This is a genomic window from Pedobacter psychrophilus, assembly GCF_001652725.1.
GTDB lineage: Bacteria > Bacteroidota > Bacteroidia > Sphingobacteriales > Sphingobacteriaceae > Pseudopedobacter > Pseudopedobacter psychrophilus.
Genome location: NZ_LWHJ01000011.1, coordinates 288,358 through 1,047,232, shown reverse-complemented (window position 1 = coordinate 1,047,232; position 758,875 = coordinate 288,358). Strand labels below are relative to the sequence as shown.

At 32.3% G+C, this 758,875-nt stretch carries 624 protein-coding genes and 2 tRNA genes (1 of these 626 cut by a window edge); 325 read left to right on the top strand and 301 right to left on the bottom strand.

Features of this window, described 5'->3' with window-relative positions:
* Nucleotides 1–198 precede the first annotated feature (198 nt).
* From A5893_RS04955 to A5893_RS04910, 11 genes are all read left to right on the top strand, one after another.
* Complete coding sequence (locus A5893_RS04955; RefSeq protein ID WP_068821408.1) at nt 199–870, top strand: DUF4145 domain-containing protein; 672 nt, start codon at nt 199–201, stop codon at nt 868–870.
* A gap of 181 nt (nt 871–1,051) precedes the next feature.
* Complete coding sequence (locus A5893_RS04950) at nt 1,052–1,483, top strand: hypothetical protein (RefSeq protein ID WP_157687452.1); 432 nt, start codon at nt 1,052–1,054, stop codon at nt 1,481–1,483.
* 80 nt (nt 1,484–1,563) lie between these two features.
* Nucleotides 1,564–2,805 (top strand): hypothetical protein, encoded by a 1,242-nt coding sequence (locus A5893_RS04945; RefSeq protein ID WP_068821406.1) that lies wholly within the window; start codon nt 1,564–1,566, stop codon nt 2,803–2,805.
* Between the two features lie 98 nt (nt 2,806–2,903).
* Nucleotides 2,904–3,320 carry a hypothetical protein gene (locus A5893_RS04940; protein WP_068821405.1) on the top strand — a complete coding sequence of 139 codons (417 nt, stop codon included), beginning with the start codon at nt 2,904–2,906 and terminating at the stop codon, nt 3,318–3,320.
* A 254-nt stretch (nt 3,321–3,574) separates the two neighbouring features.
* A complete protein-coding gene (locus A5893_RS04935) occupies nt 3,575–4,459 on the top strand; it encodes an alpha/beta hydrolase (protein WP_068821463.1) in 885 nt (294 codons plus the stop codon).
* Nucleotides 4,456–4,602 carry a hypothetical protein gene (locus A5893_RS17825; RefSeq protein WP_198342266.1) on the top strand — a complete coding sequence of 49 codons (147 nt, stop codon included), beginning with the start codon at nt 4,456–4,458 and terminating at the stop codon, nt 4,600–4,602. The genes A5893_RS04935 and A5893_RS17825 overlap by 4 nt, the downstream gene beginning before the upstream one ends.
* A 27-nt stretch (nt 4,603–4,629) precedes the next feature.
* Nucleotides 4,630–5,196: a hypothetical protein gene (locus A5893_RS04930; protein ID WP_157687449.1), complete on the top strand. Its 567-nt coding sequence runs from the start codon at nt 4,630–4,632 to the stop codon at nt 5,194–5,196.
* 191 nt (nt 5,197–5,387) lie between these two features.
* Complete coding sequence (locus A5893_RS04925; protein ID WP_068821403.1) at nt 5,388–6,089, top strand: hypothetical protein; 702 nt, start codon at nt 5,388–5,390, stop codon at nt 6,087–6,089.
* Between the two features lie 402 nt (nt 6,090–6,491).
* Nucleotides 6,492–7,490: a 2-hydroxyacid dehydrogenase gene (locus A5893_RS04920; RefSeq protein WP_068821402.1), complete on the top strand. Its 999-nt coding sequence runs from the start codon at nt 6,492–6,494 to the stop codon at nt 7,488–7,490.
* A gap of 120 nt (nt 7,491–7,610) precedes the next feature.
* Nucleotides 7,611–8,882 carry a cation:proton antiporter gene (locus A5893_RS04915; RefSeq protein WP_068821401.1) on the top strand — a complete coding sequence of 424 codons (1,272 nt, stop codon included), beginning with the start codon at nt 7,611–7,613 and terminating at the stop codon, nt 8,880–8,882.
* A gap of 297 nt (nt 8,883–9,179) precedes the next feature.
* Nucleotides 9,180–9,644 (top strand): DUF1569 domain-containing protein, encoded by a 465-nt coding sequence (locus A5893_RS04910; RefSeq protein ID WP_068821462.1) that lies wholly within the window; start codon nt 9,180–9,182, stop codon nt 9,642–9,644.
* A gap of 63 nt (nt 9,645–9,707) precedes the next feature.
* Here the strand turns inward: A5893_RS04910 and A5893_RS04905 are convergent, their stop codons facing one another.
* From A5893_RS04905 to A5893_RS04815, 20 genes are all read right to left on the bottom strand, one after another.
* Entirely contained in the window at nt 9,708–10,844 is a 1,137-nt protein-coding gene (locus tag A5893_RS04905; RefSeq protein WP_068821400.1) for a cytochrome-c peroxidase, read from the bottom strand.
* The gene (locus A5893_RS04900) at nt 10,845–11,465 is read right to left on the bottom strand and encodes a hypothetical protein (protein ID WP_068821399.1); all 621 of its coding nucleotides are present in this window, start codon (nt 11,463–11,465) and stop codon (nt 10,845–10,847) included.
* Between the two features lie 11 nt (nt 11,466–11,476).
* Nucleotides 11,477–12,910, bottom strand: a complete 1,434-nt coding sequence (locus A5893_RS04895; RefSeq protein ID WP_068821398.1) for a RagB/SusD family nutrient uptake outer membrane protein — start codon at nt 12,908–12,910, stop codon at nt 11,477–11,479.
* 9 nt (nt 12,911–12,919) lie between these two features.
* Nucleotides 12,920–16,192: a SusC/RagA family TonB-linked outer membrane protein gene (locus tag A5893_RS04890; RefSeq protein WP_068821397.1), complete on the bottom strand. Its 3,273-nt coding sequence runs from the start codon at nt 16,190–16,192 to the stop codon at nt 12,920–12,922.
* Nucleotides 16,192–17,208, bottom strand: coding sequence for a FecR family protein (locus A5893_RS04885; RefSeq protein WP_068821396.1), 1,017 nt, complete (start codon nt 17,206–17,208; stop codon nt 16,192–16,194). The genes A5893_RS04890 and A5893_RS04885 overlap by 1 nt, the downstream gene beginning before the upstream one ends.
* A 68-nt stretch (nt 17,209–17,276) precedes the next feature.
* Nucleotides 17,277–19,340 (bottom strand): T9SS type A sorting domain-containing protein, encoded by a 2,064-nt coding sequence (locus A5893_RS04880; RefSeq protein WP_068821395.1) that lies wholly within the window; start codon nt 19,338–19,340, stop codon nt 17,277–17,279.
* Nucleotides 19,341–19,581: 241 nt separating this feature from the next.
* Nucleotides 19,582–20,118: an RNA polymerase sigma factor gene (locus A5893_RS04875; RefSeq protein WP_068821394.1), complete on the bottom strand. Its 537-nt coding sequence runs from the start codon at nt 20,116–20,118 to the stop codon at nt 19,582–19,584.
* Between the two features lie 110 nt (nt 20,119–20,228).
* Nucleotides 20,229–21,773 carry an alpha-amylase family glycosyl hydrolase gene (locus tag A5893_RS04870; RefSeq protein ID WP_082911322.1) on the bottom strand — a complete coding sequence of 515 codons (1,545 nt, stop codon included), beginning with the start codon at nt 21,771–21,773 and terminating at the stop codon, nt 20,229–20,231.
* 44 nt (nt 21,774–21,817) lie between these two features.
* Nucleotides 21,818–22,111, bottom strand: a complete 294-nt coding sequence (locus A5893_RS18000) for a hypothetical protein (RefSeq protein ID WP_082911321.1) — start codon at nt 22,109–22,111, stop codon at nt 21,818–21,820.
* 197 nt (nt 22,112–22,308) lie between these two features.
* Nucleotides 22,309–23,685 carry an MFS transporter gene (locus tag A5893_RS04865; protein ID WP_068821393.1) on the bottom strand — a complete coding sequence of 459 codons (1,377 nt, stop codon included), beginning with the start codon at nt 23,683–23,685 and terminating at the stop codon, nt 22,309–22,311.
* A gap of 10 nt (nt 23,686–23,695) precedes the next feature.
* Nucleotides 23,696–25,375: an alpha-amylase family glycosyl hydrolase gene (locus A5893_RS04860; protein ID WP_068821461.1), complete on the bottom strand. Its 1,680-nt coding sequence runs from the start codon at nt 25,373–25,375 to the stop codon at nt 23,696–23,698.
* Nucleotides 25,376–25,514: 139 nt separating this feature from the next.
* Complete coding sequence (locus A5893_RS04855) at nt 25,515–27,833, bottom strand: glycoside hydrolase family 65 protein (protein WP_068821392.1); 2,319 nt, start codon at nt 27,831–27,833, stop codon at nt 25,515–25,517.
* 80 nt (nt 27,834–27,913) lie between these two features.
* On the bottom strand, nt 27,914–28,567 hold the full coding sequence (pgmB, locus tag A5893_RS04850; protein ID WP_068821391.1) for a beta-phosphoglucomutase: 654 nt from the start codon (nt 28,565–28,567) through the stop codon (nt 27,914–27,916).
* Nucleotides 28,568–28,580: 13 nt separating this feature from the next.
* Nucleotides 28,581–30,431 (bottom strand): glycoside hydrolase family 13 protein, encoded by a 1,851-nt coding sequence (locus tag A5893_RS04845; protein ID WP_068821390.1) that lies wholly within the window; start codon nt 30,429–30,431, stop codon nt 28,581–28,583.
* Nucleotides 30,432–30,737: 306 nt separating this feature from the next.
* Nucleotides 30,738–33,176, bottom strand: a complete 2,439-nt coding sequence (locus tag A5893_RS04840) for a glycoside hydrolase family 31 protein (protein WP_068821389.1) — start codon at nt 33,174–33,176, stop codon at nt 30,738–30,740.
* Nucleotides 33,177–33,394: 218 nt separating this feature from the next.
* Complete coding sequence (locus tag A5893_RS04835) at nt 33,395–34,297, bottom strand: DUF4961 domain-containing protein (RefSeq protein WP_157687446.1); 903 nt, start codon at nt 34,295–34,297, stop codon at nt 33,395–33,397.
* Between the two features lie 10 nt (nt 34,298–34,307).
* The gene (locus tag A5893_RS04830; protein ID WP_068821387.1) at nt 34,308–34,817 is read right to left on the bottom strand and encodes a DUF5004 domain-containing protein; all 510 of its coding nucleotides are present in this window, start codon (nt 34,815–34,817) and stop codon (nt 34,308–34,310) included.
* Between the two features lie 13 nt (nt 34,818–34,830).
* Nucleotides 34,831–36,189 carry a RagB/SusD family nutrient uptake outer membrane protein gene (locus A5893_RS04825; RefSeq protein ID WP_198342263.1) on the bottom strand — a complete coding sequence of 453 codons (1,359 nt, stop codon included), beginning with the start codon at nt 36,187–36,189 and terminating at the stop codon, nt 34,831–34,833.
* 10 nt (nt 36,190–36,199) lie between these two features.
* On the bottom strand, nt 36,200–39,394 hold the full coding sequence (locus A5893_RS04820) for a SusC/RagA family TonB-linked outer membrane protein (protein WP_068821385.1): 3,195 nt from the start codon (nt 39,392–39,394) through the stop codon (nt 36,200–36,202).
* A 383-nt stretch (nt 39,395–39,777) separates the two neighbouring features.
* Nucleotides 39,778–40,794, bottom strand: a complete 1,017-nt coding sequence (locus A5893_RS04815; protein WP_068821384.1) for a LacI family DNA-binding transcriptional regulator — start codon at nt 40,792–40,794, stop codon at nt 39,778–39,780.
* 252 nt (nt 40,795–41,046) lie between these two features.
* On the opposite strand from A5893_RS04815, the gene clpB reads away from it, so the two are divergent.
* Nucleotides 41,047–43,644 (top strand): ATP-dependent chaperone ClpB, encoded by a 2,598-nt coding sequence (clpB, locus tag A5893_RS04810; protein ID WP_068821383.1) that lies wholly within the window; start codon nt 41,047–41,049, stop codon nt 43,642–43,644.
* Between the two features lie 146 nt (nt 43,645–43,790).
* On the opposite strand, the gene A5893_RS04805 is transcribed toward clpB, so the two are convergent.
* The 5 genes from A5893_RS04805 to glmM all read right to left on the bottom strand — a co-directional run bounded on the left by A5893_RS04805 (nt 43,791) and on the right by glmM (nt 48,452).
* Nucleotides 43,791–44,216: a GNAT family N-acetyltransferase gene (locus A5893_RS04805; RefSeq protein WP_068821382.1), complete on the bottom strand. Its 426-nt coding sequence runs from the start codon at nt 44,214–44,216 to the stop codon at nt 43,791–43,793.
* A 153-nt stretch (nt 44,217–44,369) separates the two neighbouring features.
* Nucleotides 44,370–45,278: an MBL fold metallo-hydrolase gene (locus A5893_RS04800; RefSeq protein ID WP_068821381.1), complete on the bottom strand. Its 909-nt coding sequence runs from the start codon at nt 45,276–45,278 to the stop codon at nt 44,370–44,372.
* A gap of 95 nt (nt 45,279–45,373) precedes the next feature.
* Complete coding sequence (locus A5893_RS04795) at nt 45,374–45,583, bottom strand: hypothetical protein (RefSeq protein WP_068821380.1); 210 nt, start codon at nt 45,581–45,583, stop codon at nt 45,374–45,376.
* A gap of 99 nt (nt 45,584–45,682) precedes the next feature.
* Nucleotides 45,683–46,816: a cysteine desulfurase family protein gene (locus A5893_RS04790; protein ID WP_068821379.1), complete on the bottom strand. Its 1,134-nt coding sequence runs from the start codon at nt 46,814–46,816 to the stop codon at nt 45,683–45,685.
* Between the two features lie 253 nt (nt 46,817–47,069).
* Nucleotides 47,070–48,452, bottom strand: coding sequence for a phosphoglucosamine mutase (gene glmM, locus A5893_RS04785; protein ID WP_068821460.1), 1,383 nt, complete (start codon nt 48,450–48,452; stop codon nt 47,070–47,072).
* A gap of 111 nt (nt 48,453–48,563) precedes the next feature.
* Between glmM and A5893_RS04780 the strand changes: the two genes are divergently transcribed.
* The 5 genes from A5893_RS04780 (at nt 48,564) to A5893_RS04755 (ending at nt 54,249) form a co-directional block, all read left to right on the top strand.
* On the top strand, nt 48,564–49,301 hold the full coding sequence (locus A5893_RS04780; protein WP_068821378.1) for an SAM-dependent methyltransferase: 738 nt from the start codon (nt 48,564–48,566) through the stop codon (nt 49,299–49,301).
* Complete coding sequence (locus A5893_RS04775) at nt 49,295–49,870, top strand: phosphatase PAP2 family protein (protein ID WP_068821377.1); 576 nt, start codon at nt 49,295–49,297, stop codon at nt 49,868–49,870. The genes A5893_RS04780 and A5893_RS04775 overlap by 7 nt, the downstream gene beginning before the upstream one ends.
* Nucleotides 49,867–50,583 carry a ZIP family metal transporter gene (locus A5893_RS04770; protein WP_068821376.1) on the top strand — a complete coding sequence of 239 codons (717 nt, stop codon included), beginning with the start codon at nt 49,867–49,869 and terminating at the stop codon, nt 50,581–50,583. The genes A5893_RS04775 and A5893_RS04770 overlap by 4 nt, the downstream gene beginning before the upstream one ends.
* 384 nt (nt 50,584–50,967) lie before the next feature.
* Complete coding sequence (locus A5893_RS04760; protein WP_068821374.1) at nt 50,968–53,508, top strand: ATP-dependent Clp protease ATP-binding subunit; 2,541 nt, start codon at nt 50,968–50,970, stop codon at nt 53,506–53,508.
* A 339-nt stretch (nt 53,509–53,847) separates the two neighbouring features.
* The gene (locus A5893_RS04755; protein ID WP_068821373.1) at nt 53,848–54,249 is read left to right on the top strand and encodes a hypothetical protein; all 402 of its coding nucleotides are present in this window, start codon (nt 53,848–53,850) and stop codon (nt 54,247–54,249) included.
* A gap of 71 nt (nt 54,250–54,320) precedes the next feature.
* Here A5893_RS04755 and A5893_RS04750 read toward each other — a convergent pair whose 3' ends face one another.
* A complete protein-coding gene (locus tag A5893_RS04750; RefSeq protein ID WP_068821372.1) occupies nt 54,321–56,588 on the bottom strand; it encodes an aconitate hydratase in 2,268 nt (755 codons plus the stop codon).
* A gap of 417 nt (nt 56,589–57,005) precedes the next feature.
* On the opposite strand from A5893_RS04750, the gene A5893_RS04745 reads away from it, so the two are divergent.
* The 4 genes from A5893_RS04745 (at nt 57,006) to A5893_RS04730 (ending at nt 61,615) form a co-directional block, all read left to right on the top strand.
* Nucleotides 57,006–57,476: a YehS family protein gene (locus A5893_RS04745; protein WP_068821371.1), complete on the top strand. Its 471-nt coding sequence runs from the start codon at nt 57,006–57,008 to the stop codon at nt 57,474–57,476.
* Entirely contained in the window at nt 57,477–58,331 is an 855-nt protein-coding gene (locus tag A5893_RS04740; RefSeq protein ID WP_068821370.1) for a ChaN family lipoprotein, read from the top strand. It abuts the gene before it with no gap.
* A gap of 77 nt (nt 58,332–58,408) precedes the next feature.
* A complete protein-coding gene (gene ettA, locus A5893_RS04735) occupies nt 58,409–60,088 on the top strand; it encodes an energy-dependent translational throttle protein EttA (protein ID WP_068821369.1) in 1,680 nt (559 codons plus the stop codon).
* A gap of 78 nt (nt 60,089–60,166) precedes the next feature.
* Nucleotides 60,167–61,615, top strand: a complete 1,449-nt coding sequence (locus A5893_RS04730; RefSeq protein ID WP_068821368.1) for a S41 family peptidase — start codon at nt 60,167–60,169, stop codon at nt 61,613–61,615.
* On the opposite strand, the gene A5893_RS04725 is transcribed toward A5893_RS04730, so the two are convergent.
* A complete protein-coding gene (locus A5893_RS04725) occupies nt 61,608–62,912 on the bottom strand; it encodes a type II toxin-antitoxin system HipA family toxin (protein ID WP_068821367.1) in 1,305 nt (434 codons plus the stop codon). The genes A5893_RS04730 and A5893_RS04725 overlap by 8 nt on opposite strands.
* The gene (locus tag A5893_RS04720; RefSeq protein ID WP_068821366.1) at nt 62,906–63,265 is read right to left on the bottom strand and encodes a helix-turn-helix domain-containing protein; all 360 of its coding nucleotides are present in this window, start codon (nt 63,263–63,265) and stop codon (nt 62,906–62,908) included. The genes A5893_RS04725 and A5893_RS04720 overlap by 7 nt, the downstream gene beginning before the upstream one ends.
* Nucleotides 63,266–63,464: 199 nt before the next feature.
* On the opposite strand from A5893_RS04720, the gene A5893_RS04715 reads away from it, so the two are divergent.
* Entirely contained in the window at nt 63,465–64,457 is a 993-nt protein-coding gene (locus A5893_RS04715) for an aldo/keto reductase (protein ID WP_068821365.1), read from the top strand.
* Nucleotides 64,458–64,509: 52 nt separating this feature from the next.
* Here the strand turns inward: A5893_RS04715 and A5893_RS04710 are convergent, their stop codons facing one another.
* Nucleotides 64,510–65,301: a TIGR02757 family protein gene (locus A5893_RS04710; RefSeq protein WP_068821364.1), complete on the bottom strand. Its 792-nt coding sequence runs from the start codon at nt 65,299–65,301 to the stop codon at nt 64,510–64,512.
* A gap of 89 nt (nt 65,302–65,390) precedes the next feature.
* On the opposite strand from A5893_RS04710, the gene A5893_RS04705 reads away from it, so the two are divergent.
* A complete protein-coding gene (locus A5893_RS04705; protein WP_068821363.1) occupies nt 65,391–66,308 on the top strand; it encodes a M28 family peptidase in 918 nt (305 codons plus the stop codon).
* Nucleotide 66,309: 1 nt separating this feature from the next.
* Here the strand turns inward: A5893_RS04705 and A5893_RS04700 are convergent, their stop codons facing one another.
* Genes A5893_RS04700 through topA form a run of 4 tightly spaced genes read right to left on the bottom strand, consistent with a single transcriptional unit; the run spans nt 66,310 to nt 70,209 of the window.
* Nucleotides 66,310–66,741, bottom strand: coding sequence for a DUF2721 domain-containing protein (locus A5893_RS04700; protein WP_068821362.1), 432 nt, complete (start codon nt 66,739–66,741; stop codon nt 66,310–66,312).
* A gap of 1 nt (nt 66,742) precedes the next feature.
* Nucleotides 66,743–67,198, bottom strand: coding sequence for a GreA/GreB family elongation factor (locus A5893_RS04695; RefSeq protein WP_068821361.1), 456 nt, complete (start codon nt 67,196–67,198; stop codon nt 66,743–66,745).
* Between the two features lie 9 nt (nt 67,199–67,207).
* A complete protein-coding gene (locus A5893_RS04690) occupies nt 67,208–67,615 on the bottom strand; it encodes a hypothetical protein (RefSeq protein ID WP_068821360.1) in 408 nt (135 codons plus the stop codon).
* Nucleotides 67,616–67,617: 2 nt separating this feature from the next.
* Nucleotides 67,618–70,209 carry a type I DNA topoisomerase gene (gene topA, locus A5893_RS04685; RefSeq protein ID WP_068821359.1) on the bottom strand — a complete coding sequence of 864 codons (2,592 nt, stop codon included), beginning with the start codon at nt 70,207–70,209 and terminating at the stop codon, nt 67,618–67,620.
* A gap of 184 nt (nt 70,210–70,393) precedes the next feature.
* Here topA and A5893_RS04680 point away from each other — a divergent pair, with 184 nt between their 5' ends.
* Nucleotides 70,394–70,759 (top strand): BlaI/MecI/CopY family transcriptional regulator, encoded by a 366-nt coding sequence (locus tag A5893_RS04680; RefSeq protein ID WP_068821358.1) that lies wholly within the window; start codon nt 70,394–70,396, stop codon nt 70,757–70,759.
* A 24-nt stretch (nt 70,760–70,783) separates the two neighbouring features.
* A complete protein-coding gene (locus A5893_RS04675; protein ID WP_157687443.1) occupies nt 70,784–72,193 on the top strand; it encodes a M56 family metallopeptidase in 1,410 nt (469 codons plus the stop codon).
* On the opposite strand, the gene A5893_RS04670 is transcribed toward A5893_RS04675, so the two are convergent.
* The 3 genes from A5893_RS04670 to A5893_RS04660 all read right to left on the bottom strand — a co-directional run bounded on the left by A5893_RS04670 (nt 72,190) and on the right by A5893_RS04660 (nt 76,566).
* Nucleotides 72,190–74,847 (bottom strand): carboxypeptidase-like regulatory domain-containing protein, encoded by a 2,658-nt coding sequence (locus A5893_RS04670; RefSeq protein ID WP_068821356.1) that lies wholly within the window; start codon nt 74,845–74,847, stop codon nt 72,190–72,192. The genes A5893_RS04675 and A5893_RS04670 overlap by 4 nt on opposite strands.
* Nucleotides 74,847–75,770: a GLPGLI family protein gene (locus tag A5893_RS04665; RefSeq protein WP_068821355.1), complete on the bottom strand. Its 924-nt coding sequence runs from the start codon at nt 75,768–75,770 to the stop codon at nt 74,847–74,849. The genes A5893_RS04670 and A5893_RS04665 overlap by 1 nt, the downstream gene beginning before the upstream one ends.
* Nucleotides 75,771–76,056: 286 nt before the next feature.
* Nucleotides 76,057–76,566 carry a hypothetical protein gene (locus A5893_RS04660; RefSeq protein ID WP_157687440.1) on the bottom strand — a complete coding sequence of 170 codons (510 nt, stop codon included), beginning with the start codon at nt 76,564–76,566 and terminating at the stop codon, nt 76,057–76,059.
* Nucleotides 76,567–76,881: 315 nt separating this feature from the next.
* Here A5893_RS04660 and A5893_RS04655 point away from each other — a divergent pair, with 315 nt between their 5' ends.
* Nucleotides 76,882–80,253 (top strand): methylmalonyl-CoA mutase family protein, encoded by a 3,372-nt coding sequence (locus tag A5893_RS04655; RefSeq protein ID WP_068821353.1) that lies wholly within the window; start codon nt 76,882–76,884, stop codon nt 80,251–80,253.
* Nucleotides 80,254–80,296: 43 nt separating this feature from the next.
* Here the strand turns inward: A5893_RS04655 and A5893_RS04650 are convergent, their stop codons facing one another.
* Nucleotides 80,297–80,938, bottom strand: coding sequence for a MarR family winged helix-turn-helix transcriptional regulator (locus A5893_RS04650; RefSeq protein ID WP_068821352.1), 642 nt, complete (start codon nt 80,936–80,938; stop codon nt 80,297–80,299).
* Nucleotides 80,939–81,048: 110 nt separating this feature from the next.
* On the opposite strand from A5893_RS04650, the gene A5893_RS04645 reads away from it, so the two are divergent.
* From A5893_RS04645 to A5893_RS04635, 4 genes are all read left to right on the top strand, one after another.
* On the top strand, nt 81,049–82,968 hold the full coding sequence (locus A5893_RS04645) for a TonB-dependent receptor (RefSeq protein WP_198342262.1): 1,920 nt from the start codon (nt 81,049–81,051) through the stop codon (nt 82,966–82,968).
* A gap of 68 nt (nt 82,969–83,036) precedes the next feature.
* Nucleotides 83,037–83,510, top strand: coding sequence for a hypothetical protein (locus A5893_RS17820; protein WP_198342261.1), 474 nt, complete (start codon nt 83,037–83,039; stop codon nt 83,508–83,510).
* A 420-nt stretch (nt 83,511–83,930) separates the two neighbouring features.
* Nucleotides 83,931–84,695, top strand: coding sequence for a hypothetical protein (locus A5893_RS04640; protein ID WP_068821351.1), 765 nt, complete (start codon nt 83,931–83,933; stop codon nt 84,693–84,695).
* A gap of 181 nt (nt 84,696–84,876) precedes the next feature.
* Nucleotides 84,877–85,791 carry a DUF2971 domain-containing protein gene (locus A5893_RS04635; protein WP_068821350.1) on the top strand — a complete coding sequence of 305 codons (915 nt, stop codon included), beginning with the start codon at nt 84,877–84,879 and terminating at the stop codon, nt 85,789–85,791.
* Between the two features lie 53 nt (nt 85,792–85,844).
* Here A5893_RS04635 and A5893_RS04630 read toward each other — a convergent pair whose 3' ends face one another.
* Nucleotides 85,845–86,225: a winged helix-turn-helix transcriptional regulator gene (locus tag A5893_RS04630; protein WP_082911319.1), complete on the bottom strand. Its 381-nt coding sequence runs from the start codon at nt 86,223–86,225 to the stop codon at nt 85,845–85,847.
* A 206-nt stretch (nt 86,226–86,431) separates the two neighbouring features.
* Between A5893_RS04630 and A5893_RS04625 the strand changes: the two genes are divergently transcribed.
* From A5893_RS04625 to A5893_RS18285, 3 genes are all read left to right on the top strand, one after another.
* Nucleotides 86,432–86,842, top strand: a complete 411-nt coding sequence (locus A5893_RS04625; RefSeq protein ID WP_068821349.1) for an Ohr family peroxiredoxin — start codon at nt 86,432–86,434, stop codon at nt 86,840–86,842.
* Between the two features lie 40 nt (nt 86,843–86,882).
* Nucleotides 86,883–87,257 (top strand): VOC family protein, encoded by a 375-nt coding sequence (locus tag A5893_RS04620; protein WP_068821348.1) that lies wholly within the window; start codon nt 86,883–86,885, stop codon nt 87,255–87,257.
* Between the two features lie 303 nt (nt 87,258–87,560).
* Entirely contained in the window at nt 87,561–88,148 is a 588-nt protein-coding gene (locus A5893_RS18285) for a glycosyl-4,4'-diaponeurosporenoate acyltransferase CrtO family protein (RefSeq protein WP_068821347.1), read from the top strand.
* Nucleotides 88,149–88,199: 51 nt separating this feature from the next.
* On the opposite strand, the gene A5893_RS04610 is transcribed toward A5893_RS18285, so the two are convergent.
* Complete coding sequence (locus A5893_RS04610) at nt 88,200–88,577, bottom strand: DUF4174 domain-containing protein (protein WP_068821346.1); 378 nt, start codon at nt 88,575–88,577, stop codon at nt 88,200–88,202.
* A gap of 92 nt (nt 88,578–88,669) precedes the next feature.
* On the bottom strand, nt 88,670–89,290 hold the full coding sequence (locus tag A5893_RS04605; protein WP_068821345.1) for a tetratricopeptide repeat protein: 621 nt from the start codon (nt 89,288–89,290) through the stop codon (nt 88,670–88,672).
* A gap of 252 nt (nt 89,291–89,542) precedes the next feature.
* On the opposite strand from A5893_RS04605, the gene lon reads away from it, so the two are divergent.
* Entirely contained in the window at nt 89,543–92,020 is a 2,478-nt protein-coding gene (gene lon, locus A5893_RS04600) for an endopeptidase La (RefSeq protein ID WP_068821344.1), read from the top strand.
* Nucleotides 92,021–92,070: 50 nt separating this feature from the next.
* Complete coding sequence (locus A5893_RS04595) at nt 92,071–93,036, top strand: lipid A deacylase LpxR family protein (RefSeq protein ID WP_068821343.1); 966 nt, start codon at nt 92,071–92,073, stop codon at nt 93,034–93,036.
* A 228-nt stretch (nt 93,037–93,264) separates the two neighbouring features.
* On the opposite strand, the gene can is transcribed toward A5893_RS04595, so the two are convergent.
* Genes can through A5893_RS04580 form a run of 3 tightly spaced genes read right to left on the bottom strand, consistent with a single transcriptional unit; the run spans nt 93,265 to nt 95,905 of the window.
* Nucleotides 93,265–93,963, bottom strand: coding sequence for a carbonate dehydratase (gene can, locus A5893_RS04590; protein ID WP_068821342.1), 699 nt, complete (start codon nt 93,961–93,963; stop codon nt 93,265–93,267).
* Nucleotides 93,964–93,980: 17 nt separating this feature from the next.
* Nucleotides 93,981–95,573 (bottom strand): SulP family inorganic anion transporter, encoded by a 1,593-nt coding sequence (locus tag A5893_RS04585; protein WP_068821341.1) that lies wholly within the window; start codon nt 95,571–95,573, stop codon nt 93,981–93,983.
* Nucleotides 95,574–95,617: 44 nt separating this feature from the next.
* Nucleotides 95,618–95,905: a hypothetical protein gene (locus A5893_RS04580; RefSeq protein WP_157687436.1), complete on the bottom strand. Its 288-nt coding sequence runs from the start codon at nt 95,903–95,905 to the stop codon at nt 95,618–95,620.
* A 231-nt stretch (nt 95,906–96,136) separates the two neighbouring features.
* Here A5893_RS04580 and A5893_RS04575 point away from each other — a divergent pair, with 231 nt between their 5' ends.
* The 3 genes from A5893_RS04575 (at nt 96,137) to A5893_RS04565 (ending at nt 101,830) form a co-directional block, all read left to right on the top strand.
* Complete coding sequence (locus tag A5893_RS04575; protein ID WP_198342260.1) at nt 96,137–97,678, top strand: acyl-CoA carboxylase subunit beta; 1,542 nt, start codon at nt 96,137–96,139, stop codon at nt 97,676–97,678.
* A 477-nt stretch (nt 97,679–98,155) separates the two neighbouring features.
* Nucleotides 98,156–101,407 (top strand): S41 family peptidase, encoded by a 3,252-nt coding sequence (locus tag A5893_RS04570; RefSeq protein ID WP_068821339.1) that lies wholly within the window; start codon nt 98,156–98,158, stop codon nt 101,405–101,407.
* The gene (locus A5893_RS04565; RefSeq protein ID WP_232456795.1) at nt 101,408–101,830 is read left to right on the top strand and encodes a GNAT family N-acetyltransferase; all 423 of its coding nucleotides are present in this window, start codon (nt 101,408–101,410) and stop codon (nt 101,828–101,830) included.
* 120 nt (nt 101,831–101,950) lie between these two features.
* Here A5893_RS04565 and A5893_RS04560 read toward each other — a convergent pair whose 3' ends face one another.
* The 7 genes from A5893_RS04560 to A5893_RS17640 form a co-directional block, all read right to left on the bottom strand.
* Nucleotides 101,951–105,193 (bottom strand): chemotaxis protein CheB, encoded by a 3,243-nt coding sequence (locus A5893_RS04560; protein WP_068821338.1) that lies wholly within the window; start codon nt 105,191–105,193, stop codon nt 101,951–101,953.
* An 81-nt stretch (nt 105,194–105,274) separates the two neighbouring features.
* Complete coding sequence (locus tag A5893_RS04555) at nt 105,275–107,077, bottom strand: ATP-binding protein (protein WP_068821337.1); 1,803 nt, start codon at nt 107,075–107,077, stop codon at nt 105,275–105,277.
* 94 nt (nt 107,078–107,171) lie between these two features.
* On the bottom strand, nt 107,172–109,730 hold the full coding sequence (locus tag A5893_RS04550; protein WP_068821336.1) for a cation-translocating P-type ATPase: 2,559 nt from the start codon (nt 109,728–109,730) through the stop codon (nt 107,172–107,174).
* Between the two features lie 2 nt (nt 109,731–109,732).
* The gene (locus A5893_RS04545) at nt 109,733–110,167 is read right to left on the bottom strand and encodes a hypothetical protein (RefSeq protein WP_068821335.1); all 435 of its coding nucleotides are present in this window, start codon (nt 110,165–110,167) and stop codon (nt 109,733–109,735) included.
* 261 nt (nt 110,168–110,428) lie between these two features.
* Nucleotides 110,429–111,058: a Crp/Fnr family transcriptional regulator gene (locus A5893_RS04540; RefSeq protein ID WP_068821334.1), complete on the bottom strand. Its 630-nt coding sequence runs from the start codon at nt 111,056–111,058 to the stop codon at nt 110,429–110,431.
* Between the two features lie 72 nt (nt 111,059–111,130).
* Nucleotides 111,131–111,442 carry a rhodanese-like domain-containing protein gene (locus A5893_RS04535; RefSeq protein WP_068821333.1) on the bottom strand — a complete coding sequence of 104 codons (312 nt, stop codon included), beginning with the start codon at nt 111,440–111,442 and terminating at the stop codon, nt 111,131–111,133.
* A 26-nt stretch (nt 111,443–111,468) separates the two neighbouring features.
* Nucleotides 111,469–111,633, bottom strand: coding sequence for a hypothetical protein (locus tag A5893_RS17640; RefSeq protein WP_198342259.1), 165 nt, complete (start codon nt 111,631–111,633; stop codon nt 111,469–111,471).
* 350 nt (nt 111,634–111,983) lie between these two features.
* Here A5893_RS17640 and A5893_RS04525 point away from each other — a divergent pair, with 350 nt between their 5' ends.
* The 5 genes from A5893_RS04525 (at nt 111,984) to A5893_RS04505 (ending at nt 115,802) form a co-directional block, all read left to right on the top strand.
* A complete protein-coding gene (locus tag A5893_RS04525) occupies nt 111,984–112,193 on the top strand; it encodes a YgaP family membrane protein (RefSeq protein ID WP_068821331.1) in 210 nt (69 codons plus the stop codon).
* 23 nt (nt 112,194–112,216) lie between these two features.
* Nucleotides 112,217–112,684 carry an OsmC family protein gene (locus tag A5893_RS04520; RefSeq protein WP_068821330.1) on the top strand — a complete coding sequence of 156 codons (468 nt, stop codon included), beginning with the start codon at nt 112,217–112,219 and terminating at the stop codon, nt 112,682–112,684.
* 65 nt (nt 112,685–112,749) lie between these two features.
* Complete coding sequence (locus tag A5893_RS04515; RefSeq protein WP_068821329.1) at nt 112,750–113,853, top strand: efflux RND transporter periplasmic adaptor subunit; 1,104 nt, start codon at nt 112,750–112,752, stop codon at nt 113,851–113,853.
* Complete coding sequence (locus tag A5893_RS04510) at nt 113,850–115,109, top strand: ABC transporter permease (RefSeq protein WP_068821328.1); 1,260 nt, start codon at nt 113,850–113,852, stop codon at nt 115,107–115,109. The genes A5893_RS04515 and A5893_RS04510 overlap by 4 nt, the downstream gene beginning before the upstream one ends.
* 3 nt (nt 115,110–115,112) lie before the next feature.
* The gene (locus A5893_RS04505) at nt 115,113–115,802 is read left to right on the top strand and encodes an ABC transporter ATP-binding protein (RefSeq protein ID WP_068821327.1); all 690 of its coding nucleotides are present in this window, start codon (nt 115,113–115,115) and stop codon (nt 115,800–115,802) included.
* Between the two features lie 46 nt (nt 115,803–115,848).
* Here the strand turns inward: A5893_RS04505 and A5893_RS04500 are convergent, their stop codons facing one another.
* The 4 genes from A5893_RS04500 to A5893_RS04485 all read right to left on the bottom strand — a co-directional run bounded on the left by A5893_RS04500 (nt 115,849) and on the right by A5893_RS04485 (nt 120,560).
* Nucleotides 115,849–117,465: a L,D-transpeptidase family protein gene (locus tag A5893_RS04500; protein ID WP_068821326.1), complete on the bottom strand. Its 1,617-nt coding sequence runs from the start codon at nt 117,463–117,465 to the stop codon at nt 115,849–115,851.
* Between the two features lie 237 nt (nt 117,466–117,702).
* The gene (locus A5893_RS04495; protein ID WP_068821325.1) at nt 117,703–118,950 is read right to left on the bottom strand and encodes a glutamate-5-semialdehyde dehydrogenase; all 1,248 of its coding nucleotides are present in this window, start codon (nt 118,948–118,950) and stop codon (nt 117,703–117,705) included.
* Between the two features lies 1 nt (nt 118,951).
* Nucleotides 118,952–119,989: a glutamate 5-kinase gene (gene proB, locus A5893_RS04490; RefSeq protein WP_317040576.1), complete on the bottom strand. Its 1,038-nt coding sequence runs from the start codon at nt 119,987–119,989 to the stop codon at nt 118,952–118,954.
* Nucleotides 119,990–120,050: 61 nt separating this feature from the next.
* A complete protein-coding gene (locus A5893_RS04485) occupies nt 120,051–120,560 on the bottom strand; it encodes an ExbD/TolR family protein (protein ID WP_068821324.1) in 510 nt (169 codons plus the stop codon).
* A 179-nt stretch (nt 120,561–120,739) separates the two neighbouring features.
* Between A5893_RS04485 and A5893_RS04480 the strand changes: the two genes are divergently transcribed.
* The 10 genes from A5893_RS04480 (at nt 120,740) to A5893_RS17635 (ending at nt 132,178) form a co-directional block, all read left to right on the top strand.
* Entirely contained in the window at nt 120,740–121,174 is a 435-nt protein-coding gene (locus tag A5893_RS04480; RefSeq protein ID WP_157687430.1) for an HYC_CC_PP family protein, read from the top strand.
* 72 nt (nt 121,175–121,246) lie between these two features.
* Nucleotides 121,247–122,536 (top strand): efflux RND transporter permease subunit, encoded by a 1,290-nt coding sequence (locus A5893_RS04475; RefSeq protein WP_068821322.1) that lies wholly within the window; start codon nt 121,247–121,249, stop codon nt 122,534–122,536.
* Nucleotide 122,537: 1 nt separating this feature from the next.
* Nucleotides 122,538–124,472, top strand: coding sequence for an efflux RND transporter permease subunit (locus A5893_RS04470; protein WP_068821321.1), 1,935 nt, complete (start codon nt 122,538–122,540; stop codon nt 124,470–124,472).
* Nucleotides 124,459–125,706: a TolC family protein gene (locus A5893_RS04465; RefSeq protein WP_082911318.1), complete on the top strand. Its 1,248-nt coding sequence runs from the start codon at nt 124,459–124,461 to the stop codon at nt 125,704–125,706. The genes A5893_RS04470 and A5893_RS04465 overlap by 14 nt, the downstream gene beginning before the upstream one ends.
* A 1-nt stretch (nt 125,707) precedes the next feature.
* The gene (locus A5893_RS04460; protein WP_198342258.1) at nt 125,708–126,988 is read left to right on the top strand and encodes an HlyD family efflux transporter periplasmic adaptor subunit; all 1,281 of its coding nucleotides are present in this window, start codon (nt 125,708–125,710) and stop codon (nt 126,986–126,988) included.
* A 1-nt stretch (nt 126,989) separates the two neighbouring features.
* A complete protein-coding gene (locus A5893_RS04455; RefSeq protein ID WP_068821319.1) occupies nt 126,990–128,201 on the top strand; it encodes an efflux RND transporter periplasmic adaptor subunit in 1,212 nt (403 codons plus the stop codon).
* A 46-nt stretch (nt 128,202–128,247) separates the two neighbouring features.
* A complete protein-coding gene (locus tag A5893_RS04450) occupies nt 128,248–128,808 on the top strand; it encodes a helix-turn-helix domain-containing protein (RefSeq protein ID WP_068821318.1) in 561 nt (186 codons plus the stop codon).
* A gap of 75 nt (nt 128,809–128,883) precedes the next feature.
* Nucleotides 128,884–131,415: a heavy metal translocating P-type ATPase gene (locus A5893_RS04445; RefSeq protein ID WP_068821317.1), complete on the top strand. Its 2,532-nt coding sequence runs from the start codon at nt 128,884–128,886 to the stop codon at nt 131,413–131,415.
* An 11-nt stretch (nt 131,416–131,426) separates the two neighbouring features.
* Nucleotides 131,427–131,960, top strand: coding sequence for a DUF3347 domain-containing protein (locus A5893_RS04440; RefSeq protein ID WP_068821316.1), 534 nt, complete (start codon nt 131,427–131,429; stop codon nt 131,958–131,960).
* Nucleotides 131,961–132,028: 68 nt separating this feature from the next.
* A complete protein-coding gene (locus tag A5893_RS17635; RefSeq protein ID WP_157687428.1) occupies nt 132,029–132,178 on the top strand; it encodes a lmo0937 family membrane protein in 150 nt (49 codons plus the stop codon).
* Nucleotides 132,179–132,182: 4 nt separating this feature from the next.
* On the opposite strand, the gene A5893_RS04435 is transcribed toward A5893_RS17635, so the two are convergent.
* Entirely contained in the window at nt 132,183–133,487 is a 1,305-nt protein-coding gene (locus A5893_RS04435) for an MFS transporter (RefSeq protein WP_068821315.1), read from the bottom strand.
* Nucleotides 133,488–133,554: 67 nt separating this feature from the next.
* Here A5893_RS04435 and A5893_RS04430 point away from each other — a divergent pair, with 67 nt between their 5' ends.
* Together A5893_RS04430 and A5893_RS04425 are read left to right on the top strand one after the other, a co-directional pair.
* Nucleotides 133,555–133,869, top strand: a complete 315-nt coding sequence (locus A5893_RS04430; RefSeq protein WP_157687425.1) for a hypothetical protein — start codon at nt 133,555–133,557, stop codon at nt 133,867–133,869.
* Nucleotides 133,870–134,217: a hypothetical protein gene (locus A5893_RS04425; RefSeq protein ID WP_068821313.1), complete on the top strand. Its 348-nt coding sequence runs from the start codon at nt 133,870–133,872 to the stop codon at nt 134,215–134,217.
* On the opposite strand, the gene A5893_RS04420 is transcribed toward A5893_RS04425, so the two are convergent.
* The 5 genes from A5893_RS04420 to A5893_RS04400 form a co-directional block, all read right to left on the bottom strand.
* Complete coding sequence (locus tag A5893_RS04420) at nt 134,214–134,669, bottom strand: DUF2147 domain-containing protein (RefSeq protein WP_068821312.1); 456 nt, start codon at nt 134,667–134,669, stop codon at nt 134,214–134,216. The two genes, A5893_RS04425 and A5893_RS04420, sit on opposite strands and share 4 nt — an antisense overlap.
* Before the next feature lie 163 nt (nt 134,670–134,832).
* Entirely contained in the window at nt 134,833–135,594 is a 762-nt protein-coding gene (locus A5893_RS04415) for an MBL fold metallo-hydrolase (RefSeq protein WP_068821311.1), read from the bottom strand.
* Complete coding sequence (locus tag A5893_RS04410; RefSeq protein ID WP_068821310.1) at nt 135,591–135,866, bottom strand: hypothetical protein; 276 nt, start codon at nt 135,864–135,866, stop codon at nt 135,591–135,593. Before A5893_RS04410 ends, A5893_RS04415 begins: the two co-directional genes overlap by 4 nt.
* 64 nt (nt 135,867–135,930) lie before the next feature.
* The gene (locus tag A5893_RS04405) at nt 135,931–136,584 is read right to left on the bottom strand and encodes a LolA family protein (RefSeq protein ID WP_068821309.1); all 654 of its coding nucleotides are present in this window, start codon (nt 136,582–136,584) and stop codon (nt 135,931–135,933) included.
* A gap of 1 nt (nt 136,585) precedes the next feature.
* Nucleotides 136,586–139,159: an FtsK/SpoIIIE family DNA translocase gene (locus A5893_RS04400; protein ID WP_068821308.1), complete on the bottom strand. Its 2,574-nt coding sequence runs from the start codon at nt 139,157–139,159 to the stop codon at nt 136,586–136,588.
* A 345-nt stretch (nt 139,160–139,504) separates the two neighbouring features.
* On the opposite strand from A5893_RS04400, the gene A5893_RS04390 reads away from it, so the two are divergent.
* The gene (locus A5893_RS04390) at nt 139,505–140,155 is read left to right on the top strand and encodes an ankyrin repeat domain-containing protein (protein ID WP_068821306.1); all 651 of its coding nucleotides are present in this window, start codon (nt 139,505–139,507) and stop codon (nt 140,153–140,155) included.
* On the opposite strand, the gene A5893_RS04385 is transcribed toward A5893_RS04390, so the two are convergent.
* From A5893_RS04385 to A5893_RS04340, 10 genes are all read right to left on the bottom strand, one after another.
* Complete coding sequence (locus A5893_RS04385; RefSeq protein WP_068821305.1) at nt 140,152–140,373, bottom strand: PspC domain-containing protein; 222 nt, start codon at nt 140,371–140,373, stop codon at nt 140,152–140,154. The two genes, A5893_RS04390 and A5893_RS04385, sit on opposite strands and share 4 nt — an antisense overlap.
* Nucleotides 140,374–140,376: 3 nt before the next feature.
* Nucleotides 140,377–141,663, bottom strand: a complete 1,287-nt coding sequence (locus A5893_RS04380) for a DUF2851 family protein (protein ID WP_068821304.1) — start codon at nt 141,661–141,663, stop codon at nt 140,377–140,379.
* A gap of 66 nt (nt 141,664–141,729) precedes the next feature.
* On the bottom strand, nt 141,730–142,674 hold the full coding sequence (locus A5893_RS04375) for a PorP/SprF family type IX secretion system membrane protein (RefSeq protein ID WP_068821303.1): 945 nt from the start codon (nt 142,672–142,674) through the stop codon (nt 141,730–141,732).
* Nucleotides 142,674–148,019 (bottom strand): T9SS type B sorting domain-containing protein, encoded by a 5,346-nt coding sequence (locus A5893_RS04370; RefSeq protein WP_068821302.1) that lies wholly within the window; start codon nt 148,017–148,019, stop codon nt 142,674–142,676. The genes A5893_RS04375 and A5893_RS04370 overlap by 1 nt, the downstream gene beginning before the upstream one ends.
* 237 nt (nt 148,020–148,256) lie before the next feature.
* Entirely contained in the window at nt 148,257–148,601 is a 345-nt protein-coding gene (rplT, locus tag A5893_RS04365; RefSeq protein WP_068821301.1) for a 50S ribosomal protein L20, read from the bottom strand.
* Nucleotides 148,602–148,673: 72 nt separating this feature from the next.
* On the bottom strand, nt 148,674–148,874 hold the full coding sequence (gene rpmI, locus A5893_RS04360; RefSeq protein WP_068821300.1) for a 50S ribosomal protein L35: 201 nt from the start codon (nt 148,872–148,874) through the stop codon (nt 148,674–148,676).
* A 30-nt stretch (nt 148,875–148,904) separates the two neighbouring features.
* Nucleotides 148,905–149,447: a translation initiation factor IF-3 gene (infC, locus tag A5893_RS04355; RefSeq protein WP_082911315.1), complete on the bottom strand. Its 543-nt coding sequence runs from the start codon at nt 149,445–149,447 to the stop codon at nt 148,905–148,907.
* Nucleotides 149,448–149,473: 26 nt separating this feature from the next.
* Nucleotides 149,474–151,402: a threonine--tRNA ligase gene (gene thrS / locus A5893_RS04350; protein WP_068821299.1), complete on the bottom strand. Its 1,929-nt coding sequence runs from the start codon at nt 151,400–151,402 to the stop codon at nt 149,474–149,476.
* A 143-nt stretch (nt 151,403–151,545) separates the two neighbouring features.
* Nucleotides 151,546–151,848 (bottom strand): hypothetical protein, encoded by a 303-nt coding sequence (locus A5893_RS04345; RefSeq protein WP_068821298.1) that lies wholly within the window; start codon nt 151,846–151,848, stop codon nt 151,546–151,548.
* 123 nt (nt 151,849–151,971) lie between these two features.
* A complete protein-coding gene (locus tag A5893_RS04340) occupies nt 151,972–152,700 on the bottom strand; it encodes a (Fe-S)-binding protein (protein WP_068821297.1) in 729 nt (242 codons plus the stop codon).
* A gap of 197 nt (nt 152,701–152,897) precedes the next feature.
* Between A5893_RS04340 and A5893_RS04335 the strand changes: the two genes are divergently transcribed.
* The 3 genes from A5893_RS04335 to A5893_RS04330 all read left to right on the top strand — a co-directional run bounded on the left by A5893_RS04335 (nt 152,898) and on the right by A5893_RS04330 (nt 159,281).
* Nucleotides 152,898–153,371, top strand: coding sequence for a C40 family peptidase (locus A5893_RS04335; RefSeq protein ID WP_157687421.1), 474 nt, complete (start codon nt 152,898–152,900; stop codon nt 153,369–153,371).
* Nucleotides 153,372–153,420: 49 nt separating this feature from the next.
* Entirely contained in the window at nt 153,421–153,585 is a 165-nt protein-coding gene (locus tag A5893_RS17630; RefSeq protein WP_157687418.1) for a hypothetical protein, read from the top strand.
* Nucleotides 153,586–153,689: 104 nt separating this feature from the next.
* Nucleotides 153,690–159,281 (top strand): alpha-2-macroglobulin family protein, encoded by a 5,592-nt coding sequence (locus tag A5893_RS04330; RefSeq protein ID WP_068821295.1) that lies wholly within the window; start codon nt 153,690–153,692, stop codon nt 159,279–159,281.
* Between the two features lie 190 nt (nt 159,282–159,471).
* On the opposite strand, the gene A5893_RS04325 is transcribed toward A5893_RS04330, so the two are convergent.
* The 3 genes from A5893_RS04325 to A5893_RS04315 form a co-directional block, all read right to left on the bottom strand.
* A complete protein-coding gene (locus tag A5893_RS04325) occupies nt 159,472–160,860 on the bottom strand; it encodes a dihydrolipoamide acetyltransferase family protein (RefSeq protein WP_068821294.1) in 1,389 nt (462 codons plus the stop codon).
* 331 nt (nt 160,861–161,191) lie between these two features.
* The gene (locus A5893_RS04320; protein WP_068821293.1) at nt 161,192–162,442 is read right to left on the bottom strand and encodes a competence/damage-inducible protein A; all 1,251 of its coding nucleotides are present in this window, start codon (nt 162,440–162,442) and stop codon (nt 161,192–161,194) included.
* A 2-nt stretch (nt 162,443–162,444) separates the two neighbouring features.
* Entirely contained in the window at nt 162,445–165,096 is a 2,652-nt protein-coding gene (locus A5893_RS04315) for a putative LPS assembly protein LptD (protein ID WP_232456794.1), read from the bottom strand.
* A 56-nt stretch (nt 165,097–165,152) separates the two neighbouring features.
* On the opposite strand from A5893_RS04315, the gene A5893_RS04310 reads away from it, so the two are divergent.
* From A5893_RS04310 to A5893_RS04285, 6 genes are all read left to right on the top strand, one after another.
* Nucleotides 165,153–166,013, top strand: a complete 861-nt coding sequence (locus A5893_RS04310) for an N-acetylmuramoyl-L-alanine amidase family protein (protein ID WP_068821292.1) — start codon at nt 165,153–165,155, stop codon at nt 166,011–166,013.
* 29 nt (nt 166,014–166,042) lie between these two features.
* Nucleotides 166,043–166,987, top strand: a complete 945-nt coding sequence (locus A5893_RS04305) for an MlaD family protein (RefSeq protein ID WP_068821291.1) — start codon at nt 166,043–166,045, stop codon at nt 166,985–166,987.
* 278 nt (nt 166,988–167,265) lie between these two features.
* Nucleotides 167,266–168,273 (top strand): 23S rRNA (adenine(1618)-N(6))-methyltransferase RlmF, encoded by a 1,008-nt coding sequence (gene rlmF, locus A5893_RS04300; protein WP_068821290.1) that lies wholly within the window; start codon nt 167,266–167,268, stop codon nt 168,271–168,273.
* Between the two features lie 66 nt (nt 168,274–168,339).
* Nucleotides 168,340–168,774 (top strand): MarR family winged helix-turn-helix transcriptional regulator, encoded by a 435-nt coding sequence (locus tag A5893_RS04295; RefSeq protein ID WP_068821289.1) that lies wholly within the window; start codon nt 168,340–168,342, stop codon nt 168,772–168,774.
* A gap of 11 nt (nt 168,775–168,785) precedes the next feature.
* The gene (locus A5893_RS04290) at nt 168,786–169,790 is read left to right on the top strand and encodes an NAD(P)/FAD-dependent oxidoreductase (protein ID WP_068821452.1); all 1,005 of its coding nucleotides are present in this window, start codon (nt 168,786–168,788) and stop codon (nt 169,788–169,790) included.
* Between the two features lie 8 nt (nt 169,791–169,798).
* The gene (locus tag A5893_RS04285) at nt 169,799–170,119 is read left to right on the top strand and encodes a 2Fe-2S iron-sulfur cluster-binding protein (protein WP_068821288.1); all 321 of its coding nucleotides are present in this window, start codon (nt 169,799–169,801) and stop codon (nt 170,117–170,119) included.
* Here A5893_RS04285 and A5893_RS18280 read toward each other — a convergent pair.
* Nucleotides 170,100–170,267 carry a pentapeptide repeat-containing protein gene (locus A5893_RS18280; protein ID WP_157687462.1) on the bottom strand — a complete coding sequence of 56 codons (168 nt, stop codon included), beginning with the start codon at nt 170,265–170,267 and terminating at the stop codon, nt 170,100–170,102. The genes A5893_RS04285 and A5893_RS18280 overlap by 20 nt on opposite strands.
* Nucleotides 170,268–170,354: 87 nt before the next feature.
* Between A5893_RS18280 and A5893_RS04280 the strand changes: the two genes are divergently transcribed.
* From A5893_RS04280 to A5893_RS04240, 9 genes are all read left to right on the top strand, one after another.
* Nucleotides 170,355–171,653, top strand: a complete 1,299-nt coding sequence (locus A5893_RS04280; RefSeq protein WP_068821287.1) for an NAD(P)/FAD-dependent oxidoreductase — start codon at nt 170,355–170,357, stop codon at nt 171,651–171,653.
* 663 nt (nt 171,654–172,316) lie between these two features.
* Entirely contained in the window at nt 172,317–174,266 is a 1,950-nt protein-coding gene (gene rpsA / locus A5893_RS04275) for a 30S ribosomal protein S1 (protein WP_068821286.1), read from the top strand.
* A 124-nt stretch (nt 174,267–174,390) separates the two neighbouring features.
* Nucleotides 174,391–174,786 (top strand): hypothetical protein, encoded by a 396-nt coding sequence (locus tag A5893_RS04270; RefSeq protein ID WP_198342256.1) that lies wholly within the window; start codon nt 174,391–174,393, stop codon nt 174,784–174,786.
* A 176-nt stretch (nt 174,787–174,962) separates the two neighbouring features.
* A complete protein-coding gene (locus tag A5893_RS04265; RefSeq protein ID WP_068821284.1) occupies nt 174,963–175,466 on the top strand; it encodes a hypothetical protein in 504 nt (167 codons plus the stop codon).
* A gap of 181 nt (nt 175,467–175,647) precedes the next feature.
* Nucleotides 175,648–176,718: a type I restriction endonuclease gene (locus A5893_RS04260; protein ID WP_068821283.1), complete on the top strand. Its 1,071-nt coding sequence runs from the start codon at nt 175,648–175,650 to the stop codon at nt 176,716–176,718.
* Between the two features lie 166 nt (nt 176,719–176,884).
* On the top strand, nt 176,885–177,076 hold the full coding sequence (locus A5893_RS04255; RefSeq protein ID WP_068821282.1) for a YqaE/Pmp3 family membrane protein: 192 nt from the start codon (nt 176,885–176,887) through the stop codon (nt 177,074–177,076).
* Nucleotides 177,077–177,330: 254 nt separating this feature from the next.
* Nucleotides 177,331–177,864 carry a carboxymuconolactone decarboxylase family protein gene (locus tag A5893_RS04250; protein WP_232456793.1) on the top strand — a complete coding sequence of 178 codons (534 nt, stop codon included), beginning with the start codon at nt 177,331–177,333 and terminating at the stop codon, nt 177,862–177,864.
* Nucleotides 177,865–177,931: 67 nt separating this feature from the next.
* Nucleotides 177,932–178,354: a nuclear transport factor 2 family protein gene (locus A5893_RS04245; RefSeq protein WP_068821281.1), complete on the top strand. Its 423-nt coding sequence runs from the start codon at nt 177,932–177,934 to the stop codon at nt 178,352–178,354.
* 5 nt (nt 178,355–178,359) lie between these two features.
* Nucleotides 178,360–179,247 (top strand): helix-turn-helix domain-containing protein, encoded by an 888-nt coding sequence (locus A5893_RS04240; protein ID WP_068821280.1) that lies wholly within the window; start codon nt 178,360–178,362, stop codon nt 179,245–179,247.
* Between the two features lie 70 nt (nt 179,248–179,317).
* On the opposite strand, the gene A5893_RS18275 is transcribed toward A5893_RS04240, so the two are convergent.
* Entirely contained in the window at nt 179,318–179,539 is a 222-nt protein-coding gene (locus A5893_RS18275) for a GIN domain-containing protein (RefSeq protein WP_394330779.1), read from the bottom strand.
* Nucleotides 179,540–179,614: 75 nt separating this feature from the next.
* Between A5893_RS18275 and A5893_RS04235 the strand changes: the two genes are divergently transcribed.
* Both A5893_RS04235 and A5893_RS04230 read left to right on the top strand, forming a co-directional pair.
* Nucleotides 179,615–179,959 (top strand): type II toxin-antitoxin system RelE/ParE family toxin, encoded by a 345-nt coding sequence (locus A5893_RS04235; protein ID WP_068821279.1) that lies wholly within the window; start codon nt 179,615–179,617, stop codon nt 179,957–179,959.
* Between the two features lies 1 nt (nt 179,960).
* Nucleotides 179,961–180,287 carry a helix-turn-helix domain-containing protein gene (locus A5893_RS04230; RefSeq protein ID WP_068821278.1) on the top strand — a complete coding sequence of 109 codons (327 nt, stop codon included), beginning with the start codon at nt 179,961–179,963 and terminating at the stop codon, nt 180,285–180,287.
* An 81-nt stretch (nt 180,288–180,368) separates the two neighbouring features.
* Here A5893_RS04230 and A5893_RS04225 read toward each other — a convergent pair whose 3' ends face one another.
* The 3 genes from A5893_RS04225 to A5893_RS04215 all read right to left on the bottom strand — a co-directional run bounded on the left by A5893_RS04225 (nt 180,369) and on the right by A5893_RS04215 (nt 185,025).
* On the bottom strand, nt 180,369–181,088 hold the full coding sequence (locus tag A5893_RS04225) for a head GIN domain-containing protein (protein ID WP_068821277.1): 720 nt from the start codon (nt 181,086–181,088) through the stop codon (nt 180,369–180,371).
* 49 nt (nt 181,089–181,137) lie between these two features.
* A complete protein-coding gene (locus A5893_RS04220; RefSeq protein WP_068821276.1) occupies nt 181,138–182,790 on the bottom strand; it encodes a M1 family metallopeptidase in 1,653 nt (550 codons plus the stop codon).
* Between the two features lie 372 nt (nt 182,791–183,162).
* Entirely contained in the window at nt 183,163–185,025 is a 1,863-nt protein-coding gene (locus A5893_RS04215) for a CocE/NonD family hydrolase (RefSeq protein WP_068821275.1), read from the bottom strand.
* Between the two features lie 273 nt (nt 185,026–185,298).
* Between A5893_RS04215 and A5893_RS04210 the strand changes: the two genes are divergently transcribed.
* From A5893_RS04210 to A5893_RS04200, 3 genes are all read left to right on the top strand, one after another.
* Nucleotides 185,299–188,076 (top strand): outer membrane beta-barrel family protein, encoded by a 2,778-nt coding sequence (locus A5893_RS04210; protein WP_068821274.1) that lies wholly within the window; start codon nt 185,299–185,301, stop codon nt 188,074–188,076.
* A 4-nt stretch (nt 188,077–188,080) separates the two neighbouring features.
* Nucleotides 188,081–188,842: a GLPGLI family protein gene (locus A5893_RS04205; protein ID WP_068821450.1), complete on the top strand. Its 762-nt coding sequence runs from the start codon at nt 188,081–188,083 to the stop codon at nt 188,840–188,842.
* Nucleotides 188,843–189,017: 175 nt separating this feature from the next.
* The gene (locus A5893_RS04200) at nt 189,018–189,401 is read left to right on the top strand and encodes a RidA family protein (RefSeq protein ID WP_068821273.1); all 384 of its coding nucleotides are present in this window, start codon (nt 189,018–189,020) and stop codon (nt 189,399–189,401) included.
* 101 nt (nt 189,402–189,502) lie between these two features.
* Here the strand turns inward: A5893_RS04200 and A5893_RS04195 are convergent.
* Together A5893_RS04195 and ychF are read right to left on the bottom strand one after the other, a co-directional pair.
* Nucleotides 189,503–189,574: transfer RNA gene (locus A5893_RS04195), tRNA-Arg, on the bottom strand.
* A gap of 114 nt (nt 189,575–189,688) precedes the next feature.
* On the bottom strand, nt 189,689–190,789 hold the full coding sequence (gene ychF / locus A5893_RS04190; RefSeq protein ID WP_068821272.1) for a redox-regulated ATPase YchF: 1,101 nt from the start codon (nt 190,787–190,789) through the stop codon (nt 189,689–189,691).
* Between the two features lie 480 nt (nt 190,790–191,269).
* On the opposite strand from ychF, the gene A5893_RS04185 reads away from it, so the two are divergent.
* On the top strand, nt 191,270–191,704 hold the full coding sequence (locus A5893_RS04185; protein WP_068821271.1) for a hypothetical protein: 435 nt from the start codon (nt 191,270–191,272) through the stop codon (nt 191,702–191,704).
* On the opposite strand, the gene A5893_RS04180 is transcribed toward A5893_RS04185, so the two are convergent.
* Nucleotides 191,701–193,542 (bottom strand): UbiD family decarboxylase, encoded by a 1,842-nt coding sequence (locus A5893_RS04180; RefSeq protein WP_068821270.1) that lies wholly within the window; start codon nt 193,540–193,542, stop codon nt 191,701–191,703. The two genes, A5893_RS04185 and A5893_RS04180, sit on opposite strands and share 4 nt — an antisense overlap.
* A 211-nt stretch (nt 193,543–193,753) precedes the next feature.
* Between A5893_RS04180 and A5893_RS04175 the strand changes: the two genes are divergently transcribed.
* Both A5893_RS04175 and A5893_RS04170 read left to right on the top strand, forming a co-directional pair.
* On the top strand, nt 193,754–195,385 hold the full coding sequence (locus tag A5893_RS04175; protein ID WP_068821269.1) for an ABC-F family ATP-binding cassette domain-containing protein: 1,632 nt from the start codon (nt 193,754–193,756) through the stop codon (nt 195,383–195,385).
* Nucleotides 195,386–195,523: 138 nt separating this feature from the next.
* The gene (locus A5893_RS04170; RefSeq protein ID WP_068821268.1) at nt 195,524–195,994 is read left to right on the top strand and encodes a DUF4920 domain-containing protein; all 471 of its coding nucleotides are present in this window, start codon (nt 195,524–195,526) and stop codon (nt 195,992–195,994) included.
* Nucleotides 195,995–196,067: 73 nt separating this feature from the next.
* Here A5893_RS04170 and purL read toward each other — a convergent pair whose 3' ends face one another.
* The gene (gene purL, locus A5893_RS04165) at nt 196,068–198,290 is read right to left on the bottom strand and encodes a phosphoribosylformylglycinamidine synthase subunit PurL (RefSeq protein WP_068821267.1); all 2,223 of its coding nucleotides are present in this window, start codon (nt 198,288–198,290) and stop codon (nt 196,068–196,070) included.
* An 88-nt stretch (nt 198,291–198,378) separates the two neighbouring features.
* On the opposite strand from purL, the gene porU2 reads away from it, so the two are divergent.
* A complete protein-coding gene (gene porU2 / locus A5893_RS04160) occupies nt 198,379–203,244 on the top strand; it encodes a putative type IX secretion system sortase PorU2 (protein WP_068821266.1) in 4,866 nt (1,621 codons plus the stop codon).
* On the opposite strand, the gene A5893_RS04155 is transcribed toward porU2, so the two are convergent.
* From A5893_RS04155 to A5893_RS04145, 3 genes are read right to left on the bottom strand one after another with little or no spacing between them, the layout of a single operon-like run.
* Nucleotides 203,237–204,445, bottom strand: coding sequence for an MATE family efflux transporter (locus A5893_RS04155; RefSeq protein WP_068821265.1), 1,209 nt, complete (start codon nt 204,443–204,445; stop codon nt 203,237–203,239). The two genes, porU2 and A5893_RS04155, sit on opposite strands and share 8 nt — an antisense overlap.
* 1 nt (nt 204,446) lies before the next feature.
* On the bottom strand, nt 204,447–205,610 hold the full coding sequence (locus A5893_RS04150; RefSeq protein ID WP_068821264.1) for a glycosyltransferase family 4 protein: 1,164 nt from the start codon (nt 205,608–205,610) through the stop codon (nt 204,447–204,449).
* Nucleotides 205,611–205,640: 30 nt separating this feature from the next.
* Nucleotides 205,641–206,324 carry an FkbM family methyltransferase gene (locus A5893_RS04145; protein ID WP_198342255.1) on the bottom strand — a complete coding sequence of 228 codons (684 nt, stop codon included), beginning with the start codon at nt 206,322–206,324 and terminating at the stop codon, nt 205,641–205,643.
* A 240-nt stretch (nt 206,325–206,564) separates the two neighbouring features.
* Here A5893_RS04145 and A5893_RS04140 point away from each other — a divergent pair, with 240 nt between their 5' ends.
* Together A5893_RS04140 and A5893_RS04135 are read left to right on the top strand one after the other, a co-directional pair.
* Complete coding sequence (locus A5893_RS04140; RefSeq protein WP_157687413.1) at nt 206,565–207,110, top strand: hypothetical protein; 546 nt, start codon at nt 206,565–206,567, stop codon at nt 207,108–207,110.
* Nucleotides 207,103–207,927, top strand: a complete 825-nt coding sequence (locus A5893_RS04135; protein ID WP_068821261.1) for a hypothetical protein — start codon at nt 207,103–207,105, stop codon at nt 207,925–207,927. Before A5893_RS04140 ends, A5893_RS04135 begins: the two co-directional genes overlap by 8 nt.
* Here the strand turns inward: A5893_RS04135 and A5893_RS04130 are convergent.
* The 3 genes from A5893_RS04130 to A5893_RS04120 all read right to left on the bottom strand — a co-directional run bounded on the left by A5893_RS04130 (nt 207,914) and on the right by A5893_RS04120 (nt 210,670).
* Nucleotides 207,914–208,846, bottom strand: a complete 933-nt coding sequence (locus tag A5893_RS04130; protein ID WP_198342254.1) for a hypothetical protein — start codon at nt 208,844–208,846, stop codon at nt 207,914–207,916. The two genes, A5893_RS04135 and A5893_RS04130, sit on opposite strands and share 14 nt — an antisense overlap.
* Before the next feature lie 58 nt (nt 208,847–208,904).
* The gene (locus A5893_RS04125) at nt 208,905–209,747 is read right to left on the bottom strand and encodes a class I SAM-dependent methyltransferase (protein WP_157687409.1); all 843 of its coding nucleotides are present in this window, start codon (nt 209,745–209,747) and stop codon (nt 208,905–208,907) included.
* Between the two features lie 80 nt (nt 209,748–209,827).
* Nucleotides 209,828–210,670, bottom strand: coding sequence for an energy transducer TonB (locus tag A5893_RS04120; RefSeq protein ID WP_068821258.1), 843 nt, complete (start codon nt 210,668–210,670; stop codon nt 209,828–209,830).
* Nucleotides 210,671–210,834: 164 nt separating this feature from the next.
* Between A5893_RS04120 and fmt the strand changes: the two genes are divergently transcribed.
* Complete coding sequence (fmt, locus tag A5893_RS04115; protein ID WP_068821257.1) at nt 210,835–211,752, top strand: methionyl-tRNA formyltransferase; 918 nt, start codon at nt 210,835–210,837, stop codon at nt 211,750–211,752.
* Between the two features lie 229 nt (nt 211,753–211,981).
* Here fmt and A5893_RS04110 read toward each other — a convergent pair whose 3' ends face one another.
* Together A5893_RS04110 and A5893_RS04105 are read right to left on the bottom strand one after the other, a co-directional pair.
* Nucleotides 211,982–212,827, bottom strand: coding sequence for an aminotransferase class IV (locus A5893_RS04110; RefSeq protein ID WP_068821256.1), 846 nt, complete (start codon nt 212,825–212,827; stop codon nt 211,982–211,984).
* Between the two features lie 25 nt (nt 212,828–212,852).
* Nucleotides 212,853–213,881, bottom strand: a complete 1,029-nt coding sequence (locus A5893_RS04105) for an RluA family pseudouridine synthase (protein ID WP_068821255.1) — start codon at nt 213,879–213,881, stop codon at nt 212,853–212,855.
* A 204-nt stretch (nt 213,882–214,085) separates the two neighbouring features.
* Here A5893_RS04105 and A5893_RS04100 point away from each other — a divergent pair, with 204 nt between their 5' ends.
* Nucleotides 214,086–215,153: a DUF6588 family protein gene (locus A5893_RS04100; protein ID WP_068821254.1), complete on the top strand. Its 1,068-nt coding sequence runs from the start codon at nt 214,086–214,088 to the stop codon at nt 215,151–215,153.
* A gap of 64 nt (nt 215,154–215,217) precedes the next feature.
* Nucleotides 215,218–216,102 (top strand): 1-aminocyclopropane-1-carboxylate deaminase/D-cysteine desulfhydrase, encoded by an 885-nt coding sequence (locus A5893_RS04095; protein WP_198342253.1) that lies wholly within the window; start codon nt 215,218–215,220, stop codon nt 216,100–216,102.
* 54 nt (nt 216,103–216,156) lie between these two features.
* Here the strand turns inward: A5893_RS04095 and rlmB are convergent, their stop codons facing one another.
* Nucleotides 216,157–216,921 carry a 23S rRNA (guanosine(2251)-2'-O)-methyltransferase RlmB gene (gene rlmB / locus A5893_RS04090; protein ID WP_068821253.1) on the bottom strand — a complete coding sequence of 255 codons (765 nt, stop codon included), beginning with the start codon at nt 216,919–216,921 and terminating at the stop codon, nt 216,157–216,159.
* A 272-nt stretch (nt 216,922–217,193) separates the two neighbouring features.
* On the opposite strand from rlmB, the gene dnaB reads away from it, so the two are divergent.
* Entirely contained in the window at nt 217,194–218,750 is a 1,557-nt protein-coding gene (gene dnaB / locus A5893_RS04085) for a replicative DNA helicase (RefSeq protein WP_068821252.1), read from the top strand.
* A 47-nt stretch (nt 218,751–218,797) separates the two neighbouring features.
* The gene (locus tag A5893_RS04080) at nt 218,798–219,301 is read left to right on the top strand and encodes a GtrA family protein (protein ID WP_068821251.1); all 504 of its coding nucleotides are present in this window, start codon (nt 218,798–218,800) and stop codon (nt 219,299–219,301) included.
* Here A5893_RS04080 and A5893_RS04075 read toward each other — a convergent pair.
* Entirely contained in the window at nt 219,298–219,513 is a 216-nt protein-coding gene (locus A5893_RS04075; RefSeq protein WP_068821448.1) for a DUF3820 family protein, read from the bottom strand. The two genes, A5893_RS04080 and A5893_RS04075, sit on opposite strands and share 4 nt — an antisense overlap.
* Nucleotides 219,514–219,861: 348 nt before the next feature.
* On the opposite strand from A5893_RS04075, the gene A5893_RS04070 reads away from it, so the two are divergent.
* From A5893_RS04070 to A5893_RS04040, 7 genes are all read left to right on the top strand, one after another.
* Nucleotides 219,862–220,728 (top strand): outer membrane protein assembly factor BamD, encoded by an 867-nt coding sequence (locus A5893_RS04070; RefSeq protein WP_068821250.1) that lies wholly within the window; start codon nt 219,862–219,864, stop codon nt 220,726–220,728.
* Nucleotides 220,715–221,053 (top strand): DNA-directed RNA polymerase subunit omega, encoded by a 339-nt coding sequence (locus tag A5893_RS04065; protein WP_068821249.1) that lies wholly within the window; start codon nt 220,715–220,717, stop codon nt 221,051–221,053. The genes A5893_RS04070 and A5893_RS04065 overlap by 14 nt, the downstream gene beginning before the upstream one ends.
* Before the next feature lie 26 nt (nt 221,054–221,079).
* A complete protein-coding gene (coaBC, locus tag A5893_RS04060) occupies nt 221,080–222,270 on the top strand; it encodes a bifunctional phosphopantothenoylcysteine decarboxylase/phosphopantothenate--cysteine ligase CoaBC (RefSeq protein WP_068821447.1) in 1,191 nt (396 codons plus the stop codon).
* Nucleotides 222,270–223,166 carry a type IX secretion system protein PorD gene (gene porD, locus A5893_RS04055; RefSeq protein WP_082911333.1) on the top strand — a complete coding sequence of 299 codons (897 nt, stop codon included), beginning with the start codon at nt 222,270–222,272 and terminating at the stop codon, nt 223,164–223,166. Before coaBC ends, porD begins: the two co-directional genes overlap by 1 nt.
* A gap of 25 nt (nt 223,167–223,191) precedes the next feature.
* Nucleotides 223,192–224,847, top strand: coding sequence for a DNA repair protein RecN (recN, locus tag A5893_RS04050; protein ID WP_068821247.1), 1,656 nt, complete (start codon nt 223,192–223,194; stop codon nt 224,845–224,847).
* 105 nt (nt 224,848–224,952) lie between these two features.
* Complete coding sequence (locus A5893_RS04045; protein WP_068821246.1) at nt 224,953–225,771, top strand: enoyl-ACP reductase FabI; 819 nt, start codon at nt 224,953–224,955, stop codon at nt 225,769–225,771.
* A gap of 130 nt (nt 225,772–225,901) precedes the next feature.
* Nucleotides 225,902–226,405 (top strand): DUF4251 domain-containing protein, encoded by a 504-nt coding sequence (locus tag A5893_RS04040; protein ID WP_068821245.1) that lies wholly within the window; start codon nt 225,902–225,904, stop codon nt 226,403–226,405.
* Here the strand turns inward: A5893_RS04040 and A5893_RS04035 are convergent, their stop codons facing one another.
* Nucleotides 226,406–227,545, bottom strand: a complete 1,140-nt coding sequence (locus A5893_RS04035; RefSeq protein WP_068821244.1) for a cystathionine gamma-synthase — start codon at nt 227,543–227,545, stop codon at nt 226,406–226,408.
* A gap of 138 nt (nt 227,546–227,683) precedes the next feature.
* The gene (proS, locus tag A5893_RS04030; protein ID WP_068821243.1) at nt 227,684–229,156 is read right to left on the bottom strand and encodes a proline--tRNA ligase; all 1,473 of its coding nucleotides are present in this window, start codon (nt 229,154–229,156) and stop codon (nt 227,684–227,686) included.
* 97 nt (nt 229,157–229,253) lie between these two features.
* On the opposite strand from proS, the gene A5893_RS04025 reads away from it, so the two are divergent.
* A complete protein-coding gene (locus tag A5893_RS04025; protein WP_157687406.1) occupies nt 229,254–230,300 on the top strand; it encodes a hypothetical protein in 1,047 nt (348 codons plus the stop codon).
* Nucleotides 230,301–230,311: 11 nt separating this feature from the next.
* Nucleotides 230,312–231,775 carry an OmpP1/FadL family transporter gene (locus A5893_RS04020; RefSeq protein WP_068821241.1) on the top strand — a complete coding sequence of 488 codons (1,464 nt, stop codon included), beginning with the start codon at nt 230,312–230,314 and terminating at the stop codon, nt 231,773–231,775.
* A 79-nt stretch (nt 231,776–231,854) separates the two neighbouring features.
* On the opposite strand, the gene A5893_RS04015 is transcribed toward A5893_RS04020, so the two are convergent.
* A complete protein-coding gene (locus A5893_RS04015) occupies nt 231,855–232,313 on the bottom strand; it encodes a hypothetical protein (protein ID WP_068821240.1) in 459 nt (152 codons plus the stop codon).
* Between the two features lie 313 nt (nt 232,314–232,626).
* Between A5893_RS04015 and A5893_RS04010 the strand changes: the two genes are divergently transcribed.
* Nucleotides 232,627–234,411: an AMP-dependent synthetase/ligase gene (locus A5893_RS04010; protein WP_068821239.1), complete on the top strand. Its 1,785-nt coding sequence runs from the start codon at nt 232,627–232,629 to the stop codon at nt 234,409–234,411.
* Nucleotides 234,412–234,451: 40 nt separating this feature from the next.
* On the opposite strand, the gene A5893_RS04005 is transcribed toward A5893_RS04010, so the two are convergent.
* Together A5893_RS04005 and A5893_RS04000 are read right to left on the bottom strand one after the other, a co-directional pair.
* Nucleotides 234,452–237,565 (bottom strand): PAS domain S-box protein, encoded by a 3,114-nt coding sequence (locus A5893_RS04005; RefSeq protein WP_068821238.1) that lies wholly within the window; start codon nt 237,563–237,565, stop codon nt 234,452–234,454.
* Nucleotides 237,566–237,681: 116 nt separating this feature from the next.
* On the bottom strand, nt 237,682–238,242 hold the full coding sequence (locus A5893_RS04000) for a Maf family nucleotide pyrophosphatase (protein ID WP_082911310.1): 561 nt from the start codon (nt 238,240–238,242) through the stop codon (nt 237,682–237,684).
* Between the two features lie 163 nt (nt 238,243–238,405).
* Between A5893_RS04000 and A5893_RS03995 the strand changes: the two genes are divergently transcribed.
* A complete protein-coding gene (locus A5893_RS03995) occupies nt 238,406–238,861 on the top strand; it encodes a ferritin-like domain-containing protein (protein WP_068821237.1) in 456 nt (151 codons plus the stop codon).
* A gap of 64 nt (nt 238,862–238,925) precedes the next feature.
* On the opposite strand, the gene A5893_RS03990 is transcribed toward A5893_RS03995, so the two are convergent.
* From A5893_RS03990 to A5893_RS03950, 10 genes are all read right to left on the bottom strand, one after another.
* Complete coding sequence (locus A5893_RS03990; RefSeq protein WP_068821236.1) at nt 238,926–239,459, bottom strand: KdsC family phosphatase; 534 nt, start codon at nt 239,457–239,459, stop codon at nt 238,926–238,928.
* On the bottom strand, nt 239,459–239,908 hold the full coding sequence (locus A5893_RS03985) for a MarR family winged helix-turn-helix transcriptional regulator (RefSeq protein WP_068821235.1): 450 nt from the start codon (nt 239,906–239,908) through the stop codon (nt 239,459–239,461). Before A5893_RS03985 ends, A5893_RS03990 begins: the two co-directional genes overlap by 1 nt.
* Before the next feature lie 8 nt (nt 239,909–239,916).
* On the bottom strand, nt 239,917–240,075 hold the full coding sequence (locus A5893_RS17805; protein ID WP_198342252.1) for a DUF5522 domain-containing protein: 159 nt from the start codon (nt 240,073–240,075) through the stop codon (nt 239,917–239,919).
* Nucleotides 240,076–241,011 (bottom strand): MBL fold metallo-hydrolase, encoded by a 936-nt coding sequence (locus A5893_RS03980; protein ID WP_068821234.1) that lies wholly within the window; start codon nt 241,009–241,011, stop codon nt 240,076–240,078.
* Nucleotides 241,011–241,613 carry a dephospho-CoA kinase gene (coaE, locus tag A5893_RS03975; protein WP_068821233.1) on the bottom strand — a complete coding sequence of 201 codons (603 nt, stop codon included), beginning with the start codon at nt 241,611–241,613 and terminating at the stop codon, nt 241,011–241,013. The genes A5893_RS03980 and coaE overlap by 1 nt, the downstream gene beginning before the upstream one ends.
* Nucleotides 241,613–242,560 (bottom strand): CdaR family protein, encoded by a 948-nt coding sequence (locus tag A5893_RS03970; protein ID WP_068821232.1) that lies wholly within the window; start codon nt 242,558–242,560, stop codon nt 241,613–241,615. Before A5893_RS03970 ends, coaE begins: the two co-directional genes overlap by 1 nt.
* A 138-nt stretch (nt 242,561–242,698) precedes the next feature.
* Nucleotides 242,699–242,998: a preprotein translocase subunit YajC gene (yajC, locus tag A5893_RS03965; protein WP_068821231.1), complete on the bottom strand. Its 300-nt coding sequence runs from the start codon at nt 242,996–242,998 to the stop codon at nt 242,699–242,701.
* Between the two features lie 13 nt (nt 242,999–243,011).
* The gene (locus A5893_RS03960; RefSeq protein ID WP_068821230.1) at nt 243,012–243,455 is read right to left on the bottom strand and encodes a DUF1573 domain-containing protein; all 444 of its coding nucleotides are present in this window, start codon (nt 243,453–243,455) and stop codon (nt 243,012–243,014) included.
* A gap of 1 nt (nt 243,456) precedes the next feature.
* Nucleotides 243,457–244,398: a transcription antitermination factor NusB gene (nusB, locus tag A5893_RS03955; protein WP_068821229.1), complete on the bottom strand. Its 942-nt coding sequence runs from the start codon at nt 244,396–244,398 to the stop codon at nt 243,457–243,459.
* Nucleotides 244,399–244,440: 42 nt separating this feature from the next.
* The gene (locus A5893_RS03950; protein ID WP_068821228.1) at nt 244,441–245,529 is read right to left on the bottom strand and encodes a Glu/Leu/Phe/Val family dehydrogenase; all 1,089 of its coding nucleotides are present in this window, start codon (nt 245,527–245,529) and stop codon (nt 244,441–244,443) included.
* Between the two features lie 152 nt (nt 245,530–245,681).
* Here A5893_RS03950 and A5893_RS03945 point away from each other — a divergent pair, with 152 nt between their 5' ends.
* On the top strand, nt 245,682–247,472 hold the full coding sequence (locus tag A5893_RS03945; RefSeq protein WP_068821227.1) for an ABC transporter ATP-binding protein: 1,791 nt from the start codon (nt 245,682–245,684) through the stop codon (nt 247,470–247,472).
* A gap of 73 nt (nt 247,473–247,545) precedes the next feature.
* On the top strand, nt 247,546–247,872 hold the full coding sequence (locus tag A5893_RS03940) for a DUF3276 family protein (protein ID WP_068821226.1): 327 nt from the start codon (nt 247,546–247,548) through the stop codon (nt 247,870–247,872).
* A 107-nt stretch (nt 247,873–247,979) separates the two neighbouring features.
* Here A5893_RS03940 and A5893_RS03935 read toward each other — a convergent pair whose 3' ends face one another.
* Together A5893_RS03935 and A5893_RS03930 are read right to left on the bottom strand one after the other, a co-directional pair.
* On the bottom strand, nt 247,980–248,174 hold the full coding sequence (locus A5893_RS03935; protein WP_068821225.1) for a cold-shock protein: 195 nt from the start codon (nt 248,172–248,174) through the stop codon (nt 247,980–247,982).
* Between the two features lie 116 nt (nt 248,175–248,290).
* Entirely contained in the window at nt 248,291–248,926 is a 636-nt protein-coding gene (locus A5893_RS03930) for a peroxiredoxin (RefSeq protein WP_068821224.1), read from the bottom strand.
* A 377-nt stretch (nt 248,927–249,303) separates the two neighbouring features.
* Between A5893_RS03930 and A5893_RS03925 the strand changes: the two genes are divergently transcribed.
* Together A5893_RS03925 and A5893_RS03920 are read left to right on the top strand one after the other, a co-directional pair.
* Complete coding sequence (locus tag A5893_RS03925) at nt 249,304–249,798, top strand: hypothetical protein (RefSeq protein ID WP_068821223.1); 495 nt, start codon at nt 249,304–249,306, stop codon at nt 249,796–249,798.
* Between the two features lie 109 nt (nt 249,799–249,907).
* A complete protein-coding gene (locus tag A5893_RS03920) occupies nt 249,908–251,056 on the top strand; it encodes a tetratricopeptide repeat protein (RefSeq protein WP_068821222.1) in 1,149 nt (382 codons plus the stop codon).
* A gap of 31 nt (nt 251,057–251,087) precedes the next feature.
* On the opposite strand, the gene glgB is transcribed toward A5893_RS03920, so the two are convergent.
* Together glgB and A5893_RS03910 are read right to left on the bottom strand one after the other, a co-directional pair.
* Nucleotides 251,088–253,229 (bottom strand): 1,4-alpha-glucan branching protein GlgB, encoded by a 2,142-nt coding sequence (gene glgB / locus A5893_RS03915; RefSeq protein WP_082911308.1) that lies wholly within the window; start codon nt 253,227–253,229, stop codon nt 251,088–251,090.
* 149 nt (nt 253,230–253,378) lie between these two features.
* A complete protein-coding gene (locus A5893_RS03910) occupies nt 253,379–255,892 on the bottom strand; it encodes a glycoside hydrolase family 31 protein (RefSeq protein WP_082911307.1) in 2,514 nt (837 codons plus the stop codon).
* Nucleotides 255,893–256,127: 235 nt separating this feature from the next.
* Between A5893_RS03910 and A5893_RS03905 the strand changes: the two genes are divergently transcribed.
* Together A5893_RS03905 and A5893_RS03900 are read left to right on the top strand one after the other, a co-directional pair.
* A complete protein-coding gene (locus A5893_RS03905; protein ID WP_068821221.1) occupies nt 256,128–257,096 on the top strand; it encodes a LuxE/PaaK family acyltransferase in 969 nt (322 codons plus the stop codon).
* 25 nt (nt 257,097–257,121) lie between these two features.
* The gene (locus tag A5893_RS03900) at nt 257,122–257,673 is read left to right on the top strand and encodes a TlpA family protein disulfide reductase (protein WP_068821220.1); all 552 of its coding nucleotides are present in this window, start codon (nt 257,122–257,124) and stop codon (nt 257,671–257,673) included.
* Nucleotides 257,674–257,684: 11 nt separating this feature from the next.
* Here A5893_RS03900 and tyrS read toward each other — a convergent pair whose 3' ends face one another.
* Nucleotides 257,685–258,968 carry a tyrosine--tRNA ligase gene (gene tyrS, locus A5893_RS03895; RefSeq protein WP_068821219.1) on the bottom strand — a complete coding sequence of 428 codons (1,284 nt, stop codon included), beginning with the start codon at nt 258,966–258,968 and terminating at the stop codon, nt 257,685–257,687.
* Between the two features lie 100 nt (nt 258,969–259,068).
* On the opposite strand from tyrS, the gene A5893_RS03890 reads away from it, so the two are divergent.
* From A5893_RS03890 to A5893_RS03880, 3 genes are read left to right on the top strand one after another with little or no spacing between them, the layout of a single operon-like run.
* A complete protein-coding gene (locus A5893_RS03890) occupies nt 259,069–259,743 on the top strand; it encodes a hypothetical protein (protein WP_068821218.1) in 675 nt (224 codons plus the stop codon).
* The gene (locus A5893_RS03885; RefSeq protein ID WP_068821217.1) at nt 259,743–260,825 is read left to right on the top strand and encodes a putative type IX sorting system protein PorV2; all 1,083 of its coding nucleotides are present in this window, start codon (nt 259,743–259,745) and stop codon (nt 260,823–260,825) included. The genes A5893_RS03890 and A5893_RS03885 overlap by 1 nt, the downstream gene beginning before the upstream one ends.
* A complete protein-coding gene (locus tag A5893_RS03880) occupies nt 260,826–261,089 on the top strand; it encodes a SemiSWEET transporter (protein WP_068821216.1) in 264 nt (87 codons plus the stop codon).
* Here the strand turns inward: A5893_RS03880 and A5893_RS03875 are convergent.
* Nucleotides 261,084–262,505 carry a L,D-transpeptidase family protein gene (locus A5893_RS03875; protein ID WP_232456792.1) on the bottom strand — a complete coding sequence of 474 codons (1,422 nt, stop codon included), beginning with the start codon at nt 262,503–262,505 and terminating at the stop codon, nt 261,084–261,086. The genes A5893_RS03880 and A5893_RS03875 overlap by 6 nt on opposite strands.
* A 188-nt stretch (nt 262,506–262,693) precedes the next feature.
* Between A5893_RS03875 and A5893_RS03870 the strand changes: the two genes are divergently transcribed.
* The 5 genes from A5893_RS03870 to A5893_RS03850 all read left to right on the top strand — a co-directional run bounded on the left by A5893_RS03870 (nt 262,694) and on the right by A5893_RS03850 (nt 267,900).
* A complete protein-coding gene (locus tag A5893_RS03870) occupies nt 262,694–263,008 on the top strand; it encodes an HPF/RaiA family ribosome-associated protein (protein ID WP_082911305.1) in 315 nt (104 codons plus the stop codon).
* Nucleotides 263,009–263,143: 135 nt separating this feature from the next.
* Nucleotides 263,144–264,664 carry a 2,3-bisphosphoglycerate-independent phosphoglycerate mutase gene (gene gpmI / locus A5893_RS03865; protein ID WP_068821213.1) on the top strand — a complete coding sequence of 507 codons (1,521 nt, stop codon included), beginning with the start codon at nt 263,144–263,146 and terminating at the stop codon, nt 264,662–264,664.
* Nucleotides 264,665–265,198: a hypothetical protein gene (locus A5893_RS03860; RefSeq protein ID WP_068821212.1), complete on the top strand. Its 534-nt coding sequence runs from the start codon at nt 264,665–264,667 to the stop codon at nt 265,196–265,198. It begins immediately after the preceding gene.
* A 38-nt stretch (nt 265,199–265,236) separates the two neighbouring features.
* Nucleotides 265,237–266,451: a TCR/Tet family MFS transporter gene (locus tag A5893_RS03855; RefSeq protein ID WP_068821211.1), complete on the top strand. Its 1,215-nt coding sequence runs from the start codon at nt 265,237–265,239 to the stop codon at nt 266,449–266,451.
* 174 nt (nt 266,452–266,625) lie between these two features.
* Nucleotides 266,626–267,900: an MFS transporter gene (locus A5893_RS03850; protein WP_068821210.1), complete on the top strand. Its 1,275-nt coding sequence runs from the start codon at nt 266,626–266,628 to the stop codon at nt 267,898–267,900.
* A 304-nt stretch (nt 267,901–268,204) separates the two neighbouring features.
* Here the strand turns inward: A5893_RS03850 and A5893_RS03845 are convergent, their stop codons facing one another.
* The 4 genes from A5893_RS03845 to A5893_RS03830 form a co-directional block, all read right to left on the bottom strand.
* Complete coding sequence (locus A5893_RS03845; protein WP_068821209.1) at nt 268,205–269,584, bottom strand: OmpA family protein; 1,380 nt, start codon at nt 269,582–269,584, stop codon at nt 268,205–268,207.
* Nucleotides 269,585–269,745: 161 nt separating this feature from the next.
* The gene (locus A5893_RS03840) at nt 269,746–270,648 is read right to left on the bottom strand and encodes a sugar phosphate nucleotidyltransferase (RefSeq protein WP_068821208.1); all 903 of its coding nucleotides are present in this window, start codon (nt 270,646–270,648) and stop codon (nt 269,746–269,748) included.
* Between the two features lie 130 nt (nt 270,649–270,778).
* Nucleotides 270,779–273,235, bottom strand: a complete 2,457-nt coding sequence (locus A5893_RS03835; RefSeq protein ID WP_068821207.1) for a S9 family peptidase — start codon at nt 273,233–273,235, stop codon at nt 270,779–270,781.
* 6 nt (nt 273,236–273,241) lie between these two features.
* Nucleotides 273,242–274,360 carry a M42 family metallopeptidase gene (locus tag A5893_RS03830; protein ID WP_068821206.1) on the bottom strand — a complete coding sequence of 373 codons (1,119 nt, stop codon included), beginning with the start codon at nt 274,358–274,360 and terminating at the stop codon, nt 273,242–273,244.
* A 344-nt stretch (nt 274,361–274,704) separates the two neighbouring features.
* On the opposite strand from A5893_RS03830, the gene A5893_RS03825 reads away from it, so the two are divergent.
* From A5893_RS03825 to A5893_RS03795, 7 genes are all read left to right on the top strand, one after another.
* Nucleotides 274,705–275,208: a pyridoxamine 5'-phosphate oxidase family protein gene (locus tag A5893_RS03825; RefSeq protein WP_068821205.1), complete on the top strand. Its 504-nt coding sequence runs from the start codon at nt 274,705–274,707 to the stop codon at nt 275,206–275,208.
* A 31-nt stretch (nt 275,209–275,239) separates the two neighbouring features.
* Complete coding sequence (locus A5893_RS03820) at nt 275,240–275,728, top strand: pyridoxamine 5'-phosphate oxidase family protein (protein WP_068821204.1); 489 nt, start codon at nt 275,240–275,242, stop codon at nt 275,726–275,728.
* A gap of 131 nt (nt 275,729–275,859) precedes the next feature.
* The gene (gene kynU, locus A5893_RS03815; RefSeq protein ID WP_068821203.1) at nt 275,860–277,119 is read left to right on the top strand and encodes a kynureninase; all 1,260 of its coding nucleotides are present in this window, start codon (nt 275,860–275,862) and stop codon (nt 277,117–277,119) included.
* A gap of 117 nt (nt 277,120–277,236) precedes the next feature.
* Nucleotides 277,237–278,046 carry a hypothetical protein gene (locus tag A5893_RS03810; RefSeq protein ID WP_068821202.1) on the top strand — a complete coding sequence of 270 codons (810 nt, stop codon included), beginning with the start codon at nt 277,237–277,239 and terminating at the stop codon, nt 278,044–278,046.
* Nucleotides 278,047–278,949: a histone deacetylase family protein gene (locus A5893_RS03805; protein ID WP_068821201.1), complete on the top strand. Its 903-nt coding sequence runs from the start codon at nt 278,047–278,049 to the stop codon at nt 278,947–278,949.
* 3 nt (nt 278,950–278,952) lie between these two features.
* Complete coding sequence (locus tag A5893_RS03800) at nt 278,953–280,011, top strand: nucleoid-associated protein (protein WP_068821200.1); 1,059 nt, start codon at nt 278,953–278,955, stop codon at nt 280,009–280,011.
* Between the two features lie 159 nt (nt 280,012–280,170).
* Nucleotides 280,171–280,458, top strand: a complete 288-nt coding sequence (locus tag A5893_RS03795; protein ID WP_068821199.1) for a GIY-YIG nuclease family protein — start codon at nt 280,171–280,173, stop codon at nt 280,456–280,458.
* Between the two features lie 402 nt (nt 280,459–280,860).
* Here the strand turns inward: A5893_RS03795 and A5893_RS03790 are convergent, their stop codons facing one another.
* Complete coding sequence (locus tag A5893_RS03790; RefSeq protein ID WP_068821198.1) at nt 280,861–283,008, bottom strand: polyribonucleotide nucleotidyltransferase; 2,148 nt, start codon at nt 283,006–283,008, stop codon at nt 280,861–280,863.
* Nucleotides 283,009–284,041: 1,033 nt separating this feature from the next.
* Between A5893_RS03790 and A5893_RS03785 the strand changes: the two genes are divergently transcribed.
* Nucleotides 284,042–284,533, top strand: a complete 492-nt coding sequence (locus tag A5893_RS03785; protein ID WP_068821197.1) for a DinB family protein — start codon at nt 284,042–284,044, stop codon at nt 284,531–284,533.
* A gap of 214 nt (nt 284,534–284,747) precedes the next feature.
* Complete coding sequence (locus tag A5893_RS03780) at nt 284,748–285,443, top strand: DUF4142 domain-containing protein (protein ID WP_068821196.1); 696 nt, start codon at nt 284,748–284,750, stop codon at nt 285,441–285,443.
* 103 nt (nt 285,444–285,546) lie between these two features.
* Here A5893_RS03780 and A5893_RS03775 read toward each other — a convergent pair whose 3' ends face one another.
* Complete coding sequence (locus tag A5893_RS03775) at nt 285,547–285,891, bottom strand: hypothetical protein (RefSeq protein ID WP_082911330.1); 345 nt, start codon at nt 285,889–285,891, stop codon at nt 285,547–285,549.
* Nucleotides 285,892–286,078: 187 nt separating this feature from the next.
* Here A5893_RS03775 and rsmH point away from each other — a divergent pair, with 187 nt between their 5' ends.
* The gene (gene rsmH, locus A5893_RS03770) at nt 286,079–287,128 is read left to right on the top strand and encodes a 16S rRNA (cytosine(1402)-N(4))-methyltransferase RsmH (protein ID WP_068821195.1); all 1,050 of its coding nucleotides are present in this window, start codon (nt 286,079–286,081) and stop codon (nt 287,126–287,128) included.
* A gap of 79 nt (nt 287,129–287,207) precedes the next feature.
* Nucleotides 287,208–287,546 (top strand): YbjQ family protein, encoded by a 339-nt coding sequence (locus A5893_RS03765; protein ID WP_068821194.1) that lies wholly within the window; start codon nt 287,208–287,210, stop codon nt 287,544–287,546.
* A gap of 67 nt (nt 287,547–287,613) precedes the next feature.
* Here A5893_RS03765 and A5893_RS03760 read toward each other — a convergent pair whose 3' ends face one another.
* On the bottom strand, nt 287,614–288,135 hold the full coding sequence (locus A5893_RS03760) for a DUF421 domain-containing protein (RefSeq protein ID WP_068821193.1): 522 nt from the start codon (nt 288,133–288,135) through the stop codon (nt 287,614–287,616).
* A 519-nt stretch (nt 288,136–288,654) separates the two neighbouring features.
* A complete protein-coding gene (gene pyrF / locus A5893_RS03755; protein ID WP_068821192.1) occupies nt 288,655–289,482 on the bottom strand; it encodes an orotidine-5'-phosphate decarboxylase in 828 nt (275 codons plus the stop codon).
* Nucleotides 289,483–289,707: 225 nt separating this feature from the next.
* On the opposite strand from pyrF, the gene rho reads away from it, so the two are divergent.
* From rho to purS, 3 genes are all read left to right on the top strand, one after another.
* Nucleotides 289,708–291,279, top strand: a complete 1,572-nt coding sequence (gene rho / locus A5893_RS03750; RefSeq protein ID WP_068821191.1) for a transcription termination factor Rho — start codon at nt 289,708–289,710, stop codon at nt 291,277–291,279.
* Between the two features lie 85 nt (nt 291,280–291,364).
* Nucleotides 291,365–292,036 carry a CDP-diacylglycerol--serine O-phosphatidyltransferase gene (pssA, locus tag A5893_RS03745; protein ID WP_068821190.1) on the top strand — a complete coding sequence of 224 codons (672 nt, stop codon included), beginning with the start codon at nt 291,365–291,367 and terminating at the stop codon, nt 292,034–292,036.
* Entirely contained in the window at nt 292,033–292,287 is a 255-nt protein-coding gene (gene purS / locus A5893_RS03740; RefSeq protein ID WP_068821189.1) for a phosphoribosylformylglycinamidine synthase subunit PurS, read from the top strand. The genes pssA and purS overlap by 4 nt, the downstream gene beginning before the upstream one ends.
* Here the strand turns inward: purS and A5893_RS03735 are convergent.
* Together A5893_RS03735 and folK are read right to left on the bottom strand one after the other, a co-directional pair.
* On the bottom strand, nt 292,284–292,652 hold the full coding sequence (locus A5893_RS03735; RefSeq protein ID WP_068821188.1) for an Hpt domain-containing protein: 369 nt from the start codon (nt 292,650–292,652) through the stop codon (nt 292,284–292,286). The genes purS and A5893_RS03735 overlap by 4 nt on opposite strands.
* Before the next feature lie 6 nt (nt 292,653–292,658).
* Nucleotides 292,659–293,156: a 2-amino-4-hydroxy-6-hydroxymethyldihydropteridine diphosphokinase gene (gene folK, locus A5893_RS03730; protein ID WP_068821187.1), complete on the bottom strand. Its 498-nt coding sequence runs from the start codon at nt 293,154–293,156 to the stop codon at nt 292,659–292,661.
* A gap of 78 nt (nt 293,157–293,234) precedes the next feature.
* On the opposite strand from folK, the gene sppA reads away from it, so the two are divergent.
* From sppA to A5893_RS03710, 4 genes are all read left to right on the top strand, one after another.
* Entirely contained in the window at nt 293,235–294,995 is a 1,761-nt protein-coding gene (sppA, locus tag A5893_RS03725; protein WP_068821186.1) for a signal peptide peptidase SppA, read from the top strand.
* 83 nt (nt 294,996–295,078) lie between these two features.
* Nucleotides 295,079–296,761, top strand: coding sequence for a DNA polymerase/3'-5' exonuclease PolX (locus A5893_RS03720; protein WP_068821185.1), 1,683 nt, complete (start codon nt 295,079–295,081; stop codon nt 296,759–296,761).
* Nucleotides 296,762–296,791: 30 nt separating this feature from the next.
* Entirely contained in the window at nt 296,792–297,751 is a 960-nt protein-coding gene (locus A5893_RS03715; RefSeq protein WP_232456791.1) for a glycosyltransferase family 9 protein, read from the top strand.
* A complete protein-coding gene (locus tag A5893_RS03710; protein WP_068821184.1) occupies nt 297,744–298,247 on the top strand; it encodes a SixA phosphatase family protein in 504 nt (167 codons plus the stop codon). Before A5893_RS03715 ends, A5893_RS03710 begins: the two co-directional genes overlap by 8 nt.
* Here the strand turns inward: A5893_RS03710 and dprA are convergent.
* The 7 genes from dprA to A5893_RS03675 form a co-directional block, all read right to left on the bottom strand.
* Nucleotides 298,244–299,332: a DNA-processing protein DprA gene (gene dprA / locus A5893_RS03705; protein ID WP_068821183.1), complete on the bottom strand. Its 1,089-nt coding sequence runs from the start codon at nt 299,330–299,332 to the stop codon at nt 298,244–298,246. The genes A5893_RS03710 and dprA overlap by 4 nt on opposite strands.
* A 17-nt stretch (nt 299,333–299,349) precedes the next feature.
* Nucleotides 299,350–299,982 carry a 16S rRNA (guanine(527)-N(7))-methyltransferase RsmG gene (gene rsmG, locus A5893_RS03700; RefSeq protein ID WP_068821182.1) on the bottom strand — a complete coding sequence of 211 codons (633 nt, stop codon included), beginning with the start codon at nt 299,980–299,982 and terminating at the stop codon, nt 299,350–299,352.
* A complete protein-coding gene (locus A5893_RS03695) occupies nt 299,972–300,586 on the bottom strand; it encodes an RNA polymerase sigma factor (RefSeq protein ID WP_068821181.1) in 615 nt (204 codons plus the stop codon). The genes rsmG and A5893_RS03695 overlap by 11 nt, the downstream gene beginning before the upstream one ends.
* Nucleotides 300,577–301,632 carry a glycosyltransferase gene (locus tag A5893_RS03690; RefSeq protein ID WP_317040575.1) on the bottom strand — a complete coding sequence of 352 codons (1,056 nt, stop codon included), beginning with the start codon at nt 301,630–301,632 and terminating at the stop codon, nt 300,577–300,579. Before A5893_RS03690 ends, A5893_RS03695 begins: the two co-directional genes overlap by 10 nt.
* Before the next feature lie 150 nt (nt 301,633–301,782).
* Nucleotides 301,783–302,205 carry a secondary thiamine-phosphate synthase enzyme YjbQ gene (locus tag A5893_RS03685; protein ID WP_068821179.1) on the bottom strand — a complete coding sequence of 141 codons (423 nt, stop codon included), beginning with the start codon at nt 302,203–302,205 and terminating at the stop codon, nt 301,783–301,785.
* 2 nt (nt 302,206–302,207) lie between these two features.
* Nucleotides 302,208–303,083, bottom strand: coding sequence for a glycoside hydrolase family 25 protein (locus A5893_RS03680; RefSeq protein ID WP_068821178.1), 876 nt, complete (start codon nt 303,081–303,083; stop codon nt 302,208–302,210).
* Nucleotides 303,084–303,117: 34 nt separating this feature from the next.
* Complete coding sequence (locus A5893_RS03675; RefSeq protein WP_068821177.1) at nt 303,118–304,104, bottom strand: hypothetical protein; 987 nt, start codon at nt 304,102–304,104, stop codon at nt 303,118–303,120.
* A 95-nt stretch (nt 304,105–304,199) separates the two neighbouring features.
* On the opposite strand from A5893_RS03675, the gene A5893_RS03670 reads away from it, so the two are divergent.
* Nucleotides 304,200–304,772, top strand: coding sequence for a thymidine kinase (locus A5893_RS03670; RefSeq protein WP_068821176.1), 573 nt, complete (start codon nt 304,200–304,202; stop codon nt 304,770–304,772).
* A gap of 97 nt (nt 304,773–304,869) precedes the next feature.
* On the opposite strand, the gene A5893_RS03665 is transcribed toward A5893_RS03670, so the two are convergent.
* The gene (locus A5893_RS03665) at nt 304,870–307,737 is read right to left on the bottom strand and encodes a S8 family serine peptidase (RefSeq protein WP_068821175.1); all 2,868 of its coding nucleotides are present in this window, start codon (nt 307,735–307,737) and stop codon (nt 304,870–304,872) included.
* 549 nt (nt 307,738–308,286) lie between these two features.
* On the opposite strand from A5893_RS03665, the gene mqnC reads away from it, so the two are divergent.
* The 4 genes from mqnC to A5893_RS03650 all read left to right on the top strand — a co-directional run bounded on the left by mqnC (nt 308,287) and on the right by A5893_RS03650 (nt 311,515).
* Complete coding sequence (gene mqnC / locus A5893_RS03660) at nt 308,287–309,411, top strand: cyclic dehypoxanthinyl futalosine synthase (RefSeq protein WP_068821174.1); 1,125 nt, start codon at nt 308,287–308,289, stop codon at nt 309,409–309,411.
* Between the two features lie 57 nt (nt 309,412–309,468).
* Nucleotides 309,469–310,026, top strand: a complete 558-nt coding sequence (gene scpB, locus A5893_RS03655; protein ID WP_068821173.1) for an SMC-Scp complex subunit ScpB — start codon at nt 309,469–309,471, stop codon at nt 310,024–310,026.
* 131 nt (nt 310,027–310,157) lie between these two features.
* On the top strand, nt 310,158–310,319 hold the full coding sequence (locus A5893_RS17800) for a hypothetical protein (RefSeq protein WP_198342251.1): 162 nt from the start codon (nt 310,158–310,160) through the stop codon (nt 310,317–310,319).
* A 77-nt stretch (nt 310,320–310,396) separates the two neighbouring features.
* A complete protein-coding gene (locus A5893_RS03650; RefSeq protein ID WP_068821172.1) occupies nt 310,397–311,515 on the top strand; it encodes a hypothetical protein in 1,119 nt (372 codons plus the stop codon).
* 56 nt (nt 311,516–311,571) lie between these two features.
* Here the strand turns inward: A5893_RS03650 and argS are convergent, their stop codons facing one another.
* Nucleotides 311,572–313,341, bottom strand: a complete 1,770-nt coding sequence (argS, locus tag A5893_RS03645; protein WP_068821171.1) for an arginine--tRNA ligase — start codon at nt 313,339–313,341, stop codon at nt 311,572–311,574.
* A gap of 180 nt (nt 313,342–313,521) precedes the next feature.
* Here argS and A5893_RS03640 point away from each other — a divergent pair, with 180 nt between their 5' ends.
* From A5893_RS03640 to A5893_RS03610, 7 genes are all read left to right on the top strand, one after another.
* Entirely contained in the window at nt 313,522–314,973 is a 1,452-nt protein-coding gene (locus A5893_RS03640) for an arginine deiminase family protein (RefSeq protein WP_068821170.1), read from the top strand.
* A 107-nt stretch (nt 314,974–315,080) separates the two neighbouring features.
* Nucleotides 315,081–315,995: a citrulline utilization hydrolase CtlX gene (ctlX, locus tag A5893_RS03635; protein WP_068821169.1), complete on the top strand. Its 915-nt coding sequence runs from the start codon at nt 315,081–315,083 to the stop codon at nt 315,993–315,995.
* A gap of 129 nt (nt 315,996–316,124) precedes the next feature.
* Complete coding sequence (locus A5893_RS03630) at nt 316,125–317,516, top strand: type III PLP-dependent enzyme domain-containing protein (protein ID WP_068821168.1); 1,392 nt, start codon at nt 316,125–316,127, stop codon at nt 317,514–317,516.
* 67 nt (nt 317,517–317,583) lie between these two features.
* Nucleotides 317,584–318,291, top strand: coding sequence for a 3'-5' exonuclease (locus tag A5893_RS03625; protein WP_068821167.1), 708 nt, complete (start codon nt 317,584–317,586; stop codon nt 318,289–318,291).
* Nucleotides 318,281–320,191, top strand: a complete 1,911-nt coding sequence (locus A5893_RS03620) for a DUF294 nucleotidyltransferase-like domain-containing protein (protein WP_068821166.1) — start codon at nt 318,281–318,283, stop codon at nt 320,189–320,191. Before A5893_RS03625 ends, A5893_RS03620 begins: the two co-directional genes overlap by 11 nt.
* 159 nt (nt 320,192–320,350) lie before the next feature.
* A complete protein-coding gene (locus A5893_RS03615) occupies nt 320,351–322,612 on the top strand; it encodes a glycosyltransferase family 4 protein (protein WP_068821165.1) in 2,262 nt (753 codons plus the stop codon).
* Complete coding sequence (locus A5893_RS03610) at nt 322,612–323,619, top strand: glycosyltransferase family 4 protein (RefSeq protein WP_068821164.1); 1,008 nt, start codon at nt 322,612–322,614, stop codon at nt 323,617–323,619. Before A5893_RS03615 ends, A5893_RS03610 begins: the two co-directional genes overlap by 1 nt.
* Before the next feature lie 4 nt (nt 323,620–323,623).
* Here the strand turns inward: A5893_RS03610 and A5893_RS03605 are convergent, their stop codons facing one another.
* The 3 genes from A5893_RS03605 to A5893_RS03595 form a co-directional block, all read right to left on the bottom strand.
* Nucleotides 323,624–325,087, bottom strand: coding sequence for a glycoside hydrolase family 130 protein (locus tag A5893_RS03605; protein WP_068821163.1), 1,464 nt, complete (start codon nt 325,085–325,087; stop codon nt 323,624–323,626).
* A 45-nt stretch (nt 325,088–325,132) separates the two neighbouring features.
* The gene (chrA, locus tag A5893_RS03600) at nt 325,133–326,344 is read right to left on the bottom strand and encodes a chromate efflux transporter (protein WP_232456790.1); all 1,212 of its coding nucleotides are present in this window, start codon (nt 326,342–326,344) and stop codon (nt 325,133–325,135) included.
* Between the two features lie 146 nt (nt 326,345–326,490).
* Nucleotides 326,491–326,817 carry a hypothetical protein gene (locus tag A5893_RS03595; RefSeq protein WP_068821162.1) on the bottom strand — a complete coding sequence of 109 codons (327 nt, stop codon included), beginning with the start codon at nt 326,815–326,817 and terminating at the stop codon, nt 326,491–326,493.
* A 138-nt stretch (nt 326,818–326,955) separates the two neighbouring features.
* Between A5893_RS03595 and A5893_RS03590 the strand changes: the two genes are divergently transcribed.
* From A5893_RS03590 to A5893_RS03565, 6 genes are all read left to right on the top strand, one after another.
* Nucleotides 326,956–327,693, top strand: a complete 738-nt coding sequence (locus A5893_RS03590; RefSeq protein ID WP_068821440.1) for an electron transfer flavoprotein subunit beta/FixA family protein — start codon at nt 326,956–326,958, stop codon at nt 327,691–327,693.
* Nucleotides 327,694–327,854: 161 nt separating this feature from the next.
* Nucleotides 327,855–328,829, top strand: coding sequence for an electron transfer flavoprotein subunit alpha/FixB family protein (locus A5893_RS03585; protein WP_068821161.1), 975 nt, complete (start codon nt 327,855–327,857; stop codon nt 328,827–328,829).
* Nucleotides 328,830–329,151: 322 nt separating this feature from the next.
* Complete coding sequence (locus tag A5893_RS03580; protein ID WP_068821160.1) at nt 329,152–329,742, top strand: bifunctional nuclease family protein; 591 nt, start codon at nt 329,152–329,154, stop codon at nt 329,740–329,742.
* A 95-nt stretch (nt 329,743–329,837) separates the two neighbouring features.
* Nucleotides 329,838–331,082, top strand: coding sequence for a nucleoside permease (locus A5893_RS03575; protein ID WP_068821159.1), 1,245 nt, complete (start codon nt 329,838–329,840; stop codon nt 331,080–331,082).
* Between the two features lie 6 nt (nt 331,083–331,088).
* Nucleotides 331,089–332,108 carry a DUF3667 domain-containing protein gene (locus tag A5893_RS03570; RefSeq protein WP_068821158.1) on the top strand — a complete coding sequence of 340 codons (1,020 nt, stop codon included), beginning with the start codon at nt 331,089–331,091 and terminating at the stop codon, nt 332,106–332,108.
* A gap of 185 nt (nt 332,109–332,293) precedes the next feature.
* Entirely contained in the window at nt 332,294–333,154 is an 861-nt protein-coding gene (locus A5893_RS03565; RefSeq protein ID WP_068821157.1) for a sigma-70 family RNA polymerase sigma factor, read from the top strand.
* Nucleotides 333,155–333,295: 141 nt separating this feature from the next.
* Here A5893_RS03565 and A5893_RS03560 read toward each other — a convergent pair whose 3' ends face one another.
* Together A5893_RS03560 and A5893_RS03555 are read right to left on the bottom strand one after the other, a co-directional pair.
* On the bottom strand, nt 333,296–334,342 hold the full coding sequence (locus A5893_RS03560; RefSeq protein WP_068821156.1) for a porin: 1,047 nt from the start codon (nt 334,340–334,342) through the stop codon (nt 333,296–333,298).
* Between the two features lie 86 nt (nt 334,343–334,428).
* On the bottom strand, nt 334,429–335,766 hold the full coding sequence (locus tag A5893_RS03555; protein ID WP_082911299.1) for an ammonium transporter: 1,338 nt from the start codon (nt 335,764–335,766) through the stop codon (nt 334,429–334,431).
* Between the two features lie 485 nt (nt 335,767–336,251).
* Between A5893_RS03555 and A5893_RS03550 the strand changes: the two genes are divergently transcribed.
* Entirely contained in the window at nt 336,252–338,423 is a 2,172-nt protein-coding gene (locus tag A5893_RS03550; RefSeq protein ID WP_068821155.1) for a glutamine synthetase III family protein, read from the top strand.
* Nucleotides 338,424–338,488: 65 nt separating this feature from the next.
* On the opposite strand, the gene selD is transcribed toward A5893_RS03550, so the two are convergent.
* From selD to A5893_RS03535, 3 genes are read right to left on the bottom strand one after another with little or no spacing between them, the layout of a single operon-like run.
* Nucleotides 338,489–339,532 (bottom strand): selenide, water dikinase SelD, encoded by a 1,044-nt coding sequence (gene selD, locus A5893_RS03545; protein WP_068821154.1) that lies wholly within the window; start codon nt 339,530–339,532, stop codon nt 338,489–338,491.
* Nucleotides 339,525–340,556 carry a tRNA 2-selenouridine(34) synthase MnmH gene (gene mnmH / locus A5893_RS03540; RefSeq protein ID WP_068821153.1) on the bottom strand — a complete coding sequence of 344 codons (1,032 nt, stop codon included), beginning with the start codon at nt 340,554–340,556 and terminating at the stop codon, nt 339,525–339,527. The genes selD and mnmH overlap by 8 nt, the downstream gene beginning before the upstream one ends.
* Nucleotides 340,557–341,279 (bottom strand): pyridoxine 5'-phosphate synthase, encoded by a 723-nt coding sequence (locus A5893_RS03535; protein ID WP_068821152.1) that lies wholly within the window; start codon nt 341,277–341,279, stop codon nt 340,557–340,559.
* A 99-nt stretch (nt 341,280–341,378) separates the two neighbouring features.
* Between A5893_RS03535 and A5893_RS03530 the strand changes: the two genes are divergently transcribed.
* Nucleotides 341,379–342,191, top strand: a complete 813-nt coding sequence (locus A5893_RS03530) for an SDR family NAD(P)-dependent oxidoreductase (RefSeq protein ID WP_068821151.1) — start codon at nt 341,379–341,381, stop codon at nt 342,189–342,191.
* 54 nt (nt 342,192–342,245) lie between these two features.
* On the opposite strand, the gene A5893_RS03525 is transcribed toward A5893_RS03530, so the two are convergent.
* The 3 genes from A5893_RS03525 to ahcY form a co-directional block, all read right to left on the bottom strand.
* Nucleotides 342,246–342,695 (bottom strand): KTSC domain-containing protein, encoded by a 450-nt coding sequence (locus A5893_RS03525; RefSeq protein ID WP_068821150.1) that lies wholly within the window; start codon nt 342,693–342,695, stop codon nt 342,246–342,248.
* A 165-nt stretch (nt 342,696–342,860) separates the two neighbouring features.
* Nucleotides 342,861–343,535, bottom strand: coding sequence for an ATP-binding cassette domain-containing protein (locus tag A5893_RS03520; protein WP_157687403.1), 675 nt, complete (start codon nt 343,533–343,535; stop codon nt 342,861–342,863).
* Nucleotides 343,536–344,119: 584 nt separating this feature from the next.
* Nucleotides 344,120–345,436, bottom strand: a complete 1,317-nt coding sequence (ahcY, locus tag A5893_RS03510) for an adenosylhomocysteinase (RefSeq protein WP_068821147.1) — start codon at nt 345,434–345,436, stop codon at nt 344,120–344,122.
* A gap of 192 nt (nt 345,437–345,628) precedes the next feature.
* Here ahcY and A5893_RS03505 point away from each other — a divergent pair, with 192 nt between their 5' ends.
* The gene (locus A5893_RS03505) at nt 345,629–346,009 is read left to right on the top strand and encodes a hypothetical protein (RefSeq protein WP_068821146.1); all 381 of its coding nucleotides are present in this window, start codon (nt 345,629–345,631) and stop codon (nt 346,007–346,009) included.
* 669 nt (nt 346,010–346,678) lie between these two features.
* Here A5893_RS03505 and A5893_RS03500 read toward each other — a convergent pair.
* The 9 genes from A5893_RS03500 to A5893_RS03465 all read right to left on the bottom strand — a co-directional run bounded on the left by A5893_RS03500 (nt 346,679) and on the right by A5893_RS03465 (nt 352,095).
* On the bottom strand, nt 346,679–346,927 hold the full coding sequence (locus tag A5893_RS03500; RefSeq protein ID WP_157687400.1) for a hypothetical protein: 249 nt from the start codon (nt 346,925–346,927) through the stop codon (nt 346,679–346,681).
* A 141-nt stretch (nt 346,928–347,068) separates the two neighbouring features.
* Nucleotides 347,069–347,770 (bottom strand): hypothetical protein, encoded by a 702-nt coding sequence (locus A5893_RS03495; RefSeq protein WP_068821144.1) that lies wholly within the window; start codon nt 347,768–347,770, stop codon nt 347,069–347,071.
* A 69-nt stretch (nt 347,771–347,839) separates the two neighbouring features.
* Nucleotides 347,840–347,986, bottom strand: coding sequence for a hypothetical protein (locus tag A5893_RS17620; RefSeq protein WP_157687397.1), 147 nt, complete (start codon nt 347,984–347,986; stop codon nt 347,840–347,842).
* 302 nt (nt 347,987–348,288) lie between these two features.
* Nucleotides 348,289–348,978 carry a hypothetical protein gene (locus tag A5893_RS03490; RefSeq protein WP_068821143.1) on the bottom strand — a complete coding sequence of 230 codons (690 nt, stop codon included), beginning with the start codon at nt 348,976–348,978 and terminating at the stop codon, nt 348,289–348,291.
* Nucleotides 348,968–349,378, bottom strand: coding sequence for a hypothetical protein (locus tag A5893_RS03485; protein WP_068821142.1), 411 nt, complete (start codon nt 349,376–349,378; stop codon nt 348,968–348,970). The genes A5893_RS03490 and A5893_RS03485 overlap by 11 nt, the downstream gene beginning before the upstream one ends.
* Complete coding sequence (locus tag A5893_RS03480; protein ID WP_068821141.1) at nt 349,371–349,652, bottom strand: hypothetical protein; 282 nt, start codon at nt 349,650–349,652, stop codon at nt 349,371–349,373. Before A5893_RS03480 ends, A5893_RS03485 begins: the two co-directional genes overlap by 8 nt.
* Nucleotides 349,649–349,972: a MerR family transcriptional regulator gene (locus A5893_RS03475; RefSeq protein WP_068821140.1), complete on the bottom strand. Its 324-nt coding sequence runs from the start codon at nt 349,970–349,972 to the stop codon at nt 349,649–349,651. The genes A5893_RS03480 and A5893_RS03475 overlap by 4 nt, the downstream gene beginning before the upstream one ends.
* Before the next feature lie 57 nt (nt 349,973–350,029).
* The gene (locus tag A5893_RS03470) at nt 350,030–350,833 is read right to left on the bottom strand and encodes a hypothetical protein (protein WP_068821139.1); all 804 of its coding nucleotides are present in this window, start codon (nt 350,831–350,833) and stop codon (nt 350,030–350,032) included.
* A 98-nt stretch (nt 350,834–350,931) separates the two neighbouring features.
* The gene (locus A5893_RS03465) at nt 350,932–352,095 is read right to left on the bottom strand and encodes a tyrosine-type recombinase/integrase (RefSeq protein WP_068821138.1); all 1,164 of its coding nucleotides are present in this window, start codon (nt 352,093–352,095) and stop codon (nt 350,932–350,934) included.
* Between the two features lie 337 nt (nt 352,096–352,432).
* Between A5893_RS03465 and A5893_RS03460 the strand changes: the two genes are divergently transcribed.
* The 12 genes from A5893_RS03460 (at nt 352,433) to A5893_RS03405 (ending at nt 365,355) form a co-directional block, all read left to right on the top strand.
* A complete protein-coding gene (locus A5893_RS03460; protein WP_068821137.1) occupies nt 352,433–353,158 on the top strand; it encodes a hypothetical protein in 726 nt (241 codons plus the stop codon).
* 198 nt (nt 353,159–353,356) lie between these two features.
* Nucleotides 353,357–354,487 (top strand): tRNA guanosine(34) transglycosylase Tgt, encoded by a 1,131-nt coding sequence (tgt, locus tag A5893_RS03455; RefSeq protein WP_068821136.1) that lies wholly within the window; start codon nt 353,357–353,359, stop codon nt 354,485–354,487.
* Nucleotides 354,488–354,506: 19 nt separating this feature from the next.
* On the top strand, nt 354,507–355,601 hold the full coding sequence (locus tag A5893_RS03450; RefSeq protein WP_198342250.1) for an LptF/LptG family permease: 1,095 nt from the start codon (nt 354,507–354,509) through the stop codon (nt 355,599–355,601).
* On the top strand, nt 355,602–356,507 hold the full coding sequence (locus tag A5893_RS03445; RefSeq protein ID WP_068821135.1) for a DMT family transporter: 906 nt from the start codon (nt 355,602–355,604) through the stop codon (nt 356,505–356,507). It abuts the gene before it with no gap.
* A 645-nt stretch (nt 356,508–357,152) separates the two neighbouring features.
* Nucleotides 357,153–360,002, top strand: coding sequence for a TolB-like translocation protein (locus A5893_RS03440; protein ID WP_068821134.1), 2,850 nt, complete (start codon nt 357,153–357,155; stop codon nt 360,000–360,002).
* Between the two features lie 3 nt (nt 360,003–360,005).
* A complete protein-coding gene (locus A5893_RS03435; protein WP_068821133.1) occupies nt 360,006–360,317 on the top strand; it encodes a hypothetical protein in 312 nt (103 codons plus the stop codon).
* 314 nt (nt 360,318–360,631) lie between these two features.
* Complete coding sequence (locus tag A5893_RS03430; RefSeq protein ID WP_068821132.1) at nt 360,632–361,009, top strand: GxxExxY protein; 378 nt, start codon at nt 360,632–360,634, stop codon at nt 361,007–361,009.
* 259 nt (nt 361,010–361,268) lie between these two features.
* Nucleotides 361,269–362,150, top strand: coding sequence for an NAD(P)-dependent oxidoreductase (locus A5893_RS03425; protein WP_068821131.1), 882 nt, complete (start codon nt 361,269–361,271; stop codon nt 362,148–362,150).
* On the top strand, nt 362,150–363,229 hold the full coding sequence (locus A5893_RS03420; RefSeq protein ID WP_068821130.1) for an MBL fold metallo-hydrolase: 1,080 nt from the start codon (nt 362,150–362,152) through the stop codon (nt 363,227–363,229). Before A5893_RS03425 ends, A5893_RS03420 begins: the two co-directional genes overlap by 1 nt.
* A gap of 79 nt (nt 363,230–363,308) precedes the next feature.
* Nucleotides 363,309–363,719, top strand: coding sequence for a DUF4238 domain-containing protein (locus A5893_RS03415; RefSeq protein WP_082911297.1), 411 nt, complete (start codon nt 363,309–363,311; stop codon nt 363,717–363,719).
* Between the two features lie 8 nt (nt 363,720–363,727).
* On the top strand, nt 363,728–364,228 hold the full coding sequence (locus A5893_RS03410; protein ID WP_068821128.1) for a hypothetical protein: 501 nt from the start codon (nt 363,728–363,730) through the stop codon (nt 364,226–364,228).
* Nucleotides 364,229–364,488: 260 nt separating this feature from the next.
* Nucleotides 364,489–365,355: a hypothetical protein gene (locus A5893_RS03405; RefSeq protein ID WP_068821127.1), complete on the top strand. Its 867-nt coding sequence runs from the start codon at nt 364,489–364,491 to the stop codon at nt 365,353–365,355.
* A 177-nt stretch (nt 365,356–365,532) separates the two neighbouring features.
* Here A5893_RS03405 and A5893_RS03400 read toward each other — a convergent pair whose 3' ends face one another.
* The 7 genes from A5893_RS03400 to A5893_RS03370 all read right to left on the bottom strand — a co-directional run bounded on the left by A5893_RS03400 (nt 365,533) and on the right by A5893_RS03370 (nt 373,924).
* Nucleotides 365,533–366,087: an REP-associated tyrosine transposase gene (locus A5893_RS03400; RefSeq protein WP_068821126.1), complete on the bottom strand. Its 555-nt coding sequence runs from the start codon at nt 366,085–366,087 to the stop codon at nt 365,533–365,535.
* Between the two features lie 665 nt (nt 366,088–366,752).
* A complete protein-coding gene (locus tag A5893_RS03395) occupies nt 366,753–368,072 on the bottom strand; it encodes a paraquat-inducible protein A (RefSeq protein WP_068821125.1) in 1,320 nt (439 codons plus the stop codon).
* A gap of 47 nt (nt 368,073–368,119) precedes the next feature.
* Nucleotides 368,120–369,448 (bottom strand): paraquat-inducible protein A, encoded by a 1,329-nt coding sequence (locus A5893_RS03390; RefSeq protein ID WP_068821124.1) that lies wholly within the window; start codon nt 369,446–369,448, stop codon nt 368,120–368,122.
* A 55-nt stretch (nt 369,449–369,503) separates the two neighbouring features.
* A complete protein-coding gene (locus tag A5893_RS03385; RefSeq protein WP_198342249.1) occupies nt 369,504–369,803 on the bottom strand; it encodes a hypothetical protein in 300 nt (99 codons plus the stop codon).
* A 160-nt stretch (nt 369,804–369,963) separates the two neighbouring features.
* A complete protein-coding gene (locus A5893_RS03380; RefSeq protein WP_068821122.1) occupies nt 369,964–371,634 on the bottom strand; it encodes a sodium/sugar symporter in 1,671 nt (556 codons plus the stop codon).
* Nucleotides 371,635–371,915: 281 nt separating this feature from the next.
* Nucleotides 371,916–373,088, bottom strand: a complete 1,173-nt coding sequence (gene uxuA, locus A5893_RS03375) for a mannonate dehydratase (protein ID WP_082911296.1) — start codon at nt 373,086–373,088, stop codon at nt 371,916–371,918.
* 14 nt (nt 373,089–373,102) lie between these two features.
* Nucleotides 373,103–373,924 carry an SDR family oxidoreductase gene (locus tag A5893_RS03370; RefSeq protein WP_068821121.1) on the bottom strand — a complete coding sequence of 274 codons (822 nt, stop codon included), beginning with the start codon at nt 373,922–373,924 and terminating at the stop codon, nt 373,103–373,105.
* A gap of 208 nt (nt 373,925–374,132) precedes the next feature.
* Between A5893_RS03370 and A5893_RS03365 the strand changes: the two genes are divergently transcribed.
* Together A5893_RS03365 and A5893_RS03360 are read left to right on the top strand one after the other, a co-directional pair.
* The gene (locus A5893_RS03365) at nt 374,133–374,804 is read left to right on the top strand and encodes a ferredoxin reductase domain-containing protein (RefSeq protein ID WP_068821120.1); all 672 of its coding nucleotides are present in this window, start codon (nt 374,133–374,135) and stop codon (nt 374,802–374,804) included.
* Between the two features lie 141 nt (nt 374,805–374,945).
* Nucleotides 374,946–377,396, top strand: a complete 2,451-nt coding sequence (locus tag A5893_RS03360) for a helix-turn-helix domain-containing protein (protein WP_068821119.1) — start codon at nt 374,946–374,948, stop codon at nt 377,394–377,396.
* A gap of 8 nt (nt 377,397–377,404) precedes the next feature.
* Here the strand turns inward: A5893_RS03360 and A5893_RS03355 are convergent, their stop codons facing one another.
* Together A5893_RS03355 and A5893_RS03350 are read right to left on the bottom strand one after the other, a co-directional pair.
* Nucleotides 377,405–377,986, bottom strand: coding sequence for a pentapeptide repeat-containing protein (locus A5893_RS03355; RefSeq protein WP_068821118.1), 582 nt, complete (start codon nt 377,984–377,986; stop codon nt 377,405–377,407).
* Nucleotides 377,987–377,991: 5 nt separating this feature from the next.
* The gene (locus A5893_RS03350; protein ID WP_068821117.1) at nt 377,992–379,944 is read right to left on the bottom strand and encodes a KUP/HAK/KT family potassium transporter; all 1,953 of its coding nucleotides are present in this window, start codon (nt 379,942–379,944) and stop codon (nt 377,992–377,994) included.
* A 183-nt stretch (nt 379,945–380,127) separates the two neighbouring features.
* On the opposite strand from A5893_RS03350, the gene A5893_RS03345 reads away from it, so the two are divergent.
* The 5 genes from A5893_RS03345 to A5893_RS03325 all read left to right on the top strand — a co-directional run bounded on the left by A5893_RS03345 (nt 380,128) and on the right by A5893_RS03325 (nt 385,597).
* Nucleotides 380,128–380,691, top strand: coding sequence for a T9SS type A sorting domain-containing protein (locus A5893_RS03345; RefSeq protein WP_068821116.1), 564 nt, complete (start codon nt 380,128–380,130; stop codon nt 380,689–380,691).
* An 81-nt stretch (nt 380,692–380,772) separates the two neighbouring features.
* Entirely contained in the window at nt 380,773–381,384 is a 612-nt protein-coding gene (locus A5893_RS03340; RefSeq protein WP_068821115.1) for a fumarylacetoacetate hydrolase family protein, read from the top strand.
* A 20-nt stretch (nt 381,385–381,404) separates the two neighbouring features.
* Complete coding sequence (locus A5893_RS03335; RefSeq protein ID WP_068821114.1) at nt 381,405–383,120, top strand: M23 family metallopeptidase; 1,716 nt, start codon at nt 381,405–381,407, stop codon at nt 383,118–383,120.
* Nucleotides 383,121–383,123: 3 nt separating this feature from the next.
* Complete coding sequence (gene bcp / locus A5893_RS03330; protein ID WP_068821113.1) at nt 383,124–383,585, top strand: thioredoxin-dependent thiol peroxidase; 462 nt, start codon at nt 383,124–383,126, stop codon at nt 383,583–383,585.
* A 371-nt stretch (nt 383,586–383,956) separates the two neighbouring features.
* Nucleotides 383,957–385,597 carry a PAS domain S-box protein gene (locus A5893_RS03325; protein WP_068821112.1) on the top strand — a complete coding sequence of 547 codons (1,641 nt, stop codon included), beginning with the start codon at nt 383,957–383,959 and terminating at the stop codon, nt 385,595–385,597.
* Between the two features lie 95 nt (nt 385,598–385,692).
* Here A5893_RS03325 and A5893_RS18150 read toward each other — a convergent pair whose 3' ends face one another.
* Nucleotides 385,693–385,815 (bottom strand): hypothetical protein, encoded by a 123-nt coding sequence (locus A5893_RS18150; RefSeq protein ID WP_262497025.1) that lies wholly within the window; start codon nt 385,813–385,815, stop codon nt 385,693–385,695.
* A gap of 38 nt (nt 385,816–385,853) precedes the next feature.
* The gene (locus A5893_RS03320) at nt 385,854–387,479 is read right to left on the bottom strand and encodes a S8 family peptidase (RefSeq protein ID WP_068821111.1); all 1,626 of its coding nucleotides are present in this window, start codon (nt 387,477–387,479) and stop codon (nt 385,854–385,856) included.
* A gap of 252 nt (nt 387,480–387,731) precedes the next feature.
* On the opposite strand from A5893_RS03320, the gene A5893_RS03315 reads away from it, so the two are divergent.
* Both A5893_RS03315 and A5893_RS03310 read left to right on the top strand, forming a co-directional pair.
* Nucleotides 387,732–388,142, top strand: coding sequence for a BrxA/BrxB family bacilliredoxin (locus A5893_RS03315; RefSeq protein ID WP_068821110.1), 411 nt, complete (start codon nt 387,732–387,734; stop codon nt 388,140–388,142).
* Between the two features lie 112 nt (nt 388,143–388,254).
* The gene (locus A5893_RS03310) at nt 388,255–389,709 is read left to right on the top strand and encodes a M48 family metalloprotease (RefSeq protein WP_068821109.1); all 1,455 of its coding nucleotides are present in this window, start codon (nt 388,255–388,257) and stop codon (nt 389,707–389,709) included.
* A gap of 47 nt (nt 389,710–389,756) precedes the next feature.
* Here the strand turns inward: A5893_RS03310 and A5893_RS03305 are convergent, their stop codons facing one another.
* The 4 genes from A5893_RS03305 to A5893_RS03290 are packed head-to-tail and all read right to left on the bottom strand — an operon-like array spanning nt 389,757 to nt 392,075.
* Nucleotides 389,757–389,993, bottom strand: coding sequence for a cytochrome b5 domain-containing protein (locus tag A5893_RS03305; RefSeq protein WP_068821108.1), 237 nt, complete (start codon nt 389,991–389,993; stop codon nt 389,757–389,759).
* On the bottom strand, nt 389,977–390,672 hold the full coding sequence (locus tag A5893_RS03300; RefSeq protein WP_068821107.1) for a lycopene cyclase domain-containing protein: 696 nt from the start codon (nt 390,670–390,672) through the stop codon (nt 389,977–389,979). Before A5893_RS03300 ends, A5893_RS03305 begins: the two co-directional genes overlap by 17 nt.
* A gap of 5 nt (nt 390,673–390,677) precedes the next feature.
* A complete protein-coding gene (locus A5893_RS03295) occupies nt 390,678–391,205 on the bottom strand; it encodes a hypothetical protein (protein ID WP_068821106.1) in 528 nt (175 codons plus the stop codon).
* Nucleotides 391,206–391,241: 36 nt separating this feature from the next.
* Nucleotides 391,242–392,075, bottom strand: a complete 834-nt coding sequence (locus tag A5893_RS03290; RefSeq protein ID WP_068821105.1) for a phytoene/squalene synthase family protein — start codon at nt 392,073–392,075, stop codon at nt 391,242–391,244.
* 95 nt (nt 392,076–392,170) lie between these two features.
* Here A5893_RS03290 and A5893_RS03285 point away from each other — a divergent pair, with 95 nt between their 5' ends.
* The 7 genes from A5893_RS03285 to A5893_RS03255 all read left to right on the top strand — a co-directional run bounded on the left by A5893_RS03285 (nt 392,171) and on the right by A5893_RS03255 (nt 401,151).
* A complete protein-coding gene (locus tag A5893_RS03285) occupies nt 392,171–393,655 on the top strand; it encodes a phytoene desaturase family protein (RefSeq protein ID WP_068821104.1) in 1,485 nt (494 codons plus the stop codon).
* A 274-nt stretch (nt 393,656–393,929) separates the two neighbouring features.
* Nucleotides 393,930–395,468, top strand: a complete 1,539-nt coding sequence (locus A5893_RS03280) for a SulP family inorganic anion transporter (RefSeq protein WP_068821103.1) — start codon at nt 393,930–393,932, stop codon at nt 395,466–395,468.
* Nucleotides 395,469–395,534: 66 nt separating this feature from the next.
* Nucleotides 395,535–397,451, top strand: coding sequence for an LTA synthase family protein (locus tag A5893_RS03275; protein WP_068821102.1), 1,917 nt, complete (start codon nt 395,535–395,537; stop codon nt 397,449–397,451).
* 74 nt (nt 397,452–397,525) lie between these two features.
* Complete coding sequence (locus A5893_RS03270; RefSeq protein ID WP_068821101.1) at nt 397,526–399,232, top strand: amino acid permease; 1,707 nt, start codon at nt 397,526–397,528, stop codon at nt 399,230–399,232.
* Nucleotides 399,233–399,371: 139 nt separating this feature from the next.
* Entirely contained in the window at nt 399,372–400,034 is a 663-nt protein-coding gene (locus tag A5893_RS03265; RefSeq protein ID WP_068821100.1) for a hypothetical protein, read from the top strand.
* A gap of 124 nt (nt 400,035–400,158) precedes the next feature.
* A complete protein-coding gene (locus A5893_RS03260) occupies nt 400,159–400,671 on the top strand; it encodes a GNAT family N-acetyltransferase (RefSeq protein WP_198342248.1) in 513 nt (170 codons plus the stop codon).
* Nucleotides 400,672–400,707: 36 nt separating this feature from the next.
* Nucleotides 400,708–401,151, top strand: coding sequence for a c-type cytochrome (locus A5893_RS03255; RefSeq protein WP_068821098.1), 444 nt, complete (start codon nt 400,708–400,710; stop codon nt 401,149–401,151).
* A gap of 39 nt (nt 401,152–401,190) precedes the next feature.
* Here A5893_RS03255 and A5893_RS03250 read toward each other — a convergent pair whose 3' ends face one another.
* Nucleotides 401,191–401,727, bottom strand: coding sequence for a type 1 glutamine amidotransferase domain-containing protein (locus A5893_RS03250; protein ID WP_068821097.1), 537 nt, complete (start codon nt 401,725–401,727; stop codon nt 401,191–401,193).
* A 230-nt stretch (nt 401,728–401,957) separates the two neighbouring features.
* Here A5893_RS03250 and purN point away from each other — a divergent pair, with 230 nt between their 5' ends.
* A complete protein-coding gene (gene purN / locus A5893_RS03245; protein ID WP_068821436.1) occupies nt 401,958–402,539 on the top strand; it encodes a phosphoribosylglycinamide formyltransferase in 582 nt (193 codons plus the stop codon).
* A 4-nt stretch (nt 402,540–402,543) separates the two neighbouring features.
* Here the strand turns inward: purN and A5893_RS03240 are convergent, their stop codons facing one another.
* The 5 genes from A5893_RS03240 to A5893_RS03220 all read right to left on the bottom strand — a co-directional run bounded on the left by A5893_RS03240 (nt 402,544) and on the right by A5893_RS03220 (nt 413,255).
* The gene (locus A5893_RS03240; protein WP_068821096.1) at nt 402,544–403,563 is read right to left on the bottom strand and encodes a PorP/SprF family type IX secretion system membrane protein; all 1,020 of its coding nucleotides are present in this window, start codon (nt 403,561–403,563) and stop codon (nt 402,544–402,546) included.
* A complete protein-coding gene (locus tag A5893_RS03235; protein WP_068821095.1) occupies nt 403,560–407,069 on the bottom strand; it encodes a PKD domain-containing protein in 3,510 nt (1,169 codons plus the stop codon). Before A5893_RS03235 ends, A5893_RS03240 begins: the two co-directional genes overlap by 4 nt.
* 99 nt (nt 407,070–407,168) lie before the next feature.
* A complete protein-coding gene (locus A5893_RS03230; protein WP_068821094.1) occupies nt 407,169–411,281 on the bottom strand; it encodes a PKD domain-containing protein in 4,113 nt (1,370 codons plus the stop codon).
* A 143-nt stretch (nt 411,282–411,424) separates the two neighbouring features.
* Nucleotides 411,425–411,880, bottom strand: coding sequence for a YHS domain-containing (seleno)protein (locus A5893_RS03225; protein WP_068821093.1), 456 nt, complete (start codon nt 411,878–411,880; stop codon nt 411,425–411,427).
* A gap of 52 nt (nt 411,881–411,932) precedes the next feature.
* Nucleotides 411,933–413,255, bottom strand: coding sequence for a DEAD/DEAH box helicase (locus A5893_RS03220; RefSeq protein ID WP_068821092.1), 1,323 nt, complete (start codon nt 413,253–413,255; stop codon nt 411,933–411,935).
* A gap of 235 nt (nt 413,256–413,490) precedes the next feature.
* Here A5893_RS03220 and A5893_RS03215 point away from each other — a divergent pair, with 235 nt between their 5' ends.
* Together A5893_RS03215 and lysS are read left to right on the top strand one after the other, a co-directional pair.
* Nucleotides 413,491–414,021 (top strand): RNA methyltransferase, encoded by a 531-nt coding sequence (locus tag A5893_RS03215; protein WP_068821091.1) that lies wholly within the window; start codon nt 413,491–413,493, stop codon nt 414,019–414,021.
* A gap of 233 nt (nt 414,022–414,254) precedes the next feature.
* On the top strand, nt 414,255–415,973 hold the full coding sequence (lysS, locus tag A5893_RS03210; protein ID WP_068821090.1) for a lysine--tRNA ligase: 1,719 nt from the start codon (nt 414,255–414,257) through the stop codon (nt 415,971–415,973).
* Between the two features lie 360 nt (nt 415,974–416,333).
* Here lysS and A5893_RS03205 read toward each other — a convergent pair whose 3' ends face one another.
* Nucleotides 416,334–416,990: a hypothetical protein gene (locus tag A5893_RS03205; RefSeq protein ID WP_068821089.1), complete on the bottom strand. Its 657-nt coding sequence runs from the start codon at nt 416,988–416,990 to the stop codon at nt 416,334–416,336.
* A 192-nt stretch (nt 416,991–417,182) separates the two neighbouring features.
* On the opposite strand from A5893_RS03205, the gene A5893_RS03200 reads away from it, so the two are divergent.
* The gene (locus A5893_RS03200) at nt 417,183–417,392 is read left to right on the top strand and encodes a hypothetical protein (RefSeq protein WP_068821088.1); all 210 of its coding nucleotides are present in this window, start codon (nt 417,183–417,185) and stop codon (nt 417,390–417,392) included.
* Nucleotides 417,393–417,472: 80 nt separating this feature from the next.
* Here the strand turns inward: A5893_RS03200 and A5893_RS03195 are convergent, their stop codons facing one another.
* Nucleotides 417,473–418,036, bottom strand: a complete 564-nt coding sequence (locus A5893_RS03195; RefSeq protein ID WP_068821087.1) for a tetratricopeptide repeat protein — start codon at nt 418,034–418,036, stop codon at nt 417,473–417,475.
* 80 nt (nt 418,037–418,116) lie between these two features.
* Between A5893_RS03195 and ung the strand changes: the two genes are divergently transcribed.
* Nucleotides 418,117–418,794: a uracil-DNA glycosylase gene (gene ung, locus A5893_RS03190; RefSeq protein WP_068821086.1), complete on the top strand. Its 678-nt coding sequence runs from the start codon at nt 418,117–418,119 to the stop codon at nt 418,792–418,794.
* Nucleotides 418,795–418,816: 22 nt separating this feature from the next.
* Here the strand turns inward: ung and A5893_RS03185 are convergent, their stop codons facing one another.
* The 7 genes from A5893_RS03185 to A5893_RS03155 form a co-directional block, all read right to left on the bottom strand.
* On the bottom strand, nt 418,817–419,902 hold the full coding sequence (locus A5893_RS03185; protein ID WP_068821085.1) for a glycosyltransferase family 4 protein: 1,086 nt from the start codon (nt 419,900–419,902) through the stop codon (nt 418,817–418,819).
* A gap of 85 nt (nt 419,903–419,987) precedes the next feature.
* The gene (locus A5893_RS03180; RefSeq protein ID WP_198342247.1) at nt 419,988–421,433 is read right to left on the bottom strand and encodes a DUF4832 domain-containing protein; all 1,446 of its coding nucleotides are present in this window, start codon (nt 421,431–421,433) and stop codon (nt 419,988–419,990) included.
* 309 nt (nt 421,434–421,742) lie between these two features.
* The gene (locus A5893_RS03175) at nt 421,743–422,894 is read right to left on the bottom strand and encodes a glycosyltransferase family 4 protein (protein ID WP_068821083.1); all 1,152 of its coding nucleotides are present in this window, start codon (nt 422,892–422,894) and stop codon (nt 421,743–421,745) included.
* Between the two features lies 1 nt (nt 422,895).
* On the bottom strand, nt 422,896–424,338 hold the full coding sequence (locus A5893_RS03170) for an oligosaccharide flippase family protein (RefSeq protein ID WP_068821082.1): 1,443 nt from the start codon (nt 424,336–424,338) through the stop codon (nt 422,896–422,898).
* A gap of 15 nt (nt 424,339–424,353) precedes the next feature.
* Nucleotides 424,354–425,634 (bottom strand): O-antigen ligase family protein, encoded by a 1,281-nt coding sequence (locus A5893_RS03165; protein ID WP_157687394.1) that lies wholly within the window; start codon nt 425,632–425,634, stop codon nt 424,354–424,356.
* Nucleotides 425,635–425,670: 36 nt separating this feature from the next.
* Nucleotides 425,671–428,049, bottom strand: a complete 2,379-nt coding sequence (locus A5893_RS03160) for a GumC family protein (RefSeq protein WP_068821080.1) — start codon at nt 428,047–428,049, stop codon at nt 425,671–425,673.
* Complete coding sequence (locus A5893_RS03155) at nt 428,049–428,843, bottom strand: polysaccharide biosynthesis/export family protein (RefSeq protein ID WP_068821079.1); 795 nt, start codon at nt 428,841–428,843, stop codon at nt 428,049–428,051. The genes A5893_RS03160 and A5893_RS03155 overlap by 1 nt, the downstream gene beginning before the upstream one ends.
* Nucleotides 428,844–428,991: 148 nt before the next feature.
* Here A5893_RS03155 and A5893_RS03150 point away from each other — a divergent pair, with 148 nt between their 5' ends.
* From A5893_RS03150 to A5893_RS03130, 5 genes are read left to right on the top strand one after another with little or no spacing between them, the layout of a single operon-like run.
* Nucleotides 428,992–430,068 carry a glycosyltransferase family 4 protein gene (locus tag A5893_RS03150; RefSeq protein ID WP_068821078.1) on the top strand — a complete coding sequence of 359 codons (1,077 nt, stop codon included), beginning with the start codon at nt 428,992–428,994 and terminating at the stop codon, nt 430,066–430,068.
* Nucleotides 430,061–430,978: a polysaccharide deacetylase family protein gene (locus tag A5893_RS03145; RefSeq protein WP_082911294.1), complete on the top strand. Its 918-nt coding sequence runs from the start codon at nt 430,061–430,063 to the stop codon at nt 430,976–430,978. Before A5893_RS03150 ends, A5893_RS03145 begins: the two co-directional genes overlap by 8 nt.
* Nucleotides 430,968–431,693 carry a WecB/TagA/CpsF family glycosyltransferase gene (locus tag A5893_RS03140; protein ID WP_068821077.1) on the top strand — a complete coding sequence of 242 codons (726 nt, stop codon included), beginning with the start codon at nt 430,968–430,970 and terminating at the stop codon, nt 431,691–431,693. Before A5893_RS03145 ends, A5893_RS03140 begins: the two co-directional genes overlap by 11 nt.
* 24 nt (nt 431,694–431,717) lie before the next feature.
* Nucleotides 431,718–433,106, top strand: a complete 1,389-nt coding sequence (locus tag A5893_RS03135; RefSeq protein ID WP_068821076.1) for an undecaprenyl-phosphate glucose phosphotransferase — start codon at nt 431,718–431,720, stop codon at nt 433,104–433,106.
* Between the two features lie 43 nt (nt 433,107–433,149).
* Nucleotides 433,150–434,124, top strand: coding sequence for a type I phosphomannose isomerase catalytic subunit (locus tag A5893_RS03130; protein ID WP_068821075.1), 975 nt, complete (start codon nt 433,150–433,152; stop codon nt 434,122–434,124).
* A gap of 96 nt (nt 434,125–434,220) precedes the next feature.
* On the opposite strand, the gene A5893_RS03125 is transcribed toward A5893_RS03130, so the two are convergent.
* Nucleotides 434,221–435,039 (bottom strand): sialate O-acetylesterase, encoded by an 819-nt coding sequence (locus tag A5893_RS03125; RefSeq protein WP_068821074.1) that lies wholly within the window; start codon nt 435,037–435,039, stop codon nt 434,221–434,223.
* A 297-nt stretch (nt 435,040–435,336) separates the two neighbouring features.
* On the opposite strand from A5893_RS03125, the gene A5893_RS03120 reads away from it, so the two are divergent.
* The 6 genes from A5893_RS03120 to A5893_RS03095 all read left to right on the top strand — a co-directional run bounded on the left by A5893_RS03120 (nt 435,337) and on the right by A5893_RS03095 (nt 450,082).
* Nucleotides 435,337–437,946, top strand: a complete 2,610-nt coding sequence (locus tag A5893_RS03120; RefSeq protein ID WP_068821073.1) for a glycoside hydrolase family 2 — start codon at nt 435,337–435,339, stop codon at nt 437,944–437,946.
* Between the two features lie 21 nt (nt 437,947–437,967).
* Entirely contained in the window at nt 437,968–440,955 is a 2,988-nt protein-coding gene (locus A5893_RS03115; protein ID WP_068821072.1) for a discoidin domain-containing protein, read from the top strand.
* Nucleotides 440,956–440,960: 5 nt separating this feature from the next.
* Complete coding sequence (locus A5893_RS03110) at nt 440,961–443,648, top strand: glycoside hydrolase family 2 TIM barrel-domain containing protein (protein WP_068821071.1); 2,688 nt, start codon at nt 440,961–440,963, stop codon at nt 443,646–443,648.
* Between the two features lie 4 nt (nt 443,649–443,652).
* Complete coding sequence (gene uxuA / locus A5893_RS03105) at nt 443,653–444,846, top strand: mannonate dehydratase (protein WP_068821070.1); 1,194 nt, start codon at nt 443,653–443,655, stop codon at nt 444,844–444,846.
* 204 nt (nt 444,847–445,050) lie between these two features.
* Nucleotides 445,051–447,606 carry a T9SS type A sorting domain-containing protein gene (locus A5893_RS03100; RefSeq protein WP_068821069.1) on the top strand — a complete coding sequence of 852 codons (2,556 nt, stop codon included), beginning with the start codon at nt 445,051–445,053 and terminating at the stop codon, nt 447,604–447,606.
* Nucleotides 447,607–447,811: 205 nt separating this feature from the next.
* Entirely contained in the window at nt 447,812–450,082 is a 2,271-nt protein-coding gene (locus A5893_RS03095; protein WP_068821068.1) for a T9SS type A sorting domain-containing protein, read from the top strand.
* Between the two features lie 300 nt (nt 450,083–450,382).
* Here the strand turns inward: A5893_RS03095 and A5893_RS03090 are convergent, their stop codons facing one another.
* The 3 genes from A5893_RS03090 to A5893_RS03080 are packed head-to-tail and all read right to left on the bottom strand — an operon-like array spanning nt 450,383 to nt 456,577.
* Nucleotides 450,383–451,891: a CBM96 family carbohydrate-binding protein gene (locus tag A5893_RS03090; RefSeq protein ID WP_198342246.1), complete on the bottom strand. Its 1,509-nt coding sequence runs from the start codon at nt 451,889–451,891 to the stop codon at nt 450,383–450,385.
* Between the two features lie 4 nt (nt 451,892–451,895).
* Entirely contained in the window at nt 451,896–453,479 is a 1,584-nt protein-coding gene (locus A5893_RS03085) for a RagB/SusD family nutrient uptake outer membrane protein (RefSeq protein WP_068821066.1), read from the bottom strand.
* Between the two features lie 2 nt (nt 453,480–453,481).
* On the bottom strand, nt 453,482–456,577 hold the full coding sequence (locus tag A5893_RS03080; protein ID WP_082911292.1) for a SusC/RagA family TonB-linked outer membrane protein: 3,096 nt from the start codon (nt 456,575–456,577) through the stop codon (nt 453,482–453,484).
* Between the two features lie 379 nt (nt 456,578–456,956).
* Between A5893_RS03080 and A5893_RS03075 the strand changes: the two genes are divergently transcribed.
* Nucleotides 456,957–460,193, top strand: a complete 3,237-nt coding sequence (locus tag A5893_RS03075; protein WP_068821064.1) for a sialate O-acetylesterase — start codon at nt 456,957–456,959, stop codon at nt 460,191–460,193.
* Between the two features lie 76 nt (nt 460,194–460,269).
* Entirely contained in the window at nt 460,270–461,943 is a 1,674-nt protein-coding gene (locus A5893_RS03070; RefSeq protein ID WP_068821063.1) for a T9SS type A sorting domain-containing protein, read from the top strand.
* Nucleotides 461,944–462,502: 559 nt separating this feature from the next.
* Here A5893_RS03070 and A5893_RS03065 read toward each other — a convergent pair.
* The 12 genes from A5893_RS03065 to fucP form a co-directional block, all read right to left on the bottom strand.
* Nucleotides 462,503–466,669, bottom strand: a complete 4,167-nt coding sequence (locus A5893_RS03065) for a two-component regulator propeller domain-containing protein (protein WP_068821062.1) — start codon at nt 466,667–466,669, stop codon at nt 462,503–462,505.
* Nucleotides 466,670–466,924: 255 nt separating this feature from the next.
* On the bottom strand, nt 466,925–468,136 hold the full coding sequence (locus tag A5893_RS03060; protein ID WP_068821061.1) for a glucuronyl esterase domain-containing protein: 1,212 nt from the start codon (nt 468,134–468,136) through the stop codon (nt 466,925–466,927).
* Between the two features lie 62 nt (nt 468,137–468,198).
* Nucleotides 468,199–469,044 (bottom strand): alpha/beta hydrolase, encoded by an 846-nt coding sequence (locus A5893_RS03055; protein ID WP_068821434.1) that lies wholly within the window; start codon nt 469,042–469,044, stop codon nt 468,199–468,201.
* 4 nt (nt 469,045–469,048) lie between these two features.
* Nucleotides 469,049–470,443 (bottom strand): sialate O-acetylesterase, encoded by a 1,395-nt coding sequence (locus tag A5893_RS03050; protein ID WP_068821060.1) that lies wholly within the window; start codon nt 470,441–470,443, stop codon nt 469,049–469,051.
* Nucleotides 470,444–471,075: 632 nt separating this feature from the next.
* A complete protein-coding gene (locus A5893_RS03045) occupies nt 471,076–472,236 on the bottom strand; it encodes an alpha-hydroxy acid oxidase (RefSeq protein ID WP_068821059.1) in 1,161 nt (386 codons plus the stop codon).
* A 65-nt stretch (nt 472,237–472,301) separates the two neighbouring features.
* On the bottom strand, nt 472,302–473,090 hold the full coding sequence (locus A5893_RS03040; RefSeq protein ID WP_068821058.1) for an L-fucose dehydrogenase: 789 nt from the start codon (nt 473,088–473,090) through the stop codon (nt 472,302–472,304).
* A gap of 2 nt (nt 473,091–473,092) precedes the next feature.
* Nucleotides 473,093–473,926 carry an amidohydrolase family protein gene (locus tag A5893_RS03035; RefSeq protein WP_068821057.1) on the bottom strand — a complete coding sequence of 278 codons (834 nt, stop codon included), beginning with the start codon at nt 473,924–473,926 and terminating at the stop codon, nt 473,093–473,095.
* Nucleotides 473,913–474,770 carry a fumarylacetoacetate hydrolase family protein gene (locus A5893_RS03030; protein ID WP_068821056.1) on the bottom strand — a complete coding sequence of 286 codons (858 nt, stop codon included), beginning with the start codon at nt 474,768–474,770 and terminating at the stop codon, nt 473,913–473,915. Before A5893_RS03030 ends, A5893_RS03035 begins: the two co-directional genes overlap by 14 nt.
* A 76-nt stretch (nt 474,771–474,846) precedes the next feature.
* On the bottom strand, nt 474,847–475,608 hold the full coding sequence (locus tag A5893_RS03025) for an SDR family NAD(P)-dependent oxidoreductase (RefSeq protein ID WP_068821055.1): 762 nt from the start codon (nt 475,606–475,608) through the stop codon (nt 474,847–474,849).
* 28 nt (nt 475,609–475,636) lie between these two features.
* On the bottom strand, nt 475,637–477,271 hold the full coding sequence (locus A5893_RS03020) for a UxaA family hydrolase (RefSeq protein WP_068821054.1): 1,635 nt from the start codon (nt 477,269–477,271) through the stop codon (nt 475,637–475,639).
* Nucleotides 477,272–477,610: an L-rhamnose mutarotase gene (locus tag A5893_RS03015; protein ID WP_068821053.1), complete on the bottom strand. Its 339-nt coding sequence runs from the start codon at nt 477,608–477,610 to the stop codon at nt 477,272–477,274.
* Between the two features lie 5 nt (nt 477,611–477,615).
* Nucleotides 477,616–478,902: an L-fucose:H+ symporter permease gene (fucP, locus tag A5893_RS03010; protein ID WP_157687392.1), complete on the bottom strand. Its 1,287-nt coding sequence runs from the start codon at nt 478,900–478,902 to the stop codon at nt 477,616–477,618.
* Between the two features lie 67 nt (nt 478,903–478,969).
* On the opposite strand from fucP, the gene A5893_RS03005 reads away from it, so the two are divergent.
* Nucleotides 478,970–479,695, top strand: a complete 726-nt coding sequence (locus A5893_RS03005; RefSeq protein WP_068821051.1) for an IclR family transcriptional regulator — start codon at nt 478,970–478,972, stop codon at nt 479,693–479,695.
* A 393-nt stretch (nt 479,696–480,088) separates the two neighbouring features.
* On the opposite strand, the gene A5893_RS03000 is transcribed toward A5893_RS03005, so the two are convergent.
* Complete coding sequence (locus A5893_RS03000; protein WP_068821050.1) at nt 480,089–480,655, bottom strand: RNA polymerase sigma factor; 567 nt, start codon at nt 480,653–480,655, stop codon at nt 480,089–480,091.
* Nucleotides 480,656–481,067: 412 nt separating this feature from the next.
* Between A5893_RS03000 and A5893_RS02995 the strand changes: the two genes are divergently transcribed.
* The gene (locus A5893_RS02995; RefSeq protein WP_082911289.1) at nt 481,068–485,252 is read left to right on the top strand and encodes a hybrid sensor histidine kinase/response regulator transcription factor; all 4,185 of its coding nucleotides are present in this window, start codon (nt 481,068–481,070) and stop codon (nt 485,250–485,252) included.
* 173 nt (nt 485,253–485,425) lie between these two features.
* On the opposite strand, the gene A5893_RS02990 is transcribed toward A5893_RS02995, so the two are convergent.
* From A5893_RS02990 to A5893_RS02945, 10 genes are all read right to left on the bottom strand, one after another.
* On the bottom strand, nt 485,426–487,237 hold the full coding sequence (locus A5893_RS02990; RefSeq protein WP_068821049.1) for a glycoside hydrolase family 2 protein: 1,812 nt from the start codon (nt 487,235–487,237) through the stop codon (nt 485,426–485,428).
* 468 nt (nt 487,238–487,705) lie between these two features.
* Entirely contained in the window at nt 487,706–490,279 is a 2,574-nt protein-coding gene (locus tag A5893_RS02985) for a glycoside hydrolase family 3 C-terminal domain-containing protein (protein WP_198342245.1), read from the bottom strand.
* 106 nt (nt 490,280–490,385) lie between these two features.
* Nucleotides 490,386–492,392 (bottom strand): glycoside hydrolase 5 family protein, encoded by a 2,007-nt coding sequence (locus tag A5893_RS02980; RefSeq protein WP_082911288.1) that lies wholly within the window; start codon nt 492,390–492,392, stop codon nt 490,386–490,388.
* 132 nt (nt 492,393–492,524) lie between these two features.
* Nucleotides 492,525–493,898, bottom strand: coding sequence for a right-handed parallel beta-helix repeat-containing protein (locus tag A5893_RS02975; protein WP_198342244.1), 1,374 nt, complete (start codon nt 493,896–493,898; stop codon nt 492,525–492,527).
* 111 nt (nt 493,899–494,009) lie between these two features.
* Nucleotides 494,010–494,834 (bottom strand): PKD domain-containing protein, encoded by an 825-nt coding sequence (locus A5893_RS02970; RefSeq protein WP_082911287.1) that lies wholly within the window; start codon nt 494,832–494,834, stop codon nt 494,010–494,012.
* 40 nt (nt 494,835–494,874) lie between these two features.
* Nucleotides 494,875–496,593, bottom strand: coding sequence for a RagB/SusD family nutrient uptake outer membrane protein (locus tag A5893_RS02965; protein ID WP_068821046.1), 1,719 nt, complete (start codon nt 496,591–496,593; stop codon nt 494,875–494,877).
* Between the two features lie 54 nt (nt 496,594–496,647).
* Entirely contained in the window at nt 496,648–499,548 is a 2,901-nt protein-coding gene (locus A5893_RS02960) for a SusC/RagA family TonB-linked outer membrane protein (RefSeq protein WP_068821431.1), read from the bottom strand.
* A 77-nt stretch (nt 499,549–499,625) separates the two neighbouring features.
* Nucleotides 499,626–501,485 (bottom strand): RagB/SusD family nutrient uptake outer membrane protein, encoded by a 1,860-nt coding sequence (locus tag A5893_RS02955; RefSeq protein ID WP_068821045.1) that lies wholly within the window; start codon nt 501,483–501,485, stop codon nt 499,626–499,628.
* A gap of 11 nt (nt 501,486–501,496) precedes the next feature.
* Entirely contained in the window at nt 501,497–504,871 is a 3,375-nt protein-coding gene (locus tag A5893_RS02950) for a SusC/RagA family TonB-linked outer membrane protein (RefSeq protein WP_157687389.1), read from the bottom strand.
* Nucleotides 504,872–505,054: 183 nt separating this feature from the next.
* Nucleotides 505,055–506,131, bottom strand: a complete 1,077-nt coding sequence (locus A5893_RS02945; protein WP_068821044.1) for a FecR family protein — start codon at nt 506,129–506,131, stop codon at nt 505,055–505,057.
* A gap of 597 nt (nt 506,132–506,728) precedes the next feature.
* Between A5893_RS02945 and A5893_RS02940 the strand changes: the two genes are divergently transcribed.
* A complete protein-coding gene (locus A5893_RS02940; RefSeq protein WP_068821043.1) occupies nt 506,729–508,372 on the top strand; it encodes a T9SS type A sorting domain-containing protein in 1,644 nt (547 codons plus the stop codon).
* Nucleotides 508,373–508,492: 120 nt separating this feature from the next.
* Nucleotides 508,493–509,527: a hypothetical protein gene (locus A5893_RS02935; protein ID WP_068821042.1), complete on the top strand. Its 1,035-nt coding sequence runs from the start codon at nt 508,493–508,495 to the stop codon at nt 509,525–509,527.
* A gap of 86 nt (nt 509,528–509,613) precedes the next feature.
* Here A5893_RS02935 and A5893_RS02930 read toward each other — a convergent pair whose 3' ends face one another.
* Both A5893_RS02930 and A5893_RS02925 read right to left on the bottom strand, forming a co-directional pair.
* Entirely contained in the window at nt 509,614–510,810 is a 1,197-nt protein-coding gene (locus A5893_RS02930) for a glycoside hydrolase family 88 protein (RefSeq protein WP_082911285.1), read from the bottom strand.
* 77 nt (nt 510,811–510,887) lie between these two features.
* A complete protein-coding gene (locus A5893_RS02925) occupies nt 510,888–511,709 on the bottom strand; it encodes a xylose isomerase (RefSeq protein WP_068821041.1) in 822 nt (273 codons plus the stop codon).
* Between the two features lie 201 nt (nt 511,710–511,910).
* Here A5893_RS02925 and A5893_RS02920 point away from each other — a divergent pair, with 201 nt between their 5' ends.
* On the top strand, nt 511,911–512,555 hold the full coding sequence (locus A5893_RS02920; RefSeq protein ID WP_068821040.1) for an HAD family hydrolase: 645 nt from the start codon (nt 511,911–511,913) through the stop codon (nt 512,553–512,555).
* A gap of 11 nt (nt 512,556–512,566) precedes the next feature.
* Here the strand turns inward: A5893_RS02920 and A5893_RS02915 are convergent, their stop codons facing one another.
* The 10 genes from A5893_RS02915 to A5893_RS02870 form a co-directional block, all read right to left on the bottom strand.
* Complete coding sequence (locus A5893_RS02915; RefSeq protein ID WP_068821039.1) at nt 512,567–513,145, bottom strand: gluconate 2-dehydrogenase subunit 3 family protein; 579 nt, start codon at nt 513,143–513,145, stop codon at nt 512,567–512,569.
* A complete protein-coding gene (locus A5893_RS02910; protein ID WP_068821038.1) occupies nt 513,142–514,359 on the bottom strand; it encodes an MFS transporter in 1,218 nt (405 codons plus the stop codon). Before A5893_RS02910 ends, A5893_RS02915 begins: the two co-directional genes overlap by 4 nt.
* Nucleotides 514,360–514,365: 6 nt before the next feature.
* Nucleotides 514,366–516,063 carry a GMC oxidoreductase gene (locus tag A5893_RS02905; RefSeq protein WP_068821037.1) on the bottom strand — a complete coding sequence of 566 codons (1,698 nt, stop codon included), beginning with the start codon at nt 516,061–516,063 and terminating at the stop codon, nt 514,366–514,368.
* Between the two features lie 12 nt (nt 516,064–516,075).
* Nucleotides 516,076–517,278: a Gfo/Idh/MocA family protein gene (locus tag A5893_RS02900; RefSeq protein ID WP_068821036.1), complete on the bottom strand. Its 1,203-nt coding sequence runs from the start codon at nt 517,276–517,278 to the stop codon at nt 516,076–516,078.
* 30 nt (nt 517,279–517,308) lie between these two features.
* Nucleotides 517,309–518,031, bottom strand: coding sequence for a sugar phosphate isomerase/epimerase family protein (locus tag A5893_RS02895; protein WP_094336697.1), 723 nt, complete (start codon nt 518,029–518,031; stop codon nt 517,309–517,311).
* Between the two features lie 229 nt (nt 518,032–518,260).
* Nucleotides 518,261–519,097: a phytanoyl-CoA dioxygenase family protein gene (locus A5893_RS02890; RefSeq protein ID WP_068821035.1), complete on the bottom strand. Its 837-nt coding sequence runs from the start codon at nt 519,095–519,097 to the stop codon at nt 518,261–518,263.
* Nucleotides 519,098–519,275: 178 nt separating this feature from the next.
* A complete protein-coding gene (locus A5893_RS02885; protein WP_082911284.1) occupies nt 519,276–521,192 on the bottom strand; it encodes a glycoside hydrolase in 1,917 nt (638 codons plus the stop codon).
* Between the two features lie 40 nt (nt 521,193–521,232).
* Nucleotides 521,233–522,690, bottom strand: coding sequence for a glycoside hydrolase family protein (locus tag A5893_RS02880; protein WP_157687386.1), 1,458 nt, complete (start codon nt 522,688–522,690; stop codon nt 521,233–521,235).
* Nucleotides 522,691–522,757: 67 nt separating this feature from the next.
* Nucleotides 522,758–524,533, bottom strand: a complete 1,776-nt coding sequence (locus A5893_RS02875; protein WP_068821033.1) for an endo-1,4-beta-xylanase — start codon at nt 524,531–524,533, stop codon at nt 522,758–522,760.
* 68 nt (nt 524,534–524,601) lie between these two features.
* The gene (locus tag A5893_RS02870; protein ID WP_068821032.1) at nt 524,602–525,606 is read right to left on the bottom strand and encodes a hypothetical protein; all 1,005 of its coding nucleotides are present in this window, start codon (nt 525,604–525,606) and stop codon (nt 524,602–524,604) included.
* A 574-nt stretch (nt 525,607–526,180) separates the two neighbouring features.
* On the opposite strand from A5893_RS02870, the gene A5893_RS02865 reads away from it, so the two are divergent.
* Nucleotides 526,181–528,913: a glycoside hydrolase family 95 protein gene (locus A5893_RS02865; RefSeq protein ID WP_068821031.1), complete on the top strand. Its 2,733-nt coding sequence runs from the start codon at nt 526,181–526,183 to the stop codon at nt 528,911–528,913.
* A gap of 141 nt (nt 528,914–529,054) precedes the next feature.
* Here the strand turns inward: A5893_RS02865 and A5893_RS02860 are convergent, their stop codons facing one another.
* A complete protein-coding gene (locus tag A5893_RS02860) occupies nt 529,055–531,616 on the bottom strand; it encodes a T9SS type A sorting domain-containing protein (RefSeq protein WP_082911283.1) in 2,562 nt (853 codons plus the stop codon).
* A 106-nt stretch (nt 531,617–531,722) separates the two neighbouring features.
* On the bottom strand, nt 531,723–534,413 hold the full coding sequence (locus A5893_RS02855) for a glycoside hydrolase family 31 protein (protein WP_068821029.1): 2,691 nt from the start codon (nt 534,411–534,413) through the stop codon (nt 531,723–531,725).
* A gap of 712 nt (nt 534,414–535,125) precedes the next feature.
* Between A5893_RS02855 and A5893_RS02850 the strand changes: the two genes are divergently transcribed.
* Nucleotides 535,126–536,988, top strand: a complete 1,863-nt coding sequence (locus A5893_RS02850; RefSeq protein WP_068821028.1) for a heparinase II/III domain-containing protein — start codon at nt 535,126–535,128, stop codon at nt 536,986–536,988.
* Nucleotides 536,989–537,267: 279 nt separating this feature from the next.
* On the opposite strand, the gene A5893_RS02845 is transcribed toward A5893_RS02850, so the two are convergent.
* Nucleotides 537,268–537,933 carry a MarR family winged helix-turn-helix transcriptional regulator gene (locus tag A5893_RS02845; RefSeq protein WP_068821027.1) on the bottom strand — a complete coding sequence of 222 codons (666 nt, stop codon included), beginning with the start codon at nt 537,931–537,933 and terminating at the stop codon, nt 537,268–537,270.
* Between the two features lie 162 nt (nt 537,934–538,095).
* On the opposite strand from A5893_RS02845, the gene A5893_RS02840 reads away from it, so the two are divergent.
* The 7 genes from A5893_RS02840 (at nt 538,096) to A5893_RS17795 (ending at nt 547,996) form a co-directional block, all read left to right on the top strand.
* Nucleotides 538,096–540,531 carry a TonB-dependent receptor gene (locus A5893_RS02840; RefSeq protein ID WP_068821026.1) on the top strand — a complete coding sequence of 812 codons (2,436 nt, stop codon included), beginning with the start codon at nt 538,096–538,098 and terminating at the stop codon, nt 540,529–540,531.
* Nucleotides 540,532–540,544: 13 nt separating this feature from the next.
* Nucleotides 540,545–541,036, top strand: a complete 492-nt coding sequence (locus A5893_RS02835; protein ID WP_068821025.1) for a tryptophan-rich sensory protein — start codon at nt 540,545–540,547, stop codon at nt 541,034–541,036.
* 146 nt (nt 541,037–541,182) lie between these two features.
* Complete coding sequence (locus tag A5893_RS02830; protein ID WP_068821024.1) at nt 541,183–542,382, top strand: hypothetical protein; 1,200 nt, start codon at nt 541,183–541,185, stop codon at nt 542,380–542,382.
* A 265-nt stretch (nt 542,383–542,647) separates the two neighbouring features.
* The gene (locus A5893_RS02825) at nt 542,648–543,295 is read left to right on the top strand and encodes a gluconate 2-dehydrogenase subunit 3 family protein (RefSeq protein ID WP_082911282.1); all 648 of its coding nucleotides are present in this window, start codon (nt 542,648–542,650) and stop codon (nt 543,293–543,295) included.
* A gap of 9 nt (nt 543,296–543,304) precedes the next feature.
* The gene (locus A5893_RS02820) at nt 543,305–544,990 is read left to right on the top strand and encodes a GMC oxidoreductase (RefSeq protein ID WP_068821022.1); all 1,686 of its coding nucleotides are present in this window, start codon (nt 543,305–543,307) and stop codon (nt 544,988–544,990) included.
* A gap of 53 nt (nt 544,991–545,043) precedes the next feature.
* The gene (locus A5893_RS02815) at nt 545,044–546,375 is read left to right on the top strand and encodes a Gfo/Idh/MocA family protein (RefSeq protein ID WP_068821021.1); all 1,332 of its coding nucleotides are present in this window, start codon (nt 545,044–545,046) and stop codon (nt 546,373–546,375) included.
* 79 nt (nt 546,376–546,454) lie between these two features.
* Nucleotides 546,455–547,996 (top strand): family 16 glycoside hydrolase, encoded by a 1,542-nt coding sequence (locus tag A5893_RS17795; RefSeq protein WP_082911281.1) that lies wholly within the window; start codon nt 546,455–546,457, stop codon nt 547,994–547,996.
* 100 nt (nt 547,997–548,096) lie between these two features.
* On the opposite strand, the gene A5893_RS02805 is transcribed toward A5893_RS17795, so the two are convergent.
* A complete protein-coding gene (locus tag A5893_RS02805) occupies nt 548,097–549,965 on the bottom strand; it encodes a heparinase II/III domain-containing protein (protein WP_068821019.1) in 1,869 nt (622 codons plus the stop codon).
* A 295-nt stretch (nt 549,966–550,260) separates the two neighbouring features.
* Here A5893_RS02805 and A5893_RS02800 point away from each other — a divergent pair, with 295 nt between their 5' ends.
* From A5893_RS02800 to araA, 4 genes are all read left to right on the top strand, one after another.
* Nucleotides 550,261–550,959, top strand: a complete 699-nt coding sequence (locus tag A5893_RS02800) for an NUDIX hydrolase (protein WP_232456789.1) — start codon at nt 550,261–550,263, stop codon at nt 550,957–550,959.
* Between the two features lie 11 nt (nt 550,960–550,970).
* Entirely contained in the window at nt 550,971–552,650 is a 1,680-nt protein-coding gene (locus tag A5893_RS02795; protein ID WP_068821018.1) for a ribulokinase, read from the top strand.
* Nucleotides 552,651–552,656: 6 nt separating this feature from the next.
* On the top strand, nt 552,657–553,352 hold the full coding sequence (gene araD, locus A5893_RS02790; protein WP_068821017.1) for an L-ribulose-5-phosphate 4-epimerase AraD: 696 nt from the start codon (nt 552,657–552,659) through the stop codon (nt 553,350–553,352).
* A 178-nt stretch (nt 553,353–553,530) separates the two neighbouring features.
* Entirely contained in the window at nt 553,531–555,021 is a 1,491-nt protein-coding gene (araA, locus tag A5893_RS02785; RefSeq protein ID WP_068821016.1) for an L-arabinose isomerase, read from the top strand.
* A gap of 102 nt (nt 555,022–555,123) precedes the next feature.
* Here the strand turns inward: araA and mobC are convergent, their stop codons facing one another.
* The 5 genes from mobC to A5893_RS17615 all read right to left on the bottom strand — a co-directional run bounded on the left by mobC (nt 555,124) and on the right by A5893_RS17615 (nt 559,859).
* Nucleotides 555,124–557,046, bottom strand: coding sequence for a conjugal transfer protein MobC (mobC, locus tag A5893_RS02780; RefSeq protein WP_068821015.1), 1,923 nt, complete (start codon nt 557,044–557,046; stop codon nt 555,124–555,126).
* Between the two features lie 15 nt (nt 557,047–557,061).
* Complete coding sequence (locus A5893_RS02775; RefSeq protein WP_068821014.1) at nt 557,062–558,318, bottom strand: relaxase/mobilization nuclease domain-containing protein; 1,257 nt, start codon at nt 558,316–558,318, stop codon at nt 557,062–557,064.
* Entirely contained in the window at nt 558,303–558,698 is a 396-nt protein-coding gene (locus A5893_RS02770; RefSeq protein ID WP_068821013.1) for a plasmid mobilization protein, read from the bottom strand. The genes A5893_RS02775 and A5893_RS02770 overlap by 16 nt, the downstream gene beginning before the upstream one ends.
* A gap of 139 nt (nt 558,699–558,837) precedes the next feature.
* Nucleotides 558,838–559,716: a toprim domain-containing protein gene (locus A5893_RS02765; RefSeq protein ID WP_068821012.1), complete on the bottom strand. Its 879-nt coding sequence runs from the start codon at nt 559,714–559,716 to the stop codon at nt 558,838–558,840.
* The gene (locus tag A5893_RS17615; protein ID WP_157687383.1) at nt 559,713–559,859 is read right to left on the bottom strand and encodes a hypothetical protein; all 147 of its coding nucleotides are present in this window, start codon (nt 559,857–559,859) and stop codon (nt 559,713–559,715) included. The genes A5893_RS02765 and A5893_RS17615 overlap by 4 nt, the downstream gene beginning before the upstream one ends.
* A gap of 76 nt (nt 559,860–559,935) precedes the next feature.
* On the opposite strand from A5893_RS17615, the gene A5893_RS02760 reads away from it, so the two are divergent.
* Nucleotides 559,936–560,202 (top strand): hypothetical protein, encoded by a 267-nt coding sequence (locus tag A5893_RS02760; protein ID WP_198342243.1) that lies wholly within the window; start codon nt 559,936–559,938, stop codon nt 560,200–560,202.
* Nucleotides 560,203–560,467: 265 nt separating this feature from the next.
* On the opposite strand, the gene A5893_RS02755 is transcribed toward A5893_RS02760, so the two are convergent.
* The gene (locus tag A5893_RS02755; protein WP_068821010.1) at nt 560,468–561,301 is read right to left on the bottom strand and encodes an RteC domain-containing protein; all 834 of its coding nucleotides are present in this window, start codon (nt 561,299–561,301) and stop codon (nt 560,468–560,470) included.
* Between the two features lie 389 nt (nt 561,302–561,690).
* On the opposite strand from A5893_RS02755, the gene A5893_RS02750 reads away from it, so the two are divergent.
* On the top strand, nt 561,691–562,761 hold the full coding sequence (locus A5893_RS02750; protein ID WP_068821009.1) for a sensor histidine kinase: 1,071 nt from the start codon (nt 561,691–561,693) through the stop codon (nt 562,759–562,761).
* A gap of 2 nt (nt 562,762–562,763) precedes the next feature.
* Nucleotides 562,764–563,471, top strand: a complete 708-nt coding sequence (locus tag A5893_RS02745) for a LytR/AlgR family response regulator transcription factor (RefSeq protein ID WP_068821008.1) — start codon at nt 562,764–562,766, stop codon at nt 563,469–563,471.
* Here the strand turns inward: A5893_RS02745 and A5893_RS02740 are convergent.
* Nucleotides 563,466–566,123, bottom strand: coding sequence for a thiopeptide-type bacteriocin biosynthesis protein (locus A5893_RS02740; protein WP_068821007.1), 2,658 nt, complete (start codon nt 566,121–566,123; stop codon nt 563,466–563,468). The genes A5893_RS02745 and A5893_RS02740 overlap by 6 nt on opposite strands.
* 145 nt (nt 566,124–566,268) lie before the next feature.
* On the opposite strand from A5893_RS02740, the gene A5893_RS18270 reads away from it, so the two are divergent.
* Both A5893_RS18270 and A5893_RS02730 read left to right on the top strand, forming a co-directional pair.
* Nucleotides 566,269–566,712, top strand: coding sequence for a MauE/DoxX family redox-associated membrane protein (locus A5893_RS18270; RefSeq protein WP_068821006.1), 444 nt, complete (start codon nt 566,269–566,271; stop codon nt 566,710–566,712).
* Nucleotides 566,713–566,840: 128 nt separating this feature from the next.
* On the top strand, nt 566,841–567,146 hold the full coding sequence (locus A5893_RS02730) for a hypothetical protein (RefSeq protein ID WP_068821005.1): 306 nt from the start codon (nt 566,841–566,843) through the stop codon (nt 567,144–567,146).
* A 56-nt stretch (nt 567,147–567,202) separates the two neighbouring features.
* Here the strand turns inward: A5893_RS02730 and A5893_RS02725 are convergent, their stop codons facing one another.
* The 3 genes from A5893_RS02725 to A5893_RS02715 are packed head-to-tail and all read right to left on the bottom strand — an operon-like array spanning nt 567,203 to nt 573,275.
* Nucleotides 567,203–568,585, bottom strand: a complete 1,383-nt coding sequence (locus tag A5893_RS02725) for a RagB/SusD family nutrient uptake outer membrane protein (protein WP_198342242.1) — start codon at nt 568,583–568,585, stop codon at nt 567,203–567,205.
* Nucleotides 568,586–568,608: 23 nt separating this feature from the next.
* Entirely contained in the window at nt 568,609–571,812 is a 3,204-nt protein-coding gene (locus tag A5893_RS02720) for a SusC/RagA family TonB-linked outer membrane protein (RefSeq protein WP_068821003.1), read from the bottom strand.
* Nucleotides 571,809–573,275 (bottom strand): TlpA family protein disulfide reductase, encoded by a 1,467-nt coding sequence (locus tag A5893_RS02715; RefSeq protein WP_068821002.1) that lies wholly within the window; start codon nt 573,273–573,275, stop codon nt 571,809–571,811. Before A5893_RS02715 ends, A5893_RS02720 begins: the two co-directional genes overlap by 4 nt.
* A gap of 656 nt (nt 573,276–573,931) precedes the next feature.
* Between A5893_RS02715 and A5893_RS02705 the strand changes: the two genes are divergently transcribed.
* Together A5893_RS02705 and A5893_RS02700 are read left to right on the top strand one after the other, a co-directional pair.
* Nucleotides 573,932–574,216, top strand: coding sequence for a hypothetical protein (locus tag A5893_RS02705; RefSeq protein ID WP_068821000.1), 285 nt, complete (start codon nt 573,932–573,934; stop codon nt 574,214–574,216).
* A 411-nt stretch (nt 574,217–574,627) separates the two neighbouring features.
* Nucleotides 574,628–575,476, top strand: coding sequence for a hypothetical protein (locus A5893_RS02700; RefSeq protein ID WP_068820999.1), 849 nt, complete (start codon nt 574,628–574,630; stop codon nt 575,474–575,476).
* On the opposite strand, the gene A5893_RS02695 is transcribed toward A5893_RS02700, so the two are convergent.
* From A5893_RS02695 to A5893_RS02680, 4 genes are all read right to left on the bottom strand, one after another.
* Nucleotides 575,469–576,245 carry a DUF2971 domain-containing protein gene (locus A5893_RS02695; protein ID WP_068820998.1) on the bottom strand — a complete coding sequence of 259 codons (777 nt, stop codon included), beginning with the start codon at nt 576,243–576,245 and terminating at the stop codon, nt 575,469–575,471. The genes A5893_RS02700 and A5893_RS02695 overlap by 8 nt on opposite strands.
* Nucleotides 576,246–576,254: 9 nt before the next feature.
* Nucleotides 576,255–576,926 (bottom strand): HNH endonuclease signature motif containing protein, encoded by a 672-nt coding sequence (locus A5893_RS02690; protein ID WP_068820997.1) that lies wholly within the window; start codon nt 576,924–576,926, stop codon nt 576,255–576,257.
* Between the two features lie 326 nt (nt 576,927–577,252).
* On the bottom strand, nt 577,253–578,266 hold the full coding sequence (locus A5893_RS02685) for a type II toxin-antitoxin system antitoxin SocA domain-containing protein (protein WP_068820996.1): 1,014 nt from the start codon (nt 578,264–578,266) through the stop codon (nt 577,253–577,255).
* A gap of 2 nt (nt 578,267–578,268) precedes the next feature.
* Nucleotides 578,269–578,619, bottom strand: a complete 351-nt coding sequence (locus A5893_RS02680; RefSeq protein ID WP_082911279.1) for a toxin — start codon at nt 578,617–578,619, stop codon at nt 578,269–578,271.
* A 201-nt stretch (nt 578,620–578,820) separates the two neighbouring features.
* Between A5893_RS02680 and A5893_RS17610 the strand changes: the two genes are divergently transcribed.
* Entirely contained in the window at nt 578,821–578,970 is a 150-nt protein-coding gene (locus A5893_RS17610; RefSeq protein ID WP_157687379.1) for a hypothetical protein, read from the top strand.
* Nucleotides 578,971–579,017: 47 nt separating this feature from the next.
* Here the strand turns inward: A5893_RS17610 and A5893_RS02675 are convergent, their stop codons facing one another.
* On the bottom strand, nt 579,018–579,611 hold the full coding sequence (locus A5893_RS02675) for a master DNA invertase Mpi family serine-type recombinase (RefSeq protein ID WP_068820994.1): 594 nt from the start codon (nt 579,609–579,611) through the stop codon (nt 579,018–579,020).
* Nucleotides 579,612–579,767: 156 nt separating this feature from the next.
* Here A5893_RS02675 and A5893_RS02670 point away from each other — a divergent pair, with 156 nt between their 5' ends.
* The gene (locus A5893_RS02670; protein WP_068820993.1) at nt 579,768–580,643 is read left to right on the top strand and encodes a TaqI-like C-terminal specificity domain-containing protein; all 876 of its coding nucleotides are present in this window, start codon (nt 579,768–579,770) and stop codon (nt 580,641–580,643) included.
* Here A5893_RS02670 and A5893_RS02665 read toward each other — a convergent pair.
* Nucleotides 580,621–584,418, bottom strand: a complete 3,798-nt coding sequence (locus A5893_RS02665; protein WP_068820992.1) for a DUF7149 domain-containing protein — start codon at nt 584,416–584,418, stop codon at nt 580,621–580,623. The two genes, A5893_RS02670 and A5893_RS02665, sit on opposite strands and share 23 nt — an antisense overlap.
* A 752-nt stretch (nt 584,419–585,170) precedes the next feature.
* On the opposite strand from A5893_RS02665, the gene A5893_RS02660 reads away from it, so the two are divergent.
* The 21 genes from A5893_RS02660 to A5893_RS02575 all read left to right on the top strand — a co-directional run bounded on the left by A5893_RS02660 (nt 585,171) and on the right by A5893_RS02575 (nt 600,757).
* Nucleotides 585,171–586,202 (top strand): hypothetical protein, encoded by a 1,032-nt coding sequence (locus A5893_RS02660; RefSeq protein WP_068820991.1) that lies wholly within the window; start codon nt 585,171–585,173, stop codon nt 586,200–586,202.
* 200 nt (nt 586,203–586,402) lie between these two features.
* Entirely contained in the window at nt 586,403–587,248 is an 846-nt protein-coding gene (locus A5893_RS02655) for a competence protein CoiA (RefSeq protein ID WP_068820990.1), read from the top strand.
* 233 nt (nt 587,249–587,481) lie between these two features.
* Nucleotides 587,482–587,634 (top strand): hypothetical protein, encoded by a 153-nt coding sequence (locus tag A5893_RS17605; RefSeq protein WP_157687373.1) that lies wholly within the window; start codon nt 587,482–587,484, stop codon nt 587,632–587,634.
* Between the two features lie 60 nt (nt 587,635–587,694).
* Nucleotides 587,695–587,847, top strand: a complete 153-nt coding sequence (locus A5893_RS17600; protein WP_157687370.1) for a hypothetical protein — start codon at nt 587,695–587,697, stop codon at nt 587,845–587,847.
* Nucleotides 587,848–588,215: 368 nt separating this feature from the next.
* Nucleotides 588,216–588,461 (top strand): DUF4304 domain-containing protein, encoded by a 246-nt coding sequence (locus A5893_RS18265; protein WP_157687455.1) that lies wholly within the window; start codon nt 588,216–588,218, stop codon nt 588,459–588,461.
* 265 nt (nt 588,462–588,726) lie between these two features.
* On the top strand, nt 588,727–589,305 hold the full coding sequence (locus A5893_RS02650) for a Crp/Fnr family transcriptional regulator (protein ID WP_068820989.1): 579 nt from the start codon (nt 588,727–588,729) through the stop codon (nt 589,303–589,305).
* Nucleotides 589,306–589,409: 104 nt separating this feature from the next.
* Nucleotides 589,410–589,850: an SRPBCC family protein gene (locus tag A5893_RS02645; protein ID WP_198342241.1), complete on the top strand. Its 441-nt coding sequence runs from the start codon at nt 589,410–589,412 to the stop codon at nt 589,848–589,850.
* Nucleotides 589,847–590,218, top strand: coding sequence for a hypothetical protein (locus A5893_RS02640; RefSeq protein ID WP_068820987.1), 372 nt, complete (start codon nt 589,847–589,849; stop codon nt 590,216–590,218). The genes A5893_RS02645 and A5893_RS02640 overlap by 4 nt, the downstream gene beginning before the upstream one ends.
* A 274-nt stretch (nt 590,219–590,492) precedes the next feature.
* A complete protein-coding gene (locus A5893_RS02635) occupies nt 590,493–591,209 on the top strand; it encodes a hypothetical protein (protein WP_068820986.1) in 717 nt (238 codons plus the stop codon).
* A gap of 335 nt (nt 591,210–591,544) precedes the next feature.
* On the top strand, nt 591,545–592,507 hold the full coding sequence (locus tag A5893_RS02630) for a PD40 domain-containing protein (protein ID WP_068820985.1): 963 nt from the start codon (nt 591,545–591,547) through the stop codon (nt 592,505–592,507).
* Nucleotides 592,508–592,518: 11 nt separating this feature from the next.
* Nucleotides 592,519–593,037, top strand: coding sequence for a toxin-antitoxin system YwqK family antitoxin (locus tag A5893_RS02625; RefSeq protein WP_068820984.1), 519 nt, complete (start codon nt 592,519–592,521; stop codon nt 593,035–593,037).
* Between the two features lie 168 nt (nt 593,038–593,205).
* Nucleotides 593,206–593,958 carry a hypothetical protein gene (locus A5893_RS02620; protein WP_068820983.1) on the top strand — a complete coding sequence of 251 codons (753 nt, stop codon included), beginning with the start codon at nt 593,206–593,208 and terminating at the stop codon, nt 593,956–593,958.
* A 461-nt stretch (nt 593,959–594,419) separates the two neighbouring features.
* Complete coding sequence (locus tag A5893_RS02615) at nt 594,420–595,850, top strand: serine hydrolase domain-containing protein (protein ID WP_068820982.1); 1,431 nt, start codon at nt 594,420–594,422, stop codon at nt 595,848–595,850.
* A 285-nt stretch (nt 595,851–596,135) separates the two neighbouring features.
* On the top strand, nt 596,136–596,669 hold the full coding sequence (locus A5893_RS02610; RefSeq protein WP_068820981.1) for a carboxymuconolactone decarboxylase family protein: 534 nt from the start codon (nt 596,136–596,138) through the stop codon (nt 596,667–596,669).
* 59 nt (nt 596,670–596,728) lie between these two features.
* Nucleotides 596,729–597,145, top strand: coding sequence for a nuclear transport factor 2 family protein (locus tag A5893_RS02605; RefSeq protein WP_068820980.1), 417 nt, complete (start codon nt 596,729–596,731; stop codon nt 597,143–597,145).
* 11 nt (nt 597,146–597,156) lie between these two features.
* Nucleotides 597,157–598,038 (top strand): helix-turn-helix domain-containing protein, encoded by an 882-nt coding sequence (locus tag A5893_RS02600; protein ID WP_068820979.1) that lies wholly within the window; start codon nt 597,157–597,159, stop codon nt 598,036–598,038.
* A gap of 480 nt (nt 598,039–598,518) precedes the next feature.
* Entirely contained in the window at nt 598,519–598,842 is a 324-nt protein-coding gene (locus A5893_RS02595) for an ArsR/SmtB family transcription factor (protein WP_068820978.1), read from the top strand.
* Nucleotides 598,843–598,848: 6 nt separating this feature from the next.
* The gene (locus tag A5893_RS02590) at nt 598,849–599,331 is read left to right on the top strand and encodes an SRPBCC family protein (RefSeq protein WP_068820977.1); all 483 of its coding nucleotides are present in this window, start codon (nt 598,849–598,851) and stop codon (nt 599,329–599,331) included.
* Nucleotides 599,321–599,716 (top strand): DoxX family protein, encoded by a 396-nt coding sequence (locus A5893_RS02585; RefSeq protein WP_068820976.1) that lies wholly within the window; start codon nt 599,321–599,323, stop codon nt 599,714–599,716. The genes A5893_RS02590 and A5893_RS02585 overlap by 11 nt, the downstream gene beginning before the upstream one ends.
* Nucleotides 599,717–599,719: 3 nt before the next feature.
* Nucleotides 599,720–600,298, top strand: coding sequence for a YdeI/OmpD-associated family protein (locus A5893_RS02580; RefSeq protein ID WP_068820975.1), 579 nt, complete (start codon nt 599,720–599,722; stop codon nt 600,296–600,298).
* 282 nt (nt 600,299–600,580) lie between these two features.
* The gene (locus A5893_RS02575) at nt 600,581–600,757 is read left to right on the top strand and encodes a histone H1 (protein ID WP_068820974.1); all 177 of its coding nucleotides are present in this window, start codon (nt 600,581–600,583) and stop codon (nt 600,755–600,757) included.
* A 128-nt stretch (nt 600,758–600,885) separates the two neighbouring features.
* Here A5893_RS02575 and A5893_RS02570 read toward each other — a convergent pair whose 3' ends face one another.
* Nucleotides 600,886–601,359, bottom strand: coding sequence for a JAB domain-containing protein (locus A5893_RS02570; RefSeq protein WP_068820973.1), 474 nt, complete (start codon nt 601,357–601,359; stop codon nt 600,886–600,888).
* Between the two features lie 348 nt (nt 601,360–601,707).
* Between A5893_RS02570 and A5893_RS02565 the strand changes: the two genes are divergently transcribed.
* The 16 genes from A5893_RS02565 to A5893_RS02490 all read left to right on the top strand — a co-directional run bounded on the left by A5893_RS02565 (nt 601,708) and on the right by A5893_RS02490 (nt 618,101).
* Complete coding sequence (locus tag A5893_RS02565; RefSeq protein ID WP_068820972.1) at nt 601,708–602,169, top strand: hypothetical protein; 462 nt, start codon at nt 601,708–601,710, stop codon at nt 602,167–602,169.
* Between the two features lie 207 nt (nt 602,170–602,376).
* Nucleotides 602,377–602,646 carry a DUF4134 domain-containing protein gene (locus tag A5893_RS02560; RefSeq protein WP_232456798.1) on the top strand — a complete coding sequence of 90 codons (270 nt, stop codon included), beginning with the start codon at nt 602,377–602,379 and terminating at the stop codon, nt 602,644–602,646.
* A gap of 13 nt (nt 602,647–602,659) precedes the next feature.
* Entirely contained in the window at nt 602,660–603,094 is a 435-nt protein-coding gene (locus A5893_RS02555; protein ID WP_068820970.1) for a DUF1896 family protein, read from the top strand.
* Nucleotides 603,095–603,103: 9 nt separating this feature from the next.
* The gene (locus tag A5893_RS02550) at nt 603,104–608,581 is read left to right on the top strand and encodes a helicase-related protein (RefSeq protein WP_068820969.1); all 5,478 of its coding nucleotides are present in this window, start codon (nt 603,104–603,106) and stop codon (nt 608,579–608,581) included.
* 1 nt (nt 608,582) lies between these two features.
* The gene (locus tag A5893_RS02545) at nt 608,583–608,918 is read left to right on the top strand and encodes a DUF4133 domain-containing protein (RefSeq protein ID WP_068820968.1); all 336 of its coding nucleotides are present in this window, start codon (nt 608,583–608,585) and stop codon (nt 608,916–608,918) included.
* Nucleotides 608,908–611,364 carry a TraG family conjugative transposon ATPase gene (locus A5893_RS02540; RefSeq protein WP_068820967.1) on the top strand — a complete coding sequence of 819 codons (2,457 nt, stop codon included), beginning with the start codon at nt 608,908–608,910 and terminating at the stop codon, nt 611,362–611,364. The genes A5893_RS02545 and A5893_RS02540 overlap by 11 nt, the downstream gene beginning before the upstream one ends.
* A 14-nt stretch (nt 611,365–611,378) precedes the next feature.
* Nucleotides 611,379–612,041 (top strand): conjugal transfer protein TraI, encoded by a 663-nt coding sequence (locus tag A5893_RS02535; protein WP_232456788.1) that lies wholly within the window; start codon nt 611,379–611,381, stop codon nt 612,039–612,041.
* A gap of 279 nt (nt 612,042–612,320) precedes the next feature.
* A complete protein-coding gene (locus A5893_RS02530) occupies nt 612,321–612,677 on the top strand; it encodes a hypothetical protein (RefSeq protein ID WP_157687367.1) in 357 nt (118 codons plus the stop codon).
* A gap of 7 nt (nt 612,678–612,684) precedes the next feature.
* On the top strand, nt 612,685–613,308 hold the full coding sequence (locus A5893_RS02525; protein ID WP_068820964.1) for a hypothetical protein: 624 nt from the start codon (nt 612,685–612,687) through the stop codon (nt 613,306–613,308).
* Nucleotides 613,309–613,324: 16 nt separating this feature from the next.
* Complete coding sequence (gene traJ / locus A5893_RS02520; protein ID WP_068821426.1) at nt 613,325–614,518, top strand: conjugative transposon protein TraJ; 1,194 nt, start codon at nt 613,325–613,327, stop codon at nt 614,516–614,518.
* Nucleotides 614,519–614,551: 33 nt separating this feature from the next.
* Nucleotides 614,552–615,163 (top strand): conjugative transposon protein TraK, encoded by a 612-nt coding sequence (gene traK / locus A5893_RS02515; protein ID WP_232456787.1) that lies wholly within the window; start codon nt 614,552–614,554, stop codon nt 615,161–615,163.
* Complete coding sequence (locus tag A5893_RS02510) at nt 615,160–615,495, top strand: hypothetical protein (RefSeq protein WP_068820962.1); 336 nt, start codon at nt 615,160–615,162, stop codon at nt 615,493–615,495. Before traK ends, A5893_RS02510 begins: the two co-directional genes overlap by 4 nt.
* Before the next feature lie 2 nt (nt 615,496–615,497).
* Complete coding sequence (gene traM / locus A5893_RS02505; protein WP_068820961.1) at nt 615,498–616,574, top strand: conjugative transposon protein TraM; 1,077 nt, start codon at nt 615,498–615,500, stop codon at nt 616,572–616,574.
* Between the two features lie 15 nt (nt 616,575–616,589).
* Nucleotides 616,590–617,378 carry a hypothetical protein gene (locus tag A5893_RS02500; protein WP_068820960.1) on the top strand — a complete coding sequence of 263 codons (789 nt, stop codon included), beginning with the start codon at nt 616,590–616,592 and terminating at the stop codon, nt 617,376–617,378.
* 22 nt (nt 617,379–617,400) lie between these two features.
* Entirely contained in the window at nt 617,401–617,676 is a 276-nt protein-coding gene (locus A5893_RS02495; protein ID WP_157687364.1) for a hypothetical protein, read from the top strand.
* Between the two features lie 152 nt (nt 617,677–617,828).
* Nucleotides 617,829–618,101: a helix-turn-helix domain-containing protein gene (locus A5893_RS02490; RefSeq protein WP_068821425.1), complete on the top strand. Its 273-nt coding sequence runs from the start codon at nt 617,829–617,831 to the stop codon at nt 618,099–618,101.
* 110 nt (nt 618,102–618,211) lie between these two features.
* Here A5893_RS02490 and A5893_RS02485 read toward each other — a convergent pair whose 3' ends face one another.
* Both A5893_RS02485 and A5893_RS02480 read right to left on the bottom strand, forming a co-directional pair.
* Nucleotides 618,212–619,435: a site-specific integrase gene (locus tag A5893_RS02485; RefSeq protein ID WP_232456786.1), complete on the bottom strand. Its 1,224-nt coding sequence runs from the start codon at nt 619,433–619,435 to the stop codon at nt 618,212–618,214.
* 549 nt (nt 619,436–619,984) lie between these two features.
* A tRNA-Pro gene (locus A5893_RS02480) sits at nt 619,985–620,057 on the bottom strand.
* A 409-nt stretch (nt 620,058–620,466) separates the two neighbouring features.
* Here A5893_RS02480 and A5893_RS02475 point away from each other — a divergent pair.
* Entirely contained in the window at nt 620,467–621,945 is a 1,479-nt protein-coding gene (locus A5893_RS02475) for an amino acid permease (RefSeq protein ID WP_068820957.1), read from the top strand.
* A 69-nt stretch (nt 621,946–622,014) separates the two neighbouring features.
* Here A5893_RS02475 and A5893_RS02470 read toward each other — a convergent pair whose 3' ends face one another.
* Nucleotides 622,015–623,031, bottom strand: coding sequence for a LacI family DNA-binding transcriptional regulator (locus A5893_RS02470; RefSeq protein ID WP_068820956.1), 1,017 nt, complete (start codon nt 623,029–623,031; stop codon nt 622,015–622,017).
* A 25-nt stretch (nt 623,032–623,056) separates the two neighbouring features.
* Nucleotides 623,057–623,521: an Lrp/AsnC family transcriptional regulator gene (locus A5893_RS02465; protein WP_068820955.1), complete on the bottom strand. Its 465-nt coding sequence runs from the start codon at nt 623,519–623,521 to the stop codon at nt 623,057–623,059.
* Between the two features lie 144 nt (nt 623,522–623,665).
* Between A5893_RS02465 and A5893_RS02460 the strand changes: the two genes are divergently transcribed.
* Together A5893_RS02460 and A5893_RS02455 are read left to right on the top strand one after the other, a co-directional pair.
* Nucleotides 623,666–624,322 carry a metal-dependent transcriptional regulator gene (locus tag A5893_RS02460; RefSeq protein WP_068820954.1) on the top strand — a complete coding sequence of 219 codons (657 nt, stop codon included), beginning with the start codon at nt 623,666–623,668 and terminating at the stop codon, nt 624,320–624,322.
* Nucleotides 624,319–626,187 (top strand): Nramp family divalent metal transporter, encoded by a 1,869-nt coding sequence (locus tag A5893_RS02455; protein ID WP_068820953.1) that lies wholly within the window; start codon nt 624,319–624,321, stop codon nt 626,185–626,187. The genes A5893_RS02460 and A5893_RS02455 overlap by 4 nt, the downstream gene beginning before the upstream one ends.
* 35 nt (nt 626,188–626,222) lie before the next feature.
* Here A5893_RS02455 and A5893_RS02450 read toward each other — a convergent pair whose 3' ends face one another.
* The 7 genes from A5893_RS02450 to A5893_RS02420 all read right to left on the bottom strand — a co-directional run bounded on the left by A5893_RS02450 (nt 626,223) and on the right by A5893_RS02420 (nt 632,578).
* On the bottom strand, nt 626,223–626,705 hold the full coding sequence (locus A5893_RS02450; RefSeq protein WP_068820952.1) for a heme-binding domain-containing protein: 483 nt from the start codon (nt 626,703–626,705) through the stop codon (nt 626,223–626,225).
* Nucleotides 626,706–626,711: 6 nt separating this feature from the next.
* Nucleotides 626,712–627,503 (bottom strand): inositol monophosphatase family protein, encoded by a 792-nt coding sequence (locus A5893_RS02445; protein WP_068820951.1) that lies wholly within the window; start codon nt 627,501–627,503, stop codon nt 626,712–626,714.
* Nucleotides 627,493–627,966 (bottom strand): GtrA family protein, encoded by a 474-nt coding sequence (locus A5893_RS02440; RefSeq protein WP_068820950.1) that lies wholly within the window; start codon nt 627,964–627,966, stop codon nt 627,493–627,495. Before A5893_RS02440 ends, A5893_RS02445 begins: the two co-directional genes overlap by 11 nt.
* Nucleotides 627,966–629,129 carry a prolipoprotein diacylglyceryl transferase gene (locus A5893_RS02435; RefSeq protein WP_068820949.1) on the bottom strand — a complete coding sequence of 388 codons (1,164 nt, stop codon included), beginning with the start codon at nt 629,127–629,129 and terminating at the stop codon, nt 627,966–627,968. The genes A5893_RS02440 and A5893_RS02435 overlap by 1 nt, the downstream gene beginning before the upstream one ends.
* Nucleotides 629,130–629,146: 17 nt before the next feature.
* Entirely contained in the window at nt 629,147–630,466 is a 1,320-nt protein-coding gene (mtaB, locus tag A5893_RS02430) for a tRNA (N(6)-L-threonylcarbamoyladenosine(37)-C(2))-methylthiotransferase MtaB (RefSeq protein WP_068820948.1), read from the bottom strand.
* A gap of 38 nt (nt 630,467–630,504) precedes the next feature.
* Nucleotides 630,505–631,077: a UbiX family flavin prenyltransferase gene (locus A5893_RS02425; protein ID WP_068820947.1), complete on the bottom strand. Its 573-nt coding sequence runs from the start codon at nt 631,075–631,077 to the stop codon at nt 630,505–630,507.
* A gap of 253 nt (nt 631,078–631,330) precedes the next feature.
* Entirely contained in the window at nt 631,331–632,578 is a 1,248-nt protein-coding gene (locus A5893_RS02420) for an NAD(P)/FAD-dependent oxidoreductase (RefSeq protein WP_082911277.1), read from the bottom strand.
* 121 nt (nt 632,579–632,699) lie between these two features.
* Between A5893_RS02420 and A5893_RS02415 the strand changes: the two genes are divergently transcribed.
* Complete coding sequence (locus A5893_RS02415) at nt 632,700–633,089, top strand: acyl-CoA thioesterase (RefSeq protein ID WP_068821423.1); 390 nt, start codon at nt 632,700–632,702, stop codon at nt 633,087–633,089.
* Here the strand turns inward: A5893_RS02415 and A5893_RS02410 are convergent.
* Entirely contained in the window at nt 633,086–634,291 is a 1,206-nt protein-coding gene (locus A5893_RS02410; RefSeq protein WP_068820946.1) for a DEAD/DEAH box helicase, read from the bottom strand. The genes A5893_RS02415 and A5893_RS02410 overlap by 4 nt on opposite strands.
* Nucleotides 634,292–634,519: 228 nt before the next feature.
* Here A5893_RS02410 and A5893_RS02405 point away from each other — a divergent pair, with 228 nt between their 5' ends.
* Nucleotides 634,520–635,548, top strand: coding sequence for a helix-turn-helix domain-containing protein (locus A5893_RS02405; RefSeq protein WP_068820945.1), 1,029 nt, complete (start codon nt 634,520–634,522; stop codon nt 635,546–635,548).
* Between the two features lie 385 nt (nt 635,549–635,933).
* Here the strand turns inward: A5893_RS02405 and A5893_RS02400 are convergent, their stop codons facing one another.
* The 6 genes from A5893_RS02400 to A5893_RS02375 all read right to left on the bottom strand — a co-directional run bounded on the left by A5893_RS02400 (nt 635,934) and on the right by A5893_RS02375 (nt 642,261).
* Entirely contained in the window at nt 635,934–636,470 is a 537-nt protein-coding gene (locus A5893_RS02400) for a YciE/YciF ferroxidase family protein (protein WP_068820944.1), read from the bottom strand.
* A 214-nt stretch (nt 636,471–636,684) separates the two neighbouring features.
* Complete coding sequence (locus A5893_RS02395; protein ID WP_068820943.1) at nt 636,685–637,455, bottom strand: TIGR03915 family putative DNA repair protein; 771 nt, start codon at nt 637,453–637,455, stop codon at nt 636,685–636,687.
* A 72-nt stretch (nt 637,456–637,527) separates the two neighbouring features.
* Nucleotides 637,528–638,787 (bottom strand): putative DNA modification/repair radical SAM protein, encoded by a 1,260-nt coding sequence (locus tag A5893_RS02390; RefSeq protein ID WP_068820942.1) that lies wholly within the window; start codon nt 638,785–638,787, stop codon nt 637,528–637,530.
* Nucleotides 638,788–638,968: 181 nt separating this feature from the next.
* Entirely contained in the window at nt 638,969–641,581 is a 2,613-nt protein-coding gene (mutS, locus tag A5893_RS02385; protein ID WP_068820941.1) for a DNA mismatch repair protein MutS, read from the bottom strand.
* Between the two features lie 97 nt (nt 641,582–641,678).
* Nucleotides 641,679–641,981, bottom strand: coding sequence for a DUF5615 family PIN-like protein (locus tag A5893_RS18260; protein ID WP_394330778.1), 303 nt, complete (start codon nt 641,979–641,981; stop codon nt 641,679–641,681).
* 49 nt (nt 641,982–642,030) lie between these two features.
* Nucleotides 642,031–642,261, bottom strand: a complete 231-nt coding sequence (locus A5893_RS02375; protein ID WP_068820940.1) for a DUF433 domain-containing protein — start codon at nt 642,259–642,261, stop codon at nt 642,031–642,033.
* A 172-nt stretch (nt 642,262–642,433) separates the two neighbouring features.
* On the opposite strand from A5893_RS02375, the gene A5893_RS02370 reads away from it, so the two are divergent.
* On the top strand, nt 642,434–643,336 hold the full coding sequence (locus A5893_RS02370) for a polysaccharide deacetylase family protein (RefSeq protein WP_068820939.1): 903 nt from the start codon (nt 642,434–642,436) through the stop codon (nt 643,334–643,336).
* A gap of 82 nt (nt 643,337–643,418) precedes the next feature.
* Here A5893_RS02370 and A5893_RS02365 read toward each other — a convergent pair whose 3' ends face one another.
* Complete coding sequence (locus A5893_RS02365) at nt 643,419–644,207, bottom strand: DUF4249 domain-containing protein (RefSeq protein ID WP_082911276.1); 789 nt, start codon at nt 644,205–644,207, stop codon at nt 643,419–643,421.
* A 3-nt stretch (nt 644,208–644,210) separates the two neighbouring features.
* Nucleotides 644,211–646,550 carry a TonB-dependent receptor gene (locus tag A5893_RS02360; protein WP_068820938.1) on the bottom strand — a complete coding sequence of 780 codons (2,340 nt, stop codon included), beginning with the start codon at nt 646,548–646,550 and terminating at the stop codon, nt 644,211–644,213.
* Between the two features lie 182 nt (nt 646,551–646,732).
* On the opposite strand from A5893_RS02360, the gene A5893_RS02355 reads away from it, so the two are divergent.
* Nucleotides 646,733–647,251 (top strand): DUF2911 domain-containing protein, encoded by a 519-nt coding sequence (locus A5893_RS02355; protein WP_068820937.1) that lies wholly within the window; start codon nt 646,733–646,735, stop codon nt 647,249–647,251.
* Between the two features lie 87 nt (nt 647,252–647,338).
* Here A5893_RS02355 and A5893_RS02350 read toward each other — a convergent pair whose 3' ends face one another.
* Nucleotides 647,339–648,520: a DEAD/DEAH box helicase gene (locus A5893_RS02350; RefSeq protein ID WP_068820936.1), complete on the bottom strand. Its 1,182-nt coding sequence runs from the start codon at nt 648,518–648,520 to the stop codon at nt 647,339–647,341.
* Between the two features lie 383 nt (nt 648,521–648,903).
* Between A5893_RS02350 and A5893_RS02345 the strand changes: the two genes are divergently transcribed.
* The 6 genes from A5893_RS02345 to A5893_RS02320 all read left to right on the top strand — a co-directional run bounded on the left by A5893_RS02345 (nt 648,904) and on the right by A5893_RS02320 (nt 655,086).
* Nucleotides 648,904–649,611, top strand: a complete 708-nt coding sequence (locus tag A5893_RS02345; RefSeq protein WP_068820935.1) for an ATP-binding cassette domain-containing protein — start codon at nt 648,904–648,906, stop codon at nt 649,609–649,611.
* Between the two features lie 257 nt (nt 649,612–649,868).
* Nucleotides 649,869–650,597: a gliding motility-associated ABC transporter permease subunit GldF gene (gene gldF / locus A5893_RS02340; RefSeq protein WP_068820934.1), complete on the top strand. Its 729-nt coding sequence runs from the start codon at nt 649,869–649,871 to the stop codon at nt 650,595–650,597.
* Nucleotides 650,591–652,285, top strand: a complete 1,695-nt coding sequence (gldG, locus tag A5893_RS02335; RefSeq protein WP_068820933.1) for a gliding motility-associated ABC transporter substrate-binding protein GldG — start codon at nt 650,591–650,593, stop codon at nt 652,283–652,285. Before gldF ends, gldG begins: the two co-directional genes overlap by 7 nt.
* A gap of 44 nt (nt 652,286–652,329) precedes the next feature.
* Nucleotides 652,330–653,454, top strand: coding sequence for a DNA polymerase III subunit beta (gene dnaN, locus A5893_RS02330; RefSeq protein ID WP_068820932.1), 1,125 nt, complete (start codon nt 652,330–652,332; stop codon nt 653,452–653,454).
* Between the two features lie 211 nt (nt 653,455–653,665).
* Nucleotides 653,666–654,364: a DUF4397 domain-containing protein gene (locus A5893_RS02325; protein WP_068820931.1), complete on the top strand. Its 699-nt coding sequence runs from the start codon at nt 653,666–653,668 to the stop codon at nt 654,362–654,364.
* A 62-nt stretch (nt 654,365–654,426) separates the two neighbouring features.
* A complete protein-coding gene (locus tag A5893_RS02320; RefSeq protein WP_068820930.1) occupies nt 654,427–655,086 on the top strand; it encodes a DedA family protein in 660 nt (219 codons plus the stop codon).
* Nucleotides 655,087–655,247: 161 nt separating this feature from the next.
* On the opposite strand, the gene A5893_RS02315 is transcribed toward A5893_RS02320, so the two are convergent.
* Together A5893_RS02315 and A5893_RS02310 are read right to left on the bottom strand one after the other, a co-directional pair.
* Nucleotides 655,248–655,967 carry an RluA family pseudouridine synthase gene (locus A5893_RS02315; RefSeq protein WP_068820929.1) on the bottom strand — a complete coding sequence of 240 codons (720 nt, stop codon included), beginning with the start codon at nt 655,965–655,967 and terminating at the stop codon, nt 655,248–655,250.
* Between the two features lie 223 nt (nt 655,968–656,190).
* On the bottom strand, nt 656,191–656,892 hold the full coding sequence (locus A5893_RS02310; protein WP_068820927.1) for an NUDIX hydrolase: 702 nt from the start codon (nt 656,890–656,892) through the stop codon (nt 656,191–656,193).
* A gap of 121 nt (nt 656,893–657,013) precedes the next feature.
* On the opposite strand from A5893_RS02310, the gene pfkA reads away from it, so the two are divergent.
* The 4 genes from pfkA (at nt 657,014) to A5893_RS02290 (ending at nt 660,601) form a co-directional block, all read left to right on the top strand.
* The gene (gene pfkA / locus A5893_RS02305) at nt 657,014–657,994 is read left to right on the top strand and encodes a 6-phosphofructokinase (RefSeq protein ID WP_068820926.1); all 981 of its coding nucleotides are present in this window, start codon (nt 657,014–657,016) and stop codon (nt 657,992–657,994) included.
* 5 nt (nt 657,995–657,999) lie between these two features.
* On the top strand, nt 658,000–658,851 hold the full coding sequence (locus tag A5893_RS02300; RefSeq protein WP_068820924.1) for a hypothetical protein: 852 nt from the start codon (nt 658,000–658,002) through the stop codon (nt 658,849–658,851).
* Nucleotides 658,852–658,856: 5 nt separating this feature from the next.
* The gene (gene gap / locus A5893_RS02295; protein WP_068820923.1) at nt 658,857–659,855 is read left to right on the top strand and encodes a type I glyceraldehyde-3-phosphate dehydrogenase; all 999 of its coding nucleotides are present in this window, start codon (nt 658,857–658,859) and stop codon (nt 659,853–659,855) included.
* Between the two features lie 185 nt (nt 659,856–660,040).
* Complete coding sequence (locus A5893_RS02290; RefSeq protein WP_068820922.1) at nt 660,041–660,601, top strand: hypothetical protein; 561 nt, start codon at nt 660,041–660,043, stop codon at nt 660,599–660,601.
* Between the two features lie 99 nt (nt 660,602–660,700).
* On the opposite strand, the gene A5893_RS02285 is transcribed toward A5893_RS02290, so the two are convergent.
* A complete protein-coding gene (locus A5893_RS02285) occupies nt 660,701–661,606 on the bottom strand; it encodes a WD40 repeat domain-containing protein (RefSeq protein ID WP_068820921.1) in 906 nt (301 codons plus the stop codon).
* Between the two features lie 122 nt (nt 661,607–661,728).
* Between A5893_RS02285 and A5893_RS02280 the strand changes: the two genes are divergently transcribed.
* Together A5893_RS02280 and tnpA are read left to right on the top strand one after the other, a co-directional pair.
* Complete coding sequence (locus A5893_RS02280; RefSeq protein WP_068820920.1) at nt 661,729–662,085, top strand: DUF2116 family Zn-ribbon domain-containing protein; 357 nt, start codon at nt 661,729–661,731, stop codon at nt 662,083–662,085.
* A 25-nt stretch (nt 662,086–662,110) separates the two neighbouring features.
* Nucleotides 662,111–662,572: an IS200/IS605 family transposase gene (gene tnpA / locus A5893_RS02275; protein ID WP_068820918.1), complete on the top strand. Its 462-nt coding sequence runs from the start codon at nt 662,111–662,113 to the stop codon at nt 662,570–662,572.
* A gap of 788 nt (nt 662,573–663,360) precedes the next feature.
* Here tnpA and A5893_RS02270 read toward each other — a convergent pair.
* Together A5893_RS02270 and gltB are read right to left on the bottom strand one after the other, a co-directional pair.
* A complete protein-coding gene (locus A5893_RS02270) occupies nt 663,361–664,842 on the bottom strand; it encodes a glutamate synthase subunit beta (protein ID WP_068820917.1) in 1,482 nt (493 codons plus the stop codon).
* A 1-nt stretch (nt 664,843) separates the two neighbouring features.
* The gene (gene gltB / locus A5893_RS02265) at nt 664,844–669,364 is read right to left on the bottom strand and encodes a glutamate synthase large subunit (RefSeq protein WP_068820916.1); all 4,521 of its coding nucleotides are present in this window, start codon (nt 669,362–669,364) and stop codon (nt 664,844–664,846) included.
* Between the two features lie 311 nt (nt 669,365–669,675).
* Here gltB and A5893_RS02260 point away from each other — a divergent pair, with 311 nt between their 5' ends.
* The 3 genes from A5893_RS02260 to A5893_RS02250 all read left to right on the top strand — a co-directional run bounded on the left by A5893_RS02260 (nt 669,676) and on the right by A5893_RS02250 (nt 671,418).
* On the top strand, nt 669,676–670,206 hold the full coding sequence (locus A5893_RS02260; protein WP_232456785.1) for a D-glycero-alpha-D-manno-heptose-1,7-bisphosphate 7-phosphatase: 531 nt from the start codon (nt 669,676–669,678) through the stop codon (nt 670,204–670,206).
* A gap of 121 nt (nt 670,207–670,327) precedes the next feature.
* Complete coding sequence (gene smpB / locus A5893_RS02255; RefSeq protein ID WP_068820915.1) at nt 670,328–670,783, top strand: SsrA-binding protein SmpB; 456 nt, start codon at nt 670,328–670,330, stop codon at nt 670,781–670,783.
* 35 nt (nt 670,784–670,818) lie between these two features.
* Complete coding sequence (locus A5893_RS02250) at nt 670,819–671,418, top strand: DUF2652 domain-containing protein (RefSeq protein WP_068820914.1); 600 nt, start codon at nt 670,819–670,821, stop codon at nt 671,416–671,418.
* A 114-nt stretch (nt 671,419–671,532) separates the two neighbouring features.
* Here the strand turns inward: A5893_RS02250 and A5893_RS02245 are convergent, their stop codons facing one another.
* Complete coding sequence (locus tag A5893_RS02245; protein ID WP_068820913.1) at nt 671,533–672,726, bottom strand: Pycsar system effector family protein; 1,194 nt, start codon at nt 672,724–672,726, stop codon at nt 671,533–671,535.
* Between the two features lie 100 nt (nt 672,727–672,826).
* Between A5893_RS02245 and A5893_RS02240 the strand changes: the two genes are divergently transcribed.
* Together A5893_RS02240 and A5893_RS02235 are read left to right on the top strand one after the other, a co-directional pair.
* Complete coding sequence (locus A5893_RS02240; protein ID WP_068820912.1) at nt 672,827–673,732, top strand: SdiA-regulated domain-containing protein; 906 nt, start codon at nt 672,827–672,829, stop codon at nt 673,730–673,732.
* The gene (locus A5893_RS02235) at nt 673,722–677,471 is read left to right on the top strand and encodes a metallophosphoesterase (RefSeq protein ID WP_068820911.1); all 3,750 of its coding nucleotides are present in this window, start codon (nt 673,722–673,724) and stop codon (nt 677,469–677,471) included. Before A5893_RS02240 ends, A5893_RS02235 begins: the two co-directional genes overlap by 11 nt.
* A gap of 107 nt (nt 677,472–677,578) precedes the next feature.
* On the opposite strand, the gene A5893_RS02230 is transcribed toward A5893_RS02235, so the two are convergent.
* The 6 genes from A5893_RS02230 to A5893_RS02205 form a co-directional block, all read right to left on the bottom strand.
* Nucleotides 677,579–677,986, bottom strand: a complete 408-nt coding sequence (locus A5893_RS02230) for an OsmC family protein (RefSeq protein ID WP_068820910.1) — start codon at nt 677,984–677,986, stop codon at nt 677,579–677,581.
* A 43-nt stretch (nt 677,987–678,029) separates the two neighbouring features.
* Nucleotides 678,030–678,653 (bottom strand): response regulator, encoded by a 624-nt coding sequence (locus tag A5893_RS02225; protein ID WP_068820909.1) that lies wholly within the window; start codon nt 678,651–678,653, stop codon nt 678,030–678,032.
* A 250-nt stretch (nt 678,654–678,903) separates the two neighbouring features.
* Nucleotides 678,904–679,356 carry a hypothetical protein gene (locus A5893_RS02220; RefSeq protein ID WP_068820908.1) on the bottom strand — a complete coding sequence of 151 codons (453 nt, stop codon included), beginning with the start codon at nt 679,354–679,356 and terminating at the stop codon, nt 678,904–678,906.
* Between the two features lie 19 nt (nt 679,357–679,375).
* Nucleotides 679,376–680,152, bottom strand: coding sequence for a hypothetical protein (locus A5893_RS02215; protein WP_068820907.1), 777 nt, complete (start codon nt 680,150–680,152; stop codon nt 679,376–679,378).
* Nucleotides 680,153–680,183: 31 nt separating this feature from the next.
* A complete protein-coding gene (locus A5893_RS02210) occupies nt 680,184–680,522 on the bottom strand; it encodes a hypothetical protein (protein ID WP_198342240.1) in 339 nt (112 codons plus the stop codon).
* A 295-nt stretch (nt 680,523–680,817) separates the two neighbouring features.
* Nucleotides 680,818–681,060: a hypothetical protein gene (locus tag A5893_RS02205; RefSeq protein WP_068820905.1), complete on the bottom strand. Its 243-nt coding sequence runs from the start codon at nt 681,058–681,060 to the stop codon at nt 680,818–680,820.
* A 179-nt stretch (nt 681,061–681,239) separates the two neighbouring features.
* Here A5893_RS02205 and A5893_RS02200 point away from each other — a divergent pair, with 179 nt between their 5' ends.
* Complete coding sequence (locus A5893_RS02200) at nt 681,240–683,471, top strand: tetratricopeptide repeat-containing sensor histidine kinase (RefSeq protein ID WP_068820904.1); 2,232 nt, start codon at nt 681,240–681,242, stop codon at nt 683,469–683,471.
* 76 nt (nt 683,472–683,547) lie between these two features.
* Here the strand turns inward: A5893_RS02200 and sucD are convergent, their stop codons facing one another.
* Together sucD and dctA are read right to left on the bottom strand one after the other, a co-directional pair.
* The gene (gene sucD / locus A5893_RS02195) at nt 683,548–684,420 is read right to left on the bottom strand and encodes a succinate--CoA ligase subunit alpha (protein WP_068820903.1); all 873 of its coding nucleotides are present in this window, start codon (nt 684,418–684,420) and stop codon (nt 683,548–683,550) included.
* Between the two features lie 74 nt (nt 684,421–684,494).
* Nucleotides 684,495–685,757: a C4-dicarboxylate transporter DctA gene (gene dctA / locus A5893_RS02190; RefSeq protein ID WP_068820902.1), complete on the bottom strand. Its 1,263-nt coding sequence runs from the start codon at nt 685,755–685,757 to the stop codon at nt 684,495–684,497.
* 372 nt (nt 685,758–686,129) lie between these two features.
* Between dctA and A5893_RS02185 the strand changes: the two genes are divergently transcribed.
* From A5893_RS02185 to A5893_RS02165, 5 genes are read left to right on the top strand one after another with little or no spacing between them, the layout of a single operon-like run.
* On the top strand, nt 686,130–686,669 hold the full coding sequence (locus A5893_RS02185; protein WP_068820901.1) for an RNA polymerase sigma factor: 540 nt from the start codon (nt 686,130–686,132) through the stop codon (nt 686,667–686,669).
* Nucleotides 686,670–686,682: 13 nt separating this feature from the next.
* The gene (locus A5893_RS02180) at nt 686,683–687,999 is read left to right on the top strand and encodes an outer membrane beta-barrel protein (protein WP_068820900.1); all 1,317 of its coding nucleotides are present in this window, start codon (nt 686,683–686,685) and stop codon (nt 687,997–687,999) included.
* On the top strand, nt 687,974–688,531 hold the full coding sequence (locus tag A5893_RS02175; RefSeq protein ID WP_068820899.1) for a YceI family protein: 558 nt from the start codon (nt 687,974–687,976) through the stop codon (nt 688,529–688,531). Before A5893_RS02180 ends, A5893_RS02175 begins: the two co-directional genes overlap by 26 nt.
* A 21-nt stretch (nt 688,532–688,552) precedes the next feature.
* A complete protein-coding gene (locus A5893_RS02170; protein WP_068820898.1) occupies nt 688,553–689,485 on the top strand; it encodes a DUF5777 family beta-barrel protein in 933 nt (310 codons plus the stop codon).
* A 16-nt stretch (nt 689,486–689,501) separates the two neighbouring features.
* Nucleotides 689,502–689,963, top strand: coding sequence for a QcrA and Rieske domain-containing protein (locus tag A5893_RS02165; protein ID WP_068820897.1), 462 nt, complete (start codon nt 689,502–689,504; stop codon nt 689,961–689,963).
* A gap of 37 nt (nt 689,964–690,000) precedes the next feature.
* Here the strand turns inward: A5893_RS02165 and A5893_RS02160 are convergent, their stop codons facing one another.
* Nucleotides 690,001–691,794, bottom strand: coding sequence for an ABC transporter ATP-binding protein (locus A5893_RS02160; protein ID WP_068820896.1), 1,794 nt, complete (start codon nt 691,792–691,794; stop codon nt 690,001–690,003).
* Nucleotides 691,795–692,553: a tRNA pseudouridine(38-40) synthase TruA gene (truA, locus tag A5893_RS02155; RefSeq protein ID WP_068820895.1), complete on the bottom strand. Its 759-nt coding sequence runs from the start codon at nt 692,551–692,553 to the stop codon at nt 691,795–691,797.
* A gap of 132 nt (nt 692,554–692,685) precedes the next feature.
* Between truA and A5893_RS02150 the strand changes: the two genes are divergently transcribed.
* The 3 genes from A5893_RS02150 (at nt 692,686) to A5893_RS02140 (ending at nt 696,128) form a co-directional block, all read left to right on the top strand.
* A complete protein-coding gene (locus A5893_RS02150) occupies nt 692,686–693,147 on the top strand; it encodes a DUF4293 domain-containing protein (RefSeq protein ID WP_068820894.1) in 462 nt (153 codons plus the stop codon).
* 102 nt (nt 693,148–693,249) lie between these two features.
* Nucleotides 693,250–694,752 carry a T9SS type A sorting domain-containing protein gene (locus A5893_RS02145; RefSeq protein ID WP_068820893.1) on the top strand — a complete coding sequence of 501 codons (1,503 nt, stop codon included), beginning with the start codon at nt 693,250–693,252 and terminating at the stop codon, nt 694,750–694,752.
* A 143-nt stretch (nt 694,753–694,895) separates the two neighbouring features.
* Complete coding sequence (locus A5893_RS02140; protein WP_068820892.1) at nt 694,896–696,128, top strand: T9SS type A sorting domain-containing protein; 1,233 nt, start codon at nt 694,896–694,898, stop codon at nt 696,126–696,128.
* A 74-nt stretch (nt 696,129–696,202) separates the two neighbouring features.
* Here A5893_RS02140 and A5893_RS02135 read toward each other — a convergent pair whose 3' ends face one another.
* Entirely contained in the window at nt 696,203–696,502 is a 300-nt protein-coding gene (locus A5893_RS02135) for a YgaP family membrane protein (protein WP_068820891.1), read from the bottom strand.
* 129 nt (nt 696,503–696,631) lie between these two features.
* Between A5893_RS02135 and A5893_RS02130 the strand changes: the two genes are divergently transcribed.
* From A5893_RS02130 to A5893_RS02120, 3 genes are all read left to right on the top strand, one after another.
* A complete protein-coding gene (locus A5893_RS02130) occupies nt 696,632–697,906 on the top strand; it encodes a DUF2130 domain-containing protein (RefSeq protein WP_068820890.1) in 1,275 nt (424 codons plus the stop codon).
* Nucleotides 697,907–697,996: 90 nt separating this feature from the next.
* Nucleotides 697,997–698,881, top strand: a complete 885-nt coding sequence (locus A5893_RS02125; RefSeq protein ID WP_068820889.1) for a carboxypeptidase-like regulatory domain-containing protein — start codon at nt 697,997–697,999, stop codon at nt 698,879–698,881.
* Between the two features lie 3 nt (nt 698,882–698,884).
* Nucleotides 698,885–699,214, top strand: a complete 330-nt coding sequence (locus tag A5893_RS02120) for a DMT family transporter (protein ID WP_068820888.1) — start codon at nt 698,885–698,887, stop codon at nt 699,212–699,214.
* 154 nt (nt 699,215–699,368) lie between these two features.
* On the opposite strand, the gene A5893_RS02115 is transcribed toward A5893_RS02120, so the two are convergent.
* The 4 genes from A5893_RS02115 to A5893_RS02100 are packed head-to-tail and all read right to left on the bottom strand — an operon-like array spanning nt 699,369 to nt 703,176.
* A complete protein-coding gene (locus A5893_RS02115; protein ID WP_068820887.1) occupies nt 699,369–700,439 on the bottom strand; it encodes an alanine racemase in 1,071 nt (356 codons plus the stop codon).
* Entirely contained in the window at nt 700,439–701,587 is a 1,149-nt protein-coding gene (alr, locus tag A5893_RS02110; protein WP_068820886.1) for an alanine racemase, read from the bottom strand. Before alr ends, A5893_RS02115 begins: the two co-directional genes overlap by 1 nt.
* An 18-nt stretch (nt 701,588–701,605) precedes the next feature.
* Entirely contained in the window at nt 701,606–702,751 is a 1,146-nt protein-coding gene (locus tag A5893_RS02105; RefSeq protein WP_068820885.1) for an amidohydrolase, read from the bottom strand.
* Complete coding sequence (locus tag A5893_RS02100) at nt 702,748–703,176, bottom strand: GNAT family N-acetyltransferase (RefSeq protein WP_068820884.1); 429 nt, start codon at nt 703,174–703,176, stop codon at nt 702,748–702,750. The genes A5893_RS02105 and A5893_RS02100 overlap by 4 nt, the downstream gene beginning before the upstream one ends.
* 293 nt (nt 703,177–703,469) lie before the next feature.
* Between A5893_RS02100 and A5893_RS02095 the strand changes: the two genes are divergently transcribed.
* The 5 genes from A5893_RS02095 (at nt 703,470) to rodA (ending at nt 709,427) form a co-directional block, all read left to right on the top strand.
* Nucleotides 703,470–704,657 carry a cation:proton antiporter gene (locus tag A5893_RS02095; protein WP_068820883.1) on the top strand — a complete coding sequence of 396 codons (1,188 nt, stop codon included), beginning with the start codon at nt 703,470–703,472 and terminating at the stop codon, nt 704,655–704,657.
* 237 nt (nt 704,658–704,894) lie between these two features.
* The gene (gene mreC, locus A5893_RS02090) at nt 704,895–705,734 is read left to right on the top strand and encodes a rod shape-determining protein MreC (protein ID WP_068820882.1); all 840 of its coding nucleotides are present in this window, start codon (nt 704,895–704,897) and stop codon (nt 705,732–705,734) included.
* Nucleotides 705,727–706,242, top strand: coding sequence for a rod shape-determining protein MreD (mreD, locus tag A5893_RS02085; RefSeq protein ID WP_068820881.1), 516 nt, complete (start codon nt 705,727–705,729; stop codon nt 706,240–706,242). Before mreC ends, mreD begins: the two co-directional genes overlap by 8 nt.
* Entirely contained in the window at nt 706,239–708,164 is a 1,926-nt protein-coding gene (gene mrdA / locus A5893_RS02080; protein ID WP_068820880.1) for a penicillin-binding protein 2, read from the top strand. Before mreD ends, mrdA begins: the two co-directional genes overlap by 4 nt.
* Before the next feature lie 3 nt (nt 708,165–708,167).
* Nucleotides 708,168–709,427: a rod shape-determining protein RodA gene (gene rodA, locus A5893_RS02075; RefSeq protein ID WP_068820879.1), complete on the top strand. Its 1,260-nt coding sequence runs from the start codon at nt 708,168–708,170 to the stop codon at nt 709,425–709,427.
* 10 nt (nt 709,428–709,437) lie between these two features.
* Here the strand turns inward: rodA and A5893_RS02070 are convergent, their stop codons facing one another.
* The 3 genes from A5893_RS02070 to A5893_RS02060 all read right to left on the bottom strand — a co-directional run bounded on the left by A5893_RS02070 (nt 709,438) and on the right by A5893_RS02060 (nt 712,659).
* Nucleotides 709,438–711,630, bottom strand: coding sequence for a B12-binding domain-containing radical SAM protein (locus A5893_RS02070; RefSeq protein WP_068820878.1), 2,193 nt, complete (start codon nt 711,628–711,630; stop codon nt 709,438–709,440).
* 61 nt (nt 711,631–711,691) lie between these two features.
* Nucleotides 711,692–712,432, bottom strand: a complete 741-nt coding sequence (locus tag A5893_RS02065) for an AAA family ATPase (protein WP_082911275.1) — start codon at nt 712,430–712,432, stop codon at nt 711,692–711,694.
* Entirely contained in the window at nt 712,432–712,659 is a 228-nt protein-coding gene (locus A5893_RS02060; protein WP_068820877.1) for a hypothetical protein, read from the bottom strand. Before A5893_RS02060 ends, A5893_RS02065 begins: the two co-directional genes overlap by 1 nt.
* Before the next feature lie 82 nt (nt 712,660–712,741).
* On the opposite strand from A5893_RS02060, the gene A5893_RS02055 reads away from it, so the two are divergent.
* Together A5893_RS02055 and A5893_RS02050 are read left to right on the top strand one after the other, a co-directional pair.
* On the top strand, nt 712,742–713,926 hold the full coding sequence (locus tag A5893_RS02055; protein WP_068820876.1) for an aspartate aminotransferase family protein: 1,185 nt from the start codon (nt 712,742–712,744) through the stop codon (nt 713,924–713,926).
* Between the two features lie 75 nt (nt 713,927–714,001).
* Nucleotides 714,002–714,823: a mechanosensitive ion channel family protein gene (locus tag A5893_RS02050; RefSeq protein ID WP_094336694.1), complete on the top strand. Its 822-nt coding sequence runs from the start codon at nt 714,002–714,004 to the stop codon at nt 714,821–714,823.
* Here A5893_RS02050 and A5893_RS02045 read toward each other — a convergent pair.
* The 3 genes from A5893_RS02045 to A5893_RS02035 are packed head-to-tail and all read right to left on the bottom strand — an operon-like array spanning nt 714,820 to nt 719,227.
* Nucleotides 714,820–716,211, bottom strand: a complete 1,392-nt coding sequence (locus A5893_RS02045; RefSeq protein ID WP_068820874.1) for a TolC family protein — start codon at nt 716,209–716,211, stop codon at nt 714,820–714,822. The two genes, A5893_RS02050 and A5893_RS02045, sit on opposite strands and share 4 nt — an antisense overlap.
* Complete coding sequence (locus A5893_RS02040) at nt 716,201–717,544, bottom strand: HlyD family secretion protein (RefSeq protein ID WP_068820873.1); 1,344 nt, start codon at nt 717,542–717,544, stop codon at nt 716,201–716,203. Before A5893_RS02040 ends, A5893_RS02045 begins: the two co-directional genes overlap by 11 nt.
* Before the next feature lie 9 nt (nt 717,545–717,553).
* Nucleotides 717,554–719,227 (bottom strand): peptidase domain-containing ABC transporter, encoded by a 1,674-nt coding sequence (locus A5893_RS02035; RefSeq protein ID WP_068820872.1) that lies wholly within the window; start codon nt 719,225–719,227, stop codon nt 717,554–717,556.
* Between the two features lie 124 nt (nt 719,228–719,351).
* Between A5893_RS02035 and A5893_RS02030 the strand changes: the two genes are divergently transcribed.
* Both A5893_RS02030 and A5893_RS02025 read left to right on the top strand, forming a co-directional pair.
* Nucleotides 719,352–720,035 carry a helix-turn-helix domain-containing protein gene (locus A5893_RS02030; protein ID WP_068820871.1) on the top strand — a complete coding sequence of 228 codons (684 nt, stop codon included), beginning with the start codon at nt 719,352–719,354 and terminating at the stop codon, nt 720,033–720,035.
* Nucleotides 720,036–720,206: 171 nt separating this feature from the next.
* Nucleotides 720,207–720,494 carry a DUF2752 domain-containing protein gene (locus A5893_RS02025; RefSeq protein ID WP_068820870.1) on the top strand — a complete coding sequence of 96 codons (288 nt, stop codon included), beginning with the start codon at nt 720,207–720,209 and terminating at the stop codon, nt 720,492–720,494.
* On the opposite strand, the gene A5893_RS02020 is transcribed toward A5893_RS02025, so the two are convergent.
* The gene (locus tag A5893_RS02020; RefSeq protein ID WP_068820869.1) at nt 720,491–721,216 is read right to left on the bottom strand and encodes an RDD family protein; all 726 of its coding nucleotides are present in this window, start codon (nt 721,214–721,216) and stop codon (nt 720,491–720,493) included. The two genes, A5893_RS02025 and A5893_RS02020, sit on opposite strands and share 4 nt — an antisense overlap.
* A gap of 72 nt (nt 721,217–721,288) precedes the next feature.
* On the opposite strand from A5893_RS02020, the gene A5893_RS02015 reads away from it, so the two are divergent.
* The 6 genes from A5893_RS02015 to A5893_RS01990 all read left to right on the top strand — a co-directional run bounded on the left by A5893_RS02015 (nt 721,289) and on the right by A5893_RS01990 (nt 727,297).
* Nucleotides 721,289–722,251, top strand: coding sequence for a stage II sporulation protein M (locus tag A5893_RS02015; protein ID WP_068820868.1), 963 nt, complete (start codon nt 721,289–721,291; stop codon nt 722,249–722,251).
* A 151-nt stretch (nt 722,252–722,402) separates the two neighbouring features.
* A complete protein-coding gene (locus tag A5893_RS02010; RefSeq protein ID WP_157687361.1) occupies nt 722,403–723,110 on the top strand; it encodes a hypothetical protein in 708 nt (235 codons plus the stop codon).
* A gap of 2 nt (nt 723,111–723,112) precedes the next feature.
* On the top strand, nt 723,113–723,817 hold the full coding sequence (locus tag A5893_RS02005; protein ID WP_068820866.1) for a DUF4129 domain-containing protein: 705 nt from the start codon (nt 723,113–723,115) through the stop codon (nt 723,815–723,817).
* Nucleotides 723,814–724,977 carry a DUF4350 domain-containing protein gene (locus tag A5893_RS02000; protein ID WP_068820865.1) on the top strand — a complete coding sequence of 388 codons (1,164 nt, stop codon included), beginning with the start codon at nt 723,814–723,816 and terminating at the stop codon, nt 724,975–724,977. The genes A5893_RS02005 and A5893_RS02000 overlap by 4 nt, the downstream gene beginning before the upstream one ends.
* Nucleotides 724,967–725,956 carry an AAA family ATPase gene (locus tag A5893_RS01995; RefSeq protein ID WP_068820864.1) on the top strand — a complete coding sequence of 330 codons (990 nt, stop codon included), beginning with the start codon at nt 724,967–724,969 and terminating at the stop codon, nt 725,954–725,956. Before A5893_RS02000 ends, A5893_RS01995 begins: the two co-directional genes overlap by 11 nt.
* 60 nt (nt 725,957–726,016) lie before the next feature.
* The gene (locus A5893_RS01990) at nt 726,017–727,297 is read left to right on the top strand and encodes a DUF58 domain-containing protein (RefSeq protein WP_082911273.1); all 1,281 of its coding nucleotides are present in this window, start codon (nt 726,017–726,019) and stop codon (nt 727,295–727,297) included.
* 4 nt (nt 727,298–727,301) lie between these two features.
* Here A5893_RS01990 and A5893_RS01985 read toward each other — a convergent pair whose 3' ends face one another.
* Nucleotides 727,302–727,709 (bottom strand): DUF2147 domain-containing protein, encoded by a 408-nt coding sequence (locus tag A5893_RS01985; RefSeq protein WP_068820862.1) that lies wholly within the window; start codon nt 727,707–727,709, stop codon nt 727,302–727,304.
* Nucleotides 727,710–727,919: 210 nt separating this feature from the next.
* The gene (locus A5893_RS01980; protein WP_068820861.1) at nt 727,920–728,834 is read right to left on the bottom strand and encodes an oxidoreductase; all 915 of its coding nucleotides are present in this window, start codon (nt 728,832–728,834) and stop codon (nt 727,920–727,922) included.
* Between the two features lie 260 nt (nt 728,835–729,094).
* Here A5893_RS01980 and A5893_RS01975 point away from each other — a divergent pair, with 260 nt between their 5' ends.
* The 8 genes from A5893_RS01975 (at nt 729,095) to A5893_RS01940 (ending at nt 737,955) form a co-directional block, all read left to right on the top strand.
* Nucleotides 729,095–730,681, top strand: coding sequence for a flavin monoamine oxidase family protein (locus tag A5893_RS01975; protein ID WP_198342239.1), 1,587 nt, complete (start codon nt 729,095–729,097; stop codon nt 730,679–730,681).
* 69 nt (nt 730,682–730,750) lie between these two features.
* Nucleotides 730,751–731,926 (top strand): pyridoxal phosphate-dependent aminotransferase, encoded by a 1,176-nt coding sequence (locus tag A5893_RS01970; protein ID WP_068820860.1) that lies wholly within the window; start codon nt 730,751–730,753, stop codon nt 731,924–731,926.
* Nucleotides 731,927–731,942: 16 nt separating this feature from the next.
* Nucleotides 731,943–732,920 (top strand): Hint domain-containing protein, encoded by a 978-nt coding sequence (locus tag A5893_RS01965; protein ID WP_157687358.1) that lies wholly within the window; start codon nt 731,943–731,945, stop codon nt 732,918–732,920.
* Between the two features lie 12 nt (nt 732,921–732,932).
* On the top strand, nt 732,933–733,385 hold the full coding sequence (locus A5893_RS01960) for a GNAT family N-acetyltransferase (protein ID WP_068820858.1): 453 nt from the start codon (nt 732,933–732,935) through the stop codon (nt 733,383–733,385).
* Nucleotides 733,386–733,429: 44 nt separating this feature from the next.
* Complete coding sequence (locus A5893_RS01955) at nt 733,430–734,653, top strand: carboxypeptidase-like regulatory domain-containing protein (RefSeq protein ID WP_068820857.1); 1,224 nt, start codon at nt 733,430–733,432, stop codon at nt 734,651–734,653.
* A 180-nt stretch (nt 734,654–734,833) separates the two neighbouring features.
* Nucleotides 734,834–735,544 (top strand): glycosyltransferase family 2 protein, encoded by a 711-nt coding sequence (locus A5893_RS01950; protein WP_068820856.1) that lies wholly within the window; start codon nt 734,834–734,836, stop codon nt 735,542–735,544.
* Nucleotides 735,545–735,547: 3 nt separating this feature from the next.
* Nucleotides 735,548–735,889 (top strand): DUF2304 domain-containing protein, encoded by a 342-nt coding sequence (locus tag A5893_RS01945; RefSeq protein WP_068820855.1) that lies wholly within the window; start codon nt 735,548–735,550, stop codon nt 735,887–735,889.
* A gap of 14 nt (nt 735,890–735,903) precedes the next feature.
* Nucleotides 735,904–737,955 carry a tetratricopeptide repeat protein gene (locus tag A5893_RS01940; protein ID WP_068820854.1) on the top strand — a complete coding sequence of 684 codons (2,052 nt, stop codon included), beginning with the start codon at nt 735,904–735,906 and terminating at the stop codon, nt 737,953–737,955.
* Nucleotides 737,956–737,982: 27 nt separating this feature from the next.
* Here the strand turns inward: A5893_RS01940 and A5893_RS01935 are convergent, their stop codons facing one another.
* From A5893_RS01935 to A5893_RS01925, 3 genes are all read right to left on the bottom strand, one after another.
* Nucleotides 737,983–738,690, bottom strand: coding sequence for a class I SAM-dependent methyltransferase (locus A5893_RS01935; RefSeq protein ID WP_068820853.1), 708 nt, complete (start codon nt 738,688–738,690; stop codon nt 737,983–737,985).
* 106 nt (nt 738,691–738,796) lie between these two features.
* Nucleotides 738,797–739,588 (bottom strand): glycosyltransferase family 2 protein, encoded by a 792-nt coding sequence (locus A5893_RS01930; RefSeq protein ID WP_068820852.1) that lies wholly within the window; start codon nt 739,586–739,588, stop codon nt 738,797–738,799.
* A 2-nt stretch (nt 739,589–739,590) separates the two neighbouring features.
* A complete protein-coding gene (locus A5893_RS01925) occupies nt 739,591–742,986 on the bottom strand; it encodes a gliding motility-associated C-terminal domain-containing protein (RefSeq protein WP_068820851.1) in 3,396 nt (1,131 codons plus the stop codon).
* A gap of 243 nt (nt 742,987–743,229) precedes the next feature.
* Here A5893_RS01925 and gcvP point away from each other — a divergent pair, with 243 nt between their 5' ends.
* Both gcvP and A5893_RS01915 read left to right on the top strand, forming a co-directional pair.
* Nucleotides 743,230–746,115 carry an aminomethyl-transferring glycine dehydrogenase gene (gene gcvP / locus A5893_RS01920; protein ID WP_068820850.1) on the top strand — a complete coding sequence of 962 codons (2,886 nt, stop codon included), beginning with the start codon at nt 743,230–743,232 and terminating at the stop codon, nt 746,113–746,115.
* Nucleotides 746,116–746,207: 92 nt separating this feature from the next.
* On the top strand, nt 746,208–746,678 hold the full coding sequence (locus tag A5893_RS01915) for a PPC domain-containing DNA-binding protein (protein ID WP_082911272.1): 471 nt from the start codon (nt 746,208–746,210) through the stop codon (nt 746,676–746,678).
* A 79-nt stretch (nt 746,679–746,757) separates the two neighbouring features.
* Here A5893_RS01915 and A5893_RS01910 read toward each other — a convergent pair whose 3' ends face one another.
* The 5 genes from A5893_RS01910 to A5893_RS01890 form a co-directional block, all read right to left on the bottom strand.
* Nucleotides 746,758–747,888 carry an efflux RND transporter periplasmic adaptor subunit gene (locus A5893_RS01910; protein WP_068820849.1) on the bottom strand — a complete coding sequence of 377 codons (1,131 nt, stop codon included), beginning with the start codon at nt 747,886–747,888 and terminating at the stop codon, nt 746,758–746,760.
* A gap of 7 nt (nt 747,889–747,895) precedes the next feature.
* Nucleotides 747,896–752,227 (bottom strand): CusA/CzcA family heavy metal efflux RND transporter, encoded by a 4,332-nt coding sequence (locus A5893_RS01905; protein ID WP_068820848.1) that lies wholly within the window; start codon nt 752,225–752,227, stop codon nt 747,896–747,898.
* Nucleotides 752,228–752,312: 85 nt separating this feature from the next.
* The gene (locus A5893_RS01900) at nt 752,313–752,696 is read right to left on the bottom strand and encodes a hypothetical protein (protein WP_068820847.1); all 384 of its coding nucleotides are present in this window, start codon (nt 752,694–752,696) and stop codon (nt 752,313–752,315) included.
* A gap of 83 nt (nt 752,697–752,779) precedes the next feature.
* Nucleotides 752,780–754,756, bottom strand: coding sequence for a tetratricopeptide repeat-containing sensor histidine kinase (locus A5893_RS01895; RefSeq protein ID WP_068820846.1), 1,977 nt, complete (start codon nt 754,754–754,756; stop codon nt 752,780–752,782).
* A gap of 161 nt (nt 754,757–754,917) precedes the next feature.
* A protein-coding gene (locus A5893_RS01890) for a T9SS type A sorting domain-containing protein (RefSeq protein WP_068820845.1) crosses the window boundary here: on the bottom strand, nt 754,918–758,875 show its 3' portion. The gene runs 1,052 nt beyond the window's last position; only the last 3,958 of its 5,010 coding nucleotides appear in the window; the start codon falls outside the window, past its right edge; it ends in the stop codon at nt 754,918–754,920.

Genomic DNA, 758,875 nt, shown 5'->3' with positions numbered 1-758,875 from the left:
AAAATGAAATAACAATACGGCAGGTAACAGCAAATTTGCACAAAAATGGCTGACGGTGGTTCAACTCAGGTTTTTCGTTAATTATTTAGTTCAGTGCGGTACGACATTGGTTCTGCAGGTAATGCCATTTCTGCGCAAATTTTCAAACCGTTAGCTGTAACCATACCGAACTAAAAGTATCTTTAAATCAATTAATCAATGATGCCATTTACGCCAATACAGTTTGAATTATCAGCATTCAATTGCCCTCTTTGTGGTGCATTTTCTCAACATTTCTGGAGCTATGCTCAAAAATTTGATAAAAAAAAAGCAAATATGGGTGCACAAATTCACTTCAAAGAATATATTGACAACCTTGTCTTTTCTCAATGTAATCATTGTAAACAGCATACTGTTTGGCTTGAAAATGAACGTGTGATGGTATATCCAACTGCAGGTTCAGCTCCGCTTGCTAACTCGGATTTACCAGATAACATCAAGCCTGATTTTGATGAAGCTAGAAACATAGTAGAACTTTCACCTAGAGGAGCTACTGCATTGCTTCGTTTAGCTGTTCAAAAGTTATGTAAACACCTTGGCGAAAAAGGAGAAAACATTAATAAAGACATTGGCAACTTAGTAAAGAAAGGTCTTCCAGAAAAAATGCAAAAGGTTCTTGACAGCGTAAGGGTCGTTGGAAACAATGCTGTTCATCCAGGACAAATTGACTTAACGGACGACAGAGAAACTGCATATAAACTTTTTGGCTTTATTAATATTATCACAGATATTATGATTACGCAACCAAAACAGATTGATGATTTCTATGATTTTAAAATACCAGATAAAGATAAAATTGCCATTGACAAAAGAGACCAAAAAACTAATTGATTCATTTAGAGTGGGCATCAACTAATACCAATTGTTAAACTTTAAAGTCGCTGTACTTAACTAAATCTCAATCTTGGAAAACAAAATAGCATTCGACAAAATTATCAAGAAATATAAAACTATATTTAATTTTTACGGCTTTTCAGAACACGAATTAAATGAGAGATATAACAATTATATAGTGAATGAGCAGAAATGTTCTGTAAATGATTTTGTATGGTCACTCTTCCAACAATTACTAATAATCTCGGCAAGTAAAGCAAAAAGCGAATATGAGTTATATAGAAGTCAATGGGAAATTTACGCCTCAATGTTGAACTTTAGAAGAAATTTTGAAAAGTCCAAAGCAAATGAAATTCTTCAATTACATCTAAATGCATACATTCAGATGTCAAATTTCGAAAATCGTTTAGACCTCAAATGCGAAGTTTTGTCTGGTTTTTGTTGTGATTATTGTGATTCATTGAACGGAGTAAAGTTTGAAATTAATGACGTAATTAAAAATCAGTATTTAGCCTCTACAAAGTGTACAAACGAAAAAGGGTGCAATTGCTGTTATGGTTTAGTTCCTGAAAGAGATTCACAAGGATTTGCAATTGTGAAAAGAAAATAAATGGCAACAGCCAACAGCAAATTTGTGCAAAAATGGCTGACGGTGGTTTACGTTAATTCATCTGTTATTTACTTAATTTAGTGCGGTGCGACAATGGTTCTGCAAGTAATGCCATTTCTGCACAAATTTTCAAATCGTTACCAACAAATGTAAAAAACCGAATTCATGACAAAAAACACTATTTACTTCATAAATCCTATAAAATGCTAAAATACAACCGAATCACATTAACATTCCTATTCTCTCTTAGTATTGGAATCGCTTTTAGTCAACCAATAACAGATTTCAAAACCATGAATCATGTTTATGAAGATTGGTTGGATAGACGTGGTTATAAAGGTTCGGACTGTCCAACAATGTACTACAAAGAAAGCATTGACCCTGAAATTATTAAATCGACAATACAGATATTATCAGAAAAGATGACTTTTCCCCTTAGTGAACTGTATATGGGAGAAAATAAAAAACCACTAATTATTACGTCAACTGAACGAACTTATCTTATTAGTGAGTTAAATAAACTCAAAGATTTTGCGTGGCCTTCTAAGATGTTTCCTAATTCAGTAGTAGTAACGATTAATGATATTCGTAAAGTTTTTTCGATAACAAGTAAGTATCCAGAAACAAAATCAGCGATGTGTTCAATTATCTATGGTTTTTCAAAACCAATTTTTATACGGAATAACACCATTTGTTTGTATTTAAGTCAAGAACAATACGGAGAATCAAACTCTCAATCAACATTTAGTTTTTACAAAAAAAATGGGTTAGAATGGGAAGAATACGCAGACGTATTTATAGATTTTGGTAAAGAAATAGAAGAAAAACAAAAACCTAATGAAAAAAGCACTCCAGTCTCAACAATTTCAAATGAACAACTTGAGTTGCTTTCAAAAAAAATATTTCATGCTTTTCAAAATAACCAATTGGATTCCTTCACTAGTTTAGCTCCGAACTTTGAGGATAAGTTAATCATCCTTAAAATGCAGGGGGTTTCCGCACCGACTAAAGAAAAACTGCCTATGTACAAAGAAATTTACGAAAAAAGTAAGGGAGTGGTTGAAGAAAAATTCAAAAGTATTCTTAATAAAGCAAAAGAAAACAATATCGACCTATCTAAAGCTACATTTGACAGTTTTAAAAGACAAGACGAGGAGCTTAATTTAAGTTTGGAAGGAAATGGAAAGTCATTTATAAATACGAGCTTAGATGTATTTTTCAATTATGAGAACCGAAAGTTTGTAATTAACATCCCGGAAATTTATAATGTAAATAATTCGTTGAAAATTCATCTACGAATAACATTGAATGAAGTTAAATAAGTGAAAATATATGCTCAATAAAAAACATCAGCTGGTAACAGCAAATGTAAAACAACAAACATTCTAAATTTGTAAGATTTGCTAAATAACAACAATTTATGAAATTAATTTTAATTAAATATTTACTATTAAGCTCTTTAGGTGTATTGTGGTATTATTTTGCACTTATTACTACCGAACTATTTGGCATTCGCATTCTTACAACTAGATTATGGTCACTGGGAGTTTTATTTGCAATCATAACTTCTGTGAGCGTAGGAATTACGTTTTATAAGGCAATTCTAAAGTCAAAAGGAACATCTTGGTATTTACTTCCTTTTCTTACAATTTTTTTTGCATCATTAATGTTTGGTAGTTTGTATACAGCTTTTATTGACCGACCATATAATAGTTGGTCTTGGATTTTAGCCTTTGTATTTTACTCTTTAACTTATTTTATTTGGTTATTTTATCCTTTAGCTTTACTAACACAATACTTAATAAGATTTACAATGGCAAACTTTTCAGATGATTAAAAGAAAACATCAGCTGGTAACAGCAAATTTGCGCAAAAATGGCTAACGGTGGTTTACGTAAATTCATCAGTTAATTACTTAATTTGGTGCGGTGCGACAATGGTTTTGCAAGCAATGCCATTTCTACACAAATTTTCAAAACGTTAGGTGCAACCCTAGCAGACCAGACAACATCGATAAAACAGACGAATTTGAATAACAGAAAAAAAATAATAAATCGACTACTTTGGACATTGACAATAATCTTTGTTCTGATGAACGTTGTTGCTATTTTTCATTCTTACAAATTCACACATTTCGTTGACAGCAAAACAGCGAAAACAAAAGACCCTAAAAAATTAACTACTGGACAGAAAATTTCAACTTTAATTTTTGGGGTAAATAATCCAAGACCTGAAAAAACAACTGTTCCGACAGACGACTACGAAACCATTATACTAAAAAGTAACAGAGAAATTGAATGTTGGAACATTAAGACAGAAAACGCAAAGGGAACTGTAATTCTTTTTCACGGTTTCAGTGGACAAAAAGCATCAATGCTTGACAAAGCAGAAGTATTTCGTGGACTTGGTTACAACACATTTCTTGTGGACTTCACGGGTTCAGGTGGTTCGGAGGGTAATCAGACAACAATTGGGTTTTTAGAAGCTGAACAAGTAAAAACTTGCTTTGACTACTTGACCGAAAAAGAAGATAAAAACATTTTCCTTTTTGGAACTTCAATGGGTTCAGTTGCTATTATGAAAGCCATTAACGACTTTGACATTAAACCAAAAGGAATAATTATTGAGTGTCCATTTGGCTCTATGTATGAAACAGTATGTGCAAGGTTTAGGACAATGAATGCACCTACTTTTCCAATGGCTGGACTGTTAGTTTTTTGGGGCGGTGTTCAAAATGGTTTTTGGGCTTTTGGACATAACCCGACAGAATATTCAAAGAAAATTAATTGTCCAACGCTTTTAATGTATGGACAACAAGACGAAAAAGTTAGTAAAGCAGAAATTGACGAAATATTTGGAAATTTGGCTGGTCAAAAAGAATTGAAAATTTATAAGAATGCAGGACACGAAAACTATTTGACAAAATATAAAGACGAGTGGACGAAAGACATAACACAATTTATGACGACAGAATGAAAAGAAGGGCAGCACCTTACAGCACCTATAAGAAATTGGCGGTTCATTGCTCCGCAGACGTATTTGTGGTTAATCAAAGTTTGGTTATCCGCATCAATATTTATGGTGAAAATCGCCAACTTCTTACAGCTGCTAACCGTTAGCTGTCATTTTACCAAATAAAGAAGTCTATGAAGTTTATTATAATTTTCCTGGTTCTAATCGCTTTTATGACAATTTGTTGTAGCCAGAAAAAATCTATTGAAATTATATATTATTCTAAAAGTCAAGATAAGCCAACAAATATAGATGAAGAAAAGGTCTATGTTTTAAAGAAAAAAGCCTTAAATGCAGACTTCGACACAACCAGACTTTTTAAAATCGACAGCATAAAAAAGACTTGTTCAACCATAAAAAATATTTTTGAACCAATAAATGGAGTTTATAACTATTATCAATTTATATCGACACACTTGGGTAGGAAGTTAGTTTTCCCCGGAGAAAATTTGAAGGACAGTTTAATGATTGGTCATGATATTTTGATTATTAAAACTGACAACGAAAATAAAATTATTGATGCTTTTCAATATACCTTAGAATGGGGAGAATATCCCTTACAGTCTGACTTATATAGAAGCACAATAAATGGCTTAAAAATTAAAAACCACTTAAAAATTGAACAATTCAAGTTTGTTTCGACAGAAAACAATTTATTTGAAGATAATTTTGAAGATGGCCGTGTAATATGGCTAAAATAAAAAAGTCAGCTAACCACAATTTGTATTATAATGGCTGAAGTGCTTTACGTTATTTCATCACAATTAAATAAATTTATACGAGCAGACAAGTTTTTGCTTTCTAAGCCATTACAACACAAATTCGCCAATCGTTAGCGGTAACTGTTCAGAACGAAACTAATAAAAATAGATATTTAAAAACATTTCTGACATTGAGACAAATTAAAATATTTAGTGATTATCGACTTGATTTAATTTGCTCGTACTGCAGTAATAATGCAACTGAAACAAGAGACCATGTTCCTTCAAAAATATTACTTGATGAACCATTTCCGGAAAACCTTCCAGTAGTTCCATGTTGCACAAAGTGCAATCAAGATTTTTCCAAAGACGAAGAATATTTTGCTTGTTCAATTGAATGTATTTTACGAGGTTCAAGTAATATTGAAAAATTGCAAAGACAAAAGATAAAGATGTCTTTTCAAAAACGACCTGCGTTGCAAAAACAAATTGAAAATTCTTTTATTTTCCAAAATGGAATATTGACCTTTAAATATAAACAAGAAAGATTTGAAAATGTCGCAACAAAATTGGCTAAAGGTCACGTAAAATTTGAAACAAGTAATCCGCAGTTTATCGAACCAACATCTATTGTGTTTAAATCTTTAAGCTCAATGACAGAGGTAGAAACTGATAGTTTTTTTTCTTTATCACAACTGAACATTCTTCCTGAAGTAGGAAGTCGAGCATTACAAAATCTTATAATAGATGGAAATGGAATAATTCAATCAAATTGGAAAACTGCTCAAGATAATAAATATAAATATTCAGTTATTAATGACGTGGAATTGCTTATTGTAAGAATCGTTGTTTGGAACTATTTAGCAATCGAAGTTATCTGGAATGACAATTAAAATTGAAGAAAAATTAAAAAACAGCAACCGCTAACAGCAAATTTGATCAAGATGGCTGACCCGCAATTTTCAACTTTCTGCAACTTAATTAAGTTTATGCAAGCTGACAGAGGTACTGCTTTAATGCCATTTCTATACAAACTTGCAAACCGTTATATTCTCATTTGAACTTAAAAATCAGATAAATTCAACTAATAAATGAAAACTGCCGCTTACAATAGTTTCAAAATATTGATCATAAAATATAAAGTTCCCATTCTTTCTTTCCCGAGAAATTTAACAGAAAAAAAAACTCAATTTCTAAGTCCATTTTAAGGAAGTCGCAAAACTTTGGCTAGTTAAAAAAACCGTAATATTACCCATTACAAAATATTTTAAAATTCCCTTCGCTAAGCTTTAATTATGAAAATAGATTTTTTTTCTGCAAAAAAATATGATATCGATTTTTTTGATATTGCCAATAAAACAACCGGTTTCGAAATAAATTATCATGAAACACATCTTGGGCCACATAGTGTAAATATGGTTAATGATGCCGACGCCATTTGTGTTTTTGTAAACGATAAATTAACGAAAGCAGTAATTGAGCAATTGGCACAAAAAGGGGTTAAAATAATTGCCTTACGTTGTGCTGGTTTTAACAATGTAGATTTAGAAGCAGCCAAAGAATTTAATATTTCTGTTTGCCGAGTCCCTGCTTATTCTCCACAAGCAGTTGCAGAACATGCTGTTGCAATGCTGCTTACCATCAACAGGAAAACTCATAAAGCATATAACCGGGTGAGAGAACAAAATTTTTCTTTAAACGGTTTATTGGGATATAATTTATTTGGTAAAACCGTAGGAGTTATTGGCACCGGCAAAATCGGTAAAGCCTTTATTAAAATTATGCTTGGTTTTAGCTGTAAAATTTTAGCTTATGATGTTTTCCCAGATTCAGAATTAGAAAAAAATGGGGTTACTTATGTTCCATTAAATAAATTATTTCAAGAATCTAACATCATCTCACTTCATTGTCCGCTTACTAAAGAAAACCATTATCTTATTAATAAAGAAAGCATTAATATAATGCAGCATGGAATTACGCTAATAAATACAAGCCGAGGTGGGTTAATAAATACAACGGACGTGATTGAGGCTCTAAAAAGTAAACAAATTGGAGCCCTTTGCATAGACGTTTATGAACAGGAAGAAACTTTATTTTTCAAGGATTTATCGTTAGAGATAATTGATGATGATAAAATACAAAGGTTAATAAGCTTTCCTAATGTTCTTTTAACGTCCCATCAAGCCTTTTTTACTAAAGAGGCGCTAGAGGAAATTGCTAATGTTACGATTAATAGTATTTCAAAAATTGATCAAAACGTTATGCCACAAAAAGATTCAGTAATGTTAACATAAGTTAATTTATCTAATCTACTTTTCTTCTTTATTATGATTGAATAAATATCATTAGTGCACATTTAAAATTCTTCTTCCTAACAGAGTTTATAACTGGTACATGCTTTGCTAAATTGACGCATGAATCATTATTTTTTATTGATGACTTTAATAGGATTTATTGCCGTAAGTATGGCTTGGATCCCTGCGTTAAGTAAAAAAATCAAGATTTCTTATTCAATAATTTATCTTTTAATAGGCATTTTCCTTTATTTGATTTTACCCGGTACCCTTCCGCTCCCGGATCCTCAGGCAAACGATATTTTCACCATTCATGCTACAGAAATTGTTGTTATCATTAGCTTAATGGGTACAGGAATAAAAATTGACAGGAAATTTTCTTTTAAAAAATGGCGAACTCCATTAAGGTTGGTTTTTATCGCAATGATTATTTGTATAGCCATTACGGCAATTTATGGGAAAATCTTATTAGGCTTAGATTTAGCCTCCGCAGTTTTATTGGGTGCTGTTTTAGCCCCTACCGACCCTGTTTTAGCTGCAGATATTCAAGTTGGCCCACCAAACGAGGGAGAAACTTCAGAGACTAAATTTGCCCTAACTGCCGAAGCAGGAATGAACGATGGTATGGCTTTCCCCTTTACATGGCTTGCTATTACTTTAGCAATGATAGCTCAGGGAGTCAATGGAAGCCTATCTGATTGGTTTGGAATTCATGTTTTGTATAAAATTTTAGTAGGATTTGGCATTGGATTAATAAGTGGTAAATTAATTGGGTTATTGCTCTTTAAATTAGCTAAAAAATTTAATGCTTTAAAACCTACAGAGGGTTTTTTAGCCATATCACTAACATTTGCTGTTTATGGCATTACAGAAATAGCTTTGGGATATGGATTTATAGCTGTTTTTGTTTGTGCGATTGCCCTGAGGTCTCAAGAGAGAAAACATGATTATCATACAGAGCTTCATTCTTTTACAGAGCAAATTGAAAAAGTCCTAATCGCTGTTTTATTGGTATTTGTTGGAGGAAGCCTGGTTACCGGAATATTAACTGCCCTTACCTGGCAAATGGCGGTGTTTAGTTTAGTTTTTATATTTATGATAAGGCCGTTAAGTGCTTATTTGAGTTTAATAAATATTAAGTATCTAAAATTTGAAAGATCTATTATTAGTTTTTATGGCATAAGAGGGATGGGTTCTATCTTTTATTTAGCTTTCGCATTTAATACCATCAAATTTGAATATGAGAAAGAACTTTGGGCAATGTTAGCTTTTACGATACTTGTCTCTGTTATTGTTCATGGATTTACAGCCACTAAAATTATGGAAATTTTAGAACGAAGAACTCATTCAAAAGCTTCGTTAGTGGAAAAAGAAAATAATCTTACTGATTGATCTTTATTAATTTTTTAGATTGAAAACCAAAAAGTTTAGCCTTTGCCCAGTTCACTATATTTAATATCAAATAAATATTTGAGGAGCTTTGCAACTTCCACAAGCTAAAGAATCTTTCAATAATCCATTGCTTAAGTAAGTAATAAACATATTCATGTGTTTTATGAATACAATAATATGATTTTCTCTAATAAATTTTTATCGAAAATATGATAAGTATAAATAAAAACTACTTTACATCACTGATAAAAATAATGGTTGAAATTATATACTTTAGTAAATAAAAAAATTGATAATATGAAAAGTGTTTTTAACTCAAATGATACTCAAGAATTAGTGTCTAGAATTAATTCCTTAAAACCAAATTCAACTCCACTTTGGGGTAAAATGAATGTGGCTCAAATGCTGGCACATTGTAATGTTTCTTATGAGATGGCTTTTGAAAGCAAACATCCAAAACCAAACGCAATCATGAGATTTATCCTCAAAGCTTTTGTTAAAAGTACTGTAGTTGGCGAAAAACCCTATAAAAAAAGTTCACAAACGGCACCTGCATTTATCATAACAGATACAAGAGATTTTGAAAATGAAAAATCACGACTTATTGCCTACATAAATAAAACACAAGAATTAGGAGAGAATTATTTTGATGGAAAAGAATCTCTTTCTTTTGGAGTGTTAAACAAAACCGAATGGAATAATATGTTTTATAAACATTTAGACCATCATTTGAATCAGTTTGGGGTTTTGCCATTAAATTAAAAAACCTTGCTTTTAAAAAAGCAAGGTTTTTATTAACGATTAATGATGTTTCGCTCTCAAAATTTATTGTGGCAAAACTGGTGGATTTATCTTATTTACCCTTGTAGTAATTGTACCCAGAAAAGCCTCTAAATTTTGTTGCTCTTCTAAAGTTAAGTTAAGCTTTCTCAATATACTTGATTTTTGGATATTGATTAAAGAATCAGGTTCGTTAACTAGGCTTTTTCTTTGCGCAACAGGATTGCCTAAATTATAAAATTGAACTACATCCTTTAAAGATGGGAAATTTCCATGGTGCATCCAAGGGCCTGTTATGCCTGTTTCTCTTAAAGAGGGCGTTTTAAACTTTCCTACATCAGCTAAATTTTTTGTGACATTATATCTGCCTAAATCTCTAAATTTAGTTCCTAATAAGGTTTGCCCGTCGTTATGAAATTGGTTATCACTAAACAAAGGCGAGTTATGACAATTGATACATCTTCCTTTTGTTCTAAAAATATGCATTCCTGCAATTTCATTGTCTTTTAATGCCTTGGCATTTCCTTTCACAAAAGAATCAAAACGTGAATTGGTGCTTACAATAGAACGTTCAAAAGTTGCGATGGCTTTTTGTATTTTATCTAAAGTGATTTCACTTGTTCCAAAAGCGGTACTAAATAATGGCTTATAACCTTCAATCTCGTTAACATGCTTAACCATGGTGTTTAAATCCATGTTCATTTCTAAATGATCCTGAACGGGAAATTTTGCTTGATCTTCTAAACTTTTCGCTCTTCCATCCCAAAAAAACTTTTCGTAGAAAGCCACGTTTAATAAAGTCATTGCATTTCTTTGCCCGGTTTGTCTATCATGACCGTAAGCCACACGTTTTCCGTCTCCCCATCCTAATTCAGGGTCGTGACAAGAAGCACAAGCAATTTGCTTGGAAACAGAAAGACGTGGATCAAAGAATAAGAGCTTGCCTAATTTTTCTTTATCTACAGAAAACTCATTATCTTTTGGATATTTTGGTCTACCTAAATAGCCAATATCTTTAAAACCTTTTTTGGCTTCTTCATCTAAATCTGGCTTTGGCCATTTGCTGGCATCGCCACTATAAATTGCTCTAAGTTCATCAATGGTATATTCATGATCTTGAAAAAAAGCACTCCCTAAAATAACTACAGCAATGCAAGTCAATATTAAAATAGTTCTTTTCATTTAATTTAAGGTTTGTGGATCAACACTAAAGCTGTATTTTCTTTTCACATTATTAGCACCACCAATTGCAGTCTCATTAAAGGTAACTTCTATATTAAAAATCTTTGTTCTTTCATCATAAGTACCTTGCCCGCTAATACCTATTTTAAAAGTAGTGCCATCGGCTTTTGTCAAAACAACATCCTGTTCAATAACCTTTACTACGCCAGTTTTAGCTCCTACAAAATCCGGAAAAAACCTAAATACTTTTGGCACATTAATTTTTGCTGATTTAATATTGCTAGATCCAAGCGGCGTGGTGTAAAGACGCACCATATCAAAAAGTGCTACACCACTTTCAGCAACATAAGGATTAGTAAAACCTAATGCGGAAGGGTCATCACTAGGTACTGTTGGAAAATGACTTCTTATCGTATTTGTCCATTTTGCAGTTACGGGATCAAACCTGTAGATAAATAATTCATAAAATGGTGTGCTGTTGTAAAACGTAGAAATAACAGTAGATGATGCTGGTGTTGTTGGAGTATCTGGATAAAGATCCTCTTTGGTAAGTGGGGCATCTTTTTTACAAGCAGCTAAAGTAATAATACAGATAAAAAGTACGATGATTGATTTTTTCATAATTTCAATTTTTAATAACCTTCATTTTGTTTAATTGCCGTATTAGCGTTAATAGTTTGTGCGGGTAATGGCATTACTAATCTATAATCAGAAAATGCTAAAGAACAATTTGGGGATGTACAATCGTTTCTATTGATACCTTGGTTTCTTCTTACCAAATCAAAAAACAAATTACCTTCAAAAGCCAATTCCTTTCTTCTTTCTAAAAGAACCGCATTTATTAGGTCTGATTTAACAGTTAAGTTTAGGTCTGTTGCATTAGAATCAGCCCTTTTTCTGATGATATTTAAGTCGTTATTAGCAACATCATATCTATTTAGTTCAGCAGCTGCCTCAGCTCTTATCAAATAGATTTCAGACAATCTCAATAACTTGATTGGAGTAGCGTTAATGCTACCTTTCTCATATTTTTTGGTGCTATAAAAAACAGTAGAATTTATGGTATTAGCTATAAACATGTTATTTCTCCCTCTTATATCAGTACTACTATAAAGATTAAGAATATCATTTGTAGCGGCATACATACCATCTGGTGTTAAACTAATTTGATAATAACTACCTAATGAACTTGAGCTAAAATCATTTTCTACGGGGAGTTCAATAATTGATTCTGATGATGGAATCCTTCCCGCCCAACTGCCAACATATTGGGCATTAGTTAATAACTTGTATGTACCCTCTTTTATTACCTCATCCGCCAATTGAAAAGCTTCCGAAAAATTATTACTGTAAAGATCAATTTTACTTAAAAACGCTTTGGCATTAAGTTTTGAGAAATAATTTTGTTGATATCCGTTTGGAAAAACGACATTACTATTGTCAAAAAGTAAAATCGCCTCATTAATATCATTTTTAATTGCAGTATAACATTGTGCAACTGTAGACCTTACTGGCGCTGGGTCTCCAAATAACTGAGGTTTTAAATTGATGACAATACCAACGTGTGAAGCATCGGGTGTATACCCGAATGGGCGAGCATAAATTCTTAAAATTTCAAAATGGATTAAAGCTCTAATACATTTAGCTTCTGCAATCATCCTGTTTTTATCTTTTTCTGGTCCGGCTGCTGTTGGCGTATAAGCTATGATATTGTTAACGTTATTCAATTGTTTATATAAATCACTATAAGTGTCATTCATTGTACAATCGTTCTGATTTTGGATAAGATTATAGATATCATCTAATATAAAATTAGCAGTTTTACTATACTTTATATTTCCTCCCATTAAATCTGGATAAACCATAACGTTCCTATTGTAAACATTAATTGTTAAAAGGGATTTATAAGCTCCTGCTAAGGCAGTTTTAGCACCTTGGGTATCCTTAAAAACATCTTCAAGAGATAATTTATCTGTAGGTTCTTTATCCAATAATTTTTCACATGATGTAAAAATCAGCAGGATAAAAAGCAATATTATGGGTAATTTTTTATATTGATTTCTCATTTTACATATTTATAAACCTAATCTTAAACCTATAACAAACGCTCTAGTCTCTGGGAAAACAAATCTTTTTTCGGCAATGCCATTTCTCTCTTTTGTTCCAGCATCTTTATAAACATAAAACAGATTGGTAACATTAGCATTGATAAGCAATTTTGATAAATGAAGTCTTTTATTAAATGAATCTGGAAGCCTATAGTTTAGGTTTACGTTTGATAATTTTAGATAAGAAACATCATATACATATCTAGAAGAATTACTGATTACAGTTCTAATGATATTAAGTCTAGGTATATCGGTAATATCACCAGGCCTTTGCCACCTGTCTAACAAGTTTGCACTTTGATTTCTATTGGCAAGGTTCCGTCCATCTGCTTCATCTGCATAGTATATTAATTTATCTGCTCCATAACTATACAGGATATTAAACGATAAACTGAAATTCTGTACATCAAAGCTGTTTACAATACCGCCTTGAAAATCAGGCAATCTATCTCCTAAAACAGAGGTTTCAAAAATACTCAATCTATTAGCTTCAGACGCACTGATTAAATTTCCATTATAATAAAACTGTTCTAATCCGGTTTGTGGGTTTACGCCAGCCCAATTAAAGCCATAAATGGATGATGTACTTTGCCCAACCTTTAAGCCTGCTGCATCATCCCTTACAGAATAGAGTGCGGCAAAACCCTTGTTAAATTCTATGAGCTTATTCTTATTTGTGCCAAAATTAAAGTTGGTATTCCAAGAAAATTTTGATGCTTTAATATTTTGTGAATTGATGGATAGCTCAAATCCTTGGTTTCGCATGGTGCTGGTGTTTGCAAGGATAGATTTAAACCCAGTTTCTAAGGGAACATTAACATTTGATATTAAATTTTTTACGGTGTTATTATAAAATTCTGCCGTAATTTGAAGACGATTAAATAAGGTAACATCCAATCCTAAATTAAATTTAAAATTGGTTTCCCAACCTAGATCTGGATTTGGGGCAGCATCAGCATCTGGAGTAGAGGCTACATAACCATTATATAAATTTCCTGATGCGGTACTAAAATCATATAATCCTCTTGCGGCATAAGTGCCAATTCTTGAGTTACCTGTGGAACCATATGTTGTCCTAATCTTTAAAGAATTTAAAGTTTTATTATCTTTTAAAAAGTTCTCTTTTGAAATAACCCAGGCTAAACCTACTGATCCGTTTAAAGCAACTTGTTTATCGCCACCAAAAATAGAAGACTCATCCAAACGTCCATTGATATTTACAAAGTATTTTTTAGATAAATCATACCCTAATTGAGAATAATAAGATACCGTTGCATCTTCAGATTTTGATGATGCGGCTGTTTGATTTTGAGCGGCACTTAAGACCTTTAATCTATCAAATGTAAAACCTCTACCAGAACCTCTTATTAAATTTGTTTCTTTATCCTCTACCTGTGTTCCTACCAAAAAGTTTACGGTATGTTTTTGCTCAAAAGTTTTATCATACGTTGCTTGTGCAAAACCAGATAGACTTAAATAATTTCTATCATAAATTTGCAATATACCGTTAGAATTTCTGCCGGTTGCATTTTGTGAAGATTTATAAATAGTCTCTTTGTTCTCATAATAATCTGCGCCTAATGTTCCTGAAATATTAATGGCTTCACTAAGTTTATAATTTGCGTTTATATTACTTACCAATCCTAAACCTTTATGAAAATCCTCATTTTGTGCCAATATTGCCAAAGGATTAGGAACACCTAAAATATCAGGATAAGTTCCATCTGGATTTATGGGGGCAACATTGGGTGCTAAAATAATTCCCCCATAATTAGATAAAGCATTTTTATTAGTAATTGTAGGACTTAAAGATACACCAAGCCTAAATCTTTTTTCAAACTGATGGTCTAATCTTAATCTTAAATATACTTTTTGCAGATCATTTCCAAAAGAACTTGCTTGCTCACTTCTAAAGCCAGAGGAAAGACGGAATGTTGTGCCTTCTGTCCCACCAGATACGTCCATTGTTGCATTTTGGTAAACTGCATTTCTGTTGGTCAATGCAAACCAATCAGTATCAATATTAGGGCTTCCAGCCAATTGAGTGGCAACCGCTACAGATCTTCCATCATTTATATAGGCTTCCCTCAATAAGCTGAAGTATTCATTTCCACTTAACCATTGATATTTATTTATAAATTCTGTTATCCCTGTATCAAAACCAAAATTAACCTGTGTTTTACCCGGACTGCCAGATTTTGTAGTGATAATGATTACACCATTTGCTGCATTTGCACCGTACAATGCAGAGGCGGTAGCATCTTTAAGTACAGAAATGCTTTTTATATCGTCAGGATTAATGTTAGCTAAAGGATTTAAATAAGTTTCTCCGTTAAATTGAGAAGCTTCATTTTTTCTCTGCTGTTCATATAATGGAATGCCATCTATTACATATAAAGGTTGAGATGAAGTTCCTGTTGTGGCACCAAATGTTGGTAAAGAACCCAAACCTCTAATATTTACCTTAACCGGTGTGCCTAATTCTGTATTGGTTTCTACCTGCACTCCGGCAATTAAGCCTTCCATCATTTTATCAAAGCTTTCAATTGGTCTTGAAGTTTGCAATTGAGAGGCATCTAATTGTGAAATACTTCCTACTACTTCTTCCCTTCTTTTTTCCTTAGTAAATGAAGAGGTAACTACTACTTCATTCATTCCAATGGCATCATAATCTAATTCTATCTTAAAAAAAGATTGATCACCCACTTTAAATTCTTTGGATTTCATGCCAATATAACTTGCAACTAAAATGGTGTTGTTTATATCTGATGATGTTATTTTTATGGTAAACTCGCCATTGATATTAGTAATTGCACCTTTTTTAGTTTCTTTGATGAAGACATTTACTCCTGGTAAAGTTTCTCCTGTCTTATCTGTAACAATACCTGTAATTATTCTTGTCGGGAGATTGATGTTGGTAGATTTTCTTACCGAGATGGATTTACCTACTATTTTAAAATCTAAACCCGATTTTGAACTGAAAAGATTTAGAAAACCCTCTAATTCGCCAGTGTAATCTAAACTAATGTTTTGACTGATGTTAATCTCTGATTGATCATAACTGAATTTCATATCAGTTTGATTTTCTATAGTTTTAAAAATAGTGGATATGGGTTTTTCTTTCACACTTATTTTTACAGAAATCTGCTTAGACTGACTGTAAGCAGTGTTTAATTTAAAGCCGAAAAAGAGCAGTAAAAGGAATGATATTTTTAGAGATAGGGTATATCTTTTATCCATTATTTTTTAATGATTATGGTATCGTTAACAATTTTATACTTCAGTTTTTTAGCATAGCAGATGCTTTTAATGATAGATAGATAATCACTGTTATTAAATTCTCCGGTATAGTCCCAATTTAATTTCCCGTCTGGGTCAATTAACCTTATACCAAATGTGGTGTATATTTTTTGAGAAACCTCATCAAAAGAAGCGTTTTTAAAGGATAGAATCCCATCCTTCCATGAGATGATTTCTTTTGTATTAAAGCTAGCTTTTGTTATTAGGTGATTGTTTTTTTGATAACTAATGCTTTGTGCGGGATTTAAGGTTATGGCAACCTTACTATTATTATCAGTTACTTTTACTTTACCTTCTACCAATGATATTTTTATGGTCTCCTTAATATCATGGGTATTAATATTAAACTTAGTCCCTAAAACTGTAGTGGTCAAATTTTCTGATTTCACATTAAATGGCTTGCTTTTATCCTTTGTTACTTCAAAAAATGCTTCTCCTTCTAATTCTACATTTCTATTTTCTTCACCAAATTGTTCAGGGAATTTGAGTGTACTGTTGGCATTAAGGGTAACTTTAGTACCATCATTTAATTGAAAAATGCTTCTTTGCCCAAATGGGTTATGCCTGGTTACAATTTGTTGGTTTCGAAACTTTGCTGCATTAGTAGATGTCAAATAAATTAGACAGCCCATAAATATCAATAAGCCACAACAAATAGAAACCATTATGTTTAATCTATTTTTTGCAGTACCAGCACTGTTAATTTTATTAAACCCGTTAGATTGGGAAAGGTAATTTTCAAATCTATTAAACTCGCTTTCTACCTCGCTTTCTGGCAAGGATAAAAATAGCAATCCAAGTAGCTGTTCAGCGTTATAAATTTCATCTAGTTTATGTGGATGATGTATTTTCCAATTTTCCCAAAATTCGAAATCATCGTTATCTTTTTTTAGAAAATAATTGATAAAAGATTCATCTGAGGCAAAATCTTCTGCCGAGTAAAGGTTATAGTCCAATTCTTTTTTGCTTTTGGTAAAAATTTAAAATGAGCCATAAATCATAGCTCATTTTAAATCAAAGATATTTAAAGCTTAATAATTTTATTGACACTTCTTTTAGTGCCACCCAAATCTGTTACTTCTAAAGTATAAAAACCGGTTTCTAAATCATCTATTTTTAAAGATAAGCTGTTATTTTGAGTAGTTACTACTTTAAACTTTTTTAAAGCTCCTTTTAAATCGTAAATTTTTAATTGATAAGATTCAGGTTGACTTGAAGCAGTTTCAAAGCTAATGTTTAAGAAATCGTTAACAGGATTAGGATAAACTAGTAGGTTAGTTTCTTTTAAGTCTTTAATATTTACTGTTGCAATTTCTGAAAGAGAAAGGGTGCCATCAAAATCAACCGCTTTTATTCTGTAATAATTGTTTCCTGCAAATGGTGCAACATCTGTAAATTGGTAAGTAGCTAAATTACTTGCGGTAACCGTTCCAATTGATGTAAAAATACCGTTCTCACCCGCTTTTTCTATTAAATATATTTGGGTATTAACTTCTGAAGCGATATTCCATTTCACTAAAACAGTTTCATTGGTATTTAAATTAGCTGTAATTGAAGTATATTTTACAGGTAGTGTGCCGTTTGAATATAGGCGAGAGGCGTAAATTTCTGATGCTGTCGCAGAACGAGCATCTAGCCAAGCTACCAATAAACCTCCTGCATCATCAAATACTGAAGTAGCTAGTGTTTGAGAAAAAGAATTTGTTGAGACAGGAAGCCCATCTGCAACATATGGAGAACTAACAGCTCCACTTAAAGAATCTAATCTTTGTGCATAAACATCATTTGCTCCTATATTACTTTCTCTGTAAGTAATAAAAAGATGACTTCCTGAAGTTGAAGTATTAAGAGTGATGTCCGAACTTTGAGTACCAAGCTTAACTGCTACAGGAACTCCATTTAAAGCCCAAGATCTTACTCCGTTTAAATTATAACGTTGACTATACAAATCTGTACCGAAAGATGGCACTGCAGAAGTATTGTTTCTATTATCGGTCCATACAATATAAAAATTATTTAAAGCATCTTTAGTAATTACGGGAGCTGACTGATTATTAGATGAAGGAGTAGTAACTTGATTTAATACAGCTACAGGAACTCCATTTAAATAATTTAAATCAGCGGGTAAGCCATTCGTCCAATATCTTACTCCCAAGCTATCCATTCTTTGAGCATACACATCATTATCATTATTCCTAAAATCCGTCCATGTAGCAACAATACCTCCTTTACCATCACTAACTGCTACCGGTACGGTCTGATTTGTAGAAGCATTACAAATTGGAATCCCCTCCTTATTACTTCCCCATAATACAATTCCATTTTTATTTATCCTTTGTCCAAATATATCAGAATTAGTTGTTGCTAATTTAGGTTCTAAAAATACAATAATTGCACCCCCAGAACCATCTGCAATAACAGTTTGATTATTTTGATTTCTAACCTGCTCTCCATGAACATCAACATCAGAAGACCATATTAGATTACCCAAAGTATCGACTTTCTGAGCAAATAAATCTGTAGTTGAAGTTCTTAATTGATGCCAAACAACTACAAAATCTTTATCAGAAACACTTCCTATTGCGGGATTTCTTCGATATGTGTTTAGATCAGCACCCGCCTTAGATAAAATCACCCCGTTTGCCGCCCAGCCCATAGATCCATCTGCCTTCACTCTTTGACCATAAACTTCATCAGCATTTGATCCTGATGTTGCAGGAGCTGTTGCAAATCTATAATCACTCCAGGCTATTATTGCTCCACCCTTACCATCGCTTACCATTGTGATAGCGGTTTGAGTACCTGCTGCATTGCAAACCACTTTTTCTGTTGCGAGCCATGGTAACGAACCATCTTTATTGATTTTTTGAACATATATATCTATTCCTGTAGTGCCAGCTATGGTAGTACCAGCCCAAGCAATAATCATGTTTCCATTACCATCATTAATAGATACAACACTTGTTTTAAGTGTGGAAAGAGAGGTATTATTTGCAATCAGATTATTTACAGCTGGGTTACCATTCCATTGCGCTTTTGCCGAATGAAGAATTGTTATTAAAATAAAAGAAAGTAATAGTTTTTTCATACCGATAATTTTATGTTTTGTTAACGTTTTAATAACAGTGCGTTAAAAAGTAGATTTTTACCAGATATTTTTAACTTTTTTTTACAAACAGTAAACATTTTAAATTTTTAGCACAGAATGAAGTGTTATAAACCTGCTTGAGGTTTTGTTTAGGCTTTTTTATTAAAGATTTTTCTTCTTTAATAAAAGTTGGTATAGAAAGCGGGACAGGATTAACGGAAAAGCACAGGAATTTGCTTTTCTAATTTTTTAGAATTCTTTTTAAAGTCACCAAAGCTTCATAAACATGATTATAAACGGTTCTGGTCTTTAAGTTTAACAGTACTGCAATCTGTTCGTAATTTAAACCATCATAAAATTTTAATTGTATAATCTCTCTTTGCGAAGAGGTAAGATGATTTAAGGCTCTGTAAATTTTTTCTTTTTTTAAAGTTGATGATTGGCTTTCAATCAATAAATACTCGTAAGAATGTTGTATCCCTGCTTCTAAATTATCAAATTGAGAAACTTCATATGCTTCATGATTGTTGACTAAATCTTTTAAAAGCTTTCTTTTTAGATAAGTTTTAAGGTAACTCTTAATATTTTCTACCTCATTTATGGTATTGCGTTTTTGCCATATCTCGCAAAACATTTCATGAATGGCATCTTTAACTTTCTCCTTATCGGCAGATACCCTAAAACCAAAAATATATAGCTCTTGATAACAGTTTTGATAAACCGTTTTAAAAGCTGCTTTATCCCCGGATTTAATTTCTTTCCAAAGTGCCGAATCCATTTTTATGAGATTGTGTATTGCAATGTAATTAAAACATTTAAAAAATTGCAACAATACAAAAACATTATTAGTACTTTAATAAAAGTTTTAACAATTAAGCATCATAATCATCAATTTAATGCGGTTTTACTGTAAACATGATATTCTCCGGGTGCTAAAGTTAAATCGTATGTGTTTGTACTCAGATTAATTGCATTACCAAAAGCATCTACCCAATTACCTGAAGCTCCAAAATCTATATTTGCTTTTTGCGATACCACATCGAAATTTCCTACAACAATCACGTTATTATCCGTTGCATTTAACTTAATATATTTAATACCCGAAATTAGATTAGATGTAAAATTGGAAGTTGCGAAAATTGAATTATTCTTTTTAAGAGTTCCCATTTTAGCATAAACATCATAAAGTGCTTTTCTATTGGACTCGTTATAATATTCCCATTTGATTGGTTTTTCGCCTGTCCTGCCATTTTGATCAATACTAATATCGTAACCTAATTCTCCAAATTGCCAAATCATTTTTGGACCAGGAATAGCAAAAAAGAAAGCAGCAGCCAATTCTTCCCTTTTTAATGAAGTAGCTAAATTGTTTTTAATCACGTAGTTTCCACTCACATTTCCGTAGGTGATATTTTTAAAATTCAACCTTTCTTCATCATGGCTTTCTATATATGAAACCACTCCTTCTGATTTTGAAAAGCCGTGATTAGTATAAAATCCCCAGGAAAAATCAGATTTTCCTAAATATCCCATGGTAGCTTCGTTCATATTGTAATTAAGATTTGTCCAAATCATCATTCCATCATTGGTCAATTCGGTTTCTTCTTTTGTATCGGCAAAATGCTCTAAAATGGTATAAAAATTATTGTTATCAATGCTGTTTATAAAACTGTGGTAATCTTTCCAAGTAGCAACCCGACCTGCATCATAAGCAGCAAAACCTGCATCGTCTGATGATTGACGTTGTGTAAAACCTTTAGATAAATCGAACCTGAAACCATCTACTTTATATTGCTGCATCCAAAATTTCATCACATTTTTAGAAAAATATTTTGTAGCATCACTTTCGTGATTAAAATCAAAACCTACATTATAGGGATGCTTTGCAACCGTATTAAACCACGGACTTTCAGCAGTTGGTGCACCATTGTTAAAATACATTTGTACCATTGGCGATTGCCCGAAAGAATGATTTAAAACCATATCTAAAATTACGGCAATTCCTTTTCCATGGCATTCATCAATAAAGTTTTTCAACGATACTTTTGTACCATAATATTTATCTGGCGCAAAATAAAACGAAGGATTATATCCCCAACTTAAATTACCCTCAAACTCGCCAACTGGCATTAATTCGATGGCGTTTATGCCTAAATTTTTCAGATAATCTAATTTTGTTAGAACAGAAGCGTAACTATGGTCTGCAGTAAAATCACGAACCAAAAGTTCATATATCACCAGGTTGTTTTTAGCTGGACGTATAAAATTTGTGTTTTTCCAATTGTAAACAGGCTGATTGGCTTGCATCACGCTTACAATTCCTGAGGTTTTATTTGATGGATAAGCTTTTAAGTTTGGATAAGTAGTTGCACTGATATATTTATCATTATCAGGGTCTAAAACTTTTTCGCAATAAGGATCGGCAACCCGCAATTTACCATCTATCTCAAATTGATAAGCATATTCTATATCCGGATTTAAACCATCAATTTGTACAAACCAGGTTTTCCCATCTTTGGCAACTTCATTGGATTAAGGTTGTTTTGCCAATTATTGAAATCGCCTATTAAAGAAACTGATGTTTTGTTTGGTGCAAATAAAGTAATGATTGCAGATGTTCCATTATTTAAAAATGCAACTCCATCTTTTGCGCCAGCAGGCAAATCTATGGGCGTTGGTGTTATGTTTCCATCTCCACCATCTGTGCTGTCTTTTTTACAAGCAGTAAATAAAATGACGCCGATAAAGAATAAATAGAATATTTTTTTCATGTTGGTTTTTTATTGGTAAAATACTTTCTTGTTTAAATTTTTGTCTAATTTCCTGTAACTCCTAATCTGAAATTTCTCAGACTTAAAATTTTTAAAAAATCGTAAGTCTATTATATATTGGGTTAACGACTGAAACGGCATCCTTTTTTTCTTTTTAAAAAAAGATACAGTGTAAGGCGTGTTAAAACCCCCAAATCCTAAACCGATCTTCTTTCTTCAATCTCTAATTCTGTGGTTAAAAGGTTATTGGTGTTTTTAGTTTCTTTAATAAAGAAATAGCAAATTAAAGCTGCTAAAATCATTAAACCACCCCCTAATTGTACTGCTAAAAGTCGATCGTTATTTAAAACGTTGCGCATTAACCAACCGAAACCTAGGGAAGACATAATTTCTGGCAGTACAATAAAGAAATTGAAAATCCCCATATAAATACCAATCTTATTTTTTGGTAATGAACCGCTTAACATGGCGTATGGCATAGACAGAATACTTGCCCAGGCAATTCCAACGCCCGTCATACATACATAAAGCATATTTTTATCGGTTACCCAAGCAACGCTTATTAAACCCAATGCACCACATAATAAACATAATGCATGTGTGGTTTTTCTTCCCAATTTATCTGCTATTGTTGGCAAAACCAATGCAAAAAGAAAAGTAATTACACTATAATAGGCCAGTGTTAAACTTCCAAAATCAGCTCCTGCAGCATAAATAGGATCGCTTGCATCTTTACCGCCAAAAACATTAACAGCGACTGCCGTTGTATAATAAAACCACATTAAAAATAGACCTGGCCAGGTAAAGAACTGAACCAATGATACTATTTGCATCCGCTTAGGCATATTTTTTAAGGCATCGAAAATCTCTTTTGCACCACCTGCAAATCCTTTTTTACCTTCTTTATTCTGAATTTCTAATTCTTGAGCAGTTGGAGGATATTCTTTTGTGGTTAAAACTGTCCATAATACTGCTGCGAAAAAGAAAAAAGCTCCTATATAAAATGAGAATTTTACATTCTCTGGGATGCTCCCTTGCGCTGCGGTATTGGTTAAATGGAAAACATTATTCATTAGCCATGGCAAAGCTGATGCAATACTGCCTCCTAAACCAATCATCATACTTTGCATGATAAAGCCGCGATTTACCTGACTATCAGGCAATTTATCAGTTACGAAAGCTCTAAAAGGCTCCATTGACACATTTCCAAAAACATCTAAAACCCAAAGTAAACCTGCAGCCATCCATAATGCACTGCTATTAGGCATAAAAATGAGAGCTATACTGCTTATTATTGCTCCAACCATAAAATATGGACGTCTTCTACCCCATTTTGGATGCCAGGTACGGTCGCTCATATAACCAATGATGGGCTGTACCAATAAACCTGTAAGTGGTGCTGCTAAAAACAAAAGAGGAACCTGATCTGCGTTTGCTCCCAGTCCCTCATAAATACGCCCCATGTTTGCTCTTTGCAAATCCCATCCAAATTGTATCCCGAAAAAACCAATGCTCATGTTGATGATTTGAATCAACGAAAGTTTAGGGTTTTCTATGGCGGTTTTTAAGTTCATTTTTATCGATTTAAAATTGGATAATTTTTGATGAATTTGGTTTTATATTAATCTCTATAGTACCATCTGACGTTAAGATAACAGCCTGATTAGTTAATAAATCAATTGCTTTTTTTAAGGGATTTGATGATAAAACCTCTTTTGGAACAGAAATTTTGGTCTCAAAATTTTGGTCTCTGCTAAAATTAGAAATGATCAATAATCGTTGATTTTTAGTGTATCTAAAATAAGCGTAAACCCTATTATTATTGATTTGAATTTGAGGCATCTCATAAAAATCGCCGATAGAAATCCCTTCATTTGTTGTGACAATTTTTAACAGATTCACATAATATGCTCTTATCTGTTTTTCATTGTTGTCCAATTTACCACCATCAAACTTGCCATTATTCATCCATTTTTGGTGATTTGGAACACCCCAATAATCAAAAATGGTGGTTCTATTATCGTCGCCACCAAAACCCTCTAATCCTTTACCGGGTTCGCCAACTTCTTGTCCCGAATAAATTAAAACAGGTCCTTTTCCCAAAGTTGCGCTAACGGTCATAGCGGGCAAAGCTAAATTTGCATCACCAGCAAAACCATCGGAAGCAATTCGCTCTTCGTCATGATTTTCTAAAAAGCGAAGCATTTTTTCATCAAAATTTTGAACATTTTTTTTAGCGATAGAAATGTCGTTTACGTTAGCTTCTGGTTGATTTCTGATGAGTTTTTTGACACCATCGTACAAGCCAACTTTATCATATAAATAATCGAAACCGCCTTTTGTTAAGTATTGTTCGTAAACTTTAGGATTATAAGCTTCGCCGATGAAAATTAGCTGTGGATGCTCATTTTTTAACTGAGGAATTAACCAATTCCAAAATTCTACCGGAACCATTTCGGCCATATCACAACGGAAACCATCTACCCCTTTATTTGCCCAATAAGTTAAAATATCTCTCATTTTTAACCAAACTGGAGGGATTGGATGAAAATGACCTTTCTCTCCGTTTTGATAATCTACACCATAATTTAGTTTTATGGTTTCATACCAATCATCATCATTAGGTTTCGCTTTAAAAGAGTTGTTTCCTGTAGCTTTTGCGGGGCTTTCGTTAAAAAAATAATCTTTTAAAGAATCTGTAAGACTAGGTTTTTTATTAATATCAGGAATAATAAAGTTTTGTCCGTTGAGGTAATAAAAATCATTTGTTGGAATAAAACTTTTTGTAGTGTCGTCGTCCTCTCCAAAATCTTTTACATTGTTTGGTTTTACGTTAGATTGATAACCTCTTGCTACGTGATTTGGCACAAAATCAATAATTACCTTTAAATCTTTTGCATGGGTGCGATTGATTAAATCTTGAAATTCCTGCATCCTGCTATCAACATTAACTGCTAAATCTGGATTTACATCATAATAATCTCTAATGGCATAAGGGGAGCCAGCAATGCCCTTTATTACATCTGCATCGCTATTTGGAATTCTAAATTTTGTATAATCTGTTAAGCTGGCATGAGCAATTACGCCTGTGTACCAAATATAATTAGCACTCAATTCTTTGATGCCATTTAGGGCTTTATCATTTATATCATTGAATTTTCCTGACCCATTTTCTACAATAGATCCATAAGTTTTGTTGGTGTCGTTTTTATTGCCAAATAATCTTGGTAACAATTGGTAAATCACGATTTTTTTATTACCCATTTTATTGGTTTTAATTTGGGAAAAAGAGAAACTTGATATCATTAACAATAAAAAAATAGAGAATAAGGTTTTAGGGAAACTGGAGTTCCATAAAACAAATTTAAAACCTGGTATTTTTATCAATCGGGATAAAATCATATTAAACTAACTCTTTATTTTGTAATTCTATAATACCAGAACCTTTGAATTGATGCTTTTGACCATGTATAAAAATCTCGAGATCTTTATCATCATTAGCTGCTATTTGAAAGCTTTTTCCATCAATTTTAATATTAAGATTTGCACCCCTAAAGTTGATTTTAAAAGAAAAAGATTGCCAATGTTTAGGTAAAAATGGATTAAAATGCAATTGATTGTCACGCACTCGCATCCCAGCAAATCCCTCAACTATACTCATCCAAGTGCCAGCCATAGAAGTGATATGCAAACCATCCTCGGTGTCATTATTATAGTCGTCTAAATCTAAACGGGCTGTACGCAAATAAAATTGATAAGCTTTGGCTTCATCATTTAATTTTGCTGCTAATATGCTATGTACGCATGGAGAAAGTGAGCTTTCATGTACTGTTCGAGCTTCGTAAAAATCGAAATTGCGTTTGATAGTGGCTAAATCGTAATCTTCTTCAAAGAAATAAATCCCCTGCAAAACATCGGCTTGTTTGATAAAACAAGAACGCAAAATCCTATCCCAACTCCATTTTTGGTTAATTGGTCTTTCTGATTTTGGCAAATCTTTCACTAAAATTTGTTCTTTATCCAAATAACCATCTTGCTGTAAGAAAATACCTTTATCTGCATCTTCTGGATAATACATATTATCGATAATTGAAGCCCAATCAGAAAATTCTTGCTTGTTAAAATTTAGTTTTTCTATTAAGTTTTTATATTGAGAAGGTCGATTTTTTTCAACTATTTGAGCAGCTTTTATGGTATATTTCATACACCAAGTCGCTAAAATATTGGTGTACCAATTGTTGTTGATGTTGTTTTCATATTCATTTGGACCAGTTACACCAAGCATCACAAACTTGTTTTGCGCTTTGCTCCAATTTACTCGTTGCTTCCAAAACCGACTGATTCCTATTAAAACTTCTAAACCGTAATCATTTAAATAATTTTCATCACCCGTATATCGAATGTAATTATGTATTGCATAAGCGATTGCTCCATTTCTGTGGATTTCCTCGAAGGTAATTTCCCACTCGTTATGGCATTCTTCGCCATTCATGGTAACCATAGGAAATAAAGCAGCTCCATTATCAAAACCTAATTTTTGAGCATTTTCAATGGCTTTATCCAATTGTTTGTAACGATAAATCAATAGGTTTTTACTGACCTGTTGCGGAGCAGTTGCCAAATAAAAAGGCACACAATAAGCTTCTGTATCCCAATAGGTAGAACCGCCATATTTTTCTCCTGTAAAACCTTTTGGGCCGATATTCAATCTATCATCTTTGCCTGTATAAGTTTGAAAAAGCTGGAAAATATTGAAACGAATGGCTTGTTGAGCTGCAATATCACCTTCAATAATTATATCACTTTCTTGCCATTTACTAGCCCAAGCTTGTTTTTGCTCTAGTTTTAATTGATGAAATCCTTTAGTGGATGCTTTTGCGATTATAATTTTTGTATGATTTAACAAATCGCTTTTTTGATGATTTTGAGACGTTAGATTAGCCGCAATTTTTATCAATGATATTTCTTGATTTTGAACTGCATTAATCCCTATTTTTTGACCCACAAATTTTTCTTTTCTGATGGCTTCAGAATTAAAATCAATGGCTTTTTCATCAGCTAAAAGCTGAATAAAACTAGCAGTACAAACTTCAAATTCTGTTTTCTTGGTTCGTAATGTGAGGTAAGCTTCGTTATTGGTAATTTCATTGTTTACAAAATCCCAAAACTTTTCATCATAATTACTGTCTTGGTTTTTTACATCACCATCTATATAAGATGTAAACTCAATTTTTCCATCAAAATTTAATGGTGTAATGCTATAATTTATGACTCCAACTTCATCATCAACAATGCTGCAAAAACGGATGGCATTTACTTTAATTTTATTTCCTGATGGTAATTCTGCGGTGAAAATGCGTTCTAGATAGCCTTCCTGCATATTTAAAATCCTTTTAAAATCAGTGACTTTTGAGGTTGCTAAATCTAAAATTTCATCTTCAATTTTTACTTCAATTCCAATCCAGTTAGCAGCATTCAAAACCTTTGCAAAATATTCTGGATAGCCGTTTTTCCACCAACCCACACGGGTTTTATCAGGATAATAAACGCCAGCAATGTAATTTCCGCTTAAAGTTTCACCAGAATAAGTCTCCTCAAAATTTGCTCTTTGGCCCATACGGCCGTTGCCCAAACTGAAAATACTTTCTGATATTTTATTTAAATGTGGATCAAAACCTTCTTCGATGATGTTCCACTCGTCTTTTATAATGTAATCCTTCATTGTTTGGATATGAGAATTGAGATTTGAGAATGAGAACTTGTAATTTGATACAAATCTTGAATCTCTTTATCCCATATAATTTATAGTTCTTGTAAATCTTGGATGGCTAGCTGATCTAAACCGCTTACCACTTTATCTGATTGTTTTAAAATATATTCATCGCCTATTCCAATCGCTTTCATTCCACCTCTTTTTGCAGCTTCAATTCCTGCGGCAGCATCTTCAAAAACCACACATTCTGATGGCTTTAATCCTAACAATTCTGCTCCCTTTAAAAATACTTCTGGATCTGGTTTAGATTTCGACACGCTATTTCCATCAACAATCGCATCAAAAAAATGAGCAATATTTGTGTTTTTTAAAATGATAGAAGAGTTTTTACTTGCAGAACCCAAAGCCATTTTATAACCTTGTTTTTGTGCCGATTGCAAAAAATCGAGTGCTCCGGGTAAAACTTCCGCCGGTGTCATTTTATTGATCATCTCCACATACCAATTATTTTTTTGTGTGGCTAATTCTAGTTTTTCAGCATCTGATTTAGAAACATTTCCCCAACCTAAAATCTTGTCTAAACTATCCATCCGGCTAATGCCCTTTAGTTCTTCATTCTGTTTTTCGCTAAACGTAAAGCCCATCGTTTTTGCCAAACGTAACCAAGTGTCATAATGGTAAACCGCGGTATCTACCAACACTCCATCCAAATCAAACAGTAAACCTTTTATATTTTCTTTCATTTTGTTTAAAACACTAATTCAATTCTAGAACCATTGCACTTTTCTTTGGAATTTCCAATTCGCTGATTCCCATTTCTTTTTCGCTAAAAATGTCTTTAGCCTTGGTAATTCCTTTAGTTCTTTCGCTAAATCTTTTGGTATCCAACCTTTTATCATCATCTGTATTGTTGATGATGACCATTACCGTTCCCTTTGGCTGGTTTGGCAGGTAACGGAAATAGACGTATACATCATTTTCTGGTATATATTGCATCAGTTTTCCACTTTGTAAAGCCTCGTTTTTTTTGCGATAATTAGCCAATGTTTTCACGAAATTAAATGCTTCGTTTTCTTTTTCTGTTCGTCCTTTATCAGTAAATTTATTTAAGCTGTCTGTAGCCCATCCACCCATAAAATCAGAACGAACCAGACCATCAGGATTAGAATAATTTTTCATCAAAATTTCAGTTCCATAATACATTTGAGGGATTCCACGCATTGTTAAAAGCATGGTCATTCCCATTTTATATTTAGCAAAATCCTCATTCACCATAGAGTAAAAACGACTCATATCATGGTTGTCTAAGAAAATGCAGTTTTGAGTTGGGTCTTTATAAAGAAAATCTTGAGCCAATGTTGCATAAATGCGATTGATTCCATCTGTCCAGCCAGTTTTTCCGTTTAAACTTTCATAAATGGCGTCTTTTAAAACAGCATCTGTAATGCCGGGCAAATGTGTATCAAAACCTCGGTTTACGGTATTGCCGCCTGTAAAAAATGCCTGACTAGCAACAGTTGAAACTAATGTCTCTCCAAAAATGGATAAATGCGGAAACTCCGCTTTAAGCTTAATTTCCCAATCAGCCATAAATTCGGCATCATTATAAGGATAAGTATCCAATCGCAAACCGTCAATCCCAGCGTATTCAATCCACCAAATGTGATTTTGAATTAAATAATTTTGAACGTAAGAATTTCTCTGATTCAAATCTGGCATGGTAGGAACAAACCAACCATCTAACATCTTCTTTTTATCAGCTGAGGAAGCATGGGGATCCATTACCGGTTGGTCACGATAAGAAGTTTGCGTATAAACTGGCCATTGATTTAACCAACTTTTCATCGGTAAATCATTGTAAAACCAATGGTTAGAACCTATATGATTATGAACAATATCCTTAATGACTTTTAAACCTTCTGCATGAGCAGTTTCTACATATTTTTTGTACAGTTCGTTTGTACCAAAACGTGGGTCAATTTTGTAATGATCGGTAACTGCATATCCATGATAAGAGGCCAAATGCATATCATTTTCAATTTCAGGAGTCATCCAAACAGTGGTTACGCCTAATTCTTTCAGGTAATCTAAATGATTAATCACACCCTGAATATCCCCACCGTGACGATAATACATGCTATCACGATTTAAATTAGTTTCTTTTAAGCCTTTAATAACATCATTGCTTTTATCACCATTGCTAAAACGATCTGGCATCAATAAATAGATGAAATCTTTTTGTGTAACACCTTGAATGCGGTTTTTATCGGTGCTTTTATCTTTTAATTCGTAAACATAACTCAGCTTATTCTTTCCTTTTACTGTAAACTCAATGGTAAATTTTCCAGCTTTCGCCGATGCTGTGATCATTAAATCTAAAAACAGATAATTTGGATTTTCTACCTTATTAACTTTTGTTAAAGTAACTCCTGGGTAATTAATTTTTACTTCATGATTTGCAATATCGTTTCCATGTACCAAAAGCTGCAATTTTGGATTGTGCATTTTTGTAAACCAAAACATGGGTTCCACTCTTTCTAAATCAGGTATTTGAGCAAAGCTGCTGTAGCTAATAAAAAGGGAAAGGATGATTAATAATTTCTTCATTTTATTGAATTGTATATTTCTTTTGTTCGATGGTAAGCTTTTTAACACTGTCGTCATGATGAGCGATAGTGAAACATCTCACATTTACGTATCAAGGGTCTATTCAGCCTCTATTAACTCGTTAAGACCTTTGCCCGCTGGAACACATTCTTCTTGTTACTTTTTTCCGCAAAAAGTAACCAAAAACTCTCGGCTGCGCCTTTTGCTGGGAGAGGAAGTGCTTTTACTTTCTTCATCTGTACCGCAAAAGTCAAGGCCGAATTTGGCGTTCATTTTGGCTTTTGCTTTTATGCTTTATGGGCACTCTTAGTATTTTATCTCAAATCTCTTTGCATCATTACTTAAAACAACGCTTTTTACTTTATAACCTTCTATAGAGTTTGCTGATCCTTGCGGGTCGAATTTTGAAATTGGCGTTAAAAACGAAGCGAAATCTGCTTGTAAAGCTTTTCCTGAATTGATATTATCACCGGAATCAAAACCATGAAACATCAATTTTAAGTATTTAAATTTCGATTTAAAACTTCCTTCTGCTTGATCAAAAACGATAGTTTTATGTGTTGCATCGTAACTGATTTTACGTTTGTAAAAATCTCCTTTTTCGTAATTATAACTTTCGCCATCATCCTCATAGTAAACAAAACTGTTATTAATATTTCCTTTAAAAATATTGATAATTAAGGTATCTGTCGGTTGCTCTGCGGTACTTTGAATTAAAGATTGCATCGGCACAATGCTACTTTCTTTTACATAAACCGGCATTTTATTTAAACTTAGGCGGATAATCTTTTCACTATTTCCAGCTTGTTTTTCACCAGTATATAAATTGTACCAGTTGCCTTTAGGGAAATAGATGTTCCCAAAATCTTTGGTACTCTCAAATGGGGCAACTAAAAATGCTTGTCCAAATAAAAACTCGTTTTGAAATTGAGTATCGTAAATTTTAGGATCAAAAGTATTATCAATAGCTAAACTACGCACTACAGGTAAACCAGTTGTAACTGATGTATTAAAAGTGGAATATAAATAAGGCAATAGTTTATAGCGTAAGCTGATGTAATTTCTAGAAATTTCTGTTACTTCTTCACCATAAGTCCATGGTTCTGAAGATTTTGTATTAACTGCTGTATGGTTTCGGAAATAAGGATTAAAGGCCCCTAACTGAATCCATTTTGCATATAATCCAACAGAAGGACCTCCAGTAAAACCGCCAATATCCATTCCTGTAAAAGAAACGCCACTCAATCCTAAACTACTCATTAACCTTACACCTAATAACATGTGGTCATCTTCGGAGCGATTATCGCCTGTCCAAATTGCGGTATATCTTTGTAAACCAGCATAGCCAGCTCTGGTTAAAATAAACGGACGTTTATTAGTTGCTGCAACCATACCTTCAAAGCTTGAGCGGGCCATTTGCATTCCGTAAACATTATGTGCTTGTTTGTTACTTGCTAGTTTACCATCGTAATTGAATAGAATATTTGATGGCATTTTTTGTCCCCAAGTCGCAATTTCATTCATATCGTTCCAAATTCCAGAGACACCAGTATTTGCGAAAAATTTTACTTTTTCTCGCCACCAGGCTCTCGCCTTTTCATTGGTAAAATCAGGGAAATTGCACCATCCTGGCCAAACTTGTCCGGAGTAATTTGTCCCATCAGGATATTTTATAAAAACATCCTTTTTTAATCCATCTTCATATGCATCGTAATCTTTCTCTACTTTAATTCCTGGATCAACAATAACGGTTGTCTTAAAACCCATTTCATTTAGCTTTTTGTTCATCGCTTCTGGATTTGCAAAACGCTCCTTATCCCAAGTAAACAATTTGTATTTATCCATGTAATGGATGTCTAAAGTAATTCCGTCTGCAGGGATTTTTTTCTCACGTAAAGTTTGAGCAATACGCATTACTTCAGTATCAGGATAATAACTGTATCTGTTTTGTTGATAGCCTAAACTCCAAAGCGGAGGCATTTTCATTCTGCCTGTTAAGGCAGTATATGAAGTAATAATATCTTTTAGTTGTGTGTGATAAATGAAGTAATAGTTTAATTCTCCGCCTTGAGCGGCAAAAGAAGAAAAACGATCATTACTTGCGCCAAAATTGAAATCTGTTTGATAGGTGTTATCTAAGAAAATTCCATAGTTTAATCCATCATGAATTCCCATATAAAATGGTATGGTACTATAAATAGGATCACGATTTGTTGCATATCCAAAAGCATCAGTATTCCAGTTGGTATACCCTTCTCCTCTCCTATCTAAGTTTCCTGTTTTTTCGCCTAAGCCAATAAAACGCTCTCCATTTTGCATGTGTTTGTACGCAGTAACTTCTTCATCTACCCAACTGCTTTGCAAACCTTTCTCATCCTGATTGATGATTTTACCATCTAAAGTATAAAATGCTACGCTGTAAGGTTGTTTGTTAATGATGGCTTTTAAAGAATCTGTAATGATGGTTATTGATTCCTCATTTTGGGTGATATTTGCTTTTTTATCTTGAGGTTTAGCGATAACTGCATAAGAAAAATCTTTCTGTAGTTCTTTTTTATCGAGCCTGACTCTGATGATATTTGGACTATAAATAATAATTTCTCCAAAAGTATGATCAGTTTTAAAACTTACTTTTTGATTTTCGATTTTAACGCTATTGATATTACCAGCAGATAAAACAGGATTTGTTTGTGCACTAGTTAAAAAAGGAATAAATAAAAAGATTGAAAATAATTTAATATGCATGGCAATTATTTAAGGGTATTTCTAAAAACTCAATATTTAAAATATCGAGTTTTTAGACTTATTTTTTGGAAGTTTAATATTTACTTTCTTTATTTTAAGAACGTAAATAACTGTTTACTAATTATCTACGGATCTATATGTTCCTATTTAGAAATACTAATCCAATGTATTTACTATCTAATAACAATAGTTTTTAGAGCTACCCTAAATTTATTTGTTTATTGAAAAGGAATACCAAAATTGTCTCCTAAACTACCTGCATCACCTACTGTACCTGGGCAATAAGGACTTAATCTTGTTCTAAAATGGACTTTAATTTTCGTGATTTTTGAACCTGCTGGTGGGAATTTTGGACTTGTAGTATCTCCTATTTTAAAGAATTTAGAAGGAACTATTGTCCATGCAAATAAACCGTTACCTTCGTCCTTGGCTTTTAAAGCTAAATTATCAGCTACGGTTGTTTGTCCGGTATAATAATTTCCATCTGTAGTACTTACAGGTTCGCAAAACTGAGAAATTTGAAAATAACCGCCTGTACCATCTGGTTTTATATAGTCAATGTCAGTAAATACATAAATTTCTGTTGCTGATTTTAAGGCAGTTTTACTCGGATCCAAAAGATTTTTATCCATGTAAAAAGTCACAATATCGTCTTGAGTAAATTTATTTGGAAAAACCCTAAATACACTTGGCGAGAATACTAAAGACTCAATAGTTGTTGAAAAATCTACAGATTGGTTTGCATCTTGTCCGCAACCACTTGCTTGAGAGGCCTTAAAAAGAAATCCAAATGTTGTCCCAATTTTTGCAGGTGTAGCGTTAAAATAATTGGTCAATGTAAGTTTAAAAGACCATTTGTTACTACCTTCATTGGTCATTTTAGCACCAGACTGATCTGCACAAAAATCGTTATATAAACCTGGTCCGGCTTGGTTAAAAGCATATATATAAATTTGACCTTTTGTAGCTAATGTTGTTCCAGTAAGATCTACAGTTATCGTAATGGCATCTTCTGCAGTGAATTTAGCTGGAGAAATGGTGTATTTAGGATTTGATTTTTGAGCTTTGGCCAAACCAATACTCAAAAGTATCATTAATGTTATGCTTAATATTTTTTTCATGATTTCGATATTAATTACGGTTGAAATTAAATTCATAGCTCAAAAAAACTTTCCCATCACTATCAGCCCTGCTAAATTTTAAACTCAATTTATTGTCTGAAGCCCGATAAGCTTTTGCGAAATCTAAGAAGGCTATTTGTGTACCTGAAACAAGTTTTACCCTAACAGGTCCATTTTTGGTACCATCTAAAGACCATGTGCCTGTTAAAGGGAAAAATAATGGTGCACCTCCAGCATTTGTAATGGTATAATTTCCTGTTGATTCGCCATTGAATGCAAAAACTACGGTACTGTAAGGAAATCTGCTGGTTAAATCTAATTTTTGAACTGCTAAAGGGAAGTTCTTGTTCACAGCATCGTTATCTATTTGAGTTGCTGTGCTCACTTTCCACGTACCTTTTATGTTTTCTTGTAAGGAAATGGCCTCACCAACATCAGCGTACTTTATTTTTTCACAAGACTGTAGAGCTATTGATGTCAATATAGCAAATGTGAAAAATAGTGTTTTTAAATTTTTCATGTTTTTAAATTTATTAGTTCTGTACAATATTTGGGTTTGCAGTTGTTTCAGAGTCTGGTATCTTTAATAGTTGTTTGCTATCGTTAAATGCAATACCTCTGATAGTAGATTTTAATCTTCTTAATTCATTAAATCTATCTCCTTCTAAGGCTAACTCAACGTGTCTTTCTGTACGTATTACAGCTAATAATGCAGCAGCACCAGTAGTTGTATTATCTGGTGTAACATTTGCAACAGCTCTTACAGCATTGTAATCTGCTCTTACATCAGCATCTACAAATGCTCCTTTTTGCACTCTTGATTCTGCTCTTGTTAAATACATTTCGGCAAGACGAATAGTAGGAACATTAATAGCCGCACCACCAGACCATTTTAAAGATATTGGTTTATTTGCTACAACAGTGAGCTGAGTTTTTCTATTACCACCTTTTGAGTTGAAATCAGCATATAATTGGGTACTTAAAGGCAGAAAAGTGGCATTCAAATCTGAATTCCAAAAATTTCCTCTTAACAAGCTCCCATCAGAAACTGCTAAAAATAGCACTCCAGTTGGTAATGGTGATGGAGCACTTCCACCTAATGAATTAAATGGAGCCGTAACAGAAGTCCCTAGATTAAAACCTCCGTTAGTTATTACATCGTTTGAATAGGTGAAAGCGTTAGCATAATCTCCCATATTAAAATAAACCCTTGCTAAATAAGCTTTTGCAGCCCATTTTGTTGCAAATACAGAGTTTGCCGCAACCAAAGTTGTTTCTGCTTCCTTTAAATCTGTTATCACTTGTTTATAAACTTCGTCAACTGAATTTCTCGGAACTTGTTGTTTAGCCTGGTCTGAAGTAACTGCAATAATTCTAATAGGAATACCAGCGTCTACTGTAGGACCATTGCTATATGGTTTAGCAAATAAACGTACCAATTCAAAATGTGCAACTCCTCTTATAAATAAAGCCTGAGCTTTCATTTGCGCTTTTTGAGCATCGGTATAATCTGTAAATAAGTTTTTATCTACAGCGTCTATAACAATATTACTATAGCCAATTGCGGTATATCCTGCTGCCCAAAGGTCTCTACCCTGTTGATTGAATAAACTAAAATCTCTGCTAACAAACTGAGCAGGTGCACCACCTGTTGCGTTTGCAAAGTCAACATCATCCGCATAAAGTTCATTGGTGCGTGTAATTTCGCCAGCTAAAAATTGATTAGATGTTAATCTTTCATAAGCTGATGTTAAAACACCCTGAACATTTTTTCCCAGTTTAAGAGTTTCTGATCCTGGTTGGCTGTTAACAGGATCTATATCGATTAATTTTTTACAACTGCTTAATACAATTGTACCCAGCAATAAGGTGATAAATATTTTTCTTTTCATTTTTTTCTGATTAAAATCCAACATTAATACCTAATGAATACGTTCTGGCTTGTGGTGTTGGTAAATATGGTGCAGCATAAGCCGAGTTTGCCTGCGTAGGGTTGAAATTATATCTAACTACTTCAGGATCCCAACCTGCATATTTTGTTAATACGAATAAGTTTTGACCACTTACAAATATCTTGGCACTACTAATTTTTAAAGATTTAATAATATCGGAAGGTAAGTTATAAGCTAAAGTGGTTGTTCTTAACCTTAAGAAAGAAGCATCATACAAAAAACGGGAAGTATTACTTGCATCTGCTCTACCACCTTCAATAAATGAAACTCTTGGCACATCTGTAATATCACCTGGCTTTTGCCATCTGTTTAATATTTCTCTTCTCTGATTCCACGATCCTAAACGACCACCAATTTGGTATTTTGCACCATCATCATAAATCTTGTTTCCATATTGGTAAGAAAGTAAAACAGATAAATCAAATCCTTTATAGCTGAAAATATTTTCTAATCCACCAAATACATCAGGGTTAGGTTTTCCAACAGCCACACGATTTGCATCCTGGCTAGCTGCAGTTAACTTAATTTTTGCTCCTGTAGTTTTATCAAATATTAACTCATCTCCATTAGCTGGATCTACACCAGCATAAATAGGAAGAAAGTTAATACCTAATGGATATCCTCTTAAAATACGAGTATCACCTTCACCTGTATCAAAAGCATCTCCAGAAGTGTAAATACCTACATCGGTTACTTTATTTCCGTTATGAGCAATGTTAAAATTAGTAGTCCATTTAAAATCGCCAGTTAAATTTCTGGTAGTTAACTCTAATTCAATACCTTGATTTCTAACTCTTACACCATCAGCATTTACAAAAATTCTACCTGCAAAACCTGTAGCAGATAGCTGTACCGGAATATTTACTAAAATATCTGAAGTAGTTTTGGAATAAACACCTATTGTTCCTGATATTCTATTTTTTAGGAAACCAAAATCTAAACCTAAATCAACACCTTGATTTTTCTCCCATTTTAAATCAGGATTAGAAAGGTTATTAGGTTTTTGACCAAATCCCCCGGCATAAGAACCACCACTAGAGTAAGTTTGTAAATATTGGAAAACCTGAGTTCCATCATTACCGGTAATACCAAAACTAGCTCTCAATTTTAAAAAGCTAATTGCTTTATTATCCTTTAAGAAATCCTCGTCTGAAATTATCCAGGCGGCTGAAGCAGCAGGGAATAAACCAAACTTGTTATTAGCTCCAAATTTTGGAGAACCATCATACCTTGCACTAATCCCAAATAAATATTTATCGTCATATTTATAGTTAGCTCTTAAAAAGTAAGATAAAATACCTGTTAAAATATCAGCTTGAGCGTATGCAGAAGTAGTTGGAGGAATGGTATTACCAGGCTCATTAGCGCCCGGAGCAAAACCTAAGTTGTTACTTCCCTGCTGATAATAAGGATTAATAAAACCAACACCACCACCAGATGCAGAAAATGCTATCTGAGCTTGATTAGATCTTTGGTAATTAAAACCTAAGGTGGCATCAGTAACATGTTTAGAACCAAAGTTCTTTTTAAAAGTGAAGTAATTATTTGTATTGATATTGATTACCTGATAATCTCTTTGACTTGCTGTTGATAAACCGATTGGAGCTAAGTCTGGATAAGGCTTAGGTTGAGTAAAATCTTTACCAGTAAAATATCTATTAATGTTAGATTCAAATCTAGTTTCTGTCTGATTTAGAAGGTCTAAACCGTTTTCTGTTCTAAATGTTAAATCTTTAGAGATTTTATAAGCCAGATAAACATTACCATTAGTTCTAAAATCTTTAGATTGATAAGTGCTTGCTCTCTGGGCAACAATATTAAAACCTGTATTTTGATATTGAGTACCAAAAAAAGAACCATCAGGATTATATACCGGATAAATAGGTAAAGAAAAAGATTGAGCAGCTCCAATACCTCCATTAAACGAAGTTGGAACTTGATCATTCTTAGATCTATAAATACCTAACTGCAAACCAACATCTAAACGATCTGTTGCATTATTATCAATATTTACTCTTGCTCCACCTCTTTCAAATGCGCCGCCTTCTAAAACACTATTTTCTTTTCTATAAATTCCGCTAATGAAAAAACGTGTTTTATCATTTCCACCTCTAACAGAAAGATTTGTTTCAGTAACATCTCCTTTTCTTGTCGCTTTATCAATCCAGTCGGTATTTACACCCAAATTTTGACCAGGTATAAAGCTGAAACCTGTTGGACTAATAGATTCGTTAGGGCCTAATGGAAGTCCACCATCATTCACTCTCGCTTCATTATAAATTTGTAACCACTCTGGTGCATTTAGCAATGGAAGCTTTCTTGTAATTTCACTCACTCCATAAGTAGAACTTAAAGAAACAACTGTTTTTCCTGCTTTTCCTTTTTTAGTAGTAATTTGAATGACACCGTTTGCACCTCTTGATCCATAAATTGCTGCAGCAGCTGCATCTTTTAAAACATCAATAGATTCAATGTCATTAGGGTTTAAATAAGATAATGGATCAATTTTACCAGCTTTTGTTGGGTTTCTACCAAAATCTCCATCGCTAGGGTCTTCATTAAAAACCGGTACACCGTCAATAACATATAAAGGATCTCCACTGCCAGAAATAGAAGAAGTTCCTCTAATTCTTACCCTTGTTGCAGAACCTGGTACGCCACTAGATTGGCTAACTTGTAAACCTGAAGCTCGCCCTTGTAAGCCAGCATTAAATGTAGGTACTGTCACATCTTCAAATGCTTTTGCACCCACACTTACTATAGATCCTTTCACATCACGTTTTGTACTGGTACCATAACCTACCACTACAATTTCACTCAAACTTTTTGAAGAAGGTACTAATTTGAAATCTAAAGTACTTTGATCTGCGCTTAGTTTTAAGGTTTTAGTAAAATTATCATAACCGATAAATTTAACAGTTACCGAAACGTCTCCGTAACTAATGCCCGTTAAACGATAACCACCGTTTGCATCTGTAGAAGTTGACTTTTTGATTTGGTCGATGGTAACCGAGGCACCAGGTAGTGGAAGATTGTTCTCATCTACTACTTTTCCAGTAATAGAACCAACCTGCCCGTACACATTAATTGCTAACATAAAAATTAGCAAAAAAAGACCATGTTTAAGCATGTAACTTTTTTTCATTTTTTTGATTTATTTATTGTTAATAATTGGTTGTGAAATCTTGAATATTTACACATTACCAATGTACAAAGCATTTTATTAATTCAAAATTTTTAAGAAAATATTTTTTTTAGCTTAAAACTCACAAGAAAATGTCAAAAAATAAACATATTTATTTTAATAAATATTCTATTTATTAAACTGATTATCAGATTAATAAATATTATTTTAATATATAGTTAGTGTGCTTTTTACACATCTACAAAAAAACCTCAAAAACGGGAACGTTCCCGAAAAATAGTCTTCTTTTTAGGGAACGTTCCCGAAAAAAGCATAAAATTCTGCGTAAATCACACTAACTATCAGAAATTTTTGATTTTTTTGATGCCTGAAAATTACATTTTTTACGCCTTTTTTGTGGAATTTCTATGGATGATTTGTGACTTCAAAATAAGCTTATTTTTACTATCAAATTCATTAGGTTTATCTAATAAAATATCAAATAATAATTTTGCGGATAAACTTCCAATTTCTATAGCGGGTTGAGTTATAGTTGTTAAAGACGGATTAAGTAATGGAGCGATTTCTAAACTAGAAAAGCTAATTACTTTTAGTTGATTTGGAATATTTATTTTTAAATCATAGCTGGCATAATAAGTTGCAAAAGCCAAACGCTCCACAGATGCAAATATCCCGTCTAATTTTAAATCTTGTAAAGCTTTTTTGATGATTGGATCATTTTCTTCATAACTGTTAGAACAATCTATAATCAATTCCTCATCAAATTTAATGTTATGCTTTTTAAGTGCGTCTATGTAACCTCCTTCTCGAGTTTTACCGATAGAAAGATCTTTCTTAACCACTAAATAACCAATGCGTTTACATCCCTGCTCAATTAAATGTTCTGTAGCTATAAAACTACTATCATAATCATCCGTAATAATTTTAGGGGTATCAATATCATCATAAACCCTATCAAATTGAACCATTGGTAATCTTCTGGCACCAAATTCATTTAAATAATTATGATTTTCTGCTTCACCAGAAACCGACATGATGATGCCTTCTACCCTACCATTATGTAAATGCTGGATAAAATCCATCTCTTTTTCTAAATCATCATCGGTAGAATAAATTAAGATATTATAACCGTTAGCTCTGGCAACTTGTTCTATCCCATGTATGGCTTGCGAAAAATAATTATTGGCTAATTCTGGAACTATTACCGCAATGGTTTTACTTTTTTGGTCTCTTAAATTACTCGCATAATGGTTAGGCTGATAATTTAACTCTTTTGCTTTCGCTAAAATTAAATCTTTGGTATGCTGTTTAATACCGCCACTATTTCTAAATGCTCTAGAAATAGTAGATGTAGAAACATTTAAAGCTTCTGCCAATTGCTTTATATTGATACCATCCATAGTGGAAATTGAATTTTTAAATTTTGCACAAATATATAGGATAATTTTAATCCCTTATTTAAATTAAAATCCAATGCATAATCTCTAAAAATAATATTCAAACTAAATTTACCTGCTAAAATTTCATTAAAGAGATGAAATTATTGTCAAAAAGTCATTCAAAATCAATTAGTTATGTCAAATTTTCAGATGCAGATTAAAAACTTAGAATGGATACATTTTTGTTAATGAATAGTTGAAAAGAAAACGAAAATGAACTTTAACAATTTCACCATAAAAGCACAAGAAGCAGTTCAAAAAGCTTCTGAAATTACAACAGGTTTTCAACAACAATCTATAGAGAATGCACATATTTTAAAATCGTTATTATCTGTAGATGAAAATGTTGTAGGTTACATATTAAAAAAATTAAATGTCAATATCAATCGGCTTAACCAGTCTTTAGACGAATTAATTACCACTTTTCCGAAAGTGAGCGGTAGCAATGTTTATTTATCTAATGCAGCAAACGCTACCATACAAAAAGCGCAATCCTATCTAAAAGAATTTAAAGATGAGTTTGTATCGGTTGAGCATCTTTTACTAGCAATTTTAAATGCTGGAGACAAAACGGCTGCTCTTTTAAAAGACCAAGGAGTTATCGAAAAAGATTTGAAAAAAGCCATTTCTGCTTTACGTGGCGATGCAAAAGTTACCGACCAAAATGCAGAAGCAAGTTATCAAGCTTTAAATAAATATGCCCGTAACTTAAATGAATATGCCGAATCTGGCAAATTAGACCCAGTAATTGGTCGTGATGAAGAAATTCGTAGAGTGATTCAAATTTTATCGCGTAGAACCAAAAACAATCCTATTTTAATTGGAGAACCTGGAGTTGGTAAAACAGCCATTGCAGAAGGGATTGCTTTTAGAATTATTAAAGGCGATGTACCAGAAAACCTAAAATCTAAAGTTGTTTATTCTTTAGATATGGGTGCTTTAATCGCGGGAGCAAAATATAAAGGAGAATTTGAAGAACGTTTAAAAGCGGTAATCAAAGAAGTTAGCGATAGTGATGGCGAAACCATTTTATTTATTGATGAGATTCATACTTTAGTGGGTGCTGGCGGTGGCGAAGGTGCCATGGACGCTGCAAATATATTAAAGCCAGCCCTGGCTCGTGGCGAATTAAGGGCAATTGGGGCAACTACATTAAATGAATATCAAAAATATTTGGAGAAGGATAAAGCATTGGAACGTCGTTTTCAAAAAGTAATGGTAGAAGAACCTGATACTGCAGATGCGATTTCCATTTTAAGAGGATTAAAGGAACGGTATGAAACTCACCATAAGGTAAGGATAAAAGATGAAGCGATTATTGCTGCAGTAGAATTATCCCAGCGTTACATTTCTGATCGTTTTTTACCAGATAAAGCCATCGATTTGATGGATGAAGCTGCTTCTAAACTAAGAATGGAGATGGATTCTGTTCCTGAAGTGGTGGATGAGTTGGATAGAAAGATCATGCAACTAGAAATCGAACGTGAAGCGATTAAAAGAGAAAAGGACGAACGCAAGGTTAGCGATTTATCAAAAGAAATTGCCGATTTATCATCAGAAAGAGATGAATTAAAAGCGAAATGGCAAGGTGAAAAAGATTTAGTCGACGCTGTGAATATTAAAATTGAATCTATAGAAGATTTAAAACTGGAAGCCGAACAAGCCGAAAGAGCAGGAGATTACGGAAAAGTTGCCGAAATTCGATATGGAAGGATTAAAGAAACTCAAGAAGAAGTTGACAAGTTAAAAAAGGAATTGGAAAGTAAAACTTCTGATAGCAGGATGCTAAAAGAAGAAGTTACTTCTGAGGATATTGCTGGTGTAGTTGCCCGCTGGACAGGAATTCCGGTAAATAAATTGATTGCTAGTGAAAGAGAAAAATTACTGTTTTTAGAAGATGAGTTGCATAAAAGAGTTGCTGGTCAGTCTGAAGCAATTGAAGCGATTTCGGATGCAATACGTAGATCTAGAGCTGGTTTAAGTGATCAGAAAAAACCGATTGGTTCTTTTATTTTCTTGGGAACAACAGGTGTTGGTAAAACAGAATTAGCTAAGGCTTTAGCCGAGTTCCTGTTTAACGATGAACACAGCATGATTAGAATTGATATGAGTGAATATCAGGAACGCCATGCAGTAAGCAGATTAATTGGTGCGCCTCCGGGATATGTTGGTTATGATGAAGGTGGACAATTAACGGAAGCTGTTCGTAGAAAACCATATTCTGTAATTTTATTTGATGAGATTGAAAAAGCGCATCCAGATGTTTTTAATATTTTATTGCAAGTTTTAGATGATGGACATTTAACCGATAATAAAGGAAGAATGGTAAACTTTAAAAACACCATCATCATCATGACTTCAAATATTGGGTCTCATTTAATTCAAGAGAATTTTAGTTTGATGGTGGATGAAAACAGAGATGAAGTTATCGCCAAAACCAAAAATGAGGTTTTTGAATTATTAAAAAAATCCATCCGTCCTGAATTTTTAAACAGGATTGATGAAATTATCATGTTTACTCCTTTAAATAGGGAAGAAATTAGAGATATTGTAAAACTGCAGTTTGTGGGAGTTCAAAAATCTTTAGCTGAAATGGGAATTACCATTGAAGCATCTGAGGAGGCTTTAGATTGGTTGGCAGAATTAGGTTACGACCCACAATTTGGCGCAAGACCTTTAAAAAGAGTGATTCAAAAAAGAATTTTGAACGAACTTTCTAAACAAATTTTAGCAGGAACGGTTGACCGAGACAGCAAAATAAAACTGGATATGTTTGATCATAACTTCGTTTTTATGAATGAAGGTAAGTAAGGCAGAAAGCTATAGGCTTAAAGCTTAAAGCTAAATAGATATTTAAGTTTTGTGCATTTTTCCAACTATAAATAGAACTTAGCATATTTTAAAAAAACCTCGTTTGCATTCGCAAGCGAGGTTTTTCTTTTATAAATAGAAAGTGATTAATTATCTAAAACCATTTTATAATGTTGGATTCCAGCTTCTTCAAACATATGTCCAACCGCTTTAAAATTTGCTAATTGATATAATGGCATCGCAGTTACTTGGGCGTGAAGATAAACGTAATCAGCATTTTGGGGTAAATCGGCAAGTAAAGTTGCAATCATTTTACTGGCAATTCCTTTTCCTCTAAATTGTGGTAAAACTGCAAATCTTTCTAATTTAAATCCTTTTTCAGTTTCTCTCCAACGGCATGCGCCTGCAGGTTGATCATTAAGTTTTGCTAAAAAATGTGTGGAAACATCTTCGTTTTCCCATTCCAATTCTGGAGGACAGTTTTGTTCTTCAACAAAAACTGTCGTTCTAATTTGATAAACTTTTTTCAACTCTTCTTCAGAAGAGACTTTAAGAACTTCAATTTTATCCATTTTCAAAAGTAAAAATGATTTTGATTTTTTGATACAAATTATATTAATTAGATGAGTGCGTTAACGATAGTAGCGACAGCTTTTTTTGCTCTTACCATAATGCAAATAGCAAAAAAACTAGAGCGGAAAGCGTGTTAAAACGCCCAAAAAATATTAACTCAATTCCTGATAAGCAGCATCTAAACTTCTAGAAATCCCATCACCTTTCCATTCTTCGGCACCAGGAATAAATGTAGCTTTCATTATTTCTTCTTTAGATTTTCCAGCCTTCATTTCTGTAGTAACATAATCTAATAATTTTTGAAGGTAGTTTTGATAAGCTTTTACATCTGCCATTGTACCGGTTATCTTTTCAGGATCTAGCGCATGACCAAAAACATAAGTGGTCTCGCTACCAAATTTGGACATTGCTTTGTCTAAAACTTTTATCCAACTGTGAATATTTGCTCCAGAAGTTTTATCTATATATGGAAAACGTCGGTTAAAAACCAAATCGCCCATATGCACCACTTTATGATCTGGAAAATAAATCATTGCATCTCCATTAGTATGGCCTGCACCAAAATAATAAGCCTTAATGCTATCTTTTCCGTTTTTATATTTCCAATCTTTCTCAAAAGTTAAAGTTGGATAATATTGTTCAACACCAGGTTTACCTGCTTTTGCGGCTTCTTCTGCAACTCTTTTTTGATTAGCCAAAGAATTTTTGTGTGCTACAACGCCATTTACTAAACCTTTAAAAACAATATTTCCGCTGGTATGATCGCCATGATGATGTGTATTTATCAATAAATCAAAAGGTTTATCAGATTTCTTTTTTAACTCTTCTACCAAATGTTTAGCAGGGTCTGGATATTGTGAATCGACAACAATTAAACCTTTTTCTGATAATAAAAATAAGATAGTTCCACCTTGTTCGGTAAAAACACCCATTTTACCATTAATCATTTTAATGTTATAAGCTGCAGCAAAATCTTTCATTGAAGCAAACGAGGTGAATTTGTTGAGAGCCAAAGCCGCTAAAGTTAAGCCCGAGCCCATTAAAAACTTTCTTCTTTCCATATTTTTAATTATGTGTTTAAACAATTATAAACATTTAACAATAAAAAAAGCGATCCTGTTTTAAGATCGCTGTATTTCTAAATTAATAGTTAAGCTTAAATATCTGTTGGATCTCTATCAATTCCGATAGCGCCTTTATGACTTCTATTTCTATCACTTGGGGTAACACTGTAAGAACCTTTCTTTTCATTTAACAAACTACCGTCAGCAGTTTCTACAGATTCTCCTCTTGCAATTTTCTCATCCCTTAATCTTAATTCTTCTTCTTTTATTTCGTTTAATTTTTCTACTGGGCTCTGTGACATGATTTCTTTTTTTAGATGTTAAAAATATTTTTCACTTTATTGAAAACAAATAACTTGCCAAAAGAAAAATTTAATTTTATAATCAATTGATATTACTAATCACTTTTTCTCAAAAACTTCCTTCAACTTCTCAATTGTATAATCAATTTCCTCTTTAGTATTTAATTTAGAAAAAGAGAATCTCACTGCAGGTCTTTCAGGATCTGCTTTGATAGCGGTAAGAACATGTGAACCAATATTAGAACCCGATGAGCAAGCGCTTCCTCCAGAAGCAGATATTCCATTAATATCTAAATTAAACAGAAGCATATCTGCCATGTCCATTTTTGGGAAGCAAATATTTAAAACTGTGTATAAACTTTTATTAGAATCAGTTTCACCGTGAATTTGAATATCTGGAATTGCTAATTTTAGCTGTTCCATCATATAAGTTTTTAAAGTCTGTATTTTTTCACGATGTGCTTCCATATCGGCGTAAGCAATTTCTAAGGCTTTTGCAAAACCTACAATTCCATAAACATTCTCTGTGCCGCCACGCATATTTCTTTCTTGTGCACCACCATTTATCATTGGTTTGATTTTGATAGATGGATTTACATATAAAAAACCTACTCCTTTTGGTCCATGAAGTTTATGAGCTGCCCCCACAATAAAATGAGCCTTTAAATTTTTTAAATCATGATGATAATGCCCTAGCGTTTGTACCGTATCAGAATGAAAAATAGCATCGTATTTTTCGCAAATCTCTCCTACCCTATCAATATCAGTTAAGTTTCCCAATTCATTATTTGCATGCATTAGCGAAACTAATGAACGTTGATTATTTTGCAGCAATTCTTCTAAATGATTGTAATCTATACTTCCATTTTCGTCCAGATTCACATAGCTTAGCTTTATTTTTTCTTGTTTTTCAAGCAGTTCTAAAGTATGTCCAACCGCATGGTGTTCAATTTTTGAAGTTATGGCATGAGTAATTCCGAAATCTTGGATGGAAGATTTAATTGCGGTATTGTCAGCCTCAGTACCTCCAGAAGTGAAGAATATATTTGCAGGAGCGGTATTCAATAAAGTTGCAATGGTTTTCCTGGCTTTCTCTACCAAAGTACGCACCTCCCTACCATGTGCATGAATGGATGATGGATTTCCATAGTGGTTTTCCATCACACTCACCATAGTTTGTAAAACTTCTTTATCTAGAGGTGTAGTGGCTGCATTGTCTAAGTATACTCGCATGGGTTAATTTTGAATGAGTGAAGGATTGAAGGTTTGAATAAAATATCTAAATATCTAAAATTATCAATCCGCAAACTTAGTAATAATAAAAATTAAGGAATACCAAAGTAATAAATAATGTGGGCGCTTTAACACGCTTTCCGCTATATCTTTTTGTCCGCCAGCTGGCGGATAAAAAGGATGCCGCTTCAATCGTTAGCGCATGCTTTATCAAACCAGATTTCAATTATAATCTAATTTTCTAGTTATTTTCTTACTTCAAAATTTCCTTAATATCTGATATAATTTTACTAGCCAAACCTTCTGCTGCAGTTTCAGATTCAGCTTCAGAATAAATTCTGATTATCGGTTCTGTGTTTGATCTTCTTAAATGAACCCATTGTTTATCAAACTCAATTTTTAATCCATCAATAGTTGAATGTGGTTGGGCTTTATATTTTTCTTCCACAGATAATAACAAATTATCGATATCCATTTCAGGTGTTAGCGTGATTTTATTTTTAGAGATAAAATATGAAGGATAACTCGCTCTTAAAACCAAGATAGATTTACCAAATTTGGCTAAATGCGTTAAAAATAAAGCAATTCCAACTAAAGCATCACGTCCGTAATGTAATTCAGGATAAATTACACCGCCATTTCCTTCTCCTCCAATTACCGCATTACATTCTTTCATCAAAGTAACCACATTCACTTCTCCAACTGCCGAAGCTTTATATTCGCCTCCTGCTTTTTCAGTAACATCACGTAAAGCCCTGGTAGAAGATAAGTTAGAAACAGTATTTCCTTTATTATTTTTTAAGATATAATCCGCAACAGCAACTAAGGTATATTCTTCTCCAAACGGATTTCCATCTTCGCAAACAAAACATAAACGATCAACATCAGGATCAACTACAATTCCTAAATCCGCTTTATTTTTGGTGACTTCATTACATAATGCAGTAATATTTTCTGGTAAAGGTTCTGGGTTGTGAGGGAAATTTCCATCAGGTGTGCAATATAATTCATGTATAGTTTCTACCCCTAAAGCCTTTAATAAAGCTGGAACAAAAATTCCTCCCGAAGAATTTACACAATCAATAGCTACTTTAAAATTTGCTGCTTTAATAGCTTTTACATCAACTAAAGGCAACGCCAAAATTTTATCAATATGCTTTTGAAGATAAGTATCATCTTGTGTTACTTTACCTAATTTATCAACGTCAGCAAAATCTATATCCGTGTTTTCTGCAATTTCTAATACTTTTTTACCTTCCTCATCATTAATAAACTCACCTTCATGGTTTAATAATTTTAAAGCATTCCATTGTTTTGGATTATGGCTGGCAGTAATGATAATTCCACCTCCCGCTTCTTCTTCTGGAACAGCAATTTCTACCGTTGGTGTTGTAGATAAACCTAAATCTATCACATCAATTCCTAAACCTTGTAGCGTTCCTACAACTAAATTTCTTACCATTTCGCCTGAAATTCGGGCATCTCTCCCTACTACAATCTTTCTTTTATTTGTTTTTTCTACCACCCAAAGTCCAAATGCAGTAGTAAATTTTACAATATCTGTTGGGGTTAATGCTTCTCCTGCCTTTCCGCCTATGGTTCCTCTTATTCCTGAGATTGATTTTATTAAAGTCACTTTGCTATAATTTAGATCATCAAAAGTAAAAATATTATCATTTAATCTTTTGCTAGTTTTTAAACATAACCACAAAAGCTATTTCTATATATTTGCGTAAATTTAAATGCTATGCCCAAGAAATGGTTTCAAAACTGGTTCAATTCTCCTTTTTATCACATCCTTTATAAACAAAGGGATGATGAGGAAGCCGAACTTTTTATTGATAACCTTTGCGCTTATTTAAAACCAACTGCTGATGTTAAAATGTTGGACATTGCATGTGGTCGTGGAAGACATGCTATATATCTGAACAAAAAAGAATATGATGTTATCGGAATTGACCTTTCTTTTGGAAGCATAAAATTTGCACAACAGTTTGAAAATAAGAAACTTCATTTTTTGGTGCATGATATGCGATATCTTTTCTACATCAATTATTTTGATTTTGCTTTTAATCTTTTTACCAGTTTTGGATATTTTGAAACTGACAAAGACCATATAAACGCCTTAAAAACTTTTAGAAAATCTCTTAAAAAAGATGGCAAATTGGTTTTTGATTATATGAACAGCCAAAAAATAATCAATCATTTAGTAACAAGGGAAATAAAAGAGGTTGATGGTATAGAGTTTCACATCATTAGAAAAGTGGAAGATAGAAAGATTATTAAAACCATTGATTTTGAGCATAAAAACAAACATTATTCTTTTAATGAGAAAGTAAAAGATTTCAAACATGCAGATTTTGTAAGACTTTTCACAGCCGCAGGATTTGAGATTTTAGAAACTTTCGGAGATTATCATCTCAATAAATTTGACGCAAATAATTCAGATCGTTTAATTTTTATTTGTAAAAAGTCTGGATGTTAGAACAACTCATTAAACTAGACCATCAAGTTTTTCACGCCATAAATACGGGTATGAGCAATGCTTTTTTTGATTGGTTGATGCCAATTTTAAGAGATAAAAAAGTTTGGATTCCTCTTTACATTTTCATAATCGTTTATTTTACTTACAACTATAAATTAAAAGGTTTTTTTCTGGTTCTATTTCTTACAGCCGCAGTTGGCATTGCAGATTTTACCAGTGCAAGTATGATTAAACCTTTGATAAAAAGAGACCGGCCTTGTCAGGAAGTTTCTTACAAACAACAAGTTATTTCTAGAGTACCATGCGGCGTTGGTAAAAGTTTTCCTTCTTCACATGCAACAGACCATTTTTCTATTGCAATCTTTATGATAACTGTTTTTTATAGAAGATGGAAATGGCTAATTTACGTTGGTATTTTTTGGGCCGCAGCAATTTCATTTGCTCAAGTTTATGTTGGAGTTCATTTCCCTATTGATGTAGTTTGCGGGATGATTTGGGGTTCTTTAATTGGCTTTTTAGTAGCTAAAGTTTGTATTAAATATTTACCTGAATTTGATTATAAAAAATGAGTTTCTTTTTCATCATTTTATTAGCTGGTTGTGCACTCTTAGGAGGCTTAGCCGTATTTTTTGTTAAAAACGGAAATAATCAGAATCTAAAATTAATACTTTCTTTTAGTGGTGCTTATCTTTTTGCAATAACCATTTTACACCTATTGCCAGATGTTTACGCAAATGACCAAAACCATAAAGTTGGTCTATTTATTTTAGGTGGATTTATCCTTCAAATTTTATTAGAGCAATTCTCGCAAGGGATAGAACATGGGCATATTCACTCACATAGTCATCATCAAAGTTTTCCATGGGGGATAATGTTGAGTTTATGTTTTCATGCTTTTTTAGAAGGAATGCCATTAACGGTAAAAAATAATCAAGAATTGGTCTACGGAATTGCGATACATCATATTCCTGCAGCTTTTGCATTGGGTAGTGTTTTGTTGGGAAATCAACTTAAAAAGAATTCAGTTATTATATATTTGATTGTATTTGCGGCAATGTCGCCTTTAGGATATATTTTTAGTTATAGGTTAAGCAATGGAAATATCCAAAGTTTGGGTAATTACTATCCTTATATCATGGGAGTTGTAATTGGTATTTTCTTGCATATTTCTACTACTATTTTATTTGAGGCAAGTGTAGATCATAAATTTAGCGTCAAAAAAACAATTGCAGTTTTAATTGGGATTGCTTTAGCTTTAGGCGGATATTTTTTGGAAGGGTAAGGATAGTATTGACATTATATAAGTGCGTTAGGGATAGAAGCGACATCCTTTTTTTCAATTACCATTTGGCAATTGCAAAAAAGATATAGTGGATAGCCCGTTAAAACGCCCAAATAATTATTTCTCTTAAAAGACACCCTAATAATTATATTATCAACCGCCAATTTGCCATAAATCCAAAATCTTTCTGCCATTATTTCTACCAAAAAAAATCTGATTAGTTTATTTAGTCAAATAAAGGTAATTTCAATTTGATAAACGTCTATTGTAGCGTTTTCCACGTAATTGGTAGTATTGTTGATAAATAGTAGCGAACGCCGACCTATCTTTTAGAAAACTATTTGATACATTGTGACGTTCAACACTATATAGAAAGGTTTTATTATGGAAGCAAAATTTTCACCGAGAGTTAAAGACGTGATTTCTTACAGCAGAGAAGAAGCTTTAAGATTAGGTCATGACTATATCGGTACCGAACACTTGCTGTTGGGATTGATACGTGAGGGAGATGGCATGGCTATAAAGATTTTAAAATCTTTGAGTGTTGATACTGCAAAATTGCGAAGAGCAATTGAAGATGCGGTAAGAGGAAACTCTGGTACTACCGTTAATTTGGGAAATATCCCGTTAACAAAACAAGCAGAAAAAGTATTGAAAATCACCTACTTAGAAGCAAAAATATTTAAAAGTGATGTGATTGGTACAGAGCATCTATTACTTTCTGTTTTAAGGGAAGAGGATAATATTGCATCTCAAATTTTAGCACAGTTTAGTTTAAACTACGAAGCTTTTAAAGCAGAAGTAGAGAATAATAAAGATGGCTTTAGAGATGATATAAGAAATTCTGCAGCTGGCGAAGAAGATTTTAAAGATGATGATGCCTTTACTGCTCCTAAAAAAGTTTCTGATATTAAATCAAAAACGCCGGTTTTAGATAATTTCGGTCGCGATTTAACACGAATGGCAGAAGATGGAAAATTAGATCCGATTGTTGGGCGTGAAAAAGAAATTGAAAGGGTTTCTCAAATCTTATCAAGAAGAAAGAAAAACAATCCAATTTTAATTGGAGAACCTGGTGTTGGTAAATCTGCCATTGCAGAAGGGTTGGCTTTAAGAATTGTTCAGCGTAAAGTTTCTAGGGTTTTATTTAGCAAACGTGTAGTTACTTTAGATTTAGCTTCCTTAGTTGCAGGGACAAAATACCGTGGACAGTTTGAGGAGCGAATGAAAGCGGTAATGAACGAATTGGAAAAATCTCCAGACGTTATTTTATTTATCGATGAAATTCATACGATTGTTGGTGCAGGTGGAGCTTCTGGTTCTTTAGATGCTTCTAACATGTTTAAACCAGCTTTAGCAAGAGGTGAAATTCAATGTATTGGTGCTACAACTTTAGATGAATATCGTCAGTATATTGAAAAAGATGGAGCTTTAGATCGTCGTTTCCAAAAGGTGATGATAGAGCCTGCTACTCCAACTGAAACTATCGAGATTTTAAATAGAATTAAGGATAAGTACGAAGATCATCATGGGGTAACTTATACAGATGAAGCAATTAATGCTTGTGTGAGTTTAACTTCTAGATACATTACTGATCGTTTTTTACCTGATAAAGCTATAGATGCTTTAGATGAAGCTGGTTCCAGGGTTCATTTAACAAATATTCATGTTCCAGAAAATATCATAAATATTGAGGAAAAAATTGAATTAATTAAAGTTGAGAAAAACAAAGTAGTTAAAAGTCAGAAATACGAAGAAGCTGCAAAATTACGTGATACCGAGAAAAATCTTTTAGAAGAATTAGAGAAAGCTAAAACCGAATGGGAAGCTGATACAAAAAGTAAAAGATATACAGTCACTGAAGATAATGTTGCAGAGGTAGTTTCTATGATGACAGGTATTCCTGTTCAAAGGGTTGGGCAAGCAGATAGCGCCAAACTATTGAACATGAAAGAAAAGATCAATGAGAAAATCATTGGTCAGGACGATGCTATTAAAAAATTAACGAGAGCGATACAAAGAACTAGAGCTGGATTAAAAGATCCGAAAAAACCAATTGGCTCGTTTATTTTCTTAGGCCCAACTGGTGTTGGTAAAACTGAATTGGCAAAAGAATTAGCTCGTTTTATGTTTGATTCTGATGATTCATTAATTCAGATTGACATGAGCGAATACATGGAGAAATTTGCGATTTCTAGATTAGTCGGAGCGCCTCCGGGATATGTGGGTTATGAAGAAGGTGGACAATTGACAGAAAAAGTTCGTAGAAAACCATATTCTGTAATATTATTGGATGAGATTGAAAAAGCGCATCCAGATGTATTCAATATTTTACTACAAGTTTTAGACGAAGGTCAATTAACCGATTCCTTGGGTAGAAAAGTCGATTTTAGAAATACCATCGTAATCATGACTTCTAATATTGGTGCTCGTCAGTTAAAAGATTTTGGACAAGGTGTTGGTTTTGGTACTACTGCAAAGGCAAATCAAGCGGATACGCATAGCAGAACAGTAATTGAAAGTGCCTTGAAAAAAGCTTTTGCTCCAGAATTTTTAAACAGAGTTGATGATGTAATTGTATTTAACTCTTTAGCAAAAGAAGAGATTTTTCAAATTATTGATATTGAATTAAAAGCTTTATTTGGAAGAGTGAGTGCCTTGGGTTATGAAATTAAATTAACTGATGAAGCTAAAGAATACATCGCTGATAAAGGTTTTGATAGTGCTTTTGGTGCAAGACCATTAAAAAGAGCTATTCAAAAATACCTGGAAGATCCGATTGCGGAAGAAATTCTAAAAGGTGAGTTATCTGAAGGTGATGTAATGGAAGTTGGTTTCGATAAAGAAAAACAAGAGATTATAATTATCGGTAAGGTTTCAAAGAAAAAGAAGAAAAAAGAAGAAGAGAAAGAAGGCGGAGAATAATTTTCAGATTTCCTAAATCTACTTAAAAGCATCTGTCATTTGGCGGATGCTTTTTTTATGGAATCAATTTGAAAATAAAATTGAAGTCTTAGGTTAGAATTTTCTTCGTTCCGTCATGTAGATGCAACGAGATATCTCATTAGCGAGTTGCCATTTAATCCAAAACCTATATGTGGGACGTCTCCTTTCTTCGACATAATTGTTTTAATAAATTTTTATGTTCAAAAAAGTTATTTTTCATTTTCCACTAAACTCTCTGCAACCAAAGAAGTCTTATCATCGTCTACTATTTAGTGGCATTATTATTATTAATTCAATTAAACATTTAAAACAATCAATATGAAAAAGCTATTATTTTTATTTTTGGGGCTATCCATTATTGGGGTTACTGCCTGCAGAAAAGTTACCGAAGAATATTACACTACTCCAAACCAAACTGTTTTTTATACCATTGCGGCAAACACTTGGAAAACTACCGATGGTGGAAAAACTTATACCGCTGATTTAACTTTCCAAACTGGAGATATCTATCAAAACCAGTATGATGGGATTTTAGCCTTTGTTTCATTTGGAAACAATTTATATGAAGCTGTGCCTCAAACTTTCGATGGAATATCTTATTCTTATAATGTAGATAACTCATTAGTAAGGTTACGAATTCAAAGCTCAAACGGTACAGGAACCATCACTCCTCCAGGTAGCGTTTCAGCAAAATTAGTGCTCATCCCATCTCAACAATAAAATTTTATTATTCATAAAAAAACCTTCTTGCTCATCGCAAGAAGGTTTTTGCTTTTTATAGCTTTAAGCTTTTAAGCAACTATATTTCTACGAATAATATTTAAAGCAGCACCTGCTTTAAACCATTCTATTTGTTGTGCATTATAAGTATGATTTACTTCAAAAGAATCAGTACTTCCATCTTTATGATTTAAAACAATTGTTAAAGGTTTATTAGGTGTAAATTCCGTTAAGCCAATAATATCAATAGCATCGTCTTCTAAAATTTTATTATAATCATCAGCATTCGAGAAAGTCAATCCTAACATCCCTTGTTTCTTCAAATTTGTTTCGTGAATACGAGCGAATGATTTTACCAATACAGCTCTCACTCCTAAGAAACGAGGTTCCATAGCTGCATGTTCCCTAGAAGAACCTTCTCCATAATTTTCATCACCAACTACAATAGAACCAATTCCTGCGGCCTTATAATCACGCTGAGTTTGTGGTACTGGACCGTATTCGCCAGTTAATTGATTTTTTACGTTATCAGTTTTTTCGTTATAAAAATTGATTGCTCCAATCAACATATTATTAGAAATATTATCTAAGTGTCCACGGAATTTTAACCAAGGCCCAGCCATAGAAATATGGTCGGTTGTACATTTGCCTTTAGCTTTAATCAATAATTTTAAACCTTTTAAATCTGTACCTTCCCAAGCTGCAAATGGCTCTAATAATTGCAAACGATGAGAAGTTGGAGAAACAACAACTTGTACTCCAGAACCATCTTCGGCAGGAGCTTGATAGCCATTATCCCCAACGGCAAAACCTTTTGCTGGCAATTCATCGCCAACTGGTGCATCTAATTTTATTTGTTCGCCTTTATCGTTTGTTAAAGTATCTGTTAAAGGATTAAAATCTAAACGACCAGAAATCGCGATAGCTGCTACCATTTCTGGCGATGCTACAAAAGCACAAGTATTTGGATTTCCATCTGCTCTTTTAGCAAAGTTTCTATTGAAAGAGTGTACAATTGTATTTCTTTCTTGCTTCTCTGCTCCTACTCTATCCCACATTCCGATACAAGGTCCGCAAGCATTGGTGAAAATAGTTGCGTTCAATTTTTCAAATACACCAATTAATCCATCTCTGTCTGCAGTATAGCGTACTTGTTCAGATCCTGGATTAATTCCAAAAGAAGATTTTGTTCCTAAACCTTTATCAATTGCTTGTTGCGCAATGGATGCTGCTCTTGATAAATCTTCGTATGATGAATTGGTACATGAACCAATTAAACCCCATTCTACAGTTAATGGCCAATCATGTTTTGCAGCAGCTTCTTTCATTTCAGAAACTGGAGTTGCCAAATCTGGCGTAAAAGGTCCGTTTAAATGTGGTTCTAAAGTGGATAAATCAATAGTAATTACCTCATCAAAGTATTGTTCTGGGTTTGCATAAACTTCTGCATCAGCAGTTAAATGCTCTTTTATTTTATTAGCCTCATCAGCTACATCATTTCTATCCGTAGAACGTAAGTAACGCTCCATCGATTCATCATAACCGAAAGTAGAAGTAGTGGCTCCAATTTCGGCACCCATATTACAAATAGTTCCTTTTCCAGTACAAGACATTGAAGTTGCACCTTCCCCAAAATATTCTACAATTGCACCAGTTCCACCTTTTACAGTTAAAATTCCTGCAACTTTTAATATCACATCTTTTGGAGCTGTCCAACCAGAAAGTTTACCGGTCAATTTTACTCCAATTAGTTTAGGGAATTTAAGCTCCCAAGGTAAACCAGCCATTACATCACATGCATCGGCACCGCCAACACCAATTGCTAGCATTCCTAAACCACCAGCATTTACTGTATGTGAATCTGTACCAATCATCATCCCGCCAGGGAAAGCATAATTTTCTAACACCACTTGGTGTATAATTCCTGCACCCGGTTTCCAAAAACCAATACCATATTTATTAGATACAGAACCCAAGAAATCAAAAACTTCTTTACTTTCTGTGTTCGCTTTTTCTAAATCTGTTTCTGCCCCAACTTTTGCTTGTATTAAGTGGTCACAATGCGCTGTAGAAGGCACCGCAACTTTTGGGCGACCAGCTTGCATAAATTGCAAAAGTGCCATTTGAGCGGTAGCATCCTGCATAGCCACACGGTCAGGTGCAAAATCCACGTAATCAACTCCTCTTTTATAAGCTTGGTTTGCTTCCTCATCCCAAATATGGGCGTAAAGAATTTTTTCTGTTAATGTTAATGGTTTACCAACCGCTTTACGGGCAGCATCAACTTTGTTACCAAAGCCTGCATAAACCTTTTTAATCATGTCTAAATCAAATGCCATTATTGTATTGATTTTATTTTGGTGTACGAAATTTTATGAGTTGCTAATTTAGTAAAAAATGACTTCTACTCCATTAAATTAGTGTAAAGTATTTTCATTTGAGGGTTTTTAATTAGAAGTCGAAATTAATTTAACTTAATAAAATCTAGTTTTAGTAGGGCTTTGTTAGAATTTTCTTAATCTGGATTTGATTAATATTAAATCAATATTCAATATTATTTGGGCGTTTCCCATCCGCTAGCTAGCGGATGGGTCGGGCTTTCCACTATAGTCCCGATGAAAAATCGGGAGCTGCCGTTTCAATCCCTAACGCAACCTAAAAAATGGAAATTTTCAAACACATTTATTTTAGGCCTTTGACTTTAAGCTTTTTGCCTTTAGCTTAGTTGCCTTGCCAAAAATCAATATATTTGCAGCATGACCAATAATGACATTATAAGACGGTTAAGATACACTTTCAATTATAGCGATGATAAAATGATTGCCATTTTTGCCGCTGCAGATCAAGATTTTTCAAGAGCAGAGATTAGCAATTGGCTTAAAAAAGATGATGATCCAGAATATAAATCTCTACATGACATTAATTTCGCAATTTTTTTAAATGGATTAATCAATTTAAATAGAGGCAAAAAAGAAGGAGAGCAACCAAAGCCAGAAAAGAATCTAAATAACAATATCATATTCAAAAAGCTTAAAATTGCCCTTAGTTTAAAAGATGACGATATTTTAGAAATTTTAGATTTAGTTAATTTTAGGTTGACAAAAACAGAATTGAGTGCTTTTTTTAGAAATCCAGAGCAAAACCAATATCGTCCATGTAAAGATCAAATTTTGAGAAACTTTATCCATGGCTTACAATTAAAATATCATCCTGAAAATCCAGAATAAATGAAAAAAATTATTGCTTTCCTGATTTTTGTAACGACTTTTTCTTTTAGTTACAGTCAGGATAAACCAGCTTATATCATTTACAACAAAGACGGTAAAAAAGTAAGCTATGGTAAAATGATAAAAACCTTAGCTCAACAAAATGTGGTGCTGTTCGGTGAAATACATAATAACCCAATCTCGCATTGGTTAGAGTTTAATTTAGCTAAAGACTTATCTCAAAATAAAACATTAACCTTGGGCGCAGAAATGTTTGAAGCGGATAATCAATCACCTTTAAATAATTATGTTTCTGGTAAAATCGATAATAAAACCTTCACTCAAGATACTCGCCTTTGGCCAAATTATGATACCGATTATAGTCCTTTAGTTGAATTTGCTAAAGAAAGAAACTTAAATTTTATTGCTACAAACATTCCAAGAAAATACGCAAGTTTAGTTTTCAAAAAGGATTTTATATCATTAGATTCTTTAACATCAGAAGAAAAAAGTTGGATTGCTCCACTCCCAATTAAATTTGAACCTAATTTACCTACTTATCAAAATATTTTAAAGATGATGGGTGGCCACGGAAGTGAATTATTAGTAAAAGCTCAAGCCATTAAAGATGCAACAATGGCTCATTTTATTTTGGCTAATTATAAGCCAGATAATATATTCCTTCATTTTAATGGTGCTTATCACTCTGATGATTTTGAAGGAATTTTATGGTATTTAAAACAGGAAAATGCTGATTTAAAATATGCTACCTTATCAACAGTATCTCAAGATAATATTTCCAGCTTAGCTAAAGAAAACATTGGCAAAGCCGATTTTATAATCTGTGTAGATAGTAGTATGACGAATACTTACTAGGTAAATGTTATCACCTATTTATTAACCCTATCAATCCTAATCGATTTTATCATATTTGCAATTATTAAAAATTTAACATGGCAGACGAAAAAATAATCTTTTCTATGGCTGGTGTAAACAAAGTTTATCCACCACAAAAACAGGTTTTAAAAAATATTTACCTCTCCTTTTTTTACGGAGCTAAAATTGGGGTAATCGGATTAAATGGTTCGGGAAAATCTTCGGTTTTAAAAATTATTGCTGGTTTAGATAAAGCTTATCAAGGTGAGGTGGTTTTTGCTCCAGGTTTTACAGTTGGTTATTTAGCGCAAGACCCACAATTAGACCCAGAAAAAACAGTAAAAGAAATAGTTGAGGAAGGCGCAAAATCCGTTACCGATATTTTAGCAGAATATGAAGCAATTAATGAAAAATTTGGATTGCCAGAATATTATGAGAACGGCGACAAAATGGAGAAGTTAATGAACCGTCAAGGAGAATTACAAGACCAAATTGATGCAGTTGACGGCTGGGGATTAGATACCAAATTAGAAAGAGCAATGGATGCTTTACGTTGTCCGGAACCAGATACTAAAATCGCGACTTTATCTGGAGGAGAACGAAGAAGGGTTGCACTTTGTCGTTTATTAATTCAAAAACCTGACGTTTTATTATTAGATGAACCGACCAATCACTTGGATGCAGAATCTATTGATTGGTTAGAACAGCATTTACAACAATATGAAGGAACGGTTATCGCCGTTACCCACGATAGGTATTTCCTGGATAATGTGGCGGGTTGGATTTTAGAATTAGACCGTGGTGAAGGTTTGCCATGGAAAGGAAATTACAGCAGCTGGTTAGAACAAAAAGCAAAACGCTTAGCACAAGAAGAAAAAACGGAAAGCAAGCGTCAAAAAACTTTAGAGCGTGAATTAGAATGGAGTAAAATGGCTCCAAAAGCTCGCCATGCAAAATCTAAAGCCCGTTTATCCAACTATGAAAAATTAGCTTCCGAAGAAACAAAAGAAAGAGAAGAAAGATTAGAGCTTTTCATTCCTCCAGGCCCTCGTTTAGGAAATGTAGTTATTGAAGCAACCAATGTAACCAAAGCTTTTGGCGACAAAGTTTTGTTTGATAACTTAAATTTTTCATTACCCCCAGCAGGAATTGTTGGGATTATTGGTCCTAATGGTGCGGGTAAAACAACTTTGTTTCGCTTAATTACTGGACAAGATCAACCAGATAATGGAACTTTTAAAGTGGGAGAAACTGTTAAATTGGGCTATGTAGACCAAAGTCATGATGATTTAGATGCGGATAAATCTGTTTGGGAAAACGTGACCGGCGGTTTAGAAAACATCCCTTTGGGAAACCGAGTTGTAAATTCCAGAGCTTACGTTTCTCGTTTTAATTTTAACGGTGCAGATCAGCAAAAGAAAGTGGGAGTTTTATCTGGAGGAGAAAGAAACCGTGTCCATTTAGCAATTACTTTAAAAGAAGGAAGTAACGTTTTGCTATTAGATGAGCCCACAAATGATATCGATGTAAATACTTTAAGAGCTTTAGAAGAAGCTTTAGAAGATTTTGGAGGTTGTGCTGTAGTGATTTCTCACGATAGATGGTTTTTAGACCGTATATGTACACATATTTTAGCTTTTGAGGGCGATTCTCAAGTTTATTTTTTTGAAGGAAACTATTCTGATTACGAAGAAAATCGCAAAAAACGTTTAGGAGATGTTGCTCCTAAAAGGATTAAATACAGGAAATTAGCTTAATTCCTGTTTAAATTTTGAGACTTATCAGATAAAATAAATTTGGAAAGTCTCATTTTTTTATCTTTAAAAAAATTGAAGATGAAATCTATCTTTTGCATTATTTTTACGCTTTTCTCGTTTACAAGTTTTTCTCAAATCCTAAATTCAAGTTTTGAGGATCATCTTTCCTCATGGAATTTAAGGGAAATCAATCATTTTTCTTTTTCAGTGGATTCTAATGAAAAATATTCTGGATCTAAATCATTAAAAATAACTGGGCAACAGACTACATCCACAGATTATATTCCTTTTTCACAATCAGTTTTAATCGATGTAAATCATCTACAAACTATTAAAATCAGTTGCTATATAAAGACAGAAAACTTAAAAGGTAATGCTGCATTATGGTGCCAAGTTTGGGATAAAAATGATAAAAGAATAGGTTTTCAAAATTCTGAAATGCAAAATGTTTTTATAAATGGAAATACAAATTGGGAAAAGTATATCTTAACTGTAACGGCAGATTCTTCAGTAAACAAATTGGTCTTAGGCGGTTATTTAAGCGGAAACGGAACAGCTTGGTTTGATAAATTGGAATTAGAATACACTAGTGAAACCGACTCTTCTAATTCTCCTGAAATAAAAATGTTTATTACCGATTTTAACAACATCATTAAAAACAATTCTATTTATACCGATTTTTTAGATTGGAAAAGAATCGACAAAAATATAAGAGAATTATCAAAAGGACTTAAAAGTGTTAATGACGCAAATGTATTAACAAATTATATGATTGATCAGCTTAGAAAAGCAGGAGACAATCATTCGTTTCTACAAACCAAAACCGTAGCGCAAAATTATACCAAAACCAACTCAACACCTCTAAAACCAAAATCCAAATTACTAGGCAATAACATAGGCTATATTTATGTACCTGGTTTTACATCAACTAATGATAGCATTTCCAAATTATTTATTGATACCATTCAAAATCTAATTAAAGATTTAGATACCCGGCAAAAAATTAAAGGTTGGATTGTAGATTTAAGAGATAATACAGGAGGAAATATGTTCCCTATGATTGCTGGTTTAGGCCCTTTAATTGGTGAGGGAACTTTAGGGTATTTTATTAAAAAAGATACCGACTTTAATATGAACAGTAGGTGGTATTATGAAAATGGAATTGCAGGTAACGGTAAAAATATTTCACTTACAAAACCTTTAAATCCTTATCAGATTAAAAAACCTCAACAAAAAATAGCGGTTTTAATAAGCCCAAAAACAAGCAGTAGCGGAGAAATGACGGCAATTTCTTTCATCGGAAAAAAGAATGTTAAACTTTTTGGGCAACATACTGGAAGTTATACTACAGGAAATGTAAGTTTTATACTTTCTGATGGCTCTGCATTGGTTTTAGCCTGCTCCTTAGTTGCAGACCGTAATCAAAAAAAATACTTAAAAGGAATTGAACCGGATGTAATCACTAAGAACTCCAATAAAGAATTTGATGAGGCAATTAACGTTGCAAGCTCTTGGTTGCTCAATTAAACGTATGTAAATTTTGCTGAATGGTTTTTTTTAAATCATCCCTAACGCCTACTTTATCTGCAAAACTTAACCACTGTTTTACTATCTCATTAATTGTATTTATAACTTTCTCGGCTTTTTTAATATTGTTAGCATCAGCAATAGTCATTAAATCTTCTTTAGAAATGTTGCGATGTTTGCCATTAACACTTAAAGTTTGCTGATTAACCCAAACATTATTAGGATCAAAAGCGTAACAAACATCGTAAGCTGGCGCTAATTCCCATTTTTCATTTTTTTTCATCCTAAAAGAGAAATTCTTAGTATGGTCATCACAATTGGTAGCCAAAACATTAAAAACCATTCTTTTAAACATTTGCTCTGCTTCTGGATAATTTAAACGCAGCAATCGCATAGTTTGGAAAACCTGCTCATAACCATAACTAAATAGATTATTATAATCAAAATGGTTAATGCCGCAAAGGGTTTGTACATGATGTTTGATATTATTATCCCTATCAAAACGCTTAGTCATAAAATGCGCTCTTGCTCCCTCTTCTAATAATTTACAATCCGACATTTCTATTCCACATTCGGTTGCCATTAAATAATAGGCATATTCTACTTTTCCCCAACCACTACTTTCTCCAAATTGTGCATCAAAAACACCATCTAATTTTATTAACCAATGCTCAAAACCTTCTGGGACATCTGTTTGTCCAGAACGGACTTCTCCAGTTTGCTCATTATAAGCGATGACCGCTTTTGGCCTGGCCCCTCCTGCCGATGTTCCAATCTTTAAAATTTGGGTCAAAGCCTCTTCATCATCATTGCTTAAATTTGTTTTAAAAGCTTCTTTATCTGATAATAACTTTTGGGCAACATCTACTAAGTTATCCAGTTGTATGGCAAACGTACTGGTACTTGCAGAAACTTGTGATGGTTTAAATTCTAATGCTCCCATTGCCCTGGAGCCTATAAAACAAAGCTGTTCAACAGGGTTCATGCTATTTACCGACCTGCCTTGTTGCGCCAGCCAAATGTTTATCAATTGATTACCATATCTATCCGGTAAAACATCTGCCAATAAACCCGGCAAACCTTTAAAAGTATCTACTGTATTATCCTTATTTTTTCTTAATTCTGGAAAACTATATATTCTTGCCCCATTAGCTAAAGGCATTTTTATAGGTGATAAATCCCATCTTTTTTTAAAAAATATAGGTGCATATTCAAATGTTGCTAATTGCAAATCTTGATTCCATTTTACTGCACCAACTAATTCTCCCCAAATTCTTATCTCCGCTACATCTACCATGATAATTCATCGCTTTCGCCAACCCTATTATTATCTTTTTGGGGTGATGCTTTTTTTCTAACTTTTTTCTTCATTTTAGCATAAGCCAGCGGACTTATCTCTTCTGTAACATCAAATGTATCTATCACATATAATAAATCTAAAACCCTTAGTACTCTTATAAAAGTATTAAGCGTAGTTTGCCCATCCCGCTCTAACAGGCTTAATGTAGAACGACTAATACCTGCCGCATCCGCAACTTCATCTTGGGTTCTATTTTGTTTAATCCTATGATGAGCAACAAATTTTCCAAATTGAGCTACTAAAACTTTATCACTTGATGATAATGATTTTTTGTACGATATATCATTCATAAAGCTATAAAAACATGTTTAATGTCTATTTTATCATTCAAATATACGAAAATAATTTTATTATAATAATGTATTAATTATCATTCATTAATTGATAATTATAGTATATATGAATGATTAATCATACAAATTTAAGTTTTAAATTATATTTGTGAAATAAAATGCTTTATTTAAATTGCAAAAAATAAAGACAAATAGCATGACTTATATACCAAATCAAAATCGTTACCAATCTATGCAATACCGCCGCTGTGGAAATAGTGGAATTAAGCTTTCTGCACTTTCATTAGGTTTGTGGCATAATTTCGGCGGGGTTGATGTTTTTGAAAATTATCGTAAAACACTTCATTTTGCTTTTGATAGCGGCATTACACATTTTGATTTAGCCAACAACTACGGTCCGCCCCCAGGATCGGCAGAAGAAAATTTTGGCAAAATCTTATACCAAGATTTTAAAAATTATAGAGATGAAATGATCATTTCTACGAAGGCAGGTTATACCATGTGGGATGGTCCTTACGGCGATTGGGGTTCAAAAAAATATTTAGTTTCTAGCTTAGACCAAAGCTTAAAGCGAATGAATTTAGACTATGTAGATATTTTCTACCATCATCGTCCAGATCCGGAAACACCTTTAGAAGAAACGATGGCCGCTTTAGATTTAATAGTAAGACAAGGGAAAGCCTTATATATTGGTTTAAGCAATTATGAAACGCCAGAATTTGAAGATGCTTTAGCCATTTTAAAACGATTAGGAACACCATGCTTAATCCACCAACCCAAATACTCAATGTTCGAGCGTTGGTCTGAAGAAAGCTTATTAGATTCTTTAGAGAAACACCAAATAGGCTGTATTCCCTTTTCACCGTTAGCGCAGGGTTTGTTAACCAATAAATACCTTCATGGAATACCTGAAGATAGCAGATTGGCAAGACCAACAGGCTTTTTAACAGAAGACTACGCCACATCAGATAAAATAGAAAAAGTAAAAAAACTCAATGAAATAGCGATTAATCGTGAACAAACTTTAGCGCAAATGGCCATTGCCTGGTTATTAAAAGATGATAGGGTAACAACTGTTTTGGTTGGAGCTAGCAAAGCATCTCAACTGGCAGATTCATTAAAATCTTTAGATAATATTTATTTTGAGGAATACGAGTTGAAGGAGATTGATGAGATTTTAAAAGGATAATAAATGGATAACCTTCGGGTTATCCATTTATTAATTATTTGAAGACCATAATTTATAATTTACCCATAAACTTTTCCTCCACACCCAAACCAAAAAGCGCAAAATCATATTTCACAGGATCAATAGGATCAAGCTGTCTTAAATTATCAGTTAGTTCTAACGCAGTTTGCCAATCGGTTTGTTTTCGGGTAATTAAACCGAATTTTCTACCTACCCTATCTACATGTAAATCGCAAGGGCAAATCAACTGGCTAGGTTTAATGTGATTCCATAGCCCAAAATCTACTCCACAATTATCTTTTCTTACCATCCATCTTAAAAACATATTTAAACGCTTACAAGTTGACTTTTGAAGTGGAGATGAAACATGTTTAATGGTTCGTCTGGGATAATCAGGCAGAGAAAAAAAGTAATTCCTAAAGTGGTTCAAATGCAGTTCAATAGTTTGATTATTTTCAAATCCATCCATAAAAAAAGCATCCTCTAAAGAATCGAACTTAGAATAGTGAGTCTTAAAAAATTCGATAAAATAAAGTGTGTCTGTGGCGTTAAAGGTGCGGTGTTTAAAATTCAACAACCGCTTCAAATCTGTATCTTGATGGTTCATGATAAAATCAAAAGGCGAACCGTCCATCAAATCAATCAACTCTTTACATTTATTGATGATAGTCACTCTTTGACCCCAAGCCAACATAGCTGCCCAAAAACCCATAATTTCGATATCCTGCTTTTTTGTAAAAAGATGAGGGATAGAAACTGGATCTAAAGTTATAAAATTAGGTTGGTTGTATTGGATAACCTTTTGATTTAAAAAATCCTCTATTCTTTGTAGTTTGTGATTCAATTGTCTCGGTAAATATTAAATATCAAAATTAATCTAAAAACCTCGCAATCATATCCAATTCTTTATATTTGAAATTAATTATCATTAAAATGAGAAAAATCCTTTATTTATTTGGCATCCTTTTATCGCTAAATGCTTGCTCTCCCAAAATAAATAATACTGTTGTTTTAGACGATTTAAAAGAACTTTCTAGCGATAAATATGAAGGTCGCAAAACAGGTACAAAAGGAAATGATATGGCTGCAAATTTCATTATTGATAAATTTAAAAAAGTAGGTTTAATGTCTTATCATGATAATTATAAACAACCAATAGAATTTAAAAACAAAGCTGGAGAAACTATAAAAGGAAATAATATTGTTGGATATATTAAAGGTAAAACCGATAAAGTAATGGTGATTTCTGCTCATTACGATCATCTAGGAATAAAGGATGGTAAAGTTTTTAATGGCGCAGATGATGATGCAAGTGGTGTAACAGCAGTTTTGGCTTACGCCGATTATTTCTCAAAACATCAACCAAAATACACGATGATATTTGTTGCATTTGATGCAGAAGAAATGGGATTGCAAGGCTCAAAGTATTTTGTGGCGCATCCTCCAGTAAATTTAAAAGACATCGCCATCAACATCAATATGGATATGATTGCACATAACGATAAAAACGAACTTTATGCTTGTGGTACTTTTCCATTTCCAAACTTGAAACCCTTTATTACCTCTCCAAACCAAAAACCAAATATTCTTTTTGGGCATGATGATCCAAAAACGGGTCGTGAAGATTGGACTTATCAAAGTGATCAGGGTTCATTTTATGCCAAAAATATTCCATTCATATATTTTGGAGTTGAAGACCATAAAGATTATCACAAAGAAACAGACGAATTCCAAAACATCAATCAAGACTTTTTTGTAGGTGCTGTAAATTCTATTTTGGAAGTGATTAAAAATATCGATAAGAATTATATTGCGCCAAATAGAATAAGAGAAGACATTATAATGAATTAATCTAATATTTGAATTTACCTAAGATTTTTTCTGCCTGATCAATTTCAGATTTTAAACCACTCAGTTCCATTTTTAAAGCATTTACACTCATTTGTATCTCCCTAAAAGAAATATAAAGTGAGATCATCAACAAGAAAAGGCTCATCCCAAAAACATATTGAGCTAATTGTGCTTGCTGATAATACATTAAGAACATACATAATACACAAAAAAAGAAACTCACAATTCCGCAACCCTGCATATTCCTGATTAGAAAAATTCGTCTTCTAAGATTGGCCATTTGCCCTAATAAGTTTTGATCTTTTGTTTGGATATATTGGGTTTTCATCCCTCTTATAATACTTGCCAATGCCAAAAATCTGTTGGTATAAGCCAACAGCAATAAGGAAATTGCCGAAAATAATAACGCTGGTGTGGTTAGGGTAAATTCCATTTTAAAAGATTGCTATTATATTAATCAACTTTTTATTCATCTCAAAATTATCACCAACATTTTTACCAATCAATAATTTACCAATTGGCGATCCAGGCGAAATCATAAAAACAGATTGATTTTCAATCTTAACTTCCCCTAAACTAACTGTAATAAAAAATGAGCCGATATTTGTAACCACCAAACTACCTAATAAAATTTGAGGAGATCTATTTTGAAAAGCTAAGTTTTTGAGGTTAAATAAATGCTGTTGGTTAATTGCAAATTGCTGCTCTAACCTATTAATTTCTTGTTGAGACATTTCTCGACTAGTTTCATATTTATCGCCCATGCTACTTTTAGAATCATTGGCAATTCCATCTCTTAAAGCAGCTATTTCCTTTTGTAAATTAGATTGTTTATCCAACAAAAGCGACAAACCATACTGGTAAACCTTCTCTTTAAATTCTAAATCCATAGAGAAATCTTAGTCACCAATCATTACTCCTGGCTTATTTACTAAAGGCACTTTTATAAAGTTTGATTCTAGAATACTTTCTGGTAAAAAAATAAACTTTTTATCAAAAATTTCTTTACCAATGTAATAACTCAACCAATATTCATTATTCAAACCAAAAACCTCTTCATCAATAGCTTCCACTTTGGCAAAAGATTTCGCTTCCACCTTTTCTATCATGTGCCTAAGGGTTGATGTTTTAACTTTCTCACCATTATTTAAACCATAACCTTTTGAAGTAATCAAAACAGTTTCGATAATGGTATCTTTTAAATTGATGAGATAAACATTCCATACTTTACTTTCAGGAGTTTCAGACTCTAAAACCACAGCGATAGAAATATCTTCTACCAAATTTTGGGGAAGGTCTTTCTTCATGCTTATTTCTTTTTTGCAAATACCTTTTTAGCAGGAGTTTTTTTGACTGGTGCTTTTTTGGCAGGAGCTTTTTTAGCAGCTGTTTTTTTAGTTTTTGGTTCAAAAGCATCTGGCACTTGCTCAGTGATCAGTTTTTTAACCTCATCTAAAGAAATACTCTGTAAATCTTCTGGCGTATATTTTTCTCCAGAAACAGGATTTTTGCCAAGTTTCAACATTGCTTTTCCAAATCTGATAAAAGGTCCCCATCTTCCATTTTCAACAGCAATTTTTTCTTTTTCCCATTGTTGTATGTAGCGATTTGCCTCTTTTTCTAGTTTCGCACTAAGCAATTCATCTATTTCAGCCTTAGAAAGATTTTCAAAATTATATCTCACGGGCACATTCACAAAAATATCTTTCCATTTCAAAAATGGACCAAATCTTCCTTTTCCCTTTGTGACAGGTTCACCTTTAAAAGTAGCAACTGGTGCGTCGGCTAATTTCTTTTCTTCAATAATGGCAATCGCAATTTCGTTATCAACAGCTAAAGCATTTTGATTTTTTGGTAATGAAACATAGGTTTCTCCCCACTTTACATAAGGTCCAAATCTTCCAACTCCAACAGAAACTTCTTTTCCATCATAATCATTTAAAGAAAATGGCAGTTTAAAAAGTTCTAAAGCATCTTCTAAATTAACAGATTCTATTGATTGAGATTTTAGCAAACTGGCGTAAATTGGTTTTTCCTCATCATCGGCTTCGCCAATTTGCACCATTGGTCCAAATTTACCAATACGGGTATAAACGTTTTTACCTGATTTTGGATCTATCCCTAATAAACGTTCTCCGCTTGCTCTATCTGCATTTTCTAAGGTATCCTGAACCTCAATATGAAAAGGCTTATAAAAGTCTTTCAGCATCTTTGTCCAATCCTTTAAACCATGCGCAATCTCGTCAAATTCCTTTTCTACGTTAGCTGTAAAATGGAAATCTACAATGCCTTTAAAATGCTCTACTAAAAAATCATTCACCACCGCACCAATATCTGTAGGAAATAATTTTCCTTTATCTGCACCTGTAATTTCTGATTTTGTCTGTTGTTTTATTTCTCCCTTTTTTAAGGTTAAAACTTCAAAGTTTCTTTGCTTTCCTTCCCGCTCTTCTTTAGAAACGTATCCTCTATTTTGAACCGTAGAAATGGTTGGTGCATAAGTAGATGGTCTTCCAATTCCTAATTCTTCTAATTTTTTTACTAAAGCAGCTTCAGAATATCTTGCCGGCGGGCGAGAAAATCTCTCAGTTGCTGTTAACTCTTCTAAATTTAATTTTTGTTGAGGTGTTAATGGAGGTAAAATTGAATTATCAGAATTATCATCTAACTGTTCTTCCTCATCATTACCTTCTAAATAAACTTTTAAGAAACCATCAAATTTAATGACCTCTCCATTTGCCGTTAATTCTTCTTTTCTGGTACTGATGCCAATTTTTGCAGTTGTCTTTTCAATTTGTGCTTCACTCATTTGAGAGGCAATTGCCCTTTTCCAAATCAGTTCATACAAACGTTTTTCAGAAGCATCGCCATCTGTTAAAGTATGCCACTCAAAATGAGTTGGACGTATCGCTTCGTGAGCTTCTTGTGCGCCTGCAGATTTAGTTTTAAACTTTCTTTGCTCAAAATATTTATCTCCGTAAGCAGATTTTATTTCTTGTGCAGCTGCATTTAAAGCAGTATCAGAAAGATTAACCGAATCAGTACGCATATAGGTAATCTGACCAGTTTCGTATAGTTTTTGCGCAACCGTCATAGTTCTTGATACAGAAAAACCTAGTTTTCTAGCTGCTTCTTGTTGTAAAGTGGAAGTAGTAAAAGGTGCAGCGGGATTTCTTTTTAAGGGTTTAACATCTAAAGTGTTTACTTTAAAAATAGCGCCATTGCAATCTTCTAAAAACTTTTGAGCGTCCTCTTTTTTATCAAATTTTGAGGAAAGTTCTGCTTTTAATATCTCTTTTTTATCGGTAGAAAATATGGCGACAACTCTATAAGCTGCCGTACTTGTAAATGCATTTACTTCTCTTTCTCTATCTACAATTAATCTTACCGCAACAGATTGTACCCTTCCGGCTGATAATGAAGGCTTTACTTTTTTCCACAAAACTGGTGAAAGCTCAAAACCTACCAATCTATCTAAAACCCTTCGGGCTTGTTGAGCATTTACTAAATCGTAATTAATTTTTCTTGGGTTTTCAATCGCTTTTATGATGGCTGGCTTTGTAATCTCGTGAAAAACGATACGCTTTGTATTGGCTTCTGTTAAGCCTAAAGACTCATATAAATGCCAAGAAATGGCCTCTCCTTCCCTGTCCTCATCCGATGCTAACCAAACCATTTCTGCAGATTTCGCTAACTTTTTAAGTTCTGCAACTAGAGCTTTTTTATCAGGAGAAATCTCGTAATGTTGCTTAAAATCATTATCAACCTCAATAGCACTATCATCCTTTCTAAGATCACGAATGTGGCCATAGCTAGATTTTACCATGAAATCTTTCCCAAGATAACCTTCAATAGTTTTTGCTTTTGCCGGAGATTCTACGATAAGTAAGTTTTTAGCCATTTAGATTTGATTTTAACGCAAATAAAGGATAATATATTTAGTAATCCCAAAAAAGATAGGATTAATAAGGTTTTAAGGATTGAATGTTGGTTGTTTTTTGAAGCTAAAACTTTGTTCTAATCAAATTTATAATAATCTGAATTATACAACGAAAATATCGTAGTTATTTGATATATTCGTATTAATGAAAAAGTTGACGTTACAAGAAGAAGAAGCCATGATTACAGTATGGCAAATTGGTAAGGGGTTTATTAAGGATTTTATGGATGCCCTACCAGAGCCAAAACCACCTTATACCACTTTAGCATCAACAATTAAAAACCTAGAAAAAAAAGGATATTTAAAAAGCGAGCGTTTTGCAAATGCCAATAGATATGCGCCTGCTGTTAAAGAATTAGATTATAAAAAGAAGTTTATGAAAGGTTTTGTAGAAAACTATTTTCAAAATTCTTATAAAGATTTGGTCGCCTTTTTTGTTAAAGACAATAAAATAAGCGCAGAAGAACTTAAAGACATTATCAATTTAATTGAAAACCCTAAAGAAAAATAAATGTATCCAGTCTTTTTAATCTTGATGAAGATAAATTTTGTACTCTTACTTTTTACGGGTGCATATTATTTGATCTTAAAGAATTTCACTTTTTACAACCTTAATAGGTTTTATTTAGTTTTTGGGATTATTTTTTCCAGTCTGTATCCTTTCATCAACCTTACTGATTTCTTTTATCGTAACCAAGATAATTTTGCTACAGTTGGTAAAGTGGTTAAAAGCATAAATAAAGAGCCAATCATCAAACCACAATTATTCGTAGATTTTTATGGGATTATCATCACTGTAATCATTATCGGAATTATCACTTTTATGTTAAGGCTGTTTATACAGCTTTATTCTCTTTATCAAATTCATCAAAAAACACAATTAGATTATCTTAATAATTTAAAAATCAGAATATTAAAAGACAAAGTTTCTCCTTTTTCTTTTTGGAGAACCATTTACATCAATCCATCTATTTATTCTAAAAACGACCTCAACACTATACTGGCTCATGAGAAAATTCATGTTGAACAATTGCATACTTTGGATATATTAATTGCGGAATTAAGTACAGTTTTCTACTGGTTTAATCCTGGCATTTGGTTGATGAAAAAGGCCATAAAAGAAAACATAGAATTTATAACTGATGATAAAATCTTAAATAGTGGAATTGATAAAAAAGAATATCAATATAGTTTATTAAGTGTAAATAACTTAAAACTCCAAACAAACCTGGTGAATAGTTTTAACTTCTCTGACATCAAAAAACGAATCAGCATGATGAATGTTAGAAAATCTGCTAAAAGCAAAATCATTTCCTACGTTATTATTTTACCATTATTGTTGAGCACTTGTTTAGCATTTACCGTTTCCATTGTCAATAAAGAATCAATAGCTGATTTTACCGCCCTAAAGCCACCATCAGATTTTGTAAATAATATTAATAAAACGGTTTATCAAAAGGAAATACAAAAATCCCCTAAAAAGTTAACTCTATCCGTTAAATTATTAAAGGTTTCAGTAGATAGTAGCGGAGTAAAAAATTCTTTGGGCTTAAATAGTATTTCATCTTTAACAATTGATGAAAAATTGGGTTTAGAAGATACCTCTGAATATAATCCTACTATTTTGATAGCAAAATTGAATACCATTTCTGATAAACTTCGTAAAAATATTACCGATTTAAAAGATGTAAGTGTAGACAATATTAAAATTGGAATTACTCCAAATGCTGGAACTGCAAATTATAAGATTAAAAAGATAGCTTTCATCAATGTAAATAACCATCCGGAAATTAATCCACAAGATTCCTCTAAAATTACTTATTACCTAAACGGAAAAATATTGGATAGTAAAAACCTAGACCTCATTAAAAGTAGTGATATCAAAAAAATAAGCGTCCAAAAAAATAAAATTACAGGTACAGGAATTATGATAGAAAGTAATTAAAAGTTAAAGGCGGCTTTTATTAATACCATTCTTCCTAAAATTTGATATTGACCTTTTGATAAGGAATTTGAGGACACAAATACGGTTTCAAAAGTTTTTATATTCCCTAAATTGTTAGCGTTAAGTTCAATATCAGTTTTAAATTTGACCCACCTATATTTTAAATTAACATCTGCGAAAACATAACTTAAATCTTTTTGAGATGATTGCTGGGTATAAATCTGCTCTGCAGATAAATTTAAATAGACATTATTAAGCAAATTGTAAGATAATGTACCTTTTTGATTGAGCTGATTTACCTTGTTTTTAATGTCTTTAACAGATACCGTCTTGCTTAAATTATGGTTATAATTAGCTTTATAACTGACATTTATCTTCTTACTTATTTTAGTATCAAAACCTAAATTATAGGTGTTAGAAATATTTGAAAAAGGCAATAACTCGTTATTTTGAAACTGGTTAAACTTACTAAAGCTAGACTTAAAGCCAATATTAAAAGTGGTTTTTAAAGGAAAAAGATATTTACTTGCCCCAATCTTAAAATCAAAGCTTTGTATGGAGTTTTCTAGAGGTATTTGAATGCGTTGTTGAGTGTTGTCTGTAATCTGATAAGATGATATCGTGTTTAAAATAGAATTTGAATAATTAACACTTGCATTTAAAAAAACCATTTCTATCGCTTTACGATAATTAAATACGCCCGAAAACGAATTTGTTCTGCTCTCATTAATCGGTGAGTTATTACTGGAAAGAGAACGATAATTTGTTAAAATATTACCCTGATAAATATCATTAATGCCTCCTAAACTATTCATAAAACTATAACTTGCTAAAAAATAGTTTTCAATGCCCGATTGTATCTTTGCAGAAAATTTCGGATTAATAAATAAGCGATTTAGGCTATTCTCAAATCCTTTTGAAACATCTTTATAATCGATAATATTATAGCTAAACGGAATAGCAAATGAAAGTTTAAATTTATCACTTACATAATCATAATTTGGCTCTAAAAATAACTTTGTTTTATTCCAATTAAGCTGGTTTATATAATTCTCTCCTAAAGAATTAGGTTGATCATTTCCCAAGATTTGATAAAGTTGGGTGTTTAAACTTTGATTTTGATAATTAAACCCAGCTTTATAGGTTTGGATAAACTTATCTTTGACTAAAGTGAAGCTTGCATAATTATTAGTAAAAAAAGTTGGAAGATCTGCGTTCTGGAATAAACCATTATAAGGTTGATTATTATTGATAAAAGCCTGATTTAAACCTGGCTTAACCAGCAAATTTTCAGGTTGATTACTGCTGTTGATGTAAGAATAAAAATTAATCATCTGCTCAGATTTAAACTTTTTTCTCCAACTTAAATCGTTAGAAAAATTTAAGGTTTTTTGACTTAAATTCTGTATTGCAGCCACATTATTGATGATAAAATTTGAATAAACCTTTTCTGGCGCATAATCTAAAACCAAAGTGTTATTTAAATAATTATTTTCCTCGTTCCAATTGATATTAAACTGTGTCCTTAATTTTTGAGGTTTAAAACGATTATCCTGAGTTTCGGAATATTTAAAAGTGTCTTGTGATAAATAAGTTTCTGATGACCTTTGATAAAACTGTGTTTGCGAATCGTTTAAATAAGAAATATTGGCTTTAACTGATAAATCATCACTAAACTTATAGAGGTTGTTAAAATTTGCAACGCCAACATTATTAAATAATGTTCTGTTTTGTGGCAACATAGGAACCGAAGATAAACCAGCAGACAAAAAATTATCAGGTCTGTTATTTTCTACACCCTTTAAATAATCAGTTAAATTATGTGATATTAAATCATTAGCTAAATTCTCCCCAACATTATTGGCCTTTAAACTATTAATAAATTTAACTTTTCTTTTGAACATCATACCGGTAAAACCCACATCAAAATTTTCTGGCATTCCTCCTCCTACCTTAGCATCACCTATCAGTTTTAATTTTGCTTTATCTGTAGTCACCAAATTAAGTGCAACATCATCACTCGTATTATTTTTACGAAGCATTTTAATAGGCTGATCTTTTTCTATCACCTGTACTTTATCAACGGCACCGTGAGGAATTGCTTTAGTAGCAATGTTATATTTATCATCTAAAATATTATCACCATCCACATAAAGATTAGAAATACCTTTGCCATTATAACTCACTTTACCATTGTCTGCAACTTCTATACCCGGCATCTTTTTTAGCACATCGCCAATACTTCGATCTTGTTTATCGGCAAAGTCAGAAGTTTTATAGTTTAGGGTATCTCCATTTGTGGTAAGTGAAGGTCCGTTTTTTACTACTACAGTAGGCAAATCTATGGTACTGCCCTTTAATATAATGATATAGCTTTTAATTTCGGACTTTATTAAAACAGATTTTTTCTGATAACCAATACTGCTTACTTCAATACTGTAAAGTGGAGTCTCTGTTTTAGAAATAAGCTTAAATTCACCTTTGTCATTTGTTCTGGTAAAATTCAGCAACCCACCCTCAGTACTTTTCAGCAATACACTGGCAAAGCCAATAGGTTTGGATAAACTGTCAATTACTTTGCCTTCAATAACTATTTGCCCACAAACAGCATTACATATACCTAACAAAAAATAGAGGATTAATAAGTACTTCATTAATTAATAGCTGGAAGTTCTATAGGGTTATTCATTACCGGAACTTTTGCACCACCAGTTTTTGAATTAGAAACTGAACTAATCCTTATATCACCGCTCATTCCCATAGCAGCCATTTGGGTCTTAGCAAATCCTTGGGGATCATCTTTTTGTGCTTGCTTTAGCTTTTCAAAATCCTTTCTAGAAGTTTTTATGCCCTCTTTAGGGAGTGAAATATCAGACCCCATATAGTCGAATTTATCACTACCCATAATCATCACTTTATTCTTTAGATCAGTTTCTTCCTTTTCTTTTAGGGCTGCTATTACTTTTTCCAAGTTGTTAAATAAAAACTGAACTTCTTTTTTATCATCATAAGCCTCTAAAATAAGACCTGGTAAACCATTTAATTTCCAAGGCCCTGTGCTAAATGGCAGATCAGATGCAAACCAGGCAATCCAATTTCTTCCCTTGAAATTAGCAGTTGCTTTTTGGCACAAGAAACCTCCTATACTCATCGTATCTTTCTCAATGCTCCAATTAAAAACTGGAATAGGTTCTTCTATTAGGTAGTTATTGATCAAGCGCTCCTTCACAAAAAATTTTCCTTCGCTAGCAAAAGTAAAATAATCAACATTTGTAGTTGGCCTGTAACCTAAACTCGATACATTGATCTTCATATTATTACTACCCTCCTGGTTTTTCATTTGCTCTTCCACTTGTTTCTTCATTGCAATATCTCTATTGATTTTGTCAAAACTAGTGTAGATGGAAGCATTTTTTCCAATCACTAAAAGCATTTCCTCTTTACGCGGTTGCTCTTTAAAGTTGGTATCAATAATATGAACGTAATTATAATTTGCCCTAAGCAAAGCAATGTCAGGTTGTTGGGCAAAACACTTTAACCCAATCAAGCATACTAATAATAAATAAATCTTTTTCATAACTTTTACTAATTTTTCATAAAACTACGAATATATCGTAATATAAAAAATCCATTAACACATTTTAACAATTAAGATTCAGTTTTGGCTAAAACCACAGACAACATTTAAAAGGCTTCCCTATTATTTTAGGATAAATAAGAGTTTTGGGCGTTTTAACAGGCTATTCACTATATCTTTTTTTGCCATTTGCGTATTGGACAGGGCAAAAAAAGGATGTCGTTACTATCCCTAACGCAAAGAAAAAATAACAGTAATTTTCCCGAAAAGAAAAATTTTAGGATTTCTATTTAAAATATAGATAGATTAGGTAAATAAAAAGCAAAAAAAACCCATTTAATAAAATTGATTTCAAACCATCTTGATTGTTATTCCAATACTCCTTAAAAGTAAGTTTTTTAGGTTTCAAATCTTTAACCCCAAGATTTATCTGGTCGTAAAAGAATCTAAAATTTTTATAGTCATTTGGCATTAAAGTATTTAAAGTCCATTTATCATTATCCTTTGATACTATTGTAGTTCTATAGTTTGTATAAACATGTAAAGTCCTAGTATTCATTCCAGTACCATCTCTAAGATTGGAAGATATTTCATTATCATTATAATAGATTTCGGAGATATCCGCAATCGAAAATAAAATTTTCCCTCTGAAAATACCTTGATTTAAAATTACATGATTATTGGTGATTATTAAATTTTCTAATTGTAGAAATTGAAGAATTCCAGAAACTAAAATCAAAAGAAGAAAAATAATTATAAAAACATACCAAAAATCGATGACTTCTTTTGGTAACATTAGTATATAAGGTAAAATAATTAGAGGAATTAATATCGCTGAGAAGTAATTTATTATAAAATACAATCTTGGAGAAGTAGAATATAAGATTAAATCAGAATTAACTTTTAAATTTTTAGACATTAGGAATTAGCCATTTGTATATCTATTAAAATATGTTTGAAATTAATAATTCAACTGAGATTTCTAAATAATTTTTAAAATCAATTCTCTCTCCTTTTTTAATTTTCTGTTAAACACATAATCTAAATTTTAGACATTTCAAGTTCAAAAACGTAAATTTGAAATCCTGTCGAAGGATATAAATCCAATTTCATGCAAGATACCACCATATATAAACCAAATAATAAAATCAGATTTGTGACCGCTGCTTCGCTTTTTGATGGACATGATGCCACCATCAACATCATGAGGAGAATTTTGCAATCTTCAGGTGCAGAAGTGATTCATTTGGGGCATAACCGTTCTGTAGATGAAGTAGTGAATTGCGCCATTCAAGAAGATGTGCAAGGTATCGCCATGACTTCCTACCAAGGCGGGCATATCGAATATTTCAAATACATGTTCGATTTATTACAGGAAAGAAACGCTTCTCATATCAAAATTTTTGCTGGTGGCGGCGGTGTGATACAACCCGATGAAATAAAAGAATTAGAAGCTTACGGTATCAATAAAATATATTCTCCAGATGATGGACGCAGAATGGGTTTGCAAGGCATGATCAATGATATGCTTATAAAAACTGATTTCCCCACCATCACCAAATTAAATGGAGAAATTAAAACATTACCCAATAGAAATGTAAAATCTGTTGCTTCGGCAATTTCTGTTGCAGAAAATTTCCCAGCGGCGGCTGAAGATTTTTTAAAAGAAGTAAATAAGTTAATTGGCAATAAAACCATCCCTGTTTTGGGAATAACTGGCACAGGCGGTGCCGGAAAATCTTCTTTAGTAGACGAACTGGTTCGTAGGTTTTTGGTAGAAACCGATAAAACAATGGCCATTATTTCTGTTGATCCCTCAAAAAGAAAAACAGGTGGTGCGCTTTTAGGCGATAGAATCAGGATGAATTCTATCAACAGTCCAAGGATTTATATGCGTTCTTTGGCTACACGTCAGGCTAATTTGGCCTTATCAAAATATGTTCAAGAATCTATAAATATTTGTAAAGCCGCAGGTTTTGATCTGGTAATTGTAGAAACTTCCGGCATCGGCCAGTCTGATACAGAAATTACGGAACATTGCGATGTTTCTTTATATGTAATGACGCCGGAATTTGGTGCAGCTACACAACTGGAAAAAATTGATATGTTGGATTTTGCCGATATGGTGGCCATCAATAAATTTGATAAACGTGGTGCACAAGATGCTATTAGGGACGTAAGAAAACAATACAAACGCAATCATAATATATTTGATGCTAAAGATGAGGAACTTCCCGTTTATGGCACAATGGCTTCCCAGTTTAATGATCCCGGCACCAACAATCTATTTTCTGCCCTGATGAAAAAGATTACCGATAAAACGGGAATCGATTTTAATGCAAAGATGGATTTTACAAAAGAAGAATCAGAGAAAGTTTATATTATTCCACCAGATAGAACGCGTTATCTGGCAGAAATTGCAGAGGCTAATCAGGCTTACGCCGAGTTTGTTAATGCGCAAAGTAAATTGGCTCAACAACTTTTTCAGTTAAAAGGAACTATAGAAATTTTAGAAAATCATCAGGCTAAAGCCGAGGAAATAGAAAGTTTAAAACAGCTTTACGCCGATATTGAAGAGCGTTTAGATGGAGAATGTAAACGACTTTTACGCCAATGGCCAGAAACTGTAAAGCAGTATAAAGAAGAATATTTTATCTACAAAGTGAGGGATAAGGAAATCAAACAATCTTTATTTTCAGAATCCTTATCAAAATTAAAAATCCCAAAAATTTCTTTACCGAGATATGAAGCTTGGGGAGATATTTTAAGATGGTTATTAACCGAAAATTTACCTGGTGAATTTCCTTATGCAGCCGGAGTTTTCCCATTAAAACGTGAAGGAGAAGACCCTACACGTATGTTTGCAGGAGAAGGCGGACCGGAACGGACCAACAAACGTTTCCATTATGTTAGTTTAGGTCAGCCAGCAAAAAGACTTTCTACCGCTTTTGATTCGGTCACTTTATATGGCGAAGACCCGCATGAACGTCCGGATATTTATGGTAAAATAGGGAATTCTGGTGTAAGCATCGCCATTTTAGACGATGCTAAAAAATTATATTCTGGTTTCGATTTATGTGCTGCATCTACCTCTGTTTCCATGACTATCAATGGTCCTGCACCAATGCTTTTAGGTTTTTTCATGAATGCTGCTATAGATCAGCAATGTGAAAAATACATTATTGAAAATGGCTTAGAGAAAGAAATCGAAAAGAAAATTGATGCCATTTATAAAGATAAAGGTAATACAAAACCACATTATGAAGGCAAATTGCCCGAAGGTAATGATGGTTTAGGTTTGATGTTACTTGGCTTAACCGGCGATCAAGTTTTGTCAGCTGATATTTATGAGCCTATTAAGGCAAAAGCGATTGCCACAGTACGTGGAACAGTGCAAGCAGATATTTTAAAAGAAGACCAAGCGCAAAATACTTGTATTTTTTCAACAGAATTCGCCTTGCGGATGATGGGTGATATCCAACAATATTTTATCGAAGAAAAAGTCAGGAATTTCTATTCTGTTTCTATTTCTGGCTACCACATTGCAGAAGCCGGTGCAAATCCAATTTCACAGCTTGCCTTCACGCTCTCTAATGGTTTTACTTTTGTAGAATATTATTTAAGCCGTGGAATGAATATTGATGATTTTGCACCTAACCTTTCCTTCTTTTTTTCTAACGGAATTGATCCAGAATATGCTGTTATAGGAAGGGTTGCCAGAAGAATTTGGGCAAAAGCCATTAAACATAAATATAAAGGTAACGACCGTTCTCAAAAATTGAAATATCATATCCAAACTTCTGGAAGATCTTTACATGCTCAAGAGATAGATTTTAATGATATAAGAACCACGTTGCAAGCACTTTATGCTATTTACGATAATTGCAATTCTTTACATACCAATGCGTATGATGAGGCAATCACCACTCCTACTGAAGCTTCTGTTCGTAGGGCAATGGCAATCCAATTAATCATTAACAAAGAATTAGGCTTAACCAAAAACGAAAATCCTTTGCAAGGCGCTTTCATTATTGAAGAACTAACCGACTTGGTAGAACAAGCAGTTTTAACAGAATTTAAACGCATTAATGACCGCGGTGGAGTTTTAGGAGCCATGGAAACCATGTACCAACGCAGTAAAATACAAGAGGAATCTTTGTATTACGAAACCTTAAAACATACCGGCGAATTCCCAATTATTGGCGTAAATACATTCCTAAATAAAGAAGGTTCATTAACTGTTTCTCCCGGAGAAATCATCAGAGCGACAGAAGAAGAAAAGCAATTACAAATCCATAATTTAAAGACTTTCCAGGATAGAAATGCGGATAAAACCGAAAGCTTATTAAAAGATTTACAGCTTAAAGCCATTCATGGAGAAAATATTTTTGAAGGATTGATGGAGGCGACTAAATATTGCTCTTTGGGACAAATTTCTAATGCATTATATGAAGTTGGTGGTCAGTATAGAAGGAATATGTAGGTATTTAGATAAATGATAAAGAAGAAATAGTTAAGTATTATTATTAAAGAACTTCATTTTTAATACCTAGCTTTTCATTCAATAATGTTTCATTATTGGCTTCAAAAATAGGTCTGTGAAACTCATTGAGTTTTGACAAAATGTTCAATAGAAATATTTTTTCCTGTTCATTTAGATCACCAGCAACTAAATTTCCCATTTTCTCTAGTTGATCTTTTACAGCGTTTAATTCCATAAAACCAGCAGTAGTTAGCTCTAATAGTTTACTGCGTTTATCATTTGGATTATTAGATTCCTTAATCAGATTTTGACCAAGTAATCTTTTTAGCACCTCGTTTCCTGAAGATTTTTCGTTTAAACTCTTTCGGATAACCGCTGCTTTTGTTAATTGCTTATTTGGTAATAAACTCGCTATAACACTTAAATCATCTATAGAATAAATTAAAGAATTTTTAAAAATTTTTCTAGAATAAAATAAGGCATACTTATACATGAAATAGATGTACATGGTAATTGCTGGCTTTGTTTTTTCTGATAAAATCATGTCTGGTTGTTTTATGACTTTTAACTCTTCAGAAAGCCAAAGGGCAAAATTTTTATCATCCCAATTCTCACCCTCCTTAAGTTGATCTTCAAATTTTTCTGACCAATCAATCAACTTTTTTATGTTATCGTATGTTTTCATTTAAATTATTTCATAAATAAATTAAGTTTTATATAATGATTAATATTATTAATTTTGGCAAAAATTAGTATTATATAAAACTATTTAGCAAATCTATAAAATATATTATAATGAAATCCATTTTATTTAAAGCTTTCATAACTTCTGTTTGCATCTTCTTAATGGCAGAAGCTACATATGCACAAAAAACAGGTAGCATCAGCGGAACAGTTATCCAAAAAAACACAAAACAGTCATTGGTTTCAGCAACTATTAATCTTGCAGGAACTACCTTATCCACAACTTCTGATTCCATCGGAAGATTTAGAATTTTAAATATTCCAGTTAAAACATATAACCTAGTTGTAAGTTCTGTAGGTTTTAAAACTTTTACACTCTATAATATTGTTGTAAACAGTGGGAATGAAAATGTTTTTAATATCGAGCTTGAAGAAGATGCAGTGGGTTTGGGAGAAGTGGTGGTTACCATAAACAAAAAAAGTGTTGTTGCAGCTTCATTAGAAACACCATTAAGTGTTCAGCGTTTAACTGCTGAGGAAATAAAAAGTAACCCAGGTGGTGGTTTTGATATTAGTAAAGTGATTCAAACTTTGCCAGGCGTAGGCGGTGGACAAGGTGGAGGTACATTTCGTAACGATATCATCATCAGAGGTGGAGCTTCTAATGAGAACGTATTTTATTTGGATGGTATTGAAGTTCCTGTTATTAATCACTTTCAAACCCAAGGAGGAAGCGGTGGTCCGCAAGGGATATTAAACGTATTTTTTATTGAAGATGTAAAACTAAGCACATCAGCTTTTGATGCTAAATATGACAATGCATTAAGCAGCGTTTTTCAATTTAAACAAAAAGTAGGTAATGCGAATAAATTTCAAGGAAATGTTAGGGCAAGTATTCTAGAAACTGCTTTAACTCTAGAAGGTCCCTTATCAAAAAATAAGAAAACCACTTTTTTAGCTTCTGCCAGAAAATCCTATTTCGAGATTTTACGTTCGGCAATTGATGCACCTTTCTTACCAAATTACTCTGATTTTCAAACAAAAATTACCCATAAAATCAATGACAAGCTAACTTTTAATTTTATAGGAATTGGAGCTGTTGATAATTTTAAATTTGTTGCCACAAAAGATATCACTCCAGAAAAACTGTATCAAATTAATTCAAATGCAGCCATACAGCAATGGAATTATACCGCAGGCGCTTCTCTAAGGAAAAGCCTTTCTAATGGCTTTTGGAATTTAGCTTTAAGCAGAACAAGATTTAATAATAACCTTCAAAAATTTGAGGATAATGAAAACCCAACACCAGCAACTCAAACTTTAGATTTTGTAAGTAACGAAATTGAAAATAAATTGAGATTTGATATTAACAAATTCAAAAACGGTTGGAAATTATCTTATGGTGCTTCTACCCAATTGGCACAGTTTGATAATAACACCTTTGCGGTCATTCAAAAAGAAGTAAGAAACTCAAGCAATGTTGTTGTACAACCTGCCATTAATCAAAATTTCTCAAGTCCGTTAAACCCTTTTTTACGCTTTGGTGCCTTTGTACAATTAAGCAAAAGGGCTATGAATGATAGGTTAGGCATAAGTGGTGGTTTGCGTACAGATATGAACACCTTTACCACCAATGGGATGAATGGTTTACAAACGTTATCACCAAGAATTTCTTTCAGTTATGTTTTAGCCGATAAATGGACAGCGAACGCAACGACAGGTATTTATTATAAATTACCAGTTTATACCCTTTTAGGTTATGCCGATAATAATAATGTACTGGTAAATCAAAATGCAAAATATACAAGAGCAACCCACTATACATCCGGCTTTGAATTTTTACCAAATGAAGGATTACGTTTTACCTTAGAAGGATTTTACAAGCAGTACGGTAATGTAGCACTATCTGTAAGAGACGGTATTTCTCTAGCCAATTTGGGTACTGATTTTACAGCCTTAGGAAATGAAGCCGTAAACACAAACGGAAAAGGGAAAGCGTATGGTTTAGAGTTTTTTGTACAAAAAAGTTAACAGAAAAGTTTTTTGGCATTCTTTCTTACACCTATTACCGCAGTTTATATAGTGGGGTAAATAATCAATTGATAGCTAGCACATGGGATAATCAACAATTATTATCGATTACTGCTGGTTATAAGTTTCCTAGAAATTGGGAATTAGGATTAAAATTTAGATACCAAGGCGGCGCACCTTATACCCCATTTGATCAGGCCGCATCCAGGTTAAATTACTCATCACAAGGTAAAGGAACATTAGATTTTTCTCTGCTAAATACGCAACGCTTAGGAGGCTTTAATAGTAGCGATATCAGAATCGATAAAAAAATTAACCTCAATAAATTCACCATCGATTTATTTTTAGATGTTACCAATTGGTACTTAACTAAAAACCCAGTTATACCAGAATATACCTGGCAAAGAACAACAGATAACAGAACCTTTAAAACAACAGATGGTTTAGCTATTAAAGCCGATGGAAGCAATGCAATCCCAACTACTGTAAAAAATGATGATGTTAGTTTTATACCTACTATTGGGGTAATTATAGAGTTTTAATTTACTGAAAAGACTTTATTGCTGAATTATTTTTCCCTTTCATCTCCTGCTTCCACATTGGCATTTGATCAATTAAACCGTATAATGTAACCGATGTAATAATTTCATTAGAACTAAAATTGGGCAATCCAAAGTCATATTTCAATTTAAATAGTGGAATAAAAATTAGATTTAAAATTTACCAGCCTCCTGTTCGACATGTTCCGCAAAACATGCCGAACTTCTTAATAGCAGGATATAATACACCAAAAAAAGTTTAACAAATTTCTCACAACGAGACTTAAATATTTGCCGATTCACATGAATTATTTAATTAACTTTATGTTGCTCATATCCCCACAAGCAAACAAAATTAGATGTATTGTGGGGGATTTATTGCACATATATATAAGTTATAGGGCATTTTAAAGACCGACACGAATGAAACGAAAAATATCTATATTAATAATCTTACAGCTAAGCACTTTAATTGCTTTAGCACAGAAACCTAATACAACTAAATCAGTTACCGACTCGCAGGACATTATTACCAATTTAAAGAAAACAGTTGACCAAAAATGGATAAGACCAAATCCTAAATTGAAACCGACCAAACTTTCTTTTTTTAACACAGAAAACGCACAAAAATATTTTGTTGGTCTTTTACAAATCAGTGGATTTGGTATACCATTCACATGGGACGACGACTTTACATTAGTAGGCTTCCTATCTAACCTAGACAAGAAGATAAACGTAAAAAAGGGAACTGAAGCTGACCCGATTTATAAAGGAACAAAAATAAAATGGAGAAATGACATTAATGGACTTGTTTGGTTCAACGGCAAAACGTATAAATCGACGGTCGACAATTGGCACCTATTTGGAATAAACGACTGCCCAGGGACAATAATGTTCCCAAATCTTTCATTCAAGAAAGTAATCGAAATCCCGAATGCGGTTACAAACAGTATCCAAGGCTTGTCAATTTTGCCCTATGATGAAAATATAAAAATTAAGAGTCATAAAACCACAATGACTACTGAAAACGGCAAAATAATTCAGGGAATTGGCTACGACCTAAACAACGATTCAATTTTTGATGTTTTCAGTTATGAAGAAATCACCACTGGTTATAAAAGGCTTTATTTAAATATAGGCGGACAGTGGAAATGTAAATGGATACACCTAGACGAAGAGTGTATCTAACTGGCAAAAGAAAAACGCCCTATAACAGCAAATTTGCACAAAAATGGCTGACAGTGGTTTACGTCAATTCATCAGTTATTTATTTAATTTAGTGCGGTGCGACAATGGTTCTGCAAGCAATGCCATTTCTGCACAAATTAGCAAAACGTTTTAGCTGAAATGCTAAAAAAACTCGACTTAAATGAAAAATAGCTGGCAAGAAAAATATTGGAAACATATAGTTGCTGACAACATTGAAGAAGCAATACCTCTTAAACTTGACAATTTCCCAAATTTATTTTATAAGTTCCGAAATTTAACAGAAAGAGTAATTGACAGTATTAATGAAAATTATATTTGGCTGGCGGAAATATCTTCATTAAATGACCCTTTTGAATGCTCAATACAATTTGACAATGATGAATGTTTACGCTTATATTATAGCTCCGAAAAATTTCAACAGCTTTTTGCTAGTTTGACAGGACAAAAATTATCATCTAAGGAAGTTAAAATATTAAGTAGTGTTAAAAAACCATTTATTGAATACGCAAATATTTGCAAAAACCGAGATATTCCATTTAAACAATCCCCTGAAGAGCAACTTAATAAAGTCCAAAATCGTTGGAATGAAATTATTCAAGAAACAAATAGAAATTTAAGAATTTGTAGCTTTAGCTTAAATAATCACTCTTTACTTTTATGGAGCCATTACGCCAATGAACATAAAGGAATTTCAATTGAATACGATTTCTTAGATCTTGAAGACGTTAGAACATTTATTCAACCTGTTATATATCGTAATCAAGTTCATAAAATTGGGATTTTTGATGAATATAATACAATGCAAATGATAGCATCTAGTCTAATTAAATCCGAAGATTGGAAATACGAACAAGAATGGAGACTTACTATTTTCAAGCAAAAAGAAAATTTTCCTCAAAAACTAACAATTACAGATCCAAAAGCAATTTACTTAGGAACGAGATTTTATGAGAATGAACCGCAGCTTCAAGAAAAATTATTTGATATTGCAAAAGTGAAAAATATACCTGTATTTCAGATGGAAAAACATCCGAATGAGTTTAAACTAATCCAATCAAAAAAGCACATCAGCTAACAGCATTGACCCAAAATTAGGTGGCTAAATAAAGAGTATGAAATTTTAATCCATTATTCCTTTTGCTTTTTCATTCTGTATGCTAATCCCCAATTAGCCAAAGATTGCATTATTGGCGCCAACGTAAGCCCAAACTCGGTTAGTGTGTATTCAACCTTTGGTGGGATTTCAGCATAAATTTTCCTGCTTATTAACCCATCATCTTCTAATTCTCTCAACTGCTGAGTAAGCATTGATTGAGTAATTCCCTTTACACTTCGCTTCAATTCACCAAATCTTGCAGGAGAGGTATGATAGATCGCATTAATTAAAATTGCTTTCCATTTTCCCCCTAAAACTTTCATAGTTGCAGTGACCGGGCAAGATTTTTCATCAAAAACTAAAATTTTTTCGTTATTAACTTCTTGATTATCAATATTAGTATTGTTTTTCATACTTACACATTTAAAATGCCCTACTTGTATTATTCATTTTAACTCTGAAAATTTGCAGTACAAAAATAAAACAAAGTAATAAATATGGCAAGTAAAATCATTTTAAATACGGAGCAAGACGGTATCAAGAGTGGTGTTTCAAAAACGATTTATCCACTTATAGAACAATCATTTTCAATCAATTAATACAAATCAAATTTAAAAAAATGGAAAAAATTTATGAAGCAGAAGTGACAACTTTAGCAGGACGCAACGGTCACGCAAAATCATCTGATGGTTTATTGGATGTAGACGTTAGGTTCCCAAAAGAAATGGGCGGATCAGGCGATGCAACAAATCCAGAGCAACTATTTGCTGCGGCTTGGTCGGCTTGTTTTGGAACAAGTGTTACTATTGCAGCGGAAATTGAAAAAGTTAAAATTGGTGAAGTAAGCGTAACCGCAAAAATTAGTGTTTTGCATTCAAACGGTAACTACGATCTTGGAGCACATCTTATTGTTAAAATAGATGATGTAGATGCTGATACCGCAAAAAGGCTTGTTGAAAAAACCAAATCTATTTGCTCTTATTCAAAAGCAACAAAAGGAAATATTGAAGCTACTTACGAGGTTGCTTAACCACTTATTAATCTTAAAATAAATATAAAATTTAATAAACATGGTAAACTCTCTAAATTGGTTTGAAATCCCAGCAACAGATTTCGCAAGAGCAAAAGCATTCTATGCTAAAGTGTTAGATACTCAAATTCATGACGACCCTAGTCCTCATATGCAATATGCATATTTACCGTCTGATCCAGAAAAAGGCGGATTTGGCGGAGCAATTGCTTGCGGTGAAAACTTTGTTCCTGCAATGACCGGCACAACTATTTATTTAGATGGTGGAAATGACCTCTCAGTTCCATTAGGCAGAGTAGAAAGTGCAGGCGGAACAGTTATTCTGCCGAAAACTGCTATTGGTGAAAACAGAGGCTTTATTGCACTTTTTATCGATACAGAAGGAAACAAGGTAGGGTTCCATTCAATAGGTTAATACAGAGTTTTCCTGTATCTTATAAATAGCTGATAGATTTTTATCATTGATATTTCTATCAGCTTTGCGCTATATCTCCATGAACAAAACAATAATAAACATCGAGAACACAGCATGGACAGATATAATGCCAGCATTTAACAGCAGTTTGCGTCAGGCTAAGTTCAGTGCTTCGTCTGACGCTTTTTACTATATTTGAGTTGTGGTGCTTCGTGTAAAGTGTGGTGCTAAAAATCCCGCCCGAACATAAAGCTGCAAAAAGTGACTAGCTAGTAATATGCGCTAACATCATTTACAACTTCAATGACAATCAATAATGAAATCATTTTAAAGAAAAGAAAGAGATTATTAGCCTGGTATAATATGATACCAAATGTATTTTGGTCGGTTTTAAATCTAGTTCCAATTCTGGAATTTTGTTTTACACTAATTGATTTAAAGCTTGTTTATATTTTTCTTGCAATAAGTTTCATTCCCGCATTTTTAAAAAATTCATTTATTGATAAATTGCAAATTGGAAATACAACTAAGGTTTATAGAAAACTAGGAGTTCATGTTATAAACAAGATTTCGCAGAATGGAAACATCATAAATAATTTGATAAAAAAGAAGTTCCCTGAGCACAAAATCCTTGTAAAAGATAAAAGATCAATTTCTGCTATGATAGCTCAAACTTATGTTTTTGAGAAATTTCATTTGATATTATTTCTGTTTTTTAGCTTAATAATTAGCTATTCAATCATTAATCAATACTGGATTTGGGCTTTCGTAATTTTGATAACAAATATTGCTTATAATATTTATCCAAACTTATTGCAACAATATATTCGGCTTAAACTTTCCTTATTTAATAAAAGACAGAATGGGCAAATTATAAACCGCAAGTATTAAATTTATTGGGTTTATATCAGAATCACCCATTATTTGTTTCTATTTAACTTATCAATTCTTCCCTTTCATCTCCTGCTTCCGCATCGGCATTTGGTCAATTAAATCGTATAATTTAGCAGAAGTGATAATTTCATTAGAACTAAACTTTTGTCCTCCATCCTTACCAACAAGTACAACTGTAAATAAATTGGGATTTATTTTCAAAGGACTATAATTTTCAAAATCTTTACTATTGGTGACTACTCTTATAATTCTGATTTGTCTTTCTGATAAGCCCGCCAAATCTGCAGAGAGAATTTTGAGCTGTTTCGAAGCAATATCAGCTTTGTTGTTTGGATAAAATAAGATTACTTCCCTATTATCCTTATTTTGAGCATAAATAGCCACATTTAATGAGAAACAGATAATTAACAAGTGAAATAATTTCATGAAGGATAGATACTTTAGAGAATTTTAAATGATAGTGATTGCCTTCAAAAATTAATATCTGCTGAAAAGCTTAATTTTAAATATTGAATTTATTAATTCAAATCGCTAATTAGATCCTTAGATTTTTGGATCAATGCAGAAATATCTCTTCTCTCGCCATTCTCGGATTCTACCTTTTCAAAATCAGATACAGACAACTTTAAGTATTTTAATGCAATTGTTTTATTATAAACTCCTTGTACTTTTTGTGTTTTATAAATTGCATAATCCTGATAAGCCAAACCTCTATTCTGATATAATTTCATATCATTTGGAGTTAAATCTATGGCAGTTGAAAAATCTTTTATTGCTCCCAAAAGTAAAACTTCATGATCTTTAGAGCGATAATCTGTAAGGCTGGCTGCTTGTAAAACTTTTGCTTTTCCACGATAATAATAAGCGGCAGTTTCAGTAGGTTTCATGGCTAACAACTTATCAAAGGCAGAAATTGATTTAAGATAATCTGCAGCGTGATAGCTAGAATATCCCATTAACCAAAGCGCATTCATATTTGCAGGATCGGTGCTATATGCTTTTTCAAAATAAGAAGAAGCATTAGTAAAATTCCCACTCGTCATTGCTTTTTGACCAAGTCTTTCGTAAGGAGTTTGAGCTAATAATGTTTGGGATGCCGTAACCAGGAAAATTAATATAAGATGTGTTTTATTTTTCATTTTGTAAATCTGCCTTATGGCGGATGGAATGTTAATATTGATATAACGATGCTATTTATGAATTATTTCCCAATTTATAAACTGACTTTATAACATATTGTTTTTAGGATTTCTTCAATTACCAAACTAAATTACCGTTTTTTAGCTATTATGTTGGCTTGGCATAACTGTTGCAAAATTAACAGCACAATCATTAAAAGCCAACGCATAGTTTTTTTCTGTCAATTTGGCGTTCAATCACAATAATAAAATATGAGCAATTTCGATAATTTCGATTTTAACCAGGCATTACCATTGATAAATGAAGATACAGAGTTTTTTCCTTTAATGTCTCCTGAAGACGAGGAAGAAATGAATAACGAGCAGACACCTGACATTTTATCTATCCTACCCTTAAGAAACACAGTTTTATTTCCCGGTGTGGTGATTCCCATTACAGTTGGAAGGGATAAATCTATCAAATTGATAAAGGATGCTTATAAAGGAAATAAAATCATCGGTGTTGTTTCTCAAAAGGATGTTAACCTGGAAGATCCAACATTTGATCAATTGAATAAAGTGGGTACGGTTGCCGTAATTGTAAAAATGCTGCAAATGCCTGATGGCAATACCACCGTAATTATCCAGGGGAAAAACAGATTTCAATTAGGTGATGAAGTACAATCAGAACCTTATATCAAAGCTAATGTCCAAAAATTTGAGGAAGTAAGACCAAAATCTGATAAAGAATTTAAGGCCATGGTTTCTTCTGTAAAAGAACTGGCCATGCAAATTATTCAATTCTCACCAAATATCCCTTCGGAGGCTGCCATTGCTATCAAAAATATTGAAAGTGTTCCTTTTTTGATCAATTTCATATCATCAAACATGAATGCTTCTGTTGCAGATAAACAACTGATGCTTGAAGTTGCAAATTTAAGAGAAAGGGCAACTTTGGTGCTTACCCATTTAAGTACAGAATTGCAGCTGTTAGAATTAAAAAATCAAATCCAAAGTCGTGTAAAAGTTGATTTGGATAAGCAACAACGTGATTATTTTTTAAATCAGCAGTTAAAAACTATCCAAGAAGAACTGGGTGGAAACTCTCCGGATATGGAGATTGAGGACTTAAGGAATAAGGCAAAAAAGAAACAATGGAGTAAAGAAATCTCTGTTCAATTTCATAAAGAGCTAGATAAATTAGCAAGGATGAATCCTGCTGCCGCAGATTATTCGGTACAAATCAATTATTTAGAAGTTCTTTTAGAATTGCCCTGGAACCATTACACAAAAGACAATTTTGATTTAAAAAGGGCTCAAAAAATATTGGATAAAGATCACCACGGTTTAGATAAAGTAAAAAAACGTATCATAGAATATTTGGCTGTTTTAAAGCTAAAAAACAATATGAAAGCCCCAATTTTATGTTTAGTAGGCCCTCCGGGAGTTGGCAAAACTTCTTTAGGGAAATCTATCGCTAAAGCTTTGGGCAGAAAATACGTGAGAATGGCTTTAGGTGGTATTAGAGATGAGGCAGAAATTCGTGGTCACCGTAAAACTTATATAGGTGCAATGCCCGGTAAAGTAATTCAATCTTTGAAAAAAGCTGGCGCATCTAATCCTGTTTTTGTACTAGATGAAATTGATAAAGTAGGAAATGACCATAGAGGCGATCCTTCTTCTGCCCTTTTAGAGGTTTTAGATCCTGAGCAAAACAATACTTTCTCAGATAATTTCTTAGAATTGGACTATGATCTTTCTAGCGTGATGTTTATCGCGACAGCAAATTCTTTAAATAACATACAACCGGCATTGCTAGATCGTATGGAAATTATTGAAGTGAATGGTTATACAATTGAGGAAAAAGTAGAAATTGCTAAAAAGCACTTGATTCCAAAACAAAAAGAACAACACGGATTAAAAACAAAAGACATCACCATAAAACCTTCCATCATTGAAAAAGTGATTGAAGATTATACCCGAGAATCTGGAGTACGTGGATTAGAAAAAGCTTTAGGATCTGTTGTACGTGGGGCTGCAACTAAAATTGCTATGGAAGAAGAATATAATCCAACCTTTACTTATGATGATGTAATGAAAGCTTTGGGTCCACCGTATTTTGATAAAGATGCTTATGAAGGAAACGATGTTGCGGGCGTAGTAACTGGTTTGGCCTGGACTTCTGTTGGTGGCGATATTTTATTTATCGAAGCAAGTTTAAGTCCCGGAAAAGGAAAAATGACCTTAACAGGTAATTTAGGCGACGTAATGAAAGAGTCTGCTGTGATAGCAATGGCATTTATGCGAGCTCATGCGGATGATTTAAAAATAGATTATCGTTTGTTTGACCAATGGGATTTACATATTCATGTTCCAGCAGGAGCCACTCCTAAAGATGGGCCTTCTGCAGGAATTACCATGTTAACTGCTCTAACTTCTGCTTTTACACAACGTCAGGTAAAAAATAATTTAGCCATGACTGGTGAAATTACTTTAAGAGGAAAAGTTTTGCCTGTCGGCGGAATTAAGGAGAAAATTTTAGCTGCAAAAAGAGCAAATATTAAGGATGTAATCCTTTGTAAATCAAACGAAAAAGACATTTTAGAAATCAAGGCAGATTATATTAAAGACATGAATTTTCATTATGTGACCAATATGTTGGATGTTATCGATTTGGCTTTGTTTGACCATAAAATAAAAAATGCACAAAAGATTGTTTTTAGAGAAGAAGCAAAAGCAGCAACAGTTTAAAACAAATTTTTTATCCTAATTTTAAAGCCGAATTCATTTCGGCTTTTTTTATGCACTTTACTTTAAGATTAATACTTTCTTCATCACTAATTATTTTATCATTATCTGCTAGTTCACAAACTAAACTTTATCAAAACGAGTTAGGTTTTAGAAGTGAAAATGATTCTTATTTAGCCACTGGGCAGGATAGATATTACACCAATGGTTTATTTATCACATTTAAGAGGTCTGCTAAAACTAAAAATTACATAGATTCTTTAAAGTTTACCAAAAAGATTTGGAGTGCAACTATTGGACAGTATATGTACAATGCACAAAGTGGTCAGATTACCAATATCAATAATGTCGACCGTCCATTTGCGGCTTATTTGTATGGAGGATTTGCGCTTCAGTACCTCAATAATAAAGAACACATTAAAAAATTTGAGCTGCAAGTCGGTACAATTGGTTCAGATGCATTAGGCTTAGAAGCACAAGAAATTATCCATAAGACTTTTGGTTTTTATGATATTAAAGGATGGGAATATCAAGTTAAAAATGAAATTGGATTTAATGCTAAAGCCGATTTTTTATATCTTCTACATCGCAATGCAAATAAAAAAGTTGATTTTTCTATACCCATTGAAGCTAGATTAGGAAATACTTTTACCAGTTTAAGTGCAGGAATTTTATTTAGAACGGGAAACTTAAACCCATTATACCATTCTGTAGCTACACAAAGTAATGTTTCTAATTTTAAAGAAGCTGGAGTTGCAGAAAAAGAGTTTTATTTTTTCTTAAAACCTCAATTACAATTGGTTGCTTACGATGCTACCATCTCTGGTGGTTTATTTAGGGATGATAAAGGACCAATAATATTTAAAACAAATCCTTTGGTTTTTTCTCAGGAATTAGGCTTGGCTTATGCTAAGAAAAGATGGACAGTAGATTTTTCTGTCATTTTTAAAACTAAAGAAGAAAGCAGTATGATCTTCGCTCATCAATACGGTTCTTTAGATTTGTTTTACAGGTTTTAATATTTTAAAAAACGTAAATAAAAATACAACATATTACCAGACTAAATGGAAATGAGAATATTTGAGCAATTCAATTTGTCTCCATATTTGTTATTGGTGAATGATCAAGTTTATTACTTCGTGAAGTGATTACTTATCTCAAGAAAAAAAATGAAACCCTTGCTAAATAGGTCATAAAAAAAGACGGATATTTTTAGTACCCGTCTTCTAATTCAATTAAAATGATTTTTATTTAGACTCGAATTTGAACATCGCTCCTAACTTCTCATCAGAGTTAAAAGAAACGCCTAAATCTTTAATAATACCTGAATCCAGGCTATAAGCCCAACCATGTACACTTAGTTCTTGTCCTTGTTTCCAGGCATTTTGCAATGTGCTTGTTTTACAAAGGTTATAAACGTTTTCTATTACATTTAATTCAACCAATCGTTTACCACGTTCCTCCTCATTATCCATCATATCCAACTCAAAAGCGTAAGTACGATAAACATCTTTTATGTGACGTAACCAATTATCAATTAATCCATATTGCTTATTACTCATAGCCGCCAAAACACCTCCGCAACCATAATGGCCGCATACAATTACGTGTTTTACTTTTAAAACAGCAACTGCATAATCCAATACACTTAGCATATTCATATCCGTATGGATGACCATATTTGCTATGTTTCTGTGAACAAAAATGTCACCCGGATTAGTACCAGTTATTTGGTTTGCTGGTACTCTACTATCGGCGCAGCCAATCCATAAAATTGGTGGACTTTGACCTTTAGCCAATTTTTTAAAGTAATCGCCATCCTCTTTTAAGGTTTCGGCAACCCACTCTTTATTCCATTTCAATAAGTTCTCATAACTAATCTCTTCTGTAACGTGACCTACTGATATATTTTTTGTTGATATTTTATTCTCTCCTGAGTTTTTCATTTTAAAAATATTTTTGATTATTTAATCACTAATTCTTTTAGCGAGGGTACTTCATATTTTGTTTTAATATTAAGCAATTCTACCTCTATATTTTTTGTATGGGCATGTTCTTTAAAATCATAAATAGTATCTAAAACGTCCTTATCAATAAATAAAGAATTAGAACCGTCTATAATTACTGTTTTGTCTTTTGGCAGATTAGTTAAAGTATATTGAATTGTTCCCTTATTTAAAAAAGAAACTTCTTGTGCCAACATTATTCTTATTACATCTTTATTTGATGTTTTATCAATAGTGTAAAAATAGGGATTTCTATAGTTTGTAGTTAATAAAAATATAATTCCAACTGCTAAACCTATAGCAACACCTATTAATAAATCTGTAAATACAACAGCAACTATCGTTACAAAAAACGGAATAAATTGATCTTTCCCGCTTTTCCACATCTTTTTAAACAAGGGTATTTTAGTTAATTTATAACCTACCATCAATAGAATTGCAGCTAAACAAGCTAATGGAATTTTATTAATCAATACAGGTATTAATAATACTGCTAAAATTAAAAATATACCATGCATAATTGCCGAAACTTTTGTTCTACCACCAGAATTTACGTTTGCAGAAGATCGTACAATAACCGCTGTCATAGGGAGGGCTCCAACTAAACCAGCTAATGTATTTCCAATTCCTTGAGCTATAAGTTCCCTGTTTGTAGGTGATACTCTCTTAATTGGGTCAATTTTATCTACAGCCTCTAAACTTAAAAGTGTTTCTAATGATGCAACAATTGCAATAGTAACAGCTACAGTCCATAAGTTAGGGTTAGTAATGGCAGAAAAATCTGGATAAGCAAATAAGCCTTTAAAATCTGTAAAACTTCCCACAACCGGAATTTGAACTAATTGGTCCGGATTTAATGCTAATGCACTTCCATCAAATACACCTGCTAAAATAATTCCTAAAATGACCACTAAAAGAGGTGCAGGAACAATGGCAAGCTTTTTAAACTTTGGCCAAACAATAAGTACTATTAAAGAAATAACACTAATCACTATGGCACCTAAAGTAAATTTGTTAAATGCAGAAAAAATTGCTGAAAACGTGTTTTCATTATCTATTTGACTAAAACTTTGGTCACCTTCAAAATCGGCGTCATAGCCTACCGCATGGGGTAATTGTTTTAAAATGAGTATGATACCAATGGCGGCCAACATGCCAATAATCACGCTATTAGGGAAATAATTACCAATTGTGCCCGCCTTTAAAATTCCTAAAATAATTTGAAGAAGGCCGGCAATCATTACCGCTAAAAGAAAGATGTTAAAACTCCCTAAATCTGTTATGGCATTTAAAACAATAACAGTTAAACCTGCCGCCGGGCCACTAACACTTAGCTGAGATCCACTGAAACTTGCTACTACAACCCCACCTATTATACCACTTAATAGACCCGAAAATAATGGTGCGCCTGAAGCCAATGCAATACCCAAACATAGTGGCAAAGCCACCAAAAAAACTACAATACTTGCCGGCAAATCTTTTTTAAGATTTTTAACAAGGAAATATTTACCTAAACCACTTCCCGCAGCTTCTGATTGATTATCTGTCATAATAAATTAATGAAAATTGTTACTGTAATAAAAATTATAGAATATTAACAGGCCACGTTGGGCGGAGGGGTAGGTATTGTTGGAAAATACGTTTTAATGTATTTTTTAGAAATGTAATGGTAATCTAATGTCTCTGTTTTTAAGATATGAACCATCACAAAATCATAAACATGAATAAATTCTGTTCCTTTTTTTAATAATTTACCAATGTCTTTTGCATCTGAGGGATTTTCTTTGGAGTCGTTTTCTAATTCTAACTGCATAATTACAGCATTCACAACTTTTTTATCCAAATCAAAAATAATAGGTGCTGTAGAAATAAACATCTTCATTGTAAAAATAGAGATGAATAAATAACAGTAAACTAAAATCTTGACTTTCCTGTGCATTAATTAAATAAATTATTAAACTTATAATTTTCACAAAGCTAAAAAAATGATGCCAAAAAGAGTAATAAACTGTTGATATAACATCATAAAATAATAATCGAATAATTTTATACGCATAGATTCAGCTTTACATAGATTTTTTATAATTTCACAGTATTGCCAATATCCTATAAAGTGAATAAAAAATTAGAATTACTTAACGCTAAAAGAGAAGAAGCTTTTCTTGGTGGCGGAGCAAAAAGAATTGAAAGTCAGCATAAAAAAGGAAAATTAACCGCGAGAGAACGATTACATTTTTTACTTGATGAAGGTTCTTTTGAAGAGATTGGAATGCTGGTTTCACATCGTTCTACAGATTTTGGTATGCAGTATGAAAAATATCCAGGTGATGGGGTTGTTACAGGATACGGCACTATAAATGGACGTTTAACTTATGTTTTCTCTCAAGATTTTACTGTTTTTGGGGGTTCGCTATCCGAAACTCATGCCGAAAAAATCTGCAAAATAATGGATATGGCATTAAAAAACGGTGCCCCATTAATTGGTTTAAATGATTCTGGCGGCGCTAGAATTCAAGAAGGTGTGGTTTCCTTAGGCGGTTACGCCGATATTTTTTATAAAAATACGATGGCTTCGGGAGTTATCCCACAACTTTCTGCCATTATGGGCCCTTGTGCAGGCGGTGCCGTTTATTCGCCGGCTATTACCGATTTTATTTTGATGGTAGAACACACTTCTTATATGTTTGTAACTGGCCCAAATGTGGTTAAAACGGTAACCCATGAAGAAGTGACTTCAGAAGAATTAGGCGGAGCAAATACACATGCTACTAAATCTGGTGTTACACATTTTGCTTGCGCTAATGAAATAGAAGCGATAAATCACCTAAAAAAATTATTAAGTTATATGCCTCAAAATTGTGAGGAAAGAGCTCCATTTGAGGATTACGAAAATAGCGATGAACATCGTAAACAACTCGATCAAATTTTACCAGAGAATGCAAATCAACCATATGATATTAGAGAAGTGATTTCTGAAGTAATTGATGCTGATTCATTTTTAGAAGTTCATAAAGATTTTGCCGAAAACATAGTAGTTGGCTTTGCCCGATTAGCTGGAAGAAGTATTGGAATAGTGGCTAATCAACCCGCATTTTTAGCTGGAGTTTTGGATATTCACTCTTCTACAAAAGCCGCAAGATTTGTCCGCTTTTGCGATGCTTTTAATATTCCTTTACTGGTTTTTGAAGATGTTCCGGGCTTTCTTCCCGGCACAGATCAGGAATGGAATGCTATTATTACCAATGGCGCAAAATTGTTATATGCGTTTTGCGAGGCAACCGTACCAAGAATAACTCTAATTACCCGTAAAGCTTATGGCGGTGCTTATGATGTGATGAACTCTAAACATATTGGAGCAGATATGAATTACGCCTGGCCAAGTGCAGAAATTGCCGTAATGGGCGCAAAAGGTGCAGCCGAAATCATCTTCAAAAAAGAAATAACATCTGCAGAAAATCCGGAAGAAAAATGGCTGGAGAAAGAAAAAGAATATTCAGATATTTTTGCGAACCCATATAGAGCTGCCGAACGTGGCTTTATTGATGAAGTAATTGAACCTGCTGATACTCGTATCAAACTGATTAAAGCATTTAAGATGTTAGAGAATAAAGTGGTAAATAATCCCAGGAAGAAACATGGGAATATTCCTTTGTAAGTTTGTTCTTTTATTTCTCCAATAGTTTGATTATTAATTTGTTATGGAGATTTAGTTTACAGTAAAGTGTTTACTGTAAACCAAAACAAAGAGAGGTTTTAAATATCTTTATTCAGTTAACCTCATTATTCTTTTTGCACCCATAATAGAAGCAACATCATAAATCATCCTTTTTCTGGGCAATTTCATTAAGTTAAGGAATGTCGTCATGTTGAACGATAGTGAAACATCTCACAAATAGGTTTTTAGATAGAATGGCAATCTTGCTGATGAGATGTCTCCTGTCGTCGACATGACGGAGAAACTAAAAAAATCATTGACTCATTGCTCTAAAAATGTCTTTACCACTTTTTAAAATGCCTAAATAAAAATTTAACCACTATTCTGTAAAACCCTTGTTTCAGAACTTATTATCATAATTAAAGATTTTAATTAGCCATTCCTTATTGTTATTTTTAAAATCTTAAACTCCAAAACATGAAAAAAATCTTACTCTTCAATTTATTTTTATCTCTGTTTTTTATCCAAACCAAGGCACAGCAACCATTATGGATGCAACAACCTGCTATATCACCTGATGGGCAATGGGTAGCATTTGAATACAAGGGAAATATCTTTAAAGTTTCTATAAATGGCGGACAAGCTTTGCCCCTAACCATCACTGCAGATTATAACGGTTATCCCGTTTGGAGCCATGATAGTAAAACCATTGCTTTTGCATCAGACCGAAACGGAAATTTTGATATTTTTTCAATGTCCGCAAATGGAGGTGCAGCAACTCGTTTAACCTATAATTCTGATAAAGACATTCCTTATGATTTCAGCATTGATGATAAAAAAGTGATTTTTGGTTCAAATCGTCATGATGTTTATTCTTCAGTTCGTTTCCCTGGTGATAACTATTTTAATAAATTATATGAAGTTCCGGTTAAGGGTGGTAGAAGTGTGATGATAAACTCAGCAGGGACAGAATATGTTCATTTGAATGCTACTGGAGATAAAATTATTTATCAGGATAGAAAAGGATATGAAAATGCTTTACGTAAACACCATACTTCTGCTATTACCAGAGATATTTGGGTTTTAGATTTAAAAACTAATCAATATAAAAAAGTTTCTAATTTCATCGGCGAAGACCGAGAACCTGTTTGGGGAAGTGGAGACACTTTCTACTATTTAAGCGAGCAAAAAGGAAATCAAAATTTATTCAAATCTTCTGTTGTTGCTCCAGATCAAGTAACACAACTTACAAAATTTGATAAAAATCCTGTAAGAAACCTTTCAAGGGCAAATGATGGCACTTTTGCTTTTACTCAGGATGGAAATATCTATCTTTTTAAAGAAGGTGGACAACCTAAAATCTTAGAATTTAATATCGGTGCTGATTTCGCAACTAATCAAATAACTACTGTTCCAGTCAAAGGAAATGCTACTGAAATTGCGGTTTCATCAAGTGGAAAAGAGATTGCGTTTGTTTATAGAGGAGAGATTTTTGTAACCGCTGTTGATGGTTCAACGACCAAAAGAATTACCAATACGCATTATCAAGAAAGAATGGTAAGCTTTAGTCCGGATGGTAAAAAACTACTTTATTCGGTAGAAAATGATAATTCCTGGGATATTTATGAAGCAAGTTTGGCAAATCCATCAGAAAAATATTTCTATGCTGCTACTATTATCAATACAAAACCAATAGTTAATACAGATAAAGATGAATTTCAAGCAAATTACTCTCCCGATGGAAAGAAAATAGCCTATTTAGAAGAAAGAAACATATTAAAAGTAATAGACATAGCCACTAAAAATACGGTAACTGTTCTACCTGAAAAATTAAATTATTCCTATTCAGATGGTGATCAATATTTTACCTGGTCGCCAGATAGCAAATATTTATTAGCGCAATCTAGTGAAGGCGGAGGTTGGTTTACACCAGAAGTAGTTTTGCTTAAAGCAGATGGAACCGGCAAAAGAGTGAATTTAACTGAAAGTGGGTTTAATGATTATTATCCTCAGTTTGGGATGGATGGTAAAATGATGTATTGGATAACTGATAAAGATGGGATGAAAAATTTGAGCAGAGGTAGCCAAAGCGATATTTATGCCATGTTTTTTGACCAAGATGTTTGGGATAAATATCAATTGAGTAAAGAAGATTTCGACTTACAAAAAGATATAGAAAAGAAAGACAGCGTTAAAACAGCTGACAAAAAAGAGGAGAAATCTAAAAAAGTTGAAATAGTTAAAAAGGAAGAAAAACCTGTATTTGAGCCAAATCTTAAAAATTTAGAAAACAGAACAGAAAGGTTGACTATATCTTCTACAGATATTGGTGGTATCGCACTATCAAAAGATGGCGAAAAATTGTATTATTTAGCCAAATATGAAAAAGGTTACGATTTATGGATGACCATGCCTAGAACCCATGAAACAAAAGTTTTAGCCAAATTAGGAGTAACAGATGGCGGTTTAGAATTAAGTAAAGATGGCAAATACTTAATTGTTTTGGCTGGTGGAAACATTATGAAAGTTGGTGTAGACGATGGCAAAGTTTCTCCAATAAAAATTGATGCAAACATGGAATTAGATGCTGCAGCAGAAAGAGCTTACATGTTTGATCATGCTTATAAACAAGTTAAGAAAAAACTTTTCGATCCAAAATTGCAAGGTGTAGATTGGGATGGTTACCATACTACCTATTCAAAATTTCTTCCCTACATTAATAATAATTATGATTTTGAAGTATTGTTAAGCGAGTTTTTGGGAGAATTAAACGCCTCGCACACAGGCGGTGGTTATAGAGCCAGGAAAATGAATGCTGACGCAACTGCTGCTTTAGGTTTGTTATATGATGTAAGCAAAGGTGGAAATGGTTTGACAGTTAAAGACGTTATTGGTGCCGGCCCATTTGATAAAGCTAAAACCGATATGAAAGCTGGAATGGTGATAGATAAAATAAATGGAAATGCCATTACTGATGATGCAGATTGGGCGATGTTTTTAAATCATAAAGCAGGAGATTTTACTAGAATAGATTTCCACGACCCAAAATCTAGTAAAACTTATAGTGAAGTGGTTAAACCTATACCAGGTGGTGAAGAAAGTAATGTTTTACTGTACAAACGCTGGACGGATAAAATGGCTCAATTAACTGATAGTCTTTCTGATGGCAAAGTTGGTTACGTACATGTTAGAAGTATGGATGACCCAAGTTTTAGGGTAACCTTTGATAAGGTTTTAGGTAAAAATGTAAACAAGGAAGCGTTAATTGTAGATACTCGTTTTAATGGTGGCGGTTGGTTACATGATGATTTGGTTACTTTTTTAGGCGGAAAAGAATATTTCACTTTACGTCCGCAAGGGAATATTACAACAGGTGGAGAGCCCATGAATAAATGGACAAAACCAAGTTGTGTGGTAATGAGTGAAGGTAATTATTCTGATGCTTTTATGTTTCCGTATGCTTACAAAGAATTAGGTTTGGGTAAATTGATAGGAATGCCTGTTGCAGGAACCGGAACTGCAGTTTGGTGGGAAACACAAATTGATCCTACCATTTATTTCGGCATTCCGATGATTGCGACTTACGGTGCAGGTGAAACACAAGCTACTGAAAACCATCAATTAGAACCTGATATTAGAGTAAATAACGATTATAATAAAGTATTGAATGGTGAAGACCAACAACTGGAAGCCGCCGTTAAAGAAATGTTAAAAGAGATAAAAAAATAATTGTCACATCTAAATTATTCCATAGAACAAATTCCTCCTGCCGCAACATTAAGAGTTAGGCAGGCGGAATTGTATCCCTTAATGCTTCTAAAAAAATTGCAGCTTGAGGAAGATGAAGATGGCATTCATTTCGGTCTATTTCATGATGATAAATTAATTTCTGTTGTTTCTTGCTTCGAAAAAGAAGATGGCTGTGTGCAGTTTAGAAAGTTTGCTACACTAAAAGAATTTCAGCATCAAGGTTTTGGGACTGCTCTTTTAACTTATATTATGGCATTCGCCGAGGAACAAAAAACTAAAAAAATTTGGTGTAACGCCAGAAGTACAGCAATCGGATTTTATCAGAAATTGGGATTGACAGAAACAGATGAAAAATTTACAAGAGATGGCATTGATTATGTAATCATGGAAAAAGAGCTGTAAACTAGGATTTGATTTGTAACTCTTTTTTAAAACCTTCCAAAAAACATCGATTAACAAAGATAATTCAGTTTAAATAATTGGAATAACCTTTCTCTACTATCGCAAATGAAAACCTTTTTTTTATACCTTAAAAAACACTTTAAAGGTACAACCTTTAGTTTCGTCACATTCTACCTCAATCTTCCCTCCTGCTGCGTTAACAATTTTACGGACTAAGTATAAACCAATTCCTGTGCCCTCAGCTACCGTATTAGCCCTGGTATATTTTTTAAAAATATTTTCAATTTCATTTTTAGCAATACCAATACCATTGTCTTTAATGGTTAATAAGATAAAGCCATCTTTCTTTTCTGTTTTGATGTTTATTTCTGGTGTACGATCTGTTAAGGTGTATTTAAGTGCGTTTGTAATGAGATTCAGCATTACACTCCTCAAATTTTTTCTGGCAAACCTAACTTCTTTGATATCAAAATCGATTTGAAAAATGGCTTTGGAAATTTTAATTCTTTCTGATAACACCGATTTAATTTCTGAAAATATTACCGGAAAGCTTTCCAAACTTTCTTCAACATCTTCAGATTCTATAACACCAATTTTCGCTAAATCACCAAGGATATCTTTAAATGTAGATACAGATTTATTCATCATCCCTGAGAGTTCTAAAACTTCTGGATCTTTAGAGTCTAACATATCATTAAGAATTTCTAAAAGCATCTCAATATTTACAATAGGTGCATTTAAATCATGTGAAGCACCATAAACAAAATTATTTAAGTCGCTATTTATTCTTAAAAGACTTTGATTACTTACGTCCAGGTTTTGATTACTAACGTCTAGCTCTAGAAGCAAATTTTTCAATTCCGTAATGTCATAAAAACTAATAATTGCTCCATCAGGTTTTTTACTGGTTCTCTTTAAGTAAGGCATCGTCATTACCTGATAGGTTTTTCCATCTAAAGCTTCGGCCTCTTTTGTAATAGGTTCTCCATTATTAATCACTTTTTTCACATCCTCGATTAATGTTTCAAATTTTATGTTTGTGGTGATGTTACTTAACGGGCGTCCAATATCACCCTCACGGATATTAATGTGCTTAACGGCTCCCGGAGAATATCTTTTTAACAATAAATTTTCATCTACAAATAATTGCCCGTTGGTATTACTTCTAAAATAATTATTCAAATCGTCATTTAAATCTGTTAACTCATCAATAGTAAATTGATGATCTTTATTTAAAGTTTGCAATTCCTCATTTACAGATTGCAGCTCTTCATTTGTACTCTGCATTTCTTCGTTAGCAGATTGCATTTCCTCGTTTGAAGATTGTAGCTCTTCATTAAAAGATTGAATATTTTCATTGGAAGAAGCAATACCTTGATGTGCAACAGCTAAAGAATGCTTGAGTTGCGTTACTTCTTGCTCTAAACTAATTACATGTTCTTTAGTTACTTCATTAATATCCTGAATTTGAATCACGTTTTTTTCCGTAGACTTAGTTTGGTTTTCTGTAAATAAAACCAGCAGTAATCTTTCTTCAGAATTGTTTAAATAAAATGGAGAAATAACAATGTTGATGACTGCGCTTTTTGCTTTGTTTATACCTTGTAGGTTAAGCTTACTTAATGTTACCTTTTCATTAAGTTTTAAAGCTTTATGAGCCGCTGCTTTAAACACAATAGCAATACGCTCTGGCAATAATTCGGTTAGATTATAATTAAAGTTGATATTTTTTAAATAAGGTTTGGTATCGCCAAATGATTGTACAACAGCTAATTTTTCATTTATGCAAACACCATTAAAAACACATTCTTTTAACAATGCTAAATTAATTTGATCACTAAGCTGAGATTTAGAAACTGGTGCAGTTGCTTTTTCATTTGTTTCTAAATTTGTTGTTTTTAAATCGCCGATAAGGTGAGAAGAAAAAGCGTCAAAGCGTATCGGACGGCCTGTTTTAGTGCTTTTTAAAATGTTCCATTTGCTACTTACTTCTTTAAATCCTTCCTTAACAACTGAGGTACTTTCACTCGGCCCTAAAAAAAGATAACCATTCTCTTTCAATCCAAAATGGAGCATACCAAATACTCTTTGCTGTAAAGTGATGTTTAGATAAATTAATAAATTACGGCAACTTATAAGGTCTATATTACAATAAGGAGGGTTTTTGGTCAAGTCATGCTGGGCAAAAATCAGCATTTTCCTAATCTCATGTTTAATTTTATAATTGCTACCATCTTTCGTAAAAAATTGTTGAAGTCTTTCTTTAGAAATAATTTTAGTAATGCTTTCAGGATATTCGCCTTTAGAAGCTGTATCAAGTGCTGCTTTGCTAATATCAGAAGCAAAGATTTTTATTTCGATGTTTTTAGGATGCTTATTTAAATATTCTTTTATCAAAATTGCCATAGAATAAGCTTCCTCGCCAGTGGCGCAACCTGCAACCCAAATCTTTAAAACTCCACTTTCGTTCTTTTTAATAATATCCGGAATAACGGTTTCTTCTATAATCTTAAACGCATCTAAATCTCTAAAAAAAGAGGTAACACTAATTAAAAAATCATTAGCTAATAAACTGATTTCTATTTCGTTTCCTTTTAAAAACTCATAATATTTACCCACCGATTTTAAATTATGGTGCACCATCCTTCTGTTAATACGACGAATAATTGTTGGGCGCTTATAATCTGAGAAATCTAACGGAAGCTGTTCTTTAATGAGATTAAATATCTGCTTCAACTCTTTTTCATTGATTTGCTCGGATGGTTGCTTAGATGATAATTCTAATAATCCATCTTTAACATACTGTTCTATAACTTCTGGCATTGCCTGTGGAGATAAAATCCTATCCACGCATTCTGTAGCAATAGCAGCCATGGGCATTCCATTAAAACTGGCAGTCTCGGGATCTTGTACTAAAACCATTCCACCTGCATTTTTTATGTCTTGTATCCCTTTAGAACCATCACTTCCGGTACCCGAAAGAATAATGCCTATCGCTTTATCTCCACGCTCTTTTGCTAAGGATGAGAAAAAATAATCTATGGTCATGTGAGGACGAGGCTGATCCTTTTTATCTGAAAGGATAAGCTTACCATTTTCTACAACCATAAATTTAGAACTGGGTATCAGATAAACCGTATTGGCTTTAATATCTACGTTTTCAATAGCCTCAATTACCTTCAGTTTACTATGCGGAGCCAAAATATGTGCCATTTGGCTATTAAAATCTTGTGAAAGATGTTGTATTACGATATAAGATACAGAATCTAAAGGGGTATAATCAAAAAAAGCGGAAATAGCTTCTAAACCACCGGCTGATGCGCCAATGGCAATAACATACTGTTGATCAACAATTTTTGACATTGGTTTTGAGTATTAGGATATTAAAATTGCAATTATAAAGCCATTAAATTAACAACTATAATTAAATCTGTTTATTTTTTTCTATTTAACCTGCTTAATAGGAAAAGTTAGCGTAAACGATGTGCCGATGTTTTCCTTACTCTTAAATTTAATTTTGCCGTTCATTAATGTAGTATATCTTCCAACAATATTTAAACCTAAGCCGGTTCCAGGTATGTTTCCGGTATTGTGTGCCCTAAAAAAAGCTTGAAATAAATGTATTTGGTCCTTTTTAGGTATTCCGATGCCATTATCTTTAACTACAATGGTAAAATTATCTTTAGTAATCTTGGTATAAAACTCAATTGAAGAATCCGGACCAGAATATTTTATGGCATTGCTGATGAGGTTAATCAAACTATTTTTTAGCAATGATGGATTAAAGGTAGCTATTCTCCCGTTCCCCGTATGGTGATAAACAATGCTTTGCTGTGTTTTTGCAAGGGATTGCATATCCTCTGTAATTTCCTCAGAAAATTTAACCACATCCAGCTGTATTAGAATTGGCTTAATTTTGCCGGTCTCTAATAACTCTAGCGATAAAAAATCATTTAAAATATTGGTTAAGTTTTTAACTGCATTTTTAATAGTCTCGGTATACTTTTTAAGCATGGGATTATCAAATTCGATGGCTAACTTTCCAATGAGAGAGGCAGATAATTGGATGGAAGTTAGTGGCGTTTTAAATTCATGTGATGCCATTGAAACAAAGCGGGTTTTTAATATATTCAATTGCTTTTCTTTATCCAAAGATTCGCTCAATTGCCCTCTGCTAATTTCAATTGCTGCAACAGAATCAGTAAGGCTTTTATTACTGATATCCAGTGCAGAAAGTAAATTTTTTAATTCAGTGATTTCATAAAAGCTAACTATTGCTCCATCTGTTTCGCCAGTATTGTTTCTTATGTAAGGCATCGTCATCACCTGATAAATTTTACCCTCTGAAGATTCCGCTTCACGAGTGATGATTTTCCCATCTTTCATTACCTGCCGTATATCTTCAATAAGTGTTTCAAACTTAATGTTTGTGGTGATATGAGCTAAAGGTCTGCCAATATCGCTTGCCCGCAAATTGATGTGTTTTATTGCACCCGGAGAATATCTTTTAAGCATCATATTTTGATCCACAAATAATTGCCCATTGGTATTGCTACGGAAATAATTGTTTAGATCATCATTAGATTCCATCAACTCATCATTGGTATCTTTCTGTTCTTGATTGATAGTTTGTAACTCCTCATTTACAGATTGTAGTTCCTCATTAGAACTTTGCATTTCCTCATTTGCAGACTGAAGCTCCTCATTAAATGATTGCACATTCTCATTAGATGAGTTTACCAATTCATAAGCTGTTTCTAAATTGATTTTGGCTTTTACCAGTTCTTGCTCTAAACTATCCAAGTATTTTAAACTTAAATGGTCGCTGTTACTAGAATCTGACAAAGCATTAATTTTTGTTTTTCTTTTATTGGAAGAAAAGAGGATGAGTAATTGTCGCTCTTTAGAACCCGTTATAAAAAAGGGATTGATAGTGATGTTTACAGAATTTTTATCCAACAAACCATCGCGATGTAAATTGAAGTTATTTAGGGAAACTTTTTCGTTTGATTTTAAAGCTTGATGAGCCGCAGCTTTAACAATAGCAGCAACTTCTTCATTTAATAGCTCAGTTAATTGAAAATTAAAATTGTCATTTTTAAGAAATGCAGCGGTATCTCCAAAAGCTTTTAATACAGTAAGATGTTGATCAGTGCTAACACCAATTAAGCCAGCAGCTTCTAACACGGCTGTTTGCTCATCAATTGAACCTTTATATTTGGTGATCGCTATTTTTTCGTCTTGCACAAATTTGAGATTAATTTTGTTGCTGTCTTACTCAGTGAATTAGATAGAATAGAGGAAAGTATATAAATATAGCATTTATACCTTGTAATATTTTTTAATTAATTAATGTACGATTAGATAAACGACTTTGGATTTTTACCAACTCAAACCATATTACAGATACAAAACCTACTGCCATACAAATAAATATTTCCTTTACCGGAAGAGCTTCAAACTCAAAAAAATTATTAAGCGAAGGAACAAATATCAACGCTCCGGTAATTGCTAAAGTGATGGCAATAATTAAAGGTATGAGGTTGTTTTTATAATTAATGGTGGTAAAAATAGAATAGTAAAAAGAGCGATTAACCAATGTTAAAACAATATTTGCAACTATTAAAACCGTAAATACCATTGTACGGGTATGTGCTTCGTCAAATGACTGATAAACGGAATATTGGTATATAAACAAAGTTGCAGCTGTTATGGCTAGCCCTTGAAGAATACTTGTTGTTAACTCTTTCCAGTTAAAAAACGAGGACGTAAAAGGTCGAGGTTTTTGGAGCATGGTGTTTTTTTCTAATGGCTCGTTCTCATAAATAATAGAACATGTTGGACCCATAATCAGCTCTAAAAAGATGATATGTACAGGTGAAAATATGTTAGGATAAATCCAACCCAAGGCCAAAGGAATAAAAACCGTTAATATAATTGGGATATGAATGGAGATAATATACTGAATGGCTTTTTTAAGATTTGTGTAAATGCGCCTTCCCATGGCAACAGCATCTACCATTTTTGATAAATCGTCTTCTAATAAAACTAAGGATGCAGCTTGTTTGGCAATCTCGGTTCCTTTTTTGCCCATTGCAATACCAATATGAGCCGCTTTAAGAGCCGGGCCATCATTTACGCCATCGCCAGTCATGGCAACAATTTCATTTTGAGATTTTAAGGCATTGATGATTTTCAATTTAGCATCAGGAAACATACGTGTGAAAATGCTGGTTTGCTTAACACATTTGGCTAAATCTATCTCGTTCAAATTCATTAAGTCTTGGCCATTTATGCATTTATCTGCATTGTTAAAGTCTATTTGTTTGGCTATAGCTGCAGTTGTTAATGCGTTATCGCCAGTTAAAATTTTCACATCAATACCTGCATTGTAAAAATCTTGCAAAACAGATTTTATATTTTCTTTTGGAGGATCATAAAAAGCAACTAAACCTTTAAATTGAAATGTAAACTCTTGCTGTGTAAATGGAAAATCATTTCCTTTGAATGAGGCTTCTGCTACCCCTAAAACACGAAATCCATCTTTCGCAAGTTCTGTTATCGCATGATTAATTTGTACCTTTTCTTCATCTTTTAAATCAGAAACGCTCATTAATGCTTCTGGAGCTCCTTTGGCGGCAATAATTCTATCTCCTTTTTTATTCTCAAATAAATGGGTCATCATAGGTGGCTTTCCGGCTAACGGATATTCATGAATCATGTGATAATCATTTCTTTCATCAGGGATATCAGTTTTTGAATATGCTTCATGAAGTGCAATTTCCATAGGATCAAAAGGAATGGGTTCACTGGCAAACATTGCTATCCTAATCAGTTCTTTATCGGCTACAGCCAAATCTTTTACATATTTAATTTGATTGTTTTGTAACACAAAAAGCTTGGCTAAGCTCATTTTATTTTGTGTAATCGTTCCGGTTTTATCAATACAAATTACCGATGCACTTCCTAAGGTTTCAACAGTTTTCATTTGTTTAACCACAATTCCCATCTTCATTAAACGCCAGGCACCCAATGCCATAAAAGTGGTAAACGCTACAGGAATTTCTTCTGGCAAAATACTCATAGCCAGCGTTAACGCTTTAATAAGGCTATCTAAAGTATTATGGGAATGGAAATAATTGATGCCCCAAACTATCAAGAAAACAATGGCGCCAACAATCACCATCTTTTTTACAAAATTGTTTATCTGTAATTCTAATGGTGTTTTCTCTTCGGTTATTTTTTCCAGGCTTTCGCCGATTTTACCTAAACGGGTTTGATTTCCAACAGATGTTATGGTTGCGATGGCCAATCCACTTGCAACTGTAGTACCATGAAAAATTTTGTTATCATCTGCGGAAGCATCTTTATAAACTGATAAGGACTCGCCGGTGAGGATGCTTTCATTAACAGAAAAATCATTGGAGTGAATTATTGTACCATCTGCCGTAATGGATGTTCCTTCTTCTACCATCAAGCTATCGCCAACAACTAAATCTGAGCTGTTGATTTCTATAAGGATGCCATTCCTAATTACTTTACATTTAGGCTGAGAGAAGTCTTTTAATTTTTCTAGTGCGTTTCGGCTTTTAGAATCCTGAAATAGAGAAATACCAGCAACTAAAACAATTGCTGACGCTAAAAATATGCCATCGCCAGTTTTTCCGCTGGCAAAATAAATCCCGGATGTAACCAATAGCAAAATCACCATCGGCTCTTTTACCAAACTTTTTACTGCATCAATAAACCCGTTTTCCTTTTTAAAGTTTAACTGATTTATCCCATTTTTCTTTCTTGAATTAACGACTTCAGCATCACTTAAACCATTTGTATATGCACTAAAGTTGCTTGTATTTTTTGTATAAGAATTTGATAATTTTAGTTTTTGGGTTGATGCCATTGCTATTCGCCCAACAGATGATTTTTATTTTCCTCATCAAATATATTTTCTGAAATCGAAAACAAAGCTTTTCTAATGGCTCTCTCTTCCATAAAAAGAAGTTTTATTTCTTTTGTGATTTCAGTATTTTCTTCAATCACTTCCATTCCAACTGTTTTCTCAGCATCTTTAATTATGGATTCTAAAAGATGTTGATTTTTTGTGATGAGCAATTTAAGCGCTTCTTTTTTTTCATCTAATTGCCCCAGTTTTTTGCTCAAAGGACTAAGCTCCATAACCCTGTTTTCATGAATAGCAGCGGTAATCACTTTGTCGAACAATTTTTTATAAAAGCGAATTTCGTCTTCCATAAACAAAACATCCGCTATCCATTCTTTATTCTCGCTGTGTAATTCTTGAAATTCTGATGATAATTGTCTGCTTTCTATAGTTTCCATTTTGCTCTGATTTAAGTAATCATTATTGTCTACAATTTGCGCCCATCACAACTTGCTTATTTAGGTTTCTTTAAGATTGTTATAATCTTATCCAAATTTGGATGAAAACCACGAATTAAATAATGAGTATAGTCACAGATTAAAATGATTTAAAGTTGCTTTAACAACTTGAACAAAAGATTAGTAAAGATGAAATTAAACAGTGATTTGCTGAATTATGAATATAAGTCAACACTTAAATAATGGTTGGGTATTTTAAACTTAAAAGCTATTTAAAAGTTTAATTTCATTCCTGTACAACAAAATTTTACCCTCGTTTTCCAGCTGTTTAAGCAGCCTGGAAATGACTACTCTAGAGGTGGCTAGTTCATCTGCAATTTGATGATGAGAACTTTTTATTACACTAGATCCGGATATCCTTTTTTTCTCATTCAAATATCCAAGCAGGCGCTCATCCAGTTTATGAAAAGCGATACTTTCAATAGATTTTAATAGTTCTAACATACGATCGTTAAAACTACGCATGATATAGTTTTTCCAGCTTGGGTATTTGCAAAGCCATTCGTCTAATTTATCATGAGGAATGGCAATTAATTCTCCATCCTCTTCTGCAATAGCTTTTACTTCACTTTTCCTGGCTTCCAAACAACAACTATAAGCCATAGAACAACTCTCGTTACTAGAAAGATAGTACAGCAATATCTCTTTGCCATGCTCATCTTTTTTTAATACTTTTAGTGATCCTTTGGTTACTAAGGGCATCATTTTGATGTACTTCCCATAGTCCATAATAATTGCGCCTTCCTTAAAAATCTTTAGAACACCAAATTCTTGAATTTCTTTAAGTAATGCGGGTTCAAATATTGATTCAAATTGTGGCAGAATATCCATTTAGCCAATATAAGAGTAAATTATGGCTCTCATTTAAAAATACTCAGGCTAAAATATTATGGAACTGCTTGTTTAAATGTACTTGTTAATACTGTTCCAACTGCCGCCGTTAATAATATTGGTAAATCCGTTTTGTTCCAAAATTTTCTTTGCTTGGCCTGCTCTGGCTCCGCTTTGACAAAAGACGATGATATTATTTTTGTTTTTAAATTTTGCCATTTCTGAACCAAGCCTATCTAATGGGATATTTACTGAACCTTTTACATGGCCTGCGGCAAACTCACCAGTAGTTCTTACATCTACTAAAAAAGCACCTTCTTTAATAAGATTTCCCAAATCAACAGTTTCTGCACTGCCAAATAATTGTTTAAATATGTTCATCATTATTTTATGTTTTTATAAGGTAATATTTAATTGATTTCTTCATAGCTCACATCGTCCATGCTTTTTGAGTTAGGTCTTATGGTGGTAAAACATGCACCGTTTGTGCAACAGCCAAAATTAAAAACGGCCATACTAGCAAAATACAACCCTAGTGCACCAATCAGTAAATCTTTAGCATATATAGCTTCCATGATAATTGCTATGCCTATCGCCAGCCTAATGAAACGCATAAACGACCAATTTTTGAGTATCCTGTTTTTCATGTTTTTATAATTAAGCTTTATTGATTTAAACAAAGGTAAACCCACAAGTGCGCTTTGTTTGTAACAAAAGTTACAATACTGGTAAAAGCATAACGTGTTTTTCTTATCACTATCGGTACACTTAAAGACTAATAATCTATCAGAATTTTAATCGCAGTTAATTAATTAAGGAAATGCTATTAATCATAACTATTTGTGTTAGGCATCACTTTTTATACAAGCTTTTACCATCACATTTATACAATAAATTAAAAAAATCAGATTTAAATTAAGTCATCATGAAAAGAAACATGGGTACAGGAGATCAACTCATCAGATTTGGAATCGCTGTCATAATTTTAGTTTTATATTTTACTCAAATAATTAATGGTGCATTGGCAATCATATTATTGGTAGTGAGTGGAATATTAATATTTACAAGTTTCGTGAGTTTTTGTCCCCTTTACCTGCCTTTTGGAATTAATACCAAGAAAAAAATAGAACATTAATTACCCTTTAAAACAACATAGCAATGGAACCTTATTATTATAATGTAGATACCAATTGGGAAAACAGCCGCAAAGGCATTGTATGTTCTCCAGAATTGAATAAAAAAAACGGTGTTTGTATAGAAGTGGCCACGCCACCAGAATTCCCTAAAGGAATGGAGGGGATTTGGTCTCCCGAGCATTTATTTGTAGCTGCTGTTAGCGGCTGTTTAATGACAACTTTTTTGGCTATAGCCGAGAATTCTACCCTGGAATTTACAAGCTTTAGCTGTAAGGCAAAAGGAAAGTTAGAAAATATAGAGGGTAAATTAATGATGAGTGAAATTTATCTGGAACCAAAAGTCATAATCCATAATGAACTTTATAGAGATAAAGCCATGCGAATTGTTAAAAAAGCCGAGGACGCTTGTTTAATAGCACATTCTATCAAGTCGAAAATATTTGTGGAAATAATTATTGAGGTAAACCCTTTGTTGATAGACGCAACTTAAAAATCTATATCGCCGCAGTAATATTAAATTTTGACAATACAGGACATTATTTAAAGCTTTATTAAATGAAAGGAAATAAACAGCTATTTAAGCACCTAAATAAGCTTGTCTTAGTATTGATCTTAATTAGCTCCTGCCAAAATAATCAAGAAACCATCAGTCCTGTAAGGAAATCAATAACAACTTCTGTTTACGCTTCTGGCGTAGTTGAGAGTGAAAATCAATACCAAGTTTATGCTACTGTAAACGGGATAGTTAACGAAATAATTACGGATGAGGATTCTGAAGTTGAAATAGGTACACCAATTATCTCCATTGTAAATGATGCTCAAAAAATACAATCGGATAACGCAAAACTAAATGCAGATTTTAATGATTACAACTTTAATGTTGGAAAATTAGAGGAAGCTAAATCTGTGGTTGTTCTTACAAAAATCCAAATGGAAAATGATGCCCTTATGCTTAAAAGGCAAAAGAATTTATGGACACAAAATGTAGGTACAAAAATAGAATTAGAACAGCGAGAAATTGCCTTCAAAAGCTCGAGTAATAATTATGCTTCTGCAAAGGAAAAACAATCAGAACTAGAAAAACAATTGAGCTATTTATCTAAACAAGCCCAAAACAACCGTTTAATTAGCAATAAAACTACTGATGATTATCTGATTAAAAGTAAAGTTAAGGGAAAGATATATCAAATGAACCTTGCCAAAGGAGAAATTGTTAACCCTCAAATTCCGATCGCTATTATTGGTGATGATAGTAATTATCTTCTTAAAATGCAGGTGGATGAATATGATATTGTATCGATTAAATTAGGTATGTCTGTCTTTGTTGTATTAAATAGCTATAAAGATTCGGTATTTAAAGCGGTAGTAACTAAAATTAATCCGATAATGAATGTGCAAAGTAAAACTTTTACAATAGAAGCCAAGTTTGTTAAGCCACCACTAATATTATATCCAAATATTTCATTTGAGGCTAACGTGGTTCTCCAAACAAAAAAAAATGCGCTATTAATTCCTAGAAGTTATCTTTCTAACGACTCAACAGTTATAAATAAATCTGGAAAAAACATACCCGTAAAAATAGGTTTAAAAGATCTTCAGATGGCAGAAATCCTTTCTGGAATAGACGAGAATGATGAACTGATCATGCCAAAGCAATGAAAATAAAACTCATTGCCCAAATTGCAATGGCATTGCTTATGGCAAGGTTTAAGCAAACGATAGTGGCTGCATTTGGGGTTACATTTAGCATTACTATGTTTATTACGCTACTAAGTTTTATGGGGGGCTTAAATGATTTGCTGGATAATTTAATTTTGAATCGGACTCCTCACATAAGATTATACAACGAAGTATCTCCATCAAGCATCCAACCCATTTCCAAATCTGAGGCCTACCCTGATGCTTACCATTTTATTGCACATGTAAAACCAAAAAATGAACTTCCTGAAATTAGAAACAGCGAAGCTATAATTAAAGCTTTAAGAGAGGATAACAATATCAGAGGAGTCGCTCCCAAAAATACGGTACCTATATTTTACCATGTAGGCGAAATTAGCTTAACTGGTATTTTAGATGGAATTGATGTTGATGCAGAAAATAGACTTTTTACTTTTAAGGATTATGTAGTAGATGGCAACAGCCTGGATTTAAAAAACACACCAAATAGTATCATCTTAGGTATAGGGGCAGCCAAGAAATTACTTGTACAAGTTGGCGACAATATTCAAATTACTACTAGTAATGGAACTCAGTTTACTTTAAAAGTTGTAGGATTTTTTCAATCAGGGATGGATGAGTTAGATAAAATTCAAAGCTATGTTACTTTGGCAACTATTCAAAAAATATTAGGTAAACCAGCTAGCTATATTACCGATATTCAGATTAAACTATACGACATCACCAAAGCCCCAGAGTTAACAAAAAAATATAACAAGTTATTTGAAACAGATGCAATAGATATACAAACAGCTAATGCCCAATTTGAAACCGGGAGTTCAGTAAGAACACTAATTTCATATGCGGTTGGCATTACCTTGCTTATTGTTGCTGGGTTTGGGATTTATAATATCCTAAACATGATGATTTATGAAAAGATGGATTCTATTGCCATTTTAAAAGCAACTGGTTTTTCTGGTAAGGATGTAAACGCCATATTTATTACCATTGCACTAACCATTGGCTTGGTTGGTGGTATAGTTGGACTTATTTTTGGATTTGGGCTTTCGGCCATAATTGGGCAAATACCTTTTAATACAGCCTCTTTACCAACTGTTAAAACCTACCCTATTAATTACAACACTAAATTTTATTTAATCGGTGCAGTTTTTTCTCTTATCACCACCTATATGGCGGGATATTTTCAATCAAAAAAAGCCAGTAAAATAGATCCTGTAGACATAATTAGAGGAAAATAGTTTATGGAAGAAAAAATTATAGAAGCCATAGGCATTAGCAAATCTTTTCATGATCCACTTACCGTTAAAGTACTTACGGATGTGAGCTTTTCCGTTAATAAAAGCGAGTTCGTTTCGATAGTGGGTAAATCTGGATGTGGTAAATCTACCTTGCTTTATATATTGTCTACTATGGATACCAGCTATGAAGGAATGCTATTGTTAGATGGCATCTCCATGAAAACTAAAAACGACAAAGAACTTGCTCAAGTAAGAAATGAAAAAATTGGTTTCGTCTTTCAATTTCATTACTTACTAAATGAATTTAATAACCTCCAAAATGTAATGTTGCCTGGGCTTAAATTTGGAAAACTCACCAGCAAGGAAGTAGAGCACCATGCTTATGAAAAATTAAAAATATTAGGTATAGAAAATGAGGCATTAAAATATCCTAACCAATTAAGCGGTGGGCAAAAACAAAGAGTAGCTATTGCAAGGGCACTAATTAACGAGCCATTGATTATTATGGGAGACGAACCAACAGGAAATTTAGATAAACATAATAGCGATGTAGTGTTTAATATTTTTAAAGAACTGGCTGAAGAATATCATCAAACTTTATTGATAGTTACCCATGATTTAGATTTCGCCAAAAAAACAAATCGGATTATTACGATGCAAGATGGAAAAATTATAAAAACAGAGCTATCATAAATAAAGCTGCCTCCCTTTATTTACTTCAAAATAATAATTCGATTGATCAATCCAATAATAACATATCTGCTAAGTGCTTATCCAAATTGTAAATATCTTTTCTAAAGTTTAACTTTTGATCTTTACCTACAAATGCAGTAAAATAGGCTATAAAAACAGGCACTTTTTTGGTTAGGCTCACATTAATTTCTCTACCATTGTGCATGGCTAAATTTATCTTTTCTGGTGTCCAATCGATTTGGTATTGGAGTAGGAAATTAGCAAGTTTTACAGGCTCTTCTACTCTTATACATCCATGACTAAATGTTCTTGACGTTTCTCCAAATAATGATTTGGCTGGTGTATCATGCAAATAAATGTTGTAACTGTTGGGAAAAAGAAATTTTACCAAACCTAAAGCATTATCAGGACCTGGTTTTTGTCTTACTGTAGGTAATCCGTTACTATAACCAATAATTTCCATCGCATGGTTCTTTAGATAGTTTGCGTTTTTCCTCATTTGCGGCACTATTTCATTTTTAGTGATACTTTCTGGGATATTCCAATAAGGACTAAATACCACATATTTTAAGTCACCATAAAAAACCGTAGTAGGTCTCGTAGTTTTTCCTACAACTACTTTGCAACTCCATAATAAGCTATCTAAATGGAAAACATGTAATTTAAAATCGGGGATATTAACTGCCAAAACATCTTCATATTTAGCTATTGGCAACCATCGGTTACGTTCCATATTTACAATAATCTGCTTAATCAGATTTTTCAATGGGATATTTAAAGTATTGATGGTTTCTTTATTAATCTTTCCGTCTGGATTTATTCCATTTCTTTGCTGATAGATTTTTATAGATTGTGATAAGTTTTCATCAAAAACCGTATTGGTGGTGTCTCCGTGAAAATCATTCAATAAATAAAGTCTTTTTTTAATTGAAGAAATAATTGTGGAAGAATCTCCTGGCTGAGTTCCGTTTTTAATAAATTTAATATTTGGCCAAGACTGTTGGCGCTCTAAAACTTTATATTTTTTAAGAAAGGCCCTTAATAATTCATATTGTCTGTATACAGGTTCTTTGATGGTTTTTTCGGAGTTATGATTATCTAAAATGCTATCCAAATACTGTTCATAATTTACTTTTTTACGGGGCAAATGCCATTTTAAAGATTCACTTACCGATTGATCCATACCTTCCCAACTTAATTTTGAAAATATAAAATAATCTGCGGTAAGCATCAATTCTAATAAGATACTGGGTTTTGTTTCTGTTCCTGATAAATTAAACAAAGAATCTAATTTATCCTGATAAGGAACTTTACTATAAATGCCCTCACTCTCTAAGTTAATGATCCTATTAAAAAGATTTCCAGCCTGTTCTATCGGCTTTCCATTATCAAACCAAGCATAGGCGTAATCTCGGCTGCTATAAAAGCTTAAAACATCCTTTTCAACTGTTTTTAATTGAGAATAATGTTTAAAAAAGTCGATGATTTCTGTACTATCAATTATCAGTTTACTGTTTTCTACAAAGCTTCCTTTAATACTTTCATCCCATAATTGGGCATTCTTAGTTAATATTTCATCAGACTTGTATGGTTGGCCGCAACTGTATAATGCCATACCTGCCAATACCAAAACAAGAAAATATTTTATGGGGAAATTGTTCATGACCATTTTTAATTAAATGCGATTAAAAAGCTTTTCTAATTATTTTTTTTTGAAAATAACTTTGGGCTTAACGCATTCAATTTCACTAAATCAAATGGAAATTTAGATGATGTAAAACTATAAATTTACTAACCTCAATCACTTTTTGATGATCTTTGAAAGTATATTAATTAGTTTTATGGGTGGAAACACATTTGGTTATATATTGTAAAATCTAGTTAAGAAAGATAAGTTTTACTACCTCACTTGTCCGTTACCTTTTACAATCCACTTTTCGGTTACTAATTTTTCTAATGCAAAAGGCCCGCGGGCATGAAGCTTTTGAGTAGAAATCCCTATTTCTGCACCCAATCCAAAAACACCGCCATCCGTAAAACGAGTAGATGCGTTAGCGTAAACGGCAGCAGCATCAACTTCGTTTAAAAACCTTTCAATTTTAAAAGCATTTTCACAAACAATGGCTTCAGAATGTTTAGAGGAATATTTTTTGATATGGGATAAGGCTTCATCAATTCCATTAACTATTTTAACTGAACATTTTAGAGATAAAAACTCACGTCCAAAATCTTCTTCCTCAGCTTTATTAATTAAAGGATAGTCTATTTTTTTTAATAGTTGATAAGATACATCATCAGCAAAAATCTCTACTTGGTCTTCTTTTAAAAGCTTAGCCATCATCGGGATAAAATCCTCAGCGATAGATTGATCGATCAATACCGTGTCCAAGGCATTACAAACCGAAGGACGAGTTACTTTAGCGTTTCTTATGATTTTTGCAGCATCTTCCAGATTTGCAGAACTTTCCACATAAGTATGGCAAACACCAGCACCAGTTTCAATTACGGGCACTTTTGCGTTTTTACGCACAAAATCTATCAGAGATTGAGAGCCTCGAGGAATCAAGATATCTACATATTTATCTGCGGTAAGCAATTCCTCTACAAATTTTCTGTCTATTGGTAAAAGTTGGACAATGTTTTTATTTAAGCCAAATTGAACAAGCGTTTCCTGAATGATGCCCACTAAAATTTTGTTAGTATCATCTGCATCAGAACCACCACGCAAAACACATACATTTCCAGAACGGATACACAGCGCAGCAACATCTACGGTAACGTTAGGTCTTGCTTCATAAATAACGCCAACAACGCCTAATGCAACAGATTTCTTTTGGATAAACAATCCATTAGCTAAAGTTTTTTCTGATATAACTTTATTGGTAGGATCCTCTAAAACAGCAACCTCCCTAACGCTAGCAGCTAATTCTAAAATCCTCTCTTCATTTAAAAGTAAACGATCTTTTTTAGGATCATCATCATCCATTCTATCTAAATCTTTCTTATTTTCTATGATGATGATAGCAATATTTTCTTCTAATCTTAAAGCCAATTGCTCTAAAACTTGCTGCTTTTTTTCAGCCGATAAACTTCTTATTTGCGATGTTGCGCCAGAAGCGTCAATTAATAATTGGGTAATGTTTTCCATTTTAAATCAATACAATATCATCAGCATGAGCAATCTCTAAATTTTGTTTACTTTCTGCCTGTTTTAAAATTACCGAGTCGATTTTACTTTTTGCGACAGCAATTACCACTTTATCAGCATCTAAGATTTCTATCACTTCTCCGGCATCAAAATCGGTTATAATTTTGCTTACACCAACTGCTAATAAACTATGTCTGTTTATTAAAGCTTTTACTGCGCCTTCATCAATCTGTAGTTTACCTTTAATTAAACTACCACTCGCCAACCATTTATTTCTTGCAGATATATCGCTTTTTTGGGCATGGCATATCGTACCGGTTTGTCCCCTAACGGCGTTTAAAATAGAATTTTCATTCTTAATACCAAAAATGACAGCCTTAATACCCATTTGAGTGGCCAATCTTGCAAATGTTAATTTAGAAGTCATTCCGCCTAAACCCACGCTAGATTTTTCTTTCTTTGCCAATGATAGAGCTTGTTTATCAATCAATTTAATTTCTTCAATTACCTTTCCATCTGCATCAAAAACACCTGGAACAGAAGTGCAATATAAAATCATGTCAGCTCCAAAACCAACCGCAATTAATGTTGCCAATTCATCATTATCAGAAAATTTTAGCTCTAAATTACTAACTACGTCATTTTCATTTGCGATAGGAATAATGTTACTTTTCCAAAGCTCTTCATAAGTTTTTTTTAACTGTAGAAATTGATTTCTATTAGAAAAGTGATGTCGCTCGCACAAGCTTTGGGCTATAAAAACACCATAAGGGGCAAAATACTGACTATATTTTTGAAGTAAAAGCGGGTTACCAACTGCTGCTGCAGCTTTTTTCTCACTTAAGGTTCCCTTATAATTTTTTAGGTTTTTTTTACCTGCAGCTACAGCTCCGGAAGACACCAAAACAATATTATAAATTTTGCTTAAAGAAGAAACTTGTTTGGCAATGATTGCAATCACATCTTCATCTAATTCTTGATTAGCGTTGGTAATAGATGCAGAACCGAATTTTATAACGAGGATTGGCTTTTTCAACATGTAATATTTAAGCCTAAATTATAAATCTCAGGCTTAAATATTAAATATATTAGTGTTTTTATCAATAAATGCCTTTTTTCTCCAAACGGGAGATATCTTCTTTGGTAATATCCACAATAGCATAAGATGGTATTTTTGTGATATTCAATTCGTCAATAATATCTACCAGATTTTTATACTGAGAATGATTTGAAGGCTTTACCAAAACCATTAAATTTTTACCTGTTTGCTGTAAAATATTTTTAGAACGATTAATTAAAACACTTCTAATGCCGTTTTTGTCAAAATTGGTAACGTCAAAATTATCCGGGTTTTCATTAGTGCCACTGTACCATGCTAACTTATTATTCGCACCTAAACATAGTGTTAAAGTATTAGATAATTTTACCGGACTAGGTTCATCACCAAATGGCATAATGATATTCATTGCTGTTGGTTTTGATAAAGTAGTGGTAAGCATAAAAAAAGTAATTAATAAAAAAGCTAAATCTACCATTGCGGTTAAATCTACTTTTTTGCTCATTTTTTTTGTTTTTGATGAGGATTTTTCGGAGGTGTTTAATTCTGCCATAGCTTTGATTTTTAAAAGGTTAGAATATTTTATTAATGTAACTTTTTTATTACAATAATATTGTGTTGGCTAATAAAATTAGGGAATCACTTCAATCTCAATAAATATTAAATCTTAAAATTTTTAATTCACACAAAAAGAAGTTGTCATTTTCAATTAAATTGTATTATTTTTGCTTCGTGAAATTTTTGAGACACAGTTTAATAATCTTACTTTCTGCAATGGTGTTCATCACATCATCCGGATTGACGGTTAATTTACATTACTGTGCAGGAAAATTAGCTAATGTAAGTCTTCAAAATAATCATGCTAACTGCATGATGAGTCAAACCTCAAATAAATCAGCTTCAAAAGATTGTGACAAGAGCATGGGTAAAAAAGACCTTTGCTGTCAAAATCATAAGGTCATAACCAAAACTGATAACAAAACAACTGTTAAAAAAGATAATGAAAACAATGCTTTTGTTAAAACTTTTTCTTTTGTAAGCACTTACTTTACCTCTCTTTTTTCTTTTTCAAATGATGATGCTAATGAAAAAGAAGATACAGAAATATCAATTTTTCCCATACTTAAAGAAGGGCTCTACATCCTTCTTCAAAATTTCCGTAATTAGAATTTTATATTCCCCAATCTCTAATTAATCATCGGCTTTAAGCTGATTAAAATCCTATTTAATAATTTTTTCATGATTGAGAAACTAATTTCGGTTTCACTCCGCAATAGATTTGTTGTATTGCTACTGGCAGCCATAATTTTCGGATTTGGCATATTTGCAATCCAAAACAATAAAATTGATGCTATTCCTGATTTATCAGAGAATCAAGTGATTGTTTTTACAGAATGGCAAGGTCGTAGCCCTCAAATAATTGAAGATCAAGTTACTTATCCTTTAGTAACTGGTTTACAAGGCATTCCTAATGTTAAATACGTAAGGGCAAATTCTATGTTTGGGATGAGTTTTATATATATCATTTTTAAAGATGGTGTAGACACTTACTGGGCTAGATCACGGGTTTTAGAAAAACTAAGTACTGTTAACGCAAGTTTGCCAAATGGAATTACACCAACACTTGGGCCAGATGGAACTGGAGTTGGCCATGTTTTATGGTACACTTTAGAAACAGACGGAATGGATTTAGGAGAGCAAAGAGCAACCCAGGATTGGTATGTAAAATTTGCGCTTCAAAATGTGGAAGGTGTAAGTGAGATTGCTTCTTTTGGAGGTTTTCAAAAACAGTATCAAATCACCATCGACCCAAATAAATTGAATTATTATAAAGTTGGCATTAAGGAAGTAATGGATGCAGTTAATAGTAATAATAATGAAGCTGGTGGACGAAAATTTGAACTCAGTGACATGGGTTACATCATTAAAACTTCTGGCTATCTGAAATCTATCCAAGAAATTGAAAACATTGCTATAGAAACTAAAAACTCAATCCCTGTAAGAATTAAAGACGTTTCTCAAGTTCAAATGGCGGGAGAAGCAAGGCTAGGTATTTTTGATTTGAATGGGAACGGAGAAGCCGTTGGAGGAATTGTAGTAATGAGGACAGGTGAAAATGCAGATGAAGTGATCAATCGTGTTAAACTAAAAATGGATGAAGTTGCTAAAGGTTTACCAGCAAGTATGAAATTTAATATAGTTTATGACCGTGGTAAATTGATTAAAGAATCTATCAATAGCATCAAAAACACTTTGATTGAAGAAATGGTGGTGGTTTCTATTATTGTTTTCATTTTTCTTTTACACTGGCGAAGCGCAATTAGTATCATCATTCAAATCCCTATCACCATTGCAGCAAGTTTTATTTTACTAAATGCTTTTGGTATCAGCTCAAATATCATGTCGTTAACCGGTATTGCTTTAGCCATTGGTGTTATTGTAGATAATGGAATTATTATGAGTGAAAATGCTTATAAACAGCTTTCTATAAGGCAAGAAGAACTTAATTTAAATTTTAAATCGGAATGATATGAGAAATATATTTAAAAATAGTTCCGAGCAAAATTACGTAAAACTCGATAATAAAGAACGTCTTAATATTATAGAAAGAGCTTGTAAACAAGTATCCAGAGGTGTTTTTTATTCAACTATAATTATCATCACTTCTTTTTTACCTGTTTTTTTATTAGGCGGACAAGAAGGAAAGCTTTTTCATCCGTTGGCATATACCAAAACTTTTATTTTAATTATCGATGCTTTTTTAGTGGTAACACTTGCTCCGGTTTTAATCTTCTTTTTTATGAAAGGAAATTTCAAACCAGATCATCATAACCCAATCAATAGATTTTTAGAAAGAATTTACGAGCCAACGATAAAGGCCTGTTTAAACTATCGAAAAACCACTATTGGTATCAACATCTTAGCGTTGCTGATTAGTATTCCTTTACTGTTTAGTTTGGGTAGAGAGTTTATGCCACCATTAGATGAACAATCCATACTTTTTATGCCTGTTACTTTGCCCGATGTTTCTAACTCAGAGATTAAAAGGATTTTACAGGTTCAGGATAAAATCATTAAATCTTTGCCAGAAGTTGAACAAGTTTTAGGTAAAGCAGGCAGGGCAAATACCGCTACGGATAACTCGCCATTAAACATGATTGAAACCATTATTCAACTAAAACCAAAAGACCAATGGCGGGTAGGAATGACCAAGAAAAAAATCATTGCCGAATTGGATAGCAAATTACAAATTCCCGGTGTAGTTAATGGCTGGACTCAACCCATTATTAACCGTATTAACATGCTTTCTACTGGTATTAGAACTGATGTTGGGATAAAAGTTTATGGTCAGAATTTAAAAGATATTTATACCCTCGAGGAAAAATTAAAAGAAAAATTAACTGGAATTAATGGCATTAAAGATTTATACATAGAACCTGTAAACGGAGGCAAGTATCTTGAAATGAACATTAAAAGAGATGAAATCTCAAGATATGGTTTATCCATTGATGATGTAAACACAACTGTAGAAGCTGCAATTGGTGGTGTGCCTTTTGCCACAACAATTGAAGGACGAGAGCGATTTGGAATATCTTTAAGAATTGGTCAGGATTATCGCAGCAGCTTAGAAAAACTAAAACGTATTCCGCTTAATTCTACTGATGCAGGTGTTATTCCCCTTTCTAGTGTGGTGGATTTTAAATTAGCAGAAGGTCCTCCAATGATTACTTCAGAAAATGCATTGTTAAGAGGTGCGGTAATGTTTAATGTGCGAGATAGAGATTTGGGAACCACCGTTCAAGAGGCTATTGATAAAATAAATGCTGAGCTAAATTTGCCAAAAGGTTATTTTATTGAATGGAGCGGACAGTACGAAAATTTAATTCGTGGCGAAAAAACACTTTTAACGATTTTACCTATTGTGCTAATCATCATTTTTCTTGCACTTTATTTAGCTTTTAAATCTTTAAGAGAGGCATTTTTAAGTTTGGTAACCATTCCATTTGCATTGATTGGAGGCGCTTTGATGGTCTATTTTTATGGCGTAAATCTTTCTATTGCTGTTGCTGTGGGCTTTATTGCTTTATTTGGGATTGCCGTTGAAACTGGAGTTGTAATGGTGATTTACTTAAATGATGCGATGCAACAATTAATAAAAGAAAAAGGAAATTCTAGCGAAACAATCACAAAAGAAGACCTGAAAAAATATGTAATAATGGGTGCTGCAAAAAGATTAAGACCAAAAATAATGACGGTTTGTGTAGCTCTTTTTGGTTTGATCCCTGTTTTATGGAGCAATGGAGTTGGAAGTGATGTGATGTTACCTATTGTTTTACCCATGATTGGAGGAGTTTTAACCTCATCAACCCATATATTATTGGTAACGCCGTTGATATTTTTAATGGCAAAAGAATATGAACTTAAAAAATTTGGAAAATTGGAGGTGTTAGATGCTACACATTAAAACAATAGTTTTGACGCTTACGCTGATGCTCATCAGTTCTGTAATGTTTGCTCAGAATACATTGAGCTTGGATTCTATAATTAGCATCATTAAAGCAAATAATCCTGAATTGAAAGTTTACCAGGAACGAATGAAAAGTCAGGATGCTTTAGTAAGCGGAGCATCAGCCTGGATGGCGCCAATGTTGGGTATCGGAACATTTATGACTCCTTACAATAATTTTTCTAGAGCTGGAAATCAACAAGATGGTTCTATCATGTTGGTTGCCGAACAAAAAATAGCTAATAAATCAAAAATTAGAGCAAATGAGGCGTATTTAAAAGCTCAATCTAATATCACAGCCCAATTAAACGCAGAGAGTTTCAACGATTTAAGAGCATTGGCTCGTTCTAATTATTATGATGTTTTAACCATTGAAAAAAGCATCAACTATCTCTCGAAAAATCTATTAGTGTTACAAAATTTGAAGAAGCTTTCGGAAATAAGATATACCTATAATAAAGCTGGATTAGCTCAAATTTACAGCATGCAGGCCAAGATTTATGAGATAGAAAATCAGATAACATCGGCGAAAGCCAACTTAGAAATAGGAAAAATTAAGCTCAATACTTTAATGAACAGAGATAAATATCTTGATTTTCAAATTGATACTGCTCTATCTTTTAAAACTTACATCATTCAAAATAATTTAAACGAAACAGTAAATAATAGAAGTAGTATTAAATTAGTTAATGAGCAGATTAACAGTATAAACCTTGAAAATAAAATGATTGCTACTGAGGCTAAGCCAGAATTTAGCGTTCAGTTTAACCACATGCAAACTTATAATACTGTTAATCCAAACCAGTTTTCTTTAATGGGGAGTTTGAGTATTCCTATCGCTCCTTGGGCGGCAAAATCTTATCAATCTAAATTGAAAGCGAATCAATTTGAGGTTGCCGCTATGCAATTTCAAAAAGAAAATGTTACCAATAATTTATTGGGATTAATTGCCACACAGCAAAAACATTTAATGCACATGCAAATGGAATTGGACACTTATAAAGATAAAATTTTACCTACCATGCAAAAAAGCTATGAGGTACTTTTATTGAATTATCAAGAGAATAAAGAAGAATTAACCACAGTTTTAACAGCGTTTAAAGAATTGAATGATAGCGAATTAGTTTATTTAATGAAGTTAAACGAATATTATCAAACGCTTACTGAGTATGAACGAAATGTGGAGCAATAACATGAAAAAGCAAAATCTTGTGAAACAAGAAATAAGGAATATAGAACAAAGATGTAAACGTACTGCACACTTGTTATTTTTTAATTTTTACTTTTTAGTTTTAATTCTTTTTACAGCTTGTCAACAGAAAAATAAGAAAGAGGTTATAGGAACTGAAACAGAGAAAACTTACACCTGTTCTATGCATCCTCAGATTATAGAAAATCATCCAGGCACTTGCCCTATATGTAAAATGGATCTGGTATTGCGACATCAAGATGAGGTAAAAATGGAGGTAGATGCATCACTTATTAACCTTATCCAGCCTACTAATGAAACCATAATCAGTAATATCAAAACCTTTAAGGTAACAGAACAAAATTTTGGTGATAGCCTTATGTTAAATGGAAAAGTGACTTATAATACCAATAATCTAAAAACAATGAGTTCAAGAGTTGGCGGAAGGGTAGAAAAATTATATGTAAAATATAACTTCCAGAAAGTGAGTAAAGGACAAAAGATTATGGAAATTTATAGTCCGGAATTGGCTGCTGCACAACAAGAACTATTATATCTACTTGCCAAAGGCGATGTTGAATTACTTGCAAATGCTAAAACAAAATTAAGGTTATTAGGTGTTGAGGAAACTCAAATTAATCAGATTATAAAAAGCAAAAAAGTTAATTATCACATTCCTGTTTATAGTAACTCTTCCGGTTATATTATGGATACAGCACTATCAACTGAAAATGATAATAATTCTAAATCTATGCAAACAGAAAATACTGCAATTACTTTAAAAGAAGGAGCATATATTAATACTGGAGACGTAATTTTTAAAGTTTTTAATGATACCCAACTTTGGGGCGAGTTTTATGTGAATCCAAATGAAGCTGTTTCAATTAAAAAAAATCAATTGATTAACATCACTTCCAGTGATAAAAAAATAACTGCAAAAATAGATTTGATTCAACCTTATTATAACGAAGGACAAAATTATAGTGTATTGAGGGTCTATTTAAACAATGCAAATCAAGCTTTTAAAATTGGGGAAATATTAACTGGTAAAATCTCATTTGCTTCTCAAAAGGGATTATGGATTCCTAATTCGGCCGTTTATAGACTAGGGAATAGAAATATTGTTTTCATCAAACAAAAAAATGTTTTAAAAGCAAAAGAGGTAGAATTTTCTGCAAATAGTGACTCAAATTATTTGATTTCAAAAGGATTAAAGTTAAATGATGAGATTGCAGAAAATGCCAGCTATTTAATTGATACGGAAAGTTTTATCAAAATAAATTAAGATGAAAAAATTAAAATATTTGCATTCGATTTTATTCTCCTTGTGTTTTGGGATAGCGTTTTCTTCTTGTTCTTCAGGAGATCAAAAAACCAAACAAACCTCAATCGAAACAAAATACACCTGCCCAATGCACCCTCAAATAGTGGAAGACCTTCCCGGCTCCTGCCCTATTTGTAACATGGATTTGGTTAAAATATCTGCACAAAAAAACAAAACTGCTTTGAGACTTAGCCAAAGTCAGATTGCACTAGCTAACGTTAAAACGATAACTATTGGTCAGGGTAATTTTAATGATAGCAAGTTGTTAAACGCTCGATTAGTGACAAATCCCAATAATACACAAGTTGTTTCAAGTAAATTTAGCGGACGTGTTGATCTTTTATATTTTAAAGAAGCAGGACAAAAAATCTCAAAAGGACAAGCTCTATTTCAAATTTATAGCGAAGATTTATTGGCTTTGCAAAAAGATTATTTGTTAAATATTAAACAGCAAAATGCTTTCCCCAACGAGGTGATTTATAAAAAACTCACAGAAGCCGCTAGAAACAAATTATCACTTTATGGTTATTCTTCCCAGCAAATTAAACAATTGAATATAGCAAATCAAACCAATCCATATATTACGGTTTATGCTCTAAATAGTGGTTTAATTACAGAAATCTTAATCTCTGAAGGACAATATGTTAACGAGGGAATGAGTTTAATAACCATAGAAAATTTAGATAATTTATGGATTGAAGCAGATGTTTATCCATCAGAAATTGGGAATGTTAAAGTGGGTACTCCGATAAAAATTGAAGTAGCCGGATTTGCAAATGAAATTATTTCAAGCAAAATTGATTTCATAAATCCTCAACTAAATGCTGGTTCTCAAATCCTAACAATAAGAGCTAACCTCCCAAATACAAAAGAAAATTTTCAACCCGGAATGGAAGCCGAGGTAAAATTTCCATCTGTTAGCCAAAATTCAATTATTTCTGTTCCAAATAACGCTGTAATTAGAGATGAAAAAGGAAATTATGTTTGGATAAAAACAGGTAAAGACAAATTTGATATGAGAATGGTAGAAATTGGTGATGAAAGCGATGAAACTACTGTTATTAAAAGTGGAATTAAAGAAGGTGAAAACATAGTGATAAGCGGCGCTTATTTGTTAACAAGCGAATATATTTTAAAAAAAGGTGGAAATACGATGAGTGGGATGAATATGTAGTTTTAGGGATTAGAGAATTAATTATAGTAATTTTTAAAAAAATTTGATGAAGATTTATATAAAGAATATGGTTTGTAGCAGGTGCAAAATGGTGGTTAAAACCATACTACAAGAGCATCAGCTTCACCCAGTTTTAATTAATTTGGGCGAAGTAGAAATAGAAGAGGATTTAAATGATTATGAATTATCTAAACTAGATACTTCTTTAAAGAAAATAGGTTTTGAATTAATTGATGATAAAAAAAGCAGAATTATAAATAAAATCAAGACCATTATCATATCGCAAGTTTTTCATTCAAATGAGGCAAATTCTGTTAATTTATCTAAACATATATCTGATCAGCTAAATTACGATTATAACCATTTAAGTAATATTTTTTCTGAGTTAGAAGGTATCTCAATTGAAAAGTATTTCATCAATCAAAGAATAGAGAGTGTAAAAGAATTGATTCTATATGATGAGCTTTCTCTTTCCGAGATTGCATTTCAATTAGGTTATAGCAGTGTATCACATCTTTCTAATCAATTTAAAAAGGTAACCGGACTTACTCCATCTTTCTATAAATCATTAAAAGAAAATAAACGTACAAATATCGAGGAACTGTAAATCTTATAAATCTAACCTGTAATTGTGCAACAGCATCTTTTTTTATAACTGTATTTTTGTATAAAAAGTAACACCATGAAACATACATATAAGATAAGTGGAATGAGCTGTAATGGTTGTAGTACAAATGCAGAAAATGCCTTAAATACTATTGATGGCATTAAAGTAACAGTAACTTTAAATCCTCCAGAAGCAATAGTAGAAACGGAAAAACCTATTTCTATAGAAAAATTACAAGAAGCTTTAAGTGCAAAAACACATTATACGATAGCAGATATTGATAAGGAAAAATCTTCCTGCTGTGGAAACGATTCTAATAACAAAGTTGAAATCCAACCTCAAAATAATAATATAAATACTTCCCTAAAGCAAGGAAACGGAATATTCTATTGCCCAATGCATTGCGAAGGTGACAAAACTTACAATAAGTCGGGCGATTGTCCGGTTTGTGGAATGGATTTGGTTGAAGAAGCTTCTACCAAAAAAGCAACTCAGTATACTTGTCCAATGCATCCAGAAATTGTAGCCAACGAACCAGGTTCATGTCCAATATGCGGAATGGATTTAGTGCCAATGGAATCAGCTGAGGAAGAAGAAGATAAAACTTATCTTAATTTATTGAGGAAATTTAAGATTGCTGCAGCATTCACCATTCCCATCTTTTTGATTGCCATGTCGGATATGATTCCAAACAATCCGATGTATAAATTAATGGATTTGAAGTACTGGAATTGGGTAGAATTTGCATTTTCTATTCCGGTTATATTTTATGCCACATGGATGTTTTTTGAAAGGGCATGGCGTTCAGTAATTACATGGAATTTAAACATGTTTACTTTAATAGGAATAGGTTCTGGTGTTGCGTGGTTATTTAGTGTGGTTGCTTTAATATTTCCAAACGTATTTCCAGATCAATTTAAAACTGAAGCAGGAACCGTTTATGTTTATTTTGAAGCTGCGACAGTCATTCTCACTTTGGTGTTAATGGGTCAGCTTTTAGAAGCGAGAGCACATGGTAAAACAAATAGTGCAATTAAAGAATTGCTAAAATTAGCACCAAATAAAGCTACCAAAATTGTTGATGGACAAGAAAAAGTTGTTGCAATTGATAGCATCCATCCTGGAGATTTATTGAGGGTTAAACCCGGAGAAAAAATTCCGGTTGATGGGAGTATCCATGAAGGGGAAGCGATAATAAATGAATCGATGATTTCTGGAGAACCAGTTCCTGTTCAAAAAATGATGAGTGATAAGGTGAGTTCGGGAACCATTAATGGCAACAAAAGTTTTGTGATGATTACCGAAAAAGTAGGTTCAGAAACTTTGCTTTCGCAGATTATAGAAATGGTAAATAGTGCCAGCCGCTCTAAAGCTCCAATTCAAAAAATGGCAGATAAAATATCAGGATTTTTTGTGCCTATTGTGGTGTTTATTTCTGTAATCACTTTTATTGTTTGGGCAATTTATGGCCCGCAGCCTCCTTATGTTTTCGCATTTGTGAATGCCATTGCTGTATTGATAATCGCCTGTCCTTGTGCGTTAGGATTAGCTACTCCAATGTCTGTAATGGTGGGCGTTGGTAAAGGGGCACAATCTGGGGTTTTAATAAAAAACGCAGAATCTTTAGAAAAGATGGATAAAATGGAGGTTTTGATTATTGATAAAACAGGAACTATGACTGAAGGAAAACCATCAGTAGAGCATGTAGAAAGCTTAGATCCTGATTTTAGTGAAGCTGATATCCTGGAAAAAATTATCTCATTAAATAGTTTTAGTGAACATCCTTTAGCACAAGCAACTTTAAATTATGGCAAAGATCAAAATATAAAAGCTCAGCAAATTGCTAAATTTGAGGCTATTACTGGTAAAGGAGTAATAGGAGAATTGAAAGGAGAAAACTTAGCTTTAGGTAATGATAAATTGATGGCAGACGCTAAAGCAAACATCACTAAAGAAATTAATGAAAGGGTAACAAACATCCAAAAACAAGGTAAAACTGTTTCTTACTTGGCTTTAGAAAACAAAGTTATTGGTTTTGTGGTAATTTCCGATAAAATTAAAATATCAAGTAAAGAGGCCATACAACGATTACAGAAAGAAGGTTTGAAGGTATTTATGTTTACTGGAGATAATGAAGAAACTGCGAAAGCGGTAAGCGAAAGTTTAAATCTTGACGGTTACAAGGCACAAATGTTACCTCAGGATAAACTGGAAGAAATAAAAAAACTACAAGCATCAGGTAAAAAAGTAGCCATGGCTGGCGATGGTATTAATGATGCGCCTGCATTGTCTCAGGCTGATATCGGAATTGCAATGGGTACAGGAACTGATGTTGCTATACAAAGTGCAGGAATTACTTTAGTTAAAGGAGATTTAAATGGAATTTTTAAAGCAAAACAATTGAGCCATAAAGTGATGAAAAATATAAAACAAAATCTGTTTTTTGCACTTGGTTATAATGTAATTGGTATTCCGATAGCTGCAGGAATTCTTTATCCATTTTTTGGAATGTTACTTTCTCCAATGATTGCTGCATTGGCGATGAGTTTCAGCTCTGTTTCAGTAATTATAAATGCCTTAAGATTAAAGACAACTAATATTAAATAAAAATAAAAGAGATGAATAAAATAATTTTAACAATCGTAATCGGAGCTATCGCTTTTGTTGGCTGTAACCAAGGCAGTAAAACAATTCAGTTAAATCCAAGTGAAGAAAAAACTACTGTATTTGAATCTAAGCCACTAATAGATAATTATTTAGCTATTGAAAATTCACTTGTAATGGACGATAGTAAAACTGCCGCAGATGCTGCAAAAACACTTGTTGAAGCTATAAAATCTTTCGACGAAAAATTGCATAATGCAAAACAGATTAATGTATTTAGAAAAATTAAAGATAATGCTATTCAGCATTCCCAAAAAATTACCGAAAACATTGATAACATAGAAAATCAGCGAGAGCATTTTAAAATGTTAAGTGAAAATATTTATGATTATGCTAAAGTTGCAGATTTACCAGCTCCTGTTTATAAGATAAATTGCCCAATGTACAAGGATGGATCTTTTTGGTTAAGTAAAACTAAAGAAGTTAAAAATCCCTTTTATGGAGATAAAATGATCAGCTGTGGCGATGTTAAAGAAACCATACAGTAATCTTTACGAAAGTCATAAAATTTGAGTTAAACTTATCAGCGTAAGCTAAATTTTTAAAATATAAAAATATGGGATCTATACTTTACATTATTGCAATTATTTTAGTTATTGGTTGGTTGTTCGGGTTTTTTGTTTACTCGTTAGGCGCATTAATTCATGTATTACTAGTAATTGCTGTAATTGCAATTTTACTGGCGATAATTAGAGGAGCAGCTTAATTATTTAACTCTTGAAGTTTAGTTTTTCTTTTTTTAAAGTAACAAAAAGCAGAATTAAACCGATAATAAAGAACATTCCAAGACTTGCAGCACTGTTACGCATATTTCCAGTTAACTCTTCTACAAATCCGAAACTGAAAAGTCCGGCAACTATGGCTAATTTTTCTGTAACATCATAAAAGCTAAAAAATGAAGCAGTATCCGAGGTTCCTTCTGGTACATATTTAGAAAAAGTTGATCTTGATAAAGATTGAATCCCTCCCATTATTAAACCAACTACCGCTGCTAAAACATAAAATTGGTATTCATTAGCTACAAAATAGGCAGCTGCGCAAACAAAAATCCATAACACTACTACAAATATTAATACTTTAATGTTGCCATAAATTTGTGAAAGCCTTGACATTAAATAAGCACCAATAATAGCTACTAATTGAATAATCAATATGGTCGCTATTAATTTAGAAGTTCCTAGATGCAATATCTTTTCACCAAAATTAGCTGCAACTAACATGATGGTTTGTACGCCCATTGCATAAAAAAAATAGGCCGTTAAAAACGATTTTAACACGGGCATTGTCTTCACTTGATCCCAAACTTTTTTTAGCTCACCAAAACCGCTACCCACTTTCTTCTTATCCAATTTATTATAGTTTTGACTCGCCTTTGGCAGCACAGTAAAAGGAAAATATGAAAAGCCTAACCACCAAATACCAACCAATAAAAATGATAATCTTGCAGGAAATGATGCGTCTGTAATGCCAAAAGCTTCAGGAATCAATACAAAAACGAAACAAATGATTTGCAAAATTACACTACCAATATATCCATAAGCAAAACCTTTTGCACTTACTTTATCCTGCTGATCTAAAGTGGCAATCTCAGGTAAATAGGAATTACTAAAAACAATTCCTCCGCAGTAACCAATTGCTGCAACGGCAAATAGAATTATACCCAACTCTAGCGTATCAATCTTAAAAAAGTATAAACCGGCGCAAGCTAAAGCACCAATCCAGGTGAAAACCATCATAAAAGTTTTCTTGTTTCCACGATAATCTGCAGTAGCCGTTAAAATTGGTGTTAAAAAGGCGATGATTAAATAGGCAACCGCCAAAGCATAGTTGGAAAGTGCTGTATTCACAAATTTAAACCCAAAGAAAAACACTTTGTCGTTATTATTACTTGTTGTAGTAATAGCGGTGTAGTAAGCAGGAAAAATAGTGGAAGTGATTACAAGATTGTAAGCAGAATTTGCCCAATCAAACATTGCCCAGGCCTTTATTGTCTTTTTATTATTTTTGAGTTCCATTTTAGGGTTAGATCAAAATATCATCAACAATAAAAGTATAAAAAATCACGATTAGAATTTTAATTAGTTGAGTGTAAAAAAAGAAATAAAATGTCCGAGTTGTAAAAAGTGGACTTTGTGGCGAGGGGAAACTTACGACCGTTGCTTATATTGTAATGAGTTTTTGCAAAATGATGTCTTTATTAAACAAGTAGAAAATAAACTTAGGGAAGAAGTTAAAGAAGAAAGCGATATTTTTTTTGTTAAACCTACAGATGGGAAATTTGTGGGTGCTGCTAAAAGATTTTTAAGAAAATTCAGGCGTTTCTTTGTTTTTGCCCAAGCGGCATTAATTGGCTTCATGACATTTTTACTTTGGCTAATTGGGATGTTGAGCACTTAAATGAAAACACTTTTAAACAGATATTTTGTTGCTTTCAGCTTTGTTTGGCTTATAATTTTTATTTGTACCAAATTGGGATTTTACTTTTATTGGCCAATTCAGTATTATTTAATTGATTTATTGGCTGTGCCTATTCTTGGGCAATTGTGTTTGTGGTGGATGCGATTAATTCTTCAAAAATCTACATACACATTATCTAAATGGAATATTATCTTGTTAATTGTTGGACTAACATTGATTTTTGAAATTTATTTACCCACAAAAAACGCCCGATATACGGGCGATTATTTTGATGTCTTCATGTATATTTTAGGAGGGTTGTTTTTCTTAAAATATATGAACCGTTAATCAGCTTTTGTAAATTCTATTGTTTGACATAAAAACTCAAACTTCCAGAAACCTTTAACTTCTAATAAACCCTCATCATTAAAATAAACTACAGAGCTAAAATGCCTTCCACTATTTGCATCGTAAATTATACCATCTTCCCACCTATTACTTTTAGCATTAAACTTTAAATTTTTAAGTACGCTCATACCTAAAATTCTATTATTTCTTAATTCTTTAACAGGGTTATGTAAATCTTTTCTTGTATGCATTGGTCTATCTGGGTCATCTGTATCATCAAACCAAATTACTTTAGCTCTAAATTCATCATTAAGCTTGTAGACTTCAACCTTAACATTTTTTTCTGTGCTCATCCATTTACCAATTATGGCATTTTCTGTTAAGTTATCAGAAAAAATATTAATAGGTAAAATTGAAATAAATAAAATCGATATAAAATTAATTGTTAACATAGGGTAGCTAAGTTTAATTAATAGAATCTAAAATCATACCATTAAAAACAGTTTGGTTTCAGAAGTGGTTATCAGTCAATTAAGGTAAGGATTTATATGGGAAATAAAAAAGATAAATATTTAAAATCCAAATAAATTAAAAAAAAATCTCTAAAGACTCTATTTAAATCGGGATTTTTAAACCATCATACGCCAATTCAATATTATTCGGAAGCTCTTTCATCACATCTTCATGCTTACCCAATTTATGGCTAATATGGGTGAAATAAGTTTTATCGGCATTCATCTTTTGAGCAAAAGCAATCGCTTCATCAAGCGTAAAATGGGAGATATGTTTTTCTCTTTGTAATGCATTAATCACTAAAATTTCGGTTCCTTTAATTTTTTCCTGTTCGCTTTCGCTGATGGTTTTAGCATCTGTAATGTAGGTGAAATCTTTAATCCTAAAACCTAAAACAGGCAATTTAAAGTGCATTACTTCTATGGGTTTTATATCAAAATCGCCAATTGAAAAATTTTGAGAATGAATTGTTTTAAGATTAATTTGAGGAATACCTGGATATTTATATTCTGAAAAAATATAATAAAACTCTCTTTTTAAAGCTTCCTGAACTGCTTCATTTGCATATATATCTATCGCAGCTTTTTGCTTATAATTAAAAGCTCGGATATCATCTAACCCGGCAATATGATCTTTATGTGAGTGTGTAAATACAACTGCATCTAACTTTTGGACATTCTCACGCAACATTTGCTGCCTAAAATCTGGTCCTGTATCAATAATAATAGTTTTTTGATCAGACTCAATTAAGATGCTACTTCTTAAACGCTTATCCCTTAAATCTGTTGATTTGCAAACCTCACAATCGCAAGCAATTACGGGTACACCTTGTGAAGTTCCGGTTCCTAAAAAAGTAACTTTCAAAATGTAATCTCGGTTTGTTTTAATGAATAATAAAATGCTTTTTGCTTTTCGCTTATTGAAGAAATATCAATGTCTAAAGTTTTAATCAGATCTATTAAAGAATTGATTTTGCTTTCTAAGTTAGAGAATTTATTAACAACAATTATTTTACTACTTTCAATCAGACAGGAACCTGTTTTGAAATTTCCTTTTTCAAATCTTACTTTAAATCCTAACTCTTTTAGCAGAAACTCTAATTTTTCTAAAGTATGATTGGTAAGAGAAATAGACATCACTCAAAATTGCAAAAAAAAACAGAGAATTACCCCTGCTTTCAAAAATATCTTAGCGTTATGATTATCGCAAATCAACTATATCAACACCAGCGTGTGCCTTTGGATCGAAAGTAAATGTTGCATCAGAAACATTCACATTTGGTGTAAAACTTTTAATGGAATAGGTATAAACATTTCCATTTTTATCATTCACAACGATGTTTGAAATTTGCTTATTTACCTTATCTACTCGTAACTTTATTTTAGAAAAAGAACGGGTTTGTAATGGCGCAAGCTCTATGTTTTGATAAACTCTGCCATTTAGTTTTGTATCTCCCAAATAAACATATTTGAAACCTTTTTCATACATCGTAAATATTTTAGCGGGATTTAAAGCATCAGAACTATTATCAATCTCACTAATCTGAACTTCATTATCATTTTTTAAATAAGTCCATTGTACCTGCCCGTTAGAAATTAATTCCTGACCTCCAACTTTAACTTTATATTTATTTTGTGATGATTTAACAAATAAAGTTCCGCTCTGGGTCTCATTGATATTAGCTTGTGGATTTTTTAAGGTGTAACTAAAATCTGCCTTTACAACACTATACGATTTATATTTTTTACTTACTCCTGCTAATATAGATTTTGCTACAGCATCAGATTGCGCAAATGCGCTTCCAATAGTAGTGGCAAAAAACATTATTAACATCAATATATTTAATCTCTTCATTTTAATCCTTTTTGTTCAAGTTAGACAAGAACTGTTCCAATGCATATTCATCAGGCATCAACACTTCTCTAGCTTTACTTCCCTCAAATGGCCCAACAATTCCAGCACCTTCCAATTGATCAATTATTCTACCTGCTCTATTGTAACCTAATTTTAGCTTTCGCTGGATTAAAGAAGTAGAACCTTGTTGGTGCATCACTATTAAACGGGCAGCATCCTCAAACATTGCATCACGATCATTTGGGTCAAAATCTTTGATGCTTCCGCCATCGCCATCATCACCTACATATTCTGGAAGTATGTAAGCTGATGAATAACCGCGTTGTTCTCCAATAAAATCGGTTACACGGTCAACTTCTGGTGTATCTACAAATGCACATTGTAAACGAATTAAATCACTTCCTGTTGATAAAAGCATATCTCCTTTTCCAATCAATTGATCGGCACCGCCGCTATCCAAAATTGTCCTTGAATCTATTTTAGAAGTAACTCTAAAAGCCAAACGAGCAGGAAAATTTGCTTTAATTGTACCTGTAATGATATTAACTGAAGGTCTTTGAGTAGCTAAAACCAAATGAATACCGATAGCTCTGGCCAATTGTGCCAATCTTGCGATAGGTGTTTCCACTTCCTTACCGGCGGTCATCATTAAATCTGCAAATTCATCTATCACCAAAACAATAAATGGCAAAAATTTATGGCCATTATTAGGATTAAGCTTTCGCTTGACAAACTTTTCGTTGTATTCTTTTAAATTTCTTACACCTGCATCTTTTAACAAATCATAACGTTGATCCATTTCAATACAAAGTGAATTAAGCGTATTGATTACTTTTTTTGTATCAGTGATAATCGCATCATCTTCACCGGGAAGCTTTGCTAAAAAGTGTCTCTCAATTTTTTTAAATAATGATAATTCTACTTTTTTTGGGTCTACTAAAACAAACTTTAATTGTGATGGATGTTTTTTATAAAGTAATGAGACCAATATCGTATTAATCCCAACTGATTTTCCTTGACCTGTTGCACCAGCAACTAACATATGCGGCATTTTAGCTAAATCGGCTATAAATACTTCGTTAGATATAGTTTTACCCAAAGCAATAGGCAAATCCATCGTGGTGTTTTGAAATTTCTCTGTCGCGATAATTGAACGCATAGAAACCATTTCTGGATGAGAATTAGGCACTTCAATCCCAATAGTTCCTTTACCTGGCATTGGTGCAATTATCCTAATCCCTAAGGCTGCCAAACTTAAAGCAATATCATCCTCTAAATTTTTGATTTTAGAAATCCTAACTCCTGCTGCCGGGATAATTTCATAAAGCGTAACAGTTGGACCTATAGTCGCTTTAATTTTATCAATTTCTATATTATAATTATTTAAAGTCTCAACAATCTTATTTTTATTGTTTTCTAATTCTGAAGTATCGACAGCTATTTTCCCAGAACCATATTGCTCTAATAATTCTAGTGTTGGATTTTTGTAAGATGCTAAATCCAAAGTTGGGTCAAACGCTCCAAATTGCTCTACTAATTCTGCTGCTTTAGCATCCTCCTGTGTCCTTTCAATAGTCAAAGATAAATCTTCCTGATCTTCAACTTTTGGACTTGGTTTGCTGATTTTATTAACAACCTCATCAAAATCGTCATTTACCTCACTGATAAACTCTTCCTTTTCTAATGTGTTTTCTACTTCAAAAGAGTTATCCATTGTCTGCACAATTGGGATTACTTTTGGATTTGATTGATTATTCCTAATAGGAAAATCGACGTGTTTTGGAATGTAATCCTCATCATTTAACTGTTCTTCATCCTCTTCTTCTTCCTCAATTAAAACATCATCAGCTATAAAACTTTCCTTTAAAGGTTTTGGTTTCCTTTCCGGGATTTTAAAATCTAAATTATAAGCAATAATTAAACAGGTTAATCCTGCAAAAACCAATAAAGCACCAACCCCAGTAGAGCCAATTTGTGCCTGCAATAAAAGGTTAGAAAAATAACCAAATTCACCTTCTATATAATGCGGATAATCGCCAATGAAAGAATGAAAAAATGCTAAAGTAATAGAAGTGAATATCAGCACAAAAAAACTGTAAGCTAATGTTTTGTGGATTGATAATAGTTTTACTTTAAACAATAACCTGTAACCAATAACAACAAAAACAAAAACAAATATAAAAGAGGCTAATCCAAACCATTCGTACATAAATTGATGGGAAAGCAAAGCTCCCAATTTGCCTGTCCAGTTTTGGATATTTGGATTTATTGCACCGTTAGACTTTAATTCGGCAACGGTCTTAAAAAGATTACTCCAACCACCATTGGCATCTACAACATAGCTTTGATCATCTTGCCAGGTAAAAAGATAAGAAGTAAACGATACCAAAAAATAGAGAGAAAGCAACAATAAAAATAGCCCAACAATTTTAATTGCTCTATCATTATTAAAGTTGAATTTTGGCAATCCTTCTCTAGATTCACTTGATATTTTCTTTTTGTAAGGTTGTTGTTGTCCTTCTAGAACTTCTTCCCTTATTGTGTTTTTTTTAAACTGGTTTCCTCTTACAGGCATTCGTTAACTATTTACTCAACAAATATAATTTAATGATTTAGATGGTGGTATAGATTGAACAGATTTTTCTTGATTTCCCAGATTAAGAGATTGCAAAGATTTAGGCATTGAGAACTTTGTAATTCCATTTGTGAGCTTTGTGTTTAATTGCTTATAAAAATCCAACCTCCAAAAATCTTCGTAAATTATATTATAATTCATTTAGGAATTTTTTCCATGATGTTTTAGGTTTTGATGGTTAAACCCTAGTTAATTAATTTAGCTAGGGTTTTTTAATGTATAGATTTAATTAGCCATATATTGATCAAATACTTATAATTGCGATTATTATTTTAATTTAGAATAATGCTTCACAACGATTTAGAAGAATTAATTATTAAGAATGATGAGAACGCCCTTAGAGATTTCTTAAATAAGGATGCTTCTTTACTAAAACAGGTCACATCTCATGATGTTTCCCCATTAATGCTTTCCTGTTATTTTCATAAAGCAAATTCTACAAAAGTTATATTAGAGTTTATTAAGGATTTAAATCTTTTTGAGGCTGCGGCTTCGGGTAAATTTGATGAAGTTGCCCATTTAATATTTGTTGCACCAGAAAAAATAAATGATTACTCTCCAGATGGTTTCACAGCTTTAGGATTGGCATGTTATTTTCAAAACGAAGAAGTTGCCAGATATTTAGTTTTAAAAGGGGCAGATGTAAATTTACCATCCAATAATGGTTTTAATGTGTTTCCACTACACTCTGCCGTTGCGGCCGATAATGTAAATATTTCTAAAATGCTGATTGAAAACCACTCATTGATTAATATTGCGCAACAATCTGGTGTTACACCTTTACATTCAGCCGCACAAAATGGGAATGTAGCACTAATAATTTTGTTATTGGAAAAAGGAGCTAAAGTTGATGTAAGAATGGAAGGCGGAAAGTTACCAGCCGATTTAGCAAGCGAAAAAGGCTATTTAGAAATAGCTGAAATTTTGAGCGCTTAAATTTCCTTAAATTGAAACCTGATTTTTTTGACGTAATTTCTGATGTCTAAAAAAAAAGCCGCAAAAAAATAAAAAATTAGAGGAAAACCAACTGCTAAAAAAGAAGTGTAGATAAAAAACAGCCTGATTTTAGTTTGAGATATTTCAAATTTTTCTCCCAAATAAGTACAAACCCCAAAAGAGTACCTTTCAAAAAATATTAAAATACGGTCTAACATAATTTATGCGCTAAGTATTTTTAATCCAATTCCACAATTTAAACATTTTTTTTGATCACAATAGTTTTTTTTCAAATGAATTACCGCTTGGCTATCAAAACTGTTCTGTACAAAAAGTCCACGTTCTTTAAATCCTTTAGTGATGATATTACTTTCTGCTTTAACATTTTCTAAAATCTCTAAGGAGCTATCAATAAATTGTTTATTACCAATTTGCTTGCCATAAAAAAATAAAAGTGGAGCTATTGCATTTATTAAAATGATTTGAATACTAGATTTTCCAAGATTTACTGATTTTTCCTCCACTTCTTTATCAAACATAAAATGCTTTTCCCAATAATTATTGATCACCAAATCCTCAAATAACTTTACATAATCTGATTGATTTTTTATCTCAATAATCTTAGAAAATAAATGAAACGATTTTATCACTAATGCTGCAAATTGAGAAAGTCTGATAGTTGGAAAATTATCTGGTCGCGTTTTAGAAAATTTCCAAAGACTTGCATCTAAACTAATCAATTGATATTTATTTTTTAAAAACTCAAATTCAGTTTTCAATTGATTTGGATAAACATCTTCAAACTTTCTATCCAACAATCCAGAAATTCCAAAAATTAAAGCTTCAATCTGTAAAGGATTGTTTTTATGTTTTGCTAATATATTTTGTGGTAACTGCTTGGCTAAAATCTCAAAAGGTAAATTATTAACCTTAAAACCAAAGCTTTTGGCTAAGGTGATATAAAAAGTATCTTCCCAATTCCCTTTGTTTAGTTGATAAATTTCATTGATGATGTTAGCCTTATCTTCCAAACGCTCCATCATCATCCTATCTAAAGTTTGTTGCTTGATAAAACTATCAACATTTGGCAACTGGTTTTCGCAAGGAATCCAATAATTATTTTGTCTTAGCTGATCGTAATTTTCAATAATTCTTTTATCAATGATATTCTTTAATTCTAGAACTGGAATAACAGTTTCGTCAGTTCTTTTAATATCAATATCATTTTCCCAAACTACATGAAGAATCACGTTATCATAGGCTCTATCAATATTATGATGATGTTTTAACCAATCAGAAGATTTTAGATGGATTTCTACATTCCCAGCCCAAATGGTTTCTCCTATCTTAATTTTTGATTGATGGAAATCTGGACCAGCATCCAAATTATGAATTCCTGTAGCTAGAATTTGCAAAGTTTCTCCATCAGTTGTTCTCAATCCCAAAGGATTGAACATTTTATATTTCCAAATAAAATGTAGAATAGCTTCTGATGATGGAATGAGCATGGTTAAATTTAAAATAAAAAATCAAAACTATATGAATATCAGAATTTTATAGTTTAAATCAATACCCTAAAAATACCTTGGATTCAATATTGTTCTACTATTTTCCTTAGCGAAGTTATACCTCAACATAATTTCATGACTACCAGAATTATATTTGATTAATCCTGTAGTACTAGCATCATAAGCATAACCCAATCTGATGTTTTTGTTTATCTGTATTTCTGTAAGAAAAGAAATATCAGCTTCGGTACGGTAAGAAACACCTACAGAGAATAAATCGTAAAGCCAAACATTTGCATTAATGTCTGCCTCTAAAGGAGCTCCCCTAACCCCTTTTAATAATAAATTTGGTTTTAATTTTATGTTTTCACTCAAATCAAAAACATAACCAGCAGTAAAAAATAAATGAATGTATTGTCTTGCAATAAATTTATCACCTGCCAGTTTTTGTCCAGTATTTAAAGAGTTATTTAATAAATGTGGTGCAGATAAACCGGCATAAAATTTATCGGTATTAAAATAAATTCCTGCTCCAAAATTTGGGAGAAACTTAGTTACATTATCGGAATAGGCCGCATCAGGCAAACCATCGCTACCTAAATCTACTCCTGCATAGTTAGCACAAAAACGACTAACGCCACCTTGAATGCCAAAAGCTAAAGTAGAGTTTTCCATCATTAACCTGTAGGCGTAGGTACCATAAATTCCTGTAGTTTGTGTAATCCCAATTTTATCATTAAAAGCTTGTAAACCTAAACCCACTTTACTATCGCCAATTGGACCATCAATAGAAATAGTTTGAGTTTGTGGGGCGCCATCAATACCAACCCATTGCTTTCTAGCCAAGGCAGTTGCACTAATTAGATCTCGGCTACCCGCATAAGCTGGATTGATAGCCAAAGTATTAAACATATATTGCGTATACATGGCATCTTGCTGGGCAAAAATGTTTTGTCCAAATGCGAGAAACATCAACACAAAAAAAAGCTTTTTTATAGTTCTTAACTTCATTATCTCTTTATGGTTAAGTACTTTACATATTTATCTTTCCTATCCACTATCACCACGTAATAATAAGTACCGTCTGGCAAATCCTGTCCAATAATTACTCCTTTGTTAGCAATTCCGGTCCAATCATTTTTATAATCTTCATTTTTATAAACCACATTTCCCCAACGGTTGTAAACCTCTAAACTCACCAATTTACCTGCTGTATTTTCTATTACAAATTTATCATGTACCCCATCATTATTAGGAGAAAACCCTGCAGGAAATTTCGAGTCTGAACCTATTAAGGTAATGGGAGTTGGTTCATTTTCTGATGGATTATTATCATTATTTGGATCAGGATTTATTCCATTTGTAGATTCATCTTCGGCATTTCCTCCCAAACTATTTGCTAAACCAGTTGCAATATTATAAAAAACGGAATCGGCAGGCTGTGTAATGATTACGTTTACAGTAAAAGATATAGATTCTGTTTGACTTGGAATTAATGTGCTACCGGGAGATAAAAGCTGCACATCAAATTTTCCATTATAAAACGGATTCGCTTTTAAAGTTCCTGTAGCATTGACAGTTCCTACAATATTAAAGACCACAGAACCGACGAAAGTCTTTGTTAGATCATCTTGAATACCAATATCATTTAATGGCGTATTACCGTGATTTTTAACGTTTAAAGTATAAGTAACATCAAAAGAACCATTTATTTGCTTTTTGGACAAAGCTGCCAGTTTAGAAATTCCAAGTTTTGATAATGGATTAACAGTAATTAAAACTTTTGCTGTAGAATTTATACTGGGATTATCTTTATCTTCAATCGTATAATTGATGGTGTAAATTCCAGCTAATATGCCTTGCAAAATAGTTACTTTTCCCGTAGCTGCATCAACTAAAATATTTGGATTATTAGGGTTGATATTTACTATGTTAACCCTCGATAAATTGGTTGCCTGATCATTCAAAAAATCATTGGCTAGGATGTTATCAATTGCAATTGTTGTTGTTAAAACATTTACTGTTGCAGCGTCATCAACTGCTAAAATCGATCTTGGCTTAACAGTAATTATTATCTTGGCTTGCGCCGAGTTGGACGGATTTATTTTATCTGTAATCTGATAATTGATAACATAAATTCCAGCTGGAGTATTTGCTAATACATTTACTTTTCCTGTTAATACATCAATAATGATATTTGGGTTTACTGTAATCTGGGAAATATTAACATTTGCTAAAGTTGCAGTTACTCCATTAAAACTATCGTTAATCAATATATTAGCAATTGCTTGTCCTCCTAAAAATCCGTTTATTGTAGCTGCATCGTCTGTGACTAAAATTGTTGGAGCAGTAACAGTAATGGTTATTTTGGCTTGCGCCGAGTTGGACGGATTTATTTTATCTGTAATTTGATATTTGATGACATAAATTCCAGCTGGAGTATTTGGTAAAATATTTACTTTTCCTGTTGCTACATCAATATTGATGTTTTGGTTTACCGTAATCTGGGAGATTTTAACATTTGCTAAAGTTGCAGTTACTCCATTAAAACTATCGTTTACCAAAATATTAGCAATTGCTTCTCCTCCTAAAAATCCGTTTATTGAAGCTGCATCGTCTGTGGCTAAAATTGTTGGAGCAGTAACAGTAATGGTTATTTTTGCTTGCGCCGAATTGGACGGATTTAATTTATCAGTAATCTGATAATTGATAATATAAATTCCAGCTGGAGTATTTGGTAAAATATTTACTTTTCCTGTCGCTGCATCAATACTGATTTTTGGATTTACTGTAATTTGGGAGATTTTAACATCTGTTAAAGTTGCAGTTACTCCATTAAAACTATCGTTTACCAAAATATTAGCAATTGCTTCTCCTCCTAAAAATCCGTTTATTGAAGCTGCATCATCTGTCGCTAGAATTGCTGGAGCAGTAACAGTAATGGTTATTTTGGCTTGCGCCGAGTTAGACGGATTAATTTTATCAGTAATCTGATAATTGATGACATAAATTCCAGCTGGAGTATTCGGTAAAATATTTACTTTTCCGGTCGCTACATCAATATTGATATTTGGATTTACAGTAATCTGGGAAATATTGACATTTGCTAAAGTCGCAGTTACTCCATTAAAACTATCGTTAATCAAAATATTATTAATTACAATACCCCCAGATAATCCATTGATTGCTCCGGAATCATCCAAAGCAGAAATACTTGGTGCGTTTACCGTAACCAAGACATTTGCATTAGAAAAATCATTTGAATTAAGTTTATCCGCAAGTCTATAAATTATTGTATAAGTTCCTGCTAGTGTGTTTGGAGCAACACTTACCTGACCTGTAGTTGGGTTTAAAGTAATGTTAGAGTTTGTCGTTGAAATTTGACTTAAACTAACATCATTAAATAAGGCTGGAGCATTTTTAAATTTATCGTTTACAACAACGTTATTAACCACGACGCCTCCGTTAAATCCATTGACGCTTCCTGCATCGTCAACTGCAATTGGAGAGTTTGAAAAAATTTTTATTCTTACTGTAGCTTCTGATGAAGAATTTGAAGTTGTTTTATCTGTAATTTGATATTTTAGGATATAATCGCCGAAAGGTAAACCCGCAGCAACATTAACAATACCTGTATTAACATCTAAACTAATACCAGCATTATCAGAAGAAATTTGTGTTAAATCAATATTTGATAAATTTGCAGGTGCTCCGTTTAATAAATCGTTGATCATTACATTTTGTATTACTACACCACCGGCATTATTAATTTGTCCAGCATCATCAACGGCCAGTATCACTGAAGCATCATTATTGACTTCGATAATTATATCTGCTGAAGCAGTATTTCCTGTGTTTAATCTTTCTTCTATCTGATAGGTAACTGTGTAAAAACCTTCTGGCGTATTTGGTGCTACCGTAACATTCCCTGTACTTGAATCTAAAACTACATTAGGTTGATTTGTAAATAATTGAGATATTTTCACTTCAGAAATTAGAGGTGCTTTACCATTCAATTTATCGTTAGCTAAAACATTAAAAACAGCTAAACCACCTGATGCATTTACAGTTCCTTTATCTTCATTTGCTTCAATAATAGAGGGTGTAACATTAACCGTAACGGTTACCGTAGTTGTGGAAACATCATTTAGATTAAGTTTATCTGAAATACTATAAGTTAGGGTATATATTCCTTGTGGTGTACCTGCAGCAACATTTATAGCCCCATTATTGAGATTTAAATGTATTCCAGGATTATCGGTGTTTATTTCCAACAAATTAACATCAGAAATTTGTGGAACTGCACCTTTAAAAAAATCATTAGCTAGAACATTTTGTAACGCAATTCCTCCTAATCCTCCATCAACATTACCATTATCTGGATTAGCCAAAATGTTAACATTTCCTTCTGTAACTGTAATAATAACATCGGCATAAGAAGTGCTTTCTGGTTTTAGCTTATCTTCTATATTGTAAGCTAAAGTATAAACTCCATTTGCAGTCCCTGGCGCAACTATAACTTGTCCTGTATTAACATCTAAGCTAATTCCAATATTATTAGTGAAAATTTGAGTTAATATAACTTCTGATAATACGGGGATATGCCCTTCTAAATCATCATTAGCAAGAATATTATTTACTGCAATGCCTCCGGATATTCCATAAACAGAACCAGCATCTTCTTTTGCAATGAGTTGTGATAGTCCACCATTAATTTCAACAATTACATCTGCAAATGAAGAAAAGGCATTATTTGTTTTATCTTCAATTACGTAAGTTATAGTATAAAATCCATTTTTTGTGCCGGGATTTACTATTATTTGTCCTGTATTATAGTTTAAATTAATTGCCGAATTATTAGAAAAAACCTGATAAAGATTGACTTGATTAATTAGAGGAGGAGCTCCACCAAAATCATCATTTGCGAGAACGTTTTCCAATGCAATCCCTCCAGTTGTGCCGTTTGCTGTACAATTATCCTCGTTTGCTTTTATTAAATTTGGGCCACCTGTAACTGTAATAATTACATCAGCCGCTCCTTTATTTGCAGGATTTGAATTTTCAGAAACCTGATAAGTTAAGGTGTAAAATCCATTCGGAGTTCCCGCTGCAACACTTACTGATCCTGTGTTTAAATCTAAATCAATACCAGGGCTATTAGAAAAAAGTTTGGTTAAACTTACATCTACAATATTTATTACAGAGCCGTTTAACAAGTCATTTTGCAAAACATTTTGAACAGTTATTCCTCCAGTTATACTATTTGCACTACCAAAATCATCATTTAAGTCTAATGAGCCAGTCCCAGAAACATTAACGGTAACATAGGTTATCGCAGAAATAGAAACATCATTTTTATCTGTAATCTTGTAGTTTAGAATGTATGGTCCGCCAGGAGTATTTGGGGCGACAATAACCTTCCCAGAAGAAACATCTAAAGTAATATTTGGATTTGAGCTAGAAACAAACTCTAAATTAACGTTTGCCAAAGTTGCTGCTTGTCCTGCAACTTTATCATTTGCTAAAACATTCGCTACGGCTATTCCCCCAGTAATTTCTGGAACTTGACCAGCATCATGTGTAGCCAATATTGGAGCATCTATATTCCCTTGATTATTTGTACTAATACTTATATTGATATTTGCAGTACTAGAAAGCAAAGGATTATTTTTATCTGATATTTTATAAACTAAATTATAATTACCACTTGGTAATGAATTATTAACTGTTACTTTCCCTGTTCCAGTCTCAATATTAATTTCTGGATTACTTGTAGAAACCTGAACGATATTGACTTTAGAAATATCTGCTGAGGTACCATTAATAAAATCATTCACTAAAATATTATTGATAACTGCACCACTAAAATTTGCATTAACATAGGCGTAGTCATCAATAGCCCTAATTACTCCAATAGAAATTTTAGCGAAATTATCGTTTAGATTTGGGTCTGGTTCGTCTGCTTTTATTGCAGCTGTGTTGGCATAATTGCCAAATGGATTTACTTTAGCAACAATTGTAATTGTTGCTGTAGCATTAACGGGAAAATTTCCTAAAGTCCAAATTGGATTGTTAAAACTACCTTGATTAGGATTTGCGCTAACAAAAGTAAAACCGGAAGGCAAAACATCTGTAATTCTAACGTTTGATGCATTAGAAAATCCATTGTTTTTAACATTAATTGTAAAACTTACATTGTCTCCAACTTGTGCAATTGCTGTATTTGAACTTAAACTTAAAAATAAATCTGATTGGTTATTTTGTGCTTTTGAAATAAAAGAATTAAAAACTAAGAAATTAATAATTATTGCCGTTTTTAAGAAAGTAATTAAAACTAAACGTTTTACTGAGGGCATATAATTAATAGATCTGGAGGATTGTTTGTTTACGCATATACTGTTTTAAAAGTTTTTCTTAAAATCAACTTTTAGTTACTGAAATTTATTTGAGTAAAAATATATAAAGGTTAAAATGTGGAGTTTTAAAATTATGAACATATTATATTATAATGTTGATAACCAAAAAATTATACTCAAAAAAAAAGGAATCCAAATTTGGATTCCTTTTTTTGTTTTCCTAAAACAGAATATTATTTATTTTACTGCATCAACTATTGCTTTAAAAGCATCTGGATGATTCATTGCTAAATCTGCAAGAACCTTACGGTTTAAGCCGATATTTTTAACAGCAACTTTTCCAATAAATTGAGAGTAAGACATTCCATGCTCACGAGCAGCAGCGTTAATACGCTGAATCCACAAACCTCTGAATTCTCTTTTCTTAACTTTTCTATCTCTAAAGGCGTATTGTAAACCTTTTTCAACAGTATTTTTAGCAATGGTAAAAACCTTGCTTCTTGATCCCCAATAGCCTTTGGCCATATTTAGGACTTTCTTTCTTCTTCTTCTTGACGCTACTGCGTTAACCGAACGTGGCATAATTTAATTGTTTTTGGTAAGAGGTGAATCCGCTAGCGGAATGCTTAAACCCAATCCCTGGTTAATAATTATTTACTTTCCGATGCAAAGCATACGTTGAACATTTCCTAAATCACCATCAGATACATAGCTGGTTTTAGTTAAGTTACGTTTTTGCTTTGTCGATTTTTTTGTTAAGATGTGGCTTTTATACGCACCTTTTTTCTTGATTTTACCTGTTCCAGTAAGCGAAAAACGCTTTTTTGCACTGGAATTGGTTTTCATTTTTGGCATAATAATGCTTTTTGTTTTAACCTGTTTATATTAATTCTTTCCTGCTTTAGGCGCAACTGTTAAGAACATTCTTTTACCTTCTAATTTAGGTAATAGTTCTACTTTTCCTACGTCTTCTAAGGCTTGTGCAAATTTTAATAATAAAATTTCACCTTGCTCTTTATAAACGATAGCTCTACCTTTAAAGTGAACATAAGCTCTTACTTTCTCTCCATTCTCTAAAAATGAAACGGCATGTTTTAATTTGAATTGAAAATCGTGATCACTAGTATTAGGACCAAATCTAATTTCCTTAATTACGGTTTGTTTAGCGTTTGACTTAATTTCCTTAAGTTTTTTCTTTTGCTCGTAAACAAACTTGTTGTAATCAACAATTTTACAAACTGGTGGAACGGCGTTTGGAGAAATCTCAACCAAGTCAAGATCTAGCTCTTCTGCCATTGCCAACGCTTTTTCAATAGGGTAAATTCCCTGCTCTATATCCTCGCCTACTACCCTTACTTCTCTAGCTCTAATACGTTTATTGATATTATGAGCTGGTTCTGTGGTTCTTCTGCTTCTATTCGGATTCAATTTTGGTCTGATAATCGGCCTCCCTTTTAGTTAATTAAAATTTCTTTTTGAAGATGATTGCTGAACTCTTCTATACTCATCACTCCTATATCACCTTCGCCATGCTTTCTTACAGAAACCGTACCATCCTGCATCTCTTTCTCCCCTATAATAAGCATAAAAGGAATTTTCTTGACCTCGGCGTCTCTAATTTTTCGACCAATCTTCTCGTCGCGGAAGTCAATCAAGCCGCGAATATCGGAATTATTTAATGAATCCAAAACATTTTTACCATATTCTTCATATTTTTCTGAGATTGGTAGAACGATAAATTGCTCTGGCGTAAGCCATAATGGAAAGTTTCCTGCACAATGCTCAATTAAAACCGCAACAAATCGTTCTAAAGATCCAAATGGTGCCCTATGAATCATTACAGGACGATGTTTTTGGTTATCGCTACCAGTATATTCCAGCTCAAATCTTTCAGGCAAATTATAATCTACCTGAATTGTTCCCAACTGCCATTTTCTTCCTAAAGCATCACGAACCATAAAATCTAGTTTTGGTCCATAGAAAGCCGCTTCACCTAACTCTACAACTGTACTTAAACCTTTTTCTTCAGCGGCTTCAATGATGGCAGCCTCAGCTAATTCCCAATTTTCATCAGAGCCAATATATTTGGTTTTGTTTTGAGGATCTCGTAAAGAAACTTGTGCAGTATAATTTTCAAAACCTAAAGCTTTAAAAACATAAAGTACTAAATCTATCACTTTTTTGAATTCCTCTTTTACTTGATCTGGACGACAAAATAAGTGAGCATCGTCTTGAGTAAATCCTCTTACACGAGTTAAACCATGTAATTCTCCGCTTTGTTCGTATCTATAAACTGTCCCAAACTCTGCCAAACGGATTGGTAAATCTTTGTAAGAACGAGGTTTAAATTTATATATCTCACAATGGTGAGGGCAGTTCATCGGTTTTAGAAAAAACTCTTCTCCTTCCTGCGGAGTTTTTATCGGTTGAAATGCATCAGCTCCATATTTCTCATAATGGCCAGAAGTTACATACAAATTTTTGTGCCCAATATGCGGTGTAATTACTTGTTCATAACCGGCTTTTTGTTGTGCTTTTTGTAAAAATCCGACTAATCTTTCTCTTAAAGCAGTTCCTTTAGGTAACCACATTGGTAAACCCATTCCTACCTTTTCAGAAAAAGTAAAAAGTTCTAATTCTTTACCTAATTTTCTGTGATCACGTTTTTTAGCCTCTTCAATCATATGAAGATACTCAGTCAGTTCACTTTGTTTAGGGAAAGTAACTCCGTAAATCCGAGTTAGTTGTTTTCTACTTTCATCGCCACGCCAATATGCTCCTGCAACATTCATCAGTTTTACTGCCTTGATGAAACCTGTATTTGGTATATGTGGACCACGGCATAAATCTGTAAAGTTACCTTGAGTATAAAAAGTGATTTTACCATCTTCTAAATCTTTGATCAAATCAAGCTTGTATTCATCTCCTTTTTCTTCAAAGTATTTTGTAGCATCAGCTTTAGAAACAGCTGTTTTAACATATTCGGATTTTGTACGAGCAAGTTCTAAAAATTTATCCTCGATCTTTTTAAAATCATCAGAAGAAAATTCTCTGTCGCCAAAATCAACATCGTAATAAAAACCAGTTTCAATAGCTGGCCCAATTCCAAATTTTGTGCCTGGGTAAAGAGATTCTAAAGCTTCGGCTAGTAAATGAGCAGAAGAATGCCAAAAAGTTGATTTACCGTTGGTATCATTCCAGGTTAATAATTTAACCGATGAATCTTCTTCAATAGATTGAGAAGAATCTACTACTTTACCGTTTACTTCGGCAGCTAAAACGTTACGGGCTAAGCCTTCTGAGATAGAGAGCGCAATTTGATGCGCATTGGTTCCTTTGTCATAATCCCTAACAGAACCGTCGGGAAGTGTAATTTTAATCATCTACGATATGATTTATAAGTTGTAAAAATTTATTAATTCACACCCATACAAATGAGTGTTTTTTGTGAGGTGCAAAAATACGAGAAATTTTAGAATGTTGAGTGGAGTTTGAGAAGGATTTCTTTAGCAAGCGATATTCAATTTTAAAGTAGGCTAAAACCTACCCAAGCCATAAATATACTTTCAACAATTAGAAATGCCTTTTTAAGTAATGTATTGTTTGACGTTGCTATATTATATATTATTAGAGAAACTAAACCGATGGTTATAATAAAAACTAGAAATACTATATGGTAAGGATCATTAAAAAAAGGCCAAAATTTCACAAAACTATTTTGCTTTTCTTCATAAACTAAATTCAGGTTACTTGCATAAATAGATGATATCAGAAAATAAAATTGAATTAAAATACCAGATAAAAATAAGTATGGCTCTAATTTTCTCATGCTTAAATGTTTGAATTAAAAATCGTCATTTCAGAATATCAATTAAATTTCAATTCTAGAATTAGTTTTTTGAAAAGTTAAGTCAATCGATATCAGATAAATTTCGTTTTAAAGTTATAAAACTTAAACATTGCCCCATCCTGTAGCCAAAACATCAGCTAAATGCATCGTTTTAATTGGGAGGTTTTTTTGAACGATGTAAGCCTGTAATTGTAATAAACAAGAAGCATCAGTAGAGATGATATATTCGGCACCAACATCTAAAGCGTTCATTACTTTTTGCTCTGCCATAGCACTAGAAATACCGCTAAATTTTACCGCAAAAGTGCCTCCAAAACCACAGCAAACTTCTTGGTCCTTCATAGGTACAATCTCTAAACCTAAAACTTTTTCTAAAAGTAACCTTGGTTCTTCTTTAATTTTACATTCTCTTAAAGCAGCACAAGAATCGTGATAAACAGCTTTTCCTAATAACTCAGCACCAAAATAATCTTTCTTAGCTACGTTAATTAAAAATTCGGAAAGCTCATGAATATTACCTTGAATGCTTTTGCATTTGTTATGAATAGCGGTATTAAAAAATAAATCGTTGTAGCCATTTTTAACCATCCCGGTACAAGAGGCTGATGGAGAAACGATATAATTTTGTTCAGAAAAATCATTCAGAAATTTAGTTCCAACTTCTTTTGCTTCATCCCAAAAACCGGCGTTGTATGCAGGCTGACCGCAACAAGTTTGTTCTGGATTATAAATCACTTTACAACCCGCTTTTTCTAAAACCTTTACTGTATTTGCAGCGGTTGTTGGATAAAGTTGGTCGACAAAACAAGGAATAAAAAGCTCTACATTCATTTAATTGTGTTTCTGCTGAGATAAGTTTCAAAAATAGAAATTTGATTTGCAAATAGGGACTAATATTGAAAAGGCTTTGTTAATATTTGTTACTCATCTTAAAATCCTATATTTAACAGTCTATGATTAAAATATTCCTTATTTCCTTTGTTTACCTTTTTTCCAATTGTACAGGAAACAAGAGTAAAAAAATAGAATTGAAAACAATTAATGATTCTATTGCTATTCAATCTCAAATTGATTCAAAAGAAACCATCTCACAAAAAGATACAATCTCTAAACCCCTTCCAAACCAAATTATTGATTATGCTAAAACTTTAATAGGTGTTCCTTATAAATATGGCTCTACAGATATTAATGTAGGTTTAGATTGTTCGGGTTTTATCACATCTGTTTATAATCATTTTAATATTAAGGTGCCAAGAAGCTCTGTAGATTTTACTAATTACGGTAAAAAAATAGAATGGAATAATGTTAAACCAGGTGATTTGATTTTATTTACCGGTACGGATAGCACCATAAGAAATGTTGGACACATGGGCATCATTATTTCCAAAAATAATGAAATAGAATTCATCCATTCTACTTCTGGAAAAGATTATGGTGTAACTACAACGCCTTTAAATAAATATTATCAAGGTAGATTTGTTAAGGTGATCAGGATTTTATGAAACAGACCTTATGTTAACATTAAAATGCTACTTTGCCTAAAAACATACCATGGAAATAAATATCCTAATTATTTTACTAGTTGTCTTTATCTTAATTATCCTTTTATTTTTTTACTTAAAGAAAAATGCAAAGGATAAAAAATCTTTTGCCGAAAACCTTAACCAACAAAATACCGAAATAGATTTACAGAAGAACAAAGAAGAACAACCTTAATTGTATCACAAACTTTGTATTAAAAACAAGTTTTTGACCCAAAGTTTAAATCTTCATAAACTTCAGGAACATTTGTCTAATTTGGTAAATCAAAAATCTGTATCATGACATCTAGTTTTTCATCTAAAAAACGGATCCTTACTGCATCATTAATCGCATTAGGTATCATCGTTATTGCTGTTATTGTTTATTTCAGTTTAAATAAACAGCAGAATGATGAAAATAATCCAGCTTATGCTAAATATATTGAGGCATATACTTCTGGTACTATTTCTAAAAAAGCAAGTATTAGGATTCAATTAGCTGGGGAAGTTAAAGGTTTACATGCTATTAACGAGGCATTGAAGGATGATATTTTAGACTTTAGCCCCAGCATTAATGGTTCTGCCGTTTGGACAGATGAAAGAACTATCAGTTTTACTCCCAAAGAAGATTTAGAACCTGGAAAAAATTATAACGTTACTTTAAATCTTAAAAAATTAACAGAAGTTCCATTAGAATTGGCTGAATTTAATTTCAGTTTTCAAGTCATCAAACCATCGTTTAAAGTAGAATTTAACGGTTTAAAATCGATAAATAGTTCCTCTTTAGATTATCTTAAGCTTACCGGAAATGTTTACACTTCTGATGAAGAAATTCCTAAAGAAATAGAAAAACTATTACATGCAACTTATAGTGATAAATCGACAAAAATAAAATGGATACATAATCCTACAACACAGGTTTCTAGCTTTACCATTGATAGTTTAAAAATGAGTAAAACCGACCAGAATTTAGATTTAACCTGGGACGGTGATGCTATAAATGCCGATGTAAAAGGAAACAAAAAGTTTGAACTTCCGGCAAATGGAGTGTTTAAAGTTTTAGATGTGAAAGCAATGCAAGAACCAGAACAATATGTTTTAGTTCAGTTTTCTAATCCCGTGATGGTTGCCCAAGATTTGGCTGGTTTAATAAGTATTAGTAATATTTCTGAAACTAGTTTTACAATTGAAGGTAGTGAAGTTAAAGTTTATGGTTCTGAAAAGTTTTTAGGCAATTATGCGGTAAACGTAAATCAAGGAATAGAAAATATCATTGGTAAGAAGCTTCAAAAACCGGTTAATGCAAACGTCAATTTTGAGAATGTAGAGCCAAACATAACGATCCCAAGTAAAGGGACGATTATTCCTGATTCGGGGAAACTAACTTATCCTTTTGATGCTATTAATTTAAAAGCGGTTGATGTAAGCATCATTAAAATTTATGAAAATAACATTCCACAATTTTTACAAAATAATGAGCGAAATGGTGAAAATGATTTGCGAAGAGTAGGAAAACCAGTTGTTGAAAAAACCATCCGTTTAGATGATGATAAATCCATCGATCTAAAAAAGAAAAATCGTTTTGCTTTAGATATTGATCGGTTGATTAAGACAGAACCCGGAGCGATGTATCGCATAACTATTGGTTTTAGAAAAGAATATTCGCTTTATGGTTGCGATGGAAATATCAAAAGTGAAAATAGTAATGAGGACGATGGTTACGAAGAAGATTATTACGGTAGTGAAAATATAGACGAGGATGATAGTTTTTGGCAGCGCTATAATTCTTATTATCCACAAGGTTATAATTGGGATGAAAAAGACAATCCTTGTACGCCTTCCTATTATAATAAAGAAAGATGGGTTTCAAGAAATATCATTGCTTCTAACATTGGTTTGATCACTAAAAGAGGAAATGATAATTCTGTAATGGTTTTTGCAACCGATATTTTAACAACTGACCCAATGGGCGGTGTAGAAATTAAAATATTAGATTATCAAAATCAAATCATTCAAACGGCAACCACAGATGGTGATGGAATTGCCAAATTTGATACCAAACGAAAACCTTTTTTATTGCTTGCAAAAAAAGGTAACGACAGAAATTTTCTAAAATTAGACGATGGTTCTTCCCTCCCACTTAGCCGTTTTAATGTAAGTGGTGATGTTGTACAAAATGGTATTAAAGGTTTTATTTATGGAGAGCGTGGCGTTTGGCGACCAGGTGATTCCGTTTATGTCAGCTTTATTTTAGAGGATAAATTAAAAGCTTTACCTCAGGATTTACCAGTAATTTTTGAGCTATATAACCCTCAAAATCAACTCAATAAAAAACTAATTTCCTCAAAAGGCATCAATGGCTTTTACAGTTTCCATTTTAAAACCGAAAATGGTGCACCAACTGGTAATTGGTTGGCAAAAGTTAAAGTTGGCGGTGCCACATTTACGAAATCTATTAAGATTGAGACCATTATGCCTAACCGTTTAAAAATCAATTTAGATTTTAACGGTGCAAAAGAATTAGGAAAAGGCAGAGATAACAGAGGTACTTTAACCTCCAAATGGTTATTTGGTGCAACTGCAAAAAACCTAAAAGCAAAGGTAGATGCTACTTTGTCTCCATCAACAACTACATTCAAAAATTTAGAGAATTATACTTTTGATGACCCTACAACTGCTTTCCAAACCGAAAGCAAAACTGTTTTTGAAGGCAATTTAGATGAAAACGGACAAGCAACAATAGATGCAAATTTAAGTGCAACAGAAAGTGCACCCGGTGTTTTGAAAGCCACATTTATGACCAAGGTTTTTGAACCTGGTGGGAATTTTAGCATCGATAATTTTTCTATGCCATATCATGTTTATGATACTTATGTTGGCATACAAACGCCAGAAGGACAAAAACTTTCAGGCTTGTTGGTAACCGGACAAGACCATTATATTGATATTGCAAACGTTGATAATAAAGGCAATTTGTTGCGAGGACAGCAAGCCGTACAAGTAGAATTATATAAAATTGAATGGCGTTGGTGGTGGGATGAGCAAGAAGGTGCGCTTTCTAATTTTACCCAAAATCGCTACAATCAATTACTAAAAAAGGAAACCGTACAATTAACAAACGGAAAAGGAAAATGGAAATTAAGGATTAATGAACCTGAATGGGGACGTTATTTAGTGAGGATAAAAGATTTAAGCAGCGGACATACTACCGGAAAAACGGTTTATATTGATTGGCCGGGATGGCAACAAAGGGAACAACAAAACAACCCAACAGATGCGGCGATGCTTTCTTTTACTGCAGATAAAGACAATTATAAAGTCGGCGAGAAAGTTAATTTGACCATACCAAGTAGCGCAAACGGAAGAGGATTAATAAGCATAGAAACAGGCAGTAAAGTTTTAAAAACCTTTTGGGTTAAAACTACTCAAGGGCAAACCAAATTCTCTTTTGAGGTAGAAAAGGAAATGGCACCTAATATTTTTGTGAATGTAACCATGCTACAACCTCATTCGCAAACCATTAATGACTTACCAATTAGAATGTACGGTGTTATTCCAATTTTAGTAGAAGATCCGCAAACCATTCTGAAACCATTTATTAATATGGCTTCTGTAATTAAACCAGAAGTAAATAACAATATCAGCGTAAGCGAAACCAATGGAAAAGCCATGACTTATACCATTGCGATTGTTGATGAGGGCTTGCTAGATTTGACACGTTTTAAAACCCCTGATCCGCACAGTAGTTTTTATGCTCGGGAAGCCTTAGGCGTTAAAACATGGGATTTATTTGATGATGTAATTGGAGCTTGGGGCGGCGATTTAGTTCGTATTTTAAGCATCGGTGGCGATGGAAATATCAATAGGAATGTTGATCCTGCAAAGGCAAATCGTTTTAAACCAATCATAAAATATATGGGTCCGTTTACTTTAAAAGCTGGACAAAAAGCAACTCATCAATTTAAATTACCGCAATATATTGGTGCTGTTAGGGCGATGGTTGTTGCTGGGCAAAATGGAGCTTATGGCTATGCAGAAAAAAGCGTTCAGGTAAAAAAACCTTTGATGATTTTGGCCACTTTACCACGAGTTGCAGGTCCGGGAGAAACTTTTAAACTCCCAATTACTGTTTTTGCGATGGATAAAAACATCAAAAATGTGAGTTTAGAGATCCAAACAAGCAGCTTACTTTCTTCCTCAAATAGCAAACAGGTAATTACTTTTTCAGAAATAGGCGAGAAAATGGCTTTCGCCGATATCAATGTAAAAGATGCAATCGGTATCGCAAAGGTTAAAATCATCGCCAAAAGCGGAAATGAAAAAGCAGAATATGATGTGGAAATGGACATCAGAAATCCAAATCCATTTATCACAAAAGTAGACGCTACTGAAATTAATGCAAAAAGCAGCTGGTCAGGTTCTTTTCAACCTATTGGGATTTATGGAACAAATACAGCTCAGCTAGAAATTTCTAGTATTCCGGCTATGAATTTGACTAAGCGCTTAAATTATTTAATTCAATATCCACATGGATGTGTTGAGCAAACTACTTCTGCTATTTTTCCACAGTTAGTTTTAAACCAACTGACAGAATTAGGAGGTTCGCAAAAAGCACAAGTTGAAAGAAATATTAAAGCTGGAATCAATAAATTGAGGACTTTTCAAACAGAAGATGGTGGTTTTTCCTATTGGCCAGGCTATAGAGAAGCCGATGAATGGGGAACAAATTATGCAGGACATTTCTTGTTAGAAGCACAGAAAAAAGGTTATCAAATGCCAGTTGGAATTTTAGATAACTGGAAACGTTACCAAAGTAGACAAGCCAATTCTTACACACCAAATAGTAGTAATTTTTATGGTGGAGATTTAACGCAAGCTTACAGATTATATCTTTTAGCACTGGCAAAATCGCCTGAGATTGGTGCGATGAATAGATTAAGAGAATTCCAATATCTTTCTGATGCCGCAAAATGGAGATTAGCTGCGGCTTATCATTTAATTGGGCAAACAGGAGTTGCATCTCAGATGATTAAAGGATTAAGTTTGGAAATCAAACCTTATCAACAAATGGGTTATACTTTTGGTTCTAATTTAAGGGATGAAGCCATGATTTTAGAAACCTTGACACAAATGGGCAGAAAAGCCCAAGCTTTAAGTTTGGTAAAATCTATCGCTGCTAAATTATCTCAGGAAAGTTGGTATAGCACTCAAACAACCGCTTATTCCTTAATTGCAATCGCAAAATATTGCGGAGTTAATAAAGATGGCTCTAAATTAAACTTTGCTTACGCGATAAATGGTGTAACAAAGTCCGTAAGTACAAATACTTATTTAGAGCGAATTCCGGTAGATTTTAAAAGCGGAAATGCAAATATCAAAATCCAAAATAAAGGGGATAACTTATTGTATGTAAGAGTGATAAGAGAAGGGCAACCTCCTCAAGGTCAAAATCCTCCACAAAATAATAATCCAGAAACATTATCAATGGATGTGATTTATAAAACTTTAAACGGAAGGTTAATAGACCCAACTTCGATTTCACAAGGAACAGATTTTGTAGCCGAAGTAACTATCAATAATCCTGGCAAAAGAGGTGTTTATGAACAAATGGCGTTAACCCAAATTTTTCCATCAGGTTGGGAAATTATTAATACCAGATTAAATGATAATGATGGTGAAAATTCAAGTTCTGATTATACTTATCGTGATATTAGAGATGATCGGGTTTTGACTTATTTTAACATCAATCCAAGACAAAGTTTAACGTATCAAGTATTGTTGAATGCTGCTTATTTAGGGAAGTTTTATCTTCCTTCAGTAAGTTGTGAAGCGATGTATGACAATGATATTTCTGCAGTGAATACAGGAAAGTGGGTGGAGGTTGTGAAGTAGAGCTAAAGGCATAAAGCAAAAAGCTCAAAGCAAAGAGCTTTAAACTTGTAAAACTTACGAAGTTTTTGAAACTTCGTAAGTTTTAATAATCTATCCTTAGTCTTTAGCGAAGCGATGATTAAGGATTATATAAATAATAGTCTCAAGACTCAATACCCAATACTAAAATCTCAATACTCAAAAACCTAAATCAAATCTCTCTATTTACATCCCATTGCTCTAAATTATCAGCAACTTTTTTAATGAACATTCCGCCTAAAGAACCATCTACAACTCGGTGATCATAGCTCATAGAAAGGTACATTAAATGTCTAATAGCAATCACATCGCCATATTCAGTTTCTAAAACAGCAGGTTTCTTTTTAATAGCACCAACTGCTAAAATGGCAACTTGGGGTTGGTTAATAATTGGTGTTCCCATTGTATTATCAAAAGTACCAAGGTTAGTTACTGTGAAAGTACCACCTTGTACTTCATCGGGTAATAATTTATTTGCTCTTGATCTTCTAGCCAAATCGTTTACAGATTTTGTTAAGCCAACTAGGTTTAACTGATCAGCATTTTTTATAACCGGTACAATTAAATTACCACTTGGTAAAGCCGTAGCCATACCAATATTGATATCTTTTTTCTTAATAATCTGACTTCCCTTTACAGAAACATTTACCATTGGCAAATCCTTTAGCGCTTTAGCAACAGCTTCTACAAAAATTGGGGTAAATGTTATTTTTTCTCCTTCTCTTTTCTCAAAACTTGTTTTCACTTTATTCCTCCAATTCACCATATTGGTCACATCAACTTCTATAAATGAAGTAACATGTGGCGAAGTTTGCTTACTGCTTACCATATGATCAGCAATCAGTTTACGCATTCTATCCATCTCAATTATTTCGTCTCCTCCGCTTTTGGCAACTGGCTGCACTACTTTTGCAGGTTCAGTAGCTGGAGTTTCTTGTTTTTTAGATTCGACAGGTTCTTGAGAACTAGTAGTGTTTATTTGATCTTTAGTTTGTGAGTTATTATTGTTTTTAGAACTGATAAAATCTAGCAAATCATCCTTAGTAACTCTTCCTTCACTTCCAGAACCTTTAATATTATCCAATTGCTCGACGCTAATTCCTTCTTCTTGAGCTATACTTTTAACTAAAGGCGAATAAAAACGATCTGAAGAGCTAAAATTATTTGGTTGTTTAACTTCATCAGTTTCTTCAGTTTTCACCTCCTCAACTTTATCTTCTATTGTTTCTTCTTTTTCTTCTGGTACAAAAGGAATTTCTGTGGCTTTTTCTAGACTTTCCAGTTCGGCGTCTTTAACTTCTTCCGCAACTGCTGTATCACTTTCAATTTCTATAATTGCAATCACATCACCAACTTGGGCAACATCATTTTCATTAAAAAGATGCTTAACCATTTTCCCAGAAACAGGCGATGGAACTTCAGAATCCACTTTATCCGTCGCTATTTCTAAAATCGTATCATCAATGGCAATATTATCTCCAGGATTTTTCTCCCACCTAATAACCGTTGCTTCTGCAACACTCTCTCCCATTTTTGGTAATAATAGTTCGTACTGAGCCATGTTTTTAATTTTATGATTTTAACAAAATTAATAATATATCCCTTTTTTGCAGGATTATGAAATTAAAATTTTGAATTGGTTTTGAGTTTATAAACTTCTATTAGGTTTATTTTGTTCTGTTAGTTATGAATTTGGGTATTTAAGTATCTTATTAATTTGTAAAAAAGATACTTAGGATAAAATTAAATTTGGGCGTTTTAACACGCTATCCACTAAATCTTTTTTTCAGAAAAAGAAAAAAAGGATATCGCTCCTATCGTTAACGCTTACTATCAATTTAGTGATCCAGTAACGTTTTTTCTCAGAATTAATTTAGTTTAAACCTAAAAACCTAAACGACATTCTCCTTCAAAAGTCTAAACAATAAATTAAAAGCTGCCATTACAGATCTTTCAATATTTTGAGTTCTTTTATTACCAAAACTGAATTTCTTAGTCACTGTTTTATCTTTGTTTGCTACCGCAATCCAAACTGTACCAACGGGTTTATCTTCAGTTCCTCCATCTGGGCCAGCAATCCCACTTACTGCAATGGCATAATCGGTACTAAAATTATTTAACGCTCCTTTTACCATTTCTTTAATCGTTTCTTCACTTACCGCACCAAAATCTGCTAAAGTTTTAGGATTCACCCCCAATAATTTGGTTTTTAACTCGTAAGAATACACAATTCCTCCACCAGCAAATACAGCTGAGCAGCCAGCATGTTGGGTAATAGCTTGAGAAATTGAACCGCCTGTACAACTTTCAGCAACAGAAAGTGTGAGGTTGTTTTCCATCATTAAATTTAGGATTACTTTTTCAATCGGTATATCCTCTTTAGCAACCCAATATTTTGGAATCTTATCTATAATCTGATTTATGAAACCATTTATTTCTTTTTTAATATTTTCATCCGCATGGCTTGTGCTACTTAACCTCAACCTTACTGAACCTAATTTCGGTAAATAAGCCAATTTAATATATGGTGGTAACGCTTCCTCAATATCTTTAATCTCTTCGGCTAAAAAAGATTCTCCAACACCAGCAGTTAATATGGTTTGATGATAAATAGCAGGTAGTTCATATTCCTTCTTTATCAAAGGAATTACTTTAGTGCTCATCAAATTCATCATTTCATAAGGCACACCGGGCATAGAAATAAAAATTTTAGCTCCCTTTCTAAACAACATACAAGGTGCTGTTCCTTGCTCATTCAATAAAACCTCACAATTATCTGGTACTCTGGCTTGGTCAATATTTACATCAAGTAATGGAGCTTTGTACTTGGCAAAAATCTTCTTTACAACTTCTAAAGTTGGCTCATCAATTACCATTTCTTTAGAGCCAAAATATTTAGCCATTGTTTTTTTGGTAATATCATCTTTTGTCGGACCTAAGCCACCTGTAATCAAAATGATATCAGCTCTACTTTCTGCTTCCTTAAAAGCTTCTAGAATATGGTTTTCATTATCAGAAACAGAGGTAATTTGTTTTACGTTGATGCCAATCTTATTCAATTCAGTTGCCATCCAAGCCGAATTGCTGTCCACTATTTGGCCAATTAATATTTCATCACCAATGGTAATAATCTCTGCTTGCATAATTAAAACTGATTGTAATATTCTCTCCTTTTACTCAATTTTAAATCTTGTAATATGGAAGCTTTTACCCTTAAATCTACACTGTAACTTTGGTAAGGTCCAAAAGGAATCCACCTGATTGACATATCCCAACAATGTAAATCCCTGTAAATAGAAAATGAAGTTAAGCTGACTGCCTTTGCTGCAAAATCGTAACCCGTATTAAATTGTACTTTCCATTTTGGCGTCAGATTAAAATCGCCATTGGCATTTAATGTTTGTACCAAAGCCGTATTTAGCCCATTATTAGAGTAGTTAAAATTATAATAGAAACTTAAATTCCAAGGCACATTAAAATCTACAAAAGCGTTAGAATTTCTACTGATTTGCTGCAATTGCTCTGCTTGTTGGGCATTTACTCTATTAAATAAATCACTATTTGGGTTTGGTGGATTATTTGTTTTATTATTTTTGCCCAGCGTACTAGAATTTAGGCTATAATCAAAAGAAAAATTAAAATTGGTTAACCTGGGGAATTTACCATCCAACCAACGGTATCTATCTATTGTCCTTACAGATTCCTGTCCATTTATATTTTGCCTTAAGGTTTGATAAGGATCTAGATTTCCAGAAAAACTAACCCCTAATTTTTCTGTAAAAAAAGTTCTTCCACTAAAGCTCAATTGAGAAAGCTTTAAACTATCGGCAACAAAATTATAAGATCCGTTTAGAGATAAACCTTGTAAAATTGGGATTTTCTTAATCCCATTATTGGTCGTGTCTTTACTAGATTTTACTTTTAATTCTATATTATTATCTACCCCAAATGTAATAGCAGCACTTTTTCCATTACCAGGTCCTCCGTATAAACCTTGCTCAAAAACAGAATAAGCTTGTCGCCTTCCGGTTTGATCAATCTGAACACTATCAAAATATCCATAGCTCGGTTCTCCAAAATCTGGACGGTAGGAAAAACCAACGTTGGGTGTTAACACATGTCTTATGGCGGTTATTTTTCCTTTTTTAAATTTTACAATCCCATAAACCTTGGTAGATAATCCTCCGCTTATATTATAATCACCTGCTCTTCTAAAGCCTGAGATGGTATCAATTGCCAATGAATCTCTGGTACCTGTGGGCGTGGGCCTAGCAATATAATTTTTCCTGATGGTTTGAAAATACCATCTTTCATTATAGTTTAAACTTTGGCTAAATTGAAAATATTTTAATACTTGTGATGATAATGAAATTGGAATGTTATGTTGAATACCTGATTGTATTTGCCTTAAAGTTTCTTTCTTAAATAATAAAGTATCTATTGTATTTATCTGATTATTGGCCTGTAAACCGTAACCAACTGCTATTCTTTGATACCATTTTTGTTCTCCAATCCTATCCTTACTATCAAAAGGATTTAAAGTTGTCATACTAAAGTTTAAAGCTGGTAAACCTAAATTTACCCTTCCAGAGGTTAAATCTTGACTGTGATTTAAGGCTGTACTTAAGCTAAAAGGCGTATTAGCAAAAGTTTTACTGTAAGAAATACTTGATCCAATTTGGTTCTGAACTATTTGCTGATAACTGCTTCCGGGAACATTTCTAAAAGCACCGCTTGTACTTGCATTTACAGATGCACTAAAGTTTGAGCCCGGGTGCGCACTCGCATTTTGAGAATGAGACCATTGTATCCTAAAATCTTTTGTCGGATTTTCATATTCTGGAGTTCCTTCTACACCAAATTTACGGGAGGAATATGATAGAAATATATTACCACTATATTTATAACGCTTGGTATATCTACTGGCTACATTAGTTTCATAAGAACCTTTAGAATAAATCCCACCTTTTAAAGTCATATCCCAGTAATCGTTTAAACCAATGTAATAACCAAAATCACGAAGAAAAAAACCTAACGTTTGATCCTCGCCAATTTGCGGCAAAATAATTCCTGATGCTCTTTTATTTGGCTTCGGAAAAAACCCAAAAGGGATTACAAACGGTAAAGGAACATCCTCAATTACCATGTAAGCTGGTCCAGTTACAATTTGGTTTTTAGTAGCAATTCCTTTTGTAATTACAATACCAAAATGCTGGTGTGGCGAAGGTAAATCGCAGGTAGAATAAATTACATTTTTTAGATGGACTTCCTCATTTGCTTGTTTTTTAATTTTTCCACCAGTAATGTAGCCTCCATCTTGTTCAGAATAAACTTGATAGATTCTACCTTTAGAAGTTTTAAAGTTATAATAAACAGAATCGGCAGTTAAAGCGCCTTGTTGCGGATCTTTAAAAATTGGCAGACCAGAAAATCTCCCTAAAGAATCCGTTTTCCCTCTTGCAAAAATGGTGTTGGTTTTATAATCAACTTTAATATATCCTGCATCAACCTGTTTTTCTCCATAAGTAATCCTGGCATTTCCATAAAGATACATTACATTATTCTTCGCATCATAAAATGAAGAATCAGATGCTACAGCTTTAATTATATCAGTAATTTCGCCTTTGTTAGAATTTTTCTTTAAAGTATCCGTTTTCAGGGTATCGGTTTTGAGAGGCGTAATGGCAGTTAACCTAGATTTACTTTTTAAAGTATCTACTTGATAAAAACCATTAGCTTTAACACTAATGTTTAGAAATAATAAGATACAAGTAAAAAATATATAGGTAAATTTCAAAATCAATAAAGAATAATATTTTTGTAAGCAAGGTTATCCAAAAACGTCCAAAATTAATGAAAATTACAACATCAAAAAGGTTTATTAGCTGTTTAATATTAACAATTTTTAGTTTCGTTATTTTTAGTTCTTTAAAAATAGCAGATGGAAATAAAAATTTATCCACAATTAATAAAATAAAAGTTATTGTGATTGATGCTGGCCATGGAGGGGAAGATGGTGCAACCCGTGGCTCAATTTCAAAAGAAAAAGATGTAGCCTTAGCTGTTGCACTTAAATTAGGAAGTGCGATAGAAAACAGAATACCTGGCGTAAGGGTGGTTTATACTCGTAAAACTGATGTATTTGTAAAATTATATGAACGTATAAACATCGCTAACAAAGAGAAAGCAGACCTTTTTATTTCTATTCATTGTAATTCAATGCCAAATATAAGACAGCGTTACGTTGTTAAAGGAAAAGCATATTATAAGAGCATTCCTGACCCAAGACCAAAAGGTACCGAAAGTTTTGTATCAGGATTTGGTAGACTTGATGAGCAAGATGCGGCAGTACGTGAAAACGCCTCTGTATTACTAGAAAAAGATTATAAAGATAATTATCAAGGATTTGATCCTAATGATCCTGAGAGCTATATAATCTTTTCTTTAATGAAAAATGCCTTCAGGGATCAGAGCATAAAATTGGCATCATTAATGCAAGATGAATACGTTAAAAGCGGTAGGGTTAATAGAGGTGTTCAAGAAAAAAGTTTAGCCGTATTGGCTAGAGCTGGAATGCCCGCTATTTTAACAGAGATTGGTTTCATAAGCAATCCAACTGAAGAAGTTTTTATGAATTCTGATGCTGGACAAGAGGAAATCGTAACTAACATCGTCACCGCTATAATTAATTATAAAAAACAGGTAGAATCTTAATCAAGCTTGTATAACTTAAGTGAAATATTTTGAAAATTTCTAACGAAACCAAAGTCGGCATTCTAGCCGCAATTACGATTGCCATTTTAATTATTGGCTACAATTTTTTAAAGGGCAATGATATTTTTGTAAGCGAAAACGAGTTTTACGCTAAATATGATAAAGTAGATGGTTTGGCTGTCTCTAAACCAGTATTGGTAAACGGTTATCAAATAGGAAGAGTTTCTGCTCTTACCCTTTTAGAAAATGGACAAATTTTAGCTCAATTTAAAATAAAACCTCAGTACGAAGTTCCAAAAAACACAATTGCCAGATTAGAAAGTACAGATTTGTTAGGTAGTAAAGCTGTAGTATTTGATTTAGGAAATAGCTTACAATATGCTATTGATGGCGACACATTAAATGCCAATGTACAAGCTAATTTAATGGAACAAGTTGAGCCAGTTCAGAAGAAAGCTCAACAAATAGTTTCTAAAATGGATTCTGTACTTTCTTCAGTAAATATGATTTTGAATCCTGATTTTCAAAGAAACATCAACAAGAGTTTTGCTAGCATAGCCAACACTTTGCAAACTTTAGAATCAACATCTAAAACTGTTGATGGTGCAGTAGGAATTCAAGCAAAAAGAATTGATGTGATATTAGCAAACGCTGAATCCATCTCTAATAATTTGAAAAATAATAATCAAAAAATTAACGAGATGGTGGGCAATTTTAACTCGTTTTCTAGCCAAATGGCATCCACAAATATTAAAGCAACTATTGATAATGCAAACAAAGCTGTAACAGAATTACAAGCTGCTGTTAATAAAGTTAATCAAGGAACTGGTTCTATAGCTTTATTATTAAACGATGATAAATTATATAATAACTTAAATAAGTCTGCCAAAGATTTAGATGAGTTAATGCTAGATGTTAAAGCAAACCCAAAACGCTACGTAAGCTTCTCGGTTTTCGGCGGAAGAAAAGATTAATATAAATTTTAATATTTAAAGCTTGTTCATTGAAATGGACAAGCTTTTTTATTTAAAATTAATTGACTTAAATTAAATATTTGGGCGTTTATACACGCTTTCCACTATATCTTTTTTCCTGAAAAGGAAAAAAAGGATGCCGTTTCAATCGTTAACGCAACTCATAATATCTCTTACATTTAGTGCCATTGTATCAGATAAAGATCTGTTGCAATATTATTAAATAATCCAAAATACTTTTAAAATCCATAAATTGCGACTTTTAAAATATTCATTTCATGCCAATAAAAAATAAGAAGAGAAACGTAAAGCAAAAGATAAAGGCAAAACTACATCCTCGAAATAAACATCAGGGAAGATATAACCTACAAGAATTAGCTATCTCCAATCCAGATTTAAAACCTTTTATTTTTATTAATGAATATGAAATTGAAACATTAGATTTTGCAGATCCTGAAGCAGTAAAAGCATTAAACAAAGCACTATTGTTGCATTTTTATAATGTTAAAAATTGGGGGATTCCACAAGGTTATCTTGTTCCGCCAATACCAGGGAGAGCAGATTATATCCATAATATATCAGATTTATTAGCTACCAGTAATAAAGGCATCATCCCAAAAGGGAAACAGATTAAATGTTTTGATGTGGGCGTAGGCGCAAATTGCGTTTATCCTTTAATAGGAAATAGCGAATATGGATGGAATTTTGTTGGTGTTGATATTGATCAAACAGCAATTGATTCAGCCAATAAAATAGTGGCTGCCAACCCACAATTAGATGGAAAAATTAAATTCAGACATCAAATAAACAACAAAAATATTTTCAATGGAGTGATGGAATTGACAGAACGTTTTCATGTTACCATCTGTAATCCGCCTTTTTACTCTTCTATGCATGAGGCACAAGCCAAAGCCATTAAAAAGGTGAGTAATTTAGGTAAAGAAAAAGTAGAGGAAGTAACTGCAAATTTTGGTGGCCAAAGTAAAGAAGTTTACTGCTATGGTGGTGAAGGTAAATTTGTAAATACCATGATAGAGCAAAGTAAAACTTACGCAAATTGTTGTTTATGGTTTACTACTTTAATCTCTAATGTTGCTCATTTAGATGCCGCATACAAACAATTAGATTATGCAGAAGCTTTTGATATTAAAATTTTACCAATGGGCCAAGGCAATAAAGTAAGCAGAATTTTGGCCTGGACTTTCCAAAACAAAGAAAAGCAAGAAGCCTGGATGAGTACTTTACCACAGCAAGAAAAACCAGAGATTATTAAAGAAGAAATTTAGTTTTAAATTAATCCTATCAATTTGATAGGATTAATTTTTATACATATATTTGTTGCACTAATTATTATGGAAACAACGGAAAAATTTAGTGCTTATTCTTTTCTCTTAGATCGTACCAATAGAAAGATTAAGCAATATGCCCAAAATCGTTTTAAAGCAGCAAATTTTGATATAACCGTAGATCAATGGCTTATCATAAAAACTTTGAGTCAAAACAATGATCAAAACCAAAGTCAGCTGGCAGAATTGACTGGAAAAGACCATCCTACATTAACCCGGATTTTAGATTTATTGGTTAAAAAAGATTTAGTAGAAAGAAGAGCTTCGGCAAACGATCGTAGAAGTTTTATCATTCATTTAACAACTCACGGCATTCAGAAATTTGAGGAATGGAGTCCAATTGTTTCTGAGATTAGAACTAAAGCCTGGGAAAATCTCAGCGAAAAAGATTATAACGATTTAAAAAGAATTTTGAATAACATATATCAAACATTATCATGAACAATCAAACTATTATACATACAGACTTATGCATTATTGGAGCTGGTCCGGTTGGCTTATTTGCCGTTTTTGAGGCTGGCTTACTAAAAATGCGTTGCCATTTAATAGATGTTTTACCACAAGTTGGCGGACAGCTTTCAGAAATTTATCCGCATAAGCCAATTTATGATATTCCTGGTTTTCCAGAGATTAAAGCGCAAGAGTTAGTAGAGAATTTAATGGCTCAAATAAAACCTTTCGAACCTGGTTTTACTTTGGGCGAGAGAGTGGAAAAATTAGATAAAGATGAAAATGGAACTTTCAAAGTAACCACAAGTGATCATTCTGAGATTCATTGTAAAGCAGTTGTAATTGCTGGCGGATTAGGTTGTTTTGAGCCTCGAAAACCGGATATTGAAAACTTGAGTTTATTTGAAGGAAAAGGCGTAAACTATATGGTGAAAGACCCGGAAGTTTATCGTGATAAAAAAATTGTTTTGGCTGGTGGCGGGGATTCTGCATTAGACTGGACTATTTTTTTAGCTAACATCGCAAAAGAAATTACTTTGGTACACCGAGGCGATACTTTTAGAGGTGCGCCAGATTCTGCTGAAAAGGTTTTCAAATTAGCAGAAATGGGTAAAGTTAATCTGATTTTATCTTCTCATTTAACTAAAATCAATGGAAATGGACATTTAACTGAAATTACATTGTTAGATAAAAACAAAGTAGAAAGTAATTTGGAAGCAGATTATCTAATTCCTCTATTTGGGTTAAGTCCAAAATTAGGCCCAATTGCAGATTGGGGATTAAACATTGAAAAATCTCAAATTATGGTAAATACGGAAGATTATTCTACAAATGTAGAAGGTATTTTTGCTATAGGCGATATCAACACTTATCCCGGAAAACTGAAATTGATTTTAAGTGGTTTCCATGAAGGAGCTTTAATGGCACAAAGTGCTTTCAAATTTGTTTATCCAGATCAAAAATTATCATTTAAATATACCACTGTTTACGGCGTAAATAGTTTTTAATCAAAATCATGATCAAATTAACAGTAGTAGACAGAGACGATACCGAACAAGAAATTGAAATTCCTGAAGGGATTAATCTAAATTTAATGGAGGTGCTAAAAGCTTCCGACTATAATATTCTGGCTACTTGTGGAGGCATGGCGCTTTGTGCAACCTGCCATGTACAGGTTTTAGAGGGATTAGATAATTTACCTGAACCACAAGACCAAGAATTGGATATGTTAGACACTTTACCTGATGCTGGAAGTGATAGCAGGCTGGCATGTCAATTGCGTGTTAACGAACAATTAGAAGGAATTAAGATTAAGATTAGAGGAGACCTTTTGTAGTTAGTTTTGAATGATTGAAGGTTGACTGAATGAATTTTGAATGATTGAATTTTGAATGATTGAATTTTGAATGATTGAATTTTGAATGATTGAAGGTTGAATGATTGAAGGTTGAATGATTAAATTTTGAGTAATTGAAGAATTGGATGAATGAAGGTTATAAGTTGATGCTTTTACTTGATACTTTCTACTTATAACTTACTACTTATTACCTACTACTTTTATAAAAAAAGATATGAATAAAGAACATACGCAATTTCCTAAAGTTATCATTATTGGTGGTGGTTTTGGTGGCATACAATTAGGTAAAAATTTAAAAGATAAAGAAGTAGATGTTTTGATGGTTGATAAGCACAATTATCACACTTTTCAGCCTTTGTTATACCAAGTTGCCACTGGAGGTTTAGAGCCAGATTCCATTGCCTTTCCTTTGAGAAAAGTTTTTAGAACCCAAAAAAACCTAAATTTTAGGGTTGCAGATGTTAAGGAAATTCAGGCTGAAAACAAAAAAATTATCACTGATATTGGCGAATACGAATATGATTATTTGGTAATTGCCACAGGTTCTGAAACTAACTTTTTTGGTCAGGATGAGATTGAGCATTTTTCTATGCCCATGAAAACTGTTCCGGAAGCATTAAACTTACGTTCTTTAATTCTACAAAATTTTGAGGAAGCCTTAATTGAAAAAGATCCTGAAAAGAAGCAAGCCTTAATGAATTTTGTGATTGTAGGCGGCGGACCAACCGGTGTAGAAACTGCAGGTGCTTTGGCAGAATTGAAAACCCACGTTTTAATTTACGATTACCCTGAATTAGATATTCACAAAATGAATATTTATTTAATTGAAGGTAGTGAACGGATATTATCACCATTTTCAGAAGAAGCATCAGCAAAAGCAAAGGAATTTTTAGAGAATATGGGCGTAACCGTAATGGAAAACATTAGGGTTAACCATTATGATGGACATTTGGTAACTTATAATGATACACAAACTATACATGCCAAAGGAGTAATCTGGAGCGCAGGAGTTAAAGGTGCTATGATTCCGGGTTTAGACAAAGCAGAAGTTGTGCGAGGAGGCAGGTTAAAAACCACTAATTATAATTTAATAGAAGGTTACGAGAATATTTTTGCCATAGGAGATATTGCTTATATGGAGACAAAAGATTATCCACACGGACATCCTGGAGTTGCACAAACTGCGATTCAACAAGGGAAACAATTGGGGGAAAATTTATTAAGAATTATTAACAACGAGAAACCACATCCTTTTGAATATTATGATAAAGGTTCTATGGCTACGGTTGGAAGAAATAAAGCCGTAGTAGATTTAAGTTTTTGGAAGTTCCAAGGTTTCTTCGCTTGGTTAACGTGGATGTTTGTCCACCTTTTATTTTTGGTAGGTTTTAGAAACAAAGCGGTAACCTTAATTAATTGGATAGTAAATTATTTTAGTTATGATAGAGGATCAAGGGTAATTATCAGAAAATTTGATAGGGATAGAATGACCGAAGAGGCTAAACCGGTATAAGTTTTCGTGATTGCATAGATTGTTTTCTTGATTACACAGATTAAAATGATTTCACAGATTGTCTTTGGGATTGCACAGTTTAAAATGATTACACAGATTCTATGATTCAGTCCCAGCGGGACGACATTATGGTAGCAATAGAGGGACGACATTATGGTAGATTCAATTGATAAAATTTGAATTCAGTCCCAGAGGGACGATATTATGGTAGCAACAGCGGGACGACATTATGGTAGCAACGGAGGGACGACATTATGGTAGATCCGATTTATAGGTTTCTTTTGCGTTAGGGATTGAAACGGCATCCTTTTTGTCCGCCAGCTGGCGGACAAAAAGATACAGTGTAAAGCCCGATCCGTCCGTTAGCTGGCGGAAAACGCCCAAATTATTTTCAATTAAAAACATTTCAATTTTTCAACAATATCATTCATTTTTATCTTTCCCATTATCCTTATAATTAAATTCACAGCTCTTTCATCAAACAAAAAGCTTCCATAATATTTAGCTATTTTCAAATCATCATCCACTAATTTTTAAAAATCTAAAAATTTTTCTCAAACTGTTCATTTTCAATTAAATTGAATTAAAAAATTCTTTTTATTCAAATTATATATTCTTACCTTTGCAGTCCGCAAAAGCGGGAAAAAGGAGATAAATTAATTAATGGCAAAAAAACAAGTAGCAGAGAAGGAATTAGAGTCTAAACAGGCCGAATTTCAAGACACTGAGAAAAAAGTAAAAGAGGTATATGAGTCAGAAGCTGATTCATTATCTATTGACGATATTAAGACGTCGTCAAAAATTGCAGACCCTAACGATTTTGATTGGGACGCAGATGTAAAAATGTTTGGTAATTATAGCAAAGCCGAGCGTGAAAAAATGGAAGAAATGTACTCTGGTACTTTCAATTCTGTAACTAAAGGAGAAATTATCTCTGGTGTTGTGGTAACCATTAACAGCAAAGACGTGGTATTAAACATCGGTTTTAAATCTGATGGTTTAGTAGCAGTTAACGAATTCCGTGATATGCCCGACCTTAAGAAAGGCGATACCGTGGATGTATTTGTTGAGCAAAGAGAAGATGAAAATGGCCAGTTGGTGTTATCTCGTAAAAGAGCTAAAACACAACGCTCTTGGGAGATGATCAATGAAGCCTTAGAAAATGATACGATCATTAACGGTTTTGTGAAAAGCAGAACTAAAGGTGGTTTAATCGTTGATATTATGGGCGTTGAGGCTTTCTTACCAGGATCGCAAATTGACATTAAGCCTATTAGAGATTACGATGTTTACGTTGGTAAAACAATGGAATTTAAGGTTGTAAAAATCAACCACGAATTTAAAAACGTTGTAGTTTCTCATAAAGTTCTTATCGAGGACGATTTAGAATCACAAAAAGTTGAAATCGTTTCTAAATTAGAAAAAGGACAAGTATTAGAAGGAACTGTTAAAAACATTACTGATTTCGGTGTATTTATCGATTTAGGTGGAGTTGACGGTTTATTACACATTACCGATATTTCTTGGGGCCGCATAGAGCATCCAAAAGAAGTATTGTCTTTAGATGAAAAAGTTAACGTTGTTGTTCTTGACTTTGATGATGAGAAAAAACGTATTGCTTTAGGTTTAAAACAACTTTCTGCACATCCTTGGGAATCTCTAGATACTGGTTTAGCTATCGGATCTAAGGTTAAAGGTAAGATTGTAACCGTTGCAGATTACGGAGCTTTCTTAGAAATTATTCCAGGAGTAGAAGGATTAATCCACGTATCTGAAATGTCTTGGTCTCAAAACTTGCGTAATCCACAAGAGTTTATGAAGACTGGCGACGAGGTTGAAGCTATCGTTTTAACTTTAGACAGAGACGAACGCAAAATGTCTTTAGGTATTAAGCAATTAACACCAGATCCATGGGAAAAGGCAGCAGAAAGATATCCAATTGGAAGCAAGCACAAAGCTACAGTTAAGAACATGACTAACTTTGGTGTGTTTGTAGAGATTGAAGAAGGAATTGATGGTTTAATCCATATTTCTGATCTTTCCTGGTCTAAAAAGGTAAATCACCCTAACGAGTTTACTAAAGTTGGTGAAGAATTAGATACCGTAGTATTAGAACTAGATGTTGATAACCGTAAGTTAAGCTTAGGTCATAAACAATTAGAAGAAAATCCATGGGAAACTTTCGAAACTATCTTCACAGTAGATTCTATCCATGAAGGAACAGTGACTAAGGTTACTGATAAAGGAGCAATTATTGCTTTACCTTACGGAGTTGAAGGTTTTGTACCATCTAAGCACTCTGCTAAACAAGACGGATCTACTTTAAAAGTTGATGAAGTTGCAGATTTTAAAATCATTGAATTTAACAAAGATGCTAAGCGTATTGTAGTTTCTCATGCCCGTATATGGGAAGAAGAAAAAGCAGAAGCTTTGCAAGAAGAAAGAGCTACCAAAAAGAAAGAAGTTTCTGCAGCTAGCGCTTCTGTTAAAAAAGTGAAAGATTCTGTTGAGAAATCTACTTTAGGTGATTTGGATGTTTTATCTCAATTGAAAGATAAAATGGAAGGCGATGCTAAAAAAGCAGCTAAAAAGAAATTAGAATCTAAAAGCTAATTTTTTTAAATTAAATAATCAAAGCCCTTCAGTGTAAAGCTGAAGGGCTTTTTTGTTTTAAGAACTTATCAATATCGATTTTTAAAAAATTTAATTAAAATTTAAAAAAATTGTATATTGCTTTATGGTTAATAAAATTTACACAATAATGTTGTTGATGTTCTTAACATCAGGGTTTGCATTTTCGCAAACACCATCAAATAATGATTCTTTAAAGCAAGCTGCTTTAGCAGACGTTAATGTTTTTAAACTCAATAAGCCCGATTTAATCACCTTTAGAAAAGCGGGGAGAAGTAATTTTAGATCAGATTATTTTAAGCCCAATACAAACACCACTCGCGATACTTCTTTATTAAAAGATTCTGTTTATGTGCAAGCATTTAGAGAAGCAGCATTTGTAAAAACCAGAAAAAGGAGAACTACCGGTCATTATCTTGCAGTTGGAGGAGCTATTTATTTAGGAGTTAGCCTTGTTGCAGCTTTGGTAATTGCCGTTGGACTTTTTCAGAGCTATAAATAATTAGTTTTAGCGATTAGATTTTGTATTCCCTTAAGAATCAATTTAGGGTAATTGCTAGCTATAAAAATTTTTGGTTATTCTTTAAAAGGACCACCCCTATCCTATCGGCAACACATTTTCATGTAATTTTAATATTAGGCGAGTTTTAACCTCACTAAAATAATTAAGTTTGCAGCATGAAAATTTTTAATATAATCAGCATAATTACTGTTTTGTTTTTTGCTGCATGTTCTTCCAATAGCAAGGTTTCAGAAAATAATGAAGGCAATTTGGATAGTTTACAAAAAGACACTTCTTTAACTGCAATATTGCGAGTTCCATCACAAGCTAAATTAGGAGATTCTGTTAATCTGGATTTTGTAGTTTATAATACAACAGATAGCGTCCGCCAATTTTGCAAATGGCATACTCCTTTTGAACCTTTAATGAGTAAATATTTAGATGTTATTTCTACAGAAGGAGTTGAAGCAGAATACCAAGGGCCAATGGCCAAAAGAATGATGCCGCCTCCTGCAGATAGTTATGTCAGTATTAATCCAGGTGATAGTTTAAAAAGCGTAGTAAACTTAAATAAGGCGTATCGTTTTCCGAAAGCTGGGAAATATGTGATTAAATATAATAGCGTTAATATGAGTGGGATTATGGTTAAGGATAGCGTGGTTTTGAATTTGGTAGATTAATTAGAATTATATTCTTTAAATATATTAAAAGTCTTTCAGCGTAAGTTGAAAGACTTTTTGTTTTTAGGTTTTGTTTGAAGAAAATTTTTATATTTAGGAGATGGATTTGTTGGAGATATATTCATTTTACACAAAAGCCTCACCGAAAGCATAAAAAATAAAACCTTAACAAATACTTAAAATGGACTTTAAAGATGAAATTAAACAATTCGGAGATCGAGTTGAAAAACTTAAAAATCAAATTTTGACTGAAGAAGCAACAAAAAATGCGCTAATAATGCCTTTTATAAAAGCTCTTGGTTATGACGTATTTAATCCATTTGAAGTCGTTCCGGAATTTGTTGCAGACATTGGTATTAAAAAAGGAGAAAAAGTTGATTATGCAATTGTAAAAGACGGAAAGCCTTGCATTTTAGTAGAATGTAAACATTGGAGTGAAAAACTCGACCCACATAATTCACAATTATTTCGTTATTTCCATACAACAAAAGCTAAATTCGGTCTTTTATCGAATGGAATAGTTTACAGGTTTTATACTGACCTAATCGAACAGAACAAAATGGATGAAAAGCCATTTTTTGAATTTGACGTAACAGACATCAAAGACAATCAAATCGAAGAACTGAAGAAATTCCATAAATCCTATTTTGACGTTGACAATATTCAAAACACAGCTAATGAACTGAAGTTTATGAATGAACTCAAAATACTAATCAATACAGAATTTCAAAATCCATCAGACACTTTTGTAAGACATTTCGCTAAGCAGATTTACAATGGCGTTCTGACGGCGAAACTTATGGAACAGTTTGTTCTTCTAACGAAAAAATCTTTACAGCAATATATAAATGACCTGATAACAGAAAGACTTAAATCTGCGCTTAAAAAGGAGGATGATAACGAAAAAGAAACTTCCAAAATTGAAATTTCTACAGAAGGTGAAACTTCTAAAGACTCTAAAATTGAAACAACCGAAGAAGAAATTGAAGGATTTATGATTTTAAAATCAATTCTTAGAAAAAAAATAAAATCCGACCGAATTGTTTATAGAGACGCTCAATCTTATTTTGCGGTTTTACTTGACGACAATAACAGAAAACCTATTTGTCGTCTTTACTTGAGCGGAGTTAAAAAGTATATTTGCACATTCGATGAAAATAAAAAGGAAACAAAAAGTGAAATTCAAACAATCGACGAAATATTTGATTTTGCTGAAATACTTGAAAAAACAATAGCCAGTTATGGTGGCTAAATGCCTACTGGTAACGCAAGTTTATACAAAAATCGTTGATTGTAGTTAATTTCAGTACATCGATTATTTATTGAATTTAACTACTATACCACAATGGTTTTGCAAGCAATGCCATTTCTGTACAAACTTTCAAACCGTTAAAATTCACATCAAATTCCAATAATTCATGACCTTAATTGCAATTTTCTTCCCTTTTATTTCATTCCTTCTAAGAGGAAAAATCCTTACAGCAATTATTTGTTTAATATTACAAATTACTTTAATTGGTTGGATTCCAGCAGCTGTTTGGGGTGTTTTATCCTTACAAAATTCAAGAGCTGATAGAAGAAATAAAGAATTAATTAAAGCTTTAAAATAATAAGATAAATTAATTTGTTACAGCAAATAGAAAATTAAAATCTTGTTCATAAGCGGAAATGAAAGATAAATATTTCGGTAAGATTGTCAATAAAGAGTGAGAGAAATTTGAATCAAAACTTTGTAATTCTGAAAATTTTGAAACGATAAAAAAAATCGTCCACCATATTGCCACCATTATCCATTTTTTGGGATTAGCTGGTGCCCCATCTTTGTACTGTCAATAACGACTATCAATTTTAAAAAAACAAAAAGATGATAACTGTATTTAATGTACCAACAAAAGAGGAAGTAGCGCCACAAAATCAAGAAATTTTTGATAATTTAAATAATGCATTAGGATTTGTACCTAATTTATATGCAACAATTGCCTATTCTGATAATGGCTTGGCTAAATTTTTAGCTTATCAAAATGCAAAAACAAGCTTAACCAACAAAGAAAAAGAAGCTGTTAACTTAATTGTAAGTCAGGTTAATGGTTGTGTTTATTGCCAAAGCGCTCATTTAGTTATTGGTAAAATGAATGGTTTTACTGATGAACAATTATTAGACATCCGTAAAGGGATAAGTGAAGATTCAAAATTAGATGCCTTAGTAAAATTAGCAGCCGACATCACAAAAACCAAAGGAAATGCAAACAACGAAACTGTTGAAACCTTTTTTGCACAAGGTTATACAAAAGAGAATTTGGTAGATTTAATTTTGCAGATAAGCGACAAAACAGCAATGAACTATTTACACAACTTAACACAAGTTCCAGTTGATTTTCCGGTTGCCTCTGCTATATAAAAATTCTGAAAATACAAAGGTGTAGTAAACAAATACCTTTGTATTTTTACATCTAAATCGATTATTTATGACTTCAGAAAATAAGAAATTTCCTTTGCCACCATTTAATATGGAAACGGCATTACAGAAAGTACAAATGGCAGAAGATGCTTGGAATACAAGAGACCCTGAAAAAGTTTGTTTGGCTTACACCATTGATACAGAGTGGAGAAATAGAACTGATTTTATAAATGGAAGAGAAGAAGTAAAGCAATTTCTTGAGCGAAAATGGGAAAAAGAATTAGATTACAAGCTCAAAAAAGAATTATGGGGTTTTAGAGAAAACCGCATGGCAGTAAGATTTGAGTATGAATGGCATGACCAAACCGGGCAATGGTTTTGTAGTTACGGAAACGAATTATGGGAGTTTGATGCTAACGGTTTAATGCAAAAAAGATATGCCAGTATTAATGATTTGGCTATTGATGAAAAGGATAGGAAATTAAAATAACTGCGATGTCAACAGAATATCAGAAAGTAAACACCTTAATAAGTCCTGCTAACGGAAACCTAGCATTTAAGGTCTATTCATTTGAGGATAACAGTTCTTTTGACCATTTACAACGGTTAAGCTACTATACCGTTATTTTAATTAATAAAGGGCAAGGGAAATTAAAAGTAGATTTTGCTGAGTATAATTTTACTCAAAATACCCTTTTATGTTTCACTCCATATCAGCCTTTTATGATTGAAACAAGTACTGGAATAAGTGGATTTGTTATTAATTTTCATCCAGATTTTTTTTGTATTCATAAACATCAAAAAGAAGTAGCTTGTAATGGTGTTTTGTTTAATGATATTTATAAACCCCCTTTTGTAAATTTAGAGCAAAAAGATTTAGAGAGTTTTTGCACTTTGTTTGAGCAAATGAAAGTGGAAATGAAAAATGTGCAATTGGCACAATATGAATTATTGGTATCGTATTTAAAGATATTCCTTATCACTGCATCAAGACTTAAAACAAATCAAAATCCGCAGGCAAAGCAAGATGTTGCAAACCTTAAAGAACCTTTCATTTTACAAAATTTAAAAGCTGCGATAGAAAAACACTTCAAAACAAAACATACTGCAAATGACTACGCTTTGTTATTAAACATTTCCTCAAAGGCATTGGCAAAAGAAACAAAAACACATTTCAACAAAACTTTAACTAGCTTAATTTCAGAACGAATCATAATAGAAGCCAAAAGGGAATTGTATTTAACATCAAAAACGGTTAAAGAAATCGCTTACGAATTAGGCTATGATGATGAACATTATTTTAGCAGGTTTTTTAAAACAAATGCAGAAGTATCTCCTCAATTTTTCAGAGAAACAGTCGGTTTTGCAAGAGCAGAAGCTTAATTACAAAATAAGAAAACTTTGATTTTAATATAAGATTCTTACTCACAATTGAAAAATTGTATTACTAATTCTACATTTTTGCCACACTTCCAGAACCTACTTTATTAGTTATCACTTTAGGACTTCCCTTATACCTTACAGAACCAGAACCTAAAACTGTGGCATTTAATTCTTCTTTGGTATTTAAATAAACATTGCCAGAACCAGCAATTTTTACTTTGCTTTTATCACTGATTAAGTTTTTTGCGTTTACATCGCCAAAACCTGAGATATATGTATTTACGGAACTTATTATAAAATAATAAAAATATTATAGTTTCAATATTTAGAAACTTTCGTATCTTTATATCATAAGCTGTTTAGATAAATGCAATATTTTCAAACAAAATTCTTAGAAGAAGCTGAAAAATTTATCTCTGAATTAGATGTTAAAATTGCTAGAAAAGTATTTTATAATATAGACTTAGCGCAGCAAACTAATGACCCAAAACTTTTTAAAAAATTATCATATGATATTTGGGAATTTAGAACATTATATCTCGGACTTCAAATCCGGCTTCTGGCATTTTGGGATAAAACGGATAATAAACAAACCTTAGTTTTAGCAACTCATGGTTTAATTAAAAAAGTAGATAAAATGCCTTCGAACGAAATTGAAAGAGCTGTAAAAATTAAAGAACGCTATTTTAATAGCAAATTAAAAAATAAATAAAATGGAAAAAAGCGAAATAAAATCTTATTCACTTACCGAAATGAAAGACAAATATATCGGTCAGATTGGAACTAAAGAAAGAGAAGAATATGAGTATGAATTAAGAATGGATGTTTTGGGAAGGATGATAAAAACTGCAAGACAAGAACGTAATCTAACTCAAGAACAATTAGGAGAGCTTGTTGGAGTGCAAAAATCTCAAATTTCTAAACTAGAAAGCAGTGCAAATAGTGCAACCATTGATACCATCTTAAGAGTATTTAAGGCTTTAAAAGCAGAAATAAACTTTAATGTAAAATTAGAAGAGCAATTCATAAAATTGGCTTAAAAGAAAAAGCTAATTAATAATATCTGTTTATCAATTAGCTTTTCGATTAAAATTGAATTATCTTATTTCAGAACAGTATTCCTACATCTTCTCCACACTTCCAGAACCCACTTTACTTACTGACAATTTTGGGTTTCCTTTATACCTTACAGAACCTGAACCTAAAACAGTAGCGTTCAATTCTTCTTTTGCATTTAGATAAACATTGCCAGAACCAGCAATTTGTACCTGACTTTTATCGCTAATTAAGTTTTTTGCATTTACATCGCCAGAGCCTGAGATAGATATATTTGCAGAACCGACTTCTCCACTTAAACTAACATTTCCAGAACCGCTTAAAGCAATACCAACAGTTTGTGTGTCTAAACCTGCTGTGATTTTTCCTGATCCGCTCAATTGAATATCTGCACCTGCAGAATTTAATTTTCCTTCTAAATCTATACTTCCGCTACCAGAAAGAATTAAACCATCTAATTTTTTTGCGGTTACAATAATACTTATGTTTCCAACACCTTCGTTCCAGGTATTAACATCACGTTTTAAACGAATTTTTAAAACTCCGTTTTGCACTAAAGTTTCTACTCTATCTAAATCTTGTTGGTCGCCTTCTAAAGAAATACTTTCTTTTGAGCCCATTTTTACAGTTACATTGAAAGAACCACTAGAAGAAACAGCATGAAAGTTTTTTACTTCCCGGTCTTCATCGGTAGTTAGATAATTTGAGGTATTAACTGTTTTGGCTTCTGATGCTGTTGAATTAAGTGCTAAGATTGCAATCAAGCAAATTGAATATAGTTTCATGTTATGAGGTTGTTTCTTTTAAAGACGGACAAACTTTTAAAAAGTTGCATCAATCCTTTAAAATTTTCTGATCGATATAAAAATCTCTGGTCACTTTTAAATCATCAATAGATTTTTGGGTCTTTAAGATTTGCCATTTTTCAGTAGGATAAATCATTTTGCTTTCTCCTTCTAGTTTTACCGGCATGTCAAAACCTTTTACATCTGCCTGCCATTTATATTCTACGTTTTTCCCGACTTGCTTAAATTGTAAAGATGGGATGGTAGCATATCTTAAATATTGGTCAAAAATTTTAGTCAGGTTTAACCCTGATCTCTGATTGATATAATTGACCACTTCTTTGGTAGTAGTGGTTTTCTTACCGAAAGTTTCATTTAATCCTGTTAAGATAGAACGCCACTTTTCATCATCATTAATAATGGTGCGAACGGTATGCAACAAATTTGCGCCTTTATAATACATATCTCCAGAACCTTCTTTATTTACTCCATACGGGCCAATAATGGGAATATCATTAGAGATATTTTTTCTTAGCCCAATTACGTAATCGGCTCCCGCTTCTTTTCCGTAAAAATATTCGGTAAACAAGCTTTCAGAGTAATTGGTAAAACCTTCATGAATCCACATGTCGGCAATATCTTTGGAAGTGATGTTATTGCCAAACCATTCGTGGCCGCTTTCATGCACAATGATAAAATCCCATTTTAAACCCCAACCCGTTCCGGATAAATCTCTTCCTAAATAACCTTTTTGATATTTATTTCCATAAGCAACAGCACTTTGGTGCTCCATTCCTAAGTGCGGTGTTTCTACCAATTTGTAACCATCTTTATAAAAAGGATAAGGTCCAAACCAATGCTCAAACGCTGCTAACATTCTTTTTACATCTGTAAATTGAGTTTCGGCCTTTGCTTTATTTTCTGGCAAAACGTAATAATCTAGCGTTAAATCTCCTTTTACACCTTTATAAACATCAGAGATATGGGCATAATTTGTAGCGTTTACGGCAATGTCGTAATTATTAATTGGGTTGCTCACTTTCCAATCGTATTTGGTGTAGCCGTTCTTTAAATCGGTTTTGCCAACTAATCTTCCGTTAGAAACATCCATAATTTCATTCGGCACACTGATACTGATTAAAGCGCTATCCACTTCATCCGCTTGTTGATCCTTGTTTGGCCACCAAATACTTGCTCCAACTCCCTGGCAAGCTGTAGCAATCCAATCTTTATCGCTGTCATGTTTTGCAAAAACAAAACCGCCGTCCCAGGGTGCTCTTTTTGCAACCGTTGGTTTCCCCGAATAAAAAACCTCAAAACTATCTTGTTTCCCTTTTAAAATCTCTTTAGGGAAAGTTAAAAAGACAGCGTTAAATTCTCTTTTACCTTTTAGTTCTTGATTATGGTAAATGATTTTATCGATAGTGAGGTTCTCAAATAAATCGAATTGTAAAGTTTTAAAATTGGTGGTTGCTGTAAATTTAAAAAGATTGCTCCCACTGATAGATCTTGCTTTTGGATCTATTTTCACATCTAAATGGTAATAATTAATATCATAACAAGTGCGGTAAGGCGATGTAATACTGCCACGTAATGTATCTGCTTTGGTAAATTTTTCTTTCGATTCCATGAGTTGGGCACAACTTGTTAAGGCGCTGATAGACAAAACAGTAAAAATAATTGCAATGATTGTGTTTTTCATATTTCAATTTAACAAAAAGGATAGGTCAAGCCCTATCCCTACATTACTACAATCTTTGATGATTTAAAATTTATAACCAATTAATTTACGCTTCGTCATGTCGAGGTAACGAGACATGCCACCAGCAAGGTTGCCATGCTAATTGGTTACCTATATGTGTGATGTCTCCTATCGTCGACATGACGGGATACTTTATTTTTCATAATAGTGGATAGCCAAATGCTATCCCTGCGTATTTATAATTTGCAGATAAACTATAATTTTCTGCGTTCCGTCATGTCGAGGTAACGAGACATCTCACCAGCAATATTGCCATGCTTGATGAAAGCCTAATTGTGCTATGTCTTCTGTCGTTGACATGACGAAATTAAATTATTTTATCACACTAAATTCTATACTGCTATTGTTAAAAACTTTATGTGTTTGTTTTTGGAAATCCTTTTCATCTGCTTTGTAGATATTCGGTACAAATGTTTGTGGATTTCTTTGAATAAAAGGAAACCAAGTGCTTTGAATTTGTACCATCATACGATGCCCTTTTTTGAAAGTGTGCAAAATATCCTGTAAATGAACATCAACTTCTGTTTCCTGATTGGCAACCATTGGAACTGATTTATCAAAACCATCCCTAAATCTGGCTGGCATCACTTCAGAACGAACCATTTGCCAATAATTACTTAATGTTACATTTTTATTCGGCATGTAAGGATTATTTGGTTCATCTGCTGGATAAACATCAATTATTTTTACTACCCAATCCGCATCTGTTCCTGTTGTGCTTACTTTTAATTTAGCCAACATTTCTCCACCAATGGTCATATCCTGATCTAAAACTTCAGTTTGATAAACTAAAACATCTGGTCTTCTGCCTGCAAAACGTTGGTCTTCGCTCATGTAAGCAAAAGGTGTAAATCCAGTTGTCGCAGTAATATCATCCGTATAAGGAACTGGTTTCATGGGATCACTTTCAAATGATCTTGCGCCATATTCCATGGTAGAAATTTCTGATAAACCACCTCTCAAATTAAGTGAATAAACTTTTTTCTCACTATTTGTTGCTGGCCATTTATCAAACATTTTCCATTGTTTAACACCGGTATCAAACATATAAGCCTCAGGTAAACCAGAATTTTTATCTCCCGAACCTTTTAAAAAGTGATCAAAAAATTTGGCTTCAATATTTTTTTGATAGAAAGTTGCCACGCTATCTCCAAAATAAATATCGCCATGCATGGTATGTCCGGTTTCACGACTCCATCTTCCATGTCCAAATGGACCTTCAACAATTGTATTATATGCATTCGGACTGCTTTTTTCAATCGTTTTATAAATAGCTAATGGTCCACGCAAATCTTCCGCATCATACCAACCACCAACACTCATTACTGCAGGTTTAACATCGTTTAAATGAGGCAATAAATTACGCTTTTGCCAAAACTCGTCGTAGTTAGGATGGTTCATGGTTTCTTGAAAAAAGAAATTATCAGCATAATACTTATCCATATTTTTCAATGGACCTAAATCCAAACCAAACTGATAACCATCCTTTGTTTTTGGATCAACCATGGTATACCAAGCTTTAGATGTTGTATCTGTTTTTTGAATCCCAAATAGAGGAAAGGTGAATAAATAGGATTGAAGAAAAGCTCCATTATGATGAAAATCATCAAACCAAAAATCAGAAATTGGTGCTTGTGGCGTAGAAGCTTTTAAAGCTGGGTGATTAGAAGTTAAACCTACGGCCGTATAAAAACCTGGATAAGAAATTCCCCACTGCCCTACTCTACCGTTGTTTCCAGGAAGATTTTTAATCAACCAATCAATCGTATCATAAGTATCAGAGCCTTCATCAACATCTTTTTTAGATTTCTTATTGTCAATAACCGGAGTCATGTTTGTCCACTGACCTTCACTTTTCCAACGTCCACGTACATCTTCGTAAACAAAAATATAACCTTCTTTCATCATCGTTTCTGATGGGCCAACGCTGGTTTTATATTTATCATCGCCGTAAGGTGCAACGCTATAACAGGTACGCTGCATCATGATCGGATATTTTTTATCTTTTGAAGCATCTTTAGGAATATAAATAGAGGCAAAAAGCTTAATCCCATCCCGCATGGTGATGTATTTTTCTACCTTGTTGTAATTCTCTTTTACATAGTTGGATCGGGTTTGAGCATTTACCATAAAAGGTAAAAAAGCAAGCATCAAACAAAATAATCTTTTAATCATAATTTTGGGGGTTAAAAAACTAATATAAGAAACATCAATTTAAATATGGATTTGCTATAGATTTATTACAAAAATATAGATTGGTTTTTTAGGTATTTAATGAAGAAAGGAAATAAATAGAATGAAAATCTCTGGAAAAATTAACAAAAATCGATTGTTAGCGTTCTTAAAATGTTAAATTCTGTTATAAGATGTTAAATATTCTAATTTAATTTTGAGATTAAAATTAATTAGACATCTTTACCTAAATATTTAGTTAAACAACTAACCTACATGAAAAAACATTTACTTACCCTTATCCTTATTATTTCCTCATTCTTATTTACCAAAGCCCAAAACGCTAAAATTTTAGGCGTGGTGAGAGATAGTACAGATAACATCATGCTCAATAATGCGTCGATCAGTGTTTTACAGGCAAAAGATTCTGTTTTGGTTAAATTTACCAGAGCAAATACAGAAGGAAAATTTACCATTGAAAACTTAAAAAGCGGCGATTATTTATTATTAATTACCTATCCTGATTATGCAGATTACATCGAGAATTTCAATTTAAAACCTGATGAAACCAAAGATTTTAAGAACAAAAATTTATTGCTAAAATCAAGGTTATTGCAAGAAGTGATATTTAAAGGAGAGGCGGTTGCTATGCGGGTTAAAGGTGATACTACTGAGTTTAACGCTGGTAGTTTTAAGGTTGAACCAAATGCAAAAGTAGAGGATTTATTAAAGCAACTCCCTGGAATACAGATTGATAAAGACGGAAAAATTACTGCTCAAGGAGAAACCATAAGCAAGGTTTTGGTAGATGGTGAAGAATTTTTTGGAGACGACCCTACCCTTGTTACAAAAAATCTACGTTCTGATATGGTTGATAAAGTACAACTATATGATGATAAAAGCGATAACGCAAAATTTACGGGTATTGATGATGGTGTAAAAAACAAGACGATTAACCTCAAATTAAAAGAAGATAAAAAGAAAGGACTATTTGGTAAAGTTGATGCAGGCATTGGTAATGATGGTTATTACACCTCACAAGGTTTGCTTAATTTCTTTAACAATAAAAAGAAAATCTCTTTTTATAATACCATTGGGAATACAACCCGGACAGGTTTAGATTTTAGAACTGCACAAAAAGCTGGCGTGGGTAGTGATAATATAGATATCTCTGATGATGGAAGTATAAGTTACTATTTTGGTGGTGGGGATGCTTTTTCTAATGAAAATTATTATGGTGAAGGAATTCCTAAAATAATTAATAGTGGTGTGCATTTAGAAAATAAATGGAATGAAGATAAGCAAAGTATCAATTTGGACTACAGGTATGGGCGTTTAAACAATTTAGGATTTAGAAACGCTTTAAATCAAAATAACTTACCTACTTCTACTTTAACAAATTCTAACAACCGTAATTTTGATAACCTTTTAAATCAACAAAAAGTTAATCTAAATTATGAGATCAAGTTAGATACCACCTCTAACATTAAACTTACTTTTGGGGATACTTACAAGAAAAACAATAACTCTGAAAATACTACCAGCTTAGGTTTTAATGATACCAACAATCAAAAAATAAATGATGGGACAAGAACTTTTGATGAAAATAATTCAAATAATAACATCAACTCGTCTTTATTTTATGGCAAAAAATTTAAGAAAGTTGGCCGTACTTTAACTTTTAGATTTAACCAATCTTACTTCAAAAATAATTCTGATGGGATTTTAAAGTCAACAAATAATTTTTACGATGAAACTAATCAGTTGGATAGCATTGATGTTATCAATCAAAACAAATTAAATAACCAGGAAGGCGAATCTTATAAAGCCAGTTTAACTTATACAGAAAAGTTTACCAAATATTTTTCGGTTTCTACAAATTATGATTTTGCGATTAATAATGTACGTTCTAAACTAAATTCTTTTAACGCAAACAGTGCAGGAGAATATGTTAACCTCGACCCAATTTTTTCTAATAATTTAAAATATGATGTAACCACAAACCAAGGAGGTCTATCTTTTGGTTATAAAAAAGAGAAAACTAATCTTACCATCGGGACTAAAGTTGCCCTCTCTAACCTTAAGCAAAATAACTTAGCCCTTAACGATGTTTTTGAGCGTAATTTTACAAATTTTGTGCCCTCAGTAGCTTATAAATATAGTTTTACTCAGCAAAAAACATTCAGTTTAAACTACAACGGAAACACCAAACAACCTAATGTAAACCAATTGCAACCTGTTTTAAACAATAGTAATCCTTTATATATTACTGTTGGTAATAGAAATTTAGATTTGGCTTTTACACATCGCTTTAATGTTAATTATAACTCTTATAAAGTGCTGACTAGTAGAAATATCTATTTTTATGGTTCTTACAGTTTTACCAATAATGATATTATAAACGATGTTACCACAAACCAACAAGGAGCAAGTATTTCTACATATACTAATTTGAAAGACGGAAATACAAATAATTTCTATTTTGGTGGGTCTTTAGGAGGTAAAGTTGGAAAATCTAAAACATATTGGAATACCGGATTCAACACTAATGGTAATACTTACTACAATATTATAAATGATCAGTTAAACGTTAACAAAAGCTATTCTTTTAGTCCTGATTTTAGAATAGGTAGTTATGAGGATAAATTAAGTTTTTCTTTCAGTGCGCAGCCTGGTTATAACATCAATAAATCCTCATTACAAGCTTCACAAAATGCAAATGGATTTATATTCAATTCTTATTTTAGCTTTTCTTACAAATTACCTAAAAAAGTAACTATTCAGATAAATGGAAATTATGAGTATCAACAAAAAACCGTTGCTTTTAACAATAACTTTGATAAATTTATTGTTAACTCCTCCATCTATAAAACCTTTCTTAAAAACGATAATTTAAAATTTGAAATTTCCGGGAATGATCTCTTAAACCAAAATATTGGTTTTGATAGAAGTGCAAATGGAAATTATATCTCACAAACTACATTTAATAATATCCAAAGATATTTCTTAACCACTTTATCCTGGGATTTTTCAAAATTTGGATCTAAAAAATAATAACATGAAAAATATATTTTACTTTATCATTATAGCTTTCTTCATCAACATAAATACTTCTGAAGCACAGTTTGCTCATTTTACAAATAATGGAGTTATAGAATTTGAGAAATCTGCTAACATGTTTGCCATTTTAAAACCTAAAGCAGGCGACGACAATATTTGGCAAAAAGAATTTTATGAGAGGTATATCGCTAATCAACCTCAATTTAACAAGTTCAAATCCAAGCTTTATTTTAATGCTAATCAATCCTTATTTGTACCAAACAAAGAAGATAATGATAATGCAAAAGGGGGTTATTACACAGCAGGAGTTATTCAAATTAATCAAGTTGCTTCAGATTTTAAAACCCAAAAATTTACAACTTTAAAAAAGGTTTTTGAAGAAGATTTTTTGGTAAAAGATTCTCTACGAAAGATAGATTGGAAAATTACTTCAGAAGTAAGAAATATTGCTGGTTATAATTGCAGAAGAGCAAATGCATTGATTATGGATTCTGTATATGTTGTCGCATTTTATACCGATCAAATTCCAGTTTCTGGAGGTCCGGAGTCTTTTACAAGTTTGCCTGGAATGATTTTAGGCATTGCACTACCCTACGAACATGTTACTTGGTTTGCTACAAAAGTGAGTGAATTGCCAGTTTCAGAAAAAGATTTAGCACCTCCAACAAAAGGAAAAATAATAGATTTAAAAGGACTAAAAGCAAAAATTTTAAGTGCTAACGACTATTTTAAAAATAGTTTAAAAGGATTTTTATTATAAATTAATGAGGGCGTTTTAACACATCCACTAGCTGGCGGACGTATCTTTTTTTGTGACTTGCGAATTGGCAAGAGCAAAAAAAGGATGTCGCTGGTATAATTAACGCATCAAAATGTTAACCGAAATACTTTTTGAACACTTTTAAAACATTACTTTGCCAAATAAATAAAACAAAATGAGCGAAAGAAAAAATTATACTACAGGCAGCGAATGGGAAGAAATTATTGGCTACTGCAGAGCGGTAAAAATTGGTAATACTATTGAAATTGCAGGTACAACTGCTACAAAAGATGCTGATGGAAATAATCTAACGACCCTTTTTGGCCAAACTAAAGGCATTTTAGAAAAATTACAACAAGTTTTAATTGATGCAGGTGCATCTTTAGAAAATGTAGTCCGTACTAGAATGTTTATCACTGATATTAGTCTTTGGGAACAAGCGGCGAGAGCACATGGTTTGTTTTTTAAGGATATAAAACCAGTAACTACCATTGTAGAAGTTAACAAATTAATAGACCAAGATATGTTGATTGAAATGGAAATGACAGCTATTTTGTAATGTATTTTCAAATCATTACTAAAAAAAAAGCCGATTGAAATTCAATCGGCTTTTTTATTTGATACTCGATACTTTTTACTTGATACTTAACATCTTAAAAGTGCACCCGATAGGAATCGAACCTATATCGTAAGAACCGGAATCTTACATTCTATCCATTGAACTACGGATGCAATATTTTTTAATTTGTAAAATGAGAATTTGAAAGTGAAAAGTTCTAAAAATCAAATAATCAATTTCAAACATTCCGTCAATTAAACATTCAATCCTTCAATCCATTTATTAACTTAAACGTTAAACCTAAAGTGCATGATGTCGCCATCTTCCACTACATAGGTTTTTCCTTCTACACCTAATTTACCAGCATCTTTACAAGCATTTTCAGAACCTAGGGTTACAAAATCATTGTACTTTATTACTTCTGCCCTGATAAATCCCTTTTCAAAATCAGAATGAATTACACCTGCTGCTTGTGGTGCAGTAAAACCTTTGGTAATTGTCCAAGCCCTAACTTCTTGTACGCCAGCAGTGAAATAAGTATAAAGATCTAATAAACGATAAGCCGCCCTAATCAATTTAGCAACTCCAGATTCTTTCAAACCTAAATCATCTAAAAACATCGCTCTTTCTTCGTAATCTTCTAATTCAGCAATTTCAGATTCGATTTTTGCGGAGATAATTAATACTTCAGCATCTTCATCTTTTACCGCTACTTTAACTAAATCTACATATTTATTACCTGTGTTTACTGATTGTTCATCTACATTACAAACGTAAAGAACTGGCTTAACGGTCAATAAACTTAAATCTTCAATAAACTCTAAATCATCAGCAGAAATTGGTGCAGTACGAGCAGATTTTCCTTGTTCTAAATGAGTTTTAACGACAGATAAAACTTCAAAAGTTCTTTTAGCATCTTTATCTCCACCAGTCTTTGCCATTTTCTCTACCTTTTGGATGCGTTTTGAAACAGTGTCCAAATCTTTCAATTGTAGTTCTGTATCGATAATTTCTTTATCCCTAATTGGATCAACAGAACCATCTACGTGAATCACATTATCATCTTCAAAACATCTTAAAACATGAATAATCGCATTGGTTGCCCTAATATTTCCTAAAAACTGATTTCCTAATCCTTCACCTTTAGACGCTCCTTTAACCAATCCGGCAATATCTACAATCTCAATATTGTTTGGTACTACTTTTTGGGGTTTTACCAATTCAGATAATTTTGTTAAACGATCATCTGGAACAGTAATCACTCCAATATTAGGTTCGATGGTACAAAAAGGAAAGTTTGCCGCTTGCGCCTTAGCGTTAGATAAACAATTAAAAAGAGTAGATTTTCCTACGTTTGGTAAACCTACAATCCCACACTGCAATGCCATATTTTATATATGTTTTATTTGATTATTATTTATTGAATTGAAAGTTGTCCATAGACCATAGTCTATTGACCATTGTCTATATCGCGAATCGGGCGCAAAGATAAGATTTACGATTTAATTATTTTGGGCATTTTAACACGCTATTCGCTCATACTTCACAAGCCTTATACACAGGCCGGTATCCGCTACTATCGTTAATGCGCTTATCAAACTTAAAAAAAGTTTAAACAGTTTTGTCATGTAGAGGAACGAGACATCACACGAGCAAGTTTTAATTTCTTTTATAATTCCAAACCTATTTGTGAGATGTCTCCCTTTGGTCGACAAGACGCGAGATGGCAAAAAACCTTTTAAATTATGAAATTGGCTGCAATCCCTTACAATTAAAAACTGTTTAATAGAAAAATTGATTCCAATTAAAAACACCTATTGCTTTTACAAAGAATTTGGAGTTTATTTATACTAAATATCTAAAAAGCAATGGAAAACAATCAAACGACACCTCAAGGAAGTCTAATAATAGATTTAACTAGTCAGCAGTTTTATAAAGAGATTATTAAATGGCTTAATGTGATTTTTTGGATAGGATTTACAATATGTGTTATTCTTGCTCTGGGATATATTGAAAACTTGATTTTCAAAGTAGAAACTATCGAATATTTAGGAATAAAAAGTGAAATTTCAAAGTCTAAATATCCCCCTTTGGGATTAGCTGTATTAATTTATTCAATTCTCATTCAATTAAATGCTTACAAAAAAAGTTTAAAAATAGCATTACTAAGTTCAAATGAAGACGATTTGATTAATTCCAATTATTATCTCAAAAAGTTATTTAAAACAATTGCTTTTGTCATGATATGTATTTTGGTTTTTGGGCTTATACTTTATGTTATATTACCATCAATATACCCTTAACCAACCCCAAACATCGAACCACCTATTTGCCATAGTTTACTGATATTTTCTTCCACCTTAGCATCCATAATTAACGGTGGTGCATGATGAGGTTTTATCCTTGCATCGATAATTAAAGGTCCATTACAACCCCAATGTTTATGCTCCGTAAAATTGTTGATTCCATAAATATCATGAGATGGATTGCTTCTGGTGAAAGTAACCCAAACAAAATTATTCATGTTTGCAGCGGTAAACTCGGCATCATCACAAATTATAATTAACGGTAAACCTTGCAAATCCTCGGCTTTTAAAGCCTCATTAATTATAGAAATTTCTTTGTTTGTTTGATTTTCATCGATGTATTTTGGGAGTGTTAAAGCCAAAATTCCTGGCATTACCATTTTAAATTGTGTAACTATATTTGGTAAAGCTATTTTTTGAGGAAAACCTTTAATCAAATCCCTCACTACATCTCCGGCGACGGTAATTGCCACTTTAGAACCCGAATTTATATCAGTTCCACTATAATCTAAAGTATCAATGGTGGTTTTAGTATGAAAATGTAAATCACGTTTTAAATCTATACGCTGCAAAATATGCTGCATAAACTCATAAATATTGTTAATATCCAAATCAGGGTTATCTTCTTTCGCACATATAAAAAGGTATTTTGCCAAACTGAGCTGACTTTTCCCTAAAATATGATTGGCAATGGTGATGATTTCCTGTGGTTTCCTTCCTTTTAAATAAGGTGTATATCTTTCGCTGCCAATTGCAAATAATAAAGGATGAACACCAGCCGCATCAACAGCATTTACTGCATGTAATCCTGGAATTTCTTTCGGAATTGCGGCTCCTGTAATATCATGAATCAATTCACCAAAACTAGTATCTTCTTGTGGCGGACGACCAACAACTGTAAAGCTCCAAATAGGGTCTTTTTTATGATAAACGTTGTGGACTTTTAATAGAGGAAATGGATGTTTTAAACTGTAATACCCTAAATGATCGCCAAAAGGTCCTTCTGGTTTATTTGCCATGGGTTCAACCGTTCCTGTAATCACAAAATCGGCATCCGCAGAAATGCAAAAACCTTCATCATCATAAAAATACCTAAACCTTCTATTTCCTAAAGCTCCTGCAAAAGTCATTTCAGACAAACCTTCTGGTAATGGCATCACCGCTGCCAAAGGATGTGCAGGTGGTCCACCTAAAAAAATACTGACTTTTAAAGCTTGGTTTTTAGCATTGGCTTTGGTTTGATGAACCCCAATTCCTCTGTGTAATTGATAATGTAAGCCAATTTCTTCATTTAAAATATAATCGTTTCCTGCCATTTGGATGCGATACATCCCTAAATTAGCATTCATAATTCCTTTATTGTCAATATCTTCCGTATAAACCTGTGGCATAGTTACAAACGGACCTCCATCCATTGGCCAATTCACAATTTGTGGAATATCGCTAATCTTACATTTACCAAAACTAATTTCTGCTCCGCTCCTACCCACTTTCATTGGCAAAGCCGATAAAGCAGTCATGGAAACAGAAGCATATTTTAATGGATTTTTAATGGCTTTTATTGGATCATTTTTAAGCTCAACGAGGGTTTTTATTTTATCTAGGCTATCCCTAAACATAAATTTACTTCGTTCTAACGTTCCAAATAAATTAGAAACAGCAGGGAATTTACTACCCTTAATATTTTCGAAGTAAAGTGCTGGTCCTTTATTTTCATAGACCCGCAAATGAATGGATGACATCTCTAAATAAGGATCAACTTCTTCTTTAATCCTAATTAAATGACCATGTTTTTCCAGGTCGTTAACGCAATCTCTTAAACTTTTATAGCCCATTGATCAAAGAAATAATTGAAAATCAAAATTGTTTGATTTAATTTAATTTTCACAATATATATCTGATGCAAATTGCAATTAATCTTTTTTATAAACAGAAAAACAAATCAAATGAATGATAATATTTAATAAAAAAGATATCTTTTTATCCATCTGTTTTACAATCAATCAATATTTATTTTGAGCTATAAACCTTACCTTTGCAGCAATTATGATTACAGTTTCAAATTTATCATTACGTTTTGGAAAACGTACATTGTTTGAGGACGTTAACCTCAAATTTACACAAGGGAATTGCTACGGAGTTATCGGAGCAAATGGCGCAGGGAAATCTACGTTTATGAAAATTTTAGCTGGTGAGATGGATCCAACTGGCGGTAATGTTAGTTTTACCCCTGGCGAGCGTATGGCTGTTTTAAACCAAAATCATTATGCATTTGATGATAACACGGTTTTAGAAACGGTAATGATGGGCTGGAAAGAATTATATAGCATCATGAAAGAAAAAGATGCTATCTACATGAAAGAAGATTTTTCTGAAGCTGATGGGATTAGAGCTGGTGAATTAGAAAATATTTTTGCTGAAATGGACGGCTGGAATGCCGAAAATGATGCTGCAACTTTATTAAGTAACCTTGGGATTTCTGAAGACAAACATTATAAATTAATTAAAGAATTAGATGGTAACGAAAAAGTGAGGGCTTTACTGGCTCAAGCGTTGTTTGGTAACCCTGATATTTTAATTTTAGATGAGCCTACCAACGATTTGGATATTGAAACGATTGGTTGGTTAGAGAATTTTTTGGCAGATTATCAAAATATAGTTTTAGTTGTTTCTCACGATAGACACTTTTTGGATACGGTTTGTACGCACATAGTTGATATTGATTTTAGCAAAATGAATATTTATTCTGGCAACTACAGTTTCTGGTATGAATCTTCACAATTGGCTTTAAGACAACGTTCTGACCAGAATAAAAAGGCGGAAGATAAAATTAAGGAATTACAAGAATTTATCCGCCGTTTTTCTGCAAATGCTTCAAAATCTAAGCAGGCAACTTCTCGTAAAAAGGCTTTAGATAAAATCAATGTAGATGAAATAAAAGCATCAAGCAGAAAATATCCTGCAATTATGTTTAACCAAATGTCTAGGGATATTGGTGACCAAGTTTTACAGGTAGAAAATTTAACTAAGGTTTCTAATGGCGAGACATTATTTAAAAACATAAGTTTTACCATTGCCAAAGGCGATAAAGTGGCTTTAATGTCGCAAAATTCTTTGGCTACAAGCGCATTACATGATATTTTAGCTGGACGTGATATTGATTATAAAGGTGAATTTAAATGGGGTGTTACTGTAGTTCCAGCTAGCTTACCAATTGATAATCATGATTACTTTGAGGGAAAAGATGATAATTTGGTAGATTGGTTAAGGGAATATTCTGTTGCAGAAAAAGACGAAACCTTTATTAGAAGCTTTTTAGGCCGAATGTTATTCTCTGGCGAAGAGGTTTTTAAAAAATCTAGCGTACTATCTGGAGGTGAAAAAATGCGTTGTATGTTTTCTAAAATGATGCTTGAAGCTCCAAACCTTTTATTATTTGATGAGCCAACCAATCACTTAGATTTAGAGTCAATCACTGCATTGAACAATGGGATGAAAGATTTTAAAGGCGTGATACTATTTACTTCCCGTGATCATGAACTAACAGAGACAGTTGCAAACCGTGTAATTGAAATTACCCCAAAAGGTGTTCTAGATAAATTAATGGATTATGACGAATATATTAGCAGCGAAACAATAAAACAACAAAGAGCCGAGTTATACGGAGAACTGGTTTAATTTTTAGATCTTTAGATAAAAGAATCAAGAGCAAAGATTATTAAATAAAGATTAAAGCCGATGATTTTTTTAATTTAAAACTTAAATCTCTTAAATTAGTCCTAACAAACTAACAATCAAATCAACTAACAAACTAATATGATAAAATTCCTTCAAACTTTCACAGTAGTATGCTTTATGGCTTTTACTGCTTTCGCACAAGAACCAACGAGTGCTGCCAAAGGCATAACTTACGGTGAGAAAATAAACGCTAAAAATTTAATTCCGGTTAGTCAGTTAAGTACAAAAATGGGAAATTCTGAAATCTTAAACACTAAAATTTCTGGTACTGTAACCGATGTTTGTACTGCAAAAGGTTGTTGGATGAAATTGGATAACGGTGATGGTACAAAAACAATGGTCACTTTTAAGGATTATGCTTTCTTTATGCCAAAAGATATTATTGGTAAAAAAGTAGCTTTAGATGGTGTCTCTAAAAAAGTCATCACTTCCGTAGATGAGCAAAAGCATTATTTAGAAGATGCTGGGAAATCAAAAGAAGAAATTGCTAAAATCACTCAACCAAAAAATGAGATTAAATATGAAGCTAAAGGAGTTTTAGTTTTGTAGTTATTCTTTAAAAAGCAAAAAAGCCTTCAATTTTTTAAAAATTGAAGGCTTTTTTATGAATAATTCTTCAGAATTACTCTCCTAAAATATCATGTAAAACATTATCGAAGGTGTATTTAGCATCTTTTACATTCACAAAGCTTTCCTCATCTATAATTAAATCACCAGAATTAACAGTTCCTAATAAACTGAAATCTGTATCCACAGTTGCCATAAATTCTACAAAAGCTTCTTGATTTTCTGTAGAAACTGAAACAACAACCCTACCTTGTGCCTCGCCGAAAAGAAAAGCATCTTTTCTAAAATCGCTATCAGTTTCAATTTCAAAACCTAATCCATTTGGCATAGCCGATTCTAATAAAGTGATATATAAACCTCCATCAGCTACATCATGAACAGATTGGACTAATTTATTTAAAATTAGTTTTTTGATTACTTGATGCATTTCGTACTCTTTATCCAGATCAAAATATGGAGCTGGAGACTTTGTGATTTTATGATAGGAAGCTAAATACTGAGAAGAAGCAATATCATTTTGGCTTTCGCCGATTAGATAAATTAAATCCCCTTCAATTTTAAAATCTAAAGTCATCATGTTATTCACATCATCCATTACTCCTAACATCCCAATAGTTGGCGTAGGGAAAACCGGACCTTCATCTGAAGACTGGTTATAAAAAGAAACATTACCACCAGTAACTGGAGTTTCAAACTTAGTACAAGCCGAACTCATGCCTTTAATTGCACCCACAAACTGCCAATAAACTTCAGGAACATAAGGATTTCCAAAATTTAAACAATTGGTAATAGCTACAGGTTCGCCACCAGCACAGGTAATATTCCTTGCAGCCTCAGCAACAGCAATAGCACAACCTTTTTCAGGATCAGCATTTACATAACGAGAATTACAATCTACCGTCAAAACAATAGCTTTATCGTTGTTTTTTACAGAAACAACCGCAGCATCACTTGGTTTATTGGTGGTCATAGTTGCAGTACCAACCATAGAATCGTACTGACTTGTTACCCATCTTTTGGATGCAATATTTGGATGAGACGTTAAATGTTGTGCAACTTCTTTTAAATCTGCTGGCTCTTTAACATCATCAATATTAAATTTTTGAAATTCTTTAAAATAAGCCGGTTCTTTATATTCTCTTTCGTAAACTGGTGCACCTCCTCCTAAAACTAAATCGTCTGCAGGTACATCTGCAACCAACTCGCCATTCATATAATATTCTAAGCGTTTGGTATCGGTTACTTCTCCAATAATAGCACAATTTAGATCCCATTTATCAAAAACAGCTTCCACCAAAGCTTCTTTTCCTTTTTCGACAACAATCAACATACGCTCTTGAGATTCTGATAATAAAATCTCAAACGGCAACATATTTTGCTGACGAGTAGGAACTTTATCTAGATCGATACGCATTCCATGTTCTCCTTTGGCACTCATTTCAGAATTTGAGCAGATAATTCCAGCAGCACCCATATCTTGCATCCCGATAACCGCACCAGTTTGGATAACTTCTAATGAGGCCTCCAATAATAATTTTTCCTGAAAAGGATCACCAACTTGAACAGCTGGTAAATCATTTACAGAATCGGCAGAAATATCTTTAGAAGCAAAAGAAGCTCCATTGATTCCGTCTTTACCAGTAGCAGAACCAACAATGTAAACTGGATTTCCCACTCCATAAGAAGTTGCAGAAACGGTTTCGCCCACTTTAACAATTCCGGCAGACATTGCATTTACCAATGGATTAACATGATAGCATTCATCAAAAAAGACTTCACCACCAACCGTTGGTATTCCGAATGCATTGCCATAATCACCAATCCCTTTAACTACACCTTTAATCAGCCATTGCGTTTTTGGATGATTAATATCTCCAAAACGTAAAGAGTTTAATTGTGCAATTGGCCTTGCTCCCATAGTAAAAATATCACGATTAATACCACCTACCCCAGTCGCAGCACCTTGATAAGGTTCTAAAGCAGAAGGATGATTATGAGATTCTATTTTAAATACACAAGCAATACCATCTCCTAAATCTACCATACCTGCATTTTCTTCACCAGCTTTGGCCAACATTCGTGGACCATCTTTAGGAAGTTTTTTAAGCCAGGTTATAGAATTTTTGTAGGAGCAATGCTCACTCCACATTACAGAAAAGATTGATAATTCTGTAAAATTTGGTGTTCTTCCTAAAATCTCAATTATCTTTTCAAATTCTTCTGGTCTTAAACCTAATTCTTTTGCGGTATTTTGGGTGGCGAGTTTTGTATTTTCCAATTTATCTTAAGTATATTTGAATAGTTTTCAAAGTTAAAAATTCAATTCAGTTACCGAAAAGGATTTAATTTAAATATTTACCTAAAACATGTTCAAACGATTAGTAATTGTTTCTTTCTTTCTAGCAATTTGTTTAAACTCTTTTGCACAACAATATGGAAATGAGTGGATTGATTTCTCTCAAAAATATGCTAAGATTACTATTAATAATGAGGGGCTTTTTAAAATCACTTATGATGATGTTATTGCTAAAAATCTTTTCTTAGGAAATTTGGATCCAAATAAGTTTCAGATTTTTAATAAAGGTATCGAAATTCCATTGATGATCACAGGGTCACAAGATGGGAAATTTGATCAACGTGATGAAATATTTTTCTATGGAAATAAAAATGATGCCTCTTTGGATAAAATTCTTTATACAAACCTAAGCGATCTTCCAAACGATGAAATAAGTCTTTTTACTAATGAAAATTTTTACTTTCTAACTTATAGCCCTACAAAAACTGGTTTGCGATACCAAATCTCAAATTTACCTAGTACTGGTTTAACTCCCGAAAACTATGTAATTGCTAGAGATCGTTTAAACTTCGATTCAAATTATTATCCTGGTGAGTATATTTTAGATGCCATGTCTTTATCAGAATACATTGAAGGTGAAGGTTATCTAGGGTCATCTATATCTAAAGGCCAGGTATTAAATTATCAATTAAATACCTCTAATTTTATAACCTCTAACTATCCTTCTAGTGTCTCTATTTATATTGCAGGAAGATCCAATGCTGCTTCTACTAATAGTAATGGCAACAATCATCATTTTAGATTAATTAACAATTCAACTACATTATTTGACTCATTATATCGAGGTTATAAATCAATAAGAAAAACAATTCCCCTAATAGTAAATACAAATAGCACTAATATAGCTTTTTCTTCTATTGATGATTTAGGAGCTGTTACTGATTTTCAGGCACCGGGTTATTTAGAGATAAAGTTTTCAAGAAATCTTAACCTAGCAGGGCTAAGTAATTTGAGTTTTAAACTAGAAAATTCAAAATCTTCGACTTTATTAAATTTCTCAAATTCTAACTTAGTAAACCCAATTATTTTAGAAAAGAAGGGTAATAATGGATTTTTAAGCTCTGGAAACAATTCTTATGTAATTAAAGATGCCAATTCAATACTTGAATACTATTTAGTAGATCAAAACAATGCGATGAAAGCGCAATTAAATGGCGTTACGTTTAAAAATATAAACCAATCTTCATCAAAAAATTATCTAATCATAAGTAATAATTCGTTAAAGGCTGGTGCCGAGGCCTATCAACTTTACAATCAATCTATCTCAATGCCCACTTCCATCGTTTATACCGATGATCTTTATAATGAATTTTATTATGGCTTTCATCATCCTGTTGCATTAAGAAATTATTGTAAATATATGATTGAAAAGGGTAGTGTTAAACCAGAATATTTATTGCTACTAGGTAAGGGTTACGAAAACTCTAGAGAAAATATGACTGGAGATTTAGTACCAACAATTGGATATCCTGGAAGTGATAATATGCTAACTTCTGGATTAAATGGAAGTAATTTAGAACCTGGATTGGCTACTGGCAGAATACCTGCAAGAAATAATACTGACATTAATAATTATTTAAATAAGTTAAAGGTTTATAATGTTTTAGGTAATGATTTATGGAGAAAAAAGATACTTCAAACTACTGGAGGAAAAACAATATCTGAAGTAACCAGTTTTGGAAATTACCAAGAGAATCTTTATCAGATTTCAAAATTTGAATACTTTGGAGCAACAAGATCTAGAATTTATAAAAACGTTACCGACCCTATTACAGAAAACCAAACCGAAAAAATAATTAATGAAACAAGAGACGGAATTGCTTTATTATCCTATTTAGGACATGGATCTGCAACAGGTACTGAAATTGCTTTCGGCAAAGCTGTGGACCAATTAAACCAAGCAAAGCCTACAATTTATTTAGTAAACGGATGTAGTACAGGCCAATGTTTTACTACCATAAATGCGTTAAGTGAGGATTTTATATTAACAAAAGATGTTGGTGCAGTTGCGTGGATTGGAACTTCTAGCGAAGGTGTGGCTTCATATTTAATGAGCGCTTCAGCAAAATATCATGAAAACTGGTTTAACAAATTATACGGACAATCTATAGCAAAAGGAATAAAAGAAGGCTTAAAATCTTTTCAAAATGCAAATGACAAATTAAACTTAGCTCACACTCGACAATACATTTATCTTGGTGATCCGTATCTAAAATTCAATTCGCCACAAAAACCAGATTTTAATATTCAAAACTCATATCTATTCCCTACAGAAAGTTCTCAAAATGCAACTGCTGCAGCTTTAAATATCTCTCTAAAAATAGAAAATTTACAAAAATCAATTAAGGATAGCGTAAGTATAAAAATAGAAAGAACTTTACCCGATAATAGTGTTTTAAATATACCTGCATTTAAAATTAAACCAATCTACAACAAAGATACAATTCCCATTAAATTGAATAATACTGGTTTAAATGTAGCTGGCAATAATAAGATTAAAGTTACTGTGAACTTTGATAATAGTCTAGATGAATCAATCACTGCTAATAATATTGCAAATCTTGATTTGTTTTTACCTGGAAATGGAGTGAAAACTATTTATCCTATCAATAAAGGAATTATTTCAAGGTCTCCTGTTGTTTTAAAAGCGGAGCCTGATAATTTGTTCGCCAAAAATGCAGAATATCTATTTGAAATTGATTCTTTAAGCACTTTCAATAGTCCTTTCAAATCTAATTCACCTATAATTACAGCAGGTGTCTTTCCACAATGGAGTCCCCCTGTACTGCTAAAAGATGGAAAAGTATATTATTGGCGAACAAGATTAAATTTACCTATTGACCAAGGTGGAAACTGGACTAATTCCTCATTTACTTATTTAAAAAACACTTTAGATGGTTATAGCATAGCAAATAAATCTCAATTAGAGAATTTAACACTCACTAAGTTAAGTTATTCAGTTACTACTGGAAATTTTGAATTTTTAAATAATTATTTCACAACCTCAATTACCACTATGGGAGATGATGCCCCTAATCCTACAACCAAAAGGTTTAGAACTACTCAAGCAGTAGATTTTGGCACTCCACTTTTTGAAGGTATTACTTTAGTGGCCATGAACCCACTAACACCTAATAAATTCTTCAGCTATCCAAGTCCTTTTAATTCCACAAATGGTCCAATGTTGGTAAATGGCTACACTGGTCAATATTTTTGGAATATAAATGACCCCATTCAGGTAGATTCTTTAATTAGGTTTATTAACCAGATACCTAATAATTATCATGTAATAGGTTTAAATGGTAGAAATGCAACAATTAATCAACTTTCTTCTAATGCCAAACTAGCTTTACAATCTTTTGGATTAAATAAATTTAATTTAGTGAATTACGGAGAGCCATATTTGTTTTGGGGAATTAAGGGTACTCAATCTGGAAGTGCATTAGAGTTTACAGCAGATTATACTTCAAATATTCCTCCAAAATCTCAAACTTTTCAGATAATACATGATCTTTTATATCCTTTGTCTTCTGGGAGTTTTACAACCGAACCTATTGGTCCATCGCAAGAATGGCGTAATGTTGATATATCATATGCTAAAAATAATTTTGATGATATATCATATGATATTATAGGAGTTACACCCATAGGTGTTGAACAAACTATAATGAAGAATATTAAAAATGATAAATTTGACATCAGTAATATTTTAGCAAAAGATTATCCCTATCTAAAAATCAAAACAAATGTTACAGATGAAACTGAGTTTTCATTTCCTCATTTAAATCATCTAATAATAGATAGTAAGCCTCTATCTGATTTTAGTTTTAATACGGATGTTTTTAATCAATTTAAAGACAAACAAATTCAAGAAGGTGATAGTTTAAAATGGGAAATTGGTATAAGTAATACACTTGATTACGATACAGATTCTATTTCAGGCACTTATACCATTACTAATCAAAATCAGAAATTTATTACCAAACCGTTTTCGTCTCTAGCACCCCTAAAACCTGGTATAACTAGAAACATAAAAATTGCAGAAAACACTCTTAATTTTTCAGGAAGTAACACCATTAAAATTCAGTTAAACTCAGCTAACAAAGATCTTTATTCTTTTAACAATAATATTTCTTACGATTATGCGGTTCAAAAAGATATTAAACAATCTTTTGTCAATGTACTTTTTGATGGCAGAAATATCATTAATGGTGACATTGTTTCCCCAAAGCCCAATATTCAAATTAGTAATACTGATGACAATAAATTCTTGCTACTAAACGATACTGCAAATGTTGATATCTATATCAAACGTCCTAAGGATGATAACTTTAAAAGAATTAGTTATTCTGATAAATCCATAAATTTCAAACCTTCAACATCTGAAGAAAAAAACATATCCCTAATTGAATATAAGCCAGAACTATTAGATGACGGATTATACACCTTAAAAGTTAAGGCAAAAGATGTATCAGGAAATATGAACAACAATGATTATTTAGTGGACTTTGAGATTATTAATGAATCATCGCTTACACACTTTTATCCTTACCCTAACCCTGTTGTAAACGCTATGAAATTTGTTTTTACACTAACCGGAGCAAAAGTTCCCGATAAAATAAAAATCACAATTTATAATAGTAGTGCAAAAGTTGTTAAAACAATTACCAAATCTGATTTGGGAAACATAAAAATTGGAAATAATATATCTGATTTTACTTGGGATTGTACTGATGAGTTTGGAGATAGATTGGCAAATGGCGTTTACTTTTATAAAGTTGACATTTCAGATGCTGATGAAAATTTCAATTTGAGAAGAACATTTGGCGATAAAAACTTTAAATCAAATACAGGTAAGATTTATATTATTAAATAATTTCTCTAAACTTATATTTCTCTTTCAAAAAAAAATACAATAAAACTATACTTGATATAATAAAAGATATGGAGCAACTCATCACAGCGCCAAAGATTTTAAATTCTTTAACTAAAATGTAGCCCAATAATACAGAAGGAATTAAACCCGCTAATGAGCTATAAAGATTAATTTTCATTTTACCTAAACTACTAAAGAAATAACCTAAAATTTTCGCTAGTGTAAACATTAAAATTGCCGGAGCCATCATTAATAACAATGGCTTCACACTAGAAAAATCTTTATTTAACAATTTCACATATACATGAGAAGGGATAATATATACTATTATTAGTGTTAATAAAGTAAAAAAAACAGAAATCTTCATATACTTAAAAAATTGCGCAACGCTGCTTTTTTTTAACTTATCTGTTTTAGAAATCTCATTTCCTAAAAGTGTACCTGTTGAAGTAGCAAACAACCATATTACATTTGCAAAAGATAAAACAATACTAAATACTCCTACAGCTTTTAAGCCTACGAATTTTTCAATAAAAAAATAAGATACCCTATAATTAATTATTTGAGAGAAATTTGCTGTTTGATTTACAATACCTAAACTTATTGAATCTACAAACAAAGGCTTTATATTGTCATATCTTAGTTTATCTTTTTTGAGTTCTTTTCTTAGAACTATTAATGCTACTACACTTATTATCGAATAAGAAAACAGTTGAAATAGCAAAAAGTCTTTAACTGTAAAAAAAGTAAGTCCTTTCTGAATTAGAAACAAAAGCAATATTAATGGCTGTAAAATAATTAGAAAATTATACCATTTTATGTTCATTTTATTTAATACCACCCTAAGGTTAAGCATAAATACAGAAATAAAAATGGTGTTGAAGAAAAAAACAACCTGTAAGTCTTTCTCAATTAAATTAAAAAAAGAGATTACTAATGTGCTAACTATAGAGACCATTAAAAACCAAAAATAGGAGATTAAAAAAATTTCTTTCATTTGATATTTCTTTAAGAGAAATAAAACAGTACCCACACCAAATATTTCGTTTATTAATTGAACAACTGAAATATAAATAGTAATTATGCTTAGATAACCTTTGCCGTACGAGCCTAAAAATTTAGCTGTTATTAATGTGGTAATTAAGCTTAAAATTGCAACCAAGAAGTTAGCTTGAAAGGAAAATATTACTTTTTTAAACATCTTATTTTATAAATCCATTTTTATAAAGTGATAAAAAACTATTTCCAATTGTTTTTGATGAAAACTTATTTTTAATATCAATTACGATCTTTTCAGAATCCCAAATCTCCCACTTTTTATCTAAAAAAAGTTGCATCCCTTCTATTAATTGTTTTTCACTTAAAGGGTTTACAAGTAAACTATTTTTATCATGTAAGTATTCTTTTAAACAAGGCAAATTAGTAGCTAAAACTGGTAGTCCACAAAATAGGGCCTCCATTACAACAACTCCTTGTGTTTCATAGTTACTAAACATTACTAGAATATCAGCCTCTTGATAATATTCTAAAATCTCGTTTCCAAATTTTAATCCATGAAAAAAAATATTACCTTTCGACTCTAAGTTTCTTGAATATATTTCGGCTTCTGAAACTACATTTAAAGCCCCTCCTATTATATGCAATTCTATTTTATTACTTTTTTTATGTATTATTTGATTAAAAGCATTTAAAATTCCTATTACATTTTTAGCTTTCTCATCTAATCTAGAAACATGTAAAAATTTAATAACGTCATTATTCTTTGGCTTATATTCAAATTTACTTTCGTCAACATAATTTTGAATAACACTAAAATTATAATGATGGATATTTAGTTTTTGTATAGCATTCTTTAAAGATTCAGAAACAACACTTATTCCTAAGCTATTACTGAAAATAATTTTTTTAAATAAATTATTGATAGAATACTTTGACGTTTTTCTAATGTAGTTAGTAGAGTGCTCTGAAACAAAATATGGTATTTTTTTAAAAAATTTATAAAATACAGGTATAATAGATTCAAATGAAATTACATGGATATGTATAAAATCGAAAGTATTTAAGGGCCTATTTGCACTTTTTAGTGCTAAAAGAAATGCTTTTATTCTTCTATAAAAATTAACCGTCTTTCTATATATAATAAAATAATTAGAGCTTGGTTTATAATAACAGGTATAAATTGGATAGCCATTCTCATGATCTATCTCAATAAAATATTTTTTTTGTTGCTTGGTCGATTTTTCTGCATATACAACAGTAACATTGTTTAAAACAGATATTATATTGATATGCTTTTTGGTGAAAATTGCATTTAATGGGTTTTCTTTACTAGGAAACCAACCTGGGAATATTAATATATTATACACTTAAAATAATTTAAACTAATGTATTACTTATTAACTTCTACTTTTAAAATAATAATTTTTGGAATATGGTAATCTTAGTAATTTCTTTTGTTTTTTTAGCTGAGGCATGTATAATTCATAATTATTTTCTTTAAAAAAATTATGAATATCAGAACTTTTATAGGGCGTATTAGCTAAAATCTCATCGTCAATTTCTATTTGAATAATAGGTTTTAACTCCTTTAAGGTATTAATCATCCCCTTCAAAGCTAAATATTCTCCCCCTTCTATATCTATTTTTATAAATTTCAACGACTCAATTTTATTTATCAAAAGAAATTCATCTATAGTTATAGTAAATACTTTTATAGGTGCACTTTCATCAAAATTATAGGAAGAAACCATTCCTAAATTTTGTATATTTCCATTATAATACAGATTAAGAATAGAATTTTTATCTGAAACAGCTAATTTAACAAGTTGAACATTTGTAAACTTATTTAATTTTAAATTAGTTTCAAGTACTTTGTAATTTTCATAATAAGGTTCAAAGGAAATCACTTTTCCATTATTACCAACAATATATGCGCAACACAGACTATATAAACCGAAATTTGCTCCAATATCAATACAATTATCTCCTTTTTCTAATATATCCTCAACTACGTTTAATTCAAAGTCTTCGTATCTATTTAAAAAAAACAGCTGACATTGGATCCAATCATATAGGTTCAAATTAAAATGTATTTTATTCTTAAATAAATACGCTTGGTGTTGATTATTAAATAAATCTGTGTTTTTGTTCAATACTTTAATGAAAAAAAAAGCTTTTTTAAATATTGAAAATTGAAAGAGAATTTTCAATCCATTTATAATATTCTTTTTCCAAAAATCATTCAAATTTATTTTCAAAATATTTCGTTATTTGGTATAAAATAAATTTATCAATATTTCAATCAAAGTTTAAAGAGAAAAATGAATTTTAAAACCTATTTGAAACAAGTATATATAAATTGGAAGAATTTCTACTACTTCTGCTTATTATTTATTTCAGGAACTCTTATAAGTGCATTTGTTATCTGCCAAACCATCACTCCATTTTACATTTACTCTATGTATTCTTATGTTTTTCCTCAAGAATCTAATATGACTAGCTTTAGGCTCATTATTAATGAAAAGGAACTAAATACCTTTTCTTTTCTTAAAGGTGAAGGTGATGTGATTAGAAGTAATATTAACAGATTTATTTATTTAAAAAACAATAATTATAAAGATAAATACTACGATAAACTAAAAAGTAAAGTGGGAAATAAGTTACCTGAAATTATTTATGAAAAAATATTTCATTACAATAATTTAGACTCGGGTTTTATTAGTTGGTTAAAATCCTTTTTAGAAAACCAAACTAGCATGAAAATTACAAGTTTAAAAATTTATTCAATTAATTTAACAGTTAATAATCAGTTTAAGCCAACTCAAAAAAACAAGGTTTTAATTCTAAATAAAAAATTTAATGAATAATATCACATTAAATCGTTCAGATCTTAAAACAATTGTTTTTAGCCTTTACTTAATATTATTGGTGTACAAGTTTTTAAATGGAGAGTTACTTTTTCAACATACAAATCCGCCTATAATTTACCCCATTTTAAACTTTCCTTATTGGTTGTTTATATTATCTGGACTGAAAGATTTCATTTTTTCTAGTAACTTACTAAAGACCATTATTACGCTTTCCTTGTTTTCAGCAAGTTTCCTTTCTATTATAAAAACCAAAAGTACTTTTTATCCAAAGATATTTTGTTTTAGTATCTGGCTCTATCAATTTCTTTATTTCTCAATTGTAGCATATCAACCGTTTGCCATAGGTATATTATTTCCATGCTTACCCTTTATATTTAAAGATGATTTTAAATTTACTGTTGTTTTTAATTTCGGAAGATATTTTTTCTGTGGATTATATTTTTTAGCAGGAGTATTAAAAATTGTAAATGGTGGTATTTTTAATATTTATCAAATGAGTGATAGTATTAAAATGTCATGTCTTGACTATATGCTTTACAATCCCACTAGTCTTAAAACCGATTTAATGAGTTTTTTTCTATACCATTATAAGTTAGGATACTTATTATATTTAGGTGCTGCATTATTAGAAATGGGATTTATTTTAGGCTTTCTAACAAAAAAATTTGATTATATTTTGTTTATTCTTTTTTTAATATTTCATTTCTCTAATTATATGTTACTAGATTTACCCTTTACAAACCACTTCATAATTTTAGCATTCTTATTACCATTGAGAGATGACCTATTAAAATATTACACTAAGAATATCTAAATCGAGTAATTATTTTTTTTATTAATTTAACAATTGATTCTTTAGTATTATATATATTACTTCTTAAAGGGTGATATTTTACAATAAAATAAGTCTTTAATTCTGAATTAAAGTAAGATTTAAACTTAGAAACACTAGGCAAGTTTGCACCACAAAAATCTATTTCTGAAATTCCATTTTCTTTACACCAATTAATAATTGAACTATATAAATAAGTATGTGCATATTTCTCTTCAATAGTTACACTATTAAGTAAAATAGTATATACCTTAAATTGATTTTTATCTATAAGAACAATATTTGAACATATTAATTCTGCTTGTTTATAAATACTAAAAGCTTTTAAAGCTCCTATTTTATCCCACTCAATTAATAATAATTTATAGGAATCAACTAGTTTATTTGAAAAAATAGTTTTTTTAAGAAATGTTAAATTAATGTGAGTTGATTTTTCATCAATCTCTTCGACTTTGAAAATATAATGATCGTTTTCTAATTTTGATAGATTTTTAATCACACTATAATGGGGCGCTAAATCATCTTTTTTTATATAAGTATATTTATTTTCAATTTTAAAATCAGCCCAAATAAAAGGTCTTATATCATTTATTCTAGTTTCTAACCTTAAAGTAGCACCTCTATATTTTTTTTTAAAAATATTAATCAAACTATCCGAAATTTCTAAATAAGAAACATCGGATAATTGAGATGAAAACCATAAAGCAGTAAAAGTGAAACTTTCTGGAGTAATTATTTTATTATTCTTAACATGAAAAGCGCCCAATGCAAGTGCTTTGTTTTTCTTCATGAATAAGAAATATTGAATCTCTGTGTTAAAAACTTTTGATACTGATTCTATAAAATTGCAGTCATAATATATAGGTAGCTTAAGAGATGCAATCTCTTTTTCCCAAACCATATTATCAATATTACTCCACATTCCTTAAACGATGTTACCCATTTTTTTAGCTCTATAATTATTTCGCTTTTTCAAAAACCAATATTGTAGTAAACAATTTATTACCCGTTTTTAAATTGTAAAATGATTTAAGTAATTTAACGGCTATTGGTAAACTTGCTAAAATAGATTTCATAAAATTGATATTTCTATATCTTCCTTGAGATTTCAAATATTCTATCGAAAATAAATCTTCAGATAATGGAATTAATATTTTCTCTACTAATTTCAAATTAAATGATTTAGCAAAATATTCAGGTGTATGTTCTCCTAAAAACTGAATATGCTCTGGAATTTGCCAATCATACCAGTTTTTTTTTCCAAATCCATTTTTCATTAACCCTGTTTTAATAATTAGCTTTCCATTTTCATTAAGCATCTCATTTATTTTAATAAAAAATGCGTTTAAATCTGGTAAATGAGAAATCACATTAATCAATGTGATAACAGAAAATTTCTCTTTTATTTCAGAGTCGTTTATTTCTGACTCAATGATATTACATTCCGTGTTCTTTTTTGCAAAGGCAGCCCTATCTTTGTCGTTCTCTAAACCTGTCAAATTTCTCACTCCGAGCTCTTTACATTTCTTTAAAAGTACACCACAGCCACAGCCAATATCTAAAACAGAATCTTGATTTGAAATATACTTGCTGATAAAAGGTAAATAATATTTAACTGCTAATTCTTCTGACTGGTTTTGTCGCTCAGAAGACAATGGGTTTCTATTAATTTCATTTTGTTTATATGGATTTATAAAGTGCAAATCACAATTTAAACATGATACTAAATGATGTCCATTCTCTATGAAATTAAATTTTAACTGGTTAGAATTACAAAGAGGACAGTGTGTTTCTTTATTCATTAATAATAATATGACTTCTATAAAAAAGCCACTCACAATAATGTAAGTGGCTTTTAAAATTAACAATATTTTCAAACAAATCAATCCAACCTAAAAACAATTGGCATTACATAACTTACTCTAACCGCTCTCCCATTTTGAATTCCGGCTTTCCATAATGGAGATTTTTTAATTACTCTTATGGCTTCTTCATCACATCCAGCACCAATTCCTCTTAAAATTTTGACATCAGTTATTTCTCCATTTTTTTCTACTACAAAAGAAACTATAACTCTACCCATTACATTTGCATCTTTTGCTATTGAAGGATAATTGAGATTTTTATTTAAAAACTTACCCCAAGCAGCCATTCCTCCTGGAAACTCGGGCATTCTTTCCACTAAATTAGCATTAAAGATTTCCACTCCGTTATTAGTTTCCCCTGTTTCAGTTCCTCCGTTTGATGTACCTTCAGTTGAATTTATACCGTCAGTAGATAATTTGCCCTCTTTTTCTGTGCTACCAATGATGATGTTTTTCAGATCTTTTTCGCTTGGTAACTGCAAGTCAATTTTAGGTTGATCAATAGGGACTATATTCCCGCTGTAATTTATTGTTTTTACATCTTCTACTTTTTGTGAAGTGGTTTCTACTTTCTTGGCAGCTTCTTTCTTCAAAACGGGATCTTTAATTAATTCAACTTCTTTAATAATTTCTGGTTTTAAAGGGCCAGAAATCGGAGGATTAGTATTTACAGTCGGTTTATCTGTAAACGCAGATGAAATAAAAGCTAATATTAATAATGAAACCGCTATTAATAAAGCTTTTAATAAATAATTACCCGACTCTTTTCTTAGCACATAAGCGCCATAAGATTGATTGCGGTTTTCAAAAACAAGATCGAGCCACTCTTTCCTGTTTACATTAGTTTGGTTAAATAACATAGAGATTGAATTTTAATTTTAGCTATAACGATGAATAATTTTCAATATTATTAATTTGTAACAATTATGTTACTTTAATTTATTTAGTTTTAAAATAGACTTTTAGCCATTCAATTGCGACTTCATTTTTTTTTTATATCCTTTGCACTATAACTAGTTATATGATGAAGATTATTTTTATGGGTACGCCCGAATTTGCAGTTGCTTCTTTAGCCGCATTATTAAATGCAAATTTTAATATTGTGGGAGTAGTAACCGCTCCGGATAAACCTGCGGGTCGTGGTCAAAAAATTAATGAATCTGCAGTGAAGAAATTTGCAGTTGAAAATAATCTGAAAGTTTTACAACCAGAAAAATTAAAAAATCCTGAATTTATTAAAGAATTAAAATCTTTAAATGCCGATTTACAAGTCGTAGTCGCCTTTAGGATGTTACCAGAAATTGTTTGGAATATGCCGAAAAAGGGAACTATTAATCTACATGCTTCTTTATTACCAAATTACCGTGGTGCTGCTCCAATTAATTGGGCAATTATAAATGGCGAAAAAGAAAGCGGTGTAACTACATTTTTCTTAAAACAAGAAATTGATACTGGTGATATTTTATTTTCTGATAAAGTTACTATTGATGAGGAAATGACTGCTGGTGATTTACATGACGCTTTGATGGAAAAAGGAGCAGAATTATTGGTAAAAACTGTTAAAGCGATAGACAATAATGATTACCAAGAAATTCCTCAAGAAAGTTTTTACGAGGAAAATCTAAAACACGCTCCAAAGATATTTAAAGATGACTGCAAAATAAATTGGAACCAGGATAACGAAATCATTTACAATATGATTAGGGGTTTAAGCCCCTTCCCTACTGCTTTTACTCAATTTTTAGATAAAAGCTTGAAAGTTTTTAAAGCTGTAAAAGAAGATGTTGATCCCGGAATTTCTGCTGGTGCATATTTAAGCGATGGAAAAACATACTTAAAATTTGCATCTAAAAATGGATTTATAAGCTTGAAGGAAATCCAACAAGAAGGAAAAAAGAAAATGGAAATTGAAGATTTTTTAAGGGGAATAAGATTAGATTGATATTTAATTTCTAAGTTTTTCTAGACTTACGAAGTTTTTGAAACTTCTTAAGTCTTCTATAAGTTTTATTGTTTTTGCGTTAACGATTGAAGCGGTATCCTTTTTTTCATTTCAGAAAAAAAGATATAGCGGAAAGCGTGTTAAAACGCCCAAATAATTTAAAAACAACCAATATCTGGCAAATTAAAACCTAACAAACTAACTACTAAAAACCTAACAAACTAAAAACCTACTTATTTTCTTTATTCAATTTATCCATCAAAAATCTAGATACCTCATTAAAATATCGTTTACGGTTAAAACCCATCACCCATTGTATTCCTTTAGAAGCGTTAGTGATAAAAACCTCTTCTACTTCATCTAAAATCTCTGGATTTATTTGTGCCTCAATTATTTGCAAATCGCTTTTTTTGGCAAGTTCCATTACAACTTGTCGCATTACTCCGCCAATACAGCCTTCGCTTAAAGCTGGTGTATAAATGATTCCTTTATAAACTAAAAATAGATTTGCACTAATGGTTTCACACAAAAAACCATTTTGATTAAGGATAAAAGCTTCATCTAAACGCATCTGATCCTTAAAAATACCGGCCATTACATAAGGCAAAGCATTACATGTTTTTAAATTCGACAGCTTATTTATAGGTTTTTGGATATCCTGATAAATATCCATAATTAAACCTTTTGCATTAATCTCGTAATTGGGAGAATCTAAAAGAGTAACTTCTAAAGTGTAACCATGCTTATTTTGGGATGGAGCATACAATCCGCCTCCATCTCTATAAACATTTAATCTTAACCTTGCGTTAGGACCAACTTTATTTCTTTTGCAAAGTTCCTCTGCTTTATCCTTTAAAAAATAAGTATCAAGTGTAGAATAACCTTCTAATTTTAAAGTTTTCATGCCATTTTGAAGTCTTTCGGCATGAAGATTTGCAAAGTTAAGTTTGCCAGAAGACATTCTCATAGATTCAAATAACCCATCTCCATATTTAAATCCTCTATTAGAAATATTAAATATTTTATCCTCCGCATCTAAAATCTCTCCGTTAATATTGATGAAGCTTTTTGACATAAGGCTGCAAAGCTATACTTTCTTCTTAATTATTTTTAAGATATGCTCTCCATTTTTCTAAAACATCCATAAAGTCTTTAGGTAATTCTGATTCAAAATTTACAAATTCCTTTTTTGTAGGATGTATAAATCCCAGTGTTTGGGCATGTAAAGCTTGCCTTGGAATAATTTGAAAGCAGTTTTCTACAAATTGCTTGTACTTGGCAAACAAGGTCCCCTTCCTGATTTTATCGCCACCGTATGGTGCATCATTAAATAAAGGATGTCCGATATGTTTCATATGAGCTCTTATTTGATGAGTACGACCTGTTTCTAATTCGCAAGAAATTAAAGTGACATAATTAAATCTTTCTAAAACTTTGTAATGGGTAACACTCCATTTTCCATCTGCTTCATCATCATAAACATCCATTACTTTTCTATCCTTTACACTTCTACCAATATAGCCTGTAACTGTTCCATCATCTTGCAAATCTCCCCAAACTAAGGCTAAATATTTTCTGGTAATGCTATGATCATAAAACTGTTTGGCTAATAATGTCATTGCTTTTTCGTTTTTACTGATGAGCAATAAGCCAGATGTATCCTTATCTATACGGTGCACCAAACCAGGGCGACCGTCATTTCCTGGTAGTTGAGGTAATTGTTTAAAGTGAAAAACTAAGGCATTTACTAATGTGCCGTCCCAATTTCCATAACCCGGATGCACAACCATACCTGCATCTTTGTTCACCAAAAGCAAATCATCATCTTCATAAATAATATTTATTGGAATATCTTGCGGATAAACTTCAGTATCACGAGGCGGATGTGATAAAACAATACTGATTTGATCTAAAGGTTTGATTTTATAACTTGCTTTTATCGCCTTACCATTAACCAATACGTTTTCAGCATCTATAGCATTTTGAATTTTACTACGGGAAGCGTTTTCAATACGCAGCATCAAAAACTTATCAATTCTTAAAAGTGATTGTCCCTTATCAACCGTAATTGCAAAATGCTCAAAAAAATCATTTTCTTCTTTTTCTTGAATGTCTAAGTCAATTTCCATTGCTGCAAAATTAAACCTTTTAAATTATTTATAATCATAATCATATATCGGTATCATATTTGATATTAACCACGTATCTATATATGATATTCTAAATCCATAATACATGAGAGACTTTACCAAAAAATTTGTGTTTGTATTAAATTTCTTCCCTTTTCTAATTAAAAAAATTTACTTTAGAGATTAAATTGTAATCTCATAAACATGAACTTTTTAAATAGAAAAAAACAGGTTATTCTAATAACTTCTTTATTAATTTCTTTTAATTATACCTATTCACAAAACACCACTAATTTAGTAAAAAACGTTCCATCAGATGCGACAAAGTTAGCGCAAGCTTATTTTATGCCCGCATTTAAAGGATTTGGTTTTGGGATGAATAGTGCCTGGTATAACTCGGCCAAAGCTAAAAATTTAGGAAAATTTGATATTAGGATTCAAGGTACAGCAGCTTTTGTACCGTCTGAAGATCAATCTTTTGACATTAGCAAGTTAGGTTTATCATCTACAATGCAAGCAAAAGGAAGTCCTATATCTCCAACACTTTTAAGTAATGATACTAAAGGTTCAATTCTTTCTGTAAAAGATGATAATGGAAATGAAGTTACCACTATTGAATTGCCACAAGGAAGTGGAATAAAGTTCGCACCTTCTCCTCAAGTACAAGTTACAGTTGGTCTTATTAAAAATACGGATGTTTCATTAAGATATACTCCTCAATTTGGGAAAGAAACGGGTAGTTTTGGTGCCATTCAAAATTTAGGTTTTGGTATAAAACATGAAATCACTAAGTATTTATTACCTGGAAAAACCGAGAAAATTATTCCAATTGATATTGCATTAGCATTTGGATATAATCAATTAACATACAGTTATAAATTACCAATAGCAGATCAATTAGATGATAGAAATTCAGGTCAGGATCTTAATCAAAAAGTAGATATTAAATTTAGTGGCTACACTATAGATGCAGTTTTATCAAAGAAATTGGCAATATTCACTCCATTTGTTTCTGTTGGCTATAATTCATCTCAAACTCAATTAAAAGTTTTAGGTAGTTATATAGTTAGAACTGGTGCAACTGTAGTTCCACCAGCACCAACATATTCTACTTTTACAGATCCTGTAAATATAAAGCAAAACGATATATCTGGCTTAAGAGGAAACATTGGTTTCTCGCTTCATTTGGCTTTTTTAAGATTATATGGTTCATATTCTGTAGGTCAGTACCAAGCGGTTTCTGGAGGTATTGGGTTTGGAATTGGTAAATAATTTTTAAATTTTTTAACTGTTTATATCCTAGAATTTGAAAAGTTCTAGGATTTTTATTTTTAAGATGATTGAGCTAAAGTTTAACAGCATTGAAGAAGAAATAAATTACCCTCCAATTTCAGATTTTGTAAGTCTTTCCTTTAAACGAGATGATTTAATTCATCCTTTTATTTCTGGCAATAAATGGCGCAAATTGAAATTCAATTTAATCAAAGCCAGGGAGCTTAATAAGAAGCATTTGGTAACTTATGGAGGTGCCTATTCAAACCATTTATTGGCTTCTGCTGCGGCGGGAGCAAAATTCAATTTTAAAACATCTGCATTTGTTAGAGGAGAAGAAGCAAACAATCCTATTTTAAATTTGTGCAGATTATTTGGGATGAATTTAATATTTGTTTCAAGAGAGGACTATAAAAATAAAGCAAAACTTGTAAGCAATAATTTTAATGATAACAATGAAGTTTATGTTTTAGAAGAAGGTGGTTTTGGCTTTGAAGCCGAGAAAGGTTGTAGAGAAATTATTACAGAACTAAAAAACAATTATGACCACATTTTTTGCAGTGCTGGTACTGGAGCAACAGCTGCAGGAATTATAAATCAAGTTTCCTTATCACAATTAAAAACCACGGTTCATATTGTTTCCTTATTAAAAGGTGGGGAATTTTTAAAAACAGAAATTGACAAATTATTAATCCATAAAATTGAATATCAATTACATACAGATTATCACTTTGGAGGTTATGCTAAAACCAAACCTGAACTCATAAATTTTATAAAGGATTTCACCCAACAAACAGGAATTTTGATAGACCCTGTTTATACATCTAAAACGCTATTTGCCATCCAAGATTTAGCCTCTAAAAACTACTTTAAAAAAAATGATAAAGTTTTAATGATACACACAGGCGGATTATTCGGTATTTTAGGAATGATGGATAAATTTATTTGATGGAACATCATAAACAAATACTAACTAAAAACTAACTAACTAAAAACTAACAAACTAAACCAACCTTTGCCTTACCGCCTCATACAAAATCACTCCAGCAGATACCGATACATTTAAAGATTCAATTGTGCCAACCATTGGTATTTTTGTAAGGTAATCAGAGTTTCTCATCAATTCAAAGGAAATACCTTCATCTTCTGCACCCATAATAATTGCTGTTGGAGCAGTAAAATCGGGTTTGTAAATAAAATCTTCTGTTTTTTCTGTACAGGCAACAATCTGAATACCGCTATCTTTTAAAAATCTCAAAACCGTTAATAGATTATCATGACGGCAAACCGGAATTTTATATAACGCACCAGCAGATGTTTTTACTGCGTCGGGATTGATTTGTGCCGAACCTCTCTTAGGAACAACAATAGCATGTGCTCCACAGCATTCTGCAGTACGGGCAATTGCTCCGAAATTACGTACATCTGTGATCCCATCTAATAATAATATAAGAGGTACTTCTCCCTTTTCAAAAATTTGAGGAATTAAATCTTCTATTTTTTGATAAGTAATTGGAGATATAAATGCAATAACACCTTGATGGTTTTTTTGGGTAATGCGATTTAACTTTTCTATCGGGACTTGTTGCGATGGAATATCATACTGACGTAAAAGCGTTTTTAGTTCAGAAATTAATTCTCCGCTAATGCCTTTTTGTAAAAACAATGACTCAATATCTTTACCAGAACTAATGGCTTCTATCACAGCTCTTATTCCAAAAACCATTTGGTTTACATCTTTTTCCTCTCTTTGAAATCTTTTTTCCATACGTTGCGAAATTAAACAAAATCTAATAACCTTATTAATAGAACATTTATAAAAAACAAATACAAAATGTTTATTAACAGGGCTTCATTTTATCAACATCCGCTTTAATGTAGTTTAAACAATTATTATGTAAAGAATAATTGATGTTACTAACATTTGTTGTTGATAATTAGACTGATAACTTATCGGAATTGACGTCTAGTTTAAACTACACAAAATCGGTGTTAAAAACTACTTAATATGGTGGTAAAATTTTGTATATTTTTGTGATTATGAGTTTAGAATCAGAATCAAACAAAGTAGCTTTTCCAAAAGAAAAAAGAGGTAGGCTTACCAATTTAGTTTCTGGTTTAGGTAAACTTCCGCCTCAAGCTTTAGATTTAGAAGAAGCAGTTTTAGGCGCATTAATGTTAGAAAAAGATGCACTTTCAACGGTTATAGATATTCTTAAACCCGAAGTTTTTTACAAAGATGCTCACCAAAAAATATTTGAATCTATACAAATTTTATTTACCGCTTCCTCGCCTGTTGATATATTAACTGTTACCGCACAATTAAGGCAGCAGGGAGATTTAGAAATGATTGGTGGTGCTTTTTACATTACCGAACTTACAAACAGAGTAGCTTCTGCAGCCAATATAGAATACCATGCAAGGATAATTTCTCAGAAATTTATCCAACGAGAATTAATAAGAATTTCTACCGATATCATCAATCAATCTTATGAGGATACCAGCGATGTTTTTGAATTATTGGATTATGCCGAAAAAAACCTTTTCGATATAGCACAAAATAATTTAAGAAGAGATTCTCGTAAAATGGATGATATCATTAAGGAATCTCTAAAAATGTTAGAATCTTTACGTGGAAAAGAAGACACTTTAACTGGGGTTCCTTCCGGTTTTACAGCCTTAGACCGCGTAACAAATGGTTGGCAAAAATCAGATTTAATCATTATAGCTGCTCGTCCGGCGATGGGTAAAACTGCATTTGTATTAACTTGTGCCAGAAATGCCGCGGTACAATTTAATAAACCTGTAGTGGTTTTTTCTTTGGAGATGTCATCTGTACAACTCACCAATCGTTTAATTTCTGGAGAGGCAGAAATTGAACAAGAAAAAATCAGAAAGGGACAATTAGAAGATTGGGAGTGGCATAAAATGACTTCCAAAATTGGAGGTTTAAGTGAAGCACCTTTAATTATTGATGATACTCCTGCACTAAACGTTTTTGAATTTAGGGCAAAATGTAGAAGGCTAAAAGCTCAATACGATATTCAAATGATTATCATAGATTATTTGCAATTGATGCAGGGAAAAGCCGATGGTAAAAGTGGAAGTGGAAATCGTGAACAGGAAATAAGTAGCATTTCTAGAGCTTTGAAACAAGTTGCTAAAGAATTAAATGTGCCAGTAATTGCACTTTCTCAGTTAAGTAGAGCTGTTGAAAATCGTCCGGGTGGATCTAAAAAGCCCATGTTATCCGATTTAAGGGAATCTGGAGCAATTGAACAAGATGCAGATATGGTTTTGTTTTTATACCGACCAGAATATTATGGTTTAGATCAGGATGAGAACGGAAACCCAACTGCTGGTATTGGTGAAGTAATTATCGCTAAACATAGAAATGGGGAAACTGGGTCCGTTCCTTTAAGGTTTATCGGCAAATATGTAAAATTTGCAGATTTAGAAGATGGTTTTGGTGGAATAAGCGCATCTGAAAATTCTGCTTCAGATCCTTTTTCTAGTCTTGGTCCTTCTTCTCAGTTTGAAAGTATTACCCTGAAACCTAAAAATTGGGATACTGATGAGGAAGAACCTCCTTTCTAATAAAACAAATTTGATGTGAATATCAAAAGCATCTATATTTGCCAGCGATGTTTAAAAAAACCCATTATTTTTTAAAAAAGCTAATTCTTGGATTAATTGATGCATTTTATCCGCTTTTTAGAAAGATAATGCCTCATCAAACTTTTAGATATGCTGTTTGTGGAGGAGGAAATGCAGTTTTAAATTTCGCTATATTTTCTATTACTGAAAATTTGATAGTAAAAAAACAGGTTGTTCATATCATCCCTAATTTAGCCATAAGCTCCCACATTTTTTCCTTTCTTGTAGCTTTCGGAATTACGTTTCCAATAGGATTTTATCTTAATACTTTTGTGGTTTTTGAAGGTTCGTATCTTTTAAAAAGAGTTCAGCTTTTTAGATATTTTACAATTGTACTAATTTGCTTCTTGCTCAATTATGTATTTATGAAACTTTTTGTAGACCATTTTGGCTGGTACCCAACTCCATCTTATATATTAACATTCGGCTTGGTTACTTTCTTTAGCTACTTTTCTCAAAGAAATTTTACTTTTAAAAAGAAATTAGATTAACACTTTTTTTTTAGTGGTTTTAATAAATCTTCTAATCCGTTTAATTTGATTTCATAAATAGTTGCTAATTGTTGTCCTAATTTACCTGGTGGCCAACCTTTATTAGCAAACCATTCTAAATAAGAAACTGGTAAATCGCAAAGCAATCTATCTTTATATTTACCAAAAGGCATTCTGTTTTTTACTAAATCTAATAATATTTGAGTATCCATAAATTTTATCCTTTGCGTTAGGGATTGAAACGGCATCCTTTTCTTCGCCTTTTTAGGCGGAGAAAGATATAGTGTAAAGCCCGTAAAAACGCCCAAATTAATATTTAAATCTCAAATCAAATTTTTTCTTATCAGATTTAAAAGTATAGAATACACAAAAAATCAGACTGATCAAGTTTATCTTATCCTAGCAAAACTTCATTTTAATATTGGTAAATTTAATATCTGAAATACCAAAAGCTGTTAAAAATTGTTAATTAATTAATCATATAAAAGAATAAAACTAGTTTAGTATTTTGCTAATCATAAAAAATTGACTCTTATTATTTATTAACCTATCTTTGCCCGATGTTTAAAAACAAGAGCTTAACTATTTTAAGCTTTATTCTATTAATTACAATTGTTTTTACTGGTTGTAAAAGCAAATTTGAGAAATTACGCACAAGTACAGATACCGGTAGAAAGTATCAAGAAGCCATAAAACTTTATAATAATAAAGATTATGCTAAAGCTTTGATATTGTTTGATGATTTGGTACAACGCTATCGTGGAAGGTCAGAATCTGAAGATTTGTACTATTATTATGCTTACACAAATTATAAGCTTAAAGATTATTTATCCGCCAGATACCATTTCAAAACATTTGCTGATACTTATCCAAGTAGCCCAAAAGCTGAAGAATGTAGGTTTTTAGCAGCATATTGCTTCTATTTAGATTCTCCAAATTTCTCTTTAGATCAAGACAATACTTATAAAGCAATTGAATCTTTACAGTTGTTTATTAACCTTTATCCAAAAAGTGATAGAGTTGCAGAAGCCAGTAAATTGATATTGGATTTAAGAGATAAATTAGAGCGTAAATCTTATGAAAACGCTAAATTATTTATAGATATAGGGGATTATCAATCTGCAGTTATTGCTTTTAGAAACTCTACAAGAGACTTTCCTGATACTAAATATGCTGAAGAAATGGAGTTTTTAACCATCAAATCTCAATATCTTTATGCTGAAAACAGTCTTGAAACTAAACAGGAAGAACGTTATCAAGAGACTATTGAAGAATACGAAAGATTTGCAGAAAAATATCCAAAAAGCACTTATCTAAAAGAAGCAACAGATATTAAGGATGATGCATTAAAAGGAATAGTAGAAACAAAAAAAATATTAGAATTATATTCGGGAGTTAAAACTGAGAAAAAAGATGAGCAACAATAACGATATCGCAAAACCAACAGTTTCTGGTACAACAGTTACAAGAGATTTAAGAGAGTTAGATATAACTACTGATAACATTTATGAGTCTTTAGTAATTATAAGCAAACGAGCTAACCAAATTGCAGCAAACATGAAAGAAGAGTTGCATGGTAAATTGGCAGAATTTGCTAGCTCTAATGATAATTTAGAGGAAATTTTTGAAAATAGAGAACAAATTGAAATTTCTAAGCATTACGAAAGAATGCCAAAAGCTTCATTAGTTGCTATTGATGAATTTACCCACGGTAAGGTTTATCATAGAAATCCAGCTAAAGAACAAAAGTAATTGTTCTATATTTGAGCATGGTTGATATGCTTAAAGAAAAAAATATTCTTCTTGGCGTTTGCGGCAGCATTTCAAGTTATAAATCAGCAGAAATTGTTAGGTTATTTGTAAAAGCTGGTGCAAACGTTAAGGTAGTTATGACAAAAGATGCTACCTCTTTTATCACACCACTTACACTTTCTACCCTTTCTAAAAATCAAGTTTTAAGCACTTATTCTAATCCAGAAACTGGCGAATGGAATAATCATGTGGAATTAGCACTTTGGGCAGATTTGATTTTAATTGCTCCCGCAACTGCAAATACAATCTCTAAATTTGCAATTGGTTTGTGCGATAACTTGTTATCAGCGATTTATTTATCTGCAAAATGCCCGGTATTTATTGCGCCAGCAATGGATTTAGATATGTGGAAACATCCAACCACAATTAAAAATATTGAAAGTTTAAAGTCTTATGGGAACATTGTTATTAATCCGAATTCTGGAGAATTGGCCAGTGGTTTAAATGGAGAAGGAAGACTAGCGGAACCAGAAGAAATTATCGCTTTCATTGATCGTCAATTAAAAGAAAATTCACCTTTAAAAGGAAAGAAAGTATTAATAACAGCGGGACCAACTTATGAAGCAATTGATCCGGTAAGATTTATAGGAAATCATTCCTCAGGGAAAATGGGTTATGCTTTAGCAGAAGAGCTTTTAAAGAATGGAGCTGATGTTATTTTGGTGAGCGGCCCAACTAGCTTATCAATTAATCAATCGATAAAAAAAATAGAAATTACATCTGCAAAAGAGATGTTAGATGCTTGCTTAAAATATTATGATGATGTTGATATTTTTATTATGAGTGCAGCTGTTGCAGATTATACACCAATAAATGTTTCATCACAAAAAATTAAAAAACAATCTGATACTTTTGAAATAGCTTTAACGAAAACACAGGATATTTTAAAAACATTAGGAGAAAAAAAGAAAAATCAAATTTTGATAGGTTTTGCATTAGAAACTCAAAACGAAGAACAAAATGCAGCTGAAAAATTGAAGAAGAAAAATCTGGATTTTATAGTTCTTAATTCTTTAAATGATGAAGGCGCAGGCTTTAAGCATGATACCAATAAAATTACCATATTAGATAAAGATTTACATAAAACAACGTTTAATCTAAAATCTAAAAAAGAAATTGCCAAAGATATTTGCAACAAAATTATCTCCCTGATATGATTAAAAAGCTTTTATTACTCATTTGCATTTGTTTAACGATAAACGCTGAAGCCCAGGATTTAAATGCGAGGGTTCAAATTTTATCACCACAGATACAAAACACGAACAACAAACCAATAGAAGCTTTGCAACAAGCAATGTCTGAATTTTTAAATAATAGAAAATGGAGTGTTAACGAGCTTAAATCTCAAGAAAGGATTGATTGTAACATCGTCTTTAATTTAAAAGAATGGGACGGATCTAGTAATTATAAAGGTGAAGCGCAGATTATAAGTAGTCGCCCTGTTTATGGCACTTCGTACAATACAACGCTTTTAAGCGTAACGGATAAAAACTTTGAATTTACTTATACAGAAGGTCAACCTTTAGATTTTTCTGACCAAAATTTTCAAAATAATTTAAGTTCGATATTGGCATTTTACGCTTATATAATTGTGGGTTTAGATGCAGATAGTTTTTCTAAACTTGGCGGAACAGATTATTTTACTAAAGCGCAAACTGTTCTTAATAATGCTCAAAACGCACCATTTGGAGGCTGGAAAGCTTTTGAAAATCTCAGAAATAGATATTGGATTGCAGAAAATCTTCAGAATAAAACCTTTATCCCTTTAAGAGAAGTGCTTTATACTTACCATAGACAAGGATTGGATTTAATGAGTGATGATATAAATAAAGGAAAAAAAAATATTGCTACTTCTATTGAAAAATTAACTGAATTAGATAAACAAAAACAAGGTTCTATATTAAATAATATCTTTTTCTCTGCTAAAGCGGATGAAATCATCGATATATTTAAGAAATCTGATCCATTAGAAAGAACAAAAGTTTATAATACTATGGTTGAAGTTGATCCTGCAAATTCTTCTAAATACGAGGAATTAAAAACAGCAAAATAAAATCCAAAATAATTTTCATCAAAATATGCTAAGTAGATTACTTATAAAAAATTATGCCTTAATAGATAATCTAGACATCAGTTTTGGTAACGATTTAAATGTAATCACTGGGGAAACAGGAGCAGGAAAATCAATCGTTTTAGGTGCTTTAGGTTTAATTTTAGGACAAAGAGCAGAAGGAAAATATTTCTTTAACCAACAAAAGAAATGTATTGTTGAAGGTTTTTTTAATATTGGTGAATATCAATTAAAAGATTTCTTTATTGATAATGATTTAGACTACGAAAATGAAACTGTTTTGCGTCGTGAAATTGCTTTAGATGGTAAATCTAGAGCTTTTATAAATGATACACCCGTTACATTAGGTATTTTAAAAAATCTTGGTCAGCAATTAATTGATGTGCATTCTCAGCATGCAACATTAGAAATTAACAATGCAGATTTTCAGCTTTTGGTGATAGACGTTGTTGCTGAGCATCAGGATTTATTGATTGAGTATAAGAATCAATTTCAGAGTTATAAAAAAAATCAGCGTAAGCTAAAAACTTTAAAAGAAGATACCGACAAAGCAAAAGCAGACCAGGATTATTATCAGTTTTTATTTGATGAATTAGAAACCGCATCTATAAATGAGGGCGAACAAGAAAATCTGGAAATTGAATTAAACAGTCTTTCTCATTCGGAAGAAATTAAGAAAAACTTGTTGGGAGCTAATTTTTTAATAGATAATAGCGAAGAATCTGCTTTACCAAAATTAAAGGAAGCGTTAACTCAAATCCAAAGTTTAGAGAAATATCAGCCAAACGTATTGGCTTTCGCCGATAGATTAAAAAGTGCGATTATAGAAATCAAAGACATTAATGATGAGTTAGAAACTTTAGAACAAGCCACATCCTTTAATGAATCTAGATTAGATGAAATCAATGAGCGCTTAAGTTTATTTTATTCTTTACAAAAAAAACATCGTTTAAATAATAATGAAGAACTTATTAATTTTAAGAATGAGCTTTCTGATAAATTGAATAAGATTCTTTTTGCAGATGAAGATTTAGAAAAATTAGAAAATGAATTAGCTAAATCGGAAAAAGAACTTCAGCAAAAAGCTGAAAAAATAAGTAAAAATAGAGCAAAAGTAATCCCACAAATAGAGAAACATATTTTAGAAACTTTAGCTGAAGTTGGAATGAATAATTCTCAGCTAAAAATAGAAAAAAAGACAGCTTTAGTTTTGGATAAAGATGGGAATGATGAAATTAAGTTCTTATTTAATGCCAATAAAGGACATCAATTAAATGAACTAAATAAGGTAGCATCGGGTGGAGAACTTTCTCGTTTAATGTTGAGTATTAAATCATTAATTGCTAAAAAAACTGCTTTACCAACCATTATTTTTGATGAGATTGATACAGGAGTGTCTGGTGAAGTTGCTAACCGAGTGGGAATTATAATGGAAGAGCTAGCCAAAAATATGCAAGTAATTACCATTACACATTTACCACAAATGGCAAGTAAAGGTAAAGCGCACTACTTTGTTTATAAAGCTACAAAAGATGATTTTACTTACACTCAAATCAAACGTTTAAATGAAGATGAACGAATTTTAGAAATAGCTAAAATGTTAAGTGGAGAAAACCCAAAGGAATCTGCTTTGCAGAATGCCAGGGAATTATTATACAATTAAATAAGTCATTTACTTATATTTGAAACAAATTTAGACAGCGAAATTTTTAAAACCCGATAATCTATCTCGATTCTGGAGACTTTTATCTAAATACTTAATTATACAATGGCATACAACTTACTAAAAGGAAAAAGAGGAATTATTACCGGCGCACTAGATGCAAATTCAATAGCATGGAAAGTTGCAGAAAAAGCACATGAAGAGGGTGCAACTTTTGTATTAACTAATGCTCCAATCGCAATGCGAATGGGAGAAATTAATGCATTGGCAGAGAAAACCAATTCTCAGATTATTCCTGCAGATGCTACAAATGTAGAAGACTTAACAAAACTTTTTACAGAAGCTCAAGAAATTTTAGGTGGAAAAATCGATTTCGTTTTACATTCTATTGGTATGAGTGTCAACATCAGAAAAAAAATTCCATATACAGAATCTAATTACGATTACTTTGCAAAAGGAATAGACGTTTCTGCAATGTCTTTGCATAAAATGTTAGCGGTTGCAAAAAAATTAGATGCCATAAGCGAAGGCGGAAGTGTAGTGGCTTTAACCTATATGGCAGCACAACGTACTTATCCTTTTTATACAGATATGGCTGATATAAAAGCAATGCTTGAGTCTATTGCTCGCAGTTTTGGTTATCATTACGGCGTAGATAAAAAGGTTAGAATCAATACTGTATCTCAATCTCCAACTCGTACAACTGCTGGATCTGGGATTAAAGGCTTTGATAATTTTTATGATTTTGCAGATAAAATTGCGCCATTGGGAAATGCAGATGCTGCATCTTGTGCTGATTATTGCATTACTTTATTTTCTGATTTAACAAGAATGGTTACCATGCAAAATCTTTTCCATGATGGAGGATATTCTTCTACCGGAGTAAGTATGGAAGTGATGGATCAAATTGGTGGTGGAGAATAGGTAAATAAAAAAAAGATAAAATTTAAAAGTCCGATGGGAAATAATTTTCATCGGACTTTTTTTTACAAAGATTTTTTAGATTGAAAATTTTCATATGGTTTTGAGCGTTCCATAATTATACACTTCAATTATGAAAAATTTATTCTCTTTTAAATACCTTATTTTAATATTTATATCCCTTACCATTTTATCTTCTTGCGCTACGCAAAAAGAAAAACAAGCTAGGATAACTTTAATAGATAGCTTAATAAAAAATAATGACTTCAAATTTGTTGCACAACAAGCTAATCCTTTAAGGGGAGGTCTAATTTCACAAAGATTAAGACAATTAGATAATTCCTATTTTTTAAAAATAAGCAAAGATTCTATTAATTGTTACTTGCCATATTTTGGAGTAGCACAGCAAGCTCCTTATGGATCAACAAATAATGGGATACAATTTATAAGTACAGATTTTTCTTATGATAAGACAGTGGATAGCAAAGGTGGATATCAAATTACCATTTCTCCAAAAAATACTGATAAGGCAAGAACACTTTATTTAATGATTGGACAAAGCGGTAATGCTACCTTAAATGTAAATAGTAATAATCGCGATGCTATTAGTTTTACCGGAAACATTGAGAAAAGATAATTAACCTAAAGCATTTTTTAAATCTTCTATTAAATCATCTACATCTTCCACACCAACACTTAATCTTAAAAGGTTATCAACTACACCTACTTTTTCTCTTTCTTCTTTCGGGATAGAACCGTGTGTCATAGAAGCTGGGTGATTAATTAATGATTCTACTCCACCTAAAGATTCGGCTAGTGTCCAAACTTTAAAGGAACCTGATATTCTAAAAGTTTCGGCTAAATCTGCATCCTTTAAAACAATAGAAATCATTCCACCAAAACCACGCATTTGTTTTTTAGCAACTTCATGATTTGGATGATCTAAAAATCCTGGCCAATATATTTTTTCGATTTTTGGATGCGTTCTTAAAAACTGAGCTATTTTCTCTCCGTTTTCGCAATGAGCTTTCATCCTTAAATGCAAAGTTTTAATTCCCCTTAAAACTAAAAAAGAATCTTGCGGTCCTGGAGTTGCACCACAAGCATTGTAAATAAACCAAAGTTGCTTATAAAGCTCTTCATTATTTGTTAATAAGGCTCCCATCACAACATCAGAATGACCTCCAATATATTTTGTAACAGAATGCATCACAATATCGGCACCCTGATCAATTGGATTTTGTAAATAAGGCGAAGCAAAAGTATTATCAACAACTAAAGTTAAACTATGGGCTTTTGAAATATGCGAAACCGCTTCAATATCAATAATTTGCATCATCGGATTGGTTGGGGTTTCTACCCAAATCATTTTTGTGTTTTCACTAATATAGGACTTAATATTTTCTGCTTTGGTTAAATCAATAAAATGAAATTTAATACCATAATTTGCAAAAATCTTAGTGAAAATACGATAAGATCCACCGTATAAATCGTTACCTGTAATTACTTCATCGCCTGGTTTCAAGATTTTCATTACAGCGTCTGTAGCACCCATTCCACTAGAAAAAGCCAAACCATATTTACAGTTTTCTAAAGCCGCCAAACAATCTTCTAAAGCTTTTCTTGTCGGATTTGTTCCTCTAGAATATTCATAACCTTTATTATCACCAGGAGTTTTTTGCCAATAAGTAGAAGTTTGATAAATTGGAGTCATTACAGCACCTGTAGTTGGATCTGGTTCTTGACCGGCATGAATAGCTTTTGTTGCGAATTTCATTTTGATAGTTTTAAAGTTTTAATATTATTTTAAGATATGGTCGTTTACGTTATAGATATTAGCGACAGCTTTTTTGTTATAATTTCACAAATAAACTATAGCGAATATCCTGTTAAAACGGCCTCATTTAAACATAGATTAATAAGCCAATGCAAAAAGTACTCTTTGGGATGAAGGCTTTCCGGTAACCATACAAATGCCTTCTTCCTGTACATTGTTTAATGGAATACAACGAATAGTAGCTTTTGTTTCTTCTTTAATTTTAGATTCTGTTTCTGGAGTTCCATCCCAATGAGCTGAAATGAAGCCTCCCTTCTCTTCTAAAACCTTTTTAAATTCATCATATGAATTAACTTTAGTGGTTTTTTCAGTCCTAAAATCAAATGATTTTTTGTAAATATTTTGTTGGATATCTTCTAATAATTTTTCTATCACATCAGCAATCCCGTCTCTAGAAACAGTTTCTTTGGTACGTGTATCACGTCTTGCCATTTCAATAGTATTATTTTCTAAATCCCTGCCACCAAATGCTAATCTTACAGGTACTCCCTTTAACTCATACTCTGCAAATTTAAAACCTGGGCGCTGTGTGTCTCTATTGTCATATTTAAAAGAAATGCCCTTTACTTTTAATGCTTTTGTAATGATTTCTACCTGCTCAGAAATTTTAGCGAACTCTTCATCACTCTTATAAATCGGAACGATTACCACCTGAATTGGAGCCAACTTTGGAGGTAAAACCAAACCTTGATCATCTGAATGTGCCATAATTAGAGCGCCCATTAAACGAGTGGAAACTCCCCATGAAGTTGCCCAAACATATTCTAATTTACCTTCTTTGTTAGCAAACTTAACATCAAAAGCTTTTGCGAAATTTTGACCTAAAAAGTGAGATGTTCCTGCTTGTAATGCTTTACCATCTTGCATTAAAGCTTCAATACATAATGTATCTAATGCACCTGCAAATCGCTCATTAGCTGTTTTTTTTCCTTTTACAACTGGCATTGCCATCCAATTTTCTGCAAAGTCTGCATAAACATCTAACATTTGGGCTGTCTCTGCTTGCGCTTCTTCTGATGTTGCATGAGCAGTATGTCCTTCCTGCCAAAGAAATTCTGTGGTTCTTAAAAATAATCTTGTACGCATTTCCCAACGTACAACATTTGCCCACTGATTTACTAAAATTGGTAAATCACGATAGGATTGAATCCATCCTTTGTAAGTATTCCAAATTATTGTTTCTGAAGTTGGGCGAACTATTAACTCTTCTTCCAATTTAGCGTCTTCATCAACAATAATATTTCCATTTCCATCGTTTTTAAGACGATAGTGAGTTACCACAGCACATTCGGTAGCGAAGCCCTCAACATGAGATGCTTCTTTTGTAAAGAAGGATTTTGGAATAAAAAGTGGAAAATAAGCATTACTATGACCGGTATCTTTAAATTTTTGATCTAGTACTGCTTGAATTTTCTCCCAAATGGAATATCCATATGGTTTAATTACCATACACCCTCTAACAGAGGAATGCTCTGCTAAGTCGGCTTTTGTAACTAATTCGTTATACCACTGGGAATAATCTTCTGATCTGCTAGTTAAGCCCTTGCTCATGTTTATTTGGAATAATTTTTGTATTTTTAAAACAATATAATTGGCTCAAAGTTATAAATTAAATAGATTAAAGCTTAAGCCTATAAACCTATTAGCCATGAGAAGTAATTACAAACCACTTATTTTCGCATCATTAGCATTGGGTACTTTGCTAAGTGCTTGTTCTACAAGTAAATTTACCTCACAAAATAATGATGATGTTTATTTTTCTGATGTCACTGCAAAAAAAATAGATTATGCCACTGCACCTCAGAAAGATTATAAAAATGGTAATTATAATGACAGAAACGGTTACGACCGTAATGATGATTACTATTATGATGATTACGGCTATAATTCTAGACTGAATTATGACCTAAACAACTATAGTTGGAGAGATCGTTATTATCAACAAAATTTATATAATTACGATCCTTATTTTGGACCTAGTTACGGTTATAACAATTTTGGTTACAATAATTTTGGCTATAACAATTATGGTTTTAATAATTATGGATTTAATAATGGTTGGAGTATAGGTTTAGGCTTAGGTTTCAATAATTTTGGTTGGAATAATTTTAATACCAACAACTGGAATTATTACGGATCGTATTATGGTAATTCTCCATATTGGGGCATTTATTCTTATTATCAACCTGGTTTTTTTGGCGGTTATGGAAATAATTATGGTGGTAATGGCTATTATGGCAATGGTTACTACGGTAATAACATTAATACTAGAAATTTAACTCCTCGTCCACGTGGAAGTTATGATAATAATGATAGATCTTCAGGAAGAACTATTCCAATTCCTCCAGTTAGGCAACCAAGACCAGATGCAACTTATCCAGGCAATGGTGGACGAACCGTAGATAGTAGAGGAAATGGTACCTATACACCAAGTTCAAGGCCAACAAGAGGTGGTTCTTCTAATGATTCTAGAGACAATAGACCTATTTCGCAACCAGCGAGTAGACCTACCAGACCAACATCAACTCCTACAAGAAGTACAGATAACTCAAGGACATCTGAACCTAGTAGTAGACCATCAAGAGTAGAAACGCCTTCTCCTCCACCATCTTCATCAAATGATAACAGCAGGTCTTCTTCTGGTTCTTCATCAGGTGGGAATTCTTCACCAAGACCAACTAGAGGAGGCAATTAAAAGTAATTCAAATGAAATTTAAAAAAATAATATTAGCAGCTATTATAGTAATAGCTGCTCAATCAACTTACGCCCAATATTTGGGAGATGCCTTAAGATTTTCCCAACTTCAAAACAGTAATACTGCAAGATTTGAAGCACTTGGAGGTTCTAAAACGGCAATTGGAGGAGATTTAAGTTCGTTATATGGAAATCCAGCAGGTATCGGAATGTTTACAAAATCAGAATTTAGCTTTACTCCATCTCTAAGGTTAAGAAGCAATGATATTTCCTTATCTAACACCAGTTCAACAAGTAGTAATATAGATTTAAATAATGTTGGAGTTGTTTTTAATACTAAAACATACAAAACTAAAGATTTAGATAAAGGCTTAATTAGCTTATCTTTTGGAATTGGGTATCAAAAAAAAGGTAGTTTTAGAAACGATTTTAATTACGGACTAACAACCAACCAAAATGGTTTAGGTGATTTATTTGCAGAGACAGCCACATCTGAAAATCAATCTCAAGCTAATTTAGGTTCTCAGGTTAATGGGGCTGCTTATGACTCATTTTTAATAAACGATAGAGGAACAAATACTACTGTGTATGATCCGATTACTTCTTTAACTGCAGATCAATTACAATTAGTAAATAGAACAGGAGGAAGTTCTAGCGTGGATTTTTCTTTAGGAGCAAATATTAGTAATCAATTCTTTTTAGGAGGTTCTATAGGATTATCATCTTTTAGATATAGTTCTATTGAAAAAACAAATGAGGTAGGATTATTTAGACAACCAGGTACCACAAATGATTTTGATTATGATGTTGATTACACTCGTAATTTTGACACTAATGGTTCTGGCATAAATTTAAAATTAGGCGCAATTGTCCGCCCATCAAAAGAATTTAGATTAGGAGTTTCAATTGAATCACCTACCTGGTATTCTGTAACTGATAATTATTCTGAAACCTTATATAATAATTTAGATCCAATTGAAGGGACAGATTCCTATCCATTTGATTACAGTTTAAGAACTCCCTTAAAATTTAATGGTGGTTTAGCCTATTTCTTTGGAAGTAAAGGTTTTATATCTGCTGATATTGGATATGAGGACTATTCAACCATTAATTTTTCCTCTTCAGATTCCCAAACGGATATCACAACAAATAGAAATATAAAATCACAATTTAAAAATGTAAGCAATTATAATATTGGTACAGAATATAAAGTGACTGATAAGTTTTTGTTAAGAGCTGGTTATCAGAGTTTAGGTAATCCTTACAAAACTTTAAACAATTCAGATTATACGGTAAACTCTTATTCTGCAGGTTTTGGATATAGATTTGGAACTTATTATTTAGATATGGCTTATGTAAATAGTAGTGATTTCTCTACTTATAGCAATTATGTTTTAACAGGTAATAACCAACCCACTACAAATTTAAACACAAAAAGAAACAATGTTTCATTAACGTTTGGAGTTCGGTTTTAACTTTTGAAATAAGGTTAAAAAAACCAAAAAAAAATCCTGTTTGAAATTAATCAAACAGGATTTTTTTATTTTGGAAAATTTAGAATGTATATCTAAATCCTAAACCAAATCTACCTGGAAAAAATTCTGTGTCGATATTTCCGAAATACAGCGTAGGTCTCCAATCAAAAGTAAAACTTATTGGTGCCTGGCTAATTTTATAGTCAAGCCCTGCCATAGGTTTTATAGCGAAGTCAGAACCTCCTTTGTAAAAGTATACTCCAGGGCCTACTCCTAAATACCATTGTAATCCTTCTGCACCTTTAATTTGTTGATGATATTCATACAATGCATTGATATTTGTACTACCATTGGCAAATAATATTTCCGCCTGACCTGCACTATTTGCATTAAAAAAATGTTTAAGTGAAGGTCCAACATAAGTTGCTCCGTCTCCAAAATCTAGACCTAAACCCAAACCAGTCTTGTAGTTGCTTTGTGCTGAAACTGTTATATTAAAACAAATAACAGCAAACGTAGATAAAATCAGTTTTTTCATAATTTTTAATTGTTTGTTAATTGTGGCAATGAACCAATTTTATGCCAAAAGGAATAAATAAATAGACTAATAGGGATATTTTTTAAGATCAAGTTAAGGATATTGGATTAAAACTTTAAAGATCAACTTTTTACATCATCAAAATATTCATGAAAAAAAGTTGTAGACCATTATTAATACAACCAATCAGCAATAATATTATACAGTACATTTTATCATCATATTTATATAAATTTGAGCTTAAACCTTTAGGATTCAGAAATCAATTTGTATCTTATAGCAACCAATTATAAGTTTCTAAAACCAATATATAATGGAAAAATTAAGCAGAGTTTTCGATTTGCTTTCGTACAATAAAGAGCTTTATAATACCTCAGATATTTTAGCCACAAAGATTGATAATGATTGGAAAAAGTATAGTATTGATGAATTTATATCAACATCTAATGCAATTAGTAGAGGTTTATTATCATTAAAAATAGCTAAAAATGATAAAGTTGCTATCATGTCTGAAAACAGACCGGAGTGGAACTTTTGTGATTTTGGAATTATGCAAATTGGTGCTACCCAAGTGCCAATGTACCCAACACTAGCAGAAAATGATATTAAATTTATTTTAAATGATGCAGAAATCAAAATCATATTTGTTTCATCTAAACAGATTTATGATAAGATTTTAAATGTAAAAAATGAATCTAATTTAGATTTGAAAATTTACACTTTTGATAAAATTAAAAGTTTACCATATTGGGAAGAAATAAAAAATTTAGGCGAGGAAAATGCCAATATAGATTTAGAAATCCATAAATCTAAAATTACAAAAGATGATTTATTGACTTTAATCTACACATCTGGAACAACCGGAACTCCAAAGGGAGTTATGCTTACTCATGATAATTTATTAAGCAATGTGCTGTTTTCTGCACCAATGTATCCTAAGGAAATTACAAGAGCACTTAGTTTTTTGCCATTATCACATATTTTTGAACGAATGGTTTGTTATATGTACTTCTATTTAGGGATAGCTGTTTATTATGCAGAAAGTATGGATACCATTGTTGCAAACTTAGCAGAAGTAAAGCCTCATTGTTTTACAACCGTACCAAGATTGTTAGAAAAAGTTTATGACAGAATTGTTGCTAAAGGTCATGAATTATCTGGTGTTAAAAAATCTCTTTTCTTCTGGGCATTAAAATTAGGGCATCAATATGAACTTGAAGGCAAAAATGGCTTATGGTATGAAATACAGTTGAAAATAGCCCGTAAACTTATCTTTAGTAAATGGAGAGATGCTTTAGGAGGAGAAATTTTATGTATAGTATCTGGAGGTGCAGCTTTGCAAGAACGATTAGCAAGAGTGTTTTGGGGTGCAAACATAAAAGTTTTAGAAGGATATGGTTTAACGGAAACATCACCAGTAATTGCAGTTAATGGACCTTTTGTTGGACAAACAAAATTTGGAACAGTTGGTAAAGTATTAGGTAATCTACAGGTTAAAATTGCAGAGGATGGGGAAATTTTAGTCAAAGGTCCAAGTGTGACCAAAGCATATTATAAAAGACCTGATGCTACCACCGAAACTATTGTTGATGGTTGGTTTCATACTGGTGATATTGGAGAGCTTAAAGATGGGTTTTTAGCTATTACTGATAGAAAAAAAGAAGTATTTAAAACTGCTGGAGGTAAATACATTTCTCCACAGGTATTAGAAAATAAATTTAAAGAGTCCGTTTATATTGAACAGATTATGATTGTTGGAGAAAACATGAAATTTCCTTCTGCCTTAATTGTCCCAAACTTTGATAACTTAAAGGAATGGGCTAAACGAAACGGAATTATAGAGACCGAACCAGAACAACTTGTAAAAAATGTTAAAGTTTGCGAGAAGATTTGGGACGAAGTAAGTAAACTTAACGTTGGTTTTGGACATTGGGAGCAAGTAAAAAAGATTGCTTTATTAGCCAATGAATTCACAATTGATGGTGGCGAGCTTACACCTAAACTTAGTATAAAAAGAAAAGTTGTGATGAACAAAAATAAAGAAATAATAGAAAGGATATATGCAAGTGTTGATGCTAATGAACATCATGTAATTTAAGTAATCAATAATATCTCTCTCAGATAATGATAGTTTAATACTAATTAACTATTTGGGTCTTATTAGTGATTTCTTTAATTGCAGTGTCTAATTCATTGGCGCTTTTCATGATCAAATTATAAAATTCTTCTTCTGTCATTTCATCATCTATAATAATGTCCTTTATATTGATAAGCCCCATTAATCTGGCTAAAGGTGCTCTAACAACATGAGATTGCATCCATGAAATCTCTTTTAAATTCTGGTTTTGTTTCTCTATTGCTTTTACGTAATTGATACGTTCAGTTATATCTTTTAAATAAATGGATAAACCCACCTCAGATGGATATACACTAACTTCCATCCAAATATCTTGCTTTTCATAATAGGCTTCAAAATGAATAGAATGATTTTTTTCAAGAGCTACCTTAAAATGAGGATAGAAAATAGTCTCATTTTCATCAAACAGGTTACCCCAAATATTTTTATTAATTATTTCTGTCTTACTTATTTTAAACAATCTTTCTGCAACTTTATTAAAATAATTAATATTCCAATTTTTATCAACAGCAAAAAAAGCATCACCAATACTTTCTAGAATACTATTTTTTTCATCAAAAGCAAATTTTAGTTTCTTTAAGTAATCAGACTTTTCTATCGCTGTAGAAAGATTATCGCATATGGTTTTAACAAATGCAATATCGTCATCACTAAATTCTCTTTGTTTAAATACATCCTCAATACACAAAAAACCAAAATTAGACTCATTAACCTTTATAGGAAAAATTAATGCAGACTTTATAGATTTATTCTGAAGAATTTCTTTAATAGCGCCATTCTCCAGGTTTTCAGTAAAATCATTTAAGTATGATTTTTTATCCATTAAATTTATTAGTTCTGAAACTACCTTACTAGGTATTATTTTATATTCGTTAAAACTTCTTTTAACATCTTCAGTAGCCCAATTTAGTATTTCAAGCGCATCATTATTACAACTTAATTGATAATAAAAAATTCTGCTGATTTGGATAGTTTCACCAATTGTTTCTAAAGAATTTCCTAATACTTTTAGCCAATTGCTGTTTTGGATAAGATCATTATTAAATTTATTAATGACTGAAATTAAGTTTGTCTTATAAACTGAATCTTTTTTAGATTTTTTAATATCTTCTATATTTTTATTTATAGTAACAGAACCAGTAATATTGCCTTGTTTATTCTTAAGAAGTACAGAACTCATTAAAATCTCTACACTTTCTCCTTTTTTGTTTAATTGTATAACTTCCCCAATAAAACCACCTTCGTTTAAAAAATCTTTCTTCAAATTTTTTCTATCTACTGCATAGTATTTGGTTTTCATAACCATTTGAAATTTTCTTCCTATCACTTCCTTCGCTTGCCAGCCATAAATCACCTCAGCTCCCTTATTCCAAGATTTAATTACAAAGTTTTCATCCGTAGAAATGATTGCATCAGTGATATTTTCTAATAAACCTGCCAAATAAGAAATTTCCATTTCTGCATTTTGAACTGTGGTAACATCCATAAAAGTTCCATTCCAAAAAGTATCGCCAATAGCGTTTAAAGAAGGTTTTGCATTAAGATTTATCCATAAAGTTTCTTGATTTTTTAAAATTCTAAAAGTAAAATTGTATTGTCTTAACTCTTTTGCAGAATTATTTAATTCATCAAAAAATAAAATCTTATCATCAGGATGAATTATACTGAAGAATTTTTGATCATCACTATAAATTTCTGATGGGTAGAGACCAAAAAATGTAAATGAGCTGTCACTTATATATTCAAAACTTAATTGTTTATTGTGATCTCTCTTTAATTGATAAATAACTCCTGGAATGGAAGCGCCAATCTCTTTTAATTGTTGAGATAAATTTTGATGTTTTTGACTGGCATTTTTTTCTGAGGTTACGTCTTGTGTAGAACCAATGTACTTTACAAGTAATCCATTTTCAAAAACTGGCTCTCCAATAACATATACCCACTTCTTTGTGTTCTTATTGGTAACAATTTCTAATTGGGTATTAAAATGAGTTTTGTTAGAAAAAGCATTAATAAAAAAATCTTTAATCGCTTCTTTATTTTGAGAATGAGAATAAAATTCTGTGAGGTAATCATATTGAGGCTCATATTCTAAAGGTACTTCGTGAATATCTTTTAGCGTATCAGACCAAATCACTTTTTTATTTAAGATATCTATTTCCCAGCTTCCAATTTTAGCTAATTTTTGTGTTTGATATAATAAATATTGATGTCTTTTTAATTCGACAACTTTTTTTCTCACTAAGTTTCCTAATCGTTCTGGTTGTCTTAAAATAAGCCAAACTAGAAACCCACACAAAAGTGAAAATAAAACACCAAATAAAATATTTGGCCATGTAGATGAATAGGTGAAATTCTTTTGAGATTTAACATATAATTTCCAGTCACCTAATTCTATATTTACTCTGGCATAAATGCTATTTTCAAATTCAGATTTTTTTGATAGAAAAAATTCCTCTTTATTTGTTACAGGATTATCCTTAGAAAGTGCAAACCAATATTGATTCTCTTTTTGGTTTGTAATATTTGCAGCATCTAATAATTTTTTAAGTTTTATTACCACAACGGTAAATCCTAAAAATTTTTTATTACTATCAAAAAAAGGATATCTTCCTACAATACCTACACCACCTTGAATTAATTCTATTGGCCCTTCAAAATATAAATCATTTTTATTAATGGCTTTTAAAGCTTCTAATTTGTGGGCCTCATCAGAAAATAGATTATAATTTATAACCTTTTTATTGGCTTCATAGGGGTAAACATCCGTAATTATAAACTTATCCGTAAGCTCAATTAAATCTATAATGTTATCATAAGGAATCAGACTTTTTGCAGTTTGATTAAAGTCTTTTGGTTTACCGTAAGTTTTAATAATGTAAGCTAGGGATCTATTGACAGATATATTCTCTAACAATATAGACTGAATAACATTTTTTTTATCCTCAGCTATTTTGACTATTTCATTGTTTTTTTGTGTTAGTGTAAACAGATATTTTTGATAGCAAACTATTTGGGTGATGACTAAAAAAAATAAAAACACAATAATCCCATAAAGTGCAGAAGAACTTTCTGATTTATACCTGAATAATTGTGAATGTAAAAATTTAAACATCTCGTTTTTTTACGCAAAAATTTAAATATAGATACTAATAAATTTTATCAAATAAATAACACCAATTTAAACAAAAGCAATGACTTGTAGTATTTACATAACATCATATTTTCTGCTTACATAAATAAATATAATTCTTGATGTAACTGTTCTGTGGGTAAACCCATAACATTTGTATAAGAGCCATCTATAGAAGAAACACCTACCATCCCAATCCAATCTTGAATTCCGTATGCACCCGCTTTGTCAAAAGGCTTAAAATTCAAAATATAATACCATAATTGTTCATCAGAAAGATTAGAAAATGTCACTTTGGTTGTTTGGGAAAAAGTTTTTGTTTTTTCAACTGATTTTAAAGTTACTGCCGTAACTACCAAATGTGTATTTCCGTTTAATTTACTCAGCATTTGAAAGGCATCATTGTTATCTTTAGGTTTACCAAGTAATTCATTATTTATAATTACAACTGTATCAGAAGTAATAATTATTTCATCCATATTTACCTCAAATGCATCTGACTTAATTTGGGAAATGTAAGCTGCAATCTCCATTAATGGTAAATCCTTTGGATAACTTTCATCAACATCTTTTAATAACAATTCAAAATCAAAACCCATTAGTTTTAATAATTCTTGCCTTCTAGGCGATTTTGAAGCTAGATATATTTTTTTCTTCAATATAGATAAAGTTATAAATTCAGATTTAAATCAGTTCAATTTCAATAGTTACCTAAAATATAAATTTTAGTTTAACAAATATCTTTCTTTGGCATATAAAATGTTTTATATAGTAAAATCTCTAAAATGGAGATAAAATTAAAAACATAAAATACCAAATATCATGAAAGACCAAAATGAAATTATTAGTGATCTTAAAGGATTAATCAACATCTTAAACGATGGAAAAGAAGGCTTTAAAGATGCCATAAGTCACGTAAAATCTGATGAATTAAAGGCTACCTTTTTAGAATTATCAAACGAAAGAGCTGCTTATGCAGAAGAATTAAAAGCTCATCTTTTACAACACGGTGGCTCATCAGATAATGATGAAGGTGGCGTTTTAGGTGCATTACACAGATCATGGTTATCTATTAAAGAAGTATTTTCTTCAAACGAAGATGCTGCAATTTTAGAAGCTATTGAAACTGGAGAAGAAGCTGCTTTAGAAAAATACGATACTGTATTGAATGATTATGAAGACCATGCAGATCATTATTCTTTGTTAGAAAAACAAAGAAATGGAATTCAAAGTGATTTAATTAGAATAAAAACGCTTTCAGAAGCATTTAAATATTAAATCTAATTTTTAATTTAAGGGCTAAGTTTGATAAATCTATCATAGATTATCTTCAAACTTAGCCCTAATTTTTTGTTACACTTCCATCATCAGCATTTGGTTTTTCTATAAACCAATCGCCCTTAACTTTTAAAACTTTTTCTATAATATCCCTAACAACTCCTTCTCCGCCACTAAATGGAGATATATAATTACAACAACTTTTTATTTCCTCAACTCCATCTGCTGGGCAAACGGATATTGCGACTTGTTCCATAATTTCTTTATCGGGTAAATCATCGCCCACATAAACAATTTCTTCCCTTTTTAAACTTGTCTTGTTTAAGAAGTCCTCAAATAGCGGCAATTTATATGATGCTCCTAAATAAATGTGTTTTATCCCTAAGCCTTGCATTCTTAATTCAACAGAATTAGATTTTGCTCCTGTTATAATGCAAACTTCATAACCCTTATTCATGGCTAATTGTATTGCATATCCATCTTTAATGTTGTATTGTCTTAATTGGTCTCCATTTTCTGTAATGAGGATTTTACCATTGGTTAAAACACCATCAACATCAAATACAAAAGTGGTTATCTGTTTTAATTTGTCTAACATTATCCTCTAAATTTATCGAGCAAATTACTCAACATTAAACAATCTTGTTCAGAGATATTTTTTGATAGAATTTCTGTTATGGCAGGTTCTAAATGAATATTTTCTAATAATCCTAAGCCTTTATCATTTATCAGAATATCAACAGCCCGTCTATCTTTTTTATTTGTACAACGTGTTACCAATTCTTTTTGCACCAATCTATCAACAATTCTAGAAGCATCAGACATTTTATCTAACATTCTCTCTTTTAAGATATTAACGGTACAAGGGTTTGGATACTGCCCTCTTAAAATCCTCAAAATATTAAACTGCTGATTAGTGATTTTATGCTTGTCCAGCTCCTGCTTTAGTTGTGCATTAACCCAATTATAAGTATAAAGTATGTTGATCGTCGCTTTCTGATAATTATTTATAAATTTTGTATTCTGAATCTCGTTTTCTATATCCATAATAATATTTATTTACGGTTTTGATCCGTTTTTCTATTCCTTTTAAATTTCCAAGGACAATGTTTGCACTCATTTTTACAGCAATAACCTCTATCTAAATGATATTTTTCTGTAAATACGTAGTTTCCGTCTTCGTTAATATAATAATCAATTTTTTCTATTAACATTTATAGAATTTTCACTTCCAAATTATTGCTAAAATAACTTTTTAAATGTTTACCATCTCCATGTATGGTCCAAACTTTTTTTGGTGATACTTTTTTAATGGTTTCAATAATATCATCCCAATCAACATGATCTGATATATATAATTTTTCATCGTTACCTTTTTGCAGATTATCCCAGCCTGAGGCAAATATTTTAACAACTCCAATAGCTTTATGATAGGCGTTAAAAGTTAGTGGTGGAACTAAATAAACCTGATTTGTTTTACTTGTTTTCATCAACTTACGATCATAATGCTGATAATTACCCAAGTGATATCCTTTATTTTCATAAAGCTGATGAATTGGATAAATAGAATAATGTAATTGTATATTTTTTTGAGGGCAAATTTTATTGATGAGTTGTGTAATGCGTTGTGCTTTTCCTAAACCGTAAACTCCTAATAAAATATTCGACTCAATTTTATTTAGTTTTTCAATTTCATCAGATGGATTTGGATGTTTAGTATCTGGATTGGCAAAAGTAGTTTCAGTAATCAAAACATCTGCTTTGCAAAATTCTATAGATTCGCAAGTGGCATCTTCCTGTAATTTATAATCGCCAGTGAAGAGGTAAATTGAGCTATTAAAAGTCATCTTTATCATTGCAGACCCCAAAATATGCCCAGCTGGTAAAAATGAAATCAACACCTCCCCCATTTTAAATTCTTGATGATATTTAATCTCATTAAAAATTTTACCGGCATTTTTCTTAAACCTCAACTCCATTATATTTTTAGTAGGAGTTGTACAATAAATATTTTGGTTATGTGGCCTAGCATGATCTCCATGAGCGTGTGTGATCAGAACATTTTCTACAGGAAGAATGGCATCAATATAAAAATTACCGTATTTACAATATAAACCTGATGGAGTTTTAACTAAGAAATCTTCTTCCATTAATAATTATATTGTTTAGATTTTTGTAAAAATATTTGATGGAGATTTAATATTTGTGGAATCAAAAAGTCGAGTTCATTATTATTGACCGTATAATTGGCTAGTTTTTGTTTTTCAGTCTCGGATAATTGGGTATCCATCCTTTCCTGTATTTTTTCTTTTGTAGTATTATCCCTTTTTATTAACCTTAAAAAACGTAAATCGAATGGTGAGGTTATAAGAACATTGGCGTTGTTTTGTAGGTAAGATTTACTTTCAAAAAGCAACGCCGCTTCCTTTAAAACATAAGGCGATTTCTGATTACTGCTCCATAAATCCATTTCTTTAAAAACTTGAGGATGTACCAGATTATTTAATTTCTCAAGTTTTTTTGGATCGTTAAAAACCTGATTCGCAATATATTTTCTATTTATTTCACCTTTCGGCGAGTAAGAATCCTTACCAAAATTTTCTTTGATAGCCTCTATTAAATTTGAATTAGTAATCATAATCAGTTTGGCAACATCATCTGCATAAAAAACAGGAATTCCTAATATTTCAAAGATTTTGCAAACAGTTGTTTTCCCGCTACCAATTCCCCCAGTTATGCCTACTCTAAACATTATTTTTTAATAAAAAAATCTAATTGATTAGGCTCTACCCTTCTAAACCTTAAATAAGCTTTTCGTTTATTTATAACAACTGGTAATTTGTTCATTTTATCAGTTTTCCATAGATTAAAATTTACAGTAGCTTCAAAATCATCTTCGTTAATAGTTCCATATAAAGATAATGGAACCATAAATATCACCTTTACCTTTTCTGGTATCAACTTAACATTGTAATATTCTTTGTTGTTAACTACCTTAACAGTAATATTTAAAGACTTTTCTGTAAATTCTTCAACAGGTAGTTTTACTTGGGCTTGAGAAGGGAAAACTGAAATATTTGGCTCTTTGGATTGACTTAAATTAACATTGCTAATAACATCAGCATTAACATTCTTTTTAATTAAAGTATCCGTAGGCCAAAAACTTATTTTGTCTAACTCGCTTTGGGGTCCGGTAATGGTAACCTCAGATGGATCAAGAATGATATCATTTGATTGACCAAATTGCTTTATAAATGTAAGTTTGGTTAATAATTTAATTGGCACTTTTTTAACTTTTCTTGTTGTAAAATCAAAATATAGTGTATCGGGCAGTACATTGATGATTTTTTGTTGTGTGGAATAATCTTCATTAATTTTTTTTAACTGATTTGAAAATGTTACAAAATCCCTTACTTGCAGCGCTGCCAAACTTACTTTCACTTCTTTGGGATAAATCCTCATTTTAGTAAATAATAATTGCCAACCCGTACCTTGTACTTTTAATGTTACTGTATCTGATTGTAGCGGATTAAAAGCTTTATTTAATGGTGGGTTTTTAAAAGCTACTGCCGTTTTTACATCATACTCATAATTATTTGACAAAGAAAAAAATAACCAGGCCAAAACAGCTAAAATTAAGCAGGTCAAAAAAATGCTTAATTTTCTACGTTCTACAGCCGATAATTTAATAATTGCCATTATTTATAAATAATTAAAGGTATTAATTATATGGTGCAGTAAAATAAAAGTGCCATATATTAAATGATTTTAGAATTTTGTTAAATAAAAAATGCCGCCTCTTTCAAAGAAACGGCATTAATTTCTAAATAAAAAATATTAAGCATTTAATGCTTTAGAAGCATCTAAAGAAACAGCAGATCTGTCAAATCTGATTTTACCACCACCTTCAGTTTCTATTAAAAACGTAGTTTCGTTCATATCAGCTATTTTACCATGTATGCCTGCGGTAGTAATTATCTTATCTCCCTTTTTAAGGTCTGCAACAAACTTTTTATGATCTTTTGCTTTTTTCATTTGAGGTCTTATCATAAAAAAATAAAACACCACAACAATTAATATCATTGGTAAAAAACTCATGATATTGCTTGGTAATTGTAATAAAATAAAATTCAACATGTCTATATATTTATTATTTTTTGGTTACTTCTCCTATTAAATGTACTTGTGTTTGTGCTGGGATAGTATTTGCTGTAATGGTTACTACCTTATCTTGTAAACCCTCTTTACCTGCACTACTAAATACCACTTTTATTCTACTTCTAGCACCTGGTGCAATCGGATCTTTTGGTGGTTCTGGCACTGTGCATCCACATGTTGCAACAGCTTCCTTAATTATTAAAGGAGTTTTCCCAACATTAGTAAACTCATAATCAAAAGAAACTTTTTCTCCCTCTGTTATTTTTCCAAAATCATAAACTTCTTTCTCAAATTTAAATTTTGGTGCACTTAAACTGTCAACTGAAGAAGTTTGGGAATTACCTAAACTATCTGACGTTGCATTTTGTGTTGATTTGCTATTATTACATGAAGCTAAAACAACAATTGTTAATAAACTAAAAACTAATTTTTTCATATTATAATAACCCTCTTCCGTATTTTTTAATTTTCCCCTGGCTTTTTAAATCATCTAAAATTTTATCTAAAATACCGTTAATAAACGAATTACTTTTTGGTGTGCTAAATTCTTTTGCTATTTCCAGATATTCATTAATGGTAACCTTTAAAGGAATGCTTGTGAAAAAGACAAATTCTGCTAAAGCCATTTTCATCAAGATTACATCAACCAAAGCAATACGATCAGCATCCCAATTTTTTGTTTTATTACTAATCATCTCTTGAAAGGAGGCATCATTAGCAATTGTTTTTTGATAAAGATCAATAATATATTCTTTATCTTCTGACCAACTTGCACTTACACTAGCTAATTTATTTTTACCCGTTTCAGAATCAAAATTCTTCAAAGTTTTAGCAATCATCGCTTGCAAAACATCCTGATCTACCTGCCAATTCAAATGTTTTTCTTCCAAGGCTTGTTGTGCCAAAGGAGATTTTAAGATTACTTTTTTAAAGATAAACTTTATTAAATCTTTGTCTGTATGGAGGTCGTGTTCAGGATTTTGGATATATGCTTTATACTCTTCAGAAGCTCTTAATAAAGCAAATAATGATCTGGCAAGCTCAGGATCAAAATCCCACGAAGTTCTATACTTTTTAACTGAAGTTAGATACTCATTATTATTTAATAGAATCTTAACAAATAAATTGTTTAAAACCTTTAAGTTGGCATTTAAGTCATCTTCAGATGGCAAGTGCTTATTAGCTCTATCAATAGAATCTATTTCAGCATAATTTATAATATCAACAATTAGAGCTAATAAACTGATATACATTTCAAAAACCTTGTCTACACTAGTTAAAAGATTTTTTTCCTGAAGCTTAATATCCTTTACTTCTGATTGTTGAAATGCATATAAAGTTTGCATTACCTTTACCCTTAGGTGCCTTCTGTTTAACATTTTTAAAGAACGATTTGGTTTTTCAACCGATATAAATTATAATTAATATGATGATTTTATTTTTTTGATATCTTGAATTCGCTTTTCGGCAATTTTATTTGCGGCTAAATTAGTAGGGATATTTTCTAATTTCGATTTCTTCAATACTTCTCTTGTGGCTTCGTAAATATTTTCTGCTAGTTGCATGGTTCTTTTTTTATTGTAGCCAGCAATTTCAGAGTAGCAGTTAATTAATCCGCCAGCATTAATTAAATAATCTGGAGCATATAATATTCCTTTATCCAACAATAGTTGACCATCTGTTTTTTCATCTGCCAATTGGTTATTTGCCGAGCCAGCAATAATACCACATTTCATTTTACTGATAGTTTCGGCATTTACAGTTGCGCCAAGAGCACAGGGAGCGTATATATCAAAATTCAAATCAAAAAGATTATTATTGTTAATTACCTCAGCTCCGTATTTTTTAGCAACTTTAGCTAACCTCTCCTCATTAATGTCACTTACATAAACCTTGGCATTTTCTGCTCTTAACAAAGCGACTAGATTTTCTCCTACATGTCCTGTTCCTTGTACTGCAATTGTTCTTCCAGCCAAACTATCAGTACCAAAAAGTTCTTTTACGCTAGCTTTTATGCCCATGTATACACCTTTTGCAGTTATCGGAGATGGATTTCCAGCTCCTCCAATACTTTCTGGAATTCCGGTAACATGTTTGGTTTCCATACGGATATATTCCATATCCTTTATACCTGTTCCTACTTCTTCTGCAGTGATGAAAGTTCCGTTTAAGTTTTCTATAAACCTACCAAACCTTCGCATTAAAGCTTCTGTTTTATCAGTTCTACTATCTCCAATTATTACAGCTTTACCACCGCCAAGGTTTAAACCTGTTATTGCGGCCTTGTAAGTCATTGCCTGGGATAATCTTAGCACATCACTTAAAGCATCTTGTTCTGTAGCATAAGACCACATCCTGGTTCCACCAATGGCAGGCCCTAAAGTAGTATCGTGAATAGCAATGATTGCTTTGAGACCTGTATCATCATCATTGCAAAAAACAACTTTTTGATGACCGCAAGCGCTCAGCTGATTAAAAATGGAGTTTTCTTCTAATTGAATTGAGGACATATTACAGCAAATATTAATGCTATTAATTCTGCAAAAGTAGATTTTTTTATCGGTGTCAGAAAATAATTCCGTTTAAAAGGTATCTATTTAGATTTTATTTAATTATTAGACCTCACAAACAATTATCTTACTATTTTTGTAAATCAATAAATATGAAAGAACTTGCATACCTAAATAAATTTTTCTTTAAATATAAATGGCAACTTTTACCTGGAGTTCTCTTTGTAATAATTTCTAATTTTTTTGCTGTTTTACCAGCACAAATCATCCGTATTGCTTTTGACCTAGTGAATGAAAATATTGCGCTTTATCGTTTATTTAATGGGTTTGATAAGCAATCTTTAATCTTAGATATTTTTGGATCTAGCTTATTATTATTTGGAGGATTAGTTATAGTAATTGCTTTAATAAGAGGATTGTTCTTGTTTTTTATGCGTCAAACCATTATCCTAACCAGCAGGCATATAGAGTTTGATTTAAAAAATGAAATCTATAATCAATATCAAAAACTTTCTTTAGCATTTTACAGACGTAATAATACAGGTGATTTAATGAACCGAGTTACGGAAGATGTTAGCCGGGTTAGGATGTACGTTGGTCCTGCTATTATGTACACCATCAATACATCTGTTTTATTTGTATTAATTATTATAGCCATGCTTAGCGTAAATGTAAAACTGGCGCTTTATTGCTTAGCTCCTCTCCCACTTTTAGCAATTACCATTTATTATGTTAACAGCATCATAAACCATAAAAGCGAAAAAATTCAGAGAAGATTAAGTACTTTATCATCTTTTGTTCAAGAAACATTTTCAGGGATTAGGGTAGTTAAATCTTACGTTAGGGAAAATAATATCAGAGACGGATTTGCTAAAGAGAGCGAAGCTTATAAATCAGAATCGCTAGACTTGGTTAAAGTTCAAGCTTTCTTTTTTCCAACTATGCTTTTAATGGTGGGCTTAAGTACCATTATAACCATATATATTGGTGGTTTACAAGTAATGAATGGGAAAATAAGTAGTGGAAATATTGCCGAATTTATAGTTTATGTTAACCAATTAACTTTCCCTGTAACTTCTTTAGGATGGGTTACTTCTTTAGTACAAAGAGCTGCCGCATCACAAAAACGAATTAATCAATTTTTAAAAACCAAACCAGAAATCATCAATCCAAACCCCAATCCTTTAAAGGTTAATGGAGCAATTTCTTTTCAAAACGTTAGCTTCACTTATCCAGATACTGGGATCAAAGCTTTAAAAAATGTTTCCTTTGAGATCAAAGAAGGGGAATTGTTGGCAATAATTGGGAGAACTGGATCAGGAAAATCTACCATTGCTAATTTAGTAATGAGAATGTACGATGTAGATGAGGGAGAGATTAAAATTGATCATACAAATATAAAGTATCTAAATCTAGAAGATTATAGAAGCCAAACTGGTTTTGTGCCGCAAGAAGTTTTTCTTTTTTCGGATACCATTGCAAGGAATATCGCCTTTGGCCAAGACCAATTAGATATGCAAAAGGTAGAAAAAGCTGCTAAAGACGCCGCAGTTTATAAAAATATCATTGCTTTTGATAAAAAATTCGAAACATTTATTGGTGAAAGGGGAATCACCTTATCTGGGGGGCAAAAACAGAGAGTTTCTATAGCTAGGGCAATAATAAAATCTCCTCAAATCTTAATCTTTGATGACTGCCTTTCTGCAGTTGATACAAAAACAGAAGAAGAAATTCTAAATAGCTTAGGAAACGTAATGAAAGGTAAAACCAGCATTTTAATTGCTCATAGGGTTTCTACGATAAAAAATGCCGATAAAATAATTGTATTAGATAATGGTGAGATTGTAGAACATGGTACACATCATTTATTAATGAATAAAAAAGGTGTTTATTTTGAGCTTTATGAAAAGCAGTTATTAGAGGAACAACAAGAATTATCTTAAACTTTACAGTTTATTTGGAACTTTAATATTTTCTTTATTTATTTACTGCAACAAACCACAAATTTTATTTAAAATGGGAGATTACGATAACAGGGAAAGAGAAGAAGTTTATTCTAAGAAAGTTAGAGCAGGAAAAAGAACTTATTTTTTCGACGTAAAGGCAACTAGATCAAACGATTACTACATTACTATCACAGAAAGTAAGAAAAGATTAGAGGATGGTGTTTTTATTAAACATAAAATCTTTTTGTACAAAGAAGATTTTGAGAAATTTGCCGAAGGTTTAACTCAAACTATAGATTATATAAAGTCTAACCAAGAAGTGGTAGAAAAGAAATACGAGTTTAATCCAGATGGTGCGCCTGCTAAATCTGATGATGATTTTTCATTTGATATCTAATTAAAAAAATAATATTGTCAAAAGCCGATTTTAAAAAGATCGGCTTTTTTTATGCATAAAAAAAGCTCGACTTAATGAGACGAGCTTTTTAAAAAATTTTTAAACGTTTATACTTTTTTCACGTTTACAGCTTGTGGGCCTTTTTTTCCATCAGATACTTCAAATTCTACATCATCATTATCCTTAATTCCATTTACACCACCCTCAACATCCTTAAAGTGGACAAAAATATCTTTTCCTTGAAAAATAATAAATCCAAATCCTTTTTGTGCATTAAACCATTTTACTTTACCTGTTTCCATTTTGTTGATTTTAAAAATTAAAATTGAAAATAAAATCAATTCTGTATAGAAACATGAGCTTGATTCTTATTTTGTTAATACTCAAATTTATAATAATTTATCAGCAAACAAATTAATTATTTATTTGGTTGAGGCGTTGTTCTCAAATAAGGTTTTATTACTGTATGGCCTTTTGGGAATTTAGCTGCAATATCCTCTGTTTTAATTGACGGGGAAACTACAACATCTTCGCCATCTTTCCAATCTGCAGGTGTAGCTACACTGTGATAAGCAGTTAATTGCAATGAATCTATTACTCTTAAAACCTCTTGGAAATTTCTTCCGGTTGATGCTGGATATGTAATCATCAATTTAACCGTTTTATCTGGCGCTATTATAAATAATGATCTAACCGTTAGGGTTGCAGATGCATTTGGGTGTAGCATACCATAAGCTTCAGAGATAGTTTTATCTTCATCTGCTATAATCGGGAAATTTACCTCTGTGTTTTGGGTTTCATTAATATCGTTTATCCAACCCTTATGAGATTCCACCGAATCTACGCTCAATGCAATAACCTTCACGTTTCTTTTATCAAACTCTGATTTTAGTGAAGCTGTACGACCTAATTCTGTAGTACAAACCGGAGTATAATCTGCAGGGTGAGAGAATAAAACTCCCCAACTGTCACCTAAATAATCATAAAAATCAATCTCTCCCGCTGAGGTTTTCGCCTTAAAGTTCGGAGCTGTATCGCCTAATCTTAACATAATAAATGTATTTAATTTATACTACTAAATTAGTAGAGATTTATTTATAAAACAAATTATAAACAAAAGATTGAAGAACGATGATATAATTAATCTTTCTGAATCAATTTAGTATTCATTTTTTTTAAATTCTAAACGTTTTAGAAACAAAAATGAAATAAATTCACATCATGTTTATCCTATAAAAGTTCATATAAAAACCAATTCAATAAAATTATTTTAATTAGTGTACAAATAACACTAAGTCAATTAACATTTATCTAAAAGAAAGGATTTAAATATCAAATTTTCATAAAAATTTCACATTTAATATTAAATTAATAAACAATATATACTTTTGTTATGTAATTAATTGTTTAACAATTTAAAAATTAGAAATCATGAAAAAGTTATTTATATCATCAATTTTTGTTTTTCTTTCTGCTACTATGGTAGTAAATGCTTCTGTTAAAAATTTAAAGACAGATGATGATAAAGAAAAAATCTCTACACCTGTACTACAACAATTTGGCTATACCTTCTATAACGCAAAAAATGTAAGCTGGACTTTCAATGAAAAATTTCAGAAAGCTACATTCTACTTAGACGGTAAAAAAACATTTGCAATTTATGATTTGGATAACAACTTTTTAGTTGCAACACAACTTTCAGCAATTAACGATCTTCCTGAAATAGCTAAAAAAGATTTAGCTAAAAATTACAGTGATTATACAATTAACAATATTTTGAAAGTTGTATCAAGATCACTTAATTATTCATCAGATGATGATACAAACTCTTATTGGATTGATTTATCAAACAATGAAACTTATAAAGTTGCTGTTGTGTTTCCCAACTCTAGTTTAAATATTTTAAAATCAGAAAAAATTAAATAAACTTGGTCGCTTATTTAAAATTTAATAGCCGGATTAATAATCCGGCTATTTTTTTTTCAAAATTTTTAAACGTCTTTTTTAAAACTAAAAATTTAGGTATAATTGTGTTATGAGAAGCATAACCCTGACTGTTTTTTTGCTAATAGGTTTTTTTGCAAAGGCTCAAATAGATGATGCTAAACTATTAGATTTTATAGAAACTCAGAGATATGCTGAACTTGCAAATTATATAGAATCTATTTATCCCAACGGTAATGAAGATTCTAAAATGGTTAGCAGACTTGCATATGCTTATTATATGAGCGGAAATTTATTAAAAGCTGAAAATAATTATCTAAAATTATTACAAAAAGATTCACTCAGTTTCTCTACTTTAAACAGTTTAGCCAATATTGCGAACAAAAGAGGAAACTATCCTCATATGGTTAATTATTACCAAAAGATACTAAATATAGACAGTGCTAACTTTTATATTATCAAGCAGACTGCTTTTGCCTATCAGCAAATGGATAATGAAGATAAGGAATTTGAGTACCTCAAAAAAGCGAGCAGAATTAACTCCACGGATCCTGAAGTAGCTTATGATTTTAGTAGGAGATTAATGTATATGATAAAACTTAAAGAAGCAGACTCGGTATTAAACATGGCGCTAGCCGCTGATAGCTCAAATATGTTGCTTCTAAAAGGTTCATTATCTATTAATTACTCATCAGATAATTTTAATGAAGCAGTTAGAAGAGGTGAAACTTTAATGAATTTAGGCGACTCTTCAAATGAAACCAAAAATAAGCTTGCCCAATCATATTATTACACAAATCAATTCCAAAAATGCATTAGTTTGATGGAACAAATTATCAAGAGTGATGCGGCAAATGAAACCACTTTTTATTTTATCGGATTAAGTTATAGAAGATTAAAAAATTTAGATAAAAGTAATGAAAGCTTAAATGCTGCAATAGAAGCAGGTATATCTAATAACTTGGGAATTTATTATCAAGAATTAGGAAAGAATAGAGAGGAATTAAATCAATTTTCATCAAGCATTTATAATTACAAAAAGGCTTTAGAATTTAATAATAAACTCAATATCGTTAATTATTCTATAGCAAGAATTTATGATGCAAAACTAAAAAAAACCAAAACGGCATTAGGCTTTTACAAGCAATATGTTAAAAATGCTGATAAAAAAAGTAAGTATGATAGACCGTTTATAGAATATTCTACATCCAGAATACAGGAATTAAGTTCTTCTAAATAGTATTTAGAAAAACTTAATTCTTCTTTAAACACTAAAGCGCTTTAAAAATAACCATGCCTAAGGGAGGAATATTTACCTCAATAGAATTCGATTTCCAGTGGCTACCTATTTCTTCAGATTTTTTGTCTGGATTCTTAATTCCACTACCCCAAAAATCATGACCATCAGAATTAAAGATTTCTTTATATATTCCGTTTTTTGGAACGCCAAATCTATAATTTGTTCGAGGAACAGGAGTTAAATTTAGTGCGATTATTAAATCATCTTTTGAATGATAACCTTTACGGGCATAGACAACTACAGAATTTTCCCAGTCATCGTTTACTAACCATTCAAAACCATTGGCATCAAAACTTCTTTCATAAAGTGCTGGTTCTTCTTTATATAATTTATTTAGAGCCATAACCGTTCTCTTAATGCCTTGATGTGGTGCATATTCTAATAAATGCCAATCTAATGAATGTGATGGATTCCATTCTTTAGTTTGTGCAAATTCGCAACCCATAAATAACAACTTTGTTCCTGGATGTGTCCACATGTAACTATAAAGCAACCTTAGATTAGCAAATTGTTGCCATTCATCACCAGGCATCTTGTAAATCAAAGATTTTTTTCCATGTACTACTTCATCATGTGAAAGTGGTAACATAAAATTCTCTGTAAAAGCGTAAATGGTACTAAAAGTCAATTCAGAATGGTGGTATTTTCTATTGATAGGATCCTCAGAAAAATAGTCTAACGTATCATTCATCCAGCCCATCATCCACTTTTGCCCAAAACCTAAACCTCCGGTATAAGTTGGGTGACTGACACCTGGAAAAGAGGTAGATTCTTCCGCAATGGTTTGTACATCTGGAAAATTAGCATAAACTGCTTCATTAAATTCCTTCAATAATGAAATGGCTTCTAAATTCTCTCTTCCACCAAACTCATTTGGAATCCATTCTCCTTCTTTTCTAGAATAATCCAAATATAGCATAGAAGCAACCGCATCCACTCTTAAACCATCAATATGGAACCTATCTAACCAAAAAATTGCATTTGAAATTAAAAATGAGCGTACCTCATTACGTCCATAATTAAATATATAAGATTTCCAATCCGGGTGAAATCCTTTCTTCATGTCTGCATGTTCATACAAATGAGAACCATCAAAATGATAAAGACCATGTGCATCTCCAGGAAAGTGAGAAGGCACCCAATCCATGATTACTCCGATATCATTTTTATGAAACTCTTCGATTAAATACATTAATTCTTGAGGAGTTCCATATCTACAGCTTGCTGCAAAATATCCTGTAATTTGATATCCCCAACTTGGATAAAAAGGATGTTCCATTAAAGGCATAAACTCAACATGAGTAAAACCCATTTCTTTAACATAAGGCACTATTTTATAGGCCATATCCTTGTAAGAAATAAATTGGTCCGGAGATTCCATCCCTCTGGCCCAAGAGCCAAAATGAACCTCATAAACAGACATTGGCTGGTTTAAAGCATTATTTTTATGCCTTTTATTCATCCACTCGGTATCTTTCCATTCATACCAATTATCCCATACAATAGATGCTGTACGCGGTGGTTCTTCTGATTTTAATGCATAAGGATCAGCTTTTTCAAGGTCCTCACCTGTTGTAGAATTGATAAAATACTTATAAGCCTCTCCATTTCCCACATTAGGGATAAAACCTTCCCAAATACCAGATCCATCCCACCTGATGTAAAGTGGGTGGCTACCTTTATCCCAATGATTAAAGTTTCCTATTACCGATACGAAATGTGCGTTAGGGGCCCAAACAGCAAAGTAAGTCCCTATAACTCCATTGTTTTCTAAAACATGGCTTCCAAACTTTTCGTATAGTTTAAAGTGCTTTCCAGATTTAAATAATGAAATATCAAACTCCGTAAATCTAGTATATGGCTGAACCGAAAGGTGATTATTATTTGTGGTTGATGCTTCTTCTAAATTAGAAAGTGATTTTTTTACAATTGTTTTTTTTGAGATTAATTTTTTTTCTGAAGATTCTTCTGAAGATTTCGTAGATGCCTTTATAGGTGTTTTAACTGATTTATCAGAAGCCTTTTTTATAGGTTTCTTCAAGTTTTTGTTTTCTATTGGTAAATTATCATCGATTACTGTTTTAACAGTATCTTCTTTCACTTTCTTGGCCATTGAGCTAGAATATTAAATAGGATTATAATTTTGGTTTTGATAATCAAGTATGATTATTCGAACAATTTACAAATTAACTTGGATTTTTAGGTTTTACATCCGTTAAAATTAAACATCAATAAAAAGCCCAAATTAATTTGGGCTTTTTATTATTTGAGTATTTGAATGTATTTAAAGTATTTAGAGACATTTATTCTCACTCGTTTTAGATTATCAAAGAATATTTCACCTTTAAAATCTACACCATCAATTATAATTTTTGATGGCTTAAATGGCAAACCAATAAACTTTAAATCATAGGTCTCATATCTTGGGTTAAATAATCCCTCTACCGATTTTTTTATGGTCATTGATTTTTTATCGCCGTTAACAATAAACTTTCTTTCTAAATATATATCTTGTTCGTAACCAAATGTATCGCCATGATCTTCAAATTGAAAAGAATTAACTTCACAATCAGAATAATATATTTGAAACTTTAATTCATCAATTTCAATTTCATTGGTATGTTGCATTACCGGATATTCTGGAATTACAGAACCTGCTTTTACAAAAATTGGCATTGAATCTAAAGGTGCCTGTATTAAATGTTCTTGCCCTCCTTCATACATTTCATGGGTCCAGTAATCATACCAATTACCCTTTGGCATATATACATTACGTGATGTTGCACCTTCATCTAATATAGGGCAAACCAATATTTTATCACCAAAAGTAAATTCATCCTCCCTAAATTTGTTGTCAGCATTTTCTTGCTCTAGCATTACAATAGGGCGTAATATTGGAAATCCATAACGGTGATGTTCCCAAAACGCACTATATATGTATGGCAATAATTTATATCTTAATTCTATAAATTTTCTGTTGATATCTTCTAACTCTTTACCAAAACTCCAAGGTTCTCTTTCTGCAGTATCTCCGGCTGAGTGGGCTCTCATAAATGGAGAAAACACACCTAATTGTATCCATCTTGTAAAAAGTTCTCCGGTTGGCTCACCACTAAAACCACCGATGTCGGTCCCTGCAAATGGCAATCCCGACATAGAAAGTCTTTGCATCTGTAAACTTCCAATTTTTAGATGTTCCCAACTTGCAACATTATCCCCTGTCCAAACACAGCTGTAACGTTGTACCCCAGAATATCCTGCTCTTGTAATGGTAAAAGGTCTTTTGTTTTTTTGAATTTTCTTTAACCCATCGTAAGTTGCTCTTACCATTTGCATACCGTAAACATTATGTGCCTTACGATGTGATCCTCTATGGCCATCGAATTGATGACGAACATCATCAGGAAATGTTCCCGACCCAAATACTGCGGGTTCGTTCATATCATTCCAAACTCCTGCAACTCCTACTTCTACCAATTCTTTAAACAAACCACCCCACCATGTTCTAACTTCTGGATTTGTAAAATCTGGAAATTGGCAACGCCCCGGCCAAACATGACCTTCCATAAAATAATCATCGCTACGGCGACAGAAATATTTATTTTCTTTTCCTTCTTTAAAAACCCAGTAATTATCATCAACCTTAATTCCTGGATCAATGATAACAACTGTCTTAAAACCATCATCAGATAGTTCTTTTATCATTTTTTTAGGATTTGGAAAATACTTTTTGTTCCACGTAAAGCACCTGTAACCGTCCATATAATCAATATCCAAATAAAGTGCATCACAAGGAATTTTTCTACTCCTAAATTGATAGGCTAAATCTTTCACTTTAGATTCTGGATAATAACTCCATCTGCATTGATGATAACCTAAAGCCCAAATTGGAGGCAATTGATGAGTACCAGTAATAGAATTGTAGCGTTTAACTACATCCATCATTTTAGGTCCGTGTATATAATAATACTGCAATTCCCCTCCATCTGCCCAAAAACTTAATTTTGTAGGATCTTCCTGAGCAAAATCGAAATGTGTTTTGAAAGTATTGTCTAAGAAAATACCATGAGCGTTTCCTTCTTTTAAGGATATAAAAAAGGGAATACTTCTATAAAGTGGATCTTGATGTTTAGCGAAAGAATAAGTATCAGAATTCCAATTTTGTAATCTTTTACCTCTCAAATTTAAATCGGTAGGTTTATCTCCTAATCCAAAATATGATTCATCTGGATCACTTTTTTTAGTACAATAAACATAATAACCACCAAATTTTGCATTCTCTTCCCAATGCATTGCCAAATAATCTTCATTGGTGATATTATTATCATTATCAACAAAAGAGATTAAAAAATTCTCCTTGTTAATGCGGCAGGTTACTGTATTAGTTGAAACAGAATAATAAGTTTTTTCATCCTTAAAATTAAAAACTGCAACTTTTTGGTCTAAAAGGGGAACAGCATATGAAAAATCATCTAAGAAAACACTATGAGGTGCCATTCTTACTCTAATAATTTCATCACTTACTACTCTTACTTCAACAGAAGCAGCACCATCAGTAAAAATAAACTTGTTGTTTTCTTGCCTAACTTCTTTTACAGAACCTAAAAATTCCTTTACAATAGGTTTTAAACCTACAATAGGATTATTTACATGCTGTATATCCGCATCATCTAATTCATCCACACTCACCTCAATGTGTTCAGAGGTATCATTAAGATCTTTATTTATATCTATATCCGCATTGTTATCAAGCGGATTTTGCTCATTCTTATTCATGTTCAAATCAAAAAAATTCAATCGCTAATATGCTTATTTAAGTTCAATAATAGAAACCAAATTAAACTTTTAATAGCTTATTTTATTAACATGATAACAAAAACTAGGTTTATTTAAACTTTTAACTAAAAATCAAAAGTATTTTTAAAAATATATCAGTTATGATCAATTTTGAATCTTATATAACTAATTGTAAAATTATTTTTAAATAAATAGTTTAATCTATATTTGAATAATGGATGTTTTTGACGTTACCAGCAAATCAGATTTCAATCATCTTTGTTTAAATATATTTGAGAAACAATATCAAACAATTCAGGTTTATAAAAATTTTGTTGATGCTTTGAGAATTAAACCAGAAGACATTGACCACTTTTCTAAAATCCCGTTTTTACCTATAAGTTTTTTTAAAACTCATGAAATTATTAAGAATAAATCTTCTGCAGATGTTATATTTTCCAGTTCAGGAACAACCGGAACTCAAACAAGTCGGCATTTTGTAGAAGATGTTAAATTTTATGAAAAAAGCTATTTAAAGGGTTTTAATTTATATTACGGGAATATAACAAATTATTGTGTATTGGCTTTGCTACCCAATTATTTAGAAAGAGAAGGTTCTTCTTTGATTTATATGGTAGAAGATTTAATAAAAAAATCTAATCATGTTGAAAGTGGTTTTTTTCTTTATGAACACCAAGAATTGTTTCAAAAACTTAATCAACTCAAAAAAAATAAACAAAAAACAATATTGATTGGGGTTACTTATGCTTTATTAGATTTTATAGAATCCTATCCAATTAATTTCCCTGAATTGGTTGTAATGGAAACAGGCGGAATGAAGGGTAAGCGTAAAGAAATGATCAGGGAAGAATTGCACCAAACCTTATGTGAAGGATTTGGAATTAGCAAAATACACTCGGAATATGGGATGACAGAATTACTTTCTCAAGCCTATTCTAAAGGAGACGGAATTTTTGAAACCCCACCTTGGATGAAAGTTTTAATTAGAGATACTAATGATCCTCTAACATTATTAGAAACTGAAAAAACTGGAGGCATTAATGTAATTGACTTAGCAAATGAAAATTCCTGCTCTTTTATTGCAACTCAAGATTTAGGTAAACTAAATGATGATGGAACTTTTGAAGTTTTAGGTAGGTTTGATGATAGTGATATTAGAGGTTGTAATTTAATGGTAGGTTAAGATTAATTTTTATATAAATCTGAAAATGAAATATTTATTTTTATTCCTGGTTTTTTTAACTCTAAATCTTGGAACAAAAGCTCAGCAAAAACTGCAATTTGAAAAACGAATCTCAGATAAAAAGCCTAGTGATAATGTAATTCTTGTAAACGATTACCAAAAAATAAACACACTGAATGAATTATTGGAAAAATTTAAAGGAAGACCAATATTGATTGACCTTTGGGCTACTTGGTGTCCACCTTGTATTAAAGCTTTTAATGAGAAAAGTTATATTCCTTTACTTCCTTTTCTAGATAAAAATAATATCGTTCTTATTTTTATTTCTTTTGATTCGGATGAAACTAGTGCTAATTGGGAAAATTCTATTCAAAAATTAGATTTTAAAAGCTATCATTTAAGATGCAACCAAAACTTAAAGGATAATCTTAAAGAAATTATTTGGGGAGGTAAAAATATTTACTCTATTCCAAATGCATTACTTTTTAATTCAAATCACAAAATATTATCAAAAGCTCTACCTTCTATTGAAGATATTCTTAAACTGGAAAATACAATTAAAGAACTGCTAAATTAAACTGCTTTTATCTATACAACCACAACCAAAAAATAATTCTTCTTCCCTTTTTGAACCACTAAAAACTTTCCGTTAATCAAATCTGATGATATAAATATTTTTTCTGGATTTGGAACTTTATCCCGATTAATTGAAACTCCTCCCCCAACGATCATTTTTTTAGATTCTCCTTTTGATGGAAAAATAGAGGTTTTATCAGCTAATAATGTCAAAGCATCATAACCAGCTTCAAATTCTGCTTTTAAAATAGTGAACTGTGTAATTCCTTCAAAAACAGTCAAAACACTTTCATCATCCAAAGATTTTAAAAAATCTAAAGATCCATTTCCGAAAAGGAAATCGGTGGTTTTTAAAGCGGTTTCCAAAGCTTCATCACCATGTACCCTTTGTGTAATATCCTTAGCTAAAGCTTTTTGTAAAGCTCTTTGATGTGGAGCTTCAGCATGTTCAGCAATTAAATTCTCTATCTCTTGCTGATTAAAAAAAGTAAATATCTTGATATAATTTGCAGCATCATCATCAGATGCGTTTAGCCAAAACTGGTAAAATTGGTAAGGGCTGGTTTTCTTAGCATCTAACCAAACATTTCCTCCTTCAGATTTTCCGAATTTTGTTCCATCAGATTTCTTAATTAAAGGAGATGTAAGCGCAAATGCTTGTCCACCACCTTTTCTCCTAATAAATTCAGTTCCGGTAACAATATTTCCCCACTGGTCTGACCCTCCCATTTGTAGCACACAATTTTTATTTTTCCACAAATAATAAAAGTCATATCCTTGAATCAATTGATAAGAAAATTCTGTAAAAGACATGCCCACTTCACTTTCTAACCTTTTCTTTACAGAATCCTTCGACATCATATAGTTTACAGTAATGTGTTTACCAGCATCCCTTATAAAATCTAAAAAGCTATAATTTTTAAACCAATCGTAATTATTTACAATTTCGGCGCTGTTAAGTCCACAATTAAAATCTAAAAAACGCTCTAACTGAGTTTGTATTCCCTTTAAATTTTTATCTAAAATATCTTCTGATAACAGATTTCTTTCTTGAGATTTACCTGAAGGATCGCCAACCATACCAGTAGCACCGCCAACTAAAGCAAAAGGTTTATGTCCAGCTTTTTGAAAACGAATTAAAGTAAATATTTGTAATAAACTTCCTACATGAAGAGAATCTGCGGTGGGATCGAAGCCAATATAACCAGAAGCCATTCCTTTAGCCAATTCTTCTTCTGTACCTGGCATAATATCATGTAACAAACCTCTCCAACGTAATTCTTCAACAAAATTCATGTAATATATTTTTTAAAAATTGTGCTATATTGTAAAAGCGCAAATATATCAATTCAATTAAATGTATTGTTAATTTATGTTTGGGTGTTGATTAATAACTATGAATTTTTTATCACATTATTATTTTGATAGAAACAACAGCAATCCTTATGAGGTTTTAGGAATGGTTTTGCCCGATTTAATTAAAAATGCAGATAAATCATGGAACATTCATCTTGAAAAAAACGCTCAATTATTTACTGACAATGATGAATCAAAATCTCTAATTAAAGGCTGGGAAAGACATTTGCTGGTTGATAGATTATTCCATAGTTCTTCTTTTTTTTATCATCATCAACATGAAATAAAATTAAAAATACGAGAAGCTATTATAGAATCGCCTGTTAAACCTTTCTTTTTAGGACATATAAGTTTAGAATTATTACTTGATGGTTTTTTACTTTCCGAAAATTTGATAGACGTTAATAAATTTTATGATTTAATTAACAGAGTTGATGAAAACGTTTTAGAACAGTTTCTATTTTTGAATGGAATTGAGGATACCGAAAAATTTTTTAGGTTCTTTACAATGTTTAAGAATGAAAAATTTTTGTTCAGCTATACCAATCCAGAGAAAATTACGTATGCTTTAAAAAGAATTTGTATGAGGTTATGGCAAAATCCATTTACTGAAGAACAGGAACAAAGCTTAACCAAAAGTTTAATACTTTATAAAAGTAAATTATCAGGAGAATTTCTTCCTATATTTGAACTGATTGAATCACAATTAAATTAATGATTAAACGTCTTACTACCTGTTTATTTTTATTTTTACCTGCCCTAATTTTTGCTCAAACAAGAAAATATTCTAATGAGTTTTTGCAAATTGGTGTTGGTTCCAGAGCATTCGGGATGGCTGGTTCTGTAGTTTCTTCTACGGATGATGTTACTTCTGGATACTGGAATCCTGCTGGTTTGGTAAACATGAAATCTCAAACCCAGGCTAGTTTAATGCACTCCGAATATTTTGCGGGAATTGCTAAATATGATTATGCTGGTTTCGCAACTTTTGTAGCGGATAACACTGCGGTGGTAAGTGCATCTTTAATAAGATTTGGTGTGGATGACATTCCCGATACATCAGAGTTAATTGATGCCGATGGAAATATAAATTACGATCGTGTAAAGTCTTTCTCTGCTGCAGATTATGCCTTTTTGTTTAGTTATGCAAGAAATTCGAAAAGTAGAAAAGAGGGAGGAAATGGCTTAAGTTATGGAGCAAATGCTAAAGTTATTCATAGAAAAGTTGGGGATTATGGAAAATCCTGGGGATTTGGAATTGATGTTGGAGCACAATATAAACTGAATAAATTCACTTTTGCAGCCGTTGGAAGAGATATTACTACAACCTTTAACGCATGGAGTTATAACCCAGATAAGTTTTCTAGTATTTATACCGCTACCGGAAATGATATTCCGAAAAATTCTACAGAAACTACATTGCCAAGGATTGTTTTAGGAGCTGGGTATGATGCTCAACTTTCAAAAAATATTGGTTTATTAACCGAAGCTAATTTCAATTTTACTACGGATGGTAAAAGAAACGTACTAATATCTGCAGACCCTGTAAGTATTGATCCAACTTTGGGATTTGAAGCTAACTATAAAAAAGTTGTTTTCTTAAGAACAGGAGTTGGTAACATTCAAAAAATTACAGATTTTGATGGTAAGCAAAACTATAGCGTACAACCAAATCTAGGGGTTGGAATAAAAATTAAAAACTTTTCAATTGATTATGCACTAACTGATATAGGAAATCAAAGTGATGGACTTTATAGTAATGTATTCTCAATCCGTTTAGATTTTGATAAAAAATAGATGGATTTCATCACTTTAATTGGTCTCTTAGCTGCCTTTGGAACAACATTCTCTTTTCTACCTCAAGCCATAAAAATCATTAAAACAAAAAACACCGAAGGCATTTCGCTTTCGATGTATTTAATGTTTACTGTAGGAGTTTTTTTATGGCTAATTTATGGTTATATGAAAAGTGATACTCCTGCTATGGTTGCTAATGGAATTACTTTAATATTAGCAAGTATCATTTTATTTCTTAAACTGAAATACAAACCAAAATTATAATGTTGCCATATATGCTTTAAATTTCGGCATTAATAATTTATCATATCCGTAAACATCTTTAGAAGAAACCAGATTTCCTGCATCATCTGACCATGCGGTATAATAAGATATAAATACAGGTATTGGATCTTTAATTTTTACCCATCTTGCTTCAGCCTTTGCTCCGTTAGCTGCAGCCTCAGTTTCTTTAACTATCTCCTCAGATTTTGATTTGTCGTTTAATAAAAACTCTTGTAACTGCATAGGTTGTTGAACCCTAACACATCCGTGGCTAACTGCTCTCATATCTTGTTTAAACATAGCTTGAGCAGGAGTATCATGCAAATAAATAGCATATGGATTTTGGAAAATAAATTTTATTTGTCCTAAAGAATTATCGGCACCTGGATTTTGTTTAAAAGAATATTGAGAAACATCGGCACTATTCCAGTCAACCGTAGGCGAATTAACCAATTCTCCATTTTTATAAGCAACCATATTTTTTGCTTCTAAATAGTAAGAATCCTTTCTTAAGCTACTAATTATTTCTGTTGATGCAATGCTTTCAGGAATGTTCCAAACAGGATTGACTTGCATTCTATCAATCATTCCACTTAAAATAGGTGTTTCGTGTCCTCCAGCTTCTCCAACACATACTTTCATTTGTAAATCTGTAGTGTTATTATCAATTAAGCGTAAAGTAAATTCAGGAATGTTTACCAATAGATATTTGCCTTTATATTCTTTAACTGGCCATCTTAAACGCTCCATTGATAGATATATCTTTTGCTTATCCTCAGATGATAACTTCTGTACAGTTTCTGGCTTATCATCATTTATCAAAAGGTTTGAAAGTCTTTGGTAATAACCGTTTTTAGGTTGCAAGTCTTCCAAAAATTTATCTAAATCTAAAAGATCCAAAGTTTTTTCTGCATCTATAAAATCCGGTCTTTCTACACTTACATAATAACTACTTAAAACAGTTTTAGGATTTACCGCCCCATATTTTAAAATATTAGCATAATTGATTAATCCATCGGCAGAATAAAGTTCCAATTGTGCTAAATATGGATAACTTTCTTCTACTTTTTTAAATTTCTTTGTCTTAACTGTATTTAGTAATTCCGTTATTTTATCTGAATGAAAAAATTCAGGATTTAATCCGTGGTATTTTGCATTCAATAAATTTTGGTGTAAATTATCTAATTTACCATTTATTAAAAATGCGCCCACTAAGGTTAATCCATTATCATTGTTTTCTTCGTTGTAAATTTTAGTAATCCAATTTGGATCATGTAACTCTGGTTTTAATTTTTTTAATTCAGCTTTAAAAACTTCATTATAAGCTTCGGTATCAAAATTTTTGTACTGCCTGCTTTTAAAAGCTTTAGCTAAATTTCTTCCGAACTCCTCATGCTTGCCCTTAGAACAGGACATTAGCAACATTGATGAAATAAATATTAATGCGATTAGTTGTTTTAACTTCATTTTTTTGGATTTAACTTCCTAATTGCAACATTTATGCCTTTTATTTATTTAAGTAATCTGGAAATGATTTTTACTATTTTAAAATGAATTATAATAAATGGTATGTAAATTGAACAAAAATTATAAATATTAAAATTATGATGACGATACAAGTTAATACTGATAATCACATTGATGGAAAAGAAGATTTCGCTTCTTATATTAAAGATTTATTTAATGAGAAATTAAAAAGATTTGATTCGCATGTTACCCGAATAGAAGTTCATTTAAGTGATGAGAATGCAGGAAGAGGTGGTTCTGATGATAAAAAATGTAATATTGAAGCAAGAATTGAAAATCACGATCCTATTTTTGCAAGTGCTACATCTAACGAGATGCATGTTGCAATAAGCGATGCTTTACAAAAAATAAAAACCGGAATTGATAGGGTTTTAGATAAAATAAAAAATTAATTACATTTAATAATTAAGGGAAGCCATTACAATTTAAATTGTAATGGCTTTTTATTTTCCTTAGATTTTGAAACGGTCCTTAATAAAAAGAATAGGAATTAAAACCTAATCAATCATAAATTTTATATTTGTGATGTGAAAGATAAAAAAGTTGCATTATTAATATTAGATGGTTGGGGATACGGAAAAAACGATTCTTCTAATGCCATATTAGCAGCAAAAACTCCGTTTTTTGATAGCTGCATAAAAAATTATCCAAATTCCAGGTTAGAAGCATCGGGCGAAGCAGTTGGTTTACCCGCAGGACAAATGGGAAATTCTGAGGTTGGCCACATGAATTTAGGTGCGGGAAGGGTTGTTTATCAAGAACTTGGACGTATAAATAAAGCTGTAATCGATGGTGATTTTAATACCAACCCAGCCTTACAAAACGCTTTCAAATACGCAAAAGATAATAACAAGAAAATCCATTTAATTGGTTTAGTTTCTGATGGCGGAGTTCATGCACATACCAAACATATTAAAGGTTTGTGTGATGCTGCAAAAGCTTTTGGATTAAATCAGGTTTTTATTCATGCTTTTACAGATGGAAGAGATACAGACCCAAATTCTGGCGTTGGTTTTTTAACAGATTTAAATGAATATTTAAAAACATCGAGTGGACAAATTGCCTCTGCAATTGGCAGATATTACGCTATGGACCGTGATAATAGATGGGAAAGGGTAAAATTAGCTTATGATTTATTGGTGAAAGGAGAAGGAGAGATAGTTGATGATTTAATTGAAGCCGTAAAAAAATCTTATGCAAATGGCATAACCGATGAATTTTTAAAACCTCTTGTTAAGGCTGATGAGAATGGCAATCCAATAGCTAAAATTACCGATGGAGATGTGGTGATTTGTTTTAATTTTAGAACAGACAGAGGTCGTGAAATTACTCAAGCTTTAACACAAAAAGCTTTTCCAGAATATGATATGATACCCTTAAATCTACATTATATTACCATGACCACATATGATGACACATTTAAAGGGGTAGATGTAATGTTTACTAAGGATGATTTAGTTAATACTTTAGGAGAGGTTTTAGAACAAAATCATAGATCACAAATCAGGATTGCTGAAACAGAAAAATATCCTCACGTTACATTCTTTTTTAGCGGAGGTAGGGAAACAGAATTTAACAAAGAGAATAGGTTGATGATTCCTTCGCCAAAAGTTGCTACTTATGATTTACAACCTGAAATGAGCGCTAAAGGAATTAGGGATGCAATCATCCCTGAAATAGAGAAAAGAAGTGCTGATTTTATTTGCTTAAATTTTGCCAACCCAGATATGGTTGGGCATACCGGAGTTTTTGAAGCTGTTATAAAAGCTGTAGAAACTGTTGATGCTTGTGCAAAGGAAGTAGTAGAAGCAGGAATTAAAAATGGATACTCTTTTATTATTCTTGCTGATCATGGCAATGCAGATTACATGATTAATGCAGATGGATCAGTAAATACCGCTCATACTACCAATTTAGTTCCATGTATATTAATTGATGAAGATTACAAAACATTAAATGATGGTAAATTGGGTGATATAGCTCCTACAATTTTAAAATTATTAAAAATTGAACAACCAAAAGAAATGGGAGGTTTGTCTTTAATCTAAATGCAGAATCTCAGCAAAATCATCATCATTTCTTTTTTAATATTAGGATGTACTCCAGGTAGTAAAAAAGACGAGGCTAGAAAAATCTATTATTTTGACCTTAAAAGCTATTTCCAAAATTTAACGGATAGTTTAAATGATAAGCAGCAAATCATCCAAAAAACTGTATCCAAAAATGGTGTTAAAGAAGAAAAAAACATCAGAATAACGGATTGGAAAAATGAGTTTGCACTTTTTATAGATGCTGACATTAATAAATCTGCATGGAAAGATAGTTATACCAAAGATTCTACTACCAGTAAAATTGCCTATCGAGCTAAATATGAAGATTTAAAAACCAGAAGTATCCATATAATTTTAAATAATGGAAAGCCTAAAGAAATAATTATTAAAACCAGAGTTGATAATCTTTTATATCATAGTGAAGAAACTTTAATCTACCGTAATGAAATTCTTTATCAAATTAAAAAGCACCAAAAAGTAATCTTACTAGGTTTAAACGATTATTTGATTGAAGGAAAATTTAAAAAATAAAATTTATTAACCTTTAAAAATCTGCTTTTATAAATATTATGGCAAAAAATGGCAAGGCCGCATTAGGTTTCATCTTTATCACTTTATTGATTGATGTTACAGGATTAGGAATCATAATTCCTGTTTTACCTACACTAATAGCAGAACTAATTCATGGAAATTTAAGCGATGCCGCTAGTTATGGTGGGTGGTTAACTTTTGCCTACGCTATTATGCAGTTTATATTTGCCCCAATACTTGGAAATTTAAGCGATCGCTTTGGCAGAAGACCAGTTCTATTATTCTCTCTATTTGGATTTGGAATAGATTATCTCTTTTTAGCCTTCGCTCCTACCATTTGGTGGCTGTTTGTAGGACGGGTTGTTGCCGGCATTACGGGGGCAAGTTTTACGACAGCATCTGCCTACATTGCAGATATCAGCACCCCAGATAAAAGAGCACAAAATTTTGGAATACTTGGAGCTGCTTTTGGACTTGGATTTATTTTAGGCCCTGTTTTAGGTGGCGTTTTAGGTCAATTTGGTTCTAGAATCCCGTTTTTTGCCGCCGCCGGATTAAGCCTTTTAAATACACTTTATGGATATTTTGTATTACCAGAATCTTTACCTGTAGAAAAAAGAAGACCGTTTGAATTAAAAAGAGCAAATCCTATGGGCTCTCTTTTGCAATTGAAAAAATATCCAGCAATGGGTGGTTTAATCATTGTTTTGATTTTAATGTACACCGCAATGAATGGTTTACAAAGTACTTGGGCTTATTATGGAATGGAAAAGTTTAGTTGGAACGAGGCTTGGGTTGGCTATTCTTTAGGTTTTATTGGATTGATGATTGGCGTAGTACAAGTTGGAATTATACGTTGGGCAATTCCTAAATTTGGACAGGATAAGAGTCTTTATATAGGCTTAGCTTTCTACAGCTTGGGTTTATTACTCTTCGCTTTTGCGCCAAGTGGGTTTTGGATGTTTGTTTTTATCATCCCTTATTCCTTAGGAGGAATTGCAGGGCCAGCTTTACAAAGTATCATTAGTGGCTTTGCACCCGCAAATGAACAGGGCGAGATACAAGGTGCATTAACCAGCTTAATGAGTGCAACAACCATTTTTGCCCCTCCGTTAATGACTACTATATTTGCTTATTTTACTGATAAAAGTAATCCCATTTTATTTCCAGGCGCTCCATTTTTATTAAGTGCCATCTTAGTTTTTATTTCTGTTTTTTTAGCGATGAAAAGTTTGAAACCTAAGACTAGTTAAGCTATTATTTGATCAGTTTTAACTAAATTATAGAATTTTTTTAGTGATGTTTCAAGGTTAATCTTAATAGGATTAACTATCTCTAATGGTGGTTTTTACAATCCTAGTTCCTTGCTATTTTAATTATATAAAATCATTTTAAAACCAAAGTGGTTTATCTTTGTCTCTTCTACAATGGCATCAGTAAACATATCAGCTATATTTAGGTCCTTAAGATCACGCAATTTTAAGCTCTATTTTGCTGGTCAATCTATTTCATTAATTGGCACTTGGATGCAAAGGCTAGCGGTGAGCTGGTTAGTTTATGACATTACCCATTCTGCATTTTTATTAGGATTAGTGATGTTTGCAGGACAAATACCAGCGCTAATATTTTCTCCTTATGGAGGCGCACTTACTGATAGACATAGCAGATATAAAATATTATTAATTGCACAAGTAGCCTCAATGATACAAGCAGGATTACTTGCTTTTATGATTTTAGGAGGATTTTATAGTACAACTGGTGTACTTTTATTAAGTATTTTACTAGGGTGTATCAATGCATTCGATATACCATCTCGTCAATCTTTAATGATTGAACTTATTGATGATAAAAATGATCTTCCAAATGCTATTGCCTTAAACTCCAGCATGGTAAATTTAGCAAGATTAATTGGACCTGTGGTTGCTGGATTATTAATCAGTTGGGTTGGTGAAGGGATGTGTTTTCTAATCAATACAATTTCATTTATTCCGGTTATTGGTTCTTTGCTTTTAATAAATATTAAACCAAAACTGATTGAAAAAACCACATCAAGCGTATGGGAAGGGTTAAAAGAAGGATACCATTATTTAAGAACAAAACCTGATTTAACTTTAATGATTTTATTAATGACTTGTGTAAGTTTTTCTTTAATGCCAATCATTACTTTACTTCCTATTTTTGCAAAAGATATATTTAAGGGTAATGCAGCCACATTAAGTTATTTAGAAGGAGCTATTGGATTAGGTGCCCTAGGGGGAGCTATCTTTTTAGCAGGTGCAAAAAAATTAAAGAATTTGCCTAAAACCATTATATTTTCAATATTCATATTTGCAGGTAGTTTACTATTTTTTTCCTTCATTCCCTGGTTAGGTTTAAGTTTAATCTTTTTACTTTTTGCAGGTATTGGACAAATGATACAAATTTCTGGCTCTAATAGCTTTATCCAAACTCACGTAGATGATAAAATGAGAGGAAGAGTAATCAGCTATTATGCTATGGCTTTTCAAGGTATGATGCCAATTGGAAGTTTTATTGCGGGTTTTTCTGCAAATCATATCGGTGTTCAAAATACAGTCATCATTCAAAGTGGATTGGGTTTGATTACCGGGACTATATTTTATTTTTTGCTAAAGAAGGTAAGATTGAAAGTTGTTTTTAATGAAAGAACTGCATTGAGAGAAAATCCTGAGTTTTTGATTTAAAAATACCTAACAAATTAAATAAGCTTCGGAAAATTCATAAGAGCGAGTATTTTAGTCTTATCTCGATAACATTATTTTCTGCGTTAACGATTGAAAAGGTGTCCCGCCTGAAATTTGGGCAAGCTTTTTTTGTCATAGCCATAATGCAAGTTTAGAAAAGATAGAGTGAAATCCGCTAACTGGCGGATAAAAAGCCCAAATTATTGTCTAATGTTTATTGATTATAAATATCAATCCTTAAAATTTTAAGCATAAAAAAAGACCAACCTTTCGGTCAGTCTTTCCTATCATAGGTATGATATAATTAATTAAATAATGTAAATTCTACACGTCTGTTATTTTGACGACCTGCTTCAGTAGTATTATTATCAATTGGTTGAGATTCCCCGTAACCAGTTGCTTCAACTCTTGATGAATTAACACCTTTGCTTACTAAGTATGCTTTTACAGATTCTGCTCTATCTTTAGATAATCTCATGTTTAAAGCATCACTACCTTGACTATCTGTATGTCCAGCTAATTTTAAGCTTAAGTTTTTAGATACAATTAGGTTAGCAACTTTATCTAATGTAGCATAAGATGTTGGTCTAATGGTGGATTTTGCTAAATCAAATTCTAAGTTTTTAATAGCATCACTTACCACTTTTTTATCTTCTTCAGTTATGATATAAGTTATAGGTTTTGGAGCTTCCATTTTAGGTAAAGGACATCCAGCACCATCTACAGCAGTTCCTTTTGGTGTATTTGGGCATTTATCATAAAAATCAGAAACACCATCACCGTCAGAATCAGTCATTAATTTATTAACCTGATCTTTTAAAGCATTAACCTCAGTGTTATTTTTAGAAGCTTCTAATTGAGCTTTTAAATCATCGTATTTAGCCACATAATCTTTTTCTAAAGATGCCGCTGGGTTTGTAAATGCCAATTGTGGTTTTGCTTTACTTCCTAACGCAAATTCTAAACCTCCGTAACCATAAGAAAATTTATCATTTCCTGGAGCTCTTGAGTATCCGTCTAGTATGTCAGAATCTACAAAGTTCATTTTGTAACCAAAATCTAAATTAACCCCCTTTGAGATCATAAACTTTAAACCTAAAGCGACAGGAACAACCAATTCATGATAGTTTTCACCACCATTTAATTCGGTAGTTACCCCGGCGTTATCTGTTCTTGTTGGTTGGAAACCCATAATACCTGCACCAGCAGAAATATAAGGAGTTACATAACTCTGGCGATTTAAGATACTAAAATTAGCAATGTTGTAAACACCACTTAATGTACCGTTAAATTTAATTTCAGTCTCGTAATTAGAATACGGTGTGTTAGCCGTTACAGGACCTCCAGTATTTGAAGTTGTATTATCAGCTTTTAAAGTTCCTCTAAAAAAATCAGCTTGTAATCCAAAATTGTGAGTGAATTGCTTTTTAAGGTAACCACCATAACCTGCATTTACTTCCCAATTAGAAAAATCATTATTACCACCAGTTACAACTGCTGGTGCCATTACTCCTCCATTTACACCAAAAGACCAGGTTCTGTAAGCTGAGGCACCAGAAAACGGAGCTACACTATTATCAACTTTCATTGAGGTAGACATTGGCATATTTTCTTGTGCAAATGTAAAACTTGCCATTGTTACTGCTCCAAGCAGCATTATACTTTTCTTTAAATTTATTTTCATAATCTTTTTTTAATTGTTGCAACACTTAGTGTCAAAACTTTGCCAAAAAGAGATTATGGGCTAATTTTATAATTTAAATTATGTTTAAATGGTTTAAACAACATAAAAAAACCGCAATTAAATAAATTGCGGTTTTACCTATGTATGCATTTTAGTACTATTTACCAAAGTTGAGATGGATATGTACCATTTTTAACTAGGTTATTGATATTTTCTTGTACTATGTTTTTATCTTCTTTATAAGTTACACCAAACCATTTTGCATCTGTGGGTATAACTTTAAAAGTTGCGACATCATTTTTAATTAAATAATCAGCAATAAGCGGAATAAAAAATTCTGCTTTAGGATTGTTCTCATTAACCTTTACAAAATCTAAAAACAATTTTTCAGTTACCTCAAAAACCTCAGGCGTAAAGCCCCAAAAATTCATAGAAACCGGTGTACTTGCATCTAATTGATGTGTACTTCCATCTTCATTTTCATAAACTATAATGCCATCTTTTGGATAAACTTTAGTACGCTCATTAATTTCTGTCATGTTTCCTTCCGCATTCGTTTGGCATACACCACGAGAAACAGAACCGTTTTCTGAAAGCGTATTACCAATTTTATAACCTACAATACTATATTTATTAGGGCCAGCTTCTGTAGTTAAAAACTCTACCATATTTTTAAAAGCTTCATAACCATAATAGTCATCTGCGTTGATTACACAAAAAGGTTCATGAATTTGATTTTTAGATTCTAAAATAGCATGTCCAGTTCCCCAAGGTTTTGCTCTTTCAATATCCTTTTCAATTCCATATTTCTTTAAATCAAAGGTTTGAAATATATAATCAGTTTCAATTTTACCTTTAAGTTTAGGCTCAAAAATAGATTTAAAGCTATCTAAAAATTCTTCTCTTATAATAAAACTTATTTTTCCAAATCCCGCTTTTATTGCGTCGTGAATAGAATAATCAATAATAGTTTCGCCATTTGGGCCGAAGCCATCTATTTGTTTCATGCTACCATAACGGCTAGCCATTCCGGCGGCTAATATCAATAAGGTTGGTTTTCTCATTACTTAATATTTATAATTTTCAAAATGGATTTTTTTGATCCATATAATTTAACAATTTACTTCTTATTACCCAGTTATCATTCCAAAAATTTACATTTCTAAATCGATTTGGCTTGATAAAGAATTAAGTTTATTGGTTTTTTACGTATTTTTCTAACCAGTTATCCATTTCCCAAAGCATATGTAATATGCTTTCTTTTGCTCTGTAACTGTGTGCTTCATAAGGCAAATATACTAATCTGGTTGTTGCTCCAAAACCTTTTAATGCACTATAAAGTCGCTCACTTTGTATAGGGAATGTTCCAGAATTATCATCAGCCTCGCCATGGATCAATAATAAAGGTTGTTTAATTTTATCTGCATAAGAAAAAGGAGACATTTTATAGTATAAATCAGGCGCTTGCCAATATGTTCTTTCTTCTGCTTGGAAACCATTTGGCGTCAAGGTTCTATTATAAGCTCCACTTCTGGCAATTCCTGCAGCGAAAAGATTTGTATGTGCAAGCAAATTAGCAGTCATAAAAGCACCATAAGAATGACCTCCAACGGCAATTTTATTTGCATCTCCAATTCCCATTGCTACAATTTTATTTACCGCCGCTACTGCATTTTCTTTCAATTGACTAATAAAAGTATCATTTGGATAATCGTTGCTTTCGCCTACAATTGGCATATCTACGTTGTCCATTACTGCATAACCTCTGGTTACCCAATAAATTGGGGAAGCCCAGGATATTTTGCTGAATTTGAATGGAGATCCCTTCACTTGCCCCGCAGCGGCAGCAGTTTTATATTCTTTTGGATATGCCCACATTAAAACTGGTAATTTCCCACTGGTATTTGTGTATCCTTCTGGCAAATATAGGGTTGAGGTTAAACTTAGCTTATCGGCCCTTTTATAATTGAGCTGCTGTTTTATTATATTGGATAATTGAGGGTATGGATTTTTAAAAAATGTTAGTTGTTCGGCTTTGCCTTTTCGATAATCTAAATTAAAATAGTTTGGAGGTTCTGAAACGGTTTCCCTGCTCACTATTAAATTATTCTTATTATCGAAGTAAATAGGTTTTTCATAAAATGGCGCTCTGGAGCGGAATAAAGTATCCGTAACTTTTGTTTTGATGTTAAATTGTAGTAGAAAAGGCCTATCACCAATTGGAGAAGAACCTTCGGAAATAGAGAAAATATTTACATTGTTGGGATCCGCAGTTCTTCTTAAAATATTATAATCCATTAAAAGGACATCTTTATTATACTCATTTTTAACCTTCACAAAATCACCAGGATTAGAGTAGGAATCTTCAGAATATCTATCCCAAAGGTTAACCCTATAACTTAAGTTACCAGGTTTTATAAAAACCCTTCTTTCCGCTTTAGTTTTCCACCAACGCTCAGTAACTATTGCTAATTGATCATCTCCCCAATCAATATTTTGATATCTTAAATAGCATTCTGCTAGTTTTTGTTTTTTAACATAAGGCTCGGTAGCTTTTGAGGTGTATAGCATATCTCTTACACCTATTCTTTTATTTGGGTCGCCGTCATCTTGGGCTTCGGCCCAAAAAATTGTTTGAGGTTTGTCAGATCGCCATTCAAATTCTCTTGGACCCGTAATTACGGCATCAAAACCCTGAGGTAAATTATCTGATAAAGGTACATCTGCAAAATCCTGAATCAATTTCCCGTACTTATCCCTAATTTCTAATTTATAAGGAAAATTACCAATGGGTACTACGTAAGAATAAGGTTTATGAATTACAGAAAGCATTACGAATTCACCATCAGGAGAGAAATCAAATGATTTATAAATGGCTTCACGACTGTAATTAACAGATTGTCCATCTAAATAAATCAATTTTAATTGTGCGGTTAAATAGTAATCAAACTGAAGCTCATCGTTTGTATTTTTTAATAAGTCCTGGTAAGTTCTGTTTGGTGAGGATTTACCCGTACTCTCCTGAACATTTGGACCACTTAAATCTGGAGATAAAAGAGTTATAAGTTTCACTTCAGATTTAAACTTTGCCAAAATTGTTTTACTATCTGGCGACCATTTGAAAATAGTTCCGTAAGAATCATTTAATGAAAAAGAAGTTAAACGATTTGTTGTTTTTAAAATTAAATCTCCAACCCAAAGTTCTATTTCTGTTTTAGTAGTTATTGTAAAAGCTACTTTATTCTCATCAGGAGAGAATGTAACATTTTTAATTTGAGCATCTTTTGGGATGGTTTGCAATTCAAACTCATCCTTACTATTTAACTCTTTAAATTTTAAAGAAGAAAAAAATGAAGAGCGGTTATTAGAATAGTTTAAAGGATTAACCCTTAAACCTGCAAACTTTAGGAAAGGAGCAGCTATTTCATTAATTGATGGATAACCGGGCTCTTCTAAAATAGCCATAAATTTACTTCTTCCACTTAAGATTACTGATCTTGAAATAGATTGATCAACAATTTGAGCTATAGATTCTGGAGGCCTTTGATAGCCAGATTGTTCTTGAGCAAATGCTATATTTATTCCAAAAAAATAAATAGCATTAATAAAAAGTGTGGGTAGTACACACTTTTTTATTCTATTTAAAATCATTAATATCTATTTAATATATCTAAAGTCGTGGTCTTTTTTAATGGACAACAAAGAATGGTAAATTAAGCTGATTACATTGTCAACATCGTTTTTATGTACCATTTCTACAGTCGTATGCATGTATCTTAACGATAAAGAAATCAATGCAGATACAACACCATCGTTAGAATAAGCAAAAGCATCGGTATCAGTTCCGGTAGACCTGGAAGAAGCTTGTCTTTGAAAAGGAATATTATTTTTTTGAGCCGTTTCTAGTAAAAGTTTATTCAAATTTACCTGAACAGCAGGCGCATAAGAAAGTACGGGACCTCTACCACAAGCTAAATCACCCTGGGTAATTTTGTTGATCATTGGAGTTGTAGTATCATGGGTAACATCGGTAATAATGGCTAAATCGGGTTTTATCCTGTTAGCAATCATTTCTGCTCCTCTTAAGCCAATTTCTTCTTGTACCGCATTAACAATGTACAAACCAAAATCTAGTTTCTTTTTGTTTTCATGAAGCAAACGGGCAACTTCAGCAATCATAAAACCACCAATCCTATTATCTAAAGCCCTTCCAACATAATAACGGTCGTTTAAAACCATAAATTGATCCTCGTAAGTAATCACACAACCCACATGGATTCCTAATTTTTCTACTTCATCTTTAGATGTGCAACCACAATCTAAGAAGATATTTTTAAGTGCAGGTGCTTCCTCCTTTTCGCCACCATGACGAGTATGAATTGCCGGCCATCCAAAAACAGCGGTTACAGGGCCACTATCCGTATGGATAATTACTCTTTTAGAAGGGGCGATTTGATGATCAGAACCGCCATTTCTAATCACATAGATTAAACCATCAGAAGTAATGTAATTTACAAACCAGGAAATTTCATCGGCATGTGCTTCAATAACTACCTTATATTTAGCTTTTGGATTGATCACCGCTACTGCAGTTCCATAATTATCCACAAAATGCTCATCAACATAAGGCTCAATATAATTTAACCAAAGTTTTTGTCCCTCCCACTCAAATCCGGTTGGAGATGGGTTATTGATATATTTTTCTAGAAATGCTAATGATTTTTTGTTGACTACTGCTACGTGTTTATTTTCTTCTTGCTCTTTCTTCTTCGCCATTTTTAAATTTTATTTATGATTTTAACAAATATAAAAAACCTTATTTAAGAGTATTCATTTTTCTTAAATGAGTAAATTTTAGTTTTTAATATTTATTATTTGAATGATTAAATGTTTTTAATCTTTCAACCAAAATAAGTTTAATTTTTATTTCGGCTTTCATCCGACAGCTTTGGGATTCTTTTGTTTCATTTTTGTAGAAAAAGCAAAAAAGCTTGACCGACTACTGGTGGGGGATGCTTCTTCAATCGTTGACGCAATTTTAAAGCTTTTTAAAAATTGTTTGGCAATAATCTTGTATCTATAAAAGCATCAAACTCAAATCACATTTTTTATAAACGTATATGACCGCAACAGATAAAAAATCTAGTATAGAAAAACTTAGCAAACTGATAGATAATGTAAATGTTGCTATGATTACTACCTTAAAAGTAAATGGGGAGTTTTACAGTCGTCCAATGAATACTATGGATTTTGATGAAGATGGAAACCTGTTCTTTTTTTCTGACGAGCATACTCCGGATGTACATGATATCAAAGTAAATAATAGGGTTTCTGTAACTTATACCAATCCAGAAAATAACACTTATATCGCGTTAAACGGAAGATTATATTTAGAACAAGACCAAGAGAAAATAAATCAACTTTGGGTACCAGCCTGTAAGGCCTGGTTTCCGGAAGGCAAAACTGATCCAAATTTGACGCTTCTTAAAGTAGAAGTTTTAAAAGCTGAATATTGGGACACTGCAGAAAGTGATATGGTAGTGATGTTTAACATGTTAAAAGCAATTGTTAAAGGAGAAACTTACGACCAAGGTGAACACAAAAAAATCACGCTTAAGGATTAAAAAATTGAAAATCAGTAAATAATAAATTATCATGAAAAATCAAGAAAATCTAGAAAAGTTAAAAGACTTATTAAAAGGCAGCAAAATTTGTATGTTAAGTACTTATAATGAAGATAAAGGAATCCATACCAGACCAATGGCTTACCAGGAAATTGATGAAAGTGGAACGATATATTTTTTCACTAAAGAGTATTCAAGCAAGATTGACGAAATATCTGTGAATAATGAAATAGACATCAGCTTTACTAATACTGATGATAGTAATTACGTGGTTTTAAAAGCCAATGCAAGTCTTTCTAAAGACAGAGCTAAGATGGAAGAATTATTTAATCCAATGGTTAAGGTTTGGTTTCCAGAAGGTTTAGAAGACCCAAATATTTCGTTAATCAAAGCAGATGTGCAGAGCGCAGAGTATTGGGATAGCACTTCGAGCAAAATGGTTTTTTTATTTAATGCTGCAAAATCTTTAATTACCGGCGAGCAGTATAACGAAGGCGAGCATGGCAAAATAGAGTTGTAAAGCTAAAAAATATTTAATCACAGAGAACTTGGAGAAAGTTCACAAAGAAAAAAGAGAAAATATTAATCATATCAATTTTATCTTTGTGAACTCTATGGCTTAAATTAAGCTCTTTGTGTTAATAAGAAAAAATGATATTTGAAAATAATCTCCATTTCGCCCAACAATTAGACAAACAAGATATACTCGCTTCTTTTAGGAGCGAGTTTTTAATTCCAGAAAAAAATGGGGAACAACTCATTTATTTCTGTGGTAATTCTTTGGGTTTACAACCCAGAACAGCTGTTGTAGAAATAACAAAACAATTGGCTATTTGGCAAAACCATGCGGTTGAAGGTTGGTTTGATGGAGATCAAAACTGGTTAAATTATCATGATGAAATAAAAGAACTTTTAGCTCCAATTGTAGGCGCAAAACCTACCGAAGTTACTTGTATGAATAGTTTAACAGTAAATCTTCATTTATTGTTGACAAGTTTTTATCAGCCGAAAGGCAAAAAAATTAAAATTTTGATGGAGGGTGGCGCTTTCCCATCTGATCAATATGCGATTGAATCTCATGTAAAAACCAGAGGTTATGAATATCAAGATGCCGTTATAGAAATTTTCCCTCGAGATGGAGAATATACATTGAGAACAGAAGATATCCTTTCGAAAATTCATCAACACAAAGACGAAATTGCATTAGTACTATTAGGAGGGATAAATTACTATACCGGGCAGTTTTTTGATTTACAAGCCATAACCAAAGCAGGTCATGAAATTGGTGCCATGGTAGGCTTCGATTTGGCCCATGCTGCAGGTAACGTTCCGGTTAACCTTCATGATTTTGATGTAGATTTTGCCTGTTGGTGTTCCTATAAATACATGAATTCTGGGCCAGGTGGGATTGCAGGCATATTTGTCCACGAAAAACATTTTAAAAATGATTTTAACCGATTAGCAGGTTGGTGGGGTTATCAGTTGGATAAAAGATTTAAAATGGAGAAAGGCTTCATCCCAGAAAGTGGCGCAGAAGGTTGGCAAGTTTCTACCAGTCCAATTCTGTTAATGGCCACCCATAAAGCTGCTTTAAAAGTTATGAACGATGCAGGTTTTGAGAATTTGAGAGCAAAAAGTATTCAGTTGACCGCGTATTTAGAATTTATTATTAATGAAATAAATCAGGAAAAGGGTGAAGAAATTTTTAAAATCATTACTCCAAAAAATCCTGCTGAAAGAGGAGCGCAACTTTCAATCATCTGTAAAGAAAACGGCAAACAAACTTTTGATGCATTGGTAGAAAAAAATATTATTGGAGATTGGCGAGAACCTAATGTGATCAGAATTAGTCCGATTCCTTTATACAATACTTTTGAAGAAATTTATAAATTAGGACAAGCTTTGCGTTAGATGCGAGAAGGGAGATACTAGATAATAGAGTATAGATACAAGAATTAAGAGCCATATAATTTGAATAACTACAATGCTAACCATCTAACAAACCAACCACCTAACAAACTAATCTCAATGAAAAAAGTAAAAACATTAGCTATTTTAAATTTAATCTTCTTTGTAATTGCTTTTGCGGTTTCTAATTTAAGTCAGCTTAAAATATTTGGAGGTGTTACCAATGCGGATATTTCTAATAAATATGCAACGGTCTTTACGCCAGCAGGGATCACTTTTGCAATATGGGGAGTTATTTATTTATCACTTTTTGGTTTTACTATTTATCATGTGATTAAAGCTTTTAAAGATGATGTTCGTTCAGAAGCTAGCCAAGCGATATTGAAAATAGATTATTTATTTATCATCAATAATATAGCTACTACTTTTTGGGTTTTCGCTTTTACCTACGAGTATTTGTTAGCGTCGATGATTTTAATCATTATCCAATTAATTACTTTATTGATGATTTTTATTCAGTTAGACCTTTTTGACATTAATAAATCATTTTATAATAAGCTATTTACGCAGTTTCCATTGAGCATTTATTTTGCGTGGTTATGCGTTGCAAACGTGGCAAATATTTCTTTGTATCTGATTTCTATAGGTTGGGATGGTTTTGGGATTTCAGAATCTGTTTGGGCTCAAATAATGATTTTAATAGTGATAGCTATTTCATTTTTTATTGTTAAAAAAAAATTCAATGGATATTTTGGATTGGTGGTTATTTGGTCACTTCTAGGAATTTATCTCAAACGGGCCGAGATAAACGAGACTGAATTTAGAGGTGTCATAAATATATGTTGGTTTGGAATTGGTATAATCGGAGCATTTACTGGAATTCAATTCTATTTAAACTTTAAATTTAGAAGAAAAAAACGTCTAACTTAAATGCTCAAGATAGCTTTCGACCCAATTTATGCGCATCCTTTGCCAGAAGGACATCGTTTCCCGATGTTAAAGTATGAGTTGATTCCCCTACAATTAAAACATGAAGGCATCATCAGAGATCAAAATATTTTTTCGCCAGAGATTTTAGATGAGCAATGGATTTGTCCACCACATGAAAAAACTTATTGGGAAAAACTCAAAAACCTTAATCTCACTTATCAGGAAGAAAAACGGACAGGTTTTCCCCTATCCGCACAATTGGTGGAAAGAGAATTGCGAATTGCTCAAGGAACTATTGATTGCTGCCATTTTACTATGAATTTTGGTGTTGCTTTTAATGTGGCTGGCGGGACGCATCATGCTGGTAGTAATTGGGGCGAAGGTTTTTGTTTATTAAACGATCAAGCCATTGCAGCAAATTATTTACTAGAAAAAGGTTTGGCAAAATCCATTTTAATTATTGATTTGGATGTGCACCAAGGAAACGGAACTGCTCAAATTTTTGAAAATAATCCTCAAGTTTTTACTTTTTCCGTTCATGGAGAAAAGAATTTTCCCTTCCGTAAAGAAAAATCTGATTTGGATATTGGTTTAGCCGATGGTGTTGGCGATCAAGAATATTTACAAATTATTTCAGAACAACTGGCAAAGCTTTTTGACCAAACAAAGCCTGATTTTGTTTTCTTTCTTTCGGGAGTTGATGTATTAGCTAGCGATAAATTAGGTAAACTTGCACTCACTATTGAAGGTTGCAAACAACGCGATTTTTTGGTTTTTGAGGCTTGCAAAAAAAGAAACATCCCTGTACAAGTGAGTATGGGTGGTGGATATTCTGCTGATATTAAAATCATTGTTGATGCGCATTGCAATACTTATAAAGTGGCAAACGAGCTATATTTTTAATTCATGATTACATCTTTCGAAACTTCTCTACAAAATTTATCCGTTCATAAAGTTGGCAATAAATCGCAAGACGAGTATTTAACGCTTTCTGATGCGCAATTATCTATCAAAGATGAAACGCTGAATAATTTGCTGATGACTTACTTTTTAAAGCCTTTTGAAAAAGTAAATGAAATTTATCGATTTACACATTCTAGCGAAGATTTAGCCCTCAACGAAATCTATCATTTTGCAAAAAAATGCTTTCAGGAACCGGAGACTTTTCATGAAATGAGTCAGCAAATTACCAGACATTTATTTGATGTTTCTACACATCCCAAAATAAAATCTGGCGAAGTTTATATTGCTTTTTTTGATCAAGTCCAAATTGAAGGTCAACTGCATCAAGCGATTGGGATTTTTAAATCGGAGACTAAAGAAACTTATTTAAAGGTTTATCCAGATGCTGGTGGTTTTTTCCTGACTTATGAGCGGGAAGCCATTAACATCCAAAAGTTGGATAAAGGCTGCCTAATTATCAATACAGAAAGTGAGGAAGGCTATAAAGTTGCTGTTATCGATCAAACCAATAAAACACCTGAAGCTGCAGTTTATTGGAAAGATGATTTTCTAAAACTCAAAATCAGAAATGATAGTTTTAACCAAACTACCAATGTTTTAGGTCTTTATAAAAACTTTGTTAAAGAAAAGATAGACGATGATTTTCAAATTTCCAATCCTGATAAAATTGATTTGCTCAATAAATCGATGAAATATTTTAAGGAAAAAGAGAAATTTGATATGGATGAATTTTCTAACGAAGTTATTGGTAATGAAGTAGCTGCAAAATCATTTAAAGATATGGTGCAAAGCTATGAGAAAGAGTTTGAATCACCAATAAGCGGAGGTTTTGAAATATCCGGACAAGCTGTAATGAAACAAAAAAGCAGTTATAAATCCGTTTTGAAATTGGATAAAAACTTTCACGTTTATATCCACGGAGATAGGCAATTATTGGAGCAAGGTTTTGATGAAGGAAAAGGGATGAATTATATTACTTTGTTTTATAATAAAGAAATGTAAATGTAATTACAAAGCCTAAAAATATGGATTTATTAAATGGCAGTTTTTTACAATCTGATTGTTTAATGTGAAGAATTTTGTTTTGCTTTAACTAGGTTTTATTTAATTCAACTTACAGATTGTTTTGCTATCACTCTCAATGACAATGATATATAAATTATGAAATCTTATTATGTATATCTCTTAACAAACAAAAACAATACTGTTATATATACAGGATTTACAAATGATTTAAAAAGAAGAATCTGGGAACATAAATTTGATAAAGGCTCTAAGTTCACCACAAAATATAATTGTAATAAATTAATCTATTATGAAGAATTTAATACCCCTTATGATGGTATTGCAAGAGAAAAACAACTTAAAGGTGGTTCTAGAGCTAAAAAAGAGGCTTTAATAAATTTAGAAAATTCCCAATGGTCAGATTTAAGTATAGATTGGTATTAATATCAACTTTATATAAATATAAATATAAATTAATGAGTAAGGTGTCATTGCGAAGCCTGAAGAATTGGGATTGTGAAGTGGAAGGCTGTGGCAATCTGTTTGTTTGTTGTGAAGAATAATTATTTTGTCTTAACTAAGCTTTTCTCATTTAGCAAACAGATCGCTTCGTTATCATTCGAAATGAAAAAATTTGATTATTTTGGCAGGTTATGACAATTTATTTATGTGTTATTGCTAGATTGTGTTTTAACTTGATTCCCCTCATTAAATATACAGATTGCTTCGCTATCACTCGCAATGACAAAGTATAAAAAAATCCCCAATCTCTTTATCAGAAATTGGGGATTTATATTTAAAATTCAGACTTACGAAGTTTCAAAAACTTCGTAAGTCTAAACCGAATTAAGCATCAGCTTTTGGAGCTTCTTCTCTTGGAGGGCGAGGCAATAATGCTTTTCTAGAAAGCTTAAATTTACCTTGCTTATCAACTTCTAACAATTTAACTTTTACTTCGTCGCCAACTTGGAAAATACCGTCCATAGATTCGTAACGTTTCCAATCAATTTCAGAAATGTGTAACAAACCATCTTTACCTGGCATAATCTCTACAAAAGCACCAAACGGCATAATCGACTTCACTTTACCTTCGTAAGTTTCGCCAACTTCTGGTTTAGCCACTATGTTTTTGATACGAGTTGTTGCCTGATCGATAGCATCCTTATTATCAGCAAAAATCTGGATGTGTCCTTTATTATCCTTCTCTTCTACAGAGATAGTTGCGCCAGTTTCACGTTGCATTTCCTGGATAATTTTACCCCCGGGACCTATAATTGCACCAATAAATTCTTTATCAATCACCATAGAAACAATACGTGGAGCATGAGGTTTAAAATCTTCTCTCGGTGCACTCATGGTTTTATCAATCTCGCCTAAAATATGTAAACGGCCATCCTTTGCTTGGTCTAAAGCTTTCGCTAAAACCTCGTAACTTAAACCATTCACTTTTAAATCCATTTGGCAAGCAGTGATACCATTTTTAGTACCAGTAACTTTAAAATCCATATCTCCTAAGTGATCTTCATCACCTAAAATATCAGAAAGGATAGCATATTTACCTGTTTCCTCATCAGAGATTAAACCCATTGCAATACCAGAAACCGGAGCTTTCAATTTAATACCTGCATCCATCAAAGCCAATGTACCCGCACAAACGGTAGCCATTGATGAAGAACCATTAGATTCTAAAATATCAGAAACGATACGGATAGTATAAGGATTTTCTGCATCAGCAGGTAACACTTTTTTAATTGCTCTCATGGCTAAATTACCATGTCCAACTTCTCTACGTCCAACACCACGGTTTGGGCGAGCCTCACCAGTTGAAAAAGCAGGAAAATTATAATGCAATAAAAATTTGTTGTAACCATTAACAAAAGCACCATCAATCATTTGCTCATCAGATTTTGCACCCAATGTAACTGTAGTTAAGGATTGCGTTTCGCCACGAGTGAAAATTGCAGAACCATGAGCAGAAGGTAAATAACCTACTTCACTCCAGATTGGGCGAATTTCAGTTGTTTTTCTTCCATCTAATCTGATTCCTTCATTCAATAATAATGCTCTAACTGCATCATATTGTACATCATGGAAATATTTTTTAGCTAAAAAGCCAGTAGTTGCAGTTACGCCTTCACCTAAATTCCCAATAAATTCCATCAAAATAGCACCGAAAGCATCGCCACGGTCATTCTTAGGAGAATTTGATTTTGCTATCGCATAAACTTTATCATATGCAAATGCATACATTGCTTTCTTTAAATCTTCGTCACTACTTTCATGGCTGTAGGTTCTCTTTACAGTTTTACCAACTAAACGGCCTAATTCCACTTGTGCAGCAACTTGTTTTTTAATGGCTTCATGAGCAAATTGAATTGCTTCCACTAACTCAGATTCCGCAATTTCATTCGCTTCACCTTCAACCATGTTAATGTCCTTTGCAGAACCTGCAACAATAAATTCTAAAGAAGCTCTTTCTAATTCAGAACGTAATGGGTTAATCACTAACTTACCATCAATCTTTGCCACACGCACTTCAGATATTGGTCCGTTAAATGGAATATCAGAAACAGCTAAAGCCGCCGAAGCCGCTAAACCTGCCAATGCATCAGGCATAATGTCTTGGTCAGAAGAAATTAATGAAATCATTACCTGTGTATCAGAGTGATAATCTTCTGGGAATAATGGACGTAAAGCTCTGTCCACAATTCTTGAAATTAAAACTTCGTAGTCAGATAATCTGGCTTCTCTTCTTAAGAAACCTCCAGGGATACGACCAGCTGCCGCATATTTCTCCTGGTAATCAACGGATAATGGAAGGAAGTCGACACCCTCTTTTGCATCTTTGTTACTAACAACAGTGGCTAATAGCATCGTATTTCCTTGTTTCACTACTACCGATCCATCAGCTTGTTTCGCCAATTTTCCAGTTTCGATCTCAATGATACGGCCATCGCCTAAATCAATCGACTGTTTAAAAATATTTAAACTCATATATTATTTTTTATCGAGGGCAAAAGTACAGTTTTTATGTTTGATTTCCAGATGGGTTAGGTAAAAAGATTGTCAGTCGTTGCAAGACTAGAAGTGGTGTTTTTTTTATGGAAGATGGGACAATCTGATTGTTAATTGCAAAAACCTGATTTTCTGATTTAGTCTAATCAGGTTCTTTCACAGAGGAATCTATTTTTTTTAGAAAAGGTGCTGTTATGCAAGTAACATTATTCAGTCTGGCTTTTTGCTCATACTGCTTGAGGCCTTAGCCACCAGGCCGGTATCCACTGCAATCCAGTTTATTAGTCCAAGCTGGTTCTCTCACAGAGGAACCTGCTTTTTTTTTAGAAAAGGTGTTGTTGTGCCAGTAAGTTAATGCAGTCTGGCTTTTTGCTCATATTACTTGCCCGACCACCGGCGTGGCTCAGGCATTATTCATGAGGCTGGTATCCGCTGCAATCCAGTTTAGGAATGAGGGTTAGTGGTTTTTAATTTGGGTTTGTTGGGTTTGGGAAATTTCCTCATCACCTTGGTCTGTGTCTTCACAGACTGAAATAAATGGTAATATAAAATGTCTGTGAGGACACAGACCACGGGAGTAAATCAAAGCCCGAGAATTTAGTAGTCTCGATTTATTTAGAAGATAAAAATAGTTTAGAGGTTAAAAGTGAAATATCTAGAATTTCAGGGTTATTTGGAGATGTTTCAGTAGCATTTTACGATTCAAACACATTGTTCACTTTTAACAGTAAATATAAATTTTATTAACCCAGCTGTTTGACATGTTAGCAAAGCGCATGTCGAACTTTAAGTAAAAAGGATTTGCAATTCGCATAACCTATTTGTGAGATGCTTCCTTTCGTCATTGACGCTCGAAATATTAAACACTGTTGTTAGATAGGCTAGTAAAGCGCATGTTAATTCCCACAAACTTAAATGTTAAAATTCTTTTAAATGAGTTTCAGTTTTCCTTAAAATCAAATATATTTGGTTATCTATTATTAGAATTACAAACTTTCTTAAACCAAAAATCATGTTAGCAGCAATTATCATTAAAGAATTAAAAGAAGAAATAGCTACTTCATCTAAAATGTTGGCAATAGTACCCGCTGATAAATTAGATTGGCAACCTCACCCAAAAAGCATGTCGTTAGGAAAACTTGCAGGGCATATTGCCGAAATACATGGTTGGTTCAAATTCTGTATTGATGTTGAAGAAGTAGATTTTGGTTTACAACCTTGGGAAACTCCAAAGGCAACTGATGGTGCAGGTTTTGCAAATATTGCCAAAGCTTTCAGCGAGGATTCTTTAAAATCATTAAGCGAAACTGATGATGATACCTATTTAAACAAACGTTGGGTAATGAAATATCATGGTCAATTGATTATGGATTTCTCCAAGTATGAGGCAATCAGACATTGCATGTCTCAATTAATTCATCATAGAGCACAGTTAGGCGTATTTTTGAGGTTATTAGACATCCCAATTCCTGGTTCTTATGGACCAAGTGCCGATGAAATGTAAGTAAATCAGTCTAATTAAATCATAATTTTTGTTCTAACAGGTTTTCTCAAAGAGGAACCTGTGATTTTTATTTAGCTAAATAAACTAATTAAGAAACCCTTATTCATGATTTTTGGATAAATAATTGCTATTCTTTATTTAAGAAACCAATGTTCCAGCGTCTTCATATAAATTAATATGATACTGATTTTGCTAGATCAAAAAAGCAATTATTATGAAAAATATTTATCTTACCTATTTTACTTTATTAGTTCTAGCTTGTTATTCATGCTCAAGTGGTAGAGTTTCACAAAATAGTGCATCAGCTAAAGACTCTACCGGTATTACATTTAACAAATCGGGCATTAACCGTTCTGTTCCACCTCCTGTTAACAGAAACTTGCCACAAAGTTCTTTAGGAATGGGCTCAGCAGCTATAGTAAGCGAAGAGAAGATAATGCCAGATAATTCAACTCCGGTCGAAAATATTGCTAATCAAAGTCTGGCAGAAGCTTGGAGGAACCAAATCATGAGTACTGATAAGTTTTTATTACAAGCTTATCAATCGGGCTTAGCAGAAATAGAAATTGCAAAAGAAATACAGAAAAAGACTAAAAATGCTTTAATACTGAACTATGCTAATAAAATGATAGTTGATTATACACTAGCAAACAATAATTTACAAAAATTTGCATCTTCAAGAAACATCTCACTTTCAAAATCTTCTACAACTTCTACTTTATCTGATCATAATGAGGATATTGAGCGTAAATATCTTAAACTTTCTATGGACGATCATCAAGCTAAAATAGCTATTTATGAAAAAATAACTACTGGAAATGACGAAGAAGTTAAATCATTTGCTAATACGCAACTACCTATATTAAAAGCACACCTTAAAGAAGTTCTTGAATTATATCAGAAAAAATAAGCTATTTCTTGCCATGGCACATTTTATATTTAGCAGTTCTTTCAAAGATTGTCCTGTTTTTTTACTTTTTGCTGTTAGATAAAAAGTGATAAGGTATTTATGCTTATTCTGCTTCAGGTTTGACTATTGCTACAATTTTAAGAATGTATGCTTTTCCCATACTGATCTTATAATGTTTTCCCTGTAGTAATTCTTTTATTTTAGCATCATTAAGCAGCACTTCATATAAATCTCTTGCCACTGCAGATCCGGAAATATTATTTTTTGCTTTTCCATTTTCTAACTCTAAACTAAAACCATAATCAGATTTGTTTCTGTTGCCCAAACTATGAAAATCAGATTTTGTGAAGTTGATCTCTTGTTCTTCTGATAGCGCCTTTTTGAGTTGAATAGCAAAAACTGGTAGGTATCTTTTCCAAAGCGGATAATATAAATTTGTCTCTATCATATATAAAAGGGTAATAATCGAATGTTTTTCGGCAAAGTAAACAAAAATTGCCTTATAATAGGATTTGAATAGCTGACTTTTCATATTTAGAACTATCTAAATGGATATTTTATAAACTTTTCTTAAATCAAAAAAACATTCAAATTAACACTTCACTTTATTACATTTCCTTATTTTTACATCCATCATGGATGATCAAACACCAAAAAGTTCTCGACGTGTTCGTTATAAAGGCACACATCCTAAATCTTTTAAAGAAAAATATAAGGAATTAAATCCTGAAAATTTTGCTGAAGATGTGGAGAAAGTAATGCAACAAGGTCGTACTCCGGCTGGTATGCACCGTTCAATCTGTGTAAACGAGATTTTGGAAATTTTGAATATACAACCCGGGCAAGTTGGAATGGATGCTACTTTAGGTTATGGCGGACATAGTTTAGAAATGTTAAAACTTTTGATGCCAAACGGACATTTATATGCCACAGATGTTGACCCGTTTGAGCTACCAAAAACGAGAGACAGATTAGCAGCTCTTGGTTACGGTCCGGAAGTTTTGACCATTAAGAAAATGAATTTTTCTAACATAGATTTAATTGCTTATGAATCTGGACCTTTAAATTTTGTATTGGCAGATTTAGGGGTTTCCTCTATGCAAATTGATAATCCGGACAGAGGTTTTTCTTTTAAAATTGATGGACCTTTGGATTTAAGGCTGAATCCAAGTAGCGGAAAATCTGCAGCAGTTTTGTTAAAAACCATTCCACAGGAAAAGCTGGAAGAAATATTTATTGATAATTCTGATGAGCCGTACGCTGAGCAGATTTCAACATCAATTATACAAGCTATTAAAAGAGGCGAAAAAATTGAAACCACAACTCATTTAAAAGAGATTATTAAAGAAAGTTTAAGCTTTCTTGCACCATCAAATAAAGTCGAAGAAATTAAAAAAACTTGTCAAAGATGTTTCCAGGCTTTAAGAATTGAGGTAAATAATGAATTTGGCGTATTAGAAAAGTTTTTAGAAAAACTTCCTGATGCTTTAGCACCTGGCGGAAAGGTTGCCATACTTTCATTTCATTCCGGCGAAGACCGTAGGGTAAAAAAGATATTTAAAGCATTTTATAATGGAGGCATTTATAGTGAGATAGCTCAAGATATTATTAAGGCAACAGCCGAAGAAATTAATAGCAACCCAAGGGCAAGGTCTGCAAAATTGAGATGGGCTATTAAGGCTTGAGCTTTTACACAAAAAATCTTAAAATAATATTATTTATGATTCAAAAAATCTTAAATTACTAATTCAAAAAACTTAAATCATGAACCAACATATCTTAATAACAACTGCAACTAGCCTAGAAGGTTACAAAATCACCAAACAATTAGGTTTAGTTAGAGGCATAACGGTTCGTTCTAGAAGCGTTTTAGGTAATATGGCAGGTGGTTTTATGACTATTTTTGGTGGTAGAAGTGCGATTTTTACAGAGCTTTGTGAAAAGGCCAGAGAGGAAGCTCTTCAACTTTTAATTTTACATGGACAAGAAATGGGAGCAAACGCCATTATAAATATGCGTTATGATGCAAACGAAGTAATGAATGGCTTAACTGAAGTATTGGCTTATGGAACTGCTGTGGTTGTTGAGAAAACTGAGATTTAGTCTAAATATGTTTGAGTGATTTAGATGTTTCTAGCACTTAATTTCCGAATTAGATAAAGCAGATAATTTATCGTTTTAACACGTCTTTCATAATCCAGCTATCAATTTCATCATCATTGGCATGATGTAAAACACTGATGTCTCCAGTAGTTTCAAACACTACAGCTTTTATTTGCGATAATTTAATAACGTTTGCTTCTCTAAGCTTACTCCTTAAATCTGTTTCTGTTACTCTTGCTTTTAAAAGATTTTCCTCTAATATTTTTTCTCCATCCATTAATAAAAGAGGAGAATTATCAATCAATTTTTCGAAAAACTTAAAACGTCTAAAATATGCCGCTATTAGCTGTAAGGCATACACCATTAATAACCCAACAATTCCTTGTAATAAACTTGGTTTTGGAGAAAGAATGATTGTTGCAATTATTGAACCTACAGCAACTGTCATCGCAAAATCAAAGCTCGACATTTTAGAAAAACTCCGTTTACCAAAAATCCTCGTCAATACAATTATCACCACGTAAATAATAGCAACGCTTACACAAATTCCTAAAATGGTGGTGCCGTTTATTTCTATCCAGTCTTTCATGTTTTTTATTTAGATATATATCAAATTTACCAAATGAGCTTATATAATTCAAAAACAACAAGAAATAGATTTTAAAAACAATCCCGCACAAAATATCCATTCTAGATGATACTTCCTTGTTTGCACCTTTTTTTGTATAAAGCTGTTCATTAAATATTTTATCAAATTGATATATGTTTTAATCCCAATATCAATTAATTTAACTCCAGTACTGTTTTTGTTAACTTAACATTTAATAGAAAATTTGGGGAAATTATTTTAAAATTATCATCAAAATACTTAATGATTTGGCATTGTTTTTAATATTCATTTGATATCATTTATCTATTAAAAACAAGAAAACTATGGCAACAACAAAGAGCGATTCTAAGAGCAAAGCTCCAAAAGAATCAAAAGACCCGAAATCTACCAAATCGGAAAAAACAGAAACTGCTAAAAAAACAAGTGGTTCTAAAAAGTAAAAGCAAACCCGGTTTCCAAGAAGAAATCGGGTTTGTTTTTGGCGGTTTATTTTTCGGTTTATAAACCGATTATTTTCAATTCATTTTCCATCTCAAGTTGGACCTTTTCTGCTTCTATTTTAGCTGCCTCGGCAAAATCATAGCCGTTAGAGGCATATATAATTGCCCTGGAAGAATTAACAATTAATCCGCACTCTTTCGTTATACCATATTTACAAACATCCGCTAAAGATCCACCTTGCGCACCAACTCCGGGAACCAGTAAAAAATGATTTGGAGCCAGTTTTCTAATATCGGCGAAAGCCTTACCCTTTGTTGCACCTACTACGTACATCATATTCTCCTCATTTGCCCATTCTTGTGATTTGGTCAATACAGTTTCAAAAAGTTGTTTACCCGCAGTTTCTAAAAACTGAAAATCTTGAGCACTTTCGTTAGAGGTTAATGCTAATAAAATAGTCCATTTCCCTTTATAGCTTAAAAATGGTTTTACAGAATCCGCTCCCATGTATGGAGCAACTGTAACGGCATCAAAATCTAAATTAGAACTTTCTTTGTTAAAAAAAGCATCTGCATACATTGCAGAAGTATTGCCAATATCTCCACGTTTAGCGTCAGCAATAGAAAAAATATCTTTTGGTAAATAATTAAAGGTTTTGATCAATGATTGCCAACCAGCAATTCCTCTACATTCATAAAATGCGGTATTAATTTTATATGAAACACAAATATTTTTTGTAGCGTCAATAATTTGTTTGTTAAATTCAAACACAGGATCATCAAAATCTAACAAATGTTTAGGAATTTTATGGATATCGGTATCCAAACCAATGCTTAAAAATGATTTTTTAATTTTTATTTGCTCAATAAGCTGTTGACGATTCATTGTATAGTTTTGGATTTTATCAAATGTGATAATTTTAGAGGGATTAAAAAAAAGTTAACAAAATTTTAGAAATTACAAATATTTACATATTATTGCATCGTAATCTCAATTTATCCTTTTTCTACGGATTAAGTCAAACAAATAAATTCGCTCTAAGATTTTAAATGTAGCACCTGGTCAAAATCGATAAATCATACTTTAATCCCTTGACAATAATTCATATTAATGTTTAATAAAAACGAATTGAACGACAAGCTTGTTTCTGAGCTTCGTGAAATTGCAAAAAGTTTTGGTGTAGAAGATACCGACATTTTGCGCAAAGCCGATTTGGTTACAAAAATTGGCGAACAGCAGGATTTAATTACTGCAGCTAGAACATCTGGCGAAAATCTTGAGGCAGATGATGAACCTAAAGAAGAAAAAATTAAAAAAAGAATTAGAACTGTAATTTCTAAAGCAGAGCCCGTAGAAAGAAAATCTACTAGCCCAGCAGAAGAAGTTTCTTTATTTGATAATCCAACAAAAGAAGAAGTGCCAGCTAGAAATAGGGTGGCACCAGTTACACAGTCTGTAGAAGCGTCTAATAATGAGGCAACTTCAGAACAAGATCAAAGAAGCGAGCCTAAATCTATTCGTCCGGAAAAACATTCTAAACAAAGAAATTCAGATTCGGCATTTGATTTTGATAATGTGATCATCAATGAAGGTGTTTTAGAAATTATGCCCGATGGTTATGGCTTCTTAAGATCTTCTGATTATAATTACTTAACCTCTCCTGATGATATTTACGTTTCTCAATCACAAATTAAATTATTTGGATTAAAAACAGGAGATACTGTTAGAGGAAGTATTAGACCTCCAAAAGAAGGTGAGAAATATTTCCCATTGGTAAGGGTAGAATCTATAAACGGAAGAGTACCTGCAGAAGTAAGAGACCGTGTTCCCTTCGATTATTTAACACCTCTTTTCCCAACTGAAAGGTTAAATTTATTTATGAAACCTAGTGATTATTCTACTAGGATTATGGATTTATTTACTCCAATTGGAAAAGGACAACGTGGTTTAATTGTGGCGCAGCCAAAAACAGGTAAAACCAATTTACTGAAAGAAGTTGCTAATGCAATTGCTGCTAACCATCCAGAAGTTTATCTAATTATTTTATTGATTGATGAGCGTCCGGAAGAGGTTACTGACATGGCAAGAAGTGTAAGGGCTGAAGTAGTTTCTTCTACTTTTGATGAACCTGCTGAAAGACATGTTAAAATCGCAAATATCGTTTTAGAGAAAGCTAAAAGAATGGTAGAATGTGGCCATGATGTAGTTATTCTTTTAGATTCTATTACTCGTTTAGCAAGAGCGTACAATACTGTGGCACCTGCTTCTGGAAAGATTTTATCAGGTGGTGTAGATGCAAATGCATTACACAAACCAAAAAGATTTTTTGGAGCTGCCCGTAACATTGAAGATGGTGGTTCACTAACCATTTTAGCTACTGCTTTAACGGAAACTGGTTCTAAAATGGATGAAGTTATCTTTGAAGAATTTAAAGGTACTGGTAATATGGAACTACAATTAGATAGAAAATTATCTAACAAACGTATATTCCCTGCTATTGATCTAACAGCTTCAAGCACTAGAAGAGATGATTTATTATTAGATAAAGAAACTTTACAAAGACTTTGGATTTTAAGAAATCATTTAGCAGATATGAACCCTCAAGAAGCTATGGAATTCTTATTGACCCAAGTTAGAGGTACAAAATCTAACGAAGAATTTTTAGTTTCGATGAATAGCTAAAACTGGAACAAAAAATAAGGAACAAAGAACAATGGATTAAGATCATTTTTTCTTTCATCCTTGTTCTTTATCTTTTATCCAAAACATGATAAAAAAACACATTCCAAACGCATTAACATGTGGCAACCTTTTTTCTGGTTGCATTGGTATTGTTTACGCATTTAATGGCGACCTTAAAACGGTTGCCTATTTTGTTTTAATCAGTGGCATATTTGATTTTTTTGATGGATTTGCAGCAAGATTGCTCCATGTAAAATCTGATATTGGAAAAGAACTAGATTCTTTGGCAGATGTGATTAGCTTCGGTTTTTTGCCTGGTGTAATCATGTATCAACTTTTGTTAATGAGTGGTGCAGGAACTTTAGCTTATGCTGGATTTTTAATTACCATTTTTTCTTCTCTGCGTTTAGCAAAATTTAACATCGATACCCGCCAAACAGAAGATTTTATAGGTTTAAATACCCCAATGAATACTTTTTTCATTATCTCTTTCCCATGGTTAATTATTGATATTCCAATTATTGGAAACACCTATTTTCTAATCGCTATAATTTTAATAACTAGTTATTTGCTAATAAGCGAGATTAAACTATTCTCCATGAAAATGAGTGGTTTAAGCTGGGCATTAAATAAATACAAGTTCATTTTCATAATTTTAGCCCTAATTTTATTGGCTTTTCTTAAATTCGCAGCAATTCCGATAATATTAATATTATACATACTTTTTTCACAAATACATTTTAAAACCTCATCATGAAAAAATTCTCAGCCGCTATAGATGTAATGCCATTAAAAGAAATTTTGGATCCTCAAGGAAAAGCTGTTACAGGGAGCATGAAAAATCTTGATCTATCAGAAATAAGCAATGTGCGCATTGGCCGACACATTACTTTAGAGATTGAGGCTGAAAACAAAGAAATTGCTACAGAAAAAGTAGAAACAGCATGCAAGAAGCTTTTGGCAAATGTGATTATGGAAAGTTACATTTTTGATATTAAAGAGCTTTAATCATTAGCTAAAAATTCTGATTTTTTTTCTTCTAGTTTAACGTAAATGGTTTTAAATACTTCCTTTAATGAGTTAAAATCATTTAAAATTCCTTCATAATTTTCTTCTTTCCTAGCCCAACTTTCCATTTCTGTTATGGTTTCTTTAGCGGAAGCAACCCCCATAAAAGTTAAGGTTGGCTTTATTTTATGGGAAGCATCTGCAATTGTTTTAAAATTTTTAGATACCACACCCTCTTCTAAAACTGCCAGATAATTTGGGGTCTGTAATAGAAAAACATCTATCATTTCGACCATAAAATCTTTGTTATCACTTGCTAAATCTTGCAAGTATGATAAATCTATTGTTACATCTTTTTCTCTCATTAAATTTTAATAAATGTTACTTTTAAGATATTTATTAACAGGTAAATGGTCTAAACAATTAATTAAAAGTTGGTTAATAGTCTGGTATAAAACAGGATGCATTAAATTTGGTGAAATCTCATTTAAAGGTATTAAAACAAACATTCTTTCAGCAATTAAAGGATGAGGTAATGTTAATTCTTTTGTATGGATAATTCTATCATCATAAAATAATATATCAATATCCATAGTTCTTGCTCCCCATTTTTCTTCCCTCCTTCTACCTAATAAATTCTCTATCTTTTGTGTTTTCTTTAACAGTTCTAATGGCTCTAGATTGGTGTTAATTATTACTGCAATGTTCAAAAAATCTGGTTGTTCATGTAAACCCCATGCTTTAGTCTCAAAAATTGAAGATTTTTGTATTATATTTCCAATCTCTTTTTCCAAATGGTTTAAAGCTAGGGAGATATTGTTTTCCCTATTATCTAGATTACCTCCTAAAAGTAGGTAAACCTTACACATAAATGTTGTAACAATTGCTTTTAATGCGCATCTAAAATTTATATTTGCAAAATAGTATTTTAAAACAAAAAATCTCTAATGAAACAATTCTTTAAGTTTGTTTTTGCCTCAATGGTTGGTGTAATCATTGCCACGTTTTTGTTATTCGTAATTTTAATTGCTGGGGTTACAGCGGTTGTTTCCAGCTCTGATGAAACCATTGAAGTTAAGGATAATACCATCTTACATTTAAACTTAAATATTCCAATTATAGAAAGAAGTGCTTCTACTCCTTTAGATAATTTGGATATTGGACCTTTTAAAGGCGATAAATCAATTGGTTTAAATGATATTTTAAAAAGCATTAAAAACGCAAAAGATGATGATAACATTAAAGGAATTTACTTAGATGTAAGTTATCTGATGACGGGTTTTGCTTCAATTGAAGAAATTAGGGACGCACTAATTGATTTTAAAAAATCTAAGAAATTTATTTATGCTTATAGCGAGGTTTATACTCAGGGAGCTTATTATTTAGCTTCAGTAGCAGACAAAGTTTATTTAAACCCTCAAGGTGTTTTAGAATTGAAAGGTTTTAGTTCTGAAATTACTTTTTATAAAGGTGCATTAGATAAGTTGGGTATTGAGGCACAAATCATAAAAGTTGGAACTTTTAAAAGTGCAGTAGAGCCATTTATTTTGGATAAAATGAGCGATGCCAATCGATTACAAACAACATCATTATTGGGCTCACTTTATGGTCATTTTACTTCCGAAATTGCTAAGAGCAGAAAAATTCCTCAGGATTCAGTCATTTCTATTGCTAATAATTTATTATCACGATCTCCTGAAGATGCGGTAAAATTAAAATTGATTGACGCATTAAAATATAAGGATGAAGTTTTGGAAGAATTAAAATCTAAAACTGGTATCGATAAAAAAGATAATCTTAAAACAGTTGGAATTTCTGATTATGCAAAATCGATCAAATCATCATCATCTGCAAAGGATAAGATTGCAATAATTTATGCCAACGGAGAAATTAACAGTGGCGAGGGTGATGAAAACTCAATTGGTTCTGAAGGAATTTCTAAAGCTTTAAGAAAAGCAAGGTTAGACGAAAAAGTAAAAGCTGTAGTTCTTAGAGTTAATAGTCCAGGAGGCAGTTCTTTAGCGTCTGATGTGATTTGGAGGGAAGTTTTATTAACTAAGAAAGTGAAGCCTCTTATTGTTTCTATGGGAGATTACGCTGCTTCTGGAGGTTATTATATTTCTTGTGCTGCAGATTCTATTTTTGCAGAGCCAAATACAATAACAGGTTCTATTGGTGTTTTTGCGATTATCCCAAATATGAAGGGTTTTTTAAATGATAAATTAGGTGTAACTTTTGATGGAGTTAAAACTGGTCAGTTTGCAGATTTAGGAGATGTAACAAGACCTTTAAGCACACCAGAAAAAATGATTTTACAAAAAGAGGTTAATAGAACTTATGCAGATTTTACCAAAAGAGTGTCAGAAGGACGAAAAATTTCACAAACTTTTGTAGATAGTATTGGGCAAGGTAGAGTTTGGACAGGCGAACAAGCTATTAAAATTAAATTAGTTGATAGAATTGGGCATTTAGAAGATGCTATTAAATCGGCTGCTAAGAAAGCTAAGTTGGATGATTACAAATTGGTAAACTATCCGGAAATTAAACAAGGCTTTTTTGGATTATTAGATAATTCTGGAGACAAAATTAAAACTTATATGGTTAAACAAGAACTTGGTGTTAGCTATCCTTATTATCAAAAAATTAAGGAAGTTGCCAATATGAAAGGTTTACAAGCGAGAATGCCTTTTTATATGGAAATAAACTAGTTTCCACTTCTTTGAAATAAATAAAAAGCTCACTAGAATTTCTAGTGAGCTTTTTATTTATAATTCTTTTTAAATTGCACCCAATGGAAAACAAAGACATATCCAAAGCTTTTAAGCTGTTATCACAATTAATGGAGCTTCATCAAGAAAATCCTTTTAAAATAAAATCCATTGCAAATACTTCTTTTAAGATTGATAAACTACCTTTTAAATTAAAAGATAAAAATCCAGACGAATTAGAGAAAATTGATGGAATTGGAAAAAGCTCTGCTGCTAAAATCACCGAACTTTTGCAGAAAGGAGAAATAGAAGAATTAAATACCTTAATTGCTCAAACTCCAGAAGGTATTTTAGAAATGATGACCATTAAAGGTCTTGGTCCTAAAAAAATCGAGATTATATGGAATGTTTTAGAGATTGAAACAGTAGGTGAACTTTATTATGCCTGTAATGAAAATAGGTTAATTGAAGCAAAAGGTTTTGGTTTAAAAACACAAGAAGAAATTAAACTAGCCATCGAGTTTAAGATGGCTAACATGGGAAGGTTTTTATATGCTAAAATAGAAGCATTTGCGCATAAATACCAAAACGATTTCCTGCAAGAATTTAGAAAAACAGATTCAGCAGTTGAGGTAATTATCACAGGAGAATTTAGAAGAAAATGTGAGATTATTGATGTGCTTTCTTTCCTCATCGTTTCTAATGATGGTGATATTTTATTAAATCAATTACCTAAAGTTTTGGATTTGATTGAACCTAAACTAGAAAAAAATGAGATAATTTTTCATGATAATAATGGATTGAAGATTCATATAATTACTTGCAAACAAGAAGAAAAAGGAAATGCACTTTTTAATACAACTGGTTCTGAAGCTCATATATCATTGGTTAAAAATCATTTAAAATCAAATCTATTATTTGATAATGAAGTAGAATTATACCAATCTGCGGGTATGGATTATATACTTCCAGAATTAAGGGAAGGCTATAACGAAGTTGATTTAGCATTCAAACATCATTTACCAATCCTAATAATTAACGAAGATTTAAAGGGCACATTACATAATCATAGCACTTGGAGCGATGGTGTGCATACTGTTGAAGAAATGGCTTTGTATTGCCGTGACGAGATGAATTTAGAATATTTTGGTATTTGCGATCACTCTAAAACAGCTGTTTATGCCAAAGGATTAAGCATTGAAAGAGTTTTGCAGCAGCAAGAAGAAATTGATCATTTAAATAAAAAACTTGCACCTTTTAAAATATTTAAAGGAATTGAGTCTGATATTCTATCTGATGGAAGTTTAGATTATCCAGAAGAAATTTTAAAACGCTTTGATTTCGTGGTAGCTTCTGTACATTCTGCAATGAAAATGGATGTAGAAAAAGCAACAAATAGATTAATTAAAGCAATTGAGAATCCATACACAACCATATTAGGTCATCCTACCGGAAGGTTATTATTAAGTAGAAGTGGCTACCCTTTAGATTTTGAAAAAATAATTGATGCTTGTGCCGCAAACAAAGTAGTAATAGAGATTAACGCTAATCCTTTAAGGTTAGATTTAGATTGGCGTTGGCACAGATATGCCATACAAAAAGGAGTTTTATTATCCATAAATCCTGATGCACACCGTACAGAAGGCTTATTAGATATGCAATATGGAATTAATGTTGCTCGAAAAGGCGGCTTAACTAAAAATGATTGTCTAAACGCTTCTACTCTGCAAGAAATAGAATTGTTATTTAACGCTAAAAAATTCTAGATTTTGAACGCAAAAAAAATCAAAATCTTAGTGATCAGATTCAGCTCTATGGGAGATATTATTTACACCTCTCCTATTATTAGATGTTTAAAACAACAGTTGCCAAATGCAGAGATTCATTATTTAACAAAGTCAAATTTTAAGTTTTTATTAGATTATAATCCATACATAACTCAGCTTCATTTATTAAAACCAAAATTAAGAGATACCATAAAAGAGCTTAAAGCAGAGCGTTTTGATTATGTTATTGATCTTCATAATAGTTTAAGGTCTACTTTGGTTAAGATACAATTAGGTATTAAATCTTCTACCTACAAAAAAGAGAGATTTAAAAAGTGGTTGGCATTAAAAGCTCGGATTAATCTGATTAAACCAGATCATTTGGTTGATCGTTATTTAAAAGCAGTTGAATTTCTAGGAGTTATTAATGATGGAAAACCTATAAATTATTTTTTACCAGAAAACACACCTTCTCTTCCTGAAATTATTCCTGATTATTATGCAAAGCCCTATATCGCTTTTATAATTGGTGCTACTCACTTTACCAAAAGAATGCCCAATGAAAAGGTTATTTCTTTATGTAAAAGGATAGAATTACCTGTGATTTTGTTAGGAGGTGAAGACGTTAAAACCAACGCAGCAGTTATTTCTGAAGCATTACCAAATAAAATTATTAATTTAGTCGGACAAATCAGTTTAAATGAATCTGTAACAGTGGTAAAAAATGCCGCACAAGTTATAGGTTTTGACACTGGTTTAACACACATCTCTGAAGCATTTAATAAAAAACTGACAACAATTTGGGGAAGTACCATCCCTGAATTATTAGGAGTTCAGCCTTATCAAGTTATGAAGCATTATGAAGCTGGGGTTACACTTTCATGTAGACCTTGCTCCAAATTTGGATTATCAGCTTGCCCAAAAGGTCATTTTAAATGTATGAAAGATATTAATGAAGATTTAATTATCGATTTTATTGCCCATGAGTAAACAGCTGCTAATAGTACGACACGCAAAATCCGATTGGAACGATGCTTCATTATCAGATTTTAACCGTCCTTTAAATGTCAGAGGTTTGAAAGATGCTCCCATCATTGGCGATAAGCTTTTAAAAAATTCCTTTCATCCAGATTTAGTGATTTCTAGTACCGCTCTAAGGGCAATTAGTACATGTAAACTTGTTTGTAAACAGCTAGGAATTGATAAATCAAAAATTGAAACAAATTCTAATATTTACGAAGCTAGCCATCAGCAACTATTAAAAGTAATTAATACTATTGATAACGATTTTGAAAAAGTCGCTATGTTTGGACATAATAATGGAGTAACTGATTTAACGGTTTATTTGACTGATGCCGACATATTTAACATACCTACTAGCGGTATGGTATTAATTTCTTTTCCTTTTGATGATTGGAAAATGGTAAGTAAAGGAACTGGAAAAGTGGTTCTTTATGAATATCCTAAAAACATTACGGAGGATTAGTTTAATCGATAAACTTTTCCAGGCAACGAAATAATTACGGACTGCATTTCTAGATTTAATAAAGCCATTGCCAATTTACTTTGCGTCATATTTAACTTTAGTTGAAGATCATCGATAGCAATGCTTTCATGTTTTTTAATCGTATCCACTATCAATTTATCTTCTGCACTTAAATTTAAAAGTAATTCTGGTTCTATTCTTTTCTTTATCAACAAACCGTCTAACCAGCCCATTATATATTCTAAATCTTCAGATTTAGTTAATAAATGTGCCCTATTTGTTTTTATTAAAAAATTGCAGCCATCAGAAAATTCATCATCTACCCTACCAGGAACAGCAAAAACATCTCTATTATAAGAATTAGCAATTTCTGCAGTAATCAAAGCACCCCCATTTCTAGTAGCTTCAACAACTATAACCGCATCTGCCATTCCTGCAATTATTCGATTTCTTTTTGGAAAGTTTTGTCTATCAGGATTTGTTTGCGACGGAAATTCAGTTAATAAACCCCCATTTGCTAACATTTTTTCTGCCACAGGGCGATGCAAAGCTGGATAAAGTCTATCTAAACCATGTCCTAAAACACCAACTGTAGCTATTCCTAAATTAAGAGCTGCTTTATGTGCAGCTATATCAATTCCATAAGCGAGGCCACTTGCCACTATTAATCCATGATGTTTTAATCCTTCAATTAATTTATCACAAAAAAACCGACCGTAATTTGTTGCATTTCTGGTACCAACAACTGCCACAATCTTTTGGTTATTTAAATCAGCTTTGCCTTTAAAATACAGCATTGTAGGTGCATCAAAGCAATGCTTTAAACGTTTAGGATATTGCTTATCGAGATAAAAAAAACTTTGGATTTTATACTTTTCAATAAATTTGAGCTCCTCTTCTGCCCTCGCAAAAGCCGTATGGTTTACAATAGATTCCGCAGTTTTAGAACCTATGCCAGGAATTTTTTCTAAAGCTTTTTTAGATGAAGAAAATACTTCTTCTGCACTTCCGCAATAACTTACGAGCGTTTTTGTTGTGATATCTCCAATTCCTTTAACAAACGTCAGTGCAATTTCATGGAGCATAATAGAAGTAAATAAATTTATTGTGCAGGGAAATAAACCACATACTTGGTCTCAAAAAATTCTTCTTCAAAGTAGTCTGTCAAAGGAAAAAGTTTAATGTTTTTCATTTGAGATTCATTTAATTCTTGTTGTAAATCACCTCCTTTAAGATACAAAACGCCATTTTTCAAATCTGATTCGCTATGCTTTTCAAACTTACCTCTTATCCAAGGATAAAAATCTTTTAGCTGCGTAACTGCTCTAGAAACAATGAAATCAAATTTTTCATCTACTTGCTCTGCCCTGCTATGGATAGCTTTTAAGTTTTTTAAACCAATTGCAGATGAAACTTCATTCACCACCTTTATTTTTTTACCGATAGAATCTACCAATAAAAATTTAGTTTCAGGAAATAAAATAGCTAATGGAATACCAGGAAATCCTCCACCCGTACCTACATCTAAAACAGATTGACTTGGTAAAAACTTACAAACTTTAGCAATACCTAAAGAATGTAGGATATGCCTTTCATAAAGTAAATCTATATCCTTTCTACTAATTACGTTAATTTGGGAATTCCAATTTTGATAAAGCCCATAAAGTTGGTCAAACTGCTTTATTTGATAATCGGTTAGATTTGGAAAATATTTTTGAATAATACTAGAAGTCACTTGTTTCGCTTTTCAACCTTTTACTTAAAACGTTGGATAATAAATCTCTACCTCTAAATAGTTGTGCTTTAACAGTTCCTAAAGGCAAACTTAATTGCTCTGCTATTTCTTCATAAGATAATTCATCAAAATATCTGAGTATAATTAATGTCTTATATCTTGGTGGAAGTTTGTCAATTATTTCTTTCAATTGCTCAGTCTGTTGCTTTTTAATGGAAGTTTCTTCGGGATTTAAAACATCACTTTTAATTTCAAAAACCCTATCTTCATTTCCATCTCCACCAAGTCCATCAATAGAAGTTGTAGCCAACTTCTTTTTTCTGATAAAATCTATACTTCCGTTAGTGGCTATCCTAAACAACCACGTACTAAAAGCAAACTCAGGACGATATTTTTCTAGATTTTCAAAAGCTTTAGCAAAAGTGGTTACGGTAATATCCATGGCATCATCCTTATTATTTACCATTTTTAATACCATAAAAAATATGGAATCCTTATAACGCTGCATTAATTCGGCGTAAGCTTTTTGCTCACCAAGTTTTGCCCGCTCAACTAAAGAGAAATCGTTCTTTGCGTTATCAGAAAAATTAGGATTTACTTCCATACTGTCTTTTTTCTAAAAACTCCTGTAATATTTATAGAAGTTAAATAAATATAATAAAAAGGATCTAATATTATAAACCACCAAATTAAATCTTTATTCCTCAATTTTTTTAATGCTTTATAATAAACAAAAATTTGGGCAAAAAATCGGATAAAAAATACAATTGCAACAACCAATAATTCGATTTTGAAAATCAAGCACAAAACTAAAAATAAATAAAATCCTATTGCAGATCCAGTTTGGAAAGTCAGATTTTTTTTATCTTGAGCTTTATAAGCCTTACCAGCTCCCAAATGTCGCGTTTTCTGTTTCCAATAACTGCCCCAAGTCAATTTAGGCTCGCTCCAAACTTGGCTTTCTTTTGAAACCTCAATAACGGTATTAGATGGATTTGAATTTTCATTTACAAACAAATCATCATCACCGGAAGGGATATGCATGTGCGATGCAAAACCTTTATTTTTAAAAAACAGTGACTTTTTATAAGATAAATTTCTACCAACCCCCATATATGGCATCCCGTTAAGGGCATAAGAAAAATAATTTAACGCCGTTTGGAAAGTTTCATACCTGATTAAACCATTTAGTAAACCTTTATGCTTAAAGTAAGGCGAATATCCTAAGACAATTTCTGTTTTTTCGTTTTGGTAATGAGCAGTCATTTCAATGATCCAATTTTCAGATTCTGGTTTGCAATCTGCATCGGTAAATAAAATAATTTCATTTAAAGCTGCTTTTATACCCAAAGTTGCAGCAAACTTTTTAGCTGTTTTAAAACGAGGATGTTCTTCTATTTTAACTATTTTAAGATGTTTATATTTTTCAGTAAAAACTTTTAAAACATCTTCACTATTATCATAAGAGCAATCATTTACTACTACAACTTCAAAATTTGGATGGTTTTGCTCTAAAATAAAAGGTAAATATTTTTGGAGGTTTACAGCTTCATTTCTCGCACAGATAATTACAGAAACAGGATAAGAAACTTTATTTAAGTTTGATGTTTTAGATTTAAAAACAGAAAATTTTCTTTGGATAACCAGCAAATAATATAGCTGAGTAATAAGGCAGATTTGAAGCAGAAAAAATAGAGCGTAATTGATATAAAAATCCAAACGTTTGAGTTTATGAAGCTGCAAATTTCACATTTTTAGCTTAATAACAAAAAACAAAATTTAGAAAGAAAATCTCAGATTTTAAACTCCCCAAGCTGTTGCTATAAACTGACGGTTGCCGCCATGATTTCGATGTTCGCATAAATAAATACCTTGCCAAGTGCCAAAAGCTAACCGCCCATTTGTAATGGGAATAGTAACCGAAGAACCCAAGATTGCCGCTTTTAAATGAGCTGGCATATCATCAGAACCTTCATAATCATGTTTATATTCAGGATCGTTTTCTTTTACGGTTTTATTAAAGAACATTTCAAAATCTTGTCTAACTGTTGCATCTGCGTTTTCATTGATAGTTAATGATGCAGAAGTATGTTGAATAAATAGCTGCAACATCCCCATTTTAATTTCAGAAATTTGAGGTATTGCATTGATAACTTCACTTGTCATTAAATGAAAACCTCTTCTTTTTTCTTTTAAGCTAAAATGTTTCTGATGAATAATCATATTTAATCTTTTGTTTTTTGAATTAATAAACCACTTAAATCTTCTAACTCGCCATTAAAAACATTCATATCAACTTTAGATTTTATACCATCAATATGGGCATTATCTGCATGTTGCCAAAAATCCCAATGAGTTTTGCTATCCAATTTCAATTTAGGCTGATAATAATGAGCAATCCATAAGGGATAATCATTAAAATTTCCTTTTAAATTTTCTTTATAAAACTGATAACCTGTATAAATTATTGGTTTTACTTTGGTTTTTCTTTCTACTTCGTCTAAAAAATCCTGCAAATTCGGAACCAATTCATCTGGACTTAATCCAGCAGATTCCTCAATGTCAACAACTGGAGGTAAATCTCCCGCTTCAACTTTTAGAGTTTGTAAGAAAAATCGAGCTTGCCAAATCCCAGATTTTTTAGGTTTAAAATAATGATAAGCTCCTCTAATTACTCCAGATTTTTTGCTTTCTCTCCAATTTCTTTGAAAATATGGATCAACCAAAGTAACCCCTTCCGTAGCTTTAATAAAGGCAAAGTTGATTTTAATGCCATTAAATTCCATTGCATTTACTTTTTGCCAATCAATTTTACTTTGATAAGATGAGACATCAATCCCATGAACGTAATATTTTCTCGGAATTCTAATTCCAAATTTTTCATAATGAGGATATTCATCAAAGATAAAAAGATCATGAAACCATCTTCCGGTAGAAACTGCGGTTTTTAAAACTTTACCATAATAAAAAGGAGAAAAAACTAAGCAAACAATAATTAAAGTAATAACTCTAAACTTCCATTTATTACTCTTTTTTTTAGTTTTACGAGGAGTTCTTTTTGGTTTGCTCTTGATGTTTTGCAGAGCTTTTTTAACAGGCATTTATAGCGTAAGAATTATAAGACAATAATTGAATTTAACTAACAAATTTTTTGTTAAGATATTCATAAAGTCTATCAACAGTTGATTGCTTTAATGTCCAATCATTTTTTACAGAATAGTTTTTTTGAAGAAAATTATCTGCTGCATCAAAAGTTTCAAATCTGTTTATAATCTCAATTGCTTCGCTATAAGCTAAATTATAGCCATTAAAAAGTTCTTTGATAAAGACCATTTTATCATTTAAACTGATAGAAGTTTTTAAATCTGTAATTTGTTTAGACCCAGAATTACTGCCAGAATTTTTACCCAATTTTGCCGACAGCATTTCATTTAAAGTTAATCGCTTTTCTTGTTTTTCTGAATTTTCTATAATTGTTGGAGTAGAATCTTTTACTAGTTTAACTTCTACTTTTTCTTCAATTATTGGTTCTAATTCTTCAATAGCTTCAATATGATTTTCTTCTGGTTTAACAACCAAAAAAGGTTCTTCTCCAATTTCTTCTTCAACATCATCAAAATCCTCTTCCTCAACATCTGTTACATCTTTTAATTCCTTTGATTTATTGGCTAAAAATTTCTCTTCTTCTTCACTTAAATTCCTATCAAAAACATCAGCAACTTCTATTTTTTTCTCAAAATCAAAAATCATTTCTGTAGGCTGCTCGTCAAAAGAAAAATCAAAAATTCTTTTTTTGGGTTGTGATATTTCTTCATCTTCAAAAACCTGTTCTTCATTTGTTTGTGAATGTTCTTCTAAAATGATTACTGGCTTTTCATCTTCTCGATGCTCTTCAATTTTTTTGATTTCGGGAGTTTGTTCGATTAATTTTTGTTCTAAATCTACATTTAAATCTAATTTTTTAAGAATTTCTATATGATCAATCAAAAAATCTGAATTAGCCGTAAATAACTCCAATTCTAACAAACTGATTTTTTTTGCATTAGTTAAATACTGATGTTGCTCTTTAAGTTCTTGAATAATATCACCTATTTTTCTTAGGATTTGTTGTTTATTCATCATGGTAAGGAAACGTAATTATCGACTATTTATGTTGGTAAAACGTTCTCAAAAATAACATATAATTCTGATATTAGCCGAAAGGTTTAAGGCAATTTATGTTTAGCGATAATAGGTTAAGAATAAGAAGCGAGTTAGGAGGAAGTATTGAAGTAGTATGCGGTTCTATGTTTTCTGGTAAAACAGAAGAACTTTTGCGCCGTTTAAAAAGAGCCCAAATTGCCAAATTACAGGTAGAAATTTTTAAACCTAAAACTGATACTAGATATGATGAAACAGCTGTAGTTTCTCACGATTTAAATTCAGTACAATCTACACCTGTAGACCATTCTTCTGCTATTTTATTATATGGAAGCAATGCCCAAGTTGTTGGGATTGATGAAGCCCAGTTTTTTGATGATGAATTGCCCGATGTATGTGTCAAGTTGGCAAACAGAGGTATAAGAGTAATTATTGCAGGTTTAGATATGGATTTTGAAGGCCGACCTTTTGGTCCAATTCCAGCTTTAATGGCCATTGCTGATGATGTAACCAAAGTTCATGCAGTTTGCATGAAATGTGGTAATTCTGCTCTTTTTAGTTACCGCCTGGTAGAAAATAAAAATCAAGTCATGTTAGGAGAAAAAGAAAGCTATGAGCCTAGGTGCAGGGTTTGTTTTAATTTAGATTAATTAGTTTTCTCACCATTAAGGCATTAAGAATTATATCTTAATTTCTTCATGTTAAAATTTCAAAATTACATCCTTTTTATTTATATAATATGAAAGTTTATTTTATCACCACCATTTTCATAACCCTATCTAATCCTCCAAAAGAAGCTTTGTAAAAATAAATTCCACTGTTTAATAGATTAGCATCGATAGTAAAATCATGATTGCCTTTTTTTGAATCTCCATTAAACAAAGTTTTAATTTTTTTGCCTGTCAAATCATATAATTCAATATCTAATCTTCCATTTGATGGGATATAAACCATAAAGTTTGTGTTTGAAGTTGCAGGATTAGGATAATTTTGAGACACAGAAAACTGATTTAAAATAGCCTCTGGATTTACAGCAGTGGTAATTTGCCCATATTTTGCTTGTGCAGCTAAAGCGGAAGTTTTAATATCCGTTAAATCATCGCCAGCCAAAAATGCAAAAGCCACTTTTACAGTTTGATTCGGCGCTAAAGAATAAGGGCCGTAACCAGAGGTAAACATCACATCTAAACCAGTTCCGGTTCCTAAAGTATTAGATTTTATTCCACTAGATAAAGTCGCGAATTTTTCTGATATAGTAAAGTTTCCATCTTCTTGAAAATCCCCAGGTATTTGATATGACATTGGATAAAAAACTGGAGTCGCAGTAGCAGATAGAAGTTTCACTCCAGCATAAGGAGAAAGCGGAGTACTAGCATAACAATAAGCTAATTTTAAAGCATCATCATATCTTAAAAGGTTTTTATCCCCTTCATCCACATCCCAATCTGTAAATAAACCTGCATAAACATTGCTAATAGTAGCAGTTGTTTTATTGGTGATCTCATATTGCGTAATTACATATTTGTCATCGGGAGAATTTTTATAAGCGGTTAATGTATTTTTTACTGATAATCCTAAAGCTGAAGGATTAGCAGCATCTGTAAAAGTTGCATTTCCCTCATAATCTGCAGTTGAGTTTGTTACTTTTGCTACTTTACTCAATTTAACAAAATGATGATCAGAAGTCCCGTTTGTGCCTCTAGCATTATTTGAAACTACAGTTGCTGAGTTACCGATCATTAAACTAGCTTCATATAATAAATCAAAATCCTTATAAATAAATCCTAAACCATTTGTTGCATCATCAGCACTAAAACCCACTTTTCCATTACTAGTAATTGTTGTATAGGTTTTATTAACAGTAATATTTTGATAATCTAAATTAACGGTTGTCGTAAAAAATTCATTATCCTGATAAGAGGAAGCTAAATCTGTATAATTTAAAGTAAATATAATTGATGAATTATCGGCAGTAACCGGTTTAACCACAACTTTAAAAGGACCAATGTTTTTTATTTGATTAGTATTAATAGTTCCAGCGTTCAAATTCGCATTCAGAATATTAATACTAGGATTGGTAGAACTTAAGGTTACTGATAGATTATTTGTGTTTTGCAAGATATTTTTTAAATCAAAATAATATAACAAAGTATCTCCCTGAGAATAAGCTCCAAAAGAATGATCTGTTATGGTAATTTTCTGATTTTTAATTGATGGTGAATTTGAACCATTAAGTAATGCTTTATAAACGTTAAATCGTCCTTTACCTAACTGATTAATATAATTACTATTACCTGTCAATCCATAAATGTCATCAGAATTTAATCGTAAAATTTCTCCAATTTGAATAGCGGTTAGACTTGGATATTTTGCCCAAACTAAAGCTACTGCACTAGAAACAATCGGTGTAGCCATAGAAGTTCCACTTTTATAACCATATAAACTCCTATTAACTGTACTATAAATTGAAGAACCAGGCGATGCTAAAGAAACATGGTAGCCATAACTTGATGAAGAAGCCTTCACATCATTGTTTGCAACATTAGACACTGCAAATGCACCTTTATAAGCAGCAGGAAAAATAGGCTCATCTGTTCTACTATTACCAGCTGCAACCACTACCAGGCAACCTTTACTCACTGCATAATTAATCACATCCTGTCCAAATGCACCTCCTCCAGGACCGCCCCAAGAACAACTAATTATTTTTACTCCATGGTCTGCTGCATATATAATTCCATCATAACCTCTATAAATGGCACTGGCATTATCATCAGAACCAACTTTTAAGATCATTAATTTTGCCGTTTGGGCGATACTTGCGATTCCTTTACCGTTATTAGTGACGGCAGATGCTAAACCACTTACGTGTATCCCATGATCAACAGAGTCCGATTTTGCTGAAGGATCATTATCTTCTTTTAAATTACTTGCAGATAAACCCACAAAATCCCAACCTTTATTGTTATCAATGTAGCCATCGTTATCATCGTCAATACCATTAATAGGATCATTTGGGTTAACGAATATATTAGCTGCTAAATCTTCATGGGTTAAATCAGAACCAGAATCTACAATCGCAATTACAATTCCATTTGCATTTGGTTGTATATTCCAAGCCTGAGATGCTTTTACCTGATTCAGATAGTTTTGATTTCCTCCTGTGTAAGAAGGATCATTTGGATCGGTAAAAGTATGATAGATAAAACTTGGTTCTGCATATTCAACAGTTTTATCTTTCAATATTTCATTAATTGCCGCTTCAACAGAAATATGATCATCATAAACTACTTCAAATATCCTGTTTAGACCAACTTCGTTGATTTTTTGTTGATCTGAAAAAGTTTTACGAGATAAATCCCCAACTCTTAAGACTGGCTTTTGAGAATTTATTTTTAGAAGAGATGAATTTTTATTGTTACCAGTATCAAATGTTTTAACTCCCTGTAGAGGGACATTTTTATATTTTACAATAATAGTTTTATCTAAATAGTCTGATTCATTAACACCTTTTGGCAGATGATAAGTTCTTAAAGAATCTTTCTCTGTACCAAAAGCTAGTGATTTAAAAACTACAAGAATTATTACAGAAAATAAGTAGAAATATTTTTTCATACGGTAATAAACGTAAAAAATTGTTTTACAGGATGTTAAATGTATCGATAAATTTTAAATGTTTCTAGAAGTTTAATTAGATTTTAATGTAATAGTGATTTATCAAAAACTAAAGTCCTTAAAAAGGTTTTTGCAAAATTGTTAATTAGACTTTGTTTAAACTCAAAATTATCAACAATATTTACCCAATGCATACATAATACTTATTAATTTAACATTTTTTTAACATTTGACCTATTGAATTATCAATAATAAAAACATATGGTTTAAAATTTAATAAATTACTGACAAAAACATGACAATTAGGATTACTCATAGTGTTATCTTTACACCAAGTAATTCGAGGTGGTTCTCAGTTACTTTATAAAATTTCCTATCGTTTAATTTAGGTTTATAATTGGTTAGTTTAAGCTCCACTCTCCCCGTTTGGAGCTTAACTGTTTTATAAGCTTTTCGTAATTTAAAAAATCATTTTTTTTTTGATTAATGAATTAAAGTCAACTATTAAAAATTCACAAACAAAATTGATTATAAGCTGTATTTTTGTGTATGAATATTCCTGAGATATTGAGCAGAGCTCAAAATTTTGAATTTTTAAATTTAGAAGAAGGCTTGCATCTTTACCATAACGCTTCCACACCAGAGTTGATGTACGTTGCTAATGAACTGCGTAAAAAGCAAGTACCGCATGGCAAGGTTACTTGGCAAATAGATAGGAACGTAAACACAACAAACGTCTGCATTGCTAATTGTAAGTTCTGTAATTTTTTTCGAAGACCAGGGCATGAGGAAAGCTACATTACCGATATTGAAACCTATAAGGTGAAAATTGAAGAAACCATCAAATTAGGTGGAGATCAACTTTTATTACAAGGAGGTCATCACCCGGATTTAGGCTTAAAATTTTATTCAGATTTATTTAGACAGTTAAAACAACTTTATCCACAAGTAAAATTGCACTCTTTAGGTCCGCCAGAAATTGCCCATGTTGCAAAATTAGAAGGCATGAGTCATTATGACGTCTTAAAGAATATGAAACAAGCTGGTTTAGATTCTCTACCAGGTGCTGGAGCAGAAATTTTAAACGATAGGGTTAGAAGATTAATCTCTAAAGGAAAATGCGGCGGACAAGAGTGGTTAGATGTAATGAGAGCTGCTCATCAATTAAATATTCCAACTTCTGCCACTATGATGTTTGGCCATATTGAAACAATTGAAGAACGTTTTGAGCATTTGATATGGATAAGAGAAGTTCAAGCTGAAAAACCTGAAGGAAATCATGGTTTTGTTGCATTTATTCCTTGGCCTTTTCAGGATGATGGCACATTGCTAAAAAAACTAAGAGGAATCACCAATAATGTTACCGGAGACGAATACATTAGAATGATTGCTTTGAGCAGAATAATGTTGCCAAATATTAAAAACATACAAGCAAGTTGGCTAACGGTTGGCAAGCAGGTGGCGCAAATTTGTTTACATGCTGGTGCAAATGATTTTGGTTCTATCATGATCGAAGAAAATGTGGTTAGTGCAGCGGGTGCTCCTCATCGTTTTACTTCTAACGGTATCCAAGAATCTATTATAGATGCGGGATTTGAACCTCAATTGCGTAACCAACTTTATCAATGGCGAACAGATGTAAAGCATTTAGAACAACAAGTAATTGACTATTAGTATAGTTTTGTTATAAAATATCTTAGCTCTTTTAATTTTAATCAATTACAAAAATTTATGTTTGAGCAATATATCGAGGCATTAATCTTTGCATCTGATACCAGCATCAGATTAGAAGAAATTATTTTGTGCTTGGAAGCAACCTTAGAGAAAGACATCAAGGAAGAAGACGTTTTGATAACAATTGAAAACATTCAAAAAAAGTATAAAAGCCAAAACTCTGCTCTAGAATTAGTTAAAATTTCTGGCGGTTATCAATTTCTTACTATTAAAGAAATGCTACCAGTTATTAATCAACTTCATATTCAAAAAACTAAAAAGAAACTTAGTCAGTCTGCTTTAGAAACATTAGCAATTATCGCCTATAGGCAACCTATTACCAAAACAGAAATTGAGCAAGTTAGAGGCGTAAATTGTGATTATACGGTACAAAAACTGCTGGAAAAAGATTTAATTACAATCGCTGGTAAAGCCGAAACCCCTGGAAAACCTATAATTTACAGCTTAAGCGATTATTTTTTAGATTATTTTGGAATTAACACTATTTCAGATTTACCTCATTTAAAAGATATTGAATCGCCATCTCAATCTGAAGTTGGAGAAAAATCAGATTAATTTTAAAATATTTCTTGTTATTCAATTTCCTTTATATTTTTGAGGACGTTTTAACACACAAAAAAATTAAAATAAATTTTTAGTTCCTTTTTAAAAATTATAACTTTATTAGCATAATAAAAATCATACAAATGGGAAAGCAACACAAACCAATCGAAGAAGATTTAGATGACGAATCTTTAGACTCTACATCAAAAAGTAAATTTACTGAGGATGAAGATGACGACTTAGATATGCCGTTAGACGACTTGGATGTTATAGAAACCGATTTTGACGACGACGACGACTATTAAGTCTCTTTAAATAATTATTTTTGAGCATCCGCCAGATGATGGTGGATGCTTTTTTATTTAATAACAATAAAGTTTAAATGAAAATTTTAGAGGTTAACTCCCCAAAAAGAGAAAAGGATTTTTTAGATGTAGCAAGGATTATATACAAAAATGATTCTGTTTGGGTTTGCCCTTTAGATAATGATATTAAGACAGTTTTTGATCCAAAAAAAAACAGTTACCATGCTCATGGTAAAGCAATAAGATGGATTTTATTAGACGATAATAAAAATCTGATTGGAAGGATAGCAGCATTTATAAATGACAAAAAAGCCAATACTTTTGCACAACCAACTGGTGGTGTGGGTTTTGTTGAGTGTATAGATAATGATGCCGCTTTTAAACTCTTATTTGATACCGCAAGAAAGTGGCTGAAAGAAAACAGAATGCAAGCCATGGAAGGGCCAATTAATTTTGGGGAAAATGATACTTTTTGGGGCTTACTGATTGAAGGTTTCACTCATCCGTCGTACGGAATGAATTATAACAAACCTTATTATCAAAAGCATTTCGAAAACTATGGTTTTGTTAATGAGTACAATCAACTAACTAACCACTTAGATATTACAAAGCCTTTTCCAGAACGTTTTACAAAAATAGCAAACTGGGTTTCAAATAAACCAGGTTATACTTTTGAATATTTAGATCCAAAAAACTTTGATAAGTATGCAAAGGATTTCATGGAGATTTATAATGATGGTTGGAAAAACTTTGACCATTTCGCTCCCATTAAATTAGAAACCGTTCAAGAAAGTTTTGAGCAAATGAAGCAAATTATGGATCCCAAACTTATTTGGTTTGCTTACATAAATGGAGAACCAGCTTCTTTTGTGGTGATTTTACCGGATGCAAATTTGATGATTAAACCTTTAAATGGTAAACTAGATTTAATTGGAAAGTTGAAATTTGTTTATAAGCGATGGAAAGGTGTAAATAGAATGCGGGCTATTGTGATGGGAACGAAGCAAAAATTTCAAAAACATGGTTTAGAATCTGCAATTTTCATAAAGTTGAAAGAGTACGTGATACCAATGAAACAGTACGATGAATTAGAACTTTCTTGGGTGGGTGATTTTAACGATAAAATGTTGGCTATTCATGACGCAACAGGCTCTGTTTTTGGCAAAAAACACGCAACCATGATCTGTGTTTTTTAACTTTTAAAGACTTACGAAGTTTTAAAAACTTCGTAAGTCTGAAATAAGTCTCAGTTCTACATCCTTTCAGGCATTTCAATTCCTAGCAATCCCATAGCTTTTTTTAATGTTGATGCAGTATGATAAGAAAGCTTAAGTCTAAAGATTTTCAAATCTTCATCTTCTACTTTTAAAATGCTTTCTGTTTGATAAAATTTGTTGTAAATTTTGGCTAGCTCATAAGCATAATTTGCAACTGAAGCAGGATTATGTTCTTCAGCTGCTAATTTTATTAAATTAGGGTATTTACTTAAAATCTGTATCAATTCTAATTCTGTTTCTGCTAATGCTTCCGTCTTTTTAATAATGATTTTGCCTAATTCCTTTTCGGCTTTAGCTAAAACAGATTTTATCCTGGCATGGGTGTATTGAATAAACGGACCCGTATTTCCTTGAAAATCTATCGACTCGTTCGGATCAAAAAGTAAACGTTTTTTTGGCTCTACTTTTAACAAGAAATATTTTAAAGCTCCCAAACCAATCATTTCAAAAAGTTGCTCTTTTTCTGCGGCTTCAAAATTATCAACCTTGCCTAGAGCTTCGGTTTTTTCCTTCGCCGTTTGCTTCATTTCCTCAATTAAATCATCTGCATCTACTACCGTTCCTTCCCTCGATTTCATTTTACCAGAAGGCAAATCAACCATCCCATAAGAAAGATGATACAAACCCTTAGCCCAGGATTTACCCAATTTTTCTAAAATCAAAAACAAAACTTTAAAATGGTAATCTTGTTCATTACCAACCACATAAATAGATTCCTGCATTTTAAAATCATTGTATTTTAATTGCGCAGTACCTAAATCTTGTGTAATGTAAACGGAAGTTCCATCAGCTCTTTGCACCAACTTTTCGTCCAAACCATCCGCAGTTAAATCTATCCAAACAGAACCATCTTCTTTTTTAAAGAAAACTCCTTTTTCTAAACCTTCGGCAACAATATCCTTCCCTAGTAAGTAAGTGTTAGATTCATAATAATATTTATCAAAATTTACACCTAAAGCTTTATAAGTTTTATCAAAACCGGCATAAACCCATTCGTTCATTTTTTTCCAAAGCGCAATTACCGCTTCATCTCCAGTTTCCCATTTCAATAACATTTCTTGCGCCTCTAAAATTAGTGGTGCTTGTTTTTTTGCCTCTTCCTCGGTTTTCCCTTCTGCTTTTAAAAATTCTATTTCTTTTTTATAATGTTGGTCAAAAATTACATAATATTTACCTACTAAATGATCGCCTTTTAAATGGGTAGATTCTGGCGTTTCATTCTCTCCAAATTTTTGCCAAGCCAACATAGATTTACAAATATGTATGCCTCTATCATTAACAAGATTCGCTTTTATAACCTCAAAACCAGCTGCTTGTAAAATCTCGGCCACAGCATAACCCAATAAATTATTACGCACATGCCCCAAATGTAAAGGCTTATTGGTATTTGGCGATGAATATTCTACCATCACCTTTTGTCCATTTGATGGCAATCTCCCAAAATCAGGATGTGAAATATTTAGAAATTCATCAATCCAATAAGCGTCACTTAATACAATATTTAAAAAGCCTTTTATTACGTTAAAATCAGCAACTTCTTCGCAATATTCTTTTAGATAATCACCAATTAAAGTTGCCGTTTGTTCTGGAGATTTTTTTGAAAATCTTACAAAAGGAAAAACTACAAAAGTAACCTGACCTTCAAACTCTTTCTTAGTTTGCTCTAAAACTATCTGATTTTCAGAAACTTCATGATCAAAAATTTCATTAAACGCTTTGGAAATGGCTTGATGTAAAAAATTCATGAGGCAAAAATAATTAATAATGCCTGTATATAATTATTTAATTCTGATAGATTTGTAATTAAGGGAATAATGATTTGGGCGTTCGGGCGGGCTTTACACTTTAGTTTTTTGTCCGCCAGCTGGCAGACAAAAAAGCTGCCGTTTCAATCCCTAACGCAAAACCTGTAAAAATGCCATTTTATGTCGCAAAGCTTATCTTCAAATGATTTTAAATTAAATGTTGGTTCAGAAATAGGAACGTTACGTTGCTTAATTATTCATAGCCCCGATAGTGGTTTAGGAAAAGTTGTTCCTTCTAAAGCACAAGATTGGCTTTTCGAAGATATTGTACATTTAGAAACCATCCGAAAAAACGAATACGACCACTATTTAAAACTTCTTCTCTATTTTTTAGATCCCCAATTAATAAAAGGAAAACTAAACGATATTGATAACGATGCGTCAAGAGAATTTTATAAGCCTAGTAAAGCACAATTTCATAACTCATTAAAAGTAGTCGAGCTTCAGAAATTGTTATCTGATATTTTGGAAGTAGAAAGTATCAAACAAAAGTTAATAGCCTCGGTTTGTGCAATGGAAAGTGTCACTTATCATCTACAAAATGATTTATTGACTAGAAGCACCACAGAATTGGCCAATATCATCATTTCTGGAACCATGGATAATGGAAAGATGATTTTTGCTCCAATCCCAAACCTAATCTTTACCAGAGATGTGGCCATCATTATCAACAATTTTATACTTTTAAATAAACCAGCAAAAAAAGCCCGATCAAGAGAAACACTAATTGCCAGATATATATTTTTTAACCACCCTTTATTTACCGCTTATAAAAATAACATTTTAGAAATTCCAGATTCATTACCACATTTTTTACGTCCGGGCGAAGAAAATGAACAACATAGTACTTTAGAAGGTGGAGATGTAATGGTTGTTGCAAAAAACCATTTGCTAATCGGTTTTAGTGAAAGAACATCGGCAGCAGCCATAAATGAAACTGTTAAGATGTTATTTGATAGAAATGTGGTAGAAAAAGTATCGATTGTAAAAATTCCACATAAACGTGATTTTATGCATCTTGATACCGTTTTTACTCAAGTGAAAAGGAATATGTGGGTAATTTTAAAATCAATTGGGATGGTTGACCATCGTGGTAATGGAAATGAACCTATTGATCATATTACAACTAAACAACCTGAGGATAGAACTGAAGTTACACAATTTATAAAAGGTAAAATTAATGAACCTATTAAATTTGATTCTGTAGAACAACTTTTAACTGATATCAGCGAAAACGATTTAAAATCTAATGAAAAAACAGAAATCATCTATTCAGGAAATGAAGAATTCCCTTACGATTCCAGAGAACAATGGACAGATTCTTGTAATTTATTAGCGGTTAAAGAAGGTGTAGTTTTAGGTTATGATAGAAATGATCATACTATTAACGCATTTAAGAAAAAAGGATTTATGGTAACACACGTAACAGATTTATTACAAAAATTTGAAAGTGGTGAGTTAAATCCCGAGACTTTAGAAAATACATTTATTACTATGCCATCTGCTGAACTTTCTAGAGCGAGAGGTGGTTTCCATTGTATGAGTATGCCAGTTTTTAGAGATGAGATTTAGATGTCAAAATTCGGAGAATCGAAGTCCGGATTAGAATCTCAGGCTTTTATTTTTGATAAATTACCAAAACAGTTCCGTCTACGGACTTCAGACTATTTAACTTAAAAATGCAAACAACTTCCCAAATTTTAATGATCCGTCCGGTAGCATTTGGATTAAATATCCAAACTGCTGATAGTAATGCTTTTCAAAATAAATCCGCACCTCAAGAAAAAGTACAGGAAAAAGCATTAGCAGAATTTGATGCTTTTGCAGATAAATTAAGAGCCAAAGGAATTGAAGTTACTGTTATTGAGGATACTTTAAAACCACGTACTCCCGATTCTATTTTCCCTAATAACTGGATATCTTTTCATGAAGATGGAAGTATTTATTTATATCCTATGCAAGCAGAAAACCGCCGCTTAGAACGTAGGGATGATTTAATTGACACCTTAAGCAAGACTTTCGACATTAGGGAGATTAATGATATTTCTTTTACAGAAGACCGGGGAGAATATTTAGAGGGTACGGGAAGTATGGTTTTGGATAGGGAAAATAAGATTGCTTACGCATGCTTATCAATTCGAACCCAACAAAATGTCTTAGATATTTTCTGTAATGAAAGTGGTTACCAAACGCTAACTTTTGATGCTGTAGACCAAAATGGATTTGCCATTTATCATACCAATGTGATGATGTGTGTTGCAGATAAATTTGTGGTAATTTGTTTAGATGCAGTACCAAATGAAGAAGAGAAAAATAAATTGATTTCTTGCTTTAAAAAAACTGTTAAAGAAATCATTGAAATTGACTACTCGCAAATGAACCAATTTGCAGGAAATATGCTTCAAGTTAATAATAAAGACGGTAAAAGCTTTTTAGTAATGAGCGAAAGAGCGCATCACGCTTTAAATGAAAATCAGATAGAAAAGATTTCTAAATATGCTGCTATTTTATCATCCCCTTTAACAACTATTGAAGACAATGGTGGTGGAAGTGCAAGATGTATGATGGCCGAAATTCATTTAGATAAGTTGTAGAGGCTATTTAGACTTACGAAGTTTTTGAAACTTCGTAAGTCTTTACCATACAGAAATTGTAAAACTTTTCTGATTTCTATACAATTCCATAATTTAATCACATTTTTGCGAAAAAAAATTTAATAATAAATGCAGAGCTACGAAGAATTTCTAGACCTAAGCGTTGGTTTCCCTCAAGAAGGTTTTGATATTATTGATGATGAACTTTATTTCCATGATTTAAATTTGATGGAAATGATTGAAACTTATGGTACACCTTTAAGATTTACTTATTTACCTATCATCAGTAAAAAGATACAACAGGCAAAAATTTTATTTCAAACTGCCATTCTTAAAAATAATTATAGAGGTACCTATAAATATTGCTACTGCACTAAAAGTTCTCATTTTAGACATATTGTTGAAGAGGCATTGAAAAATGATATCCATTTAGAAACTTCTTCTGCTTTTGATATGCCGATGATTGATGCTTTAGAGAAAAAAGGTTCACTAACAAAAGATGTGACAGTTATCTGCAACGGTTTTAAAACTTTTCAATACAAGCAATATATTATTGATATGTTGCATGATGGCTTCACAAATATCATCCCTGTTTTAGATAATAAAGAAGAATTTAATCTTTATGATGATGAAATTGATATTGATACTCCATGTAATTTAGGAATTAGAATTGCTGCTGAAGAGCAACCTGATTCGCAATTTTACACCTCTCGTTTAGGAGTAAGACAAGAAGATGTAATTGATTTTTACACTAATAAAATAAAAAGCAACCCTAACTTTAAAGTTAAACTGCTTCATTTCTTTATCAACTCAGGAATTACCGATACTCCCTATTATTGGAATGAGTTGGAAAAATACGTTACGCTTTATTGTAAATTCAAGAAAATAAATCCAGATTTAGATACTTTGGATATTGGCGGAGGAATGCCATTTAAGGATTCCCTGGTTTTTGATTTCGATTACGAATACATGATTAATGAGATCATTAAACGTATTAAAGAAATTTGTGCTGAGCATGAAGTAATGGAGCCAGATATTATAACCGAATTTGGTAAATATACAGTAGCCGAAGCTTCAGGTATTTTATATAAAGTATTAGGAAGAAAACAACAGAACGATCGTGAAAAATGGTTAATGTTAGATGGTTCTTTCATTACCAATTTGCCAGATATTTGGGCCATGAATCAGCGTTATGTTTTACTACCCATAAATAATTGGGACAGCGAATATGAGCGTGTGAATTTAGGAGGTATTACTTGCGATGGGCAAGATTATTATAATCAGGAAGCGCATGTTGGAAACGTTTTTATGCCTAAAACTCGTAAAGTACAATTTCTTGGATTTTTCCATACGGGTGCTTATCAAGAAGTTTTAAGCGGTTATGGCGGCATACATCATTGTTTATTGCCCTCTCCAAAACATGTTATCATCAGAAGAAATAGAGATGAAACTTTTAATTATGAGGTTTTTGGCGAAGAACAAAATAGTAAACAAGTGATGAAAATATTAGGCTATTTATAAAATTTGAAACTCCCAAATTGGGAGTTTTTTTTTGAATATTACTTTAGTTTAAAAATAGATAAAGAAATTGAAGGATTTTTATTTAGTTGTAGATTCTGAAACATCTGGCTTACCAAAAAAATGGGATTTACCTTACAGCGCTCCCAATAATTGGCCTTACATCTTACAACTAGCTTGGATCATTTTTAATAAAAATGGAGAAGAAATAAAAAGAGAAAACCATTACATCAACATAAAAAATGTAAAAATCTCTAAAGCATCTCAAAATGTACATCACTTAGATTATAACTTCTTAACACTAAATGGGAAAGATAGACTTGAAGTAATGACTAGATTTGCTACCGATTTAGAAACCTATCATCCGCTTATTATCGGACATTTTGTAGAGCTAGATTTTAATCTGATTTGTGCAGAATTTTATCGTGAAAACATTAAAAATTGCATTAATGAATTGCCTCTTTATTGTACAATGATGGCAAGTAAATCCTATATTAAAAATCCATCATTAAAATATCTAAAACTAAATAGGTTTTACAAAACCTTGTTTAATAAACGTCCTGAAATACTTCATGATGCTATTGTTGATGCCGAATTAACCTCAGAAATTTTTTTCCATCTATTAAAAAAAAATGAAATTGATGACGATATAATTGAGCATCAACAGACTTTATTTCATATAAAAAACAAAAAAATCAATCCTAATTTTAAATTGATTGGTTTAGTATTAATTGTCATTCTAACTATTTTAATCAGCTATTTAGCATATGGAAAGTAAATTAGAATTATTAAAAATCACAGCTCCTTTTAATATACTCCCAGAAGATGTTTTAATAGAAATAGCAACACTATTACAAGAAGAATATTATCCAAAAGAAAAATCATTATATCAACAAAATACAACAAAACTTAAAGGAATAGATATTATCGCCGAAGGAGAATTTGAATCTTTTTTTTATGATACTGATCAAAATAAAAGGAATTTAGAAATTTTAAAAAGAGGGCAAACCTTTGGTGGAATTTCAGTTTTACTCAATAAAAGGAAAGCATTAAAAACAATAATTGCCAAAAAAGAAACTAAGGTTTATCATTTACACCGTAAAGAATTTAAGAGTTTATGTGCAGCTTATGAAGAATTCTTTCATTATTTCACGGCAGATTTCGGCAAGAAAATGCTGGATGAAGAATTTGCTCATTTTTATAGAAAACCGGCATCTTTTGAAGAAAGCTACATTGCTGCAGATCAGTTTTTTTCTAGAAAAATTGAAGGTATTGCTTATAAGGAATTAGTAACAGCAAATCAAAATACTCCAATTTTTGAGGTCGCAAAAAAAATGTCTCAAAATAAAGTAAGCTGTTTATTTGTAGAGGATGACGATAAAAAAATTATAGGTTTTGTTACCGATATTATTTTAAGGGATAAGGTTATTGCCGGACAAAGACATTCTGAAGACCCAATTATTAACGTTACAGATAATAATATTATTACCATTAAAAAGGAAGCTTATATCTATGAGGCAGTTTTAATGATGTTTAGGACAAAGACTCGTTATATTCTAATTGAAGAAAGTCAAGGGAATTTCCTAGGGTTTTTAAGTAGAAATAGATTGTTAAGCGAGCAAGCTCAATCCCCACTCCTATTCATCCAATCTGTAAAACTAGCCAATTCTTCAATTGAGCTTAAATCCAAGTGGCAAAAAGTGCCAAATATAGTTTCACAATTATTAGGTCGTGGAGTTCACGCAGAAATTGTAAACGAAGTTATTACTACCATTGCAGATACCATCTCTTTAAAAGTTATTGAAGAAGTTTTTTCTGAGATTGGACCCGCACCAGCTAAATTTGTTTATATAGTTTTAGGAAGTGAAGGACGTAAAGAGCAAACTTTAAAAACTGACCAAGACAATGCTATAATTTATGAAGATAAAGCCAATGAGCAAAGGGAATTGGTGCGTAAATATTTCTTAGAATTTGCAACCAGAGTCTCAGATAAATTAAATGATATTGGTTTTGTATATTGCACTGGGGATTTTATGGCTAAAAATCCGAAATGGACACATTCACTTTCTCACTGGAAAAGAAATTATAAAGCCTGGATAGATGATGCTTTACCAGAATCTGCCATTAAATTTTCTACATTTTTTGATTGTAGAGCGATATACGGCCATACACCAATTATGGATGAACTAAGGGAATTTGTAGATAATGAATTAAAGAAACCAACTGAAAAGTTCTTTGTTTACATGGCAAAGAATGCATTACAATATGAAGCTCCGCTTACATTTTTTAAAAATATCAGAACTTTCACACAAGATAAAAAAGAAGTATTTGACATTAAAAGAGCAATGACACCAATTGTAGATTTGGTACGTGTTTATGCTTTACAAAACAGAATTTTTCAGAAAGAAAATACTGGAGAGAGACTGAAAGCTTTGAAAGAAATGGGGATTTTTTCAGAAACTCAATTTAATGAATTAATGCAATCTTATTATTATTTGATGGGCTTACGGCTAAGAAAACAAGCACAACAAATGATAGAAAATAAAGCCGAAGCACAAAACATCATAGATATAGAATCTCTAACAAAAATAGAGCAAGCAACCATCAAAGAAATCTTCAAAACCATTACTAATTTTCAGGACGGTATAAGAATAAAATTTACTGGTAATCTTTTATAGTTTAATATAAAAAATCAAAAATATATAAGTTTAAACACTTATAAGCCAATAAATAGCACAAAAGATTAATTTTTTGTGCTTTCTGTTTACACTTTCATTTTTGGCATACATTTTAGCCATATATTAGTAATCATCTACTCTTTACTAAAATAAATCATCATGAAAATAGCATATATTTCAACATATATGCCTCGCCCATGTGGCTTGGCTACCTTTAATTCCAATCTTAAAAATGCTATTGAAATAAACCTTTTAAATAAGAATCAAGGTGGCTATGTAATTGCAATCAACGATTCTGACGAACTAAATCAATATCAGTATGGTAAAGAGGTCAAATATATCATTAGGCAACAACATCAAAAGGACTACATACAAGCAGCAAATCAAATAAATAATAGTGCAGCTGATGTTTGCGTTATGCAACATGAATTTGGTATTTATGGCGGAGATAGTGGTATTTATGTTTTGCCTTTAATTAAGAGGATAGAAAAACCATTAATTACCATTTTGCATACTGTTTTACAAGACCCCAGTTATATCCAAAAATTAATTATTCAAGAAATTGCTAATCAATCTTCCAGGATTGTGGTAATGGCTGAAAAAGCTGTTGATTTTTTGATGAATATTTATCACATTCCAAAAGAAAAAATTGCACTAATAGAACATGGAGTTCCAGATTATGATGATTCTATTGAAAAAATATTAAACAAGGCTGATTTATTACCCGGTAAAAGAGTACTCCTCACTTTTGGTTTAATATCTAGAAATAAGGGCTTAGAAACCATGATAAAGGCTTTACCAGCAGTTGTAAAAAACCATCCAGATGTTGTTTATACTATTATTGGTAAAACACATCCCCATGTTTTAAAAAATCAGGGAGAAGAATATAGAGATTACCTTAAAAAATTAGCTTCAGATTTAGGCGTAAGTAAAAATGTAAACTTTATTAATAAGTTTTTAGCCGAAGATGAGTTGATGGATTATTTAAAAGCTGCTGAGATTTATATTACTCCATATTTAAATGAAGCCCAAATTACAAGTGGGACTTTATCTTATGCAGTTGGCGCTGGGGCAGCAGTAATATCTACACCTTACTGGCATGCTCAAGAATTACTAAAAAATAACCGTGGTAAATTATTTGATTTTGGAGACTCTGAACACCTTGCTTCAATTATAAATGATTTATTAACCAATGATAAATCCCTAAAAGATATACGTGATAATGCTTATGCTTATGGCCTAACATTACGTTATCCAAAAATTGGTAATATCTATCTTAATTTGGCTAAAGAAATTGTTTCAGAGAATAATCTAAGGCCAATAGTAGAAAAATTTACGCTAAATACTGATTTGCTACCAGCATTTACTTTAGATTATGTTAAAAGATTAACAGATGATACTGGCATCGTTCAACATGCTAAATATGGTATTCCTAATCTTAAAGAGGGATATTGTATGGACGATAATAGTAGAGCTTTAATTTTGGCTCTGATGTCTTACAATCAATTTCAATCAAAGGAAGCTTTAGATTTATTACCAATTTATTTGAGTTTTATACAATACATGCAATGCGAAAATGGAAACTTTAGAAATTTTCTAAGTTTTAAACGTGAGTATTTGGATGAGGTTGGAACGGATGATAGTTATGGACGAACGCTTTGGGCTTTAGGCTTTATGATATGTAATTCGCCAAACAATTCTTATAAAGAATTTGCCAGAGAATTATTTTTTAATTCATTAGAACATTTAGATGAACTTGAGCATTTACGTGGATTTGGAAATAGCATTATAGGTTTAGCCCATTATCTTAAAACTTATCCAGATGAAAATTTAGAAATTAAATTGATTGCCTTGGCTGATAAATTAGTTAATGCCTATCAAATTAATAAATCGGAGAATTGGCATTGGTTTGAGGAAAAAATGACTTATGATAATGCCATTTTACCATTAGCTCTTCTTAAAACTTATGATATTACTAAAAATGTAATCTATAAAGAAATAGGTATAGAAAGTTTAACGTTTTTAGATAAAGAAACTTTAGATCAAGGTTATTATAACCCAATTGGTAATGATGGATGGTTTTATAAAAATCAAGATAAAGCTATTTTTGATCAGCAAGCTATCGAAACTATGGCGGCTGTAATGATGTATTTTCAAGCTTTTGAAGTTACAGAAGATGTAATTTATATCGAAAAGATGTTTAAGACTTACCTTTGGTTCTTAGGAGAAAATGCATTAAGAATACCTTTATACGATCATGAAACAAATGGATGTTGTGATGGATTAACTCCACATGGTATTAATAGAAATCAAGGTGCAGAAAGTACCTTAGCTTATTTTATTTCTCATTTAACAGTTTTGAAAGCCCAGGAGAAAGAGTATTTGTTTGATAAAACAATTATGGGAGTAAGTCGCGATTAATGAAAGTCGCAATTTTGTCTCCTGTTGCTTGGCGAACTCCGCCTGTTCATTATGGCCCATGGGAGCAAATGGCATCAAATTTAGCTGAAAATTTAGTAAAATTAGGGATTGATGTAACGCTCTTTGCAACCGGAGATTCATTTACATCAGGAAAACTAAACTCTGTTATTCTTAAAGGATATGAAACTGAAAAAGGACAAGATGCCAAGGTTTTAGAATGTTTGCATATCAGTAACCTGATAGAAAATGCGGATCAATTTGATATCATACATAATCATTTTGATTTTTTGCCTTTAACTTATTCTAAACTAATAAAAACACCCATAATAACTACCATTCATGGGTTTTCTTCTGATAAAATTATTCCCGTTTATCAAAAATATAATGATCATACCTATTATGTTTCAATCAGTAATTCTGATAGAAGTGATAAACTGAAATATTTAGCTACAGTTTACAATGGATTAAATACTGAAGAATTCACTTTTAATCCGTCTCCAAAAGATCAATTGTTATTTTTTGGAAGGATTCATCCTGATAAAGGAACTGCGGAAGCAATCGCAATAGCGAAAAAAACAAATAAGAAACTAATTATAGCGGGTATTATACAGGACGAAGGCTATTTTGAAAGAGAAATAAAACCACATCTTAATGAAGATGTACAATTTATTGGATCTGCCGGGCCGCAAAAACGAAATGAATTGATGGGAGAATCATTGGCTTTGCTTCATCCTATAAATTTTAACGAACCTTTTGGCTTAAGCGTTGCAGAAGCCATGATGTGTGGAACGCCAGTTATTGCTTTTAATCGTGGTTCTATGCCAGAGTTAATCGAAAATAATAAAAATGGCTTTTTAGTTGATAATGTTGAAAAAGCAGTTGATGCTATTGACAAAACATCTAGTATAGACAGAAAAAAATGTTCGGAACTTGCTAAAAATAGATTTTCAGCAAAAACAATGGCCAGCGAATATTTAAAACTTTACCATCAAATTTTAAATCAATGAGCAATTAATGCTCATTGATTAACTTGTTTAAAAGCATTTCTAAATTTACGGTCATAAATGAAGATGAATAATCCGAAAGTCCATAAGGGATAATTAATTCTCCATTATTGATAATTGACCCACAGGAATAAACCACATTTGGCACATATCCTTCTCGTTCATTTTTATTTGCAATTAATAGAGGCTCTTTTAATCTTCCAATTTCATTAGATGGATCTTCTAAATCTAATAAACTTACTCCCAAACAATATCTACGCATTGCCCCTACTCCATGGGTTACCATTAACCAACCTTTGTCGGTTTCAATTGGCGATCCACAATTGCCAATTTGTACAAATTCCCAAGGGTATTTGGGCGATTGTAATTTAATAGGATTTGTCCAGACATTAATTTTATCTGAATACATAATATAATTATTCCAGCCATCAATTCTAGACATCATTACATATTTCCCATTTATTTTTCTGGGAAATAAAGCTAAATTCTTATTTTTCGCTCCTTCACCATAAACAGGCCTAACTTTAAAATTGTAAAAATCACTGGTTTCTAATAGCTTAGGCATAATGGTATTTCCATCGTATGCGGTATAAGTGGCGTAAAATTTAGAAGATCCATCTTCATTAAAAAATTTAACAAAACGGGCATCTTCAATTCCTTTCCTCTCATATTCTGTAATTGGATAAATGATACGATCGGAGATATCAGTATCTAAAGAAAAAATAATTTCATGATAAGAATCTGCAAGCCAAAGCAATTTATTCAATTCTGTTTCAGATTTATCAATTGATTCATCAGAAACTAATCGATCTATGGTTTCTCTAAGTTTCTTATAATCAAATTTTTCGTCCAGATATTCCTTAGCAAGTTCTAACGTTTTAATAGATATCTGGGCATCTTCCGCTTTTTCTAAAAAATATTTTTTTTTATAAACATTATTTTTGATAATATCTGCCTCATGCACATATCTCCCAGCATTCATTACTTCAATATCATTATTACTTTTTAAAATTGCTGATCTGAAAACAATCGAGGAGATATGCCCTTCGCCAACCGCTCTGAAACTAATAATCAATCTTCTTTCACCCTCTATTAAATCCGATTGATCAGGATCATCAACAATAGAAGGGTTAAAAAAAGCAGCAGATTCTATAGAGTATTCATGCGTAAAATAAGCGCCAATTAATAGTTTTTTAAAATTAGAGGTTTCCTTTACAGCTTGTGCTAAATCCGGTGATTCTACGGCAAGCATATCAGCGTGTTTGATTAAAATTTTAGTGATATTCCTGTGCCTTTTAGAAAATTCTTGTAAAATAGGTGTGATAATTTCAAAAATTTGCTTCTCATCTAAAGCATCTAAATGTTCAATAATTTCTTTTGCCCTCTCATCCCCGTTATAAAAAAAACGAGCTATAACCCTCTTTGGGTCTGGCATTACTGTTACATCTTTTCTGGTTATCGGAATTCTCATAATTTTAATATATGATTATTTTATAAAGTAGTAAAAAATATGATTTTATGCCATTATTAATCCCATTATTATACCGAATAGTATAATATATGGGGTTTTTATTCTGGTAAATCTTAATATTATAAAAGTAGCTATCATAATACCAATGCTTAAAAAATTTAAGCCAATAGGTGCAAGTAAAAGAAAAAATGCAGCTATCATAAATCCTACTGCAACAGCATTTATACCACTTAATGATCGTTTTATTCTGGTTATTTTCTTTAAATCTTCCCAAAAGGGCACAATAAATAAAACTAAAATTATTCCTGGGGCATTAATTCCTACAACCGCAATTAAGCTTCCCATAATCTGCCCAGTTATGCCGTATCCTCTGTTTCCTAAAGACATTGCTCCTAAAAAAGAAGTAAAAGAAAAAGTTGGGCCGGGAATCATTTGCTGAAAAGCAAATCCAGATAAAAACTCCTGTCCTGTTAAATAGTGTTTTACATCTACAAACTCCGTATACATTAAAGGCACTAATACCTGTCCGCCGCCAAAAATGATAATTCCGTTTCTATAAAAATTTTCAAATAATCTGATTGGTAAACTAAACGGTGATGTTCTGTTAATAATTGCTCCTAACAAGCCAAATAATAAGAGAATCCCAATAAAATATGCAACTTTCTTAGTATTGATGTTTGAGAATAATTTTACCCTTAATTCATTTTCTTCATATTTAGTCTCTGTCGCCGAGCTGATGATACCGCCTAATAAAATCAATATCGGAAAAGCATAAGGACTACGTAATATTAAACTGGCTGCAATTGCACACAAACATAAAATTATGTTAACCTCTGATTTTAATGCTGTTTTACCAAAAGAATAGGCAGCAAATGCAACAATACCTAAAGCAATGGGTTGGATAACACTTAATACTTTGGCAAAATGCGCATTTACAGATAAACTCCCATAGCTAATTGCTATAAAGCACATTACAGCTGCAGCTGGTATAGACCAAATTATAAAAGTGATTAAGGAAAGCCACAATCCACCAATTTTATAAGCCACCCCAATTAAGGTTTGCGTAGATGATGGTCCAGGTAAAATCTGAGTTAAGGAATAAAGTTCCATTAATTCTTCCTCAGTTAGATACCGTCTTTTTTTTACAAAATCGTTCAATAAAATGGCTAAATGAGCCTGTGGTCCCCCAAAAGAAGTTAGCATAAAAGCCAATACATCTCCTAAAAAAACCAGATTTCTAAAACGTTTCCCTTTCAAATTGTTTAATTAATTTTGGAAGATAGAATTTTGGATAATAGAATAAATTTCAAGTAGAAATCAATTCATTAACTCAAGCATTCAATCATTCTCTTATTCATTTATCATTCCATTGTTCATTCATTCTTTTAATCCATCATTCAAAATCAATCCTCCATTTCATCTTGCAAACTATTAAATACCCCCATCAATTCACTATATGCATGGTTATCTTTTATTTTTTTTGCCACATCCATTCCTTTTTGATAAGTTTTTAAAGCCAGTTCTTGTTCCTGTCTTAATTCATATAATTTACCTAAATGATAATACGTACCCACATAATCCTGATGGTTTTGCACCAAATCTAAATAAAACTTTAATGCTTCATCCTGGTTATTTAATCTTAGATATTCGGTTGCGAGGGCATATTTCAAAAATGGGTCATTTGGTTCATTGTCTATGAACTCTAATAATTTTTCCAATCTGTTTACCATGTTTTATAAAGCCACTTAATTAATTAAATTTGTATAAAAACCAATTATATGAAACTATCATGATTATACAAAACTTCACTAGATATCATTATCTTTTCATGATTGCTTCATCACCATTAAAAAATAAAAGATAAAATGATGAAAATTTTAGTTTGTATTAGTAACGTTCCAGATACTACCACAAAAATAACTTTTACTAATGATAACACCCAGTTTAATCAAGCCGGAGTACAATTTGTTTTAAATCCTTATGATGAGATTGCGCTTTCTAGGGCAATTGAGCTAACTGATGGTGGCAACGGAACTGTCACAGTGATTAATGTAGGGGAAGCAAGTACAGAACCAACCATTAGAAAAGCTCTAGCAATCGGCGCAACAGATGCAGTAAGAATTAATGCCGCACCAAAAGATGCCTATTTTGTGGCAAAACAAGTTGCTGCTTATGCAAAAGATCAATCTTATGATTTAATTTTAACTGGACGTGAGTCTATTGATTATAATGGAGCAAAGGTAGCCGCTATGTTGGGCGAGCTTTTGGATATTCCTTCCGTTTCTATCATCAAAAAGTTAGAAGTAGATGGTGAAAAAGCAACTGTAGAACGTGAAATTGAAGGTGGTAAAGAAGTATTGACTATTCCTTTTCCATTTGTTGCGGGTACTGCCGAAGGTGTAGCCGAGTGGAAAATTCCAAACATGAGAGGAATTATGAGCGCAAGGACAAAACCTTTGACAGTTGTAGAAGCTATTGATGTACAAATATTGTCTGATATTGTGAAGTTTGAAACTCCAGCTCCTAGAGGTGCCGTTAAATTAGTGGATGCTGGCGATCCAGAAAAACTGATTGAACTTTTACATAGCGAAGCAAAAGTTTTTTAAATTAATTAGGGCGTTCGGGCGGGCTTTGCTCTGTATCTTTTTTTGCCATCTGCAATATGGCCATTTGCAAAAAAAGGATGCCGTTTCAATCCCTAACGCAAAAATGAACGGTTTAAATGATAACGGATGACTTTAAAAACATCCAAATAAAATAAAAAAATATGTCTGTTTTAGTATATGTAGAAAATGCCGAAGGCAAATTCAAAAAATCAATATTTGAGGTTGTATCTTATGCAAAAGCAATCGCAAAACAAATGAATACCAGCTTAATTGCCATTTCAATTGGTAATGTGGCTTCCTCAGAATTAGAAAATTTAGGAAAATACGGAGTAGAAAAAGTGCTAAACGTAACTAATGATAAATTAAAATCTTTTATCAACCAAGCTTATGCTTCTGTAATAGCCGAAGCTGCAAAAAAAGAAGCTGCAAATGTTGTTGTACTTTCTAACTCTTTTTCTGGTAAAGGTTTAGCGCCAAGAATTGGAGTAAAACTAGAAGCAGCAGTTGCTGATGGGGCTATAGAATTACCAACTACCGATGGAAAGTTTATTGTAAAGAAAACTGCGTTTTCTAACAAAGCTTTTGCAATGGTAGAAATGAATTCAGAAAATAAAGTGATTTCTTTAACTCCAAATTCTCACAAAGTGGTAGAAGATGGTACACCTGCTACCATAGAAGAATTTAATTCAGAAAATAAAGATTCTGATTTTAAGGTGATCATTAAAGAAATTGTAAGAGCAACTGATAAAGTTTCTTTACCAGATGCAGAATTGGTTGTTAGTGCTGGTCGAGGTTTAAAAGGACCAGAAAATTGGGGAATGATTGAAGAACTGGCAAATTTATTAGGTGCAGCAACCGCTTGTTCTAAACCAGTTTCTGATGCTGATTGGCGTCCACATAGCGAACACGTAGGGCAAACAGGAATTGCAATTTCTCCTAATTTATATATCGCCATTGGTATTTCTGGAGCCATACAACATTTAGCAGGTGTTTCATCTTCTAAAGTAATTGTTGTGATCAATAAAGATCCTGAAGCACCTTTTTTTAAGGTAGCAGATTATGGAATTGTTGGTGATGCTTTTGAAGTGGTTCCAAAAATGATTGAAGCTGTTAAAGCATTAAAAGCAAATTCTTAATTTTAAATAAAATATTTAAACTCGTTTGTGTTGGTATGCTTACCTTTGCAAACGAGTTTTTAGTTAAAAAGAATTTCTAATCCATACGCTTAGTATTTTTTTGCGTTAACGATTGAAACGACATCCTTTTTTTCTTTTCAGAAAAAAAGATATAGTGGAAAGCGTGTAAAAACGCCTAAATAAAATATAGTGATTAAATAAACACTGGAGTTATTTAATAATAAAATATATAATAACAGAGATTGCCAAAACAATTTTAAAAAAAACCTTACTCACGTTAAGGACTCAACTTATTTGGTAAAGTTTTTGGATAATTTATAAAATGAAGAAATTAAAATTAGATATCATAGGTTTATCATATAGTCAAACTCAATCTGGCGCTTATGCTTTAGTTTTAGGGGAAGTAAGTGGCAGAAGAAGATTGCCAATCATTATCGGTGGATTTGAAGCTCAAGCAATAGCTATTGAGATTGAAAAGATGACTCCTAGTCGTCCGCTTACGCATGATTTATTTAAATCTTTTGCAGAAGCTTATCATATTCATATCTCAGAAATAATTATCTATAATTTAGTTGATGGCGTTTTTTACAGCAAGTTGGTTTGTAACGATGGTAAAAAAAATATAGAGATTGATGCCCGTTCTTCTGATGCAATTGCTTTAGCGGTAAGATTTGGCTGTCCTATTTATACATATGAGTTTATTTTAGCTTCTGCTGGGATTGTCATTGAAGGAAATGATTTTGTGTTTTTGGATAATATAGAACCATCCAAAGAACCAACTGTAACTGGAAATAGCTATTCCACTTTTTCAGATGAAGAATTACAAACAAAATTAAAGGAAGCATTAGCCGAAGAAGCTTATGAAAAAGCGGTAAAAATCCGTGATGAAATCTCTAAAAGAAAATCAAATTAATCCTTTAGAATAAAATTATTTTAAGCAAAATCTCCTTCTTTATAATTTCCTGATTATACATATATTGGCATCTTCAAATTTTGCTAAACTCCGGTATGAATATTAGAATCAGGCTCATCATTTTAAACTTTTTACAATTTTTTGTATGGGGTTCATGGCTCATTTCTTTGGGCGGTTACATGATTGTTACTTTAAAATTTACAGGTGTAGAGGTTGGAAGTATTTTTTCTACCATGGGCATTGCTTCTCTTTTTATGCCTGCCATAATGGGTATTCTTGCAGATCGATTTTATAATGCCGAAAGAGTTCTTGGTTTTTGTCATATTATAGGTGCTGCTTTGCTTCTCCTAGCTACAAGAATTACAGATTATCCTACATTATATATCATTATGTTATTTAATGCCATGTTTTACATGCCAACTATAGCATTAACTAATACGGTATCTTATAATGCATTAGAAAAAAGCGGCCAAGACATAGTTAAATCTTTCCCTCCTATTAGGGTTTGGGGAACTATTGGATTTATAGTTGCCATGTGGGCGGTAGATTTTTTAGGTTTTACAAAAAGTTCTGGGCAATTATATGTTAGCGGGATTTCTGCCTTGGTATTAGGTATATATTCTTTTACAATGCCTAAACGCCCACCTTTAAAATCTTCGGATGCTAGAAGTCTAGCAAATAGTGTTGGTTTAGATGCTTTTGTTTTATTTAAAACAAAAAAAATGGCGATTTTTTTCACCTTTTCAATGTTATTAGGTGCAGCATTACAAATTACCAATTTGTTTGGAGGCTCTTTCTTAGATGACTTTAAAACGCTATATCCAGGCACTTTCGGAGTAGAACATCCTAATTTGTTATTATCCATATCTCAGATTTCAGAAACCCTATTTATCCTTACTATTCCTTTCTTTTTAAGGAGATTCGGAATTAAAAAAGTGATGCTATTCAGTATTATAGCTTGGGTTTTTAGGTTTGGATTATTTGCAATTGGAAACCCAGGAGACGGTTTGTTTTTATTGATATTATCAATGATTATTTACGGAATGGCTTTTGATTTCTTCAATATCTCAGGTTCTTTATTTGTAGAACGTGAAGCTGATCCAAAAATAAGGGCAAGTGCACAAGGTTTATTCATGATAATGACTAATGGTTTAGGTGCTTTTTTTGGTGGGATTTTAAGTGGTTGGGTGGTTGATCATTTTACAACAAATGGAGTAAGGGATTGGGAAAGCATTTGGTTCTCATTTGCAGGATATGCTCTTTTATTAGCTATTATTTTTCCAATAATTTTCAAGTATAAACATCAAAAAGATGAGATGGCAACAGCTGTTGCTCATTAACATGATATGAAACATCGGCATAGAGAAGAAAAAGACTGTTTAAATTGTGGTGCAGAAGTTAGTGGCAACTTTTGTTCTAATTGTGGACAAGAAAACCTTAATCTCCACGAGTCTTTTTGGCACTTTTTAGGGCATAGTGTTGGGCATTATTTTCATTTCGATTCTAAATTTTTTAATACACTAAAGCCTTTAATCACAAAACCTGGGTTTTTAACAGTAGCTTATATTGAGGGAAAAAGAACTCAGTTTTTACAACCTGTTAGCATGTTTATTTTCATCTCTATTGTTTATTTTTTGGTTACGCCATTATTAAAAAATAAAAAGAATGATGAATTTTTTACATTAGATGCTAAAAAGAAAGAAGGTGCTTATATCCCTTTTGAATATGAAAAAGCTTTTGATAGTTTGCCAAAATTTACTGAACCATTAATTACTAAAACATTAGAAAAAGCCGATTTAATAAACTTTTCTAAATTAAGTAAGCAAAGACAATCAGAAGCAATTGATAGCTTAAAGAAAATTAGCAACAACAATAGAAACAATAAAGAGCTAAAATCATATTTAGAGAAAATAAACAGAATATATATTTCTAAGCTAAAAATTGACACTTATGAACCAGAAAATGATGAACTTTCATCATCAGATGTGATGAGGAAATATGGCTCTAAGGTTTTCTTTCTCCTTACCCCGATTTTTGCTTTCTTTCTGATGCGAACTTTTAGAAAAAACGGTAAATTATATTTAGAGCATATTATATATACTCTGCATTTTCAATCTTTTGCGTTTATAGTACTCTTAATAAGCGATCATTTAGTCTTTTTACTTCCTAGCATTATTGGTTCCTTAATAAAAATTGTGGTTTTTGGAGTGTTAGTTTGGTATATTTTCAAAAGTTTAAAATTAGTTTATAAAAGATCAGGAAGAGAAACATTATGGAAAATGTTTCGTCTTGCAATTTACTATTCAATCGCTTTTGGTTTATCAACATTAATTGTTCAAACAATAGTAAATTATATACCACATTAAATACAATAGAAACGTACTGACAAAATTTCAATGGCTTGATTTTTGAGGAATGACAGAAGAATTTATGAATTAATTTTTGTATAAAAATCCCTAACATTTTCAGATATTTAACGTTAAATGAGGTAAATTTTTTTAACTTTGCAGACTTTTGCTTTTAATAGTATCGAGAATATTAATATATATAAATGAGACAACTCAAGATTACGCAATCAATTACCAACCGTGAATCACAATCTTTAGATAAATACCTTCACGAAATTGGTAAAGTTGATCTAATCACTGCCGAAGAAGAAGTTATTCTAGCGCAAAAAATAAGAGAAGGTGACCAAGCTGCTTTAGAGCGTTTAACTAAAACAAACTTACGTTTTGTGGTTTCTGTTGCTAAACAATATCAAAATCAAGGGCTTACATTAGGAGATTTAATTAATGAGGGAAACCTTGGGTTAATTAAAGCTGCAAAAAGATTTGATGAAACTAAGGGTTTTAAGTTTATTTCTTATGCTGTTTGGTGGATTCGCCAATCAATATTACAAGCAATTGCAGAGCAATCTCGTATTGTGCGTTTGCCATTAAATCAAGTAGGTTCTTTAAGTAAGATAAGTAAAGCTTTTTCTAGATTAGAACAAGAGTTTGAAAGAGAACCTTCTCCAGAAGAATTGGCAGAAACTTTAGAAACTACTGTAGATAAAATTTCTGACACCTTAAGTAATTCTGGTCGTCATGTTTCTATGGATGCCCCATTTGTACAAGGTGAGGAAAATACTTTATTAGATGTTTTAGAAAATGATAATCCTAATACAGATAGTAATTTAATAGACGAATCGTTATCAGAAGAAATAAAGCGATCTTTATCTACATTAACAGAAAGAGAAAGAGAAATTATCGTTCTTTTCTTTGGATTAAGTACTAATCATCCCCTTTCATTAGAAGAAATTGGAGAGAAGTTTAATTTAACTAGAGAAAGAGTAAGACAAATCAAAGATAAAGCACTACAAAGGCTTAGACATACTTCAAGAAGTAAAATCTTGAAATCTTATTTAGGATAAGATAATATCTATTATATTTAAAAGCCCAAACCTAAAGTTTGGGCTTTTTTTGTAAAATAATTAAATGCTTAATTTTTTATTAAAAAAAAAACCATCCCAATAATTGGAATGGTTTTTTTAAAGAATTAATTATTATTTTATTTAGAAAGCATATACAACAGCCAATAAAAATTGAGAAGCTGATTTTGTAGCACTACCATTTTCTTTAAGGAATTGATTTACTGAACCATTATCAAATCTTACCTCAGGAATAAAAGTTAATCCACCAGCTTTCAAATTACCAGATAAAGTAAACGCTGTTACAGATTCACCTGGAACAACTCCTGATAAAGTTAAGCCAGTAGCACCACTTTTAGATTTAAAATATTCTCCTCTTAATCCAAGGCTGAAACCAGAAGTAATACCTTCTTGAAGGTATAAAGCTCCACCAGAATATCCACCATCTGCATCTTCAGATTTACTAAAATCTGCTACGTTTAATCCAACTTTAAATTTTTCTGTAACTTGGTAACCTGTAGTTAAATCTAAAACTGTTCCATAACCTCCGTAAGCGTCTTCACCCGTTAATAAATTTAAATAAGCAGACCAACCTTCTACTGGAGCAACCATTAATTGAGCCCCAAAATTAGAAACTCCATTAGTTGCTGTGTAAGAATTCCAGCCATTAAATAGACCCGCCATTAAACTTACTTTTGGCGAAAAAGCATAAGTTGCTTTAATCCCTGCATTTTGGAAAGGACCGTTAGTAAATAAATAAGATGTAGAATAATTATAATTTCCTACAGGAGAGATAACTTCATATCCTACAAATGTTCCCATATATCCAGCAGTCATGCTAAATTTATCTGAGAAAGCATAACTAGCATATAAATTTTGAATATGGAATGATTGACCTCCAGAACCTGCATTAGGAATTGATTGTCCTTCTCCTCTAGGTCCAAAAGAAACCTCGCCAACAAATGATGCTTTTCCTGTTGTTTTCTTTAATGCAACATCTATCATCCCTAAAGATGCTGAATTCTGGTCAGTTGCAAAACTGGTTCCTATATTAGGTACTTTAGCAAAATCATACTTATAATAAGCATCAACTGAGCCCGAAATGGACAAAGGTGTTGAGGTACTGTCTTGAGCTTTTGAGGTAAAAGTTACCAAAATTGCTGCGGTTAATGTTAATAATACTTTTTTCATTGTTTGTTAATTGTTTAGGATTTATTGTTTATTTAAATTGAAAATTATGCAGACAATCTTATTCAATTATATTGTCTGCATAAATATTAATGAACTGGGATTTCTCCAGTTAAAGAAGTAGTATAAGCATGTACACCATGTTCGTGAACATCTAAACCTTCAGTTTCTTCTTTAGCATCTACTCTTATTCCCATAGTATATTTCATAATAGCGAAAAGTATGAATGATGCAGTGAATGCAGCAGCTCCGTAAACGGCAACTCCTTTTAGTTGAGCAATAAAACTCATGTCTGTACCCCAGATACCAACAGCAAGGGTTCCCCAAACTCCACAAAATAAATGGACTGGTACTGCACCAACTACGTCATCTAGTTTAATTTTTTCTAGAAAGATTACTGCTAAAACAACGATCAAACCTGCAATAAATCCAATATAAATTGATTCCATTGGAGTTACAACATCCGCTCCTGCAGTAATACCAACCAAGCCAGCAAGAATTCCGTTTAAAACCAATCCGTAATCATATGTTTTAAATATTAACGTCGCTAAAATAAAAGATCCAACTGCTCCGGCACATGCTCCTAAAGTAGTATTAGTTAATACTAGAGAAGTTAACGCTGGGTCTGATGATAAAACTGATCCACCGTTAAAACCAAACCATCCTAACCAAAGAATGAATACACCAATTGTTCCTAATGCAAAGTTAGAAGCAGGGAAAGGATTTCCCTTTCCTACGAATCTTCCAATTCTTGGGCCTAATAAGATAATACCAGCTAAAGCACCCCATCCACCAACAGAGTGAACTAAAGTAGAACCTGCAAAATCATGAAATCCCCAAGATGAAACCATACCAGCTCCCCATTGCCAGCTACCACATATTGGATAAACCAAGCCAACAAAGAAAATTGTAAATATTATATAAGCAGAGAACTTAATACGTTCAGCAACAGCTCCAGAAACTATTGTTGCCGTTGTTGCAGCAAACATTGCTTGAAACAAGAAATCTGTATAGTATGGATAACCCGCGTTATATGCTAAAGTTCCTCCACCTTCTGGCTCAGTCAATCCAAAACCTGCAAAACCAAACCATCCTGGTACGTCTCCAAAGCCTGGATACATTAAATTAAATCCTACCAAAGCATATAATAAAATACCAATTACAGGGGTAATAGCATTCTTGAATAAGATATTAACCGTGTTTTTAGTTTGGGAAAACCCTGCTTCTACAGCGGCAAATCCTAAATTCATGATAAATACCAATGCGGCACAAACCATCATCCAAACATTACTAGTATTAAAAAACGCTTCTTTTGCAGCGTCTTCCATTGATACCGCTGCTTGCATCGGTGCAGACATGGCTAGTAGAGGCAATTTAAATTGCAATACTTCTGCAACTTGAGTTGTGATTAAGGACAAATTCTCCATTTTAATTGTTTAGGGTTTAGTTAAAATTAAATTATTGATATTTATTAAGTGATATTATAAATTTTAAAGAAACAAATAACCTCCTTATTTGTAAGCCCTAAAATCAATAAATAATAAAATATCACAAAATAATAAGTAAAAAAGTAAAAATTTTTACCATATATTTAATATAACATAAATTTATTCATGTTATATTATCATATTTTTAATATTAAAGTGCAAATTTTAAATTATCTTCAAACGAAATTCTCACTATTTCATTGTATAATTATATTTTAAAGCATAATTTTTTAGAATTTTTATACCAAAAGTTCATTTTTTAACATAAATTATAAATAATTGGATTTTTTTAATTGAATTCACAACAAAAAAGCTTGTTAATTCAATTATTTTCAAAAATTTTATGATATATCCAATATTTCATACTACTTTTAACCATCTAAACAAGAGTATTTATTTAAGAACAATAAAAAACAACCTAAACAATGTCAACTATTAGATTTCAAGCATTACAGTCTGTATTAGGAAGAATAATTCCTGAAGTAAAAGCACCATCAGCTAAAATTTCTGATTATTATGGTGTTAATGTTTTTGATAAAGTAAAAATGAAGGCTTATATGTCTAAGGAAGCTTTTCAAGCAATTACAAATGCTATCGAAAAAGGAACTCCTATAGAAAGAGATATAGCTGAACATATTGCTTCTTCCATGAAATCATGGGCTTTAAGTAAAGGTGTTACTCATTATACACATTGGTTTCAGCCATTAACTGGCACAACTGCAGAAAAACATGATTCTTTTTTTGAGCCAGCATCTGATGGCTCACCTGTAGAAGTTTTTTCTGGAGGTGCTTTGGTACAACAAGAACCAGATGCATCAAGTTTTCCTAACGGTGGTATAAGAAGTACTTTTGAAGCAAGAGGTTATACCGCTTGGGATCCTTCTTCACCAGCTTTCATATTTGGAAAAACATTATGTATTCCTACTGTATTTGTTTCATATACCGGTGAAGCATTAGATTATAAAGCACCATTGTTAAAAGCTTTGGCAAGTTTAGATAATGCAGCAGTAGATGTTTGCCATTATTTTGATAAGGGAATTACTAAAGTTAATGCGTCTTTAGGTATTGAACAAGAATATTTTTTAGTAGATCTTGCATTATTTAACGCAAGACCTGATATGCTATTGACAGGAAGAGCTTTATTTGGTCATTCCTCTGCCAAAAATCAACAATTAGATGATCATTATTTTGGATCAATCCCTGAAAGAGTGGTTGCCTATATGCAAGATTTTGAAATGGAAGCTTTAAAATTAGGTATTCCATTAAAAACTCGTCATAATGAAGTAGCTCCATCACAATTTGAATGTGCTCCTTTATATGAAGAAATAAATTTAGCTATCGATCATAACCAACTATTGATGGATTTGATGGAAAAGGTAGGTAAGAGACATAATTTTAAGGTTTTATTACATGAAAAACCATATGCAGGTATAAATGGATCTGGTAAACATAATAACTGGTCTTTAATTACTGATACTGGTAAAAATTTATTGGCTCCAGGAAAAACACCTAAAAATAATTTGATGTTCTTAACTTTCTTTGTTAATACCATCAAAGCAGTTTATGAACATTCAGATCTATTAAGAGCTTCTATTGCTTCTGTTAGTAATGATCATAGATTGGGCGCTAATGAAGCACCTCCTGCAATTATTTCTATGTTTTTGGGAAGCCAACTGAATGATGTTTTAGATGAAATAGAAACTTCAAGAATTAGCAAAAAGGCTAAGGAAGATACAATGTGGCATAGCATTCCTAAAATTCCAAGTATTTTATTGGATAATACGGATAGAAACAGGACATCATCATTTGCATTTACCGGAAATAAATTTGAATTAAGGGCCGTTGGATCAGCTGCCAATTCTTCTAACCCTATGACTGTGCTAAACATGATCATGGCAGAACAGTTAATCAAATTTAAAGCAGATGTTGATAAGCTGATTAAGAAAGGTGATAAAAAAGACGTTGCTATTTTAACTGTTCTTAAAAAATATATCAAAGAATCTAAAAACATACGTTTTGAAGGAAACGGATATAGTGATGAATGGACAGAGGAAGCGGAAAAAAGAGGATTATCTAATATTAAAACAACTCCAAAAGCTTTAGATGCTTTAATTTCTGATAAATCTTTAAAATTATTTAAGGACACTCAAGTATTTAGCGATAGAGAAGCTCATGCAAGACATGAAATCCTTTTAGAAGATTATTACAAAAAATTACAAATTGAAGCGAGAGTTATTGGAGAACTAGTTACCAATGTTGTAATCCCAGCTGCTGTTAATTATCAAACTGTTTTGGTAACTAACGTTAAAGGATTAAAAGACATAGGTATGGGAGAAGATGCTTATCCAGCTCAAATGTTGTTAATTAAACAAATTTCAGAGCATATTACATTTATAAAAGAGAATGTGCATGCAATGGTAGAGGAAAGAAAACTTGCAAACGCTATAGAAGATTCAAGAGATAAAGCCATTGCTTATGACGAAAAGGTAAAATCTTATTTCGAGCCAATCCGTTATCATGTAGATAAATTAGAATTAATGGTTGATGATAATATCTGGCCATTGCCTAAGTTTAGAGAATTGTTATTCATTAAATAATAAATTGGTTGTGATAAAAAAAGTCCTTCAGATATAATCTGAAGGACTTTTTTTATGATATTCTATTAACTAACATGAATAAGTTTTTCTCCTTTTTTGTTGGATAAATAACCAAACGAGCGGCAAAATTCTGGTTCGATACCATTGCTTTTTAAAAAGTTTCCAAAATCATCAGAATTTTCTGGTAAAACGGCTATCAATAATCCTCCACTAGTTTGAGGGTCCGCTAAAATATGCTTTTGCCTTTCGGTAATTTCACCAATTTTATGCCCGTAACTTGCCCAATTTCTATTTGTACCTCCTGGAACAGAATTTTGCTCTAAATACTCATCTATAACTCCTAATTTAGGAACTTTATCAAAATCGATTTCCGCTTGTAAATTACTCCCTTCGCACATTTCTGAAAGGTGTCCTAGCAATCCAAAACCTGTAACATCGGTCATTGCTTTTACATAATCTAATTTTCCTACCAACTCTCCAATTCTATTTAATTTCGACATAGAATTTGGAGCTATATCAGCATGCTCAGATTTTAATATTCCTTTTTTTTGAGCGGTAGTTAAAATGCCTACTCCTAAAGCTTTGGTTAAATACAATTTACATCCCGCCACAGCGGTAGAATTTTGTTTTAAGTTTTTAATATCAACAATTCCATTTACCGCCAGTCCAAAAACTGGTTCAGGGCAGTCAATACTGTGCCCACCTGCTAAAGTAATTCCGGCTTCTGCACAAATAGACCTTGCACCTTCTAAAACTTTTTGTGCAACTTCTGGAGCTAGCTTATCTATTGGCCAACCCAAAATTGCAATTGCTAAAACGGGCTTTCCACCCATTGCGTAAACATCCGAAATTGCATTCGCAGACGCGATTCTTCCAAAATCAAAGGCATCATCCACTATTGGCATAAAAAAATCTGTAGTAGAAACTAAAGCGGTTCCATTTCCTAAATCATAAGCCGCTGCATCGTCCCTTGTATCGTTACCAACCAATAAATTTTTATCCGCTTCATACTTTATTCCACTATGTAAAATTTTGTCTAAAACTGATGGTGCTATTTTACATCCACAGCCTGCCCCATGAGAGTATTGGGTAAGTTTAATATTATCCATTTATTTTATTTGTAAATGATATGATTGATTTGGCATTTTCTTTAGGTTCAATTCTTTTAAATTCTAATGTTTTTATTAATTCTTGATTTCTATTGCTCAATCCTTTAATATATGTTTTATCATAATAAACTAAAACTTGATTAATAAAATCCTTCATCCTATTTTCATCTATTGCTTGAAGCGTTAATTTTGTTTCTAGCGGACCCAATCTTTTTGCAATTCCTAAAACTGCATCTTTCAAAAATTCTTTATCTAGGCTCCCATAGTTTTTATTTAAAAAGTCAACCCTTTCTTCTTTAGAAATTTCGATTTTAATGACATCAGAATTTCGCATTTGATCCCAAATAGATTTGGGAATTACTCTCTTACCAATAGTAACACTTTCATCTTCTAACCAAATTCTTTTAGAAACATCCATTTTTTGAAGTTCCATCCCAAATAAATTTTCAAATTGTTCTTGAGATGGCTGTGTCATTCTCCCCATTGAACCAAAAGAAGAACCTTGATGTTGAGCTAAACTTTCTAAATCAATTACTTGCTCACCCATTGTTTTCATCTCATTCAAAATTTCTGTTTTTGCACTTCCTGTAAAACCACTTAAAATTTTAAACTGATAACTATCAGAAAACGATTCAATATTCGCTTTTCTAAATGCTTTATAACCTCCTTTAAGAGTTGAAACTTCAAATCCATATAAGCCAAAAGCCCAGGCCATTGCACCACTCCTCATTCCTCCTCGCCAGCAATGCACTAAAATTTTTTTATTATCTGCTAATTTTTCAACTTCTCTAATAAAATCAGACCATTTATTACCTGTTAGTTCAAAACCTAAAAGAATTGCGGGTTGCTTACCTTTTTGTTTATAGGTTGTGCCGACTAAAACTCTTTCTTCATTTGTAAAAATTGGAATATTTATAGCATCAGGAATATGCCCTTGCACAAATTCTAATGGCGTACGTACATCAATTACTAATGCATCGTTAGCCTTTTCTAAAAAATCTGAAAGGGGAATTTGATTAGACATTTATTTTAATTGATATAGATAGCGCTGTATAGTATTCTCTAATCCTAAATATAAGGCATCTACAATTAATGCATGACCTATGCTAACCTCTAATAATCCTGGTATATTTTGAGCAAAATAATGAAGGTTATGTAAATCTAAATCATGACCCGCATTAATTCCAATTCCCAATTCATTGGCTTTATGCGCAGCAGCAATATATGGTAAAATCGCTTTTTCTCTATTATTTTCAAACTGCTTGGCATAAGCTTCAGTATATAACTCAATCCTATCTGTACCTGTAGTTTTAGCAGCTTCAATCATCTCCACATTTGCATCAACAAAAATAGAAACCCTTATATTTTGTTCTCTAAATTTAGCAATGATATCTTGAAGGTAATTTTGATGTTTGATTGTATCCCAACCATGATTAGAAGTAATTTGACCCAAAACATCTGGTACCAAAGTAACTTGTGCAGGTTTATTTTTTAAAACTAACTCTACAAATTTTTCTTCTTCACAGTTTCCTTCGATGTTAAATTCTGTTTGGATTTTGTCTTTTAAATCAAAAACATCCTGATATCTAATATGACGCTCATCAGGTCGAGGATGAACTGTAATTCCTTGTGCTCCAAACCGCTCGCAATCTAATGCAGTTTTCACTAAATTAGGATTATTACCACCACGCGAATTACGTAAAGTGGCAATTTTATTTATGTTGACGGATAATTTTGCTTGTGACATATACAAATATATTAAAGCAAAATATCTTCCTATTGTTTGCCTTAAATAAATGAGCTTCAGCTGGCATTATTTATGGTTTAAATAATTAAATATTGTAACATGGATTTAGGAATTAAAAATAAGATAGCATTAATCACAGGTGCAGATTCTGGAATAGGATTAGAAACCGCAAAAATATTAGCATCTGAAGGTGTAATAATTATTTTGTCTGATATTAAGGAAAAGGATTTAGAAAATGCTAAAAAAGAATTATTAAAGTCCGTTTCTGATGCGAAAGTCTATTTATTACCATTAGATCTAAGTGATCCTGTAAAAGTAGACGAAGCTTCAGAAAAAGTTAAAAAGGATTGGGGAGGTATTGATATTTTAGTGAATTGTGCTGGTGCAAGAGGTGCTGCAGGAGATTTCATGACACTTTCTGATGCTGATTGGATGAAAACTATAGATATTGATTTAATGGGGGCAGTAAGATTATGTCGAGCATTTCTACCTCAATTATTAGATAAAAAATGGGGTCGTGTGGTAACTATTGCTTCTGAAAATGCTTTTCAACCTTATATTGAAGAAAGCCCGTATAATGCTTGTAAAGCTGCAATTATTAATCTAACGAAATGTTTATCTAGGGCTTACTCTAAAGATAATTTGCTGTTTAATTGCGTTTCTCCGGCTTTTATAGAAACACCAATGACGGATGCAATGATGGAAGAATTAGCAGAGAAAAGAAACTCGACAATAAAAGAGGCCGTTGATTATTTCCTAAAAAACGATAGGCCACATATTGCAGTAAAAAGAAGAGGAAGGCCAGAAGAAGTAGCATCGGTGATTGCTTTCTTATGTTCTGATAAAGCAAGTTACGTTAATGGAAGTAATTACCGCGTTGATGGCGGAGCAGTTGAATCTGCTTTTGGATAAAAAAAAGGGATAATCAAAATTTGATTATCCCTTTTTTGTAGTTTATTAAGTGAACTAAGCGGTTGTAGCAACTAACCTACTTGTACTTCTATAAACATAAGAAGTGAAAATATGCCTTCTCGCAAATCTTCCTCTTGAATCTGCGTTTACTAATTTTACATATACAGCTCTTGGTACATCAAAATATTCATAAGTGTTACCGTCTAAAAACTCAACAGTTAAAACTTGAGATTTAAAATCAAAATCTTGAATATTAGAATTTGTAGTGGTTTCTGTGTAAGCTGCTAAATTTTGATCACGAGTTTCTGGAGCTATACTTACTAGAAAATGATAAGCCTCAATCATATTTTTGCTAGTATGTTCCGCTTCAGTACGTTCTTCGCCTTCAGGAAATTTATCTGGATGATAAGTTTTCATTAAACTTCTATATACTGACTTCAACTCTGCTAAAGTAGCTTTTTCAGTCACTTCCAATAATTTTCTATAATCAACAATTTTCTTCATAATATTATAAATTACTGTTGACTAGCCACTTATTTGAATTAGTCAAAATAATTTGGCGCAAAGGTAGGGTTTTTAATCTTTGATAAAAAACGATTTTAATTATAGATTTTAAAAAGGCAACATTATCATTAAGAATATTTAAAATGTAACTATGCTTAATTCCTCTTATTTGATCATATTTATATTAAGATTAGCATAGCCTAAATACTGAATTTCAATTATATCTTTTATAAGGTGAGTTTTGCCGTTAGCCAAAACATAAATATCATCACTAATATTTAATACATGTTGATACATGTGATCTGTTATCAAAAAACCTTTGTTTGTTTTTTCTTCAAGAATAAATTGTTTCACTTCTTCTATTTGAATTGGGCTTAAATGCGAGAAAGGTTCATCTAGGATAACAAATTGCGTTTTAGATTTAGATATGATATAAATCTCTACGATTCTTCGTTGTCCGCCTGATAAACTTTGAAAAGACGATTTATATTTAGACTTATAAAATGGAAACCGATTTTCAAAATCTTTAAAATCCAATTCATAATCTTTAAATATTCTTTTTAAGCTAAGGCTTCCTGGAATAAAATTAAACTGAGGTAAATACATTAGCAACTCAGGCTTTTTATAAGCCTTAAAGTTTGTTTCACCATTAAATCGGACAGATTTAGAATTACAATTAAGATTGCCGTAAATGATATTCATTAAGCTAGTTTTGCCATTTCCATTTCGCCCTAATAACCCGATTATTTTATCAGTTTCACATTTTAAATAAACATCTGATAATATTCTACGATTACCGAATTCTAGAAAAACACTGTCAACTTCCAGTTTATTTTTCACATGCGATATTTTAGGAGAAAACTAAAAAAGCTGAATTTTTGAGATTGGCTTATCAGAATTACAAAAAAGAAAAAATCTAAGCTGTATGCAAAAAACCATAGTTTTAGTTTTCCTATTCCTAAATTTTGATAGTAAAATAATTCTTTCCTTTTATAACTGTTTATAAATGAGTAGATGATTAACATAGTGGCAATTTTATACCAAAAAATCATGGTGAAGGCTTCCATTCCCCAAACAAATAATAAGGCTGAGCTTGCTATGGATATTAATAATGGTGCTAAGAAAAAGCCTTTATAAAAATTAAATAGCAAGCGTATTTTTTTCATTTCTTACATTCACGATATGAATATCAAGATAAATATAAAATAATATTAATAACGTTAAAGGATGTTAAATAAACCGGATGGAAGCATTTGTTAGAGCTCTTTTTAAAGCTTTTGAAAAAAGTTTTAAAAAAGCGAGTGTGGACAGCCGGACTATCGGAAATAATTGACCACAAGCCTTGCTTTTCTAAAACAAAAAAACCGCTCTGAAATAAATCAGAACGGTCTTGAATCTTAATTCTAGCTTCTTATTTCTAAAAATTAGTAACGGTAAGAATCAGATTTAAAAGGACCTTCTACAGTTACACCAATGTATTCTGCTTGATCGTTTCTTAATTCTTCTAATTCTACACCAATTTTAGCTAAATGTAAACGGGCAACTTTCTCATCTAAAGTTTTTGGCAATACGTAAACTTGGTTTTCGTAAGCGCCAGAATTAGACCAAAGCTCCATTTGTGCTAAAGTTTGGTTTGTGAAAGAGTTAGACATTACAAAAGATGGGTGACCGGTTGCACAACCTAAGTTTACTAATCTACCTTCTGCTAAAACGATTACATCGCTTCCGTTGATTGTATATTTATCAACCTGAGGTTTAATTTCTATTTTAGACGCACCGTGAGTTTTGTTTAACCACGCCATATCAATCTCGTTATCAAAGTGACCAATGTTACAAACGATAGCTTTGTCTTTTAAAGCCTCAAAATGCTCGCCTCTAACAATGTCTTTATTACCAGTTGCCGTAACTACAATGTCAGCTTCTTTAATAGCAGTATTTAATTTCTTTACTTCATAACCTTCCATAGCAGCTTGTAAAGCACAAATTGGATCAATTTCAGTAACAATAACCCTAACTCCTGCTCTAGCTAAAGATTCTGCAGAACCTTTACCAACATCGCCGTAACCACAAACAACAGCTACTTTTCCAGCCATCATTACGTCAGTTGCTCTACGAATTGCATCAACTAAAGACTCACGACATCCGTATTTGTTATCAAATTTAGATTTAGTAACCGAATCATTAATGTTGATTGCAGGCATTGGTAAAGTTCCTTTTTTAACACGATCGTGTAAGCGAAGAACGCCAGTTGTAGTTTCTTCAGAGATTCCTTTAATACCAGCAGCTAACTCTGGGTATCTGTCTAAAACCATGTTGGTTAAATCGCCACCATCATCTAAAATCATGTTTAATGGCTCACGGTTTTCACCGAAGAATAAAGTTTGCTCAATACACCAATCAAATTCCTCTTCGTTTAAGCCTTTCCAAGCATAAACAGGAACTCCAGCAGCAGCAATTGCAGCAGCAGCATGATCTTGTGTTGAAAAAATATTACATGATGACCAAGTAACATCAGCTCCTAATGCAGTTAACGTTTCAATTAAAACCGCGGTTTGAATAGTCATGTGTAAACATCCTGCAATTCTAGCTCCTTTAAGCGGTTGACTTTCGCCAAACTCTGCTCTAAGTGCCATTAAACCTGGCATTTCTGCTTCGGCTAATTCAATTTCTTTTCTTCCCCATTCTGCAAGGGAAATGTCCTTCACTTTGTAAGGTACGTAAGTTGTCTCTACTGATGACATAGTTTTTGTTTTTATTTATTTGTAAATCAATTAGTTATGAGTAGTTTTTAGAGGTATGCGCACATAAATGTGCAAACACTTTGCCCCCTCTCTAATCATTTATAGATACAAAAGTAATTAAATTAAAATTGTTTTCTTTTTTATTGATTATTAATATAAATTGAACTTTATAACTCTAAATCACAAATAATCATGAAGAAAATTTTATCCATTACATTATTAGCTTGTTTGGTTTTAACCTTATTTAGCTGTTCAAAGAAAGATGACACCACCAGCACATCTGTTTATCAGGGAAATTGGATCGGTACTTATTCAGGTAACAATGATAGGGGCGTATTTTCAATAGTTGTAAGTTCAACTGGTTCTATTTCGGGAAATACCACCTCTACTCCTTACAGTCAAAGTTTTGATGTTAAGGGTTCAGTTTCCAATAGTGGACAGTTTACCGCAACCGCTGGCAGTTCTAGTTCAGGATCAACATTTACAGGGCAAATGTCATCAACAACCGCAACTGGAACGTGGTCTAACACATCTCTAGGTTTTAGCGGTACTTGGACTGGTAGTAAAAAATAGATTTAATAGCCTTAGCATTTGTTAAGGCTATTTTTTTTTTAAAAATCCTATCCCTTTTTATAGGGTTCGGTTATTTCGGATATTTCTTATCATTTCTAGGGTTCGATTTGAATGTCGAGCTGTTGTAGTTTTTCTGATATTTCGGATAAAGTCTTTTAAACCATGTATGTGATTTTCTCACACATGGTTTTTATCATAACGGAATTCCGATATACATGTCAAAGTGTGATTTCTCACTTTGGATAATTTCCTAATAGGCTAATATGCTTATCACTAATTTAAGCAGTAGGCTAATATGCCTACTGACTGATTTAGTGGAAGTTAAGAATGGCGGTGATAATCGTGGAACATGGTTTTCAAGAACATCAAGACTTTGTTTTGATATTTAAAACTTTGATAGTTTATATTTTTATACGGTTACTGTATAATTTTATTCAATTACCGTATATTTTAAATGGGCTGTTTTTTGCCTATTTAAATCATTGAGGGTTTTAAATACACCAATTTTGGGGTGTTTAAATTGTCATTTGATGAAGTTATCAAACCCCCGTTTCATATTGTAAATATTGCATTAAGCTTAAGCCGTTACAGAAATATACGCCCTAAATTTGAGGAGAATAAAAAAAGGTTGCGCCCGATTTGTAAGCTTTGCGCCCAGCTTTTAATTATTTATCCTAATAAGTCTAAAAGAATACTAGTTTTAGGTACATTATAAAATTTATTGTAATTACCGTTACGTTCTAAAAGCAACCTTTCGCCAGTTTCGGTGTTCAATATTATACAATATCTAAGACCTGTTAATGTTTGAACTACCTTTGAATGTTTGAAAGTCCTAACAATACCTTGTTCTTTTATAGTTTTAGCACCTCTATCAATAAACCCGTTTAATAATGCTTTCTCTTTTTTTATAAGTCTCATAATGCTGTTTTTAGTTGTTTGTTGAACAAATATAAAACATAACATATTGATAAACAAATAGTTAATATACTGTTACCGTATAATTTGGATTTTTCGGGGCTTAACTTTTTGATAACTAGCACTTAACTTTTTTAAATTATTTTAAATTATTTTTTGACTATTTCTTTGCATTACATCTAATTGCCATCTTAACATATTATTATCTACTTCAAACCCGTTTTCTGTTTGCTTTATAAGATGATTAACGTAGTTAATTTTAACATCCTTCCATCCGCTGCGATCTATAAAACCTATCTCCCTTGCAAGCTCATAGGTATCTGTCATGGCTTTTGCAGTCTTAATTAAACGCTCATAGATTAACCTTTCTGTAGGGCTGTTTAATGATACCGTTAAGCCTAACAATATTTCGGTTTTAGTTTCTTCACTTATCTCAAATTTACCATCTATAAAACTGATTTGCGTTAAGTCTAAACGCAACCTATTGATATTTAATTTGTCAACATAAACACGATGTAATTGATCTATTAAATTTCCTAATTCAATTAATGGTAGCTGCCAATCTTTTAAATTGATTTTTCGCATACTGTCAGACCTTATGCCAGCACTATCCAGCTGATCGTTCAAGGTCTTCAAATACTCTCTTTCTAAGCAATCGGTGTTTGAATACTTAATCTTATCCCATACTTGAGCATTTAAAGCCCCTAGACCTAATTTCTCATAGTCCTCTACTACTTTGTCAAGTATTGGACTAAATAGGCTGTAATCGCTTAGTATTGCGTTATAAGTTATTAAGTCCTGTGATAATGTTTTAGGCTCGTTCATTTTTACTACTGATTTTCTCATTTTAAAATTTTCTTTTGATGTTACATTTATTACCTAATGGCATATTTCATTTATTAATTAATGGTTGCTTTATAGGTTGTCAAAAACAGCTTCTACCTCTTCATCTGTTGCCGGCTTTTGGCTTTCCAATCTCTCCTGGTCTTGAAGCTCGGTTAAATTTTCTTTCATTGCTTCGATTTCTTCATTCAATTTTTTGATTCTTTCTTTTGTTGTCATGATCTGCTTTTTTAAGTGTTAATAATTAATTTTCTTTTTCTTTTTTTCGGCGGGCTTTTTTTCTTTTCTTTTTAAGGTTTGTATCTACTGTCTCAATTCTTTGAAAAAAAAATAAACACTCCCCTAAAAGATATTTCTAATAGATATTACTAAAAGATATTACTAAAAGATATTTCTATAGCTGCTTACTTTGTGTTGATGTCATTGCTGTTAAGTTGTTGTGCTGTTTTAAATTTCCTTACTATAGCTGTCTATTTTTGATGTCTTACTATAGGTGCTTAAAAATCCCTTACTATAGGTGCTTATTTTAAATTTTGCTTTACACTTTTAATAATTTGCATCCTTTCTTCATTAGCTTTTTTGTCTAAATATTTTTTTCGTTTTAATTCAGCTTGCATTACTAATGATTCAAATGATATATCAAATGAGAAATAAAAACCTCTAGTTTGTTGACTGTAATATTTAAGCCCCCAGCTTCTTTCTAATTCTTTTTTGATCTTGTCTAATTGATACCGATTTGAATATTTTTTGATTCTATCCGGTATACCTTCATCTAATTCATCAACCTTGGCAAATCCTGCCATTCTAGCTAATAGAAAATCATTCCCACACTTATGATAGGGTTTACTACCAAGTATGCTTCTAAGGGCGCAATAAGCAACAAAAAGGGCTATATCAAAATCACTTTTAAATTGATCCCTAAACTCAAATGCTAAATCTCTTTTGATGCCAGTTTTTACCCTGTGGTTATTGATTTCAGAAAACAGTTCTTTAGCTCTTTCAAGTGATGATTTCCAGTTTGGATTATTAATACCCAAATAATCAAAAACATGTTTAATCTTGACTTCATCATCCCCAAACTCTAACTTTAAAAAGAGATTATAAATAGAATATGAAATAATATTATCGCAGGTTTTATGAATATCATCAATTGCATCTTTGATTATTTCTATAGGGAAATTAAAATAACTAATGTTTTTATCATTTGCCATTGTTAGCCCCTTTCTTTAAAACCTGTATCCACTCATAAAAGCCCTGAAAGTCCTTTGCTATAAAATACCGCCCTTTGGCTTGTTCAATCTCGATACAAATCTCATATTGTGCCTGTCTCATTGTATCCTTCCCACTCTTGACCTCAATTCCAATAAAGCGTCCGCTTAAACAGGCTACCACATCTGGAAACCCATTTTTAATTTTGGACGGCACAAACCTGTTAAGCTCTTTATTAAAAAAACCCCTGTTATCAATTTCAGAACAGAAACCGCCTATGTGGTTAACATAAAGCATTACACACTTAGTAATCCCCTGTGAGGTTCTATCTTCTAAAGTCTTTTGATTGGTAATATTTCTAAGCCAAACAACTGCAGGTGGTGCGCTGTATCTCTTAGTCATTCCGTTTTAGTTTTAGGCTATCAGAGAAATAGAAATGCTGTACAGTTTTGCCAGTTGTGCCACATGGTGCATATTTTGCTATCTGTAGCGTTTTAGACTTGTAAACTAAGTCATGCAAGCAACGGCACAAATTTCCAATTTCTAAGCCTGAAAGCTCATTAAATTGTCGCCTTGTTAGCGGCTTCTTTGAGATTAGCAAAGCTTTGTAAACGGCTTTGTTTTCGCTACCTTTGGGATTGTTGATTTTTTGGTTTGGATTGTTTGGAGTAATCATGGTTTGGTTACTCCCTTCTTTTTATCAAAAAACTTATCATTATCTAGTTTCCCAGAAATCCAGTTTTCTAAATACTCTCTCTCGAAATAATGTCTACTTCCTTTTTTAATTGATTTTAGATTGCCTAGTGAGATTTGAACCCTTAAAGCGTTCGGGCTTTTACTGACAATCTTTGCACCCTCGTTGATGTTAACGTACTTTGGGAGTGATGCGGTTTTTACGGCTGGTATCTGTGCAATCTCGTTTCTTAGTTCCCTAATTTCATCAAGAATTTTGCCCAAGTAAAGCGGTGCATTTGAATGATTTACTATAGTTTCCATTGTGTTATTATTTGATTAACACAATGGTAAAAATGGCATTTAATGGCAAAAACTTATTTAGCCATCAATTATATGATTATCTATTTTCATTAAATATTCTCTCGATTTATATCTAGTTCTTTCTACTTTAGAGCCAGAATTTAAGGCATTAATGTTATTTAAAACATCTGTTTTTTCTAGTTTCATAATTTCACTAATGATATTAGCTAGTTCTTTTGATACACCTTTTGCAAATTTTAAATTTACATGCTGAATAAAATCAAAATATTGAAGTGTTGCAATCTGTAATGAGCAATTTCTAATAGCTAAAAGTTCAAATATTTTATTTTTGTTTTTAAAATTATTGACTTTATCTAGCTCCATAAATCCGTATTTACTTAGCTCAATTCTTAATCTTTGGGGTTCGGTTATTAATGGAACACTATCAAAAAAATGATTTAATTCATTGAGTAATCTATTTAAATTGATTTTCACTTTGTTTATAAATCCATCAACTTGTAAGAAAACCAAACTTAAATCACTATCGAGATCAATTTCGGTTTCATTCGATTCTATCCCATTAAGTTGATTAAATGTTTTATGCGAAAATATAAAACGAAATTTACCGGCTATTCGCTTTCTTAATTCTTGATTATTTACATCAATATTTTCAATCTCGTTAATTACATCTCTCAATAAACTATCTAATTTATCTATGGAATGTGTTTTTAACAAGCTTTTATAAGATTTTAATCTAAAATCAAGTTCAGTATTAAGATCACATGCAAGGTTTGGATTATACTCTTTAAATGAGATTAATCCATCTTGGTAACCAAAAATAAAATGTTTTAGTATAAATATTAATTCATTAGTCTTTTGCATGGCTTAAGCTTTCTTTAAAAGTTTAGCTGTGTAACGTTCTTCACTGTCTTTAGTGAATTGACTAAGATAAATTTGAGTAGTGCCTAAATCCGAATGTCCTAACTTTGACTTATAAATGCCAAAGGTGCTTCACTTTGCATTAAGATATTTGAGAATGAATGTCTTGCGTAATAAGTAGAAATAGTTTGAGGTATATCTAATTTCTTAGCGATAATCTTTAAAGCTTGGTTAATACTCGTAACTGCACATCTTAAAGCCTTGTTAGCTTCTATTTTATTCATGCCGGGATTAAGCACATTAAAAACATAATCGTTACCTATTACCCTTTGCGAGTGCCTATCAATGATCGCTTTTAAATCTTCATTAAGCAATACAGTTATTAAGTCGCTTTTTTTGTGGGCTGTTTTTTGCCTAATGAAAGTAAATCTATCTTTATCAAAGTTTGAAAATTTAAGCTTGAAAATATCCGCTAGGTTCATGCCGCTTGCCAAATAAGAAAACAGAAATATATCTTTTGCAAACTTTTGAGTTTCTGATGTTGCATCAAAATTATAAACCTGCATTATCTCTTCGATAGTTAACGGTCTTTTTGAGTTTTTTGATTTTGGTATAGAGTACAGACCATCATCTTTTTTGCCAAATGGATATTTCGCTTTGCTAAATTCTGATGTTTTAATTATTTCGTTGATAACTGCCTTAGTTCGCACCATGTACATGCCTATGGTTGTTAGGCTTAATTTTTTGTATTCTTTATTATTTGCCCACGTCTCAACATCTTTTAAAAGCTTTGAGTTTACATTCTTTGTAAGAATTTCATTTGTATTTAGAACAGATTGAGCATAATCTAAAAACATTTGCGAAGCTTGTTTATAAAGATTTGAACTAGATATTTGATTTTTTGCCAGTAACTCAACTGATTTACATTTTAACAGATCAATAATATCATTTCTATTGCCCTTTGCGCTAAACCTTGTTTTAAATGCCTTAAAACTGAACGGCTCTAATTCTTTTATGATTTCGTAGGCTCTGCTCAATTCTAGTTTTAAATCTTTACTTGCTGCTTTAAATTCAGATGTTAAATTCTTGCCACTTTGTATAGCTTCAAAGGTTTCATCAACCTTGCCTTTTTTAGTGTAATTAGGAACAGAATAATTTGTGGTGAAATAAATTGATTTTCTGTTTTCGGTAACCCTTAACCTGATTTTAAAATTGCCGTTCGCTAAAACCCTACGCTTATCTAAAAATAAATATACACTTGCCATACCCAAATATAAGCATGTGCACACACATGTGCAAACATTTTTTAAATAATAGCAAATATTTATAAATGTGTAATCTTTTAATGAAGGCTTTAAAGAGGTTTTTTAATGGTTGTGAATAGGTTTTTGGTAGTATTTAATAGTTAACTATATCACTACTGATGACATAGTTATTTATTTTAGTGAGCTGCAAAGGTAAGGAATAGGTGTATGAATTTCAAACGGTTATGGTAAAGTAAATGTTAAGAATTGAAGATATTAGTAGAAATATTAATGTTTATGTTTATAAGATTTGAAGTTTTATAAACTTAAATTAAAAATTACACTAAACTATTGAATAATGAAGGGTAAGTACACACTTTTGAATAATGGATCAGTTATAAAAATTCTAAATCCAGAGAGACGTCATGTAATTTTGGATTTAGAATTTACAAATTTTGACTTAGAAACTGATAAGTCACTCTTTAATCATGAGATTGCAAAACAACACTTAGGATATCTTTTAATTAGAGAGGATATGAAAGTCGTTTTGTCATCAGCTAAAGAATTAAAAACTAATAACCTATTATCTGATTTACTTAAGGAAGCATTATCAAGCCATATTTCAATTTTGTATGGAAAATGTTTCTCAGAAGCGAAAAAGAGACGTGTGGTTTTAGAACATGATATTGTTAATAAATTTGACAATGAACTTAAAACGCTTCACAATAAATTAATTGAAATTAGGAATACTCAAATTGCGCATGCTGGATCAGAGATTTATTCAAAATCTCATTTGATGTTTAGTTTTGACGAATCAAGCAAAAGTAGTTTATATTTATCTTCTTTAGAATTTCAAAGTTTCAATTACAACCTTGAATTACTTGAAAAGCTTGTAATAAAATTAATAGAAACAATAGAATTAAAAATTGAAGAAAGCTTTAAAGCGTTAAAAAGGGAGATGTCAAAAGACAATATCAAAAATGAAATTTTTAATAATTCATTTTATATTGATAAGAAATTTTTAAAAGACTTTGATCAAATAAAGAATTCAAGAATCATTTTAAATCGAAATAATAAGATTTAGCCAAAAACCCGATTAATTTAGAATATCCTTTTAAATAATATCCAAATAAAAATATTAATATTTATCTGAACCCATAACAAAGAATTCTGTCCAATAAAATTTTTAATCAACAACTGCATTTATCTAGCTTATGTTGCAGGATGTCCCCCGTTACCCAAATTTTGTTAATTTTGCACCCTCAAAGAATTTTTATTTTAAATGGAGTTTAAGTTAGCAAAAAAAGACCCTCATTCTAAAGCGAGGGCGGGCGAAATCACAACGGATCACGGGAAAATACAAACTCCAATTTTTATGCCCGTAGGTACTGCAGCAACTGTTAAAGCGGTGCATCAGCGTGAATTGGCTGAGGATATCAAAGCTCAAATTATATTAGGAAATACTTATCATTTATATTTACGCCCGGGTTTAGAAACTATAAAACTAGCAGGTGGATTACATAAATTTAATGGCTGGGATAAACCAATTTTAACAGATAGTGGCGGTTATCAAGTCTATTCTTTAACCGAAGTAAGAAAAATTAAGGAAGAAGGAGTAACATTTAAATCCCATATTGATGGTTCTAAACATTTGTTTACTCCTGAAAATGTGATGGATATTCAAAGGGTTATTGGTGCAGATATCATTATGGCTTTTGATGAATGTACGCCTTATCCATGCGATTATCATTACGCAAGACGCTCCATTGATATGACGCACAGGTGGTTAAAACGTTGTATCAAACGTTTTGATGAAACCGTACCTCACTATGGATATTCGCAAACTTTATTTCCAATTGTACAAGGTTCTGTTTATAAAGATTTAAGAATTAAATCTGCCGAATTTATTGCAGCACAAAATCAACAAGGAAATGCCATTGGCGGACTTTCCGTAGGCGAACCAGCAGAAGAAATGTATGCCATGACGGAAGTGGTTTGTAATATTTTACCAGAAGAAAAACCAAGATATTTAATGGGCGTTGGTACGCCAATTAATTTATTAGAAAACATTGCTTTGGGAATTGATATGTTTGATTGTGTAATGCCTACAAGAAATGGTAGAAACGGAATGCTTTTTACAAGAAATGGCATCATTAACATCAAAAATGAAAAATGGAAAAATGATTTTTCTCCAATAGATGCAGAAAGTGATCTTTTCTCTGATTTGAATTATTCTAAGGCGTATTTAAGGCATTTAATACATTCTAAAGAGATATTAGGAGCTCAAATTGCCTCTTTACATAATTTACACTTTTACGTTTGGTTAGTAGGCCAAGCCAGAGAGAAAATAATAAATGGTGATTTTTACGACTGGAAAAATAAAATGGTACAGGTTTTAGGTGTTAAATTGTAATTTGGTTTTTTCTGAATAAATGAAATTTTTAGACCGATATATTAAAATAATTGATTGGTATATAATCAAGAAATACTTAGGTACTTATATTTTTACCTTGGCTATTTTTACGGTAATTTCTGTTGTTTTTGATATATCAGAAAAGTTAGATGATTTTTTAAAAGGCAGTGCCACTCAAAGTCAAATCATTTTTCAATATTACGGTGGTTTTATTCCATTTTATTTAAACTTTTTATCTCCCTTAATCAACTTTATAGCTGTTATTTTTTTTACAGCAAAAATGGCAGATCAAACTGAGATTGTGCCTATTTTATGTGGAAAAGCCAGCTTCAATCGGTTTTTAAGACCTTATTTTATTGCTTCTACCTTAATATTTATTACCAGCATGATTTTTAATCAATTGGTTATTCCAGAGACTAATCGGTTGATGACAAATTTTACCAATACCTATTTAAAAGATAGCAATACCTCCAGAACTAATGTCCATATAAAATTAGATAACTCTACCTATGTTTACATGGAATCCTTTGAAAATAGGTCTAATACAGGTTATAGGTTCTCTTTAGAAAGTTTTGAGAAGGATGAATTAAAGTCGAAATTAATGGCTGACAGGATTTCATGGGATTCTGTAGGTAAAAAATGGAAAATTTATAATTATACCATTAGATATGTAAATGGATTAAAGGAAAATATGGTTAGTGGAACTGAAAAAGATACTACTTTAGATATGCGTCCCATTGATTTCGACCTTAGAGATAATATTTACTCGGCAATGAATTACAGGGAGTTGAACGAGAAAATTGAAAAAGAGAAGATAAGAGGTTCTGGCATTATGGTAAATTTAGAGTTAGAGAAATATAAGCGTTGGACTTACCCATTCTCCACTTATGTTCTAACACTTATAGGTGTTGCTTTATCCTCTAGAAAAGTGCGTGGTGGTGTTGGTTTACCTTTAGGAATTGGAATTGGTTTAAGCTTCTTATACATCCTCTTGATACAATTTTCTAATGTATTTGCCTTAAAGGGCGGTTTACCACCAATCATTGCTGTTATTATTCCCAACCTTATCTTTGGTACCATTGGAGTTATTTTAGCGATTAAAGCCCCTAAATAAATGAAATTAAATCTTAAGAGCAACTTGCTCATTCTGCACCTAACAGTTATTGTATGGGGATTTACTGGTATTCTTGGCGCTCTAATCACCATCAACGAAACTCACCTGGTTTGGTACCGAGTTTTGATCGCTTTTGTCTCTCTATTCATTTATTTTAAATGGACAAAAAAGGATATTAAGATCAGTAGAAATGTGTTTTTAAAACTGTTTTTTACTGGTGCAATTGTAGGTTTGCACTGGATACTATTCTTTGGAGCAATTAAGAATTCTACGGTTTCCGTAGCGATGGTTTGTCTCTCATCATTAACCCTATTTACTGCCATATTAGAACCTATCTTAAACAAGACAAAAATCTCCAAACTGGAGGTAATTGTGGGGGTATTAATCATCTTCGGGATTTACCTTATTTTTAAATTTGAGACCCAATATAAAGTAGGTATTATTATGGGTTTATCAAGTGCTTTGTGTGCCAGTTTATTCTCTATTATTAATGCTAAACAAGCTAAAAACAGACCGGCTACCATCATCAGTTTTTACGAATTATTGGGTGCTTTTTTTTGGATAAGTATTTATCTTTTCATCATCGGAGGATTCAATTCTTCTATGAAATTGATTCCGTTAGATCTAATATATTTATTGATTTTAGGAACAATCTGCACATCGGTTGCTTATGTTGCAGGTGTATCTGTCATGAAAGAATTAAGTGCTTTTAGAGTTGCATTAATCACCAATTTAGAACCCGTTTATGCTATTGTTTTAGCCTTGATTATTTTCGGAAAAGTTGAGAAAATGACCAATGGATTTTATCTTGGAGCAGCCGTTATTTTAGGAGCAATCTTCTTATTTCCTGTTGTAAAGAAAAAGATTGAAAACAGGAAAATCACCAAAATAACTCCTTTGGTTTAATCAAAATCTTCCTCAAAATTACCTGATAGTCTTTAATTATGATGGCTAACTTTTTATAAAATTTAGCCAAATGGCATACAAAAATCCCTTTTTGTATTTACTAATTACTTAAAAATTTACGACATAAAATATAAAAACATATAGAAATTTCGAATTTTTTAGGCTCTAAGCATATATAGTATTTTAAAAAAAATACACTAAGCACTATTTTAATAATAGTTTTACAGTGCCTAATTATTAAATTAACTCTGCTTAATACCTAATATAATATCTTAAGAATTCTAATATATTAATAGAGAAATAACGCCTATTTTCTTAATAATTTAAATCCTGATAATGGTTATTTGTATACAAAATATCAAAATCTCTATTTTAAATTTATAAATTATCTACCTCTTTTTAGCTTGCTTAGTGTGATTTTAATTTGAAAATAATAATTATATTTAACACTGTTTAAATCTTATTGTAGATTGATATTATCAATGATTTAAGTGTGTAAAAACTCAAGATATCAAAGATCATCAACATCATTAAATTTTAATAATACAATTGAAAATCAGTTATTTATAAATTCTACTTAATTTAATAAATCAGTTAATTTGATTTTTAAATATTTAGATAAACTAAAATTTTTAGCAATGCTTTATGTGTAATATTAATATTTCGTTTAAAAAACTAATTTTCAGATACTTATGTATTATCATATCAATAACCACTTCACAATCCTGTTTTTCTCAAATTTTTGATGCTTCACAAAATCCACCTAGTGTAAAATTTAAGCAAATCAACACTCCTCAATTTCAAATCATCTACCCTACCCTATTTGAGAAGGAAGCGCAAAGAATGGCAAATGTATTAACTACTATTATACCTGATGTGGCTAAAAGTCTAGGTCATTTACCAAAGCCTATATCTGTCATTTTACAAACCCAGGGAGTGATATCAAATGCCTTTGTTCAGATGGCGCCAAGAAGAACAGAATTTTACACTATCCCTGGTCAGGAATTTGACGCACAAGATTGGCTGAACAGTTTAGCGGTCCATGAATTAAGACATGTTGTTCAGTTTGATAAGCTGGCTCCAAATTTAACTGCTCCACTTTTTGAAGAATTGAAATTAGCACTGTTTGGGATTAATTTACCGCCCTGGTATTTTGAAGGAGATGCTGTAGGAATTGAGACCGAACTTACCCACGCCGGCCGGGGAAGACAGCCAAATTTTGAACTTGTTTTAAGGGCTAACGAACTTTCAAAAAATCGCTTTAGCTACTCTAAAAATTATCTGGGTTCTTTTAAAGATTACACTCCTGGTTATTATCCTTTAGGTTATTTTATGACCACCAAAATAAGAAGAGATTATGGCCCTCAAATTTTAGATAAAATTTTAGAGCGTATTAAAAATTTTCCAATCCGCCCTTATAATTTTAGCTCCTCTTTAAAAAAGTTTGGAGGCATCGGAACTCATCAACTTTACTTCCAAACCATGACCGAAATGGATTCACTTTGGAAAGGTCAAATTCAAAAATTAGAGCCTGAAAATTACAGTTCGTTAAATAAAGAAATTGGTAAAATTCCGACCTCTTATCTACTTCCATTTTTAACTGAAAATGGTGAGGTTATTTGTATCAAAACATCAAAGGTTGAAGCCTCGAAAATCATCATCATTGATAAAGAAAAAAACGAAAAAAATATCATTAAAATAGGCTATCAAACAGAACCAAATTTGAACTATAAAAATGGTATAATCACTTGGGATGAGTATCGTTCTGACAGCAGATTTGGACAACGTTCTTTCAATGTAATTTGCACTTATAACCTCTCTACAAATACCTATAAACAGCTTACTCATAAAACCAGATTATTCTCTCCTTCATTATCGCCTGATGGCGAAAGAATTATTGCCGTTAATGTAACTGCAGAAAATATCTTTAATTTGATAGAGATAAGTACAGAAACAGGCGAGATTATAAAAACTTATCCAAACCCTCAAAACTTTACTTTACAAACTCCTGGTTTTGATAAAACAGGAGAAAAAATTATTGTTACTGCTGTTAATGAAGCTGGTAAAACTTTGATATTATATCAAAATTATAAACAAGAAGTTTTGCTTCCTCAAGTCACTCAAATCATTTCCAGACCTGTTTTTTATCAAAATAAAATAATTTACAAAGCACATTACAACGGGATTGATAATATTTACTCGCTCAATTTAGATGATAAAAAAATCAATCAAATTACAAATGCACAATTTGGAGCTTACAATCCTTCGGTAAATGAAGAATTGGAAATTTTGCTGTTTAATAATTATAAGTCAAAAGGCTATGATGCTAATTCAATTGATTTAAAAGCTTCTGATACATTTAAGCCTTTTACCCAAGCAAACACATTCGTTAATTATTTTGCCCCAGTTGTAGCTCAGGAAAATAAGCCAAATGTTTTCGATTCCATCCCTAATATTGAATATCCAAGCAAAAAATATAAAGAAGTTGATCATCTTTTTTACTTTCATAGTGCAAGAATTATAAATGAAGCTAATGACTTGACAGATAATAATAACTATGGTTTGGATTTAGTTTCTAATAATAAATTGAATACTGTTGCAAGTTCTTTTGGCTATCGTTACAACAATGCACTTGGCAAAAGTGAGTATAGGGCTTCAATCAGTTATCTAAAATATTATCCACAGATTTCTATTAATTATGAAAACAGAGCAAGATTAGCTTACGCTCAACAATTTGCCGGACCTCTTGTTCAGATAGTACCATTTAATTTTAGAGAGAATTATACTTCACTAAACATAAATTTACCTTTTGCCGCCAATTGGTTAAACAAAAATTTTTACTCGGCTTTTGCCATAGAAACTTATTATAGCGATAGATATGATCTCACCTACATACCCACAAACTTTATTAAAAGCATTAATTTTCCTTTAAAATACAATTTGTCTTTGGGTTTAAATACCAGAACTTCTGAAAGAGATTTAGCGCCTAGATGGGGACAAAATATTAATTTAGCTTATGAACATTTACCATTTGAAAGGGCTTTAAGAGGAAATAATTTAGTTTTTAAATCTTTGTTTTACTTTCCAGGATTTGCCAATAACCACAGTTTAAGTACAAGTTTCAATTGGCAAAAAAATTCTGGTGTTTATCAATTCACTATAGATTTACCCAGGGCGAGTGGTTATGCGAACTTAGCAGGAATTAGAGATTTATCGAATACTTTTTTAGTTGATTATCGTTTCCCAATTGCTTATCCTGATTGGGAAATTGGACCTTTAGCCTATGTGAAAAGAATCAAAGGCGGTTTTTTTGCTGATTTTGAAAACATCGGAAAAGGAAGCGGGTTAAGAACTTATGGAGCCGAGTTGAGAGCCGATATGAATCTACTAAGGTTTTATTTGCCTAATTTTGATTTAGGCGGTAAAATTGCTATACCAAATCATCAAAATACAAAAAGCCCAATATTTGAATTAATTTTAAATTTTAACCTTTAAATCATGAGTTTTAAAACCATTGTAATCATTGTTCTTGCGGTATTAATTACCGTAATATTTATGCAAAACACGGATCAGGTAATGTTTACACTACTTTGGAAAGAGATCTACGTTTCCAAGCTTATCATGATGTTAATTGTAACTGTTTTTGGGTTTATAATTGGTGTGATTGTAGCAAGACCTAAAAGAAAGAACAAAGAAGTTGTTTTAGAAACTAATACCTCGAATGGAAATATAAATTCTGCTGATGATGATTATGTTGACATGAAAAAGAAAAATGATTTGAGTGATGAGGATAGGGATTATATAAATTAGAATCTTTGTTTTTTTGCCACTAATGGCACTAATTAAAACTAATCTGAATGTTTTAAAAGAATTTCACTAATCTGAGTTTTTTGCCATTAATGGCACTAATTAAAACTAATCTGAATGTTTTAAAAGAATTTCATTAAGCTGAATTTTTTTTTGCCACGAATGGCACTAATTAAAACAAATCTGAATATGTTAAAAAATTTCACTAATCTGGGTTGATATTTTTTGTGACGAATTGAACTAAACCTTATGCGTTGGTTTAAAATTTCACTTTTAGGAGTTGATATTTATTGAAATTATAAGCCTAAATTTAATAAATGAGTATTGAGTTAATTTATAAAACGGAAGCTTTTGAGATTATTGGTAAGTGTATGGAAGTTCATAATGCTTTAGGTCATGGATTTTCTGAAATAGTTTATAAAGATGCTTTAGAAATTCCTTTTAATCAGGATGAAATGTTTTGTGAAAGAGAAGTTAAATACGATATTTATTTTAGAGGTATTCAATTAAAACATAAATTTTATGCTGATTTTGTGGTAATGGATAAAATCGTATTAGAAATTAAATCTTGTAATTCTATTATTAACGAACATATTTCTCAAACTATAAATTATCTTAAAGCATCTGGACATCAATTAGTATTATTAATAAACTTTGGAAAAGACAGGTTGGAGTATAAAAGAATAGTTTATTAAAAATTAGCATTAGTAAAGAAGAAATTAGCCAAGAATACACGAATTAACTCTAATAAAACTTATAGATTTAAATTAGTGATATAAAAACTATATAACCATTAGTGAAAATTAGTGCCATTAGTAGCAAAAAATTAAGCCACGAATTAGCATATAAAACCTATCGATTTAGATTAGTGAAATAAAAAAAAATATAAGCATTAGTGAATATTAGTGCATTAGTGGCAAAAACAAAAATTTAATTAGTCGCAAAAACAAAAAAATGAACAAAATAGCATTTATAGGATTAGGAAACATGGGCATTGGAATGGCCCAAAATTTAATTAACGCAGGTTATAAATTAAATGTTTTTATCAGAACCGCATCTAAATCTCAAGAATTGGAAGGCGATTTTGAGCAGTTTCAAACTGTAATCGAAACGGCTGAAGATGCAGATATCATTATTACGATGCTTGCTGAAGATGAGGCTTTAAAAGAGGTGACTTCCAGCAAAACGGGGTTTTTACAGATCATGAAAAAGGACGCCATACATATTAGCATGAGCACCATTGCGCCAGAAACTAGTCGTGAACTTTATGAATTACACCAGGAAAAGGGAACACATTATGTAACTGCTCCCGTTTTTGGGCGACCAAATGCTGCTGCAATTGCTAAGCTTTTTATTTGTACTTCTGGCGATAAAATTATCAAAGAAAAGGTAAAACCAATTTTAGAGATTTTGAGTCAGGGAGTTTATGATTTTGGGGAAGAACCCGGCGCTGCAAATGTGGTGAAATTGGCTGGTAACTTTATGATTATGGCATCTATGGAAACCATGGCAGAAGCCTTTACCTTGGCAGAAAAGCAAGGTTTGGATAGAGAAAAGGTTGCCGAATTTTTTGGTGAAACCGTTTTCAATGCACCCATTTATAAAAATTATGGTACGTTAATCGCAAAAAAACAGTATGAACCGGTTGGCTTTAAAAGCGAGTTGGGCTTCAAAGATGCAAGATTAGCTACTAAAATGGCATTAGATGTAAATATGCCAGCTCCTTTATTAAGTTTGGTTTACAATCGTTTAATGAGCGCTTTGGCAAACGGAAAGTCAGATAGCGATTGGGTAGAAGGAATTTCTGGTGGTGTATCTAAAGACGCAGGAATATAATGGTGATATATATCAGCTTAGCAATTGCAATTATTGCCTTTTTTATACTCACATTTTTAAATTCGTCTGTATTTGGCGCAGAACCTAAATCGGAGCAATTTCTAAAATATCCTAACTATAAAGATGGCGTCTTTTACAATCAATCTTTAACAGAAGTAATGTCGCCGGATGGTTCTTTCATTAAGATATTGAAGGAGTGGATAAATAAACCAAAAGATAACGTACCCAAAAATATCATCCCAATTATTAAAACTGATTTAATCAATTTTAACCCAGGCAATGAGCCAAAAATAATCTGGTTTGGGCATTCTTCTTATTTGATTTACATCGAAGGGAAAAAAATATTAATTGACCCAGTTTTTAACAGAGCTTCTCCAGTTTCATTAATGGGAAAACCTTTTAAAATGAGTGATGAATATACTGCTAATGACTTCCCTGAAATTGATATTTTAGTGATTTCACATGACCATTATGACCATCTTGATTATCAATTTTTTAAAGACATCTTACCAAAAACAAAACAAATCATTACTTCTAAAGGCATTGATGTCCATTTAAAATTATGGGGAGCAACAGAAAATCAGCTAACCAGTTTAAATTGGGATGAATCTGCCTCAATTGAAAATTTTAATTTTACCTGTTTACCAGCAAGACATTTTTCCGGCAGAAAATTTAAAAGAGCAATTTCTTTATGGAGTTCTTTTGCCTTAAAAACCGAAAATTACAACTTGTATTTAGGTGGAGATTCTGGCTTTGATACCCATTTTGAAAAGATAGGAAACGAATACGGACCTTTTGATTTAGCCATTTTAGAATGCGGACAGTACGGCAAATACTGGCCTAAAATTCACATGACACCAGAAGAAACCGTAAAAGCGAGTAAATTGTTAAAGGCAAAAGTTTTGATGCCTGTCCATTGGGCTAAATTTGCCCTTTCCACACATAGCTGGATAGAACCAATTGAAAGAGCAGTTTTAGAAGCGGAAAAAGAAAACGTTTCAATTTTAACTCCTCAAATTGGAGAGACTTTTGGGTTGGGTGGAGAGCAAAATTTTGAGAAGTGGTGGAGGGTTGTTTGATTTTATTTAGCGATTTTTTATATTTTAGGTATACAAAACCCCCGTTATATACAAGTTATCTGCAAGCATTCCCGAATTCATGAATAAATCCAAACGACATCATTACGTTCCTCAATTTTTAATGAGACATTTCACAAATGACAATGGGAAATTATATGTTTATGATAAAATTGAGAATAGATTTTATGAAAGTTCAACCGAAAATTTATTTGTTCAAAAAGATAGGAATACTTTTAAAAATTTAGTTGGAGAAAATGATGATTTTGTTGAAAAAATTTACTCTGAATATGATTCTTACTTTGCTGGAGTTTTAACAGAAATAACAACTAAGAAGATATTTGACGGCAAAATATTAAAGTCTTTAATTTCATTAGCTTACTTGTCCAAATGGCGAGTTAGGCAATATGATGAATCTTTTAAAATGCTAAAGATTTTTTCAGCGTTGATGACCTTGGTCTTGGTTTTAAAGATGAAAATGAAGAAAGATTAAAAATTAATTTGGAAAAAATTTTCAATACCGATATGCATCAAGAATTGAAAAGGATTTTGCTAGCAATGCAACCAATAAGATTTAAAGATGACTTCAAAAATATATTTAACAAAACTTTCTTATTAAACACAAATATCCCTTCTTTTATCAGTGACTGCCCTTTTAACGAAGCAACAATTAACAGCGATTTACTATTTGAAGATTTTGTTTTTCCTGTAATGAAAGATTTAACTTTAATTCATTCAACCAGGATTGATTTAAAAAAAATACAAACATTTATTGATAAAGGAAGTGATGAAAATGTCAACTCTTTTTTAAATGATTTCTCAACAGCTAGAGATATCTCAATGTTAGATTTATGTGAAAGAAATGTAGCATGCGCAGATTTAAAATATTTAGAACATATAGTCGGAAATTACATAAAAGCCAAAGAAAAAAATAACGAAACTCCAATTAATTTGACTGTTTTTAATGTTATCTACAGATTTGAAGAATATGCCAGCAGATAACAGCAAATTTGCGCAAAAATGGCTGACGGTGGTTCAACTTAAGTTTTTCGTTAATTATTTAGTCCGTTGCGGTGCGACAATGGTTCTGCAAGTAATGCCATTTCTGCGCAAATTTTCAAAACGTTATATGTAAGTGTCCCCCCGAACAAAATTTATCATTTAACGAAATAGACATGAATAAATATAAAATTAAGAGTAGCAAATAAGGAATAATGAACTTCACAAAATAAAATTTTAGCTCTATTTTCAATCGACAAATTATGGCAGAACCAAAAGCAAAAACACTACAGCAAAAATTAGGATTTTTTGATGAGGATTTAAAAAAACCGTTACATGATGACATTTTAAAATGGGTTGACCAGAATGCTGAAGAAATAATTTATGGAGTTTATCCGCAATTATTACAGTTTTCAGATTTAAAAATGGAAGAACTTAGGAAAAGATGCACTTCAATTTTAGAAAGTAATACCGAAATAGTAAAATCAAATATTAATAAATTTAAGGAACGAATTCTTTGGCTAGAAAATAGAATCTCTGAATCTAAAGATAAAGTAACAAAAGAACAATACGACTTTCATCAAATCACAATAGATGAATCAGAAAAAGAGATTCTTGTTTTAATGGAAAAAATTTCTACTAGTGAAAAAGCATTAATCGACCTTAATAAAAATTCAATTTTTACAAATGATGTACCTGAAAGAAACAAAATTAAAGTCTTAAGTAGAATATGGGAACTTCCTGTAACTTCACAGTCTATATCCAAAACTTCTGGTTATACTTCGACAAAAAATATTATAGGATTTATCGACATAATGATAAAGTTTTCTTATTCGCAACTTACAGTTTCAGGTATTGATTTTTATAATAAAAGAATAATTAGCGAACTTAAATGGACACAGTCATATAAGAAAGTTGATTACATTTATGGTGGTCCTGACGAGGAAAATGAAGAATGTATATACATCGAAGTTAAAACTAAAATCCCTTCATTAGGAGAATTATTTCGACAAATGAGAATGTATAAGGAATTTATAGTTGGGGATTTCTTAGTAATTTGTCCAGATGATTCCGAACAATCGTTAATCGAAGAACAAGGATTTAAATTTTTGAAATTTAAATCCTTGTAGAAAAGAATGTCTTCAACTTTAACGAAAAAACGAACCCTATCTCGTTTTTGAAAACTCAGGACTCTGTCCGGTATGTTTTACAACCTAATAAGATTTAAGTGACCCCTATCTCGTTTAAGTGTTCCAATAGGATCACTTAAATGCTTTTTGAAAACTCAGGACTCTGTCCGGTAAGATTTAAAACATCTTCTCTATTGGCAATAAACCTTCTTTGTCTTCATGATAATCAGAAGCACTACTGTACTTATAATATTCGGGTTCAAATACTATTCCGGCTCTTGTAGGATTTTGATGGATATAATCTAATTTTTGTTGTATCATTTCTAAGGTTGATAATTCTATAGGATGGTTATCTTGTTGCCAAAATTGATAAACTTTATTGTTTGAGTTTTTTGCTCCTGCCCGTTTAAACATCCAAATCATCCAATCCTTTCTACTCTCTTTACTATTTTCTTCAATAGCTTTAATAATTGTTTTAGCCGTAAATTTTTTCAGGTCTCTTAAAACATCGGCTTGCTTAAACCCTTCTTTACATGCTATAATTAAATTGACATGGTTTGTCATAATTACCCAAGCATATACATTTAACCCTTTTTCTTTGATACAAAACCTTAAACTTTCTACTAAAATTTCTTTATAATCTTCCCTACTAAAAACATCAATCCAGTGTACTACTGCAAACGTTACAAAATGTGCATTTTCATTGTCTCCAAATCTGTAACGTGTTGCCATATTTAAAATTAAAACATTTTTCGAGATTATTGCCTTTAACCGGACAGAGTCCTGAGATTTCTAAATAGATTTAAGTGACCGCTGAAAAGCGAACACTTAAACCAGAGTGGATTACAAAATGTGCATTTTCATTGTCTCCAAATCTATAACGTGTTGCCATCTCTTAAAATTAAAACATTTTAAAATTTTATTCTCTAAACCTAAATAGATTTAAGTGACCGCTGAAAAGCGAACACTTAAACCAGAGAGGTACAACTGCAAATGTTACAAAATGTGCGTTTTCATTGTCTCCAAATCTGTACCGTGTTGCCATCTTTAAAATTAAAACATTTTTAGAGATTATTATCTAAACCCGGACACAGTCCTGAGATTTCTAATAAGATTTAAGTGACCGCTGAAAAGCGAACACTTAAACCAGCGAGGGTATTTAAATTAAAATATTTTTTCGAGATTATTATCTAAACCTAATAAGATTTAAGTGACCGCTGAAATAGCAAAAATTTAAGCTAAAAAGGGTTCTCTTGCGTTAACGATTGAAGCGGCATCCTTTTTTTCTTCTTTCAGAAAAAAAGATATAGTGAAAAGCGTGTAAAAACGCCCAAATAATTATTTCTATAATTCACTAATTCCCACACTAAGAAAATAATAACTTAAACACTATAATCTCAATGCGTATGAGGAGAAATTCGTTTTAGAATATAAGATAGAGTGTAAGCTACCACAACATAACCTACAAATATAAAATAGCCTGGCTGTAGGGAAGTTTGGTTTACGGTATGGGTAACCAAATATTCATTATTAAAATTTAAACCAGTAAGCTGACTTTTCAGAATACCATTTAAGCCAATATAAGTCATGATAATTCCTACTACCATTACATCGGCCATATCCCAATGTCCGGATTGAAACGCTAAGTATCTTATCACTTTATTTTCTGCAAAAGCCGGAGGAGCTACCAAATGTATTCCTCTGGCAATCATCCTTAAAAGCGGAAATATCACTACAAAAACTAACAATAGCACTCCTACAACTATTGCATCTGGCTTAGATTGTTGGATTAATGCAGTAATGACGCCCCACAAACTTTTGCTCTGGAAAAATAGTACTTGATTTACAAATTCTATTTTTTGTCCCATAATTGCGAAGCTTAATGATGCCAATCTGGCTTCAACCTCTATAATAGAAGCTGTAAGACCAACAGTAAGTAGCACAATTGCAAATAATAATGACATCACAAAAAGTATAGTTTGCAGATGAACTTGTTTCCGCATAAAAAACCATAGCGCAAATGCGAGTAAAACGCAGCCTAACATTCCATAGGCATAATTATAGGTTACAGCCCTTATATCAGTTAATTGTCTGTTTATTTCTTTATCATAGGCGGCGGCATCGGTTACATTATATTTTTTAAATAATGCTTTAGTTACCGTTTCAGTAACTACTCCAGTGCTATCATAAGTTTCACTTTCTAGTTTATCTATTCTGCTTGTTGCGATATTTTTTAATCGCTTAACACTAGCCGGGCTACTTACCTTATCTATTATGGTTTTAGCAAAACCCGGAACTAAGGCCTGCAACTCTTTAGGTTCTACAAATTTATTAAATGCAAATTTCTTTAGTTTACTACCGAGGGATTTTTGCGGCTTATTAATCTCATTTACTGTTTTGGTTATCATACCGTGAAGTGCGGTTTCTACCTGTGTTTGTAAAGATTTCTTTTGAGCAGAAGTAATCTTAAAATCCGTTACTTGCCCATTTACAACCGTCGCAATTTTATCTCGCCATTGGTCGATAGAAAAAATACCGAATGTAATATTATTGGACAAGCTGTAATCTTCTTTAATACTTTCTTGCTTTGCAGATAGCGTATGTAAATGATAACCAAAATAGGCTTCACCAAATAGCAGTACACTTAACCCTAAAATGAGAAATATACTTGCTAAGCCAAATTTTTTGGTAGATGTTGATTTTTGTTCGGTACTCAATGTTTTATATTTAATAAATCTTTAACGTTTACGTTTATATAATTCTATTAATGTGCATCATGCGGGGTGATATATTTCAAAATGGTTGAAAGCATTAATCCGTATAAAACAAAACTGATGAAAATAATATAACCCGGTTGTAGTGCTGTATTGTTAGTGGTAATAATGGTTAAAAAATCACTTTTTATGTTGAGGTTGGCCAACTGACTTTCTAACAAACCGTTAAGGCCTATATAAACCATTAAAATTGCAATCACTATTACATCGGCCATGCTCCATTTACCAGATTGAAATGCAAAGTATCTCACAAATTTGCTTTCTGCAATGCTCTTTTTACCCAATAAATGAATACCTGTAGAACTTAATTTTGTAATAGGGAATAAAATACTGAAAACTAATATTAACACACCCACCAAAATCGAATCTATTTCTGGTTGTTTTATTAAAATCTCTACCACATCCAATATACTTTTGCTCTGGAAAAATAGTACCTGATTCTCAAAAACTACATGTTCGCCTAAGAGCACAAAATCTAAAGAACCTATGCGGGCATCAACTTCTATCATGGATGCGGTTAAGCCAACATCTAGTAAAATAAACGCAAATAACAATGACATGATAAACATGATTGCATGTAGTTCGGTACGCTTGCGGATTAGCCACCAAAGCATTAAAACCACAATAATACAAGCAAGCATTGCAAAACAGTAATAATAAGTGCTGGCTTTTATGTTTTCCAGAGATTTTAAAAGTTTAACGTTTAATTGATCTGAAGTTTTTACCTGATATTTATTATATAAAATATTGGTAGTAGAATCATTTGCGGTTAATGTGCTATCAATATAAGCGTTAGTTTTCTCCACTTCATTAAACTTGCTCATCGCCAAAGTGCTAATCTGATTTTTATTAGCAGAATTATTGATTTTTGCAATCATAGCTCTTGCAAAAGATGGTACCTGAGATTTTATGGTATCCATATCAACAAACTTTTTTATCGCTAGTTTTCTTATTTTGCCTTTAAAAGTTTGTGGTTTTTTTTCTATTAAAGCTTCTGCCTGATCTATTAGCGCATAAATAACCTCTTCCACCTCAGTTTGAAGTTGCCTTTTTTCATATTTATTTAATGAAAAATTACGTACCTGTTTATTTAGGATACCTGATATTTTATCACGCCATTGTTCTGCAGAGAATAAACCAAAGGTGATATTATTGACATTTGTATAATCAGTTTTTATTTCTTCCTGCTGTTTTGATAATTCGTGTAAACGAAAACCAAAATAGCCTTCGGCAACTAGTAAAGCTGCTAAACCAAATATTAATATTAATTTAAATACCAAGGATTTTTTGGGCGGGCGGGGGTTTTCTTTTGGCTGCAATTTGCTCGTCTTTAGTGTTTTGATCTAATAAATCTACGAAAGTTATTAAAATTTATTAGTGTTTAGGCGCATTCTTAAGACTTGCTTTTGTAACATAAACTTTCTTTCCTTTAGCATCAACCCAGTAATAATGATCGTATTTATTGATGTAAACAGTCTGTCCATTTGCACTAACCTTACCATCGTACTTTTTATCGGCTACAACTGCTGTTCCTTTTACAGCAACTTGAGCTGTTTTATTTCCAACTTTATTAATGGTTTTACCAACTTTCCCTTCTGTAGAAGTTTTTGTTTGGGCCATAGTTTGTAACGATAACAGCATGGCTGGAACCATTAAAAATTTTACAATCTTCATCATTTTAAGATATTATATAGATTTATTAGTTTAAGTTTCAAGTAATTTTCATTAGCTAAAATGATGCCGTATTATTAGAACAATTTACGCAATCAACTGAAATAAAAAAGCTAGTCTAACTTATGTTAAACTAGCTTTAAACTATTTAAATAATAGCTATCTACCAGAAGACTGTGTAAAGAGCCACTAAAACACCAATAATTAAAACGGCACCAACCGTAAAGCCTGCATTTGGTTTAAACATGCTTGAATCAACCTCTAAACCTTTTGGATTTGGGCTGTTCTTATATTCCAATCTGCTGATTAAAATCATCCCAATTACCGCAAATGCAAATACAAATCCCATTCTGTCTAAGAAAGGAATTTCATAAACGCCATTTACAGGGACAGCAAAACCGGTTGAATATAGGAAGGATAAATCCATCCATCCTGGTAAAAATTTAAGCACTATAGAAAGTATGAAACCTCCAATGGTTGCAAATAAAGCCGCCGAGGATGTTGTACGTTTCCAAAAGAAGCCTAATATAAACATGGCAAAAATACCAGGAGAAACAAAACCAGTATATTCCTGGATAAATTTAAATCCGCCCTTTTCAATCCCTAAAAAAGGAGAGATGATAACTGCTAAAAGCATGGCTACCACTACGGTTATTTTACCCGTAAGCACTAAACTCTTTTCTGAAGCATCTTTATTAAAAACCTTTTTGTAAACATCAAGTGTGAAAATAGTAGCAATACTATTTGCTTTACCGGCTAAAGAAGCTACCACGGCTGCAGTTAATGCTGCAAAAGACAAGCCTTTTAATCCACTAGGTAATAAATTTAATAATACCGGATATGCTCTATCGGCTTGTACGTTTCCGTTCACCAACATTTCTGTACTAAATACCTCTTGCTTATATAATAGATAAGCAGCTATACCAGGTAAAACTACAATAACTGGCATTAATAATTTTAAGAAAGCGGCAAATAAAATTCCCCCTCTAGCCGTTTTTAAATCGGCTCCTAAAGCTCTTTGAGTAATGTATTGATTACATCCCCAATAATTTAAGTTTACTATCCACATTCCACCAATCAGTACAGTTAAGCCTGGAAGCTCTACGTAATTTTCATTGGTTTTATCAAAAATCATATGAAAGTGATCGCCAGCTTGCGATGTCAGGAGATTGAAACCTGAAACCACACCTGATTGTCCGTAATGATCTGCTACTAAATTTAAAGCTAAATAAGTAGTAGCTAAACCTCCTAATATTAAAAAGAATACCTGGATAACATCCGTATATCCAATAACTTTCATTCCTCCTAAAGTAATGATGATCGCAAAAACTGCCATCCCTACCATACAAACTGTAAAGTTTATACCTGAAATGCTACTAACAGCAATTGCACCTAAGAAAAGGATAGAAGTTAAATTAACAATTACATATAAAAGCAACCAAAATACAGCCATGATCATTGCTACAGTTTCATTATAGCGCTGACTCAAGAACTGAGGCATGGTAAAAATTTTGTTCTTAAGATAAACCGGAATAAAGAATACGGCTACAATAATTAAAGTAATAGCTGCCATCCACTCATAAGTTGCAATGGCTAACCCCAATTGGAAACCAGAACCGCTCATCCCGATAAATTGCTCGGCAGAAATGTTAGATGCAATTAATGAAGCTCCAATTGCCCACCAAGTTAAAGATCCCTCTGCCAGGAAATAATCCTTAGAATCGCTTTTTACACTTTTCTTTTTGCGATAAATCCAAAAGCCATAGCCTGCAACAATGATGAAATAGGTGAGGAATACTACAATATCCGCAACCGAAAGTGATTCTGTTTTCATTTATTTATAAGTGGTTAAGGTGCAGATTTAAATTACTATTGGAGCAATTATAAATCTTAAATTAATTTCGTTTGAGATGCAATTTAAGAGGTTACATTCAGATTACAAAATCACTTTCTATAAATAAGTGTATATAATACAATAAGTTACCCAATAATTTATATATAAAACACTATAAATCATTTCATTAAATATTTAAAAATAAATTGCTTATAACACTTTGAAAAAACAAAAACCCGCTTATAAATAATTATAAGCGGGTTAAAAACTGAATTTATCCTTTAAATCATTCTTGAAATACCCATTTCTAAACCTCTTAATTCCGCTAATCCCCTAAGCCTTCCAATTCCTGAATATCCAGGGTTTGTCTTTTTATCTAAATCATCTAACATCTGATGCCCGTGATCAGGCCTCATAGGGATTTCAGTTTGACGGTTTTGCATCATCTTAACCACTTCTTTTACGACAGAGAACATATCAACATCTCCTTCAAGGTGATTGTCTTCATAAAAATCACCAAATTCGTTTCTTTTGGTACTTCTTAAATGTAAAAAGTTAATCCTATCGGCGAAAGCCTTAACCATTTCTGGTAAATTATTATCCGCCCTAACGCCAAAAGAACCTGTACAAAAACATAAACCGTTATGTGTAGATGGAACTTGAGTTGCCAAATATTTAATGTCATCGGCAGTACTCACCACTCTTGGCAAACCTAAAATAGGATAAGGAGGATCATCAGGGTGAATCACCATATTTACTTTATTTTCCTCTGCAGTTGGAATAACTTGCTTTAAAAAATCCACTAAATTTTCTCTCAATTGATTGGCATCGATAGTGGCATAAGGGTTTAAAGCCTCTTGAAATTTTTCTACGGTAAAACTTTCTTCGCTACCAGGTAATCCGGCAATGATATTTCTTTCCAAAAGTTTTTTATCATCGTCGCTCATTTTTTCAAAACGATCTTTAGCTCTTTCGATTTCTTCTTGAGAATAATCTTTTTCTGCACCTTTTCGTTTTAAAATATATAAATCAAAAGCGATGAAGGCAGCTTTTTCAAATTTTAAAGCTTTAGAACCATCTTCTACCTCAAAATTCAAATCAGTTCTTGTCCAATCTAAAACCGGCATAAAATTATAGGTAACCGTATAAATACCACACTCTGCCAGGTTTTTTAAGCTTTGCCTGTAATTTTCATAATGCTTTAAATAATCTCCAGATTTAGTTTTAATAGCTTCTGAAACAGGAACACTTTCTACCACGTTCCAAATTAATCCTGCTTGTTCTAATAACTTTTTGCGTTTATATATTTCTTCAACTGTCCAAACTTCGCCGTTAGCTATATGGTGCAAAGCGGTTACCACTCCTTTACATCCTGCTTGTAAAAGATCGCTCAATTTAACTGGATCATTTGGTCCGTACCAACGCATGGTAGGTATCATTTTGAAAGTACTCATTTTTGTATTTAATATTAAACTCCAGAAAAAGTAGAAAATCCACCATCTACATTAATAATGCTTCCAGTTACAAATTTAGAAGCATCGCTTAAAAGCCAAACTAAAGCACCTTCTAATTCATCGGCTGTGCCAAAACGTTTAAAAGGTGTTTGCTTAATCACCAGATTTCCTCTTTCTTTAAATGTTCCATCTGGATTGGTTAATAAATCGCGGTTTTGCTCTGTTAAGAAAAAACCTGGCGCAATGGCGTTCATCCTAATTTTATCGCCGTATCTATTGGCTAATTCTGTAGAAAACCATTTGGTATATCCATCAATAGCACTCTTTGCTAAACTATAACCTAAAACCTTTGTTATCGCTCTTTGTGATGCCATTGAAGAAATATTTACAATACTCCCACTCCCATTTTTAGCTATTTCTTGTCCAAAAACTTGTGTTGGTAATATGGTTCCAAATAGGTTTAAGTTCATCACCTTATTTAAACTATCCATGTCTAAATCAAATACAGATGCAGATGGATCAACCACAGCCCCTGGCATATTACCGCCAGCGCCATTTACTAAACCATCAATTTTTTTGTATTTAACTAAAATTTGTTCTTTAGCTTCTATTAAAGATTCTTCGTTTAAAACATCTGCAACTACTGCTAATGCATCGCCACCATTATCATTAATTTCTTTAGCTCTTTGGTTTGCAACGTCTGCATTTCTGCCCAAAATAGCAACTTTTGCACCTGCTAAAGCCAAAGCTTTAACAAATGAAGCACCTAAAACACCTGTGCCGCCAGTAACAACGATCACTTTACCAGTAAGGCTAAATATATTATCTGAACTCATTTTTATTAAATATTTAATTAAATAATTGGGATGGTTAAATTGAATAAAAATTAGAGACTAATCTAATATAAAGCATTTAAAATCTACGCAATCCTTTCCAAAATGGAAAAGGAAGGATTTTATACATTTAATAAATAGTAAGTATATAAAAAATCAACTTCATAAATACGGTAAGGTTTTTGCATTTTATTTACCAAATACAAATATTATGGCAAATTATAAATTATCAATTGAAGAAGTAACACCAATGGTTAACAAGGTCTTTAAAATTAAGACAAATAAACCATCTGGCTATAAATTTACACCCGGACAAGCAACAGATTTAACATTACAATATGAAAAATGGGCAGATGAAGAACGTCCTTTTACATTTACATCATTACCAAAAGATAATTATTTAGAGTTTATCATTAAAACATATCCAGAACACGAAGGTGTAACCAAGAGAATTGCTACGGTTGGTGTAGGTGATGAATTTGAGATTGGAGATGCTTGGGATGCAATTAATTATAATGGAGAAGGAATATTTATTGCAGAAGGAGCTGGAATAACATCATTTATTTCAATTTTTAGAGATCTTAATCAAAAAGGGGAATTAGGAAATAATCAATTGATATTTTCAAATAAATTTGAAGATGAAATTATTTGTTTCGAAGAATTAAAAAGTCTTTTGGGAGGGAATTTTATGAATGTGATCACGGAGCAAAAAGGTGGAGAATTACCACAAGGTAAGGTTGATGAGGAATATATTAAAAAACACATCAATAATTTTAATCAACCATTTTATATATGTGGAGCAAAAAATTTTACAAACAATGTTATTAACGAATTAAAAAAGTTAGGTGCTAAAACAGAAAATATAATTTTTGAATCATATTAAAGCATTGAAAATAGTTTTGGAACTTTAAAAAGAGTTGGATAATTTCCAACTCTTTTTTTATTTTGCATAAATCCTAAAAACTCAAAGCCAAAAAAATTTTCTAATTTTATGATTTAGCCAAATCTCTCTATTGTCCCATATATGGAAACCAATCCGCAACTTCAACTAGCTCATCAATTTGTACAAAATACCAATAGAAATATATTTTTAACTGGAAAAGCAGGAACTGGGAAGACCACTTTTCTTCATAATTTACGTTTAGATTGTCCAAAAAGAATTGTGGTAGTTGCGCCAACTGGTGTAGCTGCTATCAATGCTAAAGGAAGTACCATACATTCTTTTTTTCAAATGCCTTTTGGTCCTTATGTTTCATCTACAGTTGATGAAAATGTGGCAAAAAAGAATCCAATCCGTAAAATGAACCGAGAGAAGGTGAATCTGATTAAAGGATTAGATTTATTGGTTATCGATGAAATAAGTATGGTTAGGGCTGATACTTTAGATGGCATTGACGAAGTTTTGCGAAGATATAAAGACCGAAGCAAGCCATTTGGGGGCGTTCAGTTATTGATGATTGGCGATTTACATCAGCTATCTCCGGTTGTAAAAGATGATGATTGGGCTATTTTAAAAGACTATTATCCAAATCTTTACTTCTTTAATAGCAAGGCTTTAAAAGAGAGTAACCCAATTGGCATTGAATTAAAACACATTTATCGCCAATCTGATACTTATTTCATAGATATTTTAAATGCAGTAAGGGAAAACACCATCGATAAAGAGACATTAGAAAAACTAAACCAAAGATATATCCCAGATTTTAATCCTACCGAAGATGAAGGTTATATTACTTTAAGTTCTCATAATAATTCGGCAAATACCATTAACGAAAGGAAATTAAAGGAAATTACTGCCAAAGAATATATTTTTAAAGCTGAGGTAAATGGCGATTTTCCAGAATATTCATTTCCAAATTTGGAAGAACTCGTATTAAAAGTTGGTGCGCAAGTCATGTTTATTAAAAATGACAGCAATAGAGAAAAGCTTTTTTATAATGGGAAGATCGGCAAAATCACAAGGATAAAAGAAGAAATCATTTTTGTTAAATGTCCTGACGATTTTCAGGAAATTGCTGTTGGCAAAGCAGTTTGGGAAAACATGAAACCCGAGTTAAATACAGAAACAAAAGCAATTGACGAAGTCATCACGGGCTCCTTTATGCAGTATCCGTTAAAATTGGCTTGGGCAATTACCATACACAAAAGCCAAGGTTTAACTTTTGAAAAAGCAATTATAGATGCAAATGCAGCTTTTGCACATGGGCAAGTTTATGTGGCTTTAAGCCGATGCAAAAGTTTTGAAGGAATGGTTTTGAGTTCTCCAATATCATTTAGTAGCGTAAAAACAGATGGAACTGTTTCTAGCTATACTAAATCTGCTAAAGAAAATGAACCTAATGAACAGCATTTAACTGATTCTAAAATTGCCTATCAACAAAGTTTATTATTTGATTTATTTGATTTTAAGTCTATTAAATCTGCTTTATTTCATGTAAAAAAATTGGCGGAAGAAAACCACCATACTTTAACAAGTGGTTTTTTGGATAATATTAATAAAGGAAGAGAGCAGTCTGAAATAGATATTTATGCCGTTGCGGATAAATTTAAAAGGCAAATGAATACGCAGTTGCAAGAACAAAGTTTGCCTGAAGAAAATACAGAACTACAAGACCGGGTAAAAAAAGGATGCATCTATTTTGGTGATAAAATAATTGAATTAGAAAAGCAATTGGCCGAAGTTGATTTTGATGCGGATAATCAATCGGTAAAAAAACTGATTATTGAGGCTATTCAAAGTTTGAATAAAGAGATATTCATTAAAAAATCATCGTTAAATTTATGTAAAAACGGGTTTAAGGTTTTAAACTATTTAAAAAATAAAGCTAACGCAGAGATTGATTATTTGCAAAGCATCAAAGAACAAAAACAGCCTACCAAAGTAACTGTGCCAAGAGGCGTTTTACACCCAGACCTTTACCAAACCATTAAAAATTGGAGAGATGATTTAGCCATGGAAACGGGTTTACCTGTTTATCAAATTTTACCACAAAAAACCTTAATGGATTTAGTTAACCAAATTCCTTCAAATTTTGAAGAATTGGAAAGTATAAAAGGTATTGGAAAAATAAAGGTTAAACAATATGGAAATGAATTATTGACTATGATTAGCGAATTTTGTGAGAAAAAAGAACTTTCAAGAACTCCTTTTCAAAAGTTAATTGATGTTAAAAAAGATAAGATTGACACTAAAACCATCACTTATAATCTATTTAAGGAAGCCAAAAGTATCAAAGAAATTGCAGAAATAAGGTCTCTAACCATTGGTACTATAGAAGGACATTTGGGGCATTTTATCACTAGTGGTGAAGTAAAACCTAAAGATTTTATGGATGCCAACAAGGTTGATTCGATTACCAAATTTATTCAAGAAAACAATGCAAAGGGCACAAACGATATAAAAATGGCTTTACCACTTGAATTTACCTACAATGAAATAAGAGCGGTGATGAATTATTTGAAATTGCAAGATTAATCTTATCCCTAAACATTAATATCGTATTTCCCAAGCAATCCCGGTAAACCGTGTAAACTAAACTTTGCTTTTTTAATCCTGTTATTTTCTGGATTAATCTGATAATTAAATGCAGTGGAAAAATCTACCTTTTCTAAATTTGTTTGGTCAAATTTTGCATGGAGTAAATCACATTCTTCAAATTTAGATAAGCTTAAATCTGCATTAGAAAAATCAGTTTCATGAAGGGTGCAATTTTTAAAATGAGTTGACTTTATTTTTAATTGATAAAATGAAGATAAGTTGAGGTTGCAATTATCAAAATTCACTTCCAATAAAAAAGGATTGCAATGATCAAAGCGAAGTCCTAATAATTTGCAATCCTTAAATTTCACTTTCCTAAATCCTGTTTGTGCAATATTTGCAAGTGTAAAGTTACAACCTACAAATTTGCAATCTGTAAATACAACTTCAAATAAATCGGCTTTGCCAAAATTGCAATCTTTAAATTCGCAAAATTCATATTCCCCTTTATCCAAAGGTTTTTCGCAAAAATCGATTTTATCAAATTTTAAGTCTTCGAAATAACTTTTTAAAGAACCATTTGCCATTTAAATTACATTGGTTTTGGATTGTCTATTCTATTCAATTCAAATTTCTCGCTTTGCGTAACCATCAAAGGCACTTTCTCCAAAGTCACAAAGCTCAAATCTAATCCAAAACCTTTCTCTTCAGATAAACTCAAATGTTTTAATAAGAAATAATAATCTAAGGTTAACTTCTCCCAAAAAGATAACATACTAGATCTGGAAACTACTTTTTCTAACACTACAAACCTAAAATCGCCAACTACATTATGCTTATGTAAGGATTCATAACGGCTTATAATATCAACTTCATTATTCGCAACTAAATCTTCTACCACTTTTCTAAATAGTACACTAATTTTTTGTTCTATCCTGAAGCCTAATTTAAAATCAATTCTAATCAGCTTTCCATCTATCAAATGGTCTACTTTATAATCGCAACGATAAGGTTCATCCACTACATCAACGTGAACCAACCAATAAACATCTGCTCTTTTTGGCTTCTTTTGTAAAATAGAATAAACAATTTTAGATTCAATTTCTGAAGCAAAATTGGCACTTGTTAAATAAACCAATTGTGATGCATATTTCGGAACAGATTCATCTAAACTTAGCTCTTTAATGATGTCGTAATATTGTTCTATATCAACAAATTTTAAATACCTGTTTTTAATTTTACGAGCATTGTACCATGCCCACATCACAGTAAATAAAATAAATCCAATTAATATCGTAAACCAACCCCCATGTAAAATTTTAAGAATATTACCAGAAAAGAAAATCAGTTCTATTACGCCATATACAACTAAAAATATTACGACTAAATAAGTAGGATATTTTTTCTTTTTTAAGAAAACAGCGACTAAAATCGTCGTCATTAACATGGCTATCGTAATGGATAGACCGTAAGCAGCTTCCATGTTTTCTGAACGCTCAAAGTGATAAACTACCACTAAACAACCTGCCCAAAGTAGCCAATTCATACTTGGAACATATAATTGACCTTTCTCTTCTGATGGATAGTTAATTCTAACTTTAGGCCAAATATTTAATCTTACTGCCTCAGCAATTAACGTAAAAGAACCAGAAATTAATGCTTGGGAAGCAATTACCGCCGCAGCTGTAGCTATTGAAATCCCAAAAATTAAAAACCAATCTGGCATCATTCTATAAAAGGGATTACGGGCATCCAATAATTCGTTTTGTATTTGCCACAAATAAACACCCTGACCAAAATAATTTAACAATAAACAGGTCTTTACATAAATCCAGCTTATCCTAATGTTTTGTTTGCCACAATGTCCTAAATCAGAATATAAAGCTTCTGCACCAGTTGTACAAAGAAATACAGCTCCTAAAATTGCTAAGGCGCCAGGTTTATTTACCAATAAATCAAAAGCGTAATAAGGATTTATAGCTTTTAAAATCAATGGATATTTAACAATATAGCTTATGCCCAAAACACCCATCATGGTGAACCAAATAAACATGATTGGGCCAAATGCTTTACCAACTAATGAAGTTCCAAACTGCTGGATAATAAATAGAACTGTAATAATTGCAATTACAATTGGGATAGTTTGTAAACCAGGATTAAAAATCTCTAAACCTTCAATAGCTGCAGATATGGTAATTGGGGGCGTAATAATTCCGTCAGCTAAAAGTGCGCAACCACCAATAATTGCCGGAATAACAAGCCATTTTGCTTTTCTTTTTACCAACGAATAAAGAGAAAATATACCTCCTTCTCCCTTGTTATCAGCATTTAAGGTAATTAAAACATATTTGATGGTTGTTTGGAGTGTAAGTGTCCAAAAAACACAGCTTAATCCCCCCAAAATAAGGTCTTGGGTTATTAAATTTTCTCCAATTATGGCTTTAAATACATATAATGGAGATGTTCCAATGTCACCGTAAATTATCCCTAAACTAATTAAAATACCAGCTGCAGATAATTTGTTTAAATTATTGTGTTTAGACACTTTTTAAAATTTGAGTTCACAAAAGTAAATCAATTAATAAAATACACAACCAATTAATCAATATTTCGTATATCATAAAAGTGGATTAATAATTGTGTTAAATTTTGTTAAACTGAAAAATATAAATTCAGATTAATAAAAATTTTGAATTTTTTATTATACTTTTGAATCATAAACATTTTAATGAAAAATAAATACTTTAAAACAGCGTTGGCAACCCTATTTATCTTAGCAAATTCTGCTATGATAATGCCATCTCTTGCTAAAAGTATTTTTCCATTGGCTGATACTATTATCAACAATACTTTAAAAATTAAGGATAATAGACCAAACCGTCCTGTTTTTAAAAATAACATCCCGGCAGATTTTGATAGTTTTATGTTTAGGATGACTTCTTTAAAAATTGGAGCTAAAAATAATGCAACTCAAAGCTTACCCAAATCTGATAATAAAGCATTATCAACCGTAGGATTAGAATTAACTAAGCCAATTGATAATGTAAAAGTTTATCCAAATCCTGTTTCTGATCAACTTAATTTATCCTACAGCTTAAAAAAACAAAGCTTAGTTACCATTAAAATAATGGATATTTTAGGAAATGAAGTGGCTGTTTTAATGTCCCAAAAAATGGATGCAGGAAATCAAAACAATAAATTTATTATTGAATCTAAATTGAACACAGGTTTTTATTTCGTTAGGATAGTTGCAGGTTCAGATTCAATTATCAAAAGAATTTCAGTATTATAATCATACATTATAAAAATATTACTGCCCTGATGAAAAAAATCATCGGGGCTTTTTTATTTTAGCCCAACAAATATTAAGAAAATGAAAGTTATAGCCGTAGGCAGAAATTATAGTGAACATGCTAAAGAATTAGGTAACCAAATTCCAGATAAACCAGTTCTATTCTTAAAACCCGATACAGCAGTTTTAAAAAACAATAAACCATTTTATCATCCTTCATTTTCTGAGGATGTACATTTTGAAGTAGAAGTTTTATTGAAAATTAGTAAAGAAGGAAAATCCATTGCAGAAAAGTTTGCCCATAAATATTATGATGAAATTGGTTTAGGAATTGATTTTACCGCTCGGGATTTGCAATCTGCTCAGAAAGCCAAGGGCTTGCCATGGGAAATTGCTAAAGCTTTTGATAATTCTGCTGTGGTGAGTGAATTTGTACCTATAGCTGATTTTGAAGATATCAATAATTTAGATTTTAATCTTTTTGTAAATAATGACTTGAGGCAAAAAGGAAATACTTCTGAAATGCTTAATAGTTTTGATAAATTGATTTCTTATGCCTCCCAGTTCTTTACCTTAAAAAAAGGTGATATAATTTTTACGGGGACACCCGCTGGCGTTGGTAAAGTAAATATCGGCGATAAGCTAAAAGGAAATTTAGGCAAACACGAGCTGCTAAATTTTGAAATCAAATAAATAGTTTACAAAAGTTTACCATGAATCTTCTAAAAAAAACACTCTTCTTATTTTCCATTTTATTAATCCATAAAAATTTAATAGCTCAAATAAATTCTGTTCCTGCTATTTCTAAAGATTATTTTATAAATCCTTTAGATATTAAACTTTATTTAGCAGGGAGTTTTGGTGAAATTAGGCCCAATCATTTTCATTCTGGTATTGATATTAAAACTAACCAAAGAGAGGGATACCCAGTTTACGCCGTTGCTGATGGATATATTTCTAGAACAAGGGTGCAAATTGGTGGTTTTGGAAATGCACTTTATATCAATCATCCAAACGGATTGACGAGTGTTTACGGACACTTAAAGAAGTTTAATCCACTGATTGCCCAAGTGGTAAAAAACAATCAATATAGAGAGCATTCTTTTACTCAGGATTTAATGCTTACGCCGATAGAAATCCCTGTGAGAAAAGGCGACGTAATAGCTTGGTCTGGAAATACTGGTGGTTCTGCTGGTCCACATTTACATTTCGAACTTCGCAATACCAAAACAGAAGAAACAATTAATCCGCTTTCTTTGGGGATCGAAATTCCAGATCATATAGCACCTCACATTAGCAGTCTTTATCTCTACCAAACTGAGGATAAACCATTTGATGATTTAACGCCTAAGCAAGCATTCACTATTTATGGAGGAAATGGAAATTATAATCTAGGTAAAAATGCAACCATTTCTGTAAACGGGCAGATTGGTTTAGGCATATCTACTTATGATCAGTTTGATGGTGCATCAAATAAAAACGGGCTTTTTTCTATCACCATTAAGTTAGATGATAGCATTATTTATCAGACAGCAATCAGCAAATTTTCATTTGATAATACAAGAGCCGTTAATGCATATATTGATTATGCTTACAAATTGAAATCGGGAATTACAGTTCAAAAAGGTTTTGCATCTCAAAATCCAAAAGTTAAATTTTATAATACACTGGTAGATGATGGATTTATAAAATTAATTGATAATGAATTGCATACAGTAGATTATATTCTAAAGGATATTGCTGGAAACATCACAACTTTATCTTTCAAATTGAAGAATAATCCAAGTTTGGCTCTTAAAAATTCATCTAAACAAAACGGAATAAAAATGTTTTGTGCCGAGGATAATACTTTTAAAAATGATGAGCTAAGATTGAGTTTCCCAAAAGGAATTCTTTATAACGATTTAAACTTTTTATTCAGCGAAAGCGCAAAAACGAGTTATTCAGTTTCTAAAATCTATAAAATCCATAATAAATATACACCTGTTCATGATGTTTATGAATTGTCTATCAAACCAGATAGCGCTCTTAAAAACCTAGATAAATTAGTAATTTTTAATACTGTTTATGGTTATCAAGGTGGAGAATTTAAAGACGGTTATGTTACTGCAAACCCAAAAGTTTTAGGTGATTTTTATCTTCGTTATGATAGTATTGCACCTACGATTACACCTGTAAATGTTAGAGAGGGTGTAAATCTCTCTACGCAAAATCAAATTGTTGTGAGAATTGGAGATAACCTATCTGGTATTAAAAGTTTTAATGGTTATATTGATGGTGAATGGGTTTTAATGGAATATGATTTTAAAACAGGAAGATTATGGCATGATTTGGATAAAAACCTAAAGTCTGGTAAACATACTTTTAGTTTGCTTGTTAGCGATAATAAAGACAATAAAAATTTATATTCAATTAGTTTCATTAGATAAGATATGACTGAATTAAGCAAGGGAGATTTAGCTCCACAATTTTCAGCTAAGAACCAAAACGGAGAAAGTGTTTCTTTAAGCGATTTTAAAGGCAAAAAAGTAGTTCTATATTTTTATCCTAAAGATAATACGCCAGGTTGTAATGCCGAGGCTTGTAACTTTAGGGATAATTATCAGTTTTTGATAGGTAAAGGATTTGAAATGGTTGGCGTTAGCACTGACGACGAAAAATCTCATAAAAAATTTGAAACCAAATTTGAATTGCCTTTTACTTTAATTGCTGATACCGAAAAGGAGATTGTAGAAAAATACGGCGTTTGGGTAGAGAAAAACATGTATGGTAAAAAATATATGGGAACCGCCCGTAAAACTTTTATCATTAATGAGGAGGGTAAGATTGAGGCAATTATTGAGAAGGTTGACACTCAAAATTCTTCTCAACAAGTGTTGGATGCTTTAAATTAAAAGTTGCCTAAATTTTGATAATCTGAGCTTTGAGACTTCTATAATTTTTTAAATTTCTGATTTGTAGTAATATAAATCAGACTGATAATTTATTATTATTGGTTAATAAATAGATTAATTTCATAGCATTAGAATTTTCAAACCATTGTTCTTTGCTACAACTTAATTATGTTACTTAAACTCTCTCCTAATTATAGATTATAATTTTTTACTTTCAAAACATTTTTTTGACTACATTAGATAAGTCTTGATAACCATTTATGCTTTGCTTTTAATTTTTTAGTGCTTCCAATATTGATTATGTGAGTTATGATTTAAGACCATAACATCTATTAAAATAGATTATTTATAAAACTCTAATTTTTAAAAAGATGAATAGCTCGGCCAATCCTGTTACCTATAGCAGCACCACATTAACTGTTAAATTAAAATCTATATCCATAATAGGTTCTATATCTATTTTAATCGGCACTTATGTACTCATTTGTTGGGTGCTTAAAACTCCTGTTTTACATACAGAGGTACTAAATTTTGTTTCCATGAAATTTAATACCGCTATATTATTTATCTTATTAGGATTTTCCTTACTACTCACACAATTTCAAATAAAAAATGGTCGCTTAATATCTGTTTTTTTATATTCATTTATTTTTTTGATTTCTCTCACATCCTTAACTCAAACAATATTTCAGTTTAATGCAGGTATAGATCAGTTATTTGTTTATGATAACATAACTCCTAATGAACATTTATCATATCCTGGTCGCATGTCTCCAGTAACATCCATATGTTTTCTTTTATTTTGCTTATCATTTGCAGGATTTACTTTTAAATCAAACTTTATCCATATCATTTCTCAATTTTTATTAAATGTAATTACAGCTACATCCTCCATTACATTAATTGGATATTTATTTGGTCTGTCATCGCTCTATAATACCAATTATATCGGCTCATTAGCTACAAATAGTGCTTTTTTATTCCTTTTTACATCACTTGCAGCATCATGGATAAAGCCCACAATCGGTATAAATAAATTGTTTTTTGGTAAAAAAGTTGGGAATATCATGGCAACTAGGCTACTAAATAATGTTGTTTACATCATCCTATTTTTTGGGATATTATATCGGATTGGAAAGTATCTTGAATTTTATTCTTTTTATGGTGGAGTTAGCATGTTAATTATTTGTTTTATCAGCGCTGGATTTGTGATGGTTTGGCAAATGGCAAAATGGATGAATAGTCTAGACAAAGGACGAAGAGATGCTGAAAAAGAAGTGATTTTTATGAATGAAAAGCTTGAACTTAAGGTAAAGCAACGGTCAGAAAAATTAAGTTCTCTATTAGCAAAATATCGGGAGACTGAAGCGAAATTCAAAGGTGCTTTTGAGCATTCTGCAATAGGTATTGCTTTAGTAACCTTAAAAGGAAAATGGTTTCAAGTGAACAGAAGCCTTTGTGATATGATGGGTTATAAAGAGCATGAATTACTTACAATGTCATTTGAAAATATTTATGGAGATAACAGAATGACTTATTCTGAGTTAGAAGTTAATCCCCTGAAAATACCCAGTAAAACTGGAATAATTGAAAGGCGTTACAAGTGCAAAGATAATTCGATTGTATGGATATCTGTAAACACTGCAGCAGTAACCAATAAAAAGGGAAGTGCTATTTATTTCGTGAGTCAATTTGAAGATATCACAAAGAGAAAAAAAGCAGAAATGAGCCTTAAAAAGGCATATAAAGAAATAGAAAATCATGTTAAATTGATACAAAGTGTTGCGTGGAAGCAATCACATCTTATGCGTCGTCCTTTGGCAAATTTAATTGGTCTTACCGATATCTTAAAAGAAGATCACTCTGGAAGTGAAGTTCTGCAACATATTGAGAAAGAGTTAAAACAATTAGACAAAATTATTATTGAAATGGCCGAGGACTCTTTAGGTAAAGGAATTAAAAAAATTGTAGCTAAAAAACGTTTTTTCAAAAAGGAGTTAACTGGTCTATAGTTTGGTTTAACATCTAGATAGCCTTTAACTTTAAATTATAAATTGCTATTAAATAGACATAAAAAAAAATGTTAAACCTAATTAACATTTTTTTATTACTTATCTTTTGGTACACAGTTCGGTACCGTTTTACCCTCTTTCTTTTTTGTACCCACTTGGTGGTAATCTTTCCAACAAGGGTCTTCTTTCTTTTTTTCTTTAGTTTTTGTTTTGCTCATGACTTATGATTTTAAATTCATAAACCATATTTATGCCATTATTTTATTGCTGAAGTAGCGTTTGACATTCCTTCCGCCAGTTTTAAAGCATTATAAGTATTTACAATGCCGCCAGATATACATAAATCTGTGAATGGTACAGTTTTTTCTTTTTTACCAACCATTAAATCTACATTGTGATTAATTTTTACAACAGATTCCATAATGACATTTTTTACTTGTATTGCAGTTAATTTTGGATAGTAACTTCTAATTAAAGCTGCCAAACCTGCAACCACAGGCGATGCCATACTTGTACCATCTTCTTCTGTGTAAGTAGAATTAGGAGTGGTAGAATTAATTCGAACACCTGGAGCAAATACATCTACGGTAGTTTTTCCATAATTAGAAAACGTAGCTTTTAAAGAGTTGTCATCAACCGGACCTGATGCGCCAACCTCAATCCAACTAGGGGCCGCAGTACCTGATTGATCAGCATATAATCTATTTGGGAAATTCTTGCTATTATCTAAATCTAAATTCATATTGTCATTTCCTGCCGCATGTATTAATAGAACATCTTTAGAAATGGCATATTTAACAGCATCATCAACAACATCTTTATTTGGAGAATATCCTTTACCAAAACTCATATTAATGACTTTTGCTCCATTATCAACAGCGTATCTAATCGCGTTAGCAACATCTTTATCTCTCTCATCTCCATTAGGTACCGCCCTAACAGGTAAAATAATAGCATGATTTGATACGCCTTTAATCCCAAAATTGTTAGTTCTTATTGCACCTATAATACCTGCCACGTGAGAACCATGTAAAGCATCTGGCCCCTTAGCATCATTATTTCCATATATTTTTTGGGTAGGATTATTTTCATCGTCCCCAACAATATTTCTTGGATTATAATCCATGTTATAATTATACTCTGCTTGTTCTTTAAAATGATCAAAGGCACCATCAATTTGTTCCTTTTTAAAGGTGATAAAATCAGCTTCTTCTTTCATCACGTTTACCATCACTTTTTTTATTTGTGCTTCGCCAGGTTCGGTTGCATTAAAAGATTCAAAATCAGCTAATGTAGGGTTCTCTTTCCCAATTTTTTTAACCACACTTTCCAAAACGGTTTTAAAACCATAAATACCGTTAAGGTTATTCTTGGCTTCAGTTAATTTTTGGGTTAGCTCTGCTTTCATATCTTTATATTTAAGATATTCTGCTTCTTCATCTTTAGAAAGAGCATCAACACTTTTATTACCAAATTTGGCATCTAATCTTCTAATCTCTCTTACTAATTCTAAGGTTTCAAATTCCACATCACCATTTGGTCCACCTAAAAAATTCCATCCATTGATATCATCTACATAACCATTTTTATCTTCGTCTTTACCGTCTAGTTTTTCTTTTGGATTTTTATAAATTACGCTTTTCAAATCTTCGTGAGAAATATCTACACCGCCATCAATAACGGCAACAATAACATCAACACCTTTTTTATTCTTTAAAAGTTCTTGATAAGCTTTTTCTGTACTAATACCGAAAGTGGTATCACTACTTAGGTCTAAATTTTGCCAATTAATTTTGTAGGTGAGATTTTGAGCATTAACAAAAAACGGGCTGGTAAGAAAAGCAAGGGCTATTAAAAATATTTTACTTCTATTTATTAACATGTTATTTCGGGATATATTAAAATTATATTTAAGTGCAATTTTGCAAAAATAAAACGAGTCATCATATTTAATATTTTATAAAATAGAAATCTATCAAAATGTTTACAATATTAAATAACGAGTTGTCAATATGCTATAAAATTTAGATTTCTGAAAATATTTATGACATCTGTTTGATAACTTCAATTGCCTAACCATTGTTTAAAGTTTACTTTTGTAGTAGAATAAAATGTAAATTATAAAGATAAAGATATGTATCCAGAATATTTAGTTGCCCCAATGCGTAGTGATTTAACTAACGCTGGTTTTGAAGATTTAAAGAATGCTGATGATGTAATAAAAGCAATTGAAAGTGAAGGAACTACATTTGTGGTAGTAAATTCTGTTTGTGGTTGTGCTGCAGCAAACGCTCGTCCAGCCGCAAAGATTGCAGCTTTAAATGGCAAAAAACCAACAAAATTAGTTACTGTTTTTGCGGGTATGGAAAAAGATGCTGTTGATGCTGCAAGAAATCAAATGTTGCCTTACCCTCCGTCTTCTCCTTCAATGGCTTTATTTAAAGATGGTAAATTGGTACACATTATTGAGCGTCACCAAATTGAAGGTCGCCCTGCACAAATGATAGCTGATAATTTAATTGGTGCTTTTGAAGAATATTGCTAAGATTAAATTTTAAAATATCTAAAACCGATTTGTAACACAAGTCGGTTTTTTTATGTTCTAAATTTAATGAGGCATCAAGTTTGTTTAACGCAAATGATAAAAAACCCAAAATATGAAACATATCTTACTTACATTAAGCATATTCTTTACCATTGCTTTATTTAATAGTTGCGCAGTTAACCCAGTAACAGGTAAAAAACAACTTGCATTTACCTCAGAGGCACAAGAAATTGAAATGGGAAAAGAAGCCGACCCACAGATAATTGCACAATACGGCTTATATGAAAACCCAGAACTTCAAAAATTTATAAATGCTAAGGGAAGAGAAATGGCTATTATCTCTCATCGTCCAAATCTGACTTATAATTTTAGGATTGTGGATTCTGAAGTGGTTAATGCCTTTGCAGTACCTGGTGGTTATGTTTATTTTACTCGAGGTATTATGGCACATTTTAACAACGAAGCAGAATTTGCAGGCGTTTTAGGTCATGAGATAGGCCATGTAACAGCCAGACATTCTGTAACCCAACAAGCTAAATCTACTTTAAGTCAAATTGGATTATTAGCAGGAATGGTATTATCTCCAACAATAGCTCAATATGGTCAAGAAGCATCTCAAGGTTTAGGTTTGTTATTTTTAAAATTTGGTAGAGATGCAGAAAGACAGGCTGATGAATTAGGCGTTGAGTATTCTAGCAAAATTAAATATGATGCCCACCAAATGGCAGATTTCTTTGGCACCTTAGAAAGAATTTCGGCTGATAGTGGTAATGATTTACCTGATTTTTTATCTACCCACCCAAACCCAGGGGAAAGGATGATAACAGTGGATAAATTAGCTACACAATGGCAAAAAAAAGAAGGACTTCAAAATCCTATTATCGCTAGAAATAGCTATCTAAAAATGATAGATGGTTTAATTTATGGCGAAGATCCAAGACAAGGTTTTGTAGAAAATAATAATTTTTACCACCCAGAACTAAAGTTTCAATTTGCAATACCTGCAGGTTGGAAAACTCAAAATAGCCCACAATCTTTCCAAATGGCACAACCTGATGGGAAAGCAATTATGACCTTAAGTTTAGCCTCAGGCAAATCTTTACAAGAGGCAGCAAGTAGCACCATTCAAAAATATGGATTAACCGTAGTACAAAACGATCAACAAACCATCAATGGATTATCCATGATTAGAGTTGTTGCAGACCAACCCGCAAATCAACAGCAGCAATCCCCAGCTTTAAGAACATTATCTTATTTTATCGCTTATGGAACTAATATTTATCATATTATAGGTGTTACAGATTTGAATAGTTTCAGTAGTTATGAAAACCAGTTTAGAAATACAATGTCTGGTTTTAAAGTGTTAACGGATCAGCAAAAAATTAACAAAAAACCAAATAGGATTAAAATCATTACCGCAACAGGCAATACCACTTTAACTCAAATATTAAATATTAGAAAGGTTAATGATACCAAAGAAAGAAATGAAATTGCAATTTTAAACGGTATGAGTTTAAATGATGCAGTAACAAATGGGATGATGATAAAAGTGATAGATAAATTTTAGTACTCTCTTAATTGTTCGATAGGTAATTTGAATTGATTTAGCATAAGTTAAATCAATTTTCCAATCTTTTCAAACTTCTCGAAAACTTTCTCGGTATGGGGAGCATGTCTTAATTCATCAGTTAAATCCTGACCTGCCCAATGCTCATAATGTTTGCCATCTCGCCATAGTCGGCTTTCAGTTACATCGTAAATAAAACCTAAATATGCTACCCATATTTGAGGCTTATCTTGTCCGTTTCGCAGAGCGAGTTGAGATTTAGAATATTCAGGAAGCTGTTGCATTTATCTTTTTATTCCTAAAATATTCGAAGAAAATAAGATTTAATAATATTAAAGACATGGAGTAGAAATGATCTTCAAAAGGTATAGTCCCAATCCTAAAACCCATGTTTTCATTATTGTTATAAATCACTACGGGAATAGCCGTTAAAACACCGTTAACAATATAAAAAGGGATTAGAGAAACCAAATATGCCAAATAAAATTTACCCATATCTAACTTAATTTTTTTAAACTGGGTAAATAATAATATAATGGCTAATGTACTAAAGTTGATCATACTATAAAGTCTATCGTGGTAAACAAAAGCCAAAACCAGACAAGCTAAAATCAACAGATAAGAAATAGAATTGCTAATTTTTTCTGGAATATTAATAGAAAAATAACAAACTAAACACTCGTAAATAAATATACAGGCAAACGGAACGGTAAAAAAGAAAATAATTTCCTCTATTGGAAGATCGAAAAATTTAATTCCTAAAATATATTCAGGATTAAAAGACCAAACTTGGTTGATGGTGAACAGATAATCCCAAAGAAGGTAAAGTAAACCAGATAAAATTAATCCCGGTAATATGAATTTCCACTTTTTAAAAAAACTTACTTTTTTATCAAAAGATAAAACAATAGGAAAAAAAACGGTTAAAACATTAATCAATAAATAAGTATAATGTTTATCCATCTAATTTATACTAGCACTTTTTTTAACACTGCTATTTCTTGTGGGCTACATTTTTTACTATCAATCATAAAATTAACCATGTTTTTTAAAATATCCTCATTAATATTCAACTTAGAAACGTGAGAATTTTTTAATATGGAGACAATAATGTTTTTATCTGTCATCAAGTTATTACTATAGCCTAAAAATGAGGGTACATAGTATTGTAAACTAAATCTTAAAAAACGAACTTCTAACTGGTTTGGGTCTTTTGCTACTGCCTTGTTAATAGTATCAAAACCTTTACTAAGATAACTCATCTTGCTCACCGGATTCCAGGCATGTTTTGCTTTTATTGCTTGTACAGAACCTAAATAAGCCATAATTACGGCACTTGGATTTTTAACTTCTGCTAATTGATCGCACAATTTGTCAGCTTTGTCACTATCTGTAATACATGCAATATAATCCTCACGTATTTGATCTAAATTATTTGCTTGCACAAATAAGGTACTATAAAGCGTAAATAATAAAACAACAAATAAATTCTTCATTTTATAAAGTTTAATATTTTCAATAACGAGAAATACTTAAACATAGTTTAGTTTATTTTTTATGATGGCTTGAGTCATCAAAACTAATTTTTGACTATCAGAAACCCTAATTCTTTTATTAGAAATAATGCTTGCAGGCGTATTTTTAATTTTTTTAAAAAGCTCCAGATAATAAACATACGCAACATAAACCCCTAGTTTAGATCCACTTGGCAAATTTTTTATTCCCTCAAAAGCATCATCAAAATCAATTTTAATATCTGCTTCTATATCTTTTTTATCCTTTTCTGCAAAGTTTTTGAAATCTATATTAGGGAAATAAGTGCGTCCCCGCTCATCAAAATCTGATTTGATATCTCTTAAAAAATTAATTTTTTGAAAAGCAGACCCTAAACTCCTCGCCTTTGGCAATAATTTTTGATAACTAACATCATCACCTTCACAAAATATACGCAAACACATTAAACCAACTACTTCTGCCGAACCATAAATATATTCTTTATAACTTTCATCAGTGTAAGCGGTTTTATCTAAATCCATTTCCATAGATTTTAAAAACGCATCTATCAGGTCATACTCAATATTATATTTATTTACAACTACCTGAAATGATTGTAATACTGGATTTAAGCTAATTTTAATATCAATTGCTTCTTTGGTGTCTCTTCTAAATTTATCTATTAAATAAGCCTTGTCGTTATCATGGAAAGTATCAACAATTTCATCGGCGTAACGTACAAAACCATAGATAGCATAAATTGGATATTGAAACTTTTTATCGAAAGCCTTGATACCTAAACTAAACGAAGTGCTATACTTATTAGTGATGATTTTACTGCACTCGAAACAGGTTTCATTATAAAGATCCATATAAGCTTAAAAGTATTTAGCAAAATAAGGTTTTTTGAAGCAAATTGTTTTAAAAAGGCTCAAACAAAATCTTTAATTTCGGATTTTAACATCAAATGAAATCACAAATAAAAATACATATTATAGGTTCAGGCTTTTCTGGCTTAGCTGCTGCTGCGGTTTTAGCAAAGCAAGGTTATGATGTTACCATTATCGAGAAGAACGACCAAGCTGGTGGAAGGGCTAGACTTTGGGAAAGCAAAGGTTTTACTTTTGATATGGGCCCAAGTTGGTATTGGATGCCCGATATTTTTGAGAATTACTTTGCCTTATTCGGTAAAAAAGTAAGTGATTTTTACGATTTAAAAAGATTGGATCCAGGCTATCGAGTTTATTTTGGAAAGAATGATTTCATGGATATTCCTGCCAATATGCAGGAATTAGAGGCTCTTTTTGAGAAATATGAAAAAGGAAGTAGCGTTGGTCTTAGAAATTTTATGGACCAAGCGGCTTATAAATACAAATCTGCCATGGGCGATTATGTTTTTAGGCCTTCACACTCCATCACAGAATTTATAGATATCAGATTATTGGTAGAAAGTATTAGAATTCACATGTTAAAACCGATGAGTAAGCATGTAAGACAATATTTTACTAATCCAAAACTTATCCAACTTTTAGAATTTCCTGTTCTTTTTTTAGGTGCAACTGCACAAAAAATACCCGCAATGTACAGCTTGATGAACCATGCAGATTTAGCTATGGGAACCTGGTACCCAATTGGTGGAATGTATGAAATTGTAAAAGCAATGGTTAAAGTTGCACAAACTGAAGGAGTTAAAATTATTTTAAATACCGAGGTTACAAAAATTGAGATAGAAAATGGAATAGCGAAAAAACTAATAACCTCCCGAGGTGATTTTGAAACAGGTTTTGTGGTTGCCGCTGGCGATTATCATTTTATAGAGCAAAACCTCATTGAGAAAAAGTATCGCAATTACGATGAAAAATATTGGGATAGTAGAGTAATGTCTCCATCTTCTCTTTTATTTTATATAGGTTTAGATAAAAAAATAGAAGGCATACAACATCATAATCTATTTTTTGATGAGGATTTAGACCAACACGCCAGAGAAATTTATACGGAGCCGCAATGGCCAACAAAACCTTTATTCTACGTTTCATGTGTTTCTAAAACAGATTTAAGTTCTGCTCCTGATGGTCAAGAAAATTTGTTCTTTTTAATTCCTTTAGCTCCCGGTTTAACCGATACGGAGGAATTAAGACAAAAGTATTATGATATTATGATGGATAGATTTGAAAAAATTACTGGACAAACTATTCGAGGACATGAAATTGTAAAACGTAGTTATGCGATGAATGATTTTGTAAACGATTATCATTCTTATAAAGGAAACGCTTACGGATTAGCGAATACTTTATCCCAAACCGCTTTCTTTAAACCAGCTATGAAAGCTAAAAAAATCAAGAATTTATTATTTACAGGTCAACTTACAGTTCCTGGTCCTGGCGTTCCTCCTTCTATAATATCAGGTCAGGTAGTTGCAAAAGAAGCAGATTTAATTTTGATGAAAAAGTAGGATTTCATTTAAAATACTTCGTTTATATTCTCGTTTGCAGATTAAGTATCATACTATAAAGGTTGTGGGTTCTAATTTAAAAAACGCGTCATGTCGAGGAACGAAACAGCTCATTTTTAAAGTTTTCATCCTAACAGAATACCTATTTGTGTGATGTCTTGTTCCTCGACATGACCAAAATATTATTTATTTTAAAATCCTATCCAACCAACCAACTTGTATCCCAAATCTAATAACCCTAGCTTTGCGGCTTTATAATTGACAAGAAAAATTAATGAAGGCCGTATTAAACTTATTCAATTTTAAGCAAAAAATAGATTACAAAGTAGAGATTTTAGCAGGAATTACTGTTGCAATGACCATGATTCCAGAGTCACTTTCATTTGCGATTTTGGCTGGTTTTCCACCTTTAGTTGGCTTATACGCTGCATTTATCATGGGCTTGGTCACTTCTATTTTTGGTGGTCGACCTGGATTAATTTCTGGAGGTGCAGGAGCAACAGTAGTTGTATTGATTGCTTTAATGAAATCTAATGGAATTGAATATGTATTTGCTGCAGTTGCTTTAGCCGGAGTTATTCAAATTTTAGTAGGTGTATTTAAATTTGGAAAATTTATCAGATTAGTACCTCAACCCGTAATGTATGGTTTTGTTAATGGATTGGCCATCATCATATTTATGGCTCAGTTTGAGCAATTCAAAACTGTAGTAAATGGCGAAGTAACTTGGTTAACCGGCACACCTTTGTTTATTATGGCGGGTTTAGTGGCTTTAACTGTTGCTATTGTTTTTATATTTCCTAAAATAAGTAAGGCAATTCCTCCATCATTAGTAGCTATTATTGTAGTTTTTTTAATCGCCTTAGGTTTTAATATCGATACAAAAACGGTAAGTGATATTGCATCTGTGAGTGGCGGCTTCCCTCCTTTTCATATCCCTAACATCCCTATAAATTTTAAGACTTTAGAAATTATATTGCCCTATTCTTTTATTATGGCGGGAGTTGCATTAACTGAAGGTTTGTTGACTTTAAATTTAGTGGACGAAATAACTGCTACAAGGGGAAACGGAAACAGGGAATGTATTGCCCAAGGCAGCGCTAATATTCTAAACGGATTTTTCTCTGGAATGGGTGGTTGCCCAATGATTGCGCAAACTTTAGTTAATTTATCTGCTGGCGCTAGGGCGAGATTATCTGGAATTATAGCATCTATTACCATATTAATGATTATACTTTTTGGAGCACCTGTTATTGGTTTATTACCTATGGCTGCGTTAACTGGTGTAATGATTATGGTTGCAATAGGGACTTTTGAATGGATTAGTTTTAGGATTATTAATAAAATGCCCAAGCAAGATGTTTTTGTTGGAATTTTAGTTGCAGGGATTACCATTTGGTTACATAATTTGGCTTTAGCCGTTTTAATAGGAGTCATTATTTCTGCATTGGTTTTTGCATGGGAAAGTGCAAAACGCATTAGAGCCAGAAAATATATTGACGAAAAAGGCATTAAACACTATGAGATTTATGGTCCACTCTTTTTTGGATCTGTAACTGCTTTTAATGATAAATTTGATGTTTTTTCTGATCCTGAAGAAGTAATTATTGATTTTACGGATTGTAAAGTTGCAGATATGTCTGGCATTGAAGCTTTAAATAAATTGACGGCAAAATATAAACTGGCTAATAAAAAACTACACCTTCGGCATTTAAGTGAAGATTGTCGCAACCTACTCAATAATGCAAGCGATATTATTGATGTAAATATTCTTGAGGATCCCAATTATAAAGTGGCTGTAGAAAAGCGCTAAGTTAAATTCAGAATTAATTCAGAATTCAAATTCAACTTCGTTGAAAATCTAAATTCTATAATCTGAATGCCCCTTTTTCAAAAACTATTTTCTAAAAGATTTGGTCCAATCTTTCTTTTATACCTTATTATTATTTCATTAGCCTTTATTACCCGTACAGCTTTATTATTTAAATCGGCAGCTGGTTTTGAATGGACTTTCCTTAACATTATCGGGATTTATTTTATTGGCTTATTCTATGATACCGTTTTAGCCAGTTATTTCTGTATTCCTTTAGTGCTATATATTTGGCTGATACCAAATAAAATATTCCGTAAAAATTGGCATCGAATTATATTATATGGCTATTTCTTATTAGTTACTTTTCTATTACTTTTTAATATTGTTGCCGAGTGGGTTTTTTGGGATGAATTTTCTACTCGTTTTAATTTTATTGCCGTAGATTATTTAGTCTATACTACTGAAGTTATAGGAAATATTTGGCAATCTTATCCGGTTATAAAAATACTCATCATCATATTTTTAATAGCTATTGCTACTTTTTTTCTGATTAAAAATAGCATTAAAGCGTCTTTAAACAGCAGTCTTCAATTTTCGAAAAGAACTATGATAGCATTGCCGCTGCTTTGTATCCCTATTCTTTCTTGGTTTTTGGTAAGCAATAAAGGAAAAGAATTTAGTAATAATCAGTTTGCAGTAGAATTAGCAGGAAATGGTTTGTATGAATTTGGGGCAGCTTTCTGCAACAATGAATTAGATTACAATAAGTTTTATGCTACAATTGATCAAGATAGGGCCTTTAAGATTGTTAGGGAATTATTAGGACATGATAACGTAACTTTTCTAGAAGATAAAAATAGTATTGTTAGAAAAATTAAATATACCGGAGATGAAAAAAAATACAATGTTGTTTTAATAAGTGTAGAAAGTTTAAGTGCAGATTATTTAGGGGTTTATGGCAATACTCAAAATTTAACACCTAATATGGATAGTTTGGCAAAAAACGGGTTATTGTTTAGCAATCTTTATGCCTCTGGAACTAGAACGGTACGTGGATTAGAAGCACTCTCACTTTCAATTCCTCCCACTCCTGGGCAATCTATCGTAAAAAGACCCAATAATGAAAACTTATTTTCTATTGGTAATCTACTAAAAAAACAAAATTTTGATACTCAATATATCTATGGAGGCTACGGTTATTTTGATAATATGAACTACTTTTTTTCGAATAATGGTTATCAGGTTATAGATAGAACGGCCATTAATGAAAAGAAAGAAATACATTATGAAAATATTTGGGGCGTTGCTGATGAAGACTTATTTACTCTTTCCATTAAAGAATTAGATAAAGATTATCAATCTGGAAAACCTTTTTTTAGCCAGATTATGACTACTTCCAACCATCGTCCTTTTACTTATCCTGATGGTAGGATTGACATTCCATCTCATACCAATCAAGAAGGAGCCGTTAAATATACCGATTATGCCATTGGTAAATTTTTAAAAGAAGCAGCTACTAAACCTTGGTTTAACAATACTATTTTTGTAATTATTGCTGACCATTGTGCATCTAGTGCGGGCAAAACGGAACTTCCTGTTTATAGATATCATATTCCGGCTTTTATATATGCGCCTAAAATAGTAAAACCCCAAGTTTTTGAAAAATTGATAGCGCAGATGGATATTGTCCCTACTCTTTTGGGGATGTTAAATATTAATTACGATTCTAAATTTTTTGGTCGAGACATTTTTCAAGTTAAACCTGATGAAGAATGGGCGTTTGTAAGTACTTATGAAAAATTAGGATTTATAAGAAATGGACATTTATTGGTACTATCTCCACAAAAAAAAGTACAACAATTTAAAGTGCTTCCTAATAATGATCAAATTGAAGAGAAAGTTGATAAAAAATTAGAGGAAGAAGCTATTGCTTTCTATCAAACAGCCAGTTATTTATATAAAAACAAGCTTTTAAGTAAATAAATAAGTTTTTTATAATTTTAAATCATTTTTGCATGATTATTTTCTATGTTTGAATTTAAGCTTAAATAAAATAGATGCAAAAAGGGATACTAAGAAAAAAAACCATCGCCAAAATATTACATGATACAAAAGAAGGATATGGCGATGGAGAACACGCTAGCCTAAATAAAGTATTAAATGTTAGGGATTTAACTATGATGGGAATTGCCGCCGTAATTGGAGCCGGCATTTTTTCTACCATTGGTCAAGCGTCGTTTAATGGTGGTCCAGGAGTTAGTATTTTGTTTGTGATTACAGCCGTGACCTGTGGATTTTCCGCACTTTGTTATGCAGAATTTGCTTCAAGAATCCCAGTCTCTGGAAGCGCTTACACTTACGCCTATGCATCTTTTGGCGAACTAGTAGCCTGGATTATAGGTTGGGATTTATTAATGGAATATGCTATCGGGAATATTGCTGTAGCCATATCGTGGAGCGGTTATTTTGTAAATTTATTGCATGGTTTCAATATCCATTTACCCGCCTACGTAACCATGGATTATTTCTCTGCCTACAAGGCAAGTCAACAAATTGCAGATTTAACAGCATCAGGAAGTTCTTTAGAGAGTTTAAGTACTAATACAAAATATGCAGCAGAAGCCTGGACAACTGCTCCTTCAGTTGGAGGTATTAAATTAATAGCAGATTTCCCCGCCCTTTTAATTGTATTGATCATCACATCTTTAGTTTATATCGGTATTAGAGAAACAAAAAAAGCAACTAATGCAATGGTTGTTTTAAAAATTTGTGTGGTTATCGCAGTAATTGTTATAGGTTTCTTTTACGTAACTCCAGCAAATTGGCACCCATTTTTGCCAAACGGATTTTCTGGGATGATGAAAGGCGTATCTGGAGTTTTCTTTGCCTACATAGGTTTTGATGCCATTTCTACTACGGCAGAAGAGTGTGAAAATCCTCAAAAAGATTTACCCAGAGGGATGATTTATTCGCTAATAATTTGCACAGTTCTATATATTTTAGTCGCCATAGTTTTGACTGGGATGGTAAATTACAGTGAATTGGCAGTATCAGATCCATTAGCTTTCGTTTTTGAACGAGTTGGATTAAATAAAATCAGCTATGTAATTTCTATTAGTGCCGTTATTGCAACTGCAAGTGTATTATTGATTTTTCAGATGGGCCAACCTCGTATTTGGATGAGCATGAGCCGAGACGGACTTTTACCAAAGGCATTTTCTAGGATACATCCAAAATATAAAACACCATCTTTTGCAACTGTTGTTACTGGTTTCGTAGTTGCAATTCCGGCCTTGTTTATGAATTTAACCGAGGTTACAGACTTAACAAGTATTGGAACTTTATTCGCCTTTGTTTTGGTATGCAGCGGAGTATTATTATTACCCAAAGACACAGAATTAAACGATGGTAAAAAGCGTTTTAAAATGCCTTACATTAATGGAAAATTTATTGTTCCCATTTTATTAATTGTTGGTTTAATTTTCTTCTATCAAGATCTTTTGAATGTTTTTGATTTTAACCAAAGTTGGGAAGTTATAAGAGAAAGATTGCCACTCTATTTGTTTTTAATTCTATTAATAGTAATTACTTATTTTTCATTTAGAAGAAATTTATCATTAATACCTGTGTTAGGTTTATTAAGTTGTTCTTATTTAATGACAGAATTAGGTTACACAAATTGGTTAAGATTTCTGATATGGTTAGTAATTGGTTTAGTTATTTATTTTACTTACAGCTATAAGAACAGCAAATTAAATATATAACAAGAAATTATAAGTTAGCTGTATCATACTAAAAGAACCATCCGTAATGGTTAAGAATTCTTTTAGTTTTTCTATATATTTAAGCCTTTAACCTTTCCTCAGGTTAAGGGCTTTTTTAATACCAAAATCAAACCTATCTATGAAAAAATTAGTACCAATTATTTTATTTGTTTTTTCATTTAGTTTTCAAAGTAATTCTCAAACAAGAACGGATAGCGCATCAACAAAATTAGGTCATAATAAAAGTTTATTATTTGGAGCATTTTACTCGAGAAACGGATCAGGAGATTTAGATGGTTTTGCAATAGAACTTGGATATAATTACCAGTTTAAAGAAAGATTATCATTTTATAACAACTTAGTTTTCACCATACATAGCCAAACCGATCCATTTTATAATTTTATAGCTCAACCCACTAACCCAATAGACAAAACACAACCATTACATTTTGTTACTGCAGGTTTACAAACATCTCCAACCCTATTTTACACCTTGTTTCAAGGTAAAAACCAAAAGCTAAATATTGGAGCTGGCACTGTAATAAGATTTCAAAATACTGGTCTGCCAGAAAAATTTGCGTATGGTTATGATAATGATAAAGACATTCAACCATCATATAAAATTTATCAAATCCATCCAACTTCGTTAAGTATAGGCTATCAATTTGCCTTGGATTATATTTACCTATCAACAAAAAAACTAAATTATTCTTTAAAAGGTTTTTATCAAAATGATACGAATAGTGATTTAATAGTTGGAATAGGTTTAACCATTAGTCGTAAATTTTCTATAATTAAATAACATATTTTATTTTTAAATGGGTGTTAATGTGATCCGTCAGCTGTCGGATAAATCTTTTTTGTGAAAACAAAAAAGGATATCGCTTCTATCCCTAACGCAAAACTCATATTAATTAAAATACATTTTGTTAAAAATTCATCCAGTCAATATTCAGCAAGTCCATCAGTTACAAAAGATTTCTAAAGAAACTTTTCTTTTTGCTTTTGCTAACGATAATACACCAGAAAACTTATCCGATTATTTTGAGAAGGCTTTTTCTATTGAAGCCCTGACCAAACAAATTAGTGATCATAATTCTAGATTTTATTTTGTTTATGATGATGATAAATTAGCAGCTTATTTCAAAATTAATATCGGCGAAAGCCAAACTGAAATTGGAGCAAATGATGGAATGGAATTAGAAAGGATTTACATTTATCCCAACCATCAAAATAAAAAAATTGGTGCTTTTATAATAAATGAGGTGAAAATTAAAGGAATTTTAGAAGATAAAAAATACATCTGGTTAGGCGTTTGGGAACATAATTTAAAGGCCATTAAATTTTATCAAAATCACGGTTTTAAAAAATTTGACAGTCATATTTATTATTTAGGTAATGATCCTCAAACAGATTTGATGATGCGTTTGGAATTGTAAATAATTATCACCTAATTTATTAAAAATTAGCTCGTCATGAAATATCAAATTAAACCTTTCCTATTTATTATAGCCATTATTGGATGTGTCAGTTTAGCTGCTACTGTGCCTCAGCAAAAGCAACAACAAGATTGGAAGGCTAAAAATCTTAAAGTATTACCAAAAGACATTTCTAAAAAAGCTTTAGATAGTATAATGCATGATTACAGAGATGCTTTAGGAGTAAAATGTAATTTTTGTCATGCGAAATCTGCAACAGATAGCACAAAACTAGATTTTGCCAGTGATGCAAACAGAAAGAAAAATTTTGCTAGATATATGATGGTCATGACAGATTCCATCAACAACAAATATTTTAAAAGACAATTACAGCGCCATGGTACATTTTCAGTAACGTGTGCAACTTGCCACAGAGGAGAAGAAGAACCTGCAGTTGCGATGCCAATGATAGAAAAAATGCCACAAAAAAAGGGAGAATAAATTCTCCCTTTTTTTATTTATAAAATTAGATTTTCTAATTTATTTACTAAACTCTTCAATCATTTTCTTGTTAAAAGCTGGTAAATCTTTTGGTGATCTACTTGTTACTAAACCTTCATCAACCACTACTTCACTATCTTCCCAATTTGCGCCAGCGTTTATTAGATCTGTTTTTATAGAAGGAAAAGAAGTCATGTTTTTACCTTTTACTAAACCTGTTTCAATCAATAATTGTGGGCCATGGCAAATTGAAGCAATAGGTTTACCTGCTGTAATAAACTCTTTTACAAAATCTACGTAACTTTGGCTTGCTCTCATCTTATCAGGATTCATCACTCCACCAGGAATCATCAAACCATCATAATCATCCGCTTTTGCATGATATAAATCCATATCTACATCAACTTCTACTCCCCAATCATTTTTATCCCATGCTTTAATTTTTATCTCTTGTTCAGAAATTACATGTACTAAAGCTCCTGCTTCTTCTAAAGCTTTTTTAGGTTCTAATAATTCTGATTGTTCAAATCCCATATCACTTAATATGGCTATTTTTTTGTCTTTTAAACTTTCCATTGTATTTGTTTTTTAAAGGTATTTATATGTGGTAAATATTAAATTTACTACATCATCTATAAAACAAATACTAAACCATAATCTGTATGATAAGACTTTTTAGACATTTAAAACATAATTTTATGCTTTTCTAAAAATAAATTTAACTAAACGAGTAATTTCTTAAAATTCATTTCTTAAAAACTTTCAAACTTATATCTTTGGGAGAAATCATAAACTCTTTAAAACTTGTGAAGAAAAGAATTGCCATTTTTGCATCAGGATCTGGATCTAATGCTCAAAAAATTATGGAGCATTTTAAAAAAAGCAATGATGCAGAAGTTGCGCTTATCTTAACCAATAATCCGTATGCTTATGTTTTACAAAGGGCTGATAATTTTGAAATTCCATCTCATATTTTTGATAAGCAGGAGTTATACGAAACAAATAAAATTATCACTTTATTGAATAACCTTAACATTGATTTATTAGTGTTAGCTGGTTTTTTATGGCTTGTTCCTCAAAACATTTTAAAAGCTTTTCCAAACAAAATTATCAATATCCATCCCTCATTGCTACCAAAATATGGAGGTAAAGGAATGCATGGAGAGCGTGTTCACAAAGCCGTTTTAGCTGATAAAGAGTCCGAATCTGGCATTACCATACATTTTGTAAACGAGAATTATGATGATGGAGAAATTATTCATCAATCAAAATTTAAAATTGACAAAGGTGATGATCTGGAAATGATAAAATTTAAGGTACAGCAATTAGAACATACCCATTTTCCTAAAGTTATTGAAGGTTTGCTAAAGAAAATGAAAAGCATTTAAAATTTTACCACAGCTTTTGTGGACAAGTAACACGATAGCGGTTATTTAAGGTAAGTCCCAAAACAATTTCATGTGATCCTCTTGACACTGTATTTAATGCTGATTGTGTAAAATCATAAGCATAACCAACGTTAAAAAGAGAACCTAAATTAAAACCAATCATACCAGAATAAGAATCGTATTTACGATAAGCCCCTCCTATCCAAAATTTATCCCTAAAAGAAACTTTTGTGTTAAAATCTATCCCAATAGGCACAGGGTTTACATATTTTACCATTACAGATGGTATAACTGTAACATCATCACTTAGCCAAAAACGATAGCCCGCTGTAAAAAACGAATGAGGAACTGTTTTACCTGTATTATAAGACGATTGGCTGGAAAATGAAAGTGTTTGAGGTAAAACTTGTTGAACAGATGCTCCAAAGAAAAATTCTGCTGAATAAAGCCAGATACCCACATTTAAATCAGGTTTTATTCTGTTAATGGTTCCGCTATTTGCAATTGCAGCATCTATAGGATTTTCTAAAGTAATATCATTTGTATTTAGGGTAACTTTTGAAATACCAGCCCCAAAACCAACCGCTAGATTTAATCTTGGCGCCAATCCAATATGATAAGCATAAGTAACATTTAAAGTATTGTTACTGAGTGGGCCAGTTTTATCAATTACAGCTACTAAGCCAATTCCATGATGTGGTTTGGAAGCCTCATACTCAGATTTATAACTTCTGCCTAAAGGATTCTCTCCAACCATACCATAAGAAGTAGAGCTTCCCCAATCATCAGATTTTCCAATAGGCATGTGTGCAGTGAAATAAGAAGTTTGAGGTGCATTTTGTAAACCAGTCCATTGTTGGCGAGTGGCTGCTTTAACATCAATATAATTCTCAATACCTGTAATTGCAGGATTTATAATGTAATTATTTAAAATATATTGAGTGTACTGAGGCTTTTGTTGTCCTAATGTATTTTGAAGAACTACAAATAATAATAATACGGATATAGATATTAATTTCCTCATCTTATCACCGTAACCGAACCGGTAAACTTCTTACCCTCAACTTTTGTATCAATAATATAATAATAAACACCAATTGGCACATCCTTCCCATTAAATCTACCATCCCAAGGAATAGCATAACCTGTAGAGGTAAAAACTTCGTTTCCAAATCTGTTAAAAATTGTCATTCTTGCATTAACATAAGAATCAAGATACAGAATGTTCCATGTATCATTGTTTCCATCTCCATTAGGTGTAAATGTATTAGGGATTGTAGGTTTTGTAGCAACATTAACGTTTACTTTGTCACTTATTGTACAACCGTCATTAGATGTTACAATTAAAGTATAGAGTGTAGTTTCTGAAGGGGAGGCTATTGGATTTAAAAGTGTAGCATCATTTAGTCCGGTTGATGGAAGCCATTGATAAGTTAATTGATTGCCAGTAGCAATCGCTTTAAAAGTTGTTTGTCCTCCAATTAAAATGGTAACATCTTCTCCGGCATTAACTGTAGGTAGTGGAAATACCTCTATTTCTTGTTGCTTAATATCATTACAACCATTATCTGCCGTAAAGGTATAAGTAATTACATGTTTCCCTAAACCAGCAGCCACCGGATCAAAAATTCCATCCTCAGAAATCCCCTTACCAGTAAAAACTCCACCACCATTAATACCCGTAATTTCTTTAGCTTGATTAATTGTTATTTTTGGCTTATCGATACATATACCTGCAAGAGGAGAAAACGCAACTTCTGGGCTTCCTTTTACAGTAATAGATATTGGACCAAAATCTTCATAACAGTCATTACCAGAATAAGCTCTTAATGTAACCTGATAGTTTGTTGTTTCCTTTGTGCTAGGATATTTATGAGTGTAGATAGAATCTTTAGCTGGTAAGATATAACTTTCTTTAGTATTTGATTCTCCATTAGTATATTCAAAAATCCATTCTAATTTTACAATTTTACCAATTTGTACACTTGAATTATCTTGAAACTGAACAGGCTGATTGCTACATAAATTATCTTTATTGATTACAGAAAAGCCTGCAATGGGATTTGAAGAATTTATTTGAATGGTTTTTTTAACAGTATAATCACATCCATTAGATGATGACACTTTTAAAGAAATTACATATGTCCCTGGGTTTGCAAATTGATATGGAGGTGTTTCTTTTCCAACTGATGTTGATCCGTTTCCAAAATCCCATTCATAAGAGACTACGTCTGATGAGGTATTTATGGCCTTAAAAATGATATTATCTCTTGCACAAGCATTTGGATCTACAAAATCTGCAGTAGGAGAATCAAATATTTTTTTACTTAATTGATAAGTAGATTCACAATTTGCTTCTGTTTTTAAAACCAATTTTATAATATAATCTCCGCTCTTTTGGTAAATATGAACCGGGTTTTTATCTGTAGAGGATGTACCATCTCCAAAATCCCAGGCATAGATAGGTGAATTATTATTTAATATTGATTGATCTGTAAACTGAATTGCAGTTTGGGAGCATGAAGTATTTGCTATTGCAAAACTAGCTTGTGGTTGTTTTAATATATTTATAGGTAATTGATAAACGTTAGAAACACAAGCAACATCATTTTTAACTGATAATGAAACAGTTTTTATACCTTCAGATGTAAAATTATGTACAGGCTCTTTATCTGTTGATGTTGTTCCATCGCCAAAATCCCAAAAGTAACTTATAACTGGCCTGTTCCCATTAATAGCGTTTAAACTAAACTTAACCGGATTATTTAAACAAGCAGATGATTGAGCTAAAAAAGTAGCAAACGGAGGTGGATCATAAACCTCAAATTCAAAATTGAGTATCTCATCACCAGATGGGCATCCACCAGCTGTTGGAGGTATAGTAGAAATAATTTTTATTTGTTTAGTACCTACTTGAGTATAAATTTTATTTACTGGTAAACGATATTCAAATAATAATTTTCCATTAATATTAATTGGAGTTGGGTTTAAATTTGCTCCCTCTTGAGTTATCGAAGCATCACCTGATTCTAAAGTCCAAATTAATTTTGTTGAAATGTAAGGCAATACCAACCTAAAATCAAAAACCTCATCTCTACAGGCATTAGTAATTATTTCATTAGTGGCTGGCCTAACCGCATTAATAAAAATAGACGAAGCTAAATTTGTTCCGGCAGAATAAGCATAGGATTCAAAATCACCAAATCCGTAAGCCATCGCGTTAAACGCTACTTCAGATTTTAGGTTAAAGCTTGTTCCTCCAATTTGCCTAAGATTAATTTGTGCATAAGAATAATCTGGATTACCAGGAATGGCACTAAACCTGTTGCTATAACTAACGCCATTGATTGCAAAACTAGCTACGCCAGTATTGGGAATTACAACGTTTAAAAATTGATCCCTTATATCTTGTTTTAATGCAGAGTACATTGTCACATCTTTAATGCTGTATTCTAAAGGATTTAAAATCACCATGTCTGGATCACTTGGACGGGAATTACTGCCTCTGTTTCTAGAATCTGCGCAATATTGGGTGATTGCATATTGTGTGACTGTAACTGGTTTATCTGCAGTTACCAATGAGATTGTATTTGTAGGCGGTGTTGTATAAAACTCGCCCCTATTTAAAACTTTTGTAACACCATCAATATTAATAGTTGTATTATTTTCAGAAGCCATTACCCTATAAATAGTCCCCGTGTTTCTATCAAAAAAAGGAATTAGAGGAAACGTTTTTCCCCAACTTTCTAAAGGATAAAGTTGCTGAAAAAGCGGATCATAAGAAATATTTGCACCGTTACCGCTGCCGCCCGGGGGCCTACAACCTAGAGATAAAATACCTAAAGCAGAACTTCCTGAAAATGCAGCAAATCTTTTACAACTTGAGTTTGAGGCATCAACTTCAATATAAGACCCTGAAATATCACTATCATTTTGATATTGATAAACGTCGCCAATATTAATAAGGGTTATGCTAAAAGTAGGCTGTATTACACCATCTAATCTCGGCGTAATATTAATTTTTGTATTGGGTTCTACACAAACAATATTAAATTGTGATTGAGAGCCTTGAGTACTTAAGGATTGATCATAAGAAATGGCAAAATATTTTTGCCCTAAAGCAAGTTTAGGCAAAACCAATGTTGCTGCAGATCTTGCTCCGGCAAAAACATGTCCGTAAACAACTGCTTTTGGTTGCCCATCATCTATTAAAACTTTTATTCCTTTGTTAATACTTGTAAAAGTTCCATCACCTATGTAAGAAATATTTCTTGGCAAAATTACTTCCGTTACTTGGTTGGCAGTTACTGTGAATGATTGTGAGAAAGAACCACAACTTACTACGCCACTTGTATTACTTTTTGAAGTTATAAAAACGGAAAGATTTGCCAAATCAGGATTATTTAGGGTACCTGCTGGAGAATGGGCAGGAAAACAAAGCCAAAACTCGGTACCTTCGTTAGAAATGTTTTGCGCATTTACTTTAACGATAAATAATGATATAAATAAAAGAGTGTATAAGTATCTCATTTATGAATAGGCAAACATTTTGGTGCAGTAATAATAAACGTTTAAACGTTTGTTTATTATATATTATACTACAATAACTAAATAATCATACTTATGGTTTTATCTAACTATTAAAACCGAGCCAGAATATTTTAACTCTCCTTGCTTTGCTGTTATAATATAATAATAGATTCCTTGCGGTAAATCTTTATTATTAAATTTTCCATCCCAAGCCGATGTGTAAGATAAAGCATTATAAACTAAATTTCCATCTCTATTAAATACTTGTATGGTAACAGATGGATAGCTGCTTAAATATTTAATATCCCAAATATCATTAACCCCGTCTCCATTTGGCGTAAAAGTATTAGGAATTTCAGGTAATAGTAAAACCTTGATAAACACATCATCTATATTTATGCAACCATTTTGGCTTGTTACTAAAAGCGTATATTTTGTGTCTTTGATTGGCGATGCAATAGGATTTAAAATGTCATCTTTATTTAAACCCGTTGAAGGTGACCATTTATAACTTAAATTATTTCCAGAAGCAGTAGCATCTAAAGTAATCTGTCCTCCAATTAAAATATTTTTATCAACCCCTGCATTTACTGACGGTGTCGGATTTACTGTAATATCTTGAGTTTTAAAATCACTACAACCATTGTCTCCTGTAAAAGTATAGGTAATGGAATGAGTACCTACTCCTGCAATTTTCGGAGAAAATAATCCACTGGCATTTATACCTGTACCAGAATAAGAACCTTTTCCTGGAAATCCGGTTGTTTCATTTGCTTGAGTAATGAGATAAGGCTCATATTCTTCACAAGCGGCAGTTAATACATTAAAAACCAAATTGGGAACAGCCTTAAGCGTAATCGTTTTGCTGATTTGACTCACACATCCTGTTGCACTTGTAGTAGTCATAACAACCTTAAAATCTTTAGTTAAAGGGCTATTAAATTTCGGGTATGCAAATTGATAAATTTTTGCAGCATCTGTTCTAAAATTTGGGTTATTATCTATTAAACCAAACACAGGATCATTTGGATGATTCACTGCATCAAATTGCCATTCTATTTTTGTAATCTCACCAAAGGCGATCGTGGCTTCATCCCTAAAAAGAACTTTAAAATTACTGCATAAATCATCATTAACAACACTGAAACCAGGATTTGGTAAGGCAGCACTCACGGTAAAAATTTTAGAAATAGTAGCACTACATCCATTTGCCGAAGTAACAGTTAATTTTACTGTATAATTTTGAGCGTATTTATATTGATGGATAGGATCTTTATCTGTTGAAGTATTATTTTGATTATCTCCAAAATCCCATGCATAAGTTAAACCTGTTGTAGAATTATTAAATGTAGAATTATTAGTGAATTTTGCCTCGCCATTAGGCAAACAAGCATTTGGCAATGCAAAATCTGGTTTTGGAATCGCTTTTAAAATAATAGTTTTAGAAATAGTGCTTACACATAAAACACCAGAATATGCTTTCATGGTTACTATAACACTTCTAGTTGCTGGAGAATAAAAAACCGGATATTGATGTGTATAAATTTTCGCTACATCTGTTCTTTTGTTTGGATCGTTATCAGTATCTATTAGTGTGGGTTGTAAATCATCGTAAATCCATTCTATTTTGGTTATTTCGCCAAAATCGACAGTGGAAACATCCCTAAAACTCACAATTTGATCACTACATAATTTAGTGTCATTTAAAACTTCAAAATTTGATTTTGGCGTACTTCCATTAACAGTAAATACTTTCGATAACGTAGTTACGCATCCATTGGCACTTGTTGTTGTTAATTTTACATCATAGTTTTTAGCTTGTGTATATTTATGTAAAGGATTTGGCTGTGTTGAGGTATTATTTGCCGGAGTTGAATTATTGTCTCCAAAATCCCAAACGTAACTTAAAGTAGAGTTATCATCAATAGTAGATTTATTGGTGAATTTAGCAGAAGCATCATTTAAACATATGTCTGGAGTATCAAAATCTACAATTGGTAAAGAGTTAATTTTAATTGGTTTCAACAATTTGTTGGTACAGCCCAAGTTTGTAATAACTGTTAAAGTAACATTATAATTTCCAACAGTATTATAAGCATGCGTTGGATTCTGAACATTAGATTTTGCTGAACCATCTCCAAAATCCCATATCCAAGATGAAATAGTTTGTCCAACCGCTGTTGTAGCATCTGTGAATTGTATTGCTTGATTTAAACAGGTAATTGCCGAAGTAGTAAATGAGACTACAGGTAACTGCATGACATCTGTAGTTTTAGTTGTTATATCAGACCAACATCCATCTTGGGATTTTACGGAAAATCTAATGTTCTTAACTCCTGTGGTAAGAAACTTAAAACTTGGATTTTGCAAAGTCGAACTTCCTTCACTGTTAAAATCCCATAAATATTCTTGTAATACAATCTTATTATCAACTACTACATTTGTAAATTTTACAGAATCACCAAAACAAGATTGTGATGAAACGTTAAAATCTGCAACTGGTTTTGGATTTACGATAAAATCAAAAGTAAATTCATCACCAGTACCGCAATCATCAGCAGATGGTTTTGTGGTTCTAACCTTGTAAGTGTAGGTGCTATCTTTTGTGTAAACTAAATTTGGAAGCAAAGAATAAACATAAGTTATCACTCCATCTTTTGTAGATTGTCCAATTTTATTTACGGTGATATATTTTAGACCAGTGCCATCTAACTTATCTAGTTGAAGGTCTAATGGTTCATAAGGTAATTTTAAATTTATATTATAAGGTGTACCAACACATCCGGTTGCCACACTTGTAGAATCAGTACCGTTTTTAACAGGATCAATTCCAAAAGAAGTTAAATTTGCACCTGCTGCATAACCATAGGATTCCGCAGCTCCAAAACCATAAGCAATGGCATTGAAACCAACATCAGAAGATAAGTTATGCGTACCTGCTTGTACAGATAATTGCGCATAAGAATATTGTAGATTTCCTGGTACAACTGAAAAATTACTTGAAGCATTTACTCCGTCCAATTTAAAATTTGCCACTCCTTCATTTTTAATGACCACATTTATGAAATGCTTAGTTATTAAAAATCGCGGTGTAGAATACATAGTGATTTGAGTGAGGGTTTGTTCTAAAGGATTCAAATAAATCATTTCAGGATCTCCCACATCCCCGCCGGCATTACTACAAGTAATAGATTTATTTTGCGTAACTGCATATTGTACCAGTTGAATTGGTTTATCTGAAGTAACCTGGTCTACTTGTTGGGAAGCAAAATCGTAATAAAGATTATTTACAAAACTGGTTGATGCAATAACTACCCCGTTTAATTTCACAATAGCAGTAGGGTCACTTTTCAATACCCTATAAATCACAAAATTTCTGTCTTTTTCAGGAACTGTAATAAAATTCTTACCCCATGTGGAGGTAGGATAAACTTGTTGGATTAAATTATCTGCAGAACCGGGCGCTGTAGTATTAGGAAAATTATAAGACAAGCAGTTAATAGAGATTTTACTACTTCCAGAAAAAACTGCAACTTTTTTACAAGTTCCGTTAGAGGAAATAGATTTAATTCTTGAGCCCGTTAAATCTCCTCCGTAAGAATTTCCGCCACTATTTGTAAATTTACCTAATACATTATAAATCTGACCTTTATTAAGTGTTACGGTGTGAGTAGTATTTGCTGTCCATCCACTTTGTGTATCTTGAGTTGGTGTAATTTCAACAGTGGTATTATCTTCAACAGCAACCACAAAAAACCAGGAAACCGCTCCGTTCGAATTAGATATTTGTTTGTAATTAATAGAATAATAATCTTTCCCCAAAGTGTTTACTGGTAAAACCAGCGTTGCACCAGAAACAGAAGAATCATAAATATGGGCATAAACAATAACAGGTTTTAAAGAGGTTACATGAATACCATTATTGGATAACCCATCTACATTTAAATGTGCAGAAGTGGGGATATCTACAGGAACAACAGTATTTGCCACAACCGAAACAGTTTGAGAAAAACCGAGGGCTGGAATTGTTACTGTACTTGTAGTATTTACATCTGAGGTAATATATAAAACCATGTCACCTACAGAAACATGCTTTCCATATCCAAGCCAAAAGTCAGTTCCCTTATTAGAAGAACCTTGCCCTAAGCAGTTAAATACAGATAAAAAGCCTATTAAAAATAGGAATATGATTTTTCTAGAATGAGGTATCAATGTGTGTTTAGGCCAATTTTATTAACAGACGAAAAATTTCTAGAATGGTTTAAATTGGGAGTGTAATTTAACGCTTTTTCTTGCAATAGAAAACAGCTAATTTTTTATGAAAATTAGCTGCTATTTTGACTTAGAACATTTAACTAATTGTCTTTCTTCTTTTCCTTTTCGACTTTATAATTTTTATCTGCTTTAATTATAAAACCTGGGATGTCTTTAGTCCACATTTGCTGAACTTTTTGATTATAGTTTAAATATAATTTCCCATCTATAACAGAAAAAACATCTGGCTCAGTTGGAGAAGCATGACCTTGAGCGTAACCAAAAGCACAATATCCACCATATTGGGGAGCATATTTATCTGGTGAAGCCTTAAAAGCTTTCATATTTTCTTTAGAACTAAAATACCATTTAGCACCGTTCCAATCATAACTAAAGTCTTTATTACCTTTTACAGCTTTATTTTCTTTAAAGTAAGCAACAACATCGTAACCTTTAATTGCGCCATCTTCGGTTTGAAAAATTTCCTTTTCTTGTGCCTTTAGTGCTGTAGTTAAGCCTAAAACCAAAAAGGTTAATATCATTATCGCTTTTTTCATAATCTATATTTTAAATTTAAATATCATCAATTTTTAGCTTCAAAAAAAATCATCATTCATCAACACCAATCTTATATTTTCTACCCTTTATTTTTTCAGGCTTAATCAGCGAAAGCGTTGAATTAACTTTTACTCTTTTAACCGCAACATAACTCATGTGGTCAAAAACTTCAATTAAACCAATATCTTCTTTTTGCAGATTTGCCTTTTTGTATAACAAACCAACCACATCAATTTTATTGATTTTATCCTTTTTGCCAGCAGCAATATAAATCGTATTCCAGTCGCTAGGGTCAAACATTTTAAAGTCCTCAACCACCTCAACTTCAATGGTTTTTCCCTTTACATAATCCGGCTTATATTCTTCGTCGGCTAAAAGCAAATAAGCTTTTCCTGTGGCTTTCATCCTTGCAGTTCTGCCGTTTCTATGCGTAAAAGATTCTTCCGTAAACGGAATTTGATAGTGAATAACTTGCTGCACATCTGGAATATCTAAACCTCTGGAAGCTAAATCTGTCGTTACCAAAACAGAAAAAGTTCCGTTTCTAAATTTCACTAAAGCTTTTTCCCTGTCAGGTTGGTCCATCCCACCATGATAAATTCCATTACTCATTCCTTTATTCCATAAAATATCACTTACTCTTTCTGCCGCTTCCCTATGGTTACAAAAAATCAAAGTTGGCCCTTTCGGGAATTCTGAAACCACCTGCATCAACAACTTTAATTTCTCTTTAGATTTTGAATGTAAAACCTTTAAAGCCAACTGCGGACTGTTTCCTTCATCCTTCAAAAAGTTGACATAAGTTAAATTATCAACCTTTGCGAAATTTGGCAACTCCTCCATTTTTGTCGCCGAAGTCAGTATTTTTTGTTTCAGTTTGGTTAAAGATTGGATGATAAATTCCATCTCTACCTGAAATCCCATCTCTAGCGATTTATCAAATTCATCTAAAATTAAAAATTCTACACCTGTGGGGTCAAAATTTTCATTTCTAATGTGGTAGCTAATTTTACCCGGCGTACCAATAATTACTGAAGGCGTTTCTGAAAGACTTTGCCCTTCTGTTTTTGTCGAATGCCCGCCATAAATGCAACTTACCTTAAAACCAGATTGCAACGATCTAAAAACTTGCTCTATCTGTAAAGCCAATTCCCTTGACGGAACAATCACCAAAATTTGTACTTTTTTTAAGTCTTTTTTTAACTTATACAAAAGTGGAATTAAAAATGCCAACGTCTTCCCCGACCCTGTCGATGATAAAACCATCACATCTTTACCGGTTTGTATCGCTTTATCCGTTGCCAATTGCATTGGGTTTAGCGCCTTTATATTTAATTGCTTTAATAGCGATGATTTATCAATTCCATTTTCCATTGCTGCAAATATCCTTAAATTAATTTTATCGTTTTAAAATAGATTTTTTTGACATAGTATTTTAGGAAGAAATTTAATTTGGGCGTTTTAACACGCTTTCCGCTGTATCTTTTTTTCTGAAAAGAAAAAAAGGATGCCACTGCAATCGTTAACGCAAAATCCAACTCACACCATTATACAAAAATTGGTTCTTCGTTTTTAAAGAAAACAAAAACCACATCTTATATTTGTAACAATGAGGAAACTAAAACTTGACGAGCTAAACCGACCAACTGTTGAAGAATTTCAAGAGCAAAAAAAATTACCTATCGTTATCGTTTTAGATAATGTAAGGAGTTTACATAATGTCGGTTCTGCGTTTAGAACTGCAGATGGGTTTGCCGTAGAAGCCATTTACTTATGCGGAATAACCGCCCAGCCTCCTCACCGTGAAATAGAAAAAACTGCTTTAGGTGCAACACAATCTATTAAATGGCTGTATTTTGAAAATGTAATTGATGCTGTAAATCAGCTTAAAGCGGACAATTATAAAATTGTTGCCATAGAACAAGCAGAAAACAGCATTAGTTTATTAGACCATCAGCCTAAAGCTGATGAAAAATATGCTTTATTTTTTGGTAATGAGGTAAATGGTGTGAGTGAAGATGTGATGCAACATATAGATACTTGTATAGAAATCCCTCAATTTGGAACTAAGCATTCATTTAATATTGTGATTAGTACAGGGATTGTTCTTTGGGACTTTTATGTTAAGCTGAGTAGTTAACCACAGAGCTAACGGAGTTTTTCACTGAGGATACAAAGTTTTCTTGCCACTAATTCACTAATTAAACATTAATCTGAATTAAAAATATTCTCAACATTTCACTAATTAAAGTTTGATAGGTTTAATCTTGTTAATCCTTAAATCGAGAAAATCAAGATTCAGACAAATATCACCTCAGATAATTTTTCATCATCAAATTTTAAAAACGTATTTTTGCCCAAATTTTTGATTTAATGAGTGCACTTTCAGAACAGGAAATACAAAGACGTGAGTCTTTAAACGAATTAAGAAAATTAGGCATAAACCCTTATCCTGCCGAGGAATTTGAGGTTAACGCCAATGCTATAGATATTTTAACAAACTACGAAAAGGATAAAACGGCTTATAAAACCATCAGTTTAGCTGGCCGCATCATGACCCGTAGGATTATGGGAAACGCTTCTTTTGTCGAACTTCAAGATACTACAGGCCGTATTCAGGCTTATATTCGTAGAGATGATGTTTGCCCTGATGATGATAAAACGATGTACAATATCGTTTTTAAAAAACTATTGGATATTGGCGATTTTATTGGTGTAAAAGGATATGTTTTTACCACCCAAACTGGCGAGATTTCTATCCATGTTTCTGAATTTAAAGTACTTTCTAAATCTCTCAAACCTTTACCTATCGTTAAACGTGATGATGATGGTAATATTTATGATGGTTTTACCGACCCTGAGATGCGTTACAGAATGCGTTATGTAGATTTAACGGTAAACCCAGAGTACAAGGAGATTTTCAAAATCCGCTCTAAAGTAATTAGCACCATGCGTAATTATTTTAACGACCAAGGTTGGATGGAAGTGGAAACGCCAATTTTGCAAGCCGTACATGGTGGCGCAGCTGCTCGTCCATTTAATACCCACCATAACACTTTAGATATGCCGCTTTTTTTGCGTATAGCTAATGAGCTTTACCTAAAAAGGCTAATTGTTGCGGGTTTTGATGGCGTTTATGAGTTCGGGAAAATGTTTAGGAACGAGGGAATGGACAGAACCCACAATCCTGAGTATACGGCGATGGAAATTTATGTGGCCTACAAGGATTATATTTGGATGATGGGCATGGTAGAGGAGTGCCTAGAAAAAATCACCTTTGCTGTTCATGGAAAATCTACTGTACAGGTCGGTGAAAATGTAATCGATTTTGCTGGTCCTTATGAAAAACTTTCTATGTATGATTCTATCTTAAAATTTACTGGGGTTGATGTTTCTGCAATGGATGAAATTGCTTTAAGAGATACCTGTAAAGAGATGGGAATTGAGGTGAATGATAGTATGGGGAAAGGTAAATTAGTTGATGAAATTTTTAACGAAAAAGTAGAGGATAAACTAATTCAACCTACATACATTACAGATTATCCAATTGAAATGACGCCGCTTGCTAAAAAACACCGTAGCAAAGAAGGTTTGGTAGAGCGTTTCGAGCTATTTGTGAACGGAAAAGAAATAGCAAATGCTTATTCAGAATTAAATGATGCCATTGACCAAAAAGAGCGTTTTGAAGAGCAACTGAAATTAGCGGCCCGTGGTGATGATGAAGCCATGGCGATGGATGATGATTTCATTAGGGCTTTGGAATATGGAATGCCACCAACATCTGGTTTAGGTATTGGGATTGATCGTTTGGTAATGATGATGACAAACCAGAGCAGCATACAAGAAGTATTATTTTTCCCTCAAATGAGAGCCGAGAAAAAAGCTAAGGTTTATACAGATGATGATTTTATTAATTTAGGAATTCCTAACGAATGGGTTCCGGTTTTAAGAAAAATGGGATTTAATACACCAGAAGAATTAAAAGCCGCAAACCCCAATAAAGTTTTTAATGATTTGGGAGGAATGCGTAAGAAACTAAAATTAGAAATTGCAATTCCTACAAAAGATGAAGTAATGGCTTGGTTTGAGTAGATTTTAAAACTTACGAAGTTTCAAAAACTTCGTAAGTTCATTTTATTAATTATTGAAGAACTCATCTCTATAAAGATGAGTTTTTTTATGCCTTAATATTTCAAAATCCAGTCGAAATTAGCACATATCAATAAATTAAAGGCTCATATACAAGTTTCTTTCCAATCCATTAATTAAGGGTCGATTTCTGTTATCCAGCATTTACATCTATTAAATACTTGGGATGCATATATCCCTATAACATCATCTATTTATGATCGACAAAGAATTTGCAATTTTTATTGTGATAGGCTTAGCTTTTAACCTAATAATTATGATATGTTTTCTTATTCAATTTTGTTTCGCTATGATGTAATAAAATCAATCTTCCATGCTTTTTCCTGCAGCTTGTAATAGGCCATAACAAATGGTAGCAACCAAAGAAAAGCAAAATCCAATTCCGAACCTTTGCGCTGGATAATCATAAATATACATCGCTATAAAAATAATATTTATAGCGTATAACAGTATAAAGATTGCTTTACTGAAGTTAGATTCATAAAATTCTTTCCTTATCCTTTTTATGGGATATGGATTTCCTAAATTGTTTTCTTTAATTGATAACCTAAACTGGGTTAAAAAATTATCAAATGTATGATCTGTATAAAAAAACAATCTCATCCTTTCTCCATTATTTCTCAATTTTAAAATAGTCATATTATCCTTTGTTAATCCATAATCCCATCTGTCTATTTTATCTAAAATTAACTCACTATCAGATGAATAAATAATTAGAACAATTGGTTGCTTCAAAACTAGCGTTACTTTTTTAGCATAATATTTTAATAAATGCTTTTGAAAAAACATATATGTTGCAAGCAGCAACAAAAATAAAATCGCACTAAATCTTCTACAATAAATTTCATTTAAACCTATCCAAACTAATAAATAATATATAGGAAATGGGATAACAAAAGCAGAAAAAAAGATGGCGATTTTTCTTAAAATATTGATTTGATAAACTTCATATGCCGTCATTTTTAATTATTAAAATGCCCTAAATTTTAAACAAAATAGATTTTAAATTGATGTATTTGAGATATAAAAATAATGTTTTATTAACATTTACTTAAAAAAGCAAATTTATATTAGAGAAGTGTGATAGGTTTTTAAATTGGTACGATTTATGAACTTAAAAACTTCTATATCAGGTATTTTAATTAAGAAATGATGACAAACTCTATATTAGAAATTACAGATCAAGAATATACTTTAAAGTTAAATAAAAGTGATTTTGATTTATCTTTTATTAGCTCTTTGATAAAAAGAATACAAAATGAGCAGACTTTCTTTAGCCGGATTTGGGAAGATGATGGAGATATCATCAGTAAAAGATCTTTCCAAGATGAAGACGGTTTTGATCATTTAAGTGAAAAATAAAAGGGAAGCATTTTAAAATACCTCCCTTTTTATACATTTACTCAAAGCTTTCTACTCACTACTAAATATTAATTACTTCTTTAATACTGCCTATAACTTCCTTTGCCACCACGCACTGTTTGCGTTTTATCCAACATATTCATCTGACCTTTCATCATCTTAATTTGGTCAGCCATTAATTTATTTTTATCAGCTTTTTCTGCCTCTTTTAATAAACGTGTTGCCTCTCTTTTATTTCTTTTGCCCATTTCTACGCCTGCCAAACTTAAATTTGCTAAAGCAATATTATGATCCATCGTTAAACCATAGCTTAAAGCTTTTTTAAAGTATTTTTCAGATTTCATAGGTGATTTTCTTGATTCTATCAAACCAATCAATAATTGATAATATCCATACTGACCTTTATAAAGCTCTTTATGGTAATCTTTTATTCCGTATAAAGTGGTTTCTGCTTTATCCATTTTCTCTTTTCTTAAATACCATTGCGCTAACAGCATTCTTTCATTGAAAATAAATGTTACGAAAACCAATAAAGCGATAAATATCAGCAGAATTCCCCATCCCCAAAAAGAAGAGAATACTATTAAGGCGATTGCTGCACCTAAAATAACACCTGCAATAATAATTCTTATAAAATTTGGCATATCTAGCTTAATTATTGTTTTAATTTTATTGGCGCAAATATCTATTTATTTACGGTTTTAATCAATAAAATATAACAAATATGTCGGTTAAATTAGAATCTTCTTGGTTAAAGGTTTTAAATCAAGAATTTGATAAACAATACATGAAAGAATTAAAAGAATTTTTAGTGAATCAAAAAAAAGATGGTAAAATAATTTATCCCAAAGGGGATGATATTTTCAATGCTTTCACTTTAACTCCTTTTGATAATGTTAAAGTTGTTATTTTAGGTCAGGATCCTTATCATGGTGCCAACCAAGCTCATGGATTATCATTTTCGGTACAAAAAGGAGTTAGGTTTCCACCATCATTAAAAAATATATTTAAAGAATTAGAAACTGATATTGAAGGTTTTAGAACACCTGAAAATGGTGATTTAAGTGATTGGGCAAAACAAGGTGTTTTAATGTTGAATTCTAGTTTAACAGTTAATGCTGGCGATGCAGGTTCACATCAGGAACAAGGTTGGGAAACATTTACAGATGAAGTTATTAAAGCTATATCAGATAAAAAGGAAAATATCATCTTTATTTTATGGGGAAAATTTGCTCAAGAAAAAGAGGAATTTATAAATACTAATAAACATCATATTATTAAATCAAAACATCCATCACCGTTTTCTGCATATAGTGGTTTTTTTGGTTCAAAACCTTTTAGCAAAACAAATGAAATTTTAAAAAATCTGGGAGAAACAGAAATAAACTGGAAAATAGACTAAAAAGATAAATCAGTTAAAATACCTAAATCAGTTGTTTATAAAAATCTATATATTTTGAGGCGGTTTCTTTGATGGTATATTTTTTTAAAACCTCTTTTCTTAACTCTTTAATTTCTTGGTGATTTAAACTATTAGCTAATGCTTCATCAATTAATTTGATAAAATCTTTAGCTTCAAACGAATCAGGTATAAAAACTCCTTCTACCCCATCTCCTATTTCATGATGAGGTAAAATATCGGATAAAACACATTTAATCCCTACAAAAAAAGCCTCTAAAACAGTTATTGGTAAACCTTCGTAATGCGATGTATTGAGAAAAACATTGCAATAAGCCATTAAAGAATAAATCTCTTTTGGAACTTTAATTCCTAAATAATGGATGTTTTTTACAGATTTAAATGAATTTAAATCCTCATCAGCGGTTTCTTCTTTTATCCCACAAATTAAAAAAGTAACATTTTTATCTTGATAATTCTTAGCTATTTCTACTGCTAAAGGATAATTTTTTTGATGTGATAATTTTCCTACCATCAAAATTAATTGATGTGAAGTATCAATTTTAAAATCCTTAAAGATTTGTAAGGCAGAATCATCAATCAAAGGCATTGCAATGCCATTACTAATTACTGTTTTTTTACAATCGCGGATAACGCTAGTAGCCATTGATGAATTTGAACAATAGATAGATGGTGTATGTAAATTAGTTTGGAGGGTTTGGTAATTCCATTCTTCGGGAGCATTATGAATGGTTAAAACCAATTTGTAATTTTTTCTAAATAGCTTTAGATATAAAGCAATTATCAAATGGGTAAACTGCAAATGCGAATTGATAATATCAGGTTTCAAAGAATTAAGACAACTATTCAGCTTTAAAAAACTCTGGAGAACACTCAAATTTTTTCCTGGCTTTCTATCTAAAGAATAAACCTTAATTTGATTTTCTTGTAATTGTTTAATTAAATAAGCCTCAAACGGCGAATGATTGAAATTATCTATTAAAATAATTGATACATCATTACCTAATCTTTTTTGTTCAATAGCTAATAAAACGACAAATGTTTGTGCACCTCCGGCATAAAGATTAGCTATAATGTGGCAAATTTTCATTTGTTATTTTTTTGATAAATCCATTAAAGATTCATCGGCTAAAATAATGATTTGTTTAAGCTTAAGAATAAAACCTTTATTATAATTAATTATCTAAACTGATTTGAATTTGATTGGTGATCATAAACCAGTTGTTTGCTGTTTTGCTATTGTTGGCAAATGCAATTTTAGGTTCAGCATCATTCATGCTGCTAAACATTCCTAAAGCTAATGTATAAGTTCCTTGATTTAGACCGGTAAGGATAATGTTATTAGTTTCAGTAGATAACTGGTCCGATTTCCAGTTTTTTGGAAAAGATTGAGTTAAAAATTTCTTTTGAACTACTTCTCCATTGCTATTTATTAATGCTAAAGCAAGATAACAATCTTCATAAATATTGGTCACTCCTTTATTTAAAATACTAGTTTGGATATAAAAAGATTGTCCGTTAACAATGTTTTTTTGAACATGTACATTCTTGATTACAAAATGATAACCTACTCTATTTGCAACTTGGGTGTAAAGTACAGTATTTGCATTGTACATATCTGCATCAAACTGTATATAACTTGGTTTGCCAATTTCTATATATTTTAAAAGCGTATCTGGATTCCAATAACCTTCCGATGTTAGCCATCCATAAGCAGCAGTATATTCAAAAATAGATGGAGCTTTTGTATGTGCTCTCGTTACCTCAGATCCATTAGAATATTTAAAAATTCCGTCACTTCGCATTCCAATTCCATTATCAACTGCCCATTGATAAGTATCATCATAAAAATGTTCTCCCCAAGGCGTAATCAATTGTGTGTTTGGAAACGCATCTTTATAAACCTGCAAATGTTGTAATTTTAATTGTGCAGAAGTCAAGTTTGTACCTCCTAACTCATATAAATGTTGCTCGCCCCAATTACCATAAGACCTAACATCTATAAAAGCAATATCCTTATTACCGTTGTATCTATTTCCTAAAGCAGTAATAAAATTCTTCAGTTTGGTTAAAAATATAGCATCTGTCCATATAGGTATAATTTGTTTAACTGTTTGCCCTGTTTCCCAATAAGTTGCGTTAATGGTGCGTTTTGCAGCACCTGCATCAAAAACCCATTTAGGAGTTACATATTTTCCTTTATCAGGTGTATTTATAGATCTGTTTGTGTTTGCGCTCATAATTCCGAAAGCGAACTTTTTCCCATTTGCCCTACACTCGGCAATCTCATTATCTATCCAATCCCAATTATAAACGCCTTCTTTTGGCTGTATGTCTGCCCAATCATACCTTATATATTTGGTACCAAAAACACTAGCGTATTGAGCATCAAAATCATAATACTTTACAAAACCTTTTCCTGGATTAAGCAAAAGTCCAAAGTTTTCAGTTGGATTTACATTAATGACATTTGAAGAATCAGAAATAGAATTTACGCTTAATCCCTGATTAGAAATATCAGAAATTGGTTTAAAATTTAAAGTAGATAAATCGTCTTTTTGGCAAGACATTAATATAATGGCAAGAGAACTAATTATTGAAAAGCTTAAAACTTGTTTCATAACTTCTACTATTTGGGGCGGGACATTCCCAATATTTTTTACGCAGAAGAAAGCTAAAGGATTCAACAATTTCATTTTAAGTTTATTAAGAACTTTTTATAAATAAACACATGCTAATTAATGGTTTAAACAACGTTTGTATCACAAAATTATTTGTAAACAACAATTTATGATGTAATAATAATTTAAGGTACGATTTATGAAAATTGAAAGAGTTTTTTTAAAATGAAGAATATTAAAAAACAGCATACATAAATACAAGCCAAAAACTTGAAATTGGGTTGATTTTAAAATGATTTTTAATTCTACTTAAGAAATAGTAAGGTCTACATTTTTTGCAGAAACGTTCTGTTTTGAATAAGCAAGGATTTGTTGTTTATTTAATGCTAATAAATCTGGAGATGAAATTAGGATTTCCATTTTGTTTCTTAAATCATCAATATCTCCGTTTGAAAAAGAAAAATTTTCTTTATCAAAACAATACTCCAACAAACCTTCACAATCTGATACTAAGACAGGTAAACCAAAAGCATAAGCCGTCATAATTACACCGCTTTGTGTTGCATCTAAATATGGAAGAACGCAAAGGTCGGCATCACTCATAATTTCATGTAATTCTTCTAAATCTATAAATCTGTTTTTTATAATGATATTTTGATATGGATTGTAGTTCAAAAAATCGGGATTGTAGCCTTCTATCGCTTTACCTGCAATGATAAAATCTGTATCCACATAATCTATAGCTAATTGTATAGCTGCATCATAAAAAAGTTCTGCTCCTTTATATGGAGAAATTCTTCCAAAAAACACAACCTTCTTTCTCTTTTTAACTTCATAAGCCTTTTGTTTCCCAATATTTAAACTGGTATATATTGGCATTTTAAAGATTTCTAGCTTTTCTTTATAAAGAGGAAAGTTTTGAGAAAAAATCTTTGCCGAGAAGTGTGAATAGGTAATAAACTTATCTATATATGGAAAATAAAGTTTGTTCAATGTATCAATACGACCTCTTTCTTCTCCTGTATGGGCAACCGGATCATGTATGATATAGAATAGTTTTTTATTACGAATCCTGAAAAGGAAATACCAATCGGCAAAGCTTAATGATTCTATAATTGTATAATCGGCTTTATAAATATTTTTATTAGAAAACAACAATTTAGACCAACCAAAAGCATTTTTTATACTGCTTTCATTATGCTCTTCAAACTTACAAAGTACATTTGCACCTTCAAAATAAGGATAAAGCCTTTGATAGTTTTCACCTTTTAATACATCCTCTAATTTTAGGGTCTTATTAAGATATCGTTTTGCTTCTTGATCTGATAAACCTAAATAACTTGCAGTTGCTGGGGCAATTATTAATATCACATTGAGATTAACTCTTTGCTTTAACTCTCTGATAAACTCAACAGAAATATCAAAAAACCATGGTCTAGTAATGTAATTTACCTGTAACATATTACACTTGCTTAATATTTAGACCTATCTTCTCTTGTATAAATCCTTTAATACGATGATCTGTTAAAATAATTATAGAGAATGCGATCGTCCAAAAACCTATAAATAAAAAATAATGGTTTACATAATCAGAACCAATAACATATGCAGCCCAACAAGCAAACAAAATTAGGTAAGAAGTAAAAATACTTAAAGGAGTAGCTATTTTTTGTTTTACCATTACCATGTCTTGCAAAAGATGGAATACCACAAAAGATGCAAAAATTGATAGATTAATTGTGGTTAAGGATTTAAAATACATCAATCCAACAAAAGATAATATAAAATTTACAGCGAAGCTAGAGATGTTAAACCACATGTCTTTCTTTTCCATTTTAAGTATAATCAAAACATTTGCTTGCAACAATGCTGTGGGGAAAATCAATATCGTTAAAAACATTCCTTTTGTATAAAATCCAGCATCAGCGAAATTCTTTCCAAATGCTAATAAAACTAAATCATCTGCAAAAGAATAAATGAAAGAAAAAGCAAGAAAGCCAAAAACGAGGTATATCTTATAAAACAACTTGTATAGATTATTAAAACTTTCTGTACCCTCACCTTTATAGGCTCTTAAAAGTTCGGGAAAAATAGTTGCAGAAATAATTACAGGTATAATTTCTGCGAGCGAGAAAAGTTTATAAGCTACTTCATATGTTGCAACGGATGCGGCTGAAAGAAATTTTGATATTAAGATGCTTCCAATTCGCCAATATATTACAGAAATACTTCCGATAATGATGAATGGCCAATTGGCAATAATTAAGCTTTTAAAATCAATAAAATTGACTTTATTTTTAATGATTGATTTTAGGCTTGCGAGTTTAGATGTGGAAATTCTAAGAAACAAATTCAAAGTAATCACTCTTATTATGACCAGTGCTACAGCCATTTCTACAATGGTATAAGGATAAATAAATATTACCAATCCTAAACCAAGTTTAATTACCGCTTCTATTATTAAAACTACAAAAGTTTTATTCTGTTCAAACTGTGCAATGTTTAAGTGCTTAACACTGTAAATGATGTTATCAAAAACGATGTTAATCCCTATTAATAAACTTAAAATTTTAAGTGTATCATCATTATACAAAGCAAATGTTACCGCTATGTTAATTGCATAAAAAAACAATCCCGCAAAAATCTGAATTTTTAAGAATTTGTTTAAAAAATGGGATAAATCGCTCTCCTCATTTAATTGTCTTATAAACCATTGGCCTAAACCTAAAGCAGAGAATGAGGAAATTACTTGATAAAGAGAATTGGCAATGATGTAATTTCCAAAATCTTCTTTTGAGAAATTACGGGCTATAATTACGAAGAAAACACTTAGTAAAATGTTTTGCAGAATATTAGAGGCTAAACCCCAGATGCTATTTTGCAAAAAACCTTTTTTCTTTGTCATATTTAAAATCGTTATTTATGAAATGACAATTACTCCTTTGTCATAACGATGGATATAAGCTATCAAAACTCCTGTAATCGTTGCAATTAAAATCATAATCCTGGCATCACCTAAAGAATAAACAGAGTAAAAACCCAAAAACCAACTTAACAGGGCCGAAATAAGAAAAATTATATTAAAATCTTTAACCTTAATTAAAAAAACCTTTAATCCTTTTATAATGGCAGCAAATATGAAAGTGAAGATTCCTAAGGTACCAAACAAACCTAATTCTGTTAAAAATTTGAGATAACCACTTTCCGGATGATCATAAAACACTTTTTCACCATCAACCAACCAAAACTGATCTGGAGAATATATTTCCACATATTTAGCATAATTATCTATTCCAATCCCTAATAACGGGTGCTTCCAAAATATTTTATACGCTTCTTGCCAAATAGCGTTACGCACCAAATAAGAATCCTCTAAAGATTCTCCCCTGCTAAAAACTATTAAATATTGGCTCAAGCTTAATACTATCCCGGCAACTACTACTATTCCAAGCGCTCCTAAAAATTTAACTTTTGTTTCGCTAAAAAGAACAATGAAGAAAATACCTAATACCAAACCTAAAAGTGCAGCCCTTCCTCCTGTTAAAAACAGAGAGATTACTCCACCACCAAATAAATAATAATCGTACTTACTGTAATTAGCATCTCCAGGTTTTTTAATCAAAGCAACAAAACACATGGCAGAAAGATATTGGGCGTGTTTTTGCGGATCTTGAAATATTCCTGGATACCTAATACTCTCAAAAGTGATATTTGGATTATCATGGACAAATAGAGAGAAATTTAATCCCAAAATTATCTGTAGAAACAAAAAAGCAAAGGAAAGTACTAATGTGAATTTAAGTGCCGATATGATTCGGTAGAAAAACTCTTCTTCCTTTAAACATTCTGTAATTAAAACCTGGATATAAATAATGATGGGTAAAAACTTTAATAATCCTAAAATAGCATTAGATACAAATTCTGAATTTAATGCGCTCAAAAAAATGATAATGACTACATATAAGGTAAGAAGTAAATTTCCATTACTGAATAAAGGCTTATCATTACGTAATGAGTAAAAAAAATAAGAATAGCTAATCATCTGAAAAACGCTATAATTAGCATCAGCAGAATAAATGATAGGATAAAAATATAGAATAAATAATAAATAATCTTTTGGAGGTTGCTTGCTTTTAAGTATCACATAAAAGAAAAGCAACAGTGTGATATACGGTACTAAGCCTAAGATTACCTCTTTCAAATCAATTTTTTATAAAATTATTAGTACAGGGATAATTTAAAATCTCTTAAAAAAAGATTTTAATTTTCTACCGAAGCCAATGTTAGGTTTTTGTTTTCCATTAGGATAATATTTTCTGCCATACTCACTAATTCCGTCCTCTGGCTTTGCCCCATTTAAGACAATATTAACTTTATTAAACTCATTGTTTTTTTGAACACCGTCTATAAATTTTAAGTAAGTCTTTTTAGTAAGATTGCTTCTTACGATGAACAATAAAACGGTGCTAAATTTAGAGAGCATCAAGGCATCGGCAACTAATCTAATTGGCGGCGTATAAATTAAGATATCATCATAATTTTGTTTAAGCCAAGTCATCAATATCTCTAATTCATATTTTTCTATTAATTCTGGATTTGCAGCTTCGCCATCTTTTAAACCACTGGTGATAATATCTAAATTAAAATGCTTTTCAGATTTTTTTATTACTTCTTCTTTTAAGATTTTACCCTCTAAGTAATCTATCAGACCTGTATGAGAAGCATCAATATCAAATAAATTACCAAGTTTGTTTTTCCTCAAATCCAAATCTATTAAAACTACTTTTCTGCCAGATGCAGCTAAGCTTAAACCAAGATTAGAACTTATAAATCCTTTACCTTCTTCTGCAATACTTGATGTTATTAATGTAATCCTTCCTTTATTTGCAGCTCCATGTAATGCCAGCAATTTGGTGCGCAAATATCTAAATTGTTCTACCGAAGCTATTTGATAAGGATCAAAGATGATAAGCGGATTATTGGTTATTACTTCTCTTATATCTCCTAGTATTGGGATTTCAGTTTCTTTGCTAATGCCTGATTTTCCATTAACTTTATCATTAAATAAACTTCTTCCTATCAACAAGGCAATTGGCAATCCTAAACCAGCAATCATGGCTATAGCCAAAATCAAAATGGTATTTGGCCATTTTTTTGGACCTGCGTAGGCACTGTCTATTACTCTTGCATCTGCCAATGTAGAGGCATAGCTTAAAGATATTTCTTCTTTTTTCTTTAGGAGATATAAAAACAAATCCTGTTTAACATTCTTTTGCCTTAAAATCTCTAAAAGCTGTCGCTCTTCTCCAGGAACTTTAGAAATATCAGATTTAAACTTTGAATCAAATGATTCTAATTTTTGTTGGGAGTTTTCTAATGTAAGTTTTACGTTGCCAATATTTATCCTTACTGCATTCTTTAATTCAGCAATTTGAGTGTTTAAAGGTCCAAAAAGTGGATTGGATTCTGGTGTAGTTGCCAATAATCTGGATCTATCTAATTCTAACTGACTTAATCTGGCAATCATACTATTTAATCCAGGATCATCAATTCCTAAAGTAGAAGGTGCTCTTTTGTTGGTAGCACTAGAATTAATATAGTCTTCAATTCCGTTAACTACGTTCAATTTTACCTTAACATCATTTAATTTGCTATCGTTAGCTTGTGCATTTTCTAAATAAATTTTAGATTCTGAAGTGACATCTGTTAATCCCCTGCTTTTTTTATACTGTTCGGTTTCATTTTCTACAGTGGCTAATTCTTTTGTAATGGTAGATAACCGAGAATCGATAAAATCCATTGTACTTTTGGTAATCCTATTCTTCTCGTTTAAAGTTGCCTCGTTATAAATGTGTATTAACTGATTTAAAATATCTTTCCCTCTTGGGATAACCGCATCACTTAAGGATAAACCAACCGTTGGAGATTTCTTATTTAACAGCGCAACTTCTATTCCTTTTTGATAAGCGCTAACGGTTTTATCAAAATCGCTAAAAGAAATCTGGATGCCTTTATCAATATAATTTTGATATAAATCGGTTTTATTAACTACAAAAGTTCCCAAGCTATTGGTTACTAAATTTCCAAATCTATATGGTTTGGCAACCTTTCCCTTTAGGGTGAGATAATAAGTTTGACTATCCTTAATATAAATAAGGATATTATTTCCTTCAATTTTTTCCGCAACCTTTGTGAAACTTATTTTAACAGGACTAACTCCGTAAAGATTTTCCTTTCCGATTTTTTTATCAGTTTGGTAATCCATCCATAGCTGAAGGGTATCTACTAATTGCACCATTAACCTTCTAGACTTCAACACTTCAATTTCGTTATCAACTAAACGATTTGGGGTGGCTAAATCTAGCTCTTGTAATGCTATTCCTGTTCTTGGATTACTGTTGTTAACATTGTCTTCTTTTATTAATAAAGAAGCTTTAATATCATAAACAGGTTTGGTGATTTTTAGATAAACTACGGCTAAGGATAATGATATAGCTAAAAAAATAAAAAACAAAGGCCAGTGGTATAGATATTTCATTACCACTTCCCTTGGTTTAAAAGAATCGTCTTCGTTAAACCTCCTTACAATAGGATATTTATTATGGTCTGGAAACATTATCTATAAATGGTAGAAAGAACAATTGCAACAACAGAAAGTGCAGCCACAATTAACGTAGCATTACGGTAGCCAATATCATAAGGTGCGTATTTTGTTTTGCTTGGCTGTACGTAAATCACATCGTTACTTTTTAAATAGTAATAATCTGATTTGAATAAGTCTTTAGAATTTAAATTAACAGGAACATATTGTCTTTCGCCATTTTGTTCTCTTATAATTAAAACATCGTTTCTTTTTGCGGTAATAGTTAAATCTCCAGCTAAGGATAATGCTTCTAAAATAGTAATTCGTTCATTTTTAACTGAGTAAACGTCCGGTTTAGCTACATCTCCTAAAACTGATATTTTAAAATTGACAATTCTGGCATTTACAACAGGTGTGTTCAGGTATTTAGTTAATTTTTCTTTCAAACTCTGCCTAAGTTGTGTGGTAGTAAGACCAGCAACCTTAATTGTACCTAAAACAGGAAACTGAATTTCTCCTTTATCATCTACCAAGTAACCTTCGAAAGGATTTATTGGATTTGTATTGGTGTAATCTTCATTATTACCATTTATTCTGTTAAGCTTGTTATTAAATGGTGCATTAGATTCGGCTGCACTACTGCTTGTTATATAAATTCCCAAAATATCATCTTTTTGGATAGTTACAGGAGTATAGTTATCAATACTTTCTTTAACTGGAGAACTCAATTTTAAATTTTGAAAATATGGTATTTGCTTATAATTTCCACAAGAGGTAACAATGGTAAATAAAATCAGTAAAAAGAATAATCTTGTTTTTATAATCATTTAAGGGGTTTCTGCTTTGAGATTTATTATTTACGTAAATATTCCACAAGGATTACAAAAATATATGTTGTAAACGGTATAATATCAAAAAATAAAAATAATTCATTCGTACTCATAAAAAGAAGATACTTTTAAACATATTGCAGTTATGAACATCATTATTACCGCCCCTTCTTTAAACCCTAAATACAATGTAAGTGGCATTTCTTCTGTTGTTAATTTTATAATAGATAAAAATCAGAAACACAACTATTTACATTTTCAAATTGGTAAAATAGATAAAGAAAAAGGAGGTGTGGGGCGTATTATTGGTATAATTAAAAGTTACTTTAAATGGATTTTATTGCTAAACAAAACAAAAGATAAATTAGTTCATTTTAACTTTCCATTAGATAATAAAGCAATAATAAGAGATTGTCCATTAATCATTTTAACGAAACTACTAAACGTAAAAATGATAATTCATATCCATGGAGGTTCCTATATCCAAAGTAATGATATTCCAAAATGGGCAGCTTTTTTAATAAAACATGCATTGTCTGATAATAACCCAAAGATTGTTTTAGGCGATAATGAGAAAGAAAACCTGATACAAAAGTTTAAATGTAGAAATGTTTTTGTTTTACCCAATAGCCTAAATTTGGATGATGCAAATTTGTATCAAAGAGTGTTTGACCAAACCAATAATAAACTGAAAATATTATTTTTAGGTAGGATTAGTGTAGATAAAGGAATAGCTTTTATATTTGATGCTTTTAAGATTCTTAAAGAAAAACATCAAATTGATTTTGAGTTTTACATGGCAGGCAAAGGGCAAGAAGAGGAAGAATATTTGCCGAAATTTAGAAATCTTTTAGGTGAAAAATTTATTTTTGAAGGAGTTGTTTTTGGAGATAAAAAAAATAAATTGTTGAGAGAAACCAATACATTTTTACTGCCTTCCTTTTTTGAAGGTTTGCCAATTTCTTTATTAGAAGCAATGTCTTATGCCCAAGTTGCGATAGTTACAAATGTGGGATCAATTCCAGACGTTATTGAAAGCGGAGAAAACGGTATTTTTATTGAAACAAAATCTGCACAAGCAATAGTAGATTCAATTTTAAAACTAAATAACAATCTTACCTTACTTAAAAAATTGGGAGAAAAGGCAAAGCAGACCGTTTTTACAGATTATAATCCAGATAATTATATTAAAAAATTAAATTCGATTTACCAATATGAATAAAATTTTAAACTTTCATTTGGTTGATAATATAGAATGGTTTGATAAAACCATTGCCATGATTAAATCTAAATATAACATGGTTTCTATGGATGAATTGATAGCTTATTATGATGGTAAAATCAATCTAAAAAACGCCTGCCACATTACGGTAGACGATGGTGATCAAACTTTTTATAATACCATTTATCCCGTTTTAAAAAAATATCAAGTGCCTGCTTCTTTATATGTCTCCCCTAAAATATTTAAAGAACAAATCAATTTCTGGTTTCAAGAAGTTGAGGGCTATCATGATCACACTTTAAAAAACATTATTGCCAAAGAAACACATACTAATGTTAAAGATTTTGAACATTATGATATTTTTACCATTTTAAAAACCTTTAAAATTGAAAAAATCCATCAGTTTTTATCAATTTATAGAGCGCAAACTAAAACACCTTTAAAGCCTTACCAAAACATGAGTATTGCGGAGTTAAAGGAAGTTGACAAAAATGGATTAGTAACAATTGGTGGGCATACAATGAATCATCCAATTTTGCTAAATGAAACCGATGAAAGTAGTGCTTATGAAATTAATAACTCGTTAACAGAACTTTCAGAACTTTTGGGGCATCCTATTAAATGTTTTTCTTATCCAAACGGAATTTTTAACTATGATTTTTCTGAAAGAGAACAAAACTTTTTAATTGAAAACAACGTAAAACTTACTTTTACAACAATTGCAAAAAACTTTAATAGAAGTGATCATAAAATGGCAATTCCCAGAATAGGAGTTTCAAATAATGAAAAAATGCTATTTTTAAAAATTAAACTTTTCTTAGGCTCACTTTGGGATAATTTAAAAAAAATTAAAGCCACCGGCGAGTACAAACAAAGAATAGAATTACAAAAGATATTTAATGCCCAATAATAGTATAAAAAGTTTTGGATTTGATATTTATGCTACAAGCTTAGATCATCTACCAACACACCATCAAACCTTAGTAAATACCATTAACCAATATTCATATTGCGTAGCTCAAAATGATTTTGAGTTTAAAAATGCGCTTCAAAAATCAGATGTTTTATTACCAGATGGAATTGCAATTGTAGCCGCAGTAAAATTTCTTAACAAGATTAAAATCAAAAAGATAGCTGGCGCTGATATCCATGAATATTGTTTAAAAAAATTGAATAAAAATCATGGCAGATGTTTCTATCTTGGCTCATCAGAAATTACATTAAATAAAATTGAACACCGCTTAAAATTAGAATATCCAAACATTACAGTTCAAACATTTTCCCCACCGTATAAAGCAATATTTTCAGAACAAGAAAATGAGGAAATGTTAACCAAGGTTAATAATTTTAAACCTGATGTACTTTTTGTAGGGATGACGGCTCCAAAACAAGAAAAATGGGCAACAGAACATAAAAGCAAGATTGATGCTCAGTTGATTTGTACCATTGGGGCAGTATTTGATTTTTATGCCGGTACAGTAAAAAGACCCAGTAAAATTTGGATTAATTTGGGATTAGAATGGTTAGGAAGATTATTAAAAGAACCAAAAAGAATGTGGCGAAGGTATTTATATTACGGCCCTGTCTTTATTTTAGATATATTAAAACTGAAGTTTAGTAAGTAATAAAAAAATTAACCATTAGAGTTGATGAATAGTAGGTTTGATAATTTTTTTAGGATATTTTTCGCTTTTACAGATTTAGGCTTCTTGTGTATTTTGCATTTAGTCCTACTTTTAAACTATAATTTCGACACCAATTCTGCTAATATTAGCCATGTAGTATTTTTTATTATGACCAATATTTTTTGGCTCATAAGTTCTTATTTAACAGAGGTTTATATTAACGATAGAATACTAAATTTTAGAAAATTTTCTCGAAGAACAACCCGGGCTTTTATCATATTTATAGTTTTACTTCTTATCTATTTATTTTTTACAAGATTTAGATTTAATAGGCAATACCTTTACATCAGTTTTGGCACATTTGCGCTTTATTTAATCATAAGCCGCTTAATCTTTTTACAAATAGCACTTTATATTGGGAAAAAGAAAAGAGCGCTTAATAAAATAATCATTTTAGGAAACAATGCTTTCACTTACGACTTAGTCACAAAACTTAGAAATTCTAATAAAACGTTAGATGTTCTAGGCTGCTTTTCTGAAAAAGCAAGAACTGAAAATAATGATACTGATTTCCGTTATTTAGGAAAGGTAGAAGAATGTATGCAGTTTGCCGTTAAGCATCATGTCACCGAAATATACTCTACACTTTCACCAGAAATTTATCCTGAGATATATGAAATAGCTCAATCTGCAGAAAACTTATGTATGCGTTTTAGGTTTGTCCCAGATTTTAGGGAATTTGTTAATAAAACTGTTTATTTTGATCATATTGATGATATTCCTATACTTTCATTAAGGTCTGAACCTTTAGAAGATTTTGGAGTACAAGCTAAAAAAAGACTTTTTGATATTGTATTTAGTGCACTGGTAGCTGTTTTTTTATTAAGTTGGCTGGTGCCGATAATAGCAATTTTAATTAAGCTAGATTCTAAAGGCCCTGTTTTCTTCTTACAAGAAAGATCAGGAAAAAACAATATTCCTTTTAAATGTATCAAATTTAGAAGCTTAAAAATAAATAAGGATTCTGATGTAAAACAAGTTACCAAAGGAGATAACAGAATCACAAAACTTGGGAAATTCTTAAGAAAATCATCAATTGATGAACTGCCTCAATTTTTTAATGTTTTAAAAGGAGATATGTCTGTTGTAGGCCCTCGTCCGCATATGTTAAAACATACCGAAGAATATTCTGCAATCATTATGAAATACATGATTCGCCATTATCAAAAACCTGGCGTAACAGGCTATGCCCAAGTAAATGGTTTTAGGGGAGAAATTAAACAGGAAGAGCAATTGATTAAAAGGATTGAATACGATGTTTGGTATATAGAAAATTGGAGCATCTGGCTTGACCTAAAAATAATTATTAAAACAGTTTTAGTTACTATAAAAGGAGACAAAAACGCTTTTTAGCATAACTTTTGCTAATAATTAAATTCAAATACATAACCATATCATGCTATATCCATTAAAGTTTAAGACCATTTTTAAAGATAAAATCTGGGGGGGAGAAAAAATCAAAACCTTTTTAGGAAAAGATTTTGATCCACTACCAAATTGTGGTGAAACTTGGGAAATTTCTGGTGTAAAATCTGATGTTTCTATCATTGCAAACGGAATTTTAAGCGGTACTTCTTTGGCAGATTTATTAGCAACAGAAAAAGGAAATTTAATTGGTAAAAAGAATTACGAGCGTTTTGGAGATGAATTTCCTTTATTGATCAAATTTATAGATGCCAATGAAGACCTTTCCATTCAGGTACATCCTAATGATGAGTTGGCAGAAAAACGCCATCATTCGAAAGGAAAAACAGAAATGTGGTACGTAATTCAAGCGGATGAAGGCGCAACACTTATTTCTGGTTTTAACCAAGAAATGGATAAGGAAACTTATCTCAAAAAATTTAATTCGGGTGAACTTACCGACATTCTTAATAAAGAAGAAGCTAAAGCTGGTGATGTTTTCTTTTTACCAGCTGGTAGAGTACATACTATTGGTAAAGGATTATTGATTGCAGAAATCCAACAAACGTCAGATATTACCTATCGTATTTTTGATTTTGATCGTGTAGATGATAAAGGGAATAAAAGAGAACTTCATGTTGAAGAAGCATTAGACGCTATTGATTTTACATTTCATAAAGATTATAAGACTAACTATCAACCTACTTTAAACCAATCGGTGGAGTTGGTAGATTGTAATTACTTTACAAAAAATATTTTAGAATTTACCAAAGAGGTAGTTAAGGATTATAGCAATTTAGATAGTTTTGTTATTCATATCTGTTTAGAAGGTTCTTATATTTTAAAATACGGAATAGAAGAAATTCCTGTACAAATGGGTGATTGCATTCTTATCCCTGCTACTACAGACAAAATTTTGATGACAACTAATAATGGATTTAAATTATTAGAAACTTTTATTAGATAAGTTATTTAAGATCATTACACTTTTCAAAATTTTGAGATAAATAACAATAAGTTAGCAAAATTCAATCATTAGCTGCTTATCTTTCATATAGCAGTTTTAATTTACTTTTTGTAATTCTATCATCTGTTTGGCAAATCTTTGACCAAAAATAATTGCTGATGATCTATCGAAATGGGTATTATCACCTTTATCGGTTAAACCTTCAGAGGTGGCGATTGCCGTAAAAGGAACTAAAGCAGGTAATTTTGCGGTTTCTTTATTGATGTTATCGTAAGATGGATTGTATCTTCCCAACTGCCCAACTACAAAGGGCAATTTATCATTCCCTACTAATTTTCTTACTCTTTTGATTAAATCCTCAAGTTTGGGAAGATAGACAGCTGCATTTTCCGCTTTGCTATCGCTTTCTCCTTGATGCCATAAAACACCTTTGATAGTACCATACTTCATGGCCTCAATAATTCTTTTTTCAGCATCATCCCAAGGATATTTTTTCGTGGCTTTATCATATCCTCCAACTGTCCATGAATTAATTGCAGTTCCACCAACTGCCGTAGGAACCAATCCAATTATAGCGGATTTATGAGCCTCTTGCATCGCTAATCCAAAAGATAAGCCTGGCCCAACTGCGGTAACTCCTGGTTTATCAAAATGTAAAGGATTTTTTGCTGCAACCCATTTTAAATCTTTGGTAAACATCAAAACATTTTTATTTTTAATGATGCTATCTTCTGGAATTAACGGTCCTCTTCCTGCCATATTAGATTGACCCATTAATATATATATTTCTAATCCTTTATTAGAGATTGCATTTTCTGCGGAAATAGATTTTTTTTTGCTAGAGCATGAAAATAATATTAGACCAAAAAAAGCGATAATAATAGATAATGAAATGGATACGAAATGTTTTTTCATCTAATTTAGGGATTAATGAATTTGTTAAAAAGGATAATTCAAATATATCATTTTACAATATTTTTATAACACAGTTGTTTCTCCCAATTAAACATGATTTTTAAACAATAAAATTTTAAATTTTATAACCTACTTATAATGAAATTTTTATAATAACTAGAGGATTTAGTTAGTTAGTAGATTTATAATTAAGGCAACATTTAACAAGCCTTTTTGCAACTTATGCACCGTAAGTTATTCATGTATATGCCCTAATTTAGCTGAACCCAATATTAATTAATAAACCTTATCAATTAGATGTTAAACATTTTTAAACCTTTGGGTTTTTTATTGTATTGTTTTTTTATTTCTGCAACTGTATTTGCCCAAACAAATAATTCAATATCATTAGATAAAAACTGGAAATTTCAATACGGAGGAACAGATTTTGCGGAGACCAAAGATTTTAATGACCAAGCTTGGTCAACGGTAAATGTACCCCATACCTGGAATGCTAAAGATGTTTTTGATGATGATTTAACCTACGCAAGAGGAATTGCTTGGTATCGGAAAAACATCGATATCTCTAACTCACAACTCAACCAAAAAGCTTCCTTATATTTTGATGGTGTTTATCAAACTGCTGATGTTTATGTTAACGGTGCTTTTGTTGGTTGCCATAAAGGAGGATATACTGCATTTACTTTTGATATTACGGGATTTTTAAACATAGGCAAAAACACCATCGCCGTAAAGGTTGATAATACTCAAGATTCATTTATACCACCACTTTCTATTGGTTATGCTAGTTATGGTGGCATTTATCGCCCTGTTAAATTGATATTTGCCAATGAAGTGAATTTTTATGGCCTATATGCAAGTAGTGGAATTAAAATTAAAACGCCTCAGGTTAATAAACAAAGTGCAGTAGTATCCATTGATGCAAGTATCAAAAACAGTGCTACTCAATCAAAAAACATTACGCTTACCCATCAGATTTACAATGATAAAAATGAGCCTATAAAATCATTGACCAAAGATTTTACGCTTCAAAGTAATGAAACTACAACCATTAGCTTAAACAGCGATATTCAAAATCCAAATTTATGGAGCCCGGAAACACCTACACTTTACCATATTAAAAGTAATTTAAAGATTGATGGAAAAGAGGTTGCCTCGATTACAAATCCTTTAGGTTTTAAATGGTTTAATTTTAGTGCTGCAACTGGCTTTAGTTTAAACGGAGCAAAATATATTTTAAAAGGCACAAATCGTCACCAAGATATGGAGGGAAAAGGTGATGCCTTAAGCAACCAAGATCATTTGAGAGATATACAAATGATAAAAGATATGGGGGCTAATTTTATCCGTTTGGCACATTATCCCCAATCTCCCAGGGTTTTGGCTTTAGCCGATAGTTTAGGAATACTGATTTGGGAAGAAATACCTGTGGTAAATTATATGAATCCCGTTCCAGAGTTTTTAGCCAATGCAGAAAATATGGCTAAAGAAATGATCAACCAAGGATTTAATCATCCTTCTATTATAATTTGGGGATCTATGAATGAGATTTTATTATGGGGTAAAAATGCCGAAAGAGTTACAGAACACGCTAATGAAAAAGATTATATCAAAGTATTACATCAATACGCAATTTCTTTAGATAGCTTGGTTAAGGTTACCGACCCTAGTAGATATAGTGTAATAGCCATGCACCAAAGTAAAGAATATGATGAATTTAAGCTTTCACAAATTGCCCAAATAAGCGCCTATAATATTTATGCAGGTTGGTACGGTGGAAAAGTAACCGAATTAAAAGGTTATTTGGATGAAAGACATAAACAATATCCTAATCAAATTTTATTTGTGAGTGAGTATGGTGCAGGTAGCGATGCTAGATTAAACACTTCCAAACCACAAAGATTAGATTTTAGTAGTCAATATACCAGATATTATCATGAAGAATATTTGCGCCAGTTTAAGCAAATGCCATATCTTTCTGGTACAGCAGTTTGGAATCAGTTCGATTTTTCTCAACCTAATATTGGAGGAACGATAATCAATACAAATCAAAAAGGATTAGTAAACTTTAATCGTACCCCAAAGGATGTTTATTATTTATATCAAGCAAATTGGTCTACAAAACCAATGGTTCATATTGCATCTAGTGAGTGGACACAAAGAGCGGGTAACGAAAACGAAAAAGCTGAAATCACCATTTACAGCAATTTAAAAAATGTATCGTTAAATCTTAACGGTAAAAAACAAGGCACAAAATCTTTAAATGATATTAAGAAAGCGGTTTATGAGTTGCCATTAAAGTACGGTGAAAACTTTATAGAAGCATTTGGTTATGATGGTAATAATTTGATAAAAGATACGCTAATTATTAATTTGAGATCAAGAGAAATAGATGCTAAAAGCTTTAAATCCATTGCCATAAATATTGGAGCAAATACGCAATATTTAGATAAGCAAGGACAAATTTGGTTAGAAGACCAAGCTTACAAAAAAGGAGAGTTTGGGTACATTGGTGGCAACCCAATTACAATGAATTTGAAAAAAGTAATTAGAGGGACTAGCGATGTTCCGTTATTTTATTCTTCTTTAGAGGATTTACAAGGATATAAAATAGATGTTTCGGATGGAAATTATGAACTTACTTTAGGATTTGTAGAACAAGAATCTACCAACGAAGTAGATCGAGTTTTTAGCGTAAAAGCCAATGATAAAGAAATAATCAACAACCTGGAATTAAACAAACAAATAGGTGAATTTAAATCCTATCAAAAAACGTTTAACGTCAAAGTGAAAAACAATGAAGGAATAAATTTGACTTTTACTGCCGCAAAAGGTAAAACTATTTTAAGTGAATTATCAGTACAAAAAGTAATATCAAATACAGATAACTTAAATGCAAAAGATTAAGTTAAAATCAATACCAAAAACATGATAACAAAAATTAAAATTAGCCTATACATTACCTTTTTAATTGCAAGTACACCAATTATTGTTAACGCCCAAACTGAAAACGTAGCTTTAAACAAACAAGTAAAAGTAAGTTCTGTAGATGGTAATAACATTGCTTCAAAAGCTGTTGATGGCATTAAAAATGCTGCAAACTATTGGCAAACAGAAAGTAAAAGTAGCGCTCCTCATTTTATTGAAATAGACTTACACAAATACAATAAAATTAGCAAAATTGTAATTTATGTATTACCGGGCGAAGCTGAAAAATTAAGAAAGGATATCACGGTTCAATATTGGGATGATTCTAATTGGACACCAATAAATGCAACCCCAACTTTAGATAAAAATAAAACAATCATTACCTACCCTATCAATCCAAATCTGGTAACTTTTATGGTAAGGATTGAAAGCAAAAATGCATCTTCTATCGCCATTTCAGAAATTGAAGTTAACGGAAGTTTGGTGACAGGACAAGCATCTGCAAGTTCATTAAAACTTAAAACTGGTAAACCACAAAATGCAATAGTAACCGTAACAAATAAAAACATTGGTAAAAGTTTTAAATATGTTGGCTATAACCAAGGTTACTTTATGCCGGGAAGCAATGTATCTGCATGGTTAGGTTATTCTCAAGTAAATTCTTTAAGAGTTTGGACAAGTTTATCAGAGTATGCCCCAATAAAAGATTTTAACCAAAAAAATGAGGTAAACAAACTTCAGGATTTTGAAGCTTTAAAAGCTCAATTACGTTCATCCCCTGAAAAAAATGATTTTATAAATTGGGATGCACTAATACACAGATATGAAGTTGAGGTAGACGAAAGCGGTAATAAAATGAATTTTGGCTATGCTTTAGATGAATTAAAAAAATTGAAGATTGAAGCTGTTTTACAAATTAACGAAAGAAAATTTGAAGACAATTGGAAAGATAAATGGGAACATTGGCAACGCTTTTATGCCCTAGCCTATTACGCGGCAAAAAAAGGAAATACAGCGATGTTTGCCATGCAAAACGAACCAAATCATAAAGAATCTGGTCCAATGAAACTACCAAACTGGATGATAGGATTACAAATTGCCTCTGACGCTGTAAAATGTGCCGTTGAAGATGTAAATAAAAAGTACGACAAAACTTTAACACCAAAATTTGTTGCTCCAATAACTGCCGGCTATAATACTGATTGGTGGGCTTATGTGGTGAGTCATATCCGTGATGGTTATGATGGCAAAAAAATGGATAAAGATTTATTTGATATTTTTAGTACCCATTCTTACAATCAGCCAGCTTCTGGATATGCAACCCGTACCTCAGATATTAACGATATCATTAAAGAAAATCATCCTTTACATGATAGTTTGCCTATCGTTTACACAGAGATTGGCAGGTGGATGAATTCTTTATTAATCGATAAACAAGAAACTTATGATTCTCCCTCGGTTTTTACCGAGTGGGCTGGCATTTATTCAAACAATCTTAAAAACCATACTTATGGCATGTGGGCATTTAAGTTCGCAAATACCGTATCATCAACATATATGCAAGGAATTAAATCCGGACATCATTTAACCTGGCAAGGACAAAGAATTGTAGAAGATGCTTACAAAAATTTAGCTCTTAACGCTAAAGTGAGTAGCAAAGATGGCAATGAAAACGAGCTAAAATTTATTACAGACGGAAACAAATCTGATATTTCTACCTGGTATTCTGATTCTACATCCACATCTAAAACAATTGATATAGATTTTGGTAGTGTACAATCAATTGGCAGCATGAGTATTTATTCTGGTTCTTCATTTGGTGTTTATACAGGTCCTGATAGAGTTAAAGACTGGCAATTGCAATATTGGTCCAATAATAAATGGCAAAATATTCCAGGTGCAAACATCAAAGATTCTAAATATGTACGCTACTTTATCACCTTTAAAAATCAGGTTAAAACCGATAAAATAAGATTTATTAGCACTGATGCAGGAATTATTAAACTAAGGGAAATAAAAGTTTTTGCCCAAGACGTTAAGGATTTTAAATCCGATGATTATGATGTTTCAGGTTTGCATAGAACCGGTGAAGTATTAAGACTTTTTGCAACTGGTTTTAAAGATGAACGCCCGCTATTACAAACTACCAGTAACGCTGATGAAACCAAATTTGATCACTACACTTCTTATGATGAAAAATCTGGTAACTACTATATGTGGTTGGTACAAAGAGATGGTTTTGATTATAACCTAAAAATAAACCTAGCAGATTTAAATATTACAGCTGGCAATCCGGTAATTGCCCAAACAGTTAGTCCAAATTTATATGGCGAAGCTTCACAAGTTTCATCAGTTGCAACTGATAAAAGTGTAGAGATAAGTTTACCTGCACAAAGTGTAGTTTTATTGACCATTCCTGCTGGTAATGTTTTATCAAAGAAAATTGCCAATGTAAATAATGATGCCAATGTAGGCGGTGGAATTGATAGAACTAAGAATTATAGTAAGGATAAAACATTGCAAATTGCTTTAAATGCTGCCGATCCTGCAAAAAATAAAGTAGCTTATTTAAACTTTAATATTGGTGAGGATACTAAAAATGTTAAGCAAATGGTATTATCTGTTTATGGAAAAGCGTCAACAGATACTACTTTTAGAATTCATGTTTATGCAATCCCAAATCAAACTTTTGATGAGAATAAAATCAATTGGGATAATGCACCTTTATTAGATATAACGGAAGCTTTATTAACACAAGTTGGCACAAAGGCTTTTGTAGCTGGCGAATTAAGCTTTGATGGAACCGATAGAACGCATTATTTAGATGTAACCGAAGTTTTAAAAAACCATCCTGCAAATAATTATACTTTTGTTTTAATAAGGGAAACTCGCCACGCCGGAGATGATGAAGACAAAAACAGAAGCATTTCCATTGGAACAAAAGAAGGAAAAAACCCAGCTCAATTAATTTATTGGATAAATAAATAATTAACATGTTAAAAAAAATATCGGCTTTATGCCTATGCTTTATAATCACAATCATCAGCTTAAAAGCACAAGAAAGAATCAAAAAAACCATTAATACCAATTGGAATTTTTATAAAGGAGAAATTGATGGTTTCCCAAATAAAAACAATGATAAAATAAATTGGGAAAAAGTAAATATTCCACATACATGGAATGCAATTGATGTTACAGATGACGAGCCAGGTTATTACCGAGGAATTGGTTGGTATCAAAAAGACATTTTCATTCCATCTTCTTTTAAGGATAAAGACGTTTACATTTATTTTGAAGGTGCTTCACAAGTTACCGAAGTTTTCATCAATGGAAAATCTGTAGGAACCCATATTGGTGGTTATAATTTTTTCAGTGTCCCGATAACAGAGGCTATAAAATTTGATAAATCCAACACATTTAGCATAAAAGTAAACAACCAACATAACGAAGATATTCCTCCTCTTTCTGCTGATTTTACTTTTTATGGAGGTGTTTATCGTGATATTTATTTAGTGGCAGCAAATAAAATCCATTTCAATATGGATAATTATGCCTCTAAAGGAATTTTTATTTCTACACCAAAAGTTAACAACCAGGAAGCCTCGGTATTGATAAAAGGGATTTTAACTAATGGAAATAAAGCCAGCCAAAATTTAATTGTTTACAGCCAGATTTTTGATGATAACGGTAAAAAAATAGCAGAAAAAACCGATAAAATTAAAACTGCAGGACAACAGAACCAAGATTTTCAACAATCTTTTGCAACCATAAAAAATCCTAATTTATGGTCGCCAGAAAGCCCTTATTTATACCGTGTTATCTCACAGATTAAAGATGCAAAAACGGGCGATGTTTTAGATGAAGTTAGTAATTCTTTAGGTTTTAGATGGTTTAGCTTTGATGCCGATAAAGGTTTTTTCTTAAATGGAAACCACATCAAACTGATAGGTACAAATCGTCATCAAGATTTTAAAGGCTTAGGAAATGCACTTCCAGATGCTTTGCATATTAGAGATATGCAACTATTGAAAGATATGGGCGGCAATTTTTTACGTATTTCTCATTATCCGCAAGATCCTGAAATTTTAGAAGCGTGTGATAGATTAGGGATTTTAACCTCCGTAGAAATTCCAATTGTAAATGCCATTACAGAATCTCCCGTTTTCGCCGATAATTGCAAAATGATGATGATGGAGATGATTCGTCAGAATTATAACCATCCTAGCGTAATTATTTGGGCTTATATGAATGAGGTTTTGCTAAGACCTAAATATGATAAAGGCAGCGAAAAGCAAGAAACTTATTTTAAAGAAATTGCAAAGCTAGCTCAAGAAATAGAAGATTTAACTCGTAAGGAAGATCCTTCCCGATATACTATGATTCCAAATCACGGAGCATTAGATCTTTATAAAAGAGTCGGTTTAACTCAAATTCCAATGATCGTGGGATGGAACCTTTATCAAGGTTGGTACAGTGGGAAAATTGAAGACTTTGCAGGATATTTAGATAATCACCATAAAGAATTAACAAATAAACCGGTTATTATCACAGAATATGGTGCCGATGTTGATCCGCATATCAACAATCCAAATCCAATTCGTTTTGATAAATCACAAGAACACTCTAACCTTTATCATCAATTTTACTTAAAAGCGATGTTAGAACGTCCGTTTGTTGCAGGAAGCGCCATTTGGAATTTAGCAGATTTTAATTCTGAACAACGAACAGATACAGATCCGCACATCAATAATAAAGGCATCATGACAACAGATCGTGAGCCAAAAGACCAATATTATTTTTATCAATCCCATTTATTAAAAACTCCTTTCATGAAAGTTGGTTCCAGACTTCGTAATTTAAGAAGTGGCATTTCTGATAGTGAAACTGCGTTGGTTCACAACGAGATGGTTGAAATTTATAGCAACCAACCAGAAGTAAGCTTAAAAGTAAACGGCAAAGTTATGCCTTCAGTTAAAACGGATTTTAACATTGCTAAATTTAACGTTGCTTTTAAAGATGGTATCAATCAGCTAGAAGCCGTATCTTTTGTAGATGGAAAAGAAGTGGTTGATTTTGCGGAGATAAAATATATCATCATCCCACAAAAGTTAAAATCTAACCTTAAAGAATTTACAGAATTAAATGTGAGTTTAGGCGATTATCGTTTTTACACTGATAAAACTTTACAACAAGTTTGGTTACCAGAACAAGCTTATTCTACAGGAAGTTGGGGATACATTGGTGGTGATATCTTTAAAATGAAGAATAGTGGAAGACAAAGTTTTGGTACCGATAAAAACATTTTAGGCACAGATTACGATGCCATTTATGCCACCCAACGTGAAGACATTAAGCAATTTAAATTAGATGTGCCTGATGGAAAATATGAACTTACACTTCATTTTGCCGAACTTTTATCAGATAAAGAAAAAGAAGGATTGGCCTACAATTTAGGGAATGCGGCAGAGAACGATAAACTGACTGAAAGAAGTTTTAACGTTTATGTAAATGGCAGCCAATTGATTGACCAATTAGGTACAAAAAATGAATTGGTTCCAGAAGTTGCTTATGCTACAAAAATCAGTTTAAATGTTAAAAATGGAATTGGAGTAACTGTTGATTTTGAAAAATTAAAAAGTAAACCGATTTTAAATGGTTTACAATTGAGAAGAATTTATTAATAATATGGATACGTATCATCAAAAATTAGAACAAACTTTTAGATGGTTTGGCCCTGCCGATGAAGTAACACTAGCAGATATTTTACAAACTGGCGCAACCGGAGTTGTTACCGCTTTACATCAAATCCCTTGCGGGGATGTTTGGACAGATGCAGACATTTTAGACCGAAAAGAAATGATCGAGAACGCTGGATTAAAATGGTCTATAGTGGAAAGTGTTAATATCCACGAAAGTATAAAAACCGGTACCTCAGAACGAGATAATTATATAGAAATTTATAAAACAACGCTTAAAAATCTTGCTAAAGCTGGAATAAAAGTAGTTTGCTATAATTTTATGCCCGTTTTAGATTGGACAAGGACCCATTTAAGATATACACTTAAAGATAAAGCAGAAGCTTTGCGTTATGATGCAATTGCTTTAGCTGCTTTTGATTTATATATTTTAGAACGTAAAGAAGCTTTTAACGAGTTTAGTGAAGAGGTACAAAACAAAGCCAAAATATATTTAAGCACTTTATCTAAAGATGAAGTTAAAACATTAACTGAAACTATTATGACAGGTTTGCCGGGTACGGATGAAGTTTTTACCATTCCTGAGTTTTATGAGCATTTAGATAAATATGCAAATGTTGGTAAGAAAGAATTGCGGGAAAATTTAGCTTACTTTTTAAAGGGAATTATCCCAACCGCAGAGGAAGAAGGAATTAAGATGTGTATCCATCCGGATGATCCACCTTACCCTATTTTAGGTTTGCCACGTATTGTTTGTAATGAGGAGGATTTGCAGTTTATTGTTGATGCAGTAGATTCTGATTGTAACGGAATAACTTTTTGTACTGGTTCATTAGGCGCAAACCCAGCAAATGATTTACCAGCAATGATTGAAAGATTAGGACATAAAATACATTTCTGGCATTTACGTAATGTGCAACGTGAAGAAAATGGCAGTTTTTATGAAGCTCCACATTTAGAAGGAAGCAACAGCATGTATGCGATAATGAAAGCGGTGATAACTGAGCAAGAAAAAAGAGCAACATCAGGTAAGGGAATCGTCAACATCCCAATGCGCCCAGATCACGGACATTTGATTTTAGATGATATTCATAGAAATACTTACCCAGGTTATTCAGTAATTGGGAGATTAAAAGGTTTGGCGGAGTTGCGGGGATTGGAGATGGGAATTAGAGGATATTAATTATTGTCAATTTAATAATAGTAAAGGCTATCCATAATTGGATGGCTTTTTTTGTTTTATTGCAACATCCTCCCCCCATCAAAGTGATAAATGACTGGTCTTTAAGAATATGGTTCTATTTAATTTAGTAATATTCTTATAAAGGCTTTTCTCGGAAATCTATATAAGACATTGATAAAATTTTAACCAATTTATTTAAACCGAATGACTACATTTTACAAAAAAAAAAGAATTAAAATATTGTTGGCTGCTGCCTTATTTTCTTTAGCTGGCTATCAATTAAAAGCACAAACACAACCGGCACCTCAGTCGCTTCCTTATAATCAAAATTTTAATAGTTTTGATGGTTCCTCAAGTGTTGTTTACCCAGCAGGGATACAGGGTTGGCAAATAGCAGCATCTGTCCCTAATACACCAGGAAGATTTAATTCACCAGCTTCTGATAGGGCATTAACTACAAACGGTAGTGCGGCAAGCAGTAGTACTGGAGTTTATGATTTTAATGGAAAAATTGGAACAGTCTGTAATAATGGAACTACAATAGGATTTGCTCTTGCCTTAAATACCACATCTGTTACTGGCCAAGACAGAGTAAGGGTAAATTTTGATGGTTCTGTTATCAGAAACATTTATGATAATACTGCTTTAGCAAATATATTAGCTGGATTAATTTTACAATATAGAATTGGGCAAACAGGTATTTTCACCAACGTCGGTAACAGTGCAAAAAATGGTACCACCAAACAAACAACGGGAACAGCAGCAATTGATGTTGTAAATTCAAGCTTTCTATTGCCTATAGAATGTAGTAATCAAGCTGTTCTACAACTAAGATGGACCCATAGAAACATCTCTGGAAGTGCGGGTAATCGCCCAAGTTTTGCAGTTGATAATATTTCTGTATTTGGAGAAACTCCTGTAACTGCACCTGTTGTTCCTTTTACAGGTTATACAATAAGCACAAAAAACATTACTTTATCCGGTAATACTCCAACTTATGCTACAAATACATTAAATGGTGTTACCCGCACTCAAGCTTTAAGCAGTTATGGAGGTGCGGCAACAGATTTTATAAGTGTAACAACCGGCTTTTTCAGAACTTATAAAGACAGCAGAGATGTATGGCATTTGGTAGATCCAGCTGGATATAAATTTTACTCAATAGGCATTAATACCGTAATTCCTCAAGCTGGAGTTGATGCCGTTGAAACCATCAAAAGCTTATATTCAAATACATTAGGCAATTTCTCTGACGAATCTATTACTAACATGCCCTATTGTGTTAGGTTAAATTTTGGATATACTTATCGTTTGAGCTCTGCACTAAATACAACACTATATGACGCTGGTATTCTACCAGTTTTTGATGCAGATTTTGAAACGTATTGTACTTCACAAGCAAATTTGCTTATTACTGCTGATAGGATTATTGATAAAAACTTACTTGGTTATTTTTCTGATAACGAAGTTCCACTAGCGAATCCTTTTAGCAGCAAATTAATTAATAAGTGGTTAGATGTGAACAACTACGGTGGGCAGTCTATTGCCAATACAAATGCAAACTACAATGCAGCAGTTAACTGGATAAAAGGAAGAAATGGAGGAACTATAAGAACACCTAATACAGCTGATCAAGCAGAATTTCCTGGTTTTGTAGCAGATAGATATTATAAAGTTTGTAGAGATGCCATTAAAGCAAAAGATGCCAATCATTTGTACATAGGAAGTAGGTTACATCAAGATCTATCCAATAGATATCAGTTTGAAGCTGCTGGTAGATATGTTGATGTGCTTTCTGTAAATAATTACAACGTTTGGACCACATCTCAATTAGATGCCAGATATAATGTTTGGGAACAATATACTGACAAACCGTTTATGGTTACAGAATTTTATGCCATGGCAGATGATTCTGGCTTAACAAATAGCGTTGGTGCTGGTTTTAATGTTAAAACGCAACAGGATAGAGCAGATTTTTTTGAGCATTATACCATGGAAATGTTAAAGAGAAAATGGAACGTAGGTTTTCAATACTTTAAATTAAATGATGACGATGCATCTGCCGTTGGTGGCAGTGCTAACAAAGGTTTATTAAACCCAGTTGGTGAAGATCCAATATTTTGGTCTCCTATGAAGATCTCCTTTACTAAAATTGCTCAAGATATTTATGAATTAAGAAGATTTTTGATTTTTAATGAGCAAACTTTGCCTATTACCTTAAAAAGCTTTACCGCTAAAGCTGATGGTGAGAAGGTACGTTTAGACTGGGAAACTTTAGTAGAAACAAATAACGATAGGTTTGAGATTGAAAGATCTACCGATGGCGTTAATTTTAAAACTATTTATACTGTAAAAGGTAAAGGAAATAGCTTGCAAAACGCTAGTTATGTAACTTATGATAATACTCCAGAAACCGGCGCAAATTATTATAAATTAATTCAGTATGATTTTGACGGTAAGTTTAAAGAACAAGGGATAAGAGTTGTAAACTTTAAATTGAATAAAGAATTGTCTTTAACTATTTTTCCAAATCCTTCTAAAGATGACATCAACATTCGGTTTGATAATTTTGAAGGAAAATCAGCAAAAATTACCATGTATGATTTAACAGGCAAAATGGTTCATCAAGAATTAATTAATGTTTCTGCAACTAATAATTCTCATCAATTAAATATTAAATCAAAACTCAAAGCAGGAGAATACATTTTAGAATTCATTGGAGAAGGTTTAACAAAAAGAGAAAAGATAATTGTTTTATAATTTGATTTGGTTAATTGGTAAGGGTTATTGTTTTACAAAAACAGTAGCCCTTTTTATTTTATCAGGTGCATCATTTACCATATAATAACGAGATAAATGACAGGTATTAACAGTTGTGCTATATTTTATATTGCAGTTATTAAATGGATTAACCTATAGATTCATTTCATGTTTTGTGAACCAATTATTAATATTTATTTAAATCATGAAAACACTCTACTCTAGACACTTAAAGCATTGGTTTATATTAGCTATTTCAATTTGTTCAATAAGTTTTCGATCAATTGCACAAACACAACCTTTACCGCAAACTCTTCCTTATTCTCAAAATTTTAATGATTTTGATGGTAGTGCTACAGTAAATTATCCTGTTGGGATACAGGGTTGGGTAGTTGCTACAAATGCACCAACCACAGATGGAAGACTAGATGCCCCTTTAGCAAATAGGCAATTAACTACAAATGGCTCTGCCGCAGAAACCAATGCAGGAATTTATGATTTTAAAGGCAAAATAGGTCTAGCATGCAATAGCTCTAATACTTTTGCAATTGCATTAGCTCTTAATAGCAGTAAAGTTACTGCAGCAGAAAAGCTGAGGGTATCTTTTGATGGGATGATCATTAGAAATACTTTTGGTACCAGTACAAATAATATCATTAACGGACTAATTATTCAATACAGAGTTGGATCTAGCGGTGACTTTAAAAGTTTAGGAAATAGTGTTCAAAATGGAAATACCGTTCAAACTAGTGGAACAAATGGTGTTGACTTAATAAAATCCAGCTTCTTACTACCTGCAGAATGTAATGGACAAGCAATATTACAATTGCGTTGGACTCTAAAATTAGTGAGCGGAACTACTGGAGAACAACCAAGTTTTGCTATTGACAATATTTTTGTGGCAACAGATGGAACAACTCCTCCATCGGCTTTTACAGGTTACAAAATCAGCACAAAAAACATTATACTTTCTAATAATACCACAACCTATGCAACCAATATTTTAGATGGGGTCACCAGAACTCAAAAATTGGATGAATATGGCGGCGCTTCTACAGATTTTGTTGGAAATACGAATGGATATTTCGCCACGTATAAAGACGCAAGAAACGTTTGGTATCTTATTGATCCGGCTGGATATAAATTCTATTCAATAGGTATTAATACTATTGTTCCTCAAAGTAATGGTGCAAACCCTATCAATCTCATTAAAAATATCTTTGCAAATACGATCGGTAATTTTTCTGATGAAAGTTATACGAGTATGCCTTATTGTGTGAGATTAAACCTAGGTTATACTTTTCGCACAACATCCGCTTTGCGAAAAACGTTGTATGATAATAACATAACTCCGGTTTTTGATGCAGATTTTGTAACTTACTGTACAGATCAGGTTAACAGTCAAATTACAGCAGACAGGATTGTAGATAAGAATTTATTGGGTTATTTCTCTGATAATGAATTGCCAATTGCAAATCCTTTTAATAGTAAATTGGTTGATAAATGGTTAGATGTTACTAATTATGGTGGCCAAGCTGTTGCGGATGTAAATGCAAATTATCAAGCTGTTGTAGCTTGGATGAAAAGCAGACATGGTGGTATTTTAACGGCTACAAATTCTGCAGATCAAGCTGAGTGGCCAGGCCAGGTTGCAGACCGTTATTATAAAATTTGTCGTGATGCAATAAAAGCAAGAGATCCAAATCATTTGTTTATTGGGAGCAGGTTACATCAGGATTTAGCTAATCGATACCAATTTGAAGCTGCTGGGAAATATGTAGATGTACTTTCTGTTAATAATTATAATGTTTGGAGCAAAGCTCAATTAGATGCAAGATATGATGTTTGGGAACAATATACCGGTAAACCATTTATGGTTACAGAGTTTTACGCCCAGGCAGATGATTCTGGATTACCAAACGATTCTGGAGCTGGATTTACCGTAAAAACCCAACAAGATAGAGCAGATTTTTATGAGCATTATACCATGGAAATGCTTAAAAGAAAATGGAATGTAGGGTTTCAATATTTTAAATTAAACGATGATCCGGCAAAAAACAACAAAGGTTTAATAAATACCAGTAATGAGTTTTGGCAACCCATGAAAATATCCTTTACTAAAATTGCCCAGGATATTTATGAGCTAAGACGTTTTCTGATTTTTAATGAGCAAACTTTAGATGTAACTACAGCAGTAAATGATGGTGTAAAAAAAGCCTCACAATTTGCAATGCAAATATTCCCAAATCCTGCATCCGATTATTTAAACATTCAAATCAGTGATTTTAAAGGGAAAAACGGTAAGATTACTATATATGATTTTTCAGGAAGAATGGTTTATCAGCAATATGTTTTAACAAATAGCAATAAAAATATCTTTAAAATAAACTTAAACTCTAGACTTACAAATGGAGTTTACGTTGTTGAGTTTAGTGGAAATGGAGGTTTTAAAAGAGAAAAATTATTAATTCAATAGTTATAATAATTGATTTTCAGAAGCCATTACTTTGTTGAAATGGCTTTTTTTACGTTTAACACAAACATATTTTGTGATTTAAATATAGCAATAGAACAGAATTTTTCTCTTTAACAGTTACCATACCTTTCTATTTAAATATCATTATTAATTAAATGGATTGATTTTGAATTGTAGCTAGGTTAATTACAGATTAATTAAAATCTTTTCATAAAATAACTTATTAAATCTTAATTGTTTATAAAACAAAAAAGGGCTTTTGATAATATCAAAAGCCCTTTAAAATAAATAGTAACCTAATTATTGAATCTGAATATTAACAACTTGTGGAGTTGGGAATGTTCCATTCTTAAAATCCTTAGCCACTACTGTAAAACTGTCTGTTCCTGCTGCAGTTCCAGAATATAAATATTTAACAGCACCTTTTTCTATTTGTGCTTGTGTAAAGCTAGGGCTAACAAGACCATTAACAACTAAAAATCCATTTTGTGGTTTAGAGGTAATAGTATAAGTAATGTTATTATTGGTAGTTCCGCCAAAGCTAAGTTCAGAAATAGTGATTTTTTTATAGCCTTTCACTAAATCAACACTTAAACCCGTATTAACGGGATTAACTAATAATGTAGAAGCAGGCGGGGTTAAAACTAAAAATGCTTTGTATCCGCCAAGTATTAAATTACTATCTCTAGTTTCTTTTGTTGCAAACTGAAACAATGCATTTACGGCTGTGTTTATGCCTAAGTTAATATATTGGTCTCCATTGGCTAAAGCAGTTTTATAAGCAGTACTTACATCAAAATAAAACCATCCTTTTGTAACAAATGGTCTAATTTCTGCACTTGATAAAGGTGCTGTACCAGGAACGGGTGAATTTGCCCAATTTACAGTATTTTCACCCCAATCTACCTGTTGATCTCTATAAACAGATACAGTCCCACCCGGATTATCGCTTCTCGTAACAAACAATCCTAAGGTTGCACTAGAAATAGGCTCTGGAAAAGATGCTGCTTTAACGGGAAATTGAGTGATTGATCTACGTGTTATATTAGCATCATTATTTTTTTTAATCCACATATAATCTAAACTTCCATAATTGGTGCCCTTTAATGCAGAACTTCCATTGTTCAAATAGGCATCTTTGGCTACTATTATTGTATCACCTGCAGCTTTTCCTGCCTCTGCAGGCAAAAATTTAGGTCTAAAACTAGTGATAGCATCTACAACATGTACTACACCATTTTTGCATTCTAAATTTTGAGAGCGAACTTTTACTAAAGCTGTTGAAAAAGTTGGAGAATTGTACAAATTAAACACATATTGATCTGTAGAAGATGGCTGCCTCACAAATGATAAGCTATCCCCATTTAAAGTTTCGACCACTTGGAATTTACTAATTTCTAAATCAAAAGATTTTACTCTTTTAGAGATGATATTATCTAGAAAATAATTTTTTAAGAGGGCAGATGGTACTGCATCAATAGTAGGATAACCCAATTCTAATGCTAGTGATTTCATGGCCTCATTGCGTGGAGCAATAACAGTGAAATCTCCTTCACCGTTTAACAAATCTTTTAATCCAACCCTTTCAATAGCAGCTGCATAAAGATTTAATGATTTTAGTGTGTCTATAGATCTATTGGTGCTCCTACTAGATATAAACTCCCAAACAGTCTGAGCTTTTAGGTTTTCTCCTGCAGTAACAATATCAGGGTCTATATTACTAAGTACTTCAAACTTTTTACAAGACTCAAATGATAAAAATACAAATGCAACTATTACACCTGCTTTAAATAGTTTTAAATTACTCATCATCTTATTTATAATATTCGTTTTGTATAATGTTGGTATTTTGTCTGATTACATCTAAGCCAATAGGCCATAAAATATTTTCAGCATTTACTACCAATGGTTTTAGTGTTGTAGGGTTTATTGTTGTGAAAACACGTCCTGTTCTAACCAAATCAAACCAGCGTTTTCCCTCAAATGCCAACTCTTTTCTTCGTTCGTTTAAAATAATATCTTCTGCTTCATTTAAACTTGCAGCAAAAAAACTAGCCTTTGCAGTTTCACTGGTTGGCCCGGATGATATACTGTTACGAGTATTTGGATTATTGATCACAAAAGTTGGTGGTAAAGCAGGGTTAGGATTGGGGATAGTAGTTTGTACTTCTACAGGTCCATAGGCTCTCTCCCTTATTTTTTTAATCAATGTCCAAGCTCCGTTTCTATCACCTTTTGTATTTAAAGCCTCTGCTCTTAATAACATGATATCCGCTAAACGATATAAAATCACATTCTTATCATTTTGGGTTGTTTGGTCAAATGTTCCTTTAGGAAATTGTTTGTAAATTTGAACATCATTTTTAAAGTTTGCAATTCCTCTCAAATCGTTACCAAATGATGAGCTAAATTCTGAATTAGCATAAAACTGAGCATTATTATTACCGTAAATACCAAAGATGTTAGAAGTATTTTCTTCATCAAAACTAAAAACAACCTCAAAGATAGATTCAGTAGATAAACCATCAACAAACATTTTCGAATATGGTGAATCATCAATAGACGTATTTGCAAAACTATAATTTGCTGTAGCATTATATAATTCTACTAAACTGTAAGTACTAGAAACTGGTGTTCCATCTGCTGGCTTTATTATTAAACCAGATGAAATTAAAGCACTATCTGGCATATTGCGCCACATGTAATAATCAGTTTGGATGGAATATATAGCTGCTTTAGTTAATTTACCCCTGGTTAAATCATTAGTTGCATTTGTAGTCGGAGTTAATGGAACTGCCTTTTTTAAATCAGCTGAAATTAAATTATAAATTAATTGTTTATCAACTCTAGGAGTTTTTAAATCATTTATATCTTTAACATCCTCTATTGGTTGGGTAACCAATGGCGCATCACCCCAAATCTTAACGATGTTCAAATAACATAATGCTCTTAAGCCATAAGCTTGTCCTAATATTCTATTATAATCAGCATCTGCAATTAAAATACCTTTTGTTCTCATTAATGGTACATTTTTTAATATTAAGTTTGCCTGTTTTATAACAGAATAATAAGAATCCCATTGGGCATAGCTTAAATTGCCATCTAATGTATTGTTGAGAACACCTAAAGTATTACTAGTTATAGAACCAGCTCCCCTTATTACATTATCTGCCCTTCCTTCGCCATAGTAAATAAATTCTTGATTAGTTGCTATTTGCAATTGATGATATGCACCTAATAATGCTGCATCTGCTTGTTTGGTTGATTGGAAATAATTTCCTAACGCATATTGTGTGGTTGGTTCTACATCCAATATTTTTTTACATGAAGACATTCCTAATGTTAATAGGATTAATGCCCCGACGCTAAAATTTAAATTATATCTTATATTTTTCATGATTATAGTTTAACGTTTAAAGATAAATTATAGAAACGCAATTTTGGGAATGAGCCATTATCAACTCCTGCTGATAATGTACCACCAGAACTTACTTCAGGATCATATCCTGAATAAGAACCCCATGTAATTAAATTTTGACCACTTACACCTATATTTGCACCTTTAATGCCTAATCTTGATGTTAGTTTACTAGGAAGGTTATATCCTAAACTAACAGTTTGAAGTCTAATGAAAGATGCATCTTCAACAAATCGTGAAGATATAGCGTAATTTTCCATTGGATCCGTTTTTACTAACCTAGGTATATCCGTTACATCACCTTGTGTTCTCCATCTTCTTAGTTGGTCTGTGGAGAAATTAGCGTCAAATTGGTAACCATCTTGTGCTCTTCTGATAGAATTAAACACATCATTTCCTATGGTGTAGTTAAAAAATGCGCTAAAGTTCCAGTTCTTATAAGTAAAAGTGTTTTGCCATCCTCCAAAATAACTTGGAGTTGGATTACCAATAACTTGTAAATCCAAATTGTTGATTACTCCATCACCATTTAAATCCTCATAAATTTCATCTCCACCTTTATAAATAGCACCATTTGCAGAACCTTTACGATAAGGTATTGCAGCACCATTAGCATCAGTTTTATATACATTATCAGCATCTTTTGCATAAACACCAAGTGATTTATAGCCATAGAAAACACCAACAGGAACACCAACCCTTGCTAAACTTGTGCTATTTGGACGATAATCATCGCCATTTGGTAATGATGTTACCTTATTTCTGTTTAAACCAAAGGTGATGATGCTATTCCACGTAACTGCTTTTTGCAATACTATCCCATCTAATTGAAAATCAAAACCATGGTTTTCCAAACTACCAAAGTTATAAGGAATTGAACCAAAACCGGTTTGACTTGGAACTTGGACATTGAACAATAGATCTTCTGAATTTTTTGAATAATAGTCTACAGTTAGATTTACCCGTCCTTTAAAGAATTGCAAATCTGTACCAATATCCAATTGCTTGGTAGTTTCCCACTTTAAATTTGGATTATCCAAAGCAGATTGTACAATAGATGACTGACCTAAATAGGTGCTTTGTTTAGTGAATGCCCCTATTGCCGCAAAATCTCCAATACCTTGGTTACCTGTAATACCATATCCAATCCTTAATTTACCATCGGTTAAAAAGTTTTTATTTTTAAAGAAAGCTTCTTCTGTAAATCTCCATCCTGTAGATATAGATGGAAAATATGCTAGTCTGTTATCTGCAGAAAATCTTGAAGAACCATCTTGTCTCATTAATAAAGAAACAATGTATTTAGATTTATAGTTATAATTTAAGCGGGTAAAAAAAGATAATAGTCTATTTTCACTCTCGCCATGCCCAAATGAGGTGATATTTCCAGCACCTGCTAAACTGGTAATGTTATCATCTATAAAATCTGTTCCTCTAAAATTATAACTACTAGATTTATAAGTTTGATATTCTTGACCCAATAAAATATTTACATTATGATTTTTATTGAAAGTACGTTGATAGGTTAGCGTGTTATTATTTGTAAAGGAATTATTTACCACAGGGCGATAATCTGTGTAAACATTTTTACCATCCGTTTGGAAAATAGACGGAGTGAAATAATTAGTTTCTGTATTACTGTAATCTAAACCCACGCTTGTTTTAAAATCTAAACCTTTAATAATGTTAAAGGTCAATTCTTGCTTTCCATATAAACGCGATCTGTTAATTGCATTTTCAGTATAAATAGCTTGTGCCAAAGGACTTATTTTTGTGCCTTCAAATAATGGAATGATTTGACCAGTTATAGGATCATAAGGATTATAAACTGGCAAAGTAATTAAATATCTAAAAATTACACTTCCTGTTCCACCACCAGTATTTAATCTATCATAAGTATAATTAGAGATGTTAAAATTTGTAGATCCCTTTATTTTATCGGTAATATTATAATTAACCCTTGCTGCACTTGTAAATTGTTTATAACCAGTTTCAACTATTACAGGTTTTAAATCTTTATAGCCCACGCTTATAAAATAATTCATGTTTTTATCTTTAGAAGCCCCACTCACACTTAAATCAGCTTTATATTGTAAAGAATTTCTATACATGATATCTTGCCAATTTTGAGTTTGGCTATAATAAGGATGCAATGAATCTATCACAGAAACTTTTGATGTAGAAATACCAGCAGCAGATGCATTGAAAATAGATTCGATAAACGCATCTCTAAATTGAGGGCCATTTAAAATTCCAATTTTACGAGAAATGCCTACTATACTGCTATTTATAGAAAAGTTAATAGTTGGAACTGTACCTGCCCCAGTTTTGGTGGTTATTAAAACAACGCCATTAGAAGCTCTTGAGCCGTAAATTGATGCTGTTGCCGCATCTTTCAAAACTTCAATAGAAGCAATATCCGAAGGATTTATATCTGCTAATGGGCTAAAACCTGCACCATCTGAAGCAGATGAATAAGTATCGTTATTAACAGGTACACCATCAATGATTATCAAAGGAGAGCTATCACCATTAATTGAAGAAACTCCCCTAAGATTAAAAGTTGCTCCCGAACCAGGCTCTCCGGATTCAGTTGTAATTTGTAAACCTGCAATTTTACCCTGTAAACTGGTATTTAAAGATCCGCCAGAAAATTGATCAATCTGGTCTGCTTTAATAGACCCAATAGAACCCGTTACTTCACTTCTCTTTTGCGTTCCATAACCTACAACTACTACTTCATTAAGGCTACTTAATTTTTCTTCAAGAGTTACATTTATTACAGTACCTAAAGAGACACTTTTTTCAATATCAGTAAAACCAACAAAAGAGAAAATTAAGATTGATTCTTTATTTGGCACTTTGATGGTGTAAGCTCCATTAATTCCTGTTTGAGAGGAAGAGCTCCCACCCTTTACTTTCACACTAACGCCTGGCAATGTTTCGCCTCCAACGTCTTTTACAACTCCCATAATTACCATTTCTTGCGCCATTAGGCTGTCAATAGAAATTAATGCAATTAAAAGAGATAAACCCAACAAGCGCTTTAAGCGCAAATTTTGGAAAAATAAACTCATAAATAATTTAGTTAATTGGTTAGTTAATCTTTTAGAATACCATTCCTTTTGGTGGATAAGGCATTCGTATAATCAGTTGTATCAAATATGAGGGTTTTATATATAAACAGCACAGGTTATTTTATTCAAATAAACCCTTTAAATCTTTCTTGTTTATAAAGGGAAATGAATAATTAAAATTTCGCTCTCACTCAAACATGATTTATTTCTTTCTTAAACTGTTATAATACCCCTGTTGATAAGAAAGATATGCCCTGCAATTGATACGTTGATTGCAACTAGTTTAGTGCATACCAATTACATGTTGCATATAGCAACTATTTTTTCAAACTGACACATTTCTAAATGATTCAGTTTGATCATTTAACCAAATTAAGATATGATCAAAACATTTACTAAGCTAGCTTATACTGCCTTATTAACTTTAATCTACATGCTTTGCTCCTTTACGGGAATTGCACAAATCATCACTACACTTAATCCAATAGCTGATGCATCTGTTTGGCAAGGCGGGGCAACAAATAACTACGGCAGTACTACTTTTCAAATAAAAGGTTCACCATCTGGGCAAACAAGGATTGGGTATGTCAAATTTGATTTAGGTACCACCGCTGTTGCGGATGTTAAATCTGCCAAATTTAGAATGTTTGTTAATTCCTATCCAGCAAGTTCAAGTTCTAACGTTGTGGTATCAAGTACCTCAGAAAACTGGGTAGAATCTACTTTAAATTATAATAACCGCCCAGCCCTTAATACCGCTTTAGCATCAGTAAATATTACGGCAAGCGGTGTTTACTATGAATGGGATGTAACAAATTATTTTAAAACCCTTTTAGCTACAAATACTATTGTAAGTTTTGGATTAAGTGATCCTTCAAATTCTGATAAGACTATAGTTTTTAATAAGAAAGAAGACGCTACAAATAAACCTGAATTGGTAATCAGTGATACCCCATCTCCATCAACCAATACAGTACCTGTAACTTTCAACAATCTTTTTAGTGATTATGCCATTATCCAGCAACAAAAAACTGCGACTCCTCTATTTGGCTTTGCTGGTATCGGTACACAAATTACAGTAACTCCTTCCTGGAATAACACTGCCTACACAGGCATTACTGACATAAATGGAATGTGGAGGATTAATGTTGCTACACCAGTTGCAAATGGCATAAGCTATTCTATAGAGGCAAAAGATGAAGATGGCCATTCTAAAACTATCAATAATATAAAACTTGGAGAGGTTTGGTTTTGCGCTGGTCAGTCAAATATGGAAATGAGGTTAAAAGGTTTTGGTAGTAATCCAGTTACCTCTCCAATTGCAAATGGACAAGCCCTTATTAACGCTGCAAATGATCCGGACTTAAGGATGTTTACACTTCCTACTACTTTATCTATTGATCCAAAAACAAACCTAACCGGAACTTGGAATGAAGCGAATCCTACAAATGCCGAATTTTTTAGTGCTATTGCTTATCAATACGCATTAGCATTAAAAGCTAAATTAAATGTTCCTGTAGGCGTAATTGTTACTGCTGTTGGTGGAATTCCTATTCAATCTTTAATGAGTAAAGAGAGCTTAAAGCCGTTTCCTGAAGTTACAGTCCCAATTACTTTAGATAATGATAAAGCAACACCCACTTCTGTATATAATGGAATGGTAAGTCCTGTGGCTGGTTACGGAATTAAAGGTTTTATATGGTATCAGGGAGAAAGTAATAGGCAAGAACCAGATTTATACAAGCGGTTGTTTCCCGCAATGATTACTGATTATAGAAGTAAATGGAATGACACAAATCTTCCATTCTATTTTGTCCAAATAGCACCAAATAATTATTCAGTTCCATTTGGTGGAGCTATAATGCGTGAGGTATTATATGATTCTTATAAATCTATTCCAAACACAGGAATTAGTTTACCAATGGAAGTTGGAGAGGCTAACGAAATTCATTATGCGGATAAAACAACTCCAGCAAATCGTTTATCATTTATTGCTTTAAATAAAACTTATGGATTTACTAATATTCCATATTTAGGTCCTGAATTTAAATCGATTTCGTTTTTAGGAAATAAAGCAACGCTTTCTTTTAATTATGCTACCGGCTTAAAAATTAAAGGAAATGCCACTTCACTTTTTGAAATAGCTGGAGGCGATAAAGTTTTTGTTCCTGCTACAGCCGTGATTAATAATTTAACAAATCAAATTGAGGTTGTTGCCACTAATCCTGCTCAAGTATTAAATCCTGCTTTTGTACGATATGCATTCTCAAACTTTGTAGTGGGTAATTTATTTAATGGAGATGATTTGCCAGCATCTTCTTTTCGTACAAAAAACTATGACATTGATGTAGATAGTAATTTCCACGTTTATTTATTGACGGGACAATCTAACATGAGCGGTAGGGGTTCATTATCTCAGGATACTTACGTTCCTAATCCTCGGATTAAGATGTTAAAGCTAGATGGAACTTGGGTTAAAGCAACCAATCCATTACATGGCGAATTAGAGCCAGGCGAAGCCCAAGTTGGACCCGGAATATCCTTTGCAGTTAAGATGCTAGAAAATGCAGACCCTAATGTTACTATTGGTTTAATACCCACAGCAATAGGTGGTCAAAGTATATCAGTTTTCGCTCCTGGAGTTACCAATACACGCACCAATAAAAGTATTTATGATGAATCTGTTAAATACGTTTTAGCAGCGCAAACCAAAGGAGTTTTAAAAGGAATATTATTTCATCAAGGAGAAGCGGATAACAGTAGGGCCAGCTCTTGGGTTACAGATATTAAGGCTTTAATCAGTAATTTCCGGACAACTTTCAATCAACCTAAATTACCATTTGTTTTTGGAGAGATGGGGCGATATGCAGCAAACCCTACTAAATATGGTAACATTTTAGCTGTAATGCCCGGAGTTAATGCAGATGTTCCTTTTACAGCATTAGTTTCTTCTGCTGGATTAACAGACATAGGAGATATTACGCATTTTAATACTGCTTCTGCTGTTATCCTAGGTCAAAGATATGCAGATGCAATGAAAGGCGTTTTGACTACTCTACCAGTAACATTAACCAAATTTACTGCAACCAAAAAAACAGAAGGGGCATTAATTCAATGGACTACTGCTTCAGAATTAAATAATGACCGTTTTGAGTTGGAACGTTCTACAGATGGAAAACTATTTTCAAACATTGCAACTGTTAAAGGCAAAGGAACTTCCTCAGCTTTAAATAACTATTCTTTTACGGAAAAAAATCCAAATAACGGTGTAAACTATTATAGGCTAGTTCAATATGATTTAGACGGAAAAATTTCAATTTCAGATGTGGTAGCATTAACCTTTGACTTGTTGGATAATGGAAATGATTTTGCCATTATGATTTATCCTAATCCTACAAAAGAGAAAATATTTGTCAATTTAAAAGCAGCGCAGAATACTCAAGTTAAAGTAGCCATATATAATCTTCAAGGCAAATTGATGAAACAATTAAGTTTTTCTGAGGATGAATTGATACAACAAGATATCCAAGAATTGAAAACAGGAGTTTACATTTTAAGAGTTAACGATGCGAATACCAATAAATTAATAGGAGAAAGTAAATTCTTGAAAAACTAGTACAACCAATGGTCGGGAAAATCCCGCCCTATTTATAAATAACAACCAATTATTATTCACTAAAAACAAAAACACGATGAGAAAAACATTACTTACAACAGGCTTAATCGCCTTTGCATTTGGCGCATTTGCGCAATTTACTGCCAATAGGTTAGTGGTTTCACAATATGGTAATGAAACAGATCCTTTAGATGCCAATGCTGTTCCGGTTATCTTAAAAGAATTTAAAGTTACAGGACCTCTTCAAACTACACCTACATTTACTTTAGCATTACCAACAACAGTTTCTGGCGCCAACCAACAGTTAACAGGAAACACTGCAACTGGCAATGAAGGATTACTTACATTATCTCCAAATGGGACCTATTTAACAGCATTTGGTTATGCAGTTAATGCTGGAATAACTCTTAGTGGAAATAATAATAGGACATTAGGTCTAATTAATGCAAACGGGGCAATAAATACAACTACCTATAGTACTACTGCTACCTTAGGTAATCCACGTTGTGCAATTACTATAGACGGAACTGGTTTTTGGCTAGCTTCATCAGGTGCGGGAGTAAGGTATATTGACATTAATACACAAACTGCATCTACAGGTGTGCATTCTACAGTAACAGCATTTAGAAGTGTTAATATTTATAATGGACAATTGTATGAAACAACTAATAGTAGTGCTGGAGCCCACGTTGGCACTATAACCTCAGCATCTGATGCTAATAAATTACCTAAAAGTACTGTTGTAAATAATGCAAATACCACACCAGTAGCACTGCCCGGAATGAGTACTTTACCTACTTTTCCAAATCAAATTGTATTATTAAAATCAACTGTTGGCGCTGGTGATCCTAATCTTATTTATGCTACAAATGATGATACAGGTAAAATTGAGAAATGGAGATATAATCCCTTGGCTATGCCTTCTGCAATTTGGGAATTAAAAGGAACAGTTACGGCATCAGTTGCAACTGCAGCATTAAGTGTAAAAGGGATAACAGGTAGAATTATTGGGGATACAGTTTTTGTATATGCAAACACTAACGCTAGTATAGTTGCTTTTAGAGATACATTAAGTTCTAATAAAACTATTTCTGATGCTAATACTACTTTAACTACATTAGCCACTGCGCCAGCTAATACACTTTTTAAAGGAATTGCTTTTACACCAGGTACTGACGCATCTACCATTCCACATATTGTATTACCAATCAAACTTTCTTCTTTCACAGGAAAAAGCACTTTAAATGGTGCACAACTAAGCTGGACTACTTCATCAGAAAAAGACAATAACCATTTTGATATTTTGCGTTCTACAGATGGAACTCAGTTTTCTAAAATTGGTGAAGTTGCTGGTAATGGAAATTCTGACGTTGCCTTAAATTATTCTTTTTTAGATAAAAATGCAGTTACTGGTGCTAATTATTACAAATTGAATCAAGTTGATAATAACGGAAAAAGTGAAGAGTTTGGTCCAGTTGTAGTCACTGTCAACGGACAAGCAGCTGCAATTTCTGTTTATGCCAACAAAGCAAGTGGACAAATTAATGTAAACGTTTTCTCTAATAAAAGTGGAGAAGGTGTGTTAAATGTTTATGATGCTGGTGGAAAAGTTGTTGCTAAACAAAATGTTAGCTTACAAGTTGGGAGTAACCAAATTAACTTAAGCAGTCAGAATGCTGGTGCTGGTTTACACATTGCTTCTTTAACCTTTGCAGGTGAGACTTTAACTAAAAAGTTTATTTTTCAATAGATTTAGTTCGTTGAGATTATATAAAAAACGCCCCAAATGGGGCGTTTTTTTTTGTTTTAGTTTTGCCACTAATAGCTCGAAATAAACGCAAATTTGAATGGAAATAATATCTCACTAATCTATGTTTGATAAGTCTAATCTTGAAAATCCTGTATCCTGAACATCAAGATTCAGATATTTTGCCACTAATTGCACTAATAAACCCTAATCTTAATGGAAAGAATATTTCACTAATCTACGTTTGATAAGTCTAATCTTGAAAATCCTATAATCCTGAAAATCAAGATTCAGATATTTTGCCACTAATTGCACTAATAAACTCTAATCCAGATGGAAAGAATATTTCACTAATCTACGTTTGATAAGTCTAATCTTGAAAATGCTGTAATCCTGAAAATCAAGATTCAGACTTTTTGCCACTAATTACACCAATAAATACTAATCTTAATGGAAAGAATATTTCACTAATCTATGTTTGATAGGTTATTCTTGAGAATCCTATATTCCTGAAAACTAATATTCAGACAATTTTAATCCTTAGAATCATGAAAATTAAAATTTACACTTCCTTTTCTTTAGAATTTCCGTAATCTTTAGGGGTTTTTTTAAACTGCTCTTTAAAACATTTTCTAAAATAATCTAAATCAGTAAAGCCAACCATATAAGCCACTTCACTCACATTATAATGTTTGGTTTCTAATAACTGTGCGGCTCTTTTTATACGGACGTTTCTGATAATCTCAATGGTGGTTTGATTGGTTAAGCCTTTAATTTTACGATAAAGTGTTACCCTACTCATTCCAACTTCCTTTCCTAGAGCCTCTACATTTAAGGTGGGTTCGCCAATATTGTCTTCAATAAACTTCATTACCTTTTCTATAAAACGTTCATCAGGTGAACTAAGAGCAATGTTTTTAGGTTCTAAAGAAATTTCTTTACGATAACGCTCACGTAATTGTCTACGTAATTCTAGTAAATTCCAAACCCTTGTTTCCACAACTTTCATGCTGAAAGGTTTCGTGATATAATCGTCGGCACCAGTTTCTAGGCCTTCTATCTTAAAGATTAAAGGAGTACGGGCAGTAAGTAAAATCACTGGAATATGACTAGTTGCCTGATTAGATTTTATCTCGTTACAAAGTTTTGTACCTGTCATTTCAGGCATCATTACATCGCTAATTATAATGTCAGGTATCAATTCTAAAGATTTTTCTAAACCTATTTTCCCGTTTTCGGCAGTATGTACATTAAAAGATTTTTCGAAATGTTCCTTTAAAAAATCACGGACTTCTGCATTATCTTCTACAATTAACATAATTGGAGCTTCATCCCCTGCGTCTGCTAAAAACTTCTGTTTCTTTTCTTCAATAATTACGCTATTGCCAATGTTTCCCTCATCTAAACTATAAAGCTTAATATCTTCACTGGTTTTGTAATTTTCTATAATCTCATCTTCAGAAAGATGCTTTCTACCAAGAGGAATCTTAACCGTAAATTTCGTAAAACCTTTATTGATTCGTGTGGTTTCTTCACTTTGTACGGTAATATTTCCATGATGAAGTTGAACTAAAGCTTTGGTAAATGCAAGCCCAATTCCCGTCCCTAAAGGATTATCGTCATCATTATTGCTATGATCAAATTCATCAAATATTTTATCGATATAATTTTCTGGGATTCCTTTTCCATTATCCTCTACAAAAATGCAAACAAACCCTTCCCCATCATCTTTAATATCTTGCCTAACTCCTACCCTAACTGTCCCGCCTTCTGGTGTAAATTTTAAAGCATTAGAAAGTAAGTTGTAAATTATCTTCTCGAAATTATCCCTATCAAAATAAGTTTTAATGCTATTAGATTGTACATCAACCACCAAATTGATCTTTAAATATTTTGCATAAGAATCAAAAGCCATGGTAACTTCCTTTACAAATCTCACCATATTACCTTCAGCGGCTCTTAACCTAATTTTACCACTTTCAAATTTTCTAAAGTCTAGCAATTGGTTAATTAAACGAACTAATCGTTCACCATTTCTTTGCATTAAAGCCAACTGATTCTGAACTAAATTGTTCCCAGCGTTCAATTCAATAAGTTTTTCTACCGGAGCCAGTATCAATGTTAATGGTGTTTTAATCTCATGAGAAATATTGGTAAAAAAGGCAAGTTTACGTTGGGCTAATTCTTGATCCTTTTCATGACTTTGATGCTCAAAAGCAAGTTCGTTTTTAAGTTTAGCAGTTCTTATAGAATATATATAATACAAATATAAAAGTCCCGCAATGATAGATAAGTATAATAAATAAGCCCACCAAGTTTTCCAAAAAGGAGGTAAAATCTTAATTTTTAAAGTCCTTATCTGGTCATTCCAAACTCCATCGTTATTAGAAGCCTTAACCTTAAAAACGTAATTTCCCGGACTTAAATTGGTATAAGTTGCCGTCCTCTGATTACCAACCTCGTTCCAATCCTCGTCATTAAAACCTTCTAACTTAAAGGCATAATTATTTTTTTCTGGATTTATGAAGTTTAACGCAGCATACTTTATAGTAAAATAGGCTTGATCATAACTTAGGGTTAACTCATCAGTCTCTTCTATTTGATTGATTAAAGGAGAATCCTCGGTGTTAATGGAAACCTCTTTATTACGGATAAAAAAATCTGTTAAAACCACTCTCGGTTTAAATTCATTGGCCTTAATTTTAGCAGGGAAAAAAGAAGTAATACCATTAATTCCACCAAAAAGCAATTCTCCGTTTATTCCTTTTGCAACTGCTTCATTAGAAAACTGATTACTTTGTAAACCATCAGAAACATTGTAATTTATAACTGAAACTTTTTTAGAATCTTTTAGATAAGCTTGGATATTTATTTTTGAAATCCCTTTATTTGTACTTGCCCATAAAAAACCATCGTTATCTTGTATTAAACTATGTATTACGTTGTTAGATAAGCCATTGGCTGTAGTAATGGCTTTAAATTTATTGTTTTTACTATCGTAAAAATTTATTCCTCCACCTTCTGTTCCTACCCATAAATTATCTTCTTTATCGTTATATAAACATAAAATTGAATTGGCAGAAAGCGAATTCAAATCATTTTCTTCATTTAAATACCTTGTAAATGTTTTTTGGTTAATGTTATATTTATTTAATCCACGTTGAGAACCAATCCATAAGCTATTCCCCAACTTTAATAAAGTGGTTAAATTATTAGAACTGATGGTAGAATTGTCTTTCTGATTATAGGTTAATTCTTGTGTTTCTGTAGGTGATTGGATAATCAATCCCTTACCGTTAGTTGCAATATAACTGATATTGCCGTCTAAAACTAAATCATGAATTTGATAGTTTTGTGAAGAGTTTAAATCAGAACTTGATTTAAATAAACCACTAAATGTTTGAGATTTTTTATCAAAAATACTGATTCCATTATACGTACCCAACCAAATTTTCCCCTTACCATCATCAACCAAACACTTCACAATATTGCTACCGTTATTTGCCAAGTTAATAATTGGATAAAAACGACTGATATTTTTTGCCCTATCAATGTAATTTAGACCTCCGCCCTCGGTCCCAACCCATAAACCTCCATCAGGTTCCTGGTTTATTGCACTTACAACCCTGTGGTTTAAACCTAAATCATTCCCTAATTTTTCTCCTAAATAATTGAAGTTTCTACTACTCTCATAAAAAATATTTAATCCTCCGGCAAACGTTCCTAACCAAATACTTCCCGCATTATCCCTTAAAAAATTGCGGACAGAATTATGGGATAAACTATTAGGGTTATACTTATCATACACATAATTATTAAAACGCTGTGTTTCTAAGTTCAAAATACTTAAACCATCTCTTGTGCCTATCCAAATTTCTGTTGGTGAGTAAAAGAAAACATCTCTAACCACATTAGAAGCAATACTATTTGCAACTGGATTATTTCTATAGTTGATGATGGTTTGTTTGGCAACATCATAATAAAATAGACCATTAGCTTCTGTACCAAACCAAAAATTATTGATATTATCCTGTTTGATTACCCTAATATTGCCTTCATTTAAAACCTTATTATTAGCAATTTCTTTAGGTAAATTTTCAAATTGAAGCGATTTTAAATTGAATAATTTTAAGCCTGTACCAGTATTTACCCAAAGTTGCCCATTGTTTGATTCAAAAGTATTCAGGATTTTTTCAGGATTTAAACCGCCTTTATTTGGATTAAAACTAAATGATTTTTGGATGGCTGTTTTTTCTTGATTTAATAATTTTAAACCATCTCTACTTCCTATCCAAAACCTCCCTTTACTATCTTTAAATACTGAGCTTACAAACTCATTGATTTGCCCCTTAGAAGTATGTAAATTTACCCTATTAAAAATATCTTTTGCAGGATCATAAACATTTAAACCATCGGCAGTTGCAATAATTAATTTACCATCCTCGGCTTGTGCAATATCATTTACCTGATTGTTAGATAAACTATGTTTGTTACTAAGTTCATGCTTAAAAATAAGCCAATCTACACCATCAAATCGGTTTAAGCCATCTTCTGTGCCTACCCAAATAAATCCTTTTTTATCCTGAAAAGTGCAATAAATAGTGTTTTGTGAAAGACCTTCATTTATGGTTAAATGTTTAAAATTAATGGATTGAATTTGTCCAAAAATTCTCCCTCCCAAAAAGAAAATCAATAAGAAACAAAAAATTGGTTTAAAAATTATTTTCACAGAAAAAGAATTATAAAAGGTTGAGTTAGCTAAAAAGCAAAGTAAATATTTAAAGTCAAATTATTTTATCAATCTATTAATATTGTTATTTGGACGTTTTCACACGCTTTCCACTATATCTTTTTGTCAGAAAATCCAAAAAAGCTTGCCAGACTACTGGCTGGGATGTCGCTTCAATCGTTAACGCAAAAAATATATAGATAAACGTATTAAATCAATGATAAATAGATAATTAAAAGAAAATCTTTAACAAGTTTATAATCTACTTTTAATAAAAACAAAGTAGTTATCCCAATCATAAGCAGTAATGCCGTGTTTACCTTCTCTTAAATGGAACCCCATTTTTTCGTTATGTACGGGAGAGTTGACCTTTGGAAATTCATTAATTGGCAAACCTTTAAATCCATATAGTTTATAAATAGGTTCTGCTGCTTTTAACGATAAAAATTCTCCTTTTGGATCCTCATTTAAATCTTCTTGTGCAGTGCCAATATAAAGCGGTCTTGGGGCAACTAAAGCTAAAACCATATGTTGGTCAAACTGCATTTGAGCTACATTATTGGCATACTTATTAAAATTAGCGCAAAACCATTGAGGGAATACTTTTATAATACGATCTACAGATTCACCAAATTCTCTTTTAAATAGTGCATCGCCGCCTTTCCCAGACTCGGTACTAATTACAATTGCAAAACGCTGATCTAGTGCACCAGCCCACAAAGCTGCTTTTCCTAATCGTGATAAACCAGTTAAAACGACTCTTTTTTCATCAATCTGATTATCTTTTTCAAAATAATCCATTGCCCTGCTTAAACCCCAAGCCCAAGCACCAATGGTGCTAAAATTATCTTTTCGATTTTGTAATTTAAGATACAGCGATTGGACCGCATTAGTTAGGTTAAAATAGTCTGGATTAATATCTCCAGCATAAATTGTTGCAGCCGCATAACCTTCATCAATCATGCGCTCTATGGGAAAAACATCTGTAGAATATCCTCTTGACGCTTCCGAAGCTTTATTATTGATTGCTCCTTTTGATTTTTTAGCAACCCAACTTTCAGTAATTTTAATTTTTGGATCATTAAGTGCTTCTTGATTACCTGCAAAATTTAATCCTAAAATTAATGGAACAGGTTGCCTTGATTTATTGGGGATATAAATGAGGATATCCATAAAAACACTATCTACTTTCTTATCAAAAATTACCCTTACTTGCTTTCTGGTTGCCTTGCCATTTAATGCATTACTATCAACATCAAAAACCTTAAAAGCCATTCTTTTTGGTTTCTCTGGCATTGTACCATACATTTCATTTTTTAAAAGCGCTATAATTTCATCCCTTCTTTTGTTTTCCCAAACTTTAGCAGTTTTAATTTCTTGTCCATTATTTAAGATTGTTAAAGATGGCAAGGTATATACTGGAACTTCTTTTTCAACTAAAGTTTGAGCTTTCAGGTTAGTTAACATCAGCGTAAGCAAAAAAAATAGAACTAAAAAAAATGAAAGTTTAAATTTTGAGATTAGGCGCATCAATTTAGATTTAATATAGAATTTAGCCAATTTTGAGCTAGAGAAGGCCAAGCTTCTGCAGCTGGATTTCCTTTTCTAAGCCCATAACCATGACCTCCTTTGGGAGTAATATGAAACTCGAAAGGGATTTTGTTTTTCCTTAATTCCAAGCCCATGCTAAAGGGAATATTATATGGATCATCGCTAGCTACAAAAATAAAAACAGGTGGAGTATCTATATCTACAGGGATTCCTGCAATTAAATGTCGGTCTACTCCTGTTGACATTGAACCTGGATAAATCAATAAAGCAAAATCTGGCCGGCTAGATAATTTATCTATTTCATCAGTTACGTCTTCTGTTTTTAACTTAAAATTAGTAGCAGCTCTTGCACTTAAATTACCACCAGCAGAAAATCCTATCACTCCAATTTTATTGGTATCAATATTAAATTTAGCTGCATTAAAACGCATGGTTTTAATAGCTCTTTGCAAATCTTTAACCGAACCAATTTGATTATTTGGTACCCTGTATTGCAAAACAACGGCAGTATAGCCTAAATTTGTTAACCAACTTGCAATCTCTGTACCTTCTAAATTCCAAGCTAAAAATTTTTGCCCGCCGCCAGGGCTAATGATAATTGCAGCTTTATTTGTTTTAACCTTAGGCGAGTAAATCTCAATTAAAGGATCTGTAACCTCGGTAATTTTAATCAAGTTTTTGCTACTATCTAAAGTAGATTTAAATGCTACCCTATTTCCTTTTTGATTAGGTATTTCATTTGGCCAAAGCTTTAAAGTAATAGGCTTTTGAGCATAAACTTTTGATCCTATCAGCAAACAAAAAATCAAAACAAATCTTTTCATTTTACTATTTCCAGTCATCAGTACGGAAAGAAGATGCTGGCAAACCATCGTTATTATACAACTCTCCCATTACCCACTCTTTATAAGCATATCTTACGGCAACAGGTTTTTTAACGTCTTCGCTAGTAACCGTTACTGTGTTTTTCTCTATAGTGGCTTTCGCCTGATGAAAAACTTTATCTTCTCCAGCTACTTCAAACAATGTTAATGGTTTTCTATAACTGGTTAAATAAGGTGCATAATCAAAAATTAAAATTGCTTTATTACCCTCAATTTTCATCGATTTATATTTTGGAGATTGATAAGCGATGCCGGGAATTCCATAAGTTTTTCCCAAAGCCCAATAAGCCAAGCGTTGCGCCGGAATGGTTTTATCCATAAAATGGATATCGTTTTCCATACCTACATCTAACAAAACGGCCATTCCACTATTTGGGATGATATCCATATCATTTAATTGAGCCTCACGTAATCTTGCTCCGCTTCTCGTGGTATCGGTAGAGCCATAAGGGGCAATTTGACCGTAATAAAAAGGGAACTCGCCAATTCCCCATTGTTTACGCCAATCGCTAACCATTGCAGGGAAAAGTTGCTCATAAAGTTCGGACTCATGTCGGTTACTTTCTCCTTGCAACCAGATAATCCCTCTAATGTTATATTTTAAAAGCGGTGCAACCATCGAATTAAAAAGTGCAGTAGGTTCTCTATGCGGATAATTGTTACCCTCTAAAGTTGATGGAATTTTCATCTGAGGAAATGCCGATAAAGCTGTATTACTCATCCAAGCTTCTACCATGGTTCCGCCAACTGTAGACATGATCATCCCGATAGGAACATTTAATTTTTTGTTTAAAATCTCGGCAAATTGATAACCAATGGCACTAAATTCTCTGGCTGTAGCCGATCTTGATTGATCCCATTGACCTTTAACATCATCCAATGGAGAAATAGAACTGGTGGATTTTACCTTAAAAAGCCTAATGTTAGGATGATCTGCATCTAAAATAATCTGATTGGCATTTAGAATAGGTGATGAATTTCCACGCATAGCCATTTCCATATTAGACTGACCAGAACAAACCCAAACTTCGCCAATTAGAATATTACTTAATTTTAAATCGCCGTCCCCACTTAATTTTATCTGATATGGTCCACCCGGAATTGGTGTTTTTATAACAGTTTGCCAAGTTCCATTTTTTGCGGTATTGGTGGTATAAGTTTTAGTTTCCCAAGTAGGCGAAATAGAAATCTTACTTCCTGCTTTTGCCCAACCCCAAATTTTTACCTCCGTTTGTTGCTGTAAAACCATGTTATTACCTACCAAAGCAGGAAGTTTTATAGCAGCAATTCCGTTAAAAAAATAGAAAACAAGTACAGCGCATAGGGTTATTTTTCGCATGATAATTTAAGTGGTTTAATTTGGCAGCAACTAATTCAAAAATGCTGTTTTTATAATTAAAAATGAAAGACAAATGGTCCAAATCCACATTGCATTTGCTTCAAAACAAAAATTAGCTTAAAACAAAAACCCCTTAAATCATACAATTTAAAGGGTTTTAGTTACTTTTTGTAGCCTAAAAGTCGGGATGGCAGGACGTTTAAATCCTTCCGCAAATATTTATATATCAATAAGTTGAATGAACGTTACAATAGCTACTCACTGTTTTACTCACATTAAGTTTATACCTATTTGTTCAAAAATAAAGATTCTATTTCTTTTAAACAATTTTTATTTTCAAAACTTTACTGAAGTATACTCAAAATCTTATATACATATATTCATTCTTTAATATTTAAATAATGAAGCGTAGTACAGAGGCTATATTGATAATGCTAAATACCCAATAGTATAAAATGACCCAGCTTTATGCGAAAATACTGAATTCAAGGTAAGCGAGGATATGGCACAAAACTAATTTATTGCTAATTTCTGGTAATTCTAATATTGAATTATTAATCAACGAAAAAGTATAATTAGTTGATTAAATTTTTAAATAGATTGAGGTAATCGATTAATTATATTAATTAGGTTTAATTGTATTTTTCTTTAATTAAATGACTTGGTAAATCTTCCAATCTTTCACAGCAAAGTTGCTCCATAATTTGATGTAATTCTTTTTTTAGAAGAGTAATAGTATGATTACCTCCAGCATTTCCTAAGGCTGCAGTTCCATACATAAAAGATCTCCCCATAAAAGTAAATTTAGCGCCGCTCGCAAGAGCTCTTGCTACATCGGAACCAGAACGGATACCGCTATCCATCATCACTTCAATTTGATTACCAAACTTTTCTGCGATTCTAGTTAAGGGCTTTATAGATGATTCTCCCGAATCTAATTGTCTTCCGCCATGATTGGAAACAATAATTCCGTCAATCCCCAAACGGATAGCTTTCTGTGCATCAATTTCTGAAGCAACTCCTTTTAGTACTAATTTACCTTTCCATTGATCGCGAATGGCTTTTATTTTATCTTCATTTAACCTTCCGGAAAACGTAGCGTCCATAAATTGACCTAATTGTTTTAAATCTAAACCTTTAGGCATGTACGGTTTTAAATTTGCAAAATTTGGTTGTCCGTATTTTAAAGTATTTATTGCCCAGCTAGGTTTACCCATTACTTGCAAAATATTTCTAACAGACATTTTTGGTGGCATTGCCAATCCATTACGTATATCCCTGGGTCTAAAACCAAAACTAGGAACATCACACAGGATTACAAGAACGGGGCATTCCGCAGCTGCTGCTCTTTTGATAATATCATTTCTTAAACGATTTTCTGTAGGATGATATAATTGGAACCATGCTTTGCCTTCAGTTAACTCGCTGGCTCGCTCTATGCTGGTAGTAGTTACAGTACTTAAAATAAAAGGTATATTATGTTTAAAAGCTGCCTTTGCCAAAATTTCTGGAGAATTTGGCCATATTAGACCTTGTAATCCAATGGGCGCTATTCCAAAAGGAGCATCATACTCTATTCCAAGTAATCTTGTTTTAAGACTTAATCCATTGAATTCTTTTATATATTGAGGTTTTAGCTGAACTTCCCTAAGTTCCGAAACGTTCCTGTGAAGATTAACATCTTCATTACAACCTCCGTCTAAATATTCAAAAGCAAATTTTGGGATTTTCCTTTGCGCTTTATTCCTTAAATCATCAATAGAAGGATATTTAGTGTTGAATTCTTGTGACATAAATATTGATTTTTTATTTTTCCTTCTTTTAAGTAGATGTAAAATACCGTTCCTGTTTTTCCGATTTAAGCATTTGCTAATGCTCTGTCTAAATGAACATAACCTCCATCAACATATAAAATCTGACCGGTTGTATGACTGGATTTTTCACTTAAAAGAAAGGCAACTGTATCGGCAATTTCTTGAGCCGTGGTCATCCTATTTTCTAACGGAATTTTTGACGTAATTTCTTTTAATTTCTCTTCTGGATTTGGTAAGGTGGTTATCCATTTTTCGTATTGAGGAGTCCAACATTCGGCAACAACAACAGCATTTACACGTATATTGTATTTCAATAATTCTACCGCCCATTCTCTGGTCAATGCGTTTCTTCCTCCATTAGCAGCCGCATAAGCAGAAGTATTTCCTTGCCCTGTTTCTCCCGTTTTAGAACTTATATTTACGATTGCTCCTTTAGATTTAATCAGCTCGGGCAAAGCATGATGAACAATTAGATAATAGTGAACTAAGTTTCGATGCAGACTTTCTATAAATCCTTCATAGGTACCATTTTCTAATCCAACACCATCATTTAAACCTGCATTGTTCACTATTCCTTGTATCCTCCCAAATTCTTTGATTACCTCTTTAACAGCTTTTTCGCATTCTTCGGGTTTGGTCAATTCAGCCTCCACCGCAAATGCCTTATATCCTAGCTTTTTAATTCTATCTACTTCCTTTTGGTTATCAGTATACTTTCTACCCACGATTACCGGAATTGCACCTTCAGCAGCTAATGCTTCAACAATTCCCAATCCGATACCTTTGGCGCCACCTGTTACAATTATTACTTTATCGTTTAATTTTAAATCCATAATTATTTTATTTGATAAAATGCTAAAGCATTTCCTCCCCAAAATTTTTCTTGTTCGGTTGCACTTAATTGTAAGGTATATCTTTCCATAATTTCATAAACCTTATGGTATCCACCTGCTAAATTGCAAACTGGCCAATCAGAACCAAACATCAGCCTATCTGCTCCAAAAGCATTGAACACAACATCTAAATAAGGATTAAAATCATGATAATTCCAATTTTTCCAATCGGCTTCAGTCACCATTCCTGATACTTTACAAGATATATTTTCGTGTTTCGCAATTGCTTTAATTTCTTTACTCCATTGTTTAATTTTACCATACTTTATCATCGGCTTTGCCAAATGATTTATAACAAATGGTTGTTCAGGAAACTTTGAAACCAATTCGTTAACATATGGTAATTGGTCGCTAAGGATTAAAATTTCATATATAAAATTATACTTATTTAATAACCCAACTCCATTTGTAAAGTCTTTGCTCAGCATCAAATCTCTGGGCTCCTTTCCTTGCAGCATATATCTAAAACCTTTGAGTTTATTAAACTGCTGATAATGGTTTAACCTTGCTTCTATATTATCATTTAATAGATCAACCCAGCCTATTACACCTTTTACAAATTCATTCTGATTTGCTATGGATAATAAAAAATCATTATCAGCCTCATCTTCATCAACCTGAACAGCGATACAACCATCAAATCCCGTTTTTTCTAGAAGCGGAAATAAATCATCAGGCGTAAAATCATTCTTCAGCAGTGTCATCCCCTCATTTATCCAACTATGATTTATTGGGTTATATTTCCAGAAATGCTGATGTGTATCAATTTTTTGCATAAGCTATAACTGCCTGTTTTGCTTCTCCCAAACCATCAATCCCTAGTTCAATTACATCTCCTTCTTTTAAATAAATTGGCGGATTAAATCCTAATCCTACACCATGCGGTGTGCCGGTAGATATTACATCTCCCGGTAAAAGTGTCATAAATTCACTTAAGTAAGAAACTACATGAGCGATATCAAAAATAAAATCATCAGTATTACCATCCTGAACCATTTTACCATTCAGTTTTAACCAAAGACGTAAATTATTTGGATTAGCAATTTCGTCTTTTGTGACCAACCATGGACCAAGCGGCGCAAATGTATCGCAACCTTTCCCCTTTGCCCATTGTCCACCTCTTTCTAATTGAAAGGCTCGTTCACTTACATCATTATGTAAAACATAACCGGCAACATAATCCAAAGCTTCTTCTTTAGAAACGTAGCTGGCTTTTTTACCGATTACAAATGCCAATTCAACTTCCCAATCTGTTTTTAGAGAATCCTTCGGAAGCATAATAGAATCGTTCGGCCCAATTACAGAAGTAGTGGATTTAAAAAATATGATAGGCTCTTTAGGGATTGGTGCATTGGTTTCTTTTGCGTGTTTTGCATAATTCAATCCAATACAAACTATTTTGGAAGGACGAGCAAATGGACAACCTAATCGCTCTATATCATCAATCAAAGATAAATTTGCTTTATTCTCTTTAATAAACTTTGCTAAACGATTTAATCCGTCATGTTCAAAAAACGCTTCATTATAATCTTCTCCAAATGCAGAAGTATCGTATCTCTTATGATCAATAACTACTCCTGGCTTTTCTGCTCCTATTTTTCCGTATCTTATTAATTTCATGTTTCTAACTTTTTAATTCTTCCTAACTAATCACACAAAAGTATTTGGTATTACTAGTTTCTTAAATCTTGTTTTTCTAATTGTTCAATTTAATAAACCCACCATCAATCGGGTAATCACAACCTGTAATAAATCCTGCCTCATCAGAACAGAGATATAAAGCCAATGCAGCTACCTCTTCTGGTTTTCCCATTCTGCCAATAGGCTGACTTTTGGATAACTTTTCAAAAATCTCTTTATGATTATCAGGATAATTCTTGGCGATGAAACCATCTACAAAAGGTGTATGAATTCTCGCTGGCGAAATACTATTACACCTAATTCCATCAGCCATATAATCTCTAGCAACAGACATACTCATCGCGTAAATTGCACCTTTACTCATAGAATAAGCAAACCGATCTGTAATCCCTACCAATGATGCGATAGATGCTGTATTTAAAATTACACCACTACCTTTCTTTTGCATAAGAGGTAAGACCGCATAAAGACAATTATACGCTCCTTTCACATTTACCTGATAAACTTTATCGAAGTCTGATTCTTCAGTAGTAGATGCTTTGCCGATATGTGCAATCCCCGCATTATTCACCAAAATATCAACCTTGCCAATGCGCTCGAAAACTGTTTTCACTTCCAGCTGTTTGGAAACATCACAAGAGTGAGAAAAAGCTTCTCCGTATTTCTTAATTCCATTAACTGTATCATTTGCGGATTGCAGGTTAAGTTCTATAATGTGAACTACAGCTCCTTGCTTTGAAAATATTTCAGCAATGGATTTGCCTATTCCACTACCTCCTCCTGTAATTACTGCCGTTTTACCTTTTAAACTAAACACTTCTAATATTTTAGATTTATTAATTGATTTATAAACTTACCCCTCTTTTCCATGGAATAAAATCATCCTGATTCAATAATACAGCTTTAGGGATTTTTTCTCCGCTTGCTGCCTTGATACAATATTCTAATATCTCACTTCCCATCTGTTCGATAGATTTTTCCCCGGTAATCACTCCGCCAGTATCAATATCAATAATATCACTCATCCTTGTAGCTAAAGTGGTATTAGTTGCTACTTTAATCACTGGACAAACCGGATTTCCTGTAGGTGTTCCTAAGCCTGTAGTAAAAAGAATTAGAGTTGCGCCACTTGCGGCCTTGCCAGTAGTGGCTTCTACGTCGTTACCGGGCGTACAAACCAAACTTAAACCTGGTTTTTTTGCAGGTTCTGTATAGTCCAGAACATCAACAACAGGAGAAGTGCCACCTTTTTTTGCAGCACCTGTACTTTTTATGGCATCAGTAATTAAACCATCTTTGATATTCCCTGGTGAAGGGTTCATGTAAAATCCAGAGCCCACAGCATGAGCTTGCGCATCATAATCCGTCATCAGGCGTATAAATTTTTCTGCCGTCTCTTTATCCACACTGCGGTCAATCATGTTTTGTTCTGCACCGCATAATTCCGGGAACTCAGCCAATAACACCTTACCTCCTAAAGCCACTATTAAATCTGCAGTATATCCTACTGCAGGATTTGCAGAAATTCCGCTAAAGCCATCACTACCGCCACATTTAACTCCAATGGTTAATTTAGATAAAGGTGCTGGCGCTCTTTCAATCTTATTGATTTCTATTAAGCCTAAAAAGGTTTTCTTTATCGCTTCCTGAATTAAATATTCTTCGCTTTGTGTTTTTTGTTGCTCAAAAATGTAAAGCGGTTTATCAAAATTTGAGTTGCGTATTTTTAAATCGTTCAAAAAATCTTGTACCTGCAAATGCTGGCAACCTAGGCTTAAAAGTGTTATACCCGCAACATTTGGATGGTCTGCATAAGCGACTAATAATTTACTCAAAGTATCTGCATCTTGTCTTGTTCCTCCACATCCACCTTGGTGATTTAGAAACTTAATGCCGTCAACGTTTTTAAAATATCTGCTTTTATTAGCTGAATTAGAAACAGAAACATTTAAGTTATCAATGGTATTACCTTCCTTAATTTCCTCCAATAAAGTTTTAGCAAATAATTTATATTTATCGGTAACTGAATACCCTAAACTATCATGTAAAGCCTCTTTAATTACATCCAAGTTTCTGTTTTCACAGAAAACAGTTGGTATAAACAACCAATAATTGGCTGTACCCATTTGCCCATCTCTTCGGTGGTAACCTTTAAATGTTCTGTCCTTAAAAGCATCAACATTTGGGGAATGCCATCTATAATCCACTTCACGGTAAGCATAAGGGTCAGCCGCATGTTTGGTGTTCTCTACAGTCATTCGCTGACCGCATTTTACATCATTTTGTAATTTGCCTACCAAAACTCCGTACATCAAAAGTTCATCTCCTTTATGCATATCATCAATAAAGAATTTATGCTTTGCAGGGATTTTTTCTTTGATGAGGATGGTTTTATTTTCGAAATTAATTTTTCTCCCTTCCGATAAATCTTGAAGGGCAACCAGCACATTATCTTTGAGGTCTATCTTTAGAAAATCCATTTAATTACTTTTAAATTCAAATATGCTATGCATTAAAACCCATTTTTCTTTAGGCTTTGAACCGGGAATCTTCTGCTGGAAAGTCCACATCAATTTCTCCCATTCCTGCACTTTTTCATTTTCCACATCCATTTTGCCTTTGTGTTCGAAGGAAAATTCATCAATGGTTTCCATCACCATGCAAAGTCTGTTATAGAATCTGAAAATTTCCATTTTAAGGATTCCAGAATCTTTGATACTTTTTAAAATCTCGGGCCAAACATTTCTGTGCCATTCATCATATTCATGGATAAGATGGATATCTTCTTTTAAATCTAGTGCTAGTATATAATTTCTCATTTTTTTTACGATTTAACAACTTTATAACCTGTAATTCCAAAGAAGAAAATCACGACAAAACAAGCCAAAGGCACAATATAACCCATTTGAATATTTTGTGTTACATCACTGATATAGCCAAATAGCGGAGGCAGTAATGCACCCCCAACAATTGCCATAATTATCAAACTGCTTCCAAATTTGGTGTCACCACCTAAATCTTTAATTCCTAAAGAGAAAATAGTAGGGAACATGATAGACATGAAAAATGCAATCCCAATAATTACATAAACGGCTATGATACCTGTAATAAAAATCGCTAAAATTGATAATACAGAACATATCAAACTATAAATCATCAATAACTTTACAGGTGGTATAAATTTCATGAAGAAAGTACCAACAAAACGGCCAATCATAAAAGCCATACCCACTCCGAAACCAGCATAAGTTGCCGCTTCCATTTCGCTGATTCCAGCTGCTTTAGTGGCATAAAGAATAAAAAAACTAAATACACATACCTGAGCACCAACATAAAAAAACTGTGCTGCTACTGCCCAACTTAAATGACGATGCTTTAAGGCATGAAAAACATTGCTTACTGATGCTACGCCATCTCCTTCTTTGATTTCGGGAAGTTTCATGAAATAAAAAATAATGGCAATTAATAAAATAATACTTCCTAAAACCAAATATGGCATTTTGACACTTGATGCTTCTGCGGCTAAAGCAACATCCCTTGCAGACGCTGTCATCGCATTCAAAGCTGCATCAGAATAACCTTTGGTTAAAATAATTTTTGCCCCAATAATGGGAGCCAATGTGGCAGCCAATCCATTAAAAGATTGTGCTAAGTTTAAACGTTGAACTGCTTTTTCGGGTGGGCCTAATAGTGAAGCATAAGGATTTGCCGCTGTTTCTAATATGGTTAAACCACAGGCAATTACAAATAAAGAAAGAAGGAAGAAAGTGTATAATTGCGTATTCGCAGATGGAATGAATAAATAAGAACCGATAGCAAAAAGTGCCAATCCCGTTAATATGCCAGCTTTATAACCATATTTCTTCATGATTGCTCCTGCAGGTAACGCCATTACAAAATAAGCGATGAAAACAGCAGAATCTACTAATGATGCTTGAAGTGTAGATAAGCTGAATGCTTTTTTGAGGTGTGGAATTAAAATCGGATCGAGATTATGCACAAAACCCCACATAAAAAAAAGGGAGGTAATCATGATAAATGCAAACCTGTTAGAGGTTTTGTTTTCTGTCATTTTGTTAAGGAAATAATGGTTTTCAAAGTAAGCTAACATTTTTATATAAAACAAAAATTTTATATTATGGAATAAATTACTGAATTTACCACATATTTAAAAATGTATGATTCAAGTTATCCATCGATCCATCGATATTTTAGAATATGTGGCAGAAGATATTTACAGACCTAAACTATTGGGGAACATAGCTAAAGATTTAAATTTAAATGCTGCAACTTGTGCTAATATCGTTAAGACTTTAGTTACCAGAGGGCTATTAAAAAAACCAGAAAATGAAAAGGGATACTTGATTGGGGAACGTCTTTCAGATATCAATAATGGGACTATTGGATTTAATGACTTGCTAAATAAAGCTAGGCCAATACTTGAAAATATAACTATGGAATTAAATGAAAATTGCCTTATCGCGATTTTAAAAAATGATATAAGAAAGGTTATCCATAAGCAAAATAGTAATCAACTGATTCAAGCTACAACACCTGACGAAAAACAAGCCTATGACTCTTCAACAGGGAGATTGTTAATTGCTTTTTTAAATGATCACGATCTGCAATTATTTTTAAAACAATATGGGCTGCCTTCAAAACAGGTTTGGCCGCAGGCCGCTTCTCGGATTGGCTTTTTTGAACAAATAAATGCAATTAAAAAACAAGGGTATGCTTTAATTGAAGATACCGTACAGGTAGTGGGGATCGCCGTTCCCATATATCAAAATAAAAAGGCAATAGCCAGCTTTAGCATCTTTCTTCCCTCATTTAGATTTGATGATAAAATGCGGATTAACATGATCGACAAGGCTTTAGTTACTGCTCAGATACTCTCCATTTAAATGCATCAAATAAGCAAACTATATTTTATGTTAACAGAACAGCTTATTTAGTTAAGAACAAGTTTCTACAATATTTTCAGATTTCATAAGAAAAGAACTTTCATATAAATCATTGGCAAAGGAATGTAAATATGAGAGTTCTAAAATTTAACCATAGAGGAATTTTCATTTCTTATAATAATCATCGAAGCAAACATCATCGCTTAAATCTAATCGATATTATGATTATTTTAAAAAAAGGAATAACAAAAATTACAAATGAAATTCATGCTTTTAAAAATTTTATTCGATGCTTTTATGGTAAATGGATATAAGGTTATTTTGTTTCTATTAAAGTGGCTATTCTCTATTTATAACTAAGGTTGCTGGCAATTATTTTTAAACGAATTAAAATTAATCAATTACTAATGGAAAAATAACAGACCGAATATGGCAAAGTGCCCTAGACATATGAGTTTTTACGGTTAATGGAGAAATATCTAATTTCTTGGATATCTGGTGATATGATAGATTATCCTTTCTCGCCATGTTATAAACAACTAACTGTTTATTTGAAAGGGATTTTAATGTATTGTTCAAAATCAATTCATAATCTGCAAATTGAAATTTTTCTTCCATTGAATTATCTTCAAAGGAATGATTCTTTTTTAATTGATCAAGTACTTTCCAAAAATTGGCTTGTTTTTTTATCCTATTTAAGATATTATGTTTTCCAACTGTGTACAACCAAGCTTCAATAGGTTTTCCTATTTGCATTTCTGAATGATGTAACCAAAGTTTCATAAAAACCTCCTGAACCACTTCTTCAGCTTGGCTTTCGCATTTTAAGTATCTAAGTGCCAAATAGAAAATTCTATTTTGATACCTTTCATAAAACACTTGAAAAGCTTTTTCACTTCCTTTGTTAAGTTGTTCTGTAAGATCGTCTTCACACTGAGCACATGGTTTATTTGAGTACATAGCAAATTTAGATTTTCATCAATTAATTGCATTAAATGCGAATGATTAATCATTTCTGATTAATCTTTTAATTAATTGATAGGTTATTAAATAATTGGTTTACTATGCAAATAAAGAGATAGTGGGCGCCATCGATTTGCTGTAATAAGTATTTCTTTTACTCAATTCTGTATTTTCAAATAAATAAATGAGTTCAGATTAAATAAAAACTATAGATTAATATACCCATTTAGAAAAACAATAGTTTGCTTGTAGTCTTTGACATAAGTCAGGTTGAATATTATTAGTTAATTTATTAAGAGTAAAATCAATAATTAATTAGATAATCATTTAGCCACTTGATAACTTATTGTGATTTGAATTTTAGGATAAAATTAATTAGCTTAAATTTGACAAAACCAAGGTTAAACGAATGAGTTTTTATTTAAGCTACTTTTCACATTTATCTAAATTATTTGTTGTCTACCTGATATTTATATTGCCTGTATCAGGATTTTCTCAAACGGACAAAGTAAAATTTAAATATCTTACACGTGAGCAAGGCTTATCGAGTAGCAATGTCACAAGTATATTTCAGGATAGTAAAGGCTATATATGGTTAGGTACTGAAGACGGATTGAATAGATATGATGGATATCATATCACAGTTTACAAAAATGAACCTCAAAAGCAATTTAGTTTAAGCAGCAATTTTATTAATTATATTTTAGAAGACAAAAAACACAGAATTTGGATTGCAACAAATTATGGTTTGAATGTTTACGACAGGTTTACGGATAGTTTTACAAGATATATGCATGATCCTAAAGTAAAAGGGAGTATCAGCAGCAATATTGTATACGCTTTGTACGAAGATAGAGATGGAACAATTTGGGTAGGAACAGATTTTGGTTTAAATAAGTATAATGAAAAAGAAAAAAGATTTAAATCATTCATTAAAAATCCATATGCCCAAAGAGAATCTTTAGAGGATAAAATAAATACCATTAATGAAGATGAGTTTAATAATCTTTATTTGGGAACGGATGGAGCCGGAGTTAAAAAATTTAACCTTAAAAAAGAATCCTTTATTAAACAAAGTTCTAGCCCTTCGTTAGCAGAATTAGACGGTTATAGAATTATTACAATAAAAAAGGATGATAAAAAGCAAATATGGATAGGAACAAATGGAAAGGGACTTTATATTCTTAACCCCTATACCAATTCCTTAAAACATTTTCAAAATGAGCCATACAATAATAAAAGTTTATCGAACAATGTTGTTAAAAGTATAATTTTTGATAAACAGAAGAACATTTGGGTAGGTACTGAAAATGGAGGGCTAAACTTAAAGTTTCAAAATGCAGACCAGTTTTTAAGATATGAAAATGATCAGCGAAAACCTATGTCGTTTTCTAGCAAAACAGCCTCATGCCTATTAGAAGATTCACAAGGAAACATTTGGGTAGGTACTCATCATGGTGGTGTTAATATCTATTCTCCTAAAACAACAAATTTCGTAAATTATAGTAAAGGTGTTTGGAAAGGTGCGCTTTCATATAATGATGTTAGAGCATTTATTGAAACGAATAAAGGGGAAATTTGGGTAGGTAGTGATGGTGGAGGCATTAATGTTTTCAATGAGAAAGCAGGCATCTTTAATCAAAAGAGATATTCTTCAACTGACATCAATAGTATTGGATCTGATGCTATCCTAGATCTCATGAAAGATAGGAATGGGGTTATCTGGGTTGGCACATGGGGAGGTGGTCTTAATCGTTATAATGAAAGCACCCAAAATTTCACTCGTTTTCTACATGATTCTAATGATAACACCACAATTAGTTCAAATTATCCATACATCATTTGTGAAGACAAAAGTGGAATATTTTGGGTAGGAACATTTTATGGAGGATTAAACACTTTTGATCCTAAAACTAATAAATTCAAACGCATCATTAATTCACCTGATGGTCTAACTAAATTTACTGGAATACATGTAGAAAGTATACATCAAGATAGTGAAAATAACGTATGGTTTGGCACTCTTGACGGTGGTTTAAATTGTTTAACAAATAATAAAAAAACTTTTGTCCATTATTTTAATAGCTCACAAAAAGATCTAACGGATGCAGTGAGAGCTATATACACAGACAGTAAAAAAAGGCTTTGGATTGGTAAAACTGGTCTTTATCTTTTTAATAAAGACAAGAAAGAATTCGCACTTTATTCTAAAAACCCATACTTAGTTAAAGAACAAATTCAATCCATCATTGAAGATACAAAAGGCAATCTTTGGTTAGGTACTACTAATGGGATTATAGAGTTTAATCCCGAAACTAAATATTTAAAGAGATATACTGGAGTAGATGGATTGCAAGGTTTGGAATTCTGCCAGAATTCTGCCTTCATGTCTAGTAAAGGACAATTGTTTTTTGGCGGTTTTCAAGGATTTAATACTTTTTATCCTGATAGTATCAAAGTATATAACTACAGTTATCCAATTTATATTACAGATCTTTCTGTATTTAATAAAAGTATCAGTTCAGGTAAGGATAAGATAACAATTGCAAAATATATAGAAGATAATAGAAGTGTAGTTTTAAATTATAATCAATCAGTAATATCTTTTGATTATGCGGCTCTTAATTACGTAACTCCTAAAAAAACAAACTATGCTTATAAATTAAAAGGGTTTGATAAAGACTGGAATTATGTTGGCGATCAACGTAAAGCTAACTATACCAACCTAGATCCGGGCAAATATACATTTTATGTTAAATCAAGTACTCCAGAAGGCCTTTGGAATACTGATTCAACTTCAGTAAATATCATCATCACCCCTCCATTTTATTTAACTTGGTGGTTTAAAATAATAGGATTTATTCTTGTTTCAGCAAGTATATTTGCCATGCTCTATCTTAAAAGAAGGCAAGAACTTCGTATTATTCACGAAGAAAATAAAGAAAAACTGCATCAGTTGCAAGTACAGTTCTTTACCAACATTTCACATGAATTTAGGACCCCACTTACCCTAATCATGGGAACTTTGGAACAGATTTTTAAAATGAAAGAGAATTCACTATTCCTGAGACATTACAACACCATTAACCGTAATGCAAATAGGCTTTTAAATCTTATCAGTGAACTAATGGATTTTAGAAAGGCTGAATCTGGTGCACTAAAATTAAAGGTAATGCCTGGAAATTTCTCCTCATTTATTAGGGAGATAATAGAAGATTTCAAAGCACAAGCTATATTACATCATTTTGATTTCAAACTTTCTCAAGAGAGAGAATTTTCGAATACATGGTTTGATAGACAAATATTAGAAAAAATTATATTGAATATTTTAAATAATGCTTTTAAATATACTCCTGATAAGGGTAAAATCAATATACAATTAACATCAACCATTAAGGGGTTCAATCCGCAATTTGAAGAGAATGTGAAAATGGAGCACCCATTTCATGGAAAAGAATATGTATATGTAATTATATCTGACACAGGTATTGGTATTCCTAAAAACTCATTACAACATTTATTTCAACCTTATTTCAGGGTTTCGGATGTACATGTGGGCACAGGAATAGGATTGGCTTTTGTTAAAAGTTTAATATCTCTGCATAAGGGAAGTATACATGTTTATAGTGAACTCAATAAAGGGACTCAAATTATAATTGCAATTCCTTCCAATGAAAAGGATTATCAAAAAGATGAACTTTGGCTATACAAAAATGATGTTATTGGAGTACAGATAGAAAGTATACAATTCAAATCAGATTTACAACAGTTCCCAATAAATGCACAGTCATTTAATAGTGCTAAAGCAGAAAATAAAACAAGACCCTGTATATTAATTGTTGATGATAATGATGAGTTAAGAACTTTTTTTAGAGAGATACTTGAAAAAGAATATTATATTATTGAAGCCAAAGATGGTCAAGAAGGAATTGAGAGAGCAAGGGAAGGTTCTCCTACGCTGATTATTAGTGATGTGATGATGCCTATTATGGATGGAATAGACTTTTGTAGGTTTATAAAAGACGACTTTGAAACTAGCCATATTCCATTTATTCTTTTGACCGCTAAAGACGCACTTGAATCCCGTTTACAAGGTGTTAAATCTGGTGCTGATTATTACTTTAGTAAACCTGTGAGCATAGATTTATTATTACAAACCATTAAAAATCAGTTTAATCAGCAACAAAAAATTAAAGAGCGTTATTTAAAGGATTATCAGGTTGAAGTAAGAGATTTAGTTCACTCAACAAAAGATAAAGATTTTATGGATAAGCTTTTGAAAATTATTGAAGACAAATTAGAAGAACCTGAATTGAACATTGAGTACGTTAGTAGAGAAATTGGGGTGAGCAAAAGTAAACTCTACAAGAAAATAAAAGATATCACGGGTCAAAGTAGTAATGAATTCATTAGAACCATTAGGTTAAAAAAATCTATGGAGATTATGACTAATGAAGATGTTTCTGTGACAGAGGTAATGTATCGAGTTGGTATATCATCACACTCCTATTTCACTACTGCATTTAAAAAAGAGTTTGGAATGACGCCTTCAAAGTTTCAACAGCAGTTAGAGGGTAAAATCAAATTAAATTAATACTTATTAGTTGATCATTTAATTGCTCCAAATAAGGTTCAAATCTTATTTGGAGTAAAATGAATTTGATTTTATAAAACAATAATTTTTATTATAATTTAACCCATAAGTCTAAAAAACTTATAGTATTAATTACACCCTATTTGAGGAAAATATTTTGAATAAGGGTTATATTATTTTTTAATTTGATAATATTTTTTTAAAGTAAACCATGCTTTTTTCTTTAAACCTTTATCTGACAATAATCCTTTACGATTCCATCCATCCTGAATACCATGTAATTGACGACGTGGTGATTTGAAATCCGCCAATATCCAAGGAGACATTCCTCTTAAGAAAGGAATTTTATCCAACATCTTCAATTGATTGATATATACATTTTCTTGATATTCCTCTGTAAACCTTTCATCTTTATCTCCATGAAAACCATACAAGGCGCCTGCACCAAATTCACTAATTACCATGGGTTTATTATAAATTGTGTTCCATGACTTCGTAAGTGCGTCTTCTGGTTTACCTTCATACCAACCTAGATATTCATTGCAACCTAATACATCTAAATATTCTCCTAATACATCATCTAATATATTTGTGTTATTATCTTTATGACTTATCTCTAAGGCGGCAGACAATAATCTAGTATTATCTAAAGAACGGGTATAGCTACATAAACTCTTGATGAAATTATTTCTGTCCTCCGAAACTGGTGTTTCATTAGCCATTGACCAGATAATAATAGAAGCTCTGTTTATATTTTGGGTAATCATGGCATTCAATTGATCTTTAGCTTTCACTAGCACCTTTGGATCTCCGTAATGGATGGTCCAATAAACTGGTATTTCTGACCAAACCATCAAACCTAATTCGTCAGCCATTCTTAACATAGCTTCATTGTGCGGGTAATGAGCCAACCTTACATAATTACAGCCTAACTCTTTTGCCCAGCTTAAAAGTAATTTAGCATCCTCTATCCCATTTGCCCTACCTTCTCTTTGTGGAATTTCTTCATGTATGGAAATTCCTTTCAGAAATACAGATTTACCATTCAATAATATATCCTGTCCTTTGGTTTCAATAGTTTTAAAGCCTATTCTATCTTTTAAAGTATCGGTTTCATTAATTAAATAAACATCATATAGCTTAGGATTTTCTGGAGACCATAATATTGGCTTTGACTCAATTGTAAAACTTACTTCACCATTTTTTTTAGTTTCAATTTGTTGATTTATTTTTAATTCCGGAATAGATAATTTTAAGTTTTTAACTTCTTCCTTATTCAATTTTATAGAGACATGGATGGCTTTAAAATCACCTTTTTCTAAATTCAATTTATAATCTTGAATAAAATTTTCTGAAGTTTCAGCTAAATAAACGTCTCGAGTAATTCCACCGTAATTATACCAATCGGTATTTACAGTTGGCACTCCATCAGCCCTTCTTTTATTATCTACCTTAACAACAATATTGTTTTCTTTTTCATTCACTTTACCAGTAACTTCAAAACAAAAAGGAGTAAAACCACCTTCATGTTCTCCAAGTTTTTTTCCGTTTATATAAACAATACTGTAATAATTGCAGGCCCCAAAATAAAGGAAAAGTCTTTTGTCTTTTTTTACGGAGTAGTCAAAGCTTTTTTGATACCAAACAGTACCTTCATACAACTCCAATTTTTCTCTTTGTGAATTCCAATCTCCGGGTACGTTCAGGTAATCCGATTTCACAAAATCGTATTCAATAAGTTCTTGCTTTGTTTTAGGTTTTGCATTTTTAAAATATCCATTATCACTTTCTTTTAAACGATAGTCATAAAAACCGTTTTCATAAGGGTCAATCAGTATTTGCCAATGTCCGTTTAAACTTATTTTATATCGCCCATCAATGTTGTTTACCAAGGTTAAATCTTGTGAAAACACTGGCTTAAAAAGACCAACAAGAAATAAAAGGAAAACTGTTTTAATGATTGAGTTAAGTTTAAGAAAATTCATATATGGTATATTGATTGGATTGAATAGTTGATGTAATTTCAATTATGTCATTTATATTTAAAATAAATGTTTGGTTTGGGTATAACCCCATATAAACATCTTATTTAAGACAAACTTTAGGTTCCGTTCGCTCTATCGTTTACCGCTGTCCAAAAATAATAAATTTACTTTTCCAGGATTTAATACAACTTGCTGTATTCTGAAGGAATATGGAATACTCCCTAAAGAAGTAATTCAGGCTGTATTAAAATGAATGGCATAGTTGAATATTCTCTTTTGAATAATCGCAAATCATTTCCCGCCAACATGGTTTATAAGTAATTGAATCTCCTAAAAACGCCAGCCTGATAAGCATATTTTCGCTTGCTTTTTGATAGAATACAGCGTAACATTTCTTATTTGATAATACTTGCATTAGGCAAAGATTATTTGGCAATTTTAACATCTTATTGTTAAAAACTTAAACAATTACTTTTTAATTGCTATTTTCTTTATCACTGCATTTGAATTCTTATCGCCAGGTTGTCCGCCTCCTACAGAAATCTCAAATTTTCCTGCATTAATGACCTCATCGCCATTATCCTCAATCACAGAAAAATCTGATGGTTTAAGATTGAAAGAAATCGTCTTTTTCTCTCCTTTATTTAAATGAATTTTTTGGAACGCTTTTAAGGCGATAATAGGCGTAGGAATTTTTGGATTTAAATGCTTCAAATAAACTTGTACTACTTCATCTCCATCTGTATTCCCCTTATTTTCAACATCAACAGTAAGGTTAACAGCCTCGTTTATATTTAAAGATTTGTTAATATTTAATTTACTAAAATCAAACGTAGTATAACTTAAGCCATAACCAAATTTATAAACCGGCATTCCAGTAAAATATTTATAGGTTCTGCCTTTCATATCGTAGTTATCGAAATCGGGCAAATCATCTACCGAAGCATAAAACGTAACAGGTAATTTCCCAGAAGGATTATAATCTCCAAAAAGGACATCTGCAATTGCTTCTCCTCCCTTTTGTCCACCATACCATGCTTCAACTATAGCTGGTAAGTTTTCACTTTCCCATTTTAAACCTAAAGCACCTCCGTTTAATAATACCAATACAACTGGTTTTCCTAAAGCTTTAACCTCTTTTATCAAGTCTTGTTGTACTTTAGGCAAACTGATTTTTGTTCTGTCGCCACCATCAAACCCATCTAATTTTACATTCATTTCTTCCCCTTCCAATCTTGGGGAAAGTCCCATAAACATAATCACTACATCTGCTTGTTGAGCAATTTTTAAGGCTTCTTCTTTTAAATTTTGATGAGGTAAATCCCAAGATAATCTCAATTGTGCATTTGCTCCGCGACTGGCATACCTGATATCAATTTTGTGAAATTCTCCTTCTTTTAGTTTCATATTAACTGATTTATAACCCGGGCTATAAATACTTGAAAAAATAAATTGGCTTTTACCGTCAATTAAAAGCTCATACTCTTCGCTTCCAAACATGTTAAAATTGATTTCTCCGCTTACCGGTATTTTAATGTACCCCGACCATACTGCAGAAAAATCTTCTTCATTCACGTTATCAATTGGCGATTTGTCCATCCAATTAAAGTCAATTTTATCATCTACACGGTTAATTACAGGTTCGCCTTTATATTTAATATTATTATAGTATTTTGCGTTAAGACCTGGTTTTAAACCTGATGCATCTTGAAAGAAATATGCTGATGAAATAATATCTAAAGTTGGTGCCCCTTCAGCATGTGCAGATCCCTTAGCATATAATACTTTTGCTCCAGGGATTTTGTTTTTTATTCCCTGTAAAGGAGTTATCGTTTGAGTTGGAAAACCATTATAGTTTGCCAGCATTACTTCCTCATCATTGGCATTTGGTCCAATTACAGCTATGGTCTTCATGTTTTTATTTAAAGGAAGTAGAGCATCGCTATTTTTAAGCAATACTATAGCTTCTTTAGCGGCTTGCAATGAAAGTTCTTGGTGTTTAGGGCTTTCTACTACAGAATAAGGAATATTATCAAACGGATTATCTCCTTTTTTATCAAACATCCCTAATTTAAACCTTGCGGTAAACAAACGTTTTATAGCAACATCCAGTTCTGCTTCTGTAATCAGTTTCTTGTCTATTGCTTTATCCAAAGCTTTAAAAATATCACCACATTCCAAATCAACACCCGCCTTTATAGCCCAGGCTGATGCTTCTTCAGGGGTTGGTGTAACTTGGTGAGTTCCTTGTTTAAAAAAATCATCCACTGCACCACAATCAGTAACAATAAAACCATTAAAACCCCATCTTTTACGTAAAATATCTACTAAGAGATATGAACTTCCACAGCATGGTTCTCCTCTAAAACTATTATAAGCACACATTAAAGAATACACTCCAGCATCTTGAATAGCCATTTTAAAAGCTGGTGTGTAAGTTTCAAAAAAATCACGATCTGTTATTTCGGCATTGAAACGATGACGGGATTGTTCTGGACCACTATGTACAGCGAAATGCTTAACTGTTGCAATGGTTTTAAAATAATTAGGATCGTTTCCTTGCAAACCTTTAATAAAAGAGGATGCTATTGTTCCTGTCAAAAAAGGATCTTCCCCATACGTCTCCATCCCTCTCCCCCATCTTGGATCACGAAAAATGTTGATATTTGGTGTCCAGAAATTTAAGCCCTGGTACATACCCCTTTTATTTAAAGCTGTAAAATGATCGTATTTTGCCCTTGCCTCATCAGAAATTGATGTAGCTACATTTCCAATTAAAGAAGTGTTCCATGATGCAGCTAAGCCAATAGCTTGGGGGAAAACGGTAGCTCTTCCGGCTCTAGCAACTCCATGCAAACATTCGTTCCACCAGTTATAGGCTGGAATATCTAAATCTTTATTTTTAATTGCCGTTCCGGTGTACATTAAAAGTTTTATTTTCTGGTCTAGCGTGAGTTTTGAAACCAAATCATTTACTCTTTCTTCGGTTGATAGCTTTGTGTTTAAATAAGTAGGGATAGTTTGTGCAAGTGAAATCTGCACTATCAAACATTGACAAAAAACGATAATGGATAGTAGGATGTATTTTTTAAACATGAAACTTGTATTAATTGTAAGTAGTTTTAAATGGGAATTTTTTATTTATAATTTATTTTTTAAGGGTCAAAACCAAAGCGTCGTTGCCATTAATTTTCAATTTGTTATTCATTGGTTGATTGCCAAATAAACTACCTGCTATTCGCCATCCATCTTTTAATTTTAATTCAGTTTCTGCTTCCTTAGGATTATAATTGATCAAGATTACCACAGCTTCATTCTCATTTATAAAATGTTCAGTAATACCTATTGATGTGTTTTCCTGTTGTATAACTCTATCAGCAATTAAAGGGGCAGCTATCTTTTTATAAATGTTATTATAGGCAATGGCCCCATCATCAAATGAACCTGCATTACTAATGGTATTCATTTCTAGAGGAAATGTGAGAAAATATATTTTTCCTTTTCCATAGTTTGATTCAATGAAAGCTGGATTACCATCTGCTTCTTTACCTAAAACCAAATTATTTTTTGGATTAATATCATATCTACGACTAGAGGGCATAGAAAAATTCAATTCAGATTTCATTAGGGAAGTAGTTGTGAATTTTAATTCTCCACTTCTCATTATATTGGTATTGATTTCTATTCCTAAAGGTTCTGTTAGAGTAGGCAAATACGCATCATCCATTGATAGGTATAAACTTGCACCATTTTTTACTTTCTCTAAAAGTTTGTACCAAAAATCTTTATAAACAGGATCGATACCTTTAATAGACGGCAACATATAAAGTTTAGCATCTTTCAGTTCTTCATTGGCTTTTTGAAATTCGAAATCAAAACCAGCCTGTTTAGCTAAAATGAAACTCGAATAAGCTACAGGCCAATTTTCCTGACCTTCTGTTAGAATGCAAACTGCCTCAGCTTTACGAGTGGGAAGCGCTTTAAAAGGAAGTTTATCTATAAAAGTGCTAAACTTTTTAAATTCAGCTAAAACTGGTTTTGGAGTTCTATCTTCCTTGATCAAACCTAATTCGCCTTCTACAGACGAATAATTGTAAGGTGAAAATGGTAAACTTAATTGGTCATAAGCGCACCACCATAATGTACCTTGACATTCATGAGCCCAATTTGAAAACAATGCAGTTCTGGCAAAGGCTGATTTGGAAGCCTCACTCCCGGTCATTGGCCCCATCACTCCGGTTTCTTCAACAATACAAGGTTTCCCGCTTAAATCACTATATAAACGAGTTTCTGCTGCGCCATGTAGAATTGTTCTCATGGTGTTAATTCCAGCCTGGCTTGCGTAAGGTGTCCATAATGAATATGGATGTGTTGTCAAAAGATCTGTTAAGGCTCCCTGATCTTTAATCCTCCATGCATCCAATTCACCAGCGCTTAAACTGTGCATACCTGAAACTATTAGTCTTGAATGATCGATGCTTTTGATGGCTCCAGAAATCACAGAAGACCAAACATAAGCTTGGTAATGATTATCTAAGGCTTGCATCACATTACACTCATTTCCAAAATCCCATGCTACAATTGCTTGATGATCTTTAAATCGAGAAACAAATGTTGTCACAAATTTCTGTTGCCACATCAATGATTCTGGATCTGTTAATATATCTTTCCCTTCTAATGCTGACGGAACATAAAGTTGACCGCTCATCCATCCGGTAATTAAACCTACTATTAATTTAATATTATATTTTGAAGCTAAATCTGCCATTTCCTTAAAATGACCTAATTGTTCTTCACTCATTCCATTACTACCAACTCCAGTTGCCGGCAAAGGAAGTCCATCTTTAAAAGCAATATATTTTAGCTGGCCTTCATTTGCGAAAATTCTTTGTATTGGTTGAAAATCTGGCCAAAGTGGGAAAACCCTTAGCGTTTTTATTCCATTTTCAGATAGTTGTTTAAAATCAGCTTCCACTACATCTCTATTCCAATTACTCCACATATGTGTGCCTGCATGAGATGCCCAATAATTACACCCTATTGAGAATGTTCCAGGAGTAGTAAGTACACTTTTTTGAGCAAATACTTTAGAACTCGATAAAAAAAGTAAAGCGGATATGCCAAAAATTAAATAATAAGTTTTTTTAAAAGTCATTTTGCAATGCGGCTAAAATTCTAATGCTTATATAATCTTTTGTTGGTGTTAAGATTTATAAACCAACAGCAAAAGGTTAAATATTTAATTTGATAAATAAATCATTTTAACTTTTAAATTATACTTTAAAAGTTAAAATGATTCATAAGCTCCACAATCTGGAGCAGTACCTTTTGGGCGAGCAATGCCAAGAAAATCTTTCGCAGCAAATAAGGCGCTTGTTCCATAATTTACAGCAGGACTAGAAGCTTGCAATTGAAAGTTAGCGAATGCTGGGTCAGCAGAAAGTGCAATAAATAATGGGTCAGCAATTTTATCATTAGTTCCCATTACTTCTGGTGCAGGCCCTCCATTAAGAAAATATATATTATTGCTGTAAATCACATTTGCGCCACCAGAATTATTTCTTTGATTTACTCTTCCACCAGGTTTGGCATACATGATATTATTCATGATCTTACAATCTGTAGCAGTGCTTGCATATATATTTCCATACCCAACTACTAAGCCATTATTATAAGTAGTATTATTAACAATATCGGCATGTTGGAAATCAAATGCATGGATACCCGAACCACCATTATTAAAGCTAACATTATTTTCAAGCAAGGTTCTACCCGTATAGTAACCTGTTCCAGAGGTGGCATTGTATTCTCTGTTATTTGTATCCATTATGATTCCATTACCATCGGAAAGACGATCGACCTGAATCCATGGAATGGTTGTTTTATTTCCATAACATTTGTTACCCCTAACAATATTTTTATATCCTGTTGAATTATCGCTATTAAATGGCGTTAAAATACTGATCCCACTTTGTCCATAAATGCTATACCATGCGTTATTATAAACAGTATTTCCTTCGAACGTTACGTAATCAGCCTGTATTGCTCCTAATCCCCCTCCTGGAAAATCATGAATAATACAATCTTTAACCTCTACATGATGAGGTAGTTTCGAATTTGTTCTTGGTCCACCAATAGCAATTCCGTTTGTATTAAAAAACCCATTTGGTGTGCCACCAGCTTTTACAGCATTGTATGCCGCCAAAGCCTCACTAGGTATAATATTTGCATTATTTCCTTGCAGTTCCAAACCAATAATTCTAATGTATGATGCGTTAATATTAATAGAATCAAAAATATTCCCGGCAGCTATAAATTTTGGTTTTGCACCTGCTAATGCTGCGTAAGTAATATAGTTATCAGGTAAACCTGGTGTTAAGATGCTTATTGTTTTACTTATAATATAAGAGCCATCCATGAAATAAACAAAATCTCCTGGTTGCGTAACTGAAACTGCTCTTTCAAAAGTTCTAAATGGCGTGGATTGGCTTAAACCAGAACTTGCATCATTTCCTGAAGGAGAGACATAATAAGTTTTGAAATTTTGACTGCCACTAACATTTTTATCATCAACTCGTTGCTTATCGAATTCATTTTTTTGGCAACTAACTATTGTTATTGAAAATAACAGGACGATTAATATTCTTAATTTATTCATCATTTCTATTGTTTAAATGTGGCACTTTTTTTAGATTTTTAACTTTATGATATATAATTAATTATACTTACTGTAGCTTTAATAAAATTATAAGCTTTAACATTCTAATATATTTTAGTTTACAATTACCGAGGTTGTTTTAACAGATTTTTGAGCATCGCCTGTAACACCAATAGTTGTAAGCGTTACGTTATAAGTTCCTGAATTAGAGTAAGTTTTTATAGGAGATTTTTCTGTAGAAACCGCACTACCATCTCCAAAATTCCATGTACTACTTACTCCATTTATTGATGTATTTGTGAAATTTATTATTTTAGGATTAGTAGTATTTGCAGCAAAGGTGAAATTTGAAACAGGAAATAAAAATGACGTATTTAATAATACAATTGTAGTATTCAAATTCTTTGTTGCTTTTCTATCATTACTGGTAATTCCCACTCCTATTGCAAACCTTGTATTTGGATTATTGATTAAGAAGGGTAAATCTATAGATAAAGGAAAGCTCGTAGTTGAACTTCCACTTGGCATTAATATGGATGTTTGCAAATTAAACGCCGTTGCAGGTAATACCATAACATCCGCAGCTAATTTCCCTGATGTTTTAAGTTTTGAAACGGTATCAGCATTTAAAACAATATTTACATTAACGTCTCCTTCAAGGGATATTCCAGATCTTCCTATTCCTAAACTAATATTAAATCGATTTGTAACAGGATCAACCACATACCTGAACAGCTGACCTGGTATAGCTACGCTATTAACATCGTAAAACCCAGTTGGAGATGGCGCTCTAGTTGCTGCTGCTGCAGATGTCATGTAAATAGCCTGCTCAGGAACATCTGAGTCAGGATATTCTTTATATTCGCAAGAGCTCATTAATCCTATAATAATAAAGGATAAGAGTAATAGTGATTTTATTTGAATGAGCTTATTTTTCATTTTATAAATTTTATAGTAACACTTATATTAATTGACATAATTAATTCCATAAAGGATTTTGAAGTATGCCTGTTGCAATATTTACATCGCTTTGCGGAATTGGGTATAAATACATTTTAGGTTCAAAAACCCTATTTTCTACATTAATAAAATTATAGCTGAATACAGTAGGAGAAGTTCTTGTTATAGTTACACCTCTTAATGGAGTATTAAAATAAAGTGGTGCCTCCATCCACCTTCTTACATCCCAAAAACGATGATCCTCAAATGCAAACTCTACTCTTCTTTCATTTTTAATTCTGTTTCTCATGTCTAATTGCAACAATCCAGCGGGTAAAGCGGGCATTGCTACTGTGCTTCTGGCTCTTACTCTATCTACATAGGTTTTAATATCTGGATTTCCCGGGTCAACCTCATTTAATGCCTCAGCATAATTCAGAAATAATTCTGGTAGTCTAAACACGATCCAGCTATGTACACCAGTTTGGTTTTGTTGAACGTTCAAACTCTCTTGTATATACTTTCTAAGGTAGTAACCTGTTTTTGTTGCATTAGGTAAGGGGAAACCGTCTAGACCACCCACAAAAGATTCAACTGGTCTTACTGGAGTCCCGAAATTAACATTGTTTAATGCTACCGTAAAGCCTAAGCGTGGATCTCTGTTTTGATATGGGTTGTTAGGATTGTATCCTGATGTAGCGTCTGATATGGGTTTACCTGTTGGTTTCATTTCATAAGCATCCACTTGATTTTGAGAAGGTGTAGTAAGACCTTGGCCCGAGGGAAATCCAACAGGTGAGTTATTTCTTTCAAAAGTATTATTAGCTGTAGTTCTTTTGGCTAGAATAATTTCTGGAATATTAAAATTATTAAATACTCCTTGGTAAGAACCATTCAAATTAACTGTAGACATGGCATCTATACAAGCTTTTGCTGCATCTGATGCGGCTCTCCATCTAATACTTCTGTTTACACCATTTAAAGAAATTAATTCGGGATTTGAATATCCTCCAGCCCAGGTAGGTGTGTTAAACAAGTCGCTTGCTGCATATAATAATACCCTACTTTTTAAAGCTAATGCAGCAAACTTTGTTGCTCTTCGTCCAATATCATTAACATCCGTATATGGTAGTGGTAATTGAAGGGCAGCAGAATCGCATTCACTGGAAATAAAATCTACACATTCTTGTAATGTGTTACGCTTTAAAGTGGTAAAATCAGTGTCTAAGCCTATGCTTTCTTTTAAAAGCGGTACTCCTCCATATCTCTTTATAAGCTCGAAATAGAAATAAGCCCTTAAAAATCTGGCTTCATATTTCCATCTTTTTATATCTGCTGTTCGCGATAGGAAAGTCCCTTGGGCAGACGGAGAGGGATCTAATCTAAACTGTTCTAAATCAACATCATCTAAAGAGACAATAACTTGGTTTGCCTTTCTAATACCAGTATAGTAGTTTCCCCATACGTTATCAGGATTGTTAAATTGGTTCCAGCTGCCATTGTTAAAGCTTTGGATAGTACTTCTTTCAAAAGTGTGTTCTGCCTCGTCTGATGCAGAAGCCATCATTGCGTTGCCACCAATGTAAAGCATGCCATCTGGTATAAAATTATAGAGCCCCAAAACCTCATTGGATTTGTTTCCATATGTTGCATTTATCTGCTCTCTAGTTAAAGAGGTGACAAAATCCCTGTCCAATTTTTGACAACCCGCCATTATAATTATGACGTTTAAACTCAGGATATATATTATTTTTTTCATCTTATAATTTTTAATTGATCTTAACAAACAATTGCTCAAATGCTATTTTATAGACTAAAATCCTATTCTAGCGCCAACAATAAACGTTTTTAATACCGGATAACCTGTTAAGGCTTCAGAATCACCATATTCTACTTTGTCTAAAGAAAATATGTTTGTACCCTGTACAAATAATCTCGCATTATTAACCCTTACACTATTAGAAATCTTACTAGGCAAAGAATATCCCAATTCTGCACTCCTTAACTTAATAAAACTGCCATCACGATTCCAAAAAGAAGAGTTTCTAAAATTATTTAAATTATTGCTAGCCGAAAGTCTCGGGTATGTTGCAGTTTCTGCGTTCTCTGGTGTCCATCTACCTATAGCAATGGTACTTACCTGACCATTATTTTGGAAGGCTTGAAAAGTACTCCCACCTAAATAGACAGAATTATTGGTAACAGCCTGAAAAACCATATTTAAATCAAAGTTTTTAAAACTTAAACCTGTAGTTAATCCAACTGTTATTCTTGGAATTCCAGGATCTCCAATTGCAATCAAATCATTATCATCAATAATCCCATCCGGTATTCCGTTAGGTCCGCCAACATCTTGATATTTTAAATCACCCGCTCTTACGTTTCCATCTATTGGTGCAGGGAAAAGACTAGGGTTGGTTGCCCTTTGATTGATTTCGTCTTGAGTAAAAAATCCTATTGCTTTCAACCTTCTAGGCTGTCCATTTAAAGCCCCAGCATTTACCAAACCGTCGTTCAATTGAATACCTTGAGCATCAAAATCAATGGTATTTTTAAAGTACGAGAAATTGGTTGATACAAAATAATTAAGCTTTTTTGTTTTGCCGCCATTTAAACCTAATGATGTTTCAAAACCTTTACTAGTTGTTTTTCCTTGATTTAATAAAGGTAGCGTTGCTCCTATTATAACAGGCACAGTACCAGTTGGGGAAACTAAAATATCTCTTCTTTTTCTATTGTATATATCAAAATTCAAGTCTAATATCTTAAACAGCTTAGCATCTAAGCCCAAATTTAAAGTGTTTTCTTTTTCCCAAGTAAAAAATGGATTCGCTAAAACCCCTTCTGATCCATCAAAATTATAGTTTTGAAAAAACGGATACCTACCATTACTGCTGCCTAAGTAAATATTATCATTACCAGTTAATCCATAAGAGGCTCTTAATTTTAAAAAATTAATGTTACTGTTTTTGCTAAGGAAACTCTCATTAGATATTACCCAACCTAAAGAACCGGCAGGAAAAAATCCGTATCTTCTGTCTTCAGCAAATCTTTCAGAGCCCATATAACCTGCAGAAAATTCTGCAATGTAGGTTTGATTATAGGCATAAGTTAATCTACCAGCTAAAGAATTATGCTTGTAAGGATCGGTACCAGAACCTACATCTCCGGATAAACGGCTTAATATAGAATTATCTGTACTTATCATAGCTAATCCATTTAAGTAATGTTTACCAAATTTTCTATCATAATTAAGAGATCCTTGTATCTCATAATTTCTATATTGATCTCTAGTAATTTCTGCTGCTGAAAGTGTAGTTGTTTGCCCAATTATAGGTGCATAGGTAGGATTTCCACTAACTGCATCTTTTCCCGTTATAGCAAATCTTCCATAACCTTTTGTTTTTTGCGTACCTGCAATAAAATAGTTATTGATAGAAACTACTCCAGAGACATTTAAACCTTTTGTAATGAAATCTAACTTTTGAGTTAAACGAAGGGCTGTTTGTAAAGTACGACTGTTTGAACTGTAAAATCCGGTACTTTCTAGGTTTGCAACTGGGTTTGCAAATATGTTACTTCCTCCATAAGTTCCATTGGGGTTTCTTACCGGAAAAGCATTAGGAGGTAACGAAGCTAATAAGTTAAATTGACCCTCTGTGGTATACCCAAACGGATTATCTTTTTGCTCTAAAGAACCTGCAAGTTTAAAACTAGCTGATAAATTTTTAGAAAGGTTGATATCTACATTAGACCTAAAATTGTATCTGTTATAAGTAGAATTAGAGCTTTCTTCAAAATCATCCCCAAAATTTTTATATAATCCTTGGTTTCCTAGTGCATTTAACATTACAAAATACCTTACAGTAGAATCGCCTCCATTAAAGTTTAAATTATAACTCGATACTGGCACAACATCTCTTAACACTTCATCATACCAATTTACATTAGGATGGAAGATAGGATCGCTACCAGAACGATATGCATCAATATCTGCCTGAGAGTATCTTACAGGTTGTCCATCATTTTGTAATCCTTCATTAAAAAGAGTGGCATAATCACCGGCATTTAAAAATTGGGGTAAATTAGCAGCATACTGAAATCCTTGTCTTGTACTAAAATCAACCTTCAAAGAATTATAACCGCCTTTTTTGGTGGTAACTAATAGAACTCCATTAGCTCCTCTTGCACCATATATAGCGGTTGCAGATGCATCTTTAAGTAACGTAATAGTTTCTATTTCCTCTGGTAGTAGCTGGGAAAATACACTCCCTAAACCAGAGCCTCCTCCTATAAATCCGTCAATTATAATAAGTGGAGAATTATCACCATCGCCAAAAGTATTTCTACCTCTCATTGTAAAACCAGCAGTTGCTGCTCCAGGCTCTGAATTAGGTTGTGAAACAGTTAATCCGGTAAGTCTACCATACAAAGAACTACCTAAATTGGTATTAAAATTTTGTTTAATCTCATCACCTGAAACGGTAGAAATTGATGAGGTAACTAAATTCGACGGTAAAGTGCCAAATGCAATGTTTACCTCTTTTTTTTGTGATAAACTAAATGGCAGTTTCATACCATCTGCTTTTAGTAGAGAATCTCTTTTAAATATCGAATCTCGGGTTTCATTCTTCTGGGCTTGTGAGATTAAACTAAAACCAGTTAGTAGAATGGATATCAAGAATATACCTTTATAATAATATTTTAATTTCATATTTATATTTTTATGAACCATGATAATTATCCATTGCCTTTTAAATGGCAATGAGAACTTTTAATTTGTTACCTTTTTTACCATCCCGGGTTTTGCACCAGCTGTCCCTTTAAAACTTCTGATAATGGCAGCGGATGTAAATACAAGTTTTTATTAAAAAGTCTTGTTTCAAAAGTATATGGTGTCCAACTGTAGGTGAAATTTGGAGAAGTTCCGTTTCGTGTGATTTGCAAGCCCCTCATTGCACCATTCATTATTCCTTCTTGTTCTGCAATTAACCATCTTCTAACATCCCAAAACCGATGACTATCAAAAGCTAGCTCAACCGCCCTTTCATTTCTTACCCGAGTTTGAAATTGTAGCTGAGATAAGTTGGCAGGTAAATTGGGCATGCCTGAACGGGACCTAATGGTATTAACGGCTGTGTAAGTCTCTGTACTAGGTCCTGAAAATTCGTTCAATGCTTCTGCATAATTTAAATAAAATTCATTTAACCTTAAAATAATATCATTGGGCACTGTAGCAGGGCTACCCCCATTTCTTATTGTGAAAGGAATAGGTTTACGCATCCAGTTACCACCAAAACAGTTTGCTTCTGCTGCAACACCGGCAAAAATTGACATATTAGAATTTGTAGCATTAAAATAAGAAGTAGTATAGGCAATACTTTGTTTAAACCTTGGGTCCAACTCTCTGTATTTAGACATTAAATCTGCACCTCCGGTTGCCTCCCATGTTTGTGGCGTACCATCAATCATCTTTTCATATTTACTTACATGATTAAGCGTTACGGATAATCCCGACCATGTAACCCCAGTAGATGTAGGAGCAATAAATCTCCAAGGGTTATTAGCATAATTTGCCGCTGGATAACCTTGAAAAGCTAAAATAATCTCAGAATTATTATAATCTGTCCAAGATTTTTCATAATTACCCGGTACAGGTGCTTTACCTAAAGCGTAAATAGCATTAGTAGACGGATCTATATCCAAATTGGGATACCTGCCTTTTGTGTTTGCTGGGTCATTAATAAGTCTTACATTTATTAATGCTGCTTCGTCTAAAACTGCTTTTGCAGCATCTGCAGCAAGCTTCCATCTATTTACATCATAGTTTCCATAGCATATAAACTTATTATCTGCAGCGTTATTCATTGGTAAATAAGGTGTTGCGGTATTAAACAAAGGGCTGGCTGCGTATAATAATGCTCTTGATTTAATTGCCATAGGCACTAGTTTGGTAATACGACCAGTTAAAGCAGCACTTTGTTGGGCTGGAAGTGAGTTTAATGCGATTGCCTCATTACAATCTTTAACTATAAAATTTATATTTTCTTCCAAACTGTTTCTTGGTATTTGCACTGCTACACCGGGCTCAAAAGTATCTTCAATGATAGGCATGCCACCATAACGTTTTACCATTTCTAAATAAAGAAATGCCCTTATTGATTTAACTTCTGCAATTACCTGATTTTTATAGTTGATGTCTATATCTGGCACTTCATCAATACGTTTAAGCATAATAGCTATTTGGCGTAATGCGATAAAACGGGTATAAAAACGATAATCTTCTCTTGCTATGATATTACTTGGCAAAATCGCACCTTCGTTCCAACGATTTGCATTTATAAAAGAAGCTTGAGACGCATCAGATTCATCAGAACTAGAAGAAATAGGATGAATAACATCTGAATCTACAATAGTACCTGTAGCAGAAAGTGATGCATCACGGTAGGCTAAAATAGAAGGCAAACCAAATTTATAGATTGTTGCCAAAAAGATATCTAATTGCTGCCTTGATGAAAAAATTGTATTTTCATTAATATCTACACCGGGTGCTTTTTCTAAAAATTGGGTGATGTCTTTTTTGCATGAATTGTTAGTAAAACAAATCACACTAAAAAATACGATAACGAATAATTTTTTATAATTTTTCATATTTCTTAAAATTAAAAATTAACTGTAAGACCACCATTTATTGTTCTAACTAATGGATATGGCTCTTCACTTGTATTATTGGATGGAAGGTTTTCAGGGTCTATCCCATCATAAACATTACTCCAGGTTATTAAGTTATTAGCATTAAAGAAAATGCGTAAGTTTTTCATCCCTACTTTTCCTAAAATTTTATTGGAAAAAGTATAGCCTATCTCCGCATTTTTTAATCTTAGATAAGATGCGTTTACTGTAAAGAAATCTGAGCCCTTATAATTGGGACTTCCAGTTACATTCCACCTGGGGAAAGAAATAGGCAAACCTGCTGCATATCTTTCAGGCGACCAGCTCTCAATCAAGTAGCTAGCAGTACCTGCAATTGGAGCACCTCCAAAACCAGGGCTTCTTTGATAATTGGTATAATTTAAACTTACATTACCCACCCCTTGAAATAATATTGATAAATCAAAACCTTTAAATGTAGTACCTAAAGAAATACCATAAGTAATTTCTGGAATGTTAGAATAACCAATTGGTACAGCATCATCATCGTTTATAAATCCGTCTCCATTTATATCCCTATATCTGATATCTCCAGGCTGAATTCTGTTATTTCCTTCATAAACGGGTCTGCTATCAGCATTAACTTCATCCCAAGTGTTAAATAAGCCATCGGTTAACAAGCCGTAATACTGACCAAAGCGTTGCCCTGTTCTATTTTGATATGAAAATGTTCTAGCAACTTCATCTTGAAAAAGGATTTTATTTCTGGCAAAACTTAAATTCCCTGAAACTCTGTAACCAAATTCACCTGCTTTATCAGTATATCCTAATTGTACCTCTAAACCTTCATTTCTCATTTTTCCTAAATTGGCAGCCGGCTGTATAAAACCAACTAAAGAAGGAAAGGTATTAGGTGTTGCTAATATATTATTACGAGTTTCTCTAAATAAATCTACAGTAAGGTTTATTTTTTCTTTAAACAAATAAGCCTCTAATCCAAGATTTGAAGATTTTTTCTCTTCCCAAGTTAAACTAGGATTTCCTGTTCTACCTTCTCTAATACCTGTAACACCGTTGTAATTGGTAAGTGCGTTTCCAAAATAATAATTATTATTTCCTGTGAAGGTGTATGATGTTGGGTTATAAAGAAAACGAGCCCCTCCAATGTCATCATTACCAGTAATACCATAGGTAGCCCTAATTTTCAAGAAAGATATGATATCATTTTTAGGGAAAAACGCTTCTTCAGTTGGCACCCAACCAATAGAACCTGAGGGGAAAAATCCAAAACGTTTGCCTATAATAAAGTTTTCGGTTCCGTTATAAGCACCATTGAACTCTGCTAAATATTTTTGTTTAAAATTATAGGTAACTCTACCAGCGATACTTTGTACGCCACTTGGGATTGCAAAAGCTAGAGCGGGATCAAATATTTTTTGCTGGTCGTATAAAATTAAACCAGTAACGTTATGTTTTCCAAAAGATCGGTTATAATTTATCCCGAATTGCCCAAAGGAACTACGAGTATTGGTACCTTGTTGGCGAAACGCAAAACTAGTCTCTGTACCATTAGGTATAAAAACAGGGCCAGTTGGACTTTTTACAGCCTGATATATTAGCTGGGTTCTTTGGTTTATGATATCCTGACTATTAAAAGTTTGGTGAGATAATTGCCCGTAAGTCCCTAATCCCTTAGTTATTGCATCTAGCTTATAATCAAATCTTAAAAGACCACTAAGGTTATTTCTATAATCTCTTCTTAAACCGCCAGCACCACCATCACCTAAAATAGCGGCTATTGGATTATTATCTCCAACAACTGGAGTAACAATTTTATCTCCAACAAAGCCAGGACCTGTTACAGGTGCTGCTCTTCCTATTTCACCAATAATACGGCTAGTGGTAAAATTAGAAAATGCTGATCTTCTATTTTCGGTTTGAGAAGATATGTTAACCGTAATCTTTAAATCTTTACTTACATCAAAATTAAAGTTAGACCTAAAATTATATCTCTTGTAGGTAGTGTTAGGGTCAAAATCTTTTGTGATAAATGAAAAATCTCTAAATAAACCCTCTTGATTAAATAAACCCGCAGAAATAAAATATTTTACTTTTTCTTGTCCACCACTGATATTTACATTATGCTGCGACTGACTAGATGCTTTCTTTAGCACTACGTCATACCAATTTGTGTTAGGAAAAAATATAGGATCCTCCCCTGACTCGAACTTTGCAATATCTTCGGGAGAATAAAGTGGCCCTAGGTTACTTCCTGATACAAAATTATCTAATGATCTTGCAATGTTAAAAGCCCTAGCATAATCTGCACTGTTTAAGCCGGCTCTTAAGGCAGTAAAACTGTTTGAAGCCAGATTGTAAGAGTAGCTTATTCTTGGTTTACCTAATTTACCTTGTTTAGTAGTAATAATAATTACACCATTTGCACCTCTAATTCCATAAACTGCAGTAGAAGATGCATCTTTTAATATAGTTAAACTTTCAATTTCATTTGGATCTATATTGTTGAAATTAGAATTTTCTACACCATCTACTAATACAAGCGGATCGGTATTTCCTGTAAATGTACCAACACCACGAATCCTTAATTTTGATTGGTCGTTTCCGGGCTCTCCACCTGCTTGTGAAGCAAAAAGACCAGGCAACCTACCTACTAAAGAATTACTGATGTTTGCTGCCGGAGATTGTACCAATTCTTTTGTAGTAATAGTTGAAATTGCACCCGTAGAAGTTATTTTTTTTGTTGTACCATAACCAATTACAACAACATCCTGTAAACTATTTATTGATGATTCTAATGTTAACTTAAAAGATTTCTGATTGCCTACTTTTGTTTCTTTAGCAATGAAACCTATACTGCTTATTAAAATAACAGCATTCTCGTCACTAACATTTAGCGTAAAAAAACCATCTAAATTTGTAGAAGTTGCATTTGTTTTGCCTTTTTCAGATATTGATACACCTGGCAATGGAAGACCATCACTATCATAAACATATCCTGAAATTGGAATAGCTTTTTTAGTATTGGATAAGTTTTTTTCGTCAGCAATTTCATTCCCACTAAAAAGGACTATTTGATTATTTATCACTTTAAAATCTACTTCATTTTTACTAAGATCTTCTGTTAAGAAATTACCAACAGTTTTACTCTTGATATTGTATGAAACTAGTTTTTTGGATAATAAAAAGTTATTACTATAGCTAAAATTAATATCTGTTTGTTTCTTAATTAATTCAATTACATTTTGTACCGTTACATTGGTAACATTAATGGTTATTTTCTTATCAAGAATATTTTGTGCTATACTGCTCTTGGCATAGGAAGAAAACAATAAACACCCTGAAAGAAAAATTTGTAGTGTTATCATTTTCATAAGAACATGAGCTGAGGAAACTACCTTTTGTTTACATTTCATCATTTTAATTGGTTTGGAAATTATATTCTTTTTTTTTATAGTTTAATTAAGTGCTTTATCAAAGTCATCAATTTAATCTATCCGCTTGGTTTGTAAAATTTTTTCATATTATTTGGTTTACGTATAATTGGTATCTTAACAGCCTTTGCCTTTGGCTATAATTCTGGTTTTATCAACACTAAATTTTAAACTAGTGGCAAGACCTATAATTTTTAATTTCTCAAATAAATCTGGAGTGCTTAAATCACCAGTAAATATGCATCCCTTCAATTGATCTTCACTTATTATGATTTCAATATCATAAACTGATTGTATTTCTTTTAGAATTAAAGATAATGAGGTGTTGTAATATTTAAAAGATGTAGCTTTAGTAGCAGAAAAATCCACAGAATCTACCTCATTAATTAAAGGCATTGGATGAGTTACTAAAGATTTAAAGAATTTTTTGTTAGGTTTATAAATAGCTCTTTGATTGGGTTTAACAGTTTCAATTAAAACTTCTTTGCTATTCAACTTCTCATCAAAATTTTTGTAAACCTGTACTTTTCCGCTCAAAACTTCTACTTCAATTTCATCACTATTTTTATTTGAAATGATTTTAAAAGTTGTACCTAGTACTTTAGTTACAATATCACCAGCATAAACTTTAAAAGGCTTTAATGGATTTTTGGCAATTTCAAAAAAAGCTTCACCTTTTAAACAAACTTCTCTATTTCTAGAAAAACTTTCTTTTGAATAGAATAAGGAGGCTTCAGGCTGTAAAGTTATAATGCTACCATCTGGTAAATTGATAATGCCAGATTCGCTGGTATTATTAGTTATCCTAAATGAACTGTTTGAAATAAATTGTTTCAAAAATGCATTAGAATAATTTTCCTCACTTAAGCTTATTAAAGTGATTGTAGTAAGGATAATAAAAAGTGCTGCAAATAACAGTGTCTTTCTATTATATGCGAATTTTCTGAAAAAAGAATTATTGTTTATTTCTGAATTCATAATTATCTCTTTCACTTTCTTTTTAGCCTCATCATTAGAAATATTGCATTCTTTCCAAACATTTTCAGCTTCAAAATCTATATCTAAACTTTTTTTAAGCTCCGTGTCATAAATACCAGTAGAAACCATGTCGAAGAATCTATCATTCTCTTGGCTAGAAGCTTTGCCAGCTAAATGAAGCTTAAGCAACCTATTAAAAATAATATTGCTAGACATTTTGATTTGATTCCGTTTATTAATTGGTTTAATGAGTCTATAACATTTATAAATCAATGAAGGAGTACGTCTTTTGAAATTAATATAATCCGTTTATCTAATTGGTTTAATGACTGTATAACATTTACAGAATAACGAAAGAGTACATTCTTTAAAATTAATTATTCGTTAATTATAATGGTTTTATAATTTTTTAACGGTTATTTAATAATTCATGATTACACTCCATACTGAATTTTAAAAGTTTATAAAGAATTTCGGTATAAATATGGTTTGATAGTATACATAATATTCGATTGAATGGCTACAAGTTTTTGATTATAAGAAAACCTAAAAGGCGTTATTTAATTTTCAAAAAAATATTTTCTCTTGTACTCCACCTAATAATCTAAACTGTAATTACTTGCAATCAAGGTTATTGAAATACAAACAATTAATTTTCTTTAAGTATAAAATTTACTTTAAACGCATTATTGATAATAGATTTAGAATAAGATCTAAAGAAAGGAGCTGTATGAAATAAACTAACAATTAGAAAATTAGAATCAAACACCAAGTAAAACCAATTAATTAAATTATTCATAAAACTTAAAAATCATGCTTATTAAAAAAATTTTTACATTCTTATTAGTTGCATTTGCAATATCAACTTCAGCAAATGCTCAAAACATTATTAGAACTGTTACTGATTTCGGAACTGTTAGCAAGCCCGAAAGCGTAGCAACTGATGCTAGTGGAAATCTTTACATTGTTGAAAGATTTGGGGCCAGAGTTAGAAAATATACTGTTGCTACAAAAACTGTTTCTACTATATTAACAGGATTAACATCTCCACGTGGAATAGCTTTTGATGAACTTGGAAACTTTTATCTTTCTGAACAACACAAAATCACAAAATACACATCAGCAGGTGTTTTAATAGGAATTGTTGCAGGTTCCGGAACAGCTGGGTATTCTGGAGATGGTGCAGCTGCAACAGCAGCACTCTTGAATGAACCTAACGGAATAGCTTATGACAAGGTTAATAAATACCTTTACATTGCAGAGCGCCCAAGTAGAATAATTAGAAAAATTGATTTTAGCGTAAGTCCTGCTATTATTAGCACTTTTGCTGGTAGCCAAGGACCTGAGGGGGATGCTAATCTAATTAATCCATTGAATGCAAGACTTACTTATTTTAAACAACCAGCTGCTCTTGCTGTTGATGCTGAAGGTAGTGTATATTGGTCTGGTTTACAAATGTATTCTGTATTCAAATCTAATACTGCAGGTGATGCAGTAGTTTATGTAGTAGGGCAAACTAGAAATAAGGCTAATAGTGGTGATGGATCAGCTGCGATATCAGCACAGATGGGAACTGTTGGTGCAGGTGGTTTAGCTTTTGATGCTAGTGGAAATTTGTATATATCAGATTCTTTTAATCATAGAGTTAGAAAAGTATTGCAAGCAACAACTGCTCCTATTACCCATAGTACTATTTCTAATTATGCTGGTTTCAATAATTTTGTAGAAGGTAGTACAACAATAGTTGGTGGCGCTGGTGAAGGTGCTGATCCGAATGTAACTACTGGTAATTCAACAATTATGAATGCCCCTTATGGTATAGCATTTAACCCTGCTAGTACTGTTATGTATATAGCAGAAAATGGAGGAACATATGCTATTAGGGCAGTTGGATCAGCAGCTGTACTTTCTACTACTCTTCCTTTAGATTTAATATCTTTTGATGCAAAAGCAGCAAATGAAACTTCAGTTTTAAATTGGACTTCAGAAAATGAGGTAAACTTTAAAGAGTTTATAATAGAAAGAAAAGGTGAGAATGATGCTAATTTCACAGCAATAGGCACTGTAGCTACCAAGAATTTAAAAACTACAACTTCTTATAATTTTATAGATGCCAATCCTTTAAAAGGAAATAATTATTATCAGTTAAAAATGGTGGATAATGACGGTACTTTTAAATTAAGTGAGGTGAAAGCAGTTAAATTTGCTTCTTTATCTTTAGCTCAATTAAGTATCTATCCAAATCCTGTACAAAATAGTCTTAATCTAAACCATGCAGAAGCTGGTGCAAATTCTTCTATTTTAATTTATGGTATTGATGGGAAATTATTCTCTAAGAATTCAGTTGTCAGAAATAGTACACAATCAACAATTGATACTACGCCTTTAAAAGCTGGTCAATATGTATTAGAATTTAATAATGGTGGAAATAAACAAGTCATCAAATTTGTAAAATAATTGGTTTAAAATTGGTTAGTTAGCTCTTAGTATTTAAGGGTTTAAAGGGTGGTGATTCTCAATTCATCACCCTTTTATTTTAAAGAAATTGTTTAAATATCAACTTAATAGGTAAAAACCATGAAAAAAAGAAGAAAATTTTATCCCGTATTTTTTATCTTAATTGTTTTAACTGTAGCTTGTAAAAAAAGCGATAAAATAAATCAAGATACAGCAGTACAAGAAGGTAAACAGGCAATTGTAAATGCAGTAACTACCGTACCAAAGGGAGCTACAACTTTGTTTTTTAAAAGTAGTTTTCAGGCAAATACTTCTATACAAGCCAGAGTAGGAACAAAATCTAAACTTATTGGAACGGATAATGGATATACTTGGAACGGAAACGTCACTAATGGTTTTGAAGGTATTCCTTATTTGTTTTCTCAATCAATTAATTTTAACGATACCAATACTGCAAATGGTTCGGCTGCAATATTAAATGATCCTACTGGGGGTACAAATACCACTAATAAAGTATTAAGATTTGAAATTGTTAATGCTGCTGAAAATGATGCTGGAAGTGTCGCTACAGGAGGAAAGAAAGGTAGAGTACAGTTAGATTGCCAAGTTAGTGGTACAAAGTTTAAGGAATACTATCAAGAGGTAAAACTTTTGGTTCCGGCAGGATTTAATGCCTTAGCAAATACTAACAATCCTTTTTATATGACCATGTTTGAGTATTTTGATGATTTAGATAACAATTATGCTCCAGATATTGGTTCTTTTAGAATAAGTATTAACTTAATAAAAGCAAATGGAGGATTGAGTTTTGCAGTACAGGGGCAAAATTGTGTAGTAGACAACACTTGGCGAACTGCTTACACGTACACAGCAACAAGCAAAATTCCTATAAACCAATGGTTTACAATTAAGCTATTTATAAAACAAGCAATAGGGTCAGATTTAAATGGAAATATTCAGCTCGCACTTAATGATAGTATTGTAATTAATTGCAACAATCAAATTAGTAGTGCATTACAAAGAAATAACGGATACGAGAGTATATATCCTCTAAAACTATACGCCTCTAAAACTGCCGTAGATGCTGTGAAAAACTCTGGAAATCAATTCAAAATCTATTGGGATGATTTTCTATTACAACTTACAAAAAGATAAAAAAGCAGTTTAAATTTTAAAAAAAAAGCGACGAATTAATTAAATTTAATTCGTCGCTTTTTTTCGTTATTCAATTTTAAATTAGTTTATAAAACTAGTTTCCCTGTCTTCATTAATTTATCATATCGTAATAAAGCTTCCAAATAATAGTAATCTGCATAAACCAAAGGAACATCCACTTCAGATTGATGGGGCTTGGAGCCAACGCTATGTTTTAAAAGGAAGTTGCCATTAGTTCCTATTTCTGCTTTATATTTAGGTGTTGTCAAACTACTTAACATAGTTGTTGCAGCATTAAAATATTGTTCCTTATGTTCTTTTGTATATTGACTCAATTCAAACAACGCTGATGATATTACCGCTCCTGCTGAGGCATCTCTCTCTGTATTTGGGATAGCTGGGTCATTAAAATCCCAATAAGGTATTTTATCTTCTGGGAGATTTGGATGATTTAAGATATACTGAGCAATATGTTCGGCTTGTTTTAGGTATTTTTTCTTTTTGGTTTCTCTGTACATTACGGTATAACCATACAAACCCCAACCTTGCCCGCGACTCCAGGCAGAATCATCTGCATAACCTTGGTGAGTTCCCTGCTTTAACACTTTACCATCTTCCCCATAACAAACCACATGGTAACTGCTATAATCTTTACGGAAATGATTTTTAATAGTTTTATCGGCATGAGAAATAGATATATCGTAGAATTTTTTACTACTTGATGCTTTTGCAGCCCATAACAAAAACTCCAGGTTCATCATATTATCTATGATAACGGGATAATCATAACCCTTCCATTCATCCCAAGATCTTATCACTCCGTAATCAGGATTAAAGCGACTAGCCAAAGAACTAGCCCCTGTAAGCATCACAGCTTTGTAGGAAGTATCATGAGTTAGACGATATGCATTCCCAAAAGTGCAATAAAGCATGAAACCTAAATCATGTGTTGAGGTATTGTTTTTTTCCTTTTCAACCGCCATTGTCCACTTGTCAGCCTCATTTCTCCATTTTGTATCTTTGGTATATTCAAATAAATACCAAAGAGATCCTCCAAAAAAACCGCTACACCACCAATCAGAAGGTCTATCCATTACTTTACCGTCACGGCTATATGATTGAGGAAATTTTGTGATGTCTGGATGAGTTTTTAATATCCCTTGATATTGTAATGCTGCATCATGAATTTCCTTGTCAACATCAATTTTTGTTTGAGCAAAAATTAGAGGGCTGATAAATATTAATGATACAATAAAAATGGGTTTTAAAAATAAAGTTTTCAAACTGTTTAATTTTAGGTGTAATTATATGTTTTTAGTATGTTTAATCAGGGACTTATTTGAGCTTAATACTCGATATATTAATTGTAAAGATGATATCTCTCTTTCAATAGATTCATCATATACACATTTATATCCCATTGATTGGCAATAGGCATTTTAGTAAACGGAATAGCAGGCATATATGGATAAGGCCCAAATTCTGGTGTTATGGTTAATAAATTTGAGTTTGAAGCTGCTCTGTTTTCAACAATTTTATCCCACCAATTTAAATGAGCTTCCAATTCACTTCCCCATTGTTTTGATCGTGGATCTGAAACCTGTGCAGATTGGGAATTTCCTACTCTTGCATGGATATGAACTGTTCTTTCAATGGCAATTTTCAAAGCTTTTTCTTGCTCTTCTAGTAAACTTTCAGACACATTGCACCAATGTGAAAAATCAGCAGTGATTTTAACTTCTGGATTTTGGTTTAGTAAATTCATTGTAATATGTGCCGCAAAAAGAGCTTTATTACGATGTGTTTCATGTGCTATTAATATATTATTATCATTTGAGAATATTGATGCCAAATCAAAAAGTTCCTTATTCTGTTGAGCGGTAAAATAATCCTTACCAGTTTGAGAATCTATCAGCAAAGGATTTAATTCTAAAATATTGTAGAGATGTTGTTCGAATTCAATTTTATTTACCTCTAAATTACTATCAAACGATTGATAGTATTGTCCAATAAATAATAATTCATATTTATCTAAAGCTGTTTTCATATCCTTCTTCTCCTCCTCTTCTAATGAGACAGGAGATTCTACCCCATGATAACCCTCTTGTTTAACTTTTAGGCAGAAATCATCCCATGAAAGTGATTCAGAACCCCATCTGGGACAAAAAAATTTTATTAGCATAAGTATATTTTCAATATTTAATCTCTATTATATTAATCGTTTAACTAAATTTTAGAGTATATAATGCCTCTTTAGAAAATCAAATCGAATTAGTTTCTTTACAATACAAATCTGAATAGTTAAAGGAGTACAAAATGTCATAATATAAACTACTCCCATTTACATATCCAATGGTATTGAGTTCATATAAATGGCAGTTAAATGAATATTTTACAAACAATTAGAAAATTCAAAGCAGTAATTTTTGATATGGATGGAACCTTAGTAGATAACATTCCATTTCACAAAAAAGCATGGCTTCAGTTTTTACATGCTTATCAAATATCAATTCCAGAGGCTGAATTTGATGCCCAAAACCATGGTACTGGGCCAGAGATGGTAAAAAAGTTTTTTGGAAATCACTTATCAAATCGAGAATTAAATGATTTATGGAAGGTTAAAGAGGAGACTTACAGAGAATTATATACTAGAAAGCTCAAGCCTATCAATGGTTTAAATTCATTTCTAAAATCGTTAAAAAAAGAAAATATTAGAATTGCCTTGGCTACTATGGGAACTAAAGAGAACATAGATCTAGTCTTAGATGGTTTAGACATCAGAGACTATTTTGAGGTAATTGTTGCAGGGGACGAAGTTTCTAAAGGTAAACCTCATCCAGAAGTCTATAGTAAAGCGGCAGAAATGCTTGATTTAAAAACCATGCATTGTATTGCTATTGAGGATTCTATGTCTGGAATTAGATCTGCTGCAGCTGCTGGAATGGAGGTAATAGCCATTACAACCTCGTCAAGCGAAAATTACTTTAAAAATATTGGCTTGAGGTACATTATTAAAGATTTCTTATAATTTGAGGCACATTAACTAGTGGCCCAAGCCTTATCACCTTTTTTGTAATCTATACACCCATTATATCTTCCAGGTACGGCTTCATAACGCCTTGCTTCGGTAATACCAATTTCTGATGTAAAATAACCATGGATGGTTAAATCTTTAAATAACTGAAAGTAATGGATGGGAATAATGGCAATTGATTTTTCTATACTATCCTTTTTTTCTTTTTCTGCTTGTGATTGCATCTCCATAAAAAGTTCTTTCTTTTGTATAGGTTTTAAATCCATAAAATCAGTACTGAATTTTTCTCTTGCTGCATCCTCTATTGTTGTGAGCCCTACTAAAAAGATTTGTCTTTCTTTTTTTGTTAGGCATTCATCTGCCATCAATTTCATATATGTACCAATCTTGGCGGCCTTTGCCCCCTCACATTCTTTAGTTTTGGGTATAATAGTCTCCCCTATCTCATCTAATAAGAGAACATCATCATCAGAAAGCCAAATCCTCACTTCTGATGAATTACAACCTACCAATAAGCCAGAGGAGAACATGATAGCTCCACCTGTAAAAATCGCTAAATTTTTTATTGCTTCTCTTCTCTTCATAATCTAATCTCCTTAACTATCGTATCCTTTTCAGCCTTAAAAAAAGTTACGAATAGAACCAAAACCACAATTGTAATTGCTGCTGGCACAATCCAGATTTTATCCCAAAGATGTGTAGTTACATTTATCGTATTTTGATTTGATACAAAACCAGACAAAATACTTCCTACCCACATACCTATTCCATAAGTTGCCATAGTTATCATGGCCTGTGCAGCGTTTCTGTTTTCAGGTCTTGCCTTAGCGTCTGTATACATCTGTCCAGCAACAAAAAAGAAATCATAACATAAACCATGTAATAGTATTGAAGCAATCAACATCCAACTGTTTGCCGCCGCATCTCCAAAACTAAAAAGTGCAAACCGAATGATCCATGCCAACATACCTGCAACTATCATCCACTTTATCCCCCATTTTCTCAAGAAGAATGGTATCGCAATGATGAATAATGCCTCCGAGAATTGCCCCATTGTCATTTTACTAGCTGCATCACTTACACCAATCTCATTCAAAAATTGGTTAGTTAAACTATAATAGAAAGATAGGGGAATGGCAATAAATGCTGACGCAATAAAAAAAACAGTAAAAGACCTGCTTTTAAACAGACTGAATGCACTAGATTTTATAAGTGGTGATGTTTTATTTATATTTTCTCTAGCATTAAGCTCAGCATTTGGTAAGAATATGCTCCATATTGCTAAGATTATCGAGGCTACGCCAGCAATTGTAAAAGTTGAAACTAAAGATAACTTGCTACCTAAAAATTGATCAATGCTGATGCCCGCAATTATCCAACCTATGGTCCCAAATACACGGATACCCGGAAATAATTTTTCATTGCCTTTCAATTGCGCAAAAGTTAAACTACCTGATAAAGCAAGGGTGGGGGCATATAGCAAGGCATACAATAATAAAACCCAATTAAAGGTATTGCTGTCGCTTATTTTTGACATATATATCAATACACCTCCCCCTAATAAATGAAGGATAGTGAACATTTTTTTTGGCGAGATGAACTTATCTGCGATAACACCTATCAACAAAGGTGAAATAATTGTGGCAATGGCCATCATGCCATAGGCTGCCCCAATTTGCAAGCCTGTTGCCTTGAGTACGGTAGAAAGATAGGTACCCATAGTGACATACCACATTCCCCAGATAAAAAACTCAAGAAACATCATTACGGAAAATTGTGTTCTAATTAAACCCTTCATAATTTATTATAGGTTGTTCTTTTTAAGTTGTTCAACAGCAAAATTTGCTGCTCTGGCTGTTAATGCCATGTATGTTAAAGAAGGGTTTTGACAGGATCCGGAAGTCATACAGGCACCATCAGTTACAAAAACATTCTCTGCACCCCAAACCTGATTGTTTTTATTAAGGACTGATGTTTTAGAAGAAAGTCCCATTCTGGCGGTACCCATTTCATGTATTCCTAAGCCCATTGCGTCTTTAGTGTCAAGTGTTTTTATATTTTTAAAGCCTGCTTTGTCTAACATTTCAGCCCCACTTTTAAGAATATCCATCATCATGTTGTTCTCATTATCACCAAACGCTGCATCAATTTCCAATAATGGTATTCCCCATCTATCTACTTTATCCTTACTTAAACTAATCTTATTTTGATGCGAAGGCAGACATTCACCCATACTTACTAAAGCCATTTTCCATAAACCAGGTTCTGATAAAGTGTTTTTTAGATCAGAACCTATATTAACGCCTTCGGCTTTATTTATTTCTCTAAAACCATTGCAGGCGTAAGCGTAGCCACGTAAAAAGTCAGTCTGTTTATCATTCCCGAAATTCCTGAATCTCGCTAAATAGCTTCCGGTTGGTTTACGCCCTGCATAATATTGGTCTTCATAGCCATCATATTCACCAGTTATCCGTCCGTTATAATTATGGTCCATCAAGTTATGACCCAATTCATTACTATCATTACCCATTCCATTGGGAAAACGAGAAGAAGTAGAATTTAATAATAATAAAGTAGAGTTAAGTGTAGAGCCATTAATAAAAATCACCTTTGCGAAATACTCTGTAGCTTCATTGGTAAGTGCATCTATCACTCTGACTCCTTTTGCTTTCTGTTTACTCTCATCATAAATTACAGAATGAACTACTGCATGGGTAATCATACTTAGATTGCCGGTTCTTTCGGCGGCGGGTATAGTTGTAGAGTTACTGCTAAAATACCCTCCGAAAGGGCATCCCCTAAAACAAAGATTTCTATATTGGCATGGGCCTCTTCCAGACAAAGCTTGTGAAAGGTTTGCTGTCCTTGAAATTACCAAATGTCTATCTTTATAGCTACTAGCTAAGCTTTTTTGCAGATGAGTTTCTATACAATTCATATCCATTGGCGGAAGAAATTCTCCATCTGGAATTTGGGGAAGCCCGTCTCTGTTGCCACTGATCCCAGCAAATTGTTCCACATAACTGTACCAAGGCGCCAAATCATTATATCTAATTGGCCAATCCACTGCAATTCCTTCCTTGGCATTTGCTTCGAAATCTATTACCCCCCAGCGTTGTGTCCACCTTGCCCAAGTCAGAGATTTTCCGCCAACTTGGTATCCTTTAATCCAGTTAAATGGTCTTTTTTGAACATAAGGATGATAGTTATCTTTAGCGAAAAAATGAGCGGTTGATTCTTCATAGGCATAACACTTACTTAAGATAGGATTCTCTTCCCTGTCCTTTAATGGTAAAATATTCCTATGCTTAAATTCCCAAGGATTAAGATTGGCAGTTGGGTAATCCTTGATATGTTCCACCATCCGTCCCCGCTCGATCACCAAGGTCTTTAAACCTTTCTCACACAATTCTTTTGCTGCCCATCCCCCGGTAATTCCAGAGCCAATTACAATTGCATCATAGGTATTAGAATCAATCCCTCCACTATTTATGTTAGCCATATATCATTTGAATTATAATTTCTCGGGCTTAAATATTTTTTGTACCACTTCTCCTGTATTTTTGTGTTTCAGGATCCTTTTCAAGTCTTCATTGGGCATCAGCTCTTCTTTAATCAGGAAATAATCTTCATCAAATGATATGAGTTGCTGTTTCTTATCCGAAACTTCCTCTCCTCTCCAATCTTCCAAAACAACAGGCTCCCATTTTTTGGTTTTGGCGGAGAGGTAGGCTGCATCTAAAATGGCATTTACCACATAACCATCGTAAAAAGTTTCCAAGGCATCTCTTCCCTCCTCAATGGCCGAGAACATATCCGTAAACATATTTGGATAGCCCAATTCATGAGCTTCATCTCCGACAGGAAATAACCAACCTTGGCTTATTTCTGCTTTTTCAGCTATATAATTATCACCTTTCCCGGTGCTAAATATTTCAAAACCTGTTCTAAGAAAGCTGTTTAACCAAATTGAACCTTCTGTTCCTACCACTTCATCCCTTAAATCCATTCCTCCTCTAAATGTCCAGCTTACTTCAAATTGACCGATGGCTCCATTCTCGTATTTCACTAAGCCAATGGCGTGATCCTCTGCTTCAATGGGATGGACCTGAGTATCTGCCCAGCACATTACTTCTAAGGGTTTTACATTTTTTCCGATGAAATTTCTTCCGATTTCTACACAGTGGCAACCTAGATCTATAATTGCCCCCCCTCCTGATTTTTCTTTATTCCAGAACCAATCGCTGTGGGGACCTGGGTGTGCTTCTCTGGATTTTGTCCATAAAACTTTACCGATATTCCCATTTTGGATGGCATCAACCGATTTTAAGAACTTTGGTGTATAGCACAAATCCTCCAAATAGCCTCCGAAAATCCCAGCTTTCTCTACCATGTCAAGCATCCGCTTTGCTTCTGCTGCGGTACGGCCTAAAGGTTTGGTACATAACACATGCTTTTTCGCATCAGCGCATTTTGCTACCGCCATCTCATGTAAATCATTTGGTAGGGATATTAATACCACATCCACATCGGGATGGGTGATGGCTTCATCTATATCGCTGGTGAAATGTGACAATTGATAATCATCGGCAAAACGTTTGGCATTCTCGATATCCCTTGAATATACTGTCAATATATAATCTTTACGGCGCTGGGCATGTAAAGAGGTAGCGTAAAACCTGGCAATAAAACCAGAACCTAAAATTGCTATTCGCATGATTTAATTTTATTTATAGTGATGACTTTTCTACCAGCCAAAAGTGTTCTTAACAAATACTCTACTCATTTTCCAATCTTCTTTTAGAGGATTCACTGGTTGATAATCTTTAGGGAAAGCAAGCTCTACAGCCACATTATTGCCTTTAAAAGGAATCGCTTTTAATGCATTGGCTATAGCTTTAAAATCGGTTGCTCCCTGACCTAGATATTCTGTCCATGTTCCATCTTTATATTGGTCCCTGATGTGTAGATAAACAATATTATTTCCGTATTTATTTATGAAATCAATTGGGTCTACACCAGCTCTTATTAGCCAGTTTAAATCTGGACCCAGGTTAATATCTGGTATTCTTGCTAGTGTGCCTTTTAGGTCATGCATCCCCTTTTCTACCTCATAGGTGTGATTATGGAGGTTGGGTTGAATACCTTCTTCCTTACATAGCGCTAGTATTTTCTTAAGAACGTCGGCTTGTGCATCAAGCTCGGCCTCGGTTTTTAAATGGTCAGCATCACCAACGGATATCCCAAAGGTTTTACCTTTTACCTGTGCTAACCTAGTCAATGATCTTGTGACATCTTTAATGATAAAATCATGTTGATTTTTATCCCACATTTTTGGGCCTACTCCGTATGATGTTCCAGAGACTGGAAGATTATATTTATCAATTAAACCTTTGATATTTTTTACTGAATCATCATGTGTAAGGTTGATATCCATCAACTCAATGCCATCCATTCCAGCAGCACTCATATCTGAAAAGCTTTTTCCAAATCTGGAGTACTATCCCAATTGGGAGGATATTTACTAGCGTAAATCCACAAATGACCATTCACTTTGACCGTTGATTTTCCAAGATTTTTAGATGATGCACAGGAGCTCAGGAAATTTGGAACTAGAATTGATCCAGCCAAGAGCAACCCGCTATTTTTTACAAATGTTCTTCTTGAAGAATTAGATTTTTCCATATCGATTTAATAATTTAGCCTTCCCAACCTGTTGATTTCAAAGCCGGGTCGTTTTCCTTTTTCAAGAAGTCTGCGTCTACTGTGGGTTTTGCTTCCCAATTCAAAATGGCGTCATTTGGCACAACCTCTACGGGCGTTTTCCATGATGTTGATGTTTCATTATAAGCCAGATTAGATTGTGAGCAATAGCAAGATATAATAGACCATCTTGGATGGTCTGAAAGGTTTGCCTCAGAACGGTGCAATAAATTACTGTGAAAAATCAATGCATCTCCAGCTTCTAATTCTGAATAAACAAGCTCCATGGATTTTAACGCGTTTTCTACCATCACCATATCTGCACCTACCTGTTCGCCAGCAAAACCATGGTTTACCCTTCCCAATTTATGTGAACCTTTAATCACTTGTAAACAACCGTTGGCTTTGTTAGCTGGGGTTAAGGCCACCATCACGCTAATCAGCTGGTCCGGAAACATAAACTGGTTCTTGTACCAATACCCGTAATCTTGATGCCACTCCCAGGCGCCGCCGACTTTTGGTTCTTTCTGCATCAACTTTGAATGGAAATGGCATACCGGGGCATCGCTGTTCAATAATTCAGCTGCTGTCTCTACAACTTTCTTACTACGTGTAAGGTAGCCGAAAACGTCATTACCTGGTTTAAACCATAAGGATAATTTTGTTTTTTTGCCAGTTTGATCATTAAGATCAAGGGCGTTTTTGATCAGATTACGATCTTCAATTGCTGTATTAAGTAGCTTTTTGGTCTCTTCTGTACTACAAAAGTTCTTAACCACAATAAAACCGTCACGATGAAAATCATCAACTTGTTGTGCAGATAATATAGGCATGATTTGAAATTATATGTTTATAAAAGTGGAATAGAATTAGAAATCTCTTCCTTTATTCTCATACATTACAAATGAATTTTAGATATAGAGTACATCCAAAATTCATTTTTTATCGACCTATATTAATTTAAGCGTCAAAGAAATTATGCCTTTAGAAAAATTAATAGTAACTTTTCAATTATAGATTTTCAATAGTAATAAAACTCCTTGATTTTATTGTTTTCCCTTCAACTTCCACATCATCGTTACCAAAATTAACTACCACTTTTTTGCCAGAAGAAAACACACTTTCTTGTATTTGATGGTCAGGTGTTACAAAACGATGAGATAGCAATTCATCATATCCAATTTTTTGCAACCAAGGGCTGATGTTTTGATAGCTTTGAATAAAAGTTTTTTTATAATCGTCCCAAGTTTCTTTATTGAGGCTCCATAATGGGGCGGTTCCATATAAAATATTAAACAAATCTTTCTTCCACCAAATGGCAGGCATGTGATGATTTCCATCTTCCCAACGCCATGAAGTAATAACAGCATCGTGATAAACCAATTCATAAAGCGGGACTCTTGTATATTCATTTATAGAATATTTCAAATAATTATCTGGTGCAACGCTGCTCCTGTTCATAATAGAAGGATTTGGATTACTTTTCCAATCGCCAGACCAATAAATACTTCCTTTTTCATCAATTTCTTTACCCCACCATGTACGTTGAAGAGTCATCATACCGTGTGCATAAATACTGTTTGAGCCTGTATAATCTGCTCCCCACTCGCCTCCTGTGTATAAACCATATTTATTTTCTATCAGCTGAAGGTTTTTTATTACCTGCTCGGCAAATTGCTTTCGGGTAAGCGGATGTTCTGGAGCGTAACATTCGAAAAGCCCATTAGCTTGATAAACGTCCAAAAAATAAGTTTCATGAGGATATTCCTTTAACTCCCTATCCATTCTCAGCTTCATATATGGCTGAACGGTTGCTGGACAAATGGTATGCCCGTATTGATTGAAATATGTTTTACCATCTATATTGATAGCAGCTAATTTATTAAACAAACCGGGAAATGCTGTCCTCTCAAATCGCATTGGCCCTTTATCATCTACATTGTAATTAAGTGTATCCCTAAAATGTAAATCCGTGTAAATATCATAGGCACCGGTTGAGTAATCCAATTCTTTCAACATTTTGTCATATCCTATTGGAGGATAAGGAACATGGTTAGCATCCCATAAAAATAATGCTTTATCAATGCCCGATTGTTTGAGTTCTTTAGCAAAATCAATGGTTCTGGCAGCATCCCAAACATATAAATTTACAGCCCCAATCAATTTTGAAATCGCAGGAAATTGCTTTTCCTTTTCTTTCAGTGTAATCACATTGTTCTGTTTCCAGATGTATTTCCTATATGCTTTACATTGCGCTACATAACCCCCTTCATTAAAGAAATGATAGGTAACTTTTCTGTTATAACCGAATTTGCCCATAGAAGGTTGCCAAACTGGCTCAAAAGAAATTAATCCATTAGTCCTTTTTGTTATAAATTTAGCATCATAAGGAGTTTCAATTATGGCCATGTAACCAGTTTTAAAATCCTTATCTGTTATCCCAATCCAAGACATTGCTGTTCCGCCTCCGCAGTAATACATATTACCGTTTATCATGGGATATTGCGTATCATCAACGGGCAGTAACAAACCTTCTGTATCTGTACAAAGTAGGTAATGATTGTTATTGGGTGCTTGAAAAGCAGATGGAAAAGTAAAATCCTCAATTGCTGAATTTTTATCAGCAATGATTTCTAGCTGTACAGTAGCATCTTGTGCGATAGTAAGTAACACTTTAAATTTTAGCTTTCCCGAAAAATTGAGAATAAGATTATCTTTATTTTGAGTAGTATTAACCAAACTTGCACCATTGGCAGGTAAATCTTGCTTCCAAACTTTGCTACATCTTTTATCTAAAACGCTAAATTTTACCGTTTGGTCATCAAAACTAAGTTCTATATTATGGTTAGACAATGTCCAAACTTTAGCGAAACTAGGTACATAAGTAACTAAAAATAATAAGCAGGTTAGCAGAAATTTTTGTCTCATTCTATTTAATAAATAATTGATAATTTAAAATCTTAATATTCTATTTAAGCCCTTTTAAATCAGAATCCACATGTATTTTTCCAGAACCTTCCTCAACTTTTGCTTTAAAACCTTCCCCAGTTTCCATGCTTCCACTCGTTTTCAAATAAATATCGTCCCCTATACGTTTGTTTCGAATAAGCATAGATTCCCCGTTGTTTTGAAAGACGCAATTGGTAAAACTAATATGAGTTTTGGGGTAGGAATCAAAATCTTTCGCTTGTTTAAATTCGATTCCGTTATTATTTAAATAAGAGTTTCTTATAGATAATAAATCACAGGGAGAAGAAATAGAAATCAATGGTTTTTGATAATTGTTTAAAACAGAAATGTTCTCTAAAGCTATTCCACTTTGTACAGGAACAGGGGCTCCCCTAAAATAAGAATGAGCATAATCAATATCATAACACATAATTTGAAATGGTACACGTTGACTTTCTAAAAATATATCTCTGAAAACCACGTTTTTGACCACTGCGGTATGAAAAGTATCCGCTTGATGCATCCACCATTTAATTCCATCTATTACTTTGAATCCTTCTTTGAAAGTAGGTTTTGTTATAGACTTATGATATTTTCCGTCCACTTCTGCAATAACCCTATAAATTCTTCCGTCAGAAACTACAGCGTCACTATGTCTAACTTCAATGCCTGGTTTCCAATCTACCCAAGCAGATGCCACTATTTTTGCAAATGCGCCTTCTAATATACTGGCTTTTAAATCATAACAATTTTCAATTACACCGCCTTCAATATCGCCAAATTCAGGATTCCCAGTTACCCAATCTCCTGCTGCTAAAGCAATTGCATCGTCTGCAGTTTCGAAGATACAATTACTTATTTTAAATCTTTTACCTGCACCAAGGTGTATTCCATCTTTCTTTCCTTTAATGATAACATCATTTATCAAAAGATTCTCAAAAGTGCATATCTGTAAACAAAATTGTGCTTTTCCCAAATCCAAACACCTAAATCTTTCTATTTTCAAATCTTTCACATAAAAAAAACCAAGCTGACCTCTTAAACCGAAAACATCATGCATCCAATTCTCTACACCGTTTACCATCAGGTTCATTCCTATAATAGAGATGTGTTTATTGTAGGTTTTGGTCAGTGCTCCTTTATTTAATATTACTTGGCAGAAAATTCCATTTTCTGCCACTTTTTTAATGACAACGCCATCTCCAAAAATTAATGAAGTGCTGTCTCCAATGTAAACTGTCCCAGCCAATTTATAAGTTCCAGGCTTTCCAACTAAAATGGTTCCTCCTTTATCTACTGCAGCTTGTAAAGCTTTAGTATTGTTAACACCACTTTCATTTTCAGAAAAACCAAAATCTGTCGCATTTTTAAAAGCTTCGTTAGTTTGCGCTAAGCCATTTTGAATAAAAAAAACACTTAGTATGATTAAAAATTTTAAACTTTTAAAGTTTGAAAAAACATTGGTGAATTTCAGCATGATTTTTTGGTTGAAGCACTTGATAAATATTTTCATTTTTTCAAAAGCTATTAATTTAGAGAAATTATTATGGTATAGCTACATTAACACTTAGGTCCTTAGAAGTTAATACCGCCTTATTAGTAACTTCTTTTCCATTATATTTTACTGTAATATCATAGCTTCCATTAAAACCTCTGGTTTTAAAAACACCTGCTTTATCGGTAGTTCCAGAAACATTGGTATTCCAGGTTTTGTTGACTAATTGGGTAAACACTTTTCCATTAGCTCTTAAATTCCAGTCTTTATCCCATAATGCAGCAACCGGAAACCAATGCATTCCTTCCCAAAAACCCCATTGTACAAAACCAATAGTTAAGGGCTGGCTAAAAACTGCCTTCATAAAATCGCCCATATATTTAGCTTTAAATTCGTCATCGTTACTGTTAATGTCGAATTCACTGATTTGAATAGGCAAACCTAATTGAGAAAAGTATTCCAATCTTTCTATTACCTCAGGTATTCCTGGAGGTGTACCACCAATATGTCCTTGCTCTCCAACGGCATCAATTGGTGCATGATTTGCTAAAAGATATTTTACATTATCGTAAAATTTTTCACTTGCAGAATTTGGCCCTTTACCATGAAACATGGTATAATCATTCAAAAATAATTTAGCCCCAGTATTCCCTTTTGCGGCCCTTTTAAACCATTCTACCATTTCATAACGGCCTAAAAGGTTAAGAAAATCATGGTGTGCATAGGGTTCATTCACCACATCCCATTCTGCAAATTGATTCTTCATTTCGGCGGTTTCATCATCAATCAAATTAAATATGCTTCTTTTTAAACCAGCAGTATCATTTTTAAATGCTTTTAAATGAGCAGAGTGTTCCCAAGATGGCCAAACCATCACATGCCCCCTTACCGGAATTTGATGCTTTTTAAGCCACAATAAACCCTCTTTTGTTTGTTCATGATTATTTGATACCCAATTTGGTCCCTTCATCTCGTTTTCAAAAACAACTTGATTAAAGTATTTTAATAGGGTATCTCTATAAATTTTAGAATTTCTATTTACCGTATCTAACAGCGTTTTTGAATTGGTGGCGGTTCCCCAGTTATAAGCAATACGTTTCATTTTAACCTCTACCTCTGCACCAGAAACGAGCTTTCCATTATTATCCAAAACAGTTATCGCCAAATCACCTTTCCTGTATTTATCTATCCGTTCATCTGCGTCCTTTCTCCATTTCGCGTCAACTTCATCTCCATCATATTTAATAACAGAACGTGGTAAGTTATTTAAGCTAACATTTGGCCCATAATTGATGAATTTAAGTTGGCTGATTTGAAATTTTTCTGGGTACGAATCAAATTTCATCACAAAAAGAACATCCTCTGCTTTAGCATCCTTTTCCATAATAAAAGGAATATTGGTTTCAGTCCATTCTTTTCCAAAAGAAACGCCCCTTTCCAAATGTGAAGGCCAAACATAATTGTGGTTCTTGAGTTGGTCAAACCGCACTTCTATAAAAGATTCTCCGGTCTCTCTTTTACTTTCGATATTTTTTGTCTTAAACGAGATTAAAAGCACATCACCTTTTTTAAAATTTGTATTGATTTTTGCATTTAAACCCATTCCAATCTTTGAATTATTGAAGGTGTTTATTTCTAATGCTTGATTAAATGATTGCCCAGAAACTGCTACTTTTTTTACAATACCATCAGCATCATCAAAACCAAAAGGCTTTAGTGAAAAAATTCCATCAGATAATAATGCCTCTCCTCCTACAATTTGTGCATAAGCAGAATTGAGGAAGAAAATCGACAATACAATCGTCCATTTTAATACTTTTTTCATATAGTTATCTAGCTTAAAAATTCCTATGATTTATAATTGAATGTTATATTGATACGATGATCAACATCTTATTTTATTCTCCACAGTTTAAAATCGTCCCAATAAATTTGAAGTGTTTTGTTTTGATCTTTGATAAATTGCACCAACTCTTTTGAAGTGTATAATTTTAGCGGGCTATATCCAGTAACGCCATTTGGAGCTGGGTCGTAAGTGTTATGCGTAAAGCCAGTAACATCAAAAATGACCTGTTTTTTTTCTCCATCAGGAGTTATGGTCATGTAAAATCTGCCTGTTTTATCATCTCCTTCTTTAAAATAATAATCCATGATAAACCATTTGCCAATAGGTACGGCAACTTTAGAATGGTTGTTATCATTCCAAACTTCTTTTTGCCCGGCATCTTCTGCGTTTAAAATAAAATGTAGTTTACTCTCTGCAGCTGTTGGTTTCCCAATCCCTAAAGTTACTCTAAAGCCATATTTTTCGGTGGCTACCCACCATTCGTTGTTCCAAAATTCTGATATGGTAAGCCATGTAATTGGGTCTGGATATTTTTCTAACGCTTTAAAATCATCATTTAAAAAAACTCTGACAGATTGATGGAATTCTCTAAAACCCGATTTAATTCCATAAACATCTGCCTGAATACGAGCTTTCTTCTGATTTTCAGTAGCTAGCCACCAATCATTTAGCCAAAATTGTAAAACATGGTTTTTTGGATTATTAGGCTCAGGAATTATTTTGACGTATCTTTTTGTAGAATCTCCTCCTGTATACTCTATCATGAATTCTCCCGCTTTGGGATTTTCATCAAAATCTTTTACCCAATCATTATGACCTGCCAAAGTATTATCAACTCCTATAATATCATCAGTATCATAGCTGTGAGAATCCGACCCAGGTTTGTTTCTGGTCCTAGGAACTAACTTAGAAGTTCCCTCAAAACCAGTTTGAAAAATAAGTTCTCCTCCCGTGAATAAATTATTTGCATTTAGCTTTTCTTCTTTTTTAACAGCGCAAGAGGTTATTATTAATATTGAAAAAATTAATAATAATAAAGAATTTCTCTTCATATTACTTTTTGTTTTGTCATTTTTTTAAATTAAAAATCTAGATTAGCTTTACTCTATTTCCTGCTCTAGCCTTTATAATTGCATGTTTTAAATTTGTAAAAGCCCTTTGGATAGAATGACTATCATATTAAGGATTTCATAAGTTTGATACATAATAAGTTTTAGCTACTGCTTGAGTTGCTATTTTTAAATCTCCATCAAGATGTAATTAGAGGATGTTAATTCTTTATGAAAAATTCTTTCATCTTTTAAATTACTTATAATTGATGATTAATGACTATTTGTAATCAGTCATTAAACATAAATAACAGTTGAATTGTAGATATGGAGTACTTATAGAATTTGAAATTAAACGAGTAGCTTCAACTCAATATGAAAAGCAATTGTTTTAAAAGAAATTACATGTAAATATTAAAAGTGAAAACATGTTTTTATCTTCAAATTAAATATCCAATTTCCTTAATATTTGATAAGTAACTACTCTTTTTAAACTACTCGATTGTTACTTAACAAAATGTCTAAGATTATTTAATCAAAAAAATCACGAATTTTATATTTTCAGTTTCATTCCAACATGCAAAAAATATCATTAAAAAGTTTTAAGTTAATTGTTTACTGCCTGTTGTTTGTAACAAGTTTTCAAACTTTTGCACAAACAAAACAACCAGTTAAAACTTGGAAACTTTGGTATAATCAACCTGCGCCAGAAATCCCAATAATTTACAAGGATTCCTTAAACAAAACCAATTTAGTAGAAGCAACACCAGTCGATAACGCATGGGAGGCATGGTCTTTACCATTAGGAAACGGCTATTTAGGCGCTTCAGTATTTGGCAGAACAACAACAGAACGAATACAAATCACTGAAAATAGTATGGCTGCTAAAAGCCTATATGGAGGAGGTGGACTGACTAATTTTGCCGAACTTTATTTAGATTTTGACCATAATAACCCTAAAGATTATAAGCGAGATTTAATCCTAAATAAAGCAATATCAAGCGTACAATACAAAGAAGATGGAGTAAACTATAAAAGGGAATATTTTGCCAGCTATCCTGATAAAGTTTTGGTTATTAAGCTTTCATCAAATAAAAAATCAAAAATATCTTTCACTATAAGACCTGAGATTCCTTATCAAAAAGAATTTGGAAAAACATCTAATTTTAATGGAAGAAAAGGAACGGTAATCGCACAAGGTGATTTAATTATTTTATCAGGAAGTGCTGAATATTACGGAATCAAATTTGAAGGTCAGTTTAAAGTGATTGCCAAAGGAGGAAGCGTAAAGGCTATAAATGATAAAAATGGAGATAATGGCAAAATTGAAGTAAATAATGCAGATGATGTTACAATTTTAGTCGCTGTCGGAACAAATTATGTTTTGAAATCTAATGTCTTCATGGAGGATAATCCAAAAAAGAAATTGGCTGGGAATCCAGACCCACATGAAAAAGTAAACAAAATTATTCAAGAGGCATCCAAGAAAACATATCAACAACTAATTGAAAATCATGAGAAGGATTATACCAATTTGTTTTCAAGAGTTAATATTTCTTTGAATGCCAAAGTGCCTAATATCCCTACGGACCAATTGCTTACCAATTATAAAAAAGGAGAGATCGACTATTATTTGGAAGAACTGTATTTTCAATACGGAAGATACTTGCTCATCTGTTCATCAAGACCAGGTACTTTGCCTCCAAATTTACAAGGTATATGGAGCCAATACGATATTAGTCCTTGGACAGGAGGCTATTGGCATAATATTAATATCCAAATGAATTATTGGCCGGTTTTCAATACTAACCTTTCTGAATTATTCCAATCTTTTGTGGATTATAACGAAGCTTATAGAAATCAAGCAGAAGAATTAGCAGCAGCTTATATTAAAAAATATAATCCATTGGCCCTCTCCAAAAACAACGGGTATAATGGCTGGACGATTGGTACGGGTGCAAACGCTTATAGTATTGGTAGCCCAGGCGGGCATTCTGGCCCAGGAACAGGTGGCTTAACAGCAAAGTTGTTTTGGGATGAATATGATTTTACTCGCGATACCACTGTATTAAAAAATACTGTTTACCCCGCCATTACAGGAATGGCAAATTTTCTTTCTAAAGTGACTACAAAAAAAGGAGGATTGTTATTAACAGACCCTTCCTATTCTCCGGAACAAAGAAAGAATATTACTGGCGACCATTACCAAACCATAGGCTGTGCCTTTGACCAGGAAATGATATTCGAAAATCATAATGATGTTCTCAAAGCTTCAAAAATCCTTAACAAGGAAAATGATTTTATAAATGAAATAAAAGACCAAATTGGTAAACTAGATCCGATTGAAATAGGCACATCAGATCAAATTAAAGAATATAGAGAAGAGAATTTTTATGGGGAGATTGGCGACCCTCATCATCGACATATTTCACAATTAGTAGGCTTATATCCAGGAACAATCATCAATAGCAATACTCCAGCTTGGCTGGATGCAGCAAAAAAGACATTAAACTTAAGGGGTGATTTATCAACGGGATGGGCTATGGCGCATCGATTAAATCTTTGGGCAAGGGTTAAAGATGGTGATAGAGCGTATAAAATTTATCAAAATCTATTGCAAAAAGGCACATTAACTAATTTATGGGATACCCATCCTCCTTTTCAGATTGATGGAAATTTTGGAGGAACTGCAGGAGTAGCAGAAATGCTTTTGCAAAGCCATGAAGGTTATATTGATATTTTGCCTGCCTTACCAGAAAATTGGAACAAAGGGTTTTTTAATGGACTAATGGCGAGAGGAAACTTCGAAGTCTCTGCGGTATGGAAAAACAGTAATCCAACTGAAATCTCTATAAAATCAAATAAGGGCGGAATTTGTAAAATCCATTATATCAATATTGGGAAAGCAATCGTAAAATCACTTTCGGGTAAGCTAGTTTTAGTAAAAAATGATGAAGATGATTTTATCTCATTTGACACCAAACCTGGAGATATTTTCTTGATTAGCCATATCCCTGCTCATGAGTTGATAGAAAATCCTGAAAATATAAAAATCAATATCGAACCAAATTCTAAAATAGCCATTAACTGGGATGAGAGCAATAATAATTATACTCATAATGTGTATGTCCATTTTGGTAATTCTGGTAATTATGAATTGGTAAGAACAAAAATCAATACAAATTACACAGATTATGTATATCCAAAAGAAAAACCAAATGTGATTAAAATAACAGCTGTAAATCAATATGGAAAAGAAAGCGATGGAGTTTGTATTAGTGTTGATGAATTGAACAGCATGAAAAAATAAAATGTTAAGTTGAGAAAAAGAATCAAGTGACTATCTTTAGACCTGAATGATTTACAGTTAGACTAAAGATATTATCGGTCTAATTTTTTTAGAACGCATTTACAATGCTTGTTTTAAAACCCATTGTGAAATAAGACTTCTTTATCTCTTTATAAACTTTTCAACTAATTTCTCACCAGCTGACATTTCTACAACTATTGTATAAATGCCTATTGGTAAATCAGAAATATCAAGATTGATGTTGTTTAGTCCTTTAACCAATTTTTTAATCAAATTCCTTTGTATCATTCTACCATTTGCATCAATTATAGAAATTTTAGCTTGCTCATTATTTGAGGTAGAACTAATGGTTAAATTTAAATCTCTGACAGCCGGATTAGGATATATTATCAATTTATTAGCCTCTTTAATTGAAAAAGATACTGCTCTAATTTGCGAATAATCAATTTTTCCATCTAAATCTTTTTGTGATAAGTGATAATAGCTTGTGCCTAAAAATGGATTCTTATCATCGAAATAATACCTCTGTAAATCCACACTATTTCCATTATTTGTATTTGGAGCAACTGAACCAACTGTTTCAAAATGGATTCCATCTATTGAACGTTGTACTTCAAAACCTGCATTATTGGTTTCAGTTGCAGTTGTCCATGTTACAGCAACTAGGTTGTTCTGAACTTTAGCATTGAAGGCTACCAATTTAACTGGCAAAGCTCCATTAGCATAATTAAATGTAATTACTGGTCGTCTTTCATTGCTATTATTTAATAAATTACCAATAGTAGTATTTCCAGATGCAGTTACATATTTATAACCATTTGTTTTTCCACTATATGCTGGTTGAGGTCCAGAATTATCATAAATCCAATTGATGTCTGAACCACCAGATAAACTGCCATTTTGAAAATACTCTACAAACACAGCTAAGTTTCCACCAGTGTAAGTGAATGGTACTTGAAAAGCAATCTCTTTCCAACCACCAAAATTACTCACAATACTGGTTGCATCGCCACCATAAACTAAGGTTGATGGATTTGTAGCATCAGGAAGAATAGAATTCCAATCTAAATCACCAGCAGGAAATTGGTCACCTGATTCATTACGTAAATAAACCCTGAAACCTGCATTGTTTGGGATTGCCTGTGTACTAGGTGTGGTATTTGTGGTGGTGTTTTGTACTGCCCTACGAAATTTTAAACTGGTAATCACGGTATTTGCTGGAATGGTTGTGAGTAAACTAGTCGGATAAATCATCGCCCTACGACTTCTAGCGTTTGACACCGAAGGCTTAGTTTCGGCAGGGCCATAAAGAATACCAGCATTACTTTCACCAAGCCCATTTCCATTTCCATTACTGATAACTAGTGAAGAAACACCTGACGGAACGGTAGTTCCCGAGAATGAACTTTCAAAAGCTCCCATATCCACTGTTCCTGAAATTGGGCGAACATTACCTTCATAATCTGTTGGGTAACTGAATGCATTATTTCCTGCATTGATTGCTAAACTGCCATTCTGTAAATGAAAATCGGCTAAATTTGGATTGGTTGAAGGATTGACAAATTTCGGGTCTTGAATAATACTGTGGGTTCCTACCAATTCATAATTTGAACCTCCGTAAAAAATATTATAGTCATATAATAAATTAGTACTAGCGTTTAACCCGTTCATTTTCTTCCCAGGCCTGGCCACAATTATATTATTAACTATTCTCACATTATCAGCTTCTAGTGCATAAATATTAGGACTATTACTCTCTGGGCTTGCAGCATTCAGGTAAGACACATTATTGAAAATATCTGTATTATTCATTTTAAATGTATGGATGCCCGAACCTCCATTGTTAAAACAAATATTATTTGCCACTAAAGACTTTCCGTTATAATTAGCTTTAGGAATGTCTAGTATAATACCATTTCCATCGCTAATTTTGCAAACACTATAATAAGGTACATACAACCTATTCCCATAACATATATTATCTCTGACAACATTCCTATACGTAGTTGTATTATTATCAAAGTTGAAAAATTCATTAAATGTGATACCACTGGTTCCGTAAATGGTATACCAACTATTGTTATATACCCTGTTGCCGGTTACAGTTATATAATCACAATTTGCAAATGCCATCCCCTCTTTTGTACAATCGTGAACAATATTATTGGTAATTATAAGGTGATGGCTGCCAATGCCGTTGCTATTAGGTACAGTAATTCCTCCTCCGTTATATTTTGCTAAGGGATTAATAGAAGTTGCCGGATTCCCTACGGTAGGACAAACAACTTGGGCTTTTGCAGCAGTAGAATCTGCCGCTAAAGATAAATTAACACCATAGCCAGAAATTTCTAACCCATTAATAGTGATGTATGAGGTTCCGGGCTCAATATATATTAGTGCGTAAGTAGTAGCGTTTGCTTGAAGTTTTGGTAAGTGACCAGGGAAATTTGTATAAACTATTTGAGCAGAAGCATTTCCAGAGCGGTTAATATTGAAATTTCCGTAGGTACCATTCATAATGTAAACTATATCTCCCGGAAAGGTAAGATTCGCAGCTTTGCCGATAGTTTTAAATGCGCTCGCAATGGAAAGTCCAGTTCTCCCTGTACCATCACTTCCATTTATTCCATCTACATAGTAATTTGTTGCATAAGAATTTGTCACCATAAAAATAGTGGCGATACAGGTAAAAATATATTTCATATTTTGTTCTTAAAAAATGATGATTTTATGCATCATTACATATAAGAAGCTGGTATGGAGTACAGGATTATTAACTGTTAAAATCGCATTTTAAATAAAAAAAGTCTCAATTATCAACGATAGCTTTTAACATCTTTTTATTTTCTATTGAGATACCAAATTCTTCTATACTGGAATTTATTTTCTCGTAACCTGATAAAAAATCCCTAACCAAAGCATTATAGTTCTCTGGTTGATATTTAAGATTTAATTCCAATTCACCTAAATCAAAAAACTTTTGCGGAATTAAATCTATAGAAATCATTGTACGAAGAAGGTTAAGTGTTTTCTTTGCTTTTTTCATTTTCCCCTCCAATCCATTTATTTCATCGGGATTGATATCATACTTTACCTCAATATCCAATTTTTCAGCAGATTTAACATCTGGTATGTTTAAACGAACAGCCACCTCATCAATAAGATATTCCCAATTTCTTTCGCTCTTGTTTTCACTAGAAACTTTGGACAATAATTCTCCATTCAAAGTGATGCTTTTAGGCATCGCCAAACCTTTAAAATCAATCATGAAAGTTTTGGATGATGACATTCCATTAAAGCTTCCTTTATTAGCTGAAATTTGTAGCTTTTGACTGCTTTTATCATCTGCAAAAGTTTGAAATTCCCTTACTGCAAAAGCTCCAGTTTTATAATTTTCATCATCTCCTCCATCCTCATAAAAAGAACTTTTAGTATCTCCTCTACCAAAAACCTTCAAAATCAACGTATCACAATTATGTTTTAAATTGTTAATTTTTGGATAAGTAGGAATCACACTCCCGGCTTTCACATATACCGGGTATTCATCTAATGCGAAATGTTTTTGCAAATCTTGTTCTCCAGACAATTTCTCCCCGCCAAACCATGCTACCCAGTCTCCTTTTGGTAACCAGACCTTCTTAGTTGAAACGCTAGCTTTTGTAGGGCTAGTAATTGGAGCAATCAATAAATCATCTCCGAATAAATATTCTGTTTTGTTATTATAAGAGATTTTTTGGTTAGGATAATCATAGTACAAAGGCCTGCAAAGAGAAATTCCAGTGTCGTAAGTTTTACGAGCCATGGTATAAATGTATGGGGCTAATTCATACCTCAAGTTAATGTATTGACTGAGCACTTCGGCATATTTTGTGTCAAAATCCCATGGCAACCTGCTCATTTTAATACCAGTAGTGGAATGGGTCCTCAAAATTGGACTGAAAACGCCGTACTGTAACCAACGGGTATATAATTCAGGATTTGTTGAAAGTGTTTTATCGACAGAAGTATCTCTACTGGATAAGTGCCCACCGATATCATGGCTCCAGTAACCATACAACACATTAGACGCGGTAGCTGTAAAATAAGGTTCAAAAGCTAAACTCTCCCAAGATATAACTGCATCTCCTGAAAATCCTATCTGGTAACGATGATTGCCAAAACCGCCCCAACGATGGTAAATTAATGGTCTTGAGCTCTTCTGTTCTTGCATTTTAAGAAAGAAAACATGATTTAACCACCATGTGTTATCTAAATGTGAGAAATTTTTTGAGAATTTAAATTGTTGCCAATCAAGCCACCAAAAATCAACTCCTTGCTTTTCTAATGGGTTCAATATAACATCAAATAAGTTGTTCATATACTTTTTATTGTCTCCATCATAAGGAATATCTTTATAGCTCACTTCACCAAAAACATCCCATTTTGCAAATTCGTTATCTACCTCAGTTTTACGGGCAGATAACCCAGTAGTATCAAAATCCATTGCTTTGGCAAACACATTATATTTCTCTTCTGCTAATGGAATACCTGATGCTGGATGAAGATTTAATGTTACTTTTAAATTTTTATCTGCTGTCCATTTTAGAAATTTTTCTGGGTCTGGAAATAATCTTTTATCCCAAGTATAGCCTGTCCATCCCCTTCTTGAACCAGATAGGTCACGTCTTGGATTTTTGTCATAGGCACCTTTAGTGGGATGCCAATCCATATCAATCACTAATACATCTAATGGGATTTGATTGCTTTCAAAATCAGCGACCATCTTTCTTAAATCTTGATCAGAATATGCGTAATATCTACTCCACCAGTAACCAAAAGCAAATCGAGGTGGCAATGGAACTTTTCCCGCAATAAGGATATAATCATAAATTGCTTTTTTGTAATCAGAACCGTAACAGAAAAAATAAAAATCCTGCGAATGACCAAATTTTCTGTTTTTTACCCATGGAAGCTCTGAATTATCTAATAAATAGCTTTGGGAATCATCCAACAAAAACCAGCCATCAGTAGATAATAACCCATCTTCTAATTCTAATTTTTTGCTATGATCGGCATCTGCAAATTCACCGTTAAAATTATCCAAAGTTTTAGCCGTTCCTTTTAAGTTTCCTAAATTTTTAACAGATAAATCCCACTTAAAATCACCTTTTACTGCTTTAATTTCTAAATTTTTCGGATTAAACCTTTCATTACTTTTTTTATAAATGAGTTCAAATTTATCTGTTTCAATGATGAGCCTTTTCCCACTATTCTTTACTTTAAAATCTGGTTTATCTAAATTTCTATTGAGCACAACCTGAGTGGCTTCATCCTCGAAAACACCCAAGCTATCCCACTCCATTCTTATCAAACCAGATGTTAAAACTGTAAATCGAGCATTATCAACTTTTATTACTGATGAGGGATTTGAGATTGGATTGTTTTGAGCTTTTAATGCTGAAATATTTAGAATTAGTATAAGCAGTATTATTTGGTAAGTATTAAAATTTGCTATTTTCATTATAAAAAATTTCTTATTTGTAGCTAGGATTTATGTTTTGAATTCTCATGATTACAAATGAAAAGGGATAAAAGAGTATATGGTAATTATTTATTTTGCCTTCTAATACAGAGACTAAATTGATTATATTTCAGCTTAATGTATTCAGACTTTAAAACATTTATTTATTTTTCATCATAATTATTCAATGGAGTTTGGTTTTTCATTTGAAAAAAACATACATAAAGTAAACTTCAAAAAAGCTCAATAAAACCTTTCATAGTTAAATCCTCATTTAAAATTTTATCAAAATATTTTTTATTCTTTAATCCGCTTAATATACTTTTTCCGCTTCTCAATTCTTATTCTTTCATGCCCAACTATATTTAAAATATTATTATATGATTATATAAAATAGTTATTTTCATAACATTAAATCATAATTTCTGAATTACAAATAGTATAATTAAACCGCTTAACTGTTTTTATCTAAAAATAAGCGGATTAAAAAATTATTTTAATTCCCTACTCCTCATACGTTATAAATTTGTATCTAATAAAATAATGAATAAGGATGAGATAAAAATATAATTTACCTCTAAAGTTTGTATTATTATTATTCACTACATGGTAAAGTTAAGCTACTATTTACTAGCATCTGTTTTATTACATTTGATTTTATCGGACTAAAAAGAATTTACCAATCGTTAATAACCACTATTTTAAAACTTATATGTTACGTAACATCGTACAATCCCTAATCGTTTTGCTTTTTTTTATTCAATCCATAAAAGCACAAATTAATGTACCAGAGAATCCATTAGCTAATCTTCAAAAATATCATCCTCGTTTATTGTTGAAATCATTTGATGAGTTCGATGATCTAAATAAGAAGGCTTTAACCGATGAATTTATCATGGATTGCAGAAAAAATATTTTGCTTAATGCGGATTCTATTTTAAGTGCCCCTGTTTGTAAATACGAAATACCTGACGGTTTAAGATTATTAACAATGAGCCGATTGGTACTTAACCGTACTTATGTTTTAAGTATGGCTTACAGGCTTACTAAAAATAAAAAATATGCCGAAAGACTTTGGAAGGACCTGCTCTCTGCTTCCCAATTTCCTGATTGGAATCCTTATCACTTCTTAGACGATGCAGAAATGACCCATGCATTTGCAATAGGTTACGATTGGCTTTTTGATGTATGGAATACAGACCAAAAAAAAGTGATCAAGCAGGCTATTCTTGATAAAGGATTAAGCCGAGGGCTTTTATATTATGACAAATTGGTTCCAGACAAAGGAATGATTGTAAATTTTCCATTATCAAACAGTAACTGGAATTCTGTTTGTAACGCTGGAATGAGCATGGGTGCCTTGGCAATAGCAGATGAAGAACCGCTAGTTGCTTCTAAAATTATAAAAAATGCATTAAAAAGTATCCCTTTGGCATTAGAAGCCTTTGCTCCCGACGGTGGTTTTGCTGAAGGTCCTGGATATTGGTCATATTCAATGAAATATAATGTTGCTTTGATGGCTTCACTAGAATCTGCTTTGGGAACCGATTTTGGTTTAAGTGAAATGCCCGGCTTATCAGTAACTGGCAATTTTGTATTAGCCATGAGCGGAGCTACTGGTTACCCTTATACCTATGCAGATGCTTGGCTAGAAAAGGTTGATAATCCAGTTCTTTTTTGGCTATCCAAAAAGTATAACAACCCACTATATTTCTCTTATTTAAAATCAGTAAGCACAAAATCTGTTTTAGACATGATTTGGTACAATCCCCATTCTCAACAAAACAGCATTCCATTAGATAATAGTTTTTCAAAAATAAATGTTGCCTCATTGAGAAGTGCCTGGAATGATAAAAATGCGTGGTTTGTGGGCATTAAAGGTGGTTATAACCAAGACAACCACTCACATTTGGATTTGGGAAGTTTCATTCTTGAAAGAAATGATATAAGATGGTTTACAGATTTTGGAGCTGAGAGTTATAACGTACCCAGTTATTTCGACAAAAATAAAACAAGATGGACCTATTATCGTGTAAGAGCAGAAGGCCATAATACATTAGTTATTAATCCTGACCAAAATCCTGACCAAAATTTATTTGGCAGAGCACCCATTACTTTTTTTAAATCAGAGAATAATAAGTCATTTGCAATATTAGATTTAAAAGATGCCTACACAGGTAAAGTATTATCCGCACAACGTGGTTTTGCACTTATAAATAAAAATCATGTAGTTATTCAGGATGAGATACGGACAGAAAAACCTTCAGAGTTATTTTGGTTTGCCCATACTCCAGCCATTATTTCATTATCTAAAAACGGTAAAAGTGCTACTTTGAAAAAAGACGGCAAATTTTTAAAAGTTGAATTAATTAGTCCTGCTAATGCGAAATTTGAAATTATGGAACCTAAACTGCTGCCTAGTTCTATTCAATCAGAGGGTAATGATAAAAATGCGGGGTTTAAAAAATTATCTATCCATTTAACCAACGTAATTGAAGCAACGATTACAGTTGCCATTTCTGATAAGGGGGGATCTAAAAACAAAGTGGTTGTCAAACCTTTAAGTAAATGGTAAATTAATTAGTTTTTATATTACTAAATAAACTGATATAAAGCTATTAGTAAACCATCAAATTATGGTTTTAATAACGAAATTAAGTAATTTAACTTGAAAAAAAATAAGGTGTTTAGAATATAAACAATATATGTTTAGAAGTTGAATAGAATTTAAAACCATATTTATTATTAAATATGCTTTCCCAAATATCACCATTAATATTTATATGGTTTTTGGTGAAATATAATTTTTAAACATCAGTAACGCTAATTTTTTTACTTTTAAATCAAATAGACTTTAGAAGCCAATTAACTGTTTTCTGAGATTTTCCAAATTTGAATCAATATGAGTTCTATGATAGTTTTCCAACTTCATTAAAATATAATGTAATGCTTTCTTTTCCGATTCATCAAGAACTTTTGTAATCTCTTTTGATACAATTTCCATCTGACTAAATGTTGAAAATAATATTACTCTTCCCTTATCGGAGAGTTTTAAAAGTTTACTCCTTTTATCACCACTATTTACTTCCTCAGATACTAATTTGGCATTTACTAATCTCTTTATAATTTCTATCCCTGTCGATTTTTCAAATATCATTGTGTTAATTAATTCAGTCTTTGTGCAACCTTCAAAACTACTAAGGGTTGCCAAAAATGTAAACTCTTCAAGACTTAGTTTACTAGTATGCTCTAATGCCACTTTAGAGTACATTCTACTGTAACGGTACATTAATCCATTCAAAATTCCAATTCCATTATCAATATTTGAGACTGAATCCTGAGTTAACTTTTCTGCACCGCCAAATTTATTATTGTTTGATAGGTTTGTGGTAGATAGATTTTGTTGTTGATGCATATTTAGCCAGATTATAAATGATTCATAATCTTTGAGATTGTCTGTAGATTCATAATAATTTTCGAGTTTATTAAGCAACACTTTTAGCAAATCAAACTTTTCCATATCATTTCAAATATAACAATTTTGTTCCATTAATTAAGTTTATAGCTGTATTTAAAACTTATTTGAAACAATTATATTGTTTTATTATAAAAATTAATGCAATAATGTTTTAATATTAAAACATTATTGTTTTACTTTGTATAAAACTAAAACAATATAGATATGATTATTAAATTTACAATCTTTATTTTTCTAACACTATTTTATGTTAATTCTTTTGCTCAAACCGAGGGAATTATTACGGGTAATGTGAAAGATAAAAATACACAAGAAACAATTATTGGCGCATTGATTAGTGTTGAGAACACAAGTATTGGAACACCAACTGATATTGATGGAAACTTTAGGATAAAAGTTCCATTGGGAACTTTAACTACTAAAGTTTCATTCATAGGTTATGAATCTCAGCTTAAATTCAATGTAGTAGTATCGGCAGGAAATCCCCAAGTGGTAAATTTCGAACTTTTACCAACCTCAACAAGTTTATCGGAAGTAAAAGTAGTTTTTGATAGGGGTAAATCTGCCATTGCTACAGATATGATTACACCATTATCAGTGCAATCCTTAACAACTGAAGAGATAAAAGCTAGTCCAGGTGGAAACTTTGATGTTTCTAAAGTTATACAAACTTTACCAGGAGTTGGAGGAAGTAGCGGTGGAGCGCAAAGAAATGACATCATCATTAGAGGTGGTGCTCCAAATGAGAATGTTTATTATTTAGATGGCGTTGAAATACCTGTAATAAATCACTTTCAAACTCAAGGCAGTAGTGGTGGCGCACAAGGCATTTTGAATGTTGCCTTTATTGAAGATTTAAAACTCAGCTCTTCTGCATTTGATGCCAAATATGATAACGTACTTGCATCCACATTCATTATTAAACAAAAAGAAGGGAACAAAGAAAGACTAGCAGGTAATGCGAGGGTAAGTTTTACTGAATCTGTTGCTACGTTAGATGGTCCTTTGAATAAAAAAACTACCTTTTTATTTAGTCTTCGAAAATCCTATTTAGACTTTTTGTTTAAAGCATTGGACTTTCCCATCCGACCTAATTTTTACGATTCTCAATTTAAGGTTTCAGGAGAATTGAATAAAAAAACTACATTTTCAATTATAGGTATTGGAGCTATTGACGAATTTAAATTTGCTAATGTTAAAGAATCCACTCTTGAAAAAACATTTCTTACACGTTCATTACCTTTTATTAATCAATGGAACTATACCGGAGGTTTTACCATTAAGAAAAAGCTAAATAATGGCTATATGAATTTTATTTTGAGTAGAAATGCTTTTGATAACCAATTAGAAAAGTATGAAGATGGTGAGAAAGATGAAATTAAAAAAACTTTAAATTTATCTTCACGAGAAATTGAAAACAAAGCAAGATTTGATTTTAATAAATATGTAAACGGTTGGAAATACAGTTTCGGAACCTCAGTACAATATGTAAATTACAAAACCGATATTTTTAGTATTGAAGCTAACGAAGTTAGAGACAGTAATGGAAATATTATAACACCTCAAAAAATAACGGCTTTTAAAAATGATATTGATTTTTTTAAGTATGGGGCATTTGCAAAAACTGCCAAGAACTTTTTCCAAGATAAACTATTAATCTCAGCAGGAATCAGAACCGACCTAAATTCATTTACAAATTCAGGCTATAATCCTTTAAAAAGTTTGTCTCCAAGAATCTCATCTAGTTACCATATTAATCAAAAATGGGATATAAATGCATCGGTTGGCTCCTATTTTAAGATACCAACATATACTTCGTTAGGGTTTAAAAATCAGGATAATGTATTGATTAATAAAAATGCAAAATACATTAGGTCTGATCATTATGTTTTAGGAACACAGTTTTTGCCTAATGAAGGCTTTAGAATAACTTTTGAATCTTTTTACAAAAGGTACAGTAATTATCCTGTTTCCTTTGATACGGGTATTTCTTTAGCTAACCAAGGAACAGATTTTGGCTCTATTGGAAGTGAGAGGATTGAAAGTAATGGAAAAGGCAAAACTTATGGTTTCGAGCTATTTCTTCAGCAAAAATTGGTCAATAAATTATTTTATGTGTTAAGTTATACTTTTGTAAGGAGTGAATTTAGTGGCTTAAATCAAAAATTAGTTCCTTCTTCTTGGGATAATAGAAATCTGATTTCTTCTACATTGGGTTATAAAACCACTAGAGGTTTTGATTTAGGATTAAAATATCGATATGCTGGGGGCTCACCCTATACTCCTTTTGATGAAAATTTATCAAGAGCGAATTATCAGTTATTAGGAGTGGGTACTATAGATTATCAAAGATTAAACAATCTGAGATTATCGGCATTTAATCAGCTTGATTTTAGAGTTGATAAAAATATTAATTTTAAACGTACGTCCTTGAATCTTTATTTGGATATCCAAAACATACTCTTCTTTAAAAACCAAAGCAACCCTGATTATACTTTTAAAAGAACTTCTGATAACAGTGCATTTTTGACGACCGATGGAAAACAAATAGCTCCAGATGGTTCAAATGCAATTCCGGTCATCTTAGAAAATAAGGAAGTGACCATCACCCCAAATATTGGTTTTATTTTTGAATTTTAATATAGATATAACAATGAACAATTTTAACAGAAAAGGGCTTATAATTAATTTAAGTATATTCTTGATTTTAGTATTAATTATAAATGGATTACTTTTTGGCTTTGGATGGGACACAAACCCTGATGCGGCAAGATTAAAAGAACCTTATATAGATCCTTCTGGTACTTTGATAGGTTCAGTTTGGGTTGTTTTGACATTGATTTTGAGTTTAGCAAGGTGGCTCACTCTTGAAAAACTTACTATTAAACAATTAGAGTTAAGACGAAAAATAACCCTTCTACTTATTTTATGCATTTCTTATCCATTATATACTCTGGCAATAAGTGGACTTGTAGGAATTTATGCAGGTCTATTAGTAAACATCATCATATTATCGGTAATCATTTATATATTGATAGTGAACAAATCATTAGTAAATAGATTTGGATTGTTAGTATTACCTGTGTTTTTTTGGGTGATTTTTGCCACAACAGTAATTTTAAGCGAGTTGGATATAATATTCTAACTTATCAAATCTTTAAGGCACTATTCTAATCCATCAGGTAATTTTACGCTTTTAATCAATTGAGACAAAATAATTATTTATAAACAACTGTACTCCAATCAATTAATTGTGTTGTAATATTCTCAATTTATTAAACAATTAAAATTATGCGAAAAAGATTTCACATTAAACCAATATTGGCTGCTATGCTAATTTTGGGAACAGTATCCTGCACAAAAAATGGTGCAGAAAAAAGTAATGTACTAGATGAAAGTTCTATTGATGACAAAAAAATTAAAACTGAAGCCGTTACCGGACTTGTATTTCAATCTAGATTTGACAATGCAGCCTCTGGCTTCACAAACACTAGCAATCTAATCCGAATTGTAAACGTTAGTACGAATATTCAAGATATTTTAGGTGCGACGGCAGGTCTGGACAATAGCGATTGGGACTATAATCTAGAGACACCCACAGTTTATGGATTTTCTGATTTCAGAATTAATTATGAAGGAGGCTCAAGTACAGACCGTTATGCCCAATTAGTTACCTATCCAGCCGGATCAACTAATAGAAATTTGCAGTTTGTTATAAAAAATGCAACTGTTCCCGTTACTGGTGGCACAAAAGGTAGAGTAGCAACGGATCTTTTTTCTAAAAGCCGAGATCCAATTAATCCTTCACCAACAACACCATCAGGAATTAAGCAATATAAACAAGAAATTAAATTCTTTATTCCGCCGAGCTGGTCTACTTTAACCGATTTTACTTTTGTACAAGGTGATTTTTTATTACTGTTTGAATTTGGCATTTGGCAAGCAGTTACTGGATCTGATGGTAATGCAGATAAAAGTCCTTTTAGGGTAAGATATGATATCAAGACAAAAGGAACAGCAAATACAGGTAGAAAAATTGTTTTTGAAATGACTGGTGAAGACTTGACAAATAATGGATTCGTACAAGCTTGGAAAGCCACTCCGTTAAATAATACAGATTTTCCAATTGAACCTGGAAACTGGTATCAAGCAGAGATTTATGTTAAAGAAGGCGGGCCATCAACTGGAAGAGCTACTCTTGCTTTACGGAAATTAGGTTTTGTTAACAATGGCTTTACATATCCAGCTTATACAAAAGTATTTGATTCTAAAGCGCAGGTAGCAACAGCTGGAACAAACCGTGTAGTTGGAAAGAAGAATGGAGTTATAATTGCTGACAATGTTACAACTGGCTTTACAAATTTTGCTCCAATGAAGCTATACGGGAATAATAACGTTGTTGATGGTCAATTTGTAGATTCTAACCCACTACAGATTTGGTTCGATGACCTTACCATAAAAACAAATGTAGCGTCATCAATTTTCCCATAAAAAAATCTAGTCGTATAGAGTGATTATATATGATATATAAAAGAAGAGAGTCAGTTTAAATTTGCTCTCTTCTTTATAATTTATTAATAAGAAAAAATATATTTCTATAAAATATTTTGTTAAACTCTTCACTTCGGAATTCAAATAAACATCAAAATATCATTATATCTTAAGGGATAATTATCAAAATCTTTTATTATATAAGCCTTAAAAAGAAGCGTGTATAAGCTATCAAACTAACTGAGTTATCTAGCACACAATTTTGATGATTACCAAATCAACCTTGCTTGAAAATGTTTTTAGTATAATCTCATTTAATACTATCTATATATCTATTTTGGGTAGTACTCCTTTAGAGTTAAAGCTTTGTATTATATATGACTATAAATTGCATATAACCATGACCCGTAGAGAAAATATTAAACAACTATTTTTACTACTAGGAAGCAGCCTTCTATTTCCAAGCTGTTTTGAAGTTGGAGGGTTAATTTCTAGCAAATTGCTTCATATTAAGCTTACTGTTAACCAAGAAAATATATTTATTGATTATATTCATAACCTAATACCTTCTACTGAAACTTACGGTGCAAAAGAATTAAAATTAGATGCCTTTATCTTAAAAATGTTTGATGATTTATATTCAGAAATTGAACAAAAAAAGCTAAAAAAAGGCTTTAATGAATTAGAAAAAGTATATGAAAAATCGATCACTATAAACGCTTCTGCCAAAAAATCATTTTATAAAAATTTAAATAAATCACAACTGCACAATCAGGAGTTACAGTTCTTTCTAAATGAAACCTACAAATGGGCACTGATAGGCTACCAAGATTCTGAATATGTAATGACCAAACTGATACCTTATGAATTAGTTCCAGGTCATTATTATGGATGCGTAAATATAAAAGCTTAAGATTTTATTATGGATGATATATTTGACGCGATTGTTATTGGTTCAGGAATGACGGGAGGTTGGGCGGCTAAAGAGCTCACAGAAAAAGGATTGAAGACGGTAATGATTGAATATGGCAGAAATGTAGAACATATCAAAGACTATCCTACTACAAATATGTATCCTTGGGAATTTCCGCATAGAGGAACTGTTCCTTACGAGAAAGCCCAAGAATATCAATCTGTAAATAAACATTACATATTTGGTGAAAGCACATTACAATTCTTAAAAAAAGATTCGGAACAAGAATATATCCAAGAAAAACCATTTTCATGGATACGTGGAAAGCAAGTAGGCGGACGCTCTTTATTATGGGCAAGACATACACAAAGGTGGAGCGATTTTGATTTTAATGGTCCTTTGAGAGATGGTTTTGCGGTTGATTGGCCAATAAGATATAAAGATATTGCACCATGGTATAGTTACGTAGAAAAATTTGTAGGTATAGCCGGAAATAAAGATGGCTTAGAAATACTACCTGATGGTGAATTTTTACCTCCTTTTGAAATTACTTGCTTAGAAAAGCATTTACAAAAATCTCTGAAAAATAATTATACTGATAGGCATCTCATATCTTCAAGAGTTGCAAATCTCTCTACTCCAAATCAAATCCATTTAGAACAAGGCAGAGGGCAGTGCCAAAGAAGAAATTTATGCGAGCGGGGTTGCCCATTTGGTGGCTATTTTTCAAGTAATTCGTCCACCATCCCATGGGCACAAAAAACAGGGAATTTAACACTTTTAACAAATACCGTAGTTCAGTCTATTATTTATGATGAGCAACAAAAAAAAGCTACTGGTGTAAAAATAATAGATGTTTTTACCCAAGAAGTTAAAACCATCTCTGCTAAAATAATTTTTTTGAATGCCTCTGCCATGAATAGCAATTTAATCCTGCTAAACTCAAAATCAAATAGGTTTCCAAACGGATTAGGTAATGATAGTGGTTTGTTAGGGAAATATATAGCATTTCATAATTATAGAGGAAAGGTAACAGCAGAATATGAAGGTCTTAAAGATTTTGATACAGATGGAAGAAGACCTAATGCTGCATTTATTCCCAGATTTGTTAATGTTCATCAGCAAGAAAAAGATTTCTTAAGAGGCTATCATACTATTATTAATTCCTCTCGAGAGCAAATTCCCGTAGGCGAAGTTTTTGGAGAAGAGTTAAAGAATAAACTACTTTCTACTAAAAAAGGAAACTGGAAAATTGTTTGCCAAATGATGGGCGAAACTATCCCAAAAGAAACTAATAAAATAACCTTAGACCCAATTAAAAAAGATAAGTACGGAATGCCTCAAGCTATTTTTTCTGTTGCTTATGACGAGAATGATGAGAAAATGCTTCAGAACTTTTTTGATGAATTTACTGACATGTTTACTAAAGCGGGTTATACAAAAATTAAAACGATTGATACCAAAAGAATACCTGGAAGTGAAAATCACGAAATGGGAGGTGTAAGAATGGGCAGAGACCCAAAAACTTCTTTGTTAAACGAATGGAATCAATTGCATTTATGTAAAAATGTATATGTAACCGATGGAGCATGTATGACATCCACAGCATCTCAAAACCCATCATTAACCTATATGGCATTAACAGCAAGGGCAACCAATCATGCTATTAAGTTATTTAAAGATGGTAAAAGTTGAGTTTTATACATGTTCATTAATTTGCTAATCCTTTTAGAAATAGATAAAAAGATATGAATAATCGCCGAGAATTTATCAAAACAGCATCTATTGCTGCTACAAGCGTATTGTTAACGCCTTCGTTAGCATCCGCAAACAGCTTTTTTAATGGCTCTCCAAATGACAAAGTAATACTTGGAGTAATGGGAACGAATAGTAGAGGAAATTTTTTAGCAAAAACTTTTGCTCGATTACCTCATACAGAAATAGCATATATCTGTGACCCCGATGCAAATGTGTTAGCCAGAACAATTGCTGAAATTGAAAAAATAACAGGTAAAAAACCAAAAGGATATACGGACATAAGAAAACTATTAGAACAAAAGGATTTTGATGGATTGGTAATAGCAGCGCCAGACCATTGGCATACACCTGCTGCAATTATGGCCTTACAAGCAGGCAAACATGTATATGTGGAAAAACCTTGTAGCCATAATCCAAGAGAAGGAGAATTACTGGTTCAAGCTACTGAAAAGTATAAAAAGATGGTACAAATGGGTAGCCAAAGACGTACTTTCAATAATGTAAACGAAATGATTGGCAAGCTACATTCTGGAGTTATTGGTCGGGTATATTTTGCTAGAGGTTGGTACACAAACAACAGAAAATCTATAGGCACAGGAGTTCAGGTGCCCGTACCTGCAAATCTGAATTTTGACCTTTGGCAAGGGCCAGCTCCAAGAACCGCGTATAGAGATAATATTATTCATTATAACTGGCATTGGTTCTGGAATTGGGGAACCGGAGAAGCCTTAAATAACGGAACACATGAGTTAGATGTTATTCGTTGGGGCTTAGGTGTAGATTTCCCTATTGAGGTAGTTTCGGCAGGTGGAAGATTTCATTGGAAAGACGATTGGCAGACACCAGATACACAAACAATTACTTATAAATTTCCTAACAATACTGCTTGTACTTGGGAAGGCAGAAGCTGCAACAGCTTTAACTCTGAAGGAGCCGGAAGAGGGGTAGTTTTTTATGGCGACAAGGGTACCATTGTTTATGGTGGTGCCAATAGCTATAAAGTATATAATAATGATAATAAATTGGTTTCTGAAACAATAGATGACACGCCTTTTGACCCAACAAATACAGTGAGTCCGTTAGAGAAATTAGATGGACAGCATCTCAATAACTTTATAGAATCGATAAGAGGTAACGAAACAATTAATGCACCAATTTCTGAAGGTCATAAATCAACTTTATTACCTCAATTAGGCAATATTGCTTATCGCGTAGGAAGGGTGTTAAATTGTAATTCTGCTAACGGACACATCCTTAATGATACTGAGGCTATGCTACTTTGGGACAGAGAATATGAAAAAGGTTGGGAAGTGAAGGTTTAAATCAATTTCGTTTCAAAAAAGGTTAAAATACCAAAATTATTTCCATCACAATCAGTAAGGATTATTAAAATAAAAAATAATGAAAAAATTAATTATAGCGAGGTATTTTATTGTGATGTTGTTATTTATAGCAATACAACCATTAAAAGCACAAATGAATAAGTTAACTACAGCCGAAAAACAGGCGGGTTGGAAATTGCTGTTTGATGGTAAAACAACTGATGGCTGGCGAGGAGCTTTCATGGACACTTTTCCAAAAAAAGGATGGGAAATTTCAGAAGGATGCTTAATGGTAGAGCCATCAAATGGAGCAGAATCTACAAATGGTGGTGATATTGTAACCAAACAATTGTATGATGATTTTGAATTGACTGTAGACTTTAAACTCACCAAAGGAGCAAATAGTGGAATAAAATACTTTGTAGACAATCAGCAACCAAAACCAGGCGCACCACGCTCTGCTTATGGTTTAGAGTTTCAATTGCTAGATGATGATGTGCATCCCGATGCTAAATTAGGAAAAATCGGAAATAGAAAACTAGGTTCATTATATGATTTAATACCCGCACCAAGTGATAAACCTCTTCATCCAATAGGTGAATGGAATACGGCAAAAATTATATCTAAAGGCGCTCATGTAGAGCATTGGTTAAATGGTCAGAAACTGATTTCTTATGAGCGAGGTGGTGATGCTTTTAACACTTTAGTTGCCGAAAGCAAATATAAAGACATTCCAGGCTTTGGTTTGATAGAAAAAGGTTGTATCCTTCTTCAGGATCACGGAAACAAAGTTTATTTTAAAAATATAAAAATCAGAAAAATAGCTACCGCTAGCTTGGGCAATAAATATGGAGTGGTTTCCTATACTTTTAGAAATGAATTTGCTAAAAATGTGCCTGCAACTTTAGATTATATTAAAGCATTAGGCATCACTAATATTGAATTTTCAAGTCTTTTTGGTAAAACAGCGACTGAGTTAAGAAAATTATTAGATGAAAGAGGGATGGTTTGCACTTCGTTTGGGGTAAACTATAATGATTTAAATAATAAAACAGCAGAAGTAGGTGCGAATGCTAAAACACTCGGAGCTAGTTTTGTACGAGTGGCATGGATTCCTCATAACGATAGTATAGGTTTTACGATTGAAGATGCAAAAAAAGCAACAGAGGATTTTAATAAAGCAGGAAAGTTGTTAAAGGAAGATTATAATCTGACCTTTTGCTACCATAACCATGGTTATGAATTTGCAAAATACGAACAAGGTACTTTTTTTGATTACCTCATGGATAATACAAATCCAGCATACGTAAGCTTTGAATTAGATTTATTATGGGCATTTCACCCTGGCGCAAATCCGGCTCAGCTTATCAAAAAATATCCCGGAAGGTTTAAATTGATGCATGTAAAAGATTTGAAAAAGGGAGTAAAAGGCGATTTCTCTGGTAAAACTCCTGTTGAAAATGATGTTGCCGTAGGTACAGGTCAGTTAAATATTCCCGAGATTTTTAAAATGGCTAAATCCTCTTCTATTCAGTATTATTATATAGAAGATGAAAGCAATAATACTTCAACGCAGGTTCCTATCAGCTTAATTTACTTAAAGAAACTACTAGAAAACTAGCGTTTGTACTCTGTATTAAACCTTGATTAAACTGAAAATACTTTAGGTTAATCAAGGTTCAATAATTAAGAACAATCAAACAAACCAGCAGTTTTCTTACCTAATTATTATCTGAAGGCCAATCTTTTAGCGCTTTAACTTTTAAATCTAGTTTCTTTTCATCTTTTGGAATTAAAAATACAGATAAAGCTGTTTTACAATCTGCAGGCAACTTTGCTTCAACAGCTAATAATACCGTTCCTGGGTTTTTAGCGTCATAATTATTAGTAGGTGCTGCGCTATAAAGCCTAATTTTTGATGGATAATTCAATTGAGTTTTTAATAATAATTTCTTCCCATTTTGAGAAAGCTCTGCGGTAGTATCATTCAAAATTTTAACCGATGCAGGTGTCGCCATCGTCCATCTGTAATTAACTTCCTTAGATTTATTTTCTACTTCATCTCTAATTACCACATATTTTTCATCTACAATAGCAACTCCCCTCACCAATTTCTTTAAATTATCTGCATAAAGTGAGGTAATATTTGAAGTAGCGCTTAAAAAATTAGGGTTTGACGAAGAATGCTCAATAAAAGCTTTACCGGCAACTAGTTGTAAGTTTCCGTTTACCGTGACGGTATTGTGAGCAAAATTGTTATATCTGAAAACCTTCCATCTGTCAGATTCTTGAGACATATTCCAGATATTCACTTGTTGGGCTTCCAAACTTTCGTATTGTTGCATACCGAAATCCATTGCCCAACGTTCCCCATTTGCATCCATTACAAAAGAACCCACATCCATGTGCCCGTGGCTCGCTGAAGGTGAACCTGTTTTAAATCCTAAATAAATGGCATTTTTATCAGTCCATGAAGTTCGCATTGTTGCCACTTGGTTTTCTCCCTCGCTTACCCAAAAATTCTTTAGAGGAACGGGAACATCATCTAATTTAAGTCCAATTCCCCAAACCATCGAGGCTGGCAGTAATCTATTTCTTAAAGAATCATTATTTAACGTATTACTTTTCTCGATAAACAATAAAGAATTGTCTTTATTCTGATTTGCAAACCAAAAAACAGAAGGATTGAATTGTGCAGTGCTAATGCAATCGGAATAATTGAATGGTTTACCTGTTGTGCCTGTTAAATGCTCTAAAAAAGAGGCAGTGTTTATGAAGCCTGGCTCGGTTGACAATCCGAAATCTTCTCCATAAACTGTTTTGATGGCGCTCAAAAATAACACATTAAATGATGTTCCATATTCCCAATACATATAACCTTCGGGATAACCACCATCGGGAGCATACTGTCCCATCGGTAGCTTAATGCTTTTTACCGCCCTATCAACAATTTCTTGGGATAATTTTGGATGGTCCTCATAAGTTGCTAAGGCTCCAAAAGTAATTCCGCTGTTGCATACTTGGTTCCAATTATTTTTTTTCCCAAGCCAACCATTATAAGTTGAATCTAAAGAAGGTTTAATCCCCTTGTTTAAAATAGCTTCGCTGATAATTTTTCTAGAACTTTCAGACAAATCGTTGTATAACCAATCATATCCAATAGCCATAGCGGTAGTCATTTCAGCAACATCCAAAAAATGGGTTGGATTCCATTTGTTAAAATTTGCAACTGCTAACATCTCTTGCTCTGCCCGTTTCAAGTAACTTTTATTTCCTGTCATTCTGTATCCATAAGACAAATAGAAAACCCTACTTAAACAGGTTCTAGATTTATCCAATAAACGCATCCCTATTTTAATCTCTTTTACAGGAGGTTCACTTAAAAATTTATCACATTCTCTTAATATAGTTTCATGAATCAACCGATAAACCTTATCTGTTGCTACATTTTCGAGAATATCTTTCTCCTGTCCAGCCAAAAGCAATAAACGAGGGTGGAGTTTTAGTTCCTGACCGTTTTCTAATTTTAATTGCTGAGCTGATACAAAATATGGCAGAAAAATTAAAAGGATAATTTTTAAATACTTCATTGAATTGATTGAGATTGGACAATAATACTTTTTATTGAGATAATAAGAACATTGTAATTAGTACAATAAAATAGAGCATCAAGAGTACTTGTTAAAATTAGGTCAATAATAATTTTGAATTTATTAATTCTTAAAATGTATAGCATTCCTATTTATTAAGATTAAGATATAAAATTACGTTACATATTTGATTTTAAAATGATTGCATTCAGAAAGATTGTATTTTAAAATATTAAAATAACTTACTATTATTTTAATTGTCAAATTAACACTTATATTTACACAACTAATTAAAATGATGCCTCAACAATTAAAATATACACGAATATTATTAGCTGTAGACTGTTTAATTTTCGGATTTGAAAGCCAAACTTTAAAAGTTTTATTGATTAAAAGAAAGCTACAACCCTATCAAAACGAATGGAGTTTAATGGGCGGTTTTTTAGTAGGAGAAGAATCTGCTGATGAAGCCGCTCTGCGAATCTTAAAAGAACTTGCTGGATTATCCGGTGTTTCTATGGAGCAGGTTAAAACATTTAGTAAGGCGGATAGAGACCCAACGGAGAGAACCGTAAGTATCGTTTATTCAAGTTTAATTGATATCAAAAAATTTGAAGAACAGATAAATCATGAATATGAGGCCCAATGGTTTAAACTTAACGAAATTCCTAAACTGATTTTTGACCATACACAAATGATTGCCGCCGGTAGAGATTACTTGAAAAAGAAAGCAGCCCTGCAACCAATCTTGTTTGGTTTGCTGGGAGAAAAATTTACCATCCCGCAAATACAACAACTTTACGAAGAAGTCTTTGAGTCAAGTTTTGATAAAAGAAATTTCAGCAGAAAATTGCTAGGTAGTGAGCTTTTAAAAAAATTAGATGAAAAGGATAAATCAAACTCTAAAAAGGGTGCTTTTTATTACCAACTGGATAAACAAATAAATCATTATAATTTTAATATCCTCTTAAATCTAGCTTATAATCAGCAATAAAAATCCAAGAAATGGCAAAACAAATTTATGTTATCGGCGTAGATTATGGAACGGATTCAGTTCGCTCGGTAATTGTTGACACCGCAAATGGGAACGAGGTTTCTTCGGCAGTATTTTATTATCCCCGCTGGAAAGCTGGCAAATATTGTAACGCTTCATTAAGTCAGTTTAGGCAACATCCGCTTGATTATAGTGAAGGTTTAACCGAAACTATAAAAGAGGCAATCGCTAAAGCGGATGTCTCAGGCGATATAGCTGAAAATATTTTAGCCATTTCTATTGATACAACCGGCTCTACTCCTGTTGCCGTTAACAATCAAGGTGTTCCTTTAGCTCTTTTGCCTGAATTTGCAGAAAACCCAAATGCCATGTTTGTTCTCTGGAAAGACCATACCGGTGTAGGAGAAGCAGCAGAAATAAACCAACACGCTACAAAATTTCCGGTAAATTATTTAAAATATGTAGGTGGAATCTATTCATCAGAATGGTTTTGGTCTAAGTTTCTTCACATTTTAAGAGCAGATGAAAAAGTTGCTTCTAGTACTTACGCTTGGGTAGAGCATTGTGATTGGATTCCATTTTTATTAACTGGCGGCACAAACGCAAAAGATATTAAAGCAAGCCGCTGTGCTGCAGGTCATAAAGCATTATGGGCCGAAGAATTTAGAGGTTTACCTCCCGAAGAGTTTTTCAGCTCTTTAGACCCACTTTTGGCGGGTTATAGAGACCAACTTTTTACAGAAACTTATACCTCAGACAAAAAAGCCGGAACATTATCAGAAGAATGGGCAAATAAATTAGGCTTAAGTACAGATGTTGCCATTGGTATCGGTGCCTTTGATGCTCATTTTGGAGCCGTAGGCGGACAAATTGAACCTTATTATTTAAGTAAGGTAATGGGAACTTCTACTTGCGATATTTTGGTTGCACCAAATAAGGATATGCATGGCAAACTGGTCGCTGGTATTTGTGGACAGGTTAACGGCTCTGTAATCCCAGGAATGGCAGGTTTAGAAGCTGGTCAATCTGCCTTTGGCGATGCATATGCTTGGTATAAAAACTTACTAATGTGGCCAATCAAAAATTTATTGGCCGATAATGCAACTGAAAAAACTGAAGCTTTGATTGCTCAAGTAGACAATCAATTGATAAAAGTTTTAAGCGAAAAGGCCGATTTATTGCCACTATCAGAAACAGACGAATATGCAGTAGATTGGTTAAACGGTAGAAGAACTCCAGACGCTAATCAGTTATTAAAAGGTGCTTTTTTCGGTTTAAATTTAGGTTCAAACGCGGTAAATATGTTTAAAGCCTTGGTTGAAGCAACCTGCTTTGGAGCCAAAAAAATTGTCGATCAATTTAATAATCAAGGGGTACAAGTAGAGGGTTTAATTGGTTTAGGAGGTGTAGCAAAAAAATCTCCATACATTATGCAAATGATGGCTGATGTACTGAATATGCCTATAAAAATCCATAAATCAGAACAAACTTGCGCCATTGGAGCAGCCATGTTTGCAGCCACCGTTGCAGGTATTTACCCCAAAGTAGAAGACGCTATGCAAGCAATGGGACAAGGTTTTGATGCCGAATATCATCCTAATCCCGAAAAAACTGATATTTATTCCAAACGCTATCAAACTTATATTGCTGCAGGTAATTTTATAGAAGATAAGTTAACTCCTAAAAATTAAATCATCATGAATTATAAAAGCATTAGAGAAGAAGCTTTCGAAGCAAATATGAAGTTGCCGAAATTAGGCTTAGTACTATTTACTTTTGGAAATGTTAGCGCTGCAGATATCAATAAAGGTGTTTTTGCCATTAAGCCAAGTGGCGTTCCTTATGAAGATTTATTGCCAGAAAAAATGGTAATTGTAGATTTTGATGGTGTAACTGTAGAAGGCTCGCTAAGACCTTCATCAGACACCAAAACCCACGCAGTTCTATACAAACATTGGGAAAGCGTTGCTGGCATAGTGCATACCCACAGTACTTATGGAACTGCTTGGGCACAAAGTTTAAGGGCAATTCCAATTTACGGAACCACCCATGCCGACCATTTAACGGTAGATATTCCTTGTGCACCGCCAATGGATGACAGCATGATTAAAGGCAATTACGAGTACGAAACTGGTTTCCAAATTATTAACCATTTAAAAGATAAAAATTTAAGCTACAAAGAAGTAGAAATGATTTTAGTAGGCAACCATGCTCCTTTTTCTTGGGGAAAAACAGCTGCAAAAGCAGTTTATAATAGTGCCATATTAGAGTCTGTAGCACAAATGGCTTTATTTACCGAACAAATAGAAGGTAAAGTAAACCGAATGAAAGACTCTTTAATACAAAAGCATTATGATAGAAAACATGGGGCAGATGCTTATTATGGTCAATAATTTTGATGAGTGGAGTGGGAGTAGAAAATAGTGAATGGAAAATGGGGAAAGATAATATCTTGTGCGTTTTAACACGCTATGCACTCATACTGCACTGGCCTTATCCACAAGCCGGTATCCGTTGCTATCGTTAACGCAAATAAAAAATATCAACTAGAAAAAATAAAAATATCATAAAATGAACAATTTAAAGCACTTAGAAGTTTGGTTTTTAACAGGTACACAAAATCTTTATGGCGAAGAAACGCTAAAACAAGTAGCAATTCACTCACAAGAAGTTGCTCAGTTTTTAGACCAAGCGCCAAGCATTCCAGTAAAAGTTATTTTCAAACCTATTTTAAAATCATCAGAAGAAATATATGAAACTATCACTGCTGCAAATTTAGCAGTTAACTGTATTGGTATTATCACTTGGATGCATACCTTCTCCCCTGCTAAAATGTGGGCCAGAGGATTAAGTCAGTTAAAAAAACCAATGTTGCATTTGCATACTCAGTTTAACCGCAATATTCCATGGAGCACCATAGATATGGACTTCATGAATTTAAACCAAAGTGCACATGGCGATAGAGAATTTGGTTTTATGGTTTCCCGTATGCGTATCAATAGAAAAGTGGTTGTAGGCTTTTGGCAAGATGAGAAAGTTTTAGAAGACACTAATGTTTGGGCAAGAGCTGCAGCTGGATGGAACGATTGGCAAGGTGCAAAATTTGCTAGAATAGGAGATAACATGCGTTTTGTTGCCGTTACAGATGGAGATAAAGTGGAAGCAGAAATGCAATTTGGATTTTCTGTAAATACTTACGGTGTGGGTGATGTGGTAGCGATAATCAATAGCATTAGCCAAACTGACGTAGATTCTTTAGTAAAAGAATATGAAGAAAGTTATACCTTATCGTCAGAATTATTAGCTGATGGAGCAAAAAGGGAATCTGTTGTTGAAGCTGCAAGAATTGAGCTTGGACTTAAAAAATTCTTAGTTGATGGTGGCTTTAAGGGCTTTACAGATACTTTTGAAGACTTACATGGAATGGTACAATTACCTGGTATTGCAGCACAACGTTTAATGCAACAAGGTTTTGGTTTTGCCGGAGAAGGCGATTGGAAAACAGCTGCACTACTAAGAGCTTGCAAAGTTATGGCTACAGGTTTAAAGGGGGGCACAGCATTTATGGAAGATTACACTTACCATTTCGACCCGCAAAATCCAATGGTTTTAGGTTCGCACATGTTAGAAATTGATGCCTCTTTAGCTCAAGGAAAAGCAAATTTAGAAGTTCACAAATTAGGAATTGGCGGCAAGGCAGATCCTGCTCGTTTAGTTTTTAATGTAGCGAGCGGAAAAGCCATAAATGCTTCTTTAATTGATATGGGCAACAGATTTAGATTAATTGTAAATGAAGTTGAAGCTGTAGAAGTGGAACATGAATTGCCTAAATTACCAGTTGCTCGAGTTTTATGGAAACCTCTACCAGATATGAAAACAGCTTGTACGGCTTGGATTTACGCTGGGGGTGCTCACCATACTGTTTACAGCCAATCTTTGACAACTGCTTATTTTAGAGACTTTGTTAAAATGGCTGGAATTGAATTGATAACTATCGATGCTAATACGGAAATCAATCAATTTGAAAAAGAATTAAAATGGAATGAGATCGCTTATAAGTAATTATGGATTTCTAAAGAGCTTATGAGTAACCTTATTGATAAGCTCTTTGATAAAAGAAAAAAATAATTAGAAAATAAATTTAAAATTCTTTTATTAAATATTTCAAATTTCCAAATTCTTAATATCAGATCTAATTTTCAGGTAACATTTCTCCACTAATTCTTGATTAATTTTTCTTATTTCTGGTATCTCCTGATAGCCTTCAGTTTCTTTTGTCAAAGCATCATGGTCATTTAAAATTTCATTATGAAAAGCTTTTAAATCAATCCTTTCTTGAGGGTCATCGGCGACCATACCTACAAACTGACCTGAACTTAGAGAGGATATTTTTGACGCAGGAACTGCCGCTTCTAACTGTTTTGATTTACTTATTGAAGTATCTCCACTGTTGATAGAAATGCTCTCCCTATCCTGCATAATTCTACCCACTCTGTCTGAAAGTTGCTTAGCGGTATCGCCAGTCACCTGACCAGAAATTACATTTCCAACAATACCCATAATTACATCCGCTTGCTCTCTGCCGTAATCTTTTCTTAACTGACTCAGATCCTGTATTCCTAATGTAGTACTCACCTTATTACTCCTTGCGGTAGCTATCAAACTGTCAATTCCATTTAGATAAATGGTCGGAAATTCATCAAATATCAAGCTACTTTTGAGCTTATTTTTTTGGTTAACCAGCTTTACCAGACGGTTGACGTATAATGATAAAACAGCTCCGTATATCTGAATTTTCTGCGGATTGTTTCCCATACAAACCAACTTTGGTTTCACTGGATCATTAATATCCAAACTGAAATCGTTACCAGAAAGAACGTAGTATAATTGTGGTGACGACAACCTAGCCATGGCTACTTTTGCAGAAGCAATCTGTCCTTCAAGTTGTTCCATGGCCTCATTCTTATATGCGTTTATAAATGGATTTATCAGTACCTCAACTTCTTTTACTTGCTGTAATAAGGTAAAAAGTTTCTCATAATCCACCTGCATCAATTCTATTACATGTGGTAGGGTACAAAACTTTCCATCTTCATATTTCTTTAGAAACCATATAATAGCAGTTACAAAGTTTATTGCTGATTCGATAAAGAAATCACCCTGTTTTTTTATCCATTCCCTGTTCAATCCAATCAAAATTGTCCTTGCCGATTCAGCTGCATCTGTAACGTCTGTCATCAAGGATGGGTCTAGTGGATTGCATCGATGCGTACGGTTGAGGTCATCAAAATTAATGACATAAAACTTTGGTTCTATTTTATAGAGATGTTTATATTTTAGCCAGGTATTATAGACGATAATGGACAGATCTGGTAGCTTGAAATCATAAACAAACATGGAAAAGCCTTTCTGTATGTGCTGGGTAATGACATGGCGAATTACAAAATAACTTTTCCCTGAGCCGGGTGTCCCCATGACCAAATTCCCCCGAAAAGGGTTGATGATGTTGATCCAACTTTTGCGAAGTTTTCCTTTTAAAAGATATTTAGCAGGTAAGTTGATGGAATATTCATTCTCCAGAAGACGTTCTTCCTGAGGAAAAGTCTCTTGGTCTGCATTAAAAATATCTCCCTCCAATCTTGATTTTATCACTCTGGTAATAAGAGTAGAACCACTGATAATCAACAAAAAACCCGCAGTTGTCATAGCCATGTATAGAATGGCAGATACATGGGATATATGAGATGAATTCCATAAAAGATTGCTGAAAAAATATAAAATTAATCCTGTGATTAAATAAGCAAATCCTGCTTTATAGTATAATTTATCATCTTTCTTACCCTTCACTCCCATCAAGGATATGATCAAAAGTAGCAATGCCCAATACTTGGAATAATTGAATTTAACGAACAATCCGGTATTACTTATATTCCCCATGATCTGATCAGTGAAAGGAATGGTTAACTTCCATTCTACGAAGGCTCCATAACAATAAAAATAGAAATGGAGCATCAATATTGTGATGGCAATGAAGCGGCTCATATCCGCTATTTTTCGTAAAGCTTGTTCGTTTTCTCCTGTTTGCATAGTTCTCTTTGAATTTTATAGATGTGAATTGTGGTTCCTTTTCCTTTTCTTTTTTCGAGTTTTCTTGAGTTGGTAAGGCAGTTGTTCATAGGTATTTTCTGCTTGTAGCAGTACTTCTAAAAAAGTGTTTTGGAAATGATTTGATGGTAGAAAATCATTTGTTTTCGAGTAATCGTTTCTTTCTGATGAGGCGCCATTTGTTTCCTTTGAGCTATACCTTTGATGAATTTTAAACCGCTCTTGTATGGCTTTGGCACTGTAAGCTTTACCTAATTCGCTACCATTAAAGACATACTTATTTTCATGATCGATATAGGTTAATCCGTAAATAATTCCCTCAGGGTTTGTCCGGCATATCAGTTGTATTTTTTCTTTTTCGAGTTTTTCCTTTAGCTCGTTTATTGATCTTATGTTGGTATTTAACAATGTGTCAAGCTTATTCTTTAGTTTGTATCTATGAGGCTTTCTTGATTTCTCATTCAGTAAAAAGCGTTTTTCTAAGAATTTTAATCCCGGGTTTTGATAGAACAAACTGGCTTTAATCGGAGTTGCTATTTTGTTTCCGTCTGCATCTAATAAACGGTAGTAAAGTCCATTTTTTTGATAAACCCTTGAACTTTCTTTTCCTCTATCTGCGGTAATATTATAGTTTTTCAGCACTGCGTTTAGTTCGGGAATCGAAGTATAATTATAGGTGTTCAATACTGCATTCAACACTTTTGATATGGCATTCTTGGTCTCTAGTTTGGTCTTGCTTTCACTAATAATGTCTATTGCCTTTATGGTATTTTCATTCCTTTTTTGCTTTGATGCTTCCACCAAATTGTATTTCTTTTCAATAGCCATTCGGGCGGGTTCACTTTTGTTTTTTCCTATGTTATGAATATCAATTCTAGAACCGTCGGCTTTTACGATCGTACTTACAATATGTATGTGGGGATGCGCTGCATCATTGTGTTTATAGACCAAAAAAGGTTGTTCTCCAAAGCCAATTGCTTCCATATATTCTTCTGCAATTGATTTAAGTTTATCATCATCTAAGCATTCATCCTTGGCAAAGTTTAGAGAAATATGCATACTGTTATTTTTTAAGTTCTCATTTAGTTTTGCCTGATTTAATAAACGGTTAAGCTTATGTGTAATCGACAAATCTTCGGTATCCATTGGGTAGTTTAAAGCCAAAATACATTTGGCAACTTCACTTTTAACCTTGCTTTCATTGTAGTTAAATATCCGGGAAAGTGACTTGCCATATTTTATGATCGCAACCATTCTGAACCAATTTTATTCATCATTAATCTCATTTCTTCTACTTTGTTAAACAGTCTTTCTCTTTGGATTTCGTAATGATTCATGAGTGACTGTATTGAAGATTCATGATCTAAAGTGTGGAGTTTATGTACCGTTTGGTTAAAGTTATTTGCCAGTCCATTAAGGTCTTTTCTAAGTTTAATCAGTTCGTTCATTAGCTCATCCATGGAAGCATTTCTATAGCTTGCTATCATGGGTTCTCCCAATAAAATCTTCCGGCCATAATCACTCATTCTTCTCTGTGTGGTTTTTAAAAAAGCTTTATGGATTTGTATTTTCTCAACTTCAGATAACCTAAGGTGTAACCAATGATTTCTAGTCTGTTTCTTTTCGATTTCCATTTTCTTCCTTTCTTAATTTTATATGCTTCCAGCACCCACGACTTCGGAGTTAGGGTGCTTAAAAAAAACCGGTTGTGATACAAACGTACATCTTGCCGTTTGCAGGAACGGGGCAAACTTCCCTGATTTACAAATTCTGTTATAAACTAAGTTTGCTTTTTTTATTCTTTGAGGCCTTGGTCAACATCAACCATTCGTTCAGATCTTTATAGGGTTCATAAAGACCGCTTTTATCCTCATATTTATCATATGATTTTAAAGCTTGCTCGGTTAGTTTTTGACCGGTAGCGTCCCTATCCAAAAACAGGCTTATTCTCTCATAAGTCTCTAAGAATGCTCTTGATTTTTCAAATAACCCTGCACCGTTGAGTACGAGAAAATCGGTATTTATTTGATTGATTTTTTGGAGGCTCAGATAGCTGAGGCAGTCCATGAATCCCTCGAACACCGCGATCTCTTTTGAATTATTGATAAAGGTGCTGACCGCTTTGGGTGAGCTACTGTATTTATAAAATGGATCTCTTATCTCATAACCACCCTGATCGTTTTTAAAGCCAATTGCTACGTAGCTTTTATCCCCGAAAGAATATGCAACTTCGTTGCAGTATTTTTTAGCAACTCTAATATCAATACCTCTGCGTTCCAGGTATTGAATCAGGTTTCTTGAGACCAGAGGTTTTACGGATTCTATTTGGAGTTTACTTTCTGTTTCAGTATGATGGTCATCGATAGTGTTAAGATGCTTTGGAACGGAAAAATCTGATAGATCTAGTTTCTCCAGAAAATCAGGAACTGTACATCCAAAATACTTGATCCCAAAATCGACTAAGCTCCCGCCCTCTCCTATTCCATGGTCGTACCATGCGTTCAACTTTTGGTTCACTTTAAATGATGCGGTGGATTCTTTCCTAAGCGGGGATAGATACCAATGGTTTTTTCCCCTGATTTTTTTGGGGACATGACCAAGTTGCGTTAGGTAATTTACCAAATCCATTTCATTTGCTTGTTCACAGTTCATGTTGCTAATTGTTTTTTTGTTTCAGATAGGTTATCCTGTGATACAAAATTAGGGTTTGGTGAATCTGCAAAACGAACCTCTCCATTTTTTAGAGTGGATAGAGATGATATATCTTTAATTGAGAATGATAGTATCCACTCCATATTTTAGAGCGGATTATTTAAACTGTTTTTCTGAACTTTGTATTCATCTAAAACATACCTTATGAAAAATATAGAAATGACCCAATTGTATGAAACTTTGTTGTGTAGTCCGGGAATGAAAGAAAGTGTTAAAGTTGATCTTCGTATTTCGCGAAAATCAATTTTATTATTGAGCCAGATTATTCAAAAAGGTCTAACTGACTCTGGAGCTCAATCCTCTGAATTTGCAACTATTGCTGGAACAGAAAGCAGTCATGAACTTCAGGAAATGTTGAAGAATTGTTTAGAGAAAGCAAATCTGTTTGAATTAGATGAACGATTAGCCAAGTTGATGAAAAATTAGAACAGGAAAGAACCCGCTGTTTTGAAAACAGCGGGTATTATTTACCAGTTGGTGATCAAATATATTGCCCCTCCAATCATCATTAAAGTTCCCATTCAAAATCCAATGTTTTCTAAAAATCTTGTATACAGCGCAAATTCATAAGATTTGAATATCTCTACCCCTGTGAAGCCCGTCCTACGAAATTTTCTTTTCCTGATCACAAACCTCAAGATGATACCGGTCAGTATTAAAATGATGGAAATTATTTTAATAGTTAAAAGGATTAATAACCTTTGATAAAGTTGATCATCTTTTCCAGGGTTTTGATGACGTTACTCTTATCTGAGTTTTCAGCCAGGTAAGCATTGCTTCGTAGACTATTAGAAGATATATGGTTCTTTTCGGGAGTAGCAATATATGGGGCTAAATCTTTACAGATTTTACTGAAGGATTTGCCAAGGATTAAACGGGCGTCATCTGCTGCCCTGGTAATCAATCCTAACTGGTCAACTGACAAATCTATTAATGTCTTTTGAATAACCTTTTCTAGAGAAGGATTCTCTTGAATTTCTTTAGGATTTAATAAATATAAGAGATGATTTTGCAAATCCTCATATGCTATAAATTTTGCAAATAAAGGATCACATGCGGTGGCGAACTCCTGTTCCGATTCTGGCATCTCAGGAATGGCAATTGCTTCCATATCCGCGTTCCGTAAAAAACAATAATTATCCAATTCCTGGGCACCAGATTTAAAGTAATGATAGAAATAAGCATTCTGTTTAAAGTACCTATTGATGAGTTGGAGTTCGCCTTCAAAGTAATTTTTCAACATCTCTGAAGTTCCCTTAGGTTGGTTCATCTCTAAAAGATGTATTTCAAAAACATATATCCATTTTGCATAGAAGTATGGCTTTACTTTTTTAAAAAAATAAATCTCCTCTTCTTCATTCTTGAATCCTTCGGCTAAAACGTCTATTTTTAATTGCCTTAAACATTTTTTAATGATTTTTAACGAGGTTGATAATTTTTTCCTTGGTGATGAAATCTGCTTTTCAATATTGGCTAATTCAATATTCAGGTTTTTGCTTAAATTTTCAAAGGTCTTATCTATCATAAAATTGCCATTTGGTAATATTCACTTACCCCCTTATATAAAAAGGTATACCCTGCAAGTAAAAAGACGTCAGAATTTATTCATAGGCTGTTTTAATAGAATTAAAAAAAATGGATAGTACAGGTTGTAACACCCAAACTATCCACAAATAAAAAATTAAAAGCCCCCTAGATAAGTGACTGTTGTGCTAATGACCACAGTGGGATCGGTTAGTGGTTTAACATTAGAAACGTTTTGATGTTGATTGTACTGAATTCGCTCCCTTACCTTGATAGTGAAACCTTTTTTTGATTGATTTATCATAATTTTAACTAATTTAGATTTCAATCTATGTCAGCCTCTCGATTAAAAGAAAGTTATTCCATTAGTTTATCTTTTATGTTGACAGAATGCAAATATCTAGTGACCAAATTATTTTCAAAATTCAAAAGCAGCTAAAATTCCATGTGATATTTTGGGCCGCTTTAATTACCTATGAAATACCACTTGCAGGTATTTTATCAGGAAGGTGGGGAAGTATTTGGGATTATATCCTACATTATATATTCTACATTCTTCTTTTCTACTTTCATTCAGAGATTGCGTTAAGAAAATTTAAAAAAGGTTTATACATTAATTTCATTTTAATCTTAATGGAACTTCTATTGAGCTATGCTATTAATTGGCTAATCTATTTTTTATTGATGAGGCTTGGTGTAATCACAATTATTAAAACACCAAGCTCAATCTTATTTATTATGGCCTCAACTTACAGGTTTAGTTTTATTCTATTACTAAGTACTTCCTACTGGTACATGAATAGCAGAATAAAAAAGCTGAGGATAATAACTTTTCAAAAGGAGGAACTACACCAAAAAACTTTAGATAATGAAAGTTTAAAAGCCATCAACCTATCGGAACAGTTGGGTAGGTTAAAATCGATCATCAATCCCCACTTCCTTTTAAACACATTACATATTATTTATCATCAGCTAAGAAAAAGAACACCAAAGGAAGCAGGTCATATCCTGGAACTGGCCGAAATGATGAAATATAACCTATGTCCAGCCAACCAGGAACATAAAATTTATTTAGAAAAAGAATTGGATTATATCAAAAGCTATCTGGCGTTAAGAAGTCTAGAAAAGGAATATGCGTTAAATGTTAGCTTCATTTATATTGAATCTGAGATTGAAGATAAATTAATCGTCCCCATGTTATTACCAACCTTGATAGAGAACATTTTTCAGCATGGCGACTTAAAGGATACAAATAAACCGGCTAAGTTGATGATAAAAATTAATGATCATAAACTCAGAATATACATTTCAAATAAGATCAAAAACAAGATTCATAATGGTAATGGTATAGGAATTGACAATCTTCTAAAAAGACTCTCATTCTTTTATCCAGATAACCATAGCTACAAAAGCTATAGTTACAGATCGAGATTTTACCAAAAGTTTTACCTAAATATATAATTATGATTAGCTGCTACATTATAGATGACGATCCCAGATCTATTGAGATAATTGAAGAGTACTTACAGCCATTAAGTTATATAGAAGTTGTATTTACAAGTGATGATCCCACTAAATTAATAGAGCAGATCCCTGGATTTCCAGAAAAAGCATTAATAATACTAGATATAGGCCTGCCAACTATCAATGGATTAGATCTAGCAGAAATGTTTCCAAGCCATACTGCAGTAGTATTTAGTACCGGGCATACTGAATTTGCTTATAAGGCCTACGATTTAGACGCCATTGATTATTTGGTCAAGCCTTATGACCAAAAACGTTTTTATAAAAGCATTACTAAGGTCACTAAAAAATTCCATGCTCCAGTCCTTCAAAACCAGGAAGAAGATTTCATTTATTTGAATATTAATAAAAACTTAAAGAAGATTTATTATTCAGACATTTATTATTTGGAGTCCATGGAAAACTATATTAATGTTTTTACTTCAGACCAAAAAATTACCATCCATCAAAGTTTAAAATCCATCTTGGCACAATTACCTGACCATCAATTTCTTCAGATTAATCGGTTTTATATCGTAAATATGAAAAAGGTGAAAAATCTTACCCTAAGAAAAATAGAACTGGAAACGGGGAAAGTGTTAAAGTTGTCCCCTTTATATAAAAGTAAAATAAACAATCTTTTCCAGCAATTAAGAACCCAATTATAATTTATATTTAAGAAAAATGATGGCTTTTGGTAATAGATAATAAAGTTGCATCTCTATTTCATTTTGATTTTCCTGAAAACAGCGATTCATCTGCATGTGAAGCATGGATTGAAGATATTGTAGCTTCTCAAGTCCATTCGGTTTTAATTTAATTTTATTGTTCAGAAGGACTGTAAAACTGGATTGATGATCAACAAGAATACTTTTCTTATTTGTCCTGAACCATAAATCCCATTGATTCTTGAAATTTGAATTATTTTTTAAAAAATCAAATAGGGATGGGGTTATCAATTTCAAAAATTCAGTGGAAAAATCCTTTAGGAGAAATATCCATTGAGATAGAATAATGATGATTTTTTGATCGTTATCCAGAAAAATATAATCGTTTAGAAAATCAAAGGAAGAACTACAAAATAGTTCATGAGTAGATTTCATTCCCAAGAACCGATATCTATACATCTCTGATTTGTAATCACACAAGGAGATATTTCTGACGTAAGGCAGCTTACAGATTCCAATCATAAAAAAACTAATCTGATATTGAACATCCCTGGATCTGAACCTTATTCTCAGATGATCTCCACTTTCATCACGATAGCGTATAAAAAACCATTCATCAATTTCTAATTTATTGATTTTGCGGGATACAAAATCCATGATAAATCTATCTTGCTGATCCGTTTGGGTGTAAACATTAAATGTGATCCAATCATTATCGGTAACCAATGCTGGTGATGAAAATTCCTCAAGATTCGTATCCTTAATATTTTTAACCTTTTCGTCAAAACAGAAAGCGATAAGCTCATGGACATACATTTTTCCATCTTCACTCTTAAATTTTGAACCGTATTTATCCCAAGGAAAATCCTCCATCTCAACTTTGGTTAAATATTTTATTTCTTTGAAAAAAAATTCTAACTCTTCCTCATGATTACGGTCAAAAACTAGACCTTGATCAAACCTCCTTAAAAGAAATTTAGTTGGTAATTTTGCCTTATCGGCATAATCTTTAAAGCAACTCAACTTCAATTTAAAATCCTGGGTAGAATTTATCCTCAATAAGACATCTTTGGGTATTATCCATAAAGACAGTTGAATAATAGCATTTTCGATTCTCACTTCAGGATAATAAGATAGATTTGGAAAATAATTTTTTAAATGAAATCCATGTTGGTTTTTATTACCCTCTGACTGTAGATCGCATAATAATCTGAACAAAGGCAATTCATCCCTCTGATAATTATATGCCGAGTTCAAATGCGGTATTACCCGTTTTTTAAGACTTTTAGAAAAAAGCACTAGCTCCTCCCCTTTCATTTTAAGATAAAGGTCGCCCCAGTCCAATTTGTGGGGTAAATCCTGATCGATTGGGCTTATTAAAAGTTGGTGATTTCTCAATGGCATCGTCATACCAACTTTATACATCAATTCTTCTCCGTAATAAATGATGTCAGCATGAATACATCCGGTTTCAAACTCATCTTCTTTTGTTGCTAAAGATTTTGCTAATTCTACTATATTATCGTCATAAATGGTCATCCTTCCAATCAGAGGGATTGCAGAATTTATGACCTGCTTTACATATACCGAATCATTAAAAGCACAGAATAAAACAGACAGACCATTACTTCTCTTTTGATCGCTGGAAACCAACAAGGATTTTATTTCAGAGGGAGCAATTTGCATAAAACTGGCTTTATCAGAATTATGGTTCAACAATTTCTCCATCAGGAAAGCATGTTCCTCAGACCAATTAGAATGCAAGGAAAATTTCTTGTTAGGCAGATAAGCTATTCCAAGGTCAGGGTCAATCGCTTCTAAGATAGGCACTGAACTATACTCGAACCGCTGCTTAAAACCATTTTTGAAATCTTGATAGGAATCTATTGGAGCATCCCTTCTTAAAAAAGTCAAGGCATCAAGTGCAAGATCCAAATCTTTTTTCAGTTTAGTATCTATCTTAAAAGGACTATTATAAATGTTATGGGATAAATGTTGAGTATGATTAAAATCAACGTGTTTAGATTTTTTAATAAAGGATCTATTCACTTTAGAATTGACCAAAAAACCAATATTTATAAGTTCTTCTTCCAATTCAGATATTGACCTATTTGATATGCCTGTTTCTTTTGCAAATTGGCAGGAATCATTTTTGAACCATTTACTTAATTCACTTAAATCAAGTTCTTCCAATTCTTGTATTTTCCAAATATTTTTCCCTTTTGATAAATTACTTTGATAGTAACGGGTCCCCTTTCCAAATGAATAGCTCAACAAATTGGGATAAGAATGGCAACCGGAAAGCTTTTCCTCTACAGCTAGATATATGCTTTGGAAAGCTTCCTCATTAATGATTGTCTCTGATACCGAATCCCATATACCGATGCCCATTCCTGTAAATTTACCGAAAGGAGTACTTCTATTACACATCCTGTTTGCGTACTTCCAGATGCTGAGCTTTAGTTTAGGAGGAAATTCAGCAAAATTAAAATTATATTTTTTGGCGAATTCCATTAATGCTGGACTTGCAATATAGATGGCTTCTTGAAAAGTTTTATTATCCCACAGTTTATTCAAATCCTGCTGAAAATCATCGATACCCAATCGGGCAGTTCTCAAAACTACATGCTCATCAAAAATGCGATTCTTCAAGCTCCTAAGCTAATTGAAGCAGATTATTGGCTAAAAAAACTCATCAATATCTAAAGGCATTTGGTCAATAGTTAGGAGATATTCATCAAATAAAATTCCATAGCCAAATGAATGGAGGTAAATTCAATACATAAAACATGATATAATGAAAATAAGAGGACGTCATATTTATTTGATCAGTCATACATTATTGATCTTAATGTGGACCTATGCTGCACTTGCTAAAATACTAGATTTTGACCTTAACATACAGCAGATGCACAACCAAATATTTCCAATTTGGATGGCGGATCTATTGAGTTATGCTATTCCAATTGTAGAATTGCTGATCGTCATATTATTATTGATGAATAAAACATTATGGCTGGGTTTTGCAGGTTCTGGTTTTTTGCTTACTATTTTCACAATCTATATTATCCTCACAGTTTCCCATTTTTTTTCAAGAATTCCATGCTCTTGCGGAGGCATTATCAGCAGTTTATCATGGACACAACACCTGATCTTCAATAGTTTTTTTCTAATCCTATCGCTCTTTTGTTTATCCCATCAACTTAAACTGGAAAGGAGGCTGCTTGGAAAAGTACCCTGAGCTGATTTTGGAGTGAAAGACTTTCACTCCACACCACATAAATTCATTACTCTTTAAGTCTCCAGGATAGGGTAACGAGGGAAAGCAGAACCCTTTAATATTCTGTTTAATTTTAAAAAATAAACATCATGAAAAAAGTAAATTTATTACGTGTTTTTACCTTGTTATTAGGTTTCACACTTGCATTCGGATTCTCAGCTTTTAAAGCTGTAAAAACTCAAGGTACTGCTATCAGATACGTTTTTGACGGAACCTCATCTTCCCAATCAAAATCAGCAGTAAATTATACCATGCTTGAGGTAAATGACCCTGAGCCTGATTGTTCAGGTTCAGCATTGCCTTGTATTATTGAGGTAGATGGCAATTTACAAACCTGGTTAAATGCGAGGACAGAGTCACAAATTTTGTCCCAAGCATCTGCTACTAAAGATTAGGTAGTGTTTATTCATTGAAGAGGGAGGTAAACTCCCTCTTTATCAATCATCTTTATTTACCTTGGATTTTGCTCAATTGAAGTAATCTTTAATAAGCTTTGTGGAATCTCTAAAGCAAACCTATTGTCATTTGCGGGTAGGGAATAGCTGATTCCATTTACATTTCTAAGTAGATTTATCCCTGCTCCCTCTTTATTTAAACGTTTTACATCCAGCCATCTCAAACCCCTCATCAAAAGTTCTTTTCTTCTTTCCAATAAAACTTTGCTCAATGCTGCTTTTTGGTCTGTCGTTTGAAAATCGACATAGGTTGTTGTCCCATTCACCTTTGAATATCTCGTTTTTAACAAGTCGTTAAGATCCTTTAGACCTGAAGCCAAATCATTAGCCCTAATGGCACATTCTGCCCTTATCAGATATATTTCATCTGTTGCAATACCAGAAAACAAGTTTGCACCGGCTTCATAGCTTCCCTTGAAACGATGGCTGCCGTCTCCATTAGGACGATAAAAGAGTGTCTTTCTCAAATCATTGGTCTCATAACTATTATATAAGTTTAAGGATAATTTGGCCCTCGAATTATTTATTGGTGCTGGTACGGGGATCATACTTTCATATATCACTTCCTTGTTGAATTTAGCAAAGGGATAAGTAGCAGTTTTACTTAAGGTATTGAAATCTAGTAATACATTATTTAATTGCAGACAAGAATCGGCATATAATCTTGCTTTGTCATAAATCCTCATACTCAGATATAATCTAGCAGTTAAACCATAGGCAGCAGCTTTATTCGGCCTAATTGGGCTTACTACTGCTGAAGGTAATAATGAAATAGAAGATTGTAAATCATTTAAGATCTGCTGATAGCTTTCCATTAAGCTGGACCTTTTGCTCTTTTCATTAAAATCATCATTGAGTCTGAGAACGATTCCTAAATCAGAATTAGCTGTCTTATCATCATAAGCTTTCCCCCACAAACCTACGATTTGATAAAAACTTCTTGCCCTTACAAAAAGAGCCTGGCCTTTTATATCGTTATAGTTTATACTATTTTTTAGATTTTCGTTGTTTTCCTCTAATGCTTGTAGAATGGTGTTGGCTACGTATACTGGTCTATAAGTTTGGGACCAGTCATTGGTAGTTTCATTGAAAAGACCCTCTTTTTCCCAAATATGCATTCGTTTAAAATAATCCTGAGACAAAGCATTGTAGTCTATATCCGTTAAATAATAATCATCCGAACTTATTTCCCCAGAGCCAGGGTCGCTATTATTGATTACTGGATAATTATCCAAAAGTGCTTGATAATCTTTCAACTGAGTGGGTATCACCAATTTTTTATCTGGCTTGGCATCTAAAAAATCTTTGCAGCCCAAGAAGCCCATTATGATCATCGCTGCAGTATAAAAGCAAATTCTATTTCTTAAGTTATTTTTCATTTCTGTTTTTTTAAGTATCATAATTAAAAGCCCGCTCTTAAACCAAATGCAATGGTCTTTGCCGGAGGAATGGTTGACCTACTATATTCATAATCCGGGTCAATACCCGATTTATTCGCCCGCCATAATAGACCTAATTGATTGACATTTACATAAACTTGCAGGTTAGAAAGTTTCCATTTATTTAAAACCGTTTTAGGAACATTATAGGTCGCGGTAATATATTGTAGACGGATATGGTCTCCTTTTTCAGTAAGCGATTCTGACCCTTCATAAAAAGCATCCCTTAAAGAGTTTGCAGGATATACCAAGGAAGGAACAGTTGTCGAATTTTCATCTCCTGCTTTTTGCCATCTTTTGCTATAATCAGGATTACCCAGCCCTCTATCAAATAAGCTGGTATAGGAAATACTTTCCCTTTTAAAATAATAACCGAATTTATAGGCCAATCTAGCTGTAAGGGAAAAGTTTTGAAAGCTAAAGGTATTCCCTAAAGAACCAAAAAATGTTGGTAGGGCACTACCTTCATAAACGAGGTCTTCCAGTTTAGCATTCTGATATAGGGCATTATAATCCTTGCTGATCTCACCATTCAAAAAACCTCTTGGGTCTCCGGTCAGTGGGTCTAGTCCTGCTGATCTAAAAGAATAAATACTATAAACCGGCTTACCAACTATCCCAGATATTAATGCCTGGGGAGAGGTAAATGATGCGCCATTTAAAGATTCCAGATAATAATCTGTTACCTTATCTTTATAGGTGCTGTAATTAGCCTGGCTTTCCCATTTAAACTTTTTATCGATTATTTTTGCATTCAAGGTTAGGTCAATCCCATTACCTTTCATACTTGCAACATTCTTTACTACGGTAAAGCCTATCCCACTGGTGTAATCAATTGGAGATAGCCCAAATAAATTATCCCCTACCTTTCTGAAGTATTCCAAGCTTCCGCTCAATCTGTTGCCCTTGGTGCTGAAATCAATCCCAATGTTCCATATCTTTGCGGTTTCCCATCTTAACTCTGGATTGGCATATTGGTCAAAGAAACCTCTTGGCGTACCAGTATAAGGGGAGTTACTCCCAAAGCTAATGGTGGTGACAGCGGCCTGTCCTAAATCTACATTTCCACTTAGTCCATAAGAACTTCGCAACTTTAAATAAGGTAATGCCTTCCAATCATAAAATGCCTCATTAGATATATTCCATCCTAAACCGACTGATCCAAGTGGGTTCCATTTATCATTAGTCTTTACCCCGAAAAGGTTGGATGCATCCCTCCTGCCACTAATAGACAAAGTATAGCGTTGGTCATAAGTATAGGAAGCATTGGTAAACAAAGAAACAAATCTATTTTCGCGTTGGCTTAAGCCCACATTATCTTCTATAAATGCTGCTCCACCACCAATTAATGTAGGATAAGTTTTGGTATAGTCTACTTCTCCAAAGGTCAATAAATCATCATTATAACCATATAATCTATTTGAAGATGAACTGCTTACCGTTTTTCTAACTTCTGTTCCAATCAGGGCAACTACCTCATTTTTACCCCATATTTGTTGATAATTCAGTTGCGCCCTACCCTGAATGGATTCTATTAATGCCTGTTGTTCATTCCTTATTCCTCCCCTTGGGACGATATAGGTAAACTGTCCGTTTGTGCCTAATTGTGTAAATTGATTGATCAATGACCTGGCTCCATAACTTTCTTCTTGTTGTATATTTAAACCATTTGTATTTTGTCGTTGATATTGATATTTCAGGTCTGCAGATAAACCCTTAAAAATATGATACCTCAATCCAACATTTGCGGTAACATCCTGAAGTTTGGATTGGTTATGAATCAAGTTTTGATCCTCTAATGGCACATAATCCCAATTATATAATGCGGGGTTGTTTAGTGTATTTAAAAAACTTTGTCTAAAGCTTTTCACTATGGGCAGATAATTCCCATTTTCATCTGCTAGTTTTGTATAAGGATAAATGATACTCCCATCATTGGTTATACCGGCATAATCCAATTTTCCATTACTATTATTGGTTTGGGTATAGTTTAAGCCCAATTCTATTTCTAATGCAGTAATTGGTTTTATACTTTGCCTGTAGCGCAAATTATAGCGTTCAAAATTAGCGTCCGTATTTCCTTTGTTATGGTCATACCCTCCAGAAAGAAACCAAGCACTTTTAGTTTGTCCGCCCTTTAAGCTTAGGGCATATTGCTGGTTTAACCCTTGCTGATAATTATATTGCCTTAGGTCGTTCCTCACGTCTTGAGTTCCTAGTACAGACAATTGTTTATTCAAGTCATCATCACTTAACTGCCCATTGCTGTTTTTTAGTAAAAGTTCTACTACAGGTGATACTACCGGCCTACTCAAAGAATTGACGGTATTTTCATAATATCCCTTTTCGTATAGAAATCGCTCAACAGCTATATAATCTGCACTATTCATCTGCGATAACAAATCAAGGTTGGGCATCCCCGTTAGAGTAGAGTTTATATTCAAATCTACCTGTACCTTTTGTTGATAGTTCCCTTTTTTTGTGGTGATGACAATCACCCCATTACCAGCCCTTGTTCCCCAAATAGAAGCTGCTGCGGCATCTTTTAATAAAGTAATGCTCTCCACATCATTTGGGTTGATGTTATTGATATCACCCTCATAAGGAAAATTATCGACCACGATTAAAGGATCTCTGGGTCCCCTTATGGTACTTAATCCCCTGATACTGATTTTACCACCTTCATCCGTAGTGCGGTCTACCGTTAATCCACTACTGATACTTTCTAAACGATCCAATATATTGGTACCCACCTGCTCGTTCAACCGACTTTTACTAATCTGGGTAAATGAACCCGTTGAACGCTCCTTTGGGGTTTGTTCGTATCCGGTAGAAACCACCACCTCTTGTAAGGCATATTGATCTCTTTGAAGTTCTATCCTTAAATCATTTAAGCTAGACCGGTTATTCAAAGGTATATCAATAGGTAAGTAACCTGTATAAGTTATCAGTAAGGTATCTGGCGAAACAAAACCAGCCAGTGTGAATGTCCCATCTGCGGAACTGTTGGTGCCATTCCCGTTTCTCTTTAATTTTATGGTTGCCCCTGCTAACGGAATTTGATCCTCTGAAGAAAAAATTGTTCCCCTTATCTGGTCTTGCGCCAGAACAGGCTTGTAACCGATAAATACGATTAAGAATAATAAAGTATATATATATTTCATCATTTGATAGGTTTTAAGGTTAAATAAAGACTAGAGATTTTCCTTTGGACGGTAACTAAATCCAATCCCTGTTTTTGCAAGACGGCTATTAATTCCTGTAAGTTATTGGGGTCGCTTGGAAATGATAAATCCACATTTCCTAAGTATCCTGTTTCATCCAAAATTGGATATTCAATAAATTTTTTGGTGCTTACCCTATTGATAAAATAAGACATAGGTGAATTGATCAGCTCAGGCTTTTCTGTATCAAATAATGTGTTGATAGCCTCTCCTCCTTTAGTTTTAAAACTACCCGTTCCCCTTTTCACCAAAGTGTAGCATGTCCTGACGCTGTCTTTTAATACTAGGGAGTATGGGCTGCTGGTATTGATAACCTGGAGCATATTGGGATATAATGATATTGCATCGGTTGCCGGAACGATGACTTCAAGGCTGTAGAAATTCTTACGGTTCCATGCTTCCAGTATAGCATCATCTACTGGTCTCAATAGCTCCTTTTCAGAACCTTCTATTTTAAGATGCTGAGGAGTGAAATTAGGAATGAGCTCTTGCCCGATAATGTAGCATATATCTATTAATGTTTGGTTATAAAGGCTTCTCCCAATTATAACATCCCCTTGTTTTCTATACCTGCTTCCTCCACCTAAACCATCTATTTTGCCTTTTAATAAAATCCCATAATAGGTCAGGTTATCCTTTGGTAAAATATCATCGCTAAACAAAGGCTTGGTTTTATCAATATAAAGTTTGGTAAATACGTTCAATTCTTTATTTGATAGGTAGTTTTTTATCTGGATGGCATTCACCTGACTGGCCTCCGTAATGGCTAAGACCTTACCATCAGCAATCCAAACCTGATGGGGAATGCTATTGTGAGGAAAGTAATCACGTAGGATACTATCCTCGATGATAGAGCTGAGCTGAAAACTTTTACCGGTCGTTAAATTCCCTTTCTTTAAAAACCTGGCTGCTTTCTCAGGGCTATCCCTTGCGCTCCTTTCATTCACGAGCAGGATGGATAAAGAATCCCCGAATTGGGTTTTTAACCGCTCTAAATCGGGAAACTTCTTGATACAGCTGCTGCACCAAGTTGCCCAAAAATCCAGGATGAGTAGTTTACCTTTTATGTCTTTTAAGCGAACGGTTTCATTTCCGTTAGGATTGTTTATGATATTAAAAGTGTGCTCCAAAACCGATGCAGGGATTTTATCCCCAATCTGTAAAGGCGTAACTTGGGCATTACCCTGCTGTACCAAAACAAAAGAAATCAGTAATACGGAAAGCAACCAAAATCTTTTTGAAACACTAAATTTTAAGAATCGATCTGTCCATTGGCCACTTTCTAATGTTTTTTCTTGAGTTATTTTTCTTCTCCTTAATAGGCGATGTTGCACCTGCTTGCGATATTGTTGCCTTTCCTGATAGATTTCCCATAAGCGGGTAAGAATAGGTATGTTGAATTTCATGTTGTACTGTTTAGGATTAATTTATAGAAGTATAGTGTTTTCGCTTCTCCTACAAACTTTAATTCTTCCATCCGATACCCAAAAAAATGGGCATAACAATCCCATTAAAAGCGAGAGATTCTTTTTTTAAGGATGAGAAAGAAATTAAAAGGAATAAAAGAAAGGGAGCAGCATTCACACTATTTAACTAAAAATAAACCGCTCCCCATCCGAGAGGTTATTCTGGTGCGCAGATTTTTAAAGAAAATAATTGTTTTTGCCCATTGCACCAATGGTACATCCATTTTAAAATGGATAAGGAACTTTTTTGATTTTGGTTAATGTTTTTCATTGCTCGTACAGATTTACGAGTCACAATGACATTTGTAGGAACACTATAGCGGGCTCCAAAATATCGGACTGCAGGCTTCTGACGACCATCGGAACGATAACAATAGGAAGCCCATAATGCCATACAAAAGTATGCAAAATTCTATTATGGGCATTAAACCTATCGTCTCTCCGATTTAGCAATTGTCAGAATTTGCAGTCGAGACTCTTGTATTTAATACCTAAAATCAAATATAATATTTATAAATGATAAATTATAGTTTATTAATAATAAATAATAAAGGTAATTAAGTAGTTAATTATTGAGCTTTAAGAAAAGCATTTTGATGGCTAACTGGACATATAAATTTAATGAAGATATTCGTGATGGTGATTTTCTAGCTATAAAATCTTTGTTTGAAGCTGGTCATGTAAGAAAGATGGCTCTATTAAAGGAACAGTCACCAACTAAAATCGCAAAACTCCTTGGTCTACAGTACAACAGCTATTTAGATAAATTAGATAATCCTGAGAAATTTACAGTTAAACATATTTTTAAGATAGCATTGGTATGTCAAATAGATCCTTGTTTGATCTTCGACATTATTCAAATTGAAGTACAAAATAAATAGCAGCATACTACCTGCTGAAATTATATGAGCTTTGTAATTGAAATCAAAACATTGTAAGGGAAAAATACCAATTTTTATCTAAGATATATTTATTACATCCGTTTTATTGGTTTTGCAACAATTGGTGTAATATTCTTTTTATAAATTGATTTTATTTTTTGGACGGAGTTGTAAGTTACTAGAATGCCGGCGAGTATGAGGAAGATGTAGATGAGTTGTATTGATTTCATAAAATAAAATATCAATTTACTCATAGAAAAATATATGTGAATGAGATTAAAAGGCTTGTAAGTAGAAATTCAACATTATCCCTAAGTGGCAATTCATTTAAATCTTCATGAAAATACTTATAAGATTTGAATTTTGTTTTTATTTTAGAATTCTTCTTAAAGTTTAATTAAATATCAAAAAATGTATTATTATTATCTTGAAACAAATGCTTTATACAATATTAAGAATATATCTGTAGATACAATAAAAAATTGCTACACTTCAGTACTATCCATTATTGAACTTGTATCTGGGATAAAGGATGATTCATCCTATAGAAAAAGAAAAGCTATTTTAAATTTAGTTTTTGAAAGCAAGATTACTATTGATTTTGCTATGCCAGATGAAATCATATTTAATAGTTTTGACATATTTACTGATTATGAATTTATTGAGGAAAGAATTGACCTATTGTTAGTGTTAGTTAAGTCTTTAATTGAATCTGAAAGCTACGATTATTATATTAAATCAGATCAATATAATCATAGGCTAGGCCATGAATACTTTAAGAATATTGATAATGAAATGTCCAAAAGGTTTATTTTTTCATCTAATTTGGGAGCAAAAGCAATGAGGCAAACTATATCAATAGACTCTTATAATAATGCTGTTATTATCGATAATAAGGAGTTCAACTTAAATTCAACTAAAAAATTGGGGGATTTTTTTGATCAATTTCCTGAGCTTAACTCATCAATGACAATAAATGCTTTATCTAAAATGATTTTAAATTTCAGTAAAATAGAAGATTTTTCTCTTGAAGATGTCTATAATTCTTATAATGGGTTAGTTAAAACTTATGTTTCCTTTTTTTCAAAATATTGTATTACTCTAATTGTCAATGGAGGAAGCCCTGCAAAAAATGACTTTGTTGACCTTACGCATTTGATCTACATGAAGAACAATCTTGATACGATAATAATTAGTGACGATAACTTATTTAAAAAACTGATGGGAGATAAATCAAAATCAATTTCGGAACTTAAATAATTTTCCTTTTCAATCCTAAAAGATTTGGGTCTAATTCCATTTTGCTAAATCTAATATTTTTATATCCCATTCTATAAATATTTTCAACTGATTTTTTAATCTCGCTCTCTTTCACATTACATCCAAATATTACTTCTTTGATTGATTCTTTTGAGAATGGTATAATAGCATTTCCAGTTTTCGTTATTGCTCTAATTTCCTTTTCATAATTCCATCTAGCTGCTTTTGTAGTTACTAGATAATAAAACACATAAGGTGTATTTGCATTCCCGTCAATTTCTTGAATTTCTGAAATGTAATTAACCGGATATATTATATAATCTTTCTTCATTATATCTAATTCAAATTTAATACAAACCCCCTTATGCTTATCTGCATAATGAGACCACATCAAAACTTCGTCTGGTATTTCAGAAAAACAACTTACTCTAAAATCTCTTTTCTTAATTTTTAGTGCATCAGTATAGGTTTCTGTTTTACCTAATTTTTTAATTTGCTTTCTTCTATATCTTCTGGGAATATTATGTTTCAGGCATGCTTCATCAAAAAAAATCCTTTCAGAATCCTTATCAATTTTAATCTTTATAAGGTGCTCACTACAATCAAATGGGTCATTGAAATCTACGGGATCAGAAAATTTTAAGGTATTTTCTTTAAGAATATAATCAAGTGCATCAGAAAGATTTACGTATTTATACAAGTACTGGATCCTTAAAACCTTTTCTAAGCCTTTGGAACCTAAATCTTTAAATTCAACATTAGTTAACATGAACTCCAATTAGTAAACATCTTCAAAACTAGAATAGTTTTTTATCCCTTTTCCTTGATTAATCCTACCTAATCTTGTGTTATCAATTCTCTTCTTTAAGTAATTGGATAATATTTCAATTTGAGAGAGTGGTATTTGATATGCGCTGGCTCTAAATTCTTTAATTATAGAACTGTAGATGGCTTTATAATTCATTTTTTCTTTTCCAACTTCATTAAGTTTAAATTCATTGTATCTTTTTATCAGATAACTAATGTAGTTCTTAGACTCAGCAATCTTTCCTATTGAACCGTCAGCATATTCCATTTTTGGTTTGGTTTTACCCTTGTATATAATAGTGTTAGCTGATAGCGAATTAGCAATTGTAGAGTTGGAAACATCTCCTCCAATTATTAATTTATTAATTGATTGGATTTTATTGGAGTTTTGATTTCTAATTGCCAAATATCTTTTAGCGGCTAATACGTCATTATATGTTAAGTCCCCTTTCGTGATTTTAGAATGGCATAGCGGACACAACATTAATAAATTTTCAATATTATTTTCTGACGGATTTTCATTAATATGATGAATTTCAAAATGGTCGACATTATCATCCGAACAAAAGGGACATAAAGAATTAATCTCTTTTTGAAGAATTGTTTTCAGTTTATAAGCAACAGGTTTTCTTGTTTTTGACATCTTGAATATTTATTATATAAAACGAGATATTTTTTTTATATCAATAATTATATATTTCAGATTATAACTAACTAATAATAAGATTTTTGATTTCAAAGTAACTGGCAAAAGTTCCATTAGAAGGGCATTTACAAAGAATAGATCGACTTAATTTAAGCTAAATTATCTTCCACTCTTGCGCTTCGCAATTAACGAGTTGCTGATCTATTTAATTTATTCGATCGATCCTTCACCACTACATTTTTAGCAGTTTAAGTAATATCAAGAAATATTCTATTCTGCTTTAAAAAAATGCTGGATAAAAATTCACTATTTGATTTTACTTTTTAATCCATAATAATCCCAATAACATCAAACGCATATTTCTGGTAGCTAATGAAGTTCTTATCCGCTTGATTTTCAGTCCAAGCTTTTTCTTCATGGCTAATATCAACCACTTTTTTAGTCCCTAGCTTACCAAGGCTATTCACCACTTTCCAAATTACTTCAATCTCCTCCTTGCTAAAAACGTTTTCCTTAAAATTGCTTAATGCTTTAAATTCTTCTGCACAAAAATCGTTAAAGTATTTTGGCTGTATGGAGATCTGTTGATCATCACTTAATCTGATATAAAGTCTTTCATACTCTGAAGGAACAGGTCCGTAAGGAATTGCCTTGTAAGACATCCCGGTAATAGAATAGCCAGTATTTTTGAAATTAAGGAAATCTGCATAGAACAACAGTTTGTTGAGTTTGGTCTTGTAAAGATTGGTAGTGTTTTCGCAGAAAAATGCAATAAGATTTGAAATTTTATTTAATTCCGGTAATTTATATCCAGTAAATTCATTAGGCTCTTGATGATAAAATATCTGTTCATTAAAGATCATATTCCAGATATTTACTGTTTCTCTTTTTTGCACTTCTTTCGCCACGGTAATATATTTATCACTTTCTTTTGCCGTCAACAGGTGTTCACTCGCCTCCACTTGCTTTATAAATTCTGACGGTTCCTTTACCGATAAAATCAACCTTCCGTTGGAGACGGACGGCATCTCGCCGTTTTCATATAAGCGATAGGTATTCGCTCCTAAACCTAATATCTCAGACATTTTAAAAGCAGAAACCCCATATTTTTCCCTGATCTGTTTCATCTCCTCGGGGAATGGGATTCTATACTTTTCACGGTACTGATTGTAAACCTGAGTGATATTCAGTGTATCCAGTTGATCATCTGTAAACTGCTCTCCACTGTCTTTACATAAATAATAATGGTAAACAACATGAAACTTTTCTTTTTTGTACAGCAGGGTATCCAACGCTCGCTGTAATAACATTTCTTTTCCGGTTATTGGGCTTTTCATTCTTATTTTTTGTGCGGATATTTCATTTTATGTTCAGCTGTGTGAAATGAAATACAGATCACGCTGCTATCTGGTATTCCCATAGAAATCTTGATATATATCTCTTCGCCATTTAATTTCTTACCGAACACCCACATACTTGCTACACCATAAAGTGTATCATCAAGGGGGCCTTCTGAATAATCCTGGACTTCAATAGTTTCAATGATCTCTTTTCTTTTAAGCGGTATAATATCTAGTGCTAAAAGGGCTTCTGTATTTTTCTTCCTATGGTCTCTAAATAAAATATCAAACACGCTGTATTTAACTTTAAAATCATTGAGGAACTGCGCTACATCTGATACTGTGGACAAAATTTAAACTTTATAGGGAATAATCAAAAGCAATAATAATAAATCTAACTGAATTATTAACAATTACTCATCAACTAAACCCCATTAAACATGACTTAAATCCATCATTTCTACAAACGTATCACAAGTTTTCCACATCTACAAATATTAAACGTATAAGTTGTATTTTTGTTACATATAATTTAATTATTAAACTTAAAAGTGGAAAGGAGGTATGAAGTTATGGCACAAGATTCTAAAGGACGAAAATTTAACAGAGTTGAGGAATACGAAAAGCAAGTTGGTGGTAAAACAGTAACCGTTAAAGAACACATTAGAAGTAATCGTAATGATTCAAAAGGTAAGAAGTAAATCAAAAAAGGGATAGCAAATGTAATTTGTTATCCCTTCTTTTATCACTATTGCTGTTCTTTAATAAAAGTAGAGACAGTGAAACGATGCACTCCTAATATCCTGCCAATAGCACTGAAAGAAATATTTTTCTCTCTCAATTTTTTAATCTCCTCTTCTTTACCCGTTAATTTCCTGATCTGAGAACGGCTTCCTTTTGGCCTTCCCAATATTTGACCTTCAGCTTTCCTCCTTGCCAACGCCTCTTTTGTCCTTTGAGAGATTAAGTTTCTTTCAATCTCAGCTGATAATCCAAAAGCAAAAGCCAATACTTTCGAATTAATATTATTACCTAATTCGTATCTTTCCTTTACGGTATAAACCATGATGTCCTTCTCCATACAATCATGGAGTATTTTCATAATCTGCATCAGATTCCGTCCCATTCTGGAAAGTTCTGATACCACTAAAATATCGCCTTTCTGCATTTTGTTTAAGAGTGCACCAAATTTCCTTACCTCCAATTTCTTAGTGGAACTAATGGTTTCTTCTATCCACTCATGAATAGGAAATTCTTTTTTTAACGTAAATTTCTCGATTTCAAACCTTTGATTTTCGGTAGTTTGCTTGTCAGTACTGATGCGGATGTAGCCGTAATTCATGATGTCGTTGTTTTAAATATGATTAATTTATACAGAACAAGATTATGAAAAATGAATGGATCACTTAATGTTTACGAATAAATTAAGTGTTAATGGAGCGGTTTTGTTAGACAGGGTTCAAACTTTACCAGTGGGTTTTCCGCTGAAAACGGCTGGGTGGTTTTAAGTGACATAGAGGCGAGAATAAAAGCCAAAATTGAAGCGGTTGGCACTCCATTAAAAAATTGGGATATACAAATAAATTATGGAATCAAAACAGGCTTCAACGAAGCGTTTATTATTGATGGAGCAAAGAGGGAAGAACTACTAAAAAAATCTCCAGAAGCTGATGAAATTATACGTCCGATTTTACGCGGCAAGGACATAAGAAAGAATAATATTGAGTTTGGGGATAAATGGCTTTTATTTATTCCATGGCATTTCCCTTTACATGAAAACCCCTCAATCACTGGATCATCTAATTTAGCAGAGCAAGCTTTCATAGCCAAATATCCAGCAATCTATAATCACCTTCTGGGTTTTAAGGATAAATTAGTAAAAAGAAACCAAGCGGAAACAGGAATTAGATATGAATGGTATGCCCTTCAAAGGTGTGCTAATACGTATTATAAAGAATTCGATGAAGAGAAACTAGTTTATTCTGAAATTGTTAGAGAACCTCAATTTTGCTTAGATTTTAATAAAATGATAGTCAATGATACCTGCTTTATTATGACTGGAAAGAAGCTAAAATATATATTAGCAGCCCTAAACTCTGACCTAGTTTTATACTTTTATAAGAAATTTTATGCTGGGGGTGGCTTGGGCGAAGATGGAATTAGATATAAGAAAATATTTCTTGAAAAATTACCAATACCTAAAGTTTCTCACTTTGATGAACAGATAATATATGATTTAGTAGACCTTATATATTTAGAATCCTCAATAGCTAATGAGAATATGAAAATGATTGATGAGTTATTCTTAAAGTACTATCAAATTTCGGAAGAAGAGAAATCTGAAATTTATTTTAAATCTCAACAAAGCCTATAGTTTCTTTTTCTTGTATAGTCAATTCATACAAATCGAACACCATTTGGTTTAACTCGTTTTCAACTTTATTTTTTATTACATGCTTCTCCCTCAATTCAAACACTTTTCTAATAAATTTTTCCTGTATCTCGCTTGAAACTAAAGGAATAGGAAACTGTTCGACATACATTGGTTTATATTCAAAGTATCCCCCGTTTCTAGTTACGCCTAACTGCTTTATATAGAAATCAGCAAGACTAGAATTTAGCAAAGCAAGTATGTAAATGTTATCTGTGGCAAAGAAAGGAGAAGGTGCGTTTATCATCATCGGCTCTTCAATAAAAGCAAATTGTCCTTTTAAAGCTAGATTACCCCAAGCTATTTTAGGTTTATTAAAGTCTTCTAAATAAGCGCAGTTTCGGAGATTTGTCCAATGATCACCCTGATCACATCTTAATTCTATCTGAGGAAGAAACTGTTTAAGATAATCGTATACAGCAGGATAGTTATTTTCAATGTCAATTCTCTGCATTGCACCCTTAATACCATTATGTGTATTTATCAACCATAGCCCATCCCACTTATAACTAAACCTTTTAATATTTCTACCTAAAAGAATCGGACGTATAATTTCGCTCAAATCTGCCGAACCAGATTTGGCTTGTAAATCCTTTTTTGTTTCTTCATCAATAATAAAAGCCTCATTATATCCAGTCAAAATCCCTCGGTAAATATTAATATCCCAGTCTTTAAGTGGTATTCCATTAGCTTCGATTTTCCTCTTAATTCTCGCTTCAATTTCTGTAAGAATTACCCAGCCTCTTTCAGAATTAAATCCATCTTGAACAGTAATAGCATGTCTAATAAAATCGCTCATTTTTTCTAGACTATCTAATCCTTTTCCAATTAAGCAAGTTTGTGTACTCCCGCTGTAATCTGCCTTCTGGGAAATAAGAATATTGGTATCAACCGTTGCTGATTCAAAAACCTGGTAACCTCCAAAATCAATCAACAATAAAGGATTACTTTCTTCCAAGAAAAATTTTCTAGTAGCAACTCCGTAATTTGCCCGCATCCACTTGTTAGATGTAATGTATCCGAAATAGTAATTTGGTTTTAGCAAACGTATTGCCTGCTCGTAGAACAAACAATAAATATCGCCAGTACGAGCAAAGGTTTTAAATCCTCCCAATTGCAAAACATCTGCATCAGCACCCATTTTCTGCAATTGGATATAAGGAGGATTTCCAATAATTACTTCAAAACCCTCAAATTCTCCTTTATCATTCCAAGCTTCTGGAAACTCGTATCGCCACTCAAAAGCACTTCTATAAACAGCATTATTTTCTATTTCGATAATTTCATTTTCAAATTTCTCAATCTGCTTATTCAGTTTGGCAACTTCTTGCTCCATTTGGTCTTCCGACTGCTTTTTGCCAAATAAATCAAAATTGTTTTGCGCCAAACTTAACTGCCCACGTAATTCAGACAAACGCTTTCTTTTTGGGTCTCTGCGACTTACTGTATCCTTAAATTGCTCTTTAATACTTTTAATAAAATTGAGCAATTCAACTTTTGCTAATTTGTTAGGCGCTTCTTTATAGGTACTTACTGCAAGCTGATAATCTAAAACACCAAACTTTTGCTTTTTAAATACCTCACTTAAATCCTCGCTTAGCTTAAATTTGCTTAACAGAGAATTGCCTTGTTTAATATTAATATCAATATTTGGCAAGGTTTCAAGTTCCTTGAAATTTTCCTCATTACGGTAATAAGCATGTTTTAATAACTCAATCCACAATCTGAGTTGACATATTTTTACAGAATTTGGATTGATGTCTACACCAAATAAACTTCCCTCTATTAACTTCCTCTTTTCGTTAAACAATGTTTCTTGGATACGCTGTATTTCTGGTGCAATACGATGTTTCCCATTTGCGTCTGTGTTTACACTGTATTCAAAAAAATCTTGTGTTCGGTGGTAAGAAACCACCAACTCATCATTCGCAATACTTACATCTACATCGTTCAAACGATGACCGAGTTCGTCGGCCAAAATGCCTAATTCTGCTTTAATGGCAATTAACTCATTTAAACTTGAAACCAAAAAGTGACCAGAGCCAACTGCTGGATCCGCAATTTTTACGGAATCTAAAACTTTATTAAATTCTAAGATATCGCTGCTATTTTTTTTATCTGATAAATGATTTTTTAAATCATCAATATTTTGGCATTTCCACAGATAAGTTTCGTTGAATTTTTGGACAACTGCTTTTCTGATAGTTTCCTTGCATAAAAACATAGTGACAGCACCAGGAGTATAAATTGAGCCATCTTTATAACCATTAATTTTTTCAAAGACCAAACCCAAAACAGCTGCATTAATAATTGTTTTATTCTCTTCTTGCACCTCTTCTTTACCTACAGATGCAAAATCATAAGCTTCTAAAAAATTAAGAAAATAATGTAGGGTATTAATCGGCTGAACCTTATTTCCTTTTGGATGGTATTTAGTTAAAACAGACTGGGAGTAAAGGTCAATATACAGGTTATCGTCAAGTGCATTAACTTTAATACTAATATCTTCCAGTTCCGAAATTTCAAATAAGGAACTGTTTAAATAAGGAATATGTGTGTACTTTTTTTGTATTAAAGCTGTGCGCTCTTTAGGCTCTTTTGCCAAAACTTGGAAAAACAATTTATATAGTTCGTCATAGTCATTTATGGTTTGAATATTTAGGAATCTATATTTTGAATCGCCCTGATGGTATTTTATTAATTGCGCTTCCAATAATTTTAAAAATAAAATTCTATTTACCCATGTAATGCACAGTTCCAGTCCAAGACTAAAAATTTTCTCTTCTATTGTTTCTCCAAATAAAAATTGTTTGGGCACTTTCCGCAAAGCATCTTCCGTTTGCAAAATATTGATTGCATTTTCAAGCATAGAACCTTCGTTCCTTTTTTCCGTTGGCAAACGTTGAATAACCTTTTTCCCTTTATCTTTAACCTCCTCTAAACCAATAATATGTAAAAGCTCCTTGTAAAAACCAGCATCTAAAGAATTACTATCATTGCTGAAAGGCAGCTTTAACAAATTTACTGGCGAAAAAAACTTGAACAAAGGAATTAGTTTTACATCATTTTGCTTTTTGCCTTCTAAGTATGGAATATACTCTCTAATGTCAACATAAGTAAAGCTTATATCTTTATCCAAAGAGTCTAAGAAAGGTTTGGCAATTTCATTATAAAAAAGATCTGTTTTTGAGCTTGTTTTTTGACCCGATTCCCATTCTTTAAACGCCTTTTGTAATTGAGTGTTTTCTTTAAAAACTTTTTCAAAAACGGTCGCATCAAATAGAAACCACTCATAAACATTGGTAATTACTAGATGAGTAAGGGAATTATTTTTATGGTTTAAGCGTTCTTGTAAGAAATATAGAATTAATTCATGCATGCTTCTTGCATTCAAATTCTCTTTTGTAATCATTTCCGTTTTATTGGAAGGCCTTTTTACCTCGAATAAAACTCCAACTGGTGCACTAGCATTATTATCTAAATGGATTGCTAAGTCTGCCCGCCCTTTTGTAGCTATTAAATGAGTTGGATTATAATAGGTATCCCGTAAAAAATTAACTAGATGACCTTTAATATTTTCCTCCGATTCCTGTTCGTTGATATTTTTCAAAAGATCATTGAAATTTCTCTTGAAGGCGTCCAGTGATTGCCGTTTCGGCTTAATTAACCTATATGCTTTATTAATTTTTTCTAATAAAGTGATGAAGGAAATTACCATTTAGAGTTTAAATTTAAGATATGCTGGATTTGAACCTGAAGTACAGCGAATAAAAATTGTAAGATAAAAAATATAAGTCGAAAAAATTGGGGTAATAAATTGATTGTTTTAGAGTAAAAGTACTATTTTGAATAAAGAATTGAATTAAACCATATTATAATTTTAAATTCTCAAACTCATTATTCCAACTATAGGAGATTTTAGCAAAACACATCATACACAATAAATAATTAAGGATTTTTAATCAGTTTCCAACAATCTATTTAAAACCCGCCAAAGCTTAAATAATTACAAATAAAAAACCCTTAATTTTTAAATCGAGTAATCAACTTACACAGCCGTAAAATTAAGGGACATTTAAAAAAAAATCGTTAGCCTTATAATACTACCATCCTAAATGGTAAACTATAAACCCTAACGACCTTTAATACAGCAAATATCTAAATTTAAATAATATATTAAAAAATATCAATTGTTTAATATCAGCTCCGTGTACAAAGCACTTAATATTACTTAGCCGTTCGCCATGTAACGCAGGCCATGCAGGAATTCTTAATAAACAGTTTTGATAATCCGCTAAAGAAGAAGTAAACTAACTGCTCAAAATAACCTTTAAATATGCTGGTTTTTCAAAAAAATTATTTAATTAACTTTATGAACTAACACCCCCACAACTAAACGAAAATAGAGATATATTGCGGTTTTACAGCATATACTATTTAAGTACCAGTAATTTTAAAAAACGACATAAAATGAATAAACTGACAATTCTAATCCTAACAATTGGACTTTTTTCAACTAGACTTTTGGGACAAACGGTAGTAGACATAACTGAAACAACTTTAAAAGTAGATGGACTTGGTGGAGAAGAAATATTATATTATGGTTTTTCAGAAGGCGACCAATTAATTTTTAATTTTCAAGAAGTAAATGGAAAAGAATTGAAAGAAATTGAAATTATTGAGCTCCCTACTTCATCTAAATTCATGGACTATAAATCAACCAAAATCGAAAACAAAACCTTGAATATTACAAGAACAGGAATTTATAAATTCAGACTTCTAAATAATGCAATTGGTGGACGAATTTGTAAAGTGAAAATTCAAAGAATTCCTGCTAGTGAAGAGACAAAAAATTTCAATTCTTCTGTTTATTGGAGGACAGTTCAAGACACAATATACATACCAACGCTAGAAAAATATTTAGTAAAAAGCGACACAACAGCACAAGAAATATATTCAAGTAATCCTCAAATTTCTTCTACCAATGCTATAAATGGAAACAAAAATTCACAAGTTATAGATTTTATGCTACCTGCTAACACAATATCTTGGAGCTTTTACATTGGAACTGGAAGTGAAGGAAAAAGTGAATACGATAATGCCAGAATCAATTTTACTCAAAATGCAGCTTCTTCGATTTCAAAAATGCCAGGCTATGGTCCAATGGCTGCTTTAGCTTTAACAGGTGTTTCATATTTTAACAAAGTTCAAGGTGAAGACAATGTAAAATACTGGTTTTTAAGTGACGCTAACAGTGTAGCCCTTTTTAATGCTGGCCAAACATTTATGCAATATAAAAGAGGTGATGTTGTAAACGAAGCTTCGCAAATGAAATCACCATTAAAGGGCAAGGTTTACCTTGCATTACTTAACGACAACACAGTTGATCCAATTAAAGTTACAATTAAAGTAGCGGTAGTACAAGTAACTCAAATTTGGAACACAAGAACAATTCAAGTTATGAAAGTAACAAATCGACAATTTGCATATTTGAAAAATTAAAACGTAAAAAGAAAAGCTACTGGAAAAAGCAAATTTGCAAAAAATGGCAGATGTTGTTTTCGATAATTCATCAGTTATCTATTTAATTTAGTAAGGCATGAAAATAGTTCTGCAAGCCATACCATTTCTTTACAAATTAGCAAAACGTTATTTGACAGATTTAAGAAAGGTCGTAAGAAAAAGCTCAAAAAAAATAAAATATGCAATTTGCAATATTAGGTAATAATCGAATAGAAGCTCAACCGAGACTTAACGGTTTGTGTTCTTGTTGTTCGAAACCTGTTATTGCAAGATGTGGCACAAGAAAAATATGGCATTGGGCACATAAAAGTAAAACTGATTGCGACAACTGGTGGGAGCCAGAAACAGAATGGCACCGTACCTGGAAAAACAACTATGCAGCTGATTGGCAAGAAATATCTTTACTTAATGAAACAACAGGCGAAAAACATATTGCAGATGTTCGTACAGTTCATAATCTCATTTTAGAGTTTCAACATTCGAATATTCATCATCATGAACGTACCTTACGTGAACAGTTTTATAAAAACATGGTTTGGGTAGTTGATGGCACACGTCTAAAAAGAGATTACCCTCGTTTTGTTAAAGAGTGGAAAAAAGACGGAATTAGCGAGGTACATCAAACAGAAAAATCAGGAATATTTAAGATTTGGTTTCCAGAGTATTGTTTTCCAGAAGCTTGGCTTAAAAGTTCAGTACCTATTATCTTTGATTTTCGGGGAGATGGATTATTAGAAGATTCCGCAGGATTGCGAAATAATCTTTACTGTCTATTTCCACAAGTTGGGATGCATGCAAGAGTGGCTGAGCTTTCAAGAAAAGCTTTCATAAAGGCAACAACAAATGGAGAATGGTCTTTGCGTATTCAGGAATTCATAAATGATTTTAGAAAACAAGACGAAATTGAATTAAGAAAACAGAAACAAACAATGTTTCGCACATCAAACAAAGTAGTATACACATGGAGAGGAATTCCACTAATTGGAGGTTCTAAAGAATTTAAAAAACGTAGAAGAAAATTATAATTTCATAATATGCTATTCCTGTTATTTGAGATGTTTGCTAAGTGAATCTCGTACAATGAAATAATTAACGATTTTTATCCGCTTAATACCAAAATTTTCAAGTTTCACCACCCAACCTTTAAACAAAAAAAGCCCTTACTGTCCGGAGTGTTCAGCGTAGCGTCACTTCGGATTAAAGAATAGAAAAGAGTTTTAAACTCAAAATAAATCTAAAATTATATAGATATTTAACTATGTGTAAATACTTATTCTTACTATTATTAACAGGATTTGCTTTTCCTGCCTCAGCCCAATTTTTGGATAGCATCCCTGCAAAGGAAGCTATTAACCATTACAACGAAACTGTTAAAGTTTATGGAACGGTGAGTGGCGGCCGCTGGTTGTAAAGTTCTAAAATCACGCTGCTCAATATAGATGGTGTTTATCCAAATTCATCATTAACCCTTATGATCAAAGATGAAGATCGAAGCAAATTTAGTTATGCCCCGGAAGAATTTTTAAAAGGTAAAAAGATTGTAGTAAGTGGGAAAGTAATAGCATTTAAGGATAAACCAGAAATAATAGTAACAGAGCCAGCTCAGATAAAAGTTCTATTATAAAAAGATAATTTATAGCTAAGCTCCTTAATTTTGTTGTAGGTTATATGATTTAATAATCGGCTCGTTTGATGATTTATAGAATAATTATATGAGTAATAAAAAAACAAAAACATTCCGTAATACAACAGAATTAGGTTTTATTATGGAAAATTAATACTACATATATACAAGTTACCTGCAACTGCAAAGACAGACCGAATGAACTCGAAAGATTACAAAAAGATAATTTTAGATAAAATATCCGAGAAACTAAAGGTGCTACATTTCAAAAAGAAAGGAAATGTCTTTAACTTTTCAAATGGAGACTTGACCTATTTCATTGGTATTCAAAGCAGTCAAAGTTCGACGTCGACGTCCTTAAATTAACTATAAATACTGAAATAGCATCGGAACTTATTTCAAAACTTGACGATATAAGTCTACCAATTGAACATCAACGACATTATAACAGAAGAATTGGGAATTATCTCGAAGACAATCAAGACAAGTGGTGGACTATTGACAGTCGAAATGCTGCTGAACGCTCTGCAAATGAAATTGCTGAAATAATTACAGAAAAATTAATACCAAACTTTAATTCTCTTAAAAGCACAAATGACTTAGCGACACTTTAGAGAAATGGAGGTTGGTTAGGGATTACAGAAGGCCAGAGAAAAAACTATCTCTCCTTACTTGAAAACATTGACAAGTTGAAAGCAGCAGCAGGTAACCACAAATTTGTATTATAATGGCAGAACTGCTTTGCGTTATTTCATCACAATTAACTAAGTTTATACGGGTAGACAAGTTTTTGCTTTCTAAGCCATTACAATACAAATTCGCCAATCGTTACCTGCAAGGCTAAAAGACCGACAATCCAACTAAAAATCAACTAGAAACTTGGACTCATTTAGACAATTCATTGAAATATACACGACACTTTCAGACGTAAACTGGAAGCAAATTTCTGTGTGCTTTGAAAAACGAATAATTGAAAAAGACGAAATTCTTTTACAAGAAGGTAAAATTTGCAGACACTTGTATTTTATCGAAAGTGGACTTTTACGCTATTTTATTATCAAAGACGGTAATGAGATTACCAAATTCTTTACAGAAGCACCTTACTGCTTTACTTCACAAGTGAGTTTTACAGCCGAAAAACCAGCAACTGAGAACATACAAGCTATTGAGCAATCGGTTATATGGCAAACAACTTTGACAAAAGCAAACGATCTTTTTGAACTTAAATCTTGGAATACCTTTATTCGTAAACTTATTCAGGAAGTACAATTTTATACCGAAGAAATTTTACAGGAAATACAAACCGAAACGGCCGAAAATCGTTACAGAAAAATGATAGAAACCACTCCACAATTAATTCAAAGAGTACCTTTGAAATATTTGGCTTCTTTTTTCGGGATTGCTCCACAGTCATTAAGCAGAATTAGAAAAAAGATGGTATCCACTCATCGAACTTAACATAGGTGTAGTAGATTAAAATAATTAAAAGGGAGTTTTGCATCATCGTTTAATAAATCAAAAAAATGAGGCCAATATCTCTAATCATTTTAATGCTATTCGCAATGACAGTAAAATCCCAACAAACTGATTATCAATTTAGTCATACAGACAGTACCTCAGCAAAAACCCACAAAATTTGGCAAGTATGGATTAACGTTCAAAACTGGAAACAATGGGATGAAGGTTTAAAAGAAGCAGTGCTTGAAGGAGAATTTGCTGTAGGTACAAAGGGTAAGCTAATTCCTTATAAAGGACCAAAATCAAAATTCATCATTAGCGAAATTGAACCAAATAAATCTTATACTTTCAAAACTAAAATACCATTTGGATGGCTTATTATTAAACGTACATTGGCAGTGAAAAATGACAAAACATATTTTACACATAATGTTGAGTTTACAGGAATTTTAAAAAAGATTTTAGGACGTAAACTTGGTAAAAATTATCGGGCAATGTTACCAATCGTTATGGATAAAATTAAACAAATTGCTGAAAGTAAATGAAAATAATACTATTAACTTATCTCGCTAACATAATTGTTGCAGGTTACATCGGCATTTCCTCATTATTTTTCCCTAAATTTTCCTCTGCAACAATTTTCCAAAATTCATATCAAACAACTGATGTCATTAAGCTTATAGGTTGCTTATGGCTTGCCATTGCCATATTATCTTTATTAGGCCTCTGGCATCCATTAACATTTTCTCCAGTTTTATTACTGCAACTGATTTACAAAAGCACTTGGCTTTTAGTTGTTGCAATTCCTGCAATACGTCAAAATCAAACTTATCCATCTGTTATGGCTATATTTTTCTTAGTTTGGGTGTTAGTTTTACCTTTTGTGATTCCTTGGTCAGAATGGACTAAATAAACTGGACAGGAGAAAACCACTAAAAGTTAGTGATTCAGTCGTTCAATGTAACTTGAAGCGTCTTGCCAACTATTTCAAGGCAGATGAAAATAAAAAGAATGGCAAGCAAATGAAGTAGAAAAAGACCAGCAGATAACAGCACCCACAACAATTGATGGTCCAGTGGTCAATTTAAGATTTGTGCTTAGTAAAAAGCTTTGGGTTGGCAGATAGTTTTGTGTTTCTAAATCGCCAACTTCTTATAGCTGCAAAACGTGAGTAGAATATAATAATTATGAATACTTTATACGAATTTGAACAATTTTATTTTGCAATAAAGGGAAATAGATGGTACTGGTTATTTTCAATTTTTTGTCGGGTTTCCTTAGCCTTCGCTTTTTTTGCTGCTGGTATGGTAAAAATTTTAGGTGAGAGATTTGCAAATGGTTTATCTGAAATTCATCCTATGGGCTCATATCTTGTAGCGTTATATCACACAGGATACTATTACACTTTTATTGGTGTTGCTCAGGTAATTGCGGCTATTTTATTGCTAATTCCTGGAACTGTCTTATTAGGTGCTTTATTATATTTTCCAATTATATTAAATATATGTATTCTGTCATTTGCAGTTCGCTTTGAAGGATCCTTGGTTACATCACCTTTAATGGTATTAGCAAATTTATTCCTGTTGGGGTGGCATTATGATAGACTTAAATATATTTTACCCTTTAAAAAATTTTCAAATTACTCTTTGTTCGTAAAGCCTGTAAAATATAGTACTGTGTTTCCCTTCATCTTTTTTTCGTCAATATTAGTAACAATCATTTTAACAATTGGCATCACTGAATTTGCATATGACACAATGCCTCACAATTCATTTAAAGATTGTAAAGAACAGTTTAAAAACACAAAGAACGTAGTAGTTGGATGTGATTTTTGTGATTGTGTTCATAAGAAGGGAAAACCACTTGACCAATGCTTAGAGGAATTAAAAAAAGCAAAAAAATAGAAAATACTACTGCAAACAAGCGTTTTGCAAAAAGCCGGTTCATTTTTAATCAAATTTGCAAGTTATCAAAACTAGGCTTTTCGTAATGTTAGCAAAGCGTATCATGTCTCTCAGGTTATTTCACACTTCTTTATAAACAGTTTTTTTAATCCACTAAAAAAAGATTAACCAATTGTTCATAATAAGCTTTAAATATTTGCTTTTTCACACAAATTATTTAATTAACTTTATGTTTCTCATACTCCTTCAATAAAATAAAAATAGAGATATAGGGCGTTTTATAGTACATATTTATAAGTTGTGCGTCATTTTAAAAAACCCGATACCGTATTATAATGAAAGTAACAAACACGATTTTCTTACTATTTCTGACATTAGGGGCTTGTTCAACAATCAAAAAGACAGATGAACCCTTAAAATATTCTGACAGAACAATATCAATCCCTGAAAAATTTGCAGAAGGAATAATTTCGACTGATGAAGCAAGTGAATTTGACATTTGTTTTGCACCAAACGGCAAAACTGCATTTTTTACTCGCAGAACTGGTAGCGAGAAACAAAAATTGTGGCAGACGAATTTTGAAAATGACATGTGGACAAAGTCAATACAATTACCATTTTCGACAGATAGAGACGAAACCCCATTTTTCTCTCGGGACGAAAAAACTTTATATTTCGGCTCAGACAGACTAATTGAAGGCAGACCGAGCAAGGGAAACTTTGATATGAATATTTGGCGAGTTGAATGGATAAATAATAAGTGGGGTAGTCCAGAACCATTAAATTCAAACATAAATGCTGTTCAGGAAGTCAAAGAAGAATGGCCATCATCAAATGAAAACTTTATATTCTCCCTTGACAATGAAAATTTTATTTATACAACTATGCTTCGTGGTGATAAAGTACTTGAAGTTTATAAGACGACTAAAAAAGGAGATGAATTTACCAAACCTGAAAAAATAACAGGATTATTTCAAAATGAAAAATCTTGGAAGTATTCTGCAGTGCTTTCGCCAGATGGTCAATATTTAGTTTTCAATTCTTATGAAGCAGAAGGCGGAGTAGGAGGAGAAGACGTTTTTATTTCCAAAAAAACATCCAATGGGTGGACAAAGGCGAAAAGCATAGGAAACTTAGTGAATACAAAAGCCGAAGAAAGTAGCCCAAGATTTTCGCCAGACGGTAAGTATTTCTTTTTTGGCAGAGAGTTTAAAAAAAAACCAAATGAAGATGGAATTTGGAATGTCTTTTTCATTGAAACAGCTTATTTAAATTTTGAAACCCTTTTTAACAATTAAAACAAAAATATATGAAATCAATTTTTCTTTTTTTCTTCATTATGTTTTGGTCTCTGATTTCTTTTGGACAAACTGTTATAGATGTTTCAAAAACACAAAAAACAACTAACAATGGAGTAGAAGTTATAAACTTTCAAGGCAAACCTTTAACAGGTTTTCTAACTGAAAACTATCCAAGTGGTAAGCTCAAAACTTGGAAAACAATGAAAGATGGAATTCCAAATGGTTTATGGCAAGACTGGTATGAGAACGGAAAGCTAAAATTTAATGCTTATTGGCTTGACGGTAAAGGACATGGACTTTGGGAATATTATCACGATAATGGTGTTTTACGCCAGGAAGAATTTTATAATTTAGATATTCCAATTGGAATCTTTAGAGTTTTCTACTACAATGGACAGTTGAAAGGAAAAACGAGCTGGTTAAACGGCAAGAAACACGGAATTTGGACATACTACAATGAAGCTGGGTCGTTATTAAAAACAGAATTGTATGACGACAATAAATTAATCTCAACTACCGAAAAATGAAATAACAACAGACTTGGGCAAAAAGCTGGGTTGTTGATTATATTATAGTTTATTGCTACATCACACTTTGTGTTATAATGAAGTTTAGTGCTGGAGAACACCTCCTTCAATAAGCCACAAAACTTTAACAAAAAATGTAAAAGCAAATTACAAAATTTAAACTTTTATATGGAAAATCAAGAAATTTTAATTTTAAAGAAGAAAGTTAAATTACTTACAATCAATTTCTACGCACTTACAATTGTAATCGTTTGTTTTTTTCTGTTTTCTTTTATTTATAATAAAGATGAAACATTCAATGAAATAACAGCGAAAAAACTAACAATTGTAGAACCAAATGGACAAACAAGATTAGTATTGGCTAACTCTCAAAACTCACCTGCAAACCTGATGCATGGAAAAACGTATGGTTTAAAAGAAGGAGGAAGACCTGGTTTAATTTTTTTTAATGATGAATTAACTGAATGTGGTGGCCTTGTTTTTACAGGTAGAAAAGATGTTAAAACAGGAGAATATTTTGCATCAGGTCATTTTTCTTTTGACCAGTATGATCAAAACCAAGTCTTATATCTACAATATTTAGATGATAATGGCTCAAAGAAAACTGGCCTTTATGTAGACGACTGGCACAAAGATCCAAATTTCGCAGAATGGCGAAAAGAATATAAAGAAGCTGAAAAAATTCCAGATGAGATTGAAAGAAAAAAGAGATTGGAAGAATTAAGGTTTCCTAAAAATTCTGAAACAGCATTTGCAAACAGAGTTTTTATAGGTAAAGATGTAAATAAAGATGCAGTGTTAAACCTTTCAGATACCAAGGGAAATGTGAGATTGCAAATTAAAGTTGATTCTCTTGGAAACGCAGAAATTCTATTTCTGGACGATAAAGGCAAAATAACTTCAAAATTTCCTCAAAATTAAAAAAACTCATTTCATAATGCTGCTTTATATGTTAGCAAATCGCATATATGTGGCTTATCGTCCTTAACCATAAAGAAAAAATCAAAACAACAGAGGCTGAAATAAACAAAACTAAAAGTTATTTAAACCATTTGCAAGATATCCCCCCCGCGCGGGGGTAGGGGGTGGTTAATAAACCCAGCTTTTCGTAATGTTAGCAAAGCGTAACATGTCCTGCAGGTTATGTCGCACTTCTTAATAAACAGTTTCTTTTATCCACTAAAAAAAGATTAATCAATTTTAACGATAACACTTAAATATTTGCCTTTTCACACAAATTATTTAATTAATTTTATGATACTAATACTCACACAATTAAACAAAAACCGAGATCTATAAGTGTTTTTATCGAACATATATATAAGTTAGAGTCATCGATACATAGTCAAGAATCTAACGCAATTTTATATAAAATTTATAAAATGAAAAAAGTAATAACCGTTATATTTTTAATGTGCATTTTGAATATTGTTTCTGCACAAGAAGGAAATATTCCACTTCCAAAAAACATTCAAAAATATACGTTAACTTATTCTCAACTCAAAGAATATGAAGGACTTTTTGAATACATCAATAATGGTACTTTACAAATTGCAGCTTCACCAAAAGACACCATATTATACGCTATTATTAACGAAAGCAAATATTCACTTACACCATTTGAAAAAGATGTTTTTACGAATATGTCAAAAGAAAAAGTTACATTTTTTAGAAACACAAAAAATAAAATTGCAGGTTATTACGCAGAAAATGATACCTTAAAATTATTGAATAAAAATATTAAGTTTCCAAAAAAACTGTGGTATCCAAGACCTTTAAAAAACCAAAATAACAAATATTCTTATCAGACACCCAAACAAATTAATGATGGATTAATTACAGCAAATGTTGCGAAAACCGTATTAGACAAAAATTTATTAAATGAAATGATGCAAAAGGTCATTGATGGTCAATACCCAAATGTTCATAGCATTTTGATTATCAAAGACGGTAATTTGGTGTTTGAAGAATATTTTTACGAACACGATAAAAACAAACTTCACGAACTAAGGTCTGCAACCAAAAGTTTTGTTTCTGCATTAACAGGAATTGCCTTAGACAAAGGATTTATCAAAAGTAAAGACGAAACTATACTGTCTTATTTTCCCGAATATACAATCGAAAACAACACTGATAGCAAGAAAAAAATCACAATAGAAAATCTTTTGACAAACCAAAGCGGACTTGATTGTGATGTAAGCAATCCTCAATCAGTTGGCAACGAAACAACAATGACTAAAACAGATGATTGGGTAAAATTTACCTTAAATCTACCAATGCTTGATAGTGCAGGAAGAATAGGAATGTATTGTTCAGGCAATCCAATTATACTAGGAAAAATCATTGAAAAAGCTACAAAACAAACGTTATCGGAATTTGCAAAAGAGAACCTTTTTAATCCTCTTGGAATTAAAAATTATGTTTGGAATTTTAAACCAGACAAATCAAGTGTTGAAACATTTTGTCAAGTATATTTAACGTCAAGAGATATGGCAAAATTTGGATTGCTTTATCTCAATAAAGGAATTTGGAATAACAACCAAATCATTTCTAAAGATTGGGTAGAACAATCTTTAAAAAAACATTCCGTAGTGCAAGGCGTAAATTATGGTTACTTATGGTGGAATAAATATTTGGAAGCTGACGGAGTGAAATATTATTCTTTTGGAGCACAGGGAAATGGTGGGCAGAAAATATATGTGTGGAAAGAGCTAAATATGGTTACAGTCATAACAGGCGGAAATTATAATTCTCAATCACCAAGTGACGAACTCATTAAAAAATATATTTTGCCAGCGTTTAATAAGAAATGATTATTGACAAAAAGATTAACGTACCACTAATAGCTTTTTCACAATTGCGAATTAGGACGTTTTTCTTTCGCGAGAAATATTATCTTAACAGAAGATAAACTGTATTAAAGCTCGTAACAGACGCAAAGCCGTAAAACGTAAGTTCCAATCGTAGGGAAGACACCAGCAACAATTGGAAGTTTGAAAAAATCGTCCATCATCAGGCGGTAATCCTCCATTTTAGAATATTTTAGGTCATCCCATATTTGCATTGTCAATAATGACTTAAATTTAAAAACGTATAAGATGATAACTTTTCAAGTTCCAAGCAGAGGAGAAGTATCTGCAGAAAATCAAGAAAATTTTGATAATCTAAAAAAAGGACTAGGCATGGTTCCAAACCTGTATGCAGTAATGGCAATATCTGAGAATGCTTTAGGTAATTATCTTCTATTCCAAAATGCAAAAACTTCATTTTCAAATAAAGAAAAACAAGCTGTAAATTTAGTAGTAAGTCAGGTAAATGAATGTCACTATTGCCAATCAGCACACACTTTGTTAGGCACAATGAATGGCTTAACTGAAGAGCAGACCATAGAAATCAGAAAAGGTAATGCTTCATTTGACATCAAATTGAATGCTTTGGTAGTGCTTGCAAAAGAAATTACGGCGAAAAAAGGTTTTGCATCAACAGAAACAATTGAAGCATTTATAAGTGCAGGATTCACAAAAAGTCAAGTAATTGAGTTGGTCTTTTTAGTTGCTGAAAAAACAGCAATGAATTACGTTCATGCAATTACAAATGTAGAGATTGACTTTCCCTTGGCAAAAGCTATTTAATCATTTAAAGAGGCTAAGTTTATACTTTAAAATTAGCCTCTTTTTTAATTATCAAAAATATGGAAAATAAACGATTGCCACTTCCTCCATTTACTATGGAAACAGCCTTGCAAAAAGTTCAATCTGCCGAAGATGCATGGAATACCAAAGACCCCGAAAAGGTTTGTTTGGCTTACACCCTTGATACAGAATGGAGAAATAGAACCGACTTTATCAACGGCAGAGAAGAAGTAAAGAAATTCCTAAAAAATAAATGGGAAAAGGAATTAGAGTATAAATTAAAAAAAGAGTTGTGGGGCTTTCGTGAAAATAGAATGGCTGTTCGTTTTGAGTACGAATGGCACAACCATTCAGGCCAATGGTTTCGTAGCTACGGCAACGAACTGTGGGAGTTTGATGAAAACGGGTATATGCAAAAACGTTTTGCAAGTATCAATGATTTAGCTATAAATGAAACAGAACGCAAGCTAAAATAATTCTTTATATGATGACAGAACAAAACGTTTTTACGTTGGTTAATCCTCAAAATGGCAACTTAGCATTTAAGCTATTTTCGTTTGATGATGACAGTTATTTTGACCACGTCCAACGTAATAATTATTACTCACTTATTTGGCTAACCCATGGCAAAGGAAAATTAAAAGCTGATTTTTCGGAGTATGTTTTTTCGGAAAACAGTTTGTTTTCATTTTCGCCCTATCAACCTTTTATGCTTTCTTCTAGCAAAACAATAAAAGGATTTGCTTTACAATTCCATCCTGATTTTTTTTGCATACATAAGCATCAGGCCGAAGTGGCTTGCAATGGCGTTTTGTTCAATAACATTTATTACCCGCCATTTATAACAATTGATGAAAAATCAGCATGTACATTTCAAATGTTGATGGACCAAATGAGAAAAGAGATGCAGAATCCTGCCCTAGCTCAATATGAACTTCTAATTTCTTTACTGAAGATATTTTTAATCACAGCTTCAAGAATAAAAACAGAGCAAGAACCTCAAGCATTAAAAGCAATATCTAAACTAAAAGAACCTTTCATACTTCAAAATTTGAAAGATGCTATTGAAAAAGATTTCAAGACAAAACATTCGGCAAGTGATTACGCTAAGGGTTTAAACATTTCAGCAAGTGCATTGGCTAAAATTACTAAGACGCATTTCAATAAAACTTTAACAGATTTAATTTCTGAAAGAATCGTAATTGAAGCTAAAAGAGAATTGTATTTGACTAACAAAGCTATTAAGGAAATTGCTTACGAACTCGGCTATCAGGATGAATATTATTTTAGCCGTTTCTTCAAAACAAACGCCGACATTTCACCTCAAACCTATAGGGACACAGTTGGTTTTGGACGGGCTAGCAATTGAGCCATATATTTGAATCTACAAAAAGGAACTTAACAGCTAACGCTTTAAAATAATCAGTAAATATTGGAAACAAAGCAACAACAGACAGAAAATGCTAGCACTTAACAGCAGCCATAAGAAATCAGCGATTCAGTGGGTAAATGTGGCTATGTGCTTCGTGTCAAATTTAATGGTGTGTCAGTTTATTCCTTCCAAATCGCCAACTTCTTACAGCTTCAAACCGTTATAGAATATTAACAAATAAAGTTTTAAATAAATTGCCTTAATACGATAATTATCTTTATAATAATCTTAACACTCCGAGCAATCTTAAACAAATTGACATAAAAGCCTATTAGAGAAATATATGGGTTAGCTATCATTCAAATGCTATCCTATCTAAAAAATTTATCGCCATTTTCTATTATTCCAAAAAATTATTTCAGAAATACTTGCGTAGTTAAATAACTACGCTTACTTTTGAAGTCAAATGACTACATAATGAATTTAAGAAGAGACGTTTTTCAGGCAATCGCAGATCCAACCAGACGGGCAATACTTCTGTTATTGACTTCTCAGGCAATGACAGCAGGTGCAATTGCTTCCAATTTCAACACTGCAAGACCAACGGTTTCAAAACATTTACAAATACTTATAGAATGTGAATTGCTGAAACAGGAACAAAACGGCAGAGAAATTCATTATGAAATTAATGTAGATAAAATGAAAATAGTTGCAGAATTTTTAGAGCCTTTCCGACAAATGTGGGAAGACAAATTCAACAAATTAGAAGCAGTTATGAAAACCTATCAGGCAAAAAAATAAAAAATAATGGAACAAAAAACAAAAATAATTGCCGAAAAAGGCAAGCAAGAAATTACAATTACAAGAGAATTTGATTTGCCAATTGAATTGCTTTTTAAAGCATATACCGAAGCTGAATTTTTGGAACAATGGATGGGATTGAAAGTGATAAAACTTGTAAATAAAAATCACGGAAGTTTTGAGTTTGAAACCATAAGAGAAGGAAGAGTAGTTTTTAAGGCTAACGGAACAATCCATCAAATAAAGAAAAATCAAAATATAACAAGAACATTTGAAATGGACAATTTACTCGATGGGATTAGAATTGAATTTTTGGACTTTGAAAGCATCACAGATAAATCAAGCAAATTGACAATGCAAATGATTTACAAATCTGAAAAACATCGGGCAGAACAATTAAAATTACCTTTTGCAAACGGCTTAAATATGGCACATAATAGACTTCAAGAACTTTTTAACAATTTAAATCATCAACAAAATGGAAAATAAAAAATCAAAAACCATCGCCTTTTGGACAGTAACAGGCTTTTTATGTTTTGGTATGACACTTGGTGGAAGCGGGCAACTTTACAGAGCGAGTTTTAATGTAGACGGTATTGTACATTTAGGTTTTCCGGTTTATTTATTGACTATAATAGGTTTATGGAAAATACTTGCAGTGGTGGCAATACTTATTCCTAAATACCTATTACTAAAAGAATGGGCTTATTCAGGTTTATTCTTTTTACTTTCAGGAGGAGTTGTTTCTCATTTTGCAAGTGGGGATGGAATTTTAGAAGCATTGCCAGTATTTATGTTTATGTGTTTGACAGTTATTTCGTGGTATTTAAGACCAGCCGACCGAAGACTAATTCAGTTAAACCCAAAAAACTAAAATATGAACCCCAAAGTAAATTGGTTTTTTGACAAATCAACTAAATGGCAAGAAGCCTATCAAGAGTTGAGAGAAATTGTACTTTCTTTTGATTTAACTGAAGAATTGAAATGGGGTTGTCCTTGTTATACTATTGACAAAAACAATGTACTTTTAATTCACGGTTTTAAAGATTATTGTGCCTTACTTTTTATGAAAGGTGCAATTATGAAAGACCCTAAAAACATTTTGATACAACAAACAAAAAATGTGCAATCGGCAAGACAAATACGTTTTACAAACCTTGAAGAAATAACTACGGAAACTTCTATTATCAAATCTTACATCAAAAATGCCATTGAAGTTGAAAAGTCTGGCGTAAAAGTGGAAATGAAAAAGACTACGGAATTTAAAATGCCCGAAGAATTTCAGATAGCTTTAACAGAAATGCCCGAATTAAAAACTGCATTTGACAACCTAACACCAGGACGACAAAAAGGGTATTTATTATATTTTTCATCAGCCAAACAATCCAAGACAAGAAACGAAAGGGTTGAAAAATATATTCCGAAAATACTTGACGGAAAAGGGTTGGATGATTAAGCGATAAATAATGGCAAATACAAATAGGAAAAATGATTTTCGTTTTCAAAACAAGTGTAAAAACAAATAAACAAGCATTAAAACTCAAACCACATATTGACAAGATTTTGCCAAATGTAAAATGGAACTTTGACATTGAAGACTGTGATAAAATATTGAGAGTTTGAGAATCTAAATAAAAATTTTAATAAGTAAATTGAGTCAGTTACTAATTGTAACTTATGATACTAAAAATTAACTTCCCTATTAAATTTCTATATTAATTCAAACAATAATAAAGACATGGATAAATTTAAAGAATTGAAAGCCATGATTGAAGGTGCAGAAGCAGAAGCCACTGCTTTTTTTGAGAAAGGAAATAAAGCTGCGGGCACACGTTTAAGAAATGCAATGCAAAAAGCAAAAGTATTTGCTCAGGACATTCGAAACGATGTTACTGCTAAGAAAAACGAAGCCTAAAAAATAATATAACCCAACTTATTTAGTTGGGTTTTTTAAATATTCTGAGTTTTCATCCCAAATCAAAACATTGTATCTTTATTATATAAAAAGCTCAACTTCCGTTGAGCTTAATTTCAAATATTTATTTAAGGTAACATTCCATCGTCTGCAAAAGAATAATATCCTTCAGAGGTTACAATTAGATGGTCTAAGATTTCAATATCCAATAATTTACCACCTTCCTTAAGTTTTTTTGTGATAGAAATATCTGCTTGGCTCGGCTTTAAGTTACCTGAAGGATGATTATGTGCTAAAATTATGGAACTTGCACATGCTTTAACAGCTGTTGCGAAAATTATCTTTGGATCTACTAAACAACCTGAAACTCCTCCAGAAGAAGCTTCGAATAAACCAATTACCCTATTTGACTTAGTTAACAACAAAATCTTAAACTGTTCAAATAAATCAATCTTATGATGATCCCAACCTTCAGAAAATATCTTAAACACTTCTTTTGAGTTGTCAACTTTTATCCTTTCTGAATTCTTAATTTTTGATGAATAACTGATGCTGATTTCTGCTACATGAAATAATGATGATTGATTTGTGAAGGTTTCCATAATACTAAATTTTAATTGTTATTAAATTAATTATGGTGCATCTAATGGCTGTTAAACCGACAAAGGGAAGGGTAGAAATTTTAAAAATGCGGAGGCTCCGACGTAAGGTGGATACCCATTTTTCAAATAGACCCTTGCGAAGCATACCCGTGTTGGATTAAGGGCCAAGATTAGTAGCATGATTAATTGATGATATGAATTAGTCTTATAGAAATCCTTAGCATTATATTATAAATTATTCATTTACAAGGGATACAGGGGTACAACTATTTAATAGTATCCTGATAACATTTGGCTTCTCCCCACATTTGTTTCAACAAAACGCAAACGAATTAAAATCTCGAAACAATGGAAAGCATCTCTTGGACCACATTTATGATTACCATTACCCTTTTGGTAATTACCTATTACATCATCGTATTCATTTATTGTTACGGACCGACTCTTAGTAATATCCTTCCTAAAGGATCAGATGACTTTTCTAATCCGCTGTTTATTGTTGATGACGATGAGGAGGTAGTTCCTGAAAATGCAGTTGAAACCAACGATTGGCAAGAACCTGAGCCGGAGATCCAGGAAGTAGATAGTCTGATTGAAGAATTAAATGAAGGAATCGGTTTTGCTGCTGATCATGAATATCAGCCACTGGCATTCAAGGCACACCTTGCCTCTATTATCAACAATTTCCCTAACCTGAAAGACTCTGAATTTCAGCCCGCTATTAATGAGTTGATAGTTAAGGAAAGTAAAGCGTATGGACTTACAGGATTGAGTGAGGAAGAGACCATGCAGTTATGGAATAGCAACTAAACCTCTTAAAAAAAAAGGCCACCATCCGTGCTTCTGCGTAGGCAGTAATCGATGATATAAATAGTATTGCGATGGTCGTAATTCCCTCCTCTCTGTTGCTACCTCAACGGAGAGGAAAAAGGGAAATCCTAATCAAAAAACAAAAAAACAGCTATGAAAAATATAACCTTAAAGAACATTGATCTTAAAAAACTAGCTATAGCAACAATGCTCATTGCCACTACCCTACCCATTTTCGCACAAGATGGTAATGCTGGAATTATGGAAGCTAACCAAAAAGTACGTAGTTATTTTGAAAGCGGGACACAATTAATGTATGCAGTTGGTGCCCTCATCGGTTTAATAGGCGCAGTGAAAGTTTACCAGAAATGGAATGCCGGAGATCAGGATACAAGTAAAGTTGCCGCAGCCTGGTTTGGGAGTTGTGTCTTTTTAGTGGTAGTTGCAACAATCATCAAATCATTTTTTGGACTATAAAATAAGCTGAACTATGCATACCATCTTGAAAACAAATCTTCACAGTTATATCTGCGAAAGCCACCCTGAACTGGTAGTTCATTTAGAAGAGACCTTTTCTTTAAACAATTATTTAGATGAGAAAATAGCCGCTATTGGTATATACCTGCAAAACCTCATAGAATCCGGAGAACCTAGTTATATCATTAAGGAACTTTGCATGAATCGATTGACGGAAGATCTAAAGCCCTCAAAGTTTATCTATTTAAAAGCATTATTAGAAGAAGAATTTGCAGGTGATTATTTGATGATGCAAGAAAATGGAACCTTGACTTTTGAGACCATCAACCTCATTCAGGAGGCGGGTCATTTGTTCAAAGAATTTCCAATTAATGCTGAGCGTGAAGACAATGATATGCTTCGTTATGCGCTCACCGCATTTATCAATGATTACCTAAAACAAAACTAGAACAGCTTTATGTCATTCCGCCCTGCTGAACAATTGACTGCCAACATCAATGCTCTTAAAATTGCATTAAGAACAGATGGTAATGACTATTTGCCTCCTAAAGAAATAGAGGAATTAAAAAATTATGGTGGTTTTGGTGGGATAAAAGCAATCCTTTATCCAAAGGCAGCCATAAGCCAATGGGAGAAATTAGGGGCTACTTCAGAGGATTTAAAACTCTATTCAAGTATGATGGAGTTCCATCAGCTGTTAGAGGGAAATCTATCCGCATATGACTATCAAGAAGCCATTTCTTCAGCAAAAAACAGTGTTCTTACTGCCTTTTATACCCCAGAATTCCTTCCTGAACTGATTTATAATTCTTTGGCTAAACTTCAACTTAGCCCAAAAAAGATTTATGAACCTAGCGCTGGTGCAGGAATTTTTATCAGCAAAGCAATCGAAAAATTTCAAAGTTTGGAGCGGGTGGAAGCCGTAGAAAAGGATTTGTTAACGGCGAGGGTATTAGCGACCTTATTGAAAAATATCCAGATTGAAAATCAGATTAATCATAATGGTTTTGAAGAATTAAAAGCTAAGCCAGCAAACGACCTTGTCATCAGCAATATTCCTTTCGGTAATTTTAGTGTGTATGACCAAACTATCGAAGACAATGATGTAAAATCCGGGATTCACAATTACTTTTTCGCAAAGGGTCTGGAACATCTTGGTGAAGGAGGTTTAATGGTTTACCTCACTACTGATGCTTTTTTGAACAGTCCTTCTAACAAACCAGCGAGAAGCTATCTTTTCAATAGGGCAGATTTTGTAGGATTAGCAGTCATGCCGGATAACCTCATGACGGACCATGCAGGAACAACTGCACCAACTCATCTCCTACTCGTACAGAAAAATACTTTCAAAGTTAAACTCAGTACAGATGAAATCTTGTTAGTTGAAAGCATAGCTAAACTCGATGGACAGCAAGAATATTTTGTTAACGAATATATTGAAAGCCATCCGGAGCTAATTTGTGGAGATCAAATAGATATTGGCACCAACCAATATGGTAAACCTCATTTGCGGGTTTTACAGAATGGCAAGCTAGATGGTATTTCTGATCAGTTATCAGCGATACTTACCAAAAGCCTGCTCACGAAATTTAACCGATCCTTATGGATCGATTTACAGGAATCTTTTGTAAAGCAAAAGGAGAAACAGCAGGTAACTATTACTTTCTTAAATGCCCCTGTCTTTAAGGTAAGTTCTAACATTGCACAGCTTGGACTTTTTGATGTCCCAAACGAAACAAACACCAATAGGGCGGTAGACTATTTGAGTGATCTGGATGAGGCTATCATTAATCCACAGACCGCAAAAGTAGTGAGTACTTTAAGTCGCAAATCAAATCCAAAACACGAAGGAATTGTTTTGGTCACGGCAAAAACCAAAAGTAATCAACGATTTCAATATAAATTATATAGTAATATCGCGGAGATCAAGCCAAGCCAAAAGTGGCTGAAGCTCCCTGAACTACAATACGAACTGAATAGAGTGAGCAAATTTATCAATGGTACTGACATAGAATTTGTTCAAAGTACAGCTCCATTTTTTGAAAATCCTTTCCATCTAGTAGCACACCAAAAAATCAGCATCAGCTTAAAGCCTTATGAAGAAATAGGGATGTTGTGGACTGATGGAAATATCATTGGAAGGCTAATTGAAACGGGTATAGCTAAAGACATCGCTGCGATGAGCCCAATTGCTCAACAAGATTTAGCCTTTTACAAAAAATACATTGACTTAAGGGATGCCTATCTAGCTTTCGATCATCAAGAAAATGTAGATAGCCCTGAAACCGAGGTACTTCGAATTAAATGTGATAAAAGCTATGACGCCTTTTTTAGTGCATACGGAAACTTAAATCTTCCCGCCAATAAGCGTAAGATCTTGGAGGACCATGCTTTTGGATTAATGATGCTGTCTTCAGTAGAGCGAATAGAGGGTGTTAGATTTTCAAAATCAGATATTTTAAAAGCTCCGCTTGCCCAAAAGGAAACTATATTTTTCACAAAAGATCCTATTGAAGCATTGGGCAGATGTTTGAGTGATTTGGGGAGAGTCGATATTCCACTCATCAGCAAAAGCTTAGGAAAGAGTGAATCTGAAACCTTAAATGCTCTCAAACTTCATATTTTTTATGATCCAGCAAAGGATGCCTGGGATACTGCTACTCAATATTTATCTGGAAACGTAGTCGAGAAACTTAAAGTAGTAACTGCTAAACATAAAAGACATCCAGAGGACGTCAATTTTATGGCCAGTTTAGAAGCAATTCGCAAAGTACAACCCGAACTCATCCCGTTTGAGATTCTTGATTTCAATTTTGGGGAGCGTTGGATTCCGTTATCTTTTTACGAAAGATACGTTTCTTCCCTTTTGGAGAGTGATGTGGAGATCACTTATTTAACCTCAATAGATTCCTTCAAGGTAAATTCAAACAACTACCTATCCAAGGCAAGGAATCAGTTCTCTATCACCCCAAAAAGTGGGAGGACTACCTATGCAAGTACACTTCTGGAACATGCTTTAGAAAACACAAATCCGCACTTTACCTATGAGATAAAAAGGGGAAATGAAACGATTCGCATTCCTGATAATGAGGCTATCCAACTGGCTTTTGAAAAGATTGAAGGAATCAGAAATGGTTTTGTAGCGTGGTTAAAAACGCTTCCTCTGGAAGAGCAAAATACCATCGAAAAACTTTATAACGAAAAATTCAACTGTTATGTCTTGCAGGAATTTGATGGAACACACCTAAAGTTTCCAGGATTAAAAAAGAACACTTTAGGGATTGAAGATTTGTATAGTTCCCAAAAAAATGCAGTTTGGCGGATTATCCAGAACAGAGGCGCACTGATTGACCATGAGGTTGGTTTAGGTAAAACCTTGACCATGATCGTGGCAGCACAAGAAATGAAAAGATTGGGTATCATCCAAAAACCGATGATATTGGCATTGAAGGCAAATGTGAACCAGATTACAGAAACCTATCAGCAGGCCTATCCCCATGCAAAGATTTTAGCTCCAAGAGAAAAGGATTTTACGCCAGACAAACGATTGAGGCTTTTTCATGAAATCAAGAATAACAATTGGGACTGTATCATATTAACGCATGACCAATTTGGGAAGATCCCACAATCACCTGAAAAGCAGCAGGAAATTTTAGGTCAGGAGATTGAAAACTTAGAAAAAGATTTGGCTACCCTCCAAAGTTTAGGTGGAACGATGTCCAAAAAATTATTGAAGGGATTGGAAATCCGCAAGAACAATTTAAACACCAAGCTTCAAAGTATCCTTCATAAAATAGAGAATCAAAAAGATACGGGAATCGACTTTAAGGAGATGTCCATTGATCATCTTTTCATCGATGAATCTCATAAGTTTAAGAATCTAGGATTTACCTCCCGTCATCAACGGGTAGCAGGATTGGGAAATACCCAGGGAAGTCAAAAGGCACTGAACATGCTCTTTGCGATACGAACACTTCAGGATGAGCAAGGGAGTGATTTGAATGTAACTTTCCTTTCGGGCACCCCGATCTCCAATAGTTTAACAGAAATGTATCTGATTTTTAAGTACCTACGTCCCAGGGAACTGGAACGTCAAAACATCAGCAATTTTGATGCATGGGCAGCAGTATTCGCAAAAAAGACAACTGATTTCGAATTTTCAGTGACCAATGAGATTGTTGCAAAAGAACGTTTCAGGCATTTTATTAAGGTCCCTGAGCTCGCCTTATTCTATAATGAGATCACGGACTATAAAACAGCAAAACATATCAATTTGGATAAACCCGAACTGGCCGAGGAGCTGATCAACATCCAGCCTACCCCCGAACAACGTGATTTCATCAGCAGATTAATGGAGTTCGCTAAAACCGGGGATGCAACCTTGATCGGAAGAGCTCCACTTACTGATGATGAAGATAAGGGGAGAATGCTGATTGCTACTAACTATGCTAAAAAGATGGCTGCGGATATGCGATTGGTGGATGAAAATCTTTACGAAGATCACCCCCATAATAAAGCCAATACCTGTGCAAGGAAGGTTGCTGAAATATATAGGGAAAGTCATCAACTAAAAGGTACGCAGATCATCTTTTCTGACATTGGAACGCCTAAACCTGACCGTTTCAATATTTACGATGCGATCAAGGATAAGTTGGTTCGCGACTTCAACATTCCCGGGGAGGAAATTACTTATATCCATGATTGGACAGACCTTAAAAAACCAGTGTTGTTCCAGAAAATGAATAAGGGAGAAATCAGGATTTTAATAGGCAGTACTGAAAAAGCGGGAACAGGTTTAAATGTACAGGCTAAAGTGGTTGCGATGCACCACATGGATATTCCGTGGAAGCCCTCGGAATTGGAACAAAGAAATGGCAGAGGTGCCAGGCAGGGGAATCTATTAGCCAAATCAGATTTTGGGAATAAGGTCAGGAATTTCATCTATGCTGTAGAGCAATCCTTGGATAACTACAAATTCAATTTACTAAAGAACAAGCAAACTTTTATCAGCCAGATGAAAAATTGCGGGTTGAGCAAGCGAAGTATTGATGAGGGTGGAATGGATGAACAGACCGGGATGAACTTTGCAGAATACGTAGCCATTCTTTCTGGAGACACCTCACTATTGGAGAAATCCAAATTGGAGAAAAAAGTGGCTGTCTTAGAAAGCTTAAAGACCGCTCATTTTAGACAAGTTTCTAAATATAGGTTTCAATTAGGAGATTTTGAGTCTCAACTTCCTAAGTCGAATGAAATACTCAAAGACTTAAGTAGAGATGCCAAACACTATAATGCTTCACTGCTATTTGAAAAAGACGGAACAAAAGCAAATCCTGTCAAAATTATGGGTTTAGAAAATCAGCCCAATGAAGCTATCGGCAAGTACCTGATCAACCTCCACCAAAACTGGAATCCTAAAGATGATTTCCAAGGAACAAAACCATTAGGGAAGCTCTACGGCTTTGAGCTTTACATTTCCCAAAAGCGGGAAGCATTTCAAAACAATGGAATAATAGATTTTGAACGAAGTAATTTTCTCTATGCCCAGCATCCAGACAGTATCATCAAATATAATTTCAATCATGGGCAACCTAATCTGGATAATCCAAAACTGGCGGTTAGGTATTTTTTGAATGCGATTGATAAAGTAAATGGCTTAAAAGAAAAACAGGAAAAAACGATTATCGAGCTCGAAAATGAGATCAAGTCAATCACTGAGTTGGTTAAACAACCTTATGAAAAAGAGGAACAATTAAAGGCCTTGAAAATAGAGCTTACTGAACTAGAAAAAGAAATCAACGCTAAGCTAACAAAACATCAGATGCCGGAAGAAACCGAAGAAGATAACATTAAAATAAACAAACAGGAAGCAATTGTCAGACCCATAAGTATCCCAGAAAATCAATCACGCAAATCTATTAGAATATCTATATAACATGAAAAGCAGTGTATATCCAATCAATAAGAATATCAATAAGCCGATAGAGTTTCGGGGACTTCAGGCACAATATATAGTGTATTTCGCTGGGGTGTTATTGGCTCTACTCATTCTTTTTTCAGTCCTATATATCGTTGGTGTCAATACCTATATCTGCTTAATGGTCATTCTTTCAACCGGTTTATTTTTCACCAAAAAAATATTTCACTGGAGTAATAAATATGGCACCCATGGGATGATGAAAATGTTAGCTAAGACTAAGATGCCAAAGGAAATTAAAAGTTATACCAGATCAGTTTTTTACTTAAAAAATCAAGATAGCTATGGAATATAATTTATTAAAACATTTCCCGATCAAGGGAATTGAACATGATTTTATCCTTTCAAAAAAGGGGGACTTTACGGCAGTGTTTGAGGTAGAATTACCTGAGGCATTTACACTTTCGGATGATGATTATGAAAATATCCATCAATCATGGGTCAAAGCGATTAAGATCTTGCCAAAGCATAGCATACTTCATAAACAGGATTGGTTTTTAAAGGAGAAATATACAGAAGTTACAACTGTATCGAATGACTTTTTAAAGGTTGCCAGTTCAAAATATTTTAAGGATAGGCCTTTCTTGGAGCATCGGAGTTTTCTCTTTTTAACAAAAAAACCTAAAGGTCGCGGAGAATGCACTTCATTACTTTCCAACTTGATCAAACCTAATCTAGTACCTAAGGATTGCTTGGACAAAAAATCATTAGCTGATTTTTCAGATACAATTAATCAATTCCAATCCATAGTCCAAGATTGTAAAGTAGTAAAGTTACGTCGTATGAAGGCCGTTGAATTAAGCAGTTCACCTAATGAAACTGGAATTATAGAGCGCTACAGCTTTCTAAACCAACAGGACGACTCACGTATCTTTAGTGATTTTCAGTTTGGAAATACTTTAAGGATTGGAGAGAAAGAGTTAAAGATTTATACCCTTAGCGATGCTTTAGAACTACCCCACTTTTGCGGTTCCAGAATGACTTATGATAAATTTTCCACGGACAAAACTAGATTTCCTGTCAGCTTTGCCGGGCATCTAGGATTACTCCTGCCATGTGAGCATATCTATAACCAATATCTATTTGTTGGAGATGCCAGCTCAACACTCAAAAAATTCGAGAAGAAAAGGTTGAGATTACAATCGCTGTCTGCCTATTCTAGGGAAAACTCAATTACACGGGACGCCACGAACGACTTTTTAAACGAAGCAATCAGTGAACAGCGTTTACCAGTAAAGGCACATTTCAATATTCAAATTTGGAGCGAGAATCAGCAGGAACTCCAGGTCCTCAATAATCAGGTGACTACGGCTTTTTCCAAAATAGACGCTTCGGTAAAAGCAGAAACTATAGGCGCACCACAACTATGGTGGGCTGGTATTCCTGGCAATGAAGCTGACTTCCCAATGAATGACACCTTCGACACTTTTGCTGAACAGGCATCATGTTTCCTTAATATGGAAACCAATTACCGCAGTTCATCCTCTAAAGCGGGAATCCGATTTTGTGACCGCATTGCATCTAAACCTGTAAATGTAGACTTGTTTGATGAACCGAGAAAAAAGGGACTTACCTCTAACATGGGCATGCTGGTTTGCGGAACTTCTGGTGGTGGAAAGAGCATGACGGTAAACCATATCCTAAGCACCCTTTTTAGACAGGGTGCGCATTGTGTAACGGTAGACATTGGAGGAAGTTATAAAGGTTTATGCGAATTGGTCAACGGCTATTATTTCACCTATACAGAAGAAAATCCGATCAAGTTCAATCCATTCTATATTGGAGAAGGGGACCAGTTAGATACCGAGAAAAAAGAAAGCCTCAAATCTTTATTGATTGCACTTTGGAAACAGGAAAATGACAGTTTTAACAGAAGTGAATATGTTGCACTTTCTGAGGCACTCCAAGGCTTTTATAATCAACAATATGAAAATCCAGCACTCTTCCCTTGTTTCGACAGCTTCTATGAGTATCTGAAAAATGATTTTTCAACTCTCTTAATATCACAAAAGGTAAAGGATAAGGATTTTGACTTAAGCAACTTTTTATATGTGTTAAGACCTTATTATAAAGGAGGTGAATTTGATTATCTATTGAATGCTAGAGAAAATCTTGATTTGCTCAATCAGCCATTTATTGTTATCGAACTGGATAACATCAAAGATCACCCCATACTTTTTCCCGTGGTGACACTGATTGTAATGGAGATGTTCATCTCCAAAATGAGAAAGCTAGGAAAAACAAGAAAGGTATTGACTATCGATGAGGCCTGGAAAGCAATTGCAAAATCTGGAATGGCAAATTTCTTAAAATATGCATTCAAAACCATCAGGAAGTTTAATGGAATACCCATAGTAATTACCCAAGAACTGGATGATCTGGTCAGCTCCCCTATTATCAAAGATGCAATTATTAACAATGCAGATATAAAAATCTTGATGGATATGAAGAAATACCTGAACAAGTTTGACCAGTTACAGGAAGTCCTGGGTTTATCAGAAAAAGGTAAGGCTATACTCCTTTCTGTGAACAAGGATAATCGAGAAATATTCATAGATCTCGGAGGTCAGGAAATGAAGGTATATAGAAATGAACTATGTCCAGAAGAATATTTTGCCTATACAACAGAAGGTGCAGAACGGGTAGAAGTAAATGAATATGCCCTAAAGTTTGGCAGTATAGAAAAGGGGATCATAAATCTAGTGAATGATAAACAAAAAGAAAGGGAGGTTTTAAGATGATTAGAAAATTGATAATGTTGATAGTAGTTTCAATGACCATATTCTTCTTACCCCATGAGGTAAAAGCGCAGATACCACTTGCAGAAGTGATCAAGGCTGGAGTCAAAAAAATCGTAAAAGCCGTTGACCTGAAAGTCCAACGCTTACAGAATAAAACGATTTGGTTACAGAATGCACAAAAGGTTTTGGAAAATAAGCTTTCAAAATTACGATTGGGTGAAATCTCGGATTGGTCAGAAAAACAACGCAATCTCTACAAAGATTACTTTGAGGAACTTAAAAAAGTCAAAACCGCTATTACCTATTACCACCGGATCAAAGATATTGGTCTGAAACAATCCAAGATACTAAAAGCCTATCAACAGGCTTGGGACTTAACAAAAAAGGACCCAAATTTTACACCCAAGGAGTTAATGTATATCTCTAATGTATACAGTGGAATATTGGATGCCAGTCTAAAAAATCTTGATGGAGTCATGCTTGTCATTACCGCTTTTCAAACGCAAATGTCAGATGCCGAAAGATTAGAAATTATCAGAGATGCGGCTGATCAAATTGATACCAATTATTTTGACTTGATGAGGTTCAATAGAGAAAATATCCAGCTCAGTATATCAAGGGCAAAGGGTAGTTCTGAGATTAATCAAATACGCCAATGGTACGGCCTAAATAATTAATATGAAAAGTTTAATCATTTATATGCTATGCTCACTGAGCATCGAAACAAGTTTTGCGCAAACATTTAACGAATGGTTTAGGCAAAAAAAACACAGGAGGAATATCTAATTCAACAACTCATAGAATTAGAGGTTTATACCAACTATCTAAAAAAAGGATACCAAGCTATTGATAATGGGTCTAAAACAATAAATAGGATCAAAAACGGTGATTTCACATTACATGATCTCTTTTTTGAATCCCAAAAGTCATTAAATCCAAAAATGCTCTTGAGTGGGATGGATATTGGCTCTTTAAAAAGTTTGATCTATCAACGGATACATCTTCTCAACAACTTCACCGCAAAGAACCAAATATTTAACGTTCAGCAAAAGACATATTTCAATGAGGTTCTTAAAAAAGTTAGGGAAGAGGAAATCCAACTGAGCAATCGCTATGACGAACTAACAAAGGATGATTACTTATCACTAGACGATGAGCATAGATTGGAAAGAATCAAAGATTTAAAAATGGATTACGAATCTCTTTATGGTTTCATCCGATATTTTGAAATCCAGGTGAAGAGCTATTCAAACCAAATTGAAAATGAGCAAACCGATCTCTCCTCATCAAAAAAATTATTAGGCATAAAATAGAAAAAATATGAAAAGGACATTATTGACCATAGGCTTCTGCTGCTGCTACTTTTTAGGTTTCTCCCAAAGTGCAGAAGTAAAGCAATTACTATTAAATGTAGAAAAATTGAAACAATTCAAGAATATCCTTGAGGATATGAAAAAGGGATATACCATCATCGACCAAGGTTATGGCACCATAAAAAAAATCTCTGAGGGGAGTTTCAGTTTACATGAAACTTTCTTGGATAATCTTCTGAAGGTAAGCCCAACGGTTAAAAAATATTATAGGGTAAATGAAATTATACACCTACAGATTAGGCTTGCTAAGAACTCAAGCTCCGCTCTCAAAGCGTTTTCTTCCAAAAAAGGATGGTCTCTGGAAGATTTCAATTACCTGCAATTAGTATTGAAAAGAATCGGAAAAAGTTCTTTACAAAACCTCGATGATTTAACGATGATACTCAGCGCAAATCAATTAAGAATGAATGATGATGAAAGGTTGAAAGAGATTGACCGAATTTATACAGAGATTTTGGATAAAACTCAATTTCTGGATGGTTTTCTCCAACAACAGCAAATGATTTTTTATCATAAAGAAAGGGAGCTCAAACAGATTGAGGCTTTCCGAAAGAATTATAGTATTAATTAACCTAATCAAAATAAATATGAAAAACTTCTTAAAACTCTTCTTAGTCCTATTTTCCATGTTGATTTTCCTCAACCCCGACACCTTAATGGCGCAGGATATGAATTCTGGTGCTTCAGGTCTTCATCTTATCTTGGATCAGCTTTATCAAGAGATGATGCCTTTATGTAGCAAACTGATCGGAGTTTCACAAGGAATAGCAGGCTTTGCCACAATTTGGTATATCGGATCCAGAGTTTGGCGACATATAGCCAATGCAGAACCTGTAGATTTCTATCCATTGTTACGACCATTTGTCCTGGGTTTCGCCATCCTGATTTTTCCTCAAGTTCTCAATCTTCTGAATGGAATATTACAACCTACTGTAAACGCGACTTCAGCGATGGTACAGGATTCTAACAAGTCTATAGAATTATTACTCAAGGAAAAAGAAAAAATGGTAAAGAATAGTGAATCCTATCAAATGTATATTGGAAGTGAGGGTGATGGAAATCGGGATAAATGGTATAAATATACCTACGATGATGACCCTGCAAATGAAGGAATGATGGCAGGTCTGGGAAATGATTTCAAGTTCAGCATGGCTAAACTCTCCTATAATTTCCGTAATTCCATCAAGCAATGGATGAGCGAGGTATTGAAAGTAATCTTTGAAGCTGCTGTTTTATGCATTAACACCTTAAGAACTTTCAATTTGGTTGTTCTTTCCATACTCGGGCCTTTTGTTTTTGGAATTGCAGTCTTTGATGGATTTCAACATACGCTTACTTCCTGGCTAGCCAGATATATCAATACATTTCTATGGTTACCAGTTGCCAACATATTTGGGAGCATCATTGGAAAAATTCAAGAAAAAATGTTAACGCTGGATATAGGGCAGATCAGTCAAAACAGCGACACCTTTTTCAGTAGCACTGACACAGCCTATCTGGTATTTATGATCATTGCTATAGTTGGATATTTTACTGTCCCTACTGTTGCAGGATATATTGTAAGCGCAGGTGGAGGTGGAGCAATGGTGCAGAAAGTAACGCAATTATTATCTACTTCTAGTACAGGTGTTGCATCTGCTGTTGGCTCGAGGATGTCTCAAGGTGCGGGAAATGTTATGAATGCTGGAGGTCAATTTGCCGAAGGTTATCGGAGTGCAGGAAGTGCAAATGATATTTCCAGTAAAGCAGGCTCTCATCTCAGTGGCAAATTGTCCAACTAATCACCATTAAAGAATTATAACATGTTCCATACTATGAAAAACCTAGATACTGCATTTCGTCAAGTCAGGATGTTTTGTTTAGTGTTCCTCTCACTTTGCTTTTTAATGACCTGTTATGCTATTTATAAAAGCTATGACGCAGTAAAAACTGCAAATTCAAGTGTTTATGTGATTGCAAATGGTCAGGTGATACGGGCAAAAAATTCTGAAAGGGAAGAAAATTTAGAAGTGGAGATAAGGGATCATGTCGAGACTTTTCATCATTTATTCTTCACTTTAGATCCAGATGAAAAGGTCATTAAGCAGCATATCCTACAAGCACTTTATCTAACGGACGGTAGTGCAAAACAGCTATATGATGATCTCCAAGAAAAAGGATTCTACACAAATATTATTTCAGGAAATATCAGCCAACGTATAAATATAGATAGTGTAGTGGTGAACTCGAAGATTCCCCCCTATTCATTCAGATGTTATGCGACTGAGGATGTCATTCGTTCAACCAATAATATTAAAAGAGCATTAGTGACTTCAGGAACAATCAGGGAGGTTTCGAGAAGCGATAACAATCCCCATGGATTTCTGATAGAAAACTGGAAGATCCTATTCAATCAGGACATCAAACCTTTAAATATTCAACCATGAGATTATTAAAAAGTGGAAAGAACAAAACAATCCATTTGGGGAAAGGGCAAACTTTTTTAGCAATAAAAATAGTAAATATCATTATCGAATATCAAATAAAAATTGCTACGAAGTTACAATCGGGTTTCAACAGATTATCCTTAACGATGCAGAAATTAATAATGATAATTTTCTTTTCGTTGGCAACCTCTTATTGCACTTCATTAATTTTTAAAAAGTCAATAAATCGGGTATCTATTGGATCGATAAAAGTGATACCTAACAAGAAATTAAGCAGCATTGACAGTATCAATAAATTAGAAATTATTTATCAAATCTATTTAAAACCATAATTATGAAAATCAATCTATTTAAAAAGCCAAATCAAAAAACCAGAAGATTTCTTTTGTTTTTACCAGTAATAACGATTCCATTTCTTACCCTGATATTTTGGATCATGGGCGGTGGAAAAGGTAATGATGTAAATGCCAAGACAACTGAACATCTATTATCTTCCCTACCCCAAGTAAACCTTTCTTCTGAAAAAGGTCTCGATAAAATGAAATATTATGATAGAGCTAGTGAGGATTCTTTAAAGTATAAAGAATTCAATAAGGATAATAATTATTGGGAGAAAAACTATCTCGATAACTCAGATTTGAACGATGGTGAACCGGCTACGATTTATCATTCGGAATCACAGGAAAAGGAATTCCAGTCAAAGCTGGATAAGTTGAATAAGGTTATTAATACGCCTCAAGGTCCTGATAACTATTCAGAATCAACTTCTGACGCAAGTGCTCAACAAATTAAAAGCGTTCAGGATAGATTGAATACAGTAAGCAAAGCTTCCGATCCAGAGCTTGAGCAATTGAATGGAATGTTAGAAAAAATCTGGCAGATACAAAATCCTAACTCTATTAAACAAAACTTTAAAGAACCTAATGATAATAATCCATTCAATGCAATTCCTGCTGTCATTGAAGGTAAGCAAAAAATTGGACAAGGTTCTGTCGTCAAACTAAGGCTCCTAGAAGAAATCAATATCCAAGGGCAAACAATTCCAAAAGGCCATTTCCTATTTGGTCTTTGCAGGTTGAGCAATCAAAGGATCCAATTGGACATCACAAATATCAGACTTGGCAAATCCATCATACCAGTTGATTTCACGACCTATGATATGTTAGATGGTATGGAAGGTATAAATGCGCCTGACGCATTAGTAAACGATGCGCTTAATTCTGGTTCAAATGATGCCATCCAAAGTCTTCAACTCCTTTCCTTGGATCAAAGTATGGAAACTCAGATTGCGGGTGCTGGAATTTCTGCAGCCAAGGGTCTATTTAATAAAAAGACTAGTCGTATAAGGGTAAAACTGAAAGATGGCTATCAAGTACTTTTAAAGAATAATAATAATTTATCTACACATTAATTAAAAACAAATACCATGAACATGAAAAATTTAGAATTTCTGAACGATCAAATCTTTTACACTGGTTTCGGTAAGGAACTAGAGGAAGATTTAAAAGCAAACCTGGAGAAGGGCGAAAAAAGTTTCGATCTGAATTACCAAAACACCTACGGAACGGATAAAGTAGAGGCAAAACTTAATTTCACTAAATCCTCCCAAAGTGAGCTTTACTTTTTCAACAGTTATGATATGAATCTTCAAAAGGGTAACGGACAAGAAGTCCGACAAAGATTCTTTATCGGTAAAGAGAATAATATCACATTGAAAGAAGCCTATAATCTACTATGTGGCAGGGCAATCAATAAAAGTTGGACTAAATTAGAAAAAGTTGGTGATGGGGAGGATGTTAAATACAAACCAACTGAAGAAAAATATGATGCCTGGTTGCAACTTGATTTCAATAACAAGGATGATAATGGGAATTTTAAGGCCCTTCGTTATCACGATAATTACAACTTTGATTTGGATAAATTTCTCTCCGAACTGAATATCAAGGGAATCAGCAATGAAGCTGATAAACAACAATTGGTTGATTCGCTTAAGAAAGGGAATAGACAAGCAGTAATCAAAGTTGAGCAGGATGAGACCAAACAGATTTTTATCGAGGCTAATCCTAAGGATAGAATAGTTAATGTTTATGAAGCTAAGCAGAGCGTGAGCCAAAAGGAGGAAATTGCAAAATCTCCAAAGAGCCAGAAGATCGAAGTTACAGAGTCAATCAAAAGAAATGAAAGAAAGCAGAAAAAGCAGGGAATGCAGGTCTGACCAATTGAGTCTATTGATGCCTTTGAGGAATTTCCTCGAAGGCATTAAAGATGATCATAGGATAAGGACTACACATACTGCTGTTTTCCTTACCCTTTATGGTCTTTGGCTTGAAAATAATGGTCATAATCCTATCCCTATTATAAAAAAGAAAGTAATGGAAAAAGCAAAGATCATCAGTCAAATGACATGGCATCGCACTATAATAGAACTTAATGAGTATGGATATATTGAATATCAGCCTACCTACAACAGAACTCGGGTCAGCACAGTTTCCCTTTATAATATTGTATTATGAATATAGAAATATTAACAAAATCAGATTTGCAAAATTTTAAGCAGGAACTGATTACCGAAATAAAGAAAACTTAACTCAATATTTCAAAATGAAAATAGACTTTTTTCGTGAATGCAGAAACTAAATTATTAATAAATAAAAAAACAAAAACTATGTCAGTAGAAATTCTCACAAAGGAAGATCTTTCTCAATTCAAAGAAGAACTGCTAGTAGAAATTCAAAGAATTTTACGACCAGGAATGTTAAAGTCACAAAAGGAATGGCTGAAAAGTTATGAAGTGCGTAAAATTCTGAATATTTCACCAGGAACTTTACAAACCTTACGCATAAATGGCACTTTACAATTCACAAAAATTGGTGGTTCGCTTTATTACAAATACTCTGATATCATCCGCTTGTTCGAAACCGATAATAATGTGGAATAATTCCACTTTATATTGACGCAGACAATTATTCTCATCAGGAGCAGCGAAAGTTGGGGAATGCCTAACTTTCTCTAGCTCTAAACTTCGTGGTAACCGATTTGGCGAATTATTTAACTACTCGCCATCTTTAACTTTAACTGCCTCATATCCTCACTTAACTTACTCTCTACTACTTTTGCATATACCTGAGTTGTACGAATAGAAGTATGCCCAAGCATTTTACTTACAGATTCAATTGGTACGCCGTTACTTAAGGTAACGGTTGTAGCAAAAGTATGGCGGGCAATATGGAAAGTAATTGCTTTTTGAATACCGCAGATATCAGCAATTTCTTTCAAATAGGCATTCATTTTTTGATTGGAGATAACAGGAAACAATCTTCCTTGATGCTCTGCTTTGGGATGGTCTTTGTATTTCTTTACAAGAGCTAAGGCTTCTGGCAATAAAGGAATCCTTACATCAGTATCTGTTTTTTGTCTGCTTGTCATTAGCCAGTCCTCTCCATCTATTCCTTTCAAAATATTTTCCTTACTCAGATTCATGGTATCAATGTAAGCTAAACCGGTATAACAGCTGAAAAGAAATAAGTCCTTCACAGCTTCCAAACGTTCAATAGAAAACTTTTTCATTTCAATGGCCCTTAGCTCATCCTTGGTAAGGAAAAAGCGTTCAACTTTTTGGAAATGCAGTTTATGCCTTGCAAAAGGATCTTTATCCATCCATTCCAGCATCAATGCCATATTGCTCATTTTGCATAGACGTTCCAAATGCTTCATCGCTCCGTTATTATGTAACTTTTTCTGATGATCTTTCGGTTGCCTGGTCATCAAAAAGTTTTCGAAATCAAGGATAAACTTATAGTTGAGTTCAGACAGCGCAATATCTGTTCTTTTATATTTTTGTTTTATAAATAGCGAAATATATTTTTGGGTGGTATAATAATTCTTCATTGTTCCCTTTGCCAGTTTACTCTCCATTTCAGTATTATGATATTTACACAGTTCTATCAACGTCATTCCACTATCATCGTTATTTCCCAAAAATTCTGCTTTCACTGTCTCAATACTAATTGGCTGTTTTCTCTGTATAAGCTGATAATAAGCATCACTAATCAAAGTTCTTATCCGCTCAATGTGCTCGTTTAATTTACTGGCTTCCTCTTTTATTCCCTTTGCTTTTCCAGTTTTAGCGTCCCAGTTTTTAATCTCAATTTTCTTTTTGAGCGAAATTTCACAACGTTTTGTATTTACTGTAATACGGGCGAAGATGCTCCCAGTCGTTTCTTCAGTTTTGTTACTACGTAATACAAACTGAATTCCAAAGGTGTTTCTCATTTTCATATCAATTATTTTGAATGTTGTTTACAATTGATGTTTTTGATAAAATTTACTCACAAAAAGCATAATATTTCTCTTTAAAACAGCTGAAAATAGACTAAAAAAAATGTGACTTAAATAATTGATATTAAGTAGGTTAGGTGCTTTCTGGTGAGTAAAAATTTATCGATCTAATTTACTCACCGTTTTACTCACAAAAAATCCATTTTTTACCTTTAAAAGCAGAAAACGGACTTCAATAATGTTTTTTACTTTTTGTATCAATTTATCTTGATGCACTTTGTTTTAATTTGTGTTTTAGCTGGAGAATTACTAGCAAATAAAGCTTGCAAATCCTATCAAAAACCATCAAAATTAATGATATAAACTATTGATTATCAATAATTTACATAGGTTTCAGTGAGTAAATATAAACAATATATTTTACTCACTGTTTTACTCACAACTACATTGATATACTTTGGTGTTTATTGGTTTGATTAAAAACAAAAAACCCGCTAAATCATAAGATTTGCGGGTTTTTAACCTCTTCTGACTGGTATCTAGTCGGGATGGCAGGATTCGAACCTGCGGCCTCCTGCTCCCAAAGCAGCGCGATACCGGGCTACGCTACATCCCGTATTGTTTGTTGTTGGGATTGCAAAAGTAGGGTTTTTATTGACGCCTACAAATATTTTTTTAAAATAATTTCATTTTACTCTATTGTCAATCCGTTTAATTTTTAATGTTTTGATTACTAACATTTTATAAATAATTCTTCTATTAATTCCCATGTTTTTGCAATCAACTTTCATAATATTGATCGTTTTTCAACAATAACAGTTACTTATTATTTTTTTTATTATTAATTCTTTATTTAAATTGGATTATTAGGATTTTGTTCTCCTATTTGTATTTTAGTCGATACTATGATGGTGATTTTTTTGATAAACAATAAAAAAAGTCATTTATTTTTGATTCATTTATATTACTTTAGATTTTTATTTTCAAATTGATTTTTATTAAAACTTAACTAAACAAAAGATTTTATGAATTACAAAAAGCCGCTTGATGTTCTTTTAAGGGAAGCAGCCGAAACTGGTGAAGGCAGTTTAAAAAGGACTTTAACAAGTTTCAGTTTAGTTGCTTTGGGTATTGGAGCAATTATTGGTGCTGGATTATTTTCATTAACTGGTTTAGCTGCAGCAAATAATGCAGGACCCGCAGTAACTATTTCTTTTATAATTGGCGCAGTTGGTTGTGCATTTGCAGGTTTATGTTATGCAGAATTTGCTAGTATGATACCCATTGCAGGTTCTGCTTATACCTATTCTTATGCAACCATGGGAGAATTTATGGCATGGATAATAGGATGGGATTTAGTATTAGAATATGCTTTGGGTGCCGCAACAGTTTCTATAAGCTGGTCTCAATACCTCACAAAATTTCTTCACTATTTTGATATAACGATACCCCATCAACTTACCATGTCTCCATGGGATGAGCCGGTATTGGTTGATGGAGTAATGGTTCATGGTTTTATGAATTTACCTGCTGTTCTCATCGTTGTTTCATTATCATTACTATTAATTAGAGGAACTCAAGAATCTGCCTTTATAAATAATTTATTAGTTGTTTTAAAAGTTGCTGTTGTACTTGTTTTTATAGCTGTGGGATGGCAATTTATTAATCCTTCTAACCATGTTCCTTACATACCTGAAAATACAGGGAAATTTGGTGAATTTGGATGGAGTGGAATTATTAGAGGAGCCGGTGTAGTGTTTTTTGCATTTATTGGATTTGATGCTGTTTCTACAGCGGCCCAAGAAGCGAAAGATCCAAAGAAAGGAATGCCTATTGGGATCATCGGATCTTTAATTATATGTACCATTTTATATGTGCTATTCTCTCATGTCATGACGGGAGTTGCAAACTATACAGAGTTTAAAGGTAGTGCTGCCCCTGTAGCAGTTGCAATTGCTAAAACACCTTATATTTGGTTACAACAGGCGATAATTGTTGCGATTTTGGCTGGTTACACCTCGGTAATACTAGTTATGTTAATGGGACAGTCAAGAGTTTTCTTTACCATGAGTAAAGATGGTCTAGTTCCAAAAGTATTTTCTGATGTTCACCCTAAGTTTCAAACTCCTTATAAATCTAACTTGTTGTTTGCTGTTTTTGTAAGTTTGTTTGCAGCTTTTGTTCCTGTGGCTATAGTTGGTGAAATGGTAAGTATTGGTACATTATTCGCTTTTATTTTAGTTTGTATTGGTATTATTTGGATGAGGAAAACAAATCCTGATACTCCTAGACCATTTAGAACTCCATGGGTTCCATTTGTACCGATAGCTGGTGTTGTTGTATGTTTTACGATGATGGCATTTTTACCGCTAGATACTTGGTTGCGTTTAGCAATTTGGATGGTTATAGGAATAGTTATTTATTTCTTGTACGGGAAAAAACATTCTGTTATTAGAAAAGGGTATTTAAATATTCCAAAGGATCCTGAGTCACCAAAGTTTTAGATTAAACTTTATAAAAACAAAAAAGGGTTCGAGATTAATCTCGAACCCTTTTTTGTTTAAACAGCAGTACTAAATTTTCTTTTTTGTAGAGTCTCTTTTAATGAGGATAGAATCTAAACTAATATTCTGAAAACTATCTTCTTCGTATTTACCTTCAATTTCATTAATTAACAATGTTGCTGCGGTTTTTCCAATTTCATAAGCTGGTTGAGAAATAGTAGTTAGTGATGGATTTAATAATCTTGCCACTTTTAGATTTGAAAAGGTAATTATCTTGATATCATTCGGAATATTGAGATTTAACTCACTACAAATATCGTAACATGCTATGGCTAAGTTTTCTACCGAACAAAATATTGCGTCAGGTTTTTTGCTGATGATAAAAGTTTTAAGTACCTCTAAATCTAATTCCTGATCTGGCAGAAAAGTCTTCACTAAAGTTTCATCAACACTTAATCCGTAAGATATTAAAGCATCTGCGTAAGCTTTTTCACGTTTATCCATAGTGGATAAGTTTGAACCTGCTTTCAAAAATATGATTTTTCTACATCCTTGATTTAATAGAAGTTTGGTGGCCTCTAAAGAATTATCATAATCATTACTAGTAACTTTAGAAACAGTGATATCGTTTAAAACACGATCAAACATTACCAACTTTATTTTTCTTTCTAAAATTTCTTTTAAATGATCTGAAGTATTTGTTTGAGAACACACAGAAATTAGAACTCCATCTACCCTGCCCCCAATTAAATGGTTGGTAATGCGTTGCTCCTTTTGAAAATCTTCATCAGTTTGATATATCAAAACATAAAAATCTTTTTCCTGACAAGCAGCTTCTACACCTTTTATCACCAAACTAAAAAAATTGTTTGAAATTTCTGGAATAACTAAAGCAATGGTATTGCTTTTATGCTTTCTTAAAAATGAAGCGAATGGATTAGGCTGATAATTTAAATCTTTTGCTAATTGCTGAACTTTCTTTTTCGTTTCGACATTAATTTCATAACTATCCGTTAACGCTCTAGAAACCGTAGAAACAGAAACTCCTAGCTGAACAGCTATTTCTTTTAATGTAACATTCTTCATTTATTAAGATGATTAGAACTAATTCTTAATATTCTAAAGGGATTATTGGCTCTTTCTTACTGGTACTCATGATCATCATGGTATGAAAGGTTTTAACAACAGTTATTCTGCTTATTTTTTGCATAATTAACTGTTCATAAGTTTTGATATCCTTAACGTAAGCTTTTAATAGAAAATCACACTGACCAGTAACGTGATGACATTCTGTAATTTCCTTTATTTCTCCAATTTCCTTAAGAAAAGTTTGAATAGTATCCTGTTGATGAAAATCTAACGAAACCTGGATAAAAGTTTTTATGCCTAAACCTAGCTTTTCTTCATCAACTAATGCATGATAGCTTTTTATATAACCTGAGTTTTCTAATTTCCTAACACGTTCTAAGGTTGGTGCAGGTGAAAGTCCAATATACTGAGACAATTGCAGATTGGTAATTCTACCATTCTCTTGCAAAATTTTTAAAATATTGAAATCTATTTTATCTAATTCCATATTAAGGATTTATTACAAAAATAGATTTATTCCATTAAAACAAAATTATATTTTAAAATAATGTCGAATTATTTTTAATTATTCTTTAAATAGCAAATTTTAGATTAATCTAAATTTTTTATTAGATTTGATAAATTTTTTATTATGAATTTATCATTTACTGAAGAGAACTACTTAAAAAATATTTTTCATTTAAATTTTAATATTGATGAAAATGTAAGTACTAATGCTATAGCTGAAGTTTTAAATACAAAGGCTGCTTCTGTTACTGATATGCTTAAAAAACTATCAGAAAAAGAGTTAGTAAACTATGAAAAATATCAAGGTGTTACTTTAACTGAAGCAGGGCAGCAGAAAGCCATTTCAGTAATTAGGAAACACAGGCTTTGGGAAGTTTTTTTAGTAGAAAAACTCCATTTTAAATGGGATGAAGTACATGAAGTTGCTGAGGAATTAGAACATATTAACTCAGAAAAGTTGATAAATAGTTTAGAAGAATTTTTAGATTTTCCAAAAACTGATCCACATGGAGATCCTATACCGGATAGGTATGGCGTTCTAAAATCTCAAGAGTTGATACCCGTATCTAAATTAAAAATTGGCGATAAAGGTTTAATTAGTGGCATTAGAGAACACTCTGCAGAGTTTTTAAAATTTTTGGATAAAACTGGATTAATCCTCGGCGAAAGCCTAAAAATTATTGATATCATCAATTTTGATGGTTCAGTGATGGTTTTGATAAAAGATAGACAACAAATGATTAGTAGAGAAGTTGCTAAGAACCTATTGATTGCATTATGAATCAAGAATTAAAAAATAGTTTAGGCGAAGTTCACTCATCAATTAATATCAATAAAAGAAAAGGCTGGAAAAGAATTTTTGCTTTTTTAGGTCCGGCTTATTTGGTTAGCGTTGGTTACATGGACCCAGGGAACTGGGCTACAGATATTGCAGGAGGTTCTCAATTTGGCTACAAGTTAATTTGGGTTTTATTAATGTCAAACCTAATTGCCCTACTGTTACAATCTTTAAGTGCTAGATTGGGGATTGTAAGAGGTTTAGATCTGGCTCAAGCTTCTAAAAATGCTTATCCAAAATGGACAAATTACCCTTTATGGGTTTTAGCCGAAATTGCAATTGCAGCTTGTGATTTAGCTGAGATTGTAGGGATGGCAATTGGTTTAAACCTCTTGTTTGGTTTACCCTTAATTTGGGGAGTAAGCATTACTGTATTTGATACGCTTTTGCTTTTATTGCTGATGAAACGAGGAATGAAATCTATAGAAATATTCATCATTTCATTGGTATTTATAATTGGTGTTTCTTTTTTTGTTGAGATGCTAATTGTAGAACCCGTTTATGGTGATGTTTTAAAGGGATTTATGCCTAGTGAATTAGGTGGGAGCTCTCTTTATATCGCCATAGGAATTATTGGCGCTACAGTAATGCCACACAATTTATATCTGCATTCTTCTTTAGTGCAAACAAGAAAATTTGATCAAACGAGTGAAGGTAAAAAAGAGGCCATTAAATTTAACTTTTTTGATACTACCATTGCATTAAATCTTGCTTTTTTTGTTAACGCAGCAATTCTAATTTTAGCCGCTGCTGCCTTCCATGTTAATGGTTACTTTAAAATTGCTGAAATTGAGGATGCACATCAATTATTAAATAATTTATTTGGGAGTGCTGCTCCTGCACTTTTTGCTATTGCTTTAATTGCAGCTGGACAAAGTAGCACCATAACAGGAACTTTAGCTGGACAAATTATCATGGAGGGCCATTTAAACCTAAGAATTCAACCTTGGTTAAGGAGGTTAATCACTAGGCTACTAGCTATTATTCCAGCATTATTTACTATCATCTATTTTGGTGAAGGAAGCTTAGGTAGCTTATTAATATTAAGTCAGGTAGTATTAAGTTTACAGCTTGGTTTTGCTGTAATCCCTTTAATTCATTTTAATTCTGATAAAAAATTGATGGGCCAGTTTGCAATTAAACCTTGGGTAAAGGTTTTGGCTTGGTTAAGTTCTGCAGTTATTATTTATCTAAATATAACTTTGGTAATAAGCGAAATTAAAGGCTGGCTTGCAAGTGCAGGAAATCATTGGGTGATTTACTCTATTGTTATTCCTGTTATTTTAGCTTGTTTGGCATTATTAGTTTATATTTTTATTCATCCTTTTATAAATAAAACAAAAGAAGATAAGCAATTAGTTCCGCATGGCAAGCCAGCTAATTTTACGCAAGCCAATATATCTTACCATAAAATTGGAATAACTACAGATTTTTCTAAAAATGATGAAAAGATTATCAGAAACGCCTTAATGCAAGGGGGAAAAGATGCTATTTATACATTTATACATGTTGTAGAAACTGCTGCTGCAAGATACCATGGAAACAATACATTGGATAACGAAACTAAGCTTGACAAAGAAAGTTTGATAAAGTATCAATCAGATTTGCATGATTTAGGATTTGAAGCAAATTATCAAATAGGATTTGGGAATCCGGCTTTAGCAATTAGTAAAATTGTTAAAGAGCAAAATTTAGACTTTTTAGTGATGGGTGCTCACGGTCATAAAGGTTTTAAAGATATTGTTTTTGGAACTACAGTTGATGCCGTAAGGCATAAAATTAATATACCAGTTTTAATAATCAATTAGAAATAAAATTTAATTTCTAATTGACTATTGGATAATTATTTCGCTGGTGAGGCAGCAAATTCAGGATTAGATTGAATTTGTTGTCTCAAACCTTTTGCCCAATCAATAACCATTTTCTTTTGTGAGCCGTTTAAATTCGCATCTTTATGAATAAAAGTATAAGAAGATAATGGCATCCATCCTTCTTCTTGAGATTCTATTAATTCTTCCAATTTATGATCTTGTCTTTTTAATGAATAAGTAGTGAACTCATCAAAATTAAAATGTTCTTTACCCTCTATTACATGATCATTTAACCACCAAGCAGTAGGTTGTATATTGTTATACCAAGGATAACGAGTGTTATTACTATGGCAATCATAACAAGCAACGTTTAAGATTGAATTCACAGTATCAAGCATTTTGTATTGAGTTTTAATATTATTTACTTGTTCACCAGCATGTATATTTTTATCCGGTTTTATAAACTGTATAATAATCAGAACCGCAACAATTGCAAATAATATTTTCCTTACCATAACTCGTTATTTAAAATATGATGTGATTATCTTATTTAATTCTGAAGAGATCTTCCCATTAGTCGCAACAATATCGCAAGTTTCAAGGGCATTTTTTCCACCATCAAAATCGAAATATTCTCCTCCTGCTCTTTCAACTATCAATAATCCTGCTGCAATATCCCAAGGCTTCAGATTATATTCAAAATATGCTTCAAAACGCCCACAAGCTGTATAAGCTAAATCAACAGAAGCGGCTCCTATCCTCCTTAAACCATGGCATTTCTGCATTACTTCTGTAAAAAGATTCATGTATGCATCTTGTCTTTTAAAATCATAATAAGGAAAACCAGTAGCAATTAAACTAGATGATAGCTCACTATTGTCTGAAACCGTAATCACATTTCCGTTTAAATACGCCTTGCTATCTTTCCATGCATAAAAACATTCATCCTGATTTATCTCGTAAATTACACCAATAACCAATTCATCATTTTGCTTTAAAGCGATGCTAACTGCAAAAGCAGGAATTCCATGTATAAAATTGGTAGTACCATCTAAAGGATCAATTATCCAATTAAATTCTTCACCTATTTTATTAGATGTACCTTCTTCTGCAATAAAACCAGAAAGCGGTAAAAGCTGGGTAAGTTCTTCAATTATCATTTTCTCTGCAGTTTTATCCACATAAGAAACCATATCATTCTTACCTTTATACTCTATCTTAGACGAATTAAAAGTCTTAGATTCATTAATTATAAACTTACCCGCTTTTTTGGCGACATCAATTACCTTTTCACATAATTTCTCATAATCCATTTGTTTCTGTATCTATTTTAAAAGTGAAAAATTTATGTATGTAATAACTAGAAACGCCTAAGCTTAAAGCCGATGCTACTCTAGCTAAAGTTGGTGCGATATTGCAAACTTCAACAAAGAACCTAAGTAATGCATAATTACCAAAGAAACCTAAAAATGCTATAAAGCTAAAACGGAGAAATTGTTTTCTGCTGGCCAAATTTGAATCTGAAAATACCGCATACTTAGTTAATAAAAAGTTGATGACTACTCCACAAGAATATGAAATAAGTAATGCAACGTTATGCGATTTATTTGGATGCCCAAAAATCATCACCACATCATTAATAAAAATAAAATTAAAGGTGATGAAATAAACTGCGACATCTACCAACATGGCAATGCCAGCTGAAAAAAAAAATCTTACAATCTTATTCTGAAAAAATCGATATTGATTTAAAGTATTTACGATTGCAGAACACATTAAGACAATTCCTTTCTTTTTTTATCCGCAATATAAAATAATACAATACCTATTGAACCTCCTAATACGAGAATTGTTGAGATTAATTCTGCCTGTGTAAATCCAAAAGACCCAATGTGATATTTAGAGTTAACCCTAATTATTTCTATAAAAAATCTTTCTAAACCGTTTAATATCAAATAAATGCAAAAGAAAACACCGGGTGTTGTAATTTTTTTACGGATAGACCATAAAAATAAGAACAGTAAAATACAAGCAACACATTCATAAAATGGAGTTGGATAAACCCCTACAGCTAACTCACTACAAAATTTACCTGTGCAACCTGGAATTGCTACCCCTTCATTAATCACATTGTGTGGATATTTAAAAGACCACATCCAGTCAGGCGCCCAAGAAAACCAGTTTGGTTTCGGATTGGTATTGTTAATTCCCCAATCGCCATCACCAGCTAATTGACAGCCAATTCTTCCTACTCCATAAGCCAACATCAGCCCAGGACCGCAAACATCTGCCATATGGATTGCTTTAATTCCGTTTTTACCAGAAATATACAATACTGCAAATGCACCGCAAATTAAACCTCCATAATATGTTAAACCACTGAAAGAAAGCAAGTTTTGAATTGGATCTTGCATAAAACGATCCCAATATTCTAAATTATCAAAAACCTTTGCACCTATAATACCAGCAATAGCTGCATAGGCAATAAAAGTTCCCATCATTTCATAGGGATGTACAACTTCTGTTACAGTTTTTGGTGAGGGTAATTGTTGTTTTTTCTTTTCTCGATAAGCCCAATAAGCAAATAAAGCAGCAAAGAGAATTCCAGCTATAAAATTTCCTTCTAATGATAAAATGAAACCTTGGGGATCATTAACAAAGGCTGTATAATTTAAGAGACCGTAAATAATTTTATAACCAATTATAAATCCGAATAATCCATTCAAGATTAGTTCTGTAATAGATGCGGGCTCGCCAATAATAACTTGTCTTTTAATTGGATGTACTTGTCCCAATTTTTCTCTTCTTTTTAATTCTTCCGAGAAACCCCAGTAACCAGCAACAAAAGCCAAAGCCACAAAAAAACCAAATGTTTGGATAGGTAAAGGAATATTTATCCCAAAAAGATATTCAATAAGATATGATAAAGTAGGAAACATATAATTTAAGGGTGTTATTAATGCATTAATAATTCAGCTGATTCTAGAATACTTACATCGCCATTAGGCAAAATAGCATCTAATTTGATTACTTTAAGATCATTAATTAAAATGGGATCATACTTTACTTTAACCTTTACATAATTAGCGGTAAAACCATGCATAAAACCTTCTTTATGATCTGCTTCAAAAAGTACTTCTGCATCTTTGCCTAACTGAGTTTCATAAAATGCTCGTCTTTTTTTCTCTGATAAGATATGTAACATTTTACTTCTATCCGCCCTTTGAGAACCTGGCACAACACCTTCCATCTCTATTGCGGGAGTATTATCTCGTTCAGAATATGTAAAAACGTGTAAGTATGAAATGTTTAATTCGTTTATAAAATTGTAGGTATCAATAAAATCATCACGGGTTTCACCAGGAAATCCCACAATAACATCTACTCCAATGCAAGCATCAGGCATTAACTGCTTTATGGTATTTACCCTATCTACGTATAATTCCCTACGATATCTTCTTCTCATTAAACCTAAAATCTTATCAGAACCAGATTGTAAAGGAATATGAAAATGAGGAACAAACCTTTTAGATTGGGCAACAAATTCTATAATTTCGTTAGTTAATAAATTAGGTTCTATTGAAGAAATTCTGATTCTATTTATGCCTTCAACCTCATCCAAAGCCTTCACCAAATCGAAAAACTTATCTTCTCTTTTGCTATTTCTTAGCCCAAAATCACCAATATTAACACCTGTTAAAACGATTTCTTTAACACCAGAAGCTGCTATTTCTTTAGCTTGATTAATTACACTTTCTATCGTATCACTTCTGCTCTCGCCTCTTGCTAAAGGTATTGTGCAAAAAGTACATGAATAATCACAACCATCCTGAACTTTTAAAAAAGTTCTTGTTCTATCTCCAAAAGAATAAGAAGCAACAAACTGATTAGTTTCTGAGATGGGACTATTGTGAATTATTGTTTTTGGGTTTTTTGTAAAATCTGAAATGAATTCTACAATCCTAAATTTTTCTGCCGCACCTAACACCATATCAACTCCTTCAATATTAGAAATCTCTTCGGGTTTTAACTGAGCATAACAACCAACAATGGTGATATATGCTAAAGGAGAATGCTTTAATGCTTCTTTTACAATTTTTCTGCATTTTTTATCGGCATTTTCTGTTACTGAACAAGTGTTAATGATATACACATCTGCATCAGCAGAAAAATCAACAACGTCAAAACCTGCTTCACTAAACTGTCTGCCGATAGTAGATGTTTCTGAGTAATTGAGCTTACAGCCTAAAGTATAAAATGCAACTTTTTTATTCATATATTTTCAGGCTGCAAAGATATAAAAATATAGCTTAATTAAGGTTTGCTTTCTCCCCAACGATAGCTTGGGTTATCTAAACCGGCTAAATCCAGCACCCTATTTACAACTGTTTCTGCTACCTCTTCAATAGTTTTTGGTTTATTATAAAATGATGGAACAGCTGGGCAAATTATCCCTCCAGCTTCAGTAATTGTTTTCATATTATTGATATGAATTAAACTAAATGGCGTATCTCTTGCCACAAGAATTAATTTTCTTCTTTCTTTAAGGATTACATCTGCCGCCCTGGTGGTTAAATCATTTGATATTCCAGTGGCAATTCTCCCCATTGTGCCCATAGAGCAAGGAATTATAATCATGGTATCAAATTTTGCAGATCCTGATGCGAAAGGCGCCATAAAATCATTTTTATCGTAGAATTTAAAATCGAAATTTTTATAGGTTTCATCTTCCAATTCAAATTTCCAAACATCCTTTGCATTATCAGACATAACAATGCCTACTTCTTTAATTTGATCTTTGAGGTTGTCTAATTTTTGCAATAATATTTTCGCATATATAGACCCACTCGCTCCAGTTATTGCTACTACAATTTTCTTATTTCCCATCGTTATTCAACAAAATCATGATAAAAAAGTTCTAAAACAAAAAAGGGCCGAATATAAATATTCGACCCTACATCTACCTATGAAAAACATGCCCTTTGGGAGGGCATGACAAATATAGAAACAAATTACTTGTTTAAACAAATTAATTAATAAATAATTTTAGAAAATGTGTTTTTTATAGTAATCTTTTAATTTTAAAATTCTTAAATGGATTAATCGTTAAGAAAATAAAGTTTTTTTTCTTTTTAGTTAATTATTTATTTTCAATGTTGTTAATTATTTCAAAAACTCGCTTTCCAGAATACATGGCTGCATTAATAGATCCATTGGTTAAATAATCGCCACAGTTAAAAATATTATTGTGTTGTATTATATCTAAATCGGACAAATCATTTTTAACATTTAATTGGTTTGGAAGCGCATAATTTATTTGAAAAGATTCTAAAAACTCCCAATCATTAACATCAAACCATTCCGACATTTCATCTTTTATTCTTCTAACAATATCCTCTTCAGACAGATTAGACACATCTTTTACTATAGAAATTGATATTAAATGTTTGCCATTAGGAACATAATTTTTTGAAATATTATCCATTATTGCCATGTTGTTAACAAAAGCATTATCGTTAGCGTTTAGCGCAATAATTGGCTCTTTAAAAGGCAGTTTATAAGATGTAAAAAAATAATCATTTACAGACTGGTATTTTTTAACCTTTTTGTCAAAAGGTTTTGGCAAGTTTATTTCATCGCTTGCAATAATGATATAATCAGAAAAGTATTCAGTTCCATTTTTGCATATAATCTTATTGTCTTGTATTTCGATAACAAAACTATCGTAAACAATTTGACTTGATGATAATCCTTTAGCTAGTTGTTTTGGTATTTCTTGCATTCCATCAGCTGGGATTAATGCATCTCCCTCGCCAAACATCTTAAAAACGAAATTGAACATTCTGCTAGAAGTTGTAAGTTCCTTTTCTAAAAAAATACCACCCAAAAAAGGTATAAAAAATCGGTTAATCATTTTATCACTAAAACCAAGTTTTAATAAATAGCTCATGGTAGTTTGCTCTTCCTCTTCAAAAATCCTTTCAATAGATTTAAACTTCAAATTTATTTTTAGTTTAAACATGATTAATTTATCAGTATAAGAACCTATTGGAGAAATCAATGTCATAAACAAACTCAATGGTTTCTTTATCGGATCTAAAACATCATATATTTTTTTCTGATATAAGATTTTAGCACCCGGATCAAAAGCTTTAAGATTTAAATCCTTATAATTTAATAGTTCTTTTGCTAATGGGTAATTGCCTAATAAAACCTGAAAGCCGCGATCAAGTAAATAGCCATTCTTATTTACAGTATTAACTCTCCCGCCGATGTGATCAGAAGCTTCTAAAATTAAGACATCAAAACCGTTTTCATTTAAAAGTTTAGCTGCAGTTAGGCCAGAAATACCTGCTCCAATAATGGTAACTTTTTTATCTATTGTCATTATATTGCTTAAGTTTTAATCCGACATATTGTTTTAGATAATTAAAGAAAATGCTGATGTGTTTTAGATATTTGCATTTTATTAACAACAATTAAAAATGACTGAACTAATTAAACAAAAAATGAATTTCCATACAAGAAAATGGGTTAAACCTGAAGATCTAAATCCGAATGGTACTTTATTTGGCGGAAGTTTATTGAAGTGGATTGATGAGGAAGCAGCAATTTATGCCATTTGCCAGCTTGATAATAAGAGAGTAGTTACCAAATATATGTCGGAGATTAATTTTTTAAGTTCTGCAACATTAGGTGACATTATTGAAATGGGAATAATTGCCACTCAGTTTGGTACAACTTCCCTAACGCTATTTTGTGAGGTTAGAAATAAAATTACCAGACATAGCATATTGACAATCGATAAGATTGTGTTTGTAAATATTGATGAGGAATTTAATCCTGTGCCTCATGGTAAAACAAAAATCACTTATTCTGCCGATAGGTTTAAAGACTAAGATTTCTTCTTAAAGTTTTTGTTTTTCCAGCTGGGATTAAAACTTCTTTTTGCTTTTGGATTATAAATTGGAGCGTCTGTAAAACCTTCGGGCAATGAAAGTTTAGGAATTTCCTTCCCAATCAATGCTTCAATCCTTGCAAATTTTTGTTGGTCTTTATCATTTATAAATGTAATTGCAGTTCCTGTAGTTTCTGCTCTGGCAGTTCGTCCAATACGGTGGATGTAATCTTCAGGATCTGGCGGAACATCATAATTAACTACCAAATCAATCCCCACAACATCTATACCTCTTGAGATTACATCGGTGCCCACCAAAATTGGTAAACTTTTACCTCTAAACCTCACCATTATATCTTCTCTGCTTTCTTGTTCAAGATCAGAATGGAATGCCTCTGATAATATATTAGCTCGGTTTAATGCCGAATTTAATTTTTTTACCGTTTCTTTTCTAGAAGCAAAAACAATTACACTTTTATAAGATATATCAGAAAGAATACCTTTTAACAATGCAACTTTTTGCTCGTCAAAAGCTAAATATGCTTGCTGTAATATTCCTTCTGATGGTTTTGAAATAGCGATATTAACTTCAACCGGATCATGTAAAATCTTTTTAGAAAGCGATCTTATCTTCCGTGGCATAGTTGCAGAAAACAAAAGATTTTGTCTTTTTTCTGGAAGATAGCTGATGATACGAACAATATCCTCGTAAAATCCCATATCTAACATCCTATCAGCTTCGTCTAAAACTAAATGTTTTACTTTTTTTAAATTGATAGTCCCGGATGTTAAGTGCGCTATTAAACGACCAGGTGTCGCCACAACAATATTGACACCATCAGTTAAAGAACGTTTTTGTTGTTCATAGCTAAAACCATCACCTCCACCATAAACAGCAATAGATGTACAACCCGTAAAGTAGGCCAATCCCATAATTTGTTGATCAATTTGCATCGCTAATTCCCTGGTTGGAGAAAGGATTACCGTATCAGTATGAGAAATATCAGCTTCTTGTATCTTGTGTAATAATGGCAGTAAATAAGATGCTGTTTTACCGGTACCTGTTTGTGCACAAGCAATTAAGTCTTTATTTGCTAAAACATGAGGAATGGCTTGCTCTTGTATAGGAGTGGGTTTTGTAAACCCCATTGTATCTAATCCCTCTTGAAGTTGAGGAACAAAGTTAAAATCTTGAAAATTCAAATATCAGTTGTTTAAACACAAATATAGCTAATCTATTATAAACACATAAGCGTTTATATATTTAGGATAAATGATAAAGTTGATGACTCAAAAAAATAATTACTTTCATTAAATATCAAAAATTTAAAATAAATCGACCCAATTCTTTAGGGCTACAATAATTCTTTAGTAATATTACAAACACTATCTACTTAAAATCATAAATTAACTCCATATTTAAATAATTTTATGAATGAAATTTACGTAAAGTCTCTTCCTTTAAAAGACGTTATATCCAATTTAGCAGATGCTTTTGATACTACATATCAAAATAAATGCAATGAGTATAGGCTAAATATTCCTTCTAAATATGGAGAGGGCTATATAAGGGGAATTAATTTTTTAGGCGGCTTTGGATTAATTGAGTACAATTGTTCTTTTAATGAAATCCTCAAAATTCATTTCTCTGTAAATAAAGTTCACCCATTAAAATTTATTTATTGCTCTAAAGGATCAGTAAAACACAGGTTTGAAGAAGCTGATAGCTTGCATAGTATTGATCAATTTCAAAATGTAATTGTTGCTAGTACTGCTCAGAACGGCCATATATTGTTATTCCCAAAAAATTCTCCTATTCATTTAAACAGTTTAGAGATTAGCAGAAAAGAGTTTAAATCTAAAATTGATTGTGACTTGAACCACGTTGATTCTAACCTTAGAAAACTATTTAGGGATTTAAATGCTAAAGATTTATTCTTTTACCATGGAAATTATAGTTTAACTATGTCAGATTGTATTGATTCTATTAAGAAAACAAAACTTAGTGGGTTTACCAGAAGATTATTTTTAGAAGGTAAATCTAATGAGATATTGAGTATTCAGATAGCAGATTATGAAGATGATAAAAAAATAGAACCTAAAAGACAAATATTAAGAAAATCTGAATTAGCCCAAATTCAAAATGCTGTTCAAATTTTAAAATTAGAGTTAGCAAAGCCTTTAACCATAAAAGAATTAGCTTATAGAGTGGGCTCTAATCCCACAAAATTACAAGAAGGATTTAGATATACTTTTGGACTTACGGTAAATAATTATCTTAATAAGATAAGGTTAGAATATGCCAGGGAACAAATTATAATTGGCGAATTAAATATTAGCGAGATTGCTAATAATATTGGAATTGCAAATAAAAGTTATTTCTCTCGTTTATTTAAAGCTACTTATCAATTAAATCCTAAAGAATTTTCTTTGGAGATTGCTAAAAATGTAATGCAATAAATTTTTTGGGTCTTAAAAGATATTCCTACTAGTTAAATTAATAGTCTAGAAAGTCAAATTTTTAAAAATTAATTCAATATATATTTAATTAGCGGTCATTTATTTATATGAAGCTAATATATATTCTCTCTATCCTTTGTTTAATTGCATTTATAGTTGCTTATAATTTTATTAATGAAGAAGATTCTTTATACGCATTATTAATTTTTTGGCTTTTATTTGCAGCGTTAGTTATATGTTTAATCAGTACAATTTATAGGGGCAAAAGGTCTTAAATTTTATTAAATTTTTGTACAAACCTATAATAGTATCTCATTTTAAAAAAATAGCACATAAAAAAGCCGGAAACTATCTCTAATTCCCGGCTATGCTAACATTAAAAAAATTATTCAGCTACTGCTTCCTCATTAACAAAGTTTTCTGCTAATTCAGTTAAAGCAACATCTGTCGCTTTCTCGTTCTCAAGTGTTTCACTTAATAAATCGTAGATTTCTGTATGACCCATGTGTTGCGCAAATACTCTTAATGTTCCGTAAGTTGCAATCTCATAATGTTCCACTTTTTGTGCAGCTAAAATTATACCTGCATCTCTGGTCATTGTATCTTTATCAGTATCTTCAATGATAGAATTTCCTTCTTCTAATAAACCAGCCATTGCTTCACATTTTTTAGCTTTAGCTTTCTCTTCTAACAATTCGAAAACTTTCTCTAGAGTTTCTACATGCTTTTTAGTTTCCTCTAAATGCTTTTCTATTGCCTTTGCTAATTGTTTACTGGTTGCCGCTTTTTGCATTTTTGGCAATGCTTTTACTAAATGTGTTTCTGCCCAATAAATATCTTGTATCTCTTCAATGAAAAATTTATGGAAATCAGAATCTTTCATCTCTGGTGTTAAATTAGTTGTTTTTTTTACTGTACTCATGATGTGTTTTTTAAATGGTAAATAATTAATAATGTTTTAAATAGGTAGATGTATTTATTAAAAAGCAATCAGGATGCCAATAATTTTTTTTTATAAAAATTATTGCTAAAAAATGCCTTAAAGTCTATTTATTACCTTTTGGTTCATAATTAGATCTTATTGTGCTATTTTTTGATGGATATTAAAACCGAATGGGATTATATTAAGACTATAATTAATACTCTGGAATTTTTTCTGTAAGGTATTTCCAATATCTTTTTGGGACATGCAGCAAATGTAATCGGGTGTTTTTTCTTGATCGAATATTTGTTTGAGAATAATAAGTACGCCATAAACTTTGGTAAAGCGGCTCATCTTTTTTCAGCATTTCCAAACCCTCATCTCTGTTAGATTGGCGATTAAACTTCATTTGTATGATTTCTAATTTATATAAATCATAAAAAATACCGTAACTTCTGGTTTGGTCAAAGATTAACCACTTTTGGTCTTGATATCGGCTTTTGAAATGCTTTGCAATAATGGGCAAAACATTAAAATCAGGTTCTATTTCTGCAAAAAAAATATTATCACAAGTCAGTTTAAAACGTACAAAAGCTTCCATTCTGTGTTTTTCACGATGCACCGATTTGGTATATTTTGCCAACTGCAAAACAGAAGGATGACTCATATCTTGCATTACGTTTATTTTTGGATGCTTTATAGCGTATTTAATTACATCAAAAATGTATCGCTCACAATATTCTTCTTCGGTTAATAAAGAATAGATGATTTTTTGGATGCCCAATTCGCCCATCAACGCCTTTAGTTTTACATAAACACGTTCGGCTTTTCTAGGGTTGGTGCTTACACGTCTTAATCCTTCAGAAAATAATCCCAATGGTAATCCTTCTTTTCTGATCATTACGTTTGTGAGTTTGCGCTCATAAGCCTCAAATACAGCAGAAAAAAAACCTTCTACACTATGATCATACGTTAATAAATACATGGAAATGAGATTAAGTGAAAGCTAAATGCCAGTCTGCTTCCTTGCAGGCGAAAAACTTATTAATTAAACATTTTAAAATAAAGCCAACTGCGGTTGATAATGCTTTTCATATTTGCTGTTTACCGTTTTAAGAATAATCTCCTTTAAATATTGATGGTGCAGCGTTTGTATATTTTGCAAAGAATTGCCAAAGACGATGAAATGTTTAGCCCTGTTTAATGCAACGCCCATTTTTTTGAGATGCTCAGCATTCAATTTAGAGAATTTTCTTCCGCCTATAATTTTCCAAGCCGATTTTAAACCCACTCCTGGAATTCTTAAAATCATTTCTATATCTGCATTTTGAATATTGACGGGGAAAAATTGGAGGTTTCTTAATGCCCAGCCTAGTTTTGGATCCACATCCAATTCTAAAAAAGGTTGTTTTGGATCCAATATTTCATCGGCTTTAAAGCCATAAAAACGCATGAGCCAATCTGCCTGGTATAAACGGTTTTCCCGTAACATGGGCACTTGGCTTTGCAAGGAAGGCAACCGGCTATCATTGGTAACAGGAACGTAGCCCGAGTAGTAAACTCTTTTTAAGTTAAAATTTTTGTAAAAATGATTTGCTGTATGGATAATCTGTAAATCTGTTTCTGGCGTTGCGCCGATGATCATTTGCGTACTTTGCCCACCGGGCGCAAACTTTGGCGTTTTTTTAAATCTCTTTTTCTCGTCTTTATAAACCAAGATTTCATTCTTCACAAAATTCATCGGGTCAATCATATCCTGACGGTTTTTATCGGGAGCCAATAATTTCAAACCTTCTTCTGTAGGTAATTCTAAATTTACGCTTAACCTATCGGCATAAAGTCCTGCTTCTCGCATCAATTCATCAGATGCGCCTGGGATACTTTTTAAATGGATATACCCGTTAAAATTCTCTTCTAAACGAAGCTTTTTAGCAACCTGTACTAAACGCTCCATCGTAGTATCGGCATTTTTAAAAATACCTGAACTTAAAAACAAGCCTTCAATATAATTTCTACGATAAAAATTAATGGTTAAATCCACCACTTCTTGTACCGTAAAAGCTGCTCTTTTAACATCATTACTTTTACGCGTTACGCAGTAGGCACAATCGAAAATGCAAACGTTGGTTAATAAGATTTTAAGCAAAGAAACGCAACGTCCGTCTTCGGTATAAGAATGACAAATGCCCATTCCTGTTGCATTTCCTAAGCCTTTATCTTTGTTATTTCTTTTGCTTCCACTTGATGCGCAGGATACATCATATTTAGCGGCATCAGCCAAGATGGAAAGTTTTTCAGTAATTCGGTCGAAATTCATAGACCAAAATTACTAATTATTTTAGTTTTAAATACTAATATTTTTAGTTTTATTGAGTGGAAAAATCCTGTCATGTCGACGATAGGAGACATCACACATATAGGTTATCGTGTGGCAATTTATCGATAGAATAGAGACCTATTTGTGAGACCTCTCGTTCCTCGAGGTGACGGTAGTAATTCTATGCTTTCTTCAACACCTTTTGAATCTCATCCAATTTCATCAAAGCTTCAACAGGCGTTAGAGTATTTACGTCGAGATTGTTTAAAACATCCCTAATTTTAATTAAAACAGGATCATCTAAAGAGAACATTTGCAACTGAACAGGTTGTTGTTGCATTTTTAAAAGACTGGCTTTTACATGTTCGCCACCGGTACGTTCATTTTCTAAACGGACTAAAATTTCGTTTGCCCTTTTTAAAACCTGTGGTGGCATTCCGGCCATTTTTGCAACGTGAATCCCAAAACTATGCTCGCTACCACCAGGAACTAATTTTCTTAAAAAAATCACTTTATTGCCGACTTCTTTTACAGAAACGTTAAAGTTTTTTACTCGATTAAAAGAATTGCTCAGTTCATTTAATTCGTGATAATGCGTAGCAAATAGCGTTTTGGCTTTCGCTGATGGATGGTTATGAAGATATTCTGCAATGGCCCAAGCGATAGAAATGCCATCATAAGTAGAAGTGCCACGACCAATTTCATCCAATAAAATCAGACTCCTGTCTGATAAATTATTTAAGATACTGGCGGTTTCATTCATTTCTACCATAAAAGTAGATTCGCCGGAACTTAAATTATCTGAAGCACCAACTCTTGTAAAAATCTTATCAACAATTCCAATCGTCGCTTCTTTTGCTGGAACAAAACTTCCCATTTGCGCCATCAAAACTATCAAACCGGTTTGGCGTAGCAAAGCAGATTTACCAGCCATATTTGGACCTGTAATGATGATAATTTGTTGAGAATCGTTATCCAAATAAACATTATTGGTAATGTATTCATCGCCTAAAGGCAAATTCTTTTCTATTACCGGATGCCTGCCACCTTTAATATCAAGAATTTTTTCGTTATTGATTTTAGGCTTTACGTAATGATTTTTCTTTGCTGTTTCTGCAAAACAAAGCAGGACATCTAATTGTGCAATTAAAAACGCATTGAGTTGGATTGGTTTGATAAACTCGGCAATAGAATTTACCAAATCTGTAAATAAACGGGTTTCAATGGCTAAAATCTTTTCTTCGGCACCTAAAATTTGGTCTTCGTATTCTTTAAGTTCTGGAGTGATGTAACGCTCGGCATTTACCAGAGTTTGTTTACGAATCCACTCTTGTGGCACTTTATCTTTGTGCGTATTAGAAACCTCTAAATAATAACCAAAAACGTTATTGAAAGCTATTTTCAGGGACGTAATTCCCGTAATTTCTGCTTCACGTTTTTGTAGTTCTAATAAATAATCTTTCCCACCGAAAGCGATTTTTCGCAAACGATCCAAATCGGGATCAATGCCGTCTGCCATTACTTTGCCTTTATTTAAGGCAACCGGAGGGTCAGCAAATAATTCTTTTTCTATTTTTTCACGGATGGAAGCACATAAATTCATTTGCTCGCCCAATCGTTTTACAGCTTCTTGCGGAATTTGTTCACATATTTCTTTTACTTCGGCGATAGCCAATAAAGCTCTTTTTAGTTGAATAATTTCCCTGGGATTGGTTTTTTGCAATCCAATTTTAGAAATCAATCGTTCTAAATCGCCAACCTGACGGATAAAACCTTGCAACTTTTCCCTTAAAATGGCATCATCATAAAAAAACTGAACAACCGCTAAACGTTCTTGAATGGGTTTTTCATTTTTTAACGGCATTACCAACCATTTGTGTAGCATCCTCGCTCCCATTGCACAAGAAGTATGATCTAAAACTTCAATAAGAGTCTTGGCATTTTCATTTGTAGAACCAATCAGTTCTAAATTACGGATGGTAAACCTATCCAGCCACATGTAACGGTCTTCCTCAATACGAGAAATATTACTGATATGCTGTAATTGACGATGCTCCGTTTCTCCTAAATAATGTAATGAAACGCCGGCAGCCACAATGCCGAGGTTCAATTTATCTATCCCAAATCCCTTTAAAGATTTAACATCGAAATGTTTGAGCAAAGTTTCTTGAGCATAATCTGAAGTAAAAGCCCAATCGTCTAATGTGTAAGTGTAAAAACGTTCGCCAAAATATTCTGAAAAATCTTTTTGCTTGGCTTTAGAAAAAATGACTTCGCTGGGCTTAAAACTTTGTAGCAATTTATCAATGTAATCAACATTACCTTGAGCAACTAAAAACTCTCCTGTAGAAATATCCAAAAAGGAAATGCCAATGGTTTGTTTTTCGAAATGAAGGGTCGCTAAATAATTATTAGATTTTTGCTGGACAATATTATCACTATAAGCAACACCTGGCGTTACTAACTCGGTTACACCGCGTTTTACAATACCTTTTACTGTTTTTGGATCTTCGAGCTGATCACAAATCGCAACACGTTGCCCTGCCCTTACCAATTTTGGCAAATAAGTTTCTATGGAATGATGTGGAAATCCGGCTAATTCTATATAAGACGCAGAACCATTAGCCCTTTTAGTTAAAACGATGCCTAGAATTTGAGAGGCTTTTATAGCATCCTCACCAAAGGTTTCGTAAAAATCACCGACACGGAAAAGCAATAAAGCTCCAGGATATTTAACCTTTATTTGGTTATACTGAGTCATTAAAGGGGTTTCCTTATCTTTTTCTTTAGCCAATGCGATAGTGGATTTTGAATTGCAAAGTTAAAAATTAAAGGGATTGATTGTGGTTTGTGGAAAATTTGGTGATTGTGGAGAGGGAAGCTAGATTAAGCTATTTATGCTGAATAATAAAATTTTGCGTGACCTCGACTAAGTTGCTTTCGGAAATTAATTTAGTTATGATTTCTAATTTATCCGAAAATATTTTTAATAGCATTTGATTAGTAATATTTCCAGTTCTAATTAATAAAAGTTTTTTGGGTTCAGACTTCAATAAATATGAATCTAAAAAATCTGAATCTTTTGTTATTACTATCCTATTTTCTTCTAAAGCAAACTTTAATATCTCATTATCATCAGTAAAATTTTGATTTGGCAAATCTAAAGTATGAACGGCATCAAAACCTTTATAAATTAAAAATCTGCTAAAGATTTATGCAGTTGTGCATAGATAACAAATTTTATTATGCGATAACATGAATACTTTTAGATTGAACTAATCTTGCACCATACTCAATACAAGCCAAAAAATCCTCTTTTTCTAAATCTGGATAATCTATTATTAATTCATCTATTGTCATTCCTGATGCAAGAAGTTCTAAAATATTTTCTACAGGATATCTTAGCCCTCTGATAGTAGGTTTACCGTGACAAATGTTTGGAGAAATTTTAATTCTTTCTAAAATAGATTCCATAAACAGATTTAAAAATACTGTATAAATATAGCTATTTGTATTTTCATTTCAGCAAAGTTACGTTTCACCAATATAGAAAATTAGGTTTAACCATTTATTAAATTGTTTAAAAAAACTTTTAAAAAATCATATAATTATGTTTTAGCTTCGCACTATTATTTAATAATATCTAATGAAAAAAATCATATTGAGCATTACAGCTATTGCTAGTATATTGATAGCAGCTTGTAATTCTTCCGATTCTAAAACTAAATCTGCAGAAGGTTTGCAAGATTCTACAGTAAATACATCCTCGGCGAAAGCCAATGAAGAAATAGCGCAACCTGTAAACCATGATGGTAAAAAAATTGCTGATGCCGCTACCATTTTAGCTAGAAAACAAGTGCCTGTTTTATGTTACCACCAAATTAGAAATTGGACAGCAAAAGATTCAAAATCTGCAAAGGATTACATCATTCCTGTGCAAGCTTTTAAAGACCAAATGAAAATGTTGGCGGACAGTGGTTACACTTCTATTCTGCCCGATCAATATTATAATTATTTAGCGTATGGCGATGCCTTGCCAACCAAACCTGTTATGTTAACTTTTGACGATACAGATTATGATCAATTTGAAGTTGGCAATAAAGAGTTGAAAAAATTTGGTTTTAAAGGCGTTTATTTTATCATGACGGTTTCTATTGGACGTAATGGAAAGGTACATTATATGAGTAAGGCAGATATTAAAGAATTATCTGATGAAGGCAATACCATTGGCAGCCATACCTATGATCACCAAAATGTTAAAAAATTAGTTGGTGATGACTGGATTAAACAAATAGACAAGCCAACAAAAGTTTTGGAAGATATAACCGGTAAAAATATTAATCATTTTGCTTATCCTTTTGGTTTATGGAATAAAGAAGCAATTCCTGAACTAAAGAAAAGAGGATTTAAAGATGCCTACATTTTGGCCGAAAAAAGAGATGATAAAGATCCTTTATTTACCATTAGAAGAATTATTGCCAGCGGTTATTGGAGTGCTAAAACATTACATAATAGCATGGTAAATAGCTTTGGAGAAAAGAGAAACTAAATTGATTAATGTGTAAAAAACCAGATTATTTTTATAAATAATCTGGTTTTTTTTTGTTCTTTATTTCAAAAGGATAAATATTTTAAGGAATCTTGACACTCATTAATTGCATGGTATGTGCACTAAAATATCCTAATGCACCATTATCAAAATTTGAGGGTGGATTTGATGGAGCAGTTGGCGGCCCTCCATTGCCATTAATTTGGGTAATTGCAAAAAAGTATCTATAAATATTATTATCAATACATTGAAAATCTATGGTTACTTTATCGTCAGTTTTAAGCTCAGGGTCAGATGTAAACAAAGTATTTTTAATCAATTTCCCATCATTAAATCTATCTTCTTCAGGATAATAGGCATTTCTTAAACTATCGTTAACTGAAATAACATAATTATATTGGTTCTTAATATTGACAGGATCTTTAAAGTTGACCTGAATAAATTTGTTTTTACTATTAAAAAAGGATAACTCAATTACTGTTAATGAATCTAAAGTCACGGGTTGAGGCATTGTAGAAGTTGCGGTATAAGTTTTTCCATTCGTACTAACCTGAATGGTATATTTTAAGGTTGGTTTGCCTATAAAAAACCCTGATTTATAAACACCTGGAGAAAGTTGGGTAAAATTATAAGTACCACCTCCATCCTCTTTGACAACTACAGTAGCACCAGATAAAGGTTCTGTAGTGTTATTATCAGTAAATTTTTTAGTTTTTGAGATTTTTACTATTTGGTAATCCTGATTATTTACCACATTGGCTTCTATTACAATTTGTGGTTCTGAGTTATCCAAGTTTAGGTCTATAACATCTTCACAAGATGAAAAAGCTAAGATTATAAATGCTGATAAATAATATATGATGTTTTTCATGCTTTAAAATTTAAAGTTCCAGGTGACTGATGGGATAATACCGAATAATGAAGTTCTCACAGTTTGCGTTTGACTCGCGTTATCGGGGTCTTGTCTAAAATCTATAGAAAAAGGATTTTTACGATTATAAACGTTATAAACACCAAAAGACCAACTAGATTGATATTTTCTATCGGGTTTAATCTTAGGTTCTAAAGTTGCGGAAAAATCCAATCGGTTATAAGCTGGAGTTCTGTCAGAATTTTTTTCCCCGTAAGAAAACACCGTTGAACCATTTAATTGATATTTTCCGGTAGGAAATGTTACTGCAGTACCTGTGCTATAAACAAAGGTTGATGCTAAAGTCCATCTTTTGCTTGCTTTATAAATTCCAACTACAGAAAGATCATGAGTTCTATCTTGTTTTGCATTAAACCATTGGTTATCATTAATTTGTTCAAATTGTCGTTCTGTTTTTGCCAATGTATAACCAATCCATCCGTTAAAATCGCCAAATCGTTTTTTCAGAAATAATTCAATTCCGTAAGCCCTGCCATCTCCGTAAATCAAATCTGCTTCTATATTTTGATTTCCTCTTAAATCTGTACCGTTTCTATATTCTATCTGGTTCTGCATTTTTTTATAATAAACCTCCGCAGAAAACTCATAGGTGTTATTTTTAAAATTGCTAAAATATCCTAACGCAAATTGATCAGCAATTTCTGGCTTGGTGTTATTGCTATTCATGATGTACAAATCTGTTGGCGATGTTGCCGTAGAATTAGACATTAAATGCAGGTTTTGAGTATTACGAGTATATGATGCTTTTATAGACTTATTTCCTGCTACCTGAAAACTTGCGGAAACTCTAGGTTCTAAATTGAAATAATTTACAACCGATTGACTAGAAGAAAATCTTGCAGAATCGGTTACAATTCCTTCTTTGTTATAATCTTTAAAAAGACCTGGACCTAACAATGTAAAATTGCTAAATCTACTGCCGTACACAAAATGAACCTTTTCGCTTAGGTTCCATTCGTCAGAAAAATAAGCTGCAAGTTCCACTCCATTCCTATTTTCAATCGTGGTTTCGTTTACACTCGATGTTGCCGAGGAAGTAACTTTGCCTGGGGCAATAGTATGATGGATCGCATTAATTCCAAATTTTAAATCGTGGTTATTATTGGCTGTATATTGAAAATCTTGTTTTAAGTTAAAATCTCTAATTGATGAGTTAACTTTGAAATTATTATCGTCTAATAAATTTTCTATTACATAATTATAATTGCTGTAAATCAACGAAGTATTAGAAAACAATCGATTTGAAAATAGATGGTTCCATCTTAAAGTCCCGGTTGCATTTCCCCATTCAAAACCAAAAGTATTTCCTAAACCCAGTTTATCTCTTCCAAAATATCCCGATAAGTAAAGAACGTTTTTATCGTCAATTTGATAATTGGCTTTGGCGTTTAAATCGTAAAAATACAATGTGTTATTTTTAATGGAGCTGTCTGAAGAGAAAGCTAAAAATGTATCGGCATAAGTTCTTCTACCACTCACCATAAAAGAACTTTTATCCTTTTTAAATGGTCCTTCAACCTTTAATCTTGATGCAATTAGTCCAATTCCACCCTCAACAGTATACTCTTTCTTATTACCATCGTTCATCTTAATATCCAAAACAGAAGCTAATCGACCGCCATATTGTGCTGGCATTCCGCCTTTGTAAACGGTTACATCTTTTATTGCGTCAGAGTTGAAAGTAGAAAAGAAACCTAAAAGATGTGAAGCATTGTAAACAGGTGCTTCATCCAATAAAATCAAGTTTTGATCCGTAGAACCTCCTCTTACATAAAAACCACTATTTCCCTCGCCAGCCGATTTAATACCAGGTAATAGTTGTAAAGTTTTTAAAATATCCCTTTCGCCAAATAAGACCGGAATGCTATTTATTTCTTTAACATTTAATTTTTGAACCCCCATTTGGGCACTTGCTACGTTTTCATCCCTTCTTTCAGAATTTACCACAACTTCAGAAAGTTGATTTAAAGAAGCTAATGAAATATTGATTTGTTTATCACTGTTAATGTCTATATTTTGAGAAATACTCTGATAGCCAACATAACTGAATACCAATTTATAAACACCTTTTGGTGCACTCAAAGAATAAAATCCATATGCGTTGGTTATTGTACCTATCTGGTTTTCTCCAAACAATTGTACGGAAGCTCCTATTAAAGTTTCTCCGTTAGCACTGTCTTTAATTGTTCCGTTTAAAACGGGATTTTTTTGTGCAGATGTAACATTGCTGTATGCTAAAGCAATTAAAAGCAAAAATAAAAAGCGATAATATTTAGTAATCATTTAAATTTCTATCAATTTATTATAGACAATCATTTCTATATTTTGTTGCAAATATGGTTTATTAAAATTGTTGAAATGTTAAGTAAAGAAGATTTTAAGCTCTCAATTTATGATTATTGCCATTTTATGATACAAAAAAAACTTTTTAAACGTTTCTTTGAATAAACTGAAAAAATAATTTTATGAAAAAAAGATTTTCAATGATTGTAGCTGCATTTATGCTTTTTGCCGTTGCTACACAAGCACAAACTGATAAAAGCAAAAGACCTAGCCCTCCTGCAAAAGTTTCAGAAACATTAAAATCTGGAGTAATGGTTTCTATAGATTATAGCCAACCTGCTGTTAAAGGAAGAGTAATTGGTACTACAGATTTTGTGCCCTATGGTAAAGTTTGGAGAACTGGCGCAAATGAAGCAACAGTTTTTGAAGTAAATAAAGAAGTAAAAGTTAATGGAAAAACTTTGCCAGCCGGAAAGTATGGTTTGTATTCTATACCTGGTGAAAAAGAATGGACTATTATTTTTAATAAAACATGGAACCAATGGGGAACCAAATATAGCCAGGCTGAGGATGCATTAAGAATAACTGCCAAACCAGAAAAAACATCAGATTTTATGGAAATGTTGACGTTTAAAATAGAGAAAGATGGTGATGTAGAAATGATTTGGGGAAATACAGAGGTAGAATTTAAGGTTAAATAATATCTACTAATTTATTTTAAAGGGTTATTCTATTTGAGTTAAAATCTTAACGTTCTTTAGAATAACCCTTTTTTATTATGTCGCAGACTAATCTTCCTTAACAATATTCTTTTTTGGTTTTTCTTTAGCGATATACAAATCTTCTGGCAACTCCATTTGTTGCATCTTTTTACCTTGAGATTGTTCTAATCTTCTTGTATCCGCAAGCTCTAAATCGGTACAAAAAGTTAAACATAATTGATCTAAAATAGTATCTTCTTTCTGCATCACCCTTTGCAGATATTGCAAACTATCCTCTGGAATATCAAAGTGAATGATACATGGTAAATCTGCAACATTCATCTCTACTACATCTTCATTTGCAATTACCAAAATTCTTGATTTTGTAGATAATTTATAATCCTGAACATTTTCAAAACTATATTCTGAAATACTGCCAGCTTTATAAACCGCTACTTCATCTTTAAAATCTTTATCTAAATTTTTATAAATAGTTTCTGCGGTAAATCTGGTGTTTACAAACACCAGCACTTTTTCAAAAACATCTTTATCAGTTAAAAGTAATTGCAACAAGTTTATTTTGGTACTAAAATTTGGAACTTGATATAGTAATTGCTCTACAGTATTTAATTGTTGGTCGCCCAAATCATCTACCTCAACAAAATTTGGATTCTCAATAATCGTTTCTACCAATTTCTCTAACCTTTCATGCCAAACAGAACTACAAACTATAAATTGAGATTTTCTAATTCCTCTTGCTAATTCTACGGTTGGCAAAGTCAAGCCTTTTTTTACAATCAAATCAGCATCATCAACCACAAAAAGTAAAATTTTATTAAGATTTAACCCTAGTTTTAAATAAGCTGCTCTTGCTCTATCTGGAGTTGCAACAATTACATCAACGCCATCAGTCAGTTCTAAAACTTGAGTATCAATATTAGAACCATCGGCAAATAATCCTAAAAAACGTAAATCTCTATTCCTGTTAAGCGTATGAAATTTATCCAAAACTGCTTCTCCAGATTCAATATCGGGAACCAAATACAAAATTCGAGGTGCAATTTCTTCTATAAACTTGATTTTATTTAATGCCGCTAAAACGCAAGTTGTCGTTTTTCCGCAATCATCTGGCCCTATGGCAATTAAATCCTGACCTCCATTTATACGTGGAAATAATTTTGATTGTATTTCTTTTGGAGTTAAAAATCCTTCACCAGCCATAGCGGCTAATAATTGCTTGCTTAACTTTAATTTTTCTAAGGTTGCCATAATTCCGGCTAAATTACATCAATTAAGGTTCTTAATACTTTTGTTGGGTAATTATTTTATGTAGAATTAGTTTATTTTGGTGTTTTAATACATGGGATAATCTTTTTTGGGCAATGTTTTTATTTTGGAAATGAAAAATTTATATTAAAAAAACTGATGTTTATTTGGGCGTTTTATCCGCCAGCTGGCGGATTCCGCTATATCTTTTTGTCCGCCAGCTGGCGGACAAAAAGGATACCGCTTCAATCGTTAACGCAATACTAAATGCATAAAACCTCATAATTAACAACTTGATTGGCTTGAAATTCATTAAAAAACGTTAATTAACTTTAATTTGATTTCCTTTTTTATAGATTTGAATTTCAATCTCAAATCATTTTAAATTGAGCATTAGCGTACAGCAATTAAGTAAGAATTATGGTAACCAAAAGGCGGTAGATGAGATTTCGTTTGAAGCTTCGCCAGGCAAAATCTTAGGTTTTTTAGGTCCAAATGGTGCAGGTAAATCCACCACCATGAAAATGCTGACTTGCTACCTTCCACAAACATCTGGTAAAGCTTTTGTTTGCGGTTTTGATATCTCAAACGATTCTCTTCAAGTCCGTAAAAACATTGGTTACTTGCCAGAAAGCAACCCGCTTTATCACGATATGTATGTGAAGGAGTTTTTATATTTTGTTGGCAATACCTATCATTTACAAAATTTAAAAACAAAAGTTGAAGAAGTAATTTTAGCAACCGGATTAGAAAAAGAACAACATAAAAAAATTGGTCAGCTTTCTAAAGGTTATAAACAAAGGGTCGGTTTGGCTCAAGCCATAATCCATGATCCAAAAGTTTTAATTTTAGATGAGCCAACATCGGGTTTAGACCCAAATCAATTGATAGAAATAAGAAAATTGATCAAAGAATTGGGTAAAACTAAAACCGTGATCCTTTCAACTCATATTATGCAAGAAGTAGAGGCAATATGCGATGAAGTGATCATCATTAATAAAGGAAAAATAGTAGCAAATAATTCCTTAAAAGGACTTTTAGCAGAGCATCAAGAAACAAGCTTGGAGCCAATTTTTGTAAAACTTACAAAGTGAATTAACCACAAAGGACACCGAGATTTCACAGAGAAAAAATGAGAAAAGTTTTGATTTAAAAAATTATTGTCTGAATCTTGATTATAGGATTATCTGTCTGAATCTTGATTTCAAGATTTTAGGATAAGAAGGATTAATTTTAATAAACAATGATTTTACAATTTTAATAAAATAGATTGGTGGAAATTAGTGAATTAGTGGCAAAAAAAATTTGTTTTCTCCGTGATAAAACTCAGTGAACTCTGTGGTAAAAATATATGTTAACGATATTTAAAAAAGAATTTTACTCCTACCTCAACTCATTTGTAGCCTATATTACTATCGGATTATTTCTGGTAGTGTTAGGTTTATTTCTTTGGGTTTTCCCCGATACCAGCATTTTAGAATACGGATATGCGTCGTTAGACAGTTTGTTTAACACCGTTCCTTACTTATTTATGTTTTTAATCCCGGCAATTACCATGCGTTCTTTGGCCGAAGAAAAAAAAGAAGGAACGTTTGAATTATTAGCCACTCGACCTTTAACAGATTGGGATATTGTTTTAGGGAAATATTTGGCCGCTTTAACACTTGTTTTATTCGCTTTAATTCCAACTTTAATCTATTATATTTCAGTTTATCAATTAGGAGTAACCGTTGGCAATATAGATACAGGGGCTGTAATTGGTTCATATATTGGGTTATTTTTGTTGGGAGGAGCATTTGTAGCTATTGGAATTTTCTCTTCATCGCTCACCAAAAATCAAATTATTGCTTTTGCAATTGCTGTGTTTTTATGCTTTTTCGCTTTCAGCGGATTTGAATCTGCAAGTCAGGTTTTATCACTTCAAAAATTTGATAACGTTTTGATTAATCTAGGAATTAATGAACATTATCAATCTATAAGTCGTGGAGTTTTAGATAGCCGGGATTTGATTTATTTCTTGAGTTTTATTGCGCTTTTTTTATTGATTACCAAAACAATTTTAGGAGGTAGAAAATGGTAAATCAACAAAAGAAGAAAGATTTTACACAGTTGATAATTGTAATCGTTGCTATTATCATCATCAATGTTTTATCTCAATTTGCGTTTACACGGATAGATTTTACTAAAGAGAAGCGATATACCATTTCTAACATCAGCACCCAAATTTTACAAAATTTAAAAGAGCCAGTTAAGGTTACCGTTTATTTAGAAGGAGATTTTCCATCCGGATTTAAAAGATTAAGAAGTGCAACCAAAGATTTATTAATTGATTATAAAGCTTATGCAGGAAGCAATTTAACTTTCGAATTTATAGATCCTATTGCAGGGAAAAATCAACAAGAGCAAGAAGAAATTTATCATCAATTACAACAAAAAGGGATTGAGCCCACTAACTTAAGCGTGAAAACAGAAAGTGGTTTATCTCAAAAAATGATTTTTCCCGCTGCCATAGTATCCTATCAAGGTAAAGAAATTCCTGTGAAATTACTGCAAACTCGTATTGGCATTAGTCCAGAAGAAGTTTTAAATAATTCCATCCAAAACCTGGAATACGCATTTTCATCAGCCATTAAAAAAGTAAGTTCTGGCGGTAAACCTAGAGTTGGTTTTACAGAAGGTCATGGCGAATTGGATGACGCACATTTGCAAGACGCCATGAAATCTTTATCAGATGGTTATGAGACTGGCAGAATAGACCTTTCACAAATTACTTATGACGGCCTCAGTAAATTAAAAGTGATGGTGATTGCCAAACCTGAAACAGAATTCTCTGAACTGGAAAAATATAAAATCGACCAGTTTTTGATGAAAGGCGGTAAAATCATTTGGTCGATAGACCAAGTAAATGCTGATTTGGATAGCATGAGAAATTCTAGAAATGGCGAACAATTGGCTTTTCAAAAGAAGCTTAATCTTGATGATCAGCTTTTCACTTATGGCATCCGTATTAATTATGATTTAATTGGAGATATGAATTGCGGACAAATACCTGTAAGCACAGGAGAAGTTGCTGGACAAGCTCAGATACAAATGGTTCCTTGGTTATTTTATCCGATTATTATGCCGGTAAGTTCACATCCAATAGTAAAAAACTTAGATGGTATCAAAACAGAATTCATCAATACAATAGATACTATTGCTACAAAAAACGTAAAGAAAACCATTATTTTAACAACTTCACCTTATAACCGAGAATTAGAAACGCCAACCATTGTTTCTTTAAATATGATTGAAGATACACCAGACCCAAAACGCTTTCAAAGTATGCCAAAGCCAGTTTCTGTATTATTAGAAGGAAGTTTTAAATCAAACTTTTTAAACAGGCCAATACCAGAAGGTGTAAATTTTCCAGTCGCAAACATTAATAAAAGTGTGAATACTAAAATGTTGGTATTTAGTGACGGCGATGTTTTTAAAAATGAAGTAAGCGCAAAAGATGGTTCTATTTTTCCATTAGGTTATGATAAGTATAACCAGCAAACTTTTGGTAATAAAACTTTTTTACTAAATGCGTTAGATTATTTAACAGATGATTCTGGCTTAATATCCTTGCGTACAAAAGAAATTAAATTAAGATTGTTAGATAAAGGAAAATTAGTAGCCGAAAAAACCAAATGGCAACTAATAAATACACTACTACCGCTTATAATGTTAATAGCTTTCGGTATTTTTCAACATATTTACCGTAAACGAAAGTATGCAATTTAAAATTTCTACTTTTGATTTTTAAAAGCTAAAACTAAAAGAGCAAAATGAGATTCATTGTTTCTACATCAACATTATTAAAACATTTACAAGCGGTTAGCGGGGCACTAAGTAATAGCGCAGTGTTACCAATTTTAGAAAACTTCTTGTTTGAGATAAAAGAGAACAGCTTAACTATTTCTGCAACAGATTTGCAAACCAGCATGACAACTTCTTTAGCCGTAGAATCTAAAGAAGGCGGTAAAATCGCAGTTCCATCAAAAATATTATTAGATACCTTAAAAACATTACCAGAACAGCCAATAGCTTTTTCTGTTGATGATAAAACTTTTGCGATAGAGATTAGTGCAGGCGACGGTAAGTATCGTTTAAGCGGAGAAAACGGAGAAGATTTTCCAAAAATCCCAACCGTGGATGATGCTTCCTCAGTAAATTTACCAGCTTCAGTTTTAGCAGAAGCCATCAATAAAACAATTTTCGCGGTCAGTAATGATGAGTTAAGACCAGCTATGACGGGTGTTTATTGTCAGCTTTCGCCACAAAATGTAACTTTTGTTGCAACAGATGCGCATAAATTGGTAAGGTATAGAAGAAACGATGCAAAAGCAGATGCTGCAACTTCTTTCATTTTGCCTAAAAAAGCATTAAATCTTTTAAAATCATCTCTTCCAACAGATGATATGAATGTTTCGGTAGAATATAATAACACTAGCGCATTCTTTAAATTTGCAAATATCAATTTGATATGTAGATTAATTGATGAGCGTTATCCTGATTATGAAGCTGTTATTCCACAAAACAATCCTAATAAATTAACTTTAGATAGAAGTTTGTTTTTAAACTGTTTAAAAAGGGTGGTGATTTTTGCCAATAAAACAACGCATCAAGTAAGATTAAAAATCAACGGAAGTGAATTAAATATTTCTTCTGAAGATATTGATTTTGCTAACGAAGCTCATGAAAGAATTGGTTGCCAATATGATGGCGAGGATATGGAAATTGGCTTTAATGCTAAATTTTTAATCGAGATGTTAAACAACTTATCAGGAGAAGAAATCACCATTGAAATGAGTACGCCAAACAGAGCAGGGATTCTTTTTCCAAGCATTAAAGATGAAAACGAAGATATTTTAATGTTGGTTATGCCAGTGATGTTAAATAATTACGCATAATTTCAAAATATTAAATTTAACGAATAGGCTTGATGTAAATATCGAGCCTTTTTTGTTAAGCAAAAAACTGCCGTTTTAAAATTGCCTAAAAATAAAAGGAATAGAATTATTTCTATGTATTTGCGTTTTTAGGTTTAAAAGGTTGGAAAGATAATCTGATAAGGAAAAACTTATAATTTTAAATCGCTCTAAAAACGTGACATTATAGCTTATGAAAATATTAAATAAAAACATCTTTTTCATAATCCTTATCATAGGGTATTTATCCGCATGTACAGCACCTCCTGAAAAAACATATTTAGGTACCGCTAGTTTAAGGATTGTAAATGCAGTGCCAGAACGTTACAACTTAACTTTTTTTATTAACGATACCTCTAAAACCCCAATTGCACTAAATTTTTCAGACTCTTTGGCATATCAAAATGTAAATGCCGGCACATCATTAATTTATACCAAAGCTAGCGGAAATACTGTCAATAGATCAGATTTAACTTTTCTATTTCTCCCTAAAGAAAATTATACGGTTTTTATCGCTGGTAAGATATCTAAAGATTCACTTTCATACATCTCTTTTAAAGACAGTTTAAACAATCCAACACAAGGCAAGGCTAAAGTTAGGTTTATAAATACGAGTTACAATTCTTCAAGTTTGGATGCGCTGTTTTCTAATAGAACAACTGATAGCGTTTATAATTACGGAAATATTGGTTTCAGGGCGGGGAGTAATTATTTAGAGTTCAGACCCGGAAGTTATTATATAAAAATAAAGCAAACAGGTGGCAAAACTGTATTGGTTAATAAAACAGCAATAGATATCAAAGCAGGTAAAATTTATACGCTTTGGGCTAAAGGTTTAATTAAAGGCACTACAAATTTTAATTTAGATGTTGGTATTCTAAATGATAATTAAAGTATTTGTGGTAGAATCAAATCAAAACAATTAAAATTTATACTTTTGCAAAAAAAGCTGCCGTGGAAATAATTAAAAGCATAATCGATTTCATTCTTCATATAGATGTTCACTTAAGTGAAATTATCAGAGATTACCATACTTGGACTTACTTCATATTGTTCCTGATTGTTTTTGCAGAAACTGGATTTGTAGTAACCCCTTTTTTACCTGGCGATTCATTATTAATTGCAGCAGGCGCATTAATTGGAGCTGGTGATACAGGTCTAAATATTTATCTACTGGCTATTTTATTAATTATAGCTGCTATTACAGGTAATACAGTAAATTATGAAATAGGCAGAAGTTTAGGAGCAAAAGTTTTTAAACCCGAAAATAAAATCTTAAAGTTAGAATATTATGCACAAACTAAGGTTTTCTTTGAGAAACATGGTGCTAAGGCAATTATCTTAGGAAGGTTTTTACCTATTTTAAGAACTGTTGTACCTTTTGTTGCGGGAATAGGTAAATTAAACAGAATAAGGTATAACACTTATAACATCATAGGAGGGGTTTTATGGATTTGCATATTTCTCTTTGCAGGCTACTTTTTAGGCAACACTCCGTTTTTTAAGAAAAACTTTTCTTTAATAATTCTGGCTATCTTAATTATCACAGCACTACCAGCATTTTATGCTCTTATACATAACAAACTAACTAAAAGACTAAAAAAAGTAGATTAAGCTTTATTTTTAAGGACTAAGTGATTGAATTTTTAATGATTGAATGGTTCAAATGAGTTTTGAAGTATTGAATTTTGGATGTTTAGGTCTTGAGAATTACTACTTGTAAAGTCTTTATTCTTTGTTCTTAAATCTTAATTCTTTGCTCCTTAGTCCCTAAACTAACAATCGTTTTTTTCTAGTAATTTTAATAATACTGCAAAATCTTTTGGGTAATCTGCAGTAAAAGTTTGAGTTTCGTTTTCGTTTATTTTGAAAGTAACCTCTTTAGAATGTAGTGCAAAACGTTTCATAATCGGTTGCTCATCTTCATTTTTGCTCAATCTAAAGTTCCTTTTAATTTTTGATAAATAGGCAGGTTCGCCGTTGTAAGCTATATCTCCTGTAATTGATGCTCGTTGAGTTGCTAAATGTATCCTAATTTGATGCATTCTACCGGTTACTGGTCTTGCTTCAATTAAGGTATAATGTTTAAAATATTTTAAGGAGTTAAAATAAGTCTCAGCCCTTTTTCCTTCCCCCCTACTAATAATCACTTTCCCTCTTCCAGCGTTTAAAATTGGTAAATCAATAAAAAGATCATTAAATGCATGACTACCATCTACAACTGCATGGTAAACTTTTTTTACTTGCCTATGCTCAAATTGCATAGATACAAAACGATATGACTCTGGATTTTTAGCAATAATCATTGCTCCAGAAGTATCTTTATCTAATCTGTGGCAAACTTGTGCATCTTCATGATATTGTTTTGCCAGTCTTAAAATATTTGGTTCTTCGCTTTCACGCTCATCTAAAGAACTGATAAATGGTGGTTTATTAACCACTATTAAATCGTCGTTCTCAAAAATGATGATGTCTTGTAATTTTGGGATTTTCATAAAAGGCAAATATACAATTAAGCTTTCTTACAAATATTAATGGGCAAAAATTTTACTCAATGTAATGCTCAATGATTTATTTTTTTTTGCGTTAACGATAGCAGCGATATCCTTTTATTTTGCTTTTTAGCAATTAAAAGATTTAGCGGATAGCGTGTCAAAACGCCCAAATCATATTAAATAAAACTATTCTTATTGTCTATAATTAAAAAGAAATCAAAAATTACCTAGTGAAAGAAAGTTCTTTCTGAAAGTTTTTAGCGTATTTACGTTTATCAAATTTATATAGCTTGGCAGCTCTGTAAGAAACCCCTTTCTGCTTTTCATCTAGTTCTTTTAAGATATCATAAGCTAACATCTTCTTCCTAAAATTACGTTTATCCAGCTTTTTATTCAATACAACTTCATAAAGTTGTTGTAATTGGGTTAGCGTAAACTTTTCTGGTAAAAGTTCAAAAGCGATGGGTTGATAACTGATTTTATTCTTAATTTTTTCAAAGCTCTTCCTAAAAATCCGACTGTGATCAAAAGCTAATTCAGGCATATCCTTAATAGACATCCAAACAGCTCTTTTAGCAAAATGTGCCGTTGGTAAAGGAGCAACTTCTTTGTTTCCAATTAAACGAATCATTGCATAATATGCTACAGTAATTACCCTACCTTGTGGGTGGCGACCTAACGCTCCAAAAGTATAAAACTGCTCCATAAATATGCCTTTTAAACCGGTAGATTCAAACAAAATTCGTTGGGCAGCAGTTTCTATGGCTTCTATAGGTTCAACAAAATAACCCGGCAAAGCAAACCATCCATTAAAAGGCGCTTCGTTTCTTTCTATCAATAAAATTTTTAATTCTCCTTCGTCAAAACCAAAAATGACACAATCTACTGAAAATAAGGAATCAAAATGTTCTGGTAAATTTTCCAACCTATACTCGTTTTTTAAGATGTTTATAAATACAAATTTGGAAAAAATTTTCCATAAATTTGCTTAGTGTAAAAAATACACCTTATATTAGTGATTCTTAACCCAAAGACCTAGAATTTATATGTCTAAAATTAATAAAATAGCTGTTTTTACTTCAGGAGGAGATGCACCAGGAATGAATGCCTGTATAAGAGCTGTGGTAAGAACTAGTTTATATTTGGGATACGATGTTGCCGGTATTAAACAAGGATACCAAGGAATGATTGATGATAATATTGAAGATATGAATCGTCATTCTGTAAGTAATATTATGCAACTTGGTGGTACCATTTTAAAAACAGCCCGTTGTTTAGCCTTTAAAACACCCGAAGGAATGCAACAAGCTTACGATAATTTGAAAAAAAGAGGAATAGATGCTTTAGTTGCCATTGGTGGCGATGGAACTTTTACCGGTGCCGAAAGATTTTCTGCTACTTATGATATCCCCGTAGTTTGTATCCCAGGAACTATTGACAACGACTTATTTGGTTCTGATTATACCTTAGGATTTGATACCGCAACTAACACTGTTATTGAGGCTATTGATAAAATACGCGACACTGCAGAATCTCATGACCGCTTGTTTTTTATAGAAGTAATGGGCAGAGACGCTGGTTGTATTGCGCTGAGAGCTGGTATTGCCAGTGGAGCGGAAGCCATTATGTTGCCAGAAAAAGATACGGCTATTTCAGATTTAATTGACATGTTAGAAAAAGGTGCTGCCATCAAAAAATCAAGTAGCATAGTTATTGTTGCAGAAGGAGATAAAAACGGTGGAGCATTTGGTGTTGCCAAAAAGGTAAAAGAGACATTTGATTTTTACGATACAAAAGTGACTATCTTAGGGCATTTACAAAGAGGCGGCAGTCCTAGTAGTTTTGATAGAATATTAGGAAGTAGAATGGGTTATGCCGCTGTAAAGGCTTTAATAAATGGAGATTACAGAAAAATGGTAGGGTTAAGAGGAAATGAAATTGTTTTAACCGATTTAAAAGAAGCTTTAAACGAACATGAGTTTAAGTTGGAGGATGATTTAATGGAAATGGCTACCGTATTAGCCTAATTAACATGATAGCAATAGTATATAGCGGTTCTAGATATGCCAATTGGCGCTTATCCGATAAAGGAAAAGAAGTTATAGAATTACGTACTAATGGTATCAATCCGTTTTTTAATGATGAGAAATACATCACCCATCAATTAAATAAGAATGCCCAGCTTATCAATCATGCTGAAGAAATAAAAAAAATCTATTTTTTTGGAGCAGGATCATCTTCAAAAGAAAGGAATGAAACCGTTAAAAATGCATTAGCAGGTTTTTTTAAATTCAGCAAGGTTTATGTTTCTCATGATTTGGAAGCAGCTGCTAAAGCATCTTGTGATGATAAACCGGGGATCATTTCTATTATTGGTAGTGGCTCTAACACCGGATTTTTTGATGGAAAAAAAGTATTACCTAATAATTATGGTTTAGGTTATGCCATAGGCGATGAAGGATCTGCTAATTGGTTAGGAAAAAGCCTTTTGAAAGCATATCTGAATAAAACTTTACCAGCAAAATTAGCTACATCATTTGAGAAAAAATATGATCTAGATAGAAAGCAAATAATGGATAAAATTTATAAACAAAGTTATGCCGCTTCGTTTCTAACTTCTTTTTCTGATTTTTTTAAAGAAAATAGAAAAGATGACTTTATACAAAATATGATAAAAGATGGATTCCGTATATTTATGGATACCTACTTAATACCAATCTCCCAAAAATATGGAGGCAAACATCCTGTTTATTTTGTAGGTTCTGTTGCCGCTAATTATCAAGATATTTTAAGAGAAGTGGCCAAAGAAAAAAACATAAATATTAGTTCTGTAATTAAAGAACCTATTTATAATTTATTGAATTATTACGCAAACAAAAATTAATAAAAATGAAAATTGGAATCAATGGCTTCGGCCGTATTGGAAGACTAGCTTTTAGAGCAGCAGTTAACAGACCAGATATTGAAATAGTAGGAATTAACGACCTTGTTGAGCCAGATTATATGGCTTACATGTTGAAATACGATTCTACCCATGGTATTTTTGAAGGAACAGTTGAAGTTAAAGACGGACATTTAGTGGTGAACGGAAAAACCATCCGTGTTACTGCAGAAAGAGACCCAGCAAACCTTAAATGGAATGAAATTGGAGCAGAATATATTATAGAATCTACAGGTTTATTCCTTACACAAGAAACAGCTCAAAAGCATATTGATGCAGGCGCAAGAAAAGTGGTAATGAGCGCTCCTGCAAAAGATGATACCCCAACTTTTGTTATGGGTGTAAATCATAAAACATTAACTGCTTCACAAAACATAGTTTCAAACGCATCTTGTACTACCAACTGTTTAGCTCCTATCACTAAAGTTTTGATGGACAATTTTGGTATTATTGAAGGTTTAATGACTACAGTACATGCTACTACCGCAACTCAAAAAACAGTTGATGGTCCATCTGCAAAAGATTGGAGAGGCGGACGTGGTGCTGCACAAAATATCATTCCATCTTCTACAGGTGCTGCAAAAGCAGTAGGTTTGGTTATCCCAGCTATCAAAGGAAAATTAACAGGTATGGCTTTCCGTGTACCAACTCCAGATGTTTCTGTAGTAGATTTAACGGTTCGTTTAGAAAAACCTGCTACTTACGAGCAAATCAAGAAAGCAATGAAAGATGCTTCTGAAGGTGAATTAAAAGGCATTTTAGGTTATACTGAAGATGCTGTAGTTTCTACAGATTTCTTAGGCGATGCCCGCACTTCTATTTTTGATGCTGATGCAGGTATTGCATTGAACGATAACTTTGTAAAAGTTGTTGCTTGGTATGATAACGAATGGGGTTATTCTAATAAAATTGTTGATTTGTTGCAATATATGTCGACAGTTAAATAAGCGAAATCAAAAGGCTAAAAGCTTAATGCTTAAAGCAGATTATTTAGGAGCTCGGAGATTTTTCTTCGGGCTTTTTTTTGTTAGCACAATTTTGATGTAAACTTAAAAATCCCATTAATTTAACATTCAATAATTTTAGTAACAAATAATAAGGTTGGAACTCAAACTCTATATGAAAATAGATTATGGTTTTGAATGAAAAGTTATCATTAAAAAATCGAATACATTTTACTGTATTGGTGATTTTATTTGTTTGGTTAAATTTAATATGGGATTATTTTCATACCGGTGTTCCTACTCATCATATTCTACAACGTGAAGATTTACCGGGAGTATCAAATTGGTGGGGAGGACTTGCCGTTCCATTAATTTCTTGGTTTCTTCTTATCCGTATAGCCAAAAGGGTAAATATTAAAATGGCTATTTCTAATATATATAATCCTTCAATCTATACCTTTTTGGGATCTCTTTTTTTTGGAATTATTCTGTCTTTCTTTTTTACTATTAGCTCAAACATAACAGGATATATGATGATTGGACTAATTTTTCTTTCCTTTTTTATTCAGCTTTATAAGGCTGAATTTCTTTTAGGTTTTATAATTGGCATGACCTACACTTTTGGAGGTATTTTACCAATCGCAATTGGGAGTTTATTGATTATCCTATTTACAATTAACTATAAATTGGTAAGGTATGGCGTTTTATATATTTTATCAAAAGTTGGTTTAAGAAAAGATAATAATTAATTTATAAATCGAAAATCAAACAAGCTTTTCGGTTAAATATTTCCTATACCAAACTACTCAAATAGAAGTTTTCCACCTAACAAACTAACAACCTCACATCTAACCAACTACAGCGTCAAACTCCCAAATCTTCACCATTTTATCATCTCCAACAGAGAAAAGCTCATTTCCATCAGCACTCCAGCAAATATCGTTTACAGATAATAGATGACCTTCTTGAGCTTTATCTATACTTAGTTTTTTATACAAAGAAAAGTCTTCCAATCGCCAAATTTTAATGGATTTATCTCTACTCGCAGTTGCAAAAAAAAATAATTTAGGATGTATGATAATTTGATAAATAGCAAAAAGATGAGCAGCAAAATCATGTTCAGGTTGCCAATTATTTGTATTCCAAACTTTTAAATGCGCATCTCTCCCACCTGTAATTAAAAATTTCCCATCATTAGAAAAAGCAACAGAACCAACTCCACTTTCATGTCCCTTAAATTGAGTGACAAAAGTGTAATCGTCTAAAGCATAAATTCTTATCAATTCATCATTAGAAACCGTCGCCATAAAATTCAAATTTTTATGATAAGCAATAGATCTAATTTTATCATTTCCAGATTGAAACTGGTGGATTATTTTTCTTTCAACGGCATTAATTACTAAAATTAGTCCTGAATCAGTACTGGCTAAAATTTCATTTTTATGTGATATAAATTTTAAATCAAAAACAGCACCTTTTACAGCAACAGTTTCTAATAATTGAGTAGTGGCTAAATCAAAAAACAGGATGTTTCCATCATTACAACCAGCAATCAGCAAATTCAATTCATCTACAATTAACAAAGAATAAACCGTACCTTTTATTTGGTTAAAAACCCTGCTGTGCTGTTGAGTATGTGAATCCCATTCTACAATTCCCTTATCGTTACCTGCAGTATAAAACAAGTTTTTGTTTGGATGAGCAATGACTGAATAGATTGGATTATTATGTCCGGGTAAAGTAGTAACTTTCATTTTTATGATTTCCTTTTTGCCCCACAAAGATAAAATTTGTTCTATAGCAATTGCTGATTGAGAATTTTGTTAAACCTTAAGAATTTGATTATGTTTATTTTATAGAATAAAAAAGATTTAAAATGGATAAGCAATGTCTGGATTGTGGTAACAGTATTAAAGGTAGAGCAGATAAAAAGTTTTGCGACGACCATTGTCGTTCTAATTATAATAATAGAATTAAAGCAACCGAAAATCCGCAGGTAAAGAAAATCAATCAAATTTTGCTCAAAAACTGGAAGATATTAACGGCTTTAAACCCAGAAGGAAAAACAAAACTTACTAAAGCCAAATTGATAAAAGAAGGTTATAATTTTAATTATCAAACGCATAATTATCAAACAAAAAATGGATCTAATTATGTTTTTTGTTATGATCATGGCTTTTTAGCGCTAGAAAACGATTGGTTTTTATTAGTTAGGAATAATGAAGAAGGGTAATTAAAATCTATTTAAAGTTTAACGAATGGCAAATACCTACTCTCAAATTAATATACAATGCGTTTTTGCCGTAAAAGGCAGAGAGAATATACTTAACAAAAATTTTAGAGAGGAATTGTTTAAATACATGTCGGGCATTTTAAAAAATAATAATGCTTTTCCTTTGGCCATTGGTGGTTGGACAGACCATGTTCACGTATTTTTTGAGCTTCCTCCTAACTTAAATATCTCTGATTTAATGAGAGATTTAAAAGCAAATTCTTCTAAATGGATTAATGAAAATAAATTTTTAAAAGGAAAATTCAACTGGCAGGAAGGGTTTGGTGCATTTTCTTATTCTCGTTCTCAACGGCATCAAGTTATCAATTATATTATAAATCAAGAAAAGCATCATAGTAACAAAACTTTTAGAGAAGAATATTTGGAGCTTCTGAAAAATTTTGAAATTGAATTTAAACAAGAATATGTTTTTGAATTTTATGATTGAAAATCTTATTAAACATAAATTGAATGGTTAATAATGTCGCCCCTCGGGGGCTGACGTTATACATTTTATTTTGGCTACCATAATGTCGCCCCTCGGGGGCTAACGTTATACATTTTATTTTGGTTACCATAATATCGCCCTCAGGGGCTACCATAATTCCGCCCCCCTGGGGCTGACGTTATACATTTTATATTGGTTACCACAATATCCCCCCTCGGGGGCTACCATAATTCCGCCCCCCTGGGGCTGACGTTATACATTTTATTTTGGTTACCATAATATCGCCCCTCGGGGGCTGAGCACAAATTCCATCAAAAAACTAAATTTCATATAGAGAATAATGTAACCTCAGCGGGGGTTATATTGATAGCCCAATAAAGATCATTATAGGTAGCCCTAGCTGGGTGATATAAGGTAACCAGCAGGGTTATATTTTGGTACAATAAGAGCATTATTAGGCAACCCAAGCTGGGTGATATTTAGTAGCCCAATAATGGCGATAGACAGCCTATCGGGGGCATTTTGGTATCTAATAAGGAGGATTGATATTTTGGTAGCCCGAGTAAGGTCAATATAAGGTAGCCCCAAAGGGGCGCTATTATGGTAGCCCAAAGGGCGATTTTATGGTAGAAAAATTTTAATTTTTTGGTAGCCCCAGCGGGGCGACATTATAATTTGCGAGTATATTAAATTTAAAGACAATCATTTAACCAACAAATAATAGTCATTCTTAAAACAAAAAAAGCCCCACAAAAAATTGTGAGGCTTCAATTATCTTGAAAAATCAATTAATAAACTTCTTCAAATAAATTGACTGCGTCTTTACTTTCTAAAGAAGAATAGCCACCATTTAAAAACTGATCTACTTTTCTAGCTGCTTCTCTACCTTCAGAAATTGCCCAAACCACTAATGATTGTCCTCTACGCATATCGCCTGCGGCAAATACTTTTTCTTTATTGGTTTTATAATCACCTTCAGTAGCTTTAACGTTTTTACGTCCGTCTAAATCTAAACCTAATTGCTGTACCATTCCTTCGTATTGTGGGTTTAAAAAACCCATTGCTAAGAAAACTCGCTGACAAGGAATTATTCTTTCTGTGCTTTCAATCTCTTTAAACTTAGTTGGGCGACCTAAAAAGTCTGTCTCCCACTCCACATCTACAATTTTTAATTCTTTTAAATTGCCTTCACCATCGCCAATAAATTCTTTGGTATTGATACCCCAAAAACGTTGGCAACCTTCTTCATGAGAGCTGGTAGTTTTCAAAAGCATTGGATATTGTGGCCAAGGCATATTATCGGTGCGTTCTTTGGGCGGTTGAAACATTAACTCAAATTGTGTGATAGATTTTGCTCCCTGACGGTTAGAAGTTCCCACACAATCAGAACCTGTATCTCCACCACCAATTACAACAACATCTTTTCCTGTGGCAGATATTTCCTCATCTGTTACTGCAATATTGCCAACTCGCTTATTTTGCTGCTTTAAAAATTCCATCGCAAAATAAACTCCTTTTAATTCCCTTCCGGGGATGGGCAAATCTCGAGGAACGGTAGAACCACCTGCTAAAACAACAGCATCAAAATTGTTAACCAATTCATTTGCAGATACATCTTTACCAACTTCGATATTATATTTAAACTCGATACCGCTTTCCATCATCAAATTTACTCTACGTTTCACAACGTTTTTATCCAATTTAAAATCAGGAATACCGTAACGTAATAAACCTCCAGCTGCATCATCCCTTTCAAAAATGGTTACTTTATGTCCCACTTTATTCAATTGAACGGCAGCAGCCATTCCTGCAGGACCAGAGCCAACAACGGCAACTTGCTTACCTGATTTTAAAATAGGTTCGTAAGGTTTTACATATCCTTTATCAAAAGCTATTTCAATAATATGTTTTTCAATTTCTTCAATCGCGATTGCTGGTTTATTAATTCCTAAAACACACGATGCTTCGCAAGGTGCAGGGCAAATTCTTCCTGTAAACTCAGGAAAGTTATTTGTTGAGCTTAATATTTTATAAGCTTCCTCCCAATTCTTTTTATAAACGGCATCATTAAACTCTGGAATTACGTTTCCAAGCGGACAGCCATTATGGCAAAAAGGGATGCCGCAATTCATGCATCTTGCAGATTGTTCATTCAGCGTTTCATCAGAATACATTCCAACAAATTCTTTGTAATTCGTTTTTCTTTCTTCTGCAGATACTTTCTTTGGGAGTTCTCTTCCAAACTCCTTAAATCCTGTTGGTTTTCCCATCTTAATAAATTGATTCTAATTGCTGCTTTTGTAACAATACTTTTTTAAACTCTTTAGGAAAAACCTTAATGAATTTTGCTGATTCATCGTTCCAATTTTCAATTAAAAATTTAGCTACTGCACTTTGTGTAAGTTGATGGTGTTTCTTTAAAAGTTTAATAATTAATTCTTCGTCCTTCACATTTAAAGGATCCAAATCAACCATTTCTCGGTTACAATTATCTACAAATTCACCATCAACATCATAAATTAACGCAATTCCGCCACTCATCCCAGCGGCAAAGTTTCTTCCTGTTTTACCGATAATTAATGCTTTACCACCTGTCATATATTCGCAACCATGATCGCCAATACCTTCTACAACTGCGGTTGCTCCAGAATTTCTAACAGCAAAACGTTCTCCTGCTTGTCCTCTGATAAATAATTCTCCAGAAGTTGCACCGTAAAGCACCACATTACCCACAATAATATTTTCTTCTGGTATAAATGTGGCTTCTTTTGAAGGATAGATTGCTATTTGTGCTCCTGATAATCCTTTACCTACATAATCATTCGCTTCACCTTCTAATTCAAAAGAGATTCCTTTTGCAGCAAAAGCACCAAAACTTTGTCCTGCGGAACCAGAAAATTTATAATTAATTGTGTTATCTGGCAATCCAACTGAACCGTATTTTTTAGCGATTTCATTCGATAAAAGTGTTCCCACAGTTCTATCCGTATTTTTTAATTCGAAATTACCAAATACTGGTGTTTTACTTTCTAATGCAGCTTTAGCCGATGCTAATAATTTCCAATCAATGATTTCATCCATTGCGTGGTCTTGAGATTCGCTATTATAAAGCGTCATTCCTTTTGGATAAACCATAGGATGTAAGATGGCAGAGAAATCTAATTTTTTAGCTTTCCAATGGGTAATTCCATCTTTCATTTTCAAGAATTGCACTCTACCCACCATATCATTAATAGTTCTGAAACCAAGCTCAGCCATTATCTCACGTAACTCTTGCGCTAAAAATTGAAACAAGTTTACTACGTGTTCTGGCTTTCCACTGAATAATTTTCTTAATTCAGGATCTTGAGTAGCCACACCTACAGGGCAAGTATTTAAGTGACATTTACGCATCATGATACAACCTCCAGCCACTAAAGCAGCAGTTGCAACACCCCACTCTTCGGCACCTAATAAAGCAGCAATTGCTAAATCTCTTCCAGTTTTTAACTGACCATCAGTTTGTAAAACTACCCTACTTCTTAATTTATTTTTAACCAAGGTTTGATGCGCTTCTGCTAAACCTAGTTCCCAAGGTAAACCAGCGTGTTTTACAGAACTTAATGGTGAAGCTCCGGTACCGCCGTCATAACCAGCGATTAAAATTACATCGGCATGTGCTTTTGCGACTCCGGCTGCAATTGTACCAACACCGGCTTTAGAAACCAATTTAACATTGATTCTTGCGGCTCTATTAGCATTTTTTAAATCAAAAATCAGTTGTGCCAAATCCTCGATGGAATAAATATCGTGATGTGGAGGTGGAGAAATTAAACCTACACCTGGAGTTGCATGACGTGTTTTTGCAATCCAATCATCTACTTTATGGCCAGGAAGCTGTCCACCTTCACCAGGTTTTGCACCTTGAGCCATCTTGATTTGCAACTCATCTGCATTGGTTAAATAGTTAATGGTAACCCCAAATCTAGCGGAAGCAACCTGTTTAATTGCAGAACGCATGGAGTCGCCGTTGGCCATTGTTTCGTAACGCATTTCATCCTCGCCGCCTTCTCCTGTATTACTTTTACCGCCAATTCTATTCATCGCAATAGCTAACGTACTATGCGCTTCATGAGAGATTGAACCGAAAGACATGGCTCCTGTAGCGAATCGCTTCATGATATTTTCTGCCGGCTCTACTTCATCAATAGAAATTGGTTCTCTGTGTTTTGCAAAATCTAGCAATCCACGTAAAGTATACATTTTTTCTTTTTGGTCGTTTACCGCATGAGCATACTTTTTATAGGTCTCATAATCATTCATCTTTGTTGAATGCTGCAATAAATGAACAGTAGTTGGATTAAATAAATGAGCTTCTCCCCTACGTTTCCACTGATAAATACCACCTTCAGAAAGCAAATGTTCTGCATCTCCTTTAAATCCGCTGATGTGTTTAGATAATGCTTCGCGAGCAATCTCGTCTAGGCCTAAACCACCAATTCTACTCACCGCACCGCAGAAATATTGATCAACAACTTCATTATTAATACCTAAAATCTCAAAAACTTGTGATCCATGATAAGATTGTAAAGTAGAGATTCCCATTTTAGAGAAAATCTTTAATAAACCATCGCAAACAGATTTAACGTAGTTTTTATTTAGTTTATATTCTTCTAAATCAGTCTCTAATTTATCATCCGCTTTAAGTGCATGAATGGATGCTAAAGCTAAATAAGGGTTAATTGCTGTTGCGCCAAATGCTAACAAACAAGCAAAATGATGCACTTCCCAAACGTCGCCAGCTTCAACTACTAAACCTACCGCACCACGCAAACTCTTTTTAATCAAGTAATGATGTACTGCAGAAACAGCTAATAAAGAAGGGATTGGAGCATGTTCAGAATCTAATGCTCTATCAGATAAAATCAAAACTTCAAACCCATCGTTTACAGCATCTTCTGCATAACGGCAAAGTCTTTCGATTCCTCTTTGTAAAGAACCTTCTAATCCATCAGCTTTAAAATAAGTCTGTAAAGTTTTGGCATGAAACAAACCAGTATCAATACTTCTTAATTTTTCTAATTCGTTATCTTGTAAAATGGGTTGGTTTAACATTACACAATGGCAATGCATCTTATCCTCATCTAAAATATTTCCGTTATTACCGATAAATGTAGCTAAACTCATTACTAAACGCTCCCGAATTGGATCGATTGGCGGATTGGTAACCTGAGCAAAAAACTGTTTAAAATAACTTGAAATATGTTGCGGACGATCTGACAAAACAGCTAAAGGAACATCAGTTCCCATAGAACCAATTGGCTCTTTACCATCCAAAGCCATCGGTTTAATAATAGTTTCAATATCTTCTCGGCTATAGCCAAAAACTTTTTGATAACGATATACTGATTCTTTTGATAAACCCGTGAAAGAAACCCTTGGTTCAGGCAACTCTTCCATCCTGATTTTATAGTTTTCTAACCAAGTGCCATAAGGTTGGCGACCTGCTATTTGATGTTTAATCTCATCATCGGTGATAATTTTGCCATGTTCTGTATCAATCAAGAACATTTTACCAGGTTGTAAACGACCTTTTCTTAAAACTGTCTTTTCATCCAAAGGCAAAACACCAGCTTCAGAAGCTACAATAACAGTATCTTCGTTGGTAATCACATATCTTAATGGGCGCAATCCATTTCTATCTAATATAGAACCGATTAATTTACCATTAGTAAAAGTTAAAGCTGCTGGTCCATCCCATGGCTCCATTAAAGTAGCGTGGAATTCGTAAAATGCTTTTTTAATTGGGTCCATTGCTTCGTTACCATCCCAAGCTTCTGGCACTAACATCATCATTACATGTGGTAACGATCTGCCAGAATGCATTAATATTTCAACAATATTATCTAAACAAGCAGAATCCGACTGATTATCATCAATAACTGGCAAAATCATATCCATTTCTTCTTGAGTAAAATAAGGAGAAACGTAAGACCTTAAACCTGCATAAAACCAGTTTAAATTACCTGTTAAAGTATTGATCTCACCATTATGAGACATATATCTAAATGGCTGAGCCAATCTCCAGGAAGGAAAAGTATTGGTAGAAAAACGGGAATGAATCATCCCGAAGGCAGAAATAAAACGCTCATCACGTAAATCTGCATAATATTGCCTAACCTGATAAGTGGTTAATTGCCCTTTGTAAACAATTACCCTAGATGATAAAGAAGCGAAATAAAAATCTTGATTAAATTCCTTTAATTCTTCTTTAATAGTTTTAGCAATTAATCTTCTTAAAACATATAATTTACGCTCAAAATCATCATTATCTACAACATGAGCGGGCTTACCAATAAAAACTTGCTTCACAAATGGCTCAACTGCTCTTGAGGTTTCCCCAACAACTTGCGAATTTACAGGCACTTTTCTATAACCTAAAATTGGTATATTTAACCTGCTAGCACATGCTTCAATTATCTTTTTTGATGCTTTTCTAGCATGAGAATCTTGCGGCATAAACATCATCCCTATACCGTAGTTTCCAGGTTCTTTTAAATCAATTGCCTGGCTGGTACATTCATCAAGAAAAAATTCATGAGGAATTTGCATCATAATACCAGCACCATCGCCGCTATCAGGATCACAACCACATGCACCCCTATGCTCCATATTCTCAAGCATGGTAAGTGCATCTACAATTATTTTATGAGATTTTTTACCATTGATATTTGTGATAAATCCAGTACCACAAGCATCATGTTCAAATTTTGAGTCGTATAAACCTTCTTGTGTAAGAATTGGTTGATTCATTAAATTGTTGTTTAGTTTGGTATGAAAAAGCAAAATAGAGAAATTATGATAAATATGGAACTAAACGAGTTTTTTTGACTAAATAATAAAATACGTTATTGATATTTAAAAATCTGATAAATCACGAACCCATTATAACTTTTATTTTTAACAGTTTGATAATAATCAATTCATTTTAAAATTATCCTTTTTAATATTATACACCTAGTTTCAAGGGAAAAACGTCGATTTTTTCTGTGATGGAGTGAAAAATTTTAGATATTAGACCGTTTTTAAAAAGAGTATATTTTCTTTGTTTTAATGAAAATTTGATGAAAGATAATTTTATATCTTCGCAAAAAATGAAATTTATAGACATGCAAAAAGCAGTTTTTTTAGACAGAGATGGCGTAATCAATAAGGAATTAGGCGACTATGTTTGCAAATTTGAAGATTTTGAAATCCTAACTCATAATTATGAGGCTTTAAGAGAGTTACAAAACCGAGGCTACTTGATTTTAGTAGCTACCAACCAAGGCGGTATTGCAAAAGGATGGTATACCGAAGAAACTTTAAAAAAAATGCATGACCATTTAAGCGCTGATTATTTAGCTAATGGAATAAAAATAAGTGGATTTTATTATTGTCCTCACCATCCAGATTTTACTGGAGATTGTAATTGCAGAAAACCTAAACCGGGTATGTTATTAAAAGGAATTAAAGACCACAATTTAGATGCAAAAGCTTCTTATTTTATTGGTGATAAATTTACAGATGTAGAAGCTGCAGTAGCTGCTGGTATTAATGGAATTAAAGTTGAAATTGACCAACCGCTAGGGGAAATTTTGCATTTGATAAAATAATAGAACCTATTTTAATTAATATAATCTTTGTTACTATTTTTCGGTTTACTATTTGCGTATAAAATTCAACATCAATTATGGCTAAAATATAATTTTATCTTTGCGGTAATAATAAACACAAATGGCATCGGATATTAATATCAGAAATAAGAAGGCAAGTTTTGAATATCATTTTTTAGAGACATTTGTTGCTGGAATTAAACTGCTGGGCACAGAAATAAAATCTATTAGAGAAGGAAAAGCAACTATTAGTGATGCATTTTGCACCTTTATAAATGAAGAACTTTATGTAAGGAATCTTCACGTTTCTGAATATTCTCATGGTTCTTTTTACAACCACGAAGCTAAAAGGGATAGAAAATTATTGGTTACCATAAAAGAACTTAAAAAACTTTTGGTTAAAAGCCAGGATAAAGGTTTAACCATAGTTCCATTGAAAATTTTTATTAACGACAGGGGATTTGCAAAAATGGAAATTGCTTTAGCGCAAGGAAAAAAATCTTTTGATAAGAGAGACACTCTAAAAGAACGAGATGTAAAAAGAGAAATGGATAAAGCGATGAAAAACTTTAGTTAATAGCAATAACGTATCTAAATCAAACGCTCAATTTAATGGATAATAAATCAAACGTCCCTGTTTTTTTCCTTATACCAGACCTCACTGGTTTTACTAAATTTATGACTTCTACCGACCCTGATTTTGCTAATAAGGTAATTACGGTGATGTTAAATAAATTGGTAGCTGCAAATATTTTAGAAATGACGGTTGCAGAGATTGAGGGCGACGCCGTATTTTTTTATAGAAAAGGAAGGTTGCCTGCAGTTAATAAAGTAGCCAAACAGTGTAAATTTATATTTGAAGCTTTTAACGATGTTATAACAACATTTAAACAAATTGATCCAGAAAATTACAAAAAGTATTTGTCTAAAAATCAGTTAGGTGTTAAAATTATCATTCATCATGCTTATATTAACATTGCCAAAATAAATGGTAGGATTAAATTATTAGGAGAGGATGTAATTTTGGTTCACAAACTTTTAAAAAACAGCATCAATTTACCTTGTTATATTTTACTTACCGATAGTTACCTGGAAAAATTAAAAAATAAGAAAGCCGCTGCAAATTGGTTCAATTGGGAAAACCTAAAACGTGGTAAAGATAAGTATGAACATTTTGGGGTTACTTACTATTCTTATATCCCTTTGGGATAATCTTGGCAAATTTGAAAATTGCGTTAGGCATTGAAACGGCAGCGTTTTAAAAGCTATTCAGCTTTTAAAAAACTACATTAATAAGCCCTCCGCCAGCTGGTAGACCAAATAGAACTAATAAGAATAAATAGTAATTCCCAAAAAGCCGATAGCGCACAAAATTAAACCTGCCATAAAAATATTGTAGGCCCAACTTAATAGCTTGTATTTCTTTATCAATACTCCACCTAAATGATAAATATCTACGGTCATACTATCATAAAGCTGGTTTTTTTCTTGTTTTAAACCTTTAATATGTTCAACAAACTCTTCTAATTTTAGTTGAGCAAAGTTGCCGAAGAACAAAACGCTACTTTTCTTATTTTGAAGTTCGAATTTTTGCTTTGTGGTGATGTTAGGTTTGGCAGATAGAATAGCAAATGTAACAGAGATTAAACTGCTTACTACCAATAATAACATAGGGATAACAAAACGGACATGCCTAAAACCTTCAGAATCTCCAAAAGTATATCCCGAACCAAAAAGCGTAATGATTACAGAAACAACAATTGTGTTTATACTAATCATAATATTTGCTTTACTATCTGCCATAGAACTTAATTCCATATGGTAGCTATATACCGAACGATAAAGAGTTTCTATACCCCTGCCCTCTTTATCTAATTTTGCATTTGTACTTTGTTCTTTTAACTGTACCTTATACTGGTCACTTTTAATCTTTTCTATGCGCTCCCGTTGTTTTTTTATATTTCTTTCTCTTTTCTCCCCAAACTCGTTAACCGCAGCAGAGGTTTTAAATCTTGTTTTAATTAAAAACTGTAATTGAGATTCGGCCCATTCTAAATCAGTGTAGGTTTTAAAATTTATTTTTTCCCACTCACACCTTAAAAGCTCGGCTCTTTCTTCAAATTTTTTCTTACCAATATTTGTGTAATCAGCATCGTGAAGAATCTCTTCACTTAAAGATTGCAGTTCATTTCCAAACTTTGTACTTAAAATTAAAGTTTCAATTTTTTGAATCTTTTCCTCGGGGATATCTTTACCAAAGTATGCTTTGGCAATTTTCACACTTTCTTCTTCGTGGCTTTTTGGGTTTGTGGTATAACCAGTATCATGAAACCAAGCTGCAAATATCAAGTTTTCTTTTTCTTCGTCATTTAATTTATACGCTTCCGAAAGTTTTTTAACCGTATCTACAGTAGTTTGGGTGTGGGCAAAATTGTGGTAAATATATTCATCCTTTAACTCTTCTTTAAAAAGCTTAAAAACGTATTTGCTAATATTTTCTTCGGTATGGTTTGGGTTCATAATGATTTTTTAAAAAATCCAATTTAAACAAACTTTAAGGATGGTATAAGTTTTGATTAAATCTTTTTCAAAATTATGATTCACAATTTTAAAACCAAAAATGTATAAATTATTCTTTCTGGTTTCTTTCTTGTTTTTAACCGCCTGTATTGATCCTTCAAAAATATTTAATGATGAGGAGAAAAAGGAAGGGATATTTAGCATAGATTATGACGTTATTGAGTTGCCAGAAGATTTAAAAGAAATATCTGGATTTACATTTATAACAGATAGCATAATTGCCGCTATAGAGGATGAAAACGGGTTAATCTATTATTTTGACCTCAATAAAAATAAAATTATAAAAACATACAAATTTGCCGATAAAGGTGATTACGAAGATATAGTTAGGGTTGATAACGATTTATATGTTGTTGAAAGTAAAGGTGATATTTATCAAATTATTGATTTTAATAACAAACCTTTAGTAACTAAATTTAAAACTCCTTTACAAAGCAAGAACAATATTGAGGGTATTAATTACGACTCAAATTCAAACAATATTTTATTATCAGTTAAGGACAAAAATTTTGATAAAGACGATAAAAAAAATGAACAAAAAAACATTTATTCCTTTTCTTTAAAAGATAAAATTTTCCATAAAACACCTGCTTATCAAATTAAATTAAAAAACATACAAAATCATTTTAAGGGCGATAAACTAACAGAAATATCCAAAAGATTTTTGAGAGCTGTTGGAAATGAAAATCAAAACGAGATTTTAAAACCTACTGCAATTACATTTAAACCCGGCACAAAAGATTTATATGTGCTTTCGTCCATCAACAATATTATAATTGTTATGGCTTCTGCCGATAGTATTAAACAAATTATTCCGTTTCACGGAAATGCTTTTAACCAACCAGAGGGAATGGCCTTTAATAGTAAAGGAGAATTATATATCTCTAACGAAGGGGGAAAAAATCCCGGTAACATTATTAAAATAAAAAAATTAGATGCAAAATAAATTTACTAAACTAATCTCACTTTCTGTAGTAGGTCTCCTTTATTGTTCTTGTACAACTTATAAACCTTTTTATGCTAAAAGCGAAAGAGATTGGAAAAAAGCAAACAATCCGGATACACTTTCTTTAGATTATACTGTCTTTTTAATTGGGGATGCAGGTAAACCTGATGTTGATCAACAAGAACCAACTTTAAAATTATTACAATCTCAAATGTATCAGACTGATACAATTATCTCCAAAAACAAAGCAGATACTACATTAAAAATCACCTCGAGTGCTAAAGATGCTGTTATTTTTATGGGAGATAATATTTACGAACATGGAATGCCAGAACCTGGTGCATTTGACCGAGAATTGAAGGAAAAATACATTACCGAACAAATGAAAATTGTAAAGGATTTTAAAGGTAAAAAAATCTTTATTCCTGGTAATCATGATTGGAACAAAAGCCACCCTGGCGGACTTGAAGCAGTTAAGAGAGAAGAAGAATTTATAGAAAATTATTTGGATAGTGCAGATGTGTTTTTACCAAGTAATGGTTGCGCAGGTCCAATAGAAATACAAATGAACAATAATTTGGTAATTATTGCCATAGATAGCGAATGGTGGTTAAGCAGCTTTAGCCGGTCTGACAGGTATGAACAAGGTTGTTCAGTAGAAAACGAGGATCAACTTATTGCTCAGATAAAAGATATTTTAATTAGAAATAAAGGTAAAAATATCGTTTTCACTCAACATCATCCTTTATTTTCTAATGGTAAACACGGAGGTTATTTTACAGGTTTGGATTATTTATTTCCATTAACCTTGGTAAGAGACAATCTTTATATTCCTTTACCTGGTTTAGGATCTTTGTATCCACTATTAAGACAATACGGCTTATCGCGACAAGATATTTCTAATAAGCATTACCAGGATTTAAGGAACAAATTGTTGGCGGCTTTTAATGATGAAAAAAACCTGGTTATCGCATCTGGACATGAACATGCTTTACAGTTAACGCCTTATAAAGATATCCATCAGGTAATTAGTGGTGCGGGAAGTAAAAATAGTGCCCTATTTAAGGGTAATGATGCTTTATTTGGGCATGGGACTAAAGGTTTTGCGAGGTTAAATTATTATGATAACGGGCAATGTTGGATAGAGTTTTGGGAACCAATTAAAGATGGTAGCACCGGTAAATTAATCTATCGTTCTCCATTATATTCATTACCTGCTGGTAAAAAAGAAACACTTGCAGAAAGTAAAGAAAACTATATAGATAGCACAAAATATGTTGCTGTAGGAGATCGTTACAAAGCTTCAAAGTCTAAACAAAAGATTTTTGGGGAGCATTATAGAACTGTTTGGGCAACTCCGGTTACCATTCCTTATTTAGATTTAACAAAATATACTGGTGGCTTAAAACCATTACAATTAGGTGGTGGAAATCAAACTACTTCGTTAAGATTCCAGGGAAATAATAAAATACAATATCAATTTAGAACTGTAGATAAAGATCCCTCTGCATTATTGCCAGAAGGATTTAGACCTACATTTGCAGATGATATTGTGCAAGATCAAATATCATCTGCACATCCTTTTGGCGCACTAGCAATCCCAGGAATGGCGACTGCAATTGGCGTTTTTCATACCAATCCAGAGTTGGTTTATATGCCTTACTCTCGTTTGCTAGGACCTTATTTACAAGAAGTTGGAGGCAGGATTGGGATTATAGAAATAAGACCTGATGAAGATTTATCTGCCTTTAAAGAATTTGGATATACAAAGAATGCTGTGAGTACAGAAACCATGTATGAAAAATTAAAAGAAGATAATGATAACAGCGTAGATCAAAAAAGTTTTTTAACAGCCAGATTATTTGATTTGCTAATTGGAGATTGGGATAGACATGAAGACCAATGGCGTTGGGCAGAGTTTGAAAATAAGGGTAAAGGTTCTGTTTATAAACCAATTCCAAGGGACAGGGATCAAGTATTTACAAAATTTGATGGTTTATTGCCAAAAATTATCACTAAAGCGATACCAGATGTACAAAATTTTGGATATACAATTGAGGACCCTGCAAAACTCTCTATTGCGGCAAGAAATTTAGATAGAAGATTATTGAATGAATTGTCTTACGAAAATTGGATGGCAATAGCTCAAAAAATGCAAAAGCAACTGACGGATAAAGTGATTAAAAATTCGGTATCAAAAATGCCAAAAGAAGCTTATGCTTTAAGCGGAGAAGAAATTGTTGCAAAATTGATCTCTAGAAGAAACCAATTATTAGATGTTGCAAAAAGCTATTATCAGACCTTATCAAAAGAAGTTACCGTTTCTGGCTCTGATAAGCATGAATATCTATCAATTAACAGAGGAAAAGATAGTACACAAGTTAAAATGTACAAAATTAAAAAGGAAGGTGAGATTGATAAAGAGATTTATGATAGAACTTTTAATAATAACGATACACGTGAGTTAAATTTTTACCTTTTGGGCGATAGTGATAGCTTAATTATTAAAGGAAAATCTGATCAACCTATTAAATTAAGAATTGTAGGTGGCGATAAAAAAGATTATTTAGCAGATGAGGCAGAAAACGGTAGAACAATCCTTTTCGATAATATTAAAAACACATTTAAAACAGCAAGTAATACAGAAGTAAGAAAATCTGATAAAGAATGGGTAAACCAATATTTACCAGATAATTTCAATTACGATAAAAGATCACCTTTTCCTACAGCTGATTATATGAACGGGAAAGATGGACCACTTTTAGGCGTTTCATATTCATTAAAGCATTATGGCTTTAGAAAACAGCCATATAGTTATGATCAAAAGTTTTCAGTTGTGCATTCACTCACAACTAAAGCTTTATTCGCAAAATATAATGCTACTTTTTATGATTTATTAGCTCATAAATATGACTTAGTAGTTAAAAGTAATTATGCTGGACCTGCGTATATTTTTAACTTTTATGGCATTGGGAATGATACCCAAAATATTAATGACGATGTTGATTTTTACAGAGTGAGGTCAGAAACTATTAATGTCGCTACCTATTTTCAATATCACATTAGTGATGATATTAAAGTTGGGATTGGGCCTGGCTTTGATTACTTTAGGATTATCTCCTACTCAGATCCAAATTTTTTAGCCGGCCAAACATTCAATTATACCAATCCTGCTAAGTTTTTAAGTTTGAAATCTTACCTGAATTTTAGTTTTTTAGATGATAATAAAATGCCTAAAACAGGATTTAAATGGGAAAATAAAGCAGAGTATTTTGCAGAAATACAGGGAGCAAGCGATAAATATTTACGGTTAAGTACAATTGGTTCTTTTTACGCCACGCCTAATGGTAATTTCCCTTTAACAGTGGCATTAAAGTTAGGTGCAATGACAAATATTGGTGATTATAAATTTTACCAAGCTAATACCATAGGTAATAATAATTATTTAAGAGGTTTTAGAAGTGAACGTTTTTCTGGTAGATCAGCCTATTTTGCAAATACTGAATTACGTTTTCCAATATCATCATTTAGAAATTACGTATTTACAGGAGATTTTGGTGTTTATGGTTTTTATGACATCGCAAAAGTTCAAAACAACTTTGTTGAGAATAGAAATTGGCATCAAGGTTTTGGTCCAGGAATATATCTTAATTTGTTTAACAAATTATTATTGACCACCGGTTATGGCTTTACCAGAGAAAGTAAATTGATTTCTTTTAATTTTGGATTCAGGATCTAAGAATCAAAAGAAAGTAATCGGAATAGCATAAAAAAAAATTAAAATTGAGGGAAAGAATGAATGTTTAAATACTTATCCATTCAAAATTCTTTCCTTCACTTTTTTATCTACCAACCAAATTCAATTTTTTTGTTGATATCTGGATGCAGGCTATAAAAAACAGGGCAAGTTAAACCCGCATTTTCTAATATTTTTTTTTGTTTATCAGAATATACTGACTTATTTGGAAAATTAAAGGTCACATGAATTTCAGAAACCCTTCTTGGTTCTGTAGCCATCACTTTTGTAACTTCTGCGCTTGTGCCATCTATATCAATTTCATGATTGTTAGCGGCAATACCCATAATGGTAAGCATGCAATTTGCTAATGATGTTGCTAATAAATCTGTTGGAGAAAAAGCTTGTCCTTTGCCTTGATTATCAACTGGCGCATCTGTTATAATTTCTTTCCCAGATTGTAAATGAGTTGATGTGGTTCTTAATCCACCGTTATATATTATTTTTGAAGTTGCCATAATTTTATTTTTTCAAATCTAATAATTTATAAGGATGATAAAACTAGATGAATTTATGTTCATAGGCATATTTAATTAAACCTACGGTAGAGCTACTTTGGGTTTTCCTTAGCATATTTTTGCGATGTGTTTCTACAGTACGCTCACTTATAAACAATAAACCTGCAATTTCTCTACTATTCTTTTCTTTAATAATGAGTTTGAGTACTTCAATCTCTCGATCAGTTAAAGTAAATTCTTCTTCTTTTAAACCAAGGCCCTTTATCAAAATATGGTTAACCTCATTGCTCCAAAATTTACCTCCTGCGTTAACAACATTAATAGCTGTTAATATTTCCTGTCGAGCATATTTTTTTAAAATGTAACCATTAATTTCTAGTTTCATTATTTCTTGCACTTTATGAGGCTCATCATGCATGCTCAGGACAATAATTTTAAGATTAGGAGAAATTAAACGAGCTTCTTTAGCCAAATCAGCACCATTCATATCTGGCATAGAATAATCAGTAATTAAAATATCAATGGGTTCTTTTTTTAAATGACTTAAAGCAAAATGCCCATTAGCATAGCATCCTTTAACAGAAAAATCTATTTCTTCTTCTAAAATGCCTCTTAAACCATCTAACAATATAGGATGATCATCGACCAATAATACCTTTATCTCCATAGGTTCAATTATCTAAATATTAAACTTCTTCATCCTATTTATAATGTAAATATGATGTAAGTATAAATAATCAGGATTTATATGGGGTAATATCTTAGTAATTAAATTATTAAGACATACAGCCTAATTCCTATTGATAAAGGTAAAAGATTTGGAGTTTATTTTAATACATAAAAAAATGCCACACTTGGTGGCATAAAAAATTTTGAAAAATGAGTTTGGTTATTAATAATAAGATGTAGTTTTTATTTTACTGTTCTACAAAAATGAGTTCAAATATTTGAGTATCTCCTAAAATATACCACACTTTACTTATATCATTCCTATCAACTCTCCCATCAAAGCAATAATACTGTACATGTGTATCCCCGGGTTGAGTGGAGTATTTTACAGCATAATCTCCAGTTTGCGCACTTGTAGTATAATTTCTTATCAGTTTTCCTGATTTCAATAGGATCATGATTTTATCATCTCTTGAATCAAATGCTTTAGCTGTCTTTTGATTAATAATTGCCGCTTTAAAATAAGTATAGGGTTTTACTCCACTGGTTTCTGTGTATTGTGAAACACTGGGATAAAAACCAAAAACATAGTCTATAGTTTTATCGGGACTCACTACAGATGTGTAATAATAGCTCACTTTTTGGCTGTAAGCGGTAAAAGAAAGTACTAGAAATAAAACTGTTGTATTTAAAATTTTCATGATTTTTAATTTTATGGATTTAAAAACAGAATCCCACAGAAACATCAATTCTACTTGAAGCATCTTTATTTGGGCCACTATTCATTAATTTATTTAACCTTATTCCCCCAAACAATTTTGAGGTAGTATTTAAATCAGCACCAACAGTTAGGAATGCAGGTTTTTGATAATTTGGATCCACAGAATCATTTTTAACCTTTAAAAATGCGATATCGTAATTTATGTAGCCGTCTATCCAAATTTTATTAGTGGGTAAAATACTTACCATTATTGCAGGTCCACCTGCCAGGTAATAACCATAAGGATCATATTTTTGTCGGCCACCTGGCTGCCTATCATAGGTAGAACCATAAATATAATCCCCTAAAGTTATTCCTGGGCTTATTAATAACTTATCTTTTGAAACTACATTCATATATGCCTGAAACCAGCCTAAAAATCCACCGCCATGGGCATGGTCATCATATTTTTGTTTTTCTAAAACGCCATCTTTCACCTTACTGCTGATATTAATCAATGCATATATAAAATCGCCAAGTGTTGGGTTTTCATAGCGGGTTCTTATTTCTCCCTTTTCATATTTATCACTTCTTAAACCAACATTAAAGGTTATTCCGCTATAGTCTTCTGTAAATTCGCTATTAACACTTGTGTATCGCCCGTAAATTTTAAAAATATCATCCTCAAAAGGATTATCCCCTTTTTTATCTTTCAATTTAGAAAAGCTTTGAGCGCTGGTGTCTATTGTACTTATCAATAATAAAATGATAAATAATTGATGTAGTATTTTTTTCATAATCTTATTATTTTGATTAATTTTTTTTTATTTATAGAAAGCCTAAAGTAGGATTACAAGTCATACAGCTTTCGATTGGATTCTTTTTACCCTTTTTCAAACACTCTCGCTTTTCTAACTTATAAACTGCATAATAATTTGGTTTCAGTCTTACCATTGCAGAGTTCACTGCAAATACTTCATTCTTACCTCCATTTAAAGAGGTAAATCCAACTCTAGTATTAATATCCTTTTGACTTTTATTGGTAATTTCAACTTCGTACATACAGGTAGTGCCAAAATGCTTTAGGAGTTTTGTTCTTACTTGTAATAATTGCCCAAAAACTTCGCATTGCTGGGGAGGGCCAAATTTATTTACGCTGTCTGCCATTATGATTGGAAAGACTTGAGCTTGCACTTTTTGATTTATCGTAATAAATAGAAATATTGAAAAAATTGAAATTTTTAGAATTTTAAGATAATTTTTCATTTTGAATTGATTTAAAAATGTGAAACAAAACTTTAAATAACCACCGCTCCTATTATTGAGCGATGGTAAGCTCACAAAAGCTTCCTTCTTCAACCATGAAGCTTTAGTAAGATTGATTTGATTTATTGTAATTCTGATTGAAATGCTTGAATAGATTCATTTGATGATTCTATAAGTAATTCTTTAATAAGGTTATTTAATAAGCAGTTCCTTCAACTCCACCAAAATTGACAATCACTTTTGCAAAAGTCTCAACACCTGCAGCTGTTTGAGATGCTGCCATTTGGATGTACTGAGTTAAATTAAAATCAGCAAGATAAACTTTGTTAGTTTTTTTTAGGGAACCTTTTTCGGAAACTTTAGGCTCTACCTCTTGTGCCATTAAATTTCCTACTGAAATTATAAAGCAAATTGTAAGTAGTTTTTTTAATTTGTTCATGGTTGTTTTTTTTTATAAAACTAATATGAACAATGCCTTATCTACCTCCGTTGAAATACGGGTTTTGTACTAAGTGGAAATACGGATATGAATATTTAAAATATTTAGATATTTTAAAATTATTGATTAATATTAAGCTTTAAAGATAATTTTAGCAAATCAAATTTAACTAACGTTTTATGTATAAACTACTTACAAAAATATTTATATTTTTCGCACTGTTTATTCAATCATCTTCATTTGCACAAAACAATCTATCTCCCTCTTATAAAAAACAATTAAACCTCTTAAAAAAGTTAGATTCTAACTATGTAAATCTTCAATTAAAACTTGCTGATAGTTATTTTCAGAATAAACCAGATACCTCGATTTATTATTACTTGTTGCTTATAAAGAATGCGCAGAAACTTAATTTGTTAAGACAAAAACTTACCGCTTTTGATCATTTAGGACAAGCCTACTACAGTACCGGAAAATTAGATGCAGCATTAAAAACATTTATTGATTACGAAATTGAAGCTAAATCTAACAAGGATAAAAGTATTGCTCTACGTAACCAAGGAAATATCTTTATCGAAAAAGGTGAACCCAATAAGGCTTTAGATTATTACAAAAGGTCTTTAATTTTTGCTGAAGCTGCAAAAGATAGAGCTTTAATAGCCACTTGTTTAAACAACATAGCTTATGTTTATAGGCAACAAGGTGTATATGCTAATGCCACTAATTATCAATTACAGGCTATTAAAATTTTTGAGCAGGAAAAACATTATAAAGGTATTGGAGACGGTTATGTACAATTAGCCTTAATGCACCTTAAAAGAAAAAACTATGATGATGCTATTAGTTACTCTTCTAAGGCAAAAATAAATTATGAAAATATAAATCTTAATAATTCAGTAGCCATAACCTATAATATTTTAGCTGGGGCTTATTCTGGTAAAGGTAATCAGGAAACCGCATTAAACTATTTACATAAATGCTTAGAGATCTATAATACTAATAATGATTATAGGCAAATTGGTAATACGCTATCGGACATTGCCCAAATTGAATTAGAAAATAACCAAAACCAAAAAGCGCTTGCTACTATAAAAGAAGCCTTAATCAATTTAGAGAAATCAAACTACGTTAACGGAATTTTAAGTTCTAAAGTTGTAAAGGCTAAAATACTCTCAAACTTAAATGAATTAAATGAGGCCAACCAGATACTTACACAAGTAATTAATACTGCTGTAGCTAATAATTTTAGAGAGATTCTCAAAAAAGCTTATGAAGCTAAAGTCGATAATTTAGAAAAGCTAAAAGATTTTGAAGAAGCCTTTATCTACAATAAAAAGTTATCTGTCTTAAATGATTCTATTTTAAATACAGAAAACTTAAAACAGATAAATGAATTAAACAAGAAATTTGAAACCGAAAAAAAAGAACAACAAATTACGCTATTAAACACAACTAACAAATTACAGTCTCTATCTATATTTAGCCAAAATTTAGATATAACCAAACAAAATTTATTTATTGATAATCAAAAACTAGAAATTATTGCAAAACAAAATCAGATAAGCAGAAAATCTTTAGAAAACCAGCAAAATCTTCAAAATATTAAAATTCTCAGACAAAAAAATCAAATCCAGCGATTAGAATTAGAACAAAAAAACATTTTCTTAATTATAGCAAGTGTTGGTCTAATATTAATTTTATTGATAACATACCTCGTTTTAAACAGAAGAAAAATACAAGCAGCTGCTAAAATGCAGGAGGAATTACGAATACAACAAGAAATAGCTACCAGAAAGATATTAGATGCAGAAGAAAGAGAGCGACGCCGAATAGCTGGTGATTTACATGATGGAGTGGGACAAACTTTATCTGCGGCATTACTAAGCTTGAACGGTTTAGTATCAAAAATTGATTTTAAAAATCCACAAGAAAAAGAGTTGGCAGATCATGCTGTAGGCTTAGTAAATGAAAGTTATGATGAAATGAGATCTATATCTCATCAAATGATGCCAAATGCTTTATTAAAAGCTGGTTTATCAGCAGCAATTAGAGAGTTTATTTCAAAAATTGATCAAAATATGCTGAAGGTAAGTTTAGAAACTACCGGTTTACAGCAAAAGTTAGACGAACAAGTTGAAACCGTAATTTATAGGGTAATACAGGAAATTACTACAAATGTGATAAAGCATGCAAATGCAAATAAAATGAGTATCCAAATTGCTAATGAGCAAAAAGAAATCAGCATTAGCATAGAAGATAATGGAAGTGGTTTTGATGCTTCTAAATTAGCTGATAAAGAAGGTGTAGGAATAAGAAATATAAAAGACCGTATTGCTTCATTAAATGGTGTAGTAGAGTTTGATAGCAATATTAACAAAGGCACATTGGTAAATATATACATCCCAATTTAGTCAGGATAAATTTTAAACAAAAAAAGTCAACTTGGAAGGAGTTGACTTTTATATATTTTTAATTAAAGTTGCTAGCTTATTTCTTCAATAATTTTGCCATCGCAGCTCCAATTTCGGCTGGAGATTCTACCACGGTAATTCCACATTCTCTCATGATCTTCATTTTAGCTGCAGCTGTATCATCGGCACCACCAACAATTGCACCAGCATGTCCCATCCTACGTCCCGGAGGCGCAGTTTGGCCAGCAATAAAACCAACAACCGGTTTAGTACCATGTTCTTTAATCCACATTGCTGCTTCCGCTTCCATGCTACCACCAATCTCACCAATCATAATAATTCCATGAGTTTCTGGATCGTTCATTAATAATTCTACAGCTTCTTTAGTTGGCGTTCCAATAATTGGATCACCGCCAATACCAATTGCGGTAGTGATACCTAAACCAGCTTTAACTACTTGATCTACTGCTTCATAAGTTAAAGTTCCTGATTTTGAAACAACACCAACATTACCTTTCTTGAAAATAAAGCCGGGCATAATACCAATCTTTGCTTCATCTGCAGTAATAATTCCTGGACAGTTTGGGCCAATTAAACGGCAATCCCTATCAGAAATATATTCTTTTACCATAATCATATCCTTAGTAGGGATACCTTCGGTAATACAAACTATCACTTTAATACCCGCTTCAGCAGCTTCCATAATTGCATCGGCAGCAAATGCTGGCGGAACAAAAATTATCGAAACATCTGCCCCAGTTTTATCTACAGCTTCTTTTACAGTATTAAAAACTGGCTTATCCAAATGCAATTGACCGCCTTTACCCGGAGTAACGCCACCAACAACGTCAGTTCCGTACTCTATCATTTGGGTTGCATGATAAGTACCTTCATTACCCGTAAAACCCTGAACTATAACTTTAGAATCTTTATTAACTAGAACACTCATTTTTAAAATTTTTGTATGGCAAAGCTAACAGAATGAATAAGAATCTCAAAGCTTAAAACTAAAATAAGCTAGTTTTAATTCAAATTATTGTCAAATTGAGGACTTATTGCATTTTCATATTTAAGTTGATCAAACTCATTTTCACTTTTTGAAATAACAACCGCGGCAATTCCATTACCAATCATATTGGTTATTGCCCTTGCTTCAGACATAAAACGATCTACACCTAACAAAATAGCCATTCCTTCTACAGGAATAATTCTTAGAGCAGTAAGCGTAGATGCCAAAACGATAAAACCTCCCCCAGTTACTGCTGCAGCCCCTTTTGAGGTGAGCATTAAAACGCCAATAATGGTTATTTGAGTTCCTAAACTCATTTCTATGTTAAAAACTTGAGCTAAGAATATTACCGCCATAGAGAGATAAATGGAAGTACCATCTAAATTAAATGAATACCCCATTGGAATTACTAAACCAACAACAGGTTTTGCACAACCAAATATTTCCATCTTATCCATCATACTGGGCAAAACAGATTCTGATGAAGATGTTCCCAAAACAATTAAAATCTCCTGACGAATAAATTTTAAATAGCTCCACAAACTAAATTTATAAAATTTACATACCAAGTTTAAGATGATAAATATGAAAAGTGCCATGGTTAAGTAAACTGCAAACATCAATTTTGCCATAGGCAATAATGAGGAGAGCCCATATGTTCCTACGGTAAACGCAATTCCTCCAAAGGCCCCAATTGGTGCTAAAATCATCACAAATTTCATCATGTTGAAGAGCACTTTATTTATTTTATCAAAAGTGACTATTAAAGAAGAACCCGCACTACCTAATTTGGTTAAACCAAAACCAAACAATATGGCAAAGAAAAGAATTTGTAAAATATCGCCTTTAGCAAAAGCCTCTACAATATTATGAGGAACAATATGTGTAATAAAAGAGCTCCATTCTATTTGTGAAGCACTATCTTCATATTGTTTAATTTGAGAGGTATCAGTAACAGTCATGTTTACTCCGACGCCGGGTTTCAATATGTTTGCTACAATTAATCCAATTATAATCGCAAATGTGGTAATCACCTCAAAATATAAAAGGGCTTTTCCTCCAACCCTACCTACTTTTTTCATATCATCCATACTGGCTATACCCAAAACAATTGTGAAAAAAATAATTGGAGCAATAAACATGGTGATCATGTTGATGAAGGTTTGGCTTAAAAGCTTTGCAGAATTGGCATATTGTGGTAAATAAATACCGAAAAAAGTTCCTAAAATAATAGCAACTAAAACTTGAAAACTAAGGTGAGTAACAACTTTTTTCATTTGATAAGCGATTTACAAAGCAATATATAAATTCTATTTAATCTATTACTTTATTGATACCGTCTGAGCTAAATTGAAAATCAAATTTAATGCAACTTAGTGTAAAAATGGAGAATAATCGTGTTTATTGATTAGAATCGTCTATTCATATGTTATTTCACTTTAATTAAAACAGCAATTCCTTAAATATATAACTGCAATTACTCTACTTTTTTGAGTAGAAAGATGGTTAATTCCCCTAAAAATAAATTTTTTATTCTGATCAATAACATTGGTAATTATTTAGAAATAAACATTTCTTTAAAATTTATTTATTTACTCAGGCAACCTATTATATTTATTAAACGTAATCGTAATAAATAACAAATTTCATTGGATAATACACAACTCTTAAAGCTTTTAGAAGACTGTAAAAATCGAAAAAGATTAGCTCAAAAAGAGTTATATAAAAACTTTTTTGGCTATGCTTTAAAGATATGCTTGCGCTATTCAAATGACAAAAATGAGGCTATCGAAATGGTAAATGATGGTTTTATGAAAGTTTATAATAAACTTCATCTGTACAATGAAAATTATGAATTTAAATCATGGCTTGGAAAAATAATGATTAATACTGCTATTGATCATTACAGGCAAAAGATTAAAAAATTAAATATGGAAGACTTAGATAAAATAGAAGATCAAGGTAAAGAGGATAACATTTTAGCTGGATTAAAATATCAGGATTTATTAAAATTAATACAAAAACTTTCAATTGCCTACCGTACTGTTTTTAATCTTTTTGTAATTGATGGATTTTCTCACATAGAGATTTCTGAAAAACTTTCCATATCAGAAGGAACTTCTAAATCTAATTTATTTAAGGCCAGACAACAATTAAAAGAAATGATTCTCCAAGTCGAAAATCATTGAAAATTATCTGTAAATGAAAAACATAGAAGACAATAAATTAGATGATTTGTTTAGGCATAGAAGCCTAAACGATGTTGATGAACCTGATTTTGATGAGCAGGCTTGGGATTTAATGAATAAAAAATTGACTAGAAAAGACCGTTTAATCTTTTTTAGAAATAGTAGTTTGATTCTTTTACTTTTCCTTTTTATTGGTGGTACATTTTACTTTCTTAAAAGAGACTTGATACAAGAAAACACTTATAAATTAGCTAAACAAGAAGATTTAAAAAAAGAAAAAAATGCTAACATAAACCTAACTGACAGCAGCTCGTTAGTAAAAAATATTTTAAAGGAAACTTCAGTTCAAAAAAACAAAACATTAATAATAGATAAAAAAATAGCTGAAAATTTAGGTTTTAATAAAAGTATTAATCTTACAAACACTTATAAAAATCAAAGGTTCTCTCGTTCTAATTTTAATGCCGCTAAAAGTAAAAAAGCAAATGTTAACGTTATAAATACAAACTCTAGTCAAGATGATCTTTTAACTAGCACCAACGATTTCAAAACTGAAAAAGAAAGCTATATATCACCTCAATTAATAGCATCCAACCCAATTCAAAATGATGTGAAAAATGAAAATTCTGATGTACAAATTGTATCAGAAAAAAATTCAATAACAACTCCATTAAGTAAAGAAGACAAACCAACCGAGGTTAAAAAACAATTATTAAAATCTGCACAAAAAGATGTTAACTGGGGGTTTGCTTTGAGTATTGGTTCAGAAAATAACAGTTTAAAAACCTTTGGTTTTGACAAAACCAATATAACTGTAGGAGTTTTAGTTGACGCAAAAATTTCTAAGAAATGGTTGTTTAGTACTGGTTTTATTTATGGTTCAAAAAACTATAGCGCAACTGACAAACAATATGATTTTATAACTGCACCAAGGTTTAAAATAGATAATATTGAGGCGTCCTGTAATGTATTAGAAGTGCCGTTAAGAGCTTCATATCTCATTAATTCAAACAAAAAATCTAACCTAAGTATTAACGTTGGTGCTTCAAGTTATTTTATGATTAAAGAAAAATATACTTACCAATATGATCCAATACTAAACAGACCTGATAGAATTTCCATTAAAGAAAATGTTAACCAACACTATTTATCAGTTATAGAATTTTCTGGTACATATAAATTAAAAATACTTGATGACAAACAATCTTATTTAGGAATAACTCCTTACGTGAAATTACCTATTGCGGGTATAGGAGAAGGAAAAGTCTTCTTAAAATCAACGGGTCTAAACTTATCTTATAATTATGGTTTTATTAAAAAAAGCAAGTAAAATTTATCTTCTAATCGGCATTATTCTATCCCTTTCTTACTCATGTTTTGGACAAACTAATTTCACTGCCAAGGATATGAAAGTGGGAATATTCTCTACAACTCCTTTAGAAGATATTAAAGCCCAATCAGTCAGTGGGACTTCTGTTCTTGTTCCTAAAACCAAACAAATTGTTTTTCAGCTGCCTATTAAAAGCCTTGTTTTTTCTAGAAGTTTAATGCAAGAACATTTTAATGAAAGTTATATGGAAAGTGATAAATATCCTACCGCAACTTTTAAAGGAAATATTTTAGAGAATATTGATTTTACTAAAGATGGTGTTTATGATGTATCATCAAAAGGGATTTTAAATATACATGGTGTTGCTAAAGAAAGAACAATAAAAGGAAAAATGACAATTAAAAATGGCAAACCTAGTATCTACAGCAGTTTTGATGTAGCATGCGCTGATCACGATATTAAGATACCAAGCGTAGTTTTTAAAAAAATAGCTGAAGTAATAACTATTACAGTTTCTGGCAATTACAAATAAATATTTCATGATATGAAGACAATGAGACTTACTTTTTTTACTATCCTATTAATCTGCAGTTTCCAATCAAGTTATAGCCAGGATGCAGATTCTATTTTAAACAGTTTAACTCCACAAAAATTAAATGAGCCTGTGCTAGCTACCTTTAAAAGCACACATTTAGTTTTATTAAATACCAATGAAACACAAAGAAAAAATGATTTAGCTTTTTGGATAAGCCATAGATTTGGAGATATTGGAGGGCAGTTTGGAGGTGCAAAAACACTTTTTGGATTAGATTTAGCACCAGATGTTTACATTGGTTTTGATTATGGTTTTACCGATAAATTAACGATCGGGATTGGGAGAAGTAAAGTTGATGCGACTTACAATTTATTAGCAAAGTATCGATTAATCCAACAGAAAGAAAATTCAATTCCTTTTTCCCTGACTTTATTTGCACAAACGGCTATTATTAGTAGAGCAGCTTTTAATAGTAACGAATTCCCAAATAAAAGCGATAGAACATCACATTTTTTAAGCAGCATATTTACTAGTAAAGTTTCCCAAAACTTTTCTCTTTTGATAAGTCCAAGTGTTTTGTTAAGATCAAAAACTACTCAAGCAAATGATCCAAATTCTTTATTTTCTATTGGATTTGGAGGACGTTTAAAACTCTATAAACGTTTTTCATTAATAGCTGATTACATTTTAGTTGAAGGCTTAGGACGTTCGAATGATTTAGCTACTTCATTTTATAATCCGCTTGGTGCCGGGATAGAAATTGAAACAGGTGGGCATATTTTCAGTTTGAACTTCCAAAATTCATCTTACATCATAGAAAATAACTTTATACCTAATACTCAAAAATCATGGAGGGATGGGGGGGTTAGATGGGGCTTTGCCGTATCTAGAAACTTCGCGTTATTTCAAAAGAAAAACAAGAATAAAGATATAGAAACAAAAATATACTAAACTCAAATTTAATCATATGGAACGTCAAGAATTTTTAAAAACACTGGGAATTAGCTTTGCTGCAGTTTGCGCTGGGTCATGTTTAGCAAGTTGTGGAAGTAAGGATACTTCTACTCCAAGTAACCCAAATCCGCCAGTAACAAATCCTCCAGTAGCCACAGGAAGTACTGTATCTGCTAATTTATCAAGTTTAGCAACAGTTGGTGCGTCAACCAAAGTAAGTAATGTTTTATTCTTTAGAATTGCTTCAGGAGATACTGCTTCTTCATTTGTAGCGACAGAGGCAATTTGCCCTCATCAAGCGGGTAACTTAAATTGGTTTCAAAACCAGAACCTGATAATATGTGATTTACATGCATCTCAATATCAACAAAATGGTACTGTAGTTTCTCAACCACAAGGTGGTGGTTCTACCAGAACATTAAAAATATATAGCACTACTGTTACTTCAACAAGTGTTATAGCAACTATATCTTAATTTATAAAATTAGCATTTACAATAAATGCTAATTTTATTAAACCTCTTTATTAATTCCACCAGAGCTAAATTGTAAATCATAAAGTTTTTTATAATATCCGTTTAGCTTCAATAATTCCTGGTGCGTTCCCATTTCCATCATTTCTCCTTTTTCTAAAACAATGATTCTATCAGCATTTTGGATAGTTGATAAACGGTGTGCAATTACAATTGAAGTTCTGCCTGTCATCAGTTTTTCAATTGCCCTCTGTATCAATTCCTCTGTTTCTGTGTCTACAGAAGATGTTGCCTCGTCTAACACCAAAATTTTTGGGTTATATACCAATGCTCTTATAAAAGAAATTAACTGTGCCTGCCCAACTGATAAAGTTGCTCCACGTTCTTGCACATCATATTGGTAACCTCCCGGCAACTGCATAATAAATTCGTGAGCCCCCACATCCTTTGCTGCTGCAATAATTTCTTCTAAAGTAATATCAGGATTATTTAGGCTAATGTTGTTTTGGATGGTATCAGAAAAGAGAAAAACATCTTGCAAAACAGTAGCAATTTGAGAACGTAGAAAATTCAGTTCTAAATCAGAAATGTTAATTCCATCAATGCTTACCTCACCTTTACTAATCTCATAAAAACGATTTAAAATATTTATAGTTGATGATTTTCCGGCTCCTGTTGCTCCAACTAAAGCTAAGGTCTCTCCTTCCTTAACTTCAAAAGAAATATCTTTTAAAATCCATTCGTCATCATTAGGCATTTCATCTGTTTGTTTATAAGAAAACCAAACATTTTTAAATGCTATTTCTCCTTTTAAATTTATCGGCTTAAGCTTACCTGCATTTAATGTCTGCTCTTTTGTGTCTAAAACTTTGAAAATCCTATCTGCACCAACCATACCCATTTGTAGCGTATTAAATTTATCGGCCAATTGCCTAATTGGTGTAAATAGAAGGTTGACATACATAATAAAGGCAACCACAACGCCTGGAGAAACTTGGTTATTTAGAATACTTTTAGAGCCGTACCAAACTAACAAGCCTATAGAAAGTGCAGAAATAATTTCTACGACCGGAAAAAATATGGAGTAATACCAATTAGAACGGATGTGAGCATCTCTATGTAATTCATTTATGTGATTAAACTTTTTAAATTCTTGATCTTCTCTTGCAAAATATTGGATAATGGTAACACCGCTAATATGTTCTTGTAAAAAAGTGTTAATTAATGAGATTTGAGTCCGCACTTCTTGAAAAGCAACTTTTATAGCTTCTTTAAAAACATAAGTTGCTACCATTAAGAACGGCATCGGAATTAAAATAATTAGCGTTAAGCGCCAATCTTGATAAAGCATTACGCCTATAATCGCTAAAACCGTTAGACTGTCGCCGATAATAGAAATTAAACCTTCACTAAAAATATCTGCAATAGTTTCCAGATCAGAAACGGTGCGGGTAATTAACTGACCAATAGGAGTTTTATCAAAATATTTTAAGCGGAGTTTTGTGATATGGTTAAATACATCCATCCTTAAATCTTTAATTACCGATTGACCTAAAGAATTGGTTAAAAAAGTTTGAAAATACTGAATAACTGTTTGAAACAACAACAAAACAATCATCAGTAAAACCATTTGCAACAGACCGCTTGCATCATTAAAAAAGATGAACTTATCTAAAGTAATTTGAATTAGAAATGGCCTAACAGGAGCAATTGCTGCAATAGATAATGTTAATAATACTGACCAAAAAAACTTAGATTTATAAGGTGTAGCGTAAGACATTACCCTTTTTAATAAGCCCCAATCGTAGGTTTTTCCGGTTACTTCGCTTGCCATTTATTTGATATACGGATAAATTACTGATGTTAAAAATAAGCCACAAGCAGGTACAGATGCTCCAGCAGTTGAGCGATTTTGACTTTGAATGATGAGGTGCAAATCTGATGTTTTCAATTTTCTTTTACCAACCTCAACCAAAGTTCCCACAATAGCTCTAACCATATTTCTTAAAAATCTGTTTGCAGTAATATGAAAAATTAATCCTTCATCAGTTACTTCCCACTCGGCTTTTGTGATTTTGCAAATATTGGTAAAGTTATCTGCATTGGATTTACAAAAAGCTCCAAAATCATCGTATTGCATTAAAATTGCAGCCGCATGATTCATTGCCATAATATCTAATTGATCTCTAACCAACCAACTAGTATCCGTTTTGAAAGGGTTTTTATTGAAATGAATATGATATTGATAAGAACGAGAAATAGCATCAAACCTAGCATGTGCATCTCTTTTCACTTTAAAAATGTTTTTTATGGCGATATCATAAGCCAATAAACCATTTAAAGATTTGATGATATTAAGATAATCGGCTGCTAAAAATTCATTTTCTAAATCGAAATGTAAATAAAACTGAGTGGCATGTACGCCAGTATCAGTTCTACCACAGCCTAAAGTCTCTATTGGTTTTCTAAAAAAAATCTCCAGAGCCTTATTTAAAACTTCTTGAACAGCAACTGCATTGGGTTGGGTTTGCCAACCATGATATGAAGTGCCTTTATATGAAATCTCTAAGAAATAACGATTTAAAATTTCCAAGTCGCAAATTTAACCGAAAATGATTTTTCTAAAGAAATTAAAGGAAAGGATTTTTATGTTTGTAGCTGGAAAGTTAAAACACGATTGTCTATCGACCATTTGTCCATTAACTTTCTACAAAAAACTATCATCATGATACAAAGAATTCAAACCGTTTACCTTTTCTTAGCTTCTTTAGCTATTTATGGATTATTTATTTTTCCAGTTGTACAAACACTAACTGTTGATGGTGCGAAGCAAATTAAAATCACAGGTGTTTATGAAACTGTAAGTAATCAAGTTGTACAAACAGAGCCTTTTATCCTATTAACAATTGCAACGGCACTTTTAGGGTTAGTTCCTTTACTGTTGATTTTTCAATACAAAAAACGCAAACAACAGGCTACACTTATTTATATTTTTGTAGTGATTATGATTGCTTTTAGTTTTTGGATAGCACAAACAGTAAAAGTTGCTGCAAACACTAATTTAGAAATCAGCAATTACAATATTGGTGCTGGTTTAACCTCAGTAGCCATATTATTTTTGGTTTTAGCAGGAAAAGGTGTAATAAGAGATGAAAAATTAGTAAAAAGTGCGGATAGATTGAGGTAAAAATCTATCATATTCATTCTTATAAACGGATTTAAAATTTTAGGCATACTTGTTGGATTTATGTGAAAAAATTCAATATTAAAATTTTAATTAACGTTTATTATGAAAAAAAAATTACTCTCAATTGCATTAATTCTGGCTTTAGGATATAGTGCAAAAGCACAAACGATTGTTGGCTATAATGTTAACGCATTAAACGCCACATCAACTGCTCCCGCAACCACTACTGTATCAAATTTAACTGTAAGTGATATTACTCGTGGCGCCGGTGCTCCAGCTAGTGCAGGGGCTGCCTCTTTTAGAACAACGGGATTTAGCAATAATGGGATAGCGTTAACCAATACAGATTATTTTCAAATTACTTTAAAAGCAAATACGGGTTTTAAACTTTCTTTAGCTAGTATTAACGCTAAGTTTAGAGGAACAGCAAGTTATGTAACTTCACCTGGAGTAAATTCACAATTTGCTTATAGTCTAGATGGAACAACTTTTACATTAATTGGTGCTCCAGTAAATACATCTGATGCATCTGGAGATGTAGATTTACCTGGTCAAAGCATTGGTGCAGTAACTGAAATACAGAATGTACCCTCGACCCAAACAATTACTTTAAGATATTATGCCTCAGGACAAACTACTACTGGTGGATGGGGTTTTTATTCTGCAACAACATCTACCGCAAATAATGGTTTAACTATTGGGGGTACTTTAACAGAAGCTATAGCTCCTACCTTTGCAGCAAATTATCCTACAGTTTCTAATTTAGATCAGACTAATTTAGATCTTGTTTCTAATATAAATGAAATTGGTAATACTTATTATGTTGTTTTACCAGATGGAAATGCCGCTCCAAGCGCCCAACAAGTAAGAGATGGACAAAACGATGTTGGTGGAATTGCTGCAGTAAGTGGATCATTCTTTAACCCTACGGCAAATACAGATGCTTCAAAAAATGTTACTGGTTTAGGTGCAAATACACCGTATGACATTTATGTTATAGCAGAAGATTTAAATGGAAATTTACAAACTACACCAGTAAAACTTGATATACAAACTAGTTTAGTTCCTTTACCAATAACTTTAATTGCATTTGATGGTACATCATCTAACCAAACTATTACTTTAAATTGGAATACCGCAGCAGAATTAAACAACCAATATTTTGAAATCCAACGCTCTACAGACGGAAAAATATTTTCTTCTTTAGGAAGATTAAATGGCACAGGAACGTCTAATTCATCTTTAAAATATTCATTTTTAGATGAAAATCCTTATGCAGGAGTAAATTATTATAGGCTGGTTCAATTTGATTTTGATGGGAAGTCTTCAGTATCTAAAATTGTTGCTGTAGATTCTAAATTAGCAAATTCTCAATTAAACGTTTATGCGGGTGGTAGCCAGCTTAAAATATTTGTTTCATCCCCTAACCAAACCAATGCTAAACTTCAAGTTTTTGACATTGGAGGAAGAAGGATTACAGAAGATAATGTATCTGTAAATAAAGGCTACAATGATTTTATTCTTCCTTTAACTATACCAGATGGGATACATTTTGTAAGATATACTACAGAAAATGAAACGGTAGTGAAAAAATTCATTAAATAATCAATCAAAATTTATTAAAATCCTTATTATTTTAAATAATAGGGATTTTTTTATTATTAAATTGTTAAAATTTTTATTATCGTCAAATTTCATCTATAATTTATTTTATATTTATCAGATTATTAATCTTTTAAATATATTATATGAAAAAAATCTTACTTTCTTTATTAATATCGATACCTTTTTTTGTTTGGGGACAAACAAATATTGATCCTTCAACTACATATTCCGAAGATTTTAATGGGCTAATTTTATCAGGAACCGGAAGCACATGGACTGATAACGGTTCAATTCCGAATTGGTATGCTGCTTCAGTATCTACAAATCCTAAAACCAGTTATTCTGCATCAACAGGTTCAGCCAATACAGGAGATTTATATAGTTTAGGTTCATCAGCTACAACAGAAAGGGCATTAGGCAGTTTAGTATCAGGATCTACAGGATCAATATATTACGGACAAAGGTTAAAAAATGCTACTGGTGCCCAAATTAATTCTCTTTCTGTGAGTTACACTGGAGAACAATGGAGACAAGTAGATGGGTCTACTGCACAAACTCTATCTTTTTCTTACCAAGTTTCTTCCTCTCCAATTACAAACTTAATAACAGGAACTTGGATTAATGTTTCTTCTTTAAATTTTACGTCTCCAAAATTTGGAGTTTTAACCACTGGAGCTATTGATGGTAATCTTGCAGCAAATAAAACTGCAATAACCGCAATCTTTAATGTAGCCATTCCTGCTGGAAGTGAAATTATGTTAAGGTTTTCTGATGTAGATGATGCTGGAAATGATGCAGCACTTGGAATTGATAATTTTTCATTTACATCATACACTACCCTACCAATCCAACTTACCTCCTTCACTGGTAAAACTATTAATCAAAGTATATTGTTAAACTGGAATACAGCTTCTGAAACTAATAATGATTTCTACGATGTGTTGCGTTCTGCAGATGGTAAATCATTTACTTCAATAGGAACCATTAAAGGTGCAGGAACTTCTACATCTTCAAAAGATTATTCTTTTAGTGATGAAAACCCTTATGCGGGTACAAATTACTATCAATTAGTTCAACATGATTATGATGGTAAAACGGCTAGTTCTGCAATTATTCCTGTAGATTCTAAAATTGATGCTGCTACGTTGAGTGTTTATGCAAATGTAACAAGCGTAAAAATATCATTATCCTCACCTAATAAAACTAAAGGACTTTTACAGGTTTTTGATATTGCAGGAAGAAAACTTTCTGAAAGTTCTGTTGAAGTAAATAAAGGTTTCAATAGTTTTGAATTGCCTTTATCATTATCTAATGGGGTTCATTTTGCAAGATTTACTTCCGAAGCTGAAACTATCAATCAGAAATTTATAAAATAGAAAGATTAAAAACTTATAAACAAAAAGGCAATCAAATCTAATTTTGATTGCCTTTTTTAATGTTAAAAATTGACTTATAAACTGGTTTCAGTAACTACTAAAATTGGTTCTGGCCCGTCAGTTTCTTCATTGTACTTTTCGGCAATGCTGCAATATCCAGAAACGCCTCTTTGTAATAATCCAAAACCAACAACTAGTTCTCCTGTTGCAATTAACGGACTAGAGAATATATTTCTCAAACCTTTCAAAAGAATATAAGTTCCACCAGCAATAGAAAGAATTCTTTCTGTTTTGCTAATATTCGAGTTTATATCTTCGCTCAATAAAGTCCCTTCTAAAGTTTCTTTAATTTCTTGTATTTTATCTGTTATCATGATAGTGTTTTTTTATTGATAAATAGCAAGTATAATGCCCAAAATATTTTAAGTTAACTACAACAAATAATATCATTTTTGAATTAGTAGCTTTGTATTAGCAATTTCAAAAAATTCATTTTCAATCGTATGTCAACAGAAGTTAAATGTCCTAGTTGTAGCCATATTTTCCCTATAGAAGAAGTAATGGCAGAAGAATATAAAAATGAATTGCGTAAAAAGATGGTGGAGTTCCAAAAGAAAAAAGACGACGAAATCCGTAAAAAAGATGAAGACTTTTTGAAAAAGGAACAAGAATACATCAGTAAAGAAAAACAACAGAATCAGGTTTTTGAACAAAAAATAGCTGCCCAAAAATTACAATTGCAAAAAGAAATGGAAGAAAGTTTAAGGAAATCCATTTCTTCAGATTTTGAGAACCAATTACAAATTCTTCAAAACTCTAATAAAGAAAACGAGGAAAAACTAAAGCTATCACGACAAAAAGAGTTAGAATTTTTGAAAAAAGAAGCCGAGTTAAAAAATAAAGAAGCAGATTTGGAAATTTTAATGCAACGTAAATTACAAGAAGAACGCCATAATTTAGCAGATCAAATTCGCAAACAAGAAGTTGAAAAAAATCAAATAAAAGATACTGAATATCAACTCAAATTTAAAGAGTACGAAAAACAGATTGAGGATCAAAAGAAATTAGTTGATGAAATGAAGCGTAAAGCCGAGCAAGGTTCTATGCAATTGCAAGGTGAAGTACAGGAATTGATTGTAGAAGAATTACTAATTTCCAATTTCCCATTTGATATCATTTCTGAAGTAGGAAAAGGAATACGAGGAGCAGATTGCATCCAAATTATAAGAAACGGTAGCGGACAAGAATGTGGTAAGATTATTTATGAGAGTAAAAGAACTAAAGATTTTGGTGGCGATTGGGTCGAAAAATTAAAAAAAGATAAAATTGCCGTTGGTGCAGATGTTGCAGTTATTGTAACACAATGTTACCCTAAAGGAATGGATTGTTTTGGTGAGAAAGATGGTGTTTGGATTTGTTCTTTCGAGGAATTAAAAGCCGTAGCTTTTGTATTAAGGGATGGAATTACCAAACTTTATACTGCAACAAAATCTCAGGAAAATCGTGGCGATAAAATGCATATGCTTTATGATTATTTAACCAGTTCAGAGTTTTCTAGTCAGTGGAATGCCATTAGCGAAGGTTTTATGAGTATGAAAATGAGTATTCAAAGCGAACGCAACGCAATGGAAAGAATGTGGAAATCTCGGGAGAAACAATTAGAAAAAGTGCTTTTAAATGCGGTTCATATTAGTGGTTCTGTGGAGGGAATAGCAGGGAAAGATGTGGTTAAGTTGAATATGGGCGGTGGGACTGAAGAAGACTTTTTGTTGGATTGAGTTAATTTTGAATTAATGAAGGATTGAAGGATTGAAGGATTGAATAAAATAATTTTAAATTAATCAAAGAAAGAATTTTGAATTAAGAACATGAAAGTTAAGCTTTTAGCGATATTAATATTATTTCAATTTAAAGCATTTTCTCAAAAAACGTGTAAACTTATTAATGAGCAAACTAAAAATGCAATCGCGTTTGCGAGTATCTATATTGAAAATGAAAACATAAATATAAACTCTGACGAAGTTGGGGGTTTTATTTTGAATGCTCCTAAAAGCGATAATAATTTAATTGTTTTTAATGCTTTAGGATATGAAATAAAGAAAATAAAATATGGTGATATTAACGGCGAAGTTTGTTTAAAGCCCAAAAGTTTTGTTTTAGATGAAGTAAAAGTTTATAACAGAAAAAACACAAAAGAATTAAATATTGGCACTTTCAAAGGATATGATTCGTTGCATAGTAGCGGTATGAGGTCATTATTTTTGCTCGCTCGGTATTTCCCATATTCTAAAGATTATGATGACTACCAATTTTTAAAATCTATCACTATATTAACTAAAAATGAGCTAAAATCTGCAAAATTTAATTTGCGTATTTATTCTGCTAATGATGGCAAGCCATCAACTCTTTTAAATCAAAAAAACATTACAGTAGAGGTTGAAAAAGGCAAAAAATTATCTACAATTGATATTAGTGATCTAAATATAATGATGCCTAAAGAGGGTATTTTTATCGCTTATGAATGGTTAGCAATTTCTTCAAATTATTATTCCTATAAAACAACTTTTACTGATAAAAACGGAACTAAGTCAAAAAGGATTATGGAGGATTACCAACCAAAAATTGGTTTAAATTATACAAATAGTTCTGATAATTCATGGCGTCAACTTGGAGGTAAATGGGGGATTAATTCGGTGAAACCAATTAAAGATCAATATACAATACCGGCCATAAGCTTAACTTTAAATAATTAATAAATGAATTGGATATTATTAATTATTGGTGGCTTATTTGAAACAGCTTTTGCATTGTGCTTAGGAAAAGCAAAAGAAAGTTCTAGAAATGAAACCTATTTTTGGTATTCAGGATTTTTAATTTGTTTAATAATTAGCATGTTATTACTAGTAAAAGCTACCCAAACTTTACCAATTGGTACAGCTTATGCCGTTTGGACGGGGATTGGTGCAGTAGGTACTGTAATTGTTGGAATTTTTATATTTAAAGAACCAGCTACTTTTTGGCGATTGTTCTTTTTATTTACCCTAGTGAGCTCTATTGTTGGATTAAAATATGTTTCTGAAAGCTAATTATTATGATGCTATAAGTTGCGTTAACGATTGAAGCGACATCCTTTTTTTGCCCTCACCATATTGCAATTGCAAAAAAAGATATAGCATAAAGCGTGTTAAAACGCCCATATTATTCTTTTATAGATACGAAATTGAGCTGGCAATTTGAATTTTACACCACCACTTTATCAATATAATTTGAATTCATAATCCCTAAAACTCCCATATATTTCAATTTAAAACTGATTAAATCGCTTACTTTATAACCTGCTTCATTTTGGTTAACATCCAAAACCAACATATCAGAACTGGCCTCAATAATATTGATATTTTCATCATCAGGAATTAAATATTGAGGATTACAATCCAGCAAACCAATATCTAAAATTGCTCTGTAAGAGAGTTTTCCGTAATCTTCTTTGGGATATTCTGGTGTTTCACCCACAACATTAAAACCTTGCTCTCCAATTGGCACTTTTGGTTTCTCATAAAGTTCGATAATCTCGGCGTAAAGCCTAAAAACATCATTATTCATCCCAACAATGGTAAGGTTGGTAAATAAATCGAGACCAAAAAACAACACCTCTCCTACTCTAAAATGATTAATTTGTTTAGGCAGTTGCTCTTTAATCAATAAAGGAACGGTGACACTTGTGCCGCCAGAAATCCAAGGAATTTTAATATCAAATTTGGCTTCAATCAATTGTTTATAAAGGCTCAACTGAATTAATTTATCATGCGAAGGCATTATCCCGTTTAAACAATTAAGGTTTGTACCTAAACCAACGATATTGATATTTGGCGTATGGATAACCTGATCGTAAAAATCTAGTAGTTTTTCTCCTACAACACCTTCACGCAAATCGCCCATTTCTACCATGATGATGATTTTATGGATTTTATTTTGCTTTACGGCTTCCTCACTCAATAATTTAATGGTGGTATAAGAAGTGTTAAAACTTACATCTGCATATTTAATAATACTGGGAATATTTCTTTTTGCGGGAGGTTTTATATAAACTGTTTGTGCATTTGGAGCAACGTTTTTAATCATTTTTAAATTGGTAATCCTGGTATCATGAAACTCGGTTACGCCCAATTTTACCAATTCTTGCAGATATAATTTATTGCCACACAATAATTTAGATACAACGCCCCATTCAATACCGTTTTCTAAAAACCAATTTTCTAACATCGCATAATTATGCGATAGTTTGTCTTTGTATAATTTTAAAAATGCCATTAATCTATTATTGTTCTAGGGATATCATAAGGTAAACGAGTTAGCAATTCATAATTGAGTTGGTCGCTCATTTCGCCAAAAGACGCAACTGAAATCGTTTTTTTATCTTGATTACCAATCAAAACCACCTCATCAGTTTTTTTAACATTTGGAATGTGAGAAACATCTACACAAAGTGCATTCATGTTTACTATACCGCAAATTGGCGCTTCTTCACCATGAATTAAAACCTTCCCACTATTACTTAAACTTCGGCTATAGCCATACGCATAACCAACCGGAATTACGGCTAAAGTCATATCGGCGTAAGCTTGAAAACTTGTGTTATAACCTACATAATCGCCTTTTTTAATAGGTTTTAAGGTCATCACTTTACTTTTCCAACTCAATAAACGTTTTAAAGTTTGGTCGTTTTCCCTGCTATTTCCATTAAACCTGATTAAAGTTTCTTCATTTGGCCAAAAACCATATTGCATAATGCCAATACGCACCAAATTGCCAATCGTTTCTGGATAATTCATCATGGCTGCAGAGCAAGCGCTATGTATATATTTGGGCTTTAAGCCCGATTGATGAAGCATATCTTGCGCTTTAGCAAACAGATTTATTTGTTCCCTCACCCTAAAATCATTCACTAAACTTTCTGCACCTGCGTAGTGAGTGGTAAAACCGATTAGTTCATTAAAATCGATATTTTCTTTAATAATAGAGAATACATGAGGTAAATCTTGAATCAAAAATCCAGTTCTGTTCATACCGGTTTCCACCTCAATGTGAATATTTACCTTCTTATTAATTTGATGAGCCATTTTTATAGCCAATTCCAATTTCTCAAAATCAAAAACAAAGATTTCTACCTCATTATTGATGGCCCATTCCATGGAAGGTTCATCGGTCATCCCCATAATAATCACATCTGCTTTAGGCAATGCACTTTTTATTTCGTAGGCTTCCGCCGATGAATAGACTGCGAAATAATCCACACCTTGATCATAAGCCATCCTAACAAATGGAACCAAACCATGTCCGTAAGCATTTCCTTTAACCACGCTGCAAAACCGCACTCCATCATTACATTGTTTTCTAATGAAATCAAGGTTGTTTTGATAGGCAGATTTACTGATAGTTAATGATGATGTTTCAAACATTTAATTGTTTTTTTGCAGTTAGCTTATGTTTAATCTCTCCTTAATTATACTTTTAAAAATATTAATTCCAGTTTCTAAAATTTCATCCGGAAAATCATAATCAGGATTATGCAAGGCAGGTTGGTCTTTTCCAGATCCTAAACCAAACAAACAACCTTTATATTTTTTTGTAAAAAAACCAAAATCCTCACCCCATTTAAAAGGAAAATCATTTTCTATAATAGTTAGATTTTGAGTTTTTGCAGCTTTTCTAACTACGTCTACGCTATCTTTATCATTCATATTTGCATAAAAATGTTCTAAAAAATGGTATTTGGCTTTAAGCCGATAATTTGCAGCAACTTCATTTAGTATTTTGATTATTTCGGATTCCAGATTTTCTAGATTTTCATCACTCCAACTCCTAATGGTGTAATGGATTTCTGCATCGCAAGCAGAAACGCCATAAGCCAAGCTTCCAATATTAACATGTATTAAAGTTGCTAATTTAAAATCCTGATGATGAGGTTGGTTAAAGTTTAATGCTTCCACTATTTGCAAAATATCGGCGACAGCCAAAGCTGGATTAATACCGTTTTCTGGCTCAGCGGCATGAGAAGTTTTTCCTTCTAATCTTATCGCCATACTTTTAACGGCAGCTGTAAAGGCATTTTCTTTGACAATTATTGCATGTTTTTCAAATCCAGGGAGATTATGTAATGCAAAAACCTCGTCAAAATGGAGCCTTGAAAATTTTTCATCCTCAATTATACTCCTAGCCCCTTTTCCATTTTCTTCTGAAGGTTGAAAAAGAAGACTTACTTTTCCTTTTAAAATTGGATGTTTTGATAAATATTGAGCTAGCCCAAATAAAATAGTCATGTGTCCATCATGCCCACATTGATGTCCTTTGTTACTGTAAATTGATTTATACAGTAAATTTGAGCATTCTTGAATAGGCAGTCCATCTAATTCGGCTCTAAACAAAAGTGAATCTCCAGTAATGTTGCTATCAAAAACTACCAAAAAACCGTATCCTCCTATGTTTTTAATAATCTTAGAAGTATTTAAATGAATGCATTTTTCTAAAATAAAGGCAGCAGTTTCTTTCTCACAACCAGATAATTCTGGATGTTGATGAAGGTATTGCCTTATAAACTTTAAATTTTCTACTACAGAATTCATCTTTGCAAACGCATTTCTAGGTATTTGTTGGTAAAACCTAAACGCTCGTATAGTTTTTTCGCAGGATTATCCGGCTCTACATGTAAAGAAATGCTCCCATTGGCATTATCTATGGCTTTTTTCATCAGCTTGCCACCCATTCCTTTTCCTCTTTGGTTTTCATGAACCGCAATGTAAACTAAGATATTCTCCGGAATATAACCGTCCATTCCTGTTTCGTTTACTACAACTGCTCCAATAATTTGGCTGTTCTCAATTCCAAGAGTTATATTTCCGCATTTCTTAAATACGTAGTCCAAACATTTTAAAATATCTTCCTTTTTATCACCAAATCGCCCTAAATGAATTTCTAAAAATGATGCAATTGCATCATTTGTAAATTCTTTATCCTCTCCAGTTTCTTTATTTATAATCTTAAACTCCATTTTTATTTTTTTATATCAGATATCAATCCTCATATTATTTCAATTTAAAAATCAACTAAAAGGAATCTTTGTGACTCGACAGCTAAACATAATTTTATCATAAAAACTTGATTAACAATTAGAAGCGATTATTGCTGATAGATTGACCGAATGGCTACAAATTTAAGAAAATTATATTAAGGCACTTTTCAAAATCATAAGTAATTGATTAATAATAGATTAATTCCATAATATTTATAAGTTTTATAATCCTAAAATTCATTTATCTTAGCGATTGCAGTAGAAACAATTTTATGACTACATATACCATTTTAATACTTCTTTGCGGACTGGTAATTTTCTCTTACCTGTTTGATATGATTTCTAAGAAAACTAAAATTCCTTCTGTTTTACTATTGCTTTTTTTAGGGATCGGTCTTAAACAAGTTGTTACTTATTTTAACATAGAAACATTTGATTTTTTAAAAATATTACCAACATTAGGTACAGTAGGATTGATATTAATTGTTTTTGAAGGTGCACTAGATTTAAAATACGATAGCGATAAAAACAAATTAATCAAAAAAGCATTTTTTGCTGCTCTTGTTATCTTACTAGTGACCGTAGCCGCTATTACTTTTATCCTTCATGAGCTTACCTCTTATTCCTATTATCTTTGTTTTATTAACGCAATACCTTTCAGTATAATTAGTTCTGCTATTGCTATTCCTTCGGTAAGTGGCATTAATAAATTGCAACGAGAATTTGTGATTTACGAGTCTTCTTTTTCGGATATTGCTGGTATAATACTTTTCAACTTTGCAATCAGTAATGATTCTTATAATGTAGCTGCTTTTACCAATTTAGGTATAGAGTTAATATTGATCATTCTTTTTGCAACCATTTCTTGCTTATTGTTACTTTATTTAATTGGTAGAATAAGCCATCACATCAAATTTTTCTTGATTATATCTATTTTAGTTTTGGTTTATGCCATTGGGCAAAGTTTCCATTTGTCTGCATTAATCATTGTTTTAGCGTTTGGACTATTTTTAAATAATGCAGATGAAATTGGAATACCGTTTTTTAGAAAATATTTTATTTATCCAAATCTTTCTAAAGATTTGGTTCAGTTGCATCAACTATCTGCGGAAAGTGCATTTATTATACGTACGTTTTTCTTTGTAATATTTGGCTTTACAATAATAATAGACCAGTTTAAAGATTTTACTTTGGTACAATATGGCCTCCTCATATTAGTAGCTATGTATTTAATACGTTTACTTTATTTAAAATTTATTGCAAAAACACCTTTAACTCCTTCTGTTTTTATTACTCCAAGAGGATTAATCAGCATTTTATTATTTTATAATTTACCTAAAGAGATGAGAATAAATGGTGTTGAAACAGGTTTGTTATTTTTAATTATCCTGTCTACAAGTATCATTATGAGTTTAGGTTTGCTAGGTGCTAAAAAAGAAGAAGTTATTGAAAGAAAATAATTTTTTTCAGATTATCGATTTTATTTAACGAATGCTAAATTTACTTTGTTAGCTATTTTCTATATCTTTGAAGTCATTAAAAATTGCTTTTATTTTCAATAAAATAAGCATTGCACACTAAATGAAGTTCACTTTTCTACTTTCTAAAAATCAAATCTTAGTTGTAAAAAATCAATTTTTTTTTAGAAATGATAGTACTTTTAATGTTATTAAATCCTCAAATTTTTCATATAAGGGATGATAAATCTTTGGAGGTTCATAAGCAGGTTTAATGCATTCTTTTTTTTAATTATCTATCTGGTGATTTCCATTACCTTATTAATAAAAAATAATGATTTTCAAAAGGCGAGTGTTTATAATAGCTCTAATGAAATAATTGGAGGTATTTATCAGAAAGTAAATATCGTAAATAAGTATCTAAACCTTAATTTAGTTAATGATAGCTTGGCGAAAGAAAATATTTCTCTGCACAATCAGCTTAAATCTTCTTTTTTAAACGATAGCATTGTTACTAAAATAGTAACTGATACAATTAATAAAGTAAAATACGAATATATTTTATCTGAAGTAGTTAATAAAAGCATCACCTCAAGAAACAATTATTTAACGATCAATAGAGGAAGCAAGGCTGGTATTAAAAAAGGAATGGGCGTAATTGGTCCAAACGGGATAGTGGGTATTGTTTGGAATGTTACAAAAAATTTTTCCTCTATTCAATCCATACTTCATGAAGACACCCGTATTACATCATCTATTGAAGGTTCTCCTTATTTTGGACCTTTAATTTGGGAGGGTAAAGACCCAAATTATGTTACTTTAACAGATATTCCCAATCAACTTAATTTAAAGCCAAAAGCTAGGGTAGTAACATCTGGATTAGGAGTTATTTTCCCTAAAGGTGTTTTAATAGGAATAGTAGATAAAGCCGGTGTAAAGGGTGGAGGAAGTTTTTTAGATATTTCAGTTAAACTTTCTACTAATTTTTACGCCATTGAATATGTTTATGTAATTAAAAATAATTATCAAACAGAACAAGAAACCTTAGAAGATGCAAATAAGGAGAGTGTAAATGATTAAGATATTAACTAATGCTCTTCGTTTTATATTACTTGTAGCACTACAAGTATTTCTATTAAAAAACATGGTAATTTATGGTCTTAACGTACCATATCTTTATATTTTATTCGTTCTTTTATTACCTTTTGAAACACCAAATTGGTTACTCTTTACACTTGCCTTCCTAATAGGAATTTCTGTTGATTTATTTAGTGATACCTTAGGTTTACATGCAACTGCCTGTGTTATTTTAGCTTTTTTTAGGACAGTAATTATTAGAGTAACGGTACAAGAAGATAACTATGATAGTGACCCAGAACCAACTTTAGCAATTATGGGTTTTAGATGGTTTTTCTTTTATGCCCTTATTCTCACGTTAATACATCATTTCTTTCTTTTAACTTTTGAGGTTTTTAAATTTTCAGAAATAATTAATACACTAAGTAGGGTATTTATCAGTTCATTATTTACATTGATCTTAATTTTTATTGCCGAATTAATATTCTTTAGAAAAAAGGAGCGTAAATGAACAGTTTTTTTAAGCGCAGGTATATCATCCAAGGAATATTCATTTTTGTTGCCCTTGTATTATTGGGCAGGCTATATTATATCCAAGTTGTAGACGATCGTTATAAGCTTTCCGCTGATAATAATGTATTACGTAAACTAATTATTTATCCTGCCAGAGGTGTTATTTTAGATAGACATGGGAAGGTATTGGTACAAAATGAACCCGTTTACGATCTAATGGTTATCCCCGGCCAGGTAGAAGAAATGGATACTTTAGAGTTTTGTAATTTGATAAAAATTTCTAAGCAAGATTTTGATAAAGCTTTTAAAAAAGCAAAAAACTATTCTCCATATAAAGCCTCCATTTTTCAAAAACAGCTATCGGCTTTAACTTATGCTGCCTTTCAAGAAAAATTATTTGAATATCATGGCTTTTACGTTCAAAACAGATCGGTTAGGTTTTATCCAGATTCTACTGCAGCACAATTTTTAGGATATATTGGTGAGGTAAATGAAAAAGAAATTGAAAAATACGATGATTTTTATGGTCAGGGAGATTATATAGGTAAAACAGGTATAGAAAAATCTTATGAAGATTTATTGCGAGGACAACGAGGTGTTAAAAACATTATGGTTGATGTACACAACCGCGAACAAGGAAGTTTTTTTGAGGGAAAATATGATTCTACCGCAGTTGCTGGAGATAATCTAATATCATCATTAGATAAAGAGCTGCAATTGTTCGGCGAAAGCCTAATGATAAATAAAATTGGAAGTGTAGTGGCTATAGAACCTTCTACGGGAGAAATTTTAGCGTCTATTAGCAGTCCAAGTTATGATCCCAACATGATGGTTGGCCGCCAAAGGGGAAATAATTACATGAAATTATTGAATAATCCTTTTAAACCCATGTTTATCAGGCCAATACAAGCAGAATATCCTCCCGGATCTATATTTAAAGTAATCAATGCTTTGGTAGCACAAGAATTGGGAATCATAAATCCGAAAACTTATTTTAATTGCCCAGGTGGCTATAGATATGGCAGAAATGGATGGATGGGTTGTACTCACGTCCATGGAACCATAAATTTAGAGCAATCCATAGAAGAATCTTGCAATACTTATTATGGGAATACTTACAACAGAATGATTGATCATACTGGTTTGAGACCTATTAATGCTTATACAAGGTGGAGAAATATGGTGAAAAAATTTGGAATTGGAGATGTTTTGGATATTGATTTACCAGCAGAAAGACCAGGTTTAATACCAACTGCAGATTATTATACCAAAAGATTTAGAAACGACAAATGGACTTCTAGCTATAATATGTCCTTATCAATAGGACAAGGAGAATTAGGAATTACCCCTTTACAAATGGCAAATGTGATGGCAATATTAGCAAATCGTGGGTTTTATTATAAGCCACATTTGATTAAAGCTATGGGTGATAAAAAAATAATTAAAGAAGAATATACTAAAAAGAATGATGCTGGCATCCAAGGGAAATATTTTGATGCAGTTATAGAAGGAATGAGTAGAGTGGTAAATGCACCAAATGGAACCGCATATAACGCTAAAATTAACGATATCGAAATTTGTGGAAAAACAGGAACCGTACAAAATCCTCATGGAGAAAATCACTCTGTTTTTGTAGCTTTTGCCCCAAGAATTAACCCTAAAATTGCTATAGCAGTAGTAGTAGAAAATGCAGGATATGGTGCAACCTGGAGTGCACCAATTGCCAGTTTAATGATCGAAAAATATTTGAAAGACACTATTAGCAGACCAAAATATTATACTGATAGATTATTAAACGCTAACCTTTTACCTGGACAAAAGAAATTATATTTTAAACCATCCAATAAAAAAGATAGTACTGCTGCAAGCGAGGTGAAAAGAGTTAATGCCGTACCCCTTATTAAACCAAAAATTAACTAAAGAATGAACAACCAAAACAGAAGTTTTTTCTTTAATGTAGATTATATAACCATTTTCTTATACCTATGTTTAGTAGCTATTGGTTGGTTTAATATCCATGCTGCAGTATATAATGAGGATGAAGCACTTATTAATATTTCTAGTAATTCTGGCAAGCAACTCATTTACATTATAGTTGCAATAATTGTCGCCATTATTGTTTTATTGTTAGATGCTAAATTCTTTTTAACATTAGCCCCAATATTTTATGGTATAACCATTTTATTATTGATAATAGTATTGGTTGTGGGAAGAAACGTTGGAGGAAATCAAGCTTGGATCCCGATAGGTAATTTTAGATTACAACCTTCAGAATTTGCAAAATGGGCAACAAGTTTACTATTGGCCAGACATTTAGGGGTAATGAATACAAAATTATCTGACACAAAAACATTATTACCCACATTAGGAATTTTGGGTCTTCCTGTTTTGCTTATTGTTTTGCAGCCAGATGCAGGCTCTGCATTGGTCTTTATATCTCTCATTTTAGTTCTCTATCGTGAAGGTTTATCTCCATATTTTTTAATTGGAGGTGCTTTAATGGTTTTATTATTTGTACTTACATTGCTGTATCCAAAGCTTTACATCATTATTGGTTTAGTTTTAATAGTTGCATTTCTAATTTATCAATTCAGAAAGCATAGAAATTTAATTACTGTTTTTGTCTCCGGTCTTATACTCTCGGTCCTCTTTATTTTTAGTGTTGATTTTGTATACACAAGCATTTTAAAACCCCATCAAAAAGTTAGAATAGATTTAATTTTAGGAAAGGTAAATGATCTTAGAGGAGTTGGTTATAACGTAAATCAATCTAAAATTGCAATCGGATCTGGTGGTTTAATTGGTAAAGGATATTTACAGGGAACACAAACAAAATTTAATTTTGTACCAGAACAAAGCACTGATTTTATTTTTTGTACCGTTGGTGAGGAATGGGGTTTTATTGGAAGTTTTGTGGTAATTGGTCTTTATGTATTCCTTTTATTACGAATTATCCATCTCGCCGAAAGGCAAAGATCATCTTTAGGGAGAGTTTATGGTTATGCCGTTGCTTGTATAATTTTTTGCCATTTTTTTGTTAATATAGCTATGACAATTGGGATAATGCCGGTTATCGGGATTCCTCTTCCATTTTTAAGCTATGGCGGATCATCGCTTTTAAGCTTCACGATTTTACTTTTTACGCTTTTAAAATTTGATTCGAATAGAATGGGAATTTCTTAAATTTTTTTAATTACAAAACCAGCAATCCATTTTCTTTTAAAGTTTTCATAGGTTTAGAATACCAAAAAAGCTCGAAATTTTCATTTGTTGTTTCGTAATCGGCTTTAAGCTGATTAAATAATAGCGTTTCTTTTTGATGGATATTAATTTTATCCAACGTTTTTAATAACCAATTTCCATTATCCTTATCTAAAGAAATTTCGAAACTATTTTTTCTATCCTGAAAAACCAATTGCATCATTTCCCAGGAGTTTCCTTTTTTAGATTTTGTAAACACATTTGACGTTGGTTTATTGCCTAACCAAATTATTCTTGTAGTTCCTTTCTCGGAAAAAGTAACATCAAATTCTAAAGCTTTTTTTATAAAGTCTGGCTTAACAGTAGTTTTAGGGATTTTGAAATCGAACCATTCTTGTAACGGGAAATCAAAACATATCCCATGCATATAATTAAACAATGATTTTTTTAAACCGAAACTAAATTTATCATGATCTATACCCGTTTTATCTTTAAACTGAATATCATTATGGGCAAAAGAAATAGATTTTTGTTCAGGTATAATTCCATATTCCGCTGGACTTAAGCCAACTGGACTATGAGCCGTTAATGCAAATTGATGCCAAAATCCGGATTGCAATATCCCCAACTCAAACATTTGGCGCACCATTTCTAGGCTATCAACAGTTTCTTGAATGGTTTGGGTAGGATAACCATACATCAAATAAGCATGTACCATAATCCCAGTTTCAGTAAAGTGGTTGGTCACTTTTGCGACCTGCTCTACGGTTACTCCTTTTTGTATCAATGCTAATAATCTATCAGATGCAACTTCTAAGCCTCCAGAAACTGCAATACAACCAGAATTTTTTAATAAAATGCAAAGATCTTTTGTGAAACTTTTTTCAAAGCGAATGTTTGTCCACCATGTAACTTTTACTTTTCTTTTGATGATTTCTATGGCTAAAGCTTTCATTAAAGCAGGTGGAGCTGCTTCATCTACAAAATGAAATCCGTTTTCATGAGTTTGAGCAATTATTTCTTCCATCCTATCTACCAGCAAACTCGCTGCAACAGGCTCATACAATTTTATGTAATCTAAAGAAACATCGCAAAAGGTACATTTCCCCCAATAGCAACCATGCGCCATGGTAAGTTTATTCCAACGTCCGTCGCTCCATAAACTATGCATTGGATTTGCAATTTCAATGACTGAAATGTAATTGGCTAGTTGTAAATCAGAATAATCTGGCGTTCCTAAATCCTTTTGTTGATAGTCTTTTCTTAACGATAGGTTATTGTAAAAAACGTTTCCCTTATCTAACAAAAAAGTTCTTTTATATAGTTTATATTCTTCGTTTGATGTTGTAATATTTGTATACAACAACTCAATTGGCAGTTCTCCATCATCCAAAGTGATATAATCAAAAAACTCGAAAACTCTTTTATCTTTCAAACTCCTTAATTCGGTATTTGGAAAACCACCGCCCATTGCAGTTTTTATACCCGGAAATTTATTTTTGATGAGTTGAGCGCACCTAAAAGAGCTATATAAATTGCCAGGAAACGGGACGGAAAAACAAATCAACTTTGGATTTACTTTTTGTATTGTTTGATCCAAAAGTTCTAAAGTAATTTTATCGATATAGCTTAAATCATCAGAAAGCGCATAATATAACTCATCAAATGCATTGGCGCTTCTGCCTAAACGTTCAGCATATCGGCTAAAGCCAAAATTTGAGTCTACACATTCTATGATAAAATCAGAAATATCTTCTAAAAATAAAGTAGCTAAATATTTCGCTTTATCCTGAATTCCCATATTACCAAAAGCCCATTCTAGATCATCCAAAGATTGGAAACGAGAAGCTTGAGGTAAAAAATCATCTATGCAAATTTGTCTTGCAAACGTTTGGTTTTTTCCCTGTAAAAATGAAATAACTTGATCAATATTTTGGAGATAATCTTCTTTTAAAGCATAGATACGCTTGGCATTATCAGTTATGATTTGATTTTTATTCGCAGCAAAATCAAACACATTAACCAATCCTTGCTTAGAAAAAATTTCTAATATCACTTCCATTCCTAAATCCATCTGAAAAGAACTGATGTTTTTTGTATTTAAAAAACCTTTTAAATAAGCCGTTGCAGGATAAGGCGTATTTAATTGCGTAAAAGGCGGAGTGATTAAAAGTATATCTTTCAAGTGGGAACAAATTTATTGAAAAATAAGAAGGAATTATTTAAAAGGTATTAGGAAAAATGAATTAGAGTTTCTTAACTAAATATTTGTCTATCCAAATCGGAATTATATCATCTATGAAATTGATGCTAGTATTAATTTTTGAACCAATATATTTATGTTCTAATTTAGAATTATCCCATAAGTAAGCTTCATCAGCAATCATAATCATTTCATAAAGTAAATCCATTGTTCTAAAATATCTATCCGATATTTTTGTCCTAGAAACAGGATGTCCTCCTTTTTTCACACGGTCATCAATTCTTTCTTGATTAATTATAGGAGAGTTAGTACCAATAAAATATATATAAATTTTATAGCCATTATCCTTTGCCATCCTTATCAAATTTAATTTAGAAGGATGTGAAAAAACAGTTTCAAAAGAAAAAGATATTTTTTGATTGATTAAACTTATCCTTAGAAAATCAGAGATTATTGCGAAATGATAAGAATTATAAATGATAGGGTTCTGATTATCAATTTTGACAATCACGTTTTTATTAACTTTTAAGTTCCATGAAGACAGATCAAATCCAGCTTTTTCGTAAATCCCGTGATTAATAACAAAAGAAACAAAATCCTCATTTGAAACTATTAGGTTATAATCGGATAAATCAATAAAATTATTTTTTTTGAATTGAGATTCTAATAAGTCTGCATTTATGAAAATTTGTGTGGAGAAATAAACATCTTTTATAGCATCAAACAAAGTTGATTTTCCAGAACCATTTGGACCTGCGAAAATCCTAAGTTTTGGTTTTGCCACTATAATTGAAAAGTTAACTTTTTTAACTTTTTATCAGGAAAATCCCCAGAGGCTACTTTTTTTTCAGTTCCATCAGCGAAAATTCTATAAACACCATCAGGCTTAACTATTGATCTTCCTAAATTCATGGCGTCTAAGACTCTCAAAACCTTTTCAGAATTTTCCGATACGGCCTTAAGAATTTCCTCAAAAGGAACGTTATCCTCATCTACTAGTTTTGCTGCCATAATTAAAATTACATTTTATTTCTTACGCAACAAAAATAAAACTCTATAATCCCTTATTCTAAATTAAATTATCTTTGTCATAATGTTAAGTCACAAACAATTATTCCTTTTAAATACTGCTCAAACTTCAGATTTTCCACGACTTTTAGAAATTGAAAAAGCTGAAGGTTGTTATTTATATGATCCATCAGGAAAAAAATATTTGGATTTAGTTTCTGGTTTTGCAGTTAGTAATTTGGGTCATAGAAATCCAAATGTGGTTAAAGCTATAAAAGATCAAGTTGATAAATATTTGCATGTGACTGTTTATGGAGAGTATGTACAAGCTCCGCAAGTTTTATTTGCGCAAAAGCTAGCCTCGGTTTTACCCCAAAATTTATCGTCAGTTTATTTTACAAATTCTGGCGCAGAAGCCACAGAAGGAGCATTAAAATTAGCTAAGAAATATACCAATCGTTCTCATATAGTTGCTTTCCACCACTCCTACCATGGCAGTACGCATGGCGCTTTAAGCGTTATGGGAAACGAAGAATATAAACAAGGTTATCGTCCGTTGCTGCCAGATATTAGTTTTACTGATATCAATACTTATGCAGATTTAGAAATTATAACTAATCAAACTGCTGCGGTAATTTTAGAAACCATACAAGGTGAAGCCGGCATAAGAGTTCCTGATAAAGAATATCTACAAGCACTCCGAAAAAAATGTAATGAAACCGGAACACTTCTAATTTTTGATGAGATTCAAACTGGCTTTGGAAGAACCGGAAAAATGTTTGCTTTTGAAAATTTTGGCGTTATTCCTGATATTTTATTATTAGCCAAAGGAATGGGCGGTGGAATGCCAATTGGTGCTTTTATCTCCTCAAAAAAAATAATGGATGTTTTAAAAGACAATCCAATTTTAGGTCATATTACTACTTTTGGCGGACATCCGGTAAGTTGTGCTGCTGGTTTAGCCACTTTAAATACGATAATTAGAGAAAATTTATTTGCAGATGTCCCTGAAAAAGAAAAACTCTTTAGGTCTCTATTAATTCATCCAAAAATAAAAGAAGTAAGAGGAATGGGTTTAATGCTTTGCATTCAGTTAGATTCTTTTAAACAGGTAGAGGCAATCAGTAAAAAATGTGTAGAAAATGGTGTGATCATAGATTGGTTTTTACATTGTGATACCGCGATGCGTATTGCACCTCCGCTCATCATCACAAATGAAGAAATAGAATTTTCTTGTAAAGTTATTTTAGATGCCATTTCTGGTGTTTAAAGCACTTTATTTAAATGGATTTTAATTTCCAAATGATTTTTCGTATCATCTATCCAAAATCAGAGAAATACAAGTATGGATTATATAGAACAAGCAAAAGTATTTTTAGCAACTAAAGGTGCAGATTTCGGCATTACTTTACTAAAAGCAATTCTTGTCGCATTTATCGGTTGGCAAATTGTTAAATTTTTATCTAAGGCATTTGAGAGATTACTCATTAAGAAAAACATAGATCCATCTTTAACGGTTTTCTTAAAAAGTCTTATTCATAATGGCTTATTAATATTATTGGTATTTAGTATTTTATCCACTTTAGGGATAGAAATGACCTCTTTTATTGCGGTTTTAGGTGCTGCAGGTTTGGCAATTGGATTGGCCTTACAAGGTAGTTTATCAAATTTTGCTGGCGGCGTTCTTATCTTAGTTTTTAAACCTTTTAAAGTTGGTGATGTAATTGAAGCCCAAGGAGAAATAGCTTCTATTTCTGAAATCCAAATATTTCATACCATTTTAAAAACTTACGATAACAAAACCATCATTTTGCCTAACGGTAATCTATATAATAACAAAATCATCAACTATAGTACAGAACCTGCCCGTAAAATGCAATGGGTTTTTGGGATTGGATATAATGATGATATCGATAAGGCAAAACAAATTATTAAAGACGTAGTATATGCAGACGAACGTATTTTAGATAGGGAAACTCCATATATTTATGTTGATAGTTTAGGAGATAGCTCAGTAAATATTCGTTGTAGGGCATTAGTAGGCAATGCTGATTTTTGGGACGTTTATTTATCTAAAATAGAAGAAGTTAAAAAGGCTTTTGATAAGGAAGGAATTTCAATTCCATTTCCACAAAGAGATGTGCATTTATTTCAGCAAAAAGATTAAATATTTTGATGTAGCGTACCAGAAAGCCATAAACTCTTGATTTTTGATTTTTCTAATTTCAATTCGGTATTTAATGTTTTCTCTTTTACCTCAATTAGTTTACTCTCTCTAGAATTTATGAGAAACAATGAGCTTTCTCCGAGTTTAAATTTCAATTCTTCCCCTCTTAAAAGCTGTAAAGAAGATAGATAAGTTTGGTTTAATATGATTAATTGATTTTGAAGTGTTAAGATCTCAAAATTATTTTGTCTTATCTTATTTTGTAACTCAATTCCAAAAAAATCTCGTTCTAGTTCTGTTTGTCTGATCTTTATTTTGGTCTCAGCTAAATCTCCTCTTGCTTTCGCAAAAGTTAGTGGAAATGAAAAACCAATATTTACCTTGTTGTTGTTTTGCCAATAATTAGAATTGATATTTCTTAGTAAGGAAGTCCCTTGGTTTAAAACGCCCAGCTGTAAATTAAGTTGCGGTTTTAGCTCTTCTGCCTTTAGTCTGCGCTCTACATTTAAATCTCTCAATTTAAAATCATAGCTTAAAAATTTTGGGTTATTTTCAATTGCATTATTAATCACGACAGGAAAAACAAGCGTATCTTGTGGTAAGATAGTCAACTTATTTGGGTCCACAGCTTGGTTATTGGCTAACCATAAATAATTACTTAACATAAATTTGCTTGATTGCCACTCTAAGTTAGCTTGCTGTAATGAAGTTTCTCTTTGCTTTACAATTAAGATTGCCTCTACCGTATCAATTGCTGGTTTATCGCCATTTTGATAACCAATCTTAACAGCCTCAAATCTAACTTTAGCTAATTCTAAAGCATCCTCGTAAACTTTAATGATCTTATATTTATTTTGCCAGTCAATATATTGAGAACCTGCATCTAAAAATAAATCGTTTAAAATCCTTATCTGTTCGTTTGTAGTTGATTGAGTAAATATAGCCGCTTGTTGGATTGCCGCTCTCCTTTCATCCATTAACAAACCTTTACCTAATTCAAAGCTAATGCCTGCAAAACCTAAACCTTCTGTAGGTATTTTATTTTCAGGGTTGATGTAAGCTCCCTCTGCCTGAGAATAAGAACCTTTTAATTCTATCCCATACCATAAAGGCAGTTTTAATTGAGGTGTTAAAAATGTATAATATTCTGTACCATCAAAATATTTTTGATCAAAACCAGCTTCAAATTTTGGATCAAAGCCTCCAAGTGCCTTAGTTCTTTTGGCTCGGGCTAAATTGTTTAATAAATTAGCCTGTTGTACTACAGGATGAAATTGTTTTACAATGGATAAGAAATTGGTATACGTCAAAGTATCTTGTAAACTTTGAGCATTAGCAATACTTACAAAAATCAAGAAAAGAAAGACGCAAAATATTTTACTTTTCATCCTTATCTGTTTTGTTATTTTTTGGAGCTTGATAAAAATCGGGAGGAAAGCCATTTATTTGTCGCCACAACTCGTAGCCTAAAGGTACATCCTTCAACAAAGTTATATTTTGTGTACCAGAACCAAATCTAATTTGCTTAGGCCATTTTGCTGTTTTAGAAGGTGTTACCCAAACTCTAAATTGGCCAGTTGGAGTTATAGATTGATCAACTGCTGCCACCTTACCTTCAAATATTCCATAAGATGCCGCAGGCCACCCAGAAAAAACTATTGCAGGGAAACCATCAAACTGAATCTGAACCTTCTCTCCAATACTAATTAAAGCAAAATCTAAAGGGTTAATAAACATTTCTACAGCTGGTTCAAATATAACTGGAACAATTTGCATCAATTGTTCTCCCTCTTTAACAGTTTCACCAATACCTGCTTTAATAGATCTCATTATTTGTCCATCCTGAGGAGCCGTTATGATGTAAAAACCTTGTCTTTTTTTATAATTAGCAAATTGGTTTTTAAGTTTAGAAACCTCACCTTCCGTTGCAGAAACTTGGGATAATGCCGTGAACCTATCCCCATCTGTTTTAGAAATTTTCTCGAAATATTCTTGTTGCGATGCTAATAAATCTAACTTGATGTTTAGCAATTCGTTTTTACTATTATAGAATTTGTTTTCAGTACTTATTTTTTTCGCTAAAGCTTCTTGTAAGTATTGTTGTTTTTGTTCAAAATCTGTCAATGATTTTAAGCCTGCTTCAAAAAGTTTTTCCTGCCTATTTAACTGCTCTACAGATATTTTATATTGATTATTTGCTGCTATATAACTTATACTGTCAGATTGCACTTGTAGGGTATATTGTTTAAGCTTATTTTTAGTTTGCTCTAGTTTAAAGGTTAATGATTGGTTTAATGCATTTTGTTGTTGTTTAGCTGTATTTGCCTTTTGAGAGTAAAAATTCATTGCATCACTTTTTGCATCTATCTGATCATTAACTCTGCTCAGCAAATCAGCATCTAAATATTCTTCTTTTACCTCACTAATCTGTAATAAAGTATCACCTTTTTTTACCTTTTGCCCATCCTGGATATACCATTTTTCTATTCTGCCAGCTATAATACTATTGATTTGTTGTGGTCTTTGGTTTGGGCTTAAAGTAGAAACCACTCCTTTTGATTTTATGTTTTGCGTCCATGGCAACAACAACACAATTACACACAATCCGGTTGCAACAAGAAATATTTTAACCAAGCTGTTTGATTTACGCTGTTTGATTACTTCTGCAAAAGCATCAAACTGCATCATTTTATCTGTGTTTATATTTTTTTGTAAAAACATAATCTCTATTTAAATAATAGTGCCTTTTTCAATTAGGTAAGTTCTATCACATTTTGCCATAAAATCCTCATCATCACTAATTGCAATTAGGGTAAATAAATTGTTTTTTGATGTAATATAATTGATAATCCTGTTTTTAGAATCTTCATCAATGTACATCCAACCATCCTCTATAAGAAGAAGTGAAGGCTTTTTATAAAAACATCTTGCTAATAATATTTTTTGTGCAATGTTGTATGATAATTTTTTACCCTGCGGATCTATAATAATATCTAATCCTTTTCTTTTGTTAGATACAAATTCACTTAAGCCTACTAATTCTATAATCTCTTGAAGCTCATTAAAATCTACATTTTTTTGGCCAAGTGTTATGTTCTCTAATAAGGTACCATAAAATAGCTCATCTTCTGAAAGATAAAAAGCTATTTCCTGATGTAAAACAGTTGGGGATAAGTTACGCAGTGGTATATTGTTTATAGTTAGTTTACCATTATAATTTGGCCACATACCCGTTAAAGTGTTAATTAAAGTAGATTTTCCAGAAGCAGGGATACCTTTAATACATATCTTTTCACCAGCATTGATAGAGAAATTAACATTGTTTAAAATTAGGTTTTCGCCTTCAAAGCCAAAACTTAAATTTTTAGCAACAACATTAATCCCTTTAGTGCTTTCCCAATTATTTAAATCAATAAGTGCATCTTCCTCATTATCCTGAGGTTTTTCTAATACTTTATTAATTTTTTCCAGCGCTGTTAAAACATCATATACAACTTCTAAACTAATTATAAGCTTTTCCATAGCATTTATAATAGTGATGATGATGATTTCCGTTGCTATAAATTGCCCTAAATTGATAATTTGATTTATAAATAAAAAAGCTCCAAGAACAAGCATTGCTGCCGTAACAATCACTTTAAAGCCGATAATTACCCTATACTGGAATATTAAAACCGCAAAATGTTTATTTCTTGATGTAATATATCCTGATACTAAACTGTTGGTTTTTTTTAGGTGCAGATCCGTTTGCTGGTTAAATTTAAAAGTTTTAATACACCTACTCATTTCCTCTAGCCAATAAGCTACCTGATATTTATAATCAGATTCTTCTAAACTAGAATGAAAGCCTTTGGAGCTACTTAAATAAAAAATCACAATTCCTAAAGCCAATAATAGTATTCCAAATAAGATAAATACCGGATGGTAAAACCCTAGTAATATAATCCCAAATAGAACCTGGATAGTGGCAGTTGGTAAATCTAATAGTAACTTAGAAAGGCCTTTTTGCAAAGTTGCGGTATCAAAAAATCGATTGACCAATTCTGGAAGGTAATATCTATCAATGCTTTGTAAGTTTATTTTAGGTATGCGATAGGCGTATCCAAAAGTTAACCGAGTAAAAATACGCTGCTGTAAACTCTCAATCACACGCATCTGTTTGATCTGAAAAACACCGTTCATTAACACTCCAAGTACAACCAAAGTAATCATCACAATTAGTGATGTGCTAACGGTTGCGCCAAACATCAAGTTTATGATTGCTTGTATGCCCAAAGGAAGAGATAGAATTATAGCCCCATTTAAAACCGCATAGATATAGATGTTTTTAATCTCCGTTTTTTCGAGATTAATTAATTGGAATAGCTTCCTAATTGCGCCTCTTAATGAGTTGGTCTTTATCATATTTATAAGTATAGCATTAACAAATGTATTGATTTACATTATAAATAATAGTATTACTATCATAAATAAAAGTAAATGATATTTTTATGACTGTTTATTTTATATTTGCGTAAATACATCAACTATGGAATGGCAATTACATCCTAAAATGAACGAAAAGCTTTATCTGAAAGATCCAGATCATAGCGAAATTGGGAAAAAAATAATTTCTAATGGAATAAGCTTAATCAGAAAGATTGGATTTGAGTTGTTTACATTTAAAAAATTAGCTGAAGAAACTGGAACTACAGAAGCAACAATTTATAGGTATTTTGAGAATAAATTAAGGCTATTAAATTATATTGTATCGTGGTATTGGCACTGGTTAGATTATCAAGTAATGTTTAACACCAATAATTTAACAGATGCCGAAAAAAAAATCAAGGTTACCATACAAATTTTAACGTGGCAATTAGATACTAACCATGCCCGTCAGGATATTGATTTAGAAGATTTACACGAGATTATCATTTCAGAATCTTCAAAAGTTTATTTAACAAAACATGTTTCTGAGGATAATAAAGAGCAGTTATTTATGCCTTATAAAAATCTTTGTAGCCGCATTAGTCAGATTTTTATAGAATATAATCCAGGTTATGTTTATCCAAGATCTTTAGCCACAACCATGATAGAAATGGCACATTACCAAGATTTTTTTATGAATAACCTACCCTCTTTAACTGATTTTGGTAATGAAAAAAACATAAAACACGTAAGAAATTTTTTGGTTGATTTAATATTTAGCACTCTTGAAAAAAAGCTTAACTGAGATTGATAATCTTTTGATTTCGTTTTACAAGTTGCTCTTTGTTAGTTTTTGATAGATGTAATTTAGAAAATTAGCAAACGCAGTTTTGTTTCTAATTAAACAAGTTGACAATCATAAAAATTAAGTGCTTCTTAGCATTATAAATTAATGTTAATTCTATACATTTATTAAATGTCTGGTTTTCTGCTTCCTTGTCTATTTAAAAAAATAACAAATTTAGATTGTCCAGGTTGTGGATTTCAACGTTCAGTTTTATCCTTATTCGAAGGAGATTTTTTAGAGAGTTGGCAATTATATCCGCCAATGTCTCTAATTATAATAACCTCTTTAATTTATCTTCTTGATATAACGGGATTATTGCAGATGAATAATTTTTTGAAAAGATGGATATTACCTTTCAATTTATTCCTAATCGGGATAAATTATATGATTAAAATCCTTTTGATGATAATGAACTAATCTGCTAAATTAGATTGGAAATGATTATAATCTTTAAGAATTGTAGTTAAAAAACCAGTCTGAGTTTTCTTATTGTTTGTAATTTGATATTTACTCCTCATTTTAATTTCTAATTTATTTACTAACTCAATATTGAATGTTTTGCGATAAGTTTTTAAAACCTCATTCATTAGGTAAACATCTTCGGTAGATAAATTTTGTGCTTCTGAAAAAACAGGTTCATAAGTTTCTTCTGTTGGTTGTGTAAAATATAAATCTTCAAATGTTGTACGAGGTTGAGTTTTCACAACAGAAGTATTTGCCAGTAAATCTCCTAATCTCTGGTTTTTGTCTGTAATTGCAACCAAGACTAAACCAACTGCACCACCAGTAACAGTAAAATCAATTAATCTCGCTATCCATCTAATCGCATATTGGCCTAAAGTTGGTCTTTCACCATCTAAACTAATCACTTTTATTTTTAAAGCTTTTTTGCCGATGCTTTGTCCATTAAAGAAAACTTCCATAACAAAAGGATAAACCATAGCGATAATTATTATAACCACCATAACAAAATGTAATTTACTTCCCCCAATACCTCCTATACCTAACGCTAAGTACAAAAAAAAGATAGCTATAAAAATCCCAATATCAATCATCCTAGCCCAGATTCTTTCAGCTAGTCCTGCAATTTCAAAATCAATATCTATGTTTTGAGTGGTAGAAATTTTTATCGTATTCATAACGCAAATATAAAATTGATTTGATATTTTTAAATTTCTGATTAATTTAATTGCGTCAATCTACCAAAATATATGAAGGAAGCTTTATTTGTGAAAAGGAATGCTCAAAAGTGGAAAGACTTTGAGCAAAAGCAACCTCAAAATACAGATGAATTAGCAGAAAAATATATTGAGCTAACAGATGATTTAGCTTATTCTAAAACATTTTATCCTAATTCTTCTACCACAAAATATTTAAATGGAATAACATCAGGCTTTCATCAATCAATTTATAAAAACAAAAAAGAGAGCAAAAGCAGAATTGTAACTTTTTGGAAAACTGAGCTCCCATTACTTTTTTATCAATATAGAAAACAATTACTTTATTCTTTTCTATTTTTTATAGTTGCTGTTGTTATTGGAGCTGCTTCTGCAAAATTTGATGATAATTTTGTTCGCTTAGTTATGGGAGATGGTTATATAAACATGACCAATGAAAACATAGCCAAAGGCGATCCTTTTGCAGTTTATAAACAAGCCGGAGAAATGGAAATGTTTGTCCAAATTGCTTTAAATAATATTAGGGTGGCGTTTTATACTTTTATTGCGGGGATTATATTTTCTTTTGGGACAGTAATCGTTTTATTTAGAAACGGAATTATGTTAGGTTCTTTTCAATATTTTTTCTTTAGTAAAGGTTTAGGTTGGGCATCCGTTTTAACCATATGGCTACATGGTACATTAGAAATTTCATCAATCGTAATAGCTGGCGCAGCCGGATTAATTTTAGGAAATAGCATTTTATTTCCTGGCACTTTACCTCGCAAAACCTCCATTTTAATGGGATCAAAAAACTCAATTAAAATAGCTATTGGATTGGTTCCGCTATTTTTAATAGCTGCGTTTATTGAAGGGTTTATTACTCGCCATACTGCTATGCCAATTTATTTAAGTTTAAGCGTACTTATCATTTCTGCATTATTTATCATTTGGTATACAATTATACAACCTAAAAAAATTTATTTTAAAGCAAATAATGGAACAACCAAAAATTGAATTTAGACAAGTCCGAGATTTCGGAGAAATAATTAATGATACATTCGTTTTCATTAAACAAAATTATAAGCCATTATTAAAATCGGTTTTCATTATTTCTTCCCTTTTTATTCTTGCCAGTATTATTTTTTCATCAATTAACCTTTACTACATGCAAAAAACGGTAAGCCTTTATGAAGGGCAATATAATAGTGCTGTTTTGAGCAGGTCGATACAAGGGAATATTTTAGTTGGGTTATTTTCTTTTGCAACTTTTTATGTAATTTCTCTATCTACTTATGCTTACATAAATATATATGTAGAAAAAAAGAGAGAAACACCAACTTTAGAAGAAGTTTGGAGCTATAGTAAATACTATGCATTACGTTTTTTGTGGGCTAATTTTTTAGCGGTCATTTTTTTAATTGCTGGACTTGTAATGTGTGTTTTACCTTTCTTTTATTTATGGCCAATATTAAGTATAGCGTTAAGTGCAATCGTTTTAGAAAACGGAGATATATCTTATTCATTTAGTAGAGGGTTTAAATTGATTAAAGAAAATTGGTGGATGTCTTTTGGAACTTTAATTATTTTAACCATCGTATATTATGCCTGTGCAATGGCCATTATTCTGCCTGTTACCATAGCAGGTTCTGGAGCTACATTATTTTTACCCGATTTTAATTTACCCTTTTACGTACTTGTTATAAAAAGCGTATTAACTTCTTTAGCTCAGTTTTTAATATTAATACCAATTATAGGAGTATCTCTTTTATTTTTTAGTTTAGTAGAGAAAAAAGAAAGTGAAGGCTTGTTAGAAAGAATTAACTCTGTAGGATTAGAAAACAAACAAATTAAATCTAAAGATGAGGAGTATTAATTTTGGCTAAAAAAATCATCTTTTTTTTATATTTTCTATTAATTGCTTTTTCATCGGCGAAAGCCAAAATGCTGATAATTGAGCCTAAAGCTATAACTATCAGGACTTTTAATAATGCTAAGATTGATAGTCTAAAAAAAATTCCAGATTTTGATTATCGTGAAGATATTGTTGCAGAAACCGCAAGTTTGTGGCAAAGGTTTTGGAATTTTGTTTGGTACTTTTTTAGAAAACTATTATTTGATGAAAGCACAAGTACCGGCAGGCAAAGTGTTCTTATAATTTTAGGGATAGCATGTATTGGTTTTGTAATCTATAAAGTTTTACAGATGGATAATGCGTCTTTTCTTAGCGGAACAGCTACAAATAATCCGGATTTTTATTATAATAAAATCGAGAATATTAACGAATTAAATTTTGATGAAGAAATAAAAAAAGCCATTTCAAATGCTAATTATAGATTGGCTTTGAGGTTATTATACTTAAAATCATTAAAAGAATTAAGCGGTAAAAATTATATTGTTTGGGATGCCAGTAAAACCAATTCTCAATATTTAAGAGAACTTAAAGACCAAAATATGCGTGAGCAGTTTGGCCGTTTAACTTTACAATTTGAATTTGCTTGGTATGGAAATTTCGATTTAAACCAAACCGATTTTTCTGATGCTCAGCAAGAGTTTTCATCTTTTCAAGAACAAATAAAATGAAAGGATTTAAACTTTATATAGGTGTAATTGTGGTTTTAATATTGATAACTGTTATCGCAATTATTAATAAACCTAAGCAAGTAGATTGGACTGATACGCTAAATAAGAACGATAAAATTCCGTTTGGGACCTACGTATTGCATCAAAATTTATATCAAATTTTTGATGAGAAAATCATCAATAACAATAAGGATATTTATAATTTGTTTGCAAAAGACAGCCTAAAAAATCATAATATTTTAATCATTGGCAAAACTATTAATTTTACTAAAACAGATTATATACAGCTAATAAAGCTTGCTAAAGCTGGTAATAATATTTTCTTATCTGCTTATCAATTTAGTAATACCATAACTAAAGGTTTAAAGTTTGAAGTTGCTGCAAGTTCTTCTTTTGAGGATGCCGAAGTAGAATTTACTAACCCAGCTTTAAAGGATAAAACTTTTAATTTTAAAAGAGGAACCGCTGGACTTTATCTTTATAAAATCAAAAATAAGCAGACTAGTGTTCTTTCTACAAATGAGATAAATCAACCTAATTTTATCAAAATACCCCAACAAAAAGGAAATATCTTTATAAGCCCAAATCCCTTAATATTTAGTAATTATTGTCTTTTAAATGATAGCACAAGATTAGCTTCGGCAATAATGCTATCCTATTTACCAAAGCAAAAACCTTTAATTTTTGATGATTATTATCTAAGAGATTTAAACCCAGAAAATGGCTTATTAAGCGCTTTTATAAAATTCCCAGCTTTAAAGTGGGCTTATTATTTGGCTTTATTTACTTTGTTAGTTTATATAGTTTTAAATATCAAAAGAAGGCAAAAAGCGATTCCAATTATAATTCCCTTAAAGAACAATAGCTTAAATTTTGTTAAAACTATTTCTCAAATTTATTATCAACAAAAAAATCATCAGCAATTAGGAGTAAAAAAAATTAACCATTTTTTTGAGTTTGTAAGAAACAGATATAGAATCAATTTGATAAATAAAGAAGAGTTTGTCAAATCATTATCGGCAAAATCTGGTATTGAAGATTCTGAAATTATAAATATTTTAAAAGCATCAGAAAAAATAAAATCAATTAAACAAATCAGTGAATTAGAGCTGATAAAAATCTCTAATTTGATAGATAAATTTTATAAAAATGCAGCATAATCCCGAAGAAGAAAATCAAAATAACAGAACCAATTTAAGCGAAATAAAGAATGCGGTAGAACAACTGCGCAACTCTGTTTCTAAAATAATTGTTGGTCAACAACAGGTTTTAGACTTGTTAATTATCGGCTTACTGGCCGACGGACATGTTTTAATTGAAGGTGTACCGGGAGTCGCAAAAACTTTGATGGCAAAATTAATGGCGAAAAGTGTTGCTGCAAAATTCTCTAGAATTCAGTTTACACCAGATTTAATGCCATCAGATGTACTAGGAACAAGTGTTTTTCATCCACAAAGAGCAGAATTTGAATTTAAGCAAGGTCCAATTTTTGGGAATATCATCTTAATTGATGAGATAAATAGAGCTCCGGCAAAAACCCAGGCAGCACTTTTTGAAGCCATGGAAGAAAGGCAGATTACATTTGATGGGCAAACCTATCATTTAGAAGCTCCTTTTATGGTAATTGCTACACAAAACCCAATAGAACAAGAAGGAACCTATCGTTTGCCAGAAGCACAGTTAGACCGCTTTTTGTTTAAGATTGAAGTTGGCTATCCAACTCAAGAAGAGGAAACCCTCATTTTACAAAATTTGCATAAAGGAAATCGGATTTTAGATTTAAATAAAATTGATGCTGTTTTAAAAATTGAGGATATTTTAAATGCCCGAACCATCATTCGTGATTTACATGTAGAAGATAAATTGTTAGCTTTTGTAGCAAGTATTATCCACGAAACCCGAAATAATAAATCACTTTATTTAGGCGCTTCTCCAAGAGCTTCGTTAGCTGTTATTTCTTCGGCAAAAGCTGCAGCTGCTGTGAACGGACGAGATTTTGTTACGCCAGATGATATAATTTTTGTTGCTCCACATGTACTTAGACATCGTATTATGCTTACTCCAGATAAAGAAATGGAAGGTATTACTACAGATGATGTGATTAAACAGATTATTAATAAAATAGAAGTTCCACGTTAATTGAAACCTATTAAAAACTTTTATCTATCATTTACATTAACTGCTAGGTTTTATATCCTAATGGGTGTTGTGGTATTTTTATTTATCTTAAGTTTCATATTTTCTAGCTTTAGCGATTTGCCTTATTTCGCTTTTGGAATCTTAATCAGCATTCTTTTATTAGATACCTTTATCCTATTTAGAAAAAACAATATAAATGCAGAGCGGATTTTAGGACCAAGATTAAGCAATGGAGATGATAACCCAGTATATATTTGGGTACAAAATAATTATCCGTTTGCTGTTAGTGTAAATGTTTTGGATGAATTGCCTATTCAATTTCAGATTAGGGATTTTAGTTATAAACTAAACCTGAAACCTTTAGAGAAACAAAATTTAGATTATTATATAAAACCTGTAAAAAGAGGGATTTATGCGTTTGGCGATTTAAGGATATTTGTTTCTTCTGCAATTAAATTAGTAGAACGTAGGTACAGTTTTAATGCTGAAAAGGAAGTTGCTGTTTATCCTTCTTATTTGCAAATGAGAAGATATGAGTTGATGGCTATTTCTAATAAATTAACAGAAATTGGTGTTAAAAAAATCAGAAAAATTGGGAATAGTAGTGAGTTTGAACAGATAAAAAATTACGTTGTTGGTGATGATTATCGACATATTAATTGGAAAGCAACTGCCCGTAAAGGCGATTTAATGCTTAATAATTATATCGATGAAAAATCTCAACATATCTATTGCATCATAGATAAATCTAGAAATATGCAAAGTCCTTTTGAAGGGTTGAGTTTATTAGACTATGCAATTAACGCAACTTTGGCTTTAAGTAACATTGCACTTTTAAAAGAAGATAAAGCGGGAATAATTTCTATGGCTGAAAAAGAAGGTGCGCTTGTTCTTTCTGATAGAAAACCTGCTCATATTACAAAAATTTTAGAGGTGCTTTACAAAGAGAAAACTCGCTACTTAGAATTAAATTCAGAACAGCTTTACATTACCATTAGGAAAAAAATAAAGCAACGTAGTTTATTGGTTTTCTTCACCAACTTTGAAAGCTTGAGCGCCATGAGAAGACAATTGCCGTATCTAAAAAAAATTGCTCGTTTTCATCTTTTATTGGTTGTGTTTTTTGAAAACACAGAAATTACTAATTCCCTAAATTTAGAAACTAAGAATACACAGGATGTATATTTTAAAACCATTGCAGAGCAATTTGTAAACGAAAAAAGGCAGATTGTTAAAGAATTAAATCAACACGGAATAACCTCTATTTTAACCACTCCACAAAATTTGACAGTAAATAGTATTAACGCTTATTTAAGGTTAAAGAGCTCACAGAAATTGTAAATACTTACTTTATCCTATTCCAGATTTTAGACTTACTTATAAAGGCAATTTTAGCAAAAGATTTTATTTGATTTTCATTTTCTAAAATTATCTTACCATTTAAAACCATATCCTTCGAAGGGATAACAACTTTTCCCTGCCAATTATCCTCATCTTTATTAAAAACAAAACCATCCATCATAATTGTTCCGGGAGTTAATTGGTCTTCATCTTGATGTTTATTGGTCAGTATTTTACCAAAATATTCATCTCCTGATTTATAGATTTCAATAGTTCTAACACTACTTTCTTCTTCCCACTTACCTAAAATAGAATCTTCTTTTTGTTGATGTTTAATGTTTACAAAAGAGCTAATGCTGAGCGATATCAAAATGAGAAAAAGTAAAGGCAATATTCTGTTAATCTTTTTCATGGCTAGATGGTAGTTTAATACAACGCTAAATTTAAACCAAACATTATACCAAGGTCTCAATTATGTTTAAAACAAATGTTATTAATTGTTACGATTATAATTGCTGGATAATTATTAATTAAAACTTATTTTGAAAATGCTCAACATAAATATCATAACTTTTATTTTTTAATCTGAATTAGATAAGCCTTTTCCACCATCCTAAATTTACTAATCCAAATAATTTATACCCGTTAATTCTTCAGAAACTGACCATAATTTTTTAGCAATTTCCTTATTTTTTGAAAGTGGAGTACTATCAACCTTACCGGGATCACCTTTCATTTCATTAAATCCAGTTGGGCCAAAATATTCACCTCCACTAACGCTTTTATCCAATGAAGCCATTAGCGTTGGTTTTGCCCCATTTTCTGCACTTTGGCTAATAAATAAATCAAATATTGGGCTAAGCAAACTAAATCCCCATGGCATATGATTCCATAAATTAGTTAAAGAAACTCCAGGGTGTGATGCAACTGATATAATTTTAGAACCTTTAGCTTTTAACCTTCTATCCAATTCGTAGGCAAACATCAAACAAGCCAACTTACTTTGACCGTAAGCTTCCCATTTTTTGTAATTACGCTTTTTAAACTGTAAATCTTCAAAATCTATCTTTCCTCTTTTATGTGCAATGCTACTAAGCGTAACAACTCTAGCTTTCTCAGAATTTTCTAAGGCCGGCATTAATAATCCGGTTAACAAAAAGTGCCCTAAATAGTTAGTCCCAAACTGACTTTCAAAGCCATCTTCAGTTAATGAATATGGTGGAACCATTATACCGGCATTGTTAATCAATAAATCTAATTTTTGATAATGCTTTAAAAATTCATCGGCGAAAGCCTTAACGGATTTTAATGATGAAGTATCAATTTGAATAATTTTCAGATCTGCATCTGAAACTTCTTTTTTTATTTCAGTATATGCCTTATGAGCTTTATCTAAATCTCTACAAGCCATAATAACCGTAAAACCGTTTTTTGCTAAACCTTTTGTGGTTTCAAAACCTAAACCAGAATTTGCTCCTGTAACAATCGCAATTTTTTCTTCCTGATTTAATTGATGTTCAATATCCAATGAATTCATAGGTGCACAATTACAATTGTTATTCCATAAAATGCCAATATCAATTATTGATCAAACAGAATCTCATCAAAAAATCAATAACAAAGCTTCAAATTAAAACCTAATCTCTAATTAGTTTAAATAATATGAAAAATCGACAGAAATTCTTACGTAATAAATCAAATATTAAAGTTTTATAGAGAAAAAATCAAATATTATCTTCATTACTTATTAAAATGATAAAAAAAACATACATTTAATGTTGAAATATGTAAAAAATATTGAAAAACTTAAGTAGAAGAAATTTTTTAAGTAAAAGCGGAATGCTTTTAGGTGGTACTTACCCCGCATTGATGGCTTTAGGCATGCTAAAAGCTGCACCTGCTTATTCATTTGAGCCTAAAACAAACTTAAAAGGAAAAAAAATATTGATTTTAGGGGCGGGACTTTGCGGAATGACTGCTGCTTATGAACTTCAAAAATTAGGTTATGATTGTACTATTTTAGAAGCAAGAGATAGAACTGGTGGACGTTGCTGGAGCGTAAGAAAAGACAGTAATAACCAAGAAATTGATAGCCCAAAGCAAATTTCAAAATTTGATGAAGGACAATATTTTAATGCAGGTCCAAGCCGCATTCCCCATCATCACCAACTGACCTTACAATATTGCAAGGAATTAAATGTGCCTTTGCAAATTTATAATAATGTAAACGAGGGTTCTTATTATTTTGCTGAGGGTAAAGGCCCTTTATCCAATAAAAAAATTAAAACCAGGGAAGTGCATAATGATATGCGAGGCTACATGAGCGAACTTCTTTATAAGTCTATTAGTCAGGATAAACTTGATTTAGATTTAAGCAAAGATGATGTAGAAAAAGTGTTAGAATATTTAAGGGCCGAGGGTGGATTAGATATTGACAATCTTTATAAAGCATCTGCCAGAAGAGGTTATGTAAATCCGCCTTCTGCCAGTAATCAATCTGGCACAATTGGTAATGCTTTTCCTTTAGCGGATATTCTATCTTCTGGATTAGCAGATCCCGATTTTTATAATGTTGCAGAATATACTTACGAATTACAAATGACCATGTTCCAGGCGGTTGGTGGTATGGATAAAATTGCATCGGCATTAGAAGCTAAAGTTGGGAATTTAATTAAAAAAAGTGCAGAGGTAACCAGTATCAAAAATCTTGAAAACAGTGTTAAAGTGGTTTATAAAGATGGTAAAGGTCTGCATGAAATAGAAGCAGACATTTGCATTTGCACCATACCGCTTAAAGTTTTAAGCAATTTAGAACATAATTTTTCTTCAAATATAAGTAGGGCAATTGATTATGCATCTTACATAAACACAGGGAAAATTGGTTTGCAGTTTAAGCGAAGGTTTTGGGAGGAAGACGAACAAATTTATGGAGGAATCACCCACACAAATAATCAACTGACACAAATTTTTTATCCATCTAATGATTATCATTCAAAAAAAGGAGTGCTTTTAGGTTACTATAATTTTAACGATAAAGCTATAGAAGTTGGTGCTCTTTCTTATAGTGATAGAGAAAAATTAGCACTAGAAAAAGGAGCATTGATACATCCTCAATATCCAAAAGAATTTGAAAACTCATTTTCTGTTAGTTGGCACAAAACACCTTATAATTTAGGAGGCTGGGCATTATACAGTTCAGAAACTAGAGAAAGTATTTACAAACCACTTTTAAAACCAGAAAAGCAAGTTTATTTTGCTGGGGAGCATATGACCTATTTAAACGCATGGATGGCAGGTGCATTTGAGTCTGCAAGAAGTGTAGTAATGGATATAAATAATAGAGTAAATGAACGAAATGAAGTTTACAAAAAAGCAGAAGATTGAAAATGAATTCGGCATTTAATGATTCTCAAATAAATTTTAAAACAATGATAAAAAACTAAACTAAAATATATGGCAAACTCAATCAACAGGCGTAACTGGATAAAATCTAGTGCTTTTATTGCTGGGGGAATAACTTTTTTCTCTAGCTCTATTACTTCTGCTTTAGCAAAATCAAAAACTGTAAAAGTAGCATCTAAGAAAATTTTCTTTGAGTCGGAGCAATCTGTAGTTGCGGGATTGCCTCCTGAAATTAAAGCTCGGTTATCCGCAAATGAAAATCCTTTTGGACCATCAGCGAAAGCTAAAAAAGCAATTGTAGAAGCTATGGATAAAAGTTACCAATATCCGTTCTCTAATTTTAAAGAGCTTTTTAACAAAATAGCAATTTTTGAAGGTGTAAAACCAGAACAAATTATGGTTGATGCAGGAAGTAGTCCCATACTTAGAGCTGCCGCAATGCATTTTACCAAAGAAGGCGGAAACATAATTACAGGAGACCCTAGTTATGCCGATTTGCCTTCTACCGCCGAGGACTATGGTGCAGAAATTATACAAGTGCCTTTGACTGCCGAGTTTAAACTAGATTTGGATGCCATGGAGAAAAAGGTAAATGACCAAACTAAGCTAGTTTACATTTGCAATCCAAATAACCCAACCGCTACAGTAGTTGATACCCAAAAATTAAAAGATTTTGTAGAACGTGTATCTACCAAAGTGCCTGTATTTATTGATGAGGCATATATTGATTATCTAGAAGATCCACAATCGGTAACATTAATATCTGCTATAAAAAAGGGACAAAATGTTATTGTTGCTCGTACTTTCTCTAAATTATATGGCTTTGCGGGCTTAAGAGTTGGATATGCTATTGCACAACCAGAAATGATCGAAACATTGGGAAGATATACAAATGGAGCAATGTCTGTTTCGGCAACTTCCTTAATGGCGGCAATTGCTTCTTATCAAGACAGAGAATTTTTAGATGATGCTAAACAAAAGACTTTTGCTTCAAAAGAATTTTTATACAAAACATTAAAAAACGAGGGTTATAATTATATTCCATCAGCTGCAAATTTTGTAATGTTTCCAATAAAAATGGAAGGTAAAAAGTTTGTCGGCGAAATGATGAAGCGTGGGGTTAGTGTGAGAAACTGGGAATTTAAAAACCAACATTTTTGCCGGGTAAGCATAGGAACGCTGCCTGAAATGCAAGCTTTCGCTGATGCTTTTAAACAAATTTCTTAAATTATATACTTTATATATGAAACCTATTTTTACTTTTTTGCTGATTACTTTTATAACAATTTCTGCTGTTGCTCAAAGCATTAATCCGAGGCCAATTACATTAGATGAATATCAAAAGGCTAAAAATTTTATTATTGAGAATTTAGACAATGATACCTATGTTAAATTTGAAAACGCTTATATATTAGACAGATACGAAGCAAAGAAGCCTGTTTTTATCACTGGCGATGATGGTTTAAAAAAACGCATAGATTTATATAAACTGGTAGCAAAAGATGGGATGCAAGAACTAGGTTTAATGGTTTTTTATACCAATGAAAAAGCAAAGGTATATAAAGCATTAGTACCCAACTTCACTGCCGATGGAAAGGTTTGGAACCAATATTTTGAAGATATACATGCGATAGATAAAATAGAATCTAACTTTGTCTTAAAACTTTCTTATGTGCTTTCGAGAGAATTGGCTTATCAGCAATATAAAAATATTAATGGTGGTAAAACTCTAGATGAACATGCTACTTATGGCAATGATATTTGTTTTCCTGGCGAACAATTAGTAAGCATGAAAAATGGCGGAACAAAAATGCTTAAAGAAATAAAATCTGGAGATGAAGTAATTAGCATTGATACAAAAACTCATCAAAAAAATATTGTTAAGGTAGAAAAATTGATGGTACACGATGCCAAGAACTATGCGGTTACTCAGTTAGTTTTAGTTCATGAAAACATTAAAGACGATCAAATTTTATTAACCACCAAAACTGTAAAAGCTACACCAAATCATCCTATGTTAACAAACGATGGTAATAAAAAAATAGGTGAAATTAAAGTTGGTGAAAAAGTTTATTGCCTAAATGAAAAGAGCGGGAAGATGGAGGAATTTAAAGTGCTCTTACAAAACCAATTTACTGAAGGCAGCCAAAAAGTTTATAATATAGAGGCGAAATCTGGTACAACATTAATGATTAATGGTGTGATGGTAAAACAAAAATAATTGTAGGTTAAAATGAATTGTATAAAAACAGACGCAAATCATCAAGACTTTAAAAGTTTGGTTATTCTATTAGACAAATATTTGCATCAAATAGATGGTGATGAGCACTCTTTTTATGCTCAGTTTAATAAAATAGATTTTATTAAACATGTTGTTATTTGTTACGATGCAGATACTCCAATTGGATGCGGAGCGATAAAAGAATATATCAAAGGAGTTTATGAGGTTAAAAGGATGTTTGTTGTTGAAGATTATAGAGGAAAGGGTGTTGCGTCTATAATTTTAAAAGAGCTAGAAAACTGGACGACTGAACTAGGATTTACTAAATGTGTTTTAGAAACGGGAAAAAAGCAGGAATCGGCAATTAAACTTTATCAAAAAAATGGTTATAAATTGATTCCCAATTATGGGCAATATGTTGGAATTTTAAACAGCGTTTGTATGGAAAAAGATCTGAATAAATAATTCGAACTTCTATTATTAAGAAAAAAATTAGTTGATTTGAGAAGATGAAATTATATTTTTCCTTTCTACTCATTTCTTTTTTGCCATTTATATCTATTGCGCAACAAAAGTATTCACTATCTGGAAAAGTAACTGATAAAAAGGGGGAAGTTTTACCGGGTACAGGTGTATTTATAAGTGGTTATAAAATTGCCACTTCTACAAATGCTGAAGGGTATTTTAACCTAAATTTACCTGTTGGCAATTTTGATATATTGATTAAAGCTGTTGGTTATAAACCTTTTACTAAAAACTTAACTGTAGTTGATAAAAATTTATCAATTGCTGTTTCCCTCGAAGAAAGTACCATTGCCTTAAATGAGGTTGTTGTACGTCCTGACCCAAATCGTGAAAACTATATTAATATTTTTAAAGATTTCTTTTTAGGAACTACACCAAACTCTGCAAAATGCAAATTATTAAATCCTAGTGTTTTAAATGTAGAATATAACAAAGAAGAACGTGTGCTAAATGTTGATTGTAGCGAGCTTTTAATTATAGAAAACAAAGCACTTGGCTATGAAATAAAATATCTGATAAAAAACTTTCAGCTAGATTATAAAACAAACATAGTTTACTATGAAGGTTACCCATATTACAAAGATTTAGAAGGAAGTGATAGCAAAAAATTAAAATGGGCAGAAGCAAGATTAGCATCATACAACGGTTCTCCCCAACATTTTTTTAAATCTTTGTATTTAAATAATTCGCAAAAAGAGGGTTTTAATATTTATGAGTTAGTTAAACAGGAAAATAAAAACCGTTTGCCCGATAGTCTCATTAAAGAAAAAATTAAACAGTTTAAACATGAAATAGATTACTATCCAAACAAAAAAGAATATCAAGATTCTTTAAATTTTTGGATTGGAAAAGGTAGAGTTTCCAGGCAAATCATCATTTTTAAAGGAGAAGAGATTTTAGCAGATACACTGGTTCATCAACAAAACAAAAATGTCAAATACATAAATTTTCAAAATATTTTAACCGTAGAATATCAAAATGAAAAACCAGATATTGCAATGGGAAATAGTTTTAAAGCTGGTATTCCTCGATTAGAAAAATTTAAAGACCATCAATTGTCGCTTTTAAATTTATTGATTAGACCAGTTTATTTTTACGCTAATGGCGCAATTTTTAATCCCAAATCTTTACTTTTTGAAGGAACCTGGGCTTGGGAGAAAATTGCAGATAGTGTACCGATGGATTATTTGCCACCATTATCCAAATAATAGAAAATCCAAATAGAAGTATCCATTTAAAATATTAAACGTAAAATTGATTCTAAAGAAATATTTAAATCAAAATTTATTATCATTGATTAGATTTGAACAATTAATTAAATTTCTAAATAATGAATATTTTTAAGGTGTGATAAAAATGAGATTTATAATTAATTCGCACTTCCAATTATGAATAAAAAGGTTTTAGTCGTAATTCCATGTTATAATGAAGAAGCTTCCATAACTAATGTTTTAAAAGACCTTAGAAACTTAAAAATTCCTGAATTTTATTTTTTGGATATTTTGGTGGTAAATGATTGTTCTACAGATAAAACAAAAGAGGTTGTTAAATCTCAAAATGTAAAAATGTTAGACTTACCCATTAATTTAGGGATTGGTGGTGCGGTACAATCGGGGTTAATTTACGCCTATGAAAATAATTTTGATTTTGCTATTCAACTTGATGGGGACGGACAACATCCTGCCTCTGAGATACCTAAGATTATCTCTTATAAAGCTGAAACCCATGCAAATATTATTATTGGATCTAGATTTATAGAAAAAAAAGGATTTCAATCTTCTTTTACCAGAAGATTAGGTATTAGTTATTTTCATTGGATAAATAGGATTATAACTGGACAAAAAATATACGATAGCACCTCTGGATTTAGGCTATTTGATAGGGAAGCGATGAAAATTAGTATTCAGCATTATCCAGATGATTATCCAGAACCAGAATCTCTCATCTTATTTTCAAAAGCTGGGTTAAAAATAAAAGAGGTTCCAATTCTTATGGAGCAAAGACAAGGCGGGAAATCATCGATAAACAGTCTAAATTCTCTATATTATTGTATCAAGGTAACTATAGCCATGTTTTTTACTTCCATCAGAAAAATCTAAATCATGAATAGAATTCAAATAATTACAATTTTTGTAACCATCGCATTATTGCTATACATTTCCAGGTTAATTATAAAAGGAAAACTAAGAGAAGAATATTCCATTGTATGGTGCATCAGTACTTTGGTTCTTGTTATATTTTCTTTCTGGAGAGATGGATTAGCTATAGTTTCAAAATTATTTGGTGTTGTAGAACCTCCAAACCTGATTTTTACCGCCTGTATGTTTGTGGTAATTATTTACCTATTACACCTTAGTGTGGTTGCATCAAAACTTCAAAAGCAAAATAAAAGTATGGCTCAGCAAATCGCTCAGCTAAAGCAAAAACTTGAAAACGACATTTAATATTTTATGCCCTCATGAATAAAATCGATAGAAATATAATTATCCTTTCTTTACTTACTTTAATTGTTTTAATTGTTGCTTATTCAAATCATTTTCAAAATGGTTTTCACTTTGATGATTGGCATACGATTGAAGAAAATTTATTCATTAGAAACATCAGCAACATCCCTGCATTTTTTCATGATCCAAAAATGTTTAGTGTTGATCCAGACCATTGGGGATTAAGACCTTTGGTTACCACAACTTTAGCTATTGATTATAAATTAGGAAATAGTCTAGATCCATTTTACTTTCATCTTTCCACTTTCATTTGGTTTATAGTTTTGGGCGTAATCATGTTTTTTATGTATAAGATTTTGCTGCAAAAATCTATTTCTCATCAATGGACTTCCTATATCGCGATTTTCGGGACAGCATGGTTTTTATTGCACACCGCAAATGCCGAAACCATTAATTATGTCATCTCTAGATCGGATGTATTATCAACGTTATGCATCGTAGCTTCTTTTCTGATTTACATCGCTTACCCTCAAAAAAGAAAATATTATTTATATATCATCCCTGCATTTATCGGGGTTTTTGCCAAAGAAACTGTTTTGGTATTGGTAATCGTCATGTTTTTTTACATCTTATTATTTGAGAAAAATTTATCAATTCAAGATTTGTTTAAAGCCGCAAATTTTAAACATATCATAAATACCATAGTAAAATTATTACCGCTAACCATAGTAGTTGTAGCTACTCAGATTTATACACTTTCAGCGGTAAAATCCATTCCTGGTATCAGTAATCCTTTATTTGATTATTTGCTTACACAAACCTACATATGGTTGCATTATTTTATCAGTTTCTTTTTACCTCTAAACTTAAGCGCTGATAGTGATTGGGCAGTATTCAAGAATTTATTTGACGAGCGTATCATTCTTGGGCTATTATTTATGGTAGCTTATGTTATCGCAATTATAAAAACATCTAAAAACATAACTACTAAACCTATTGCGTTTGGTTTAATATGGTTTGGCGCTTCTTTATTACCTACCTCTATTGCTCCTTTTGCAGAAGTAACAAATGATCATAGAATGTTTTTTGCCTTTGTAGGATTAGCCTTGAGTGTGGTAACCTGTATTGGATTATTCTTAATTAAGTATGAAGAGAAAATCAATAAAAATAGTTTAATCAAGTATGCCATTATTTGTTCTGCATTTATAATTATTTCATTAAATGCTTACGGTGTACATCAAAGAAATAAAATATGGAAATCAGAAGCTACACTTTGGTATGATGTTACTGTTAAAAGTCCAGGAAACGGTAGAGGATTCATGAATTTTGGCCTTACAGAAATGGCAATTGGCAATTACCAAAATGCAATTGAATATTTTGAAAAAGCAAAAGTGTTAACTCCATATTATAGTTCTGTGTATATTAATTTAGGTATCGCAAAAAATGGACTAGGTAATGTTGCAGAAGCCGATGCAGACTTTAAAACTGGAATTAGACTAGATTCAAATTCATATAAACCCTATTTATTTTACACCCGCTATCTTAAAACAAATAATAGGATAGAAGAGGCAACGCAAATGGGAGAAAAAGCTTTATCCTTAAACCCAACTTCGGCCAGTATTTTTGAGATGCTTTTAGATTTATATAATCAACAACTTAATTGGACTAAACTAGAAGAAGTATCCAGAAAATATTTAGCCATATTACCTGATAATGAATTGGCAAATAATTACTTAAAAGCTAGTTTAAATAAGACTCCATATTATATTAACGGCTCAACGGTTAACACTCCTGAGGCTAAAGTTGTTGATTACATCAATCGAAGTTTAGCGATGTACAATCAAGGAAAATATGAGGATTGTATAGAACTATGTAAAAAGGCTCTGGATATCAATCCTAAAAAAATTGAGGCTTTTATAAATATTGGTGCATCAAATAATCAGCTTAAAAACTGGAAAGAAAGCATAAAATATTTAAATATGGCTTTAGAAATAGACCCAAATAATAAATTGGCTATAGGTAATTTAAATTGGGCAAAAGAGGAATTAGCAAAACTTAAAAAGTGATAATCCTCTTTATAAACTGATAAATATTTAAAGTTCAATTTCTAAAATATAACCTCCAGCCATCATTGGAAAAATATTTTCTAAACCATTTATAATGCTTTCAGAAGCTTTTACAATTGTTTTTTGAGGTTGTTTAGCGGCCATTATCATTTCTGTATACCTCACATGATAGGGAAAAATAGCCCAATTTTTAAAACCTGCAAGTCGGCATAGAGTAGTTAAAGTTTTAAAAGAATAAACTTGTAAATGATCTATATGACAAGATTCGCGATTAAATACAGAAAGTAAAATGTTAGAAAGTGATGTTGTGTTTGGGGTTGAACAAATTAACTTTTTACCAGAATAAAGTCTTTTCATATCATTTAAAAACCGTAAAGTATCAGGTAAATGCTCTATCAATTCGCCAGCAACAATAACGTCAAAATTATAATTTGCTAAAGCGGGTATTTTATCTAAATCATACACACTGCCAAAAAGTATTTCAGCCTTTTCCCCAAATTTTATTCCTTCCTCAGGTAAAAGTGATGAATTATCTATACCGATATGTACAGAGGATACTTTAGATATTTCTTCAAATAAATAATTTCCAGAATTTTCTTTAATAGTTGCGGTTTCATCAAAACAACCTAAATCTAAAACCACCTTATTTAAACATTTACTTAATATATAATTTAAACGGTCTACAGTTTTGTTAACTATTATTCTTTCTGTTGGGGTGTAGTTAAGTGTTTGCATTAAGTTATATGTTAAATAGCTAATTTGATAATATAGTGCTTAAAAATACAATTGAAATTCTAAATAGTATTAAAATGATTTATTTTTAATTAAAAGTTTATTAAAACTATATTTTATTGCCTTTATGCCCAAATACATAAAATTTAGAAATGATATTACCTAAAAAATCACCCCAAATTTGTTTTAAAATTGCTTGTTCTTCTAATAGTCGCTTACCATTATTTAACTGAGCAGTGGTTTCAGATTCCTGATGAATTCTGTGTTTTACCAAATCTTTATTCACATATAAAAATTTGCCTTCTTTATTCGCAATCTCTAACCAAGCAAGCCAATCTAAAGCCACTAAATAACTTTCACTAAACCTAAAGTTACCAAGAGTCTCTTTGTTATAAGTTACTGTTGGACAACAAATGGGACTACCAAAACTTAGAATTAATTTTTTAATGAATTGATTTTTATAAGATGATATAATTCTAAAAGGAAAAAGTAAACAATGCTTTACAAATTTATTTAACGAACTCTTGACAACCTCTCCATTTATAATATCACTATAATCTGAAAAAGCTATTAATGTATTTGGATGTTTTTCTAATTGGATTAAAAACTCTTTAGTGTAATTTTCATCGTAAATATCGTCCTGGTGAGCAATTGTTACATATAGTGTATTCGCTTGTGTTACGGCAAAATTCCAGTCGTTTGCTATAGATTTATTTTCTTGATGATTAATAATATATGGAAGTTGATATTTTTTAGCTAATTCCTTAGAAAAGGTGGTTGGAGTAGATGTAGATAAAATGATTTCGCTCTTGGCAGTTTGTTTAAGTAAATTTTGAATACAAGTTTCTAAATATGATGATTCTTTATAAACAGGAATTACAAATGTGTGCTTAAGCATCATTTTTAATTTACAATCATAACACTTCCCGAAAGTGGCGAACAATCTTCACTTAACTTAATAACATAATAATAAGTACCAGTTTGTAATTTTGTTCCATTTACAATTCCGTCAAAATTCAGAAAACCTCCCTGATGTTTAAAAACTTCTTGACCATATCTATTAAAAATTGAAACCTTAGCACTATTGTACAATTCTAATCCCTTAATCGTCCAAAAATCGTTGACACCATCATCGTTAGGAGTAAAAGCTGATGGAACCGATATGGAAGAAGTACCAATATTTACATTGAAATATGCCTTTTCACTTTCACAATTTCCTAATTTATAAGTTAATGCAAATCTTTTATTTTCTAACATCTTTAAATTCATTTGATTTTTAGATGATTGAGAAACTAATTTTCCGGATTCATCATAAAGAAAATAACTATCTGCAATTTCTTTTATATTTAAATTAATTACCGTTGGTGCACAAATAAATATGTCTGAAACTATTGCTTGGGGTAAAAACTCTTCTTTGTAAGGAATATAAAAATCAAATGTATTTCCACAATATTGATTTTTAATCAGCAATCTATAATTACCGGATTTGGCATTCTTTAAATCTCTTTCATTAGATACTACATCGCCTTTATCATTGAACCAAGAAAAATCATTTGGACCATTTTCATAATTAAATCTTATACCACTAATACTTCCTGTAGCCGTACCACAATTGTCTGCAGTTGTCTTCCAAGAGTTATTAACTATTGCCATTGAGGGCCTTCCTGCCTTTACTTCATAAGTATTAATAAATTGTTCACACCCATTCTCATCTATCAAGAATAATGAATATTTACCAATGTCTAAATTGGTTATCTTATTAGAATTTATATTTAATGATGCACCACCTATTTTTCTCCAATCATATTTTGAAGGAGCAATATCAGTTTTAAAATTAACTTCTATAGTCCCATTAATTTCTCCACATGTGGGAAACAAAACTGTGTTATTAGGGATGCCATAATTTTTTTGTGTTACTAAATCTATTGTAAAAGGTCCAAAATCCTTTACACAATTTTCATTATTTGCAATTAAAGTATATTTTCCAGGTGGTTGACCTGTTAAATCAAGATTATTACCAACAGCTTGCTTTGCTTCATTAAACCATTGATAGGTAGTAGCTCCTGATATGATTAATCCAGCTATAGAACCATTGCTTTTATTACAGTTTGCAGCTGTGATTTTAAGAGAATTTTGATTAGAAGAAATTCCGTTGATTTCTTTTATTTCGAATTCAGAGGAATATATTGGGCCACAAGAAGATTCATCTTTAACTTCCAAAATGTATTTCCCGGCAGGTTGATTGATTAAATCTTTTGAGGAGCCTACAATTTGATTACTTTGATTTTTCCAAGTGTAGTTTAAAATTCCAGAACCAATTACTTTAATATTTTTTATTGATCCATTCGATTGAGAGCAAGTCGAATTTGATATTAAAGTTATAGATTGATCAATTATAGGTGGAACTGCCTCATTTACAATATATTGTTGCGAAATTGTTTCACAACCTTTTTCAAGAGTAATATAATAAGTATAAACGCCACTTGGTACATCAATTAAATCCAAATCCTTAGACCATTCTTTACCGTTTTGATCCTTCCAAATTTGAGTTTTTATTAATGCGCTATTTCTAAAAAATAATCCTTTTACAGAACCTAATTTATCACCACAAATAGGAGTAATCTTAATACTAGATTCATTTAATTTAATGCTTTCCCCTATTTCATAAAATTTTGAAACTGTTGTGCAAGTACCATATTCAACAATTAATTGATAATATCCCGGTGTTGCATTTTTCAAATTTGTATCAACACCTACAGTTTCACCACGTTCATTAACCCATCTTTTTGATGTTATAAAACCTAATGTAATACCAGTTATAGAACCCGTTCCGTCACAATTTGATATTACTTTAATATTAGTAACGTTAATTTCAGGTACAGTAAAATTAGATGTTGAGTTATTTAGAGTTGCAGATGCAATTACTGTATTTTTCAATGAACCGTTATAACTCCATTTGCCTTCTGCATCTGCAAATATTGATGCGAAATAATTCTCAGGAGAGCAAGTATTACATTTATCAGTATAAAATAATTCTATTTTTGAGTTTGGAGTTGCTATTCCACTAACTGATGTTGTGGTAGAATTCAAAATTTCAATTGTTGGATGAAATAAATTTGCAGTTGCATCATTATACATGGGAGCAACATTTTTTAGACAATAAAAACTATTTTGATTTACAGATATATTAGAAGACGACCAAATTGTGATTGGATTACAGTTTGTGATATAGTTTGCGTCAATAATATTATCACTTCCAACATTTACTCTTTTACAGGAATATATAAATATACCGCCTGTTTTAAAAACTTTAGTTTTTGATTTATTGGTGCCAATATAATTTCTTAGAATGGTAACATCCTGTTGGTTATCATAAATATGAATTGCATCACCATTAAGGTTCGAAATAACATTGTCCTCAATTTTAATTGTTTCATTTGAATTAAGAGTGCCGTTCGTTATGTCTAAACCATGTAAACCTAAAACTTCATCTGCAAAAAAGTTAACCCCTATATTATTACCTTTAATTAAAATGTCAGTTTTGTAATTACCTTTATTACCATTATAACTGATTGATAGACCATTAATAATAGTATTTCCCTCACCATTACTGCCACCAACAATTATTTTATTGTAAACTTTATAAAATTCTGTTATACCGTTCGGATATAAACTTGAAGTCGCCCCATCTGCTTCAAGACCTATTAAATTTGATTTTATTGTGATGTTAAATGTACTATCAACCGTTTCACTATAACGATTATTTGTCATTATTAAATTTGCAAACCCTGAAACTACATTTCCTCTATTACTTGCCCCAATCTGTATATTTTTACTCCTTCTTATATCTATTCCTATACAGTATAAACTGGTTTGTGTTTTATCAAAGTCAATTGTATTTTTCAAAAATATCCCTCCAATAAAGATATCCTCTTTGTTGTAAATTCTCAATCCAGATAATTTTGAGTTATTGGTTTGGATATAAGATATACCTATCTTAGCTGAACTTAATCCAAAATTTAAACCTTTTTGAGTACCCCCGTCTATTTCTATGTTTGATGTTAACTCAGGAAGTTCTGAATTTAGTAAAATTGTCCTACCTGCCTCACTTAAATCTGGTAAATTAAAATAGATAAAGTCTTTCTCAAGATTTCCATTATCAGCAGCTTTTTGTAATGCTTCACGTAAAGTTCCTGTACCTGAATCAGCATTTGATGTAACAGTAAAAACTTCAGAATAAGTATTTAATGTTAAAATAGATAATAAAATAATTAATAAAAACTTTAAAGCACTTTTCATTATAGATGTATACTCAAAAGTAAAAATTTTGTTGTTTTATAGTATGTTAATATTTAAAAAATTAAATGATGGTTTCTCTTTATACATCTTCTCCACAAAATCTTTCAACTGTTAAAAACTTTACAATTTTCAGCTTGTTACATTCCATAACAAAAGCACAAATTTTCCTACTTTTGCCGTTTCATTATTCTTCACATTAATGAAATTTTAGATTCTTTTTAAAAGATTAAAATACTTTCCCAAATGAAGTTGAACGTAGATTATAAAGAACAATTTGAACATAGACATATCGCTCCAAATGAGCAAGATACACAAGCTATGTTAAAAACAATTGGTGTAGATTCTGTTGATGCATTAATCAATCAAACGGTACCAGAAAATATTCGACTTAAAAAACCGATGGATTTACCGGCTGCGAAAAGCGAGTTTGAATATTTGAATGATCTACGTGTTACGGCTTCTAAAAATAAAGTTTTCAAATCTTACATTGGTAAGGGATATTACAATGTGATTGTACCGGGCGTAATTCAACGTAATATTTTAGAAAATCCGGGATGGTATACGCAATACACACCTTATCAAGCCGAAATTGCGCAAGGTCGATTACAGGCATTGTTAAATTTTCAAACCATGGTTTTGGATTTAACAGGAATGCAAATTGCAAATGCTTCTCTTTTAGATGAAGGAACAGCAGCCGCCGAAGCCATGTTTATGCAATACAGTCTGCGTAAAAAGACTGAGGCTAAATCTTATTTTGTTTCTGAAGAAGTTTTCCCTCAAACCATAGATATTTTAAAAACAAGGGCACAACCTTATGGGATTAAATTAATTATTGGTAATCACCAAACCGTAGAATTAACCGATGACATGTTTGGCGCTTTGGTTCAATATCCTGCCGGACTTGGTGAAGTTTATAATTATAAGGCTTTCGCCGATGCTGCACATCAAAAAAATATCAAATTAACAGTTGCAGCAGATTTAATGAGTTTGGCACTTTTAACTCCTCCGGGAGAATGGGGAGCGGATATAGTTGTTGGCACTACACAACGTTTTGGCATCCCGATGGGTTTTGGTGGGCCACATGCTGCATTTTTTGCAACTAAGGAAGAGTATAAACGAAGTATGCCGGGAAGAATCATTGGTGTAACCATTGATGCTCATGAGAATTATGCATTACGAATGGCTTTACAAACCAGAGAACAGCACATCCGTAGAGATAAAGCAACTTCAAATATTTGTACTGCACAAGCTTTATTGGCAATTATGGCAGGCATGTATGCTACTTACCATGGGCCAAAAGATATAAAATCTATTGCAGATAGAATTCACGGTTTAGCTATTTTACTAACAAAAGCTTTATCAGAATTAGGTTTTGAGCAATTAAACACTGCTTATTTTGATACCATTAAATTTAACGTAGGTGCTTTGGTAAACCCAATCCATTCTGAAGCATTAAATAATGAAATGAATTTTAATTACGAGGGAGAAATCATCACCATTGCTTTAGATGAAACCACTCGTTTATATGATATTGAAAACATCGTTAAGGTTTTTGCTAAAATTAAAGGCATCAATGTAAATGATATAGATTTAGATTCACTTAAAGCGGATATTGAAAGTATCATTCCAGAAGAATTACAAAGAAAATCAGCGTTTTTAAAACATCCGGTTTTTAATAAGCATCATTCAGAACATGAAATGTTGCGATACATCAAATCTTTAGAAGCAAAAGATTTATCTCTTTGCCATTCTATGATTGCATTGGGTTCTTGCACCATGAAGCTGAACGCAACTACAGAAATGATTCCGGTTACCTGGCCAGAGTTTGGAAATTTACATCCATTTGCTCCTGTACATCAAACTGGCGGCTACATGCAAATTATGGCCGAATTAAATGATTGGTTAAGCGAAATTACAGGTTTTGCATCCATGAGTTTACAGCCAAACGCTGGCGCACAAGGAGAATATACAGGTCTAATGGTAATTAGAGCCTATCATTTAGATAGAGGAGATTCTCATAGAAATATTGCGTTAATTCCTTCATCAGCACATGGAACAAATCCTGCATCAGCAGCTATGGCAGGGATGAAGATTATTGTGACTAAATGTGATGAAAAGGGAAATATTGATGTTGAAGATTTAAGGGCAAAAGCCGAGGAACACTCTGAAAATCTAAGTTGCTTAATGGTAACTTATCCTTCTACTCATGGTGTTTTTGAAGAATCTATTATAGAGATTTGTGACATCATTCATCAACATGGCGGACAGGTTTATATGGACGGTGCAAATATGAACGCTCAGGTTGGTTTAACTTCTCCAGCAAATATTGGTGCTGATGTTTGTCATTTAAATTTGCATAAAACCTTCTGCATTCCACATGGTGGTGGAGGTCCAGGTATGGGTCCAATTGGTGTTGCAGCACATTTAGTTCCGTTTTTACCAGGTCATTCAGTTGTGGATATAGCTCATGAGAAATCGATTTCGGCAGTTTCTGCAGCGCCATGGGGTTCTGCTTCTATCCTGTTAATTTCTCATGCTTACATTGCCATGATGGGAGAAAAAGGATTAACAAATGCAACTAAATATGCGATTCTTAATGCTAATTATATCAAGGCAAGATTAGAAGAACACTATCCAGTACTATATTCTGGTGCTAATGGACGTTGTGCACATGAAATGATTTTAGATTGCAGGAGTTTTAAGAATTTTGGAATAGAAGTTACAGATATTGCAAAGCGTTTGATGGATTATGGTTTCCACGCTCCTACAGTATCTTTCCCTGTTGCAGGAACTTTTATGGTTGAGCCCACGGAATCTGAACCTAAGCATGAATTAGATCGTTTTTGTGATGCAATGATTGCGATTAGAAATGAAATTTCTGATGTCGAATCTGGAGTGTTGGATAAAGATAATAATCCTTTAAAAAATGCACCACATACAGCAGCTGTTATTACTGGGAATGAGTGGGATAAACCTTATACCCGTCAGAAAGCTGGTTTTCCTTTACCTTACGTTGCCCTAAATAAATTTTGGCCATCAGTTGGTAGAGTGAATGACACTTTTGGGGATAGAACATTAATTTGTACCTGCCCTCCTATTGAAGAATATGAGTTTGATGTTTTGGTTTAAAACTAAAATTTAATTAAAATTTAAAGGTTCGATTGTTTAAAAATTGAACCTTTTTTGTTTAAAGAGTTAGAATTAAGAGAAATACTTCTGCTATGAAAAAAATAATTTTAGGTTTATTGATCTGTTTATTATCTACTTATACAATGGCACAATCATCTACATCTAAATCATATGCTTTCCGTTTAAAACCGGGTGAAGACCTGAAAGTAGGAATAGAAAAATTCTTGACTGATCATAAAATAAAAGCTGCAGCAATTGTTACTGTCGTTGGTAGTTTAACTGATGCTAATATCAGATATGCCAATCAACCAGAAGGTAAATTATTGAAAGGGCATTTCGAGATAACATCTTTAACAGGAGTATTAAGTACAAACGGCTCTCATATGCATATTTCTATTGCTAATGAAAAAGGAAAAACTTTTGGAGGTCATCTATTAGATGGTTGCAAAGTATATACAACTGCTGAAATTGTGATTTTAGAATTAATGGATTTAGAATTTAAAAGAGAAATAGATCCAACTTTCGGATATAAAGAATTAGTGGTTGAGCAAATTAAAAAGTAAAATCGATTCATAGCCTTGTAAAAGATTAAAAAGTCCCGTTTCTATATTAGCAACGGGACTTTTTTTCTTCATTTATTAATTACTCTTCAGTATTTTTCAAACTCATTAAAAGATCATAAGCACCATGAACTACAATGTTTTTATTGTTTAAAGCCTCTGCGTTTTCAATTGCTGTAAAGCCTTTTTCATTACTTCCGGTTTTTACTTCGGTCATCTTAAAATGAGAAGCATCATTTGCTACAAACACATAATCTTTTCCTTCATAACTTATTATCGCATCTTGAGGTAAGCAAGGTTTATTTCCTGATTTCACTTCTACTTCGGCATTCATAAACATTCCAGGTATAAGCCCTTGTGTTTCTTTCTCATTTTCAAAATGGCAATGAACCAATAAACTTCTATCTGCACCAAAATCTTTTCCTACCAACAAAATTTCACACAGGTATTTTTTATCAGGCTGATCATTACTATAGGCAATAAGTTTTTGTTCAATTTTTAATTGAATTGCGTCTTTTTCAAAAACAGTTAAAGCTAAATGTAAGTCGTCAGGATTTACCAATTCGAATAAAATCTCGTTTGTATCTATATGCTTGCCAATATTGGCATTCACTTTAGTAACATAGCCATCAATAGGAGAAATGATACTAATCCTGGTAGAAATATTTGCACTATTTAAAGAGTTTGCATTGATGTTAATAAGTTTCAATTCTTGGGCTAGTGAATTCAGTTGAATTTTCAACATTTCATAATCCGAAGTGGCTTGTTGAAAAATTTTATCGCTACTTGCTAGATTTTTGTTGAGTGCCTTTTGTCTTTCATAATCTTGAGCTGCTTGTTTAAGTTTCACTTTTGTAGTCAAATAATTTTGTTGCAGCAGTATATATTGTTGATCTTCAAGTATTGCCAAAACCTGCCCTTTTCTTACATGCATACCCTGCAAAAGTTGGGTGCTTTTTAAAAAACCACCCAATGGGATACTAATGGAAATCATATTCTGAGGTGGCACATCAATTTGTCCACTTAATTTAAGAATAGACGACACATTTTGCTGAGTTAATTTCCCTAACTGAAGCCCAATGTTTTTCTTCTGCTGTTGGCTTAATTGAGCAACATTACTTTCTAAAGAAGTTTCAGTGGTTTCTGTTTTTTCTTCTTTATTGCCACATGAAATTAATAATGCAGACAATAAAATGATACCTATATATTTCATGAAATTTCTATTTATTGATTAATGATTGAAGATTAATAATATTTTCATTTAAATGGTTTACCGATACCAGGTATTGATCTTTTATCACCAGCGCATTATTTATTAATATCACCCAATTCAGATAATTGATTTCACCATTGCTAAATTGTTCATTAGCCGTTTTTGCAATGATATCAGCATTTTTTAAGGCTACTTTTTCATAGTAATCTACCACCTGTAGATTTTTTTGATAACTCTCATTTTCTTGTAAATAAACCATTTCAATACCCTCAAAACCATCTTTTAAGCTGTTCTCATTAAACGAGATTAAGGCTTTTGTAGCTTTAATACTTGCCTTTTGGGAAGAAAAAAATAAAGGAATACCTATCCCGAATTGTAAAGATTCAAATCTTTGATTCGGATTTCCAGTTCCATAAATACTCATATTGTTATATCCTAATAAAAGATCAGGTAATAACTTATTGCGTTCTAATTTAAGTTGTGCTTCGCTGACTTTTGTAGCTTTTTCTAATATAGAAATGGAAGGATGTTGTGCGATAAGATTACTATCCATCATAAAAGGAAGTTCCAATTTAAAATTTTCAGCCTCAGGCACATAGGCTTTAGCACTATGAATAATTCTTTGAAATTGTAACATCAAAACTTTCTCGTCATAAACTAAAGCCTTTAATTGAATGGAAATTTCGCCACGTTGAGATGCTGCTGTGGTTTTTTCTAGGATATTAGATTCTCCAAATTGTAATCTCAGTTCTGCTTTTTTCAAGAAAGAAGAAAATATCTCATCACTTTCTTGCAGTAGCTTTTTCTTTTCCCTCAGGTAAATCAGTTGACTAAAAACAAGACTAACCTGTTTTTTCAATTCATTTTCTTTTAAAGATACAACGGCTAATTCACGCTGCCAGTCCAGATTGTTTATACTTTTTTGAGCAGTATAAATTGTCGGGAATTTGATGCTTTGATTAATGAAAAGTCTGTCATCATTTTGATTAGAATTGAATTTCCCGTACTCGTAATTCACGCTGGTTTGCGGAATATTCCAAGCTGTACCTATTTGCTGTTCTAATCCTATTGCTTTTAATTTCCCACCTTTTAGAGACAGGTTATTTTGCAAAGCAGAATCTATTGCCGCATTTAAAGTAATTTTCTCTTGGGCCTGGCTGGATTGAGCAAAGCTTATAAATCCTAATATTAATAAAGGTAAAATCACCTCTTTTTTTGGTTTCCATTTTTTCTCAAAAAAGATATACAAGATTGGAAGAACATATAAGGTTAAAAAAGTAGCTAAAACTAAACCACCAATTACTACGGTAGCTAAAGGTCTCTGAACCTCAGCACCTTCTCCAGTACTGAGTGCCATTGGTAAAAAACCTAATGATGCTACTAAAGCCGTCATTAGAACTGGTCTTAATCTGGTTTTTCCGCCTCTCATTACAACATCAAGTAAAGGAATATCTTTATGATGATGTCTTAATTGGTTAAACTCTGCGATAAGCACAATTCCGTTAAGTACTGCCACACCGAATAGTGCGATAAAGCCAATACCCGCAGAAATACTAAAAGGCATTCCTCTTAAACTTAATGCTAAAATTCCTCCGATAGCAGAAAATGGAATCGCGGTATAAATCAGCAAACCATATTTTACCGAATTAAAAGCAAAATAAAGCAGTAAGAAAATCAATATCAACGATACCGGAACTGCAATACTTAAACGGGATTTAGCCTCTTGTAAGTTTTGAAATGCACCACCATAAGTTACATAATAACCTGTTGGCAGTTTTAATTGCTCTTCTACTTTTTGTTGTAAATCAGTCACTGTTGTTTGTATGTCCCTATTTCTCACATTAAAGCCAACAATAATTCGCCTTTGTGCGTATTCTCTTTGTATCTGATTGATGTCGTTTTTAATACTTACATCCGCAACCGCATTTAATGGCACCTGTCCGCCAGTAGAAGTACTCAGTAATAAATTTTGAACATCCGCTAAATTGCTACGTTCATCATTCTCTAATCTTACTACCATATCAAATCGCTTTTCATTTTCATAAACTTGCCCGGTACTTTGCCCAGCAAACGCAGTATTAACCGCATTGTTAATTTCTGTAATACTTAATCCATATTTTGCTATCGCAGAGCGATTATAGTTAATCACAATTTGTGGCATTCCTGAAATAGGCTCTACATATAAGTTTTGCGAACCTTCAATTTTAGAACAAATGCTTCCTAATTTTTGTGAATAAGCTACCAAAGTATCAATATCTTCCCCAAAAATTTTACACACCACATCTTGTCTGGCTCCGGTCATCAATTCATTAAAACGCATTGCAACAGGATATTGAAAAGAGTAAGTTACTCCCGGAATTTGTTTTAATTCCTCGCTCATTTTTGCCGCTAGGTCGTCGTAATTATTTGCCGATGTCCATTCAGAACGATCTTTTAAGATAATCATCATATCAGTTGCTTCTAAAGGCATTGGGTCTGTGGGGATTTCACTACTCCCTGTTTTACCCACAATTTTTTTAATTTCCGGGAATTTTGCCAATAGTACTTTCTGACTTTTCTCTAAAGCTCTAATTGATGTATTTAAGTTACTTCCAGGTAAAACTCGGGTATCAACAGCAAAATCACCTTCTGGTAAAGTAGGGATAAACTCACCTCCAATATTTGATAAAATAAAAGCTGCGATAATCATTAGGAAAGCCAAACCGGCCAATACAATTTTTTGATAATTCATGACTTTTCTCAAAGATTTCTGATAAAAATTTTCGAGTTTTTCCATCATTCTGGCCGACCAATTTTTATCTGATGTTATCTTTTTTGATAGAAATAAAGAGCTCATCATTGGGACATAAGTTATAGAAAGTATAAAAGCACCAATCAATGCAAACGCCACTGTTTGTGCCATTGGCTTAAACATTTTACCTTCTATTCCTTCCAAAGTGAGAATTGGCAGATAAACAATGAGAATAATAATTTGTCCGAAAACGGCACTATTCATCATTTTTGATGCAGAACTTTGCACCTCATGATTCATATCTTTTTGAGAGAGATGCGTGAAAGGGCTAAATTTTTTAGAATGAGTTAGACTATGTAAAACAGCCTCCACAATAATTACCGCTCCATCTATTATCAAACCAAAATCTATCGCACCTAAACTCATTAAGTTTCCGCTTACACCAAAAATATTCATCATAATAATGGCGAATAACATGGCTAAAGGAATTACCGATGCAACTAATAGTCCTGCTCTAAAATTTCCTAGAAAAAGAATCAAGACAAATAAAACAATTAGCGCACCCTCTACTAAATTTTTACTTACGGTATGGATGGCATTATTTACCATTTTAGTACGATCTAGAAAAGCATCTACTACAATACCCTCAGGTAAAGTTTTTTGTATTTGTGCAATTCTCGCTTTAACTTTTTTAATGACTTCGTTGCTATTTGCACCTTTTAACATCAATACAACCGCTCCTGCAACTTCGCCTTTGCCATTATAAGTCATTGCTCCGTATCGCGTTGCATGCCCAATTTCTACTTTAGCAATATCTTTGATTAAAATAGGTGTTCCATCGCTAACATTTTTAACTACAATGTTTTCTATATCGGCAATATTACCCACTAACCCTTCGCTTCTGATAAATAGCGCAATAGGTCCTTTTTCTATATATGCACCTCCAGTATTTTGGTTGTTTTTTGCCAGTGCATCAAATACTTCAGAAATATAAATTTTATTTGCTGCAAGTCTGCTTGGATTAATTGCTATTTCATATTGCTTTAAATATCCTCCAAAACTGGCCACATCAGCTACACCTTGTACGCTTAATAATTGTCGTCTAACTATCCAGTCTTGTATTGTTCTTAATTGTGTTACTGAATATTTATTTTCATAACCTGATTTTGGCCTAACTACATATTGATATATTTCACCTAATCCTGTAGTAATTGGGGCCATAGTTGGTGATCCAAATTCTTTTGGTATCTCCGATTGGGCAATTTGCAGACGTTCGGCAATTTGCTGCCTTGCCCAATAAATATCTATCTCATCATTAAAAACAAGCGTAACTACAGAAAGTCCGAATCTAGAAAAGCTTCTAATTTGCTTTAATCCGGGGATATTATTATTGACCTGTTCTATTGGGAAAGTAATAAAACGCTCCACGTCTGGAGCTCCTAAAGCTGGAGAAGTAGTAATTATTTGTACCTGATTATCTGTAATATCTGGTACGGCATCAATAGGCAATTTAGTTACTTGATAAGCTCCATAGCCTATCAGAATAAATATAAAAAGCCCTACAATAAGTTTATTCTTTACAGAAAACTCTATAATTCTATTAAGCATTTAATTTTGTGATTAAAAATTTAAAATATAACAGGGTTGATACTACCAAAAACTGCTAGCATCATTCTTCTTTATAAACTAATTTTTAAACAAACTTTGGAGGCTGCCAAATGGCTTTGAGATGATAGGAGGAATAAGAAATATCTCTAAGAGTATTTATTTTAATTATTTGGGGATAACGTTGAATTTTAAAATCTTGTTGGTTTATAATTTGAACATTTAAAAATATTACCGTTGCGCAATTATCATGAGATTTAAAAGGCAAACGCATATCTTGATCATAATCTGAATCATGCGGATTACCATTAAAATAATGCATTTCTAAATATCCGAAGAAAGAAAGCTCTGGATTTTCAGTTTCTTGAGTGATAAAATGTTGGATTAAGACAGGGGTTTTTAAAAACTGGTTTAACTCGGTTGCAGAAAGCAAGTAAGCAAATAAGAATATGATAGAACACAGCTTTTTCAATACAACAAACTTAAAGTTTAAAAATGATAAACTAAAACACTACCCAGCTAATTTTAAATCATTTCAAAAGCGTTATTTGATTTTTATCCTTTTTGACAAGTAAAACAAATTATTGTTCCTTGCTCAGCATTTTGTTCGGCCCAAATCTTACCTCCATTTGCTGTTATAAATTCATGGCAAAGTGTTAAACCTAAACCAGTTCCTTTCTCATTACTTGTTCCTCTCCTGCTTTTGCTATCAGGCAAAAAAACACTTTTTAAATCTTCATTTGAAATTCCGATACCATTATCAGCCACACATATTTTCACTAAATTTACATCATAATCATCAGCATAGATTTTTATTTCTCCGTTTTTGGGTGTAAACTTTATGGCGTTTGCAATTAAGTTTCTAATGATAAAAGCAAAGTGATTAGCATCTATAAAAACATTTTTTTCATCTAAATCAATCTTATTTAATGATAAATGTTTTTCGCTTATCGCTTCTAAATTCAGGCTAATGCCTTTATCAACTTCCTGCAAAACAGAAACCTTAACCTTACTTAATTTATTCCCTTTAATTTGAGCTTGGCCCCATAATAACAAATCATCTAAAGTTGCCAATGAAGATGTAGACTGTTTTATAATCAAATCTAAATACTTCTGTTCTTCTTCTTGCTCTAGCTCACCATCTTTAATTAAATTTAATATACCTAATGTTGTACCATATGCTCCTCTCAAATCATGACCAATAATAGAGAATAGTTTATTCTTAATATTATTACTTTCGGTAAGTTCAGTTTTATTGATATTTAGTCTATCATTAAATACTTTTAACCTTATTAAAACCAAAATCAAAACCACAGATAAAACAGCAATAAATATTAAAACACCTAGAATAATGTTTTTCTCCCTTGTTTTCTGAAACAATAGGTTTTTACTCTCCAAAATTTCGGCTTTCGCTTTGTATAATCCTAAACTAGCATTTGCTTCTGCTAACGCTCTTTGTTTCTGGACGTCAATTGCTTTATTTATTAATTGCGAACTATTTTCAAAGTAGCTAAGTGCAGATTTATAATCATTTTGAGCCTTAGAAGTTTCTACCAAAGCATTGTATATTTCTATTTCTAAATCTTCTAGCTCTAATTTTTTAGTTTTTTCTAATAAGATTAAAAGCTGAGTTTCGGCCAGTTTATATTTTTTCTGATCAAATAAGACTGAGGGGACATTGATAGAAATCCTAAGCTCTTCCTCCTTTAATCCGTTCTTTTTTGATAGTTCAATTCCGGTTTCTAAATTTTTTAATGCATTTTGAAAATCACCTTTTTCTTTATAAACCAGGGCTATATTTTGCAGGGCTAAAACTTGATCCATAGGTCGCTTATCATCAAAAGCCGATTGATAACCTATTTGAAATTGCTTTAAAGCTTTATCTAATTCTCCTTTAATTGCATATACAATAGCTTTATTAGCTATTAAGTCCTCACTCAAAAAGTTAGTTTTATTTTTTTGATTAACAGAGTCAGCCTTTAAATAAAAATCTAATGCTTGGTCTGGTTTATTTTGTTTTATACGAAGGGTTCCTAATTTTAAATAAGAAGATACTTTTTCTTTAGGATTGTTATCTTGTTTGGCAATTAACAATGCTTTTAAAAATAATGATTCGGCTTTAAGAAAATCCCCTTTTTTACCCCACAAAACCCCTAGAGAATTAGTAATTTCTGCCTCTAGCTTTTTATTATTTAAACTTTTTGATAAACTTAAGGCATCATTATAATATTTTTCAGCAAGATTTAAATAACCATATCGCAATAAAATAAAACCTGCATTCTTATTGATTTGAGTAAGATTATAACTATCATTTTGTTTCTTAAAATCCAGCAATGCAACGTTTACAACACTAATCATACTATCCACATTTTCAGGCTTTATCCCTTTTAAAAAAGATAAATACTTATCTAATTTAATGGAATCTTTGATATCGGTTTTTTGAAAAGCTAAAACAGGATAAGACTTTTGGGTAAAAAGAAAAATTGCAAATACGAAATATATATACTTGGATTTAAAAAATCTAATCATCATAATATCAAATAGGTAAATTCTTTTTAAATGTACTTATTCGTGAGTTTTTAAAAAAATGTTTATCATTTTATCATCATTCTCTAAAGAATTTCCTAAAACTCTATAATAAAAAAAAGCCGTAAGTAAAACCTACGACTTTTTATCAAATCAAAAAAAGATTTTTATTTGTTTATCAATATTTGTTTAGAGATTGAAGAATCGTTTAACAAAGTTGCTTTTATGATGTAAACTCCATTATTAATTTCTGAGGGTATTTTAATACTGCTTGTGGTTGTATTTTGTTGGAACACCTTCGCACCTTGCAGATTATACATTTCTACAGATTTTACCGACTCACTAAAATTGATGAAATCTGAGACAGGGTTTGGGTAAACGCTAAAAGTTGTTTCCTTAATATCAAAACTTACAAACTTAATATCACTGTATTCAATTGCTCCATTAAAATCTACTTGTTTTAAGCGGTAATAATTAACTCCATTTATAGGGCTAAAATCTTTAAAGCTGTAAGTGTTTAATTTTTGAGAAGTTCCGTTTCCTTTAAGCTCTCCTATTTTTATAAAATCGGTTCCGTTACTACTGCGCTCAATCTCAAATTTATCGTTGTTTAATTCACTTGCTGTTTCCCAATATAGTCTAGCGGTTTTAGCATCGGCGGAAGCCAAAAACTTAACCAATTTAACAGGAAGTGTTCCAAAACCTTCGCCTATTCCAAACTGAGAGAAACTGGTAATCCCTGTTGCAGATGCAGTTACAATTCCTGCTGTTATAGTAGAGACAACATTTGTACCTTGATTTGCCCATTGATAGAAACTATTGTTATCAGTACGCTTAAGAACATAAAAGTTATTTGCCACAGAAGAACCTATTGGTGCATTTAGCGAAACGCTGTAATTACCCCCAGTTGGTTGTATATTTGGTGTTATAAACCAGCTCCCGCCGCTTAATATACTATTTACAGTTTGACCGCTAATGGTTAAATTAGGTTGGCCACTTATTGCGGCATTAGAGAAAAAAGCAGAAATATCAGTTGTACCTACTAAGCCAGTTAATGTTAAACTCGCTGGGGCATAATAACCTGTTTTACCTACCGGGAAATTATAAATACCACTTGAGTTCACTATGCGTTTTAAGTTACCAATAATGTAAGATGTTGAAGTGCCTGTCATACTTGCATTTGGGTTGCTCATGATAAAGTTTTGACTAGATCCCATCGTTACCACTCCATTTGTTAAAGTAACATTTCCTGCAAAAGTGGTTGTTCTTGTCACAGTTAAAACTGCTGCATTATTTACTTCGATACTATTATTTACTGTTTGACCTATAAAAGCAGAATCAAAAGTTGTAATACCAGTACCAAAAACCAAAGTCCCTGTTCCAGTAATATTACTGTAAGTACTGCCAGAACCAAAACCATAGAATGTTCCGCTTCCGCTGATGTTGATTGTGCCATTATTGATAATACCATTTGGCGTATAAAAACCAGCTGGTAAAGTTAGGGTCGAACCGGATGCTATTTCGATAGCTGCAGCAGCACTTCCACTTGTTGGGGCATTGTTTGGATATATATTAGCATTAGCAATTATCGCCTTTACAGCTGCACTAGGCACACCATTACTCCAATTGCTTGATGTATTCCAATTGTTTGTTAAACCTAACCAAGTTGTTGTGGTTGCTTTTAAAGCGATACAGAACATGGTATTAGTAGAAAAAGGCGCTATAGCTGTTGCCGAAGCAGTAATAATACCAGCATTTTCTGTAATGTTTGCGCCAGAAACTATAACCCAAGTAGTTGTTCCATTTGTTGCGGTTGATGCTCTTCTCATTAAAACATAATCACTTGTGTTTACCCTTCCATTTGTATAGTTAGCTGTTTTAAAAGTTACATCTACAGTACCGGTTGCAGAAAAAACACTTGGTTCAATAGACCATTGCCCAGAATTTATGAAAGACGGATAAACATCAGAACCAATGGTAAGTGAAACCGGTGATGTAGCGTAAGAATCAAATTTTATACTGTATACAGAAACTGCGCTGATATTATTATTAGTAATACTGATATCACCATATTTTCTTGTTCCCAATCTATGGTATTGAAAATCGCCCAAAGGAAAAATATAAGTGCCTGTTGTATTTACACTTTTTGAGAGTTTTTCTGCGGCAATACTATTAATAGGTGCAGTAATTTGAATTGTGGCATTTGGATTAGTTTGTTCTAAATAATTTGAACCAGTGCTCCAAGCATTTAATAAACCAGAAACTATATTAATATTGCCTCCAAATTTCCCTAATAAATTAAATGAATTTGAATTTCCAATATTAATCTCCACATCGTTATTTACCAATCCTGCTATTGTATTTACTAAACCACCAGTTGTTTCAAATCTTAATTTCCCGCTTCCGCTGATACCGCCTCCATATCCATTAAAAGTTGTATTAAAGCCAACTAATTTTGCTATTTCAATATTACTATTGTTAATTAATCCATTTGTAAGTATTAATTCTGAGTGTAATTTTAAACCAGTTATTCCCGAATTAATCGTTAGAGAACGAGCATTATCTGTAGCTGTATATATTAAAGGATAATTAGTTAAACCAGAAGGTATTATTGCGTCAATTGTTGCATTTGGCACACCGTTACTCCAATTTGCGATATTATTCCAAGCTGTGTTATTAGCACCTGTCCATGTAGAAGTGGTAATTGTTGTATTAGTTGCCACAGCTGTTGAATTGATACCAATTACAAAATCAGAAAATTTGCTTAAACCAGTTATGCCTGCTGTTACTGTTGCATTGCTTACTGTTTGCCCACTTGTTGTTCCACCAATTTGAGTAGAAGCAGACTTTGTCCCTTCAAAAGTCCAAGGATTGCCGTTTGCTATACGTTTTAAAACCACATATCTATCAGCGTCCGTAACACCATTTGTAAAAGCCGACTTAGAGAATGTAACATCATAACTTCCACTAGTAGGAGCAAAATCGGGTGTTATTCTCCAATAGTAATCTCCTAATACTGATGTTGTAGTTCCAGATGCAAAATTCACATTTGGAGCAGTGGGACTATTATCGTTTGCTACTGTAATTTTGGTTGTGCCAGTTAAATTGTTTAAACTTATTATTGTGGGTTCCGATTGTAGATAAGCAAATTGTGTATTTGGAAAAACATAAATACCATTAGCATTTACCGCCCTAGTAATTTTACCGGCAATATAATTTGCAGCACTTTGTCCACTTATTGCATTTACATCTGGATTGGTAATTTCAATCCCGCCTGATGCAGTTATAATTGCATTTGTACCTGTAAATGTAATATTTTTCCATATCCCGGCTAAAGTGATATTCTCATTGGTTGATAGACTTAAATCTTTAAAGCCTGTTAAATTATAAGCCGTTACACTTGGCGTTGTTGTACCGTTAAAAGCTAAAGTTCCTGTTCCTTCTATGGCTGTTGCCGAGTAGTTAGTGAAATTTAAAGTTCCAGTATGATTTATCTGTAAAGTCCCATTAATAATTAGTTTATTTTTAATAATCAATGTGCTTGGCAATTGCGCAGTAACACCAGCATCAATAATTACTTTTAAAGCTGTTGGCGATGTTGCTGTAGTTGGCATATTTGCTGTTGTACTATTAAATTTAACAATAGTAGTTGCATCGGGTACTATTCCTTTACTCCAATTAGCAGTATTATTCCAATTGTTATCAACGCCTACCCAATTGTTTGGTGATGGAGGTGTAATATTGTTCACATCTGCCTGAGCAATAAAAATATCTGCTTTGATAGATGCAAAACTTGGAAAACGAGTTTGAAAATCTGTATCGTTATAGCTTTGGGTTAGTGTGGTTGAACCGAAAGAAAGCGTTCCTTTAAAATCGCCAGCAATCAAAGTTTTTCCCAAATTTTCTGATAAAACAGTTAATCTTGGTGTTTTGATGGCTTTTAAAAAATTGAAAGCTGCATCATAATAAGAAATTACTCCCTCTGTTGTATTGGTTGAGAAAATATAATCTCCGCCTTTATCTATAATGGTGCTTGCAAAACCCTTTTCAAAACCAATAAAACCATTTGTAGTTGCAATCAATTTATCAAATGTAAGGGCATTATAAGTTTGAAAAACACCTGAA

Bases quoted from the DNA above. Each gene is read 5' to 3' on its own strand.
- rodA (WP_068820879.1), top strand. From the start codon at position 708,168: ATGAACAACCAAAACAGAAGTTTTTTCTTTAATGTAGATTATATAACC.
- A5893_RS04620 (WP_068821348.1), top strand. From the start codon at position 86,883: ATGGTAAACTCTCTAAATTGGTTTGAAATCCCAGCAACAGATTTCGCA.
- A5893_RS02180 (WP_068820900.1), top strand. From the start codon at position 686,683: ATGAAAAACATAGAAGACAATAAATTAGATGATTTGTTTAGGCATAGA.
- A5893_RS04485 (WP_068821324.1), bottom strand. From the start codon at position 120,560: ATGGCAGAATTAAACACCTCCGAAAAATCCTCATCAAAAACAAAAAAA.
- A5893_RS04110 (WP_068821256.1), bottom strand. From the start codon at position 212,827: ATGTCAAAAAGCTTCATCAATATTAACGGAGAGATTTTAGATGCGGAG.
- A5893_RS03180 (WP_198342247.1), bottom strand. From the start codon at position 421,433: ATGAAACAAGTTTTAAGCTTTTCAATAATTAGTTCTCTTGCCATTATA.
- A5893_RS02890 (WP_068821035.1), bottom strand. From the start codon at position 519,097: ATGCCTATATTATCTGCACAACAAGTTGATGATTTTCATCGTGACGGT.
- A5893_RS03450 (WP_198342250.1), top strand. From the start codon at position 354,507: ATGAAATTTTTAGACCGATATATTAAAATAATTGATTGGTATATAATC.
- A5893_RS03940 (WP_068821226.1), top strand. From the start codon at position 247,546: ATGGGAGATTACGATAACAGGGAAAGAGAAGAAGTTTATTCTAAGAAA.
- A5893_RS03490 (WP_068821143.1), bottom strand. From the start codon at position 348,978: ATGGCAAATGATAAAAACATTAGTTATTTTAATTTCCCTATAGAAATA.
- A5893_RS02925 (WP_068821041.1), bottom strand. From the start codon at position 511,709: ATGCTAATAAAATTTTTTTGTCCCAGATGGGGTTCTGAATCACTTTCA.
- A5893_RS04170 (WP_068821268.1), top strand. From the start codon at position 195,524: ATGATAAAATTCCTTCAAACTTTCACAGTAGTATGCTTTATGGCTTTT.
- A5893_RS04130 (WP_198342254.1), bottom strand. From the start codon at position 208,846: ATGGTTTGGGAAAAAGAGATTGCATCTCTTAAGCTACCTATATATTAT.
- A5893_RS02450 (WP_068820952.1), bottom strand. From the start codon at position 626,705: ATGGTAAGGAAAATATTATTTGCAATTGTTGCGGTTCTGATTATTATA.
- A5893_RS02575 (WP_068820974.1), top strand. From the start codon at position 600,581: ATGGATAAATTTAAAGAATTGAAAGCCATGATTGAAGGTGCAGAAGCA.
- A5893_RS01960 (WP_068820858.1), top strand. From the start codon at position 732,933: ATGAATTGTATAAAAACAGACGCAAATCATCAAGACTTTAAAAGTTTG.
- A5893_RS17620 (WP_157687397.1), bottom strand. From the start codon at position 347,986: ATGACAACAAAAGAAAGAATCAAAAAATTGAATGAAGAAATCGAAGCA.
- A5893_RS03880 (WP_068821216.1), top strand. From the start codon at position 260,826: ATGGATTTCATCACTTTAATTGGTCTCTTAGCTGCCTTTGGAACAACA.
- A5893_RS02365 (WP_082911276.1), bottom strand. From the start codon at position 644,207: ATGAAAAACATCATATATTATTTATCAGCATTTATAATCTTAGCTTTT.
- A5893_RS02105 (WP_068820885.1), bottom strand. From the start codon at position 702,751: ATGAATTCTGTAGTAGAAAATTTAAAGTTTATAAGGCAATACCTTCAT.
- A5893_RS04855 (WP_068821392.1), bottom strand. From the start codon at position 27,833: ATGAAGGATTACATTATAAAAGACGAGTGGAACATCATCGAAGAAGGT.
- dctA (WP_068820902.1), bottom strand. From the start codon at position 685,757: ATGAAAAAAGTTGTTACTCACCTTAGTTTTCAAGTTTTAGTTGCTATT.
- A5893_RS18000 (WP_082911321.1), bottom strand. From the start codon at position 22,111: ATGAAAAAAATATTCTATTTATTCTTTATCGGCGTCATTTTATTTACT.
- araD (WP_068821017.1), top strand. From the start codon at position 552,657: ATGAATTATAAAAGCATTAGAGAAGAAGCTTTCGAAGCAAATATGAAG.
- A5893_RS04800 (WP_068821381.1), bottom strand. From the start codon at position 45,278: ATGGAAAGAAGAAAGTTTTTAATGGGCTCGGGCTTAACTTTAGCGGCT.
- A5893_RS02470 (WP_068820956.1), bottom strand. From the start codon at position 623,031: ATGAAGAATGTTACATTAAAAGAAATAGCTGTTCAGCTAGGAGTTTCT.
- A5893_RS04540 (WP_068821334.1), bottom strand. From the start codon at position 111,058: ATGGATATTCTGCCACAATTTGAATCAATATTTGAACCCGCATTACTT.
- alr (WP_068820886.1), bottom strand. From the start codon at position 701,587: ATGTTTGAAACATCATCATTAACTATCAGTAAATCTGCCTATCAAAAC.
- A5893_RS04650 (WP_068821352.1), bottom strand. From the start codon at position 80,938: ATGAAAACATACGATAACATAAAAAAGTTGATTGATTGGTCAGAAAAA.
- argS (WP_068821171.1), bottom strand. From the start codon at position 313,341: ATGAATTTTTTACATCAAGCCATTTCCAAAGCGTTTAATGAAATTTTT.
- A5893_RS03550 (WP_068821155.1), top strand. From the start codon at position 336,252: ATGTCAACTATTAGATTTCAAGCATTACAGTCTGTATTAGGAAGAATA.
- A5893_RS17640 (WP_198342259.1), bottom strand. From the start codon at position 111,633: ATGGAAGCTATATATGCTAAAGATTTACTGATTGGTGCACTAGGGTTG.
- A5893_RS03060 (WP_068821061.1), bottom strand. From the start codon at position 468,136: ATGTTAACTAACCTGAAAGCTCAAACTTTAGTTGAAAAAGAAGTTCCA.
- A5893_RS03480 (WP_068821141.1), bottom strand. From the start codon at position 349,652: ATGATTACTCCAAACAATCCAAACCAAAAAATCAACAATCCCAAAGGT.
- gap (WP_068820923.1), top strand. From the start codon at position 658,857: ATGAAAATTGGAATCAATGGCTTCGGCCGTATTGGAAGACTAGCTTTT.
- smpB (WP_068820915.1), top strand. From the start codon at position 670,328: ATGGCATCGGATATTAATATCAGAAATAAGAAGGCAAGTTTTGAATAT.
- A5893_RS02630 (WP_068820985.1), top strand. From the start codon at position 591,545: ATGAAAGTAACAAACACGATTTTCTTACTATTTCTGACATTAGGGGCT.
- A5893_RS04180 (WP_068821270.1), bottom strand. From the start codon at position 193,542: ATGGGCTATAAAAGTTTAAGAGATTGCGTTAACGACCTGGAAAAACAT.
- A5893_RS03265 (WP_068821100.1), top strand. From the start codon at position 399,372: ATGAAAAAATTAGTACCAATTATTTTATTTGTTTTTTCATTTAGTTTT.
- A5893_RS03270 (WP_068821101.1), top strand. From the start codon at position 397,526: ATGCAAAAAGGGATACTAAGAAAAAAAACCATCGCCAAAATATTACAT.
- A5893_RS02250 (WP_068820914.1), top strand. From the start codon at position 670,819: ATGGATAATAAATCAAACGTCCCTGTTTTTTTCCTTATACCAGACCTC.
- A5893_RS02300 (WP_068820924.1), top strand. From the start codon at position 658,000: ATGATAGCAATAGTATATAGCGGTTCTAGATATGCCAATTGGCGCTTA.
- A5893_RS02615 (WP_068820982.1), top strand. From the start codon at position 594,420: ATGAAAAAAGTAATAACCGTTATATTTTTAATGTGCATTTTGAATATT.
- A5893_RS02235 (WP_068820911.1), top strand. From the start codon at position 673,722: ATGCAAAATAAATTTACTAAACTAATCTCACTTTCTGTAGTAGGTCTC.
- A5893_RS02635 (WP_068820986.1), top strand. From the start codon at position 590,493: ATGAATACTTTATACGAATTTGAACAATTTTATTTTGCAATAAAGGGA.
- A5893_RS02390 (WP_068820942.1), bottom strand. From the start codon at position 638,787: ATGAATTTCGACCGAATTACTGAAAAACTTTCCATCTTGGCTGATGCC.
- bcp (WP_068821113.1), top strand. From the start codon at position 383,124: ATGACTGAATTAAGCAAGGGAGATTTAGCTCCACAATTTTCAGCTAAG.
- A5893_RS03610 (WP_068821164.1), top strand. From the start codon at position 322,612: ATGAAAGTCGCAATTTTGTCTCCTGTTGCTTGGCGAACTCCGCCTGTT.
- rsmH (WP_068821195.1), top strand. From the start codon at position 286,079: ATGGATGATCAAACACCAAAAAGTTCTCGACGTGTTCGTTATAAAGGC.
- A5893_RS04595 (WP_068821343.1), top strand. From the start codon at position 92,071: ATGCACTTTACTTTAAGATTAATACTTTCTTCATCACTAATTATTTTA.
- A5893_RS03875 (WP_232456792.1), bottom strand. From the start codon at position 262,505: ATGTCCTGTTCTAAGGGCAAGCATGAGGAGTTCGGAAGAAATTTAGCT.
- A5893_RS03470 (WP_068821139.1), bottom strand. From the start codon at position 350,833: ATGCAAAAGACTAATGAATTAATATTTATACTAAAACATTTTATTTTT.
- A5893_RS03780 (WP_068821196.1), top strand. From the start codon at position 284,748: ATGAAAAATATTTATCTTACCTATTTTACTTTATTAGTTCTAGCTTGT.
- A5893_RS03650 (WP_068821172.1), top strand. From the start codon at position 310,397: ATGAAAATTTTAGAGGTTAACTCCCCAAAAAGAGAAAAGGATTTTTTA.
- A5893_RS02500 (WP_068820960.1), top strand. From the start codon at position 616,590: ATGAACATGAAAAATTTAGAATTTCTGAACGATCAAATCTTTTACACT.
- A5893_RS02560 (WP_232456798.1), top strand. From the start codon at position 602,377: ATGCTCATTGCCACTACCCTACCCATTTTCGCACAAGATGGTAATGCT.
- A5893_RS02730 (WP_068821005.1), top strand. From the start codon at position 566,841: ATGAAAAAAGTAAATTTATTACGTGTTTTTACCTTGTTATTAGGTTTC.
- uxuA (WP_068821070.1), top strand. From the start codon at position 443,653: ATGGATACGTATCATCAAAAATTAGAACAAACTTTTAGATGGTTTGGC.
- A5893_RS02880 (WP_157687386.1), bottom strand. From the start codon at position 522,690: ATGCTGAAATTCACCAATGTTTTTTCAAACTTTAAAAGTTTAAAATTT.
- A5893_RS04125 (WP_157687409.1), bottom strand. From the start codon at position 209,747: ATGAATAAAGAAACACACTGTCCTCTTTGTAATTCTAACCAGTTAAAA.
- A5893_RS03090 (WP_198342246.1), bottom strand. From the start codon at position 451,891: ATGAGTAATTTAAAACTATTTAAAGCAGGTGTAATAGTTGCATTTGTA.
- A5893_RS01895 (WP_068820846.1), bottom strand. From the start codon at position 754,756: ATGATGATTAGATTTTTTAAATCCAAGTATATATATTTCGTATTTGCA.
- A5893_RS03035 (WP_068821057.1), bottom strand. From the start codon at position 473,926: ATGCAAAAAATTGATACACATCAGCATTTCTGGAAATATAACCCAATA.
- A5893_RS02115 (WP_068820887.1), bottom strand. From the start codon at position 700,439: ATGGCATTTTTAAAATTATACAAAGACAAACTATCGCATAATTATGCG.
- A5893_RS04635 (WP_068821350.1), top strand. From the start codon at position 84,877: ATGAAAAATAGCTGGCAAGAAAAATATTGGAAACATATAGTTGCTGAC.
- A5893_RS04140 (WP_157687413.1), top strand. From the start codon at position 206,565: ATGAATTTTAAAACCTATTTGAAACAAGTATATATAAATTGGAAGAAT.
- topA (WP_068821359.1), bottom strand. From the start codon at position 70,209: ATGGCTAAAAACTTACTTATCGTAGAATCTCCGGCAAAAGCAAAAACT.
- A5893_RS03000 (WP_068821050.1), bottom strand. From the start codon at position 480,655: ATGTACTCAAATAAACCATGTGCTCAGTGTGAAGACGATCTTACAGAA.
- A5893_RS04420 (WP_068821312.1), bottom strand. From the start codon at position 134,669: ATGTTAACAATTAATTTTATATCGATTTTATTTATTTCAATTTTACCT.
- dnaN (WP_068820932.1), top strand. From the start codon at position 652,330: ATGAGATTCATTGTTTCTACATCAACATTATTAAAACATTTACAAGCG.
- A5893_RS03385 (WP_198342249.1), bottom strand. From the start codon at position 369,803: ATGAAGATTGTAAAATTTTTAATGGTTCCAGCCATGCTGTTATCGTTA.
- coaE (WP_068821233.1), bottom strand. From the start codon at position 241,613: ATGTTTAGAGTAGGCATAACTGGGGGAATTGGTAGCGGGAAAACAACT.
- A5893_RS02885 (WP_082911284.1), bottom strand. From the start codon at position 521,192: ATGAGACAAAAATTTCTGCTAACCTGCTTATTATTTTTAGTTACTTAT.
- A5893_RS03005 (WP_068821051.1), top strand. From the start codon at position 478,970: ATGATTCAAGTTATCCATCGATCCATCGATATTTTAGAATATGTGGCA.
- A5893_RS03530 (WP_068821151.1), top strand. From the start codon at position 341,379: ATGGATTTAGGAATTAAAAATAAGATAGCATTAATCACAGGTGCAGAT.
- A5893_RS02920 (WP_068821040.1), top strand. From the start codon at position 511,911: ATGAATATTTTACAAACAATTAGAAAATTCAAAGCAGTAATTTTTGAT.
- A5893_RS02770 (WP_068821013.1), bottom strand. From the start codon at position 558,698: ATGGAAATCGAAAAGAAACAGACTAGAAATCATTGGTTACACCTTAGG.
- A5893_RS01955 (WP_068820857.1), top strand. From the start codon at position 733,430: ATGAAATTATATTTTTCCTTTCTACTCATTTCTTTTTTGCCATTTATA.
- A5893_RS02020 (WP_068820869.1), bottom strand. From the start codon at position 721,216: ATGAATACGATAAAAATTTCTACCACTCAAAACATAGATATTGATTTT.
- A5893_RS03040 (WP_068821058.1), bottom strand. From the start codon at position 473,090: ATGGATTTAAAATTAAACGATAAAGTAATAATTGTAACAGGTGGCGCC.
- A5893_RS03235 (WP_068821095.1), bottom strand. From the start codon at position 407,069: ATGAGATACTTATACACTCTTTTATTTATATCATTATTTATCGTTAAA.
- A5893_RS02915 (WP_068821039.1), bottom strand. From the start codon at position 513,145: ATGAAGAGAAGAGAAGCAATAAAAAATTTAGCGATTTTTACAGGTGGA.
- A5893_RS03255 (WP_068821098.1), top strand. From the start codon at position 400,708: ATGAAATATCAAATTAAACCTTTCCTATTTATTATAGCCATTATTGGA.
- A5893_RS04820 (WP_068821385.1), bottom strand. From the start codon at position 39,394: ATGAAAAAAAGTTACATGCTTAAACATGGTCTTTTTTTGCTAATTTTT.
- mreC (WP_068820882.1), top strand. From the start codon at position 704,895: ATGATAAATCTTTGGAGGTTCATAAGCAGGTTTAATGCATTCTTTTTT.
- A5893_RS04835 (WP_157687446.1), bottom strand. From the start codon at position 34,297: ATGAAAAAAATATTAAGCATAACATTAATGATACTTTTGAGTATTGGT.
- scpB (WP_068821173.1), top strand. From the start codon at position 309,469: ATGTTTGAGCAATATATCGAGGCATTAATCTTTGCATCTGATACCAGC.
- A5893_RS03175 (WP_068821083.1), bottom strand. From the start codon at position 422,894: ATGTTACAGGTAAATTACATTACTAGACCATGGTTTTTTGATATTTCT.
- A5893_RS03320 (WP_068821111.1), bottom strand. From the start codon at position 387,479: ATGTTAATAAATAGAAGTAAAATATTTTTAATAGCCCTTGCTTTTCTT.
- A5893_RS02825 (WP_082911282.1), top strand. From the start codon at position 542,648: ATGATTACCAAATCAACCTTGCTTGAAAATGTTTTTAGTATAATCTCA.
- A5893_RS03290 (WP_068821105.1), bottom strand. From the start codon at position 392,075: ATGGATCTTTATAATGAAACCTGTTTCGAGTGCAGTAAAATCATCACT.
- A5893_RS03565 (WP_068821157.1), top strand. From the start codon at position 332,294: ATGAGACAACTCAAGATTACGCAATCAATTACCAACCGTGAATCACAA.
- A5893_RS02420 (WP_082911277.1), bottom strand. From the start codon at position 632,578: ATGACAATAGATAAAAAAGTTACCATTATTGGAGCAGGTATTTCTGGC.
- A5893_RS02215 (WP_068820907.1), bottom strand. From the start codon at position 680,152: ATGAAAAAAATACTACATCAATTATTTATCATTTTATTATTGATAAGT.
- A5893_RS04700 (WP_068821362.1), bottom strand. From the start codon at position 66,741: ATGGAATTTACCCTAACCACACCAGCGTTATTATTTTCGGCAATTTCC.
- A5893_RS02950 (WP_157687389.1), bottom strand. From the start codon at position 504,871: ATGATAACACTACAAATTTTTCTTTCAGGGTGTTTATTGTTTTCTTCC.
- A5893_RS04915 (WP_068821401.1), top strand. From the start codon at position 7,611: ATGAATCATTATTTTTTATTGATGACTTTAATAGGATTTATTGCCGTA.
- A5893_RS02835 (WP_068821025.1), top strand. From the start codon at position 540,545: ATGAACAATTTTAACAGAAAAGGGCTTATAATTAATTTAAGTATATTC.
- A5893_RS03370 (WP_068821121.1), bottom strand. From the start codon at position 373,924: ATGAGTTCAGATAATATATTTAGCCTTACTGGTAAAGTGATCGTTGTT.
- A5893_RS04020 (WP_068821241.1), top strand. From the start codon at position 230,312: ATGAAATTTAAAAAAATAATATTAGCAGCTATTATAGTAATAGCTGCT.
- A5893_RS02910 (WP_068821038.1), bottom strand. From the start codon at position 514,359: ATGAAGGGTTTAATTAGAACACAATTTTCCGTAATGATGTTTCTTGAG.
- A5893_RS02765 (WP_068821012.1), bottom strand. From the start codon at position 559,716: ATGAACTGTGAACAAGCAAATGAAATGGATTTGGTAAATTACCTAACG.
- A5893_RS03130 (WP_068821075.1), top strand. From the start codon at position 433,150: ATGCTATATCCATTAAAGTTTAAGACCATTTTTAAAGATAAAATCTGG.
- A5893_RS03670 (WP_068821176.1), top strand. From the start codon at position 304,200: ATGTTTAGCGATAATAGGTTAAGAATAAGAAGCGAGTTAGGAGGAAGT.
- A5893_RS03830 (WP_068821206.1), bottom strand. From the start codon at position 274,360: ATGGCGAAGAAGAAAGAGCAAGAAGAAAATAAACACGTAGCAGTAGTC.
- A5893_RS03980 (WP_068821234.1), bottom strand. From the start codon at position 241,011: ATGGAAGAAGATTTCTTAGTTAAAACTCCATCAGGTTTATATTGTAAA.
- A5893_RS04720 (WP_068821366.1), bottom strand. From the start codon at position 63,265: ATGAATGATATATCGTACAAAAAATCATTATCATCAAGTGATAAAGTT.
- A5893_RS02485 (WP_232456786.1), bottom strand. From the start codon at position 619,435: ATGAGAAACACCTTTGGAATTCAGTTTGTATTACGTAGTAACAAAACT.
- A5893_RS02860 (WP_082911283.1), bottom strand. From the start codon at position 531,616: ATGAAATATATTTTTACCTGTATCGCCACTATTTTTATGGTGACAAAT.
- A5893_RS03890 (WP_068821218.1), top strand. From the start codon at position 259,069: ATGAATTTTTTATCACATTATTATTTTGATAGAAACAACAGCAATCCT.
- A5893_RS02030 (WP_068820871.1), top strand. From the start codon at position 719,352: ATGGAATGGCAATTACATCCTAAAATGAACGAAAAGCTTTATCTGAAA.
- A5893_RS03360 (WP_068821119.1), top strand. From the start codon at position 374,946: ATGGAAACCAATCCGCAACTTCAACTAGCTCATCAATTTGTACAAAAT.
- A5893_RS03680 (WP_068821178.1), bottom strand. From the start codon at position 303,083: ATGCCTGTTAAAAAAGCTCTGCAAAACATCAAGAGCAAACCAAAAAGA.
- A5893_RS03475 (WP_068821140.1), bottom strand. From the start codon at position 349,972: ATGGAAACTATAGTAAATCATTCAAATGCACCGCTTTACTTGGGCAAA.
- A5893_RS04280 (WP_068821287.1), top strand. From the start codon at position 170,355: ATGAATAAAGAACATACGCAATTTCCTAAAGTTATCATTATTGGTGGT.
- A5893_RS04755 (WP_068821373.1), top strand. From the start codon at position 53,848: ATGAAAAAGCTATTATTTTTATTTTTGGGGCTATCCATTATTGGGGTT.
- A5893_RS04465 (WP_082911318.1), top strand. From the start codon at position 124,459: ATGCTACACATTAAAACAATAGTTTTGACGCTTACGCTGATGCTCATC.
- A5893_RS04435 (WP_068821315.1), bottom strand. From the start codon at position 133,487: ATGGAACTCAAAAATAATAAAAAGACAATAAAGGCCTGGGCAATGTTT.
- A5893_RS03280 (WP_068821103.1), top strand. From the start codon at position 393,930: ATGAAGGCCGTATTAAACTTATTCAATTTTAAGCAAAAAATAGATTAC.
- A5893_RS02220 (WP_068820908.1), bottom strand. From the start codon at position 679,356: ATGAAAATTTTAAATACAACAGTTTTATTTCTAGTACTTTCTTTTACC.
- A5893_RS03795 (WP_068821199.1), top strand. From the start codon at position 280,171: ATGAAATCTTATTATGTATATCTCTTAACAAACAAAAACAATACTGTT.
- gldF (WP_068820934.1), top strand. From the start codon at position 649,869: ATGTTAACGATATTTAAAAAAGAATTTTACTCCTACCTCAACTCATTT.
- A5893_RS04155 (WP_068821265.1), bottom strand. From the start codon at position 204,445: ATGTTTAAAAAAGTAATATTTTCCTTTCAAGCTAACTTCTTGGTTGCA.
- A5893_RS03590 (WP_068821440.1), top strand. From the start codon at position 326,956: ATGAAAATTTTAGTTTGTATTAGTAACGTTCCAGATACTACCACAAAA.
- A5893_RS04780 (WP_068821378.1), top strand. From the start codon at position 48,564: ATGCCCAAGAAATGGTTTCAAAACTGGTTCAATTCTCCTTTTTATCAC.
- pfkA (WP_068820926.1), top strand. From the start codon at position 657,014: ATGTCTAAAATTAATAAAATAGCTGTTTTTACTTCAGGAGGAGATGCA.
- pssA (WP_068821190.1), top strand. From the start codon at position 291,365: ATGATAAAAAAACACATTCCAAACGCATTAACATGTGGCAACCTTTTT.
- A5893_RS03445 (WP_068821135.1), top strand. From the start codon at position 355,602: ATGAAATTAAATCTTAAGAGCAACTTGCTCATTCTGCACCTAACAGTT.
- A5893_RS03820 (WP_068821204.1), top strand. From the start codon at position 275,240: ATGAAAAATCAAGAAAATCTAGAAAAGTTAAAAGACTTATTAAAAGGC.
- A5893_RS02580 (WP_068820975.1), top strand. From the start codon at position 599,720: ATGAACCCCAAAGTAAATTGGTTTTTTGACAAATCAACTAAATGGCAA.
- A5893_RS04895 (WP_068821398.1), bottom strand. From the start codon at position 12,910: ATGAGAAATCAATATAAAAAATTACCCATAATATTGCTTTTTATCCTG.
- traK (WP_232456787.1), top strand. From the start codon at position 614,552: ATGAAAAACCTAGATACTGCATTTCGTCAAGTCAGGATGTTTTGTTTA.
- A5893_RS04745 (WP_068821371.1), top strand. From the start codon at position 57,006: ATGACCAATAATGACATTATAAGACGGTTAAGATACACTTTCAATTAT.
- mtaB (WP_068820948.1), bottom strand. From the start codon at position 630,466: ATGAATAAAAAAGTTGCATTTTATACTTTAGGCTGTAAGCTCAATTAC.
- A5893_RS03085 (WP_068821066.1), bottom strand. From the start codon at position 453,479: ATGAAAAATATAAGATATAATTTAAATTTTAGCGTCGGGGCATTAATC.
- A5893_RS02805 (WP_068821019.1), bottom strand. From the start codon at position 549,965: ATGAAGTATTTAAAAATTATCCTTTTAATTTTTCTGCCATATTTTGTA.
- A5893_RS04630 (WP_082911319.1), bottom strand. From the start codon at position 86,225: ATGAAAAACAATACTAATATTGATAATCAAGAAGTTAATAACGAAAAA.
- A5893_RS03185 (WP_068821085.1), bottom strand. From the start codon at position 419,902: ATGAAAATTTGCCACATTATAGCTAATCTTTATGCCGGAGGTGCACAA.
- A5893_RS02980 (WP_082911288.1), bottom strand. From the start codon at position 492,392: ATGACTTTTAAAAAAACTTATTATTTAATTTTTGGCATATCCGCTTTA.
- A5893_RS02875 (WP_068821033.1), bottom strand. From the start codon at position 524,533: ATGAAAAAAGTATTAAAATGGACGATTGTATTGTCGATTTTCTTCCTC.
- A5893_RS04380 (WP_068821304.1), bottom strand. From the start codon at position 141,663: ATGCTCATTCCATCATCAGAAGCTATTCTACATTTTATTTGGAAATAT.
- A5893_RS02655 (WP_068820990.1), top strand. From the start codon at position 586,403: ATGCAATTTGCAATATTAGGTAATAATCGAATAGAAGCTCAACCGAGA.
- A5893_RS04215 (WP_068821275.1), bottom strand. From the start codon at position 185,025: ATGATTAAAAGATTATTTTGTTTGATGCTTGCTTTTTTACCTTTTATG.
- A5893_RS01915 (WP_082911272.1), top strand. From the start codon at position 746,208: ATGAAAAAAATAATTTTAGGTTTATTGATCTGTTTATTATCTACTTAT.
- A5893_RS04770 (WP_068821376.1), top strand. From the start codon at position 49,867: ATGAGTTTCTTTTTCATCATTTTATTAGCTGGTTGTGCACTCTTAGGA.
- A5893_RS03465 (WP_068821138.1), bottom strand. From the start codon at position 352,095: ATGGCAAGTGTATATTTATTTTTAGATAAGCGTAGGGTTTTAGCGAAC.
- A5893_RS03325 (WP_068821112.1), top strand. From the start codon at position 383,957: ATGAATAGCTCGGCCAATCCTGTTACCTATAGCAGCACCACATTAACT.
- A5893_RS03345 (WP_068821116.1), top strand. From the start codon at position 380,128: ATGAAAAATAAATACTTTAAAACAGCGTTGGCAACCCTATTTATCTTA.
- A5893_RS02140 (WP_068820892.1), top strand. From the start codon at position 694,896: ATGAAAAAAATCTTACTTTCTTTATTAATATCGATACCTTTTTTTGTT.
- A5893_RS03310 (WP_068821109.1), top strand. From the start codon at position 388,255: ATGAAACATATCTTACTTACATTAAGCATATTCTTTACCATTGCTTTA.
- A5893_RS18270 (WP_068821006.1), top strand. From the start codon at position 566,269: ATGAAAATAAGAGGACGTCATATTTATTTGATCAGTCATACATTATTG.
- A5893_RS03440 (WP_068821134.1), top strand. From the start codon at position 357,153: ATGTGTAATATTAATATTTCGTTTAAAAAACTAATTTTCAGATACTTA.
- A5893_RS03630 (WP_068821168.1), top strand. From the start codon at position 316,125: ATGCAGAGCTACGAAGAATTTCTAGACCTAAGCGTTGGTTTCCCTCAA.
- A5893_RS02750 (WP_068821009.1), top strand. From the start codon at position 561,691: ATGCAAATATCTAGTGACCAAATTATTTTCAAAATTCAAAAGCAGCTA.
- A5893_RS17615 (WP_157687383.1), bottom strand. From the start codon at position 559,859: ATGGAGTGGATACTATCATTCTCAATTAAAGATATATCATCTCTATCC.
- gcvP (WP_068820850.1), top strand. From the start codon at position 743,230: ATGAAGTTGAACGTAGATTATAAAGAACAATTTGAACATAGACATATC.
- A5893_RS03505 (WP_068821146.1), top strand. From the start codon at position 345,629: ATGAAGAAAATTTTATCCATTACATTATTAGCTTGTTTGGTTTTAACC.
- A5893_RS17600 (WP_157687370.1), top strand. From the start codon at position 587,695: ATGATCAAAGATGAAGATCGAAGCAAATTTAGTTATGCCCCGGAAGAA.
- A5893_RS03710 (WP_068821184.1), top strand. From the start codon at position 297,744: ATGAGTAAACAGCTGCTAATAGTACGACACGCAAAATCCGATTGGAAC.
- A5893_RS02620 (WP_068820983.1), top strand. From the start codon at position 593,206: ATGGAAAATCAAGAAATTTTAATTTTAAAGAAGAAAGTTAAATTACTT.
- A5893_RS02695 (WP_068820998.1), bottom strand. From the start codon at position 576,245: ATGTTAACTAATGTTGAATTTAAAGATTTAGGTTCCAAAGGCTTAGAA.
- yajC (WP_068821231.1), bottom strand. From the start codon at position 242,998: ATGTTGAATTTTATTTTATTACAATTACCAAGCAATATCATGAGTTTT.
- A5893_RS02245 (WP_068820913.1), bottom strand. From the start codon at position 672,726: ATGAACCCAAACCATACCGAAGAAAATATTAGCAAATACGTTTTTAAG.
- A5893_RS18285 (WP_068821347.1), top strand. From the start codon at position 87,561: ATGACAATCAATAATGAAATCATTTTAAAGAAAAGAAAGAGATTATTA.
- rpsA (WP_068821286.1), top strand. From the start codon at position 172,317: ATGGCAAAAAAACAAGTAGCAGAGAAGGAATTAGAGTCTAAACAGGCC.
- A5893_RS04225 (WP_068821277.1), bottom strand. From the start codon at position 181,088: ATGAAACTATATTCAATTTGCTTGATTGCAATCTTAGCACTTAATTCA.
- A5893_RS04865 (WP_068821393.1), bottom strand. From the start codon at position 23,685: ATGAACTTAAAAACCGCCATAGAAAACCCTAAACTTTCGTTGATTCAA.
- folK (WP_068821187.1), bottom strand. From the start codon at position 293,156: ATGTGTAAGGTTTACCTACTTTTAGGAGGTAATCTAGATAATAGGGAA.
- A5893_RS03945 (WP_068821227.1), top strand. From the start codon at position 245,682: ATGAAAGAACTTGCATACCTAAATAAATTTTTCTTTAAATATAAATGG.
- rlmF (WP_068821290.1), top strand. From the start codon at position 167,266: ATGCCAATAAAAAATAAGAAGAGAAACGTAAAGCAAAAGATAAAGGCA.
- A5893_RS02015 (WP_068820868.1), top strand. From the start codon at position 721,289: ATGAAGGAAGCTTTATTTGTGAAAAGGAATGCTCAAAAGTGGAAAGAC.
- A5893_RS02715 (WP_068821002.1), bottom strand. From the start codon at position 573,275: ATGAAATTCAACATACCTATTCTTACCCGCTTATGGGAAATCTATCAG.
- A5893_RS04655 (WP_068821353.1), top strand. From the start codon at position 76,882: ATGCAAGATACCACCATATATAAACCAAATAATAAAATCAGATTTGTG.
- A5893_RS02130 (WP_068820890.1), top strand. From the start codon at position 696,632: ATGTCAACAGAAGTTAAATGTCCTAGTTGTAGCCATATTTTCCCTATA.
- A5893_RS02690 (WP_068820997.1), bottom strand. From the start codon at position 576,926: ATGTCAAAAACAAGAAAACCTGTTGCTTATAAACTGAAAACAATTCTT.
- A5893_RS03765 (WP_068821194.1), top strand. From the start codon at position 287,208: ATGAACCAACATATCTTAATAACAACTGCAACTAGCCTAGAAGGTTAC.
- A5893_RS04625 (WP_068821349.1), top strand. From the start codon at position 86,432: ATGGAAAAAATTTATGAAGCAGAAGTGACAACTTTAGCAGGACGCAAC.
- A5893_RS02570 (WP_068820973.1), bottom strand. From the start codon at position 601,359: ATGGAAACCTTCACAAATCAATCATCATTATTTCATGTAGCAGAAATC.
- A5893_RS03665 (WP_068821175.1), bottom strand. From the start codon at position 307,737: ATGAAAAAATATTTCTACTTATTTTCTGTAATAATTCTTGTAGTTTTT.
- rho (WP_068821191.1), top strand. From the start codon at position 289,708: ATGTTTAATAAAAACGAATTGAACGACAAGCTTGTTTCTGAGCTTCGT.
- A5893_RS04255 (WP_068821282.1), top strand. From the start codon at position 176,885: ATGACCTTAATTGCAATTTTCTTCCCTTTTATTTCATTCCTTCTAAGA.
- ahcY (WP_068821147.1), bottom strand. From the start codon at position 345,436: ATGTCATCAGTAGAGACAACTTACGTACCTTACAAAGTGAAGGACATT.
- A5893_RS02490 (WP_068821425.1), top strand. From the start codon at position 617,829: ATGTCAGTAGAAATTCTCACAAAGGAAGATCTTTCTCAATTCAAAGAA.
- lysS (WP_068821090.1), top strand. From the start codon at position 414,255: ATGAGTGCACTTTCAGAACAGGAAATACAAAGACGTGAGTCTTTAAAC.
- A5893_RS03110 (WP_068821071.1), top strand. From the start codon at position 440,961: ATGTTAAAAAAAATATCGGCTTTATGCCTATGCTTTATAATCACAATC.
- A5893_RS02290 (WP_068820922.1), top strand. From the start codon at position 660,041: ATGGTTTTGAATGAAAAGTTATCATTAAAAAATCGAATACATTTTACT.
- A5893_RS02205 (WP_068820905.1), bottom strand. From the start codon at position 681,060: ATGAACAAATTAAAAAAACTACTTACAATTTGCTTTATAATTTCAGTA.
- A5893_RS02040 (WP_068820873.1), bottom strand. From the start codon at position 717,544: ATGTTTTTACAAAAAAATATAAACACAGATAAAATGATGCAGTTTGAT.
- A5893_RS02685 (WP_068820996.1), bottom strand. From the start codon at position 578,266: ATGAAAAGCCCAATAACCGGAAAAGAAATGTTATTACAGCGAGCGTTG.
- A5893_RS02905 (WP_068821037.1), bottom strand. From the start codon at position 516,063: ATGGCTAACATAAATAGTGGAGGGATTGATTCTAATACCTATGATGCA.
- A5893_RS01985 (WP_068820862.1), bottom strand. From the start codon at position 727,709: ATGAAAAAGATTAACAGAATATTGCCTTTACTTTTTCTCATTTTGATA.
- A5893_RS02960 (WP_068821431.1), bottom strand. From the start codon at position 499,548: ATGAAATTAAAATATTATTATAAAGGTATATTCTTGATATCCATTCTA.
- A5893_RS02230 (WP_068820910.1), bottom strand. From the start codon at position 677,986: ATGGCAACTTCAAAAATAATATATAACGGTGGATTAAGAACCACATCA.
- A5893_RS04025 (WP_157687406.1), top strand. From the start codon at position 229,254: ATGAGAAGTAATTACAAACCACTTATTTTCGCATCATTAGCATTGGGT.
- A5893_RS04250 (WP_232456793.1), top strand. From the start codon at position 177,331: ATGATAACTGTATTTAATGTACCAACAAAAGAGGAAGTAGCGCCACAA.
- A5893_RS03225 (WP_068821093.1), bottom strand. From the start codon at position 411,880: ATGAAAAAAGCGATAATGATATTAACCTTTTTGGTTTTAGGCTTAACT.
- A5893_RS04475 (WP_068821322.1), top strand. From the start codon at position 121,247: ATGATTGAGAAACTAATTTCGGTTTCACTCCGCAATAGATTTGTTGTA.
- A5893_RS02280 (WP_068820920.1), top strand. From the start codon at position 661,729: ATGGATAAGCAATGTCTGGATTGTGGTAACAGTATTAAAGGTAGAGCA.
- A5893_RS03785 (WP_068821197.1), top strand. From the start codon at position 284,042: ATGTTAGCAGCAATTATCATTAAAGAATTAAAAGAAGAAATAGCTACT.
- fucP (WP_157687392.1), bottom strand. From the start codon at position 478,902: ATGTTAGCTTACTTTGAAAACCATTATTTCCTTAACAAAATGACAGAA.
- A5893_RS04230 (WP_068821278.1), top strand. From the start codon at position 179,961: ATGGAAAAAAGCGAAATAAAATCTTATTCACTTACCGAAATGAAAGAC.
- A5893_RS03735 (WP_068821188.1), bottom strand. From the start codon at position 292,652: ATGAGAGAAAAAGATGTAACAATAGATTTATCATACTTGCAAGATTTA.
- A5893_RS02610 (WP_068820981.1), top strand. From the start codon at position 596,136: ATGATAACTTTTCAAGTTCCAAGCAGAGGAGAAGTATCTGCAGAAAAT.
- A5893_RS03595 (WP_068821162.1), bottom strand. From the start codon at position 326,817: ATGGTAAACAGATTGGAAAAATTATTAGAGTTCATAGACAATGAACCA.
- A5893_RS04325 (WP_068821294.1), bottom strand. From the start codon at position 160,860: ATGGCTCAGTACGAACTATTATTACCAAAAATGGGAGAGAGTGTTGCA.
- A5893_RS02720 (WP_068821003.1), bottom strand. From the start codon at position 571,812: ATGATGAAATATATATATACTTTATTATTCTTAATCGTATTTATCGGT.
- A5893_RS03305 (WP_068821108.1), bottom strand. From the start codon at position 389,993: ATGCAACAGCTTCCTGAATATTCTAAATCTCAACTCGCTCTGCGAAAC.
- A5893_RS04815 (WP_068821384.1), bottom strand. From the start codon at position 40,794: ATGGATGGTATCAATATAAAGCAATTGGCAGAAGCTTTAAATGTTTCT.
- A5893_RS04585 (WP_068821341.1), bottom strand. From the start codon at position 95,573: ATGACAGATAATCAATCAGAAGCTGCGGGAAGTGGTTTAGGTAAATAT.
- A5893_RS03145 (WP_082911294.1), top strand. From the start codon at position 430,061: ATGAATAAAATTTTAAACTTTCATTTGGTTGATAATATAGAATGGTTT.
- A5893_RS04730 (WP_068821368.1), top strand. From the start codon at position 60,167: ATGAAATCTATCTTTTGCATTATTTTTACGCTTTTCTCGTTTACAAGT.
- A5893_RS02315 (WP_068820929.1), bottom strand. From the start codon at position 655,967: ATGAAAATCCCAAAATTACAAGACATCATCATTTTTGAGAACGACGAT.
- A5893_RS02210 (WP_198342240.1), bottom strand. From the start codon at position 680,522: ATGGCAGACAGCGTAAATAAATTTGGCCCTCCCCAGCAATGCGAAGTT.
- gldG (WP_068820933.1), top strand. From the start codon at position 650,591: ATGGTAAATCAACAAAAGAAGAAAGATTTTACACAGTTGATAATTGTA.
- A5893_RS03485 (WP_068821142.1), bottom strand. From the start codon at position 349,378: ATGACTAAGAGATACAGCGCACCACCTGCAGTTGTTTGGCTTAGAAAT.
- A5893_RS04715 (WP_068821365.1), top strand. From the start codon at position 63,465: ATGACTTATATACCAAATCAAAATCGTTACCAATCTATGCAATACCGC.
- A5893_RS02395 (WP_068820943.1), bottom strand. From the start codon at position 637,455: ATGTATTTATTAACGTATGATCATAGTGTAGAAGGTTTTTTTTCTGCT.
- A5893_RS03400 (WP_068821126.1), bottom strand. From the start codon at position 366,087: ATGGCAACACGTTACAGATTTGGAGACAATGAAAATGCACATTTTGTA.
- sppA (WP_068821186.1), top strand. From the start codon at position 293,235: ATGAAACAATTCTTTAAGTTTGTTTTTGCCTCAATGGTTGGTGTAATC.
- A5893_RS02405 (WP_068820945.1), top strand. From the start codon at position 634,520: ATGAATGAAATTTACGTAAAGTCTCTTCCTTTAAAAGACGTTATATCC.
- A5893_RS04550 (WP_068821336.1), bottom strand. From the start codon at position 109,730: ATGGCATCAACCCAAAAACTAAAATTATCAAATTCTTATACAAAAAAT.
- A5893_RS04440 (WP_068821316.1), top strand. From the start codon at position 131,427: ATGAATAAAATAATTTTAACAATCGTAATCGGAGCTATCGCTTTTGTT.
- A5893_RS02510 (WP_068820962.1), top strand. From the start codon at position 615,160: ATGAGATTATTAAAAAGTGGAAAGAACAAAACAATCCATTTGGGGAAA.
- ctlX (WP_068821169.1), top strand. From the start codon at position 315,081: ATGCAAACAACTTCCCAAATTTTAATGATCCGTCCGGTAGCATTTGGA.
- A5893_RS03925 (WP_068821223.1), top strand. From the start codon at position 249,304: ATGAAAAAGTTATTTATATCATCAATTTTTGTTTTTCTTTCTGCTACT.
- traM (WP_068820961.1), top strand. From the start codon at position 615,498: ATGAAAATCAATCTATTTAAAAAGCCAAATCAAAAAACCAGAAGATTT.
- A5893_RS04120 (WP_068821258.1), bottom strand. From the start codon at position 210,670: ATGTTATTTAACCAAACTAATGTAAACAGGAAAGAGTGGCTCGATCTT.
- A5893_RS04080 (WP_068821251.1), top strand. From the start codon at position 218,798: ATGTTTAAAAAAACCCATTATTTTTTAAAAAAGCTAATTCTTGGATTA.
- A5893_RS17805 (WP_198342252.1), bottom strand. From the start codon at position 240,075: ATGTTAATAGAAAAAATTGATTATTATATTAACGAAGACGGAAACTAC.
- A5893_RS02895 (WP_094336697.1), bottom strand. From the start codon at position 518,031: ATGAGTGCTGCTGGAATGGATGGCATTGAGTTGATGGATATCAACCTT.
- A5893_RS02800 (WP_232456789.1), top strand. From the start codon at position 550,261: ATGATGCCTCAACAATTAAAATATACACGAATATTATTAGCTGTAGAC.
- A5893_RS03835 (WP_068821207.1), bottom strand. From the start codon at position 273,235: ATGATTTTAAATAGAATAAAAAAGTGTGTACTACCCACACTTTTTATT.
- ettA (WP_068821369.1), top strand. From the start codon at position 58,409: ATGGCAGACGAAAAAATAATCTTTTCTATGGCTGGTGTAAACAAAGTT.
- A5893_RS04705 (WP_068821363.1), top strand. From the start codon at position 65,391: ATGAGAAAAATCCTTTATTTATTTGGCATCCTTTTATCGCTAAATGCT.
- A5893_RS03460 (WP_068821137.1), top strand. From the start codon at position 352,433: ATGAAGGGTAAGTACACACTTTTGAATAATGGATCAGTTATAAAAATT.
- A5893_RS04220 (WP_068821276.1), bottom strand. From the start codon at position 182,790: ATGAAAAACACAATCATTGCAATTATTTTTACTGTTTTGTCTATCAGC.
- A5893_RS04505 (WP_068821327.1), top strand. From the start codon at position 115,113: ATGGAAGAAAAAATTATAGAAGCCATAGGCATTAGCAAATCTTTTCAT.
- A5893_RS02360 (WP_068820938.1), bottom strand. From the start codon at position 646,550: ATGATTACTAAATATTATCGCTTTTTATTTTTGCTTTTAATTGCTTTA.
- A5893_RS01910 (WP_068820849.1), bottom strand. From the start codon at position 747,888: ATGAAATATATAGGTATCATTTTATTGTCTGCATTATTAATTTCATGT.
- A5893_RS02350 (WP_068820936.1), bottom strand. From the start codon at position 648,520: ATGGCAACCTTAGAAAAATTAAAGTTAAGCAAGCAATTATTAGCCGCT.
- A5893_RS03315 (WP_068821110.1), top strand. From the start codon at position 387,732: ATGTATCCAGAATATTTAGTTGCCCCAATGCGTAGTGATTTAACTAAC.
- A5893_RS01980 (WP_068820861.1), bottom strand. From the start codon at position 728,834: ATGAATTCATTGGATATTGAACATCAATTAAATCAGGAAGAAAAAATT.
- A5893_RS03685 (WP_068821179.1), bottom strand. From the start codon at position 302,205: ATGATTATTCATCAGAAACATTTTAGCTTAAAAGAAAAAAGAAGAGGT.
- ung (WP_068821086.1), top strand. From the start codon at position 418,117: ATGTCGGTTAAATTAGAATCTTCTTGGTTAAAGGTTTTAAATCAAGAA.
- A5893_RS04690 (WP_068821360.1), bottom strand. From the start codon at position 67,615: ATGAAGAAAGACCTTCCCCAAAATTTGGTAGAAGATATTTCTATCGCT.
- A5893_RS04265 (WP_068821284.1), top strand. From the start codon at position 174,963: ATGAAAATTTTTAATATAATCAGCATAATTACTGTTTTGTTTTTTGCT.
- A5893_RS04200 (WP_068821273.1), top strand. From the start codon at position 189,018: ATGAGCGAAAGAAAAAATTATACTACAGGCAGCGAATGGGAAGAAATT.
- A5893_RS02705 (WP_068821000.1), top strand. From the start codon at position 573,932: ATGGCTAACTGGACATATAAATTTAATGAAGATATTCGTGATGGTGAT.
- A5893_RS04935 (WP_068821463.1), top strand. From the start codon at position 3,575: ATGAACGTTGTTGCTATTTTTCATTCTTACAAATTCACACATTTCGTT.
- A5893_RS04460 (WP_198342258.1), top strand. From the start codon at position 125,708: ATGAAAAAGCAAAATCTTGTGAAACAAGAAATAAGGAATATAGAACAA.
- A5893_RS04390 (WP_068821306.1), top strand. From the start codon at position 139,505: ATGCTTCACAACGATTTAGAAGAATTAATTATTAAGAATGATGAGAAC.
- A5893_RS04455 (WP_068821319.1), top strand. From the start codon at position 126,990: ATGAAAAAATTAAAATATTTGCATTCGATTTTATTCTCCTTGTGTTTT.
- gltB (WP_068820916.1), bottom strand. From the start codon at position 669,364: ATGAATCAACCAATTCTTACACAAGAAGGTTTATACGACTCAAAATTT.
- A5893_RS04825 (WP_198342263.1), bottom strand. From the start codon at position 36,189: ATGAAAAGAAAAATATTTATCACCTTATTGCTGGGTACAATTGTATTA.
- A5893_RS04175 (WP_068821269.1), top strand. From the start codon at position 193,754: ATGATTACAGTTTCAAATTTATCATTACGTTTTGGAAAACGTACATTG.
- tgt (WP_068821136.1), top strand. From the start codon at position 353,357: ATGGAGTTTAAGTTAGCAAAAAAAGACCCTCATTCTAAAGCGAGGGCG.
- A5893_RS02760 (WP_198342243.1), top strand. From the start codon at position 559,936: ATGACCCAATTGTATGAAACTTTGTTGTGTAGTCCGGGAATGAAAGAA.
- A5893_RS03990 (WP_068821236.1), bottom strand. From the start codon at position 239,459: ATGTTAGACAAATTAAAACAGATAACCACTTTTGTATTTGATGTTGAT.
- A5893_RS03995 (WP_068821237.1), top strand. From the start codon at position 238,406: ATGAAAGACCAAAATGAAATTATTAGTGATCTTAAAGGATTAATCAAC.
- A5893_RS03585 (WP_068821161.1), top strand. From the start codon at position 327,855: ATGTCTGTTTTAGTATATGTAGAAAATGCCGAAGGCAAATTCAAAAAA.
- coaBC (WP_068821447.1), top strand. From the start codon at position 221,080: ATGCTTAAAGAAAAAAATATTCTTCTTGGCGTTTGCGGCAGCATTTCA.
- A5893_RS03335 (WP_068821114.1), top strand. From the start codon at position 381,405: ATGAATCTTCTAAAAAAAACACTCTTCTTATTTTCCATTTTATTAATC.
- porU2 (WP_068821266.1), top strand. From the start codon at position 198,379: ATGTTCAAACGATTAGTAATTGTTTCTTTCTTTCTAGCAATTTGTTTA.
- rlmB (WP_068821253.1), bottom strand. From the start codon at position 216,921: ATGGAAAAAAGATTTCAAAGAGAGGAAAAAGATGTAAACCAAATGGTT.
- A5893_RS01905 (WP_068820848.1), bottom strand. From the start codon at position 752,227: ATGCTTAATAGAATTATAGAGTTTTCTGTAAAGAATAAACTTATTGTA.
- selD (WP_068821154.1), bottom strand. From the start codon at position 339,532: ATGGATAATATTAAACTTACCCAATACTCTCATGGGGCAGGCTGTGGA.
- A5893_RS03805 (WP_068821201.1), top strand. From the start codon at position 278,047: ATGCTCAAGATAGCTTTCGACCCAATTTATGCGCATCCTTTGCCAGAA.
- A5893_RS04235 (WP_068821279.1), top strand. From the start codon at position 179,615: ATGCAATATTTTCAAACAAAATTCTTAGAAGAAGCTGAAAAATTTATC.
- A5893_RS03775 (WP_082911330.1), bottom strand. From the start codon at position 285,891: ATGATAGAGACAAATTTATATTATCCGCTTTGGAAAAGATACCTACCA.
- A5893_RS04385 (WP_068821305.1), bottom strand. From the start codon at position 140,373: ATGTTAGACCGTATTTTAATATTTTTTGAAAGGTACTCTTTTGGGGTT.
- A5893_RS02370 (WP_068820939.1), top strand. From the start codon at position 642,434: ATGAAAAAAATCATATTGAGCATTACAGCTATTGCTAGTATATTGATA.
- A5893_RS02425 (WP_068820947.1), bottom strand. From the start codon at position 631,077: ATGGGAAATAAGAAAATTGTAGTAGCAATAACTGGAGCGAGTGGGTCT.
- A5893_RS02820 (WP_068821022.1), top strand. From the start codon at position 543,305: ATGGATGATATATTTGACGCGATTGTTATTGGTTCAGGAATGACGGGA.
- A5893_RS03050 (WP_068821060.1), bottom strand. From the start codon at position 470,443: ATGCGAAAAATAACCCTATGCGCTGTACTTGTTTTCTATTTTTTTAAC.
- A5893_RS02175 (WP_068820899.1), top strand. From the start codon at position 687,974: ATGGTTTTATTAAAAAAAGCAAGTAAAATTTATCTTCTAATCGGCATT.
- A5893_RS04185 (WP_068821271.1), top strand. From the start codon at position 191,270: ATGGAAAACAATCAAACGACACCTCAAGGAAGTCTAATAATAGATTTA.
- A5893_RS03100 (WP_068821069.1), top strand. From the start codon at position 445,051: ATGACTACATTTTACAAAAAAAAAAGAATTAAAATATTGTTGGCTGCT.
- A5893_RS02555 (WP_068820970.1), top strand. From the start codon at position 602,660: ATGCATACCATCTTGAAAACAAATCTTCACAGTTATATCTGCGAAAGC.
- A5893_RS02475 (WP_068820957.1), top strand. From the start codon at position 620,467: ATGAATTACAAAAAGCCGCTTGATGTTCTTTTAAGGGAAGCAGCCGAA.
- A5893_RS04580 (WP_157687436.1), bottom strand. From the start codon at position 95,905: ATGAAGATGTTTATTTCTACAGCACCTATTATTTTTGATTTGGATAAA.
- A5893_RS02440 (WP_068820950.1), bottom strand. From the start codon at position 627,966: ATGTGTTCTGCAATCGTAAATACTTTAAATCAATATCGATTTTTTCAG.
- A5893_RS03075 (WP_068821064.1), top strand. From the start codon at position 456,957: ATGATCAAAACATTTACTAAGCTAGCTTATACTGCCTTATTAACTTTA.
- A5893_RS02935 (WP_068821042.1), top strand. From the start codon at position 508,493: ATGAAAAAAAGAAGAAAATTTTATCCCGTATTTTTTATCTTAATTGTT.
- A5893_RS04905 (WP_068821400.1), bottom strand. From the start codon at position 10,844: ATGAAAAGAACTATTTTAATATTGACTTGCATTGCTGTAGTTATTTTA.
- A5893_RS17825 (WP_198342266.1), top strand. From the start codon at position 4,456: ATGAAAAGAAGGGCAGCACCTTACAGCACCTATAAGAAATTGGCGGTT.
- A5893_RS04860 (WP_068821461.1), bottom strand. From the start codon at position 25,375: ATGGGTAATAAAAAAATCGTGATTTACCAATTGTTACCAAGATTATTT.
- A5893_RS04900 (WP_068821399.1), bottom strand. From the start codon at position 11,465: ATGAAAAAATCAATCATCGTACTTTTTATCTGTATTATTACTTTAGCT.
- A5893_RS02995 (WP_082911289.1), top strand. From the start codon at position 481,068: ATGAGTTTTTATTTAAGCTACTTTTCACATTTATCTAAATTATTTGTT.
- A5893_RS04805 (WP_068821382.1), bottom strand. From the start codon at position 44,216: ATGGATAAAATTGAAGTTCTTAAAGTCTCTTCTGAAGAAGAGTTGAAA.
- A5893_RS04670 (WP_068821356.1), bottom strand. From the start codon at position 74,847: ATGAAGTACTTATTAATCCTCTATTTTTTGTTAGGTATATGTAATGCT.
- tnpA (WP_068820918.1), top strand. From the start codon at position 662,111: ATGGCAAATACCTACTCTCAAATTAATATACAATGCGTTTTTGCCGTA.
- A5893_RS02595 (WP_068820978.1), top strand. From the start codon at position 598,519: ATGAATTTAAGAAGAGACGTTTTTCAGGCAATCGCAGATCCAACCAGA.
- nusB (WP_068821229.1), bottom strand. From the start codon at position 244,398: ATGTTAAACAGAAGGCACCTAAGGGTAAAGGTAATGCAAACTTTATAT.
- A5893_RS02170 (WP_068820898.1), top strand. From the start codon at position 688,553: ATGAGACTTACTTTTTTTACTATCCTATTAATCTGCAGTTTCCAATCA.
- A5893_RS02375 (WP_068820940.1), bottom strand. From the start codon at position 642,261: ATGGAATCTATTTTAGAAAGAATTAAAATTTCTCCAAACATTTGTCAC.
- A5893_RS03250 (WP_068821097.1), bottom strand. From the start codon at position 401,727: ATGGAAAGTTTAAAAGACAAAAAAATAGCCATATTAAGTGATATGGGA.
- A5893_RS04740 (WP_068821370.1), top strand. From the start codon at position 57,477: ATGAAAAAAATTATTGCTTTCCTGATTTTTGTAACGACTTTTTCTTTT.
- A5893_RS02955 (WP_068821045.1), bottom strand. From the start codon at position 501,485: ATGAAAAATTATAAAAAATTATTCGTTATCGTATTTTTTAGTGTGATT.
- A5893_RS02865 (WP_068821031.1), top strand. From the start codon at position 526,181: ATGCAAAAAATATCATTAAAAAGTTTTAAGTTAATTGTTTACTGCCTG.
- A5893_RS03140 (WP_068821077.1), top strand. From the start codon at position 430,968: ATGCCCAATAATAGTATAAAAAGTTTTGGATTTGATATTTATGCTACA.
- mnmH (WP_068821153.1), bottom strand. From the start codon at position 340,556: ATGTCTAATCAAATTCCCCTTTCAGATTTTTTAGAAAAGGCTAACGAT.
- A5893_RS02840 (WP_068821026.1), top strand. From the start codon at position 538,096: ATGATTATTAAATTTACAATCTTTATTTTTCTAACACTATTTTATGTT.
- A5893_RS04040 (WP_068821245.1), top strand. From the start codon at position 225,902: ATGAAAAATTTATTCTCTTTTAAATACCTTATTTTAATATTTATATCC.
- A5893_RS03920 (WP_068821222.1), top strand. From the start codon at position 249,908: ATGAGAAGCATAACCCTGACTGTTTTTTTGCTAATAGGTTTTTTTGCA.
- A5893_RS02160 (WP_068820896.1), bottom strand. From the start codon at position 691,794: ATGGCAAGCGAAGTAACCGGAAAAACCTACGATTGGGGCTTATTAAAA.
- A5893_RS02400 (WP_068820944.1), bottom strand. From the start codon at position 636,470: ATGAGTACAGTAAAAAAAACAACTAATTTAACACCAGAGATGAAAGAT.
- A5893_RS03015 (WP_068821053.1), bottom strand. From the start codon at position 477,610: ATGAGAAATTATATACTAGCACTAGATTTAAAAGAAGATATCCATCTT.
- A5893_RS01970 (WP_068820860.1), top strand. From the start codon at position 730,751: ATGGCAAACTCAATCAACAGGCGTAACTGGATAAAATCTAGTGCTTTT.
- pyrF (WP_068821192.1), bottom strand. From the start codon at position 289,482: ATGAATCGTCAACAGCTTATTGAGCAAATAAAAATTAAAAAATCATTT.
- A5893_RS04535 (WP_068821333.1), bottom strand. From the start codon at position 111,442: ATGATGAACATATTTAAACAATTATTTGGCAGTGCAGAAACTGTTGAT.
- A5893_RS04830 (WP_068821387.1), bottom strand. From the start codon at position 34,817: ATGAAAAATTTAAAAACACTATTTTTCACATTTGCTATATTGACATCA.
- A5893_RS18150 (WP_262497025.1), bottom strand. From the start codon at position 385,815: ATGAGCAAAACAAAAACTAAAGAAAAAAAGAAAGAAGACCCTTGTTGG.
- A5893_RS02990 (WP_068821049.1), bottom strand. From the start codon at position 487,237: ATGAATTTTCTTAAACTTAACTCAATCATTAAAACAGTTTTCCTTTTA.
- A5893_RS02845 (WP_068821027.1), bottom strand. From the start codon at position 537,933: ATGGAAAAGTTTGATTTGCTAAAAGTGTTGCTTAATAAACTCGAAAAT.
- A5893_RS01995 (WP_068820864.1), top strand. From the start codon at position 724,967: ATGCAGCATAATCCCGAAGAAGAAAATCAAAATAACAGAACCAATTTA.
- traJ (WP_068821426.1), top strand. From the start codon at position 613,325: ATGAAAAACTTCTTAAAACTCTTCTTAGTCCTATTTTCCATGTTGATT.
- A5893_RS04695 (WP_068821361.1), bottom strand. From the start codon at position 67,198: ATGGATTTAGAATTTAAAGAGAAGGTTTACCAGTATGGTTTGTCGCTT.
- A5893_RS04725 (WP_068821367.1), bottom strand. From the start codon at position 62,912: ATGGTAGATGTAGCGGAGATAAGAATTTGGGGAGAATTAGTTGGTGCA.
- A5893_RS03300 (WP_068821107.1), bottom strand. From the start codon at position 390,672: ATGGATAAACATTATACTTATTTATTGATTAATGTTTTAACCGTTTTT.
- A5893_RS02585 (WP_068820976.1), top strand. From the start codon at position 599,321: ATGGAAAATAAAAAATCAAAAACCATCGCCTTTTGGACAGTAACAGGC.
- A5893_RS04075 (WP_068821448.1), bottom strand. From the start codon at position 219,513: ATGGATACTCAAATATTATTAGATTTAGTAAAAAACAGAATGCCTTTT.
- A5893_RS17605 (WP_157687373.1), top strand. From the start codon at position 587,482: ATGTGTAAATACTTATTCTTACTATTATTAACAGGATTTGCTTTTCCT.
- A5893_RS01950 (WP_068820856.1), top strand. From the start codon at position 734,834: ATGAATAAAAAGGTTTTAGTCGTAATTCCATGTTATAATGAAGAAGCT.
- A5893_RS03905 (WP_068821221.1), top strand. From the start codon at position 256,128: ATGGATGTTTTTGACGTTACCAGCAAATCAGATTTCAATCATCTTTGT.
- A5893_RS02660 (WP_068820991.1), top strand. From the start codon at position 585,171: ATGAATAAACTGACAATTCTAATCCTAACAATTGGACTTTTTTCAACT.
- A5893_RS04570 (WP_068821339.1), top strand. From the start codon at position 98,156: ATGAAAAAAATCTTACTCTTCAATTTATTTTTATCTCTGTTTTTTATC.
- A5893_RS02240 (WP_068820912.1), top strand. From the start codon at position 672,827: ATGTATAAATTATTCTTTCTGGTTTCTTTCTTGTTTTTAACCGCCTGT.
- A5893_RS04010 (WP_068821239.1), top strand. From the start codon at position 232,627: ATGGAAAAATTAAGCAGAGTTTTCGATTTGCTTTCGTACAATAAAGAG.
- A5893_RS02590 (WP_068820977.1), top strand. From the start codon at position 598,849: ATGGAACAAAAAACAAAAATAATTGCCGAAAAAGGCAAGCAAGAAATT.
- A5893_RS03950 (WP_068821228.1), bottom strand. From the start codon at position 245,529: ATGTCCTCAATTCAATTAGAAGAAAACTCCATTTTTAATCAGCTGAGC.
- A5893_RS02025 (WP_068820870.1), top strand. From the start codon at position 720,207: ATGTCTGGTTTTCTGCTTCCTTGTCTATTTAAAAAAATAACAAATTTA.
- can (WP_068821342.1), bottom strand. From the start codon at position 93,963: ATGAAAAACTCAGGAGAGAATAAAATATCAACAAAAAATATATCAGTA.
- proS (WP_068821243.1), bottom strand. From the start codon at position 229,156: ATGAGCAAGGGCTTAACTAGCAGATCAGAAGATTATTCCCAGTGGTAT.
- A5893_RS04445 (WP_068821317.1), top strand. From the start codon at position 128,884: ATGAAACATACATATAAGATAAGTGGAATGAGCTGTAATGGTTGTAGT.
- A5893_RS03240 (WP_068821096.1), bottom strand. From the start codon at position 403,563: ATGAGGAAATTAATATCTATATCCGTATTATTATTATTTGTAGTTCTT.
- A5893_RS02145 (WP_068820893.1), top strand. From the start codon at position 693,250: ATGAAAAAAAAATTACTCTCAATTGCATTAATTCTGGCTTTAGGATAT.
- A5893_RS02815 (WP_068821021.1), top strand. From the start codon at position 545,044: ATGAATAATCGCCGAGAATTTATCAAAACAGCATCTATTGCTGCTACA.
- A5893_RS03800 (WP_068821200.1), top strand. From the start codon at position 278,953: ATGATTACATCTTTCGAAACTTCTCTACAAAATTTATCCGTTCATAAA.
- A5893_RS02165 (WP_068820897.1), top strand. From the start codon at position 689,502: ATGGAACGTCAAGAATTTTTAAAAACACTGGGAATTAGCTTTGCTGCA.
- A5893_RS03215 (WP_068821091.1), top strand. From the start codon at position 413,491: ATGAGGAAACTAAAACTTGACGAGCTAAACCGACCAACTGTTGAAGAA.
- A5893_RS02855 (WP_068821029.1), bottom strand. From the start codon at position 534,413: ATGAAAATAGCAAATTTTAATACTTACCAAATAATACTGCTTATACTA.
- A5893_RS03150 (WP_068821078.1), top strand. From the start codon at position 428,992: ATGAACATCATTATTACCGCCCCTTCTTTAAACCCTAAATACAATGTA.
- A5893_RS02260 (WP_232456785.1), top strand. From the start codon at position 669,676: ATGAAAGATAATTTTATATCTTCGCAAAAAATGAAATTTATAGACATG.
- A5893_RS04545 (WP_068821335.1), bottom strand. From the start codon at position 110,167: ATGGAAACTATAGAAAGCAGACAATTATCATCAGAATTTCAAGAATTA.
- A5893_RS02700 (WP_068820999.1), top strand. From the start codon at position 574,628: ATGTATTATTATTATCTTGAAACAAATGCTTTATACAATATTAAGAAT.
- A5893_RS03285 (WP_068821104.1), top strand. From the start codon at position 392,171: ATGAAATCACAAATAAAAATACATATTATAGGTTCAGGCTTTTCTGGC.
- A5893_RS02035 (WP_068820872.1), bottom strand. From the start codon at position 719,227: ATGATAAAGACCAACTCATTAAGAGGCGCAATTAGGAAGCTATTCCAA.
- A5893_RS03095 (WP_068821068.1), top strand. From the start codon at position 447,812: ATGAAAACACTCTACTCTAGACACTTAAAGCATTGGTTTATATTAGCT.
- pgmB (WP_068821391.1), bottom strand. From the start codon at position 28,567: ATGAAAGAAAATATAAAAGGTTTACTGTTTGATTTGGATGGAGTGTTG.
- A5893_RS04035 (WP_068821244.1), bottom strand. From the start codon at position 227,545: ATGAAATTCGCAACAAAAGCTATTCATGCCGGTCAAGAACCAGATCCA.
- purS (WP_068821189.1), top strand. From the start codon at position 292,033: ATGAAAAAATTCTCAGCCGCTATAGATGTAATGCCATTAAAAGAAATT.
- A5893_RS02125 (WP_068820889.1), top strand. From the start codon at position 697,997: ATGAAAGTTAAGCTTTTAGCGATATTAATATTATTTCAATTTAAAGCA.
- A5893_RS03555 (WP_082911299.1), bottom strand. From the start codon at position 335,766: ATGGAGAATTTGTCCTTAATCACAACTCAAGTTGCAGAAGTATTGCAA.
- A5893_RS03355 (WP_068821118.1), bottom strand. From the start codon at position 377,986: ATGGCAAATGGTTCTTTAAAAAGTTATTTCGAAGACTTAAAATTTGAT.
- A5893_RS02095 (WP_068820883.1), top strand. From the start codon at position 703,470: ATGACTACATATACCATTTTAATACTTCTTTGCGGACTGGTAATTTTC.
- sucD (WP_068820903.1), bottom strand. From the start codon at position 684,420: ATGAGTGTTCTAGTTAATAAAGATTCTAAAGTTATAGTTCAGGGTTTT.
- A5893_RS04100 (WP_068821254.1), top strand. From the start codon at position 214,086: ATGAACTTTTTAAATAGAAAAAAACAGGTTATTCTAATAACTTCTTTA.
- A5893_RS03135 (WP_068821076.1), top strand. From the start codon at position 431,718: ATGAATAGTAGGTTTGATAATTTTTTTAGGATATTTTTCGCTTTTACA.
- A5893_RS03495 (WP_068821144.1), bottom strand. From the start codon at position 347,770: ATGAGAAAATCAGTAGTAAAAATGAACGAGCCTAAAACATTATCACAG.
- A5893_RS04045 (WP_068821246.1), top strand. From the start codon at position 224,953: ATGGCATACAACTTACTAAAAGGAAAAAGAGGAATTATTACCGGCGCA.
- A5893_RS04525 (WP_068821331.1), top strand. From the start codon at position 111,984: ATGAAAAGAAACATGGGTACAGGAGATCAACTCATCAGATTTGGAATC.
- A5893_RS04095 (WP_198342253.1), top strand. From the start codon at position 215,218: ATGATTGAGCTAAAGTTTAACAGCATTGAAGAAGAAATAAATTACCCT.
- A5893_RS02745 (WP_068821008.1), top strand. From the start codon at position 562,764: ATGATTAGCTGCTACATTATAGATGACGATCCCAGATCTATTGAGATA.
- A5893_RS03575 (WP_068821159.1), top strand. From the start codon at position 329,838: ATGAATATTAGAATCAGGCTCATCATTTTAAACTTTTTACAATTTTTT.
- A5893_RS17800 (WP_198342251.1), top strand. From the start codon at position 310,158: ATGGGAAAGCAACACAAACCAATCGAAGAAGATTTAGATGACGAATCT.
- A5893_RS04240 (WP_068821280.1), top strand. From the start codon at position 178,360: ATGTCAACAGAATATCAGAAAGTAAACACCTTAATAAGTCCTGCTAAC.
- A5893_RS03695 (WP_068821181.1), bottom strand. From the start codon at position 300,586: ATGGAAGTAAATCCTAATTTTTCTGATAACGCAAAGAACGATTTCTCT.
- A5893_RS03570 (WP_068821158.1), top strand. From the start codon at position 331,089: ATGAAACATCGGCATAGAGAAGAAAAAGACTGTTTAAATTGTGGTGCA.
- A5893_RS03845 (WP_068821209.1), bottom strand. From the start codon at position 269,584: ATGAAAATAAATTTAAAGAAAAGTATAATGCTGCTTGGAGCAGTAACA.
- A5893_RS04345 (WP_068821298.1), bottom strand. From the start codon at position 151,848: ATGAGAAAATTAGAGCCATACTTATTTTTATCTGGTATTTTAATTCAA.
- A5893_RS03760 (WP_068821193.1), bottom strand. From the start codon at position 288,135: ATGAAAGACTGGATAGAAATAAACGGCACCACCATTTTAGGAATTTGT.
- A5893_RS04940 (WP_068821405.1), top strand. From the start codon at position 2,904: ATGAAATTAATTTTAATTAAATATTTACTATTAAGCTCTTTAGGTGTA.
- recN (WP_068821247.1), top strand. From the start codon at position 223,192: ATGCTAAGTAGATTACTTATAAAAAATTATGCCTTAATAGATAATCTA.
- A5893_RS04500 (WP_068821326.1), bottom strand. From the start codon at position 117,465: ATGAACAATTTCCCCATAAAATATTTTCTTGTTTTGGTATTGGCAGGT.
- rpmI (WP_068821300.1), bottom strand. From the start codon at position 148,874: ATGCCAAAAATGAAAACCAATTCCAGTGCAAAAAAGCGTTTTTCGCTT.
- A5893_RS02530 (WP_157687367.1), top strand. From the start codon at position 612,321: ATGGATATTGGCTCTTTAAAAAGTTTGATCTATCAACGGATACATCTT.
- A5893_RS03525 (WP_068821150.1), bottom strand. From the start codon at position 342,695: ATGAAGAAAATTGTTGATTATAGAAAATTATTGGAAGTGACTGAAAAA.
- A5893_RS04790 (WP_068821379.1), bottom strand. From the start codon at position 46,816: ATGCGAGTATACTTAGACAATGCAGCCACTACACCTCTAGATAAAGAA.
- A5893_RS04340 (WP_068821297.1), bottom strand. From the start codon at position 152,700: ATGAATGTAGAGCTTTTTATTCCTTGTTTTGTCGACCAACTTTATCCA.
- A5893_RS04070 (WP_068821250.1), top strand. From the start codon at position 219,862: ATGTTTAAAAACAAGAGCTTAACTATTTTAAGCTTTATTCTATTAATT.
- A5893_RS01935 (WP_068820853.1), bottom strand. From the start codon at position 738,690: ATGCAAACACTTAACTACACCCCAACAGAAAGAATAATAGTTAACAAA.
- A5893_RS02565 (WP_068820972.1), top strand. From the start codon at position 601,708: ATGGAAAGCATCTCTTGGACCACATTTATGATTACCATTACCCTTTTG.
- A5893_RS01965 (WP_157687358.1), top strand. From the start codon at position 731,943: ATGAAACCTATTTTTACTTTTTTGCTGATTACTTTTATAACAATTTCT.
- A5893_RS04665 (WP_068821355.1), bottom strand. From the start codon at position 75,770: ATGAAAAAGATTTATTTATTATTAGTATGCTTGATTGGGTTAAAGTGT.
- A5893_RS04845 (WP_068821390.1), bottom strand. From the start codon at position 30,431: ATGAAGAAATTATTAATCATCCTTTCCCTTTTTATTAGCTACAGCAGC.
- A5893_RS02200 (WP_068820904.1), top strand. From the start codon at position 681,240: ATGTATAAACTACTTACAAAAATATTTATATTTTTCGCACTGTTTATT.
- A5893_RS04105 (WP_068821255.1), bottom strand. From the start codon at position 213,881: ATGGAAATTGACTTAGACATTCAAGAAAAAGAAGAAAATGATTTTTTT.
- A5893_RS02600 (WP_068820979.1), top strand. From the start codon at position 597,157: ATGACAGAACAAAACGTTTTTACGTTGGTTAATCCTCAAAATGGCAAC.
- A5893_RS03910 (WP_082911307.1), bottom strand. From the start codon at position 255,892: ATGAATAAGAATGAGCAAAATCCGCTTGATAACAATGCGGATATAGAT.
- A5893_RS04660 (WP_157687440.1), bottom strand. From the start codon at position 76,566: ATGTTACCAAAAGAAGTCATCGATTTTTGGTATGTTTTTATAATTATT.
- A5893_RS03160 (WP_068821080.1), bottom strand. From the start codon at position 428,049: ATGTTTCCAGACCATAATAAATATCCTATTGTAAGGAGGTTTAACGAA.
- A5893_RS02055 (WP_068820876.1), top strand. From the start codon at position 712,742: ATGTTAAGTCACAAACAATTATTCCTTTTAAATACTGCTCAAACTTCA.
- A5893_RS03640 (WP_068821170.1), top strand. From the start codon at position 313,522: ATGTCGCAAAGCTTATCTTCAAATGATTTTAAATTAAATGTTGGTTCA.
- mqnC (WP_068821174.1), top strand. From the start codon at position 308,287: ATGAATATTCCTGAGATATTGAGCAGAGCTCAAAATTTTGAATTTTTA.
- A5893_RS03120 (WP_068821073.1), top strand. From the start codon at position 435,337: ATGTTAAACATTTTTAAACCTTTGGGTTTTTTATTGTATTGTTTTTTT.
- A5893_RS04375 (WP_068821303.1), bottom strand. From the start codon at position 142,674: ATGAAGTTAAGAACTATAAAAAAGCTTTTTTTTGTGTTGATGTTTCTC.
- A5893_RS04675 (WP_157687443.1), top strand. From the start codon at position 70,784: ATGAAGATAAATTTTGTACTCTTACTTTTTACGGGTGCATATTATTTG.
- A5893_RS02605 (WP_068820980.1), top strand. From the start codon at position 596,729: ATGGAAAATAAACGATTGCCACTTCCTCCATTTACTATGGAAACAGCC.
- lon (WP_068821344.1), top strand. From the start codon at position 89,543: ATGAGCAATTTCGATAATTTCGATTTTAACCAGGCATTACCATTGATA.
- A5893_RS03405 (WP_068821127.1), top strand. From the start codon at position 364,489: ATGGCAGAACCAAAAGCAAAAACACTACAGCAAAAATTAGGATTTTTT.
- A5893_RS02455 (WP_068820953.1), top strand. From the start codon at position 624,319: ATGAATCAAGAATTAAAAAATAGTTTAGGCGAAGTTCACTCATCAATT.
- A5893_RS02535 (WP_232456788.1), top strand. From the start codon at position 611,379: ATGTTGATAGTAGTTTCAATGACCATATTCTTCTTACCCCATGAGGTA.
- A5893_RS03045 (WP_068821059.1), bottom strand. From the start codon at position 472,236: ATGTCACAAGAATTCAACACTAAATATCCTTCTATTGATGATTTAAGG.
- araA (WP_068821016.1), top strand. From the start codon at position 553,531: ATGAACAATTTAAAGCACTTAGAAGTTTGGTTTTTAACAGGTACACAA.
- A5893_RS02795 (WP_068821018.1), top strand. From the start codon at position 550,971: ATGGCAAAACAAATTTATGTTATCGGCGTAGATTATGGAACGGATTCA.
- A5893_RS02755 (WP_068821010.1), bottom strand. From the start codon at position 561,301: ATGATAGATAAGACCTTTGAAAATTTAAGCAAAAACCTGAATATTGAA.
- A5893_RS03960 (WP_068821230.1), bottom strand. From the start codon at position 243,455: ATGAAAAAATTAGTTTTTAGTTTATTAACAATTGTTGTTTTAGCTTCA.
- A5893_RS04515 (WP_068821329.1), top strand. From the start codon at position 112,750: ATGAAAGGAAATAAACAGCTATTTAAGCACCTAAATAAGCTTGTCTTA.
- A5893_RS02010 (WP_157687361.1), top strand. From the start codon at position 722,403: ATGCAAAAAACGGTAAGCCTTTATGAAGGGCAATATAATAGTGCTGTT.
- A5893_RS03825 (WP_068821205.1), top strand. From the start codon at position 274,705: ATGACCGCAACAGATAAAAAATCTAGTATAGAAAAACTTAGCAAACTG.
- A5893_RS02725 (WP_198342242.1), bottom strand. From the start codon at position 568,585: ATGAAAAATAACTTAAGAAATAGAATTTGCTTTTATACTGCAGCGATG.
- A5893_RS02465 (WP_068820955.1), bottom strand. From the start codon at position 623,521: ATGGAATTAGATAAAATAGATTTCAATATTTTAAAAATTTTGCAAGAG.
- A5893_RS03125 (WP_068821074.1), bottom strand. From the start codon at position 435,039: ATGAAAAAACATTTCGTATCCATTTCATTATCTATTATTATCGCTTTT.
- A5893_RS03365 (WP_068821120.1), top strand. From the start codon at position 374,133: ATGGCAAATTATAAATTATCAATTGAAGAAGTAACACCAATGGTTAAC.
- A5893_RS04370 (WP_068821302.1), bottom strand. From the start codon at position 148,019: ATGCCCTCAGTAAAACGTTTAGTTTTAATTACTTTCTTAAAAACGGCA.
- A5893_RS02965 (WP_068821046.1), bottom strand. From the start codon at position 496,593: ATGAAAAAAATAATATATATCCTGAGTTTAAACGTCATAATTATAATG.
- A5893_RS03030 (WP_068821056.1), bottom strand. From the start codon at position 474,770: ATGAAATTAATAAGATACGGAAAAATAGGAGCAGAAAAGCCAGGAGTA.
- dnaB (WP_068821252.1), top strand. From the start codon at position 217,194: ATGAGTTTAGAATCAGAATCAAACAAAGTAGCTTTTCCAAAAGAAAAA.
- mrdA (WP_068820880.1), top strand. From the start codon at position 706,239: ATGAACAGTTTTTTTAAGCGCAGGTATATCATCCAAGGAATATTCATT.
- A5893_RS04260 (WP_068821283.1), top strand. From the start codon at position 175,648: ATGGACTTTAAAGATGAAATTAAACAATTCGGAGATCGAGTTGAAAAA.
- A5893_RS03170 (WP_068821082.1), bottom strand. From the start codon at position 424,338: ATGACAAAGAAAAAAGGTTTTTTGCAAAATAGCATCTGGGGTTTAGCC.
- ychF (WP_068821272.1), bottom strand. From the start codon at position 190,789: ATGGCATTGCAGTGTGGGATTGTAGGTTTACCAAACGTAGGAAAATCT.
- A5893_RS04295 (WP_068821289.1), top strand. From the start codon at position 168,340: ATGGAAACAACGGAAAAATTTAGTGCTTATTCTTTTCTCTTAGATCGT.
- A5893_RS04840 (WP_068821389.1), bottom strand. From the start codon at position 33,176: ATGCATATTAAATTATTTTCAATCTTTTTATTTATTCCTTTTTTAACT.
- A5893_RS04520 (WP_068821330.1), top strand. From the start codon at position 112,217: ATGGAACCTTATTATTATAATGTAGATACCAATTGGGAAAACAGCCGC.
- A5893_RS03080 (WP_082911292.1), bottom strand. From the start codon at position 456,577: ATGAGTTTATTTTTCCAAAATTTGCGCTTAAAGCGCTTGTTGGGTTTA.
- A5893_RS03850 (WP_068821210.1), top strand. From the start codon at position 266,626: ATGGCATCAGTAAACATATCAGCTATATTTAGGTCCTTAAGATCACGC.
- A5893_RS03220 (WP_068821092.1), bottom strand. From the start codon at position 413,255: ATGGAAAATGGAATTGATAAATCATCGCTATTAAAGCAATTAAATATA.
- A5893_RS02120 (WP_068820888.1), top strand. From the start codon at position 698,885: ATGAATTGGATATTATTAATTATTGGTGGCTTATTTGAAACAGCTTTT.
- A5893_RS02050 (WP_094336694.1), top strand. From the start codon at position 714,002: ATGGATTATATAGAACAAGCAAAAGTATTTTTAGCAACTAAAGGTGCA.
- A5893_RS02150 (WP_068820894.1), top strand. From the start codon at position 692,686: ATGATACAAAGAATTCAAACCGTTTACCTTTTCTTAGCTTCTTTAGCT.
- A5893_RS03200 (WP_068821088.1), top strand. From the start codon at position 417,183: ATGACAAACTCTATATTAGAAATTACAGATCAAGAATATACTTTAAAG.
- A5893_RS03620 (WP_068821166.1), top strand. From the start codon at position 318,281: ATGGAAAGTAAATTAGAATTATTAAAAATCACAGCTCCTTTTAATATA.
- A5893_RS04795 (WP_068821380.1), bottom strand. From the start codon at position 45,583: ATGTCACAGAGCCCAGTAGAAAAATTAAACGAAATAAAAGAAGAAGAA.
- A5893_RS04065 (WP_068821249.1), top strand. From the start codon at position 220,715: ATGAGCAACAATAACGATATCGCAAAACCAACAGTTTCTGGTACAACA.
- A5893_RS02325 (WP_068820931.1), top strand. From the start codon at position 653,666: ATGAAAATATTAAATAAAAACATCTTTTTCATAATCCTTATCATAGGG.
- A5893_RS02225 (WP_068820909.1), bottom strand. From the start codon at position 678,653: ATGGAGATAAAGGTATTATTGGTCGATGATCATCCTATATTGTTAGAT.
- A5893_RS04410 (WP_068821310.1), bottom strand. From the start codon at position 135,866: ATGTCTATTTCTCTTACCAATCATACTTTAGAAAAATTAGAGTTTCTG.
- A5893_RS02435 (WP_068820949.1), bottom strand. From the start codon at position 629,129: ATGTTTCCTACTTTATCATATCTTATTGAATATCTTTTTGGGATAAAT.
- A5893_RS03055 (WP_068821434.1), bottom strand. From the start codon at position 469,044: ATGAAAAGATTTGTTTTGATTTTTTGTTTGCTGATAGGATCAAAAGTT.
- A5893_RS02545 (WP_068820968.1), top strand. From the start codon at position 608,583: ATGAAAAGCAGTGTATATCCAATCAATAAGAATATCAATAAGCCGATA.
- A5893_RS04880 (WP_068821395.1), bottom strand. From the start codon at position 19,340: ATGAAAAAACTATTACTTTCTTTTATTTTAATAACAATTCTTCATTCG.
- A5893_RS03560 (WP_068821156.1), bottom strand. From the start codon at position 334,342: ATGAAAAAAGTATTATTAACATTAACCGCAGCAATTTTGGTAACTTTT.
- A5893_RS02415 (WP_068821423.1), top strand. From the start codon at position 632,700: ATGAATTTCCATACAAGAAAATGGGTTAAACCTGAAGATCTAAATCCG.
- A5893_RS04750 (WP_068821372.1), bottom strand. From the start codon at position 56,588: ATGGCATTTGATTTAGACATGATTAAAAAGGTTTATGCAGGCTTTGGT.
- A5893_RS01930 (WP_068820852.1), bottom strand. From the start codon at position 739,588: ATGATGCTTAAGCACACATTTGTAATTCCTGTTTATAAAGAATCATCA.
- A5893_RS03380 (WP_068821122.1), bottom strand. From the start codon at position 371,634: ATGAAAACAGAATCACTTTCGGTTGCGGATATTGTAGTATTCCTCACC.
- A5893_RS03900 (WP_068821220.1), top strand. From the start codon at position 257,122: ATGAAATATTTATTTTTATTCCTGGTTTTTTTAACTCTAAATCTTGGA.
- A5893_RS17635 (WP_157687428.1), top strand. From the start codon at position 132,029: ATGGGATCTATACTTTACATTATTGCAATTATTTTAGTTATTGGTTGG.
- A5893_RS03500 (WP_157687400.1), bottom strand. From the start codon at position 346,927: ATGAGACTTATAAAAAAAGAGAAAGCATTATTAAACGGGTTTATTGAT.
- A5893_RS02100 (WP_068820884.1), bottom strand. From the start codon at position 703,176: ATGGAGTTTAAGATTATAAATAAAGAAACTGGAGAGGATAAAGAATTT.
- A5893_RS04245 (WP_068821281.1), top strand. From the start codon at position 177,932: ATGACTTCAGAAAATAAGAAATTTCCTTTGCCACCATTTAATATGGAA.
- A5893_RS02645 (WP_198342241.1), top strand. From the start codon at position 589,410: ATGACAGTAAAATCCCAACAAACTGATTATCAATTTAGTCATACAGAC.
- A5893_RS02640 (WP_068820987.1), top strand. From the start codon at position 589,847: ATGAAAATAATACTATTAACTTATCTCGCTAACATAATTGTTGCAGGT.
- A5893_RS03020 (WP_068821054.1), bottom strand. From the start codon at position 477,271: ATGGATTTTCTAAAGATAGACCTCAAAGATAATGTGCTGGTTGCCCTT.
- A5893_RS02975 (WP_198342244.1), bottom strand. From the start codon at position 493,898: ATGATGAATAAATTAAGAATATTAATCGTCCTGTTATTTTCAATAACA.
- A5893_RS03790 (WP_068821198.1), bottom strand. From the start codon at position 283,008: ATGAGTTTAAATATTTTTAAACAGTCGATTGATTTAGGCGATGGCCGT.
- A5893_RS02460 (WP_068820954.1), top strand. From the start codon at position 623,666: ATGAATTTATCATTTACTGAAGAGAACTACTTAAAAAATATTTTTCAT.
- A5893_RS03885 (WP_068821217.1), top strand. From the start codon at position 259,743: ATGATTAAACGTCTTACTACCTGTTTATTTTTATTTTTACCTGCCCTA.
- A5893_RS04680 (WP_068821358.1), top strand. From the start codon at position 70,394: ATGAAAAAGTTGACGTTACAAGAAGAAGAAGCCATGATTACAGTATGG.
- A5893_RS04285 (WP_068821288.1), top strand. From the start codon at position 169,799: ATGATCAAATTAACAGTAGTAGACAGAGACGATACCGAACAAGAAATT.
- A5893_RS03275 (WP_068821102.1), top strand. From the start codon at position 395,535: ATGCCCCTTTTTCAAAAACTATTTTCTAAAAGATTTGGTCCAATCTTT.
- A5893_RS03605 (WP_068821163.1), bottom strand. From the start codon at position 325,087: ATGAGAATTCCGATAACCAGAAAAGATGTAACAGTAATGCCAGACCCA.
- A5893_RS02540 (WP_068820967.1), top strand. From the start codon at position 608,908: ATGGAATATAATTTATTAAAACATTTCCCGATCAAGGGAATTGAACAT.
- A5893_RS02045 (WP_068820874.1), bottom strand. From the start codon at position 716,211: ATGAAAAGTAAAATATTTTGCGTCTTTCTTTTCTTGATTTTTGTAAGT.
- A5893_RS02940 (WP_068821043.1), top strand. From the start codon at position 506,729: ATGCTTATTAAAAAAATTTTTACATTCTTATTAGTTGCATTTGCAATA.
- A5893_RS04920 (WP_068821402.1), top strand. From the start codon at position 6,492: ATGAAAATAGATTTTTTTTCTGCAAAAAAATATGATATCGATTTTTTT.
- dprA (WP_068821183.1), bottom strand. From the start codon at position 299,332: ATGCTCCATGAAATTGCACTGACGTTTGTTAAAGGAATTGGAGATATC.
- A5893_RS03720 (WP_068821185.1), top strand. From the start codon at position 295,079: ATGGAAAACAAAGACATATCCAAAGCTTTTAAGCTGTTATCACAATTA.
- A5893_RS04910 (WP_068821462.1), top strand. From the start codon at position 9,180: ATGAAAAGTGTTTTTAACTCAAATGATACTCAAGAATTAGTGTCTAGA.
- A5893_RS04930 (WP_157687449.1), top strand. From the start codon at position 4,630: ATGAAGTTTATTATAATTTTCCTGGTTCTAATCGCTTTTATGACAATT.
- A5893_RS02135 (WP_068820891.1), bottom strand. From the start codon at position 696,502: ATGATAACAGATAAAATACAAGAAATTAAAGAAACTTTAGAAGGGACT.
- A5893_RS04470 (WP_068821321.1), top strand. From the start codon at position 122,538: ATGAGAAATATATTTAAAAATAGTTCCGAGCAAAATTACGTAAAACTC.
- A5893_RS02060 (WP_068820877.1), bottom strand. From the start codon at position 712,659: ATGGCAGCAAAACTAGTAGATGAGGATAACGTTCCTTTTGAGGAAATT.
- A5893_RS04005 (WP_068821238.1), bottom strand. From the start codon at position 237,565: ATGTTTAAATTTTTACATTCACAATTATTCAGGTATAAATCAGAAAGT.
- A5893_RS17795 (WP_082911281.1), top strand. From the start codon at position 546,455: ATGAAAAAATTAATTATAGCGAGGTATTTTATTGTGATGTTGTTATTT.
- A5893_RS03535 (WP_068821152.1), bottom strand. From the start codon at position 341,279: ATGTCACAAGCAAAATTATCCGTCAACATAAATAAAATTGCCACTTTA.
- A5893_RS03855 (WP_068821211.1), top strand. From the start codon at position 265,237: ATGGCAAAAAATGGCAAGGCCGCATTAGGTTTCATCTTTATCACTTTA.
- kynU (WP_068821203.1), top strand. From the start codon at position 275,860: ATGATATTTGAAAATAATCTCCATTTCGCCCAACAATTAGACAAACAA.
- A5893_RS04310 (WP_068821292.1), top strand. From the start codon at position 165,153: ATGAAAATTACAACATCAAAAAGGTTTATTAGCTGTTTAATATTAACA.
- A5893_RS03870 (WP_082911305.1), top strand. From the start codon at position 262,694: ATGATGACGATACAAGTTAATACTGATAATCACATTGATGGAAAAGAA.
- A5893_RS04135 (WP_068821261.1), top strand. From the start codon at position 207,103: ATGAATAATATCACATTAAATCGTTCAGATCTTAAAACAATTGTTTTT.
- A5893_RS02850 (WP_068821028.1), top strand. From the start codon at position 535,126: ATGTTACGTAACATCGTACAATCCCTAATCGTTTTGCTTTTTTTTATT.
- A5893_RS02550 (WP_068820969.1), top strand. From the start codon at position 603,104: ATGTCATTCCGCCCTGCTGAACAATTGACTGCCAACATCAATGCTCTT.
- A5893_RS03425 (WP_068821131.1), top strand. From the start codon at position 361,269: ATGAACAAAATAGCATTTATAGGATTAGGAAACATGGGCATTGGAATG.
- A5893_RS02970 (WP_082911287.1), bottom strand. From the start codon at position 494,834: ATGAAAAATAAGCTCATTCAAATAAAATCACTATTACTCTTATCCTTT.
- A5893_RS02285 (WP_068820921.1), bottom strand. From the start codon at position 661,606: ATGAAAGTTACTACTTTACCCGGACATAATAATCCAATCTATTCAGTC.
- A5893_RS02675 (WP_068820994.1), bottom strand. From the start codon at position 579,611: ATGAATTACGGCTACATCCGCATCAGTACTGACAAGCAAACTACCGAA.
- A5893_RS03295 (WP_068821106.1), bottom strand. From the start codon at position 391,205: ATGAAGAATTTATTTGTTGTTTTATTATTTACGCTTTATAGTACCTTA.
- A5893_RS03840 (WP_068821208.1), bottom strand. From the start codon at position 270,648: ATGAGAAAACCAACCTTATTGATATTAGCCGCCGGAATGGCTAGCCGT.
- proB (WP_317040576.1), bottom strand. From the start codon at position 119,989: ATGTTGAAAAAGCCAATCCTCGTTATAAAATTCGGTTCTGCATCTATT.
- A5893_RS03615 (WP_068821165.1), top strand. From the start codon at position 320,351: ATGAAAATAGCATATATTTCAACATATATGCCTCGCCCATGTGGCTTG.
- A5893_RS03935 (WP_068821225.1), bottom strand. From the start codon at position 248,174: ATGGAAACAGGTAAAGTAAAATGGTTTAATGCACAAAAAGGATTTGGA.
- A5893_RS04875 (WP_068821394.1), bottom strand. From the start codon at position 20,118: ATGGATTCGGCACTTTGGAAAGAAATTAAATCCGGGGATAAAGCAGCT.
- A5893_RS03195 (WP_068821087.1), bottom strand. From the start codon at position 418,036: ATGCCAAATTTTATAAGAATTATTATTGCAGGTGTTATTTTAGGTGCA.
- A5893_RS01940 (WP_068820854.1), top strand. From the start codon at position 735,904: ATGAATAAAATCGATAGAAATATAATTATCCTTTCTTTACTTACTTTA.
- uxuA (WP_082911296.1), bottom strand. From the start codon at position 373,088: ATGAGTACTTTCAAAATGATACCTACCATGCGTTGGTACGGACCAAAT.
- A5893_RS02625 (WP_068820984.1), top strand. From the start codon at position 592,519: ATGAAATCAATTTTTCTTTTTTTCTTCATTATGTTTTGGTCTCTGATT.
- A5893_RS02355 (WP_068820937.1), top strand. From the start codon at position 646,733: ATGAAAAAAAGATTTTCAATGATTGTAGCTGCATTTATGCTTTTTGCC.
- A5893_RS03205 (WP_068821089.1), bottom strand. From the start codon at position 416,990: ATGACGGCATATGAAGTTTATCAAATCAATATTTTAAGAAAAATCGCC.
- A5893_RS03970 (WP_068821232.1), bottom strand. From the start codon at position 242,560: ATGGCAATTATTAAATTATCGGCTGTAGAACGTAGAAAATTAAGCATT.
- A5893_RS04400 (WP_068821308.1), bottom strand. From the start codon at position 139,159: ATGCCTGTAAGAGGAAACCAGTTTAAAAAAAACACAATAAGGGAAGAA.
- mobC (WP_068821015.1), bottom strand. From the start codon at position 557,046: ATGCAAACAGGAGAAAACGAACAAGCTTTACGAAAAATAGCGGATATG.
- A5893_RS04605 (WP_068821345.1), bottom strand. From the start codon at position 89,290: ATGAAAAATAAAACACATCTTATATTAATTTTCCTGGTTACGGCATCC.
- A5893_RS01925 (WP_068820851.1), bottom strand. From the start codon at position 742,986: ATGAAAAGTGCTTTAAAGTTTTTATTAATTATTTTATTATCTATTTTA.
- A5893_RS04775 (WP_068821377.1), top strand. From the start codon at position 49,295: ATGTTAGAACAACTCATTAAACTAGACCATCAAGTTTTTCACGCCATA.
- rplT (WP_068821301.1), bottom strand. From the start codon at position 148,601: ATGCCACGTTCGGTTAACGCAGTAGCGTCAAGAAGAAGAAGAAAGAAA.
- A5893_RS04610 (WP_068821346.1), bottom strand. From the start codon at position 88,577: ATGAAATTATTTCACTTGTTAATTATCTGTTTCTCATTAAATGTGGCT.
- tyrS (WP_068821219.1), bottom strand. From the start codon at position 258,968: ATGAATTTTGTTGAAGAATTACGTTGGAGAGGTTTGTTACATGATATT.
- A5893_RS04405 (WP_068821309.1), bottom strand. From the start codon at position 136,584: ATGAAGAGATTAAATATATTGATGTTAATAATGTTTTTTGCCACTACT.
- A5893_RS04760 (WP_068821374.1), top strand. From the start codon at position 50,968: ATGGAAGCAAAATTTTCACCGAGAGTTAAAGACGTGATTTCTTACAGC.
- A5893_RS04495 (WP_068821325.1), bottom strand. From the start codon at position 118,950: ATGGAAAACATTACCCAATTATTAATTGACGCTTCTGGCGCAACATCG.
- A5893_RS02775 (WP_068821014.1), bottom strand. From the start codon at position 558,318: ATGGTTGCGATCATAAAATATGGCAAGTCACTTTCCCGGATATTTAAC.
- A5893_RS02830 (WP_068821024.1), top strand. From the start codon at position 541,183: ATGCGAAAAAGATTTCACATTAAACCAATATTGGCTGCTATGCTAATT.
- A5893_RS03985 (WP_068821235.1), bottom strand. From the start codon at position 239,908: ATGGATATAGAAAACGAGATTCAGAATACAAAATTTATAAATAATTAT.
- A5893_RS03155 (WP_068821079.1), bottom strand. From the start codon at position 428,843: ATGATTATAAAAACAAGATTATTCTTTTTACTGATTTTATTTACCATT.
- A5893_RS04210 (WP_068821274.1), top strand. From the start codon at position 185,299: ATGAAAAAACATTTACTTACCCTTATCCTTATTATTTCCTCATTCTTA.
- A5893_RS04450 (WP_068821318.1), top strand. From the start codon at position 128,248: ATGAAGATTTATATAAAGAATATGGTTTGTAGCAGGTGCAAAATGGTG.
- A5893_RS04015 (WP_068821240.1), bottom strand. From the start codon at position 232,313: ATGAAAAAACTGATTTTATCTACGTTTGCTGTTATTTGTTTTAATATA.
- A5893_RS04955 (WP_068821408.1), top strand. From the start codon at position 199: ATGATGCCATTTACGCCAATACAGTTTGAATTATCAGCATTCAATTGC.
- A5893_RS02000 (WP_068820865.1), top strand. From the start codon at position 723,814: ATGAAAGGATTTAAACTTTATATAGGTGTAATTGTGGTTTTAATATTG.
- A5893_RS04270 (WP_198342256.1), top strand. From the start codon at position 174,391: ATGGTTAATAAAATTTACACAATAATGTTGTTGATGTTCTTAACATCA.
- A5893_RS03675 (WP_068821177.1), bottom strand. From the start codon at position 304,104: ATGATGAATAAACAACAAATCCTAAGAAAAATAGGTGATATTATTCAA.
- A5893_RS04425 (WP_068821313.1), top strand. From the start codon at position 133,870: ATGAAAACACTTTTAAACAGATATTTTGTTGCTTTCAGCTTTGTTTGG.
- A5893_RS03340 (WP_068821115.1), top strand. From the start codon at position 380,773: ATGAAAGTTATAGCCGTAGGCAGAAATTATAGTGAACATGCTAAAGAA.
- A5893_RS01945 (WP_068820855.1), top strand. From the start codon at position 735,548: ATGAATAGAATTCAAATAATTACAATTTTTGTAACCATCGCATTATTG.
- A5893_RS02270 (WP_068820917.1), bottom strand. From the start codon at position 664,842: ATGGGAAAACCAACAGGATTTAAGGAGTTTGGAAGAGAACTCCCAAAG.
- A5893_RS04645 (WP_198342262.1), top strand. From the start codon at position 81,049: ATGAAATCCATTTTATTTAAAGCTTTCATAACTTCTGTTTGCATCTTC.
- A5893_RS03580 (WP_068821160.1), top strand. From the start codon at position 329,152: ATGAAGAAATTAAAATTAGATATCATAGGTTTATCATATAGTCAAACT.
- A5893_RS02945 (WP_068821044.1), bottom strand. From the start codon at position 506,131: ATGTCTAGCAATATTATTTTTAATAGGTTGCTTAAGCTTCATTTAGCT.
- thrS (WP_068821299.1), bottom strand. From the start codon at position 151,402: ATGATTAAAATTACACTTCCCGACGGTTCTGTTAGGGATTATGACAAA.
- glgB (WP_082911308.1), bottom strand. From the start codon at position 253,229: ATGGCCAAGAAAGTGAAAGAAGATACTGTTAAAACAGTAATCGATGAT.
- A5893_RS02525 (WP_068820964.1), top strand. From the start codon at position 612,685: ATGAAAAGGACATTATTGACCATAGGCTTCTGCTGCTGCTACTTTTTA.
- A5893_RS03415 (WP_082911297.1), top strand. From the start codon at position 363,309: ATGAATAAATCCAAACGACATCATTACGTTCCTCAATTTTTAATGAGA.
- A5893_RS03810 (WP_068821202.1), top strand. From the start codon at position 277,237: ATGAAAAAAGTAAAAACATTAGCTATTTTAAATTTAATCTTCTTTGTA.
- clpB (WP_068821383.1), top strand. From the start codon at position 41,047: ATGAACTTTAACAATTTCACCATAAAAGCACAAGAAGCAGTTCAAAAA.
- A5893_RS04510 (WP_068821328.1), top strand. From the start codon at position 113,850: ATGAAAATAAAACTCATTGCCCAAATTGCAATGGCATTGCTTATGGCA.
- mreD (WP_068820881.1), top strand. From the start codon at position 705,727: ATGATTAAGATATTAACTAATGCTCTTCGTTTTATATTACTTGTAGCA.
- A5893_RS03070 (WP_068821063.1), top strand. From the start codon at position 460,270: ATGAGAAAAACATTACTTACAACAGGCTTAATCGCCTTTGCATTTGGC.
- A5893_RS02900 (WP_068821036.1), bottom strand. From the start codon at position 517,278: ATGCGAATAGCAATTTTAGGTTCTGGTTTTATTGCCAGGTTTTACGCT.
- A5893_RS03435 (WP_068821133.1), top strand. From the start codon at position 360,006: ATGAGTTTTAAAACCATTGTAATCATTGTTCTTGCGGTATTAATTACC.
- A5893_RS17630 (WP_157687418.1), top strand. From the start codon at position 153,421: ATGGAAATAAATATCCTAATTATTTTACTAGTTGTCTTTATCTTAATT.
- A5893_RS03420 (WP_068821130.1), top strand. From the start codon at position 362,150: ATGGTGATATATATCAGCTTAGCAATTGCAATTATTGCCTTTTTTATA.
- A5893_RS03860 (WP_068821212.1), top strand. From the start codon at position 264,665: ATGCAGAATCTCAGCAAAATCATCATCATTTCTTTTTTAATATTAGGA.
- A5893_RS04330 (WP_068821295.1), top strand. From the start codon at position 153,690: ATGACATCTAGTTTTTCATCTAAAAAACGGATCCTTACTGCATCATTA.
- A5893_RS02445 (WP_068820951.1), bottom strand. From the start codon at position 627,503: ATGGATTATGAGAAATTATGTGAAAAGGTAATTGATGTCGCCAAAAAA.
- fmt (WP_068821257.1), top strand. From the start codon at position 210,835: ATGAAGATTATTTTTATGGGTACGCCCGAATTTGCAGTTGCTTCTTTA.
- A5893_RS04640 (WP_068821351.1), top strand. From the start codon at position 83,931: ATGAAACGAAAAATATCTATATTAATAATCTTACAGCTAAGCACTTTA.
- A5893_RS02870 (WP_068821032.1), bottom strand. From the start codon at position 525,606: ATGAAGAGAAATTCTTTATTATTATTAATTTTTTCAATATTAATAATA.
- A5893_RS04560 (WP_068821338.1), bottom strand. From the start codon at position 105,193: ATGTCAAAAATTGTTGATCAACAGTATGTTATTGCCATTGGCGCATCA.
- A5893_RS04205 (WP_068821450.1), top strand. From the start codon at position 188,081: ATGAAAAATATATTTTACTTTATCATTATAGCTTTCTTCATCAACATA.
- A5893_RS02665 (WP_068820992.1), bottom strand. From the start codon at position 584,418: ATGGTAATTTCCTTCATCACTTTATTAGAAAAAATTAATAAAGCATAT.
- A5893_RS04890 (WP_068821397.1), bottom strand. From the start codon at position 16,192: ATGGATAAAAGATATACCCTATCTCTAAAAATATCATTCCTTTTACTG.
- A5893_RS04320 (WP_068821293.1), bottom strand. From the start codon at position 162,442: ATGCAAGCAGAGATTATTACCATTGGTGATGAAATATTAATTGGCCAA.
- A5893_RS03115 (WP_068821072.1), top strand. From the start codon at position 437,968: ATGATAACAAAAATTAAAATTAGCCTATACATTACCTTTTTAATTGCA.
- A5893_RS03430 (WP_068821132.1), top strand. From the start codon at position 360,632: ATGAGTATTGAGTTAATTTATAAAACGGAAGCTTTTGAGATTATTGGT.
- A5893_RS01990 (WP_082911273.1), top strand. From the start codon at position 726,017: ATGGGTGTTGTGGTATTTTTATTTATCTTAAGTTTCATATTTTCTAGC.